At 68.1% G+C, this 909,645-nt stretch carries 865 protein-coding genes, 4 tRNA genes, 1 other RNA gene, 16 pseudogenes and 2 riboswitches (2 of these 888 only partly in view); of the genes and pseudogenes, 392 read left to right on the forward strand and 494 right to left on the reverse strand.

Annotated elements, in window-relative coordinates:
- Both I7X18_RS18145 and I7X18_RS18150 read right to left on the reverse strand, forming a co-directional pair.
- Window positions 1–774, reverse strand: the 5' portion of a protein-coding gene (locus tag I7X18_RS18145) for an ABC transporter ATP-binding protein (protein WP_193043983.1). The gene continues 6 nt to the left of window position 1, outside the view; 774 of the gene's 780 nt are visible here — the first part of the coding sequence; it begins with the start codon at window positions 772–774; its stop codon lies off the left edge, out of view.
- A gap of 65 nt (window positions 775–839) precedes the next feature.
- The gene (locus tag I7X18_RS18150; protein ID WP_193043435.1) at window positions 840–1,823 is read right to left on the reverse strand and encodes an ABC transporter substrate-binding protein; all 984 of its coding nucleotides are present in this window, start codon (window positions 1,821–1,823) and stop codon (window positions 840–842) included.
- 127 nt (window positions 1,824–1,950) lie between these two features.
- Here I7X18_RS18150 and I7X18_RS18155 point away from each other — a divergent pair, with 127 nt between their 5' ends.
- The gene (locus I7X18_RS18155) at window positions 1,951–2,148 is read left to right on the forward strand and encodes a hypothetical protein (protein WP_193043436.1); all 198 of its coding nucleotides are present in this window, start codon (window positions 1,951–1,953) and stop codon (window positions 2,146–2,148) included.
- Between the two features lie 25 nt (window positions 2,149–2,173).
- Here the strand turns inward: I7X18_RS18155 and I7X18_RS18160 are convergent, their stop codons facing one another.
- Complete coding sequence (locus I7X18_RS18160) at window positions 2,174–3,172, reverse strand: LLM class flavin-dependent oxidoreductase (RefSeq protein WP_193043437.1); 999 nt, start codon at window positions 3,170–3,172, stop codon at window positions 2,174–2,176.
- A gap of 100 nt (window positions 3,173–3,272) precedes the next feature.
- On the opposite strand from I7X18_RS18160, the gene I7X18_RS18165 reads away from it, so the two are divergent.
- Window positions 3,273–3,875, forward strand: a complete 603-nt coding sequence (locus I7X18_RS18165; RefSeq protein WP_193043438.1) for an SRPBCC family protein — start codon at window positions 3,273–3,275, stop codon at window positions 3,873–3,875.
- Window positions 3,876–3,877: 2 nt separating this feature from the next.
- Here the strand turns inward: I7X18_RS18165 and I7X18_RS18170 are convergent, their stop codons facing one another.
- The 7 genes from I7X18_RS18170 to rplS all read right to left on the reverse strand — a co-directional run bounded on the left by I7X18_RS18170 (window position 3,878) and on the right by rplS (window position 8,439).
- The gene (locus tag I7X18_RS18170) at window positions 3,878–4,339 is read right to left on the reverse strand and encodes a RidA family protein (RefSeq protein ID WP_193043439.1); all 462 of its coding nucleotides are present in this window, start codon (window positions 4,337–4,339) and stop codon (window positions 3,878–3,880) included.
- Entirely contained in the window at window positions 4,336–5,067 is a 732-nt protein-coding gene (locus tag I7X18_RS18175) for a GntR family transcriptional regulator (RefSeq protein ID WP_193043440.1), read from the reverse strand. Before I7X18_RS18175 ends, I7X18_RS18170 begins: the two co-directional genes overlap by 4 nt.
- 70 nt (window positions 5,068–5,137) lie before the next feature.
- Entirely contained in the window at window positions 5,138–5,911 is a 774-nt protein-coding gene (locus I7X18_RS18180) for an HAD-IIA family hydrolase (RefSeq protein ID WP_193043441.1), read from the reverse strand.
- A gap of 133 nt (window positions 5,912–6,044) precedes the next feature.
- Window positions 6,045–6,350: a DUF2469 domain-containing protein gene (locus tag I7X18_RS18185; RefSeq protein ID WP_011559372.1), complete on the reverse strand. Its 306-nt coding sequence runs from the start codon at window positions 6,348–6,350 to the stop codon at window positions 6,045–6,047.
- 74 nt (window positions 6,351–6,424) lie between these two features.
- Window positions 6,425–7,144: a ribonuclease HII gene (locus I7X18_RS18190; protein ID WP_193043984.1), complete on the reverse strand. Its 720-nt coding sequence runs from the start codon at window positions 7,142–7,144 to the stop codon at window positions 6,425–6,427.
- Between the two features lie 61 nt (window positions 7,145–7,205).
- Window positions 7,206–8,045: a signal peptidase I gene (lepB, locus tag I7X18_RS18195; protein WP_193043442.1), complete on the reverse strand. Its 840-nt coding sequence runs from the start codon at window positions 8,043–8,045 to the stop codon at window positions 7,206–7,208.
- A gap of 52 nt (window positions 8,046–8,097) precedes the next feature.
- Window positions 8,098–8,439, reverse strand: coding sequence for a 50S ribosomal protein L19 (rplS, locus tag I7X18_RS18200; protein ID WP_193043443.1), 342 nt, complete (start codon window positions 8,437–8,439; stop codon window positions 8,098–8,100).
- A 321-nt stretch (window positions 8,440–8,760) separates the two neighbouring features.
- Here rplS and I7X18_RS18205 point away from each other — a divergent pair, with 321 nt between their 5' ends.
- Window positions 8,761–9,687: a serine hydrolase gene (locus tag I7X18_RS18205; protein WP_193043444.1), complete on the forward strand. Its 927-nt coding sequence runs from the start codon at window positions 8,761–8,763 to the stop codon at window positions 9,685–9,687.
- On the opposite strand, the gene trmD is transcribed toward I7X18_RS18205, so the two are convergent.
- Genes trmD through rpsP form a run of 4 tightly spaced genes read right to left on the reverse strand, consistent with a single transcriptional unit; the run spans window position 9,684 to window position 11,707 of the window.
- Window positions 9,684–10,367: a tRNA (guanosine(37)-N1)-methyltransferase TrmD gene (gene trmD / locus I7X18_RS18210; protein ID WP_193043445.1), complete on the reverse strand. Its 684-nt coding sequence runs from the start codon at window positions 10,365–10,367 to the stop codon at window positions 9,684–9,686. The genes I7X18_RS18205 and trmD overlap by 4 nt on opposite strands.
- 14 nt (window positions 10,368–10,381) lie before the next feature.
- Window positions 10,382–10,903, reverse strand: a complete 522-nt coding sequence (gene rimM, locus I7X18_RS18215; RefSeq protein ID WP_193043446.1) for a ribosome maturation factor RimM — start codon at window positions 10,901–10,903, stop codon at window positions 10,382–10,384.
- A 16-nt stretch (window positions 10,904–10,919) separates the two neighbouring features.
- On the reverse strand, window positions 10,920–11,162 hold the full coding sequence (locus tag I7X18_RS18220; RefSeq protein ID WP_193043447.1) for an RNA-binding protein: 243 nt from the start codon (window positions 11,160–11,162) through the stop codon (window positions 10,920–10,922).
- A gap of 8 nt (window positions 11,163–11,170) precedes the next feature.
- Window positions 11,171–11,707, reverse strand: coding sequence for a 30S ribosomal protein S16 (gene rpsP, locus I7X18_RS18225; RefSeq protein WP_193043448.1), 537 nt, complete (start codon window positions 11,705–11,707; stop codon window positions 11,171–11,173).
- A 179-nt stretch (window positions 11,708–11,886) separates the two neighbouring features.
- Here rpsP and I7X18_RS18230 point away from each other — a divergent pair, with 179 nt between their 5' ends.
- On the forward strand, window positions 11,887–12,528 hold the full coding sequence (locus I7X18_RS18230; protein WP_193043449.1) for a class I SAM-dependent methyltransferase: 642 nt from the start codon (window positions 11,887–11,889) through the stop codon (window positions 12,526–12,528).
- Between the two features lie 3 nt (window positions 12,529–12,531).
- Here the strand turns inward: I7X18_RS18230 and I7X18_RS18235 are convergent, their stop codons facing one another.
- Window positions 12,532–12,951, reverse strand: a complete 420-nt coding sequence (locus tag I7X18_RS18235; protein ID WP_193043450.1) for a nuclear transport factor 2 family protein — start codon at window positions 12,949–12,951, stop codon at window positions 12,532–12,534.
- Between the two features lie 30 nt (window positions 12,952–12,981).
- Here I7X18_RS18235 and I7X18_RS18240 point away from each other — a divergent pair, with 30 nt between their 5' ends.
- Window positions 12,982–13,857, forward strand: a complete 876-nt coding sequence (locus I7X18_RS18240) for a D-alanyl-D-alanine carboxypeptidase family protein (RefSeq protein ID WP_193043451.1) — start codon at window positions 12,982–12,984, stop codon at window positions 13,855–13,857.
- 81 nt (window positions 13,858–13,938) lie between these two features.
- Entirely contained in the window at window positions 13,939–14,790 is an 852-nt protein-coding gene (locus tag I7X18_RS18245) for a D-alanyl-D-alanine carboxypeptidase family protein (protein WP_404822699.1), read from the forward strand.
- A gap of 35 nt (window positions 14,791–14,825) precedes the next feature.
- Here the strand turns inward: I7X18_RS18245 and I7X18_RS18250 are convergent, their stop codons facing one another.
- Window positions 14,826–15,494: a response regulator transcription factor gene (locus tag I7X18_RS18250; RefSeq protein ID WP_193043452.1), complete on the reverse strand. Its 669-nt coding sequence runs from the start codon at window positions 15,492–15,494 to the stop codon at window positions 14,826–14,828.
- 134 nt (window positions 15,495–15,628) lie between these two features.
- Between I7X18_RS18250 and I7X18_RS18255 the strand changes: the two genes are divergently transcribed.
- From I7X18_RS18255 to I7X18_RS18265, 3 genes are all read left to right on the forward strand, one after another.
- Window positions 15,629–15,910 (forward strand): GlsB/YeaQ/YmgE family stress response membrane protein, encoded by a 282-nt coding sequence (locus I7X18_RS18255; protein ID WP_193043453.1) that lies wholly within the window; start codon window positions 15,629–15,631, stop codon window positions 15,908–15,910.
- 92 nt (window positions 15,911–16,002) lie between these two features.
- Entirely contained in the window at window positions 16,003–16,398 is a 396-nt protein-coding gene (locus I7X18_RS18260; protein WP_226862592.1) for an STAS domain-containing protein, read from the forward strand.
- A 175-nt stretch (window positions 16,399–16,573) separates the two neighbouring features.
- On the forward strand, window positions 16,574–18,184 hold the full coding sequence (locus I7X18_RS18265; RefSeq protein ID WP_193043454.1) for a diflavin oxidoreductase: 1,611 nt from the start codon (window positions 16,574–16,576) through the stop codon (window positions 18,182–18,184).
- Here the strand turns inward: I7X18_RS18265 and I7X18_RS18270 are convergent.
- From I7X18_RS18270 to ftsY, 6 genes are all read right to left on the reverse strand, one after another.
- Window positions 18,181–19,275, reverse strand: a complete 1,095-nt coding sequence (locus I7X18_RS18270) for an amidohydrolase family protein (RefSeq protein WP_193043987.1) — start codon at window positions 19,273–19,275, stop codon at window positions 18,181–18,183. The genes I7X18_RS18265 and I7X18_RS18270 overlap by 4 nt on opposite strands.
- On the reverse strand, window positions 19,272–20,834 hold the full coding sequence (gene ffh, locus I7X18_RS18275) for a signal recognition particle protein (protein ID WP_193043455.1): 1,563 nt from the start codon (window positions 20,832–20,834) through the stop codon (window positions 19,272–19,274). Before ffh ends, I7X18_RS18270 begins: the two co-directional genes overlap by 4 nt.
- A gap of 44 nt (window positions 20,835–20,878) precedes the next feature.
- Window positions 20,879–23,380, reverse strand: a complete 2,502-nt coding sequence (locus tag I7X18_RS18280; RefSeq protein ID WP_193043456.1) for a [protein-PII] uridylyltransferase — start codon at window positions 23,378–23,380, stop codon at window positions 20,879–20,881.
- A gap of 67 nt (window positions 23,381–23,447) precedes the next feature.
- Complete coding sequence (locus I7X18_RS18285) at window positions 23,448–23,786, reverse strand: P-II family nitrogen regulator (RefSeq protein WP_003881099.1); 339 nt, start codon at window positions 23,784–23,786, stop codon at window positions 23,448–23,450.
- A 33-nt stretch (window positions 23,787–23,819) separates the two neighbouring features.
- Window positions 23,820–25,160 (reverse strand): ammonium transporter, encoded by a 1,341-nt coding sequence (locus tag I7X18_RS18290; RefSeq protein ID WP_193043457.1) that lies wholly within the window; start codon window positions 25,158–25,160, stop codon window positions 23,820–23,822.
- A 175-nt stretch (window positions 25,161–25,335) separates the two neighbouring features.
- Complete coding sequence (gene ftsY / locus I7X18_RS18295) at window positions 25,336–26,721, reverse strand: signal recognition particle-docking protein FtsY (protein WP_193043458.1); 1,386 nt, start codon at window positions 26,719–26,721, stop codon at window positions 25,336–25,338.
- Window positions 26,722–26,794: 73 nt separating this feature from the next.
- On the opposite strand from ftsY, the gene fni reads away from it, so the two are divergent.
- On the forward strand, window positions 26,795–27,802 hold the full coding sequence (fni, locus tag I7X18_RS18300; RefSeq protein ID WP_193043988.1) for a type 2 isopentenyl-diphosphate Delta-isomerase: 1,008 nt from the start codon (window positions 26,795–26,797) through the stop codon (window positions 27,800–27,802).
- Window positions 27,803–27,809: 7 nt separating this feature from the next.
- Here fni and smc read toward each other — a convergent pair whose 3' ends face one another.
- The 14 genes from smc to I7X18_RS18370 form a co-directional block, all read right to left on the reverse strand.
- Window positions 27,810–31,397 carry a chromosome segregation protein SMC gene (gene smc / locus I7X18_RS18305; RefSeq protein WP_193043459.1) on the reverse strand — a complete coding sequence of 1,196 codons (3,588 nt, stop codon included), beginning with the start codon at window positions 31,395–31,397 and terminating at the stop codon, window positions 27,810–27,812.
- A 15-nt stretch (window positions 31,398–31,412) separates the two neighbouring features.
- Window positions 31,413–31,697, reverse strand: coding sequence for an acylphosphatase (locus tag I7X18_RS18310; RefSeq protein ID WP_193043460.1), 285 nt, complete (start codon window positions 31,695–31,697; stop codon window positions 31,413–31,415).
- Window positions 31,681–32,097 (reverse strand): OsmC family protein, encoded by a 417-nt coding sequence (locus I7X18_RS18315; RefSeq protein ID WP_193043461.1) that lies wholly within the window; start codon window positions 32,095–32,097, stop codon window positions 31,681–31,683. Before I7X18_RS18315 ends, I7X18_RS18310 begins: the two co-directional genes overlap by 17 nt.
- Before the next feature lie 91 nt (window positions 32,098–32,188).
- Window positions 32,189–33,079, reverse strand: coding sequence for a bifunctional DNA-formamidopyrimidine glycosylase/DNA-(apurinic or apyrimidinic site) lyase (mutM, locus tag I7X18_RS18320; protein WP_193043462.1), 891 nt, complete (start codon window positions 33,077–33,079; stop codon window positions 32,189–32,191).
- A complete protein-coding gene (gene rnc, locus I7X18_RS18325; RefSeq protein ID WP_193043463.1) occupies window positions 33,063–33,770 on the reverse strand; it encodes a ribonuclease III in 708 nt (235 codons plus the stop codon). The genes mutM and rnc overlap by 17 nt, the downstream gene beginning before the upstream one ends.
- Window positions 33,767–34,336, reverse strand: a complete 570-nt coding sequence (locus I7X18_RS18330; RefSeq protein ID WP_193043464.1) for a YceD family protein — start codon at window positions 34,334–34,336, stop codon at window positions 33,767–33,769. The genes rnc and I7X18_RS18330 overlap by 4 nt, the downstream gene beginning before the upstream one ends.
- A 56-nt stretch (window positions 34,337–34,392) precedes the next feature.
- Window positions 34,393–35,130 carry a cell division protein SepIVA gene (sepIVA, locus tag I7X18_RS18335; protein WP_193043465.1) on the reverse strand — a complete coding sequence of 246 codons (738 nt, stop codon included), beginning with the start codon at window positions 35,128–35,130 and terminating at the stop codon, window positions 34,393–34,395.
- Window positions 35,131–35,282: 152 nt separating this feature from the next.
- The gene (locus I7X18_RS18340; protein ID WP_193043466.1) at window positions 35,283–35,849 is read right to left on the reverse strand and encodes a hemerythrin domain-containing protein; all 567 of its coding nucleotides are present in this window, start codon (window positions 35,847–35,849) and stop codon (window positions 35,283–35,285) included.
- A gap of 80 nt (window positions 35,850–35,929) precedes the next feature.
- Window positions 35,930–36,406, reverse strand: a complete 477-nt coding sequence (coaD, locus tag I7X18_RS18345; protein ID WP_193043467.1) for a pantetheine-phosphate adenylyltransferase — start codon at window positions 36,404–36,406, stop codon at window positions 35,930–35,932.
- 52 nt (window positions 36,407–36,458) lie between these two features.
- Entirely contained in the window at window positions 36,459–37,028 is a 570-nt protein-coding gene (rsmD, locus tag I7X18_RS18350; RefSeq protein ID WP_193043989.1) for a 16S rRNA (guanine(966)-N(2))-methyltransferase RsmD, read from the reverse strand.
- Window positions 37,025–40,417, reverse strand: coding sequence for a pyruvate carboxylase (locus tag I7X18_RS18355; protein ID WP_193043468.1), 3,393 nt, complete (start codon window positions 40,415–40,417; stop codon window positions 37,025–37,027). The genes rsmD and I7X18_RS18355 overlap by 4 nt, the downstream gene beginning before the upstream one ends.
- Window positions 40,418–40,448: 31 nt before the next feature.
- The gene (locus I7X18_RS18360) at window positions 40,449–41,084 is read right to left on the reverse strand and encodes a vitamin K epoxide reductase family protein (RefSeq protein ID WP_193043469.1); all 636 of its coding nucleotides are present in this window, start codon (window positions 41,082–41,084) and stop codon (window positions 40,449–40,451) included.
- A complete protein-coding gene (locus I7X18_RS18365; protein WP_193043470.1) occupies window positions 41,081–41,839 on the reverse strand; it encodes a DsbA family protein in 759 nt (252 codons plus the stop codon). The genes I7X18_RS18360 and I7X18_RS18365 overlap by 4 nt, the downstream gene beginning before the upstream one ends.
- A gap of 32 nt (window positions 41,840–41,871) precedes the next feature.
- Complete coding sequence (locus I7X18_RS18370) at window positions 41,872–43,005, reverse strand: alpha/beta hydrolase (RefSeq protein ID WP_193043471.1); 1,134 nt, start codon at window positions 43,003–43,005, stop codon at window positions 41,872–41,874.
- On the opposite strand from I7X18_RS18370, the gene I7X18_RS18375 reads away from it, so the two are divergent.
- Together I7X18_RS18375 and I7X18_RS18380 are read left to right on the forward strand one after the other, a co-directional pair.
- Entirely contained in the window at window positions 43,004–43,834 is an 831-nt protein-coding gene (locus tag I7X18_RS18375) for an aldo/keto reductase (RefSeq protein ID WP_193043472.1), read from the forward strand. The genes I7X18_RS18370 and I7X18_RS18375 overlap by 2 nt on opposite strands.
- A 5-nt stretch (window positions 43,835–43,839) precedes the next feature.
- Window positions 43,840–44,691 carry an aldo/keto reductase gene (locus tag I7X18_RS18380; RefSeq protein ID WP_193043473.1) on the forward strand — a complete coding sequence of 284 codons (852 nt, stop codon included), beginning with the start codon at window positions 43,840–43,842 and terminating at the stop codon, window positions 44,689–44,691.
- A 20-nt stretch (window positions 44,692–44,711) separates the two neighbouring features.
- On the opposite strand, the gene I7X18_RS18385 is transcribed toward I7X18_RS18380, so the two are convergent.
- Genes I7X18_RS18385 through I7X18_RS18395 form a run of 3 tightly spaced genes read right to left on the reverse strand, consistent with a single transcriptional unit; the run spans window position 44,712 to window position 49,271 of the window.
- Entirely contained in the window at window positions 44,712–45,422 is a 711-nt protein-coding gene (locus tag I7X18_RS18385; protein WP_193043474.1) for an HNH endonuclease family protein, read from the reverse strand.
- A complete protein-coding gene (gene recG, locus I7X18_RS18390; protein ID WP_193043475.1) occupies window positions 45,419–47,644 on the reverse strand; it encodes an ATP-dependent DNA helicase RecG in 2,226 nt (741 codons plus the stop codon). The genes I7X18_RS18385 and recG overlap by 4 nt, the downstream gene beginning before the upstream one ends.
- A gap of 1 nt (window position 47,645) precedes the next feature.
- A complete protein-coding gene (locus I7X18_RS18395; protein WP_193043476.1) occupies window positions 47,646–49,271 on the reverse strand; it encodes a fatty acid kinase ATP-binding subunit FakA in 1,626 nt (541 codons plus the stop codon).
- Between the two features lie 212 nt (window positions 49,272–49,483).
- On the opposite strand from I7X18_RS18395, the gene rpmB reads away from it, so the two are divergent.
- Both rpmB and I7X18_RS18405 read left to right on the forward strand, forming a co-directional pair.
- On the forward strand, window positions 49,484–49,678 hold the full coding sequence (gene rpmB, locus I7X18_RS18400; protein WP_193043477.1) for a 50S ribosomal protein L28: 195 nt from the start codon (window positions 49,484–49,486) through the stop codon (window positions 49,676–49,678).
- Between the two features lie 56 nt (window positions 49,679–49,734).
- Complete coding sequence (locus tag I7X18_RS18405) at window positions 49,735–50,088, forward strand: hypothetical protein (protein WP_193043478.1); 354 nt, start codon at window positions 49,735–49,737, stop codon at window positions 50,086–50,088.
- A gap of 6 nt (window positions 50,089–50,094) precedes the next feature.
- Here the strand turns inward: I7X18_RS18405 and I7X18_RS18410 are convergent, their stop codons facing one another.
- Both I7X18_RS18410 and I7X18_RS18415 read right to left on the reverse strand, forming a co-directional pair.
- A complete protein-coding gene (locus tag I7X18_RS18410) occupies window positions 50,095–50,778 on the reverse strand; it encodes a uracil-DNA glycosylase (RefSeq protein WP_193043479.1) in 684 nt (227 codons plus the stop codon).
- Between the two features lie 28 nt (window positions 50,779–50,806).
- On the reverse strand, window positions 50,807–51,763 hold the full coding sequence (locus I7X18_RS18415) for a thiamine-phosphate kinase (protein WP_193043480.1): 957 nt from the start codon (window positions 51,761–51,763) through the stop codon (window positions 50,807–50,809).
- Window positions 51,764–51,862: 99 nt separating this feature from the next.
- On the opposite strand from I7X18_RS18415, the gene I7X18_RS18420 reads away from it, so the two are divergent.
- Window positions 51,863–52,105 carry an Lrp/AsnC ligand binding domain-containing protein gene (locus I7X18_RS18420; RefSeq protein WP_232375270.1) on the forward strand — a complete coding sequence of 81 codons (243 nt, stop codon included), beginning with the start codon at window positions 51,863–51,865 and terminating at the stop codon, window positions 52,103–52,105.
- Between the two features lie 64 nt (window positions 52,106–52,169).
- A complete protein-coding gene (locus I7X18_RS18425; RefSeq protein ID WP_193043991.1) occupies window positions 52,170–52,703 on the forward strand; it encodes a DUF3515 domain-containing protein in 534 nt (177 codons plus the stop codon).
- Here the strand turns inward: I7X18_RS18425 and I7X18_RS18430 are convergent.
- The 3 genes from I7X18_RS18430 to I7X18_RS18440 are packed head-to-tail and all read right to left on the reverse strand — an operon-like array spanning window position 52,700 to window position 55,969.
- Window positions 52,700–53,815, reverse strand: coding sequence for a D-alanine--D-alanine ligase family protein (locus I7X18_RS18430; RefSeq protein WP_193043481.1), 1,116 nt, complete (start codon window positions 53,813–53,815; stop codon window positions 52,700–52,702). The genes I7X18_RS18425 and I7X18_RS18430 overlap by 4 nt on opposite strands.
- Before the next feature lie 46 nt (window positions 53,816–53,861).
- Window positions 53,862–54,965 (reverse strand): cystathionine gamma-lyase, encoded by a 1,104-nt coding sequence (locus I7X18_RS18435; protein WP_193043482.1) that lies wholly within the window; start codon window positions 54,963–54,965, stop codon window positions 53,862–53,864.
- Window positions 54,966–54,970: 5 nt separating this feature from the next.
- On the reverse strand, window positions 54,971–55,969 hold the full coding sequence (locus tag I7X18_RS18440) for an NAD(P)H-dependent glycerol-3-phosphate dehydrogenase (RefSeq protein WP_193043483.1): 999 nt from the start codon (window positions 55,967–55,969) through the stop codon (window positions 54,971–54,973).
- Between the two features lie 76 nt (window positions 55,970–56,045).
- Between I7X18_RS18440 and cofC the strand changes: the two genes are divergently transcribed.
- The 3 genes from cofC to mutT1 are packed head-to-tail and all read left to right on the forward strand — an operon-like array spanning window position 56,046 to window position 59,911.
- Window positions 56,046–56,714 (forward strand): 2-phospho-L-lactate guanylyltransferase, encoded by a 669-nt coding sequence (gene cofC, locus I7X18_RS18445; RefSeq protein WP_193043484.1) that lies wholly within the window; start codon window positions 56,046–56,048, stop codon window positions 56,712–56,714.
- A 54-nt stretch (window positions 56,715–56,768) separates the two neighbouring features.
- The gene (locus I7X18_RS18450; RefSeq protein ID WP_193043485.1) at window positions 56,769–58,928 is read left to right on the forward strand and encodes an RNA degradosome polyphosphate kinase; all 2,160 of its coding nucleotides are present in this window, start codon (window positions 56,769–56,771) and stop codon (window positions 58,926–58,928) included.
- A 41-nt stretch (window positions 58,929–58,969) separates the two neighbouring features.
- Window positions 58,970–59,911 carry an 8-oxo-(d)GTP phosphatase MutT1 gene (gene mutT1, locus I7X18_RS18455; RefSeq protein ID WP_193043486.1) on the forward strand — a complete coding sequence of 314 codons (942 nt, stop codon included), beginning with the start codon at window positions 58,970–58,972 and terminating at the stop codon, window positions 59,909–59,911.
- Between the two features lie 56 nt (window positions 59,912–59,967).
- Here mutT1 and I7X18_RS18460 read toward each other — a convergent pair whose 3' ends face one another.
- From I7X18_RS18460 to leuC, 3 genes are all read right to left on the reverse strand, one after another.
- The gene (locus tag I7X18_RS18460) at window positions 59,968–60,651 is read right to left on the reverse strand and encodes an HU family DNA-binding protein (RefSeq protein ID WP_193043487.1); all 684 of its coding nucleotides are present in this window, start codon (window positions 60,649–60,651) and stop codon (window positions 59,968–59,970) included.
- A 204-nt stretch (window positions 60,652–60,855) separates the two neighbouring features.
- Window positions 60,856–61,449 carry a 3-isopropylmalate dehydratase small subunit gene (leuD, locus tag I7X18_RS18465; RefSeq protein WP_193043488.1) on the reverse strand — a complete coding sequence of 198 codons (594 nt, stop codon included), beginning with the start codon at window positions 61,447–61,449 and terminating at the stop codon, window positions 60,856–60,858.
- Between the two features lie 13 nt (window positions 61,450–61,462).
- Window positions 61,463–62,908 (reverse strand): 3-isopropylmalate dehydratase large subunit, encoded by a 1,446-nt coding sequence (leuC, locus tag I7X18_RS18470; protein WP_193043489.1) that lies wholly within the window; start codon window positions 62,906–62,908, stop codon window positions 61,463–61,465.
- A 79-nt stretch (window positions 62,909–62,987) separates the two neighbouring features.
- On the opposite strand from leuC, the gene I7X18_RS18475 reads away from it, so the two are divergent.
- A complete protein-coding gene (locus I7X18_RS18475; RefSeq protein WP_193043490.1) occupies window positions 62,988–63,689 on the forward strand; it encodes an IclR family transcriptional regulator in 702 nt (233 codons plus the stop codon).
- Window positions 63,690–63,821: 132 nt separating this feature from the next.
- Here the strand turns inward: I7X18_RS18475 and I7X18_RS18480 are convergent.
- The 5 genes from I7X18_RS18480 to I7X18_RS18500 all read right to left on the reverse strand — a co-directional run bounded on the left by I7X18_RS18480 (window position 63,822) and on the right by I7X18_RS18500 (window position 67,694).
- A tRNA-Glu gene (locus tag I7X18_RS18480) sits at window positions 63,822–63,894 on the reverse strand.
- A 96-nt stretch (window positions 63,895–63,990) separates the two neighbouring features.
- Window positions 63,991–64,062 (reverse strand) — tRNA-Gln (locus I7X18_RS18485).
- A gap of 147 nt (window positions 64,063–64,209) precedes the next feature.
- A complete protein-coding gene (gltX, locus tag I7X18_RS18490; protein WP_193043992.1) occupies window positions 64,210–65,673 on the reverse strand; it encodes a glutamate--tRNA ligase in 1,464 nt (487 codons plus the stop codon).
- A 26-nt stretch (window positions 65,674–65,699) separates the two neighbouring features.
- Complete coding sequence (locus I7X18_RS18495; RefSeq protein WP_193043491.1) at window positions 65,700–66,482, reverse strand: fumarylacetoacetate hydrolase family protein; 783 nt, start codon at window positions 66,480–66,482, stop codon at window positions 65,700–65,702.
- Window positions 66,483–66,497: 15 nt separating this feature from the next.
- Window positions 66,498–67,694, reverse strand: a complete 1,197-nt coding sequence (locus tag I7X18_RS18500; protein WP_193043993.1) for an alpha/beta hydrolase family protein — start codon at window positions 67,692–67,694, stop codon at window positions 66,498–66,500.
- Between the two features lie 91 nt (window positions 67,695–67,785).
- On the opposite strand from I7X18_RS18500, the gene I7X18_RS18505 reads away from it, so the two are divergent.
- A complete protein-coding gene (locus I7X18_RS18505; protein WP_193043492.1) occupies window positions 67,786–68,976 on the forward strand; it encodes an MFS transporter in 1,191 nt (396 codons plus the stop codon).
- A gap of 17 nt (window positions 68,977–68,993) precedes the next feature.
- On the opposite strand, the gene I7X18_RS18510 is transcribed toward I7X18_RS18505, so the two are convergent.
- Genes I7X18_RS18510 through serA form a run of 3 tightly spaced genes read right to left on the reverse strand, consistent with a single transcriptional unit; the run spans window position 68,994 to window position 72,205 of the window.
- On the reverse strand, window positions 68,994–69,605 hold the full coding sequence (locus I7X18_RS18510; RefSeq protein ID WP_193043493.1) for a hypothetical protein: 612 nt from the start codon (window positions 69,603–69,605) through the stop codon (window positions 68,994–68,996).
- Window positions 69,606–70,616, reverse strand: a complete 1,011-nt coding sequence (locus tag I7X18_RS18515) for a 3-isopropylmalate dehydrogenase (protein ID WP_193043994.1) — start codon at window positions 70,614–70,616, stop codon at window positions 69,606–69,608. It lies immediately after the preceding gene.
- Window positions 70,617–70,618: 2 nt separating this feature from the next.
- On the reverse strand, window positions 70,619–72,205 hold the full coding sequence (gene serA, locus I7X18_RS18520) for a phosphoglycerate dehydrogenase (RefSeq protein WP_193043494.1): 1,587 nt from the start codon (window positions 72,203–72,205) through the stop codon (window positions 70,619–70,621).
- Window positions 72,206–72,317: 112 nt separating this feature from the next.
- Here serA and I7X18_RS18525 point away from each other — a divergent pair, with 112 nt between their 5' ends.
- Window positions 72,318–73,748 carry a phytoene desaturase family protein gene (locus tag I7X18_RS18525; RefSeq protein ID WP_193043495.1) on the forward strand — a complete coding sequence of 477 codons (1,431 nt, stop codon included), beginning with the start codon at window positions 72,318–72,320 and terminating at the stop codon, window positions 73,746–73,748.
- Window positions 73,749–73,825: 77 nt separating this feature from the next.
- Here the strand turns inward: I7X18_RS18525 and ilvC are convergent, their stop codons facing one another.
- The 3 genes from ilvC to I7X18_RS18540 are packed head-to-tail and all read right to left on the reverse strand — an operon-like array spanning window position 73,826 to window position 77,281.
- Entirely contained in the window at window positions 73,826–74,827 is a 1,002-nt protein-coding gene (gene ilvC / locus I7X18_RS18530; protein ID WP_193043995.1) for a ketol-acid reductoisomerase, read from the reverse strand.
- Between the two features lie 46 nt (window positions 74,828–74,873).
- Window positions 74,874–75,386: an acetolactate synthase small subunit gene (ilvN, locus tag I7X18_RS18535; RefSeq protein WP_193043496.1), complete on the reverse strand. Its 513-nt coding sequence runs from the start codon at window positions 75,384–75,386 to the stop codon at window positions 74,874–74,876.
- Window positions 75,386–77,281 (reverse strand): acetolactate synthase large subunit, encoded by a 1,896-nt coding sequence (locus I7X18_RS18540; protein ID WP_193043497.1) that lies wholly within the window; start codon window positions 77,279–77,281, stop codon window positions 75,386–75,388. The genes ilvN and I7X18_RS18540 overlap by 1 nt, the downstream gene beginning before the upstream one ends.
- Window positions 77,282–77,547: 266 nt before the next feature.
- Between I7X18_RS18540 and I7X18_RS18545 the strand changes: the two genes are divergently transcribed.
- On the forward strand, window positions 77,548–77,946 hold the full coding sequence (locus I7X18_RS18545; RefSeq protein ID WP_193043498.1) for a PH domain-containing protein: 399 nt from the start codon (window positions 77,548–77,550) through the stop codon (window positions 77,944–77,946).
- 9 nt (window positions 77,947–77,955) lie between these two features.
- On the opposite strand, the gene I7X18_RS18550 is transcribed toward I7X18_RS18545, so the two are convergent.
- Window positions 77,956–78,786, reverse strand: coding sequence for a DoxX family protein (locus tag I7X18_RS18550; protein WP_193043499.1), 831 nt, complete (start codon window positions 78,784–78,786; stop codon window positions 77,956–77,958).
- A gap of 128 nt (window positions 78,787–78,914) precedes the next feature.
- Here I7X18_RS18550 and I7X18_RS18555 point away from each other — a divergent pair, with 128 nt between their 5' ends.
- The 3 genes from I7X18_RS18555 (at window position 78,915) to I7X18_RS18565 (ending at window position 81,855) form a co-directional block, all read left to right on the forward strand.
- Window positions 78,915–80,036: a PQQ-dependent sugar dehydrogenase gene (locus I7X18_RS18555; protein ID WP_193043500.1), complete on the forward strand. Its 1,122-nt coding sequence runs from the start codon at window positions 78,915–78,917 to the stop codon at window positions 80,034–80,036.
- 75 nt (window positions 80,037–80,111) lie between these two features.
- A complete protein-coding gene (locus tag I7X18_RS18560; protein WP_193043501.1) occupies window positions 80,112–80,900 on the forward strand; it encodes an SDR family NAD(P)-dependent oxidoreductase in 789 nt (262 codons plus the stop codon).
- Entirely contained in the window at window positions 80,893–81,855 is a 963-nt protein-coding gene (locus I7X18_RS18565) for a phosphotransferase family protein (protein ID WP_193043502.1), read from the forward strand. Before I7X18_RS18560 ends, I7X18_RS18565 begins: the two co-directional genes overlap by 8 nt.
- 2 nt (window positions 81,856–81,857) lie before the next feature.
- On the opposite strand, the gene I7X18_RS18570 is transcribed toward I7X18_RS18565, so the two are convergent.
- Window positions 81,858–83,159 (reverse strand): acyl-CoA dehydrogenase family protein, encoded by a 1,302-nt coding sequence (locus I7X18_RS18570; protein WP_193043503.1) that lies wholly within the window; start codon window positions 83,157–83,159, stop codon window positions 81,858–81,860.
- A 15-nt stretch (window positions 83,160–83,174) separates the two neighbouring features.
- The gene (locus tag I7X18_RS18575; protein WP_193043504.1) at window positions 83,175–83,948 is read right to left on the reverse strand and encodes an enoyl-CoA hydratase/isomerase family protein; all 774 of its coding nucleotides are present in this window, start codon (window positions 83,946–83,948) and stop codon (window positions 83,175–83,177) included.
- A 117-nt stretch (window positions 83,949–84,065) separates the two neighbouring features.
- Here I7X18_RS18575 and I7X18_RS18580 point away from each other — a divergent pair, with 117 nt between their 5' ends.
- The 4 genes from I7X18_RS18580 to I7X18_RS18595 are packed head-to-tail and all read left to right on the forward strand — an operon-like array spanning window position 84,066 to window position 88,388.
- Window positions 84,066–85,214, forward strand: coding sequence for an LLM class flavin-dependent oxidoreductase (locus I7X18_RS18580; RefSeq protein ID WP_193043505.1), 1,149 nt, complete (start codon window positions 84,066–84,068; stop codon window positions 85,212–85,214).
- Window positions 85,211–86,380 carry a sulfotransferase family protein gene (locus I7X18_RS18585; RefSeq protein WP_193043506.1) on the forward strand — a complete coding sequence of 390 codons (1,170 nt, stop codon included), beginning with the start codon at window positions 85,211–85,213 and terminating at the stop codon, window positions 86,378–86,380. The genes I7X18_RS18580 and I7X18_RS18585 overlap by 4 nt, the downstream gene beginning before the upstream one ends.
- A 5-nt stretch (window positions 86,381–86,385) precedes the next feature.
- A complete protein-coding gene (locus I7X18_RS18590) occupies window positions 86,386–87,180 on the forward strand; it encodes a sugar phosphate isomerase/epimerase family protein (protein ID WP_404822701.1) in 795 nt (264 codons plus the stop codon).
- Window positions 87,180–88,388 carry a hypothetical protein gene (locus I7X18_RS18595; protein ID WP_193043507.1) on the forward strand — a complete coding sequence of 403 codons (1,209 nt, stop codon included), beginning with the start codon at window positions 87,180–87,182 and terminating at the stop codon, window positions 88,386–88,388. Before I7X18_RS18590 ends, I7X18_RS18595 begins: the two co-directional genes overlap by 1 nt.
- A gap of 6 nt (window positions 88,389–88,394) precedes the next feature.
- Here the strand turns inward: I7X18_RS18595 and gatB are convergent, their stop codons facing one another.
- Window positions 88,395–89,900: an Asp-tRNA(Asn)/Glu-tRNA(Gln) amidotransferase subunit GatB gene (gatB, locus tag I7X18_RS18600; RefSeq protein ID WP_193043508.1), complete on the reverse strand. Its 1,506-nt coding sequence runs from the start codon at window positions 89,898–89,900 to the stop codon at window positions 88,395–88,397.
- A gap of 173 nt (window positions 89,901–90,073) precedes the next feature.
- Between gatB and I7X18_RS18605 the strand changes: the two genes are divergently transcribed.
- Window positions 90,074–90,763 (forward strand): cutinase family protein, encoded by a 690-nt coding sequence (locus tag I7X18_RS18605; RefSeq protein ID WP_193043509.1) that lies wholly within the window; start codon window positions 90,074–90,076, stop codon window positions 90,761–90,763.
- A 4-nt stretch (window positions 90,764–90,767) separates the two neighbouring features.
- Here the strand turns inward: I7X18_RS18605 and I7X18_RS18610 are convergent, their stop codons facing one another.
- From I7X18_RS18610 to gatC, 3 genes are all read right to left on the reverse strand, one after another.
- Window positions 90,768–91,799: an ATP-dependent 6-phosphofructokinase gene (locus I7X18_RS18610; protein WP_193043510.1), complete on the reverse strand. Its 1,032-nt coding sequence runs from the start codon at window positions 91,797–91,799 to the stop codon at window positions 90,768–90,770.
- Between the two features lie 95 nt (window positions 91,800–91,894).
- Window positions 91,895–93,382, reverse strand: coding sequence for an Asp-tRNA(Asn)/Glu-tRNA(Gln) amidotransferase subunit GatA (gatA, locus tag I7X18_RS18615; protein ID WP_193043511.1), 1,488 nt, complete (start codon window positions 93,380–93,382; stop codon window positions 91,895–91,897).
- Window positions 93,379–93,678: an Asp-tRNA(Asn)/Glu-tRNA(Gln) amidotransferase subunit GatC gene (gene gatC / locus I7X18_RS18620; RefSeq protein WP_193043512.1), complete on the reverse strand. Its 300-nt coding sequence runs from the start codon at window positions 93,676–93,678 to the stop codon at window positions 93,379–93,381. Before gatC ends, gatA begins: the two co-directional genes overlap by 4 nt.
- A 106-nt stretch (window positions 93,679–93,784) precedes the next feature.
- Between gatC and I7X18_RS18625 the strand changes: the two genes are divergently transcribed.
- Entirely contained in the window at window positions 93,785–94,453 is a 669-nt protein-coding gene (locus tag I7X18_RS18625) for an ACT domain-containing protein (protein WP_193043513.1), read from the forward strand.
- On the opposite strand, the gene I7X18_RS18630 is transcribed toward I7X18_RS18625, so the two are convergent.
- Window positions 94,454–94,708 (reverse strand): metallothionein, encoded by a 255-nt coding sequence (locus tag I7X18_RS18630; RefSeq protein WP_193043514.1) that lies wholly within the window; start codon window positions 94,706–94,708, stop codon window positions 94,454–94,456.
- A 154-nt stretch (window positions 94,709–94,862) separates the two neighbouring features.
- On the opposite strand from I7X18_RS18630, the gene I7X18_RS18635 reads away from it, so the two are divergent.
- The 6 genes from I7X18_RS18635 (at window position 94,863) to I7X18_RS18660 (ending at window position 99,128) form a co-directional block, all read left to right on the forward strand.
- Window positions 94,863–95,426 carry a hemerythrin domain-containing protein gene (locus I7X18_RS18635; protein WP_193043515.1) on the forward strand — a complete coding sequence of 188 codons (564 nt, stop codon included), beginning with the start codon at window positions 94,863–94,865 and terminating at the stop codon, window positions 95,424–95,426.
- 82 nt (window positions 95,427–95,508) lie between these two features.
- Window positions 95,509–96,117 (forward strand): DUF4178 domain-containing protein, encoded by a 609-nt coding sequence (locus tag I7X18_RS18640; RefSeq protein WP_193043516.1) that lies wholly within the window; start codon window positions 95,509–95,511, stop codon window positions 96,115–96,117.
- A 7-nt stretch (window positions 96,118–96,124) separates the two neighbouring features.
- Entirely contained in the window at window positions 96,125–96,628 is a 504-nt protein-coding gene (locus I7X18_RS18645; protein WP_193043517.1) for a DUF2617 family protein, read from the forward strand.
- A complete protein-coding gene (locus I7X18_RS18650) occupies window positions 96,625–97,056 on the forward strand; it encodes a DUF4247 domain-containing protein (protein ID WP_193043518.1) in 432 nt (143 codons plus the stop codon). Before I7X18_RS18645 ends, I7X18_RS18650 begins: the two co-directional genes overlap by 4 nt.
- A gap of 23 nt (window positions 97,057–97,079) precedes the next feature.
- Window positions 97,080–97,535: a DUF350 domain-containing protein gene (locus I7X18_RS18655; RefSeq protein ID WP_193043519.1), complete on the forward strand. Its 456-nt coding sequence runs from the start codon at window positions 97,080–97,082 to the stop codon at window positions 97,533–97,535.
- A gap of 30 nt (window positions 97,536–97,565) precedes the next feature.
- On the forward strand, window positions 97,566–99,128 hold the full coding sequence (locus I7X18_RS18660) for a polyamine aminopropyltransferase (protein ID WP_193043520.1): 1,563 nt from the start codon (window positions 97,566–97,568) through the stop codon (window positions 99,126–99,128).
- On the opposite strand, the gene ligA is transcribed toward I7X18_RS18660, so the two are convergent.
- Window positions 99,125–101,239, reverse strand: coding sequence for an NAD-dependent DNA ligase LigA (ligA, locus tag I7X18_RS18665; RefSeq protein ID WP_193043521.1), 2,115 nt, complete (start codon window positions 101,237–101,239; stop codon window positions 99,125–99,127). The two genes, I7X18_RS18660 and ligA, sit on opposite strands and share 4 nt — an antisense overlap.
- Before the next feature lie 45 nt (window positions 101,240–101,284).
- On the opposite strand from ligA, the gene I7X18_RS18670 reads away from it, so the two are divergent.
- Complete coding sequence (locus I7X18_RS18670; protein ID WP_232375271.1) at window positions 101,285–101,680, forward strand: MmcQ/YjbR family DNA-binding protein; 396 nt, start codon at window positions 101,285–101,287, stop codon at window positions 101,678–101,680.
- Between the two features lie 37 nt (window positions 101,681–101,717).
- On the forward strand, window positions 101,718–103,325 hold the full coding sequence (locus I7X18_RS18675) for a 4-coumarate--CoA ligase family protein (RefSeq protein ID WP_193043522.1): 1,608 nt from the start codon (window positions 101,718–101,720) through the stop codon (window positions 103,323–103,325).
- An 87-nt stretch (window positions 103,326–103,412) separates the two neighbouring features.
- Here I7X18_RS18675 and I7X18_RS18680 read toward each other — a convergent pair whose 3' ends face one another.
- Entirely contained in the window at window positions 103,413–103,661 is a 249-nt protein-coding gene (locus tag I7X18_RS18680; protein WP_193043523.1) for a hypothetical protein, read from the reverse strand.
- A 144-nt stretch (window positions 103,662–103,805) separates the two neighbouring features.
- Complete coding sequence (locus I7X18_RS18685; RefSeq protein ID WP_193043524.1) at window positions 103,806–104,816, reverse strand: uroporphyrinogen decarboxylase/cobalamine-independent methonine synthase family protein; 1,011 nt, start codon at window positions 104,814–104,816, stop codon at window positions 103,806–103,808.
- Window positions 104,817–104,868: 52 nt separating this feature from the next.
- Between I7X18_RS18685 and I7X18_RS18690 the strand changes: the two genes are divergently transcribed.
- The gene (locus tag I7X18_RS18690) at window positions 104,869–105,507 is read left to right on the forward strand and encodes a sensor domain-containing protein (protein WP_193043525.1); all 639 of its coding nucleotides are present in this window, start codon (window positions 104,869–104,871) and stop codon (window positions 105,505–105,507) included.
- Between the two features lie 10 nt (window positions 105,508–105,517).
- On the opposite strand, the gene I7X18_RS18695 is transcribed toward I7X18_RS18690, so the two are convergent.
- Genes I7X18_RS18695 through I7X18_RS18705 form a run of 3 tightly spaced genes read right to left on the reverse strand, consistent with a single transcriptional unit; the run spans window position 105,518 to window position 107,031 of the window.
- On the reverse strand, window positions 105,518–106,099 hold the full coding sequence (locus I7X18_RS18695) for a VOC family protein (protein ID WP_193043526.1): 582 nt from the start codon (window positions 106,097–106,099) through the stop codon (window positions 105,518–105,520).
- Window positions 106,096–106,386: an NAD-binding protein gene (locus I7X18_RS18700; RefSeq protein ID WP_198730458.1), complete on the reverse strand. Its 291-nt coding sequence runs from the start codon at window positions 106,384–106,386 to the stop codon at window positions 106,096–106,098. Before I7X18_RS18700 ends, I7X18_RS18695 begins: the two co-directional genes overlap by 4 nt.
- Before the next feature lie 45 nt (window positions 106,387–106,431).
- On the reverse strand, window positions 106,432–107,031 hold the full coding sequence (locus tag I7X18_RS18705) for an NAD(P)-dependent oxidoreductase (RefSeq protein WP_319017956.1): 600 nt from the start codon (window positions 107,029–107,031) through the stop codon (window positions 106,432–106,434).
- A gap of 168 nt (window positions 107,032–107,199) precedes the next feature.
- Here I7X18_RS18705 and I7X18_RS18710 point away from each other — a divergent pair, with 168 nt between their 5' ends.
- Window positions 107,200–107,823 (forward strand): TetR/AcrR family transcriptional regulator, encoded by a 624-nt coding sequence (locus I7X18_RS18710; protein ID WP_193043527.1) that lies wholly within the window; start codon window positions 107,200–107,202, stop codon window positions 107,821–107,823.
- Between the two features lie 22 nt (window positions 107,824–107,845).
- Here I7X18_RS18710 and I7X18_RS18715 read toward each other — a convergent pair whose 3' ends face one another.
- The 4 genes from I7X18_RS18715 to I7X18_RS18725 form a co-directional block, all read right to left on the reverse strand.
- Complete coding sequence (locus I7X18_RS18715; protein ID WP_269751277.1) at window positions 107,846–108,571, reverse strand: amidohydrolase family protein; 726 nt, start codon at window positions 108,569–108,571, stop codon at window positions 107,846–107,848.
- 13 nt (window positions 108,572–108,584) lie between these two features.
- On the reverse strand, window positions 108,585–108,794 hold the full coding sequence (locus tag I7X18_RS29865; protein WP_269751278.1) for a hypothetical protein: 210 nt from the start codon (window positions 108,792–108,794) through the stop codon (window positions 108,585–108,587).
- A gap of 57 nt (window positions 108,795–108,851) precedes the next feature.
- On the reverse strand, window positions 108,852–110,042 hold the full coding sequence (locus I7X18_RS18720) for an alpha/beta hydrolase family protein (protein ID WP_193043528.1): 1,191 nt from the start codon (window positions 110,040–110,042) through the stop codon (window positions 108,852–108,854).
- Window positions 110,043–110,211: 169 nt separating this feature from the next.
- Window positions 110,212–111,069: an oxidoreductase gene (locus tag I7X18_RS18725; protein ID WP_193043529.1), complete on the reverse strand. Its 858-nt coding sequence runs from the start codon at window positions 111,067–111,069 to the stop codon at window positions 110,212–110,214.
- 100 nt (window positions 111,070–111,169) lie between these two features.
- Between I7X18_RS18725 and I7X18_RS18730 the strand changes: the two genes are divergently transcribed.
- A complete protein-coding gene (locus tag I7X18_RS18730) occupies window positions 111,170–111,994 on the forward strand; it encodes a helix-turn-helix transcriptional regulator (RefSeq protein WP_193043530.1) in 825 nt (274 codons plus the stop codon).
- Between the two features lie 94 nt (window positions 111,995–112,088).
- Here I7X18_RS18730 and I7X18_RS18735 read toward each other — a convergent pair whose 3' ends face one another.
- The 8 genes and pseudogenes from I7X18_RS18735 to I7X18_RS18765 all read right to left on the reverse strand — a co-directional run bounded on the left by I7X18_RS18735 (window position 112,089) and on the right by I7X18_RS18765 (window position 119,768).
- Window positions 112,089–113,306 (reverse strand): acyl-CoA dehydrogenase family protein, encoded by a 1,218-nt coding sequence (locus I7X18_RS18735; RefSeq protein WP_193043531.1) that lies wholly within the window; start codon window positions 113,304–113,306, stop codon window positions 112,089–112,091.
- 96 nt (window positions 113,307–113,402) lie between these two features.
- Window positions 113,403–113,614 (reverse strand): annotated as a pseudogene (locus tag I7X18_RS29665) (5,10-methylene tetrahydromethanopterin reductase); the annotation flags it as partial.
- 227 nt (window positions 113,615–113,841) lie between these two features.
- Window positions 113,842–114,921 (reverse strand): tRNA 2-thiouridine(34) synthase MnmA, encoded by a 1,080-nt coding sequence (gene mnmA / locus I7X18_RS18740; protein WP_193043532.1) that lies wholly within the window; start codon window positions 114,919–114,921, stop codon window positions 113,842–113,844.
- Complete coding sequence (locus I7X18_RS18745; protein WP_404822713.1) at window positions 114,921–116,066, reverse strand: cysteine desulfurase family protein; 1,146 nt, start codon at window positions 116,064–116,066, stop codon at window positions 114,921–114,923. Before I7X18_RS18745 ends, mnmA begins: the two co-directional genes overlap by 1 nt.
- A 95-nt stretch (window positions 116,067–116,161) precedes the next feature.
- Entirely contained in the window at window positions 116,162–116,998 is an 837-nt protein-coding gene (locus tag I7X18_RS18750; RefSeq protein ID WP_193043534.1) for a lysophospholipid acyltransferase family protein, read from the reverse strand.
- Window positions 116,995–117,828 carry a GNAT family N-acetyltransferase gene (locus tag I7X18_RS18755; protein WP_193043535.1) on the reverse strand — a complete coding sequence of 278 codons (834 nt, stop codon included), beginning with the start codon at window positions 117,826–117,828 and terminating at the stop codon, window positions 116,995–116,997. The genes I7X18_RS18750 and I7X18_RS18755 overlap by 4 nt, the downstream gene beginning before the upstream one ends.
- A gap of 147 nt (window positions 117,829–117,975) precedes the next feature.
- Entirely contained in the window at window positions 117,976–118,932 is a 957-nt protein-coding gene (locus I7X18_RS18760; protein WP_193043536.1) for an electron transfer flavoprotein subunit alpha/FixB family protein, read from the reverse strand.
- Between the two features lie 35 nt (window positions 118,933–118,967).
- Complete coding sequence (locus I7X18_RS18765; RefSeq protein ID WP_193043537.1) at window positions 118,968–119,768, reverse strand: electron transfer flavoprotein subunit beta/FixA family protein; 801 nt, start codon at window positions 119,766–119,768, stop codon at window positions 118,968–118,970.
- A 216-nt stretch (window positions 119,769–119,984) separates the two neighbouring features.
- Here I7X18_RS18765 and I7X18_RS18770 point away from each other — a divergent pair, with 216 nt between their 5' ends.
- The 3 genes from I7X18_RS18770 to I7X18_RS18780 are packed head-to-tail and all read left to right on the forward strand — an operon-like array spanning window position 119,985 to window position 123,578.
- Complete coding sequence (locus tag I7X18_RS18770; RefSeq protein WP_193043538.1) at window positions 119,985–120,764, forward strand: class I SAM-dependent methyltransferase; 780 nt, start codon at window positions 119,985–119,987, stop codon at window positions 120,762–120,764.
- On the forward strand, window positions 120,761–122,329 hold the full coding sequence (locus tag I7X18_RS18775; protein WP_193043539.1) for a 1,4-alpha-glucan branching protein domain-containing protein: 1,569 nt from the start codon (window positions 120,761–120,763) through the stop codon (window positions 122,327–122,329). The genes I7X18_RS18770 and I7X18_RS18775 overlap by 4 nt, the downstream gene beginning before the upstream one ends.
- 10 nt (window positions 122,330–122,339) lie before the next feature.
- Entirely contained in the window at window positions 122,340–123,578 is a 1,239-nt protein-coding gene (locus I7X18_RS18780) for a glycosyltransferase family 4 protein (RefSeq protein ID WP_193043540.1), read from the forward strand.
- A 66-nt stretch (window positions 123,579–123,644) separates the two neighbouring features.
- Here I7X18_RS18780 and I7X18_RS18785 read toward each other — a convergent pair whose 3' ends face one another.
- A complete protein-coding gene (locus tag I7X18_RS18785; protein WP_193043541.1) occupies window positions 123,645–124,382 on the reverse strand; it encodes an acyltransferase in 738 nt (245 codons plus the stop codon).
- 77 nt (window positions 124,383–124,459) lie between these two features.
- Here I7X18_RS18785 and I7X18_RS18790 point away from each other — a divergent pair, with 77 nt between their 5' ends.
- Together I7X18_RS18790 and I7X18_RS18795 are read left to right on the forward strand one after the other, a co-directional pair.
- Window positions 124,460–125,743, forward strand: coding sequence for a BamB-related PQQ repeat family beta-propellar protein (locus I7X18_RS18790; protein WP_193043542.1), 1,284 nt, complete (start codon window positions 124,460–124,462; stop codon window positions 125,741–125,743).
- A gap of 137 nt (window positions 125,744–125,880) precedes the next feature.
- A complete protein-coding gene (locus I7X18_RS18795; RefSeq protein ID WP_193043998.1) occupies window positions 125,881–127,422 on the forward strand; it encodes an alanine/glycine:cation symporter family protein in 1,542 nt (513 codons plus the stop codon).
- On the opposite strand, the gene I7X18_RS18800 is transcribed toward I7X18_RS18795, so the two are convergent.
- The 8 genes and pseudogenes from I7X18_RS18800 to I7X18_RS18835 form a co-directional block, all read right to left on the reverse strand.
- The gene (locus tag I7X18_RS18800; protein WP_193043543.1) at window positions 127,419–128,117 is read right to left on the reverse strand and encodes an esterase; all 699 of its coding nucleotides are present in this window, start codon (window positions 128,115–128,117) and stop codon (window positions 127,419–127,421) included. The two genes, I7X18_RS18795 and I7X18_RS18800, sit on opposite strands and share 4 nt — an antisense overlap.
- Window positions 128,118–128,139: 22 nt before the next feature.
- Window positions 128,140–129,354 carry a THUMP-like domain-containing protein gene (locus tag I7X18_RS18805; protein WP_226862785.1) on the reverse strand — a complete coding sequence of 405 codons (1,215 nt, stop codon included), beginning with the start codon at window positions 129,352–129,354 and terminating at the stop codon, window positions 128,140–128,142.
- On the reverse strand, window positions 129,312–130,298 hold the full coding sequence (locus tag I7X18_RS18810; protein WP_193043545.1) for a class I SAM-dependent methyltransferase: 987 nt from the start codon (window positions 130,296–130,298) through the stop codon (window positions 129,312–129,314). Before I7X18_RS18810 ends, I7X18_RS18805 begins: the two co-directional genes overlap by 43 nt.
- Window positions 130,299–130,308: 10 nt before the next feature.
- A complete protein-coding gene (locus I7X18_RS18815; RefSeq protein WP_193043546.1) occupies window positions 130,309–130,959 on the reverse strand; it encodes an enoyl-CoA hydratase in 651 nt (216 codons plus the stop codon).
- On the reverse strand, window positions 130,956–131,783 hold the full coding sequence (locus tag I7X18_RS18820) for an NUDIX hydrolase (RefSeq protein ID WP_193043547.1): 828 nt from the start codon (window positions 131,781–131,783) through the stop codon (window positions 130,956–130,958). Before I7X18_RS18820 ends, I7X18_RS18815 begins: the two co-directional genes overlap by 4 nt.
- Window positions 131,780–132,694: an ABC transporter ATP-binding protein gene (locus I7X18_RS18825; protein WP_404822703.1), complete on the reverse strand. Its 915-nt coding sequence runs from the start codon at window positions 132,692–132,694 to the stop codon at window positions 131,780–131,782. The genes I7X18_RS18820 and I7X18_RS18825 overlap by 4 nt, the downstream gene beginning before the upstream one ends.
- A pseudogene (gene yczE / locus I7X18_RS18830) lies at window positions 132,580–133,285 on the reverse strand (membrane protein YczE). The gene I7X18_RS18825 and the pseudogene yczE overlap by 115 nt, the downstream one beginning before the upstream one ends.
- A gap of 74 nt (window positions 133,286–133,359) precedes the next feature.
- Entirely contained in the window at window positions 133,360–133,566 is a 207-nt protein-coding gene (locus I7X18_RS18835; RefSeq protein ID WP_198730580.1) for a hypothetical protein, read from the reverse strand.
- Window positions 133,567–133,576: 10 nt separating this feature from the next.
- Here I7X18_RS18835 and yczR point away from each other — a divergent pair, with 10 nt between their 5' ends.
- Window positions 133,577–135,025, forward strand: coding sequence for a MocR-like transcription factor YczR (gene yczR / locus I7X18_RS18840; RefSeq protein ID WP_404822704.1), 1,449 nt, complete (start codon window positions 133,577–133,579; stop codon window positions 135,023–135,025).
- A gap of 31 nt (window positions 135,026–135,056) precedes the next feature.
- On the opposite strand, the gene serB is transcribed toward yczR, so the two are convergent.
- Window positions 135,057–136,295 carry a phosphoserine phosphatase SerB gene (serB, locus tag I7X18_RS18845; RefSeq protein ID WP_232375272.1) on the reverse strand — a complete coding sequence of 413 codons (1,239 nt, stop codon included), beginning with the start codon at window positions 136,293–136,295 and terminating at the stop codon, window positions 135,057–135,059.
- 22 nt (window positions 136,296–136,317) lie between these two features.
- A complete protein-coding gene (gene ctaD / locus I7X18_RS18850; RefSeq protein ID WP_193043549.1) occupies window positions 136,318–138,048 on the reverse strand; it encodes an aa3-type cytochrome oxidase subunit I in 1,731 nt (576 codons plus the stop codon).
- A gap of 169 nt (window positions 138,049–138,217) precedes the next feature.
- On the opposite strand from ctaD, the gene I7X18_RS18855 reads away from it, so the two are divergent.
- A complete protein-coding gene (locus I7X18_RS18855; RefSeq protein ID WP_193043550.1) occupies window positions 138,218–139,318 on the forward strand; it encodes an iron-siderophore ABC transporter substrate-binding protein in 1,101 nt (366 codons plus the stop codon).
- Here the strand turns inward: I7X18_RS18855 and I7X18_RS18860 are convergent.
- The 8 genes from I7X18_RS18860 to I7X18_RS18895 are packed head-to-tail and all read right to left on the reverse strand — an operon-like array spanning window position 139,311 to window position 147,819.
- On the reverse strand, window positions 139,311–140,351 hold the full coding sequence (locus tag I7X18_RS18860) for an isopenicillin N synthase family dioxygenase (RefSeq protein ID WP_193043551.1): 1,041 nt from the start codon (window positions 140,349–140,351) through the stop codon (window positions 139,311–139,313). The genes I7X18_RS18855 and I7X18_RS18860 overlap by 8 nt on opposite strands.
- Window positions 140,348–140,878: a hypothetical protein gene (locus I7X18_RS18865; protein ID WP_232375273.1), complete on the reverse strand. Its 531-nt coding sequence runs from the start codon at window positions 140,876–140,878 to the stop codon at window positions 140,348–140,350. The genes I7X18_RS18860 and I7X18_RS18865 overlap by 4 nt, the downstream gene beginning before the upstream one ends.
- Window positions 140,875–141,708 (reverse strand): N-acyl homoserine lactonase family protein, encoded by an 834-nt coding sequence (locus tag I7X18_RS18870; protein ID WP_193043553.1) that lies wholly within the window; start codon window positions 141,706–141,708, stop codon window positions 140,875–140,877. The genes I7X18_RS18865 and I7X18_RS18870 overlap by 4 nt, the downstream gene beginning before the upstream one ends.
- On the reverse strand, window positions 141,708–143,288 hold the full coding sequence (locus tag I7X18_RS18875) for an ABC transporter substrate-binding protein (RefSeq protein ID WP_193043554.1): 1,581 nt from the start codon (window positions 143,286–143,288) through the stop codon (window positions 141,708–141,710). Before I7X18_RS18875 ends, I7X18_RS18870 begins: the two co-directional genes overlap by 1 nt.
- Window positions 143,285–143,935: a cysteine hydrolase family protein gene (locus tag I7X18_RS18880; protein ID WP_193043555.1), complete on the reverse strand. Its 651-nt coding sequence runs from the start codon at window positions 143,933–143,935 to the stop codon at window positions 143,285–143,287. The genes I7X18_RS18875 and I7X18_RS18880 overlap by 4 nt, the downstream gene beginning before the upstream one ends.
- Window positions 143,936–144,940, reverse strand: coding sequence for an ABC transporter permease (locus I7X18_RS18885; protein ID WP_193043556.1), 1,005 nt, complete (start codon window positions 144,938–144,940; stop codon window positions 143,936–143,938).
- A gap of 15 nt (window positions 144,941–144,955) precedes the next feature.
- Window positions 144,956–145,822 (reverse strand): ABC transporter permease, encoded by an 867-nt coding sequence (locus I7X18_RS18890; protein ID WP_193043557.1) that lies wholly within the window; start codon window positions 145,820–145,822, stop codon window positions 144,956–144,958.
- A complete protein-coding gene (locus I7X18_RS18895) occupies window positions 145,822–147,819 on the reverse strand; it encodes a dipeptide ABC transporter ATP-binding protein (protein WP_193043558.1) in 1,998 nt (665 codons plus the stop codon). The genes I7X18_RS18890 and I7X18_RS18895 overlap by 1 nt, the downstream gene beginning before the upstream one ends.
- A gap of 243 nt (window positions 147,820–148,062) precedes the next feature.
- Between I7X18_RS18895 and I7X18_RS18900 the strand changes: the two genes are divergently transcribed.
- On the forward strand, window positions 148,063–148,767 hold the full coding sequence (locus I7X18_RS18900; RefSeq protein WP_193043559.1) for a TetR/AcrR family transcriptional regulator: 705 nt from the start codon (window positions 148,063–148,065) through the stop codon (window positions 148,765–148,767).
- Here the strand turns inward: I7X18_RS18900 and atzF are convergent.
- The 4 genes from atzF to I7X18_RS18920 are packed head-to-tail and all read right to left on the reverse strand — an operon-like array spanning window position 148,722 to window position 155,696.
- Complete coding sequence (atzF, locus tag I7X18_RS18905; RefSeq protein WP_193043560.1) at window positions 148,722–150,455, reverse strand: allophanate hydrolase; 1,734 nt, start codon at window positions 150,453–150,455, stop codon at window positions 148,722–148,724. The two genes, I7X18_RS18900 and atzF, sit on opposite strands and share 46 nt — an antisense overlap.
- A complete protein-coding gene (gene uca / locus I7X18_RS18910; RefSeq protein WP_193043561.1) occupies window positions 150,452–154,069 on the reverse strand; it encodes an urea carboxylase in 3,618 nt (1,205 codons plus the stop codon). The genes atzF and uca overlap by 4 nt, the downstream gene beginning before the upstream one ends.
- Entirely contained in the window at window positions 154,066–154,707 is a 642-nt protein-coding gene (locus I7X18_RS18915; protein ID WP_193043562.1) for an urea amidolyase associated protein UAAP2, read from the reverse strand. The genes uca and I7X18_RS18915 overlap by 4 nt, the downstream gene beginning before the upstream one ends.
- Window positions 154,704–155,696 (reverse strand): urea amidolyase associated protein UAAP1, encoded by a 993-nt coding sequence (locus I7X18_RS18920; protein ID WP_193043563.1) that lies wholly within the window; start codon window positions 155,694–155,696, stop codon window positions 154,704–154,706. Before I7X18_RS18920 ends, I7X18_RS18915 begins: the two co-directional genes overlap by 4 nt.
- A gap of 81 nt (window positions 155,697–155,777) precedes the next feature.
- Between I7X18_RS18920 and I7X18_RS18925 the strand changes: the two genes are divergently transcribed.
- Both I7X18_RS18925 and I7X18_RS18930 read left to right on the forward strand, forming a co-directional pair.
- Window positions 155,778–156,053 (forward strand): YciI family protein, encoded by a 276-nt coding sequence (locus tag I7X18_RS18925; protein ID WP_193043564.1) that lies wholly within the window; start codon window positions 155,778–155,780, stop codon window positions 156,051–156,053.
- A gap of 110 nt (window positions 156,054–156,163) precedes the next feature.
- Window positions 156,164–157,216 carry an NAD(P)-dependent alcohol dehydrogenase gene (locus I7X18_RS18930; protein WP_193043565.1) on the forward strand — a complete coding sequence of 351 codons (1,053 nt, stop codon included), beginning with the start codon at window positions 156,164–156,166 and terminating at the stop codon, window positions 157,214–157,216.
- 60 nt (window positions 157,217–157,276) lie between these two features.
- Here the strand turns inward: I7X18_RS18930 and I7X18_RS18935 are convergent, their stop codons facing one another.
- From I7X18_RS18935 to I7X18_RS18950, 4 genes are all read right to left on the reverse strand, one after another.
- Entirely contained in the window at window positions 157,277–158,236 is a 960-nt protein-coding gene (locus tag I7X18_RS18935) for an alpha/beta hydrolase (RefSeq protein ID WP_193043566.1), read from the reverse strand.
- Window positions 158,237–158,555: 319 nt separating this feature from the next.
- A complete protein-coding gene (locus I7X18_RS29975) occupies window positions 158,556–158,678 on the reverse strand; it encodes a winged helix-turn-helix transcriptional regulator (protein WP_264295962.1) in 123 nt (40 codons plus the stop codon).
- Window positions 158,679–158,753: 75 nt separating this feature from the next.
- Complete coding sequence (nrdF, locus tag I7X18_RS18945) at window positions 158,754–159,728, reverse strand: class 1b ribonucleoside-diphosphate reductase subunit beta (RefSeq protein WP_193043567.1); 975 nt, start codon at window positions 159,726–159,728, stop codon at window positions 158,754–158,756.
- Between the two features lie 126 nt (window positions 159,729–159,854).
- Window positions 159,855–160,595 carry a TetR/AcrR family transcriptional regulator gene (locus I7X18_RS18950; protein WP_193043568.1) on the reverse strand — a complete coding sequence of 247 codons (741 nt, stop codon included), beginning with the start codon at window positions 160,593–160,595 and terminating at the stop codon, window positions 159,855–159,857.
- A gap of 154 nt (window positions 160,596–160,749) precedes the next feature.
- Between I7X18_RS18950 and I7X18_RS18955 the strand changes: the two genes are divergently transcribed.
- Both I7X18_RS18955 and I7X18_RS18960 read left to right on the forward strand, forming a co-directional pair.
- Window positions 160,750–161,931, forward strand: a complete 1,182-nt coding sequence (locus I7X18_RS18955; RefSeq protein ID WP_193043569.1) for an NAD(P)/FAD-dependent oxidoreductase — start codon at window positions 160,750–160,752, stop codon at window positions 161,929–161,931.
- A 190-nt stretch (window positions 161,932–162,121) separates the two neighbouring features.
- Window positions 162,122–162,934 (forward strand): SDR family NAD(P)-dependent oxidoreductase, encoded by an 813-nt coding sequence (locus I7X18_RS18960; protein ID WP_193043570.1) that lies wholly within the window; start codon window positions 162,122–162,124, stop codon window positions 162,932–162,934.
- On the opposite strand, the gene I7X18_RS18965 is transcribed toward I7X18_RS18960, so the two are convergent.
- Window positions 162,929–163,804 (reverse strand): LLM class flavin-dependent oxidoreductase, encoded by an 876-nt coding sequence (locus I7X18_RS18965; protein WP_193043571.1) that lies wholly within the window; start codon window positions 163,802–163,804, stop codon window positions 162,929–162,931. The two genes, I7X18_RS18960 and I7X18_RS18965, sit on opposite strands and share 6 nt — an antisense overlap.
- A 134-nt stretch (window positions 163,805–163,938) precedes the next feature.
- Here I7X18_RS18965 and I7X18_RS18970 point away from each other — a divergent pair, with 134 nt between their 5' ends.
- Window positions 163,939–164,526, forward strand: a complete 588-nt coding sequence (locus I7X18_RS18970) for a TetR/AcrR family transcriptional regulator (RefSeq protein ID WP_193043572.1) — start codon at window positions 163,939–163,941, stop codon at window positions 164,524–164,526.
- Here I7X18_RS18970 and I7X18_RS18975 read toward each other — a convergent pair.
- The 12 genes from I7X18_RS18975 to I7X18_RS19030 all read right to left on the reverse strand — a co-directional run bounded on the left by I7X18_RS18975 (window position 164,510) and on the right by I7X18_RS19030 (window position 176,232).
- The gene (locus I7X18_RS18975) at window positions 164,510–165,070 is read right to left on the reverse strand and encodes a TetR/AcrR family transcriptional regulator (protein WP_232375274.1); all 561 of its coding nucleotides are present in this window, start codon (window positions 165,068–165,070) and stop codon (window positions 164,510–164,512) included. The two genes, I7X18_RS18970 and I7X18_RS18975, sit on opposite strands and share 17 nt — an antisense overlap.
- Before the next feature lie 261 nt (window positions 165,071–165,331).
- Entirely contained in the window at window positions 165,332–166,324 is a 993-nt protein-coding gene (locus I7X18_RS18980; RefSeq protein ID WP_193043573.1) for an ABC transporter substrate-binding protein, read from the reverse strand.
- A 23-nt stretch (window positions 166,325–166,347) separates the two neighbouring features.
- Window positions 166,348–167,136, reverse strand: coding sequence for an ABC transporter ATP-binding protein (locus I7X18_RS18985; protein WP_193043574.1), 789 nt, complete (start codon window positions 167,134–167,136; stop codon window positions 166,348–166,350).
- 56 nt (window positions 167,137–167,192) lie between these two features.
- Window positions 167,193–167,984, reverse strand: a complete 792-nt coding sequence (locus I7X18_RS18990; RefSeq protein WP_193043575.1) for an ABC transporter permease — start codon at window positions 167,982–167,984, stop codon at window positions 167,193–167,195.
- Window positions 167,981–168,796, reverse strand: coding sequence for an ABC transporter permease (locus tag I7X18_RS18995; RefSeq protein ID WP_193043576.1), 816 nt, complete (start codon window positions 168,794–168,796; stop codon window positions 167,981–167,983). The genes I7X18_RS18990 and I7X18_RS18995 overlap by 4 nt, the downstream gene beginning before the upstream one ends.
- Window positions 168,793–169,887, reverse strand: a complete 1,095-nt coding sequence (locus I7X18_RS19000; protein ID WP_193043577.1) for an FAD-dependent oxidoreductase — start codon at window positions 169,885–169,887, stop codon at window positions 168,793–168,795. Before I7X18_RS19000 ends, I7X18_RS18995 begins: the two co-directional genes overlap by 4 nt.
- Window positions 169,888–169,945: 58 nt before the next feature.
- On the reverse strand, window positions 169,946–170,833 hold the full coding sequence (locus I7X18_RS19005) for an NAD(P)-dependent oxidoreductase (RefSeq protein WP_193043578.1): 888 nt from the start codon (window positions 170,831–170,833) through the stop codon (window positions 169,946–169,948).
- Between the two features lie 10 nt (window positions 170,834–170,843).
- The gene (locus I7X18_RS19010; protein WP_193043579.1) at window positions 170,844–171,878 is read right to left on the reverse strand and encodes a D-2-hydroxyacid dehydrogenase; all 1,035 of its coding nucleotides are present in this window, start codon (window positions 171,876–171,878) and stop codon (window positions 170,844–170,846) included.
- Window positions 171,879–171,896: 18 nt separating this feature from the next.
- Window positions 171,897–172,931 (reverse strand): alpha/beta fold hydrolase, encoded by a 1,035-nt coding sequence (locus I7X18_RS19015; RefSeq protein WP_226862800.1) that lies wholly within the window; start codon window positions 172,929–172,931, stop codon window positions 171,897–171,899.
- A 34-nt stretch (window positions 172,932–172,965) separates the two neighbouring features.
- A complete protein-coding gene (gene glnT, locus I7X18_RS19020; protein WP_193044002.1) occupies window positions 172,966–174,321 on the reverse strand; it encodes a type III glutamate--ammonia ligase in 1,356 nt (451 codons plus the stop codon).
- Window positions 174,322–174,703: 382 nt separating this feature from the next.
- Complete coding sequence (locus I7X18_RS19025) at window positions 174,704–174,850, reverse strand: MFS transporter small subunit (RefSeq protein ID WP_193043581.1); 147 nt, start codon at window positions 174,848–174,850, stop codon at window positions 174,704–174,706.
- Window positions 174,847–176,232 (reverse strand): L-lactate MFS transporter, encoded by a 1,386-nt coding sequence (locus I7X18_RS19030; protein WP_193043582.1) that lies wholly within the window; start codon window positions 176,230–176,232, stop codon window positions 174,847–174,849. Before I7X18_RS19030 ends, I7X18_RS19025 begins: the two co-directional genes overlap by 4 nt.
- 259 nt (window positions 176,233–176,491) lie before the next feature.
- On the opposite strand from I7X18_RS19030, the gene I7X18_RS19035 reads away from it, so the two are divergent.
- Entirely contained in the window at window positions 176,492–177,046 is a 555-nt protein-coding gene (locus I7X18_RS19035; protein WP_193043583.1) for a hypothetical protein, read from the forward strand.
- Window positions 177,047–177,051: 5 nt separating this feature from the next.
- Here I7X18_RS19035 and I7X18_RS19040 read toward each other — a convergent pair whose 3' ends face one another.
- Complete coding sequence (locus tag I7X18_RS19040) at window positions 177,052–177,765, reverse strand: LysR family transcriptional regulator substrate-binding protein (RefSeq protein ID WP_193043584.1); 714 nt, start codon at window positions 177,763–177,765, stop codon at window positions 177,052–177,054.
- A gap of 41 nt (window positions 177,766–177,806) precedes the next feature.
- On the opposite strand from I7X18_RS19040, the gene I7X18_RS19045 reads away from it, so the two are divergent.
- Window positions 177,807–178,193, forward strand: coding sequence for a DUF5997 family protein (locus I7X18_RS19045; RefSeq protein WP_193043585.1), 387 nt, complete (start codon window positions 177,807–177,809; stop codon window positions 178,191–178,193).
- Window positions 178,194–178,388: 195 nt separating this feature from the next.
- On the opposite strand, the gene I7X18_RS29670 is transcribed toward I7X18_RS19045, so the two are convergent.
- From I7X18_RS29670 to I7X18_RS19075, 8 genes and pseudogenes are all read right to left on the reverse strand, one after another.
- Window positions 178,389–178,598: a VOC family protein gene (locus I7X18_RS29670; RefSeq protein ID WP_226862595.1), complete on the reverse strand. Its 210-nt coding sequence runs from the start codon at window positions 178,596–178,598 to the stop codon at window positions 178,389–178,391.
- Window positions 178,599–178,731: 133 nt separating this feature from the next.
- On the reverse strand, window positions 178,732–178,896 hold the full coding sequence (locus tag I7X18_RS19055; protein ID WP_193043586.1) for a hypothetical protein: 165 nt from the start codon (window positions 178,894–178,896) through the stop codon (window positions 178,732–178,734).
- A 415-nt stretch (window positions 178,897–179,311) separates the two neighbouring features.
- A complete protein-coding gene (locus I7X18_RS29675; protein WP_226862597.1) occupies window positions 179,312–179,695 on the reverse strand; it encodes a GIY-YIG nuclease family protein in 384 nt (127 codons plus the stop codon).
- A 28-nt stretch (window positions 179,696–179,723) separates the two neighbouring features.
- Window positions 179,724–181,340, reverse strand: a pseudogene (nrdE, locus tag I7X18_RS29985) (class 1b ribonucleoside-diphosphate reductase subunit alpha); the annotation flags it as partial.
- Between the two features lie 24 nt (window positions 181,341–181,364).
- A pseudogene (locus I7X18_RS29990) lies at window positions 181,365–182,573 on the reverse strand (LAGLIDADG family homing endonuclease); the annotation flags it as partial.
- A pseudogene (locus I7X18_RS29995) lies at window positions 182,562–183,122 on the reverse strand (ribonucleotide reductase N-terminal alpha domain-containing protein); the annotation flags it as partial. The pseudogenes I7X18_RS29995 and I7X18_RS29990, both read right to left, overlap by 12 nt.
- A complete protein-coding gene (gene nrdI / locus I7X18_RS19070; protein WP_193043588.1) occupies window positions 183,089–183,547 on the reverse strand; it encodes a class Ib ribonucleoside-diphosphate reductase assembly flavoprotein NrdI in 459 nt (152 codons plus the stop codon). The pseudogene I7X18_RS29995 and the gene nrdI, both read right to left, overlap by 34 nt.
- Window positions 183,548–183,575: 28 nt before the next feature.
- Entirely contained in the window at window positions 183,576–183,818 is a 243-nt protein-coding gene (locus I7X18_RS19075; protein ID WP_193043589.1) for a redoxin NrdH, read from the reverse strand.
- Between the two features lie 498 nt (window positions 183,819–184,316).
- Here I7X18_RS19075 and I7X18_RS19080 point away from each other — a divergent pair, with 498 nt between their 5' ends.
- Window positions 184,317–184,919, forward strand: coding sequence for a TetR/AcrR family transcriptional regulator (locus I7X18_RS19080; RefSeq protein WP_193043590.1), 603 nt, complete (start codon window positions 184,317–184,319; stop codon window positions 184,917–184,919).
- 295 nt (window positions 184,920–185,214) lie between these two features.
- On the opposite strand, the gene I7X18_RS19085 is transcribed toward I7X18_RS19080, so the two are convergent.
- Together I7X18_RS19085 and I7X18_RS19090 are read right to left on the reverse strand one after the other, a co-directional pair.
- Entirely contained in the window at window positions 185,215–186,399 is a 1,185-nt protein-coding gene (locus I7X18_RS19085) for an SGNH/GDSL hydrolase family protein (RefSeq protein WP_193043591.1), read from the reverse strand.
- 129 nt (window positions 186,400–186,528) lie between these two features.
- Window positions 186,529–186,855: a MerR family transcriptional regulator gene (locus tag I7X18_RS19090; protein ID WP_332522605.1), complete on the reverse strand. Its 327-nt coding sequence runs from the start codon at window positions 186,853–186,855 to the stop codon at window positions 186,529–186,531.
- A gap of 137 nt (window positions 186,856–186,992) precedes the next feature.
- Between I7X18_RS19090 and I7X18_RS19095 the strand changes: the two genes are divergently transcribed.
- On the forward strand, window positions 186,993–187,709 hold the full coding sequence (locus I7X18_RS19095) for an SDR family oxidoreductase (RefSeq protein WP_193043593.1): 717 nt from the start codon (window positions 186,993–186,995) through the stop codon (window positions 187,707–187,709).
- A gap of 321 nt (window positions 187,710–188,030) precedes the next feature.
- Here the strand turns inward: I7X18_RS19095 and I7X18_RS19100 are convergent, their stop codons facing one another.
- Window positions 188,031–188,963, reverse strand: a complete 933-nt coding sequence (locus I7X18_RS19100; RefSeq protein WP_193043594.1) for a DUF5996 family protein — start codon at window positions 188,961–188,963, stop codon at window positions 188,031–188,033.
- A gap of 423 nt (window positions 188,964–189,386) precedes the next feature.
- Between I7X18_RS19100 and I7X18_RS19105 the strand changes: the two genes are divergently transcribed.
- From I7X18_RS19105 to I7X18_RS19125, 5 genes are all read left to right on the forward strand, one after another.
- Window positions 189,387–190,568, forward strand: coding sequence for an LLM class flavin-dependent oxidoreductase (locus I7X18_RS19105; RefSeq protein ID WP_193044003.1), 1,182 nt, complete (start codon window positions 189,387–189,389; stop codon window positions 190,566–190,568).
- Window positions 190,569–190,578: 10 nt separating this feature from the next.
- Complete coding sequence (locus I7X18_RS19110) at window positions 190,579–191,064, forward strand: MarR family winged helix-turn-helix transcriptional regulator (protein ID WP_193043595.1); 486 nt, start codon at window positions 190,579–190,581, stop codon at window positions 191,062–191,064.
- A complete protein-coding gene (locus I7X18_RS19115) occupies window positions 191,061–191,447 on the forward strand; it encodes a GNAT family N-acetyltransferase (RefSeq protein ID WP_193043596.1) in 387 nt (128 codons plus the stop codon). Before I7X18_RS19110 ends, I7X18_RS19115 begins: the two co-directional genes overlap by 4 nt.
- A 135-nt stretch (window positions 191,448–191,582) precedes the next feature.
- Window positions 191,583–192,632: a DNA polymerase IV gene (locus I7X18_RS19120; RefSeq protein WP_193043597.1), complete on the forward strand. Its 1,050-nt coding sequence runs from the start codon at window positions 191,583–191,585 to the stop codon at window positions 192,630–192,632.
- A gap of 10 nt (window positions 192,633–192,642) precedes the next feature.
- Window positions 192,643–193,815 (forward strand): AAA family ATPase, encoded by a 1,173-nt coding sequence (locus I7X18_RS19125; protein WP_193043598.1) that lies wholly within the window; start codon window positions 192,643–192,645, stop codon window positions 193,813–193,815.
- A gap of 3 nt (window positions 193,816–193,818) precedes the next feature.
- On the opposite strand, the gene I7X18_RS19130 is transcribed toward I7X18_RS19125, so the two are convergent.
- A complete protein-coding gene (locus I7X18_RS19130) occupies window positions 193,819–194,676 on the reverse strand; it encodes an SDR family oxidoreductase (protein WP_193043599.1) in 858 nt (285 codons plus the stop codon).
- 30 nt (window positions 194,677–194,706) lie between these two features.
- The gene (locus I7X18_RS19135) at window positions 194,707–195,342 is read right to left on the reverse strand and encodes a TetR/AcrR family transcriptional regulator (protein ID WP_193043600.1); all 636 of its coding nucleotides are present in this window, start codon (window positions 195,340–195,342) and stop codon (window positions 194,707–194,709) included.
- Window positions 195,343–195,460: 118 nt separating this feature from the next.
- Between I7X18_RS19135 and I7X18_RS19140 the strand changes: the two genes are divergently transcribed.
- Window positions 195,461–196,954, forward strand: a complete 1,494-nt coding sequence (locus tag I7X18_RS19140; protein WP_193043601.1) for a cytochrome P450 — start codon at window positions 195,461–195,463, stop codon at window positions 196,952–196,954.
- Between the two features lie 4 nt (window positions 196,955–196,958).
- Here the strand turns inward: I7X18_RS19140 and I7X18_RS19145 are convergent, their stop codons facing one another.
- Window positions 196,959–197,444, reverse strand: a complete 486-nt coding sequence (locus I7X18_RS19145; RefSeq protein WP_193043602.1) for a 2-isopropylmalate synthase — start codon at window positions 197,442–197,444, stop codon at window positions 196,959–196,961.
- A gap of 213 nt (window positions 197,445–197,657) precedes the next feature.
- On the opposite strand from I7X18_RS19145, the gene I7X18_RS19150 reads away from it, so the two are divergent.
- Window positions 197,658–198,410 carry a sulfite exporter TauE/SafE family protein gene (locus I7X18_RS19150; protein ID WP_193043603.1) on the forward strand — a complete coding sequence of 251 codons (753 nt, stop codon included), beginning with the start codon at window positions 197,658–197,660 and terminating at the stop codon, window positions 198,408–198,410.
- A 5-nt stretch (window positions 198,411–198,415) separates the two neighbouring features.
- Here I7X18_RS19150 and I7X18_RS19155 read toward each other — a convergent pair whose 3' ends face one another.
- Together I7X18_RS19155 and I7X18_RS19160 are read right to left on the reverse strand one after the other, a co-directional pair.
- A complete protein-coding gene (locus I7X18_RS19155) occupies window positions 198,416–199,480 on the reverse strand; it encodes a phosphotransferase family protein (RefSeq protein ID WP_193043604.1) in 1,065 nt (354 codons plus the stop codon).
- A gap of 12 nt (window positions 199,481–199,492) precedes the next feature.
- A complete protein-coding gene (locus tag I7X18_RS19160; RefSeq protein WP_193043605.1) occupies window positions 199,493–200,320 on the reverse strand; it encodes a class I SAM-dependent methyltransferase in 828 nt (275 codons plus the stop codon).
- Window positions 200,321–200,445: 125 nt separating this feature from the next.
- Between I7X18_RS19160 and I7X18_RS19165 the strand changes: the two genes are divergently transcribed.
- Window positions 200,446–201,120: a winged helix-turn-helix transcriptional regulator gene (locus I7X18_RS19165; protein WP_193043606.1), complete on the forward strand. Its 675-nt coding sequence runs from the start codon at window positions 200,446–200,448 to the stop codon at window positions 201,118–201,120.
- Window positions 201,121–201,138: 18 nt separating this feature from the next.
- On the opposite strand, the gene I7X18_RS19170 is transcribed toward I7X18_RS19165, so the two are convergent.
- From I7X18_RS19170 to I7X18_RS19180, 3 genes are all read right to left on the reverse strand, one after another.
- Window positions 201,139–201,426, reverse strand: coding sequence for a hypothetical protein (locus tag I7X18_RS19170; protein ID WP_193043607.1), 288 nt, complete (start codon window positions 201,424–201,426; stop codon window positions 201,139–201,141).
- 48 nt (window positions 201,427–201,474) lie between these two features.
- Window positions 201,475–204,237: an ATP-binding protein gene (locus I7X18_RS19175; RefSeq protein WP_319017958.1), complete on the reverse strand. Its 2,763-nt coding sequence runs from the start codon at window positions 204,235–204,237 to the stop codon at window positions 201,475–201,477.
- A 90-nt stretch (window positions 204,238–204,327) separates the two neighbouring features.
- Window positions 204,328–205,086 (reverse strand): SDR family NAD(P)-dependent oxidoreductase, encoded by a 759-nt coding sequence (locus I7X18_RS19180; RefSeq protein ID WP_193043608.1) that lies wholly within the window; start codon window positions 205,084–205,086, stop codon window positions 204,328–204,330.
- A gap of 99 nt (window positions 205,087–205,185) precedes the next feature.
- Between I7X18_RS19180 and I7X18_RS19185 the strand changes: the two genes are divergently transcribed.
- The 5 genes from I7X18_RS19185 to I7X18_RS19205 all read left to right on the forward strand — a co-directional run bounded on the left by I7X18_RS19185 (window position 205,186) and on the right by I7X18_RS19205 (window position 211,330).
- Entirely contained in the window at window positions 205,186–206,733 is a 1,548-nt protein-coding gene (locus I7X18_RS19185) for a molybdopterin-dependent oxidoreductase (RefSeq protein WP_193043609.1), read from the forward strand.
- 128 nt (window positions 206,734–206,861) lie between these two features.
- On the forward strand, window positions 206,862–207,227 hold the full coding sequence (locus I7X18_RS19190) for a GatB/YqeY domain-containing protein (protein WP_193043610.1): 366 nt from the start codon (window positions 206,862–206,864) through the stop codon (window positions 207,225–207,227).
- Window positions 207,228–207,270: 43 nt separating this feature from the next.
- Window positions 207,271–208,803 carry an ATP-dependent DNA ligase gene (locus tag I7X18_RS19195; RefSeq protein WP_193043611.1) on the forward strand — a complete coding sequence of 511 codons (1,533 nt, stop codon included), beginning with the start codon at window positions 207,271–207,273 and terminating at the stop codon, window positions 208,801–208,803.
- 95 nt (window positions 208,804–208,898) lie between these two features.
- The gene (locus tag I7X18_RS19200; protein ID WP_193043612.1) at window positions 208,899–211,193 is read left to right on the forward strand and encodes a carbon starvation CstA family protein; all 2,295 of its coding nucleotides are present in this window, start codon (window positions 208,899–208,901) and stop codon (window positions 211,191–211,193) included.
- Window positions 211,193–211,330: a YbdD/YjiX family protein gene (locus I7X18_RS19205; RefSeq protein WP_232375275.1), complete on the forward strand. Its 138-nt coding sequence runs from the start codon at window positions 211,193–211,195 to the stop codon at window positions 211,328–211,330. Before I7X18_RS19200 ends, I7X18_RS19205 begins: the two co-directional genes overlap by 1 nt.
- A 1-nt stretch (window position 211,331) precedes the next feature.
- Here the strand turns inward: I7X18_RS19205 and I7X18_RS19210 are convergent, their stop codons facing one another.
- Window positions 211,332–212,552: a cytochrome P450 gene (locus tag I7X18_RS19210; protein WP_404822714.1), complete on the reverse strand. Its 1,221-nt coding sequence runs from the start codon at window positions 212,550–212,552 to the stop codon at window positions 211,332–211,334.
- 11 nt (window positions 212,553–212,563) lie between these two features.
- Window positions 212,564–213,625, reverse strand: coding sequence for an LLM class F420-dependent oxidoreductase (locus tag I7X18_RS19215; protein WP_193043615.1), 1,062 nt, complete (start codon window positions 213,623–213,625; stop codon window positions 212,564–212,566).
- A 61-nt stretch (window positions 213,626–213,686) separates the two neighbouring features.
- On the opposite strand from I7X18_RS19215, the gene I7X18_RS19220 reads away from it, so the two are divergent.
- Window positions 213,687–215,183, forward strand: coding sequence for an acyl-CoA carboxylase subunit beta (locus I7X18_RS19220; protein WP_193044005.1), 1,497 nt, complete (start codon window positions 213,687–213,689; stop codon window positions 215,181–215,183).
- A 76-nt stretch (window positions 215,184–215,259) separates the two neighbouring features.
- On the opposite strand, the gene I7X18_RS19225 is transcribed toward I7X18_RS19220, so the two are convergent.
- From I7X18_RS19225 to I7X18_RS19240, 4 genes are read right to left on the reverse strand one after another with little or no spacing between them, the layout of a single operon-like run.
- Entirely contained in the window at window positions 215,260–216,339 is a 1,080-nt protein-coding gene (locus I7X18_RS19225) for a TIGR03857 family LLM class F420-dependent oxidoreductase (RefSeq protein ID WP_193044006.1), read from the reverse strand.
- On the reverse strand, window positions 216,303–216,677 hold the full coding sequence (locus tag I7X18_RS19230) for a nuclear transport factor 2 family protein (RefSeq protein WP_193043616.1): 375 nt from the start codon (window positions 216,675–216,677) through the stop codon (window positions 216,303–216,305). The genes I7X18_RS19225 and I7X18_RS19230 overlap by 37 nt, the downstream gene beginning before the upstream one ends.
- Window positions 216,678–216,683: 6 nt before the next feature.
- Entirely contained in the window at window positions 216,684–218,303 is a 1,620-nt protein-coding gene (locus I7X18_RS19235; RefSeq protein ID WP_193043617.1) for a flavin-containing monooxygenase, read from the reverse strand.
- The gene (locus I7X18_RS19240) at window positions 218,300–219,340 is read right to left on the reverse strand and encodes an NAD-dependent epimerase/dehydratase family protein (RefSeq protein WP_193043618.1); all 1,041 of its coding nucleotides are present in this window, start codon (window positions 219,338–219,340) and stop codon (window positions 218,300–218,302) included. Before I7X18_RS19240 ends, I7X18_RS19235 begins: the two co-directional genes overlap by 4 nt.
- A gap of 92 nt (window positions 219,341–219,432) precedes the next feature.
- On the opposite strand from I7X18_RS19240, the gene I7X18_RS19245 reads away from it, so the two are divergent.
- The 3 genes and pseudogenes from I7X18_RS19245 (at window position 219,433) to I7X18_RS19255 (ending at window position 222,373) form a co-directional block, all read left to right on the forward strand.
- The gene (locus I7X18_RS19245) at window positions 219,433–220,431 is read left to right on the forward strand and encodes an aromatic ring-hydroxylating oxygenase subunit alpha (protein WP_193043619.1); all 999 of its coding nucleotides are present in this window, start codon (window positions 219,433–219,435) and stop codon (window positions 220,429–220,431) included.
- Window positions 220,428–220,646 (forward strand): annotated as a pseudogene (locus tag I7X18_RS19250) (cysteine hydrolase); the annotation flags it as partial. The gene I7X18_RS19245 and the pseudogene I7X18_RS19250, both read left to right, overlap by 4 nt.
- 74 nt (window positions 220,647–220,720) lie before the next feature.
- Window positions 220,721–222,373 (forward strand): medium-chain acyl-CoA ligase Mig, encoded by a 1,653-nt coding sequence (locus I7X18_RS19255; protein WP_193043621.1) that lies wholly within the window; start codon window positions 220,721–220,723, stop codon window positions 222,371–222,373.
- A 2-nt stretch (window positions 222,374–222,375) separates the two neighbouring features.
- On the opposite strand, the gene I7X18_RS19260 is transcribed toward I7X18_RS19255, so the two are convergent.
- The 3 genes from I7X18_RS19260 to I7X18_RS19270 form a co-directional block, all read right to left on the reverse strand.
- Window positions 222,376–223,581, reverse strand: a complete 1,206-nt coding sequence (locus I7X18_RS19260; protein ID WP_193043622.1) for a cytochrome P450 — start codon at window positions 223,579–223,581, stop codon at window positions 222,376–222,378.
- Window positions 223,578–225,059, reverse strand: coding sequence for an aldehyde dehydrogenase family protein (locus I7X18_RS19265; protein ID WP_193043623.1), 1,482 nt, complete (start codon window positions 225,057–225,059; stop codon window positions 223,578–223,580). The genes I7X18_RS19260 and I7X18_RS19265 overlap by 4 nt, the downstream gene beginning before the upstream one ends.
- A gap of 143 nt (window positions 225,060–225,202) precedes the next feature.
- Complete coding sequence (locus I7X18_RS19270) at window positions 225,203–226,747, reverse strand: aldehyde dehydrogenase family protein (protein WP_193043624.1); 1,545 nt, start codon at window positions 226,745–226,747, stop codon at window positions 225,203–225,205.
- A 115-nt stretch (window positions 226,748–226,862) separates the two neighbouring features.
- Here I7X18_RS19270 and I7X18_RS19275 point away from each other — a divergent pair, with 115 nt between their 5' ends.
- Both I7X18_RS19275 and I7X18_RS19280 read left to right on the forward strand, forming a co-directional pair.
- Entirely contained in the window at window positions 226,863–228,077 is a 1,215-nt protein-coding gene (locus tag I7X18_RS19275; protein ID WP_193044007.1) for a CaiB/BaiF CoA transferase family protein, read from the forward strand.
- Between the two features lie 41 nt (window positions 228,078–228,118).
- Window positions 228,119–229,264, forward strand: a complete 1,146-nt coding sequence (locus I7X18_RS19280; protein WP_193043625.1) for a thiolase family protein — start codon at window positions 228,119–228,121, stop codon at window positions 229,262–229,264.
- A gap of 79 nt (window positions 229,265–229,343) precedes the next feature.
- On the opposite strand, the gene I7X18_RS19285 is transcribed toward I7X18_RS19280, so the two are convergent.
- The 8 genes from I7X18_RS19285 to I7X18_RS19320 all read right to left on the reverse strand — a co-directional run bounded on the left by I7X18_RS19285 (window position 229,344) and on the right by I7X18_RS19320 (window position 237,768).
- The gene (locus tag I7X18_RS19285) at window positions 229,344–230,537 is read right to left on the reverse strand and encodes an acyl-CoA dehydrogenase family protein (protein WP_193043626.1); all 1,194 of its coding nucleotides are present in this window, start codon (window positions 230,535–230,537) and stop codon (window positions 229,344–229,346) included.
- Window positions 230,538–231,590 carry an acyl-CoA dehydrogenase family protein gene (locus I7X18_RS19290; protein WP_193043627.1) on the reverse strand — a complete coding sequence of 351 codons (1,053 nt, stop codon included), beginning with the start codon at window positions 231,588–231,590 and terminating at the stop codon, window positions 230,538–230,540.
- On the reverse strand, window positions 231,590–232,417 hold the full coding sequence (locus I7X18_RS19295) for an amidohydrolase family protein (protein WP_193043628.1): 828 nt from the start codon (window positions 232,415–232,417) through the stop codon (window positions 231,590–231,592). The genes I7X18_RS19290 and I7X18_RS19295 overlap by 1 nt, the downstream gene beginning before the upstream one ends.
- On the reverse strand, window positions 232,414–234,030 hold the full coding sequence (locus I7X18_RS19300) for an acyl-CoA synthetase (RefSeq protein WP_193043629.1): 1,617 nt from the start codon (window positions 234,028–234,030) through the stop codon (window positions 232,414–232,416). The genes I7X18_RS19295 and I7X18_RS19300 overlap by 4 nt, the downstream gene beginning before the upstream one ends.
- Window positions 234,030–235,235, reverse strand: coding sequence for an amidohydrolase family protein (locus tag I7X18_RS19305; RefSeq protein ID WP_193043630.1), 1,206 nt, complete (start codon window positions 235,233–235,235; stop codon window positions 234,030–234,032). Before I7X18_RS19305 ends, I7X18_RS19300 begins: the two co-directional genes overlap by 1 nt.
- Window positions 235,235–236,089, reverse strand: coding sequence for an enoyl-CoA hydratase (locus I7X18_RS19310; protein WP_193043631.1), 855 nt, complete (start codon window positions 236,087–236,089; stop codon window positions 235,235–235,237). Before I7X18_RS19310 ends, I7X18_RS19305 begins: the two co-directional genes overlap by 1 nt.
- A 115-nt stretch (window positions 236,090–236,204) precedes the next feature.
- Window positions 236,205–237,002, reverse strand: coding sequence for an SDR family NAD(P)-dependent oxidoreductase (locus tag I7X18_RS19315; RefSeq protein ID WP_193043632.1), 798 nt, complete (start codon window positions 237,000–237,002; stop codon window positions 236,205–236,207).
- 4 nt (window positions 237,003–237,006) lie between these two features.
- The gene (locus tag I7X18_RS19320; protein WP_193043633.1) at window positions 237,007–237,768 is read right to left on the reverse strand and encodes a crotonase/enoyl-CoA hydratase family protein; all 762 of its coding nucleotides are present in this window, start codon (window positions 237,766–237,768) and stop codon (window positions 237,007–237,009) included.
- A gap of 229 nt (window positions 237,769–237,997) precedes the next feature.
- Here I7X18_RS19320 and I7X18_RS19325 point away from each other — a divergent pair, with 229 nt between their 5' ends.
- Window positions 237,998–238,756 carry a TetR/AcrR family transcriptional regulator gene (locus tag I7X18_RS19325; protein ID WP_193043634.1) on the forward strand — a complete coding sequence of 253 codons (759 nt, stop codon included), beginning with the start codon at window positions 237,998–238,000 and terminating at the stop codon, window positions 238,754–238,756.
- On the opposite strand, the gene I7X18_RS19330 is transcribed toward I7X18_RS19325, so the two are convergent.
- The 3 genes from I7X18_RS19330 to I7X18_RS19340 all read right to left on the reverse strand — a co-directional run bounded on the left by I7X18_RS19330 (window position 238,753) and on the right by I7X18_RS19340 (window position 241,598).
- On the reverse strand, window positions 238,753–239,928 hold the full coding sequence (locus I7X18_RS19330; RefSeq protein ID WP_193043635.1) for a thiolase family protein: 1,176 nt from the start codon (window positions 239,926–239,928) through the stop codon (window positions 238,753–238,755). The two genes, I7X18_RS19325 and I7X18_RS19330, sit on opposite strands and share 4 nt — an antisense overlap.
- Window positions 239,929–240,030: 102 nt before the next feature.
- On the reverse strand, window positions 240,031–240,918 hold the full coding sequence (locus tag I7X18_RS19335) for an enoyl-CoA hydratase/isomerase family protein (RefSeq protein ID WP_193043636.1): 888 nt from the start codon (window positions 240,916–240,918) through the stop codon (window positions 240,031–240,033).
- Window positions 240,915–241,598, reverse strand: a complete 684-nt coding sequence (locus I7X18_RS19340; protein ID WP_193043637.1) for a PaaI family thioesterase — start codon at window positions 241,596–241,598, stop codon at window positions 240,915–240,917. The genes I7X18_RS19335 and I7X18_RS19340 overlap by 4 nt, the downstream gene beginning before the upstream one ends.
- Before the next feature lie 122 nt (window positions 241,599–241,720).
- On the opposite strand from I7X18_RS19340, the gene I7X18_RS19345 reads away from it, so the two are divergent.
- From I7X18_RS19345 to I7X18_RS19370, 6 genes are read left to right on the forward strand one after another with little or no spacing between them, the layout of a single operon-like run.
- A complete protein-coding gene (locus I7X18_RS19345) occupies window positions 241,721–242,554 on the forward strand; it encodes an enoyl-CoA hydratase/isomerase family protein (protein WP_193043638.1) in 834 nt (277 codons plus the stop codon).
- A 9-nt stretch (window positions 242,555–242,563) separates the two neighbouring features.
- Window positions 242,564–243,376, forward strand: a complete 813-nt coding sequence (locus I7X18_RS19350; protein ID WP_193043639.1) for an enoyl-CoA hydratase/isomerase family protein — start codon at window positions 242,564–242,566, stop codon at window positions 243,374–243,376.
- An 8-nt stretch (window positions 243,377–243,384) separates the two neighbouring features.
- Window positions 243,385–244,167, forward strand: coding sequence for an enoyl-CoA hydratase/isomerase family protein (locus tag I7X18_RS19355; RefSeq protein ID WP_193043640.1), 783 nt, complete (start codon window positions 243,385–243,387; stop codon window positions 244,165–244,167).
- On the forward strand, window positions 244,167–245,642 hold the full coding sequence (locus I7X18_RS19360) for an AMP-binding protein (protein ID WP_193043641.1): 1,476 nt from the start codon (window positions 244,167–244,169) through the stop codon (window positions 245,640–245,642). The genes I7X18_RS19355 and I7X18_RS19360 overlap by 1 nt, the downstream gene beginning before the upstream one ends.
- Entirely contained in the window at window positions 245,632–247,173 is a 1,542-nt protein-coding gene (locus I7X18_RS19365) for a class I adenylate-forming enzyme family protein (RefSeq protein ID WP_193043642.1), read from the forward strand. The genes I7X18_RS19360 and I7X18_RS19365 overlap by 11 nt, the downstream gene beginning before the upstream one ends.
- Window positions 247,166–248,686 (forward strand): class I adenylate-forming enzyme family protein, encoded by a 1,521-nt coding sequence (locus tag I7X18_RS19370; protein ID WP_193043643.1) that lies wholly within the window; start codon window positions 247,166–247,168, stop codon window positions 248,684–248,686. The genes I7X18_RS19365 and I7X18_RS19370 overlap by 8 nt, the downstream gene beginning before the upstream one ends.
- Before the next feature lie 50 nt (window positions 248,687–248,736).
- On the opposite strand, the gene I7X18_RS19375 is transcribed toward I7X18_RS19370, so the two are convergent.
- Genes I7X18_RS19375 through fabG form a run of 4 tightly spaced genes read right to left on the reverse strand, consistent with a single transcriptional unit; the run spans window position 248,737 to window position 252,551 of the window.
- Entirely contained in the window at window positions 248,737–249,405 is a 669-nt protein-coding gene (locus tag I7X18_RS19375; protein ID WP_193043644.1) for a GntR family transcriptional regulator, read from the reverse strand.
- A 1-nt stretch (window position 249,406) separates the two neighbouring features.
- Window positions 249,407–250,600, reverse strand: a complete 1,194-nt coding sequence (locus I7X18_RS19380) for an acyl-CoA dehydrogenase family protein (protein ID WP_193043645.1) — start codon at window positions 250,598–250,600, stop codon at window positions 249,407–249,409.
- Window positions 250,597–251,811: an acetyl-CoA C-acetyltransferase gene (locus I7X18_RS19385; protein WP_193043646.1), complete on the reverse strand. Its 1,215-nt coding sequence runs from the start codon at window positions 251,809–251,811 to the stop codon at window positions 250,597–250,599. The genes I7X18_RS19380 and I7X18_RS19385 overlap by 4 nt, the downstream gene beginning before the upstream one ends.
- Window positions 251,811–252,551, reverse strand: a complete 741-nt coding sequence (fabG, locus tag I7X18_RS19390) for a 3-oxoacyl-ACP reductase FabG (RefSeq protein WP_193043647.1) — start codon at window positions 252,549–252,551, stop codon at window positions 251,811–251,813. Before fabG ends, I7X18_RS19385 begins: the two co-directional genes overlap by 1 nt.
- A 119-nt stretch (window positions 252,552–252,670) precedes the next feature.
- Here fabG and I7X18_RS19395 point away from each other — a divergent pair, with 119 nt between their 5' ends.
- Both I7X18_RS19395 and I7X18_RS19400 read left to right on the forward strand, forming a co-directional pair.
- The gene (locus tag I7X18_RS19395; protein ID WP_193043648.1) at window positions 252,671–253,843 is read left to right on the forward strand and encodes an acyl-CoA dehydrogenase family protein; all 1,173 of its coding nucleotides are present in this window, start codon (window positions 252,671–252,673) and stop codon (window positions 253,841–253,843) included.
- Window positions 253,840–254,661, forward strand: coding sequence for a mycofactocin-coupled SDR family oxidoreductase (locus I7X18_RS19400; protein WP_193043649.1), 822 nt, complete (start codon window positions 253,840–253,842; stop codon window positions 254,659–254,661). Before I7X18_RS19395 ends, I7X18_RS19400 begins: the two co-directional genes overlap by 4 nt.
- Here the strand turns inward: I7X18_RS19400 and I7X18_RS19405 are convergent.
- Together I7X18_RS19405 and I7X18_RS19410 are read right to left on the reverse strand one after the other, a co-directional pair.
- Window positions 254,615–255,568, reverse strand: coding sequence for an alpha/beta hydrolase (locus tag I7X18_RS19405; protein ID WP_193043650.1), 954 nt, complete (start codon window positions 255,566–255,568; stop codon window positions 254,615–254,617). The two genes, I7X18_RS19400 and I7X18_RS19405, sit on opposite strands and share 47 nt — an antisense overlap.
- A 225-nt stretch (window positions 255,569–255,793) precedes the next feature.
- Window positions 255,794–256,246 carry a MaoC family dehydratase gene (locus I7X18_RS19410; RefSeq protein ID WP_193043651.1) on the reverse strand — a complete coding sequence of 151 codons (453 nt, stop codon included), beginning with the start codon at window positions 256,244–256,246 and terminating at the stop codon, window positions 255,794–255,796.
- A gap of 1,183 nt (window positions 256,247–257,429) precedes the next feature.
- Between I7X18_RS19410 and I7X18_RS19415 the strand changes: the two genes are divergently transcribed.
- The 3 genes from I7X18_RS19415 to I7X18_RS19425 are packed head-to-tail and all read left to right on the forward strand — an operon-like array spanning window position 257,430 to window position 262,128.
- On the forward strand, window positions 257,430–258,179 hold the full coding sequence (locus I7X18_RS19415; protein WP_193043652.1) for a hypothetical protein: 750 nt from the start codon (window positions 257,430–257,432) through the stop codon (window positions 258,177–258,179).
- Entirely contained in the window at window positions 258,179–260,302 is a 2,124-nt protein-coding gene (locus I7X18_RS19420) for an Rv1355c family protein (RefSeq protein ID WP_193043653.1), read from the forward strand. The genes I7X18_RS19415 and I7X18_RS19420 overlap by 1 nt, the downstream gene beginning before the upstream one ends.
- A 14-nt stretch (window positions 260,303–260,316) precedes the next feature.
- The gene (locus tag I7X18_RS19425) at window positions 260,317–262,128 is read left to right on the forward strand and encodes a putative bifunctional diguanylate cyclase/phosphodiesterase (protein WP_226862602.1); all 1,812 of its coding nucleotides are present in this window, start codon (window positions 260,317–260,319) and stop codon (window positions 262,126–262,128) included.
- Here the strand turns inward: I7X18_RS19425 and I7X18_RS19430 are convergent.
- Window positions 262,090–262,980, reverse strand: coding sequence for an FAD-dependent oxidoreductase (locus tag I7X18_RS19430; protein ID WP_193043654.1), 891 nt, complete (start codon window positions 262,978–262,980; stop codon window positions 262,090–262,092). The two genes, I7X18_RS19425 and I7X18_RS19430, sit on opposite strands and share 39 nt — an antisense overlap.
- 482 nt (window positions 262,981–263,462) lie before the next feature.
- On the opposite strand from I7X18_RS19430, the gene I7X18_RS19435 reads away from it, so the two are divergent.
- Window positions 263,463–264,140: a TetR family transcriptional regulator gene (locus I7X18_RS19435; RefSeq protein ID WP_193043655.1), complete on the forward strand. Its 678-nt coding sequence runs from the start codon at window positions 263,463–263,465 to the stop codon at window positions 264,138–264,140.
- Between the two features lie 55 nt (window positions 264,141–264,195).
- Entirely contained in the window at window positions 264,196–264,846 is a 651-nt protein-coding gene (locus tag I7X18_RS19440; protein ID WP_198730462.1) for a ScbR family autoregulator-binding transcription factor, read from the forward strand.
- A gap of 6 nt (window positions 264,847–264,852) precedes the next feature.
- Here I7X18_RS19440 and I7X18_RS19445 read toward each other — a convergent pair whose 3' ends face one another.
- Window positions 264,853–265,215, reverse strand: coding sequence for a PAS domain S-box protein (locus I7X18_RS19445; RefSeq protein WP_193044009.1), 363 nt, complete (start codon window positions 265,213–265,215; stop codon window positions 264,853–264,855).
- A gap of 149 nt (window positions 265,216–265,364) precedes the next feature.
- Between I7X18_RS19445 and I7X18_RS19450 the strand changes: the two genes are divergently transcribed.
- The 7 genes from I7X18_RS19450 (at window position 265,365) to I7X18_RS19480 (ending at window position 271,522) form a co-directional block, all read left to right on the forward strand.
- Window positions 265,365–266,597 (forward strand): acyl-CoA dehydrogenase family protein, encoded by a 1,233-nt coding sequence (locus tag I7X18_RS19450; RefSeq protein WP_193043657.1) that lies wholly within the window; start codon window positions 265,365–265,367, stop codon window positions 266,595–266,597.
- The gene (locus tag I7X18_RS19455) at window positions 266,598–267,740 is read left to right on the forward strand and encodes an acyl-CoA dehydrogenase family protein (RefSeq protein ID WP_193043658.1); all 1,143 of its coding nucleotides are present in this window, start codon (window positions 266,598–266,600) and stop codon (window positions 267,738–267,740) included.
- A gap of 67 nt (window positions 267,741–267,807) precedes the next feature.
- Entirely contained in the window at window positions 267,808–268,401 is a 594-nt protein-coding gene (locus I7X18_RS19460; RefSeq protein ID WP_193043659.1) for a TetR family transcriptional regulator, read from the forward strand.
- A gap of 201 nt (window positions 268,402–268,602) precedes the next feature.
- Window positions 268,603–269,076: a hypothetical protein gene (locus I7X18_RS19465; RefSeq protein WP_193043660.1), complete on the forward strand. Its 474-nt coding sequence runs from the start codon at window positions 268,603–268,605 to the stop codon at window positions 269,074–269,076.
- 214 nt (window positions 269,077–269,290) lie between these two features.
- Window positions 269,291–269,587 (forward strand): hypothetical protein, encoded by a 297-nt coding sequence (locus tag I7X18_RS19470; protein ID WP_193043661.1) that lies wholly within the window; start codon window positions 269,291–269,293, stop codon window positions 269,585–269,587.
- A gap of 7 nt (window positions 269,588–269,594) precedes the next feature.
- Entirely contained in the window at window positions 269,595–270,839 is a 1,245-nt protein-coding gene (locus I7X18_RS19475) for a cupin domain-containing protein (RefSeq protein WP_193043662.1), read from the forward strand.
- Window positions 270,840–270,970: 131 nt separating this feature from the next.
- Window positions 270,971–271,522 (forward strand): hypothetical protein, encoded by a 552-nt coding sequence (locus I7X18_RS19480; RefSeq protein ID WP_193043663.1) that lies wholly within the window; start codon window positions 270,971–270,973, stop codon window positions 271,520–271,522.
- 202 nt (window positions 271,523–271,724) lie between these two features.
- Here the strand turns inward: I7X18_RS19480 and I7X18_RS19485 are convergent, their stop codons facing one another.
- The 10 genes and pseudogenes from I7X18_RS19485 to I7X18_RS19525 all read right to left on the reverse strand — a co-directional run bounded on the left by I7X18_RS19485 (window position 271,725) and on the right by I7X18_RS19525 (window position 279,850).
- A complete protein-coding gene (locus tag I7X18_RS19485; protein WP_232375276.1) occupies window positions 271,725–272,414 on the reverse strand; it encodes a nucleoside/nucleotide kinase family protein in 690 nt (229 codons plus the stop codon).
- 31 nt (window positions 272,415–272,445) lie between these two features.
- Window positions 272,446–273,384 (reverse strand): mechanosensitive ion channel family protein, encoded by a 939-nt coding sequence (locus I7X18_RS19490; protein ID WP_232375277.1) that lies wholly within the window; start codon window positions 273,382–273,384, stop codon window positions 272,446–272,448.
- Between the two features lie 478 nt (window positions 273,385–273,862).
- Window positions 273,863–276,250, reverse strand: a complete 2,388-nt coding sequence (locus I7X18_RS19495) for an excinuclease ABC subunit UvrA (protein WP_193043665.1) — start codon at window positions 276,248–276,250, stop codon at window positions 273,863–273,865.
- A 3-nt stretch (window positions 276,251–276,253) separates the two neighbouring features.
- The gene (locus tag I7X18_RS19500; RefSeq protein ID WP_193043666.1) at window positions 276,254–276,664 is read right to left on the reverse strand and encodes a VOC family protein; all 411 of its coding nucleotides are present in this window, start codon (window positions 276,662–276,664) and stop codon (window positions 276,254–276,256) included.
- A gap of 4 nt (window positions 276,665–276,668) precedes the next feature.
- On the reverse strand, window positions 276,669–277,112 hold the full coding sequence (locus tag I7X18_RS19505; protein ID WP_193043667.1) for a helix-turn-helix transcriptional regulator: 444 nt from the start codon (window positions 277,110–277,112) through the stop codon (window positions 276,669–276,671).
- Window positions 277,113–277,340: 228 nt separating this feature from the next.
- Window positions 277,341–277,676 (reverse strand): annotated as a pseudogene (locus tag I7X18_RS29680) (PE-PPE domain-containing protein); the annotation flags it as partial.
- Between the two features lie 141 nt (window positions 277,677–277,817).
- Entirely contained in the window at window positions 277,818–277,961 is a 144-nt protein-coding gene (locus I7X18_RS29685) for a hypothetical protein (protein ID WP_226862603.1), read from the reverse strand.
- A gap of 104 nt (window positions 277,962–278,065) precedes the next feature.
- Window positions 278,066–278,281, reverse strand: a complete 216-nt coding sequence (locus I7X18_RS19515) for a hypothetical protein (protein ID WP_193043668.1) — start codon at window positions 278,279–278,281, stop codon at window positions 278,066–278,068.
- A 43-nt stretch (window positions 278,282–278,324) separates the two neighbouring features.
- The gene (locus I7X18_RS19520) at window positions 278,325–279,080 is read right to left on the reverse strand and encodes an SDR family NAD(P)-dependent oxidoreductase (RefSeq protein WP_193043669.1); all 756 of its coding nucleotides are present in this window, start codon (window positions 279,078–279,080) and stop codon (window positions 278,325–278,327) included.
- A complete protein-coding gene (locus tag I7X18_RS19525; protein WP_193043670.1) occupies window positions 279,077–279,850 on the reverse strand; it encodes an IclR family transcriptional regulator in 774 nt (257 codons plus the stop codon). Before I7X18_RS19525 ends, I7X18_RS19520 begins: the two co-directional genes overlap by 4 nt.
- Window positions 279,851–280,013: 163 nt before the next feature.
- Between I7X18_RS19525 and I7X18_RS19530 the strand changes: the two genes are divergently transcribed.
- The 10 genes from I7X18_RS19530 (at window position 280,014) to I7X18_RS19575 (ending at window position 291,111) form a co-directional block, all read left to right on the forward strand.
- The gene (locus I7X18_RS19530; protein ID WP_193043671.1) at window positions 280,014–280,976 is read left to right on the forward strand and encodes a hypothetical protein; all 963 of its coding nucleotides are present in this window, start codon (window positions 280,014–280,016) and stop codon (window positions 280,974–280,976) included.
- Between the two features lie 82 nt (window positions 280,977–281,058).
- Window positions 281,059–281,976: an acetaldehyde dehydrogenase (acetylating) gene (locus tag I7X18_RS19535; protein WP_232375513.1), complete on the forward strand. Its 918-nt coding sequence runs from the start codon at window positions 281,059–281,061 to the stop codon at window positions 281,974–281,976.
- On the forward strand, window positions 281,973–282,977 hold the full coding sequence (dmpG, locus tag I7X18_RS19540; protein ID WP_193043673.1) for a 4-hydroxy-2-oxovalerate aldolase: 1,005 nt from the start codon (window positions 281,973–281,975) through the stop codon (window positions 282,975–282,977). Before I7X18_RS19535 ends, dmpG begins: the two co-directional genes overlap by 4 nt.
- A 104-nt stretch (window positions 282,978–283,081) precedes the next feature.
- The gene (locus I7X18_RS19545; protein WP_193043674.1) at window positions 283,082–284,635 is read left to right on the forward strand and encodes an APC family permease; all 1,554 of its coding nucleotides are present in this window, start codon (window positions 283,082–283,084) and stop codon (window positions 284,633–284,635) included.
- Window positions 284,636–284,735: 100 nt separating this feature from the next.
- Window positions 284,736–285,371 (forward strand): TetR/AcrR family transcriptional regulator, encoded by a 636-nt coding sequence (locus tag I7X18_RS19550; protein WP_193043675.1) that lies wholly within the window; start codon window positions 284,736–284,738, stop codon window positions 285,369–285,371.
- A complete protein-coding gene (locus I7X18_RS19555) occupies window positions 285,368–286,804 on the forward strand; it encodes an aminobutyraldehyde dehydrogenase (RefSeq protein ID WP_193043676.1) in 1,437 nt (478 codons plus the stop codon). The genes I7X18_RS19550 and I7X18_RS19555 overlap by 4 nt, the downstream gene beginning before the upstream one ends.
- Window position 286,805: 1 nt before the next feature.
- Window positions 286,806–287,126, forward strand: a complete 321-nt coding sequence (locus I7X18_RS19560; protein ID WP_193043677.1) for a RedY/HapK family protein — start codon at window positions 286,806–286,808, stop codon at window positions 287,124–287,126.
- Between the two features lies 1 nt (window position 287,127).
- Complete coding sequence (locus tag I7X18_RS19565) at window positions 287,128–288,858, forward strand: phytoene desaturase family protein (RefSeq protein ID WP_193043678.1); 1,731 nt, start codon at window positions 287,128–287,130, stop codon at window positions 288,856–288,858.
- Window positions 288,859–288,878: 20 nt separating this feature from the next.
- Entirely contained in the window at window positions 288,879–290,630 is a 1,752-nt protein-coding gene (locus tag I7X18_RS19570; RefSeq protein ID WP_193043679.1) for an IlvD/Edd family dehydratase, read from the forward strand.
- Window positions 290,631–290,679: 49 nt separating this feature from the next.
- Window positions 290,680–291,111: a TIGR03618 family F420-dependent PPOX class oxidoreductase gene (locus I7X18_RS19575; RefSeq protein ID WP_193043680.1), complete on the forward strand. Its 432-nt coding sequence runs from the start codon at window positions 290,680–290,682 to the stop codon at window positions 291,109–291,111.
- Between the two features lie 13 nt (window positions 291,112–291,124).
- On the opposite strand, the gene I7X18_RS19580 is transcribed toward I7X18_RS19575, so the two are convergent.
- On the reverse strand, window positions 291,125–291,790 hold the full coding sequence (locus I7X18_RS19580) for a TetR/AcrR family transcriptional regulator (RefSeq protein ID WP_193043681.1): 666 nt from the start codon (window positions 291,788–291,790) through the stop codon (window positions 291,125–291,127).
- 378 nt (window positions 291,791–292,168) lie between these two features.
- On the opposite strand from I7X18_RS19580, the gene I7X18_RS19585 reads away from it, so the two are divergent.
- Complete coding sequence (locus I7X18_RS19585) at window positions 292,169–293,056, forward strand: hypothetical protein (RefSeq protein ID WP_198730463.1); 888 nt, start codon at window positions 292,169–292,171, stop codon at window positions 293,054–293,056.
- Between the two features lie 186 nt (window positions 293,057–293,242).
- On the opposite strand, the gene I7X18_RS19590 is transcribed toward I7X18_RS19585, so the two are convergent.
- Genes I7X18_RS19590 through I7X18_RS29870 form a run of 5 tightly spaced genes read right to left on the reverse strand, consistent with a single transcriptional unit; the run spans window position 293,243 to window position 297,121 of the window.
- Window positions 293,243–294,184, reverse strand: a complete 942-nt coding sequence (locus I7X18_RS19590) for an MBL fold metallo-hydrolase (protein ID WP_193043683.1) — start codon at window positions 294,182–294,184, stop codon at window positions 293,243–293,245.
- Window positions 294,181–294,687: an LOG family protein gene (locus I7X18_RS19595; protein ID WP_198730464.1), complete on the reverse strand. Its 507-nt coding sequence runs from the start codon at window positions 294,685–294,687 to the stop codon at window positions 294,181–294,183. Before I7X18_RS19595 ends, I7X18_RS19590 begins: the two co-directional genes overlap by 4 nt.
- 8 nt (window positions 294,688–294,695) lie before the next feature.
- Complete coding sequence (locus tag I7X18_RS19600; protein ID WP_193043684.1) at window positions 294,696–296,177, reverse strand: FAD-binding oxidoreductase; 1,482 nt, start codon at window positions 296,175–296,177, stop codon at window positions 294,696–294,698.
- A gap of 42 nt (window positions 296,178–296,219) precedes the next feature.
- Window positions 296,220–296,954: an alpha/beta fold hydrolase gene (locus I7X18_RS19605; RefSeq protein WP_198730465.1), complete on the reverse strand. Its 735-nt coding sequence runs from the start codon at window positions 296,952–296,954 to the stop codon at window positions 296,220–296,222.
- Between the two features lie 41 nt (window positions 296,955–296,995).
- Window positions 296,996–297,121, reverse strand: a complete 126-nt coding sequence (locus I7X18_RS29870) for a hypothetical protein (protein ID WP_264295955.1) — start codon at window positions 297,119–297,121, stop codon at window positions 296,996–296,998.
- A gap of 596 nt (window positions 297,122–297,717) precedes the next feature.
- On the opposite strand from I7X18_RS29870, the gene I7X18_RS19610 reads away from it, so the two are divergent.
- The 4 genes from I7X18_RS19610 to I7X18_RS19625 all read left to right on the forward strand — a co-directional run bounded on the left by I7X18_RS19610 (window position 297,718) and on the right by I7X18_RS19625 (window position 300,560).
- Complete coding sequence (locus tag I7X18_RS19610; protein WP_193043686.1) at window positions 297,718–298,413, forward strand: AzlC family ABC transporter permease; 696 nt, start codon at window positions 297,718–297,720, stop codon at window positions 298,411–298,413.
- Window positions 298,410–298,721: an AzlD domain-containing protein gene (locus tag I7X18_RS19615; protein WP_193043687.1), complete on the forward strand. Its 312-nt coding sequence runs from the start codon at window positions 298,410–298,412 to the stop codon at window positions 298,719–298,721. The genes I7X18_RS19610 and I7X18_RS19615 overlap by 4 nt, the downstream gene beginning before the upstream one ends.
- A 312-nt stretch (window positions 298,722–299,033) precedes the next feature.
- Window positions 299,034–299,213: a nuclear transport factor 2-like protein gene (locus tag I7X18_RS19620; RefSeq protein ID WP_193043688.1), complete on the forward strand. Its 180-nt coding sequence runs from the start codon at window positions 299,034–299,036 to the stop codon at window positions 299,211–299,213.
- Between the two features lie 492 nt (window positions 299,214–299,705).
- Window positions 299,706–300,560: an SDR family NAD(P)-dependent oxidoreductase gene (locus I7X18_RS19625; protein WP_198730466.1), complete on the forward strand. Its 855-nt coding sequence runs from the start codon at window positions 299,706–299,708 to the stop codon at window positions 300,558–300,560.
- Between the two features lie 113 nt (window positions 300,561–300,673).
- On the opposite strand, the gene I7X18_RS19630 is transcribed toward I7X18_RS19625, so the two are convergent.
- From I7X18_RS19630 to I7X18_RS19650, 6 genes are all read right to left on the reverse strand, one after another.
- Window positions 300,674–302,839 (reverse strand): xanthine dehydrogenase family protein molybdopterin-binding subunit, encoded by a 2,166-nt coding sequence (locus I7X18_RS19630; RefSeq protein WP_193043690.1) that lies wholly within the window; start codon window positions 302,837–302,839, stop codon window positions 300,674–300,676.
- Window positions 302,836–303,813: an FAD binding domain-containing protein gene (locus I7X18_RS19635; protein ID WP_193043691.1), complete on the reverse strand. Its 978-nt coding sequence runs from the start codon at window positions 303,811–303,813 to the stop codon at window positions 302,836–302,838. Before I7X18_RS19635 ends, I7X18_RS19630 begins: the two co-directional genes overlap by 4 nt.
- Window positions 303,814–303,815: 2 nt before the next feature.
- The gene (locus I7X18_RS19640) at window positions 303,816–304,433 is read right to left on the reverse strand and encodes a (2Fe-2S)-binding protein (RefSeq protein ID WP_193043692.1); all 618 of its coding nucleotides are present in this window, start codon (window positions 304,431–304,433) and stop codon (window positions 303,816–303,818) included.
- A gap of 418 nt (window positions 304,434–304,851) precedes the next feature.
- Window positions 304,852–305,274, reverse strand: a complete 423-nt coding sequence (locus I7X18_RS19645) for a nitroreductase family deazaflavin-dependent oxidoreductase (protein WP_193043693.1) — start codon at window positions 305,272–305,274, stop codon at window positions 304,852–304,854.
- Window positions 305,199–305,495 carry an MmyB family transcriptional regulator gene (locus tag I7X18_RS30000; RefSeq protein ID WP_319017959.1) on the reverse strand — a complete coding sequence of 99 codons (297 nt, stop codon included), beginning with the start codon at window positions 305,493–305,495 and terminating at the stop codon, window positions 305,199–305,201. The genes I7X18_RS19645 and I7X18_RS30000 overlap by 76 nt, the downstream gene beginning before the upstream one ends.
- The gene (locus tag I7X18_RS19650; RefSeq protein WP_319017963.1) at window positions 305,410–305,748 is read right to left on the reverse strand and encodes a helix-turn-helix domain-containing protein; all 339 of its coding nucleotides are present in this window, start codon (window positions 305,746–305,748) and stop codon (window positions 305,410–305,412) included. The genes I7X18_RS30000 and I7X18_RS19650 overlap by 86 nt, the downstream gene beginning before the upstream one ends.
- A gap of 526 nt (window positions 305,749–306,274) precedes the next feature.
- Here I7X18_RS19650 and I7X18_RS19655 point away from each other — a divergent pair.
- Window positions 306,275–306,466 (forward strand): hypothetical protein, encoded by a 192-nt coding sequence (locus tag I7X18_RS19655; RefSeq protein WP_193043694.1) that lies wholly within the window; start codon window positions 306,275–306,277, stop codon window positions 306,464–306,466.
- Window positions 306,467–306,556: 90 nt separating this feature from the next.
- On the opposite strand, the gene I7X18_RS19660 is transcribed toward I7X18_RS19655, so the two are convergent.
- The 3 genes from I7X18_RS19660 to pgm form a co-directional block, all read right to left on the reverse strand.
- Window positions 306,557–306,629: transfer RNA gene (locus I7X18_RS19660), tRNA-Ala, on the reverse strand.
- 56 nt (window positions 306,630–306,685) lie between these two features.
- Window positions 306,686–307,954 (reverse strand): MFS transporter, encoded by a 1,269-nt coding sequence (locus I7X18_RS19665; RefSeq protein WP_193043695.1) that lies wholly within the window; start codon window positions 307,952–307,954, stop codon window positions 306,686–306,688.
- Window positions 307,951–309,585, reverse strand: coding sequence for a phosphoglucomutase (alpha-D-glucose-1,6-bisphosphate-dependent) (gene pgm / locus I7X18_RS19670; protein ID WP_193043696.1), 1,635 nt, complete (start codon window positions 309,583–309,585; stop codon window positions 307,951–307,953). The genes I7X18_RS19665 and pgm overlap by 4 nt, the downstream gene beginning before the upstream one ends.
- Window positions 309,586–309,656: 71 nt before the next feature.
- Between pgm and crcB (I7X18_RS19675) the strand changes: the two genes are divergently transcribed.
- The 6 genes from crcB (I7X18_RS19675) to mbtN all read left to right on the forward strand — a co-directional run bounded on the left by crcB (I7X18_RS19675) (window position 309,657) and on the right by mbtN (window position 314,518).
- Window positions 309,657–310,055 carry a fluoride efflux transporter CrcB gene (gene crcB, locus I7X18_RS19675; RefSeq protein ID WP_193043697.1) on the forward strand — a complete coding sequence of 133 codons (399 nt, stop codon included), beginning with the start codon at window positions 309,657–309,659 and terminating at the stop codon, window positions 310,053–310,055.
- Window positions 310,052–310,411, forward strand: a complete 360-nt coding sequence (gene crcB / locus I7X18_RS19680; protein WP_193043698.1) for a fluoride efflux transporter CrcB — start codon at window positions 310,052–310,054, stop codon at window positions 310,409–310,411. Before crcB (I7X18_RS19675) ends, crcB (I7X18_RS19680) begins: the two co-directional genes overlap by 4 nt.
- Window positions 310,408–311,433, forward strand: coding sequence for a DUF190 domain-containing protein (locus tag I7X18_RS19685; RefSeq protein WP_193043699.1), 1,026 nt, complete (start codon window positions 310,408–310,410; stop codon window positions 311,431–311,433). The genes crcB (I7X18_RS19680) and I7X18_RS19685 overlap by 4 nt, the downstream gene beginning before the upstream one ends.
- A 63-nt stretch (window positions 311,434–311,496) precedes the next feature.
- A complete protein-coding gene (locus I7X18_RS19690; RefSeq protein WP_193043700.1) occupies window positions 311,497–311,766 on the forward strand; it encodes a mycobactin biosynthesis acyl carrier protein MbtL in 270 nt (89 codons plus the stop codon).
- A gap of 5 nt (window positions 311,767–311,771) precedes the next feature.
- Window positions 311,772–313,343 carry a long-chain-fatty acid--ACP ligase MbtM gene (gene mbtM / locus I7X18_RS19695; RefSeq protein WP_193044011.1) on the forward strand — a complete coding sequence of 524 codons (1,572 nt, stop codon included), beginning with the start codon at window positions 311,772–311,774 and terminating at the stop codon, window positions 313,341–313,343.
- Entirely contained in the window at window positions 313,340–314,518 is a 1,179-nt protein-coding gene (gene mbtN, locus I7X18_RS19700) for a mycobactin biosynthesis acyl-ACP dehydrogenase MbtN (RefSeq protein WP_193043701.1), read from the forward strand. The genes mbtM and mbtN overlap by 4 nt, the downstream gene beginning before the upstream one ends.
- Here the strand turns inward: mbtN and I7X18_RS19705 are convergent.
- Together I7X18_RS19705 and I7X18_RS19710 are read right to left on the reverse strand one after the other, a co-directional pair.
- Window positions 314,515–315,120, reverse strand: a complete 606-nt coding sequence (locus I7X18_RS19705; protein ID WP_193043702.1) for a GNAT family N-acetyltransferase — start codon at window positions 315,118–315,120, stop codon at window positions 314,515–314,517. The two genes, mbtN and I7X18_RS19705, sit on opposite strands and share 4 nt — an antisense overlap.
- A gap of 48 nt (window positions 315,121–315,168) precedes the next feature.
- Window positions 315,169–315,594: a hypothetical protein gene (locus tag I7X18_RS19710; RefSeq protein WP_193043703.1), complete on the reverse strand. Its 426-nt coding sequence runs from the start codon at window positions 315,592–315,594 to the stop codon at window positions 315,169–315,171.
- Window positions 315,595–315,642: 48 nt separating this feature from the next.
- Between I7X18_RS19710 and I7X18_RS19715 the strand changes: the two genes are divergently transcribed.
- Both I7X18_RS19715 and I7X18_RS19720 read left to right on the forward strand, forming a co-directional pair.
- Window positions 315,643–315,840 (forward strand): hypothetical protein, encoded by a 198-nt coding sequence (locus tag I7X18_RS19715; RefSeq protein ID WP_193043704.1) that lies wholly within the window; start codon window positions 315,643–315,645, stop codon window positions 315,838–315,840.
- Between the two features lie 86 nt (window positions 315,841–315,926).
- Window positions 315,927–316,739, forward strand: a complete 813-nt coding sequence (locus I7X18_RS19720; RefSeq protein ID WP_193043705.1) for a DUF1906 domain-containing protein — start codon at window positions 315,927–315,929, stop codon at window positions 316,737–316,739.
- A gap of 6 nt (window positions 316,740–316,745) precedes the next feature.
- On the opposite strand, the gene I7X18_RS19725 is transcribed toward I7X18_RS19720, so the two are convergent.
- The 10 genes and pseudogenes from I7X18_RS19725 to lnt form a co-directional block, all read right to left on the reverse strand.
- The gene (locus I7X18_RS19725) at window positions 316,746–318,299 is read right to left on the reverse strand and encodes a serine hydrolase domain-containing protein (protein WP_404822715.1); all 1,554 of its coding nucleotides are present in this window, start codon (window positions 318,297–318,299) and stop codon (window positions 316,746–316,748) included.
- Window positions 318,300–318,441: 142 nt separating this feature from the next.
- Window positions 318,442–319,803: a cytochrome P450 gene (locus tag I7X18_RS19730; RefSeq protein WP_193043707.1), complete on the reverse strand. Its 1,362-nt coding sequence runs from the start codon at window positions 319,801–319,803 to the stop codon at window positions 318,442–318,444.
- A gap of 56 nt (window positions 319,804–319,859) precedes the next feature.
- Entirely contained in the window at window positions 319,860–320,270 is a 411-nt protein-coding gene (locus I7X18_RS19735) for a cupin domain-containing protein (protein ID WP_193043708.1), read from the reverse strand.
- A gap of 19 nt (window positions 320,271–320,289) precedes the next feature.
- Window positions 320,290–320,904, reverse strand: a complete 615-nt coding sequence (locus I7X18_RS19740) for a sigma-70 family RNA polymerase sigma factor (RefSeq protein ID WP_193043709.1) — start codon at window positions 320,902–320,904, stop codon at window positions 320,290–320,292.
- 150 nt (window positions 320,905–321,054) lie between these two features.
- Window positions 321,055–323,850 carry a helix-turn-helix transcriptional regulator gene (locus tag I7X18_RS19745; protein ID WP_193043710.1) on the reverse strand — a complete coding sequence of 932 codons (2,796 nt, stop codon included), beginning with the start codon at window positions 323,848–323,850 and terminating at the stop codon, window positions 321,055–321,057.
- Window positions 323,851–323,956: 106 nt separating this feature from the next.
- Complete coding sequence (locus tag I7X18_RS19750; RefSeq protein WP_193043711.1) at window positions 323,957–324,715, reverse strand: SDR family oxidoreductase; 759 nt, start codon at window positions 324,713–324,715, stop codon at window positions 323,957–323,959.
- An 83-nt stretch (window positions 324,716–324,798) separates the two neighbouring features.
- Complete coding sequence (locus I7X18_RS19755) at window positions 324,799–325,557, reverse strand: YwaF family protein (protein ID WP_193043712.1); 759 nt, start codon at window positions 325,555–325,557, stop codon at window positions 324,799–324,801.
- 123 nt (window positions 325,558–325,680) lie between these two features.
- The gene (locus I7X18_RS19760) at window positions 325,681–326,766 is read right to left on the reverse strand and encodes a resuscitation-promoting factor (protein WP_455429779.1); all 1,086 of its coding nucleotides are present in this window, start codon (window positions 326,764–326,766) and stop codon (window positions 325,681–325,683) included.
- 237 nt (window positions 326,767–327,003) lie between these two features.
- Window positions 327,004–327,408, reverse strand: a pseudogene (locus tag I7X18_RS30005) (transposase); the annotation flags it as partial.
- The gene (gene lnt, locus I7X18_RS19765) at window positions 327,377–328,906 is read right to left on the reverse strand and encodes an apolipoprotein N-acyltransferase (protein WP_232375279.1); all 1,530 of its coding nucleotides are present in this window, start codon (window positions 328,904–328,906) and stop codon (window positions 327,377–327,379) included. The gene lnt and the pseudogene I7X18_RS30005, both read right to left, overlap by 32 nt.
- A gap of 75 nt (window positions 328,907–328,981) precedes the next feature.
- Here lnt and I7X18_RS19770 point away from each other — a divergent pair, with 75 nt between their 5' ends.
- The gene (locus I7X18_RS19770) at window positions 328,982–329,479 is read left to right on the forward strand and encodes a ceramidase domain-containing protein (protein ID WP_193043714.1); all 498 of its coding nucleotides are present in this window, start codon (window positions 328,982–328,984) and stop codon (window positions 329,477–329,479) included.
- Window positions 329,480–329,581: 102 nt separating this feature from the next.
- Here the strand turns inward: I7X18_RS19770 and I7X18_RS19775 are convergent, their stop codons facing one another.
- Entirely contained in the window at window positions 329,582–330,184 is a 603-nt protein-coding gene (locus I7X18_RS19775) for a TetR/AcrR family transcriptional regulator (RefSeq protein WP_193043715.1), read from the reverse strand.
- A 110-nt stretch (window positions 330,185–330,294) separates the two neighbouring features.
- On the opposite strand from I7X18_RS19775, the gene I7X18_RS19780 reads away from it, so the two are divergent.
- The 3 genes from I7X18_RS19780 to I7X18_RS19790 all read left to right on the forward strand — a co-directional run bounded on the left by I7X18_RS19780 (window position 330,295) and on the right by I7X18_RS19790 (window position 332,950).
- Complete coding sequence (locus I7X18_RS19780; RefSeq protein WP_193043716.1) at window positions 330,295–331,008, forward strand: SDR family NAD(P)-dependent oxidoreductase; 714 nt, start codon at window positions 330,295–330,297, stop codon at window positions 331,006–331,008.
- Between the two features lie 389 nt (window positions 331,009–331,397).
- The gene (locus I7X18_RS19785; protein WP_193044013.1) at window positions 331,398–331,907 is read left to right on the forward strand and encodes a nuclear transport factor 2 family protein; all 510 of its coding nucleotides are present in this window, start codon (window positions 331,398–331,400) and stop codon (window positions 331,905–331,907) included.
- Window positions 331,907–332,950, forward strand: coding sequence for a zinc-binding dehydrogenase (locus I7X18_RS19790; protein ID WP_193043717.1), 1,044 nt, complete (start codon window positions 331,907–331,909; stop codon window positions 332,948–332,950). Before I7X18_RS19785 ends, I7X18_RS19790 begins: the two co-directional genes overlap by 1 nt.
- Window positions 332,951–332,953: 3 nt before the next feature.
- Here I7X18_RS19790 and I7X18_RS19795 read toward each other — a convergent pair whose 3' ends face one another.
- The 6 genes from I7X18_RS19795 to I7X18_RS29875 are packed head-to-tail and all read right to left on the reverse strand — an operon-like array spanning window position 332,954 to window position 339,021.
- Window positions 332,954–333,925 carry a zinc-dependent alcohol dehydrogenase gene (locus I7X18_RS19795; protein WP_232375280.1) on the reverse strand — a complete coding sequence of 324 codons (972 nt, stop codon included), beginning with the start codon at window positions 333,923–333,925 and terminating at the stop codon, window positions 332,954–332,956.
- 53 nt (window positions 333,926–333,978) lie between these two features.
- The gene (araA, locus tag I7X18_RS19800) at window positions 333,979–335,490 is read right to left on the reverse strand and encodes an L-arabinose isomerase (RefSeq protein WP_193043719.1); all 1,512 of its coding nucleotides are present in this window, start codon (window positions 335,488–335,490) and stop codon (window positions 333,979–333,981) included.
- Complete coding sequence (locus I7X18_RS19805; protein ID WP_193043720.1) at window positions 335,487–336,200, reverse strand: L-ribulose-5-phosphate 4-epimerase; 714 nt, start codon at window positions 336,198–336,200, stop codon at window positions 335,487–335,489. Before I7X18_RS19805 ends, araA begins: the two co-directional genes overlap by 4 nt.
- Window positions 336,197–337,864, reverse strand: coding sequence for a ribulokinase (gene araB, locus I7X18_RS19810; protein WP_193043721.1), 1,668 nt, complete (start codon window positions 337,862–337,864; stop codon window positions 336,197–336,199). Before araB ends, I7X18_RS19805 begins: the two co-directional genes overlap by 4 nt.
- Entirely contained in the window at window positions 337,857–338,888 is a 1,032-nt protein-coding gene (locus I7X18_RS19815) for a LacI family DNA-binding transcriptional regulator (protein WP_226862604.1), read from the reverse strand. The genes araB and I7X18_RS19815 overlap by 8 nt, the downstream gene beginning before the upstream one ends.
- Before the next feature lie 16 nt (window positions 338,889–338,904).
- A complete protein-coding gene (locus tag I7X18_RS29875; RefSeq protein ID WP_264295956.1) occupies window positions 338,905–339,021 on the reverse strand; it encodes an NADH dehydrogenase [ubiquinone] 1 beta subcomplex subunit 3 in 117 nt (38 codons plus the stop codon).
- Window positions 339,022–339,404: 383 nt separating this feature from the next.
- Between I7X18_RS29875 and chvE the strand changes: the two genes are divergently transcribed.
- The 7 genes from chvE to I7X18_RS19850 are packed head-to-tail and all read left to right on the forward strand — an operon-like array spanning window position 339,405 to window position 346,597.
- Window positions 339,405–340,463, forward strand: coding sequence for a multiple monosaccharide ABC transporter substrate-binding protein (chvE, locus tag I7X18_RS19820; protein WP_455429777.1), 1,059 nt, complete (start codon window positions 339,405–339,407; stop codon window positions 340,461–340,463).
- Window positions 340,463–342,004 (forward strand): multiple monosaccharide ABC transporter ATP-binding protein, encoded by a 1,542-nt coding sequence (mmsA, locus tag I7X18_RS19825; protein ID WP_193043723.1) that lies wholly within the window; start codon window positions 340,463–340,465, stop codon window positions 342,002–342,004. Before chvE ends, mmsA begins: the two co-directional genes overlap by 1 nt.
- A complete protein-coding gene (mmsB, locus tag I7X18_RS19830) occupies window positions 342,001–343,233 on the forward strand; it encodes a multiple monosaccharide ABC transporter permease (protein ID WP_193043724.1) in 1,233 nt (410 codons plus the stop codon). Before mmsA ends, mmsB (I7X18_RS19830) begins: the two co-directional genes overlap by 4 nt.
- A 1-nt stretch (window position 343,234) precedes the next feature.
- A complete protein-coding gene (locus I7X18_RS19835) occupies window positions 343,235–343,453 on the forward strand; it encodes a hypothetical protein (RefSeq protein ID WP_193043725.1) in 219 nt (72 codons plus the stop codon).
- Complete coding sequence (galT, locus tag I7X18_RS19840; RefSeq protein ID WP_232375281.1) at window positions 343,450–344,541, forward strand: galactose-1-phosphate uridylyltransferase; 1,092 nt, start codon at window positions 343,450–343,452, stop codon at window positions 344,539–344,541. Before I7X18_RS19835 ends, galT begins: the two co-directional genes overlap by 4 nt.
- A gap of 2 nt (window positions 344,542–344,543) precedes the next feature.
- Entirely contained in the window at window positions 344,544–345,656 is a 1,113-nt protein-coding gene (locus I7X18_RS19845) for a galactokinase (protein WP_193043726.1), read from the forward strand.
- Complete coding sequence (locus tag I7X18_RS19850) at window positions 345,653–346,597, forward strand: aldose 1-epimerase family protein (protein WP_193043727.1); 945 nt, start codon at window positions 345,653–345,655, stop codon at window positions 346,595–346,597. The genes I7X18_RS19845 and I7X18_RS19850 overlap by 4 nt, the downstream gene beginning before the upstream one ends.
- Window positions 346,598–346,651: 54 nt before the next feature.
- Here I7X18_RS19850 and I7X18_RS19855 read toward each other — a convergent pair whose 3' ends face one another.
- The 10 genes and pseudogenes from I7X18_RS19855 to prfB form a co-directional block, all read right to left on the reverse strand.
- On the reverse strand, window positions 346,652–348,106 hold the full coding sequence (locus tag I7X18_RS19855) for an SDR family NAD(P)-dependent oxidoreductase (protein ID WP_193043728.1): 1,455 nt from the start codon (window positions 348,104–348,106) through the stop codon (window positions 346,652–346,654).
- Window positions 348,107–348,239: 133 nt separating this feature from the next.
- Window positions 348,240–348,607: a transfer-messenger RNA gene (gene ssrA / locus I7X18_RS19860) on the reverse strand.
- A gap of 95 nt (window positions 348,608–348,702) precedes the next feature.
- Window positions 348,703–350,949: a putative bifunctional diguanylate cyclase/phosphodiesterase gene (locus tag I7X18_RS19865; RefSeq protein WP_404822706.1), complete on the reverse strand. Its 2,247-nt coding sequence runs from the start codon at window positions 350,947–350,949 to the stop codon at window positions 348,703–348,705.
- Window positions 350,950–351,149: 200 nt separating this feature from the next.
- A pseudogene (locus I7X18_RS19870) lies at window positions 351,150–351,284 on the reverse strand (EamA family transporter); the annotation flags it as partial.
- The gene (gene smpB / locus I7X18_RS19875) at window positions 351,281–351,778 is read right to left on the reverse strand and encodes an SsrA-binding protein SmpB (protein WP_193043730.1); all 498 of its coding nucleotides are present in this window, start codon (window positions 351,776–351,778) and stop codon (window positions 351,281–351,283) included. The pseudogene I7X18_RS19870 and the gene smpB, both read right to left, overlap by 4 nt.
- 2 nt (window positions 351,779–351,780) lie before the next feature.
- Complete coding sequence (ftsX, locus tag I7X18_RS19880; RefSeq protein WP_193043731.1) at window positions 351,781–352,674, reverse strand: permease-like cell division protein FtsX; 894 nt, start codon at window positions 352,672–352,674, stop codon at window positions 351,781–351,783.
- Window positions 352,675–353,364, reverse strand: coding sequence for a cell division ATP-binding protein FtsE (ftsE, locus tag I7X18_RS19885; protein ID WP_193044016.1), 690 nt, complete (start codon window positions 353,362–353,364; stop codon window positions 352,675–352,677). It lies immediately after the preceding gene.
- Window positions 353,365–353,404: 40 nt separating this feature from the next.
- Window positions 353,405–353,902 (reverse strand): Rv3103c family proline-rich protein, encoded by a 498-nt coding sequence (locus tag I7X18_RS19890; RefSeq protein WP_193043732.1) that lies wholly within the window; start codon window positions 353,900–353,902, stop codon window positions 353,405–353,407.
- Entirely contained in the window at window positions 353,899–354,876 is a 978-nt protein-coding gene (locus tag I7X18_RS19895) for a mechanosensitive ion channel family protein (RefSeq protein ID WP_193043733.1), read from the reverse strand. Before I7X18_RS19895 ends, I7X18_RS19890 begins: the two co-directional genes overlap by 4 nt.
- 17 nt (window positions 354,877–354,893) lie before the next feature.
- Entirely contained in the window at window positions 354,894–356,009 is a 1,116-nt protein-coding gene (gene prfB / locus I7X18_RS19900; protein ID WP_193043734.1) for a peptide chain release factor 2, read from the reverse strand.
- A 179-nt stretch (window positions 356,010–356,188) separates the two neighbouring features.
- Here prfB and I7X18_RS19905 point away from each other — a divergent pair, with 179 nt between their 5' ends.
- Window positions 356,189–357,565 carry an FAD-dependent oxidoreductase gene (locus I7X18_RS19905; protein ID WP_193043735.1) on the forward strand — a complete coding sequence of 459 codons (1,377 nt, stop codon included), beginning with the start codon at window positions 356,189–356,191 and terminating at the stop codon, window positions 357,563–357,565.
- Between the two features lie 6 nt (window positions 357,566–357,571).
- Here the strand turns inward: I7X18_RS19905 and I7X18_RS19910 are convergent, their stop codons facing one another.
- On the reverse strand, window positions 357,572–357,976 hold the full coding sequence (locus tag I7X18_RS19910; protein WP_232375282.1) for a PPOX class F420-dependent oxidoreductase: 405 nt from the start codon (window positions 357,974–357,976) through the stop codon (window positions 357,572–357,574).
- Window positions 357,977–358,138: 162 nt separating this feature from the next.
- On the opposite strand from I7X18_RS19910, the gene I7X18_RS19915 reads away from it, so the two are divergent.
- Complete coding sequence (locus I7X18_RS19915; RefSeq protein WP_226862839.1) at window positions 358,139–358,378, forward strand: integrase core domain-containing protein; 240 nt, start codon at window positions 358,139–358,141, stop codon at window positions 358,376–358,378.
- A 301-nt stretch (window positions 358,379–358,679) separates the two neighbouring features.
- The gene (locus I7X18_RS19920) at window positions 358,680–359,963 is read left to right on the forward strand and encodes a 13E12 repeat family protein (protein WP_193043737.1); all 1,284 of its coding nucleotides are present in this window, start codon (window positions 358,680–358,682) and stop codon (window positions 359,961–359,963) included.
- Here the strand turns inward: I7X18_RS19920 and I7X18_RS19925 are convergent.
- Entirely contained in the window at window positions 359,960–360,310 is a 351-nt protein-coding gene (locus tag I7X18_RS19925; protein WP_193043738.1) for a hypothetical protein, read from the reverse strand. The two genes, I7X18_RS19920 and I7X18_RS19925, sit on opposite strands and share 4 nt — an antisense overlap.
- A gap of 24 nt (window positions 360,311–360,334) precedes the next feature.
- Here I7X18_RS19925 and hisN point away from each other — a divergent pair, with 24 nt between their 5' ends.
- From hisN to I7X18_RS19940, 3 genes are all read left to right on the forward strand, one after another.
- Window positions 360,335–361,132 carry a histidinol-phosphatase gene (gene hisN, locus I7X18_RS19930; RefSeq protein ID WP_193043739.1) on the forward strand — a complete coding sequence of 266 codons (798 nt, stop codon included), beginning with the start codon at window positions 360,335–360,337 and terminating at the stop codon, window positions 361,130–361,132.
- Window positions 361,133–361,333: 201 nt separating this feature from the next.
- Window positions 361,334–362,737, forward strand: a complete 1,404-nt coding sequence (locus tag I7X18_RS19935) for an acyl-CoA dehydrogenase family protein (RefSeq protein WP_193043740.1) — start codon at window positions 361,334–361,336, stop codon at window positions 362,735–362,737.
- A gap of 31 nt (window positions 362,738–362,768) precedes the next feature.
- Window positions 362,769–363,983 (forward strand): acyl-CoA dehydrogenase family protein, encoded by a 1,215-nt coding sequence (locus I7X18_RS19940; protein WP_193043741.1) that lies wholly within the window; start codon window positions 362,769–362,771, stop codon window positions 363,981–363,983.
- 4 nt (window positions 363,984–363,987) lie between these two features.
- On the opposite strand, the gene I7X18_RS19945 is transcribed toward I7X18_RS19940, so the two are convergent.
- The 4 genes from I7X18_RS19945 to I7X18_RS19960 form a co-directional block, all read right to left on the reverse strand.
- Window positions 363,988–365,175 carry a Dyp-type peroxidase gene (locus I7X18_RS19945; protein ID WP_193043742.1) on the reverse strand — a complete coding sequence of 396 codons (1,188 nt, stop codon included), beginning with the start codon at window positions 365,173–365,175 and terminating at the stop codon, window positions 363,988–363,990.
- Window positions 365,168–365,647, reverse strand: a complete 480-nt coding sequence (locus I7X18_RS19950) for a copper chaperone PCu(A)C (protein WP_193043743.1) — start codon at window positions 365,645–365,647, stop codon at window positions 365,168–365,170. The genes I7X18_RS19945 and I7X18_RS19950 overlap by 8 nt, the downstream gene beginning before the upstream one ends.
- Window positions 365,644–367,059 carry a PepSY-associated TM helix domain-containing protein gene (locus I7X18_RS19955; protein ID WP_193043744.1) on the reverse strand — a complete coding sequence of 472 codons (1,416 nt, stop codon included), beginning with the start codon at window positions 367,057–367,059 and terminating at the stop codon, window positions 365,644–365,646. Before I7X18_RS19955 ends, I7X18_RS19950 begins: the two co-directional genes overlap by 4 nt.
- A gap of 126 nt (window positions 367,060–367,185) precedes the next feature.
- On the reverse strand, window positions 367,186–367,719 hold the full coding sequence (locus I7X18_RS19960) for a hypothetical protein (protein WP_232375283.1): 534 nt from the start codon (window positions 367,717–367,719) through the stop codon (window positions 367,186–367,188).
- A 68-nt stretch (window positions 367,720–367,787) separates the two neighbouring features.
- Between I7X18_RS19960 and I7X18_RS19965 the strand changes: the two genes are divergently transcribed.
- The gene (locus tag I7X18_RS19965; RefSeq protein ID WP_193043745.1) at window positions 367,788–368,786 is read left to right on the forward strand and encodes an acrylyl-CoA reductase family protein; all 999 of its coding nucleotides are present in this window, start codon (window positions 367,788–367,790) and stop codon (window positions 368,784–368,786) included.
- Between the two features lie 19 nt (window positions 368,787–368,805).
- Here the strand turns inward: I7X18_RS19965 and I7X18_RS19970 are convergent, their stop codons facing one another.
- The gene (locus I7X18_RS19970; RefSeq protein WP_193043746.1) at window positions 368,806–369,780 is read right to left on the reverse strand and encodes an esterase family protein; all 975 of its coding nucleotides are present in this window, start codon (window positions 369,778–369,780) and stop codon (window positions 368,806–368,808) included.
- A gap of 380 nt (window positions 369,781–370,160) precedes the next feature.
- Between I7X18_RS19970 and I7X18_RS19975 the strand changes: the two genes are divergently transcribed.
- Window positions 370,161–370,547 (forward strand): nitroreductase/quinone reductase family protein, encoded by a 387-nt coding sequence (locus I7X18_RS19975; protein WP_193044019.1) that lies wholly within the window; start codon window positions 370,161–370,163, stop codon window positions 370,545–370,547.
- Here I7X18_RS19975 and I7X18_RS19980 read toward each other — a convergent pair.
- Window positions 370,519–371,013, reverse strand: a complete 495-nt coding sequence (locus I7X18_RS19980; protein WP_193043747.1) for an SRPBCC family protein — start codon at window positions 371,011–371,013, stop codon at window positions 370,519–370,521. The genes I7X18_RS19975 and I7X18_RS19980 overlap by 29 nt on opposite strands.
- Before the next feature lie 148 nt (window positions 371,014–371,161).
- On the opposite strand from I7X18_RS19980, the gene I7X18_RS19985 reads away from it, so the two are divergent.
- The 8 genes from I7X18_RS19985 to I7X18_RS29695 are packed head-to-tail and all read left to right on the forward strand — an operon-like array spanning window position 371,162 to window position 378,790.
- Window positions 371,162–372,268, forward strand: a complete 1,107-nt coding sequence (locus I7X18_RS19985; protein ID WP_193043748.1) for a homogentisate 1,2-dioxygenase — start codon at window positions 371,162–371,164, stop codon at window positions 372,266–372,268.
- The gene (locus I7X18_RS19990; RefSeq protein ID WP_193043749.1) at window positions 372,265–373,500 is read left to right on the forward strand and encodes an alpha/beta hydrolase; all 1,236 of its coding nucleotides are present in this window, start codon (window positions 372,265–372,267) and stop codon (window positions 373,498–373,500) included. The genes I7X18_RS19985 and I7X18_RS19990 overlap by 4 nt, the downstream gene beginning before the upstream one ends.
- Window positions 373,497–374,696 (forward strand): CaiB/BaiF CoA transferase family protein, encoded by a 1,200-nt coding sequence (locus I7X18_RS19995; RefSeq protein ID WP_193043750.1) that lies wholly within the window; start codon window positions 373,497–373,499, stop codon window positions 374,694–374,696. The genes I7X18_RS19990 and I7X18_RS19995 overlap by 4 nt, the downstream gene beginning before the upstream one ends.
- Entirely contained in the window at window positions 374,693–375,598 is a 906-nt protein-coding gene (locus I7X18_RS20000) for a hydroxymethylglutaryl-CoA lyase (protein ID WP_193043751.1), read from the forward strand. The genes I7X18_RS19995 and I7X18_RS20000 overlap by 4 nt, the downstream gene beginning before the upstream one ends.
- 7 nt (window positions 375,599–375,605) lie before the next feature.
- Window positions 375,606–376,223, forward strand: coding sequence for a TetR/AcrR family transcriptional regulator (locus I7X18_RS20005; RefSeq protein WP_193043752.1), 618 nt, complete (start codon window positions 375,606–375,608; stop codon window positions 376,221–376,223).
- Window positions 376,224–376,248: 25 nt separating this feature from the next.
- Window positions 376,249–377,487 (forward strand): acyl-CoA dehydrogenase family protein, encoded by a 1,239-nt coding sequence (locus tag I7X18_RS20010; RefSeq protein ID WP_193043753.1) that lies wholly within the window; start codon window positions 376,249–376,251, stop codon window positions 377,485–377,487.
- Window positions 377,484–378,443, forward strand: a complete 960-nt coding sequence (locus I7X18_RS20015) for a phosphotransferase family protein (protein ID WP_232375284.1) — start codon at window positions 377,484–377,486, stop codon at window positions 378,441–378,443. The genes I7X18_RS20010 and I7X18_RS20015 overlap by 4 nt, the downstream gene beginning before the upstream one ends.
- Window positions 378,440–378,790: a DUF6285 domain-containing protein gene (locus I7X18_RS29695; protein WP_226862605.1), complete on the forward strand. Its 351-nt coding sequence runs from the start codon at window positions 378,440–378,442 to the stop codon at window positions 378,788–378,790. Before I7X18_RS20015 ends, I7X18_RS29695 begins: the two co-directional genes overlap by 4 nt.
- Window positions 378,791–378,803: 13 nt before the next feature.
- Here the strand turns inward: I7X18_RS29695 and I7X18_RS20020 are convergent, their stop codons facing one another.
- Window positions 378,804–379,436 carry a class I SAM-dependent methyltransferase gene (locus tag I7X18_RS20020; protein ID WP_193043754.1) on the reverse strand — a complete coding sequence of 211 codons (633 nt, stop codon included), beginning with the start codon at window positions 379,434–379,436 and terminating at the stop codon, window positions 378,804–378,806.
- A gap of 52 nt (window positions 379,437–379,488) precedes the next feature.
- Between I7X18_RS20020 and I7X18_RS20025 the strand changes: the two genes are divergently transcribed.
- The 17 genes from I7X18_RS20025 (at window position 379,489) to I7X18_RS20105 (ending at window position 396,735) form a co-directional block, all read left to right on the forward strand.
- On the forward strand, window positions 379,489–379,920 hold the full coding sequence (locus tag I7X18_RS20025; RefSeq protein ID WP_193043755.1) for a nuclear transport factor 2 family protein: 432 nt from the start codon (window positions 379,489–379,491) through the stop codon (window positions 379,918–379,920).
- 35 nt (window positions 379,921–379,955) lie between these two features.
- A complete protein-coding gene (locus I7X18_RS20030) occupies window positions 379,956–380,357 on the forward strand; it encodes an Rv3143 family two-component system response regulator (protein ID WP_193043756.1) in 402 nt (133 codons plus the stop codon).
- Window positions 380,358–380,526: 169 nt separating this feature from the next.
- Window positions 380,527–380,901, forward strand: coding sequence for an NADH-quinone oxidoreductase subunit A (locus I7X18_RS20035; protein ID WP_193043757.1), 375 nt, complete (start codon window positions 380,527–380,529; stop codon window positions 380,899–380,901).
- A complete protein-coding gene (locus I7X18_RS20040; RefSeq protein ID WP_193043758.1) occupies window positions 380,892–381,446 on the forward strand; it encodes a NuoB/complex I 20 kDa subunit family protein in 555 nt (184 codons plus the stop codon). Before I7X18_RS20035 ends, I7X18_RS20040 begins: the two co-directional genes overlap by 10 nt.
- On the forward strand, window positions 381,443–382,138 hold the full coding sequence (locus tag I7X18_RS20045; protein ID WP_193043759.1) for an NADH-quinone oxidoreductase subunit C: 696 nt from the start codon (window positions 381,443–381,445) through the stop codon (window positions 382,136–382,138). The genes I7X18_RS20040 and I7X18_RS20045 overlap by 4 nt, the downstream gene beginning before the upstream one ends.
- On the forward strand, window positions 382,138–383,478 hold the full coding sequence (nuoD, locus tag I7X18_RS20050) for an NADH dehydrogenase (quinone) subunit D (protein ID WP_193043760.1): 1,341 nt from the start codon (window positions 382,138–382,140) through the stop codon (window positions 383,476–383,478). Before I7X18_RS20045 ends, nuoD begins: the two co-directional genes overlap by 1 nt.
- Window positions 383,475–384,320, forward strand: a complete 846-nt coding sequence (gene nuoE / locus I7X18_RS20055; RefSeq protein ID WP_193043761.1) for an NADH-quinone oxidoreductase subunit NuoE — start codon at window positions 383,475–383,477, stop codon at window positions 384,318–384,320. The genes nuoD and nuoE overlap by 4 nt, the downstream gene beginning before the upstream one ends.
- Window positions 384,317–385,633, forward strand: a complete 1,317-nt coding sequence (gene nuoF, locus I7X18_RS20060) for an NADH-quinone oxidoreductase subunit NuoF (RefSeq protein WP_193043762.1) — start codon at window positions 384,317–384,319, stop codon at window positions 385,631–385,633. Before nuoE ends, nuoF begins: the two co-directional genes overlap by 4 nt.
- Before the next feature lie 107 nt (window positions 385,634–385,740).
- The gene (locus I7X18_RS20065; protein ID WP_193043763.1) at window positions 385,741–388,134 is read left to right on the forward strand and encodes an NADH-quinone oxidoreductase subunit G; all 2,394 of its coding nucleotides are present in this window, start codon (window positions 385,741–385,743) and stop codon (window positions 388,132–388,134) included.
- Complete coding sequence (nuoH, locus tag I7X18_RS20070; protein WP_193043764.1) at window positions 388,131–389,357, forward strand: NADH-quinone oxidoreductase subunit NuoH; 1,227 nt, start codon at window positions 388,131–388,133, stop codon at window positions 389,355–389,357. The genes I7X18_RS20065 and nuoH overlap by 4 nt, the downstream gene beginning before the upstream one ends.
- Complete coding sequence (gene nuoI, locus I7X18_RS20075) at window positions 389,350–389,874, forward strand: NADH-quinone oxidoreductase subunit NuoI (protein WP_193043765.1); 525 nt, start codon at window positions 389,350–389,352, stop codon at window positions 389,872–389,874. Before nuoH ends, nuoI begins: the two co-directional genes overlap by 8 nt.
- Window positions 389,871–390,641, forward strand: a complete 771-nt coding sequence (locus tag I7X18_RS20080) for an NADH-quinone oxidoreductase subunit J (protein ID WP_193043766.1) — start codon at window positions 389,871–389,873, stop codon at window positions 390,639–390,641. Before nuoI ends, I7X18_RS20080 begins: the two co-directional genes overlap by 4 nt.
- The gene (nuoK, locus tag I7X18_RS20085; RefSeq protein ID WP_193043767.1) at window positions 390,638–390,937 is read left to right on the forward strand and encodes an NADH-quinone oxidoreductase subunit NuoK; all 300 of its coding nucleotides are present in this window, start codon (window positions 390,638–390,640) and stop codon (window positions 390,935–390,937) included. Before I7X18_RS20080 ends, nuoK begins: the two co-directional genes overlap by 4 nt.
- Window positions 390,938–390,943: 6 nt before the next feature.
- On the forward strand, window positions 390,944–392,824 hold the full coding sequence (nuoL, locus tag I7X18_RS20090; RefSeq protein WP_193043768.1) for an NADH-quinone oxidoreductase subunit L: 1,881 nt from the start codon (window positions 390,944–390,946) through the stop codon (window positions 392,822–392,824).
- Entirely contained in the window at window positions 392,818–394,380 is a 1,563-nt protein-coding gene (locus I7X18_RS20095) for an NADH-quinone oxidoreductase subunit M (protein WP_193043769.1), read from the forward strand. The genes nuoL and I7X18_RS20095 overlap by 7 nt, the downstream gene beginning before the upstream one ends.
- The gene (nuoN, locus tag I7X18_RS20100; protein ID WP_193043770.1) at window positions 394,377–395,951 is read left to right on the forward strand and encodes an NADH-quinone oxidoreductase subunit NuoN; all 1,575 of its coding nucleotides are present in this window, start codon (window positions 394,377–394,379) and stop codon (window positions 395,949–395,951) included. Before I7X18_RS20095 ends, nuoN begins: the two co-directional genes overlap by 4 nt.
- A gap of 10 nt (window positions 395,952–395,961) precedes the next feature.
- The gene (locus I7X18_RS20105) at window positions 395,962–396,735 is read left to right on the forward strand and encodes an enoyl-CoA hydratase (protein ID WP_193043771.1); all 774 of its coding nucleotides are present in this window, start codon (window positions 395,962–395,964) and stop codon (window positions 396,733–396,735) included.
- Between the two features lie 135 nt (window positions 396,736–396,870).
- On the opposite strand, the gene I7X18_RS20110 is transcribed toward I7X18_RS20105, so the two are convergent.
- Window positions 396,871–397,611, reverse strand: coding sequence for an SDR family NAD(P)-dependent oxidoreductase (locus I7X18_RS20110; RefSeq protein ID WP_193043772.1), 741 nt, complete (start codon window positions 397,609–397,611; stop codon window positions 396,871–396,873).
- A gap of 86 nt (window positions 397,612–397,697) precedes the next feature.
- Here I7X18_RS20110 and I7X18_RS20115 point away from each other — a divergent pair, with 86 nt between their 5' ends.
- Window positions 397,698–398,585, forward strand: coding sequence for a helix-turn-helix transcriptional regulator (locus tag I7X18_RS20115; RefSeq protein WP_193043773.1), 888 nt, complete (start codon window positions 397,698–397,700; stop codon window positions 398,583–398,585).
- Between the two features lie 252 nt (window positions 398,586–398,837).
- On the opposite strand, the gene I7X18_RS20120 is transcribed toward I7X18_RS20115, so the two are convergent.
- From I7X18_RS20120 to I7X18_RS20140, 5 genes are all read right to left on the reverse strand, one after another.
- The gene (locus tag I7X18_RS20120; protein WP_193043774.1) at window positions 398,838–399,644 is read right to left on the reverse strand and encodes an ABC transporter ATP-binding protein; all 807 of its coding nucleotides are present in this window, start codon (window positions 399,642–399,644) and stop codon (window positions 398,838–398,840) included.
- Window positions 399,641–400,327 (reverse strand): PIG-L deacetylase family protein, encoded by a 687-nt coding sequence (locus I7X18_RS20125; RefSeq protein ID WP_193043775.1) that lies wholly within the window; start codon window positions 400,325–400,327, stop codon window positions 399,641–399,643. Before I7X18_RS20125 ends, I7X18_RS20120 begins: the two co-directional genes overlap by 4 nt.
- Before the next feature lie 48 nt (window positions 400,328–400,375).
- On the reverse strand, window positions 400,376–400,654 hold the full coding sequence (locus tag I7X18_RS20130) for a hypothetical protein (RefSeq protein WP_226862606.1): 279 nt from the start codon (window positions 400,652–400,654) through the stop codon (window positions 400,376–400,378).
- 90 nt (window positions 400,655–400,744) lie between these two features.
- The gene (locus tag I7X18_RS20135; RefSeq protein WP_193043776.1) at window positions 400,745–401,623 is read right to left on the reverse strand and encodes a polysaccharide deacetylase family protein; all 879 of its coding nucleotides are present in this window, start codon (window positions 401,621–401,623) and stop codon (window positions 400,745–400,747) included.
- A 3-nt stretch (window positions 401,624–401,626) separates the two neighbouring features.
- Window positions 401,627–402,625, reverse strand: coding sequence for an asparaginase (locus tag I7X18_RS20140; RefSeq protein ID WP_193043777.1), 999 nt, complete (start codon window positions 402,623–402,625; stop codon window positions 401,627–401,629).
- Between the two features lie 151 nt (window positions 402,626–402,776).
- Here I7X18_RS20140 and I7X18_RS20145 point away from each other — a divergent pair, with 151 nt between their 5' ends.
- Window positions 402,777–403,817, forward strand: a complete 1,041-nt coding sequence (locus I7X18_RS20145; RefSeq protein WP_193043778.1) for a LacI family DNA-binding transcriptional regulator — start codon at window positions 402,777–402,779, stop codon at window positions 403,815–403,817.
- Window positions 403,818–403,821: 4 nt separating this feature from the next.
- Here the strand turns inward: I7X18_RS20145 and I7X18_RS20150 are convergent, their stop codons facing one another.
- The gene (locus I7X18_RS20150; RefSeq protein ID WP_193043779.1) at window positions 403,822–404,424 is read right to left on the reverse strand and encodes a TetR/AcrR family transcriptional regulator; all 603 of its coding nucleotides are present in this window, start codon (window positions 404,422–404,424) and stop codon (window positions 403,822–403,824) included.
- A gap of 55 nt (window positions 404,425–404,479) precedes the next feature.
- Here I7X18_RS20150 and I7X18_RS20155 point away from each other — a divergent pair, with 55 nt between their 5' ends.
- Together I7X18_RS20155 and I7X18_RS20160 are read left to right on the forward strand one after the other, a co-directional pair.
- Window positions 404,480–405,631, forward strand: coding sequence for a phosphotransferase family protein (locus I7X18_RS20155; protein WP_193043780.1), 1,152 nt, complete (start codon window positions 404,480–404,482; stop codon window positions 405,629–405,631).
- Window positions 405,631–406,770: an Rv3169 family protein gene (locus I7X18_RS20160; RefSeq protein WP_193043781.1), complete on the forward strand. Its 1,140-nt coding sequence runs from the start codon at window positions 405,631–405,633 to the stop codon at window positions 406,768–406,770. Before I7X18_RS20155 ends, I7X18_RS20160 begins: the two co-directional genes overlap by 1 nt.
- On the opposite strand, the gene I7X18_RS20165 is transcribed toward I7X18_RS20160, so the two are convergent.
- Window positions 406,754–407,899, reverse strand: a complete 1,146-nt coding sequence (locus I7X18_RS20165; protein ID WP_193043782.1) for an MFS transporter — start codon at window positions 407,897–407,899, stop codon at window positions 406,754–406,756. The genes I7X18_RS20160 and I7X18_RS20165 overlap by 17 nt on opposite strands.
- An 18-nt stretch (window positions 407,900–407,917) precedes the next feature.
- Between I7X18_RS20165 and I7X18_RS20170 the strand changes: the two genes are divergently transcribed.
- The 9 genes from I7X18_RS20170 to I7X18_RS20210 all read left to right on the forward strand — a co-directional run bounded on the left by I7X18_RS20170 (window position 407,918) and on the right by I7X18_RS20210 (window position 416,898).
- Complete coding sequence (locus I7X18_RS20170; protein ID WP_193043783.1) at window positions 407,918–408,478, forward strand: TetR/AcrR family transcriptional regulator; 561 nt, start codon at window positions 407,918–407,920, stop codon at window positions 408,476–408,478.
- Window positions 408,479–408,625: 147 nt separating this feature from the next.
- Window positions 408,626–409,273: a GntR family transcriptional regulator gene (locus tag I7X18_RS20175; RefSeq protein WP_193043784.1), complete on the forward strand. Its 648-nt coding sequence runs from the start codon at window positions 408,626–408,628 to the stop codon at window positions 409,271–409,273.
- Between the two features lie 108 nt (window positions 409,274–409,381).
- Complete coding sequence (locus I7X18_RS20180) at window positions 409,382–410,632, forward strand: ABC transporter substrate-binding protein (RefSeq protein ID WP_193043785.1); 1,251 nt, start codon at window positions 409,382–409,384, stop codon at window positions 410,630–410,632.
- A gap of 72 nt (window positions 410,633–410,704) precedes the next feature.
- On the forward strand, window positions 410,705–411,568 hold the full coding sequence (locus tag I7X18_RS20185) for a branched-chain amino acid ABC transporter permease (protein ID WP_232375286.1): 864 nt from the start codon (window positions 410,705–410,707) through the stop codon (window positions 411,566–411,568).
- Window positions 411,568–412,548: a branched-chain amino acid ABC transporter permease gene (locus I7X18_RS20190; protein WP_193043786.1), complete on the forward strand. Its 981-nt coding sequence runs from the start codon at window positions 411,568–411,570 to the stop codon at window positions 412,546–412,548. Before I7X18_RS20185 ends, I7X18_RS20190 begins: the two co-directional genes overlap by 1 nt.
- Window positions 412,545–413,324, forward strand: coding sequence for an ABC transporter ATP-binding protein (locus I7X18_RS20195; protein ID WP_193043787.1), 780 nt, complete (start codon window positions 412,545–412,547; stop codon window positions 413,322–413,324). Before I7X18_RS20190 ends, I7X18_RS20195 begins: the two co-directional genes overlap by 4 nt.
- Window positions 413,321–414,043, forward strand: coding sequence for an ABC transporter ATP-binding protein (locus I7X18_RS20200; RefSeq protein WP_193043788.1), 723 nt, complete (start codon window positions 413,321–413,323; stop codon window positions 414,041–414,043). The genes I7X18_RS20195 and I7X18_RS20200 overlap by 4 nt, the downstream gene beginning before the upstream one ends.
- An 89-nt stretch (window positions 414,044–414,132) precedes the next feature.
- The gene (locus tag I7X18_RS20205; protein ID WP_193043789.1) at window positions 414,133–415,329 is read left to right on the forward strand and encodes a RidA family protein; all 1,197 of its coding nucleotides are present in this window, start codon (window positions 414,133–414,135) and stop codon (window positions 415,327–415,329) included.
- Between the two features lie 51 nt (window positions 415,330–415,380).
- On the forward strand, window positions 415,381–416,898 hold the full coding sequence (locus I7X18_RS20210) for an aldehyde dehydrogenase (RefSeq protein WP_193043790.1): 1,518 nt from the start codon (window positions 415,381–415,383) through the stop codon (window positions 416,896–416,898).
- A gap of 49 nt (window positions 416,899–416,947) precedes the next feature.
- Here the strand turns inward: I7X18_RS20210 and I7X18_RS20215 are convergent, their stop codons facing one another.
- On the reverse strand, window positions 416,948–418,429 hold the full coding sequence (locus tag I7X18_RS20215; RefSeq protein WP_193043791.1) for a flavin-containing monooxygenase: 1,482 nt from the start codon (window positions 418,427–418,429) through the stop codon (window positions 416,948–416,950).
- Between the two features lie 119 nt (window positions 418,430–418,548).
- On the opposite strand from I7X18_RS20215, the gene I7X18_RS20220 reads away from it, so the two are divergent.
- Both I7X18_RS20220 and I7X18_RS20225 read left to right on the forward strand, forming a co-directional pair.
- On the forward strand, window positions 418,549–419,901 hold the full coding sequence (locus tag I7X18_RS20220; protein ID WP_193043792.1) for a flavin monoamine oxidase family protein: 1,353 nt from the start codon (window positions 418,549–418,551) through the stop codon (window positions 419,899–419,901).
- Window positions 419,902–420,046: 145 nt separating this feature from the next.
- Window positions 420,047–421,018 (forward strand): NADPH:quinone oxidoreductase family protein, encoded by a 972-nt coding sequence (locus I7X18_RS20225; RefSeq protein WP_193043793.1) that lies wholly within the window; start codon window positions 420,047–420,049, stop codon window positions 421,016–421,018.
- Between the two features lie 5 nt (window positions 421,019–421,023).
- On the opposite strand, the gene I7X18_RS20230 is transcribed toward I7X18_RS20225, so the two are convergent.
- Entirely contained in the window at window positions 421,024–421,461 is a 438-nt protein-coding gene (locus I7X18_RS20230) for a hypothetical protein (RefSeq protein WP_226862608.1), read from the reverse strand.
- Window positions 421,462–421,690: 229 nt separating this feature from the next.
- A complete protein-coding gene (locus tag I7X18_RS20235) occupies window positions 421,691–422,431 on the reverse strand; it encodes an SDR family oxidoreductase (RefSeq protein WP_193043795.1) in 741 nt (246 codons plus the stop codon).
- A gap of 91 nt (window positions 422,432–422,522) precedes the next feature.
- Between I7X18_RS20235 and I7X18_RS20240 the strand changes: the two genes are divergently transcribed.
- Entirely contained in the window at window positions 422,523–423,068 is a 546-nt protein-coding gene (locus I7X18_RS20240) for a TetR/AcrR family transcriptional regulator (RefSeq protein ID WP_193043796.1), read from the forward strand.
- Window positions 423,065–425,917, forward strand: a complete 2,853-nt coding sequence (locus I7X18_RS20245; RefSeq protein WP_193043797.1) for an FAD-binding and (Fe-S)-binding domain-containing protein — start codon at window positions 423,065–423,067, stop codon at window positions 425,915–425,917. The genes I7X18_RS20240 and I7X18_RS20245 overlap by 4 nt, the downstream gene beginning before the upstream one ends.
- A gap of 10 nt (window positions 425,918–425,927) precedes the next feature.
- On the opposite strand, the gene I7X18_RS20250 is transcribed toward I7X18_RS20245, so the two are convergent.
- Window positions 425,928–426,770 carry a DUF4396 domain-containing protein gene (locus I7X18_RS20250; RefSeq protein WP_226862609.1) on the reverse strand — a complete coding sequence of 281 codons (843 nt, stop codon included), beginning with the start codon at window positions 426,768–426,770 and terminating at the stop codon, window positions 425,928–425,930.
- On the opposite strand from I7X18_RS20250, the gene I7X18_RS20255 reads away from it, so the two are divergent.
- Window positions 426,757–428,424 carry a dynamin family protein gene (locus I7X18_RS20255; RefSeq protein WP_226862610.1) on the forward strand — a complete coding sequence of 556 codons (1,668 nt, stop codon included), beginning with the start codon at window positions 426,757–426,759 and terminating at the stop codon, window positions 428,422–428,424. The genes I7X18_RS20250 and I7X18_RS20255 overlap by 14 nt on opposite strands.
- On the forward strand, window positions 428,421–430,001 hold the full coding sequence (locus tag I7X18_RS20260; RefSeq protein WP_193043798.1) for a GTPase family protein: 1,581 nt from the start codon (window positions 428,421–428,423) through the stop codon (window positions 429,999–430,001). Before I7X18_RS20255 ends, I7X18_RS20260 begins: the two co-directional genes overlap by 4 nt.
- Before the next feature lie 3 nt (window positions 430,002–430,004).
- Here the strand turns inward: I7X18_RS20260 and I7X18_RS20265 are convergent, their stop codons facing one another.
- Both I7X18_RS20265 and I7X18_RS20270 read right to left on the reverse strand, forming a co-directional pair.
- Window positions 430,005–430,760, reverse strand: a complete 756-nt coding sequence (locus tag I7X18_RS20265) for a class I SAM-dependent methyltransferase (RefSeq protein ID WP_193043799.1) — start codon at window positions 430,758–430,760, stop codon at window positions 430,005–430,007.
- Complete coding sequence (locus I7X18_RS20270; protein ID WP_232375287.1) at window positions 430,757–431,707, reverse strand: methylenetetrahydrofolate reductase; 951 nt, start codon at window positions 431,705–431,707, stop codon at window positions 430,757–430,759. The genes I7X18_RS20265 and I7X18_RS20270 overlap by 4 nt, the downstream gene beginning before the upstream one ends.
- Window positions 431,708–431,899: 192 nt before the next feature.
- Between I7X18_RS20270 and I7X18_RS20275 the strand changes: the two genes are divergently transcribed.
- On the forward strand, window positions 431,900–432,307 hold the full coding sequence (locus I7X18_RS20275; protein ID WP_193043801.1) for a hypothetical protein: 408 nt from the start codon (window positions 431,900–431,902) through the stop codon (window positions 432,305–432,307).
- The gene (locus I7X18_RS20280; RefSeq protein WP_193043802.1) at window positions 432,304–433,758 is read left to right on the forward strand and encodes an FAD-dependent oxidoreductase; all 1,455 of its coding nucleotides are present in this window, start codon (window positions 432,304–432,306) and stop codon (window positions 433,756–433,758) included. Before I7X18_RS20275 ends, I7X18_RS20280 begins: the two co-directional genes overlap by 4 nt.
- Here I7X18_RS20280 and I7X18_RS20285 read toward each other — a convergent pair.
- Together I7X18_RS20285 and I7X18_RS20290 are read right to left on the reverse strand one after the other, a co-directional pair.
- Window positions 433,733–434,500, reverse strand: a complete 768-nt coding sequence (locus I7X18_RS20285; RefSeq protein ID WP_193043803.1) for an SDR family NAD(P)-dependent oxidoreductase — start codon at window positions 434,498–434,500, stop codon at window positions 433,733–433,735. The genes I7X18_RS20280 and I7X18_RS20285 overlap by 26 nt on opposite strands.
- Before the next feature lie 10 nt (window positions 434,501–434,510).
- A complete protein-coding gene (locus I7X18_RS20290; protein WP_193043804.1) occupies window positions 434,511–435,341 on the reverse strand; it encodes a sugar phosphate isomerase/epimerase family protein in 831 nt (276 codons plus the stop codon).
- 196 nt (window positions 435,342–435,537) lie between these two features.
- Between I7X18_RS20290 and I7X18_RS20295 the strand changes: the two genes are divergently transcribed.
- The 4 genes from I7X18_RS20295 to I7X18_RS20310 are packed head-to-tail and all read left to right on the forward strand — an operon-like array spanning window position 435,538 to window position 439,401.
- Window positions 435,538–436,872 (forward strand): MFS transporter, encoded by a 1,335-nt coding sequence (locus I7X18_RS20295; RefSeq protein ID WP_193043805.1) that lies wholly within the window; start codon window positions 435,538–435,540, stop codon window positions 436,870–436,872.
- A complete protein-coding gene (locus I7X18_RS20300) occupies window positions 436,872–437,708 on the forward strand; it encodes a transketolase (protein ID WP_193044024.1) in 837 nt (278 codons plus the stop codon). The genes I7X18_RS20295 and I7X18_RS20300 overlap by 1 nt, the downstream gene beginning before the upstream one ends.
- Window positions 437,705–438,694 carry a transketolase family protein gene (locus tag I7X18_RS20305; RefSeq protein WP_193043806.1) on the forward strand — a complete coding sequence of 330 codons (990 nt, stop codon included), beginning with the start codon at window positions 437,705–437,707 and terminating at the stop codon, window positions 438,692–438,694. Before I7X18_RS20300 ends, I7X18_RS20305 begins: the two co-directional genes overlap by 4 nt.
- Before the next feature lie 44 nt (window positions 438,695–438,738).
- A complete protein-coding gene (locus I7X18_RS20310; RefSeq protein ID WP_193043807.1) occupies window positions 438,739–439,401 on the forward strand; it encodes a GntR family transcriptional regulator in 663 nt (220 codons plus the stop codon).
- 70 nt (window positions 439,402–439,471) lie between these two features.
- Here I7X18_RS20310 and I7X18_RS20315 read toward each other — a convergent pair whose 3' ends face one another.
- Window positions 439,472–440,917, reverse strand: a complete 1,446-nt coding sequence (locus I7X18_RS20315; RefSeq protein ID WP_193043808.1) for an MFS transporter — start codon at window positions 440,915–440,917, stop codon at window positions 439,472–439,474.
- A gap of 328 nt (window positions 440,918–441,245) precedes the next feature.
- Between I7X18_RS20315 and I7X18_RS20320 the strand changes: the two genes are divergently transcribed.
- The 8 genes from I7X18_RS20320 to I7X18_RS20355 all read left to right on the forward strand — a co-directional run bounded on the left by I7X18_RS20320 (window position 441,246) and on the right by I7X18_RS20355 (window position 448,498).
- Entirely contained in the window at window positions 441,246–442,535 is a 1,290-nt protein-coding gene (locus I7X18_RS20320) for an amidase (protein WP_193043809.1), read from the forward strand.
- Window positions 442,536–442,623: 88 nt separating this feature from the next.
- Window positions 442,624–443,262 (forward strand): helix-turn-helix domain-containing protein, encoded by a 639-nt coding sequence (locus tag I7X18_RS20325; protein ID WP_193043810.1) that lies wholly within the window; start codon window positions 442,624–442,626, stop codon window positions 443,260–443,262.
- Window positions 443,263–443,400: 138 nt separating this feature from the next.
- Window positions 443,401–443,619 (forward strand): DJ-1/PfpI family protein, encoded by a 219-nt coding sequence (locus tag I7X18_RS20330; protein ID WP_193043811.1) that lies wholly within the window; start codon window positions 443,401–443,403, stop codon window positions 443,617–443,619.
- 22 nt (window positions 443,620–443,641) lie between these two features.
- Window positions 443,642–444,805 carry an aromatic ring-hydroxylating oxygenase subunit alpha gene (locus I7X18_RS20335; RefSeq protein ID WP_193043812.1) on the forward strand — a complete coding sequence of 388 codons (1,164 nt, stop codon included), beginning with the start codon at window positions 443,642–443,644 and terminating at the stop codon, window positions 444,803–444,805.
- Window positions 444,802–445,797, forward strand: a complete 996-nt coding sequence (locus tag I7X18_RS20340; protein ID WP_193043813.1) for a PDR/VanB family oxidoreductase — start codon at window positions 444,802–444,804, stop codon at window positions 445,795–445,797. The genes I7X18_RS20335 and I7X18_RS20340 overlap by 4 nt, the downstream gene beginning before the upstream one ends.
- 29 nt (window positions 445,798–445,826) lie before the next feature.
- Window positions 445,827–446,693, forward strand: a complete 867-nt coding sequence (locus tag I7X18_RS20345) for an NAD-dependent epimerase/dehydratase family protein (protein ID WP_193043814.1) — start codon at window positions 445,827–445,829, stop codon at window positions 446,691–446,693.
- Between the two features lie 51 nt (window positions 446,694–446,744).
- Entirely contained in the window at window positions 446,745–447,347 is a 603-nt protein-coding gene (locus I7X18_RS20350) for an NAD-dependent dehydratase (RefSeq protein WP_193043815.1), read from the forward strand.
- Window positions 447,344–448,498, forward strand: a complete 1,155-nt coding sequence (locus tag I7X18_RS20355) for an oxamate carbamoyltransferase subunit AllG family protein (protein ID WP_193043816.1) — start codon at window positions 447,344–447,346, stop codon at window positions 448,496–448,498. The genes I7X18_RS20350 and I7X18_RS20355 overlap by 4 nt, the downstream gene beginning before the upstream one ends.
- Here the strand turns inward: I7X18_RS20355 and I7X18_RS20360 are convergent.
- The 3 genes from I7X18_RS20360 to I7X18_RS20370 all read right to left on the reverse strand — a co-directional run bounded on the left by I7X18_RS20360 (window position 448,495) and on the right by I7X18_RS20370 (window position 450,559).
- Window positions 448,495–449,325: an LLM class F420-dependent oxidoreductase gene (locus I7X18_RS20360; protein ID WP_193043817.1), complete on the reverse strand. Its 831-nt coding sequence runs from the start codon at window positions 449,323–449,325 to the stop codon at window positions 448,495–448,497. The genes I7X18_RS20355 and I7X18_RS20360 overlap by 4 nt on opposite strands.
- 112 nt (window positions 449,326–449,437) lie before the next feature.
- Entirely contained in the window at window positions 449,438–449,746 is a 309-nt protein-coding gene (locus I7X18_RS20365) for a hypothetical protein (RefSeq protein WP_193043818.1), read from the reverse strand.
- Between the two features lie 117 nt (window positions 449,747–449,863).
- Window positions 449,864–450,559, reverse strand: a complete 696-nt coding sequence (locus I7X18_RS20370; protein ID WP_193043819.1) for a hypothetical protein — start codon at window positions 450,557–450,559, stop codon at window positions 449,864–449,866.
- 61 nt (window positions 450,560–450,620) lie between these two features.
- Here I7X18_RS20370 and I7X18_RS20375 point away from each other — a divergent pair, with 61 nt between their 5' ends.
- Window positions 450,621–451,448, forward strand: a complete 828-nt coding sequence (locus I7X18_RS20375; protein ID WP_232375288.1) for an adenylate/guanylate cyclase domain-containing protein — start codon at window positions 450,621–450,623, stop codon at window positions 451,446–451,448.
- Here I7X18_RS20375 and I7X18_RS20380 read toward each other — a convergent pair.
- Together I7X18_RS20380 and I7X18_RS20385 are read right to left on the reverse strand one after the other, a co-directional pair.
- Window positions 451,439–451,906: a hypothetical protein gene (locus I7X18_RS20380; protein ID WP_193043821.1), complete on the reverse strand. Its 468-nt coding sequence runs from the start codon at window positions 451,904–451,906 to the stop codon at window positions 451,439–451,441. The two genes, I7X18_RS20375 and I7X18_RS20380, sit on opposite strands and share 10 nt — an antisense overlap.
- Complete coding sequence (locus I7X18_RS20385) at window positions 451,903–452,478, reverse strand: RNA polymerase sigma factor (protein ID WP_232375289.1); 576 nt, start codon at window positions 452,476–452,478, stop codon at window positions 451,903–451,905. The genes I7X18_RS20380 and I7X18_RS20385 overlap by 4 nt, the downstream gene beginning before the upstream one ends.
- 168 nt (window positions 452,479–452,646) lie before the next feature.
- On the opposite strand from I7X18_RS20385, the gene I7X18_RS20390 reads away from it, so the two are divergent.
- The 6 genes from I7X18_RS20390 to I7X18_RS20415 all read left to right on the forward strand — a co-directional run bounded on the left by I7X18_RS20390 (window position 452,647) and on the right by I7X18_RS20415 (window position 455,294).
- Window positions 452,647–453,108 (forward strand): Asp23/Gls24 family envelope stress response protein, encoded by a 462-nt coding sequence (locus I7X18_RS20390; RefSeq protein ID WP_193043823.1) that lies wholly within the window; start codon window positions 452,647–452,649, stop codon window positions 453,106–453,108.
- The gene (locus I7X18_RS20395) at window positions 453,105–453,485 is read left to right on the forward strand and encodes an Asp23/Gls24 family envelope stress response protein (protein WP_404822707.1); all 381 of its coding nucleotides are present in this window, start codon (window positions 453,105–453,107) and stop codon (window positions 453,483–453,485) included. The genes I7X18_RS20390 and I7X18_RS20395 overlap by 4 nt, the downstream gene beginning before the upstream one ends.
- Before the next feature lie 81 nt (window positions 453,486–453,566).
- A complete protein-coding gene (locus I7X18_RS20400; protein ID WP_193043824.1) occupies window positions 453,567–453,746 on the forward strand; it encodes a hypothetical protein in 180 nt (59 codons plus the stop codon).
- Window positions 453,739–454,119: an Asp23/Gls24 family envelope stress response protein gene (locus tag I7X18_RS20405; RefSeq protein ID WP_232375290.1), complete on the forward strand. Its 381-nt coding sequence runs from the start codon at window positions 453,739–453,741 to the stop codon at window positions 454,117–454,119. Before I7X18_RS20400 ends, I7X18_RS20405 begins: the two co-directional genes overlap by 8 nt.
- Entirely contained in the window at window positions 454,116–454,724 is a 609-nt protein-coding gene (locus tag I7X18_RS20410) for a DUF6286 domain-containing protein (protein WP_226862611.1), read from the forward strand. Before I7X18_RS20405 ends, I7X18_RS20410 begins: the two co-directional genes overlap by 4 nt.
- Window positions 454,725–455,294, forward strand: a complete 570-nt coding sequence (locus tag I7X18_RS20415) for an Asp23/Gls24 family envelope stress response protein (protein WP_193043825.1) — start codon at window positions 454,725–454,727, stop codon at window positions 455,292–455,294. It abuts the gene before it with no gap.
- A 13-nt stretch (window positions 455,295–455,307) separates the two neighbouring features.
- Here the strand turns inward: I7X18_RS20415 and I7X18_RS20420 are convergent, their stop codons facing one another.
- The gene (locus tag I7X18_RS20420; RefSeq protein WP_193043826.1) at window positions 455,308–456,945 is read right to left on the reverse strand and encodes a peptide chain release factor 3; all 1,638 of its coding nucleotides are present in this window, start codon (window positions 456,943–456,945) and stop codon (window positions 455,308–455,310) included.
- An 87-nt stretch (window positions 456,946–457,032) separates the two neighbouring features.
- On the opposite strand from I7X18_RS20420, the gene I7X18_RS20425 reads away from it, so the two are divergent.
- Complete coding sequence (locus I7X18_RS20425; RefSeq protein ID WP_193043827.1) at window positions 457,033–457,458, forward strand: EVE domain-containing protein; 426 nt, start codon at window positions 457,033–457,035, stop codon at window positions 457,456–457,458.
- Window positions 457,459–457,472: 14 nt separating this feature from the next.
- On the opposite strand, the gene I7X18_RS20430 is transcribed toward I7X18_RS20425, so the two are convergent.
- The 3 genes from I7X18_RS20430 to I7X18_RS20440 form a co-directional block, all read right to left on the reverse strand.
- A complete protein-coding gene (locus I7X18_RS20430) occupies window positions 457,473–459,083 on the reverse strand; it encodes a sensor histidine kinase (protein ID WP_319017960.1) in 1,611 nt (536 codons plus the stop codon).
- A 99-nt stretch (window positions 459,084–459,182) separates the two neighbouring features.
- Window positions 459,183–459,470 (reverse strand): DUF4873 domain-containing protein, encoded by a 288-nt coding sequence (locus I7X18_RS20435; RefSeq protein ID WP_193043828.1) that lies wholly within the window; start codon window positions 459,468–459,470, stop codon window positions 459,183–459,185.
- On the reverse strand, window positions 459,467–460,366 hold the full coding sequence (locus I7X18_RS20440; RefSeq protein ID WP_193044028.1) for an AurF N-oxygenase family protein: 900 nt from the start codon (window positions 460,364–460,366) through the stop codon (window positions 459,467–459,469). Before I7X18_RS20440 ends, I7X18_RS20435 begins: the two co-directional genes overlap by 4 nt.
- Window positions 460,367–460,540: 174 nt before the next feature.
- Here I7X18_RS20440 and I7X18_RS20445 point away from each other — a divergent pair, with 174 nt between their 5' ends.
- The 4 genes from I7X18_RS20445 (at window position 460,541) to ponA2 (ending at window position 465,171) form a co-directional block, all read left to right on the forward strand.
- Window positions 460,541–461,173, forward strand: coding sequence for a TetR/AcrR family transcriptional regulator (locus tag I7X18_RS20445; RefSeq protein ID WP_193043829.1), 633 nt, complete (start codon window positions 460,541–460,543; stop codon window positions 461,171–461,173).
- Between the two features lie 73 nt (window positions 461,174–461,246).
- Entirely contained in the window at window positions 461,247–461,480 is a 234-nt protein-coding gene (locus I7X18_RS20450; RefSeq protein ID WP_193043830.1) for an AbrB/MazE/SpoVT family DNA-binding domain-containing protein, read from the forward strand.
- Window positions 461,464–461,898, forward strand: a complete 435-nt coding sequence (locus tag I7X18_RS20455; protein WP_193043831.1) for a type II toxin-antitoxin system VapC family toxin — start codon at window positions 461,464–461,466, stop codon at window positions 461,896–461,898. The genes I7X18_RS20450 and I7X18_RS20455 overlap by 17 nt, the downstream gene beginning before the upstream one ends.
- Before the next feature lie 795 nt (window positions 461,899–462,693).
- Window positions 462,694–465,171 (forward strand): transglycosylase/D,D-transpeptidase PonA2, encoded by a 2,478-nt coding sequence (gene ponA2 / locus I7X18_RS20460; protein ID WP_193043832.1) that lies wholly within the window; start codon window positions 462,694–462,696, stop codon window positions 465,169–465,171.
- A gap of 82 nt (window positions 465,172–465,253) precedes the next feature.
- Here ponA2 and I7X18_RS20465 read toward each other — a convergent pair whose 3' ends face one another.
- A complete protein-coding gene (locus tag I7X18_RS20465) occupies window positions 465,254–466,699 on the reverse strand; it encodes a DHA2 family efflux MFS transporter permease subunit (RefSeq protein ID WP_193043833.1) in 1,446 nt (481 codons plus the stop codon).
- 204 nt (window positions 466,700–466,903) lie between these two features.
- Here I7X18_RS20465 and I7X18_RS20470 point away from each other — a divergent pair, with 204 nt between their 5' ends.
- The 3 genes from I7X18_RS20470 (at window position 466,904) to I7X18_RS20480 (ending at window position 469,399) form a co-directional block, all read left to right on the forward strand.
- Window positions 466,904–468,112 carry a Fic family protein gene (locus I7X18_RS20470; protein WP_193043834.1) on the forward strand — a complete coding sequence of 403 codons (1,209 nt, stop codon included), beginning with the start codon at window positions 466,904–466,906 and terminating at the stop codon, window positions 468,110–468,112.
- Window positions 468,113–468,268: 156 nt separating this feature from the next.
- Window positions 468,269–468,643 carry a DUF7715 family protein gene (locus tag I7X18_RS20475; RefSeq protein ID WP_193043835.1) on the forward strand — a complete coding sequence of 125 codons (375 nt, stop codon included), beginning with the start codon at window positions 468,269–468,271 and terminating at the stop codon, window positions 468,641–468,643.
- A 180-nt stretch (window positions 468,644–468,823) separates the two neighbouring features.
- Window positions 468,824–469,399 (forward strand): HD domain-containing protein, encoded by a 576-nt coding sequence (locus tag I7X18_RS20480; RefSeq protein WP_193043836.1) that lies wholly within the window; start codon window positions 468,824–468,826, stop codon window positions 469,397–469,399.
- On the opposite strand, the gene I7X18_RS20485 is transcribed toward I7X18_RS20480, so the two are convergent.
- Both I7X18_RS20485 and I7X18_RS20490 read right to left on the reverse strand, forming a co-directional pair.
- On the reverse strand, window positions 469,388–469,765 hold the full coding sequence (locus I7X18_RS20485) for a DUF4189 domain-containing protein (RefSeq protein WP_193043837.1): 378 nt from the start codon (window positions 469,763–469,765) through the stop codon (window positions 469,388–469,390). The genes I7X18_RS20480 and I7X18_RS20485 overlap by 12 nt on opposite strands.
- Window positions 469,766–469,855: 90 nt before the next feature.
- Window positions 469,856–471,286 (reverse strand): amidase, encoded by a 1,431-nt coding sequence (locus tag I7X18_RS20490; RefSeq protein ID WP_193043838.1) that lies wholly within the window; start codon window positions 471,284–471,286, stop codon window positions 469,856–469,858.
- Window positions 471,287–471,570: 284 nt separating this feature from the next.
- Between I7X18_RS20490 and I7X18_RS20495 the strand changes: the two genes are divergently transcribed.
- The 3 genes from I7X18_RS20495 (at window position 471,571) to I7X18_RS20505 (ending at window position 475,491) form a co-directional block, all read left to right on the forward strand.
- Window positions 471,571–472,530 (forward strand): LacI family DNA-binding transcriptional regulator, encoded by a 960-nt coding sequence (locus tag I7X18_RS20495; RefSeq protein ID WP_232375291.1) that lies wholly within the window; start codon window positions 471,571–471,573, stop codon window positions 472,528–472,530.
- A gap of 145 nt (window positions 472,531–472,675) precedes the next feature.
- Window positions 472,676–474,115, forward strand: coding sequence for an APC family permease (locus tag I7X18_RS20500; protein WP_193043840.1), 1,440 nt, complete (start codon window positions 472,676–472,678; stop codon window positions 474,113–474,115).
- Between the two features lie 62 nt (window positions 474,116–474,177).
- Entirely contained in the window at window positions 474,178–475,491 is a 1,314-nt protein-coding gene (locus tag I7X18_RS20505) for an NtaA/DmoA family FMN-dependent monooxygenase (protein WP_193043841.1), read from the forward strand.
- Between the two features lie 449 nt (window positions 475,492–475,940).
- On the opposite strand, the gene I7X18_RS20510 is transcribed toward I7X18_RS20505, so the two are convergent.
- From I7X18_RS20510 to I7X18_RS20550, 9 genes are all read right to left on the reverse strand, one after another.
- Window positions 475,941–478,010 (reverse strand): DEAD/DEAH box helicase, encoded by a 2,070-nt coding sequence (locus tag I7X18_RS20510; protein ID WP_193043842.1) that lies wholly within the window; start codon window positions 478,008–478,010, stop codon window positions 475,941–475,943.
- Between the two features lie 3 nt (window positions 478,011–478,013).
- Window positions 478,014–479,351 (reverse strand): BREX system ATP-binding protein BrxD, encoded by a 1,338-nt coding sequence (gene brxD / locus I7X18_RS20515; protein ID WP_193043843.1) that lies wholly within the window; start codon window positions 479,349–479,351, stop codon window positions 478,014–478,016.
- Window positions 479,348–481,990, reverse strand: coding sequence for a BREX-2 system phosphatase PglZ (gene pglZ / locus I7X18_RS20520; RefSeq protein WP_193043844.1), 2,643 nt, complete (start codon window positions 481,988–481,990; stop codon window positions 479,348–479,350). Before pglZ ends, brxD begins: the two co-directional genes overlap by 4 nt.
- On the reverse strand, window positions 481,981–485,763 hold the full coding sequence (locus tag I7X18_RS20525; protein WP_193043845.1) for a DUF6079 family protein: 3,783 nt from the start codon (window positions 485,761–485,763) through the stop codon (window positions 481,981–481,983). The genes pglZ and I7X18_RS20525 overlap by 10 nt, the downstream gene beginning before the upstream one ends.
- Window positions 485,760–489,347: a BREX-2 system adenine-specific DNA-methyltransferase PglX gene (gene pglX, locus I7X18_RS20530; RefSeq protein WP_193043846.1), complete on the reverse strand. Its 3,588-nt coding sequence runs from the start codon at window positions 489,345–489,347 to the stop codon at window positions 485,760–485,762. Before pglX ends, I7X18_RS20525 begins: the two co-directional genes overlap by 4 nt.
- Entirely contained in the window at window positions 489,344–493,492 is a 4,149-nt protein-coding gene (gene pglW, locus I7X18_RS20535; protein ID WP_162563127.1) for a BREX system serine/threonine kinase PglW, read from the reverse strand. The genes pglX and pglW overlap by 4 nt, the downstream gene beginning before the upstream one ends.
- A gap of 163 nt (window positions 493,493–493,655) precedes the next feature.
- Window positions 493,656–496,070: an AAA family ATPase gene (locus I7X18_RS20540; RefSeq protein ID WP_193043847.1), complete on the reverse strand. Its 2,415-nt coding sequence runs from the start codon at window positions 496,068–496,070 to the stop codon at window positions 493,656–493,658.
- Window positions 496,063–496,635, reverse strand: coding sequence for a hypothetical protein (locus tag I7X18_RS20545; RefSeq protein WP_193043848.1), 573 nt, complete (start codon window positions 496,633–496,635; stop codon window positions 496,063–496,065). Before I7X18_RS20545 ends, I7X18_RS20540 begins: the two co-directional genes overlap by 8 nt.
- Window positions 496,635–498,398, reverse strand: a complete 1,764-nt coding sequence (locus I7X18_RS20550; protein WP_193043849.1) for an SIR2 family protein — start codon at window positions 498,396–498,398, stop codon at window positions 496,635–496,637. The genes I7X18_RS20545 and I7X18_RS20550 overlap by 1 nt, the downstream gene beginning before the upstream one ends.
- Before the next feature lie 1,232 nt (window positions 498,399–499,630).
- Between I7X18_RS20550 and mobF the strand changes: the two genes are divergently transcribed.
- The 3 genes from mobF (at window position 499,631) to I7X18_RS20565 (ending at window position 505,009) form a co-directional block, all read left to right on the forward strand.
- Complete coding sequence (mobF, locus tag I7X18_RS20555) at window positions 499,631–504,205, forward strand: MobF family relaxase (protein WP_193043850.1); 4,575 nt, start codon at window positions 499,631–499,633, stop codon at window positions 504,203–504,205.
- Window positions 504,206–504,273: 68 nt separating this feature from the next.
- On the forward strand, window positions 504,274–504,606 hold the full coding sequence (locus tag I7X18_RS20560) for a type II toxin-antitoxin system RelE/ParE family toxin (RefSeq protein ID WP_198730467.1): 333 nt from the start codon (window positions 504,274–504,276) through the stop codon (window positions 504,604–504,606).
- A gap of 7 nt (window positions 504,607–504,613) precedes the next feature.
- Complete coding sequence (locus I7X18_RS20565) at window positions 504,614–505,009, forward strand: type II toxin-antitoxin system RelB family anti-toxin (RefSeq protein WP_193043851.1); 396 nt, start codon at window positions 504,614–504,616, stop codon at window positions 505,007–505,009.
- Between the two features lie 9 nt (window positions 505,010–505,018).
- Here I7X18_RS20565 and I7X18_RS20570 read toward each other — a convergent pair whose 3' ends face one another.
- From I7X18_RS20570 to I7X18_RS20580, 3 genes are read right to left on the reverse strand one after another with little or no spacing between them, the layout of a single operon-like run.
- Entirely contained in the window at window positions 505,019–505,780 is a 762-nt protein-coding gene (locus I7X18_RS20570) for a hypothetical protein (RefSeq protein WP_193043852.1), read from the reverse strand.
- A complete protein-coding gene (locus tag I7X18_RS20575) occupies window positions 505,777–508,209 on the reverse strand; it encodes an EspK C-terminal domain-containing protein (protein ID WP_193044030.1) in 2,433 nt (810 codons plus the stop codon). Before I7X18_RS20575 ends, I7X18_RS20570 begins: the two co-directional genes overlap by 4 nt.
- Entirely contained in the window at window positions 508,209–508,736 is a 528-nt protein-coding gene (locus I7X18_RS20580) for a hypothetical protein (protein WP_193043853.1), read from the reverse strand. Before I7X18_RS20580 ends, I7X18_RS20575 begins: the two co-directional genes overlap by 1 nt.
- Before the next feature lie 283 nt (window positions 508,737–509,019).
- Here I7X18_RS20580 and I7X18_RS20585 point away from each other — a divergent pair, with 283 nt between their 5' ends.
- Window positions 509,020–509,238 (forward strand): hypothetical protein, encoded by a 219-nt coding sequence (locus tag I7X18_RS20585; RefSeq protein ID WP_226862613.1) that lies wholly within the window; start codon window positions 509,020–509,022, stop codon window positions 509,236–509,238.
- A 213-nt stretch (window positions 509,239–509,451) separates the two neighbouring features.
- Here the strand turns inward: I7X18_RS20585 and I7X18_RS20590 are convergent, their stop codons facing one another.
- Window positions 509,452–509,748, reverse strand: a complete 297-nt coding sequence (locus I7X18_RS20590) for a hypothetical protein (protein ID WP_226862614.1) — start codon at window positions 509,746–509,748, stop codon at window positions 509,452–509,454.
- 39 nt (window positions 509,749–509,787) lie between these two features.
- Complete coding sequence (locus I7X18_RS20595) at window positions 509,788–510,516, reverse strand: hypothetical protein (protein WP_193043855.1); 729 nt, start codon at window positions 510,514–510,516, stop codon at window positions 509,788–509,790.
- 763 nt (window positions 510,517–511,279) lie between these two features.
- Between I7X18_RS20595 and I7X18_RS20600 the strand changes: the two genes are divergently transcribed.
- The 4 genes from I7X18_RS20600 to I7X18_RS30125 all read left to right on the forward strand — a co-directional run bounded on the left by I7X18_RS20600 (window position 511,280) and on the right by I7X18_RS30125 (window position 514,184).
- Window positions 511,280–512,020, forward strand: a complete 741-nt coding sequence (locus I7X18_RS20600; RefSeq protein ID WP_232375517.1) for a helix-turn-helix domain-containing protein — start codon at window positions 511,280–511,282, stop codon at window positions 512,018–512,020.
- 6 nt (window positions 512,021–512,026) lie between these two features.
- Window positions 512,027–512,209: a helix-turn-helix domain-containing protein gene (locus tag I7X18_RS20605; protein ID WP_081650107.1), complete on the forward strand. Its 183-nt coding sequence runs from the start codon at window positions 512,027–512,029 to the stop codon at window positions 512,207–512,209.
- On the forward strand, window positions 512,206–513,534 hold the full coding sequence (locus tag I7X18_RS20610) for a site-specific integrase (protein ID WP_193043857.1): 1,329 nt from the start codon (window positions 512,206–512,208) through the stop codon (window positions 513,532–513,534). Before I7X18_RS20605 ends, I7X18_RS20610 begins: the two co-directional genes overlap by 4 nt.
- Window positions 513,535–513,740: 206 nt before the next feature.
- Entirely contained in the window at window positions 513,741–514,184 is a 444-nt protein-coding gene (locus tag I7X18_RS30125) for an HIT domain-containing protein (protein ID WP_193043858.1), read from the forward strand.
- A gap of 651 nt (window positions 514,185–514,835) precedes the next feature.
- Here the strand turns inward: I7X18_RS30125 and I7X18_RS20620 are convergent.
- The 7 genes from I7X18_RS20620 to I7X18_RS20650 form a co-directional block, all read right to left on the reverse strand.
- Window positions 514,836–515,411 carry a TIR domain-containing protein gene (locus I7X18_RS20620; RefSeq protein ID WP_193043859.1) on the reverse strand — a complete coding sequence of 192 codons (576 nt, stop codon included), beginning with the start codon at window positions 515,409–515,411 and terminating at the stop codon, window positions 514,836–514,838.
- Complete coding sequence (locus I7X18_RS20625; protein ID WP_226862615.1) at window positions 515,408–515,944, reverse strand: TIR domain-containing protein; 537 nt, start codon at window positions 515,942–515,944, stop codon at window positions 515,408–515,410. The genes I7X18_RS20620 and I7X18_RS20625 overlap by 4 nt, the downstream gene beginning before the upstream one ends.
- Window positions 515,945–516,121: 177 nt before the next feature.
- Window positions 516,122–516,198 (reverse strand) — tRNA-Met (locus I7X18_RS20630).
- A 163-nt stretch (window positions 516,199–516,361) separates the two neighbouring features.
- Window positions 516,362–517,741, reverse strand: coding sequence for an FAD-binding oxidoreductase (locus I7X18_RS20635; RefSeq protein WP_193043860.1), 1,380 nt, complete (start codon window positions 517,739–517,741; stop codon window positions 516,362–516,364).
- Window positions 517,742–517,843: 102 nt separating this feature from the next.
- Entirely contained in the window at window positions 517,844–521,281 is a 3,438-nt protein-coding gene (locus I7X18_RS20640) for an ATP-binding protein (protein WP_455429778.1), read from the reverse strand.
- A 31-nt stretch (window positions 521,282–521,312) separates the two neighbouring features.
- Window positions 521,313–524,330: a UPF0182 family protein gene (locus I7X18_RS20645; RefSeq protein ID WP_193043861.1), complete on the reverse strand. Its 3,018-nt coding sequence runs from the start codon at window positions 524,328–524,330 to the stop codon at window positions 521,313–521,315.
- Between the two features lie 85 nt (window positions 524,331–524,415).
- Complete coding sequence (locus I7X18_RS20650; RefSeq protein ID WP_193043862.1) at window positions 524,416–525,444, reverse strand: YlbL family protein; 1,029 nt, start codon at window positions 525,442–525,444, stop codon at window positions 524,416–524,418.
- A gap of 91 nt (window positions 525,445–525,535) precedes the next feature.
- On the opposite strand from I7X18_RS20650, the gene I7X18_RS20655 reads away from it, so the two are divergent.
- The 3 genes from I7X18_RS20655 (at window position 525,536) to I7X18_RS20665 (ending at window position 529,247) form a co-directional block, all read left to right on the forward strand.
- Window positions 525,536–526,963 carry a zinc-dependent metalloprotease gene (locus I7X18_RS20655; RefSeq protein WP_193043863.1) on the forward strand — a complete coding sequence of 476 codons (1,428 nt, stop codon included), beginning with the start codon at window positions 525,536–525,538 and terminating at the stop codon, window positions 526,961–526,963.
- 61 nt (window positions 526,964–527,024) lie between these two features.
- Window positions 527,025–527,867: a bacteriocin biosynthesis cyclodehydratase domain-containing protein gene (locus I7X18_RS20660; RefSeq protein ID WP_193043864.1), complete on the forward strand. Its 843-nt coding sequence runs from the start codon at window positions 527,025–527,027 to the stop codon at window positions 527,865–527,867.
- A 42-nt stretch (window positions 527,868–527,909) separates the two neighbouring features.
- Entirely contained in the window at window positions 527,910–529,247 is a 1,338-nt protein-coding gene (locus tag I7X18_RS20665; protein ID WP_193043865.1) for a macrolide-binding ATPase MABP-1, read from the forward strand.
- Between the two features lie 19 nt (window positions 529,248–529,266).
- Here the strand turns inward: I7X18_RS20665 and I7X18_RS20670 are convergent, their stop codons facing one another.
- The 3 genes from I7X18_RS20670 to I7X18_RS20680 form a co-directional block, all read right to left on the reverse strand.
- The gene (locus I7X18_RS20670; RefSeq protein WP_193043866.1) at window positions 529,267–529,545 is read right to left on the reverse strand and encodes a WhiB family transcriptional regulator; all 279 of its coding nucleotides are present in this window, start codon (window positions 529,543–529,545) and stop codon (window positions 529,267–529,269) included.
- Between the two features lie 152 nt (window positions 529,546–529,697).
- Complete coding sequence (locus tag I7X18_RS20675; protein ID WP_193043867.1) at window positions 529,698–529,922, reverse strand: hypothetical protein; 225 nt, start codon at window positions 529,920–529,922, stop codon at window positions 529,698–529,700.
- Between the two features lie 126 nt (window positions 529,923–530,048).
- Window positions 530,049–532,172, reverse strand: coding sequence for an ATP-dependent DNA helicase UvrD2 (locus tag I7X18_RS20680; protein WP_193043868.1), 2,124 nt, complete (start codon window positions 532,170–532,172; stop codon window positions 530,049–530,051).
- Between the two features lie 73 nt (window positions 532,173–532,245).
- Here I7X18_RS20680 and I7X18_RS20685 point away from each other — a divergent pair, with 73 nt between their 5' ends.
- Complete coding sequence (locus I7X18_RS20685; RefSeq protein WP_193043869.1) at window positions 532,246–532,494, forward strand: mycoredoxin; 249 nt, start codon at window positions 532,246–532,248, stop codon at window positions 532,492–532,494.
- Window position 532,495: 1 nt separating this feature from the next.
- Here the strand turns inward: I7X18_RS20685 and nudC are convergent, their stop codons facing one another.
- Together nudC and I7X18_RS20695 are read right to left on the reverse strand one after the other, a co-directional pair.
- Window positions 532,496–533,428, reverse strand: a complete 933-nt coding sequence (gene nudC, locus I7X18_RS20690; protein WP_193043870.1) for an NAD(+) diphosphatase — start codon at window positions 533,426–533,428, stop codon at window positions 532,496–532,498.
- A complete protein-coding gene (locus I7X18_RS20695; RefSeq protein WP_193043871.1) occupies window positions 533,425–534,519 on the reverse strand; it encodes a potassium channel family protein in 1,095 nt (364 codons plus the stop codon). The genes nudC and I7X18_RS20695 overlap by 4 nt, the downstream gene beginning before the upstream one ends.
- Before the next feature lie 46 nt (window positions 534,520–534,565).
- Between I7X18_RS20695 and I7X18_RS20700 the strand changes: the two genes are divergently transcribed.
- Window positions 534,566–534,961, forward strand: coding sequence for a DoxX family protein (locus I7X18_RS20700; RefSeq protein WP_193043872.1), 396 nt, complete (start codon window positions 534,566–534,568; stop codon window positions 534,959–534,961).
- On the opposite strand, the gene I7X18_RS20705 is transcribed toward I7X18_RS20700, so the two are convergent.
- Complete coding sequence (locus tag I7X18_RS20705; protein WP_193043873.1) at window positions 534,946–538,251, reverse strand: ATP-dependent helicase; 3,306 nt, start codon at window positions 538,249–538,251, stop codon at window positions 534,946–534,948. The genes I7X18_RS20700 and I7X18_RS20705 overlap by 16 nt on opposite strands.
- Window positions 538,248–541,388 carry an ATP-dependent helicase gene (locus I7X18_RS20710; RefSeq protein WP_193043874.1) on the reverse strand — a complete coding sequence of 1,047 codons (3,141 nt, stop codon included), beginning with the start codon at window positions 541,386–541,388 and terminating at the stop codon, window positions 538,248–538,250. Before I7X18_RS20710 ends, I7X18_RS20705 begins: the two co-directional genes overlap by 4 nt.
- Window positions 541,389–541,451: 63 nt before the next feature.
- On the opposite strand from I7X18_RS20710, the gene I7X18_RS20715 reads away from it, so the two are divergent.
- Both I7X18_RS20715 and I7X18_RS20720 read left to right on the forward strand, forming a co-directional pair.
- Window positions 541,452–542,234, forward strand: coding sequence for an alpha/beta fold hydrolase (locus tag I7X18_RS20715; protein WP_193043875.1), 783 nt, complete (start codon window positions 541,452–541,454; stop codon window positions 542,232–542,234).
- Window positions 542,235–542,236: 2 nt separating this feature from the next.
- Window positions 542,237–542,533: an MGMT family protein gene (locus I7X18_RS20720; protein ID WP_193043876.1), complete on the forward strand. Its 297-nt coding sequence runs from the start codon at window positions 542,237–542,239 to the stop codon at window positions 542,531–542,533.
- Here the strand turns inward: I7X18_RS20720 and I7X18_RS20725 are convergent, their stop codons facing one another.
- The 3 genes from I7X18_RS20725 to I7X18_RS20735 all read right to left on the reverse strand — a co-directional run bounded on the left by I7X18_RS20725 (window position 542,534) and on the right by I7X18_RS20735 (window position 545,806).
- Window positions 542,534–543,388: a TIGR02569 family protein gene (locus tag I7X18_RS20725; RefSeq protein WP_193043877.1), complete on the reverse strand. Its 855-nt coding sequence runs from the start codon at window positions 543,386–543,388 to the stop codon at window positions 542,534–542,536. It lies immediately after the preceding gene.
- 88 nt (window positions 543,389–543,476) lie between these two features.
- Complete coding sequence (gene moeZ, locus I7X18_RS20730) at window positions 543,477–544,643, reverse strand: adenylyltransferase/sulfurtransferase MoeZ (protein ID WP_193044033.1); 1,167 nt, start codon at window positions 544,641–544,643, stop codon at window positions 543,477–543,479.
- A 119-nt stretch (window positions 544,644–544,762) separates the two neighbouring features.
- Window positions 544,763–545,806 carry a DUF3152 domain-containing protein gene (locus tag I7X18_RS20735; protein ID WP_193043878.1) on the reverse strand — a complete coding sequence of 348 codons (1,044 nt, stop codon included), beginning with the start codon at window positions 545,804–545,806 and terminating at the stop codon, window positions 544,763–544,765.
- A gap of 198 nt (window positions 545,807–546,004) precedes the next feature.
- Here I7X18_RS20735 and I7X18_RS20740 point away from each other — a divergent pair, with 198 nt between their 5' ends.
- Window positions 546,005–546,691 carry an HTH-type transcriptional activator FasR gene (locus I7X18_RS20740; protein WP_193044034.1) on the forward strand — a complete coding sequence of 229 codons (687 nt, stop codon included), beginning with the start codon at window positions 546,005–546,007 and terminating at the stop codon, window positions 546,689–546,691.
- Here I7X18_RS20740 and I7X18_RS20745 read toward each other — a convergent pair.
- A complete protein-coding gene (locus tag I7X18_RS20745; RefSeq protein ID WP_193043879.1) occupies window positions 546,678–546,932 on the reverse strand; it encodes a DUF3107 domain-containing protein in 255 nt (84 codons plus the stop codon). The genes I7X18_RS20740 and I7X18_RS20745 overlap by 14 nt on opposite strands.
- 269 nt (window positions 546,933–547,201) lie before the next feature.
- Between I7X18_RS20745 and I7X18_RS20750 the strand changes: the two genes are divergently transcribed.
- The gene (locus tag I7X18_RS20750) at window positions 547,202–548,101 is read left to right on the forward strand and encodes an MmpS family transport accessory protein (RefSeq protein ID WP_193043880.1); all 900 of its coding nucleotides are present in this window, start codon (window positions 547,202–547,204) and stop codon (window positions 548,099–548,101) included.
- 3 nt (window positions 548,102–548,104) lie between these two features.
- Here I7X18_RS20750 and I7X18_RS20755 read toward each other — a convergent pair whose 3' ends face one another.
- Complete coding sequence (locus tag I7X18_RS20755) at window positions 548,105–548,809, reverse strand: ferritin-like fold-containing protein (RefSeq protein ID WP_193043881.1); 705 nt, start codon at window positions 548,807–548,809, stop codon at window positions 548,105–548,107.
- Between the two features lie 234 nt (window positions 548,810–549,043).
- Between I7X18_RS20755 and I7X18_RS20760 the strand changes: the two genes are divergently transcribed.
- From I7X18_RS20760 to I7X18_RS20800, 9 genes are all read left to right on the forward strand, one after another.
- Window positions 549,044–550,645, forward strand: coding sequence for a DEAD/DEAH box helicase (locus tag I7X18_RS20760; protein ID WP_193043882.1), 1,602 nt, complete (start codon window positions 549,044–549,046; stop codon window positions 550,643–550,645).
- Between the two features lie 20 nt (window positions 550,646–550,665).
- Window positions 550,666–551,877, forward strand: a complete 1,212-nt coding sequence (locus I7X18_RS20765) for an Rv3212 family protein (protein WP_193043883.1) — start codon at window positions 550,666–550,668, stop codon at window positions 551,875–551,877.
- A gap of 72 nt (window positions 551,878–551,949) precedes the next feature.
- On the forward strand, window positions 551,950–552,615 hold the full coding sequence (gene nthB, locus I7X18_RS20770; RefSeq protein WP_193043884.1) for a nitrile hydratase subunit beta: 666 nt from the start codon (window positions 551,950–551,952) through the stop codon (window positions 552,613–552,615).
- Window positions 552,612–553,208 (forward strand): nitrile hydratase subunit alpha, encoded by a 597-nt coding sequence (gene nthA / locus I7X18_RS20775; RefSeq protein WP_193043885.1) that lies wholly within the window; start codon window positions 552,612–552,614, stop codon window positions 553,206–553,208. Before nthB ends, nthA begins: the two co-directional genes overlap by 4 nt.
- A gap of 6 nt (window positions 553,209–553,214) precedes the next feature.
- Window positions 553,215–553,550: a nitrile hydratase accessory protein gene (locus tag I7X18_RS20780; protein WP_193043886.1), complete on the forward strand. Its 336-nt coding sequence runs from the start codon at window positions 553,215–553,217 to the stop codon at window positions 553,548–553,550.
- On the forward strand, window positions 553,528–554,964 hold the full coding sequence (gene pdxR, locus I7X18_RS20785; protein ID WP_193043887.1) for a MocR-like pyridoxine biosynthesis transcription factor PdxR: 1,437 nt from the start codon (window positions 553,528–553,530) through the stop codon (window positions 554,962–554,964). The genes I7X18_RS20780 and pdxR overlap by 23 nt, the downstream gene beginning before the upstream one ends.
- Window positions 554,965–555,041: 77 nt before the next feature.
- Window positions 555,042–555,452 carry a cupin domain-containing protein gene (locus I7X18_RS20790; RefSeq protein ID WP_193043888.1) on the forward strand — a complete coding sequence of 137 codons (411 nt, stop codon included), beginning with the start codon at window positions 555,042–555,044 and terminating at the stop codon, window positions 555,450–555,452.
- 4 nt (window positions 555,453–555,456) lie between these two features.
- Window positions 555,457–556,392, forward strand: coding sequence for an NADP-dependent oxidoreductase (locus tag I7X18_RS20795; protein ID WP_193043889.1), 936 nt, complete (start codon window positions 555,457–555,459; stop codon window positions 556,390–556,392).
- Complete coding sequence (locus I7X18_RS20800; protein ID WP_193043890.1) at window positions 556,392–557,030, forward strand: HD domain-containing protein; 639 nt, start codon at window positions 556,392–556,394, stop codon at window positions 557,028–557,030. Before I7X18_RS20795 ends, I7X18_RS20800 begins: the two co-directional genes overlap by 1 nt.
- Window positions 557,031–557,039: 9 nt before the next feature.
- On the opposite strand, the gene I7X18_RS20805 is transcribed toward I7X18_RS20800, so the two are convergent.
- Entirely contained in the window at window positions 557,040–557,843 is an 804-nt protein-coding gene (locus tag I7X18_RS20805; RefSeq protein ID WP_193043891.1) for a ParA family protein, read from the reverse strand.
- A gap of 51 nt (window positions 557,844–557,894) precedes the next feature.
- Between I7X18_RS20805 and I7X18_RS20810 the strand changes: the two genes are divergently transcribed.
- From I7X18_RS20810 to I7X18_RS20820, 3 genes are read left to right on the forward strand one after another with little or no spacing between them, the layout of a single operon-like run.
- Complete coding sequence (locus I7X18_RS20810; RefSeq protein WP_193043892.1) at window positions 557,895–558,506, forward strand: acid phosphatase; 612 nt, start codon at window positions 557,895–557,897, stop codon at window positions 558,504–558,506.
- Window positions 558,503–559,618 carry an isochorismate synthase gene (locus I7X18_RS20815; RefSeq protein ID WP_232375292.1) on the forward strand — a complete coding sequence of 372 codons (1,116 nt, stop codon included), beginning with the start codon at window positions 558,503–558,505 and terminating at the stop codon, window positions 559,616–559,618. The genes I7X18_RS20810 and I7X18_RS20815 overlap by 4 nt, the downstream gene beginning before the upstream one ends.
- Window positions 559,615–560,094 (forward strand): GNAT family N-acetyltransferase, encoded by a 480-nt coding sequence (locus tag I7X18_RS20820; protein WP_193043894.1) that lies wholly within the window; start codon window positions 559,615–559,617, stop codon window positions 560,092–560,094. Before I7X18_RS20815 ends, I7X18_RS20820 begins: the two co-directional genes overlap by 4 nt.
- Here the strand turns inward: I7X18_RS20820 and I7X18_RS20825 are convergent.
- A complete protein-coding gene (locus tag I7X18_RS20825) occupies window positions 560,049–560,471 on the reverse strand; it encodes a hypothetical protein (RefSeq protein ID WP_193043895.1) in 423 nt (140 codons plus the stop codon). The genes I7X18_RS20820 and I7X18_RS20825 overlap by 46 nt on opposite strands.
- 39 nt (window positions 560,472–560,510) lie before the next feature.
- On the opposite strand from I7X18_RS20825, the gene I7X18_RS20830 reads away from it, so the two are divergent.
- Window positions 560,511–561,464: a diacylglycerol/lipid kinase family protein gene (locus tag I7X18_RS20830; protein ID WP_193043896.1), complete on the forward strand. Its 954-nt coding sequence runs from the start codon at window positions 560,511–560,513 to the stop codon at window positions 561,462–561,464.
- A 245-nt stretch (window positions 561,465–561,709) separates the two neighbouring features.
- The gene (whiB1, locus tag I7X18_RS20835; RefSeq protein WP_011558794.1) at window positions 561,710–561,964 is read left to right on the forward strand and encodes a transcriptional regulator WhiB1; all 255 of its coding nucleotides are present in this window, start codon (window positions 561,710–561,712) and stop codon (window positions 561,962–561,964) included.
- 177 nt (window positions 561,965–562,141) lie between these two features.
- Here whiB1 and I7X18_RS20840 read toward each other — a convergent pair whose 3' ends face one another.
- Both I7X18_RS20840 and I7X18_RS20845 read right to left on the reverse strand, forming a co-directional pair.
- Window positions 562,142–563,632 carry a two-component system sensor histidine kinase PdtaS gene (locus I7X18_RS20840; protein WP_193043897.1) on the reverse strand — a complete coding sequence of 497 codons (1,491 nt, stop codon included), beginning with the start codon at window positions 563,630–563,632 and terminating at the stop codon, window positions 562,142–562,144.
- Between the two features lie 28 nt (window positions 563,633–563,660).
- Window positions 563,661–563,876, reverse strand: a complete 216-nt coding sequence (locus I7X18_RS20845; RefSeq protein ID WP_059089178.1) for a biotin/lipoyl-binding carrier protein — start codon at window positions 563,874–563,876, stop codon at window positions 563,661–563,663.
- A gap of 147 nt (window positions 563,877–564,023) precedes the next feature.
- Between I7X18_RS20845 and I7X18_RS30130 the strand changes: the two genes are divergently transcribed.
- Window positions 564,024–564,116, forward strand: coding sequence for a 50S ribosomal protein bL37 (locus I7X18_RS30130; RefSeq protein WP_003882799.1), 93 nt, complete (start codon window positions 564,024–564,026; stop codon window positions 564,114–564,116).
- Window positions 564,117–564,195: 79 nt separating this feature from the next.
- On the opposite strand, the gene rsrA is transcribed toward I7X18_RS30130, so the two are convergent.
- A complete protein-coding gene (rsrA, locus tag I7X18_RS20850; protein ID WP_193043898.1) occupies window positions 564,196–564,489 on the reverse strand; it encodes a mycothiol system anti-sigma-R factor in 294 nt (97 codons plus the stop codon).
- On the reverse strand, window positions 564,486–565,115 hold the full coding sequence (locus I7X18_RS20855) for a sigma-70 family RNA polymerase sigma factor (protein WP_193044035.1): 630 nt from the start codon (window positions 565,113–565,115) through the stop codon (window positions 564,486–564,488). The genes rsrA and I7X18_RS20855 overlap by 4 nt, the downstream gene beginning before the upstream one ends.
- A 227-nt stretch (window positions 565,116–565,342) precedes the next feature.
- Here I7X18_RS20855 and I7X18_RS20860 point away from each other — a divergent pair, with 227 nt between their 5' ends.
- Window positions 565,343–565,828 carry an aminoacyl-tRNA deacylase gene (locus I7X18_RS20860; protein ID WP_232375293.1) on the forward strand — a complete coding sequence of 162 codons (486 nt, stop codon included), beginning with the start codon at window positions 565,343–565,345 and terminating at the stop codon, window positions 565,826–565,828.
- An 8-nt stretch (window positions 565,829–565,836) separates the two neighbouring features.
- Here the strand turns inward: I7X18_RS20860 and catC are convergent, their stop codons facing one another.
- From catC to I7X18_RS20880, 4 genes are read right to left on the reverse strand one after another with little or no spacing between them, the layout of a single operon-like run.
- Entirely contained in the window at window positions 565,837–566,115 is a 279-nt protein-coding gene (gene catC / locus I7X18_RS20865) for a muconolactone Delta-isomerase (RefSeq protein ID WP_193043899.1), read from the reverse strand.
- On the reverse strand, window positions 566,115–567,023 hold the full coding sequence (catA, locus tag I7X18_RS20870) for a catechol 1,2-dioxygenase (RefSeq protein WP_193043900.1): 909 nt from the start codon (window positions 567,021–567,023) through the stop codon (window positions 566,115–566,117). Before catA ends, catC begins: the two co-directional genes overlap by 1 nt.
- A 28-nt stretch (window positions 567,024–567,051) precedes the next feature.
- Window positions 567,052–568,155, reverse strand: coding sequence for a mandelate racemase/muconate lactonizing enzyme family protein (locus I7X18_RS20875; RefSeq protein WP_193043901.1), 1,104 nt, complete (start codon window positions 568,153–568,155; stop codon window positions 567,052–567,054).
- Complete coding sequence (locus tag I7X18_RS20880; RefSeq protein WP_193043902.1) at window positions 568,152–569,072, reverse strand: LysR substrate-binding domain-containing protein; 921 nt, start codon at window positions 569,070–569,072, stop codon at window positions 568,152–568,154. The genes I7X18_RS20875 and I7X18_RS20880 overlap by 4 nt, the downstream gene beginning before the upstream one ends.
- A 216-nt stretch (window positions 569,073–569,288) precedes the next feature.
- Between I7X18_RS20880 and benA the strand changes: the two genes are divergently transcribed.
- The 4 genes from benA (at window position 569,289) to I7X18_RS20900 (ending at window position 576,657) form a co-directional block, all read left to right on the forward strand.
- Window positions 569,289–570,665, forward strand: coding sequence for a benzoate 1,2-dioxygenase large subunit (gene benA, locus I7X18_RS20885; RefSeq protein WP_198730468.1), 1,377 nt, complete (start codon window positions 569,289–569,291; stop codon window positions 570,663–570,665).
- 68 nt (window positions 570,666–570,733) lie between these two features.
- Window positions 570,734–571,207, forward strand: coding sequence for a benzoate 1,2-dioxygenase small subunit (gene benB, locus I7X18_RS20890; protein ID WP_226862886.1), 474 nt, complete (start codon window positions 570,734–570,736; stop codon window positions 571,205–571,207).
- Between the two features lie 9 nt (window positions 571,208–571,216).
- Window positions 571,217–573,913 (forward strand): benzoate 1,2-dioxygenase electron transfer component BenC, encoded by a 2,697-nt coding sequence (gene benC, locus I7X18_RS20895; RefSeq protein WP_193043904.1) that lies wholly within the window; start codon window positions 571,217–571,219, stop codon window positions 573,911–573,913.
- Between the two features lie 98 nt (window positions 573,914–574,011).
- Window positions 574,012–576,657: a helix-turn-helix transcriptional regulator gene (locus I7X18_RS20900; protein WP_193043905.1), complete on the forward strand. Its 2,646-nt coding sequence runs from the start codon at window positions 574,012–574,014 to the stop codon at window positions 576,655–576,657.
- On the opposite strand, the gene I7X18_RS20905 is transcribed toward I7X18_RS20900, so the two are convergent.
- The 3 genes from I7X18_RS20905 to pcaD are packed head-to-tail and all read right to left on the reverse strand — an operon-like array spanning window position 576,594 to window position 578,838.
- Entirely contained in the window at window positions 576,594–577,292 is a 699-nt protein-coding gene (locus I7X18_RS20905) for a 3-oxoacid CoA-transferase subunit B (RefSeq protein ID WP_193043906.1), read from the reverse strand. The two genes, I7X18_RS20900 and I7X18_RS20905, sit on opposite strands and share 64 nt — an antisense overlap.
- Window positions 577,289–578,071, reverse strand: a complete 783-nt coding sequence (locus I7X18_RS20910) for a CoA transferase subunit A (protein ID WP_193043907.1) — start codon at window positions 578,069–578,071, stop codon at window positions 577,289–577,291. The genes I7X18_RS20905 and I7X18_RS20910 overlap by 4 nt, the downstream gene beginning before the upstream one ends.
- A complete protein-coding gene (gene pcaD, locus I7X18_RS20915) occupies window positions 578,068–578,838 on the reverse strand; it encodes a 3-oxoadipate enol-lactonase (RefSeq protein ID WP_193043908.1) in 771 nt (256 codons plus the stop codon). The genes I7X18_RS20910 and pcaD overlap by 4 nt, the downstream gene beginning before the upstream one ends.
- 76 nt (window positions 578,839–578,914) lie before the next feature.
- Between pcaD and I7X18_RS20920 the strand changes: the two genes are divergently transcribed.
- The gene (locus tag I7X18_RS20920; RefSeq protein WP_193044038.1) at window positions 578,915–579,826 is read left to right on the forward strand and encodes a LysR substrate-binding domain-containing protein; all 912 of its coding nucleotides are present in this window, start codon (window positions 578,915–578,917) and stop codon (window positions 579,824–579,826) included.
- A gap of 5 nt (window positions 579,827–579,831) precedes the next feature.
- Window positions 579,832–580,689, forward strand: coding sequence for an SDR family oxidoreductase (locus I7X18_RS20925; protein ID WP_193043909.1), 858 nt, complete (start codon window positions 579,832–579,834; stop codon window positions 580,687–580,689).
- A 73-nt stretch (window positions 580,690–580,762) separates the two neighbouring features.
- Here the strand turns inward: I7X18_RS20925 and I7X18_RS20930 are convergent, their stop codons facing one another.
- Window positions 580,763–582,289, reverse strand: coding sequence for a DUF7782 domain-containing protein (locus tag I7X18_RS20930; protein ID WP_193043910.1), 1,527 nt, complete (start codon window positions 582,287–582,289; stop codon window positions 580,763–580,765).
- Window positions 582,286–583,026: an SOS response-associated peptidase gene (locus I7X18_RS20935; RefSeq protein ID WP_193043911.1), complete on the reverse strand. Its 741-nt coding sequence runs from the start codon at window positions 583,024–583,026 to the stop codon at window positions 582,286–582,288. The genes I7X18_RS20930 and I7X18_RS20935 overlap by 4 nt, the downstream gene beginning before the upstream one ends.
- Window positions 583,027–583,062: 36 nt before the next feature.
- Here I7X18_RS20935 and aroA point away from each other — a divergent pair, with 36 nt between their 5' ends.
- From aroA to I7X18_RS20955, 4 genes are all read left to right on the forward strand, one after another.
- Window positions 583,063–584,382, forward strand: a complete 1,320-nt coding sequence (aroA, locus tag I7X18_RS20940; RefSeq protein WP_193043912.1) for a 3-phosphoshikimate 1-carboxyvinyltransferase — start codon at window positions 583,063–583,065, stop codon at window positions 584,380–584,382.
- Window positions 584,379–585,359, forward strand: coding sequence for a ribosome small subunit-dependent GTPase A (rsgA, locus tag I7X18_RS20945; protein ID WP_193043913.1), 981 nt, complete (start codon window positions 584,379–584,381; stop codon window positions 585,357–585,359). The genes aroA and rsgA overlap by 4 nt, the downstream gene beginning before the upstream one ends.
- Window positions 585,356–586,006, forward strand: coding sequence for a class I SAM-dependent methyltransferase (locus tag I7X18_RS20950; RefSeq protein WP_193043914.1), 651 nt, complete (start codon window positions 585,356–585,358; stop codon window positions 586,004–586,006). Before rsgA ends, I7X18_RS20950 begins: the two co-directional genes overlap by 4 nt.
- Window positions 586,007–586,100: 94 nt before the next feature.
- Entirely contained in the window at window positions 586,101–586,961 is an 861-nt protein-coding gene (locus I7X18_RS20955; protein WP_193043915.1) for an aldo/keto reductase, read from the forward strand.
- 80 nt (window positions 586,962–587,041) lie between these two features.
- On the opposite strand, the gene I7X18_RS20960 is transcribed toward I7X18_RS20955, so the two are convergent.
- The 5 genes from I7X18_RS20960 to I7X18_RS20980 all read right to left on the reverse strand — a co-directional run bounded on the left by I7X18_RS20960 (window position 587,042) and on the right by I7X18_RS20980 (window position 593,245).
- Window positions 587,042–588,286, reverse strand: coding sequence for a fatty acid desaturase family protein (locus I7X18_RS20960; protein WP_193043916.1), 1,245 nt, complete (start codon window positions 588,284–588,286; stop codon window positions 587,042–587,044).
- Window positions 588,287–588,354: 68 nt separating this feature from the next.
- Window positions 588,355–589,485 carry a ferredoxin reductase gene (locus tag I7X18_RS20965; RefSeq protein WP_193043917.1) on the reverse strand — a complete coding sequence of 377 codons (1,131 nt, stop codon included), beginning with the start codon at window positions 589,483–589,485 and terminating at the stop codon, window positions 588,355–588,357.
- 39 nt (window positions 589,486–589,524) lie between these two features.
- Window positions 589,525–590,025 (reverse strand): DUF6912 family protein, encoded by a 501-nt coding sequence (locus I7X18_RS20970; RefSeq protein WP_193043918.1) that lies wholly within the window; start codon window positions 590,023–590,025, stop codon window positions 589,525–589,527.
- 13 nt (window positions 590,026–590,038) lie between these two features.
- Complete coding sequence (locus I7X18_RS20975; RefSeq protein WP_193043919.1) at window positions 590,039–591,778, reverse strand: BCCT family transporter; 1,740 nt, start codon at window positions 591,776–591,778, stop codon at window positions 590,039–590,041.
- A gap of 60 nt (window positions 591,779–591,838) precedes the next feature.
- Window positions 591,839–593,245 carry a WS/DGAT/MGAT family O-acyltransferase gene (locus I7X18_RS20980; protein WP_193043920.1) on the reverse strand — a complete coding sequence of 469 codons (1,407 nt, stop codon included), beginning with the start codon at window positions 593,243–593,245 and terminating at the stop codon, window positions 591,839–591,841.
- A 167-nt stretch (window positions 593,246–593,412) separates the two neighbouring features.
- On the opposite strand from I7X18_RS20980, the gene I7X18_RS20985 reads away from it, so the two are divergent.
- Window positions 593,413–593,904, forward strand: coding sequence for an Rv3235 family protein (locus I7X18_RS20985; RefSeq protein WP_193043921.1), 492 nt, complete (start codon window positions 593,413–593,415; stop codon window positions 593,902–593,904).
- Between the two features lies 1 nt (window position 593,905).
- On the opposite strand, the gene secA is transcribed toward I7X18_RS20985, so the two are convergent.
- From secA to I7X18_RS21000, 3 genes are all read right to left on the reverse strand, one after another.
- Window positions 593,906–596,752 (reverse strand): preprotein translocase subunit SecA, encoded by a 2,847-nt coding sequence (gene secA / locus I7X18_RS20990; RefSeq protein ID WP_193043922.1) that lies wholly within the window; start codon window positions 596,750–596,752, stop codon window positions 593,906–593,908.
- Between the two features lie 132 nt (window positions 596,753–596,884).
- Window positions 596,885–597,565 (reverse strand): ribosome hibernation-promoting factor, HPF/YfiA family, encoded by a 681-nt coding sequence (gene hpf / locus I7X18_RS20995; protein ID WP_193043923.1) that lies wholly within the window; start codon window positions 597,563–597,565, stop codon window positions 596,885–596,887.
- 296 nt (window positions 597,566–597,861) lie between these two features.
- The gene (locus tag I7X18_RS21000; RefSeq protein ID WP_193043924.1) at window positions 597,862–598,476 is read right to left on the reverse strand and encodes a ComF family protein; all 615 of its coding nucleotides are present in this window, start codon (window positions 598,474–598,476) and stop codon (window positions 597,862–597,864) included.
- A 196-nt stretch (window positions 598,477–598,672) separates the two neighbouring features.
- Between I7X18_RS21000 and I7X18_RS21005 the strand changes: the two genes are divergently transcribed.
- Window positions 598,673–600,013, forward strand: coding sequence for an HNH endonuclease signature motif containing protein (locus tag I7X18_RS21005; RefSeq protein ID WP_193043925.1), 1,341 nt, complete (start codon window positions 598,673–598,675; stop codon window positions 600,011–600,013).
- A 36-nt stretch (window positions 600,014–600,049) separates the two neighbouring features.
- Here the strand turns inward: I7X18_RS21005 and lpqB are convergent, their stop codons facing one another.
- Genes lpqB through I7X18_RS21030 form a run of 5 tightly spaced genes read right to left on the reverse strand, consistent with a single transcriptional unit; the run spans window position 600,050 to window position 606,138 of the window.
- Complete coding sequence (gene lpqB / locus I7X18_RS21010) at window positions 600,050–601,795, reverse strand: MtrAB system accessory lipoprotein LpqB (protein WP_226862890.1); 1,746 nt, start codon at window positions 601,793–601,795, stop codon at window positions 600,050–600,052.
- A gap of 14 nt (window positions 601,796–601,809) precedes the next feature.
- Window positions 601,810–603,468, reverse strand: coding sequence for an MtrAB system histidine kinase MtrB (mtrB, locus tag I7X18_RS21015; protein ID WP_193043927.1), 1,659 nt, complete (start codon window positions 603,466–603,468; stop codon window positions 601,810–601,812).
- Complete coding sequence (mtrA, locus tag I7X18_RS21020) at window positions 603,465–604,151, reverse strand: two-component system response regulator MtrA (RefSeq protein ID WP_193043928.1); 687 nt, start codon at window positions 604,149–604,151, stop codon at window positions 603,465–603,467. The genes mtrB and mtrA overlap by 4 nt, the downstream gene beginning before the upstream one ends.
- Before the next feature lie 58 nt (window positions 604,152–604,209).
- Window positions 604,210–604,842, reverse strand: coding sequence for a dTMP kinase (locus I7X18_RS21025; RefSeq protein WP_193043929.1), 633 nt, complete (start codon window positions 604,840–604,842; stop codon window positions 604,210–604,212).
- 36 nt (window positions 604,843–604,878) lie between these two features.
- The gene (locus I7X18_RS21030) at window positions 604,879–606,138 is read right to left on the reverse strand and encodes an amidohydrolase (protein ID WP_193043930.1); all 1,260 of its coding nucleotides are present in this window, start codon (window positions 606,136–606,138) and stop codon (window positions 604,879–604,881) included.
- A 282-nt stretch (window positions 606,139–606,420) separates the two neighbouring features.
- Here I7X18_RS21030 and I7X18_RS21035 point away from each other — a divergent pair, with 282 nt between their 5' ends.
- The 7 genes from I7X18_RS21035 to I7X18_RS21065 all read left to right on the forward strand — a co-directional run bounded on the left by I7X18_RS21035 (window position 606,421) and on the right by I7X18_RS21065 (window position 614,994).
- Window positions 606,421–607,170 (forward strand): WXG100 family type VII secretion target, encoded by a 750-nt coding sequence (locus I7X18_RS21035; protein WP_193043931.1) that lies wholly within the window; start codon window positions 606,421–606,423, stop codon window positions 607,168–607,170.
- Window positions 607,167–607,454 (forward strand): WXG100 family type VII secretion target, encoded by a 288-nt coding sequence (locus I7X18_RS21040; RefSeq protein WP_193043932.1) that lies wholly within the window; start codon window positions 607,167–607,169, stop codon window positions 607,452–607,454. The genes I7X18_RS21035 and I7X18_RS21040 overlap by 4 nt, the downstream gene beginning before the upstream one ends.
- Window positions 607,445–612,166, forward strand: a complete 4,722-nt coding sequence (locus I7X18_RS21045) for a toxin glutamine deamidase domain-containing protein (protein WP_193043933.1) — start codon at window positions 607,445–607,447, stop codon at window positions 612,164–612,166. The genes I7X18_RS21040 and I7X18_RS21045 overlap by 10 nt, the downstream gene beginning before the upstream one ends.
- Window positions 612,159–612,611, forward strand: a complete 453-nt coding sequence (locus tag I7X18_RS21050; RefSeq protein ID WP_193043934.1) for a hypothetical protein — start codon at window positions 612,159–612,161, stop codon at window positions 612,609–612,611. The genes I7X18_RS21045 and I7X18_RS21050 overlap by 8 nt, the downstream gene beginning before the upstream one ends.
- On the forward strand, window positions 612,608–613,117 hold the full coding sequence (locus I7X18_RS21055) for a hypothetical protein (RefSeq protein WP_193043935.1): 510 nt from the start codon (window positions 612,608–612,610) through the stop codon (window positions 613,115–613,117). Before I7X18_RS21050 ends, I7X18_RS21055 begins: the two co-directional genes overlap by 4 nt.
- Before the next feature lie 930 nt (window positions 613,118–614,047).
- Complete coding sequence (locus I7X18_RS21060; RefSeq protein ID WP_193043936.1) at window positions 614,048–614,302, forward strand: hypothetical protein; 255 nt, start codon at window positions 614,048–614,050, stop codon at window positions 614,300–614,302.
- Window positions 614,303–614,736: 434 nt separating this feature from the next.
- The gene (locus tag I7X18_RS21065) at window positions 614,737–614,994 is read left to right on the forward strand and encodes a hypothetical protein (RefSeq protein WP_193043937.1); all 258 of its coding nucleotides are present in this window, start codon (window positions 614,737–614,739) and stop codon (window positions 614,992–614,994) included.
- Window positions 614,995–615,053: 59 nt separating this feature from the next.
- Here the strand turns inward: I7X18_RS21065 and istB are convergent.
- The 11 genes and pseudogenes from istB to I7X18_RS21120 form a co-directional block, all read right to left on the reverse strand.
- A pseudogene (gene istB / locus I7X18_RS21070) lies at window positions 615,054–615,909 on the reverse strand (IS21-like element helper ATPase IstB).
- Entirely contained in the window at window positions 615,906–617,267 is a 1,362-nt protein-coding gene (locus I7X18_RS21075; RefSeq protein WP_193048676.1) for a Mu transposase domain-containing protein, read from the reverse strand. The pseudogene istB and the gene I7X18_RS21075 overlap by 4 nt, the downstream one beginning before the upstream one ends.
- A gap of 238 nt (window positions 617,268–617,505) precedes the next feature.
- Window positions 617,506–618,543 carry a tetratricopeptide repeat protein gene (locus I7X18_RS21080; protein ID WP_232375294.1) on the reverse strand — a complete coding sequence of 346 codons (1,038 nt, stop codon included), beginning with the start codon at window positions 618,541–618,543 and terminating at the stop codon, window positions 617,506–617,508.
- Between the two features lie 65 nt (window positions 618,544–618,608).
- Complete coding sequence (locus I7X18_RS21085; protein ID WP_193045938.1) at window positions 618,609–619,400, reverse strand: GAF domain-containing protein; 792 nt, start codon at window positions 619,398–619,400, stop codon at window positions 618,609–618,611.
- A 123-nt stretch (window positions 619,401–619,523) separates the two neighbouring features.
- Complete coding sequence (locus I7X18_RS21090) at window positions 619,524–620,801, reverse strand: lipase family protein (RefSeq protein ID WP_455429784.1); 1,278 nt, start codon at window positions 620,799–620,801, stop codon at window positions 619,524–619,526.
- 126 nt (window positions 620,802–620,927) lie between these two features.
- Window positions 620,928–622,400, reverse strand: coding sequence for an adenosylhomocysteinase (ahcY, locus tag I7X18_RS21095; RefSeq protein ID WP_193045939.1), 1,473 nt, complete (start codon window positions 622,398–622,400; stop codon window positions 620,928–620,930).
- A gap of 57 nt (window positions 622,401–622,457) precedes the next feature.
- Window positions 622,458–623,111, reverse strand: a complete 654-nt coding sequence (gene alkX / locus I7X18_RS21100) for a TetR family transcriptional regulator AlkX (protein ID WP_193045940.1) — start codon at window positions 623,109–623,111, stop codon at window positions 622,458–622,460.
- Window positions 623,112–623,160: 49 nt separating this feature from the next.
- Window positions 623,161–623,340, reverse strand: a complete 180-nt coding sequence (locus tag I7X18_RS21105; protein ID WP_193045941.1) for a rubredoxin — start codon at window positions 623,338–623,340, stop codon at window positions 623,161–623,163.
- A gap of 82 nt (window positions 623,341–623,422) precedes the next feature.
- Window positions 623,423–623,584, reverse strand: a complete 162-nt coding sequence (locus I7X18_RS21110) for a rubredoxin (protein ID WP_193045942.1) — start codon at window positions 623,582–623,584, stop codon at window positions 623,423–623,425.
- Window positions 623,581–624,732: an alkane 1-monooxygenase gene (locus I7X18_RS21115; protein ID WP_193046437.1), complete on the reverse strand. Its 1,152-nt coding sequence runs from the start codon at window positions 624,730–624,732 to the stop codon at window positions 623,581–623,583. The genes I7X18_RS21110 and I7X18_RS21115 overlap by 4 nt, the downstream gene beginning before the upstream one ends.
- A gap of 158 nt (window positions 624,733–624,890) precedes the next feature.
- On the reverse strand, window positions 624,891–626,363 hold the full coding sequence (locus I7X18_RS21120) for an amino acid permease (protein WP_193045943.1): 1,473 nt from the start codon (window positions 626,361–626,363) through the stop codon (window positions 624,891–624,893).
- Window positions 626,364–626,438: 75 nt separating this feature from the next.
- Between I7X18_RS21120 and I7X18_RS21125 the strand changes: the two genes are divergently transcribed.
- Window positions 626,439–627,821: an FAD-dependent oxidoreductase gene (locus I7X18_RS21125; RefSeq protein ID WP_193045944.1), complete on the forward strand. Its 1,383-nt coding sequence runs from the start codon at window positions 626,439–626,441 to the stop codon at window positions 627,819–627,821.
- 10 nt (window positions 627,822–627,831) lie between these two features.
- On the opposite strand, the gene manA is transcribed toward I7X18_RS21125, so the two are convergent.
- The 4 genes from manA to I7X18_RS21145 all read right to left on the reverse strand — a co-directional run bounded on the left by manA (window position 627,832) and on the right by I7X18_RS21145 (window position 632,087).
- Window positions 627,832–629,061, reverse strand: a complete 1,230-nt coding sequence (gene manA, locus I7X18_RS21130) for a mannose-6-phosphate isomerase, class I (protein WP_193045945.1) — start codon at window positions 629,059–629,061, stop codon at window positions 627,832–627,834.
- A 4-nt stretch (window positions 629,062–629,065) separates the two neighbouring features.
- Window positions 629,066–630,178 (reverse strand): TobH protein, encoded by a 1,113-nt coding sequence (locus tag I7X18_RS21135; RefSeq protein WP_193045946.1) that lies wholly within the window; start codon window positions 630,176–630,178, stop codon window positions 629,066–629,068.
- A complete protein-coding gene (locus I7X18_RS21140) occupies window positions 630,175–631,572 on the reverse strand; it encodes a phosphomannomutase/phosphoglucomutase (protein ID WP_193045947.1) in 1,398 nt (465 codons plus the stop codon). The genes I7X18_RS21135 and I7X18_RS21140 overlap by 4 nt, the downstream gene beginning before the upstream one ends.
- Before the next feature lie 83 nt (window positions 631,573–631,655).
- Complete coding sequence (locus tag I7X18_RS21145; protein WP_193045948.1) at window positions 631,656–632,087, reverse strand: DUF3499 domain-containing protein; 432 nt, start codon at window positions 632,085–632,087, stop codon at window positions 631,656–631,658.
- A 132-nt stretch (window positions 632,088–632,219) separates the two neighbouring features.
- Here I7X18_RS21145 and I7X18_RS21150 point away from each other — a divergent pair, with 132 nt between their 5' ends.
- Window positions 632,220–632,642 carry a metallopeptidase family protein gene (locus I7X18_RS21150; protein WP_193046438.1) on the forward strand — a complete coding sequence of 141 codons (423 nt, stop codon included), beginning with the start codon at window positions 632,220–632,222 and terminating at the stop codon, window positions 632,640–632,642.
- Between the two features lie 32 nt (window positions 632,643–632,674).
- Here the strand turns inward: I7X18_RS21150 and I7X18_RS21155 are convergent, their stop codons facing one another.
- Window positions 632,675–632,953, reverse strand: a complete 279-nt coding sequence (locus I7X18_RS21155) for a WhiB family transcriptional regulator (RefSeq protein ID WP_193046439.1) — start codon at window positions 632,951–632,953, stop codon at window positions 632,675–632,677.
- 427 nt (window positions 632,954–633,380) lie between these two features.
- Here I7X18_RS21155 and cofD point away from each other — a divergent pair, with 427 nt between their 5' ends.
- The 3 genes from cofD to I7X18_RS21170 are packed head-to-tail and all read left to right on the forward strand — an operon-like array spanning window position 633,381 to window position 636,252.
- Window positions 633,381–634,367, forward strand: a complete 987-nt coding sequence (gene cofD / locus I7X18_RS21160; RefSeq protein WP_193045949.1) for a 2-phospho-L-lactate transferase — start codon at window positions 633,381–633,383, stop codon at window positions 634,365–634,367.
- Window positions 634,364–635,719: a coenzyme F420-0:L-glutamate ligase gene (locus I7X18_RS21165; RefSeq protein WP_193045950.1), complete on the forward strand. Its 1,356-nt coding sequence runs from the start codon at window positions 634,364–634,366 to the stop codon at window positions 635,717–635,719. Before cofD ends, I7X18_RS21165 begins: the two co-directional genes overlap by 4 nt.
- Window positions 635,716–636,252: an NUDIX hydrolase gene (locus tag I7X18_RS21170; RefSeq protein WP_193045951.1), complete on the forward strand. Its 537-nt coding sequence runs from the start codon at window positions 635,716–635,718 to the stop codon at window positions 636,250–636,252. Before I7X18_RS21165 ends, I7X18_RS21170 begins: the two co-directional genes overlap by 4 nt.
- Before the next feature lie 7 nt (window positions 636,253–636,259).
- Here I7X18_RS21170 and manB read toward each other — a convergent pair whose 3' ends face one another.
- Genes manB through rfbD form a run of 3 tightly spaced genes read right to left on the reverse strand, consistent with a single transcriptional unit; the run spans window position 636,260 to window position 639,145 of the window.
- Window positions 636,260–637,339: a mannose-1-phosphate guanylyltransferase ManB gene (gene manB / locus I7X18_RS21175; RefSeq protein ID WP_193045952.1), complete on the reverse strand. Its 1,080-nt coding sequence runs from the start codon at window positions 637,337–637,339 to the stop codon at window positions 636,260–636,262.
- A 3-nt stretch (window positions 637,340–637,342) separates the two neighbouring features.
- Window positions 637,343–638,236, reverse strand: coding sequence for a glycosyltransferase family 2 protein (locus I7X18_RS21180; RefSeq protein ID WP_193045953.1), 894 nt, complete (start codon window positions 638,234–638,236; stop codon window positions 637,343–637,345).
- 15 nt (window positions 638,237–638,251) lie between these two features.
- A complete protein-coding gene (rfbD, locus tag I7X18_RS21185; RefSeq protein WP_193045954.1) occupies window positions 638,252–639,145 on the reverse strand; it encodes a dTDP-4-dehydrorhamnose reductase in 894 nt (297 codons plus the stop codon).
- 79 nt (window positions 639,146–639,224) lie between these two features.
- Here rfbD and I7X18_RS21190 point away from each other — a divergent pair, with 79 nt between their 5' ends.
- The 3 genes from I7X18_RS21190 to I7X18_RS21200 all read left to right on the forward strand — a co-directional run bounded on the left by I7X18_RS21190 (window position 639,225) and on the right by I7X18_RS21200 (window position 641,949).
- Window positions 639,225–640,697 (forward strand): LCP family protein, encoded by a 1,473-nt coding sequence (locus I7X18_RS21190; RefSeq protein ID WP_193045955.1) that lies wholly within the window; start codon window positions 639,225–639,227, stop codon window positions 640,695–640,697.
- Window positions 640,685–641,461: a TIGR03089 family protein gene (locus I7X18_RS21195; RefSeq protein ID WP_193045956.1), complete on the forward strand. Its 777-nt coding sequence runs from the start codon at window positions 640,685–640,687 to the stop codon at window positions 641,459–641,461. The genes I7X18_RS21190 and I7X18_RS21195 overlap by 13 nt, the downstream gene beginning before the upstream one ends.
- Window positions 641,462–641,604: 143 nt before the next feature.
- Window positions 641,605–641,949, forward strand: coding sequence for a hypothetical protein (locus I7X18_RS21200; protein ID WP_193045957.1), 345 nt, complete (start codon window positions 641,605–641,607; stop codon window positions 641,947–641,949).
- A gap of 35 nt (window positions 641,950–641,984) precedes the next feature.
- Here the strand turns inward: I7X18_RS21200 and wecB are convergent, their stop codons facing one another.
- A complete protein-coding gene (gene wecB / locus I7X18_RS21205) occupies window positions 641,985–643,139 on the reverse strand; it encodes a non-hydrolyzing UDP-N-acetylglucosamine 2-epimerase (protein WP_232375295.1) in 1,155 nt (384 codons plus the stop codon).
- A 222-nt stretch (window positions 643,140–643,361) separates the two neighbouring features.
- On the opposite strand from wecB, the gene I7X18_RS21210 reads away from it, so the two are divergent.
- From I7X18_RS21210 to I7X18_RS21230, 5 genes are read left to right on the forward strand one after another with little or no spacing between them, the layout of a single operon-like run.
- On the forward strand, window positions 643,362–644,123 hold the full coding sequence (locus I7X18_RS21210; RefSeq protein WP_232375296.1) for a hypothetical protein: 762 nt from the start codon (window positions 643,362–643,364) through the stop codon (window positions 644,121–644,123).
- Window positions 644,120–645,073 (forward strand): polysaccharide deacetylase family protein, encoded by a 954-nt coding sequence (locus tag I7X18_RS21215; RefSeq protein WP_193045959.1) that lies wholly within the window; start codon window positions 644,120–644,122, stop codon window positions 645,071–645,073. Before I7X18_RS21210 ends, I7X18_RS21215 begins: the two co-directional genes overlap by 4 nt.
- Window positions 645,057–646,187 (forward strand): right-handed parallel beta-helix repeat-containing protein, encoded by a 1,131-nt coding sequence (locus I7X18_RS21220; RefSeq protein WP_193045960.1) that lies wholly within the window; start codon window positions 645,057–645,059, stop codon window positions 646,185–646,187. The genes I7X18_RS21215 and I7X18_RS21220 overlap by 17 nt, the downstream gene beginning before the upstream one ends.
- 23 nt (window positions 646,188–646,210) lie before the next feature.
- Window positions 646,211–647,272: a glycosyltransferase gene (locus I7X18_RS21225; RefSeq protein ID WP_193045961.1), complete on the forward strand. Its 1,062-nt coding sequence runs from the start codon at window positions 646,211–646,213 to the stop codon at window positions 647,270–647,272.
- Window positions 647,272–648,345, forward strand: coding sequence for a glycosyltransferase family 4 protein (locus I7X18_RS21230; protein WP_226863505.1), 1,074 nt, complete (start codon window positions 647,272–647,274; stop codon window positions 648,343–648,345). The genes I7X18_RS21225 and I7X18_RS21230 overlap by 1 nt, the downstream gene beginning before the upstream one ends.
- Here the strand turns inward: I7X18_RS21230 and I7X18_RS21235 are convergent.
- From I7X18_RS21235 to I7X18_RS21250, 4 genes are all read right to left on the reverse strand, one after another.
- A complete protein-coding gene (locus I7X18_RS21235; protein WP_226863506.1) occupies window positions 648,318–649,625 on the reverse strand; it encodes an O-antigen polymerase in 1,308 nt (435 codons plus the stop codon). The genes I7X18_RS21230 and I7X18_RS21235 overlap by 28 nt on opposite strands.
- Window positions 649,626–649,663: 38 nt before the next feature.
- Window positions 649,664–651,019, reverse strand: coding sequence for a hypothetical protein (locus I7X18_RS21240; protein ID WP_193045963.1), 1,356 nt, complete (start codon window positions 651,017–651,019; stop codon window positions 649,664–649,666).
- Window positions 651,020–651,194: 175 nt separating this feature from the next.
- Window positions 651,195–652,535: a lipopolysaccharide biosynthesis protein gene (locus tag I7X18_RS21245; RefSeq protein ID WP_232375297.1), complete on the reverse strand. Its 1,341-nt coding sequence runs from the start codon at window positions 652,533–652,535 to the stop codon at window positions 651,195–651,197.
- Window positions 652,514–653,392, reverse strand: a complete 879-nt coding sequence (locus I7X18_RS21250; RefSeq protein ID WP_193045964.1) for a glycosyltransferase family 2 protein — start codon at window positions 653,390–653,392, stop codon at window positions 652,514–652,516. Before I7X18_RS21250 ends, I7X18_RS21245 begins: the two co-directional genes overlap by 22 nt.
- Window positions 653,393–653,644: 252 nt before the next feature.
- Here I7X18_RS21250 and I7X18_RS21255 point away from each other — a divergent pair, with 252 nt between their 5' ends.
- From I7X18_RS21255 to I7X18_RS21275, 5 genes are all read left to right on the forward strand, one after another.
- Window positions 653,645–654,976 (forward strand): glycosyltransferase 87 family protein, encoded by a 1,332-nt coding sequence (locus I7X18_RS21255; RefSeq protein WP_193045965.1) that lies wholly within the window; start codon window positions 653,645–653,647, stop codon window positions 654,974–654,976.
- Window positions 654,977–655,026: 50 nt separating this feature from the next.
- On the forward strand, window positions 655,027–655,848 hold the full coding sequence (locus I7X18_RS21260; protein ID WP_193045966.1) for a biotin--[acetyl-CoA-carboxylase] ligase: 822 nt from the start codon (window positions 655,027–655,029) through the stop codon (window positions 655,846–655,848).
- Window positions 655,849–656,533: 685 nt separating this feature from the next.
- Window positions 656,534–657,331 (forward strand): glycosyltransferase, encoded by a 798-nt coding sequence (locus I7X18_RS21265; protein WP_193045967.1) that lies wholly within the window; start codon window positions 656,534–656,536, stop codon window positions 657,329–657,331.
- Window positions 657,331–658,668, forward strand: a complete 1,338-nt coding sequence (locus I7X18_RS21270; protein ID WP_193045968.1) for an FAD-dependent oxidoreductase — start codon at window positions 657,331–657,333, stop codon at window positions 658,666–658,668. Before I7X18_RS21265 ends, I7X18_RS21270 begins: the two co-directional genes overlap by 1 nt.
- The gene (locus I7X18_RS21275; protein WP_193045969.1) at window positions 658,661–660,085 is read left to right on the forward strand and encodes a sugar transferase; all 1,425 of its coding nucleotides are present in this window, start codon (window positions 658,661–658,663) and stop codon (window positions 660,083–660,085) included. The genes I7X18_RS21270 and I7X18_RS21275 overlap by 8 nt, the downstream gene beginning before the upstream one ends.
- A 10-nt stretch (window positions 660,086–660,095) precedes the next feature.
- On the opposite strand, the gene I7X18_RS21280 is transcribed toward I7X18_RS21275, so the two are convergent.
- From I7X18_RS21280 to I7X18_RS21290, 3 genes are read right to left on the reverse strand one after another with little or no spacing between them, the layout of a single operon-like run.
- Window positions 660,096–661,262: an acyl-CoA dehydrogenase gene (locus I7X18_RS21280; protein WP_193045970.1), complete on the reverse strand. Its 1,167-nt coding sequence runs from the start codon at window positions 661,260–661,262 to the stop codon at window positions 660,096–660,098.
- A 39-nt stretch (window positions 661,263–661,301) separates the two neighbouring features.
- A complete protein-coding gene (gene purE, locus I7X18_RS21285; RefSeq protein WP_193045971.1) occupies window positions 661,302–661,847 on the reverse strand; it encodes a 5-(carboxyamino)imidazole ribonucleotide mutase in 546 nt (181 codons plus the stop codon).
- Complete coding sequence (locus tag I7X18_RS21290) at window positions 661,811–662,986, reverse strand: 5-(carboxyamino)imidazole ribonucleotide synthase (RefSeq protein ID WP_226863560.1); 1,176 nt, start codon at window positions 662,984–662,986, stop codon at window positions 661,811–661,813. Before I7X18_RS21290 ends, purE begins: the two co-directional genes overlap by 37 nt.
- Window positions 662,987–663,129: 143 nt before the next feature.
- On the opposite strand from I7X18_RS21290, the gene I7X18_RS21295 reads away from it, so the two are divergent.
- Window positions 663,130–663,825, forward strand: a complete 696-nt coding sequence (locus tag I7X18_RS21295) for a GtrA family protein (RefSeq protein WP_193045972.1) — start codon at window positions 663,130–663,132, stop codon at window positions 663,823–663,825.
- On the opposite strand, the gene I7X18_RS21300 is transcribed toward I7X18_RS21295, so the two are convergent.
- Window positions 663,780–664,298 (reverse strand): PH domain-containing protein, encoded by a 519-nt coding sequence (locus I7X18_RS21300; RefSeq protein ID WP_193045973.1) that lies wholly within the window; start codon window positions 664,296–664,298, stop codon window positions 663,780–663,782. The genes I7X18_RS21295 and I7X18_RS21300 overlap by 46 nt on opposite strands.
- Window positions 664,299–664,343: 45 nt before the next feature.
- Window positions 664,344–665,834 carry a sugar transferase gene (locus I7X18_RS21305; RefSeq protein WP_193045974.1) on the reverse strand — a complete coding sequence of 497 codons (1,491 nt, stop codon included), beginning with the start codon at window positions 665,832–665,834 and terminating at the stop codon, window positions 664,344–664,346.
- Window positions 665,835–666,338: 504 nt separating this feature from the next.
- Between I7X18_RS21305 and I7X18_RS21310 the strand changes: the two genes are divergently transcribed.
- From I7X18_RS21310 to I7X18_RS21335, 6 genes are all read left to right on the forward strand, one after another.
- Complete coding sequence (locus tag I7X18_RS21310) at window positions 666,339–667,979, forward strand: acyl-CoA carboxylase subunit beta (protein ID WP_193045975.1); 1,641 nt, start codon at window positions 666,339–666,341, stop codon at window positions 667,977–667,979.
- Between the two features lie 31 nt (window positions 667,980–668,010).
- A complete protein-coding gene (locus I7X18_RS21315) occupies window positions 668,011–668,289 on the forward strand; it encodes an acyl-CoA carboxylase epsilon subunit (protein ID WP_193045976.1) in 279 nt (92 codons plus the stop codon).
- The gene (locus I7X18_RS21320; protein WP_193045977.1) at window positions 668,286–668,915 is read left to right on the forward strand and encodes a Maf family protein; all 630 of its coding nucleotides are present in this window, start codon (window positions 668,286–668,288) and stop codon (window positions 668,913–668,915) included. The genes I7X18_RS21315 and I7X18_RS21320 overlap by 4 nt, the downstream gene beginning before the upstream one ends.
- A gap of 42 nt (window positions 668,916–668,957) precedes the next feature.
- Complete coding sequence (locus I7X18_RS21325; RefSeq protein ID WP_193045978.1) at window positions 668,958–669,863, forward strand: sulfurtransferase; 906 nt, start codon at window positions 668,958–668,960, stop codon at window positions 669,861–669,863.
- The gene (locus tag I7X18_RS21330; RefSeq protein ID WP_193045979.1) at window positions 669,860–670,276 is read left to right on the forward strand and encodes a SufE family protein; all 417 of its coding nucleotides are present in this window, start codon (window positions 669,860–669,862) and stop codon (window positions 670,274–670,276) included. The genes I7X18_RS21325 and I7X18_RS21330 overlap by 4 nt, the downstream gene beginning before the upstream one ends.
- A 143-nt stretch (window positions 670,277–670,419) precedes the next feature.
- Window positions 670,420–672,231, forward strand: coding sequence for an acetyl-CoA carboxylase biotin carboxylase subunit (locus I7X18_RS21335; protein ID WP_193045980.1), 1,812 nt, complete (start codon window positions 670,420–670,422; stop codon window positions 672,229–672,231).
- An 838-nt stretch (window positions 672,232–673,069) separates the two neighbouring features.
- On the opposite strand, the gene I7X18_RS21340 is transcribed toward I7X18_RS21335, so the two are convergent.
- From I7X18_RS21340 to I7X18_RS21365, 6 genes are all read right to left on the reverse strand, one after another.
- Entirely contained in the window at window positions 673,070–674,128 is a 1,059-nt protein-coding gene (locus tag I7X18_RS21340; protein WP_193045981.1) for a zinc-binding dehydrogenase, read from the reverse strand.
- A complete protein-coding gene (gene phnE, locus I7X18_RS21345; protein WP_193045982.1) occupies window positions 674,104–675,699 on the reverse strand; it encodes a phosphonate ABC transporter, permease protein PhnE in 1,596 nt (531 codons plus the stop codon). The genes I7X18_RS21340 and phnE overlap by 25 nt, the downstream gene beginning before the upstream one ends.
- Window positions 675,696–676,502 carry a phosphonate ABC transporter ATP-binding protein gene (gene phnC, locus I7X18_RS21350; protein ID WP_193045983.1) on the reverse strand — a complete coding sequence of 269 codons (807 nt, stop codon included), beginning with the start codon at window positions 676,500–676,502 and terminating at the stop codon, window positions 675,696–675,698. The genes phnE and phnC overlap by 4 nt, the downstream gene beginning before the upstream one ends.
- A 3-nt stretch (window positions 676,503–676,505) precedes the next feature.
- Window positions 676,506–677,474, reverse strand: coding sequence for a phosphate/phosphite/phosphonate ABC transporter substrate-binding protein (locus I7X18_RS21355; RefSeq protein ID WP_193045984.1), 969 nt, complete (start codon window positions 677,472–677,474; stop codon window positions 676,506–676,508).
- Between the two features lie 31 nt (window positions 677,475–677,505).
- On the reverse strand, window positions 677,506–678,177 hold the full coding sequence (locus tag I7X18_RS21360) for a phosphonatase-like hydrolase (RefSeq protein WP_193045985.1): 672 nt from the start codon (window positions 678,175–678,177) through the stop codon (window positions 677,506–677,508).
- A gap of 95 nt (window positions 678,178–678,272) precedes the next feature.
- On the reverse strand, window positions 678,273–679,388 hold the full coding sequence (locus I7X18_RS21365; protein ID WP_193045986.1) for a TIGR03364 family FAD-dependent oxidoreductase: 1,116 nt from the start codon (window positions 679,386–679,388) through the stop codon (window positions 678,273–678,275).
- Between the two features lie 107 nt (window positions 679,389–679,495).
- On the opposite strand from I7X18_RS21365, the gene I7X18_RS21370 reads away from it, so the two are divergent.
- Together I7X18_RS21370 and I7X18_RS21375 are read left to right on the forward strand one after the other, a co-directional pair.
- Window positions 679,496–680,026 carry an HD domain-containing protein gene (locus I7X18_RS21370; protein WP_193045987.1) on the forward strand — a complete coding sequence of 177 codons (531 nt, stop codon included), beginning with the start codon at window positions 679,496–679,498 and terminating at the stop codon, window positions 680,024–680,026.
- Window positions 680,026–680,736, forward strand: a complete 711-nt coding sequence (locus tag I7X18_RS21375) for a GntR family transcriptional regulator (protein WP_193045988.1) — start codon at window positions 680,026–680,028, stop codon at window positions 680,734–680,736. The genes I7X18_RS21370 and I7X18_RS21375 overlap by 1 nt, the downstream gene beginning before the upstream one ends.
- A 3-nt stretch (window positions 680,737–680,739) precedes the next feature.
- On the opposite strand, the gene I7X18_RS21380 is transcribed toward I7X18_RS21375, so the two are convergent.
- Window positions 680,740–681,564 (reverse strand): alpha/beta fold hydrolase, encoded by an 825-nt coding sequence (locus I7X18_RS21380; protein ID WP_193045989.1) that lies wholly within the window; start codon window positions 681,562–681,564, stop codon window positions 680,740–680,742.
- 129 nt (window positions 681,565–681,693) lie between these two features.
- Here I7X18_RS21380 and I7X18_RS21385 point away from each other — a divergent pair, with 129 nt between their 5' ends.
- The gene (locus tag I7X18_RS21385; RefSeq protein WP_193045990.1) at window positions 681,694–682,011 is read left to right on the forward strand and encodes a hypothetical protein; all 318 of its coding nucleotides are present in this window, start codon (window positions 681,694–681,696) and stop codon (window positions 682,009–682,011) included.
- A gap of 27 nt (window positions 682,012–682,038) precedes the next feature.
- On the opposite strand, the gene I7X18_RS21390 is transcribed toward I7X18_RS21385, so the two are convergent.
- Window positions 682,039–682,584, reverse strand: coding sequence for a nucleotidyltransferase family protein (locus tag I7X18_RS21390; protein WP_193045991.1), 546 nt, complete (start codon window positions 682,582–682,584; stop codon window positions 682,039–682,041).
- Between the two features lie 246 nt (window positions 682,585–682,830).
- On the opposite strand from I7X18_RS21390, the gene I7X18_RS21395 reads away from it, so the two are divergent.
- Window positions 682,831–683,271, forward strand: a complete 441-nt coding sequence (locus I7X18_RS21395) for an STAS domain-containing protein (protein WP_193045992.1) — start codon at window positions 682,831–682,833, stop codon at window positions 683,269–683,271.
- Here the strand turns inward: I7X18_RS21395 and I7X18_RS21400 are convergent.
- The 10 genes from I7X18_RS21400 to I7X18_RS21445 form a co-directional block, all read right to left on the reverse strand.
- Window positions 683,242–684,033 (reverse strand): RNA polymerase sigma factor SigF, encoded by a 792-nt coding sequence (locus tag I7X18_RS21400; RefSeq protein WP_193045993.1) that lies wholly within the window; start codon window positions 684,031–684,033, stop codon window positions 683,242–683,244. The two genes, I7X18_RS21395 and I7X18_RS21400, sit on opposite strands and share 30 nt — an antisense overlap.
- Complete coding sequence (locus tag I7X18_RS21405; protein ID WP_193045994.1) at window positions 684,030–684,464, reverse strand: ATP-binding protein; 435 nt, start codon at window positions 684,462–684,464, stop codon at window positions 684,030–684,032. The genes I7X18_RS21400 and I7X18_RS21405 overlap by 4 nt, the downstream gene beginning before the upstream one ends.
- Window positions 684,465–684,735: 271 nt before the next feature.
- A complete protein-coding gene (locus tag I7X18_RS21410; RefSeq protein WP_193045995.1) occupies window positions 684,736–685,719 on the reverse strand; it encodes a glycosyltransferase family 9 protein in 984 nt (327 codons plus the stop codon).
- On the reverse strand, window positions 685,710–686,417 hold the full coding sequence (locus I7X18_RS21415; protein WP_193045996.1) for an SDR family oxidoreductase: 708 nt from the start codon (window positions 686,415–686,417) through the stop codon (window positions 685,710–685,712). The genes I7X18_RS21410 and I7X18_RS21415 overlap by 10 nt, the downstream gene beginning before the upstream one ends.
- 16 nt (window positions 686,418–686,433) lie before the next feature.
- Window positions 686,434–687,840, reverse strand: a complete 1,407-nt coding sequence (locus tag I7X18_RS21420) for a PfkB family carbohydrate kinase (protein ID WP_193045997.1) — start codon at window positions 687,838–687,840, stop codon at window positions 686,434–686,436.
- Complete coding sequence (locus I7X18_RS21425; protein ID WP_193045998.1) at window positions 687,833–688,399, reverse strand: D-sedoheptulose-7-phosphate isomerase; 567 nt, start codon at window positions 688,397–688,399, stop codon at window positions 687,833–687,835. The genes I7X18_RS21420 and I7X18_RS21425 overlap by 8 nt, the downstream gene beginning before the upstream one ends.
- Window positions 688,396–689,415 carry a glycosyltransferase family 9 protein gene (locus tag I7X18_RS21430; RefSeq protein WP_193045999.1) on the reverse strand — a complete coding sequence of 340 codons (1,020 nt, stop codon included), beginning with the start codon at window positions 689,413–689,415 and terminating at the stop codon, window positions 688,396–688,398. Before I7X18_RS21430 ends, I7X18_RS21425 begins: the two co-directional genes overlap by 4 nt.
- Window positions 689,412–690,917 (reverse strand): HAD-IIIA family hydrolase, encoded by a 1,506-nt coding sequence (locus tag I7X18_RS21435; protein ID WP_232375298.1) that lies wholly within the window; start codon window positions 690,915–690,917, stop codon window positions 689,412–689,414. Before I7X18_RS21435 ends, I7X18_RS21430 begins: the two co-directional genes overlap by 4 nt.
- Window positions 690,914–692,569: a carbamoyltransferase family protein gene (locus tag I7X18_RS21440; protein WP_193046001.1), complete on the reverse strand. Its 1,656-nt coding sequence runs from the start codon at window positions 692,567–692,569 to the stop codon at window positions 690,914–690,916. Before I7X18_RS21440 ends, I7X18_RS21435 begins: the two co-directional genes overlap by 4 nt.
- An 11-nt stretch (window positions 692,570–692,580) precedes the next feature.
- Entirely contained in the window at window positions 692,581–693,573 is a 993-nt protein-coding gene (locus tag I7X18_RS21445; RefSeq protein ID WP_226863577.1) for a UDP-glucuronic acid decarboxylase family protein, read from the reverse strand.
- A 73-nt stretch (window positions 693,574–693,646) separates the two neighbouring features.
- Here I7X18_RS21445 and I7X18_RS21450 point away from each other — a divergent pair, with 73 nt between their 5' ends.
- Window positions 693,647–694,531, forward strand: a complete 885-nt coding sequence (locus I7X18_RS21450; RefSeq protein ID WP_193046003.1) for a glycosyltransferase family 2 protein — start codon at window positions 693,647–693,649, stop codon at window positions 694,529–694,531.
- Window positions 694,532–694,536: 5 nt separating this feature from the next.
- Here I7X18_RS21450 and I7X18_RS21455 read toward each other — a convergent pair whose 3' ends face one another.
- Together I7X18_RS21455 and I7X18_RS21460 are read right to left on the reverse strand one after the other, a co-directional pair.
- Window positions 694,537–695,781, reverse strand: coding sequence for a glycosyltransferase (locus tag I7X18_RS21455; RefSeq protein ID WP_193046004.1), 1,245 nt, complete (start codon window positions 695,779–695,781; stop codon window positions 694,537–694,539).
- Between the two features lie 20 nt (window positions 695,782–695,801).
- The gene (locus I7X18_RS21460; RefSeq protein ID WP_193046005.1) at window positions 695,802–696,770 is read right to left on the reverse strand and encodes a glycosyltransferase; all 969 of its coding nucleotides are present in this window, start codon (window positions 696,768–696,770) and stop codon (window positions 695,802–695,804) included.
- Window positions 696,771–696,909: 139 nt separating this feature from the next.
- On the opposite strand from I7X18_RS21460, the gene I7X18_RS21465 reads away from it, so the two are divergent.
- Both I7X18_RS21465 and mbp1 read left to right on the forward strand, forming a co-directional pair.
- The gene (locus I7X18_RS21465; protein ID WP_193046006.1) at window positions 696,910–697,767 is read left to right on the forward strand and encodes an SDR family oxidoreductase; all 858 of its coding nucleotides are present in this window, start codon (window positions 696,910–696,912) and stop codon (window positions 697,765–697,767) included.
- Between the two features lie 65 nt (window positions 697,768–697,832).
- Window positions 697,833–698,069 carry a microaggregate-binding protein 1 gene (gene mbp1 / locus I7X18_RS21470; RefSeq protein WP_193046007.1) on the forward strand — a complete coding sequence of 79 codons (237 nt, stop codon included), beginning with the start codon at window positions 697,833–697,835 and terminating at the stop codon, window positions 698,067–698,069.
- Window positions 698,070–698,125: 56 nt separating this feature from the next.
- On the opposite strand, the gene usfY is transcribed toward mbp1, so the two are convergent.
- Window positions 698,126–698,434 (reverse strand): protein UsfY, encoded by a 309-nt coding sequence (usfY, locus tag I7X18_RS21475; protein ID WP_193046008.1) that lies wholly within the window; start codon window positions 698,432–698,434, stop codon window positions 698,126–698,128.
- A 60-nt stretch (window positions 698,435–698,494) separates the two neighbouring features.
- Window positions 698,495–698,860: a hypothetical protein gene (locus I7X18_RS21480; RefSeq protein WP_193046009.1), complete on the reverse strand. Its 366-nt coding sequence runs from the start codon at window positions 698,858–698,860 to the stop codon at window positions 698,495–698,497.
- A gap of 148 nt (window positions 698,861–699,008) precedes the next feature.
- Here I7X18_RS21480 and I7X18_RS21485 point away from each other — a divergent pair.
- Window positions 699,009–699,548: pseudogene (locus tag I7X18_RS21485) on the forward strand (restriction endonuclease); the annotation flags it as partial.
- 4 nt (window positions 699,549–699,552) lie between these two features.
- On the opposite strand, the gene lat reads toward I7X18_RS21485, so the two are convergent.
- On the reverse strand, window positions 699,553–700,887 hold the full coding sequence (gene lat / locus I7X18_RS21490; RefSeq protein ID WP_193046011.1) for an L-lysine 6-transaminase: 1,335 nt from the start codon (window positions 700,885–700,887) through the stop codon (window positions 699,553–699,555).
- A gap of 104 nt (window positions 700,888–700,991) precedes the next feature.
- Between lat and I7X18_RS21495 the strand changes: the two genes are divergently transcribed.
- Together I7X18_RS21495 and I7X18_RS21500 are read left to right on the forward strand one after the other, a co-directional pair.
- Complete coding sequence (locus tag I7X18_RS21495) at window positions 700,992–705,386, forward strand: cation-translocating P-type ATPase (protein WP_193046012.1); 4,395 nt, start codon at window positions 700,992–700,994, stop codon at window positions 705,384–705,386.
- 55 nt (window positions 705,387–705,441) lie between these two features.
- On the forward strand, window positions 705,442–705,684 hold the full coding sequence (locus I7X18_RS21500) for a hypothetical protein (RefSeq protein ID WP_226863508.1): 243 nt from the start codon (window positions 705,442–705,444) through the stop codon (window positions 705,682–705,684).
- 9 nt (window positions 705,685–705,693) lie between these two features.
- Here I7X18_RS21500 and I7X18_RS21505 read toward each other — a convergent pair whose 3' ends face one another.
- Window positions 705,694–706,173, reverse strand: coding sequence for an Lrp/AsnC family transcriptional regulator (locus tag I7X18_RS21505; RefSeq protein ID WP_193046014.1), 480 nt, complete (start codon window positions 706,171–706,173; stop codon window positions 705,694–705,696).
- A 93-nt stretch (window positions 706,174–706,266) separates the two neighbouring features.
- Between I7X18_RS21505 and amaB the strand changes: the two genes are divergently transcribed.
- On the forward strand, window positions 706,267–707,856 hold the full coding sequence (amaB, locus tag I7X18_RS21510) for an L-piperidine-6-carboxylate dehydrogenase (protein WP_193046015.1): 1,590 nt from the start codon (window positions 706,267–706,269) through the stop codon (window positions 707,854–707,856).
- Here the strand turns inward: amaB and I7X18_RS21515 are convergent.
- Together I7X18_RS21515 and I7X18_RS21520 are read right to left on the reverse strand one after the other, a co-directional pair.
- A complete protein-coding gene (locus tag I7X18_RS21515; RefSeq protein WP_193046016.1) occupies window positions 707,807–709,087 on the reverse strand; it encodes a glycosyltransferase in 1,281 nt (426 codons plus the stop codon). The two genes, amaB and I7X18_RS21515, sit on opposite strands and share 50 nt — an antisense overlap.
- Window positions 709,088–709,121: 34 nt before the next feature.
- Window positions 709,122–709,514, reverse strand: a complete 393-nt coding sequence (locus I7X18_RS21520) for a hypothetical protein (RefSeq protein ID WP_193046017.1) — start codon at window positions 709,512–709,514, stop codon at window positions 709,122–709,124.
- A gap of 79 nt (window positions 709,515–709,593) precedes the next feature.
- Between I7X18_RS21520 and I7X18_RS21525 the strand changes: the two genes are divergently transcribed.
- The 3 genes from I7X18_RS21525 (at window position 709,594) to nei2 (ending at window position 715,826) form a co-directional block, all read left to right on the forward strand.
- Window positions 709,594–710,385, forward strand: a complete 792-nt coding sequence (locus I7X18_RS21525) for an SDR family NAD(P)-dependent oxidoreductase (protein ID WP_193046018.1) — start codon at window positions 709,594–709,596, stop codon at window positions 710,383–710,385.
- Between the two features lie 63 nt (window positions 710,386–710,448).
- Complete coding sequence (locus I7X18_RS21530) at window positions 710,449–715,032, forward strand: ATP-dependent helicase (RefSeq protein WP_193046019.1); 4,584 nt, start codon at window positions 710,449–710,451, stop codon at window positions 715,030–715,032.
- A 20-nt stretch (window positions 715,033–715,052) separates the two neighbouring features.
- Window positions 715,053–715,826, forward strand: coding sequence for an endonuclease VIII Nei2 (gene nei2 / locus I7X18_RS21535; RefSeq protein WP_193046020.1), 774 nt, complete (start codon window positions 715,053–715,055; stop codon window positions 715,824–715,826).
- A gap of 85 nt (window positions 715,827–715,911) precedes the next feature.
- Here nei2 and I7X18_RS21540 read toward each other — a convergent pair whose 3' ends face one another.
- Window positions 715,912–717,033 carry a fatty acid desaturase family protein gene (locus tag I7X18_RS21540; protein WP_193046021.1) on the reverse strand — a complete coding sequence of 374 codons (1,122 nt, stop codon included), beginning with the start codon at window positions 717,031–717,033 and terminating at the stop codon, window positions 715,912–715,914.
- 16 nt (window positions 717,034–717,049) lie between these two features.
- On the reverse strand, window positions 717,050–718,120 hold the full coding sequence (locus tag I7X18_RS21545; RefSeq protein WP_193046022.1) for a ferredoxin reductase: 1,071 nt from the start codon (window positions 718,118–718,120) through the stop codon (window positions 717,050–717,052).
- A 70-nt stretch (window positions 718,121–718,190) separates the two neighbouring features.
- Between I7X18_RS21545 and I7X18_RS21550 the strand changes: the two genes are divergently transcribed.
- On the forward strand, window positions 718,191–718,862 hold the full coding sequence (locus tag I7X18_RS21550; protein ID WP_193046023.1) for a TetR family transcriptional regulator: 672 nt from the start codon (window positions 718,191–718,193) through the stop codon (window positions 718,860–718,862).
- A gap of 3 nt (window positions 718,863–718,865) precedes the next feature.
- Here the strand turns inward: I7X18_RS21550 and I7X18_RS21555 are convergent, their stop codons facing one another.
- Window positions 718,866–719,288, reverse strand: a complete 423-nt coding sequence (locus I7X18_RS21555) for an MTB12 C-terminal domain-containing protein (RefSeq protein WP_193046024.1) — start codon at window positions 719,286–719,288, stop codon at window positions 718,866–718,868.
- Between the two features lie 100 nt (window positions 719,289–719,388).
- On the opposite strand from I7X18_RS21555, the gene I7X18_RS21560 reads away from it, so the two are divergent.
- Both I7X18_RS21560 and I7X18_RS21565 read left to right on the forward strand, forming a co-directional pair.
- Window positions 719,389–719,988, forward strand: coding sequence for a TetR/AcrR family transcriptional regulator (locus I7X18_RS21560; protein ID WP_193046025.1), 600 nt, complete (start codon window positions 719,389–719,391; stop codon window positions 719,986–719,988).
- Between the two features lie 32 nt (window positions 719,989–720,020).
- Complete coding sequence (locus tag I7X18_RS21565; RefSeq protein WP_193046026.1) at window positions 720,021–720,800, forward strand: enoyl-CoA hydratase-related protein; 780 nt, start codon at window positions 720,021–720,023, stop codon at window positions 720,798–720,800.
- Here I7X18_RS21565 and I7X18_RS21570 read toward each other — a convergent pair.
- The 6 genes from I7X18_RS21570 to I7X18_RS21595 form a co-directional block, all read right to left on the reverse strand.
- Window positions 720,769–721,539: an SDR family NAD(P)-dependent oxidoreductase gene (locus I7X18_RS21570; RefSeq protein ID WP_193046027.1), complete on the reverse strand. Its 771-nt coding sequence runs from the start codon at window positions 721,537–721,539 to the stop codon at window positions 720,769–720,771. The genes I7X18_RS21565 and I7X18_RS21570 overlap by 32 nt on opposite strands.
- Before the next feature lie 12 nt (window positions 721,540–721,551).
- Entirely contained in the window at window positions 721,552–722,448 is an 897-nt protein-coding gene (locus tag I7X18_RS21575) for an NmrA family NAD(P)-binding protein (RefSeq protein WP_193046028.1), read from the reverse strand.
- A 43-nt stretch (window positions 722,449–722,491) separates the two neighbouring features.
- The gene (locus I7X18_RS21580) at window positions 722,492–722,770 is read right to left on the reverse strand and encodes an RNA-binding protein (RefSeq protein ID WP_226863510.1); all 279 of its coding nucleotides are present in this window, start codon (window positions 722,768–722,770) and stop codon (window positions 722,492–722,494) included.
- Window positions 722,771–722,835: 65 nt separating this feature from the next.
- Entirely contained in the window at window positions 722,836–723,699 is an 864-nt protein-coding gene (locus I7X18_RS21585; protein ID WP_193046030.1) for a pseudouridine synthase, read from the reverse strand.
- Window positions 723,696–725,435 (reverse strand): glycerol-3-phosphate dehydrogenase/oxidase, encoded by a 1,740-nt coding sequence (locus I7X18_RS21590; RefSeq protein WP_193046031.1) that lies wholly within the window; start codon window positions 725,433–725,435, stop codon window positions 723,696–723,698. The genes I7X18_RS21585 and I7X18_RS21590 overlap by 4 nt, the downstream gene beginning before the upstream one ends.
- Before the next feature lie 20 nt (window positions 725,436–725,455).
- Window positions 725,456–726,868 carry an NAD(P)H-quinone dehydrogenase gene (locus I7X18_RS21595; RefSeq protein ID WP_193046032.1) on the reverse strand — a complete coding sequence of 471 codons (1,413 nt, stop codon included), beginning with the start codon at window positions 726,866–726,868 and terminating at the stop codon, window positions 725,456–725,458.
- Window positions 726,869–726,957: 89 nt separating this feature from the next.
- Here I7X18_RS21595 and I7X18_RS21600 point away from each other — a divergent pair, with 89 nt between their 5' ends.
- Window positions 726,958–727,446: a gamma-glutamylcyclotransferase family protein gene (locus tag I7X18_RS21600; RefSeq protein WP_193046033.1), complete on the forward strand. Its 489-nt coding sequence runs from the start codon at window positions 726,958–726,960 to the stop codon at window positions 727,444–727,446.
- Window positions 727,447–727,476: 30 nt separating this feature from the next.
- On the opposite strand, the gene I7X18_RS21605 is transcribed toward I7X18_RS21600, so the two are convergent.
- The 3 genes from I7X18_RS21605 to I7X18_RS21615 all read right to left on the reverse strand — a co-directional run bounded on the left by I7X18_RS21605 (window position 727,477) and on the right by I7X18_RS21615 (window position 731,213).
- Window positions 727,477–728,745 carry a DUF4032 domain-containing protein gene (locus I7X18_RS21605; RefSeq protein ID WP_193046034.1) on the reverse strand — a complete coding sequence of 423 codons (1,269 nt, stop codon included), beginning with the start codon at window positions 728,743–728,745 and terminating at the stop codon, window positions 727,477–727,479.
- Window positions 728,746–728,856: 111 nt separating this feature from the next.
- On the reverse strand, window positions 728,857–730,035 hold the full coding sequence (locus I7X18_RS21610) for an amidohydrolase (RefSeq protein WP_193046035.1): 1,179 nt from the start codon (window positions 730,033–730,035) through the stop codon (window positions 728,857–728,859).
- A complete protein-coding gene (locus I7X18_RS21615; protein WP_193046036.1) occupies window positions 730,032–731,213 on the reverse strand; it encodes a M20 family metallopeptidase in 1,182 nt (393 codons plus the stop codon). Before I7X18_RS21615 ends, I7X18_RS21610 begins: the two co-directional genes overlap by 4 nt.
- 77 nt (window positions 731,214–731,290) lie before the next feature.
- Here I7X18_RS21615 and I7X18_RS21620 point away from each other — a divergent pair, with 77 nt between their 5' ends.
- Window positions 731,291–732,085, forward strand: a complete 795-nt coding sequence (locus tag I7X18_RS21620) for a purine-nucleoside phosphorylase (protein ID WP_193046037.1) — start codon at window positions 731,291–731,293, stop codon at window positions 732,083–732,085.
- On the opposite strand, the gene I7X18_RS21625 is transcribed toward I7X18_RS21620, so the two are convergent.
- Window positions 732,031–733,143 (reverse strand): AbrB family protein, encoded by a 1,113-nt coding sequence (locus I7X18_RS21625; RefSeq protein ID WP_193046038.1) that lies wholly within the window; start codon window positions 733,141–733,143, stop codon window positions 732,031–732,033. The two genes, I7X18_RS21620 and I7X18_RS21625, sit on opposite strands and share 55 nt — an antisense overlap.
- 105 nt (window positions 733,144–733,248) lie before the next feature.
- Between I7X18_RS21625 and I7X18_RS21630 the strand changes: the two genes are divergently transcribed.
- Together I7X18_RS21630 and I7X18_RS21635 are read left to right on the forward strand one after the other, a co-directional pair.
- Window positions 733,249–733,701, forward strand: coding sequence for a MarR family winged helix-turn-helix transcriptional regulator (locus I7X18_RS21630; protein WP_193046039.1), 453 nt, complete (start codon window positions 733,249–733,251; stop codon window positions 733,699–733,701).
- Window positions 733,698–735,338 (forward strand): phospho-sugar mutase, encoded by a 1,641-nt coding sequence (locus I7X18_RS21635; protein WP_193046040.1) that lies wholly within the window; start codon window positions 733,698–733,700, stop codon window positions 735,336–735,338. The genes I7X18_RS21630 and I7X18_RS21635 overlap by 4 nt, the downstream gene beginning before the upstream one ends.
- 16 nt (window positions 735,339–735,354) lie before the next feature.
- Here I7X18_RS21635 and upp read toward each other — a convergent pair whose 3' ends face one another.
- Complete coding sequence (upp, locus tag I7X18_RS21640) at window positions 735,355–735,978, reverse strand: uracil phosphoribosyltransferase (RefSeq protein ID WP_193046041.1); 624 nt, start codon at window positions 735,976–735,978, stop codon at window positions 735,355–735,357.
- A 50-nt stretch (window positions 735,979–736,028) separates the two neighbouring features.
- On the opposite strand from upp, the gene I7X18_RS21645 reads away from it, so the two are divergent.
- The 5 genes from I7X18_RS21645 to I7X18_RS21665 all read left to right on the forward strand — a co-directional run bounded on the left by I7X18_RS21645 (window position 736,029) and on the right by I7X18_RS21665 (window position 739,822).
- Window positions 736,029–736,337, forward strand: a complete 309-nt coding sequence (locus I7X18_RS21645; RefSeq protein ID WP_193046042.1) for a hypothetical protein — start codon at window positions 736,029–736,031, stop codon at window positions 736,335–736,337.
- A gap of 3 nt (window positions 736,338–736,340) precedes the next feature.
- On the forward strand, window positions 736,341–737,411 hold the full coding sequence (locus tag I7X18_RS21650) for a C40 family peptidase (protein WP_193046043.1): 1,071 nt from the start codon (window positions 736,341–736,343) through the stop codon (window positions 737,409–737,411).
- Window positions 737,368–737,706 (forward strand): YbaB/EbfC family nucleoid-associated protein, encoded by a 339-nt coding sequence (locus I7X18_RS21655; protein WP_193046044.1) that lies wholly within the window; start codon window positions 737,368–737,370, stop codon window positions 737,704–737,706. Before I7X18_RS21650 ends, I7X18_RS21655 begins: the two co-directional genes overlap by 44 nt.
- A 10-nt stretch (window positions 737,707–737,716) precedes the next feature.
- A complete protein-coding gene (gene satS / locus I7X18_RS21660; protein ID WP_193046045.1) occupies window positions 737,717–738,991 on the forward strand; it encodes a protein export chaperone SatS in 1,275 nt (424 codons plus the stop codon).
- 84 nt (window positions 738,992–739,075) lie between these two features.
- On the forward strand, window positions 739,076–739,822 hold the full coding sequence (locus I7X18_RS21665; protein WP_193046046.1) for an SDR family NAD(P)-dependent oxidoreductase: 747 nt from the start codon (window positions 739,076–739,078) through the stop codon (window positions 739,820–739,822).
- A 1-nt stretch (window position 739,823) separates the two neighbouring features.
- Here the strand turns inward: I7X18_RS21665 and I7X18_RS21670 are convergent, their stop codons facing one another.
- Genes I7X18_RS21670 through I7X18_RS21685 form a run of 4 tightly spaced genes read right to left on the reverse strand, consistent with a single transcriptional unit; the run spans window position 739,824 to window position 743,209 of the window.
- Window positions 739,824–740,336 carry a MarR family winged helix-turn-helix transcriptional regulator gene (locus I7X18_RS21670; RefSeq protein WP_232375299.1) on the reverse strand — a complete coding sequence of 171 codons (513 nt, stop codon included), beginning with the start codon at window positions 740,334–740,336 and terminating at the stop codon, window positions 739,824–739,826.
- Complete coding sequence (locus I7X18_RS21675) at window positions 740,333–741,421, reverse strand: adenosine deaminase (protein ID WP_193046047.1); 1,089 nt, start codon at window positions 741,419–741,421, stop codon at window positions 740,333–740,335. The genes I7X18_RS21670 and I7X18_RS21675 overlap by 4 nt, the downstream gene beginning before the upstream one ends.
- A gap of 40 nt (window positions 741,422–741,461) precedes the next feature.
- On the reverse strand, window positions 741,462–742,787 hold the full coding sequence (locus I7X18_RS21680; RefSeq protein ID WP_193046048.1) for a thymidine phosphorylase: 1,326 nt from the start codon (window positions 742,785–742,787) through the stop codon (window positions 741,462–741,464).
- Entirely contained in the window at window positions 742,784–743,209 is a 426-nt protein-coding gene (locus tag I7X18_RS21685) for a cytidine deaminase (RefSeq protein ID WP_193046049.1), read from the reverse strand. The genes I7X18_RS21680 and I7X18_RS21685 overlap by 4 nt, the downstream gene beginning before the upstream one ends.
- Before the next feature lie 232 nt (window positions 743,210–743,441).
- Here I7X18_RS21685 and sdhC point away from each other — a divergent pair, with 232 nt between their 5' ends.
- From sdhC to I7X18_RS21715, 6 genes and pseudogenes are all read left to right on the forward strand, one after another.
- Window positions 743,442–743,870 (forward strand): succinate dehydrogenase, cytochrome b556 subunit, encoded by a 429-nt coding sequence (sdhC, locus tag I7X18_RS21690; protein ID WP_193046050.1) that lies wholly within the window; start codon window positions 743,442–743,444, stop codon window positions 743,868–743,870.
- A gap of 46 nt (window positions 743,871–743,916) precedes the next feature.
- Complete coding sequence (locus I7X18_RS21695; RefSeq protein WP_193046051.1) at window positions 743,917–744,390, forward strand: succinate dehydrogenase hydrophobic membrane anchor subunit; 474 nt, start codon at window positions 743,917–743,919, stop codon at window positions 744,388–744,390.
- A 13-nt stretch (window positions 744,391–744,403) separates the two neighbouring features.
- The gene (gene sdhA / locus I7X18_RS21700) at window positions 744,404–746,158 is read left to right on the forward strand and encodes a succinate dehydrogenase flavoprotein subunit (RefSeq protein WP_193046052.1); all 1,755 of its coding nucleotides are present in this window, start codon (window positions 744,404–744,406) and stop codon (window positions 746,156–746,158) included.
- 2 nt (window positions 746,159–746,160) lie between these two features.
- Window positions 746,161–746,931 carry a succinate dehydrogenase iron-sulfur subunit gene (locus I7X18_RS21705; protein ID WP_193046053.1) on the forward strand — a complete coding sequence of 257 codons (771 nt, stop codon included), beginning with the start codon at window positions 746,161–746,163 and terminating at the stop codon, window positions 746,929–746,931.
- 138 nt (window positions 746,932–747,069) lie between these two features.
- Window positions 747,070–747,957 (forward strand): type IV toxin-antitoxin system AbiEi family antitoxin, encoded by an 888-nt coding sequence (locus I7X18_RS21710; RefSeq protein WP_193046054.1) that lies wholly within the window; start codon window positions 747,070–747,072, stop codon window positions 747,955–747,957.
- Window positions 747,958–748,056: 99 nt separating this feature from the next.
- Window positions 748,057–748,659 (forward strand): annotated as a pseudogene (locus I7X18_RS21715) (carboxymuconolactone decarboxylase family protein); the annotation flags it as partial.
- Here the strand turns inward: I7X18_RS21715 and I7X18_RS21720 are convergent.
- Entirely contained in the window at window positions 748,634–749,542 is a 909-nt protein-coding gene (locus tag I7X18_RS21720) for a sigma-70 family RNA polymerase sigma factor (RefSeq protein ID WP_193046056.1), read from the reverse strand. The pseudogene I7X18_RS21715 and the gene I7X18_RS21720 overlap by 26 nt on opposite strands.
- A gap of 114 nt (window positions 749,543–749,656) precedes the next feature.
- On the reverse strand, window positions 749,657–750,550 hold the full coding sequence (locus I7X18_RS21725) for a LysR family transcriptional regulator (RefSeq protein WP_193046057.1): 894 nt from the start codon (window positions 750,548–750,550) through the stop codon (window positions 749,657–749,659).
- A gap of 133 nt (window positions 750,551–750,683) precedes the next feature.
- On the opposite strand from I7X18_RS21725, the gene I7X18_RS21730 reads away from it, so the two are divergent.
- From I7X18_RS21730 to I7X18_RS21740, 3 genes are all read left to right on the forward strand, one after another.
- Complete coding sequence (locus I7X18_RS21730; RefSeq protein WP_193046058.1) at window positions 750,684–751,778, forward strand: tartrate dehydrogenase; 1,095 nt, start codon at window positions 750,684–750,686, stop codon at window positions 751,776–751,778.
- A gap of 39 nt (window positions 751,779–751,817) precedes the next feature.
- Window positions 751,818–753,419 (forward strand): SLC13 family permease, encoded by a 1,602-nt coding sequence (locus tag I7X18_RS21735; RefSeq protein ID WP_193046059.1) that lies wholly within the window; start codon window positions 751,818–751,820, stop codon window positions 753,417–753,419.
- 114 nt (window positions 753,420–753,533) lie between these two features.
- Entirely contained in the window at window positions 753,534–753,833 is a 300-nt protein-coding gene (locus tag I7X18_RS21740; protein WP_193046060.1) for a DUF732 domain-containing protein, read from the forward strand.
- A 19-nt stretch (window positions 753,834–753,852) separates the two neighbouring features.
- Here the strand turns inward: I7X18_RS21740 and I7X18_RS21745 are convergent, their stop codons facing one another.
- On the reverse strand, window positions 753,853–755,376 hold the full coding sequence (locus tag I7X18_RS21745) for a gamma-aminobutyraldehyde dehydrogenase (protein ID WP_193046061.1): 1,524 nt from the start codon (window positions 755,374–755,376) through the stop codon (window positions 753,853–753,855).
- A 122-nt stretch (window positions 755,377–755,498) separates the two neighbouring features.
- On the opposite strand from I7X18_RS21745, the gene I7X18_RS21750 reads away from it, so the two are divergent.
- From I7X18_RS21750 to I7X18_RS21765, 4 genes are all read left to right on the forward strand, one after another.
- Complete coding sequence (locus I7X18_RS21750) at window positions 755,499–756,020, forward strand: Lrp/AsnC family transcriptional regulator (RefSeq protein WP_226863511.1); 522 nt, start codon at window positions 755,499–755,501, stop codon at window positions 756,018–756,020.
- Window positions 756,017–757,402: an aspartate aminotransferase family protein gene (locus I7X18_RS21755; RefSeq protein WP_193046063.1), complete on the forward strand. Its 1,386-nt coding sequence runs from the start codon at window positions 756,017–756,019 to the stop codon at window positions 757,400–757,402. The genes I7X18_RS21750 and I7X18_RS21755 overlap by 4 nt, the downstream gene beginning before the upstream one ends.
- A 111-nt stretch (window positions 757,403–757,513) precedes the next feature.
- A complete protein-coding gene (locus tag I7X18_RS21760) occupies window positions 757,514–758,461 on the forward strand; it encodes an SMP-30/gluconolactonase/LRE family protein (RefSeq protein WP_193046445.1) in 948 nt (315 codons plus the stop codon).
- A 153-nt stretch (window positions 758,462–758,614) separates the two neighbouring features.
- The gene (locus I7X18_RS21765) at window positions 758,615–759,847 is read left to right on the forward strand and encodes a D-alanyl-D-alanine carboxypeptidase family protein (RefSeq protein ID WP_193046064.1); all 1,233 of its coding nucleotides are present in this window, start codon (window positions 758,615–758,617) and stop codon (window positions 759,845–759,847) included.
- Here I7X18_RS21765 and I7X18_RS21770 read toward each other — a convergent pair.
- Window positions 759,825–760,727 (reverse strand): nitronate monooxygenase, encoded by a 903-nt coding sequence (locus I7X18_RS21770; RefSeq protein WP_232375300.1) that lies wholly within the window; start codon window positions 760,725–760,727, stop codon window positions 759,825–759,827. The two genes, I7X18_RS21765 and I7X18_RS21770, sit on opposite strands and share 23 nt — an antisense overlap.
- 28 nt (window positions 760,728–760,755) lie before the next feature.
- Window positions 760,756–760,820, forward strand: a riboswitch (guanidine-III (ykkC-III) riboswitch).
- Window positions 760,821–760,831: 11 nt separating this feature from the next.
- Between I7X18_RS21770 and I7X18_RS21775 the strand changes: the two genes are divergently transcribed.
- Window positions 760,832–761,155 carry a DMT family transporter gene (locus tag I7X18_RS21775; RefSeq protein ID WP_193046065.1) on the forward strand — a complete coding sequence of 108 codons (324 nt, stop codon included), beginning with the start codon at window positions 760,832–760,834 and terminating at the stop codon, window positions 761,153–761,155.
- Here the strand turns inward: I7X18_RS21775 and yhjD are convergent.
- The 3 genes from yhjD to I7X18_RS21790 are packed head-to-tail and all read right to left on the reverse strand — an operon-like array spanning window position 761,149 to window position 764,035.
- A complete protein-coding gene (yhjD, locus tag I7X18_RS21780; RefSeq protein WP_193046066.1) occupies window positions 761,149–762,171 on the reverse strand; it encodes an inner membrane protein YhjD in 1,023 nt (340 codons plus the stop codon). The genes I7X18_RS21775 and yhjD overlap by 7 nt on opposite strands.
- Before the next feature lie 16 nt (window positions 762,172–762,187).
- The gene (gene trpS / locus I7X18_RS21785) at window positions 762,188–763,222 is read right to left on the reverse strand and encodes a tryptophan--tRNA ligase (RefSeq protein ID WP_193046067.1); all 1,035 of its coding nucleotides are present in this window, start codon (window positions 763,220–763,222) and stop codon (window positions 762,188–762,190) included.
- 21 nt (window positions 763,223–763,243) lie between these two features.
- Complete coding sequence (locus I7X18_RS21790) at window positions 763,244–764,035, reverse strand: exodeoxyribonuclease III (RefSeq protein ID WP_193046068.1); 792 nt, start codon at window positions 764,033–764,035, stop codon at window positions 763,244–763,246.
- Between the two features lie 76 nt (window positions 764,036–764,111).
- On the opposite strand from I7X18_RS21790, the gene I7X18_RS21795 reads away from it, so the two are divergent.
- Complete coding sequence (locus tag I7X18_RS21795; protein WP_193046069.1) at window positions 764,112–764,969, forward strand: epoxide hydrolase EphH; 858 nt, start codon at window positions 764,112–764,114, stop codon at window positions 764,967–764,969.
- Window positions 764,970–765,143: 174 nt separating this feature from the next.
- Here I7X18_RS21795 and I7X18_RS21800 read toward each other — a convergent pair whose 3' ends face one another.
- Window positions 765,144–767,399 (reverse strand): NADP-dependent isocitrate dehydrogenase, encoded by a 2,256-nt coding sequence (locus I7X18_RS21800; RefSeq protein WP_193046070.1) that lies wholly within the window; start codon window positions 767,397–767,399, stop codon window positions 765,144–765,146.
- A gap of 153 nt (window positions 767,400–767,552) precedes the next feature.
- A riboswitch (SAM riboswitch) is annotated at window positions 767,553–767,671 on the forward strand.
- Window positions 767,672–767,714: 43 nt separating this feature from the next.
- Between I7X18_RS21800 and I7X18_RS21805 the strand changes: the two genes are divergently transcribed.
- The 3 genes from I7X18_RS21805 to I7X18_RS21815 are packed head-to-tail and all read left to right on the forward strand — an operon-like array spanning window position 767,715 to window position 770,907.
- Window positions 767,715–769,052 carry a bifunctional o-acetylhomoserine/o-acetylserine sulfhydrylase gene (locus I7X18_RS21805; RefSeq protein ID WP_193046071.1) on the forward strand — a complete coding sequence of 446 codons (1,338 nt, stop codon included), beginning with the start codon at window positions 767,715–767,717 and terminating at the stop codon, window positions 769,050–769,052.
- A 17-nt stretch (window positions 769,053–769,069) separates the two neighbouring features.
- A complete protein-coding gene (metX, locus tag I7X18_RS21810) occupies window positions 769,070–770,191 on the forward strand; it encodes a homoserine O-acetyltransferase MetX (RefSeq protein WP_193046072.1) in 1,122 nt (373 codons plus the stop codon).
- Window positions 770,188–770,907, forward strand: a complete 720-nt coding sequence (locus I7X18_RS21815) for a class I SAM-dependent methyltransferase (protein WP_193046073.1) — start codon at window positions 770,188–770,190, stop codon at window positions 770,905–770,907. The genes metX and I7X18_RS21815 overlap by 4 nt, the downstream gene beginning before the upstream one ends.
- 9 nt (window positions 770,908–770,916) lie before the next feature.
- Here I7X18_RS21815 and I7X18_RS21820 read toward each other — a convergent pair whose 3' ends face one another.
- Together I7X18_RS21820 and I7X18_RS21825 are read right to left on the reverse strand one after the other, a co-directional pair.
- A complete protein-coding gene (locus I7X18_RS21820; RefSeq protein WP_193046074.1) occupies window positions 770,917–771,210 on the reverse strand; it encodes a DUF3017 domain-containing protein in 294 nt (97 codons plus the stop codon).
- A complete protein-coding gene (locus tag I7X18_RS21825) occupies window positions 771,207–772,064 on the reverse strand; it encodes a bifunctional methylenetetrahydrofolate dehydrogenase/methenyltetrahydrofolate cyclohydrolase (protein ID WP_193046075.1) in 858 nt (285 codons plus the stop codon). Before I7X18_RS21825 ends, I7X18_RS21820 begins: the two co-directional genes overlap by 4 nt.
- A 28-nt stretch (window positions 772,065–772,092) precedes the next feature.
- On the opposite strand from I7X18_RS21825, the gene I7X18_RS21830 reads away from it, so the two are divergent.
- The 7 genes from I7X18_RS21830 (at window position 772,093) to I7X18_RS21860 (ending at window position 780,532) form a co-directional block, all read left to right on the forward strand.
- Window positions 772,093–773,298, forward strand: coding sequence for an NADH:flavin oxidoreductase (locus I7X18_RS21830; protein WP_193046076.1), 1,206 nt, complete (start codon window positions 772,093–772,095; stop codon window positions 773,296–773,298).
- Window positions 773,299–773,418: 120 nt separating this feature from the next.
- Window positions 773,419–774,969: a PE-PPE domain-containing protein gene (locus I7X18_RS21835; RefSeq protein ID WP_193046077.1), complete on the forward strand. Its 1,551-nt coding sequence runs from the start codon at window positions 773,419–773,421 to the stop codon at window positions 774,967–774,969.
- 41 nt (window positions 774,970–775,010) lie between these two features.
- Window positions 775,011–777,614, forward strand: coding sequence for an FHA domain-containing protein (locus I7X18_RS21840; RefSeq protein WP_193046078.1), 2,604 nt, complete (start codon window positions 775,011–775,013; stop codon window positions 777,612–777,614).
- Between the two features lie 157 nt (window positions 777,615–777,771).
- A complete protein-coding gene (locus tag I7X18_RS21845; RefSeq protein WP_193046079.1) occupies window positions 777,772–778,413 on the forward strand; it encodes a rhomboid-like protein in 642 nt (213 codons plus the stop codon).
- On the forward strand, window positions 778,400–779,626 hold the full coding sequence (locus tag I7X18_RS21850) for a lipase family alpha/beta hydrolase (RefSeq protein WP_193046080.1): 1,227 nt from the start codon (window positions 778,400–778,402) through the stop codon (window positions 779,624–779,626). The genes I7X18_RS21845 and I7X18_RS21850 overlap by 14 nt, the downstream gene beginning before the upstream one ends.
- Before the next feature lie 244 nt (window positions 779,627–779,870).
- On the forward strand, window positions 779,871–780,128 hold the full coding sequence (locus I7X18_RS21855) for a hypothetical protein (protein WP_226863513.1): 258 nt from the start codon (window positions 779,871–779,873) through the stop codon (window positions 780,126–780,128).
- A gap of 59 nt (window positions 780,129–780,187) precedes the next feature.
- Complete coding sequence (locus I7X18_RS21860) at window positions 780,188–780,532, forward strand: heme-binding protein (protein WP_193046082.1); 345 nt, start codon at window positions 780,188–780,190, stop codon at window positions 780,530–780,532.
- 235 nt (window positions 780,533–780,767) lie between these two features.
- Here I7X18_RS21860 and I7X18_RS21865 read toward each other — a convergent pair whose 3' ends face one another.
- The 7 genes from I7X18_RS21865 to I7X18_RS21895 form a co-directional block, all read right to left on the reverse strand.
- On the reverse strand, window positions 780,768–781,583 hold the full coding sequence (locus I7X18_RS21865) for a transglutaminase-like domain-containing protein (protein ID WP_226863515.1): 816 nt from the start codon (window positions 781,581–781,583) through the stop codon (window positions 780,768–780,770).
- A 115-nt stretch (window positions 781,584–781,698) separates the two neighbouring features.
- Window positions 781,699–783,150 (reverse strand): FAD-dependent oxidoreductase, encoded by a 1,452-nt coding sequence (locus tag I7X18_RS21870; protein ID WP_193046083.1) that lies wholly within the window; start codon window positions 783,148–783,150, stop codon window positions 781,699–781,701.
- A gap of 85 nt (window positions 783,151–783,235) precedes the next feature.
- Window positions 783,236–783,787 (reverse strand): pentapeptide repeat-containing protein, encoded by a 552-nt coding sequence (locus tag I7X18_RS21875; RefSeq protein WP_193046084.1) that lies wholly within the window; start codon window positions 783,785–783,787, stop codon window positions 783,236–783,238.
- 1 nt (window position 783,788) lies between these two features.
- The gene (locus tag I7X18_RS21880) at window positions 783,789–784,370 is read right to left on the reverse strand and encodes a GTP-binding protein (protein WP_193046085.1); all 582 of its coding nucleotides are present in this window, start codon (window positions 784,368–784,370) and stop codon (window positions 783,789–783,791) included.
- Window positions 784,351–784,716, reverse strand: coding sequence for a DUF742 domain-containing protein (locus I7X18_RS21885; RefSeq protein ID WP_193046086.1), 366 nt, complete (start codon window positions 784,714–784,716; stop codon window positions 784,351–784,353). Before I7X18_RS21885 ends, I7X18_RS21880 begins: the two co-directional genes overlap by 20 nt.
- Window positions 784,717–784,723: 7 nt before the next feature.
- On the reverse strand, window positions 784,724–785,134 hold the full coding sequence (locus I7X18_RS21890) for a roadblock/LC7 domain-containing protein (RefSeq protein WP_193046087.1): 411 nt from the start codon (window positions 785,132–785,134) through the stop codon (window positions 784,724–784,726).
- Complete coding sequence (locus tag I7X18_RS21895; protein ID WP_226863516.1) at window positions 785,131–787,698, reverse strand: ATP-binding protein; 2,568 nt, start codon at window positions 787,696–787,698, stop codon at window positions 785,131–785,133. The genes I7X18_RS21890 and I7X18_RS21895 overlap by 4 nt, the downstream gene beginning before the upstream one ends.
- 437 nt (window positions 787,699–788,135) lie before the next feature.
- Here I7X18_RS21895 and I7X18_RS21900 point away from each other — a divergent pair.
- Together I7X18_RS21900 and I7X18_RS21905 are read left to right on the forward strand one after the other, a co-directional pair.
- Window positions 788,136–789,706, forward strand: a pseudogene (locus I7X18_RS21900) (HNH endonuclease signature motif containing protein).
- Window positions 789,707–789,946: 240 nt separating this feature from the next.
- Complete coding sequence (locus I7X18_RS21905) at window positions 789,947–790,441, forward strand: tRNA (cytidine(34)-2'-O)-methyltransferase (RefSeq protein WP_193046089.1); 495 nt, start codon at window positions 789,947–789,949, stop codon at window positions 790,439–790,441.
- A gap of 7 nt (window positions 790,442–790,448) precedes the next feature.
- Here the strand turns inward: I7X18_RS21905 and I7X18_RS21910 are convergent, their stop codons facing one another.
- Window positions 790,449–791,090, reverse strand: coding sequence for a nitroreductase family protein (locus I7X18_RS21910; protein ID WP_193046090.1), 642 nt, complete (start codon window positions 791,088–791,090; stop codon window positions 790,449–790,451).
- Between the two features lie 183 nt (window positions 791,091–791,273).
- Between I7X18_RS21910 and I7X18_RS21915 the strand changes: the two genes are divergently transcribed.
- Both I7X18_RS21915 and I7X18_RS21920 read left to right on the forward strand, forming a co-directional pair.
- Window positions 791,274–791,522 carry a hypothetical protein gene (locus tag I7X18_RS21915; RefSeq protein ID WP_193046091.1) on the forward strand — a complete coding sequence of 83 codons (249 nt, stop codon included), beginning with the start codon at window positions 791,274–791,276 and terminating at the stop codon, window positions 791,520–791,522.
- 69 nt (window positions 791,523–791,591) lie between these two features.
- Window positions 791,592–792,011 (forward strand): TIGR03667 family PPOX class F420-dependent oxidoreductase, encoded by a 420-nt coding sequence (locus tag I7X18_RS21920; protein ID WP_193046092.1) that lies wholly within the window; start codon window positions 791,592–791,594, stop codon window positions 792,009–792,011.
- On the opposite strand, the gene I7X18_RS21925 is transcribed toward I7X18_RS21920, so the two are convergent.
- On the reverse strand, window positions 792,008–795,301 hold the full coding sequence (locus tag I7X18_RS21925) for an error-prone DNA polymerase (RefSeq protein ID WP_193046093.1): 3,294 nt from the start codon (window positions 795,299–795,301) through the stop codon (window positions 792,008–792,010). The two genes, I7X18_RS21920 and I7X18_RS21925, sit on opposite strands and share 4 nt — an antisense overlap.
- 245 nt (window positions 795,302–795,546) lie before the next feature.
- Between I7X18_RS21925 and I7X18_RS21930 the strand changes: the two genes are divergently transcribed.
- Window positions 795,547–797,067 (forward strand): FAD-dependent oxidoreductase, encoded by a 1,521-nt coding sequence (locus tag I7X18_RS21930; protein ID WP_198730469.1) that lies wholly within the window; start codon window positions 795,547–795,549, stop codon window positions 797,065–797,067.
- 72 nt (window positions 797,068–797,139) lie between these two features.
- The gene (locus I7X18_RS21935; RefSeq protein WP_226863518.1) at window positions 797,140–798,096 is read left to right on the forward strand and encodes a hypothetical protein; all 957 of its coding nucleotides are present in this window, start codon (window positions 797,140–797,142) and stop codon (window positions 798,094–798,096) included.
- Here I7X18_RS21935 and I7X18_RS21940 read toward each other — a convergent pair.
- Both I7X18_RS21940 and I7X18_RS21945 read right to left on the reverse strand, forming a co-directional pair.
- On the reverse strand, window positions 798,093–798,980 hold the full coding sequence (locus I7X18_RS21940) for a universal stress protein (protein ID WP_193046096.1): 888 nt from the start codon (window positions 798,978–798,980) through the stop codon (window positions 798,093–798,095). The genes I7X18_RS21935 and I7X18_RS21940 overlap by 4 nt on opposite strands.
- A gap of 91 nt (window positions 798,981–799,071) precedes the next feature.
- Window positions 799,072–799,941 carry a MaoC family dehydratase gene (locus I7X18_RS21945; RefSeq protein WP_193046097.1) on the reverse strand — a complete coding sequence of 290 codons (870 nt, stop codon included), beginning with the start codon at window positions 799,939–799,941 and terminating at the stop codon, window positions 799,072–799,074.
- Window positions 799,942–800,016: 75 nt separating this feature from the next.
- Between I7X18_RS21945 and I7X18_RS21950 the strand changes: the two genes are divergently transcribed.
- Both I7X18_RS21950 and I7X18_RS21955 read left to right on the forward strand, forming a co-directional pair.
- The gene (locus I7X18_RS21950; protein WP_193046098.1) at window positions 800,017–800,445 is read left to right on the forward strand and encodes a MarR family winged helix-turn-helix transcriptional regulator; all 429 of its coding nucleotides are present in this window, start codon (window positions 800,017–800,019) and stop codon (window positions 800,443–800,445) included.
- Window positions 800,446–800,470: 25 nt separating this feature from the next.
- A complete protein-coding gene (locus I7X18_RS21955) occupies window positions 800,471–801,517 on the forward strand; it encodes a nucleoside hydrolase (protein ID WP_193046099.1) in 1,047 nt (348 codons plus the stop codon).
- 1 nt (window position 801,518) lies between these two features.
- Here I7X18_RS21955 and I7X18_RS21960 read toward each other — a convergent pair whose 3' ends face one another.
- Window positions 801,519–803,057 carry a DNA polymerase Y family protein gene (locus I7X18_RS21960; RefSeq protein ID WP_193046100.1) on the reverse strand — a complete coding sequence of 513 codons (1,539 nt, stop codon included), beginning with the start codon at window positions 803,055–803,057 and terminating at the stop codon, window positions 801,519–801,521.
- 64 nt (window positions 803,058–803,121) lie between these two features.
- On the reverse strand, window positions 803,122–803,823 hold the full coding sequence (locus I7X18_RS21965) for a DnaE2-dependent mutagenesis accessory factor ImuA' (protein ID WP_193046101.1): 702 nt from the start codon (window positions 803,821–803,823) through the stop codon (window positions 803,122–803,124).
- Between the two features lie 386 nt (window positions 803,824–804,209).
- On the opposite strand from I7X18_RS21965, the gene I7X18_RS21970 reads away from it, so the two are divergent.
- A complete protein-coding gene (locus I7X18_RS21970) occupies window positions 804,210–805,421 on the forward strand; it encodes a cellulase family glycosylhydrolase (RefSeq protein WP_193046102.1) in 1,212 nt (403 codons plus the stop codon).
- Window positions 805,422–805,461: 40 nt separating this feature from the next.
- On the opposite strand, the gene guaA is transcribed toward I7X18_RS21970, so the two are convergent.
- Entirely contained in the window at window positions 805,462–807,021 is a 1,560-nt protein-coding gene (gene guaA / locus I7X18_RS21975) for a glutamine-hydrolyzing GMP synthase (protein ID WP_193046103.1), read from the reverse strand.
- 148 nt (window positions 807,022–807,169) lie between these two features.
- Here guaA and I7X18_RS21980 point away from each other — a divergent pair, with 148 nt between their 5' ends.
- Both I7X18_RS21980 and I7X18_RS21985 read left to right on the forward strand, forming a co-directional pair.
- Window positions 807,170–807,919, forward strand: a complete 750-nt coding sequence (locus I7X18_RS21980) for a beta-phosphoglucomutase family hydrolase (protein ID WP_193046104.1) — start codon at window positions 807,170–807,172, stop codon at window positions 807,917–807,919.
- Complete coding sequence (locus I7X18_RS21985; RefSeq protein ID WP_193046105.1) at window positions 807,916–810,279, forward strand: glycoside hydrolase family 65 protein; 2,364 nt, start codon at window positions 807,916–807,918, stop codon at window positions 810,277–810,279. Before I7X18_RS21980 ends, I7X18_RS21985 begins: the two co-directional genes overlap by 4 nt.
- Window positions 810,280–810,283: 4 nt before the next feature.
- Here the strand turns inward: I7X18_RS21985 and I7X18_RS21990 are convergent, their stop codons facing one another.
- Window positions 810,284–812,050: a GMC oxidoreductase gene (locus tag I7X18_RS21990; protein WP_193046106.1), complete on the reverse strand. Its 1,767-nt coding sequence runs from the start codon at window positions 812,048–812,050 to the stop codon at window positions 810,284–810,286.
- A 214-nt stretch (window positions 812,051–812,264) separates the two neighbouring features.
- Here I7X18_RS21990 and I7X18_RS21995 point away from each other — a divergent pair.
- A pseudogene (locus I7X18_RS21995) lies at window positions 812,265–812,639 on the forward strand (hypothetical protein); the annotation flags it as partial.
- Window positions 812,640–812,733: 94 nt separating this feature from the next.
- On the opposite strand, the gene I7X18_RS22000 reads toward I7X18_RS21995, so the two are convergent.
- Entirely contained in the window at window positions 812,734–813,861 is a 1,128-nt protein-coding gene (locus I7X18_RS22000) for a GuaB3 family IMP dehydrogenase-related protein (protein ID WP_193046108.1), read from the reverse strand.
- A 30-nt stretch (window positions 813,862–813,891) separates the two neighbouring features.
- Window positions 813,892–815,445 (reverse strand): IMP dehydrogenase, encoded by a 1,554-nt coding sequence (guaB, locus tag I7X18_RS22005; RefSeq protein ID WP_193046109.1) that lies wholly within the window; start codon window positions 815,443–815,445, stop codon window positions 813,892–813,894.
- A gap of 136 nt (window positions 815,446–815,581) precedes the next feature.
- Here guaB and I7X18_RS22010 point away from each other — a divergent pair, with 136 nt between their 5' ends.
- The gene (locus I7X18_RS22010; protein ID WP_011768106.1) at window positions 815,582–815,986 is read left to right on the forward strand and encodes a DUF5319 domain-containing protein; all 405 of its coding nucleotides are present in this window, start codon (window positions 815,582–815,584) and stop codon (window positions 815,984–815,986) included.
- Between the two features lie 8 nt (window positions 815,987–815,994).
- Here I7X18_RS22010 and I7X18_RS22015 read toward each other — a convergent pair whose 3' ends face one another.
- From I7X18_RS22015 to I7X18_RS22025, 3 genes are all read right to left on the reverse strand, one after another.
- The gene (locus I7X18_RS22015) at window positions 815,995–817,134 is read right to left on the reverse strand and encodes an anti-sigma-D factor RsdA (RefSeq protein WP_193046110.1); all 1,140 of its coding nucleotides are present in this window, start codon (window positions 817,132–817,134) and stop codon (window positions 815,995–815,997) included.
- Complete coding sequence (locus I7X18_RS22020; protein ID WP_197374305.1) at window positions 817,127–817,705, reverse strand: sigma-70 family RNA polymerase sigma factor; 579 nt, start codon at window positions 817,703–817,705, stop codon at window positions 817,127–817,129. Before I7X18_RS22020 ends, I7X18_RS22015 begins: the two co-directional genes overlap by 8 nt.
- 87 nt (window positions 817,706–817,792) lie before the next feature.
- On the reverse strand, window positions 817,793–818,575 hold the full coding sequence (locus I7X18_RS22025; RefSeq protein WP_193046112.1) for a hypothetical protein: 783 nt from the start codon (window positions 818,573–818,575) through the stop codon (window positions 817,793–817,795).
- A gap of 407 nt (window positions 818,576–818,982) precedes the next feature.
- Between I7X18_RS22025 and I7X18_RS22030 the strand changes: the two genes are divergently transcribed.
- Both I7X18_RS22030 and I7X18_RS22035 read left to right on the forward strand, forming a co-directional pair.
- Window positions 818,983–819,273, forward strand: coding sequence for a WhiB family transcriptional regulator (locus I7X18_RS22030; RefSeq protein WP_193046113.1), 291 nt, complete (start codon window positions 818,983–818,985; stop codon window positions 819,271–819,273).
- A 163-nt stretch (window positions 819,274–819,436) separates the two neighbouring features.
- The gene (locus I7X18_RS22035; RefSeq protein WP_193046114.1) at window positions 819,437–820,720 is read left to right on the forward strand and encodes a carboxylesterase family protein; all 1,284 of its coding nucleotides are present in this window, start codon (window positions 819,437–819,439) and stop codon (window positions 820,718–820,720) included.
- A gap of 10 nt (window positions 820,721–820,730) precedes the next feature.
- On the opposite strand, the gene I7X18_RS22040 is transcribed toward I7X18_RS22035, so the two are convergent.
- The 11 genes from I7X18_RS22040 to alr form a co-directional block, all read right to left on the reverse strand.
- Window positions 820,731–821,774, reverse strand: coding sequence for a 3-deoxy-7-phosphoheptulonate synthase (locus I7X18_RS22040; protein WP_193046115.1), 1,044 nt, complete (start codon window positions 821,772–821,774; stop codon window positions 820,731–820,733).
- Between the two features lie 296 nt (window positions 821,775–822,070).
- Complete coding sequence (locus tag I7X18_RS22045) at window positions 822,071–822,643, reverse strand: carboxymuconolactone decarboxylase family protein (protein WP_193046116.1); 573 nt, start codon at window positions 822,641–822,643, stop codon at window positions 822,071–822,073.
- A gap of 149 nt (window positions 822,644–822,792) precedes the next feature.
- Window positions 822,793–824,418, reverse strand: a complete 1,626-nt coding sequence (gene groL, locus I7X18_RS22050; RefSeq protein ID WP_193046117.1) for a chaperonin GroEL — start codon at window positions 824,416–824,418, stop codon at window positions 822,793–822,795.
- 86 nt (window positions 824,419–824,504) lie between these two features.
- Window positions 824,505–824,807: a co-chaperone GroES gene (gene groES / locus I7X18_RS22055; RefSeq protein ID WP_041310041.1), complete on the reverse strand. Its 303-nt coding sequence runs from the start codon at window positions 824,805–824,807 to the stop codon at window positions 824,505–824,507.
- Window positions 824,808–824,996: 189 nt separating this feature from the next.
- Complete coding sequence (locus I7X18_RS22060) at window positions 824,997–825,437, reverse strand: nuclear transport factor 2 family protein (RefSeq protein ID WP_193046118.1); 441 nt, start codon at window positions 825,435–825,437, stop codon at window positions 824,997–824,999.
- Complete coding sequence (gene tsaD, locus I7X18_RS22065) at window positions 825,434–826,456, reverse strand: tRNA (adenosine(37)-N6)-threonylcarbamoyltransferase complex transferase subunit TsaD (RefSeq protein WP_193046119.1); 1,023 nt, start codon at window positions 826,454–826,456, stop codon at window positions 825,434–825,436. The genes I7X18_RS22060 and tsaD overlap by 4 nt, the downstream gene beginning before the upstream one ends.
- A complete protein-coding gene (rimI, locus tag I7X18_RS22070; RefSeq protein WP_193046120.1) occupies window positions 826,453–826,929 on the reverse strand; it encodes a ribosomal protein S18-alanine N-acetyltransferase in 477 nt (158 codons plus the stop codon). The genes tsaD and rimI overlap by 4 nt, the downstream gene beginning before the upstream one ends.
- Entirely contained in the window at window positions 826,926–827,561 is a 636-nt protein-coding gene (gene tsaB / locus I7X18_RS22075) for a tRNA (adenosine(37)-N6)-threonylcarbamoyltransferase complex dimerization subunit type 1 TsaB (RefSeq protein WP_193046121.1), read from the reverse strand. The genes rimI and tsaB overlap by 4 nt, the downstream gene beginning before the upstream one ends.
- Window positions 827,558–827,974, reverse strand: coding sequence for a tRNA (adenosine(37)-N6)-threonylcarbamoyltransferase complex ATPase subunit type 1 TsaE (gene tsaE / locus I7X18_RS22080; RefSeq protein WP_408632906.1), 417 nt, complete (start codon window positions 827,972–827,974; stop codon window positions 827,558–827,560). The genes tsaB and tsaE overlap by 4 nt, the downstream gene beginning before the upstream one ends.
- Window positions 827,975–828,017: 43 nt before the next feature.
- Window positions 828,018–829,127: an alpha/beta fold hydrolase gene (locus I7X18_RS22085; protein ID WP_226863521.1), complete on the reverse strand. Its 1,110-nt coding sequence runs from the start codon at window positions 829,125–829,127 to the stop codon at window positions 828,018–828,020.
- Complete coding sequence (gene alr, locus I7X18_RS22090) at window positions 829,124–830,275, reverse strand: alanine racemase (RefSeq protein WP_193046449.1); 1,152 nt, start codon at window positions 830,273–830,275, stop codon at window positions 829,124–829,126. Before alr ends, I7X18_RS22085 begins: the two co-directional genes overlap by 4 nt.
- Window positions 830,276–830,436: 161 nt before the next feature.
- Between alr and I7X18_RS22095 the strand changes: the two genes are divergently transcribed.
- Window positions 830,437–832,086, forward strand: a complete 1,650-nt coding sequence (locus I7X18_RS22095; protein WP_226863523.1) for an HNH endonuclease signature motif containing protein — start codon at window positions 830,437–830,439, stop codon at window positions 832,084–832,086.
- On the opposite strand, the gene I7X18_RS22100 is transcribed toward I7X18_RS22095, so the two are convergent.
- From I7X18_RS22100 to I7X18_RS22115, 4 genes are read right to left on the reverse strand one after another with little or no spacing between them, the layout of a single operon-like run.
- Window positions 832,083–833,468 (reverse strand): glutamate decarboxylase, encoded by a 1,386-nt coding sequence (locus I7X18_RS22100; RefSeq protein ID WP_193046123.1) that lies wholly within the window; start codon window positions 833,466–833,468, stop codon window positions 832,083–832,085. The two genes, I7X18_RS22095 and I7X18_RS22100, sit on opposite strands and share 4 nt — an antisense overlap.
- Before the next feature lie 20 nt (window positions 833,469–833,488).
- A complete protein-coding gene (locus I7X18_RS22105; protein ID WP_193046124.1) occupies window positions 833,489–834,910 on the reverse strand; it encodes an NAD(P)H-hydrate dehydratase in 1,422 nt (473 codons plus the stop codon).
- A gap of 41 nt (window positions 834,911–834,951) precedes the next feature.
- Window positions 834,952–835,620, reverse strand: coding sequence for a maleylpyruvate isomerase family mycothiol-dependent enzyme (locus I7X18_RS22110; protein WP_232375301.1), 669 nt, complete (start codon window positions 835,618–835,620; stop codon window positions 834,952–834,954).
- Window positions 835,607–836,302, reverse strand: coding sequence for a DUF899 domain-containing protein (locus I7X18_RS22115; protein WP_193046126.1), 696 nt, complete (start codon window positions 836,300–836,302; stop codon window positions 835,607–835,609). Before I7X18_RS22115 ends, I7X18_RS22110 begins: the two co-directional genes overlap by 14 nt.
- 82 nt (window positions 836,303–836,384) lie before the next feature.
- On the opposite strand from I7X18_RS22115, the gene I7X18_RS22120 reads away from it, so the two are divergent.
- The gene (locus tag I7X18_RS22120; protein ID WP_193046127.1) at window positions 836,385–836,717 is read left to right on the forward strand and encodes an ArsR/SmtB family transcription factor; all 333 of its coding nucleotides are present in this window, start codon (window positions 836,385–836,387) and stop codon (window positions 836,715–836,717) included.
- Entirely contained in the window at window positions 836,714–837,148 is a 435-nt protein-coding gene (locus I7X18_RS22125) for an SRPBCC family protein (RefSeq protein WP_193046128.1), read from the forward strand. Before I7X18_RS22120 ends, I7X18_RS22125 begins: the two co-directional genes overlap by 4 nt.
- Before the next feature lie 10 nt (window positions 837,149–837,158).
- Here I7X18_RS22125 and glmS read toward each other — a convergent pair whose 3' ends face one another.
- Window positions 837,159–839,024 carry a glutamine--fructose-6-phosphate transaminase (isomerizing) gene (gene glmS / locus I7X18_RS22130; RefSeq protein WP_193046129.1) on the reverse strand — a complete coding sequence of 622 codons (1,866 nt, stop codon included), beginning with the start codon at window positions 839,022–839,024 and terminating at the stop codon, window positions 837,159–837,161.
- 55 nt (window positions 839,025–839,079) lie between these two features.
- Here glmS and I7X18_RS22135 point away from each other — a divergent pair, with 55 nt between their 5' ends.
- Window positions 839,080–839,925, forward strand: coding sequence for a dienelactone hydrolase family protein (locus I7X18_RS22135; RefSeq protein WP_193046130.1), 846 nt, complete (start codon window positions 839,080–839,082; stop codon window positions 839,923–839,925).
- Between the two features lie 36 nt (window positions 839,926–839,961).
- Window positions 839,962–841,002: an LLM class F420-dependent oxidoreductase gene (locus tag I7X18_RS22140; protein ID WP_193046131.1), complete on the forward strand. Its 1,041-nt coding sequence runs from the start codon at window positions 839,962–839,964 to the stop codon at window positions 841,000–841,002.
- A 113-nt stretch (window positions 841,003–841,115) separates the two neighbouring features.
- Here the strand turns inward: I7X18_RS22140 and I7X18_RS22145 are convergent, their stop codons facing one another.
- The 9 genes from I7X18_RS22145 to eccCa all read right to left on the reverse strand — a co-directional run bounded on the left by I7X18_RS22145 (window position 841,116) and on the right by eccCa (window position 851,014).
- Window positions 841,116–842,375, reverse strand: coding sequence for a hypothetical protein (locus tag I7X18_RS22145; RefSeq protein WP_193046132.1), 1,260 nt, complete (start codon window positions 842,373–842,375; stop codon window positions 841,116–841,118).
- A gap of 2 nt (window positions 842,376–842,377) precedes the next feature.
- Entirely contained in the window at window positions 842,378–842,683 is a 306-nt protein-coding gene (locus tag I7X18_RS22150; RefSeq protein WP_193046133.1) for a DUF7162 family protein, read from the reverse strand.
- A gap of 40 nt (window positions 842,684–842,723) precedes the next feature.
- Complete coding sequence (gene glmM / locus I7X18_RS22155; RefSeq protein ID WP_193046134.1) at window positions 842,724–844,061, reverse strand: phosphoglucosamine mutase; 1,338 nt, start codon at window positions 844,059–844,061, stop codon at window positions 842,724–842,726.
- A gap of 250 nt (window positions 844,062–844,311) precedes the next feature.
- The gene (rpsI, locus tag I7X18_RS22160; RefSeq protein WP_193046135.1) at window positions 844,312–844,830 is read right to left on the reverse strand and encodes a 30S ribosomal protein S9; all 519 of its coding nucleotides are present in this window, start codon (window positions 844,828–844,830) and stop codon (window positions 844,312–844,314) included.
- On the reverse strand, window positions 844,827–845,270 hold the full coding sequence (gene rplM, locus I7X18_RS22165; protein ID WP_193046136.1) for a 50S ribosomal protein L13: 444 nt from the start codon (window positions 845,268–845,270) through the stop codon (window positions 844,827–844,829). The genes rpsI and rplM overlap by 4 nt, the downstream gene beginning before the upstream one ends.
- 224 nt (window positions 845,271–845,494) lie before the next feature.
- Window positions 845,495–845,791 (reverse strand): WXG100 family type VII secretion target, encoded by a 297-nt coding sequence (locus tag I7X18_RS22170; RefSeq protein ID WP_193046137.1) that lies wholly within the window; start codon window positions 845,789–845,791, stop codon window positions 845,495–845,497.
- 20 nt (window positions 845,792–845,811) lie between these two features.
- Window positions 845,812–846,135 (reverse strand): WXG100 family type VII secretion target, encoded by a 324-nt coding sequence (locus I7X18_RS22175; RefSeq protein WP_193046138.1) that lies wholly within the window; start codon window positions 846,133–846,135, stop codon window positions 845,812–845,814.
- An 83-nt stretch (window positions 846,136–846,218) separates the two neighbouring features.
- Window positions 846,219–847,337 carry a type VII secretion-associated protein gene (locus I7X18_RS22180; RefSeq protein ID WP_232375302.1) on the reverse strand — a complete coding sequence of 373 codons (1,119 nt, stop codon included), beginning with the start codon at window positions 847,335–847,337 and terminating at the stop codon, window positions 846,219–846,221.
- Window positions 847,334–851,014 (reverse strand): type VII secretion protein EccCa, encoded by a 3,681-nt coding sequence (gene eccCa, locus I7X18_RS22185; protein WP_193046139.1) that lies wholly within the window; start codon window positions 851,012–851,014, stop codon window positions 847,334–847,336. The genes I7X18_RS22180 and eccCa overlap by 4 nt, the downstream gene beginning before the upstream one ends.
- A gap of 56 nt (window positions 851,015–851,070) precedes the next feature.
- On the opposite strand from eccCa, the gene eccD reads away from it, so the two are divergent.
- Entirely contained in the window at window positions 851,071–852,444 is a 1,374-nt protein-coding gene (gene eccD, locus I7X18_RS22190; RefSeq protein WP_232375303.1) for a type VII secretion integral membrane protein EccD, read from the forward strand.
- Entirely contained in the window at window positions 852,441–853,784 is a 1,344-nt protein-coding gene (gene mycP, locus I7X18_RS22195; protein WP_193046140.1) for a type VII secretion-associated serine protease mycosin, read from the forward strand. The genes eccD and mycP overlap by 4 nt, the downstream gene beginning before the upstream one ends.
- Here mycP and eccB read toward each other — a convergent pair.
- Entirely contained in the window at window positions 853,740–855,122 is a 1,383-nt protein-coding gene (gene eccB / locus I7X18_RS22200) for a type VII secretion protein EccB (RefSeq protein WP_193046141.1), read from the reverse strand. The genes mycP and eccB overlap by 45 nt on opposite strands.
- Before the next feature lie 113 nt (window positions 855,123–855,235).
- On the opposite strand from eccB, the gene I7X18_RS22205 reads away from it, so the two are divergent.
- Window positions 855,236–856,363, forward strand: coding sequence for a GGDEF domain-containing protein (locus I7X18_RS22205; protein WP_193046142.1), 1,128 nt, complete (start codon window positions 855,236–855,238; stop codon window positions 856,361–856,363).
- Here I7X18_RS22205 and I7X18_RS22210 read toward each other — a convergent pair.
- A complete protein-coding gene (locus I7X18_RS22210; protein ID WP_193046143.1) occupies window positions 856,360–856,914 on the reverse strand; it encodes a CGNR zinc finger domain-containing protein in 555 nt (184 codons plus the stop codon). The genes I7X18_RS22205 and I7X18_RS22210 overlap by 4 nt on opposite strands.
- A 75-nt stretch (window positions 856,915–856,989) precedes the next feature.
- Here I7X18_RS22210 and I7X18_RS22215 point away from each other — a divergent pair, with 75 nt between their 5' ends.
- From I7X18_RS22215 to I7X18_RS22225, 3 genes are read left to right on the forward strand one after another with little or no spacing between them, the layout of a single operon-like run.
- Window positions 856,990–858,063, forward strand: coding sequence for an EamA family transporter (locus tag I7X18_RS22215; protein ID WP_193046144.1), 1,074 nt, complete (start codon window positions 856,990–856,992; stop codon window positions 858,061–858,063).
- Between the two features lie 17 nt (window positions 858,064–858,080).
- Window positions 858,081–858,746: a cutinase family protein gene (locus I7X18_RS22220; protein ID WP_193046145.1), complete on the forward strand. Its 666-nt coding sequence runs from the start codon at window positions 858,081–858,083 to the stop codon at window positions 858,744–858,746.
- 2 nt (window positions 858,747–858,748) lie between these two features.
- Window positions 858,749–859,465, forward strand: a complete 717-nt coding sequence (locus I7X18_RS22225) for a cutinase family protein (protein ID WP_193046146.1) — start codon at window positions 858,749–858,751, stop codon at window positions 859,463–859,465.
- Between the two features lie 9 nt (window positions 859,466–859,474).
- Here I7X18_RS22225 and truA read toward each other — a convergent pair whose 3' ends face one another.
- The 8 genes from truA to infA form a co-directional block, all read right to left on the reverse strand.
- Window positions 859,475–860,350: a tRNA pseudouridine(38-40) synthase TruA gene (gene truA, locus I7X18_RS22230; protein WP_193046147.1), complete on the reverse strand. Its 876-nt coding sequence runs from the start codon at window positions 860,348–860,350 to the stop codon at window positions 859,475–859,477.
- A gap of 4 nt (window positions 860,351–860,354) precedes the next feature.
- Entirely contained in the window at window positions 860,355–860,924 is a 570-nt protein-coding gene (gene rplQ / locus I7X18_RS22235) for a 50S ribosomal protein L17 (RefSeq protein WP_193046148.1), read from the reverse strand.
- A gap of 89 nt (window positions 860,925–861,013) precedes the next feature.
- Window positions 861,014–862,066: a DNA-directed RNA polymerase subunit alpha gene (locus I7X18_RS22240; RefSeq protein ID WP_193046149.1), complete on the reverse strand. Its 1,053-nt coding sequence runs from the start codon at window positions 862,064–862,066 to the stop codon at window positions 861,014–861,016.
- A 74-nt stretch (window positions 862,067–862,140) separates the two neighbouring features.
- Window positions 862,141–862,746 (reverse strand): 30S ribosomal protein S4, encoded by a 606-nt coding sequence (gene rpsD, locus I7X18_RS22245; protein WP_193046150.1) that lies wholly within the window; start codon window positions 862,744–862,746, stop codon window positions 862,141–862,143.
- A gap of 23 nt (window positions 862,747–862,769) precedes the next feature.
- A complete protein-coding gene (gene rpsK, locus I7X18_RS22250; RefSeq protein WP_193046151.1) occupies window positions 862,770–863,186 on the reverse strand; it encodes a 30S ribosomal protein S11 in 417 nt (138 codons plus the stop codon).
- Window positions 863,187–863,190: 4 nt separating this feature from the next.
- On the reverse strand, window positions 863,191–863,565 hold the full coding sequence (gene rpsM, locus I7X18_RS22255) for a 30S ribosomal protein S13 (RefSeq protein WP_193046152.1): 375 nt from the start codon (window positions 863,563–863,565) through the stop codon (window positions 863,191–863,193).
- A gap of 201 nt (window positions 863,566–863,766) precedes the next feature.
- Window positions 863,767–863,880 (reverse strand): 50S ribosomal protein L36, encoded by a 114-nt coding sequence (rpmJ, locus tag I7X18_RS22260; RefSeq protein ID WP_003879483.1) that lies wholly within the window; start codon window positions 863,878–863,880, stop codon window positions 863,767–863,769.
- Window positions 863,881–863,955: 75 nt separating this feature from the next.
- On the reverse strand, window positions 863,956–864,177 hold the full coding sequence (infA, locus tag I7X18_RS22265; protein WP_003418601.1) for a translation initiation factor IF-1: 222 nt from the start codon (window positions 864,175–864,177) through the stop codon (window positions 863,956–863,958).
- Between the two features lie 433 nt (window positions 864,178–864,610).
- Between infA and I7X18_RS22270 the strand changes: the two genes are divergently transcribed.
- Genes I7X18_RS22270 through rfbC form a run of 8 tightly spaced genes read left to right on the forward strand, consistent with a single transcriptional unit; the run spans window position 864,611 to window position 874,938 of the window.
- A complete protein-coding gene (locus I7X18_RS22270) occupies window positions 864,611–865,660 on the forward strand; it encodes a zinc-dependent alcohol dehydrogenase family protein (RefSeq protein ID WP_193046153.1) in 1,050 nt (349 codons plus the stop codon).
- Window positions 865,660–868,365 carry an HAD-IC family P-type ATPase gene (locus tag I7X18_RS22275; RefSeq protein WP_193046154.1) on the forward strand — a complete coding sequence of 902 codons (2,706 nt, stop codon included), beginning with the start codon at window positions 865,660–865,662 and terminating at the stop codon, window positions 868,363–868,365. The genes I7X18_RS22270 and I7X18_RS22275 overlap by 1 nt, the downstream gene beginning before the upstream one ends.
- Window positions 868,366–868,425: 60 nt before the next feature.
- Window positions 868,426–870,090, forward strand: a complete 1,665-nt coding sequence (locus I7X18_RS22280) for an NAD(P)/FAD-dependent oxidoreductase (RefSeq protein WP_193046155.1) — start codon at window positions 868,426–868,428, stop codon at window positions 870,088–870,090.
- Window positions 870,091–870,109: 19 nt separating this feature from the next.
- Window positions 870,110–871,570, forward strand: coding sequence for an ATP-binding protein (locus tag I7X18_RS22285; RefSeq protein WP_193046156.1), 1,461 nt, complete (start codon window positions 870,110–870,112; stop codon window positions 871,568–871,570).
- 30 nt (window positions 871,571–871,600) lie between these two features.
- The gene (locus I7X18_RS22290; protein ID WP_193046157.1) at window positions 871,601–872,431 is read left to right on the forward strand and encodes an LLM class F420-dependent oxidoreductase; all 831 of its coding nucleotides are present in this window, start codon (window positions 871,601–871,603) and stop codon (window positions 872,429–872,431) included.
- Between the two features lie 18 nt (window positions 872,432–872,449).
- Entirely contained in the window at window positions 872,450–873,301 is an 852-nt protein-coding gene (locus tag I7X18_RS22295; RefSeq protein WP_193046158.1) for an LLM class F420-dependent oxidoreductase, read from the forward strand.
- A gap of 27 nt (window positions 873,302–873,328) precedes the next feature.
- Window positions 873,329–874,336 carry a dTDP-glucose 4,6-dehydratase gene (gene rfbB / locus I7X18_RS22300; RefSeq protein WP_193046159.1) on the forward strand — a complete coding sequence of 336 codons (1,008 nt, stop codon included), beginning with the start codon at window positions 873,329–873,331 and terminating at the stop codon, window positions 874,334–874,336.
- Window positions 874,333–874,938 (forward strand): dTDP-4-dehydrorhamnose 3,5-epimerase, encoded by a 606-nt coding sequence (gene rfbC / locus I7X18_RS22305; RefSeq protein WP_193046160.1) that lies wholly within the window; start codon window positions 874,333–874,335, stop codon window positions 874,936–874,938. Before rfbB ends, rfbC begins: the two co-directional genes overlap by 4 nt.
- Before the next feature lie 30 nt (window positions 874,939–874,968).
- Here rfbC and I7X18_RS22310 read toward each other — a convergent pair whose 3' ends face one another.
- Entirely contained in the window at window positions 874,969–875,643 is a 675-nt protein-coding gene (locus I7X18_RS22310; RefSeq protein WP_193046161.1) for an FMN-binding negative transcriptional regulator, read from the reverse strand.
- A 2-nt stretch (window positions 875,644–875,645) separates the two neighbouring features.
- A complete protein-coding gene (locus I7X18_RS22315) occupies window positions 875,646–876,260 on the reverse strand; it encodes a helix-turn-helix domain-containing protein (protein WP_198730470.1) in 615 nt (204 codons plus the stop codon).
- A 129-nt stretch (window positions 876,261–876,389) separates the two neighbouring features.
- On the opposite strand from I7X18_RS22315, the gene I7X18_RS22320 reads away from it, so the two are divergent.
- From I7X18_RS22320 to mmsB (I7X18_RS22330), 3 genes are read left to right on the forward strand one after another with little or no spacing between them, the layout of a single operon-like run.
- Window positions 876,390–877,910 (forward strand): CoA-acylating methylmalonate-semialdehyde dehydrogenase, encoded by a 1,521-nt coding sequence (locus tag I7X18_RS22320; RefSeq protein WP_193046163.1) that lies wholly within the window; start codon window positions 876,390–876,392, stop codon window positions 877,908–877,910.
- 13 nt (window positions 877,911–877,923) lie between these two features.
- Window positions 877,924–879,090, forward strand: a complete 1,167-nt coding sequence (locus I7X18_RS22325; RefSeq protein ID WP_193046164.1) for an acyl-CoA dehydrogenase family protein — start codon at window positions 877,924–877,926, stop codon at window positions 879,088–879,090.
- A gap of 14 nt (window positions 879,091–879,104) precedes the next feature.
- Window positions 879,105–879,977, forward strand: a complete 873-nt coding sequence (gene mmsB / locus I7X18_RS22330; protein ID WP_193046165.1) for a 3-hydroxyisobutyrate dehydrogenase — start codon at window positions 879,105–879,107, stop codon at window positions 879,975–879,977.
- Window position 879,978: 1 nt separating this feature from the next.
- Here the strand turns inward: mmsB (I7X18_RS22330) and I7X18_RS22335 are convergent.
- From I7X18_RS22335 to I7X18_RS22360, 6 genes and pseudogenes are all read right to left on the reverse strand, one after another.
- Window positions 879,979–880,994, reverse strand: a pseudogene (locus I7X18_RS22335) (NAD(P)/FAD-dependent oxidoreductase).
- Window positions 880,991–881,500, reverse strand: coding sequence for an isoprenylcysteine carboxyl methyltransferase family protein (locus I7X18_RS22340; RefSeq protein WP_193046166.1), 510 nt, complete (start codon window positions 881,498–881,500; stop codon window positions 880,991–880,993). Before I7X18_RS22340 ends, I7X18_RS22335 begins: the two are co-directional and overlap by 4 nt.
- A 7-nt stretch (window positions 881,501–881,507) precedes the next feature.
- A complete protein-coding gene (locus tag I7X18_RS22345) occupies window positions 881,508–882,560 on the reverse strand; it encodes a type III polyketide synthase (RefSeq protein WP_193046167.1) in 1,053 nt (350 codons plus the stop codon).
- Window positions 882,532–882,876 (reverse strand): annotated as a pseudogene (locus I7X18_RS22350) (MMPL family transporter); the annotation flags it as partial. The pseudogene I7X18_RS22350 and the gene I7X18_RS22345, both read right to left, overlap by 29 nt.
- Window positions 882,877–883,243: 367 nt before the next feature.
- Entirely contained in the window at window positions 883,244–883,801 is a 558-nt protein-coding gene (locus I7X18_RS22355) for a TetR/AcrR family transcriptional regulator (RefSeq protein WP_193046168.1), read from the reverse strand.
- 25 nt (window positions 883,802–883,826) lie between these two features.
- Entirely contained in the window at window positions 883,827–884,369 is a 543-nt protein-coding gene (locus I7X18_RS22360; protein WP_193046169.1) for an SRPBCC family protein, read from the reverse strand.
- Here I7X18_RS22360 and I7X18_RS22365 point away from each other — a divergent pair.
- Window positions 884,350–885,276 carry a helix-turn-helix transcriptional regulator gene (locus I7X18_RS22365; RefSeq protein ID WP_232375304.1) on the forward strand — a complete coding sequence of 309 codons (927 nt, stop codon included), beginning with the start codon at window positions 884,350–884,352 and terminating at the stop codon, window positions 885,274–885,276. The genes I7X18_RS22360 and I7X18_RS22365 overlap by 20 nt on opposite strands.
- Window position 885,277: 1 nt before the next feature.
- On the opposite strand, the gene I7X18_RS22370 is transcribed toward I7X18_RS22365, so the two are convergent.
- Window positions 885,278–886,081 (reverse strand): HAD family hydrolase, encoded by an 804-nt coding sequence (locus I7X18_RS22370; protein ID WP_193046170.1) that lies wholly within the window; start codon window positions 886,079–886,081, stop codon window positions 885,278–885,280.
- Window positions 886,082–886,222: 141 nt separating this feature from the next.
- Here I7X18_RS22370 and I7X18_RS22375 point away from each other — a divergent pair, with 141 nt between their 5' ends.
- Both I7X18_RS22375 and I7X18_RS22380 read left to right on the forward strand, forming a co-directional pair.
- On the forward strand, window positions 886,223–886,879 hold the full coding sequence (locus tag I7X18_RS22375) for a response regulator (RefSeq protein WP_193046171.1): 657 nt from the start codon (window positions 886,223–886,225) through the stop codon (window positions 886,877–886,879).
- Complete coding sequence (locus I7X18_RS22380; RefSeq protein ID WP_193046172.1) at window positions 886,876–888,126, forward strand: GAF domain-containing sensor histidine kinase; 1,251 nt, start codon at window positions 886,876–886,878, stop codon at window positions 888,124–888,126. The genes I7X18_RS22375 and I7X18_RS22380 overlap by 4 nt, the downstream gene beginning before the upstream one ends.
- Here the strand turns inward: I7X18_RS22380 and I7X18_RS22385 are convergent.
- From I7X18_RS22385 to secY, 6 genes are read right to left on the reverse strand one after another with little or no spacing between them, the layout of a single operon-like run.
- Entirely contained in the window at window positions 888,076–888,579 is a 504-nt protein-coding gene (locus I7X18_RS22385) for a MarR family transcriptional regulator (protein ID WP_193046173.1), read from the reverse strand. The genes I7X18_RS22380 and I7X18_RS22385 overlap by 51 nt on opposite strands.
- A gap of 25 nt (window positions 888,580–888,604) precedes the next feature.
- A complete protein-coding gene (locus I7X18_RS22390; RefSeq protein ID WP_193046174.1) occupies window positions 888,605–889,375 on the reverse strand; it encodes a zf-HC2 domain-containing protein in 771 nt (256 codons plus the stop codon).
- A complete protein-coding gene (locus tag I7X18_RS22395) occupies window positions 889,372–889,872 on the reverse strand; it encodes a sigma-70 family RNA polymerase sigma factor (RefSeq protein ID WP_193046175.1) in 501 nt (166 codons plus the stop codon). Before I7X18_RS22395 ends, I7X18_RS22390 begins: the two co-directional genes overlap by 4 nt.
- Window positions 889,873–889,914: 42 nt before the next feature.
- A complete protein-coding gene (gene map, locus I7X18_RS22400) occupies window positions 889,915–890,718 on the reverse strand; it encodes a type I methionyl aminopeptidase (RefSeq protein WP_193046176.1) in 804 nt (267 codons plus the stop codon).
- Between the two features lies 1 nt (window position 890,719).
- Window positions 890,720–891,265 carry an adenylate kinase gene (locus I7X18_RS22405; RefSeq protein ID WP_193046177.1) on the reverse strand — a complete coding sequence of 182 codons (546 nt, stop codon included), beginning with the start codon at window positions 891,263–891,265 and terminating at the stop codon, window positions 890,720–890,722.
- 14 nt (window positions 891,266–891,279) lie between these two features.
- Complete coding sequence (gene secY / locus I7X18_RS22410; RefSeq protein WP_193046178.1) at window positions 891,280–892,605, reverse strand: preprotein translocase subunit SecY; 1,326 nt, start codon at window positions 892,603–892,605, stop codon at window positions 891,280–891,282.
- 274 nt (window positions 892,606–892,879) lie between these two features.
- On the opposite strand from secY, the gene I7X18_RS22415 reads away from it, so the two are divergent.
- The 4 genes from I7X18_RS22415 to I7X18_RS22430 are packed head-to-tail and all read left to right on the forward strand — an operon-like array spanning window position 892,880 to window position 896,538.
- The gene (locus I7X18_RS22415) at window positions 892,880–893,806 is read left to right on the forward strand and encodes an SAM-dependent methyltransferase (protein WP_193046179.1); all 927 of its coding nucleotides are present in this window, start codon (window positions 892,880–892,882) and stop codon (window positions 893,804–893,806) included.
- Between the two features lie 9 nt (window positions 893,807–893,815).
- The gene (locus I7X18_RS22420; protein WP_193046180.1) at window positions 893,816–894,709 is read left to right on the forward strand and encodes a class I SAM-dependent methyltransferase; all 894 of its coding nucleotides are present in this window, start codon (window positions 893,816–893,818) and stop codon (window positions 894,707–894,709) included.
- A gap of 9 nt (window positions 894,710–894,718) precedes the next feature.
- Window positions 894,719–895,615, forward strand: a complete 897-nt coding sequence (locus I7X18_RS22425; RefSeq protein WP_193046181.1) for a class I SAM-dependent methyltransferase — start codon at window positions 894,719–894,721, stop codon at window positions 895,613–895,615.
- 8 nt (window positions 895,616–895,623) lie between these two features.
- Window positions 895,624–896,538, forward strand: coding sequence for a class I SAM-dependent methyltransferase (locus tag I7X18_RS22430; protein ID WP_193046182.1), 915 nt, complete (start codon window positions 895,624–895,626; stop codon window positions 896,536–896,538).
- On the opposite strand, the gene sppA is transcribed toward I7X18_RS22430, so the two are convergent.
- A complete protein-coding gene (sppA, locus tag I7X18_RS22435; protein WP_193046183.1) occupies window positions 896,526–898,313 on the reverse strand; it encodes a signal peptide peptidase SppA in 1,788 nt (595 codons plus the stop codon). The genes I7X18_RS22430 and sppA overlap by 13 nt on opposite strands.
- A 59-nt stretch (window positions 898,314–898,372) precedes the next feature.
- On the opposite strand from sppA, the gene I7X18_RS22440 reads away from it, so the two are divergent.
- Window positions 898,373–899,299 carry an LLM class flavin-dependent oxidoreductase gene (locus tag I7X18_RS22440; protein ID WP_193046184.1) on the forward strand — a complete coding sequence of 309 codons (927 nt, stop codon included), beginning with the start codon at window positions 898,373–898,375 and terminating at the stop codon, window positions 899,297–899,299.
- An 11-nt stretch (window positions 899,300–899,310) separates the two neighbouring features.
- Here I7X18_RS22440 and I7X18_RS22445 read toward each other — a convergent pair whose 3' ends face one another.
- From I7X18_RS22445 to I7X18_RS22515, 15 genes are all read right to left on the reverse strand, one after another.
- Window positions 899,311–900,978, reverse strand: coding sequence for an HNH endonuclease signature motif containing protein (locus tag I7X18_RS22445; protein ID WP_193046185.1), 1,668 nt, complete (start codon window positions 900,976–900,978; stop codon window positions 899,311–899,313).
- A 94-nt stretch (window positions 900,979–901,072) separates the two neighbouring features.
- Window positions 901,073–902,035 carry a helix-turn-helix transcriptional regulator gene (locus I7X18_RS22450; RefSeq protein WP_193046186.1) on the reverse strand — a complete coding sequence of 321 codons (963 nt, stop codon included), beginning with the start codon at window positions 902,033–902,035 and terminating at the stop codon, window positions 901,073–901,075.
- Window positions 902,007–902,750, reverse strand: a complete 744-nt coding sequence (locus I7X18_RS22455) for an SDR family oxidoreductase (RefSeq protein WP_193046187.1) — start codon at window positions 902,748–902,750, stop codon at window positions 902,007–902,009. The genes I7X18_RS22450 and I7X18_RS22455 overlap by 29 nt, the downstream gene beginning before the upstream one ends.
- Window positions 902,751–902,894: 144 nt before the next feature.
- On the reverse strand, window positions 902,895–903,344 hold the full coding sequence (gene rplO, locus I7X18_RS22460; protein WP_193046188.1) for a 50S ribosomal protein L15: 450 nt from the start codon (window positions 903,342–903,344) through the stop codon (window positions 902,895–902,897).
- Between the two features lie 4 nt (window positions 903,345–903,348).
- Entirely contained in the window at window positions 903,349–903,528 is a 180-nt protein-coding gene (rpmD, locus tag I7X18_RS22465; protein WP_193046189.1) for a 50S ribosomal protein L30, read from the reverse strand.
- A gap of 2 nt (window positions 903,529–903,530) precedes the next feature.
- Window positions 903,531–904,205 (reverse strand): 30S ribosomal protein S5, encoded by a 675-nt coding sequence (gene rpsE / locus I7X18_RS22470; protein WP_193046190.1) that lies wholly within the window; start codon window positions 904,203–904,205, stop codon window positions 903,531–903,533.
- A 31-nt stretch (window positions 904,206–904,236) separates the two neighbouring features.
- Window positions 904,237–904,641 (reverse strand): 50S ribosomal protein L18, encoded by a 405-nt coding sequence (rplR, locus tag I7X18_RS22475; protein ID WP_226863524.1) that lies wholly within the window; start codon window positions 904,639–904,641, stop codon window positions 904,237–904,239.
- A gap of 2 nt (window positions 904,642–904,643) precedes the next feature.
- Window positions 904,644–905,183: a 50S ribosomal protein L6 gene (gene rplF, locus I7X18_RS22480; protein ID WP_193046191.1), complete on the reverse strand. Its 540-nt coding sequence runs from the start codon at window positions 905,181–905,183 to the stop codon at window positions 904,644–904,646.
- Window positions 905,184–905,196: 13 nt separating this feature from the next.
- Window positions 905,197–905,595: a 30S ribosomal protein S8 gene (gene rpsH / locus I7X18_RS22485; protein ID WP_193046192.1), complete on the reverse strand. Its 399-nt coding sequence runs from the start codon at window positions 905,593–905,595 to the stop codon at window positions 905,197–905,199.
- 76 nt (window positions 905,596–905,671) lie between these two features.
- Entirely contained in the window at window positions 905,672–905,857 is a 186-nt protein-coding gene (locus tag I7X18_RS22490; RefSeq protein ID WP_011558444.1) for a type Z 30S ribosomal protein S14, read from the reverse strand.
- Between the two features lie 4 nt (window positions 905,858–905,861).
- Complete coding sequence (gene rplE / locus I7X18_RS22495) at window positions 905,862–906,425, reverse strand: 50S ribosomal protein L5 (RefSeq protein ID WP_193046193.1); 564 nt, start codon at window positions 906,423–906,425, stop codon at window positions 905,862–905,864.
- A gap of 1 nt (window position 906,426) precedes the next feature.
- Complete coding sequence (gene rplX, locus I7X18_RS22500; RefSeq protein ID WP_193046194.1) at window positions 906,427–906,744, reverse strand: 50S ribosomal protein L24; 318 nt, start codon at window positions 906,742–906,744, stop codon at window positions 906,427–906,429.
- Window positions 906,745–907,113 carry a 50S ribosomal protein L14 gene (rplN, locus tag I7X18_RS22505; protein ID WP_193046195.1) on the reverse strand — a complete coding sequence of 123 codons (369 nt, stop codon included), beginning with the start codon at window positions 907,111–907,113 and terminating at the stop codon, window positions 906,745–906,747.
- A 206-nt stretch (window positions 907,114–907,319) separates the two neighbouring features.
- The gene (locus tag I7X18_RS22510; protein ID WP_193046196.1) at window positions 907,320–908,666 is read right to left on the reverse strand and encodes an amidase; all 1,347 of its coding nucleotides are present in this window, start codon (window positions 908,664–908,666) and stop codon (window positions 907,320–907,322) included.
- On the reverse strand, window positions 908,663–909,645 hold the 3' portion of the coding sequence (locus I7X18_RS22515; protein WP_193046197.1) for a permease. The gene runs 586 nt beyond the window's last position; the window shows 983 of its 1,569 coding nt (coding positions 587–1,569); its start codon lies beyond the right edge, outside the window; the stop codon is at window positions 908,663–908,665. The genes I7X18_RS22510 and I7X18_RS22515 overlap by 4 nt, the downstream gene beginning before the upstream one ends.

Consider the following 909,645-nt stretch of genomic DNA (forward strand, 5'->3'; position numbering starts at 1 on the left):
GGCCGCCGTCTCCTGCTGGCGGAACCCGCGCATCGACTCGGCCTGCAGCGAACCCCAGATGCGGTTGTGCAGTTCGTTGAAGCGGGGGGTCGACACCACGCCGGCGTCCCGTTCCGCCGGCAGGTCGATGTCGACGACGTCGATGATCGAACCCGGCCGGTAGGACATCACCCAGACCTGCTGTGACAACAGGATCGCCTCGCTGATGTCGTGGGTGACGAAGACGATCGTCTGGTGCGTGCGAGCCCAGATCTGGCGGACCTCGGCGCCGAGGAAGAGCCGGGTCTGCTGGTCGAGTGCGGCGAACGGCTCATCCATCAGAACCACCTCCGGCTGGACCGCCAGCGTGCGCGCGAGTGCGACGCGCTGCCGCATTCCGCCGGAAAGCTGTGAAGGATACGACTTCTCGAACCCACTGAGGCCGACCAGGTCGACGGCCTCCTTCGCGCGCTGGCGGCGTTCGGCCTTCGGGGTGCCGATCATCTCCATGGCGAAGCTGACATTGTCCTCGACGGTGCGCCACGGCAACGTCGAGTCCTCTTGGAAGACAACGCCGATTTTGGGGTCCGGTCCCGTCACCGTCTTGCCCGCCACACTGACATGGCCGGCGGTGGCCCGCTGCAGACCGGCGATGACGGCGAGCAGCGTGGACTTGCCACAACCGCTCGGCCCGACGATGGACACGAAGCTGCCGTGGGACACGTCCTGGTCGATGCCGGTGACGGCGGTGACCTCGCCCGCCGGGGAATCGAACACCACGGACACGCCTCGCATCTCGATGCCCTTGGAAGTCGCGTTCACGAGTCTCCGATCGTGGTCAGGTGCGGTGACGGTCTTGGTCAGAATTCTGTGCGGGCATCCTCGGGCAGGTACTGCTGATCGAGCACCGTCGCCCAGTCGACGGGCTCGGAGATCTGTCCGGCGGCGACCATGAGATCGGACAGGTTCTTCAGCCCCGCCGGATCGACGGTGAGCGAGTAGCCCTTCTCGATGTCGGGGGTGTTGCGCAGCGCATCGGTCATCACCTGCGGGCTCACCCCGACCAGGGGGCCGAGTTCGGCGCCGGCCTCATCGGGGTTCTCGACCACCCACTTGTTGAGGCGGTCGGCGACGCGGAAGAAGGCCGTGAGGTTCTCTCCGTTGGCCTCGGCGTAGTCGCCGTTGACGGCCACCAGGTCGGCGGGCATGTCGCCGATGACGTCCCGCGACTTCACCAGGACCTCGGCGTTGTCGGTGGCCTGCTTGTCGGCGATGAACGGCTGCATGGCCCACCCGGCGGTGATCTGGCCGGCCTTGGCGGCGGTCCAGTTGTCGCCCATCGGGCCGACGGCCTGGGCCTTGACGCCGAGCTTCTTTTCAAGGGCCTTGACCACGAGCTCCGTGGACGAGCCCGCCGAGCTGAAGCCGAGCGTGGCGCCCTCGATCGTGCGTCCGGGCGGCGAGATCCACGAGAAGTCGTTGACCTGGAACCACGGCGCGACGACTTTCAGGTTCGAATCCGCCTGCTTGGCGGCCAGCAGCACCGAGGTGTTGCCGGCGATTGCCATGTCAGCGTCACCGCTGGTGACGACGCGCATCGTGTTGCCGCCACCACCGCCGGAGTAGAGGTCGACCTTGAGGCCCTCCTCCTCGAACCAGCCCTTGTCGATGCCGGCCTGCAGAATGGCCATGAACGGCAGGCTGTCGACGCCCGTCGCCGAGATACTCAACTCGTCGGTGCCCTGGGCGGCGGGTTCGGCGGATTCATCGGCGCACGCGGTGGCTCCCAGAAGGAGCGCGCCGGCGGCGAGGAGGGCGGGAAGAGCTTTGGGGGACCAGATCATCGACAACCTCCGGTAAACTGAATATTGGATACAGCATACGATCAGGTGTGATCTAGGTCAACATTTCACGCCTGGGGACCGGCGTGCCAACACACCGGCGAGTTCGAGTCCTGCGGCGATCCCGACCATGGCGGCCGCCGCTGTCCACCGGGGCGCAACCGAACGCCCCGATCCGTCACGCGAATCTTCTTGCGGGCGCACCGCAGAAGCCGTCCCGCCGCTCGGTGACGCGCCCTCCGGGATGATCGCCGCACCGTCAGCCGGCGTCAGCGCGCGCTTCAACGGCGGCGGAGCGCCCGGCACCGGACTGCCCGGCGCCGGGTGATGCGCGTCCGCGTCGCCGGACTGTGTCACCGCCCCGATCCGTCCACGATCTCGGCGAAGGTGCGGATGGTCGGCGCACGACTCTGTCCGGGCCGGACGAACGGCACGATCGACACCTGGTCAACCCCGAGCGACTCGATCTCCTTGAGCCGCTGGGCACACTCGGCGGGGGTGCCCGCCAGCGCGAACAGGTCGACCAGTTCGTCGGGCACCAGATCGGCGTGCGACGCCTCGGTGTTCATGTGCTCGTAGTAGTTGTAGCTCTCGCGGATGCGGTCGATCGCCTTCTCCAACGTGGGCTCCACCTTGGCCGGCAGCGGCCTGATCGCGACCCGGGAGACGTGCGCGCGGACCAGATCCCGCGCCTCGGAGCGATCCTCGCTGATCGCCGTGGGTGTCCAGAGCACGATGTGCAGGTCGTCAAGCGTGCGCCCGCTCTCCGCCGCACCGGCTTCGATCGTCTTGAGCGCCGCCTCGATGAAATGCGGTGCGGTGCCCACCAAGACGATGACACCGTCGGCGATGCGGCCGGATATGCGCAGGATCTTGGGCGCCGACGCCGCGATGTAGACCGGGATGTCCAGCGGCTCGGACAGATAGTTGAGATGGAAGTCGGCCCCGCTGGTCGCCTCCACCACCTTCTCGCCGCGGAACAGCGCGCGCAGCTGGCGGATCGACTCCTCCAACTCGGCGAGCTTCTGCGGTTTGAGGCCCATGGTGCGCAGCGACGAGTCGCCCGTGCCGATGCCCAGCGCCACCCGGCCGCCGGTGAACTCGGCCAACGTCGCCCACGTCGAGGCCAGCAGCGACGGATGACGGGTGACGGCATTGGTGACGCCGGTCCCGAACACGATGCGCTCGGTGCCCACGGCGGCCGCACCCATCACCGTCGAGGACTCACGCCAGATGTTCTGCGAGTCGCCGAACCACACGTTGTCGTAGCCGAGCGATTCGCACAGCTGCACGTATTCGCACATGGCCCCGACGGGTTCGGTGGGGAAGAGACCGACTCCCTTGCTCAACACCTGCTCGACCTCCTACGGTTGGATATCGTATCCAATCGTAGGGTGGCTCCCCCGGACCCACAACCGGAACGGGCGAACTCGTTCAGAAGAGGAGATGCAGATGCGACTCGTCAACGAGTTCTCGGTGGACGCCCCACTCGACGCGGCCTGGGCGACGCTGACCGACATCCCCAAGGTGGTCGAATGCATCCCCGGCGCCGGACTCGACCGCCGCGACGGTGACGACTACCACGCCAGCGTCGCGGTGAAAGTGGGTCCGGTGGGGATGACGCTGGCCGGCACGGCCACCGTGGTCAGCCGACGCGACGACACCCACGAGATGGTGGTGCGTGGGCACGCCCGCGACCGCAAGGGCAACGGCTCGGCAGAGGCGACGGTGACGATGAGCGCTCGCGAGTCGGCCGCCGCCGGCCATTCCGATGTCACGGTGGTCACCGACCTCGAATTGGGCGGGCGCATAGCGCAATTCGGCAGCGGCGTCATCTCGCAGGTGAGCAACCGGATCCTCGCGCAGTTCGTCAAACGGTTGAACGCGCTCATCACCGGGGGCGCCGATGAGAAGGACGTGGCCGCGTCCGCGTCCGAACCCGCACCCACGGACTGGCGGCCGGCAACCTCGGATACCGCGTCGCTGCTGGCGACGATGCTCGCCGGGGTGCTGCTCGGGCTGGCGATCGGGCGGACGGCACACCGGCTTCGATGACCTCAGCGGTCGACCGCGGCGACCAGTTCGAGTTCGACGCAGGCGCCGCCCGGCAGGGACGCCACGCCGATCGCCGTGCGGGCATGCGCACCGCAGTCGGCCCCGAACACCTCGAGCATGAGTTGCGACGCCCCGTCGATCACCGAAGGGTGAGCATCGAATTCGGTTGTCCCGCGGACATATCCACGTAGATGGACCAGGCCGCGCACCGCGTCGAGCCCGGCTGCCGCCTCGACGGCTCCGAGGAGGTTCAGCGCCGCCAGGCGGGCCTGCTCGACAGCCTGGCCGACCGTCACGTCGGCGCCGACGACCCCGCGCAGGCTCGGCGCACCGGGCCGCCGCGCGGTGGCACCGGAGATCCACAGCTGATCGCCACACCACCGCGACGGGATGTAAGCCCCTTTGGGCGGTGGCGGTGCCGGCAGCTGTAACCCCAACGCCGTCAGCCGTTCTCGCGGTGTCACAACTGCCGGTCGGCTTCCTCCCGGGCGAACACCTGGTGCAGGTGGTCGACCGCGTGCGAGCGGTGCAGGTGGTTGATCGCCACGGCCTGCTCGACGTCGCGGGCGACCATAGCCTCGACGAAGAGCACGTGCTCGCTGTTGACCTTCTCCAGATCCATCAGGTGCGCGTAGAGCGGACGGTATGCGTCGGCGGTGTTCCACAGCTGGGTCACCAGCCGTCTGGTGCGGGCCATCCGACTCGCCTCGAACGGCAGGAAGTGGAAGCGGCGGTTGGCCACCCCGACCGCGATGAGGTCACCCGCAGTGGCGGCCCGGTCCATCTCGGCCATCTCGGCGCGCATCGCGTCGACCACGTCGTCGGTCAGCTGTGGCATCGCGTCGCGGATGAGCTCCTCTTCGAGGATGTCGCGCAGCCGGAAGACCTCGAGTAAGTCCTCCAAACCGAGCTTGGCCACCCGGTACCCGCTGTGCGGGACGTAGGTGATGTACTCCTCGGCCTCCAGCGTCTTGAGCGCCTCACGGACCGGGATGCGGGACATGCCGAACTGTTCGGCCAGGGTCTCCTGCACGATCCAGCTGCCGGGCGCGAGCTTGCCGGTGGTGATGTCGCGGCGCAGCGCCTCGGCCACCGCCTGCTGCGCGGTCTTCGGCCGCACGAAGTCCGCGCGCGGTGCCGCACCCGCGTCGGGGCCGACGGGCGTGCGCTTGGTCGCGGTGCGCGGAGGCATGAGGGCTCCCTTTCGCCGATATTGGATACTCTATGCGACCGTTCCACGACGTGGCCAGTTTCGGCGCGCCTCACACCAGGTCGATGGCTTCGGCGATGGACGGCAGCACGCGGCTGGGCCGGAACGGGTACCTCTCGACGTCCTCGATGGACGTCGACCCGGTCAGCACGAGGATCGTCTCCAGCCCGGCCTCGATACCTGCGACGACGTCGGTGTCCATCCGGTCACCCACCATCACGGTGCTCTCGGAGTGCGCCTCGATGCGGTTGAGCGCGCTGCGGAACATCATCGGATTCGGTTTTCCCACGAAGTACGGCTCCCGCCCGGTGGCCTTGGTGATCATGGCGGCCACCGATCCGGTCGCCGGCAGCGGTCCCTCCGCGGAGGGACCGGTCACGTCCGGGTTGGTGGCGATGAACCGGGCACCCCTGAGAATGAGCCGGACCGCCTTGGTGATGGCCTCGAAGGAGTAGGTGCGCGTCTCGCCCAGCACCACGAAGTCCGGTCCGACGTCGGTCAGCGTGTACCCGGCCTCGTGCAGTGCGGTGGTCAGCCCGGCCTCCCCGATGACGTAGGCCGACCCGCCCGGCAGCTGATCGGCGAGGAAGGTCGCGGTCGCCAACGCCGAGGTCCAGATCGCCTCCTCCGGCACGATCAGCCCGGAGCGCGCCAGGCGGGCGGCCAGATCGCGAGGGGTGAAGATCGAATTGTTGGTCAGGACCAGGAACGGCCGCTCCCGTTCGACGAGTCGGGCGAGGAACTCCGCTGCCCCGGGCAGCGCATGCTCTTCGCGGACGAGGACACCGTCCATGTCGGTGAGCCAGCATTCGGCATTCGCGCGCACCGGTTCAGTCTGTCACTGTGCCGCAGGTGTACCGGTTGAATCATGACCACGAGCCGGCCGCGGATAAGGTCGGCGGGGTGAATGTCCCGCCCGATCTGGATCGCCGACACCCTGGCCGAACTGCGGTGAGGGCCTACTCGGGCAGCCGCAGCTCCGGCTTCTCGACCTCTTCGATGTTGACGTCTTTGAAGGTGATCACCCGAACCTGTTTGACGAACCGGGCGGGCCGGTACATGTCCCACACCCACGCGTCGGCCAGCCGCAACTCGAAGTACACCTCGCCGTTGGCGTTGCGTGGCACCATCTCGACACTGTTGGCCAGGTAGAAGCGGCGCTCGGTCTCCACCACGTAGCTGAACTGCCCGACGATGTCCTTGTACTCCCGGTACAGCGACAGCTCCATCTCGGTTTCGTACTTCTCGAGATCCTCGGCGCTCATCAGTGCTGCTGTCCTTCACGTCGGTATGGCACGGCCGGCGGTCCCTCGCGCAACCGGCTCATCGCAATCCTCCCCTACCCGAGTTCATAGCACTGCCCGGGTTCATCGTCGGTCAGCACACCGGCAACCTGAGGTGTACCCGCAGGAACCAGCCGGCGCACGTTGATGAACGAATAGCGGTGCTGGCTGGACGGCCCGAGCGCGGCGAGCGCGGCGGTGTGCGCCGGGGTGCTGTAGCCCTTGTGCTCGGCGAAACCGTACCCGGGATGCTCGCGTTCCATCGCCACCATCAACCGGTCGCGGCTCACCTTGGCCAGCACGCTGGCCGCCGCGATGCAGGCTGCGGCCGCGTCGCCGCCGACCACCGGGAGTGACGGCGTCGGCAGCCCAGGCACCCGGAATCCGTCGGACAGCACGTAACCCGGCCGCAGCGGAAGACCCGCCACCGCCCGCCGCATTCCCTCGATGTTGGCGATGTGCACACCGCGCCTGTCGACTTCCTCCGAGGGGATGAACACCACGTGGTAGGCCAGCGCGTAGCGGCGGATCAGCGGGAACAGCCGTTCGCGCTCCTTCTCGCCCAGCTTCTTCGAATCGTCGAGCGCGGCGAGGCTTTCCAACCGGTTCGGACCCAGAACGCACGCCGCGACCACGAGCGGGCCGGCGCACGCGCCGCGGCCCACCTCGTCGACGCCGGCCACCGGGCCGAGCCCGTTGCGGTACAGCGCGGACTCCAGGGTGCGTAGACCGGATGCCTTGCGGATCACCGTGCGGGGCGGCCATGACGCCGGCAAGCTCAAGCTCCCGGCTCGTCGCGCAAGCGGCTCATGGCGGATCTCCCACTGCGGGTTCGTCCTACTGGTTCGCGTCAGCGGTCTGCGGGTTCACCGAGCCCACCCCGCCCCATCGGGACGGCGGCCAGGCGATGAACCGCGCCTTACCGATCACATTGTCCACCGGAATGGTGCCCGCTTCAGGGTCACCCGTGCACAGCAGACCGCGCTGCGCGTCGCCGGGCAGGTTGGTGCAGTGTGCGCGCGAATCGGCCGAATGGGTGCGATTGTCCCCCATCACCCACAGCTTGTCCTCGGGGACGGTGACCGGCCCGAACTCGTTGCCCAGACAGGGGTAGACGGCGGGGTCGGCCATCATCGTCTCGGGGTCCAGGTACGGCTCTTCGAGCCGTTTACCGTCGACTGTCAGCCCGGTGGCCGCGCGGCATTCGACGGTCTGGCCGCCCACGGCGATCACCCGTTTGACCAGGTCGTTCTCATCCGGCGGGACGAAGCCGACCACCGACAGCGCGTTCTGCACGACGCGCAGCGCGGGGTTGTCCGACCGGATCGACTTGTAGCCGATGTTCCAGTTGGGCGGTCCCTTGAACACGATCACGTCGCCGGGCTCCGGTTCGGTGAACCGGTAGGTCACCTTGTCAACCATGATGCGGTCGCCGACACAGCCCGGGCACCCGTGCAACGTGGGTTCCATCGACTCCGAGGGAATCAGGTACGGCCGTGCGACGAACGTCAGCATCACGTAGTACAGGACGATCGCGATGGTGACCAGGATCGCCAGCTCCCGCAACGCGGAATGTTTGCGTTCGGGGGTGTCGTCCCGATCGTCGGCGTCCGGGTCGGCACCCGATTCGACCCTGCCGACGGTGTCCTCGGGCGACGACTCGGCGCTATCGGTCACGGCTTCAGACTAGCCAGCGAACCGACCGACGCCTCGTCAGCGCCGACGCGGGTCAGCGCTTCTCCTTGATCTTCGCCTTCTTGCCGCGAAGCTCACGCAGGTAGTACAGCTTCGCGCGGCGGACGTCACCGCGGGTGACGACATCGATGTGGTCGATGTTGGGCGAATGCACGGGGAACGTGCGCTCCACACCGACGCCGTAGCTCTCCTTGCGAACCGTGAAGGTCTCGCGGATGCCCCCACCCTGCCGGCGCAGGATGACACCCTTGAAGACCTGGATGCGCTCTTTGGAGCCCTCGATGACCTTCACGTGCACATTGACGGTGTCTCCGGGGCCGAAAGCCGGGATGTCGTCGCGCAGCGACGCCTGATCGACGAAGTCCAGCGTGTTCATCGGTGACACTTCCTTGTTGCTTGCGGCGTGGGCACGCTGTCCAGAACAGCACGTGCCGAGCCGGTGGGTACGGACGCTATCGGGGCGTATGTCGCAGCGGACCGCAGGGAGGTACCCCACGTCCAGCGCGGACAACTGCTCAATTGTGCCAGACGGGCACCGGTCCAGTGAAATCGCCGCTTCGGCGCACTCATTTCGTGACCCGTGCTGATCAGCGGCCGCACGGGGTACACGTTAGGCTGAAAACACCGATTCGCCCCGCACAGGTGCGCCGGATCGGTTCCCGCCATAGGCGCCCACCAGCATCCGAGAAGGAGATCTATGCCACGGCCGTCGGTGCTGTGGACGGCCACCGCAGCGACGGTGGTCGCCGCAGTTGTCGTCTCGGGATGCGAGGCGCGTGTGCACGGCACGCCGCCGCCTCCCGACGGCCCGCATCTGACTGTCGTCGCACCTCAGGGCTCGATGGCCCCGCTCCCCGAAGCTCCGCCCGACCAGCCCGCCGCGGCGTTCGCCGGGCTCGACGACCGGGCCCGTCTGGCAAGCGACCAGGCAGCCGAAGCGGGTGCCGACATCACCGTGCTGGTCAAGGATCGCAACACCGGCCAACTGGTCTCCAACGGCAACGGCCGCGGCATCGCCATCGCATCGGTGGTCAAGCTGTTCATCGCCGACGACCTGCTGTTCAGCGGCAAACCGCTGTCCCCGGAGGACCGTAAGTCGTTCGAGTCGATGCTGCGGTCCTCTGACGACAGCGCGGCCGAGGTCTTCTGGAACCGGGGCGGCGGCAGCGCCATCGTCACGCGCGTCGCGAAACGCTACGGCCTGGGCGACACCCGTCCTCCCGGCAACGGCCGGTGGTGGAACACCATCAGCACGGCCGACGACCTGGTGCGGTACTACGACATGCTGCTGTCGGGTACCGGGGGCCTGCCGCAGGACAAGGCCGAGATGATCGTCAGCAATCTCGCCGCATCGACGCCCAACGGGATCGACGGCACCCAGCCCGGTGGGGTGTACCCGCAACGCTTCGGCATCCCCGAGGGGTTGTACGCGATGCCGGTGGCGGTCAAACAGGGCTGGATGTGTTGCGTCAGCTCCGACTGGATGCACCTGTCGACGGGCATCATCGGCGCCGACCGCCGCTACATCATGGTGATCGGATCCGATCAACCGGCCGGCGCCGCCGAAGCCCGCGCCACCATCACCCAGGCGGTCAAGACGATGTTCCCGGACGGCCGGATCTAGCTGTCGGTCAACAGGTCCGGGCGCCGCTCCCGGGTTCGCGTGAGCGCCTGTTCGTGCCGCCACGCCGCGACCTTGGCGTGGTCGCCGGACAACAGCACCCCGGGCACGTCCAGTCCGCGCCACGTCGGCGGTCGCGTGTAACTCGGTCCCTCGAGCAGACCGGCGGAGTGTGAGTCATCGGCGTGGGATTCGGGGTTGCCCAGCACGTCGGGCAGCAACCGCACGACCGCCTCGACCATCACCAGCGTCGCCGACTCCCCTCCGGTGAGCACATAATCGCCGATCGAGACTTCCGCCACCCGCATCCGCCGCGCGGCATCGTCGACGACGCGCTGATCGATGCCCTCATAGCGGCCGCAGGCGAACACGAGGTGCCGTTCGGCACTCCACTGGCGGGCGGTCGCCTGGTCGAACAGCCGCCCCGCGGGGGTCGGTACCACCAGCAGCGTGTCCTCGGTGCAGAGGTCGTCGAGCGCCGCGCCCCACACGGGCGCCTTCATCACCATGCCGGGCCCGCCGCCGTAGGGCGCATCGTCGACCGAACGGTGCACATCGTGGGTCCACCCGCGCAGGTCGTGTACCCCCAGCTCGACGCGCCCGGACTCGATTGCCTTGCCCGGCAACGACTCTCGTAATGGATCGAGGTAGCGCGGGAAGATGGTGACGACATCAATTCGCACAGCTGCCCACCCTGCTACTCCAGATCCAGCAGACCCTCGGGCGGATCGATCTCCACCAGCCCCTCGGTGAGCGACACCCGCGGGACCATCGCCGTGACGAACGGCACAAGCACCTCGGCTCCTTCGGGCGTCTTCACCGACAGCAGTTCACCGGCCGCTGTGTGCAGAACCTCGGCCACCGTGCCGATGTCCGCACCGGCGACGGTGCGCACGCGCAGCCCTTCGAGCTGATGGTCGTAGAACTCGTCGGGATCGTCGATGGGCGGAAGCTCTCCGGTGTCGACGAGGAACAGGATTCCGCGCAGCGCATCGGCGGAGGCACGATCGGCCACCCCGTCGAGTCGCACCAGCAGCCGGCCGCCGTGCGGGCGCGCGGCGTCGATCACGAAGTGCCGCTCCGCACCGCCCTTCGACGGCCTCCCGCGCAGCTGCGCACCCGGGGTGAACCGGCTGTCAGGATCGTCGGTGCGGACATCGACCACCAGTTCACCGGTGACGCCGTGCGCCTTGACGACCCGCCCGACTACGAGGTCCATGAACGCCGTTCGTTCGCTATTGGTCGGTGTCCACCACGTCGACGCGGATACCCCGTCCGCCGATCCCGGCGACCAGGGTGCGCAGCGCGGTCGCGGTGCGACCGCCCCGGCCGATGACCTTGCCCAGGTCCTCGGGGTTCACGTGCACCTCGACCGTGCGGCCGCGGCGGTTGGTCACCAGATCCACGCGCACGTCATCGGGGTTGTCGACGATCCCGCGGACGAGGTGCTCGACGGCGTCGACGACGACTGAGCTCACGTCCGGGCTCAGCTCTCGGCCGGCGCGGGCTCGTCCGAGGAGCCTGCGGTGGCGCCGGCGATGGTGGCATCCTCGCCCTCAGCGGCGGGCTCGGACTTGTCGGCCTGCGGGGCGGGGTCGGCGGTCGCCTCGATGTCGGAAGCCGCCTTCTTCGCGGGCGCCTTCTTCTTCTTCGGCTGAGTGGCCTCGGCGCCGGGGCCGCCCTCGGCCTCTGCCAGCGCGGCATTGAACAGATCGAGCTTGCTGGGCTTGGGCTCCTTGACCTTCAGCGTGCCCTCCGCGCCCGGCAGACCCTTGAACTTCTGCCAGTCGCCGGTGATCTTCAGCAGCTGAAGGACGGGTTCGGTGGGCTGGGCGCCGACGCCGAGCCAGTACTGGGCCCGCTCCGAGTCGATCTCGATGAGGCTGGGCTCTTCTTTGGGGTGGTAACGGCCGATGACCTCGATGGAGCGGCCGTCGCGGCGGGTGCGCGCGTCGGCGACCGCGATGCGGTACTGGGGGTTGCGGATCTTGCCCAGACGGGTCAGTTTGATCTTGACAGCCATGGTGAAGCGTTCTCCTATGAGTTGCCACGCCGCAATTCAGCGATGCGGGCGGAATTGCCCGATCCGGTTTTGCCTCGCGTGTGTGACCACCCCACGGCCGGAGTCGCGGGCGGACAGCCGACCATTGTGCCAGACCAGCGCCTCCGGCCGGAAATCGCTCGACGCGGCACACTCGAGACATGGCCTCACTTCGTCAGCGACTGCTCACCAACCTTGCCGGACAGCTGGGCCGTCCGCACGGCGCGCTCGGCGGAGTGGTCGCCGGCGCGCTCAACCGCGGGAACGGGCAGGCGATCGCGACGGCCGTCGCGGCGGCGCAGGTGCCGGCCGGCGGGGTCGCCGCCGACATCGGCTTCGGCGGGGGTGCCGGGTTGCGACTGCTCGTCGACGCCGTCGGCACCGGCGGCACGGTCCACGGTGTCGAGATCTCCGACGACATGCTCGACAGGGCGCGGCGGGCCTTCCGCCACGACCTCGACAGTGACCGGTTGCGGCTGACCCGGGGCTCGCTCACCGCGCTGCCCTTCGACGACGCCAGCCTCGACGCCGCCATCACCGTCAACACCGTGTACTTCATCGACGACCTGGACGCCGTGGGGACCGAGCTCGCGCGGACACTGCGGCCCGGGCGCCGGGCCGCCATCGGGGTGGGCGATCCGGACGCCATGCGAGCGCTACCGATGACGCCCTACGGATTCCGGTTGCGTCCGGTGGCCGACATCGTCGCGGTGCTGGAGGCCGCCGGCCTGGCGGTGACGGTCGAGAGCAGGACCGACGGCCGGATGCCACGGCACACGATCACCGCGCAACGGGCGGGCTGACGATCACACCAGCTTGTCGAAGCACTTCTCCTCGACGCGCCGCGTCATCCGCCAACCGTCCGCGGTGCGGGCGAACTCGTCGACGTACCAAATGCCGACGAAGTACACCTGGCCGGCGTCCCCGCCCATCACCATCGGGTTGAAACAGATGGTCCGCGACGTCGCGGTGTCACCGGAGACCGTGACGTCGAAGTTGCCCACCAGGTGTGAATACGCCGGGAAGTTGGGCAGCACGTCGGCCAACCACTTCTTCACGTCGGGGTAGGGGCCGTCGATGCCGCCGGTGGCGCGGTAGTCGATGTAGGCGTCCGGCGTGAACACCCCGTCGAGGTCGTCGAACCGGCGCTGGTCGATCGCCGAGGAGTAGTCGACCATCAGCTGCTGGATCTCCAGCCGGTCCGAGATTTCCGCCAGGCTCAACATTGCTCGATTGAACACGATTAGGCTCCGCCCATGCAGAGGCTCGCCATCGTGTTCGCCGCCGTCCTGGCCGCGCTCAGCGTCGCCGTCGCTCCGGTCGCGAGCGCCGACATCGACATCCAGCCGGTCGGCTCGGTGCCCATCCCCGTGGGACCCGCCGAGGCGTGGATCGTCGCCGACATGGACACCGGTCAGGTGCTCGCCGGCCGCAACGACGACGTTCGGTACGCACCGGCGAGCACGATCAAGACGCTGCTCGCCCAGGTCGTCCTCGCCGAGGTGCCGCTCGACGCGACGATCGTCGCCGACGAAGCGGACACCAGGGTCGAGTGCAACTGCGCCGGGGTGGCACCCGGCCGCACCTACACCGCACGCCAACTGCTCGAGGGGCTGCTGCTGGTGTCGGGCAACGACGCGGCCAACACGCTGGCCCGCATGCTGGGCGGCACCGACGTCGCGGTGGCGAAGATGAACGCCAGGGCCGCCGCGCTGGGCGCCCATGGCACCAACGTCGTGACACCGTCCGGATTGGACGGGCCGGGGATGCCGTTCTGGTCCACCCCGCACGATCTGGCCGTGATCTTCCGCGCGGCGATGGCCGATCCGGTGTTCGCGCACATCACCGCCATGCCGACGGCGGTGTTCCCGGCCAAGACCGGCGACGTCGTCCTGGTCAACCAGGACGAGCTGCTGCACCGCTATCCCGGAGCCATCGGGGGAAAGACGGGCTTCACCGACATCGCCCGCAAGACCTTCGTCGGCGCGGCGCAGCGCGATGGCAGGCGGCTGGTGGTCGCGCTGATGCACGGGCTGGTCAAAGAGGGCGGACCCACGTACTGGGATCAGGCGGCCAGCCTGCTGGACTGGGGCTTCGCGCTGGACCGCAGCGCGAATGTCGGTGCACTCTGAGGTCGTTCCAAACACGATGTCATTGAGCCGCAACGCTTTCGAGACCGATTCGAGGCGTAGGCGCCGTTAGGCTCTGGCGCCGTGGCCTGTTCGCGTTCGAGTCGGTGGTCGCGAACGCTCATCGCGGGATGCGCGCTCGCGTTGACTTTGTCGTCGGTCGGGGTGGCCGTACCCAAGGCCGCGGTCGCGCAACCACAACCGGCGGGCGCGCTCACGCTCCCGGAGGGGCCCGCACAGGCGTGGCTCCTCGCCGACCTCGACACGGGCCGAATCCTCGCCAGCCGCAACCCGTATGAACGCCATGCCCCCGCGAGCACCATCAAGGTGCTGCTGGCAATGGTCGTCCTCGACCACCTGTCCCCCGACAACTTCGCCCGGGCCAACACATCCCACACCGAGGTGGAGTGTTCCTGTGTCGGGCTCGCACCCGGCCAGCCCTACACCACCCGCCAGCTGCTCGCGGCGCTGCTGATGGTGTCGGGTAACGACGCCGCCAACATGCTCGCCGACATGCTCGGCGGTCAGCGATCCGCGGTCGCGGCGATGAACCGCAAGGCCGCGGCCGTCGGCGCCAGGGCCACCAGGGCCTCCTCGCCGTCCGGACTCGACGGTCCAGGATGGGAGTCGGTCACCACCCCTCACGATCTCGCGGCGATGTTGCGGGCCGCGCTGGCCTATCCGTTGATCGCCCAGATCATGCGCGCCCCGTCGGCCCAGTTCCCCGGTAAGACGATCACCAATCAGAACGAGTTGCTCACCCGCTATCCCGGTGACCTCGCCGGCAAGACGGGCTACACCAACCTCGCCCGCAAGACGTATGTCGGTGCGGCGCAACGAGGTAGCCGCCGCCTCGCGGTGGTGCAGATGTACGGGACCGGCGACCTGTACGGCCAGGCGATCGGCCTGTTCGACTGGGGGTTCGGCCAGGCCTAGGCGCGCACTTTGCTCGCCTCGAGCGTGCCGCTATGTCAGGGCCCACCCTTCCAGTGGTCGATGCGGTTGTAATCGGGCGTGAAGCCGTGATCGACGCCCCACAACACGGCCTGGGTGCGGCTCGCCACCCCGATCTTGCGGTAGATGGTGCGGATGTACGACTTGACGGTGTTGGGGCTGAGATATGTCAACGCCGCGACGTCGGCGTTGCTCTTGCCCTGGGTGATGAGGGCCAGGATCTCAGCCTCCCGGTCACTGAGTCCCTCGCCGCGACCGGGCCAGTCGAGTCCAACAGCACTACGGGCCCGCGGCGGGACGTCGCTGATGACGGTCTCTCCGGCGTGCACCGCCTCGAGAGCGGCGACCAGTTCTCGCGCCGGCAGCGTCTTGGACAGGTACCCGTGGGCACCGTGTTGCCGGGCGCTGGCAATGAGATCGGGATGAAAGTTCCACGTGTAGACCACGACTCGGCGGGCGCGCGGATTGGCGACCAGGACGGCGATCTCGTCGTGATCGGACTCGGGCTGGGCGAAAGAGTCGTAGAGGACGATGTCGACCGCGTCCTTCACACCCATGTTGGCGTCGAGCTCTGCCACGAGCACACGATCGCGATACCGGTCGAACATGTTGGCCACGCCCATCAGCACGACGTCGTAGTCGTCGACGAGCGCGACGGTGATCGGCGAATGGGTCGGTGGTGCCATGAATTGAAGACTACCTACCTAGGGGTGTAGCACCACCCCCCTTAGGGGTGTTGAACTGACGTCAGTGCCGAGCAACCGCCCGGCCGTACCGATCGAAGCGCACCGTCGGCGCTCACCCGGAAAGGCTCACAGCCATGATCGGACTCATCATCAGCCTCCTCGTCATCGGACTCATCGCCGGCGCTATTGCGCGCCTGCTGATTCCGGGCAAGCAGAACTTGTCGATCCCGATGACCATCGCCCTCGGGGTCGTCGGTTCATTCGTCGGCGGATTGCTCGGGTACCTGCTGTTCCACAAGGACGGTGCGGAGGGATTCTTCCAGCCGTCCGGGATCATCGGCTCCGTCATCGGTGCCGTCATCGTCCTCGCGATCTGGCTGCGCGTCGGTGGACGCAGGTCGGTCCGGTCGAGGTAGGCCCACCCGTGCACAACAAAGATCGACCATTCGCGCAATCTGGGTCGATCTCTGTTGTGCGACCAGAACCGATTCGGCACCGATGGGACACGATGGAGATGGACGACGAAACAGTCGATTGCAGTCTCGCCCACGGCGACGCCTTGGCAATCGAGCAGAGCTGGGTGGAGCGGACCGTGGTACTCACGGTCTCGGGAGACCTGGACATGCTGACCGCTCCTGCGCTGACCGAAGCCATCCAGGCCGCAGCCCGACACGAGCCCACAGCGCTGATCGTGGATCTGTCGACACTGGAGTTCCTGGCGTCAGCGGGAATGACTTTGTTGATCACCACCCAAGAAAAGCTTGCACCGGCGACCCGATTCGGTGTCGTCGCTGAAGGCCCCGCCACCAGCCGGCCACTGAGAATGGTCGGGGTGGACCGGCTCGTGCCCCTGTACCGGACCCTCCCCGACGCTTTGGTCGGCTCAGCTGACCAGGGAAAATAAGGTCGCATCGCGGCCACGAATCCGGCCGGGCCGAGAATCGACCTCCGGTAGGCGGACTCCGACCTCGCCGCTCCCATGGACACGTGGTGACCGTCACCCGGCCTCCGACGAGGGACGCCACCATCGCCGCTCTCAGCCAAGTAAGGTCGCCCTAACTTGATGGAGGGAGCGATCGATGACGGGCCGGCCGGACTTCTCGCTGATCGTTGCCTTCGGCACCGACATGGGCAACGCCGAGGACGCCGCCATGACGTTCGCCGAGGAATGCCAGGCCGTCGGCATCGACGTCGAGGCGGCCGAGCTCAACCAGGTCGACGTCGCGGACCTGCAGGCGACCACCCACTTCGTGGTGGTCACCTCCACATTCGGCGACGGTGACTTCCCGGACAACGCCACCCTGTTCTGGGAGGCCATCAGCGCCGAGACCCACCGGCTCGAGCATCTGAGCTTCGCGGTCCTCGCCCTCGGCGACACCGCCTACGACCTGTTCTGCCACGCCGGAAAGCTCCTCGACGCACGGCTGGAAGCCCTCGGCGCGACCCGGTTGGCCGAGCGCGTGGATGTCGACGGTTCATACGTGCAACCCGCCAAGGCGTGGACCACCGACGTCGTGAAGCTGCTGCAGGATGCTCTCGGCGATCCCGGCAGGGCATTCGAGGCCGTCCCCGCATCCGAGCGCAGCGAACCGTCCGGCCGGGAGCGCCACCATCCCGTCACCACCCGGCTCACGGTCAACCGACTGCTCACCGCAACGGATTCCGACAAGGAGGTCCGCCATTACGAGATGGACCTCACCGGATCCGGGATCCGCTACCGCGCAGGCGATTCGCTGGCCGTGCACGCCACCAACGACCCCGAGCTGGTCGACGCCATCCTCACCCACCTCGGGACCGGTCCCGACCATGCCGTCCCCGATCACGACGAACCCCTCGGCGCCCTGCTCACCGAACACCTGGAGATCCGTACGCCATCGCGGGCGTTGCAGGCGCTGGTCGCCGCACGCACCGGCGACCCGGAGGCAGCGGCCGCCCTGCGCGTCGCGGCCACCGCGGCGCCGGGATCGTGGTGGTACGGCAAGGACGTACTCGACCTGATCAGGCTCGCGGATCTGGGCGTCGACGAGGTCGTCGACACGTTGCGCCCGTTGCAGTTCCGCGACTACTCGATCGCCTCGAGCCCCCTGGTCCACCCCGACAGCGTGCACCTGACCGTCGCGACGGTGCGCTACACCGCCGGGAACCGCAGGCACGGCGGTGTGGCCTCGACCTTCCTGGCCGAACGCGGCGACACCCTCACGGTGCACCTGCGCCCCAACCACGCCTTCCGACTGCCCGCCGGTGACGTGCCGATCATCATGATCGGCCCCGGGACCGGCATCGCACCGTTCCGGGCGTTCCTGCAGGAACGCCGAGCGACCGCCGCGCCCGGCAGGTCCTGGCTGTTCTTCGGGGACCGTCGCCGCACCACCGACTTCCTCTATGGTGACGAACTGCACGCGTTCGCGGAGTCGGGCACCCTGACCCGCCTCGATCTGGCGTTCTCGCGCGATACCGCGGCGAGACCGTATGTGCAGCAACGTATGCGGGAGAACGCGGCCGAACTCTTCAGCTGGCTGCAGGACGGCGCACACCTGTACGTGTGCGGTGACGCCGACCGGATGGCCAAGGACGTGGACGCAGCCCTGCACGAGATCGTCGCCCGCTGTGGCGGATTGGACGCCGACGGCGCCCACGCTTACGTCAACGACCTGATCAAGAGCCACCGCTACGTCCGCGACGTCTACTAGCGGAACGCCCTGCCCCGCAGGATCACCAGCGCCGGCTGGTTGACGACAGCCGCGCCGCGGCGCGGATCGTCGTCGTAACAGACCAGATCGGCGGGTGCACCGTCGGCCAGACCCGGGCGGCCGAGCCAGGCGCGCGCATTCCAGCACGCCGCGCCCAGCGCGTCGGTCGGGCTCATCCCGATCCCGTGCAGTGCGTCGATCTCGTCGCCGATGCGACCGTGCGCGATCGTGCTGCCTGCGTCGGTGCCCGCGTAGATCGGCACGCCGGCCTCACGTGCGGCGGCCACCCGCGGGTAGGACCGCTGGTAGAGGTCACGCATGTGGGCGGCGTAGGTCGGGTACTTGGCCGCCGATTCCGCGATGCCCGGGAAGTTCTCGAGGTTGATCAGCGTCGGCACCAGCGCGGTTCCGTGCTGCACCATCAAGGCGATCGTGTCGTCGGTGAGCCCGGTGCCGTGTTCGATGCAGTCGATGCCCGCGCTGATCAGTCCGGGCAGCGCGTCCTCGCCGAAGACGTGTGCGGTCACCCGGGCACCGTTGGCGTGCGCTGCGTCGATGGCCTTCTTCAGGATCACGTCATCCCACAGCGGGGCCAGATCGCCGATCGACCGGTCGATCCAGTCGCCGACGAGTTTGACCCAGCCGTCGCCGCGGCGCGCCTGCTCGGCGACGATCTCGGGCAGGTGCGTCTCGTCCTCGACGTCGACGGCGTACCCGGCGAGGTAGCGCTTGGGTTTGGCGACATGGCGCCCGGCGCGGATGATCCGGGGCAGATCCGCGCGGTCGTCGAGGCTGCGGGTGTCCGTGGGCGAGCCGCAGTCCCGCAGCAGCAGGGCGCCGACGTCGCGTTCGGTCTCGGCCTGCGCGGCCGCCTCCTCGAGGCCCACCGCACCCCCGGGCACCGGCCCCAGCCCGACGTGACAGTGCGCGTCGACCAGGCCGGGCACCATCCAGCCGTGCTCGAAGATCGTCTCGGCGCCGCGCACCGGCTCAGAGCTCAGCAGACCGTTGACGATCCACCACTCGGCCGGCTGCTCGTCGGGCAGGCTGCGCCCTCTGACATGGAGGGGCGTGGAGACCACCACGGTCAGTTCTTGGGGAACTTCAGCTTGCTCAGATCGAAGTCGGCCAGCCCCGGCGGAAGCTCGTCGAGCCCCTTCGGCATGTTCGACAGGTCGGGGAAACCCGCGGGCATCCCCGGCATGCCCGCACCGAGCGGGTTGCGGTTCTTCGGCGGCGTCGGCCCCTTGCGCCCCTTCTTGCCTGCCTGCTTGTTCTTGCCCTTGGCGGCCTTGCGGGTGTTCTTGCGGGCGAACGGCATTCCCATCTGGCCGGCCATCTGCGACATCATTTTGCGGGCGTCGAAGAACCGGTCGACGAGCTGGTTGACCTCGGCCACCGTCACACCGGAACCGTTGGCGATCCGCATCCGCCGGGAGGCGTTGATGATCTTCGGATCGGCTCGTTCGGCGGGCGTCATCCCGCGGATGATCGCCTGCACCCGGTCGAGCTGGGTGTCGTCGACGGCGGCCAGCGCATCCTTCATCTGGCCGGCGCCCGGCAACATGCCGAGCAGGTTGCCGATCGGGCCCATCTTGCGGATCGCCAGCATCTGCTCGAGGAAGTCCTCCAGCGTCAGCTCGCCGCTACCGATCTTGGCTGCCGTCGCCTCGGCCTGTTCGGCGTCGAAGTGCTGCTCGGCCGCCTCGATCAGGCTGAGCACGTCACCCATGCCGAGGATGCGGCTGGCCATCCGGTCGGGGTGGAAGACGTCGAAGTCCTCGAGCTTCTCACCACTCGACGCGAACAGGATCGGGACGCCGGTGACCTCGCGCACCGACAGCGCGGCGCCACCGCGGGCGTCGCCGTCGAGTTTGGTCAACACGACGCCGGTGAACCCGACGCCCTCGCGGAACGCGTCGGCGGTGGTGACGGCGTCCTGGCCGATCATCGCGTCGAGGACGAACAGCACCTCGTCGGGGTCGACGGCGTCGCGGATGGCCGCCGCCTGAGCCATCAGCTCCTCGTCGATGCCGAGGCGGCCCGCGGTGTCGACGATGACGACGTCGAAGTGCTTCGCCCTCGCTTCGGCGAGGCCTGCGGCGGCGACGGTCACGGGATCAGCGGTTCCCTTGACCTCCGGGGCACCCGGAGCGGTCCCCGGATGCGGTGCGAACACCGACACACCGGCGCGTTCGCCGACGATCTGGAGCTGGCTGACCGCGCCGGGCCGCTGCAGGTCGCAGGCCACCAGGAGTGGGGTGTGCCCCTGCCCCTTCAGCCACTTCGCAAGCTTCCCGGCCAGCGTCGTCTTACCGGAACCCTGCAGGCCGGCAAGCATGATGACCGTCGGTGGGGTCTTGGCGAACGCCAGCGGACGGGTCTCACCCCCGAGAATGCCGACGAGCTCCTCGTTGACGATCTTGACGACCTGCTGGGCGGGGTTCAGCGCCCCGGAGACCTCGGCGCCCTTGGCGCGTTCCTTGATGCGCGCCACGAACGCGCGCACCACGGGCAGGGAGACGTCGGCCTCCAACAGCGCAAGCCGGATCTCCCGGGTCGTCGCGTCGATGTCGGCATCGGTCAACCGGCCTTTGGTGCGCAGGCCCTGCAGGGCACCGGTCAACCGGTCGGACAAGGATTCGAACACGGCGTCCAGCCTAACTTCCCTGCCGCGAAACGCTCATCCGCGGCTCAGCTCGCGCGTTCGGCCGGTTTGGGAGGCGGCGGCGGGGTGGGCAGCACCGCGTAGAGATCGCGTTCGAGTTCAGTCCGGATCGCCTGGCCGTCGGAGTCGCTCCCGGCGGCCAGTGCCGGCACCGCGATGCCGAACACGTCGACCACCGAGGACCCCAGCGTGGTCACCTTCGCCCAGGCGATGTCGACACCGTCGCGTTCGAAGACCGCGGTCAACCTCGCCAGCAGTCCGGTGCGGTCGATGGTGCGGATCTGTACGACGAGCTCGCTCGGTGACTGGCCAGTGGACCACAGCACGCGGGGCGGGGCCGGGACGTGGTTGGCCGGGACCGCGGCCAGGATCTCCCCCGCCCGGGATGTGCCGTACTGGGCGGCCTCGCGTTCGCGCCGCTCCAGCGCCGCCAGCACGTCGAGTTCCCCGTCGAGCGCCAGGATGAACTGCTGGCGCAGGAGTTCGGCCGCCGGTGGCGCACCGAAGTGCGGGGACACCACGAAGGTGTTGACGGCCGAGCCCTGATGGCTGTTCACCGAGGCGGAGTGCACCCGCAGCGAATTCAGCGCGAGCACACCTGCGGCCTTCGACAGCAGTCCGCGCCGGTCGGGCGCGATCATCGTCACCTGGTGGATGTGCGGGCTGTCGGCAGGAGTGAGCTCGACGTGGACACTTACCGCACCGGCCAGTTCGAGGTGGCGTGGGTCGATTGGATCGGGTTGGGGCAGCGGCTCGCCCGCCATCACCAGTCGGCATCGCCGCACCAGGTCACCGATCAGCGAGGCCTTCCAGTCACCCCACACCCCCGGCCCGGTGGCCAACGAGTCCGCCTCGGCGAGCGCGTGGAGCAGTTCCAGCAGCACCAGGTCGCCGCCGAGTTTGTGCACCACGGCGTCGATGGTCTTGGGATCCTGCAGATCGCGCCGGGTCGCAGTGTCGGGCAGCAGCAGGTGGTAGCGCACCATCTTCGACAGCACGTCGATGTCCGAGGGCCACAGCCCGAGCCGCGTGCCGATCTGATCGGCGAGTTCGGCACCGATGACGCTGTGGTCGCCGCCGCGTCCCTTGCCGATGTCATGACACAGCGCGCCAAGCACCAGGAGGTCCGGGCGTGATACACGGGTGGTGAAAGCGCTTGCCCACGAGACGGTTTCGACCAGATGACGGTCCACCGTCCAAATGTGCACCACATCGCGCGGCGGAAGGTCGCGCACCGCACCCCATTCGGGGAAGAGCCGCCCCCACAGTCCGGTGCGGTCCAGCGCCTCGATGGTCGACACCACGGCCGGGCCCACCGCGAGCATCACGAGCAGATCCTTGAGCGCCTGACGCGGCCACGGCGTACGCAGTTCGGGAGCGGTTTCGGCAAGCCGGCTCAGCGTCGACACGGCCATCGGCAGCCCGGTGGTGGCCGACGCCGCCGCGACCCGCAGGATCAGCCCGGGGTCGCGCGCCGGGCGGGCGTCACGGGCGAGGATGACCTCCCCCGCGTACTCGACGACACCTTCGTCGAGCGGCCGGCGGACGGGCCTGCGCAGCGCGGCGAACCCGCGGCGCGGCAGCGCGTTGGCGGCGGTGCGCAATCCGGCGTCCACGTAGTAGCTGATGGTCCGGGCCGCGTCGGAGAGCATGCGGGCCAGGTCGAACCGGTCGCCGATGCGCAGTGCCGCGCCGATCTCGTCGGCGTACTGCGCGAGCAGCAGATCGCGACCGCGGCCCGAGATCCGGTGCAGTTCGGTGCGCACGTTCAGCAGCGCCAGGTGCGCCCCGCCCAGCGTGCCCGTCGGGGAGGCGAGCGCCGGGCTGGGATACACGTCGGCCAGCTGGGCGATGGCCAGCGCGTTGAGCAGCTGGACGTCGCGCAGTCCGCCGCGGCCTGATTTGAGGTCCGGTTCGGCACGGTGGGCGATCTCGCCGCTGCGGCGCCACCGCGCCTGTGTGTGGTCGACGAGTTCGGCGAAGCGCGGGGCGATTCCGGTGCGCCACTGCCTGCGCGCACCACCGACGAGCAGCGACGACAGATCCGCATCCCCGGCGATGTGGCGGACTTCGAGCATCGCGAGCCCGGCCGAGATGTCCTCACCGGCGACCTTCAGCGCCTCGGGCACGGTCCGCACACTGTGGTCGAGCCGAATGTTGGCGTCCCACAACGGATACCAGAGCAATTCGGCGACCTGGCTGACGACGTCGGCGGGCATGTTGTCGTGCAGCAGCATCAGATCGAGATCCGAGTACGGCAACAGCTCACCGCGACCCAGACCGCCGGTCGCAACGATGGCGAATCCACTCGTTGCCGTGATCCCGATCTCGGTTGCCTTTGTGCCGAGCCAGAATTCGTGCAGATCCAGCAGCGCGTCACGCAGCGCGGTGGTGTCGAGTTGACGCGGTCCGCCGGTCAGGAGCTGCTGGGTCGCCCTGACCAGATCGGTGGCGGGCCGCAACGAGCCCGCCGCCGGCGCCGTCCATCTGGGGGCGCCGGCGGCGGGTCGTGGTTGGTGTTCTGTCATGTCGGAAGTCCTCCCCCGGACCAGTGAATGCTTGCGGTGTACAGCCGGGAGACGATCCCCTGGTCGATCAGAGGGCGTCTGCCCCCCGCTCACCGGTGCGCACCCGTACGACGGTGTCGACGGGGCTCACCCAGACCTTGCCGTCGCCGATCTTGCCGGTGCGGGCCGCCTGCACGATGACGTCGACGACCTTGTCCACGGCCGAGTCGTCGACGACCACCTCGACGCGGACCTTGGGCACGAAATCGACGGAGTACTCGGCGCCCCGGTAGACCTCGGTGTGGCCCTTCTGCCGACCGTAACCCTGGACCTCACTGACGGTCATCCCGAGGATGCCCGTCTGCTCGAGCCCGGTTTTGACGTCTTCGAGCGTGAACGGCTTGACGATCGCAGTGATCAGCTTCATTTCGTCGATCCCTTCCAAGAAAATTGTTGCCGATCAGACGAGTTCATAAGCCGTTTCCGCGTGCTCGGTCTCATCGATGCCGGTGTCCTCGTCTTCCTTAGCCACACGCCAGCCCATCGGCTTGACGATGAAAGCGATGATGACTGTCATCACGCCAGTAAAGACCACTGCTACCAGAGCGATCACGATCTGCACCACCAACTGCTGGATTCCGCCGCCGTAGAACAGCCCGGTCTCGGTGGCGAGAAGCCCGATGGCCACCGTGCCCCACAGGCCTGCGACCAGGTGGACGCCCACCACGTCGAGCGAATCGTCGTAGCCGAACTTGTACTTCAAGCCGATGGCGACCGAGGACAGGACGCCCGCGATCGCGCCGAGGATGAGCGACCCGATCGGCGAGAGCGACCCGCAGGCCGGGGTGATCGCGACCAGCCCGGCCACGATGCCCGAGGCGGCGCCGACGCTGGTGGCGTGTCCGTCGCGGATCCGCTCGACCGCCAGCCAGCCCAGCATCGCAGCGGCGGTGGCGGCGGTGGTGTTGACCCAGACCAGACCGGCGAGCGCATCGGCGGCGCCTTCGGATCCGACGTTGAACCCGAACCAGCCGAACCACAGCAGTGCCGCACCGAGCATCACGAACGGGATGTTGTGCGGACGGTACGGCGTCCGGCCGAATCCGGCGCGCTTACCGATCAACAGGGCGAGTACGAGCGCCGCCATACCGGCGTTGATGTGAACCACCGTGCCGCCGGCGAAGTCGATCGGCGGGACGTTGGCGGCACCTTCGTCGGCGTTGTAACCGAACAGCCATGAGGCGAAACCGTTCTCGGCACCCGAGAGCAGGCCGCCACCCCAAACCATGTGGGACAGCGGGAAGTACACCAGGGTCACCCAGACGCCACCGAACACCAGCCAGGTGGCGAACTTCATGCGCTCGGCCACCGCACCGCTGATCAGCGCGACGGTGATGACGGCGAAGGTCAACTGGAAGGCCACCCAGACGATCGCGGGAACCGAGCCGAATCCGCCGATCGGGAACAGCTCCTCACCACCGATCTCACGCGACTCCAACAGCGGGCTCAACCCGAACAGCGCAAAGGGGTTGTCGAAGATGCCCAGGATGTCGCTCTCGCCGGTGTGCGCCGAGGCGAACGACATCGAATATCCCCACAGCACGTAGATCACGCTGACCACGCCGAGGGATCCGAAGGACATCATCATCATGTTGAGGACGGACTTCTGGCGGGACAGGCCGCCGTAGAAGAACGCGAGCGCGGGCGTCATCAACAGCACCATCGCGGCGCTGACAAGGACCCAGGCGGTGTCGCCGCTGTTGAAGGCGGCGAACGCTTCGTCCGGTAAGGCTAAGACCACTTTGTGTGAACCTCCTCAGGAATTGCGCCGACGGATCGGCCTCCCGAGAAGACTCTTGTGCGCGGGTTTCGCTGGTGATGCACTGGTGTTTCTGGAATGTGAACGCAGCGGCCCATCTGGTTACGCTCATGTTTCGGACGGGCCGACAGCGGTCGATCGGGCGGTCGGGGGTCCGTCAGCCGAGCAGCGCGTCGACGAATGCGGCGGGTTCGAACGGCGCCAGGTCGTCGGGCCCCTCGCCGAGGCCGACGAGCTTGACCGGCACGCCGAGTTCCTGCTGCACGCGGAAAACGATGCCGCCCTTGGCGGTGCCGTCGAGTTTGGTCAGCACAACGCCGGTGATCTTGACGACGTCGGCGAACACCCGCGCCTGCGGCAGGCTGTTCTGGCCGATCGTCGCGTCGAGCACCAGCAGCACCTCGTCGACGGCGGCGCGCTTCTCGACCACCCGCTTGACCTTGCCCAGCTCGTCCATCAGCCCGGTCTTGGTGTGCAACCGACCGGCGGTGTCGATGACGACGACGTCGGCGCCGCTGTCGATGCCCTTGGTGACGGCGTCGAAGGCGACCGACGCCGGGTCGGCGGCTTCCGGTCCGCGGACCACCTCGGCGCCGACACGCGACGCCCACGTCTGCAACTGATCGGCGGCCGCGGCACGGAAGGTGTCGGCGGCGCCCAGGACGACTCGGCGACCGTCGGCGACCAGGACGCGGGCCAGTTTGCCGACCGTGGTGGTCTTGCCGGTGCCGTTGACGCCGACCACCAGTAGCACCGACGGTTTGTCGGCGTGTGGCAGCGCCCGGATCGACCGGTCCATCTCGGGGTGCAACTCGGAGACGAGCACGTCGCGCAGCACCGCGCGGGCGTCGGCCTCGGTGCGCACCGCCTCACTGGCCATCCGGATGCGCAACGCCGCCACCACCGATTCGGTGACGACGGGGCCCAGATCGGCGATGAGCAGGGTGTCCTCGACGGCCTCCCACGACTCCTCGTCGAGGTCACCGCCACCGAGCAGGCCGAGCATGCTGCGGCCCAGGGCGTTCTGGGATTTGGACAGCCGGCCGCGCAGGCGGTCGAGCCGTCCGTGCACGGGTGCGATGACCTCGGCGGGTTCGGGCTCGGGTTCGGGTTCGGGTTCGGGTTCGGGCTCCGGTGTGGGCTCGGGCTCGAGCACTGGTGCCGGTGCCGGTGCCGGTTCTGCGGGGGCCTGCGGCGGGGCGGTCTCGACGGGCGGCTCCGGAAGCCGCACGTCGGCGATCGGGCGCTTTGGCGCATCCCGCGGGATCGTGGCGTCGTCACCGACGGCCGGCAACCCGCTGGTGTCGATGCGGTCCTTCGGCCGGACCGGCGGCGCCTCCGTCGTCCCTGACGATTGTGTGAACGTGAACCCGGAACTGGCCGTGTATCCGCCGGAGCGGTCGATCGGTGTGGCAGTGTCGGCGTCCGAGAGCCTGATCCGCCTGCGCCGGTAGCGGACCAGACCCACCACGAGCGCAACGACGAGAAGAACGGCGATGACCGCGATTGCGATCCACACAGCCAGCGAGAGATCCAGGGTCACCCCGCCATTGTCTCAGGGTGGCCAACCGGTGACGCTGTGGCCCGGTGGCAGCGCGACCGGTGCGGGCACCGGCATGGAAACGCGCAAACGCCGCCACATCGACGTATGCCTGGACGGGCCGGTGGAGTATCAGACGGTCACGACCGGTCTCGAGCGCTACCGGTTGCCGTACAACGCGCTCACCCAGACCTCGCTGACCCGGCTCGAGCTGGGCACCGAATTCCTCGGTAAGCGGCTGTCCGCGCCGGTGCTGATCGGCGCGATGACCGGCGGTGCCGAACTGTCCGGCACGATCAACCGCAACCTGGCCGCCGCCGCACAACGCCTGGGCGTCGGCATGATGCTCGGTTCACAGCGGATCATGTTCGACAACGACGCGGTGGCGGCGAGCTTCGCCGTGCGCGACATCGCCCCGGACGTGCTGCTCATCGGCAACGTGGGCCTGGCGCAACTGTCCGAACCCGTCATGCCTGTGCTGGAGCGCGCGCTCGACGACGTCGGTGCCGATGCGCTCGCCGTGCACACCAACCCGCTGCAGGAAGCCATGCAGCGCGACGGCGACACCGACTTCACCGGATCCATCGAACGGTTGCGCACGCTGGCGGCAACCCTGAAACACCCGGTGATGCTCAAGGAGGTCGGCCACGGCATCGGCGCCACGGCCGCCGCCGAGCTGGTGGGCTGCCCGCTCGCGGCCGTCGACGTGGCGGGGGCCGGTGGCACGTCGTGGGCCCGTGTCGAGCAGCTGGTCCGCTACGGCGAGATCCGCTCCCCGGCCCTGGCCGAATGGGGCATCCCCACCGCCCAGGCGCTCCTCGAGGTGCGCGACACCCTGCCGGGTGTGGCGCTGGTGGCCTCCGGCGGTATCCGCACCGGAATGGACGCCGCCAAGGCGCTCGCGATTGGGGCCGACGTGGTGGCCGTCGCCCGTCCGTTGCTCGCGCCCGCCATCGAATCGGCCGACGCGGTCGTGGAATGGCTGCTGCGATTCATCGACGAACTGCGGGTGTGCCTGCACGGGTGCGGGGCCGCCGACCTGTCCGCGCTGCGGCGCGGCGGGGTGCTGCCCGCGCTGCCCTGACCGGCCGTCAGGGCTGGGTGCCGACCAACTCCTGGCCGCGCATGCGCTGGGAGATCACCTGCGTGATGCCGTCACCCTGCATCGTGACGCCGTAGAGCGCGTCGGCCACCTCCATGGTCGGCTTCTGGTGGGTGATGACGATGAGCTGGGACCGCTCGCGAAGCTGCTCGAACAGGCTGATCAGCCGGCGCAGGTTGACGTCGTCGAGCGCCGCCTCCACCTCGTCCATCACGTAGAACGGCGACGGGCGGGCCCGGAAGATGGCCACCAGCATCGCCACCGCGGTCAGCGACTTCTCACCGCCCGACAGCAGCGAGAGCCGCTTGATCTTCTTACCCGGCGGCCGGGCTTCCACCTCGATGCCGGTGGTGAGCATGTCGTCGGGATTGGTCAGCACCAGCCGGCCCTCACCCCCCGGGAACAGCGTCTCGAAGACCTGGGTGAACTCGCGTTCGACGTCGGCGTAGGCCTCGGCGAACACCTGCAGGATGCGGTCGTCGACGTCGGCGATGACGTCGAGCAGATCCTTGCGGGCGGCCTTGACGTCCTCCAGCTGGGTGGACAGGAAGGTGTAGCGCTCCTCGAGCGCGGCGAACTCCTCGAGCGCCAGCGGGTTGACCCGGCCCAGTTCGCCGAGTTCCCGCTCGGCGCGTTTGGCGCGGCGTTCCTGGGTGGGCCGGTCGAACGGCATCGGGGCAGGCGCGATGACCTGTTCACCGCGCTCCTTGGCCTGCTCGTACTCCGCCATCTCCAGCTCTGTGGGCGGCAGTGCGGTGTGCGGGCCGTACTCGGCGATCAGGTCGGCGGGCGCCATGCCGAACTGGTCGAGCACGGTGGCCTCGAGCTGTTCGATGCGAAGGGCGGCCTGCGCCTTGGCGACCTCGTCGCGGTGCAGCGAATCGGTCAGCGCGGTGAGGCGGGCGCCGAGCTCGTTGACCTCCTCGCGCGCCTTGCCCAGTGCCGCGGCGCGCTGCCGGCGTTCGGCGGCCAGGGCATCGCGACTGCGCGACGCCGCGGCGACCACCGCGCTCAACCGTGCGGCGACCTGCCTGCCGGATTCCGCTACCGCACCGGCGATGGCGGCGGCATGTTCGCGCGCCTGTTTGGCCCGCTGCGCGCGCATCCGGGCGTCCCGCTCGGCGGCCGCCGCGCGACGCAGCGAATCAGCCCGTCCGCGAACGGCGTTGGCGCGTTCCTCGGCGGTCCGCACCGACAGCCGCGCCTCCACCTCGGCGGCGCGGGCGGCGTCGGCGGCGGCCATCGTGGTCTGCCGGTCGACCGGTTCGGCGTCGAACATCGGCGCCTGTTGCGCGTTGTGCAGCCGGGTCTCGAGTTCGGTGAGTTCCGCGACGGTCCGGGTGCGGCCGGCTTCGAGTTCGTCGCGCTGTTTGATCAGCCGCTGCCATTCGACCGCGGCGGCGCGGGCGGTCTGGCCGAGCCGGCCGAGCTCCTCGTAGATGGCCGCGATGGCCGCGTCGGACTCGTTGAGCGCCGCCAGGGCGTGTTCGGCGGAATCCTGGCGGGCCCGCTGTTCGGCCAGCGCGCCGGAGAGTGCGGCGGCCAGTTCGCCGACCTGCTTCTCCGAGGCCGCCAGGTCCGCGCGCGCTTTGTCGATCTCCGACGCGATCTCCAGGGTGCTGGGTTTGCGATCGGAACCGCCGCTGACCCAGCCCGCGCCCACCAGGTCGCCGTCGGCGGTCGCTGCCCGCAGGTGCGGCCGGTCCGCCACCAGGTCGAGGGCGGCGGGGAGGTCGGCGACGAGGGCGACGCCGGAGAGCAGCGCGGTGACCGCGCCGCGCAAGCGTGGCGGGGTGTCGACCACCTCGACGGCCCACACCGCGCCGGCGGGCAGCGCGGACGTGTCGGCGGAGGATGTCTCCGGCCAGTCGCCCAGCACGATCGCGGCCCGTCCGCCGTCGGACTCCTTGAGCGCGGCGACCGCGGCACGCGCTGCACCGGAGTTCTCCGCGGCCAACGCGTCCGCGGCCGCGCCGAGCACCGCCGCCACGGCCACCTCGTGGCCTGCACGCACCTTGACCAATTCGGCGACGGATCCGAAAAGTCCTGCGCCGCCGTGGTTCTGCAGCAACCAGGCCGCGCCGTCGCGTCGGTCGAGGCCCACGGCGAGCGCGTCGATGCGCGCCCTCAGCGAGGCCACCTGACGTTCGGCGGCCCGTTCGGCGGTCTGCAGTTCGGACACCCGCTCATCGGCCTGTCGCAACGCGGCCACCGTGCGGTCGTGCTGCTCGTCGAGTCCGAGCTCGCCGGCGTCGAGTTCAGCGATGCGGGACTGCACGGTCTCGAATTCCGCCTGGGCCTGCTCCGCCCTGGCGGCCGCCTCCTCGATGCCGACCGTCAGCCGCGCCACGGTCTCGTCGACCGATTCGACGCGGGTGCGCATGGTGTCGACCTGGCCGGCGAGCCGGGCCAGGCCTTCGCGCCGGTCCGCCTCGGCCCGCGCGGCGGCCATGTGCGCACGTTCGACGTCGGCGGCGACGCGCTCCCGCTCGGCCAGTTCGTCGCGCGTGGCCTCGAGGATCGCGCGCGACTCGGCCAGCTCGGCGAGCAGTTCGGCTTCATGGGCCGCCATGTGGTCGGCCTCGGCCTCCAGCTCCTCGGGATCGCGGCCGGTCGACGGCTCCGGTTCGGCGTCGAGCAACTGCGTGCGCTCGGCGGCGATCCGGACGGTCGCGCTCACCCGTTCCGCGAGCGCCGACAGCCGGAACCAGGTCTGCTGCGCCGCCTCGGCGCGTTCGGTCAGCTCGGTGACGGCGACCTCGTGGCCGTCGAGTTCGGCGGTGGCGGCCTCGAGCCTCGTGGTGATCTCGTCGTGCTCGCGGCGGAGCATCGTCTCGGTCTGGTGGGTGTCGTCGAACTCCGAACGGCGGGTGACCAGGTCGTCGGCGGCCAGCCGCAGCCGGGCGTCGCGCAGGTCGGCCTGGATGGTCTGGGCCCGCCGCGCCATCTCCGCCTGGCGGCCGAGCGGTTTGAGCTGGCGGCGCAGTTCGGTGGTCAGGTCGGTCAGCCGGGCCAGGTTGGCCTGCATCGAATCGAGCTTGCGGACCGCTTTCTCTTTGCGTTTGCGGTGCTTGAGGACGCCGGCGGCCTCTTCGATGAAGGCGCGGCGGTCCTCCGGGCGGGACTCGAGGATCTCCGAGAGCTTGCCCTGCCCGACGATGACGTGCATCTCGCGGCCGATGCCGGAGTCGCTGAGCAGTTCCTGCACGTCCATCAGTCGGCAGTGGCTGCCGTTGATCTCGTATTCACTGCCGCCGTCACGGAACATCCGGCGCGTGATCGACACCTCGGAGTACTCGATCGGCAGTGCGTTGTCGGAGTTGTCGATGGTCACCGTCACCTCGGCGCGGCCCAGCGGCGCCCGCGACGATGTGCCGGCGAAGATGACGTCCTCCATCTTGCCGCCGCGCAGCGTCTTGGCACTGTGCTCACCCATCACCCAGGTCAGCGCGTCGACGACATTGGACTTACCGGAGCCGTTCGGGCCGACCACACAGGTGATCCCCGGCTCGAATCGCAGAGTCGTCGGCGCTGCGAAGGACTTGAAGCCCTTGAGCGTCAGACTCTTCAGATGCATGACGTGCCAGACTACCTAGCGCTCCAGGAATCCGGTGATCTGCTCGCGTGCATCCGACCAGTCGGCGATCACCTTGTCGACGCGGCCCGGCGTGTCACCGCCCTCGAGCAGGCCGAGTAGCTGCTCACAGGTCCCGCGCGGCCCCTGGGCGACCACCTCCACGCGGCCGTCGGGCTTGTTGGCGGCGAACCCCGTCAGCCCCAGCTCGAGCGCTCGCGCGCGCGTCCACCAGCGGAACCCGACGCCCTGGACGTGGCCGTGCACCCAGGCGGTCAGCCGGACGTCAGGCGCGTCGGACATCGTGTGTCTCGAAGGTCACCGTGGTGCCGGATTTCAGCGTGCGTCCGACGGTGCACACCTGGTCGATCGCGCGTTCGACGACGATCAGCAGGCGGGCGACCTCGTCCTCGGACAGCCCGGACAGGTCGACCTCGAGTGACTCTTCGAGTAGCGGATACCGCTCCTGCTCGCGGTCGGCCGGGCCGGAGACGCGAATGGTCGCGGGATAGTCGTCGCCGAGCCGGCGGCGCAGCGGCTGATCGCTGCTCATCCCGCTGCACGCGGCCAGCGCGATCTTCATCAACTCGCCGGGGGTGAACACCCCGTCGACGTCCTCCGACCCGATCAGCACCTCGGCGCCGCGCGAGCTGTGCCCCGTATAGCGGCGCACGCCGGTGCGCTCCACCCACAGATCCGTCATGTCCCCCATCTTCGCCGACCGGCTCGCGAAACAGCATTCTTGGTCGTCGAGTCGGCCGCTTGAGAGCCGGGAATGCTGTTTCGCGGCGAGGTCAGGTGCGCCGCACGCGCGGGCGGGGCTGACAGCGGGGGCAGTAGAACGACGAGCGGTTCATGAACTTCTCGCGACGCATGACCGCACCGCAGCGCCGGCACGGCTCACCCTCACGGCCGTAGGCGTCCAGCGACCGGTCGAAGTATCCGGATTCACCGTTGACGTTGACGTAGAGCGAGTCGAACGACGTGCCGCCCTGCCCGAGCGCCTCGGTCATCACCTCGGCCGCCGCGTCGAGCACCTCGCCCAGCGCCTTACGCGTGAGCGAGGACGCCAACCGGGCGCCGTTGACCTTCGCCCGCCACAGCGCCTCGTCGGCGTAGATGTTGCCGATACCGGACACCACCGTCTGGTCGAGCAACTGACGCTTGATCTCGGAATCCTTGCGCCGCAACACCGTAACGACACCGTCGCGGTCGAAGCGCGGATCCAGCGGATCGCGGGCCAGGTGCGCGATCGGGCGCGGGACGTCGGTCCCGTCGACGGTGATCATGTCGGCGAGCAGCCATCCGCCGAAGGTCCGCTGGTCGACGAAGCTCAGCGCGGTCCCGTCGTCGAGCAGCGCGGCGATGCGCAGGTGATCCGCTTTCGGGATCGGTCCGAGCAGCATCTGCCCGCTCATCCCGAGGTGCACGACCAGCGCGGCGCTACTTTCTGCTCTTCGCGCAAGCGGCTCATCGCCGTCATCAAGGGTGAGCCACAGGTACTTTCCGCGCCGACCCGTTCCGCTGATGCGCGCGTTCAGCAGCCGCGCGGTCATATCGGCAGGCCCCGCTTCGTGGCGACGCACCGCCCGCGGGTGATGTACCCGCACCGCGGCGATCGCCTTGCCGGTGACGTGAGCGTCCAGCCCTCGCCGGACGACTTCGACCTCAGGTAGCTCGGGCATCCGAACTGTCCAGCGCCGTCCACGCCGCCGCCGCGGCCTTGAGCTCGGCCTCCTTCTTGGTGCGGCCGACGCCCTTGCCGTATTCGATGTCGGTGACGAGCACCGAGGCGGTGAACTCCTTGTCATGGTCGGGACCCGTGGAGGTCACCACGTACGATGGCGCCCCCAGACCGCGGGCGGCGGTGAGTTCCTGCAGGCTGCTCTTCCAGTCCAGGCCGGCGCCCAACGTGGGCGCCGTGTCGAGCAGACCGGCGAACAACCGCAGGATCACCTCGCGCACGACGGTGAGCCCGTGTTCGACATAGATTGCGCCGAGCAGAGATTCGACGCCGTCGGCGAGGATGCTCGACTTGTCGGCGCCACCGGAGTTCTCCTCACCCTTGCCCAGCAGAAGGTGCGCGCCCAGGCCGTCGTCGCTCAGTTTGCGTCCGACGTCGGCGAGCGCCTGGGTGTTGACGATGCTGGCCCGCAGTTTGGCGAGGTCGCCTTCGGACCGCTCGGGGTGACGGTGGTATAGCTCCTCGGTGATCGTCAGTCCGAGTACCGCGTCCCCGAGGAATTCGAGCCGTTCGTTGGTGGGCAGGCCGCCGTTCTCGTACGAGTAGCTGCGGTGGGTGAGGGCCATCGTGAGCAGATCGTCGGGCAGACTCACGCCGAGCGCCGCCAGCAGCGGCGAACGGTCCACCGTCACTTGTCGTCTCGTTCCACCAGTCCGGCGAGCTTCGCCCAGCGCGGGTCCACCTTGTCGTGATGGTGACCCGGTTCGGCGGTGTTGAGCGCGATACCGCAGTCGGCGCACAGCCCCGCGCAGTCCGGCCGGCACAGCGGCACGAACGGCAACGCCAGCCCGACCGCGTCGATGATCGGCTGTTCGAGGTCGACCGTGTCGGGCACGCCGGCGGCGCCGACGCGACCCACCTCGTCGGCCTCGGTGGTGGCATCGGTGGTGCTGTCGGGATAGGCGAACAGCTCGGTGAGATCGATCTCGACCTCACCGGTCAGCGGCGTCAGGCATCTGGCGCATTCCCCGGTCGTCGGCGCCGCCACCGTGCCGGTGACGAGGACGCCCTCGGACACCGCCTGCACGAGCAGATCGAGCGTCAGCGGTGCGCCCTCGGCGATGCCGATCAGGTCCAGTCCGATCCGCATCGGACTCGCCACAGTCTCCTGGAACGCCATCATCGACCCAGGTCGCCGGCCCAGCCGTGCGATGTCGAGCACGAGCGGCGATCGTGGTGTTCTACCGTGCCTCGCCATGCCCCGATCCTACGGCGCGGGCCTGCGCGGCCCGCGCGGCACCGGGTTTGGTGCGCTCAGCGGGCCGCGTAGTCGTGCGTCCCGGCGGCGGTGCGCAGCTGATGGCGGCCGCGCCCGACCGAACGCAGCGTGCCGTTGAGGAAGTCCTCGAACTCGGCCAGTTTGCTGTCCACGTAGATGTCGCATTCTCCGCGCAACCGGTCGGCCTCGGCGTGCGCGGTGTCGATCAGGCGGGTGGCCTCGGCGGTCGCGGTCGAGACGATCTCGGTCTGCGACACCAGACGCTGTTGCTCCTTGATGCCTTCCTGCACGGCCTTCTCGTAGGCGAGGTTGCCGCTTTCGATCAGGCGATCGGCTTCGGATTTGGCCCGGCCGGTGCTGGCGTCGTACTCGCGCTTGGCGGTGGCCATGACGCGTGACGCCTCGTCGCGTGCTTCGCCCACCATGCGATCGCTGTGCTGGCGGGCCTCCCCGACCATGCGGTCGGCCTGCGCCTTGGCGTCGGCGAGCAGTCGGTCTGCCTCCGCGCGGGCGTGGTTGACCATCGACTCGGCCTCCGCGCGGGCGTTGCCGACCATCGACTCCGAATGCTCCTTGGCGTCGCGCAGCATGGCGTCGCGGGCGTCGAGCACGTCCTGGGCGTCGTCGAGTTCGCCGGGGATGGCGTCCTTGATGTCGTCGATCAACTCCAGGACGTCGCCGCGGGGAACGACACAGCCTGCCGTCATCGGCACGCCGCGGGCTTCTTCGACGATCGCGCCCAGTTCGTCGAGCGCTTCAAAAACTCGGTACACGGCAACACCCTCCCAGGCGTAGTTGTTGGTTACCAGTGTGCCTGGTGTTACGCCTGTGACTGGGCTTCCCGCACGGTGTGTCGCTTCTGCCAGGCACATCTGGCACGGTTCGGGATAATTCGAGTACCGAGGTTATGTCAAGTGCGTCGCGCTCAGCGCAGTGCGGCGCCGATGACGTCGCGCGCCCGGTCGATCATCGACGCGAACGGTCCGACCGCGAAGTTCAGTTTCGCCGACTCCACACCCGGATGCGGCCGGGTGGGGGCGATCGCCTCCGCCGCCCGCACCGCCGACGCGAGCCGTTTGAGCTCGTCGGCGTCGAGTTCGCGCTGGAGCTTGTCGAACTCCTCCTGCTCCTCACGCTCGGCGTGTTCGACGACGGCGTCCCGGAACGCGGCCAGCTCCTCGAGGAACTGAGCCGAGCCGAAGTCCATCCCCTCGAGCTTCGACAGCTGCTCCTTGGCGTCGTGCTCCTCGGCCAGCCGGGCGTCGACGACGTCGTCTCCCCCGTCGATCTCCTGGCGCGCCCGCGGATGGACGACCATCTCCTCGGCCGTCTCGTGCACCGCCAGGAGCTGGCGCAGTTCGGTGAACGCCTTCGCGCGCGCCTCATCCGAGGACGCCGAGAACACCTCCTCGAACATGTCCTTGATGAGGTTGTGCTGATCTTTGAGGAACCTGACGACGTCGTCGGTCGACTGGACGAACGTTTCAACCATGGCGAGAACCTCCGCAGGTGGGCTGGGTCGGCGCAGGTGGGCTGGTGCGCCACCGCAGTCCTACCCCCGCTGTGTTCCGCTCAATCCCGCAGTTTGGCCTGTAACCGCACGTTCACCGCGTCGGGTAGCAGGCCCGAGACGTCACCGCCGAGCGTGGCGACCTCCTTGGCCAGAGACGACGACACGAAGGAGTACTGCGGGGTGGAGGCCACGAAGAACGTGTCCACGCCCGAGACGTGCTTGTTCATCTGCGCCATCTGCAGCTCGTATTCGAAGTCGGTGCTGCTGCGCAGACCCTTGACGATCGCGGTGAGCCCACGGGACCGGACGAAGTCGACGACCAGTCCCTGACCGAATTCGACGCGCAGATTGGGCAGATGCGCGCATGCCTCCGCGATCATCTCCATGCGTTCGTCGACGCTGAACATGCCCTTCTTGTTCGGGTTGACCAGCACCGCGACGACGACCTCGTCGAACTGGGCCGCGGCCCGTTCGAAGATGTCGACATGGCCGAGGGTCACCGGGTCGAACGATCCCGGACACACCGCGCCACTCATGGGTGACGACGGTACCTGATCACCACAGGCGTCACTTGCGCACCGCGCCCGGTCAGGGCGTCGGATCGTCGCGTTCGGCCATGTCCAGGCGGGTGTCGCCGTAGCGGCGTGAGGGCCACGGCGACCAACCGGGCGGCCACCGCAGGTCCGTGCCCGACGCGCGCCGCTCGATCACCGCGACCGTGCCCGCGCGCACCCACCCGCCGGCGGCCAGTGTCGCGAGCATCGACTCGACCTCGCCGTCGGGCACGTCGTAGGGCGGGTCGGCCAGCACCAGGTCGGCGGGCTGATCCGCCCCGCCGGCCAGTACGGTCGCCACCGGGGCGCGTCGCACCTCAGCGGCGGCGCCGACGCCGAGCTCGGCGATGTTGCGGCTGATCGTGCGGGCGGCGCGGTGGTCCTGCTCGACGAACACCGCCCGCGCCGCACCCCGCGAAAGCGCTTCCAGGCCAAGGGCGCCCGATCCGGCGTACAGGTCGACGACCACCAGGCCGTCGAAGTCCAGCCGGGCGTCGAGCACGTTGAACAGCGCTTCGCGCACCCGATCGGCAGTCGGCCGGGTTCCCTTGGGAGGCACCGCGATCCGGCGGCCGCCGAGTGACCCGGCGATGATCCGGGTCAGCTGACGACCACCAGCAGGTCACCGCCCTCGACCTGGGCGGTGGCCGCGACCGCGACACGGTCGACGGTGCCGGCCTTCGGCGCGGTGATCGCGGCTTCCATCTTCATCGCTTCGATGGTCGCGATGGTCTGCCCGGCGCTCACGGTGTCCCCGACCGTCACGCCGACGGTCACCACCCCGGCGAACGGTGCGGCGACGTGGTCGGCGTTGGTGCGATCGGCCTTCTCCGCCGTCGGCACATCGCTGGCGACGCTGTGGTCGCGCACCAGCACCGGGCGGAGCTGGCCGTTGAGGATGCACATCACGGTGCGCATCCCGCGTTCGTCTGGATCGGAGACGGCTTCGAGCCCGATGAGCAGCTCCACCCCGCGCTCGAGGACCACCCGGTGCTCGTCGCCCTGGCGCAGCCCGTAGAAGAACTGGTTCGCGCTCAATCGGGAAGTGTCGCCGTAGGTGTCGCGGTGCGCCTCGAACTCCTTGGTGGGCCCGGGGAACAGCAGCCGGTTCAGCGCCGCCTGCCGCTTGGTCCCGGGCTGCGCGAGCACCGCCTCGTCCTCGGGTGAGAGTTCCTCGACCGGTTTGGCCGGGGCGCGGCCCGCGAGCGCCTTGCTGCGCAGCGGTTCTGGCCACCCACCGGGCGGGTCACCGAGCTCGCCGCGCAGGAACCCGATCACGCTGTCGGGGATGTCGAAACGGGCCGGGTCGTCGGCGAATTCCTGGGCGGTGATCCCCGCGCCGACGAGAGCCAGCGCGAGATCGCCGACCACCTTGCTCGACGGGGTCACCTTGACGAGCCGGCCGAGGATGCGGTCGGCGGCCGCGTAGGCCTCCTCGATCTCCTCGAACCGGTCCCCCAGCCCGAGCGCGATCGCCTGCTGACGAAGATTGCTCAACTGGCCGCCGGGGATCTCGTGGCGGTAGACCCGTCCGGTCGGGGAAGGAGGGCCGGACGCCGCAACGTCGAAGGGGGCGTACACCTTCCGCAGCGCCTCCCAATACGGTTCGAGGTCGCACACCGCTTCCAGCGATACGCCTGTGTCGTATTCGGTGTGCGCCGCCGCGGCGACGATCGAACTCAGCGCGGGCTGGCTGGTGGTGCCCGCCAGCGGGGCCGCAGCCCCGTCGACCGCCGACGCACCCGCCTGCCACGCCGCGAGATAGGTGGCCAACTGACCGCCGGGGGTGTCGTGGGTGTGCACGTGCACCGGTAGATCGAAGCGCGAACGCAGCGCCGAGACGAGAGTGGTGGCGGCCTGCGGGCGCAGCAGCCCGGCCATGTCCTTGATCGCGAGCACATGCGCGCCCGCGTCGACGATCTGTTCGGCCAGTCGCAGGTAGTAGTCCAGCGTGTAGAGGTTCTCGGCCGGATCGGAGAGGTTGCCGGTGTAGGACATCGCGACTTCGGCGACGGCCGTTCCGGTTTCGCGCACCGCGTCGATGGCCGGGCGCATCGACTCGACGTTGTTGAGCGCGTCGAAGATGCGGTAGATGTCGATCCCGGTCGCCGTCGCCTCCTGGACGAATGCCGCGGTGACCGTTTCCGGATATGGCGTGTACCCGACCGTGTTGCGGCCGCGCAGCAGCATCTGCAGGCAGATGTTCGGCACCGCCTCACGCAGGGCGGCCAGCCGGTCCCACGGGTCTTCTTTCAGAAAGCGCAGTGCCACATCGTAAGTCGCGCCGCCCCAGCACTCGAGCGAGAGCAGCTGCGGGGTCATCCGCGCGATGTGCGGCGCGACCATCAGCAGGCCGGTCGTGCGGATCCGGGTGGCCAGCAGCGACTGATGGGCGTCCCGGAACGTGGTGTCGGTCAGCCCGACCGCCGGTGAATCGCGCATCCACCGGGCGAACCCCTCGGGCCCCAGCTCGACCAGCCTCTGCTTGCTGCCGCTCGGCGGTGTCGTCGTCTCGTCGAGGGGCGGCAGTTTGTCGTGCGGATACACCGAGGACTTGCGCGGCCCGTGCGGTTGGTTCACCGTCACGTCGGCCAGGTAGTTGAGGATCTTGGTGCCGCGGTCCGCCGGGGTGCGCGCGGTCAGCAGGTACGGCCGTTCTTCGATGAACGAGGTGGTGACGCGTCCTGCGCGGAAATCCTGGTCGTTGACCACGGCCTGCAGGAACGGAATGTTCGTCGACACTCCGCGCACCCGGAATTCGGCAAGGGCGCGGCGTGCCCGCGCCACCGCGGTGGAGAAATCACGGCCCCGGCACGTCAACTTGACCAGCATCGAGTCGAAGTGGGCGCTGATCTCGGCGCCCAGCACGGTGCCACCGTCCAGGCGGATCCCCGCGCCGCCCGGCGACCGGTACCCGGTGATGCGTCCGGTGTCGGGCCGGAAGCCGTTGGCGGGATCCTCGGTGGTGATGCGGCACTGCATCGCCGCCCCGCGGATCTTCAGCGAATCCTGGCTCAGGCCCAGGTCGGCCAGGGTCTCCCCGTCGGCGATCCGCATCTGCGACGCCACCAGGTCCACGTCGGTGATCTCCTCGGTCACCGTGTGCTCCACCTGAATACGCGGGTTCATCTCGATGAAGACGTGGCGGCCGCGCTCGTCGAGCAGGAACTCCACTGTGCCGGCGTAGCTGTAGCCGATCTGGCGTGCGAACGCCACCGCGTCGGCGCAAATCCGTTCCCGCAGTTCGGGATCGAGGTTCGGTGCGGGCGCCAGCTCGATGACCTTCTGGTGACGCCGCTGCACACTGCAGTCCCGTTCGAACAGGTGCATGACGTCGCCCTGCCGGTCTGCGAGGATCTGCACCTCGATGTGGCGGGGGTTCACCACCGCCTGCTCCAGGTACACCGTCGGATCGCCGAACGCCGACTCCGCCTCCCGGCTGGCCGCTTCGATCGCCTCCGGCAGCGCATTCGGTTCGGTGACCCGCCGCATGCCGCGGCCCCCGCCGCCGGACACGGCCTTGACGAAGATCGGGAACTCCATGTCACCAGCCGCGGCCACCAGCTCGTCGACCGACGACGACGGGGCCGAGGACCGTAGCACCGGCAGGCCTGCGCCGCGCGCGGCCTCGATGGCCCGCGACTTGTTGCCGGTCAGTTCGAGGATCTCGGCACTCGGGCCGATGAAGGTGATGCCCGCCTCCGCGCAGGCGGCCGCCAGTTCGGGGTTCTCGGAGAGGAATCCGTAGCCGGGGTACACCGCGTCGGCACCCGCGTGTCGGGCGACCCGGATGATCTCGTCGACCGAAAGATAGGCCCGGACCGGGTGGCCCATCTCGCCGATCTGGTAGGACTCGTCGGCCTTGAGCCGGTGCAGTGAATTGCGGTCCTCGTACGGATACACCGCGACGGTGGCGATGCCCATCTCGTACGCGGCGCGGAACGCGCGGATCGCGATCTCGCCTCGATTGGCGACCAGGACTTTGGTGATCACGCGCTACCCTATCCCGCTGCCTCGGCACTTCCTACAAAAGGGTCGACCAGTAATCCCAGAACCGCACCAGAATCAGCAGGATCAACGCGGTGAACCACAAGGCAGTCAATGACCAGCGCCACTGGTGGACGGCGCGGGCCACCGCGCTCCCGGCCAGCGGCCGCCGCAGCGCGATCGAGGCCGTCACGACCAGCAGCGGGATCGTCACCGCCCAGACCACCATGCAGTAGGGGCACAGCGCGCCGATGCGATACAGGCTCTGGAAGATCAGCCAGTGCACGAACACCGTGCCGAGCAGTGTGCCGATGGCAAGGCCCGACCAGTACCACCGCGGCAGCCGGACGTTCGCGACGGCCAGCACGCCGGTCACCGTGACGACGGTGAAGCCGGCGATGCCGATGAGCGGGTTCGGGAACCCGAACAGGGCGGCCTGCGGCGTGACCATCACCGATCCGCACGACAGGACGGGGTTCAGCGAGCACGACGGGGTGTACGAGGGATCGATCAAAAGCTCGATCTTCTCGATGGTCAGCGTGGCCGCGGCGACGAGGCCGACCACGCCGGCGATGAGAACCCACACCGCGCTCGCCCTGGGCACCGCGAGCCCGGCCGGCCGGTCGGCCGCGGAGGCGGTCGACGCGACCATGTCGGGCGCGGTGGCGGTCATGACGCGGGAGCCGCCGCCGGACCGTCGAGCCCGGGTACCTCGCCGACGATCTCCTTGATCTTGGCGACCAGCGCGTCCGGGGTGGACGGGTCGTAGTCCTCACCGTTGATGCGCACGCTCGGCGTGGCGCGGATCTCGGTTGCCGCCGCCATGCCCTCCACCATGTCGACGTAGCGGCCCTTCTTGATGCAGTCGGGCACCCCGCCGCCGGCGCCGGCCTGACGTGCCAACTCGATGAGTTGTTCGTCGCCGGGGTAGGTGCCGCCACCCTCGGCGGGCTGGATGCCCTCGGTGAACAGCGCGGTGTGGAACCGGCGGAAGGCGTCCTTGTTCTCGTCGGCGACGCAGTACGCGGCGTTGCCGGCGCGCGAGGAGTAGCCGTCGCCCTGCGCGTCGAGGATCGAGACCATGTAGTAGTCAGCGGCGACCGCGCCGGTGTCGATCAGCTTGTTGATCGTCGGCCCGAACTGCCGCTCGAAGTTGCCGCACGCCGGGCAGAGGAAGTCCTCGTAGAGCGACAGCACGGCCTTCGGCTCACTGGTGCCCTCCTTTGTGACCACGTTCTCCGCGGCCACCCGCACCGCGGTCGCCTCACCTGAGGCCGGCTTGTCCTCGGCCGACGTCACGATGTAGAGCACAAGCGCGACGGCGAACACCACGACGACAGCCGTCAGACCGATCTGAACGAACAGATTGCGCTTGCGATCGGCCGCCCTCAGGTCGTAGCGGGCGTTCTTCTTCGGTTTCGTGGCCACGCGACCAGCGTACCGGCGGCCCCGGCGGCACCCTAGCCGCGGCTGAGGTGCGCGCGTAACGCCGAGATCATCGCCGCGGTGGCGGTGGCGCTGTCGCCGCCGAGCGGGAAGAAGTTGACGAACGCGTGGATCAGCGAGCGCTCCTGCCGCAGGTCGACGGCGACGCCCGCGGCGCGCAGCGCCTCGGCGTACCGGTTGCCCTCGTCGCGCAACGGATCGAATCCGCCGGTGACCACCAGCGCCGGCGGCAGCCCGGACAGGTCCTCGGCCAGCAGCGGCGACACCTCGGGATCGCGGCGGTCGACCGTCGACCCACCGAGGTAGAGGTCCATGAACCAGTCCATGTTGCGGGCGGTGAGGAAGTAGCCGTCGGCGAACAGTGTCTTGGAACGGGTCTCGCTGCACACGTCCACGACGGGGTAGATCAGTAGCTGCAGCGCGGGGAGGCGGACCCCGTCGTTGCGGGCCCGCTGCGAGACGACGGCGGCGAGGTTCCCGCCCGCACTGTCCCCTCCGACGGCGATGCGATCCGCGTCGACCCCCAGGTCGGCGGCGTGCTCACCCGCCCACCGGAACGCAGCGTAGGCGTCGTCGGCCGCCGCGGGCGCCTTGTGCTCGGGGGCCAGCCGGTAATCCACCGACAGCACGGTGATACCGCCGTCGCGGCAGATCAGCCGGCACAGCTGGTCGTGGGTGTCCATGTCCCCGATCACGAACCCGCCACCGTGGTAGAAGACCAGCAACGCGGGGTCGGGTGTCGTCGGGCGGTACAGCCGCGCCGGTATCGCGCCCGCCGGACCGGGAATGGACAGTTCCGATACGTCGGTCACGATCGCGCCGGGCAACATGGCCGCGGTGATGCGCAGTTGGCGGCGCGCGACGGCGACGTCGTCGCTGGCCACCAGGCCGCCGATCCCGGCCGCGCGCTGAGCGGCGAGCATCAGCTGCAGCGTGGTGTCGAGGGTGTTGCCGTCGACGGTGACGGAACGGAAGCCGAGCAGCGCCCGCTTGACGGAATCGGGAAGCAGCGGGAGGGTCCGCAGTGTCACCCGGGTACCCGCGTTGAGGACGGCGGGCCGCATCCGGCTCTTTCTCCGCGGAGCGCGGTCACCCCCGCGGGCGGTCGGCCCGGCGGGCGGTGCGGCGGCTGGCAGACTCGGCGGCATGGGTGCTCCTCTGATCACGTTGAACGACGGCAATTCGATACCTCAGGTCGGCCTGGGCGTCTGGCAGACACCGCCCGAAGACACCGAACGCGCAGTCGCGGCGGCGCTGGCCGCCGGCTATCGACACGTCGATACGGCCGCAGCGTACGGCAACGAAGAACAGACGGGCCGGGCGATCAAAGACTCCGGGCTGGACCGTTCGGAGGTGTACCTCGTCACCAAGCTGTGGAACTCCGAGCAGGGTTACGACGCGACGCTGGCTGCCTTCGACGCCAGCGTCGGCCGCCTGGGGGTCGACTACCTCGACCTGTACCTGATCCACTGGCCGGTGCCGGAGAAGAACCTCTTCGTCGAAACCTTCAAAGCCTTCGCCCATCTGCGTGAGCAAGGCCGCATCCGGTCGATCGGTGTGAGCAACTTCGAACCCGAACATCTGCGTGTGCTGGTCGACGAGACGGGCATCGTGCCCGCGGTCAACCAGATCGAGCTGCATCCGCTGCTGCCTCAACAGGAGCTGCGAGATCTGCACGCGCAGTTGGGAATTGCGACAGAGGCGTGGAGTCCGCTGGGGCAGGGATCGCTGTTGACCCACCCCACCGTGGCCGCCGTCGCCGAATCACACGGGAAAACCGCCGCACAGGCACTGATTAGGTGGCATATGCAACTCGGTAATATCGTCATCCCCAAGTCGGTGAACCCGCAACGAATTGAGAGCAACTTCGACGTGTTCGATTTCGAACTGAGCGAGAAGGACATCACGTCCATCTCGGCACTCGAGGACGGCACTCGAATGGGTCCTGACCCCCGAACCTTCAACTTCACAGGGTAGGTGACATGACGTCAACGCGCGGTGAGTCAGCCGGCATCCCCTCCGTATCCCTCAACGACGGCCACTCGATCCCGGTCATCGGGCTCGGCGTCGGTGAGCTGTCTGAGGCCGAGACCGAACGATCCGTGGCCACCGCGCTCGAGGCGGGTTACCGGTTGATCGACACCGCCGCCGTTTACGGCAACGAGGCCGCGGTGGGCCGGGCGGTCAACGCCTCGGGCATCCCGCGCGAGGAGATCTACGTGACCACCAAACTGGCGGTCGCCGATCAGGGTTTCGGAACGGCGCAGGACGCCGCCCGGGCCAGCCTCGAACGCCTCGGCCTCGACTACATCGACCTGTACCTCATTCACTGGCCCGCCGGTGACCACGGCAAGTACGTGGACAGCTGGGGTGGTCTGATGAAGGTCAAGCAGGACGGCGTCGTTCGCTCCATCGGAGTGTGCAACTTCAACGCCGAGCACCTGTCGAACATCATCGACCTGTCGTTCTTCACCCCGGCGATCAACCAGATCGAGCTCCACCCGCTGCTCAACCAGGCCGAACTGCGGGAGATCAACGCCGGCTACGGCATCGTGACCGAGGCGTACGGACCGTTGGGCGTCGGCCGTCTGCTGGACCACCCCGCGGTGACCGGCGTCGCGCAGGCCCACGACAAGACGCCGGCGCAGGTGCTGCTCCGCTGGAGCATCCAGTTGGGCAACGTGGTGATCTCGCGGTCGGCCACCCCGGAGCGCATCGTGTCCAACCTCGACGTGTTCGGCTTCGAGCTGACCGACGACGAGATGGCCACACTCAACGGCCTCGACGAAGGCAAACGGTTCCGCCCCGATCCGGAGACCTACACCGGCCCCTGACGGGCCGCCGCGCGGGTGGCTCAGCCCCTCGGGCAGGTATCTGCCGCTTGCCGCAACGCCGGCGCCGACGGAGCGTCCACGGGTAATCCGTAGCCGCGCAGCACCGCGATGAACTGAATTGCGTACTGGCAGTGGAACGCCGCATTGGGCGGCATCCACCGCGCCGGCTCCTGGTCACCCTTGTCCTGGTTCACCTCCCCTTGCACCGCAAGGAGATTGGCCGGATCGTTGGCGAACCGCACCCGCAAGTCGTCCGGCCACCCGTGCGCTCCCTGGTCCCAGGCGTACGCGAGGGGCACGATGTGCTCGATCTGAACGGCCGCACCGGTCTGGTTGCCGCGGGTGAACGAGATGACGACGTTGGTGTACGGGTCGTGCAGGACTCCGGTCGCCACAGCCGTCGGGCACCGGCTGATCGAGGTGTAGGTCTTGTCGACCAGATCCCGGTCGAGGATGTCGTTGCGGGTGTCGCATCCGTTGTGGCCGCCCGGGGCCCCGTTGTCGTCTGTCCAGGCGTCGCCGAACGCTGCCCGCCGGTAGTCGTGGCCGCGTAGCCGAGTCGGCACCACCGTCACGCCGGCCAGGACGTCGGCACCCGGTGCGACGGTGGGCACTTCGGCGTCGGCGACGAACTGCGCCGAACGCTGGGCCGTCGACGACACCGTCTGGAACGCGACGAGCACCGCGAGCACCGCGGCCAGCACCATCCACACCGTCCGCGTACGGCTCACGATTTCTCCAGGTACTCGACGCGGTCGTGGTCGATGAACGGTGCGGCCAGCACGGCCATACCGGGATTGCGGGGCTCCTTCTCGTAGAGACCTTCACAGAGCTTCCGCGCCGTGAGGATCACCTCGAGATGGTCGGCCAGCGACAGGAACCGCAACGAGTTCAGATGCCCCGACTGCGTGAACCCCAGCACGTCGCCTTCGCGGCGCTCCCGCAGGTCCAGGTCGGCGAGCGCGAACCCGTCGAGCGTGCCCGCGACCGCCTTGAGCCGCCCGCCCGCCTTCGAACCCTCCGGCAACCGGGTTGCCAGCAGGCACAGGCTGGGGTGGCTCCCGCGGCCGATACGTCCACGCAGCTGGTGGAGCTGGCTGATCCCGAACCGGTCGGCATCCATCACCACCATCACGGTGGCGTTGGGCACGTCGACGCCGACCTCGATGACCGTCGTGCACACCAGCACGTCGATCTCCCCCGCCCGGAAGGCCGTCATCACCGCGTCCTTCTCGTCACCGGAGAGCCGGCCGTGCATCAGCCCGACGCGCAGCCCGGCCAGCGGGCCGGCACGCAGCGTGTCGTAGAGCGCGAGGACGGTCACCGGGGGCGGGCCCTGCTCGTTGCTCTGCGGTTTGTCGCTCTCGTCGATGCGCGAGGCCACCACGTAGGCCTGCCTGCCGGCACGGACCTCCTCGACGATGCGGGCCCACGCGCGGTCCAGCCACGTCGGGTGCTGGGTGACGAAGATCGTGTTGCTGGTGATGGGTTGGCGGCCGCGCGGCAGCTCACGCAGCGTCGAGGTCTCCAGATCGCCGTAGACGGTCAGCGCCACCGTCCGCGGTATCGGCGTTGCCGTCATCACCAACAGATGCGGTGTGACACCGCCGCGGGCCTTGGCACGCAACCGATCCCGCTGCTCGACACCGAAGCGGTGCTGTTCGTCGACCACCACCATGCCCAGGTTGTCGAATTCGACGGCATCCTGCAGCAGCGCGTGCGTGCCGATGACGATGCCGGCCTGCCCGGTGGCGACCTCGGTGCGGACCTGCCGCTTCTGCTGCGGGGTCATCGAGCCGGTCAACAACGCCACCCGGGTCGCGGATTCGGCGCCGCCGAGTTGACCGGCCATAGCCAACGGGCCGAGGATCTGACGGATCGACCGGTCATGCTGTGCGGCAAGGACTTCCGTCGGCGCCAGCATGGCGCACTGGTATCCGGCGTCGACCATCTGCAGCATCGCGAGCACCGCGATGACGGTCTTACCGGACCCGACCTCGCCCTGCAGCATCCGGTTCATCGGGCGGGTCTCGGTCAGTTCGGTCGACAGCACGGCCAGCACCTCGCGCTGACCGTTGGTGAGTTCGAACGGCAGCCGTTCGCGCATCCCGGCGACCAGTCCGTCCTGCATGAGGGGCGCAGGCGGGCCGGCCTCGACCAGCTCGCCGTAACGCCGTGACACCAGACCCCACTGCAGACCGACCGCCTCGTCGAAGGTCAACCGCTCCCGCGCCCTGTCGCGCTCGGCGTCGTTCTCCGCCAGATGGATCGCCCGCAGTGCAGCGTCTTCTGACATCAGATCATGTTCGCGCACAAAGGATTCCGGCAGCGTCTCGGGAACCGGGTCCAGCACGTCGAGGACCTGGCGCACGCACGCATAGATGTCCCAGCTCTGGACTTTCGCGCTGGCCGGGTAGATCGGGAAGAACTCGCGTTCGAACGCGGCGAGCAGATCGTCGCCCGTGGCGCCGGACGACGCCGCGATGGTCTTGAGCGATTTGGTGCCGATCTTCCTGGTCGCCGATGTCTCGAGGACGAGGAACGCCGGGTGGCTCAGCTGCAGGGTGCTGCGGAAGTACTTGACCTCTCCGGAGAGCATCAGCCGGGTGCCGACGGGCAGCTGGTCGATCATCCAGTCGGCGTTGAAGAACGTCGCGGTGACCATCGGGGTGCGCTTGCCGAGCGTCACCCGCAGATACTTCCTGGACCGCTTACCCGGCAACGCCTTCATCTGCCCCGTCTTGGTATCGGTGATGACGTCGACGAACGTGACATGCTCACCCTCCTCGAGATCGAGGCTCTCGCCGTCGCCCCGCACGCTCATCCCGTCGCTGTACTTGCGCGGATAGTGCCGCAGCAGATCGTTGACCGTCCGGATGCCGAACTGTTCCTCGAGCGCTGCCGCGGATTTGCCGCCGATGACGAAGTCGAGGCGGTCGGTCAGGGCGGCCACGTCACTCCACCCCGATCAGCAGCGCATCGCCGCCGTGGCCGGTGTGATAGGTGACCAGTTCGGCGCCGAGATGGCTGCGGTGTACGTGGTCGCGCAGCGCGTGTCCGATCGCGCCGTCGACTCCGTCTCCGGTGAGTACGGTGACCAGTTCCCCACCCGAGAGCAGCAGCAGGTCGATCAGACCCGCCGCCGCGGCGGTCACATCAGGCCCGACGATGAGGACCTCGTCACCGGAGAGTCCCAGCCCGTCGCCGGGTGTGCAGGCACCCGCCCACGTCAGCGCCTCCTCGGTGGCCATCCGCACGGCGCCGTGCCGCGCGCCTGCCGCGGCACGCGCCATGGTGTAGCCGTCGTCGACGGCCTGGCGCGCGGGATCATGCACGGCCAGAGCCGCCAACCCCTGCACCATCGACCCCGCGGGTACAGGCACGACGTCGATCCCCCAGCCGATCGCGGCGGTGCACCCGGCGACCAGTTCCTCCGCGGCGACATAACCGTTGGGCAGCACCATGACCTGCCCGGCCCCGGTGTCGACGAGCGCGCGCAGCAACTGTTTGGCGCTGACCTGCGCATCCGGCTCGGGCCGCAACACATGGGCACCCTCGCCGGCGAACAGCTCGGCCGCGCCGGATCCGTCGACGACCGCCAGCACGGCGCGTGCGCGGCTCCAGCTGCCCTGCGGGCGGGTGGTGGCGGCACCGGCGAGCGCGGTGATCTGGATCCGGCTCGGGACGCCGACCGCCAGACCGGCCTCCACGGCGGCGCCGGCATCGTCGGAGTGCACGTGCACCGAGTACTGGCCCGGTGTGCCGGAGCCCCCCGCCGCCGCGATCACGATGGAGTCCCCGAGATGGTCGAGCCGCCGGCGCAGCTGCTCCACCCCGTCCGGGCCGCAGCCGCCGAGCAGGTACATGACCTCGAACTGCGGGGCGGAGCAGGTGTCCGCGGGCGCGGACGGCGCGGCGGGCCGGTAGGTCTCCCGGCGGGGGGCGCGACCGGTGAGGGCGCGGGTCAACGCGTCGAGCAGCACCAACAGCCCGCGCCCGCCCGCGTCGACGACACCGGCGTCGGCCAGTACGGCGAGTTGCCGGGGGGTCTGGTCCAGCGCGACGGCCGCGGCCTCGGCTGCGGCGGCGACCACCTGGGGCAGCAGGGCGGCATCGGCCACCTCGGTGTCGGCCGCCCCGGCCGCGGCGGCGAGCACCGACACGATGGTGCCCGGCTTCGCGTCCAGTGCGGCGTCGACGAGTTCGACGGCGTGCCGCAGCGCATCGGCGAACAGCCCGCCGTCGACCTCGGCCAGCGTGCCGCCCCGGCGGGCGGCGGCTGCGGCGGCGACCTCGGCCACGCCGCGCAGGATCTGCGAGAGGATCACCCCGGAATTGCCGCGGGCGCCGTGCAGGGCCCCGGCCGCCAGAGCCGCCGCCACGGCCGCGACGTCACCGGCACAGTCCTGAGCCTCCGACCAGGCCGAACGCATCGTGAACAGCATGTTCGTGCCGGTGTCGGCATCGGGCACCGGGAAGACGTTCAACCCGTTGATCTCATCGGTGTGCGAGATCAGGTCCTCGACCGCCGCGTGGGCCCAGCCGCGCAGCACCGCCGCGTCGAGTCGCCCAGCCGCCATCTCACCTCCTGCACCGCACCCCGGTCGTGCGCGCCAGCCTAACGACAGCCCCGGACACCGACCCGGCGCCGAGGCCGCCTGTGGATGGCGCTCGCGGGCGGTTTTGGCGATCACCCACCCGGCCGGTATCCTGATCAGGTTGTCGGGTCAATCCGCGCTCGCCGCGGCCCAGGGACCCGAATCCCCACGTACTGATCCAAGGAGTTCTCGATATGGCTGCCGTGTGCGATGTCTGCGGAAAGGGCCCCGGCTTCGGCAAGTCGGTGTCGCACTCCCATCGCCGGACCAGCCGTCGCTGGAATCCGAACATCCAGCTGGTGCGCGCCGTGACCCACCCGGGCGGCAACAAGAAGCGTGTGAACGTGTGCACCTCCTGCCTCAAGGCCGGCAAGGTCTCTCGCGGCTGACCGTCCGCGGCTGAGCCCGGCGGTTGGGTTCTGCGCCGCCCGGGTAGCCCAGCGGCATGTCCTCACCCGAGAAGAGTAGGTCTGCGCTGTTCGCCGCCACCGCGGCTGTTGCCGTCGGCATGCTGGTCACCGGATGCGGCGGGGATTCCGCCGAAGGCGGCGATACCTCCAGCACCGAGACGACGTCCACCACCGAGACGACGTCGGTGACGGTCAGCACCCCGGTCGAGACATCCGTGCCGGAGTCGACCACCCCGGCACCGGGGGCACCCAGCCCGACTGAGGGCGAGGGCACCGTGGAGATCCCCTCACCTCCGGCGATTCCTTCACCTCCGGCGATCCCCTCGCCTCCGGCGATCCCGTCGCCGCCGGACATCCCGGCACCGCCGCCGATTCCCGGGCTGCCCTGACGGGCCCTACGGCAGCCGCCAGTCGATCGGTTCGGCGTCCATCTGGGCCAGCAATTCGTTGACGCGGCTGAACGGTCGCGATCCGAAGAAGCCGCGGGACGCCGACAGCGGGGACGGATGCGGCGACTCGATCGCCACGCACGCCTCACCGGTCAGCATGGGCTTGAGGGTCGCGGCGTCGCGTCCCCACAGCACGGCCACCATCGGTTCGTTCCTGGCGACCAACGCCCGGATCGCGCACTCCGTCACCGCCTCCCAGCCCTTGCCGCGATGTGACGCCGGTGTGCCCGGTCGTACAGTCAGCACCCTGTTGAGCAGCACCACACCGCGCTCAGCCCACGGGGTGAGGTCGCCGGTGCTCGGTTGTGGGTGACCGAGGTCGGCGGTGTACTCGGTGAAGATGTTGGACAGGCTGCGCGGCAGTGGCCGCACCTCCGGGGCCACCGAGAAGCTCAGACCGACCGCGTGGCCGGGCGTCGGATACGGATCCTGGCCCACGATGAGGACGCGGACGCGGTCGAACGGGAACGAGAACGCCCGCAACACGTTGGCACCCGCGGGCAGGTAGCGGTGACCGGCGGCCAGTTCGGCCCGCAGGAACTCCCCCATCTGTGTCACCTGCTCGTGCACGGGCTCCAATGCCTTCGCCCAGCCCTGGTCTACGAGTTCGGAGAGCGCGCGTGCAGTCACGAAACGCCAACTTAGCGTGCGGTGTTCGTCAGAACGACTGCCAGCCCCGGTTTCCGCTCCACTCGCCGCCGTCGACCAGCACCTCAGCGGGACCGGCGGCCACCCGCCCGATCACCCGCCACCCGGCCGGCGGCGGGCCGGGAAAGGTCGCGACCAGCGCATGGTCCTCGCCGCCGGAGAGCACGAACTCCCACGGATCGCCGCCGACGGCGGCCGCGGCGCCCGCCACCGCGGCATGATCGGCGTGCAACCCCGCCCGGTCCACGCCGATCCGGCACCCCGACGCATCGGCGATGTGTCCGAGATCGGCCAGCAGCCCGTCGGAGACGTCGGTCATCGACGTCGCACCGGAGTCGGCCGCGGCGCGGCCCTGTCCGTAGGGCGGCACCGGAACGAGGTGGCGGCGGCGCAGTGGTTCGAAATCCTCGATTTCGTTGTGCCACAACGCATATCCGGCGGCCGACCGGCCCAGTTCGCCACTGACGGCGACGATGTCACCGGGGCGGGCGCCGTCTCGGCGCACGGGCGCCCTGCCGGCGAGGTCACCGAGCACGGTCACCGCGATCACCCACTGCGGGGCGCGGACCAGGTCACCGCCGATGATGCCCGCGCCCATCGCCGCCGCTTCGTCCCACATACCGTCGTTGAGCCCCAGCGCGGAGGCGGCCGGGGTGTCGGCGGGGGCACCGAACGCCACCACGAATGCGGTCGCCGCGGCGCCCATCGCCTCGACATCGGCAGCGTTCTGCGCGATCGCCTTGCGCCCCACCTCGTGCGGCGCCGACCAATCGAGCCGGAAGTGCCTGCCCTCGACCAGCATGTCCGTCGACACCACGGTCCGACCGTCACCGCGGGACAGCACGGCGGCATCGTCACCGGGCCCGATCAGCACCGACGGTGGTTGCCGTCTGCCGCGCACCAGCGCATCGATCACCGCGAATTCACCGACGTCGGCCATGCTCTCGGCCGGGTCGAACGGGGCCATGTCACCTCCACCCGGCCGCCGTCACGACGCGCAGCACCGGCTCCACCTGCGGTACGTTTGGTCCCCGGAGTCTATGGGGCGGGACGGAGGCGAACACGGGTGGTCGAGGCTTTCATGCTGATCCAGACCGAGGTCGGCCGCGCCGAAGTCGTGGCGGCGAGGTTGGCCGAACTGCCCGGTGTTCGGTCCGCGGAGTACGTCACCGGCCCCTACGACGTGGTGGTGCGGGTGGGCGCCGACAACCTCGACGACCTGCGCTCCGGCATCGTCCCCAGTGTGCAGGGCGTGGACGGGATCACGCGGACGCTGACCTGCCCGATCGCGGACGGCGCGCACCCATAGGCTTGTTCGGGTGACGCCCGACGATCCGCAGCGAGCACTCCGCGACGGCCCGCCGCGAACATTGATGATCGCGGCCATCCTGGTGGCCGTCGCGGCGCTCGTGGTGGTGCTCGGCATCGCGGCCGTACGCCAGGGCCGGCCCGAGCAGCAGCCGGTGGCGATCGCGTCGGTGCCTGCGCCGCGCGCCGACAGCCCGGAGTGCCAGGCCCTGCTGGGCGCGCTGCCGGAGATGCTCGGTGACTTCCGCCGCGCCCCGACGGCAGAACCGACGCCGGTCGGCGCCGCGGCCTGGCAGGCCGGCCCGGACACCGAGGCGATCATTCTGCGCTGCGGGCTGGACCGTCCGGTGGACTTCGTGGTGGGGGTGCCGATCCAGATGGTCGATGCGGTGCAGTGGTTCCGCGTCGGGGAAGAGGCCGCCCCCGGGAGCCGACAGGAGCCCCAGCAGACCCGCAGCACGTGGTATGCCGTGGACCGCCCGGTGTACGTGGCCCTCACACTGCCGCAGGATTCCGGTCCCACGCCGATCCAGGTCATCTCCCGGGTGCTGACCGACACCTTGCCGGCCCAGCCCCCCGCCCCCGGTCCGCCGCGCTAGCGCAGGCCGGTCCCGCGGGCGACGGCCGTGTCCACCATCGCCGCGAGCAGGGTCGGATAGTCCACCCCGCTGGCCGCCCACATCCGCGGATACATGGAAATCGTGGTGAAGCCCGGCATGGTGTTGATCTCGTTGACGACGGGTCCGTCGTCGGTGAGGAAGAAGTCGACGCGCGCCAGACCCTGGCAGTCGATCGCGCGGAACGCCTGGATGGCGAGTCGGCGGATGTCGTCGGCCACGTCGTCTTCGATTTTCGCCGGCACGTCGAGCTCGGCGCCGTCGTCGAGGTATTTCGTCGCGAAGTCGTAGAACCCGTCCTCGCGGCCGCGCACGCCGGCCACCCGGATCTCGCCGACCGTACTGGCCTCGACACGGCCGTCCGGGTACTCCAGCACGCCGCATTCGAGCTCGCGGCCCGGTATCCCGGCCTCGATGATCACCTTGGGGTCGTGCGCGCGGGCCAGGTCGATCGCGGCAGGCAGATCCGCCCAGTCCGCCACCCTGCTGACGCCGATCGAGGACCCGCCGCGGGCCGGTTTGACGAACACCGGCAGGCCGAGACGGTCGCGTTCGTCGAGCGTCATGTCCGCACGCCCGGGGCGTAGCACCACGTGGTCGCCCACCGGGAGCCCCTCGGCGATCAGCAGCTTCTTGGTGAACTCCTTGTCCATGCCCGCGGCGCTGGCCAGGACACCGGCCCCGACATAGGGCACCCCGGCGAGCTCGAGCAGGCCCTGGATCGTGCCGTCCTCGCCATAGGGCCCGTGCAGCACCGGGAACACCACGTCCACCGCGGCGAGGACCTCCCCTGCCTCGGTCTGGCTCAGCGACACCAGTTCGCCGCGGCGGCCCGGATCGGCGGGCAACGCCAGGGCTGTCCCGGACGCCGCGCTCACCTCGGGCAGCCGCCCGTCGGTGATGGCCAGCGTCTCGGGCCGCCCGTCGGTCAGCACCCAGGAACCGTCCGGGGTGATCCCGACGGCGAACACGTCGAAGTGCTCGGGATCGAGGTTGCGCAGGATGCTGCCCGCGGAGACACACGAGATGGCGTGCTCGGAGCTGCGCCCGCCGTAGACGACGGCAACGCGGGTGCGCTGGTTGCGGGCGATCACAGTCTGCAGAGGCTACCGTCCCGGCCGCGCCGGGGACGATTCGATATCAGCCGAGCGCGGCGCTGAGGTCGGCGATGAGGTCGTCGGTGTCCTCGATGCCCATGGACAGGCGGGCGAATCCGTCGGGCACCGGGTCACCCCAGCGGGCGCGACGGTCGATCGAGGTGTGGATGCCGCCGAAGCTGGTCGAGGCGACGAGCAGTGCGCTGCGTTCGACGAGCGCATGCACGGCCGGGGCGTCGGCGAGCTCCACCGAGACCAGCCCGCCGTACCGCCGCATCTGCCGCGACGCCACCGCGTGTGCGGGGTCCTCCGGTAGTCCGGGATAGCGCACGCCGCGTACGGCAGGGTGTCCGCGCAGCAGCATCGCGACCGCCTGCGCGTTCTGGCACTGCCGCTCGAACCGCAGGCCGGCACTGCCGAGGCTGCGAAGCACCAGCCACGCCTCGAACGGACCGAGGATGGGCCCGGCGAGCAGGCGGTCCCGTTCGAGCGCGGCCATCAGTTCGGGGTGACTGCCCGCGACGTAACCGGCGATCAGATCGCTGTGGCCGGAGAGCGCTTTGGTGGCGCTGGCCACCACGAGATCGGCGCCCAGCGACAGCGGTTGCTGCCCGAGGGGGGTCGCCGTGGTGTTGTCGACGATCAGGGTCGCGCCGCGCCCACGGCAGGTCATCGCCAGCCGGTGCAGGTCCACCACGTCCAACCCCGGGTTGGCGGGCGTCTCCGCCAGCACCACGTCGGCGTCGGCCGCCGCCGCGCACATGTCGGCCGTGCCGACTTCGAGAACTGTGACACCTTGTGGCGCAAGGTATTCGGTGGCATAGCGGCGGACCTGGTAGTAGCCGTCGGCAGGAACGATCAATCGTTTCCCGGGGCCGGTCAGCACCCGCAGGGCCGAGGTGGTGGCCGCCATCCCGGAGCCGAAGGCCAGCGCCGTCGAGGCCCCTTCCAGCTCGGCCAGTGCCGCTTCCAGCCGCCGCCAGGTCGGATTCGAGCTGCGCCCGTAGGTGTCCAGCGGTTGGGCTTCGTCCGGCGACAGGTGATACGCCGAGACCGGCACCGGCGGTGTCGCCACGGGCTCTCCTGGAATCGCCTCGGCCCCAACGGCTTTGACGCTGCGTGTGGAATCGCCGTAGGCGCCTTCCATGCCGGCTACTCCGGTTTGGTGCTGCGACCGAGCAGCAGCACGACGGCTTCGTCGACGGAAAGACCCTTGTGGCAGACGCGGTTGACCGCATCGGTGAGCGGCATCTCGACGTCGTAACTGGACGCCAGCGCCAGCACCGACCGGCACGAGGTGACGCCCTCGGCCACGTGTCCGCCCGCGGCGAGCAACGCCGATTCCATGGTCCCGCCCCGGCCCAACCGCTCGCCGAAGGTGCGGTTGCGCGATTGCACCGAGGTGCAGGTGGCAACGAGGTCGCCAACGCCGGCCAGCCCGGCCAGCGTCGTGGGTTTGGCGCCGAGCGCGATGCCGAGCCGCATGATCTCGGCCAGTCCACGGGTGATGATCGCCGCGACCGTGTTCTCCCCCAGTCCGACGCCGACGGCCATTCCGCACGCCAGCGCGATCACGTTCTTGCACGCACCGCCGATCTCGGCGCCCACCACGTCGGCATTGGTGTAGGGCCGCAGATAGCCGGTGGCGAACGCGCGTTGCAGCGCGACCGCGCGACCGCTGTCGCTGCAGGCGACGACGGTGGCGGCAGGTTGTTCGTCGGCGATCTCGCTGGCGAGGTTCGGTCCGGTCACCACCGCGACGCGGGCCGGGTCGGCGCCGGTGACCTGCGCGATCACCTGGCTCATCCGCATGAGTGTGTCGAGTTCGATGCCCTTGGCCAGGCTCACCAGCGTGACGTCGTGGCCGATGAGGCCCTTCCACTGCTCGAGGTTGGCCCGCAGGCTCTGTGCGGGCACCGCCAGCACCACCGTGCAGGCGCCGGTGAGCGCCTCGGCCGGGTCCGAGGTGGCGTGAATCGTCGTGGGCAGAGCCACCTCGTCGAGGTAGCCGCTGTTGTGGTGGGTGGCGTTGATCTCGGCCGCGACCTCCGGCCGGCGCGCCCACAGCCTCACCGAGTTACCGGCGTCGGCGAGGACTTTGGCCGTTGCCGTGCCCCACGCACCGGAACCCATCACCGCCGCCGTCACCACGCGTTCACCCTAGCGCGCAGCGCGGGGAGTCCGACGGCGTCGGCCGCCCAGCGCGGGTGCTGGCAGGATGGCGGCCATGCGCGGCACGAGAAGCGACGGCGCCGCCCCGCCCGGCACGGAGACGGACCCCGACGTGGGGGTGGTGATCGCCGTCAAACGCCTCGCCGCCGCCAAGACCAGGCTGGCGCCGATCTTCGCGCCCGACACCCGCGAGACGGTGGTGCTGGCGATGCTCGTCGACACCATCACCGCGGCCGCCGCGGTCGCGCGCGTCATCGTCGTCACCCCCGACCCCGCCGCCGCGGATGCCGCACTCGCGCTGGGCGCACAGGTGCTCACCGACCCGACCCCGGCCGGTCACCCCGACCCGCTCAACAACGCGATCGCCGCCGCGGAGGCGGTGATGCGTCAGACGACCCCGAATGTGGTTGCGCTGCAAGGTGATCTGCCGGCGTTGCAGTCGCGGGAGTTGAGCGAGGCGATCGCCGCAGCGCGGGTCCAGCCCCGCAGTTTCGTCGGCGACCGCCACGGCACCGGCACGTCGGCCCTGTTCGCGTTCGGTGTGGCACTCGATCCGCGATTCGGCCCCGATTCGGCGCAGCAGCACCGCCGTTCGGGCGCGATCGAGCTGACCGGTCCGTGGCCGGGTCTGCGTTGCGACATCGACACCCCCGATGACCTGCGGTTGGCCCGCCGCCTCGGCGTCGGCCCGCAGACCGCGCGCGCCGTCGGCGCGGGAAGGTGAACATCTCGCATACGCGGTGGCAGGACGCCGCCGCCATAGGGGAGGATCGACTCCATGACCGAAGCCGAGGCCGGGATCCGCGCGGAGAACGGTGAGCGGGGGCCCGAAGATTCGACCCCGGACGCGCCGCCCGCCGCGACGTCGCCTGCCGTCGACAACGCCCTGCCCGAGGACCGCTACCTCAACCGGGAACTGAGCTGGCTGGACTTCAACGCCCGGGTCCTGGCGCTGGCCGCCGACACGTCACTGCCGTTGCTGGAGCGGGCGAAGTTCCTCGCGATCTTCGCGTCCAACCTCGACGAGTTCTACATGGTGCGCGTCGCCGGTCTCAAACGCCGCGACGAGACGGGGTTGTCGGTTCGTTCGGCCGACGGGCTGTCGCCGCGGGAGCAGTTGCGCCGAATCAGCGAGCGCACCCAGCAGATCGCCTCGCGCCACGCGCGGGTGTTCCTCGACTCGGTGCGCCCCGCGTTGGCGGGCGAGGGGATCGTCATCGTCACGTGGGGCGAACTCGACGAAGCCGAACGCGCGCAGTTGTCGACGTACTTCCACGAACAGGTCTTCCCCGTACTCACCCCGCTGGCGGTCGACCCGGCGCACCCGTTCCCATTCGTCAGCGGACTCTCGCTCAACCTCGCGATCACCGTCCGGCACCCCGACGACGGCGGACAGCACTTCGCGCGAATCAAGGTGCCCGACAACGTCGACCGGTTCGTCCAGCTCGGCGCACGCGACAACAGCGGTGAGGTCGTGCGGTTCCTGCCGATGGAGGAACTGATCGCGGCGTTCCTGCCGGTGTTGTTCCCCGGCTTGGAGATCGTCGAGCACCACGCCTTCCGGATCACCCGCAATGCGGACTTCGAAGTCGAGGAGGACCGCGACGAGGATCTGCTGCAGGCGCTGGAACGCGAACTCGCCCGGCGGCGGTTCGGCTCTCCGGTGCGACTCGAGGTCTCCGACGACATGACCGAGAGCATGCTCGAACTGCTGCTGCGCGAACTCGACGTCGACCCGGGCGACGTGGTCGAGGTGCCCGGCCTGCTCGACCTGTCGGCGTTGTGGCAGATCTACGCCGTCGACCGCCCGGCGCTCAAGGACCGGCCCTTCGTGCCCGCCACCCCACCGGCTTTCGGTGAGCGGGAGACCCCGAAGAGCATCTTCTCGACGCTGCGCGACGGCGATGTGCTGGTGCACCATCCCTACGATTCGTTCTCCACAACCGTGCAGCGGTTCATCGAGCAGGCTGCTGCCGATCCGAATGTGCTTGCGATCAAGCAGACCCTCTACCGCACCTCGGGCGACTCCCCGATCGTCAACGCCCTCATCGACGCCGCCGAGGCCGGTAAGCAGGTGGTGGCACTGGTCGAGATCAAGGCGCGCTTCGACGAACAGGCCAACATCAAATGGGCCCGCGCCCTGGAGCAGGCGGGCGTGCACGTCGTCTACGGGTTGATCGGGCTCAAGACGCACTGCAAGACCGCACTCGTGGTGCGCCGGGAGGGGTCGATGATCCGGCGCTACTGCCACATCGGGACCGGCAACTACAACCCGAAGACCGCACGCCTGTACGAGGATGTCGGTCTGCTCACCGCCGCCCCCGACATCGGCGCCGATCTGACCGACCTGTTCAACTCGCTGACCGGATACTCACGCAAGGTGGCCTATCGCAACCTGCTGGTGGCGCCGCACGGCGTGCGCAAGGGCATCATCGAGCGCATCGAACGGGAAGTGGCGGCCGCCCGCGACGGCGCCGAGGGCCGGATCCGGCTGAAGGCCAACGCCCTGGTGGACGAGCAGGTTATCGATGCGCTCTACCGCGCATCGCAGGCCGGTGTCCGTGTCGAGGTGGTGGTGCGCGGTATCTGCGCGCTGCGGCCCGGTGTGAGCGGATTCTCCGAGAACATCGTGGTGCGCTCGATCCTGGGCCGGTTCCTGGAGCATTCGCGCGTCATCCACTTCCGCGCCCTCGACGAGTACTGGATCGGCAGCGCGGACATGATGCACCGCAATCTCGACCGCCGCGTCGAAGTGATGGCCCAGGTGAAGGATCCGAGGCTGACCGCACAACTCAACGATGTGTTCGACTCGGCGCTGGACCCCGCAACGCGCTGCTGGGAACTCGGCTCCGACGGTCACTGGACGGCGTCACCGCGCGAGGGTGAGACCGTCCGCGACCATCAGGTGTCGATGATGCGCCGTCATCGCCACCCGTGACGCTGCCCCTGCCGGGCCCGCACTGACCTGCAGGAGTTGAGGTGTCGAAAACCAAACCGGCGAATATCGTTGCGTCGCCTGCCAAGACCGTGCTCGCCGCCGGTGCCGTCTTGTGGCGGCCCAACGGCGATGCGTCGGCGCCCGAAGTCGCCGTGATCCACCGACCGCGATATGACGACTGGTCACTGCCCAAGGGCAAGGTGGACCCCGGAGAGACCGAACCGGTCACCGCGGTGCGGGAAGTGCACGAGGAGACCGGTTACACCTGCGTCCTCGGCCGGCGGCTGGCGTCGGTGAGTTACCCGGTCGAGCAGGGCGTCAAGAAGGTCCGCTACTGGGCCGCCCGCACCGTCGACGGGTCCTTCTCCCCCAATGACGAAGTCGACGAACTGATCTGGCTGCCCGTCCGAGAGGCGGTCGAACGCCTGGGTTATCCCCATGATCGGAAGGTGCTGCGAAGGTTCGCCAAGGTGTCGCCTGACACCCAGACGGTGCTCGTCGTGCGGCATGCGACCGCGGGGAGCAAGTCGCGATACCGCGGAGACGACCGCAAGCGGCCGCTGGACAAGCACGGTCGCGCGCAGGCGGAGTCGTTGGTCGGTCAGCTGTTGGCGTTCGGGGCCGACCGGCTCTACGCGGCCGACCGGACCCGTTGCGAGCAGACGATCGAGCCGCTGGCCGATGAACTCGGCGAGGCCGTGCACCCGGAACCGGCACTGACCGAAGAGGCTTACGCCGAGGACAGGAAGACCGCGCGACGGCGGGTGCTCGAAATCGCCACCGAGGCGGGGCACGCCGGGTACACCCCGGTGATCTGCTCGCAGGGCAAGGTGATTCCCGACCTGATCGAGTGGTGGTGCGACCGCGACGGTGTCCGACCGGACAGGTCCCGCAACCGCAAGGGCAGCACGTGGGTGATGTCACTCGCGGCGGGCCGACTGGTCGCCGCGGACCACATCGGCAGCCCGCTGGCCGGGAAGTAGACGGCAGAACCGCCGCGGATCGGCACGACCCGCGGCGGTTCAGCGTTCGTCAGGCGTTACTTGCGGCCCTTCTTGGCCGGCGCCTTGCGGGCCGGAGCCTTGCTGGCCGTCTTCTTGGCGGCAGTGGCCTTTTTGGCAGGCGCCTTGGCCGCGGCCTTCTTGGCCGGTGCCTTGGTCGCAGCCTTCTTGGCCGGTGCCGTCTTCTTGGCTGCAGCAGTCGACTTCTTCGCCGGTGCCGACTTCTTCGCGGCGGCCGTCGTGGTGGTCTTCTTCGCAGCGGTCTTCTTGGCCGGTGCCGTCTTCTTGGCCGCAGCAGTCGACTTCTTAGCCGGTGCCGTCTTCTTGGCGGCAGCCGTCGTCTTCTTCGCGGCGGTCTTCTTGGCGGGGGCCTTCTTCGCGGCGCGCTTGGCCGGGGCGGCCGCCACACCACGCTTGACGGCGGGACCCTCGGACGCGAGCCGCTGTGTGCCCGAGACGATCGCCTTGAATTGTGCGCCCGGACGGAAAGCCGGCACCGAGGTCGGCTTGACCTTCACCGTCTCACCCGTGCGCGGGTTACGCGCGACACGTGCCGCCCGCCGACGCTGCTCGAAGACGCCGAAACCAGTGATGGTCACGCTGTCACCCTTGTGAACCGCACGCACGATGGTGTCCACGACGTTCTCCACCGCGGCGGTGGCTTGCCGACGGTCGGTGCCCATCTTGGTTGTCAGTGCGTCGATAAGCTCCGCTTTGTTCATGCAAAACCTCCGAAAAACCAGTGGCCCTACTTGGACCGACTAATGGACACGGTAAACCCACTGACCACTGATTTCCAAGAGCCACGCGCAGTTTCGGCGGCTCCTGGCGAATTTTTCGGCAATCCGCTTGGCTCCCTTGACGTCCCCCAAGGGCGTCGGGAAGGGGTGCGGAGGCGGCGATTTCGGCCGCTCGGACGCCCTTGATCAGGCGGGCAGAGTGCGCGGTTTCCAGCTCGGCCTGCGCCGCTCGTAATCCTCGATCGAATCGAGTTTCCGCAGCGTAAGGCCTATATCGTCGAGCCCCTCGAGCAATCGCCATGCGGTGTAATCGTCAATCGTGAACGGCACCACTAGCGTTCCCGCGATGATGTTGCGATCTTGAAGATTGACAGTGAGTTCCAGCCCGGGATTCTGCTCGATCACCTTCCACAGAAGTTCTACGTCATTTTGGTTCACCTCGGCCGCCAACAACCCGGCCTTGCCCGCATTTCCGCGGAAGATATCGGCGAACCGCGACGAGATGACGACCCGGAAGCCGTAGTCCATGAGCGCCCAGACCGCATGCTCGCGGGAGGATCCCGTTCCGAAATCCGGTCCTGCGACCAGAACCGAACCCTTGTCGAACGGTGGCAAATTGAGCACGAACGAGGGGTCATTTCGCCACGCGGCGAACAGCCCGTCCTCGAAACCCGTTCTAGTGACCCGCTTCAGATACACCGACGGGATGATCTGGTCGGTGTCGACATTCGACCGACGCAGGGGTACGCCGATCCCGGTGTGAGTGCGAAAGGCTTCCATCGCGAGTTCTCCTTCAGCGAGTGGGGACGGCGGACAGGTCCGCGGGAGACGACAGGGTGCCGCGAACGGCGGTGGCGGCGGCCACGGCCGGCGAGACCAGGTGCGTGCGCCCGCCTTTGCCCTGACGCCCCTCGAAGTTGCGGTTGGACGTCGACGCGCACCGCTGCCCCGGCGAGAGCTGATCGGGGTTCATGCCCAGACACATCGAGCAGCCGGCCTGCCGCCACTCGGCGCCAGCATCGACGAAGATCCGGTCGAGCCCTTCGGATTCGGCCTGTGCGCGGACGCGCATCGAACCCGGCACCACGAGCATCCGGATCCCGTCGGCGACGCTGCGGCCGCGCAGGACGTCGGCGACCACGCGCAGATCCTCGATGCGGCCGTTGGTGCACGACCCGACGAACACGGTGTCCACGGAGACGTCGCGCATCGCGGTGCCCGCTTGAAGACCCATGTAGGTCAACGCCTTTTCCGCGGCCTGGCGTTCACCCTCGTCGACGATCAGCTCGGGGTCGGGCACCGCACCGGAGAGCGGCACACCCTGGCCGGGATTGGTCCCCCAGGTCACGAACGGGCTCAGCTCGGCCGCGTCGAGGTACACCTCGGTGTCGAACTCGGCGCCCGGATCGGTGCGCAGCTGCCGCCACGCCTCCACTGCGGCATCCCAGTCCGCGCCGGTTGGTGCGTGCGGCCGTCCGCGCAGGAATTCGAACGTGGTGTCGTCGGGAGCCACCATGCCGGCCCGGGCACCGGCCTCGATGCTCATGTTGCAGATCGTCATCCGGCCCTCCATCGACAGCGATTCGATGGCGCTGCCTCGGTATTCGATGACGTACCCCTGTCCACCGCCGGTGCCGATCTTGGCGATCACGGCGAGGATGATGTCCTTGGCGCTGACGCCGGGCGGCAGCTCGCCGTCGATGTTGACCGCCATCGTCTTGAACGGACGCAACGGAAGTGTCTGTGTCGCCAGCACATGCTCGACCTCGGAGGTGCCGATACCCATCGCGAGGGCCCCGAACGCGCCGTGGGTGGAGGTGTGGCTGTCACCGCACACCACGGTCATCCCGGGCTGGGTCAGGCCCAGCTGCGGCCCGATGATGTGGACGATGCCCTGTTCGACGTCGCCCATCGGATGCAGACGGATGCCGAATTCGGCACAGTTGCGCCGCAACGTCTCCACCTGGGTGCGCGAGACGGGGTCGGCGATCGGCTTGTCGATGTCGATCGTCGGCACGTTGTGGTCTTCGGTCGCGATGGTGAGATCCGGACGGTGCACGGGTCGGTTCGCGAGTCGCAGACCGTCGAAGGCCTGCGGACTGGTCACCTCGTGGACGAGGTGCAGGTCGATGTAGATCAGGTCCGGTTCGCGCGCGGCACCCTCCCCGGTACCGAGGGCGACGACGTGGTCGGCCCACACCTTCTCTGCGAGGGTGCGCGGCGTGGCGGGCTGTGCCATAACCATCTCGATTCTTCTGGACTCTCGGCCTGCGACGTTGCGCTGGCAATCTCACATTGCGGGACGCTAGTATCTCCCTGTGAGACAGGATAGCGGTATCGGCGTGCTGGACAAAGCTGTGGGCGTACTGCACACCGTGGCGGAGTCGCCCTGCGCCCTCGCCGAACTGTGCGAGCGCACCGGGTTGCCGCGCGCGACGGCGCACCGGTTGGCCGCGGGTCTGGAAACCCACCGGCTGCTCGCCCGTGACGCCGAGGGCCGGTGGCGGCTGGGGCCGGCGCTGACCGAGTTGGCCGGGCAGGTCAACGATCCGCTGCTGGCGGCCGGCGCGGTGATCCTGCCCCGGCTACGCGAGATCACCGGTGAGAGCGTGCAACTGTACCGGCGTGAGGGCACGGCGAGAATCTGCATCGCGGCGCTGGAACCGCCAGCAGGACTGCGGGATACCGTGCCGGTCGGCACCCGGCTGGCGATGACGGCGGGCTCGGGCGCGAAGGTGCTGCTCGCATTCGCCGACGCCGCCACCCAGCAGGCTGTGCTCCCCGAGGCGATGTTCACCGAGCGCACATTGGCGGAGGTGCGCAGGCGCGGGTGGGCCCAGAGCGCGGCCGAACGCGAGCCGGGGGTGGCCAGTGTCTCGGCACCGGTGCGCGACGGCAAGGGCGCGGTGGTGGCGGCGATCTCGGTGTCCGGCCCCATCGACCGGATGGGTCGCCGCCCGGGCGCGCGGTGGGCCGCCGATCTGCTGGCCGCCGCCGACGCACTCGCCCGTCGGCTCTAGTTCTCGTCGGCGAGATCGACATCACGGTGGCGACGGCGCCGTCGGCACGACCGTGGCGAAGATCTCGCGCGCCGAGGATGCCCACGAACGCCGACAGCGCCCGACTCCGTGGAGTCGAGCGCTGTCGCGATGTACCCCCGATGGGATTCGAACCCACGCTACCGCCGTGAGAGGGCGGCGTCCTAGGCCGCTAGACGACGGGGGCCAGAACTTTCGGTTGGTCAGCATAGCCCAGGCGAACAACGCTGACCTAATCGCCTGCGAGAGCCCTGAAGGCTCTCCGTGCAGACATACTTCGCAGCTGGGGTACCAGGACTCGAACCTAGAATGGCGGTACCAGAAACCGCTGTGTTGCCAATTACACCATACCCCAATGGCTACCCATAACCGCTGGCCATGGGCTTTTTCGGAGCGTTTGCGCGGTGGGGATCGCCCCCGCGAATCGTTCCGGCGCCGACGTGCACACTACCAAAGATTTCGGCGTGCTTTCGCCACGCGCCCCCCAGGCCGGCGCCAACTCCTAGGCCGAGGCGGCCGCATGCTCGCGGGCGGCCCGCAGCCGGGCCAGGCTGCGGTCGCGTCCGAGCAACTCCAGCGACTCGAACAGTGGCGGGCTGACCGATGCGCCGGTAGCGGCGACGCGGACCGGCCCGAACGCCTTGCGGGGTTTGAGCTCGAGATCGTCCAGCAGGGCCTTCTTCAGCGCGTCCTCGATCGCGGCCGTCGTCCACTGCCCCACGGCCTCGAGTCCGGCGAGCGCGGCGTCGAGCACCTTTACCGCGTCGGCTTTGAGCTCTTTGGCGGCTGCCTTCTCGTCGAGGGCGAACGAGCCGTCGTCGAGGAACTTCAGCAGCCCCCACGCGTCGCCCAGGACGACGATGCGGGTCTGCACCAACCGGGCCGCCTCGGCGAACTGGGAGTCGTCGAGGCCGACGTCGTGGCCGTGCGCGGCGAAATACGCCTTCAGGCGGGCGGTGAAGTCGTCCTCGGTCAACAACCGGATGTGCTCGGCGTTGAGCGCATCGGCTTTCTTCTGGTCGAACCGGGCGGGGTTGGAGTTCACATCGGCCACGTCGAACGCGGCCACCATCTCGTCGAGGCTGAACAGGTCGTGGTCGTCGGCGATACCCCAGCCGAGCAGCGCCAGATAGTTGAGCAGCCCCTCGCGGATGAACCCGCGGTCGCGGTGCAGGAATAGGTTCGACTGCGGGTCACGTTTGGACAGCTTCTTGTTGCCCTCACCCAGAACGCTTGGCAGATGGGCGAACTGCGGAACCTGCTCGGCCAGACCGAGCCGGATCAGCGCCTCGTACAGCGCGATCTGGCGTGGCGTCGACGGCAGGATGTCCTCGCCGCGCAGGACGTGGGTGATCTTCATGAGCGCATCGTCGACCGGGTTCACCAGTGTGTAGAGCGGTTCCCCGTTGCCGCGGGTGAGCGCGAAGTCGGGAATCGTCCCCGCACCGAACGTGGTCTCGCCGCGCACCAGATCGCGCCAGGTGATGTCTCGATCGGGCATGCGCAGCCGGATCACCGGGTTACGCCCCTCGGCGCGGTAGGCGGCGCGCTGCTCGTCGGTGAGGTCGCGGTCGAAGTTGTCGTACCCCAGCTTGGGATTCCGGCCTGCGGCGAGGTGGCGCGCCTCGACCTCCTCGGCGGTGGAATACGCCTCGTAGGCCTCCCCCGCGGCGACGAGGCGAGCGATCACGTCGCGGTAGACGTCGCGGCGCTGCGACTGGCGGTACGGCGCGTAGGGTCCACCGATGTCGGGTCCCTCGTCGTAGTCGAGTCCGAGCCAGTTCAGCGCGTCGAGGATCGCCTGGTAGCTCTCCTCGCTGTCGCGCGCCGAGTCGGTGTCCTCGATGCGGAACACCAACGTCCCGCCGGTGTGCCGCGCGTACGCCCAGTTGAACAGCGCAGTGCGGATCAGGCCGACATGCGGGGTCCCCGTCGGGGACGGGCAGAATCGGACACGGACCGTCATATCGCTCTCCTCATGCGCGGTGCTCATCATTTACCTTTGCGCACAACGGGGTTCGTGAGCGTGCCGATGTTCTCGACGGTGACCGACACCGTGTCGCCGTCCTCGATCGGCGACACCCCCTCCGGGGTCCCGGTGAGGATGAGGTCTCCGGGCAACAGGGTCATCACCGCCGAGATCCACTCCACGATCGCCCCGATGTCGTGCAGCATCAACGACGTCCGGCTGAGTTGTCTGATCTCCCCGTTGACCTCGGTGCGCAATTCGAGGTCCGAGGGGTCGACGTCGGTGACGATCCACGGGCCCACCGGGCAGAACGTGTCATGACCCTTGGCGCGGGTCCACTGGCCGTCCTGCTTCTGCTGATCGCGCGCTGAGACGTCGTTGGCGATCGTGTAGCCCAGGATGTTCTCGGCCGCACGGGCGGCGGGCACGTCCTTGCACGGCCTGCCGATGACCACCGCCAGCTCACCTTCGAAGTGCACCGGGTTGGCGTTGGCGGGCAACTGAATCGGGATGTTGGGCCCGATGATGGAGGTGTTGGGTTTGAGGAAGATCACCGGATCGGGGAAGTGGCCGCCGCCCATCTCCTCGATGTGCGCGGCGTAGTTCTTCCCGATGCACACCACCTTGCTGGCCAGGATGGGGGCGAGCAGCCGGACGTCGGCCAGCGGCCAGGACCGTCCGGTGAAGGTGGGGGTACCGAAGGGATGTTCGGCGATCTCCTTGACGACCGTGGCAGGGTCGCCGGGAGCGCCCTCCACGCTGACAAAGGCGACCCCGTCGGGGCTGGCGATTCGACCAAGGCGCATACCGCCAGCCTAGTGTCAGCCGCCTTGGCCCCCGGCAAGCGCCGTCCGCAGGAACGGGGTGGAGTCGGGCAACGACGCCAGCACCGTGCCGCCGTGGTCCTGGTCGGGGTAAACCCGCAACGTCACGTCCTGACCATTGGCGCTCAGCTGGTCATACAGGCTGAGTGTGGAGTCCGGCGGCACATCGCGGTCGAGCAGGCCAACACCGAGGAAGATCGGCCGGTCGTACCCGCTGACCGGCAATCCCATGTACGCGTCGAGCGCCTCGGCGGCCCCTGGCAGCGACGCCAGCGGCGCCCGGAAGAACTCTGCCGGGGTGCGGCCGGCGAGCGCCGCGTCGAGCGCTGCGTAGCACAGCGTCTCGGCCAGCGTGGCTGCGTCGAGCCCCTGTGGGCTCAGCACACTGTCGACGCCGAGGTCGGGCCGCGCCTCGCGGAACGCGGCGAGGATGTAGGCGGCGTAGCTGTTGGCGGCGGGCCCGAGCGCGGGCGGCAGCGCCATGTCGGGGGCCGCGCGTTCGATGACCTTCTCGATGTTGGCCGGGGTGCCGGTGGCCACCACCCCGCGGTAGTCCAGGCCGCTGCCCGCGCTGAACTCCGTCGCCCACCGGGCACTGCTGACCGCGGCCGCACCGCCCTGACTCTGTCCGACGATGGCCCACTTCGGCGACAGGGGCAGCCCGAAGCCGTGGGCGGCCACCACGGAGTCGACGACGGCGCGGGCGGTGGCCACGCTGTTGAGGTAGCTCATCAGACCGGGGGTGCCCAGCCCGGTGTAATCGGTGGCCACGATCGCGTAGCCCTGGTCGAGCCAGTGGGTCAGGTACTCGTCGTCGCGGGGGTTGCGCGGCAACGCCGACGGTGTGCAGTCGTCGCCGAGGCCGACGGTGCCGTGCGCCCACGCGACGGTCCGCCAACCGCCGTGCGGTGGCTCACCGTGCGGCAGGAAGACCGCGGCCGTGCTGACCGCCGGCGCGTCGTGCTGATCGCGGGTCGCGTAGAGGATGCGGTACGCCGCGCCGGCGCCGCGCACCGACAGTTCCGGGCTCAGCGGCACGTCGCGGATGAGCGTGCCGGGCGCCGGGATGTTGCCCGTGTAGGCGCGGGCGTCCAACCCCGACCAGTTCGGCGCTGCGGCCGACGCCGACGGCACCGGGGTCAGCACGCTCAGGCCGCCGAGCAGCAGGACCACGGCGGCGACAGATCTCCACATCACGCCCGATACCGTACGCACCCGTGACAAGTCATACCATATTGTGGGAATGAAGTTCGAATATGTGAGATGCCCGTGCCACCATGGACAGATGACCGCTCCGGTGATCGGCACAGTGCGCCGCTGGTCGATGCTGGCGCTGGGCGTCACCGCCACGATGTGCGCCAACGTCTTCATCTACGGCGCGGCGTTCCTGATCCCGACCCTGCACACCGAGCGCGGGCTGGATCTCGCGCTGGCCGGGTTGATGGCGTCCATGCCGAGTTTCGGCATGGTGGTCACCCTGATCGCGTGGGGTTATGTCGTCGACCGCGTCGGTGAGCGCTTCGTACTGACGGTCAGCTCCGCGCTCACCGCGGCCGCGGCCTTCGGTGCCGCGGCGGTGGAATCCCTTCCCGCCGTGGGCGCCCTGCTCTTCGTCGGCGGCATGGCCGCGGCCGGCAGCAACTCCGCCAGCGGCCGTCTGGTGGTCGGGTGGTTCCCGCCTCGCCAGCGCGGCCTGGTGATGGGGATGCGCCAGGCATCGGTTCCGTTGGGAGTCGGCCTGGGCGCGTTGGTGATTCCGCGTACCGCACAGAGCCAAGGGGTCGCGGCGGCCCTGCTGTTCCCGGCGGTGGTCTGCGCGGCCGCGGCGGTCTTGTGCCTGCTGGGCGTGCTCGATCCGCCGCGACCGCCGCGTGCGGAGGCGCCAGCCGAGGACCTCGCCAACCCGTACCGGGGCACCGCGGTGCTGTGGCGGATCCACGCCGTGTCCGTGCTGCTCGTGGTGCCGCAGGCGGTGATCTGGACGTTCACGCTGGTGTGGCTGATGTCCGAACGCGGATGGTCGGCGGCGTCCGCGGGCGCCCTGGTGACTTTCGCGCAGATCCTCGGTGCGGGCGGTCGCATCGGCGCCGGATACCTGTCCGACCGGGTCGGCGACCGGTTGCGGCCGATCCGCTGGATCGCCTGCGCGGCGGCGGCGATCCTGGCACTGCTGGCGCTGACCGACGCGTTGGGCTCCCCGATCAGTGTCACGCTGATGGTGGTGGCGTCGGTGATCACGGTGTCGGACAACGGTTTGGCATTCACCGCCATCGCCGAGATCGCCGGACCGTTCTGGAGCGGACGCGCATTGGGCACCCAGAACACCAGCCAGCACCTGGCGTCCGCCGCTTCCGCTCCGGCCTTCGGTGGGCTGATCGGGCTGTTCGGGTATCCCGCGGCATTCGCGGCGCTGGCGGTGCTACCTCTGCTGGCGCTCCCGCTGGTGCCGGTGCACGCGCCGCCAGGACGGCACTGACTCACTGGGCTGCGAGGTCAAAGACGGCCGTGTGGCGATCGACCGCGGCGAATTCCTGCCGGTCGCGGCGGGAGCGCCAACAGGGCCGCTGCGAGGAAGCACAGCGCCCCGATGAAGGTGCCGAGATTGGCCAGCAGCGCATCCTCGGTTACGCCGGCCGGCGTGACGAAGGCACCGAGCGCAGATGCGCCGAACGCCACGCAGCCGACCATGTTGACCCACTGCACCTGCCAGTCCCGCGATCTGGGCGCAAAGTAACCGGCGGTCACGCTCACCGCGGCGATCCCGAGCGCGCCGCTGAGGAGGAAGGCCGCCGAGCCGGTGGCGTCCGGCGCCCACACCAGGCGACGCTGTTCGGTCACCGCATGTGCCCACACCGCGGCACCGGTGCTCACGTTGAACAACAGCGTTCCCATGAACTGCGTTGCCGCCGAGAGCCATTCGAGGCGCGACCCGGCGCGTGAGCGAACCAGCTGCACCCACGCCGCGCTGGTGAAGAAGAACGAGCCGGCGAAGCACAGGCCGTTGGCGGCGCCGGCTCCGGCGACGGCGGCGAAACCCGGCACCGTGGCGAGCGCGAACAGCGTCGAGCCGATCGCGAACAGCCAGCACTGCCGCGCCGGCGTCACCTACAGCAGACCGACGATCCGGTCACCGATGGCGCCGGTGCCCAGTTTTTCGTCACCGCGGGTGGCCAGATGCGCTTCCACCGCTTTGTCGACGCGTGCGGCGGCGTCGCTTTCGCCGACGTGCGCCAGCAGCAGGGCCACCGACATGATCGCCGCCGTGGGATCCGCGATGCCCTGACCCGCGATGTCCGGGGCGCTGCCGTGCACCGGTTCGAACATCGAGGGGTTGGTGCGCGTCGCGTCGATATTGCCGCTGGCGGCCAACCCGATTCCGCCACACACCGCGGCGGCGAGGTCGGTGACGATGTCGCCGAACAGGTTGTCGGTGACGATGACGTCGAACCGGCCGGGGTCGGTGACGATGTGGATCATCGCGGCGTCCACGTGCTGATAGGCGATGTCGACGTCCGGGTACTCGGCAGCCAACTCCTGCACGGTGCGCCACCACAGCGCACCGGCGAAGGTCAGCACGTTGTTCTTGTGCACCAGCGTGAGGTGCTTGCGGCGCTGCTGGGCGCGGCGGAATGCATCGTCGACGACGCGGCGCACGCCGAAGGCGGTGTTGAGGCTCACCTCGGTGGCCACCTCGTTGGGCGTGCCGACCCGGATCGCCCCGCCGGTGCCGGTGTAGGGCCCTTCGGTGCCTTCGCGGACCACGACGAAGTCGATGTCCGGGTTACCGGCCAGCGGACCGGTCACCCCGGAGTACAGCTTGGCCGGCCGCAGGTTGATGTGGTGGTCGAGGACGAACCGGATGCGCAGCAGCAGACCGCGTTCGAGAACACCGCTGGGCACCGACGGATCGCCGATCGCCCCGAGCAGAATGGCGTCGTGGGCCTTGAGTTCCTCGAGCACCGAATCGGGAAGGATCTCCCCGGTGGCGTGGTAACGCCGCGCACCCAGGTCGTAGCTCGTCTTCTCGACGTCCGGCAGGACCGCGTCGAGGACCTTGACGGCCTCGCCGATCACCTCGGGTCCGATGCCGTCTCCGGCGATGATCGCCAAGTTCATGGTCACGACAGGTCCACCACTTCCAGTGTCTTGGCGTCGACGGCCTCGGCGATCGCGGTCCGCACATCGGAGGGCACGTCGCGGTCGAGGCGCAGCAGGATCGTCGCACCCGGCCCCTCCGCGTCCTCGCTGAGCTGGGCTGCGTGGATGTTGACCTCGGCGCCCCCGAGCAGCGTGCCGATCTTGCCGAGAGCCCCCGGCTGGTCGACGTAGTTCACGATCAGGTTGACGCCCTCGGCGCGCAGATCGAAGTTGCGCCCGTTGATCTGGACGATCTTCTCCACCTGCTGCGGACCCGACAGCGTGCCGGCCACGTTGGTCACCGACCCGTCGGAGCCCACCGCCCGCACATCGACGAGGCTGCGGTGGTTCGGGCTCTCCGAGGCGGTCGTCAGTTCGGACTGCACACCGCGTTCGGCGGCCAGGCCCGGTGCGTTGACGAACGTGACCTGCTGGTCGGTCACCGTCGAGAACAGCCCACGCAGAGCCGAAAGCCGAAGCACCCCAACCTCTTCGGCGGCCAGCTCGCCGGACACGCGCACCGACAGCGTGGTCGTCGGCTCGGTGGCCAGGGTTCCCGCCAGCAGGCCGAGTTTGCGGACCAGGTCGAGCCACGGCGCGACCTCCTCGCCGACGACACCGCCGCCGACGTTGACCGCATCGGGCACGAATTCACCGGCCAGCGCCAGCCGGACGCTCGACGCCACGTCGGTGCCCGCACGGTCCTGCGCCTCGGCGGTCGAGGCGCCCAGATGCGGCGTGACGACCACCTGCGGCAGCTCGAACAGCGGGCTGTCGGTGCACGGTTCGGTGCTGAACACGTCGAGGCCCGCACCGCGCACGTGACCGCTGGTGATCGCGTCGGCCAGAGCCTGCTCGTCGATCAGCCCGCCGCGCGCGGCGTTGACGATGATCACGCCCGGTTTGGTCTTGGCCAGCGCCTCTTTGTTGATCAGGCCGGCGGTTTCTTTCGTCTTGGGCAGGTGCACCGAGATGAAGTCGGCGCGGGCCAGCAGATCGTCGAGGGCGAGCAGTTCGATGCCGAGTTGCGCCGCGCGCGCCTGGGACACGTACGGGTCGTAGGCCACCACGTGGGTGCCGAACGCCGCCAACCGGGCGGCCACCAACTGACCGATCCGGCCCAGCCCGACGACGCCGACGGTCTTGCCGTAGATCTCGGTACCGGAGAACGACGAGCGCTTCCAGGTGTGCGCACGCAGCGTCGCGTCGGCGGCGGGGATCTGCCGGGCGGCGGACAGCAGCAGCGCGAGCGCGTGTTCGGCGGCGCTGTGGATATTCGACGTCGGCGCGTTGACGACCAGCACGCCGCGCTCGGTGGCGGCGTCGACGTCGACGTTGTCCAGACCGACGCCCGCGCGGGCGACGATCTTGAGCTTGGGCGCGGCGGCGAGGACTTCGGCATCGACGGTGGTGGCCGAGCGGACCAGCAGGGCGTCGGCGTCGGGAACGGCGGCGAGCAGTTTGTCGCGGTCGGGGCCGTCGACCCAGCGGACTTCGACCTGGTCACCGAGGGCGGCGACGGTGCTCTCCGCGAGCTTGTCGGCTATCAGAACAACAGGGAGACTCACCCGGTCAGCCTAAAGGTCGGTAATTTCGTATCGGCGGGCAGGAGCGAAGCGACCGGGGAATGATCCCGGCGGGCAGGATACGGGCAGGTAGCGAGGCGGAGAGGTGTACAGAGTGGACGTCACTGTCGTCGGCAGCGGGCCCAACGGCCTGTCCGCCGCGGTCATCTGTGCACGTGCGGGGTTGTCCGTCCAGGTGCTCGAGGCCCAACCCACCCCCGGTGGCGGTGCGCGAAGCGCCGCGGACCCGGAGTTCCCGAATGTGCTGCACGACGTGTGCTCGGCGGTACACCCGCTCGGAGTGGCGTCCCCGTTCTTCGCGGAATTCGATCTGGCGGCGCGCGGTGTGGAGCTGATCTCGCCGGAGGTGTCGTACGCCAACCCGCTACCGGGCCGGCCTGCGGCTGTCGCGTACCGGTCGCTGGACCGCACGTGCGCCGAGCTCGACGACGGCGGATCCTGGCGCCGGCTGTTCGGGCCCCTCGTCGAACACGCGGACGGAGTGCTCGGCTTCTTCCTCGGCGACAAGCGCTCGCTGCCGCCGGATCTGCCGACGACGGTGCGCACCGGGTTACGGGTGCTGGCCCAGGGCAGCAGGGTGTGGGGGTCGCTGTGCGGAGAGGACGCCAGGGCGCTGTTCACCGGCGTCGGCGCGCACGCCATCAAGACCATGCCGTCCCCGGTGAACAGCGGTGCGGGGCTGATGCTCGGCACCATCGCGCACACCGCGGGCTGGCCGGTCCCCGTGGGGGGTACGCAGCGGATCGCCGACGCGCTGATCGCCGACCTCGAGGCGCACGGCGGCGAACTGGTGGTCGGTGCACCGGTCACCGCGCCCCCGGCCGGGGTGGCAATCTACGACACCGCGCCCACCGCACTGCTCCCGATCTACGGCGACGCGGTGCCGGCCCGGTACGCGCGAGCGCTGCGTCGCTACCGCTACGGCCCCGGTGTCTGCAAGGTCGACTTCGTGCTGTCAGGTGAAATCCCCTGGCGCGACGCGCGACTCCGCGACGCCGTCACCGTGCACATGGGCGGGAGCCGGGCGCAGATGGCGCTCGCCGAACGGGAAGTCGCCGCCGGCAGGCACGCCGACTGGCCGATGACCCTGGCATCGCTGCCGCACCTGGCGGATCCGTCGCGCATCGACGCGCAGGGCCGTCGCCCCCTGTGGACCTACGCGCATGTGCCGTCGGGGTCGCAGGCCGACCTCACCGAGACGGTGACCGCCATATTCGAGCGCGTCGCACCCGGGTTCCGTGATCTGGTGGTGGCCGCGCGGTGCGTTCCCGCGGCGCAGATGTCGTCGCACAACGCGAATTACGTCGGCGGCGACATCACCGTCGGCGGGGCAACCCTCTTCGCGGCGATGGTGGGGCCCACCTGGCGCCTCGACCCCTGGACGACGCCGATCCCCAAGACATACGTGTGCTCGTCGGCGACCCCGCCCGGCGCCGGCGTGCACGGGATGGCCGGCTACTACGCGGCACGGACGATGCTGCGCCGCGAATTCGGCATCACCGAGCTGCCTTCGCTCGCCCCATGAGAGCGAACTCGGCGCGCTAACCGACGGTGCTCGTCGGTTAGCGCGCCGAAATCGAAAGGACGCCGAAATCGAAGGGACTACGCCGTTTCGGTGATCGGCCGGTCGACCCAGCTCATCAGGTCACGCAGCTTCTTGCCGGTGACCTCGATGGGATGCTCGGCGTTCTTCTTGCGCAGGTCCTCGAGCTCCTTGTTGCCGCCCTCGACGTTGGCCACCAGGCGCTTGACGAAGGTGCCGTCCTGGATGTCCTTGAGGATGGCGCGCATCCGCTCCTTGGTGTCGGCGTCGATGACGCGTGGGCCGGACAGGTACCCGCCGAACTCGGCGGTGTCGGAGACCGAGTAGTTCATCCGCGCGATGCCGCCCTCGTACATCAGGTCGACGATGAGCTTCAGCTCGTGCAGCACCTCGAAGTAGGCCATCTCGGGGGCGTAACCCGCCTCGACCATCACCTCGAAGCCGGTCTTGACCAGTTCCTCGGTGCCGCCGCAGAGCACGGCCTGCTCACCGAACAGGTCGGTCTCGGTCTCTTCCTTGAAGTCGGTCTTGATGACGCCGGCACGGGCGCCACCGATGGCGGCGGCGTACGACAGGGCCAGCGCCTGGCCTTCACCCTTGGGGTCCTGATCGACGGCGATCAGACAGGGCACGCCCTTTCCGTCCACGAACTGACGGCGCACCAGGTGGCCGGGACCCTTGGGCGCGACCATGCCGATGGTGACGTTGGCCGGGGGCTTGATCAGGCCGAAGTGGATGTTGAGGCCGTGGCCGAAGAACAGCGCGTTGCCGTCCTCCAGGTTCGGCTCGATGTCATTGGTGAAGATCTCGGCCTGCGCGGTGTCGGGTGCCAGCAGCATGATCACGTCGGCCCACTTGGTCACCTCGGCCGGGGTGTCGACCTCGAGACCCTGCTCGGTGACCTTCTCGCGGGACTTCGACCCCTCCTTGAGGCCGACCTTCACCTCGACGCCGGAGTCGCGCAGGCTCAGCGAGTGCGCATGCCCCTGGCTGCCGTAGCCGATGACCGCGACCTTGCGTCCCTGGATGATGGACAAATCGGCATCATCGTCGTAGAACATCTCAACTGCCACTGGTAATTTCCTTCTCTGACTTGCGGTTTGGGATCTATTTCACGGCGCCGATGCCGCGCGGACCGCGCGACAACGACACCACACCGGACTGCACGAGCTCCCGGATGCCGTACGGCTCGAGCACCCGCAGCAGCGCTTCGAGCTTCTCCTGCGTGCCGGTGGCCTCGACGGTCAGCGATTCGGTCGACACGTCGACCACCTTGGCGCGGAACAGGTTCACCGCTTCGATGACCTGACCGCGGGTGGTGGCGTCCGCGCGCACCTTGATGAGCGCGAGTTCGCGGGCCACCGCGTTGCCCTCGTCCTGTTCGACGATCTTGATCACGTTGATCAGCTTGTTGAGCTGTTTGGTGATCTGCTCGAGCGGCGCCTCGTCGGCGCTGACGACGATCGTCATCCGGGACATGTCCTTCTGCTCCGTCGCACCGACGGCCAGGGACTGGATGTTGAAGCCGCGCCGAGAGAACAGTGCCGCGACTCGGGCGAGGACGCCGGGTTTGTCCTCGACGAGCACCGACAGCGTGTGGGTGCGGACGTTTCCGGCCATCAGGCATGCCCTTCTTCGTTGTCGTCGAACAGGGGCCGGATACCGCGGGCGGCCTGGATCTCGTCATTGCCCATTCCGGGACCGACCATCGGCCACACCTGCGCGTCGGCGCCGACGGTGAAGTCGATCACCACCGGGCGGTCGTTGATGGCTTGGGCCTGCCTGATCACCTCGACGACGTCTTCTTCACGCTCACAACGCAATCCGACACAACCCAGGGCTTCGGCGAGTTTGACGAAGTCGGGGATGCGGCGGGAGTGCGTGGCGAGATCGGTTTGGCTGTACCGCTGCTCATAGAACAGCGTCTGCCACTGGCGCACCATACCGAGGTTGCCGTTGTTGATGACGGCCACCTTGATCGGGATGCCCTCGATCGCACACGTGGCCAACTCCTGGTTGGTCATCTGGAAGCAGCCGTCGCCGTCGATCGCCCACACCTCGGTGTCCGGGCAACCCATCTTGGCGCCCATCGCGGCGGGCACGGCGTAGCCCATGGTGCCCAGGCCGCCCGAGTTCAGCCACGTCTTGGGCTTCTCGTAGGAGATGAACTGCGCGGCCCACATCTGGTGCTGCCCGACGCCGGCCACGTAGATGGCGTCCGGACCGGCCAGCTTGCCCAGCGACTCGATGACGAACTCGGGTGAGAGGCTGCCGTCGCTCTGCGGCCCGTAGCTCAACGGGTAGGTCGACTGCACCTCACGCAGGTACGACCACCAGTTGTCGAGCGACAGGCTCACGCTGTCGACTCCCCGGTCGCTGCGCTCCTGCCCGCCGCTGTCGCGGCGCAGCGCCTCGATGAGCTCGGTGATCACGGCCTTCACATCGCCCACGATCGGCACGTCCGCGTGGCGGTTCTTACCGATCTCGGCAGGGTCGATGTCGGCGTGGATGACCTTGGCGTCCGGAGCGAACGAATCCAGCTTGCCGGTCACCCGGTCGTCGAAGCGGGTGCCCAGCGCGATCAGCAGATCGCTCTTCTGCAGGGTGGCCACCGCGGTGACGGTGCCGTGCATCCCGGGCATGCCCATGTTCTGCGGATGGCTGTCCGGGAACGCGCCGCGCGCCATCAGCGTGGTCACCACCGGGATGCCGGTCAGCTCGGCCAGGTCGAGCAGTTGCTCGCTGGCCTCACCGCGGATGACGCCGCCACCGACGTAGAGCACCGGCTTGCGGGCCGCGGCGATCAGCTTCGCAGCCTCCCGGATTTGCCGGTTGTGCGGTTTGGTGTTCGGTTTGTAGCCGGGCAGGTCGATCTGCGGGGGCCAACTGAACGTGCACTGGCCCTGCAGGATGTCCTTCGGGATGTCGACGAGCACCGCGCCGGGCCGCCCGGTCGAGGCGATATGGAACGCCTCGGCCAGCGCCCTGGCGATGTCGTCGCCGTTGCGCACCAGGAAGTTGTGCTTGGTGATCGGCATCGTGATGCCGGAGATGTCGGCTTCCTGGAAGGCGTCGGTGCCGATCAGCCCTCGTCCGACCTGGCCCGTGATGGCCACCACGGGGATGGAGTCCATCTGCGCGTCGGCCAACGGGGTCACCAGGTTGGTGGCGCCGGGGCCCGAGGTCGCCATCATGACGCCGACCTTGCCGGTGGCGTGTGCGTAGCCGCTGGCGGCGTGGCCGGCACCCTGCTCGTGGCGCACCAGCACGTGGCGCAGCTTCTTCGAGTCGAACAGCGGGTCGTAGACCGGGAGCACCGCACCGCCGGGGATGCCGAAGATGGTGTCGACGTCGAGCTCCTCGAGCGAACGGATCACCGCCTGGGCGCCGGTCATTTGCTCGGGGGCCAGCGTCCGGGGCCGTACGGTCTTCGGGCTGGTCGACTGGACGGCCGACACGGCCTGCTCGGTGTCAGGCGGTGTCGCGTGCGGTGGTCGCGTGGTCGGTGCGCTCACGGTGTCCTCTTGTCGTTTTTTCCTGGTGGGGCGGACGCGTTCTCGGGCAAGAAAAAACCCCCGACAGCGGGCCGCTGTTCGAGGGTGGCGCGTCGATGCTGTGGCTATGCCCGGCAGAGGGCCAGCGCGGCATCAACGCGCCAACCAATTACTACTCGCATCCCCGGGGTCTGCATAACACTCGACGGTAGCCTCCGCACTGGTCACTGGTCAAATTGCGGTCGGGGGTCGCTCCGCCGGTCGCCCGCGGTGCCAGAATCGGTGACGTGAGCTCTTCTGACGCGTCGGCCCCCACCGCTCCGGTCGTCATCCGGATACCGGCGACCGCGCACCTCGCGGTCGGCTTCTTCACGCTGGGGTTGTTCTCGATCGTGTTGGCCAATCCGCGCTGGTTCGCCCCGCTGCTGGTGATTCCGGTGGTGGCCTCACTGCTCGTCGTCCGTCTGCGCACGGTGGCCGAACGCGACACGGTCACCGCCCGCAACCTGCTGGGCAGCCGGACGGTGGCGTGGGACGACATCGAGGGGCTTCGATTCAGCAGGGCGTCATGGGCCCGCGCGACGCTCAAGGACGGCACCGAGGTGCGCCTGCCCGCGGTGACGTTCGGCACGCTGCCGCGGTTGACGGCGGCCAGCGGCGGGCGGGTGCCGAACCCGTATCAGTGATCCTGCGCGTCAGGCCAGCGGATTGGCGCCGTTGAGCAACACCCACACGGCGACGCCCAGCCCGATCCCGAGCACCAGCGCGACGAACGATCCGACGAAGGGGCGACGCGCCCAGCCGCGGCCCGCGTCGAAGCCGTAGCGCCCGGGCCCGGTCAGGATGATCGCGGCGGCGATCACGATGAGCGTCACCTGGAATTCGAAGCCGCCGGGCAGGAAGAACGGGAACCCCTCGGACTGGCCCGCGACACCGGCGAGCAGCGCGTTGATCAGGTACGCGAGCGCGATCCCGGCCGCGACCGGCGTGAACAACCCGAGCACGAGCAGGACGCCCGCGCCGATCTGCGCGGCGGCGCCGACGTAGGTGAGGATGTCGGCGTGCTGGTAGCCGATCTCGGCCAGAGAATCCTGGAAGCCGCCCAGACCCGGCCCGCCCCACCAGCCGAACGCCTTCTGCAGGCCGTGCCCGACGAGCAGGACGCCGAGCCCGACGCGCAGCAGCATCAGCCCGAGGTCCTGGGTGCCCCGCCTGCGTGCCGCCTTGACCTGCTCGTCGGTGGCGTCGGGTCCGATCTCGGTGGGCTCCGCCCCGAACGGCATCATCGGGTGGTTGGCATGCGGCTGGACGTACGGCAACGGTTCGGGATCGTTCATCAGCCCGAACGCCGGAGGCGCCGGGGCGCCCTTGTCGGTGTCGTAGCGAGGGATCGCGGTGGTCTCGAAATCGCCGCCGTAGGTCGACGACGGCAGGTCGTCTTCGGGGTCGACCAGGCTTGCCGAGGTCGGCCGGGCCGGATCGTCGGGCCGTTGCCAGGTGCGCGCGTCCTGGGGGTGACTGGTCACGCCTGCCAGGGTAAGTGCTGATCATCGCGGAATCGTGCATTTACCACGGCGCTTCTGCCGTTGTCTTGCCGGTGTCGAGTCGGCACCGCCGTGGCGCGCACTCCGGAAGAATCCGTAACCTGGCCAGCATGAGAACGCGCCGGCCGCTTCTTGGAGTGGCAGCACTGCTGTGCGTCACGGCGCTGTCCGGGTCGGCCTGCGCACGTTTCGACGAGGCCCAGTCGCAGCCGTTCACCACCGAACCCGAGCTTCGTCCCGGGCCGACGTCGTCCGAGCCGCCGCCCCCGCCGCTGCCGGCCAAACCGTTCCCCAAGGCCTGCCCCGCCCCCGGCGTGATGCAGGGCTGCCTGGAGAGCACGAGCGGGTTGATCATGCTGCCGGACAGCCAGTCCGCGCTCGTCGCCGAGCGCACCACCGGCGCGGTCAAAGAGGTGTCGGTGCGCGCCGAACCCAAGGTGAAGACCACGATCCCGGTCGATCCCTCGGGCGACGGCGGGTTGATGGACATCGTGCTCTCCCCCACCTACACCCAGGACAGGCTGATGTACGCCTACGTCAGCACGCCGTCGGACAACCGGGTGGTGCGCATCGCCGACGGCGACGTGCCCAAGCCGATCCTCACCGGTATCCCCAGGGGTGCGACCGGCAACACCGGCGCGCTGATCTTCACCAGTCCCACCACGCTGCTGGTGCAGACCGGCGATGCGGGCAATCCCGCCGCGGCGGCCGATCCGGCGTCGCAGGCCGGCAAGGTGCTGCGCATCGAGCAGCCGACGACGGTCGACCAGGCGCCGACGACGACCGCGATGAGCGGTCTGGGCCCGGGCGGCGGTATGTGCATCGACCCCTCCGACGGGGCGCTCTACGTCACCGACCGCACGGCGACGGCCGACCGGCTGCAGAAGATGACCAAGGATTCGAAGGTCTCGACGGTGTGGACGTGGCCGGACCGGCCCGGGGTCGCCGGGTGTGCGGCGTTGGACGGCACCGTGCTCGTCAACCTGGTCAACACCAAGCAGACCGTCGCGGTGCGCCAGGCGCCCGACACCGGCGCGGTGACCGGCCAGCCCGAGGTGATCCGTCAGGACACCCGCGGGCATGCGTGGGCGCTGGCGCTGTCCGCCGACGGCAACGTCTGGGGTGCGACGGTGAACAAGACCGCGGGCGACGCCGAGCGCCTCGATGACGTGGTGTTCCCGCTCTTCCCGCAGGGCGGTGGCTTCCCGCGCAGCAACGCCGACAACACCTAGACACTCACCTCCCCGTCGACGCGGAGCGATAATGTCGTTCTCGTCGGTGGATAACGCGTTCTCGTAGGAGGCGGCGTGGCGGGTCGGTGTGGGGGCAGGGTGGCCCTGGTGACCGGCAGCAGCCGGGGTCTCGGGGCCGCGATCGCGACCCGGTTGGCCGCCGAGGGGGCGACGGTGGTGCTGACGGCGCGGACGATGGAGCCCGATCCCAAGTACCAGGGGTCACTGCAGCAGACGCGCGACGCGATTCTCACCGCGGGCGGCTCCGCGGTCGCCGTCGCCGCCGATCTGTCCCTCCCCGCGGAGCGGGAACGCCTGTTCGCCGAGGCTGTGGAGACCGTCGGTGCGCCCGACATCCTGGTCAACAACGCGGCGGTGACGTTCCTACGGCCACTCGACGGCTTCCCCGACAAACGGGCCCGGCTGATGCTGGAGATGCATCTGCTCGCCCCGCTGCACCTGAGCCAGTTGGCGATCCCCGCCATGCGCGAACGCGGCCGCGGGTGGATCCTCAACGTGACATCGGTGGGCGGCGACCTGCCGCCCGGTCCGCCGTTCTCCGACTTCGACCGCACCGCCGGCTTCGGTGTCTACGGCACCGCGAAGGCGGCGCTGAACCGGCTGACGAAAAGCCTTGCCGCAGAACTGTTCGACGACGGGATCGCGGTCAACGCGGCGGCGCCGACGAATCCGGTCGCCACTCCCGGTGCCGGCACGCTCGACCTGGCGAAGACCGACACCGAGGACATCAGCCTCATCGCGGAAACCGCGCTGGCCCTGTGCACCGGCGATCCGGCGACGCTGACCGGACGAATCGCCCACACGCAGTCGTTCCTGACGGAGATCGGTTGGCTGCGTGGGTGAACTCGACCTCGCACCGCTGCGGGAGCGGTTGACGGCGGCAGGGGTCTCCGACGTCCACCCGCTCGCGGGTGGGGCGTCGAGCCTGACGTTCCGCGGCACCTTGAACGATCGGCCGGTCGTGGTGAAGGTGGCGCCGTCGGGTCATGCTCCCGTGGGACACCGCGACGTGCTGCGGCAGGCGCGGATCATCGAGGCGCTCGCGGCGACGGACGTGCCGGTGCCCGCGGTCCTGCGCACCGACCGCGGCACACCGCCCGAGGTGCCTCCCCTATTGGTGATGACGCTGGCCGAGGGTGAGACGTTCGAGCCGCTGTTCGACACCGACTGCCCACTCAGAGACGCTGTGCCCGAACGGTTTCAGAATGCTGCCCGGGTGCTGGCGGCGCTGCACCGGGTGCCGCCCGCGGACCTCGGGCTGACCGGTGAGCCCATCGTCGATGCGGCCGCGGAGGTCGACCGCTGGTCGGCCACGCTGCGAACCGTCGACCCCGGCTTGGTGCCGGGCTGGGAGCAACTGCGCGACGCACTGCGGGCCACCGCACCCGAACCCGTGCGTCCGAGCGTGGTGCACGGCGACTTCCGTCTCGGCAACCTCGTCGCCTCCGGAACGCAGATCACCGCAGTCATCGACTGGGAGATCTGGTCGGTCGGCGACCCACGGATCGACGCCGGGTGGTTCCTCGTCAACGCCGATCCGGCCACCTACCGCCGGCCGACGTCCTACGTGGACCTCGTGCCACCGGTCGGCGAGTTGGCGGCCTGCTACACCGACGCGATCGGCGTCCCGCTGCCGGAGCTCACGTGGTTCATGGCGCTGGCGGGTTTCAAGTCGGCGGCGACGTGGTCACTGATCGTCAAGCACAACCGTCGAAAGGCCACGCCCCGTATGGAATTCGAGGCGATGGCACCCGTCCTGCCGACCCTGCTGGGGCGGGCGACGACGCTGCTCGCCTGAGCTCACCGGTGGCGCGGGATGCCGGCGAGCTTGTCGGCGAACTTCGCCTCCGCCTCTGCGCGCAGGCGCAGCAGATGCTGCGAGGGGAACGTGTCCGGGGCGGGCTCGACATGGGCGAGCAGCAGCCGGGCCAACGTGACCTTGTGCACTTCGGTGGGCCCGTCGGCCAGCCCGAGCACGAACGACTCGGTGAGATACTGCACGAACGGCATCTCGTGGGAGGTGCCCAGCGAACCGTGGATCTGCAGTGCGCGGGCCGACACGTCGTGCAGCACCTTCTGCATCATCGCCTTGACGGCGGAGATGTCGGCACGGACGGCGCGATAGTCGTTGTACTGGTCGATCTTCCACGCGGTCTGCAGGGTCAGCAGCCGGAACGCCTCGATCTCCATCCACGAATCGGCGACCATCTGCTGGACCATCTGCTTGTCGGAGAGCATGCCGCCCTGGGTGTAGCGCGACACCGCCCGTTCGCGAATCATGTCGAAGATCCGCCGCACCAATCCGACAGTGCGCATCGCGTGGTGGATACGGCCGCCGCCGAGGCGGGTCTGCGCGACCACGAATGCGCCGCCGCGCGGCCCCAGCATGTGGTCGGCGGGGACCCGCACGTTCTCGTACCGCACGTAGCCCTCGCGCCCGCCGCCACCGATTGGCTGGTATCCCAGCCCGACGTCGCGCAGGACGTTGACCCCTGGCGTGCCACCGGGTATGACGAACATCGAATACCGTTGATACGGCGGCGCATCCGGATCGGTCATCGCCATCACGATGATGAACGACGCCATCGACGCGAACGACGAATACCACTTCTCGCCGTTGATCACCCAGTGGTCGCCGTCCGGTACGGCGGTGGTGGTGAACACCTTCGGGTCGGACCCGCCGTGCGGTTCGGTCATCGAGAAGCAGGAGATGATCCGATTGTCGAGCAACGGCTCGAGGTAGCGCTCCTTGAGTTCGGGGGTGCCGTAGTGGGCGAGGATCTCACTGTTGCCCGAGTCGGGGGCCTGAGAGCCGAAGACGATGGGTGCGCACTCCGAGCGGCCCAGGATTTCGTTGAGCAGGGCCAGTTTCACCTGGCCGTGGCCGGGGCCGCCGAGGTGCGGGCCGAGATGGGTGGCCCACAGCCCGCGGTCTTTGACGATCTGTTGCAGCGGTGGGATCAGCGCCTGGCGCACCGGATCGTTCAGATCGTGCGATTCCTCGACGATCTGGTCGACGGGTTCGCATTCGGTGCGGACGAACTCGTCGACCCATGCCAACTGCTGCGCCCACTGCGGGTCGGTCGAGAAATCCCATGCCATCGGCGAGCCTCTCCCCTACGTCCACGTCTGCCTGCGGGCCGCCGCCTCGTCGGTCGCGTGGGACAGCACCTGATTGCGGTTCTCCAGTTCCAGTGCGGCATCGAGGCTCGCGGCGTCGGTGTTGACCTGCAGTGCGCGTTTGGTCAACTGCACGCCGAACGGCGAGAGACCGGCCACCAGGGCGGCCAGTTCGACCGCACGATCCACCAGACCCTCCGGGTCCACCAGTTCGCTGACCAGCCCGCGGCGGTCGGCCTCCGCGGCGGTCACGGTGCGCCCGGTCAGCATCCAGTCCGCCGCCACGCTCGTGCCGACGATCCGCGGTAGGTGGTAGCTCATGCCCATCTCCGCTCCGGACAGCCCCAGCAGGATCGCCGCATTGCCGAACGAGGCGGCGGTCGAACAGATCCGGATGTCGGCGGCCAGGCACAACGCCAGCCCGGCGCCCACGCACGGGCCGTTCACGGCGGCGACCACGGGTTGCGGCAGCGCCCGAAGAGCCCGCGGCAGGGCCGCCATCGTCTCCTGGAATCGCATCCGGTCCAGGGCCGGGGCATCGGCTTCGAGCATCCCGTCGCCGAAGTCGCGTACGTCGATGCCGGAGCAGAAACCACGGCCGGCCCCGGTGAGCACGACCGCGTGCGTCGCGGTGTCCGTACCGACGTCGGCCAATGTCGCAGCGAGTGCGCCGACCATGACGGAGTTCAGCGCGTTGAGACGTCCGGGCCGGTTCAGCTGCAGCACAACGACACCCGGGCACGGTGTCGTCACGGTGACCGTGTCCGTCATCGGGCAGCTCCCCTCGTCGCCGGCCGGCGATCATCGCGAGAACGCCCTTGCATATTGCGAGAAGGCTATTCTCCGAAAACGATCGGTGCAACGACCACCCGCCCCTAAGCTGTGCGGGTGCCCAGCGATTCCACGGCGCCGACGGTTCAGCCCGCCGCCTTCCTGCGCACCACACTGCCGCTCGACCTGTCGGTGCTCGCCGAGCTCGACGGCGGCCGCTACCACTCCATCTGGCTGCCCGACCACATGGTCAGTTTCTGGCCCGACTCGATCTGGACGCCGGAGTTCACCGACCTGGCTGCCGCATCCCCCTCCCCACATCGGCACCTCGACGGGATGGCGGTGGCCGCCGCGGCGGCCGTGCTGACCGAGAACACGCCGCTGGCGACCGCTGTCGTCGACACGGTGCGGCGGCACCCGGCCTCACTGGCGCAGACCGCACTGACGATCGACCACCTGTCCGGCGGCCGGTTCATCTTGGGTGTGGGCAGTGGCGAGAGCGAGAACATCGTCCCGTACGGGTTCGACTTCAACCGGCCCGTCAGCCGGTTCGAGGAGGCACTGCAGGTCATCCGGTTGCTGTGGGAGTCCGAAGGGCCGGTCGACTACGCCGGCCGCTTCTACCGGCTGCGTCAGGCACGCCTGGACACCGAGCCGTTCGAGGGTCGCCGCCCTCCGATATGGATCGGCGCCAGCGGGCCACGGATGCTCGACATCGTCGGCCGCCACGCCGACGGCTGGTGGCCGGCCGGTGCGTGGACCCCCGAGCACTACGCCGACATGCTCGCCACCGTCCGCGCCGCGGCCGAACGCGCGGGACGCGATCCGCTGGCGATCACCCCGTGCTTCATCCAGGTGTGCCTCATCGGGACGGACGACGCCGCGCTCGCCGAGATCCTGCAGGCACCGCTCGTCAAGGCGTTCCTGCTGCAGGTCAGCGCGCACACCCTGCGCGCGCTCGGGCACGAGCATCCGATGGGCGACGACTGGCGCGGATTCCACGACATCGACCCGGCCACGCTGACCCGCGAGCGGATTGTCGACTTCCTCGGCCGCGTCGACCCGGAGTCGATCCTGGCTGTCCTGCCGCACGGCACACCCGCTCAGGTCGCCCGCACCGTCAAGCACTACGTGGACGCCGGCCTGCGGGTGCCCAAGATCATGGACTACGGCGCCATGGCGGGTCTGTGGTACGCGGCCGCCTCAGCCGCCAACGTCGGCGAGGCCGAGGACGAACTGATGCGGCTGTGCGGAGCGCCCACATGAGTGACCGGTTGACCGCCGAAGACCTGCTGGCGCGTGCCGAGGCCGCCACCGGACTGCACGACTACGGCGACACGACGCTGCCCGCGCGGTTCGGCGTGGCGGTCGAGCACCTCAACGACCTCGCGATGGACACTGACGGCCGACGACGCGCCGCCGAAGTGTGCCACTGGCTGTTGACCTCGCGGCTGGAGTTCTTCGCCGACCGCGACCGTTACCCCATTGCGGCCGAGGTGATCGACCGGCCGATGTTCGTCACCGGCGAACCACGTTCCGGCACAACGCTCATGCATGCGCTGATGTCTGTCGACCCCGATGCGCGGGCCTTGCGGTTCTGGGAGGTGATGTATCCCTCACCGCCGCCGGGACTGGCAGGACCCGATGATCCCCGTCGCGCCCGCGCGGACGCCGACTGGCGCGAGATCAACGCAAAGCTACCCAAGTGGCTGCACAGTCACCCCTACAACGACATGCTCGGCGACGGCCTGCCCGAGGACGAGCGCACGTGGGCGTTCGACTTCCGCGTCATGACGCCGACGGCGTGGTGGCGGGTGCCGATGCAGACCGTGGTCGGGGGTCTGCCGACCGACCCGGCCGCGCAGTACCGCATCCACAAGGCGATGCTGCAGCAGTGCCAGTACGGCCGACCACGGAAGTACTGGGTGCTCAAGGGTTTTCATGGTTTCCGCCTGACCGAGTTCTTCGTCGGGTATCCGGACGCGTCGCTCATGTGGCTGCACCGCGACCCCGTCCAGGTCGCCGCATCGCGCACCATGATGATGGCCGACATCCTCGATGGCATCGTCGGGCCGGTCGATCTGAAGGCCGCGGCGCGGATGCACCTGGACCTCACCCGCGCGAGCATCGCCAACACCATGAGCCATCCCCTGGTCGACGACCCTCGGGTGCACCACGTGCGCTACACCGATTTCGTCGCCGATCCCGTTGGGACCGTTCGGGCTTTCTACGCCTTCTGCGGGCGGCACCTGTCGGAGGCAGCGGAGGCTGCGATGCGCGACTATCTGGCGCACAACCGAGGCGACCGGTACGGCAAGTTCCGGTATTCCACATCGCTGCTCACCGACATCGGCGAGGACATCGACGCGCTCAACGAGGAGTTCGGGCCCTTCCGAGAGAGATTCGGCGTGGCTGTCGAGAAACGGAACTGAGGCCGATGCACGACCGGTTGTCGGTACACAGCGTGACGTTCTACGGCGCCCCGCTCGACGAACTGCACACCCGTTGGAGTGCACTGGGTCTGAGACGGTTGAGCATTCTCGACTCCCAGCTGTCCGATCCCGGGCTGGCGCCCCTGCTCGCCGCCCACGGATACCGCATCGACGCCGTCTACCACCTGTTCTCGGCCGGGCGGCTCGAGTCCGACCGTGCGGCCGCGCGGGACGCGTTGACGCGGGTGATCGACGCGGCCGCCGGGGCCGGAGCGCGAATGGTCTACATGCTCACCGGCGGCCGCGGGTCGCTCTCGTGGCGGCAGGCGGCCGAACAGTTCTGCGAAACCGTGTTCCCCTGTGTCGTATACGCACGTGAATGTGGTGTGGCGGTCGCGATCGAGAACGCATCGAGCCTCTACGCCGACATCCACATCGCCCACTCCCTGCGCGACACCCTCGCGCTCGCCGAGATGGCGGACCTCGGCATCTGCATCGACCTGTTCCACTGCTGGGCCGAGGCCGATCTCCCGGCGCTGGTCGAGCGCGCGCTGCCCCGCGTCGAGCACGTGCAACTGAGCGACTACGTACTGGGTGACCGGGCGTTGCCCGCACGCGCAGTGCCCGGCGACGGCGCGATCCCCGTCGAGTTGTTCGTCCGCCAGATGCTCAGCGGCGGGTATGCGCACGGATTCGACCTGGAGCTGATCGGACCGCGTATCGACGCCGAAGGCCGTTCGGCCGCAGCGCGCCGCGCGTGTGAGAACGTCGGCGCGATACTCGACCGGCTGGGGGCCTGATGGCGTTCGGTGACGGCCCCGACGACGCGGCCCTGTCCGACTCGTGGGCGACGTTCTGCGACCGGCTCAAAGCGGCTGGCAAGCAGGCGTTCAAGGATCACAACGCCACCTCGGGGATGCAGCGCGTCGACGCGCTGCGCTTCCTCACCCAGAATCTGGGGCAGGCCTTCGACCTCGCACTCGAGACCGCTGACCCCCGGTACCCGGTCGTGCACGCCTTCTGCACCCCGCTGCGCAAACTGGGCGGTGACTGCGCGGACTTCACCTACCATCAGGCCTGGATCGACGGAAAGGAAACCTACCGCGTCACCGGAAATCGAGGCACCGCACCATTTTTCAACATCACCGTGCAGGGGCCGCGGGGCTCGGGCCCCGGGGTGCTGCACGAGCCGTTCGGTGACGTCCCCGAGGTCAACCTGCTCGGTGATGCGCTGACGACCGCGCCCGGCGGGGACTTCGAACTGTATGTCGGCGGACCGCGGCGCGATCCGAACTGGCTGCCGACGACGCCCGAGTCGCGAAAGCTGTTCATCCGCCAGGGATTCGACCGGTGGGACGAACAGCCCGCGGTGGTGCGGATCGAGCGGGTGGACATGGCGTCACCGCGGCCGCTGCCCACGCCGGCCGACATGGTGGCCGCGATGGGATGGGCCGGCGACTTCGTCGACGGGGTCATGCGCGACTGGCCGGAGTACCCGTTCACCTACGGCGGTGTCGACGCCGAGCACCCCAATCGGTTCCCGGCCGTCGGCTCCACCGCCGACGACGGCAAGCGGGGCCGCGCGGCGGTGAACATGTACTGGGAACTCGACGTCGACGAGGCTCTGATCATCGAGTTCGACGCGCACGACGGGCTGTGGACGCTCACCAACATGGGCGTGTTCTTCAACAGCATGGACTACCTGTACCGCCCGGTGAGCTACACCCCGAGCAGGACCGTGACCGACAGCGACGGAAAGATTCGCGTGGTGCTGACCCATGACGACCCGGGTTGCCACAACTGGCTCGACACACAGGGTTTCAGCCGCGGCAACGTGACCTACCGTCACCTGCTCGACGGGCAGCCCGCCGCACTGCGCACCACCCTGGTCGACGTGGCCGATCTGGCCGACACGCTACCGCCGGACACCGTGACCGTCACCCCGGAGCAGCGCAGCGCCCAGATGTGGGCGCGGTTCAACGGGATACGGCTGCGCCACCGGATGTGAGCGGGCTCAGCTGCAGGCGGCCAGCACCAGCTCGCGCACCCGGGCCGCGTCGGCCTGACCCTTCGTCGCCTTCATCACCGCACCGACGATCGCGCCGGCGGCCTGGACCTTGCCGCCGCGGATCTTCTCGACGATGCCGGGATTGGCGGCCAGCGCCTCGTCGACGGCGGCCTGCAGCGCCGAATCGTCGCGCACCACTTCCAGCCCGCGGTCGGCCATCACCTGCGCCGGCTCACCCTCACCGGCGAGCACACCTTCGACGACCTGACGGGCCAGCTTGTTCGACAGCTTGCCGTCGTCGACCAGTGCGACCACCGCGGCCACCTGCGCGGGGGTGATCGGCAGCGCGTCGAGTTCGACTCCGCTCTCGTTGGCCTTCTGCACCAGGAAGTTGCCCCACCAGGCACGCGCGGCCTCACTGGAGGCGCCGTGCTCGACGGTCGCGGTGACGAGGTCGATCGCACCGTTGTTGACCAGGTCGCGCATCACCTCGTCGGAGATGCCCCAGTCCTGCTGAATCCGGTTGCGGCGCAACCACGGTAGCTCGGGCAGAGTCTGGCGCAGACGCTCGACGAGCCCGGCGTCCGGTGCGACCGGTTCGAGGTCCGGTTCGGGGAAGTACCGGTAGTCCTCCGCGGTCTCCTTGCTGCGCCCGGGCGAGGTGTAACCGTCCTCGTGGAAATGCCGGGTCTCCTGGGTGATCGTGCCGCCGGAGGTCAGCACCGCGGCCTGGCGGCGCATCTCGTAACGCACCGCGACCTCGACGCTCTTGAGCGAGTTGACGTTCTTCGTCTCGGTGCGCGTGCCGAACTCCGCCTGCCCGATCGGCTTCAGCGACAGGTTGGCGTCGCAGCGCATCGACCCCTGGTCCATCCGCACGTCCGACACTCCGAGCGCCCGCAGCAGATCGCGCAGCGCGGTGACGTAGGCGCGGGCGATCTCCGGTGCCCGCGCACCCGCGCCCTCGATCGGCCGGGTGACGATCTCGATCAACGGCACGCCCGCACGGTTGAAGTCGGCCAGCGAGTTCGTCGCGCCGGAAATACGGCCGGTGTCGCTACCCAGGTGGGTCAGCTTGCCGGTGTCCTCCTCCATGTGCGCGCGTTCGATCTCGACCCGCCAGGTGCTGCCGTCGTCGAGCGGCACGTCGAGGTAGCCGTTGATCGCGATCGGCTCGTCGTACTGCGAGATCTGATAGTTCTTCGGCTGGTCGGGATAGAAGTAGTTCTTCCGGGCGAACCGGCACCACGGCACGATCTCGCAGTTCAGCGCCAGCCCGATCCGGATCGCCGATTCGACGGCCTGCTCGTTGAGGACGGGCAGCGAACCGGGCAGCCCGAGACAGACGGGGCAGACCTGCGTGTTGGGCTCGGCGCCGAAGGCGTTCGCGCACCCGCAGAACATCTTGGTCGCCGTCGACAGTTCGACGTGCACCTCCATGCCCATCACCGGTTCGAAGCGTGCCACCACGTCGTCGTAGTCGAGCAGTTCTGCCACCGATGTCGCCGTCATGGCATCGATCCTAGTGGCGGCCCACTCAGCCACGACGATGCCCGGAATGCGATCGACGCAACAGCGTGGGTCGCGCAGTGACGAAGGCCGCAGGACATCGCGACGGCGACTGGTCGCACCAGTTAATAAGCCCGACTAAAGTGCCGGCCAAGATCAACGGATCGGGGTCAGGAATGAAAATCAGTCGGGCCTGGAGAAGGGTTCTCGCCGCTACAGCGGTCGGGTCGGGTGTGCTGGCCGGCGGGGTGCCGGCGCTCCCGGTCGCGGTCGCCGAACCGTGTCCGGACGTCGAGGTCATCTTCGCGCGGGGCACCACCGAGGCGCCCGGCGTCGGTTGGGTCGGCCAGGCCTTCGTGGATGCCCTGCAGAACCAGTTGGGCGGCAGGTCCGTCCAGGTCCATCCCGTGGCCTACCCGGCGAGTCCGGACTGGCCCCGGGCGGCCGACGGCGTCATCGACACGAGCAACCGCGTGCGCCAGGTCGTCGACACCTGCCCGGACTCGAAGATGGTGCTCGGCGGTTACTCCCAGGGCGCCGCAGTCATGGGTTACGTCACGGCCGACGAGATCCCGCCCGGCTACATTCCCCCGGCCGGTATCACCGGACCGATGGCCCCGGAGATCGCCGACCACGTCTCCGCCGTCGTCCTGTTCGGGCAGCCGTCGACACGGTTCCTCGACGCGATCAGCGCACCGCCCATCACGATCGGCACGCTGTATGCGGACAAGACGCTCAACCAGTGCATCCCGGACGATCCGATCTGCACCGACACCGGCGGAAACCTGTTCGCGCACAGCCAATACGGCGCCAACGGCATGATCGACCAGGCCGCCGCCTATGCCGCGCAGCGGCTGACCGCCTGACCCGTCAGCCGAAGAATTCGGCAGCGTCGTCGTAGCGGGTCTGCGGCACCAGCTTCAACTGGCGGGTGGCGTCGGCCAGCGAAACCCGGCCGATCTCCTGCCCGCGCAGGGACACCATCATCCCGTACTCGCCCGCGTGTGCGGCGTCGGCGGCGTTGACGCCGAAACGCGTCGCCAGCACCCGGTCGAAGGGGGTGGGCGTGCCACCGCGCTGCACGTGCCCGAGCACGGTCACCCGCACGTCACGGTTGACCCGCTTCTCGACCTCGATCGCCAACTGCTGAGCGACCCCGGTGAACTTCTCGTGGCCGAACTCGTCCGTTCCGCCCTGGCGCAACTGCATGGTGCCCTCCGCGGGCTTCGCGCCCTCGGCGACCACGCAGATGAAATGCGAATCCCCGCGCACGAACCGCTGTTTGACCAGCCGGCACACCTCTTCGACGTCGAAGGGTTGTTCGGGGATCAGCGTCATGTGCGCCCCGGAGGCCAGGCCGGCGTTCAGCGCGATCCAGCCGGCGTGGCGGCCCATCACCTCGACCATCATCACCCGCTGATGCGACTCGGCGGTGGAGTGCAGCCGGTCGATGGCCTCGCTCGCCACCATCAGCGCGGTGTCGTGCCCGAAAGTGACGTCGGTGCAATCGATGTCGTTGTCGATGGTCTTCGGCACCCCGACCACCGGGACGTTCTCCTCGGACAGCCAGTGCGCGGCGGTCAGCGTGCCCTCGCCGCCGATCGGGATCAGCACGTCGATGCCGTTGTCGTCTAGGACCTGTTTGATCTGGTCCAGCCCGGCGCGCAGCTTCTCCGGGTGCACCCGCGCGGTGCCGAGCATCGTGCCGCCCTTGGCGAGCAGGCGGTCGTTGCGGTCGTCGTTGCGCAACTGGATCCGCCGGTTCTCCAGCAGTCCGCGCCAGCCGTCCTGGAAGCCCACGACCGAGGAGCCGTAGCGCACGTCGCAGGTACGGACCACCGCCCTGATCACGGCGTTCAGGCCGGGACAGTCACCGCCGCCGGTGAGAACTCCGATGCGCATATCCCTATTTTGCCCGTCCCCTGGTTCCTCTGCGCGAGCAGACGCAAAAGTGCCTGAAATCGCGACAAAATGGGCAGTTTTGCGTCTGCCCGCGCCTACAACGCGGTGGGCAGCGGGCCGCGGGCCGCCTCGTAGGCCGCCCCCACCCGGTACAACCGGTCGTCGGCCAGTGCGGGCGCCATGATCTGCAGACCCACCGGCAGGTTGTCGTCCGGCGACAGGCCCGACGGCACCGACATCCCGCAGTGCCCGGCCAGGTTCAGCGGCAGCGTGCACAGGTCGAACAGGTACATCGCCAGCGGATCGTCGACCTTCTCCCCCAGGCGGAACGCCGTGGAAGGAGTAGCCGGGGTGACCAATACATCGACCTTCTCGTACGCCGCGTCGAGATCGCCGGCGATCAGGGTGCGGACCTTCTGCGCCTGGTTGTAGTACGCGTCGTAGTAGCCGGCCGACAGCGCATACGTGCCGATCATGATGCGGCGCTTGACTTCTGGACCAAAGCCCGCGGCCCGGGTCAACGCCATGACCTCTTCGGCGCTGTGCGTGCCGTCGTCGCCCACGCGCATCCCGAACCGCATCGCATCGAAGCGGGCCAGGTTCGAGGACACCTCCGAGGGCAGGATCAGGTAGTAGGCGGCCAGCGAATGGTCGAAGTTCGGGCAGTCCACCTCTGTGACGTCGGCGCCCAACGCGGTGAGTTGCTCGACCGCGGCGTTGAACGACGACAGCACACCGGGCTGGTAGCCCTCCCCGCGCAACTGCTTGACCACACCGACCCGCACACCGCGCAGATCGCCGTCGGCGCCGGCACGGGCCGCGGCGACGACATCGGGCACCTCGGCCTCCACCGACGTGGAGTCCCGGGGATCGTGTCCGGCGATCACCTGATGCAGCAGCGCGGTGTCGAGCACCGTGCGCGCACACGGCCCGCCCTGGTCCAGCGACGACGCACAGGCGATCAACCCGTACCGCGACACGGTGCCGTAGGTGGGCTTCACCCCGACGGTGGCGGTCAGCGCCGCGGGCTGGCGAATCGAGCCGCCGGTGTCGGTACCGATCGCCAGGGGCGCCTGGAACGCCGCCAGCGCCGCCGCGCTACCGCCGCCGGATCCTCCGGGCACCCGGTCGACGTCCCACGGGTTGCGGGTCGGGCCGTAGGCGGAGTTCTCGGTCGAACTGCCCATGGCGAATTCGTCCATGTTGGTCTTGCCGAGGATCGGCATCCCCGCGGCGCGCAGCCGCACGGTGACGGTGGCGTCGTACGGCGCCTGCCAGCCCTCGAGGATCCTCGACCCGCAGGTGGTGGGCATATCGGTGGTGGTGAACACGTCCTTGAGCGCGATCGGCACACCTGCCAGCGGGGACGGCAACCGTTCGCCCGCGGCCACCGCCGAGTCGATGCGGGCGGCTTCGGCCAGCGCCTCGTCGGCGGCGACGTGCAGGAAGGCGTGGAACCGGTCGTCGGTGTCCGCGATCTGGTCGAGGCACGCCTGGGTCAGTTCGGTCGCCGAGATCTCCTTGGCGGCGACGCGACCGGCCAGGGTGGCGGCGTCCTCGCGGATCAGCTCGGTGCTGCTCATTCGGGCTCTCCCAAGATTCGCGGGACGGCGAAGCGCCCGTCGACGGCGTTCGGTGCGGCATCCAGAGCCTCGTCCTGGGTGAGGCCCGGCACCACCACGTCGGGGCGGGTGACGTTGACGTCGGTCAGCGGGTTGCCGGTCGGTTTGACACCGGCGACGTCGACGGACTGAATCGCGCTGACATGGCCCAGGATGGCGTCCAACTGGCCGGCGAAGCTGTCGAGTTCGTCATCGCTCAGCGCCAGGCGGGCCAGTCGGGCCAGGTGGGCCACCTCGTCTCGGGAGATCTGTGACACGACCACGCAGCCTAGTCGGGGGGCGCGCGACCCGGGTCGGCGGCGCTGGGCACGGCCCTTTTTCGAGTCGCTTCGCGAGTCGCTTCACGGGACCGTCCGTGCGAAAGTGGTCGCCGTGCCTTCCTATTTGCTGCGAGTTCAAGTCGAGGACCGGCCCGGCCGGCTCGGCTCGCTGGCGGTGGCACTCGGCTCGGTGGGCGCCGACATCCTGTCCCTGGACGTTGTCGAACGCGTTGCCGGCTACGCGATCGACGATCTGGTGGTCGACCTGCCAGCCGGGGCGATGCCCGACATGCTGATCACCGCCGCCGAAAGCCTCGCCGGGGTCTACGTGGACACCATCCGCCCCCACACCGGGCTGCTGGAGGCGCATCGCGAACTCGAGCTGATCGACCACATCGCCGCGGCGAAAGGCCGGGCAGGCAAGCTGCAGGTGCTCGCGGACGAGGCGCCGCGGGTTCTCCGGGTCGGCTGGTGCACGGTGGTACGTGCCGGCGAGTCCGGGGTCGAGCGCGTCGTCGGCAGCCACGGAGCCCCCGAAACCCAGGCCGAAAGCGCGCCCTGGCTGCCGCTGGCGCACGCCGAGGCGCTGGACGCCTCCGCAGACTGGGTGCCGCAGGTGTGGCGCGATATGGACACCACGCTGGCGGCCGCCCCGCTCGGGGAGCCCGGCACCGCGGTCGTGCTCGGCCGCCCGGGTGGGCCGGCGTTCCGTCCGTCGGAGGTCGCCCGACTCGGCTACCTCGCGGGCATCGTGACGACGATTCTGCGGTAGTCAGCCGCCCGCGGGCACCGGGTAGCGGTCGTTGACGTCGGCGTTGGTGTCCTTGCGGGCGCAGTGGGCGCAGCAGAAGATCGCCTCTTCTGTTTCGATCCCGTGCCCGAGGATCCGGCATCCGCAGTGGGCGCATTCGGGCGCCACCTGCATGGCCGCGCACTCGATGCTGTCGAACGTCGCGCTGCGGCCGTCGGCCCACGTCACGGTGAACGCCTTGTCGTAGTGGTTGCCGCAGGTATCGCAGGTCGCCATGAAATCCTCCCTTGGTCTGTGACGTCCGAGTCCCCCGTGGCGCCGCTCGCCAAACCCGCTGTGCCGTTTCGCCTCTGCGCGCCACGGGTATTGAGGTGACGGCGCCAGCCCACTGCGCCGTCCCTTTTCACACCGACATGCGGAGGTTTCTCGCGTGGCTCAGAAGCCGATCAACACCGGTCAGGACGTCGTCGACTACCTCGAGGCGCAACACGAAGCGATCCGTGCGCTGTTCGCCGAAACCCTCGACGCCGCCGACGCCGACACCAAACGTGAGGCGTTCACCCGGTTGCGAACCATGCTGGCCGTCCACGAGACGGCCGAGGAGATGATGGTGCACCCCCGGGTGCGCCGCAAGATCGAGGGAGCGGGCGCCGTCGTCGACGCACGTCTCGCCGAAGAACACGACTCCAAGGTCGCGCTGTCCGAACTCGAGAAGCTCGACATCGACACGGCTGACTTCACCAAGGGACTCGTCCACCTCCAGGCGGCCGTGCTCGAGCACGCCGAGAAGGAGGAGACCGAGGAGTTCCCGCTGCTCACAGAGCATCTCGACGCCGAAGAACTCGGACGGCTCGCCGTCGCGGTCCAGGTGGCAGAGCGCATCGCGCCGACCCATCCGCACCCCGGAGTCGAATCCGCGGCGGCGAACTTCGCCCTCGGCCCGTTCGCGTCGCTGATCGACCGGGCGCGCGACGCGCTGCGTGGCGCCGCCTGACGCGGCTTCCTGACCAGCCCTCCGGGCGGCGGCTGTTACGGTCGGTTGAGACCGATTCCTGGCCGCCGTCTGGAAGGCACCTGTGCGCACGCTCTTGATCATCTTGGCCATTGCGCTGTTGGCAGGCGCCGTCATCGCACTGGTGATGGCGCTGCAGCGATCGAAGAAGCAGAAGCCGGCGCCCCACCGCACCGACCCCCTGAAGTTCGACAGCCCCCAGGAGTTCGGGCCCCGTCAGCTCGGGCCCGGCGCCATTGTCAGCTACGGCGGTGTCGACCTCATCGTCCGCGGGTCGGTGACGCTGCGCCAGGGCCCGTTCGTCTGGTGGGAGCATCTGCTCGAGGGCGGCGCCGAACCGGTGTGGTTCAGCGTGGAAGAAGACGAGGGCCGCCTCGAACTCGCGATGTGGACGCGCCGCCCCGATCTGCAGCTGCAGCCGGGCGGCCCGCACGTCGTCGACGGCATCGGGTACGTCGAAACCGAACACGGTCACGCCTCGTACACGACCGAAGGCACCACCGGCCTGCCCGCCGGCGGCGACATGGAGTTCGTCGACTACGCCGACAAGGCCGGCGACTCCTTCCTGGGCTTCGAGCGCTGGGCGCCCTCGATGCCGTGGGAGGTCTCCGTCGGCCGCACGGTGCTGCCCGGCGAGCTCACCGTCTACCCGGCTCCCCCCGCCGGCTCCTAGGGGCACGGTGCCGTTCCACGAACTCGCTGTGGCCCCGGCCGACGTCGACGGCGCGGCGCTCGGTCTGGCGTTGAACGCGCCCGCCCCCACCACGCTGGCCAGCATCCGGCTGCCGCACCCCGGCGCGGGCACCCTCGTGCTGGGCGTGCTCGGCGCCTCCCACGTCGTCACCGTCGAGCATCCCGAGGTTCGGTTCAGCGAAGAGGTGTCGTGCTCGGCACACGAGCACGGCCGCGCGCTTCCCGGTCGCCACGATGCCCCCGGATACTGCCTCGACTCCGAGACAACAGTTTGCGACGCAACGCGTTTCACGGAGTTGGCGGCCCGGCTGCACGAGCGCTGCCTGACCGACCGGCACAGCCTCGGCGGCCGGTTTCCCGGCAACGACGCCGCGCTGACCGTCCTGCAGGCGCAGCCGGACGGGCCGGGATGGCGGTGGCACACCTGGCACCTCTATCCCGCCGGTGACGGGGGCACCGCGGTGTACACGACCTCCCGGTGGCGCCCGTGACGCGCACCGGCCTGTTCACCCTGTCCGGCGTCCTCGCCGTCGCCGGCGTGCTGTGCCTGCTACTCGGGATGTCGTTGAAAGGCGGCAACATCCGCGACCACGTCGCCGAGAACTACGCGCAGTACCGCACCGACGGTGACGGCACCAATTACACGTGCACCGGGTCACCGAGCGCGGTGGCCGACGAACTGGCCGCCCAGGTTCCGCCCGAGGCCCGGATGACCGACCGCGGCGTGACGTATCTGCGCTACGACGACGAGGTCGTCATCGTCGGCCCCGACGGCACCCGGCCCTGCACCATCCGTGTCGAGGACCTCGGCGCCCGTTACAGCTCGGGCGGGTTCATCTTTCTCGGTCCCGGCTTCTTCCCCGGTTCACCGTCCGGTGGGTCGGGCGGCAGCCCGGGCGGTCCCGACGGTTCGAAGTGACACCCCCCACGAAGGAGAATCCGATGTACCTGGCCGTTGAGTTCGGCACCATCAGCGGTGAGAGCCTCGCGCAGAACGTGGTGGCTGCGATCCTCTACTTCGTGGTCGGGGCACTGGTCTTGGCGGCCGGGTTCGCGCTGGTCGACCTGCTCACCCCCGGCAATCTGCGCCGGTTGGTGTTCGTCGAGTCCCGGCCCAATGCGGTGGTGGTCGCCTCGGGGATGTACGCGGCACTCGCCATCGTGGTGGCCACCGCGATCGTGGCCAGTTCGAGCGAGCTCGCCCAAGGGCTGGTCGACGCCGCCGTCTACGGCATCGTCGGGGTGCTGCTGCAGGGCGTGGCGCTGGTGGTGCTCGAAGTGCTGGTGCCGGGGCGCTTCCGCGACCTGATCGAGGCCGAACGGCTGCACGCCTCGGCGATCGCGACGGCCGTCGTCCTGCTGGCGGTGGGAGGGGTGAACGCCGCCGCGCTCTCATGACGGCGACGGACTCATGACGGCGACGGACTCATGACCACGACGGAACCCGCAGCCGCCGACCCGGCGACCGACCGGCCCACCACCCGGTGGCGGGCGTTGCTGCTGGCCGCCGTCGCCGCCTGCGCCGCCTGCGGTCTGGTCTACGAACTGGCGCTGCTGACCCTCTCGTCGAGCATGCACGGCGGTGGGATCGTCGCGACGTCGCTGATCGTCGCGGGCTACGTGGCGGCGCTGGGCGCGGGCGCGCTGGCGGTCAAACCCCTGCTGGGGCACGCCGCGATCGCGTTCGTCGCCGTCGAGACGCTGCTCGGGGTCATCGGCGGTCTCTCGGCCGCCGCGCTCTACGTCACGTTCGCATTCATCGGCGGTTCGACATGGGTGCTGGTGGTCGGCACGGCGCTGATCGGCGGCCTCGTCGGCGCCGAGGTCCCGCTGCTGATGACGCTGCTGCAACGCGGACGCACCGCCGGCGCCGCCGACAGCGGCCGCGTGCTGGCCAACCTCAATGCCGCCGACTACTTCGGCGCGCTCGTCGGCGGCTTGTTCTGGCCGTTCCTGCTGCTCCCCCACCTCGGCATGATCCGCGGTGCGGCCGCCACCGGCGTCATCAACCTCGTCGCGGCGGCCGTCGTCGCGGTGTTCCTGCTGCGCCACATCGTCTCCGGCCGGCAACTGGGCGTCGCGCTCGGTGTGCTGACCGCCGCCCTGGCGCTGCTGGTCACACTGCTGATCCGCGCCGACGACATCGAAACCACCACACGCCAGCGGCTTTACACCGACCCCATCGTCGCGTTCGCCCGCTCGTCGTACCAGGAGATCGTCGTCACCAAACGCGGTGACGACATGCGCCTCTACCTCGACGGCGGTCTGCAGTTCTCCACCCGCGACGAGTTCCGCTACACCGAGAGCCTGGTCTACCCCGCACTCGGCGACGGCGTCCGCTCGGCGCTGATACTCGGCGGTGGCGACGGGCTGGCCGCCCGGGAGTTGTTGCGTCAGAAAGATATTCAAGAAATCACTCAGGTGGAGCTCGATCCGGCGGTCATCAGCCTGGCCCGCACGACGCTGCACGAGACCAATCGTGGCGCCCTCGACGACCCGCGCGTCACCGTCGTGGTCGGCGATGCGATGAACTGGCTGCGCACGGCCGACCGGACGTTCGACGCCGTGATCGTCGACCTGCCCGACCCGGACAATCCGGTGCTGGGCCGGTTGTACTCGACGGAGTTCTACGCTCTGGTCACGCGGGCGCTGGCGCCCGGCGGTCTGATGGTGGTGCAGGCGGGCAGCCCGTACTCGACGCCGACGGCGTTCTGGCGCACCGTGTCGACGATCGAGTCCGCCGGTTTCGCGGTCACCCCGTACCACGTGCATGTGCCCACATTCGGGGACTGGGGTTTCGCGCTGGCCCGTCGCGGGTCGACGCCCCCGACGCCCACCGTGCCCGATCATGTTGGGCCGCTGCGGTTTCTGAACCAGGAGGTGCTCGACGCCGCGACGGTGTTCTCCGCGGACGTGGCGCGCCGGCACCTGGAGCCGTCGACCCTGGAGCACCCCCGCGTCGTCGACGACATCCGGAAGGGCTATCGCTAGTCCGCCGGCTCCTCGGGCCCGTTCTCCAGCAGGCGACGGAACCCGTCCTCGTCGAGAACCGGCACACCGAGTTCCACGGCCTTGTCGAATTTCGAGCCGGGTGCGTCTCCGGCGACGACGTACGCGGTCTTCTTCGACACCGACCCCGCCGCCTTGCCGCCGCGGGCGATGATCGCCTCCTTGGCCTCGTCACGCGAGAACCCGGGCAGCGACCCCGTCACCACGATCGAGAGCCCCTCCAACGTCCGGGCGATGCTGGCATCGCGTTCGTCGGCCATCCGCACCCCCGCGGCGCGCCACTTCTCGACGATCGCGCAGTGCCAGTCGACGGTGAACCACTCCTTGACCGCGGCCGCGATGGTCGGGCCCACCCCCTCGGTAGCGGCGAGTTGTTCCTCCGAGGCCTCGATGATCGCGTCGAGGCTGCCGAACTCGGTGGCCAGCGCGCGCGCCGCCGTCGGCCCGACATGGCGGATGGACAGCGCCACCAGCACCCGCCACAGCGGTTGGGCCTTGGCCTTACCGAGGTTGGCCAGCAGCCGCCTGCCGTTGGCCGACACCACCCCCTTCTGCGTGGTGAACAGCGACGTGCGAAGCAGGTCGTCCTCGGTGAGGGTGAAGAGATCGCCCTCGTCGGTGAGCACCCCGGCCTGCAGCAGCGCGATGCCCGCCTCGTAGCCCAGGCCCTCGATGTCGAACGCGCCGCGGCCGGCGACGTGGAACACCCGCTCCCGCAACTGCGCGGGACAGGTGCGCGAGTTCGGGCAGCGGATGTCGGCGTCGCCCTCCTTGGCGGGGGCCAGTTCGGTGCCGCACTCGGGGCAGTGCGTGGGCATCACGAACTCGCGCTCGGAACCGTCCCGCAGATCGACCACCGGGCCGAGCACCTCGGGGATCACGTCACCGGCTTTGCGGATCACGACGGTGTCGCCGATCAGCACACCCTTGCGCTTGACCTCTGAGCCGTTGTGCAGCGTCGCGAGCCCGACTGTGGAACCGGCCACCTTCACCGGTTCCATGTAGGCGAACGGGGTGACACGGCCGGTGCGGCCGACGTTGACCCGGATGTCGAGCAGCTTGGTCTGCGCCTCCTCGGGCGGATACTTGTACGCCACCGCCCAGCGCGGAGCACGGGAGGTCGAGCCGAGCCTGCGCTGCAGGGACACGTCGTCGACCTTGACCACGAGCCCGTCGATCTCGTGTTCGACGTCGTGGCGGTGCTCACCCCAGTAGGCGATCCGCTCGGTCACCGCGTCGAGGCCCTGCACCCGGGTGGTGTGCGTGGAGACCGGCAGACCCCAGTCTTTGAGCGCTCGGTACGCATCGTGCAGCGTTGTGAACGGGAACCCCGCAGGACCTTCTATCCGTCCCAGTCCGTGGCAGATCATGTGCAGGTTGCGCCGCGCGGTGACCGCCGGGTTCTTCTGCCGCAGCGAACCCGCGGCGCTGTTGCGGGGGTTGGCGAACGGCGCCTTGCCCTCGGCGACCAACCCGGCGTTGAGCTCCTCGAAGTCGGCGATCCGGAAGAACACCTCCCCGCGCACCTCGAGCACCGTGGGCACCGGGAACTCGTCGGAGGCGGTGAGCCGCTCCGGGATGTCCTCGATGGTGCGGGCGTTGAGCGTGACGTCCTCGCCGGTGCGGCCGTCACCGCGGGTGGCGGCCCGCTCGAGTTTCCCGTCGCGGTACACCAGGGCCAGCGCCACTCCATCGATCTTGAGCTCGCACAGATAGTGGGCGCCCTCCCCGATCTCACTCTTGAGCCGGCCCGCCCAGGCGGCGAGTTCGTCGGGGTCGAACACGTTGTCCAGGCTCAACATCCGCTCGAGGTGTTCGGCGGGGGTGAAATCGGTGGCGAACCCGGCGCCACCGACCAGCTGGGTCGGCGAATCGGGCGTGCGGAGCTCTGGGTGTTGGTCTTCGAGGGCCTGCAGCCGGCGCAGCAACGTGTCGAACTCCGCGTCGGTGATGATCGGTGCGTCGCGCACGTAGTAGCGGAACTGATGCTCGCGCACCTCGTCGGCCAGCTCCTGCCATTCGCGGCGCAGGTCGGCATCGAGTGCGTCCTCAGCCTGTTCGGCCAGCGCCGCCTCGGCGTCTTTCGAGCTCACGTAGGAAGGCTATCGCGCTGCACCGACACGATTTAGCCTGGAGTTGTGCCGCATCCGATCATGTTTCGCGACCACGATCCCGGGCTGGCCGAGGTGCGGGCGATCGCGCTGGGTTATCCCGAGGCCTACGAGAAGGTCTCACACGGACGGCCGTGCTTCTTCGTGTCGAAGATGTTCGCGATGTACGGCGGCAGCACCAAGGAGACCGGTGAGATGACCACCGTGCCGCACTGCGTGCTGGTCAAGGTCGACGAGTCCGACCGGGAGGCGCTGCAGGCCGACGACCGCTTCTTCCTGCCTGCCTACCTGGGCCCGTCGGGCTGGCTGGGGCTGGACTTCGACCGGGCCGACGTCGACTGGGACGAGGTCCGCGAACTCATCGACGCCTCGTTCCGGTTGGTCGCGCCACGCCGGTTGGTCAAGCAACTCGACGGACCCTGACCGCGCGTGGCGCCGCTCGTGGTTCGATCGGGGCACCATGAGTTTCGCCAGCCCGTACCCCGCCGTCCAGATCCCGACGACCAGTGTCTACGACTACCTGTTCAACGACCTCAGCGACACCGACGCCGCTCGGGTCGCCCTGATCGACACCCGCTCCGGCGACCAGCTGACCTACGGCGAGATGCTCGCCCGCATCCACGCCTTCGCCGGCGCGCTCGCCGACCGCGGTATCGGGGTGGGTGACGTCGTCGGCCTGCACGCACCGAACAGCTCGGCCTTCGCGATCGCCTTCCACGGCATCCTCCGCGCCGGCGCGACGGCCACCACGATCAACGCCCTGTTCACCGCCAAGGACGTCGCCAAGCAGCTGACCGATTCCCGAGCCACGATGCTCGTCACCGTCACGCCGCTGCTGGCGCAGGCCGCCGAAGGTGCCGCCGCCGCCGGACTCGCCGACGACCGCGTGATCGTGCTCGACGGCCCCGGAGCTGCCGCTGACGGACACCCCAACGCCGCGGACCTGCTCGGCCCGGGCCTTGCGCCGCCGGAGGTGAGCTTCGACCCGGCCACGCACCTGGCGGTGCTGCCCTACAGCTCGGGCACGACCGGCAACCCCAAGGGCGTCATGCTCACCCACCGCAACCTGGTGGCCAACGTCGCGCAGATCCGTCCCGTGCAGGGCATGACCGCCGACGACCGCATCCTGGCGGTGCTGCCGTTCTTCCACATCTACGGGATGACGGTGCTGCTCAACGCGGCGCTGCACGCCCGGGCAGCGCTGGTGATCATGCCCAGCTTCGACCTCACCGAATTCCTCGCCAACATCGCCGACCACAGGTGCACCTACGCGTTCATCGCGCCGCCGGTGGCCGTCGCGCTGGCCAAGCACCCGCTGATCGACGAGTACGACCTGTCCTCGCTGCAGGGCATCATGTCCGGGGCCGCACCCCTGGACGCGGACCTCGGCCACGCGGTCGCCGAGCGCCTGGGCTGTGCGGTGGTGCAGGGCTACGGGATGAGTGAGCTCAGCCCGGTCAGCCATGTCACGCCGTTCGACGGCGGCACCGCACTAGTCGGGACCGTGGCGCCTCTTGCGTCGAGCGGCTGGACCGTGCCGAATTCGGAGAGCAGGCTCACCGACCCGGAAACCGGTGCCGAGATCGACGTTCCCACAAGCGGTATGAGCGCGACCGGTGAGCTGTGGTTCCGCGGCCCCAACGTGATGGCCGGCTACCTCAACAACGAGAAGGCCACCCGGGAGACCATCGACGACGACGGGTGGTTGCACACCGGCGACCTCGCCCAGGTGGACGCGCACGGCTGCGTCTACATCGTCGACCGGCTCAAGGAGCTGATCAAGTACAAGGGTTACCAGGTGCCGCCCGCCGAACTCGAGGCAGTGCTGCTGAGCCACGATGCGATCGCCGATGCGGCCGTGATCGGCGTCGTCGACACAGAATCCGGCGAAGAGGTGCCGAAGGCGTTCGTGGTGCGCCAACCCGACGCGTCGCTCACCGAGGCGGAAGTGATGGATTTCGTCGCCGGTCAGGTCGCCCCGTACAAGAAGGTGCGCAAGGTCGAGTTCATCGACGCGATCCCGAAGTCGGCGGCGGGCAAGATCCTGCGGAAAGACCTCCGCCGCTGAGGCTCTCCGTTACGCCGAAACTGCGGTGAGATCACCGTTTCGACGGTTTTGGTGATCTCACCGCAGTCTCGCGGGCGTTGAGCTGGGTCAGCGGGTGGTGACGTAGACGACGCGGTCGTCGTTGTCGTAGCGGACCGAGACGATGCTGGACTGGTCGAGGGGCTTGTTCATGCCCTGCTGGCTGACGCGGACCTCGTAGCCGCGGTCGTCGAGCGAGCTGATGCCGTCCTGGGCGTTGCCGGGCCCGGCGGGGGCGGCCTGGGCGGGGGCGGCGAAGGCCAGGAATCCGGTGGCCAGTCCGCCGGCGATGATGGTGGCGAATCCGAACTTGTTCATTTTCGTACCTCTTCGTGTCCGTTCGGTCTGGAGGGTTTTCCTGGCCGGTCTGATTGCAATAACCTGCAGGTCAGCGGCTTCCATCCCGTTGGCAGTGATTGACCGACCGCTGGCAGGAAATGATCGACGGACGCGAAGGCGCCACTAGATCTCGTCGGGGTCCTCGGCGAACGCGTCAGCGGTCTTCTGCGTGAGTTCGACCGCGATGCGGGCCCACTCCGGCGTGGCGGTGGCCAGCCCGCAGGCGGGGGTCACACCGATGCGCTCACGCAGCACGGCGCGGGGGAAGCCGAGGCGGTCTGTCAGCGACACCGCCGTTCCGGCGACGTGTTCGACCGACGGCCGCGCCGCTGGTGAGGTGCCCGGCACGACGCCGAGCAGCACCGTGCGCCCCGACTCCACGAACTCGCCGATACCGTCGAGGTCTTCGGGGGTGAGCGTGACGGCGTCCACCGACACGGCTTGGATTTGACTGCGCTGCAACAATTTCCATGGTAGTCCGACCGCGCAGCTGTGCAGCGCCACCTCACCGCCGACGCGGGCGACGCAGTCGTCGAGCAGTTGGGTGGCCACCACCTCGTCGACGGGATGCACCGGGGAGAAGCTCGTCACCCCGGTGAGGCGGCCGGCCAGCGCTGCCGGCAGCAGTGGTTCGTCGAACTGCACGACGACCGGGGTGTCGAGCCGGCGCGACACCTCCGCACGGTGCACGGCCACACCCTCGGCCAGGGAGCCCGCCAGATCGCGCACGGCGCCGCGGTCGGTGAGCGCGCGGTGGCCGCCGGGGAGTTCGAGTTCGGCGGCCAGTGTGATCGGCCCGGGCGCCTGCACCTTGACGGTGCGGCCGGAGCCGCGCAGACCGGCCTTCTCCCACGCCTCCTCGAGCGCGTCGACGTCCTCGTCGAGCAGGCTGGTGGCGCGGCGGACCGCGGAGCTGCGACCGTGGGCGATGCGGTAGCCGCGGGGGACGATGTCGATCCCGATGTCGACCAGCAGCGCTCCGGCGCGGCCGATCATGTCGGCGCCGATCCCCCGGGACGGGAGTTCCACCAGGTGCGGCAGGGTGTGCAACTCGCCGACGACGACTTCGGCCGCCTCCCGCGGGTTCGCTCCGGGCCAGGATCCGATGCCGGTCGCGGCGGCGTAAACAGTCACCCGGTGCACAGTATGCGACGCGGTTAGGCTCGTCTTCAGGAAGGGGACGGCGATGACCGCACAGGCCAGGACGCTGCTGGCGGCCGCTGCAGCCGTGCTCACCGCCGGGTGCGTGTCAATGGTCGGCGGCACCGCGGTCCGGCCGGTGCCCGGCCTCGACGACGACTCCCGCTCCCCCGTCGACGTCGACACCGTGCTTCTCGAGACGGCGCAGATGCAGGCGATCACCGGGGCTGGTGAGGATCTGTCAATCATTCCCAGCATGGACGGCAAGATCCCGGTGGACATCGAACCGCTGATGGAACAGATGCCCGAGCAGTGCGCGTGGCTGTTCGCCGAATCGCAGACGTTCGGCGATGAGGTCGAGGAGTTCCACAAGACGACGTTCCAGAATCCGCCGGACGGTGGCCAGATCTCGCAGGGCGCCGCCGGGTATCGCGATGGGCCGACCGCGCGGCGCGCGTTCGACGGGCTCGTCATGCAGGTCGACGGTTGCGGGACAAGCGATTACGGTCCGGCCTATATCGGCGAGTGGACGGCGACGCCCGATGCGGTGCACACCCGGCCCGGTGACTGCGGCCGCGATTACCGCCTGAAGTCGGCGGTCCTGGTCGAGGTGACGTTCTGCGCATTCACCGAATCGGTGCCCGACATCGTGATGACGAACATCCTCGCCAACGTGCCGGGTTAGCAGCGTTCACTCAAGGCGCAGCGCTACCGGGGTTCGAAGGACGTTCTATGAGCGTTGGTGGTTCCAGTTGCCCGGGCTGCGGCCAGTTGGAGAAGGCCTCGGCGTAGCTGTGGCTCATGACCTCCAGAACTGTCCCCCACGGATCGGCCGCGTAGGCGAGGACCCAGGGCCGTCCCGGTACGAACGTCGTCGGCTCGGACAGCATGGCGCCGCCGTTGGCCACGATGACGCGGAGGGCTTCCGCCACGTCCGGGTAGGTCATGCACACATGCCATGGTCCGCGGCGGGTGAAGTCGATCGACATGTCGTGGTCTCGGTCCCGGACCGGCGGGTCGATGAATTGGAAGAGTTCGATGCCGACGTTGTTGCCGCTCAGCAGGTGCGCCTGCCACGCGCGCTGAAAGCTCGGGCCCAGCGAGGACCCTGCTTCGCGGTGACCAGTCGACTCCAGCAGCCTTGGCCCCATGATGCAGCGGAAGCCGAATACCTTCCCGTACCAGTCGATCGCGGCGAATACGTCGGGCACCGTCACGCCGACGTGGTTGATCGCCCATGGCGCCAACGGTGCGCGCTCTCCTCTTTCGACGGTCATGCGCCCTGCTCCTCACGGTCGATTCCGGCTGCCCGCGCTGCGAGTTCGTACAGCGTCACGTAGTCGTCCTCGCCGTAGCCGTAGCCGATCGCGGTCTGAATGAGATGGTGGGTGGCTGCCGCCAAGGGCAGCGGCACCTCCAGAGCGCGCGCTGCCGCCAATCCGAGGTCGAAGTCCTTGCGAAGGCTCCGCGAGGTGAACGTGGGTTCGTAGTCGCGGGACCGAATGGCGTTGCCCTTGTTCTCGATGAACGTGGACGCCAAGACGGTGCCATTGATGAAGTCCAAGAACGCCGCCGGGGCGACGCCACCCTTCTCGGACAGGGTGACGACTTAGGCCAGCGCTTCGGTGATGATGCCGAGCAACAGGTTGTGGCATAACTTCACCAGGCGCGCTTCTTCATTCAGCCCGCAGTGCACGACGCTGGCCGCGATTGTTTCCAGATAGCCACGAGCGGCCTCAAAGGCTTCCTTGGGACCGGACGCGACGATGGCTGCTCGACCCGCTGCGACCATAGTTGCGTTGCCGCTCACCGGCGCTGAGAGCATTGCGGTGCCACGATCGGCGGCCGCGCTGCGCACACGGTCGGCCGCGTCTTCGGACACTGTGGAGCAGTCCACGAGCAGCTTTGGTGCCGTCGTGCCGGCCAGCAATCCGCCTGGGTCCAGAGTGACGGCAAGCAGGTCTGGGGAGGCCATCACCGTGGTGAAGACGACGTCACAGCCAGTCAGTTCATCGATGGTGTCGACCTGACCGGCGCCGGCCGCCACCAGCGCCGCGGCCTTCGATGCGGTGCGGTTCCACACAGCGAGGTTCGTGGTCCCGCCTTTCAGGAGCCTCGTCGCCATGGCGGTGCCCAGGCGACCGGTACCCAGCCACCCAATTCGTATATCAGACATCGCGTTTCCCTCCATCGACGTACTGGCTCTCATGAGCTGCGCCCTCAGCGGCGCGGGCTCCTGTCGACCACACCAAGTGGATGTCAAGCATCTTTGACTGAACAGTACAACATCGCGGGCCGATGTGCTGATCGTCGTTGTTGGACCGGTCGTTCCACGACGAGTAGGCTCCGATGTGATCGACGGGAGGAGTTGTCGCGTATGTCGGGCCGCAAGCAGTTCGATGTGGAAACCGCGGTCGACCAGGCCATGCGGGTGTTCTGGCAGCGCGGATACGCCGATTCATCGCTTGAGTTACTCAGCGCCGCAACTGGTTTGGGGCGCGGTTCGCTATACGGAACCTTCGGCAGCAAGGACCAGCTCTTTCGGCGGGCACTCGAAAGGTATTCCGCCATCTACAGCGCCCGCTTCGACGCGGCGCTCGCCGGTGCTCGCACCGATCCGGTGGCAGCGGTCAGAGCAATGCTGGACGTCGTACTGGACCGCATCGCCGACCCCGACGTTCCGGACGGGTGCTTGGTCGCCCAATCCGCCATCGAGTCACCACTATTGGCCTCCGATAGTGCAACATGCGTGCGGGATCTCCTCGGTAAGCAGTACGCGCGGGCCAGGTCTGCCCTCGATGTCACCCACAGCGATCCGACGCTGCTCGACGAACTAGCGACATTCGTCGTCGCCGTGATCCAATCGTTGGCTGTGCTGAGTCGAGGTGGGTCGTCAATGGGTCAGCTGCGGTCCACAGCGCGGCTTGCCTGCGAGACCGTCGACCAGCAGCTGACCCAGGCAGGAGTTGCCACGGGGTCGAGAAAGTCACCAACGACGTGACGTGCGAAGGCGCCTGTCGGACTCACAGCCTTCTGTAGGCCAGCCGAGGGAACAGCCTCGCCGCGTTGTCGTGATTTATCGCCGCGCTCTGCTCGCCGGCTCCAGCGTCGAGTAACTCGGTGAACCGCGTGCCCACAAACTCTGGGGCGTAGGGAAAGTCGCTGCCGTAGAGGATGCGGGCGGGATCGGCGAACGCGAGGAAGCTCGGTAGGGCGTCTGCGCTGGACGACAATGCGGTGTCGAAGTAGAACCTCTTGAACGTCGCTTCGAGTGCATCCGCCGAGGGGCCCTGCTGATCGAGTCCGGATTGCAGCAGGCAGAACCGCGTGACCGCATAGGGAAGGAACCCGCCGGCGTGCGAGAGGATGACCTTGAGGCGCGGGTAGTCGTCGAGCACTCCGTTGAACACCATGTGCACCGCCGTGCGGGTCGAGTCGTAGGGGTAGTCCACCAACGGGCCTGGCACGTCAGGGAGTGTGGGGATCAGCGGGTGGCCGGGATGAATGAACACCACGGCGGAGTGCTCGTTGAGCGCGCTCCACAGCGGCGCGAATTGCGAGTCACCGAGGTAGACGCCGTCGCAATTGCTCAGCAGAACCACGCCGTCGGCATTGAGCTCCTCGAGGGCGAAGCGCGCCTCGGAGACAGCGCCGTCTACGTCAGGCAGCGGCAGCGTCGCGAAGTTGCCGAAGCGGGTGGGTCGCTCGGCGACCAGTGTGCCCACGTATTCGTTGACGCGGCGAGCCATCGAACAACGCCGATCATCCGGCCAACCCACGACGCTCGGTGCAGTAAAGGGACAGGATGCTCGTAGCAATCTGATTCCGGTCCATGAAGTTCAGATGGGCGTCGGGACTCCACGACGGCAGTGTCCAGCCGGAGGGATCACCGCCGCAGCCGGGCAACGCCTCTCCCCAGAAGGGTGGGATGACATGGGTGTGCACATCGATTCGTTCGGCAGAGGGCGTCACGGGTTACGGCTCCTACGAGTGGCGGCGGATGGACTTCGATCAGATTCCTTCGGCCGCTCAGGCCCGGACCGTGTCGTCGAGCCAGTCGAACATCCGCTGGTGGAACAAGGTGAGCGCACCCTCGTGGCAGTGCTCGCCGGCACCCTCGGCCGCCGTGAACGCCAGGAAGGTCTTCGGGCACCGCAGGGCCTCGTAGAGAGCAGCCGGCTGCCCGCGGAAGAACTGGTCGTGTTCGGCGTCGCACACCAGCGTCGGGCAGCGGATCTGAGCCGCGACGTCGGTGAGGTCGTACTTGTCGACTTCGTCGAGCAGTTCTCGGGCGTTCGCGACGTCGAAGACCCACAGCGCGCTCGACAGTGCCCATCGCGGCGAGGACGGCAATGTCGTTCGCTCGGCGAGCATGGCGTCCATCGCCGCGACCCGCTTCGACCCATCGTGATCGTCGGGTTCGGGCTTGGGCGGCAAGCCCGGAGGCAAGGTGAAGATGCCGTCGTAGGCAATGCATGCGGCGAGCCGGTGCTCGAACGCGGCCGCGCGCGGTGCCAGGTAGCCGCCCATGCTCATCCCGAGAAGCGCGACGCGATCGGCATCGACCCCGCGCAGAGTGAGGGCGAAGTCCAGCACGGGGGTGACCGCAGCCTCCCAGTCGTACCGGAAGGGCAGATGCTCCACGCGCAGGGCCGATCCCTGCCCGGGGCCCTCGAAGATCAGGCAGTTCCACCCGTATCGGCCCGCGGCCTCCCCGACGGCGTAGAACATCTCCTCGACTGTCGAGTCAAAACCCCCGTGCGCCAACAACGTCGGCCCGGGATCATCTCCGCTGACGTTGAGGTAGTAACCCTCCAGCAGGATCCCCTCGTAGGGAATGCGCACCCGTTCCCACCGCCCCTGAATGTGCGCTGCGCTTCGAAACGTTTCGATGGCGCGGGCGGAGGTATCCGCGACCCGCGGATCGTTGCGGGGGTCATCGCGAAGGAAGAACTCCGCGGTCCGGTAGTAGTTGGAGGCCCGCAGGTAGGCGCCGGCGGCGCTCACCGCGTGCCCACCTGCGGCGCACTCGTCGGCGATGGCCGCGATCCGGTCGGCAAGACCCCGCCATTCGCGATACCAGGACTCCCAGTCCATCGGCGTGATCCGCTCCGCGGTGGTGATGACCTCGCCGATGTCAGCTCCCCCGTAGACGCTGTACCCGACCGCGCGCAATGTCTCGAACGAGAACGATTCGTCGGTGTCGAAGATGAAACGCATGACCACTCCTCAATAGCAGCAACTGTTGATTGCGCCCCGCTGACGACTGCGGGACTCATCCGAAAAGCAACCGGGTGTACCGATTACGGCCGCGAATTCGGCCAAAGGCACCGAACGGCAGGCAGATTGGCCGACGTGGCCAGCTCGAGGTGGTGCCGAGCTGGGCGCGTCACGGGGAACGCCAGTCGGCGCTGACGGTCAACGCCTCATTGGCGTCGACCTCGGCGCGGAGGCGATCCAAACGCGCGCGAACCCCACCGAGTGCGTCGGAACCCAACAACAGACGCAGCGGCGGTTCGGCGGCGTCGACGACTGCCGCCATGGCCGATGCCGCTCGCGCGGGGTCACCGGGCTGATTGCCCGACACCGCCAGCGTGCTCTCTCGACGCTTGCCGGCCGTGTCGTCATAGTCGGCGATGCGCACGGGTGATTGCTGCATCGAGGCGCCGGCCCAGTCGGTGCGCATCCCGCCCGGCTCGACGATCGTGACGTGGACGCCTAGCGGGGAGAGCTCACCAGCGAGGGACTCCGACAGGCCCTCCAGAGCGAACTTGGTTGCGTGGTAGTAGCCCGTGGCGGGGAAGGCGGCCAACCCGCCGAACGACGGCACGTTGAGGATGCGGCCGCTTCGGCGGGCCCGCATGCCGGGCAACACCGCCTTCAAGACGGTGGTCACGCCGTGCACATTGGTGTCGAAGAGTCGGCGCACGGCCGCGTCCTCGCCCTCTTCGATGGCAGCCAGATATCCGTAACCGGCGTTGTTCACCAGGACGTCGATCCGCCCGAAGACGCCCTCGGTCTCGGCCACGGCAGCGCCGACCGATACCGGATCGGTGACGTCGAGTGTGAGCGGCAGTGCGCGGTCACCGTACGCCTGCGCCAGCGCCGTGACGGCATCCCGATTCCGGGCAGTCACGGCGACGCGGTCGCCGCGCTCGAGGGCGTGGGTGGCCAGGGCTCGGCCGAGGCCGCTCGAACATCCCGTGATGAGCCAGACGGGCGAGTGCACATCAATCGGTGAAGTCATGTTTTCCATGGTGGCCACCGTCCGCACGGCGGCGCCACGCCTTGTCAAGGGTGGTGCTAGCAGGGCTAGTGTCCGCGCGAAACGCCCCTACGATGAGGGGATGGAAGCAGAGATCCACTCCCTGGGGTCGTTCCTGCGTAGTCGCCGTGAACGGGTCGACCCGGCTGCGGCGGGAGTGGTCCTGCTCGGCCGCCGTCGCGTGCCAGGGCTACGCCGCGAAGAGCTGGCGACCCTCGCCGGCGTCAGCGCCACCTACTACGCCCGCCTCGAGCAGGGCCGCGACCGCCACCCTTCACCCGAGGTGCTCGACGCCATCGCCGACGCGCTGCGGTTGGACACCGCCGAACGAGACCATCTGCACCGCCTGGGTTCTCCGGCATCTCGGCGCGCCACCAGGGGCCGCCCAATGGCCGAAGCCGTTCGGCCCGGTGTGAGCGAACTGCTCGCGCTGTGGTCGGCCTTCCCGGCCTTCGTGGTCAACGCCCGCCGAGACGTCCTCGCCGCGACCGAACTGGCCGAGCGCATCAACCCAGGATGGAGCCCGGGTTGCAATCTCGCCGTCTTCACCTTCCTCGACGCGCGCGCCAAGGAGACCTACCCCGACTGGGACATCATCGCCGGCCAGGTCGTCGCCGGGCTGCGCACCGCGTCCGCGGCCTACCCTGACGGTGATGTCGGGGGGCTCATCGAGTACCTCACCACCGAAGACGCCACTTTCGCCAAGCTGTGGTCCACCCAGGACGTCTACGCCCGCACCATTGGCCAGAAACGCTTCGCCGTCAAGGACTTTGGCGTCATCACGCTGCAATTTGAAGCCTTCAGCGTCGACGGCGCACCCGGTCAGACACTATTCGTCTACTTCCCGTCGCGGGGCAGCTCCGATGAAAGCGTGTTCGCGCACTTGCAGGCGCGGGCGTATTCGTGACAAGGCGCCAGGTAGCGCCCCGCGCGAAACAGCATTCCCGGTCGTCAAGGCGACACCTTGACAGCCGGGAATGCTGTTTCGCGGGCGAAGCCCTTTAGAAGTAGCCGCTCCCCGGCAACCGCGTCTGCCGCACGTAGTAGGCACCCAGCGCTTGCGCCTTGTACGACGTCGGGTTGTGCGACGCCAGCGTGCGGATGTTGCGCCAGTGCCGGTCGAGCAGGTGGGCCTGCCGCACCACCGACGCGCCGCCCACGTCAAAGATCTGCGACGCCGACTTCTGCGCGAGCCCGTCGACCACGATCTTGGCCGCGGCCGCCCGCAGCGACGCCTCGTGCGCCAGGTCCAAACCAGGATCGGTGCCGGCCACATCGGCGTCGAACGCGGCCGCCAGCGCGTCGGCCGCCGCCAGCACCGTCGCCTCCGATGCGTATGCCGCCGCGGCGATTTCTCCGATCTCCCGCTGCAACAGCGGGTCATCGGCGGGCGTAGTAGTCGGCGCCCATGCGAAGCTGCGCGGCCGCTGGAGCACATGCGCCACCGCGTCATCCCGAAGCGCTTGCAGCACACCGGCTTCCAGCGCCGTCACATACAGCTGGAAGAACGCACCCGACAGGTACAGCGCCGGCGGCTCGGTGTCGGCGTCCGGCGGCGCGAACTGCAACAGCTCGTCGGCCGACACGGCGACGTCGTCGAAAATCGCGGTCCCCGTACCGGTGGCGCGCTGCCCCATACCGTCCCAGTCGTCGAGCACGGTCACGCCGGCCCGATCCGTGGGCACCAGCGCGATCACCGTCGCACCTTCGGGATTGCTGGCCAGCACCTCGGCATAGTCGGCGTAGAGCGTGCCGGTCGTGAAGAACTTCCTGCCGTTGAGCCGGTAACCGTCACCGTCGGGGGTGAGCTTGGTCTGCCAGGTGAATGCCCCGGCCGGCGCCGAACCCAGTTCGGTCGACGCATTACCGACGATCATCCCGCTCAGCGCAAGGTCGATCGCCCGCCTGCGTTCAGCACCGCCCAGCCGCAGCCGCTCCTCGACGAATGCGAAATGGCCACGCAGGATGTGGGCGACGTTGACGTCGGCCGCGGCCAACGCGATCACCGTCGCGAACAGGTCGCGCAGGCTCGCTCCGCCGCCGCCGTCGGCGCTGGGCACCCGCAGTGCGCCCAGGCGCGACTCGCGCACCAGATCGATGACGGCGAAGGGTCGCTCGCCGGTTCGTTCGCGCTCAAGAGCGCCCTCGGCGATCTCCGTGATCAGCCGCGTGAGGCGGTCCGGGCCGAAGGTGACGCGTTCGGTCGAGGTGGTGGTCATCGAACTGCCTCCGGGGAGACGCGACGGTAGCCCGCCGTGCGGTGGATTTCGGGTAGCCGCTCTCCGCGGCCGAACAGCTTGTGCCGCAACGTGCCCGGCCACGGCGTCACGCAGCACCTCCTTGGTCGGCGCCCCGATGAACACCACCTCGGCGTCTCGGCGCCGAACTGCCGTCCTCGGGTCGACACGCCCGCCTGGTACAGCACCGGCGTCCGCTGCAACGACGGTTCACACAGGTGGACGCCGGGGACCTGGAAGTACTGCCCCACATGACCGATCGGGTGGATCTTGTCGGCGCGGGTGGGGTCGGTGATGCGGGCAGGAGGCGGCAGCGCGGGAGGCAGGCATCGGGGTGGTGGTTCTTTCCGTCGACTGCGCCACGCTCTTGCGGCCGGCGACGCATCGTGAACTAGGGCTTGGTCACCATGCCGGACCGCAGTCACTTGCGTAAGCGATGAAATCGCCACGATTCTTAGTAACGCCACGGCGAGATTCGCGCGCGAGAATCGCCACCCCGTTACGTAACAGGGCTCAGCTAACGCCCGTCGGCCGCGCTGATCGTCGCGCTTGCCAGCACTTCATCGCCGGACGGATCGGGCCGGTAGAGCACCAGCGTCTGCCCCGTCGCGACACCGCGCAGCGGCGCCCGCAACTCCACCGACAGCACGCCGGAATCAACAGACGCCACCGCATCGGCGAGCCCGCCGTGCGCACGCACCTGGACCTGGCACTCGACGGGGCCCGTGAACGCGACTCCCGAGGTGAACACAGGCCGCTCCCCGATGAGTTTCCACACCTCGAGATCCTCGACCCCACCGACGCGCACCGTCCCGCTCGAGGCGTCAATGGAGGTGACGTACCGCGGTCGCCCGTCCGGCCCTGGCCCGGCGATACCGAGCCCCTTGCGCTGACCGATCGTGAACCCGTGCACGCCTTCGTGTTCGGCGAGCACTGCACCGCCGGCGTCGACCACCGCACCGCGCCGTACCCCGATCCGCGCACCCAGGAACGCCCGGGTGTCCCCCGACGGGATGAAGCAGATGTCGTGGCTGTCGGGCTTGTCCGCGACGGCCAGACCGCGCTCCGCGGCTTCCGCGCGGATCTGCGCTTTGGGGGTGTCGCCGATCGGGAAGACCGCGTGCCGTAGCTGCGAGGCGGTCAGCACCCCGAGCACGTAGGACTGGTCCTTGTCGTGGTCGACGGCACGACGCAGCCGGCCGTCGGACAGCCGCGCGTAGTGGCCGGTGGCCAGCGCGTCGAATCCCAGTGCCAGGGCGCGTCCCGACAGCGCCGAGAACTTGATCTTCTCGTTGCACCGCACACACGGGTTCGGCGTCTCACCGCGCTCGTAGGACGCGACGAAGTCGTCGATCACATCCTCTTTGAAGCGGTCCGCGAAATCCCAGACGTAGAACGGGATGTCGAGCACGTCGGCCACTCGGCGCGCATCCCCGGCATCCTCCTTCGAGCAGCATCCCCGCGAGCCGGTGCGCAACGTGCCGGGAGTGGCCGACAGCGCCAGGTGCACACCCACCACGTCATGGCCGGCGTCGACCATGCGTGCCGCGGCGACCGAGGAGTCGACGCCACCGCTCATCGCAACTAGAACCCGCATCAGTCAACAACTCCCGATGCCGCGAGCGCGGCCTGGCGCGCCCTGTCGACCGCCGCCGGCAGCGCGTCGAGGGCCGCGTCGACGTCGGCGTCGGTACTCGTATGGCCCAGCGACAGCCGCAACGAACCCCGCGCGCTCGCCGGGTCGGCGCCCATCGCGATCAGCACATGCGACGGCTGCGCCACCCCCGCGGTACACGCCGAGCCGGTCGAACACTCGATTCCCTTGGCGTCCAACAGCATCAGCAGCGAATCACCTTCGCAGCCGCGGAACGTGAAGTGCGCGTTGCCCGGCAGCCGGTCCACGCGGGCACCGTTGACGTAGGTGTCGTCGATCGTCGCCAGCACGCCGTCGATCAACCGGTCGCGCAGCGCCGACACCCGCGTGCGATAGGCCTCCAACCCCTCGACAGCGATCCGGGCCGCCGCCGCCATCGCGACCGCCCCCGCCACGTCGGCGGTGCCGGAACGGACGTCGCGCTCCTGGCCGCCGCCGTGCAGAAGCGGTACGCAGGCCGTGTCGCGGCGCAGCAGTAGCGCACCGATTCCGGTGGGACCGCCGAACTTGTGCGCCGTCACGCTCATCGCCGACAGCCCGCTCGCCGCGAAATCCACCGGGATCTGGCCGACGGCCTGCACCGCGTCGCTGTGCATCGGGACCGCGAACTCTGCGGCGATGGCGGCCAGTTCGGCGATCGGCTGCAGGGTGCCGACTTCGTTGTTCGCCGTCATGATCGACACCAGCGCCACGTCGTCGCAGGAGCGCAGTACCTCCCGAAGCGCGGCCGGGGCCACCGATCCGTCGGCCTCCACCGGCAGCCAGGTGACCTCGGCGCCCTCGTGGTCCACCAGCCACTGCACCGCGTCGAGGACGGCGTGGTGCTCGATCGGCGTGGTGACGATGCGGTTGCGTCGCGGCTCGGCGTCGCGGCGGGCCCAATAGATGCCCTTGACCGCGAGGTTGTCGCTCTCGGTCCCGCCGGCGCAGAAGATGATCTCCGAGGGGCGGGCGCCCAGCAGGCGCGCCAGCGTCTCGCGGGCCTCTTCCATCCGGCGGCGCGCGACCCGGCCCGCTCCGTGCAGCGAGGAGGCGTTACCGACGGTGGTCAGCACCGCCGTCATCGCCTCGATGGCAGCGGGGTGCATCGGGGTGGTGGCGGCGTGGTCGAGGTAGACCGACTTCGTCGAGGTCATGGCCCATCCAGAATAGCCGCCGAGCCGGCACCGGCCGGATCGCCGGGTCAGGCGGCCAGGGTGTGGGTCGCCAGGGGCGCCGTCACGGCCCCGCGGACGGCCGTTTCACAGCGGGCGGCCAGGTCGCGGCGATCGTCCCCCGGCAACTGCAACGACTCGACGCCGATGTGGCAGACGGTCCGGCGCGCGGTGATCACCCGCCGCACCGACGCCAGCAGGGAATCGTCGCCCACGAACGCGGGCACGGTTGACCTGCGCCCGTCGTGGTGCCGGTAGGTCATGCGCAGCGGCTGCACCGGGCGACGCGCGTCCACCGCGGCCTGGAACATCGCCGGCCGGAACCGCCCGTACCCCAGCCCACACCACGTGGTGCCCTCCGGAAAGGCGACGACGGTGTGCCCGGCCCGCAACCGCTCGGTCACCGCCGCCACGACCGCGGGCAGCCGGCGCAGGCTTCCCCGGTCGATCGGGATGACCTTCATCAATCGGACGACGGGTCCCAGCGCCGGCCAGTCCACCAGGTCAGCACGCGCGACGAAGGACCCGGGCAGCACCGCTCCGACGGCGACGATGTCCAACCAGGACACGTGTCCGCTGACGACGAGGACACCGCGCAGGTTGCGGATCGGCCCGCCGGACACCGCGATACGCACACCGAAGCTGCACAGCATCAGCCGGCAGTACGCGCGCTGCACATGCCAGCGGCCGGGCAGCGGTAGCGCCAGCAGCCACACGAAGGAGAACAGCAGCACCGCCGCGCAGACCCGCAGCGCGGTGCGCACCGCCACCCACCACCTGCGGCCCGGCCGGTCGGCACCGGCGTGGACGCAACTGGCGTCACAGGTGGCGCGCTGCAGCCAGGCGTGCTCGTTGACCAGCGTCATGACACCAGCCCGTTCACCATGTCGCCGGCGGCCGACACTGATCTCAGCCGGCGCAGATAACGCGTGTCGGCGTCCCGCTTGTCCAGCAGTGCCGGGAAGTCGCCGACGCCGAAGTCGGGGTCGTGGGCGGGGTCTCCACACACCTGCGCACCCAATCGCAGGTAGCCGCGCATCAGCGGCGGCACGGTGACCCGCGCCGGTGGCGCGATGTCGTCGAGGCTGCGGCCGTCGACGACCACCGGCCGGTACGGGTGCACGGTGTAGCGCTCGGGGGCGGCGTGACGGCGCCGCACGAAGTCGCGGACACCGCGCACCTGGGTGCCCGGGGGCTCACCGGGCGCGCCGGCGACCGGGATGGAGACGCAACCGGTGACGTAGTCGTAGCCGCAGCGGTCGAGGTAGGCGAGGATGCCGGCCCACATGAGCAGCACCACGCCGCCGTTGCGGTGGTCGTGGCGCACCACGGCGCGGCCCATTTCGACCAGCGACGGCCGCAGCGGGTCGAGTGCCCGAACGTCGAATTCGGTGGCGGTGTAGAGGCCGCCCGCGGCGACGGCGCCGGTTGGGGGCAGCATCCGGTAGCAGCCGACCAGGTCGCCGGAGGTGTCCTCACGCACCAGCAGGTGGTCGCAGTACTCGTCGAATCGGTCGGCGTCTCGACCGTCGGCCGCGCCGGCCAGCGCGAAACCGGGTTCGGAGGTGAACACGTCGTGACGCAGCCGCTGAGCGGCGGTGATCAGGTCGGGGTCGGTCGACAGGAGCAGCGAGTACCGCGGGATGTCCGTTGTTCGGGGGTGTTCGGCGGCGATCAGTACAGAGACAGCGCTCATATGCAGCACCGTCGTCCAGCTGTTCGGCGCGACGGCAATCACCGCGTGACGTGTTCGTGCACGCTCGGTGACGAGTTGTGTCGGACCCCGGGTACGCAAAAACCCCGGCGCCGGGGCCGGGGTTTCGCGTGGTGATGGTCGGGTGGATCAGCCCTTGCGCGCCTTGACCTTCTCGGTCAGCTGCGGGGTGACCTTGAACAGGTCACCGACGACGCCGAGGTCGGAGATCTCGAAGATCGGCGCCTCTTCGTCCTTGTTCACCGCGATGATCGTCTTGCTGGTCTGCATCCCGGCGCGATGCTGGATCGCCCCGGAGATGCCCAGCGCGATGTACAGCTGCGGCGAGACCGTCTTACCGGTCTGGCCGACCTGGAACTGACCCGGGTAGTACCCCGAGTCGACCGCCGCACGCGACGCGCCGACCGCACCGCCGAGCGCGTCGGCCAGGTCCTCGACGATCGAGAAGTTCTCCGCGCTGCCGACACCACGACCGCCGGAGACGACGACGGTGGCCTCGGTGAGCTCCGGGCGGTCGCCGGCCACTGCGGGCTCGCGCTTGGTGATCTTCGTCGCGGTCTCGGCCTGGGCCGGCACCTCGACGGTGACGACCTCGCCTGCGCCGTCGGCGGGCTCGGCGTCGATCGCGCCTGCGCGCACGGTGATCACCGGGGTGTCACCGGTGACCTCGGCCTCGACGGTGTAGGCACCACCGAAGATCGAGTGGACGGCCTTGCCGCCCTCCTTGACCTCGATGACGTCGGTCAGCACACCGGACCCGATGCGGGCCGCCAGCCGGCCGCCGATCTCCTTGCCGTCCGCGGAGGCGGCGAGCAGCACAGCCGCGGGGCTGTTCGACTCGGCAAGCGCGGCCAGCACGTCGACCTGCGGGGTGACGAGGTAGCTCTCCGCGTCGTCGGATTCGGCGACGTAGACCTTGGCCGCGCCGGCGGCTTTGAGACCGTCGATCAGCGGCTCGGCGGTGCCCGGCTTGCCCACCACGACAGCGGAGGGCTCACCAAGGGCGCGAGCGGCGGTGATGAGCTCGCTGGTGACCTTCTTCAGTGCACCTTCGGCGTGCTCCACGAGCACGAGTACTTCAGCCATGTTTCTTCTTCCGGTCCTTCGTGTCTCGGGGAGTCTTAGATGATCTTCTGGGCAACCAGGTACTCGGCGACCTTGCTGCCGCCTTCACCCTCGTCGGTGACCTTCTCGCCCGCGGTCTTCGGCGGCTTCGGCGTCGACGTCAGCACCTTGGAACCGGCGTTGGCGACACCGACCTCATCGGACTCGACACCGATCTCGGCCAGCGTCAGCGTCGTGACTTCCTTCTTCTTGGCGGCCATGATGCCCTTGAAGGAGGGGAAACGCGGCTCGTTGATCTTCTCGTTCACGCTGACCACGGCCGGCAGCGACGCCTCGAGGGTGAACACGCCGTCGTCGGTCTCGCGCTCACCGGTGACCTTGCCGTCCTCGACGGTGACCTTGCGCATGTGGGTCAGCTGCGGCAGGCCCAGGTACTCGGCGATGATGGCCGGCACTGCACCGCCCGCACCGTCGGTGGCCTCGTTGCCGGCGATGACCAGTTCGGTGCCCTCGATGGCGCCCAGCGCGCGGGCCAGCGCCCACCCGGTCTGCACCATGTCGGAACCGTGCATGCCCTCGTCGACCAGGTGCACGGCTTTGTCGGCGCCCATGGACAGCGCCTTGCGGATCGCCTCGGTGGCCCGCTCCGGGCCTGCGGTCAGCACGGTGACCGTGCCCTCGACGCCGTTGGCGGCTTCCTTCTCCTTGATGAGCAGCGCCTCTTCGACGGCGCGCTCGTTGATCTCGTCGAGCACGGCGTCGGCGGCTTCCCGGTCCAGCGTCCAGTCGCCCTCGGAGAGTTTGCGCTCGGACCAGGTGTCAGGGACCTGTTTGATCAGGACCACGATGTTCGTCATGAGATGGTTCGTCCTCCTCGATGAGGCCGGCCGTCGGTCGGCCCGTTACCACGTTTGTGAAACTGGCACCATGTTACTCGTCAGTAACTACAGGTGGTTTGCAGGAACACCATAGCTGGTCGAAGTTCATGCCCCCGCCTCACCTACCACCGCCAACCCGTCGCGAACTGTTCACGAACCGGCCGCGAACCCGCCGCCTGGGTTAGCCTGCCTGCGATGAGCGCATTCGTGACCGGGCCGCGCGGAGGCGGCGACGAAACCCTCCCCCTCACCGGTGAGCGGACGATCCCCGGCCTGGCGGAGGAGAACTACTGGTTCCGCCGTCACGAAGTCGTCTACGCCCGCCTCGCCGAGCGGTGCGCCGGACGTGACGTGCTCGAGGCCGGCTGCGGTGAGGGTTACGGCGCCGATCTGATCGCCGGGGTCGCGCGACGGGTGATCGGGCTGGACTACGACGAGGCGACCGTCGCGCACGTGCGCGCTCGCTATCCCCGGGTCGAGATTCGCCACGGCAACCTCGCGGCGCTCCCCCTGCCCGACGCGTCCGTCGACGTGGTGGTCAACTTCCAGGTGATCGAACATCTGTGGGATCAGCCACAATTCGTCGGCGAATGCCGGCGGGTGCTCCGACCCGGCGGCCTGCTGTTGATGTCGACCCCCAACCGGATCACCTTCTCCCCCGGCCGCGACACCCCGGTCAACCCGTTCCACACGCGTGAACTCGACGCGGCCGAACTGACCGAGCTGCTGACCGACGCCGGCTTCGGCATGGAGGCGATGCTCGGCGTTTTCCACGGTCCGCGGCTGCGCGAACTGGACGCCAAGCACGGCGGTTCGATCATCGACGCGCAGATCGCCCGAGCCGTGGCCGACGCGCCATGGCCGCAGCCTCTGCTCGACGACGTCGCCGCCGTGCGGACCGACGACTTCGACCTGGTGGATGACCGTGATATCGACGACAGCCTCGACCTGGTCGCGATCGCGGTGCGGCCGTGAGTGACGACGCGCCTGCGGTACCGGGGCTGTTCACCCTCGTCCTGCACACGCACCTGCCGTGGCTGGCCCACCACGGCCGCTGGCCCGTCGGCGAGGAGTGGCTCTACCAGTCGTGGTCGGCGTCGTATCTGCCGCTGCTGCGGGTACTGCGCACGCTGGCCGCCGAAGGCCGCAGCCATCTGCTCACTCTCGGGATGACACCCGTCGTGACCGCCCAGCTCGACGACCCCTACTGCCTGACCGGTATGCACAGCTGGCTGGCGAACTGGCAGCTGCGCGCACTGGAGGCGGCGACGCTGCGCACCTCGTCCGACACCACCCCGGCCTGCACTCCAGAGGCGTTGCGGGCCTTCGGCGCGCGTGAGCTGCGGGAGGCCGAGCACGCGCTCGACGAGTTCGCCACGCTGTGGCGCCACGGCGGCAGCCCGCTGCTGCGCGAACTCGTCGACGCCCGCACCGTCGAATTGCTGGGCGGGCCGCTGGCACATCCCTTTCAGCCGCTGCTCAACCCGCGCCTGCGGGAGTTCGCGCTGCGCGAAGGGCTCGCCGACGCCCGGCAACGGTTCGCCCACACCCCACGCGGCATCTGGGCGCCCGAATGCGCGTACGCACCCGGTATGGAGGACGACTACGCCGCGGCTGGTGTCGGACACTTCATGGTCGACGGGCCGTCGCTGCACGGCGACACCGCGCTGGGCCGGCCCGTCGGCGACTCCGGTGTGGTGGCGTTCGGACGGGACCTGCAGGTCAGCTACCGGGTGTGGTCGCCGAAGTCCGGATACCCCGGCCACGCCGCCTACCGCGACTTCTACACCCACGACCACGTCACCGGATTGAAGCCGGCGCGCGTCACCGGCCGCAACGTGCCGTCTTCGGCCAAAGCGCCGTACGACCCGGACCGTGCCGATGCCGCCGTCGACGCCCACGTCGCCGACTTCGTGCAGGTCGTCCGGCGCCGGTTGATCGACGAGAGCGAGCGGATCGGCCGTCCGGCGCACGTGGTGGCCGCCTTCGACACCGAACTCTTCGGTCACTGGTGGTACGAGGGTCCGGAATGGCTTGCGCGCGTGCTGCGCGCGCTGCCCGAGGCCGGTGTGCGGGTCGGGACGCTCACCGACGCCGTGGACGACGGATTCGTCGGCGACCCAGTCGATCTGCCGCGGAGCTCCTGGGGCTCCGGCAAGGACTGGCAGGTGTGGGCCGGCGACCAGGTGGCCGACTTCGTCCAACTCAACGCCGAGGTCGTCGACACCGCGCTGAGCACCGTCGACAAGGCACTGACCCAGCATGCCTCGGTGGGCACACCGACACCGCGCGACACCGTCGCCGATCAGATCCTGCGCGAAACCCTGCTGACGGTGTCGAGCGACTGGCCGTTCATGGTGAGCAAGGACTCTGCCGCCGACTACGCCCGCTACCGCGCACATCTGCACGCGCACGCGACCCGCGAGATCGCCGACGCGCTGGGCGCCGGCCGCCGGGAACAGGCGCAGCGCCTCGCCGACGGCTGGAACCGGGCCGACAGCCTGTTCGGTGCCCTCGACGCCCGACGGCTGCCGCGGTGAATGTGACGTCGTGAGAATACTTCTCGTGTCGTGGGAGTACCCGCCGGTGGTGATCGGCGGGCTCGGCCGGCACGTGCACCACCTCGCCACGGCGCTCGCCGCGGCCGGTCACGACGTGGTGGTGCTGAGCCGTCGACCCACCAGCACCGATCCCAGCACGCACCCCACCACCGACGAATTCAGCGAGGGTGTGCGGGTGGTGGCCGCCGCCCACGACCCGCACGAGTTCGGGTTCGGCACCGACATGATGGCCTGGACCCTGGCCATGGGCCACGCCATGATCAGGGCCGGTCTGGCGATCAGGGACCACGGCCGGCCGTGGCGCCCCGACGTGGTGCACGCCCACGACTGGCTGGTCGCCCATCCGGCGATCACGCTGGCCGAATTTTTCGACGTGCCACTGGTGTCGACCATCCACGCCACCGAGGCCGGTAGACATTCAGGCTGGGTGTCCGGGCCGATCAGCCGCCAGGTGCATGCGGTCGAATCGTGGCTGGTGCGTGAATCCGACTCTCTCATCACATGTTCGGCGTCGATGCGCGACGAGCTCACCGCACTGTTCGGCCCCGGCCTGCCCGAGATCAGGGTCATCCGCAACGGAATCGAAGCGCAGCGTTGGCCGTTCGCGCGGCGCCGCACCCGCAGCGGGCCCGCCCATCTGCTCTACCTCGGCCGCCTCGAGTACGAGAAGGGTGTGCACGACGCGATCGCCGCACTGCCGCGGATCCGCCGCACCCATCCCGGCACCACGCTCACGATCGCCGGCGACGGGACGCAATTGGAGTTCCTGCTCGAGCAGACACGACAACACAAGGTGCGCAAGGCCGTGTCATTCGTCGGACGTCTGGACCACGACCGCCTCGTCGACATACTGCACACCGCGGACGCGGCGGTCCTGCCCAGCCACTACGAGCCGTTCGGCATCGTCGCCCTCGAGGCCGCCGCCACGGGCATTCCGCTGGTGACCTCCACGGCGGGCGGCCTCGGCGAAGCGGTGATCGACGGGCTGACCGGGGTGTCGTTCCCGCCGCGGGATGTCGCGGCGCTCGCCGCGGCGGTCCGCGTGGTGCTCGACGACCCTGCCGCCGCGCAGCAACGCGCTGTCGCGGCGCGCGACCGGCTCACCTCGGACTTCGACTGGAACACCGTCGCGGCCGAAACCTCTCAGGTGTACCTCGCCGCCAAACGCCGTGAACGCGAACCACATCCGCGGCTCCCGATCGTCGAGCGGGCGCTCCCCGATCGCTGAGTTTTGCGCGAGTGTGAGGTTGTGCAGGAGAAATCGGCCACATCGCATGCACAAGTTCCCGTTCGGCTAGCGCGAAGCCTTCTTGCGCTCGATGTCGGCCAGCGCCGCAGCGAGTTCGGCACGCTGGGCCGCCGACGTCTCCCACGCAAGCTTGCGATTCTTGACCACCTTCGCCGGCGCACCGACCGCGATCGAGAAGTCCGGGATCTCTCCCTTGACCACCGCGTGGGCGGCCAGCACACACCCGCGCCCAACGGTGGTGCCGCGCAGCACGGTGACTTTCGTCGCGACCCAGGTGTCCGGACCGATCCGCACCGGGCTCTTCACGATGCCCTGGTCCTTGATCGGCAACTCGATGCTGTCCATTCTGTGGTCGAAATCGCAGACGTAGCACCAGTCGGCCATCAGGACTGAGTCACCGAGTTCGATGTCGAGGTAGGTGTTGATGACGTTGTCGCGCCCCAGCACCACCTTGTCGCCGATGCGCAGTGAGCCCTCGTGGGCGCGGATCGTGTTCTTGTCGCCGATGTGCACCCAGCGCCCGATCTCCAGCTGCGCCAACTCCGGCGTCGCCTGGATCTCGACGTCCTTGCCGAGGAACACCATGCCCCGGGTGATCACGTGCGGGTTGGCGAGTTTGAACTTCAGCAGCCGCCAGTATCGGACCAGATACCAAGGGGTGAACGCGCGGTTGGCCAGCACCCATCTCACCGAATCGAGCGTCAGGAACCGGGCCTGGCGCGGGTCACGCAGTCGCGAGCCCCGCCAACGCTTGTGCAGCGGAGCGCCCCACATCGTCGTCATGGCCGCAAAGCCTACGCGAGCGTCCCGCACCGGCCGGGTTACCCTCACGTGGGCCAGAAAGCGACCGAAAGGACACCGTGTTCCGGCGATTCCTCGTGCTGGCGGTTTCAGCGCTGCTGGTGGGTGCGTCAGCCGGGTGCGGCGACACCTCCTCATGGGTCGAGCCGCGTGCCGGGTCGGGGTGGCCCGCTCAGTACGGTGACGCCGCCAACAGCAGCTTCTCCAGTGCCGACGGCCCGGACGCGTTGAGGCTGGAGTGGAGCAGGTCGGTCAAGGGTGACCTCGGCGCCGCGGTGGCGCTCGGCTCCACCGGCTACCTCGCCGCCAACGCCCAGAGTCCTGCCGGCTGCTCGCTGATGGTCTGGGAGTCCGACAACAACGCCCGTCAGCGCTGGTGCGCCCGCATCGGCCAGGGCGCGGCCGGGTCCAGCCCACTGCTCGACGGGTTCGACAACCTCTACGTCGGGCAGCCCGGGGCGATCCTGTCGTTCCCGACGACGCAGTGGTTCCGCTGGCGCCGCCTCGTGATCGGCGCGCCGACCACCCCGCGGATCATGACCGGCGGACAGCTGCTGGTGGTGACCCACCTCGGTCAGGTGCTGGTGTTCGATGCCCACCGCGGCACCGTGGAGGCCACGCCACTCGACCTGGTCACCGGCGTCGACCCGACCGACTCGCAACGAGGCCTCGCCGACTGCCCGCCCGCGCGGCCCGGATGCCCGGTGGCCGCGGCTCCGGCCTTCTCGGCGCCCGGCAACATCGTCGTGCTCAGCCTGTGGGAGCCCGGCGCCGACAAACCCATCCTGGTCGGACTGCGCTACCGGCCGGGCCAGACACCGCTGCTGTCCCGCGAATGGACCAGCGATGCAGTGGAGAGGGGGCCGCTGGCCAGTCCGGTGATCTCCGCGGACGGCTCGACGGTGTACGTCAACGGTCGCGACGAGCGCCTCTGGGCGCTCGACACCTCCGACGGCGCCGCCAAGTGGTCGATTCCGCTCGACTACCTGCCGCAGACGCCGCCCTCTGTCTCGCCGGAGGGCCTGGTCATCGCGGGCGGCGGCCCCGGGGCCACGCTGACGGCGATCCGCGACGACGGCGACCGGGGCGAGGTGGTGTGGACACGTGCGGACGTCGGTCCGCTGACGACGTCGAGTCGCGCCGGGCACCTGGGCTACACCGTCATCGAGGCGCCGGAGCGAGGCCAGGACCTGCTGGTGTTCGACACCGGCGACGGCCGCACCGTCAACAGCTATCCCCTGCCCGAGGCGACGGGGTGGCCGGTCGGGGTGTCGCTCGGACACGACGGCCGCGTGGTCGCCGCCACCAGCGACGGACAGGTGTACGGCTTCGCGCCGGAATAATTACGGGCCTGAGCAATTGCTCACGTCACCTTACATCGTCGTGACGCTGATATAACAGAAATTCTCCGGTGCGCGTGACATCATGCCTCCTGGCCGCCGTCGGGCGGCTCGACCCGATTTTGGTAGGAGTACGCGAATTGTCCGAGTTCCTCGACACCGTCAACGGGTATGTGTGGAGCAACGCCCTGGTCTACCTGTGTCTGGGGGCCGGGGTCTACTTCTCGATCCGGTCGCGGTTCGTCCAGGTACGCCAGGTGCCGGAGATGCTGCGGCTGTTGGTCAGGGGCGAGAAGTCGCCCGCCGGGGTGTCGTCATTCCAGGCGCTGACCATGTCGCTGGCGGGCCGCGTCGGCACCGGGAACATCGCCGGTGTGGCGACCGCGATCGCGTTCGGCGGTCCCGGCGCCCTGTTCTGGATGTGGGCGGTGGCGTTCCTCGGCGCCTCGACCTCGTTCGTCGAATGCACGCTCGGCCAGATCTACAAGACCCGGGACCCGTTGACCGGCGAGTACCGCGGCGGACCCGCCTACTATCTGAGCCGCGCGCTCTCCCATACCGCGGCGGCGGGGGCATTCAAGGTGTACGGCGCGATCTTCGCCGCGGTCACCGTACTTGCGTGCGGCCTGTTACTGCCGAGCGTGCAGTCGAACTCGATGGCGTCGGCGATGACCTCGGCGTGGGGCTGGTCGAAGTGGTGGGTCGCGGTCGGCACGGTCATCGTGCTGGCGTTCGTCATCATCGGTGGCGTGAAGCGGATCGCGGCGTTCGCCTCGATCGTGGTCCCGTTCATGGCGGTGGTGTACATCGTGGTCGCGATGATCATCGTGCTGCTCAATGCCGGTGAGGTCCCGGAGATCGTGCGGTTGATCTTCGCCAGCGCGTTCGGGCTCGATTCGGCCTTCGGCGCGATCATCGGCTCGGCGGTGATGTGGGGTGTCAAGCGCGGCATCTACTCCAACGAGGCCGGCCAGGGCACCGGTCCGCACGCTGCGGCGGCGGCGGAGGTGTCCCACCCGGCCAAACAGGGCCTGGTGCAGGCATTCGCGGTGTACGTCGACACGTTGTTCGTCTGCTCGGCGACCGGGTTCCTGATCCTGTCCACCGGCGCCTACCGGGTCTTCGAAGGCGAGAGCGAGTCAGGAGCAGTCCTGGCCGAAGGCGGGGCGCTGCCCGCAGATGCCGAGGTGGGACCGGCGTTCGCCCAGGTCGGTTTCGACACGCTGTGGAGCGGCGCGGGTGCTTCGTTCGTCGCGATCTCGTTGGCGTTCTTCTGTTTCACCACCCTGGTCGCCTACTACTACATGGCCGAGACGAACCTGCGGTTCCTCCTCGGCAGGGCGTCGACCGTGGAGATCCCGTTCATTCGGGGCACGGTCGGTGCCAGCGCCACCATGTTGCTTCAGGCACTGATCCTGGTGTCGGTCGTGATCGGCGCGGTCTCGACGGCCACCGAGGCCTGGGTGCTCGGCGACATCGGTGTCGGCCTGATGGCGTGGCTCAACATCGTCGGCATCATCATCCTCCAGCAACCCGCGTACAAGGCGCTGTGGGACTACGAGAAGCAGAAGAAGGCCGGCCTGGACCCGGTTTTCGATCCGGTCACACTGCAGATCCCCAACGCCCGTTTCTGGGAGTCGTACGAACCGACGGGCAGGAACCGGGAGTCGTCCCAGGTCTAGATCGCCAGGATGGGCGCGAGCACCGCGCGCGGCACCGTCGCCTGCGTGGCGCCCGCGGCCTCCGGCAGCAGTTCCCCCTGCCCGAAGAAGAAGATCACCGCGTCGTCGGTGACGGCGAAGTTCTGGTATCGCTGCGGATCGAGTCCGTCACCGGCCAGCACGGGCTGGTCGACACCGGTCTTGTCCTGCAGGTCGCGCTGCACCGCGGGGAACACCAGGTCCATCGGGCGGGTGCCCGGCCGGAACAGGGTGTCGAACGTGATCGGCGCACGCGTCCCGAGGTCGTAGGTGAACGCCTTGAACCACGTCTGCGGGTGCGCGCCGCCGACGTTCTGATACACCTCCAACACCAGGCTCTGCGTACCCCGGGGGGCCAACCCGGAGTGATACGCGGTGCCCTTGGCGTCGAGCACGTACGGCAATCCGCGCGAGCCCGGCATCTCCGAGACGTTGACGAACCCGTCGCGGGTCTGCGTGAGGTACGCCGACACCGCCTGCTCGTCGGGATAGCCGGCGGGGAAACTGAAGTCGACGGTGTACCTCGGTGTCGAGGAGTGCACCTGACAGGACTGCTCGGCGTTGAGAGCGCCACCGAGGTCGGCGCACGCGGTCTGCGCCGACGCCACCCCCGTGCCTGCCCAACCGGACAGCACAGTGGCGGTCAGCAGCGCCGCGACGGAAAGTGCTCGTGTCATCCCCGTCAGCGTACGTGGCGGGTCAACGTGACGGCCGACATATGAACGCTGTTGCCCGGCTTGCGGTCCCGCTCCCCAGCCGGGTGATGACGACCGACAGGGCGGTACTCCCGCGGGGTTTGAGCCTGCGGCGCAGTGCGTCGGGGTCGACATCGACACCGCGGACGAGGATTTCGACCGCCCCGGCATCGTGGGCCGCGAGGGCCTGACGTAACCGCTTCTCCTGGTAGGCGACCTGTTCGAGCACCTCGAAACCGCGCACCCCTTCGGGCAGACGATCACCGGAGAGGTAGGCGATCTCGGGGTCGAGTTGCCACAGCCCGTACCGGGTCGCGTAGTGGCGGACCAGCCCGGCCCGCACGACCGCGCCGTCGGGGTCGACGATCCAGCGGCCCGCCGGCGCCACCGCACAGTCGTCGGGATCGGCGTCGGTGATGTCTTCGTCACGGTCGAGGACACTCGCCCTGCGCGTCACACCCGCCGGGGCCAGCCCCGCTGACCACAGGCATGCCTCGCGCACGCTGCCCGCATGGGAGGTGATCTCGATTTCACCGGTGAAGCCGAGACGACGCACGGCGCCGAAATCGATTCCGGGCGCGCACTTGACGACGAGGTGCCGGCCCGCATAGGTGTCGAGCACGGCGTCCAGCGGCGGGGTGTACGCCCGCGGATCGAATGTGCGTCTGCCGCCGCGTCTTCGGGCCGGGTCGAGCAGGACCACCGTGTCACGGGTCACCGGCGCGAGGGCGTCGGCGCGCAGGAGGGGCACACCGTTACCATCCGTATCGAGGTTGTGGCGGGCCATCGCCAGCCGCACCGGATCGAGGTCGCTGCCCACCACGTATTCGGCCCGATCGGCAAGTGCGGCAAGCTCGGTGCCGATCGAGCACGTCGCGTCGTGCACCCGGGCGCCGGACAGCCGCCGCGCCCGGTGCGCAGTGACGGCGCCGGCGGTGGCCTGCTGCAGGGCCTCGTCGGTGAACAGCCAGCCGGCGGTACCCGGCAGCTTGTCCACCGCCTTGCGGCGCAGCCGCACCGTCTCGACGAGGATGCCCGCATGTTCGGCGAAACGGGTTCGCGCAGAGGCGATGTCGGCAACCAGGCTGGCCGGGGTCAGCGGCAGTGCCGCAACCTCGTCCAGCGCCAGGCGGCCCTCGTCGCCGTGCAGGTAGGCGACGGACTCGAGGTCGAACTCTAGGACGGCTTGACCCCGGTGATCATCACGTTGTAGAACCAGCCCTTCGGCACGACGTGCCGCCACACGTTGGAGTCCACCCAGGACAGGGTGGTCCAACTGCCGAACGCGAATTTCGCCCAATTCCAGCCCAGCTTGCCCGGCGGCACCGTGGATTCGAACGTGCGGACCGGCCAGCCGAGCATGGCCGCGGTGAACTCTTCGCTGGCGGTCTGCACCTCGACGGCGCCGGCATTGGCCGCCATCCGCTCCAGATCGGCCGGGTCGAAGGTGTGCAGGTCGACGATCCACTCGAGCGCCGCGGCGCGCGAGTTCTCGTCGAGCTCGGACTGGGGGCGCCGCCAGCTCTCCAGCCCGGGCAGCTTCATGGCGCGCACCGTGGCTTTCCAGGTGAGGTCGGCGAGCTTGCGGGCGTACGCGTTGCCGACGGTGGTCGGCTCGCCCGCGAACACGAAACGGCCGCCGGGCTTGAGCACGCGCACCACCTCGCGCAACGACAGTTCGACATCCGGGATGTGGTGCAGCACCGCGTGGCCGACCACCAGGTCGAAGGTGTCGTCCTCATACGGGATGCCCTCAGCATCGGCGACGCGGCCGTCGATGTCCAAGCCGAGCGACTGGCCGTTACGGGTCGCCACCCGGACCATGCCCGGCGACAGGTCGGTGACCGATCCGCGCCGCGCCACCCCGGCCTGGATCAGGTTCAGCAGGAAGAACCCGGTGCCGCAGCCCAACTCGAGCGCCCGGTCGTAGGGCAGCTCCCGCTGCACGGCGTCGGGGACGATCGCATCGAACCGGCCCCGCGCGTACTCGATGCAGCGCTGGTCGTAGGAGATCGACCACTTGTCGTCGTAGGACTCGGCCTCCCAGTCGTGATAGAGCACCTGGGCGAGCTTCGAATCGTGGCGGGCGGCCTCGACCTGTTCGGCGGTCGCGTGCGGGTTCGACGCGGGCAGATCGGTGGACGTGTGGTCGATACTCGTCATGGCTGGCAGCCTAACCGGCGAAGGCGGCCTTGGCGGCAGCCAGCACCCGCGGTGGGTAATCCCTGAATCTCCTCGCCCAGGCCACAGCGGCGTCGTAGACGCCGTCGGGGGCCGTCAACTCGTCGAGCAGGCCCAGCGCGCGGGCCTGCTCGGCCCCGACGAAGCGGCCCGAGAACACCAGGTCCTTGGCCTGGCTCAGCCCGATCGCCCGCGCCAGTCGCGCGGTGGCGTCCGGGCCCGGCGCGAGGCCGGCCAGGATCTCGGTCGCCCCGACCTTGGCGTTGTCACCGCTGATGCGCCAGTCGGCGGCCAGGGCGAGTGTCAGGCCGGCGCCCAGGGCGTAGCCGGTCACCGCGGCGACGGTCGGTTTCGGGATCGCCGCCACCGCGGCGACGGCCCCGCGGGCCACCTCGGCGGCGACCGCGCCCTCCTGCGCGTTCAACGTGCGCAGCGCGGGGACGTCGTCACCGGCGGAGAAGATTTCGTGACCGCCGAACAGGATGACCGCGGTGATATCGTCACGCCCAGCGATTTCCGTTGCGGCCGTGGTCAATTCGCGATACACCTGGCGGGTCAGCGCATTGGTCGGCGGACGCGAGAGCAGCAGGGTGGCGATCCCCGGCTGCTCGTCGCTGCAATGGACGCCGACGAACTCTTTCATGGCGCCCGGTGGTTGCGGGCCGCGTTGTACCGGCCGCTGTCGAAGAACTCGATCTCCCAGTTGCCGTCGTGCACGGCAAGCGTGGGCTGTACCGGCTCGATGCGGCGTTCGACGGCGAGCACCTCCTCCACCGTCCGGCCCGCCAACGCATCGAGCTGGGTCCACGTCGGTGGCAGCAGGAAGGACCGGCCGTCGGCGAAGTCCCGCAGGGCTTCCTCGGGGGCGATCCAGCCGGCCTGGTCGGTTTCGGTGTTCTCGCCGTCGGCGCGCTGACCGGCGGGAAGCGCGCCGACGAAGAAGTACGTGTCGTAGCGGCGGGTGCGCTCCTCCTCGGGGGTCACCCAGTTCGCCCACGGCCGCAGCAGGTCGGCCCGCAGCACCAGGTTCTCGGTGCGCAGGAAGTCCGCGAACGACAGCGACCCGTTGGCCAGCGCCAGGCGCGACTCGCGGTACACCGACGCGTCGTCGACCAGCACATCCGGGTCGTCGGCGGCGCCGGCGAACAGCACGCCGCACTCCTCGAACGTCTCACGGGCGGCCGCACACACCAGCGCCTCGGCCAGGCTCTCGTCGACCCCGAGCCGGTCGGCCCACCACCGCGGCCCCGGACCGGCCCACGCGATGTCCGCCTTGCGATCGCGGTCGTCGACGCCGCCACCGGGGAACACCATCACCCCAGCGACGAACTCCATCCCGGCGTGGCGCCGCATCAGGAACACTTCAAGATCTTCTGGGATGCCGCGGGCGGACCGGATCAGCATGACGGTGGCGGCCGGCCGCGCTACGAGCGGTTCCCGCGTCGGCTTCTCCGCGGATTCGGTCATGTGCGTCTCCTGTGGGCGGCACGGGTGCGGGCGCGACGGGCGAAGTAGCGGCCGTCGATCACGTCCAGCGCGATCTGCTGGCCGAAGGCCTTCGACAGGTTCTCGGCGGTCAGCACGTCGGACAGCAGGCCGGCGTCGACGATCTTGCCCTCCGAGAGGATCAGGCAGTGACTGAAGCCCGGCGGAATCTCTTCGACGTGATGGGTGACCAGCACGATCGCGGGGGCATCGGGATCGGCGGCGAGGTCGGCAAGGCGCGCGACGAGTTCCTCGCGCCCACCCAGGTCGAGACCGGCGGCCGGTTCGTCGAGCAGGAGCAGTTCGGGATCGGTCATCAGCGAACGCGCGATCATCACCCGTTTGCGCTCACCTTCGGAGAGGGTGTCGTAGACCCGTTCAGCCAGGTGTTCGGCGCCCACGCTCTCGAGCATGTCGACGGCCTGCCCGTAGTCGACGTCGTCGTAGCGCTCCCGCCACCGGCCGAGCACGGCGTACCCGGCCGACACGACCAGGTCGCGCACCACCTCCCCGGGTGGGATCCGTTGCGCCAGCGCCGAACTGGAGAGTCCGACGCGAGAGCGCAACTCGGCCATGTCGGTGCGGCCGAGCCGCTCACCCAACACGTAGGCAGTGCCGGACGACGGATGTTCCATCGCGGCGGCCATGCGCAGCAGCGACGTCTTTCCCGCGCCGTTGGGTCCGATCACCACCCAGCGCTCGTCGAGTTCGACCGCCCACGTGAGCGGGCCGACCAGCGTCCGGCCGCCGCGGCGCAAGCTGACCTTCGCGAAGTCGATCAGCAGGTCTTCGTCGACGGCACTGCCGGTCTGACCGTCGGCTGCGTCTTCTCCGGGCACCCGACCATCGTGCCGTACTCGGCGGCCTCCGCAACCTGCGGGGCACCCCGGCAATTCGGGCGTGCGCAGTCGCGCTCAGCGCGGCTGTGTGCACCGAAACCGCGGCGTGCACCGAAACCGCGGCGTTCACCGAAATCACCCAGCCACATGAACAGTTGCACCAGCGGACCGATCCCGAAGGCGTAGACCACCGTGCCGACCCCGACCGTCCCGCCCAGCAGCCATCCCACGGCGAGCACGGTCGCCTCGATCCCGGTGCGCACCAGCCGCACCGACCGGCCGGTTCTCGCCACCAGTCCCGTCATCAACCCGTCCCGGGGCCCGGGCCCGAGTCCGGCGCCGATGTAGAGCACGGTGGCCAGCGCGTTGAGCACCACGGCGGCGAGCATCCAGGCCACCTGCGCCATCAGTGTCGACGCGTCGGGCAACACGGCCAGGCACGCGTCGACGGTCACCGCGATCACCACGACGTTGGCCACCGTCCCCACCCCGGGCCCGGTTGCGCAGCGGAATCCACGCCAGCAGCACCGCCACGCCGACCACCGCCGTGGCGGTCCCGATGGTCATGCCCGTGCGCCGCGCCAGGCCCTGGTGGAACACGTCCCACGGGTCGAGACCAAGTCCCGCGCGGACCATGAGCGCCATGGAAAAGCCGTAGAGAACCAGCCCGACGAGGAGCGCGACGGCCCGTATGGCCGCCCGCGGCAGGCGTCGGATCACTATGAGTGGTCCGGGAAGCGCATTCTGATCGCGTCCAGTTCGCTACGCATCCGGCGCAGATCGGCGTCCAGTTCGGGGCTTGCGAACTCCCCCGGCCGAAAACCGAAGAGAGAAGCAAGGCCACTTCCCAACCGAGATATCCAGTTTGTCGTCATGTGGCTATTCTTCGTTCGATTGGCTTGCTCTTCAAGGGCCAGTTGACCCATACTGGCCACAATGATGCTGGAAACGCCCGCCAGAGCCCTCGATGTCGAGCGATTGGTCCGCGAATTGGGAAACTGGCGTACAGCCAGTTCGAGCGGTCCCGTCTATCTGGGACTGGCCGACGGGATCCGGATGCTCGTCGTGGACGGCAAGCTCCCGGTGGGTGCGCGGCTTCCGAGTGAGCGCGCGCTGGCCGAGCGATTGCGGGTCTCGCGCACGACGGTCACCGCCGCCTACGCCCAACTGCGCGAGGACGGGTATCTACTCGCCCGGCGCGGGGCGCGCAGCACCACCGCCCTGCCGGCGGCACCGAGCGCACCGGTGTCGCCGAGCGCTCCCCGCGGTGCGGTCAACCTGGCCAACGCGGCCCTTGCCGCACCGGCCCCCGCGGTGCTCGCGGCTTTCACCGCCGCCACGCACCAGCTGGCGCCGTACCTTCACGGCATCGGCGTCGAGCTCCAGGGGGTGCCGTCGCTGCGCGAGGCGGTCGCCGAAACATACTGTGCGCGTGGGCTTCCCACCGAGCCCGACGACATCATGATCACCACCGGAGCGCTGCACGCCATCGGGCTGATCCTCGCGACGTACACCCAGCCCGGTGACCGCGTCCTCGTCGAGCAGCCCACCTATCACGGAGCGCTCGCCGCGATCGCCACCGCGGGCGCCCGCCCGGTACCCGTAGCCGTCACCGAGGACGGCTGGGATCTCGGGGCGCTGCACACCGCGGTGCGGCAGCTCGCGCCCAGCCTTGCCTACGTGGTGCCCGACAACCACAATCCGACCGGGCTGACGATGCCGCAGGCGCAGCGCCACGAACTGGCCGCGCTCATCGCCGACACCCGGACCCGCACCATCATCGACGAGACGATGACAGAGGTGTGGCTGGACCAGCCGGTACCCCCACCGGTCGCGACGGCGATGACCCGGCGCAGCGATCTGGTGCTCACCACGGGGTCGATGTCCAAGTCGTTCTGGGGAGGGTTGCGCATCGGGTGGATCCGCGCCGACCGGTCCACGCTGGCCTCGATCGCGGCCCTGCGTCCGTCGATCGACATGGGCACACCGATCCTCGAGCAGCTCGCCGCCGCGGAACTGCTCCGCATCGCCGACGAGGTGTTGCCGGAGCGCCGCGACATCCTGCGCACGCGCCGGGAGCGGATGCTGTCCCTGCTCGACGAGCACCTTCCGGACTGGCAGCCCTGCCCCGGTGGAGGGGGTTTGGCGCTGTGGGTGCGGTTGCCGGCGCCGATGAGCTCGGCGCTGTCGGCCGCGGCGTCGCGGATGGGGCTCGACGTGCCGCCGGGGCCGCGGTTCGGTGTGGACGGCTCCCTCGAGCGGTTCATCCGGATCCCGTACACGCTGCCGCCGGATCAGATGAGCGAGGCCGTCGCACTGCTGGCGCAGGCGTGGCTGGCGGTGACCGGGACGACGGCCCCGCACCCACGCAGCATCCTCGTGTGACCCGGCGGCGTGTGACCCGGCGGCGTGAGCCTCAGTCCTCGGGAATGTCGACGCGGCGTAGCAGGCCGTCGACGGCGTCGGCGGCTTCGATCTCGCCACGGGTCACGCCGAGGATGAACAGCACGGTGTCCAGGTAGGGATGGCTCAGCGAGGCGTCGGCGACTTCCCGAAGGGCAGGTTTGGCGTTGAACGCCACGCCCAGCCCCGCGGCGGCGAGCATGTCGATGTCGTTGGCGCCGTCGCCGACCGCGACGGTCTGCTCCATGGGCACGCCGGCCTGCTGCGCGAAGTTCCGCAGCGCCTTGGCCTTCCCGGGCCGGTCGATGACCTCGCCGATGACCCGGCCGGTCAGCTTCCCGTCGACGATCTCCAGTTCGTTGGCCGCGACAAAGTCCATCATCAGCTCATGAGCCAGCGGTTCGATCACCTGCCGGAACCCGCCGGAGACGATGCCGCAGTGGAAGCCGAGCCGACGCAGCGTGCGCAGCGTCGTGCGCGCACCGGCAGTGAGCTCGATCTGGTCGGCGACGTCGTCGAGGACCGACGCCGGTAACCCGGCCAGCGTCGCGACGCGGCGGTGCAGGGATTCGGCGAAGTCCAATTCACCGCGCATGGCGGCCTCGGTCACCTCGGCGACGGCGGCCTCGGCACCCGCGCGGGCGGCCAGCATCTCGATGACCTCGCCCTGGATGAGCGTCGAGTCGACGTCGAACACGATGAGCCGCTTCGCGCGCCGGGCCAGGCTGTAGTCCTCGAGGGCGATGTCCACACCCTCGTCGACCGCCACCCGCGCCATGGCCTTCTGCAGCTGCGCATACGCCCCGCCCGCAGGTACCGACACCCGCAGTTCCAGACCGGTGACGGGGTAGTCGGAGACGCCGCGGATGGTGTCGATGTTGACGCCGAGTGTGGCGACCTCACGGGCCACCACGCCGAACGCCTCGGCGGTGATCGGCCGGCCGAGCACGACGATCGTGTGCGTGGACGGTTCACGCATCACCGGGGTGTCGGCGCTGCGCTCGATCGTCACGTCGAGGCCGACGCCGCGGATGGCCTGCTCCACATCGGTGCGCAGGCCATCGCCGTCGGCGACTTCGGCTTCCGTCGAGACCAGCACACCGAGTGTCAGACGACGGCGGACCACCACCTGTTCGACGTTGAGCAGTTCGACGCGGTGCCGGGACAGCACTTCGAACAGTGCCGACGTGACGCCGGGCTGGTCGAGTCCGGTGACGGTGATCAACACCGACACCTTGGCTGCTGCGTTCACCCCCTGATTCCGCAGCAGCCCATCAACTGGACGCGTCGATCGGTGTGGGCTCGTCCGCGTGGTGGTCGCGGCCGACGTGGGCCTCGGCCCGCATCCGCTCGACCATGTGCGGATAGTGCAGCTCGAACGCCGGGCGCTCCGAACGGATCCGGGGCAGCTCGGTGAAGTTGTGCCGCGGCGGCGGGCAGCTGGTGGCCCACTCCAGCGAGTTGCCGTAACCCCACGGATCGTCGACCGTGACCGGCTCGCCGTAGCGCCAGCTGCGGAAGATGTTCCACAGGAACGGCAGCGTCGAGATGCCGAGGATGAAGGCGCCGATGGTCGAGACGATGTTCAGCGTGGTGAACCCGTCGCTGGGCAGGTAGTCGGCGTAACGACGCGGCATGCCCTCGTCACCGACCCAGTGCTGGACCAGGAAGGTGGTGTGGAAGCCGATGAACGTCAGCCAGAAGTGCAGCTTGCCCAGGCGCTCGTCGAGCAGGCGGCCCGTCATCTTCGGGAACCAGAAGTAGATGCCGGCATAGGTGGCGAACACGATGGTGCCGAAGAGCACGTAGTGGAAGTGCGCGATGACGAAGTAGCTGTCGGTCACGTGGAAGTCCAGCGGCGGGCTGGCCAGCAGCACACCCGACAGACCGCCGAGCAGGAACGTCAGCAGGAAGCCCACCGAGAAGAGCATCGGTGTCTCGAACGTCAACTGGCCTTTCCACATCGTGCCGATCCAGTTGAAGAACTTGATACCGGTGGGCACCGCGATGAGGAACGTCATGAACGAGAAGAACGGCAGCAGCACCGCGCCGGTGGCGTACATATGGTGCGCCCACACCGCGACCGACAACGCGGCGATGGCGATGGTCGCATAGATCAGGGTGGTGTACCCGAAGATCGGCTTGCGGCTGAACACCGGGAAGATCTCGCTGACGATCCCGAAGAACGGCAGCGCGATGATGTACACCTCGGGGTGGCCGAAGAACCAGAACAGGTGCTGCCACAGCAGCACACCGCCGTTGGCCGGGTCGTAGATGTGCGCACCCAGATGGCGGTCGGCGGCGAGCCCGAACAGCGCGGCGGTCAGCAGCGGGAAGGCCAGCAGCACCAGGATCGACGTCACCAGGATGTTCCAGGTGAAGATCGGCATCCGGAACATCGTCATACCGGGGGCACGCATGCAGACCACGGTGGTGACCATGTTGACACCACCGAGGATGGTGCCCAGACCACCGACGGCCAGACCCATGATCCACAGGTCACCGCCGGCGCCGGGCGAATGGATCGCGTCGGTCAGCGGCGAGTATGCGGTCCAGCCGAAGTCCGCGGCACCGCCCGGGGTGATGAACCCGCCAAGCGCGATCAGCGCGCCGAACAGGAACAGCCAGAACGAGAGCGCGTTGAGGCGCGGGAACGCCACGTCCGGGGCGCCGATCTGCAGCGGCAGCACCAGGTTGGCGAATCCGAACACGATGGGTGTCGCATAGAACAGCAGCATCACCGTGCCGTGCATGGTGAACAGCTGGTTGTACTGCTCGTTGGACAGGAACTGCAGTCCGGGGACCGCGAGTTCGGTGCGCATGAACAGCGCCATCAACCCGCCCACGAGGAAGAACGCGAAGCAGGCGATGCAGTACATGATGCCGATCAACTTGTGATCGGTGGTCGTGATGACCTTGTAGATCAGGTTGCCCTTGGGACCGAGCCGCTCCGGGAACGGACGACGTGCCTCGAGTTCTCCGATTGGGGGCGCTTCGGCTACCAAGAGGTCCTCCAAAAGTTCTGGTCGGCGATTCCCCGCCTTTCTGCCACGAATCCTATCGCTCGATGCGGCCCGGGTCAGCCTGGGTCCTACAAACCGTCGTATTTGCTTGTCGAGCGCCACACGACTCGGCCCGGGCGACGGTCGCGACCAGGATGTTACCGTCGGGCCCGTGCTGATCGGCCGACCGCAGACGAGGGCCCGGACAAGGGCGTGGACAACGGTTTCGGCGACGCTCATCAGCGCGCTCGTCGCCACGCTCACAGCCGGGTGCGGATCAACCGACGGCGACTCCCCGTCGGCGCCGATGTCGTCGGTGACCACCAGCACCACCCGCATCGCCGGCGCCGGTGTCCTCGGCAACGAGCGCCGATCCGACGAGTCGTGCGCGCCGGAGCCCGCCCCCGTGGACCCGGGTCCGCCGCAGCGGGAGGTGCGCCACGCCGCCGGGGAGACCCGGGTGGGTGAGGATCCGCAGCGCATCGTTGTGCTCTCCGGTGATCAGCTCGACGCGCTGTGCGCCCTGGGCCTGCAGTCGCGCATCGTCGCCGCCGCCCTGCCGGACGGTCAGGACCAGCAGCCCTCCTACCTGGGTGCGGTGATCCACGGCGTGGCGGCGGCCGGCACCCGCTCGGCGCCCGACCTCGACGCGATCCGCGCCGCGGCGCCCGACCTGATCCTGGGCTCACAGGCACTGACCCCCGAACTCTTCGACACCCTCGGGCAGATCGCACCGACGGTGTTCACCGGTCCCCCGGGCGCCGACTGGCAGGCGAACCTGCGCACCGTCGGCGCCGCGACCGGCCGGTTCGGTGCCGCGGGCGGTCTGCTCGACGGGTTCGCCGACGCCGCCCGCAGGACCGGCACCGAGAACGACGCCAGCCACTTCCAGGCGTCGGTGGTCCAACTGGCCGAGGACACCGTTCGGGTCTACGGGGTCGACAGCTTCGCGGGCAGTGTTATGGCGGAGGTGGGCCTCGACCGTCCGGCCGCCCAGCGCTTCACCGAGGAACCCTTCGTGGAGATCGGCACGGGCGGCTCACCGGACTATTCGATCGCCGAGGCCGACGTCGTGTACGTCTCGTTCGCCTCGGCCGCCGCGCGCGACCACGCTCCGCAGATCCTCGACAGCGACGCCTGGCGCGCGCTGTCGGCCGCGCAGGACGGCCGGGTGTACATCGTCAACAACGAGGTGTGGCAGACCGGTCAGGGCATCGTCGCAGCCCGCGGTGTCCTGTCCGACCTGCGTTGGGTCAACGCATTCATCAACTAGTGCCCTGCAGCGCCTGCTGTCCGAACTGACCGAGCGCCAGAGAACCCTCGGGCAGCACCAGCTCACCGCTGTCCAGCCGCCGGCGCAGGTAGGCGAACGACTGCGCCGTCTGGGCGAACAGATGCTCACCGGCCCGCAGCGGCGGACGCGGCCTGTCGTCGCGGGGCGCGAACTGCGGCAGCGGTTTCACCTCGGTGTGGTAGTCGACGTTGAAGAACAGCGGAAATGAGTACCGCTCCTCTTTGACCTTGCGGACCCGGTGGCTGGTGGCGACGAACGTGCCGTTGGTCCACAGTTCCAGCATGTCGCCGACGTTGACGACGAAGGTGCCGGGCAGCGGGGGCACGTCGATCCACTCCCCGGCGCCGTTGAGCACCTCGAGGCCCGGCGCGGTGGGTTTGAGCAGCGTGAAGCACTCGTAGTCGGTGTGTGCGCCGATGCCCATGTGGTCCTCGGCGTCCGGGTTGTACGGATAGTGCACCAGCCGCAGTTGGCTCGGTGTCTTCGTCGCATGCCGGGAGAACACGTCCGGGTCCTCCCCCAGCGCGATCGCGAACGCCGACAGAAGCCGCTGCCCCACCTCGAGCACCGCGGTGTAGTAGGCGGTGACGGATTCGGCGAACCCCGGCAGGTCGGGCCAGGTGTTCGGGCCCAGCATGGGGTTGCCCGCCAGGTAGTCGGGGTCGTCGGCCGGCAGGTCCAGCGCGGTGTCGAACGCCTCCTTCAGATCCGGCGTTCCTCCGTTCTCGACACCTTCTTCACCGATCGGCACGTAGCCGCGGTGACACCGCGACAGGCCGATGTAGGTGCGCATCTTCTCCTCCAGCGGCAGCGCGAAGAACTCCTTCGTCGCGGCCAGCATCCGGTCGAAGAGCGACTCGTCGATGCCCGATCCGCTGATGTAGAAGAACCCGACGTCACGAGCCGCGGTGCCGAGGTCGGCCGCCACCCGTTCCTGTTCGGACCGGTCGCTCGACAGCAATCCACTGATGTCGACGACCGGTACGGATGTGAAAGACGTTGCACCGCTCACAATTTCACTTCTCCTTCGCTTCGCTGAACATCCCAGCGCACGCCGTTGACGCGACAATGAGGACCGGAAACGCCGATGTCGAGGGCACTCCACCCGCTGTCACCGACAGCGCCGATCACCACATGATCGGTGCAGGCCCAGCCGAATCGATCGCCGACGCGCACCAGCAGTCCCCGATCAGTACCCGACGTGAGCGCCAGCGCCCAGCACGGTTCGACCGGACCGCTGTCGCGGACCCAGTGCTCGACATAGTCTGCGTGGACACCCTTTTCGACCAGCGTGTCACCGTCCCAGTGCACGGACCCCACGTCCGGGAACTCGCCGGGCGGCTGCAGATCGATGTCGCGGTGCCACTCGAACACGCTGTCACGCTGGGTGAGGACCCCCGCGAACCCGCGGGAGTCGACGTAGGCCGTATCGCCCTGAAGCCACAGCACGTCGGTGCCGGTGTCGCGCGACCCGTCGGCCTCGATGAGCAGGGTGCGCCGCCACAGGCCGGTACAGTCCTGCCTCACGACCGCGGTCACGACACCGGCCCGAACCGCTGGTGGAAGTGCTGGGTCAGCTCGGGCCATACGTGCGGGTCGTGGCCGGGGATGAGCGGGAAACCCTTGTCGGCGGCCAGCTTCTTGAGCCGGCGGATCGGTTCGACGGTCTCCTCGGGGTCGACGTCGATGAACCCGCCGATCGCCCGTTCGTGCTCGATGTTCTCGGTCAGGTCGGCGGCGTCGAACGCGAACACGAACCCGTCGCCGCCGACAGAATGATCGAGTTGCACGACGAAGCTCTGGTGACCGGGGGTGTGACCGTAGGTCGGCACCGCGGTGATCCCGGGTGCGATCTCGACCTCCCCGTCAGCGAGCCGCCAGTCGATCCGCGGGTCGTCGAAGTCGACCCGGAAGATCGCGTGCTGCTCGGGCGCCGGATGATTCGACAGCCCGTACTCCAGCTCGCGGCGCTGGGCGTGCACCGGCACCCGGCCCGCGAACAGCTTCAGCCCGCCCGCGTGGTCCGTGTGCAGGTGCGACACCGCGACGAGGTGGATGTCGTCGACGTCGACACCGATGTCGGCCAGTGACTCCTCTATCGGTTCCCCCGGCCCCGGTAGCACCGGCTGATACTCCACGCTCGGGTAGAAGCGCCTGCGTAGGTACGGGTCCCGGATCAGCGCGGTGTTGAACCCGGTGTCCAGCAGTACCCAACCGCCGTCGGTCTGCAGCAGCACGCCGGGCACCGGTTCGCGCAGCTGCTCGGTGGCCGACGCGCCGTGGACGCTGACCGACTTCGGCAGATCCTCCCAGCCGAGCGTCAGCAGGATGACGCGGCGCACTCCACTGGGTCGCAGCAGTGTCGCCATCAGCCCGCCGACAGTTCGAAGAGCCGCAGCGAGTTCGGGTTCGTCACCACATGCGCCTGCTCCACGCCCTTCAGCCACGGCTGGGCCACCATGAAGTCGTCGACGTCGGCGATGTTGAGCCAGCATCCGGTCTCTTCCGCGGCCTTGGCCGCATCCGAGAACGCCTGCGCGTCATCGGTTTCCAGACCCCGGGCCAGCGCTTCGGTGATCGGCGGCGCGGAGCACCCCAGGTAGTTCAGGCCGCCGTCGGCATCCCAGGAGATGTGGCCCCACGTGTAGGGCGACGGCGCATCCGGCCACCCGGTGGAGGTCAGGATGTCCGGTGCGTTGGGGGCGTCGTTGCCGATCCAGCCGTAGATCTCCGAGGTCGGGTAGCTCTGCACCTTCGCGGTGAGGCCCGCGGCCGCGAGCTGCGTCTGGATCAGGTTGTTGATCAGCTGGTTGTCGGGGTTGGAGGAGTCGTAGCCGATGGTGACGGATTTCTGGTCGGCGGGCAGGCCCGCCGCGATCTCGGTGAGGAGCGACGGATCGTGGGTGACGTTCTGCGTGGCCAACTCCGGCGGCAGCATGTTCGGCGGATAGAGCTGCCCGGCTTTCTCACCACGTCCGAAGTACGTCTGCTTGACCAGCGCGTCGACATCGATCGCGGCGAGCAGGGCGGCGCGGTTCTTCGGGTCGGTCAGCATGCCGCGGCGCGGGTTGACGTAGAGGTAGTTCGACATCATCGTCGGCAACGAATAGTGCGCGAACTTGTCGTCGTTCATGTACGACTCCACCGCCGACGACGGCAGGTCGTGCAGGATCGCGGCGATCTGACCGTTGTTGAACTGCAGCTGCTGGGCGGACACATCTGTGATGACGGGGATCTCGACCTGCTCGAAATACGGCTTGTCACCCCAGTATTCGGGGTAGGCGGCCAGCGCGTACCGGGATCCGACCTCGGCGGCGGTGAGCGTATAGGGTCCGGTGCCGAGGTCGTGGGTGGTCAGGTAGGTCGCGGCATGATCGCCGCCGGCGTTGGCCTGCAGTCCGGTCGGGCTGACCATTCTCGGCCCGTACGGGCACGCGAGGTAGTCCAGGAACGCCGCGTTGGGTGCCTTCAGGGTGATCGTGACGTCGTGATCACCCTGGGTGGTGATCGATTCCACATCTTTCACCATGTACGCCGGGCCCTGGTCGACCGCCAGCCGGCGGTCGAAGGAGGCCTTGACCGCAGCAGAAGTGAAAGGTGTCCCGTCGTGGAACGTGACTCCCTCCCGCAACTTGAACGTGTACACGCGGTGATCGGGTGACTCCGTCCACTCCGTGGCCAGCAGCGGTTCGATCTCCGGTTTGTCGGTGCCGCCCTTGAACTGCAGCAGCCCCTCGTAGACGTTGGTCGTCAACAGCAGCCCCTGGCCGGCGTAGAAGATGTCCGGATCCGGCGGTTGGCCGGGATCCTGCAGGAACGACACGTGCAGCACCTTGTCGGTGGGCGCCGCGTTCGGCGCGCCGCCCTCGGAATCCGAGCCGCCACAGGCGCTCAGCGTCAGGGTGGCGACGGCCGCCACGGCGGCGGCGGTGGTGAGGCGGCGAATCATCGGGCTGCTCCTTCGAGGACGAGTGCGCCGGCAGGTGCCAAGGCGCCGAATGCGGCGAGGATCTCCTCGGTGGTGCGCAGAGCCCCGGTCTGCAGGTACTCCATCGCGTCGAGAGCGGCGTCATGGCGGTACTGCGACGATCCGCCGACGCAGTCGGTCACCACCCGTACGTAGTAGTCGCGCTGGTGGGCGTCGGCGAAGGTGTAGTGCACGCACACATCGGTCAGGCCGCCGACGAGGATGAGGGTGTCGGCCTTCACACCGCGCAGCACGATGTCGAATTCGGTGCCGATGAACCCGGAGTAGCGGCGTTTGACGATGTGGAATTCGCGGTCGTCACGCTCGGGCAATGGGCGCAGCGACGGCTCCAGGTCGGTGCCCGCACGCCCCTCGACGCAGTGCACCCCTTCGGTGCCGTCGAGTTCGCGGCCGAAGTCGACACCACTGGGCCGGTGCACCTCCTGGAAGAACACGACCGGGATGTCGGCGGCGCGCGCGGCTGCCACCAACTGCTCTGCGCGCGCGACCCGTTCGGCGTGCCCCGGCATGTGGTCGATGCCCACCTCGTCGGCCGGCATCCCTCCGCCCTGTTGGATGTCGACGACCACGAGCACGGGGTTGCCCACGATGAGTGGTTGTTGGGGCACTTATCCTCCTCTGACGGTGATACGTGGGTCGGCGGCCGCCTGCAGGAGGTCCACCACGGTGTTGATGAAGACGTAGAGCGCGCCGAGCATCAGCGTCACGCCGGCGATGGCGGGGAAATCGGCGACCGGGATGCTCTGGGCGATGTACTGGCCGATGCCCGGCCAGCCGAACACCTGCTCGACGACGAGGACCCCGGAGAACATCAGGCCGATCTGGAGGCCGGTCATGGACAGCGCCGCACCGATCGAGTTGCGCAGCACGTGGCCGACCATGATCCGGCCCTCCGAAAGTCCCTTGGCCCGTGCGGTTCTGGCGTAGTCGCTGTCGGTGTCGCCCAACAGGCTCGATCGCAGCACCCGGCCGATGGCCACCGCAGGCCCGAGCGCGATCACCACGGCGGGCAGGAGCAGGTGGTGGAACGCGTCGGCGACGACGTCGAACCGGGCGTGCAGCAACCCGTCGACGGTCAGCAGGCCGGTCGGACCGGACGGCGAATTCGCGATCGCGGTGCGGCCGTTGGCCGGAACCCAACCGAGCTGCTGGTAGAAGACGATGATGCCGATGATGCCGAGCAGGAACATCGGCGCCGACGAACCGGTGAACAGCACGGCCCGCAGCACCGCCGAGCCTCGCCACTTCAGCGTCGTGCTGAACGCCAGCAGCGCGGCGAGTACGAGCGCGATGACCATACCGAACACCGCCAGCTCCAGTGTGGCGGGCAGGAAGTCGCCGAGGTCGGACGCGACGGGGTGGCGGGTGCGGTACGAGGTGCCGAGATCGCCGGTCACCGCACCGGTCAGGTAGTTCCAGAACTGCACGAGGATCGGTTCGTTGAGGCCGAGCGCCTCGCGGCGGGCGGCGACGGCCTCCTGGGAGGCCTGGGCACCGAGCTGTGCTTTGACGGGATCGAGCGGCGAGATGTGGGCGAGGACGAACATCACACCCGTCAGGGCGACGAGGATCGCGAGCATGGCGGCGATCCGGGTCGTCACGAAGGTCCTCATCGGCCCCCTCTGCTCCTACTTGGTCTTCATCAGGTTGCGCAGGCTGTCGCCTGCGATGTTGCCGACCAGCGCGAGCACCAGGACACCGACTCCGGGCATCACCGGAATCCACCACTGCTGCAGGAAATAACTGAGGTTGCGGGCCGAGTCGGCACCGAGCTCCGGCGCCGGTGCGGACTGTCCGAGCCCGAGGAACGACAGCGCGGCGAGGGTGAGGATCAGCGTGCCGATGTCGAGGCTGGCGGCAACCATCGCGTTGGGCACGGCACCGGGGAGCAGGTGGCGGCGGGCCAGCCGGATGGGGCCGACGCCGGCGAGTTTGGCGGCCTCGATGTGTGGTCTCGCGGCCAGGCGCGCCACCTCACCGCGCACCAACCGGGCGTAGAACGGCCACCACACGATGGACACCGCGATCAGCGTGTGCAGGAAACCCGGTCCGAGGGCGGCGACCACGGCAATCGCGAGCACCGGTGCGGGTAGCGACAGGAACGCGTCGGTGATCCGCATCAACAGCGAGTCGATCCAGCCGCCTGCCGTTCCCGCGATCAGCCCGATCAGGCCGCCGATGAACAGGCCGAGGGCCACCACGGCCAGCGCCGCGAACCAGCTCGAGCGCGCCCCGTAGAGCACCCGGGACAGGACGTCGCGGCCGATGCTGTCGGTGCCGAGGAGGAATCCGTCAACGCCGGGCGCCTGCAGCGGCATCCCCACCGGGAGCAGCGGGTCGTAGGGCGCCAGCACCGGGACCGCTACCGCGGCCAGGGTCACGACGATGATGAGCGAGAAGCCAATCCAGTTCACCACCGCCGAGCGGGACTGCGGCATGGCGAGTACCCGACGCCGTGCCCGCACCATGGCGGGCGCGGGCAGAGCCACCGCCATCAGCCGGCCTTCCGCTCGATGCAGGCGACCTGGTGGGGATTGCCCGGGAAGCCCTCGAGGCGGACGTCCAGCCCGGTGTCGTCGCAGGCATCGATGGCCAGCGGGCACCGCGGGTGGAAGGCGCATCCGGTGGGCGGCGACAACGGGCTCGCCGGCTCGCCGGCCAGCGGCCGCGGTTCGCGGCCCAGATCGGGGATGGAGTCGACGAGCGCCTGGGTGTATGGATGCGCGGGCTGGGCGATCACCCGCTCGGCGGGTCCGATCTCCACGATGCGCCCGAGGTACATCACCGCGATCCGGTCGGCGACCACCCGGGCCACCGACAGGTCATGGGTCACGAACACGACGGACATGTCGAGGCTGCGCCGCAGGTCGCCGATCAGGTTGAGCACCGAGGCCGCCAGTGACACGTCCAGCGCGCTGGTCGGCTCGTCGCACAGCAGCACCGAGGGCGGCACCACCGTCGCGCGGGCGAGCGAAACACGTTGCCGCTGGCCTCCGGACAGCTGACCGGCACGCGATTTCGCGACCTCGGCGGGCAGCCCGACCCGTTCCAGCACCTCGGCGACGCGTTCGCGGCGGCGGGCCCGTGACAGACCGGTGCTCCGCAGTCGCTCGGCGATCAACTCGCCCACCGACAGCCACGGTGTCAGCGACGCGCCCGCATCCTGGAACACCATCTGCGGCCGCTGACCTCCCGCGAGCTCGACTGAACCTGTAGAAGGCGGCTCCAGGCCCGCGATAACGCGGAGGAGCGTCGACTTGCCCGACCCGCTCTCACCCACCAGCGCGACCGACTCACCGTGCCCGACACGGAGCGAAACTCCGCGCAGCGCATGCAGTTTGCCGTCGCCGTCGGTCGATCGGTCGAGCCAACGTCGGGCCACCGAGAAGGTCTTGGTGACGTCGCGCAGTACCACCGAGGGCGGCATCTCGGTCCGGTCCCCGGTCATGGCCGGGAACATCTCGCTGGTGTTGCTCACCGCGGCCCCCAACTTCTCGGTGACCTCGGGGAACGGGCGGATGCACGCGCTGACTCGTTCGGCCGCCACCGCGATCGGATCCGGTGGCGCGGCATTGCATTCCTCGGTGGACAACGCGCACCGGGGTACGAACGCGCATCCGGCAAGCGGATTCACCGCGCTCGGCACCGCGCCGGCGAGCGCTGCCAGCGGACGGTCCCGCTCGGTGTCGAGCGTCAGCCGGGACCGCAACAACCCATGGGTATAGGGGTGAGCCGGGGCCGCCAGCACTGCCGCACTCGGGCCGATCTCGGCGATCCGGCCGGCGTAGAGCACCGCGATGCGGTCGGCGATCTGCGCGGCCACCCCGAGGTCGTGGGTGATCAGCACGATGCTGCAACCGATTTCGTCCCGCAGGCGCCGCAGGAGGCGCAGCACCTGGGCCTGGACGGTGACGTCGAGCGCGGTGGTCGGTTCGTCGGCGACGATGAGGTCTGGGTCACCGGCGATCGCGATCGCGATCATCACGCGCTGGCGCAGTCCGCCGGACAGTTCGTGCGGGAACGCCCGCATCCGCCGCCCGGGCTCAGGGATGCCGACGGCGGTCAGCAGGCGCAGCGCCTCGTCCTCGCTGCCCGCGGCCTCGGCCACCTGTTTGCCGATGCGCATGGTCGGGTTCAGCGACGTCATCGGGTCCTGGAACACCGCGCCGAGGTCGAGGCGGCGCACTTTGCGCAGCGCCTTCGCATCACCGCGGACCATGTCGGAGCCGGCCACCCGAACCGTACCGGTCGTGGTGGCGTTGTCCGGCAGCAGGCCGAGCAGGCTGAAGCCCAGAACACTTTTGCCCGAACCGGATTCGCCGACCAGCCCCAGGATCTCACCGGGTGCGATGGACAGGGAGACCCCGCGCAGGGCGTGGATGGCACGCCCGTTACGGCGAAACGTCACCCGCAGGTCACCGACAGCCGCGATCGGGTCCCGCACCGGCGGCACCGCGGCGGGTGCGTCGGCTTCGGAGACGGCGATGCCCATCGGAACGCTCCTGCGGCTGGAAGTCGAAGTGGCCCGAGCGGCCGGTTCGACGTGGCGAAAGGAGCGGCACTCCGGTGAACCGCCCGCCTGTCAGGTGACAGTTTTCACGTGGTGCTGGCGCGATGGGTGTCGCGCGCGTAACCAATTGACGGCACAGGTAACTGATGCGTATCGCGCGTTTCTGTCGTGTGACAGAAACGCCGGCGTGTACCGATTGACCGGTTCGTGGTCCACCATGGAGCCATGCCGCTCACCCGGGCCGGTCGTCCGCGCCTCAACACCGCACGGCGTCCGGGGATGACCGCCCGCGACGAAATCCTCGATGCCGCAGGCGAATTGTTCACCACGCTCGGGTACGCGAGCACCTCGACCCGCCACATCGCGGAACTGGTCGGCATCCGGCAGGCGTCGCTGTACCACTATTTCAACACCAAAGACGACATCCTGTGCGCCCTGCTGAGCCAGACGGTCAGCCCCACCCTGGGATTCATCCCGAGCCTGCTCGGAGCGCAACCGGCGCTGACCGCCGCGGAACACCTGCACGCGTTGGCCGCCTTCGACGGCGGCCAACTGCTCAGCGGCCGGTGGAATCTCGGCGCGCTGTACCTGCTGCCCGAGCTGAGGGATGCGCGGCTCGAACCGTTCTGGTCGGACCGCGAACGGCTGCGGTTGCACTATCTCGCGCTCAGCCGTGGAGTCGTCGAACAGACCGGCGTGCACGAGGCGGCAACGGATCTGCCGTTCCGGCTGGTCGAATCCCTGGTGAACATGTGGTCGCTCGCCTCGGGCCCGCAGCGCGACGAGCTTCCGGTCCACGTGGCCGACGCCTGCCTGCGGGTGCTCGGGATACCCGACGGGGCGACCGCCGCGCTGCGGGCCCGTAGCACCGACGTGGTGGCTGGCTATACGCGCTCGCTGAGTGCACTGCCCGTGACGCCGCTCAGGTAGCGCCGCCAGTCCCCGTACAACGAGATGTCCTCACCGGCCTGCCAGGCGTCGAGCGCGCACCCGAATCCGACGACCTCCGTGCCGTCCGACAGCGTGACCCGGCCCAGCATCATCGGCGCCGGCAGCGCCGCGAGGAAGTCCCCGAGCATCGCCGTCCCGAGCAGCCACAGTTCACCGCCGATCGCCGTACCGGTTTCGGCTCCCACCCGCACCAGACCCGGTTTGGGTGGGGTGGTGTCCAGGCGCGCCAGCCGGTACAGCGGTGCGGTCACCGCCCGGCCGAGCCACCGGGCCCCGCGCTCGTCGAGTTGCCAGGCCAGCGGTTGGTCACGCAGGTGTGCCCCCACCACGAGGATCGGTGTGGCCGCCAGACCCGCGTGGATCGGCCACGGTGTTTGTTGCACAACGGGATTCGTGGCATCGAGTGTGGTGACACGGCGCGCGAGGTCGAGTGCCACCGCATCGGCACCGCTGCGCGCGACGAGTGAGACGCCGAACTGCGCCCCGTCGACGGTTCCGGACGGTACGGCGACCGCGCACATGTCCATGAGGTTGCAGAAGTTCGTGTAGGTGCCCAGTCGGGAGTTGACCCCGACGGGATCAGCCTCCACCTCGGCGATCGTCGGGTGTTCGGTGGTGGTCGGGATGAGCAGCGCATCGCAGTCGCCGAGTTCGGCCATCGCCACCGCGGTGAGTTCGGTGAGGCGTACCCGGTCGCGGAGCAGCCGGGTCGCCGGCACCGTACCGGCCGCCGAGATGATCGCGCCGACGGTCGGATCGACCTCGTCACGGTGGGTGTCGACGAAATCGCCGACCGCTTCGTGTCGCTCGGCCACCAGGCCGCCGTCGTACAGCAGTCGCGCCGCCTCGAGGAACGGGTTCAGATCGATCTCGCGCACCGTCACCCCCTGGCTCTCGAGGCGGACCCTGGCCGCAGCGAATGCACGCCGCCAGGCCGGCGAGAGACCGGGCAGTTCGCGGGGCACGGCCACGAGGGGTTCGGCCGGCGCGGCGAGCGGGGCATCGGGTGGGAACGGTCGCGTCCCAGGACCGCCCGCCATCACGCCCATGGCGGCGTCGGCGGTGTCCACATCGCGGGCGAGGACGGTGACGCAGTCATAGGAACGGCAGGCCGGCACCACACCGTCGGTGGGCACCACACCGTAGGTGGGTTTGATGCCGACGATGCCCTGTAGGGCCGCGGGCACCCGCCCGGATCCGGCGGTGTCGGTGCCGATGGCGACGTCGACGATGCCGAGTGCCACCGCGACCGCCGATCCGGAACTCGATCCGCCCGAGATGTGGTCGGGGCGCTGGGCGTTGCGCACGGCGCCGTGTGGGCTGCGCGTGCCGACCAGCCCGGTCGCGAACTGATCGAGGTTGGTCGCGCCGATCACCACCGCACCCGCCGCGCGCAGCCGCGCGACCACCGGCGCGTCGGTATCGGCCACCGCGGTCGCATAGCCCGGACATGCCGCCGTGGTGGGCAGGCCCGCGATGTCCACGTTGTTCTTCACCGCGACGGTCAGCCCGGCCAGTGGGAGCTCATCCCCCGCGGCGACGGCGGCGTCGACGGCCTCGGCGTCGGCCATCGCCTCAGCGAAGGGACGCACAAAGATCCAGATCTCCGGCCGCGCGACGTTCTCGAGCGTGGTGTAGGCGGCGCGGACGCGCTCGACGGCCGTCATGCCGGGATCTCCGCGACGTCCTGCTCCGCGCCGAGCACGACCAGGGGCGTTCCTGGTTCCACCTGGTGGCCCGCCTCGACGAGCACATGGGTCACCACACCGTCCGCCGGTGCGGTCACGACGGTCTCCATCTTCATCGCCTCCAATGCCAGCAGTGCCTGTCCGGCCGCCACGCGCTCCCCCACGGCCACATCGACTTTCCACACATTCGACGAGAACGGCGCATCCACCCGCTGGGCGCCGTCGTCGAGGACGAGGTCGGCGGTGTCGGCGGTGGCCTGCGACTGCGCACGCTCGGCGCGGTCGAACTCCCCTGCCGCCGCCCACGCCGAGCGCTCCGCGGAGAACGCCGCGCTCTGGCGGGCGCGGAACTCCGCGATGGAGTCGGCGTTTCGTGCGAGGAAGCGCTCGTGCTCGTCGAGGGAGAACGTGCCGTCGGTGATCTCGACGGTGCCGCGGCCCGCGGCGAGATCGGCGCGCAGGTCGAGCAGTTCCTCGGCGGACACCGGATACCAGGAGATGCGGTCGAAGAACCGCAGCAGCCACGGGCTGCCGGGTTCGAACGGTGCGGTGTGGCGGTAGGTGCTCCATACCTGTGTCGTCCGGCCGACGAACTGGTAGCCGCCGGGACCTTCCATCCCGTAGATGCACAGATAGGCGCCGCCGATCCCGACGGAGTTCTCCGCGGTCCAGGTGCGGGCGGGGTTGTACTTCGTGGTCACCAGGCGGTGGCGTGGATCGAGCGGAGTCGCCACCGGCGCACCGAGATACACGTCACCGAGTCCGAGGGTCAGGTATTCGGCGGCGAACACGGTGTCGGCGACATCGGCCTGGGTGGCCAGGCCGTTGACGCGCCGGATGAACTCGATGTTCGACGGGCACCAGGGGGCGTCGTCGCGCACTCCCGACATGTAGCGTGCGATCGCCTCGCGGGTCGCGGGGTCGTCCCAACTCAGCGGGAGCCGCACCGACCGGCTCGGCACCACGAGGTCGGAGGTGGCGGGCAGATCGTCTTCGAGTTCGGTCAGCAGGCCGAGCAGTCGGTCGATCGCCAGTTGCTGCGGGTCGACATGGATCTGGAGCGAGCGGATACCCGGGGTGAGGTCGACGATCCCGGCAGCTCGCGCATCGGCCAGCCGGGTGTGCAGCGCGTGCACTCGGGCGCGCAACGCCAGATCGAGCACCATCTCGCCGTACTCGACCAGCACGTTGTCGTCACCGCTGCGGCGGTAGGTGACCGACGGTTGCCCGTCGCGCCGGGCCAGCACACCGTCGTCGCCGTCGCCGCCGCTGGTGAGCACCGTCGGTGCGGCGGGCCGACGCTCGCCGCCCACCTCCGTCCGCGCCGGCGCGTCGGCGGCGCGAACCGGCACGAACCGCACGGTGTCACCGGGGCGCAGCTGCCCGAGCTTCCACCGGTCGGCGGCCACGACGGTCACCGGGCAGACGAAGCCGCCGAGACTGGGTCCGTCGGGTCCCAGCAGGATCGGGGTGTCACCGGTGAAGTCGAGTGCGCCAACCGAATACGGGGTGTCGTGGATGTTCGACGGATGGAGTCCGGCGTCACCGCCGTCGGCCCGCGCCCACCGCGGCCTGGGCCCTTCGAGGCGTACTCCGGTTCGTGCGGAGTTGAAGTGCACGCGGTATTCCGCGGCGAAGAGGGTGTCGATGTCCTCGCGGGTGAAGAACTCCGGCGCCCCGTGTGGTCCCTCGGTCACGGCCAGTTCCCAGTGCGAGACCAGGGCGGGGCGCATGTCGGGGGTGACCGCTGCGCGCCCGACCGCGCCGGTGACCGGGCGCGCGGCCCGCAGGACGTCACCGACCACCAGCGGCCGCCCCCCGTGGCCGCCGAATCTCCCGAGCGTGAACGTCGACGCGCTGCCCAGGTAGGCGGGTATGTCGAAACCGCCGGCGACGAGGACGTAGGTGCGTAGACCCACCGTCTCCGCCGCGCCGACGTCGAGCACTCCCCCGGCCGGGATCTCGACAGGCTCCCACATCGGGACGGGCCGGCCGTCGACGGTGACCAGGCACTCAGCGCCGGTGACGCACACGGTGGTGGGGTGGCTGGCACGCAGCGCCGGTCCGGAGGCGGTGCACTCGAGTCCCGCTGCGCCGTCGGGGTTGCCGAGCGCGCGGTTACCGAGCCGGAAGGACAGATCGTCCATCGGACCGCTCGGCGGGACACCGATGTGCCACAGTCCGATTCGGCCGGGCAGGTCCTGAACCGTGGTCAGCAGCCCCGGTCGCTCGACGGTGATGCGGGCCCGCGGGTCGGTGACGTCGGCCAACGTCGCGGTGCTGTGCCGCGCGGTGATGACGTCACGATGGGTCACCGCCGCCTGCAGTGCGCCGATGTTGGTCTCGATACCGTGCAGCACAGTGTGTCCCAGCGCATCGCCCAGACGCCCGAACGCCTGCTCACGTGCGGGTCCGGTGGCGATCACCTTGGCCAGCAGCGGATCGTAGAACGACGACACCTCCGTTCCGTCCTCGACCCAGGTGTCCACCCGCACATCGTCGGGGAAGGACACCGCGGTGACGGTTCCGGTGCTCGGCCGGTGATCGCGCGAGGGGTCCTCGGCGTAGAGCCGGGCCTCGACCGCATGACCTTTCACCGGCACCGCACCCGTCGGCAAGTACGGTGCCAACATGTCTGTTTCGCCACAGCCGAGGCGGAACATCCACGCGGCGAGGTCGATTCCGGTGACAGCCTCGGTCACCGGGTGTTCGACCTGGAGCCGGGCGTTGACCTCGAGGAACGACGCCTGCTCTCGGACCGGATCGTAGACGAACTCGACGGTGCCCGCCGACCGGTAGTCCACCGAGGCGGCCAGCGCGCGTGACGATTCGTGCAGCAGCGCACGGACGGGATCGGGCAGCGCCGGCGCCGGGGCCTCCTCGAGCACCTTCTGGTTGCGCCGCTGCAGGGAGCAGTCGCGGTCGCCCAGTGAGACGACGTGGCCTCGTCCGTCGCCGAAGATCTGCACCTCGACGTGGCGGGCGGTTTCGACGAAGCGCTCCACGAACACGCCGGCCGTGCCGAAGCTGCGCTCGGCCAGGCGCGCGACCCGCTCGAAGGCCGCGCGGAGTTCGATGGCGTTGTGGCACACCTGCATGCCGATACCGCCTCCTCCCCCGGTCGCCTTGAGCATCACCGGATAGCCGATGCCGTCCGCGGCGTGCAGCGCATCGGCGGCGTCGGCGAGCAGGTCCGAGCCCGGGAAGACCGGGACCCCGGCTGCCCGGGCCGCCGCCCTGGCGGTGTGCTTGGTGCCGAATACGCGCAGCTGGTCGGGTGTCGGACCCACGAAGACCATCCCCGCGGTCTCCACCGCAGCAGCGAAATCGCCGTCTTCCGAAAGGAATCCGTACCCGGGGTGGATCATGTCCGCGCCGGTTTCCCGCGCGGCGTCCAGGATGGCGTCGATCCGCAGATAACTGTCGGCCGGCGTGGACGGCCCGAGGCGGACGGCGTGGTCGGCGAGGCGCACGTGCGGGGCGCCGCGATCGGCGTCGGAGAACACCGCCACGGTGCGCAACCCGAGCCGCTGCGCGGACCGGACGAGCCGTACCGCGATCTCGCCGCGGTTGGCGATCAGCGCAGTCGTCACGGGCGGGTCACGATCATCCGGACCGGTGTGGGATTGAAGGCGTTGCACGGGTTGTTGATCTGCGGGCAGTTCGAGACGACCACGAGCGTGTCGATGTCGGCGCGCAATGCGATGCGCTTACCGGGCCCGGACAGCCCGTCGACGATGCCCAGCGCGCCGTCGGGGTCGACCGGCACGTTCATGAACCAGTTGATGTTGCTGGAGAGATCCCGGGCGCCGAGGCCGTGGCGGGCGCCCTCGATCAGAAAGTTCTCCATGCAGCCGTGCTGTTCGCGGGTGTGCTGCCCGTAGCGCAGCGTGTTGGACTCTTTCGAACACGCGCCGCCCAGGGTGTCGTGTATGCCCACCTCGTCGGCGACGACGGTCATCAGCGCCGCACCGGTGTCGGCCCGCAGCACCGACCCGGTGGTCAGCACGATACGCCCCTGGCGCGCAATCGTTTCCGAGGCGGAGTAGCGGACCGCGGTGTCGGCGGCGGAGTAGAGCAGGCAGTCGACGGCCTGGTTGCCGTCGAGGTCGACGATCGTCAGCACGTCACCGGCGGTGACGACCGCCGACCACGGCGCCCTGGCCGCGACGGTCTCGTCGAGCACGACGGTGCCGGGGACAAGAGGCTGGGCGTCGGCGGTGGCGGTCACAGCGCTCCTCGGGCGGCGAGATCGGCGTCGGTGTTGGCGATGGCCTGGCGGTGCTCGGGCCCGAGCTCACCGACCAGATCGCCGGCGGTGAGGCGCGCGAGATCGGTTGCGGCGGGCCAGGCGTGGATCTGCAGCGGCGAGCAGGTGAACTGCGGGCGGGGGTCCATGGGGTGGGCGGTATTGGCGAGCAGGACGACGGCGTCCACGTGCAGCAGCAGGTCGACGGTCGTGCCCGGTCCTGCCGAGCCCTGCCACTGCAGGACTCCGTCGCCGTCGACCCGCACCCGCTGGAAGAAGGACACCGAGGGCACCAGGTCACGTTGTCCCATACCGTTTTTCAGCGCGGCGAGCAACAGGAGCTCGCGGCCCGCCGGCGCCGGGGACTCGGGTGCACCGGCTCCGTACCTGGCCTCGTTGCCGGCCCGCGTCGTCGTTCCGGCCAGTGCGTCGTGGTGTCCGGAGGTGTCGCCGACCACGGTCGCGAGCACCCGCCCGAACCCGCTCAGCAGCGGATGGCCGGACCCGAGGTAGGCCTGCCACGGCACCTTGACGGTGTCGGCGACGTTGAGCCGCTCATGCGTCGCGTCGGCGCGGTGGAGTAGGAGGTGCGCACACGCGTCGCCGTCCACGTCGGTCATGCGGATACGGGTGCCGCGGGCCAGCACCGCGGTGGTGTACCCGCCGGGCGCCACGGTCTCCGACCACACCAGGCGCTCGGCCGGGACACCGTCGGGCACGGTCGGGCTGGTCGAGGCGGGGACGTGGCGCATGTGTTCGGCGGTGCGGCCGTGCTGGGCGCGGGCGTGTGCCCGGGCGCCGGCGGTGGTGGCGGTCGACGATGTCGCTCCACTGCCGTCGGACGTGCGCAGATCGCTGGTCAAAGGTGCTCCCGGGGTCGCGGCGCCGACGCCGACGGCGGCATTTCTGTCACCTGACAGTTTTCGCGTCGGCTGACCGCCGGTGGTTGCCGCGAGGTAACTGATCTTCATCGACGCGTTAAGAACGCAGTGTCGATGTGTCTGTCATGTGACAGGTTTCGGGTCCCCCGCTCGGTCGGCTACCCTTCGCCGGTGTTCCATGTGCTGACGCTGACCTACCTGCAACCGCTCGACGTCATCGACCAGAGCCGGCCCGCCCACCTCGAATGGCTCGCCGGTGAGGTCGAAGCCGGCCGGATCCTGCTCGCCGGCCGGGTGGAGAGCCAGACCGGCGCGGTGCTCATCACCGGCGATCTCACCGCCGACGAGGCCGATGCGCTCGCGGCGTCAGACCCCTACACGCAGGCCGCAGTGGTGTCCTACGAGCGCACATCGTTCAACGGCGCATTCCGCGCGCCCGGCCTCTAGGATCAAACTCACACTCCGATCGGGATCGATCGGCCCCCGCGAACCGTTTCCGCGCTGGAAGCGCCGCAGTGCCGCGGCCGAATTTTGCGATGACCGAACAAAGAGGATTGATGAGTACCACTGTTTCCGCTTACGCCGCGACGTCGGCGACCGAACCGCTCACCGAGATCACGATCGCCCGACGCGACGTCGGCCCCCACGACGTGGCGTTCGACATCCACTTCAGCGGCATCTGCCACTCGGACATCCACACCGTCAGGGGTGAGTGGGGCCGGGCGACGTACCCGATCGTGCCGGGCCACGAGATCGCCGGCGTGGTCACCGCCGTCGGCGCCGATGTGACCGAGTTCGCGGTCGGCGACCGGGTCGGCGTCGGGTGTTTCGTGGATTCGTGCCGTGAGTGCGACAACTGCCGCGCCGGGATCGAGCAGTACTGCACCGGCTCCGGAATGGTCGGCACCTACAACGCCGTCGGCCGCGATGGCGAGCGCACGCAGGGCGGGTACAGCGGCGCGATCGTCGTCGACGAGAACTACGTTCTGCGCATCCCGGACGCTCTGCCGCTGGAGGCCGCGGCGCCGCTACTGTGCGCCGGAATCACCACCTATTCGCCCCTGCGGCACTGGAACGCCGGGTCGGGCAGCCGGGTCGCGGTGATCGGCCTCGGCGGACTGGGCCACCTCGCCGTCAAGATCGCCAAGGCGATGGGCGCGGACGTGACCGTGCTCAGCCAGTCGCTCAAGAAGATGGAGGACGGTCTGCGCCTCGGCGCCGACGCGTACCACGCCACCTCGGACGGCGAGACCTTCAGCCAGCTGAGGGGTTCGTTCGACCTGATCCTGAACACCGTCTCGGCCAACATCGACCTCACTGCGATGCTGAGCCTGCTGCGCACCGACGGCACGCTCGTCGAACTGGGTATGCCGGAGAATCCGATGTCGGTGCCGGCCGGCGCGCTGATCGGTGGCCGCCGCAGCATCTCGGGCTCGCTGATCGGTGGCATCGCCGAAACCCAGGAGATGCTGGACTTCTGTGCCGAACACGGCGTGCATCCGGAGATCGAGGTGATCGAGCCGGGCTACATCAACGAGGCCTACGAGCGCGTGGTCGCCAGCGACGTGCGCTACCGGTTCGTCATCGACACCGCGAGCCTGCGCACCTGACAGGAACGCAAGTGGCCGGACAGCGGGGAAACCCGCGGTCCGGCCACTCGTCGTTTCGGCTCAGACGCCCAGCGTGCGCTGGATGTCAGGCTTCATCGCGTTCAGCTGCGAACCCCAGTAGCCCCACCCGTGAGTGCCGTTGGGCGGGAAGTTGAAGGTCGCGTTGCTGCCACCGGCAGCGATGTACTGACGCTGGAAATCGCGGTTGCTTTCCAGAGTGATGCCCTCGAGCAGCTGGGCGGCGATGTCGCCGCCGCCGCCCAGGTCGCCGGGCCGGCCGGTACCGCAGTACACCCAGATGCGGGTGCCGTTGGCCACCAGCTTGCCGACGTTGACCGTCGGGTCGTTGCGCTTCCACGCCGGTCCGCCACCGGGGCCCCACATCGCGGTCGCGCTGAACCCGCCCGCGTCGCGCATCGCGAAGCCGACCAGCGCCGGCCACAGGCCGTCGGAGAGGTTCAGGTAGCCGGACAGCGAGCCCGCGTAGCTGAACTGACCCGGGTGGTAGGCCGCCAGGATCAGTGCGGAGCTACCCGACATCGACAGCCCGACAACGGCGTTGCCGCTGGGCGAGATGCCCTTGTTGGCGGCCAGATAAGCGGGGAGTTCCGAGGTCAGGAACGTCTCCCACTGGTAGGTGTAGGTCTGGCCGTTGCCGACGGCCGGGCCCTGCCAGTTCGTGTAGAAACTCGACATCCCGCCCACCGGCATGACCACCGAGAGTCCGGATTCGAAGTAGCTCTCGAAGGCCGCGGTTTCGATGTCCCAGCCGCTGTTGTCGTCACGGGCACGCAACCCGTCGAGCAGGTAGACGGCCTTGGAGCCGCCGCCCTGGAATTTGACCGGGATGTCGCGGCCCATCGCGGGCGACGGCACCATCAGCGTCTCGACCGGCAGACCGGGCCGCGAGTACGCACCCGCTGTCGCCGCCCCACCTGCAACGGCGACCAGACCCGGCAGCATCGCGGCCGCCAGGGCGCCGGCGAGCAGCCGACGCCGCACACTGTGCATGAATCTCATCGTGTTCTTGCCATCCTCTCGAGGCCCGCCGCACTGGCGGCGGGCAGTCCGTGTGGGAGGTGTGCAGACCGGCACTGAGCTGCCCGGTTCCGGGCGCCGCTGCTTGGCACCCCCGCATCCGCAGACGGCTCACCGCGCAGAGCGGTACCGCCACCTAGTACGTCGCGGGGTGATGCCCCGACGTTACGGCGCTGAAACGTGCCGAGTCGGATAAGCCCGGTCGGCGACGGCCTCTTCGAACACCAGCAGGGTGGCGTGGTCCTCCTGCTTCATCGTGACGAACACCAGCGCCTCGAAGTCCAGACCGAGCGCCGCCGGGTCAATGAGGGCGCGGTAGCCGACGATGACCCCGGACTGCTCGAGATCGCACTCGCCGGTGCGTCGGTGCGACGGTCAGCCCCACCTTCGTGGCCAGTTCGGTCGTGCTCAACCGCCCGCTCATCTGCAGCTCAGCAAGAATCTTTTGGTCGATCGCGTCCACGATCCTGGTCGGCGTGGCGCTGGTGGCCGAGCGGTTCTAGAAGTCCCAGTCGTCGTCTTCGGTGTTGACGGCCTTGCCGATTACGTAGCTCGACCCCGAACCGGAGAAGAAGTCGTGATTCTCGTCGGCGTTGGGGCTGAGCGCGGACAGGATCGCCGGGTTGACATCGGTCTCGTCGCGCGGGAACAGCGCCTCGTACCCGAGGTTCATCAACGCCTTGTTCGCGTTGTAGCGCAGGAACTTCTTGACGTCCTCGGTCAGCCCGACGCTGTCGTAGAGGTCCTGGGTGTACTCGACCTCGTTGTCGTAGAGCTCGAAGAGCAACTCGTAGGTGTAATCCTTGAGTTCCTGCTGGGTGGCCGGATCCTCCAGGGCCAGACCGCGCTGATACTTGTAGCCGATGTAGTAGCCGTGCACGGCCTCGTCGCGGATGATCAACCGGATCATGTCGGCGGTGTTGGTGAGCTTAGCGCGGCTGCTCCAGTACATCGGCAGGTAGAAGCCGGAGTAGAACAGGAAGCTCTCGAGCAGCGTCGAGGCGACCTTGCGCTTGAGCGGCTCGTCGCCCTTGTAGTACTGCATGACGATCTCGGCCTTGCGCTGCAGGTTCGGGTTCTCCTCCGACCAGCGGAACGCATCATCGATCTCACCGGTCGAGCACAGGGTGGAGAAGATATTGCTGTAGCTGCGGGCGTGCACCGACTCCATGAACGCGATGTTGGTGTACACCGCCTCCTCGTGCGGGGTGAGGGCGTCGGGGATCAGGCTCACCGCACCGACGGTGCCCTGGATCGTGTCGAGCAGCGTCAGGCCGGTGAACACGCGCATCGTCAACTGCTTCTCGTGGGCGGTCAACGTGTTCCACGACGGGATGTCGTTGGACACCGGCACCTTCTCCGGCAGCCAGAAGTTCCCGGTCAGCCGATCCCACACCTCGGCGTCCTTGTCGTCCTGCAGACGGTTCCAGTTGATCGCCGAGACGCGGTCAATCAGCTTCATGCCATCGGTCACCAGAACTCCACTTCAACAGGTGTTTTCGCTAGATCGCCGCAGTCCCTCGCAGCTACCGCCGACACTACTCGTAGTAGCCGACATCGCGAGCCAACCCCACATGTTGGGGTTTGGCGTGTCGCGCCGTCAGGCGACGTGCTCGTTGCGGCGCACGCCCTCGTGCAACGGCAGGTCCGGGTCGAGGGAGATTCCCAGCAGTTCGCAGGTGCCGTTGATCGACCCGATCATGATGGTCGTGAGGTGGGCGACGAAATCCTCCGACGGCATCCGCCGGGGGCTCTCCTGCTCGGTGCCCAGCCACCAGTCGGTGGCCGAGGCGATGGAGCCGAACGCGGCGTACGCGGCCAGTTCGAGCGCGGCGGCGTCGAGCTCGATCTCACCGAGTTCGTTGTCGAACATGTCCGCCATCGCGAGCGTGATCTCGCGGCTCTCGTTGAGCGCCCGCATGGTGGATTCGCTCTGCTCGGCGAAGCGGCCCTGGATCAGGAACCGGATGACGTTGGGGTGTTCGTCGACCAGCCGCACATACTGTTCAACACTGCGCCGGATGACCTCGCGCCCCGAATCCACCGACAGGTCGATCGACGGGAAGATCGCCGTCCCCAGCATGTCGCGCAGGCGCTGACCGATCGCCTGGAAGAGATCGGATTTGTCGGTGAAGTGGCGGTAGATCTTGGGCTTGGCGGTGCCGGCCTCTTCGGCGATCTCCCGCAGGCTGACCGCGGGACCCTGCTGGTCGATGGCCCGGAACGCGGCGTCGACGATCTCCGCGCGCACCTTCTTGCGGTGCTCGCGCCAGCGCTCGCTGCGCGCGTCCACTTTGCCGCCCGATTCACTGCCGGTGCGGGCCCTCGACCCTCGTCGCACCCGCTCACTGTACTCGCTCGAGGGTCGCTGACCTGCTCAGAACCCTTTGCCCGCGCGGCCCAGGGAAGCTGTCGGCCGGGTTTCTCCCATGCAGCCTCGTGTGCGCGCAGTGGGTACTATCTGTCGCGACAGCCCGACACACGAGACGAGATTCATGACACAGCGATACGACCTGGTGATCGCAGGTGGCGGCCCTTCGGGCGCGGCCGCGGCGTGGCAGGCCGCGCAGACCGGCGCCAAGGTGGTCGTCCTGGACAAGGCCGTGTTCCCGCGCGACAAACCGTGCGGCGACGGCCTGACCGCCAGGGCGGTGAGCTACCTGCAGAAGATGGGCCTGGCCGACGAGGTCGCCACGTTCCACCGGGTCAACCGCGTCACGGTCTTCAGCCCCAGCGAGTGGGAGCTGTCGTTCCCGAAGCGGCCGGGCATGCCGGATCACGGCCACACCGTCAGCCGCACCCACCTCGACACCGTGTTGCTCAAGCATGCCGAGTCCGCGGGCGCGGAGGTACGACAGGGCGCTGAGGTCACCGGGCCCGAACTGGACGCCAACGGCCGGGTGATCGGTGTGACACTCAAGGGCGGCGAGAAGGTCTACGGCGATGCGGTGATCGCCGCCGACGGGGCCTACTCCCCCATCAAGCGGGCGCTGAAGATCGATTCGCAGCACAACGGCTACTCCGCGATCGCCATCCGCTCGGAGATGCACGTCAACCGGCCCGACTCCGACAGCCTCGACATCTACCTCAAGCTGGCGTTCCAGGGCGATCAGCTGCCCGGGTACGGCTGGGTGTTCCCCATGGGCGACGGGGTGTTCAACATCGGCCTCGGCTACGTCAACAGCTACAAGAACTGGCAGTCGATCAACGCCACCCAGTTCCTCGGCGAGTTCCTGCGGACACTGCCGCGCGACTGGGAACTGCCCCCGATCGAGGAACTGAAGAAGAACAAGAGCGTGCGGGCGTGGCGATTGCCGATGGGCTTCACCGCATGGCCCCCGTGGCGTCCGGGTGTGCTGTTCACCGGCGACTCGCTCGGCGCGGGTAAGCCGGCCTCGGGTGCGGGTATCTCGAAGGCCCTCGAATCAGGCCTCGCCGCCGGTGAATGCGCGATCGCTGCGCTGACCAACGGCGGGCCCGACGACTTCACGAACTACGGGCAGCGGATGGAAGCCGCGTGGGGCCGGGAGTACAAGCGGGGCCGCTACTTCCACAAGCTGGCCGGCATCCCCGCGGTCGCCAACACCGGCATCAAGGTGATCGACAACGCGTTGTTCCGTGACCGGATGCTCAAGTCGCTGTACAAGAAAGAGCAAGGGCCCCAGCACAAGTACTGAGATTCCACCCCGCCGAGTCATCGGCGCACGCCGGGTGTGGGCCTTCGGGCCCACACCCGGCGTTTTGCGTTCCGGGCGCCTCGGTGGTGGTTGTCTTCACCCAGCACGCCGCCGCACGGCGCTTTAGGGTGCTGACAGCGACGCCGTCCATGCCAGGTAGACACGCCGAAAAGCGAAGGGAAACAACATAATGCCCACAACAGTGCCGGAGGCCTTCGATCTCACGGGCCAGGTGGCGCTCGTCACCGGCTCGAGCAGTGAGCTCGGAATCGGCTTCGCGTCGGCGCGCCTGCTCGGCCAGTTCGGTGCGTCGGTGATGGTCACGGGAACCACGGGCCGGGCCGCCGCGCGAGCCGAGGAGCTCAACAGCGAAGGCATCACGGCCAGCTCGCACGTCGCCGACCTGATGGACCCCGAAGCCGCTCGGGGCTTGGTCGAGGCCACCGAGGCGACGTTCGGCAAACTCGACATCCTGGTGAACAACGCCGGTCTGGCGTCGGTGAACAGTCCCGAACGGCCGAATCCGTTGATGGCGATGACCGACGATGAGTGGGCGCTCGCGCTGCGGCGGAATCTGGACAGCGCCTTCTTCGTCACCCGCGCGGCGCTGCCCGGCATGGTCGAGCGGGGGTACGGCCGTATCGTCAACGTCGCCTCGACGGCAGGAATTCTCACCGCCTACACCGGGGACGTCGGCTATCACACCGCGAAGGCCGCGATGCTGGGGATGACGCGGTCGGTGGCCGTCGATTTCGCCGCCCACGGTGTGACCGCCAACGTCGTGGTTCCCGGCTGGATCGCCACCGCGGCCCAACTCCCGTCCGAAGTCGCCGCGGGCAAAGCCACCCCGATGGGCCGGTCGGCGACCGCGGCGGAGGTCGCCGCCGGTGTGGCGTTCCTCGCGACGCCGGGCGCCTCCTACATCACCGGAACGACGTTGGCCATCGACGGGGGCAATTCGATTGCCGGCGCGAAAACAGCTGAGCCGGAGCAGGTCTCATGACCCAGCGGGGTTGATGAGTTCGTCGGCGACCCAGCTCGCCACGCGTTGCGGGTACGGCGTGGGCAGGATCAGCACGACGTGTCTGAAGCCGGCGTCGACCGCCTCCACGATCGCGCTGCGTGTCGCCGCGGGCTCGGCATAGGACACCGGCAGGGCGATGGATCGCGTGATCGCTTGCGGGTCGCGCCCGATCTCCGTGCAGTAGCGGTCCAGCAGCGCGCTGCGGCTGACGGCATCGTCGATGTCGCCGCCGGGGATGTTCCAGACGTCGGCGTGCTCGGCCACCACCCGCAGGGTGGCTTTCGCGCGTCCGCCGATGACGATCGGCGGGTGCGGTCGTTGGATCGGCTTGGGATTGCCGAATGCTGCGGTCAAGTGGTGGTGGGTGCCGTGGAAGTCGAAGGGCGTCTCCTCGGTCCACAGTCGCCGGATGACGGTGCAGGCCTCCGCGAGACTGGCGACCGCGTGATCGGCGTCGTGGTACGGGATGCCGTTCGACTCGTACTCGTGACGGGCCACCGGATGGCCGGGCCGTGAGCCGGCACCGATGCCGAACTCGAGGCGTCCTCCCGAGACCACGTCCACCGTGGTGGCGATCTTGGCGAGCATGGCCGGTGGCCGAAAACGGTTGCTGGTCACCAAGAGTCCGAGGCGCAGACGTTCGGTCTGCGCGGCGAGCGCCGACAGGAGTGTCCAGCCCTCGAGGACCGGGCCGGTCACGTCCCCTTCGATGGGCATCAGGTGGTCGAACAGCCACGCGTGGTCGATCTCGGGGATCGCGTCGGCCTCACGCCACACCCGCCGCAGATCTTGGTAGTCGACCTGGTGCGGGGCGGTCATGATGCCGAACTGCGTCCGGGGCTGGTTCATCAGGGGTCCTTTCAGCGATGCGCACAGCCGAATCGGCCGGCCTGGCATGATGGAGATAAGCGGAACAGCGCTCCACCTGACTATACGGAGCAGTGTTCCGGTTAGCAAGCGTCGTCGACGAAAGGACGTTCGAGGTGCCTGACCAGCGGCCGCGCAAACGAGCCGACGCCCGCCGCAACGAGCAGACCCTGCTCGACGCGGCCGCCGCGGCGTTCGTGGCGTCCGGCGTCGAGGTACCCGTGCGTGACATCGCCGCCCGGGCCGGTGTCGGCATGGGGACGATCTACCGGCACTTCCCCACCCGCGCCGATCTCGTCATCGCCGTGTACCGCCACCAGGTCGATGCCTGCGCCGAAGCCGGGCCGGCGCTGCTCGAACAGCACACTCCCTACGTCGCGCTGACGCACTGGGTGGATCAGTTCGTCGACTTCCTGGTCACCAAGCACGGACTCGCCGCGGCACTGCAATCCGACAACGCCCGCTTCGAGACATTGCACGCCTACTTCGTGGACCGGTTGCTGCCGGTGTGCGCGCAACTGCTCGACGCGGCAGCGGCGGCCGGTGAGATCCGTTCCGGCACAGACCCGTACGGCTTCATGCGCGCGATCGGCAACCTGTGTGTAGGTGCCGAGGGCGACGAGCGGTACGACGCCCGCCGCATGGTCGAGTTACTCGTCGCCGGGCTACGTCAACCGCCGAGCCCGCTCAGAGACGACTTCTGAATCCGGCGATGCCGCGGCGGGCAGCCTCCTGCACATCGACCAACCCGTCGACATCAGACATCACCGCCCGCAGCGACGTTCTTGCTGCGGCATCGGCGTACCCATCCAGATCATCGCGACTCTGACCGCTTGCGTGAAACCGGTACTGGCTGCCCTCGTTCAGACTCAACGCCGTCCGTGCGAACTCCTCCGGTGACACCTCGATGAACTCTCCGGACGCAACGCCCTCCTCGATGATGCTGCGGAGCCGCGCCGACAACTCGTCATAGTCGTCCTGGAAGTCGCCGAACACCTCCGGTTGTTTCTTCGCCGCTTCCTCCAGATCGTAGAAGTTCAGCGGCGCCGTGCACATCTGGACCACATCCTGATACAGCACGATGTAAAGCCTCACCGCGGCTGCCTCATCACGCTGAGACAGCACGCGCGCTGCCTCCAACGACACCCGATTCTGGTTCATGATCCCGCGCAGGATCTCGTCCTTGGACCTGAACCAGTAGTACAGCGAAGACTGCCCCAGCCCCGCCCGCTCCGCGATGGCGTCCATGCGGGTGGACCCGAAACCTCTCGCGGCGAACAGCTCCGCGGCTGCCTTGAGGATGTCCCCGCGAGGGTCGTCCGCGACGATGCCACTTCGCCGCGGGCGACCCCCCTGCGATGGCGATCTGGTCATACGGTCATGGTAGGCCACTCGCCCCTTTGACCAAACAGTCATCGACGTGTCGCGCACCCTCCGGATCATTTACGGCTCTTGGCGATTCAGACCCAACAGGATCCTCAGGTCAAGGGTCTTGCCTGAACGATGTGGCTAATCCGTGGTAGCGAACAGCGCTTCGTAATCCGCCGGCTCCTTGTCGATGATGCCGTACTCGACAACCGCCGCTCCGTATTCGTGCAACGCCTGAACGTCGTCCTCGGTGGGGAACTTCGGAAAGTTCACCTGATCGATGATCCCGGCATCGATACCCATCTCCGCGACAGCGACCTGGCCCACGCGATCGGGGTTCTCCTGCGCAAACGTGTTGACCTCGTCCATCGCATCTCGGAACGCCTTCACCGTCTCACCGTTCGATTCGGCGAAGTCCTGTGACGTCGAATAGTAACCACCCACCTGATCGGGAAAAGACTGGATGCCGGGGGCGATGATCTGCTTCCATCCCTTGTTCAGTCCCGGCGTACGGTGCGGCTCCGACACCCAGATCGCATCGACATCGCCCCGCTCGAGCGCCTCACCCATGTCCGAGAACGGAAGCTGAGTCCACGTCAGGCCCTCGTGGCTCACCCCGAGATTGTCGAGTGCGCGGCGGATGTGGACCTCGCCGATATTCTGCAGCGTATTGACCGCGATATTCGCCCCCTCCAAATCCTTCGGCTCGTTGATTCCGCTGTCCGGCAGCACGAGCACGCCATGATCGTCCTGCTCGGGTTGGCAGCACGGTGCCCACGCCGGCTGCACCAGCCGCAACGGCAACCCCTGATCGATCGCCGCGAGCTGGCTCACCGTGTTCGAGTAGCCGAATTGATTCTCACCACTGAGCACGGACGGGATGACGGCTGCACCACCGTCGGCGAAGTTGACCTGCACGTCCAGGCCATGCTTCTGGAATATCCCTTCCTCGATTCCGACGAACAAGGGTGCGCTGAGAATTGCCGGGATCGTTCCTACGTTGACCTTGACGAGTTCCCCGTCGCTCGTTGCAGAGTCGGCACTACCTCCGCTGCCACCACAGGCCGTCAGGACCACGGCGGCCGAGGCGAGGACTCCTCCCCACCGCGCGACGTGTGAAAGTTGTTTGAACATTGACGTTCTCCGATCAGTAGGTGTCAGATGACAGCGAGAGCCGCATCGTTGCGGACCATCTCGCGGATTCGGCTGAATACATGGGCGCGCAGATGTGCGAATTCGGGCAGGGATTTGGTCTCGATCTGATCGCGGCGGTCAGGCAGGCCGATGTCGACGATCTCGGCAACACAGCTCGGTGAGCGCGTCACGATCGCCACCCGCTTGCTCAGGTACACCGACTCATCCACGTCATGCGTCACGAAAAGTACGGTGGTACCGGTCTCGTCGCGCACCCGCAGCAGCAGATCCTCGAGGTCCGCACGGGTCTGCGCGTCGACCGACGCGAACGGCTCGTCCATGATGAGAACCGCCGGGCGATAGGCGATCGCACGCGCGATCGCGACCCGCTGCTGCATGCCGCCGGAAAGCTGGAACGGCTTCTTGTGCGCAGCATCCGCCAGCCCGACTTCCTCCAGCGCCTGCGCGACCCGCGCCCGACGCTCAACCGCGCTGATGCCCTTCTTGATCAGCGGCAGTTCAACATTCTTTGCCACCGTGATCCACGGAAACAGCGAGCGCGCATAGTCCTGGAACACCACCGCGAAGTTGACCGGCGGTCCGTCGACGCGCTGCCCGTTGAATGTCACCGAACCGCTCGTCGGTCGGTCCAGTCCAGCGACGCACCGTAACAGCGTCGTCTTCCCTGCGCCGGACGGACCGACAATGCTGAACAGCTCCCCTTCCGCCACACTGAAGGACATGTCGGCAACAGCTGTGAAACCGCCACCTTTGACGGGATAGGTCTTTTCGAGGCTTGAAACGATGAGCATCGATCACTGCCTTTCAGATAGTCCGGGGTAGAACTCGATCGGGGAAACACGCGGATTCAGCGCGTGTCGGAGCGCCGCGGATCGCACCACCGCAACAACCGACGTTCGGCCAGGGAGTAGAGGAACGTCATGAGGAACCCGAGGATCCCCAGGACCAGGATCCCCGACCACATCGTCAGCAGCTGGAACGTCGCCTGCGCCTGGGTGATGACGAATCCCAAACCTTGTTGGGCGCCGACCATCTCGCTCGTCACCATCAGGATGAGGCTGAGCGGGATAGCGATCCGTATACCGACGAGGACCCGCGGCAGCACAGCCGGGAGTACTACATACAGCTGACGTTGCAGACCGGAGATGTTGAATGCGCGCACCGAGGCGAGCATCGTTGTATCGAGTCGGCGCGCACCGTCGGCGGTACTGAGCAGAACCGGCCAGACACAGCCCAGCGCGATGAGAAAGATCTTCATCTCAGGGCTTACGCCGAAGAGCATCATCGCGAACGGGATGAGCGCTGTGCTGGGGATGGCGCGGGCGAACTCCAATGTCGGCGAGACCATGCGCTCGACGATCGGGAGCTGACCGATCACCAGACCCACCACGACCCCGACGGCCACCGCGGTCCCCAGCCCCGCACTCAGGGTCGTCAAACTGGCGCGGATATTGGCCAGTCCCTCCGGCGTCGTCCAGTACTCTCGCGCCTCGGCGATGATCGCCGACAGTGCCGGAAAGTAGGCGTTACCGCTACTGGCGGAGATGAGAAACCACGCCGCCAGCGCTCCGGCCGCGCCGATCACGCCCAGGGCCGTGCGGCCGCGACCGGTGGACCATGCTGCCTTCCACGCACTCACCGGTTCACCCCTAGTCCCTGCGCCGACAGCACGTGGTTCTCCAGTCGACGCATCAGCCCGTTCAGCACGATCCCGGCGAGCCCGCTCACCACGATGTATGCGTACATGCGCGCTGGATCTCCAGCGGACCGCGACATCGTGATCTCGTACCCGATACCCGGCATCTGGATGATGATCTCCGCGGTCACGACGAGGATCAGCGTCGTCGAAGTCGCCAACCGGATCGCCGTAGTCAGGTACGGCAGCATGCTCGGCAGCTGGATCCACCGGATCTTCTGCCATGACGTGAGGTGGTACGACCTGGCTGTCTCCAGCGCCACCGGATGAGCCGCCCGCACCCCGGCGATCGCCGGCACCAGCACCTGCCAGAACGCCGCGAAAACCGCGAGGAACAGCGCGCTTTGGGATCCGGTGCCGATGGTGAGCACCACCAGCGGGATCAATGCGACCGACGGCACGGGCCGGAGGAATTCGATGACCGGTCTGAGTAGCGCTTCCAGCGGGACGAGCAAGCCGAGCACTATTCCCGCCACGGTCCCGAGGACCACCGCGATGCACAGCGCCAGCAGCCAGGTACTCATCGTGTTCCACAACGCCGATCCCAGTGCCGACCCATTCAACTCGGCCACGACCGCCCCCGCGATCTCACTCGCAGGTGGAAAGTAGCCGGCCGGCAAAACGCCGGTCCGGGTGAGGATCTCCTGCACAGCGAGCAGGATCACGATGAACGCCACGGCCAGGACGTGCCCGTCAAGAGCGAGAGAAGGAATGCGCCGCGGCCGGGGACGCGACAACGCAGTGACCGCTGTCATGATTCGAATTCCAGGTACCGGTTGATCTGGAGGTTGCCCTGCCCGGATCGGTATTCCTTACGGGTGCGCGAGTAATCGAAGTGCAGCCTCGAGTAATCGACCATCTTGTTCGCCACCGGCATGCGCTGCTCCTCGAACGCCCTCAACGCCCCACGCACGTCGTCGTGAGCGGTGAGGGACTGCGCAAGCGTCTGCCCGTCGATCAGCGCCTGGTTCGCCCCCTGTGCCATCCCGGGGTACATCGGGTGCGCCGCATCGCCGATCAGCGCCACTCGTCCGTCCACCCACTGCGGCAGGTGGTCGCGATAGTGCCCGATCTCGCGGCCGATGATCGAATCCGGTTCGCTGGTCGCGATGATCTGCGGAACGGGAGTGTTGGTCCACGTGTCGTAGACGCCGCGAAACTCGTCGAAGGTGGAGAGTCCGCCGATGGATCCGTACCAGTAGGCGTGCGTGGAATCGATTGGTATCCAGCCGAAATGCCCCTCCGCACCGTATACGTCGGCCTGCACGCTGGTGGGAACACCGGCCCGCGCGGTCTCGAAGACCCCTCGCCAGCGAACGATCCCCTCGTCGGTGAACTGTGGGACTTCGCCCAGCATCGCGTTTCGGATCCGCGACCCGATGCCATCGGCGCCGAGCAGCACGTCCCCCTCGGCGCTGCGACCGTCCGCGAAGTGCACCGTGACCTTCTCGTCGGTCTGCGAATACCCCACCGCCGTCGTATTGAACTCGATCTCCCGCGGGTCGAGCGCCATCGCGAGCATGGCATTCAACCGTCGCCGACGTGCCCCGGTGACCGGGGCACCCAGGTGCTCGCGCCAATGGCTCACATCGATGTCAGAGGTGAGCGTGCCATCACTGTCGAGTGCCCACCACCGCTCCATCTCGGCAGCGAATGACCGGAACTCCTCACCCAACCCGAGCCCGTCGATGACCCTCACTCCGTTGGGCCAGATGTTGAGCCCCACGCCGGCCGTCCGCAACTCCGAATCGCTCTCGAAGATCTGGACCTTCCAGTCCTTCTGCTTCAGGTGCAGGGCAGACGAGAGTCCAGCGACTCCACCGCCACAGATCAAGGCTGTTGGCACGACCACTCTTCCTTCCGATATGTCCTGTGGGCTCGGCGATCTCGTATCGTCCGCCGGATTACCGGCTGTCCGACGAGGTTCCGCTGAGTCGCTCGAGTGACTTGATGAGGGCACTGTGATCCAGCCCGCCGTCTCCGGCGGACCGCAGCGCCTGAACGAGTTGCGTGATGACACCGGTGAGCGGCACCGCGATCTGCGCCCGCTCAGCAGCCGCCAACGCGATCTTCAAATCCTTGTAATGCAGATCGACCCGGAAGCCCGGGGCGAAATCGCGGGCCAGCATTTTCGGCGCCTTCGCCTCGAGCACCTTGCTGGCCGCCAAGCCTCCGCCGAGAACGGTGAGCGCGGCATCCACGTCGACATCTGTGCGCTGTAGCAATGTCACCGCCTCGCCCACCAGTGCGATATTGCCTGCGACCAGCATCTGATTGGCCGCCTTCACGAGCTGCCCCGCTCCGACCGGCCCGACGTGCACCAAAGTCGCTGCCACAGCGGTGAGTACCTCCCCGGCCCGACGCACCGCCTCCTCTTCGCCGCCCATCATGACCGCGAGCGTTCCGGCGATCGCTCCGGCTTCCCCTCCGCTGACCGGTGCGTCCACGAACGCTATGTCCATCGCGGCCAGACGCGCGGCGATCGTGACCGCGGCATCCGGTGAGATTGTGCTGCAGTCGATGACGAGTGATCCGGGCCGCAGGGTCGAGACAACCCCTTCTGCGCCGAACAGCACCTCTTCGACGTCCGGTGAGTCGGGCAGCATGGTGACAACGACGTCCGCCTTCTCTCCCACATGCGCGGGACTGGTACCCCCCACTGCCCCGCGCGCCTCCAGCTCGGCGACCTTCGGACGCGAGCGGTTGAAGACCACCACCTGGTGGCCGGCGTCGACGAGATGAACCGCCATGGGCTTACCCATCACACCGAGCCCGATGAATCCAACGTTCATAGCCAACTCCTCAGTAGCCCAGGGACAGGTCGACGACATTGCGGAACTCACGGCCCGCGACGAGTCGCTGCAGGTTGTCGACGAACACGTCGACCTGGCGGTCGCCCAGCAACTGAGACGCGTGCGAATCGTGCGGGAAAACGATGGCTCCCGGCGCCTTCCACAGCGGATCGTCGGCCGGCAGCGGCTCGGTGACATGACAGTCGATCAGCGCTCCGGACAAATGACCTCGTTCCAGCGCATCAGTGAGTGCGTCGGCATCATGGATCGCGCCGCGAGCGACGTTCGCCACCCAGCCACCCGGTTTCATCGCCGCCAGTGCCTCCGCATCGATCAGCCCGCGCGTGGCTGGGGTCAGCGGTGCCGCGATCACGAGGTAGTCGGATTCGGCCAGCGCCTCGAGCAACTGCTCGGTGCAGACCGTTTCGTCAAAACCCTCGACCGCGTTACCGCGACGATTGACACCGATCGTCCGGATACCCAGCACCCGCGCGATCGTCGCCGTCCTCGCTCCGATGTTGCCGGTTCCGAGCACCGTCATGGTGGAACCCGCCAGTTCACGCGCGGGAAGTTCCTTCCACTCCCGCGCTGCTTGGTGCTCCCAGCGCTCCCGCAGCATCTTGGCCTGCGCCAGAATGCCCGCGATCACGGTCTCGGCGATGGCATTCGCCGCAACACCAGAGGCATTCGCCAATACCACGCCCTCAGGCATGATTCCCACGAGGTGCTCAGCGCCTGCGCTCATCGACTGCAGTAGCAACAGGTCCGGATTGAACAGTTGCTCGAGTCCGGGCATCTTCAGAATGCCCTGCTCGATCTCGATCTCCTTCTTGGACCCGCTGGTCTCGACCATGATCGCGTGCGGTGGGCGCTGCGGCGCCTTGCCGGCATTCAGTTCCGAGACCGGGATGTGTTCCAGCCATACGTCATCGGCGACTCCGGCGATCCGGCCCTTCTGCTCCGGGGTCAGCCAGATTCCCTCGTCAGGGTCCTCGGCGTTCTGCACTGCCTTGGGCAGACCTGCGACTACAACATTGAGTGACACTCGTCCGGTTCTCCTGCTCTACATCTCTGATGTGCTTCGTTGTTGAATGCGTTGTCGTTGTGTTGTCTTCATCAGCTCCCGCAGACACGCGTCGACCTCGTCTTGCTCTTCAGCGCGAATGCCCGGGCGCCCTGCCACGTGCCCCAGCGGCGACACCATCGGTCGCACTTCCCCGTCGTTGAGCCATGCCACCTCGAGGAGGTTCTCGGTGACTGTGAAGTATGTGTCGGTCACCGACGGCATGAAGATCGTGCGAGCCGTGATGTGGCCGAGCCGCTCGCTCAGCGCGTCGAGACTGCCCTCGCCGCCGGCCAGGCGCCACATCCGAAGCGACGCCATCAGATTGCCGGCGTGCATCGCCTGGTGATCCTTACCCCATCCCTCGAGCACGTCGGCGGGACTGGCGTATCCGAACTCGCGGTAGATCTCCTCGGCAAAGAACTGTTCGCAGTACGCCCAACCGGCGTAGACCCGGCCGAACGCATCGAGCCGTTCCAGCACCGCGGGGTGGTCATCGCCCCCGATCTCGTTGCCGGCTGTCAGCGTGGCGCTGACCGAGTCGAGGAAGACCTGGTTGATCGGCGAACAGCGCGCCGCCGAACACAATGCGAACACCGTGGAGACGCACTCGGGGTAGGTGGCCGCGAAGTCCAGCGATTGCATACCGCCCAACGACCATCCAGCGACGAGTCGCAGATGCTGCACGCCCAGATGGTCCAGGACGAGTTTCGCCGCATGCACGTTGTCGCCGATGCGCACGTCGGGAAAGCCTGTGCCACTGGTCGAGGGAGAGGATGAGACCCCACCGCCGAAATGGTTGACGATGACCACGAAGTGCTCGGTCGGGTCTATCGGTCGCCCCGGCCCGATCCACGGCTGGTAACTGCCGTCGTCACCGGTGTAATAGGTGAACAACAGCACGGCGTTGTCTCCGGAGGCGGAGAGCGATCCGTGGGTTCGGTAGCTGATCTGCGCGTCGACCAACACCACACCCGACTCCAGCGAAAAGTCCAGCAGCCGAAGCTCTTTCCTCTCCCCGTGGCCAGCGGCCATCGTCACCTCACCTCGATCCTTCGGGTTCGTCTGCTCAGAAGAACTTGAGATACCGGTCCCGTTCCCAGTCGGTCACGGCGGTGGCATAGGACGTCCACTCGCTGCGCTTGTAGTCGATGAACGACTGCCAGAGCTTCTCCCCGCACACCTGCTTGGTGAACGGGTCGGCTTCGAACGCGTCCACCGCCTCCTCGAGGGTGCGCGGGAGGAGTGACAGACCACGCTTCTCGTACTCGGCCGGGTCGACCTCGTAGAGGTTCTCGGTGTGGAAGTGCTCCAGCTCGAGCTTTTCGCGAATACCTTCCAAGCCGGCGGCGAGCAGCAGAGCTGCTGCAAGATGGGGGTTGGCCGCGGAATCCACCGCACGGCACTCGACGCGGCCACCACCGAGGGGGATGCGCAACATGTTCGTGCGGTTGTTGTTGCCACAGCTGGCGAAGACCGGCGCCCACGTCGAGCCGGACCTGCTGCCTTCGCGCACCAGGCGCTTGTAGCTGTTGACCGTCGGAGCGATGACCGCACAGATCGCCGCGGCGTGCCGGACGATGCCGGCCGAGAAGTGGTAGCCGATCTCACTCAGTCCGGCAGCCCGCGGATCGTCAACGGAATCAAAGAGGTTCAGCCCGCTGTCCAGACCCGCGAGCGACATGTTGAAATGCGCGCCCGAGCCTGTACGGTCAGCGAACGGCTTTGGCATGAAGGAGACGTACGCTCCGTGCTTGCGAGCGACCTCGTTGGCCATCAAGCGGAAGAACGCGACACGGTCTGCCATCGACAATCCGTCGGCGTAGGCGAAGTCGATCTCGAACTGTCCCTGCGCATCTTCATGATCGAACGAGTAGACGTCCCAGCCGAGTTCGTTCATATGGTCGACAAGCTCGCGTAGCCAGCCCATGTTGTCCAGCAGCGCGGGGACCGTGTAGCAAGGCTTTTCGAGCGTATCGCGTTCGCTCAGAGCGCTGGGGCCGGCGGGTCCGTCCTCCAAGACGAAGAACTCGGTCTCGACGCCGAGATTGAATTGATAGCCCATCTCCTCGGCTGCCTTCACCTGCCGGCCGAGGATGTTTCGTGACGACGCCTCGAACGGCTCACCGGCGACGTACAGATCGGAAAGGAACAGGGCGACGTCCTTGCGCCACGGCAAGACAAAACCCCGGTCCAGGTCGGGATGCGCGGAGAGCTCCTCGTCGCTGACGTCCTGCGGCAAGCCGTCGAGTGCCGCACCGGTGAACAACTCCGAGCCCTGCGACATCTGCACGAAGTGGTCGATCGGCACGATCTTGCCCTTGATGTTGCCGTGCAGGTCTGTGTAGCCGGCGATGCTGAATCGAACACCGTCTTCTTTCAACTGCTTGGCCATGACCTCGACCTCAGCTGCATCACGCGTCATCGGCGACCCCTCATCACTAGTTTCGATCATGTATCGAAACTGTAGGAAGGCGTTATTTCCCAAGCGTGGCGCTTAAGTAAAAACGGGATTTCGAAAGCTTCGGCGTGGGCCAGGCGGCCGAGAGTGCGAAGTGCTCATAGCGCGAGAGTCTTTTCGCCCGTCCCAGGCCCAGTGCCGGTTGGGTCGTCGAGTGGTCACTAGTCGTTCACTGAGGCGGTCGGCGTTGAAGCGCCGCACGCCTACTTCGTGGACCGGTTGCTTCCGGGTGTGCCCGCAGTTGCCCGACGCCGGGGCCGCTGCCCGCGAGCCAGTGTGTCGGCGCGGAGGGCGACGAGCGATACGACGCCTGAAGAATGGTCGAGTTACTCGTCGCCGGGCTACGTCACCCGCCGAACAGCTGGCCGACCTTCAGGAGCAACTCGTAGACGCCGTAACCGAAAGGCACCGCGACCCACGCCCACGCGAGCGCGATGTACGCCTTCGGGACGGTCGGCGTGTAGTCGTGCAATTCGACTGGCGGCTCGCTCACCGGTGGTCCTCCTTTTCGACGGCAGTGGTCGGATCGGCTTGGGGCTGGTGCCATTTCGACGAGACCGGTCGGATCAGTTCGTTGCACACCAGGGCGATCACCAGGAGGGCGATCATGATGGTGAACGACAGCGTGTACAGCGCGGGTCCGTCTTTACCCGCTGCGGTCTGATGGTCGGCGATGGAATTGACGATGATGGGTCCGAGGATTCCCGCCGCCGACCACGCCGTCAGCAGTCGGCCGTGGATGGCGCCCACCTGGAACGTGCCGAAGAGGTCACGCAGATAGGCGGGCACCGTGGCGAAGCCGGCGCCGTAGAACGACAGGATCACAATGGTCGCGACCAGGAAAACGATCTTGTTGGAGTTCGACATCAAGGTGATCGTCAGGTACATCAACGCGCCGACACCCAGGTAGAGCCGGTAGGCGTTCTTACGACCGATCACATCGGACAGGCTGGACCAGCCGATGCGGCCGAGCATGTTGCCCAACGAGAGCATGGCGACGTATCCGGCCGCCGCGGCGGCCAATGCGCCCGCCGCCGCGCCCGCTGTCGGGAAGTAGTCCTGGTAGATCGGCGATGCCTTCTCCAGGATGCCGATGCCCGCGGTCACGTTGAAGCACAGGACCACCCATAGCAGCCAGAACTGTGGGGTCTTGACGGCGTTGGTCGCCGACACCTGGCCGCCGGTGACGATCGAGTTCTCCTGCACCGGAGGCGGCGTCCAGCCCTGTGGCTTCCAATCCGCCCGCGGAACGCGGACGAGCAGCCAGCCCAGCGACATGAACACCGCGTACACCACCCCGTGGACGAGGAAGGTCTTCGCGATGCCCGCGCTCTGGGTGCCGAAGGCGTCGAGCATCGCCGTCGACCACGGGGAGGCGATCAGCGCACCGCCGCCGAAGCCCATGATCGCCAGCCCGGTCGCCATGCCGGGCTTGTCGGGGAACCACTTGATCAGCGTCGACACCGGAGAGATGTAGCCGATCCCCCAGCCGATACCGCCGATCACCCCGTACCCGAGCAGCACCAGCCAGTATTGGCCCACGGCGAGGCCGGCGGCGCCGACCAGCCAGCCACCGCAGAAGCAGCACATGGCCGCGAACATCGCCTTGCGCGGCCCGTTGCGGTCCACCCACGTACCGAACACCGCTGCTGACAGGCCCAGCATGACGATGCCGATGGTGAACGGCAGGGCACTGAGCGTGCCGGAGATGTCGAGCGCTCCCTCCAGCGGTTTCTTGAAGACGCTCCAGGAGTACGCCGCTCCGACGGATAGATGGATCGACAACGCCGCGGGCGGGACCAGCCACCGACTCCAGCCGGGTGGGGCGACGATCCGTTCGCGACTGAAGAAGGATGCGGGTGTCTCCGATGCCATCGGTGGGCTCTCCGTTCGACGTGCGAGTTCCGTACCGAACCTGTGGGCTCACTGTGATCGAGCACACAGGCCGCCGGTTTCCCCGGCAGACGATAGTGGAAACGACGAGCATCCTGAAACGTTTCAGCCAATCTCGCCGAGGATCGCCGGTCAGCGCTGAATCGCACTCTCGCCGCCCATCGCGGTTGTGCGGTTTCATACGCGACACGCCAGTGCCGGCGTATCGGGACGCACACTCGACCGGCCATAGCCTGTCGGCATGTCCCGACTCGGCGCTGACGCCGCGACACGCCTCGCAGCCCTCGGCGTGGTGCCGATGGCGCCCGGCCTGTCCGACGACGAGGTCGCGCACATCGAGTCGTCGTACGGATTCGCGTTCGCCGACGATCACCGGGATTTCCTGACTACTGCGTTGCCGGTCGGCGAGGCCTGGCCGAACTGGCGCGCCGACGGCCGCAGAAGCCTCGACAAGCATCTGCGGCTACCGGTGGACGGCATTCTGTTCGCCGTGGAGTGGAAGCAGTTCTGGGACGACGCGTGGGGTCGGCGGCCGGCCCGCATGAAGGACGCGTTGCGCAGCGCGGTTTACCAGTTGGCCCGCGTGCCGCGGATGGTCCCGGTGCACTCGCAGTGCTACCTGCCCGCCGGTCACGGCTCCTCTGGACATCCCGTGCTGTCGATCTACCAGGCCGAAATCCGCGTCATCGCCGACGACCTGCTCGACTACGTCAACAGGCTGTCTGCGCCCGAAGCGCCTGTCCCGCAACCGACCTCAGTGTCGACCGTCGCTTTCTGGTCGGATCACGTGCGCTGAGGGCGTCAGCGGCGACCGCGCTCGGCCCGCCCCGGTTTGCGGGCGCCCTTACCCGTCGCGGCGCGGGCGGCCTGCTTCGCGAGGGTCTTCTCCCGTGCGGTGCGTTTCGGTACCGACGGGGCCTGTCCCCGTGACGATCCGGGTTTGCGGCCCCGCACGATCCCGATGAACTCCTCGAGCAGCACCGACTGCCGCCCCTCGGGGAAGGCCAGCGCCACGGAACAAGTCGGAGCGTCGGTGATCGGGCGGTACGTGAGGTCCTTGCGGTGATACAGCCGCGCCAGCGACTGTGGAACGATGAGCGCGCCGACCCCTGCGGCGACGAGTTCCATTGCGTCCTCAGTGCTCTCGGGTCGGTGATCGACCGGGGTGCCGGGAGCGCCCGCCCAGGCGACGACGTCATCGAGTGGGAGCAGCACCGGCTCGCCGTCGAGGTCGGCGGCACTGATCTCGTCGACGGCACTGAGCACGTGATCGGTCGGCACCACGACCACCGTCGCCTCCTCGTAGAGGGGGATGACGGCCAGCCCAGACGTGTCGGCCGGCAGCCGGAGCAGCGCCACGTCGACGCTGCCCGCCCGCACGGCGGCGGCCGCGTCGGCCACGGCGACGGCGCGCAACCGCAGCGGGACCTCGGGGTGGCGCTCCGCCCAGTTCCTGGCCCACTTCGCGGGCGTCCCACCGGGGACGTAACCGAGGGTGAGCGAGGGCGGGGTCACCGCCTCAGGCTACCGCTGGGCCTCATCGATAAACTAAAGCCATGAGCAGGCCGAACGCGCAGTCCATGAAACCCGCCACGGCGGCGAAGAAGCTGGACGTGTACTTGCCCGCGACGCCCGCGGAGTTCCAGGAGAACCCGATCACCCGCACTGAGCTCGCCGCCCTGCAGGCGGATCCGCCGCAGTGGCTCAAGGACCTCCGCAAGAACGGGCCGCACCCGAAGAACCTCGTGGCAGCCAGGCTGGGCGTCTCGATCGCCGGCCTCGCGCGGGGCGGTGTCGAGGACGCGCTCACCACCGAGCAGATCGATCAGCTGCTCGAGGAGAAGCCCGAATGGCTGGTCGCCGAACGCGAGAGCTACCAGACGGTGCTCCGCGAGCAGCGGCGCCAGAAGGCCCTGCGTGCGGAGCAGGCCCGCGAGAGCTGATCTCGTCGTCCGCCACGGCTGCCGGGTCGAACCAGAAGATCTGCCAGGAGTGGCCGTCCGGGTCGTTGTAGCTGCGGCCGTACATGAACCCTTCGTCCTCGGAGTCGCCCGCCGTACTGCCCGCGGCGATGGCGCGATCCACCAGGGCGTCCACCGCGGTTCTGCTGTCGACGCCGAGGCAGATCACGCACTCCTTCACCTTGGCCGCATCCGCGGTCTGCACCGGGTGGAAGGAATCGAAGAGTCGCGCTGCATCAGCATGGCGAATAGGTTGTCTGCCAGCACGACAACGATCGTCTTATCGTTACAGAACGCCTCGTTGAAGCTGTACCCGAGCTCGGTAAACAACGCCCGCGATCGGTCAACGTCGGCGACGGGCAGGTTGACGAAGATCGGTGTGTGCATGTCGGGTGCCTTCCGGTGGGTCCTCGGAATCCTGGTACACGATGCCGTCGCGAATGCAGACCGTGCTCGGCGCGCGCACTCATCGCTTCCCCGACCTACCCGCGATAAGACGACGCTTCGCGTACCAACACGGCTAGCGGTCGAACAGGTCGCTGAGGCGATCGAAGAATCGGTCGACGCGCCGCTCGAGTCGAGAACCCTTGCCCCACTTCTCCCAGATGTAGATCAGGGCGAACAGCGCCACGACGATCCCGAGCACCATCGCGGTGATGAGAATGGCCTCGACGGTTGTCGACATCGGAATATCATCCGCTACAAGGTATCCGAGGAAGGTAGGCCGTCCTGATCCGTGTCTTCGATGCAGTACCGGCACGTGTCTTTCTTTATGCCTCGATTGGTGTGATGCCTCGTATGCGCACTGCGTCTACTCGACGGCATTGGTCGTCCCTTCCGCACTGCCGACATCTTGGCGCGGGTCTCATCACTGGCCTCGCGCCCGTAATTCGGATTGGCGGCGCCGCGCCTTAGTTCTGCCAGATGCGCACGGGCTTGTTCGGATATGACACGACCGAAGCTCGGATGACTTGCCCCGAACTTGCCGAAATTGGGATTCGCGGGACCCGCGTTTTGTCCCTTACGAAGTTTCGACCACTTCGCACGCTGCTCGGCAGTGTGAGTCCGTCCGTAGAACGGGTTCTCCGCAGCGTATCTACTCACGCCTTTTCGTCCCGTCGACCGGATTCTGGCGGCGTCCCGCATCTCCGCCGTCCATTCGATACCAGTCGGCCCCAGGCCCCCTGGGACAGATTGAGCAGCGGATGGCCTTCCTTCCAGAGCCGCTCGATCCAGGTAATCTCCGCCTGCCCTAGTTCTTCGAGGCCGTCGAAGACCTCCAGTACATCGGCGACGATGTCCTCGCCATCGTGTACTCGAAGCCAATCGTAGAAAGGCGTCTTCCTGCCCGACCGGGCGATCTTGAAGTGCTGCCGGAGACGAATCTCCGCGGTTTTCGTTGTCAGACCGACGTACCGATAGACAAACTCCGGCAGGAACCTGACCCCATAGATCACGCCTCCGGCCGGAGTTTCGTCAGTCACGACATGGCGCCCTATCAGCTACCAATCGCTACAACATGCAGCTGACGCAATTTTCCACCTCAGTGCCTGCCAAAGCCATTTGGCGCAGCCGGATGTAGTACAGCGTCTTGATGCCCTTGCGCCAGGCGTAGATTTGCGCCTTGTTGACGTCGCGCGTCGTCGCGGTGTCCTTGAAGAACAGCGTCAGGCTCAGCCCCTGATCGACGTGCTGCGTCGCCGCCGCGTACGTGTCGATGATCTTCTCGTAGCCGATCTCGTACGCGTCCTGGTAGTACTCCAGGTTGTCGTTCGTCAGGTACGGCGCCGGGTAGTAGACGCGGCCGATCTTGCCTTCCTTGCGGATCTCGATCTTGCTCGCCACCGGGTGGATCGAGCTGGTCGAGTGGTTGATGTAGGAGATCGACCCCGTCGGCGGCACGGCCTGCAGGTTCTGGTTGTAGATACCGTGGGTCTGCACCGACTCCTTGAGCCGCCGCCAGTCGTCCTGGTTCGGGATGCGGATACCCGCGTCGGCGAACAACTGCCCGACCCGTTCGGTCTTCGGTTCCCAGGGCTGCTCGGTGTACTTGTCGAAGAACTCACCCGAGGCGTACTTCGAGCGCTCGAACCCCTTGAAGCGCGAACCACGTTCGATCGCAATGCGATTCGACGCCCGCAGCGCATGGTAGAGCACCGTGTAGAAGTAGATGTTGGTGAAGTCCACACCCTCTTCGGAGCCATAGAGAATCCGCTCACGGGCCAGGTACCCGTGCAGGTTCATCTGACCGAGGCCGATCGCGTGGGAGTCGTTGTTGCCCTGCTCGATCGACGGCACGGAGGTGATCGACGTCTGATCACTCACCGCGGTCAGGCCGCGGATGGCCACCTCGATGGTCTGCGCGAAGTCCGGCGAATCCATCGCCTTGGCGATGTTCATCGACCCCAGGTTGCACGAGATGTCCTTGCCGACCTTCGCGTACGACAGGTCGTCGTTGAACTCCGACGGCGTGGAAACCTGCAGGATCTCCGAGCACAAATTGGAGTGCGTGATCTTGCCGTCGATCGGGTTCGACCGGTTCACCGTGTCCTCGTACATGATGTACGGGTAGCCCGATTCGAACTGCAGCTCGGCGAGTGTCTGGAAGAACTCCCGGGCCTTGATCTTCGTCTTGCGGATCCGCGAGTCGTCGACCATCTCGTAGTACTTCTCGGTCACCGAGATGTCGGCGAAGGGCAGCCCGTACACGCGCTCGACGTCGTAGGGCGAGAACAGGTACATGTCCTCGTTCTTCTTCGCCAGCTCGAAGGTGATGTCGGGAATGACGACACCCAGCGAGAGCGTCTTGATGCGGATCTTCTCGTCGGCGTTCTCGCGCTTGGTGTCGAGGAACCGGTAGATGTCCGGGTGATGGGCGTGGAGGTACACCGCACCCGCACCCTGGCGCGCACCGAGCTGGTTGGCGTAGGAGAACGAGTCCTCGAGCAGCTTCATGATCGGGATGACACCCGATGACTGGTTCTCGATGTTCTTGATCGGCGCGCCGTGCTCACGGATGTTGGTGAGCAGCAACGCGACTCCACCGCCGCGTTTGGACAGCTGCAGGGCCGAGTTGATGGAGCGGCCAATCGACTCCATGTTGTCCTCGATGCGAAGGAGGAAACAATTGTGCACAACCGTGCCGCGAATGGTGTAGGTGTGCGTGCCCTCGACGTGCAGGTTGTACACCTTGGCCGGAACTTCGGAAGTGCGCTTGAGTTCGCGGACTCCGTACACGTGTCGCCCATGGACGATCTGGTACGTGCTTCGCGACATACCCTTCCGACCCACATAGTTGTGCAGGTTCTTGCCGACATCGAAGATGAAGTCTTCGTTGAAGCCTGGCAGTCCAGGCACGAACACCTGTCCGGTCACATTCCCGGCTTGGTTGACGTACTGACGGACGCGAGACATGATCCCGATTCGCCGCAGCACAAGCTGAACTTGGTCAACCAACTCCGGGTTCACCAGGTCGAGCACCATACCGCCGGTCGTGCTGCAGCCATCCCCGCGGAACAGGCCGGCCATTAGGCCGAGCTGAAACTCCTCGTCGGCTGTCAAGACGTCCGCGGACAACCGCTTCGAGTTGTAGCCCGTGCCGACAAGCGAGAGGAACAACGATGCAATGACCTTGCTGTTACACACCATTCGCACCGATTGGTCGGACACGCTCTGGTGGGCGACGAGGTCGGCGGCGAAGACACGCTTGAACGCCGCTGCCAGTTCCTGCTGGTACTCGAGTTCGTGTGTACCGATTGTGAAGTGGACGCCGTTGGGCGACTTGGTACCGTCCGGTCCCACTCGCTTCGACACGTGACCCTCGGCGATGTACCAACCGAGGATCAATCCGAGGTCGTATGACTCCTCGACGTAGCGGTTGATCGACACAAAACTCATGTGGTGCCGCTGCTTGTTGCGGTGCTTCAGATCGGTGTTGACCTTGCGGACGAGGCCGTCCACCTCTTCGTAGAGGCCCGCGCCAACGTGATCCATCATGTCGTGAACCCGAGGCTCGCGCCCTTCCAGCGGTGCGGCCGTCACGATGAAGTCAGTCGGGTGAATGTCCTTAGCAGCAAGCCAGACGAAACCGTTGAACGGATCGGCACCGTCCCCGTCGATGAGCGTTTTCACGTCGCGCGTCGTCCACACCAGGATCGGATGCTCCGGCGTGCACAAGATCGGTTCTTTGTGCCCGAAGTGCGAGATCGATACCAGCGGTTGATTGTTCGGATTCTCGATCAAAGATTCGACGGTGGCGAAAGACCCGTCGTGGGACAGCACCCGGTCACCGGGCTGAAGTGTCTCGATGGCCTTCGGACCTGCAAGTGTGTCGATTGGAGTGCCGGCTGGGAAGCAGCTCACTGGCTCTCCCCGTTGCTTTTTGCCCGAGTTGAGGAACGTCGGCGTTGCCGGCTGGAAGCGACCGTCGATGATCTCGTCGACCAGCTTCTCCGCGAGCGTGGTGTCGCCTGCGGCCAGCGTCAGGGCCACCATCACCACGCGGTCCTCGAAACGCTCCAGGTAACGCTTCCCGTCGAACGTCTTGAGCGTGTAGGAGGTGTAGTACTTGAACGCCCCGAGGAAGGTCGGGAAGCGGAACTTCTTGGCATACGCGCGGTCGAGCAGCGTCTTGACGAAGTTGCGCGAGTACTGGTCGAGGACCTCGCGTTCGTAGTAGTCCTTCTGAATCAGGTAGTCGAGCTTCTCGTCCTGGTTGTGGAAGAACACCGTGTTCTGGTTGACGTGCTGCAGGAAGTACTCGCGCGCGGCGAGCACGTCCTTGTCGAACTGAATCCTGCCGTCCTTGTCGTACAGGTTCAGCATCGCGTTGAGCGCGTGGTAGTCGGTCTCCCCGGGTAGCGCGTGCGCGCCGGTGGTTACAGGCTCTGCAGCTGTGGCGGTTGGTGACACGTCTGTTCCTTCCAAAACTTCGCCAGACCGGCGCGGACGGCGAGGACGTCGTCGACGGTCCCCATCAATTCGAAGCGGTAGAGATACGGCACGCCGCACTTACGGGACACCACGTCACCCGCATAGCCGAACTCGGCGCCGAAGTTGGTGTTGCCCGCGGCGATGACACCGCGGATCAACGACCGGTTGTGTTCGTTGTTGAGGAACGCGATGACCTGTTTGGGGACGTAGCCCCCGGCTCCCGCTTTGTCACTGAGATCGGGCCCGTTCGCGTGCCCACCGCCGTAGGTGGGCAGCACCAACACGTAGGGCTCAGTGACCTCGATGCGGTCACGCAACGGAATGCGGAGGGCGGGCAGTTCCAGCTTCTCGACAAAGCGGTGCGTGTTCTCCGAGACGCTGGAGAAGTACACGATGTTGCCCATTGTTAGACCTCCGCTGACCGCGCACCCGTCAGGCGCTGGCGGCCACCGCGCCGGAGAGCGCCTTGATGCGGTCCGGACGGAAACCCGCCCAGTGGTCGTTACCGGCCACCACGACCGGAGCCTGCAGGTAACCCAGCGCCATGACGTAGTCACGCGCCTCGCTGTCGAGGCTGATGTCGACGATCTCGTAGTCGATGCCCTGCTTGTCCAGCGCCTTGTAGGTGGCATTGCACTGCACGCATGCGGGCTTGGTGTAGACGGTGACGGTCATCGGCGGTACGGCTCCTTACACGAACGGCGGTGGTGAAATCTAATCGAGCTGGCAACGGGTTCGGCACTGCATGCCGCTGTCATGTTCAGCGGCCCGCAGGCTCCAGAAATTCCTGGTCGGCCGGGGTGCGTCTCCGCGGGCCGGAAAGCCGGCCCGACTGGATTCTGCGCTCCGCCCGGCCTCCGAACCGTGGTGGCCTGTCGGTCAGCAAGACACTACACCTAGTGGCCGACAAAGCGGACAGATACAACATGTTCTGAATAACATTTCTGGAATTCCCAGGTCGTAACCTCCCGGCCGCCGCGTGGCACGGCGTGTCGGCGCGCCGAACGACGGCTGTGTCGCTGTCTACGGGTAGGTCTACCACCGGGCACCGACAGCCGACCCGGGGCGTCTGGCACCCCAGGGTGTTCAGCAAACCCACCGGGGCCCATTCGCCCGACGGGCCATTCCGCCGGCCGGTCCGTGTTTCCTGCAGTCAGCCGATAAAGTCGAGGTGTGAGCGCCCCCGACCGGTTCGCCCCACTCCCGGTGACCGATGCGCCGCAGGAGCGTGGCGACGCCGCGCGCAACCGCGTGCTGTTGCTGGAGGCGGCCCGCAGGCTCATCGAGGAACGCGGCGCGGGGGCGGTGAGCACCGACGACATCGCCGCGGCCGCCGGAGTCGGCAAAGGCACGCTGTTCCGTCGCTTCGGCAGCCGGGCCGGACTGATGGTGGTGCTTCTCGACGAGAACGAGAAAGCCCAGCAGCAGGCCTTCATGTTCGGGCCGCCGCCGCTCGGGCCCGGCGCCCCGCCGCTGGAACGCCTGGTGGCGTACGGACGTGCCCGGTTGGCCTTCGTCCACGACCATCACGCGCTGCTGTCCGATGCCGGACGCGATCCGCAGACGCGGTTCAGCGCGCCCGCCACGCTGCACCACGCGCACGTCCGCATGCTCCTGGAGTCGGCCGGCACCACCGGCGACCTCGACGCGCAGACCACCGCGCTCACCGCCCTGCTCGACGCCGACTACATCGAACACCGCCTGACCGAGGGCGCCACGCTCGACGAACTGGGCGATGCGTGGGAGGGCGTGGCCGCCAAGCTGTGCGGGCGGTGAGGCGTGCCGCGCTGGATCATGCAACCCCGATCGGTGCGCGTGCGCGCCAGCCAGGGCTCACCGAACCTTGCTAGCTCCTGGGATGGCGTTTTGCGAAATCCCACGCGATTGCCGCTGGCGTCAGGGCCGCCACCGAAACAGCTTCCAGGCCGGCACGGTTGCCACCACTGCCCACGACAGTGCCGGCACCAGCAGCAGCGCGGAATCCATCGCTGGGCCGCAGCCGGTTTCGGCTGGCCGCCCACAGGTGCGGGACGAAAGTCCCGCAGTCGTCAATCTGACGATCCTGCGCCGTTCATGCCGTCGGCCGCTCTGTTTCGGCAAGCGCGACGAATCGCTCCGCGATGAGTCGATGAGTGGCGGCATCGGGGTGCAGGTTGTCGGGCAGCGGATGCGTCGCTTCGTCACCGGGTCCGTACAGGTCGAGACCATCGACGTAGGACAGGTGCGGATCGTCGGCCTGTCGCCTAGACACGATCTCGGTGAGCTGCGCGCGAATGCCGCTGAGCGTGAGGCGACGCAGCCCCGCGTTCGATACGACGGCGTCGGCCGGGTCACCCTGCGCGACGAAACGCACCGTGCCCGCCGCCAGTGCTTCGACATCGAAACTTCCCGGCCCCGGGGTGGACTCGTGGATGGGACAGTGGAGTGGTCCGATGACGATGAGTGGCGTTGTCGGGTGCCCGTCGCGGATGGTGTCGAGGAACCCGTGCACGGCGGGTCCGAACGCGCGCTGGCGCATCAAGTCCGAGTTCACCAGGTTGATACCGATCTTCACGCTGATCAGTTCGGCGGGGCGATCGCGAATCGCCCTGGCCACGAACGGATCCAGCATGGCGCTGCCGGAAAAACCCAGGTTCACCAGGTCGAAATTCGCGGCCGCGGCCGCCAACGCGGGCCAGGTGGTGCTGGGGGTGTCCGCGTTCGATCCCTGGCTGATCGAGCTGCCGTGGTGAACCCAGGTGGGCCGGTTGGTCCGCACGGGCGCGATTGGCGCATCGGTGCGCAAGCCCACCAGTTCTGTTCGCTCGTAATGCGGCAACCAGACCTCGAGCGTCTTGTCCTGCGGGGTCAGCCCGTCGAAGCGCAGGGTCGCCACCTCTCCCGGTTCTGTCTCGCTCGCACCGGTCGACGGGTCGATACCCACCAGATCACCGCCGTACACCGTCGCGTGCTGGACCCGCCGACCGTCGATCAGCAGATCCACGGCACCGTCAGCACGTGGCGGCACCCCCTTCAGCACAACCCGCGTTCGCAGTAGGTCGAGTTCGATCACGGTCGCGGCCGTGCGCACTGCCAGCCGCACGCCCGACGGCTGGGCTTCGGCACTCAACAGCTGTGGGTCGTCGCATCGCGCACGAGCGGCAGGCGGCAGGCGGTGCGGAAGCCAGCCGCGGCCGGTGTCCTCGAGCTCAGCAAGTCCGCTGAACAGCTCGATGGAGATGGAGTGCGATATCAGACCGGGGCTCCTCGAGGTCATGCTCCCACGCTACGGGTCCCGATGCCTCCACAGCGCATCGCATACTCGTGGGTCAAAACTCATGTTTGCATGTCAACTGCCAGAGGGCATTTCGATAGCCTCCGACACATTCCAGGAGCGTGTCTGTGCTCAGTGTTCAGGTTTCGAAGCTCGGGTGGCGGCTTCCATGGTGCCGAGGATGGTGCCGAGATTCTCTCTGGCCGCGGTCAGTTGTTCGATGCGCAACTCGATTCGCGCTAGTTGATGACGTACCACGTCGAGCATGTCGGCGGTGACTTCCTTGGTGGACTCGCAGGGCAGCAGGGCCACGATTGCCTGACTCGACAGTCCCGCGGCGTAGAGGTGCTGAATCAGCCGGACCCGATCAGCCGCGCCTTCTTCGTAGAAGCGGTGTCCACCCACCGTGCGGTCTGAGGTCAGGAGCTCTTGCTGCTCGTAGTAGCGCAGCGATCGCACGCTGACACCCGTCGTGTGGGCGAGATCTCCGATGCGCATATGAACCGATCTACTTTCGGGGTTGAATCTGACACCCATGTTAGGTCCTAGCGTTGCGGTCAGCCTGCACAGCAGGGTGTTCGTAGTAGAGGAGAACAGTGAAAGTCAGCGATCAGATCGTGTTCGTCACCGGAGCCAACCGAGGGATAGGGCGAGCCTTCATATCGGAACTCCTGGTCCGCAACGTCAAGAAGATCTACGCAGGCGTACGTGATGCCCAGTCGGTTGACCGGCAGCTATCGCAGGATCCACGCATCGAGATCGTGAGGTTGGACGTCACCGACTCGGACGAGGTCGCACGGGCCGCACGGATAGCTACCGACGCCTCGGTTCTGGTGAACAATGCCGGCATCGTCGCGTTCGATTCGCTCCTCGACGGATCGCTCGCCACCATGCGACAGCAGTTTGACACGAACGTATTCGGCGTATTGGAGATGACCAGGGCCTTCGCTCCGACACTGAGATCCCAGCAGGGCGCCGTCGTCAACGTGCTCTCGGCCGCCGCCTGGTTCTCCGCGCCGAACAATGGTGCGTACTGCGCCTCGAAAGCTGCCGCGTGGAGCATCACCAACGCTCTCCGGATGGAACTCGCACCGGCCGGGGTGCTGGTGCAAGGTGTTCACTTCGGAGCGGTCGACACCGATTTCTCCTCGGGTTACAACGGGCCGAAAATCAGCTCTGACGAGGTGGCACGGGCAACGCTGGACGGATTGGAACACGACGAAATCGAGGTTCTCGTCGACTCAGATGCCCGCATGGCGAAGGAGGCTCTGCCCGGGCCACCGAACGCCTTCCTCGAGCAGATGCGCTCTTGAATGCCTCGGCGTTGGCTCGACCGCAGACGTGCACGACGCAGTCCTCGCCGAATTGCTCGAGCCACTGCCCCGGCTTGCCGAGCAGGGCGTCGTCGTTGCGACACCGGGGGTCAGGGGCGGGACCTGTTGAGTAAACGACTTCGTCTGCCTGACCGAGGACCGGGTTCAGATGGGAACGGCGGCGCTACGGCCGCCAAATCAAGCGCGGCGACGTGCATTGGGGGGCGGGATCCTCACCCCACGCGAGCTGATCGCGTACGCACTGAAGACCGCATTTCGATGTCCCACAGCCTCATTGCCGCACAATCGTGGTGAACAACCTCACCTTGTCGACCAGCGGTTCGGGTCGGTCTCCAGCGCATCACGGTCCCAGCCCGCCAGATCGGCAGCCGCACCGTAGGTGAACTCGAGGAAGTCCAGCACGCACTGATCCGGGTCCTTTGCCGCGCGCGCAGTCTCATACGGAAGCAGGTACTGGCGTAGTCCGGTCTCGTAAAAGGCTCCATCGGGACGGCCGGCGAACTCAGCGTAGCCGTCGGGCTCAGGATAGGCGTACGAATAGAACGCGCCTTCCTCTCCGCCACCTGGCCAGAATCCGCAACTGCTCAGTTCGTGTGAATAGCCCTCCACCATCACCCAGTCGGCACAGTTGGGCGCGCCTCCGGGGTGACGCGGCGCGAGACGACCGGAGAACCGGCTGCAGGCCAAATCAAATGAACCCCAGAAGAAATGAACGGGACTGACCTTGCCGATGAACCGGGAACGGAACTCATTGATCACCCGGACGGCTTGCACCAACTGTTGCCAAAATGCGCTGACGGCGGCGGGGTCGTAGCCTGCCTGCTCGTCCTCAGCGAAGGGTATGGCGGGATCCACTTCGTTGGGTCGGGTCGAGATCCTCACCGGTATACCGAGCCGGCCGAGCATTGCCATCGTTTCGTCGTGAAATTGTGCCACTGATTTGTCGCGCAAGTCCATCGACTCGGCGCCACCGTCGCTGACCCGCACCGAAAGCACGTGGTCGACGAAGTCGAACTCCATGTCGAAGACCCGCGCGCCCATCGGGACCGCCGATGTCGTCAGCCCCCGCGGTGAAACGTACAACGGCACCTGCCACCAGTGATTCAGCATCGGGGCGTAGGCCAACCGGACTTTACCGACGACCTGGGTCCACATATGCAGCGTTCGGCGCGCCGGCTCCCAGGCGTCAACGCGCAATGACGGCCATCCGCCGCCGGCCAAGGAATGGGTCATGTCAGCCTTTCGGTTGCTGGGCCGGCCTGAACTGGGCGCCCTGTCGGTCGCAGCGCCGCTTGTGCGGTTCGGAGTCGACCGAGTCGCTGATTTTCATCTTCTGTCCCGCTTGTCTTCTGTCTCGCTTGTCCGGCAGGCACGGTCACAACGTAAGGGAGATCGACTTGTCCGGGGGCGACATTCGGTGGTGACACCACGATCTGTGTGGATCCGGTGCGGAATTGGTCGACATCGCACCGGCCGAGCTGCTTTCTGTGTGTATCCCCGCATCTGTTCGCGTCCCATCGCAGAGCGCGAAACCACGCGTCCACACCGCGTTTCATACGTGGAACCCGGTGGGGAATAAACCAACCCGACAAAGCCTTGACGGTAGATGCAAACGCATCCAACTAGTCGCCTCGCCGGCGGTGGACAGGGGCCATGATGCAATTCGGAGCCTTCTCGGTAAGTGACATCACTTGCGACCCGGTCTCGGGCGTGACGCCGAGTGAGGCGGAGCGGATCGACGCGATCTTGAGGATCGCGGCGAAGACCGAAGAGATCGGCATGGACGTGTTCGCGATCGGCGAGCACCACAACCCACCGTTCTTCTCGTCCTCCCCCACGACGCTGCTGGCTGCCGTTGCGGCGACGACGAAGCGACTGGTCGTCACCACCTCGACCACTCTGATCACCACGAACGACCCGGTCCGGATCGCCGAGGAGTACGCAATGCTCCAGCACATTTCCAAGGGCCGGATGGATCTGATGGTCGGGCGCGGCAACACCGCACCGGTGTATCCGTGGTTCGGCAAGGACATCCGGCAGGGGCTGCCGTTGGCCTTGGAGAATTACGATCTGCTGCACCAACTCTGGCGTCAGGACGTCGTCGACTGGGAGGGCAGGTTCCGATCAGCGTTGCGGGGCTTCACTTCGACCCCGCGCCCGTTGGATGATGTGCCGCCGTTCGTGTGGCACGGGTCCATCCGCACACCCGAGATCGCTGAGCAGGCAGCATTCTATGGAAACGGCTTCTTCGCCAACCACATCTTCTGGCCTACTGAGCACTCGCTGCAACTGATCGATTTCTACCGTGAGCGCTTCGAGCACCACGGTCACGGCACCAAGAAGCAGGCCATCGTGGGCCTCGGCGGCCAGGCGTACCTCGCCAAGCGCTCGCAAGACGCGTACAGGGAGTTCCGCCCCTACTTCGACGAGGCGCCGGTGTATGGTCACGGCCCGTCGCTGGAGGACTTCAGCAAGAGGACCCCGCTGACGGTCGGCAGTCCGCAGGAAGTGATCGACAAGACACTGACTTTCCATGACACGTTCGGCGACTACCAGCGACAGCTGTTCCTGATCGACCACGCCGGTCTGCCCCTGAAGACGGTGCTGAACCAGCTCGACCTGCTCGGCGCGGAAGTCATCCCGGTGCTGCGCAAGGAACTCCAGTCCCGCAAGGATCCCGATTCTGCCGACGCGCCGACCCACGAGTCGCTGGTGCGGGCGAAGTACGGCGACCTGCCGGCGCGGCAACCACGCCCCAACGCCAACCGCGGCGACAACGTCACCGCCGGCTCCCCGTATCAGGACAGTTCATCCGCGTCGACCTCAGGGAATGGATGAGGCGATGCCAATGACGAGGACGAAGAGCCGGTTGGCCAACGACGCCTGGGAAGCCCTCCTGACTGCGCATGCAGTCCTGCTGAGACAGATGCGCGCGGCCGACATATGGGATGAGGTGTCCATCCGCGAGTACGACGTGCTCTACACGCTGTCCAAATGCGACGGCCCGCTGCGACAGGGTGAACTCAACCAGCACGTCCTGCTCAGCCAACCTGCCATGTCCCGGATGGTCGACCGGCTGGCGGCGCGCCGCCTGATCACCCGATCCACCGACCCCGTCGACGGACGGGGCGTCCTCCTCTCGCTGACAACCAAGGGCGCAGCAGTGCAGCGGCGGATCGGCGCTCAGCATGCCGTCGACGTCGCCCGGATCGTGTCAGCGCGTCTGACCCGGCAAGAACTCGAAGAGCTCGAACGCCTCATGCACAAACTGTCCGGCTACCAGCCGACCGTTACCGGAAGATTTTCGACTACTCACGACGAGGCAGACAAATGACCCAGCAGCTCAACGACAACACCGGTGCACGTGTGACGGTGAATCTCGATGAAGCACAACCGATCAGCGCCTACACCGTGAGCCTGGCCGACGGATCACGTGTCGGCCGTGCTGAGTTCATCGACCCTTCGAACGGAGAGCGCATCTTCTTCCACACCGAGGTCGACAAGGAGTACAGCGGGCGAGGTCTGGCGGGCCTGCTTCTCCGCGAGGCGCTCACCGACAGCATCCGCAACAACCTCACCATCGTTCCGCTGTGCCCACTGTTCGCCACGCATCTGAAGAAGCACGGCACTGCATTCCTCGCCGATGGCGGACGGTTCCGCCGGCCGACGAAAGCCGACATCACGCTCGTGACCCGCGCTACCCAGAGGAACGCCTGAGCACTCACGGCCGTTGCCTCGGCCTGTCGGCGCTGGCAAAGTGTCCAACGGCGTCCCGCGAACAGACGCGTGAGGAGGGGCATGCGGTCACCGATTCCTGACTGCCTGACCGAAGCACTCGGCGGGCGGTGAGGCGTGCCGCGCTGGATCCTGCACGTCGACCTCGACCAGTTCCTCGCCTCGGTGGAACTGCGCCGGCACCCCGAACTGTTGGGGTTGCCCGTCATCGTCGGCGGCAGCGGTGACCCGACCGAACCCCGCAAGGTGGTCACCTGCGCGTCGTATCGGGCGCGGGAGTTCGGAGTCCACGCCGGGATGCCGCTGCGCGTGGCGGCGCGGCGGTGTCCGGACGCGACGTTCCTGCCGTCGGATACCGCCGCCTACGACGAGGCGTCCGAACAGGTGATGGGGCTGCTTCGGGACCTGGGCCACCCCGTGGAGGTGTGGGGCTGGGACGAGGCGTACCTCGGCGCCGACGTCGACGATCCGTTCGCGTTGGCCGAGCGCATCCGCGAGGTGGTCGCCGGTACCGGCCTTTCGTGCTCGGTCGGGATCAGCGACAACAAGCAGCGCGCCAAGGTCGCCACCGGCTTCGGGAAACCGGCCGGGGTTTTCATGCTCACCGACGCCAACTGGATGGCGGTGATGGGTGACAGGCCGGTCGACGCGCTCTGGGGAGTGGGACCCAAGACCGCCAAGAAGCTCGCCACGCTTGGTGTCACCACGGTGGCCGATCTGGCCGGCACCGACGCCACGGCGCTGACGACGGCGTTCGGACCCACTACCGGGCTCTGGATCCTGTTGCTGGCCAAGGGCGGCGGCGACAGCCAGGTCAGCGCGGATCCGTGGGTGCCGCGGTCGCGCAGCCATGTGGTCACCTTTCCGCAGGACCTCACCGACCGCGCCGACATGGATGCCGCCGTGGCGCGCCTGGCCGAACAGACACTGGCCGAGGTCGTCGAGGCGGGCCGGGTGGTCACCCGCGTCGCGGTGACGGTACGCACGAGCACCTTCTACACCCGCACGAAGATCCGCAAGCTGCCCGCCGCGAGCGTCGACGCCGACCTCGTCACCGCCACGGCGCTCGAGGTGCTCGCGCTGTTCGACCTCGACAGGCCGATCCGGCTGCTGGGGGTGCGCCTCGAGCTGGCCATGCCGGAACCGGTTGTCACCGCGAACCCCTAGCGTGGACGGCATGCTCCAGACCGTGGCCGTCCGCGGCTACCGCTCGCTGCGCGACGTGGTGTTGCCGCTGCGCCGGCTGACCGTGGTGACCGGTGCCAACGGCAGCGGCAAGTCCTCGCTGTACCGCGCGCTCGGACTGCTGGCCGACTGCGGTCGCGGTGAGGTCATCGGGTCGCTGGCCCGCGAGGGCGGGCTGCAGTCGGTACTGTGGGCGGGCCCCGAGCACACTGCCGGCGCCCGCCGCACCGGTATGACGGAGGGCGGCGTCCGCACCGGGCCCGTGTCGCTCCAATTGGGCTACGCCGCAGACGATCTGGGCTATCTCGTCGACCTCGGCCTGCCGCAGTACGCCGGTCCCCGCTCGCTGTTCGCCCGCGATCCGCAGATCAAACGGGAAGCAGTGTTCGCCGGAAAGATGATGCGCCCAGCCTCCACCCTGGTGCGTCGGGGCGGTCCGTACGCCGAGACCGGCGCCGAATCCGGGCGCGGCTTCGACGAACTGACCCGCTCGCTGCCGTTGCACCGCAGCGTGCTGTCCGAGTACACCGGCGCGCTGCCGGAACTCGCCGCGGTGCGTGACCGGCTACAGAACTGGCGGTTCTACGACGGCTTCCGGGTGGACGGGGCGGCCCCCGCGCGCCATCCGCAGGTGGGGACGCGGACGCCGGTGCTTTCCGCCGACGGCAGTGACCTGGGCGCGGCCGTGCAGACGATCGTCGAGGCGGGTTTCGACGATCTCGCCCGCGCGGTCGCCGACGCCTTCGACGGCGCGACGGTCGAGATCGCCGTCCACGACGGCCTTTTCGACCTGCAGCTACGCCAGCCGGGGATGCTGCGGCCATTGCGGTGTGCCGAATTGTCCGACGGCACACTGCGGTTTCTGCTCTGGGCAGCGGCGCTGCTCAGCACCGAACCGCCGTCATTGATGGTGCTCAACGAACCGGAGACCTCACTGCACCCGGATCTCGTCCGGCCATTGGCGGCGTTGGTCACCGCGGCCGCCAGACAGACACAGGTCGTCGTCGTCACGCACTCCCCCGCGATGATCGACCTGCTGGGCGCCGTGCCACTGGACGAGGACGGCGACGTGCTCCGACTGGAGCTCTACAAGGAGTTCGGCGAAACTCGCGTCGACGGCCAGAATCTGCTGAGCACCCCGCCGTGGGACTGGGGCAAGCGCTGAACGCTACCGGCGGGAGGGCCGCAGGGCGCGGGAGAACAGCACGTTGGTCCGTCGCATCGCGACGCTGTACGGCCACCACATGGTGCGCTTGAACAGGTACAGCGCCCGGATGTCCTGTGAGGTGTAGATCAGGTACCGGTTGCGGCGGACACCGTCCAGGATGCTCTCGGCGGCCCGTTCGGGTGAGACGGCGTGGCCGGCGAAGCGCTTCGTCCACTTCTGCACGTTCGGGTCCTCGCGGTCGACGCCGGCGATCTGAACCGTCTCCACCAGTGGGGTTTTCACGGCACCGGGCACCACCACCGACACGCCGATCCGATGGCGGGCGAGGTCGAAGCGCAGCACTTCCGACAGCCCCCGCAATCCGTACTTACTGGCGCTGTAGGCGGCGTGCCAGGGCAGGGCGACCAGCCCGGCGGCCGAGGACACGTTGACCAGGTGGCCGCCCCGGCGGGCCTTGACCATCGGCGGTACGAAGGTCTCGATGACGTGGATGGGCCCCATCAGGTTGACGTCGATCATCGACTTCCAGTGCTGGTGGGTCAGCTGGTCGACGGTGCCCCACGCCGAGACGCCCGCGATGTTCATGACGATGTCCATCGCGGGATGGGTGCGGTGGATGTCGTCGGCGAACTGCACGACGGCGTCGTAGTCGGAGATGTCGAGAGCCCGGTGCACGGCGACCTTCCCCCCGAGCGCGCGGGCATCGGACACGGTGGTCTCCAGCCCGTCGGCGTCGCGATCGGTGAGGAACAGTTCGGCGCCCTCGCGGGCCAGCCGCAGGGCGGTCGCGCGGCCGATACCGCTGGCGGCGCCGGTGAGGAGACAACGCTTACCGGTGAATCCGTTGCCCTGCATCATGGCGGTGACCCTACCTGCAGGGCCGAATCCTCAGCGGTCTCGCAGGTCGGAGCCGCCCCACAGGGCGTAGAGCCAGAGCCGCTCGACCACCTCGACCGCACGCGCCGGGTCCTCGCCCCGGCCGACGAACGCACTGTCCTGGGTCAGCGTCATCGACGTCGTCGCGGTCAGCATTCGCACCAGTGCGGGCAGATCGTCGGAGATGGGGCGCGCGCCATCGTCCTGACGCACCAGTCCGACGATCTTGTCGATGACGGTGTCCTCGAAGTCGTTCATGATCTCGCGGATCTGCGCGTCGGTGCTCTGCGCCATCTTGCAGGCCCGCATGATCGGGTCGTTGCTGGCGAACACGGCCGCGGCGTACCCCACCATGCGCTGGGCGAAATCGGACGGTGACTCCCCTGCCTCGCGCGGAGCGAAGTCGTGGGTGAGCTTGTCGAGTTCGGCCATCGCGTCGGCGACGATCACGGCCAGCACGGCGTATTTGGAATCGAAGTAGAAGTAGAAGCCGGACCGGGCGACGCCGGCCCGCTCACTGATCGTGCTCACGGACAATTCGGCGAACGGCTGCTCCTGGAGCAGCGCGCGGACCGCGGCGACGATCGCGTCGCGTTGCCGGTCGCCCCGGCTGCGACGGATCTCGGGGGTGGCCGATTCGGCGGTCATGACATTCAACCTTGGCACCGCCGCACGCCAGAACAAAACTTGACATGCGTCAAGTGGGCCCGTCAGGATGAGCAGAGGTGACGTCCACCACAGCGTTGTGACTAGCAGGAGCGTTCAGATGGCGACCATCAGCACCCCGGAGTATCTGCTCGACCAGGCCAGGCGGCGGTTCACCCCCACGCTGAACACGATCCCCGGCATGGGAATCGTCGAGAAGCGCCTGCGTGGCAAGTTGCAGAACCAGGAGTGGAAGCAGTTCGTGCTGGCCGAGCCGCCTGCCGGAAGCGGGCTCAAGCCGGTGATGGGCGATTCGGGCCTTCCGGTGCTCGGCCACATGATCGAGACCTTCCGCGGCGGTCCCGACTACCTGCTGCAGGTCTACAAGACCTACGGCCCGCTGCACTATGCCTTCTCCCCCGCACTGCCCGCCGTCGTCGCGCTCGGGCCCGACGCCACGCAGGCCGTCTTCTCGAACAAGAACAAGGACTTCTCGCAGCGGGGCTGGCATCCGGTCATCGGACCGTTCTTCAACCGCGGGTTGATGATGCTCGATTTCGAGGAGCACATGTACCACCGCCGCATCATGCAGGAGGCGTTCACCCGCACCCGGCTGACCGGTTACGTCGAGCACATCGACCGGGTCGCGTCCCAGGTGATCGCGAGCGACTGGGTCGAGAACGACCCGCGGTTCCTGTTCTATCCGGCGGTCAAGGAACTCACCCTCGACATCGCGTCGGTGGTGTTCATGGGCCACGAGCCCGGCACCGACAACGAACTGGTCACCAAGGTCAACGACGCGTTCACCATGACGACACGCGCCGGCGGGGCGATCATCCGCACCGGTCTGCCGCCGTTCAAGTGGTGGCGCGGCCTGCAGGCCCGCAAGGTGCTCGACAACTACTTCGAGCAGCGGGTCAGGGAAAAGCGCGGGTCCGACGGCACCGACATGCTCACGGTGTTGTGCCACACCGCGGACGAGGACGGCAACACCTTCTCCGACCAGGACATCGTCAATCACATGATCTTCTTGATGATGGCGGCGCACGACACCTCGACGTCGACGCTGACGACGATGGCCTACCATCTGTCGCGCAACCCGGAGTGGCAGGAACGCTGCCGCGAGGAGTCCGACCGCTTGGGCGACGGTCCGCTCGACATCGAGGCGCTGGAGAAGCTGGAGACCCTCGACCTGGTGATCAACGAGGCGCTGCGGCTGGTGACGCCGCTGCCGTTCAACGTCCGGCAGGCCGTCCGCGACACCGAACTACTGGGCCATTTCATTCCGGCGAACACGGATGTGGTGCTCTGGCCGTCGGTGAACCACCACCTTCCGGAGCTGTGGACCGATCCCGAGAAGTTCGATCCGGCGCGCTTCGCCGAACCGCGCAACGAACACAAACAGCACCGGTACGCGTTCGCGCCGTTCGGCGGCGGTGCGCACAAGTGCATCGGGATGGTGTTCGGCCAGCTGGAGATCAAGACCGTCATGCACCGACTGCTCCGCAAGTACCGATTGGAGCCGCCGCGCCCGGGTTACGTCTCGAAGCTCGACTACGGCGGCATGCCGGTGCCGCTGGACGGTATGCCGATCGTGCTGCGCCCCCTGCGCTGACCGATCAGGCGGCGAGAAGCCGGTTCGCGCAGGCGATGACGGCCCTCAACGCCGACTGAGTGGCGTCCTCCGAGACGCCCATCGCCCATTCGGTGTGCATCCCGTCGGACCCGCGGATGAAGGTGGCGGTGTGCGCGCCGGCGGGGACCTGGTGGAACGACACCGTCTCCACGGCGATGCCCTGGTCGTAGAGCATCGCGGTCAGCGCCGCGACGGGACCGCACGCGGCCGCTGTCGCGGTGCTGATGCGGTCGCCGAACGCGAGGGTGGCCCGGTAGTTGCGCGCCTGCGGGCCCAATCGGCCCGCTGGGCGCTCGTTGTCGGTGCATGTCCACTGGCCGAGCCGCACGGGGCCCGTCGTGGGGGCGAATTCGGCGACGAAATCATCCCAACTCATGTCGTCGGCCTCCGCACGGAGTCCGCGTGGCAACAGGTGAACGGACGCCGCGAACGTGGGCGTCAGGACAGGTGATGGCGATGTGGTGATCATGTGCCGGTCTTCTCGTTGAGGAGGTGACCGACGGGCGAAGCAACGACCCACAGCGAGGGGTCGGTCTGGATCAGACCCCGCTGCGGGTTGCTACTACGAGTCGCCTTGGCACGAGGGCGATGCTAGACCTCTGCGCCGCGGCGGCGCAAACAGATTCGCCGCTGACCAGTTCTCGCGGCGAGCGGCCACGGTTGCCGCACTAGTGTCGTCGCAATGGGTTGGCCCGACTTCGGTCTGCTGCTCGCCGCCGGCATCCTGGGCGGCCTCACCGGCAGCATCGCCGGCCTGGCGTCGGTGGCCACCTATCCGGCGCTGCTCGTCGCCGGTCTGCCGCCGGTGGCGGCCAACGTCACGAACACCGTGTCCCTGGTGTTCAACGGCATCGGTTCGGTGCTGGGCTCGCAGCCCGAGTTGCGCGGGCAGGGCAGCTGGCTCCTGCGCATCGTCCCCGCCGCGGCACTCGGCGGTGTGGCGGGTGCCGCGCTGCTGTTGTCGACGCCGGCCGAGGGATTCGAGAAGGTGGTGCCGATCCTGCTGGGTGGTTCGGCGGCGTTGATCCTGCTGCCCCGCCGGTCCGCCCCGGCCCGCCCGCACCGCCGCCCGCACGCGGGGGTGTGGGAATCTGTCGCGATCTTGGTCATCTGCGTCTACGGCGGCTACTTCGGCGCAGCGGCCGGTGTGCTGCTGCTGGCGCTGCTGCTCACCACGGGCAGCGATACGCTCGCGCACGCGAATGCGGGCAAGAACGTCGTCCTCGGGGTCGCCAACGGGGCGGCCGCGCTGGTCTTCGCGGTATTCGCTCCGGTGCACTGGGTGGCGGTCATCCCGCTCGGCGCCGGCTGCCTGGTCGGGTCCCGCCTCGGGCCCGTGGTGGTCCGCCATGCGCCGGCGGGCCCGATGCGGGTCCTCATCGGCCTGGCCGGGCTGGCGCTGGCGGTCAAACTCGGGGTCGACGCCTACCGCTGAGCGGTTCACATGAAGGGGTCGTCGCCCTTGGCGACGCGCATGCCGAGGTCGATGAGGTTGGTGGCAGAACTGTGCAGCCGCTCCCCGGCATCGCGGGTCGCCCGGCCCGCCAGGAACCGTGACCACGTCCCCTCGATCACGATCGCGAGTTTGAAGCAGGCCATCGCCAGATACCAGGGCAGCGCGGGCGTCTGCCGTCCCCCGGCGCCCAGGTAGGCGTCCAGCAGTTCGCGCCGGCTGGCCAGTCCGTCGAGGGCGGCCAGTTCGGACCCCGCGTTGATCGGATTCGGGTCGTGCGGCCAGCAGATCAGCATCCACCCGAGGTCCAGCAGCGGGTCACCGATGGTGCACATCTCCCAGTCGATGAACGCCGCGAGCTCGGGGGTCTCGCGGCGCAGCAGGACGTTGTTCAGATGGGCGTCGCCGTGCATGATGCCGGGCTCACCGTCAGCGGGCCGGTTGCTCTCCAGCCACTCGGCCAGCTGACTCACCCCGGACAGCGACTCCGGCGAGTAACGCTCGTGGCGGTAGCTCTCGAGCAACCGCAGGAACTGCGGAACCTGGCGCGCCAGAAAGGATCCCGGCCGTTTGATGGCGGCCAGCTCGCTGCCCTGCCACGGCACGTCGCCGAGTGCGGCAAGGCTCGCCGCGTACGACAGCCCCACCCGGTGGCGCATGTCGGGGTCGTGGCGGTACGCCTCGGCGACCTCGTTGCCCGGATTGAATCCGTCGACCTCCTCCATGAGGTAGAACACCACGCCGAGAACAGCGAGATCCTCACAGCCCGCGATGAAACCCGGGTGCGGCACCGGGCTCCCCGCCAGCGTGCGCAGCACCGCGATCTCGCGCTGCATCGTCTTGTCGCTCGTCGGGCGCGGATGGACGGGCGGGCGGCGCAACACCATCGGCCGCCCGTCGATGTGTACGCGGACGACGACGTTCTGCGTGCCCCCGGTCAGCGGTGCGACGTCGGTGACCTCCGACCCGAGACCCTCCTGCCGCGTCCACCGGGCCAGCGCGGTCACGTCGGCGTCGGTCAGGGTGGGGAGAATCTGCGCGGCGTCGGGCATGCGCACATGGTGTCAGGCCTTGCGCGCCGTCAACAGCAGATACTCCCACTCCATCCGCGACGATTCGTCCATCAGATCGTCACCCAGCTGCGCGATGTCACGGTCCAGCTGGGAGACCCGGTCCACGTCGTCGGCGATATTGCGGTACGCCGCGATGGTCGGGCCGTAGACGGCCTTGAAGTAGTCCCGGAACTCGGCACCGTCGGCGAAGTGTGTCACCGGAAGGGTGCGGCGCTGGGCGACGACGTCGGTGACCCGGTCTCCGAAGAGGTCTCGCACGTGTTCCTCGCGTCCCCACAGCGGTGGCGGCGACGCGCCCTGCGGAGGGGGTGGCATATAGGGCTTCATCGTGGCGAACAGCCGTCCGATGTGACCCTCGGGCGTCCAATTGATCAGGCCGATCGTCCCGCCAGGCCGGCACACCCTCAGCAGCTCGTCCGCCGCGCGTTGATGGTAGGGCGCGAACATCACCCCGATGCACGACATGACGGCGTCGAAGTCGTTGTCGCCGAATGGTAGTGAGTGTGCGTCGGCTTCCCGCCACTCGAGCTCGACGCCCTCCTTCTCGGCGACGGCGCGGCCGTGTTCCAACAGTTCCGGGGTGAGGTCGCTGGCCGTGACCGCGGCGCCTGTGCGGGCCGCCGGGATCGCGGCGTTGCCTGTTCCTGCGGCGACATCGAGCACCCGGTCACCGGTGCCGATGCCGAGGGCGTCGACCAGGACCGGTCCCAGCGGTGCGACGAGGTCCGCCGCCAGCTTGGGGTAGTCGCCCGATGCCCACATGGCCCGGTGTTTGGCGGCCAGTTGCCGGTCGTCGACCGTTGCGGTGTCGCTGCTCATGATGGCGTCCTCCTTGCTCGGTGCCCTCATCGTCGCCCGCTGCCCAGGGCGATTCCAGTTCCAGATCTGTACTGGCGACGCGATCTGCGGGACGATGTCGGTGCGGTCGTCGAGGAGGTGCGCCGATGTCGGGTTACGGCCAGTTCTGCCCTGTGGCCAAGGCGATGGAGCTACTGGACGAACGGTGGACGCTGCTCGTGGTGCGCGAATTGTTGCTCGGTAGTACACATTTCAACGAGTTGCGGCGTGGTGTGCCGAAGATGTCACCGGCCCTGCTGTCGAAGCGGCTCAAAGCGCTGACTCGCGCGGGGGTCGTGGAGCGCAGTGAAACCGACGGTCGCACAAGCTATTCGCTCACCGCGCGCGGACAGGATCTCGCCGCGGTCGTCGAGGCGCTCGGCACGTGGGGGGTGCGCTGGATCGGGGAGCTCGGCGACGAGGACCTGGACCCGCACCTGCTCATGTGGGATATGCGCAGAACCATTCCGACATCCGTGTGGCCTGCCGCCCGCACCACGCTGGCGTTCCGCCTCGACGGTGTCGAAGCGCGGGCCGCACGGTGGTGGCTGGTGGTCGCCGACGGACGGGCCGACGTCTGCGACTTCGACCCCGGTTACGACGTGGCCGCCACTGTCCATACCAGTCTGCGGACATTGACCGCGGTCTGGCGCGGCGACGTCAGCTGGCAACGCGCGCTACTCGACGGCAGCGTGACGGTGTCCGGTCCGGCGCAGACCCGCCGGGCGGTGCCCACCTGGGTCGGCCAGGGATCGCTGGCGGCGGCGCCCCGGCCCGCCTGAGTTCAGGGGAGACCCGATTCACGGTTCCCGGGGAAACTCGACTTCGGTCGCGGTCGTCACGCGTTGCGCCGGAAGCCCGGCACAGTCGCACGTCCGGGTGACCGCACCCTCCGAGGTCGCCGTGAACACACCGAAGACCACTTCGTCGGTGGGCACCGCCAGCATCGTCAGCAGCTGAACGCGGCATCCGCGCGTCGACATCGACGTCGCGCAGTCGTTGAGCCGTGCTGCGGTTTCGTCGAGTGCCTGTTCGGTGAGGACAGCCTGGTACCACTCGACGAGATAACAGGGCACACCGACGCTCATCGACCCGACGCTAGCGCGGTAGGCGTACCGAAGAAATCGGGCGATCCCCTATCTCCCGGCCTGACCCATGTAGCGGCCGAGTTCGGCGCGCGAATGGATGCCCAGCTTGGAATACACCCGGGACAGGTTGGCCTCCACGGTCTTTGGACTGATGAACATCGCCATCGCGATGTTGCGGTTGGTCATCCCGGATGCGGCGAGCTCCGCCACCCGCTGCTCGGACGGGGTGAGCACCGCGGTTCGGTGCGGGCCGACGTTCGCGCGGCCGAGCTCCGCGCGCACCCGGACGGCCCACAGCGGTGTGCCCAACCGCTCGAACGTCTCGAGTGCGCTGCGCAGCGTGGCCGCGGCCGCGTCTTTGCGCCGTTGGCGGCGTTGCAGCTGACCGAGCAGGAGCTGGGTGCGTGCACATTCGAACGGCATCGGCAGCCGCTCGTGTTCGACCATCGCCTGCTCGGCGGCGGCCACGGCGGCCGTGACGTCACCGCCTGCGGCCGACACCATCGCCCGGCACCGCGCCCCGATCGCCAGCATCCAGGGCCGGTCGAGCCGGCGGCCGTGGTGTTCGAGCGCCGCCACGAGCGGTTCCGCGGAACCGGGCCTGCCGAGGTTGACCATCGCTTCGACGGCATCGGGTACGCACCATGCGGCGATGATCTCGCAGGTATTCGGCGCCGCCCGCAGTCTGACCAACATCGGTTCGAGCGCGCTGAGCGCGGCGTCGTAGTTTCCCAGTGACACCTCGAGGAAACCCAGCGCGTTGGTCGGCCACTCGCCCAGCCGGTCCGAACCGCAGCGCAGGGAGGCCGCCTGCGCGGAAGCGACGGCCGCGCGGGCCTCCTCCGCCCGGCCGAGGTAGGCCGTGAGCAACGCCCGGTTCGTCAGCGCGACCGACAGCGGGACGTCGCCGCCCAGCTGCTGTGCGAGCTCCACCGTGTCCTCGACGATCAGAGCGGCTTCGGAGAAGTTGCCGAGCCAGATCGCGTTCAGGGCCGCGTGGTAGGCGACGAACATCAGGTCGCCTTCGTCACCGTGTTCGATGCAGCGTTTTCGCAGGGCGGTCAGCTCTTGATGGGCGCGGTCGAGTTCGCCCAGCATCGACCGGAGCACGGCATGGTGGGCGCTCGGGCGCAGCGCCATCGGGATGTTCGCCGCAGGGTCTTCCAGTTCGAGTGCACGGCGCAGACCCGTTTCGTCCACGCCGTCGCCCTGCAGGAAACCGACCATGGCGCGATTACTCAACGCCTGGCCGAGAAGCGTTGTGAGACCGAATGTTTCGGCGTTCAACACCGCCTCGTCCGCACGCTGGCGCGCCGCGTCGACGTGGCCGGCGTTGAAGAGGGCGAACGACAGGGTGACCAGCATCGACACCAGCACCGCGGGATGGCCCGCAGCCTCGGGGAGTGCATGCTGGAGCAGGTCGGCCGCCTCCGGGAAGCTGTCGTCGAGCAGCCGGACGTAACCGAGCAGCGTCGCCGCCTCGGCGCGCAGACCGCCCGGCTCGAGCTGCGCCATCGTCTCTTCCAGCAGCGCCTGCGCCCGCGCGGGGTCGCCGGCGTTGAAGTGGTGCCGTGCCGACAGGATGCGACGTTGCGGGGAGTCGCCGCCGAGACCGATTGCCAGGTCGATCAATTCGGCCGCGGCCGCCGGCGCACCCCGCATCCGGGCGCTCTCGGCGGCCTCGTCGAGTGCGCCAAGCGTGGACGGGTCACCCGTCACCGCCCCCAGGGCCAGATGCCGGGCTTTGAGTTCGGGTTCGTCGACGATGCGCGCGAGGCGCCGGTGAGTCGCCCTGCGCCTGGCCGAGGCGGCACCGGTGTACACCGCCCGGCCCAGCATCGGATGGGTGAAGCGGACGTGGTGGCCTTCCAGCCCGACTATCCCCTTGCCCTCCGCCACCTCGAGGATGCTCGCGGCGTCGTCGACCGCCCTGTCACAGGCGCGGGCGACGAGCTCCACCGTCGGGCGTGCGACACACGCCGCCGCCAGCAACACCTCCTGCAGGTCGGGGTCCAGCGCGCCGACCCGCTTGCGGACCACTTCCGCGAGCGTTCCCGACAGCGGCACGTCGGACAACGTCGCGGAATCCCCCAGGGAGCGGGCCAGCTCAAGGGCGTACAAGGGGTTGCCGTCCGAGAGTTTGTGGATGCGCACCATCATCGGCCGCGAATATGTCCGGCCGAGGCGTTGCGCCAGGATCGTGTGCAGTGCGCCGACGCTGAACGGCTGCAGGGGCATCCGCCGGACGTCGTCGGGTCCCGGCATGCGCACGAGCGCTTCGGTGGTGTCGTTTCGCGGGTCGGTGCGCACGGTGCAGAGCAGGCCGACCGCTCCGGACAGCCGCGGGGACGCGAAGGACAGCGCCGCGGCGCTCGAGGTGTCGAGCCACTGCAGGTCGTCTACGGCGATCAGCACGGGGGAATCCGCAGCCACGATCTCGACCGCCGACAGGAAGCCCGCGGCGACGGCGCGGGGGTCGCTGGCGATCTCGGGGGCGTCCAACAGCAACGCGCCGTAGAGCCCTTTGCGTTGCGGTTCGGGCAACGCCGAATACACCGACACGTCCACGTCGCGCAGCAGGTCGGCGAGGGAGGCGTAGGCCAGCACGGATTCGGTGGCCGAGGCGCGGGCCGTCAGCACCCGCAGGCCCCGGCGGCGTGCCTGCGCGACGGCCGAGAGCCACACGGTGGTCTTGCCGATGCCCGCCTCACCCTCGAACATCAGCGCCGTCGGGCGCCGGGTCAGCGCATCCAGGAAGTCGGCAACAGCGGCCGACTCCGGGGCACGCATCGCATCAGCGGAGTTCGGCACCGTCCAAGGATTACAGCTATCTCCCGGATCGGCAGCGTATCGCCGTGTGATCTCGGTGAAGGCGGTCGCGACCGCCGCGACCGCGCCCGGTTACTTGGGGGCGAACCGCTGCCCCGCGTCGAGCCGGATGCACTGCCCGTTGAGCATCGCGTTCTCGACGATCGCGACGGCGAGCTTGGCGTACTCGTCGGGCCGGCCGAGCCGTTTGGGGAACGCGGCGTCCTTGGTCAGCTGCGCGGCGAACTCGTCGGGGATGCCCTCGGTCAACCCGGTGGCGAACAGACTCGGTGCGATCGCGAGCACGCGGATACCGAGGCTGCCCAGGTCGCGTGCCATGGTCAGGCACATTCCGGCGATCGCCGCCTTGGACGCGGTGTAAGCCACCTGTCCGATCTGACCTTCGAATGCGGCGATCGACGAGGTGTTGATGATGACGCCGCGCTCGTCGTCCTCGGGCTCGTTCTTGCTCATGTGCTCGGCGGCCAGCCTGCTGATGTTGAAGGTGCCGACGGTGTTGAGGTCCTGCACCTGCCGGAAGACGTCGAGATCGTGCGGGCCGTTCTTGGACAGCGTCCGCATGGCCGAACCGCCGCCGGCCGTGGTGACGGCGACATGCAGGCCGCCGAGGGCCTCGACGGCCTGGGCCAGCACCTGCTCGGTGCCGGCGAAATCCATCACGTCGACGGGATAGAAGGTCGCGCCGAGTTCCTCGGCCACCTCCTGGCCCTTCGACTGCGGTCGGTCGAGCACTGCGACGGTGGCGCCACGCTTGGTCAGCGCGGCGGCGGTGGCGCGGCCGAAGCCGGAGGCACCCCCGACGATGACGGCCTTCTTGCCCTCGATCTCCATCTAGCTCCCTTTCCACTTTGAGGTCGGACTGTAAAGGAACCTAGCCGACGTCAGTGTTCGGTAAGGCTTTCGGGTGCGTGACTGACTACCTTGGCGAGCATGGCCGGCCTTCCGCGCACCACCCGCCCGTGGTGCGGAATCGCCGCCGCGGCGGTCGCGGTGGGCGTCACCGAGTTGGTGGCTGTGCTGTTCGGTCCACAGGCCGACGCTCGCACCGCCGTGGGTTCCGCGGTCATCGACGAGACACCCGGCCCGGTCAAGGAATGGGCGATCACGACGTTCGGCATGGCCGACAAGCTGGTGCTGTCCGTGCTGGTGCTCGCGGTGATCGCCGTTCTCGCCGCCGCCGGCGCCGCGCTGCAGACCCGGCGGTTTCCGGTGGGCAGCGCCGTCATCGTGGCCGGCGGGGTCCTCGGATGTGCCGCAGTGCTGTCGCGGTCCGGTGCCGGTGTGCCAGACACCATCCCGACGGTCGTGGGCACCGCATGTGGTGTGGCGGTGCTGCAATTCCTCCTGTCGGGACGGCTCACGGACACCGCCGAACCGGCGCCCGAAGACGGTGTCGACCGGGGGCGGCGGCTCTCGCTGGTCACGTTGGGCGTGCTCGTCGCCGGTGGTGTCGCGGGAGTGGCCGGCGCCGCCCTCTCCCGGCGGGCCGCCTCGGTCTCCGGAGACCGTACGGCGTTCGCGCTGCCGCGGGTCGAGGTGCCCGCGCGGGCCATCCCGACGGCGGTGCAGCCCCCCGGGGTGGCATTGCCGTCGTTCATCACGCCCACCGCCGACTTCTACCGGATCGACACGGCGCTGAGCGTGCCGCAAGTCAGCCGCGAAGAGTGGCAGTTGCGCGTACACGGCATGGTCGACCGCGAGATCACCTACCGCTTCGCCGATCTCGAGCGCTTCGAGGTGGTGGAGAAGGTCGTGACGCTGACCTGCGTGTCGAACCCGGTGGGTGGAGAACTCATCTCGAACGCCACGTGGACCGGATACCGGGTGCGGGACCTGTTGGCGGAGGCGGGTATCCACCCGGACGCCGACATGGTGCTGTCCACGTCCCACGACGGCTTCACCGCGGGCACGCCGGTCGAGGCGCTGACCGATGCGCGCGATGCGCTGCTGGCGATCGGGATGAACGGCGAACCGCTGCCGACCGAACACGGCTACCCGGCCCGCCTCGTGGTCCCCGGCCTCTACGGCTACGTGTCGGCCACCAAGTGGCTCGTCGACCTGAAACTCACCCGGTTCGACCGGGCGCAGGCGTACTGGACGAAGCTGGGCTGGTCCGAGCGCGGGCCGATCAAGACGGAGTCGCGAATCGACGTGCCGCGTAGCGGTGCCGACGTCGCCTCCGGCCCGGTCAGCTTCGGCGGGGTGGCGTGGGCGCAGGACCGTGGGGTGCGCGCCGTCGAGGTCCGCATCGACCCTCCCGGGGGTCAGGGCGATTGGCGGCCCGCCACGTTGGGGGCGGGATATTCGAACGACACCTGGCGCCTGTGGACGGTTGACTGGGAGGCCCGCGACCGCGGTCTGCACACCATCACGGTGCGGGCCACCGACAACACCGGTGCGGTCCAGACAGCCGACCGCGCCGATCCGGTGCCCGACGGCGCGACCGGTTGGCACAGCATCGTCTTCAACGTCACCTAGGCCCGCGACACAGCGCGTCTGCCCCGCGACAGGCCGCCGCGGCACCGCGGTCCGCGTACGCTCGCGCCCGTCGACCGCGACGAAAAACGGTGGCTCGATCGATCGCGGCTGCATTAGATTCACCGGCCATGACCACCCCGGCCGAGCATTGGCGCACGGTGCTGCGCTCCGCACTGCTCGCCGCGCGTAAGCAGCGCGACGCCGTCCGCACCGCGGCGCTGCGGTCGGCGCTCGCCGCCGTCGACAACGCCGAAACGCCGGCTGACACCGCTGGACACCAACCCGTCAGCGGCGCGATCGCCGGCAGTGTCGCGGGCCTCGGCGCCACCGAGGCGGCCCGCCGGGTGCTGACCGACAACGAGATCCGGTCTCTGCTGCGGGCGGAGGTCGACGAACGGCTCAGCGCCGCTGCCGAAGTGGACGCCGGGGGTTTCGGCGAGCGTGCGGAGGCTCTGCGCGAAGAGGCCGCGGTGCTCACCGAGCTGCTCGGCTGACGTCCCTCGCGGCGTTGTCACCCTCGCGTGCCATCCTCGTCATGTGTTGCTCGTCGATGTCGCCACCGCATCGGCTGACGTCGGCGCCATGTCGTCGCGGCTGGCCAAGACCGCCCGGATCGCCGATCTGCTGAGCCGCGCGGGCGTCGAACAGAATGCCCGCCTGGTCGCGGTGGTGGTCGCGTGGTTGTCCGGCGAACTCCCGCAGCGCCAGATCGGGGTCGGGTGGGCGGCGCTGCGTTCCCTACCCGCGCCGGCCGCCGCACCGGTGCTGACCGTGCAGGGGGTCGACGCGGCCCTCTCGGAGATCGGGGCCGTCGCCGGTAAGGGCTCACAGGGCCGCCGGGCGGGCCTGATCGCCGCCTTGTTCGCCGCCGCCACCGATGTGGAGCAGACCTTCCTGCGCGGACTGCTGACCGGCGAACTTCGTCAGGGCGCGTTGATCGGAGTGATGGCCGACGCCGTCGCCAAGGCGGCCGGCGTCCCCGCCACCGGCGTCCGGCGTGCGGCGATGCTCGCCGGGGACCTGCCCGCCGTCGCGGCCGGGGCGCTCACCGGCGGTGAGGCGGCGCTCGCGGAATTCACACTGCGCGTGGGCCGACCCGTCGGACCGATGCTCGCCCAGACCTCGACCGGCGTCGCCGACGCACTGGACCGGCTGGGCGGGACGGCGGTGTTCGAGGCCAAACTCGACGGTGCCCGCGTCCAGATCCACCGCAACGGGTCCGAGGTCTCGGTCTACACCCGCTCGCTCGACGACGTCACCGACCGCTTGCCGGAGGTCGTCGAGGCGGCGCTGGCGCTGCCGGTCACCGCCCTCATCGCCGACGCCGAGGCGATCGCGCTGCGGCCGGACGGCCGTCCGCACCGATTCCAGGTCACCGCGTCGCGGTTCGGGCGGGCCGCCTCGCGCGCCACGCAACCCCTGTCGGTGTTCGTGTTCGATCTGCTGCACGTCGACGGCGCCGATCTGCTCGACCTGCCGACCCTCGAACGCGCCAAGGTGCTCGACCACCTGGTACCCGCGGCCCACCGCGTGGACCGGCTCGTCACCGACGACGGCGCCGCCGCCCAACGCTTCCTCGACGCCACGCTGGCCGCCGGTCACGAAGGCGTGATGGCCAAGTCTCCGGGGGCACCGTATGAGGCCGGCCGCCGGGGAGCGGGCTGGTTGAAGGTCAAACCCGTCCACACCCTCGACCTCGTCGTCCTCGCCGTCGAATGGGGCAACGGCAGGCGCACCGGCAAGCTGTCCAACATCCACCTCGGCGCCCGTGACCCCGCGACCGGCGCCTTCGTGATGCTGGGCAAGACGTTCAAGGGCATGACCGACGCGATGCTCGAGTGGCAGACCACCCGGTTCCTGGAGCTGGCCGACGGCCCGACGGACGGTTACGTGGTGCGGGTACGGCCTGAGCAGGTCGTCGAGATCGCGTTCGACGGGGTGCAGGGTTCGACCCGCTACCCCGGGGGAATGGCACTGCGGTTCGCGCGCGTCCTTCAATATCGTGACGACAAGTCGCCTGCCGAGGCCGACACCATCGACACCGTTCGTGCGTTCTACGAACGCGAGTGACCGCACGAAAGCCGGGAATCGGCTCACCGCCGATCAGGTCGGTGCAAGGATCGACCACAGGAATCTGGAACTGTCGCGCCATCGAGGGAGAGACCGTGGCAACACCCACCGCCGCACCGGCCGAGCGTTTCGAGGAGACCGACGGCGACGTCACCTATATCCGAACGGACAAAGACCTGCCGCCGGTTGCGATCATCGACCGGTCCCCCATCACCACCAGACACAAGGTCATCTTCGGGATCATCGCGCTGATCGGGGCGATCGCCTGGGCCGTGATCGCGTTCTTCCGCGGTGAGACGGTCAACGCCGTGTGGTTCGTGATCGCGGCCATCTGCACCTACGTGGTGGCGTTCCGGTTCTACGCGCGCCTGATCGAGATGAACATCGTCAAACCACGCGACGACAACGCCACCCCGGCCGAGCTTTTCGAGAACGCCACCGACTACGTGCCGACGGACCGTCGGGTGCTCTTCGGTCACCACTTCGCCGCCATCGCCGGCGCTGGTCCACTGGTAGGGCCGGTCCTGGCGATGCAGATGGGATTCCTTCCGGGCACCATCTGGATCATCATCGGCGCCGTCTTCGCCGGTTGTGTGCAGGACTACCTGGTGTTGTCCATCTCGGTGCGGCGGCGCGGCCGCTCGCTGGGCCAGATGGCTCGCGACGAGCTGGGCGCCGTCGGCGGGGCCGCCGCGATCGTCGGCGTGCTGGTCATCATGGTGATCCTGCTGGCCGTGCTGGCACTGGTCGTCGTCCAGGCGCTGGCCCAGAGTCCGTGGGGCGTGTTCTCCATCGCGATGACGATCCCCATCGCGCTCTTCATGGGCGTCTACCTGCGCTTCCTGCGGCCGGGCCGGGTGTCCGAGGTGTCGGTGATCGGGGTACTGCTGCTCCTGCTGGCCGTCGCCTCCGGCCGGTGGGTCGCCGAAACCTCCTGGGGGGCATCGTGGTTCGATCTGTCGCCGGTCGCGCTGAGCTGGTGCATCATCGCCTACGGGTTGGCCGCGTCGGTGCTGCCGGTGTGGTTGCTGCTCGCCCCGCGCGACTATCTGTCGACGTTCATGAAGGTCGGCACCATCGCGCTGCTGGCGGTCGGCATCCTCATCGCCCGGCCCGTCATGGAGGCGCCCGCGGTCTCGCAGTTCGCCGCCAGCGGCACCGGGCCGGTGTTCGCCGGATCGCTGTTCCCGTTCCTGTTCATCACGATCGCCTGTGGTGCGTTGTCGGGGTTCCATTCGCTGATCTCCTCGGGCACCACGCCGAAAATGCTGGAGAAGGAAGGCCAGATGCGCCTGATCGGCTACGGCGGCATGCTGACCGAGTCGTTCGTGGCGATCATGGCGCTGATCACCGCCGCGATCATCAACCAGCACCTGTACTTCACGCTCAACGCGCCGGCCGCCCAGACCGGCGGCACCGCCGAGACCGCGGCGGAGTACGTCAACGGCCTCGGACTCGCAGGCGCCCCGATCACCCCGCAGGAAATCGACGAGGCCGCCAGAAGCGTCGGCGAGAGCTCGATCGTGTCACGCACCGGCGGTGCGCCCACGTTGGCGTTCGGCATGTCCGAGGTGCTCAGCAGTGTGTTCGGCGGCAATGCGCTGAAGGCCTTCTGGTACCACTTCGCGATCATGTTCGAGGCATTGTTCATCCTCACGACCGTCGACGCCGGCACCCGGGTGGCGCGGTTCATGCTGTCGGACGGCCTGTCGAATCTCGGTGGGCCACTGCGCAAGCTGAAGGATCCGAGCTGGCGCGTCGGCGCCTGGATCTGCAGCCTGATCGTGGTGGCCGCGTGGGGCAGCATCCTGCTGATGGGGGTCACCGATCCGCTCGGCGGTATCAACACGCTCTTCCCGCTGTTCGGTATCGCCAACCAGTTGCTGGCGGCGATCGCACTGACCGTCGTCACCGTCGTCGTGCTCAAAAAGGGGCACCGCAAGTGGGCGCTGGTCCCGGGCATCCCGCTGCTGTGGGATCTGGTCATCACGCTGACCGCCTCGTGGCAGAAGATCTTCTCCGGTGATCCGAAGGTCGGCTACTGGACCCAGCACTTCCAGTACAAGAACGCGCTTGCGCAGGGCCAGGAGTCGTTCGGGGCGGCCAAGAACGCCGACCAGATGAACGCCGTCATCCGCAACACGTTCATCCAGGGCACTCTGTCGATCGTGTTCGCCCTGCTGGTGGTGGTCGTCTTCGCCGCGGGGGTGGTCATGGCGATCCGCGCACTGCGGGGCACCGCGCCGCCGACCACCGAGGACGAGCCGGTGCCGTCGCGCATCTTCGGGCCCTCGGGGCTGCACACCACCGCACGCGAGAAGGAGGTGCAGAAGCAGTGGGACGCGTTGTCGGCATCGCACACCAAATCGGTTGGTACGTCGCCTCATTGATGGGCGACAACCACTACCGCCGCTACGTCGAGCACCGCCGGCGCACCCATCCGGGACAGCCGGTGCTCAGCGAGCGGGAGTACTGGCGCATGCGGCATGCGGCCGCCGACGCCAACCCCGGGGCGCGGTGCTGCTGAGCTAAACCAGGGCGTGCCGGATCGGCAGGTGCTTGAGCCCGCCGACGAACGTCGTCGCGACGTGTTGGGGCCGACCGGCGAGTTCGGCGGAGCGCAACCGCGGCACCAACTCGGCGAAGAAGCTGCTGACCTCCATGCGGGCCAGGGCCGCACCCAGACAGAAGTGCACGCCGTAGCCGAAGGAGACGTGCCTGTTGGGGTCGCGGCCGATGTCGAAGTCGAACGGCGCATCAAACACGTCTTCGTCGCGGTTTCCCGAAACATAGGACAGCAGAAGCGATTCGCCCGCCCGGATCGGGACGCCGCGCACGTCGGTGTCCTGCGCCGCGGTGCGCATGAACGCCTTGACCGGTGTGGTCCACCGGATCATCTCCTCGGCCGCGAGCCCCATCAGGGCCGGGTCAGCCTGCAGCCGGCGGAGCTGATCCTGGTGCTCGATCAGCGCGAGCATGCCGCCGGAGATGGTGGCGCTGGTGGTGTCGTGGCCGGCGGCCGCGACGATCGCGTAATAGGACACCGTGTCGATATCGGAGAGGGGCTCGCCGCCCAGCCGGGCGTTGGCGATGGCCGAGGCCAGGTCTTCGGTGGGAGTCTCCCGACGCGAGGCCGTCAACGCGGTGAAGTACTGGAACATCTCGAGCAGCGCCGCCATCTGGTCTTCCTGTGTGGCACCACGTTTGAATTCTTCGTCGTCGCTGCCGAACAGTTCCTGGGTGAGGGTGAGCATCAGCGGGAAGTCGCTTTCGGGCACGCCGAGCAGCGACATGATCACGTACAGCGGATAGTTGACTGCGACCTGCTGGACGAAATCGCATTCCGGCCCGGTCTCGAGCATCTTGTCGACGTAGATCCTGGCGAGGTCCTCGACCCGAACCTTCAGCGCGCGCATGGCTTTCGGACGGAACCAGTCGGCACCGATGGCCCGCAGGTCGCGGTGTTCGGGGTCGTCGAGGTGGATCAACGTGCGGATCCCCACGCCCGCCTGCAGTTCGTCGGCCGCCGCCGTCATCAGCACCGAGCGCGGCGAGTTGGTGAACACGTGGTTCGCCCGCTCGACCGCCAGGATGTCGGCGTGTTTGGTGATCGCCCAGAACGGCCGGTAGCCCTCGACGTCCACCCACGACACCGGCGCGTGCGCACGCAGGTGGGTCAGCGCCGTGTGCAGTGCCGGTTCGTCGGTGTAGGCCCTGGGAGTCGCGAACACCCGGGCCGCCTCGTCGATGATCGGGACGCTCACGGGTGGCTCCTCTCCGCGGCGGCGGGCAGGCCGCGCAGCTCGCGCAGGACGGCGGTGACGGCGTCGTCGGGCACGCCGGCCGGGAATGCGGGCAGCACACGGTCGATCACCCCGTCGCAGCGTTCGCTCAGCTTCGCGGCGACGGAGTCGAGCGGCGCGACGACGGCGAACGCCGCGAGCACCTCGTCGTCGATCAGGGTTCCCATGGCGTCCCATTCGCCCTGCCGGGACAACCGGTGCAATTCGGTGTGCAGATCGCCCCAACCGTGCAGATCGAGCACCTTGCGGTAGGCGGGGGTCGACCCGTAGAACGCCAGCTGTTTGCGGGTCGCGACACCGGCCGCGTGGAGGCCCTCGGGGGTTTCTCCGGTGACCACGAACACCGGGCAGGAGACCTGGAAGTCGCTGCGGGACCGCCCGGTGCGGTCCAACCCCTCCTGCAGCGCCGGCGCGGTCACCTCGTCGAGATAGCGCCTGGTGGTGAACGCATGCGCCAGCAGACCGTCGGCGACGTCACCGCACATCCGCGTCATCGCCTCGCCGACCGCGGCGATGAAGATCTTCGGCACGCCGTACGGGTGGGGTTCGGGCACGAACATCGGGGTCATGATCTTGTGCGTGTAGAAGTCGCCCTCGAACCGCAGCGGTGTGCCCTCGTGCCAACACGACCAGATCTCACGCAGCGCGGTGACGAACTCCCGCATGCGGCGCACCGGGTGACTCCACGGCATGGAGAAGCGCTTCTCGACGTGCGGCTGGATCTGCGTGCCCAGGCCCAGGAGGAACCGGCCGTGGGAGTAGGCCTGCAGATCCCAGCCGATGTTGGCGACGGTCATGGGGTTTCGCGCGAACGCCACCGCGATGCTGGTGCCGATCTCGAGGCGCGTGGTGTGCTCTGCCGCCAGCAGCAGGGGGAAGAACGGATCGTGGTTGATCTCCCCGGTCCAGCAGCCGTCGTAACCCTGGCGTTCTACAGCGGTGGCCACCTCGGGCACCCGAGTGAGCTGGCTGGGGATACCCCGGTCGATTCTGAGGCCGGGCGCCACGCCGTCAACCATGGGAGATGACGCTACAGTAAGCAATTCAGTAAGGTCAACGACCGTGAGTGAGGGCCGCCCCGTGACGGACGCACAGGAGTGGAAGGAGACGCTCGAGGATCTCGAACGTCGCCGGGCGCACACGTACGGCATGGGCGGGCCGGATCGGGTCGCCAAGCATCACGGCAAGGGAAAGCTCGACGCGCGGGCCCGCATCGCCCGCCTGCTTGACCCGGACACGTTCTGCGAATTCGGCACGCTGGTCGGCGGTGACATCGCGGCCGACGGGCTGGTCGCGGGGTCCGGCCGGGTCGGCGGCACACCGGTGATGGTCGGGGCCGAGGACTTCACGACGTTGGCGGGCAGCATCGGCCCCGGCGGCAACGCCAAACGGTATCGGCTCGCAGAGTTGGCTCTGCGCAACAGGATTCCGATGGTGATGCTGTTGGAGGGCGCGGGCTTCCGGCCCAGCGGCGAACACTACGGGCGCGCCCCGACCGATCTCATCGTGCAGGCGCAGTGCTCCGGGAAGGTGCCCACGGTGTCGGCGGTGCTGGGGCCGTCGGCCGGACACGGCGCGCTGGTGGCGCCGGTGTGCGACTTCACCATCATGAGCGCGGCCGGCGCAATCTTCACCGCCGGACCTCCGGTGGTCAAAGAGTCCACCGGAGAGGACATTTCGAAGGAGGACCTGGGTGGGCCCGCCGTGGCGCTGGCCAGCGGGGTGATCCACAACTACGCCGACGACGACGAAACGGTGATCGACGACATCCGTCGGTACCTGTCGTACTTCCCGTCCAGCGCGTGGTCCTACCCACCAACCCGGCTGGCTGACCACACCGCCGACCCGCGCCCCACGCCGGAACTACTCGATATCGTCTCCCGCGACAACCGCCACATCTACGACATGCGCACAGTCCTCGACGTGGTCTTCGACCGTCCCGACTGGCTGGAGGTGCAGCCGCGGTTCGGCCAGGCGCTCATCTGTGCGCTGGCGCATCTGGGTGGCTTCCCGGTCGCGGTGGTGGCGAACCAGCCGCAGGTGATGGCCGGCTCGATCGACTCCGATGCCGCCGACAAGGCTGCCCACTTCATCACCGTCGCCGATTCGTTCCACCTACCCATCGTGTTCCTCGCCGACAACCCGGGGATGCTGCCCGGCAGCCGGTCCGAGCGCAGCGGTGTGCTGCGCAGCGGTGCCCGGATGTTCGCCGCCCAGACCGCGGCGTCCACCCTCAAACTGCATGTCACGCTGCGCAAGGCGTTCGGTTTCGGCTCGATGGCCATGTCGCTGTTGGGTTTCGACAACCAGGTGGCGACCTTCGCCTATCCGGGGGCGACCATGGGCGCGATGAGCGCCGCCGCGATGAGCCGGGCGACGCACGCGGGCGAGGATTACGCCGAGGTGCTCAAGACCATGGAGTTGGAGGCGAGCTACCGCTCGGCGGGCCACCTCGGATTCGACGAGCTCATCTCACCGGTCGAGACGCGGGACAGGCTGCTGACGGCGCTGCAGCACGGCGTCTTCAGCAGGCAGGCGGTCGCGGAACCGGTGGCCCGCACCCTGATCATGCCCTGACTTCCCTCGGCGAGCAGACGCAAACTCGCCCAATTTCGCCCCAAATAGGGCTAGTTTGCGTCTGCTCGCGCAGTGGTCAGCCTGCGGTCGACCGGTACGCCTCGACGATCGGCGCGAGTTCCTCGGGCGTCGCGCCGTGCATGATCAGCGCGTCGGCCCCGTAGTCGAACTCCTTGCGGATCCGCTCGACGCACTGCGCGGCCGAACCCGTCGCGGCCGGTGCCAGCCATTCGTCGGGGATCAGCGTCGCGATGTGCTCGATCTGCTCCGCGCTGGCCTTGTGGTCGATTCCTCCGGGTATCGACGTCACCACCGAGTCCTCCCGAAACCGTTGCAGGACAGCGGGATCCCAGCCGTTGGTCTTGACCAGGAGGTCGCCGTAGCCCTGCAGGTAGGTGGCGAGCCGGGCCACCGTCTTCTTCAGCCGCAACTCTTCGGGAAGGTGATCGCCCACCGTCGCGAAACACGACCACACCCGCACGCTGTCGGGGTCACGCCCGGCCTGTTCGGCGGCGTCTTTCACCGTCTTCACGCAACGCTGCAGCGTCTCGGGGGTGAAGTAGGTGTGCAGGATGACGTCGTCGAATGCGCGACCGCCGAGCGCGAGTGTCTGCGGACCGAAGGCCACCAGACCCAGCCGGATGTCCTCGTCGAAGTCCGGGTCCAGGAACAGCACCGGGTATTTCCCGATCGGCCCGTCATGGTTGAAGATCAGCTCGCCGTGCCACAGCCGACGCATCACCTGCGCGAAGTCCTCCAACTGGGCGGTCGTGACGGCCGGTATGCCGAACGCGCCGTAGATGGCGCCGATGCCGCGGCCGAGGCCGAGCGTGAACCGCCCGCCGGACAGCCGGTGCATCGTCGTCGCCCACGATCCGGTGATCAGCGGATGGCGGGTGTTGTGATTGGTTGCCGCGGTGGCGATCTGCATCCGCTCGGTCACCGCGCACGCGGCACCCACCAGAGACGACGCCTCCTTGACGTTCCAGCGCTCGGAGATGAACGCCGTCCCGAAGCCGAGCTCTTCCCCGCGACGCGCCTCGTCCATCAGCGTGGCGGGGCCCTCACCACCGGCGCCGGCCAGCAGGTAGTAACCGAGCTCGTGCAGTGTGCCCTCAGTCAATGCCAGATCCCTTGTTTGTAGCCACAGTTCCAGACCTCGGTGATCCTGCCGTCGACGACGCGGAACACCTCCATGCTGCCGATCGTCGTCTGTGTCCCGTCCTTCAGGGTCATCGGTGACTGGTAGACGATCGCGACGTGTTCCCCGTCGTCGCCCGCGATCACCAGGTTGAGCTCGAATCGGACGGTCTGGAACATCTCCCAGTGGTCGATGATCCGCTGCACGGCCTGCTCATGGGTCAGGGTCGTCGCCTCCCCCACGTCGTGGCGGACGACGGTGTCGCCGATCAACTCGTCGGCCAGCGCGAAGTCGCGCTCGTTCCACACCGTGAGGTTGTACAGCTCCACCACGTCACGTGCCGTGCGCGTCATGGTGACTCATCCCAGCGTGAACCCGCTATATCCGGCGGCGGCGATCTCGTCGCATCGGCGGCGGTACTCCGGCAGCCCGGCGGTGTAGCCCATGTACATCCGTTTCTTCCCGGGGACGTTTCCGCCGTTGTACCAGGAGTTGCACGATGGATGTACCAGAACGGTCGGCGCGACCAGGGCGGTGGTGTGGTCGATCCACTCGGTCTGCGCGCTGGGCAGCGCCTCGATCGTGCGGTGCCCCCGGCCGCGCAGGAAGTCCAGGCAGTCCGCGATCCAGTCCACGTGCTGCTCCAGTGCTGCGACGAAATTGGTTGCCGCGCTCGGGCTTCCCGGACCCTGCACGGTGAACAGGTTGGGAAAACCGGCGACCTGCAGGCCAAGGTAGGACACCGGACCTTCCATCGCCCACACGTCGCGTAACAGCACCCCGTCGCGGCCACGGACGTCGATGCGGGTCAGCGCACCGGTCATGGCGTCGAAGCCGGTGGCGTACACGATCACGTCGAGGTCGAAAGAGCCCTGCTCGGTGTCGATACCCGCCGGCGTGACGGATCGGATGGCGCCGCGGCGCAGGTCGACCAGCGTCACATTGTCCCGGTTGAACGTCTCGTAGTACCCCTGGTCGATGATCGGCCGCTTACACGCGAACGGGTGCGTCGGCACCAGCGCGGCCGCCGTCTGCGGATCACGGACGATCCGGGCCACCGCCTCGCCGTAGAGTTCGGCGGCCATCCGGTTGGCCTCGATGTCGAAGAAGATGTCGCCCCAGTTGAGCGCACCCAGGACACCGTTCTCCTCGACCGCCCGGCGTCGCTCCTCGGGGGTGGCGCTCTTCAACGGCGGCCGGACCAGCATGTCGAGCAGCACCGAGAAGGCACTGAGCCGGGCCGCACCCACGGGGTGTTCGCGCTGGGCCGCGCGGATCTCCCCATAGCGGGCCTTGAGCTCCGCCAGCTCGCCGGATTCGAAGGGCCGCACTCGCCACGGCAGCGTGTACGCCGCCGACCGCTGGAACACGACCAGCTGGTGGGCCTCCCGAGCCACGACCGGAATCAGCTGCACACCGGTCGATCCGGTGCCGATCACCCCGACCCGCTTCCCGCTCAGGTCGACGCCCTCGCGAGGCCAGCGGCTGGTGAACAGGGAGGTTCCGGTGAAGGTGTCCATCCCGGCGATGTCGGGCCCCAGGGGGACAGAGAGGATGCCGGTGGCAGCGATGACGAACGGTGCCACGTAGCGGCCGCCTGCCGCGGTCTCCAGCACCCATTCGGCGGCGTCCTCGTCGAACGTCATCGACACGATCTCGGTGCCGAAGTCGACGTCGCGGCGCAGGTCGAGCCGGTCGGCGACGAAGTTCAGGTACGCCTCGATCTCGGGCTGGGCCGGCATCGTCTCGGTCCACACCCACTCCTGCTCGATCTCCTCGGAGAAGCTGTAGGAGTACTCGATGCTCTCGATGTCGCAGCGGGCTCCGGGGTACCGGTTGACCAGCCAGGTTCCCCCGACGCCGTCGGCCCGCTCCACCACCCGGGCGGCCACCCCGAGCTCGCGCAACCGGTGCAGGGCGTAGAGGCCGGAGAATCCGGCGCCGACGACGAGCACCTCGACACCCGAGGGCTCGGTCACAGGTTAACCACCTGCTCGTTGCGGTCGCGGCGGTCGACGTAGAAGCGGGCAGCGCGGCGTATCGCCTCCGCGGTGGGGCCGGGGTGCCACCCGAGGTCTCGGGTCGCTTTCCCGTGGTCGGCCGGGGACGTCAGTGCGATCAACCGCGCTGCGACCGCGTTGATGGGGAAGTCGGTGTGCAGCAGCCGGTTCGATGCGCCGGCGATCGCAGCCGCGAGACGGACCGGCCCCATGGGCAGACCGAACCGAGGTGGCGGCGCGCCCACCGCCTCGGCCGCGATGGTGAACATCTCGCGCTGGGACATGTATCGCTCCGAGACGATGTACCGCTCACCGATGCGGCCGCGCTCGGCGGCCAGCACCAGGGCCTGCGCGGCGTCGTCGATGTCCACCACTTCGGCCCCGACTCCCCTCAGGTAGCAGGGCATCTTGCCGAAAGCCGCCAGCGCCACCAGCGCACCCTGCTTGGGCTGCCAGTCCGGCGGGCCGTAGGGGTTCGACACGCACATCGCCACCGCGGGCAGACCGCGTTCGCGCGCATGACGCAGCACGAGATCCTCCGCCTGGCGCCGGGATTCGATATAGGGCCCACCCTTACCGCTCCAGTTGAACGGCGTGTCCTCGTTCACCGTCTCGCCGTTCACGCCGACGGCGATGGTCCCGATCGTGCTCAAGAAGACGAAGCGCCGCAGGTTCGCCCCGGCGGCGATCTCCAGGACCCCGCGCAACCCCTCCACGTTCGTCTCGAGCAGCGGGGTGGGATCGGCCAGGTGGGCCCTGGTGTCCACGACGCAGTAGAAGACGACGTCCCGGTCGGCCATCGCCGCGGTGACCGCCTCGGTGTCGAAGACGTCGCCGTACCGCCGCTCGACGTCGAGACCGTCGATGCCCTTGGTGGAGCTGCTGCGGCGCAACAGGACCCGAACGTCGTGCCCCTCGGCGACGAGGCGCCGGACCACCGCGGCACCTACGTTTCCACTGGCCCCGAGCACCAGTGCCCGCCGGCGACCCGGTGTGCCGTCCATCGCAGATCCCATCGGTCGAATGGCGTTCGATCAATCCGCGGGGATGTTACTGTAACTCTTACAGTAGTTGACCGGAACGAGGGAATCCGATCGATGGGTGCGGTATGAAGGTTCCGTTCACGTGGAAGGTCACCGGCTGGTTCATGGTCGGCTGGTCGGCGGAGTTCCCGTCCGGGGAGACCAAGGCTCTGCACTACTTCGGTGAGGATCTGGTCGCCTACCGCGACGAGTCGAACAGCTTGCACGTGCTCGAAGCGCACTGCAAACACCTGGGCGCCCACCTCGGTCACGGCGGCACGGTGGTCGGCGACTGCGTGGAGTGCCCGTTCCACGGGTGGCGCTGGGGTCCGCATGGCGACAACACCTACATCCCGTACCAGCCGGAGCGGCCGAACCGGGCGCTGAAGCTTCGGGTCTACCCCGTCGTCGAACAGTACGACTGCGTGTTCGTCTGGCACCATCCCAACGGCGCGGAACCGCAGTGGCCGCTGCCGGACCTGTTCGAGAAGTTCCCCCAGTTCCCCACCGACCCCGACGCCTACTACCGCCCGTACCCGGAGTTCTCCAGCCGCGCCGACAACGAACCGGTCCATCCGCAGATCGTCGCCGAAAACGGCCCGGACAGTTCACATTTCCGGTACGTGCACGGCGCCTCGGTGACGCCGGTGTGCCTCGACTGGCAAGTCGTCGGCGAGGAGTGGCGCTTCCTCACCGGTTGGCCGGACGCCCGTGGCGACGATCCCGACAAGATGGCGTTGCTGATCCACAGCCACTTCTCGGGACTCGGTTTCGCGGTGAGTGTGTTCGAAGGCTCCTCGAACCATCGTCTGATCTTCGCCTGCACACCCGTCGACGACGGCGTGTCCGACATGTTCTATTCCATCTGGTGGCCGAAGCTCGACGGCGAGACCTCCGACGTCCCGCCCGAGGAGGTGCGTGCGCGGGTGGAGAAGCAGTTTCTGCGCACCGTCTGGGAAGATCTCGACATCTGGCGCTACCAGCGGTACGTCGAACGCCCGGCGCTGTCGAAGATCGACGCGAAACCCTATATGGCGATGCGGGAATGGGCCAAGCAGTTCTACCACGTGCCCGCCTCGGTATGACGGCACGCCTCGCTGAGCTGGTGGCGCCGGGGCACACTGCGCTGGTCACCCCGGAACTGCAGGGTGCGGTGGTCGGACCCGACGCGGGCCTGGCCGCACTGGCCGAGGAGGCCCGCCGGGCGGCTCTGCCGAACATCGCACGGCTGCTGCCGGTCGCCCGCGCCGCCGGCGTCACGGTCGTGCACTGCCTGGTTCAGCGGCGCGCCGACGGCCTCGACAACACGCTGTCGTTGCTGGCGACGATCACCACCACCGACGACTTGTTGCCGATCTGGACGCAGGAGGCTTGATGGAGTTCACCATGCCCGAGGTGGCCGACGCGGTGGCGGCGGTGTTACCCGACCGCGAACTCCTGGTGCAGGGCGCACAGCGCCACACCTACACCGACATCGTCGCGCGCTCGAACCGGTTGGCGGCGTTCCTGCACACCGCGGGCTTAGGTTGTCACACCGAACGATCCGCGCTGCGCGGGCACGAGACCGGGCAGGATCTGCTCGGCATCTACGCCTACAACAGCAGCGCATACGTCGAGGGCCTCCTCGGCGCGTTCCGGTCGCGGGTCGCGCCGTTCAACGTCAACTACCGCTACGTCCGTGACGAGTTGCGTTATCTGCTCGACGATTCCGGCGCCACCGCGCTGCTCTACCACGCGGTGTTCGCGCCGCGGGTGGCAGAAGTCCTGCCGGAGTTGCCGCGGCTACGCACCCTGATCCAGATCGCCGACGACTCCGGCAACGAATTGCTCTCGGGCGCTGTCGATTACGAGTCCATCGTCGGATCGGGGCCGGCAGCGCCACCACCGGTGCACCCCTGCCCCGACGACCTCTACGTCCTCTACACCGGGGGCACCACCGGAATGCCGAAGGGGGTGCTGTGGCGCCAGCACGACATCTTCATGACCGCCTTCGGCGGCCGCTCGCTCTACGGCGGTGACACCGTCGCCTCCCTCGACGACATCGCCCAGCGGGCGGCGGCGAACCCGGGTACCACGCTCTTGATCCTGCCGCCGCTGATGCACGGGGCCGCGCAGTGGGCGGTGATGACCGCGCTGACGACAGGTCAGACCGTGGTGTTCACCTCGGTGGTCGACCGGCTGGATGCGCAGGACGCCCTGCGCACGATCGAGCGCGAGAAGGCCGCGGTGGTGACGGTCGTGGGCGATGCGATGGCCCGCCCGCTCGCTGATGCCGTCGAACAAGCTGTCGGAGTGACGGGCGGACCTGATCTGTCGTCGCTGGCGGTCATCGCCAACGGTGGTGCGTTCCTCACCCCGACCACCAAACAACGCCTGATCGATCTGATGCCCAACGCGATGGTGATCGACGGGGTCGGATCGTCGGAGACCGGGGCGCAGATGACCCACCTGTCGATGAACGGCGCGGTCGCGACCGGGATGTTCAACGCCGGCCCGGATACCTGCGTGATCGCCGAAGACCTCAGCACGGTGCTGTCGCCCGGCCACGACGGGCTCGGCTGGCTCGCCCAGCGCGGCTATGTTCCGTTGGGCTACAAGGGGGATGCCGCCAAGACCGCCACCACCTTCCCTGTCGTCGACGGCGTGCGGTACGCGGTGCCGGGTGATCGCGCCCGGCATCTCGAGGGCGGTGCGATCGAACTGCTGGGCCGGGATTCGGTGACCATCAACTCCGGAGGGGAGAAGATCTTCGCCGAGGAAGTCGAGCTCGCGCTCTCCTCCCATCCCGCAGTGCAAGACGTCCTGGTCGCGGGACGGCCCAGCGACCGCTGGGGCCAGGAAGTCGTGGCGGTGGTCGCCCTCACCGACGGCGCCCGGGCCGGTGCCGCGGAACTGATCGAGCACGCGGCCGGCACTCTCGCGCGCTACAAACTGCCCAAGGCGGTCGTGTTCCGGCCGACCATCCAGCGCAGCCCGGCCGGGAAGGCCGACTACCGTTGGGCCCGCGAACAGGCGAGTACCGACTGACGTCAGCGCAGCACGCGCACCGGGACGTTCTGCCAGCCGGCGACATTCTGCATGTTGACCCGCCGGCAGCCCTCGAACGCCACCTCGTACCGCGGCATGAAGTCCAGCATCTTCTCCAGCGCGACGGCGCTCTCCATCCGGGCCAGCGCCGCCCCCAGGCAGCTGTGGATGCCGTAGCCGAAGCCGAGGTTCTGCGCCTGCGTGCGGTCGCGGTCGATGTCGAAGGTGTCCGGATCGGTCCACGCGTCGGCGTCGCGGTTGGCCGAGCCGCCGATCAGGAAGACGGGCTTACCGGCCGGGATCGTCACCCCGTGCATCGTCACATCCGTGCGCGAGCAGCGGACGTTGTACTGCGCCGGTGCTTCGTAGCGCAGGAGTTCCTCGACCGCGGCGGGGATCTTGTCGCGGTCGTCGAGCAGCGTGTGCCACTGGCCGGGGTTGCGCGCGAACACCACGGCGGCGTTGCCGATCAGCTTCGTCACGGTCTCCGCCCCGGCACCGCCCAGCAGCATCGCGAACTGGGTGATCTCGATGTTGTCCAGCGGAGCGTGCTCACCGTTCTCCCGTTCGATCTCGGCGGTGATCAACCGGCTCAGCAGGTCATCGCCGAGGTCGTGGCGCCGCTCCTTGGTCAACCGGTAGAGGAAGACCGCCATCTGCGTGCCGGCCTGCATCCCGCGTTCGCCCATCTCGACCTCCCCGGGCTCGCGGTGCAGGAAGTCGTCGACCCACACCCGCATCTGCTGGCGGTGCTGCGCGGGCACGCCGATCATCCGGCTGATGATCTCGATCGGGAACAGCGCCGAGAAGTCGGCCACCATGTCGAAGCCGTCGGGGTCGACGGCGGACAGGCAGTCCTCGATCACCTCCTCGACCATCGGCCGCAGCGATCCGATGGCACGGGGGGTGAACACCTTGTTGAGCAGGCTGCGCATGTGCCGGTGCTCCGGTGGGTCCATCATGATGATCGACTTGTGGGGTGGCGGAGTGTCGTTGCGCACCATGGCGAGATCGACGCCGCGCGCCGATGAGTACGTCGCGAAGTCCTTGAAGGCGGCCGCCACGTCGGCGTGGCGGCTCAGCGCGTAGAAGTCGTACTCCTCGCTGTAATACACCGGCGCTTCGTCCCGCATCCTCCGATAGGTCTCGTACGGTCCGTTGAAGAACTCTTCGGAGAACGGATCGAAAACCACTGTGGACAGCGTCATGTCATCCTCTTCGGTGCTCGGCCGAGTCGGCGGCGGGTGCGGGTGCGGGCCCGACGGAGTGCGAGGTTGGCACCCACCCGCATGGGTCCGGTGAACGGCATCGCCGCGCGTCCGGTGATGCTGAACGGCAGGTCGCTGCCGACCACCGATCGGTGGTGGCTGAAGGTGTCGAATCCCGCCTTGCCGTGGTAGGCCCCCATTCCGCTGCGCCCGACCCCTCCGAACGGGGCGGCGGAGGGAATCATCTGGGCGGCAAAGTCGTTGCGTGCCACGCCGCCACTGCGGGTGGTGCGCACGAAGGTGCGGAAGTCGGCGTCGTCGGGTCCGTACCAGTACGCGACCAGCGGCGCGGGCCGCCGGTTGATGTAGTCCACCGCATCGGCCAGTCGGCGGTATCCGCGCACCACGAGCACCGGCCCGAAGATCTCCTCCTGGGCCAGACGCATATCGTCGGCCACGTCGCGCACGAGCGTGGGCGCGATCTTGCGGCTCAGCGTGTCGGGCAGCGATTCGCCTGCCGGACAGACGGCGTCGACCCGTGCGCCTTTGTCCCGTGCATCCTCGACGAGGCCCACCACCCTGGCGAAGTTGGCCGGGTTCACCGACGCGCAGTAGTCGGGATTGTCGACGATCGTGGGAAACATGTTGCGCCAGGTGCGTTTCGCCACCTCGACGAAGGTGTCCACCCGGTCCTCGGGCACGAACACGTAGTCGGGGCATACGCAGACCTGTCCGCCGTTGACGAGGCGGCCTGCGGCGATCCGGCCGGCGGCACGGCGCATGTCGGCCTCGGGCGAGACGACGACCGGGTTCTTTCCGCCGAGTTCGAGGGTCACCGGGACGAGGTTGCGGGCAGCGGCCTGCTGCACCAGCGCGCCGATCGCGGGTGACCCGGTGAAGAACAGGTGGTCGAAAGGCAGATTCGAGAACGCGACGGCCACGTCGGCGCCGCCGGTGACGACGGTCAGCTCACTGCTGTCGAAGTATCGCGGCGCCAGGTCGCCCATCAGATCCGCGGTCTGCGAGGTGGTCTCGGACATCTTGATCATCACCCGGTTGCCCGCCGCGAACGCCGCGGCCGCCGGCAGCACGACGAGGTTCACCGGAAAATTCCACGGGCCGATGACGCCGACCACGCCCAGCGGTGACGGCTCGACCTCTGCTCGCAGGCCGATCAGCCGGGCCGCACGCATCAGGGTGGCCGTCTTCATCCACGTCGGCAGTTCGGCGCGGGTGTGCTCGATGACCGAGATCATGCCGAGGATCTCGGCGAACAGCGCAGCGGACTTCGACCTGGACCCGTAGTCCGCCGCGGTCGCCTCGACGAGGGCGTCGGTGTTGTCGAGGACGAGTGCGAGCAATCGGTCGATACGGTTGCGCCGCACCGCCAGCGACGGTGGACCCTCGGAGAGGAACGCTTCGCGCTGCCGGTCGAGGGCCCCGCGCAGCTCCCCCGCGCAGTTCCCGATGTCACCCATCCGCCAGCTCCTGGTGTTCCGCATTACTGTAATAGTTACAGTAGACCTGTGCGGAACCCTACGGTGGATCTTCTCCGCATATCCACGGCCAGCCGTTGCGGTCACCGACCGCACTGCCGGTGCGCTTTCGCAGCCTGGCCTGACTAGCGATCCGCCCTCGGGATGCGATGGGCGATCGTCTTGGTCTCGAGGTACTGCTCGAACCCCTCTGTCCCGCACTGCCGTCCGACACCACTGCTCTTGTAACCGCCGAAGGGTGCGTCGGCGCCGTAGAACATGCCGCCGTTGACGCCGATCGACCCGGTGCGGACGCGGTGCGCGACGCTCATGCCCCGCTCGAGAGACGACGACAGCACGGCGCCGGCGAGGCCGAAGACGCTGTCGTTGGCGATCCTGACGGCGTCGTCGTCGTCGGTGAACGGAAGCACCACCAGGACCGGGCCGAAGATCTCCTCCTGAGCGATCGCGGCGCCGCCGTCCACCCCGGTGATCAGTGTGGGCGCGACGAAGTGACCGCCGGCGAGATGGCCGGGCAGACCCTCGACGAGGCCACCGCCGGTGACGATCTCGGCCCCGTCGCGGCGCGCCTGCTCGCAGGCGTCGAGCACCTTGCGTTGCTGGCGGGCACTGATGAGCGGACCGACGAACGTGGACGGTGCCGCCGGATCGCCGACCGGCACCGCCTCGAATGCCGCCGCGATGTCGGTGACCGCCTGGTCGAACAGCGACTCGTGGATGATCAGCCGCGTCGTCATCGCGCAAGCCTGGCCCGCATGCGCGAGGACGCCGATGGCGCCGGGCAGGATCCGCGAGGGGTTGGCGTCGTCGAGCACGATCAGTGCCGATTTCCCGCCGAGTTCGAGGAAGGTCCGCTTCATCGTGTCGGCGCCCTGACGCATCAGGTGCTTGCCGACGGCGGTGGATCCGGTGAAGGACACCATGTCGACCCGCGGGTCCGTAGCCAGCAGACCGGCGACCTCGTTGGACGGTGTCGGGACGACGTTGACGGCGCCGGGCGGGATGTCGGTGTGCTCGACGATCAACCGGCCGAGCCGGGTGGCGTTCCACGGCGTGTGCGGGTCCGGTTTGAGCACGACGGTATTGCCTGTGGCCAATGCGGGTCCGAGCTTGTTGAGGATGACCTCGATCGGGTAGTTCGACGGTGTGATGGCGGCGACCACCCCGACCGGTTCCTTGACGACGGTGCGCACGTTGCGCTCGCCGAACAGCCCACCACCGGAAAGGATTCGGGCCCAGCCGTACTCGTCGACGAGAGCGGCCGGATAGCGCAGCGATTCGGCCAGCGGCCAGTCGAGTTGCGCGTCGCGGGTGGACATCACCGGACACCCGACCTCGGCGACCAGTTCCTCCCGCAGCGCCTCACGCTCGGCCTCGATGGCCTCCCGGAGTTGATGCAGGCACCGCACCCGCAGCGCGCGATCCGTCGCCCATTCCGACTCGTCGAACGCCCGCCGCGCCGCCGCGATCGCCCGGTCCATGTCCTCGGCCGTGCCCGCCGCGGTGGTGCCCAGTACCCGCCCCGTCGCGGGGCTGACGTTGTCGAACCGCCCGCCCGTCGTGGCCTCGCTCAGTGCGCCGTCGATCAGCATGCGCGGTTCGGCCCGCCGGGCCGCGCGCTCACCGAGTTCGACGCTGGTCTCCGTGCGGTCCTCGAGGACGTCGCTCACCGGACCTCCTATACGATCGCGAGTGTTGGACGCAACTGTAACCATTACAGTATCTCAACCCAACGCCGTCTGTCCGCGCCGTCGACCGAGTCAGGAGTGCACCGTGATCAAGGTGATGGAGGGTGTCCGCGTCCTCGAGGTCGCGCAATTCACCTTCGTCCCCGCGGCGGGTGCCATCCTCGCCGACTGGGGCGCCGACGTCATCAAGGTGGAGCATCCGGTGCGCGGCGACACCCAGCGCGGCTTCATCAACATGGGTGGCTTCCAACTGGATCCGAACCGGCACCCGCTGATCGAGCACCCGAACCGCGGTAAGCGCAGCGTCGGCATCGACGTCTCGACACCGGACGGCCAGGTGGTGCTCTACGAGATCGCCAAGACCGCCGACGTCTTCCTGACCAACTACCTGCCCGCGCAGCGGCAGAAGAACAAATTCGACGTCGAACACATCCGCGCGGTCAACCCCAACATCGTCTATGCCCGCGGGAGCGCGTACGGCGACAAGGGTTCCGAGCGTGACGCCGGAGGGTTCGACGGCACCGCATTCTGGACCCGCAGCGGGGTGGGCCATGCGCTCACGCCCGAGGAACTCGGCGGTGCGCTCTCCCAGGGCATTCCGGCCTTCGGCGATTCGATCGGCGGGATGAACATCGCCGGCGGGATCTCCGCGGCCCTGTTCCACCGGGAACGCACCGGTGAAGCCGTCGAACTCGACGTCTCCCTGCTCAGCACCGCCTGGTGGGCGGCCGGTGCGAGCGTGACCCAGGGCATGGAGACCGGTGAGACGATGCGCTCACTGATGCCCGACTCGGTCGGCCCGACGGTCAACCCATTCCTGGGCAACTACCTGACCTCCGACGGCGGCACGATCAACCTGTGCATCGTCAGCCCCACCGGATACATCCGCGACGCGTTCGAACATCTCGGCCTCGGCGAGCTCGCTGACGACCCGCGCTTCTCCGACGTCATGCCACTCATCGAGAATGCCGCGGCCGCAGCCCAATTGATTGCCCAGGCGATTCGCAGCAAGCCGTTCGACTACTGGCGTGCGCACCTCAAGACGATGAAGGGTCAGTGGGCGCCGTTCCAGAGCCTGGTCGATCTCGGCCATGACGAGCAGGCGAAAGCCAACGACATGATCGTTGAGGTCGAGGCCGGCGACGGCGGTGAGCCCTTCAAGGTCGTGCGCGGTCCGGTCCAGTTCAACCACGAACCGCTGGTGACCACCCGCGCCCCGCAGGCCTCCGAACACACCGAGGTCGTCCTGATGGAACTGGGTCTGGACTGGGACCGGATCGAGGCCCTGAAAGACTCCGGCGCCATCGCCTGACTGCTTACCGTAAGTATTACAGTTGGTATACCATCATCGCTATGAACGATGTCGCCATCATCGGCGTGGGTCTGCATCCGTTCGGGCGATTCGAGGGTAAGACAGCCATGGAGATGGGTGTCGACGCCATCGTCGCCGCCGTGGCCGACGCCGGCATCGCATGGTCGGACGTCCAGTTCGCCACCGGTGGAAGCTGGACGGTCGCCAACCCGGACGCGATCGTCAGCATGGTCGGCCTGTCCGGCATTCCGTTCACCAACGTCTTCAACGCGTGCGCCACCGCGGCGAGCGCACTCAAAGCGTGCGCCGACGGAATCCGGTTGGGCGACTACGACATCGGGATCGCCATCGGGCTCGACAAGCACCCGCGCGGCGCGTTCACCGAAGATCCGGCGCTGGTGGGGATGCCGTCCTGGTATGCGGAGAACGGCCAGTACCTGACCACGCAGTTCTTCGGCATGAAAGCCAACCGGTATCTGCACGAGCACGGGATCAAGCATCAGACGCTGGCGAAGGTGGCGGCGAAGAACTTCCGCAACGGTGCGCTGAACCCGAACGCGTTCCGGCGCACGCCGATGTCCGAGGAGAAGATCCTCCGCTCGACGATGCTGAATTACCCGCTCACGCAGTACATGTTCTGCGCACCTGACGAGGGCGCTGCCGCGGTGGTGATGTGCCGCGCCGACCTCGCACACCGCTATACCGCGAAGCCGGTGTACCTGCGCGCGGTGGAGGTCCGGACCCGTCGCTACGGCGCCTACGAGGTGAACACCACGTTCGCCCCCGTCGAGGAGGATGCCTCGCCCACCGTGTACGCCGCCACGGCGGCGTTCGAGAAAGCCGGTATCGCGCCCGATGACGTCGGCGTCGCCCAGCTGCAGGACACCGACGCGGGAGCGGAGATCATCCACATGGCCGAATGCGGGTTCTGCGCCGACGGTGAGCAGGAGAACCTCCTCGCCGACGGGGCCACCGAGATCGGTGGCCGGTTGCCGGTCAACACCGACGGCGGATTGATCGCCAACGGTGAACCGATCGGCGCGTCGGGGCTGCGTCAGATCCACGAGCTCGTGCGCCAACTCCGCGGTGAGGCGGGCGACCGGCAGGTGCCCGGTGAACCGAAGGTCGGTTTCGCTCAGCTCTACGGCGCGCCGGGTACGGCGGCGGCGACGGTGGTGTCGACTTAGCTGCGTAAAGCGGCCGCGAGACTACGGTTGTTGACGGATTTCGGGCGAATTCCGTCAACAACCGTAGTCTCGGCGAGCGTCAGGACGCCTTCTTCACCGGCGGCGAGTAGTTCGGCTTCCCCAGCCCGAGCGCGTACTGGGCGATCATGTTCCGGAACACCTCAAGGGTGCCGCCGTAGATCCCCACCAACGGCGCGAAGCGGTAAACGTATTCGGCGCCACCGTCATCGGCGGCGCCGTCGGCCCCCGGCGGCAGTGACGACGCGACACCGAGGACGTCCATCAGATCCGGGGAGATGTCGCGCATGGTCTGCGCGATGGCCACGCGGCCGAAGATGCTCGGGGTGCTCAGCGCGGCCTCCATGCGGGCGGCGCTGCGCCCCAACCGATATGCCACCGACTGATCGTCGAGCAATCGGCGTCCACCGGGATCGGCGTCGCACACGCGGGCGGCCACGCGATCCAGGGCCTCGGCCATGAACCCGGCCTGATGCATCATGATCGACACGTCGGCCAGACCGTCCGCCGCGGCCGCGACCGCGCCATGTTCGGCGTTGAGCGGTTCGCGCAGCACCGTCCAACCGCCGTTGACCTCACCGAGGCGGTAGCGGTCCGCGACCCGCACGTCGCTGTAGTAGACGATGTTGGTGCGGTCGCCGTCGACGGTGCGGATGCCTTGGATCTCGATTCCCGGCGTGTCCAGCGGAACCAGGAACATCGTCAGGCTCTGGTGTTTGGGCGCCGCGGGATCGGTGTTGGTGATGAGGAATACGTACTGGCAGTTGTGCGCGCCGGTGGTGAACATCTTGGAGCCATTGATGATCCACTGACCGCCGTCGCGCACCGCCCGGGTCTTGCAGGTGGCGATGTCGGACCCGCCCTCGGGTTCGGTGTAACCCAGACAGAGCCGGACGTGCCCGCTGAAGACACGCGGCAGCACCTCGTCGCGCACGTCGGGCGTGGCGAATTTGTCCACCGAGCGCGCCACCATCGACGTGGTACCCCAGGTCACCCAGGGCACGTGGAAACGGCGCTTCTCCTGCTCCCAGATTCGTCGACGCACCCGGCTGAAGCCCCCGTGGGCCTCGGATCTCCACTCGCGTTCGAGGTAGCCGGCCGCGCCGAGGGCCAGATGGACGCCCTCGTCGAAGTTGTCGCCGGTCTCTCGATCGCGCCGCGTGACCTCGTCGGTCACGAGCCCGCGCAGGAGCGCCTGGACGTCGTCGCGGAACTGCCGATCGTCGTCGGACAGTTCGAGCCGGGAGAAATCCATCTAGCTGCTCCGTCCTGCGCGGCTCTCACGGTCGGCGACGATGGCCGCGACCTGCTGTGCAGCGAGGCCTGGGTCACCGCCGGCCAGCGGCCAGCCACGCGCCCGCACCAGGTAGGCGGTGGCGGCGGATTCCGCGGACACCCCGAGGCCACCCTGCACGTGCACGGCCATGGTGGCGGCTTTCGCGGCCTCCTCGGCCATGAACACGAACGCAGACGGCGCCAGTTCCGGCCGCTCGTCGGGTTCGTTGTCCACGAACCACGCGGCCCGCCTGGCGAGGTTGCGGCCGCCCTGCACCACGATCGCGATGTTGGCCAGCGGGTGCGAAATGCCCTGCAGGGTCGAGATCGGGACGCCCAGCGTATAGCGGGTCTTGGCGAATTCGGCGGCGATGGTCATCGTCTCCTCGACCAGGCCGACCAGGGCTGCCGCGGTGAGCAGCCGCCACTCCGTCAGGGCTCGGTCATAGGCGGCCACGGCTTCTGCGCCGCCGCCCAGCACCGTGCGGTTGTCGGCCGCGGCCGGATCGACCCACGCCATCGGAAGCTTGCCGATGTTGTCCACGCGTGCGGGGCGGGTACCGAAACCCAGGCGCACCACCTCATCCCCGTCCCGCACGATGATGTGATCGGCGATCGACCCGCCGGCGATCAGCCGTGCGCCCGGCGCCGGGTCGAGTCGAAGATCCAGTGCGGCGACTTCGTCACCGGCGACGATTCCGGAGTCCACCTGCCCGAGCGCTGCCAGCAGGCGTGCCGCCACCACGTGTTCGATCCAGGGCACCGGGGCGAGGCTGCGGCCGACCTCCTCGGCCACCAGCGTCAGGTCTACCAGCGTCGCCCCGTCGCCGCCAGCTGACTCGGGCAGCGCCATGGTGGTCGCACCCATCCCGCACAGACGTTCCCACAGGCTCTTGTCGAAACCGGAAGCCTCTGCGGCGCGGACCGTTTCGATCGGGCAGTGCGTTTTGAAGAACTGCCGGTAGGCCGTCTGCAGGTCAACGTGATCCTCGGTGAGGGTGTAGTCGATCCTGCGCAGTTCGTAGCGGTCCATCACAGCTCCTGTTCGGAGAAGAAGAACTCCTGGGCGTTGTTGTGGAGGTAGTTCTCGAGGACGTCGGCCGGCAGATCGAGGGCGAGCGCTTCGGGCACCACCCGGCGCATCGGCAACACCGGCCAGTCCGAGGCGAAGATCACCTTGTTCGACCCGCGGGTGCGCATGTAGTGCAAAAGGCTGTCCGGCAACCGCTTCGGCGACCAGGCCGACGTCATCAGCCGCAGGTTGTGGTACTTGAGAAGCAACCGGATCGCGACATCCCACCAAGGGTCGGCGCCGTGGATCATGCACAGTTTGAGTTCCGGGAAGCGCACACAGACCCGGTCGAGGTGCATCGGGTTCTGCACCTCACCGGGGATGGGCGGGCCGGGGATGCCGGTGTTGACGCACAGCGGCAGGCCGAGTTCGGCGCATTTGGTGTAGAGCGGGTAGTAGACCGCATCACTCGGCGGGTACTGCCCGTCGCCCCAGAAGCTCGGCCCCACCACGGCGTAGGCGACCGGCAGATCCCGCGCGACGGCCGCCAGTTCCCGCAGGGCGGGAATCGGGCGGAGCAGGTTGACGCCGCCCATCGCCAATGCGAACCGGTCGGGTCGGGCGTCGACGAATTTCCGTGCGGTGGTGGACGGTTTGACGAGGTTGTCCATCAGGACGGCCTTGGTCACGCCCTGTTCGTCCATCTCCTCGAGCAGTGCGGAAAGCTCGACCGGCGCGAACATGGACTGCGGTCCCCTGAAGTAGTCGTCGCGTACTTTCAGCATCCACGACGGCTGCTGTTCGGTCTCGCCGAAGTGGACGTTGACCAGGCAGTCGATAGCTTTCACGCCCAGGTCACCTCACGCAGCGCCGCGCTCTTCGCCCAGCGGTAGTCGGCCTTGCCGTTGCCGAGCCGCCGCACCTGTCCGACCACGATGAACTCCTTGGGGACCTTGAACCCGGCCAGGCGGGCCACGCAGTGGGAGTGCAGCGCCTCGTGCGCCACGTCGGTTGCGGTGTCGGCCAGGGCGATCAGCGCGACGACCTCCTCACCCCACCGCTCACTCGGGCGGCCCACCGCCAGCGCGTCGGCAATACCGGGATACGCCCGGACCACCTCTTCGACCTCCTCCACGAACACCTTCTCCCCACCGGTGTTGACCACCAGTGAATCGCGGCCGAACAGCCGCAGCGTCCCGTCGTCGGCCAGTGCGCCGCGATCCCCGGAGATGACCACACGCGTGCCGTCCACGTCGGGAAATGTCCTGCGCGTCGCCTCGGGATCGTCGAAGTAGCCCAACGGGATCCGCCCGGTGCGCGCGACCCAGCCGACCTCCTGCTCCCCCGGTTGCAGGAATCGGCTGTAGTCCTCTGCGAGCACGAGTGCGCCGTCCCGCAACTCGAAGGTGTCCTTCGTGTCGCCACGCTGGCTGCGCCCGAACCCGACGTTGCCGGTCTCCGACGACCCGTACCCGTTGACCAGGGTGATCCCCGGGAGCATCTCCAGCAGCGCCTGCTGATGGCGAGGATTGGTCGCGGCACCCCCGGTGGCGACGGCGAACAGCGACGAGAGGTCGTAGGAGTTCCGTTGCAGCTCTTCGACGAGCGGCCCGGCGTAGGCATCGCCGACCATGGTCATCAGGCCGACCTTCTCCCGCTCGGCGGTCTCCCACACGGTCTTCGGATCGAATGGAATCCGGTTGTCGTAGAGCACGACCGTCTGCCCGCTGAGCACCCCGGCGAATGCGGTCCACATCCCAGCGGCGTGCATCAGCGGAGAAACGGCGAACCAGGGTGGCCCGGCGTGGCGGACCTTGTCGTGGATCTCGCCCGCGTCGGCGTGGTCCGCACCGTTCATCGACACGGTGTAGGTGTCACACTGCCGCCACAGCACACCCTTGGGGCGGCCGGTGGTGCCACCGGTGCACATCATCACCAGATCGTCGGGCGACGATAAGACCGACTGTGCCACATCCCCTTCGGACAACGCCTCCGCCAAGGTGACCGCGGCCGGCAGATCGGGGACGGCGCTGCCGTCGTCGACGGACACCCACACAGCGCCCGCCGGCAACACGTCGGCGAACTTCGCCCCCAGTGCCCGGTGATAGATGACGGCTGACGGTTTCACGTATTCGAGGAGCTCGTGCACTTCGCGCGGGGTGTAGTGGAAGTTCACGTTGACCGGGACGGTTCGGGCCTTCAGGCAGCCGATCACCATGTCCGGATAGCGATCGTTGTGCATGATCAGCGCGACCCGGTCCTGACCGCAATCCCAGTTCGCCAGGGTGTGGCGCTCCCTGTGGGCACCGAAGCCGCGGCCGGCGAGGAAGTTGGCCAACCGGCGGCTGCGGTCCGCGGTGTCGGCGAAGGTGCTGCTTCGCTCCCCGCACACCGTCATCGTCCGGTCGGGGATGACGTCGGCGATGGCGTCGAGTACCGCGCCTATCGTCCACTCGCCCATCAGCGTGCCGCGACGTTCACGCCAATCAGATCCAACGCGTTGTCCCGCATCACTTTCCGGGTGTCCTCGGCGCTGAACTCCGGGAACTGCGGAATGTCGGCGGTGAACGTCATCGGATCGGCCAGCCCTTCACCGTGCGGCCAGTCCGAGCCGAACAGGATGCGGTCCACACCGATCGTGGCGGCGAGCAGCTTCACATCGTCCTCGTAGTACGGCGCGATCCACACGTTGTTCTTCAGCTGCTCGACCGGATCCTCTGTGTAGTGGTAGGGCGCTGTATTGGCGGACTTCTTCAACCGCTTGATCAGCCGGTAGACGAAGTACGAGCCGTTCTCGATGCTGGCCACCTTGAGTTTCGGGTGCCGGGTGAACACCTGGTGGACGATCATCGAGGCCATCGCATCGTGGATCGCCCGGTCGTCGAGCAGCACCTGGTCGAGCGGGTCCTTCTTGCCGAACCCCTCGAACGTCGCCTTGCCGCCCCACAGCGCCGCGATCGCGAGGTAGCCACTGTCGGACAGGTGGAAGACCACCGGCACGCCGGCTTCGGCCAGCCGCGCCCACACCGGGTCGTGCACCGGATCGCCCAGCGACCGCGGCTTGACCAGCCCGGGGACCGGCGCCGGCCGCACGCAGACGATCTTGGCGCCGCGGTCCAGGACGAATTCGACCTCCTCGATCGCCTTCGCCGGGTCGGCCAGCGAGATGATCGGCGCCGACAGGAACCGATGGTCGGGTCGGTCGAATCCCCAGTCCTCGTCGAGCCACAGGTTGAACGCGTGCACCGAGGCCATCGTCGCCTCGATGTCGTGTTTGAGCGCCTCCTCCACACCGCACGCGAACGTCGGGAGCATGAACACCGTCTCGAGGTTCTGCCGGTCGAGGACCTCCGCCCGCGCCTCGCGGTTCTGGTATTCGGGGTGATCCGCCAACCGGTCGACCTTCATCAACGACGCGGGGTCCACGCCGTCGGGGATCTCGCCGCGGAACAGCAGATCCAGGCACCCCGGTTCGATGATCGGATCGAAGGTGGGATTGGGGATGAACTGGTTGATGACACCGCCCATCAGGGTCAGCGTGCGCTTACCGTCCTGCACCATCTGCACACCGCGGCGTCTGAACTCCTTCGGCAGGTGACGGGTGAACGCGTCGACCGGTTCGTAGTAGTGGTTGTCGACGTCGATCGCCTTGTAGTCGAGCGTCATCAGGGTCCCTCCTGCAATGTCGGAAAACTCGGTGCCCGCTTCTCGAGGAAGCTCACGATCCCCTCGATGACGTCGGGGCGCAGCAGGGATTCGCCCATCAGCTTCTCGGCCCTGGCGCTGGCGTCGACGACGTCGCGCTCTGCGTCGCCGTAGGTCTGTTCCTTGATGATCGCCAGCGAGGCCGGCGAGCAGTTCGCGGCGAGGTCCTCGGCGTACTCCATCGCGCGGGTCATGAGGAGTTCGGGTGCGACGACGTCCTTGACCAGGCCGAGACGCGCCGCCTCGTCGGCGTAGAACGTGCGACCGCTGAGCAGCAGGTCCATGGCGGCGCCGAAACCGATGAGCCGCGGCAGAATCCAGGAGATGCCGTATTCGGCGATCAGGCCGCGACGGGCGAAAGACGTCGCGAACTTGGCGCCGTCGGCGGCGAAGCGGACGTCGCACATCAGTGCGTGCGTCAGGCCGATCCCGACACAGGCGCCGTTGATCGCCGCGATGATCGGCTTGCGCAGCGCGGTGAGGAAATGGGGGTGGCGCTCCCCGACGATCGTGCTGACGTCGGGAGCGTTTCCGTTGCCGGAGCCGCCAAGGGAATCACTGATGGTGGCCATGGAGCCCAGATGGGCGCCCGCACAGAACGCGCGCCCGCTGCCGGTGAGCACGATGGCCCGCACCGCGGGATCGGCCTCCGCGCGGTCGATCGCGGAGTAGAACCCGGCCGAGATGTCAGCGCCCCAGGCGTTGAGGCGTTCCGGGCGGTTCAGCGTGACGACGGCGACACCCGCCGGGGTGACCTCGTAGAGGACGGCCTCCAGATCGGGATCTGGCCCAGCATCGTCGGAGGCCACCCGCATCAGCTCCTCGAAAGCACGAAATCCCGCCTGTGATTACTCATACTGTATACCTATCGGTAGCGGGTTCCGCAAGTACGGTGACGGCTATGCCAAACCACGCGAAAGGGCCTGTCCTTCAGGTGAAGTCGCTGCCGCCGTCGACGTTGACGTTCGCGCCGGTCATGTACGAGTTGCGCCGAGAGGCGAGGAACGCCGCGACAGGACCGATCTCCGACGGCAGACCGGCCCGCGGCAGGTGCGCGGGATGCCCGAAGTGCTCGGTGATGGCGTCCATCAGCCGGTACGGGTCACCGCCGTCCACACCGATCGACTCCGCCCACCCGGTGAGGGCCTCGGAGGCGATACTTCCCGGCGATACGACGTTGACCAGGATCTCGTCCTTCGCCAGGGACAACGACAGGTTCTTCGACACACTGGTCACCATCGCCTTCGCCGCCGTATAGGCCGGCAATGTGGCACTCTGCCGCTGCGTCGACTGGGCGGAGAAGTTGACGATGCGGGCCCAGGACGCTCTGCGCAACAACGGAAGTGCCGACCGCACGCAGCGCACCATGCCCAGCGCTCCGTCTTCGACCGCTGTTCGCCACTGGTCGTCGGTGAGGGATTCGAAGTCGCCGCGGACGTCGGGTCCCACGGTGTTGACCAGGATGTTGAGCGCACCGCCCCACCGCTCGGCCACCTCGGCGAACACCCGGTCCACCTGATCGGGTTCGCGGATGTCACCGACGATTCCGACCGCGTCAGGACTTCCGCAGCCGGTCAGTTCGGCCGCGGCGTGGGAGAGCACCTCCGCCGCCCGTCCCACCACCGCCACCTTGGCACCGTCCTCGGCGAGGCATCGGGCGGTGGCCAAGCCCATCCCACGGCCCCCGCCGACCACCACCGCGGTGGCGCCGGCCAGTCCGAGGTCCATCGGTTCAGGTACCGGTCCAATTCGGCGCCCGCTTCTCCGCGAAGGCGATGGCACCTTCCTTCGCGTCGTTCGACGAGAACACCGGGATGATGAGTTCCATTTGCCTGGACCACATCTCGGACTCGCTCCACTCGGCGGAGCGGACGAGGATCTCCTTGGTCACCGCCACGGCGAGCGGGCCGTTGGCGGTGATGCGTTCGGCGAGTTCGACGGCGCCGGCCAGCGCCTCCCCCGGTTCGGTCACCTTGTTCACGAATCCCCACGTCGCGCCCTGTTCGGCGGTGAAACTCTCACCGGTCAAGGCCAGTTCCAGCGCCTTCTGGTAGGGGATGCGCCGCGGCAACCGCAGCAGCCCGCCACCCGCGGCGACCAGTCCGCGCTTGACCTCGGGGATACCGAACTTCGCCGCACTCGATGCGACCACCAGGTCGGTGGCCAGCACCACTTCGGTGCCCCCGGCGAGCGCATACCCCTCGACGGCCGAGATCAACGGCTTGCGGGGCGGCCGCTCGGTGAAGCCGATCCCGCGGCCGGGGATGTCCACCCGCTCCCCCGCCGCGAACGCCTTGAGGTCCATCCCCGCACAGAAGTTGCCACCCGCTCCGGTCAGCACTGCCACGGAAAGACTTGTGTCGCTGTCGAGTTCGTCGACCGCATCCGCAAGACCCTGGCTGACCGCGAAGTTGACCGCGTTGCGTGCCTCCGGCCGGTTGATGGTGATGATCAGTGTGCGCCCCTGGCGCTCCAACAGAACCTCGTCTGACACCCGTTCGCCTTTCGCAGCCCGACTCCAGCCAGAAAAGCGTACTATATGCCTTACTGTTGAGGGTCGGAGTGTACCGATGTGCTTCTGCGAACGCTCGAGCGTGGGCCGACCGGTATGGTCGACGGCACCGGCAGTCGCGCGGCCCGAGGCGTGGAGCCGCAGATCACACTGTCACGGCCGGTAAATTCTCACACTCCCCGTAAATCCCCACACTCAACGTCGAACGTCGATGGAGGTGCCCGCTGTGGCCAAACAAGCGACCGCGCAGAAGCGGCAACGCCGCGAGCGTGGGTCCATCAATCCCGAGGACATCATCAAGGGCGCCTTCGAACTCGCCGAGGAGGTGTCGATCGACAACCTCAGCATGCCGCTGCTCGGCAAGCATCTCGGCGTCGGCGTGACGAGCATCTACTGGTACTTCCGCAAGAAGGACGACCTTCTCAACGCGATGACCGACCGGGCGTTGCGACAGATCGTGTTCGAGGCGCCGTACGTCGACGCCGCGAACTGGCGCGAATCGCTGTACAACCACGCGCACAACATGCGCAAGACATTCATGACGAGCCCGATTCTCTGCGACCTCGTGCTGATCCGCGGCGCCCTGTCGGCCAGGGCGCTGCGGCTGGGCCTCGAACAGATGGAAACCGCGGTGGCGGGGCTGGTGGAAGCGGGCCTGTCTCCGGAGGACGCGTTCGACACCTACTCGGCGGTGTCGGTGCACGTCCGGGGGTCGGTGGTGCTCGCGCGCCTGTACGAGAAGACCCGCTCGATGGAAGGTCCGGACTTCAGCGTCGAGGAGGCGTCCACGATCGATGCCGAATCCATGCCGCTCATGGCTCAACTCAGCGCCAAGGGGCACCACATCGGCGTACCCAACAAGATCAACTTCGAGTACGGGCTGAACTGCATCCTCGACCACGCCGCCCGGCTCATCGACGAACGGAAGCCGGCGAAGAAGACGGCCGCGCGCCGCAAGTCCTCGGGCTAGACCTCGATGACGACGGCGCCGCCCTGCCCACCGCCGGCGCACATCGCGGCGACCCCGATGCCACCGCCGCGCCGCTGCAGTTCATAGACCAGAGTGGTGATCATGCGGGCACCGGAGGCCGCAATGGGATGGCCGAGGCTGCAACCACTTCCGGAGAAGTTCACCTTCTCTTCGTCGAGGTCGTACTCGCGGCAGGCGGCGATCGGCACCGACGCGAACGCCTCGTTGATCTCCCACAGCGCGACGTCGCCCGGGGTGAGCCCGGCCCGGTCGAGCACCTTGCCGATGACCTTGACCGCACCGAGACCGGTGTCGCGTGGCGCGACGCCGGCCGACGCCCAGGCGCGCACCTTCGCCAGCACCGACAGGCCCTCGGCCTCGGCGTAACCGCGCTCGACGAGCACGGTGGCCGCGGCGGCATCGTTGGTGCCGCTGCTGTTGCCCGCGGTGATCGAGAAGCCCTCGATCTCGGGATGCAGCACCTTCAACCCCGCCAGCTTCTCGGCCGTGGTGTCCCGGCGCGGATGCTCGTCGACGCTGAAGTCGACGACGGTGCCGTCGGGCTGCTCGACCTTCAGCGGGATGATCTCGTCGACGAACTTGCCCGCGTCCATCGCGGCGATGGCGCGCTGGTGCGACCGCGCCGCCCACGCGTCCATCTCCTCGCGGGTGATGCCTGCGGCCTGTGCCGTATTCCATCCGACGGTGATCGACATGTCACGGGTTGGTGCGTCCGGTGTCTCCACGTGGGTGGGCGGCATCCAGCGCTCCTCGAACTTCAGTTCGGGGCCGGGAATGCGCCAGCTCACCAGTGGTGTCATCGACAGTGACTGCACGCCCCCGGCGACCAGGACCCGCTCCATACCGGAGCCGATCTGCGCCGCCGCATTGCCGATCGCGGTGAGGCTGCCGGCGCAGTGCCGGTTGACCGACTGGCCGGGAACATGCTGCAGACCCGTGGCGTCCGCGGCGTAACGAGCGAGATCACCGCCGCCGTAATGTGATTCGGCGAAGATGATGTCGTCGATCGCGCTCGGGTCGACACCGGAGCGGCGGATGGCCTCGGGCAGCACGGTGGTGATCAGCGTCTCCGGCGGAGTGTTGACCAGGGTGCCCTTGAAGGACCGCCCGATCGCTGTCCGGACGGCGCCGACGATGACGGGTGTGGACATGTTCTCGACCTCGGTGTGTCAGGCCGCCGCGGCGGCGGAGGCAAACTGGCGGCGTTTACAGAAACGGTATCAGTTGTAAGGGGCCAGGACCACCGCGAGGGGTCACTCGGACTCCGGTTCGGGTACGTGGAAATGCTCGTCACGCAGCCGGAACGCCGCCTTGGTGCCGTACTGGGCGCGGGTCTTGACGAAGTTGAACTCACCGGGGGCGAACTGCAGGTTCGTGCCGTACGCGTGGAAGAGGTAACTGGCCACCTCCTCCCCCTGATAGGCCTGGCTCTGCTCGACCAGACGGAAAGCCTCCTTGGCGATCACCACCCCGTCGGCGGGCATCTTCCCCGCCTTCTCCGCCCAGTAGCGGGCCCGGGCGGGTACCGCGGAGGCCTCGCAGGTCTCGGTGAACACGCCCAGGTGCTCGACGGCCTCCGCGGCGATGATGTCGCCGGTCAACAGCAGCCGACGGGCCAGCACGGGGCCGAGCCGGTGGAAGAACATGTGCAGGCTGCCGAGTGCGGGACCGAGGAAACGGGTCGCCGGCATGCCGATCTTGGTGTCGCGTCCGATGACGGAGATGTCGGTCATCAGTGCCATCTCGAAGCCGCCACCGAGCGCGTATCCGCTGATCTCGCCGACGGTCACCTTCGGGAAGCCCATCAGATTGTGGTAGAAGCCGAAGGACTTGCGGTCCACGGTCAGCCGCCTGCGCTGGCTGGGCCTGCTCTTGGCGGGCGCTTCCTCACCCTCGCGTCCGCCGTACCAGCCGTAGGCGTTGTTCATATCGGCGCCGGTGCTGAACACCCCGTCCGCGCCGCGCAACACCACGACCGTCAGATCGTCGTCCTCGGCGACGTCGTCGAGGTGGCGCGCCAGCGCATCGCGCATCGCGGCGTCGTAGGAGTTGCGCTGCGCGGGGTTGTTGAGCGTGATCGTCGCGATCCGCTTGTCGCGGTCGGCCTCGAAGAGCACCCGGTCGTCCGAAGTGGCCGTCATGGCTCGGACTCCTTTCTGGTGGCAGGGCGGTTCTGCGGCCGCCGCGCGCCGAACCGTGCACCGGCAAGCCGCTCGGGAGGCAGCGCCACGGTGGTCGCCTCTCCGATACACAGCACGTCGTCGTCGAGAAGTAGCCGTCCGGTGGACGTGACACCGCGGTCGGCCGTCGTCTTGGAGACGTCGAACCGCAGCTCGGTCAGCAGTGGCGTTGGCCTGCGGTAGGTGATGTTCAGGGACCGCGTCTTACCGGAAAGCCCTGTCGCACAATTGTGGTGCTGGATCACGCAGTCGAAGAACACGGCGAGGAAGCCGCCGTGGACCAGCCCCGGGGGACCTTCGTACGGCAACGGGAAATTCACCCGGCCCGCCGCGGTGTCGGCATCGATGTGGTCGACGAGGTAAGCGGGGAAGCACGGGTTGAACGACCCGCAATCGAAGGCGTGATCGAGGTACACGCGGTGGTCGTCACCGAGATCGTTGCCCACCCGCGGCGCGGGATCGGCCGGTGCGGCGGCACTCAACTCGCGTTCCCACTCGGCGAGTCGGGTAGTCATCGCGTCGACGGTGGGATGGGGCTGCTCGAGTGAGAGCAGCAGACCGGTGATGCGCCGCAGCGCCGCGGCCGTAGTGACCGTCTGGCTCAGCGGTTGTTCACCGAACCGGACTGCGGGCTGGTCCATCCGCCGCCTCTCGTCGGTCCGATCCGTTCCGTCGACCGGCATTCCTTGCTAACTTGTACAGGATATCAATTGAATTGCCTACTGTATGGTCAACTGTAGCCCGGCGAGAGGGTCGAACCGACGTGAGTGACGACGGCTCGGTGCGCGCTGTTCGCGACGGAGCGGTGCTACACCTCACCCTCGACCGGCCTGAGCGGCGGAACTCGTTGAGCCACAGCATGACCGACGCACTCGTCGAGGTGTTGACCGCCGCCGCCACCGACGACACGCTGCGCGCGCTGCACATCACGGGCGAGGGCGACGATTTCTGCGCAGGCGCGGACTGGGTGGCCACGAGCACCGGCGGGCAGGAGCGAAGCGACCCGGGGAAGAGCACCGGCGGGAAGCGGCCGCGGACGGCGGACCTGGTGCGCCGCATCCCACACACCTCCCACCGCGTCATCGAACTCGTTCACGGCATCCACCTGCCGGTGGTCTGCAGTGTCCGCGGCTGGGCTGTCGGGCTCGGCTGCAATCTCGCGCTGGTCGCGGACTTCGCCGTGGCCGCCGACAACGCGGTGTTCTGGGAACCGTTCATCGCACGCGGTTTCAGTCCCGATTCCGGGGCGTCCTGGTTGCTGCCCAGGCTGATCGGCGTGGCGCGCGCCAAGCGAATGCTGCTCCTCGGGGAGAAGGTGACCGCCGCCGACGCGGCCGACTGGGGCCTGATCCACCGCGCGGTGCCACGCGACGCACTCGACGCGACGGTGACAGAGCTGCTGACCCGGTTGGCCGACGGCCCGACGGTGGCGCTCGGCCTGGCGAAACAGGCCATTCACCACGGGCAGCACACCACGCTGGGAGCGACGATGACCCAAGAGCTGTTCAATCTCGAACTGTCCTGCCGTACCTCGGATTTCAAGGAAGGCCTGGCGGCGTTCCAGGAGCGCCGCGCTCCCGATTTCCGGGGCCGGTGAAGGAAGACCATGCCAGCCACGTCGTTCGACACCATCACCTACGAGGTCGACGCTCACAAGGCCACGATCACGCTCAACCGGCCCGAGGCACTCAACGCGCTGTCCCCACACATGATCACCGAACTGAGGGAAGCCTACGACGCGGCCGAGAACGATGACGACGTCTGGCTGCTCATCGTCACCGGCACCGGCCGCGCCTTCTGCACCGGCGCGGACGTCAAAGAGATTCCCGGTGACGGCAAGGTGCTCTACGAACGGCCGTACCTGTCGACCTACGACCAGTGGGAGGCGCCGCAGGAGGGTACTCCCCCGTTTCGCCGCATGGCCAAACCGGTGCTCGCCGCGATCAACGGATTGTGTTGTGGCGCTGGGTTGGACTGGGTCACCACCGGCGACATCGTCATCGCATCCGACCAGGCCCAGTTCTTCGACCCACACGTGAGCATCGGACTGGTCGCGGCCCGCGAAATGGTCCGCCTGGCCCGCGTCCTCCCCCGGACCGTGGCGCTGCGGATGGCCCTGACGGGCAAACACGAACGGATGAGCCCCCAACGCGCCTACGAACTCGGGATGATCACCGAAGTCGTCGAACACGACCGTCTGCTCGAACGCGCCCACGAGATCGCCGACATCGTCAACTCCAACGCCCCACTCGCTGTCAGGGGCACCCGGTTGGCGATCCAGAAGACCCTCGACCTGCCGCTGCACGAGGCGGAGATCCTGGCCGAGACCTTCCGCGAACGCGTGGTCCGCACCGAGGACGCACTGGAGGGTCCCCGGGCGTTCGTCGAGAAGCGCGCACCCGACTGGCAGTGTCGATAGGACCGCCGATGATCTTCGAGACCATCCTCCTCGACGTCGACGACACCGACCACGTCGCCACCATCACCCTCAACCGCCCGGACCGGCTCAACGCGTTCAACCGCACGATGTGCGAGGAAATTCAGCAGGCCTGGCGCCTGGTCAAACAGCACGAGTCGGTGCATGCGGTGGTGCTGCGCGCATCCGGTGACCGCGCGTTCTCGGCCGGCCTGGACATCACATCGTCCTACGGCCAGCCCGACAACGTGTGGAACCACGAAGATCCCGGCGAACTGCTCAGCCCGAAGTGGCAGAAGATGTGGAAACCGGTGGTGTGCGCCGTCCAGGGGATGTGCACCGCCGGCGCCTTCTACTTCGTCAACGAGGCCGATGTGGTCCTCTGCTCCGACGATGCGACGTTCTTCGACTCACACGTGAGCGCGGGTCTGGTGTGCGCACTCGAACCGATCGGGTTGATGCGGCGCGTCGGCCTCGGTGAGACACTGCGAATCGCGTTGCTGGGCAACGACGAACGCGTCAGCGCCACGACGGCGCTGCGCATCGGCCTGGTCACCGAGGTGGTGACGCGCAGCCAACTGTGGGAGCGCGCCCACGAGATCGCGGCGACGATCGCCGCCAAGCCGCCGTCAGCCACCCAGGGCACCGTGAGGGCGATCTGGGAGTCGCTGGACCGGCCGTACCGGGCGGCCCTGGAACAGGGCCTGATCTACACCCGGCTGGGCAACCCCCTCGGGCAGGCCGAACTCGCCGCCGGCGCACCCGCCCCGAAAGCCCCGCCGAGGATCCGCTGATGCACGCGCTGTCGCGGCGCATCACCGACGTGCTCGCGCTGCAACCCGACACCCGCGCGCTGGAGTACGAGGGCCGCTGGCACACCTGGGCGCAGCTGCACACCCTCGCCTCCACCATCGGTGACGTGGTCGGCGAACATCACGCAGGCGGGCCACCGCAGATCGGAATCCTGTTGCGCAACCGGCCCCCTCACGTCGCGGCGCTACTGGGTGTGCTGTCCACCGGTGCGACCGTCGTGGTGATCAACCCGTCGCGCGGCGACGCCCGCACCCTGGCCGACATCACCGCCCTCGGGCTGCCGGTCCTCATCGGCGCGCCCGAGGACCTCGACGCGCACGTCGATCCCGGCACTGACGGCACGCGGGTGGAGATCGACACCGTCGACACCACACCGCGCGTCGTCCGCACCGGCGACATTCCCGGCCCCGGAAGCCGACCCGGTGTCGCGGTGCGGATGTTGACCAGTGGCACTACCGGACCACCCAAACGCGTCGACCTCACCTACGACATGCTGGCCCGCAGCGTCATCGGCCCGAGCCCCGACGATGCCGCCGCGCCGACGGCACCCCGCAGCGGTGTGGCGATCGTCAACTCACCGCTCGTCCACATCGGCGGGGTGTACCGCATCCTGTTGTGCATCGCAGAGGCGCGGCCGTTCGTGCTGCTGGAACGCTTCGAGCTGACCCGGTGGGCCGAGGCGGTGCGCACCCACCGGCCGCGGGCAGCATCACTGGTGCCCGCCGCGCTGAGGATGGTGCTGCACTCGGACCTGCGGCGCGAGGACCTCGCCGGCCTGCGGGTCGTCACCAGCGGTACCGCTCCGCTGTCGGCCGACGACGCCGACGCCTTCACCGCGAAGTTCGGCATCCCCGTTCTCACCTCATACGCCGCAACGGAATTCGGTGGCGGGGTGGCCGGCTGGACGATGGCGGACCATCGACGCTACTGGGAGGCCAAACGCGGCAGCGTGGGCCGCGCCAATCCCGGGGCGCAGCTGCGGGTCGTCGCCGACGGCGGGGACACGCTCGGACCCGACGAGCCCGGTCTGCTCGAAGTGAAGCCGGCGCAACTCGGCCCGGACGCCCAGTGGATCCGCACCACCGATCTCGCGCGCATCGACGCCGACGGCTTCCTGTGGATTCTGGGCCGGGCCGATCAGGCCATCATCCGCGGCGGGTTCAAAGTCATGCCCGACGACGTGCGCGCCGCGCTGGAAAGCCATCCCGCCGTCCGGGGCGCCGCGGTCGTCGGCCGGCCCGATGACCGCCTTGGTGAAATCCCTGTCGCGATGGTCGAACTGCGCGCGCACGTCGATACCGGCGAACTGATCGACTTCCTGCGTGACCGGTTGTCGGGATACGAGATCCCCACCGAGATCGCCGTGGTCGAGGCCATCCCCCGCACCCCGTCCAGGAAGGCCGATCTGCAGGCGGTCCGGCGCCACTTCAGCGGTCGGGCCGAGCGTGTCGGCTGACCCGACGACCGTCGCCGCGGTCCTCCGGCAGCAGGCGCGGGCGCGCGGTACCCAGTCCCTGCTGGTGTGCGACGACGAACGACTCACCTACGGCGACGCCGAACGTCGCTCGGCTCACCTCGCGCGGCACCTCATCGCGCTCGGCATCGGGAAGGGCAGCCATGTGGGTGTGCTGTATCCCAACGGGGCCCGGTTCGTGGTCGCCATGCTGGCCGCGGCGCGCATCGGAGCGGTGGTGGTGCCGTTCCCGACGATGGCGACCACGGCCGAACTCCACGCCCAGCTCCTCGACAGCGACGTCGAACTCCTGCTCACCGCGGCGTCGTACCGGTCGCACGATTACGTGGAGAAGCTGTCCGGCATCCTGGGCGACGTCGGCTCGGAGACGATCTTCAGTGCCGCGGTACCGCAACTGCGCCGGGTGCTTAGCGGGGTCGACGGTGCCGAGACAGCCGCGCCAGCGCTCGACGCGTTCGAAGACGACGTCGACGGCGCGGACGTACTGGCGATCGTCTACACCTCCGGATCCACCGGCGCCCCCAAGGGTGCGATCCACACGCACACCGCCATGCTCACCCACCAGCGCAACCTCAACGGCATCCGCGGTCTGACCCCCACCGACAAACTGTTCTGCAACTCCCCCTTCTTCTGGATCGGCGGCTTTGCGTTCGGGCTGCTCGCCACCCTGACCGCCGGCGCCACCCTGGTCTGCTCGAACGCGACCGACGCCGCGCGCACCCTCGACCTGCTCGAGGCCGAACGGCCCAACGTCACCAACGGATTCACCGCCGGAATCGCCCACCTCACCCGTGACCCGAGTTTCGCCGCGCGCGACCTGTCCGCCCTGCGCCGCGGAAACCTGTACCCGATCATGGCGCCGGACACCCGACCTGCCGACCCAGCGCTGCGACACAACATGCTGGGCCTGACCGAAGCCGGCAGCGTCGTACTCCTCAGCGGCGACGAGAGCGATCAGCCCGAACACCGGCGCGGTTCCTTCGGCCGGCCGGCCCCTGGGTTCGACATCCGCATCGTCGACCCGGACGACGGTGGGCCGGTGTCGACGGGGACGTTGGGCGAAATGTGCCTGCGCGGACCGTATCTCATGCAGCGCTACCACCGGCGCTCCCGCGAGGAGTGCTTCGACGCCGACGGTTGGTTCCACACCGGCGACCTGGTCCGCATTGACGCGGACGGATACGTCTACTTCATCGGGCGGCGCGACTCGATGATCAAGACCGCGGGCGCCAACGTGGCGGCGGCCGAGGTGGAAGCCGCCCTCGCCAGGGCCGACGTGACGGCCTACGTCATGGGGATCCCCGACACGGACCGGGGGCAGATCGTGGCGGCGGTCGTCGTCCTCGACGACGGCGCAACGTTCGACGAGGTGGCCGTGCGAGAGCGGCTCACCGCCGAACTCTCGGCCTACAAGGTGCCCAGGAAATTCGCCGTGCTGCGCCGGTCGGAGGTGCCGCTGCGGTCCAGCGGCAAGGTCGACATGGCGGCGCTCGAGAAGGTCTTCGATGCCTGACCTCACCGACACCGTCGACCATCTGGTGCGGCTGCGCTCCGACCGCGACCCGACGTCCTTCGCGGTGATCGACCCGCACACCAGAATTACCTACCGCGAAGTCGACACCGCCACAATGGAAATGGCAGCGGCGTTCGTCGAGGCCGGCGTCGGCAAGGGCACGCGGGTGGGGTTGATCATGCCCAACAGCGTGCTCTGGGTGCAGATCGCCGTGGCGCTCACCCGCATCGGCGCCGTCCTCGTCCCGCTCAGCACGCTGCTCGCCCCACCCGAGCTGGCCGCGCAGCTGCGTACCGCGTCCGTGCGGGTGCTGATCAGCGTGCCGGAGTTCCGCGGCCGCCGCTACCTCGACGACCTCGAACCCCACCGAGCCACGCTGCCCGCGCTTCGAAAAGTGTGGACCGCCGAAGAGGCCGTGGCGGCCCCTGTTTCGGCGCGCGCCGCCCGCCTCGTCGACGCGCTCGCCGACGCGGTCACCCCCAGCGACCTCTTCGTCATCATGTTCACCTCGGGCAGCAGTGGGCCGCCCAAGGGCGTCATGCACTCCCATGGCAACGCGCTGGCGGCGGTGCGATCGGGGCTCGACGCCCGGTGTATCACCCCGGATACCCGGTTGTACCTGCCCATGCCGTTCTTCTGGGTCGGCGGGTTCGGCAGTGGTGTGCTCTCGGCGCTGTTGGCCGGCGCGACACTGGTCACCGAGGAGATCCCCCAGCCCGACACCACGCTTCGCCTGCTCGAACGGGAACGGGTGACCCTGTTCCGTGGGTGGCCGGATCAGGCCGACGCGCTTGCCCGGAAACGCCATTTGATCGGCGCCGACCTCTCGGCGTTGCAGCCGGGCAGTCTGGAGGCACTGCTGCCACCCCATGATCGCAGTACCCCTGGCGCCAGGGCCACGCTGTTCGGGATGACGGAGGCGTTCGGACCCTACTGTGGCTACCGCGCCGACACCGATATGCCGCGCTCTGCGTGGGGCAGCTGCGGCCGACCGTTCGACGGTATGCAGGTCCGCATCACCGACACCGAAGCCGCTGACCCAGTGGCCGCCGGCGTCATCGGAGAGATCCAGTTGCGCGGCCCGCATGTCATGCGCGGCATCTGCCGACGCAGCCGCGAGGAGGTGTTCACCGCCGACGGCTGGTATCCGACCGGCGATCTCGGCCACCTCGACGACGACGGATTCCTGTTCTACCACGGCCGTTCCGACGACATGTTCAAGGTCAGCGGCGCCACGGTGTATCCCAGCGAAGTCGAGCAGGCGCTGCGAACCATCGACGGCGTCGCAGGTGCGTTCGTGACCGAGGTGTCCGGGGCCGTGGGTGCGGTGGTGATCTCGCGGCGTCCGGTCGATCAGCTGCGTGAGGGGGCCCGAAAGCGGCTCAGCGCGTTCAAGATACCCACCGTGTGGCTGCTGGTGGACGACGACAACGCGATACCGCGGAAGGCCACCGGTAAGGTCAACATCCGTGCGCTCCGGAATCTGCTCACCTCTTCTCGCGAGCAGACATAGAATCGCGCTCCCCAGCGAGTTTCAGTGCGATTCTGTGTCTGCTCGCGCAGTTACTCGACGACGCCGCGGGCCTTGAGGTGCTCGATGAGCGGTCCGGCGCCCGCGGCCAGGTGCTCGGACATCGTGCCGCGCGCCAGGTTCTCGTCGTGCTCCCCCAGTGCCGCGAGCAGCCGCCGGTGGTGGCGCACCGACTCCTCGGGCCACGTCTCGATGGTGGGGAACACCGACTCCGGTGCGTACCGGGTGATCAACGACATCATCTGAGCGAGCTTGGGTGAATCCGCGGCGACGTTGATCGCCCGGTGGAACTCGTGGTTGAGCCGCACCGCCGCCTCACCGTCGTCGCGCCGGTAGGCGTCTTCGAGCGCATCCTGGATGGCGGTGAGCTCCCGCAACCGATCGTCGGTGATGTTGTGCGCCGCGCGGGCGGCCAATTCACCGCCCACGTAGGCCTGCACGTTCGACACGTCGGCGATGTCGCGACCCGTCACCGGCAGCACCACGAATCCGCGACGCGGTTGTTGTGCGAGAAGCCCTTCCGCGCGCAACTCGAACAGGGCCTCGCGCACGGGGGTCACGCTGACGCCGAGTTCTGACGCCAACTGTTCGAGCCGGATGTACCCACCGGCGGGGTAGGTCCCGTCGAAGATCCGCCGCCGGACGAACCGCGCGATGTCCTCGGACAGTTGTGGGCGGGTCACGAAATCGGGTGCGGCCATGTCAGATCCGGTAGTCGGCGAGCAGACGCTTGCTGATGATGTTCTTCTGGATCTCGCTGGTGCCCTCGCCGATCAGCAGGAACGGCGCGTCCCGCATCAGCCGCTCGATCTCGTACTCCTTGGAGTAGCCGTAGCCGCCGTGGATGCGGAAACTCTGCTGGGTGACCTCGGCGCAGAACTCGCTGGCCAGGTACTTCGCCATCCCCGCGGCGACGTCGTTGCGCTCCCCGGAGTCCTTGAGCCGGGCGGCGTTGACCATCATCAGGTGTGCCGCTTCGACTTTCGTCGCCATCTCGGCGAGCTGGAAGGCGATCGCCTGATGCTCGGCAATCGGTTTGCCGAACGTCTGGCGCTGCTGCGCGTAGCGCACCGCGAGTTCGAACGCGCGCAACCCCACACCGCACGCCCGTGCCGACACGTTGACCCGGCCGACCTCGACGCCGTCCATCATCTGGAAGAAGCCCTGGCCGGGACGTTCGCCGAGGATGTCGTCGGCGCTCGCGCGATAGCCGTCGAAAATGAGTTCCGTGGTGTCGATGCCCTTGTAACCCAGCTTGTCGAGCTTGCCGGGAATTGTCAGTCCGGGCACGACTTCGCCGAAGCCTGCCGGCTTTTCGACGAGGAACGCGGTGAGATTGCGGTGCGGTTTGTCGGCGCCCTCGTCGGTGCGGACCAGTGCGGCGACCAGCGTGGAGCTGCCACCGTTGGTGAGCCACATCTTCTGGCCGTCGATGACGTAACCACCGGAGTCGTCCCGTCGGGCGCGGGTGCGGATCGCCGCGACGTCGGAGCCCAGTTCGGGTTCCGACATGGAGAACGCACCCCTGGTCTCACCGGTGGCCATCCGCGGCAGGTAGCCGGCTTTCTGCGCCTCGGTGCCGTGCTGGCGGATCATGTAGGCGACGATGAAGTGGGTGTTGATCACCCCGGAGACGCTCATCCAGCCACGGGCCAGCTCCTCGACGCACAGCGCGTAGGTGAGCAGCGATTCGCCGAGCCCGCCGTACTCCTCGGGGATCATCAGCCCGAACAGTCCCATATCGCGCATCGCGTCGACGATGGCCTGCGGATAGGTGTCGGCGTGCTCGAGTTCCTGCGCGTTCGGGATGACCTCCTTGTCCACGAATCGGCGCACGGTGGAGACGATTTCGGTCTGGAACTCCGTCAGACCCAGAGTCTGCGCGAGGCGGGTCACGGGGTCACCCGCTCGAAGACCGCGGCCAGCCCCTGCCCGCCGCCGATGCACATCGTCTCCAGGCCGTAGCGTGCCTGCCGCCGCGTCATCTCGCGGGCCAGCGTGGCGAGCATCCGTCCGCCGGTAGCCCCCACCGGATGCCCCAGAGAGATACCGGAACCGTGGACGTTGGTGCGCTCCATGTCGGCGTCGGTGAACTTCCACTCGCGCATCACGGCGAGCGCCTGTGCCGCGAACGCCTCGTTGAGCTCGATGAGGTCGATGTCGGCCAGATCCAGGCCCGCTCTGGCGAGCGCGGCCTCGGTGGCCGGGACGGGGCCTATACCCATGATGTTCGGGGCCACCCCGGCCGAACCCCACGACAGCAGCCGGACGAGCGGGGTCAGGCCCAGCTCGACGGCCTTCTCCGGCGTGGTGACCAGACACATCGACGCCGCGTCGTTCTGTCCGCTGGCATTGCCCGCGGTCACCGTCGCCTCCGGATCCTGTGTGCCCAGAATCGGTTTCAGCCTGCTCAAGGTCTCGGTCGAGGTGTCGGCGCGCGGATGCTCGTCGGTGTCGATGACGTCGTCTCCGCGCCGGGTGTGCATCGTCACCGGAATGATCTCCTCGGCGAAGACGCCGTTCTTCTGGGCGGCGACCGCCTTCTGGTGGGAGGTTACCGCCAGCTCGTCCTGTTCAGCGCGGGTGATGCCGTATTCGCGGCGCAGGTTCTCGGCCGTCTCGAGCATGCCGCCGGGAACCGGATACCGCCGGCCACCCGCGGTGGTCCTGCCGCGGGCAAGCGCATCGTGCACGGCAACCCCACCGCGTGCACCTCCCCACCGCATGTCGGTGGAGTAGAAGACCACGTTGCTCATGCTCTCGGCGCCACCGGCGACCACCACGTCATCGGCGCCGCTGCCGACCTGCAGACAGGCCTGGATCACCGATTGCAGACCCGAACCGCATCGGCGGTCGACCTGCATACCCGGCACCGTCACCGGCAGACCGGCGTCCAGCCCCACCACCCGCCCGATGGCCGGCGCCTCGCTGCTGGGGTAGCAGTGTCCCAGGATGACGTCGTCGACGACGGCCGGATCGATGCCGGTCCGGTCGAGCAGGCCGGTGAGCGCCGCCACCGCGAGATCAACCACGGTGAGGTCTTTGAACATGCCACCGTAACGGCCGATCGGGGTGCGAACGGGTTCGCAGATGACGGTGTCGCGCATCAGATGTGCCGTCCGCCGGTCACTTCGAGGACGATGCCGGTCATGTAGGAGGACAGGTCCGAGGCGAGGAACAGCGCCACCTTGGCCACCTCGTCCGGCTCACCGGCGCGGCCCATCGGCACCTCGGCGAGCTTCTGATCCCAGATGTGTTGCGGCATGGCCTCGGTCATCGCCGAGCGGATGAGGCCGGGCTGGATCGCGTTGACCCGTACGCCGAGATGAGCGAGTTCCTTCGCGGCGGCCTTGGTCATGCCGACGATGCCGGCTTTGGCCGCGGAGTAATTGGTCTGTCCGATCAGGCCCACCTTGCCGGAGATCGACGACATGTTGACGATCGCGCCGCGCTTGTTCTCGCGCATGACCGCGGCGGCGGACTTCAGCCCGTTCCAGGTGCCTTTGAGGTGCACGGCGATCACCTGGTCGAACTGCTCCTCAGTCATCTTCCGCAGGGTGGCGTCGCGGGTGATGCCGGCGTTGTTCACCATGACGTCGAGACCACCGAAGCGCTCCACCGCCGCCGCCACGAGCGCATCCACGTCGTCGGCGCGGGTGACGTCACACCGCACCGCGGTGGCCACGTCGGCCCCGCCGAGACGTCCGGCCGCGGCGTCGGTGGCGTTGAGGTCGAGATCGCCGAGCACCACCCGCGCCCCTTCGGACACGAATCGCTCTGCGATCGCGAAGCCCAGTCCCTGCGCACCGCCTGTGACGATCGCGGTCTGTCCGGTCAGCAACGACACTCGATCACCTACCTGACTATCGGGGCCTCCGAGGGGCCCGGTCGGGACACATCGTATTGGATATACGATATTGGCGGCCAGCCACCCTGTGCGCCGTCCGACTCGACTGGAGGTTGTCGATGAGCGAAGTCAGTGACGAGGATTTCCGCGAAATCCTCGCGCAGACACGGCATTTCGTCAGGACCGCGGTGGTTCCGCGCGAGCCCGAGATCCTCGCCGAAGACAAGGTTCCCGACGATCTGCGGGAGCAGTCCAAGAAGATGGGCCTGTTCGGCTACGCGATTCCGCAGGAGTGGGGCGGTCTCGGGCTGGACCTGACCCAGGACGTCGAACTCGCCATGGAGTTCGGATACACCTCCCTGGCGCTGCGCTCGATGTTCGGCACCAACAACGGCATCGCCGGTCAGGTGCTGGTGGGCTTCGGCACCGATGAGCAGAAGCAGCGGTGGCTCAGCGACATCGCTTCCGGCGACGTCGTCGCCTCGTTCGCGCTGACCGAACCGGGTGCGGGCTCGAATCCGGCGGGGCTACGCACCAAGGCGGTGCGCGACGGCGCCGACTGGGTGATCACCGGCCAGAAGCGCTTCATCACCAACGCCCCGACCGCGAACCTCTTCGTCGTCTTCGCCCGCACCCGGCCCGCCGACGCCCAGGGCGCGGGGATCGCGGTGTTCCTGGTGCCCGCCGACTCCGAGGGTGTCGAGGTCGGCGTCAAGGACGCCAAGATGGGGCAGGAAGGCGCCTGGACCGCCGATGTCAACTTCACCGACGTCCGGGTACCCGCCTCGGCACTGGTCGGCGGCAGCGAGGACATCGGCTACCGGGCGGCGCTGACCACGTTGGCGCGCGGGCGCGTGCACATCGCCGCATTGGCCGTCGGCGCCGCACAGCGTGCGCTCGACGAATCCGTCGCCTACGCCGCCACTGCGACGCAGGGCGGCCAGCCGATCGGCGATTTCCAGCTCGTGCAGGCGATGCTGGCCGATCAGCAGACCGGGGTCATGGCGGGCCGGGCACTGGTCCGCGACGCCGCGCGGCAGTGGGTCACCGGTGAGGACCGGCGGATCGCACCGTCGGCGGCCAAGGTGTTCTGCACGGAGATGGCCGGTCAGGTCGCCGATCTGGCGGTACAGATCCACGGAGGGAGTGGTTACATGCGCGAGGTTCCGGTCGAGCGGATCTACCGCGATGTGCGGCTGTTACGCCTGTACGAGGGCACCAGTGAGATTCAACGCCTGATCATCGGTGGCGGACTGGTGAAGGCCGCGAAGCGGGCGGCGGCGAATTCATGACAGGCCGGCTCACTGGGAAGGTCGCCTTCATCACCGGAGCGGCCCGCGGACAGGGACGCGCACACGCGATCCGGATGGCGGCAGAGGGTGCCGACATCATCGCCGTCGACGTGGCAGGCAAGCTCCCGTCCTGCGTGCCGTATGACCCGGCCACACCCGAGGACCTCGCCGAAACAGTGCGGCTCGTCGAGGCGACCGGTCGTCGGATCCTCGCCTCGGTCGCCGACATCCGTGACATCGACGCACTCAGCGACGCCGTCGATACCGGTGTGGCGGAACTGGGCCGGCTCGACGTCATCATCGCCAACGCGGGCGTGTCCGCACCGCAGGCGTGGGACGCCATCTCCCCCGACGACTTCCGCGATGTCATCGACATCAACGTGACCGGTACCTGGAACACCGTGATGGCGGGCGCACACAGGATCATCGACGGCGGGCGGGGCGGCAGCATCATCCTCATCAGTTCAGCCGCGGGGCTGAAGATGCAGCCGTTCATGGTCCACTACACCGCCAGCAAGCATGCGGTGACGGGGATGGCGCGGGCGTTCGCCGCCGAACTGGGCAAGCACAAGATCCGGGTCAACAGCCTGCATCCGGGTGCGGTGAACACACCGATGGGAACCGGCGACATGGTGTCGGCGCTCCAGACGGCGTACGCGACGAACCCGCCGCTGGAGAAGATGGTGACGCCGTTCCTGCCCGACTACCTCGCCCAGCCCGAGGACATCGCGGATGCGGCCTGCTGGTTGGCAAGCGATGAATCCCGCTACGTCACAGCGGCGTCGATCGCGGTGGACCTGGGTTCGACGCAGTTCTGAGGCCGAACACCCGGTCGAGGAACGCCGCCTGGTCCGTCGCGGCCCTGTCGTGCCATTGGTGGCCGGGCCAGACGTCGAAGTGGTCGCACGGATAGTGGTGCACCTGCGCCCCGGCCTGTGCGGCGGTTCGGGCGACGGACCCGGCCGGCACGAACCGGTCGAAGTCGGCGATCTGTACCAGCACCGGCACCCGGATCTGCTTGGCGGACCGGCCCGTTCGCACCTTGACCAGTTCCATCCCGATCCCGGCGTCGATCTCGTTGCGCCACGTCGGACCCGCTATCGACAGGTAGCTCTCGTAGGCGCCCTCCAGCGCCAGCGCACCGGGCTGTCCCGGGCGCGCCGCCAACGGCATCAGTGACGGTGCGCGGCCGCGGGCGAGCGCGACGCGGCTCTTGAGCCCCACCAGGGTCCAGCGCAGTGCGGCACCGATATCGCGGTGCGCCACGGCGGCTCTGCTCGCCGCCAGCCCACTGGTGAGCGGGGTCATCGCGACGACCGCCGCGACGTCCGCTCGCCCGGCCGCCACCCGGATGACGTGGCTGCCGGAGAACGACGACCCCCACAGCACCACCCGTACGGGATCCACCCCGGGCAAGCGCTGCGCCGCCACCACCGCCGCATGGAAGTCCCGCAGTTGGCGGTGTACCGAGACGCTCTGGCGCGGTAGACCCTCCGATGCGCCGAAGCCCCGGTAGTCGAATGTCAAGACGTCGGCGCCCGCACTGCAGAACCGCTCGGCGAAGGGTGCCAGCCCCGAGTCCATGGTGCCGCCGAAGCCGTGTGCCATGACCACCACGGGCCGCCCGTACGGACCGGCAAGCCGGTCGGATTCGCTGCGGAAGTGCCGGCCTGTGCAGCGGGTGTCCATCGAGGTGAAGGACACCTCGTCATAGGTGGCGGTCATGGTTGGGGGCGCTCCTCCGACTCGGTGATGCCGGTGACGTTCGCACATGCCGAACAACCCGGCGAGCATCGTGTGGACGCACGTCTCCGGAACCGAGGGGGAGCGGCAGTTCGACCGACTGCGTCGGGTGCGTCTGACCCACGTGTGCTCCTCACCGTGTGATGGGGAGCACACTAACCACGGGTCATGACAACCGTCAACGAGCTCTGACAGCTGCCGGAGGGCTCAGGCGATGTAGCGGACGATCGACTCGGCGACGGCGGCGGGTTTGTCCGCTCCCTCGATCTCCACGGTGATCGTGGTCGTGGCCTGGACGGCATTGTCGAGCCGGTCCACCTTGCTGATCTCCGCACGGGCGCGCACCCTGGCACCCACCTTGACGGGGTTGATGAAACGAACCTTGTTGTAGCCGTAATTGATCCCCATCGCGATGTTGTCGACCGCGTAGAGCTGATGGCTGAAGTGAGGCAGCAGCGACAGTGTCAACAGCCCGTGTGCGATGGTGCCGCCAAACGGTCCGTCGGCCGCCTTCTCCGGATCAACGTGGATCCACTGGTGGTCGTCGGTCGCATCAGCGAACAGGTTGACCCGGTCCTGCGTGATCTCAAGCCATTCGGTGGGCCCGATCGAGCTGCCCTCGGCGGCTACGAACTCGTCCAAGCCGTTGAAGGTCTTCACGGGTGTCTCCTCTCCGGCGCGGCGCGCCACGTCTCGCTTCGCACCCTACGGTTGGCGCTCTATGCCGATCGGCGCCGGGGCGCGCCGCGGGTCTGCCGCAGGCGTCGTATATAGCGGACTGCGAGTTTGCCGGAATTGCGTCGCATATATCGCATGCGGGCGGGAACACTCCATTGTTCGGCCAGCTGATCCCAGATTCACTAATCGATTGCGACTTTGCACGATCGGCCATTCGAAACAGCCGGCGGAAGTGTGCCATTTGTTGGCACCTGCAACAAACTCGGGCGCCACGAAGGACAACCGCACTATCGGCGTCGATTGCCGAGAATGCGGTGAGCAATCTCGGGGTATTGTCCTGCGCAACCATCGGCGGGATATTGACGCCCGCGAGGGGGCGGGGTTTGCGTCCAATGAGCACGCGAATACCACTCGATCGGCCCGCTCTGCTCGCCGCCGACTCAGGTCGCCCCCGGCGTCGTCGAGCAACCGGGTCAGGCTTACCGGTACCCGACTCTGGTCAACGCTTTGATCGCCGATCGTGCCGCGCATACGGCACCGAGCACCGCCACAACGGCGCCGGACCCTGACGAACAGCACCCGTGGTCTCACTTCTGGCAAACACGTCGGCACCCCCCGGGTCCGACGCCGGGCGCGGCTCACAAGCCCGCGTCCGCCAGTCCCGCAGTCGGCGCGGAACGTGCTGCCAGACCGGTGCATCGACCCCCGCGGCGGGCGCGGAGAGGGCCCCTGGAGACGGGTTGGCCGCCGACGAGCGCGGGACGTTGCGGGTCCGTCGGGCTCAACGGCCTCACAACGGCGCGGCCTGGACGGTGAGAAGTGTCACAACCTGACACAACCGGCAAACATCAGAAAAACGCCGTCAGGCGTGTCGCGTCGGGCGTAACACGGTCGATGCAATCGCAAAGTTCGCCGGAAACCACACGCGGACAAACAACCAGCGGAGACCTGCTATTGGCCGATTGCCATAACTGGACTGGCGCGTACAAACCGCGATCTGGCCGCTGTACTCATAACGCAATACTGGACAAGATTTTCTCGCTAGCTGGAATAGAACCCACTAAGAGCGGGATACTCAACTTTGCGTATTCGCAACACCGCGTTACGCGCACCATGACCAGCCGTCCCCACCCCCGCGAGGCGGCTACCCGAAGGACGGACACCTATGACTGTTGCCCAGCTAGACACCCTGACCCCCGGGATCCTCGACCTGGATCGGAGCCCCAGCTGGTGGGACGCCGCGAGCCAGTGCACGATCGTCGTGGCCCACCCCACCACCGAGCCCGAACTGTGGGCCGATTATGTTCGCGGTGCGCAGCTCAGCTACCACAAGCACGGCGTGGAGCGCGCACTCGACAGCACGGCCATGGAGCGCGGGGACGACACCGCGCTCTTCTGCGCCGGCATCAACGAGGCAGGGCAGGTGGTCGGCGGCGTTCGCGCCAAAGGCCCGTACGACGCGGTCGAAGAATGCCACGCGGTCGTCGAGTGGAGCGGTCAGCCCGGGTTGGACGCGGTGCGGAAAATGGTGGGTGATCGCCTTCCGTTCGGTGTCGTGGAAATAAAATCGGCATGGGTGAGCGACGACCCCGAACAGAGCCGGGCACTCACCGACGTCCTGGCCCGTATCCCGCTGCATTCCATGGCCTTGCTCGACGCACAATTCGCCGTCGCGACTGCCGCCGCATATGTGTTGAATCGCTGGCTGTCGTCCGGCGGTGTTCTGGCCGCGAAGATTCCCGCGACTCCATATCCGGACGCCCGTTATCAAACCAAGATGATGTGGTGGGACAGGCGGACATTCGCCAATCACGCCGATCCCAAACAAGTTTCGACGTTCTTCGCAGAGACGCGCCAGATCAGCGCTCATCTGGACGGAGTCGGTGTCGCGGTCGCGGCTGCTGCCACCGTCTGATGGCACGATCTGTCGACGATCCCTACACCGCCGTACTGCTCACCGAGGAGGATGACAGCGACACCCTGTCCGCACTACGGGCCGATTCCGGGATCGAGTTCATCGACCGGGTCGCGGAACTGCGTGAGGCGATGGCCGAACTGCGTCCGCCCGTCGACGCCGGCTTGTCCGACGAGCCCGCCCGGTGGGCGTACTTCCCGTGGCGCCGAACCGTTGTCGGCGTCCTGGGGCCGCATGCCCACCGCCGGCTCCGGCTCGACCGCAACCGCAACCTGATCACCGCGGAGGAGCAACTGAGGCTCGGCCGGTTGCGCATCGGCGTCATCGGTCTCAGCGTGGGCCATGCGGTGGCGCATACTCTTGCGGCGCAAGGCGTTTGCGGAGGATTGCGGCTCGCCGACTTCGACGGGCTCGAGGTGTCCAACCTCAACCGCGTGCCCGCGAGTCTGGTCGATGTCGGCATCAACAAGGCCGTGGTCGCGGCCCGGCGCATTGCCGAACTCGACCCGTATCTCTCCGTGCAGGTGATGACCGAGGGTGTCACGCCCGCGACGGTCGAGAAGTTCCTCGACGGGCTCGACGTGGTGGTCGAGGAGTGCGATTCGCTGGATGTGAAAGTCCTGGTGCGCGAGCACGCACGGGCCCGCCGCCTCCCGGTGCTGATGGCGACCAGCGATCGCGGTCTGCTCGACATCGAACGCTTCGACCTCGACCCTTCGCGGCCGCTGCTGCACGGGCTTCTCGGCGATATCGACTCCGCGGCGCTGTCCGGACTGACCAGCAAGGACAAGGTCCCCTACGTACTGCGCATCCTCGATGCGGCCGCCCTGTCGCCGCGGATGGCCGCGTCGCTGGTGGAGGTGGGAACCAGTCTGACGACGTGGCCGCAACTGGCCGGTGAGGTCGCATTGGGCGCCACCGCCATCACCGAGGCCGTGCGCCGGATAGGGCTCGGGGAGCCGCTGGCGTCGGGACGCGTCCGCATCGACGCCGCCGCTCTGCTCGACGGCGTCGACGATCCGCTCGCTTCTCCGCCCGTCGACATCACCGCCGACGAGACCGCGCCCGACCACGCGGCGGGCTCGCTGGCCGAAGAAGTCGCCGCCGCAGCCGTGCGAGCGCCTTCGGGCGGCAACGCGCAGCCCTGGCACATCGAATCTCGTCGTGACGCCGTGTACCTGTGGGTCGCGCCAGAAGCCACGACCGCGATGGATGTCGCATACCGCGGCAGCGCCGTGGCTCTCGGCGCTGCCGTTTTCAACGCGCGGGTCGCCGCCGCCGCACACCACCGCCTCGGTGGCGTGGATCTGGAACGCGGCGACGAGGGCACACCGCTGCGCGCCGTCGTCCATCTCGGCCCCGGTGAGAACCCCGATCTGGCCCGGCTCTACCCCGCGATGATGCGGCGGGAAACCAACCGGCAGCACGGTTCCGGTACCCCGATCGGTGCCGACGAGGTCGAGGCGCTGGCAGCGGCGGCGCATGCCGAAGGCGCCCGCCTGACGATGCTCACCGAGCCCCATGACATCGCACGCGCGGCGGAGATCCTGGCGGCGACCGACCGGATCAGGTTCCTCACCCCGCACCTGCACTCGGAGATGTTCTCCGAGCTGCGGTGGCCGGGAGATCCGGCGCCCGACTCCGGTATCGACGTGCGTACGCTCGAATTGGGGGCGACAGATCTGGTGAAACTCGACATCCTGCGCCGGGGTGAAGTGATGGCCAACCTGGCGAACTGGCAGGCGGGGGCGGCCCTGGGCGACGACACCTACGAGCGTCTGACCTCCAGCGCCGCGCTGGGCGTTGTCTCGGTGAAGGGACGGACGCTCACGGACTACCTGCGCGGGGGTTCGGCGACGGAAGCGGTGTGGATCGCCGCCGAACAGCACGGCGTGGCCACCCATCCGGTGTCGCCGGTCTTCCTCTACGCCCACGACGAGCGGGAACTCGCCGAGTTGTCCCCCGCGTTCGCCCGTGAACTCGGTGAGTTGCAACACCGGTTCCGTGCGCTGACCGGTACCGGTGCAGACGAGTCGGAGGCGTTGGTTCTACGCTTCTCCATCGCGTCGCGACCCGCGATGCGCAGCAGACGCCGCAGACTGAGCAGCGCGGCGCCCGCGTGATACCGGGAACGGAGATGACCGTGCCGCGAAACCTCGAGGTCCTCGTGACGTCGGTGGCGACGGATTTGATGGCGGTCACGGCGGCGACGTCGTCGGAGGTCAGCGAACGCGTGCTGGGCGACCTCGTGGCCTACTTCGACGTCGACCTGAGTTTCCTGCGGCACCACGATCACCGCGTCCACACCTCCGAACTCGTCGCCGAATGGCCGCCACGCCCGGCCACCGCGGCGCCGGACCCGTTGAAGATCGTGTATTTCTCCGACGCCGATCCGGTCTTCTCGCAGACCGAGCGCCTCTCTGAACCCACCATCCTCCGGGCAGAACCGTCGAAGGCGACGGGCTCCCGCGGGGCGGCCGTCGTGGCCGAGGTGCCGCTGCGGTCCGGGGACGTCACCACCGGCGTGCTCGGCTTCGTGAAGTTCGGTGAACGGACCTGGCAACGGGAAGAGCTCAACGCGCTCAGAGCCATCGCCTCGCTGTTCGCCCAGGTGCAGGCGCGCATCGCCGCCGAGGACCGCCTCCGGTACCTCGCCGACCACGACGATCTGACGGGTCTGCACAACCGCCGCGCCCTGCTCGGCCACCTCGACAGCCGACTGGCCGCCGGCTGCCCCAGCCCCGTGGCGGTGCTGTTCTTCGATCTCGATCGGCTCAAGGCGATCAACGATTACCTCGGCCACATCGCCGGCGACTGGTTCATCCGCATCCTCGCCGAGCGCCTGCAACAGGGCGGCGACGAGAAGTTCATCGCCCGCCTGGGAGGCGACGAGTTCGTCGTCGTACCGGCCGGGCCCATGACCGCCGACGCCGCGGAGAGTCTCGCACACCGACTTCAAGCCGTTCTGCGCGAACGGGTTTCGATCGACGGTGAAATGCTCACCCGGACGATCAGCATCGGTGTCGCGGTCGGGAGGCCCGGCTGTGACACCACCTCGGATCTGCTGAGCCGGGCCGACCAGGCGGTGCTGAGCGCCAAGAGCGCGGGTGGCAACTGCATCTCGGTCTTCACCGACCGGATGTCGGAGGAAATCGCACTGCGCAACGACATCGAAATGCACCTCCAGAACGTCATCGACAGCGGAGCTCTGGTCCTGCACTATCTGCCCGAGGTAGACATCCGCACCGGTGAGATCCTCGCCACCGAGGCACTCGTGCGCTGGCAGCATCCCACTCGTGGTCTGCTCTCCCCCGATCAGTTCATCGGTGTCGCGGAGTCCATCAATCTCGCCGGCGAGTTGGGACGCTGGGTGCTGCGCAACGCCTGCGCCGAATTCGCCCGCTGGCGTGCAGCGGGAGTGGGCGAGCGGATCGTGTTGCGCGTCAACGTCTCTCCGGTACAGCTGGTGACCGAGGGCTTCGTCGACTCGGTGGCGGAGGCGATGGCCGAGTTCGGGCTGGAACGCGGGTCGGTCTGTCTGGAGATCACCGAAAGCGTCGTCGTCCAGGACATCGACACCACTCGCGTCACCCTCGCGGGACTCAAGGAGGCCGGGGTTCAGGTCGCGATCGACGACTTCGGGACCGGCTACAGCGTGTTGTCGCTGCTGAAAACGCTGCCCGTGGACACTCTCAAGATCGACAAGAGCTTCGTGCAGGATCTCGGGTCGAACGCGGGCGATCTGGCGATCGTTCGAGCGATCATCGCACTGGCCGAAGCCTTCGGCCTCGAGTTGGTGGCCGAGGGCGTCGAAACCGACATCGGCGCACGGACACTGCTGCACCACGGCTGCCACCGGGCACAGGGTTTCCTGTTGTCCCGCCCGGTGCCCGGCGCCCAGATGGAGCGGCTACTGGCCGAAGGGCGGGTGCCCGTTCACTTCGCGTGAGCGGCGGTTCTCCGACCGGTTCCGCCGGGATTCGCGCAACGTCCTCGGCAATTGCCGATTGCTGGCGGAGCATGCGGCGGACGGCGCCGCGGCCGGCGGTGCGGGGGCGGGAGGCGCTGCCGCGAGCAGTTCCACCCGCGCGAACCGACTGCCGATCTCGCTGACCAGCGCCACCTCGGCCTCGTCGTCTCCGCGGACGTCGTCGTTGACGGTGGCCGCGACACGTGGTGCGAGCGTGATGCCGTGCCGGGCCCGAACGGCGTACGGACCGTCCGCGGTATCGAATACCGCACCGATGACGACACCCTCCTCGAACACGATCCGCTGCAGGCGCGCGTCGGTCTGCACATCGATGTCCCGCATGCTTGCCTGACCGTGCAGCCACGCCGCAAGCGGCACGGAACCGCCCGAAGTGGGCAGGGCGATCCTGCCGATCACCTTGACCTGGACGGGACGGTTGTCGATGGTGCGCATGGTCGTGGTGCGCCAATCGGTGACCCTGGTGTGCAGGAGCCCGTACGGCGAGCCGAGGCACTGTTCGGTCCATTTCGTCAGCCGGCCGCCGTAGAACGGTGGGACGTTCCGGCTGCGACGTTCGGCCGCGGTCAACGGGCGTACCGGGCGCACCGGGACCTCGGCGGCCGGTCGCGGCGCCGCCGGGAGGCCGTCGGTCAGTGCGGCGAAGTACGCCAGGGTCTCCTCGTCCGCCACCTGGTCGGCGGGCCAACCCCGATCATCGGCCGTCGGTGTGGCGACGAGTACCTCGACTCCTTCGTCGGCCGCCACCACCGCGCTGGCGAATGCACCCACAGCATCGCCCACACACAGCACGTCGACTTCGTGATCCCACATACGCGTTAAACACCTCGCCGTTGCTCAGAATTGTCCCGCCGGTCGGTCGGACGGCAGGTCGAGACACATTGCTGTCGTGACGGATCGCCCGGTAGATCCATGTTTCCGAAGCCAGGACCGGTGGACCGGTACTCATGCCCGGTGCGTCCACGACGCGCCGCTGGGGTCGGAAGGTGGGTCGCCACGGCCTGTGCGGGAATTCGAGGGGGTTTGCCAGAACAGGCCGTGGCAACCGAATGAAGGTACCATCGCGTCAGGCGGAACGAAAGCGTGGACGAGCAGGCCTCACCCTCGCCTCCGCTCCGGCACATGCGGCGCACATGCCCTGAACCCGAGATACTCGAAGTCATCACTGCTCGTACATTACATACCTTTTGGATGATTTGCACGGCGACCGGTAACCTAAAGTATGACCGCAGCCGCAGGTGCCGCGGCTCCGTCGCACCGCCCGGTGCGCGGCAGAGTGGAACCCGAGGGCGTGAGTGGCCGAGCAGGTCGACCGGAAAACCGACGCGACGCGTCACCAGATCCTTCGTGCTGCCGCAAAGCAGTTCGCGGTGAAGCCCTACGGGCTGGTGAACCTCGACGACATCCTGCTCGACGCAGCGGTCACCAAAGGCGCGATGTACCACCATTTCCGATCCAAGTACTCGCTTGCCTCGGCGATCGTCGACCAGTGGCTCGAGTCGAATCTGCAGATCATCGACGACACCGTGGCGCTGCGGCACTCCGGTATGGAGACCCTGGTCGACGTCACGTTCGCGATCGCGCTGAACGACATCGGTGATCACGTCACGCGAGCCGGCCTCAACCTGCTGGAGTCCGTCGGGCGTACCGACGGACTCCGTCGCCGCGCGTTCGACGCGTCACGAATCGCATTGTCCCCGCTCGCGCGCCGTGCGATCGAGGAAGGCGACGCGGCCGGGAGCATGGCGCCCGAGGACGTCGCGCGCGTGTTGGTCTTCCTCTATCTGGGCGTCCGGCAGGCCAACGACCCCGACGACCCGGCAGCTTTCCTGGGTGACCTGCACAGGGCATGGGAGCTGGTACTCCCCGGGCTCTCGGCGTCCGAGCGTCTCGGCTATCTGACGACATTCATCCGCCGGCGCAGCGCTCTGGCGATCAAGAGGGCCCGTCCACTTTCCACCGATACGCTATGACCGCGATCCGACGCGATACTGGCATCGACTTTCACCCGGGGATGGGCAGCGACACATGATTCGCCAGGCACGTTCTGAAGCGACCAGGCGCCGGATCATCGAGGCGGCGGTCGACCTGTTCAGCGAACGCGGCTACCCCGGAACCGGACTCGGCGACATCATCGAACGCGCAGAGATGACCAAGGGTGCGCTCTATTACCACTTCGACTCGAAGGAAGCCCTCGCGGCGGAGATCGTCGCGGAGGGCAGCACCCGACTGATGCGCACCTTCGACGCCATCAGCGAGTCCTCCTCACCCGCGCTGGAAAGCATCATCCACGGGACGTTCCTGGTCGTGGATCAACTCAGCACCGACAAGGTGGCCCGCGTCGGCATCGTGCTGATGCGGGTATTCGCCGGGTTCAGCCACTCCGCGGGAGGCACCTACAGCGGCTGGCTCTCGGCGATGGCCACCGATGTGGCCCGGGCCTGCGACGAAGGCGACGTGCGCGAGGGCGTGGACGTGATCGCGATCGCCGAGACTTTCGTCGGCGCCTTCGTCGGCGGAAGCCTGCTCTCCGACGCCGCCTCGGGCGGTTCGGATCAGCGCGAGCGGGTGACACGGCTGTTCGGGCTCGTCCTGCCCGCGATCGTCACCGACGAATCGCGGGACTACTTCACCGAATTCCTGGCACGCGAGGCCCGCCAACGGCCGGCAGAGGACTGACGCGGCTCACAACTCCTCTGACCACAGGCGTTCGGTGAGGTCGGTGAACGTCGCCAGTGCGACCGGGTCGTCACCGCGCACGAGTGCCGATTTGCTCATCCGTGCCCGCACGGTGGAGCCGTCCCGATGGACGAGCTCCACGACGAGGTCGGCATGGGCGCGGATCACCATCACCGGGGAGTCCTCGGCAGGCAGACGGTGGAAGATCTCCGAGAAACGCGACGCGGTCACTTCCTCGGTCCGATAGCCCACCATGTCGGCGAAAGCAGCGTTGGCGAACAGGAGCGCTCCGTCCTCCGCGATGGCGAGGACCGGCACGGGCAACCGCTCGAGCAGCACGAGCGCCGGCATGTCTCGGAGCAGCGACATCGGGGATCGATCGTCCTGGTCGTTCCGTCGCCGCTCCATCGAACGATTATCGCCCGAGCGCCGGTCGGCGCACTGTGAGGGCCGACTGGACTCTACTTGACTAACTAGGTTTACTCTGTGGGAACGCACACTGCAGACGAGGGTGGCCCATGGACTTGACCTGGTCAGATCGGGATTCGGCATTCCGCGACGAAGTGCGCACATTCCTCGCGGAGAAGTTGACACCGGACCTCCAGCGCGCCGGACGGTTGATGACCAGCGTCTACGCCGATCACGAAGCGAGCATGGCCTGGCAGAGCATCCTGCACGAACGTGGCTGGGCAGCGCCCGCGTGGCCGGTGGAGCACGGCGGCTGCGACTGGACCCTGACCCAGCACTACATCTTCAGCCGCGAATCCACGCTGGCGGGTGCGCCGTCCCTGTCGCCCATGGGGATCCGGATGGTCGCGCACGCGATCATCAAGTTCGGCACTGCGGCGCAGAAGGACTACTTCCTGCCCCGCATCCTCACCGGTGAGGTGTTCTTCTGCCAGGGCTACTCCGAACCGGAAGCCGGTTCCGACCTCGCCGCGCTGTCGATGGCGGCGGTCGACGACGGCGACGGTCTGGTGTGCACCGGCAGCAAGATCTGGACGACCCACGCCGCAGAGGCCAACTGGATGTTCGCCCTGGTTCGAACCACCCGTGCACCGAAGAAGCAGCAGGGCATCACGTTCGTGTTGATCGATATGTCGACCCCCGGCATCGAGATCCGGCCGCTGGTGATGACCTCGGGCGAGGAAGTCCAGAACCAGGTCTTTTTCGACGAGGTCCGCGTCCCCAAGAGCAATGTCATCGGCGAGATCGACGACGGCTGGACCGTCGCGAAGTACCTGCTCGAATTCGAGCGCGGCGGCGGGTCATCCGCACCCGCCCTGCAGGTGCTGGCAGAGGAGATCGCCACGGTGGCGGCCGATCAGCGCGGCGCCGACGGCGGGCGCCTCGTCGACGACCCGACCTTCGCCCGGCGTCTGGCCGACGCGCGCATTCGCACCGACGTCCTGGAGATCCTCGAGTACCGCGTACTGGCGACGGTGGCTGCCGGCAAGAACCCCGGGTCGGCGTCATCGATGCTCAAGGTCCTCGGCACCGAATTGAGCCAGGACCTCACGGAATTGGCGATGGTCGCCGCCGGCCCCCGGGCGCGCGTCTACCAACCGCATGCCACCTGCCCCGGCGGCCCCGTCGCCGAATACGAACCACCGGCGGACGGCTACGTCAGCGGTGAACCGTGGCAGGCGGTGGCTCCGCTGCGCTACTTCAACGATCGCGCCGGTTCGATTTACGCCGGCAGCAACGAGATTCAACGCAACATCCTGGCCAAGGCAGCATTGGGGCTGTAGATGGACTTCTCGCTCACCAAAGAACAGGAACTCCTGCGCGACGGGCTGACGAAATTCCTGTCGACCCGTTATGAACTCGAAAAGAGCCGCGCCGCAGCGAAAACCGGCGCGGGCTGGCAGCCGGAAATCTGGCGCGGCTTCGCCGAGGAACTCGGCATCCTGGGCGCAACGCTGCCCGAGGACGCCGGCGGAATCGGCGGCGGCGCGGTCGAGGCGATGGTGATCGCCGAAGCGCTCGGGCTCGCGTTGGTGGTCGAGCCGTTCGTCGATACCGTCGTGGTCGCCGGCGGGTTACTCCAGCGCGCCGGCGGTCAGACGGCGGCGACCCTGCTGGAGAAGATCGTCGAGGGCACCGCACTCGTCGTGGTCGCCGCGACCGAACCGACGTCGGGTGACAACTGGCGCGACGTGTCGACCACCGCCGAAAAGGACGGTGCGGACTGGGTACTCAACGGTGAGAAGGTCGTCGTCATGGGCGCTCCACTGGCCGGCCACCTGCTGGTCACCGCCCGCACCTCGGGTGGCAGGGACGACGAGCAGGGCATCTCGCTCTTCCTGGTCGACATGTCGTCAGTGCACGACGGCCTGACCGTTCACCCGTATCGGACGATCGACGACCGTCGTGCCGCGGACGTCGCGTTCGACGGTGTGCGGATATCCGGCGAGACGCTGCTGGGTGAGGCCGGGCGGTCCTGGCCGTCGATCGCCCGGGCCCGCGACGAGGGCGCCGCGGCCGTCTGCGCCGAAGCGGTGGGCGCGATGCGAAAGGTGCTCGCGGACACCGTGGAGTACTGCAAGCAACGCCACCAGTTCGGCACCCCCATCGGCAGTTTCCAGGTACTCCAGCACCGGATGGTGGACATGCACATGGAAGTCGAACAGTCAGTGGCCGCGACGTTTTTGGCGGTGCTCAACCTCGATTCAGACGACGACGTACGCGCCCGGGCGGTGTCGGCGGCCAAGGCGACGATCGGCCGGGCGGCGCGCTTCATCGGCCAGAACGCCGTTCAGCTGCACGGCGGCATGGGAATGACCGAAGAACTCGCCATCGGCCACTACTTCAAGCGCCTCACCGCACTGCAGTACGAATTCGGGTCCACCGACCACCACGTCGCCCGGTATGCGCGGCTGACCCGTCCCTAGCGTTGCGATCTGGACACGGGCCGACGAAGCCGGGTGCTGCGGGTCGTGGCGCCGCTAGCCTGGGACCATGTCCAGCCGGAGTGCGGCCCACCCCACTCGGCTGAGTGATCTCCATGGCGGGCGCTCCCCCATGTCTCGCCGGGTTTTCCACGCCGCGGCCGCGCTGCTCGACGAATGCGCGGACAGCGGTCTGTCGATGCCGGCGCTGGCCGCGCGGGCGCGGTTGGCACCCGCAGCGGTGAGCGCCCGCTTCCCGTCGATCGACGCGATGCTCGCCGAGCTCTACCTGCACCGGGTGTCGAGTCTGCCGTTGGTCGTCGATCCCGACGCGCCCGCCGCCGCGCGGGTGAGTGGTCAATTGCGGGCCGTCACTCTGGTGATGGCCGACGAGCCGACGCTGGCGGCCGCCTGCAGTCGTGCGCTGCTCCGTGCCGATGACCCGGCGGTGCGCAGTACGCGCGACCGGATCGGCGCCGAGGTGCAACGCCGGATCGCCGCGGCGTTGGGCACCGGGGCGTGGCCGGAAGTGCAGGCCACACTCGAGACGGTGTTCTGGGGTGCGCTCCTCCAAGTGCACTCGCGGGCCATCGACTACCGCGACATGGCCACCCGCCTCGACACGATGCTCTCGCTGATCCTGCCCGACAACACCGAGCGCTGAGCGCAGTAGGGACTCCTGCGCGAGGGTCGAACGAGTGCTCCGGTCGGCGTCGGAACGGCCAGGGCTAGGCGAAATCGAGTACCGGACTACGCATGTGGTTGCGCCGGCACGCTCCTAGCGTGAGTCCCGATGGCGAGCGCGAATCCGATAAGGCGCCATCGCGCGCCACGGGACGCGCCACTCGACTCGAAGGGACCTGCAATGACTGACTGGCAATGGGGCTGGCGATTCTGCCAGAAGTGCGGCAACATGCACTGGCCCGAGGTGAACGATGGGGTATGCCAAGGCGGCGGCGGTCACCGCGCGCAGGGAATGTTGTTCGCACTCCCCTTCAATCGAACCCTCAGCGCGAAGAGCGAGCGTAACTTCTACTTCTGCCGGTCCTGCAATTCGCTGTTTCAGCAGAAGGATTTCGGCGGTGGCAACGACCTCGGACGTTGCGCGGAAGGTGGGCAGCACGATCGGACCGACTCGTCCGAAATCGTACTCACCAAAGACAAGCCGGTGAAGAACGCGCAAGACAAATGGGCGGTGTGCGTGAACTGCCACGTCCTCTGGTTCGGCCCGGTCAACGGCCTGTGCCCGTCGGCACACCTCGGCCACAACCCGGGCGGAGGTAACTTCCCGATCTTTCACATCAACCACAGCACCAACCCAGAGAACTGGATCCCCTGAGCGCAGAATTCTTCTGCGCCAGCCGATCTCGGCGGAACCTTCGGGGCGTCCACCGTGTGGCCGGCGGTCCCGTGAAACGTTCGAGTAGCGCACTACTCTAGGCGCCTCACGCCGCCAGTCGTACCTTCACTCGTGACGCCGAGCCGCAAACCCGGTTCGCGCGGGGTTCCGAACACACCCCCGCAGAGCTGACCCGTCACCAAGGAGATTCACCATGTCTGACTCGAACACCGCTGCGGGCGATCCGGAAGATCTCACCGCAGCTGAACGCAGCATCCGTGACAAGCTAGGCGCGTTAGACGAAGTCGAGCTGACGCTGCAACAACCAGCCCAAACCCACTCCCTGAGCGATGACGACATCGAGATCGTCACCGCCACGTTCCGTGTGCCCTCGTCGGTGCTTCTCGGCAGTATGCGGGTCACACGCCGGCGCCGACGCATCGACCCATCGCTGGCCGACAACGACAGCACCGACCCAAGCACCTTCGACGGTCACGATCCAGCGATCTGAGCCTCGAATGGACGTCAACGTCGGCCCGTCAACCGCGGTCTCCGCAACTTCGGTACTCGGCCGCCTTATCGCTCCCGTCGAAGACCACCGCTTCTTCGTCAAGCACTGGGAACGAGAGCCTCTCCTGGTTCAACGGCACGACCCTCCTTACTTCGATGACCTCGTGACGCTGACCGACGTCGACACGATCCTCGCGGGTTCAGTCCGTCCCCCGCACCTGCGTGTCCTGCATCAGGGCAGCGAGGTCACACCTGGAGCGGATCGCTATCTCGATCCCGAGGCGGTGTACGCACACTTCCGTGACGGCTGCACGATCTCGCTGCAATTCCTGCACGAACGGATACCCCCGCTCGGCAACCTCTGTCGAGCACTATCCCGCCAACTCTCCGCAGCATGCCAGATCAATGCATACCTCACCCCGCCAGGAGAACAGGGGCTCGCGACGCACTATGACACCCACGACGTGTTCGCTTTGCAGATCTGTGGCAGCAAACGATGGCGGATCTATGACCAACCGGTCAGACATCCCCTCGAGGGGCAGACCGATTGCTGCAGCGGCGAGGGCCGATCCGAACCGACAATGGAATTCGACCTCACCGCCGGTGACGTTCTGTATCTGCCGCGCGGATTCGCTCATGACGCCGCTGCCACCGACTTGACGTCACTCCACCTCACAATCGGTGTTCGCCCGCTGACCTGGGCGCACACCATGCTCAGCGCAATGGAATCCGTCATCGAGCGCAACCCTCGGTATCGTCGATCGCTGCCTACTGGCTTCGCTTCCGACACCGACATCCAGCACACCGCCGCGTCGACTCTCGCGGAAATGCTCGAACTCGCATTGGCAGAGATCGGGCCAGAAGAGGTCATCGCAGATGCGGCTGCCGCCGCGCGCAGCAGAGCCATTCCCGCACTGCAGGGCCACCTTCTCGACCTCAATGCCATGCCGAATCTGCAGCACACCAGCCGAATCCAGCGCCGAGTAGATGTGCCGATGGCGGTCGGCCGTGCCGCTGACGGCCGCGCCGAACTCACTTCACCGGGAAAGACGCTGCGTATGCCTTCCCATCTTGCAGACGATCTCCACTTCATCGTGAAGGCCGGAGAATTCACCGCACACGATCTTCCAGGGACCCTCGACGACAGCGGACGGTTGACGCTCGTAAAGCGTTTGGTCCGGGAGGGGCTGCTGACCTGTCGAGACCTTCCAGCGGGAACTCGGCGGTCATCCAGTTCGGCCGCGGAAGAATGAGGCCCAGATGACGAAGCGCATCTGGCTAGGTATGGCGGTGGCCATGCTGGTGCGCTACCGAATACACGCATTCCCTCACAGCTCTGGGCACAACAGAAGTGAAATCCGGAGAAGGCCACCAGGGAGGTGTCATGCCAGACCAAGACCCGAGCAGTATGGAACAGCTTCACGACGATCTTCACACCGAGTACGGCAAGCTCGTCGACATCGTCAGCGGGTTCGATCAGCGGCTACTCACCATCAAAGGCTGGGGCGTCACCGTGAGCTTGGCCGGCTTGGGTCTCGGCTTCCAGCAGGGCCATTACGGGTTGTTTCTGGTCGCCGCGGTCAGCGGCGCAGCGTTCTGGCTACTCGAGGCGTACGCGAAGATGCACCAGATCCACTACTACCCACGCATGCGGGACATCGAGGTGACGGCGTACGAACTGTTCCGCGTTGACACCGCATCGGGCGCGGCGTCCTCACCGCTCATCGACTGGGGCTGGGAGACAGCGGGACAACGGATTCGCAAGCAGAAAGCCAAAGGCACACCCAATGAGCCCGTCCGCTACGCCGAGATGAGGGAGGAACGTTCCGTTCAGCCGTGGACGATGGCGCACGTGATGTTCCCGCATGTCGTGTCCATTGTCGTCGGCACAATCCTCTTCATCCTCGGGCTGGGCGGGGCCTTCGGGCAGATTTAGTCGTCGAAGCCCGGTCCCCGAGAAGCCATGCGGAACGGAGCCTCTGGAAATCCGATCACGGTCCGAGTGCTCGCCGACGACGCGGCCGTCCATTCCCTCGACGTATGACGCCGCCGTGTCATGAAGCGCTTCGAGCCGCGGCGGAGTTGCTCGCGAGAGGCCTCGCTGTCCCGCGCTCACCGCTGACCCGCTCCAACTAGTTTCAATCAGAATGCGACACAACGATTTCGAGGATGCAGTCGCAGCGGTCACGAGTCTCTGCCACGAGGTCGGCATTCGGATCGTCGACGGTCTCGACCCAACGGCGCGCGTCGACGTCGGTGCGCCCGAAGGCCACGTGGCGGGCAATCAGCCGCGCGCGGCGAACGGTGCGCTCGGTGTCGAGGTAGTAGAGCCGAGTGAGCAATGGGCGAACGCCGTCCCAGAGGCCGAGATAGTTGCCCTCGGTGACCACCAGTCGGGCGTCGGCGGGCACCACCAGACCCGCCGCCACCGGCTCCTCGAGCGATCGGTCGAAATCGGGCACGTAGACGTCTCGGCTCCCGTAGGCGCCGGCGATGCGCGTGAGCGCGGCAACGTAGCCGTCCGCGTCGAAGGTGTCCGGCGCTCCCTTGCGCGAAAGCCGTTGCAGGCGTCGCAGTTGCGCGTTGGACAGGTGGAATCCATCCATCGGGACGTAGATCGCCAGGGGCCCGACGTGCTCGACGATCCGCCGGGCGAAGGTGGACTTGCCCGTGCCCGGCGGACCCGTCACTCCGATGAGCACCCGCCCCGCCCCGCCGTCGAGAAGCGCCTGCGACTCCGCGGTGACCACACGCAGTGCCTCGTCGGCGGTCACGACTTCCGGCGGCAGACCGCGTGGGTGAACGCTGTCCTGCTCGTTGGAGTCCACCTACGGGACTATAGGGCCGGTAGGCGATCGCTCACTGTTGTCCGCCGCGGTCACCGCCGTACGGGTATTGCTGCCCCCCAGGCATGCCGGTGTGCCGGCCGCCGTAGGGATCGTCGTACCCGGCCGGTGGGCCGGACGGATACGGCCCGGTCGGTGGGCCGGACGGATACGGCCCGGTCGGAGGCCCGGACTGGGGTTGGCGGTGGTCACTCGGATATTGAGGCGCCTGGCCGTATCCGGGTTGACCGCCACCCTGCTGGCCACTCCCCTGCGGGTACCCGGGCTCTGAGTAGCTGCTGACCGGAATCGCGGTCGTCTGCTCCTGTTCGCGGTTCGAGAGGTGCTCGCGCATCTTGCGGCCCTCATCCTCGGCCCGGGACAGATAGTCCTCCCAGCGCTGCTGCATCGGTTTGATGAGACCACCACCGACACCCACGACGAGGATTCCGCCGACCGTACCGAGAATGGCGATCAGCACCGGCAACGTGACGGTCAGAGCGATCCCGACTTGGCTGAGCGCCGCGATGATGCCCAGCCCGACGATCGTGATGCTCGCGACGTTGGCCAGCACCCGCCCGTAGGACAGCCCGCTCAACGCATTGGACACGATGTCGCGGACCGCTGCGGCGATCGCCGCTGCTACCACGACGATGATCACCGCCACAAGCAGATTCGGGAGGAAGGAGATCACGCCGGCGATCAGCGCGCTGATCGGGTTGGGACCGAAGACGCCGAAAGCCAACTGCAGTACGACCAGCAGGAGCGCGTAGTAGACGATCTTGCTGACGATCGTGGAGGCGTCATAGTTACTTCGCGCCAGCGCCTTCTTGACCCCGCCCCGTTCGACGGCTCGATCGAATCCGACCTTCTCGAGGACCTTGTCGATGGCCTTGGCGATCAGCTTCGCCAAGATCCACCCGATGATCAGGATGACGAGGAACGCCACCAGTTTCGGGGCGAAGTTCGCCACCGACCTCCACATATCTCGTAGGGCGTCTTCCATCGCTCAACTCCGTCGCTCGAGGCTCCCCGCAGCCGTGGGTGTGGTAGTTCGGCGTACCCGGGCACCCCTCGAATAAACACAAGCGTCAATTCAAAGACGTCCCCGACATTGCTCTCCGGGCCGGTTCACTGCGAAACGGTTGGGTCGTCGCGCAACGCGCTGGGCGCGGAGATCGGGGACGTGGCGTGCTGCCGAACTGGTCGCCTGAGTGTTTGCTGTGCGCCCCTACGCTCCGCTGTCACCGCAGCGGTTGTCGGATTGCTGTGTCGCTGTTACGTTCTTCCCGTCGAAGTGGACGAACGTCAATCATCGGAGCGTCACCACCTACGGCCAACCCTGGAACATGAACTGACCTGGCGGCATTATTAGTTTGCTGCAAGGTCACTAGACGGCGTTCGTGCGTCGCATCTGAACATTAGCTGTGGGTATGGTGCGAAGCTGCTGGTCACCCGTCGACATAGTCGGCGAGATGCTGCCCGGTGAGCGTCTTGCCCGCCGCGACGAGGTCGGCCGGCGCGCCCTCGAACACAATCCGTCCGCCGTCGTGGCCGGCCCCCGGACCGAGGTCGATGATCCAGTCCGCGTGTGCCATCACGGCCCGGTGGTGCTCGATGACGATGACCGACTTACCGGCGTCGACCAACCGGTCGAGCAAGGCCAGCAGCTGTTCCACATCGGCGAGGTGCAGACCGGAGGTCGGCTCGTCGAGAACATAGACGTCCTTGCGGTCCGCGCCGGTGTCGCCGAGTCGGGTGGCCAGCTTGAGGCGCTGCCGCTCGCCACCGGAGAGCGTGGTGAGTGGTTGTCCGAGGCTGAGATACCCCAGTCCCACGTCGGTGAGCCGGTCGAGCACTTTGTGGGCCCCGGGGGTGTGGGCGTCGCCCTCGCCGAAGAAGCTGCGCGCGTCGGACACCGACATCTCGAGTACATCGGCGATGTTACGGCCGCCGAGGGTGTACTCGAGCACCGACGCCTGGAATCGCCTACCTTCACACTCTTCACACGGCGACTCGACGGTCGCCATGACACCGAGTTCGGTGTAGATGACGCCCGCGCCCTTGCAGGCGGGACACGCACCCTCGGAGTTCGAGCTGAACAGCGCCGGTTTCACGCCGTTGGCCTTCGCGAACGCCTTGCGTATCGGGTCGAGCAGGCCGGTGTAGGTCGCCGGATTGCTCCGCCGCGAGCCACGGATCGCACCCTGATCGATCGACACCACCTCGTCGCGTCCGGCCACCGAGCCGCCGATGAGCGAGCTCTTACCCGACCCCGCGACGCCGGTCAGCACGACGAGGACCCCGAGCGGGATGTCGACATCGACGTCGCGCAGGTTGTTGGTCGTCGCGCCGCGGATCTGCAGGGCGCCCGCCGGTTGCCGCACCGACTCTTTCAGCGCCGCCCGGTCGGCGAGGTGTCGCCCGGTGAGGGTGCCGCTGCGCCGGAGTCCGGCGACGGTGCCTTCGAAGACCACTTCCCCACCAGCGCCACCGGCACCGGGGCCGGGGCCGAGATCGATGACGTGGTCGGCGATGTCGATGGTCTCGGGCTTGTGCTCGACCACCAGCACGGTGTTTCCCTTGTCCCGCAGCCGCACCAGCAGGTCGTTCATCCGCTCGATGTCGTGGGGATGCAGACCGATGGTCGGCTCGTCGAAGACGTAGGTGACATCGGTGAGCGACGAGCCGAGATGCCGAATCATCTTTGTGCGCTGGGCTTCTCCACCCGAGAGTGTGCCTGCGGGCCGGTCGAGGGAGAGGTATCCCAACCCGATCTCGGTGAACGAGTCGAGGAGGTGCTGCAACCCCTTGAGCAGTGGGCCGACGGACGGCTCCTCGAGGCTACGTACCCACTCGGCGAGGTCACTGATCTGCATTGCGCACACGTCGGCGATGCTGTGTCCCTCGACCTTCGAGGACCGCGCCTCCTTCGTCAGGCGGGTGCCCTCGCACTCCGGGCACGTCGCGAACGTCACCGCCCGCTCCACGAACGCGCGGATGTGCGGTTGTATGGCGTCGACGTCCTTGGACAGGTAGGACTTCTGGATCGTCGGGATCAGTCCGGCGTAGGTGAGGTTGACGCCGTCGACCTTGATCTTCGTCGCGTCCCGATAGAGGAGATCGTTGAGCTCTTTCTTGGTGTACTTGCGGATCGGTTTGTCGGGGTCGAAATACCCACAGCCGCGGTAGATTCGGCCGTACCAGCCGTCCATGCTGTATCCCGGGACGGTCAATGCGCCGTCGTTGAGCGACTTGGAGTCGTCGTAGAGCGCGGTGAGATCGATGTCCGACACCGACCCGCGGCCCTCGCAACGGGGGCACATGCCGCCGGTGATCGAGAAGTCGCGCCGCTCCTTGACGGTTCTGCCGCCCTTCTCGAAGGTCACCGCGCCCGCACCGCTGATGGAGGCGACGTTGAACGAAAACGCCTGCGGTGAACCGATGTGCGGCTTTCCGAGGCGGCTGAACAGAATCCGCAGCATGGCGTGGGCGTCGGTGGCGGTGCCGACGGTGGAGCGTGGATTGGCGCCCATCCGCTCCTGGTCGACGATGATCGCTGTCGTCAGGTTCTCCAGGACGTCCACGTCCGGGCGTGCCATCGACGGCATGAAGCCCTGGACGAACGCGCTGTAGGTCTCGTTGATCAGGCGCTGCGACTCGGCGGCGATGGTGCCGAACACCAGGGAGCTCTTACCCGATCCGGATACCCCGGTGAACACGGTGAGCCGGCGTTTGGGCAGCTCGACGTCGACGTCCTTGAGGTTGTTCTCCCGCGCGCCCACCACGCGGATGACGTCGTGGCTGTCGGCAGTGTGCTCGCTCGTCGTTCCCGCCATGGCTCAGGGCAGCTCCTGGATGCGAATCATGGTGCCCGCGGGATCGCGGACAGCGCAGTCACGAACACCGTACGGCTGAAGGGTCGGCTCCTGGACGATGTCGGCGTCACCGGGCTGCAACCGCTCGAACGTCGCATCGAGGTTCTCGGTGGCCAGCACGATGATCGCGTAGGTGCCTTTGGCCATCATCTCGGCGATGACGCGGCGTTCCTCGTCGGTGACCCCGGGATCGGCGGCCGGCGGGTGCAGCACGATGGAGGTGCCCGGCTGATTCGGCGGGCCTACGGTGATCCAGCGCATCGTGCCACCGCCGACGTCGAGGCGGACCTCGAAGCCGAGGGTGTCGCGGTAGAACGCCAGCGACTCTTCCGGATCGTCGTGCGGGAGGAAGCTGTTGTGAATGGTCAGGTCCATGGACTCACCGTAAGTGGGGATCGGCGGCCGGTGCTTCTCGATTCCTGACCGGTCTGGTCACCACCTTGGTCACGCACGACGGCGGCTCGGCCGTCGCGTCGGCAAGCCGTTGACGGTAGGTGCTCGGCGGCATCCCGACGAGTTCGGTGAAGCGTGTGCTGAAGGTGCCCAGTGACGAACAGCCAACGGCGAAGCAGACTTCGGTGACGCTGAGGTCCCCGCGGCGCAGCAACGCCATCGCCCGCTCGATCCGCCGGGTCATCAGATAGCTGTACGGCGACTCGCCGTAGGCGAGTTTGAACTGACGGCTGAGGTGGCCGGCGGACATGTGGACTGCGCGGGCGAGCGCCTCGACGTCCAGGGGCTGCGCGTAATCCCGGTCCATCCGGTCGCGCACCCTGCGGAGGCGCCTCAGGTCGTCGAGCCGCTGCGCATCAGGAGCCACCATGCGGAGTTTACGACGGCCCACTCTCGGTGGTTTCGCTGTTCGAATCGTCGCCGGTGTCCGCCTCTGTCGGTGTGGCGTCGTCGTCATCGGTCTTCGGCTTCGGGTCGTTGCGCTTGTAGCCGGCATCGACCACCGGCCGCAGATGCTTGTCGACCTCGTCGACGATGCTGCGGGCACGCCCACCTGACGCAACGGCTTCGTCAACGGGCGGTCCTTCGTCGGCACCAGGTACGACATGGTCGTGCCGCCCTTCTTGTTCGTCGCCTCGGTGATGTTGCTCTTGGCCACATCGCTCAGATCGACGCCGTAGTTCGGGTGGAGGTAAACGACGACCATCACCGCGTTCGCGGTGGCGAGCAGACTCTGGGGCCGATCGGGGAAGTCGGCGATCCCGTCGTACTCCCGGGTCACGTAGACGGTTTCGTAGGGGGTCTCGACGAGCGGCTCAGGACGGCTGATGCCGACGCCGGGGACCCGGACGCCCTCGGGCACCCAGTTGGCCGCCCCGCCGGACGGGCGGGCCGGATCACCGATGTAGACGAACCGCAGTTCGTCGTCGGCCAGCGCTGATCGGCGGGCAGGGCCATGATGCGCCGCTCCTCCTCGTGCAGCACCAAACTGCCCTGGGAGACGCCGATGGCGGTCTTCGGCCCCCTGGTGGTGGTGACCCGAGTTCCTTGGCGCCGACGGCGATCGATTCGTTCCTCAGTACCGGTGAGGCCGGATATCCGACACCCACCAGGTGTCGTCTCGGCCTGCGTAGACGTCGTAGCGCAGCCAGGTCATCTGCGAGTGGGTCGGCGTGCCGGGCCAGCCGGTGCCGCCCACGTACAGGGCCGTGTCACCCATGGCGGCTACGTGGACTTCCCCGAACCCGACCGTCGGGCGAAATCAGGGATGGGCGAGAGACACCGTCGACAAATGGCTCGAAGGACGGCGCCGCGCGAAATGAGCTAGCTCGGCCACTGCTCGATGATGCGCCCGTCGCAACGGAGCTGAACCGCTGTGTGGCGCTGACCGCCCGAGGCTTGCAGCTTATCGGCGTACAGCTGCCGGGCCTCGGCCTCGTCTGCGCCGTCGATTGTGGTCGACTGCAGATCCTCGTCCGACGGATTCACTATGCCCGGCTCGAACGGCTCCACCACCACGACGTCCCATCTCGCTGTCATGCGACCAGTATCGCCGCTAGCAGTCGGCCACTTCCAGCACCCATTAGCGGGCGGTGTAGCCGCCGTCGACGCGAATGGTGGTACCGGTGACGTACCGGGCGTCGTCAGATAGCAGGTAGACGACCGCGGCGGCGACGTCTTCGGGCAGCGCCAACCGTCCCGACGGGATCTGCGACACGACCTCGCGCTCGGTCCGAGCGGGGTCGGGCGAGCCGGCCAGCCACGCGTCGAACAGCGGGGTCTTCGTCATCCCCGGCGCAACCTCGTTCACCCGGATGCCCCTCGGCGCGAACTCGACGGCGGTCGCCAGGGTGAGCGCGTGGACCGCACCCTTGGAGGCGGCGTACACGGCCATCGTGGGAACGCCGGCAAATGCCAACCGGGACGTCACGTTGACGATCGACCCACCGTGTCGCGACATGGCCCGGGCGGCGGCCTGCGTCATGGCGATGACCCCGAAGGTGTTGACCTCGAACACCGTTCGGACATCGTCCATCGACGCATCCTCGAACGCCGAAGCGTGGTCGAGCGCCGCGTTGTTGACCAGCCCGTCGACGGCGCCGAACGCCTCGACGCACGCTGCGAGCACCGCGCTCGCGGCGTTCGGATCGGTGACGTCGGCGGCGACGAAGTGGACCCGGTCGCCCAGCGTCCGGGTCAGCGCCGCACCGCGTCCCACATCCCGGCCGGTCACCAGGACGTTGGCGCCGTCGGCATGTAATCGCACCGCCGTCGCCCAACCGATTCCGGAGGTGGCGCCGGTGACCACGACGGCCTTACCGTCGAGCCGGGACGTCACAGGAGTTTGGCCGCGATTTCGCGAGCACCCGCGATAACCTTGGTGCCGGCGTGCGCCAGGCTTTCCGGGGTCAACCGGTGGGTCAGGAAACTGATGCTCAGCGCATAACGTGAAGGCTCGCCGTTGGGGGTGGGCACCGCCGCGGCGACGCACGTGAGTTCCTCAGCCGCCTCCTCACGGTCCACCGCGAAGCCGTGTTCGCGGATGTCCTTGATCTCGGCCGCCATCTTCTTCATCGACGTGATGGTGTGCGCGGTCAGCTCCGGCAGCCCCGCGGAGGCGACGATGTCACGCCAGACGCTGTCGGGCATCGTCGCCAGCAGGGCCTTGCCCAGCGCGGAGGCGTGCCAGGGGTCGGTCTGGCCGACGTCGCTGACCTTCTTCACCGCGCGTCTGCCCTCGACGACGTCGAGGATGACCACGCTGCGATCCTTGTGCGCGGCGAAGTTCACCGTCTCGTTGAACTCGTCCACCAGACGCTCCATGGTCGGGATCACCACCTCGGAGGGGACCTGGCTGGTGAAGGCCCGCTGGCCCAGCCGGAAGATCTCCCAGCCCAGGCGGTACTGGTTGGCGTTGAAGCGTTCGACGTAGCCCAGCGCGGACAGGCTGTTCAGGTACCTCAGCACGGTCGCCTCGTTCAGCCCTGTGCGCCTTGCGATTTCGGTGAGATTGCCGACCTCGGACTCGGCCACCGCCGAGAGGATCCTGGCCGTGCGTTCGACGCCGATCAGGCTGGAGGATTTCTCCGATCCCGCTGCTGTTTTCACTCAGTGAAGGTTACCAGCACCCAGCGATTGCCCGTCGATGGCCGATTGGTGCGCCGCTTCCTGTTGACAGTGGATGCGCAGCGCCTTAGGTTTTCATCCAGCGCAGTTAGATATCACTCAGTGAAATACGGACTCACGCGCTGTCCGTTCCGAAGGAGACGCAATGCCCACCGCAGCCGACAGCCGTACCTCCAAGGTCGACGGAGCCAGCATCCTGGCCTCCCAAAACCTCCTGACGGCCGACGACTACGCCCTCACCCCGTCGAGCAAGGCGTTCGACGACGGCGGTAAGTACCGTCTCGAAATCTCTGGCGTGGAACGTCTTTCGACGATGGAGGCGATGCTCGACGAAGCCGACAAGCAGGGTGTCTTCATCCATCGGGTCATCGCGTTCGGCGGAGGCACCACGTTGCTCACCACCAGGGAGCTCAGCGACGTCGCCGCGCTCGCGGCCGAGCGCGGCATCGAACTCATCGCCGTCCCGGGGCCCCGCACCGGCTGGGATCTCGGCCGCCAGGCGTTGAGCACCGAGGGCCAAGCCGGCGGACGGCGCGTGCGAGGCCTCGACAACGTCCGGTACCTGCTCGACGACTACCTGCGCATCTTCTCCACCGGCATCCGCGGGGTGCTGGTGTGGGACGAAGGAGTCCTCGACATCCTGAACAAGGCACGCGACGCCGGCCAGATCCCCGCCGACGCCAAGTTCAAGATCTCGGTCTACGCCGGTCACGCCAACCCGGCCTCGATCCGCATCCTGCAGAACCTCGGCGCCGACAGCGTCAACCCTGTCGGCGATCTCTCCCGGCCGATGCTCGCCGCCATCCGGCGCTCGATCGACATCCCGCTCGACGTCTGGGCCGAGACCTTCGAGTCGTTCGGTGGGATGAACCGGCTGTGGGAGGCCGGCGACATCGCCCGCGTGGCGGGCCCGGTGTACTTCAAAGTCGAGCCCGGCGAGTCGGAGGCCGTGATGTACAACGGCTGGGTCCGGCCCGAGTTCCACGAAGAACTCGTCCGCCACAAGGTCCGCCACGCCGCGATCCTCAACGAACTCGTCGAGACCAACTCCCCCGACGTCGCGGTCTCCCCGGCACCCCGCGCCGCGGCGCACGCCCTCACCAACTGACACCCGCGGCACGACGGAGGATGAAGTGACACAACGTCATCGGGCCGCCATCATCGGTTCGGGCAACATCGGCACCGATCTGATGATGAAACTGCTCCGGTCGGAGGTGCTCCAGGTCGCCGCCGTGGCCGGCATCGATCCCGCCAGCGACGGCCTCGCCAGGGCCGCCGCACACGGGGTGGCGGTCACCGCCGGCGGCGTCGACGGGCTGCTCGACCTCGACGCCTTCGAGGGCGTTGAGGTGGTCTTCGATGCCACCAGCGCCGGTGCCCACCTGGTCAACGATGCGAAGCTCGCGGCCTCCGGCCGGTCGGTCGTCGACCTCACCCCCGCCGCGATCGGACCCTTCGTCGTACCCGCGGTCAACATGTCCCGGCTCGCCGGCCACCGCAACCTCAACATGGTGACGTGCGGCGGCCAGGCCACCATCCCGGTCGTCGCGGCGCTGGCAGGCGTCACCGACGTGCACTACGCCGAGATCGTCGCGGCCATCTCGTCGCGCTCGGCGGGACCGGGCACGCGCGCCAACATCGATGAATTCACCACGACCACGGCGCGCGCCATCGAGAGCGTGGGTGGGGCCGCCCGAGGCAAGGCGATCATCGTGCTCAATCCCGCCGAGCCACCGATGCTCATGCGCGACACCGTGGCCGCGCTGGTCTCTGCGACCGACGAGGCGGTGATCGCCTCGGCGGTCACCGACATGGTCGCCGAGGTGGCCCGCTATGTGCCGGGTTACCGACTGGCTCAAAAGATCCGGTCGTCGCGGGTCCCGGCCGGAGATCGGCGGCGCAGGCTGGCCGGAGAGGCCGGCCGGCACGCCGATCTGCTTCAGGTGACGGTCTTCCTGGAGGTGAAGGGCGCCGCCGACTACCTGCCGGCGTACGCGGGCAACCTCGACATCATGACCGCCTCCGCCGTGCGGGTCGCCGAACACCTCGTCACCGAACGGCGCGTCACCGAACGGCGCGTCACGCTCACCCCGGAGGTCGTCCGGTGACCACTGCCGTGTACGTCCAGGACGTGACGCTGCGCGACGGTATGCACGCGGTCGGCCATTCGTTCACCCTCAGCGACGTGCGGCGCATCGCCAGTGCGCTCGACACGGCGGGCGTATCGGCCATCGAGGTCGCGCACGGCGACGGGCTGGCAGGCGGCAGTCTCACCTACGGCGCCGGCGCCCACGGCGACTCCGACTGGATCGCCGCCGCGGCCGAGGTCGTCCGGAATGCCCGGCTGACAACGCTTCTCATCCCGGGAATCGGCACGCTGGACGATCTGCGGGCGGCTGCCGAACTGGGGGTGACGTCGGTGCGGGTCGCCACCCACTGCACCGAGGCCGACATCGCCGCTCAGCACATCGGCACCGCGCGGGCCCTCGGACTCGACGTCGCCGGATTCCTCATGATGTCGCACCTGTGCCCACCGGACCTGCTGGCCGGGCAGGCGAAGATCATGGAGGACGCCGGCGCCGAATGCGTCTACGTCACCGATTCCGGTGGCCGGCTCACCATGACCGGCGTGCGCGACCGGGTGCGCGCCTACCGCGACGCGCTGGCGCCGACGACGACGATCGGCGTGCACGCCCACCACAATCTCGCCCTGGGAGTGGCCAACTCGCTGGTCGCGGTCGAGGAGGGCGCGCACCGGGTGGACGCCTCGCTCGCCGGTCTGGGCGCCGGTGCGGGCAACTGCCCGTTGGAAGCCTTCATCGCCGTCGCAGAACTCAACGGATGGCGGCACGGGTGCGATCTGTACGCGCTGATGGACGCCGCCGACGACATCGTCCGGCCGTTGCAGCAGCGACCGGTCCGTGTCGACCGCGAGACGCTGACCCTCGGCTTCGCCGGTGTTTACTCCAGCTTCCTCCTGCACGCCGAACGCATCGCCGACGAGGTCGGCATCGAGACCCGCGATCTGCTGGTCGAAGCAGGCCGCCGGGCGATGGTCGGCGGCCAGGAGGACCTGCTCGTCGACCTCGCTCTCGACATGAGGAGGTGAGAAACCGCTCCCCCACCCCGGTTCACCGACCATCACGCGTCGAGTTGACCGGAGGCCAGGCACCACGCACTGTCATGCACACAGACCACGAGAGATGAACGATCATGGACAACGTCACTCAGTCCTCACCGCCGCGGCGGCCCGTCGCGACGCCTTCGGCGCCTACGCCGGGTACGTCCCCACCGCCTGACCCGTCGCCGCGCACCGGCCGACGCAATCACGGCCTCAAGGAGAACAGCCTCGGCGTGCCGAGCATCTTCTTCTACATCATCGCCGCGGCCTCACCGCTGACCGTCGTGGTGGCGTTGTACCCCATAATCATCGGCGCGGGCAACGGCGTCGGCATGCCGGGAGCGTTCGTGATCGCGGCGGTCGTGCTGATGATCTTCGCGGTCGGATACGTCGCGATGAGCCGCCATGTCACCAATGCCGGCGCGTTCTACGCCTACGTGACGCTGGGGCTCGGTCGCATACCCGGGCTCGGGTCGGCGTTCCTGGCGATCTTCGCCTACAACGCCATTCAGGCGGGGCTCTACGGCGGCTTCGGCTACTACGCATCAGAGTTGATCAACCCGCGGATCGGCCTCGAGATCCCCTGGTGGGTATATGCATTCGGAGCCTTGGTGCTGTGCCTGGGACTCGGCCTGCAGGGCGTGCACTCCGGGGCGAAGGTGCTCGGCGTGTTCATGACGCTGGAGGTCACCATGATCACCGTTCTGAGCGCGTTCAGCCTCGTCGGTGACGCCGAACCGGTGTCTGACTTCTCTCTCGAGCCGTTCGCCCCCAGCGTCGTGCTCAGCGGGGCGTTGGGGGTGGCGCTGATGTTCGCGCATGCGTCCTTCATCGGGTTCGAGGGATCGGCGATCTACGGCGAGGAAGCGCGCGACCCCGTCCGCACCATCCCGCGCGCGACGTATCTGTCCATCGCCTTCATGGGTGTGCTCTACGCGGTGTCGGGTTGGCTCATCGTCAATGCACTGGGCATCGACCGGGTGGTCGGCATCGCCGCCGAGACCGGCGGAAACTTCATCTTCGCGGCCAGTGACACCATCATCGGCCACAACATCTCGCTCGTCTTCCAGGTGCTGATCGTGACGGCGACGTTCGCGGCCATCGTCACCTTCCACAACAACGTGTCCCGGTACCTGTTCTCGCTCGGCAGGCAGGGGTTGGTGTGGAAACCGCTGGGGTGGACGCTGCCGGGCCGCCGGACACCCTGGGTCGCCGCGATCGTCCAGAGCGTCACCGTCGGCATCGTCATCGCGCTGTTCGCGGTGTTCGGCCAGGATCCCTTCGCCACGTTGTTCACGTGGGCCACCGGCATCGGCACCATCGGCGTCATCCTGTCCCAGCTCATCGCGGGCATCGCGATCTTCGTGTTCTTCCGCAGGTCCGGCGTCGACACGCGGCTCTGGAACACCGTGGTCGCCCCGATCCTCGCGATCGTCGGCCTCGGCGCGTTCTTCGTCCTGACCCTCGACAGCCTCGACATCCTGCTCGGTGTCCATGGCGCCATGGCGGTCCTGATGGTGTCGCTGGTGTTCCTCGCCCTGCTGGCCGGCGTGGTGTACGGCGTCTACCTGAAGTTGGCATCCCCGGCGAAGTACGCCCTCGTCGGACAGGCGCTCAACGAACGTGAGTCGGCCGAGACGGGATAGCCCACCGCATTTCACGATTCGCCGCGCGCGATCACCCGCCGTTACGTACATTTGTCCTCATCGCGATGCGTACAAATGTTCTCAACGCTCAGGAGCGGGCATGACGGACACACCACGGCGGCCGCGCCGACACGACCCGGACAGAAAGGAACGCATCGTGGCATCGGCCCTCGAGGTGCTCGCCCGCGACGGCGTCGCAGGCATCACCCACCGCGCCATCGGCACCGCCGCCGATGTGCCACTGGGGTCGATCACCTACCACTTCGCCACCCTCGACGACATCGTCCACCGGGCGTTCGAGTCGCACGTGGAGACGTTGGCCGGCCGCTTCGAGGCGCGACTGGCGAACTGCCACAACGGCGACGACGTCATCGAGTGCATCGCCTCGGCTATCACCGACGACCTCGTGGGACATCCCCATGAACTCGCCGTGACCTACGAGTTGTACGGGGACGCGGTGCGCCGGCCCGAGACCAGGCGTCTGACCCAACGGTGGATGGAACGCGCCGAGGACGCCCTGGCCGAGCACTTCGACCGCACCACCGCACGATTGGTCGACGTCGTCATCGAAGGCCTCATGGTGCACATGTCCATTGCGCAACAACCCATCTCGAAGGAGGAGGTCCGCAACCTGCTGACCATGGCAGCCAGCGGAGCCCGCCGGCCGCTGACGCGGCACCGACCCACCCATCCCGAACCGGACCGACCCACACCCACGAACCAGGAGAGACCATGACCTTCCACAGCAAGATGTTCATCGAAGGCAGCTGGACCGACGCGGCCGACGGCGCCGTCGATCAGGTGCCCGCCCCCGCCACCGGCGAGGTCTTCGCCGAGATCGCCCGCGGCGGTGTCGCCGACGTCGATCGCGCAGTGGCCGCCGCGCACGCCGCATTCGGAGACTGGGCACGCACGCCGGTCGGCGAGCGTGCCCGCGCCTTTCTCGAGCTGGCCGACCGCATCGAAGACGACGCTCGCACCCTCGCCGAGATCGAATCGCGCAACGCCGGCAAGCCCATCACCGCGGCGCTCGAGGAGATGGAGATGATCCCCGACCACCTCCGGTTCTTCGCCGGCGCCGCGCGCACCCTGGAGGGTCGTGCCGCAGGCGAATTCGTCAGCGGCTCGACCAGCATCATCCGTCGGGACCCCCTCGGCGTCGTCGGTTCGGTCGCCCCCTGGAACTTTCCGCTGTTGATGGCGATCTGGAAGATCTCCCCGGCGCTTCTGACCGGAAATACGCTGGTGCTGAAGCCCTCCGAGCACACACCGTTCTCTGTACTGCGGCTCGCCGAGCTGGCGCAGGACCTTTTTCCCTCAGGCGTACTGAACATCGTCACCGGTGACGGCGAGGACGTTGGTGCACGCCTGGTGTCGCACCCGTTGGTACGGATGTCGTCACTGACCGGTTCCGTCGAAACCGGCCGGTCACTGTTGCGGGCATCGGCTGATTCCAACCTCAAGCGACTGCACCTCGAACTCGGCGGAAAGGCACCGGTGCTGGTGTACCCCGACGCCGATGTGGCACTCGCGGTCGAGAAGATCATGCAGGGTGCGTTCGGCAATGCCGGCCAGGACTGCATGGCGGCCTCGCGGCTCTACGTTCACGACTCGGTACACGACGACCTGCTGTCCGGGCTCGAGAAGGCCGTCAAGGAACTGAATCTCGGCGACCTCGCCGACGAGGCCACCGTGATGGGGCCAGTGATCACCGCCGCGCACCGGGACCGGGTCGAAGGCTTCGTCGCACGCGCGAAGGCCACCGGACACACCGAGCTGATTCAGGGTGACAATCCCGGAACCGGTTTCTACACCGCCCCCACCGTCGTGGTCGGCGCCCGGCAAGACGACGAGATCATCAGTGCCGAAGTATTCGGGCCCGTCACTTCGGTGACGCGCTTCAGCGACAGCGACGACGTCGTCGCCTGGGCCAACGACACCGAATACGGCCTGGCTGCGTCGGTGTTCACCCGCGATGTCGGACGCGCCATGGTGACATCCAGTGAACTGCAGTTCGGGACGGTCTGGGTCAACGACCACTCCCCGGTGACGCCCGAGATGCCGCACGGCGGTTTCAAGCAATCGGGCAACGGCAAGGACATGTCGGTGTACGCGCTCGAGGAGTACACCGAGATCAAGCACGTGATGATCAACCACGCGAGCGCCTGACATGGCGGTCAGTGCCATCAACACGTTCCGGTTGCGGCCTGGTGTCAGCTCCCAGCAGTTCGAACGATTCTCGGCCGAGCTCGACCGGCCCAGGTGTTTGGCCTTCGACGTCGTGCTGGGTTTCGACGTCTATCTGACCGAGAGCCCGTCCGGCACCGACGTCGTCGAGATCATGACGGTGACGTCGTGGCCGGAGTGGGAACGCGTCCGCGACACCGCACCGGAACTCAAACCCGTGGTCGAGCGGTTCGACGAACTCGTCGAACCAGGCAGCGTCACCACGCTGCTGACCCGCAAATCACCCATGCCACAGGAGATCTGACATGAGCGAGACACCCGACTACGACGCCGTCATCATCGGCGCGGGTCACAACGGCCTGGTCACCGCCAACTACCTGGCCCGCGCGGGAAAGCGGGTGCTGGTTCTCGAGGCCCGCAACGTGGTCGGCGGCGCCTGCGTCACCGAGGAGCTGATCCCCGGCAGCAAGTGGTCGTCGTGCGCGTTCATCGCCGGACTGCTGCGGCCCGAGATCATCGACGAACTCGAGCTGGCCAGGTTCGGTCTGGAGCTGTACCAGGGTGATGCGTTGTCATTCAGCCTGTTTCGTGACGGCACCTCGTTCACGATGTGGAAGGAGACCGACCGGACACTGCGCGAACTGGAGAAGATCAACAAGAGCGACGCCCAGGCGTTCCTCGACTTCGGCATGCGGTTGCAGCGTTTCGCGGGACTCGTCACCCCGTACCTGCTGACTCCCCCGCCGCAGCGGTCGGAGGTTTTCGCGGCGTTCGAGGCGGCAGGCGAACAGACGCTGTTCAACGAGTTCACCCTGCTCTCGGTGCGTGATCTGCTCGACCGGTACTTCGAGGACGAGCGCATCAAGAGCATGCTGACGTTCTTCGGGATGGTCTCGATCTTCGGCGGTCCGTCGTCGCCCGGAACGGCCTACACTTACGGCCACCATTCCTGGGGCGAGTTCAACGGCAACTTCGGGCAGTTCGGCATGGCCCGCGGCGGGATGGGGGCCATCAGCGAGGCGCTGGCCGCAGGCGCGCGTCATCACGGCGCGACGATCCGCACCTCGACTCCCGTCGACACGGTGGTCGTGGAACGCGGAACGGCCACCGGGGTGCGCCTGGCGGACGGCACCGTCATCACCGCCGGGCAGGTGTTCTCCAACGCCGACCCCAAACGGTCGCTGCTCAAACTCGTCGAACCGGGCGTGCTGCCGGCCAAGCTCGTTCGCGACGTCGAGGCGATCGACACCCGCGGTTCGATGGCCCGCATCCACCTTCTGATCGACGAACTGCCGCAGTATCTCCCGTTCGCCGACGCATCGGAGGGCCCGCAGCATCACGGGCATCAGCTGCTCGGGCCCAGCCGGGAGGCCTTCGAGGAGGCCTACGAAGCGCAGCGGCGAGGGACGTTCCCGAGCACCTTCGTCATCGAGGCCGTCACGCAGTCGGTGACCGACGACTCGCTGGCGCCGGCGGGCCTGCACACGATGACGTTGGGGATCCAGCAGCTCCCGTCCGAGCTGGCCGGGACCACCTGGGCGGCGGAGAAGCAGAAGTGGGCCGACCTCGTGCTCGAGGACCTGTTCACCTACGCTCCCAACCTGCGCGAGCACATCCTCGACCGCGTGATCATCACGCCCGATGACCTCAACGACGAGTACCTCATCACCGATGGGAACATCTTCCACGGCAGCATGATGCTCGACCAGCTGTTCGGGGCGCGGCCCATTCCGGAACTGTCGAATTACCGCACGCCCGTGCGCAATTACTACCTGTGCGGTTCCGGTACGCATCCCGGCGGTGGTGTGATGGGGGCCAACGGTCACAACGCCGCCAAGGTAGCCCTCGCCGACGCGGCGGGCGTCGCCGCACCCGTCTCTGCGCCGAGGGCCCCGGCCGGCAGGCGGAAGGTTCCGTGGCAGCAGCGGCTGGTCGGCACCCTGATGGCCACGAAACCCGGCCGCTGGGTCGGCTACCGCGCCGCACGCCAACCCGCGCTGCGCAAGGTCACCGCGTACGCCGCCAGAGTCCGCTGAGCCGGCGAGGAGCAGAAGCCGTGGCATCAGATTCATCCCAACTCAGAAGCGCGAAGTGGTTCGCGGGTAACGACGTTCCCGGCTTCGTGCACCGCTCGGCGATGCGGGCGTCGGGGTTCTCACGGATGGCGTTCGAGGGTCGTCCGATCGTCGGGATCTGCAACTCGTGGTCCGAAGTAGTCAACTGCAACATGCACTTTCGCGGTCTGGCCGACTCGGTGCGCCGCGGGGTGCTGGCGGCGGGCGGGTTCCCGCTGGAGTTCCCGACCATGTCGCTGGGCGAACAGCTGATGAAGCCGACCACCATGCTGTTCCGCAACCTGATGGCGATGGACGTCGAGGAGTCGATCCGGGCCTACCCGTTCGACGCCGTCGTCCTGCTCGGTGGGTGCGACAAGACGGTGCCCGCGCAGCTGATGGGGGCGGCCAGCGCGGACATTCCCGCCATAGCGCTGACCGGCGGACCGGCCGCCCCCGCCGTGTTCAACGGCAAGCAGCTCGGGGTGGGCACCGACCTGTGGGAGTACATCGACGACGTCCGGGCCGGGCGCATGTCGATGGCCGAGTACGGGCGGTTGGAGGCGGCGGCCGGACCGTCACGGGGACACTGCCCGGAGATGGGGACGGCGTCCACGATGGCCACCATCGTGGAGGGTCTCGGCATGACCCTGCCCGGGAGTGCCGCGGTGCCGGCCATGGACTCGCGCCGGATGCAGGTCGCCGAGGAGATCGGGGCCCGTGCCGTCGGGTTGGCCCTAGAGCGGCTGCGCCCGTCGCAGGTGATGACCGCCGAGGCCTTCGACAACGCGATCACGCTGATGCTGGCTGTCGGCGGATCGACCAACGCTATCGTGCATCTACTGGCGATCGCGGGCCGCGTCGGCGTGCCGTTGTCGCTGGACCGGTTCCACGAACTGTCGGCGCGTACCCCGCTGGTGGTCAATGTGCGCCCGGCCGGGGAGCATCTCGTCGAGCAGGTCTTCCATGCCGGCGGGATCCCGGCGGTGATGAAGTCGGTCGAGTCGCTGCTGCACACCGACGCCCTCACCGTCACCGGCAAGACCGTCGCCGACAACCTGCCCACCGCCGCGGCGACCGATGCGTCCGTCATCGCGCCGGTGAGCCAGCCGTTCCAGCCACCGGGCGGACTTGCGGTGGTGCGCGGCAACCTCGCTCCCAACGGGGCGGTGATCAAGTGCAGCGCGGCCACCCCCGAGCTGCTCGTCCACCGCGGGCCTGCGGTGGTATTCGAGGACATGAAGGATCTGATGCGCCGGTTCGACGACCCCGACCTCGAGGTCACGGCCGATTCCGTGCTGGTGCTGCGGTCGGCGGGGCCGCGGGGCGCCCCGGGCATGCCCGAGTGGGGTCAGCTGCCGATTCCCAGCAAGCTGCTCAAGCAGGGCGTGACCGACATGGTCCGGATCTCCGATGCCCGGATGAGCGGCACCGCGTACGGCACCTGCGTACTGCACGTCAGCCCGGAATCAGCTGTGGGCGGCCCGCTCGCGTTGGTGCGCGACGGGGACGTCATCGCCCTCGACGCCCGCCGCGGCACCCTGGACGTGCTCGTGTCGGACCCTGAATTATCCGAGCGCCGAGCCCAGTTGGTGCCTGAACGAGCCCGCCACGAACGGGGCTACGCCGCCATGTACGGCGAACACGTGCTGCAGGCTCACCAGGGGTGCGATTTCGACTTCCTCGTCGGCCGCTCGCAGCGCCCCGAGGACGAACCCGAGGCGATCTTCGAGGGCTGGATCGGCGGTTGGTGAACCGGGACCCGGCCGGTTGAGGCCACGGCGGTTCGGGCATCCCCTTCACATGACATCACCAAAGCTGACCGACGACGCCAAGAAGATGCTGTCGAATCCGAATCCCGCCGTCATCTGCACCGTCCGATCCGACGGACAACCGGTATCCGCTGCCACCTGGTACCTCCTACGAGACGACGACCGCGTGCTGGTCAACATGGACGTCGCCCGGAAGCGCTTGGCGCACATGCGCAACGAGCCGCGCGTGTCACTCACGGTCATCGACGGCACCGATTGGTACACCCACCTCACCCTCATCGGCCACGTCACCGAGATGTACGACGACGACGGCCTCGCCGACATCGATGCGCTGTCGCAGCACTATCAGGGCAAGCCGTACCCCGACCGGGAGCGCCCGCGCGTCAGCGCGTTGATCGAGATCGACCGGGTGCACGGTTGGGGGGCGCAGAAGAACAACGATCAGCCCGACGGCCGAGGCTGACGGCGCAGCGGTTTCACTGCGGTGTGGTGATCATCGGCAGCAGGTAGGTGCGTACATATGCCCGGGTGTCATCGAGTGTCGCGAGTTTGATGCCGGTATGTGGGGTGACGATGAACGACAGCGTGAGTCGCGTGTGCAACTCGGCGGCGGTTCTCAGGTGGCGGTCCTGGGCGGCGGTTGTGCGTTCCTTTCCGTAGAGGTCGGTACGTAATTGCTCGGCCGTGTAGTCGATCGCGAAGTCGAGAATGGCACCGGCGTCGATGGTCAGGCTTGGCAGAATCGTTTCTGGCTCGGTACGTAACACTTTCTTCAGCAGGGTGTGTTCGCGCAGAAACGTCACGGTGAAGACGGTGCCGTACACCAGGCGGTCCTCGAGCGTGGCGGCGTGCGCGCGCGCTTGGGCGATCCCGTCGAGGTACCGGTGCGCTTCGGCGAGCACCACAGCGTCGATGAGAACGTCCTTGGTGGGAAACCGGCGGTAGAGCGTGGCCCGACCCACGCCGCTTCGGCGGGCCACGTCCTCCATGGTGGTGCGCCGCACTCCGACGAGTTCAGCCTGCTCAAGAGTGGCATCCAGGATGCGGGTGGTGATCGCGTCGGTCTCGCGAATGCGGGCCAGGACAGCCGGATCGGGGTCGGCGAGTCGCCGCACGAAGTCCGCTGTACGTGTCGATGGCACCAATTCTCCTTGCCCTAGCCGGCAACTCGCGTTAGCGTAACAGCGAAGCACTTGAGACATTGATTGTCTTAACGTCTCACGCGTATCTTTACTGCGTGATCGCCGCCAGGATCGCTTCGAGGAGGGGGATTGGTGAACATCGGCCTGGCTCGCATCGAAGGCGCGATCGCGCCGCAAGCCCTGTATGCGGCTTATCCCGACCTGCACCTGACTGAATCGGCTCGCTGTCTCAGGCTCCTCGAGTCCCTCTGCCTTCCAGTCCAATGGGACAGCCGACAGATTCCACCAGCCAAGCGGCACGAAGATGTTGCGCTCTGCCCCGCCTTAGTCGGGCCCAACCCAATCTGACGAGGGCCAACCACATCTGGAGGTAACCGAATGGTCCAAGTAGATGTCTTCTGGTCGTACGCGATCGGCGCAGGGTTCGCCGTCGCGGCCACCCGTCAAATCACTCGCGCCGGTCGCCACGCATCCGCGTCCGGCCCAGCGCCCAACCGCTGGGCGCGGTTCAGCTCACCGCATCGAGCCGTCACCCTGCTGTATTGCGCGGTGCTGTTCGCTGCCAGCGGGATATACCTATTGTGGGCGTTCCCCGATTGGGAGACGATGCAAGTCGCCACCGACCACGCTTCGATACCGGCTTGGCTGGTGACGATGTTCGCCATCACCAACGTCACTCAGGGACTTCTCGGTTATTGGGTCGCCGAACGACTCATCCTCGCCGGACACCACTATGCGGCCGTCCTGCAAGTCTGTCTCGGATACTTCGCCATGTTCTTCGTGCTGGTTCACGGCTGGGACGGTCGCGGCTACCAGCGCTTCTTCTCCGCTGATCAAGAAACCTTCCATTCGTGGCCGGCTGATCCGTCCTTCGGTGAGGCACTGGACAGGATAGGACGTTGGCTCACCTCACCGGTGGCGCTGACGTTGGCCGGCATGAGCGTCATCGTCGTCGTCATGTTGTGGGTGATGCTCGACTCGATGCGGGAGGGCTTCCGTTCCGACGGCGTCGACCAGCCCGGCGCGCTAGCCCTGCTGGCCGCGATGCTGAGCACGGTCTTCGGGGTTTGCCTGCTGTCTGCGATCGTGGCCAGTGTGCTCATCCACCTCACAGGGTGGTTCATCGGCGCACCGCTTGCCGCAGTAGCGATCTGGGTCGGCGCGGTGTGGCCCCGAACCGGCGTTGTGTACCGCCTTTACGGGCTCCTCCGGCTCGACGAAACACCGACGCAGCCGTCGCCGCGGCCAGCCGCGGCGACGGCCTGACACGCTACGGCTGATGGATCACTGCGCCTTCTGGCCGCACTGTCGGCAGGCGGAGGGGCAGAGCTGAGCCAGCTGTAAACGCTCGACCTTCGGGATGTGGTCGCCTCGGACGTCCGACCGGATGACTCAGGCCGTCCACGGGCGCGTGACCGAGGACCGGCGGACCGCCGCATCGGCGGTGTTCGCTTAGGTGGTTCCGCTTTTCGCCGACCCCGGGCTGAAGTTAGCCCACTGGCCGAGGGCAAATTCGCCATTGCTCCGCCTGACTTCCAGTGCGCCTGCACCACCGAAGTGCCCGGGGATGAGCAACTCGCGTTCATCGGCGGCCCGCTCCAGTATGCGACGGCGACTGTCAGCCGCTTGCTGCGGCGCATAGCAGTAAGCGCTGCTGCAACAGGGATCGAGAATCTGCACCGGGCTATGCAATACATCTCCGGAGAACACAGCCCGATCACTCCCAGATGCGAGCCTGAGAACCGACGCACCGGGCGTGTGGCCGGGTGCCGATTCCAAGGTGAGGTGTTCGTCGATGGTGTACAGCCCTTCCCACAGCACGGCCTGTCCCGCCTCGTGGATCGGGGCGATACTGTCCTCATAGACGAGCCGGTCGACCTCTCCCAACCCTTCTCCGCTCGCATTGGTTGGACCATAGTGGGCGTCGTCGGCGGCGGGAATCAGGTACTCGGCGTTGGGAAATGCGGGCACCCACTCGCCGCCTGCGTCGACGGTGTTCCCGCCTACGTGATCGACGTGCAGATGCGTATTGACAACTACGTCGACGTCTCCCGGTTCAACACCGGCTTCAGCGAGTACCGCCAGCAGATCGCTCTCACGCTGGTCAAACCAGGGCGCCATTCCCGGTCGCGCGCGCCCACTTCCCGCGCCCGTGTCAACCAGGATAGTGCGGCCGCCGCTTCGCAGTACCCACGACTGGAGCGCGATGACCATCCGGTCAGATTCGGGCTGCCAGTGGTCAGGAGCCAGCCAGTTCGCGTTGCGCGTCCACACCTCGGCGGCAACCTCTGGGAGAAACTCATTTGTCGGCAAGAACGGCTCATGCCATTCAATGACACGGATGACCTCGACGTCACCCAACACGATGTGCTGCACTAGATCGTCGCTACTCACGAATTTGAACGTACACCGATCCGTGGGTCATCAACCTCGACGGGAGTCCTACCGCCTACGCGACCACCACGGACACCCACCGCCGAGCCGCCACCGGCACTCGCCAACCGACACACTGACCCCGCCATCAGGTTTGGAATTCCGGCGAGCACACCCGGGAACTTTCGATGAGCGCGTTCACCCCAAAGACCGAGCACTGATTCGAGAGTCAGTAGCCCGCCGACACCTGTCACGATCGCCGCGAACGACGTGGTGGCGATCTGGCCAGCATTCAGCGTGAAGGCATCGGACAGTTCAGCCATCAACGCCTTGCGCTCGTGCGTGGAATCGACGATTCGCAGATCCTGCAAACCCGGTATGTATTCGCTGCGGGATCGAACTGTCGAGGGCGAATTGATGCCGATGGCAAGGGAGTTGGGACTCGGAGTTGTTCCGTGGGGACCGCTCAGTGATGGCGTCCTCACCGGCAAGTTCACGCGAACCAATAAGTCGAGGGCTGTCACGCTCGGCCTCACTGCAGTGATATTGCCCGGAAGACGCTGTTCGGGTCGTATCGCGTCTTCAGGCGTAGCAGCCGGCCAGCATTCGGGCCGTACGCCACCGCCGCCTGCTCGGGGCGGTCGTCGCCGAAGTAATTGGGATAGGCGCTCTCAAGCGCGTGCGCGCTCAACGCGGCCACGTTCGCGTCGGCCCACGCGCGATTTTCAGCGTCGTCGCCGTCTTCCCACATCGCAAAGAACCCGATCAGGACGTGACGTTGCCGGATACCGAAGGCAGTCGATTCTAGGGGGATACGCTCTGGTGCGCCGTGAAACGGATGCATGCCAATGTAACTCAGCGGAGATGGCCGTTCCTTCATTGCCTCGACCATGATCCGGATGGCCTCGGTGCTCAGTTCTGGCACGGTGACGGTGCGACACACCAGTTTCGACCTAGCGACCGTCAGCAGCGTGTCCACCTCTCGCAGCATCTGCGCCGGGGATTGTCGCTGCACCTGTACCAGCACGGGATCACCAAGTCCGGCCACGAAGTCTCGTACGCGTGCGTCCTCGGACTCAGGACCGCTCCAGGCGTGCAGTATGACGAGCAGCACACCGCCATCCGGGCTCTGCTGAAAGCCCAACGTTTCGGTGAGCTCGTCTGGGAACTGCTCGACCAGCGCGCCGTACCGACGGAGAACATCAGGGGCTTGATCCAGCGGGAATGCGATCGTCCCGGCTGACACCGACGGGATGGGATGCAGCTGAACCCGCATCGTCGTGACCACACCGAAGTTGCCGCCGCCGCCGCGCAGCGCCCAAAAGAGATCGGGTTCGTTGTCCGCATCCGTCGACACCACACGACCATCGGCCAGTACGACCTCTGCGCCGAGCAGGTTGTCCAGCGCCATTCCAATTCGTCCGGTGAGAGGTCCGTAGCCGCCGCCGAGTGTCAGGCCAACAACACCGACGCGTCCCATCGACCCCGTGGCTGCTGCTAGTCCGTACTGCTCGGCGACGTCAGCGAGTTGCGCGAGCGTGGCTCCTCCGCCAACGATCGCAACATCCCCGTCGATCAGAACCTGCTGCATTCGCGTCAAGTCGATGACGACATCCCCCCGTACCGAGCGCCCGGACCAGTCATTACCGCCGCCGAGCACAGAGAGTTCCACATCGTGCTTGACCGTCGCGAGCACCGCAGCGCGGACGTCAGCAGTCCTTTCAGGCGTCACGACCAGCCGAGGAGCGAAGTCGATTCCGGCGTTGTAGATGCGTTGCCGCGCGTCCTCATACCCTGGACCGGCGAAGTGCACCTTCGTCGGTCCGATTTCATCTCTCAAAGTGGCGTTCACGCGGGCGATCCGGTCGTCGAAGTCGTTCATCTTGTCCAGTCCTGTCAAATCGCCGTTGGCTTGTGTATTTCTGTCATCGTCACCAACGAATTCTGGTGGCAGACCTGTTAAACGAGCAGCAGTGATCGGATGTCTGGCCTGAGCGACGAAGCTGTCGGCCATCCATGCGCTACAGATTGCGGTACCGCGCCGGCGCCGACGTCGTCAGAGTGATTCCCAGAAGGAACACAACGTCATCGCAGTCGCCTCCGGATCCTCCATCATCCACCAGTGGCCAAGGCCGTCCAGCTCGGCGGTTCGAGCACCCAGCCGGGCGGCGACTTCCACGGAAGCGGCCGGATCATCTGATTCGTCGGCAGTTCCCCGCAGAACCAGCCCGGGTATTTGCGAGGGTCGGGACAGCTCCGTGGCCCAGTCAGCATGGATGTTGGGCGTCGCCGACCGGTAGAGGTCGAGGATGCAGCCGCCCATCGTGGTGTCAATGCTTGCGTTGAGTTTCGATCTGTCAGCCGCATTCGGGCACAACGTCAAGAAGGCGCTCTTCAGCCAGCCAGGTTCACCCGGCGCCGCGGCATTGGAAGGATCGCTGGCTACGAAGGCTGCTATCCACTCTTCACCGCGACCGGGTGTCCGCCACACCTGCGCCATCTCGTGCCACTGATAGTTGGGATGAAATACAGAGCCGCAGTCTACGACCCAGCTGCGCACCGGCACGTCGAACGCCGTCACTGTCCGAAGGACGATTCCGGCACCCCAATCGTGCCCGACCACGTCTACCGGCCCCCCGACATTGCGCAGCGTCTCCGCAAGCCATGCCGCATACTCGTCCTTCGTCGCACCGAAACCCGCGGGACGCGGGGAGCCGAAGCCCGGGAGGTCGAGCGCCACCGTTTCCACCCCATCGTCCGCGAGGCGCTCGCGCAGGCCGTTCCAGACCACACTTGTCTCCGGAACACCGTGCAGGAAAACCGCTGTCGCGCTCAACTCCCGACCCGTGGCGTCGGTGTCCCGACGGGATTGAAAGCGACGCCCTCGGCGGTGGCCAAGATCCCGCCGAGCATGTTCGTGATGGTGATGATGCTTGCCACCTTTCGGTTCTGATTCACTGCGCCATCCTCATTCGGTCGCGGACGGTCATGGCTCCCCTGGTGGCGGCCTGGATCGGATCATTCGCGGGGGCGGATGTCACAATCCCATCATGTGCCGGCCCGAATGGGTTCTGCCAGGGCTTCGTGGTCCTATGACTGCCCGTACCAGGCCCCGCCGCCTTGTCGAGATTCCGCGAGTGAAAACGCGTTACGGTCGTGGGTTTCGAAACGGTGGCGGACGAGTCCCGCTGGCCGACCCACGCGAACCCGTCCTCAACTACGTGTACAGGACGGAGCCGAGCCGCTTATACGCGAGGGGCCGAGGAACTGTGGCGACAAAGGTGGGTCAAGTACACCCACCGACATAGCGCCGCCGACGATTATCGTTGGCTCCATTGACGGAGTAGGACCGACGAAGCGATCCCAGCGGGCACGTCAGCGAGCTCTTGGATCGCTCGATCAGGTACCGCGAATAATGCTGGAGATTTAGCCTTTTCACACGATGGCCAACACTGGCAGTGTCCCCGTGCAGCGAGCACAACGGTCGTTCTAAACGGGTCCGAGGTCCGGGTCGGCCGGAATGTGGCGAAAGGACTATCTGCATGAGCCGAGCGATGCCCGCTGACAATGATCCTGCGCGGGTACGGGCTAAGGGCTTACTGGTGGCGTTCACCGTGGCCACCTACGGGATCCCCTACGGTGCGGTCGCGGTCGCAGCCGGACTGGACGTCTGGCAGACGTGCTTCCTGAGTGTGGTCATGTTCACCGGCGGCTCTCAGTTCGCGCTGGTGGGGATCATCGCGGCGGGTGGAACCGCCGCGGGAGGACCGGCGATCGCGAACGCAGCGTTGTTGGGCGTACGCAATATGTTCTATGCGGTGACGCTCGCACCGATTATTCGGCCCGCTCGGTGGAGACGCCTAGCCGCCGCGCACCTGACCATCGACGAATCCACTGCCGTGGCAACGGCACAGCCGACGGTACCGTTGACGCGTCTGGGATTCTGGGTCACCGGGATTGGCACGTTCGTCGTCTGGAACATCAGTTCGTTGTTCGGCGCGCTGCTGGGTCAGGCAATCGGCGACGTACGGGCACTCGGCTTGGACGCGGCCGCGCCGGCCGCATTCCTCGGACTGCTGTGGCCGCAACTCAAGCAACGGAAGGCTCTGATGGTCGCGCTCGTCTCCGCCGCGGTGGCGGTTGCTGCGGCGCCGTGGGTTCCCACCGGAGTTCCGGTACTGCTCACTGTGGTCATCGCCATCCTCGTCGGCACGATGAACCTGTTCGGTGGGAGCAGGCCCGAGAAATGAGTCTGTGGTGGATCCTGGTGCTCGCGTCGTTGGCATGTCTCCTCTTCAAGATCATCGGATACTTCATTCCGGGGAATTTCGTGAAGAGCGGACCCGTCCGCCGCACCGCCGACCTCCTGCCGGCGGCGCTGCTCGCCGGCCTCATCGCAACCGGGGTGGCGGTAGAGGACCGACAGCTCGTCATCGGAGCACCACTCGCCGGCGTTGCGACCGCCGCAGTGCTCTTCTGGCTGAGGGTGCCCTTTCTTCCGGCCGTGGTCGCAGCAGCCGTCGTGACCGCGGCGTTGCGCCTCTGGACACAGGCCTGAGGCCGTCACTGGCGGCGCCGTCACGGTGCCGGGCCGCGAAGGCACCCTGCGCGTTCTGCGCGCCGCCCGCGGCGCGAAAGCCCAACGAGCCGTGATCACCTCATCGACCGTCGCGGCCTCCCCCAAAGAGAAGAACACGGGCGTAATTGCCGAACAGCCTCATCACCGAACGTCTCATCTAGGTGACTTGCGCCCGCCGCCAATTGCTGTTTCCCGGAGGGCAATTGGCGAACGCTCGCCGGAACCGTCGGTCGATCAACTCGCGCCGCCGGGACGTCGCGCCCGAACGATCAACCAATAACCGAAGAAGAAATGAGAACTGCGATGTGTATGGCGAAGAAGCTGGCCTTGGCGTTCGGGAATGCCGACGAGATGGCGGCTTTGTACGACGAGTCCGTGGTCTGGACCCTCTCGGAGGGCATCTCGGGTCAGGTTGGCCGAGCAGAGGGCAAGGACGCCATCGGTGCGAAAGAGCCCGGACATGACCTGTGAACTGCACCGCGCCAGGCGCTGGAGACGGCCGCCTTCGAGGTGGCGCGAGCGAAAGCGCGCTACGGTCAAGGGTTTCGAAACGGTGGCGGCGGACGAATCTCGCTGGCCCGACCACACGAACCCGTCCTCAACTACGTGTACAGGACGGAGCCGAGCCGCTTATACGCGAGGGGCCGAGGAACTGTCGCGACAAAGGTGGGTCAAGTACACCCACCGACATAGCGCCGCCGACGATTATCGTTGGCTCCATGGATGAGTAGGACCGACGAAGCGATCCCAGCGGACACGTCAGCGAGCTCTCGGACGCTCGATCAGCTAGTGGCATTCGCGATCCTGCTGCTGGGTTTCCTTGGATCACCGGGCTGAGACGCGACGAGCACGACCGAAAGCTATGCCGGTCCTCGATTCCCGCTCATAGTCCATACGCGGCCAAAGCCGGCGCGGTGACATGCCGCGCCATGGAGTCATGGAAAGCCGACTGTCAGGAGATTGATGAAGATTCATCATGGGGATGTAGCGCTCATCACGGGCGCGTCCCGCGGACTCGGTCGCCACATCGCCTTGGCGTTGGCGGGCCGGGGAATGAACGTGGTTCTGGCGGCGCGCAATTCGGGTGGGCTCGAGGACGTCGCCGCCAGCGTGCGCGCCGCCACCGGTGTCAGCGTATCGACCGTAGTGGTCGATCTCAGCGATCGCGGGCAGGCGGCCTCCCTGGTGCAGCGGACACTTGACCTGACTGGACGCATCGACGTGCTCGTCAACAACGCTGGGATTGAAGCCGCCTGCCGGCCAGAGGAGGCGGACCTCGATGAACTCGGCGACATGACCGATGTCAACCTGTTGGCACCGATGCTGCTGACCAGAACTGCGCTACCCGGAATGCTCGACCGCGGCCGAGGTCACATCGTTAATATGTCCTCGATGTCGGGGCTCGTGGCCTCCGCCTACCAGGAGTCCTACAGCGCAACCAAATTCGGTCTTGTCGGGTACACCCGCGCGCTTCGCATGACGGCACAGGACCGAGGTTGGAACGTGAGCGCCTCGGTGATCTGCCCGGGGTTCATGGCCGGGGACGGGATGTATGCGACGATGCAGAAGGAATTCGGGGTGGTGGCACCGAAACCCGCCGGAGACATGCCTGCCGACGCGGTGGGTGTCGCCGTCGTCGAAGCAGTGGAGAAGGATCTGCCCGACGTCCTGGTCATGCGAGGAGCGCCGAGGATGATTGCGGTGGCTTCCATGGCAGCGCCACGGCTGTTCGAGCGCATGACCAGCCGAGCCGATCTCGCCGCGCCGTTCCGAACGGTGGCCGAGCACCGCAGCACGCAGCGTAATGGCGACGGCTGAAGCCTTGGCGCTGGCATTACCGGTCTACGGCTTTCTTTCATTATTCGCGGAACGGCTTCCAGAGACGTCGCGACCTTCGTGTGGGGTGGGTAGAGGACGCCGCTGACGCGCGGTCAGAGCACTTTGTCCAACGTTATCGGAAGGTCGGTGACCCGTCGTCCGGTCGCATTGAATACGGCGTTGCCGATCGCGGCGGGAATCCCGACGATCACCAATTCGCCGATGCCCTTGACCCCGAGCGGGTCGGCGATCAGGTCCTCCCCCGGCAGGTACTCCGCATCCAACTCGGGCACATCGGCGTTGATGGGCACCAGGTAATCGGCCATGTTCGCGTTGACGATCCGCCCGTCGCGGTGGTCGAGATGCGTCGCCTCCAGCAGGGCAGCGCCGATGCCCATCACCATACCGCCGATGGCCTGACTCCGCGCCAACAACGGGTTGATGATGCGGCCCGCATCGTAAGTGGCGAACATACGCCGAACCCCCACGGTTCCAACCGACTCGTCCACAGCCACCTCGGCGAACACCGCACCATATGCGCTTATCGAATACCGTTGCGCCCCATCCCCCGGCGTCCACGGTTGTTCGGCGGCCAAATGGTCCAACCGGCGGCGGCGCAGCAGATCTTCATAGCGCTCCGCGCGCGCCGGATCCCCTCGGACCGCCATCCGCCCGGCGACCACGTCGACCTCCCCGGGCGGTGTCCCATTCAGCGGCGACCCGGGGTCGGTGACCGCCATCCGCACAAATCGGTCACGCAGCAGCAGGCCGACATTCTGGACGGCCGATCCGGCACTGGCCATGATCCGCGAGCCGGTCTGACCGGGCGCCTCGGGTAGCGCGCTGTCCCCCAGCGTGAGACGAACGCGATGCAGCGCCACGCCGAGGGCGTCAGCACCGACCTGCGTAACGGCAGTATAGGTACCCGGACCGATATCACTTGCACCGCAGGCGATATCGACGACGCCGTCGTTGCGGACCCGGGCCGACGCGGCGCACGGGCTGACGATCGTGGAGAAGCTGGCCGCCGCCACACCCATCCCGATGAGTTGACCGTCCTCCCGCGCCGCACCGGGAACGGCGTTGCGTCGCGACCACCCGAACGCCGCCGCACCCGAGCGCAGACACTCGGTGAGCCGCCTGGTGGTGAACGCCACGTCCCTCTCCTGGTGGCGCGTCGGCTCGTTGCGCAGCCGCAACTCGATTGGATCAATCCCGAGCCGGTAAGCGAGGTCGTCCATCGCGCACTCCAACGAGAAGTTGCCCGACAGCGGGCCCGGACCGCGCATTTGGTTGCCCGGGTTGACGTCCAGCGCGACGGTCCGCAACGTCGACCGCATGCCCGGGGCCTGATACATGAACCGGGCCGGCCCGGTGAGGTCGTCGATGTAGGGGTCGTACCGGGACACCTCGACTCTGCACTCGTGCACAATCGCCGCAATGCGGCCCGACCGGTCGGCGCCAATCGCGAGTCGCTGCCGACTCCTCGGCCGATACCCCGTGACCGCGTACAGCTGTCGCCGCGTCAGCATCAACTTGACCGGCCGACCGACCCGGCGCGCCACATACGCGGTGAGCAGCTGGTGCGGAAACACCCGGCCCGCGTTGCCGAACGCGCCGCCGACGAACGGCGAGATCACGTGCACACGTTCGGCGGGGATGCCGAGGGCCTCCGCGTACTCCCGCTGCGCGCCGCTGACGGACTGCACCTTGTCCCAGACAGTGAGCCGGTCACCCTCCCACCGCGCTACGGTGGCGTTGATCTCCATCGGGTTGTGGTTGTGCCGCTCCATCGAGTACCGCAAGTCGGTGACGACGGCCGCGCTGCGCAGTCCACCGTCGGGATCCCCCCGCGAGTAATCCTCTTCGCCGCTGGGCAGCTCCAACACGGCATCGGGGGAATCAATGTCTGTCAGCGGCGGCTGCGTCGCATAGCGGACGGTGACCAACGACGCGGCGTGGGTCGCGGCTTCCAGCGTCGCCGCGACGACGACGGCCACCGCCTGCCCGAACGCCGCCACCCGTTTGGCGTCGTACGGCAGCGTGAGCCCGCCGAAATCACTGATGACATCGACTACGTCAGGGGCCCGTCGGGCGGCATCGCCGTCGACCGCATCGACCGTGCCCCGCGCCACGGTGGCACCGACCAGCGACGCGAACAGGACACCGGGAACCTCGGCGTCCGCCGCGTAGCGCGCCTGCCCGGTTACCTTGAGGCGGCCGTCCACCCGAGTCACCGCCCGCCCGACCGCCGCCCCAGACGCCAACGGCGCCGTCATCGCGCGCCCGCGATCGTCTCGAGTTGGCGCGCAACGGTGCGCTTGAGTAGCTCCACCTTGAAACCGTTCTCCGACAGGGGCTTGCTGCCCTCGGCGGCGATGTCCGCGGCGGCGCGCAGCACGTCGGGGTTGGCCGGCCGACCGGTCAGCGCACGCTCGACGGCGGGCAGCCGCCACGGCACTGTGCCCACCCCACCCGCGGCCACCCGCGCCGCGCGGATCGTCGTCCCTTGCATGTCGAGCGCCACCGCGGCCGAGGTGATCGCGAATTCGTACGACGCGCGGTCGCGTACCTTCAGATAGCCAGACCGGCGTGCGCTCGGCGCGGCAGGGACCTCGACGGCGACGATCATCTGTCCGGGTTCGAGGTTGTGCTCGCGCTCTGGGGATGTGCCGGGCATGCGGAAGAACTCCGTGAGCGCCACCGAGCGCTCACCTGCGCTGTGGCGCAGCATGACTCGCGCGTCCAGGGCGACCAGCGCGACCGCCAGGTCCGACGGGTGGGTGGCGACACAATGCTCGCTGGTCCCGAGGATGGCGTGCGTGCGGTTGCGCCCACCGATCGCGGGGCAGCCGCTACCTGGCTCACGACGGTTGCAGGCGGAGGTGACGTCGCGGAAGTACAGGCATCGCGGTCGCTGCATGAGGTTGCCGCCGATCGACGCCATGTTGCGCAGTTGTGCTGAGGCACTGAGGTTGAGCGCTTGTGCGATGACCGGGTACTCCGACCGCACGACGGGGTGGGCGGCGAGTTCGGACATGCGCACCAGCGCGCCGATGCGCAGCCGGTACCGGTCGGCGTCGATGTCGCGGTAGGGCAGGGCGTTGATGTCGACGACCGAGGCGGGCCGTTCGACAGTTTCGCGCATGAGGTCGATCAGCGTGGTGCCGCCGGCGATATAGCGGCTGCCGGATCGGCCCGCGTCGAGAGCCGTTTGCTCGTCAGCGGCGGTGGCGAAGGTGAACGGGTACACGGTCACACCCCCCGCTGCGCGACGGCGGCCACCGCGTCGACGATATTGACATACGCACCGCACCGGCAGAGGTTGCCGCTCATGGACTCTCGGATCTCCGCGGGAGACCCGGCCCGACCTTCACGGATGCACGCGATCCCGGACAGGATCTGGCCGGGCGTGCAGTAGCCGCACTGCAGGGCGTCGTGGTCGATGAACGCCTGCTGCAGCGGGTGCAGCAGGCCGTCGCGTTCCAAGCCCTCGATCGTTGTGATGTCGGCGCCGTCGTGCATCACAGCCAGCGTGAGGCAGGAGACGATGCGTACGCCGTCGAGGTGAATGGTGCACGCGCCGCAGGCACCCTGGTCGCACCCCTTCTTGGTGCCGGTGAGCCCGGCACGTTCGCGAAGCAGGTCGAGCAAAGAGGTGCGCGTGTCGACCTCGAGCTCGCGGTCCTCACCGTTGATGCGCATCCGCACCGTCGTCGGGGCGGCGGCCGGGTCCCCGTCCTGGTCGCTGGCGCAGCCGTTGAGCAGCGGTAGCGCACCCAGGGCACCGCCGATCGCGACCGAGGCACCGATGAAGGTACGCCTCCGAACGCCTGGCACGTCTGCCGCGTCGTGCGGCTCGTCAGTTGTCATACTGTGCCCCTTCGTGTCTCACCGGCCGGTGTCCCGAACGCTAGGGGGCGGTGTCCTGTCGGCGCTGATCTCATATGAAACCCAAAGGAAGGGCTGCCTTCGCGAGGGACGATCTCGACGTTGGCATGACCCCCGCGCGCAGTGTGCTACATCGATAAGCTCGTCAACCACCCACCGGCGCGCCTGCTGGCCGTCGAACACGAACTCAACCGCCGACCAGGCATGGTCCTTCAAGACCGTTGTCCCGCTGACCTATTCGCAACCCTGTTAACCTCAAGTGGTCGGTCAGTGTTGCGACGTTATCTAGAACTCACCCCGGAACTGACATTAGCGGCGGGTTGTCTCGGTCGAACGCAGCTCGGTGACGCGTGGTGCTGCCGCGTCGTCGCGCGGCCGATGGAGGTCGCTCGTGCGATTGTCACCTTATGTCCGCGACAAACACGCCGGAGCGCTTCGCGCAGAGCTGAGCCATGCGCGGGAGGGTGGGGTCGACCGTGCCCGCGGGCAGAACTCGGGGGTTCACCAGGTGGAGGTCGTTCCGGGCGACGTGGATGTACGCCTCGCCGGCCGCCAGGACATTCTTCACCCAATTGGTCTTGCCGTGCACCAACCCGATCGCCAGCACATTGCCTTTGCGGTAGGCGGTGACGATGGTCTCGTATTCCTTGCCCGACGTACGGCCGCGATGCTTGATAACCGCGAGACCAGGCATGCGCTTCGACAGCGGTCGCAGCACCGGATTGATGCGCTTGATCTGCAGCCGCTCTAGCCACGGCGGAAACAACATGGGAACGCCGGGGGCATTGTTGGGGTGGTCATCCCTTGAAGATGACGGTGACATGAAAGGCCTCCAATGATCGAATTGTATTGTGCGGGTTGACTTCCGCTCGACGCCCCAGCTGACCTGCCCCAAGTGTGTTGTGGCCGTGCATTTTCCGCGACGAGACGGCAGCGAAAGACGATGGGATGCCGCAATCTATTCGTTCCATGGGTGCGCTGATACACCCGATGCTCGGCCCACCAGGTTCGGAAGTCCTCGCTGACCGAGGCAAGTTCCTCCACAAGTGCAAACGTGGTCCCGTTGCCCGCGCGGTCTCGTGCGCATGAGCGGCGCCCCGGTGAGGTGACCGAGGTGAGCGCGACCTGTCGCATCGAGGCCGAGGGCTTTGGCAATCGCAGCGAGCGCGCCACCAGAAGGAATGATCGGACGGCCCTGTTCGAGCCTCGTGAAGTAGTCGGTGGACGCCCCAGCGAGAAGAGCGACCTCGTCGCGTCGTAAGCCCGGGACTCGGCGGACCCTACCGTCCGCGGGCAGACCGACGCGCGCAGGAACAACAGCGCCGCGAGATCGCGATTTCGGGCGGTCATCGCTTCATGGTTGCAGAATTGTTTTCGCGCTGCCTGGTCCTGCGCGTCCTGTGCTGGGCAGTCCTGGGTTCGACCAGGCCGGTTCACGCGGCATCACCGGGCGTGCGCCTGTCGCTGGCGGTGGGTCGAAGCCGGGCAGGTGCGGAACACATCTGCGGACCACCGCCCCGGCTTCGACGATCACCACCGAACGCAATTGAGTCGTTGTCGCGAAACCCTTGAGGAGCAGCTTCTCCCGAGCGTCGCCCTGTTTGGCATCGGCGCGCGCCGCGCTGGCTTCGAGGTAGCGGTCCAGGCACTGCCCCCAGGTGTAGCCGTGCCCGCTGGCGCGCCACGGCCAGCCACTCGGCCAGTTCGTCGGTGGGGCACACCGCCGAGCGAGAGCACTTAGCGGGCGACGTCGAGGTGCAGCGGCCAGAGTGGGCCGCCCGGCCCAGCGACGGTGCCGACCAATTCGCGGCCGGGCAACGGCGATGGACGACGTCCAGCGGTGGGGTCCGGTTATCGAGGCGGCGCCGCCGCCGGACGCCCGCCAGGCTGGACACCGTGAAGGCGTGGGTGCGGCGGTGCAAGGAGGCCGGTCTGCTCAGCCCCTACGACCCCCCGCGGACCTGGACTCCCCCGAGCAGAAGGCGATCACCGCCACCGCCGCCGAGTGGCCGTAGGACAGAGTGAGGACAATCAGGCCGAACAGGGCACCGCTCCGCAAACAAGAAACCCGCCCCGGCCAGTGGCCGGAGCGGGTTTGTCGTTTGTGGAGCTAAGGGGATTCGAACCCCTGACCCCCACACTGCCAGTGTGGTGCGCTACCAACTGCGCCATAGCCCCGTGATGTCGTGCTCACCGAAGTTACACCACGCGGGGTGGCCGCTCAAAATCGCTGGTCACGGCACTTCCCCACCGGCCTCAGGTCCGATCGCCCGCGCCGGTGTGTGGTCGGTGGAGGGCTGCGGCCGCGTCTCGGGCGCGAAGACCCAGCCCACCGCCGCCACACCCAGGATGACGCCGCTGACCAGGAATGCCCACCCGAACGACGTGTATTGCGCGATGAGGCCAACCAGCAGTGAGCCGCCGATCGAACCGAAATCCGCCATCATCTGGAACGTCGCGACCGCCGTCCCGCCTCGCGACTTGTTTCCCACCACGTCGGCGACGGCGGCCTGCTGCGGCGAGACGAAGATGCCGGTGGCGGCGCCGGCGACATAGGCCGCCGCCAGAAATACCGGCAGCGACGTGGTGAAGCCCACCAGCGCCGTGGACACGGCCGCCAGGGTGAGCCCGGCGATCAACAGCTTGCGCCGCCCGAGGCGGTCCGACAGATATCCACTGGGAATGACCACCGAGATGTTGCCCACCGCGAACGCCGTGAGCGCCAGCCCGGCCGCACCCGGCCCCCGGCCCAGCACCTCCACGACGAACAGGGGCACCAGCGCAATACGCAACCCGAACGATGCCCACCCGGTCGCGAAGTTGGAGAACAGTGCCGCCCGGTAAGCAGGGTGCCGGAACACCGTCCGGAACGGGACGGGCGGCTCCTCGTCCTCGTCAGGCCGGCCGACGACGGCGGAGTTGCGCAGGCTGACGAACACGACGGTCGCGGCGACCAGCAGTGCGGCACCGTAGATCAGGAACGGCGCCGACAGACCGAAGCCCACGGTGAGGCTGCCCAGGATGGGCCCGCCCACGGAGCCGATCATGAACCCTGACGAGAACAGCCCCGCGACGCGGCCACGCGCGTCGCTGGGCGATATCCGGATCATCAGCCCCAGCGACGACACCGTGAACATCGCCGATCCGATCCCGCCCAGGGAGCGGAAAACCAGGAGTTGCCAATAGGTTTCGGCGAACGCGCACGCCGCCGTCGACAACGCGACGATGATCAGGCCGCTGATGTAGACGCTGCGCTCCCCCAATCGCTGAACGAGCAGGCCCGCCGGTGGCGCACCCACCAGACGCATCACGGCGAACGCGGTGATGACGAATGTCGCGGCGCTGATGCTGACACCGAAGTGCCGCGCGTACTGCGGCAGCACCGGGGCCACCACCCCGTAGCCCAGCGCCACCACGACATTCGCGGCGACCAGCACCCAGACTTCGCGCGGCAGCCGCTGCTTCGTCTTCTGCGGACAGTCACCCTCCGTCCGTGAACTCACGAAATGACCGCCGCCACCACTTCACGCGCGGCATCCTGAACCTCGGCGAGATGCTCGGGTCCCTTGAAGGATTCGGCGTAGATTTTGTACACGTCCTCGGTGCCCGACGGGCGCGCGGCGAACCACGCGTTTTCCGTGGTGACCTTCAGCCCCCCCAGCGGGGCGTTGTTGCCCGGTGCGGCGGTCAGTTTCGCGGTGATCGGCTCCCCCGCGAGTTCGGTGGCGGTGACCTGCTCGGGCGACAGCTTGGCCAGCCGCGCCTTCTGCTCGCGGTCGGCCGGCGCGTCGATACGCGCATAGGTCGGCGCGCCATACTTGTCGGCGAGTTCGGCATAGCGCTGCGACGGTGTCGACCCCGTCACCGCGAGGACCTCCGAGGCCAGCAACGCGAGGATGATGCCGTCCTTGTCGGTCGTCCACACGGTGCCGTCGGTCCGCAGGAACGACGCCCCGGCGCTTTCCTCCCCGCCGAATCCGATTGTGCCGCCGATCAATCCGTCGACGAACCACTTGAACCCGACGGGCACCTCGGTCAGGGTGCGGCCGAGGCCGGCCACCACGCGGTCGATGATCGACGAACTCACCGCGGTCTTGCCCACCGCGGTGGCCGTCGGCCAGTCGGGCCGGTGGGTGAACAGATAGTCGATCGCCACCGCGAGGTAGTGGTTCGGGTTCATCAGTCCGCCGTCTGGGGTGACGATGCCGTGCCGGTCGGAGTCGGCGTCGTTGCCGGTGGCGATCTGATAGTCCCCGATCTTGCCGATCAGAGACGCCATCGCGTTCGGCGAACTGCAGTCCATGCGGATCTTGCCGTCGCCGTCAAGAGTCATGAACCGCCACGTCGCATCCACCAGCGGGTTGACCACGGTGAGGTTCAGGCCGTGGCGTTCGGCGATGGCCCCCCAGTAGTCGACGCTGGCACCGCCGAGAGGGTCGGCGCCGATGCGTACGCCTTCAGCACGGATCGCGTGGACGTCGACGACGTTCGGGAGGTCCTCGATGTAGGCGTTGAGGTAGTCGTGGCGCTGTGCAGTCTGCAGCGCCCGGGCCAGCGGCACCCGTTTGACCGCGCGCAGCCCGTCGCGCAGGATCTCGTTCGCCCGGTTGGCGATCACACCGGTGGCGTCGGAGTCGGCGGGCCCGCCGTTGGGCGGGTTGTACTTGAAACCGCCGTCGCGCGGCGGATTGTGCGACGGGGTGACGACGATACCGTCGGCGAGGTCGGCGTCGCGCCCCCGGTTGAAGCTCAAGATGGCATGGCTGACCGCCGGGGTGGGCGTGTAGCGGCCGGCCGAATCGATCATCGCCACAACGTCGTTGGCGGCGAGCACCTCGAGCGCTGAGGTCCACGCCGGTTCCGACAGCGCGTGGGTGTCGCGGCCGATGAACAGCGGGCCGGTGGTCCCCTGGGCGGCGCGGTACTCGACGATCGCCTGCGTGGTGGCCAGGATGTGCGCTTCGTTGAACGCGGCGTCCAAACTCGAGCCGCGGTGCCCGGACGTGCCGAACGCCACCTGCTGGGCGACGTCGTCAGGATCGGGTTCGACGGCGTAGTACGCCGTCACGACCGAAGCGACGTCGATGAGGTCTTCGGGTTGCGCCGGCTGCCCGGCGCGGGGGTTGGCCGCCATGATCTCGATTCTGCTCCCTTGTCACGTCGCGCTGCCCGACGGCTGGGGTATTCCCAGCCATACTCTCCGTCATGCCCCGTTTCGACCGTCGTGAACTGACGGCGGTGTTCGTCGGTGGAGCGCTGGGCACGCTGGCACGCGCGGCGTTCGAGGAATTCGCTGCCGCGGAGCCGGGCCGGTGGCCGTGGCCGACGTTCACCGTCAACATCGTGGGAGCGTTTCTGCTCGGCTACTTCACCACCCGGTTGCTGGAACGCCTGCCGGTGTCGAGTTACCGGCGTCCGCTGCTGGGGACCGGCCTGTGCGGCGGTCTGACGACGTTCTCCACGATGCAGGTGGAGACGGTGCGGATGCTCGAACAGGGGCACGTCGTCCTCGCCGCCGGCTACACCGCCGCGAGCCTGGCGGCCGGATTGGTGGCGATCGTCATCGCCACCGCGCTCGTGCGACGGGCGCGGATCAGCCGATGATCCTGTGGGCGGGTGTGATGGTTCTCGGCGGGGCGGGGGCGGTGGCCCGCTTCCTCGTTGACCGCGCCGTGACCTCGGCGCTGGGACGGCCCTTCCCGCTCGGAACGCTGGTGGTCAACGTCAGCGGCGCCCTCGTACTCGGCTTTCTGGGCGGTGTGGCGTTGAGCCCACACCTCGCACTGCTGTTCGGCGTCGGGTTCATCGGGTCCTACACCACGTTCTCCACCTGGATGTTGGAGACACATCGGCTCGCCGAGGAGCGCCGCGCCTGGCCGGCGATGGCCAACGTCGCGGGCAGTGTCGTGCTCGGCCTGGTCGCCGCCGCGACCGGCCTGTGGCTCGGAGGCCGGCTGTGAGCGGCGACCTGGCGAAGTCGACGGCGTACTTCGGCGAGCGGCAGCGCAGCGGTGACCGGTTCACCGCCGACGCACTGCTCGACCTCTACACCGCCGCGTCGATCACGACCAGCATCGTGATCCGTGGCATCGCGGGCTTCGGCCCGCGGCACGAACTCCGCAGCGATCTCACGCTGACCGGGTCCGAGGACCCGCCGATAGCGGTCATGGCTGTCGACACCGCAGCCAAGATGCGGCAACTGGCGGCGGACACGGTCGGGCTCGTCACGCGCGGGCTCGTCACGCTCGAATCGCTGACGCCGGCGGACGGACCGATGCCGGCCGGACCGTCGGTCAAAGTCACGGTCTATGTCCAACGCGGTCATCGGGTCTCGGGGGCGCTCGCCCACGTCGCCGTGTGTGACGTGCTGCAACGGCACGGGTTCCACGCGGCGACCGCCTATCTCGGCGTCGACGGCACGGCTGGCGGGCAACGACGGCGTGCGGCGTTCTTCGGCCGCAACGTGGAGGTGCCGGCCATGGTGATTGCCACCGGACCGCGCGAGCGGGCGGTCCCGGCGATCGCCGAACTGCGCGCCATGCCCGGTCTGCAGATGCTGACCGTCGAGGCGGTCACCACATGCAAGCTCGGCGGCAGGCTGCTCTCGCCCCCGCCGGAGCAGCCCCGCGACGCCGGCGCACTTCAGACGTTGAGCGTGCAGACGTGCGCATCGGCGTTGCACGACGGCGTGCCGATCCATCGCGCCCTGGTCACGCGCCTGCGCGCCATCCACCAGACTGCGGGCGTGACCGTGCTGCGCGCCGTGTGGGGCTTCCAGAACGGCTCGGCACCCCTCGCCGACAGCGTGTTCCGTATCGGTCGGCGGGTGCCGGTGACAACGCTCGTGGTCGACACGCCGGAGCGGATCGCGGCCGGATTCCAGGTGGCCGACGCACTGACCGCGCAGCACGGAGTGGTCACCGTCGAGAAGGTTCCGGGTGCGGTGTCGATCGACGGCGGCGTCCGCCGCGGAACGATGTGACCTACGCGCGCCGACCGCGGTAAGCCTAGCCTTACCTGACCAAGACGTGTACCGTCCGTGCGCGTGCAAACGAGTAATCCAGAGCCCGTCAGCGCAGCCCTGACGGAGATCCTGCGCGACGACATGAACGTCGACATCCGTCGGGTGACCCGCGAGTCCAGACTGATCGACGACGTCGGACTGGACTCGGTCGCGTTCGCCGTCGGAATGGTCGCCATCGAGGACCGTCTCGGTGTCGCGCTGACCGAGGAAGACCTGTTGAGCTGCGACACCGTCGGCGATCTCGAGGCCGCGATCCTGGCGAAGGTGCCGAGCTCGCAGAGCAACCCGTGAACCCGCTGGCGTCAGCGCTGGCCGATGCGATGACGTCCAGCGGCCAGGACCTCGCCGTCCTCGACAACGGAACCTGGCGCCACCACCCGTGGCCGGAAGTGCACCAGCGGGCGGAGAACGTCGCCGCGCGAATCGCCGACGACGAGGCGACCGTGGTGGTGCTCGTCGGGGAACCCACCGTGGAGTTCATCGCAGCGATCCCCGGAACCCTGTATGCCGGTGCCGCGCTGTCGATCCTCCCCGGCCCCGTCCGCGGTGCCGACCTCTCGCAGTGGGCGCAGAACACCACGCAGCGGTGTGCGGCGATCGGGGCGCGCATGGTGCTCAGCCACGGCGAGCAGTTCGACGCGCTGCGCGCGGCCGCGAGTGTGGTCCCGGTGCACGACGTGACGGAGATCGCGCAACCGCGGCGCTCCACGACGTTCACCCCGCCCACGACCGGCGGCGAGTTCGCGGTGCTGCAGGGCACCGCCGGGTCGACCGGCACGCCGCGCACGGCTGCCCTCTCCCCCGAGGCGGTGCTGGCGAATCTGCGCGGCCTGCAGACCCGCATCGACATCACCTCCGATGACGTCGGCTGTTCCTGGTTGCCGCTCTACCACGACATGGGCCTGACGTTCCTGCTCTCCTGCGCGCTGAGCGGTTCGGGGCTCCGGCAGGCGCCGACGTCGGCGTTCGCGGCATCCCCGTTCAACTGGGTGCAGTGGCTGACCGCCAGCGCGGCCACCATGACCGCGGCGCCCAACATGGCCTACGGGCTGATCGGCAAGTACGGCAGCCGACTCGCCGATGTCGACCTGGGGGCGTTGCGCTTCGCCCTCAACGGCGGTGAGCCCGTCGACTGCGACGGCACGCAGCGGTTCGCCACCGAGATGGCCCGCTTCGGCTTCGACGCCGCCGCCCTGTCCCCCTCCTACGGGCTCGCCGAATCCAACTGTGCGGTCACGGTTCCGCTGCTCGGATCCGGCCTGCAGGTCGACGAGGTGGAGGTCAGCACCGACAGCGGACGCTACCTCCGCCGCACACATGCCGTCGTCGGTCAGGCGATCGCGGGTATGCAGGTGCGGATCGCTCCGGTCGACGGCGCCACCGAGCACGTCGAGGGCCGGGAGACCGGTGAGATCGAGGTCCGCGGATCGTCGATGATGACGGGCTATGTCGGCGAGACGCCGTTGGCACCCGAATCATGGTTTCCCACCGGCGATCTCGGCTACTTCGTCGACGGTGGACTGGTCGTGTGCGGGCGGGCCAAGGAACTGATCACCGTCGCCGGGCGCAACATCTTCCCCGCCGAGGTGGAACGGGTCGCCGCGCAGGTGAAGGGCGTCCGCGAGGGTGCGGTCGTTGCCGTCGGCACCGGCGAGAGCGCCCTGCGGCCCGGACTGGTCATCGCCGCCGAGTTCCGCGGGACCGACGAACCGGCCGCCCGCAGTGAACTCGTGCAGCGGGTGGCATCGGAATGCGGTGTCGTGCCGTCGAACGTGGTGTTCCTCGAGCCCGGTGCGCTCCCGCGGACGTCGTCGGGCAAGCTGCGCCGCCTGGAGGTCAAACGAAAGATGGAGGAGGTCAGCCGGTGACGGGGACGACCGGGACAGCCCAGAGCACCGACGACTACCAGGATCTGCTCGACCGGGTCTTCGACGACCAGGTCACGGCGTGGACAGCGGAAGCCGAAGTGACCGAACGCTTTCCACGCCAGCTCATCGAGCATCTCGGCCGGTCCGGTGTGTTCGCGCAGAAGTGGGGCGACGGTCAGCAGCCCGATGTCGCGAAGTTGATCGCGCTCGCCCTGGAGCTGGGCCGGCTGGGTTCGGCCGGCATCGGCGTGGGTGTCAGCCTGCACGATTCGGCGATCGCCCTGCTGCGCCGGTTCGCCAAGAACGACTACCTCCGCACCATCTGCGAGCAGGCGATCCGGGGCGAGGCGGTGTTGTGCATCGGCGCCTCCGAGACGTCAGGCGGGTCGGACCTGCAGATCGTCGGCACCGAAGTGCGTTCTGCCCGTGACGGTTACGAGGTCCGCGGGATCAAGAAGTTCGTCTCCCTGTCGCCGATCGCCGATCACATCATGGTGGTGGCCCGCAACGTCGACCACGATCCGACCAGCCGGCACGGCAACGTCGTCGTCATCGCGGTACCGACGAGCCAGGTGCAGGTGCAGGCGCCGTACAAGAAGGTCGGCGCGGGTCCCCTGGACACCGCCGCAGTGCACATCGACACCTGGGTGCCGGCCGACGCTCTCGTCGCCCGGCCAGGAACCGGGCTGGCCGCGATCTCATGGGGTCTCGCCCACGAACGGCTGTCGATCGCCGGGCAGGTCGCCGGGGCCAGCCAGCGTGTCATCGGAATCACTTTGGCCCGCATGATGAAACGCAGCCAGTTCGGCCACACCCTGTACGAGCATCAGGCCCTGCGTATGCGGATGGCAGACCTGCAGGCGCGGGTGGACATGCTGCGCTACGCCCTGGCAGGCATCGCCGCCGGAGGCCGGCTCGATCTCCGCGCCGCCGCCGCGATCAAGGTGAGCGCCGCGCGACTGGGTGAGGAGGTGGTGTCGGAGTGCATGCACATCTTCGGCGGATCCGGCTACCTGACCGAGGAGACACCGCTGGGCCGGTGGTGGCGCGATATGAAGCTCGCCCGCGTGGGCGGCGGCACCGACGAAGTGCTGTGGGAACTGGTCGCGGCGGCGATGAGGCCTGATTACGACGGTTACGACGAGCTGATCAAATCGCCGACCAGCGACGACTAGCGCTCGAACGCATACAGCGCCATCCGGCGGTTCGCCATGTCGTGTTCGCCGAGGAAGGTGCATCCGGCGAATTCGCAGACCCGCCGGGCTCCGGTGTTGCGGTGGTCGGGATCGAACATGATGCGCCGGCAACGCGGTTCGATCTCGAACACGCTCGCCACCACGCGGGGCAGGAGCAACGGCGCGAACCCTCGATTGACGAACTTCAGGTCGGCGATCGCCGCGTGCATGCCGATGTCGTACGGATCGGCGTCATAGCGCGGCCCGATGGAGTCCTTGGCGGCCCGGTACAGCTCGACGTAGACCACGTCGGCGCCCTTGAAGCTGCCGATCAACGGCCGCGAGTACTCGCCGTCGATCTGGGCTCGGAGGTGTCGGCGCCACCGCTCCGGCGGCCACGGATACTCCCACGCCTCGACGAGGTGGGGCCGATTCATCCACTCTGAGACCATCTCCGCGTCGGCGTCCGCATCGGCGGGGCGCAGCGCGAAGGGCTCGGCCAACACGGGCAGCGGCGGGGCGGGCACGGCGCGCACCTCGTCGGAGACGGTCGTCAGCTCACGTGGCAGGACCGGCGTGGGCGCCTCTTCGATCTCGGTCATTTGAGCGACGAGCCTACCGGAGCGACTGAGGGTAGGTTTACCTACGTCTCATGCCGCGAGCAGCAGGACCCCGGCCACGATCAGCGCGACCACCTTGACGAGCTCGAGCGCGATGTACACGTAATGCGCACGTGACCGCGGGCCGTCCGCTCCGGCGAGCACCGCGTCCGACCGACGGCTGAGCCGGGGACGCACCGCGAGCACCTGCGCGAGCAAAACCACGACGGCCGCCGCCGCGGAGACGGCGACACTCACCGCGGGTGGATGCACGATGAAGGACACCGCCACCACGACTGCCAGCACCGCCTCGCTGACATTGAGCGCGCGGAACACCAGCCGCCCGATCCCCAGCCCGAGCGGCAGCGTCACTCCCGGGGCCCGGAACTTCAACGGTGCTTCGAGGAACGAGATCGCGAGCACCATCCCCAACCACACGAAGAGCGCGGCGACCGCCACCGCCCAGGCTGCGTGCACGCCGTCAGCCTAGCCACGGGTGTTCCGCCCCATGGGATGGTGGATTCCATGACTGAGCGGGACCGAGTCGAGGAGCTCAAGCGCTGGCAGGACAGCGGCGCACTGTGGACCGTGGTGTCCCGGACCCCCGGCGGCGTGACGATTGCCCTGCTCCGGTGCGACGGGGGCGAGGAAGTCGACCGGTTCGACTCCACCGATCCCGCGCTGCTGCACTACGTCGGTGACCGACTCGACAGCACGGAGTGAGAGGACGACCCACTCCCCGCGGCCGCCCCGCATGATCTTTCGCTGACCGGCCCCGGACCTGACAGCACCGTTGTTACCATCGCGCCGTGCATGATCGGCCCACGCAGTCCGGTCGTGGCGGGCCGCGATCCGTCTCCCGGCGCAAAGCGCTCATCTACGGTCTTTCCGCGCCGGCTCTCCTGGCGTTCGGCTCGGTGGTCGCGACCGTCGCCGCGCAGAAGGCATCGGCCGCCGATATGAGGCTGATCGACTTCACGCATCGGTTGGTCCCCCCGGACCAGATCAAAGCGGCGGGCTTCGACGGGGCGCTCGTATACGTGTCCGAGTTACGGCCCGGTGCGGACTTCGATTTCAAGCCGGTCACCCGCGGCTACGCGGATGCGCTGCGCGCGGCGGGTCTGCACGTCGTCAGCTGCTACCAGTACGGCAAGCCCGGCTGGCCCACACCCTCGGACTACACCCGCGGATATGGCGGTGGCGTCGCGGACGCCCAGACCGCCCTGCGGCTGCACGACGCGGCCGGTGGGCCGGTTGGGGCACCGATCTTCTTCAGTATCGACGAGGACATCGACCTCGACACCTGGAAAAGCGTCGCCGTCGAGTGGCTGCGGGGAATCAACTCGGTGTTGGGAGTGAACCGCACCGGCGTCTACGGACACTCTCAGGCGTGTGCGTGGGCGATCGAAGACGGCGTGATCGGCCGCTCGACCGCGCCGGGGCACTGGTGGGCCTGGCAGACGAAAGCGTGGTCCGGTGGTGAGCGCGAGCCCAGGGCGGTGCTCTATCAATCCGTCGTCGTCACCGCTTCGGAGCCGGGTGTCCGTATGGCCGGCACCAACGTCGATGTGGACGAGGTCCTGGCGAGCGATTTCGGGCAGTGGGATCTCGACAGGACGTGACGCGACTCAGCGCGGCGCCTCGCTGTAGAGACCGAGGGCCCGCGCTGCCGCCGTGGCCACCTCACCGCGCAGCATAGAGATCGGTGGGTTGCCCCACGGATGAATCGCGTTCGCCAGGAGAACGACGTAGGTGTCTGAACCCGGGTCGATCCACACCGAGGTTCCGGTGAAGCCGGTGTGGCCGAAGCCGCCGACGGGGAAGACCATCCCCCGCGGCTGGGAGTGCGCCGTGTCGATGTCCCATCCGAGACCGCGCAGATTCTGTCCCCTGATCGCCGGATAGTGCGGCGCCAGCCGTGCGTTGGGTGCCCTCTTCGCGGCTCCCGCTGCGGTGTCGCGCGCCGCGTCGATCTGTCGGGGCGTGTGCCCGGGCTGCTGAGGGGTCGTCATCAGCTCGAGTGTCGCTTTCTCGAGCGGAAACGCGCTCGGGCGGTTCGCAAGCCGGTCGAGCAGGGCCTGCGCGAACATGCCGACATCGTGCGCCGTGGAGAACACCCCGGCGTGCCCGGCCACGCCACCCATGCGACGCGCCGTCCCGTCGTGCACAGCACCCCGCAGCAGCTGCCCGTAGTCGGGATTGGTCCTCGGATCGCGGCGGCCTTCGTCGTCATGGGCCGTCGGCGCGATGCGCGAGAGGAGATCGGTGCTCCACGTGCCCGCGGGACAGCGCACCGGTACGCCGCCTCGACCCGCGGGAGCCCATCTCAACGCGGCCCCTTTCACTGTGTGGGGACCACATGCCTTCGCGGGCGGAAGATAGTGCGTATCCGACATGCCGAGCGGGGCAAAGACATTGCGCTCGACATAGACGTCTTCCGGCTCGCCGGTGACGCGCTCGATCAGCGCGCCGAGCAGGATGAAATTGATGTCGGAATAGCGGAAGACCTCACCGGGCCCGGACTGCAGCGGTGCGGTGAGCGCGCGAGTGATGCCCTCGTTTTTGTCGGCGCCGTTCAGTCCCCAGGGATCGTCGAGGTTGACGTCCGGCACTTCACCCGAGAAGTGGGTGAGCAGCATGCGCACCGTCACCCTGGCGCGCTGCGGATCGTCCGCCGGGTTGAAGCCGGGCAAGTACTTCTGCACGGGATCGTCGAGCTGGATCCTGCCTTGTTCGTAGAGCTGCATGACGGCAACCGCCGTGGCGAGGCTCTTGGTCAATGACGCCAGGTCGAAGATCGTGTCCTCGGTCATCGGCTCTGCCGGGGTGGCCGACCCGTCGAGTCCCGGTTCGCCGGCGAACTTGCGCGCGCCGTAGGCATGGTGGAAGACGGTCCCACCCCCGTGCCCGACCAGCACCACAGCACCCGGCAGCCGGTGTGCCGCGATCGCGTTGTCGATCAGCCTGGACACCGCGGTGAAATCAGCGGTCACCGCGGCCCGACGCGGCGGCGAAGGGCTGGGGTGCACCGCTGGCGCCGGCCGCGGTGAGGCAACTGCGCTCTGGGCGGGCGTCGCAGGCACGCTTGCGCCGACCGCTGTCTGTGCGGCGTGGCCACATGAGGGAACGACAGCGAGAATGAGCAAAACAGTTGCCACAGCAACGGCTTTGCGCGCGAGGATTTTTGCGGGAAGGACGCTGGCTAGCGTGTCAATGGCCACAGAGACGCCGTCGTGTTCAGGGCTACGGTCGGCATCAGCATAGGCCGCGGAAGGCGACTCCAGCGCCGAATTCCACAACGCGCCGTCACCAGGTGCTTGGGCTTCAGGTCCTGCGGTGCACGCGGGCCCATATCGGACCGGCGGCGACGGTGGTGTAGGGCGTCTCGAGTGGGAAATCATCGTCGGCCGAACGGATTTCGTGGGTCCTGATCAGCGTGGCCAGCGCGAGCGTCGCCTCCAGCATCGCGAAGTGCTGGCCGATGCACGCACGTGGCCCGCCAGCGAACGGGATGAACTGCCAGCGGTCGCGTTCCTTGACGTTCTGTGGGCTGAAGCGCTCCGGGTCGAATTCCAAGGGGCGGTCCCACAGCGCGGGGTCCCGATGGACCGCGTAGATCCCGACACCCACCAGGGTGCCCGCCTCAACGCGGTAGCCGTCGATTTCGACGTCGCGCAGCGCCAGTCTGCCGACGCCCGCGGCAGGTGGGCACAGCCTGAGTGCCTCGTTGAGCACCTGCACGGTGTATCCGAGACGGCCGACGTCATCAGGGGTCAGGAGGCGGTCACCGATTGCGCGGGCCTCGGCGGCGACGCGGTCCTGGACGTCCGGATGGTGTCCGAGTGCCCACAGCGCGTAGGTCAGCAGGGTGGCGGTCGTGTCGTGACCGGCCAGCATGAACACCAGCAGTTCGTTGCAGATGTCGTCGTCGGACAGCGCCAGCCCGGTCTCCGGATCCGAGGCGTTGATCAGCGCGTGGACCAGGGGCGCGTCCCGGGTGGGATCGGCCCGGCAGGCCTGCAGGATCTCGGACGTGACGGCCTTCATCTGCGCCACCGCGGCGTTGGCCCGGCGGCGCTGAGGGGTTGGCAGCCAGCGCGGCGCCCGCACCGGTTTCAGTGCCCGGTCGGCGGCGTAACCCGCCGCGACGGGCAACGGGCCGGCGATCACGTCGGCCTTCGCGTCGAGGTCCAGGCCGAGGATCGACCGGCCCAGCGACCGCATCGTCAGCCGGCGGCATTCGTCATCGAGGTTCACGTGCGCGTGCGCACCCCAGCCCTCGCCGACCATCTCGGCCGCCCGCGACATGTGTCCGCCGAAGCTGCGCACGCTGGGCTTGGTGAACACGGGTTGCAGCGCCCGGCGACGCGGCACCCACGGATCGTTGGGCAGGACGAAGAGGCTTTCGCCACCGAGATCGCGCACTTCGTCGTGGACCCGGCACCGTTCGGCCGAGGCATGGTGGCGTGCGAGAACGTCGCGGATCCCTGCCGGTGAGGTGACCACGACGATCTGCGGGATCATCCACTTCGGGCCGAGTTTGAGCCGGATCACCGGCCCTCCGATGCGGCGCAGCACTTCCTGCCCGGTGTGGAAATTGCGCACCAGGGGCAGCAACTGCCGATACGGCAGCGGGTTTTTCGGCGGCTGCGGTAGCGCCCTGAGGTCGAGGTCTACGTCAGTCACAACTCACCCATCATGGCGCGAGGACCGGGAACCCCGCGACCCGGGCTGTGAAATGGTCAGGCGGCGGGCACGCGCAGGTGCGCCCGCGCTGCCAGTTCGTCGTCGTCGACCGGGACCAGCATCGGCTGGCCCGCAACGCAGACCATCGTGACGACGAAGCGGCTCCTGACGTCATCGCGGTTGTTGGCGTCCGAATAGTGGATGACGTCGCCGCCGGGTTCCCAGAAGGCTTCTCCCGCCCGGACGACCCGCGGTGGCTCCCCTTCGAGTTCAAAGAGCATCTCGCCTTCCAGCATGTATCCGAAGGCCGGTCCGCCCGGATGCCGATGCGGTGGCGCACCGGCGCTGCCCGGCGCGTATTCGATCACGACGGTCATCACGTGGGCGTCCTGCGGAAGGTGCGGTGGCCTGATTTCCTGGATGACCGTCGGTGCGGATTCCCATGCCGGATCGAAATTCGTGGACATCTGCCTGGCTCCCCGGTTCTCAAGCCGCGCGCTGCTGGGCGGGGAGGGAATCACCGCGGCCATCGGCGAGATGAGCCAAGGCGATGCGGAGGCGCTGTCGGCCCCGTGAGACGCGCGACATCACCGTCCCCAGCGGGATGTCCAGCATCGCGGCGATTTCCGCGTACGTGTACTCCTCGATTTCGGCCAGGTACAGCGCCTCCCGGAAGCCCTCGGGCAGGGTGCCCATCGCGGCCATGATGTCGCCGTCCGGAAGACCGGCGAGCGCTTCGGCCTCGGCGGAGCGCACCCCTGCCGGCACCCGGTTCGCGCTGTCGGCGAGTTCGCGCTCGGTGATGTCGTCGACCGGAACCTCGAGCGGACGACATTGCCTGGCGCGGTAGGTGCTGACCCACCGGTTGTAGAGGATCCGGAAGAGCCACGCCTTGAGGTTGCTGCCCTCCTCGAAGGTGTGGAATCCCGCGAAGGCGCGCAGCAGCGTGTCCTGCAGGAGGTCTTCGGCGTCGGCCTCGCAACGGGTCAGCCGCCGCGCCTTGCGGGCGAGGGCGTCGAACAGCGGTACGGCGTCGCCGGCGAACCTCGCGGCGAGATCCCGCTGCGGCTCGGACGCGGTCTGAAATGCGGTGACGGTCATGATCGAGGCTCCTTCGACTGCCGGTGTTCCCTGGCGAGAGCCCGGTGGCGGGCTGTCATGATCAGACTCGCGGGTGTGAGGAGAAACCGAACCCTTGGAACCCCGTAGTCCGTGACCCGTAGTCCGTGGCCCGTCGGCGAAGTCAGTGGGTCAGCTGGCCCACGACACCGTGCGCAACTGCCGGCGTGAGGTGATCCCGAGTTTGACGAAGACCTTTCTCAGGTGCCATTCCACGGTGTGGGTGCTGATGAACAGCTGCGCACCGATCTCCTGATTCGTCAGACCGTCCGCGGCGAGTCGGGCGATCTGCGCCTCCTGCGCGGTGAGCTCGTCACCGGAGGTGAGCGGTTGCCTGCGCACCTTCTCACCGGTGGCCGTGAGTTCCCGGCGAGCCCGTTCGGCGAACCCCTGTGAGCCCATCCGGGTGAACATCTCGTGTGCGACGCCCAGATGTCTGCGGGCGTCGACGCGCCGGTTGGTCCGGCGGAGCCACTCGCCGTATGCGAGGTGGGTGCGGGCCAGGTGCACGACGATGCGGGTCCGGTTCAGGCGTTCGACGGCCTCTGTGAACAAGGCGTCGGCGTGCGCGTCGTCGGCCAATAGTGCTCGGGCACTTGCCATGGCGCCCAGACCCCAGTCGGTGCCACTGGCGCCCGCCCTCTCCTCGAGGCGGTGCAGCGCCTCGGAGCCGACCTTCATTTCGCCGACGCGCGCAGCCGCCTCGACGACCTCGTACAGACACCAGCCGTAGATGCCGAGATCCTCGTATTCGCACCCTTCGCGTGCGGCGGTCAGCGCCTCCTCGTATCGGCTGAGGCCGTTGTAGAGCACCGCGCTGGCGTACTTCGACAGCCCGAGCAGTCGTCCCTCGCCACGGGCCACGGCACCCTCGTCCGCCTCCTCGATCACGCCTGCCACGTCACCCACCACGCCTCGCCACGCGGCGAGCAACAGGGCGTGGTAGCGCACCGGAGCGCTGTGCCCCGTCGCCGCGGTGATCGAACTCGCTTCTTCGAGAAGCCTTTCCGCGGTACCGAATTCGCCGGCGAGCAGATGTGCGCCGGCCCGGTAGATGAGCGCCCGGGGCAGGCCCGCCAGCACGCCGGTGTTGCGGGCGTGGCGCACCACCGCATCCGACAGCCGATCGACGATGGTTTCGTCCCAGAGTTCGTGCGCGGCTGATTCCTGGATGATCGGGAACGCCGGCACCAGCCACCGTCGAACCTGGCTCTCGTCGGTCTGGGCCATGACGCACATCGCCTCCAACGCGACACGGATCGGCTCTGCCCCGGCGCTGACGCCGCCGGCGATCCGTTCCGTCATCCCTTTGAGGAGCAGATCGATTGGCCGTGGCAGTTCGGGGGTGCGGGCGATCAGGGCACGAGCCGTGGCGGCCGCATCGGCCAGCACGCCCGGTGTGCCGAGGCGACCGGCGTACATGCTCGCGGCGAACGCTTCGAGATAGCTCTCCCGCGCGGCGAAATCGTCGAGGTTCTCCAGTTGCCTGGCGGCATCGAGCAGCGCCGGTGCGGTGTCACCGACCGGCGGCGCACCGGCGTCGCCCGAGCGACTGCCCATGAACTCTATTTGGGCCCGAAGCCTGGCCACTCCGGCGCGTTCGAGAGCCGACAGAGGTGCCATGTCGGCGATCGCAAGGAGTTCGTATGCCTGAGCGGGCGCAGCGGCATCCCTTTTCACCTGGGCGGCGGCCAGAGCGCGGGCGCCCCGCAGGGCAGGGTCCGAGGTCAGTGCGGTGGCCCGCTCCAGGAATGCGGCCGCGGCCGCGACGCCTCCTCTGGATTGCGCGCGGGCGGCTGATCTTTCGAGTTCGGTGGCGACCGCGTCGTCCACACCCGATGTCGCGCTGGCGGCGTGCCAGGCGCGACGGTCGGGGTCGGTGTCGGGATCGGTCGCATCGGCGAGGGCACGATGGATCCGCCGGCGGTCGGCCGGGTCGGCGGAGCGATACGCCGCGGACCGCATCAGGGGGTGGTGGAACCGCATTCGCGGGCCGAATCCGATGACACCGGCCGCTTCGGCGGGAGCGAGGGCGTCGATCGGTATGTCGAGTCGGGCAGCTGCACGGAGGAACAGCGCCGCGTCGCCGACCGGTTCGGCGGCCGCGGCCAGGATCAGCAGCCGGGTCGGTTCGGGCAGCGCCTGGATGCGGCGGACGAAACTCTCTTCCACCTGGCCCGGGGACGGACGTCCGCCGGCATCCCAGAACCCACCGGCGAGTTCCGGGGCGGGGACGTGTCTGGGCACTTCGAGCAGGGCCAACGGAATTCCGCGCGTTTCCGCGACGACCCGGTCGCGCACGCGCGGGTCGATCCCCCCGAGCATGACCGATTCGAGCAGTTCCCGGGCATCGCCGTCGGAGAGGCCGTCGACCCTCAGCTCCGGCAGGCCCCCCAATGCCTCGGCGCCACCGTCGCGCGCGGCGAACACCAGGGCGATGGGCTCGGCCATCAACCGCCGCGCCACGAACCCGAGCGTCTGCACCGACACCTGGTCGAGCCACTGCGCGTCGTCGATGAAACAGATCAGGGGCTGCTCGTGCGCGGCGGCCGCCAGCAGACTCAGCACGGCCAACCCGACCAGGAACCGGTCGGGGGCGGGACCGACACCGCGGCCGAACGCGACGGACAGCGCCTCGCGCTGCGGCTCCGGCAGATCGTCGAGATGACCCATCAGCGGTGCGCACAACTGCTGTGAGCCGGCGAATGCGAGTTCCATATCGGATTCCACACCGGCGACGTGGAGGCAGCGGAATCCGGTGGTGAGCTCTGCGGTGTATTCGAGGAGCGCGGTCTTGCCGACACCGGCCTCACCACGGAGGACCAGGACGCGGCAGCTCCCCGATCGAACAGTCGACACGAGCTCGCGAAGCGTCTCGCATTCGGACGCGCGGCCGCGCAGGCGTTCACCCCGACCCTGCGTCGCCATCCTCACCACCGCGTCCGTTACTCGCCGATTTGCCTACTGGGACCGGCGGGTCCGATGTGGATGGTAACGGCCTCCGAGGCGAGGGGCCAGGTGGTTGCTTGCGAGCTCAAGCCTTGGCCGCGGCCTCGAGGATCCAGTCCGCGAAGCGGATGTCGAACACTGTCGCGCCATCGGCGGGGACGAGGGTGCGCTCGCCGATGGCGACGCCCCAGTACCGGGCTTCGGGGTCGGCCACCACCTGGCGGGTGTCACCGCGCGCGGTCAACGCCGTGCGGATGAGATCGGGCAGCCGGAACCGTTCCGGACCGCCGACTTCGACAATGCCGTTGGCCGGTTCACCGACGGCGGCGATCGCGGCTGCCTCGGCGACGTCGGTGGCGGCCATCGGCTGGATGAATGCCGCCGGCAGGCGGACGGTGTCGCCCACTGTCGCGGAATCGGCGATGGCTCCGAGGAATTCGAAGAACTGTGTCGCGTGCACGATCGTGTACGGAATCGGCCCTGCGCTGATCAGCTTCTCCTGGGCGAGTTTCGCGCGGAAGTATCCACTCTCCAGCGCCAACTCATCGGTGCCGACCACCGACAACGCGACATGGTGCCGGATACCGGCTTCCTGTTCCGCCGCAAGCAGATTCGTCGTCGATGCGTTGAAGAACTCCGTGGCGGGCGTTTCGTCGAACGACGGGGAGTTCGACACGTCGACCACGGCCGCCGCTTCCGACAGCACCTCGCGCAACCCCTCGCCGGTGACCGCGTTCACCCCCGTCGATGGGGCCGCGGCGACGGCGTCATGACCATGTTCGGTCAAGCCCTGCACCACCTTCGAGCCCACCAGGCCTGTTCCTCCGATGACGACGATTTTCATGATGACCCTCCTCGGCCGTATCGCTGCGGGTGCCGCCGGCTGTGACGGCTCCCTGACCCCGAGAACTCGCCGCCCTCGCCGATTCATCCCGGGAGCTGGAACCCGTGCTGATCCGGCGCGGCGTGCGAACGCACGCTCTCGCGGCGCGCCTTCGATTCCCACGGCCACGTCATGAGCGCCCACACCCCGGCGACGACCCCGATCTCGATCAGGAGATACATCGGCCACGGACCCAGGATGTCCAGCACCGACGCCGTCGGTGGCTTCGCGTTGAGGTATCCGTAGTTGGTGCCGGCGATCGTGTTGAACACCAGAGTGAACGCAACCCAGCCGAGGGTCACGACGACCGCGAACCGGTAGTCACGCCACCGTGGCCGCCGCCCTCGTCCCCAGGTCAGGTAGATCGCCGCCCACACGACGAGCACATGCAGCGTGAAGAAGGTGAGGAAGAGATGGCTCGGGAAATCCGGCGCACCTTCCTGCGGCGTACCGATGTCCGGTGTGAGCAAGCCCTGCGAACTGAGCAGCAGCCCCCAGAAGTACGTCAGCACGAAGGCCCAATGCCGCTGCGACCACAGAGTGTAGGCCGCCGTGAGTTCCGCGATGTCGCACAGCTGCAGCGGCACCGAGGTGGCCAGGTCCGGCCGGATGAGCTTGTAGACCAACGCCACCAGGAACGCCGTCACCAGAAGAACGGCGAGAATTCGGCTCAGCACGCGTGCCTGGGCTTCGCTCTGCCGCCGGCCATGCCAGACCAGCGCGCCAGCGCCGATCACGAACACGGTGATCACCACCCAGTGCGATGGGCCGTACGCCGAGAATTGGTGTTGTGCGGAGTTCATCTCGACCACCCCCGTCTGCCGGCTCTGCTCTGGTCAACTGAGCGAACCGGCCCCAATCATCCCAGCCGGGTTCCGGCGCCACATGGATTTCCGGCGCAGCACCCCTGCCCGATGTTCACCCGGTCAGCGCTTCACCCGGGCGCTGCACACCGGCCAGGCGCCCCAGCCCTGCCCCTCCCGAGTGAGCTCGGCGATGGCGATCTGTTCCTCGCGGGTGGCCAGGTCGGCGCGCGGGGCGTAACGAAGTCCCCCGAAGCTCTCCCAGGTGCTCTGGGTGAACTGCACGCCGCCGTAGAACCCGTTGCCGGTGTTGATGCCCCAGTTGCCGCTGGACTCGCACCGGGCGAGCGCATCCCACGTGTCGTTGTTGCGCACCGGCGGTACCGCGGTGCCCGGCTTGGCACCGACCCGCTGTACCTGCGGCCGCGCGGGGGTCACGACGGTGCGCGCCACCACGTGACGGCCGATCGGTCGGCCGTTGACGGTCGAGACGGCGAAGGTGACGTCCTGGGTGCCCGGCCGGCCGGGGTCGTCGACGACGCGGCGGCTGGTGTTGATCGTCGGGTCATGGATGCGCCGCAGCGGCGCAGGCAGGGGCAGGCGCTCGGACACCTCGTGCACCCGGATGCGCGTCACCACGATCTGCATGCCCGCGACGACCGGCGTCGACGCTCGGGGCACCACCTTGTCGTCCTCCGTCAGCGGCGCACCCGCCGCTGACAGAAGCTGGCCCACGGTGGGCGCCGCCAGGCGTCGGTCGCTTGCGACGCCGCCGTCGATGATGCGCACCTGTTTGGGGCTGACCACCGGCAGCGCCATGCCGGCCAACGGCACCCGGCTGGTACGGGACGTCGCGGCGGGTGCGGCGTCGCTCATCGACAGCCGCTTCATAGCCTCATCGACGGTCAAGGCCGTCGTCCAGACCTGCTCGCTCGGTTGCCCGTCTACCGACACCTGCAGCGGCCGACCGCGTCGCAACACGATGGTGTCGGACTGGTGAACCATCTGATCGGCGCCTGGGGTGATCTCGTCGTGCTCGCCGACGGCATAGCCGTTCTCCCGCAGCACGTCGACCACCCGCGGCTTCATCGTCGACACCGTCACCGATGTGTCGTCCACGGACAGCGTGACGCGCTTGTGCGCCGCCACGGTGTAACCGCCCGCGAACATCAAGACCACCAGGACCGCACCGAGGAGCGCACGCTGCACCTTCGACGTCGTGGTGGCCGGTGGGTCCACCGTCGCGTCGTCGGCTGTGTCGGTTCGTTCGGCGGCGGCCAACAGGGTGAGGACCTCCTCGGCGAGGACACCCCTTGTCGTCCCCTCCAGCGGGATTCGGCCCAGGCGGACCACACCCGCCGCCCGACACAACATCAACCCCTGCACGAACAGCGGCGTCAGCGCAGCGAGGTGCCGCCTGCGAAATTGTGCGATCACTCGATGATCGGGAACCTGACCGGCGGCCAGCCACCGAAAGCAGGGATCCTCGACGCACTTTCGTTGGATCAGCCGCGACGAGCACACCCTGGTGGTGTAGCCGTACAACAGGAGGCTGACCAGCAGCCGCGGGTCATGTGGTGGCGTGTCGCGCCCATCGGCGTAGGCGGCCCGGATGGGTGCGAGATCCATGTGCTCGTCGACCAGTACCGCGATCAGCCGGACCAGGTCCTGGTCCGACATCCCGTCATCCGGCACCGGCGGCGAGGACCGACCTCGCCCATGGGCGGACGCCCGGAACGACATGTCCGGTAATGAGACTCGTCGTCGCGAGACGCGCGGCTGCGCGCTGTCGACCGTCACGGGGTTCATCAGCCGCCAATCATGCCCCCGACCCGGCTCGCGGCCGATCATCCCGCCCGGCGTGTTGTGCACCTACCCACCGCAGGGTCGCTACGACGACGGCGCCACCGAGGATCGAAAGCGCCAACCCCAGTACCCAATTCCCGAACCGTTGGAACGGGGTGGTGTGCGATCCGAGCGGGACGTCCACCACGAGCGCACCGCGTTCGGTGGCCGCGAACCAGGCGAGTTGCCGGCCCTGCGCGTCGAAAGCGGAGCTGACACCTGACAACCCGGCGTGCACCGCGGGGTGGCCCACCTCCGCCGCGTGCACCGCGACCTTGCTGGACAGCTGTGCCTGCGCCCAACTTCCCTGGAACGTCGAGGTGGAACTTTGATACACCAGCAGCTGCGCGCCGCGCTGCACCTCCTCACGGGGAAGGTCGGAAAAGGTTGCCTCGAAACTGATCAGCGGCCCGATGGCGAGCCGCCCGGTGTGCAATACGACCAGTCCGCTGCCACGCAGTCGGTCCTCGCCCGCCGCCTCGGTGTGCCGGGTGGCCCACCCGAACAACTGTCGCAGAGGCACGTATTCGCCGAACGGCACCAGCCGCGTCTTCGAGTACGCGCCGCGCAAGCCGTCCGGCCCGATCAGGACCGACGACTTCTGGATTCCCCCGGCGCGATTACGGGCGTCGACGTTGACGAGCAGGTCCGCGCGGACCCGCCGGGACAGGTCCGCCAGGCGCTTCAGCGCCTCCGGTTGGTCGGTGACGTCGACCCCGACGCTGCTCTCGCCCCAGACGACCAGGTCGACCCGCCGGCCACGCAGGTCTTCGGTCAGCGCTTCGCCGGCCGCCTGACGGGCGACGGAGTCCTCGATGGCGCCCGGTTGCACGAGCGCCACCCGTACCGTCGGCCCGGCGGCAGGCGTCGGCCCCAGCCAGAACCATGCCGGACCGAGTCCCGCACAGGCCAGTGCCACCACCGCGGCGAAGATGCGGACGCAGACGCGACGATGCACGATCAAACCGGCGATCGCGGTGTTCGCGGCGACGATCACGAAACTGGTGAGCCACACGCCGCCGAGTGAGGCCGAGGCGAGCATGGCCGGCTGATTCCACTGCGAGGCGCCGATCAACGCCCACGGGCCGCCCAGGGCGGGCAAGGACCGCACGGCTTCGGCCACCACCCATGCACTCGGCAGCACCACCGCGGCCGCCGAAATCCCGCGAGTCGTAATTGGTTCGCGCAGAAACAGATAGGTTGCCACCCCCCACGGCAGCCACAATGCGCCGAGCCCGATGGCCAGCACGATCAGCAGCGGTCCGGCGCTCGGCGCCAGCCAGTACTGGGTGGCCAGGATGTAGGCGGCCATACCGCACCACGCCCGTAGCGCGGCCGCCCGCGGAGTCGGCGCGGCGCGCACCACCAACAGCAGCGGGACGATGCCGACCCATGCCAGCCACCACCACGACGGCGCGGGAAAGGTCAGTGCCGGCAGTGCGCCGAGGGCGAAGGCCGCCGCGAGGCCCGGCCAGGTCCGGCTCGGCGTCGGCAGACTGCACACCGCCTAAGCGTCGCCTGGCGTTCTCGATTCCGCTGGTCTTCCGTGCGATACCGGGCGCCGCTACGGTGATCGACCATGCGGTTCTCGACCGTTCCGGTGAGTTTCGGCCACTCGGACTGCGAGCGCATCGCCGACGGTGCGCTGGCGCAACCCGTCCTGACCGTCACCAGCCTGGCCTACGTCGCCGCCGGGATGGTCGTGCTGTGGTGGGCCGTTCGGTGGCGGGCGCCGCTGGCGTGGGCCGCCGCAGTGGTGCTCGTGGCAGTCGGCGTCGGCAGCGTCGCATTCCACGGGCCCCAGCCGTCGTGGGCCAAGGTCGCCCATGACGTGCCGATCATTGCTGTGGGACTGGTGTACGCCGCGGTTCTCGTCCGGAGCCGGCGCGCGCAGTGGCGGTCGACATGGGCGGTGGCGGCGGGGGTGTTCGCGCTGGGTCTGGTCGCCTACGCCGCAGGACGCTCCGGATCGCCGTTGTGCCGGCCCGACAGCCTCTGGCAGTACCACGGCGCGTGGCACGTCCTCTCCGCAGCTGCCGCCGGATGCGCCATCCGCGCCGTCGCTCCGCCGCGGTGAGAGAGGGCAAGATCAGTGATCACGCACGTTTTCAACGCCTCGTCGGCGATGGGGATTACTTGCCTTTGCGCCGTGGCGCCGATACGCGACCACCAGGTCAGGTCAAGGCGCGACGGGGGCCGGTTGCGGTAGAGGATGCGCGCCATCGGGTCGTAACCCATCGAAGATTATTGCCAGATACCGCTGCCAGAGCAGTGGCGCTGGAGCCGCCAGGTTTTCGACAATGTGAATGGGTGCGCACATCATCAGGAAGACGTCGGCCTCGGTGATGTCGGCTCGGATGGCACCCGAGGTGCGCGCTCGGTCAACGAGCAATTCAAGGTTCGCGTGCAGTGCATCGCGAACCTCGGTCACCCTGGGGTCGCCGTCGCTGGCTGACTGCAGAAACGTCAGATCGTGTCGTTGGCGTTGGTCGGCTGCGATTGTCAGGAACTCCAACAGTGCCGCGCCCGCGTCGGGCGAGTCGGCCAGCCGCCGTGCGGCGTCTGCGAGCACGGCGATATGCCCGCACACGATGGAGGCGATCAGATCCTCCTTTGTCGGGAAGTGTCGAAACACCGTGCCCTTCGCCACCCCGGCTCGGCGGGCGATGTCGGCCACCGACGCTGACGGGCCTCGTTCGGCGAACTCATCCTCGGCCGCGGCCAACAACAAGGCGCGGTTGCGTGCCGCGTCCGCGCGGATTGGCCGGTCGGTGGTGGTCACGGGATCGAGAGTACCAAGTTGACCACTCGGTCATCTTATGCCAACCTAGACAGAGCAACATGACCAATCGGTCATATTGACGTCGGTACACGAAAGGTCTTAGGGGACAGATGAAATTACACGGAGCCACCGCCCTGGTAACCGGATCGAATCGCGGGATCGGCCATCACTTCGCCGTGGAATTGCTCCAACGCGGAGCCAAGGTCTACGCCACGGCGCGTCGTCCCGAACTGGTGAGCGTTCCCGGCGCGGAGGTGGTCCGTCTCGACATCACCGACCAGTCATCGGTCGACGCAATCGCCGCATTGGCCACCGATGTGGACGTGCTGATCAACAATGCCGCTGACACCGCGGGCGGGAACCTCGTGACCGGAGACCTCGACGCGATCCGATCGACGATGGATTCGAACTACTACGGCACCCTCGCGATGATCCGAGCGTTCGCGCCGATCCTTGCGCGCAACGGCGGCGGAGCCATCCTGAACGTACTGTCGGCGGTGGCGTGGACGACCGTTGAGAGGAACACGGCCTACGCGGCCGCGAAGTCAGCGCAGTGGGGTCTGACCAACGGCGTGCGACTCGAGCTGGCCCCCCAGGGGACTCAGGTGGTTGCGCTCGTGCCCGGCCTGATAGGTACGCAGACCCTTCTCGACTTCGCAGAACGCCACGGCATCGAGTTCGCAGACGGCGCCGTAATGGACCCGGCCGATCTCGTCCGGTTGGCCCTCGACGGCCTCGAAGCCGGCGAGATCGAAATCCTGGATCCGATAGGGGTCGAGGCGAAAGCGAGTCTCGCCGGGCCGCCCCGCGCCCTCGCGTTGTAGGCGAAGGGGGTGCCACCGTCAGACGTCGATCTGAACACGCCCGTCGAGACAAGAGATGATCACCCTCAGTCGTGGACGGGTTCAGCCTCGGGCCAGCGCGTGTTGGGCAGCCGGCCTCTGAGATCGGCAAGTGCGCCGCAATGGCTTGGGCACCGCTAGAGGTGGTCCCCGAACTCCGAGCAAGTATTGAAGGACCGCTCAACATGGCAGCCAAGGCCTCCAAACGCTCGGTAGCCGAGGTGGCACGGCTAGGCGTCACACGAATCACCTTCGGACCCGAAAGCAGCGCGAGGCGATGTGTCCATAGGAGCCTTTGCCGCGGGGATCCGTACCTGATCGACGAGCTGTGGCACCGTGTCGATGTGAGTTCCGATGCCGTGTCACAGGAAATGCTCGACGAGTTCCAGTTGCGCAAACTGGTGCACCGCTACTGCCGTGCCGTCGATCGCGGTGACATCTCGGCACTGCGCGACCTGTATCACCATGACGCCGAGGACGACCACGGTGCGTTTTCCGCGGGCTCCGTCGACGACTTTCTCGAGGGGCTCGTCGCTGCCCGTCCCTATCTCCGGTCGATGCAACACCACATCACCACGGTGAACTTCGCCGTCGACGGCGACAGCGCCGAAGGCGAGATCTACAGCATCGCCACCCACACCGTCTTGGCAGGCGACCACGATGTCGATGTCACGGTGGGCGGGCGCTATCTGGACAGGTACGAGAAGCGCGACGCCACATGGAAATTCATCGAGCGCACGATCGTCACCGACTGGGCCACCGTCGACGACCCGTCGCGCCTGGACGTGAGCCACCCCATCACCAGGAGCACCCCGCGGGGATCGACTGATCTGAATGACCCTTCGCACCAATACTTCTCGATCTTGAACAGAGACGCCTGATGCGTGCTGTCGTCTTCGAGGAGTTCAACGGTGCAGTCGATGTCCGCACCGTTGCCGATCCGGTCCCGTCGCCCGGCGGAGTGGTCGTGGAGGTGCACGCGACCGGTCTGTGCCGCAGCGACTGGCACGCGTGGGCCGGACACGACGACGGCGTGACACTTCCCCACGTTCCGGGTCACGAACTGGTCGGCGTGGTGGCCGCGGTAGGCGCCGACGTCCGACAGTTCACGCTCGGCGACCGCGTCACCACACCTTTCGTCTGTGGCTGCGGAACATGCGAGTGGTGCCGCAACGGCCAGGCACAGGTGTGCCCGAACCAGACGCAGCCGGGTTTCACCCACTGGGGCTCGTTCGCCGAGTACGTGGCCCTGCATGCCGCTGACGCCAACCTGGTCGCGGTCCCCGACGCCGTCGACGATGCCGCGGCAGCGGGGCTGGGGTGCCGATTCGCCACCGCCTATCGGGCGCTGACAGCGCGCGCCCGTGTGGCGCGCGGCGAGTGGGTCGCGGTGGTCGGGGTCGGGGGTGTCGGTCTGAGCGCCGTACAGGTGGCGGTAGCCGCCGGCGCCAGGGTCATCGCCGTGGACCGCACACCCGCGGCGCTGGCCCTGGCGCGCAGCCTGGGCGCAGAGCACACCGTGCTCGCCGATGGTTCCGACGTCGCCGCACGAGTGCACGCCCTCACAGGCGGCGGAAGCCACGTCGCAATCGACGCGGTCGGCTCGGCCACTACCTGCGCGGACGCCATCCACAGCCTGCGGCGCCAGGGACGCCACGTGCAACTGGGGCTGCTGCCCGGGATCAGCGGGCATCCACCGGTGCCGATGGACCGCGTGATCGCCTGGGAGCTGGACGTTCTCGGCAGCCACGGCATGGCCCGCGTCGAGTATCCGGAGATGTTGAATCGGGTGCTGGCGGGTACGTTGCGCCCGCAGGCAATGGTCGAACGCGTCGTCGGATTGACCGAGGGGGCGCACCTTCTGCCCCTGGCCGGCACCGCCGCTCCCGTCGGCGTCACGCTCATCGATCCACGGCTGCCCTGACGATCAACTGCTCGACACCGCGACGACGACCTTGTCACCCTGTCGCTCGGCAGCGGCGCTGAACGCCTCGGCGGCATCTTCGAGCGAATAGCGCGCCGTGACAAGCGAATCCAGATCGACCGCTCCGGTGGCCAGCGCGATCGCACGCGGGTAGGTGTCGTTCATCCGCCGGACCATCGCAAAAGTAAGTCCTTTACGTCGAGCCGAAGCGGCCGGGAACGCCGACGTGTCCTCCGATGGAATACCACCCAGCGCGATGCGTCCGCCCGGCCGGGCAGCAGCAACGGCTGTCGCGATCGCGGCATCGGTTCCCGCCAGCTCGATGACGACGTCGACCCCCCGCCCTCGAGTCGCGTCCGAGACGCCGGCTCCGGCCTGTTCGGGCGACCACACCTGATCCGCACCATTGCGCAGCGCGGTGGCCTGTCGATGCTCGAGCGGTTCGACGGCGAAGACGCGCCCCGCGCCGCAAAGGCGTGCCACCGCGAGCGCGAGCACTCCGATGGGGCCGGCACCCACCACCAGCACATCGCATTCGGGACGCACGTGGCCGACCTTCGTCGCATGAATGGCAACCCCCAGGGGCTCCAGTAGTGCACCGGCATCGTCGCTGATGTCGTCCGGCAGCGGATGCAACAGGTGATCCGGCCACAGGAGACGCTCCTGCAGTGCCCCGTCCAGGTCTCCATGCCCGGCGAATCGAACTGCCGGACAGAGGTTGTGGTGTCCGGTGAGACACAGCTCGCACGAGTTGCAGGCGATTGCAGGGTCCACGGCCACGCGCCGGCCGGCAAAGGGTCCGCTGACCGCCACCGCGGCGAATTCGTGTCCGGGCACCACAGGCTGCTCGATGCGGTTTTCGCCGATGCCACCGTCGGCGAACCAATGCAGGTCAGAACCACAGATGCCCACCGAGGTGACCGCGAGCGCCGACCAACCCGCCGGGGCCGGCCCCGGCTCCGATTCGGCGGCCACCCGCAGATCTCCGACGGCATGGAGGCGGGCGGCGATCATCGGATGACCACCGATCACAGTCCGGCCGCAACGTGGTGATACACGTCATTCCACCGGAGCTCGTGCTGGAAGCCGCGCACCGTCGTGGTCTCGTCGATGACGAGTAGCTCGGTGTCCGTCATCTCTGCGAAGTCGTCGATCGTCTCCGCGCCGATCGCGGTGGTCAACACCGTGTGGTGCGGGGCGCCGGCGATCAACCAGGCCTCCGCCGACGTGGTCCAGGACGGCAACGGTTCCCACACAGCACAGGCGACGGGGAGGTTCGGTAACTCCGCTGTCGGCTCGACGACCCGAACGGTGTTGGCCACGAGCCGGAATCGCGAACCCATGTCAGAGATACCGACGATCACCGCATCGGCTGGTGCGGCGGTGAAACGCAACCGAACCGGATCTTCGCGGTTACCGATGGACAGCGGATGCACCTCCAGCGACGGGATCCCGCCGGCGATACTGGGACAGACCTCGAGCATGTGCGCCCCGAGGATGCGTTTCTGGCCGGGCGTCAGATCGTAGGTGTAGTCCTCCATGAACGAGGTGCCGCCGGGGAGTCCCTGCGCCATCACCTTGATGGCGCGCAGCATCAGCGCGGTCTTCCAGTCACCTTCGCCGCCGAACCCGTAACCGTCGGCCATCAAACGCTGCACGGCCAGACCCGGCAGCTGACGTAGACCGCCGAGGTCTTCGAAATTCGTCGTGAACGCGCGGAAGCCGCCATCTCGTAGAAACTTCCGCAGGCCGAGCTCGATCTGAGCTCCATGCCGCAGGGAGGCGTGCCGGTCACCACCGGGACGCAGTTCCGCGGCGATGTTGTAGGTGTGCTCGTACTCGTCGATCAGCTTGTCGATGTCTGCCGGGCGGATCCCTTCGACGACGTCGACCAGATCATTGACGGCGAAGGTGTTGATCGACGCCCCGAAATGCGCTTCGGCCTCCACCTTGTCGCCCTCGGTCACCGCGACGTCCCGCATGTTGTCACCGAAGCGGGCGACCTTGAGCGTGGACAGTTCAGCTCGGCCCAGGGCCGCGCGTACCCACGAGCCGATCCGCCAACGGGTACCCGGTTCGCTGACATGGCCGGCGATCGTCTTGCGAGACGTGGACAGTCGCGACTGGATGTATCCGAACTCGCGATCGCCATGGGCCGCCTGATTGAGGTTCATGAAATCCATGTCGATGCTGTGCCAGGGCAGCTCGACGCCGAACTGTGTGTGCAGGTGTAACAGCGGCTTTTGCAACGTCTTGAGACCGCGGATCCACATCTTTGCCGGGGAGAAGGTGTGCATCCAAGCGATGACACCGACGCATTCCTCGGAGTTGTTCGCTTCGTTGAACACCCGAGCGATCTCGGCAGGGTCGGTCACCACCGGAAGCCAGCGCACCTCCACCGGTATCTCGCTGCTGCCATCGAGCCACGCGGCGATCTGGCGCGACTGGTCGGCCACCTGATCGAGGATGTCTTGTCCGTACATGGACTGGCTGCCGGTGATCAGCCATACCTGACTGGTGACAACTCGGGACGCGATCATCGCTGACTCTCCTCGAAACCCTCGGCGTGATGGCCGCTCTGGCCGTAGACGTTCTGGTAGCGCTCGAACAGTGCAGCCACGTCAGCCGCATCGATCGGCGGCGCCGCACCGAGCTGACGGCTGATGTGGACGGTGCGAGCCACGTCCTCCACCATCACCGCGGCCTTGACGGCGTCGCGGGCGGTGCGGCCGATGGTGAACGGCCCGTGGCTACGCATCAACACTGCGGGAGACTTGCTGTCGCGCAATACCTCTACGATGCCCCGGCCGATCGAATCGTCGCCGATGAGAGCGAACGGGCCTACCGGGATGTCGCCGCCGAACTCGTCGGCGATCATGGTGAGCACGCACGGTATGGGTTCGCCTCGGGCGGCCCACGCGGTCGCGTAGGTCGAGTGCGTATGCACCACCCCTCCCACTTCGGGCATGTGCCGGTAGACGTAGGCATGGGCGGCGGTGTCCGACGACGGGTTCAGCGCACCGTCGACGAGATTCCCATCGAGGTCGCACACCACCATGTCGTCGGCGGTGAGCGAATCGTAGTCGGCACCAGACGGTTTGATGACCATGAGGTCGCGCCCGGGCACTCGTGCCGATACGTTGCCCGCCGTCCAGATGACCAGCTCGTAGTGGGTCAGCTGGGCATGGAGATCGCACACCTGCCGGCGCAACTCGGCGATCACGCGGTTGACCTCAGTCGTGATGGTCATAACGGCACCCCCAGTGCTTCTCGTGATCCGATGCGCCGAAGTCGTCGCATCATGTCGTTGCCCCGGCCGAACCACTCGTACGCCGCCACGTACTCGCGGTAGAGCCGCTCGTAAGCCTGGGCGTTCGCCGGAACGGGTTTGTAGGCGTCCCGGTTTCGCCGACCCATCTGCCTGGCGGCGGTCTGGACGTCGGTGAACGCGCCGGCCGCTGCGGCGGCGTGGATCGCCGAGCCCAGGGCGGGAGCCTGCGTCGACGGCACCACCGACAGCGGTAATCCCACCGCGTCGGCGTAGATCTGCATCAGGAGGCGGTTCTTCAGCAGGCCGCCGGCAACCACCAACTCGTTGACCGGAACACCGCTGGCGACGAACGTTTCCACGATCATTCGCGTGCCGAATGCCGTGGCTTCCAACAGCGCTCGATACATGTCGACGCAGGTGGTCTCCAAGGTCTGCCCGATCATCACACCGGAGAGTTCGTGGTCGACCAGCACCGAACGGTTTCCACTGTGCCAGTCCAACGCGACCAGCCCGTGTTGACCGACGTGCTGGTGGCTGGCCAATTCGGTGAGGTACCCGTGCAGCGACAAGCCACGGCGGCGCGCTTCGACGTGGTAGCTCTCGGGCACGCAGTTGGCGACGAACCATCCGAAGATGTCACCCACGCCGGATTGCCCGGCCTCGTATCCCCAACTGCCTCCCGATATTCCGCCGTCGACGACCCCGCACATGCCGGGCACCTCGCGCAGCACGTCCGAGTTCATCACGTGGCAGGTCGACGTTCCCATGATCGCCACCAGCTGTCCCGGCTGTAGCGCATCGGCCGCTGCGGCGGTCACATGAGCATCGACGTTGCCGACCGCGACCGGAATTCCCTGCGGAAGTCCGGTCCACTGCGCCGCTTGCGCGGTCAGCGTTCCGGCACGATCTCCCAGTCTGCCGATCCGGTGATCGAGTTTGTCGATGACGAAATCGGCGAAGCCGGGGCGCACCTCGGCGAGGAACTCCCGTGACGGGTATCGGCCATCTTGGCGGATGCCCTTGTACCCGGCGCTACACGCATTCCGGACGTAGGTGCCGCACAATTGCCAGACGATCCAGTCTGCGGCCTCGACGAAGTGGTCGATGGCCCGATACACCTCGGGGTCCTCGTCGAGGATCTCCAGCGCTTTCGCGAACTCCCATTCGCTGGAGATCAGGCCGCCATACCGGGGTAACCATGATTCGCCCCGCGCGGCGGCAACGGTGTTGATGCGGTCGGCCTGGGGTTGCGGCGAATGATGGCGCCACAGTTTGGCGTAGGCGTGCGGTCGATCGGCGAACTCGTCGAGTTCACACAGCGGTGTGCCGTCGTCCCGCACCGGCACCATGGTGCAAGCGGTGAAGTCGGTGCCGATGCCGATGACGTCGGAGGGGTCGACACCGGCTGCCGCGATGGCCTCCGGAACGGCGGTGCGGAGGACACTGACATAGTCGGCGGGCACCTGCAGTGCCCACAGCGAGGGCAGCCGGACAGCCCGGCCGGGGAGCGCTTCGGTGACGACCCCGTGCTCGTAAGCATGTTCCGCGCTGGACATTTCGTAGCCGTCACAGACCCTCACGACCAGGGCGCGTCCCGACAAGGTGCCGAAATCGACACCGACTGTGTACGTTTCACTACTCATGACGCTCCTCCCACGGTGCCGTGCTCTTGCGGACGATCAGCTCTGGGGCCAGCAACGGCATGCTGGCGGAGGAACCGTCCAGGGTGGCCGCCACCAGATCGATCGCCCGCCGGCCGATGGCCTGGAAGTCCTGCCTGATCGTGGTCAGCGCCGGGTTCAGGTAGGCGGCTTCGGGGATGTCGTCGAACCCGACAACGCTGATATCCCGTGGAATTGACAGCCCCGCTTCAGCGAAGGCGTGCAGGACGCCGATGGCCATCTGGTCGTTGGCGACGAACACCGCGCTGCTGCGGTTGGCTCGAACCAGCTCGCGACCGATCCGGTGACCACTTGCCGCAGTCCAGTCGCCCTCCCACAGCTCCCCGGGGGCGAGGCCGGCTTCCTCCATGGCCGCCTCGTACCCGGTGCGGCGCCCCTTCGCCTCGGTGTAGGTCTGTGGCCCCGCGACGTGGACGATGGCCCGATGGCCGAGGTCGATGAGATGTTGGGTGGCTTGTCGAGCACCGTCGATCTGATCGACACCGACGGACAAGCCCCGGCCCGAGAGGTCACCTTCGACGACGATCATCGGGAGGCCGATGTCGGCGGAGTGGGCGACGGCCAGCGCCTCCTCCTGGGCGGCGACCATCACGACCGCCTCGACCGACTGTCGCGCAAGATGATCCAGTGCATCGCGGAGCGCCTCGACGGTGGCCTCGGCCAGCGGCACCAGGCTGGAGAAGTAGCCGGCCGCGCGCGCCGCCTCCTGCACGGAGCGCTGGATACTCGACGGTCCGTATAGAGCGCTGCTGGAACCGACGATCCCGATGATCCCGGAGCGCCGCGTCACGAGGGCGCGCGCCGCGGTGTTGGGCCGGTACCCGAGTTCTTCGATCGCCTGCTGAACCCGCGCCTTGGTGGCGGGGCGGATGCTGGACGACCCGTTGATGACCCGTGAAACCGTTTGGTGGCTCACCCCTGCCAGTCGCGCAACGTCGGCCATGACCGGCTTCGGCGTGCTGGGGTGCATGGGCTGGTTGTTCATCCGGGCTTCCTCACCACTAGTCGCTGGACGAGAACGACAACCGAGAGAACGTGCGCTCGTAGCGCCACACGTAGTTCAGGTCGACCTGGCGCAGCAGTGGGTCGTTGATCGGCAGGGTGCCGACGCTGATCACGTGACACGGTCTGCAGGCCAGTCAGATCCCGGCGAGGGTGCAGTGAGCACTCTCTTCACGACAACTCCTTAGATGGGTGTTCACCGAGGTCAAGCCCCTGTCGGCGGATTCGGCGGCCATGCGAGAAAGCGCAGAACCGATGTGACCGGCGTTACCTAGCCCTGGATGTTAACGCTCACATTCGCGAGGAGTCAATGGCTCAGCCAGGCCGAGTTTCACAGTGAGTCGAGCCTTGACAAACAGTGAGGCACGTCACAAGATCATCAATGTTAGCGCTCACATCGCCTGCGGCCGCCCCTCTGCGCGACTGCGATGCGTAGCAGAACCAACCGGAGGAATTCATGCGCAAAAGCCTCGTTCGAGTCGCGAGCGCGGTGGCTGTAGTGGCCACGCTCGCGAGCGCCGGCTGCGGCCGTTCGACGACCCCAGAAGCCGCCGACAGCGGCAGCGAACACACCGGCACGGTGGGCATCGCGATGCCCACGAAGTCGTCCGAACGCTGGGTCGCCGACGGCGACAACATGGCCGAGCAGTTTCAGTCACTCGGCTATGACACCGATCTGCAGTACGGCGACGACGTGGTGCAGAACCAGGTGTCACAGATCGAGAACATGATCACCAAGGGCGTCAAGGTGCTCGTCATCGCACCGATCGACGGCTCGTCGCTGACCGACATCCTGCAACGGGCCGCCGACGCGGACATCCCCGTCGTCAGCTACGACCGGCTGATCCGCGGTTCCGAAAACGTCGACTACTACGCGACATTCGACAACTTCAAGGTCGGCGTCCTGCAGGCCACGTACATAGTCGACAAGCTCGGTGTCGAGCAGGGCCCGGGGCCGTACAACATCGAGCTCTTCGCCGGGTCACCCGACGACAACAACGCGACGTACTTCTTCGACGGCGCCATGAGCATTCTGAAGCCCTACATCGACAGCGGCAAGCTGGTGGTCAAGAGCGGCCAGACGTCGTTCGACCAGGTGGCGACCCTGCGCTGGGACGGCGGGCTTGCTCAGTCGCGTATGGACAATCTGCTGAGCCGGGCCTACACCAGCGGACGGGTGGATGCGGTGTTGTCCCCCTACGACGGAATGTCGCTGGGAATCATCTCCGCGCTCAAGAGCGCAGGCTACGGCACCCCGGCCAATCCGCTACCCATCGTCACCGGCCAGGACGCCGAATTGGCGTCGGTGAAGTCGATCATCGCGGGCGAGCAGACCCAGACGGTGTTCAAGGACACCCGGGAGTTGGCAAAAGCTGCTGTGCAGATGGCAGATTCACTGCTGGCCGGCGGGGCTCCCGAGGTCAATGACACCACCACCTACGACAACGGCGTCAAGGTCGTCCCGGCGCACCTGCTCGAACCGGTCAGTGTCGACAAGACCAACTACCAGAAGGTTCTCGTCGACTCCGGTTACTACACGTCCGCGCAGATCGCCTGATGGGCGAAAGCGGGGCACCACTGCTCGAGATGTGCAGGATCACCAAGCGATTCGGCAATGTCGCCGCCCTGAGCGACGTCGATCTCGTAGTGCGTCATGGCGAGATCCACGCCATCTGCGGTGAGAACGGCGCCGGTAAGTCGACGCTGATGAAGGTGCTCAGCGGAATCTATCCACACGGCAGTTATGACGGCGAGATCGTCTTCGACGGAGCCCCGGGTCAGTTCAAGGACATCCGGTCCAGCGAGCGCCGCGGCATCGGGATCATTCACCAGGAGCTCGCACTGGTACCGGTGTTGTCGATTGCCGAGAACATCTTCCTCGGCAACGAGCATTCCTCCGCCGGAGTGATCAGCTGGCATCAGACCATGACGCATGCGCAGGAGCTTCTGGACCGGGTAGGTCTACGCGAGAGTCCCCGAACCCGGATCTCCGACATCGGAGTGGGCAAGCAGCAGCTCGTCGAGATCGCCAAGGCGTTGTCGAAGAAGGTGAAGTTGCTCATCCTCGACGAGCCCACAGCGGCGTTGAACGACGAGGACAGCAGGCACCTCCTCGACCTCATCGTCGAACTCAGAGACCAGGGTCTGACGTGCATCATCATCTCGCACAAGCTCAACGAGGTGACACGGGTGGCGGACACCATCACGATCCTGCGTGATGGCCGGACCATCGAGACACTGCCGGTGGAACAACACCTCACCGAAGAACACATCATCCGCGGGATGGTGGGCCGCGACATGGTCAACCGCTTCCCCGAAAGGACCGCACACCCGATCGGCGACGTCACATTCGCCATCGAAGACTGGACCGTTTACCACCCGCTGGACCAACAACGCAAGGTCGTCGACGGCGTCTCCCTCAACGTTCGCCGCGGCGAGGTCGTCGGCCTGGCCGGGCTGATGGGCGCCGGCCGCACCGAGCTCGCGATGAGCGTGTTCGGCCGCAGTTACGGCAAGAAGGCCGGCGGAAAGGTCTTCAAGGACGGCAGGGAGATCCGGACACGGACTGTCTCGGAAGCCATCAATCACCGGATCGCCTACGCCACCGAAGACCGTAAGCACTACGGCCTCAACCTGATGGACGACATCGCCCGCAGCGTCACCCTCGCGTCCCTGCCGAAGGTGAGCAGGTTGTCGATCATCAACGAACACGAAGAGACGGTGATCGCCGAGCGCTTCCGCAAGGAGATGCAGATCAAGGCACCTTCGGTGAAGGCCACCACCGGGAACCTGTCTGGCGGCAACCAGCAGAAGGTGGTCCTGAGCAAGTGGATCTTCGTCGACCCGGACGTGTTGATCCTCGACGAGCCGACCCGCGGGATCGACGTCGGCGCCAAGTACGAGATCTACATGATCATCAATTCACTTGCCGCTCAGGGTAAAGCCGTGATCGTGATCTCGTCGGAACTCCCCGAGCTGATCGGCTTGTGCGACCGCATCTACACCCTCAACGAGGGTCGTCTCACCGGCGAGGTGGCCAGGGCGGACGCAACGCAGGAGACGTTGATGCGTTACATGATGAAGGGACGAACCGCATGACCAGCACTCCGACGGTGACCACGACGCCGAGTGCGCCGACCACACCGCCACCGGATTCGCCCGTCAACCGGCTGAAAACCGCTCTCCGGGGCAACTTCCGGCAGTACGGCATGGTCGTCGCCCTGATTCTGATCGTGGTGTTGTTCCAGGCCTGGACCGACGGCATCCTGCTCAAGCCGCTCAATGTCACCAACATCGTGCAGCAGAACGGCTACATCCTCATCTTGGGGATCGGGATGGTGATCGTCATCATCTCAGGACACATCGACCTGTCGGTCGGATCGATCGCCGGCTTCATCGGGGCCATGTCGGCCGTTCTGATGATCCGCCATGACATGCCGTGGCCGGTCGCAGTGGTGGTCTGCCTGTTGCTGGGCGCGGTGATCGGTGCGTGGCAGGGGTTCTGGATCGCCTACGTCGGCATCCCTTCTTTCATCGTCACCTTGGCGGGCATGCTGGTGTTCCGCGGCGCGACCCAGTATCTGCTGGAGGGTCAGTCGATCGCACCGTTCCCCCGAGGCTTCGGACAGGTCAGCAGCGGGTTCCTGCCGGAGATCGGCGGTAGCAGCCTCTACCACTGGCCCACCATGATTCTCGGTGGACTCGTCATGGTCGCCGCCGTCTGGCAGCAGGTGCGGCAGCGAAGGACGCAGGCCCACTATGGATTCGACGTTCTACCTTCCGCATGGTTCATCGCCAAGTGCGCCGCGATCGTCGCTGCGCTCGCCGCCTTCACGCTCCTGTTGGCCAGCTATCGTGGCGTACCCGTCGTCGGCATCATTCTCGCGATCGCCTTCGTCGTCTACGCCTTCGTCATGCGCTCCACGGTGTTCGGCAGACAGGTCTACGCCGTCGGGGGCAACGTCGCCGCCGCCCGACTCTCCGGGGTGAAGACCAAACGGGTCACCTTCCTGGTCTTCGTCAACATGGGCCTGCTGTCGGCACTGGCCGGCCTGCTGTTCGCCGCCCGCCTCAACTCCGCCACCCCGCAGGCGGGTATCGGAATGGAGCTGGAGGCCATCGCAGCGGCGTTCATCGGCGGCGCGTCGGCCAACGGCGGTGTCGGCACCGTGTTCGGCGCCATCATCGGCGGCTTCGTCCTCGGCGTCCTGAACAACGGCATGTCGCTGATCGGCATCGGCAGCGACGTCCAACAGCTCATCAAGGGGCTGGTACTGCTCGCCGCAGTCGGCTTCGACGTCTACAACAAGAAGAAGGGCGGGTCCTGATATGTCCGGCGGTGGCATCGCTGACCGATTCGCCCACGACATCGTCACCTTCATGCGCAACTGGGCGCCCTACGGTGGGCCTCCTGCCGACGAGGTGCTCCCGGAGTTCGGGATGACGCGAGACCAACTGGTGCAGCGTTATCAGCTGATCCTCGCGGCCGAGGCAGCCCGGCGCGAGCAGCTGCGGCGACAGCCCTGGAAAGCGTTGCGCGACCGGTGATACCGACGACGGCGCCAACGCGCTGGAAGCTCTCGGATGGACGCGATCTGCTGTTCTTCGAGCTACCAGGCCACAGCTCCGCCCCAGTCCCCGATCGGCGCGCGCTGCCCCATCAGGCGGATACCAAGTCGGAGTTGCGCTTCGATCCGACCACCGGGCAATGGGTGATCATCGCGGCGCTGCGTCAGGAACGCACCTACAAGCCACCGGCCGACCAGTGCCCACTGTGTCCGGGGCCGTCCGGGCTGACAAGTGAGGTTCCCGCGCCCGACTACGACGTGGCCGTGTTCGAGAACCGCTTCGCCAGCTTGTCCGGCGCCGGTGGATCACCGTTCCGGATGCCGGCCCTGTCAGGCGAGGACTTCGTGTCCGCGCCGAGTCATGGCCGCTGCGAGGTGATCTGCTTCTCCAGCGACCACACCGGCTCGTTCGCCGACCTGGACCATGCGCACGCCCGCCTCGTTGTCGAGGTGTGGCGACACCGTACGCGTGACCTGATGGGGCGACCCGGGATCGAGCAGGTGTTCTGTTTCGAGAACCGGGGCGAGGAGATCGGCGTGACGCTGACCCATCCGCACGGCCAGATCTACGGGTACCCCTTCGTGACGCCCCGGACGGAGACGATGCTGCGAGAGGCCGACGCCCACCGTGCTTCCCGCGGTAGCAATCTGTTCGCCGACATCCTCCAAAGGGAGGTCACCGCCGGCTCACGAATCGTCGCCCGCACCGAGACCTTCACCGCGTTCACGCCTTTCGCGGCCCGTTGGCCAGTCGAGGTGCACATCTACCCGAATCGGTTCGTACACAACCTGACCGACCTCGATGATGCCGAAGTGGACGGGTTCACCGAGATCTATCAGACGGTGTTGCAGCGACTGGACCGCATGTACGCCGAGCCGTTGCCCTATATGGCGGCGCTGCACCAGTACACGGATACTCAGCGCGAGGGGTATTTTCACGCCCAGGTGATCTCCATCCGGCGAAGTGCCACCAAACTCAAGTATTTGGCCAGTTCGGAATCGGTCGTGGACGCATTCATCAACGACGTGAGTCCGGAATCCCTCGCCCAACTGCTTCGAGAGCTGTGACGATGACGACGAGTCTCGGACGCCCGGTCCGGTACTCGGCTCCGGGCCGAATCAACCTCATTGGCGAGCACACCGACTACAACTTCGGGTTTGCCTTACCCATTGCGCTACCCGAACGCACCGTCGTCACATACCTGCCGACCGCCGACGACTCACTCGTGGTGCGCAGCGACCGCGAAGCACACCCGGTCCGGTTCCCGCTCAACACGATTCCGGGTGCGGTCACCGGCTGGGCAGCGTATGTGGCAGGGATCGTCTGGGCGCTGCGGTCCGCGGGACACCACTCACCCGGGGGAACGATGTCGATCTCCGGTGGTGTCGAAACAGGATCGGGGCTGGCTTCGTCGGCTGCCCTGGAATGTGCGGCACTCGGCGCGTTACTAACCGCTGCGGGCCACTCCGTGGACCCGGTCGAGCAAGCACAGATCGCGCGGCGGGCGGAGAACGAATATGTCGGTGCCCCAACGGGTCTGTTGGACCAGTTGGCGATTCTTCTCGCTGAACCCCGGCACGCGCAGCTGATCGATTTCCACCGCCTGACCGCCCGCTCGGTGACCTTCGATCCCGATGCCCACGGGGTCGCGCTGCTCCTCATCAACTCCCACGCCACGCACCGGCACGCGGGTGGCGACTACGCCGCTCGACGTGCGTCATGTGAGCGGACCGCCGCCGCATTGGGGGTCTCATCGCTGCGGGAGGTGCAGGATCGGGGCGTCGGCGTCCTTGCAGCTCTGCCGGACGATGAGGACCGCCGCCGAGCCCGCCACATCATCACCGAGAACCAACGCGTCTTGGATGCCGCCCGGGCACTTCATGATTCCGACTTCGCCGAGGCGGGCCGCCTGATGACCGCCTCACATGTGTCAATGCGCGACGACTTCGAGATCACCACGGGGCACATCGATCTGATCGCCCGGACCGCGGTGCAGGCGGGTGCGTTGGGAGCCCGGATGACGGGTGGCGGTTTCGGCGGCTGCGTCATCGCACTCGTCGACGCCGCCGCGGAGGAAACGGTCGCGGACGCGGTGCGCCAGTCGGTGCGACACGCCGGTTACCGTGAGCCGACCGTCGTCCGCACCCACCCCGGCCGCGGAGCCGGCGGTCAGCCGACGTGACCGGGGCGGCGGGAACTCGGTACGAGCTGGCCCTGTGGGCGCAGGGGCGATGGGTGCGCGGCGTGATCACCGGAGTGGGCGCCGCCATCCGGCACCTTTCGATCGGCGGCGTCGCGCTGACCCCGGACATCGACGACCGGGCCCCGGCGCCCTTCTTCTGCGGCAAGGTCCTGGTCCCGTGGCCCAACCGTGTGCGGGACGGGCGGTGGACGCACGGCGCGCGCACACTCCAACTCGACATCACCGACCCCGTCCACGGCACCGCCCTACACGGATTGCTCTGCACCGCGGCCTATCGACCCGTTACGCGCGGCCCCTCGTCGATCACGCTCAGCGCACCTATCCTCCCGCAGGACGGGTATCCATTTCACCTCGACACCGAGGTGCACTATCGACTGGCGGCCGATGGGCTGGTGACCACGCACTGTGTTCGCAACGTCGGGCCGGACTGTGCGCCGGTCGCTGTCGGTGCCCACCCATTCCTGGCGATCGGGGACGTACCGACCGACAAACTGACTCTCACTGTCGACGGCGTGCACCATATCGATGTCGACGATCGGCTGATACCCAGCGGCGCCACCGCGGTGGAGGGGACCGATTGGGACCTCCGGGCCGGGCGGACGGTAACGGACATCGACCTCGACGATTCCTGGTCGGTGCCCCGGGAACGGGCCGGCGGCACCGTGCACAGCTTGCGCGCACCCGATGGTCGCACCGTTTCGTTGTGGGCTGATGCGAATTTCGGATTCGTGCACGTGTTCATCACGCGGGAGTTCCCCACTGCCGACGGCTTCGTGACCGCGGTCGCACTCGAACCGATGACGGCTCAGCCCGACGCACTCAACAGTGGAATCGGACTGCGCTGGCTGCGAGCCGGAGAAACCTTGTGCGCCTCGTGGGCGATCCGCTACGACGACGGCTGCCGCCGCGAAGACAGCTGAACGGAAACCCTGACCGCAACGCGCCGTTGAGGGCGGAGATGACTGAGAATCCTCCTACCAATTGCTCGGCGAATAGTCCTTCAAGAAGCAGCCGTGCAGGTCCTCGCCGGACTCCCCGCGAACGATCGGGTCGTACACGCGGGCAGCGCCGTCGACGAGGTCGAGCGGCGCGTGGAAACCCTCCTCGGCGAGCCGCAGCTTCGTCGGATGAGGACGCTCGTCGGTGATCCAGCCCGTGTCCACGGCGGTCATCAGGATGCCGTCCCGCTCCAGCATCTCGGCGGCGCTGGTGCGGGTGAGCATGTTCAGCGCGGCTTTGGCCATGTTGGTGTGCGGATGCCCAGGACCCTTGTATGCGCGGCTGAACTGTCCCTCCATGGCGGACACGTTCACCACGTACTTGCGGCGGAACGACGACGCGGCCATCGCCGGCCGCAGTCGGCTCACCAGGATGAAAGGTGCAGTCTGGTTGCACAACTGGACCTCGAGCAGTTCCATCGCGTCAACCTCATGCACGCGTTGAGTCCAGCTGTTGATCGACGCGGTGTCAGGCAGCAGGCCACCGGCGTCGATCGCGGTACCCGCGGCGATCCGATCCGGTGACGCGCTGCGGGCGGCGAGCGCAAGTTCGGTGACCGGCGGGCTGGAGCGAAGCGACCCGGGGTGAGACGGAGCATGTGGAGTGTGGTGCGCCGCAAGGCTTCCGGCGAGCGCGGCGGGGTGGGCGTCGCTGACGCGGTCGAAGCTGATCACGTCGACGATTTCGGGTGCCGGGGTCCGTTCCGCCTCGACCAGCGCAGCATAGGAGCCAGGAGCCCGGCGCACCGTTTGGGCGGCGTTGTTGATCAGGATGTCCAGCGGTCCCTGCGCGGCCACGGTGTCTGCGAGCGCGACAACCTGGGCGGGGTCGCGCAGGTCGATGCCGGCGACGCGTAGCCGGTGCAACCAGTCGGCGCTGTCGGGCATGGAAGCGAACCGTCGGACGGCGTCGTTCGGGAAACGGGTGGTGATGGTGGTGTGGGCCCCGTCGCGGAGCAGACGCAGCGCGATGTACATCCCGATCTTGGCGCGGCCGCCGGTGAGCAGAGCGCTTCTACCTTCGAGGTCGGTGCGAGCGTCGCGCTTGGCGTGATTGAGCGCGGCGCATTCCGGACAAAGCTGGTGATAGAACGCGTCGACCAGCGTGTAGCGGTTCTTGCACATGTAGCAGGCGCGCGACCGGAGAAGCGTGCCCGCGACGGCGCCCCCCGCAGTCGAGGTGAGTGGCAGGCCCTGGGTCTCGTCGTCGATGCGGCCGGGCGCACCGGTGGCGGTGGCGGAGGTTATGGCCTGGTCGGCGGCCGCCACGGCGTCGCGCTTGGCATCGCGGCGGGCCTTCTTGACCGACTTGAACACGCTCGCGGTCGCCCGCCGCACCACTACCGCGTCGGGGTGCTCGGGCGGCAACGACTCGATGTCGGCCAGCACCTCCAAGCACATGGCAAGCTTGTCAGGGTCGATCTTGTTCACGGTGGAAGAGTACGGCGCGGTGCGTAGGCGTCGCGACCGACGTCGAACGGTAGGTCGGCTGCCCACTCCGCGGGCTTGCGTTCACGAACAAAGGCCGCCAGCGGAAACCGCTGACGACCTTTGTGCTGATATTCGGTGGAGCTGCCGGGAATCGAACCCGGGTCCTACGGCATGTCCTCGAGGCTTCTCCGTGCGCAGTTCGCTACGTCTCTACTCGGATCTCCTGATCACGCGAACAAGTCAGGATGACGATCCCAGTCGCTGTTTGATGTCCCTCCAGGTCCCGCGACCGGGCCTGAAGGTGGGTCCCTCTAGATGACGCCAGGGTCCGGGTCGAGGGCGTTCCCGGTCTGACGGACTAGCTTCGCTTAGGCAGCGAGAGCGTAGTCGCGCTGATTTGTATCGGCGCTTAATTGGTTGCAACGACGCTTACGGTGGTCTCTTGCCTGCACCGGCACGCTTCCCTTGATTCGATACTCGAAGTCGAAACCGTTCAGCCCCCTGTGAAATTGTCAAACTTCCCGCCGACGAGCGGCGGGATCTTCATGTTACGCGACTTCCAACGGTTCGCTCCAGCCCATTGTTCCGTCGCCGCGTCACATTCCGGGGATGGCCGCCTCGCGCACCTCCGACACCAAGCGACTCACATCGCTCAGTTGCATCGCCCGCCCGAACAGGTACCCCTGGGCCAGCGGGCACCCCGCGGTCAACAGCATGTCTGCCTGCTCCGGGAATTCGATCCCCTCGGCGATCACGTCGAGGCCCAGTGCATGACACAGCCCGATCACCGACCGGTACAGCGCCAGATCCCGGTCGGGGTCACCGCCTGCCGCCAGGCTGCGGTCGAGTTTGACCACGTCCACCGGCAGGGCGTGCAGATAGCTGAGCGAGTTGTACCCCGCACCGAAATCGTCCAGCGCGACCTTCACGCCGACGGCCCTCAACCGCCTGATGGCGGCGGCCCCTTCGGCCAGGTCCACGATCGGGACGGTTTCGGTGATCTCGAGTACCAGACGGTCGGGTTCCATACCGTGTCGCTCCAGGGTTCGCGCCACCTGCTGTTCAAAGGCGCGGTTACCCAGCCGCGCAGCGCCGATGTTCACATGGAGGGCCAGATCCACTCCGGCACTCACCAGCTCGCAGCAGGCCAGTTCGAGCACCATGGAGTCGAGCGCGGCCCCCAGCCCGGTACCTTCGGCCACCGCCACGAACGTCTCCGGAGGTATTTGCATCCCGTTCGGTGAGGTCCATCTCGCGAGCGCCTCGACAGCCACCGGCCGTGCGTCCGCCAAGCTGACCACCGGCTGATAGGCCAGCCGAAATCCCGCCGGCACCCCGCCGTCGGCCTTACGTAGGGCGCTCGGGAAATCGACCGAGACACCAGACGACGGTCGGTACACCACAGCGGTGTCCTTGCCCAGCCGCTTGCCCGCATACATCGAGATGTCCGCTTGCCGCAGCAGATCGTCCGAGGTGGGCGCCGCCTCGTCAGCCGACGGCCTGACCAATCCCATGCTCGCCCGCACGCGCACCGACGAACCGTGCACAGCGAACGGGTCCCGAAGCGCCACCCGCAGTCTGTCGGCCACGACCTCGGGCGGCTCGTGCCCCTGGACGAGGATCGCGAACTCGTCCCCGCCGATGCGTGCCAGCGTGTCGGACGGCCCGACGCACTGGCGTAGTCGATCACCGACCGCGCACAGCAGTTCGTCACCGGCTGCGTGGCCGAACTGGTCGTTGACCTCTTTGAAGTCGTCGAGGTCGACGAAGATCAGCACGAACTTTCCGTCGCGCATCGCCTCGTCGAGTCGCTGGGCGAACAGCAGTCGGTTGGGCAGTCCGGTGAGCGAGTCGTGGTGAACCTGGTGTGCAAGCCGACTCTGGGCTTCGTAGAGCTGCTCGGTCAGCAGACGTTGTGCGCGCATCGCGACCACTTGCCGCGCGGTGACCAGACAGATCATCGTCACGGCTGCGCCGATCACCGCCGTGGGCATGTCCGCATCGATCAGGAGGTGGAAGGACAGTAACCCGATGATCAGAAGGAAACCGATGTAGGGCAGGAACGCCTGCAACCAGTCCATGGCTTCCTGGCCGAGCCCGCGGGCCGGCTCCGGTCGCACTTCGACCAGTGCGAAGGCAATCATGAGCGGTCCAAGGGCGAAACCGACGCCGCCCCACAGATCCCCCGACTCCATGCCCACGGTCCGTAGGTAGGCAACCAGCCGGTCAGAAGTGGCGATTGTCAGCACCCCGCCGGAAAGCAGGAGGTAGTTCACGCGATAGGGCCGGTCCCGACGGTATGCCATCGCCATCAACGCCGCGACCACCACCACCATCAATTCCAGGAGCGAGTAGGCGACCACGACGGTGGTGTTCTGGGATCGGGGTAACGCGGCGCCGGTCATCGCGCCCAGGCCGGCGATGTACGCCAGAATCGAGAACGCCGCCGCCGCCACCAGACCATCGAGCACCGCGACAGCACGGGAGTGACGCAACGGGCCATCCTGTCGACCGTGCAAACCTCCGCCGCCCCGGGCCAGCACGACCATCGCTGCCAGTGATAACACCGGAGGCAGGAAGTATGCGACCACAGCTACCGGCGGCGCGGACGCACCGTTGCCCGCTGCACCGAGGAACCAGGCAACCTCCGCGACCAGCCAGCTGCCCATCGCCGCGGTGACCAGCAATCGCCACCACCGGGAAACACCCTTCGAGCGCCGCGCGACCACCGCCCCGATCACCATCGCCGTGATGCCGATCGCTGCTTGTAGCACTACCGCCACCGATCGGGCGACGTCGTCGCCGTACAGCGCCAGCGCGTTCCCGCACGCCAAAGCTGTCACGGCAGCAAAAATGCCGAGGCGACACTGTGCGCTGTTGACTGCCACAGACCCCCCGCTTGGAATGCCGACAATCACCCCATACTGCCATGACGGGACGCCCGCAACCGCTGCTGAAGCGTCCCGGTCGTGTGGAGTTCGTACGGTAGCGGGCAAACGACCCGGGCGGCAGTGCGACCGCGCCGGAAGGGGCCGGCCTATCCGACGGCGATGATCGCGACCGGATAGGACACCAGCACCACCCGAAGCGCGGCGACCCGTCGGGAGGCGATTCCGCCGACGAAGTCACTGACCCCGTAGCCGGCCGCGGAGGCCAGCGCCAACGGAATTCCTGTCAGGACATGCCCTTGGCCCGACGGCCCAGTTCGCGGACGACCTCACGCTCGGCGTCCCGGCGCGCCAGGTCCTGGCGTTTGTCGTGGGCCTGCTTGCCGCGGGCCAGCGCCAGCTCCACCTTGACCTTGCCGTCGGAGAAGTACAGCGACAGCGGCACAAGGGTCAGGTTGCCGTCACGGATCTTGCCGACGAGTTGATCGATCTGCTTGCGGTGCAGCAGCAGCTTGCGGTTGCGCCGCGGCGCATGGTTCGTCCAGCTGCCGTGGTGATACTCCGGGATGTGCAGGTTACGCAGCCAGATCTCGCCGTCGTCGACGGTGGCGAACGCGTCGGCCAGCGATGCCTGTCCGTCGCGCAGGCTCTTGACCTCGGTGCCCACCAGGGCGATACCGGCCTCGTAGGTGTCGAGGATCGCGTAGTTGTGCCGCGCTCGGCGGTTACTGGCGACGACCTGGTTGTTGCGGTCCTTCGCTCCCCCGGGCTTCTTGGCTGCCATGGCTACCTCCGTACGTACAGGCGCAACGTGACGTACGAGGTGACAGCCGCCATCGCCACACCCACGAACAGCAGGATGGGCGAGATGTACAGGATGTCCGCGTAGTCGATCCTCGCGATCAGATTCGCTTGATAGAACTGGTCGAGCGCGTTCTCCAGGAACGCCGCACGGACCACCACCAGGCCCGCGATCGCGATCACCACGCCCAGCAGGGCCGCCAGCATTGCCTCCAGCAGGAACGGCAGCTGGGTGTACCAGCGGCTCGCGCCGACCAGCCGCATGATGCCGACTTCCGTGCGTCGCGTGTACGCGGCCACCTGCACCATGTTGGCGATGAGCAGGACGGCGCCGACCGCCTGCACCAGCGCCACGGCGAACGCGGCGTTGCTCAGCCCGTCGAGCACGGCGAACAGCCGGTCGACCAGATCCTTCTGGTTCTGCACCCCCTGCACACCGGGCTGCCCCACCATCGCCTTGTCGAATTCCTCGTGTTGCTCAGGGTCTACCAGCTTCACGACGAACGACGCCGGGAACGCATCCTTCCCCGCGACGTCCTTGTACTGGGGGAACTTGCGGATCGCGTCCTCGTAGGCATCGTCGCGGTTGAGGAACACCACGGACTGGACGTCGGTGCGGTTCTCCAGCTGTGTCCGCAGCGTCTGACACGGATCAGCGTCGCACGTCGGATCGCTTGCCGAGACCTCCGGAGTCAGGAAGACCTGGCTCTCCACCCTGTCGAGGTAGATGTCCCGCGAGTTGTCTGCCAACCGCACGACCAGCAGGCCGCCGCCGAACAGGCCGATCGAGATCGCGGTCGTCAGGATCATCGCGATCGTCATCGTGACGTTGCGACGAAGCCCGGTCAGAACCTCATTGATCAGGAACCCAAAGCGCACTTAGCGATCCATTCCGTAGACACCGCGCTGCTCGTCGCGGACCAGGCGGCCCAACTCGAGTTCGAGCACGCGCTGGCGCATCGAGTCGACGATGTGATGGTCGTGGGTGGCCATCAGCACGGTTGTTCCCGTGCGGTTGATCCGCTCCAGCAGATCCATGATGTCCTTACTCGTCTCCGGGTCCAGGTTGCCGGTCGGCTCGTCGGCCAGCAGCACCAGCGGCCGGTTCACGAAAGCCCTCGCGATGGCCACCCGTTGTTGTTCACCGCCGGACAGTTCTGTCGGCAGGCGGTTGGCCTTACCCGACAGCCCCACCATCTCCAGCACGTCGGGAACGACCCGGTTGATCACCTCGGAACGCTTTCCGATGACCTCGAGCGCGAACGCGACGTTCTCGAACACCGTCTTCTGCTGCAGCAGCCGGAAGTCCTGGAAGACGCAGCCGATCACCTGCCGCAGGCCAGGGACGTGGCGCCCGGACAGCTTGTTGACGTGGAACTTCGACACCCGGATATCGCCCGACGTGGGCGAGTCCTCGGCGAGCAGGAGCCGCATGAACGTCGACTTACCCGAGCCGGACGGCCCGATGAGGAAGACGAACTCACCCTTGTCGATCTTCAGTGACACGTTGTCCAGCGCGGGTCGCGCCGAGGACTTGTACTGCTTGGTCACGTTGTCGAGGGTGATCATCACGGCTCGCCAGTGTAGCGGGGACTCACCCGGCCCCCGGTTACGGCAGCGGCAGCGGCAGGCCGGGTAGGGGCTGCGGTCCGAGAGCGGGCGTCGGTGTCTCGGTGACGGTCGTCGGCGGTAGCAAACCGGGACCGTCGGGGTCGATCACGGTGGTCGTCGGCGACGGCGGCGTCGAGGTCGGCGGCGTCGACGTGGGTGACGTCGGCGTCGGTGACGTGGTCGGCGTCGGACTGGTGGTCGTGGGCGTCGTCGTGGTCCTCGTCGGCCGGCGCGTGGTCGTCTGGGGGACCTGCACCTGAGTGCGGGGCACCCACGTGTAGTCGGGGTCCGGTACGAAGCCGGGCGGCACCACAACGGGCGCCTGCGTGGCAACCGGTTCGGGTTCGAAGGCCTGCTGCACCCAGAACAGCGCGATGAACAGCACCAGTAGCCCCGCCGTCGAGGTGCGGACCCGACCGCCGAAGAGGTAGGTGGGCCAACTCCGGCCGGCGAGCTTGTCCTTGAGCCTGCGGGGCTCGAGACCGAATGGACTCATGACTTCTGCCCTGCGGGCCCCTGGGTCTCCTCTTCCGCGCCGCCCGCGGTCGCCGGGTGCACGATCGCCCCGACCATCGGCACCCCGTCGGCGGGTGAGGTGACACCGGCGCGGCGCAACGCCGCGATCACCAGCACCCTCAGCTGGCGCCCGACCTCGAACTGTTTGCCGGGCAGCGTCCGCGCCACCATGCGCAGGTTCACGGTGTCCAGGGCGATGCTCTCGACGCCCATCATCTGCGGCGCGTCCAGCAGCAGGTCGTGGAGTTTGGGATCGCCCATCGCGCGTTGGGCCACCTCGTGGAGCAGTTCATTGACCTCGTTGAGGTCGGCCGACGTGGGCACCGGGATGTCGATGACGGCGCGCGCCCAGTCCTTGGAGAGGTTGACGGTCTTGACGATCTGCCCGTTCGGGATCGTCAGCATCTCGCCCTCGGGCGAGCGCAGCTTCGTGACACGCAACGTGACGTCCTCGACCGTGCCCTCCGCCGGGGCGGCCACACCGGTGACCGTGAGGGCCACGAGGTCACCGAAGCCGTACTGCTTCTCGGTGATGATGAAGAACCCGGCGAGTAGATCCTGCACCAGCCGCTGGGCACCGAAACCGAGCGCCGCGCCGAGCACGGCGGCAGGGGCGACCAGTGAGCCGATCGGTATCGCCAGGGCGTCGGTGATCTCGACGGACACCACGACGAAGAGGATGGCGATCGACACCCAGGAGATGACCGAGGCGACGGCCTGGCGGTGCTTGGCGCTTTCCGTGCGCACCAGCTGGTCGGATTCCTGGTATTCGGCGTCGATGCGTCGGCTGATCCGCTGTGCCACCCAGTTGATGAACCTGGCGGCCAGCAGAGCGCCGATCACCAGCAGCGCGATCCGCAGCCCGCTGGTGAGGATCCATTCGCCGATCTCGCCGCGCCAGAAGCCGGTCCAGCGTTCGGATATCGGCTGCGCCACCACAGTGCTGTTCGTCATCGGCTTTCTGTCATCGGCTAATCGTCGTCGCGCCTGTTTCGCCAGCGGATCCCGGCTTCGAGGAACCCGTCGATGTCACCGTCGAGTACCGCGGCCGGGTTGCCGACCTCGTAGTCGTTCCGAAGGTCTTTGACCATTTGGTAAGGATGCAACACATAGGAGCGCATCTGGTTTCCCCACGAGCTGCCGCCATCGCCCTTGAGCGCGTCCATCTCGGCGCGTTCTTCAAGTCGTTTGCGTGCCAACAACTTTGCCTGCAGCACACGCATCGCCGCAACCTTGTTCTGCAGCTGAGACTTCTCGTTCTGACAGGTGACGACGATTCCCGTCGGGATGTGGGTGAGGCGGACCGCGGAGTCGGTGGTGTTGACCGACTGCCCGCCGGGGCCGCTGGAGCGGTACACGTCCACGCGCAGGTCGGTCTCGGGAATGTCGATGTGGTCGGTGGTCTCGACGACCGGCAGCACCTCGACGTCGGCGAACGAGGTCTGGCGGCGGCTCTGGTTGTCGAAGGGGCTGATGCGCACGAGCCGGTGCGTGCCCTGTTCCACCGACAGCGTGCCGTAGGCGTACGGCGCGTGCACCGCGAACGTGGCGCTCTTGATGCCCGCCTCTTCGGCGTAGGAGGTGTCGAACACCTCGACCGGGTACTTGTGCTGTTCGGCCCACCGGATGTACATCCGCATCAGCATCTCGGCCCAGTCCGCGGCGTCCACCCCGCCGGCGCCGGAACGGATGGTGACGACGGCCTCGCGTTCGTCGTACTCACCGGACAGCAGCGTGCGGACTTCCATCGCCTCGATGTCCTCACGCAGCTTGACGCGTTCCGCGTCGGCCTCGGCTGTGGCGTTGTCGGCGTCGTGCCCCTCTGCTTCGTCGGCCATTTCGTAGAGCACCGGCAGGTCGTCGACGCGCTGTCGGAGTTCCTCGACCCGGCGCAGCTCACCCTGGGCGTGGGACAGTTCGCTGGTGACCTTCTGAGCGCGGTTCTGGTCGTCCCAGAGGTTCGGATCCGAGGCTTCTTGTTCGAGCTTTTTGATGCGGTCCCGCAAACCGTCGACGTCGAGCACTCGCTCCACCGTCGTGAGGGTGGCGTCGAGGGCGGCGATGTCGGATTGACGGTCAGGATCCACGGGAACTCAGGGTACCGGCCGGTGCGACGGCGGTCGCGGGCCCGCCTGCCGGATCGGCGAGTTCGTCGCGACTTGCCCTCGGTGCGCAGCTGCCGCGTTTAGAGTCGGACGGGTAATCAGCCCGGCCGCGTCGCGACAGCCCCTTGCGCGTGGCGGGCAGCGACAGAAGGCACCCTCACATGCCCCAACAGCGCCCGTACCACGTGGCGATCGTCGGTTCCGGCCCGTCCGGCTACTTCGCCGCCTCCTCGCTGCTCAAATTCGCCGACGCCGACGACGCGGTCCGTGATGTGCGCGTCGACATGCTCGAGATGCTGCCCACCCCGTGGGGTCTCGTGCGATCCGGGGTGGCACCCGACCACCCGAAGATCAAGTCCATCAGCGCGCAGTTCGACAAGACTTCGGGAGACCCGCGCTTCCGCTTCTTCGGCAACATCGCCGTCGGCGAACACGTCAAGCCCGAGGAGTTGGCCGAGCGCTACGACGCCGTCGTCTATGCGGTCGGCGCGCAGTCCGACCGCTCGCTGAACATCCCGGGCGAGGACCTGCCCGGCAGTGTGGCGGCGGTCGACTTCGTCGGTTGGTACAACGCCCACCCCCATTTCGAGCAGATGGGGCCCGACCTGTCGACCGGTCGCGCGATCGTCGTGGGCAACGGCAACGTCGCACTCGACGTCGCGCGCATCCTCGTCACCGATCCAGATGCGCTGGCCAGTACCGACATCGCCGATCACGCACTCGAATCGCTGCACAAGCGTGGTGTCGAAGAGGTCGTCGTGATCGGCAGGCGCGGCCCGCTGCAGGCCACGTTCACCACGCTCGAACTGCGCGAACTCGGCGACCTGAAAGGGCTCGGCGACGTCGACGTGATCGTCGACCCCGCGGATTTCGCCGACATCACCGACGATGACCTCGAGGCGGCCGGGAAGGTCGTCAAGCAGAACGTCAAAGTCATGCGGAGCTACGCCGACCGCCCGCCGCGTGGGGCGGCCCGCCGGATCGTGTTCCGGTTCCGCACGTCACCGATCGAGATCAAGGGCGGCGACCACGTCGAGTCGATCGTGCTGGGTCGCAACGAACTCGTGACCGACAACGGCCGGGTGGTCGCCAAGGACACCGGCGAGCGGGAGGAGCTGCCCGCGCAGTTGGTGGTTCGCGCGGTGGGTTACCGCGGCGTGGCGACGCCGGGTCTGCCGTTCGACGAGCGCAGCGGCACGATCCCGCACACCGACGGCCGCATCGACGGCCGGCGCAATGAATACGTGGTCGGCTGGATCAAACGCGGCCCGTCGGGCGTCATCGGCAGCAACAAGAAGGATTCGCAGGCAACCGTCGACACGGTGATCGCGGACCTGGGCGGTGCCGCCCTCGCCGATTTCGGTGACGGCCATGCCGACGAGCTGGTCGAGTGGCTCGTGTCCCGGCAGCCCGACCTGGTGACCGACGACCACTGGAAGGTGATCGACGAGCACGAACGTTCAGCCGGCGAGTCGGCCGGTCGGCCGCGGGTCAAGCTGACCAGTGTGGCCGAAATGCTCCGCATCGGGCGCGGCTGAACGCGGTCATTCGCGCGCCGGCGGGATCACCCGGTCGGCATCGATCGTGACGACGATGCGGGTCTCCGGCCTGCCGGTGAAGTTCGGATACGGCGTACCGAGGTACTTGTGCGAGATCGCGTCGATACTCTCGGCTCCGCCCTCGGTGGTCATGTTCGCCACCCGGCCGCGGACGGCGTAGTAGCGGAACACGTCATCAGGGTCGACGACGTTGAGGGCGATACGTGGATCGCGCGCGAGGTTTCGCTCCTTCTGGCTGCCCTCGACGATGTTGATGACGACGCGCTCGCCGTCGGTGGTCACCCAGGTCTGGGTGAGCTGCGGCGATCCGTCCGCCATCAGGGTGGTGACGAAGCACGGGCTGGGCTTGCTGAGCAGTTCCAGCAGGCCGGCCGGCAAGGGTGTGGACACGCACCTTCCTAACACTTTCGGAAGCATGTCGGTGTGATGTCCCAAGACATCGGTGACAGTTCTGCATCAGGACATCGGTGACAGTTCGGGTGGTGTTGGTGGTAACACTTCTGGCCCGATGCTGCGGGGGGCTACCTCGATAAACAACCGATCGCGGAGTCACTGGCCGAACTCCAACCCCAGGTCGACGAATTCGACCGCATCTACAACACCGAGCGCCCCCACCAAGGGCTGCCCGGGCGTGTGACGCCCCTGACAGCGTGGCAAGCAACCCCCAAGGCTGATCGGCCCGCCCCAAACCTGACCGGCCGCTCTACGAGGCGCCGACCCCAAGCCGATACCGGCTCCCGCGAGCTCAGCCGCCCACCGATCTGCCCGAGGGCACGCGTGTCAGAACGATAGGCACCGCCGGGACCATCGGGCTGGACTCAGTCACCTACAGGGTTGATACCCAACGCGCCTTCGAACAAGTCCTCGTCGTCTGCGAAGGCGACAACATCATCATCACCGACCTGCAAGGCGAGGTCCTCGCCGAGCACACCCGACCCGCACCCGGCACCAACTACGTCGGCAATGGCCGACCCCGCGGCCCACGCCCCAAGCCAAGGGAAACTGTCACCGAAGTCCTGACACACCGACCGTCACCGAAGTCGATGCAGAACCGTCACCGATGTCTTGGGACATAACACGGAAGCATGTCGGTATGGCGAGTATACTCGAACACATGTTCGATTACGACGAGGCGGCGCTGATAGAGCGGATCGCAACGCTGGAACGCGAGAAGTCGGCCGCGGCGGCTGCACAGGCCCGGGCCACCGCGCGGCTCGACGAATTACGCCGCGCCGCGGAGGCGGCGGCCGGGGTACCAGCGCGAAAGCGCGGTCGCGGCCTGGCCTCGGAGGTGGCGTTGGCGCGGCGTGACTGCCCGAACAAGGGTGGGCGCCATCTCGGGTTCGCCCGGGCGCTGGTGCACGAGATGCCGCACACCCTGGCCGCGCTGGAATGCGGTGTGCTCTCGGAGTGGCGGGCGACGCTGATCGTGCGCGAGTCGGCGTGCCTGTCGGTCGACGACCGTCGCGTGCTGGACGAAGAAATGTGCGCCGACATGTCGAAACTAGACGGTCTGGGCGACAACAGAATCGAAGCCGACGCGAAGAAGATCGCTTACCGGCTCGATCCGCAGGCGGTGGTCGATCGAGCCGCCAAGGCGGCGTCCGAACGCAACGTGAGCTGCCGCCCGGCTCCGGATGCCATGACGTATGTGACGGCGCTGCTGCCCGTGGGCCAGGGGGTGGCGGTGTACGCGGCGCTCAAGCGGTCCGCCGACACCACCTTCGACGATCGGTCCCGGGGTCAGGTCATGGCCGACACGCTGGTCGAGCGGGTCACCGGGCGGCCGGCCGACAGCGCGACGCCGGTTGCGGTGAACCTCGTGATCACCGACGAGTCGCTGCTCGGCGGCGACGATGTGCCCGCCGACATCGCCGGATACGGACCGGTGCCCGCGTCCGTCGGCCGTCACCTGGTCAACGCGGCGGTGTCGGACAAGCGGTCGAAGGCGACGCTTCGCCGGCTGTACCGCCACCCTCGATCCGGCGCGCTGGTCGCGATGGAGTCACGGAAGCGGTTGTTCCCCAAAGGGTTGGCCACGTTCATCAACCTGCGCGACGGCACCTGCCGGACCCCCTACTGCAATGCTCCGATCCGCCATCGCGACCATGCTGAACCCGCCCGCCGGGGCGGACCAACCAGTGCGGTCAACGGGCTGGGTGAGTGCGAAGCGTGCAACTACGCCAAGGAGGCGCCCGGTTGGCGGGTCATCACGTCGACCGATGAGCAGGGCCGCCATGGCGCGCAGTTCACCACCCCGACCGGCGCGCGTTACTCATCGGTGGCGCCGCCGTTGCCCGGCCTGACGGTCGTCGATGTCAGCACCCTCGAAGTGAGGATCGGCATCGAATTGGCCGCCATGGGGCATGCGGCCTAGTACGGGGGCGGCGGCGGTCCGTCGGGCACCTCCGGCGGAGCGAAGTTCCAGTTGTCGGGGTTCTTCGGCGAGTACACCACCGGAAACAGCGCGCCCATCGACGGCCAGTTGTTCACGTCGACGGCCATGCGCTGGTAGACGACGTGCTCGTTGACCGTCGGACCGTTGATCACCCCGGAGATCGTGACGAACTGGTCCCCCGTCACGTCGTCCGGACGGGGGCTGACACCCGTGACCAGCAGGGTGCCGTGCGCGAGCTCGCCTCGCGGTCCCCGGCTCCGCCTGATCCACGGCACCACGAACAGAGCGATCGCACCGATCAACAACAGCAGCACAAGGAATTCCACAGGGCCATGGTAGGACTTGCAGACATGAGCACCGGTTCCTTCGACCTGGCCGACGACCTGGCGCTGGCGTTGCGGCTCGCCGATCATGCCGACGCCCTCACCGTCGACCGGTTCCGCGCACTGGATCTGCGTGTCGAGACCAAACCCGACCTCACGCCCGTCACCGACGCCGACCGCTCCGTGGAGAGCGATATGCGCCGTGAACTCGCCGCGGAACGCGGCGACGATGCGATCCTCGGCGAAGAGTTCGGTGGCACAGCGATTTTCAGCGGCAGGCAGTGGGTGATCGACCCGATCGACGGGACCAAGAACTTCGTGCGCGGCGTTCCGGTGTGGGCGACGCTCATCGCGCTTCTGAACGACGGCGTGCCGGTGGCCGGCGTCGTCAGTGCACCCGCACTGCACCGGCGCTGGTGGGCCGCCCACGGGCTGGGGGCATTCGCCGCAGTCTCCGGCGAGTCGCCGCGGCGGCTCTCGGTGTCGAAGGTCGCCGAACTGGATTCGGCCAGCCTGTCGTTCTCCAGCCTCTCCGGATGGGCCAAACGCGGTCTGCGCGACCGGTTCATCGACCTCACCGACGCCGTGTGGCGGGTCCGGGGATTCGGCGACTTCCTGTCGTACTGCTTCCTCGCCGAGGGTGCGGTGGACATCGCGGCCGAACCCGAGGTGTCGCTGTGGGATCTGGCCGCGCTCGACATCCTGGTGCGGGAGGCAGGCGGAACGTTCACCAATCTCGACGGCGTAGCGGGACCCCACGGCGGCAGCGTCGTCGCTTCCAACGGTCTGCTTCACGACGTGGCGCTGTCGAGCCTGTCGACCTAGTCGACCTGCTCTGCCCTGTCGGAAGCGGCCGAATCCCTCACGCACACCCCATGTCTTGCCGCCGACACCGCGGCGGCGGGTGCATCCCGCCTGCGTCCGACGCTGCCCACTGCGGTGTGAACTACCTAACAGGTCGGCCCGACCTTACTCAGGAGTAAGATACGGTCATGGCGATCGACCCGACCAAGTGAGGCAGCTGGAATGACCGACACACTGCCGTCCAAGAACGGCACCTCAGCCCGTCCCAAGCGCTCCGGCAGGGAAAGCGCCGTCGGCCTGCAACGGCACAAGCGAACCCCGACCGACATCGGGTTGGCGCTGCTCACACCGTTCGTCGGGCAGGAGTTCCTCGACCGGCACAATCTGCGCGACCCCTTCAACCGCGGCTTGAAGTACGGCGTCAAGCAGGTGTTCTCGGCCGCCGGCGCCTCCACGCGGCAGTTCAAGCGGATCCAGGGCCTCGGCAAGCAGCCCACCCGCCTGAAAACCGCCCCGAAAGGGTCGGACTACTTCGACCTGACCCCCGACGACGATCAGAAGATGATCGTCGAGACGGTCAAGGAATTCGCCGAAGAAGTACTGCGGCCCGCGGCCCACGACGCTGACGCGGCGGCCGGATACCCGCCGGATCTGATCGTCAAGGCCGCTGAACTCGGCATCACGGCGGTCAGCATCCCCGAGGACTTCGAGGGCATCGCCGAACACCGCTCGACGATCACCAACGCGCTCGTGGCCGAGGCGCTCGCGTACGGCGACATGGGCCTGGCGCTGCCGATTCTGGCTCCTGCCGGGGTGGCGGCTGCGCTCACCCATTGGGGCAGCGCCGACCAGCAGGCCACCTATCTGCGCGACTTCTCCGGCGACAACGTCCCGCAGGCATGCGTGGTGATCGCCGAACCACGCCCGCTGTTCGACCCGACCGCGCTGAAGACCACGGCCGTCCGCACCCCGGGTGGCTACCGGCTGACCGGGACGAAGTCGCTGGTTCCGGCCGCCGCCGACGCCGAGGTGTTCATCATCGCCGCACAGCTGGACGGCAAGCCGGCGATGTTCATCGTCGAGTCCGCATCCGAGGGGCTCAGCGTCACGCCCGACCCCAGCATGGGAGTGCGGGCGGCGGCCCTCGGCCGCGTCGAGCTCGACAACGTGGCGGTTCCGCTGGGCAACCGACTCGGCGAGGACGAGGCCACTGATGACGACTACCGCGAGGCCATCGCCCTATCGCGGCTCGGCTGGGCCGCGCTGGCAGTCGGGACGTCGCACGCGGTGCTCGACTACGTGGTCCCCTACGTGAAGGAACGTGAGGCGTTCGGCGAGCCGATCGCACACCGCCAGGCCGTGGCCTTCATGTGCGCGAACATCGCCATCGAACTCGACGGATTGCGCCTCATCACCTGGCGCGGCGCCTCGCGCGCCGAGCAGGGCCTGCCGTTCATCAGGGAAGCCGCGCTCGCGAAGCGGCTCGGTACGGACAAGAGCATGCAGATCGGCCTCGACGGCGTCCAGCTGCTCGGCGGCCACGGATACACCAAGGAACACCCTGTCGAACGCTGGTATCGCGATCTGCGCGTGATCGGTGTCGCCGAGGGCGTCGTCGTCCTCTAGGTCGTCCTCTGAGTCAGAAACGGATCCTGTCATGGCAATCAACCTGGAACTGCCGAAGAAGCTGCACGCGGTCATCGAGAAGGCCCATCAGGGCGCCGCGGAGATGCTGCGCCCGATCTCGCGCAAGTACGACCTGAGAGAGCACGACTATCCGGTCGAACTCGACAGCCTGGCCACCCTCTTCGAGGGCATCTCCGAGGCGAACACCATCTCGTTCGCCGGCGCGGAGGCGTTTCGCGATACCGAGGGCGGCCCCAAGGGAAATGTCAACGGCGGCAACATGAGTGCGGTCCTCAACGTCACCGAGATCAGCTGGGGCGACGTCGGTCTGATGCTGTCGGTGCCCCGCCAGGGCCTGGGCAACGCCGCGATCTCCGGCGTCGCGACCGACGAACAACTCGAGCGGCTCGGCAAAGGGGTGTGGGCCGCCATGGCCATCACCGAGCCGGGGTTCGGCTCGGACTCGGCGGCGGTGTCGACGACGGCGCGACTCGACGGCGACGAGTACGTCATCAACGGTGAGAAGATCTTCGTCACGGCCGGCTCACGCGCCAGCCACATCGTCGTCTGGGCCACACTGGACAAGTCGTTGGGCCGTGCGGCGATCAAATCGTTCATCGTCCCGCGCGACCATCCCGGCGTGACGGTGGAGCGCCTCGAGGACAAGCTCGGCATCAAGGCGTCCGACACCGCGGTGATCCGCTTCGACAACGCCCGCATCCCGAAGGACAACCTCCTCGGCGACCCGGAGATCCACGTCGAGAAGGGTTTCGCGGGGGTCATGGAGACCTTCGACAACACCCGGCCCGTGGTGGCCGGCATGGCCGTCGGGATCGGGCGCGCCGCGCTCGAGGAATTCCGCAAGATCCTGATCGACGCGGGCGTCGAGATCTCCTACGACAAACCCGCCTACGCCCAGAGCGCGGCAGCGGCGGAATTCCTTCGGATGGAAGCCGACTGGGAGGCGGGCTACCTGTTGACAGTGCGGTCGGCGTGGCAGGCCGACAATGCCATTCCCAACTCCAAGGAAGCCTCGATGGCCAAGGCCAAAGCCGCGCGGGTGGGCAGCGACATCACCTTGAAGGTGGTCGAAATGGCAGGCACCGTCGGGTATTCCGAGGAGACGCTGCTGGAGAAGTGGGCGCGCGACAGCAAGATCCTCGACATCTTCGAGGGCACCCAGCAGATCCAGCAGCTCGTCGTGGCCCGACGCCTGCTGGGCCTGACCTCCGCACAACTGAAATAGCCGTTCACATGTCGAGCAGCTGCTGACCGACGTATCCCCCTTCGGCCGCGCCAGGCGGTATCGCGAACACCGCCGACCCCACCGGTGTGAGCCACGCATTGAGCGCGTCGGCGTCGGACAACCGCTGCTGCACCGGCACGAACTGGCGGGCCGGATCACGCTGGTAGGCAAGGAACAGCAGTCCGCTGTCGGAGATCTCACCTGCGGGCGGGGTGTCGTCGTAGTTGTAGGGCCGACGCAGGAACTGTTCGCCGTCGGTCCGATGCCGCGCCAATGCGATGTGGGAGTTCTCGGGGATGACGGGAATGCCGTTGACGGCAGCGGTGAAGTCGGGTTCGTCCGTCTCCCCCGAACCGGTCAGTGGCGCCCCGTTGTCGAGTCTGCGGCCGACGAACAACTCCTTGGAATCCCGGTCCACCTCGTCCCAGGCGTCCATCTCGGCGCGAATCCGCCGCAGGACCAGGACGGTGCCGCCGGCGAACCAGGGTTGGTCCGCGCCCGAATCCCACACGTACTTGTTCAGCGCCGCATCGTCATTCAGGTTGGCCGTGCCGTCGACCTGCCCCATGACATTGCGCATCGACGGGCCCGCCGTCGACGCGCTCGCCGGGTTGCGGTAGCCGCGCTGGATCCACCGGATCGTCGTCATCGAGCGCACGTTCTTCGTCAGCACCCGACACGCGTGGCTGAGGGTGAGCAGGTTGTCTGCGCACAGCTGCAACAACAATTGCCCACCACACCAACGGTTTTCGAGGCGATCCACGGCGAAGAGTGGAAGCGCTCGCAGCGCGGCGGGCCGTTGCGCGGTCAGCCCGACAGCGTCGAACAACTCCGGACCGTAGCCGACGGTGACCGTGAGCCGCGCCGGGTCGGCGGCGAGTTCGGGTTCGGTGTCGGCCAGGGCCGGTATGCCGTGGGTCAGTCGCGCCGCATCCTCGCTCCACAACTTCATCACCGACCGCAGGGTGGCGCGGTCGGCGCGGTCCGGGCGCAGATTCAGCGCGACGAGCGTGGTGTAAGCCTGCGGCCGGGTGGCGACGCCGGCCTGGTGCACCCCGTGGAAGCGCTCGGTGGCGACCACCGGTTCGTCGGCGCCGCGGGTGCCTGCCGTCGCGGTCAACCCTATCCCGGCGATCCCCGCCGCCGCGGCCCCCGCGCCGAACAGCGTGCGCCGGTTGAACCGCTCACCCATGCTCGCCGCCTTCGTAATGTTCGTCGGCGCCGGGGAATTCGCGTACCTGCGCGGTGATCGGCAGTGTCGATCCGTCCGCGAATTTCGCGGTGATCTCGATGTCCGAACCGGGCATCAACGGCGCCGTCAGGTCCATCAACATCAGGTGGTCGCCGCCGGGCGCCAATTGTGTGTCGGAGTGCGCGGGTAGCACGATCCCGCCGTCCTTCGGCCGCATCGTCTGGGCGCCGCCGTCGCGGACCACTTCGTGCAACTCGATGCGCGCAGCCGCCCGGGTGGCCGCCGAGCTGATGCGCACCTCCCGGTCCGCGTCGTTGGTCAGCTGCGCGAAGGCGGCGGTCATACCGTCGTCGGCGGCTTTGACCCACGCATCCTCGACCCGCACTGCCGCGGCGTCGGTGGCGGGTTGAGTACTGCCCGAGCATCCGGCGAGGAGAACTCCGGCGAGCAGCGCGCACAGGGCCGTCCTCATCGGGCACCACCGAATCCGTTGCGACGCTGCGCAACTCCGACGGCGGCGTCGACGAGCACGAACCCGAGCAGGCTGACGCCGAGCAGCGGGACGAACCATCCGGTCACCGCTGCGGCCACCACCACCCCGGCAACCGCCAGCGGTGGAAGTCCCCGCAGCGCACCACGCGCCGGTGGCCGTCCGGTACTCGTGGGCCGCCGTCGCCACCACATGAGATACCCGCGCACGATGACCGTCACCAGCGCCGCTGCCAGCGCCGCCAACGCCAGCTGATTGGCCAGGCCGAACAGCAGGCCCATGTGGAGCTGTATTCCCCAGGCGGCCAGCTTCGCGGCCAGCGGCCAGTCGGCGAACCACGACGTATCGGTCACCTGACCGGTGGCCCCGTCGACGGCGACAGCGTTGTTCGACATCACCCACGGCTCGCGGGTCTGGCTGACCGTGAACGCGTCCGTGGCGTCGGCTGGAATCGACACCTCGACTCTGCCGCCCACCCCGGCGGCCTGCGCCGAGCGCAACACCCGGTCGACCTCGTCGACCCGCGGCGCACCACCGTCCGGTGCGATGTGGCCCGGTGCGACGTGGCCCGGTGCAACATGGCCGCCGTGATGTGCATGCCCCGACGCGCCGACAGCCGTCGACACGGTGGGCGTGGTCCAGGAGAGTGCCGCCCGCAGCTGAGTGATGTTGTCACCGGCGTAGTGCGACCAGGTCAGGCCGGTGGCCGACAGGAACAGCAGACCGGCGGCGATCCACAGGCCGACGGCGCCGTGCCAGTTGAGTGTCCTTGTGCGGCCGCGCGCCGTGCGGTCGACGGTGAGCAGCCGCGCGCCGGGAACCCGGCGTCTCGCGAACCACAGGCACACACCGGCCAGCGTGATCACCCACAGCCACGAGGCCGCGAGTTCGCTGTAGAGCCGTCCGGGTTCGCCGAGGTGGAGGTTGCGGTGCAGTTGGTCGATCCAGGTGCGGACGGGCAGCGCGCTGCTGCTGCCGTAGACGGCGAGGTCACCGAGCGGCTGTGCGGTGGCGGGGTCGACGAACACCGCGCGGCGCTCGGATTCACCGAGTGACGGGTCGTCGAACAGGACACGGGTGGTGTCACCGGGTTCCGCGGCGGGCCGGACCGCGGTGACCGTCAGGTCGGGGCGCACTGCTTGCGCGGCCCGGATCTGTTCGGCGACCGGGCGCGCGTCACCGTCGGTGTCGACGTGCAGATAGTCGCGGTAGACGAACTGCTCGATCGACGGTGCGATCGCATACAGGCCGCCACTCACGGCGGCGATGAGCAGGAACGGGCCGACGAAGACGCCGGCGTAGAAGTGCAGTCGGCGCAGCAGCGCGGCGAAGGCGGGCGGGTCGGTGGTTTCTCGGGCAGGCGGGTCGAGCCGACCCTCGGGTGTGGTCGTCATGTGCGGAGTGCTTTCGTCCGAACGTGGTGGCACGAGTCGGTGTCGCGCCACGGGAACGTCAGCGCGCGTGGAAGCGCTGACGGGCGCGCCCGCAGACTGCGCAGGCGTGTGAGATGTGGTGCGGCCTCAGCCGCCGATCGACGCCACCGCAGGCGGCGCCCGCATCCCTAGCCCAGAACGAAGCAGAAGCATCTGCACGACAGCCGACGTCGTGCGGTGGCGACGCGGCGCCGACGGGCGGCCGCGGTGCACGAGGGTGAGCGTCAGCCAGCACAGGACCGTGGCGCATATCCGGTACAGATGGCCGACCAGACAGATGAGCAGACCAAGGGCGACGGCCGCCAGCGCGTGGGCGAGCATCATCGGCGCCGACCGCACCACCTCGTGCCCGCCGCCGTGGTGGCCCGCGGTGACCGCCAACACGACGTGGGTGAGCAGCTGTCCCGCCCCGACAGCGGCGACGAGCCCGACGGCGCGCGGCTGATCGGCGGCGCCCGCGAGCGCACCGACCGTCGCGCAGACCAGCGCGACGAGCACCAGGGTGGGGCCGGTGGGCACCTGCCCCCCGGCCACCGCGTGGGCGGCCATGGCGAACAGACCCGAGCACGCACCCACCAGCACGCCGCACAGGGCGCCGGCGCGGGAAGTCACCGTGCTCACGGCGCGAACACTACTAGCTGGGCGGTGTTCGCCCTGCCGGTCCTATCGGGTGACTAGCGTGGCAAGCCATGAACGATTTTCAGGCGTTGGTGGCGCGGCAGTCCGGAGACCGGATCGAGACGGCGGTCGAAACGCTGGAGGAGTCCGCACTGCCCGCCGGCGAGGTGACGGTCCGGGTGCACTACTCGAGCGTGAACTTCAAGGACGCCCTGGCCGTGACGCCCAAAGGCGGTGTGGTGCGCGACTACCCGATCGTTCCTGGCATAGACCTGGCCGGCGAGGTGGTGGCGTCGCAGTCCGACGAGTTCGCCGTCGGAGACCTGGTGCTGGCCCACGGCTACGACGTCGGCACCGGCAAGCACGGCGGTTACGCCGAGTTCGCCCGGCTCCCCGCCGATCAGGTGGTGGCGCTGGACGGGTTGAGCCCACGCGAGGGCGCCGCGATCGGCACCGCCGGGTTCACCGCCGCGATGAGCGTGCAGGCACTCACCGAACGCGGTATCCGCCCCGACGACGGACCGATCGTCGTGACCGGGGCCAGCGGGGGCGTCGGATCGGTCAGCGTCGACCTGTTGTCCGCCCTGGGGTACCAGGTCGTGGCCTCCACCGGGAAGCCGCAGCTGACCGACCTGCTGCGCAGTCTGGGCGCCGCCGAGGTGATCGGCCGTCTCCCGGAGGATCCGGACGCCAAGCCCCGCCCTCTCGGCAAGACGCGGTGGGCCGGCGCCGTGGACTGCGTGGGCGGTGCCACTCTCGCCGACGTGCTGAGCACGCTCGCCTACGGCGGCGCGGTGGCGGCCAGCGGGCTGACCGGTGGACCCGGGCTCAACACGACGGTGCTGCCCTTCATCCTGCGCGGCGCGGCCCTACTCGGCATCGACTCGGTCCAGCTGCCGATCGGACCCCGGCGCGAGCTGTGGGCGAAAATCGCAGGTCCCCTCAAACCACCGCACCTCGCCGACTTCTCCCACGACGTCGACGTCAAGGACGTGGTGGAGGTGATCGACGAGGTGCGTGCCGGCCGGTACTCCGGCCGCGCGGTCGTACGGGTGGCCGGCGGCTTCTGACCGCCGGCCCCTCACCAGCTCAGCCGAGCAGCACCCGCTGCAGGTCGGGCTTCATCTGCTGCAGCTGCTGACCCCAGTACTGCCAGGTGTGCGTGCCACCGGCCGGGAAATTGAACACCCCGTTCTGTCCGCCGGCCGCGATGTACCGCTCCTGGAACGTGATGTTGGTACGCAGCGTCAGGCTCTCCAGGAACTCCTGGGGCAGACCGGCGCCGCCCAGCTCACCGGGCTTGCCGCTACCGCAGTACACCCAGATGCGGGTGCCGTTGGCGACGAGCTTGTCGATGTTGACCATCGGATCGTTGCGCAACCACGCCTCGCTGCCGCCCGGACCCCACATCGGCTCACTCTTGTAGCCACCGGCGTCACTCATCGCCAGGTTCACCAGGAACGGCCACCAGCCCTCGGAGAGGTTCAGGAAGCCCGACAGCGACGCCGCGTAGCTGAACTGCTGCGGGTGGTAGATCGAGAGCACCAGCGACGCCGACCCGGCCATCGACAGACCGACCGCCGCGCTGCCCGTCGGCTTGACGTCCCGGTTGGCCGCCAGCCAGTTCGGCAACTCCGAGGTCAGGAACGTCTCCCACTTGTAGGTCTGGCAGCCGGCCTTACCGCACGCCGGCTGATACCAGTCGGTGTAGAAACTGGACTGCCCGCCGACCGGCATCACCACCGACAGACCGGAGTCGAGATACCACTCGAAGGCCTGGGTCTCGATGTCCCAGCCGTTGAAGTCGTCCCTGGCACGCAACCCGTCGAGCATGTAGACCGCAGGAGATCCGGGGCCGCCACCCTGGAACTGGACCTTGATGTCGCGTCCCATCGACGGTGAGGGGACCAAGAGGTACTCAACCGGCAACCCGGGTCGCGAGAACGCTCCCGCGAGTGCCGAACCACCGGTGAGGCCGATCACCCCGGGCAGCATCGCCGCCACGACGGCGGCCACCGCGAATCGGCGTGCCCAATGGCCTCGAATCTTGTCAACGATCGTCATAAAGCAATCCATCCATCTTCCGGGTACCGCGTATAACGCTCCATCCAGCGGACACAGTCGCCATTGGCACCGCAGCATTTCTGCACTGCGTTGTCCGCGCCCGCTCAGCTGACCAGTGCGGCAGAGAGTGGACCGAGAGAATTCAGTTGTTGCGCACTGAGTAAAACATGGGCCTTGAGCCCAGAAAACCCCATAAATGCGCAGGCAGGGCCGCCGCCGCGGAAAACCTCAGGTGAAGCACCGTTCCGAAGACTTTCAGCGGAAGCCGTGTCGCCTGCGTAAACGGCGTGATTCGTCCGGCTCCCGCTCGCGATCGGCGCGCGGATCCCGCCCTCCGCCGTGATGTGATCGTCATCGACCCCGCCGCCCAGGAGGATCCCATGCCCGGTCTACGCGACACCGTCACCCATACCTTTCAGAAACGCATCGCCAACCCGGTGATGCGCCGGTTGCCGTTCCAGACCCTGCTGGAGACCACCGGCCGAAAATCCGGTCTACCGCGGCGGACACCTCTGGGCGGCAAGCAAATCGGCGATCACTTCTGGTTCGTCTCGGAGTTCGGTGAGCGGTCGCAGTACGTCCGCAACATCGCCGCCGATCCCCATGTGCGGGTGCGGCTGCGCGGGCGGTGGCACACGGGTGTGGCACACCTGCTACCCGAGGACGATCCGCACGCCCGGTTGCGAGAACTCCCTCAGCTCAACAGCTTCGGCGTCCGCACTTTCGGCACGGACCTGCTCACGGTGCGGGTGGACCTGACCGACTGAGTTGCGCCAGAGTGGCCAGGTGACCCAGGGAATTGTCGAGATGGTCTCGCCCGAAGGGTGGGAAAGCAATGTCCTCCCGCAGGTACGCCGGCACCGCCGACCAGTCGTAGGTCAGCGTGACCTCGGTGCGGGACGAGCCGCGCGGAGTCAGGTCGTAACGCCAGATCCAGCCGCCGAATTCGATCTCTTCGCCGTTGTCCTGACCCGGCTCCCAGGCGATGACGTGGGGCGGGTCGAACGCCACCACCTTGTTCGCCATCTCGTAGTGGCCGTCGGGAAGGTTGTCGTGGTACATCGCGATTCGGAAGATCTGCCCCCGGGCGGTCAGCATGGCGCCGTCGAGCGATTCGCGTACCCACCCCGTGCCGTCGATCGCGGCGTGGGAAGCCGGGTCGGCGAGCACAGCGAAGACGGCGTCCGCCGGTGCGTCGACGGTCGTTTTCGCGGTCATCACGTCGTTCTGCATTCAGGCACTCCTCTTTCGTGGTCTCGTTCAGAGGCAGACCGCACCGCTGCTGAGAAGTCATCGCCGACCCTTGTGCCGGCCCGAAGATAAAAGTAACGTCAGTTTTAGTTTGGCTCCGCTGGTCCACCGCATGTCATTGGAGACTCCGATGGAATCGTTCGTTCACCTGCGCAAAGGCAAAACGCCGCGGCGGCCGCACGCCGATCTCGACGGCCAGAAGGACGACGAACTCGGTCGCGGAGGGTTCACCGGACGCACCGCGAACATGTACCGGCGCAACGACCCCACCGCTTTTCGCACCGTCGGACCGCTGCGCCCCCTCGACGTCCTCGGCGATCAACTCAAACCCGGTGACGCCACGGACGCGAACGGCGCGCCGCTGCTGATGTTCTCGAATGCCGACTGTCAGGTGCTGCTGTCCCGGCGCACCGAGGAGATGCCCTACTTCGCCCGCTATGTCGACGGCGATCTACTGTCGTTCGTGCACACCGGTTCCGGGCTGTTCGAGACGGAGTTCGGACCGCTGCGTTACCGCGCGGGCGATTGGGTGTACATACCGAAGGCCTGCACCTTCCGGCAGATCCCTGACACCGAGTCCACGCTGCTGATGATCCAGTCCACCGAAGAGTTCCGCGTCCCGCCGCCCGGCCCGCTCGGCAGGCACTTCCCCTTCGACCCGACCCAGGCCGCGATCCCCGATCCGTTGCCCATCGATGACGGCACCGGCCCGCAGGTCGACGGCGAGTACGAGGTCAGGCTGTTCCATGAGGGTGGGCCGACATCGCTGTTCTACCAACATCATCCGCTCGACGTCGAAGGATGGCGCGGGGACAACTTCGCGTTCACCTTCAACATCAGCGACTACCACGTCATCACCTCCGACAGCGTGCATCTGCCGGCCACCGCGCATCTGTTCATGCAGGCCACCGGGGTGTACGTGATGAACTTCCTACCGAAACCGGCCGAAGGCGTACCCGGCACCGAACGCACCCCCTGGTATCACCGCAATGTCGACTACGACGAGATCGCGTTCTTCCACGGCGGCACGCTGTACGGCATTCCGATGCCGCCCGGGCTGATCTCCCACGCACCACAGGGGGTGCACCACGGCGCGCCGGAGAAGGCGCGAGAACGCGCCCGCCGCAAGTTCGACGAATTCACCCGGGTCGACTGGCAGGTCATCGCCGTCGACACCCGCAGACGGCTGATCCCCTCACCGGAAGTGCTCGCCAACGATCTGGGGCAGCATTCGTGACGACCGCCGTACGCCACGAATACGACCGCATCCCCTATCTCGTTGCCTACCAGAACACTTCAGGAGTGCGTGACGTTTACGGCGGCGTGGCCGAACTGGTCGTGCTGGAGAGCCACCTGCTGCGGCCGCGCGACAGACCCAGTGACACCGTGCTGATGTTCATGCACCCGATCGGCGGCGGGGCCTACCTGCCGATGATGAACGCGCTGGCCAAGGCCGGCCACCATGTCATCTACTGCAACAGCCGATTCCGCGGCACCGATTCGGCGCTGCTGATGGAGAAGGTCGTCGAGGACCTCGGCGAGGCGATCAAGGACGCCAAGAACCGGCTGGGCTACGAGAAGGTGGTCCTCGCCGGTTGGAGCGGCGGTGGGTCGCTGTCGGTGTTCTACCAGCAGCAAGCTCAGCACCCGACCGTGACCGCGAGCCCGTCCGGCGACGGGCCCGATCTGACGACGCTGGGTTTGATCCCCGCCGACGGGATGATGCTGCTGGCCGCGCACATCAGCCGCCACGGCACGCTGACCGAATGGCTCGACGCCTCGATCCTCGACGAGTCCGATCCCAGCGACCGCGACCCCGAACTCGACCTGTACAACCCGGACAACCCCCACCAACCGCCGTACACCGCCGAATTCCTCGAGCGATACCGGGCCGCCCAGATCGCGAGGAATCGGCGAATCACCGCGTGGGTCAAGGACAAACTGGCCGAACTGAGAACCAGCGGACTGCCCGGGGCGGATGTTGCAGAGTTCGCGTTCGTCGTGCACGGCACCATGGCCGATCCCCGTTGGCTGGACCCGACCGTCGACCCCAACGACCGGGCGCCGGGCACCTGCTACCTCGGCGACCCGCGGGTGGTGAACATGAGCCCGGTGGGGTTGGCCCGGTTCTGCACGTTGCGCAGTTGGCTGTCTCAGTGGAGCTACGACGACGCCAACGGCGACGCGGTCAAGGCAGGCGCCGACGTCGCGGTGCCCGCGCTGGTGATCGGCAACCTCGCCGACGACGCGTGCACGCCCAGCCACACGCGCCGACTCTTCGAGGCGATCGGCCACCCCGACAAGGAGATGCACGAGATCGCAGGGGCCAACCACTACTACTCCGGACCCGGCCAACGTGAGACGCTGCGGGAAGCGGTCGGGATCTGCACCGAGTGGCTGCACCGGCACGGGTTCTCGACTCCGGAGGGCAGGAGCGAAGCGACCCGGGATTCGACGGAGGGTGTATGACAGGCGCGCTGGACGGTATCCGGGTCATCGAGATCGGCACGCTGATCTCCGGTCCCTTCGCTGGACGGTTGCTCGGCGACATGGGGGCCGAGGTGCTCAAGATCGAGCCGCCCGGAGTCCCCGATCCGCTGCGCACCTGGGGGCAGGCCGAACTCGACGGCCACCGTTTCTTCTGGACCGTGCACGCCCGCAACAAGAAAGCGATCACGCTGGATCTGCGCACCGAGCGCGGCCGGGACATCTTCCTCGACCTCGTCGAGCAGACCGACGTCATCGTCGAGAACTTCCGGCCCGGCACGCTCGAGCGCTGGAATCTCGGCTACGACGTCCTGCACGCGCGGAACAAGGGCATCATCCTGGTGCGCGTGTCGGGGTACGGCCAGACCGGGCCCGACGCGCACCGCGCCGGGTACGCATCCGTCGCCGAAGCCGCCAGCGGCCTGCGTCACCTCAACGGCTTCCCGGGCGGTCCCCCGCCGCGCCTGGCGCTGTCGCTCGGCGACACCCTGGCCGGGATGTTCGCCACACAGGGTGCGCTCGCGGCGCTGTACCGGCGCACCGTCACAGGTGAGGGCCAGGTGGTCGACACCGCGCTCACCGAATCCTGCCTGGCCGTACAGGAATCCACGATCCCCGACTATGACGTGGGCGGTGTCGTGCGGGGCCCGTCGGGCACCCGGCTCGAAGGCATCGCCCCGTCCAACATCTACCGCACCGCCGACGACAGCTGGGTGGTCATCGCCGCCAACCAGGACACCGTCTTCCGCCGGTTGTGCGCCGCGATGGGACAACCCGAACTGGTGATCGACGACCGGTTCGCCGATCACCGTGCGCGCGGCCGCAATCAGGACGAACTGGACAAGATCATCGGGGACTGGGCGGCCGGGCGTCAGCCCGGCGACATCATCGAGACACTGTCAGCGGCCGGGGTCATCGCGGGCCCGATCAACACCGTCGCCGACGTCGTCGACGATCCCCAGCTGCGGGCGCGGGGCATGATCGCCGAGCACTGGGACGAACGCGTCGAACGCACGGTCATGGGGCCCGGCATCGTGCCGGTGCTCTCGGAATCGCCGGGCAGCATCCGCAACGCGGGTCCGGCGTACCCGGGTCAGCACAACGACGAGGTGTACGCCGGGATTCTCGGCAAGACCGCCGACGAGCTGGCCGAGCTGCGCGCCGAGGGGGTGCTGTGAGCGAACTGCCCGCCAAGGTCGACATCCGCGAGGTCTCGCTGCGCGACGGCCTCCAGATCGAACAGCCCATCCCTCTGTCGGCGAAGCTCGAATTGCTCGAAGCCGTCGTGGCGACCGGCGTCCGTGAGGTGGAGGCGACCGCATTCGTCTCCCCGTCGAAAGTGCCTGCGCTGGCCGACGCCGCCGAACTGGCCGCGGAGCTGGCCCGGTTCGACGGCGTCGAGTTCTCGGCATTGGTGGCCAGCCCCAACGGCGCCAAGCGCGCCATCGCGGCCGGGCTGCGCTCGATCGAGTACGTGGTGTCGGCCGCCGACGGACACAGCCGGGCCAACGTCGGGCGGTCCTCCGCGGAGGCCGCCGCACAGATCCCCGACATCGCGGCCATCGCCCACGACAGCGGCGCCACCGTCGAAGTGATCATCGCAACCGCATGGGACTGCCCGTTCGACGGCCCGACACCGCCGGACCGCGTACTCGGGATCGTCGATGCCGCAGTGGGTTTCGGTGTCGACCGGGTCGCGATCGCCGACACCATCGGCACCGCGACTCCCCGACGGGTCGGCGATCTCGTCGCGCTGGTGCGCCCCCGCATCGACGGCGTGCCGCTCGGCGCCCACTTCCACAACACCCGCGGCGCGGGCCTGGCCAGCGCCTATGCGGCGGTGCAGAGCGGGGTCACACGGCTGGACGCGTCGGTGGGCGGGCTGGGCGGCTGTCCCTTCGCGCCGGGCGCCAGCGGCAACATCGCCACCGAGGATCTCGTCTACCTGCTGCGCGACAGCGGGATCGACAGCGATGTCGACCTGCAGGCCGCGATCGGGGCCGCCCACGTCGCCCGCCGGGTCGTCGGCCACGACCTGCCCAGTGCGCTGCTGCGCGCCGGGGACCGGATCATCGGCTGAGCGCGGTATGGCCCCGGAGTCGTCGACGCTGAGCAGCAAGGGCCGCCAGACCCGCGATGCCATCGAGCAAGCGGCCCGAAAGCTGTTCGCCGAACGCGGCTTCCACGGGACCACGCTGGCCGACATCACCTCGGCGGCCGGACGATCGCCCGCGGTGTTCTACCGCTACTTCGACGACAAAGAGGATCTGCTGGCCGCGCTGGCGCAGTCATTCCTGCACGACGTCGTCGCCCCATCGGGATCCGGTGTGCCCCTGCCGGCTTCGCCCGACGACGGCGAGTTCTTCACCACGGTGGTCACCGGTTACTGGAACATCTTCAAGCAGAACATCGGCATCATGATCGCGGTCGCCCAGCTCGCGGCCGCCCAACAGCGCTTCGCCGACCTGCAGCACGAGTTCCGGCGGTTCGGCATGGACGTCATCGCTGCATCGATCCTTCACGCGCAGGAGCAGGGTTACGGCGCCGACCTCAACGCGGAGTACACGGCGGCGGCGATCGCGCTGCTCTTCGAGAACTTCACCGTCGTCATGGTCGGCAACTCGGGTCTCGGACTGCAGATGAGCGACGCCGACGCGATCGCCACGCTGTCGACCATCTGGAAGAAGACGCTGTACGGCTTCTGACCGGACGACTCAAAGGAGAGTTCTCGTGGATTTCACCCTTCCGGACCACCTGCCCGGTGTGCTCGAGGAGATCGACGCGTTCATCGAGGCGGAGATCAAACCGCTCGAACGTGAGCACATGCAGTATTTCGACCGCCACCGCGAGTACGCCCGCACCGACTGGGAGAACGGCGGTATCCCGCAGCGCGCGTGGGAAGATCTGCTCGACGAGATGCGCAGGCGCGCCGATGCAGCCGGCTGGCTACGGTACGGGTTGCCGGCGCAGTTCGGTGGCCGCGACGGCTCCAACATCGACATGGCCGTCATCCGGGAGCACCTGGCGCGCAAGGGACTCGGCCTGCACAACGACCTGCAGGACGAGTCGTCGATCGTCGGCAACTTCCCGCAGGTGATCATGATGGACCGGTTCGGCACCGAAGCGCAGAAGACCGAATGGATCGAGGCCATGCTCACCGGCGAGCGGTCGATGGCCTTCGGGCTCACCGAACCCGACCACGGTTCGGACGCGACGTGGCTGGAGACCCGCGCCGAACGCGACGGTGACGGCTGGGTCATCAACGGCACGAAGCGGTGGAACACCGGCGTGCACCGCGCCACCCACGACCTGATCTTCGCCCGCACCTCCGGCGACCAGGGGCAGGCCCGCGGCATCACCGCATTCGTGGTGCCCACCGACACACCGGGTTTCGAGGTGCCGTACTACTGGTGGACGTTCAACATGCCCACCGACCACGGCGAGGTGGTGCTCACCGACGTCCGGGTGCCCGACGACGCCATCCTCGGCGAGGTCGACCGCGGCCTCGAGGTGGGCCAGACCTTCCTGCACGAGAACAGGATCCGGCAGGCCGCCAGCAGCCTGGGCGCCGCGCAGTACTGCATCGACCGCGCGGTCGGCTACGCCGGACAGCGCATGGTGTTCGGGAAGCCGTTGGCGGTCAACCAGGCCGTGCAGTGGCCGCTGGTCGAGCTGCAGACCGAGGCGCAGATGGTGCGCCTGCTGGTCTACTACGCCGCCACCGAGCTGGACCGCAGCCACCACATGGAGGTCTCCGACAAGGTGTCGATGGCGAACTACCGCGCCAACCGCCTGGTGTGCGAGGCCGCCGACCGGGCGATGCAGGTGCACGGCGGCGTCGGCTACAGCCGCCACGAACCGTTCGAACACATCTACCGCCACCACCGGCGCTACCGCATCACCGAGGGAGCCGAGGAGATCCAGATCCGCCGGGTCGCGCAACGGCTGTTCGGATTCGGCCGCACGTGAAAGCAGAACTCGAGGCGGTGCTGCGTCCGCTGCTCGGTGACGTGACCGTCGAGAACCTCACCACGCTGACCGGTGGCGCGAGCCGGACGACGTGGGCTTTCGACGCCGTCACCGCCGACGCGACGAGCAAGCTGATCCTGCGCACCGGCCCGCCCGACGAGGTGCACGCCGGGATGGAACTCGAGGCGCGGGCACAACAGCGCGCGGCCGAGGCGGGCGCGCCCGTCCCCCACATCCTGACCGCCGACAACGACCCTGCGGCACTGGGCAATCCGTATCTGATCTGCGGGGCGATCGGCGGTGAGACGATCGTCCGCCGGATCTACCGCTCGCTCGACGACGCCGGACGGGCCCGGTTGCTGACCCAGTGTGCCGCAGCGCTGGCGGCTGTTCACCGCGCCGATCCGCGCGGTATCGGGCTTGCCCAAACCGACCAGCTGGCCGGGTGGCGTGAACGCCTCGACGAGATAGGCGACACCACAGCCACTTTCGAGTGGGCGTTCCGCCGGCTGGCAGCTCATCGACCGCCGCCGTCAGCGCACCGGCTGGTGCACGGCGACTTCCGCATGGGCAACCTGATCGTCGACGACAAAGGGCTCGCGGCAGTCCTCGACTGGGAGCTCGTGCACGTCGGCGAGATCTACGAGGACCTCGCGTGGTTCTGCATCAGGGCGTGGCGGTTCGGCGCCTCGGGGGCGCTCGGTGCCGGTGGGCTGGGCAGTGTCGAGGACTTCCTCACCGCCTACGAGACGGCCAGCGGGGAGGCACTCGACCGATCGGCGTTCCGCTGGTGGCTGACGGTCGCGACGCTGCAGTGGGGGGTCATCTGCCGGTACCAGGCCGAGCGCCACCTCAGCGGCCAGACCCCGTCGGTCGAACTGGCCGCGATCGGACGGCGCGTCTGTGAGACCGAATGGGATCTGCTCGATCTGCTCGAGGGCAGCGGGCCACGATGACCGGGCCTCCGTGGCTGTACGGCAGGCCGACCGCGGCCGAACTCGTCGCGGCGGTCGCCGACTTCCTCGACAACGAGGTGCGCGCCGCCACGGACGGAAGTGTGAGCTTCCACGCCCGGGTGGCCGCGAATGTGCTGCGCACCGTCGAACGCGAACTCACCGACGCGTCCGCCGCCGAGGCGGTCGGTGCGCTGACCGAACTCGGGTTCCCCGACGAGGCACACCTGGCGGCGGCCATCCGCGCCGGTGAGCTCGACGCCCGCGAACCCGAGGTGCTGACGACGCTGCGCGCCGTGGTCCGCCACCGGCTGGCAGTGGCACATCCGGGCTACGACCGGGCCGACTGAGCACGCGATGCGGTCAGGTCCGCCGCACCCGCGCCAACCAGGCCGGCTCCTCGACACGGGCACCGACGGGCAGTCCGAGCGCGTCGGCGTGCGCCGGACCGACCACCCCGCGGTAGGTCGTCGTCTCGAGCGCCTCGATCCGCCAGCCGTCGGTGAACGCGGTGCGGACGTCGACCTCGCTGACCTGCGGTCCGAAGCCCCGCCCGGCGTCGGAGAGCGCCAGCACGTGCACGAGCGCACCGGGACGGCACACCGAGCGCAGGCTGTCCACGTAGCGCACGCGGTCGGTGTCGTCGAAGACGTGGAAGAGCGCACTGTCGATGACGGTGTCGAAACGGGGGCCGCCACCCAGGCGCGTGGCGTCTGCCACCTCGAATCGGGCCGCGACCCCGCGTCCGGCCGCGTTGTGTCCGGCCAGGTCGACGGCCCGGGCGGAGAAGTCGATGCCCAGTACGTCGTAGCCCAGGTCGGTGAGCAGGATCGTGTGCTCGCCGGCGCCGCACCCGGCGTCGAGAACCGCACCGCTGATGGCGCCGCGACGCTCGAGTTCGACGATCGCGGGTTGCGGTTCGCCGATCACCCAGGGTGCGGCACCACCGGCATAGGCATCGTCGAACAGGGATTTCGAGGGTGTTGTCTCAGGCATGTCCGCATTGTCGTACCTGAACGGCGCTTCAGGTCAACGGAAGGGACCCACGATGGCTGACATACCGGCTGACGTCCTCGACGAGGTGGCCGACCGACTCTTCGCCGCCATCGAGCGCAGCGACACCGCCGCCGTCGAGGCGCTGTGGGCCGAGAACGTGCTGGTGTGGCACTCCGGTGACCGGCGCGACAACGACCGCGCCCGGGCGCTTCGGGTGATCTTCTGGTTCATCGGCCACACCGCCGACCGCCGCTACGAGATCCTGGACCGGCGCCGGTTCGGAGACGGATTCGTCCAGCAGCACATCCTGCACGCCACCGGCACCAACGGGGGTTCGATCGCGATGCGGGTGTGCATCGTGATCGTCGTGGGTGCTGACGGTCTGATCACCCGGATCGACGAATACTTCGACCCGGCGGAGATGGCTCCGTTGCTCGGCGACACGCCCGAGTCGGGCAGCGCGGCAGACAAATTCCCCGAGTAGGTCGCCGACACGGGCACAGCCGTTAGCATCGGCCCATGGCAGCACCGCCCCGATCGCTGCGGATCCTGGTCTACAGCGACAACCCGCAGACGCGGGAGGCAGTGCAATTGGCGCTGGGCAGGCGGGTTCACCCCGAGTTGCCCGAGTTGAGCTACCTCGACGTGGCTACCGCGCCGATGGTGATCAAACAGCTCGACGCAGGCGGTTTCGACCTGGCCATCCTGGACGGCGAAGCCACCCCGGCGGGCGGTATCGGTCTGGCCAAGCAGATCAAGGACGAGATTGCCGATTCTCCGCCGATCCTGGTGCTGACCGGCCGGGCGGACGACGCCTGGCTGGCCTCCTGGTCGCGCGCGGAAGCGGCCGTACCGCACCCGATCGACCCCATCCGCCTCGGTGACGCGGTCGTATCGTTGCTGCGGCTGTCCGTGCAGTAGCGAACCACCCAAACCCGCTGTGGCCCTGCGTGGTTCACGCATGACCGCCCGCGCCGGCGCCATACGCCGCGATAGTGACCGATACTAACCAAAGCTGTGGCGCAGATCGCAAACATCGCTAGGCTGTGGGTTAGCTCACATCGACAGCCCGAGGGAGCGTTTGGCCGGTATGGACCTCTACACGCCGATCCTGGTGCTCGGCGCCATTGCGGCGGTGTTCGCAGTGGTGTCGGTGGTGATCGCCGGGGTGATCGGTCCGACGCGCTACAACCGGGCAAAACTCGAGGCCTACGAGTGCGGCATCGAACCGTTGGCGCCGACCGGCGCCAACGCACAGGCGACGGGCCAGCGTTTCCCGATCAAGTACTACCTCACGGCGATGTTGTTCATCGTGTTCGACATCGAGATCGTGTTCCTCTACCCGTGGGCCGTGGCATTCGACAGCCTCGGCATGTTCGCACTCGTCGAGATGCTGTTGTTCATGCTCACCGTGTTCGTGGCCTACGCGTACGTGTGGCGTCGGGGAGGGCTCAATTGGGACTAGAGGAACGGTTGCCGGGCGGCATCCTGTTGTCGACGGTCGAGAAGGTCGCGGGCTATGTGCGCAGCGGTTCGCTGTGGCCCGCCACGTTCGGCCTCGCCTGCTGCGCGATCGAGATGATGTCCACCGCCGGGCCGAGGTTCGACATCTCCCGGTTCGGGATGGAGCGCTTCTCGGCGACACCCCGGCAGGCCGATCTGATGATCGTTGCCGGCCGGGTCAGCCAGAAGATGGCACCGGTGCTGCGCCAGATCTACGACCAGATGGCCGAACCGAAATGGGTGCTGGCGATGGGAGTCTGCGCATCCTCGGGCGGCATGTTCAACAACTACGCGATCGTGCAGGGTGTCGACCACATCGTCCCGGTGGACATCTATCTGCCCGGGTGTCCCCCGCGGCCGGAGATGCTGCTCCACGCAATCATCAAGCTGCACGAGAAGATTCAGCAGATGCCGCTCGGCGTCAATCGGGACGAGGCCGTCCGGGCGGCCGAACAGGCCGCGCTGGCCGTGCCGTCCACGATCGAACTGAAGGGCCTGCTGCGGTGACGGAGGCAGACAAGGCCACCGGGAACGGCGCGGGCGACCCCGACATCATCGGTGTGCGCCGGGGGATGTTCGGCGCCAGGGACTCCGGGGACACCTCGGGGTACGGCAGGCTGATCCGGCCGGTGGCGCTGCCGGGCGGTTCACCGCGCCCCTACGGCGGCTATTTCGATGCGGTCGTCGACGCGCTGACCGACGCGCTGGGACAGGACGGCTACGAGGCGTCGATCGAACGCGTCGTCGTGTACCGCGACGAACTGACGCTCGAAATCGCCCGTGCCCAACTGCCTGCCGTCGCCGGTGCGCTGCGCGATGACGCAGCCCTGCGGTTCGAGCTGTGCCTCGGGGTCAGCGGTGTGCACTACCCAGCCGACGCCGGCCGCGAACTGCACGCGGTCTACCCGCTGATGTCCATCACCCACAACCGGCGGATCCGGCTCGAAGTGGCCGCCCCCGACGGGGATCCGCACATCCCGTCCCTGTTCGGGGTGTATCCGACCACCGACTGGCACGAGCGCGAGACCTACGACTTCTTCGGCATCATCTTCGACGGGCACCCGTCGCTCACCCGGATCGAGATGCCCGACGACTGGGTCGGGCACCCACAGCGCAAGGACTACCCGCTGGGCGGCATCCCCGTCGAGTACCACGGCGCCCGGATACCACCGCCCGACGAGCGGAGGGCCTACAACTGATGAACACTCCCCCTGACCCGCACGCCGCGGGCGGTGATGCGCGCAGCGGCACCGACACCGTCGTGGTGGTCGGCGGCGAAGACTGGGAACAGGTGATCGCCGCCGCCGAACAGGCACAGGCCGGCGAACGCATCGTCGTCAACATGGGTCCGCAGCATCCGTCGACCCACGGGGTGCTGAGGTTGATCCTCGAGATCGAGGGCGAGACGATCACCGAAGCCCGTTGCGGCATCGGCTATCTGCACACCGGGATCGAGAAGAACCTGGAGTACCGGAACTGGACGCAGGGCGTCACCTTCGTCACGCGGATGGATTACCTGTCACCGTTCTTCAACGAAACCGCCTACTGCCTCGGCGTGGAGAAACTCCTCGGGGTCACCGAGGCGATCCCGGAGCGCGTCAACGTGATCCGGGTGATGTTGATGGAACTCAACCGGATCTCATCGCATCTGGTCGCGCTGGCGACGGGCGGTATGGAACTCGGTGCGATGAGTGCGATGTTCTACGGCTTCCGGGAACGCGAAGAGATCCTGTCGGTGTTCGAGATGATCACCGGGCTGCGGATGAACCACGCCTACATCCGGCCGGGCGGCCTCGCCGCCGACCTGCCCGACGGTGCTGTGCCCCGCATCCGCGAACTGCTCGCACTGCTGCCCGGACGACTGCGCGACCTGGAGAACCTACTCAACGAGAACTACATCTGGAAGGCGCGCACGCAGGGCATCGGCTACCTCGACCTGGCCGGCTGCATGGCGCTCGGCATCACCGGCCCGGTGCTGCGCTCGACCGGTCTGCCGCACGATCTGCGCCGCGCGCAACCCTACTGCGGCTACGAGAACTACGACTTCGACGTGATCACCGACGACGGCTGCGACGCCTACGGCCGTTACCTCATCCGGGTCAAGGAGATGCGCGAATCGCTCAAGATCGTCGCGCAGTGTGTCGACCGGCTCGAACCCGGGCCGGTCATGATCGAGGACAAGAAGCTGGCGTGGCCGGCCGACCTCACATTGGGACCCGACGGTCTGGGGAACTCACCGGAGCACATCGCCCGCATCATGGGACATTCGATGGAGGGCCTGATCCACCACTTCAAGCTGGTGACAGAAGGCATCCGGGTGCCGGCGGGGCAGGTGTACACGGCGGTCGAATCGCCGCGCGGCGAGCTGGGGGTGCACATGGTCTCCGACGGCGGCACGCGCCCGTATCGCGTCCACTACCGCGACCCGTCGTTCACGAATCTGCAGGCGGTCGCGGCGATGTGTGAGGGCGGGATGGTCGCCGACGCGATCTCTGCCGTCGCCTCGATCGACCCCGTCATGGGCGGGGTGGATAGATGATCTTCCTCGAACTCGGGCAGCGACCGGAAGAACCCGGTCCGCCGATCAACGGGCCCGGATCGTATCCGGCTGACGTCACCGCACGCCTCGCCGACGACGCCGCCCGCATCATCGCGCGTTATCCGCAGGACCGGTCGGCACTGCTGCCGCTGCTGCACCTGGTGCAGTCCGAGGACGGGTGCCTCACCGCCGCGGGAATCGCGTTCTGCGCCAGCCGGCTTGGATTGAGCGGTGCCGAGGTGACGGCGGTCGCGACGTTCTACTCGATGTACCGGCGCACCCCGGCGGGTGACTACCTGGTCGGGGTCTGCACCAACACACTGTGCGCGGTCATGGGCGGCGACGAGATTCTCGACGCACTGCAGGACCATCTCGGCGTGCACGCCGGACAGACCACCGGGGACGGCCGGATCACCCTGGAGCACATCGAATGCAACGCGGCCTGCGACTACGCACCGGTGCTCATGGTGAATTGGGAGTTCTTCGACAACCAGACGCCGGAATCAGCACGTGAGCTCGTCGATGCGCTGCGCGCCGGCGACGCCGCCACACCCACTCGTGGCGCGCCGCTGTGCACGTTCCGGGAGACCGCGCGCACACTCGCCGGGCTCGTCGACCCGCGGACAGTCACCAACCCCGGCGGCACGGGTGATGCGACGCTGGCCGGGCTGCGGGTGGCGCGCGCGAACGGAATGTCCGCCCCGGATCCTGCGAGCGCCGACAGTGAAGGCACACAACCGGATCCGAGGGTCACCGAGGCGGCCGACGCCACCAGGGACGAACCCGCGCCCGCGCCCACGGAGAACGTGCCGGGCAAACCTGTCAACGGGTCGGCCCCATGACCGCCCTCACCCCGGTGCTGAGCCGGTTCTGGGACGAACCGGAGCCGTGGACCCTGGATACCTACCGCCGGCACGACGGATACCGCGCGCTGGAGCAGGCGCTGGGCATGGATCCCGACGACGTCATCGCCACCGTCAAGGATTCGGGGCTGCGCGGACGCGGTGGTGCGGGTTTCCCCACCGGCACCAAGTGGTCGTTCATACCCCAGGGCGACGACGGGCCAGGCGCCAAACCGCACTATCTGGTCGTCAACGCCGACGAGTCGGAACCCGGGACGTGCAAGGACATCCCGCTGCTGATGACCACGCCGCACTTCCTCGTGGAGGGGGCGATCATCGCCGCCTACGCGATCCGGGCCCATCACGCGTTCATCTACGTCCGCGGCGAGGTGGTGCCGGTGCTGCGGCGGCTGCAGGCCGCCGTCGCCGAAGCCTACGAGGCGGGGTATCTGGGCACCGACATCTGCGGATCAGGCTTCGATCTCGACCTGATCGTGCACGCGGGGGCCGGGGCGTACATCTGCGGTGAGGAAACCGCCCTGCTCGACTCGCTCGAAGGCCGTCGCGGCCAGCCCAGGCTGCGCCCGCCGTTCCCCGCGGTGGCCGGCCTCTACGCGTGCCCGACCGTGGTCAACAACGTCGAGTCGATCGCGAGTGTGCCGCCGATCCTGCTGGGCGGCATCGACTGGTTCCGTTCCATGGGGTCGGAAAAATCGCCTGGCTTCACGCTGTATTCGCTGTCGGGCCACGTCGTCCGCCCGGGTCAGTACGAGGCGCCGCTGGGGATCACGCTGCGCGAGCTGCTCACCTACGCCGGCGGTGTCCGGCCGGGGCACGAGCTGAAGTTCTGGACGCCGGGCGGGTCGTCGACGCCGCTGCTGACCGGTGAACACCTCGACGTGCCCCTCGATTACGAGGGGATGGCCTCGGTGGGGTCGATGCTGGGCACCAAGGCGCTGCAGATCTTCGACGAGACCACCTGCGTGGTGCGCGCCGTACGCCGCTGGACGCAGTTCTACGCCCACGAATCCTGCGGTAAATGCACGCCGTGTCGCGAAGGCACCTACTGGCTCACGCAGATCTATGCCCGCCTCGAGAGTGGCGCCGCCACCGAGGCCGACGTCGACAAGCTGCTCGACATCTCCGACACCCTTCTCGGGAAGTCGTTCTGCGCGTTGGGAGACGGTGCGGCGAGCCCGATCATCTCGTCGATCAAATTCTTCCGCGACGAGTATCTCGCGCACCTCAAAGGCGGCTGCCCGTTCGACCCGCACGCCTCGACGCTGATGGCGGGACGGGAGGTGGGGGTGTGAGCGCTCCGAACGACACCGCGCTCGCCGAGTGTGCGGTGTCATCCGCGACACGCCGCGCTATGCGTACGAAACCGCACATTCGCGGCGGACGAGAGGTGGGGGCCTAGATGACGCAGACCGCCGATACGGGCACGCCGAGCGCACCACCGGTCGACATGGTGGAACTGACCATCGACGGCGCCACGGTCAGCGTGCCGAAGGGCACGTTGGTGATCCGTGCCGCCGAATTGATCGGCGTCCAGATCCCCCGCTTCTGCGACCACCCGTTGCTCGACCCCGTGGGGGCATGCCGGCAGTGCCTCGTCGAGGTCGAGGGCCAGCGCAAACCGATGGCGTCCTGCACCACCACGGTGAGCCAGGACATGGTGGTGCACACCCAGTTCAGCTCGGAGGCAGCCGACAAGGCCCAGCGCGGCGTCATGGAACTGCTGCTGATCAACCACCCGCTCGACTGCCCGGTCTGCGACAAGGGCGGTGAATGCCCGCTGCAGAACCAGGCCATGTCCAACGGCCGCGCCGAAACCCGGTTCACCGACGTCAAACGCACGTTCCCGAAACCGATCAACATCAGCTCCCAGGTGCTGCTGGACCGCGAGCGTTGCGTGCTGTGCGCGCGGTGCACCCGGTTCTCCCAGCAGATCGCCGGTGACCCGTTCATCGAGCTGCTGGAACGCGGTGCGCTGCAACAGGTCGGCATCGCGCCCGGTGAGCCGTTCCAGTCCTACTTCTCCGGCAACACGGTGCAGATCTGCCCGGTCGGTGCGCTCACCGGGACCGCATACCGGTTCCGCGCCCGGCCCTTCGACCTGGTGTCGAGCCCCAGCGTCTGCGAGCACTGCGCCTCCGGGTGCGCACAGCGCACCGACCACCGCCGCGGAAAGGTGTTGCGCCGGTTGGCCGGTGACGACCCGCAGGTCAACGAGGAATGGAACTGCGACAAGGGCCGCTGGGCCTTCACCTACCCGACCGTGGGCGACCGGATCACCACACCGCACGTCCGCGACACCCACGGCACGCTGCGGCCGGCGTCGTGGCCGGAGGCGCTCGCCGTGGCGGCGGCCGGACTGGCCGCCGCGGAAGGCCGGTCGGGTGTGGTGGTCGGCGGCCGGGCCACCGTCGAGGACGCGTACGCCTACGCGAAGTTCGCCCGAATGGTGCTCGACACCAACGACGTCGACTTCCGCGTGCGACCACACAGTGCCGAGGAGGCCGATTTCCTCGCCGCCCATGTCGCGGGCCGTCCGATGGAGGTCACCTACTCCGACCTGGAGAACGCGCCGGCGGTGCTGCTGGCGGGGTTCGAACCCGAGGACGAATCGCCGATCGTGTTCCTGCGGCTGCGCAAGGCGGTTCGCAAACACGGGCTTCAGGTGCTCTCCGTCGCGCCGTTCGCCGGCCGCGGGCTGACCAAGCTGGCCGGCCGGCTCGTCGCCGCAGCGCCCGGCGGTGAAGCGGCCGCCCTCGAGGGGTTGGCCGACGAGGCTCTGCTGGCGCTACCCGGTGCGGTCATCCTCGTCGGCGAGCGGTTGGCCACCGCACCGGGCGCATTGACCGCCGCGGCGCGGCTGGCGGCCACGACAGGTGCGCGGCTGGCGTGGATTCCGCGGCGCGCCGGTGAGCGCGGCGCCGTGGAGGCCGGCGCGCTGCCCACGCTGCTTCCCGGCGGCCGTCCGGTCGCCGACACCGCGGCCCGCGCCGAGCTGGCGGCGGCCTGGCACACCAACGCGCTGCCGGGCACCCAGGGCCGCGACACCGGCGGAATCCTCGACGCGGCACGATCCGGGGCCCTGGGCGCGTTGGTGGTCGGCGGTGTCGAGCCGGCCGACCTGCCCGACCCGGACGCCGCGCTCGCCGCGCTGGCGGCGACGCCGTTCGTGGTCAGTCTCGAGGTCCGCGAGAGCGATGTCACCCGGTCCGCCGATGTGGTGTTCCCGGTGGCGCCGGTCGCCGAGAAGGGCGGCGCGTTCCTCGACTGGGAGGGGCGGCTGCGTCCCTTCGGACCGGCGTTGCGCAGCAACGCGATTCCCGATCTGCGGGTGCTGCACTTCCTCGCCGACGAGCTGGGAGTCGACCTCGGCCTGCCGGACGCACCCGCCGCGGGCGCGGAACTGGCCCGGCTCGGATGGTGGGACGGGCCGCGCGCAGCGCTCCGGCACGAGGCGACGGCCCCGCCGGAGCCCGGCCCCGGTCAGGCGGTGCTGGCGGGCTGGCGGATGCTCCTGGACCTCGGACGGATGCAGAACGGGGAACCGCACCTCGCCGGCACCGCGCCGGCCGCCGTCGTCCGGCTGTCCCCGCGTACCGCCGACGACATCGGGGCGACACCCGGTGATCCGGTCACCGTCAGCACCCAGCGCGGGCAGATCACGCTTGCGCTGGCGGTGACCGACATGCCCGACGACGTCGTCTGGCTGCCGTTGAACTCCGCGGGCTCGCAGGTGCATCGCCAACTCGGGGTGAGCATTGGCGCCGTCGTGTCGATCGGCCGGGCCGCCTCGTGACCTACCCCGACCCCACCCTCTTCGGTCACGACCCCTGGTGGCTGATCCTCGCCAAGGCCGTCGGCGTGTTCGTGTTCCTGCTACTGACCGTGCTGTCGGCCATCCTGATCGAGCGGAAGGTGCTGGGCCGCATGCAGATGCGGTTCGGCCCGAACCGGGTCGGCCCCAAGGGGCTGCTGCAGTCCCTGGCCGACGGCATCAAACTGGCCCTCAAGGAGGGTCTCACACCGGCAGGCGTTGACAGACCCATCTACCTGCTCGCCCCGGTCATCTCGGTCATCCCGGCTTTCATGGCGTTCGCCGTGATCCCGATGGGCGGCGAGGTGTCGGTGTTCGGCCACCGCACCCCACTGCAATTGACCGATCTCGCGGTCGCGGTGCTCTACATCCTCGCCGTCACCTCCGTTGGGGTGTACGGCATCGTGCTCGCGGGCTGGGCGTCCGGGTCGACGTATCCGCTTCTCGGCGGGCTACGTTCGAGTGCGCAGGTGGTGTCGTACGAGATCGCGATGGCATTGTCGTTCGCCACCGTGTTCCTCTACGCCGGCACGATGTCGACCTCCGGCATCGTCGCCGCACAGCACGGAACCTGGTACGTATTCCTGCTACTGCCGTCTTTCCTGGTCTACGTGATGGCGATGGTCGGTGAAACCAACCGGGCACCTTTCGATCTCCCCGAAGCCGAGGGCGAACTGGTCGGCGGTTTCCACACCGAGTACTCGTCGCTGAAGTTCGCGATGTTCATGCTCGCCGAATACGTCAACATGACGACGGTGTCGGCGCTCGCCACCACGATGTTCCTCGGCGGCTGGCACGCCCCGTGGCCGATCAGCATGTGGGACGGCGCCAACTCCGGGTGGTGGCCGCTGCTGTGGTTCACCGCGAAAGTGTGGGTGTTCCTGTTCGTCTTCATCTGGCTGCGGGGCACGCTGCCGCGGTTGCGCTACGACCAGTTCATGGCGATCGGGTGGAAGATGCTGATTCCGGTGTCCCTGGCGTGGATCATGGTCGTCGCCACCGCACACGCCGTGCGCGACCAGGGGTACGACGGGTGGGCCCGCGGCCTGCTCATCGCCGGCACCGTCGCGACATTCCTGCTCACCGCCGTCCTGTGGCGCACCATGCGGTTCCGTGCCGACCGCACCGTGCCCGACCGCACCTCCGCGGACATCTTCCCCATTCCGCCGATACCCGAGGCCACCAGGGAGACAACCGATGCCTAAGCTCTGGGACGCCGTCGCCGGCTTCGCCGTCACGTTCGGCACCATGTTCAAGAAGCCGATCACCGAGGAGTATCCGGAGAAGCCCGGCCCGGTCGCACCCCGGTATCACGGCCGTCACCAACTCAACCGCTACCCCGACGGCCTCGAGAAGTGCATCGGGTGCGAACTGTGCGCCTGGGCCTGTCCCGCCGACGCCATCTACGTCGAAGGCGCCGACAACACCGTCGACGAACGCTATTCCCCCGGTGAACGTTACGGCCGCGTCTACCAGATCAACTATCTGCGCTGCATCGGCTGCGGTCTGTGCATCGAGGCGTGCCCGACGCGGGCGCTGACCATGACCAATGAGTACGAGATGGCCGACGATAACCGCGCGGACCTCATCTGGGGCAAGGACAAACTGCTCGCGCCGCTGGGCGAAGGCATGCAGGCACCGCCGCACCCCATGGCGCACGGCGCCACCGATGACGACTACTACCTGGGCCAGGTCGGACCGGTCACCGAGGACGTCACATGACCCCGGACATGCTGGTGCTCGCCGCGGACGGCGCAGCACGTACCTCCACCACCGAGGCCGTCGTGTTCTGGATCGTCGGGGGCATCGCGCTGATCGGGGCGATCGGTGTGGTGTCCGCGCCGAAGGCGGTGTATTCGGCGATCTTCCTCGCGGCCACGATGATCTCGCTCGCCGTGCTCTACATCGCCCAGGAGGCGCTGTTCCTCGGGGTGGTGCAGGTGGTGGTCTACACCGGCGCCGTGATGATGCTGTTCCTGTTCGTGCTGATGCTCGTCGGCGTGGACTCGTCGGAGTCCCTGGTGGAAACGATTCGGGGACAACGGGTGGCGGCGATCGTCATCGGCATCGGATTTGGGGTGCTGCTGATCGCGGGTATCGGCACCGTCTCGACTGCTGGTTTCACCGGGCTGCCCGACGCCAACAGCGGCGGCAACGTCGAAGGGTTGGCGGCACTCATCTTCACCCGTTACCTGTGGGCGTTCGAGCTCACCGGCGCCCTGCTGATCACCGCGGCGCTGGGCGCGATGGTCCTGGCACATCGCGAACGCTTCGAACACCGCAAGACTCAGCGGGAGCTGTCCATCGAACGCTTCCAGGACGGCGGGCATGCCACCCCGATGCCGAATCCCGGTGTGTACGCGCGCCACAACGCCGTCGACATGCCCGGTCGGCTGCCGGACGGCAGCGGGGCGAAGTCGTCGGTGAGCACGATCCTGCACCCCCGCGCGGTGCCCCCCTCGGATGAGGGAAGGAACGGCCGGTCGTGAACCCCGACAACTACCTCTACCTGTCCGCGCTGCTGTTCACCATCGGCGCCGCGGGAGTGCTGTTGCGCCGCAACGTCATCGTCGTGTTCATGTGTGTGGAGTTGATGCTCAATGCGGCCAACCTCGCATTCGTGGCGTTCTCACGTATGCACGGTCAGCTGGACGGCCAGGTGGTGGCCTTCTTCACGATGGTGGTGGCCGCCTGTGAGGTGGTGATCGGGCTCGCCATCATCATGACGATCTACCGGGCCCGCCGGTCGGCTTCGGTCGACGACGCCAATCTGCTGAGGCATTGAGCGCCGATGACCACTGGAGTGTGGCTGCTCATCGCGCTTCCCCTGGCCGGTGCCGTCGTCCTGCTGCTGGCGGGGCGCCGCTCCGACCGGTGGGGTCATCTGCTCGGCACCGCCGCGGCGGTCGCCTCGTTCGTCGTGGGCGCGGTGCTGTTCACCGGCATGCTCGGCCGCCCCGCCGAGGACCGCGCCGTCCACGAGAACCTGTTCTCGTGGGTGCCGGTCGGCGAACTGCAGGTCGATTTCGGCCTGCACCTCGACCAGCTGTCGGTGTGTTTCGTCCTGCTGATCACCGGGGTGGGCTCGCTGATCCACATCTACTCGATCGGCTACATGGCCGACGACCCCGGACGCAGGCGGTTCTTCGCCTACCTCAACCTGTTCCTGGCCGCGATGCTGCTGCTGGTGCTGGCGGACAACTATCTCGGCCTCTACGTCGGGTGGGAGGGCGTGGGCCTCGCGTCGTATCTGCTGATCGGGTTCTGGTCGCACAAGCCGTCGGCGGCGACGGCCGCGAAGAAAGCGTTCATCGTCAACCGCGTCGGCGACATGGGGTTGGCGATCGCGCTGATGGTCATGTTCGCCACCGTCGGGTCGGTGTCGTTCGCCGGAGTCTTCGGCGCCGCGGCGCAACTCGGAGAGGGCACGCTCACCGCGATCGGTCTGCTGCTCCTCCTCGGCGCCTGCGGCAAGTCGGCCCAGGTGCCGTTGCAGTCCTGGCTGGGTGACGCGATGGAGGGGCCGACGCCGGTGTCGGCGCTGATCCACGCCGCCACGATGGTCACCGCAGGGGTGTACCTGATCGTGCGTTCCGGCCCGATCTTCGACGCCGCCCCGACCGCGCAAACGGCCGTCGTGATCGTGGGCGCCGTGACGCTGCTGTACGGGGCGATCATCGGCTGCGCCAAGGACGACATCAAGAAGGCGCTGGCCGCATCCACCATGAGCCAGATCGGCTACATGGTGCTGGCCGCCGGACTCGGCCCCGCCGGATACGCCTTCGCGATCATGCACCTGCTCACCCACGGGTTCTTCAAGGCCGGCCTGTTCCTCGGCGCCGGATCGGTCATGCACGCGATGAACGACGAGGTGGACATGCGCCGGTACGGCGGTCTGCGCAAGGCGCTGCCGGTCACGTTCGCCACCTTCGGACTCGGCTACCTGGCCATCATCGGGGTGCCGCCGCTGGCCGGGTTCTTCTCCAAGGACGGCATCATCGAAGCCGCGCTGGGTGCCGGTGGCGTGAAGGGCTGGTCCCTCGGCGGTGCGGCGATCCTCGGTGCCGGCATCACCGCGTTTTACATGACGCGGGTGATGCTGATGACGTTCTTCGGTGAGAAGCGCTGGGCTCCCGGGGCGAGCCCGCACGAGGCGCCGGCGGTGATGACCGGTCCGATGATCGTGCTCGCGATCGGGTCCGTGGCGTCGGGCGGGCTGCTGGCGATCGGCGGGACACTCTCGCACTGGCTGGAACCGGTGGTCGGCACGCACGAGGAGGCACACGCGGTGCCGGTGGTGGTGGCCACCGTGCTGATCCTGTCGGTCGTCGCCGTGGGTATCGCGATCGCCTACCGCATGTACGCGACGCGTGCGGTGCCCGCCGACGTCCCCGCGGGTTCGGCCCTCACGGTCGCCGCGCGCCGCGACCTGTACGGCGATACGTTCAACGAAGGCGTGTTCATGCGGCCCGGTCAGGCTTTCACGGCAGCTGTGGTGACCGTGGACGACCGCGCCGTGGACGGCGCCGCGACCGGGCTCGCCACGCTGGTGGGCCGGGCGTCGGACGGATTGCGCCGTCTGCAAACCGGATTCGCGCGGTCCTACGCGCTGGGCATGCTCGGCGGTGCCGCGCTCATCGTGGCGGCGATCCTGGTGGTGAACCTGTGGTGACGCCGTGGCTGAGCGTGCTGTGGGCGGCGCCGATCGTCGGCGCCGGCGCGGTGATGCTGGTCCCGGGCGGCCGTCGCACGCTGGCGAAGTGGGTCGCGCTCGCGGTGTCGCTGCTGGCGCTGGGAGTCACCGCGGTCGTCGCCGTCGGCTTCGACCCCGGCGGGGAGCAGTACCAGTTCGTCGAATCACGCCCCTGGATACCGTCGTTCGGCACCGGTTACATCCTGGGCGTGGACGGCATCGCCCTGGCCCTGATCGTGCTGACCGCGGTGCTCGTCCCGCTGCTCATCATCGCGGGGTGGAACGACGCCGACACCGCACCGCAGGGCCGTTCGGTCCACACCTACCTCGCGCTGACACTCGCGGTCGAGGGCATGGTGTTCATGTCGCTGGTAGCCCTCGACGTGCTGCTGTTCTACGTGTTCTTCGAAGCCATGCTGATCCCGATGTACTTCCTCATCGGCGGGTTCGGGGCCGACCGTGTCGCCGCGTCCAAGGCCGCGGTGAAGTTCCTGCTGTACAACCTGTTCGGCGGGCTGATCATGCTGGCGGCGGTGATCGGGCTGTACGTCACCACAGCGGGCAGCGACGCATTCGGTGGCGGCACCTTCGACTTCCGGGCGATCGTGTCGGCGGTGGCCGCCGGGGACTTCGGGGTGGACCCCGCGGTGCTCAACTTGATGTTCCTCGGGTTCATGTTCGCCTTCGCGGTCAAGGCACCGCTGTGGCCGTTGCACCGCTGGTTGCCCGACGCCGCCGTCGAAGCCACCCCCGCCAGTGCGGTGTTGATGATGGCGGTGATGGACAAGGTCGGCACCTTCGGCATGCTCCGCTACTGCCTGCAGTTGTTCCCCGACGCCGCAACGCTGTTCCGTCCCTTGATCATCACGCTCGCGGTGGTCGGCATCATCTACGGCGCGGTGGTCGCGATCGGCCAGACCGACATGATGCGGCTGATCGCGTACACGTCGATCTCACACTTCGGGTTCATCATTTTGGGCATCTTCGTCATGACGAGCCAGGGCCAGTCCGGTTCGGCGCTGTACATGGTGAACCACGGGATCTCCACCGCGGCACTGTTCCTCATCGCCGGCTTCCTCGTCTCGCGCCGGGGGTCGCGGCTCATCGCCTCCTACGGCGGTGTGCAGAAGGTGGCGCCGGTGCTGGCGGGCACCTTCCTCATCGCGGGGTTGGCCACGTTGTCGCTGCCCGGTCTGGCGCCGTTCATCAGTGAATTCCTGGTGCTCATCGGCACATTCACCCGATACCCCGTACTCGCCGTGCTCGCCGCCACCGCTTTGGTGCTCTCCGCGATCTACGTGCTGTGGATGTACCAGCGGATGATGACCGGACCGGTGAAGGAAGGCAACGAACGGCTGCGCGACCTGGTACCCCGCGAACTCGCCGTCGTCGCCCCGCTCATCGCGCTGCTGCTGGTGTTGGGGATCTATCCGAAACCGGCGCTCGACGTGATCGATCCGGCGGTCGGACACACGCTCGCGACCATCAACCAGCCCGACCCGGCGCCGACGCTGGCAGAGGGGGCCACCCCGTGATTCCCACCCCCACCGTCGAATACGGTCTGCTCTCCCCCATGCTCATCGTGGTCGGCGCCGCGATCGCCGGGGTGCTGATCGAAGCGTTCCTGCCCCGACGCAGCCGTTACGCCGCCCAGGTCACGCTCGCGCTCGCGGCCACGGTGGGCGCGCTCGCCGCCGTCGTCATCCTGGCCCGGCAACTGTCGGGTGAGGTCGGCCGGTCCGCCGTCATGGGATCGGTGGCGATCGACCGGCCCGCACTGTTCCTGCAGGGCACCATCCTGATCGTCGCCGTACTCGGAATCCTGCTGATCGCCGAACGCAGCAACCCGTCCGGAGCCGAGAACGACGACAGCGCAACGGGACTCGACGCATTCACACCGCAGGCCTCGGCGGTGCCGGGCAGCGTGGCCGAACGGGTCGCCACCCGCGCCGGGGTGGCGCAGACCGAGGTGTTCCCGCTGACCATGTTCGCCGTCGCCGGCATGCTGCTGTTCCCCGCGGCCGACGATCTGCTCACCATGTTCATCGCACTCGAGGTGCTCTCGCTACCGCTGTACCTGCTGTGCGGGCTCGCCCGCCGCCGGCGCCTGCTCTCCCAGGAGGCGGCGCTGAAGTACTTCCTGCTCGGCGCGTTCTCCTCGGCGTTCTTCCTCTACGGCGCCGCGATGCTCTACGGGTACGCCGGGACACTCGACCTGCGGGGAATCGCCGCGGTGGTCTCCGAGGGCACCGGCAGGACCTCGGTGGCGTTGACCGGCACCGGCCTGATCCTGGTTGGGGTCCTGTTCAAAGTCGGTGCCGCGCCCTTCCACTCGTGGATCCCCGACGTCTATCAGGGCGCACCGACTCCGGTGACCGCGTTCATGGCGGCCGCCACCAAGATCGCGGCGTTCGGCGCGATGCTGCGGATCTTCTACGTGGCGTTGCCCGAACTGCGCGCCGACTGGCGCCCGGTGCTGTGGGCGATTGCGATCCTGACCATGGTGGTCGGCACCGTGACGGCGGTGACGCAGACCGACGTCAAGCGGATGCTGGCCTATTCGGCGATCGCCCACTCGGGGTTCATCCTCACCGGCGTGATCGCCGAGAACCGGCCGGGCCTGTCGTCGGTGCTGTTCTATCTGTTCGCCTACGGGTTCTCCACAGTCGGGGCATTCGCGGTGGTCGGTTTCGTGCGCGACGCCGACGGCGAGGAGGACACGGCGATGGCCCGCTGGGCAGGGCTCGGCAGACGCAATCCCCTCGTCGGCGCGGTGTTCTCGCTGTTTCTGCTGGCGTTCGCCGGAATTCCGTTGACCAGCGGCTTCGTCAGCAAGTTCGCGGTGTTCAAAGCGGCGGGCGAGGGCGGCGCGATACCGCTCGTGGTGGTCGGCGTCATCGCCAGCGCGGTCGCCGCCTACTTCTACGTGCGCGTCATCGTCTTGATGTTCTTCACCGACCCGCCGGCCGACCCGCCGCAGATCGTCGTACCCAGCGGGTTGACCACCGCGGCCGTCACCGTCACCGCGGCGGTGACGCTGGCCCTCGGCGCCCTGCCCCAGCCGGTGCTCGACCTGGCCAACAGCGCCGACCAGTTCCTGCGTTAGCGTGCCTGTCATGACGTCGCTTGTGCTGGTGGCCGACGTCGGCCCCGTTCGACTGCTGACCATGAACCGGGCGGCGGCCCGAAATGCGCTCAGCCGCGACCTCATTCGGGCTCTGTACACCGCGCTGTCCGACGCCGACGCCGACGATTCGGCGCGCGCGGTGGTGCTGACCGGCGCCGACCCGGCGTTCTGCGCCGGTGTGGACCTCAAGGAGGCCGCCCGCGACGGCGCGGACTACTTCGCCGAATTCCAGTCGCAGAGTTGCATCGCGCGGGTCGCGGAGATGCGCACGCCGATCGTCGGGGCCGTCAACGGCGCGGTGTTCACCGGCGGCCTCGAGATGGCGCTGGGCTGCGACTTCCTGATCGCCTCGGAGCGTGCGGTGTTCGCCGACACCCACGCCCGCGTCGGCATCCTGCCCGGCGGTGGGATGACGGCGCGGCTGCCGCAGGTCGTCGGCGCCGCGATGGCGCGGCGGTTGTCGATGACCGGCGAGGTGGTCGATGCGGCGCGGGCGGAGAGTATCGGTTTGGTGACCGAGGTCGTCGCCCACGACCGACTGCTCGACCGCGCGTTCGAGTTGGCCGGTCAGATCGCCGAGGTGCCGGCGGCCACGATAATTGGGCTCAAGGAGATCTACCGGCGCGGGACCGACGGAGTCATCTCTCCCGCGCTGGCCGCCGAACAGGACATCGCAGGCGCGCAGGACCGCGACCTCAGCGGTCTCGGCGCGCGATTCGACAGTGTGACGGCACGCAACCGCGCCCAGATCAGCTCCGACTAGGTCACGTCACCCACCGCGATTGTGCGGTTTCATACGCGACACGCCGGTCGCGGCGGATCGCACCGCACACCGGGCGACGGCAACCGCGGCGGTGGGGCCAGCCGACGCACTGGGCGCTCCTGTGACGACTGGGTGTCACCACGGGTAGATGGCGCCGGTGTCACCGAGAAACTGAGCCGTCGGACCGTTGTCGTCGATCATGGCCATGGTCACTGCCACCTTGGCGCCGTCTGCCGGATCGCCGGCCCCTGGGGTGGGCAGCCCGCCGTTGAGTTCGGTCGCCCGGTAGCCCGGGCAGACAGCGTTCACTTTGATGCCGTACGCACAGAACTCGTTGGCGTACAGCACGGTCAGTGCATTCAATGCGGCTTTGGACGCTTGATAGGCAGCCTGGTTCAACTTCGTCAGCTCGATGTCGGGGTCAGCCATCAGTGCGATCGATCCCATCCCGCTCGAGACGTTGACGATCCGGGGCGAACTCGACATGCGGAGCAACGGCAGGAATGCGTTGGTGACGGTCACCGCCCCGAAGACGTTGGTCTCGAACGTACGTCGAAGATCTTCGACGGTCACCTTCGATGCGGGATCCAGCCCGCTGGTGATGGCGGCATTGTTGACCAGGATGTCCAGCCGGCCGCTCTCCCGGCCCACCTGTTCGGCGGCCGCGAGCACCGACGGGGCATCGGTAACGTCGATCTGGACGAATCGCACGTCGAGTCCCCGCTCGGTCAGCATGCCGGATGCCGCTCGGCCGCGGGCGGCATCTCGGGCAGCCAGATAGACGTGGACTCCGTGCTGCGCGAGTTGGCCGACAATGTGGTGGCCGATTCCCTTGTTGCCGCCGGTGACCAGGGCGACTCTGGCAGTGGTGCTCATGAGCCCACGGTGGCGCGGTTGGCGTGTCCGTGCCAGACACAAGTTGTGCCAGCCACCGATCGGCACGTGGAGGCATACTCGGAATCATGGATCAACAGCCCATGGCGCGCTTCCTTCGCGACCGTCGGGCCCGGCTTCGGCCCGACGATGTCGACCTGCCCCGTGACGGACCACGCCGGACGACCGGCCTTCGGCGCGAAGAAGTCGCGGCATTGGCGCATATTTCCGAGTCGTATTACGCCCGGCTCGAACAAGCTCGCGCCTCCCGGCCATCAGTCGAGGTGCTCAACAGCCTCAGCCAAGCGCTGAAATTGAGCGATGACGAACGCGCCCTGTTCTTCACCCTGTGTGGACGCTCGCCGGAGGAAGACAATGCCCGGCCGCGACGCGACGTCGCGCCGAGCGTTCTCGATCTCATCCATCGCATGCCCCATACCGCCGCACTGATCCTCGACGCGAAGTACGACATCCTCGCATGGAATCCGTTGGCGTCAGCTCTCTTCGGCGATCTGTCGTCCATCTCGGGGCAGGAGCGCAACCTCATACGAGCATTCTTTCTCGAGCCTGACCCCTCCCGACGCCACCACGGCGTCAGCGGAAGCGAGGACTTCGCGAGGTTCGCCGCCAGCCAGCTCCGCACCGTCGCCGAGCGTTACCCCCGCGACCGCGACGTACGGGCTCTGATCGACGAACTCCGCTCAGCCAGCTCGGAATTCAACGCGTTGTGGCGGCAGGTCGATGTTGTCGTGCCGCGCCACCAGATCAAGTCCATGACTCATGCGGTGGTCGGACCGATCGACATGCACTGCAACTTGCTGATGATCCCGGATCGCGACCAGCTGATGATTCTCTTCACCGCCGATCCGGGGACGTCGTCGCACCGTGCGCTCTCCCTGTTGTCGGTCATCGGCGATCAGGACATGGCGCTCGTCGCCGTCGACGGTACGGACGTCGCGCGCTCGGCGATCCGGTAGCCGCCCCCGAGGTCGAACATATGAAGTCGCCATGCGTTTCGCCGGACCCTGCGGTGTTCCACCGAACCCTCGCCCCGCAACGAGATCCTGGGGACGTGCGCGGCGAAGCCACCGACGATCTGCGCCTTGTCGTCGACGGCGACCGGTTGACCGAGAACTTCACCCGTCCCGGCGGGACGCGGATCACCATCGTCTTCGAGCGTCTGGGGTGATCGGCACGTAGGCCAAGGACGTGTTGGCAACGCACGAACCTCAGCCGACAGCGGAGTCGACCGCCGGCACGGCCTGGGCGAACCAGCGGCCGTTGCTCGTCGCGATGGTGATCGGATGGTCGAAGCACGCGCTGATCGCCTCGGAGGTGAGCACGCTGCGCGCCGCGCCCTGAGTGACGATCCGGCCGTCGCGCAGCAGCAGCGCATGTGACGTCGTCGCCGGGATCTCCTCGATGTGGTGGGTGACGAGCACAGTGGCGAGCTGCGGATCCGAGCGGCGCAATCCGTCCATGGCGGCCAGGAGTTGTTCGCGCGCAGCCAGATCCAGACCGGTAGCCGGCTCGTCGAGGATGAGCAGGTGCGGTGCGCCGATCAGCGCACGGGCGATCAGCGTCCGGCCGCGCTCCCCCTGCGACATCACCTGCCACGAGGCCCCGGCGCGGTCGGCGAGCCCCAGGGAGGCGATCAGCTCGTCGGCGCGGCGGACCTGCCCGGCGGTCGGTGACCAGCGCGGGACGAAGTCCGGGGTGTTCGTCAGCCCGGTCAGCACGACCTCACGCGCGGTCAGCGGGGCGTCGACCCGGTGGCGGGGGTTGACGTGACCGATGTGGGTGCGCAGCTCCCGCATGTCCACCCGGCCCAGTCGGTGACCGAGTACGTCGACCGTTCCGCTGGTGGGATGCGCGACGGCACCGAACAGGTTCAGCAGCGTGCTCTTACCCGCACCGTTCGGACCGAGGACCACCCAGCGTTGCCCGGCCTCGATGGTCACCGAGACGTCGGCGAGCAGATGGCGCCCGCCGCGGACCACGCCGATCCCCTCGGCACGCAACACGGTCGGGCTCATGACGTACTCCTGGTGCGGGTGAGGATGAATTCAACGGTCGGGCGGCCACCGAACTCCGGACGGCCGGCGGTGGCCTCTTCCACCTGCCGGCGCGCCTGCGCGTACACCGGTGTCGTGGGATCGAGCACCGACAGGTAACGCTCGTGGGCGGCCAACGATTCCACCGCGACGTCGACGAAGCCGTCGACCACCTCACCATGGGTGCCGCCGGGGCCGTTCTCGAACAGCCAGCGGGGTGGTTCGACCAGCGAGTCATAGGCGGCGGTGACGGCGGTGGCGAATTCGATGTGGTCGCGCTGATTCGGCTGGCCCGGCGCCCACTCTGGTCCGCTGAAGATGGTGACGACGACGTCGGGCGCCACCGCCTCGAGGGTGTCGACGATCCTGTCCCGCAGCGCCGGGGTGTCGCGGATACGGCTGTCGGGGAAGTCCCAGAACGTCACGTCGTCGACCCCGACGATCCCGGCCGACCGGATCTGCTCCCGCTCGCGCAGCGGGCCGGCCACCTGCGGCGCCAGCCCCTCGATACCGGCCTCACCCCGCGACGCCAGTGCATAGTGCACGCGCCTGCCTTCCGAGGTCCATTTCGCCACCGCGGCGCCGATGCCGTACTCGGGGTCGTCAGGGTGGGGTACCAGCACCAGCGCGGTGTGCCAGTCGCCCGGAAAGGGTTGCAGCGTCACCGGGTCATGTCACCACACCGCGGACTGAAGTGGTGACGCAGGAACCCCTCACCGCGGCTGGGCGTGCTCGGCGCCCAGGCCGGCCGCGCTCACGATATCGGGGGCGATCCCCGTGCGTCGGCTGACGGCGGCGACCAACTCGTCGTAGGTCCGGCACAGAACTGTCGAGCCGGTCGCGGCCCGGACAGTCCAGCCGGACGGGAACGCGTCGACCCGGTCGCGCGCCATCAGCTCGGACAGCCGCCGGGCGACCGCCGACCTGCGCCGCGGACCCCTGACCAACTCGGCCGCCCAATCCGGCGGTGCGCCGCCACATCCACCGCACATCAGGGCATCACACCCCCTTTGATCGCCAGCTGAGCCCAGACGCCTTCGGTGCGTCGGGAACTGACATGAGACTCTGCCCTTCGAAGGGGATCAGTTGCGGGGACGCCGCTTCTTGAAGTCTTCGGCGATGGTGTCGAAATTGGCCCAGGTGACGCCGTCATGGGAGTTGATGTGCTCGATCAGGCGCTCGAGCATGAGAAGGACCTGGGGCCGTCCAGATACGTCCGGGTGGATGGTGAACGTGAAGACCGCGTACTCGGATTCGCGATACACCCAGTCGAATTGGTCCCGCCACATCTCCTCGATATGGCGCGGGTTGACGAAGCCGTGGCTGTTCGGGCTGCCCTTGATGAACATCATCGGGGGCAGGTCGTCGAGATACCAGCTCGCTGGAATCTCGACGAGGTCGGTCTCCTCACCGCGCACCAGCGGCTTCATCCACTCCGCGGCCGGCTTGTCATAGTCGATCGGCGTCCAGGAGTCGCCGACGCGCACGTAGTACGGCTCGAAGTCGCGGTGCATCAGCGAGTGGTCATAGGTGATGCCGCGCTCCACGAGGAGTTCGTTCGTGACCCTGCTGAACTCCCACCACGGCGCGACATACCCGGTCGGCCGCTTGCCGGTGCGGGAAGTGATGAGATCCAGGCAGTAATCGAGGATTTCGGACTCCTGCTCGCGCGTCATCGCGATCGGATTCTCGTGGCTGTAGCCGTGCACACCGATTTCGTGTCCCGAGGCGACGACCGCGTCGAACTGTTCGGGGAAGGTCTCGATGGAGTGGCCCGGCCAGAACCAGGTGGCGGGCAGGTTGTAGCGCTCCAGCAGTGCGTTGAGGCGGGGCACACCGACCTCGCCGGCGAACACGCCGCGGGAGATGTCCCCGGGCGAGTTCTCGCCCCCGTAGGAACCGAGCCAACCGCCGACGGCGTCGACGTCGATGCCGAACGCCACGAAGATTTCTTTCGCCATTGGTCATTCCTCCTTGTTGTCTGCGTAGGTTGCGATCATCGATCTGACACGCGCTACGTCTGCCCTGTTCTCAGACAGCCACAGCGCCAACAGCATTCGCAGCTGCGATGCGGGTAGCCCCGAGGCGGTCGGGACCCCGGCGGCCACCAGGTCGGCACCGCCGCCATCGCCGTACACGCCCTCCACCGGTCCCTCGGCGACCCTGGTCGACAGCACCACCGCCACGTCATCGCCGACCAGCTCGCGGACGGCGGCCACCACGACCGGATTTGCGTTACCGATCCCGGTGCCCGCCAGCACGATTCCCCGGGCGCCTGCCGCAACGGCGGCGGTGAGCAACGCTGCGTCAGCGCCGGGGTACATCTCGATCAGGTCGACACGGGTGCCGTCGAACCGTGCGGTCGGCCGCGGGAGCGGCGCGGGTCGCCGGGGGACGGCCCTGATCAGCACCGTGCCGTCCGAGACGTCGCCGACCTCGCCGCCGACGACCGAATGGAATGCATCCAAGGCCGTGGTGTGGACCTTGCGCGTGCCCCGGGCGGGAAGCACTCGGCCGGCGAAGGCGATCAGCACGCCGAGACCTCGGCAGTCCGGCGCCGCGGCCGTGAGGATCGCGTCCGCGAGGTTTCGGGGTCCGTCGCCGTCGAGTGCGTCGCTTGCCCGCTGCGCACCGGTGAGGACGAGCGGTCGCGGATCGCCGTGGACGAGGTCCAGCAGGATCGCGGTCTCCTCCATCGTGTCGGTGCCGTGGGTGATCACGATGCCGTCAACAGGGTCCTGCCGGCGCTGGAGCAAACCGGCCACGGCGTCGCTGATGGACCTGATGTGCCCGAGGGTCATCCGATAGGAACCCACCGTCATCAGATCGTGGGTTTCCACGTCGATGTCGCTGATGCGCGCACTCTCGACAAGCGCCTCGGCGTTGCGGGTGGCGACGACGCCGCCCCGGGTGGCGGTCGAGGCGATGGTGCCGCCGGTGGCTAGGACGGCAACCCGTGTCATCGCGCATTCTGAAGAGGCATATTCCGAGTGAACCACAGCACAAACATTGTGCACAATCGTTTGTGTAGCTTTAGCCAAACGTTTGTGTAACTCGGCGCTTAACATTCGGCGCCTTGTTAATGTGGTGGCCACATCACGGAGGTGGTTGGCGTTGGCGTCACATCAGGGCCCGATGACCCTACGCAAGATCGCCGCTGAGCTCGGCGTGAGTCCCTCCACGGTGTCCCGGGTGCTGGCCACACCGGGTCGCGATGCCCTGCGATGGGGCTCGGCGGACACCGTCGCCCGCATCCGCGCATTCGCCGAGGAGCATGGCTACTCCCCCAACCCCCAGGCGTCGAGCCTGCGCACGCGACGGTCCGGCCTCATCGGCGTCCTGGTGCCACGGCTGCAGGACTACGTGCTGGCGACGATCTACGAGGGCATCGAGGAGGCCGCCTCAGAAGCCGGGCTGTCGACGTTCGTCACCAACTCCCGCGACATCGCCGAGACCCAGCGCGCGCGCACCCGAATGATGATCGACCGCCGTGTAGACGGGTTGATCTACGGAGACGCCCATCTCGACCATCGGTTCCTCGACGAAGTGCACCAACAGGGCATCAAGTTCGCCTTGGTGTCGCGCACCGCGGGGAACTATCCGTCGGCGACGGTCGACGACTACAAGGGCGGCCGACTGGTGGGCCACCACCTCGCCGAGACCGGCCGCCGTGACGTGGCGATCCTGGCGGGCCTCGAGTTCACCTCGACGGCCCGTGATCGCAGCGGCGGTTGCCTCGACGCGCTGGGCGATCACGGAATTCACGTCCCGCCCGAGCGCGTCGTCTACTCGGGGTTCGACCCTGCCGGAGGGCGCGCCGCGATGGAACGGATTCTGGCCGGCGGTCCGGTTCCCGACGCGATCTTCGCGACGAACGACTTCGCCGCGATCGGGGCGTTCGGAGTATTGCGCGACCGGGGAATTCACGTTCCCGGCGACGTCGCGCTCGTCGGCTACAACGACACGCCGCTCGCCGAAGGCGGTGCTGTCCCCCTCACCACCATCCGCTCGCCGATGCACGAAATGGGCCGTTGCGCAGTCGGATTACTGTTGGAGGTACTTGCCGGCCGAGAGCCGGAGTCAGTTGTCCTCGAACCGGAACTGATCATCCGGAGCAGCAGTATGACAACCTCCGCCGCGGGCGTATCGCACTGAGCTGTCATGCCACCACACCGCGGGTGACGATGGCGGCCGTCTGATCGACCCATGCATCGTCGAGTTCACCGGCGGGCACCAGCAGCAGTCGCAACATGGTGGCGCCGCCGATGACCTCGATCAACCGGTCGGGGTCGACGTCACCGTGCACCTCCCCCCGGGCGACGGCGTCGGCGAGCCGGACGCGCACCGCCGCGAAAAGACCGGAGAACCGCGCCATCACCCGCGCGTTGAGGTCGGCGTCACCGGCCATATCGGCGATCAGCCCGGGCAGGGCAGCCCGCACGACCGGGCTGGTGAACACGTCGCGGGCGGCGCCGATCATCGCCCGCACGTCCGCGCCGATGTCACCGGCGGGTGCGGTCAGCGCGCTCGGCGCGGCGGGAAACGCCGCTTCGTGCACCAGCTCCGCCTTACTCGACCAGCGGCGGTAGATGGCCGTCTTGGTGGTGCCCGCCCGCTCGGCCACCGCGGCCATGGTCAGATTCGAATAACCGATTTCCGCAAGCAGATCCGCGGTGGCGCGCAGTATGGCAGCGTCGATACGCGGATCCCGGGGACGTCCCGCGGTCTGGACCTTGTCAACCGGAGACGGGTCTGTTTTCATAACGCTACTCACCGTATCGTAATCCCGGCAGACCACGGGCACTAAGGAAGAACGCATGCCACACGAACCGGCTGTCGAAGACGTCAGCCGCCTGCAGCGCGCCAGCCGCGACGTCACCACCCTGCCCGGCATCATGTCGCAGTGGCTTGCCACGCAGCTACCGGGCGGGCACGCTCCGGAGGTCCTCGTCGAGAGCGGTATCGACTCCAACGGAATGTCCTCGGAGACAATTGTTCTCACGGTCCGCGGACCGATCGAGCAGCGCTTCGTCGCCCGCGTGGCCCCCGCCGTCGAGGACGTTCCGGTGTTCTCCGAGTACCGGATGGACCACCAGTTCGAGGTCATCCGACTGGTGGCCGAGACGACCGATGTGCCGGTCCCCCGCGTGCGCTGGCTCGAATCCACCGGGTCTGTGCTGGGCACGCCGTTCTTCCTGATGGACCACGTCGAGGGCGTCGTCCCGCCCGACGTCATGCCGTACACCTTCGGCGGCAACTGGTTCTATGATGCCCCCGTCGAACGGCAGCGCGAACTGCAGGACAGCACCATCGAGGTGTTGACGAAGCTGCACTCGATCCCCGATCCGCAGAACACCTTCGGCTTCCTCGCCGACGGCCCCGGGGGTAACGCACTGCGTCGAAACCTGAACTGGCTCAAGGCCTGGTATGAGTTCGCGGTGGCCGGCATCGGCCGCTCGGAGCTCATCGAGGATGCGCTGCAGTGGCTGGAGACGCACTGGCCTGCCGACGTCGCGGCCGCCGATCCGGTGCTGGTGTGGGGTGATGCGCGGATCGGCAACGTGCTCTACCGGGACTTCCGGCCCGTCGCGGTGCTGGACTGGGAGATGGCGACGCTCGGGCCGCGCGAGATGGATGTGGCGTGGATGATCTTCGCGCACATGGTGTTCCAAGAGCTGACCGGTTTGGCGGGGCTCGACGGTATGCCCGATTTCATGCGCGAAGAGGACGTCAAGGCGGCCTACGCGGAGAAGACCGGTGTGCACCTCGGCGACCTGCACTGGTTTTACGTCTACTCCGCGGTGATCTGGGCGTGCGTGTTCATGCGCACCGGCGCGCGGCGGGTGCACTTCGGCGAGATGGAACCGCCGACCGACGTGGAATCGCTGTTCTACCATGGCGCGCTGCTGCGCCGCCTGATCGGAGGGCGCGATGAGCGCTTGCGCGAAGAGCAGAGAGAGGACGCCTGATGCTCGGTCCCATGGACGAATTCCCGGTTCACCAGGTCCCGCAGCCGATCGCCTGGCCCGGGTCGTCGGACCGCAACTTCTACGACCGGTCGTATTTCAACGCCCACGACCGCACCGGTGACATCTTCCTCATCACCGGCATCGGCTACTACCCGAACCTCGGGGTCAAGGACGCGTTCGTGCTGGTGTCCCGCCGCGGTGGCGGTGAGAAGGGGTTGCTCGGTGACACGCACACCGCCGTGCACCTGTCCGACGGCATCGACCAGGACCGGCTGAACCAGCACGTCGGCAACTATCGCGTGGAGGTCAGTGAACCACTGCGCAGGCTGCGGGTCGTGATGGACGACACCGACGGCGTCGCAGTCGATCTCACCTGGGAGGGACTGTACGACGTCGTGCAGGAGCAGCCGCACATCATGCGGGCAGGCAACCGGGTCACGCTGAATGCCCAGCGGTTCGCGCAGGTGGGCGCCTGGAGCGGGCGAATCCTCATCGACGGTGACGAGATCGCCGTCGACCCGCAGTCCTGGATCGGTACCCGGGACCGCTCGTGGGGTATCCGGCCCGTCGGTGAGGCCGAACCCGCCGGACGCCCCGCCGATCCGCCGTTCGAGGGCATGTGGTGGCTCTACGTCCCGATGGCGTTCGAGGACTTCGCGATCGTGCTGATCATCCAGGAGGATCCGAGCGGCTTCCGTTCACTCAACGACTGCACCCGGGTCTGGCGCGACGGGCGCGTCGAGCAACTGGGCTGGCCGCGGGTGAAGATCCACTACACGTCGGGCACCCGAATCCCCTACGGCGCCACCATCGAGGCCACCACCGGTGACGGCACACCGCTCGTGTTCGAGGTGGAGTCCAAACTGCCGGTGCCCATCCACATCGGGGCCGGCTACGGCGGTGACTCCGACTGGTTGCACGGGGTGTGGAAGGGCGAGAAGTTCACCGAGCGTGTGGATTACGACCTGAGTGACCCGTCGGTGTCGGGGCGCGCGATGTTCGGCGTGATCGACCACGTCGGCCGGGCGACGTGTTCGATCGACGGCCGCACGGTCGAGGGGTGGGGGCTGTTCGAGCACGGCGCACTCGGTCGCCACGACCCGTCGGGCTTCGCCGATTGGCTCACCGTGGCGCCGTGACGGTGGTATCGGCCGCAGGCCGCAGCAACAGTGCCAGGAGACCGCAGAATGCGCAGGCGCCGAACGCCACACGGGCACCGGCGGTGTCGATGAGCGCGCCCACGGTCGGCGCGCTCAGCGCCTGCCCCACGGCCAGGGTGAAGAACGACAACCCGACCCCGAACGCCGTGCGGTCCGGGTAGACGCGCACGCTCCACAGCAGGAGCAGGCCGGACATGGCGACATAGGCGGCGCCGAATACACCGGGCGCCACCAAGATCACGACGGTGTGGGACGGCGCAACGGCCAGCGTCAGCGTCGCTGCCGCCATGGCCACCGTCGTCACCGCCCACGCCGCTCGCAGACCGATCCGCTCCACGAGCACGCCACCGAATGCTCCGGCGATACCCGCAGCGCCGAGCACCGTCCACGCGGCGGAGGACACGAACGGCCCGGCGCCGCCGACCGTGGTGATCACATCCCGGCCGAAGTTCCACATCGCGATGCTGGCGACCCCGGCGATCAGCGATGCTGTCATCAACCCGAAAATGCCCGGGGGCGTGGCTTTTCCGCGCGGACCGTCGCTGCCGGACGCCGGCGTCGACGGGAGTGCCACGGCCGTCCACACCGTCACCGCAGCCGTGATCACCCCGAATAGCGCCCAGGCGATACGCCAGTGACCGAAGAGCAGGAACGCGATGGGGCCGGATACAACCACGCCGATGCCGGTGCCGGCGTTCACGATCGTCTGGGCCCGGTCGGCCACCGCTCCGCGCATCAACTGTGCGACGGCGGCGGCAAGCGGCGGCGAGGCGATCCCGGTGCTGCACCCGGCCACCAGCACCCCCACCGCCAGGAACGGGGCCGAGGGTGCGGTGGCGACGACGGACAGACCGACCGTGGCCACGATTCCGGCGCCGATGGCGACGCGCCTCGGCCCGACCCGTTCGGTGAGCACCAGGCTGGCGACGATCGCGACGCAGTACCCGACGTAGCTACCGGCACCGATGAGGCCGAACGTCGTGGACGTCAGCGCGAACGTGTCGGTGAAGACGGGCGAGAACAATCCGTAGGCGAACCGCGCGAACCCGTAGCAGCAGCCGATCAGGCAGGCACCCGCGCCGACGAGGGAGTAGAACGATCGTTGCATTCTAGTTACGATGGCACGGTGTCCACGCAACAGCAACCCGCCCGCCTCCGGCTGCTGCAGGCTGCCGACGAACTGTTCTACGGGCGCGGCATCGCGAACACCGGCGTGGATGCCGTCATCGAGAGAGCCGGCGTCGCCACCGGTTCGCTGTACAAGAACTTCCGCGGCAAGGACGACCTCGTCGCCGCCTACCTCGCCGACCGCGACCACCGCTGGCGCGAACTGTGGGAGACGTGCATCGACGCCGAGGCCGATCCCGAGCAGCGGGTGCTGGCCATCTTCACCGCGGTCGAACGGTGGAGTTCGACGACATCGCTGTCCCGCGGCTGCGCCCACGTCGCGGCCGCGACCCAGTTACCGCCGGGCCATCCGGGTGTCACCGTCGTGGCTGATCACAAGCGCTATGTCGTCGCCCGGCTGGCCCGCGAGGTGGCCGCCGCCGGCCGCACGGATGCCGATGTGACCGCGCGCGACATCGCCCTGGTCTATGACGGCATGCTCAGTGCGCTGGCGGTAAGGGTCGAGCCGGATCCGGTCGGGCGGGCCCGGCGAATCGCCCGCGGGTTGCTGCACTCGTGATTTCGGCGTGACCGGTCGCGCTAGACGCGACTACTCACGCCGAAATCGCTCGGTCGGCAACGCGGCTGTATCCACCTGTTGACAACTAGTATCCGTCTACCTACGTTATGTATACATAATCGACGGAACGGATCCGAAAGAAGCGTCATGGGTACATCTACAGTCGGCAGTGCAGTGGTGGACGGGCTGCGCCACGCCCTGCTGACCGGTGAGATCCGTCCAGGCGTCAAGCTTTCGCAGTCCAGGCTGGCGGAGCAGTTCGGGGTGAGCCGTATCCCGGTACGCGAGGCGATGCAGACCCTCGTGGCCGAGGGGCTGGTGGAAACGATCAACGGTGCGCAATACGCGCGCCGGTTGTCGATCCTGGAACTGCAGGAACTCTACGAGATGCGGATGGCCGTCGAGCCGAACCTGACCCAGGTCGCCGTCGCCGACCTCGGTAAGGCCGAGATCATCCAGATGTCACAGTATTTCGACGTCATGTCGGAGACCGAGGACGTCGTCGAGTGGCTCGAGGCCAACGCCAATTTCCACGCGACCATCTATCACCGCGCCAACCGGCCGATGACCATTGCCCATGTCGACCAGCTACGCAAACTGGCCGACCGGTACCTCTACCTCCACCTCGCGGTGATCGGCAACGTCGAGCATCTGCAGGTCGAGCACGCCGCGATCCTGGACGCCGCCAAGGCCGGTGACGGCCCGCGGCTGAACGAACTTACGCGTACCCATCTGGAGACGTCGCACGAATTCATCGTGCGCTATTTACTCGCCAACGTTGAGGCGGGCGCGTAGGAGCGCCTGCTCCACCGGAGCAGTGCGTGTGAAGCACCCCCGATCGTCTTGCAGCCCGTCGCCCCGACCGCTGCTGCATGACGAATGCCCGAAATGAAAGGGAGAGCGTTGATCAACAACAAAGCCGCTCTTGGAATTCTCGCGAGTTCAGCGATGTTCCTTGCCGCGTGCAGCGGCGGCGGTTCCGGCGCAGACGGTGACGCCGTCAAGTTCGGCTGGCTGAATGGGATCACCGGCGACTACTCGTCGTACTACGAGCCGTCGCAAGCCGCCGTCACCATCGCGATCGACGAGATCAACGACAACGGAGGCGTACTCGGCAAGCCGGTCGAGCTGGTCACGGCCGACAACCTTTCGACCGTGGAAGGCGCGGTGCAGGGCTTCTCCCGCCTCGTCGACGTCGAAGGTGTCGTCGCGGTGGGCGGTGTGGAGTCCACCGGTGGCCTCGCGGTCCTCGACAGCGCCACCGAATTGGAGATCCCCCTCTTCTGCCCCGGCTGCGGCACACCGGAACTGGACAAGCAGACCAGCGAATTCGTCTGGCGTATCACCGGATCTGACACCGACGGCGGCACCATCGCCGCCCAGTTCGCCCGTGACTCCGGAGTCAAGCGGGTGGCGATCATGGCGCAGAACACCGAGGGAATGTCGGAGCCCGCCGACATCTTCAAGAAGGTGTTCACCGAGGGAACCGGCGGCGAAGTGGTCGCCGACGTCCGGTTCAACCCGGGCCGCTCGTCCTATCAAGCCGAACTCGCCCAGGCCTTCGAAGCGAAGCCCGACGCGGTGTATCTCGCCGCGGGCCACGAGGCGGCGTCGGTCATCTTCCGCGAGTGGCAACGCCGCGGCTATGGCGGAAAGTTCTTCGTCTCACCGGATCTGGTGACCCCACCGATCGGCGGGCTGATGCCCGAACTCGAAGATGGCGTCGCCATCGGCGCGATCACCGCATACGACATCGACACGCCCGCCTACAAGAGTTTCGCCGAGCGGTTCAAGGCCGAGACGGGCCAGGATCCCGCGGCGGGTGTATACGACGCCAACCAGTACGACCAGTACATCACGCTGGCACTCGCGATCACCAAGGCGCAGAGCACCGAGGGCGCGGCCATCGCCGCGGCGGTTCCGGAGGTGCTCAACGAAGGGGGCACCGTCGTGTACTCGTACGCCGACGGCGTCAAGGAGCTCGAGGCAGGCAACGAGATCAACTACCAGGGTGCATCGGGTTCGTTGGACCTCAACGAGTTCGGCAGCCTTGCCGCGCCGCTGTTCGGTGAGCAGTTCATCATCGACGGTGCCTGGCAGCAGGTCAAGGTGCTCGAACTGGATCCCAAGCTCCGCGAGATCGTCCAGAAGTGATGGTTGCCGGCGGTCACCGATGGATCCGGTGACCGCCGGCGAATCCACCCGCACCCGGAAAGACGGTATGACGTGCAGTATGTGATATTCGGCCTGGTCACCGGAAGCATCCTCGCGATGGCGACGGTCGGGTTCTCCATGGTCCGCCAGACTGAGGGCTTCCTCAACATCGCCCACGGTCAGTTCCTCGCGCTGGCAGCCTTCCTCGGCCTGTACGCGTCGCGGGACTGGGGCATGCCGACGTGGGCCGCCGCCCTGTTCGCCGCCATCGCCACCGGACTGGCCGCGGTGGTGCTCTCGATCGTCATCTTCGAGCCCATCCGCCAGAAAGGCGTTCTGGTCCAGCTCTTCTCGTCGGTGGGCGTCGCGTACGTCATCTACGGAGCGCTCGTGATGATCTTCGGCGCCAACCTGCAGCACTTCGAGGTGTCGTTCGGCGCCTCCTACGACGTGCTCGGTATGCAGATCTCCTTCGGGGAGCTGGCGATTATCGTGACGGCCGCGGTGTCGATCCTCGCGCTGCACCTGTTCCTGACCAGGACGCCGGCGGGTATCTCGATCCGCGCGGTCGCCAGCAATCCGGACCTCGCCAGGGTCCGGGGCATCTCCACCCGAACCGTGTCCTACCAGGTGTGGTTCATCGCGGGGTTCCTCGCGGGCCTCGCCGGGGTCATGATCGGGATCATCGGGTCCGTCGGCCCCGAACTCGGTTGGCAGAACATCATTCTGGTTCTGGCCGCAGCGGTGCTGGGCGGTCTGGGAAGTACCTACGGTGTCATCGTCGCCAGCCTGTTCCTCGGCCTGGCGATGGACCTCAGTGCGCTCCTCATCCCGACGTCGTACCGCTCCGTGGTCGCGTTCGCCGCTCTCATCATCGTTCTGCTGGTCAGGCCGAGCGGCCTGTTCAGCGTCAGGCAGCGAAAGCAGGCCGCGTAATGAACTCCTTGTTCGTCTTCCTCATCGGTGTGCTGACGCTGGCCGCCATCTACGGTGCGCTGGCCATGGTGCTCAACCTCGTCGCCGGGTGGGCGGGGATGTGGGACCTCGGCGTTGCGGGCCTGGTGGCCGTCGCCGCCTACTCGTACATCCTGCTCACCCAGACAAAGGTCGATGGTCTCTGGTTCTCACCGGGCTGGCCCATGGCGGCGGGAATCGTCGGTGCGGCGGTGATCACCGCGGTGGCCGCCCTGCTGATCGCGTTGCCGGCCATCCGGTTACGCGGTGAGTTCTTCCTGATCACCACCCTCGCCTTCGCCGAGGTGATCCACCAGATCGCGGTGAGCGAGACCCGGTTGACCCGCGGGACCACCGGCTTCTCCTCCATCGACCGTCCGTTCAAAGACCTGGTCCCCGCCGCCGACTACCGACTGCTGCTGCTGGGCATGGCCGTGGCGGTCGCCGCGGCGATCTACCTGCTGACCAACCGGCTCGCCAAGACGCCGTTCGTGAGGCTCCTGCGGGCCAGTCGCGACAACGAGGCCGTCGCCCGTTCACTGGGGAAGAACGTGGTGCGCTACCGGATCATCACCTATGTCTTCGCGGGTGGGCTGATCGGCGTCATCACCCCGCTGTACCTGTGGCACGTCCGCAGTGTGGTGCCGTCGCTGTTCGTCTCCGAACTCACATTCGTCGTGTGGACCGCCCTGGTGATCGGTGGCGTCGCGAGCCGCAAGGGGCCGTTGATCGGCGCCGTCCTGCTGATCGTGTGCACCGAACTGCTGACCTTCCTGCAGGGTTCGGCCGAGTACGCGCAGATGCTCGCGGCCACCCGCCCGATGATCCTGGGCCTTCTGCTGATCCTGGTGCTGCGGTTCCGCAATGAGGGCCTGGTGAGCGAGCGGTCGTCGTTCCGGCTGACCGAGCGAGATCTGGGATCGCCGATCACTGCCGATCGAAAGAGGGTGAAGGCCAGATGAGTTCTCGAACCGACACGGACATCGCCCTGCGAGCGAGCAAGGTCAGCAAGTCATTCGGTGGTGTGCACGCCGTCGCCGACGTGTCCATCGATGCCCCGAAGGGCACGATCACCGCGGTCATCGGTCCCAACGGTGCAGGCAAGACCAGCTTGTTCAACGTCCTGACCGGGTTCGATCAGGCCGACACCGGCGAGGTCACCCTGTTCGGCAAGCGGATCGAGCGTGAGCCGGCCTGGAAGATCGCCCGCTCGGGTATGGTGCGGTCCTTCCAGACGCCGGTGGGCTTCCCGCTGCTGTCGGTGTGGGAGAACCTGATGACCGCGGGGGCCGACGCGTCGGAATCACTGTGGCGCGGTCTGTTCCGGCGCGGTCAATGGCGCGGTCTGGAACGTGACACCGCAGCGCGCGCGGACGCCCTGCTCACCGAGCTGGGCTTGGCCTCGGTCAAGGATCAGCGGTTGGAGGATCTGACCGCGGGCCAGACGAAGCTCGTGGACTTCGCGCGCCTGCTGATGGTCGAACCGCAGATGGTGCTGCTCGACGAACCCGCGGCGGGCGTCGCCCCCAGTGGTATCGGGCGGCTGGCCGAACAGGTCAGGAACCTGCGGGAGCGCGGCATCACGCTGCTCATCATCGACCACAACATCCAGTTCGTCTTCGAGGTGTCCGAATACATCTACGTGATGGCCGAGGGCCGTGTGGTGGTGTCCGGCACCCCCAAGGAGATCGCCGAACATCCGATGGTCGCCGAAATCTATCTCGGGAGCTCGAAATGACGGTCCTGGACGTACGGGAGCTGACCGCCGGCTACGGCAAACTGCCGGTGATCCACGAGGTCTCGCTCTCGGTGCGAGCCAACGAGACGGTAGCGCTGGTGGGGCCCAACGGCGCGGGCAAGTCGACCCTGCTGAAGTCGGTGTTCGGTCTGGTCACGCCGATGTCGGGGCGCGTCGAGTTCATGGGCACCGACCTGGGGACGGTGGCCACCGCTGCGATGGTCAAACTCGGCATGGCCTATGTACCGCAGGGCGGCAACACCTTTCCCGCCCTCTCCGTCGAGGAGAACCTGCGGGTGGCGTTGATGCCCAACGGCCGCGCGAAGATGAGCGCCGGGATCGATACCGCCTTCGACCGATTCCCCTCGCTGCGCAAGCGCCGCAACAGCAGCGCGTCCACCCTGTCCGGTGGCGAACGGCAGATGCTCGCCGTCGCGGGTGCGCTGGCGTCCGAGCCGAAACTGGTGGCGCTCGACGAGCCCACCACCGGACTGGCGCCGACGATCGTGCAGGAACTGATCGGCCGGATCGCCGAGGCCACCGGTGACGGAGTCGGCGTGCTGTGGGTGGTCGAGGAGAACCCTGCGGTGATCCTGCCGCACTGCGACCGAGTCCACATCATGCAGGGCGGCCGGATCAGCGCCGAACAGGCGGTGGCCACCGTCCTCGAGGACGAGGGACTCCGGAAGTTGTTCTTCGGCATCGACGAAGCGCACTGACCGCTTCGTGCCACCAGGCCCACGCGGCCTGTCGATAAACATCAACTCATTCGAAATGGGCGGGGCGACCCGCCGGGAGGTAGTTCAGCATGTCCTACGCCAGCAGCGAGTCTCACACCGTCGAAGCGATCCTCGACGAACGGGTATTCATCAGCGACGGCCTGGTCTTCGTCTCCGGGTTGACCGCTGCGGATCCGGGAACGGGCATCCCCGAGCAGGCTTCGGTCTCAAAGGAATTCCCGTACTACGGCGCCGACATCCAGAAGCAGACCACGTACCTTCTGGAGAAGCTCACGCGTCTGCTGGAGACGCAGGGCTGCGGGCTGGAAGACGTGGTGAAGACCCAGGTCTTCATCACCGATTGCCGGCTGTTCGACGCATTCGATCAGGTATGGAAGCGGTTTTTCCCGGTACCGCCGCCGCGGACCACCGTTGGTGTCGGCGCCGAGGCGATGGCGATTCCCGGCGCACTGGTCTCGGTGGATGTCATCGCCGCGCGGCCGGACGTGCTGAACATCCGCCACCTCGACAGCCCGCGGCTGCCCAAACCGTTGGCCAACTACACACCGTGTGTCGCAGCGGGTGACTGGCTGTTCCTGGCCGGCCAGCTGCCCACGGAATTCGGAGCCACCGGCCTGGCCCCGGCAGCGCAGGTGAATCCTTCTTTCCCGCAGCACTTCTCGCCGTTCCTGGCGCAGGCGAAGTACACCATCGGCGTGTGCCGGACGTTGCTGGAGGATTCGGGCAGCGACTGGGACCACGTTGTCCGGGTGCACGTCTTCCTCAAGAACATGGCCGACGCGCCGCTGTTCGAGGCGTTGTGGGAGGACATGTTCGACGGCGCGGCCCCGCCACACCTGGTGCTCGGCGTCGAAGAACTTCTCACCGGCGGTGCGCAGATCGAGATCGACGTGATCGCTGTGCGCACCGGTACCGCCATGGCGCAGGCCGCGAGCAATGTGACAGCGCCTGCGGGGCAGTCGATTTCGACCAGAGGTCTGGGCTTCACCCGGTTCTCCGTCGCCCAGGTGGAGGTCGGCGAATCCGACCACCGTCTGTTCGCGGTGTCAGGGGCGGTACGGGCTGCCTTGGAGTGCGCAGCCGCACAGGCCGGCGACAACGCCGAACCGCTCAAGGTGCACGCCTTCCTGCCGCAGCCGACCGACGTGTACGCGTTCGGTCGGGTCGTGCTGGACACGGCCGCGGCGGGCGCCGCGATCACCACCTCACCGTCGGTCGACGCGTCGAACCTCGGCCTCGAAATCGTCTACCGCGTTGGCGCGTGACCTCCCGCGTCGATACGCAGAACTGAACGAGAGATGAAGGAACACACCACAATGCTCACCGAACAAACGCCCACCGAACAGCTCACCGCCGAGAAGCTTCTGATCGACGGACGTGAGGTCGAAGGGCACGGGCAGCTCATCGACGTCGTCAACCCCGCGACGGGTCAGCCGTTCGCCCGATGCCACTGCGCCGATGCCTCCGACATCGACGCCGCCGTCGCGGCGGGGCAGGCCGCGTTCGACTCGGGCGTCTGGCGGGACGCCCCGATCCACGAACGGGCCAAGACCCTGAACCGATTCGCCGATCTCCTCGAGGCGAACATGGCCGAGTTGTACCGCCTGGAGACGGTGAACAACGGTCGCCCGATCACCGAGACCAAGGCTCAGATCACCCGGCTGCCGGAGTGGTACCGCTACAACGCGGCGCTGCTGCTCGCCGATCGCACGTCCGTGGTGCCGATGACCGGCCCGTACCACTCGTACACGACGCGGATGCCGCTCGGCGTCGTGGGGATCCTGTCCTCGTTCAACCACCCGCTGATGATCGCCTCGAAGAGCTTGGCGCCCGCGCTCGCCACGGGGAACAGCGTGGTGCTCAAACCGTCTGAGCAGACACCGCTGACCGCATTGGTCGTCGGCAAGTTGGCGCTCGAGGCCGGGGTCCCGCCGGGAGTGCTCAATGTGGTGCCCGGACTCGGCCCGACCGCCGGTGTGCGGTTGGTCGAGCATCCGCAGGTGAAGAAGGCCGTGTTCACCGGAGGCACCGAACCCGGCCGCTCGATCGCGGTGGCCACCGCGCAGCGGTTCGCGAAAGCCACTCTGGAACTGGGCGGCAAGAGCCCCGTACTCGTCTTCGACGACACCCCGGTCGACGTCGCGGCCCGTGGCACGGCGTTCGGCGGGTTCGTCGGCGCAGGCCAGACGTGCATCGCCGGCACTCGGCTGATCGTGCAATCCACGATCTACGACGAGTTCGTCGACCATCTGGTTGCGGCCGCCGAGGCCATCCGCATCGGTGACCCGGACCTGGCGGAAACCCAATTGGGACCGGTCATCTCGGAGCGTGCGCGACGGCGCATCCTCGACTACGTCGACCTCGGGGTCTCCGAGGGCGCCGTGGTCGCGACAGGCGGACGGCCGGCCGAGGTCAGTGGTCTCGACGGGTTCTTCGTGCAGCCGACGGTGTTGCATGACGTCCACAACGGGATGCGGGTGGCCCGGGAGGAGATCTTCGGACCGGTGCTCGTGGTGATCCCGTTCGACGACGAGGACCAGGCGGTCGACATCGCCAACGATTCCGACTTCGGGCTGGGTTCGTCGATCTGGACCCGCGACGTCGCCCGGGCCCACCGCGTGGCCTCGCGCCTCGAACAGGGCATCGTCTGGGTCAATGACCACCACCGGCTCGATCCGGCCTCGCCGTGGGGTGGTGTACGCGAGTCCGGGCAGGGACGTGAAGGAGGGTGGGAATCGTTCCACGACTTCACCCAGGTCCGCAGTGTCACCGTGCGCACCAGCCCCGACGACGTGGACTGGTATGGCGGTGTCGGGCAGGAACGCTTGAACTGAGCCCGATCTGTGTGATTTCGGCGTGACCGGTCGCGCTAGGCGCGACCAGTCACGCCGAAATCGCCCGGTCGGCGGGGACCCGTCCGAACACCATCGACTCCTCGATGCGATCGAAGCGGTGGTCGATCGCGTCGAGCACGTAGTTGTGCCGCACGTTCCACGGCCGCTGCGTGCCGGATTTCGGCAGCGCGTGCGGCGCCCGCGCGACGTATCCGGCGTTGATGTTCCACGCCGGCTTCTCCGCCATCGGTTTGTCGCCGAGGTGCGGGAAGGCGTGGGTGTAGCCGTGGTCGTCCATGAACGCGACGAGTCGGGCGAACGCCCGCGCGGTGAGGTCGGCGCGCAGCGTCCACGACGCGTTGATGTAGCCCACGCACCACGCCAGATTCGGCACCTCTTCGAGCATGTGCTCCTTGTAGACGAACCGGTCCTGCGGTTTGAACTCCGCACCGTCGATGCTCAGCGCGACGCCGCCGAGCGCCTGCAGCTGCAGTCCGGTGGCGGTGACGATCACCTCGGCGTCGATGCGCTGACCCGAGCGCAGGACGATCCCGTGCTCGTCGAATGTCTCGATGTGATCGGTGACGACGTCGGCCCGCCCGTCGGCGATCGCCGTGTACAGATCGTCGTCGAGGCTCAGGCACATGCGCTGATCCCACGGGCCGTAGCGCGGCTTGAAGTGCACGTCGACCGGATAGCCCTCGGGCAGGGTCTTGGCGGCCTGGTTGCGGACGAACCAGCGCACCGCGCCCGGCGCTTTGCGCGACAGCGCATACGTGGAGACGATGAACGCCAGGTTGTAGAACCGCACGAGGTGGAACGCGAGCCGCGCCGGGACCACCTTCCGGATGGCCTGCACCACCGGGTTGATCCGCGGTGCGGACAGCACATAGGTGGGCGAGCGCTGCAGCATGGTGACGTGGCCGGCCTGGTGGGTGAGCGACGGGATCAGGCTGATCGCGGTGGCGCCGCTACCGATCACCACGACGTGCTTACCTGCGTAGTCGAGCGATTCCGGCCAGTGCTGCGGGTGGACGACCTCGCCGGCGAACCTGTCGATACCCGGGAACTCGGGGCGGTAGGGCTCGTCGTAGTTGTAGTAACCGGTGCCGAAGAACAGGAACCGGCTGCGGTAGGACCGCTGGTGTCCGTCGTGCGCGGTGTGCACGGTCCAGGTGTCGGTGGCCGAATCCCAGTTCGCCGACAGCACGTGGGTGTCGAACCGGATGTGGGAGTCGATGCCGTGCTTGCGGGCGGTCTCGGTGAGGTAGTGACGGATGTCGGCGCCGTCGGCGACGTTCTCCGGCCGGGTCCATCGCTCGAACGGGAAACTCAGCGTGAAGATATCGCTGTCTGAGCGAATTCCAGGGTAGCGGAACAGGTCCCAGGTGCCACCGATGCGGGCGCGGCGCTCCAGGATGGTGTACGTCAGGTGCGGGTTTTTCTCCTGGAGCCGGTAGGCCGCGCCTATGCCCGATATGCCTGCACCGATGATCAGGACATCGGTCTGATCAGCATCGACGCTGCTCATGGAACCTCCATTGGTCCGCTTACGTACCGACCCCCACCATAGGGCGCGCCCATGCGGCGCGTCGACGATCTGGGCCGAACAACGCCGTCAGGACCTGCGCGTCGTGAGAGCCTGGTCGTATGACGGGGGCAACGGAGGCCGATGTCGTCGTGGTGGGTGCCGGGTTCGCCGGACTCACGGCGGCCCGCGAACTCACCCGCCGCGGCCACCACGTCGTGGTGCTCGAGGGACGCGATCGGGTCGGCGGGCGGGCGTACACCACCACGGTCGCCGGCACCCCGGTCGATCTCGGCGCGACGTTCGTCGGGCCCACCCAGGACGCGGTCCTCGCGCTGGCCGCCGAACTGCACTGTGAAACCGTCCGCACGTTCAGTCGCGGGAAGAACCTCATCCGCTGGCGCGGGCGGGTGCGCTCCTACCGCAGCACGGTCCCGCGTCTGTCGATCATCGAACTGCTCGACGTCTCCCGGATCCAGTGGCGGTTCGAGCGGTTGTGCAGACAGATCCCGGTCGCCACGCCGTGGACCGCGCCGGGCGCTCACCGACTCGACGAACTGAGCCTCGAAGGGTGGCTGCGTTCGGTGCACGCGAGCGCCTCGACCCGCGACCTGATGGCGATCATGTCCCGGGTGACGTGGGGGTGTGAACCCGGGGCGGTCTCGCTGCTGCACGCCGTGCGCTACGTCAAGGCGGCCGGCGGTATCGGGCGCATGCTCGACGTGGAAGGCGGCGCGCAGCAGGACCGGTTCCCGGGCGGCACCCAGCAGATCGCCTCGCGGATGGCCGCGGAATTGGGCGACCGGGTGCGCACCGGGGCGCCGGTGCGACGGATTCAACGGCACACCGACGGGATGCTGCAGGTCGACACCGACCAGGGCCGGACGACGGCGCGCGCGGTGATCGTCGCCGTCGCGCCCGCCCACCGCGACGCGATCGTGTTCGAGCCGCCACTGCCCGCCGAATGCACCGATCTGGCCACGCACTGGCCTCAGGGCCGGCTGAGCAAGGCCTACGCCGCCTACGACAGACCGTTCTGGCGGGACGGGGGGTGTTCGGGCGAGGCGCTCTCCGACGAGGGCCCGGTGTTCATCACCTTCGACGTGAGCCCGTCGGACGACGGTCCGGGGATCCTGCTCGGGTTCACCGACGCTACGGCGTTCGACCTGTTGTCGCCCGAAGATCGCCGGCAGAGTGCGATCGACGGGTTCACCGCGCTGTTCGGCGATCCCGCCGCGTCCCCGATCGACTACGTCGACCACCTGTGGGGCGCCGAGGCGTTCGCACCGGGTGGCCCGACGGCCGCGGTGCCGCCCGGCGCCTGGACGGCCTACGGCCGGTGCCTGCGCACCCCGGTCGACGGAATCCATTGGGCAGGAACGGAAACCGCGGATCAGTGGACGGGTTTCCTCGACGGCGCCGTGCGCTCGGGATGGCGGGCCGCCGCCGAGGTGCACGAGCGGTTGTCACGTTAGGAAGCCGGTTTCAGGATGTGGCGCGGCGCGCCGTTGACCTCGTCGGGCCGTTCCAGGATGGCGCCGGCGTCGAGCGGCACCGCGGCACGGGCGTCGATCACCCCGGGATGTTAAATGGTCTCCGTCGACGGAAAGGAAGGCGACCATGCGCGCGGTCCAGATTGCCCGATTAGACGGTCCCGGCTCGGTGCAGGTCGTCGAAGTCGACGAACCCGATGCCACCGACCAGGTGCTGATCGATGTGCACGCCGCTGGTGTGGCGTTTCCCGACGCCCTCCTGTCGCGGGGGCTCTACCAGTACAAGCCGGACCTGCCGTTCACGCCGGGCGCCGAGATCGCCGGCGTGGTGCGCAGCGCCCCCGCCGACTCGGGGATATCGGTAGGCGACCGCGTCGCCGGGCTGACGATGCTGTCAGGCGGAATGGCCGAAGTTGTTGCGCTGCCGCCTGATCGGGTGTTTCCCCTACCTGACGTGGTGTCGTTCGAAGCCGGCGCTGGTCTGCTCTTCAACGATCTGACGGTGCACTGCGCACTGCGCACCCGCGGCCGTCTGACATCGGGCGAGACCGTACTCGTGCACGGCGCTGCGGGCGGCATCGGCACCTCGACACTGCGGTTGGCCCCGGCGTTCGGCGCCGCGCGCACCATTGCCGTCGTCAGCACCGAGGAGAAGATCGCGGTGGCCAGGGCGGCGGGCGCCGACGACGTGGTCCTGGCAGACGGTTTCAAAGACGCGGTCAAGGAGTTGACGGGTGGGCGCGGCGTCGACGTCGTGGTCGACCCTGTCGGCGGTGACCGGTTCACCGATTCGCTGCGGTCACTCGCCCCGGGCGGGCGCCTGCTCGTCATCGGTTTCACCGGCGGCGACATTCCCACGGTGAAGGTGAATCGGCTGCTGCTCAACAACGTCGATGTCGTCGGAGTCGGTTGGGGCGCATGGACTTTCACCCATCCCGGTTACGTTCGGGAGCAGTGGGCGGAACTCGAGCCGCTACTTGCCTCCGGGGCGGTGTCGGCACCGAAGCCCGACGTCTACCCGCTCGAACGGGCGGCGGAGGCGATCGCGGCACTCGAAAACCGAACCGCGAGAGGCAAAGTCGTCATCGCGGTGCGGTGACGCGCTCAGGGCGTGGTGATGTAGTCCATCGGCGGACCGCCCGGCCCGACGGCGGACTGGTCGGCCACGGCGGTCGCGACCGACTGGCCGGCCTGGACGGTGGCGAAGACGGCCACGCGGTCGTCGACGTCGAACGACGCGGCGGGGCTGGCAGGGTGCTGGCGATCGACGGTCACGGCGGTGGTGTTCGGCGTGATTCGGTAGGTCTGGATGAGGCCGTTGTCGCTGCGCGTGGTGACCGAGTCCGCGCTCACGGCGATGACCGTGCCGTGCTGCGTGACCGGCGCACTGCTGGTGGCCTGCGGCGCTTCGGCCGGAGCCGAGGCGGGCTCGGGTGCGGAGAAGTGGACGACCGCACCGGCGAGAACGCCTGCCGAGGCGACGGCGAACGACAGCGACCCGCCCACGACCACGGGCCAGTTCGTCGTCCGGCGTTGGGTCATCGGTGCTGGTGACCGGTGTCTTCCGCTCATACCTCTGCGCTCCACGAAGTTGTGCATGTATGGGGGTTTTTACCCATCCACTTTCAAGAACAAACAGCATTCACCCAGCAAAAGCTTCCCGCACCCCCTCTGACCTGCACGAAAGCCCTCGTTAATTCGTGCCGATCCGCCTCGCTGAAGGTGCCATTCGGCCAATATCGGCACCGCGTCCCGTTACTCCGCCGGCGCCTCAGCCCTGCACGCTCGGACGGATCGTCAGTTCACCGATCTCGACGTCGGCGGGCGCCTCGATGGCGAACACCATCGCTTCCGCGACCGCCCCGGGATCGAGGCCGAAGTCGTTCATCGAGCCGCGGATCCGGTCGCGCAGCGCGGGGTCGTCGATCGAGCTGTCCAGATCGGTGTTGACGAAGCCCGGGGAAATCGCCGTCGTCCGTATCGCTCCGTCGGTGGATTCCTGGCGGAGGGCTTCGAGCACAGTGCGCACGGCGTTCTTCGTCGCGGCGTACACCCCCAGGTCCGGCACGATCTTCAGGCCCGCGGTCGACACGGTCGTGACGAAGTGACCATGGCCCTGTCGTCGGAAGATAGGCAGCGCCGCGGCGATGCCGTGCAGGACGCCGCGCAGGTTGACGTCGATCATCGCCGACCAGCCCTCGACGTCGAGGTCCGCGATGGGGCCGATCTTGCTGATGCCGGCGTTGTTGACCAGGACATCGAGTCGTCCGAACTCCTCGACCGCCCGGTCCGCCAGGCGCCGGACGTCGTCGAGGCGGGTGACATCGGTCGAGCAGGCCACCGCGATTCCGCCGGAATCGCGGATGTCGGCGACGAGTCGCTCGAGGTGGTCGGCACGGCGCGCACCGAGGACGACGGCAGCGCCACGCTGGGCGAGCAGGCGGCCGGCTGCCGCACCGATGCCGCTGCTGGCCCCCGTGATGGCGACGATTTTCTGGGTGTTCGATGGCATGGCTGAACCCTCGCTTCGGCTAAAGTGGACACGTGTCCCCTTACCGGTCCACCGTACTGGACACGTGTCCGTTTAGCTCGAGGTGTGCGCGGTGAAGCGCCGCAGCGATGCCGAACAGAACCGAGCGCGGATTCTGGCGACGGCGCGTGAGCGCATCGTCGCCTCCCACGACGTGAAGATGAACGAGATCGCCAAGGCGGCAGGCGTCGGCCAGGGCACGCTCTATCGCCACTTCCCCACTCGCGAGGTACTACTGGCGGAGGTCTATCGCGACGACGTCGACGCGCTCGTCGCCGCCGCGTCCGAACTCCTTGCCCAGCACACGCCCATCGAGGCACTGGCCCTGTGGTTCGGCAGGGTCGCGGACTACGCCCGGGTCAAGCGCCAGGTGTTCGCCGCCGCAACGGATTCCGCACGCAACGAACTCGCCGGCCACAGCGCAGGACCGATCGACGACGCGGTTACCGCGCTACTGCAGGCCGGTAAGGCCGAAGGCCAGATCCGTCGTGACATCGATTCCCGGGACGTGGTTTTGCTACTGGGCTTCCTGACCCGCCTCGACGATGCGGAATGGGAGAGCCGGACGCATCGTGTTCTGGACGTGATCCTGGCGGGACTGGAGGCAAAGTCGCTATGAACAGCATCGTCACCGAGCTCACGGCCATGGGCATCGATGTGGACACCTCCACCCGGCGGCGGGCGGAGTACGCCTTCGACGCGTCCAACTATCGCCTCCCGCCACTGGGGGTGATATTCCCGCGTTCGATCGAGGACGTGGTGCAGACGGTTCGGGTGTGCGCGGCCCACCGCGTGCCGGTGACGAGCCGAGGTGGCGGAACTTCGTTGGCCGGCAACGCGATCGGCCGTGGTCTGGTGCTCGACTTCTCCCGGCACATGAACGCAGTGGCCCGCGTCGACGAGCCGGCACGCACCGCCTACGTCCAGCCCGGCATCGTCCTCACCGATCTTCAGCGGCACGTCCAGCGCGCGACAGCTGAACGGCTCACGTTCGCGCCGGATCCGTCGAGCAAGTCCAGGGCCACCGTCGGTGGTGCGATAGGGAACGACGCGTGCGGGAACCACTCGGTGCGCTACGGCCGCACCTCCGACCACGTCGTGGCGCTCGACGTGGTCACCGCGGCCGGGCACCGTCTCACCGCCACGAGCGACGGGGTGTACGCCACCGACCCGGCCGATGACTCCGCGGTCGCCGCAGCCGAACGCATCACCGCCGACCTCCGTTCACTGACCGACGGACACCTCGCCGAGTTCCGGCTCGAGCTGGCGCGCTTCCCCAGGCAGGTGTCCGGTTACCACCTCGCGAACCTCCTGCCGGAGAACGGCTTCCACGTGGCGCGGGCGCTGGTCGGAACCGAGGGCACCTGTGCGGTCGTCGTCGGCGCCACGGTGTCACTCGTGCCGGTGGCGCCGTCCGCCATGTTGCTGTGCCTGGGCTACGCGGATTTGGTCGACGCCGCACGGGACAACTCGTTGATCCTGCGCTACTCCCCCGCCGCCATCGAAGGCATCGACTCGTTGATCGTCGACACCATGCGCCATCGGCGAGGCCCCGAATCCGTGACGGGGCTTCCGGCGGGCAACGCGTGGCTCTACGTCGACATCGACGGCGAAGACCGCGCCGAGGTGGAAGCGCGCGGGGCAGAGCTGGTGGCCGAATTGCACCGCGCGGGACGGCTGATCGAGGCCCGGGTGGTGGCCGACCCCGCCGAACGCGCGTCACTGTGGCGGGTACGCGAAGACGGCGCCGGGTTGTCGGCCCGCCTGGTCGACGGCGGAGAGTCGTGGACCGGCTGGGAGGATTCGGCGGTCGCCCCCGATCAGCTGGCCGACTACCTGGTCGCGATCAAGGCCCTGCTCGCCGAGTTCGGGCTCACCGGCGTCATGTACGGACACTTCGGCGCAGGGTGCATGCACATTCGCATCGACTTCGACCAGCGGACCGAGCAGGGCCGCGACGTCATGTCGCGCTTCATTCGCCGCGCGGCCGAACTGTGCGTGCGATTCGGCGGTTCGATGTCGGGTGAACACGGCGACGGCCGTGCGCGCTCGGAGCTGCTGCCGCTGATGTACAGCCCGGCCACCATGGCGGCGTTCTCCCGCTTCAAGCGGATCTGGGACCCGCTCGGCATCCTGAACCCCGGATCCATCGTCGATCCCGAACCGCTGCTGGACAACCTGTCTCTGTCAGGGGTGGACGGGCGCGACTGGCCGACCTCCTTCGAACTCACCCCGACCCACGACGTTCCGGTCGCGCCGTTCGTCCACGCGGTACAGGGCTGCATCGGGGTGGGCCGCTGCCGCGCGTCGAGCGGCGGCGTGATGTGTCCGAGCTTCCGCGCCACCGGCGACGAGAAGGACTCCACCCGCGGACGTGCGCGTGCCCTCCAGGAGATGGTGCGCAACTCCCCGACCGTCGCCGACGGCTGGCGCTCCGAGGACGTCAAGGAATCACTCGACCTGTGCCTGTCGTGTAAGGCCTGTTCCACCGACTGCCCGGTGGGCGTCGACATGGCCACCTACAAGTCCGAGTTCCTCGACCACTACTACAGCGGCCGCCGCAGGCCGATGTCGCACTACACGCTCGGATGGCTGCCCACGTGGCTCGAACTGACCACCCGGATGGCGCCGCTGGTCAATCTGCTCACCCGGGGACGGATGGGACGGATGGCGGCCCGGACGGGTGGTCTCACCCCGCACCGCACGCTGCCGGCGTTCGCCTCCGCCCGACAGATCCGGCGGGAGCTCCCGGCCGCCGGCACCGAGGGTGACGTCGTCCTCCTGGCCGACACCTTCACCCGTGGGTTCCGCCCGGAGGTGGCCGGCGCCGCGGCCCGCGTGCTGGCAGACGCGGGACTGTCCACCGAGTGCCGCACGGACGCCTGCTGCGGCCTGACGTGGATCTCGACAGGCCAACTGACCAAGGCCAAACGGCGCCTCGCGAAAGCGGCCGAGGTGCTCGACGACGGCACCGACCGGCCGATCGTCGTCCTCGAACCGAGTTGCGCCGCGGCGTTTCGCACAGACTTGCCGGAACTCATCCACACCGACGCCGCTCGCCGGGTCGCCGCGCGGATCCACACTTTCGCCCAGATGGTCGCCGATTCAGCGGAAAAGGGTTGGCGACCGGACCATCAGCTTCCGGATGAGGTGACGGTCCAGACGCATTGCCACGAATACGCGGTCTTCGGCGCGGCCGCGCAGCGCAAGGCCCTGCAGGCACTCGGAGTCAGCAGGGTTCGTGAGGCGACCGGATGTTGCGGTGTAGCAGGGAATTTCGGGTTCGAGAAGGATCACTACGACGTCAGCATGAAAGTCGCCGAGCAGGGTCTCGCGCCAGCCCTGCGTGAGACGCCGGCCGACGCCGCTGTGCTCACCGACGGATTCAGCTGTCAGATGCAGGTCCGCCAGTTGGACGCCGATCGCTCGTCACTGCACCTCGCACAACTCCTCGACCCGAGGCGGTGACACCACGTGATCACCAACCCGGGGCGATGTTCGACGATTGCGCGTGCCCGCCCGCGCCGGGGTCCCCGAGTTCGGCGGCGATCGACACCACCAGGCCGCCGAGCATGAACGCAGTGATCGCCGCGACCAAGGTTGCCGTGCTGAACGAGGGGATGAATCTTCTTGCGCCGGCGAGGTTTTGGCCGCCGTGGTGGTATTCGTGGGTCAGCGCGTGGCCTTTGCCTCTGCGGAGCAGGGAGCGGTTGACCGGATAGGCGGCGAGGAACGCCGCGCCGAGCGCGATCATCATGGCGACCCAGAAGACCGCATTGACCAAGCCGGCGTCCATCGCGCCGGGAATGACGGCCATGACGAGGTTGTCGACGATCTCCATGGTCAGGATCGACAAGGTGTCGGCCGCCAGCACGACACTCAGTGCGGTGCCGAGCGCGAGGCCGGCCTTGAGTAGCGGCAGCGTCGAGAGCGCGTAGCCGAACAGGAAGGCCAACGCGACGGCGAGTCCGATCGTGGCCAGGTTGCTCAGGCCGAGCACGGTGCCGATGATCAGGCCGGCGATCTCGCCGATCGCACACCCGGTGAGGCAGTGCAGCGTCGCGCTGAGCGCCATCGCGTTGACATTGAAATTGACATTGACATTGCCACCGTGTCCGTGGTGCGCGTGGCCGGCTGGCGAGTGGTCCATGCCGTCATGATCGTGGGCGTGCACGGTCATCATCTGCTCCTTCGCCGGAATGCATACCCTGTGGGGGTATCTGCACCGTACCCCTGGGGGGTATACCGCGCAAGGGTCGGTCGCCAAAGCAGCCCGCCGCGGCCGTCGCGTGTTGCAGGCTGAAGAGATGACGGCGGCCATGGACCTCCTCGATGCGGTGGCCGCCCTCGGCTCGGCGCTCGACCGGACGACGTTTCCGCTCCCGGCGCCGTCGGCCTGGCCCGCCGAGCGTGACCGCCGGGAGTTGACCGGACAGCTCGCCGACTACCTCATCCCGCGGTTGCGGAGCATCGACGCTCCGCTGCTGGCGGTGGTCGGCGGTTCGACCGGTGCGGGCAAGTCGACGCTGATCAACTCACTCGTCGGCGCCGACGTCAGCCAGTCGGGCGTGCTGCGCCCGACCACCCGCGGCCCGGTCATCGTCTGTCATCCGACCGATCTGCAGTGGTTCACCGACGACCGGATCCTGCCGCAACTGCCGCGGTCGGCGGGGCCGGACGGCCTGCGGCTGGCGCCCCACCCGGGGATCGGGCCCGGCCTCGCACTGCTCGACGCCCCGGACATCGACAGTGTCGTGAGCACCAACCGCGAGCTCGCGGGCACGTTGCTGGCCGCCGCCGATCTGTGGATCTTCCTCACCACGGCGGCCCGCTACGCCGACGCCGTGCCGTGGCACATGCTGCACACCGCACGTGACCGCGGCACCGCGATCGCCGTCGTCCTGGACCGCTGCCCGCCCGAGGCCGTCCACGACGTCGCGGGACACCTGTCGGACATGCTCGCCGCGGGCGGGCTCAACGGGGCTCCGCTGTTCGTGATCGTCGAGCAGTCGCTACGCAACGGGCGGCTGAAGGAGAAGTCGATCGCGCCGATCCGCGACTGGCTCGGCGGCCTCACCGCCGACGCCGAACAGCGGGCATCGGTGGTGCGCTACACGCTTGACGGTGCGCTGCGCAGCCTCCCGCCTCGTACGTACGCCCTGGCCGGCGCGGCCGACGATCAGGCCGACGTCCGCGCCCAACTGGGGTCGTGCGTGCAGTCCTCCTACGACGGGGCGCTCGCACGGGTCGACGAGGCGATCCGCGACGGCGCCATGCTGCGCGGCGAGGTGCTGGCGCGCTGGCAGGACGTGGTGGGCACCGGCGAATTCCTGCGCCGGCTGGAATCCCGGGTCGGTCGGATCCGCGACCGCATGGTCTCCGCGGTGACCGGGCGGTCGACTCCGGTGGAGGAACTGGGGTCGGCGTTGGAGAGCGGCATCGCCACGGTCGTGCGCGCCGCGGTCGAGGACGCCAGCGAAGCGGCCTACGGGTGCTGGGCGCGCCATCAGGCGGGCGCCCTCCTGCTCACCGACGAATTATCCCATCCCGCAGCGGGTTTGCCGGAGGCCGTCGAGCGGCTGGTCCGCGACTGGGAGGGTTTCGTGCTCGAACTCGTCCGCACCGAGGGTGCCTCGAAGCGGTCAGGGGCACGGTTGGCGTCCTACGGCGTCAACGGCGCCGGGCTGGTCGTGATGCTCGCGGTGTTCAGCCAGACGGCCGGGTTGACCGGTGCGGAGATCGCCGTCGCCGGCGGCACCACGGTGGCCAGCCAGAAGGTGTTGGAGGCCATCTTCGGTGAGCAGGCCGTCCGCGGTCTGGCCCGGCAGGCCCGCGACGAACTCCTGGCCCGCGTCGGCCAGTTGCTGGCCGAGGACTCCGCCCGGTACCACCAGGTCCTCGGATCGGCGTCCTCGGCGGTGAGCGGTGACGAGCTACGCGCGGCCGCGAATCGTGTTGCGGCGGTGCTGCAGTGACGCTCACCGACCGGCTGGCGGCGTTGTCGTCGGTGGCGGCCCTTGGCACCGGCCGGCTCCCCGAGGACGTGCTCGCCGACGTGCGCAGTCTTGACGCCCGCGCCGGGACGCGGCTGCGGTTGTCGGGTGAGCACACCGTGGTGGCGCTGGCGGGTGCGACCGGAAGCGGGAAGTCCTCGTTGTTCAACGCGATTGCGGGGGCGCCACTGGCGCAGGTGGGCATCCGGCGGCCGACGACGTCGGCGACGCAGGCCGTCGTCTTCGGACCGTCCCCCGCCGCGGAACTCCTCGACTGGCTGGAGATCCGGAACCGCCAGGCCGCCGATGCGTCGACCGCCCCGCAGCTGTCCGGGCTGCTGTTGCTCGACCTGCCCGACCACGACTCCGTCGAGGCGGCGCACCGCGCCGAAGTGGACCGGCTGATCCGCCTCGTCGACGCGTTCGTCTGGGTGCTCGACCCGCAGAAGTACGCCGACGCCGTCCTGCACGACGAGTACCTGCGTCCGCTGGCGGCGCACCGCGAGGTGATGGTCGTCGTCCTCAACCAGGCCGACCGGCTTTCCCTGCCCGACCTGGCGTCGTGCATGCACGACCTGCACCGCCTCCTCGCCGAGGACGGCCTGACGGGCGTGCCGGTGCTAGCCACGACAGCCGTCAAACCGGACGGGGCGTCGGAGTTGCACGAGTTCCTGGTGTCCACCGTGGCCGATCACCGGGCGCGCACGGCCCGGGTCAGTGCCGATCTGGACGCGATGGCCGCCCGGCTGACCCCGCTGGTCCCCACGCGGCGGTCGGAACCCGCCCTGCGGGACGCCGAGCGGCATCTGCGCGGTTCACTCGCCGGCGCGGCCGCGGTTCCGACGGTGGTCGATGCCGTCGGCCGGGCCTACACCCGCCGCGGTCTGGCCGCGACCGGGTGGCCGCCGGTGCGCTGGGTGACCAAGTTCCGCCCGGATCCGTTGCGCCGTCTCGGACTGGGTGCCTCCGACGCCCAGGGCGAGGTCCTACGGCGAACGTCGATGCCCTCGGGGTCGGCGGCGTCGCGGGCCGGGGTCGACAGTGCGGTGCGGGCACTGGCCGACACCGCATCCGACGGGCTGCCCGCACCGTGGCCGCGAATCATGCGCGAGGCAGCGAGATCTCACGCCGAAGCCGTCCCCGATGCGCTGGACAGGGTGGTCGGCGGGGCCGATCTCGGGATGGCCAGGACGCCGCGCTGGTGGCGGCTGTTCGGGGCCCTGCAGTGGCTGCTGATCGCCGTGGCCGTGGCGGGCGGTGTGTGGTTGGGTGCGCTCGCGGTGTTGGCGTACCTGCAGATCGACCTCGACGCCCCGGAGTTCGGACCGTTCGCGTTGCCGACCGTCCTGTTCATCGGTGGACTCGGACTGGGCCTGCTTCTTCGGGTCCTGGTGCGGCCGTTCGTGGCGGTGGGCGCGGCGCGACGCCGTCGACGGGTGGCCTCCGAGTTGCACCGACGCGTCGACGGCGTGGCCGAGGAATTGGTGCTGGCGCCGTTACGAAATGAGCTGTCGCTCTACGGGCAGCTGTCGGCGGCGGTGCACGGCGTCGGCCGCTGAGGCTCACGCATGACCGAGCACCAGCATCTCGCCGGTGAGCGCGCCCTCGGCGAGCAGGTCCGCGATGCGTCCGCTCTGGCGTTCGGCCAACTGCCAGGCCCGCGAGGTGCCGTGCCGATCGCTCAGCGCGTCGGTGACCGCGTCGACGCGCTCGGTCCACTCCTTCGGGATGCCCGGCAGATCGGCTGTGCTCCGCCACTTCTGGATCTGCAGGCCGGCGTCGCCGATCAATCCGGTCAGCTCGGCCCTGGTCGGGAAGTGGTTGCCCTCAGGCTGTTTGGTCAGCAGCGGCTCACGGGCCACGAACGCGAGCAGCGCGATGCGTCCCGGCGGCCGCACCGTCCGGCGCATCTCGGCGAGCAGTTCCACCTGATGCGGCGTCGTACACAACACACCCAGCGACCAGGCGGCGTCGACACACGCATCCGCCAGCGGCAACGCGGACCCGACCGCCTGCACGACGGGGAATCCGAACAGGGTGCGCGCCGCGCGGCAGGCGCCCGCTTCCGGTTCGACGAGCACCGGCTCCAGCGAGACCGCTTGTGCGGCATAGGCAGCCGGTCCGCCGACGCCGGCGCCGCAGTCGAGCAGCGAGTCGTCTGAGGTCAACGCCAACTGGTCGATCAGCCAGTCCAGGGCGGCCGGGCTTCCGCTGCCCCGGCAGCCCGCGGGGATGTGGTACTCCGGCCCCAGATCCGCGGCCACCTGCGCCGTCCACTCGGCCACGGTGTCGAACTCGGCGTCCATCGCTTCGGTCATGCAGCCTCCTGGGCCTTGATGAGCCGGCCGACCTCCGCCTTGATCTCCGCACCCTCCCGGGTGCCGGAGGCGGACGCCGAGCCGGAAACGTTGACGCCCTCGACGCCGTCGATCGACAGCAGCGCCCGCGCCTCGGCGACGGCGGCCGCGATCCCCGCCGACACCGGATCCGCCGCCCCGAGGACCTCCTCCACCACCGCCTGGTCGAGTTCGAGGCCGGGCAGGCCCTGCAGGACGGCGGCGGAGACGACATCGGTGAACACCGCGACCGCGGCGACCACCGGGATCGACAACCCGCCCGCCCGCGCGGACGCCATGAAGTCGGCGATGGTCTGGGGAAATGGCACGTGGTTGAGTACCGCGATGCTCGCCCCGGCGCGCTGTTTCTCGACCAGACGGGCCGGCCGGGCGTGCACCGGCGGCGCGGTGGGAGTCTCCGGGACCACCGGGACCATGCCGACCGAGGCCGCCAGCGAGACCAGCCGTGGCCCGTCGAGGTCGAAGGTCTGCGTGACATCCGGGCGCACGTCGTACCCGCGGCCGTCGCCGGTTACGCACAGCACGGTGCTGACACCGATCGTGCGCAGCCCACGCAGTTCCTGTTCGAGGACGATGCGGTTGCGGTCCCGGCACGACAGCGTGATGACCGGGGACACCCCGGCCTCGAGCAGCAGACGGCCCATCAGCGTCGGCGGGAAGTCCGGCCGGTTCTGGTGCTCGCCGACGAGGACGGCGTCACACGAGTGCGCGAGGACGGCGGCGGTCGCGGCGGCGTCGTCCTCGTCGAACGGTGTGCAGCTGAAGTCGGTGAGGACGAGTGGCGCCGGTGCGGGCTGCGGCGCCGGTGCGACGCCCGACCAGGGCACGACGTCGGGAAAGGCGCAGGGGCCCGTGCGCATTTCGCACTGCCCGTCGGGTCGGACACCGCCGCAGGGCCCGTACTGCATCCGCTTGGGACATTGCAGGTCCGTCGACAACGTCGCCCCTCCACAGTCGCTCGTTCGAGCCATGTACCCGGCGGATCGCCCTCCCAAGCGAATCCCGCACGCCGCCGCGTAGTCAACGACTGTTGACATCTGCAATGGGCCGGTCTAACGTCTAATTCAACAGATGTTGACTTGCGCGAAGGAGCCGTTCGCATGACCGTGACCGCCATCCAGATCGGGCTCGACCCCGGGGTGATCGACTACACCTCCCCGGATTTCGCCCAGTTCGCCGGCCTGTCCAAAGACGCGCTGCGCGCGGCCAACGACAGGAACGTCGACGAGTTGCGCGCCGCCGGCTACCACGTTGACAACTGCCTCGTCGACTTCGGTGAGGCGGGTGCTGACAAGGCGCGGAATTGGCTGGGCGCCAGGCACTATGACGCGGTCTTGATCGGCGCCGGGATACGCCTGATCGCCGGCAACACGTTGCTGTTCGAGGCGATCGTCAACGCCGCGCACACGGCCCAGCCGGGTTGCCGGTTCGTGTTCAACCGCGAAGCCAAGGCCACCCCCGACGACATCCGCCGGTACTACCCGGACCCGGAAGCGCGACGCCGATGACCGCCACGGTCGACGTCGTCGTCGTGGGCGCCGGCCCCACCGGCCTGACCGCCGCCGGCGACCTCGCGCGTGCCGGACGCTCCGTCGTGGTCCTGGAGAAATGGCCCACCCCGAACCCGTCGAGCCGGGCGTTCGCCACGATGGCGCGCACGCTGGAGACCCTCGATGCGCGCGGTATCGCCGACGACCTGATCGCGAACGGCCACCGGGCACCGGGGGTGTCGATCTTCGCCGGCGCGCGGATCGACCTGACCCATCTGGACTCGCCGTACCGATTCGTGCTGGTCACCCCGCAGACCAACGTCGATCAGGCGCTCGCGCGCTATGCGCAGAACCAGGGCGCCGACATCCGCCGAGGCGCCGAAGTCGTGGCGATTCACCAGGATCTGGACGGTGTGACCGTCACCGCCCGGGCGCATGACGATCCGTCCCAGCAGAGCACCTGGCGGGCTCGTTACATCGTCGGCGCCGACGGGTCCCACAGCACGGTGCGATCCCTGTTGGGCGTCGACTTCCCGGGCACGACGATCCTGTCCTCGCTCGTGCTCGCCGACGTCAAGCTGGCCGACGGGCCCACCGGCGGCGGGCTGACGGTGGGCAGCACCCGGGATGTGTTCGGGTTCCTCGCACCCTATGACCGCCATGACGCCGACGGGTCGTGGTACCGCGCCATGGTGTGGGACCGCCATCACCAGGTGGCCGACGACGTACCCGCCGACCACGCCGAGATCAGCGGCGTCCTCGCCCGGGCGTTCCCCGCCGACCCCGGCCTGGTCGCCGTCAGCTGGACGTCACGATTCCATTGCGACGAAAGGCAAGTCGCGCAGTACCGCTACGGCCGGGTGTTCCTGGCCGGCGATGCCGCGCACGTGCACTCCCCCATGGGCGGGCAGGGTATGAACACCGGCATCCAGGACGCCGCCAACCTCGCCTGGAAGATCGACGCCGTCCTCGCCGGCGCCGACGATGCGCTCCTCGACACCTACGACGCCGAGCGCCATCCGATCGGCAGACGCGTGTTACGGCAGTCCGGACTGATGGCGCGTGGCATCACGCTGCATCCGCGGGCCGCACGGCTACTCCGGAACCTCTTGGCTCCCAGACTTCTTCGGGTGCCAAAGGTCCGCGACGCCGTGGCGGGAAGCTTCGCGGGTACTGAACTCCGATACCCGGGGATCGGTCCGGTCGGCACCCGCGCCACTCAGATCCCGTTGACCGCTGGGCGTCTCACCGAGCTGCTGCGCACCCCGGGGTTCGTCCTCGTCCGTGAGCGCGGCGCCCCGGTTGTCGAAGCCTTTGACGGCAGGCAGACCGAACGCAGCGACGGCGGGCCGGCGGTGCTGGTGCGGCCCGACGGGTACATCGCGTGGGCCGGTGACTCGGCAGACCGCTCGGCGTGGGCGGCGGCGCTGCCACTGGTCTCGGCTAGTGAATGTGGCTGCCGCCGTTGATGTCCACCGTGGTGCCGGTCAGGTAGGCGGCGTCCTGGCTGGACAGGAACGTGATGACCGCGGCGACCTCGTCGGCGGTGGCGGTACGCCCGACGGGGATGTCAGCGGCGAGCTTGGCCTCCTGCTCGTCGGTGGATCCGACCCGGATGTTGGTGTCGACCGCACCCGGAGTGACGGCGTTGACGGTCACACCCGTGTGGGCGATCTCCCGCGCCAATGCTTTGGTGAAGCCCAGGATCGCGGCCTTGGCCGACGAATACGGCACCTTGCCGAACACGCCACCACCGCGCTGCGCGGAGACCGAGGACATGTTGACGATGCGCCCCCAGCCCTCGTCGATCATGTCGGGCAGAAAAGCCTTGGAGACGAGGTAGGTACCGGTGGCGTTGACGGCCATCACCGTGTTCCACAGCTCGAGCGTGGTCTCCAGAAAAGCTACGGGCGAGGTGATCCCGGCGATGTTGGCCAGCGCGCCCACCGCAGGCAGGTTCCCCGCGGCCACTTCCGCGGCGACGGCGTCGCGCGCCGCGGTGACCGAGTCCTCTGAGGTGACGTCGACGGCGTGGCCGAAAGCGGGCACCGCGTATTGGTTTCCGATCTCGGCGGCGACTTTCGCCGACTTCTCGCCGTCCAGGTCGAGCACGACGATGGCCCAGCCCTCGCGGGCGTAGCGCTCGGCGACGGCGGTGCCGATGCCCTTGTCGGACGTGGCGCCGGTGATGACTGCGGTCTTGTTCTGCATGGGTTGTCTCCTAGATCAGTTCCGAGATGAGGTGTCCGGCGCGGACTGCCGCGCCGGGGCGCTCGTCGTGGGTGATGTCGCGGGTCTCGAGTTCGAGCGCGAAGTGACCGTGATAGCCGGCGTCGGCGAGAGCTTTGAGGCCCCGCGCGAAGTCCACTGCACCGTTGCCGACCGAGAGGTTGATGTTGCCGGGCACGGCGTCGCGGACGTGGACGTGCGCGATGCGGGGGCCGAACCGGTCCACGAAATCGACGGGGTCGGCGCCCGAGGCGACGATGTGGCTGAAATCCATCACGATGCCCACCTCGGGTCCGAACCGACTGGTGAGCGCCTGCGCCCGCGCGATGTCGCAACACAGCCTGTGCAGGTGCGGCGATTCGGTCCACAGCTCGACCCGCCCGGCGGCGGCCACGTGCGCGGCCGAGACGAGTTCATCGGCGACCCGGTCCAGATCCTCATCGAGGGAACGCCGCGGCGCGTGGTCGAGGGCACCGCAGGGCAGCACCACCGCGCGGGCCGCGGTCGCCGCCGCGAGGGCGACGAGCATGTCGAGATGGCGCGCGCGGGCCAGTTGCTCAGCAGATGTCAGGGGCGCGTTGAGGTCGCCGATATCGCCGTTGATCGATCGCACACGTAGTCCCGAGGCGGCGACGACCGCGGCGACGTCAGAGACGGCGGGCTCGTCCAGGACATACGGGACGTGGTCGCAGACACCGGGCAGGGCGCCGAGGTCGATCTCCGTGAAGCCGAGGCCGGCGATGGTCGCGAGGGCCTGCGGCAACGCCTGGTGACGAAAGCTGATCGTCGAGCAACCCAGGCGCGAGTGGAATCTCCGGGTCATGTCACCTCCTGTGATGACCACCACAGTAAACCCGTCGACTGTCAACAGTCAACTAACAACATCTATCCGATGTCGACTGTTGACATAGCGTGTGGGCGCGCTCACACTGAGTGACGTAGCGCACTGTTGACCGTCAACAGTGAGGTGGGTTGCCAGTCGGGAAACCGGGTAGGCCAGGACTTGGAAGGATGACGACATGAGCGACGACGCTCTGAAGATGCGGGGCCCGGTGCATGGCACCCCCGACGCCAAGCGGGTAGCGATCGGCTCCGGCGTCGGCGCGGTGATCGAGACCTACGACTTCATCGGGTTCGGCACCGCGGCCGCCCTCTACTTCGGCACCGCGTTCTTCCCCAATTCCAGTCCGGTCGCGGGCACGCTCGCGGCCTTCGCCACGTTGGGCGTCGGGTTCGCCGCCCGCCCGATCGGCGGCATCATCGGCGGCCACCTCGGTGACAAGGTCGGCCGCAAGCCGGTGCTGGTCGCCTCGCTGATCGTGATGGGCCTGGCGACCTTCGCGATCGGCCTGCTGCCCACCTACGCCGCCGTCGGTGTCCTCGCCCCGATCCTGCTGGTGACGGTCCGCATCGTCCAAGGCCTTGCGTTCGGCGCCGAGTGGGGCGGCGCGATCCTGATGAGTTACGAGCACGCACCGTGGAAGCAGAAGGGCCGCTACACCGGCATCGTCCAGGCCGGCTTCCCCGTCGGCCTGCTGCTCGCCAATCTCGTCTTCCTGGTCAGCATCCACCTGGGCGGCGACTGGGCCTGGCGGGTGCCGTTCCTCGCGAGCATCGTGCTCGTCATGGTCGGACTGATCATTCGCGCCAGGGTGCCCGAGTCGCCGGTCTTCGAGGACGTCAAGAGCAAGGGCCAGGTGGTCAGGGCGCCGATCGTCGAGGTCGTCAAGAAGGACTGGCGCAACATCGTGCGCGGCATCGGCCTTCGCATCGCGGAGACCGCAGGCTACGCGGTATCGATCACGTACATGATCAGCTACCTCAAGAACGCGGGTCTGGCCACGAGCACGGAAACCCTGGTGGCACTGTGCATCGCCTCCTTCCTCGGCATCTTCGCGACCATGGCGTGGGCCCGTCTGACCGACAAGATCGGCCGCCGTCCCGTCTACATCGCGGTGTGCGCGTTCGCGATTCCCTTCGGCGTGCTGATGTTCCTTCTCGTCAACACCGGTCTGGCGCTGGTGATCGTCGCCACGTTCGCCGTCTCGTACGGCGTCTGCCAGAACGCGCTGGCCGGGGCGCAGGGCGCCTGGTTCCCCGAGCTGTTCACCGCCAACACCCGGGCTTCCGGTGCGTCACTGGCCTACCAGATCTCGGCCATGGTCTCCGGATTCACGCCGTTCATCACCACCCTGCTGTACGAGGGGTTCGGCTGGGTGGGCCCGGCGCTGTTGTTCTCCGGGTATGCCGCGATCGGTCTGTGGGCCGCGCTGGCGACGAAGGAGACGTGGGGGCCCGCCGAGCGCAGGGCCGCCGCCAAGGCCGCCGACGACTCCCACGCGCTGGCCGCGTGATGCGGGCTCGACGGGTGGTCGACGCTGCGTACCGGATGCGTCACCACGCACTCGACATGGGTGAGGCGCAGGGGCAGGGGTACGTCGGACAGGCCCTGGGCGCCGCCGACATGCTCGCCGCCGTCTACGCCGATCAACTCACCTACCGCGCCGACGACCCGCACTGGGAAGGACGCGACCGGTTCCTGCTGTCGACGGGGCACTACGCCATCGGCCTGTATGCCGCTCTGGCCGAGGCCGGCATCATCGACACCGAGGAATTGGAGAGCTACGGGTCCGACGACTCCCGACTACCGATGTCCGGAATGGCCAGCTACACACCAGGAGTGGAGATCTCCGGCGGTTCACTCGGCCACGGCCTGACCGTCGCGGTCGGTATGGCGCTCGGACTGCGGCACCAGGGCTCCTCGGCCCGCGTGATCAACTTCCTGTCCGACGGTGAGCTCGACGAGGGTTCGACGTGGGAGGCGGCGATGGGCGCCGCCCACCACCGGCTGGGCAATCTGATCGCCATGGTGGACATCAACGCGCTGCAGGCCGACGGGCCCACCGCCGGTGTGCTCCGCACCGAACCCGTCGCCGACAAATGGGCGGCGTGCGGTTGGTACACCCAGCGCGTCGACGGTAACGATGTCGGCGCCCTACTGGACGCGTTCGACCGCATCGCGGCGTCGGAGGCCGACCGTCCGTCGGTCATCCTGTGCGACACCAGGGTCGGGCGCGGCGTACCGCTGCTGGAGAACAGAGACAAGGCGCACTTCATGCGCATCGACGCCGACGAGTGGCAGATCTGCCGCGACCAGCTCACCGAGGGTTTTCAAGGGGTACCCGCATGACATCCGTTGCGCCACAGAAGCTCAAGACCTCGGCGATGATCGCCTCGTTCGCCGACCCTGGCCAGAAGACCGCACCCGCTCCGTTCGGTCATGCACTGGTGCGCGCCGCCCACGAGAACGACCGGATCGTCGGTCTGACGGCGGACCTCGGCAAGTACACCGATATGCACATTTTCGCGAACGCGTTCCCGGAGCGATTCTTCCAGATGGGGATGGCCGAGCAGTTGTTGTTCGGTGCTGCCGCCGGCATGGCGGAGACGGGGCTGGTGCCGTTTGCGTCGACCTATGCGGTCTTCGCCGCGCGGCGCGCCTACGACTTCATCTGTCTGGACATCGCCGAACCGAATCTCAACGTCAACGTCGTCGGCGGACTGCCCGGACTCACCACCGGATACGGGCCGTCGCACCAGGCCACCGAGGACATGGCCATCTTTCGCGGGATGCCGAATCTGACGATTGTCGACCCCTGCGATTCGGTCGACATCGAGCAGGCAGTCCCCCAGCTGGCCGAACATCCCGGCCCGACCTATCTGCGGCTGCTACGCGGCAACGTGCCGACGGTGCTCGACGAGTACGGCTACCACTTCGAATTGGGGAAGGCCAAGGTCCTCCGGGACGGCGCCGACGTGGTGCTGATCTCGTCGGGGCTCATGACGATGCGGGCACTGCAGGCCGCCGAGCGGTTGGCGGACGACAACGTCGACGTCGCGGTGGTGCACACGCCGACGATCAAGCCGTTCGACGCCGAAACGGTTCTCGCGCAGGTCGACACGGACCGTCTGGTGCTCACATGTGAGAACCACACTGTCATCGGCGGTCTGTTCGAGACGGTGGCCTCGGCCGTCGCACGTCGCGGAATCGGCAAGCAGATAACCCCGGTCGCCCTACCCGACGAGTTCCTTGCGGCCGGCGCCCTGCCGACCCTGCACGAGCGCTACGGCCTGTCGACCGCGCAGATCGTCGCCACCGTGCTCGCCCGCCTGTAGCCTTTGATGTCAACAGCCAAATGTTGACAGTCAGGGAGCACCTCATGAGCGTCGATGCGACATCGCTGCTGCGCCTGGAGAAGACCAGCCTGCGTGAGCAGGCGCTGACCGCGCTGCGCCGTGCCATCACAACCGGACAGCTCACGCCCGGCACCCATCTGGTCGAGACCGAATTGTCCGAGGCGCTGCAGATCAGTCGCGGAACGTTGCGCGAGGCGATGCGGCAGCTGCAGCAGGAAGGTCTCATCTCGGCCGGTGCGCGCGGGCGGCTGTCAGTGCGTCACCTCGATGCCAAGGAGATCAGGGACATCTTCGAGGTGCGCGCGGCACTGGAGTCGCTGGCGGCCAGGTTGGTGGCCTCACACACAGACCGGTCCGAGGCCGTCGCGGCGCTGCGGCACGCCGTCGAGGAGATGGGCCGCTGGGCGGCGTCGAACCTCGAGGACCGGATCGAGGCCGATCTGCGGTTCCACCGGACGCTGTGTCACCTGTCGGGCAACGAGACGCTGCTGCACTCGTGGTCGTCGCTGGAGGGCAGCATCCGGATGTCCATCATGTTCGCCGGTGTGGACCGTGCGTTGAAGAACATGGACGCCCGCCGCCACCTCGAGATCGTCGACGCGATCGAAGCCGGTGACGGCGACGCTGCGGCGGCCACCGTGCGCGAACACATGGCCGGTGCGGCTTCGGTCCTCGTCGACGCCTGACGGGTGCACGCATGCGTGCGGTGCGCATCGGGGACGCGCACCGCACCCAGGAGTTCTCAGCTGTCGGACGTCACAGCGCGTTAGTCCGGGTTCGGCGCTCCACCCGCAGACTCTCCAGTTCCTGGCGGGAGTACCGGCTCGGATCGCGATAGAGCACCAACGTTCCGGCGATCCCGACGGCTGCCAACCCCGCGACGTAGAAGGGGTAGGCCATCGGAGTGCCGAGTCGGTCGTTGAGCCAGATGGCGATGTACGGGGCGAACCCGGCCATGATCGTCGCCAGGTTGTACGGCAGCGCTCCCCCGGTCGCTCGCACATGCGCCGGGAACAGCTCGGGCAGCGAGGTCAGCACCGGCGCACCGATGAAGGCGATGGCCAGGGAGAACAGCCCACAGCCCAGCATCGCCGCCCACATGGTGCCGAACTGCGTCGGCAGCCAGAACATCGGGAAGATCGCCACTCCGAGTAGCACATGACCGATGAGGAGGGTGGGTTTGCGGCCGATGCGGTCGGAGATCGGGCCGAAGAGCAGGACGCCGCCTGTCATCAAGGCCAATCCGGTCAGGTTCGCGTTGAGCGCCTGGCCTGCGGTGTAGTCGTTCCTGATCAGGAACGTGACATACAGAGCGGAGTTCGTGTACACGCCCGTGATGTAGGTGATGGTGATGAAGAACAGCGCCAACATCGGCCGGCGGTACTGCGCGAAGGCCTCTCGCAACGGAGACGCCTTCTTCGCCAGCTGCTCGGTTTCCTGCCGCACAGCGATGAAGGCCGGTGATTCCTCGACGCGGCGACGGATGAAGAGCCCCACTGCGCCCAGCGGCAGCGCCACCAGGAACAGGATGCGCCAGCCCCAGGACTCGAACGCGTCCTGCCCGAGCGCCAGCGCCAGTATCGCTCCCAGTCCGACACCCCCGAGCAGGCCGGGGTAGGTCGACGCGGCGAGGTAGGAGATCCAGCGTGCGCGTTTCGTCGAGGGTGAGTGCTCGAAGACGAAGGAGACCGCCGAGGACCATTCACCGCCTGCCGCGGCACCTTGCAACAGCCTCAGTAGCAACAGCAGCAGTGGAGCGGCGATGCCGATCGCGGCATAGCTCGGAAGCACGCCGATACCGAAGGTCGTCACCGACATCGCGACGATGCAGAAGGACATGACGGCCTTGCGGCCGAGGGTGTCGCCGAAGCGGGAGATGACGATACCGCCGATGGGGCGAGCGACGAATGCCAGGCCGAAGACCGCATAGACGCCCAGCAGTGCGGCGACCGGGTCATCGGGCGAGAAGAACTCATGGGCCACGAACGCAGCGACGACCCCGTACGCCGCGAATTCGTACCACTCGACGAAGTTGCCGGCCAGCGCGGCCAGGACGACCTTGCGGCGGGTCTCCCCCGACACCGAGTCCCCGTGCTCTCCATGCTGGTTTCGCCGGTTGTCGACCTTTCCGTCGGCCAGCAGCGGCAACCCGGTCTCCGGACACACTGACGACAGGGGTGGATTCAACGCGTCTGAGGTCATAATGCTTCTTTCATTGAACATGGACCCGGGAGCGGACCCGAAACTGAGGCAGGACAAGAAGCCGCTGGCGGCTCGAGCGGAGAGGGCGTGATTCCCGAGCGATCCGTGGGTGTTCTGTGACAACGCACACTTGTTTACAGTTAAAGAACATCGCGGGTCAATAGCAACAGCCACTTTTAACGTGGCGGTCATATATCGCCGCAGCGGTGGGCAATTCGAGTGCCGGCGCTCGGGGTTGTGCGGCCGGTCGTTGACGTGGCGGCGGTCAGGGTGTTTTCTAAAGCAGAACAGCAGCGGCACCTGCTTGCTGCCTGGACATTGGGGAGCGATGCACACCTCGACCCACAGCGACGTTTCGGCAGATTTCGCCTTGCTGCCGACGATCAAGGCGCTGGCCAGCGGTGAACTGTCGGCCACGGAATGCGTCGAGGCCGCTCTCACGCGAGTCTCCGTCGTCGAGAATGACGTGCATGCATGGGTTGACCTGGACGAGGAAGGTGCCCGCTCACAGGCTCGGTTACTGGACAAGCTGCCGGCCGGACAACGCGGCCCACTGCACGGTCTTCCGATCGGGGTCAAGGACATCGTCGACGTGCGTGGCCTTCCGACGCGCTGTGGCTCAGCCGCCACGTCGGACGGGGCCGCCTCGTCGGACGCGGCCATCGTGCGGGCGCTGCGCGAGGCCGGGGCCGTGATCCTGGGCAAGACCGTCACCACGGAGTTCGCGTACTTCTCCCCGGGTCCCACGGCCAATCCGCGTCATGTCGGGCACACGCCGGGCGGGTCGAGTTCGGGTTCGGCGGCGGCTGTCGCTGCCGGTATGACACCTCTGGCGATCGGTACCCAGACCGCGGCGTCGGTGACACGTCCCGCCGCATACTGCGGAGTTTTCGCGGTCGTGTTGCCCCACGGCCTCATGGGAACCGACGGAATAGCGGGCCTGGCCGAGTCTCTGGATGCTCCGGGCTTTCTGGGCAGCGATGCGCTCGGTCTCGCGGCTGTGCTCGAGGCGATCCTGCCGCCGGCTACCAAAGACCCTTCGCCACAGCCGATCTCGACGGTGCTGGTCTGGCGGCCAGGGGCACCGTTCGGTGTGCACCACGAAATGCTCACCGCGGTCGACCGAATCGCCGAACATGCCAGGCAGCTAGGGCTGGCAGTGGAGGAAATCGACTTCGACGCGCAAGCGGTCGCCCTCGTGGAGGCTCATCGCCGGATCATGGCGTACGAGGCCGCACGTCAGAGCCGAGCCGCCACGATGCCCAGGGGCTCTTTGAGTCCCACCCTGCAGGAATTGCTGGACGACGGTGCGTCGCTGGACCACACGAGCTACGAGCTGGCGACCGAGTGTGTACACACCGCTCGACAGGAGATCGTCCACCGACTCGGCTCGGGGGACGCCGCGATCCTGGCGCCCGCCGCCCAGGGCACAGCGCCAGAGGGACTCTCGGCCACCGGCAACCCGATCATGAGCAGACCGTGGCAGGCACTCGGTCTGGCCACCACCACATTCCCCGCCGACTTCTCCGACGGCCTCCCGCTGGGAGTCCAACTCGTCGGCACCGGCGACGGTCGTGCGCTCCTGCGGCTGGCCGACTCCCTGTGCCGCCCGAGGTGAGCGTCGCGCCCCCACCGCGCGTTCACTTCCAGTGAACGGCCGGTGTGTAGCGATCCGAAAGTGAACGTCGGTCGCCTACACTCGGTTCGTGGCTGACTCGCAGGTCCGCGTTCCGGAACCCGCCCTGACGCCTCCGTGGGGGGCACGTCTGCGCGAGGCGCGGGAAGCGCGGCAGATGTCACTTCGCGAGCTGTCCCGTCGTCTTGATGTGTCCCCCGGGCATCTGTCCCAAGTCGAACGCGACATCGTCGCGCCGTCGATCAGCCTGCTCTACGCGATCACCTCTGAACTCAACGTGTCGCTGGACTCACTGTTCAGCGACAGCGATCGCGCCGATGTCCCGGCGCAGCCGGGGGCGGACCCGAGCGTGCCGCGGACCCCCGGGGAGGGCCGATACGTGGTCAGGTCCGGCGAACGCCAGGTGATCGAGGCGAGCCCGGGGGTGCGCTGGGAGCTGCTCACACCGTCCACCGACACGCCGATCGACTTCCGCGAGATCGTCTACGAAGCCGCACCGCGGTCGTCGAACAACGACGCGTTCATCCGCCATGACGGTTCGGAGTTCGGTCTGATCCTGGAAGGCCGGTTGCACGTCCAGGTCGAGTTCGACACCTACGTCCTCGGTGTCGGCGACTCGATCGCGTTCGATTCCTCACGGCCACACCGATTTTGGAATGAAGGACCAGGGGTGGCCCGGGCCGCCTGGATATCGAACGCCACGCGCTGACGCTACTTTTCCGCGGGGGCCGAACCTGACTCCTCGGGTGCGGTTCCTGCCTTGACAAGTGTTCTGTAATACAGAACACTTGTGTTGTCCTCGACGGAACAGCGGGCGATCGCTCGACTGCATCACACCGGAGTCTCTGTGCCCACAAACCCCGAAAACACCCGTGTCGTCGTCCTCGCCGCGGACTTCTTCGAAGAATCCGAGCTGATCTACCCCGCGCTGCGGCTTCGAGAAGAGGGCTACGAGGTGTCCGTGGCCGGTGTGGGCACCGCACCGGTGCGCGGCAAGTCAGCTCCCCCACGACCTCGGCGCCCGGATGCGTGCGCTGATCGCCTTACTTCCCTGACCCTGTCCTGACCAGCCAACCTCGGAGAAGACGATGAAAAGCCCCATTCCGATCGCGGAGTTCGACAGCAGCGACCAGGACACCTCACTGGCAGTGTCGCTGCCACCGGACACCTACACCTCGGAGGCGTTCTACCGCTTCGAGTTCGAGGCGGTGTGGAACCACGAATGGATCTGCATCGGCCGCGCCACCGACATCACCCGCCCCGGTGACTTCTTCACCGTCACCGTCGGTGACGACCCGCTCATCACGGTGCGTGGTCGCGACGATCAGATCCGGGTGATGGCCAACGTATGTCAGCACCGCGCGATGATCCTCGTCGAAGGGAACGGCAACAAGCGACGGTTCCAGTGCCCCTACCACTCTTGGGTGTACGGGCTGGACGGCAAGCTGCAGTCCGCGCCGGAGCTCAACAACTCGCCCTGCTTCGACAAGTCGACCGTGGCACTGCCCACCGTCCGCTCCGAGATCTGGGAAGGGTTCATCTTCGTCACGTTCGACGACACCATTCCCTCGATCACCCAGCGTCTGTCCGGCGTGTCGGACTACCTACGCAACTGGGACATCGCGTCACTGAAATCGGCTGCTCCCCAGGAGTTCGCCGAATACAGGTTCAACTGGAAACTCTTCGGCGACGAGTGCTATCACTGCCAGTTCCTGCACTCGCACTCCTGGGTGCCGATGTACCCCACCTCCGCCGAGCAGATCAACTTCGACGCGCCGTTCAACGACACCGCCAACGGCATCGTCGGCTACGAGCTGATCAGCGTGGAAGAGGGCGCCTCGCCCACCAAGACCGGGCGGGTGCTGCAGCCCTACCTACCCAACCTCACCCCCGAACAGCGGTCGAAGCTGGCGTACGTCACCATCGCGCCGAACCTGCTCATCATCGCGATGCCCGACAAGGTCAAGTACTTCAACTGGATGCCCGGCAACGCGGACACCTCACGGTTCGCCGCGACCTGGATGTACCCGGAATCCACACTGGCACTGCCGAACTTCGAAGCCGAATGGAAGCAGGAGGTCGCCGACCTCGCCGAGGTCATGCGCGAAGACGAGATGGCATGGAACGGTACGCAACGCGGAATGGCGTCGCGTTTCGCGCCGCGGGGACGTTACGCTCCGCCCGAGGACGTGCTGGTCAACCTCAACCACTGGCTCGTGGAGAAGTACCGCGTCGCCGACCGGCAGCCGTGACCGGGTCCGACGCCGCGGCGCCGGTCCTCTCCGAGGTCGACAGCGACACGTTCACCCTCGAGGTCACGGCCCGTCGTCTGGTGGGTTGCGACATCGTCGTGCTGGAACTAGCTTCCCCGGACGGCACCGCATTGCCACCCTGGCAGCCGGGCGCTCACCTGGAAGTCAATCTTCCCGCCGTCGACGGCGACGTCATGCTGCGCCAGTACTCGTTATGTGGCGACCCGCTGCAAGCGGATGTGTACCGCATCGCGGTGCTCGCACTGGCGGACGGTCGCGGTGGCTCCTCGTACATCCTCGACAACGTCCATCCCGGCACGACGGTGCGGGTCCGCGGTCCCCGCAACCATTTCCCGCTCGAGGACGCCCCGTCGTATGCGTTCGTCGCCGGCGGTATCGGGATCACACCGATCCTGGCGATGGCCCGCGCCACCGCGGCCGCCGGCAAACCGTGGAAGGCTGTGTACCTGGCGCGCGACAGCCAGCGGCTCGCCTTCGGCGACGAACTGATGGCGCTGGGACCCGACGCCACCATGTGGACCGACGAGGAACACGGTCGGTTCGACCTGGCCGGATTCGTCGACGATCTACCGGCCGGCACGCACCTGTACGCGTGTGGGCCGGGGCCGATGCTCGACGCTCTTGAGGCGCTGCACTCGCCGGATTCGACGTGGCAATTGCACCTCGAACGGTTCGCGGCCATCACTGTCGACACTAGCTGCGACGTCCCCTTCGAGGTGGTGGTCAAGAGCAGCGGCACTTCACTCACCGTACCGCCGGATTGCTCGATCCTGTCGGTGTTACGCAAGCACGGCATCCAGATGGAGTACTCCTGCTCCGAAGGCGTGTGCGGAACATGTGAAACCGATGTGCTGGAGGGTATTCCGGACCACCGCGATGCCGTCCTGTCACCGGAGGAACAAGAGGCCAACGAGACGATGATGGTGTGCGTCTCGCGGGCACGGACCCCACGACTGGTCCTGGACATCTAAACCTGTTCTCTAGGAGAGGATTCACTTCCATGTCAGCCCCCACCAAGGTCGTCGTCACCGGCGGATCGGGACGCGTCGGACGGTATGTCGTCGACGAACTCGCCACCGGCTTCGACGTCACCAATGTCGATCTCACCCAGTCCTCGGCAGATGTCGAGTACGCCGAAGGCGATGTGACCGACCTCGACAGCATGCGGCGAGCCCTCAAGGGCGCCGACGCCGTGGTGCATCTCGCCGCGATCGACTTCGACTGGAAAGCCGCACCGGAGCAGTACATCCGGGTCAACACGATGGGTACGTGGAACGTGCTCCAGGCGGCGGCGGAGAACGACCTTCAGAAGGTCGTCCTGTGTTCCAGCGTGTCCGCCTGCGGGCTGTCGGAGATGCGGGCCGACTGGACACCGCAGAGCTTGCAGGTCGACGAGCGCCACGAACTGCGGCCCGTTCAGGCCTACAGCGTGAGCAAGCAGATCATGGAGACGATGGGGCGCAGCATCGCCACCGGTACCGACATGGACGTCCTGTGTCTGCGACCGCTTGCGGTGGTGCTGCCGGAGACGATCGGCGAATACTGCGAGTTCATCGACAATCCGGACACCCATTGGCTGTACTACTACGTGCACGCCCGTGACGTCGCCACCGGATTCCGCCGGGCACTGGAGAGCCGTGGGCTGAAGTTCGGCACGTTCTTCCTCAGCGCCGACGACACGTCCCGCTCAGAGCCCACGCTCGACTGGTATCGCGACCGCATCGGTGAGCTACCCGAGATCCTCAATCCCCGTGTGTTCCAGACCAATCCGCGTACGTCGATCTTCAGTAACCAGCACGCACGCCAGGTCCTCGGCTGGGAGCCCACCACTGAATTCCCCGCCCTGCGCGCGGAATTCGGGCTCTGACCACAGCCCCGTCGGCCCCCCCACCACACCCTCGATCAACAGGAGATCGCCATGACCCAAACAGTGTTGCCCGGTGCCGTCGACTGGACAGGTGACAACCCGTTCGTCTACCTCAAGACCGACCCCGCCGGTGACTGGTCCTCTCTGTCACTGTTCTTCCGCATCACCAGTTCCGTTCACGGCACAGGACACCTCATCCTGGTGGTCACCGATCCCTACGAGGCCGATCTGGCCAAGGCGATCGGGTTGACCGACAACGAGCCCCTGGCCCGGTTCCTCATCGACGACTTCGCCAGCCACTTCGCGCTGTTCCGCCCCACCCAGGCGCTGAAAAATCCCACCCTGCACACCAACGCCGTGTTCACTCAGAGCCTCGGTGACAGCGAGTGGGTGGAGTCGGCCACGGACGACACCGCCCAGACCACGATCGCGATGCGGTGGCAGAACCTCGGGGCACCGTTCGCCGTGCACCAGCCCAAACACGAATCGGGTACCACGCGTCACGAGATGCTCAGCGTCTTCCGCCCGGCTCAATCGGGCACCGTCGAGGTCAACGGCACACCGCTGCCGGGCGCCACGGTCGAGCGTGACTTTTTCGGTCGTCGTGCGCAATCGGCGGCGATGGCGCTGTCCGAGACGTGGATTCAGGCATGACCCAAGACGCCAACTCAGTCGCACTGCAGCACATCGTCGCCACCGATCCCGTGTGGACCGGGATCGCCCGCGCGGCCGATGTGGTCACCGGCGACCGCGTCCTGTTCCACGCCGGGCCGCCGTTCCGAGGCTGGGATACGGTTCCCGTTCCGGTGCGCAATTCGTTGGCGCTGGCGACCGTTTACGAGGGGTGGGCAACCACCCCGGACGATGCGCTGACGGCCCTGGCGAACGGCGACATCGGCTACCGTCCAGCGCAGGATCACGACATGGTGGTACCGCTGTGCGGGGTGATTTCACCGTCGATGGCGCTGCACGTCATCGCCGACTCCCACTCCGGCCGGGTCAAGTACGCCGCCCTCAACGAGGGAATGGCGCACTGCCTGCGCCTCGGCATCGACGACCGGGAGATCCCCGCCTTTCACCGCTGGCTCAACGGGAACTACGCCGATTACCTGGCACGGCGCGTCGGTACCCCGGTGCGACTGCTGCCGTTCGTGGCGCAGTCACATGCCCTCGGCGACGACGGGCATTCCCGCACACTGGCGGCCTCGGGGTTGTTCCGGGATCTCCTGGTCGATCGCGATACCCCGCGAGACATCGCGGAGTTCCTCGCCACCTGCGGTGCGTTCGCCCTCAACCTGTGGATGGGTGCCGCCGCGCTGATATTGGCTGCGCCCGAAGGCATTCAGGGGTGTGACCTGGTCACCCGGGCCGGCGGCAACGGTACCGAATTCGGCATTCAGATCGCCTCTCATCCGGGACGGTGGGTCACCACGGCCGCCACCCCGCCGCAGGGGCCGGTCGAGGCCGACGCGCCCACCACCGAGATCCTGGGCGCGATCGGCGATTCCGCCGTCGTCGACGTGCTCGGCCTGGGCGGGCAATCCCTCGATCACGCCCCCGCGGTCCGGGAAGCACTCGGCGCTCACCTCCCATCCGATGCCCTCGCTCGGCCGGAGAAGTTGCTGCCCGTCACGCTGGAGGCGGCCGGCGGACTGCGCACCGGCCTGTCCGCGCGCGCGGTCGCGGACATCGGCATCGGCCCCATCGTGCTGCTCGGGCTGATCGCAGCCGGTGGGCACGGACGCATCGGCGGCGGGGTCTACCAGCCACCCATCGCGCTGTTCGACGCCGCGCTCGGAACCTAACCGCGGTACTGGTCGACCAGCGCGGCGAATTCGTCGAGCTTCTTCAGCGATTCGTCGAGCGGCATGGTCGGCAACAGCAAGGCCAGCTGACCGAACCCGAGATCGTCGGCGGCACGCCAGTAGTCCGGCTCGGGAGGTGTGCCGAACATCGCCAGCGGGACGTCGTGCCCGGCGCCGTCGCGCAGCTGTGCGACGCGACTGGTGAGCTGCTCAACAGGCAGCGGGTTGGAGATCCACCCGGCATCGTGCCGGATGACGCGTTTGACGGTCGCATCGGAGTTCCCGCCGATGTAGATGGGCGGGTGCGGCTTCTGAACCGGCTTGGGGCGGCTGTAGGACGGTTGGAAATCAACGAATCTGCCGTGATACTCGGCGGGCTCGTCGGTCCACAGCGCTTTGATGGCTTCGATGCGCTCGTCGAGCAGTGCACCGCGGGTCTTGGGATCCGTGCCGTGCTGCCGCAGTTCCTCGAGGTTCCAGCCCGCGCCGACGCCGAACACGAACCGGCCGTTGGAGATCAGGTCGATGCTCGCCGCCTCCTTGGCGGTGATGATGGGATCCCGCTGGATGAGCAGGGCGATACCGGTGAACAGTTCGATGTCCGAGGTCACCGCGGCGGCAGCGGCGAGTGTGACGAACGGATCCAGCGTGCGGTAGTAGACCGGCGGCAGGTCACCGCCCTGCGGATACGGCGACTCCCGGCTGGCGGGGATGTGGGTGTGCTCGGCGACCACCAGGGACGCAAAACCGCGTTCTTCGATCGCACGCGCAAGTGAGACCGGGTCGATGCTGTCGTCGTTGACGAACGTCGAGATCCCGAACTTCATGCATGTCTCCTTCTCGGCTGCCGAGTTCGGCCGCGATTCACTGGTGGTCAACACCGACACCTCTATGAGCATTCCCCGTTCGTGGGCCCGCATGCATCGGAGGGCGGCGGCGCTATTCCGCTATGCGTCCGATCCAGGAGATGAAGTCGGCGGCGTCGGTGTTCGCGCCGTGGCCTTCGTCCCAGTACATGATGTGGTCGACGCCGGCGCCGGTGGCGGCCACCTCGGCGGCCAGGTTCGACGACACGGTGAGCGCGGTGTCAGTGTCCTTGGTGCCGAGGCGGATCCACCAGTGTGGTGCGACCTCGGCGTCGCGGCGACGGAGGTGGTACATCGGGCTCATTGATTTCACCACCTCGGGGATGTCGGAGGCGAGCGGCGTCGGCCCCGTGCTGTTGTCGGCCGCACTGTAGGCCGTCACCGACGACGGCATGTACCCGCCGACCGAGTTGACGAAGACGATCGGCGTCTCACCGGCGTCGACCGGCCGGCCAGCCTCCTACCGGCCTCGGGTACCCGTTTCAGCCGCCGAGACCTGTCAGGAGTGCGCCCCTCCACCGGACGGCATCAACCGAGCCAGCCACTGCACCAGCGCGCGGCAACCCGGCCACGTGTCCGAGTCGGGCAGCGGCAACATCGACAGCGGCTTGTCCAGCGCCTCCTGCAACGAGGCGCGGGCGTCGGCGCGGTCGATGTCGGCGAACGCGACGTCGGGATCGGTGTTGTTCGACTTCGCCACGGCGAGTACCGCATCGATCGATTCCGGGACCAGGAAGGCGTCGGTCACCACCGACAGGTGGTCGATGCTCACCACACCTGTCATCTCCTGCCCGTCGGCGAACCGGACGCCGAGAAGGAGTTCGTCGCCGTCACCGAGGACATGCGTCATCCGCACGGCCCGGTGGACGGTGCTCTGGCCCAGTTCGGCCAGCCACAGCGGCAGGCCGTCGCGACGCTGCCGAGCCGCCTGCCTGCACTGGGCGCGCAGCGCGTCGTCGTCGACCAGCATTTCCCCGAGTCCCGCCAGCAGGGCCGTGGTCTCGGGGACCTGCACGTCGATGAAGGCCCCGACCAGTTCGCCGATGCTGGGCGGTTGCTCCTCGGGATTCTGCAGCGGCTGGGCGGTGGTGCCCAGAACCACCATGCTGAGCAGGCCCAGGAAGTCCAGCGGATGCCCGCCATCGAGTGCGTTGCGCACTTCGCCGATCAGGGGCACTTCTTCGGGGGTCGCCATGGCCGAACCGTACTCGGACGCGCGGGCACCCCCGGGTGTGCGCGTCCGGGATGATCGTCGCGTGGACGTCGCACTGTGGGTGGTCGTGGTGATCGAGTTCGCCGGGCTCGTGACACTGGGCGTCCTGCTGCTGCTCTCCCGACGCACGCTGGCGGCGACGCGCAAGGAACTCTCGCGGCGCAGAGAGGGCGACGAGCCACGCCGGCGTCGCCGCAAGCCGTTGGGCGTCGCGCCGCTGGCCATCAAGACGGTGACGAACACGGTGCAGACCGCCGACGCGATCATCCGCAGGCAGATCGGCGGGACGGTGCGCAGTTCGATCGAAGACCTCGCCGGGTGGGCGCGGGTCGAACGGCCCGACCTCGCCCGCATCACCGCCAACGGACGGGTCGTCCTGGTGTTCTCCGACATCGAGGGATCGACCCAGCGCAACGCCTCGCTCGGTGACCGCGAATGGGTGAAGCTGCTCGAGCGGCACGAGAAGCTGATCCGACGGCACGTCACCGACCACAAGGGCGTCGTCGTCAAGAACCAGGGCGACGGGTTCATGATCGCCTTTCCCGATCCCGCCGGGGCCGTGCGCTGCTGTATTGCGGTGCAACAGGCGCTACTCGAGGACGCTGGCCGCTCGGACGGCATCCGCGTGCGGATGGGCGCGCACGTCGGCACCTCGGTCCGGCGTGGCGAGGACCTGTTCGGCCTCGACGTCGCGATGGCGGCGCGGGTCGCCGATCTTGCCGACGGCGGCGAGATCCTCGTCAGCGACGCCGTGCGGCAGGCGATCGGCGACGCGGATGGCATCGGCTTCGGTGCGCCGCGCGACGTCCAGTTGAAGGGCGTGCCTGACACACAGACGGTGCATGCCGTCGACATCTGCTCTCAGCTGTAGATCGGGTCGCCGGCGACGACGTCGCTGATGGTGATGTCGATGGGCCCCTGGCTGCCGGCGGGGGTGCCGAGGAGGTCACTGACGGTGTGCTCGGTGGTGCGGCGGATCTCGTCGGCAAGGTCGGGCAGTGACGTGCCGTACCTGCCGGTGACATCGATGTGCACGGCGCGCACGGCATCGCCGTCGAGCACGAACTCGATGGCGGTCGGAGCGCAGACGTAGCGCCGGCGCAACACGACCGCCAGCGTGCTGCGCAGCACCTGGTCGCTGACGAACACCCGCCCCTGCCCGGCTCCGGGGAGGCCGACTGGGCCGTGAACCCGCAGCGGCCAGCCACCGGCGGGTGGAGTGGCTCGCACGGCGGCGATGACCCGGTCGGCGCTGGCGTCCCATCCCGGCTCCGGGGCAGCACGCATGAAGTCGGCGACTCGCCGCAGCAGATCGTCGGGCTGACTCATCGCCACCTCTCCAGTCTGTCCTGCAGCGTCTTGGTCGCACGGGAATACTGTCCGCGCGACGCCCCGGCGCTGAGCCCCAGCGCGGCCCCGATTTCGGGGAACGTCATCGACTCGATCTCGTGCAGTACCCACGATGCGCGCTGCCGCGGCGGGAGTTCGGCCAACGCCTCCTCCAAAGCGGCGACGAAACCCGCACCCGACGCCGCGGTGAACGGATCGCAATTGCGGTCGGTGGCCGGTAGCGCTTCGAGCAGCGTGCCATCGATCGGCTGCGCCTGTTTGACGCGGTAGCTATCGACGACCTTGTGCGCGCAGATGGAGAACAGCCAGGTTCGCAGTGACGCAGCACCCCGGAACGAACCCGACCGCCGCCACGCGGCGGTGAACGTCTCCTGTACGACGTCGGCGGCGTCGTTCTCGCCGGCGAGCATCCGGCGTGCGTAGCGGTACAGGCCGGGGCCGTAGCGGTGCACCACCACCTCGAACGCGTCCCGATCGCCGAGTCGGATCGCGGCATTCAAAAAGCCGTCTCCAGCGTCGACCAGGTCGACGCGGGAGCGATTGGTGACCACGACGGCTCCTATCGAACGCAGTCGTGCATCCACGACCGGCCTCAGCGGCATTCCCTGTCGTTGACGAGCCGACCATGATGTGACTCAGATCACACTCGCTCAGCGTGCTCCTCGGTCAACGACGCCCGACTACACCGTTGAACAACCGATCAGAGGAGTTGGACACAGATGACGAGCACACAGCCCACGACGTCGACGGCGACGGCAGGCGCCGCCCCGCGCACCGATGCACTGGTGGGTGCGAAAGGCAAGACCACCATCGCCGACACGGTCGTGTCCAAGATCGCCGGCATCGCCGCGCGCGAGGTGAACGGCGTGTACGCCCTGGGCGGCGGCGCGTCGCGGGCCGTCGGCGCCCTGCGGGAACGGATCCCCGGCGGCAGCGTCAACCACGCCCAGGGCGTCTCGGTCGAGGTCGGCGAGAAGCAGGCCGCCGTCGACCTCGACATCGTGACCGAGTACGGCGTCTCCATCACAGACCTCGCCTCGGGCTTGCGTCGCAACGTGATGGCCGCGATCGAGCGGATGACCGGACTGGAAGTCACCGAGGTGAACATCACCGTCCACGACGTGCACTTCGCCGAGGACGACGCTTCCGATGAACAGCCCGCACCCTCACGCGTGCAGTGACCGCGGGACGAGCACCACTCGACGTTGGCGCCACGCCTGTGCGTGATCCCCGCTCGCCCGGCGGCGCGCGGCATGCGGAGGCGAGGGCCGAGGATCCGGCGGATGTCGTCGCCGCCGCGGTGACGGCGGTTCCCGGTGTCGCCGGATTGCACGGCGGCATGTTCGGCGAGGTCGGCACCTACCTTGCGGGCCGACGAGTCGAGGGCATCCGCATCGCCGACGGCGTCACCGAGGTACACGTCGTCCTGCATTTCGGTGCCGCGGTCCGCGAGACCGCGGCGCGCATCCGTGACGCGGTCGCGCCCCTGGTCGGTGGCACCGTCGACGTCTACGTCGAAGACGTCACCGCCCCCGCGCCCGGGGCGCCCGCATCATGACCGAGTGGCGGTGGGACAGCGCTGACCGGTCCACCCCCCACCGCCCAAAAACGTCGGCACACAACTGTTTCGGAGGCTTCGATGACCACCTCTAGCTTGGGATTGATCGCAGGATTGCTGCTCGGCGTGGCCGCGGCGGCGGGAGGCTTCACCGGTTTCGTCATCGCCGTGCTGCTCGGGGTCATCGGTTATCTGATCGGGGGCCAGACCGACGGACAATTCGACCTGGGGGCGCTGCTGAAGGGCCGCGGCCGTGGCTGACGCAGCACCCGCAGACGGGGGCGACGGGCACACCGACGCCGGCACTTTGGTCATCAAAGACAAAGTGGCACAACGCATCGCGATGCGGGCCGCGCTCGACACACCAGGTGTGGCGCCCCATGCCGCGGGAATCGACAAGCTGACCGGCCGGTCACTGCCCCGCGCCCGGGTGTACCTGTCCGCGACCCGGGTGCGTGCCCACCTCGATCTGGCGGTGACGTGGCCGCATTCGCTGCCCGACGTCGGCTCGGCCGTGCAGCGCAACGTCAGTGAGGCGTTGCACGATTGCGTCGGGCTGACCGTGGACGGCGTCGACGTCGCGATCGAAGCCATCGTCACCGAGGCGCCGACACCAGCTCGGACCCTGTTATGACCCCCAAACACGCCACTCCCCCAAGGGTTGTCGACGACAAGACCACCGGAGCGATGCTGCCCGCGACGCCACCCTCACCCGCCGCGCCACCCGCCGCGGGTTACGTCGGCTCACTGATCGCGCTGTTGGTCCTGGCGCTCGGCGTGATCGCGGTACGCGACAGTGCCGTGTCGGCCGGGTGGCTCGACGGGCGCCCGTGGACCCTCAATACCGTCGAGTGGCTCGACGGCCTGACCTATCAGTGGTGGATGATCCCCCTCGGTGTCATCGCCATCCTGGTCGGCCTGTGGTCGGTGTACAGCGCGCTGCGGCCTCGCCGCCGCACCGCGCTGCCACTGGCCGCCCGCAGCAGCGTGTGGATCGGCCGGAGCGACCTCGCTCTCGTCGCCACCCGGGCCGCCGAAATGGTGCCCGGTGTCCTCGGCGCGCGCTCGTCGGCGACCCTTCGCAAGGTCACCGTCACCGTGGTGACCACCGCACATGACCGCGGCCGCGATGCACAACGACTCAAATCGGCCGTCAGCGCGGCGGTCACCAACTCCCTCGAGTCGGTCATGGCCGCGCCGCCCAAGGTTGTGGTGCGCACGCGAACAGGGGGCCGCTAGATGACCCGCTTGGCCAGCACATGGGATCGGTTCGCTGCCCTGGTCTTCGGGCTCGCAGCCATCGTCCTCGGCGCCGGCATGCTGATGTGGGCGACCGACTGGATCCCCGGCACCCCGGAGTACGTCACGGCGCCCGGCCTGGTGACGGCCGCCGGCACGGCGTGGTGGCCCTGGGCGGTCGGCGCCGTCGGCATCGTGCTCATCCTGCTCGCGCTGCGGTGGCTTCTCATCCACACCCCCAAGGCGAGGGTCAAGGCTGTGCCGCTCACCAGCGGCCAGGCCGGTGGCAGGGTCAGCGCCGACCTGGGAGCGGTCGCACACGCCGCAGCCCAGATACTCGAGCAGCACCCCGGCGTGGAATCGGCGAAGGGCAAGGCCGTCATCGACCGGGGCGTACGCACCGTCGACCTCACCGTGACCGCGCGCTCACCGCTGGATCTCGATGCGCTGCTCGACCCGATCGACACGGTGTGCGCCCAGACCGCCGGAGTTGTCGGCGACCCCGGAATCGCCACCCGGACCACCGTGCGCATCGATCACCACCGGCGCAGGGAGCACCGCGTCGAGTAACGCCGGGACGGGACTACTCGCCCGCCGCCACCAATGAGCGCAGGTGCACGTCGGGATGGTCGCGTTCGATGTTCTCGAGGCGCCATCTCGTCGAGAACACCGCGAGGACGACTCCGTCGGTTCGGGTGAACACCTCCACCGAAGCTTGCTTCTGCAAGATCTCGACATCGGCGGGGTCGGCAGCTCGGGCCACCGTGTACGGCAGTGGCTCGAGCGAAATCGGCGCACCGAACTCGCCGGCCATCCGATGGCTGGCCACCTCGAACTGCATCGGCCCGACAGCGGCGAACACCGGCGCCTGGTCGCCGCGCCGGTCCGAACGCAGCACCTGGACGACGCCCTCCTGGTCCAACTGCTCGATCCCTTTACGGAACTGCTTGTGCTTGCTGGGGTCGGTGCCCCGCGCGACCGCGAAATGCTCCGGCGAGAAGCTCGGTATCGGCGGGTACTGCACAGGGATGTCCCGATAGAGGGTGTCACCCGGACGCAACGAAGCGGCGTTGGCAAGTCCGATGACATCCCCCGGCCAGGCGGTGGCGAGGGTCGATCGCTGCTGACCGAAAACCGATTGCGCGTACTTGGTGACGAACGGCTTGCCGGTGGCGGCGTGCGTCAGGACCTCGCCGCGTTCGAAGGTGCCCGAGCACACGCGGGCATAGGCGATCCGGTCGCGGTGCGCGGAGTCCATACCCGCCTGGACTTTGAACACGAACGCGCTGAACGGTGCGGTGGCTTCGCGGCGGTTGCCGTCGATGTCGAGTTGACCGCTCGGCGGCGGTGCCAATTGGGCGAGCACATCGAGAAGTTGGTTGACACCGAAGTTGAGGATGGCCGAGGTGAACAGCACCGGCGTCGATGTACAGCGGAGGAACGAGTCCCGATCGAAGTCGGCGCCGTCGGCACTGAGCAGCTCGGATTCTTCGGTGGCGTTGGTCCAGTCGGTTCCTGCGATCTCCTGGGCGACCGAGGCATCGAGGTGTTCTTCGGGAGCGGCGGTGGCACCACCCGCGGTGCGGGTGTACTTGATGTATGTGCCGGTACGCCGGTCGAGAACACCCTTGAAGTCACCGGCGATGCCGACCGGCCAGGTCAACGGCGTGGTCTGCAGCTGAATGCGCTCGTGGATCTCGTCCATCAACTCCAAGGCGTGGCGACCCGGCCGGTCCCATTTGTTGATCACCGTGATGATGGGGATACCGCGATGGCGGCAGACCTGGAAGAGCTTCAGCGTCTGCGGTTCGAGGCCTTTCGCGGCGTCGATCAGCATCACCGCGGCATCGACGGCGGTCAGCACCCGGTAGGTGTCTTCGGAGAAGTCGGCGTGGCCCGGGGTGTCGAGCAGGTTGATGATGCAGGTGTCGCCGCTGTGCGTCTTGTAGGGGAACTGCAAGGCCGTCGAGGTGATCGAGATGCCGCGGGCCTTCTCCATCTCCATCCAGTCCGAGACCGTGGCGCGCCGACCCGCCTTCCCGTGGATCGCACCCGCCTCGGTGATCGCCTTGGCGTGCAGAACCAGCGCCTCGGTCAACGTGGACTTGCCGGCATCGGGGTGGCTGATCACCGCGAACGTCCTGCGACGTCGCGCTTCTGCGGAGATGCGGTCTGCCTGCGGCCCGGTGGCCGTCGACACACCTGCGGCGGTATCTGTCATTGCACAGCCGATTTTATTGGCCGGAGCGCTGAAACGATAATCGCAGCCCTGCGGCCTGCGCCCCGCGGGAGCGTGGAGGATGGTCGCGTGCCGCCGGAACGCAGCGTGACCCTCGAGGCGCTGGGAGCGTGGGTCATCAAGTGCAACCCCCGCAAGACGTCGCTGAGCCCGATGTGCGCCGCCGGCGAGGCCAAGCCGTCCTGGTGCATTGCCGACAATTACCGTTCGCGCCTCATCCGGCCAGGCCAGCGAGTCCTGTTCTGGGTGTCAGCGCACCCCCGCCGGGGAATCTGGGGCGCGGGTCGGATCACCGGGGACCCGTCCGTCGCGGACGGTCAGCTGCATGTGCCGGTCCGCATCCCCTTGTTCGCCGAGCCACTCACCGCCGCGACGCTGTCCGCACTACCGGGTCTGTGCTCGATGGAGGTGTTCCGCTCGCCCCAGCAAGCCAATCCGTCCTGGGTGAACGCGCGAGAACTGGCACTGATCGAACCACTGCTGCCGTCGGCCTGAGGGTCATCGAACCCCTATGGCCGTTGGGGTCCGGGGTGGTCCAACGGGATTCTGGCGGCCACCGTTGTTCCGCCACCCGACCGGCTACAGATGTCGAGACGGCCGTCGACGGCTTCGACGCGATCCTTGAGTCCGATGAGTCCGGAACCGCCGCCGACGGTGGCGCCGCCGATTCCGTCGTCGGCGATGGTCAGATGGAGTTCGTTGTCCCCGGTGGCGGCGCGCACGGTCACCTGAGATGCATGCGCATGCTTGGCGGCATTCGTCAGAGACTCCGCCACGACGTAGTACGCCGCGACCTCGACATGTTGTGGCAATCTCGCGTGGACACTCAGGTCGAGCGCCACCCGAACGGGCGAGCGACGGCTCAGCGTCTTGATCGCGGGGCCGAGTCCGCCCCTCGACAGAATGGCCGGGTGGATCCCCCGCGAGAGCTCCCGGAGATTCTCCGCGATCTCCGTGAGTCCGGAGACAACCTGCGACAGCTGGTCGCTCAGCGCCTGCTGGTCGGGCGGTACGGACGCCTGCACACCGCGAACGTGAAGCCCCAGTGCGACGACGCGCTGCTGTGCACCGTCGTGAAGGTCCCGTTCGAATTGACGCCGAGCCTGATCGGCGGCGGTGACGATCCGAGCGCGGGACGCGGTGAGTTCGGCGCGCGTTTCGGCGTTGGCGATGGCGGTGGCGACGAGGTCGGCGAAGTCTCCGATCCGCTGTTCGGTGCCGGCCGGAAGTGGTTCGGGCAGCGCCGATCCCACGATCACGGCGCCCCACACCCGACCGCCCACGACGATGGGCGCCCCCACCGCGGACCGTAATCCCAGTCGCCTCACACGCTCAGCGATCGGGCCGGCAGCGTCGTCGAGGCAGTCCATCCGCGCGGGACGGCCCCCTCGCCGAATGAGGGCAGCGACGTTGTCGCCCTCCAACACGAGGTGCTCTCCGGTGAGCATCATCGCGTTGCCGTGTTCGTCGCGGGTGCCGACGACGACCGTGGCACCACCGACCGTGTAGCGCAACAAGACGACGTTGTGAATCCCGAGACCTCGGGAGAGTTCGGCGACAGCTGCCGGATACACCTCGGCCGGAGCCACGCCGCGCGCGACAAGCGTCGCCACGCGGCGAAGCGCGGACTGCTGCTCGGCCAATGCTCCGGCGAGTGACGCCGCGACGTCTGCTTCGCGGCGACGCTGTTCGGCTTCGGTGGCTCGCAACCGCGCTTGCCTGCCGAGGAGGTTGGCTGACAACGCGACCGGGAGGAACACCAGGACCGCTATGAAGTCTTCGAACCCGTCGGCGACCAGAGTTCCACCCTGCTCGGTGTGGAAGTAGAAGTACACCGAGGCGCTGGCCATCGAGGTCGCCACCGACAAGCCGAGGCCCCACAGAGCGGACACCACCAGCACGCCGAGGAGGAAAAGCGCCCCGTAGGCGTGCACAGACGACATCTGTTTGAGCCAGTAGACCAAGAGTGTCTCGACGGCGATGAACCCCGCGGCGACCACGATTCCCACGGCGATCGGCGCCGGTGTCGGCCGCAGGATCAGGCTCAGCAGTCCTTCACGTGACGATGGGGGTGGCGACTCCGCCGCACGCGGTGCCGCCGGGTGTTGCGCAGTGTGCACTAGTCGACCTCGCCTTCACGCGGTCAAACGGAAATCTCCCGCCGGAAATTTCCGAGCGTCAGGCGTCGTCCCCGCGCACGGCGGCCGCGGGGGCACACCTCATGCTGGCGAGAGGTCGTACGGCGGGGTCCCCACGCCGCTGACCATGAGTTGGCCGGACGGGATCCTCTCGACCAGTCGCACTGTGGCGCTGCGGTTCTCGATCCACAGCTGCGCCGGCTTGCCCGTCTGGACATCCTCGGGCGCTCCGTAAGCCAGCCCCTGCCAGTGATATCGCCCATCGATCGGGTTGAGGTGACCGGTCAGCCGGACCCGGACCGGGCAGCGCGCACCGGCGACGTCCAGTTCGGCGTCGCCGTCGAACACCCCGCTCTCGTCGAGGGTCACAGAAAGTTGCTGCGCTTCCACATCCGCCGGCCGATCCGGCTCATCAGCCCGACGTCCTCGAGGAACGCCGCCAGCGGGGCGAATCCGGTTCGCATCGACTCGTGGAAATAGGGGTTGCTGCGGGCCTGTCGGCGGGCCTCCTGGGCGTCGAGCCCGGCGCGTCGGTATACGGCGGGGTTGGTGAACAGGTAGCGGTAGAACGGGCCACCGGCACCATGGACCGTGGCGAGCAGATACCGGTTGACGGGCCGCATGTTTGGGACGTCCCGGCGGGCGCCGTCGCGGGCGAACTGAATGTGCCGCGCCTCCTCGGTGACGTGGATCCGCATGACGCGCCGCACGATCGGCTGCACGTCCGGGTCGTCGAGGATCTGCCGCTGCAACGCATCGAAGATCTCCTCACCGACGAGCGCGGCGATCCACAGCACCGACTTCTGGAACGCCAGCGGCAACATGTTGATGATCATGCGTTGAAACCGCTTGGGTTGGAACGGCTTACCGCCGACGGCCTCGATCGTGCGACCGAACATGACCATGTGGCGGGTCTCGTCACCCAGTTCGGTCAGTGAGTAGTGGGTCGAGGCCGACGTGCAATCGGCGTGCATGAGCCCGCGCAGCAGCGCCTGGTTGAGGATGTTCTCGAACCACACGCCGGCGGACAGCAGGTTGATGAATTCCTGGCGCGACAGCTCGATCTGCTGTTCGCGGGTCATCTCCGCCCACATCGGTGTGCCGTACAGCGACACCACCCGCGGCGGCAGGAAGAACTTGTCGGCGACAACGGGGGCTTCCCAGTCGATGTCGACCACCGGGGCGTACGACTTCTTGGCCGACCCCCGCAACAGCCGCTCCGAGAATTCGTCGCGACTGGGCGATGTCCCCGTCGATGGAGCCATGGCCATGAGGAGCCTCCTGCTGTTGGTGAATGTCGAGGCACAGGCGTTGAGCGCCGAGCGCCATGGATACGAAAGATACATTCTTGGTTCGTTTGTATCAATAGTCTCTGCGCAGGCTTTAGACTGCCGTCGTCGACCGTCGCCCAAAGAGCGGTCCATGTCGAGGAGACACCGATGCAGTACAGCGGCCTGCTCGCCAAGGCGGTGCAGCGTTTCGGGTCACCGACGGCGGAAGGCAACGCCGAACGGATCCTTGACGCGGCGCTCAAACAGTTCGAGTTGTTCGGGATCCGCCGTACGACCGTGGAGGACATCACCCGTCGCTCCGGGTTGGCGCGCGTCACGCTGTACCGGAACTTCGCGAACAAGGACGCCATCGTCGAGGCGGTGCTGCTGCGGGAACTCGAGCGCTTCCTCTCCGACCTCGCCGCCGAGGCCGGCGGGTACGCCGAAGCGGAAGACAAGCTGGTCGAAGGGTTCGTGTTCACGCTGACCACGCTGCGTGGCCACGCCCTGCTGCAGCGGCTGCTCGCCACCGAGCCGGAGACCGTGTTGCCGTTCCTGACCATCGAGGGCGACGGCGTCGTCCGGACCGCCTCGTCCTTCCTCGCCCATCAACTGGCCGTTGCCCTGCCCGACGACAGTCGCACGCAGCTCGAGCTGCTCGAGGTCGCCGAGGTCACCGTCCGGGTCATCGTGTCGTTCGTGCTGACGCCATCGCAGAACGTCGCCCTCGGCGACGACGACGCCGCCCGATCGTTCGCGCGCCGGTACCTCGTCCCCCCGCTGCTGGGGTTGACGCGCTAGGGGCGGCGACTGCGCGAGCCTCGCGGTGGTTCAAACCCGCGGGGATCTACCATCACAATGGTAGCGTTATGGTATGCGGACTACCATCGATAAGGCTGGTCGCGTCGTCATCCCGAAGGCACTCCGCGAGAAATCCGGCATCTCCGCCGGCGAAGTGGAGATCACGCTCGACGGGTCCGCGATCCGCATCCAGAGCATTGCCGCCGACAACCTCGTCGAAGAGGACGGGCTGCTCCTGCTTCCACCGGGCGGGCCTGAGCTTGACGATGATGCGGTGCGGGAGTTGCGGCTTGGCGACCAACGCTGAACACGTACTCCTCGACACCAGCGCGGCGTTGGCACTAGCCCAGCGCGAAAACCCATTCCATCAAGCCGCCCGAGCAAGACTGCTCGCGTGTAGCCGAGGGATGTCCGGGCATGCTGCGTTCGAATTGTTGTCAGTCTTGACCCGACTTCCGGCGCCGCACCGTCTCAGTCCGACCGCAGCCCTACGCCTGCAGCAGACAAATTTTCCGGAGTCGCGCTTTCTGTCGCCGGCCGATACGGCGAAACTGTTGGCGGAACTGGTCGAAGCACGATTGACCGGCGGGGCGATTTACGACGGCCTGGTCGGTGCAGCCGCCCGACAGCACAGGCGGACCCTCATCACGTGCGATCGGCGGGCCGAACCGACCTATCGCATGCTGGGCGTCAGCTACGAGTTGCTCTCGCCAGTTTCCCGCTGAATCAGTCGAGCTCGTGCCGGCCGAAGTTCTTCCGCCGTGGTGGATCACGGTGGGTTCAGCAGGGCCGCCGACCACCTGCTGGTGGCGCAGCCCTCGCTCTCTCTCGTCACGATGCCGTCGCCGGGGATGGAACCGTTGACGACGATTCTCACACCTTCGCCCAAAGCATCCCGGCGTGACGGTCAACGCGGAGGAGGGTGATCATGATGACTCCATCCCGCCCGTCGCCGCCTCGGCGCCATTGCATCGGCGACCGCGAGCTCTCCACGACGGGTTCGTTGTCAGGATTGGCCGCTCATCGGGCGACGGAAGCCGACGGAGTACGCGGCACGTCGCTGTCAGCGTGTCGAGGTCCGAGCGGAGTTCGACCGATCTCCGGCCCAGCGGGCCCGAGTCCATACGTCGATTGTGGCACCGGCGGGTGCCGGGCTCAACGACGGCAATAACGGGGCGGAGGTCACCTCGGAGTCACGTCCCATCTGCGTGCTGGACGGGAGGTGTGCTTCGTGCCACCGTGGACACGACCGCATTGTTCGAGGAGGTGCTGCATGGAGCAGACTCAGCAGAGCCCGGCCCATCAGGAGTGTCCCGACTGTCACGCGCTCACGGCAGACTTGGCGGCGCATAAGCAGTGGCATTCCAGGCTTGTCCACGACATCGCCACCGCGGTCGACAAAGACGCCAAACGCCGCATAGGCGCTCAATAGCGAGGCCGACCTCAGCGAGAAGCCACGGCGTTTTGCGAGTCCCGCGCAATCCGCTGTCAGGTCCCGCGAACCGTCCTAAGCTGACGCTATGCGCGACTATCGTCGGGCAAAGTGGCAAGCGCTCGCCAGACTGACGGGCTGCTGCCTCGTCGCCGGGTTGCTCGCGGCGGCGTTGATGTTCCCGTTCGTCGGCGGCGCGGGGACGGCACTCATGCGCGTATCCGACTCGGCCAGTGAGGAATTCACCGAACTGCTCGAGGGTGAGGCGCCGATCGTTTCTACCATGGTCGACGCAGCCGGGAACCCCCTCGCATGGCTGTACGAACAGCGCCGCTGGGCGGTTCCCAGCAATCGGATCGCCAACACGATGAAGCTGGCGATCATCTCGATCGAGGACAAACGTTTCAGTGAGCACAACGGCGTCGATTGGCAGGGCACCCTGACCGGCCTCGCAGGTTATTTGCGGGGCGCCGAAACCACCCGGGGCGGGTCCACGCTCGAGCAGCAGTACGTCAAGAACTTCAACCTCCTGGTGAAGGCGCAGACCAGTGCGGACCGGCGCGCCGCGGTAGAGAACACCCCGGCACGCAAGGTCCGCGAGATCCGGGCGGCCCTGGCCATGGACGTGGCGCTGCCCAAGGCGGAGATCCTGGCCCGCTACTTGAACCTGGTGTCGTTCGGCAACGGTGCGTTCGGCGTTCAGGACGCCGCGAAGACCTACTTCGGCATCGATGCGAGCGAGCTCAACTGGCAGCAGGCGGCAATGCTGGCCGGAATGGTGCGCTCCCCCAGTTCGCTGGACCCGTACACCCACCCCGATGCCGCGCTGGAACGGCGCAACGTGGTGCTCAACACCATCATCGAGAACCTGCCCGACAAGGCCGACGAACTCCGCGCCGCCAAGGCCCGGCCGCTGGGCGTGCTGCCGCGGCCCGATCCGCTGCCCCAGGGCTGCATCGCCGCCCGCGACCGCGCGTTCTTCTGTGCATACGCGATGCAGTACCTGGCCCACGCGGGTCTGAGCAAGGAGGACGTGGCCCGCAACGGCTACCTGATCCGCACCACCCTCGACCCGAAGGTCCAGGACAGCGTGAAGACCGCCATCGACAAGGTTGCCGATCCCACCGCCGCCGGCGTCGCGAGCGTGATGAGCGTGATCAAGCCCGGTAAGGACGCCCACCGCATCGTCGCGATGGCCGACAGCCGCACCTACGGGCTGGACATCAATGCCGGCCAGACGGTGCAGCCCCAGCCCTTCTCCCTCGTCGGCGACGGCGCGGGCTCGATCTTCAAGATCTTCACCACGGCCGCGGCGCTGGACATGGGGATGGGTATCAACGCCACACTGGATGTGCCCCAGACGTTTCGGGGCACCGGCCTGGGCGACAGCACCGAACCGGGATGCCCGCCGAAGACCTGGTGCGTGAGGAACGTCTCCGGGTTCGCCGGTCGGTTGAACGTGACCGATGCGCTTGCGAAATCGCCCAACACCGCGTTCGCCAAGCTGATCTCCTTGATCGGTGTTCCCCGCGCGGTGGACATGGCGGTCCGGCTGGGGCTGCGGTCCTACGCCGAGCCGGGAACCGCCCGCGCGTACGACCCCGAGACCAACGAGAGCATCGCCGATTGGGTCAAGCGGAAGAACCTCGGATCGTTCACACTCGGCCCGCTGGAGCTCAACGCGCTCGAATTGTCCAACGTGGCGGCGACGTTGGCCTCTGGAGGAATGTGGTGCCCGCCCAGCCCGATCGACAAGGTCATCGACCGCAATGGCGATGAAGTGGCGCTGGCGACGGCGCCGTGCGAGCAGGCGGTCCCCGAGGGCCTCGCCAACACGATGACCAATGCGCTGGGCCAGGACCACATCAGCGGAACCGCCACCGGCGCGGCAAGTTCGGTCGGATGGGATCTGCCGATGTCGGGCAAGACCGGCACCACCGAGTCGCACCGGTCGTCGGGATTCCTCGGCTTCACCAATCAATACGCCGCCGCGAACTACATCTTCAACGACTCCCCGACGCCGTCAGGCCTGTGCTCGAACCCGCTACGCCAGTGCGGTGACGGAGACCTCTACGGCGGAACAGAACCGGCCCGCACCTGGTACATGGCGATGAAGCCGATCGCGAACGACTTCGGCCCGATCACCATGCCCCCCACCGATCCGCGTTACGTCGACGGCGGCCCTGGCAGCGAGGTACCCAGTGTGACCGGGCTGAAGCTCGATGCGGCGCGAAAGAAATTGGAGGAAGCCGGTTTTCGGGTCGCCGCGGAACCGACTGCGGTGAACAGCTCGTCGTCCAAGGGCACCGTCGTCGGCACTACGCCGCGGGGTAAGACCGTTCCTGGATCGATCATCACGATCAACACCAGCACCGGGTACGTCCCCGCGCCGGTGTACCGGCCACCTCCCCCCAGCGCGCCACCTCCTGGGGAGGCACCGCCCCCGCCGCCCCCGCCACCCAACGTCCTCGAAATCCCCGGGCTGCCGCCAATAGTGCTGCCATGGCTGGCGCCACCTCCGCCACCGCCACCGCCACCGCCGCCGCCACCTCTACCGCCGGCTTGACGCGCGTGATGTTGAAACTGCGCTGACGGCTGCGTCTTTGGGAACCGCAGCCGAACGGATGAATATCCTCTCTAGCGCACTCTCAACGCAGCTCGGCCACTGTGGCGCCTGCGCTCACGGGCCGGCGTCCCGTGAAAAGTCCCATGATGACGACGATCACGCCGATCACCGCGGCGACGGTGAAAGCGGCACGCACACCGGGTAGGTCGGGCGACCCGCCCGACACTGACGCTTTGGTCATGACGGTGATGAACAACGCCGTACCGGCGGCGCCGGCGACCTGTTGCAGCGTCGTCAGGATCGCGCTGCCGTGGGAATACAGCGACTCGGGCAGCGCACCCAACGCGTCGGTCATCAAGGGGGTGAACAACAGCGACAGGCCCACCATCATGACCGTCTGCAAGCCGATGATCTCCCACATCGGCGACGTCGCCGACAGCGTCGTGTACCCCCACAGCGACGCGCAGAGCATGAGCGAGCCGGGGATGACGAGCAGCCGAGCGCCCAGCCGGTCGTAGATGCGCCCGACCAGTGGGCCGGCCGCTCCCATCAGGATGCCGCCGGGCAGGCTTACCAGGCCCGCGGCCAACGCGCTTCCACCCAACACACCCTGGACATAGAGCGGCAGCATGATGATCGCGCCGAACAGCGCCATGAACCCGAGGATCACCAGCGCCAGCGATAGCGAGAAGCGTTGGTAGGCAAAGGGGCGCAGGTCCAGAAACGCCCGGTCGTGCCGCTGTAGCTGCACCTGCCGAATCCCGAAGATCACCAATGCCGTTGCGCCGACGACGATCGGCACCCACGCGGGCACGCCCTGATGTCCGTTCCCGGATTCACCGATGAGCGAGAGACCGAACACCAGACCGGCGAAGCCGACGGCGGAAAGTGGTATGGACGCGGGATCTATCGGCGTCGGCCGCTGCCGTTCCTCGACCACCCGCAGCCGGGCGGCGCCGGCCGCCAACGCGAGCGCCGCGATCGGTAGCACAATCCAGAACATCCACCGCCAGCTCAGTGAGCCGAGGATGATGCCCGACAGGGTCGGACCGATTGCGGGGGCCACCGCGATGACGATCGAGATCGTTCCCATTGTCTGACCGCGCCGCTCGGGCGGGATCAGGTTCAACACCGTCGTCATCAACAGCGGCACCATGACCGCGGTGCCGCACGCCTGCACGATCCGGCCGGCCAGCAAGACGGCGAAGCCTGGTGCCACCGCTGAGATGAAGGTGCCCGCGCAGAACACCGCCATCGACGCGAGGTAGACGCCTCGCACCGGGAACCGCTGCAGCAGCGACCCGCACATCGGGATCACGACCGCCATCGTCAGCAGGAAGCCACTGGTCAGCCACTGTGCCGTGCTTGCCGTGATGTCCAGATCGACGATCAAGGCGGGCAGGGCGACGCTCATGATCGTCTCGTTGAGGATCATGACGAATGCCGACCCGACGAGTATGGCGATGATGGCGTTGGCGCTGGATGGCAGGCGCTCGCGCGTCGAGGGCTCCCTCGCCTCGGTGGTCATGAATCTCCCTGGTTTGTTCGTAGAGCTAACCAGAATAGGCGGGCCGCTTCACGGAGCTGCCGACCCGGAGGACCGCGGTCGAGGACTCGTGCACGATAACGGCGGGACGCGGCCCATGAGGGTCCGTGAACGGCTGGTCGATAGATGATCCCCGTGACGCTCGAAGGCATCATTTAACGTCCGAAGTGATGCTATCTTTGGCGTGTGGCATCAGTTCGTGGGGGGACCGCGCTCACGTACGAGACGCTGACGTGGGACGCACCGGTCGAAGCAGGCTACGGACTCGCGGACCTGCGGGCAGCGCAGCGACAAGCCGGAACGTACGAGGCCGCGATCCCCGCTTCCATCGCCGAGCTCACTATCTCGCTTCCTTCGGCTGCCCTGGCCGATGCTGAAGAAGCGAGCAATGAGATCACACGTTTCGACGCCGAGCTCGGCGACGAGATCGCGCCCTTCTGCGCAGTCTTGCTGCGATCCGAGTCCGCGGCGAGCTCGAACATCGAGAATCTGACCGCCTCCGCTCGTGCGATCGCCGAAGCCGAAGCGCTAGGTGACACGAGCCGTCGCAATGCCGCCCTGATCGTGGCCAACACCGAAGCCATGAAGGCTGCGGTCACGCTGGCCGACCGACTCGACGAGAACGCGATACTCGCCATGCACACCGCCCTGATGCACCACAGCGATCCCCTCTCGGCCGGACACTGGCGCACTGAGCAAGTTTGGATTGGCGGTGGGAACTTCGGCCCCCGCGGCGCCGATTACGTCGCACCTCGCCACACCCGCATCTCGGGCGCCATCGACGATCTGCTCGCCTTCGCGCGTCGCGCCGATGTGCCCAGCCTCCCCCAGATCGCCCTCGCTCATGCCCAGTTCGAGACCATCCACCCCTTCGCCGACGGCAACGGTCGAACCGGGCGCGCATTGATCCAAGCGATGCTGCGCCACAAGCGCCTCACTCGCCAGATCACCGTCCCGGTCTCGGCAGGGCTCTTGACCGACACCGATGCCTACTTCGGCGCCCTCAGCTCCTATCGCGACGGTGATCCTGCCGCCATCGTCGAGCGGCTTTCGGAAGCCTCGCTGCTCGCGGTGGCGAACGGACGCCGACTGGTCACCGACCTGAGATCAATTCGCGAACAATGGGATACCCGCATCACTGCCCGCCGCGACTCAGCTGTTCATCGCGTCGCCGACCTGCTCATCAAGCACCCCGTCTTCAATGCGCAACTCCTGCAGCGTGAACTCGGCATAAGGACCGGGAATGCCCGCCGATATGTCGACCCGTTGACCGCCGCCGGAATCATCGTCGAGTTCACCGACCGCGCCCGCAACAGAGCCTGGCGCGCGCCAGAAGTCCTCAGCGCGCTCGACGCGTTCGCCGCGCGGGCCGGGCGACGCAGACGGTCCCGTTAGACCGGTAATGCTCGCGAGTACGCGTCCGGGTCGACGACGACCGACGTGTGACCAAGGCGGTTAGATGCCGCCGCGGCGATGTACCGACTTCGCGCGGTCCCCGAACTGTCGGTGGGCCATCGTAACCTCGGCGCCAACCGTGCAGGAGGTCGGAGAATGAAGATTTTGGTGGCGACAAAACTCACCCAGGGCACCCGCAGCAACGACTACAACTACTGCGTCCCAGGCGAACTCGTGTGGGTCCAGGAACCATGTGACCGAGACCGGCGAAACCCTGACGGCGGCTGCGGATGCGGCCGTGGCTTCGCCGGCGTGGCGTCCCACCGCGCGACGACAACGGCGGAGGTCGCCGAGGTCGATTTCAGTCGCGACGAACTGATCACCGCGATGCAGACAAGCCTGGCCGACGGCGGGTGGCCACCGGTCTGGGCCGCAGAAGTCGTCGACGAGAACCTGACGATCGCTTCGGTGTTCCCGGCCGGGACGGTCATCGAGCGGCGAGTGGACGAGTTCCAAGCCCGGACTGCCTAGACACGGGCGCTTCCGTTCCCAAGAGATCGTTGCGTTGGGAATGTTCTCCAAAAGTGTTCCCAAAGCGGTGTGGAAGGGAGCCCGCCGGGCATGCGAGTCGACATCCTCGGCCGCTGCCAACACGCGGCCGAAACACATGACCGCTACGTTTGTCCGGTAACCAGATGAGAGGAGTCGGTTATGAGTACGCCGACACGTGCCACCTACCGCACGATGGACGAGGGCACCGCCGAGGACTACGCGCTGATCAGCCGCGCCGAAGAGGCGAACAATGCGGGCCTGGTGCCCCGCGTCCTCGCACTGGTGGAAGCCCTCGCTGACGGCGAGCAGGCGTTTCCGATCAGCCGGCTGGACCACTCACTGCAGTCGGCGACCCGGGCCTTCGACGACGGACGGCCGGTGGACTACGTGGTCGCGGCGCTTCTGCATGACATCGGTGACACCTACGCGCCCCATGCCCATGGTGCGTTCGCCGCAGCAGTCCTGGCGCCCTACGTGTCGGAACGGCTGGCCTGGATTGTGAAGGTCCACCCCGAATTCCAGCAGTATTACTACGCCCCGCACATGGGTGGTGTCCGAGACGCCCGGGAAAAGTATCGCGGCCACCAATGGTTCGACGACTGTGTGGAGTTCTGCGAGAAGTACGACCAGAACTGTTTCGACTCGCAGTTCGAGCATCGTCCGCTCGAGTTCTTCCGCCCGATGGTCGAGCAGGTCTTCGCCCGCGAACCGTGGGCCGCGCACTCAGCTACATGACACGCCGATGACGCGGCAGCCGGGACCGTATCGACTGCACGAAATCAAAGCCCTTTTCTGCGCACCGGCGCTGTCGCGGTCCACACCCGCTGCCCACGACGCGTCCGGCGCCTGGGCCACCGCGCCGCACCCTTTCGTGAAGTTCACGACCGCCTGACAGTCGCGGGCGTTGCATAGGCCTATGGCCGCGCGCTCGGCCTCGATAGCCGAGTTGAAGCCGTTCGTATAGCCCACCTTGCCGGTATTCTGCGAAACCGCGATCGCGCCCCAACCCAGAGCTTCGGCAGGCGGTGCCGTGAACGCCGCACCCCCGCCGAGGCACCCGGCCACCAGCGAGATCACAAGCAATCGCCGGAGGGTCACCATAGGAGCGGATCGTATGCGCTCCGTGCACCAGCGAGCGGTCGAGACACCGAAGCGGTACCTTCTCGAGACTGCGGTGAGATCGGTGGTGCTTCAGTCCTTTGGTCGGTCGTGTCGCCCGAAGATCACGGGGCGATGCACCGACCATGGACGAGCGTTCTCCAGTTCGAAGGCAAGCGCGAGCAGGAGATCCTCGCGGCCGTGAGCCGCCATGAAGTGGGTTCCGATAGGGAGGGCGTCAGCGTTCCAGTACAGCGGCACGGACATGGCGGGCGAACCGACGGCGTTGGCGTACCAGGTAAATGGCGAAAACTCAGCGTCACGCTCCAGCAGTTCCAAAGGATCCGTTGGATCTGGTGTGAAGAAGCCGTGGGGAGGTGGCGGTGCTGCCAGCGTCGGGGTCAGGAACACATCAAAATCGGCCCAGAACGCGGAAATCTGGTGTTCGGCTTGCTCGAGAGTCTCAATTGCACCGCGTATGGCGGCAGGTGAGAAACTGCGACCATGCGCGACAACAGCGTCGGTGTAGGGTTCGAGGTCGCCGGGACCCGGGGGTTTTCCGAGGACACCGATCCAATGGTCAAGCCACGCTGCGGCTCCCGCGGTGTAGAGGATCAAGAAGGCGCGCTCGAGCTCCGCGAAGTCGCCCGGCAGCTTGGCCTCGGCGACGGTGTGACCCAGGCGCGCGCAGAGTTGGACCGCGTCGTCAACCGCTTCTTCGCAATCACTGTCGACCGGGTTTCCGGATGGCGGTGTTGTGGCGTAACCAATCCGGAGAGCCGGCTCTAGTGAGGAGCTCTCGGTGAAACGGTCGCCGTCGCGCGCTGAACCCGCGGCGCGGGCCTGGAGGACCGCGGCACTATCACGCACTGTTCGTGTCAAGACGTGCTCGGACCAGATCCCGGACGCGGGGCTACCGGATAACAGCTCAGGGACCAGCGCGCGGTGCCTGCTCGGTTTGAGTCCGAAAAGCCCGCACGCCGATGCGGGAATTCGTATCGAACCGGCCGCGTCGTTGCCGTGGGCGATGGGCACGACACCGGCAGCCACCGCTGCCGCGGCGCCGCCGCTCGATCCTCCTGTGGTGCGGGTGGGGTCCCACGGATTGCGGCAAGGCCCGTGGGCCGCGGACTCGGCGGTTGACAGTAACGCGAATTCACATGTCGCCGACGTGCCGATGGGGATCAGGCCGGCCGCGCGGTATTGACGGACGATCTGGCTGTCGGCGGTGGCGACGAAGTCCCGCAGGTATCGCGAGCCTGACGTGTGCCGTACGCCGGCCTGCAAGGCCAGGTGGTCCTTGATCAAGCAGGGCACACCGGCCAGCGGCGCATCGACGTCGACGGTAGCGGCGTGAGCGCGCGCGGTCGCCGCCATGCTCGTCACCTGGAACCCGAGAAGCGGATCTAGAGATTCAGCACGAGCGATGGCGCTTTCGACCACCTCCTCGGCCGAGATCACCCCAGCCCGGATGGACTCGGCGATGGCTATCCCGTCGCTGGCTGCCAGCTCGTCTTCGTTCACACCTGCGTCCTCGCTCGATTGGTCAAACCTGTTCAGAGGCGGTCGGTTTCGGTACCGCTGCGAACTCGCAGCGTTCGTACCCGTCGGCGGTGACGAGCAAGGTTTCAACCGACAGCACCACGCCTGTCGGGAAGATACTCCTGTGACAAGCGGCCGACAACGCGTACACGCATCGAGGGGGTTGGGCGGCGAACCCGTCGTTGCGCTGAGAATGTGTGACCGAAGGCCTAGATTGAGCGCACATGGCGGCTGAGCGTGGCAGAGGCAGGGTTACGTTGCGTGACGTGGCACTCGCCGCGAACGTGTCGACCACGACGGTGTCGGACTCGTTGAACGGCAGTGGTTCGCTGCCCGAGAAGACCCGGCAGCGGGTGCGCAAGATTGCTGTCGAGCTGGGGTATCGCCCCAGTGTCGCCGCGCGGTCGTTGCGCAACGGACGCACCGGAATCCTGGTGATCACGATGGCGCCAAGTGATGTTGACGCCGAATCTTTGTGGCATGTCGAGTATTTCATGCGGGTCATGGCCGGAGCCGCGATCGAAGCGAATCAACGCGGCTTTTTCCTCGCGGTTGCGCCGGCGCACATGCAGTTGGATGTCGCGCACGACGGGCTCATCGCCGTCGACCCGGCCAAGGGTGATGAGCTGCTCGAGTCCGCCCGCCGCCGCGGCACGCCGGTGAGCACGGTGGGGCGCACCGACTCCGCCGCGGCGAGCTGGGTCGACAACGACTGGACGGGTGTCGTTGCCGACGTCCTCGATCATCTTGAACGCGGCGGGTCGCGTCGGCCGATGCTCATGACGCCGGACTCCCCTGCGTCGTACATCCATTCCGTCGAGCATGAGTTCAGCTCCTGGTGCGCCCAGCGAGGATTCGCCGACCGCAGGTCGCGCATCCCGGGCGCCCTCGATCCGGCGGTGGCTCGCGCAGCCGTGCGGAACATCCTCGACACCCCCGAACCCCCGGACGCGCTCTTCGTCGGCCTGGATCAGCTCGCGCTGGCCGCGGAACTCGCCGCGATGGACCTGGGGCTGCGCGTCCCGCAGGACCTCATGCTGGTGAATCTCGGCGACGGTGCGGCGGTTGCCTCTGCGCCTGTGCCGATCTCGGTGGTCGAATTGCACGCCGAGGACATGGGGAGAGCAGCGGTCCGGATGCTGGTCGACCAGATCGAACACGCCGCCCACCCGCACCACGAGGTGGTGCCCGGGCATCTCGTCGTCCGCGCCAGCTCTCGGCCGTAGCGTGCCGTAGCGCGTCACCAAGCCTTAGCGAGCGGTAACAGGAACGTTACTGCGGCGGCCACTCCGCGACACACGACGCGCCTAACTTCTCCCGGTAGCTACAGGAACGTTCCTGTAGAGCGGGAACATCGCCGAAGGAGCGCACGTGGAGGACATCGAGACCCGTTCGTCACCGGTCACACCGAGTGCCGCACCGATGCGGCGTGAGTTCACCATGTGGTCGGCAGCCATGCTCGGCTTCGTCTTCGTGTCGCCGATCGTGGCCATGTACATGGTGTTCGGGCTCGGTCTGGCCGCCGCCGGGCCCGGTTTCTGGTGGGCCCTGGTGGTGGTGCTGATCGGCCAGGTGCTCATCGGCGTGACGTTCGGTGTGCTCGCCTCGCGGTGGCCGATGGCAGGCGGGGTGTACCAGTGGTCGCGGCGCTTGCTCGGCCCGGCCTACGGGTGGTTCGCCGGATGGGCCTACATGTGGACGCTGATGATCACCCTGACCGCGGTGTCCTACGGTGGCGCGTTGTTCGCCGCCGCCGCTTTCGATCTCGACGCGGACAACCAGATGCTGATGACGCTCGTCGGAATGGTCATCCTCGCCGGTGCTGTGCTCGTCAACGTGCTGGGCCGCGCGGCGGTCCGCATCGTCGGCTTCCTGTGCCTGATCGCCGAGGTGGTCGGCTCGGTGGGTATCGCGATTTGGCTGTTGTGCTTCCATCGCGTCAACAGCGTCGTGACGCTCGGCAGCGCGCTCACCTGGCCGTCGGACACCGCCTTCATGGCCACCCCGTTCGTGCTGGCGATCATGTTCGCGGGATGGTCCTTCCTCGGTTTCGAGAGCGCCAGCACCCTCGCCGAGGAGGTCGGTGAACCCAAGCGCGACATCCCCAGGGCGATCGTCGGATCCCTCGTCGGCGTCGGAATCGTCGTGCTGTTCACGTGTTTCGCCTTCCTGATGGCCATGCCCGAAAGCGCCGCCGCCGAGGCGGACCCCGTCGCGGCCACGCTCACCGCATACCTCCCGGCGCCTGCCTTCAAGGCGGTCATGATCCTGTTCGTCATCGCCTACTTCGCCACCGTCGTCGCGATCAGTTCGGCCGTGTCGCGCATCGTGTGGTCATACGGGCGCAATGGGGAACTACCGGTGAGCCGCCACCTCGGCAGACTTCACGGGCGCATCAACACCCCGACCATCGCGACGGTGGTCACCGGCACGATCGGCATTCTGCTGTACCTGCCGTTCCAGAGCGAGCACATTTACACGCTGCTGGTCACATTCGTGACCGCAGGCTTCTTCCTGTCGTTCAGTTTTCCCATCGTCGGGCTCGCCATCAGCAAGATCCGGGGGACGTGGGACCGCTCCGAACCGACGTTCCTCGGCCGCGCCGGGCACGTCGCGGGATGGCTCGCGCTGGTGTGGGTGATCGTCGAGACCGTCAACGTGCTGTGGCCTCGCACCGGCGACCCGCTGGTCGACTGGGCGCCGTTCATCGTCACAGCAGCCCTGTTCGTCATCGGCCTCGCCATCCGGGCGGCATTGGGGCTCAAGGCCGTTCCGGATGCCACGAGTACGGAACTCCAGCCGCAAACCTGACCGTCGAAAAATACGAAGCATTCAACGCTTCACCGCGATATCGAGAAAGTAGTGATTCTCCAGTGAAAGACAAGAAGTTTCATCTCGGCTGGTTCATGAACTTCACCTCCGACATGTGGACCGGGCCGTTCGAGCAGGCCGGCGGCACACCGTGGGACGGCCAGTTCTACGTCGAGATGGCAAAGAACCTGGAGCGTGCAGGCTTCGACTTCATCATGATGGAGGACAAGCTGGCCGTCTCCGAGGCTTTCGGCGGTACCAAAGAAGCCGTGCTCAAGCACGCGTTCGGCATGGTGCCCAAGCATGATCCGGCACCCTTGGCGACGCTGATGAGCGCGTCCACCCAACATCTCGGCATCGTGGCCACGCTGTCGACGTTGGGCTATCCGCCGTTCATGCTGGCTCGGTTGTGCTCCACCATCGACCACATCTCGCACGGCCGGTTCGGCTGGAACATCGTGACCAGCGCCGAGAACGCAGCCGCCCAAAATTTCGGCCTGGACAAACTGCCGCCGCGCGAGGACCGCTATGCGATGGCCGACGAGTACATGGATCTGGTTTACCAGCTGTGGGATTCGTGGGAACCGGACGCCGTCGTCATCGATCGCGAGCGCGGTGTGCACACCGATTTCACGAAAGTGCACGAGATCAACTTCGACGGCAAGTACTACAAATGCCGCGGTCCACTCAACACCGCGCCGTCTCCGCAGGGCCGACCGACGTTCCTGCAAGCCGGAGGATCTCCGCGGGGACGCGACTTCGCGGCCAAGCACGCCGACGCGATCATCACGCTGGCCGAAGGCGTCGACGGGATGCGGGAGTATCGCGAGGACGTCCGTGGCCGGGCGGCCGCCCAGGGCCGCAATCCCGACGAGGTCAAGGTCATGTACCTCGTGGTTCCGACGCTCGGCGAGACCACCGAGGAGGCGCTGGCGCGGCGCGAGCGGATGGTCACCTCGCAGGCGTTCGCCGAACAGTCACTGTCGCTACTCTCGTCGATCACCGATATCGACTTCGCTCAGTTCGACCTCGATTCGCCGCTGCCGCATCTCACCACCAACGGCGAGCAGGGCTCGCTCGACAAGTTCCAGCAGTCCGGTTCGGGTAAGACTCTGCGGGAACTCGTCTACGAGTCCGCCGAGTTCTCGTCGTCCTATCCGCTGATCGGTACGCCGTCGGCCGTGGCCGATGAGATGGAATGGCTCATGGACGAGGTCGGCGGCGATGGTTTCCTCATCACACTGCACAACCAAGGGGTGAGCCGCAGGCACGTCATCGAGGTCACCGACGGCCTGGTGCCTGAACTGCAGCGGCGCGGCGTCGTGCGCACGGAGTACACGCAGAAGACTCTGCGCGAGACGCTTCGGGAGTTCTGAACACGACGGTTGCCTCTCCCGTCTCGCAGCCTCGATGTCCGTGGAAGAACCTTTAGTCGGAGTCCTGACGTTCGCAAATCTGTTCACAAATGGCATGAGAACGGCCCTCGGAGTGATCTCCGAGGGCCGTTTCACCTGGTAGCGGGGACAGGATTCGAACCTGCGACCTCTGGGTTATGAGCCGGCCGGTTGTGGTCTTGCACTTCTACCTACGTCGCTAACGTGCAGGTCGGTCGCGATTTCGCGTCTCGTATGTCACGCCGTGTCGAAGCGGTCTGCCCCGTTGCGCACGGTTTCGTTCACAAATCCGTTCACATCGATCCATTCGCCCCAAGCCTGCAAACGCTTGTCCCACAGGAAGCTCAGGGATTTGCCGTCCGAATCTGATCCCTCTTGGGACACTGGCCAAGAGACGAAAACACCAGCCGGTCGAACGAGCCGCTGTGACGTCACCCTGCTCGATACCGAACGATGTGGGCTCGGGCAGTCTCCCTAGCGCCACGCGGATCAGCCAGCCGCTCACCAAGCGTCTTGGCGGCGAGGTCCAACGGCAGCGCTACTGAGAACTTGAGCCCTGAGATGGCCTCCTCATCGACGCGCGGAACGGCGTCGGAGTCCGCAGCCTTGACGTCATCTCCGGTGATGCCTTCTGGAAGAAGCACGCTCTCGTTCTCCACCCCGCTCGCGTTGAGGCCCAGCCCTGCGAGAAGTGTCGCGTTGGCCCTTAGGCCGGCCCACGTCCACAGGCGCGCACCTCCCGCACCGCGAGGATGCAGCACAAGGCCGTTGTCGTTGACCTCCGTGGCGCGTTCTTCGCGGAGGCGCTCCATCGCTACCGGAACGCGCTTGGACAACTCGACGTCAGGCACCGCCCCAAGCAGCACCTCCCTCTTCGCCTGGCACACCTCGAACGATTGCGTGACTGCACCGGACGGCCACCTCACGTCACCTTTGGTCGGGATCTCCTCGACCCATACAGTGAAGCGCTCCCAGTCGACGTGTTGGACTAACCAGCCTCGACCTGCGAGAACGAGTGGTCGCTGCTCGCGATCCTTCCCGGCCGGAATGGCAAGCGGCGAGACGAATCCGATCTCCTTAATACCGGCCACGACCCGCAACTCAAGATCGGCAACGAAAGTCGAGAGAAGGTCCATGAAGTGTCGCTTGCCAAACTCCTCCTCCGCGCGCGGGCCTATCATCAGCAACCCTGAGTCCTCAACGAGAAACTCTTGCTCGCGCAGGTAGGCGAGCACCTCCGCACCATCCGCCATGAGCGGAAGGTCCCCCCACCAACGCGACCAGTCCGATGCTCCAAACGATCCCTCTTGGAGCGCCAGCGCAAGAAGTTGTTGGGCAGCAAGGTGGCGTGGATGTGGTGGAGCGACTACCTCCTCGACGAATCCGCGCTTCCACAGGAGTAGAACGGCAGCAGCGTCGAGTAGTCCGTCGAGACTGGTGGCGAGGAACAGAGTGTTGCGGCTCGTGCCCGGTCGCCTGCCGGTACGGCCGAGTCGTTGTAGGAACGACGAAACGGTGCGCGGCGCGTCGATCTGGATGACTCGATCGAGGTCGCCGATGTCGATACCAAGCTCAAGCGTGGATGTCGCGACGATGACCGTGTCTTTGGCCTCGGCGAAAGCACGTTCGCTTTGTCGCCTCTCGTCGACGGAGAGCGACGAGTGGGACACGAACGTCTGGACGCCACGCTCGCGCAGGAGGAAGGCGAGTTCCTCGGCGGAACGCCGTGATTCGGCGAACACCAGTCGCTTGTCGCCCCGATGGAGCCGAGAGATGACCGTGGCGGCGTTGTCCATGCTCCCGACATAGTCGATGGTGACCTCTGGGCTCACCGTCGGCGATGAGTCCTCTCGCACCACGACGACCGGCTTGCGCCCCTCGGTCGAACCCTGCATCCACGTGCCAACCGCCTCTGGGTTGCCAATGGTTGCGGAAAGCCCGACGCGTTGGATCCTGTTCTTAGCGATCCGTTCGACGCGCTCCAGCACGGCGAGTAAGTGCCAGCCTCGGTCGGAATTAGCGAACGAGTGAAGTTCGTCGATCACGACACCCCGGACGGACCCGAGGAATCGCTCATGGTCGACTCGTCGCGACACGAGCATGGCCTCAATGGATTCCGGGGTCGTCAGCAGGATGTCTGGCCTGTCGGCGAGCATGCCCCGACGCTCGGACTGCCCAATGTCGCCATGCCACAACCCGGCCGTCCTGCCGAGCCAGGAGCAATAGGCGCTCACGCGAGGGTGAATGTTGTTCAGGAGCGCACGAAGTGGCGTGACATAGAGGATGGTCGTACCTGACCAGTTGCCTTCGACCATCTCAGAAAGCAGAGGAAAAAGAGCGGCCTCGGTCTTGCCCCCGGCGGTCGGTGCGACGAGGACGCAATCCGTACCTGACCTGACCGGTTCGACCGAGTCGACCTGGAGTGGTCTGAGTCCAGGCCAACCGAGCGAGTTGACGATGTGATATTCGATGGCCGCGTCGAGGCCAGTGGGAGCCGACATCAGCTAGAGGTCCAACTCGATTTCGTCGACGCTCTCGGTCGGAGCGCGGTTGCTCCGCGCGTGCATCTCTCGCTCCACCGGCGTCAGCTCGTCGGCGCTGACGGTGAGGTGGTAGTCGCGGCGTGGGTTGAAGTCTTCGAAGAGGTCCACACGGTCGAGGACGTCTGAGACCAACTTCTTGAGGAACAGTCGAGGCGCGATTCCGGTTCGACCGCCCAACTCACCGCCGACCGCGGCTGCGAGGTCTCGCAAGTAATCGTCGTCGACGACGCTCCTGACACGCTCAGGATCTTTGGCGCCGGACGCGTAGATATCACGTACACGGCTGCCCAACTCCAGCAGCGACTCTGGCGTAAAGCCTGCGAGCCGGACCTGCGTTGCGCGCGGGTTGTCGAAGCGTGCGTCCGTGGTGAAGTCGGTTTGAAGTCGTTGGGCCAGCGGCGGAAGACGTTGCACACCTTGCTGCCCGTCGAAGAACGCGGGTGTTCCGGTGAGGACTAGATACAGCCCAGGGAACCGGCCGCCGTCAATCTCGTCCATGAGCTGACGAAGAGCGTTCAGCGATTTCTCTCGGACATCGCTTCTCATGCGTTGCAACGTCTCGACTTCATCGAGGACTATGACAAGTCCCGCGTAGTCCGAATCGCGAAGGACGGTGAGCAGCCCTTGGAGGAAGCCGAGTGCACCGAAGTGGTCGAGGTCGCCACGAACTCCGGCGGCACGCTTCACCGAGGCCGCTACGTGAGGCTGGCCTCCGAGCCACGCCAACAGTCCATCCGCCTCCGCAGAGTTACCCGCAGTCTGCGCCAGCCGGTACTGCCGCAAAACAGCGGCGAAGGCCGGCGCATCCTTCGAGACGTCGGACAGTCGACGTTGGAGGAGGTCGAGCGTTCCTCCTGAGCCTGGTGATTGTGCGGATCCATCCTTGGCGTCGTGGTCGAGGATGTAGAACCAGCCGTCAATGACGTCTCGGAGGGCACCCGACTGGGTGGTCGAAGTAGAGAGGTTCTCCGTGATGCGCCGATACACGGTCTCCAACTTGTGCAGGGGCGTTTCTGTCTCGCTGATCTGCACCTCGGTGGTGGCGAACCCTGCTCGCTTGGCTCGCTCTGTCAGCCAGCGGGAGAAGAAAGTCTTGCCGGAGCCGTACTCGCCACGGACGGCCTTGAATACGGCGCCGCCACCGGAGACGGTCTGCAACTCTTCATCAACGGCGTCCTCGAAGCGTGCCAGTCCGACGGCGAGGACGTCGAGGCCCTGCTGAGGCACGGTGCCGCGCCGCAGCGCGTCGATGATGTCCTTGCGGCGACGGGGGCTGAAGCTGCCCGACACCTCGGTCATCGCGCGCCTCCGACCTCGAACTGCTCACGCAGGAGGTGTTCGTCGAGCCGCAGTGTGACGCCATCGGTGTCGAGCTCGATGACGCCGTACCCGTCGACGTTGAACAACCGACGAACAGCCGCAAAGACCTGTCCTACATCGGCGGTGGGGATTCCGACAACGGCGGCCACCGTGTCTTGGTGAGCGCGGCCACCGCGATCCACGAGGGCGCGCAACACCGCTTCGGCGGTCCTGTCGTCAAGCGCCCGCCGACCTGCCATCCGCTTCTGCTCCGCGTACGTCGTCGATGCCAGGACCGCTTCGACCAGTCCGGTAGGTGCTGCCGGTGCGGTGGGCAGCTCGCCGAGCTCAAATAACCCATCGCCCTGACCCGGTGCTGCCGCCTTCTTCGCCTTCTTGGGCTGCGGGGTGGACACCGGTGCCTCGGTGGCCGGGGTGCGACCGATGGGATCGTTCCACCACAAAGGGACCTGCGGTGCGGCCTGCTCCCACCCGGCAGCCCCGGTCGCTACGGCAGCAGCTTGAAACACGAGTACGGGGATCGTCAGCTCCGCGAGGCTGGCGCCACCGTGGTAGCCCGCGTGTCGAGGACCGTAGTGCGCGTCGTCGCGCCAGAGCAGCACCGCTTCACCGCATGGTGCGACCACTCGCGGACCGGACACAAGTACTTCGCCATCTCCAGCAGCGCCGGTCGAGACTTGTCGCCAACGGGACTCGGCACCGTTGACGCTCAGTGCCTCTGTACCGCGCTCGACAACGTGGCCGTGATCGGACGTCAGGATGACCGCGCGCCGAGCGGAGATCGCGGCCTCCAGGAGCGCTCGCAGTGGATCGAGCGAACGCAGATCCCAATCCCACGCTGACATGTCGTTCTTGTGGGTCGCGTCGTCGATTGCGTTGATCACCACTCCGACGACGGGCACCGCGGTGTCCCGGATCGCAGCGGTCAGATCGCCAGGCAGCGAAGCACCGCCTTCTGATCGAAGGTCGTTCTTGTGGAAGAGCTTTGCGCCCGGGAATGCGGTGGCCAGCCCGCGCTTCTCGTCCTCACCTGTGCCTGAGCGGATCTCACCACAAAACAGCGAAGTACGAGAGACGTTGGTAAGCGAAGGCAATGCCGCGACGAGTGACTGCCGCGCGTGCGTTGGGGCGGGGACCCACTCCACGAGGCCCAGCCGGGCAACCTCGGATGAGAGTGCTGTGGCTATCGCACTACTCATTCCGTCCAGCACGACGAGAAGTGCACCGCCTTGGCGGCGCCATGGATCGACGATCTCGGCTAACAGTCGCTCAACGCCAACCGCTCGTTGGCCGTCCGTCCCGTTGACTTGGTCCAGCCTCGATGCCGCAGCGCTGTCGCGCTGCTTGCGGCGAACGTGCACCTTGGCGAGTAGCTGTTGGTATGCCGCCGTGACAACGAGATCATTGGAGCCGTTCCACACGGCACCGACGGCGGCGTCTACCCATGCACCGTCGTTCATCTGCCGTTGGAGATCACTGCCGAGCGATGCCGAGGCATTCTCGGCGGTGGCAAGCCAACGATAAAGACGCACTGCCATCGTCGGAGCCTGCGAAGCATGTGCATCACGGTGCTCTAGGACGCGAACGAGGGCTTCCTCGACCTTGTCACCGGAAGTCAGTGCCGATGCAAGTGCCCGAACACGAGCCAGATACCCAGGACGGAGGACGGCCGACTGCTCGGCTCCCTCAGGCCAGCCCAGGTCACCGAGCAATGCTTCGGCTTGTTGTAAGGCGACACCCAGCTCGGGAGAGTTGTCCACCTCAAGGCGCAGCACTGCCGCCTTGGCTAGTCTCGCAATGGCTTTCGCAACGTCGACGGCCACCGCTTTCCCATCGACGAAGCCCTCGACCCGCACCCTCGCTGAAACCTGTGTCTCGGTGGGCGGAGCGCCGTCCTCGGGCCACATGACGTCCAAGGCGAGGCCGACGGCAAGTGGGGTGACATGCTCGTTGCGCTGAGCGATCTGCAACGCAAGTGCTGCCGGATCGCCCAACTCGGTCCCAGCCCAATCAATCAGATGCCGCCTCAGCTGCGCATCAACCACGACCCACGCAGCACGCACGTTCCGTCGCCCGAGAGCCGTTAGGAGCAGAACGGCGTCAAGCTGAGCGTCAGCACCAAGACCGAGAACACGCGCGAGGAGAGAGCCGATGGCGTGGCGGGCGGTCAGCGCAGGTTCAACCGATCGCGGCCATCCGCCTGGTGGCTGGTGATCCAGTAATGCTGTTGCCGCCCAGTCCAGACGTCGGAGGTCGCGGCCGACCTCGATCGCCCCAGAGAACAGCCGAGGCACGGCCTGCCATTCGTCTGGCAGTTCGATTCCATACTTGTAGGAGCGCGACAGCACAGCGTCGCCAAGGTCCTCTGCCGGCCGGTCGGTCAGGACGATGGCCCGCTCGTCGGTTGCCAGCGAGGCAAGGATGTCGAGAACGGCAAGCTGGGATACGCCGGGAAGGACTCGGACGACATCGTCTCCGACCTTGACATCTCCGTGGCGCCATTCGGGACGAGCGCGAAGGAGAAGGACTTGGGCGTCCGACTTGACCAGGTCTGCTGCTCGCTGCTGCACCATCGCCGGAGAGACGCTGACGGTGCGGACCTGCTCGCTCAGAGCCATCGCCAGTCGATCCTTAGCTTCTTGCCCTCGACAGGACGGCTGAGTTCCTTTACAAGCTCCGCAAGGAGAGTCTCGAGCTGCGCCACTCGCTCAACCTCGACCGTGTGTTCCTGGCTCGCGCGTCTTTCAGTCTCCCGCTGTGCCTCTTCTTGCTGACGACGGAACTCCTCCTCCTGTTCGCGCAAGCGACGCTCGCGGTCGGCGGCCTCCTGCTCGCGCCGTCTGAGTTCCTCTTCCTGCTCGCGTCGAAGTTGATCCTCTTGCGCACGACGCGCCCGTTCCTGCTCCGCTGCGGGATCGTCGTCGGGCGGGGTTCCCTTGCCACGTTGGTCGACGAGAATTTGCGTGAACTCGTGAGCTGCCGCGGCAAGCGCGGGGGCCAGGTCGACATGCATCTGGTCGGCCTCGGCGGCGCTCCGCAACCCGGCAAGTGCGGTGACGACCCGCTCGCCCGTCAAGCTGGGAAGTTGGTTGAGGAGCTGCCAATTGGCACCTTGAAGAGCCGCCGCAACGTCCGCTGCGGAGGCCAGTGACCGGGCGAGGGGTTGAAGTTCATCGGGAAGGTCGAACTCGGCGATCACCCGTATCCGGTCGACGTGGTCGACATCGCGCAATGCCTCGACAACGTCCCGAGCGCGACGGGCGGTACCCAGGCGCGGACTCACATCTCCTAGGCCGAGCACATCACTGTGGGCTTCCAGCGCGCCGACAAGGTCAGTCGCGCCCCGATCGAGTTGGCGCACCTTTGTCGCCAATTCGTCCCCGAGTCGCTGCACTGCACTGCTAGAGAGATGGTGCTCATTGGCGCCCATGCCAAAGATCGCCTTGACCCGCCTAAGCGCGTTGGTCCAATCCTCTTGGCTCGGGAGGACTGGCTCCCGGAGGGTGATGTCGTTGGCCAATCCGCCGATTCCGGGCGACCCTGCCGGCGACCCGTGGCGGAGGAGTTGCCTGTCGGTGAGCGCCACCCACGCGAGAATCAACAGATCCTGGGCATCGGCAGTCATGCCGGTGGGCGCAAGCGCGGCTCGCAATGTGCCGACGGTCGGGTCACCGCTGGCGAGGGCCTTGGTGAAGGCGTCATGCCACGCGAAGCGCACCGTATCCAGAACGTAGGTGACTTCACTCAGGGTGCCGACCCCGTACGCATCGACCACCCTCCGCACCTTGCCCGCAGTGTTCCTCTCAACGGTGTCGATGCGGCCGCCTTTGACCATCGCCTCACGAGCTAGGTCGAGCACGGCGGTGAACTCAGCCCTGCGGACCTCGTCAGTACCTCGATCGACGTTGGGATGCTTCGCAAAACGCGCATCAAGGCCGCCGCCGAGGACCGCGACAACAGCGTCGGCGAAGGAAGGTGAAGACGGCTTCTGCGGGTCGAAGTCAGGCGCAAGTGTGACGAACGTGTTCCCTTCCGGCACCCGCTCCCCGAGATGGTCGTCAGTCGCCGCGTCAATGCCGTAAGACTGGCGCAACGCGAGCACGATCTGGTCGCGCAGCGAGTCCCGTTGGTTGGCGAGCTGACGCCGGGCGGGTTCTCGGTCGTTTACCGGTAGAGACGTCGAATACTGGTCGAACCGTGCCCCGGTCAACAGGTAGTCGAGGACGACAAGCTTGCCGATGTCATCCATGCGGGTGGCGGTCAGGAAGTGAGGCAGCCACGCGATCGTGTCGCTCTCCAGACCATCCTGCTTGAGTTGCACGAGGCGAAGCACGTCGTCAGATGGCGGGTGGCCGGCATCATCAAACGGAAAGTCGACGACAAGCTTCCAGCGTCCATCCGTCGCTAGCAGCGCAGCATCCGGAAGTGCGCGTGCGTCACGGACATTGCCGAAGACGACGTCGACCTCCCGCTTCTGACCGCGCCATACGTGCGTCAACGAATACTCGCTACCCAACACGCCCGTCAGAGAAGCACCCACCTGCTCGGCGAGCAGGCGCCGCAGCAGGCCGCGCCGGTTCTCGTGGGTGTCCTCGTTCTGGACGTGGACGAGAACCGAGTCATAGTCGACACCAGACAGTTGCAAGGTGATGACTGGGTCACTCGTCTGCGAACCGACAGTGATCTCACCGAACTCTGCCCGCCAGTCGCGTGCAAGCGCGACGACCTGGACCGCTTCATGGCCAGGAATCATCGAGATCACGGTGCCGAAGTTGAGCGCCGCCAACTTCGAGGCGGTGAGATCCTTCAGCGAGGCTGACCCAGGGGCGATGGCCGCAACGAGAAGCGTCTTGGCAAGCCGGTCGTCACGACGAAAGGCGTGGTCCCGGGCCAACCGCTTCGCTTCCACTTCAGTGAGGCTGTGCCTGTTCAGGAGATACGGGCGCATCTTGCGGGTGTAGAAGGTGCGCGCAACACGGAACAGGTTCTTCATGTCGTCGGTCAGCGGCTCGGCATCGCCAAGCACGACCACGTCGAAGAGGTCTCCGACCGGGATGACGTCACCGACGGTCAACTCGTCACGACCCCGCGACAGCAACTCGCTCATGATCTTCAGCGCGGTGCGTTCTCGCTGCATGATCGACGAGAGCGCGACCATCGCATCCACCAGAGCGGGTGAGAACGGGTAGACCTGCTCGAAATCGACTGCGGCGGAACCAGCTTCGTCGGTGAGCAAGTGCTTGAAGGCCACCGGGTTCGCGCGCACGCGAGCGACGGCGGCGGCAAGGGCATCTCGCCCAGTCTCGGCAGTCGGCTCCAACAGTCGTTTGTGCACGATCTGAGGAAGGTTGGCCGCAGCCAGGGTGATCTTCTCGAACCGGCCCTCCCACCATTGAAACGAGTCATCCAGCGCGACTTGCTCGGCGCCAACCGCGCCACCGCCCAGAAAGTCCTTCAGATTGCGCTGACGAGCAACAAAAGACGCCAACGGAATCGGCAGTGCACCGATGCCCGTCTCGACGAGCTTGGCAACCTTCGAGGTCTCGGTCTGAATGAAGGCGGTGTCTCGCAAGTGGTTTGCCAGCCACAGCACAAGTTCGTCGAGGAAGAGCACAACCCCCTCGTAGCCGAGGCCCTTGGCGTGCTCGGTCATCGCTTGGAGACCGTCCGTCATCTCCAGCCAGGTCCCGGTGTTCTCAAAGGCTGGGAAATACGTACGAACAAGATAGGCGACCACACGCTGACGGTCGGCGTCTCCTGCTGGTTTGACCCGGGCGGCGTCATACAAGTCAGGCGTCAAGGTGGCGGCGAACGTGCCCCAGCCAGACGAACCCGAGCCGCTCGCCTCAAACCGAGCGAAGAACTGCTCGTCGCCGAGCTGCGAACGCAACTGATCGGCGTTCTCGAACAACGAATCCGAACGGTGCAACACCGGAGCGGGCGCGTCGGGATACCGCTTCTTCATGGTGGCGAGGTAGCCACCGAAAAGGGCCGACTCGAAGGATTCAGCCCCGATGAGGTGGTAGTCGATCGCGAGCAGTTTGCGGCTGAGCAGTGCCTCGTGCTTGGCGACCTGGGCTTGGAGTCCAGGAAGTGCCTTAGCCTGCGCGTTGCCAGAAAGCAGCAGATGCATGACCGCCATGTAGTGCGACTTACCGGATCCGAACGAGCCGTGGATGAAAGCACCCTTGGACGAACCGCTCGACAGGGTGGCCTCGACCAGCGTCAGCCCCTTCTCGAACGACTCCGCGATCGACTCGGTGACCACATAGTCAGCGAGCGTTTGAGACGCGGCCTCTTGCGCGCGGTGGATCTGGAGGACGAAGTCGTCGTCATGGACGGCGAGCGGGATGTCGATCGCGTCCCGCAACGGCAATGACAAGTCGGTCATCTGGACGCCCTCCGTCCACGGGTCGCGGCCGGCGGCGTCGATGCCGTCACCTGATCGCGCGTCTTCTCCATACGGGCAAGGTACTGGTCAACGACGCCCGCGATGACCGCGGCCGGGCTGGCTCCGAACTGCGGCTCGATCTCCGAGTGCCACTGCGCCAGCCAGGGTTCCAACTCCACCAGCCCCGCCACCAGCGGCACCAGGGCGGCATCGTCGGCGCCGAGCGCCTGCTGTGCAGGAATCTCACGGGCGAGCGCCAGCGCTTGGTCGCGATGGGACCAACCGGCCCAGCCGAGCACCGGCGTCGGGTCGCCTTCTCTCGCGACGGCCGGGTAGGCGATGAAGCGTTCCTTCGGGACATCGAGCTTGCCTCGGGCCTTCCAGTACGTCGCCTTCGCGAAATCGCCTTGGCTGTACTTCGGGGGCACCGGGATGGTCACCTTCTCGCCAGCGTCCTCTCGCCGCTGCAAACCCCAAACCTCCTGCCACACCCGGTATTTCTCAATACCTGCGGGCTTATACCGGTAGGCAGCCAGGAACGGCACCGCCTCATCTGCAATCAAACCTCCGATCACGGCGGCAAGATCTGGCTCAGCAGTGCCGGTGAGTGCACGAGAGAGTTCCTTGAGCACCGTGTCTGCACGGAGCAAGTCAGCGAGGTCGGCCACCGACCTAGCGATTGGCCCCTGCGGGTCCTGCCAAAGCACTGGATCCTCAAGCCGGTCAAGGATTGCAGCTTGCAGAGCCCCTGTGCGCTGCGTGTCCCATGCGGTGGTGGCCCAGCGGCGCTTGAACTCCGACTTCTCCAACAATCGAATGGACTTGTCGGATTTTATCAAGTCAAGCCGACGCTGTACGAGGGCCTTGTAGTCCTCCGGCCACGAGTCGGGCAGTTCAGTGATCGGAGTCGAACCATGACGCTCGAACCAAGCCGCCTCCTCAATACCATCGTCGACACGACGGGCAAGGTCGATCTCAAACGCCCGCTGGCCCAACGAAATCCCGTCGATCGCGGAGCCGGGGTACGTGAGGTCGGCATCAATCAAGCCATAAAGCCGGTAGACCCCCCAATCCAACTCCTCCTGCTCGAAAAACAGTCGCTCCCGAAGCCGACGCCACTCGGCTTCCGCCATCAACAGCGCATCGATAAGACTAACCGTCTTCTCGGCGGACCAGGTCTCGACCAACGCCGCCGGTGTGGTGACGCATAGCTGTCGCGCCAGAGTGTCGAGCGTCCTCGGGCGGTCTAGAAGCAACTTTGAAGGGAGCGGAACGCGCGCCACGTTTGTACTGTTGAAGGCGTACGTTCGAAGCCAAGGCGTGTCCGCGTCACCGCCCTTTTTCTGAGCAACCTGCTTGAGCCAGAAACACACCGTCGAGGAGTTCAGGACCCCCAGCAGCTCTAAGTGCTCCTCCTCGGTCGCACCGGCCGCGAGCTTGATCGCTGGCGCTGTCTGCTTGAATACCTTCCCTCCGCGGTCTAGGACAAAATGGTTGTGCGTCGCAATTTCAGCGAAGGTGATTGCTACAGATGCTCGCGCAGACCAACGCGTGAACTGCATGTATTCGGTCCAACGGAGGCCAGCATCCGCCATCTTCCCTTGGAAAGTTCGCCGGTCGGCCAAAGGCGTTCGCCACGGCCAGAGGTGGCAATCCAACGCGGTGCTAGGACTCAGATCGCTCTCGTAAGGAAAAACAATGGCCTCGGTCCCCCTCATAGCGAAGTCTCGCAGGTTCTCGCCAACGACGAATGCGCGCATGTAAGGAGTAATCTGTTGCTCTCTAGCGAGAAGCCTTGAGCGCATGAATACTTCGTCTGCACCGGCCCGGATTGCACCGCCTACTCCCACGTCGAGCATATTCTCCAAGCGTTTCGCGGCGGCAACTTCGATCGCAGAGAACACATCACTCGCTCCGCCCCCACTGAGAGACCAAGGGTGGGTTGTTAGGAGAGCGCGATCGAGGTCTAGAACGGTGACATAGTCGCCGTCGAATCCCGGTCCCTCAAGGTGCTCGCTGAGCTCAGTCCATACCGGACCCGTCGCCGGATTATCGAGCTTCCCGGGGTCGTCCCGTTTCCCAAGCACTGCCCGCACAGACTGAGAAACCGGCCTGCGACGCCGGCCAAACAGGATCACCGTCGGAGTGCCGTCAAAGTTGTGTCCGGGCATCCAGGCACCAGAACTGTCGATTACCGCGGTCAGGTCGACTGGATTGCCGATGTCGTGGCCGGCGAACAGGTACTCGATGAGCTTCTTGCCGAACTCGCGCTTCATGAATGAGTTCGAGGTGATCTGCCCTACGTAACCAGCCCCCTGGCCCTGCTCGCCTCGAATCGCCAGCCGGAACAGTAACTCCATAAATGGGACGGACAGAGCGTACTGCCGCACGGCCGTCTCATAGGCGATCCGGTACAGCGCGTTGAGCGCTTTGTCCTTGGGGGTGATGTACGGCGGGTTACCGACAACGACGTGGTACTGACCTGGCTGGAGGATGCCGAAGTACTCGTTGAGGTCCTCGGTGTCATAGCTGAACGCAGGCCCAGCTTCGTCGTCATCGAAGTCGAAGGTCTGATCCAGGCTGCCTCGGACACCAAGAAGGGAGTCACCGATGGCAAGCCGGAAACCCATCGGAGGCACACCTACCAGGGAGCGTTCTCCGGTCGCCTTCAAGCCGGCGACGGTAAGGCGGAACCGTGCGATCGCTACTGCGAAGGGGTTGATGTCGACACCGTTAATCGACGCCATCGCACGACGCACCCGCTCCTTGGCGTCGAGACCGGGCGCAGCTTCAAGCCATGCTTGGTTGAGTCGCTCAAACGCCCCGAGCAGGAAGTGGCCGGAGCCGCAGGACGGGTCGATGAGTTTGAGCCCGTCGAGTCCGAACTCCGCGACCGCTGGGGTCAGCGTCTGGTCAAGGATGAATTCCTCCACGAACACCGGCGTCTGCAAAAGTGCGTAGGTCTTCTTGGCGTGCTCGGAGAGGTCTTGGTAGAGGTCGCCGAGGAATCGGGTCTCCAGGTTGGAGTCGGTGAAGTCGTGAACCAGGGTGCCCTCGTCTTTCGTGCGACGCCAGAACGCGATTAGCGCCGTCGCGGACTCCGGGCTGATCTCGGCCTTCCACACGGGGTTGTGCTTCACGTCGACTAGGGCAGCGCCAGCAGGCTGCGCAGCGAGCACGCCGAAGCCGTGCTGGAGCCAGTGACGACGATTGTGAGTGGGGTTGTCGCGGAAGTACGCGGTGAGGTTCTCCTCTGCGCGCTGCACCCGATCACCGGGGCCGGCGATCCAGCCGACCGCTGTCGGCAGTCCGTCGATCTTGGCGCCGACGACTAGGTCGTTGTCCTCGCAGAAGCGCAGGAAGGTCGTCGAGACGATCCACGCGACGGCGGCTTGGTCGACTTCGTTGTCGCGCCAGTCCACCCAGGACCAGCCGGTGCGCTCACGGCGGAAGGCTTCGGCGTACTCCTCCTTTAACCGCACGCCCCAGGCGTTCGACGGGTCCTCTGCGCGCTGCTTCAGGTCAGCTTGAAGGAGCTTGAGCTGGCCCTTGAGGTCGGCGAGGAGGGTGGACGAGTTGATCACTTTCGGGCTCCTGGGGTACTGCGAGTGAGTGCGGGCTCCGTGAGCAGCGAGAGGTCTGCGGGCAGCTCAACCCAGCCACTTGGACCGAGCGGCACGGGCTTGCCCTCCAGCAACGGGACGGCCTGGTTGCCCTGCTTGGCGACGAGCAGCCAACGGGCCGCGGGGCGCGGCGTGCCCACATCGAGCAGAGTTGAGAGCAGCCCAGCCATGCCGTATCGGACAAGGGGGCCAGCATTGAGGATGAGTAACGGCTTGGCGCTTGCGCGCCTTTCCTCCCAGTTCGGTATCACTGCCTGCTGCACAAGACCGACGAGTATCGACCAGTCCTCGCTGCCCTTCTGCTTGGCATCTGCGCCGAGAACGACCTCCCAGCTTGCTCCGCCCTGTTCGGCGAGTGCGCGCGCCGCATTCACGACAAGTGACGCGACATCGAGCACTTCGACGCCGTACCGCTTCGGGAGTTCGTGTGCCGCCTTCACATATCGCTTAGGTGGCGTGGTCAGAGTGAGTGCGCCGTTGCGTGAGAGCGACTCTTCCAGCTTCGTCGCCGCCTCGGCGACATCGACCGGCGCAAAGACTGTGAGGCCCGTGCCGGTACGGGTGGTAGACCGCGCCTCGGAAGCCAACTCGTAGACGCCGTTGCGGTTCACCACCCCGGGCAGCACCGCAGAGACGAGAGCGTCGAGTCGATGCGACGCGGCCGGGAGCTCTACTTGCGGGAAACGAGCAGCCACGCTGCGCCTGACGGAGGACTCGCTGATGCGCCGGCCAGGTTTCCCGCGTAGTGCCCGCTCCGCCGCCTGCTGTGGATCGAGATCGACTGGGTACAGCTCATCGAATCCCGAGACTGCAGCCTTCGTCGAGATAGAGGCAGCCAGGGTGAGCAGTTGACGGCCGGTCAGGACGGTTAGCGTCGAAGCACCAGATTCGGTCACGATGTCGCACAGGGCTGCGTTCGCAGTTGCGCAGGGAACGACACCGCTCACGACGAGTTCATCGGCTCTGCGTCCCAGCTCGATAGCCGTCTCCGTCAGGATGTCGGCTGGCGGGAACTCTTGCCCTGACTCGTCAGGGTCCGCAGTTTCGCGTAGGGCAATGACATCCGCGCGCTTGCCGATGCCTCGCCGAAGTTCCAACGTTGGCTCGGGCATGCGCGCATCGACCTCATAGGCCGAGCGCAGCAGGGCCGCTCCTTGCCGGAGTCGCTCCTCCCCGTCGAGCAGGGAACCGCGTTGGGCAACCAAAGCGTTCGCAAGGGACGTCACCGCCATCACTCGACCGCCGCGGGCGAGGAGGGTGGCTGCTTCAGCGATCACGCCGTCGATGGCAGGGCCGACCTTCTTGCCCCACGTCGTGACTGCTTGGTCCACGGCATGCGCGACCCGGTCGCGAGTAATCCCAAGCGATTGGGCTGTGTCCCCCGTGGACGGCCATTCGCCTGGAGCCACGCCGCCCGCCAGCCCGAGGAGTCGCTCGATCACAGTCAGCTCTGCACCCTTGAGTTGGCCCAGAAGCAAGGAGACGAGTCGCTCTGTGCCCATCGGCTGATCAGCGGTGACCTCTCCCGCACCGCTGAGCCGTGAACGCCAGCCGCGAATCCTCGCCTGAATCTCCTTGCGGAAGGTCTCCCCAAGACCGCGAATCGAGTTGATCCGGGTCGGGTGAACACCCAGGAGTTGCCCCACAGTCGCCACCTCGAGCCGCGAGACGGCGGACAACGCCCGAGCGGACAGACCCGCGCGCTCCAACGGAGTGTCGAGCGTGGCAGCGTCGGCGAGGTCGTCGCTTCCACCCGCGCCGTCCTCCTCCGTGTCGAGGGCAGCGAATACGCCCTGCCAAGCGACTGCCAACTCATCGGCACTGCTGAACCTAGTTCCTGCGCCCGGGCTGAGAGCACGTTGGAAGAGAGCAGTGAGTTGAGTCGCGACGGCTGGCTCGAAGCTCGTCGGCTCGATGATCGGCGGGTCGCTGGGATCGGCGGGGCGTCCCGCACCCTCGCCCCACCACGGCAGCTGACCGGTCGCCATCTCGAAGAGGGTGATCGAGACAGCCCACAGCTCGGCCGCGCGGTCGTACTTCTGGCGCCGACCACGGCCGAGGTAGGGGTCGAGATAGCTCGGCGTTCCAGATGCCGTGTTGTCCACGCTCTCGCTTGCTAGCGAGAAGTCGAACAGAACCAGAGACGGCCTTCTAGTGCCGGGATCCGGGGTGATGCCCAAGTTGGCCGGCTTGATGTCTCGGTGGAAGACACCCTGGGACTCCAGGTAGATCATCGCTTCCAGCAACTGGCTGCCGTACTGCTCAAGTTGGCCCACCGTCGCCCGACCCTCTTTGGACAGCCGCGTGGCCAGGGTTTCCTTGCCGGCGTCGGTGAGCAGAAGTGCGCGTCTGTCCCCGACGTCGAGCGGGCCTGCGACGAGTCGCACCACCCGGCGGTGGTCGAGTGCTCTCAGCGCGTCGGCTTCGAGCGAGAGCCTGCGCCCCGCCGACTCAGTGCGAGCGACCTTGAGGACGAGCTCGCGGCCGGGGTCCTCGGAGTCGATGTCCTGGACGGCGAGTGCGACTCCGCTGGAACCTTCACCACGACGGCTGGTGACGATGAAGCGGTCGGCAACGATGTCGTCCTTCTGCGCGTCGACGGGGTCGTCCACCGGTGTCGGGTCGTCGACTTGGTCCCCTCGACGAAGCTCGTCGCTCGCGACCCGAAGGAGTTCCAGCACTTCCTCAATGGTCGACAATCGTTCTGATTCGACAGAGCGGGTCGCCATCGCAATGACGTCGGCCACGCTGTCGGGCATGCCCGGCGACGCCGCGCGCGGGTCATGTGCGCCCGCCTCCGACAGCCGCTGCTCCAGCTCGACAATCGTCTCGGCGGGTGGCCTCCCCGTCAGGAGGAGATAGGCAAGGACTCCGAATCCGTAGACGTCGAGCGGAATCGGCGGGAGTCCTTCGACGGAATGGCGGGCCTCCGGTGCGAGCCAGATCCAGTCGTCCTGGTCGGCCACTCCCATGAGGTCGTCAACCCCTGCACTGATAGCGGTCAGGCGGGAGACGTTGCGGGTCGAGCTGTCGCGCTGGGCGAAGTACCAATCACGGATCGTGAGGGTCGGCAGGGCGTCCTTGACGGGGGTTGCCCACACACGGCGTGGCGACAGCGCCCGGTGCCGTAGATGAACGTTGTGGGCGAACCGCAGAATCTCGCCCAACCGGATCACCAACGCGATGCGCTGGTCAAGATCCAGCTCGGCGCCCTCGCCCGCGATGTACGCGTCGAGCGGGAGTTCCTGAGCGTCATGCTCGAACACCAAAGCCGGGCCGTCATCGGTTCGCTTGAAGTCGATCGGTACCGCGATGCCGCCGTGCCGCAGTCCCTGGGTGAGCTGGAACTCGCGCTGTGCAAGCTGCTCGATGTGCTGGCGGTCGGCAGGCGATGCCGTCGCCGGCACGTCGTACAGCCGCAGTCGGCGCTTGACGTCGGGCAACGCCGGGAGGTTGACGAGCACGTCCTGCCAATCTCGTCCCTGCGCTATCGGCTCGTCATCGGCAACGACAAAGTCGCCGACCATCCGGACCTTGGGCGTCGGAGTGAATCCGACTGCGTCGCAGAGCGAGCGAACTTGCCTTGCTCGCTGGAGGTCGATCGGCTGGCGGAAGTCGTGTGGCGGCTGGGCAAGGAAATCGGAGAATTTCAGGAGGCGGGGCTTGGAGTTGACGCGGTATCCGTCGAGAGTCAGCACCCCGATGTCGCCCGGAGCCGCGATCTCGACGGTGCTGCCCTCCCCGTGCATGACCACGACGGCTTGGATGCGCGGCAACATGGCCCTGGCAGATTGGTTCGGCGCTCGATCTTGAAGGAGACCCTTCAACCACTTCGCCTTGCGGTCAGCAGCCAATCGTGGGTTCTCGACGTTGCGTTGGCCTTGGTTCCAGCGCTGCGAGTTTCCGCGGATCGTGCCGTGCCAACCCTTGAGTTCGACGAGGTACATCCCCTGAGCCGTCAGCAGGAGTACATCGACCTCGGCGGTGCGTCCTTGATCGTTGATGAAGGTCAGGTTCGCCCAGGCAGTGGTGATGCCATCTTCCGGCAGAACCTCACGGAAGGCATCGAGCGCGGCCGCCTCAGCAGGGCTCGCCGGCTCGCCCATGACCTTCCACAGTGGAGAGTCATGCTTCATCGCCGCCCCGCTTTAGGCGCGCGCGGGCGCGATCCAAGCACCAGTGGCGAACACAACCGCTTCACCCGGGAAACCTTATCGGCGGGGGCGACAGAATAGGGATAACCCAGCAGAGTGTCGATGAGCGTCGCATTTAGTTAGCTATCGCAGGATCTGGCACCCAGACGTGGCGCGTGACGCCGTGGTCTTCCTCGTTAGCGCGTCCACCGAGCTCAATAGTGATCAGCTCGTCACCTTCGTATGCCGGGCTGAGTTCGAGGGTTAAGTAGTCGAACAGTTCGCGTTCGTGGACGGCGACGATGACTTGCCGCTCGTTCTGTTTCGCAAGGAGGCGGATGAGGCCAGCAAATTGTGCGACGTGGACTTCGTCCATGGCCTGCACCGGGTCGTCAAAGACGAGGCACGGGACGATGGGTTCGACCGCGAGATGGAGCGCGAGAAATAAGGAGAGCGCGGCGGTGTTCAGATTGCCCGCAGACAGCATCATCTGCGGCGGGCCGCTGGCTTCGCCGTTTCGGTGGGTTGTCTCCAACGTGATGTCGAATGTCTTCTTGGTAGCGCTTGGGATACCGAAGCTGGGGATGAAGCCTTCGCTCGGGGCGAGTCTGGTGAACACGGCCTTCCAGACTTCGTTGAGGGACTCAGTGAAGACACGATGGACGATATTGGTGCGTGCTTGCGTTGCGGCTTCGTGGACATCCTTCGCCACTACTTGTCGCCTCTTCGATTCAGTGACCCGGTCATCCCACTGCTTCTTGTGTTCGGCGAGGTCAGCGAGATGCTGAACAATGGCGGATTCGCGTTTGATGGCAGCTGCGAAACCTGCTGCTTCGGTGTCGAGGGTCCGTCGCCGGTTAGCGACATCGGAAAGGCGGGCGACTTCTGCCTCGGCCCGGTCGAGTAGTTCAGTCGACATTGTGTGGAACGAATCGAGCGCCGGGGACACCTTTATCTGGAGTCGGGCCGCGTATCTGGCAAGTTCGCTGCCGATGTGGCGCTCTTCTGATGACGCCGACTCAAGGCTGTCGAGTGATTGCCGCAGGTCATTGACACGCTGGGTGAGGTCCGCGCCGTGGGATTTAGCAGCCTCGATCTCGCCGACCTGCGCGGTGAGATCGACAAGTGTTGCGTGGCGTTGTTCGAGGGCCAACCGCTGGTCGGCGGGCAGGAGTTGGACCGTGAGCTGCGTGTAATCAGTTCCCGCCCGCGTGACCCGTGCCGCTAATTGGTCGCGCTCGTTACGAAGGTCGATGAGCTGCTGTCCGTGTGTGGTGAGCTCGGCAAGTTTCGTTTCGACGTGCGCGATGAGACTGTGGGGGCCGGTTTCCGTGAAGTTGCGGTCGCAAACCGGGCACACGTTGCTGTTGTCGATGACGGTACTGAGCGCGGCCAGGCTCTCGATGAGAGCACTCGAATGCTCACGAGCATCGGCGAGTCGCGTCTGAAGCTCGTCCAACTCATTTCGGTCAGCGGCCAGTTGAGTGCTGACGACTTCGGCCCTTGCGCGAATGTTGGAGTCATTTTCCAACTCCTGGAGGGCAAGGCTCGAAGCGCGCTCGACAGCGATGCGTGGTTCGCTGCGCGTGTCCGCACCTGCGGCTTGGGCGGCTGCTTCCCACGCCCGGGCCTTTGCCCCTTCCGCGCCCTCCCACGCCTCTTGATCGGCGGTCGCAGCCTCCACCGCAGCGCGGGCTTCCTGGATTCGTTGCGTCGTCGCGCGTTCCGTCAGCGCTGAGATGCGACCGCCCAAGGCGATGATTTCCTGGTGGAGTTTCGCGGCAGCCACAGCGTCGGCACGAGCGGTTTGGTCATTGAGTGCCGACCGGATGAACCCGAGAAGATCACTATCAGTCATGCCGTCAGCCGTGTTCAAGTGAAGTCCGACGATGGCCTCACGGACCGCGACCCGTGCGGTATCGACCTCAGTCCGAGCCTTGGCGCGCTCGGCGCTCTGTTCGTTGAGTTGCGTCGCCGCTACCTTCGCTTCGCGGTCGGCTTCGTCAACGCCGATTGCGAGCTTCTTCAGGAGCCTGAGGTCATGTGCGTCGCTAAGCCCGTCGCGCAGGGCGTCCAGCTTCTCAAGGCCGAGCAGTTCGTTCACGAACTTTTCGAGTGCGGTCTGTTCGTTTCGCTCTCTGGCTTGATACAAGTCGAGCAGGCGTCCGAGAGACGACTGGTCCAAGTAGCACCGCTCAGAGTAGAAGTTGGCGGCTTCGCTGCTAAACGCCGGAGTGCCCTCTAAACGGGCTCCGTTCACTGTCAAAGGGACGCCGGGAGTGTCCGCCTGGAGGTAGTCGGCGACGTCGACTCGAACTGTTGCATAGGACTGACCGAAGAACGGCAGATGTGCTCGGTAGCGATCGGATTGTCGTTCCATGCTCCGGATGTGGCCAGTCAAGGCGAGCTCGAGCGCAGAGAGGATGCTTGTCTTGCCTGTGCCGTTCGGGCCGTGAATAAGGACGACTGGGGCATCGAACGGCAGATCACGTGTGCCTTCGATACAACGAAAGTCGGAGACCATCAAACGTCGGATCGGAACGTCACTCATCGTCGTCCTCGATCTCGTCAGTCCAACCCGCTCCCTCGTTCGCGTATCGGCGGAGCGCCTCTCTTACTGCGCCAGAGCCATCGGCCGCCGCCTCGATGAGCGCGATATGGTCCGGTGTTGTTTTCAGTGGACCGAGCGCCGCCATCACCTCGTCGGCCGGATCGCCGCCGCGGACCAGGTCCGGACTCGGCAGTTTGAGCGGCAGCAGAACAGCGACAGCCGCTTCTATTTCGGTGACATCGGGCGTTGCAGACGCGATGGGAAGGACGCGGACATACCGCTCCAGTTCGTTTCGGTCAGATGCAGCGACGCCGCCAACGATCACAAGACTCATGGGTCGGCGCGATGCGGCTGCGTCAAGAGAACGGGCCAAACCTGCGACGAGACGCTGCAGACGCCGGCGGGGAACTTGACCGGTTGCGACCAGAACCAGGTCATGGGAGTTGCCGGTCCCGCGAGCGGCGGCGTCGAAGTCGAACTCTGTACCGGCCACTGTTAGTGGCTTCGGAAGACGTTCGAAACCGGCGTTCTCCAGCACCGTGAGGACTTCTTGAACGCTTGTCATCAGAACCCTCCTGCCAGTCTAAACGCCTCATACAGATCATCGACCGAGTCTGTATCGCTGATGCTCGATGCGACACTGAAACGACCAGGGCCGATTTTGCCGTCACGCCCGAAGCGGGGTTTTGGGGACCGGGTGAAGCGAGGAGACTCCTCATCGGCGATCACGATCAGCACATTCTCATCGCCGTCGTCGAACGAGCCCTGTAGTTCAAGTTTGGTTGACGTCGTGGCGTCCTTGACAAGAAACACCCGAGCATCCTGTTGGCCGGTGACCAGTCGAACCACACCATCGCCGGGATCCTTGCTATTGCCCGGCACGGCCAACCAGTCACCCTGGGCCAGACCGTGACCAATCAGCGCCAGCGCAACACCGAACCACCCGAACTGCTTCGACGGAAAGTCAGCGTTATGAACCGCCTGGTTAGCGGGACGGTCCGACAACGGGTCATAGCGGCGTTCATCGTGAGATGGGATGCAGCCCGTTCGAAACACGGTTAGCGCCGAATTGACCGCGTCGATGAGACGCGCGAGAAATTCCCGCTGAAACTGTGCGATTTCCGAATGCTCAAGCGCTTCGTAGTTGTCGGGGTCAGCATGAGTGGCTGCCGAGTTACGGAGGCCGAGGAGGTCTGTCTGTAATTGCTTGACAGCAGCCGGACCCCACGACGTTCCTACCACGTGCTCAATTAGGTAACTCAACTTGTCGGTGAGCGACCCCAAGACCAGCGCCAGCAATGTTGGCTTGCCATATGCGCCAAGAAGTGCCGACCGTGCGATAGCGTCGGCGTTCCCCTGGTGATTCGAACCGTACGTACTCTTGAGCAGAATTCGGTGATACGGCTCCAGTCGCTCCTCACTGAGAACAACCGCAGGCGGCGACGCCGGCCACGGCCGAGCCAAGTCTTGGGCGGCGGCTGCGAACATCGTATGAAGGTTCGCGTCCTGGGCCGATAGGCCCAGCATCAACGTCAACCGGTCCGCGTACAGCACCTCGAGGCGCTTGCGCATCGGCCTGTTCTCGGGTTGCTCAGTCCATCCCGAGATTTGTGATTCGCGAGCGACGAGGAGCCCTCGATACCCGGCCTCGTCAGCTCGGGCCCGCACGGCACAGCCGTGTAACTTGATGACCTCGATACGCCGCCCGGCGATACGAAAATCGTCTCCTTTGACGACCACCCGAACCAGTGAACCGAACGCCGGAGTCAGTTCATCCAAGGCCTTCTCAATGAGGCCATCCCAGTTCGCCGTGACCCCAGATGTGACGAGCCCTTCGAGCATGAGGATCGCGATGCAGTAGTGCTCCACATCCGGCTCAAGACCCGGTGACCCATACGTCGTCGGGACGTCAAGACCTGTCCACACAAGGTAGTCGTCGGGGTTCTGGTCGCCCACGGCAATTTCAAGCACTTGGGAGTATTTCGTGACCAGCGTCGAGACCATACGGTCCTTAAGCGGCCAATCTCCGACCGTCATAGAGAGGTCGATGCTGTCTAGTTCCTCGCGAGTCATGCCGGTGAGCCGCAACACTTCATCGAGGGCTGCGTGATAAACGCAGTCCGTTTTGCCGTCGATGATGTTCGAACGGAGGTGCTCTACGACGCGCTCGAGGAGTTCATAGACATTCGGCACTCTCTCGCGAGAGATTCCAGAGCCAAGCCACAGAACGTATTGGCCCTCGTTGAATGCGGCGGCGAAATCTGAAAACGCCGCCGACTGAAACCGCTCCAAAACAGCCGCTACAGTCCTCACTGGTTCAGTCGTCATCTCGCCCCGTCCCAAGTCCATGTATCGCTTGATCGCGGACGGCCAGCAACCCCCATCGCAACCAGGCCATATTGCCATGGACGAGTACTTTGCCGGGACTCCCGCGGTCCATGATCACCCGTCCCGAGTTGGTCGCTAAGTCAGCGATAGGTCCGGTCGCCCGCAGCTTTGTGCCTTGACGATGTGTCGCGGCATCGGATCGCGGCCATCGAGACGTGATCTAACTGGCGCGCTCAGCGTGGTCAACGCAGCCCCCTACCGCACGTCCCCGCCGCACCCTCAACCCACGTCCAGCGGCACCACCGCGGCTTACTGTTGAAGGATGGCGACGCCCACCCCCAGCGAGCCCCGACCCAGCCCGAAACGCTGAGCGAGCAGTCTCGACGCCGGATACGTGCAGCTGGCCACAGCGTTCAACAGTGACCCCGCGAACGCCGACAAGACGTACGGCCCGCGACTAACTATGCGCGGCCGATCCGACGACCAACTGTGAACTGTGAATCTAGTTGCCCCTAGCGGTGTTTGCCGCGATCATTCTCGTGGTCGTGCTGGCGGTTCAACGCAAGCAGCCGCGCACACTGCTGACCCCTGCTGGGCGGCAAGACAAGTAGTGATCTCGCCGCGGTGCAGCGGCGGGTCGCGTTGCACGGCTATGCCGTCGCTCATGGGTTGCGCCTGCTGTACGTGCAGCAGGTCTGCAAAACCAGCGCAACGGGTGCAAGGCGCGGGTAACGATCTACGGCGACAGCAGGTAGACGTGGCCTGAGGCCTGGTTCTGGCGGAACAGGTAGCGCCAGGTCGGTCGTCGCGGTCATCGTCAGCGAGGGTCGGATTCTCACACCCGCCGCGATGGCGTGCTGTTCGTCAGCTCCCAGGACCACCCCGGAGTGCACGCCACCCATGACGCTGCCACCGCGCTCCGGGCGCAACGCCACCGCCATCGACCGCCGCCACCGCTACACCCACCTCATCCCTAACCGCGCTCCCCATTCCGTCATCGAATTAACCTCCTGCTCAACGCATCTCACCGGTACGCGCTCGCCACCCCACTGACTTACCTCAGCTCCACTCGCCCGCACCCCCGTTTCCACAGACGTAAAGCCAACACACCTCTTGCATGAAGGTCACGGTTTGGTAACGGCGGTTGGGAATGTTGCTCCTGGTGGTGGTTTTTTCTGCGACTGGCTCCGTACTTTCGGGCTCATGCGGGCCAAGGGGTGCATGCGGCGGTGATGTCGATGCACAAGCTGACCGCCGGGGACGGCTACCTGTACCTGGTGCGGCAGGTCGCTGCCGCCGACAGCACCGAGCGGGGCCGCTCCAGCCTGGCTGACTATTACTCGGCCAAGGGCGAATCGCCGGGCCGCTGGATGGGCCGCGGCCTGGCTGCGTTGGCCGACACAGGAGCCCGTGAGGTCAGCGATGAAGTGCGCCGAAACGTGTGGGCCGTCGAAGGCGGATCGGTGGTCACCGAGGAGCAAATGAAAGCCTTGTTTGGGCTGGGTTGGCACCCCAACGCCGACAAGATTTTTGCCCATCTGTCCCCGCGATTGCGCGTTCAACCCGCGACCGCGGCCGCACAGTTAGGCCGTAAATACCCTGTGCGGGAGGAGCGCTCGTCGGAGTTCACCCGTCGTGTCGGGAAAGCTTTCCGCGCTCACAACATCGGGGCCGGTCTGGCGGGCAACGCCACTATCGACGATGACGTGCGGGCAGGCATCCGTACACAGGTGGCTCGGGAGATGTTCGCCGAGCAGTTTGGCCGTGACCCGGCCGATGAACGGGAGCTGTCAGGGTTCGTCGCGCGGGCCACCAGGGCACGCACTACAGCGGTGGCCGGCTATGACTTGACGTTCTCTCCGGTGAAGTCGATTTCGGCGCTGTGGGCGATTGCCCCGCGAGAGATTGCCGAGCAGATCGAGGCCGCTCACGAAGCCGCGGTGGCCGACGTGTTGGAGTGGCTGCAAGACAACGCCGCCTTCACCCGTACCGGCACCAACGGTGTCGCACAAGTCGACACCGAAGGGCTCATCGCCGCGGTGTTCACCCATCGCGATTCACGTGCCGGGGACCCCGATCTACACACCCATGTAGCGATCGCCAACAAGGTGTCTTACCTCGACCAAAATGGGGTGCGCCGCTGGCTCGCTCTGGATGGTCAACCGCTGCACCGGCTCATCGTGGCGGCTTCGGAGATGTACAACACCCGCATGGAAGTTCACACCATCGACCGGCTCGGTGTGGACTTCGCCGAGGCGTCCCGTGGACGGGGTAAACGACCCGTGCGCGAGATCGTTGGGATGTCAGCGGAATTGATGATGCGTTGGTCGAGTCGCGGCATCGCGATCAAGGCCCGCACCGCCGAGCTGGCCAAGCAGTTCCAGCACAATCACGGCCGCGAACCCACCACCATCGAATCCCTCGCATTGGCTCAACAAGCGACCCTGGAATCGCGCGAAGCCAAGCACGAACCGCGCTCTTTCGCAGAGCAGCGCACCACCTGGCGCACCCAAGCTATCGAGGTCCTCGGCCACGATGGATTGGAACGCATGCTGGCCACAGTTTTAGGCCCCCGGCGCGTCCAGAAGGCACCGGAAATCACCGCGGAATGGGTGGCGTCGCGTGCTGTCGCAATCATCGCCACCGTGTCCGAATCGCGCGCGACCTGGCAGGCCCACCACGTGCGCGCCGAAGCCCTTCGGGTCGTGCGGAACGCGGGTGTCGCACACGTGTCGCAGCTTGTCGAACGGCTCACCGACACAGCACTTTCTGAGGCGTTCTCGGTGCCTCACGCCCGTGTCGAGGACGGCGAGTTGGGTGAGCCTGTCGCATTGCGTCGCCGCGACGGTTCAAGCGTCTACAGCCGCCACGGCGTGGCGACCTACACCAGCCGCGAAGTTCTCGCCGCAGAGCAGCGCATCCTGGCCGCTGTCGCACGCTGCGACGGCCGCGTCGCCACCACCTCCGAGGTCGATATCGCGCTGGCCGACTCGGCCGCCCGCGGCAAGCCACTTAACCCCGGTCAGGCCGCGCTCGTCGAGCAGATGGCCACCAGCGGACGCCGCGTCGCATTGGCGCTGGCGCCCGCCGGGGCGGGCAAGACCACGGCCATGGCCGCGCTGGCGCATGCGTGGCGCAGCTCGGGTGGACATGTCCTCGGATTGGCCCCGACCGCGGCCGCGGCGATCGTGCTCGGGGAGGATTTGGGCGCGACCACCGACACCCTCGACAAGTACGTCCACTGCGCTGATCCGGACAACGCCGCGACGTTCGGAACACCGCAGTGGTTCAACGACATCGGACCGGACACGTTGATCATCGTCGATGAGTCCGGCATGGCTTCGACCGCGGGTCTGGACGCGATGATCGCTGACGCGCAGCGCAAGGGCGCGAGTGTGCGGCTGGTTGCTGATGACTGCCAGTTGACGTCAATTTCGGCTGGCGGGGTGTTGCGCGACATCGCTACTGAGACCGGGGCGCTAACGCTTTCGGAAGTCGTGCGGTTTCACTCCCGCGCTGAGGCCGCGGCGTCGCTGGCGCTGCGCGGCGGCGATCCGGCCGGGATCGGCTTCTACATCGACTCCGGTCGCATTCACGTCGGTACCGAACAGACCGCCGCGGATACCGCGTTTTCGGCGTGGCTGGCCGACCTTGACGCCGGGCGCGACAGCCTGCTCTTGGGACCCACCAACGCGATCGTCGACGACCTCAACGCCCGCGCCCGCACTGCGCGTCTGGCCGCCCTCGTCGACGCGGATCCGAACTGGCGGCAGGGTCGGGAAACCGTGCTTGCCGACCAACTCCGTGCCAGCGTCGGCGACGTCATCCGCACCCGCCGCAATGCCCGCTGGCTGCCCCTGTCGGGCACTGATTACGTCCGCAACGGCTACACCTTCGAAATCCTCGATGTCGCCCGTGACGGGGCGTTACGGGCTCGTCATCGCGGCACCGGACGGGAGATCACCCTGCCGGCCGATTACGTCACCGAACACGTCACCCTCGGCTACGCCGCCACCATCAACGGCGCCCAGGGCTCCACCGCCGGACACAGCTGCCATGTGGTAGGTGCTGAGCACCTGACCCGCCAACAGCTCTACGTCGCCCTCACCCGCGGCCGCGCCGAAAACCATCTCTACCTGTCGACCGCCGAAGCCGACCCGCACCGCATCCTGGCTCCCAAGGCCACCCACCCCGACACCGCCGTAGACGTTCTGTCCCGGATCGTGGCCCGCGACGGCGGCCAGGTCTCGGCCACTACGGCCGCCCGCCAGGCCGCCGACCCGACCCGCAGGCTCGCCGCGGCCGCCGACATGTTCACCGACGCCCTCGGTGCTGCGGCCGAGCACCAGCTCGGCGCGGGTGCCCGCGACCGTCTCGACGCCCTCGCTGAATCCGTGCATACCGACCTCAGTACCTGCGCGGCGTGGCCCGTGCTGCGTCGTCGCCTGGCCATCCGGGCGCTCTCTGGAGCCGATCCCGGCGAACTGTTGGCCGCCGCCCACGCTCGAGGCGGCCTCGACGATGCCGCCGACGCGGCCGCGGTGCTGGACTACCGCATCGACCCCACCGGTTCCGCCGGCCGCGACTGCGGGCCGCTGCGTTGGCTGCCCGCCGTCCCGGCCGCCCTGGCCTGCGACCCGCAATGGGGCGACTACCTGCGCCGCCGCGAAAGCCTTGTCGAGGAGCTGGCCGCGCAGATCCGCGAACAAGCCCGAGCCTGGACCCCCGACACCGCGCCGAGCTGGGCGCAGCCCCTGGTCGCGGCCAACCCTGTTCTGGCCGCCGAAATCGCCGTGTTCCGGGCCGCCACCGGGGTCGAGGACGCCGACACCCGCCTCACCGGCCCGCCCCAATACCCGGTGGCCACCCGCGCAATCCAAGACCGGCTGCAACGCCACGGCACCGACGCCATCGAACGCGACGGCGCCGACCCCACCCGCTTCAACGACCTCCTCGACAAAATCGACCCCCGTATCCGCACCGACGCCTACTGGCCCACCCTGGCCGCCCACCTCACCAATGCCGCCCGCACCAACGACATTCGCGATGCTCTCACCGACGCTGCACGCCAAGGACCGCTGCCCGATGAGATGCCCGCCGCAGCGTTGTGGTGGCGGCTGGCCGACGCGCTGTCCCGCACCGCAGCCCACCCCGATCGGCACGCCACCGCCCAGGACGAAGGCGTGCACGCAAGCATGCATGCCGACGAGCGTGCGCTCGTCGAGGTCCTGGCCGCCGCCTGGCGCAACGCCGACCCGCTCCCCCTGGCGCGGCCACGGACCGACCCCGCCGCGGTCGCGCTCTCCGCGCCCTACGTGGTGGCCACCGTGGCGGCCGAGCGCTACACCCCCGACCTCGGCGAAGCGATCCACACAGCGACCACCGACGCCCACCGCCACCACGTTCGCGTCACCGCGACACCACAACCCGGCCGACAGAGCCTCAACCACCTCGCCGAGCAGATCACCATCCACGAACTCACTCGGCGCGGACCGGTCATCGTCGTCGAGGACGCCGCGGCCGCCGACCCCGACGCGCTCGCGGCCGTGGCCACCGCCCTGGTCCCCGCCCACGGCCGGCTCCTGCTCATCGACAACGGACAGCCCGGCAGCGCCCGCCGACTTCTCGACGGACTCAGCCTCCCCTGGGCGGAAAACACCCGCCCCGCACCCGACATCGAGAATCCCAGACTTGCCGCCGCCGCAGACGAACACCGCGCCATCGCCGCCCGCAGCTGGCGCACCCTCACTACCCCACCCACACGCGATCGAGGCAGAGACCGCGGACACGGCCTCGACATCGACTGACGCGGGCGCACCCACCGCACCCGATATATATCGTTGACGGTATATACCGAGTCCGGTATATTCGGGGCGTGGGTGATGAGTGGCGGATCATGCTCAGCGGCGAAGTGGAACGCTGGTATGCCGGTCTGCCTGAAAGCGAACTCGCCCAGGCCGATCAGGCCCTCGACCGGCTCGCCGCCGAGGGCATCACCCTAGGCATGCCGCACAACCGCTATCTATCAGAGAAACTGTGGGAGTTGAGGTTTCGCTGCGGACAGGTCAACCAACGCATCACCTACACCGCCGACCCCGACCGCCAGCTGGTTACCCTGACTACATTCCGCAAACAACGCCAAAACGAACGCAACGAGATCACCCGCGCACGCAAAGCGCTACGACGCCACCAGACCAAGAAGGGATAACCCAGCCATGGCCGTCAAGACCGCCACCGCGAAGAAGGCCGCTGCCCCGAAGAGGGCCGCCAAGAAAACCCCCGCCGCTGCGAAGAAGGCCGCCACCTCCAGCGGTGGGGTCGATTACCGAACCGCCCGCGCCCAGCGCCAGGCCGCCCTCACCGACGAGCAGCGCCAGACCTACGAGCAGGCATACCACGACGCCGGCCGAGCGATGGACCTCGCCGAGCTGGTCTACACCGCCCGCACCGAGGCCGGCCTCACCCAAACCCAGCTCGCCGCAGCCATGAGCACCAGCCAATCCGCCGTCGCCGCCTGGGAGAACGGAGCACGCACCCCCGGTATCGACGCCCTCGAACGGCTCGCCGCAGCCTGCGGGAAACGCCTCCACATCGCCATCACCGCCGCATAACCCCAGCGGTCAGGCTGTTTCCGGGTGCCACCATTCGTGGGCCGCGCGGCAGTGCGCCACGGCCTGGGGGTCGAACACCTCGATATCGCGGAGCACGGCTTCGCACTCCTCGACTGAACAGCCGAACTGAGTAAGCTCTCCCATCCACGTCAGCAGAGGCCGGGCACTTTCACCGGTTGTGGGCCACGTGGCCCATATCCTGCCGTAGGTGGCGGCCACGCTGTCACGGAAAGCCGCACGCACCGTGTCATGGGCGATGTCGAGCAGCCCTTGAGCCTGCTCGGCGTACGTAGCGAGCTGCGGTATCCCAAACTCGCGTTCCAGCACCGACGGAGCGGCGAAGCCGAGTGCAGTGCGCCAATGCTGTTGCGCAGTAACGCTATCGGAATTGGAGGCGCTTGGCCGGATGTAGAGGAGATATTGGCCGCCCTCGGTGTAGTCGGCCTCTCGCAAATCGGGGTCGCACCCAGGTATCCGGATCCTCGGCGGTGCTTCCAGCGTGGTGCGATCCCAACTCAAGACCGGCGGGTCTAAAGATGCGTTCGCGCACACCATCTTCAGCGTCGCACCGATCTGTTCTAGCCGGTGGCCGTACCCGGTTAGCGGATAGCTCGGCGGTGCCGAGGTATCACCCCAGAGGTTGTCCCCGGTGGGCACGTGAAACTCCCGTGCCCACAGAGATGCTTGGTCGATGGTGTTGGCCAGCTCGGCATGCCAGCACTCCAGCTCGACTCTCCAGGCCGCGCCGTCCGCACCCGCTGGAGTCGTCATCGAGGAGCCTCGTATTGGAGGTCCTCTTCAACGCTGACAAGAGCCTTGAGGATCATGTCGAGCAGGTCAGGGTCGCCGGTAGCGGCGGCGGCGTAACACATGTCGGGTAGCGGCAGCGGGCGCCTGGACCACCCGCCGATGTGTTCGGCGGTACGCGCAACGATCCAGTGCGCTCGGTAGTCGGCCAGCTCTTCGGTGGTGTCGCTGGGATCGGCGACCGCGCCGGTATTGGTGGCGAAAGCTGGTCGGCGCATCGCGGTCATGACGTTGAGGGCCTTGGCCGCCTTGTCGTAGTCCGCCCACTGCTGCAGAGATGGCTCGCGGTCACTGCCGCGGATCGCCCAGACGAGACGTAACGCTTCGTCAATACCGCCGTCGATGACTTGGGCCTGGGTTGTTGCTGCGTTGATCATCGCCGCGGTCACCGCAGAGACGATCCGGTCTTGAAAAATTGGGTCGCCCTCCATGATGCGTAGCAGCCGCGGACACACCTCGGGCCACAGCACCGCCAGCCGGTGCACGTGCATGTCGTCGAGCACTGGGGCAGGCACCTCGACGCCTTGTTGTAGCAGCGGGTTGGTGTCTCCCGAGCACGACGGCGGATGCTCCACCCCGGCATCCCGCAAAACGTTGACCCCCGCCGTGGTGCCTGCTGCGACCAGCTTCCAGCCCCACTGGCCGCGCAGTTGGGCGTACTCGACGAGGACCCGTGCGGGATCGCCCCAGCCGAACCACATCCGCCGAAAGTTATCGTCCAGCAACGGATCTGTAGAAAGTACTCGTACCGAGCGCGGAACGAACACCCCAGCCGGGATGTAGCTGGACCCGTCATTGGAGGTGATGACCGTCTCGGTGCCGCTCGGGGAGCGGAACACCCCGACCGCCCATCCTGCCGCGGGATTGCGCGCCATATAGGCCGCGTGCTGCAGTCTCCAGACCAGCTCTTTGGCCGCCGCTGCGTCTACGGACTCGCGGCGCTCCCGGGCGGCTGCGGTCTGGCCCGCAGCGACCACACTGGCCGGAATCAGAGTCGGGCCCGCAGCCGCACTCGCTGCGGACGGGGCGGGCGCTGCCGGGGCATTGGTTGAGCTGAGGGAGCCCGCGGGCCCGGTCGGCGCCGGGGGTGGCGCACCGGCGGGGGGACCCATCGAACCCGGCGGCAGCATCATCGGCGCACCACCGCCGGTCCCCGCGCCGGTAGGCGCGGCAGCCGCCGGGGCGGCTTGGGACACCATGCCCGGCTGCGCCCCTGCCGGCGAGACGCCCCCACCGGGGGCCGCCGACACCGGGGGTGCCGCATGCCCACCACCGGCCGATAGGGCCGGTGACGGACTCGCTGGGGCTGGAGGTGGTGCAGACGGTATTCCGCCGCCCATCCCCGCCGTAGTCGCCATTCCCTGGTTGAACGCCGACGACAACGGCGACACGCTGCCCGTACCTGGAACGGCTCCTGCGTTCGGCAAACTAGTTGCCGCGCCGGGTATCTGCCCGACACCGCCACTGAGTGAATTAGAGCCCATCCCCGGAATGCCGCTGCTTCCCAGACTGCCAGGCATCTTCGGAATCCCGCCACCGGAACCCATCCCGCCGCCACCCATGCCGCCCATGGACGGCATACCGGCACCGCCGAGCGCTGAGGCCGCTGATGAGGAAGTCACGCCAGGCGTCGGCTGCGTTACCGGCCCGGTCGCGGCCTTGATGCCCTCATCACCAGCGGCCGACTTGCTGCCGGGACCAACTCCAGGCTGCGTGGTTGACGTAGCTGCAGGATCGGTCGGCGCGTCGTCCACAGGCTTAGGTGCGTCAGCCCCGGCTTCCCGCTTTTCGGTGTAGCGGTAGGGGTTTTCATCCTGTTCGATTCCCGGTGACGTGTGGTCGACGGGCTGGACTGTTGGAGCGGTGGGAGCATCGCCCCACTTGGTCAAAAGGTCTAGTGCCCTTGTGTTTTCGGTGCTCGCCTTGAAGGCGGTGTGGGAGGCCATTGCGGCGGTTACTCCCGCCTCGGTTTGGTATCGGGCTATGCCGTGGTACTGGGTCACCAGGGCTTCGGCTTCGCCTGGGAGGCTCGCGCTCGCGATCTTGGCGTCTGCCTCGCGGACGAGCTGCTCTTGACCGGCGCGTGTATCGCGCAGCACCGTGGCGATATCGGCGCACTTGTTGGCGCACTTGTCGTGCCACTCGGCGATCGTCTTAGCTTCCTCGGCCAACACCGCGTTCATCCGGTGAACCTCGTCGAAACCCTGCGAATCCGCGGCATCGCGAAACTCCGCGCTGTCAGTGACGATCTGCTGGTGGATTCTGTCCCACGATGTCGCACCGGCCCGGTAGGTCTGCTCCTGGGTGTCCCAGTGCGTAGCGTCCGGTGGCTCCATGTCTGGCGTAACGATCAGCCGCCCATACGATCCGGCAGACCCTCCGACAGCAGGCATCAGCGCAACCCGCACTCGAACGTGATGACATCGATCAGTTCGTTACCGCGTCTTAGTTCACGCGCGGCCTCGTCCCAGTGCCGCATGTTTAGCGCGTGCAACATGTCGATGTTGGCCGCCATCCAATCGTGCAGCGGTATTGCTGTCGAAGCCGGTGTGGCGTCAGTCAGTCGCGTACGCAGGTACGAAACCGCGGCCATACCGGTACGTTTCTCCGTGGCCAGCGCGGCGAGGCTCTCCGGGCTTGTCCAGCTCTGCTCCAGCGCCTCGGCGCTGGACCTGCTCGCCAACGCCGTCGACCGTGCCGCCCGATCCCACTCCGAGCAGGCCGCCGCCTTCGCGGCCTCGGTGTCGCTGCTGCTGTAGGTGGGTGGCGGCGAGGGAACCACGTTCACCGTGTGCTGGCTCGGTTCGACCGGATGAGTGAGGGCCAGGCCGCTGGTCACCACTGCACCTATTGCGACCGCGAACGCCGCCCTCGCGGCGGTGATCCCGGTGCGGTGACGCGACCGGCCCCTCATGGTCATGACACGACGATATCGCGAGCGAGTGACACCGGGCCACCGCCGAGGGCACATTCGAAAGAGCAAATTTCCGCAGATCTGTTGCCTATAGGTAACACTCGACAAATCAGCGCTGGTGGAGGGTGGGCCTGAAGTGGTCGAGATTCGAGCAGAGAAACCTCGCGAGTGGAATCGAAGTTCGACGACAACGAGGCGAAGGCCAGAAGCGAGCGCCTGAGTGCGTCGCCCACCACGATGAGCCCGTCCGTTCCCGCGCCGGATGTCCCAACTTCCCTATCCTGGAGGGATGACAAGCGAGGACGGTGACGCTGGATCAGAGCTTCCTCTGCCCCCCACTCCCCCGCGCCGCTTCGGTCAACTGCCCGACCTCGCTATCCCAGATGATTTCGACGAGCCGCTACCCCCTACCGAAGCCGCGGTGTGGGAAGAGCCTGACCCGGCCGACGAGGACATAAGCGCTGCACTCGACGACGATGACTGGCCTATCAATGAGGCAGACCTGTGAGGATCGCTGCAGGAGTCAAAAGCAGACAGCACGCTCAGCGAGGAGGAGATCCGCGCCCGCTACGGCATACCGCGGTCAGACACTAACGGATGAAATTCCCACTACCTACGACTCGCAGGGGACAAACGACGGACTGACCCGCCGAGGTCGTCGATTGCGAGCTCGCCGCGCACCTACGAGGGAGCCAGGCCGCCGAGTCTGCGAGGAATGCCTTCACTCGTCGAGAACTACGGGTGGTTCAAATGTTCTGCTGCCGTTGTAATCACGTTCGAGCTGGTCACATAGATCAGCCATTGCCTTGCGGATGAACTGTTGTTGAGTACTGATGCCGGTATGGGGCCGCGTCCACGCGATGGTGTTGACCATGCGCTCTTTCAATTCTTCAGGCACCGAGAGCAAAATATCGACAGACTTTCGACCAGGGACGCTCCGACCAACTCCGATGTCCTTACCTGCAGCGCACACAACACCATCCTTGATATCTGAAATCAAACAACGCAACTCGGACATCGAACTCCGTATTAGGAATGCCCGCCAGAATCAGGACGCTCATTCTTCGTGCAGCCAAGCACTCTTGCTATTGAGGCAACAGGACACCGCCTCCGGCGATGCAACTTTTAGGTCGCGCAGTTCCAAGACGCACTCCTCGAAGCTGAACCCTCCGTCAGCCAGTGCCTTCATCCATGCCATGAGTACCCGTCCCTCATTGGCCTGGGAAGCACGAGCCCAAATCCGCCCATAGGTGACCGCCACCGAGTGTGCGTAGGCTTCACGCACCACCGTCGAAGCGTCGTCGACGAGCGCTTGTGAGATCGAGGCATACCGCTCCAGCCCGTCAGTGCGAATACCGCAAACACTGAGATACATTGCTGCGTTTGTCACTTCATTTCGCCAAAGATCCTGCAAAGTCGAGCGATGCGCGCTTCTTGATTGAAGGACGTGTACGAAGTCTGCGCCGATCACGTATGTCGGTGACTGGATCGCAGCCCCGTAACTGAGTGGCGTTACTGACACATCCTGGGTGCTCATGCGGCCTTCGAAAGAGGCGGCCAGGTTGACGCACGCGCCCCCAAGAAGCCTCCAAAGCTCCATGAGGTCGTCAGCATGCTGCGTGAGCGGGTATGTCATGAACACCGACCCATCAGGTAGGACCTCGGCGGTTGAAACCCCGAAAGATCTTGCCCAGAGTGCTGCTTGTCCAATGACATCCGCAAGTGCGGCATGTCTCCTGCCGAGCTCGAATCCGCGGTTATTTGCCTGACTCAGTTCATCGTTCACAACATGCCTCCGCGACTTCGGAGAAGCCAATCGGACCCATTGTCACCGTGGCCACAACGACGAGGCGCGCGCGTTCGACGGGGCTCAACTGGCATCGCCCAAAGCCTGCAGCCGACGTGGTGCGGTACACACCCCCAGGCTACCGGTACAGCGCGGTGATTGACCACCAATCCAAAGGTATTACCTAACAACAGCACTGGTCGCCCCCGGCCGACTGTCAGAGACGCATACGTTCATGGACTAATGAATGCTTCACCAGTGCACAACGAGTCGCCAACTAGGGGTCAACTAGCACTCAACTAGTGATCAACCATGCTGCTGCAAAACTATTTTCGGGTTGCCAGGCTCGCACGGATAGACCACAGAGGACGCATATCTGCGGTCCCTGCGTGGATGTTTCTGATGCCCCCTTGCGCAGACGACATGGCCGGTCGCGGCGGAGCGCCCCGCACCGTTCCAGATTCGCCTTTTGTCCGGGCGGGATGACGACAGGCATTGAAATCTGACTAAGTTGCCCAACGTAGTGGACGCCGTTTCATCCGTTCAACTACGTTCCGGTTAACCGAGATTGCTACAGCTCGTGACAGCCGGAGCGAGCGTGCACGACGTCCGTCCGAGCGTTCGCCTTTAGCCGTTCGAGAGAGTGTGGAAACCGAATGATCGACGCAATGATGTTGGTAAGTAGGGGCGATAGATGAGTTGGAAAGCACTCAACTGGTCAATAAGTATCGAGGTCGAGACTCCTATCGAGCGTCTTATCCTCATGCTGCTAGCGAACCGCGCAGACCAGAGCCTCTCCTGCTACCCGTCCCTAGGTACGCTCGTGTCGGAATCTTGTGCTGCGCGAAGCACGGTCCTAAAGGCGCTCAGCAAGCTGGAAGAGGCCGGGCGCGTTGTGCGAGTTGCTCAATACCACAAGTCCGGAGCCAGACGCCCAAGTCATTACCTCCTCAAAGTTCCCGATGCGACGCACTCGCGCCCCAGTCTTGATGTCGGACTCCCTCAGTCCGCCAACGCGACCGGGACCGTCCAATCTCCAGACCGAGACGGTTCACCTCCCGGACCGCCGGAGGTCCAATTCGCGGACCCCTTGAACCCTTCAATAGAACCACCACCCGAACCATCATCGGCCTCCGTGCTGGAGTGTCTTCCCATGCCGTGGCGAATTAGCAGGGGAGAAGCGATAAGACTGTCACCGGCAATCGAGGAGGCTTTCGCGGCGGGCTGGACATCGCAAACGTTGGTGGCCCACCTTTCATCCCGGCCTGAGGGAGTCCGTAATCCCGCTGCCGTTCTGGCGTCGCGGCTGTCAGAGCTGCCAACCCCACCGACCTTCTCCGTCCGGCGAAAGAGGCCGTGGTGCGGCGAGTGCGAAGACCCCTTGTCGCGCACGATCACAGTCACACAGGCGGACGGCACAGAAGCAGCGGAGTTCTGCCCGCGATGCAGCCCTCAGAAGCTGTCAGTGTCGAGAGACAATTCAACGACGGCTGAGGGGAGGTGAAATCAAATGGAGTCAAACGTATTTGATCATCTTCCGCTGCTCCTCGCGGTCCCGCGCGCAGCCAGCATTCTGGGAATTAGCCGCGCTGCTGCTTACCGACTCGCTGCATCTGGCGAGCTTCCTGTGCGCAGGCTGGGAGGACGCGTCTACATCGTCACTGCAGAACTGCGTGAGTTGATCGCCTCGTGAAGGGAGCCGTCTATCAGCGTGGGCGGACATGGACATACCGTTTCCGAGCGCCTGAAAGAGATGCTTCTACCGGCGAATATCCCACGATCTCGAAGGGCGGATTTCCGACTGAGAAGGAGGCATGGAAAGCGTGTCGCGATGCAATGCGGGAAGCGGATCAGGGTCGCGTGGTGCGACCCTCTACCCGCACGGTTGCTCAATTCTTCGCGGAATGGTTCGTCGCCGTTGAGGCATCAATGGATGCCACAACGTGGCAGAACTGGAAGGACTACGCCCGGAGCTACGTTGTGCCCCACATCGGGGCAGAAAAGCTCCAGCAACTCGATGAGCCACAGCTGCTGAAGCTGTACGCCAAACTCCTTACCGAAGGCCGGATCAAACAAGACCGAAACTACGAGATGTATCGCTATTGGCTCACCCATGTGGTCGACGGAGAGTCGCCGGCACCACGTGAAGTCGCTAACGTTTGTGGCACAACGATTCATGCCGCTCGTGCCGCTGTCCGTCGGTACAAGGCAGGAATCGTCCCGAGAAGGGTCAATCCCGGACTAGCACCAAAGACCGTTCGAAACATTCACGCCATGATCCACCGAGCGTTGGTTGATGCCGTCGCGTGGAAGTACAAGGCCCACAATCCAGCAGCGAACGTGAGGCCGCCTAAACGTTCCCGGGCTCGGCGCACTGTGTGGAACCCGGAGCAGATACAGAAGTTTCTTCGGGCGGTCAGTCACGATCGATTCGCCGCGCTCTTTCTTCTAGAACTCACCACCGGAATACGTCGTGGGCAGATCTGTGGCCTCAGATGGCATGACGTCGACCTGGACGCTCGCGAGATCACAGTGCACGACAATCGAGTGGTCGTTGGCGGGCACGCGCGAGATAAGGCCGGCGGAAAGACGCGCAACGCAGATCAAACCATCGCGATTGATCAAACTACTGCTGCGGCACTTGAGAAGTGGCGTGATTTTCAGAATGAAGAACGAGCATTCTTCGGGACGGACTATCACCCTGGAAACTACGTCTTCACGTTCCAGGACGGCCGACCGCCGCACCCTGACTCCATCCGCCAACGGTTCGACCGCTTGGCGGCCGCCGCCGGCCTCGAACGTATCACCTTCCATGATCTTCGGCACTCATACGCGACCGCGGCTCTGAAGGCTGGTGTCAGTCCCAAGATCGTGAGCGAGCGTATCGGTCACGCGGACGTCGGGTTCTTTCTGCAGACCTACGCCCACGTGCTCAAGAACGACGACCGAGAGGCTGCCGAACAGGCGGCTCAATTCCTGATCGGGGACGGCTACGGACTTCCAATCGCCTCAGACTGAGGCTCGGAGAACGCCGGATTGCGGAGAGTTTCGCCAACCTGCAGCGGCAATTACACCGGTCTAAGCAACCTGGAACGCCTCAGGAGCGGGAGAGCGCAGCGACCGGAGTGCGTGGTTCTAAGTCATACGGACGCTGTGCGTCCTTCAGTAGAGTTGCCTGATGAGCCACCACCGGCTGCACGTCGGCAGATCTTTGCGAGATCGTCGTGGATGCGGATAGCCCGCCGCGCGAATGCCCTTTCTGCGCTATCGTCGCCGGTCGCGCCCCGGCTCGCGAGGTGTTGCGAACTAGCGACGTCTTGGCCTTCCTACCGGATGTGCCGGCCGTGCTGGGCCACACGCTTGTGGTTCCGAAGGCGCATCTGCCGAATATATGGGCGGTTGGCCAGCGTGAGGCACACGCATTGGCAGACGCCACCCGTCGGGTCGCTACGGCCGTTGCCACAGCAGTAAATGCCGAGGACATGAACATCATTCAGTCCAACGGTGCGGCCGCGGGCCAGTCCGTCTTCCATCTACATATCCATGTCGTCCCTCGGAAACCCGGCGATAGGATGCCCGACCTCTGGCCGGATGATGCTAAGTGGCAGGTCGCGCAGCTTGATTCAGTCGCTGAGAACATACGCTCAACCGTCGATCATCACGGCTGAGTTGACGCAGCCGTTTCCTGGGAACTCGGCTCCGGTGCCTTCGTCGATTCGATGGACCCTTGTGAGGTTCGAGTAGGCGCCGGGGCAACTGACGTTGGCGGTGGGGGGATCGGTCTCGACGATTGGCTTGATTGAACGGCACTGCTAGCGGGTGTTTGCTCTTCAGACGCGCCCTCGTTCCCGTGCAAATTCGGGGTACTCGGTTTTGGCGACGATGCATCAGCGACGGCCAGGACGATGGCCACGACGACTGTCAGGACAATGATCGCGAGGTAAAAAGTTCTGAGACTCAAGGAAAATCCAACGCCCCACCACCGTTGCTGCTCCGCATACGGCGTTGGATTGATTGTGAAGTCCCGCAGTTCTTTTGCTGCGATATCGGCGTACATTCCTCGGAATGCCCGCTCCTGGCGAAGATAGTAGGTGTCGAGCACCCAGAAAGCTAAGACCGGCACAAGGGCCACGAGGGCAAGTCCTGCGTGCTTCTGCGTGATCCCGAAACCCAGAGTGCTGAGGACAACGTCAACGCCCAGCCCTTCAACAGGAATGAATTGTTTGCCAGCCTGGTGATGACTGCTTGGACGTAGTCCATGTGCTTGTGATGATCGCTTCGGTCGACCTCACCTGCCGAGCTGGGGTCTACTGCAGGCATCAAGTCACCATGTCCACATAGCGGCCAGCCGCAGCGCCAAAGGACGACAATGGCTCCGCCTTCTTACGCGAGGGCAGTACTGCGTAGGGAAGTGATCTGCCGTCTGGCACTTGGAGCTGTTCGATTTGTTTGTAGAGGCCGAGGTACTCCTCGCCTGCGAACTTTGCGCTGCTGGAGCTGTCCAGGCGCATGACCGAAACTCTCTCACTGGCCTTGAAGCCATCAAAATAGCCGAGCTCCCAGGGCATCCAGCGCGATGTCTTGGCATTGCGTGATGTCGCAAAAATCATGCTGGTCGAGTTCCGCATCTGCTCCCTCAAACGTGCTGCTGTGGCGCGAGACACAGCAGTGCGATCCAACTCCGGGTCGTCGATCCAGTCGACGTACACACTCAGATTCTTGGACGTTAGCCAGTCACGAAGACCGAGAATCACCCGCGCATCCCGGACGCTGTGGCTGAGAAATATGTCGAACGTTCCCACCGCGGCCGTCGCCCCGGTTCGGAGAGAGAACTCAGCCGCACTCGCGGTCAAACCGACTCTGCGGCGGAAATCTTCCTCGTTGTATAAGCTCACGGTCGTTTCACTCCCCGGTCGGACCACGTAGCGAGGTTCAGGCGTAGCGCCGCGTAGGTGGCCTGCGAATCTGTGCGGGTTGGATCAAACACGGGTATGCCGGCGGAGCGTAGACCAGCGGCCTCGAAGGGGTCTGGTCCAGCGCGATCGACGCTGCCCATCGATGACAAGCCGTGAATCTGGACGCCTAGCAGAGGTTTGCGGTCGTTCCATGCCTTCTGGATCTCATATGTGACCCACGGCCGGCTCGCAGTCTGCTGCCCGATCAGCACGACCACCGCTCGCTTGTAGCGCATCTGATCGTCAATCCAGTTCATGATGGCTTGGTCGCCGCGACTGCGGACACTTTCCCAGTCTTGCGAATTCAAGAGCGGTTGGCCTTCAAGAGCGTCGATGTTGCGGACGAGCTGCACACGATGGACGTCACGCTCGTAGTGGAAGCTGTAGAAAACTGTCTTTGCCATCATTGACCCCCGATTTAAAAGATGCAGCACAATCACTGCCGCATCGACCATAGCGAGCGGCTCCGACATTGCTTAGAGCGTGTCGTTGCAACGCTGCCATTTATCGGCGAGGTCCGTACCGCCAGATTAGATGCGCCTCTACAGAGCCTCCACGAGTTCAGCAGCGCAGAAGTCCTGACGTTCACAAATCCGTTCACAAACCCAATGAAAACGGCTCCCAGAGTTGCCTCTGGGAGCCGTTTTACCTGGTAGCGGGGACAGGATTCGAACCTGCGACCTCTGGGTTATGAGCCCAGCGAGCTACCGAGCTGCTCCACCCCGCGTTGGTGAACATGAGGTTACCCAAGCACGGCTTGGTATTCCAAATCGGGCGCCTACCAGCACTTTGAGCACCCTCGCCACACCGCGACCGTGCGGGGACCGCTGCTGTTCAGCGGTGTGTCACCGGACAAACACGCACGGTCGCGGTGGAAGGTGCCGCCAGCGTCAGGTGCGGACGACCTGACCCGTGCGGAACACCCCCGCCGGGTCATAGCGTTCCGCCAGCGCCGCCAGCCAGTGCCTGGCGTCCTCGGTGTACACCCGCGCGGCCCGCTGCGGATCCGTCGACGGCGCGAAGTTCGGCAGCTGCCCACCCGTCGACCAGCGCCCCAGTGCCCGCATGACCGCCGCGCCGTGCACCGGCACCACCTCGGCGATCTCCGGCATCAACGCGCCGATCGTGGTCAGCGCGAACGCCGCATCGCGATGGCACAACACACTGCGGTGCCGCGGCTCCCGCGCGAGCGCGCCCCCGAGGTGGCGCACCTCCACGATCGCCTGCACCGACTCCGAGCCCGGCCCCGCCACCGCCAGCAGCGCCTCGACAGCCGCCGGGTCGAAGCTGTGCAGCAGCGTGTGATCCTCGTGCACCGGCATCGGATCGACCGGATCGGCGTGCACCGCCCCGATCGCCGCATACGGCAGCACCCCGACCGTATCCATCAACGTCGGCGCCACCGCCCGCATCGGCGCCAGGATCCGTTCGGCTTCCGCGAAGTCACCCAGCGCGGCGTAGCGCACCGCCACCGTCAACCGACCCGCCAGCGGTTCAGGCACCCCGGGCAACGGCGGAAGCTGTTGCAACGCAATCGACGTGTTCACCGTCTCCGGCAGACCGCCGCACCAGTCGGTCCACGCGCGCAACACCGTGCCCGCATCAGCACCGTCGAAATACAGAGCGCCACCGTAGAATTCCGGGATCGGCAGCAGGTCGAACTCCACCGACGTCACGATGCCCAGCGTCGCCTTACCACCACGCAACCCCCAGAACAGGTCGGCGTGCTCCTCGGGCGTCACCCGCAGCACCTCCCCTGTCCCCGTGACCAATTCGAATGCCCGCACGTGATCCGACGACGCCCCGACCGTGCGCACCAGCGGCCCGATGCCCCCGCCGGTCAGGAACCCCACCACACCCACCCCGGGCGCCGAGCCGACCACCGGCGCCAGACCGTACGGGCAGGCCGCGTCGAGCACCTGCTGCCACTGCACCCCCGCCCCGACCCGCGCGGTGCGGTTCAAAGCGTCCACGGTGCACGCGGACATGCCGGAGGTGACGATCAGGATCGTGTCCGAATCCACTCCCGTCGCGCCGTGCCCCGTGGCCTGAACGGTCACCTTCAGGCCACAAGCAGCGGCGAACCGCACGGTGTCGGCGATGTCGGGCGTGGAGGTGGCCAGCACCACCGCGGCGGGGCGCACGTCGGCGGCGACGTTCCACGGCGTGCACCGCTCATAGCCCGCCTCCCCCGGCATGGCGACCGGCGCGGAGACGTGGTCACGGATCGCAGCCATCGGGTCGGCGCGGGCGACGTCGGTCGAAATCATCGATGTCCTTTCACAGCACTGTGCTCGGTGTCGGGACACAGCGTGCGCGACGGCGCTTGGCGTCTCCTTGGCCCGCCGCGCCAAGGAACCTCCAAGCCGCGCTCACGCAAGCTGGCGTGCCAGGTCCGCGACCCCTCGCATGCCCAGCGCATCGGCGTCCGCGGCCAGATCCCGTGCCGCCGCCTGGCGCTGGGGCCCGGGCGCGCTCAGTTCGCAGCGCAGCAGCCGGCACCGCAGCAGGCTGGGCGCCCCCTGCGTCCGCGCCGCGATGTCCTCCGCGGCGGCGAGATCGGCCAGCGCGCCATTGCGATCGCCCAGCAGGGCATGCAACCGCGCCGTCGCCAACGCGACGGGCCCGACCACCCCGACCTGACCGATCTCGGAAATGCGGTCGGCGAACGGGACAAGCCGCTCCAACAGCGCAGGCGCGAACTCCGCGAGGCCGTAGTCACACGCCAGGTGAGCCAGCAGCGTTGCGTGCCCGAGGGTGGTCCACACGTGCGCCCGGTACGGTGCGGCCTGCCACTCCTGCAACCGCATCAGCGCCTGCGCCCGTGCCTCGTCCCCGCTCCCGACGGTCAGGAGCGCGGTGTGCACCAGGCCGACCATCCCCTGTCCCCCACTCTCGACGTCGGCGCGCAGCCCGGGCCAGTCGGGTGCGACGGGGCGGCCCTTCTCCCGGATCAGGGTCACCGCGGCCACCAAACCACTTCCCGCTTCGTACAATTCGGTCTGCTCGTGCACATCCGCTGCGATGCGGTGATGGCGCTCGGCTTCCGCGAAATCTCCCCGCCACACCGCGAGCACCGCCTCCATCCACCGCAGCTGCGCCCGCAGTACCGGGAGCCGCAGCTCCTCGCTTCCTGAGATACCCTCCCGCAGATGTCGTTCCGTCAGGTCGATGTCGGTCAGGTTCATCGCGGCCATCGTGGCCACCGAGTGTGCGATGACGCTGTCCTCCCGAGACCTGCTGTGGCCCAGACCGTTCAGCTCCGCCGCCCACTCCAGCGTCTGACGGCTGTAGACCGCCACTCCGGAATAGGTGATCAACCGCCCCATCAACACATCGGCCACGACGTCGCGATCACCGGTGGCGTCGGCCAATTGCGCGGCCCGCTCGAGATGCCCGGCGGACACCCCGGCGTCGGAGTGGTAGCAGTGTCCGACGGCCAGCGCGGCCAGCACTCGCGCCCCGGCGGCCGGGTCGGCTTCGGCCATCACCGCGGCCCGCTCCAGCAGTGAGAGCAGCGCCCCCGTGTCGTGACCCGGCGCCAACCAGGGCCACCCCCCACTGGCCCGCAGCAGCGCGCTGGCCAGCCGCCCGGCGGTCGCGGCACGCCCGCTGCGGACGGCGGCGCCGAGCTGTTCTGTCACGGTGTCCAGGACCAGCCGTCCGCGCCCGGCGCGCGAATGTGCCTCCAGCATCGACACGGTCAGCGCGTCGCGGTCCTCTTCTGACCGCGACGCCGCGGGCAACCGGTCGTAGGCATCCAGCGCGGCCTGCCACCACCGCGCCGCGATGTCCGAACTCCACCGGGCCGTGGCGTCTTCGGCGGCCAGCCGGCACGCCTGCACCACCGCATCCGCCTCGATGAGCGGCTGGGCGGCGATGAGGTGCTGGGCACGCCGGGTCAACGCGTCCTCGGCGGTGCTGCCGTCGAGCACCTCGGCGATCTTGGCGTGCAGGCGTTGCCGGCGGGGTGCGGGCATCCCGGCGATGAGGTGTTCGCGCAGCAGCCCGTGGGCGAAGGCGTACCCGTCGCCGGTGTGCGCGGAGACGACGATGCGCTCGTCGGCGGCGGCGTCGAGATAGTCGGCCAGCGTGTCGACGTCCATCCCGGTGGCACGGGCCAGCACGGGCACGGCGTCGGAATCGAGTGTGTCCCCGATGATCGCGGCGGTGCGCAGCACCTGGACCGCCGCCGGGTCGAGTCCGACCAGCCGCCGGTCCAGCACCGATTTCACCGCGACCGGGATCTCACTACCCACCCGGTCGGTGCGGGGCAGCCGGGCATACTCGGAGACGAAGAACGGGTTACCGCCCGTCCGGTCGGCCAACACCGCCGCCTCCGCATCGGTGACCGGGTCGTCGGCCACCTGATTCGCCAGCGCCGCAACATCATCGGTGGACAGGGCGGGGACGGCCACGTGCCGGTTGCGGTCGCCCCGGGCCACGGTGGTCACCAGCCGGCAGACCTCCGTGCTGTGGTCGCCGTCGCGAACGGTCAGGATCATCACGACCGGGCGGTCTCGCAGCGCACCCGCGATATACGCCAGGCACGCCGCCGAGGTGGTGTCCGCCCACTGCACGTCGTCGATGACGACCGCCAGGGTGCACGGCGCCGACTCCAAAAGAGTCTGTATGCGTTCGTAGACATGGAATCTCGCGATGTCCGGATCGGCGTCGGGCGGCACCTCGAGCACATCGTCGGGGTCGGCCCCCAGCGCGCGCACCAACTGCCGCATCGGCCACCAGGGCGGTGTCGCCCGCTCGTCAGGGCAACTCACCCACACCATCTCGCCGCCGTCGGCGACCACGCGCGCCGCGATCTCCTCGGCGAGCCGGGTCTTACCGATGCCCGCAGGCCCCGACAACACCAGCCACCGCGCTGAGCCGTCCGCGACGTCCGCCAGAACACCTGCTGCCGTGGACAATTCGCGACCCCGGCCGATCAGCGCGCCGCGCCGCGGTCCCGCCGGCGCCGCCTCCTGCTCGACCGCGGACGTGGCAGGGGTGACCACCTCACCGGCGCCGGTCCACTCCGGGGACCGCGGCCACGCCGCCAGCTCCGGGGCCTGCCGCAGGATCGCGGTCTGCAGCTCGCGGAGCTCCCGTCCCGGCTGCACCGCGAGCTCGTCGTCGAGGAGCGTGGCGTGCCGGGTGTAGACGTCGAGCGCATCGGTGACACGGCCGGCCCGGTACAGCGTGAGCATGTGCAGCCAGCAGCCGCGGTCCGCCAGCGGTGCGGCAGAGCGCACCTCGGCCACCGCGGCCAGTGCCTGGGGAACGCGACCCAGCGCCAACAGCGCGGTGATCCGCGCGTCCAGGCAATCGGTGCGCAGTTGCTCGGCCCTGGTCGCTTCGTCGGCGGCCCACGGCTCGTCGGGCAGGTCGGCCAGCAGCGGTCCGCGCCACAATCCCAGCGCCTCGTCGGCGCACGCCAGCGCTACGTTCCACGCTCCGCCCTCGACCGCGGCCGCCGCCTTCGCACAGCAGCCGGCGAACACCTCGAGGTCGAGCTGACCCGGTTCGACGTCCAGGTAGTACCCGGGGGGTTGCCGCACGATCGGCGACGCCACCTGCGACTGATTCCCGTCGCGCAGGGCCCGGCGCAGGTTCGAGATGTAGGCCTGCAGACTGGCCGTCGCGCTGCCCGGAGCGTCGTCACCCCAGACGGCGTCGATCAACCGGTCCACCGACACCACCCGCCCGGCCGCGAGCAGGAGCACGGCCAGCACGGCACGCTGCTTGGGCGGCCCGATGTCGACCGGGCGCTGGGCGTGCACTACCTGCAGCGGCCCCAGCAAGCGAAACTGCACCCGCCGAGCTTAAGGGCAGTTCCGCGTTCGCTCAGCGCGTCTGCGAGTACTTGTTCATCGCGTCGTCGAGCCGCTGCAACGCCTCACCGTACTGGGCGAAATCACCGTTGCGCTGTGCGTCCTGCAACCCGCCCATCGCCTCCTGGACCTCCTGCAGTGCCGCGGCTTTCGCCTCCGACAGCTGCTGGGGCCCCGACGGGCCGGACGGCACAGCGGCCGCGGGAGGCTGCGCCGGTACCTGGCCGGACTGGTTTGCCGGAGGCTGCGCCGCCGGAGTCTGCCCGTCGGCCGGGGGCCGCGCGGGCTGCTGACTGTCGGGCAGGTTGGTCGGCGCGGGGCCGGTGGCCGTCGCGTCGGCGCCAGGACCGAACAGATCGGTCAGCGCGTCCCGCACCGTCGGGCCGTAACCGACCTCGTCGTTGTAGAACATCGCCACCCGGATGAGGCGCGGGTACGTCGACGCCGCGTCACTGGTTCCCGGCGAGGCGTACACCGGTGCCACGTACAGCAGGCCGCCCGGGCCCACCGGCAGGGTCAACAGGTTGCCCCAGCGGATCCGGTTCTGGTTGTCCCGGCCGATCACACCGAGGTCCTGGCTCACCGCGGTATCGGTGCTGATCGCGTTGAACGCCAGCTTCGGACCGTTGACCTGACCGGGGATGGTCAGCACGGTGATCCGCCCGTAGGTCTCCGGATCCGAACTCGCGCTCATGTACGCGGCGAGGAAGTCACGCCGGAACCGGTTCATCGCACTGGTCAGCTGGAAGGCTGCCGAACTGTTGTTCTCCGCAAGGTCTTTGGCCACGATGTAGTACGGCGGCTGGAAGCTGCTGGCCGTCGGGTTCGGATCCAGCGGGACGTCCCAGAAGTCCGATGTCGAGAAGAACGTCACCGGATCGTCGACGTGGTACTTCGCCAGCAGCGCGCGCTGCACCTTGAACAGGTCTTCGGGGTAGCGCAGGTGCTCCTGCAGCTCCTGGGAGATCTCGCTCTTGGGCTTGATCGTGTCGGGGAAGACCTTCATCCACGCCTGCAGGACGGGGTCGCTCTCGTCCTGGGCGTAGAGCGTCACTGTGCCGTCATAGGCGTCGACGGTGGCCTTCACCGAGTTCCGGATGTAGGACACCTGCTTGTTGAGCGCCAGCCGGTTGACGGCCACCTCGTTAGAGTCCGCGGTCGCCGACGACAGCGACGTCAACTCCGAGTACGGGTAGTTGTCGAGCGTGGTGTACCCGTCGACGATCCACACGATCTTCTTGTTGACGATCGCCGGGTAGACCGTGGTGTCGGTGGTCAGCCACGGAGCGACGGCCTCCACGCGGTCGGCCGGATCCCGGTTGAACAGGATCTTGCTGTTCTCGCCGATGACGTTGGAGAACAGGAAGTTGCGCTCGGCGAACTTGGCGGCGAACAGGCTTCGGGTGAGCCAGTTCCCGATCGGCACACCACCGGATCCGGTGTAGGTGTAGTTGCGGGTCTCGACGTTGTTCTCGTAGTCGTACTCGCGCGGAGTGCCGTTCTCACCGACGATCGCGTAGTCCGACGCGGTGTTGGCGATGACCGGGCCGAAGTAGATCCGCGGCTGATCCAGCGGCGCCGGACCGGGCGAGGTGACGTTGCCGTTCGCCCCCACCACACTGGCGAGGAATTCCGGATAGCCGCCGTTTTGGTTGGGGTCACTGGCGATCCCGCGCACGGTGTTGGCCGGCGAGGCGATGAACCCGTTGCCGTGGGTGTAGACGGTGTGCCGGTTGATCCAGTCGCGCTGGTTGTCGATCAACCGGTCCGGGTTGAGCTCGCGGGCGGCGACCACGTAGTCACGCAGGTTCCCGCCGGCATCGCGGTAGCGGTCCATCGCCAACTGGTCGGGGAAGAAGTAGAAGTTCTTGCCCTGCTGGAACTGGGTGAAGGCCGGGCTGACGATGTTGGGATCGAGGACGCGGATGTTCGACGTGGTCGCGCGGTCGGCGGCGACCTGTTGTGCGGTCGCCGGCGTGTTGCCCGGATAGTCGCGATAGGTGACCGTCTGGTCGGTCAAGCCGTAGGCCTGCCGGGTCGCGCCGATACTTCGCGAGATGTACTCGCTTTCCTTCTGCGCGGCGTTGGGCTTGACGCTGAACTGCTCGACCACCAGCGGCCAGCCTGCACCGACCACCATCGACGACAGCAGCAGCAGGACCACGCCGATCGCCGGGATGCGCAAGTCCCGCAGCACGATCGCGGAGAACACCGCCACCGCGCAGATCACCGCGATCGCCAGCAGGATCAGCTTGGCCGGCAGCACGGCGTTGATGTCGGTGTAGCCGGCGCCGGTGAACGGTTTGCCGCCGCGGGTGTGGCTGAGCAACTCGTAGCGGTCCAGCCAGTAGGCGAACGCCTTGAGCAGGATCAGGGTGCCGACCAGCGTGACGAGCTGGATCCGCGCCGCGCGGGTCAGCGCGCCCGCCCGGCCGGACAGCCGGATGCCGCCGAACAGGTAGTGGCCCAGCAGGTTCGCGATGAACGCGAGGAACGTGGCGACGAACAGATAGCTCAGCACCAGCCGGTAGAACGGCAGCTCGAACGCGTAGAAGCCGAGGTCGAGGCCGAACTGCGGATCGGTGACGCCGAAGTCGCCACCGTGCAGGAACAGCTGGATCCGCACCCAGTAGCTCTGCGCGACGATGCCGGCCAGGATGCCGATGAACGCCGGGATGCCGAAGCCGAACAGGCGCAGCCGCGACATCACCGTCGTGCGGTAGCGGGCGATCGGATCGTTGGGGCCGACGGTCGGTACGAACACCGGTCGCGTCCGATACGCCAGCGCGAGGCCGGCGAAGACGATGGCGCCGATCACGATGGAGACGATCAGGAACACGCTGATGCGGGTGAACAGCACCGTGGTGAACACCGACCGGTAGCCCAGTTCGCCGAACCACATCCAGTTCACATACGTGTCGATGAACCGCGGTCCGATCAGCAGCAGCACCACCATGGTGAGGGCGACACCGATCAGGATCCGGCTTCGTCGGGTCAGCTTCGGCATCCTCGCCGCTGGCCGCATACCCACTTGATGTCTCCAGTTTCACTCACAGGAAAGGGGGACGTCGTCACCGACGTGCCCCAACTCTACGCATTGACCGGTTCGCGGTCGGTCAGCACCGTGGCGGTTCGCCACCAGCGGAAATCGTATTGAGCGCATCGATGGCTTCGGTGAGCGTGCCGACCTTCACCAACTCGAGTCCGTCCTGCGGGTCCGACTTCGCTTCGGCACAGTTGTCGGCGGGCACGAGGAACACGGTGGCGCCCGCATCCCGCGCGGCGAGCATCTTGTGGGTGATCCCGCCAATCGACCCGACCTCGCCCTCGCCGGTGATCGTGCCGGTGCCCGCGACGAACTTGCCGTCGTTGAGGTCACCGGAGGTGAGTTTGTCGATCACCGCGAGGCTGAACATGAGTCCCGCCGACGGCCCGCCGACATTGGCCAGGTTGAAGTCGATCTTGAACGACGCCCACGGTGCGTCGAGAACCCCGATCCCGAGATATCCGTAATCGCGATCGGGGTTGGTGCCGAGGGTGACGGTGGCGGTTCCGACCGGGTCGTCGTCGTCCTTGCGCCGAAAATCGATGACCAGCTCGTCACCGGGCTTGGTCGTCTTCAACAGCGCCTGGAACTCGTCGACGTTGGCGACCGGCTTGCCGTTGACCGCGTCGATCGCGTCGCCGTCCTTCAGCTTGCCCACCGACGGACCGGGATCGGTCACGCTCTCGACGGTGACCGCGCGCGGGTATTTCAGATACGACAGCGCCGCGTACTCGGCGTTGTCCTCAGAGTTGCGAAAATCGGCGGTGTTGGCCTCGTCGATCTCGTCCTTGCTCTTGTCGGGCGGATAGACGAGTTCGCGGGGCACCAGCTGTTCGCGGCCCGACATCCACAGGGTCATCGCCTGGGCCAGGGTCAGCCCGTCGCGCTGCGACACCGTCGTCATGTCCAGATGCCCGGACGTCGGCTTCACCTCGGTGCCCGTGATGTCCACGACCTCTTTTCCGTCGACCTCGCCGAGAGTGTCGAAGGTGGGTCCTGGACCCAGCGAGACGAACGGCACCGTCACCGCAGAGAGCAGCACGCCGAACGCCACGACGGGGACGAGCGCGATCAGCAGCGTCAGAATCCGCCTGTTCACGCCGCCCACAGTAAGGGAGCGCAGCCCCCGTTCACTGACAGCGTGACCCGGCCCACCGCATCACCCGGCGCCGGTGAGTACCGTTGACGGTATGGCTGACCTGCCCTTCGGCTTCTCCTCGAGTGACGACCCGGAGCGAGACAAACCCAAGAAGGACCCCGACGGGGGGTCCGGTCCGGGCGGTTCGCCGTCGGATCCGTTCGGCTCGATGTTCGGGCAGGGCGGAGCCGGATTCGACATGTCCGACCTGGGCCAGATCTTCACCAAACTCGGCGAGATGTTCAGCGGCGCAGGCAATGTCACGGCCGGCGGCGCACAGTCCGGGCCGGTGAACTATGACCTCGCCCGGCAGCTGGCGTCCAGTGCGATCGGGTTCGTGGCGCCGGTGCCCGAGCAGACGGCGTCGGCGGTGGCCGATGCGGTGCGGCTGGCCGAAACCTGGCTCGACGGCGTCACGCCGCTGCCCGCCGGCACCAGCCGCACGGTCGCCTGGACACCGACGGACTGGATCGACAACACACTCGACACCTGGAAGCGGCTGTGCGACCCGGTGGCCGAACAGATCTCGACGGTGTGGGCCTCGGCGCTGCCCGAGGAGGCCCGCGCGATGGCCGGGCCGCTGCTGGCCATGATGTCGCAGATGGGTGGCATGGCGTTCGGCTCCCAGCTCGGCCAGGCGCTCGGCAAGTTGTCCAAGGAAGTGCTGACGTCCACCGACATCGGGCTGCCACTCGGCCCCAAGGGTGTCGCGGCGCTGCTGCCCGAGGCGGTCGAGACGTTCTCCGAAGGGCTCGAGCAGCCGCGCAGTGAGGTCCTGACGTTCCTCGCCGCCCGCGAAGCGGCGCACCACCGGCTCTTCAGCCATGTGCCGTGGCTGTCGAGCCAGCTGCTGTCGGCGGTCGAGGCGTTCGCGCGCGGCATGAAGGTCGACATGAGCGGCATCGAAGACCTCGCCCAGGGCTTCAACCCGGCCGCGCTGGCCGACCCGTCGCAGATGGAACAACTGCTCAACCAGGGCATCTTCGAACCGAAGGCCACCCCGGAGCAGGTCGCGGCGCTCGAACGCCTGGAGACCCTGCTCGCCCTCATCGAAGGTTGGGTGCAGACCGTCGTCACCGCCGCGCTCGGCGACCGCATCCCCGGAACCGGCGCCCTGTCCGAGACGCTGCGCCGCCGGCGGGCCACCGGCGGGCCGGCCGAGCAGACCTTCGCCACCCTGGTCGGTCTCGAACTGCGGCCGCGCAAGATGCGCGAGGCCGCGGTGCTGTGGGAGCGGCTCACCGAGGCGGTCGGCGCCGATGCCCGCGACGGCGTGTGGCAGCACCCCGACCTGCTGCCGTCGTCGAGCGACCTCGACGAGCCGGCCGGATTCATCGACCGGATCGTCGGCGGCGACACCAGCGGTATGGACAGCGCGATCGAGGAGGCCTTCAGTGACCTTGAATCCGACCTCGACGCGGACCTCGACGCCAACCGCGAGCGTGGTGACAAGGACGGCCCCGAGGACGATCAGCGTTAGTTGTCCACAGGCCTGTGGATAACTGCGCGGTGACGCCCGCACGCCGTGGCAGAGTCCTTCCATGTCGCGCTACCTGCTCAACACCGCACTGCCCGTGCTGTTACGGCCGGACGGTGCGGTGCAGGTGGGCTGGGATCCGCGCCGCGCGATGCTCGTCCACCCGCCCGCCGGGCTGACCGCGACGGCGCTGGCCGAGCTGCTGCGGGGGCTGCAGGCCGGTATGACGATGCCCGACCTGTGCGCCGAGGCGGGCCGGTCCGGGACCGTCGACCCGGCGGATCTCGCCGAACTGGTGGCCGCGCTCGCCGGTGCCGGGGTGCTGACCGTCGGTCCGCCGCGCCGCAGCCGCACGCCGAGCGTCCGGATCCACGGCCGGGGACCGCTGTCTGACCTGCTGGTGGCGAGCCTGCGCTGTTCGGGCGCCCGCGTCGGGCACACCCGTGCGCCGAAAGCGCCGGCCCCGCCGGACGCCACCGACCTGGTGGTGTTGGCCGACTACCTGGTGACCGAACCGCGAGTGGTGCGTGACCTGCACACCGCGCGCCTGCCGCACCTGCCGGTCCGGATGCGCGACGGCGCCGGGCTGATCGGACCGCTGGTGTTCCCTGGCCGTACCAGCTGTTTGTCCTGCGCCGATCTGCACCGCAGCGACCGCGACGCGGCGTGGCCCGCTGTCGCGGCACAGCTGCGCGGCACCGTCGGCAGCGCCGACCGGGCAACCGTCTTGGCCACCGCCGCCGTCGCACTCGACCAGATCCACCGGGTGCTGCGCGCGGTCCGCGACACCGGTGACCCCGCGGCTGCAGCCGCACCCGACGCCACCGACACCACCTGGGAATTCGACGTCGCCACCCGCACCACCGTCGTGCGGCGCTGGTCGCGGCACCCCCGCTGCACCTGCTGAAAGCAGTTGTGGGATGTTGGATCCTGCCGGTCGCACGGCGTCGTGGATGATGGACTGGTGGCTGACATCAAACGCGGGCGCGCCGCCCGCAACGCGAAGCTGGCGAGCCTGCCGGTCGGCATGGCCGGGCGCGCGGCGCTGGGCTTCGGCAAACGGCTGACCGGCAAGTCCCGCGACGAGGTCAACGCCGAACTGATGGACAAGGCGGCGCAGCAACTCTTCACCGTGCTCGGTGAGCTCAAGGGCGGCGCGATGAAGGTCGGCCAGGCGCTGTCGGTGATGGAGGCCGCCATCCCGGAGCAGTACGGCAAGCCGTACCGGGAGGCGTTGACCAAACTGCAGCGCGAGGCGCCGCCACTGCCCGCCGCCAAGGTGCACCGGGTGCTCGACGCCCAGCTCGGCACCAAGTGGCGGGAGCGGTTCCAGTCATTCGACGACACGTCGATCGCGTCGGCCAGTATCGGCCAGGTACACAAGGCCGTGTGGGCCGACGGTCGCGAGGTGGCCGTCAAGATCCAGTACCCCGGTGCCGACGAGGCGTTGCGCGCTGACCTAAAGACGATGCAGCGCATGGTCAGTGTGCTCAAGCAACTCGCGCCCGGTGCCGATGTGCAGGGCGTCGTCGACGAACTCATCGAGCGCACCGAGATGGAGCTCGACTACCGGCTCGAGGCCGACAACCAGCGAGCCTTCGCCAAGGCCTACGAGGGCGACCCGAATTTCGTGGTGCCGAAGGTGGTCGCCAGCGCCCCGAAGGTCGTCATCCAGGAATGGATCGACGGAATCCCGCTGGCCCAGATCATCCGGGAAGGCACCCAGGAACAGCGCGACCTGATGGCCACCCGCCTGTTCGAGTTCTGCGACGACGCACCGACTCGGCTCGGAATGGTCCACGGCGACGCCCATCCCGGCAACTTCATGCTGATGTCCGGCGACCGGATGGGCGTCATCGACTTCGGCGCGGTGGCGCCGATGCCCGGTGGCTGGCCTGTCGAGCTCGGCCAGCTCCTGCGCTACGCGGTGGACAAGAATTACGACAAATTGCTGCCGACCATGGAGAAGGCCGGGTTCATCCAGAAGGGCCAGCAGGTGTCCACCCGCGAGATCGACGACATGCTCAAGCAGTACGTCGAACCTCTGGAGGTCCCGGTCTTCCACTACAGCCGTAAATGGTTGCAGAAGATGACGACGCTGGAGCTGGACAAGGCGGCCGGCCAGATCAAGACCGCCCGCCAGATGGACATCCCGCCCAAGCTCGCGATTCCGATGCGGGTGATCGCGTCGATCGTGGCGATCTCCTGTCAGCTCGATGCACATGTCGACACGCGACGCATCGCCGAGGAGATGGTGCCGGGATTCGCCGACCCCGACGCGGTGTAGCGCCGGGGCCGGACGAAAGTTACGCCGCGACAGACCCTTTCGCGTTCTTTCGCGGGCGTCCCCGCGGACGCTTGCGCGCGACGATGCTGCCCCGCTCGAAGATCTCCCCGCCCCAGACACCCCACGGCTCCTGGCGTTCCAGAGCCGCCGACAGGCACTCCCGGCGGATCGGGCAATCCGCGCACAGCACCTTGGCTCGTTCGAGATCGACGGGGCTCTCGGCGAACCACAGGTCGGGATCCCCGACATGGCACGGCAATTCCGGTAGCAACCTCTCGAGGCATGTCTCCACAGACATGAACTTCCTGCTTCCTGGTCGGTGTTTCCTCGGCCATCTGTCTTGGCTGGATCTGCGACCAGGTCTTCGGAAGGGTGAAACCCCTGAAAAGACTGTGGCCACGGATCCGGCGACTGCGGGTCCGTGGCCATTCGGCTTGGTGGGGGGCTTACCTAGATGGAGCCCCGCTCCACGGACGTGCGGGTCGCGGCGGTAGCGGCACGGCGCTTGCGCTGCGCGGGAATGGCGACAGCGCGCATCGCCGGAATATGAGCCGGAACGCCCGCCGGAGCCGCATAGGCGGTATGTGCCGCCCAAACGGACATCGGAGCGACGGCCCAGAGGGTGCGCGGCATGACGGCAACGGCTACGCCGGTGAACACGAAATTACTATCCATGGTCCGGGCACCCTCCTTTCTTCTCTCCGCCCAACGTGTGATCTTGAGGCTAGAGCCTAGCAGCCAAACCGCACAACCTATTTTCTACCAGCGGTTTTGGCGCGATTTTTGCGCTGCGTGGCAGTCTCAGCCGCGACCGTTGACCAACGCAAGGACATCGGCGCCGTACTGCTCCAACTTGCGGGCCCCGATTCCGGGGATGGCGACCAGCGCCGCCTCGTCGGTGGGCAGCGACTCGGCGATCGCGATCAGGGTGTTGTCGGTGAACACCACGAAGGCCGGGACGCCGAGTTCCTTGGACGTCCGCAGCCGCCATTCCTTGAGTGCGGCGAGCAGCTGTTCGTCGATGTCGGACGAACAGGTTTCGCACCGGCGCAACATGATCGACGCCGGCGTGGTCAGCGTCTCGTTGCACACCCGGCAGCGCGGTGTGGCCCCGCGGGCCCGACGCGGCTTGTTCGTGGACGCATCGCCCGTCGAATGCGGGGACACGCCGTTGAGGAACCGTGACGGCCGTCGGCCCTGACGGCCGCCGGGTGCGCGGGCGAGCGCCCAGCTCAACGTGAGATGCACTCGCGCCCTGGTGATTCCGACGTAGAGCAGCCGGCGCTCCTCCTCCACCGGCTCACTCTCGGGGCCGTGGGTCAGCGCGTGCGAGATCGGCAGCGTGCCGTCGGCCAGACCGACCAGGTAGACCGCATCCCACTCCAACCCCTTCGCCGCGTGCAACGACGCCAGCGTGACGCCCTGGACGACCGGTGGGTGACGCGCGTCGGCGCGCTGCCGCAGTTCGGTGACCAGACCGCGCAGGTCGAGGTCCGGACGCAGGGCGACCTCCTCGTCGACGAGTTCGGCCAGCGCGGTCAGCGCCTCCCAGCGTTCCCTGGCGCTGGTACCGGCCGGCGGCTCGGCGGTGAGCCCGAGCGGCTCGAGCACCGCGCGCACTACCGCGGCGACCTCGCCTTCGACGTCGCGTTCGGCCGCGCGCTGCAGAGCGACGAGCGCCTGGCGGATCTCCTGACGACTGAAGAAGCCCTCGCCGCCACGAACCTGGAACGCGATGCCGGCCTCGGTGAGCGCCTCTTCGTAGACCTCCGATTGCGCGTTGATGCGGTACAGCACGGCGATCTCGGCGGCCGGGGTGCCGGCCTCGAGCAGCCGGCGGATGTCCTTGGCGACGGCGGCGGCCTCGGCCACCTCGTCGGGATGTTCGGCAAAGGCCGGCGCCGGCCCGGGCGGGCGCTGGCCGACGAGATGCAACTTGCTGCCCGCCATGCGGCCGCGGGCGGCCGAGATCACTCGGTTGGCCAGCGACACCACCTGCGGCGTCGAGCGGTAGTCACGTTCCAGCCGGATCACCGCGGCATCGGGGAACCGGCGCGAGAAATCCAGGAGGTAGCGCGGCGTGGCCCCGGTGAACGAGTAGATGGTCTGGTTGGCGTCACCGACGACGGTCAGGTCGTCCCGCGGGCCGAGCCACGCGTCGAGCACCCGCTGCTGCAGGGGTGTGACGTCCTGGTACTCGTCGACGACGAAGCAGCGGTAGCGGTCACGGAACTCGGTGGCCACCGCGGCGTCGTTCTCGATCGCGGCCGCGGTGTGCAGGAGCAGGTCGTCGAAGTCGAGCAGTGCGGTGCCGTCGTGGCGGGCCTTGAGCGCTTCGTACCCGGCGTAGACGGCGGCCACCTTCGCCGCATCCATCGGGATGTCGCGGCCCACCTGCGCGACGGTGGCGGGGTAGGCCTCCGGGCTGATCAGCGAGGCTTTCGCCCACTCGATCTCGCCGGCGAGATCGCGGACGTCGTCGGTGCCCGCCTGCACCCGGGCCCGGTTGGCGGCCTGGGCGACCACGGAGAACTTGCTGTCGAGCAGCTGCCACGAGGTGTCACCGACGACGCGCGGCCAGAAGTACCGCAGCTGACGGCGGGCGGCGGCGTGGAACGTCATGGCCTGCACCGAACCCGTGCCGACGCCGCCGGCCTCCTGGTCGAGGGCACGCAACCGGGCCCGCATCTCCCCCGCGGCGCGCGAGGTGAACGTCACCGCCAGTACCTGGCTGGGCGCGACGTGGCCCGCCGCGACGAGGTGTGCGATGCGGCGGGTGATGGTGCGGGTCTTACCGGTGCCGGCACCGGCCAGCACACAGACCGGCCCCCGAGGCGCCAGGACGGCCTCGCGCTGTTCCTCGTCGAGGTCGGCAAGTAACCGTTCCCGTGACGAGGTGGGGACCTCGACTGGCATGCGACCCATCTTCGCAGGGCGCACCGACAAGCGCCCGGTCCGTGTCGGGCATGTCGCGGTCATCAGTTACGTTGAAAGCCTTATGAGTGCTGCTGACACCCTGACCATGTACACCACCACGTGGTGCGGCTACTGCGTCCGGCTCAAGAAGGCGCTGAAGGCAGAGGGCATCACGTGGACCGAGGTCGACATCGAACGCGACCCGGCCGCCGCGGACTTCGTGATGAAGGTCAACGGCGGTAACCAGACCGTGCCGACGGTGAAGTTTCCCGACGGTTCGGCGCTGACCAATCCGAGCATCAAGGACGTCAAGGCCAAGCTCGGCCGGTAGGTCAGTCCAACGCCGCCCAGGATTCGATGATCTCCCGTGCGATCGAGATCGATCCGGGCAGCAGTAGGCGCGACGACGACCCGCCTGCGGCGTTCCAATCCCCCTCGGCCAGCGCGGTACGGATCTCGGCGCGGGTGAACCACCCCGCCTCGGCGATCTCGCCGTCGTTGAATGCGAAGGGCTGCTCTGGATCGCCGACGGCGTGGAATCCGACCATCAGCGAGCGGGGAAACGGCCACGGCTGGCTGCCCAGGTACCGCACGTCGGTCACGGTCAGCCCGACCTCCTCGGCGATCTCACGCACCACGCAGGATTCGAAGGATTCGCCGGCCTCCACGAAGCCGGCGAGGATCGAGAACAGCCGCTCGGGCCACAGCGTCTGACGGGCGAGCACAGCCCGGTCGTGCCCGTCGTGCACCAAACAGATCACCGCGGGGTCGATGCGCGGGAACTCCTCGTGCCCGTCGAGCGGGTTCACCCGCGACCAGCCGGCCTTCACGGGTTTGGTCGGCGCACCGTCGACCGGGCTGAAGCGGGCGTGGTCGTGCCAGTTGAGCAGCGCGGTCGCGGTGGCGACCAGCTGCGCGCTGGTGTCGTCGAAGATCTGGCCGGCCCGCCGCAGGTCGAGCACCTGGGCGTCGCCACCGTCCTCGGGTGCCTCGAGCGCCGCCCGCACGCCCCACACGTGGCGGCCGTCGTGCAGCCGTCCCAGGAAGACGGCGTGCTCGGGCGGAGCATCGCCCAGCGCGCTCGCCCGACCCAGCACCACCTGTCCGCCGGCTATCAGCACCTGGTTGCGGCGGTCCACCCGCAACAGCAGCGCATCGGGCCACGCGGCGGTCGCCGCATCGATGTCGGTCCGGAGCGCATCGGCGCGGTCGGCGCCGACCCGTGACAGCAGCGGGATGTTGCGCAGCGCTTCGAACGCGCTCATCGGTCGGCGTCGGCGCTGCGGATGTAGAGCAGCCGATCGCCCAACTCCAGCGCGTCGACCTGAGGTGCGTCGACCCGGACCAGCCCGCCGTCACGCACGACGCCGAGCACGATGTCGTGCAGATGCCGCGGGGAGCCACCCACTTCCTTCGGGGTGACCTCGCGTTCGGCGATCGCGAAACCCGCGTCGGGGGTGAGCAGGTCTTCCATCATCTCGACCACGCTCGGCGTGGTCGTGGCGATACCCAGCAGGCGGCCGGCCGTCTCCGAGGAGACCACGGTCGAGTCGGCGCCGGACTGGCGCAGCAGATGCTGGTTCTCGGCCTCTCTCGCGGCGGCGATGATCTTCGCGTTGGGGGCCAGTTCGCGGGCGGTGAGGGTGACGAGCACCGCGCTGGCGTCGTTGTCGGTGGCGACGATGATCGACTTGGCGTGCTGTGCACTGGCCAGCCGCAGGATCTCGGCCTTCGTCGCGTCGCCGTGGACGGTGACCAGTCCGGCACTCCTCGCCCGCTCCAGGGCGGTCATGTTCTCGTCCACGACGACGATGTCGGCCGGGGCGACCTCGTCACCGACCATGGCGGCCACCGCCGTGCGGCCCTTGGTGCCGTAGCCGATGACGACGGTGTGGTTGCGCACTCTGCTCCTCCATCGCTGGATCTTCAACGCCTGGCGCGACTGGCTGGTCAAGGTCTCCACCGTCGTGCCGATCAGCACGATCAGGAACGCCACGCGCAACGGCGTGATCACCAGGACGTTGATCAGCCGGGCCGATTCGGTGACCGGCGTGATGTCGCCGTAGCCCGTGGTCGACAACGACACCGTCGCGTAGTACACGCAGTCCAGGAAGGACAACGGATCGCTCGTCTCCGGGGTGCTCTCGATGTCGCGATAGCCGTGCCGGTCGAGGTAGACGATGATCACCGCGGCGAACAGCGCGCCGGCCGCGTAGATGATGCGCCGGATGATGCGCTGCGTCGGGCTGATGAACGGTTCGGGGATACGCAGGATGTCGACCAGCCGCGCGTCGGGCTGACTCGTCAGATCCTGCTCGATGGCGGCGAGGCGTCGCCGCAGGCGTCCCTTAGCCACGAGGGTCGATCACCGATTGGGGCTGCCGCACCAGCACAATGTAATCATGACCTCTCCCTCAGCCGCACTGCAGCGCAACGCCGGGTCCAGACTGGCCACCCGGATGGCGGCAATGCTGGCCGGCATCGGCACCCTGCACTTCATCACACCCAAGCCCTTCGACGGCATCATCCCGGCGGAATTGCCCGGCAGCCCGCGGGTTTACACCTACGCCTCGGGAGTGGTCGAGCTCGGCGTCGCCGCGGCGCTGGCGGCGCCGCGGACGCGTAAGGCGGGTGCGCTGGCCGCTATCGCGCTGTATGTGGCGGTGTTCCCCGGCAACGTCAACATGGTGCGGCTGTGGTGGGACAAGCCGTGGCCGATGCGGATCGTCGCCCTCGCCCGGTTGCCGCTGCAGATTCCGATGATCACCCAGGCACTGAAGATCTACCGCGCTTCCTGATTCCCCGGCTCACGCCCCCGCAGCAGCGCGGCGAGGTCGTCGCCATCCGGTAGATCGGCCGGGCGCACGGTCGTGCCCGCCCGGACGTAGTGGAACGCCGCCCGCACCTGCTCGACCGGGCAGCCGGTCAGCGCGGCCCACGCCAGCCGGTAGACGCCGAGCTGGATCGCGGCGTGCTGCGCGGCCTCCGGGGTGTCCGGCGGTGACCCGGTCTTCCAGTCGACGACCGTGGCGCCGCCGTCGTCGTCGGCGAATACGGCATCGATGCGGCCGCGCACCATGGTCTCGCCGATGACCATGTCGAACGGCACCTCGACTTCGATCGGCGTGCGAGCGGCCCACGGCGACACCATGAATGACGTCTGCAGGTCGGCCAGCTGTTCGGCTTCGGCGCGCCTGGTGTCGCCGTCGACCGCTCCGGGGAGATCGTCGAGGTCGAACAACCGCTCGGCACCGAAGTAGCGCTGCACCCAGTCGTGAAACGCCGTGCCGAGCGAGGCATGCGGGTCTGGGCGTGTCGGCACCCGCCGATTCAGCCGCGACAGCACCGCGTCCGCGTCGCTGCTGAGATCGACCAGCGTGCTGACGGAGACCTCACTCGGCAGCGTCAGCGGCGCCCTCTGTGCGGCACGCTCACGTTCGGCGAGCAACGCGTCCACGTCCGCCGCCCAGCCGTCCACGTCCTGAAACGCCCCGTCCTGATCTGCCACGTCCTGATGTGCCACGTCCTGATGCGCCATCGCTCGGGTGACCAGTTCGGCGCCTCGGTCGACGACCGCGCGTCGCTCACCGGCCGGGTCTGCGGGCCAGAGCACCTCTTTGGCGTTGTCGCGCAACGGGTTCTTCTCGCCGTCGGCGGGCGCCGGCGCCCACTGGACGACCTCCCCGCACGGCTGACCGTCCTGCGCAGACCGGTCGATGATGTCCTTGAGTTCCTCGAGGAACTCCGACGGGCCCCGCGGCTTGCCCTCGGTACCGCCCCAGTGGTGTCCGGACAGCAGCAGTGTGTCCTCGGCGCGCGTCAGCGCCACGTACAACAGCCGCCGCTCCTCGTCGACGCGACGCTGTTCGAGGCGGCGCTTATGGTCGTTGATCCTGTCGGACAACATCTTCCGGTCGTTGACGTCGGAGCTGTCCAACACCGGCACGCCATGGTCGGTGGTGGTCGCCCGGTCACCGCGCAGCAGCGGAGGCAGATCGGCAGGGTCGGTCAGCCACGTCCGGGTTTGCGCGGTCGACGGGAAGATCCGTCCGCTCAGATGCGGCACGGCCACCACCTGCCATTCGAGTCCCTTCGCGGCGTGCACCGTCAGGATCTGCACCCGCTCCGCGGAGACGGCCAGGTCTGCGGGGGCCAGCCCGTTCTCCACCTCCATCGCCGCGTCGAGATAGGCCAGCAGTCCGCCGATCGTGGCGCCCGGACGGTTCGCGTAGTCTGCGACGACGTCGACGAAGGCATCGAGATGCTCCGTCCCCGACCAACCGGCCGACACCGGCATCCCCGCGCGGGCCTCGGCGTCGGCACCGACCACCCGGCGCACCTCCGCGACGAGGTCCGGTAGCGCCATGTTGAGATGCCCACGCAGCGAGGTCAATTCGCGGCCCAACGCGACGATGCGGCGATACCCCTCCGGCGAATACCGTTCGGCGGGACCGGGATCACAGATCGCGTCGGCCAGGCACGCCGCGTCGGCGTCCGGTGCGGCCTGCGCGACGATCTGCGCCGCGGTCGCGTCCGGACCCGCGCTTCCGGTGTCGTCGAGTGCCACGGCCCGCTTCCACAGCGCCGTGATGTCGCGGCCGCCGAGCCGCCACCGGGGGCCGGTCACAATACGCATCGCCGCCGCACCCGCGGTGGGGTCGGCCACGAGGCGCAGCATCGCCACCACGTCGGCGACCTCGGTGACCCCGAGCAGACCGGCCAGCCCGACCACCTCGACGGGCACACCCCGGTCCGTGAGCGCCTCGGCCATCGGCGCCGCATCGGCGTTACGGCGCAGCAGCACCGCCGCGGTCGGTGGCGCCTCATCCTCGGCGCGTGCGGCGTGATAGCGACGCGCCACCTCGTCGGCCACCCAGTCTCGTTCCAGCGCAACATCGTTGAGCAGGGCCAACCGGATGGCGCCGGGTTCGGCGCCGGGCCGGGGACGCAACGACCGCACCGCCACCGAACGCCGCCGCGCCTCCGCGGACACCGCGTTGGCCAGGTGCAGCGTGCTCGGCGGATTACGCCAGCTGGTGCGCAGTTCCAGCGTGGGGGCGGGACTGCCGTCGGAGAGCGGGAAGTCGGTGGCGAAGCGGGGCAGGTTGGTCGCCGACGCGCCGCGCCACCCGTAGATCGACTGGATCGGATCGCCGACCGCGGTGAGCGCCAGCCCGTCGTCCACCCCGCCGCCGAACAACGCCGACAGCGCCACCCGCTGGGCGTGCCCGGTGTCCTGATACTCGTCGAGCAGCACCACGCGGTACCGGCCGCGCAGCTGGGCGCCGACCTGCGGGAACGCGGCGGCGAGCCGGGCGGCGGCCGCCATCTGCATGCCGAAGTCCATCACCTTCTCGTCCTGCATTCGCCGGTGCAGCGCGTCGATCAGCGGGATGAGTTCGGTGCGCTCGGTCTGGGTGGCGAGCATCCGCAGCAGCCACTGGCTGGGCCCCCGGTCGCGTTGATAGGGCCCGGCGGGCAGCGTGTGGACCAGCCGTTCGAGTTCGACGTGGGTGTCGCGCAATTCGTCGGTGTCGACCAGGTGCTCGGCGAGCTGACCCGCGAGGCGCAGCACCATCGCGGTCACCGACGCCGGGGTCTTGTCGATCTCGAGCGGGCGGGGGTGCTCACACACGACGCGGTGGGCGAGCTGCCACAACTCCGTCGCACCGATCAGGCGGGTCTCCGGCTCGATCGGGAGGAGCAGACCGTGTTCCCGCAGCAGCGTGCCGGCGAACGCGTGATAGGTGCTGACCGTCGGCGGGTCGTCCGCGGAGTCGAGGCCGGGCCCGGCGCCGGGCACCAGGCCGGCGCCGGCCAGCCGCGCCAGCCGGGTCCGCACCCGGCGCAGCAACTGACCGGCCGCCTTGCGGGTGAAGGTCAGACCGAGTACCTGGCCCGGCGTCGCATAGCCGTTGGCGACCAGCCACACCACCCGCGCGGCCATGGTCTCGGTCTTCCCCGCCCCGGCACCGGCGATCACCACCACCGGACCCGGGGGCGCGGCGATCACCGCCGCCTGCTCGTCGGTCGGCGCGAAAAGCCCCAGCGCAGAAGATAATTCGGTGGGACTGTACATCGCGGTCATGCGCGCTCCCCCGCCGACTGGGCGGGGCAGCTGCTGCGCACCGGGCAGTGCGTGCAGCTGTCGTTGACCCGCGCGACGAACGCAGGCCCCTGCGTCGCGGCGGCGGCCTCACCGACATCCCGGCGCCACGTCGTCACGGTGTCGGGGGTCATCGCGTCCTGTTCGCGTTCCGTCGGTCCCCCGGCGCCGCTCTTGCCGAGATAGACCAGTTTGCCGCCGCCGGGAACCTCACCCTCGCCGAGCAGACCCGCCGCGACGGCCAGCTGGTACATCGCCAGCTGGGCGTGCCGCTGCGCGTCGTCCTTGGTGACGGGGCTCTTGCCGGTCTTGATGTCCACGACCACCAGCCGGCCGGCGCTGTCGCGCTCCAGCCGGTCGAGGCGGCCACGCACCCGGACCGCAGGCAGGCCCTCGTCGGATTCGCAGATGACCCCGTCGACGTCGATCTCGGTGCCCACCTCGGTCAACTCGCGGCGGGTCTGGGCCCGCCACTGCTCGAACGCCGACAGCATCGCCTGGTGGCGCGTCAGCTCGTTGGCCGCGTACCACTGCGCCTCGAACGGCAGGTCGGCCCAGACCCGTGCCAGGTCGTTGAGCAACTGGCTCTCGGTCCGGCCCGATTCGGACACCAGAGCGTGCAGCAGCGACCCGACCGCCGAGCGCACATCACGGCCGTCACGGCCACCGTGGCGTTCGAGCAACCAGCGCAGCGGACAGTCGGTCAGCGTCTGCAGGGTGGACGGGGACAACGTGACGACCTCCTGCTCGTCACCCCACAGGGGCTCGTCGGTGGACAGTTCCGTCATGACATGCCACTGGCCGGGATCGGCTCCGGGCACACCCGCCGCGGCGAGGCGGGCCAGCTGGGCGGCCGCGCACGTGCGGGCCGCGTCGTCGACCGCCCCGTCCGGTGCGCACACCACCGCCCGCAGCCGGCCGACCAGCGCAGCCGGGGCAAGGACCCGAGGTGCCCGCACGGGGACCGCCGGACCGTCGCCCGGATCAGTGGCCAGCGCCGTCAGTTCCTGGCAGAACGGCGAGGGCAGCATGGCTTCGTCGCCGCAGTCGCTGTCGACGGCGGTCACGAGGACGCGGCGACGGGCGCGGCCCAACGCGGCGATCAACAGCCGGCGCTCCTCGGCGAGCAACGGCGCCCGCGTCGACACCACGTCGTCGGCCGAATCGACCACGCCGTCCAGCACGTCGACCAGACGCTGGGTGCCCAGCACGCCGCCGCGGGGAACGGTGTTGGGCCACAACCCTTCCTGCAGGCCGGCGATCACCACGACGTCCCATTCGCCGGCCAGCGCGGCATGGGCGCTGAGCACCGCGACAGCCTGCGGGGCCCGCTGCTCGCCGCGGCGGGCGGGAGGAAGACCGAGCGCGGCCACATGGTCGAGGAGACCGCGCAGTGACGCCCCCGCGGTGCGGGTGACGTACTGGTCGGCCACGTCGAACAAAGCGGTGACAGCGTCCAGGTCACGGTCGGCCTGTGCGCCCGCGGCGCCGCCGCGCTCACTGGCGGCGAGCCACCGCCGCTGCAGCCCGCTGCGATGCCACGCCTGCCACAGCGTCTGCCGCGCATCGAGGCCGTCATCGATGCTGCGGCGGACGGCTGACAGCACCGAACGCACCCGGCGCAACGGCCGCTGCAGTTCCGCCGACACCACCGGCGGCGGACCGGTGAGTGCCTCGACGAGCAGATCGGCGAACTCCCGCGGGGGTTGGCTGCCGTCCGCGCGGCGCAGCGCCCGACGAACCTGACGCATCGTGACCGGATCCACTCGACCGATCGGCCCGGCGAGCAGCGCCTCGGCCTGTGCCCCGGTGAGTCCTTCGGCGGTGGCCTCGAGCACCGTCAGCAGTGCGCGCACGGCGGGTTCGTCGACCAGGGGTGCCGCGGCGGTCAGATCGACGGGAACCCCCGCCGCGGCGAGCGCCCGTGCCAGGGGGGCGCCGGCGCGCGGCAGCGAGCGCACGATCACGGCCATCTCCGACCACGGGACCCCGTCGACGAGGTGTGCGCGGCGCAGCGCATCGGCGACCAGGGCCGATTCCGCGTGCGCCGTCGCGGCGACCCGCACCGCGACCGATCCGTCGTGTTCACCGGAGCCGACCATCTCCGCGCGCTGCCCGGGCAGGCGCCGGGCGATGCCCGTGATCGCCCGGGTCACCGCGGGCGCACAGCGGTGGGACTGCGTGAGCGCGACCGCAATCCCCTCGTCGGCGCGCAGCAGTGCCGGATCGGCACCGCGGTAGCCGAACACCGACTGGTCGGGGTCGCCGGCGAGTACGGTCAGCTCGGCGCCCGCTGCCAGCACGCGCACCAGCCGCGCGGCCTGCGGGTCGAGGTGCTGAGCGTCGTCGACCAGCAGCAGGCCGATTCGGCTGCGCTCGGCGGCGAGCAGATCTGCATCCGTCGCGAACGCCTCCAGCGCGGCGCCGACCAGTTCGGCCGCCCCGAGCGCGGGCGTCGTGGCCTGGGGTGCGGCCATCCCGACCGCCGAGCGCAACAGCATGATCTGCTCGTAGGCCTGGGCGAACCGGCCGGCGGCCGCCCACTCCGGCCGGCGGGAGAGCCGGCCGAGCCGTTGCAGCGCAACGGGATCCACACCGCGTTCGGTGCACCGGGCCATCAGATCGCGCAGTTCGGTGGCGAATCCGGCGGTGGCCAGAGCCGGGCGCAGCGCGGCGGGCCAGGCGACGGCCGACCGGTCGCCGTCCTCGAGATCACCGGCGAGCAGTTCACGGATGATGCCGTCCTGTTCGGCACTGGTGATCAGCCGAGGCGGCGGATCGCCGTTGCGCTGGGCGGCCAGCCGCAGTACCGCGAAGGCGTATGAGTGAACGGTGCGGACGAGTGGTTCACGCACCACCTGGCGGGCACCGCCCTCGAGGAGTCTGCGGGTCACCGCGGCGCGGGCCGCCGACCGCAGTGATGCCGAACCGGTCAGAAGCAGAACAGATTCCGGATCGACGCCGGCGGCGATGTGCGCGGCGGCGGTGTCGACGAGCAACGTCGACTTCCCGGTCCCCGGACCACCGAGAACCCGCACCACACCGCGCCGGCCGGGTTCGAGCAGCGTGCGCGGCTCGGTGCGCTCGGAGAGGGTCGACTCGACGTCCGGTGCGGTCATGAGGGCATCAGACCACGGGGGTACGACAAGCCACCGTCGGCGCAGGCTGGCACCATCGTCGACATGACCTTGTACGTGCACCGCTACGGTCCGCCGGCACCCGCGCAGCTGCTGGCTGTGCACGGGCTGACCGGCCACGGTCAACGCTGGCAGACGTTGGCGACCCGGTATCTGCCCGAGTTCGCCGTCGCCGCACCGGACTTGATCGGCCACGGCAGGTCGTCGTGGGCGGCGCCGTGGACGCTGGACGCCAACGTCGAGGCGCTCGCCGCGCTGGTCGACACCGACGGCGGTGGACCGGTCGTGGTGGCGGCCCACTCCTTCGGTGGCGCGGTCGCGCTGGCGTTGGCGGCGGCGCGTCCGGACCTGGTGTCGGGGCTCGTGCTGCTGGACCCTGCGGTCGGCCTCGACGGCGAGTGGATGCGGGAGATCGCCGACGACATGTTCGCCTCCCCCGACTACACCGACCGGGCCGAGGCGCGCGCCGAGAAGGTCTCGGGGTCGTGGGGTGAAGTCGATCCCGCGGAACTGGACCGCGAACTCGACGAGCACCTGATCTCGCTGCCGAACGGCCGCAGCGGATGGCGAATCAGCATCCCCGCGATGATGTCCTACTGGAGTGAGCTGGCCCGGCCGGTCACGATCCCGCGCGACGGGACACCCACCACGCTGATCCGCGCGACCCGTACCGACCCGCCCTACGTCACCGACGAGCTGACCGCCGCTCTCGATACCGCCCTCGGGTCGGATCTGACTGTGCTGCAGTGGGATTGCGATCACATGGTAGGACAGGCCAAACCGGCCGAGACCGCGGCCGTCATCCGCGAGCACCTCGAACGGCGCTGACCGTGGCGGCCATCACCGACGAGCAGGTGGAGGCCGTCCGCGCACTGGTCGCACAGATCCCGCCCGGGAGTGTGACCACCTACGGCGACCTCGCCGACGCCGCGGGGTTGTCGAGTCCGCGGATCGTCGGCTGGATCATGCGCACCGACTCGTCGGACCTGCCGTGGCATCGGGTGATCAGCGCATCGGGGCGACCCGCGCCGCATCTGGCCACCCGGCAACTCGAACTGCTGCGCGCCGAAGGGGTGCTGGCCATCGACGGCCGGGTGCGGATGGCCGAGGTGCGCCACACCTTCTGACTACAGCGCCAAGCGGACCAGTGCGGCGGTGCGGGCCAGCCCCGGGAACGCCGCAGCCGTCGACCGCGGATGCAGCGCATGCACGGCCAGGCGGAACATCAACGCGCGCAACAACATCTGCGGCCACTCCGGAAGCGATGCCCAGCGTTCGATCAGCCCGTCGTCGGCCTCACCCCACGACAGCGCGTCGACGACCACCACACCCGCCGCCCACGGCGCCGGCCGCCAGTACGGCGTGATGTCGGTGATCCCGGGAGCGGCGGCCCCCGCGAACAGCACGGTGCCGTAGAGGTCGCCGTGCACCAGTTGGCTGGGGCTCTTGGTGAGCCGGCGCAGGGTGGCCAGCTGGTTGATCAGTTCGATGGAGCGTTGTCCGTCGGCCGATCCGGGCGCCACGCGTGCGCCCGGCGGCAGCGAATGCAGCGGACGCTCCTCCCAGGCGGCGCGGTCGGCGGCGATGAACACGTCGACATCGGCCCACGGGGCAACAGGCGGCTGAGTCAGGAAACGCGGCCGCTCGAGCTTCGCCGTGGCCTCGTGCAACCGGACCGCCGCGGACACCACCTCGTCGTGCCGCGGCTCCGGCGTGCCCGCGACGAACGTGTCGGCCCGCCAACCGGCGACCACGTAGCGGCCGTCGGTGGATCGCACGGGACGGGCCAACCGGACCCCGTCGACGAACAACGTCTCCCGGACCTTCGCCGACCAGGCCGCCCGGGCGTGGTCGGCAATCATCGACAGCACGACCTCGCCGCAGCGCCAGCCGCCCTCCCAGCTCGACCCGAGCGGTACCGGACGTACTCCCACCACCCCGAACGCCGCCAGGACATGATCGGGCGGGCGCTCACTACTCACAGGGTCAGGCTACCGGTGACAGTGCCGACAATTGACGCGCTGACCTGCTGTGTCGCCGAGCCGTTGCAGGTCTGAGATCAAACGCCGGTCAGTACATCACCATGTCGGGCTCGAGCTGCCTGGCCCATGCCACGATGCCGCCCTGCAGGTGCAGCGCTTCGGAGAACCCGGCCCGCTTCACCGCCGCGAGCGCCTCCGCCGAGCGAACACCGGTCTTGCAGTACAGCACGGGAATCCGATCGTGCGGCAGCTTCGCCAACCCGTCACCCGCCTCGATGGCAGACTTCGGGATCAGCTTCGCGCCCTCGATGTGGTTGATGTCCCACTCGACCGGCTCACGCACGTCGATCAACGCCACCGGCTTACCGGCGTCGATGAGTTCGCGCAGCTCGCGCGGTGTGACGGTGGAATCGACGGCCGCCTCGGCGGCCGCGTCGGAGACCACCCCGCAGAACGCCTCGTAGTCGATCAGCTCGGTGATCTTCGGCGTCGCCGGATCCTTGCGGATCTTGATCGTGCGGTAGGTCATGTCGAGGGCGTCGTAGACCATCAGCCTGCCCAGCAGCGGTTCGCCGATACCGGTGATCAGCTTGATCGCCTCGGTGCCCATCACCGATGCGATGGACGCGCACAGGATTCCCAGCACTCCGCCCTCGGCGCAGGACGGAACCATGCCCGGGGGCGGGGGCTCGGGGTACAGGTCGCGGTAGTTGAGGCCCAGACCGTCGGGGGCGTCCTCCCAGAACACCGAGACCTGACCTTCGAACCGGTAGATCGAACCCCACACGTAGGGCTTGTGGGCCAGCACCGCGGCGTCGTTGACCAGGTAGCGGGTGGCGAAGTTGTCGGTGCCGTCGAGGATCAGGTCGTACTGTTCGAACAATTCCACCGCGTTGTCGGGCTCCAGGCGGAATTCGTGCAGCCGCACCTCGACCAGCGGGTTGATCTCCAGAACCGAGTCCCTGGCGCTCTCGGCCTTGGGCCGGCCGATGTCGGACTGCCCGTGGATGATCTGGCGCTGCAGATTCGATTCGTCGACGACGTCGAACTCGACGATGCCGATGGTGCCCACCCCGGCCGCGGCCAGGTAGAGCAGGGTCGGCGAGCCGAGACCGCCCGCGCCGATGACGAGCACCCTGGCGTTCTTGAGCCGCTTCTGCCCGTCGACGCCGAGGTCGGGGATGATCAGGTGACGGCTGTAGCGCGCCACCTCTTCACGCGTCAGTTCGCCCGCAGGCTCCACCAGGGGAGGCAATCCCACATTCCCGGACACCGGTATCTCCTCAAGTCTGCGGTGCGTCGACCACGGTCCGCGGTCGAGTCACCTTCACAATAGGCATCCTTACAACGCCGGGAACGCCCGCAGGCTTCCCGTCAGGCGATCGGATACGGCCAGGGGTTGAAGCGGCACGTCAAACCGTCGGCCCGCACCGTCTCCGGGTCGAACCGCGCGGCGTCGTCGTTGGACGTGGAGAACGTCTGCTGCATCATGATCGGCGCGAGTGCCCCGTTCTCGATACAGGATTCGTGGCGCTGGTAACCGATCGCGTGGCCGACCTCGTGGTTGATCACGTACTGCCGGTAGGACCCGATGTCACCCTGGAACGGCACCGCCCCGCGCACCCAGCGCGCCTCGTTGATGAACACCCTCGGCTGGTCCCCGAGGTAGGCCGGGTTGTAGCAGGACGCCTCGAGCGGGATGTCGTATCCGCAGCCCTCACGGATGGTCAGCGGTGAGGTCAGCGACACCCGGAAGTCGGGCACACCGGCGTCGATGCGGGTGAACGCGAATTGCGGGTTGTGCACCCAGCTCTTGGGGTTGGCCAGGGTCTGGTCCACCATGCGGGCGAAACCCTCGTCGCCGCCGAAACCGGTGGTGTCGAGCCCGTCCTCGACCTCGACGGTGTAGGTGAAGTTCTTGGTGGTTCCCTGGCCGACCTGCGGCAGAGCGCCGGGAACGACGTGCCAGGTCGTGGCGCCGGCCTCGGTGAAGGCGCCGCCCGCGGGCAGGATTCCGGTCGGCAGGTTGGCGTCGAACTGGGTGAGGCCCTTGGGCGGCGCACCGATGATCGCGGTGCTGGCCACGCCGATCGTCGGCGGGCCCTGCACCGGGCCCTCCTCGTCGGCGACCTGTTCGGGGACGCTCGTTCCGGTGATGGTCTGGTAGATGACGACGACGGTGAGCACGGCCAGCACCGGCAGGGCGTACGCCCGCCACCCGTACGTCGACACGAATCGGCCGAGCCAGGTCTGTTTACGCCAGCGCCGACGGTCGTCGCGGTTGGACCGGGCCCGTCCACTGTCGACCGCCAACGGGTCTCGCTGCGCACGCAGCGGATCCCGCTGGGCGCGCAGCGGCTCTTGCCACTCGGTGCGCAGGGCCGGGACCCGACCGTCCCCACGACGCTCCGGACCCATTGGTCCTCCACGCCCCCGGGAGTCGTAGGTCACGAAAACAGGATGGCACAGACCGGTGGACTTGAGTTTCCGGCGCGCCACCGCCTTGGCGGCAGGTGTCGCGACGCGCAGCACACATCATCGGTAGTAATGTCGGAACGATGGGCGCCTTGGCCGAGCACCGCCACGCGCGCCAGCCGAATCCAGATTGAGGACTTGATGAGCGATCTCGCCAACGCCGCTGAGAGGAGAGGCGACAAGCCGGCCAGTGGCAGCGGCTCGCCCAAGGGTTCCGGCGGTAACAATCGGCGTGGCAATCGTCTTCCTCGTGATGAGCGTCGCGGGCAGTTACTGATCGCCGCCAGCGAGGTTTTCGTCGACCGCGGCTACCACGCCGCCGGGATGGACGAGATCGCCGATCGCGCCGGGGTGAGCAAACCGGTTCTCTACCAACACTTCTCGTCGAAGCTCGAGCTGTATCTCGCCGTGCTGCAGCGCCATGTCGACAACATGGTCTCCGGCGTGCGCCAGGCGTTGCGCACCACCACCGACAACAGGCAGCGGCTGCGCGCGGCCGTGCAGGCGTTCTTCGATTTCATCGAGCACGACGGCCAGGGCTACCGGCTGATCTTCGAGAACGACTACACGAGCGAGCCCCAGGTCTCCGCGCAGGTCAAGGTGGCCACCGAAGCGTGTACCGATGCGGTGTTCGACCTGATCAGCCGGGACTCCGGGCTGGAGGCCCACCGCGCCAGGATGATCGCGGTCGGCCTGGTGGCCATCAGCGTGGACTGTGCCCGCTACTGGCTCGATGCCGAACGGCCGATCTCGAAAGACGATGCGGTCGACGGCACGGTGCTTTTCGCCTGGGGCGGGCTGTCCCACGTGCCGCTCACCCGTTCTTGATGACCTCCGCGCCGACCACGCCGAACCCCACTCGCCGGACATCGGCCGCGCCGATCTCCACGTAGGCGATCCGCGACGACTGCACGAGGTAACGCCGGCCCTTCTCGTCCGAGAGTGCCAGCACGCTGCCCGCACCCTCGGTGAGCGCGTCGGTCACCACCTTCTCGACCTCACTCGGCGTCTGTGCGCTGTTGAGGACGAGCTCGCGTGGGCTGTCCGAGACACCGATCTTGACCTCCACGCTTGAACCCTTTCGTCGTACCGTCGCTGACTGCTGTCGCTCTCGCAGAAAGGCTAGTGGACGCCACCGCACCCGCGCCGCCCTGGTGATTACGCGCTGCGCGAAGCGGCCGGCTCCGCGTTGTTCCGGGAATGGTGTTCGCCCGGTATCGGGCCGGCGATCGAACCGAGGCCGGACCGTGACCGAATCGGGTGCTTGGAGACCTCATCTGTCACTCCAGTCCCGCTAGCATCGGGTGCAGAGTCGTTGACAGCTACCAGAAAGCCATCATGACCAGGCACTATTCGCCGTATTCGCGGACCCGGACCGAACGTGTGGACCGTCCGCGTGCCGACTACCCGGGCTACGGCGAACAGCCGAGCCACGAGCCGTACTCCGCCGCCGACCACCCGGGGTATCGGCATTACGCGGATGCCACAGTCGGTCAGGACACCTACCGCGGCCGCCAGGACCATCTCGGCTACGGCGAACAGCGCTACTCCGGCTACGGGCACCGGGATTCCGGAGCGACGACGGCCTACGAGCCCCATGAATCCGACGCGGACGACGAGGATTACGAAGACTACGAGGCATACGTCACGACCATCGACAGCCGGTGGAAGTGGATCGCCGGCGTCGCCGCGGGAATCCTGCTCGTGGCGGTGATCTGCACGGTGGTGATCCTCGGCGGCGGAGACAGCGGTTCGGTGTCGGCGACCGTCGCCGCCCCGACGCAGAGCCGGCCACCGGCCACCGCGGCCCCCCAGGACACGGCGGCCCCCGCGCCACCGCCTGTCGCATCGCTGGCACCCGAAACGGTCACAACCGTGACCCCGACCCCGCCACCGGCGCCCACGGCGAGTGCCGCGCCGGCGCCGGCCCCCGGTGCGGTCGCTCCCCCGCCGCCCGCGGCGGCCAACCCCCGCACGATCACCTACACCGTCACCGGCAACCGTCAGCTCATCGACCTGGTGACCGTGATCTACACCGACCAGCAGGGCGCCCTGCAGACCGAGGTCAACGTCGCGCTGCCGTGGTCCAAAACCGTGGTGCTCGATCCCGGCGTGGAACTGAAGTCGGTCACCGCGACCAGCGTCGGCGGGCAACTGAACTGCGCGATCACCGACGCCGCCGGCACGGCGCTGGTGGCGCAGAACGACAACTCGATGCTCGCCACCTGCACTCAGTAGCCCTCAGGCCAGCCCGAGCTCCTGCATCCGGGAGTGGTGGGTCCGCTGCAACCCGTCGAAGAACTCAGCCATCTGCGGCAGCCCCTCCCCCCCGGACATCACGAGGTCGACGAGTTCGTCGTGATCGGCGAGCACGTACTGCGCCTGCGTGATGGCCTCACCGAGTAGCCGCCGCGACCACAACGCCAGCCGGTGCCGTTGCCGGTCGCTGGCGGTGACGGCGGCGCGCACCTCGGCGACCACGAACTGCGAATGCCCGGTTTCGGCCAGCACGCCGCGCACCACCGCAGCCACCTCCTCGGGCAGGGCGTCGGCGATCTCGGAGTAGAAATCGGCCGCCAGAGCGTCGCCGACATATGTCTTCACCAGCGCTTCGAGCCACGTGCTCGGCGTCGTGAGCCGGTGGTAGTTCTCCAGTGCGGAGGCGTATTTCGTCATCGCGGGCACGATGTCGACTCCGCGGCGCTCCATGGCGTCCCGCAGCAACTCGTAGTGGTTCATCTCGGCGGCCGCCATGCTGGCCATGTTGATCCGGCCCCGCAGGTTGGGCGCCATGCGCGCTTCCTCGGTCAGCCGGTAGAACGCCGCCACCTCGCCGTAGGCGAGCAGTGCGAACAGCTCGTCGACGCCGGGATGGTGGGCCTGGACCCCCGCCCCGGCCCGGCCCGCAATCTGCTCGTCGGAGGCCGTGGGCTGGGTCGAATTCATGGCCCAACTGTAGACGCCGGGCGTCGTCCAGACGCGCCGGCAAAGTCGGCCGGGGTAGTATGGGAGTCGGCGGTGGCTCATTCACGACCCGGGCCGCCTCCCAGGAAATGTGCGTGCACGCAGTCGGCCTGCCTTACCTATGAGGACCGGGCCCCGGTGCTACTTCGTCGAAACTCGTGCGCGCGTGAACAATCCGCGCTCCGAGGATCGACCCGAAAGGCACTGTCAAGACGCATGACCGAATCCACCGAAACTACTGAATCCACCGAAACTACTGAAATCACTGAGATCACCGAGATCGTCGAGGCCGAACCCGCCAAGATCTCCTTCGCCGACCTCGGCGTCCGCGAAGAGATCGTCCGGGCACTCGCCGAAGACGGCAAGGAACACCCCTTCGCCATCCAGGAACTGACCATGCCGATGGCGCTGGCGGGCGACGACCTCATCGGCCAGGCCCGGACCGGTATGGGCAAGACGCTGGCATTTGGTGTGCCGATGCTCCAGCGCATCACGACCGACCCCGACCGCGAACTGAGCGGCATCCCGCGCGCGCTCGTCGTCGTTCCCACCCGTGAGCTGTGTCTGCAGGTCTACGAGGACATCGCCGGCGCCGCCAAATACCTGCGAGCCGGTGACCGCAAGCTGTCCGTCACCTCCATTTACGGCGGGCGACCCTACGAGGCACAGATCGCAGCCCTGCAGAAGGGCGTCGACGTCGTGATCGGCACCCCCGGCCGACTGCTCGATCTCGCCCAGCAGGGCCACCTGAAGCTCGGCGGGCTGAGCATGCTGGTCCTCGACGAGGCCGACGAGATGCTCGACCTGGGCTTCCTGCCCGACATCGAGCGCATCTTGCGCCAGATCCCCGACGTTCGTCAGGCGATGCTGTTCTCGGCGACCATGCCGGACCCGATCATCACCCTTGCCCGAACGTTCATGACGCAGCCGACGCATATCCGTGCCGAGGCCCCGCAGTCGTCGCAGACCCATGACACCACCGAACAGTTCGCCTACCGCGCCCACGCGCTCGACAAGGTCGAGATGGTCAGCCGCATCCTGCAGGCCGACGGCCGCGGCGCGACGATGATCTTCACCCGCACCAAGCGCACCGCGCAGAAGGTGGCCGACGAGCTGGCCGAGCGCGGCTTCAAGGTCGGCGCTGTGCACGGTGACCTCGGTCAGATCGCCCGCGAGAAGGCCCTCAAATCCTTCCGCGCCGGCGAGGTCGACGTGCTGGTCGCCACCGACGTCGCCGCCCGGGGTATCGACATCGACGACATCACCCACGTCATCAACTTCCAGATCCCCGAAGACGAGCAGGCCTACGTCCACCGCATCGGCCGCACCGGCCGCGCCGGCAAGACCGGCATCGCGGTCACGCTCGTCGACTGGGACGAGCTGCCCCGCTGGTCGATGATCGACAAGGCACTCGGCCTGGACACGCCCGATCCCGCCGAGACCTACTCGAACTCCCCGCACCTCTACGAAGAGCTGAACATCCCCACCGACGCGGGCAGCTCCGTGGGCGAAGCGCGCACGAAGGCACCCGCCAAGCGTGCCGGCCGCACCGACCGCACTGAGCGCAGCGACCGCACCGACCGCTCTGAGCGCAGCGAGCGCGACGGTGACGACAAGCCGGCGCGCTCACGCTCCCGCAGCCGTCGCCGTACCCGCGCCGGCGAACCCGTCAGCGGACACGTCGAGGCATCGTCCGAGGCGTCTTCCGAGGAGCCGGCCGCCGAGGGTGCGGAGACCGACGCCGGCGATGAGGCCACCCAGGCCGCGCGTCGGCGCCGCCGTCGGCGTCCGCGCAAGGCCGCGTCCACGACCAACTGACCCGACGGTCACCATCGTCCGTGGTCAAACCGGAGCGCCGCACCCGCGGTGATGTGATGGCCGCCGTGGCGATCGCCGCAGTCATCGCGGTGGTCGCGGGGCTGGTCTGGTGGACCAGCGACGCCCGGGCCACCATCAGTCAGCCCGCCGCGTCGGCAATACCCGACCTCGAGCCCGCCACCGCGGTTCCTGCCGCCCTGCGGGAGCTGTGGAGCGCGGCGAGCCCGAAGACGCGCCTGCCGGTCGTCGTCGGCGGCAGCGTCGTGACCGGGGATGGTGGGACGGTCCAGGGCCACGACCCGGCCACCGGCAAAACGCTGTGGAGCTACGCGCGCGACGTCGACCTGTGCGGCGTCACGTCGGTGTACCACTATGCGGTGGCCGTGTACCCGGACTCGCGGGGGTGCGGCCAGGTCAGCACCATCAACGGCAGGACAGGCAAGCGCGGGAACGCGCGCACGGGCTACGCCGACCGCGAGGTGAGGCTGAGCTCCGACGGCACCACGGTGCTCTCGGTCGGCGCCACCCGACTCGAGGTCTGGCGCTCGGACATGGTCCGCATGCTCAGTTACGGCGCACTGGATGCGCGGGTCAAACCCGATGTGCCCGCGGCGCCACTGTGCCGGCTCACCTCGGCGGCCGCCAGCTCGTCGGCGGTCTCGGTGCTCGAAGCCTGCCCGAACGAGCCCGACCTCCGGTTGACGCTGTTGCGTCCCTCCGACGAGGAGGACATGCCGGATATCAAGATCGTCGAACTGCCCGACGTGCCCGCCGACTCCGATGCCCGTGTCATCGCGGTCTCGGACACCACGACGGCCGTCTATCTGCCGACGCCCACACCGACCGTCAACGTCATCGACGACACCGGAACGACGGTCGCCAGCACCCTGATGCCGGCGCCGGCAGCCGCGGACGCGGTCGCGTCGCGGGCGGGCGACCTGGTCACGTGGTGGACCGGTGATTCGGTGATGGTGTTCGACGCCTCCGGCCTGCGCTACAGGTACACGGTCACCCCGTCGGGAGGGAACGTGCCACTGGGGCCGGCGACCGAGATGGCCGATCGCCTGCTGGTACCGGTCACCGACGGCTACGACGTCTTCGAAGCAGGCACCGGCAGGGGTGAACGCCACATCGCCCTGACCCGTCCACCGGTCGACGGAGCAGTCGTGCCCGCGGCGGCCGGCGACCACGTCGTCGAATTGCGCGGCGGCGAACTGGTGGTGCTGGGCTGACGCGTCCCGCGAACCGCCCCACCCCGACTGATCACGCGATCTAGACTTCTCGCGGACATTCGGGAGGTGCGCATGGACGGCATCGCCGATATGGGCGGCACCGAGGGATGGGGCCGCGCCCAGCGACCGCGGCCCGACGAGCCGGTGTTCGCCGAGCCGTGGCAGGGCCGGGCGTTCGCCCTGACCCTGCTCGCGAACCGGCTGGCCGGGGGCAACCTGGACTCGTTCCGGCACGCCATGGAGCGGCTGGACCGCCATGCGTACCTGGACGACGGCTACTTCGGTCGCTGGCTCAACGGAGCCGAGTCGATCCTCACCGACAGCGCCCTGCTGGCGCCGTCCGCCGTCGACGCCCGTGCCCGCAACCTGCGCGGTGAGGGGATCGAGGAGCCGCCGACCCCGGAGCCGGCCGCCGGTGAGGTCCGCCCGGGCTCCTGGAGTTCGGTCCGCGACGTGGCAGCGGCGCCGGCCTTCGCCATCGGTGCGCGGGTACGGGCGAAGAACCTCTCACCGGCCGGGCACACCAGGCTGCCGCGCTACGTGCGCGGGCACACCGGCGCCGTCACCCTGATCGAACCCGCCTTCGTGTTCCCCGACACCAACGCTCACTTTCGGGGCGAGGACCCGCAGTACGTGTACACCGTCGCCTTCGATTCACATGACCTGTGGGGCGCCGGCGCCGAACCGTTCACCCTCACCATCGAGCTGTTCGAGAGCTACCTGGAGGAGGCCACATGACTGCGACGCAGCCGGGCCGCGGCATTCCCCCGGCCCTGCGCACCGAGGCACTCGAACAGTTGCTCACCGAACGCGGCCTGGTCGACCCCGGCGCGCTCGAGGCGATCATCACCACCTACCAGACACACGTGGGGCCGCTCAACGGAGCGAAGGTCGTCGCGAGGGCATGGACCGATCCGGGGTACCTGCGCCGGTTGCTCGACGACGGCACCGCCGCGATCGACGACATGGGTTTCCTCGGACGGCAGACCGAACACGTCATCGTCGTGGAGAACACCCCGACCAGCCATCACGTCGTGGTGTGCACCATGTGCTCGTGCTACCCCTGGCAGCTCCTGGGCCTGCCGCCCAGCTGGTACAAGGATCCGGCCTACCGTTCACGGGTGGTCAGGGAGCCGCGGCAGGTGCTGGCCGAGATGGGTCTCGAACTGGCGCCGGAGGTCCAGATCACCGTGCACGACTCGAGCAGCGAGGTGCGTTGGCTGGTGCTGCCGGAACGCCCGGCGGGCACCGAGCACCTGACCGAACAACAACTCGTCCCCCTGATCACCCGCGAAGCCATGGTGGGCGTCGCCAAGGTCGGAGCACCGTGAGCCGGTATGACCGCTGACCTCGACACCGAAGGGGCCGCGGCGCCACCGCGGGCGAACGGCGAGCTGGTATTCGACGAGCCTTGGGAGAGCCGCGCTTTCGGTATGGCGGTCCTGCTGGTCGAGGCCGGGGTCTTCACCTGGCCGCAGTTCCGAACCGCCCTGGTCGCACGCATCGCACACTGGCAGTCCCGCGACGACGGTCAAGGCTGGCACTACTACCAGCACTGGCTGGGCGCACTGGAGGACGTGCTGACCGCGGGCGGCACCGTGTCCACCGACCACGTCGCCTCCCGCGCCAGCGCGTTGGCACTGCGCCCCGATGGCCACGATCACCGGCACTGACCACGCTCCACCGACCGGCCCCCAGGGCGCGGCGGCCGGGTTGGACCTGCATCTGGTGCGGCCTCACGGCCGAGTGCGCGACAGCCTGATGGAAGCCCTGCGGGACGCCATTCGATCCGGGCGGCTGGCGCCGGGGGCCCGGCTCCCGTCGAGCCGCACACTGGCCGCCGACCTGGGTGTCGCGCGCAACACGGTGGCGCGCGCGTACTCCGAACTCGTCGCCGAAGGCTGGCTGGCATCGCAGCACGGTTCCGGCACGACGGTGTCCCCGCGGGCGGCCGATGTGCTCCGCTCCCTGACCTCGCGACGCACCAGACCGCCACCGCGCCCTCCGGACCACGATCTACGGCCCGGACACCCTGACCTGTCGTCGTTTCCCCGCGAGGAGTGGAGCCGTGCCGTGAAGCGGGCGCTGCACGACGCACCCACCGAGGCGTTCGGTTACGCCGACCCCCACGGCAGACCCGAACTGCGCGAGGCGCTCGCCGAATACCTGGCGCGGGCGCGCGGCGTCCGCTCGGACCCGGACGACATCGTCATCTGCAGCGGTGCCGCCGAAGGCCTGGATCTGGTGGCCGCCGCGTTGGCCGATGACGGGGTGGGGGCGGTGGCGGTCGAGGAGTTCGCCCTGCCCACACAACGACTTTCGCTCACCGCGGCGGGCCTGCGGTGCCCGCCGTTGACGGTGGACCCCGAGGGCGCCGACGTGCGTGCGCTCGACACCATGCCGGACGTGGGGGCCGTCGTCCTCACCCCGTCACATCAGTTTCCGCTCGGCGCTCCCCTGCATTCGGACCGGCGGGCCGCGGTCATCGACTGGGCCCGCCGAAAGGGCGGCGTGGTCATCGAAGACGACTACGACGGTGAATTCCGCTACGACCGCAGTCCCGTCGGCGCATTACACGGCGTCGACCCCGAGTGTGTCGTCTACCTGGGCACGGTCAGCAAGTCCCTGGCCCCCGGGCTCCGGCTCGGCTGGTTCGTCCTCCCCCACCGGCTCGTCGAGGCGGTCATCCGCCAGAAGGGTGAGACCGAATCGACCTGCGGGTTCGTCGAGCAACTGGCGATGGCCGACTTCATCCGGTCGGGGGCCTACGACCGCCATATCCGCACGATGCGGGCGCAGTACCGGCGCCGGCGCGAGCAGCTGGTGGCGGCAGTCAGCCGGGCCTCGCCGGACACCGTCGTCGCCGGCCTGCCCGCCGGACTGCACGTGGTGTTGCAGCTGTCCGGTGGCGGGGAGAGCAGGCTGGCCGGCCGGCCGCCGTGGCGACGGCTGGCGGTCGAGGGACTGGACCTGTACCGCCATCCCGACGCCGAGTCCGACCGCGACGGCGTGGTCGTGGGGTTCGCCGCACCGGCACCGAGCGCGTGGTCGGCGGCACTGGCGGCGCTGGTCCATCTGCTGCCCTGATCAGCGCCCCACTGGCCCCCGTTCGCCGGACCGAAGTGGCCCACGAATCGGCGGGCGACGGCATTAGCGTCGAACACATGCTGGCTACGGGAAACGTCAAGGTGTCGGACCTTCTGTGCGTCACACCGCCGTGGATCCCACCGGGTGCGCACGTGATGACGCAGATCGTCGAATTGCCGCCTGCGGACGAGGGATTGGCGCCACACCGTCATTCGGGACCGGTCTTCGGTTACGTGCTCGAGGGAGCGATCCTGTTCGAACTCGAAGGCGAGCAGCCGCGGGAGATTTCCGCGGGTGAGGCGTTCTGGGAACCGGGCGGTGAGGTGGTGCACTACCGGGTGGCGAACCTGGAACAGCACAGCCGGAGCCGGTTTCTCGCGGTGTGCCTCTGCGCTCCCGGGATCGACATGATCACCATGCTGACGCCCGAGGAGATCGTCGCCCGCGATCACCTGCGCCACCCGAGTGCGCAGCGGCACAACGGCTGAGCACATGCGAGCGATCATCGCGCGGGACCGCGCAGCCGGTGCTCAGGGTCTGTCGCCCGCCGAGGTGCCGTACCCGCATGCCGCCGAGAACGACGTCATCGTCCGGGTGCACGCGGCGAGCTTCACCCCCGGCGAACTCGACTGGCCTGGAACGTGGTCCGATCGCGCCGGCCGGGATCGCACCCCCACCATCCCCGGACACGAGGTGTCCGGGGAAGTCGTCGAGCTGGGATACGGCACGACAGGTGTGACCGTGGGCCAGCGGGTCTTCGGGGTCACCGACTGGGCCCGCGACGGCACCCTCGCCGAATACGTTGCGGTGGAAGCACGTAACCTTGCGCCGCTGGCGGCCGACGTCGACCACACGGTGGCGGCCGCGATACCGATCTCCGGTCTCACCGCGTTCCAGGCCCTGTTTCACCACGCACACCTGGTCGCCGGGCAGACCGTGCTGATCCACGGCGCCGCCGGTGCGGTCGGCTGGATCGCGGTGCAACTCGCGCTAGAGGCGGGCGCCCGGGTCATCGGTACCGGCCGCGGGAGTCACCGGGACACCGTGCTGTTGTTGGGCGCCGCGGCGTTCCTGGACCTGCAGCGCGACGCCCTGACCGACGCCGGTGCGGTCGATGTGGTGTTCGACGTGATCGGCGGTGATGTCCTCGACCGCTCGGCCGAGCTCGTGCGTCCGGGCGGGGTGCTGGTGAGCGTCGCCGAACCGCCCCGGATACCACCGGACGGCGGACGGGCGATGTTCTTCGTCGTCGAACCCGACCGCGCCGGTCTGCTGGATCTGCAACGGCGGATGCGGGACGGACGGCTGCGCCCGCCCTCGGTGAATGTGTGCGCACTCGACGAGGCGCCTGCGGCGTTCGATCCGGCGCGACGCATGCCGGGCAAGACCGTCATCCGTGTCCCCGACGAACCCGAGAGAAGACGATGATGACGGAAAGCATTGCGGGAGTGGGTATTCCGGACTCGGCGATGGCCCGGGACGTCACCGGCCTGGTCAGCGGTGCGGCCGACGAAACTCTGTTCGGCCACTCCCGGCGTTCGTATCTGTGGGCCATGCCGCACGGCCGCCACCGCGGCCTGGAGCCCGACCCCGAACTGCTCTACGCGGCGGCCATGTTCCACGACCTCGGCCTGACCCCCCGATACCGCAGGACCGATCAGCGGTTCGAACTCGACGGCGCGGACGCGGCACGCACTTTTCTGGCCGACCACGGCTGTCCGCAAGGCGCGATCCGCACCGTCTGGCTCGCGATCGCCCTGCATTCGACGCCGGAGATCCCCGACCGGCTGGAACCCGAGATCGCGCTCCTCATTGCCGGAGTGGCGACCGACGTGGTGGGGGCGGGAGCCGACGCGCTGACACCGGAGGAGATCGCCGAGGTGTGTGCCGCACATCCGCGGACGAACTTCCCCGACGGGATGCTGCACGCTTTTCACGACGGCATGAAGGAGCGGCCGCAGACGACCTTCGGCACGATGAACGCCGACGTCCTGGCGCGGTTCGACCCCGACTTCACCCGGATCGACCTGGTCGACCTCATCGTGAACAACCCGCTGCCGCAGTGAGCCGCCGGCTCAGAGATCCGGGGCGTAGGTCGGCATGTCCTTGCCGTTCTTCCAGTGCGTGAGCAACGCGGTCGCCAGCTCCCGGTAGGCGAGCGCACCCTTGTTCTTGCGCCCCGCGAGCACCGACGAACCCGATGCACTCGCCTCGGCGAACCGCACGGTGCGCGGGATCGGCGGCGACAGCACGGGCAGCTGGTAACGGTCGACGACGTCGAACAACACGTCACGGCTGTGCGTGGTGCGCGAGTCGTACAGCGTGGGCAACGCGCCGAGAAGCTTCAGGTCCGGGTTGGTGATCGCCTGGACGTCCGACACCGTCCGCAGGAACTGTCCCACTCCCCGGTGCGCCAACATCTCGCACTGCAGGGGCACGATGACCTCGTCGGCGGCGGTCAGACCGTTCAGCGTGAGCACGCCGAGTGACGGCGGACAGTCGATCAGCACCACGTCGTAGGTGCCGCTCAACTTCGCCAGCGCGCGTTTGAGCGCATGCTCGCGCCCGGCGCGCATCAGCAGCATCGCCTCGGCGCCGGCGAGGTCGATGTTGGCCGGCAGCAACGCCATCCCTTCGGGCGTCTCCACCAGCGCCGCGTCCGGCTCTACGTCCCCGAGCAGTACCTCGTGCACCGACACCGGCAACTTGTCGGGGTCGTGGCCCAGCGAGAACGTCAACGACCCCTGTGGATCCAGGTCGACGAGCAACACCCGCTTGCCGCTCTCCGCCATCGCCGCGCCCAACGACGCAACCGTCGTCGTTTTGGCGACCCCACCCTTTTGATTGGCGACCGCCAGTACCCGCGTCACATTTGCCATACTGACACGCGCACCGCCCCTTCACACGGCCGTGCGGCAGAATCGGCGGGTGTGAGCCTGACCGACCATCGACTTCTGCTCATCCGCCACGGCGAGACGGAGTGGTCGCGCTCCGGACGGCACACCAGCCGCACCGACCTCGATCTGACCGACACCGGTCGCGAACAGGCGGCTCAAACGGCCGACGCGCTGGCGCGGTTGACGTTGGACAACCCGCTGGTGATCAGCAGTCCGCGCCGACGCGCACTCGACACCGCGGCGCTTGCCGGGCTGACCGTCGACGAGGTGTCCGACGCACTCGTCGAGTGGGATTACGGCGACTACGAAGGCCGCACGACACCGGAGATCCGCGAATCCGACCCGGATTGGCTGGTGTGGACGCACGGCTGCCCCGGCGGCGAAAGCGTCGAGGATGTGTGCGAACGCGCCGACCGCGCGGTCGCATTGGCGCTGGAACACCTCGAAACCCGCGACGTGGTCTTCGTCGGCCACGGGCACTTCTCGCGCGCCGTGATCACCCGCTGGGCGGAGCTGCCGCTGCCGCAGGGCATCCGGTTCGCGATGGTGGCGGCATCGATCGCGGTATGCGGCTGGGAGCACGGAGTGCGCCAGATCAGTGCGTTGGCACTGACCGGGTACCCGCATCCGTGCCTGCCGACGTGACCAGCCCGACGGCGCCCGAAACCGGGCCGAGTTTCGTCCTCACCGGTGCGCGCGACGTCGTACTCGCGAACGGCGTGCACACCGCCTACCCGGCGCTGCACACCGCCCGCGCCGCACTGGCCTCAGGCGACACGCCGATCGTGCTGGGCGCCTTGCCTTTTGACCTGACCACACCGACCGCGCTGTTCCGACCGCGGGAGGTCGGATTCCTCGATGCGCTGCCGGACTGGGCCACCGCGGACCCGCCCGCGGTGCGGATCGCCGAATTCGTGCCCACGCCGCAGGAGCACCGGACGCGCGTGGCGAGCGCGGTGCGCGCCCTCAACGACCCCCGAACCGGGCTGCACAAGGTCGTCCTGGCGCGGGCGTTGCACCTGACCGCCGACGGGCCGCTGGATTCCCGAACCCTGCTGCGGCGCCTGGTCGCCGACGACGCCGGCGCGAACGCGTATCTGGCGGATCTCAGCGGGGCCGGTGACCGCTACCGCGGTACGGCGTTGATCGGCGCGAGTCCCGAACTGCTGGTGGCCCGGCGCGGTGGGGTGGTGACGTGTCAGCCGTTCGCCGGTTCTGCGCCGCGCTTCGCCGATCCCGAAGCGGACCGGGCCAGTGGCGCCGCCCTCGCCGACTCGGCCAAGAACCGGCACGAGCACGCCATCGTGATCGACGAGGTGCGCAAGGCCCTCGACCCCTTCTGCGTGGATCTGCAGATCGCCCCGACACCGCATCTCAGCGCGACCGCCGCCGTCTGGCACCTGAGCACGCAGATCACCGGCCGACTGCGCGAAACGTCGACCACCGCCCTGGATCTGGCCGTTGCACTGCATCCCACCCCGGCCGTCGGGGGCGTGCCCACCGACGTGGCCGCCGCGCTCATCAAGCAACTGGAAGGCGACCGTGGCTTCTACGCCGGAGCCGTGGGGTGGTGCGACGCCGCCGGCGACGGCCGCTGGGTGGTGTCCATCCGGTGCGCCCAGCTGGCAGCCGACCGTCGTAGCGCAGTCGCACACTCCGGCGGCGGGATCGTCGCCGAATCCGATCCGGACGACGAACTGGCGGAGACCACAACGAAATTCACCACGATCCTGTCCGCACTGGGAGTAGCGCAATGACCGTGAACATCCGCCGGGTCCAGCCCGGCGACGAGGTGGAGCTCACCGCGATGGTGCACGAACTCGCCGCGTTCGAACGGGCCTCGGCCGAATGCACCGTCACCGATAGCCGCATGCGCGACGCGCTTTTCGGTGACCAGCCCCGCGTCTACGGCCACCTCGTCGAGGTCGACGGTGAACCCGCTGCCGGAGCGCTGTGGTTCTACAGTTTCTCCACCTGGGACGGCGTGGCGGGCATCTATCTCGAGGATCTCTTCGTCCGGCCGCAGTATCGCCGTCGCGGTCTGGCACGCACCTTGTTGTCGACGCTGGCCCGCGAATGCGTCACCAACGGCTACAGCAGGCTGTCGTGGGCGGTGCTCGACTGGAACGTCAACGCGATCGCCCTCTACGACGCCGTCGGCGGCAGACCGCAGACCGACTGGATCACCTACCGGGTGTCGGGTCCGGAGTTGTCGGCGCTCGCGGAGTCCTGAGCGCCCAGCCACTCCAACGCCGACCGGCTGAACAACAGCAGCAGAGCGCTCACCGCGACCACGGCGACCGGGATGCCGTAGAACCACTGATGCGATCCGACCGCGACGTACCACGTCACCGGCAGCAGCAGTAGCTGGGCGAACACCGCGATACCGCGTCCCCACCGCCGCCCGGTCCACAGGGCCCATCCGGCCGCGACCACCCCGCCACCGACGATCGCGAACCACGCCGCCGTACCGAACTTGTTGAGACCGGCCTCCTCCGCGCGGACGAAGCCGCTGACGAGATAGACCACCGCGGCCACCACACCGATCACACCCTCGATCGCCACCAGCACGGCGGCCTGACGCACGGTTGACGGCGAGGGAACGGTCACGACGTCGAGCCTAGATGTTCGCGATTAGGCTCATGCCTCGTGCGTGCCGTGCTGATCGTCAACCCGAACGCCACCTCGACCACCGCGGCAGGCCGCGACCTACTCGCCCACGCGCTGGAAAGCCGTGTCGAGCTGACCGTCGCCCATACCGACCACCGCGGCCACGCCATCGAGATCGGCCGCGACGCGGCGCGTGACGGCGTCGACGTGCTCATCGTGCACGGGGGCGACGGCACCGTGAACGAAGTCGTCAACGGGGTGCTCAGCGGGCGCGGCACGCATCTCGACGCGCCCGCCGTCGGCGTCGTACCGGGCGGCTCGGCGAACGTGTTCGCCCGGGCGCTGGGCATCAGCCCCGACCCCATCGAGGCCACCAACCAGCTCGTCGACCTACTCGGCGACTACCGCCGCACCGGAGTGTGGCGGCGCATCGGACTGATGGACTGCGGGGAGCGCTGGGCGGTGTTCACCGCGGGGATGGGTGTCGACGGCGATGTGGTCGCCGCCGTGGAGGCGCAGCGGGCCAAAGGCCGCAAGGTCACCGCCTCGCGCTACATCCGCGTCGCGGTGCGCGAGCTGCTCGCCAGCGTGCGCAGAGAACCGACGCTGACGCTGCACCGGCCCGACCGCGAACCGGACGCCGGAGTGCACTTCGCGTTCGTGTCGAACTCCAGCCCGTGGACCTACGCCAACGCGAGGCCGATCTGGACCAACCCGGGTACGACGTTCGAGACCGGCCTGGGGGTGTTCGCCACCACCAGCATGAACGCGTGGGCGAACCTGCGGTTGGCACGGCAGATGTTCGCCCGCGAACCCGACCCGGTGGCGCGCCACCTGCTTCGCGACGACGATCTGCCGTGGGTCCGGATCACCGCACACGTCCCGGTGTCCTGTCAGATCGACGGAGATTACATCGGCCTGCGGGAAACCATGACGTTCACGTCGGTCCCCGATGCGCTGGCCGTGGTCGCGCCATCCCCTCAAACGCTCTGACCTGCCAGCGGAGATCGCCCGAATGAAATCAGGGCGTAAGTGGGTTAAGTCTAGTACGACGGGGTAGAGGGTCAGGTAACACGGCCCTGCAGTGACATTGCCCACGTGTTAACGCGCTTCCCTTGACATCCGTCGAGCCTGTGAAAGCATCGGATGCAACAGTGCAGAAACAATTCGTGTGCACGCGTTAACAGCCGAAGAAAAGCTCGTGCGCTCTGCTGCGCACATAGTGAGGAGTTATAACAATGGATTGGCGCCATAAGGCCGTCTGTCGCGACGAGGATCCGGAGCTGTTCTTCCCGGTTGGGAACAGCGGGCCTGCCCTCGCGCAGATCGCCGACGCGAAGCTCGTCTGCAACCGTTGCCCCGTCACCACGGAGTGCCTGAGCTGGGCGTTGGAGTCCGGTCAGGACGCAGGCGTGTGGGGCGGCATGAGCGAGGACGAGCGTCGCGCCCTCAAGCGTCGCAACGCGCGGACCAAGGCCCGCAGCGGAGTCTGATCGCGTCGCAGCATCAGTGAAGGCCCCGACGAAAGTCGGGGCCTTCACTGTGTTCCACGCCATTCTCTGGTGGCGAATGTATTGCGCGTCGCATGCCGCGGAATTCATTGTTTCGGCCACTGTCCCCACTGCGCGGCCCTGCCGCTGTGCCTTACAGCGCGGCCCTGCCGCTGTGCCTTACAGCGCGGCCCTGCCGCGGCGCCCCAGCGGGACCCTCAGCACCACATCCGTCCCGCCGCTCGACACATCGTGCATCCCGAGCGAACCGTCCAACTCGGCCGACACCAGCGTCCGGACGATCTGCAGCCCCAGCCGATCGGCCTTCTCCAAGCTGAATCCTGCCGGCAGGCCCCGCCCGTCGTCATGGACCACCACGTCGAGCCACCGTGCCGACCGCTCCGCGCGGATGGTGACACTGCCGTGCGCGGTGTTGGCATCGAATGCGTGCTCGATCGCGTTCTGCACCAACTCCGTGATCACCATGATCAGTGCGGTCGCACGGTCGGCGTCGAGCACACCGAGATCGCCCTCGCGTTTGATCCGGATCGGCGGGCCGACGCTGGCCACGTCGTTCATGATCGGCAGGATGCGGTCCACCACCTCGTCGAGGTTGACCTCTTCGTCCACCGACATCGACAGCGCGTCGTGCACCTGAGCGATCGACGACACCCGCCGGACCGACTCCATCAGCGCCTCGCGGCCCTCGGCGTTGTTGGTGCGCCGCGCCTGCAGGCGTAGCAGCGCCGCCACCGTCTGCAGGTTGTTCTTGACCCGGTGATGGATCTCCCGGATCGTCGCGTCCTTCGAGAGCAGCGCGCGATCGCGCCGCTTCACCTCGGTGACATCGCGGATCAGCACGGCGGCCCCTACCGCGGAGCCGTGGACCACCAACGGCAGCGTGCGCAGCAACACCGCCGCGCCGCCCGCGTCCACCTCCATGCGCATGCTCGATCCGCCTCCGAGCGAATCACGCACATGGTTGGCCAGTTCCTGAGCCTCGAAGGGGTCGGAGATCAGCGGACGGGTCACCGTCACCAGGTTGTGACCCTCGAGTTCGGCGGTCAGCCCCATGCGGTGATACGCCGAGATCGCGTTGGGGCTGGCGAACACGACGTTGCCGGCACCGTCCAGCCGGATGAACCCGTCCCCCACCCGCGGGCTGGACCGTGACATCGCGAGATCACCGACATTGGGAAACGTGCCCTCGGACAACATGAGCAGCAGATCGCCCGCACAGTCCAGATAGGCGATCTCCAGTGGGCTCGCGGTCCGCCTCGCCGCCAGCGCGGTCTGATGGGTGAGCACCGCGACCACGGCGTCGCCGTAGCGCACCGGTACGGCTTCGACATTCAACCCGGGCGAATCGGTCTGCGCCGCAGGCCCTTCCCTGCCGATGGTGCCCGACTCGAAGGTCGCGGTGACCAACGGCATGGTCTCGGGAATCGCGGTGGTGCCCACGGCGTCGGCCAGCAGCACGGTCGGGGCGGTGTTGGGCCGCACCTGCGCCACACACACCTGCACACCGTCGTCACGACGCACCCACATCAGGTAGTCGGCGAAGGACAGATCAGCCAGCAGTTGCCATTCGCCCACCACCGCATGCAGATGGTCGACGGCGTTGCCGGGCAGCACGGTGTGCTCGGCGAGCAGATCACCGAGTGTCGACATATTGCTCTACCAGCAGCGCCGACGTGCGCTAGCTGATCACCGCGATGAGGTCACCGGCCTGGATGACGTCGCCCTCGGCAACGTTGACCTTGGTCACCGTGCCCGCAACCTCGGCCAGCACCGGGATCTCCATCTTCATGGACTCCAACAGCACCAGGGTGTCGCCCTCGCCGATCTGATCGCCTTCGTGAACCACGACCTCGAGCACACTGGCCACGATCTCCGCGCGAACGTCCTCGGCCATCTTCACCCCACTCATCCTCGGCTGTTGCCTGCCGGTCTATCGAACCACATACCGCGTCGCCAGAGCATTCGCCGGGCCATGAGACAATGGTGCGAAGCCGCCTGCGGTATGCGGGCCGGACAAACTTTGACCACACGGAGGAACACCATGGCCAAGCGTGGCCGCAAGAAGCGTGACCGTAAGCATTCCAAGGCCAACCACGGCAAGCGACCCAACGCCGGTTCGAAGTCGGTGCGCTGACCACAGCACACGCCGAAACGACGGTTGGTGATGGATTTCAGCTGAAATCCATCACCAACCGTCGTTTCGGCGTGTGCTGTCAGCTCCGGTAGATCGTGGTGCGGCTGATCTCGATACGCAGCCGCTCACGTAACCCGTCCGGCGCCTTCTCACCGCCACATTTGACGGCGATCAAACGCTTGACCCGGTCCTCGACGCCATAGTGGCGCAGGCACGCGGGGCATTCCTCGAGGTGGTGCTTGAGCTTGTCGCGTGTCTCCGGTGTGCATTCACCGTCGAGCAACGTCCACACCTCGGCAATCACCGCGGCGCACTCAGGATGCTCCGGGTCCACCGGTCCGGCCGGCGGTGTCCACCGCTCTTCGTCACTCACGACGACACCTCCTCGGGCGCTGGCGCACCGCGGAGGAACCCGCGGTCTCGGGCGACATCGGCGAGCAGCTCACGAAGCTGCTTGCGGCCGCGGTGCAACCGGGACATCACGGTCCCGATGGGCGTATCCATGATCTCCGCGATCTCCTTGTACGGGAATCCTTCGACGTCGGCGTAGTACACCGCCATCCGGAACTCCTCCGGCAATGCCTGCAACGCCGCCTTGATCTCGGTGTCGGGCAGCGCTTCGAGCGCCTCCACCTCGGCGGACCGCAGGCCCGTCGACGAATGCTCCGCGTTCGCCGCGAGCTGCCAGTCCGTGATCTCCTCGGTCGGGTACTCCGACGGCTGGCGTTGCTTCTTGCGGTAGCTGTTGATGTAGGTGTTGGTCAGGATGCGGTAGAGCCACGCCTTGAGGTTCGTGCCCTCGCGGAACGACCGGAACCCGGCGTACGCCTTCACCATCGTTTCCTGCAGCAGATCCTCGGCATCGGCCGGGTTGCGCGTCATCCGCAGCGCACCGCCGTAGAGCTGGTCGAGCAGCGGAATCGCATCGCGCTCGAAGCGTGAGGTCAGCTCGGCGTCGGTTTCCGCCCGCTCGGCCGCCGCTCCGTCGATGTCGGTCATCGTGGTCGACACCGTCCCTTCTGTCGCGGCGCCGTCGTACAGGCCCGGCAGATCCACCGGACGTTCCAGGCAGGCCGTTGGCACCAGAGTCCCTTCCCTATGATCCTAGAGGTTGCGGGCGACGCATTCTCGGCAGCGTGTGAGCACCGCCGAAGTCTTTCCCAACAACAGCACGACCGAGCACCGTTGTTCCCGCCGCGCCCGAGACCGCGCTTAAGCTGTGCCGCGTGCGCGCAGCGACACCCGCGATCGCGGCCCTGGTCACCGCCGGGGTGGCCCACGACGTCCTGCAGTACCGCCACGATCCGCGCGCCGGTTCTTACGGCGAGGAGGCCGTCGAGGAGCTCGCCGCCACCGGTGTCGACGCGAACCAGGTCTTCAAGACGCTCGTCATCGCCGTGCCCACAGGGCTCGCGGTGGCAGTGCTACCGGTGCCGGCCAAGCTCTCACTCAAGGCGGCGGCCGCAGCACTCGGGGTGCCCAAGGCTGCGATGGCCGAACGCGCTGCCGCCGAGCGGTCGACGGGTTATGTCCTCGGCGGTATCTCCCCGCTCGGGCAGCGCAAGCGGCTGCCGACGGTGATCGACTCCTCGGCGCTGCGGTGGGACCGGGTGCTGTGCAGCGCCGGGAAACGGGGCCTGGAGATCGCGGTGGCGCCGCAGGATCTCGTCCGGCTGACCGATGCGGTCACCGCTGACATCGCCGTTACGTGACATCGCCGTCACTTGACGTCGGAGGGATGCCGCGCCAGCGGCGTGACGTGAATGTCCATGTAGGGGAACAGCGGCAGCCCGGAGAGCAGCTCGTGCAGTTCGTCGTTCGTCTCGACGTCGAAGACGGAGAAGTTCGAGTATTCGCCGACGATGCGCCAGATCTGCGGCCACTTCCCCGCCCGCTGGAACTCCTGTGAGTACGCCTTCTCGCGGGCGACGAGGTTCGTGCGCACCTGCGGATCGAGGTCGTGCGGCAACCGGACGTCCATCCTCACGTGGAACAACATCAGCGCACCGGGTCGAGGACGAAGTCGTAGGCGACCGCCTCGCTGCCGTCGGCCTGTGCAACCGGGGCCAGGATGAGTTCCGGCTTCACCGCGGTGGCGATGTCGTCCTCGTTGTGCGGATCGCCGGGGAAATACAGCTGGGCGGTCAGCAGTTCGTGCCCAGGCGCGCTGACCTTGACGTGCAGGTGCGCCGGGCGCCAGGCGTGCCAGCCCGCCGCGGCGATCAGTTTGCCGCACGAACCGTCGGTGGGGATCTGGTACGGCGCCGGCCGGATGGTGTGGATGCGGAACGCCCCGTCGGGGCCGGTCGAGAAGCTGCCGCGCAGATTCCACTCCGGGATACCCGGGGCGAACTGCGAATAGAAGCCGTCCGCGTCGGCGTGCCACAGTTCGACCGTGCCGCGCAGCGGCGTGCCGTCGGTGGAGGTGATCCTGCCGCTCCACACCAGCGGGGTGCCCTGCTCGTCGGGGCGCATCGGCATCGTGCCCTGCGCACCGAGGTCCGGTGAGCCCGGCACGTAGTAGGGGCCCTCGATGCTGCCCCGGTTGCCGCTGCGGTGGGACGTGGCGACCTCCTCGACCTCGTGCTCGACCCAGACGTCGAGGAACAGCGGCCACTCCCCGTCCTCCCCCACACCGATCAGCCACGCTTTGAGCGCGTTGTACTCGTCGTAGGTGACGTGGTGTTTGCGGATCGTCTCGTGCACGGCGGCCAGCACTTCGCGGGCCAGCAGGTCGACGCGCTCGCACGGGGTGTCGCGGACCGCGTCATACGGCGACTTGTCGGTGCGGAAGCGGTCGGTCGCCGAGGCGCCGGACGCGGCGGCGCTGGCCTGGGCGGGTGTGTCGGTCGGGGGGTGGGCGGGTGTGTCGGTCGGGGGGTGGGCGGGTGTCTCGAAAGTGGTCATCGTCGTACTCCTTGTGCGGTGGGCTGCTTCAGAGGTCTGTGCGGTAGCGGGTGAGTTTGTCGGGGTCGATCTCGATGCCGAGACCGTGGCCCGCGGGACGGGGCAGGACGCCGTCGCGGATCTGCAGCGGCTCGGTGAGCAGGTCGTCGCTCATGTCGAGGAAGTTCGACAGCTCGCCGGCGTGGCGGGAGGTGGCGGCGAACGCGCTGCCGAACGTGACCGCGCATGCCGTGCCGATCTGGCCGTCGATCTGGTTGCCGATCACCATCTCGACACCGAGCCCCTCGGCGAGGTGGTGGACCCGCTGGGACTGGGTGAAGCCGGTGCGTGCGGTCTTGATGCTGATCGCCGTGGCCGAGCCGCCGAGCAGTTCGCGGGTCACGTCGGCAGCAGTGGGCACCGATTCGTCGGCGATGAAGGGCATGTCGAGTTGCCCGACGAGGCGACGGCGGCCGAGTACGTCGTCGGCCGGGCACAACTCCTCGGCGAACAGCAGGTCGAGGTCGGCCATCTGCTTCATCGCGCGCAGGGACTCCGATGCGCTCCACCCGCGGTTGCCGTCGACGTAGAGGTCGATTCCGTCGGCGAAGCGCTCACGCAGGGCGCGCACCACCGCGGTGTCGAGCGACACCGGGCGACGGCCGACCTTCACCTTGAACGTGCTCACGCCGTAGGTGCCGCGGATGCGCTCCGCTTGGGCGACCATCGCCGCCGGGGTGTCGAAGCCCAGCATGTGGCTGACGCGCATCCGGTCGGTGAATCCGCCGAGCAGATCCCCGACCGGTAGTTGCAGAGTGCGTCCGAGCGCATCCCAGATCGCCATGTCGACAGCGGATTTCGCGGTCGGGTTGCCGACCGTGCGGCTCAGCCGCGCGCCGACCACCTCACGTTCGGTGAGGGTCAGACCGACGACCTGCGGCGCGAAGATCTGGTCGATCACCGCGACGATCCCGGCTTGGGTCTCGCCGTAGGTGAACGGCCGTGGTGGCGCTTCGGCGACACCGACGATCCCGTCGTCGGTGATCACCCGCACCAGCACGTGCTCGGCGACGGTGACCTCGCCGGAGGCGAACTTCAGGGGTTTGACGTAGGGAATCGCGAACGGGATCGCTTCCAGGCGAGTGATCTTCACAGCGAGCCTCCGGTCGGTAGGGCTTCGGGGATCGCGTCGGCGAGGAGGGCGGCGTCGAGCACGCCGACCACGGCGTCGACGAGCGGGTTGTCTGCACCGCTGCGCCAGGCCAGCGCCAGTTCGATGGTCTGGGCGTCGAGCAGGTCCCTGAATACGAGCCCGGCCAGCGGAAGCGACCGCACCGACTGTGGGACGACGGCCACCCCGAGGCCGGCGGCCACGAGCGAGAGCAGCACCGCGGTGCCGGGCGCCTCGTGCTCGCGGTGCGGGACGAAGCCGGCCGCACGGCAGCTGCGGATGACGGCGCCGTTGACCGCGGAGTCGCGGCTGCCGTAGGCGATGAACGGCTCGACCCGCAGATCGGACAGCGAGACCACGGGTTCGACGGCAAGCCGGTGGTCGACCGAGACAGCGAGTACGAGGGGCTCGACCTCGATGGTGCGAAGTTCGATGTCCTGACCCACCGCCGGCGGTCGTAGCACCCCGAGATCCAGTGCGCCGGTACGCAATCCGTCACACTGCTCGGGCGTCAGCAGGTCCGCCCGGATCTGGAGTGCGACGTCGGGGAGTTCCCGCTTGACCACTCTGGCGATGCGGGGCAGGTGCGAAAACGCAGCGGTGCCGGTCAGCCCCAGCCTGATCAGCCCGCTGCGTCCGGCCGCGATGCGTCGTACCCCTCGAACGGCATCGTCGACCCCCGCGAGAATCCGCGCCGCCTCGGCCTGCAGGAACTCCCCGGCCGCGGTGAGCGCCACCTGGCGGGTGGTCCGGTTGAACAGCGTGACGTCGAGCTCGCCTTCGAGTTGGCGGATTGCGTACGACAGCGCCGGCTGGGCGACGTGCAGCTGATCGGCGGCCCGGCCGAAGTGGCAGGTCTCGGCGACGGCGGCGAAGTACCGCAGATGTCGAAGCTCCATGGGTCACTCGCCTCCGTGAATCACAGCCCCCAGTCCGGTGTGACCGGTGCCACGACCCAGCGTATGACCGCAATACATACAGAACAAGGACACAGTTTTGGTCTATTAATGGAATTCATTCATCAATAGCTGCCTAGGTCAGGACTAGGCATGCGCCTGGTGTGACCACCGCCACATGATGCGAGTGTGCAAGGAACACGTCACATGGAGGCACCGATGAGCGCACCGCCAGTCGAACACCACAATCACCTCGCCACTGTTCTCGCCGATGCGGTGATCGACGACCGCGCGGCCGGGATCTACCGCACCAACCGGCGGATCTTCACCGACGAGGACATCTTCGAGCTCGAGATGAAGCACCTCTTCGAGGGCAACTGGATCTACCTCGCCCACGAGAGCCAGGTGGCCGAGCCGGGTGACTACTTCACCACCTACATGGGACGTCAGCCGGTGGTCATCACCCGGGACAAGGCCGGCGAGCTTCACCTTCTCATCAATGCCTGCGCGCACCGCGGAGCGATGGTGTGCCGGCGCAAGACCGACAACCGGATGACGCTCACCTGCCCCTTCCACGGGTGGACCTTCCGCAACGACGGCACGCTACTCAAGGTGAAGGACCCCGACGGCGCCGGCTACCCGGCGACGTTCGACGTCGGCGGTTCCCACAACATGACCAGAGTCGCCCGGTTCGACAGCTACCGCGGCTTCCTGTTCGGCAGCCTCAACCCGGACGTGACGTCGCTCGAAGACCACCTCGGTGACACCACGAAGGTCATCGACATGCTCGTCGACCAGTCCCCCGACGGACTCGAGGTGCTGCGCGGGTCGTCGACCTATACCTACGACGGCAACTGGAAAGTGCAGGCGGAGAACGGCGCCGACGGGTACCACGTCACCGCGACGCACTGGAACTACGCCGCGACCACCTCGCGACGCACCACCGGTGAATCCGCCAACGACACCAAGGCGCTCGACGCGGGGAGCTGGGGCAAGTCCGGTGGCGGCTACTGGTCCTATCCCAACGGCCACCTGTGCCTGTGGACCTGGGCGGCCAACCCCGAGGATCGGCCGCTATGGGGCCGGCTCGACGAGCTCAAGAGTGCGCACGGCACCGCCAAGGGCGAGTTCATGGTGAAGGGTTCGCGCAACCTGTGCCTGTACCCGAACGTCTATCTGATGGACCAGTTCTCGACGCAGATCCGGCACTTCCGGCCGATCGCGCCGGACAAGACCGAGGTCACCATCTACTGCATCGCACCGAAGGGTGAGAGCGCCGGCGCCCGCTCCCGGCGCATCCGCCAGTACGAGGACTTCTTCAACGCCTCGGGTATGGCCACCCCGGACGACCTCGAAGAGTTCCGCTCCTGCCAGCTGACCTACCAGGCCGCCGCCGCCCCCTGGAACGACATGAGTCGCGGTGCCCAGCACTGGCTTTCGGGACCCGACGAGGTCGCCGAATCGCTGGGCATGCACGGCGTCATCTCCGCCGGGGTGCGCAACGAGGACGAGGGCCTCTACCCCGTCCAGCACAGTTACTGGCTGCAGACCATGCGCGCGGCCCTGGCCCAGACCGAGACCGGATCGGAGAAGTGACTGTGACCACTCCCAACGCGGTGAGCACCCAAACCACCACAGAGACAACGACACTCATTACCCAGAACATGATCGAGCAGTTCCTCTACCGCGAGGCGCGCTACCTCGACGACCGGGAGTTCGAGAAGTGGCTGGGTTGCTACGCCGATGACGTCGTCTACTGGATGCCGTCGTGGGACGACGACGACACCCTGGTCGAAGACCCTCAGCGCGACATCTCGCTGGTCTACTACGCGAACAAGGGCGGCCTCGAAGACCGCGTCTTCCGCATCCGCACCGAACGCTCGTCGGCCACATCGCTGCCCGAGCCGCGCACCAGCCACAACATCAGCAACGTCGAGGTCATCGAACGCCGCGGCGATCTGGTGGACGTCCGGTTCAACTGGCACACCATGTATTTCCGGTACAAGACGATCGATCCGTATTACGGAACCTCCTTCTACACCATCGACTTCTCCGGCGATCACCCGCTGATCCGCCGCAAGACCGTGGTGCTCAAGAACGACTACATCCACCATGTCGTGGACATCTACCACTTCTGAGGGCCCGCAATGACATCCACCGAGACGACATCCACCGAAACCACATCCACCGAAACCCGCACCCACCGGGTCGCCCTGTCCTTCGAGGACGGCGTCACCCGGTTCATCAGCTGCCGCGACGACCAGACCGTCGCCGACGCGTCCTACCGCCAGCGCATCAACATCCCGCTCGACTGCCGTGACGGTGCCTGCGGAACGTGCAAGGCGCTCTGCGAATCCGGGAGCTACGACGGTGGCACCTACATCGACGACGCCCTGCCCGTCGACGAGGCCGCGGCCGGCTACGTGCTGCCCTGCAGCATGCGGCCCCGTTCGGATCTGGTGCTGCAGATCGCGAGCAGCTCCGAGGTGGCCAAGACGGCCGCCGGGACGTTCACCGGCACGCTCGTCGGCCTGGACCGGCTCTCGCCGTCGACGGTGGCGTTCGCTGTGGAGATCCCCAACCGTGCGGACCTCGCGTTCCTGCCGGGGCAGTACGTCAACATCGCAGTACCGGGAACCGATGTGGTGCGGTCCTATTCGTTCAGCAACGCGCCGCACGAGGAACGGCTCACCTTCCTGGTGAAGTTGACGCCGGGGGGCGCCATGTCCGCCTATCTGGCGGAGCGGGCCGCCGTCGGTGACGAGATCACCTTCACGGGTCCGCACGGATCGTTCTTCCTGCGCGAGACCGAGCGGCCGGTACTGCTGCTGGCCGGCGGCACGGGCCTGGCGCCGGTGCTGTCGATGTTGCGGACCCTGCGCGCTGCCCGCAGTCCGCGCAAAGCCCACCTCATCTACGGCGTCAGCTCGGACACCGACCTCGTCGAACTGGACACGCTGAGCGCGATCGCCGCGGAGTTGCCGGGGTTGACGTGGGAGTACTGCGTGGCCGACCCGGCAAGCACCGCCGCGAACAAGGGCCCGGACCGGGCCTATGTCACCAGCCTGATCCGGCCCGGCCACCTCTACGACGGCGACGTGGCGATCTATCTGTGCGGGCCTCCGCCGATGGTCGAGTCGGTGCGCAAACACGTCGCTGCGGCCGGAATCGAACCGTTCGGCTTCTACTACGAGAAGTTCGCGCTGGCCGCACCCGCCGACAGCGCGTCTGGGGCCACCGTGGCCACCGCACCGCGCGAGCCCGCACCCGTCGCCTCGGCGCCGCGTGAGGCGCTGATCGTCACCCCCGACGCCCGGACGGTGGCCGGTCAGGCCGTCTTCCCCGACGCGCCGATCGCCCCGGCGCCCGCGGGCGTCGCGGTCCCCGCCGACGGGGACACCGCACGCCGGATCGCCGGACAGCTCATCGGCGCCGCCGGTGCCGGCAGCGCGCCGGAGATTCCGCTCGACGACGACACCGCCCTGCTCACCGGCGCCGCCCGGACGGTGGCCGGCCAGCACCTCTTCCCCCCGCCGGCTGTCGAGACCGAACCCCCCGAAATCGCCGCGGACGGATACCAGATCGGCGAGGAGCACCCCGAGGTGCACGAATCCGACGCGATCTTCCAGGCCCGCGAGGCGCTCGAACTGGGGGCACTCGAGCTCACCATCGGCCGGTTGAGCACCCCGCAGTTGACCGGCTACCGGTTGCTCGCCGAATCGACGCTGCCCTATGTCGACGGCGACCGGTTCGTCGACGCCGCCCAGTACACCGAGACCAACGCCGCGTTCCACGACTATCTGTTCACGCTCACCGGAAACGACCACCTGCTGCAGGCCTACCAGGCGCTCGGCGTCAAGGGCCGGATGAGCGAAGTGCTGCGAAACGCCACCTGGTGTCACCCGCTGTGCGCGCAGGACCACGTCGACATCGTCGCGGCGTTCGACGCCGGCGACCGGGCGGCGGCACGGTCGCTCATCGCAGCGCACGCCGAACGCTCGAAACAGACGATGCGGCGGGCGATGGCCGACGCTGCGGCGGCGCGACGGCCGCGGTTCGTCACCCCGGGCCGGTTCGCCGGCAAGGTCGTGCTCGTGACCGGTGCCGCACAGGGCATCGGTGAGCAGACCGCGCGCCGCATCAGTGCCGAAGGCGGCCGCCTCGTTCTCGCCGACCGCTCGGAGCTGGTGAAGGAACTGGCCGACGAACTGACCACCGGCGGTCCGGATGCCCGGGCGGTGACCGTGGACCTCGAACACTTCGACGGCGCGGAAGCCATGGTGGCCCAAGCGTTGTCGGCGTTCGACCGGATCGACGTGCTGATCAACAATGTCGGCGGCGCCATCAACTTCAAACCGTTCATCGAATTCACCGACCGCGAGATCCGCGCGGAGGTCGACCGGTCGCTGATGACCACGCTCTACGCCTGCCGGGCGGCGCTGCCGTCGATGGTGGCGCGCGGGGCGGGCGTCATCGTCAACGTCTCGTCGGCCGCGACCCGCGGCATCCACCGCATCCCCTATTCCGCGGCCAAGGGCGGCATCAACGCGATCACCGCCTCGCTCGCCCTCGAATACGCCGGCGACGGGATCCGGGTGGTCGCCGCCGCCCCGGGTGGTACGCAGGCCCCGCCGCGGCGGATCTCCCGCGGCACACCGGAATTCGGCAACGACACCGAGCGCTCCTGGTTCCAGGCCCACATCGATCAGACCGTCGATTCCTCGTCGATGAAGCGGTACGGCACTCTCGATGAACAGGCCGCGGCCATCTGCTTCCTGGCCTCCGACGAGGCGTCCTACATCACCGGCACCGTGTTGCCGGTCGCCGGCGGCGATCAGGGCTAGCCGCACCGGCCCTCGCCGCGAGCAGACACAGAATCGCGTGATCGTCGGTGAAATAGGGCGATTCTGTGTCTGCTCGCGAGGGGTCGGTTACTTACGATGTGACGGTGATCATCGTGTCCGGGGCATGCGTCGGACGCGACCGCGAGCTCGGCGAACTCACGAGGCGCTGCGCCGCGACCGCGGACACCGGCGCCGACGTCGTCGGGCTGCTCGGGCCCCCGGGGATCGGCAAGTCGGCGCTGCTGAATCGCCTGGCGGCCGAACACGGCCACGCCCACATCGCGCGCGCACTGCCCTGGGAGGCCCACACGCCCGGGGCGGTACTCGGCCAGCTGTTGCAGGAGGACGCACCCACCGACCCGGCAGCCCGCTTCCGGGACCGGATCGCCGCGGCGGCCCACCTTCCCGCGATGGTGATCGTCGACGACGCCGAGCACTCCGACGACCTCTCGCTGCAGGCGTTGGAGAGCACGGTCCGCCACGATCGGGCGCAGCCGCTGTTCGTGGTGCTCGCCATGACGAGTCCGGATCCGGCGGTGATGCGGCTCGTCTCGACCGAGGTCCGGTTGACGGGGCTCGACACAGCCGGGATCGCGGAGTTGGCGGCGATGCGGGGGCGGGTCCTGCACCCGACGATGGTGGAGGCCCTCACCCGGCACACCGATGGGAACCCGCGCGACGCGCTCGCCCTGCTCGACGAGGTGTCGCCCGCGGTGTGGTCACGCCACGATGCGCAGTTGCCGGCACCGGCGCACGCCGTGTCGGCGGTGCGGGAACGCCTCGAACAGTGTGGTCCGTACGGGCGTGCGCTGGTGGAGGCGTTGGCCGTTCTGGGCGACGGCGTCTCGCTCGGCGAAGCGGCACAGCTCGCAGGTCTCGATGATCCACTGAGCGCCATCGACGAGGCTGTCGGTGCTCAATTGATCTCGGCAACAGCGGGATTCGAGGTGGCACTCCGTTCGCGGCTCACCCGGTCCGCCGTACTGGACCTGATGGGTGTGCACGCCGCCGGTGTGGCGCACCGGCGGGCGGCCGACATCGTCGCGGATCCGGTGCGCAGGCTCCGGCATCTGGTGGCGGCCACGCCGACCCCGGATGCCGCACTGGCGGCCGACGTCGACGCGATGGCACGCGAACGCAGCGCAGAAGGCGCATGGGCGGAGGCGGCGACGCTGTTCCGCGAGGCCAGCCGACTCACCCCCGACCCACTGCTGCGCGACGACCGGCTCACCCGTTCGGTCGACGCGCTCGTCGCGGCGGGTGATACCGCGGGCGCCGCGGCGCTGGTGCCCGCCGTCGAGAGCCTGCGCGAGACACCGCTGCGCGACGCCGCACTGGCCTACCTGGCGATCGTGCGCGGCCGGGCGGCCGAGGCGGACGTCCGGTTGCGCCGGGCGTGGGGCATCGTCAACGCCGACCGCGATCCCGAGGTCGCCGCGCTGATCGCCGGCCGGTATGTCCTGCACTCGCTGATGCGGTGCCGCGGTGCAGAACTCGTCGAGTGGGCGGACCGCGCCATCGCGCTGTCCGGTGACGACTCCCCCGCCGGCGTCGAGGCCGCCGCCATCCGCGGGCTCGGCCTGTCCGCGGTCGGTCATTCGGCCCGCGCCGCGGCCGCCTACGACGAGCTGAGCTCCCGTATCCGGTACGGCGCGCAGGCGCAGCGGATCGCGATGGGGCGCGGCTGGCTGCAGTTGGCGAGCGACGATCTCGACGGCGCCCGCAGCAGCCTGGAGGGTGCCGTGTCGACGACCGAGCTGGGCGGTTCGGCCCGGATCGCGCTGTGGGCGTTGGGCTGGCTGGCCCGGGTGCAGTTCCTCACCGGCGACTGGGACCAGGCGCTGCTGACCGTCGACCGTGGGCGCTTGACGGCCGCCTCCAGTGGCATCGTCCTGGCGACTCCGCTGCTGGAGTGGACCGCCACGCAGATCCACTCCCTGCGGGGCGATTTCGCCGACGCGCAGACCGCGGTGCGCGCCGCGGACGCGGTCACCCAGGGCTACGAGATGATGCACCTGGCCACGCATCTCGGCCGGGCCCAGGTTGCCGAAGCCGAGGCCGATTACGCCGCGGTGCGGCGGGCGCTCGAACCCCTGACCCGCATGTCCGGACACATCACCGTCGAATCCGCCCTGTGGCCGTGGGCCGATGTGCTGGCCAACGCGATGGTACTCGACGGTCACCCCGAGGCCGCCGATGCGTTCCTGCGGCCGTACGAACAGCGGGCCGCCCGGCGTGGCCACCGTTCGACCCGGGCGCGGTTGGGCTACGCACGGGGCCGGACACTGGGCGCCGCCGGGGACATCACCGCCGCCAGGCACGCCTTCGACGAGGCACTCGCACTGCTCGACGGTCTGCCGCTGCGCTACGACCTGGCCCGGGTCAACTTCGCCTACGGGCAGACGCTGCGCCGGGCGGGTAAGCGCCGCGACGCCGACGCGGTCATCAGCACCGCGCGCGATCTGTTCCTGTCGCTCGGCGCCCAGACCTACGTCGCCCGGTGTGAACGCGAACTGAAGGCCGGCGGGGTGCACGTCGTGCGCGGCCCGCGCGGCCACGCGGAGCTCACACCGCAGGAGGACGCAGTCACTTCGCTTGTCGCTCAGGGTCTTTCGAACCGTGAGGTGGCCGCCGAACTGTACGTCTCACCGAAGACGGTGCAGTACCACCTGACGCGGATCTACGCCAAGCTCGGCGTGCGCACCCGCTCGGAACTCGCCGCACTGGCCGCGTCGCGCCCCTGAGCACGCCCGTCGGTGACCGGCGCCGCGGTCGCGGCCACCACGTCGGCGAATTCCACCCCCGGCGCCAGCTCGGCGACCTCGAATCCCGAACCCGTCACGTCGAGCACCGCCAGATTCGTGATCACCCGGCTGACGACGTTGCGTCCGGTGAGTGGCAGATCGCAGGCCGTGACCAGCCGGGCGGCACCGGCCTTGGTCACGTGCTCCATCACGACGACGACCCGGGCCGCTCCGTTGACCAGGTCCATCGCACCGCCGATGCCCTTGACCATCGCGCCGGGGACCATCCAGTTGGCCAGGTCACCGGCCATCGACACCTGCATGCCGCCCAGGACGGCGACGTCGACGTGGCCGCCGCGGATCATCGCGAAGCTCGTCGCCGAGTCGAAGTAGGACGCCCCGGCCAGCACCGAGACGGTCTGCTTGCCGGCGTTGATGAGATCCGGGTCGACGGCGTCGTCGTAGGGGAACGGGCCGACGCCGAGGATGCCGTTCTCGGCGTGCAGGGTGACGTCCGAGTCGGCGGGCAGGTGATCGGGAATCAGTGTGGGCAAACCGATTCCGAGATTGACATAGTCGCCGTCGCGCAGTTCGCCAGCGGCGCGGGCCGCCATCTGGTCACGGGTCCAGCTCATCGTGCCGCCTCCTGGGGTCGTGGCCGGGTGGTGCGCTTCTCGATGTCCTTGCACAGCGCCTGGACCGGGGTCAGCGCCACGATGCGCTGGACGAAGATGCCGGGAAGGTGGATCTCGTCGGGTGACAGTTCACCGACGTCGACCACCTGCTCGGCCTCGACGAGGGTGACCCGGCCCGCCATCGCCGCGTTCGGGTTGAAGTTGCGCGCTGCGGCGTGGAACCGGCAGTTGCCCGCGCGATCGACGACGGCGGCGCGGATGAGCGCGTAGTCGGTGACGATCGCTTCCTCGAGCACCATCTCGCGGCCGCCGAAGGTGCGGACCTCCTTGGGCGCGGAGGCCAGCGCGATGCTCCCGTCCGGGTGGTAACGCCACGGCAGGCCGCCGTCGGCGACCAGCGTGCCCACTCCGGTCGGGGTGAAGAACGCGCCGATTCCGCTGCCGCCCGCGCGCAGCCGTTCGGCCAGCGTGCCCTGCGGGGTGAGTTCCACGGTCAGTTCGCCGGCGAGGTACTGCCTGCCGAACTCCTTGTTCTCCCCCACATACGAGGCGATGACGCGGCTGATGCGGCCGGCTTCGAGCAACAGGCCGAGCCCGGCGCCGTCGACCCCGCAGTTGTTGGAGACGACGGTCAGGTCACCGGCGCCCTGGTCGAGCAGCGCTTCGATCAGGAACCACGGGATGCCGGCGAGCCCGAAGCCGCCGACGGCCAGGCTCGCGCCCGCGGGGATGTCGGCGACGGCGTCTCGGGCCGAGCTGACCACTTTGTCCAGGGTCACGACTGCTCCAGGTGTTCGATGAGGGCGGCTGTCACGACGGCGGGTTGCTGTGCGTTGGCGAGGTGGGCGGCATCGGGGACGACCAGGAGGCGGCCGTCTTTGACGCCGTCGGCGATCTCGCGGAGTTTCGCGACGGGGGTCGCGGGGTCGTGGCTTCCCGCGATGGCCAGCGTCGGGGCGGTGATCGAAGACAGGTCGTCCCGCAGATCGAGTGCGCCGATCGCTTCGCAGCAGCCGGCGTAGCCCTCGGCCGGGGTCGCGGCGACCATCGCCTCGCAGCCCGCCCGCACGGCGGGGTGGGCGGCCCGGTACGGCGCGGTGAACCACCGCTCCACCACTGCGCCCGCGATGGCGCCGGTGCCGCGGGTACGCGCCGTGTCGGCCCGCTCGGCCCAATTGGAGGCGGGCGGCAACGCGGTGGCGGTGCACAACAGTGCGAGCCGGTCCACGCGGTCGGGGTTGCGCGCGGCCAGCCGCATGGCGGTCATCCCACCCAGCGAGAGGCCGACGAGGTGAGCGTGTTCGATGTCCAGGCGGTCCATCAGCGCGATGACGTCGTCGGCCAGCTCGTCGATCCGGTATGGGCCCTGCGGTGTCGGCGAGACGCCGTGTCCGCGGGTGTCATACCGCACCACCCGGAACCGCTCTTCGAACGCGGGAAGTTGCCGGTCCCACATCCGGCGGGTGGAGCCCATCGAGTTGCTGAGCACCACGACGGGTCCGTCGGCTCGACCGCTGACGAGTGCGTGCACATCAACCGGGGTCATGGCTTCGACTGTAGTGACGTGGTCTTATATTGAGAAATACTTGTTTTCACCTGATTGAGACCGTAGGAGTATGAGCGTGGAACTGCGGCATCTCCGGTACTTCCGGGCAGTCGCCGAGGAACTGCACTTCGGCCGGGCCGCCGAGCGGCTGCACATCGCCCAGCCGCCGCTGTCCCAGCAGATCCGTGCGCTCGAGCATGAGCTCGGGGTGCCGCTGTTGACGCGCTCGACCCGCCGCGTCGAATTGACCGCGGCGGGGGCGGCGTACCTCGACCGGGCGGTGGCGATCCTCGACGCCGTGGACGACGCCGCCGACCTCGCGCAGCGGGTGGCCGGCGGCTCCGCGGGCCGGTTGGTGATCGGGTGCGTCGGCTCGGCCACCTACTCCCTGCTGCCCGCACTCGTGCGGGCTCTGCGCGAGGCGCTGCCCGGGGTTGACGTCGACGTGCGCGGGGAGATGTTGGCACCTGCCCAGATCACCGCGTTGCTCGCCGGCGAGATCGACCTGGCGCTGTTGCGCCCACCGGTGGAACATCCGGCGCTGCAGGTCGAGACGATCCGCAGCGACCGGCTGCTGGTCGCGCTCCCCGAAGACCACCCGCTGGCCGCGGCGACGGGTGTGAGCATCGCCGACCTTCGCGGCGAGGACTTCGTCGTCCACGCCGGCCACGGGCACTCCGTGATGAACAACGTCGTGACCACACTGTGCGCCGGGGCGGGGTTCGTCCCGCGGATCCGCCACGAGGTCGAGGAGACCTCGACGCTGGTCACGCTCGTCGCCGCCGGGCTGGGTGTCGCGGTGGTGCCGGAACCCACCGCGGCGCTGGGGGTCACCGGGGTGCGCTACCGCCCGCTGTCCGGCGACCGTCCCGCCGCGGTGGATCTGCTGGCCGCGCATGCCACCGGGGCGCATTCGGCGCTGGTCGAGCGGGTGCTGGACGTTCTTCGCCGGGTGGCCCGAACGCAGCAGCGGCCCGACATAGGGTGAGCCACATGGCAGACAAGCCCCTCTCCGGGAAGACCTTGTTCATCTCCGGCGCCAGCCGCGGCATCGGATTGGCCATCGCCAAACGCGTCGCCGCCGACGGTGCCAACATCGCACTCGTCGCCAAGACCGCCGAACCGCATCCGAAGCTGCCCGGCACGGTGTACACCGCCGCCAAGGAGATCGAAGAGGCCGGCGGCCGGGCGCTGCCCATCGTCGGCGACATCCGCGACGGCGACTCGGTGACCTCCGCCGTCGCCAGAGCCGTCGAGCAGTTCGGCGGCATCGACATGTGCGTCAACAACGCGTCGGCGATCAACCTGGGCTCCGTCGAGGAGGTGCCGCTCAAACGCTTCGACCTGATGAACGGCATCCAGGTGCGTGGCACCTACGCCGTCACCCAGGCCTGTATCCCCCACATGAAGGGCCGGGACAACCCGCACATCCTCACGCTGTCACCGCCGATCCGGCTGGAGTCGCAGTGGCTCACCCCGACGGCGTACATGATGGCGAAATTCGGGATGACGTTGTGCGCGCTGGGTGTCGCCGAGGAGATGCGCGAGGCCGGGATCGCCTCGAACACGTTGTGGCCGCGCACGATGGTGGCCACCGCGGCCGTGCAGAATCTGCTCGGCGGCGACGAGGCGATGGCCCGGGCCCGCAAACCCGAGGTGTACGCGGACGCGGCGTACGCGGTGCTCACCAGACCGGCGCGTGAGTACACCGGGCAGTCGCTGCTCTGTGAGGACGTCCTGCTGGATTCCGGTGTCACCGATCTGTCGGTCTACGACTGCATCCCCGGCTCGGACCTGGGTGTCGACCTGTGGGTGGACACCCCGAATCCACCGGGATACACCGGGCCCTGACATCGCACATTGCGCCCACGGTCGTGGATTTCGGCTGCCGCACAGCCGTGAGCGCAATCTTCGGCGGGGCGCCTCAGTCCGCCTCGTAGAGGATCCCGCGCCCGATCGCCTCCCGCACCACCGGCAGCGCCGCGGTGGCCAACGCGCCGGCGTCGACGCCGTGGTGAGCGGCCAGCAGGTCGATCAGCGTGCCGAGCGGCACCTCTCCGCGGCATCCAGCCAGCAGCGCGCGGGACACCTCGTCGACACCGAGGACGGCGCCGGGGCCACCCGGACGGCGTACCGCCGCGCCGACGACCTGCCACCCGTCGGGTCCGGGCAGCGACTGCTCCTCGAGGAACACCGGTGCGGTGGACAACCGTGCCGCGAGCAGAGCCTCGTCGGTGGTGTGGTGCAGGTATTCGCGGCGAGCGAAGAACGCGTCGACCTCCCGGCCGGTGACGGCCTCGTCGGCGGCGGTGATCTCTTCGAGGACGTGGTCGGGCGGCCGCGTCTCGCCGGCCTGCGGGGCGCGCAACGCGATCATGCCCATGCCGATCGCGGCGATGTCCTCCGCGGCGAACCAGTCCAGCCACTCCCCGCCGCGCCGCGCGGCCTGCTCGGGCGGTTCGCCGGCGTCGGAGGTCCAGAGCGAGACGTAGCTGACCGGATCGGCGAGTTCGCGCTGCACCACCCAGGCGTGCAGGCCCGTGCCCGCCAGCCACCCGCTCACGCGGTCCCGCCAGTCCTGCCCCTCGCGCACGATCCAGTTGGCCATGACGTGGGCGGTGCCGCCCGGTTCCAGGTGCTCGCCCACCTGTCCGATCAGATTGCGGCACAACGCGTCTCCGACCATCCCGGAGTCGCGGTAGAGGTATTCGCGGGCGCCCGCGCCCACCACGAACGGCGGATTGGACACGATCAGGTCGAACCGCTCACCGGCGACGGGCTCGAACAGGCTGCCGCACCGCAGATCCCACGACATGCCGTTGAGGCGCGCGGTCGCCGCGGCCAGCGCCAAGGCCCGCCCGTTGGTGTCGGTGGCGACGATGTCGGCGCAGTGGGCGTCGAGGTGCAACGCCTGGATCCCGCAACCGGTGCCGAGGTCGAGCGCGCGGGCGACGGGTTCGCGCACCACCGCCCGGGCCAGCGACACCGACGCCCCTCCGATACCGAGGACGTGGTCGTGCGGCACGGCCCCGGCGCACAGTGCGGAGTCCAGATCGGAGACGACGAGGAAATCCCGTTCGCCGTCGCCGTGGGGGCGGATGTCGAGGGCCGCGCGGAACGTGCCCTGCGCCGTCGTCGAGAGGACACCATTGGTGACCAGCGCACCGACATCGGCGGTCGGGAAGGCCGTTTCCACTCGCGCCCGAGGTTCGTCGGCTCCGAGGAGGAACAACCGCACCAGCACGGCCAGGGCCTCCCGGTCGCGCGCGGCCCGGTCGGTGGCGCGCAGCGCCGGCCACCACACCCCCCGCGCGAATGCCGCGTCCGCGTCGGCACCGAGCAGACCCGACACCCCGTCGGTCGTGTATCCCGCGGTCCGCAGGTCAGCGCCGAGCGAATCGACAGCGGCGACTGACTGCAGCGGACCGGGCGATTCCGGCGGTTCGGTCAAAGCAGCGTGGCCTGTTCGGGTTGCGGTTCGGCCGGCGCGATCAGCTCGGGACCGTTGTTGCGAACGCTGTTGACCAGCCGCGACACTTCGCGCACGTCGATGCGGTCGAGGTCGCCGTGGCCGCGCAACAGCCCTTCGTCCATCGGCGCATCCGGGTCGAGCCAGCGGTCCCAGTCCGCAGCGCTGATGGTCAGCGGCATGCGGTCGTGGATCTCTGCGAGCGGGCCGGCCGCGTCGGTGGTGATGATTGTGCAGCTCACCAGCGGCGGCGCTTCCCTGGGAGCGTCCTTGGGTCGCCATGTGGTCCACAGCCCAGCCATGAAGAGCGGTTCACCGTCGGCGCCGTACATGAAGAACGGCGTCTTCGCGCCCTTCGCGCCCTTCCATTCGTACCAGCCGTCCATCGGCACCAGACAGCGCTTGCTCTTGGCGGAGCTGCGGAACGCCGGGGAGGTGGTCACCTTCTCCGCTCGGGCGTTGATGAGCAGCGGGCTCTTGCTGTCGGGCGTGCCGTCTTCGCCGCTCTTGACCCACGGCGGGATCAACCCCCACCGCATGGACCGGAGCCGGCGTGTCGCCTCGTCGTCGGGATCACTGTGCCGCGTGACCACGGTGCTGACGGTCGTGGTCGGCGCGACGTTGTAGTTGGGGCCGGGGTCGGTGGTGGTCTCGTCGATTGCCTTGATCTTCTCGGCCAGTAGGGCCGGGTCGGTGGTCACTGCGAAACGTCCACACATACCTCCGATAGTGGCACGCGGAACCGACAAGGCAGGATGGACGCCGTGAGCAATTGGCCGGCCCCCTCGACGCCGACCCCCGTGCACGCCACGGTGACGATCCCGGGTTCGAAGTCCCAGACCAACCGCGCGCTGGTGCTGGCGGCGCTGGCGACGCCGCAGGGCACGTCCACGATCAGCGGTGCACTACGCAGTCGCGACACCGATCTGATGATCAGTGCCTTGCAGACCCTCGGCTTCGACATCGAGTGCGTCGACACGACCGAAGGCGAGCTCAGGGTCAGCGGTGGACTATCGCCCGCGGCCGGCGCCCGCGTCGACTGCGGGCTGGCAGGGACCGTGCTGCGCTTCCTCCCGCCCGTGGCGGCGCTGAGCACCGAGACCGTCGAGTTCGACGGCGACGCGCAGGCCCGCGCCCGCCCGATCTCACCGCTGCTCGCCGGTCTGCGCGCCCTCGGTGTGCACATCGACGGCGAGGGCCTGCCCTTCCGCGTGCGTGGTGAGGGCTCCGTCGCCGGTGGCACCGTCGAGATCGACGCGTCGTCGTCGTCACAGTTCGTCTCCGGGCTGATGCTGTCCGGTGCCGCGTTCGGCGACGGGCTGACGATCGTGCACACCGGAGAGCCGGTTCCGTCGGCACCGCATGTGGCGATGACGGTCAGCATGCTGCGCGACGCCGGTGTGGAGGTCGACGACAGCCGGGCGAACCGATGGACGGTGCAGCCGGGTCCGATCGCCGCCCGGCGCTGGACCATCGAACCCGACCTGTCCAGCGCGGTGCCGTTCCTGGCCGCCGCCGTGGTCAGCGGCGGTGCGGTCCGGGTCACCGGCTGGCCGCCGGCGAGCACCCAGCCTGCCGACGCGATCCTGGCGATCCTCGAGAAGCTCGGCGCGGCGGTACGCCAGACGGAGTCCTACCTCGAGGTCCAGGGCACCGGGCTTTACGACGGATTCGACGCCGACCTGCACGACGTCGGTGAGCTCACCCCGGCGGTGGCCGCACTCGCGGCGGTCGCCACACCGGGGGCGGTGTCCCGACTGCACGGGGTGGCACACCTGCGCGGTCACGAGACAGACCGGCTCGCCGCGCTGCGTGCCGAGATCAACGGCCTGGGCGGGCAGTGCGAGGAGACCGACGACGGGCTGGTGATCACCGCGGCGCCGCTGCATGGCGGTGTCTGGCACTCCTACGCCGACCACCGGATGGCGATGGCCGGGGCCATCGTCGGCTTGCGCACACCCGGCGTCGAGATCGAGGACATCGGCACCACAGCCAAGACGTTGCCCGCGTTCCCGCAGCTGTGGTCCGACATGCTCGCCGGGCAGACGTCCATGGACCCCGAGGCAGGCGCTTGAGCCCTCGCGAGTACGACGAGTCCGACGTCCGGGTCCGCCCGGGTCGGGGCTCCCGTCCGCGAACCAAGACCCGCCCCGACCATGCCGACGCGCGTAGCGCCATGGTGGTCACCGTCGACCGGGGCCGCTGGGGGTGTGCGCTCGACGGCGACCCCGACCTCGTGGTGACCGCGATGCGGGCCCGCGAATTGGGCCGCACCCCGATCGTCGTCGGCGACGAGGTGGAGGTGGTCGGCGACCTGACCGGACACGCGGACACGCTGGCCCGCATCGTGCGCCGCGGCGAACGCCGAAGTGTGTTGCGCCGCACCGCAGATGACACCGATCCGACCGAACGGGTGGTGGTCGCCAACGCCGATCAACTGCTCATCGTCGTCGCGCTCGCCGATCCCCCGCCACGGACCGGGTTCGTCGAACGCGCCCTGATCGCGGCCTACGCCGGTGGCCTGACGCCGATCCTGTGCCTGACCAAGAGCGATCTCGCGCCCGCCGAACCGTTCGCCGCCCAGTTCACCGACCTCGACCTGACCGTCCTCACCGCGGGCCGCGACGATGCGCTCGACGTCGTCGTCCCGCTGCTGAACGGCCAGGTGACCGTGCTGCTCGGCCATTCCGGCGTCGGCAAGTCGACGCTGGTCAATCGCCTTGTGCCACAAGCGCATCGGGCGATCGGCGTGGTGAGCGGAGTCGGCAAGGGCCGGCACACGTCGACGCAGTCGGTCGCGTTGCCGCTCGCCGGGGAGGGTTGGGTGGTCGACACGCCCGGTATCCGCTCGTTCGGGTTGGCACACATCGCACCCGATGACGTCCTGCTGGCGTTCTCCGATCTGGCCGAGGCGATCGCCGACTGTCCCCGCGGGTGCGGGCACATGGGCCCACCTGCCGACCCGGAGTGTGCGCTCGACGGCCTCACCGGCGCCGCGGCGGGACGGGTGTCCGCGGCCCGCCACCTACTGGGCGCACTGCACGACGCATGACCGGCGACTATCTCGAACAGACCCGGGCCGGCTACGACGCGACGGCCGCGGAGTACGCCGAGCGTTTTCACCACTGGCTCGACCGCAAGCCGGTCGAACTCGCCGTGCTGCAGGCGTTCGCCGGGCTGGTCGGTACCGGCGGACACGTCGCCGACGTCGGCTGCGGTACCGGGGCGACCACCGCCATCCTCGCGGGGCACGGGTGCCGGGTGACCGGAATCGACCTGTCCCCCAACATGATCGGCGAGGCGCGGCGACTCAACCTGGACCTGGACTTCCGGATCGGCTCGATGACCGCGCTCGACTTCGCGGACGAATCGGTCGACGGCGTATGCGCCTGGTATTCGGTGATCCACATCCCCGACGAGGACCTCGACGCCGTCGTCGCCGAGTTCGCCCGCGTGTTGCGGCCCGGCGGTCACGTGTTGCTCGCCTTTCAGGTGGGTGAGCGCCCGCTCGTCCTCGACGAGGCGTTCGGCCGAAAGGTGTCGCTGGTCTACCACCGGCGGCCCTTGCGACAGCTGGGGAGGATCGCCGAACGCCACGGCTTCACGTCCTACGTCGAGACGGTGCGGGGACCTGACGACGACGGGCTGGAATCCACGCCGCACGCATTTCTGATCGTGCGCAAACCCACAGCGTGCTGACAGGGTGGTGACGGCGGCCGCAGGGTGTGTGCGGGGAGGCTTGAGCGGGCACACACCGAAGAGACGAGGCAACCACGTCAGAAGGAGGCTCACCTTGAGCAACGTTCCCATAGTCACCCTGAACGACGGCGCGAAGATCCCGCAGCTGGGCTTCGGCGTCTATCAGATCAAGCCCGACGAGACGGCGGCTGCCGTGAAGACGGCGCTGGACATCGGTTACCGCCACATCGACACCGCCGAGATGTACCAGAACGAGCGCGGGGTCGGCGAGGGCATCCGCGACTCGGGCATCGAGCGGTCCGAGGTCTTCGTCACCAGCAAGCTCAACAACGGATTCCACCGGCCCGACGACGCGCGTCGCGCCTTCGACAAGACGTTGAGCGAGTTGGGTTTCGACGGTGCTGACGGGTATGTCGACCTGTTCCTCATCCACTGGCCGCTGCCCACGCTCTACGACGGCGACTTCGTGTCGACGTGGCAGACGCTCGAGGAATTCAAGAAGGACGGCCGGGCACGCAGCATCGGTGTGTCGAACTTCCAGGTCGACCATCTCGAACGCCTCGCGCGGGAGACCGAGACGGTGCCGGCGGTCAACCAGATCGAGGTGCATCCGTACTTCACCAACGAGTCGGTGCGCGCCTATGGCAGCGAGCACGGTATCGCCACCGAGGCGTGGTCACCGATCGCGCAGGGTCAGGTGCTCGACGACCCGGCGGTCACCCGTATCGCCGAGGCCGCCGGCAAGACCCCGGCGCAGGTGGTGCTGCGCTGGCACATCCAGCGCGGCGACATCGTGTTCCCGAAATCGGTGACGCCGCAACGGATCAAGGAGAACTTCGCACTGTTCGACTTCGAGCTGAGCGACGCGGACGTCGATGCGCTGTCCGGCCTCGACAAGGGGGAGCAGGGCCGCACCGGTCCCGACCCAGACACCTTCGACTACATCCCCGACTAGTCCCTCAACGCCGAAACTGCGGGGAGATCATCGATTTCGAAGAAATCGCGATCTCCCCGCAGTTTCGAGGTGATGAATTGTCAGGCAGCCAGCGCCCGGCGAGACCGCTCACGCTTGTCGCGGCGGCGGCCCCGCACCGCGGCGATGGACGACTTGAGTCCGCGCCGCTGACCGGGCTCGAGGTCGGCGAACATGAGTTCACTTCGCGTCTCGGGCGCATTGTCGGCGGTGTCGCGCAGCCACTTGTCCGGAAGCGACAGCTTGGCGATGGTCCGCCAGCTCTTGCCGTACTGCACCAGGAACGGACCCGTGGTGTACGGCAGGTCGTACTTGTCGCAGATCTGCTGAACGCGGGTCGAGATCTCATGCAACCGATTGCTGGGCAGATCCGGGTACAGGTGATGCTCGATCTGATGGCAGAGGTTGCCGCTCATGAAGCGCAACAGCCATCCGCCGGTGAAGTTGGCGCTGCCCAGCATCTGGCGCAGGTACCACTGACCCTTCGACTCGCCGATCATGTCGGTCTTGGTGAACTTCTCGGCGCCGTCGGGGAAGTGGCCGCAGAAGATCACCGCGTTGGCCCACACGTTGCGGATGACGTTGGCCACCGCGTTGGCCGTCAGTGTCGACCGGTAGGTCGCACCCGGCGACAGCGCGGTCACTGCCGGCCATGCGACGTAGTCCTTGGCCAGCTGGGCGCCCGCCTTCTTGGCGAATTCCATCGCCCGGGTCTTGCTCTCGTCCCGGTCGTCGCGACCCTTGACGATCTTGCCGAGCTCGACGTGCTGCAGCCCCACACCCCACTCGAACCCGAGGGCCAGGATGGTGTTGTACAGCAGGTTGCCGAGGTTGAACGGCTTCCACTTCGCGTCGCGGGTGACGCGGATGAGCCCGTAGCCCACATCGTCGTCCATGCCGAGGATGTTGGTGTACTTGTGATGCATGAAGTTGTGGGTGAACCGCCAGTGCTTGGAGGCCCCGCCCATGTCCCACTCCCATGACGACGAGTGGATCTCGGGATCGTTCATCCAATCCCACTGACCGTGCATGACGTTGTGGCCGATTTCCATGTTCTCGACGATCTTGGCCACGCCGAGCGTCGCGGTACCGGCCCACCAGGCCGAACGGCGGGAGCTGGCGGCCAGCAGCAGCCGGCCGGTCACTTCGAGTGCTCGCTGCGCTGCGATGGTGCGGTGGATGTAGCGCGCGTCGCGCTCGCCGAGGGAGTCTTCGATGTCTTGCCGGATCGTGTCGAGTTCGACACCCAGGCTCTCGATATCGGCGTCGGTGAGATGTGCGAATTCTGGAACGTCTGTGACTGCCATCTTGGCGCCTCCTTCCTCTACCTACGGTAGCGTAACCTACGATGTCGTAGGTTACCAGTGGGTAACCACTAAACGTCGAGTACGCAATCGCCGGAAGCCGCCGACACGCAGGTCTGAATTCGGCCGCCCGGCTCGTGCTCGACGCCGGTACGCAGGTCGCGGACGTGCCCCTGGACCAGGCCGACGACACAGGACTGACAGATGCCCATGCGGCAGCCGAACGGCATCTGGATGCCGACCTTCTCCCCCGCATCCATCAACGACGTGGCCGCATCGGCCTCGATGGTCTTGCCGCTGCGCGCGAACTCCACGGTGCCGCCCTCGCCGTGCGGGGCCGCCTTCGTGACCGCGAACCGCTCCAGGTGCAGCTGGTCGGCGATCCCGGCCTGCTCCCACACCTTCTCGGCGTCGTTGAGCATGCCCTCGGGGCCGCACGCCCACGTCTGCCGGTCCCGCCAGTCCGGCACGACCTCGTCGAGCCGGGACAGGTCGAGACGACCCTGGTCGCGGGTGGTCCGCAGCTGCAGTCGGTACCCGTCGTGGCTGCCCTCCAGGGCCGCCAGCTCGGCGCCGAACATCACGTCGGATTCGGTGGGCGCCGAATGGAGATGGACGACGTCGGTGATCTGATCGCGGCGGACCAGCGTGCGCAGCATCGACATCACCGGGGTGATACCGGAACCACCGGTCAGGAACAGCACCGAAGCCGGTGCCGGATCGGGCATCACGAAGTTGCCCTGTGGGGCGGCCAACCGCACGATCGTGCCGGGCTCCACCCCGCCGACCAGGTGCGTCGACAGGAACCCCTCGGGCATGGCCTTGACCGTGATGGTGATGATGCGACGGCCGCTGCGCGGACTCGAGGTCAGCGAATAGCTCCGCCACCGCCACCGGCCGTCGACCAGCAGTCCGATCCCGATGTACTGGCCGGGCTGGTAGTCGGATGTGAAACCCCACCCCGGTTTGATCACCAGCGTCGCGGAGTCCTCGGTCTCCCGCCGGACGTCGACGATGCGGCCCCGCAACTCCCGGGCCGACCACAACGGGTTGGCGAGCTGCAGGTAGTCGTCGGGCAGCAACGGCGTGGTGATCTTCGCCGCGACGGTGCGAAGCGCGTTGAGCGCGGGATGCTTCGCGGCGACGCGCGGGCGCACGGTGTCGGCAACCTTGGCAGAGACTTTGATCTGACTCTTGGCCATGAACCTACGGTACCGTAACCTACGGTTCCGTACCCAATCTCAGAGCAGGTCGAGTAAGAACGGCAGCTCCTGCGGGGCGTACCACGCCAGATCGTGGTCCTGAGCATCGCCGACAGTGAGCTCCGCGTCCTCGTCACCGAAGTCCGCGACGTCGACGGCGTTGACCGCGAGCCGGACCGCGGTCTCCGCATCCGCGTTGTCGACGTAGGCGGCGATCACCTGGGAGTACGCGACGGGCTCCGTCAGCCGCACCACTGCATCGTCCAGATCGGGCCGCGCCGCCGCCCCGTCGACGTCGGCGACGAGCACCGCCCGCCGCGGCGGCAGGTTCGCCGCACCCTCACCGCCGGCCAGCAGCCGCAGCGACGCACGAGCGGCGTCGCGCAGCGCCACCTCGGCCAGTTCGTCGTCGTCACCTTCGGCGTAGGACTCGCGCAGCGTCGGCGTGACCGCGAAGGCGGTGCCGTTCACCGCGTGCAACGACTGGTCGGCGACGAGCTGGGCGAGCATGGCGAGGGTCGCCGGGATGTAGACACGCATCCCGCGAGACTAGCTAGTTGGCGGTGGGATCCTTCTCCACCGAGATGATGAAGTCGTCACCGTGTTCCGTGACGCCGTGGATCACCGCACTGTCCACCGCCTCCGCGGCGTACTGCTTCCGCACCACCAGGGGGTCGTTGCGCAGATCCTTGACCAGCGCGACCGCCAGCCCGATCATCACCAGCACGAAGGGCAGCGCGGCGATGATCGTGATGGTCTGCAGACCGGTCAACGCGTCCGCACCGCCGACCAGCAGCATGACCGCCGCCACCGCACCCGTCGTCACCCCCCAGAAGATGACCACGCCCCGGGTGGGTTTGATCGTGCCTCGCTCCGACAGCGAGCCCATGACGATCGACGCGGCGTCGGCACCGGAGACGAAGAAGATCGCCACCAGCACCATCACCAGGATGCTGGCGACGGTCGCGATCGGATACTGCTCGAGCAGGGTGAACAGCTGCGCTTCGTTGCTGCCCTCGCCGGCCAGGTCGACACCACCCTCCTGGGTGTTGATCGCCGCCCCGCCCAGGATGCAGAACCACACCAGCGACACCAGGCTCGGCACGAGGAGCACCCCGGTGACGAATTGACGGATGGTGCGCCCACGGGAGATGCGGGCGATGAACATGCCGACGAACGGGGTCCAGGAGATCCACCAGGCCCAGTAGAAGACCGTCCACGACTGCAGCCAGGTGTCGACGTCGGGACCCTCGGCGCCGGTGCGGGCCGACATCATCGCGAGGTCGGCGAGGTAACTGCCGAGCGAGGTCGGCAACAGGTTGAGGATGAACACCGTCGGGCCCACCACGAAGATGAACAACGCCAGCAGCAGGGCCAGCACCATGTTGATGTTCGACAGCCACTGGATGCCCCGCGCCACGCCGGATACCGCCGACAGCACGAACGCCACGGTGAGGCCGGTGATGATGACGATGAGGACCGTGTTGCCGGTTTCCCCGATGCCGGCGACGATCTGCAGTCCGCTGCGGATCTGCAACGCCCCCAACCCGAGTGAGGCCGCGGAACCGAACAGCGTGGCAAAGATCGCCAGCATGTCGATGACCTTGCCCAACGGCCCGTTGGCGCGGGACCCGAGCAGCGGTTCGAACGCCGCGCTGATCAACTGCAGCCGACCCTTGCGATACACGCCATAGGCGATCGCGAGGCCGACGACCGCGTAGATCGCCCACGGGTGCAACGTCCAGTGGAACAGCGTGGTGGCCATGGCGGACTGGACGGCATCGGAATTACCCGCGGGCCCGGTGCCCGGCGGCGGCGTGGCGAAGTGCGTCAACGGCTCTGCCACGCCGAAGAACATCAGGCCGATGCCCATACCGGCACTGAACATCATCGCGACCCAGGAGACGCTGCGGAATTCGGGCTCTTCGTCGTCGCGTCCGAGCGGGATGTTGCCGTAGCGGCCGAGCGCCAGCCACAGCACGAAGACCACGAACCCCGAGGCGGTCAGCACGAACAGCCATCCGGTGTTGTCCATCACCCAACTGAGGGCGTTACCCGAGGCGTCGGCCAGCGACTCGGTGCTGACGAAACCCCAGACGAGGAACGCCAGGGCGATGACGGCGGTGACGCCGAAGACCACCCAGTCGAGACCGCGGGAGCCGGTGTAGGCCTCTTGTTCGACCGGAACGTCGAGGATCGGATGGGGGATGGCCTCGTCTGTGGGCGACTTCAGCGCCGAATTGACGCTGTGCCGGCGCGGCTTGTCGTGGTCCTTCTCTTTGCTGACGCTCATGGTGTGACCATGAGAACCTCCCGCGGCGGTCCCGTCAATTCCACGGCGGACACGAAGAGGTCACCGGGCGGCTTCCAAGAGTTCTTCGAGCGACTCGGCGAGCAGGCCGGGCAGCACGTCGACGTCGCTCATCGCGTCGCGGTCGGCGTTGATGCCGAAGTACAGCTGACCGTTGTACGACGTGACGCCGATCGCCAGCACCTGGTTGTGCAGCAGCGGCGGCACCGCGTAGGTCTCCAGCAGTTTCGTGCCCGCGACGAACATCTGCTTCTGCGCACCGGGCACGTTGGTGATGAGCAGGTTGAACTGCCGGGCGGAGAATGTGGTGGCGACGCGAATCCCCATGGCGTGCAACGTCGGTGGCGCGAACCCGGACAGGGTCACGATGGTGCGGGCGTCGACGAGACTGGCCGCGGTCGGATGCGATTCGGTGGTGTGGGCGATCTGCGACAACCGCACCACCGCATTGCTCTCCCCCACCGGCAGGTCGACCAGGAACGGCGACACCTGGCTGATCGCCTGCCCGGGCCCTGACGAGTCGATGTCGGCGTCGGGGTAGATCGACATCGGCGCCATCGCCCGCACGGCCGCCGTCGGGGTGACTGGTTCACCACGGGAGAGCAGCCAGTTGCGCAGCGCGCCGGCCACGACGGCCAGGACCACGTCGTTGATGTCGCAGTCGTAGCGTGCCCGCACGGTGCGGTAGTCGTCGAGGCGGTGCCCGGCCACCGTGAACCGCCGGTTACGCGACACGGTGGTGTTCAGCGGGCTGCTCGGCGCCGTCCCCCGGGCGACGGTGCGGACCATGTCGGCGACGTGGCGCCCCGCCGCGACGAGTTGTTCGGCGTTGGTCAGATCGGTCACCACCGAACGGACCGAGGCGAGTTGTTCGGCGGGCCGGGTGACCCATTCGCCGACGGCGCCGAGCAGCAGCGCCCGGTCGCTGGGCTCACGCGCGGGGATCCAGATGTCCTCGCCGAACTGGGGCGGCTTCTGGGTGCGGTCGGCGATGACATGGCCGATCTCCAGCGCGGTCATACCGTTGACCAGCGCCTGATGGCTCTTCGTGTAGATCGCGACGCGGTTCTTCGCCAGCCCCTCGACCAGGTACATCTCCCACAGCGGCCGCGACTTGTCGAGTGGCCGCGAACCGAGCCGGGCCACGAGGTCGTGGAGTTGGGCGTCGCTGCCCGGGGACGGGAGCGCCGAGCGACGGATGTGATAGGTGATGTCGAAGTCGCGGTCATCGATCCAGACAGGCCGCGCGAGGCCTTTCGTCACCTCGCGGACCTTCTGCCGGTACCGCGGGATCTGCGGCAGGCGTTGTTCGACGGTGTGCAGCAGTGTCTCGTAGCTCAATCCACTGCGGGGTTTTCGCAGGATCGACAGCGTGCCGACGTACATCGGGGTCGAGGTGTCCTCCAGGCGGAAGAACTCCGCGTCCGACGCCGAGAGTCGGTTCACCATCCGACGCCACCCCTTTTCGTCGACAGCGATTTCCCCGTCACGGTAGCGGCCTCATCTGTGCACCCGCATTACGGGTGCTCCGGACCTGCCGGGAACCGTGCGACGATGAGCGGGTCTTCTCCTCCCCAGCAGACGGTCGTTCTGTCGTGCCGAGCCTGGAGAGTGCCGTGACCACCTCACCGTCCACCCCCGCCGAGCGTCCGTCGTTCACCTCGCCGGTCGTCGACTACGAACCCGCACCGACGGGCCTCCCTGCCACCGCCTGTCCGCCGCCCTCACCGGCCGCTCTGCACCGGCGCACGCCGCGGATGCTGCGCCCGGCCCCATGCCCCGACGCCGAACCGGCGGCGCCCCGCGCAGCGGCGGTGTTCGCCGATGTGGCGCTGCGCCGGCTCCTCGAGGTCCTCGACCGACGGCGGCCCCTGGTGCACCTCAAACCCCTGCTGGCGCCGCCACTGCTCGACGCGGTCGGCACGCTGTGCCGGGTGCGGTACGGCAACCCCGCGAAGCTGCGTCGCGTCCGGCTGCGCAGCGCCGGGCCGTCAGCGGCGGAGGTGTCCGCAACCTACACCCGCGGCGACCGCGTCCGCGCGATCGCCGCCCGTGTCGAACTCACCGGCGACGGCCGCTGGCAGGTGGTAGCCCTGCAGATCGGCTGAGTCAGCCGCGCCGCTGCGGACGCGTGGGCTTGGCCTTCGCCTGCTTGCGAGCCGCTTCCCGACGCTCCCGGCGCGTGGCGCCTCCCGGAGCGGCGTGGCGCGGGCCGCCGTTGGAGCGCTGCACCTCGGCGGTGCCGTCCTCGCCGGGGCCGACGTAGGTCAGCGGCGGGGCGTCATCGTTGTCGATTCCCTTGGCGCGCAACGTCGGTGCGGGGGTCTCCCGCTCCTTGGTGGCCACACCGCCCTGGCTGGTCTGCGCCTGGGCCTGCGCCGCGGCGGCCGCGAACTCCGACAGCCCCGGGGGTGCGGCGACGGGCGCCACCCGGTTCGACGGTGCGGCCGGCGCCGCCTCGACGGTGACGTTGAACAGGAAGCCGACCGACTCCTCCTTGAGCGCCTCGAGCATGCCGACGAACATGTCGTAGCCCTCGCGCTGGTACTCCACGAGGGGATCGCGCTGCGCCATGGCGCGCAGGCCGATGCCCTCCTTGAGGTAGTCCATCTCGTAGAGGTGCTCGCGCCACTTGCGGTCGATGACGTTGAGCAGCACGTTGCGCTCGAGCTGGCGCATCGCGCCTTCGCCCGCGAGCTCCTCGAGCTCCTGCTCGCGCACGGCGTAGGCCCGTTCGGCGTCCTTGATCAGCAGGTCGAGCAGTTCCTCGCGGGTGAGCTCACCGGCCTCACCGACCGCGTCGGAGTCCACCAGGTCGTGGTAGTCGACGCCGACCGGATAGAGCTGTTTGAGCGCCGTCCACAGCTGCTCGAGGTCCCAGTCCTCCGAGTACCCCTCGGCGGTCGCACCGTCGACGTAGGCGGTGACGACGTCGACGAGCATCTTGTGAGCCTGTTCGGCGAGGTCTTCGCCCTCCAGGATCCGGCGGCGCTCGTCGTAGATGACCATGCGCTGCTGGTTCATCACCTCGTCGTACTTGAGGACGTTCTTGCGGACCTCGAAGTTCTGCTGCTCGACCTGGGTCTGCGCGCTCTTGATCGCGCGGGTGACCATCTTGGCCTCGATCGGCACGTCGTCGGGCAGGTTCAGGCGGGTCAGCAGCGCTTCCAGCGTGGCGCCGTTGAAGCGCCGCATGAGCTCGTCGCCGAGCGACAGGTAGAAGCGGGATTCGCCGGGGTCGCCCTGGCGGCCTGAGCGGCCGCGCAGCTGGTTGTCGATGCGGCGGGACTCGTGGCGTTCGGTGCCCAGCACGTAGAGTCCGCCGACGGCGCGGACGTCCGCGGCCTCTTCGCTGGCCTCGGATTTGATCTGGTTGACGGTCGCCTCCCAGGCGGCCTCGTACTCGTCCGGAGTCTCCACCGGGTCGAGCCCCTGATCGCGCAGGCGCCGGTCCGCGAGGAAGTCGACGTTGCCGCCGAGCACGATGTCGGTACCGCGGCCGGCCATGTTGGTGGCGACGGTGATCGCGCCGAGGCGGCCGGCCTCGGCGATGATGTTCGCCTCCTGCTCGTGGTACTTCGCGTTGAGCACGTTGTGCGGGATCTTGCGCTTGGTGAACTGTTTGGACAGGTACTCGGAGCGTTCGACGCTCGTCGTGCCGATCAGGACCGGCTGGCCCTTCTCGTAGCGCTCGAAGACGTCGTCGACGACCGCGATGAACTTGGCCTCTTCGGTCTTGTAGATGAGGTCGGTGTTGTCCTGACGGATCATGTCCCGGTTGGTCGGGATGGGAACCACACCGAGTTTGTAGATCTCGTGCAGCTCGGCGGCTTCGGTCTGGGCGGTGCCCGTCATCCCGGAGAGCCTGTCGTAGAGCCGGAAGTAGTTCTGCAGCGTGATCGTGGCGAGCGTCTGGTTCTCGGCCTTGATCTCGACGTGCTCCTTGGCCTCGATGGCCTGGTGCATACCTTCGTTGTAGCGCCGGCCCAGCAGCACGCGGCCGGTGAACTCGTCGACGATGAGGACTTCACCGTTGCGGACGATGTAGTCCTTGTCGCGCTGGAACAGCTCCTTGGCCTTCAGCGAGTTGTTGAGGTAGCTGACCAGCGGTGAGTTGGCGGCTTCGTAGAGGTTCTCGATTCCGAGCTGGTCCTCGACGAACTCGACGCCGATCTCGTGCACGCCGACGGTGCGCTTGCGGATGTCGACCTCGTAGTGGACGTCCTTCTCCATCAGCGGCGCCAGGCGGGCGAACTCGCTGTACCAGCTGGAGGCGGCGTCGGCAGGGCCGGAGATGATCAGCGGCGTACGCGCCTCGTCGATGAGGATGGAGTCCACCTCGTCGACGACGGCGAAGTTGTGGCCGCGCTGGACCAGGTCTTCGAGCCGGTGCGCCATGTTGTCGCGCAGGTAGTCGAAGCCGAACTCGTTGTTCGTGCCGTAGGTGATGTCGGCGGCGTAGGCGGCGCGCCGCTCGTCGGGGGTGAGCCCGGACAGGATGACGCCGACCTCGAGGCCCAGGAACCGGTGGACGCGTCCCATCCACTCCGCGTCGCGTTTCGCCAGGTAGTCGTTGACCGTGACGACGTGGACACCCTTGCCGCCGAGCGCATTGAGGTAGGCGGGCAGCACACAGGTGAGCGTCTTGCCCTCACCGGTCTTCATCTCGGCGACGTTGCCGAAGTGCAGGGCCGCCCCGCCCATCACCTGGACGTCGAAGTGCCGCTGCGCCAGCACCCGCCATGCGGCTTCGCGGGCCACCGCGAACGCCTCGGGCAGCAGATCGTCGAGGTCTTCGCCATCGGCGATGCGCTTGCGGAACTCGTCGGTCTTGGCCCTGAGCTCGGCGTCAGACAGCTTCTCGACGTCGTCGGACAAGGTGTTGACATAGTCGGCGACCTTCTTGAGGCGCTTGACCATGCGGCCTTCACCGAGACGGAGCAACTTATCGAGCACGCGTTTTCCCCTGTGGGTTGAGGTATCAGACAAGTCCCATGGTAGAGGTCGCGCCCGGGAACTCCGCCCTCGTGGCGTGTCCGCACGACGAACCCCGCGACGACGGTGCGTCGCGGGGCCGTCGTCAGCTGGTCAGGCGAGCCGAATCAAGCCGTAGTCGTAGGCGTGGCGGCGATACACGACGGTGGCCCTGTCGGTCTCCTTGTCGTGGAAGAGGAAGAAGTCGTGGCCGACGAGTTCCATCTGGGACAGCGCGTCGTCCACGGTCATCGGTGTGGACGGATGCTCCTTCACCCGGACGATGCGCCCCGGTTCGTGATCGTCCAGCGTGAGACCCTCCGGCAGGCCGACGTCCTCGGCGGACTGCGAGGTGTCGTCCTCGATGGCCACCGTCGCGGCGGTCGCCTCGGCGACCGACACCGGCCGCTTCTCGCCGTAGTGGATCTTCCGGCGGTCCTTGCTGCGGCGCAGCCGGTTCTCGAGTTTGCTGACCGCCGCTTCGAAAGCGCCGTAGAAACTGTCAGCGCACCCCTCTCCCCGAACCACCGGGCCGCGTCCGCGCGCGGTGATCTCCACATGCTGACAATTCTTGCGCTGGCGGCGGTTCTTCTCGTGGTCCAATTCGACGTCGAAGAGGTAGATGCTGCGGTCCAACCGCTCGAGGCGCGTGAGTTTCTCGGCTACGTAGGTTCGGAAGTGATCGGGAACCTCGACATTGCGGCCCGTGACGACGACGTCCGCTTTCGGCGCTTCTACAGGCGCTTCTTCGTCGATCACCATCGTGCGGTCAGTTTCCATGGGATGCGTTGACATACTTGGCAACTCGTTTCTCTTTCGCGTCGCACGCACGTGCGTGCCGGGATTGTCACGAAACGCGCCGACAGGCGTTGCAATGTCATGAATCTGCCGCAGCCCACCGGCGCAAGGTGTCGACTGTCACCTCCTACCGTTATGCGGCGAAGTGGCGCTTCGTTCTGAGCGCCGGCCGTGAATTCACGGGTGGTTAAGGCCGACGGTAGTCGTTGTTCACCCGGTCGGCCAGTGGTTCCCGAGACTGTTTCACGTTCTTCACGATCGTTTGACCCCACGGTCATTGCACTCTTCGACCGTCAGGCGTAGGCGAGGGTGAGAACGGCGAGCACCCGGGTACCGGTGGTTTGCAGCACGCGGACCGATTCCGTCGCCGTGGCGCCCGTGGTGATGATGTCGTCGACGAGGACCACGTCGCCGTGCGCGGCCCGAACGAGCCTGATCCGGTTGGCGACATTTCGCTGCCGGTCCGGAATCGAAAGACCGGCCGAATCACGCGCGAGGGCCTTGGAACGCAGTGCCTGGACAACCTCGGATGACGCGGCGTGGGCGATACGCGTCACCGGGTCGCCGCCGCGGCGACGTGCCGCCCACCGGCGGGTGGGTGCGGGAACGAGGACGGCCGGTGAGTCGACGATGCCCCACGTATCCAGGTGCGCGAGGCCCTCCCGCAGTGCCTGACCGAAGGGAGCGACCAGGTCGGTGCGGCCCCGCTCCTTGAGTTCGATGATCGCGCGCCGTCGTGAACCGGCGTACCGGCCGAGCGAGAAGACGGGGACGCCCGGGTCGAGGCGCGGGCTGACCAGATGCGGTTCGTCGCTCCGGACGGTCAGCGCCGCGGCGCACTGCTCACACCACCGCGTGGACGGTCGGCCGCACCCGCCGCATTCGAGTGGAAGAACGAGGTCGAACATGCACACAGTGTCGGCGGCGGGTGTGACAGGTCCGCGTGAGACGTTCCCCGCGTGCGTGCGCGTCTGATCCCGACACACCCGTCAATTGCCGGCATGTGCGCACGCTCGCGTGGTCGCCGAAACAACATGCGCCACTTTGACTTCAGTGGTCACATCTCAAGCGTTCTTGTCAGATGCTCGAACTAGTGTTCGATGTATGGATGGGGAGTTCAGCACCGCGGTCGATCGCCTGTTGGCGGCCGTCGGTGATATGCAGACTGCTTCCATCAGTGACCTGACCTGCCCCCAGATGGTGGCGGAGTTGGATCGGATCAAGCAGGCCGTGTGGGCGGTGCCCAGTGTGGAGCACCGGTTGACCGCGCGGCTGGTCGAGGAAGCCAACCCCCATGACCTGGGTGCGACATCGATGAAGAAGCTGCTCGCCGACCGGTTACGGATCTCGGAGAAAGACGCCGCCGAACGCCTCACCGACGCCCGCCAGTTGGGTCCTCGCTACACCCTGACCGGCGAACGCGTTAAAACTGACCTCGCGTGCACCGCCGAGGCGATGGCCCGCGGGGACATCGGGCAGGCCCATGTGCGGGTCATCCAGGAGTTCGTCAAGAAACTGCCCGTCTGGGTGTCCTTCGCCCGCCGCGACGACTACGAACACACCCTCGTCGGCCACGCGAAGGAGTTGCGACCCGACCAGCTCAAGAAGGCCGCCAAAGCCCTGCTGGACTTCATCGACCAGGACGGCACCGAACCCGACTACGCAACTCAACGACGTCGCCGCGAATTCAAAGTCGGACCCCAACAATCCGACGGAATGAGTCGCGTCTCGGGCTGGCTCACCCCCGAAGCCCGCGCCCTGTGGGATGTGGCCGCCGCCAAACACGCCGCCCCCGGGGCCAACCTGCCCCACGACGACGCCCACACCGGACGAGATGACCGCACCGCTGGGCGACGCCACCACGACGCGTTCGAGCGGGTCCTGCGTGACACCGTGGAATCCGGGACCCTCGGTCAGGTCGCCGGGGTGCCCGCCACCATCGTCGCCACCACCACCGTCAACGAACTCGAGCGTGCGGCGGGGTGGGCCGACACCGGCGGCGGTAACAAACTCCCCATCCGGGATTTGATCCGGATGGCCGCACGCTCACGGCACTACCTGGCGGTGTTCGACGACCACACCGAAGAAATCCTCTACCTCGGCCGCGCCCGCCGCAACGCCACCACCGCCCAGAGATTGGCCCTGTTCGCACGGGATCGCGGATGCACCCACCCCGACTGCACGGTGCCGTTCTACTGGACCGAAGCCCACCACACCCACGACCACTCCAAAGGCGGGCGCACCGACATCCCCGACCTCACCCTGGCCTGCCAACCCGGCAACCTCATGGTCGAGAAAACCGGATACACCACCGAACGCCCCGGCAACGGACGCACCCACTGGATCCCACCCAAACACCTCGACACCGGCCAACCCCGAGTCAACAACTACTTCCACCCCCACCGCTACCTCACCGACCACAAAGACGACGATGAGCCAGAATAGCCTTGCGCTAGTGGGATTTTCGTGCCTTGCGGGGACCTATCCCGGGAGGACCGGAAGCGTGCCCGCGACCATCAGCGGGCGCACCTCTGTCCAGGTGGGGTCACCTTCGGCGGTCGACGCCGACAACTGGACCACCCCACGCGCGTCGGCGACATACACCGTCGACGGGTTGGCCGCGACCGTGGTCACCGGCATGGCGAGGTTGCGACTGGGCCCGTCGGAGTTGACGCCGTCGAGGTTGACGTAGGACACCGGATGCTGCGGATCTTTGCGGCTGACCACGATGTCGTCGCCGGTGCGCCAGGACAGCGACACCACCGTCTCGCCCAATCCGAATCCGAGTCGCCGCGGATGGGTCAGGGCGTACTGCCCGCCGGGGGTCTGCTCGACGGACGCGAGGATGACCCGCCCGCCGATGACCATCGCCGCCCGCGTGCCGTCCCGGGATAGTTGCAGTTCGGTGATCGGACCGGGGAACTTCGACGACACCGGCCCCGAATCGACCGGGATCCGCGCCGGCTGGCCGGACGCGTCCTGAATGACCCGCACCACGTTCGCACCGTCGACCACCACCCACACCGCGTCGTCGAGGGACCAACTCGGCCGCGACAGGCTCCTGCCCTCCAGCGCCTGGCCCGCCCGGCCCCCGAGCGGACCGATCCACAGCGTCGACTGCACGTCGGGTGCACCGGGCCGTACCACCACCACCGAGGCGGCTTCCTGACCGCTGCGCGACACCGCCGCGGATGCCTGGTTGGGCGCCTGCCCGAACGATCCGGGTACCCGCGGTGCCCGCTGGCCGTTCAACGACACCAGCGATCCGCCCATCAGTGCATGCAATCCGGCCGCGGCGCCCGCGAATGCGCCCGGATCGGTGGCCGCGACGTCGGAGGTCTCCCAGCCGTCGGCGAACCGGTCGTCCAGCGGGGCGCCATCGGCGTTGATCACGTACGGCCCGTTGATGCCGGCCCGGTTCAACGTCCAGATGATCTGCGCGGCTAGCAGCTGCCGGCTGTGCGGGTCCGTCGTCGACAGATTCTCGAGATCGACGCGCGCGCCGCCGTAACCGCGTCCGACGCCGGTCTTACCGCCGTCGGCGCGGGTCACCGGTCCACGCAGGAGCAGCGGCGACTCCAGCAGATTGCGCACCGTGTCGGCCATTTCGGGCCGCGCACCCGCGATCAGTTTGGACACCAGCTCGGTGGCCAACTGGTCGGGATCGGACACCGCGACGTAGCGCGGGTCGGGCACGACGGTGGTTCCGGTCGGATCCACGAAGTACAGCGTGTTGCGTTTGTAGGTGGACTGGAACTGCTGCCAGTCGAGGAAGACACCGTTGGGCAGCCGGTCGATGCGCCACCCGTCCGACGTCTTCACCAGCTCGATGGGCCCGGGATCCGGAAGCGCACCGTCACCGGTCTCGAATACGCCCATATCCGAGAGCGATCCGAGGATGTCGGCGCGCATCGTCACCGAGACACGTTCGGGCTCACGGGTTTCGACGAACACGACCCGGTCGATCAGTAACGCGCTGCCGGCATCGTCCCACGATTGCGACGCCGACTCCGTCAGGAACTGACGCGCGGCCAGATGACGGTTCGCCGGATCGGCGGTCGCCTTGAGGAACTCGCGCAGCAACACGTCCGGATCCATGCCGGGCGTCGGTTTGGGGGGGCTCGGCGGGGCGGGCCGCTCGACGGTTCCGATCGCCTGCGGGGCCGAGGAATTCGGCACTCCGGCGCATCCGGATGCGGCCACCGCGAACACCAGCAGCCACACCATCACCAACAGGCGCCTCACACCGTCTCCCCTGCCGGTTGCCGTTCACGCCCACCCCGGCGCGGTGCCTTGTCGGGCTGAATGGGCTTCAGCGGCAACGGACTCGTCGTCACCTTGTGCCCGCGGACGAGCGGCAGGGTCATCCGGAAGCAGGCACCCTTACCGGGTTCCCCCCACGCTTCGAGGCGGCCCTGATGCAACCGCGCGTCCTCGATGCTGATCGCCAGACCCAGTCCGGTCCCGCCGGAGCGACGCACACGCGACGGATCCGACCGCCAGAAGCGGCTGAACACCAATTTCTCCTCGCCCGGTCGCAAGCCGACACCGAAGTCACGCACCGTCACGGCCACCGTGTCCTCGTCGGCGGCCATCCGGATACGCACCGGCTTGTGCTCGGCGTGGTCGATCGCGTTGGCGATGAGATTGCGCAGGATCCGTTCCACCCGGCGCGGATCCACCTCGGCGATGACCTCCTCGGCGGGCTGGTCGACGACCAGTTCGATCTCCGCCGACTGCGCGAGGTGACCGACGTTGTCCAGGGCGCTCTGCACCGTGGTGCGCAGATCCACCGACTCCACCGACAGTTCGGCGACACCGGCGTCGTGGCGGGAGATCTCCAGCAGATCGCTGAGCAGAGTCTCGAATCGGTCGAGTTCGTTGACCATCAACTCGGTCGAACGCCGCAGCGCAGGCTCGAGTTCGTCGCTGTGGTCGTGGATCAGATCGGCGGCCATCCGCACGGTCGTCAACGGCGTCCGCAACTCGTGAGATACGTCAGAGGTGAAGCGGCGCTGTAGATTCCCGAACTCCTCGAGCTGGGTGATCTGACGCTGCAGGCTCTCGGCCATATCGTTGAACGACACCGCCAGACGCGCCATGTCGTCCTCGCCGCGCACCGGCATGCGTTCGGAGAGATGCCCTTCGGCGAACCGCTCGGCGATGCGCGACGCCGACCGCACCGGCAGCACGATCTGGCGGGCCACCAGCAGCGCGATCGCGGCCAACAACCCCAACAGCACCACACCGCCGGTGGCCATCGTGCCGCGCACCAACGCGATCGTCGACTCCTCGTTGTTCAACGGGAAGATCAGGTACAGCTCGAGGTTGGTGACCTCCGACGACGTCGGGCTGCCGACGATGAGGGCCGGACCGGAGAAGCCGTCGGTGTGCACGGTCGCGTACTGGTAGCTGACCTGGCCGGCCTTGACGAAGTCGCGCAACGCCTCGGGCACCTGGCTGACGGGTCCTGCGGCGGTGGCGGCGCGAGGACCGTCACCCGGCACCACCAGCACCGCGTCGTAGGCGCCGGCGGGTCCGCTGCCGGCGTCCGCCTTGCGGTCGATCAGCGTGTTCCTCGCCAGCTGCAGACTGCTGTCCAGCGAGCGGGTCTCCTCGCCGCCCACGATTCCGCCCACGGTGTTGCGGGCCTGGTCGATCTCCTCGGTCGCCGCCTTCACCTTGACCTCGAGGATGCGATCGGTGATCTGACTGGTCAGCACGAAGCCCAACACCAGGATCACCGCGAGCGACAGCCCCAGCGTCAAGCTGACCACCCGCAACTGCAGCGATCGACGCCACACCAGGCTCAACGCCCGTCCCAGTGCACCGAGCCCGCGGATCAGCGGTCCAGACCGCCAGAAGCCGCCTCGGATACGCCGTCGCGCGCCCCAGATCACGGAGGTCCGGCCTTGTATCCCACTCCTCGAACGGTCAACACCACCTGCGGGTTCTCCGGATCTTTCTCGACCTTGGCCCGCAACCGCTGGACATGCACGTTCACCAAACGGGTGTCAGCGGGGTGACGGTATCCCCACACCTGTTCGAGCAGCACATCTCGAGTAAACACCTGGCGCGGTTTGCGTGCCAGCGCCACCAACAGGTCGAACTCCAGGGGTGTCAGCGAAATCTGCTCGCCCTGCCGGGTGACCTTGTGGGCGGGTACGTCGATCTCCACATCGCCGATCGACAGCATCTCCGCGGGCTCGTCTTCGTTGCGGCGCAACCGGGCACGCACACGGGCGACGAGTTCCTTGGGTTTGAACGGCTTCATCACGTAGTCGTCGGCGCCGGACTCCAGGCCCAGCACGACGTCGACCGTGTCGGTCTTCGCGGTGAGCATGACGATCGGCACACCGGAGTCCGCCCGCAACACGCGGCAGACGTCGATCCCGTTCATGCCGGGCAGCATCAGGTCCAGCAACACCAGATCCGGCCGGAGTTCCCGCACGGCGGTGAGTGCCTGGGTGCCGTCACCGATGACGGCGGTGTCGAATCCTTCCCCGCGCAGGACGATGGTGAGCATCTCGGCCAGCGATGGGTCGTCGTCGACAACCAGAATCCTTTGCCTCATGGTGTCCATGGTGTCACCAGATCGCGATAAAACCCCGCTACCACACGGGGCGTTTCGCCTGTTGACCTCAGGAAGCGGTGAGCTTTCCGGTCAGCGTCACCGCGTCGACATCCGGGCCGGCCACGATCCAGCGCCCGCACCAGTCGGCCGCGGCGAGCGTGGTGTAGACCTCGCCGGTGCGGCGCTGTAGACCACCGTCACGCTCATAGGCGTCCCTGGCGCGGTCGGCTTCCTGTTCGGCCCGGCGCTCGGCGCGCTCGGCCGCCAGCGCGGTCGGCACGTCGAGCAGGATCTGCCAGTCGGCCGTGGGCAGTTCCAAGCGGTCGTATTCGAGGGTGCGCACCCACTCGACCACTTCCCCGTCCGCGGGCTGGTGCAGGCGCGCGGCGCTGTACGCGGCGTTGGAGGCGACATAGCGGTCGAGGATCACGACGTCATAGGCGCCGGTGAGGTGATCGATCTCCGCGCGGGCGTCCGCGCGGTCGAGGGCGAACAGCACCGCCATCGCGTACACCGACTCCGCGAGGTCGCCGTGCCCGCCGTGCAGTGCTTCGGCGGCCAGGTCGGCGGTCACCGACCGGTGGTAGCGCGGGAAGGCCAGCGTCGCGACCGAGCGGCCGACCCCTTCGAGGGCGGCGCGCATGCCATTGGTCAGTGTCCGCTTGCCGGCGCCGTCGACACCCTCGATCGCGATGAGCACGCGCCGAGCGTATCGGGGTCCGGGCCGGTTGCGGGGTCAGCCGGCAGGAGCGAGCCAGGCCAGCGCGGCCACCACCAGCGCCTCGGTCGCGGTGTCGAGAGTCGGTTGGATGACGGGCGCGAATTTCGGCGAATGGTTCACCGGGATGTCCTGCTCGACGCGTCCGGCTTCGGCAGCCCTGCCGAAGGCCGCCCCATCGATGCCACCGACACCCCAGTACGTGTAGGGCACGCCGAGGGCCTTGGGGATCTCGCTGAAATCCTCGCTGGCGGCGCCCTGCGGCATCTCCCAGCAGTTGTCACCGAAGAACGCGGCGAACGCCTCGTGTACGCGCGACGTGGCGTCCAGGTCGTTGTCGGTCAGCGGGAACCGGTCGAACAGCTCGAACTCCGGCTCCCTGGGCGACCCGGACGCCGCGCATTCGGCCGTGACGATGCGGCGGATGGCGTCGAGGATGGTGGTGCGGGTCTGGTCGCTGTAGGTGCGGATGTTGAGCTGCAGCACGGCGCGATCGGGGATGACGTTGCTCTTGCTGCCCGATTGGATGCTGCCGACGGTGAGTACGGCGGGCTCGACCGGCGCGACCTCCCGGGAGACGACCGTCTGCAACCGCACCACGATCATGGCCGCGAGCACCACCGGATCGACCGACGACTGGGGCATCGAACCGTGAGCTCCCCTGCCGTGCACGGTGATTCGCATACTGTCCGCCGCGGCCAGGAAAGGGCCGGAGTGGGTGCCGACCATGCCCGCGGGCAGGGGCAGCACATGCTGTCCGAGCGCGACGTCGACCGCCGGTAGTGCGTCCGCCAAGCCGTCGTCGACCATGGCCCGGGCACCGTCGGCCGTCTCCTCGGCGGGCTGGAACAGAGCGACCACCGTCCCGCGCCACTGGTCGGCACCGTCGGCGAGCAGTTGGGCCGCGCCCAGCAATGCCGTGACGTGGACATCGTGTCCGCATGCGTGCATCACCGGAACCTCGTGGCCGTCACGATCGGTGCCCCGCACGGTGCTGGCGTAGTCCAGTCCGGTGTCCTCGGCCACGGGAAGCGCGTCCATGTCGGCCCGCAGCAGCACCACAGCGCCCGGCCCATTGTCGAGCACACCGAACACACCCGTCCCGCCGATGCCGTCGTGCACCTGGTACCCCAGGCCGCCGAGCCGGTCGGCGACCTTGCGGGCAGTGCCGAATTCCTGGTGTGACAGCTCGGGGTGCCGGTGTAGGTCGCGGTAGCAATCCTGCTGCCAGTCGCGAATTGCGGACAGACCGCTGAGCACGGTGTCGGTGGCTGTCATGTGTGCACTCCCTCTGCGGTCGGTGACACGACTCCATTCCGGAGTACCTCTTCGATTCCGTCGGAAACTCCGCTGTGCCGCCGGTATCGGCGGTTAGACGCACCACGACGACGGTCGGTTCCGGCGGGCGCACAACTGGTGCAAGGAACCCTCCTCAGCCGCCGATAAGCTTCTCAACAGCCGGCCGGGAGTTTGCTGTATGTCGCCGGCCCGCCGCACCGTCGCGCGATGTGCCGTTCTCGAAGTCGAAGCCGACCGCCTAGTCACTGGAGGGTTCACCGAATGGGGCAATCGGTAGAAGTCGTCGTATCAGAACTCGATTCGGCAGCGTCACGTCTGGCAGACGCCGGGCAGCGCCTCCAGGACGGCCTGTCGGGGGTGGATCTCGAAGTCGATCAGCTACTCGGATCCGGGTGGAAGGGCGGGGCCGCCTCGGCCTTCGGGACCGAATGGGAGAAGTGGCACAGCGGGGCCGGCCAGGTCGTCCGTGGTTTGCAGACGATGTCGCAGTGGCTGACGGTCGCCGCCAAGGAGTACGCGAAGACCGACGAGCAGGCAGCAGGCGCGCTCGGCTCATCGATGCAGGACCCGGGCGGATCGGGAGCGCCTGCGGCGGGTGGGGCTGCCGGTGGTGGGGCCGCCGCCTGGCAGAGCGCGGACGGCGCGGCAAGCAGTCAGCGCGGTACCGCCGACCTGGCGCAGCAGATGAACCTCGCGCCGCCGGCGAGCGCGCCCGCGGCGAGCGCGCCGGCGGCGCAACTCGGTCAGTTCGTCCCGACGGCTGCGCAGGCGGTGCAGGGGGCCGCCGGACAGTCCGCCCAGGCGGCCGGCGGGTTGGCGCAGCAAGCCGCCGCGCTGGCGCAACAGATCGTCGAGCTGGCACAGCAGGCCGGCGACGAGAAAGACGAATCAGAAGAGGAGCCGCCCGGCGATTCGGCAACACTCGGTGACCTCAGTGGGTCTACCGCCCCCGTGGAGCCTGCCAAGCCGTCGCCCGAGCGCGCGCGCCTTCTGGGAGATCAGCTGCGATGACCGAGTTGGTGGTGAGTTTTCCTCAGATGCAGTCGGCCATCGCTCATATGACTGAATTCGGGCGCGACGTCGCCGAGGTCCTCGAGGACGTCGACCGAACGATGGCCGCCTTGCGCGCGACGTGGCACGGCGAGGCATCTGATGCCCAGGCGCACGCACAGCAGCAGTGGGAAGACGGTGCCGAACAGATGAAAGAGGCGTTGTCGCAACTACAGAAGATCGCTGAGACGGCGCGCAAGAACTACGCCGATGCCGTGGAGAAGAACGGCCGGATGTGGGAGTAGCCGCGGGCACCCGGATTGAGGTCGACCCCAACGCACTGGTCGCTGCGGGCAAGCAGATGGGCTTGCTCGGCACGCAGTTGGGCATGCTGTCGGACGCGTTGGGCCAGGTGGTGTCCGGCGGCATCGCCTCGGGCACCGACCCGGCGGGTTTGGACTTCGGGTTGAAATACGGCGACCAGGCGCAGGAATTCGCCACCGGCCTGGCCGATGCGGCGAACGCCTTCAAGTCCGTGGGCTTCATGCTCGAGGCGACGGGTCACAACTACAAGAACGCCGACGCGGCGTCGACCGTCGGCGGATCGGGGCCGGCGGGTGGTGTCGGCAGCGAGCCCAGCGAGACCAAGCCCGGCGATGCCGCCACCGGCCCGAATTCGACTACGGTGTCCCCGCCGGCCAAATGGCATCTGATCGTGCCCTTCCTGAACGTGATCCCCGGCGGCATGCTCGCGGGCGCAGCCCTGACGTGGCCGTCCGGGAACTCCGGGATGATGCGGCTCACCGCCGCGCAATGGCGCAACCTCGGTCAGGGCCTTTCGGTCTTCGACGATGCCGTCGCACCGGTGAAAGCCGTTGTGGCGGCACAACAGATCCCCGAGGGTGGGAAGATCGACGAAGTCCTCGGCAAGTTGAGCGAGGCCGTGTCGAAGATGTCCACTTCAGCCTCCGGACTCGCCCAGGCCATCGACGAATTCGCGGGCGGAGTGCAAGAGACCCAGGACGCCATCCGGCGACTGCTGGACCGGATCTCGTTGGACGGCGCGTGGGACATGGTGAAGGGGATCTTCACCGGCGAGGCCGACGACATCCTGCGCGAGGTCGCCCGAGACGTCGGCACGGTGCTGGAGAACTTCCAGCGGCAGGTCAAAGGAATCGTCGGCCTGTTAGGGGAACTCGCCGACGCGCTCGGCGACGCGGTGACGTCGTTGCAGAACTGGGTGCGGCCGCACTTGGAGGAACTGCTCGGCGACGAGGTCGGCGGAGCCCTCGCCGACGGATTCACGCTGTACACCGATTTCCAGGTGGGTCTGACGACGGGGTTGATCAACACCGTGGCGGGCACCGTCGCGATGGCCGACCCCGAGACCTGGAAGGGCATGGCCCAAACCTTGATGACGGTGGCCAAGGATCCGTCGAAGCTACCCGGCGTCCTGGCCGACATGGGCAAGGAGTTCGTGGCTTGGGACAAATGGTCCAGTGACCATCCGGGCCGAGCGGCGGGAGCGGCCGCGTTCAACATCGGATCACTGTTCGTTCCGGGCGGCGCACTGTCGAAGACGGGTTCGGTGGCCAGGGGCCTCAGCGCTACCAGGGGCCTGCTGGACAGCGGTCGGGTCCCGGGGTTGCGTGGGCTGGGCTCGGGGCCCGGTACCCGAGGTGCGGACGGCATGCCCGAACTCGAAAACGTCGGCGCGGGACTTCCGGATGCGCCGGAGGTCCGGACGCCCGCGATCCCGGAGTCCCTGATCGGCCCGACGGCGCCCGGTGGTATTGACGCACCCTCGAGCCAGCGCGGCCTCGAGGGTCCGGCGGGACCGCCCAACCCGCCAGGGTCGACGACGGGCACCCCGGGTGGTGGCGAGAGTCGCGGCTTCGGCGGCGGAGGTGACGGCCCGCCACCTGCTCCTCCTGGAACCCCAAGCGGGCCACCGGAATCCGGACCGGGGCGGGCCGACGGGCCGTCACCGCAGTCGCCGGCGTCGCCGGGGCCGGGTGCTGTTGACCCGCCGAGCCATGCGCCGACCGCCGGCGATTCTGCGCCGCCTGCCACCAACCACGCGCCTGAATCGTCGGGTCCCTCGGCGTCACCCGACGCCGGCCGTTCGCCGTCGGAACCCAATCACCCACCGACCCAGCATCAACCGAGTGCGCCGGAGGCGAATCAGGCTCACAACGAAGCAAGCCATCCGGATGCCGGCACCCCGCCGCCGTCGCCCGACCGGCACGGCGGTGATCACGCGCCGAGTGAAACACGCTCGAACGCTGGCGAACACAACGATTATGACCGTTCGCACACGTCCGTTGATCAGCCCGTCGCCCACCCGCCCGCGGCCGAGCAACATGGTGGACACGAGCACACTCCGGCGGAGTCCACTCCTGCTGCGCAGCAACCACACACACCCAACGACGGCAACACGGGGCGGCAGGAATCTACGGGAGCCCCGCCGGTCGGTATGGCCGGCATCGGACCGATGGCGTCACACGCCCCGGGAGCGACGCACACACCGGACGCGCGGACACCCGACGCTCGTACGCCGGATGCGCGCACGCCGGATGCCCGAGCATCCGATAGTCGCACACCGGATGCGCGGACGCCTGAAAGCCCACGCGCGCAACAGCCGACGGCGACCGGGCCAGCGCCAGGGCACACGCCGTCAGCACCGGTAACTCCGGCCGCGGCAAGTCAAGGGGCAACTGCGGCGGGTGAGCCGACACATGCCAGACCGGAGCCACACGCATCGCGACCAGAAGGCGACAAGCGGGACAGTCCTCCATCGACATCGCACACGGCGGCGCACCCAACCACCACCGGCGCCTCGAATAGCGATCGACCAGGCAATCAGCCAGATCCGCCTGGCTCCAACCACAACGCCGGGTCGCCACATGACCAGTCACCGCACCAGTCAGGCCCGGTGGGTAATCCCGCAGATGCACGAACGTACGGGCCGCACGAGTTGAGGCCCGTCGAGAATCCCGCATACCAGACCGCGGTGGAAGATGCTCTTCGCAATCCTGACGGCGAGTACATCCGGCTTGCTGACCCGCGCACCAATAACTACGGGAGTCTCGTTAACGATGGCGGCCCGACGGTGCAGGGACGGTCCAACAACTGTCTCGACTGCTCGCTGTCGGCGTTGTCCTCATTCAGAGGGGAGCCGACGGTCTCGGCTCCGCGGTGGCCCGACAGGCTGCCAGACGGCCGGATCGACACTCAGACCGGCGAGGAGGGAGGGCTCCGCCGCGCCGCTGACTGGCTCCGTAGCGAGATGCTCGAATTTCCAGGGCAGCGCATTGTGGACCAGTTCGATGCGCTCCATCAGTACATGAACAGTCTGGGACCAGGTTCCGCCGCACTGGTGCACAACGGCTGGCATGCGCGCGAGCTGACGACCGGTGACTTCCTCTACCACCCCGACGGCTCTCCTGTCACCAGCGGTTCTCATGCGACGGTGGTGGTGTACCCGGACGGTGCGAACGGACCGGTGTGGTGGGATCCGCAGCAGGGACTCACCTCGGACCGGCCGCCGTCCTGGATGACCGATCAATCGTCGTTCTTGCATTTCACGCCTATCGAATGGAACCAAGGAGCACACCATGGCGGAGCTGAAGACCACGGAACAGGCTCTGGCGTATCTGGCGGAGATGTCCCCGACCGAGGAGTATCAGGTGCAACAGTTCCCCCACGGGTGGGTGTGCACGAAAGTTCTGTCTCCGGAGCAGATGAACTCCGGCGCGGGAGTGGGGATGGCTCGACTGGTGATCGATTCGGAGACCAGGATCGTGTACGTGTACCCGAGTTGGTCGGAGACGATGGTGGCCGAGGCACATACGACGTTCAAACAGACGGGCGTCAACCGAGCGGGCCGGCAGATTTATCCGTATCAATGGAAGATCGCGATCCAGCGGGTACGGGAGGACGACACACAGATCGAATATCAGCTGACGGCGGAGTCGTTGACCGACCCACCGGAGCCGACTCAACAGCATCTGCTGACGATCGAAAAGCAGACATTCATCCACGATCCGACGGATTGGTTGTCGACCGTGGCGATGTCGCACGCGGAGTGGGTGAGCCGGCAGAACCAGGGAGTGTGGCCGGAAGTGGACACGACCGAGGTGTAAGCGGCGGCGGCGATGGTCGATTTGCCGCCGACCATGAGGACCGGACACATGGAAGCTCCGGGCACGCTGCCGCCCAACCTGACGACCACCGTGCACCAGGAGATGACCCCCACTCAGATGCCGGCCAACCCTCCGTCACTGGCGATGCCAACCACCGGTATGTCGAACTGGAGGACGGTAGTCAGCACCGGGTGTGGGCGTCGAGTGAGCAACTCCGAAACATGGAGTCGCGCTTTGCCGCCGCCGATGCCTGGCTGGAGGAGCGCGGTCTCACTCGGGGGGATGTACAACCATTGCTCGTCCAGCCAGCCGAATGGCTCGATCGCGCCCAGCAAGAACTGGTCTACGGATTCCGTCACCAGTTCCCCGATGTGGCCAGCGGCGAAGGATTGCAAAAGATCGTCGACAGCGGACAGGCTGACTTTCGGCTCGCCGGTGGCGATGATGAATATTCACCCGATCGAACCGGCGGGTCAGTCAGCACCGCTCGCGACACAGAGGCACTCAACACTCCAGAACGACTCTACGAAGGATTGGCACTCGAGTACCCCAACTCACCGTTTAGACCGGATGAACCCGCCATCGCGATGAGGTTCACGACCGAGGATGGTGTCACGGTCCACGTTCCCGATGGCCCGCTGTCGGAGCGCGCAGGCCACGGACCCAGTTACGATCCGGAATATGGTTATCCCTTCACGGGAACCGGCTTTACCGCAAGCGATCGATTTACGGTCCCTGAGTACTTCTTGCCGGGGGGAACCAGGATGAATCCGGGAGCGGAGATGTACCGGATAAGTGTCGACGGCACCGAAGAGTTGATAGCAGTTCTCGGTCATCGCCAGGATTGGATTCGAGTGAAACCGGATGGATAACGACAAGTACGGGATTCGGGCAAGCGGTGACTACGTCACGTACGAGGGTCGCGACTACTTCGCGTCGCTTCTACGGGACGAGGTCCGGATCTTCTCCGACGACGAACCACTGCCTCCCGGTTTTGCGCCCTCCCGTTACAACTGGATCGAGGGTGAGTGTTTCGTTCCTCTGAGCGACATCGAACATCTGCGCAGAGTGCGGACGACCTGCAGTTGGCGCGGTCATCGATTCGAGGTTCGGATAATTGTGGGCGACATGGCGAACCTCGTCTATTTGGGGCGGGACTTCGATGAGGTGTCCGGACTGCCGGGGATGCGGCGTCCCGACAAGTTCGAGGTGCGAGGAAAAGCGCCGGTTGCGGAGTTGACGGATGTAGAAGAGCACGCAGAAGACGTGCTCTTCGATGGTCGCACAAGCGGTACGAGAGACGGGCAGACGAGGTGAGCACTCCGGTCAGCGCGACGATCTGGCATAAACCCCTGTCAGTTCATGAGGGCCAGAGACTGATGGCGAACGACGTCGATCCCCTGGTTGGCGGACTCCCTGACGTGGTGAATGGATTTGCCACTCCTGCAACGTATGTGGCTCACCTACGTGGCGCCGCGTCATATTACGAAGCCCTCGGGTTGAGTTATGAGGGCTCACTGTTCGCGCCCGACGAACCGCTCTTCTCCCTACGATTCCAAATGTCGTACACAGTGAGTGTCCAGTCGACCGACGGCCCGCTTGCACGTGCCATCGGGAAGTCTGACGGTGTTGAACTCGGCTACTCCATGCCCTACACGGGCAACGGGTTCACCAGTCCCGGATTCGCTATTCCCGAATACTGGATCACCGGCGGTGTCCTCGCAGAAGGTGAGTTGTGGCTGATCCCGGTGCAGGGCGAGGAAACGCTATCTGCCGTCCTGACGCGCACCGGTGAATGGTCCGCGGTGAGGCAGACAGCATGACGCTCAAGCGCCCGCGAGCGACAGGACACTACGCCGTCTACCACGGCCGCGAGTTTCACGCAGCTGTCCACGGTGCAGACGTGGTCCTGAGGTCCTATCGTGGCGAACCCGCACCGGTCGACTTCGCTCCGTCACGGATACCGTTGGTTCAGGGCGTCCGTATCGTTGCACGATCCAGCTTAGACAAGCTGCACTTCGTGAGAACGGTATGCAGGTGGCGCAGTGAGCCGTTCCTCGTCGTTGGAGTGAACGGGCAGACGCTTCTTGTCTTTTACCTTGGCACTCAGGGAGATTGGGCTTGCCGGCAGCCCGGGATGGTTCGTACCGGGAAGCTTGAAACGCATGGGCGTCTCCACATCCCTGAGGTCGACGACATCCTGGAGTTCGTGGACCCCCTTCCGGTTGGGACGACGGCTTGATATGTGGCGGACCGAACGGCGGTGTCCACGCCAGGGTGGAATGCCTGGGCAACTGATGACTGAACTGCCCGCGACCGGCGCCGCCGCAGGGTATCGAGGGACGAGACTTCGGATTGTGTCGGCGGTGACGATTGGCTCGCGTTGCGCGCCGATGGAGGGGTCGAAGTGCCGGATGGATTCGCGTGTGGTGAGCGCCGGGTGTTCCCGAAAGGGAATGAGTCGTGGGGTGAAAGTCCCGATATCGGGCCGCGACGGTGTGGTCGACGTTCGCGTATGCGGGTCCCTGCGAAGCCACACCGTCTCATTGATGCGGCGGTTGCCCCGACGGTCGGACTCCGATCCATCTCGTCGGCCCTCCTCACATAGCTCGAGAACTGAAAGTGAACGGTGAGCAGTACATGGACTGGACCGACATCGTCGCGCCGAGGGTCTGACCGACATGGAAGTCGAGGAGACCCGCCATGCCTGAACCAGTTGTCCTGCCACCACCCCGGGAGTCAGCATAGTGATCTTGAAGCGAATTGCGATGAGCCCGTGGGACTTCGCGCTATACAGCGCCGACGATGGGTCGTCCATCTTGAAAGTCATGTTCAGCGAAGGTGACTACAAGTTCGACATCGGCCGTTACTTTCTGATTGCTCACCCGTGGGACACCAAACCCGAAGGATTAGAGCTTCTCAAGAGCGTGGCCGCGCGCATTCGCTCCGACTATCCCGACGTTGTGTTTCCTGTGCTCGATGAAGCAGACCTCCAGATCCTCACGTGACGTTGATGACTCCCTACTAGCGGACGGGCCATGGGTCCCTGACAGGGCTGTTCGAGGAGGATTCGCTCTCAAGCAGCTGAAGAAGGTGTACGTGTACCAGGGTTGGCCGGAGCCGATCGCCGCGGCACACAACCGTCAAGAAGACGGGCGTCAATCGAGCCGGCCGTCAGATCCATCCGTACCAGTGGCGCATCACGAACCACCGGATCCGGAAGGACGAGGAGCGGATCGAGTATCAGCTGACGGCGGAGTCGCTGTCCGATCCACCGGAACCGACCCAAGAGCATCGGCTGACGAGTGGACCGAGCGTACGGCCGGCCGGTTGTTCCTGCGTTGTTCGGGAGCGCCGGCCCACCCGACACGTCGCCGACGGGGGTCTCGTCTCAATTCCGAGACTCAGACTGGCGTCTCCAATACGGGGGGAACGAGCGATAATGTTGCACGACATCTTGGTGATCAATATTCACCGCGACGTTGACCAATCTGGACTGGAGCGTCTGCGAACCCAACTGAGCCTGAGGAAGTTCGGACGCTTGACCGACGACGGGGACCAGCAGTTCGGCTACCGAAAGATCGAGCAGGCCAGCGGCCAGTACGCCGAAATTTTCTTTACCGCGAGTTCGACGGGTCGTGGGAAGTCCAGGCGATCGGCACCGAGCAAGTCGATCTCGGGGCTGACGAGATCGAAGTGATCGCGCTCGTCGAACGTCCTCAGGTGTGCTCGCCGAAATTCCCCACCTGTGAGGTGCGGTCAGTGTAGTGGTTGGCGGGTGCCGGTGGTGGCTCGGCGCAGGGTGTCTGCGGCGGCGTGGTGGTCGCGTAGCCGGTAGGACTCGCCGTCGAGGTTGATGACCACAGACCGGTGTAGGAGTCGGTCGAGCATGGCGGCGGCCACAGTGGTGTCACCGAGGATGTCGCCCCAGGCGCCGACCCCGCGGTTGGTGGTCATCACGATGCTGGTCTTCAGATAGCGTTGGGACACAACCTGAAACAGTGCTGAAGCGGCCTCGGCTGGCAGTGGTAGATAGCCCAGTTCATCGATCACCAGGAGCGTCGGTCCGGCGTAGAACCGCATGGTGGTGGCCCAGCGTCCTTCGATGGCGGCCCGGTGGCACCGGGCGGCCAGATCGGCGGCAGTGGTGAAGTAGGTCCGATATCCGGCATATGCTGCAGCCCTTGCTAATCCGACCGACAGGTGCGTCTTGCCTGTCCCCGGCGGCCCGATGAGCAAAATGTTGGTTGCTGACTCCAGTAGCGGCAGGTGCCGAGTTCGTCGATGAGTGCGCGGTCGATACCGGCGGCGGCGTCGACATCGAAATCGGCCAGGCTAGCCGGTGTGGGTAGCACGCGAACCTAAGCCGCCCCGCCAGTCGGCGGGCGGTGCTGGCATCGACTTCTACGGCCAACAGTCGCTCGAGGGCCACCGTGAGCGACAGGCCCTCGGCGGTCGCCTGGTCGAGCACGGCCGGCAGGGCTTCAGCGGCGGCGGTGAGTTTGAGCTCGGCCAGGTGTGAACGCAGTTGCTGATAGCGGCTCGCGGCCACGGTTGGCGAGTCGGCATCGGTGGTGCGGGTGGTGGTTTTGGGGGTGCGGGTGGTGGGGGTCATTGCAGGGTCCTTTTCTGGGCGGCCCGCTCGTAGACGGACATGTCAATGACAGCGGAATCAGGTGAGCTAGTTGGGGATTCGACGGCACTGTTGGCGTTGTCGGGGAAGTTAAGAAGTTGCGCGGCAGCGGTTTTGGCGGCCGGCCCGGGTGGGATGCGTTCCTTGCGGCGATGTGGTCGCCCGGTGTTGGCGGTGGCCATTGCGGCGGTGTCGAGGGCGATGACGTGGCCGCTGTCGCGGACCATCACCCCCAACCCGTCAGCGGCCAACCGGTGACGGGCGACCACGATCCCGTTCGTGGTGGCGACGTCGAGGTACCCGCCACCAATCGGATGGCTGACCCTCACCTGCGCGGCGGCCAGCTCCGGGGGCACCGAGTACCGGTTGCCGCGGTAGGACACCAACGCCTGCCGCGAGGCTGTCCGGGACTCAGACACGATCATCGGATACGGCGCCGGCGGCACTGGCCTGAGCGGCTCGGTCTTGGCTACCACAGCCACCGAAGACCGCCCGTCGGCGGTCAAGCGCATCCTGGTGTCGCCACGGACCCGGGCGAAGCGGTCCACACTTGCCTGTGCTTGTTCGACGGTCATGTCGTCATCCAAGGTGCGCCACCAGCGTTGCGCCGCGGTGTGATTGACCTTCTCCACCACGCCTTTGCGGTTACCGCGCCGCGGTGGGCAGATCGCCACCGATACGCCGTAGTGCTTGGCGACCCCGGCGAACGTGGCGGTCACCCGTCCCGAGCCCGGATCGCAGACGGTGGCCATCCGGTCGAACCGCCAGACCCGGGTGAGGCCGCCGAGGCCGCGGCAGATCGTGTCGATGGCGGCGACCAGGTGGGGTTGATCCATCGACGGTGACAACACCGCCCGCCACTTGCCGGAGTGCGCCAGCGAGCCGACCAGCAGGAAAGCTTTCTTGCCCCAGCCCCAGAACTCGGGCGGATCGGGCAATTCCAGCCAGTCCCACTGGGTTTCGTCACCGGGCGGGTGCTCGATAACCGCGTTGGGCCGGTCGGTGGCGGTGCGGCAGGCTTGACAGTCCGGGCGCAGATTACGGGTGCGGATGTTGCGGGTCAGGCTCTGATACGACAGCCCGAAACCCAGGTCTTCGAGTTCGTCGTAGAGGGTGCGGGCCCACAGATGCGGGTCCTCGACCAATCGCGCCGACACGTAGTCGACGAACGGATCAAACGGATTCGGTCCCGGCCGTGCCCGCACCCCGGGCTCGGCGCCGCCGGCCAGATACTTGCGGACCGTTTTCCGGTCGAACCCGGTGTGGCGGGCGATCGCAGAGATCGACCAACCGCGTTTTCGTAGGGCGTGTACTTCCATGTCGTCCTCCCATGTGAGCATGAGAAAGCGGGCCTCCTTCGACAGAGCTACTGGCGTCAGACACCAGCAGCATCGAGGGAGGCCCGCCCTTCTCGGCGGAGCCACACGGGTGGGGAATTTCGATGAGCGTCAGCGAGGAAATTCAACGAGCGCGGTCAAAGAGTTGAAAGCCGACCTGGTGAACCGTATCGAAGCAGCGGGCTTCCAGGCGACCGTGAGAAACGAACCGACGTCCGGCCCAGATAAATCTTGTACTTCGTCACCACAAACGCTCGCCCGTCAGCCCACCGACAATGACGACGACAGGCAGCGAGAGCACGAGCACTGATGCCAGCACCGCCGGGAGCGTCATCGCACCGAGCGCGGCGGTCACCGCACCCAACACCACTCCGCCGACCAACTGCCCGATTCGAATCACCAGCATCTGCCGTTCCCGGAGCACTGATCCGATTGTCCCGGTAGGCATCCCACGCACTACCCGCGCGAACATCACGAGCAGCATTACCGCGCCGACGCCAGCAACGATCCGCGGAATGACCGTCGGGTGGCCGTCTTCGTCGAGGGTGAACGCCACGATCACCGCGAACCCGACGATCAACACCACCCACGCAGACTTACGCAGCACCCCGCCGAGGATCGCACCGACGTTCTGCCGCACCATGTCCCGGTACGCCGGATCGAGTCGCTCGGCGGCGAGCAAACCGCGCACCGCACTCCACGTCCTGCCACGCGCATGGTCGAGCAACGCGAAGCCGTGGACCGCGTCGGCATCTGCCGGGTTCAGGTGCAGCGCCGCCCGGTAGTCGGTCTCCGCGGGTTGGTACTGCTTGAGCGTCGCGAAGATGTTCCCGCGGAGCACCAGGGAGTCAACGTCCGACGGGTTGAGCCGCAGCGCCTCGTTCACCACCGCCAATGCCTCGGCCGTCCGACCGGTCGCCGCGAGCAGCCGCGCATGGGCGTAGTGCGCCTGATGACTCGACGGATGCGTCGCCACCGTCCGCCCCGCCATCCACAGCGCGTCTTGGAGCCGGCCCAGCATCTCGAGCGCGCGCGTGTAGACACGCATCGTGTGCTCGTTGTCGGGTTCGATCGCGAGCGCGGCGAGCGCACTCACGGCGGCCTCCGCCCAGTCGGACTGGCCCAGCTTCGCGCGGGCATACGCCGTCAACAACCGTGGATTGTGCGGGTCTGTTGCCAGCGCCGCCCGAATCATTCCTTCGGCACGCCCGTGATCGCCTGCCGCGAAACAGCTTTCGGCCGCGTGCAGGACCTCGCCGGCCTCACCGGCCGTGGCCACCGCACACTCCTGCCCGAGGTGCCGTCATCAAGAAGAACTCTACGACACCCCAACGGGCCAGCGGCTTACGCCGAAACTGCCGCCCGGTTGCTCTGCCCCGCCGCAACCTCGTGCACCGCGCCGACCAGCTTCGGCATGACCGCATGGTCGTACCACCGCAGCCACTGCGCGCAGGAATCAGCGTGTCCGTGCAGCATCTCGACGGCGAACGGGTCGATGCGCGGACGTCGCGAGTCGAACATGACCGTCACCGCCCCCCAGCTGCGGCCGTCCTCGTCGCACATCGGCACCGCGAGCTCGGCCTGAACACCGCACTCAGCAAGCACTTCCACGTCGCTGAAGTCGTACAGCCGCGAGACCGCTACATCGTCGACGCGCACGACTTCGCTGTGCGCGGTGGCGTAGGCGGCGGCCGAGCCGGTGCCCTCGACATAGCTGAAGTGGTGGCGGAACAGCGCCGCAACACCTGCGTGGCTCTCGATGCACAGTCCGTCACGCATCGCGTCGCGCATCTGTACCGCACCCAAAGGAGCGGAGAAGAGATCGACCGCGGTGGTGAGTAGAACGGTGAATACGTCCGATCGCTTGGGCACATCGCCACAGCCGCGCAGTGAGAACGACAGCGACGGCGCCGGTGTGCATGTGACGGGGCCAACACCGGCGTTCGCGTTGAGAAGCGCTGCCGACAGATGTCGCAGCTTGACGTCGTAGCGATGTGCAACCTTGAGCAGGGCGCGGAACGCCTTGTCCGCGTCGGTGATTGCGTGGTCGTCCTGCAACCGGCTGACCGCGCTGCGCACGGTAGCGTGCGAGATCAGGTTGACCGGCGCCACCACCAGCGCCGATTCATTCAACATCTACACCTATCGATGTACACAGCCATCTCACGCCCTCTCCTGAGTCATTGTGAGCGCCGGATACCCCGGGTTATCGGCACGAAACGGCAGTCACTGACACGTAAGATCCCCGACAGTCGGGCGTCAGAACCGCCCGCAGTTCGGCGCCGTCGGCACACCCTTGAACCGGTCGGCGATCCACTGCATCGCCGGTTCACCGTCGACCAGCATCGGCATCGCATGATTGACCATCGCCTTGTTCAGGAACGGCGGTTGCTCGTTGGTGCGCGCCTCGATGTCGGCGCCCTGGGCGCACCAGTCGCGTCCCATCTGCATGGCCGCAGCCCACGGAACCAGCGGGTCGAACCGGTTGGCGTTGATCAGCACCGGGGCGTTGGGTTTCGACCGGCCGAGCTTTTGCTCGTCGAACAGCGACGTGAACGGCTCCTGCTCGACGACCGCGAAGATGTCTTGATTGAAGTAGGGCTGCAGGTGGCGGAACATGAATTTCGTGAGGGTCTCGGCGACGCACTGATCCTTGACCTTGTAGAGCAGGTCGCTACCGCGCGGGGTCAGCGTCGCCCGGATCGCCGCCTCGTGTTCCGGGTAGGCCGCGATGATCCCGTTCAGTGCGTAGCCCACTGCTCCCACCAGCATGCTGCCGTCGATGAACGGGAACAGCTCCTTCAGGTCGGCGGGCGGCGCCCCGGCGTAGCTACCGACGACGTCGACCTCCGGTGCATACGACTGGGCCATCTCCGCTGCGGATGCCGCCGCTCCCCCACCTTGCGAATAACCCCAGAAAGCCACGGGCCCATCGGGACTCAGTGACGTGTCAGGTAACCGCTTCGCCGCACGGGCCGCATCGAGCATCGCGTGACCCTGCGACAAACGGTTCGCGTACGTGTGCAGCCCCGGCGTGCCGAGGCCCTCGTAATCGGTCATGACGATCGCGAAGCCGCGCGCCACCATGGTCGCGACGAACAACTCCTCGTAGTTGAACGCGATGTCCAGATACGGCGACCAGTGGATGCCCTGGTTGAACTGGCGCGACGGCGCGCACTGGTCACCCTGCCCCTGGGTTCCTGGCCCGTAGACGATCAGCGGGCGTGGCCCACCGAACGGCCACGGATTGTGCGGTTCGAAGTAGGTGCCGGTGACCGCGTTCGGATTGCCACGAGCGTCGTTGCTGCGGTACATGATTCGCGTACCGTTCGCCATGATCATGCCGAGTTCGCCCGACGGTTCGAGCACCAGGCGCGACGGCTCCGACCGGATCAGCTCCCCCGGTCCGCCCGGCGGCAACGGGTTCGGTGGAGTGTAGAACGCCTGATACTCGTCCTCGTTGAAGTACGGGTGATGGTCGTCGATCGTCGGATCATCGGCGGTGGCGGAACCAGCCGCGACCACGGTGGCGGCGATGAGGCACAGCACGATGCAGACAACCCGGATCCCCCGCCCCACGGGCCGACCCTAACGCCGAACGTGCGCCCACTGCGAGGAAATCGGAGAATTCTCGCGGTGAGCGCACGTTCGGCGCAGCGTGTTCTAGTAGCGGTAGTGCTCCGGCTTGTACGGGCCTTCGACGTCGACGTTGATGTACTCCGCCTGCTCCTTGGTGAGCCGGGTCAGCGTCCCACCGAGCGCCTCGACGTGGATCTTGGCGACCTTCTCGTCGAGGTGCTTGGCCAGGCGGTAGACCTCGTTGTCGTACTCGTCGTTCTTGGTCCACAGCTCGATCTGCGCGATGACCTGGTTCGAGAAGCTGTTGCTCATCACGAACGACGGGTGGCCGGTCGCGTTGCCCAGGTTCAGCAGGCGGCCCTCGGACAGCAAGATGATGGACTTGCCAGTGTCCCCGAAGGTCCACTCGTCGACCTGCGGCTTGATGTTGATCCGGGTGGCACCGGACCGCTCGAGGGCGGCGATGTCGATCTCGTTGTCGAAGTGGCCGATGTTGCCCAGGATGGAGTGATCCTTCATCGCCTTCATGTGCTCGAGGGTGATGATGTCCTTGTTACCGGTCGAGGTGATCACGATGTCGGCGTTACCGATCGCCTGCTCGACGGTCACCACGTCGTAGCCGTCCATCAGCGCCTGCAGCGCGTTGATCGGGTCGATCTCGGTGACCTGCACGCGCGCGCCCTGGCCGGCCAGCGACTCCGCGCAGCCCTTGCCCACGTCGCCGTAGCCGCAGATCAGCACCTTCTTGCCACCGATGAGGGCGTCGGTGCCGCGGTTGATGCCGTCGATCAGCGAGTGCCGGGTGCCGTACTTGTTGTCGAACTTGCTCTTGGTGACCGAGTCGTTGACGTTGATCGCCGGGAAGGCCAGCGTTCCGGCGGCAGCGAACTGCGTGAGCCGCAGCACGCCGGTAGTGGTCTCCTCGGTGACGCCCTTGACCGACTCGGCGATCTTGGTCCACTTGTCCTTCTCGGTCTCGAAGCGCGCACGAACCAGCGCGAGGAAGACCTTCCACTCGGCCGGGTCGTCGTCCTCGGTGGGCGGCACGACGCCGGCCTTCTCGAACTCCGCGCCGCGCAGCACCAGCATGGTGGCGTCACCGCCGTCGTCGAGGATCATGTTCGCCGGCTCACCGGGCCAGGTCAGCATCTGCTCGGCGGCCCACCAGTACTCCTCGAGCGACTCGCCCTTCCACGCGAACACGGGGACACCCTTGGGCTCCTCCGGCGTGCCGTGCGGGCCGACGACGATCGCGGCCGCCGCATGGTCTTGGGTCGAGAAGATGTTGCACGAGGCCCAGCGGACCTCGGCGCCGAGCGAGACCAGCGTCTCGATGAGCACCGCGGTCTGCACCGTCATGTGCAGCGAGCCGGAGATGCGGGCACCCTTGAGCGGCGCCACGTCGGCGTATTCGCGCCGCAGCGACATCAGGCCGGGCATCTCGTGCTCGGCCAGGCGAATCTCTTTGCGGCCGAATTCGGCCAGGGACAGGTCGGCAACCTTGTAGTCGATGCCGTTGCGGACATCGACGGTCAGTCGCTGCTCAGTCGTGGTCATGTGGTTTCCTTCTCATACTTCGTGCGCGCGTTCGCAATTACTTAGCTTAGTTACATATTAGCCATCGGGGCGGTGCGTCTTCGCCGACCGCGGATCCTGCTCGATAACACCGTAGCGCTCCGCGAAGGGCGTCATCAGCCGGGCCAGGTCACCGGCCACATCGTGATCGGCTTCCGGGGGCATCGAGACGTAGCTCATGGCCAGCCGCACGATCGCCCGCGCCAGGATTCCGGCGTCCTCGTCGCTCGCCTTGACCCAGCTGTGCTGGAAGGTCGACGTCAACCGGTCCGAACACCGGGTGATGATCGGGCCGCTGTCCGTCGTGATGATCTGCAGCAGGTCCGGCTTCGTCTCCCCCGACAGCAGCGAAATGACCAGCGGATCGGCGGCCGATTCGGTGAAGAAGGCGCGGAACCCTTCGAGGAACGCGGCGTACACCTCACCGACGTTGCCCTCGATCGCATCGTCGACCGCGTCGACGAGGCGGTCCGCCAGGCGCAACGCGTAACCCTGCGCGAGACCGTGTCGGGAGCCGAATTCGTTGTAGATCGTCTGACGGCTGATTCCGGCGGCCTTCGCGACGTCGGTCAGCGTGATCGACGACCAGTCGCGCGTCCGCAGCAGCTCGCGCATCCCGTCGAGGATCGAATCGCGCAGCAGCACTCTCGACGCCTCGGCGTAGGGAACGCGGCGGTCGCGCGGGCTGATCACACGCGCGAGACTATCCTCTCCCGTCGCTTCGCTCGCCCGGACCTATCGGTCATCCCCGGGCGATCTCCACCATCTCGAAGTCCGACTTGGCCGCGCCGCAGTCCGGGCAGCTCCAGTCGTCCGGGATGTCGTCCCACCTGGTGCCCGGAGCAATGCCGTCCTCCGGCCACCCGTTGGCCTCGTCGTACTCGAATCCGCACTGCACGCAGACGTAGAGCTTGTAGTCCATGACGTCCTCGTCTCGTTGTCGACTCTGCGCTCAGGGCCCGTGCCACTCGCACGTCGACGCCCGGAGCGCAGAGTCAATGGGGCTATACCGGTTCGAAATCGGGCTTCTCGCGGACCGCGCAGTCCGGGCAGCACCAGTCGTCGGGGATGATGCCCCAGGCGGTGCCGGCCGGAAACCCTTCGCGGGGCGCACCTTTGGCTTCGTCGTAGACGAAGCCGCACCCCGGGCAGCGGTAGGCGGTCATGCGGCCACGGCTCCGTACTTCGCGAGCACCCGTTCGCGGACCCGTGGGTGGATGTTGACCCGCGTGATGTCGCCGCCGTAGTGCGCGAGCACCCGGTGGTCCATCACCCTGCGCCACAGCGGCGGGAAGTAGGTCAGGGCGATCATCGTCGCGTAACCGCTGGGCAGGTTCGGGGCCCCGTCGAGGCTGCGCAGCGTCTGGTAGCGCCGGGTCGGGTTGGCGTGGTGGTCGCTGTGCCGCTGCAGGTGGTACAGGAACAGGTTGGTGACGATGTGATCGGAGTTCCAGCTGTGCTGCGGTGTGCAGCGCTCGTAGCGGCCACTCCCGACCTTCTGCCGGAGCAGGCCGTAGTGCTCCAGGTAGTTGACGGTTTCGAGCAACGCGAAGCCGAACACCGCCTGGATCACCATGAACGGCAGGACCGCCCAACCGAACAGCGCGATCAGCGCACCCCACAGGACCACTGACATCGCCCAGGCGTTGAGCACGTCGTTGGACGGGTGCCAGGTGGGCTTGCCCGCACGCTCGAGCCTCTTGGCCTCCAGCTCCCACGACGACCGCAGGCTGCCCCAGACGCTGCGGGGCAGGAACTCCCAGAACGTCTCACCGAAGCGGGCGGAGGCGGGGTCCTCGGGCGTGGCGACGCGGACGTGGTGGCCGCGGTTGTGCTCGATGTAGAAGTGGCCGTACCAGGTCTGGGCCAGGGCGATCTTGGACAGCCAGCGTTCCAGCGAATCCTTCTTGTGGCCCATTTCGTGAGCGGTGTTGATGGCGATGCCGCCGAGCACCCCCACCGAGAGCGCCAGGCCGATCTTCGCCGGCCAGCCCAGGGCGCCGTTCACGCCGAGCCAGCTCAGGTCCGACGCCGTGAACAGGTAGGCGCCCACGACCACACTGGCGTACTGGAACGGGAGGTAGATGTAGGTGCAGTACCGGTAGTACCTGTCGTTCTCCAGTCGCTCCATCACCTCGTCGGGTGGGTTCTGTCCGTCGGGTCCGAACCGTAGATCGAGCGCGGGCAGCAGCACGTACAGCAGGACCGGGCCGATCCAGAACGGCGCCGCCGCGGCGGCATGCCACCCCTGCTGGTTGAGCACCCACACCACCGGCAGCATCGCGAACAGCGCGGTCGGGGCGATCAGGCCCATCAGCCACAGGTGACGTTTCCTGTCACGCCATTGGGCGACGTCGAGGGCTTGCGGATCTGCGGTCACAGCACACCACCTCCATGTGAGTGTCAAGACCTTGACTATAGAGGTGGTTTTGTCCGTCGTCTAGACACAGAGCTCTAGTTTGTAAACATGGGCTATTCGGCGACGGCTTCGCGCTCGCGCCGGCCGAGCACCGAATGCCTCCTGCCGTAGAGGAAGTAGATGACGACGCCGATCGCCATCCAGATCATGAACCGCATCCAGGTCAGCCCCGTGAGGTTCAGCATCAGCCACACGCAGGCGATGATCGCGGCGATCGGCAGCAACGGCACGAACGGCGCCTTGAAGCCCCGCTCGAGGTCCGGCCGGGTGCGCCGCAGGACGATGACGCCGGCCGACACCAGCACGAACGCGAACAACGTGCCGATGTTCACCATCTCCTCGAGCTTGCCGATCGGGAACACCGTGGCGGCGATGGCGACGACGACCCCGACGATCACCGTGATCCGCACCGGCGTCCCCTGGTCGCTGGTCTGAGCGAGCCGACGCGGCATCAGCCCGTCACGCGACATCGCGAACAGCACTCGGGTCTGCCCGAGCATCAACACGATCACCACCGTCGTCAGACCGGCCAGTGCGCCGATGGAGATGACGGTCGCCGCCCAGTTCACCCCGTTCGCCTCGAAGGCCGTTGCCAGGTTCGCGCCGCTGCCGGCGTCGCGCAATTCGGTGTAGGAGACCATGCCGGACAGCACCACCGCGACGGCCACATACAGGACCGTCACGATCGCCAGCGAGGACAGGATGCCGCGGGGCACGTCGCGTTGCGGATTCTTGGTCTCCTCCGCGGTGGTCGCGACGATGTCGAAACCGATGAAGGCGAAGAACACGATCGACGCGCCGGCCAGCAGGCCGTACCAGCCGTAGTGGCTGCCCTCCGCGCCGGTGATCAACGAGAACAGCGATTGCTCCGCACCCGAGCCGCCCTCACCGGACTCCGCGGGGGGGATGAACGGCGAGTAGTTGGCCGCTTTGATGAAGAACGACCCGACGATGACCACCAACAGCACCACCGCGACCTTGATGACGGTGATCACCAGGCTCACCTCCGCGGACAACTTCGTTCCGCGGGCCAGCAGCAGAGTGACGAACGCGATGATCACCAGCGCTCCCCAATCCACCTCGAATCCGCCGAAATTCGCGATCCCCCCGCCGAATCCGAACACGGTGCCGAGATAACTCGACCAACCCTTGGCCACCACGGCCGCCGCGACGGCGAACTCCAGGATGAGGTCCCATCCGATGATCCAGGCCACGAATTCGCCGAAGGTGGCGTAGGAGAACGTGTAGGCGCTGCCCGCGACAGGCACCGTCGAGGCGAATTCGGCATAACACAACGCCGCGAGCCCGCAGGCGATGGCGGCGAGGATGAACGAGATGGAGATCGCCGGGCCGGTGAGGTTGCCCGCCGTCGACGCCGTGATGGTGAAAATCCCCGCGCCGATGACCACCGACACCCCGAACACCGTCAGGTCCCACCAATTCAGATCCTTGCGGAGCCGGGTCCCTGGTTCGTCGGTGTCGGCGATCGACTGCTCGACCGATTTCGTGCGCCATCTGCCGGCCATGACGTCTCCCTTTCGGCTGGGTCCAGATGCGAGTTAGGGCCTGGATCTGGGGAATGTACCGAGTACTGTGACCCGATGGGGCGGAGTACTAAACACGCGATCGTCGTCGGGGGCAGCATCGCGGGTATGTGCGCAGCGCGCGTGCTGTCGGACGTCTACGACCGCGTGACAGTCTACGAACGCGACGAACTCCCGGACGCCCCGGTCAACCGCGCCGCGGTTCCGCAGGGCCGCCACGTGCATTTGCTCATGGCCCGCGGGGCCCAGGAGTTCGAGAGCCTCTTTCCCGGCCTGCTCGACGACATGGTCGCCGCGGGGGTGCCGATCCTGGAGAACCGTCCCGACTGCATCCACTTCGGCGCCGCCGGACACGTGCTGGGCACCCAGCACACCCTGCGCGACGAGTTCACCGCCTACGTGCCCAGCCGTCCGCAACTCGAATGGCAGATCCGGCGGCGCACCATGGCGATTCCCACCGTGACGGTCGAACGACGATCGGTCGACGAGCCGGTCTTCGATCCGGCCGCGCAGCGGGTCACCGGTGTCCTGCTCGACGGAGAGGGTGAACCGGAGAAGGTTCTGGCCGACCTCGTGGTCGACGCCACCGGTCGCGGCACCCGCCTCCCCGTGTGGTTGACGCAGTGGGGTTTCGAGCGGCCACACGAGGAAACGGTCGACGTCGGAATCGCCTACGCCACCCAGCAGGTGCACATCCCCGAGGGCTTGCTCGCCGAGAAGGTGGTGGTGGCCGGCGCATCGGCCGACCAGCCGCTGGGCCTGGGCATGCTGTTCTACGAGGACGGCAACTGGAACGTCACGACATTCGGTGTCAGCAAGGCTGCACCGCCGCAGAACTTCGGCGAGATCTGCGATCTGGCCGACACCATCCTGCCGGCACACGTCTCCTCCGCCCTCCGCGTAGGAAATCCTCTCGGCGACATGGCTTTTCACAAGTATCCGACCAGCCGCTGGCGCCGCTACGACAAACTCGACCGGTTCCCCGCGGGCATCGTGCCGTTCGGCGACGCGGTCGTGAGCTTCAACCCGACCTTCGGGCAGGGGATGACGATGACGTCGCTGCAGGCGGGTCACCTGCGCCGGGCGTTGCAGCACCCCGAGCCGGAGCTGGCACGCGCACTGAGCAAGGCGACCGCCAAGACCACCTTCCCGGTGTGGCAGATGAACGCGATCGGCGATCTCACGCTGCACCGCGCAAGCGGCCCCATGCCGAAGTGGTACGGCCCCGTGGGAAGCCTGTTCGACCAGTTCCTGGGCGCCGCCGAGACCGACCCCGTGCTGGCGGAGTGGTTCCTGCGGCGGTTCAGCCTGCTCGACAGCCTCTACATGGTGCCGTCGCCGCGGTTGGTGGGCCGCACCATCGGTCACAACATGCGGCTGTGGGTGAGCGAGAAACGCGCCGCGAAGCGCAGGTCCCGCGACCTCGTCGCCAGCCGGTGAGACAGACCCGCTAGATCCCGACGGTGACGCGGAACAGCGTCGTCGGCTCCGCGGCGAGCAACCGGATCGGGCCGTCGTCGGCCGTCACCCAGGCCGCCGCACCCTGCTGCAGCGTGAGGGTGCCGCCGCCTTTGGCGTACACCTCCGCGCCGCCTTCGGTGCAGACCAGCACCTGGGGGCCGTCGTGACGTGACGGTGCGTCGACCTCGTGGCCGACATTGTCGCCGTCGAGGCGCAGCACCGACACCGCGAACTCCGGCGCAGGGGTGTGATACTCCAGTTCGACTCCGTCCCTGGCGATCTCGGGCCGCAGCACGAGATCGGGGGTCGGGGTGAAATCGAGCACCCGCAGCAGTTCCGGCACATCGACGTGTTTGGGCGTCAACCCGCCGCGTAACACGTTGTCGGAGTTGGCCATCACCTCCACGCCCACACCGTGCAGGTAGGCGTGCAGGTTTCCGGCCGGGAGGTGGATCGCCTCGCCCGGACGCAGGGTGATGCGGTTGAGCAGCAATGCGGCCAGCACCCCCGCATCCCCGGGATAGAGTTCGCCGAGTTCCAGTACCGTCTTGACCTCGGCAGCGAATTCGGTCTGCCCGGCCCGGATGTAGTCGATCGCACCGTCGAGCACCGAGGGCACCAGCACGTCGAGATGCGGCTGGGGTGCGGTGATCCACGTGGTGAACAACGCGCGCAGACCGTCGGGTTCGGACTGCCCGTGCAGCAGATTCACGAACGGGTCGAGTTCGGGCACTGCGAGCGCGCGCATCAGGTCGATGGTGCGGGCGACCGGGCGGAAACCGGCCAGGGCCTCGAACCGGTCGAGCGCCACCAGCAATTCCGGCTTGTGACTGCGGTCGCGGTAGTTGCGCACCGGCGCCGACACCGGGATCCCGAGTCGCTCTTCGCGGTCATACCCTTCGGCGGCCTGCTGTGCACTCGGATGGGCCTGCAGCGACAACGGCTCGTCGGCGGCGAGCACCTTCACCAGGAACGGTAGGGTCTCGCCGAAGCGGCCCACCACCGCAGAACCCAGTTGGCCCTCGGGGTCAGCGCGCAGCGCATCGAGCAGTGAGACCTCACCGTCGTCGGCCTGCAGATAGGCCGGATCCCCCGGATGCGCACCGAACCACAGCTCGGCCTCCGGATGTGCTGTCGGACTTGGCCTTCCGGTGAACTCGGCAATCGCGGTCCGCGAACCCCAAGCATAGGTCCGCACCGCCCCCCTCAGCAGATGCACTCGCTCAGCCCCGAACCAGTCGCAGGTATACCGCCGTCATCTCCAACCGCACAGCCAGTTTCGCCAATTGCTGTTCCATCCCCCTGCCGACGGCCGGGGCCGCGGTGGGCTCCGAACCGTCGGGTACATCTTCGGCGTTCAACACGTCGATGTCGTCGTAGCCGCTGACCCGCGCCGCCACCATGGGGCGCTCGACATCGGTGATCAGGACCACGGTACGCACCCGTCGCGGCAGCGGCCCGTCGAGTTCCTCATCGTGGAAAAGCGAGGAGTGGGGCAACGAGGATCCGTAGCCGTTGCCCGACGCCGCACCGAATCCGTTGCGCAGCGCGACCAGCACATCACCGAGGCCGACTGCGGCCACCGTCTCCTGCGCAACCCGCAGCAGCACCGCGGCGCCGTGCCGGGCCAGCGCCAGCGTCGTCGCGTTGTCACCGGCGAGGACGACGTCGCGGCCCGAGATTCGTTCGGCCAGCGCCTTCGCCGGGTTCGTGAACAGGTCGCGCCCGGCGCTGTTGCGCAACGCCTCGGCGTCCAGTTCGTCGGCGAGCTCCGCCAAGTCGACCCGCAGACCGGGGTCGACCACCTGCAGGACGGCCAGCCCTGCCGCGAGGTATCGCGACAGCCCGAAGTCGTCGGGCACCCACAACCGCGGTGCCAGTACGACCGCACGCCCCGCGGTCGCATCGCGCAGGGGTCCCTCGTAGGGGGCGACCACCACGACACGGGCGCCGCGGCGCACGCCCGTGGCGGCCGCCGACACCAGCGCCGAGTCCGCAGGGTCGTCACCGGCCACCACGAGGACGTCGAGCGCACCGATCCACGGGGGCGTCTCGGCCACCGTGACGATCGGGGCCGCGGCGGTGGCGCCGAACGCGGCGGCCAGCACCGCACCGGCGGTTTCGGCCGCACCCCTGCCCGCCAGCCAGATCACGGTGCGCGGGGGCTGCCCGGACCGCAACGGCTCCAGCAGACCCTCGTCGAGCGCCGCCGCCGTCGCGCGTACCTGCGCACCGGCCATCGCCGCGGCCCTCAGCAACCCCTCGCGGTCAGCGGCCAGCAGCCCCTCGCTGTCGTCGAGGTCCACCACGGCTGCCGAGCCGGAGCCGGCGCTCACGTCGATGTCCTACCCTGTTCGGTCGTCTCGGCGCGAACCGTCTCGGTGACCTGCCCGACCACCTCGTCCACCTCCTCGGCCGTTCGCGCCTCGACATTGAGCCGCAGCAACGGTTCGGTGTTGGAGGTGCGCAAGTTGAACCACCGTCCGTCGCCCAGGTCGACCGTGACCCCGTCGAGGTGGTCGATCGAGTGGATGCGGGTGCCGAACGACTTGAGCACCGCCTCCACACATGCGGGCGCGTCGGCGACCGTGAAGTTGATCTCGCCGGAGGCCTCGTAGCGCTGATAGTCGGCCATGAAATCCGACAGCGGGCGGTCCTGTTCACCCAGTGCCGCAAGAACGTGCAACGCGGCGAGCATCCCGGAGTCGGCGCCCCAGAAATCGCGGAAGTAGTAATGCGCGGAGTGCTCCCCACCGAAGATCGCCCCGGTCTCGGCCATCAGCCCCTTGATGTAGGAGTGCCCGACGCGGGAGCGCACCGCGGTGCCGCCGCGTTCGGCCACGAGCTCGGGAACCGCCCGCGACGTGATCAGATTGTGGATCACCGTCGCGCCGATCTCCCGGCCGAGTTCCCGGGCGGCCACCAGCGCGGTCACCGCCGAGGGCGACACCGCCTGCCCCTTCTCGTCGACGACGAAGCAGCGGTCGGCATCGCCGTCGAACGCCAACCCGATGTCAGCGCCGGTCTCCAGCACATAGGCCTGCAGGTCGACGAGGTTGGCCGGGTCCAGCGGGTTGGCCTCGTGGTTGGGGAAGGTGCCGTCGAGTTCGAAGAACAGCGGCAGCAGTTCGACGGCCTCGAGGGGGCCGAGGACCGCGGGGGTTGTGTGTCCCGCCATCCCGTTTCCGGCGTCGACCGCGACCCGCAGCGGACGCAGCCCCGAGATGTCCACCAGTGACCGCAGGAAGTCGCCGTAGTCGGCCAGCACGTCGCGTTCCGACGCGCTGCCGCGCGGCCCGTCGTAGGCGGGCACCCCCTCGATCACCTGCTCGGAGATCTGGGCCAGCCCAGTGTCCCGGCCGACCGGTTTGGCACCGGCCCGGCACAGCTTGATGCCGTTGTAGGCGGCCGGGTTGTGGCTCGCGGTGAACATCGCGCCGGGACAGTCGAGCAATCCGGAGGCGAAGTACAGCTGATCGGTCGACGCCAGGCCGATCTTCACGACGTCGAGGCCCTGGGCCATCACCCCGTCGGCGAAGGCCTCGGCCAGCGCCGGAGAGCTCGACCGCATGTCGTAGCCGATGACGATCTGTCCGGCGCTGTCGCCGACCAGTCGGGCGAACGCGCCGCCGACGTCGGCCACGAACGCCTCGTCGAGTTCCTCACCGACCAGCCCACGTACGTCATACGCCTTGATGACGCGATGCACCGTCGCAGCCGGCCGAGACATACTCCTCCTAGGAGACGGGGACGTTGCCGTCAGCCTATCCGCACCGGAGACTTCGTTGCCCAGCTATGACGCCCTACGCGGGGCTATTCGGACGGGTCGGGGAGCACGCGCAGGTGGCCGCGCCGGCGTCCGGTCGGTTCGGGCCGTCGCACGGGCGGCGCCAGACACGCCCCACTCTGGGCGCCGCCGTGGGCCCCGCTGGTGGGATCGGAGAAACCTGGGACGACGGCGGAGGCGGGGGCTGCCGAGCCACGGCCTTCGCGTACCGCATCGGCGAGGGCGACGAGGTCGTCGTCGTCGGAGTGCGAGGGCAACGGCCCGGCGTGCCGGACCAGTTCCCACCCGCGCGGCGCGGTGATGCGACTGGCGTGGCCCACGCACAGATCCCACGAGTGCGGTTCGGACACGGTGGCCAGCGGGCCGACGACAGCGGTGGAGTCGGAGTAGACGAACGTCAGCGTCGCCACCGCATAGTGGGGGCACCCGGGCCGGCAGCAGCGACGGGGAACATTCACGACGGAAGGCTATCGCGGGAGAAACGCCGCGTGGTGCCGGACACGCGCAGCGGCGGACCCGCCGATAGCCAACCGTTACGATCGGTGACCGTGGCCGAGGGCAACCGCTGGAGATCGCGACGCGGTCGCGAGATGCGTGGCCCGCTCCTCCCGCCGACCGTGCCGGGGTGGCGCAGCCGTGCCGAGCGGTTCGACATGGCGGTGCTCGAAGCGTACGAATCGATCGAGCGGCGGTGGCAGGACCGGGTGTCCGGACTGGACGTCGCGGTGGATGAGATCCCGCGCATGGCGCCCAAGGATCCGGAGAATGTGCAATGGCCGCCGGAGGTGGTGGCCGACGGGCCGGTGGCGCTGGCCCGGCTGATACCGGCCGGCGTCGATGTCCGCGGCAACTCCACGCGGGCGCGAATCGTGTTGTTCAGGAAGCCGATCGAGCGCCGGGCCAAGGACTCCGACGAACTCGCCGAGCTGTTACGCGAGGTGCTGGTGGCTCAGGTGGCCACATATCTGGGAGTCGAGCCCTCCGTCATCGACCCGACGATCGACGACGATTGAGGCGCGGCCCCACAGGAGGAGTTCCGTAGGGGTCAGATGATGCCGCGTTTGAGGCGACGGCGCTCACGCTCGGAGAGCCCACCCCAGATTCCGAAACGCTCGTCGTGGGCCAGCGCGTAATCGAGGCACTCGTCGCGAACCTCGCAGCCCAGGCAGATCCGCTTGGCCTCACGGGTCGAGCCGCCCTTCTCGGGGAAGAACGCCTCGGGATCGGTCTGCGCGCACAGCGCGCGCTCCTGCCACAGGTCGTCGGCGTCGCCGGCCTCTGTGTCGATGGTTTCCGGAACCAGACTCAACTGAGGCCGCCCCATGGCCCCCATCGGTGCGGCTCCCGCGTCGGTGTGTGGTGCCCCGCCGACGGAGCCGAGTAGCCGGCTGTCGAACCGGACCACGCGATCGAATTCGCTTTGCTCAAAAGACATTTCCCGCCCCTCCTTACTCGGTGTCGTAGATCCACGTGGCCCCACTCGGTACCGTACGGCCAGCCTTATTCGAACAAGTGATCGAATCTCGGTCTGCGACACCGAAATCGGCTGGCCAACCGCGAAATGACACTGGTGTGATTACACACGCGTTGGCAGCTGGGGTCAAGCGCTGGAACAGGAATTCATATCACCTCGTGACAGTTCTGCGGCGCGTCGGAAACCTCGGCGTGTCCGATCCGTGACAGACCCGCCCCGGACGGCCCGTCAGGAGCGGTGCAACCCCCGCGCGGACGAGCGCCTAGTCTCGTTCGATGTGAAGGTGACGGTTCTGGTCGGCGGCGTCGGTGGGGCACGCTTCCTGCTCGGCGTGCAGCGACTGCTCGGGCTGGGGCAGTACGCCCCTGACGACCCGACTGATCATGAACTGACCGCGGTGGTCAACGTCGGTGACGACACGTGGATGTTCGGGGTACGGATCTGCCCTGACCTCGACACGTGCATGTACACCCTCGGCGGTGGAATCGATCCCGAGCGCGGCTGGGGCCATCGCGACGAAACCTGGCATGCCAAAGAGGAACTCGCCGCGTACGGCGTCCAGCCCGACTGGTTCGGCCTCGGCGACCGCGACCTGGCCACCCACCTGGTGCGCAGCCAGATGCTGCGGGCGGGATATCCGCTCTCCCAGGTCACCGAAGCGCTGTGCGCCCGGTGGGCGCCCGGCGCCCGGCTGCTACCTGCCAGCGACGACCGCAGCGAGACCCACGTCGTCATCACCGACCCGGACAGCGGTGAACGCCGCGCCATCCACTTCCAGGAGTGGTGGGTGCGATACCGCGCGAAAGTCCCCACCCACAGCTTCGCCTTTGTCGGCGCCGAGAAGGCCACCGCCGCCCCCGGTGTCACCGACGCCATCGCCGACGCCGATGTCGTGCTGCTGGCGCCGTCCAACCCGGTGGTCAGCATCGGCTCGATCCTGGCGATCCCGGGCATCCGCGGCGCCCTCCGGTCGACCCGGGCCAAGATCATCGGCTACTCCCCCATCGTGGCCGGAAAACCATTGCGCGGCATGGCGGATGAGTGTCTGTCCGTGATCGGGGTCCCATCGACCTCGGAAGCCGTCGGACGCCACTACGGCGCCCGCACCGGCACCGGCATCCTCGACGGTTGGCTGATCCACGAGGGCGACAGCGCGCAGATCGACGGCGTGGCGGTCGACGCGGTGCCGCTGCTGATGACGGATCCGGCCGCCACCGCGGAGATGGTCCGCGCCGGGGTCCGGATGGCCGGAGTCGCGCTGTGACCGAACACGCTCCGTCCGAACACGGTGCGGCCGCCGCGATCGAACTCCTTCCGGTGCCCGGGCTGCCGGAGTTCCGGCCCGGCGACGATCTGGCCGCCGCGCTGGCGGCCGCCACGCCGTGGCTGCGCGACGGTGACGTCGTCGTGGTCACCAGCAAGGTCGTGTCGAAGTGCGAGGGCCGCATCGTCACCGCACCGGAAGATCCCGACGAACGGGATGCGTTGCGGCGCAAGCTCGTCGATGACGAAGCCGTGCGCATACTGGCCCGCAAGGGACGCACGCTGATCACCGAGAACGCCATCGGCCTCATCCAGGCGGCCGCCGGAGTCGACGGATCCAACGTCGACACAGGCGAACTGGCGCTGCTGCCGGTCGACCCCGACGGCAGCGCCGCACGCCTGCGGACCGGTCTCGCCGAGCGACTCGGCGTCACCGTCGGAGTCGTGATCACCGACACCATGGGCCGCGCGTGGCGCAACGGTCAGATCGACGCGGCGATCGGCGCCGCCGGCGTGAGCGTGCTGCACGGATACGCCGGCGCCCGCGACGCGCACGGTAATGAACTGCTGGTCACCGAAGTCGCCGTCGCAGACGAGATCGCCGCGGCAGCCGACCTGGTCAAGGGTAAGCTCACCGGCATCCCGGTGGCCGTCGTGCGCGGATTGTCGTTGGCGGACAACGGATCCACTGCGCGCGACCTGCTGCGCCCCGGTGAGGACGACCTGTTCTGGCTGGGCACCGCCGAGGCGATGGAAGCCGGGCGCCGGCAGGCGCAGCTGCTGCGCCGCTCGGTGCGCCGGTTCAGCGCCGATCCCCTCGCGCCCGAGTTGATCGAGGACGCCGTCGCCGAAGCGCTCACCGCCCCCGCCCCGCACCACACCCGTCCGGTCCGCTTCGTCTGGGTGACCGATCGCACGGTCCGCACGCGCCTGCTCGACCGGATGGCGGACCGCTGGCGTGCCGACCTGAGCGCCGACGGCCTGACTGACGAGGCCGTCGAACGCCGGCTCGCCCGAGGCCAGATCCTTTATGACGCAACAGAGCTCGTGATCCCGTTCCTGGTACCCGACGGCGTCCACGACTATCCGGACGCCGCGCGGACCGAGGCCGAACACACCATGTTCACCGTGGCCGTCGGCGCTGCCGTCCAGGCGCTTCTCGTCGCGCTGGCGGTGCGTGGGGTGGGCAGCTGCTGGGTCGGTTCGACGATCTTCGCCGCCGACACGGTGCGGGCGGAACTCGACCTGCCCGCCGACTGGGAACCGTTGGGCGCGGTCGCGGTCGGCTACCCCGCCGACCCCGAGGGGCCGCGCGATCCGGCTGACACCCAGGGTCTGCTGGTACGCCGGTGAGCCTGCACTCCTCGGCGGTCGACCTCCTGACCGACTGGGTCGCACCGGACCCGGCACAGGACTCGCTGCGCCATGCCGTGCTCGCGTTCCTGGCCGCCCGCCCCGACGGGTGTCTGCGCGCGTGCGTGCCCGGCCACGTCACCGCCTCCGCCCTGGTACTCGACCACACCGGCAGCCGCGCCGTGCTGACCCTGCATCCGCGCTTCGGCCGCTGGCTGCAGGTGGGGGGACACTGCGAACCCGACGACGCCGACGTCGTCGCCGCCGCACTTCGCGAGGCGAGCGAGGAATCCGGCATCGACGGCCTGGTCATCGATCCCCGCCTCGCCGCCGTCCACGTGCATCCGGTGACGTGCTCGCTGGGCGTGCCGACCCGCCACCTCGACCTGCAGTTCCTGGTGCACGCCCCCGAAGGCGCGCAGATCGCCCGCTCGGACGAATCGCTCGATCTGAAGTGGTGGCCGCTGGACGCGCTGCCCGCGGACACCGACTTCGGGCTCACTCAACTCGCCGCGGCTGCTCGCCGGGGCTGAGCGCGCCTCAGACGTCGGTCGAGTACCGGATGCCGCCGTCCGGGATCTTCACCCCGGGCCACACACGCGCACCGCGCAGCAGTTCGCAGCGCGCGCCGATGTCAGCGCCGTCACCGATGACGGCGTCACGGATGAGCGCCCGCGGACCGATGCGCGCGCCGAACCCGATGATGGACCGCTCGATCACCGCGCCGGCACCGACATCCGCACCGTCGAAGATGACCGCACCGTCGAGGCGTGCCCCGGCCTTGATCTCCGCGCCGCGCCCCACCACGGTGCCGCCGATCAGCAACGCACCCGGCGCCACCGACGCACCGTCGTGCACGAGGTGCTCGCCGCGGCGGCCGGGCAGTGCCGGCGACGGCGCGATCCCGCGCACCAGGTCCGACGAGCCGCGGACGAAGTCCTCGGGGGTGCCCATGTCACGCCAGTAGGTCGCGTCGACGTAACCGCACACCCGCAGCCCCGCTGACAGCAGCCCGGGGAACACCTCACGCTCGACCGAGACCGGCCGGCCGCGCGGGATACGGTCGATCACCTCACGCTTGAAGACGTAGCAGCCGGCGTTGATCTGGTCGGTCGGCGGATCCTGCGTCTTCTCCAGGAACGCGGTCACCACGCCCCCGTCGTCGGTCGGCACACAGCCGAAGGCCCGCGGATCCCCGACGCGCACCAGGTGCAGCGTCACGTCGGCGTTGCGGCTCTCGTGGCTGTCGAGCAGCGCACGGAGATCGCAGCCCGAGAGCACGTCGCCGTTGAACACCATCGCGGTGTCGTAGCGCAGTTTGTCGGAGACGTTGGCGATGGCACCGCCGGTGCCCATCGGTTCGTCCTCGAAGACGTAGTCGATCTGCAGGCCCAGCTTGGATCCGTCGCCGAACTCGGCCTCGAAGACGTCCGCCTTGTACGCCGTCCCGAGCACGACGTGCTCGATTCCCGCTTCCGCGATGCGGGAGAGCAGGTGGGTCAGAAACGCCAGGCCGGCGGTCGGCAACATCGGTTTCGGCGCCGATAGCGTCAGGGGGCGCAGCCGTGTGCCCTGTCCGCCCACCAGCACAACGGCGTCCACCTCAGCCGGATTCACCATGTCCTACCCCCCTTTGGCCTGCATACGACGAGCCTTGCGCACCACCAACCCGGCGCGCACGGCCAGTGCACCCCTCATCGCGGCCCGCAGTGGCGCCTGCCACGGGTGCGGATAGCGATCAGACAAGAAAGTGTAGGTGCTGCGGTGGTGCGCGGCCAGGTTGCGGGCGGGGTCGCGACCCGTCGAATGCCCCTTGTCGTGCAGGATCTCCGCCGACGGCACGTACACGTTGAGCCACCCGGCATTGCCGAGCCGATCACCGAGGTCAACGTCCTCCATGTACATGAAGTAGCGCTCGTCGAAACCACCGATCTGCGTGAACGCCGACCGGCGCAGCAGCAGGCAACTGCCCGACAGCCAGCCGACGGGGCGTTCGCTGGGCTCCGCGCGGTCCTGGCGGTAGGCCGCGGTCCATGGGTTCGACCGCCAGAACGGACCCACCACGGCGTGCATCCCGCCGCGGATCAGGCTGGGCAGGTGCCGCGCCGACGGATACACCGAACCGTCGGGATCGCGGATCAGCGGGCCCAGTGCACCGGCCCGCGGCCATCGCGCGGCGGCCTCCAACAGCAGGTCGATCGAACGCGGACCCCACTGGACGTCGGGGTTCGCGACGATGAGGAACTCCGGGTCGACGGTGTCCTTGTCGGGGTCTTGGGCGATCGCGGCGACCGCACGATTGACCGCGGTGCCGTAACCGAGGTTGCCACCGGTGCGGAGCAGCGTGGCGTCCGGATAGCGATCCACCGCCTGCTCCGGGGCGCCGTCGGTGGACCCGTTGTCCGCCATGACGACCGAGACCGGACGATCGGTGGCGTGGGCCAGCGTGGCCAGGAACCGGTCGAGGTGCGGCCCCGGTGAATACGTCACCGTGACGACGACCAACCCGTCACTCACCTGGCGACCACCGATTCACGCACACGGCGTAGAGGGTAGCGGCACGTCCCGCCCCCGCTGAATCGCCGCGACCAGCGCATCGCGCCACGGGCGCAGGGCGGTCAGGCCGCGTTCGGCCGAACCGGTGCCCGACAGCGCCGAGTACACCGGCCTGCGGGCGGGGCGCGGAAACCGGTCGCTGCCGACCGGACGCACCCGCTCCGGATCCGCGCCGAGCGTTTCGAAGACCGCGCGGGCCTGGTCGAACCGGCTGGCCTCTCCGCTGTTGGCGGCGTGCAGCACCGGACCGCGCACTCCGCCGTCGGCGATCTCGAGCAGCGCCCCGACGAGGTCGTGCGCGCTGGTCGGCGAACCGGTCTGATCGGCCACCACGTCGACGGTCTCGCCGCCGAGGGCCTTGCGGCGCATCGCGGCGACGAAGTCACCGCCGTCCGCGCCCTCGTACACCCACGCGGTGCGCACGACATACGCGTCCGGGAGCGCATCGAGCACCGCCTGTTCACCGGCGAGCTTGCTGCGTCCGTAGACGCTCAGCGGCGCGGGCACGTCGTCGATCTCGTAGGGGTGCGGTGGCGCCCCGCCGAAGTCGCCGCTGAAGACGTAGTCGGTGGAGATGTGGATCAGGCCGGCACCGGCCCGCGCGCAGACGGTCGCCAGATTGCCCGGTCCGACGGCGTTGACCGCATGCGCTCGCCCGGGGTCGGCCTCGGCGGCGTCCACGTCGGTGACGGCTGCGCAGTTGACGACCACGTCGCCGCCCGACACGTGACGCGCGACAGCGGAGAGGTCGGTGATGTCACAGTCGGCGGAGGAGAGCGCCAGCACATCGCGCTGCTGTCGGCCAGCCTGAGCAGCGAGGATGCGCCCCACCATGCCGCCGGCGCCGGTGATCACGAGTCGTTGCGGCATGCCTGTGAGTTTGACACGCGTGCTGGCGCGCCGACGATCGCTACCCCGTCTGCGCTGTCCTCGCCAGTAGCCTGGGCGGATGCCCGCTCGAGTCCTTCGCGCCGTCGCCGTGACGGTGACCCTTGCCGTCGTGCTCGGGACCGGAGTGGCCTGGAGCCGGATCCGGTCCTTTGAAGAAGGCATCAACCACATCAGCTCCCCGGCGCTCGGCGAAGGCGGCGAGGACGGCGCGATCGACATTCTCCTTGTGGGTTCCGACAGCCGTACCGACGCGCACGGCAACCCGCTGTCCCAAGAAGAACTGGCCACCCTGCGCGCCGGGGACGACGTGTCGACGAACACCGACACGATCATCTTGATCCGTGTGCCGAACAACGGGCAGTCGGCGACCGCGATCTCCATTCCGCGCGACTCCTACGTCCAAGCACCGGACCTGGGCAAGATGAAGATCAACGGTGTCTACGGGTCGGTGCACCTCGATAGGCTCAAGGAGCTCGTCGAGGAACAGGGCGTGGACCCGGCCGAGGCCGAACCGCTCGCGGTGGAGGACGGCCGCGAGGCGCTGATCAAGACGGTCGCGAACCTGACCGGCGTGACCGTGGACCACTACGCCGAGATCGGACTGTTGGGCTTCGCGCTGATCACCGACGCACTCGGCGGTGTCGACGTCTGCCTCAAAGAGCCTGTGTACGAACCGCTTTCGGGCGCCGACTTCCCCGCCGGCTGGCAGAAGCTCGACGGTCCGCAGGCGCTGAGCTTCGTGCGGCAGCGGCACAACCTGCCACGCGGCGACCTCGACCGGGTCACCCGCCAGCAGGCGGTGATGGCGTCGCTGGCCCACGAGGTGATCTCCGGCAAGACGCTGTCGAGTCCGGCGACACTGGGCCGCCTGGAGGCGGCCGTGCAGCGTTCGGTGGTCCTGTCGGACGGCTGGGACATCATGGATTTCGTCGACCAACTGCAGAAGCTCGCCGCCGGCAACGTGGCGTTCTCGACCATCCCGGTGGTGCGCGAGGACGGCTGGAGCGACGACGGTATGCAGAGCGTCGTGCGCGTCGAACCCGCCGCGGTCCAGGAGTGGGTGACGGGTCTGCTCGACGAACAGGACGAGGGCAAGACCGAGGAACTGGCGTACACGCCCGACAAGACCACCGTCGAGGTCGTCAACGCCACCGACGTCAACGGGCTGGCCGCGTCGGTGTCGGCGGTCCTGGCCCAGAAGGGGTTCACCCCCGGCCCGACCGGCAACTACGACAGCGGGCCCGTCGACTCGAGCCAGGTGCAGGCGGCGAAGGCCGACGACCTCGGGGCACAGGCGATTTCGCGAGATCTGGGCGGGCTCACCGTCGTCGAGGACGGCTCCGTGGCGCCGGGCACGGTGCGCGTGGTGCTCTCTGACGACTACACCGGACCCGGCTCGGGCCTCGACGGCACCGACCCGACGATGCTGACCGCCGACCCGGCCGCGGCGGGCGTCACGGATCCCTCGGCACCCCCGCCGCCACCGCAGATCATCACCGCCGGGTCCGACGATCCGGAGTGTGTGAGCTGACCGTCACCGCCGCCCTGCTCGGTCCTCTGCTCGACTCCGACCCCGCCGGGCCCAGCATCACCTACTACGACGACGCCACCGGAGAACGGATCGAGCTGTCCGCGGTCACGCTGGCCAATTGGGCGGCCAAGACCGGCAATCTCCTACGAGACGAACTCGGGGCAGGCCCCGGGAGCAGGGTCGCGGTGCTGTTGCCCGCGCACTGGCAGACCGCGGCGGTGTTGTTCGGGCTGTGGTGGATCGGGGCCGAAGCGCTCGTGGGCGGCGGAGCCGACAGCGACGGGGCCGACAGCGACGGGGCCGACAGCGACGGGGCCGACAGCGACAGGGCCGATATCGCGCTGTGTACCGCGCAGCGGATCGACGAGGCGGACGCCGCGGTGGGTACCGGCGAGATCGCGGTGCTGTCGCTCGACCCGTTCGGTAAGCCGGTCGCCGATCTGCCCGTCGGGCTCACCGACTACGCGACCGCGGTCCGCGTGCACGGCGACCAGATCGTCCCCGAACGCGGGCCCGGGCCGGCGCTCAACGGACGCTCGGTCGACGAGGTGGTCGCCGCGGCTGCGCGGGCCGCCACCGCGGCGGGCCTGCAGCCCAAGGACCGGGTGCTGTCCACCGCGGGCTGGGCGACGGCCGACGACGTGACCACCCACCTGCTCGCGGTCTACGCCGTCGGCGGTTCGTTGGTGCAGGTCGCGCATCCGGATCCGGCCGTACTCGAGCGGCGACGGACCATGGAGAAGGTCACCCGAACGCTGGAATGAGCCAGTACCGCGAGCAACAGCAACGGGCCGAAAGTTCACAGCCTTTTCCTAACCTGGTGAAACAGGATAGCCCCAGCTGAGTGGTAACTTCGACTGCGACACGGCGCGCGATGGCGCGGACGCCGTGAGAGCAGAGGTATTCGATGCACGGACCGGTCACCGCAGTGGTCACGATGGTGGCCCTCGGGCTCTGGCATCTGCACAACCGCCGTCACCCCGGCTGGCAGGTCAGCGCCGACGGCAGGTTCTTCGTCCTCTCCGGGTACCCCACCCTCGTGATCGCCATGTACTGGCTCACCGGCGCTCCGAGCAACACCGCCTGGGAGTGGGCGCTCGGCAACGCGTGGACCGTCGTGTCGATGGTGTCGTTCGTCTACGGGTTCAACGCGCTCAACGCGGTGCCGAGGTACCAGCAGTCGGTCTCTCGAGTGATCGAATCCATCCCCCGGCCGACCCAGACATCCCGGTCCCGGATCCACAAGATCTGACCGCCGCACGCCCGCATCGAAGACGAGCGGGTCGGTCAGAACCAGAACTCGGCAGGCAACTGGTCGGTCCGGCCGAGCATCCAGGAGATCGCCGCGGCGGACCGGTCCGCCGCGTGGCCGTCACCGAACGGATTGCCCTTCGACACCATTGCCGCACGCTCGCGGGGATCGTCGAGCAGACGGCACGCGTGGTCCAGCACTGCATCGCGATCGGTGCCGACGAGCACCGCACACCCGGCGTCGACGGCCTCCATCCGCTCGGTGACCTCCCGCAGGACGATCACCGGTACACCGAAGCTGGGCGCCTCCTCCTGGATACCGCCGGAGTCCGACAGCACGAGGGTGGACGCCGCGAGCGTCGCGACGAGGACCGGATAGGCCAGCGGTTCGGTCACCAGCACGCGCGGGTGTCCGGCGAGAGCGGCACGAACCTGTTGCGCCACGGCGGGATTCGGATGCGCGGGCAGCACCACCTCGACGTCCGAATACTTGTCGAGCAGCAGTGCGACGGCGTTGAGCACGCGGTCGAGCGGCTCACCCCATGACTCCCGCCGGTGGGCTGTCACCAGGAGCAGCCTGCTGCGGCCCGCGCGCGCCCGCTCGACGAATTCGGCCACCCGGGGATCGGTGACCCGTCCGCCGCGCGCGGCGATGTCGAGCACCGCGTCGATCACCGTGTTGCCGGTGACGACGATGTCGCTCGCCCGGGTGCCCTCCCGCTCGAGATTCGCGCGCGCGTCCGCGGTGGGCGCCAGGTGCAGTCGGCTGATCTGACCGACCAGCCTGCGGTTGCCCTCCTCCGGGAACGGCGCCGTCAGATCGTGTGACCGCAATCCCGCTTCCACATGCGCGATCGGCAGCTTCGCCCAGAACGCGACCATCGCCGCGGCCAGCACCGTCGTGGTATCGCCCTGGACCACAACGGCTTCGGGAGTCCGCTGCGCCCAGTGCCGTTCGAGCTGCATCGACAACGCGGCCATGAGTTCGGCCTGACTGCCGCTGCCGCGGTCGATGCTCAGCGTCACGTCCGGTTCGAGCCCGAACGCGCCGAGGGCCTGATGAACCATCGTCGGATGTTGCCCGCTGGCGACGAACACCGGCGTCATGCCGTGCGCTCGCAGGGCAGGCACCAGTGGCGCCAGCTTGATGGCCTCGGGACGGGTTCCTGCTACCAGGTGGACTTCGGTCACGTCGCCCACTATGCCTGATCCAGTGAAGTGTTGTAAATTCGCTTAGCAAAGTGCAGGCTGTTGCTTGCAGCCATTAGATCCGACAACCCGAAACGGCAGGAAACCACGGTGTTTGCGACCCTTTTGCTGGTGTTGTCAACTGTTTCGTACGCTACCGGGTTGTTTCTGCAAAGTATAGCCGCTCGCCGTAACCGCATCAGCAACACGATTAACCTGGGCGTGGTGGCACGCCTGGTCACTGACAGGTGCTACGCAGCGGGACTGGCGGCCCAAGTGGCCGGCTTCCTGCTCGCCTTCTACGCCCGGGAAACGCTGCCGGTGTACCTCGTGGCGGCCGCCGCCTGCGCTGCGGTCGGCGTCGCCGCGGTCATGGGCGCGGCCGTGCTGGGCTGGCGGGTCACCCGCGCGGAAGGCGTCGTGCTGGCGGTGCTTACCATCGCGTTGGTCCTGCTCGCCGGCGCCGCGGAACCGTCGCGGGTCACCACGGTGCCCCCGACGACGGGCTGGGTGCTCGCCGCGTTACTCGGCGCGTGTGTCGCCCTCGCGCCGATGGCCTGGCGTGCGCGCGGCGCGGTGCCCCTGGCGGGCCTGGCCGGCGCCGCGTTCGCGGTGCTCGCGGTGGCCAGTCGCCCACTGCCCTCCCTCGAGTGGACGGCCCTGCCGCTCAACCCGCTCGCCTGGCTGACGCTGGCGTCCGCCGCCGTCGGTCAGGTCTTCCTGGCCGCGGCACTGCAACGCGGATCGACGACATCGGCCGGCTCCGCGATGGACGCCGTGACCATGGTCGTCGCGTCCGCGGCCGGTATCGCGCTGGTCGGTGACCAGATCGCCGACGGCCGAACGGCTTGGCTGATCGCCGGCCTGATCCTCATCGTCGGCGGCGTGCTGGCCATGGCGCGCGTCGGCACGGTCGTCGCCGAGCAGGGCCGGCCCTCCGACACCGAATCGTCCGCACAACCGATCACACAGGGAAACGCCCGATGACCAATGCACTCCCCGTCGCCAGCGTGTCGTTCGACCTCGACAACGTCTGGTCGTTCCTCAAGACCCACGGCGATCCCGACTGGGCGACCCGACCAAGCTATCTATCCGCGGCGACACCGCGGATCGTCGACTTTCTCGGCGAATCCGGTTTGCAGTCCACGGTTTTCGTGATCGGCGCCGACGCGGACCGCGACGACGGTGCCGAGGCGGTGCGCGCGTTCGCCGCCGCAGGACACGAGATCGGCAATCATTCCTACGAACACGAACCGTGGCTGCAGCGGTACAGCGAGGACCAGCTCGCAGCGGAGATCGACCGCACCCACGCGGCGATAGTCGCCGCCGGCGCACCGGCGCCGACCGGGTTCCGCGGGCCCGGCTACAGCACCAGCGCGACGCTGGAGCGGCTGCTCGTCGAACGCGGTTACACCTACGACGCCAGCACCTTCCCGACCTGGATCGGCCCGCTGGCGCGCGCACACCATTTCCGCACCGCCGACCTGACCGCCGCGCAGCGTGAGGAACGCGCGAACCTGTTCGGCGGGGCGAGCCAGGCGTTGCTCCCCCTGCGGCCCCACCGGTCCGCGAGCGGGCTCGCCGAACTGCCGGTCACCACGATGCCGCTGTTGCGGATCCCGATCCACGGGTCCTATCTGCTGCAGCTGTACTCGATCTCGCCGAGGGTGGCGCGGATGTTCTTCGGCACCGCCGTCCGGCTGTGCCGGGTGCGCGGCGTCGGCATGACGATGCTGCTGCACCCCACCGATCTGCTCGACCGGCGCGACGCACCGGCACTGGACTTCTTCCCCGGAATGGCCGTACCGGCACGGGAGAAGTACGCGTTCATGCAGTGGGTGATGGCGACCATGCAGCGCCACTTCACCGTCCTCGGGACGCGCGACCACATCGTGCACGCCCTCGACACGGAGAGCCCCTATGCGTCCGTGGCGTGACGGCAGACGACCCCGGCAGATGTCCGTCGGGTCGGTCCTGGCCGTGCTCGTGACCGCAACGCTGGTGACCGCGCTGGCGGTCATCGGCGTCCAGGCGGCCCACAGCGCGCCACCGGACGAAACCGACTCGCTGCAGGCACAATTCGACCAGCTTCGGCCAGGGGACACCATCCGTCTCGACCGGCGCACCTACTTCCACCAGGGCGTCATCCGGATCACGGTGCCCGGCATCCGGGTCGACGGCAACGGGGCGACACTGGCCGCGACGGAAGCGGCGACATCAGCAGTGCAGATCACCGCCCCGGACGTGTCCTTCGCCGGCGTGACGCTGACCGCGCCCACCGACGGCCCCCGCCACACCGGCCTGGAGCAACACAAACTCGTCGTGGCTGGTGACGGAGTCTCGCTCACCGACGTCACCGTCGACGGGTCGGCCGCCGCGGGGGTGTTCGTCGCCGGCGCCAACGGCTTCCACCTCAGCCGCGTGACCGTTCGCGACACGCTCGCCGACGGCATCCACATGACCGACGGCGCCACCAACGGCACGGTCGACCACCCGAGAACCGAACGCACCGGCGACGACGGCGTGGCCGTCGTCTCCTACGGCACCGACAAACCATGCTCGGGCATCGCCATCACCGCACCGGTCGTCGAGGGAACCAGGTGGGGCCGGGGCATCTCCGTCGTCGGAGGCCGCGACGTCTCCGTCCGCGACATCACCGTGTCGCGCACCAGCGGCGCGGGGGTGTACATCGCGTCCGAGGGGGATCCCTACTTCACCGACTCCGTTGCCGGAGTGCGCGTCGCGGGCGGCACGATCACCGGGGCGAACACCGACCCCGCTGTGGTACACGGCGCGGTGCTGGTGTATTCGGGCCACGCCGGGCAGTCGGTCAGCGGGGTGTCGATCTCCGATCTGACGATCACCGCGACCACGCCGACTGCCCAGCGCAACGTCGCCGTCGTGGCACAGCCCGGGACCGTCGACGCCATCGCGTTCTCCCGTATCCAGTTGCGCGACACAGAACTTCGCCCCCTGCTGGTCGACGCACCCGGCACAGCAGTCCAGACCACCGACTTCACCGTCAATGGCAAACCGGTCGACGTCCGTTGACCGGCAGACTCGCAAGGAGCACCGTGACCACCTCTTGCACCGTCGTGCACGTCACCGAGTCGTTCGCCAGCGGTACCGCCGCGGCGATCCGCGACTTCGCACGCAACTACCCGTCCGCCGAACACCACCTCGTCTACGCGCGACGCACGGAGGCCGCGGTCAGCACAACGGAATTCGCCGGCTTCACCGCGACCGCGGAGCTCCCCGAGGGACACGCCGCACGGCTCGGGTTCATCCGCCGCTACGTCAACGGACTGGCCGGGCCGGTCGTGATCCACGCCCACTCCAGTAAGGGCGGCGTCTACGCGCGCCTGGCCGTTCGCCGGTCCGCCCGCCGCCCGATCGTCTACTCGCCGCACTGCTACGCCTTCGAACGCCGTGATGTCGGGCCGGCGGTCCGAGCGGCGTTCCGCACCGTCGAATGGCTGCTCTCGTTCAACACCAGCGCCTACGGCGCCTGCTCACCCCGCGAGGCGCGGCTGTCCCACTGGCCGCTCACCCGGCCCCGCGTCGTGACGGTGCCCAACGTCGCGGGGCCGTGCACGGTCCCGACCAACGGTGACCGGACGTCGGCAACCGGGTTGCGGGTGGTCGGCAACGGCAGGCTGGGCGCCCAGAAGGACCCGGTGTTCTTCGCCGACGCGGTCACCCACGCCAGGCGGGCGCATCCTGATCTACAGGCGGTCTGGATCGGTGACGGTGATGCGGAACACGCCGGCTACCTTGCCGATCGGCGCATCGAGGTGACGGGGTGGATGCCCCGGTCGCAGGCACTCGCCGAACTCGCCCGCGGCGACGTCTACCTGCACACTGCCCTGTGGGAAGGACTTCCGATCTCGATACTGGAGGCCAATGCGGCCGGCCTCCCGGTCGTCGCGCGGACCCGGCCATACCTGCACGGGCAGCGCCTGCCGTTGACCTTCGGACGACCCGACGAGTTCGCCGGCGTCCTCTCGGCGCTGAGTACCGCACATGAACGGGCGGCCGCGCGCGACGCCACCCGGGTGGCGCTGGCCGACAACTGTGACGGCACCCAGCAGGTGGCGCTCAAGGAGCTCTACGGCCCGTACGCCGGAGGCCGCTGATGGATCCGGTGCACGTCAACGGCAAGTGGTTGGCTCAACCGCTGACCGGCACACAGCGCTACGCCGCCGAGATGGTGCGCTGCCTGGTCGACGCCGACGCGGTGGACCTGGTGCTCCATGTGCCCAAGGGCGCTGACGTTCCGTCGTGGGCTTCGGCGCCGCGTGTGGAGATCCGTCAGGCGCCGCTGGGCGGAGTGCTGTTCGAGCAGCTGTACCTGCCGCTGGTGACGGCGGGCCGGATGCTACTCAACTTCGCCGGTCCCGCACCGCTTCTCAAACGCCGCCAACTGGTGACCATGCACGATGCGACACCGTTCCGCTACCCGCACACGTTCCGCCGGGCCTTCGTCGCGTTCTATTTCGTCATGTACGTCCTGTTGGCCCGCACGGCCCGCCGGCTCGTCACCGTCTCCGAGTTCAGCGCTGACGAGTTGGCCGCCGTGCTGCGGATCGACCGGCGTCGGTTCCTGGTGATCCCCTGCGCCGCCGACGGTTTGGCGCAGATCACCCCGGTGCGTCCCGATCTGGACGTCGACGGCGGACAGTACCTGGTGGTCGGCACCCTCGCCAAGCACAAGAATCTCGCCGGCGCGGTATCGGCACTCACGGCGTCGGGACGGCACGTGGTGGTGGTCGGAGCGGCCGGAGGGGACCAGGTCTTCTCCGCGGCCACGGATCTCAGTGCCACCGCGACGGTGGCCGGCCGGCTCACCGACGCCGAACTCGTCTGGCTGTACCGGAACTCGCGGGCGCTCGTATTCCCCTCGAAGTACGAGGGGTTCGGGCTGCCCGTACTGGAAGCGCAGACGCTGGGCTGCCCGGTGATCAGTTCGTCGGCCGCCTCGCTGCCGGAGGTCGGTGGTCGCGGCGCCCTCTACTTCGACCCCGACAGCGGCAGCGATCTCCTCGCCCGGGTCTGCGAACTCGAGAGCGACGACGCGCTGGTGGCAGAGCTGAGAGAGCGGGGCCACGTCAACGCGGCGCGGTACTCGTGGCAGCGCTCGGCGGCGACGGTGTTGACGCGGGCGCTCGGTGTCCCGGGCGCTCAGCTCAGCGCGGCGACCGGTTCGTGACGTTCGCGGGGCGCACGGTGTGACCGGCTCCATTCGCGTTCGGCACGGGTGACCAACAGCGCGACCACGCCCAGCGCCACCCACGACGCCAACGATCGCCCCTGCGTCCAGTGCATGTAGCGCGGTAGTTCGATCAGGCCGACGAAGAACAGCGGGTACATCAGCAGGCCGACCGGCGAGCCCTCACGGAAGGCCCGGTACAACAAACCCGCGATCACCCCGGCGATCAGGAAGAAGACCAACCCGCCCGCGGTGCCGTAATCGAGGAACGGGATCGAGAATCCGGTGGCGTTGTTGAATTCCGGGTTGCCGTAGTGGCTGAGCATCGCGACGTAGTCGGCATCGGTCACCACGCTGTTGCGCCCCGGAAAATTGCCGGCCAGCTGGTCGTACAACTGGAGCTGACGCACCCCGGGTGCATCCCAGAGGAATTCCAGCGTGGTCAGCGGCTCTCTGCCCGCCACGTTGAGGTGGTTGAGTTCCAGGTAGCCGTTGTTCACGGCGGTGGCGTAGTAGCCGGCGGCACGCTCGAAGGAGAACTGCCAGAAACTGCGACCGCTCCCCCTGAAGAACTCCCAGCTGCGGAAGTATTCGAAGATCGAGAAGACGACGACCACTGCGGGCACCGCGACCAGGGGGACGAGCCGCACCATCGACCGCAGACGAGGTGTCTCGGCGGCCCGGTAGCAGGCCACGATCGCGATCGGCACGACGAGTTCGAGGATGGCCAGGCGTTCGGAGAAGATGAAGGCACGCGGAACGGACATCCCGACAACGGCGACGACCTTGAGCAGTTCGGATCGCGAATTCTGTTGCGCGAGAACGAGGCTGGAGATCACGACCGCCGCGATGCCGAACTGCGTCATCGTCGTCACGCCGGGGATGGTCCCCACCACGGTCTTGATGGGGGCGGCATCGGAGTAACCCGAGGCGCCGGCGAGATCCGACCAGCCGATGCCCGCCCGGGCCATGAGGAATCCGAAACCCAGATAACCGAGGACCGTCAGGCCCACCAGCACCGAACTGGCCCGGCACAGCAGCGCTACCGCCCCCGGGTTGAGGTTCGGCCACCGTTGCGCGGGCACGTGGACGGGCCGTAGCGCCCCGACCGCGCTGGCGCCGAGGGCGAGGGTGAGCGCCCCGCAGAACATGAGAAGCAGCACATGGCCGGTCACCGACTTCGGGGTGTTCCACAGTGCGCGGAAGCGTTCGTCACTGACCGCGGCGGTGAGCAGCAGCGACATGGTCGCGACCATCAGGATCACCGGGGTGGGCCCCATCCACCAGACCCTCGCGCGGGGCGCGGCGGGGTCGCACCTCATGGGGCGGATGCCGCCGCCGACTCGACAGCCGGATCGGTCACGGCCCAGCTCGGCGCGTTCCCGGCATCGTCGCGCCGCGGGGCGTCCGGCGTCCTCGAGGCGCCGCCGACGGTGAACAGCGGCCGGTAGGTCACCACTGCCCGCAGTGGCACGGCACTCGATGCGGTGGCCGCGCGGACAGCCGAGACCGCGGCCACGGAGTCGACGTTGAGGCGTGTCACGAGGATGAGGTCGGTTGCCGCGGTGATGGCCTGGGTGGCCAGCGCGGAATCGCCGAGTGCGCCGATGTCGAGGATCAGTGTGCGGTCGCGCTCGGACCCGGTGGGCAGGGTGACCGAACCCTCGGCCAACCTGGCCAGTGCCGTCGGCCCCTGCTCAGCGGCGGCCACCTCGAGCAGCGATGCGACGAGACCGGAGCCGGAGGACCGCGACGCCCCGATGACGGCGATGATCCGGTCGGGCGCGGTACCGGGGCACTGTGCGAACAGGACCCGGGCCAGTTGCCGTTGTGCGGCAACATCATTCGCGTTCCGGCCGCGGCGCAGACTCACCTCCGGGGTGAGGATGCCGTCCACGGCGTCGGCGATGTCGGTGACGGCGACGACTCGGCCCGAGCGGCTTCGGTAGAAGCCCATCGCGATCAGCGCGAGTAGCCCACCGAGGAGGCCGCCGAACAGGGCTCCGAGCGGCCACCGGTCGGTTCCGACCGACGAGTCGGTGAGGGGTGAGTTCAGGACCTGCATGCCGGCCGGCTGAGCGGCCTGCAGTTCGATGTTGGAGCGCAACTGGAGCGCCTCGGTGAGCCGGCCGACGTCGCGGGTCCCCCTGATCGTCGTGATCCGTGCATCCAGGGCACCGAGGGCGCTCTCCAGCTGCCGGTCGGTGAGCTGGTGCAGACGCTCGTCGTAGAGGTTCAGCGCCGTACGCACGGTGTTCATCGACTCCTGTGCGGTCGTGCCGGTGGAGGAGACGGTCAGCACCTGCGAGGTGCCGTTCTGGGTGATGGTGAGATTCGCCGGACCCGTTCGGCCCAGCCGTTCGTTCACCGCCTTGGCGAAGCCGGCGCCGTCGAGATAGGCCACCTCTCCGGCGACGTAGTCGCTGATGTGGCTCTGCGTGAAGTCGATCGGCGCCCCGGTCACCATCGCGACCAGATCGACCGGTGGCGTCACCCTGATCTGCGCACTCGAGGTGGGGTCGGCATTGCCGCTGAGGTGGAGGGTCCCGCCGAGCAACGCCCCGAGACCGATGCCGACGAGGGTGCCGATTGTCAGCGCCACGAGCCACGCGCGTGAGGACCGTCGGGTGATCGCGGAGAGGACCGACGACTGAATCGGAGACTGGACGGCCAAGGGTTCGCGCTCCTTAGAGATTCGGCAGGCGTCGACCCACCTGTGAGGGGTCATTGCTGCTTTACTTCTCCGCATACTATGACACCGAACAGTGGCTGGCTACTCCGATGCCGGAAAACCCGCTTATTTAGGCAAATTACGTGGATTACGTACAGGATCGCGCGCCGGTCCGCCGTTACGGCGAATGCTTCAACATTTGCCATGCAGCGGACAGGCGCCACCCGGCCCGTGGCCCGGCGCCGATCGCCCTGCGGGTACACCACCACTGGGCCACGGCCACCGCGGTCATGGACAGGGCGGATGCCGCGGCCAGCCACACCGGACCACCCGTGACTGCGGCCAGCACGGCGACCGGAACCGATACGGTCAGCACGATGAGCGCCGTCCGGGCGGCCTCGGCGATGTGGCCACTGATGATCAACAGCGTGATGTTCACGCCCAGCGCGGTCTTGGCGATGCCACCGGCGGCCATCACGACGAGAAGAACGTTGGCCTCCCGCATCGAGGGGCCGTAGGCGAAGCCGAGCAGGTCGGCACCGAACGCGGCCAGCACCACGACGGCGGCCGCGGTCACCGCGGTGCTGAGCGTCGCGACAGCCGACAGGACGCGAACCACCTGAGCCCGCTCGCCGGCCGCCCACAGTCGCGCCGCGGCCGGCGTCACGGCCAGTGCGGCCAAGCTCTCGATGATCGTGACCTGCAGGGCCAGTGTCGCCGCCGCGGAGTAGAGCGCCGCCGTCTCCGGCACGAAGAGGACATTGGCGAGCCACACCGTGCCCGGCAGGCACAGGAAGGCCGCGAGGTCCAGGGTGAAGAGCTTCGCCCCCGCGGAGAGGGCCGTCTTCAGCGTCGCCACGCCCCCGGCCGCGCGGAGTGCGACGTCGCGGCGGGCGAAGACGAGCGCCGCGATCAACTGCAGGTACGACACGGCGGTGTAGCTGATCATCACCTCCAGCAGCGTCGGGTCGGACACGACGACCGCGATCGCCCCGACCACCGGCAACACGATCATGCTGCGGATGTGATGGGTGGTGGCGACCGAGGCGCCCACGCGTCCGGAGGCGGCGAAGATGTCGCTGAGCGTCAGTCGCAACGACTCCGCGACGATGCCGGCGGTCGTGAGCAACACCACGGGCAGGTAGTGCGCCGAATCGCGCAGCGCCCAGGTCGCCAACAGCGCGATCAGCGGGGCGCTCAACAGCGACAGCACTCCGGTGGCACTCAGGTGTGACGAGGCGATCGCCCGGCGCTCGACGGGGTTCGGCTCGGCGGCGACGAGCCGGATGACGTTGGGGCCGAGTCCCAGCCGCCCGACCAGCGGTCCGATGGACAGGGCGGCGAGAATCGCGAAGAACACCGCGGCATCGCGGGCGTCGAGCATGCGGTAGACGACGATGGTCAGGGCGAGAGTCGACAGCAGCCCCGCCGCCGCGGCGGCCGTGCGCCACACGAAACTGCGCCGCATCTCCGACGTGGCGGCGCCGACACCGGCAGTCACCCGTCGACGCCCAGCCACCCGCTGACCTGACCACGGACGAAAGCCAGGTCGGCGCGGGCGTGCAGCTTCTGGCCGCGCGCGGCGCGCAGCCCGGCGCCGGCGACCTTCCGCGCGGAGTAGTAGACCAGGCTGCTGACGGGCAGGGAATGCCGCCGCCACAGATACCCCTGTCCGACACCGTATTTCGCCATCTTGGCGACGTATGCGGCGGTGATCTGGTCGCGGTCGTCGTCCTGGCACACGCGGATCTCCGGGCGGTACTCGACGGCATGCCCCGACGCGATCAGGCGCAGCAGCAGGTCGGACTCCTCGCCCGCGCCTCGACGTCCCGGGGATCCGACGCCGACGCCCTCGTCGAAGGGTGTGGGCGACGGCAACACGCCACGCCGCAGGAATATCGTCGAGCTGACCGACGTGCGGAGGAAATTGCGCCGCGTCACCGCCGTCGGCCCGGGTAGCCACCGCAGCATCGACGGGGCCCCGGACTCGGTCACCTGCATTCCGGTGACACCGCCGAGATCGGGCCGTCGGCCCAACACCTCGAGCACCGACCGGAAGGTGGTCGGCGGATACCAGCAGTTGTCGTCCGGATAGGCGACCACCGGCGCCGACGCGAGCGGCGTGCCGGCGTTCCGTCCGGTCGAGACCCCGAGGCCGCTCGTCGTCATCCGGTACGGCCCCGGCAGTTCGAAGTCGGCGAGCACCGCCGCGCAGGACTGGTCCCCGCTCTGATCGACGAGGATGAATTCCACGCGATCGGAGAGCTCGGCGGCCGCCACCGACGTCAGCAGCCGGCGCAGCGCGTCCGGCCGCCCGATGGTCGAACACACCAGCGAGATGAGTGGTCCGCCGCCGTCCTGCAGCTGCGCGTCCATGTCTCGTCCTCCCTGCCCCCGACGTCACGCGACGCGGACGGCTTTCCCTGCCCGGTCCTGACGAACCCGGCTTGAGCAAAATATCATTGATAAGCTGCTGACCGCCTTGTGGTGCACCTGTCGCCGCTCACAGCCAGTACCACGAGATAGAGTTTTTGCCGACGCACATGTGAGCTAACATGCGAACCATCGTCGCCCTGCCCGACATCACACCGACGTCCGCCGGCGTCCCAAGTGCGAAGGACCGCTGTAGTGCCCAACGTGCTCCGCCGCCCGTCACCGGGTGTCCTCGCCGCGGTCGTCGGCATCGCTCTGGCAACGGCACTGAGCATGTTCTACGCGGTCAAGATGTGGACCGGACGCATCACCGCGCTCACCCCGGCGCCGTGCGCGACGCCGGGCTGCCTGGACGGAACCCTCGTGGACTTCCGTGACACGGTATGGCTGCCCACCCGCTGGTTCCTCGTGGGGAACGATCCGTACGACACCGCCGTCTACGCGGCGCAGTTTCCGTACGCCCAGGACTTCCCCACCTACGCTCCCGCGCACCTGGCGCTCTGGCTGCCCTTCGGCCGGCTGCCCTGGGATGTCGCCGCGGCTGCCGACATCCTCGTGAACGTCGCCGTGGTGGCCGCGGTCGGAGCGTGGGCGGGCATGCGGGTGATGCGGCTGTGGTGTGCACCCGGCACACCTGACCGCACCAGCCTCCTGGCCGCCGGTTCCCTCGGAATCGCTCTCACCTGGCTCGCCCGCACGGCCGCCGACGGAGCGAGTCACGGTCAACCGTCGGTGGTGTACGCGCTGCTCGCCGCGCCGGCGCTGCTGTCCCGGCGGCCCTGGGTGGCTGTCGTGCTCACCGCGGTCACCTGCTTGAAACCGCAGATCGGGTTGTTCGTCGTCGTGATCCTGCTCGCGCAGCGCAGGTGGCGGATAGCGGCGGCTGCGGTGCTGCTGGCAGCGGCTGTATCGGCGGCTACGGGTCTCGTCCTCGCCCGCAACAGCGGCGGAATCGGGGCATGGCTGCAGACACTCCTGGGCAACGCGAGCTCGGCCGAGGCGATCCGCACGGTCGACTACCTCGACGAGCGCGTCGACCTGATGGGTGCGCTCCTGCATGCCGGCGTACCCGCTGCGGGCTGGATGTCGCTTCTGTTCCTGGTGACCGGTCTGGCGGTCGCCTATGCGGTCGCACACCGGCTGGACCGGCGAGCGCTGCCCAACACGGCGGTCCTGCTCGGGCTCGGCATCGGGCTGATGGCCTTCTACCACATCAGTTACGACGCGATGTGGCTGCTCGCGCCGGTGGCACTGGCGGCCACGGAGCTGCTGCGAACCGGTGGACGACGGGCCGCGGTAGTCACGGCGCCCGGCCTGGTGGCGTTGGCGGCGGCGTGTTGGGCATCGCGGTGGCACCCGCTGGAGCTGATGTTCGGCGACGGGTCCACCATCTGGATCATGCGGGCCCTCGTCGGCACGGGCCTCGCACTTCTGACGGTCGGGATATGGCGGCTGCTGCGGCAACCGACCGACGAGCTACTCGACGCCGTGTCGCCGAGACACCAACCCAGCCACGCCGGTTCGTGACCCGACCTCACCTTGGCGCTGCCGACCGACGCCTCGACTACGCTCCTGCCATGGCCATCGAGTCCGCTCGGACGCCGCTCGACACGGACGCGCTGCGTGCAGGCCTACCGGCCGGCTGGCGGACCCTCGATGTGGTCGACGAAACGGGGTCGACCAACGCGGACCTCCTCGCCCGCGCGGCAGCCGGCGAAGATGTCGCGGGCAGGGTCCTGCTCACGGAGTACCAGAGCGCCGGCCGCGGCAGGCACGGACGGCAGTGGACTGCTCCCCCGCGATCGCAGGTCGCGATGTCCGTCGGTGTCGATGTGGACGGTGTCCGACCCGATGCCTGGGGGTGGTTGCCACTGTTGACCGGCGTGGCGGTGCGCGACGCCGTCGAAGAAGTGTCCGCCGTCGACGCCGGGCTGAAGTGGCCGAACGACGTGCTGGTCGGGGACGGGAAGTTGGCCGGCATCCTCGCCGAAGTGGCTGCCCCGCAGCGAGTGGTGATCGTGGGCATCGGTCTCAATGTCTCGTTGAGCGCGGCCGAGGCGCCCGATCCCCGCGCCACGTCGCTCACCACGCTCGGCGCCACCCACCACGACCGCACCGTGCTGGCGACGACGATTCTGCGGTTCCTCGGCGTCCGCGTCGCTGCGTGGCGCCGTGCAGGAGGCGCCGATCGGGCCCTCGTCGACGACTACCGCCGGCACAGCCTGACCCTGGGGCGCGAGGTGAGGGCGACCCTGCCCGGTGACCGCTTTCTCGAGGGAACGGCGAGCGACATCGACGACCTCGGCAGGTTGACGATCACGTCCGGCCGGGATTCGGTGACGGTCGCGGCCGGCGACATCACCCACCTCCGGCCGGTCAGCACCGACAATCGGGGCTGACCCGGCCCGCATCCATGCGGCGATTTGCTGAATCTGCAGTATCGCGTCATGTTCTCGATTCGCCTTTCCCGCGGGGCCTCTGACGGTCCGGGGGCCATGGTCAGACACCGCACACGCCGAGGACGCAGCCGACAGTCTCGCCAGCATCCCCGGATAGTGGTGCTGAAATCCCTTCGCAAGTGGAGAGCACGCCCTCTCCACCTCGCCCATATTTGACGCCTGTATGCAGATTTGGCAATCGCCGGTACGCGCACCAGAACCGCGAATTGCGAGATCAGCGCGATTTACGTCTGCGGAGCGCAAAATCTGATCGCCTCGTCCCTGTGACTTAGATCTCACCACTGTGCGATGTCGCTCACTGTGGTGTATTTATTAGCTGTAGATACAACAGCGAACACAAAATCGACCAGCCACTCAGGTCAGCGTCGACCGTCACCACCCGGCACAGGCGGCATCCATCCGCACCGGTACGTGACCTCGACGTTGGCGTGGAACCTCTCTCCTGAAGTCCTCGATCGTTGCCGTGTCCGGGGGTCTCGGCCGAGGAGCCACCGAACACGGCGCCCGCGAGGACGCCCCTGATCCATCAGCGCGTCAGTTCAGGCACCGCCTCGGACGGCCACGCGCCGGCACGACCATCCGCACCGCCACGGCCCCGCGCGTGGCCGAACATCGAAGGACTCCCATGACAGAAATGCTCGTCCGCGAACACGTCGAGACCAAGGTCCGGCTCGGACAGGTGCACATCGTGTTGCCGGCCTACAACGAAGAGGGCTCCCTGCGCCCACTCCTCGAGCGCATCGACCGCCTGGCGGCGTCGCAGCCGCTCACGGTCTGGGTGATCAACGACGGGTCGGCGGACGACACCGCCGCCGTCGCCACGAGCGGGCCCGCGTCGTTGAACGTCGAACTGGTCAACCATGAGGTGAATCTCGGCCTGGGACAGGCGATTCAGACAGGTTTGCGATCGGTTCTGGCGGTCGCCGACGACGATGACGTGCTCGTGGTGATGGACGCCGACGACACCCACGACCCGTCGCTCGTCGCCGCGCTCGTGCGCGAGATCGACATGGGCGCCGACATCGCGATCTGCTCGCGGTTCGTCGACGGCGGGGACGACACCACGGCCCCGCCGCTGCGCCGGGTGATGTCGCGGGGGGCGGCGCAGATGTTCCGCGTCGTCGCGAAGGTCGACGGGGTCCACGACTTCACCAGCGGCTACCGCGCCTACCGGGTTTCCCTGCTGCGCCGCGCCGCCGGCCACTGGGGTGAGCGGCTCGTCGTCGAGCAGGGCTTCGCCTGCATGGTGGAACTCCTGCTCAAGCTGCGCCACTGCAACCCCCGCATCGCCGAGGTTCCGCTGGTCCTGCAGTACGACCGCAAGCAGGGGGCGAGCAAGCTGAAGCTCGCCCGCACGCTGCGGCAGTACTTCAAACTGCTTGTCCGTGAATCCTTCACACCCGCGCCCTACCGGCAGATCTGATGTCGACACCGATCGAGTCGCGACCCGTCGTGGTCATCGGCGGCGGGATATCCGGGCTGACAGCCGCCTACCGGCTGACCCGCGCGTCGATCCCCGTCCACCTCGTCGAAAGTGCCGATCAGCTGGGTGGATTGGGGATGGGCGGGGAGATCGGCGGCGTCGAGATCGAACGGTTCTACCACTGTGTGATGCCCACCGACGAACATCTGTTACCGCTGCTCGATGAGCTCGGGCTGGCCGACGCCATCCGTTGGCAGCGGACCACGATGGGTATGAACGTCGACGGCCGCCGCTTTCCGTTCAACAGTGCGGTGGACCTGTTGCGCTTCACCCCGTTGCGGCTCGCCCACCGCATCCGGTTCGGCGCCGTCTCGCTGCTGTTGCGCCGGCTCGGCCGCGGGAAAGACCTCGACAACACCAGGACCGAGGACTGGCTGCGCAGCGTGTACGGGCCCACCGTGTGGCAGCGGCTGCTGAAACCGTTGTTCGGCGCGAAGTTCGGCGACGCGTTCGGCGAGGTGCCCGCCCGCTACCTGTACCAACGGCTCGGCCGGGAGAGCAACGTGGCCACCCGGGGATATCCGGAAGGCACCTACCGTGCGATCGTCGACCGGTTGCGGACGGCCATCGAGTCCGGTGGTGGCCGGGTGCTCTGCGGTGTGGGGGTTCAGCGCGTGACGCTCGGCGACGACGGCGCCACCGTCCGTCTGGTCACCGGCGAGGAGATCGCCGCGCAATCGGTGGTCTCGACGGTGCCGATACCGCTGCTGGCATCGCTGGCCGACGAGCCGCTGCGCGCGGAACTGCCGCAGGTCCGGCTCGACTATCAGGGCGTCGTCAACGCGGTCTTCCTGTTGGACCAGCCGCTCGACGGTCACTACTGGGCTCCGGTGATCAACTGCGACACCGACTTCGACGGTGTGGTGGAGATGTCGGCGCTCACGGGCACCGAGCGGTTGGGCGGACGCTCGCTGGTGTACGTGATGCACTACTGCGGGCGGGATTCGGCGCTGTTCGCCGAATCGGAACAGGAGATCGCGCGCCGCTGGACGGCTCAGTTACGGGCGCTCTACCCCGACCGGCTGACCGCCGCGGCAACCGTCGAAGAGGTGCGGATCTTCAAAGCGCCGTTCGTCGAACCGATTCCGACACTGGGCTACCACGAACGCATGCCGGCCGCTCGTGTCGGCGACACCAACGTCTTCCTGGCCACCACGGCACAGATCTACCCCGACGTCACGAGCTGGAACTCGTCGGTGGGTCTGGCCGACCGCGTTGTGCGTGAGGTGATGAACAACCGCGAGTCAGCCGGCCGCCGGGCGGTGGCCAATGCTTGACAACAGCGCCAAGGTGCAGGCCGCCGAGGTCCTCAGCGTCCTGGGCGGGACAGCCTTTGCGGTCGCGGTGAGCTCGGATGTCGCCGTCCACCAACAGACCTGGGTGCGCATCGTCTTCGGCGTCGGCATGGTCGCGGCCTGGGTGGTGCTGCTGGCCGCGCAGAAGTCGAGCGATCCGAAGATCCTGGGCCGCGGCTTCGAGGAGTTCAAACGCGTCCTGCTGGCCACCGGCAAGCTGCTCGGCTTGGTCGCCGTCGTCCTACTGGTCACCGGCAGTCCGCTTCCCCGCCAGACCCTGTTGATCGCGATCGCCTCGGGGCTCGGCGGATGCGTGCTGGCGCACCTGATGAGTACCGTCGCCCTCGTCCGGCAGCGCACCCGTCCGAACGGACAGCGCACCCGCCTCCTCCTGGTCGGGACCCGCGCCGAGGCGGATCGCGTCGCGGCCGCGGTCTCCAGCGATGCGCGGGCCGGCTACGAGGTGATCGCCTTCCACTCGCTGGCGGCGCGCTCCACCGAACTCGTCGGCGCCGCAGGCGGACTCGATCTGTTCGGCGACATCCCCGATCCCCCCGTCATCGACACCGCGGAGATCACCGAACTCGCCCGGGAGCACCAGGCCCAGTCGGTGGTCATCACGTCCGTCGACCGGATCAACGACGAATGCCTGCGCGATCTGCGTTGGGCGCTGCACCCGCACGGTATCGGCCTGATGGTGGTGCCCGGCGTCGCCGGGATCGCCCCGCCCAAGCTGAGTCTGGAACGCCTGAGCGGACTTTCGCTGCTGCGGGTGGACGAGCCGGGCTACTCATCGCTGTCCGCCCTGGCCAAGGCGCTGTTCGACCGCATCCTGTCCGTCGCTTTACTCGTCCTCGTCTCACCGCTGCTACTCGTCATCGCCGTGCTGATCAAGCTGGAGGACGGCGGGCCGGTGTTCTACCGTCCCGCCCGCGTCGGCCGGCACGGCGAACCCTTCCGGATGTGGAAGTTCCGGTCGATGCACCCCGACGCGGAAGCTCGGCTGACCGAGGTGCGCGCGCTGTCCGGCAAGTCCGACGACGCGTTCTACAAGTGGGCCGGCGATCCGCGGATCACGAGGATCGGCAAGGCGCTTCGCCGCACGAGCCTCGACGAACTGCCCCAGCTGATCAACGTCGTCGTCGGCGAGATGAGCTTGATCGGGCCCCGGCCCATGATGGACGGCGAAGGTGCGGAGTTCCCGGACTTCGTGCAGCGCCGGCTCCTGGTGAAGCCGGGCATGACGGGCCTGTGGCAGGTGTCGGGCCGTTCGGACATCAGTGAACACGACCGGGTTCGCCTCGACCTCTACTACGTGGAGAACTGGTCGATGGACCAGGATCTGCGGATCCTGGCGAAGACCGCGCTCACCGTGGCCCGCGGCCACGGTGCCTACTGACGCGGGGCGGTCAGCGCAGCAGCGCGCGCGACATCACCACGCGCTGAATCTGATTCGTACCCTCGTAGATCTGGGTGATCTTGGCGTCGCGCATCATCCGCTCGACCGGGAAGTCGATGGTGTAGCCGGCGCCGCCGAACAGCTGGACCGCGTCGGTGGTGACCTCCATCGCAACGTCCGAGGCGAAGCACTTCGACGCCGCCGAGATGAAACCGAGGTTGCCCTCGCCGCGTTCGGCGCGCGCAGCGGCCGAATACACCATCAACCGGGCGGCCTCCACCTTCATCGCCATATCGGCGAGCATGAACTGCACACCCTGGAAGTCGCTGATCGACTTACCGAACTGCTTGCGGTCCTTGGTGTAGGCGATCGCGGCGTCCACCGCGCCCTGGGCGATGCCGACCGCTTGGGCACCGATGGTCGGGCGGGTGTGGTCCAGGGTCGCCAGCGCGGTCTTGAAACCGGTGCCGGGCTCACCGACGATCCGGTCACCCGGGATGCGGCAGTTCTCGAAGTACAACTCGGTGGTCGGCGAACCCTTGATACCGAGCTTGCGTTCCTTGGGTCCGACGGTGAAACCCTCGTCGTCGATGTGCACCATGAACGCCGAAATGCCGTTGGCGCCCTTGTCGGGATCGGTCACCGCCATCACGGTGTACCAGGAGGACTTGCCGCCGTTGGTGATCCACGCCTTGGCGCCGTTGAGGATCCAGTCGTCGCCGTCAGCCTTGGCGCGGGTGCGCATCGCCGCCGCATCGCTGCCGGCCTCCCGCTCGGACAGCGCGTAGGAGGCGAGCTTTCCGTCGACCAGGTCGGGCAGCACCTTGCCCTTGAGCTCCTCGGAGCCACGCAGGATCAGGCCCATGGTGCCCAGCTTGTTGACCGCGGGGATCAACGACGCCGACGCATCGACACGGGCGACCTCTTCGATCACGATGCACGCCGCCACCGAATCGGCGCCCTGTCCGCCGTACTCCTCGGGCACGTGCACCGCGTTGAACCCCGACGTCACCAGCGCCTGCAGGGCTTCCTCGGGAAACCGCATCTGCTCGTCGACATCGGCCGCGTACGGGGCGATCTCCTTCTCGGCGAGCGCGCGGATCGCCACCCGCAACTCCTGATGCTCCTCCGGCAACTGGAACATGTCGAAGGACGTGTCTCCGGTCCAACCAGCCATCGTGGCCTCCTTGCTACTCACCGGTAACTTTACCTGCGCTCAGGTGCCGCCGAGTAGCCGGTCCCGCAGTGCCTGATCCTTCTCGAGCACCATCCGTTCGAGGTCCGCCTGGAATCGGATCATGCGCTCGCGCAGCGCGGGGTCCGCGGCCGCGAGGATCCGCACGGCCAGCAGCCCGGCATTGCGGGCCCCGCCGATCGACACGGTGGCCACCGGCACGCCGGCCGGCATCTGCACGATCGACAGCAGCGAGTCCAGCCCGTCGAGGCGGGCCAGCGGCACCGGCACGCCGATCACCGGCAGCGGGGTGGCCGCGGCCACCATGCCCGGCAGGTGAGCCGCCCCGCCCGCTCCGGCGATGATCACCTGGAGACCCCGGTCCGCCGCGGTGCGCGCGTAATCGAGCATGCGACCGGGGGTGCGGTGCGCGGAGACCACGCCCACCTCGAACGCCACCTCGAACTCGGCGAGCGCTTCGGCGGCGTCGGTCATCACCGACCAGTCGCTGTCGCTGCCCATGATGACCCCGACGCGTGGGGCGCGTGCGTTCAACTCGAGCTTCCTTTCCCGGTGTGCGGATCCCATCCGTCGGTCCACTCCGCATGGGACAACCAGTGTGCGGCCCGCTCGGCCCGCTCCCGCAGCACCACCGGATCGGCGCCGGTGATGTTGACGTGGCCGATCTTGCGGCCGGGCCGTTCACCCTTGCCGTACAGATGGACCTTGGCCTCAGGGATGCGGGCGAAGAGGTGGTGCACGCGTTCGTCCATCGCCATCGACGGCGTCTGCGGCGCGCCGAGAACGTTGGCCATGACAGTGGCGGGGGCCAGCAGCGCGGTATCACCGAGCGGATAGTCCAGCACCGCCCGGATGTGTTGTTCGAACTGGCTGGTGACGGCGCCGTCCATGCTCCAGTGACCGGAGTTGTGCGGACGCATCGCGAGTTCGTTGACCAGCAGCCTGCCGTCGGCGGTCTCGAAGAGTTCGACGGCCAGCAGGCCGACCACACCCAGTTCGGCGGCCAGCCGCAGGGCCAGCTGCTGCGCGCTCGCACCCAACTCGTCGGACAGTTCCGGCGCGGGCGCCAGCACGACCACGCAGATGCCCTCCCGCTGCACGGTTTCGACCACCGGCCACGCCGCGCCCTGCCCGAACGGCGATCGGGCCACCAGGGCGGCGAGCTCGCGGCGCATCGCGACCCGTTCCTCGGCCATGATCGGCACGCCGTCGGCGAGGTAGCGGGCGGCGACATCGCGCGCCTCGTCGGCGTCGGCCGTCAGCACCACGCCGCGACCGTCGTAGCCGCCGCGCACCGTCTTGATCACCACGGGACCGCCGACCTGCGCGGAGAAGGCGACGATGTCGTCGGCGGTGGAGATGGCGGAGTAGCGCGGGATCGGCGCGCCCATCGCTTCGAGCCGGCGCCGCATCACCAGCTTGTCCTGGGCGTGCACGAGCGCCTCCGGGGGCGGCGCCACGTTGACTCCCTCGGCCACCAGCGTCTCGAGCGCCTCGGTCGGGACATGCTCGTGATCGAAGGTCAGGACCGTCGCGCCGTCGGCCGCGCGTCGCAGGGCATCGATGTCGGTGTGGGATCCGATCACCACGTCGGGGGTCACGAGCGCGGCGGGCTCCTGGGGACCCGTGGCGAGCACGCGCAGGCTCTGACCCAGCGCGATCGCCGCTTGATGGGTCATCCTGGCGAGTTGGCCCCCGCCGATCATGGCCACCACGGGTGGCGAAGGGGTTGGATTCGGCACGCCGCCTATCGTGTCATGACGCCGACCGAGGTCATGACCAGGAACGAAGCAGCGATACGACGCCGGGTTACGACAGAGCCTTCCTGTCTTACGTAGACTGCCTCCTTGTGTCCTTCGCCGATGCGACGATCAAGCGGCTGCCGCGGGCCATCCGGCCGTACGCCGAGCAGCATCATGAGCTGATCAAGTTCGCCATCGTCGGGGCGACGACGTTCATCATCGACTCGTCGATCTTCTTCACGCTCAAGCTGACGATCCTCGAGCCCAAGCCGGTGACGGCGAAGATCATCGCCGGGATCGTCGCGGTCATCGCCTCCTACATCCTCAACCGGGAGTGGAGTTTCCGCGACCGTGGTGGGCGCGAGCGTCATCACGAGGCCTTGCTGTTCTTCGCATTCAGCGGTGTCGGAGTGCTGTTGAGCATGCTGCCGCTGGTCTTCTCGAGCTACGTGCTGGGGTTGCGGGTACCAGAGGTTTCGCTGACGATCGAGAACATCGCCGACTTCGTCTCGGCGTACATCCTGGGCAACCTGCTGCAGATGGCCTTCCGGTTCTGGGCCTTCCGGCGCTGGGTGTTCCCGGAGGAGTTCGGCCGCAACCCGGACAAGGCGCTGGAGTCCGCGCTCACCAGCGGTGGTATCGCCGAAGCAATGGAGGACGCCGCCGAGAGCCACGGCGACGCCCAACCCGCAGACGACGGGAAGACGGGCACCGTCACGCCGTTGCGTCGGCCGGCACGGCGCCGCAACGGGCTCGATCAGCTCGGTGACTCTTCGGACCCCAGGGTGTCGAAGACTTCGTGATACAGCAGTGAGTGCACGCGTTCCACGCGGGGAATGTCGTGGAACTCGAGCGGATCCTGTGCGGCTGATTCGATGACAAGCGTGCCGGTGCGCACGATCCGGTCGAGGAGACCGTGCCGGAACTCGACGCTGTTGATCCGCGCCAGCGGGATGTCGATACCGGCCCGGGTGATCAGGCCGTGTCGGAACATGACCCGCCGGTCGGTGATGACGAAATGCGTGGTCCACCAGCTGAGGAACGGCCACACCGTCAGCCAGCCGACGAGCAGCAGCCAGATCCCCCCGATGACGAGGAAGATCACGTTCTTGGCGGTGGCGTCCCACTGGAGGGTGTTGACGTATCCCGCGATGAACGCGGCGGCCGCGCTGGTGAACAACAGCACGAACACCGCACCGATCAACCGCTTCCAGTGCGGATGCCGGTGCAGGACGACCTGCTCGTCTCTGGCCAGGACGTTGTCCGGATAACCCACGGCAGCACTTTACTCAGGCGCGTGGTTGCGCCCAGGGTGCTCGGTTCAGTAGGCGCCGGAGTGGCGCAGCATCGCCTTGACGGTCTTGAAGGCGATCAGCAGGTCGGAGACCATGGACCAGTTCTCGACGTAGAACAGGTCGAGCCGGACCGAGTCCTCCCAGGACAGGTCCGAGCGGCCGCTGACCTGCCACAGACCGGTGATACCGGGACGGACCAGCAGGCGGCGCTTGACGTGGTCGTCGTAGGTCTTGACCTCGGTGGCCAGGGGCGGGCGGGGGCCGACGACGCTCATATCGCGTTTGAGGACATTGAGGAACTGCGGCAGCTCGTCGATGCTGTACTTGCGAAGCAGCCGACCGAGCGGGGTCACCCGCGGATCCTCACGAATCTTGAACAGCACTCCCCCGTTGCTGTCATTGAGGTTGGCGAGGTCGGGCAGCATCCTGTCGGCGCCCTGGACCATCGTGCGGAACTTGATCATCTCGAACGGCCGGCCGTCGAGGCCGATGCGTTCGGAGCGGTAGAAGACCGGTCCCCGGCTGGTCAGCTTGACTGCGATCGCGACGGCGATCAGCACCGGCGCCCCCAGCAGCAGGACGGTGCTGGCGAAGAGCATGTCGAACAGCCGCTTCTGGAAGCGCTTCGCACCGTTGTACTGCGGTTTCTCCACGTGGATCAGCGGGAGGCCGGCCACCGGGCGCATGGTCAGGCGCGGGCCCGCGACGTCGACGACGCCGGGCGAGACGAGCAGGTCGATGTCGAGCTTCTCGAGCTCCCAGGACAGATCACGCATTCCGCGTCCGTCGAGCCGCTCGGTGGCGGTCACAGCGACGGCGTGGCTCTTGGTGGCGGTCACCGCTCCGACCACATTGGTCTCGTCACCGAAGGTGGGAATGGTGCCCACCCCGGGGACTTCGAGCTCCGCCCGGGAGAACCCACTCGGCACGCAGGCCCCGACGACGAGGTATTCCGACTTCGTCTCGCGCGCAAGTGATCTGGTGAGATCGCGAATGGCGTGGGGATTGCCGACCACGAGCAGCCGGGTGATGCACCGTCCGTACTTCTCGCGCACGGAGGCGACGATGCGGCGGGCGATCCAGCGGAAGAGGATCAGTGTCACCAGGCCGATGGGCAGAGCGATCATCAGATAACCGCGGGCGATGTTGAGCTTGAACAGCATCGAGATGATCGCCACCGCGCCGAACACGGACAGCGTGGCCATCCACGCCCGCCGGTACTCCTCGGCGCCCGAACCGATCACCCGAGGCGACCGGGCGCGGTTGATCGACAACGCCAGCATCCAGGCGACGGCGATGATGACCGAAAGAATCGAGTACGCGAAGTTCGGATAGGTGCTGGTCTCGCCGGGAAGACTCCCGAACCGGAGCCATTGCGCCGCCCCGACGGCGAGCGCGACGGCAACGAAGTCCACAACCACCAGACGGCGCGCGTAGCCGCGCTGCCAGAGTGGCACCCTGCCCGGCTCGGCTACTACCTTTGCTGTCAGATCAACATCATCATTCACCGCGGTCATGCGGTCCCCCCCGATGTTCAATTGCTCCCACCCGACCTTAACCGACTTCGTATGATCATCTCAAGATGATCACGAAACCGCTCCGCGGGCGGCCATTCTATTTGTAAATTCATCGACGGGCCGGGGCGCTTTACCCGGCGCAATCGACGGGCAGCCGTCGAACACGCCTACACGCTGCGATGTTTCGTTGAAGTAACCAACGAAGGTTGACTTACGTTGACGTCAATGGCAAAATTCGGCGGTCACATCGGCGGGCTGCTCGCATCTCATTGCGCCGCGCATTTGCGTACCGGCAGGGTTCGCCGCTATTTGTGAAATACGCGCGCATTCCGCTTGCCGCTTTCCGGCGGTTACCGCCGCTCGATGTGACGTATCACACACTCCTCGTGTTTGCCGCCGGGCGGCGCGGCTCCGCCAGGGCGGGACGGCCCCGAACACGCCGGGCGCTGCGATTTCTCAGGGCATCGTGAAAGCGCCAGAGGCAGGTCGATAGCATCGACTCCCATGACGAGCGTGAAAGAGCCTGACGCCGGAGCCAGCGGTGAGCGTGAGATCGACATCCACACCACGGCGGGCAAGCTGGCCGATCTGCGCAAGCGCACCGACGAGGCCCAGCATCCGGTTGGCGAGGCGGCCGTCGAGAAGGTGCACGCCAAGGGCAAGCTGACCGCGCGCGAGCGCATCCTCGCCCTCCTCGACGAGGATTCGTTCGTCGAACTCGACGCCCTGGCCAGGCACCGCAGCACCAACTTCGGCCTGCAGGCCAACCGGCCGCCAGGCGACGGTGTGGTCACCGGCTACGGCACCATCGACGGCCGCGAGGTGTGCATCTTCAGCCAGGACGCCACCGTGTTCGGCGGCAGCCTCGGCGAGGTCTATGGCGAGAAGATCGTCAAGGTGCAGGAGCTGGCCGTCAAGACCGGCCGGCCGCTCATCGGCATCAACGACGGCGCTGGCGCGCGCATCCAGGAGGGCGTCGTCTCGCTCGGCCTGTACAGCCGCATCTTCCACAACAACATCAAGGCCTCCGGTGTCATCCCGCAGATCTCGCTCATCATGGGCGCGGCCGCGGGCGGCCACGTCTACTCTCCGGCGCTCACCGACTTCGTGATCATGGTCGACAAGACCAGTCAGATGTTCATCACCGGCCCGGACGTCATCAAGACGGTCACCGGTGAAGAGGTGACCATGGAGGAGCTCGGCGGCGGGCACACCCACATGGCGAAGTCGGGCCTGGCCCACTACGTCGCCTCCGGCGAACAGGATGCGTTCGACTACGTGCGCGATCTGCTGTCCTACCTGCCGCCCAACAGCTACGCCGATCCGCCGCGGTACCCGGCGCCGGCGCCGGTGGGGCCGATCGAAGAGACCCTCACCGACGAGGATCTCGAGCTCGACACGCTGATCCCGGACTCCCCGAACCAGCCGTACGACATGCACGAGGTCATCACCCGCATTCTCGACGACGACGAGTTCCTCGAGGTCCAGGCGGGTTATGCGACCAACATCATCGTCGGCTTCGGCCGCGTCGACGGCCGGCCGGTCGGGATCGTCGCCAACCAGCCGACGCAGTTCGCGGGCTGCCTCGACATCAACGCCTCGGAGAAGGCCGCACGGTTCATCCGGACCTGCGACTGCTTCAACATCCCGATCGTCATGCTGGTCGACGTGCCGGGCTTCCTGCCCGGCACCGAGCAGGAGTACAACGGCATCATCCGCCGCGGCGCCAAGCTGCTGTACGCCTACGGCGAGGCGACGGTCGCCAAGATCACCGTCATCACCCGCAAGGCCTACGGCGGCGCGTACTGCGTCATGGGATCCAAGGACATGGGCTGCGACGTCAATGTCGCGTGGCCGACGGCGCAGATCGCCGTGATGGGCGCCTCGGGGGCGGTCGGCTTCGTCTACCGCCAGCAGCTCAAGGAGGCGGCGAAGGACGGCCAGGACGTCGACGCCCTGCGCCTGCAGCTGCAGCAGGAGTACGAGGACACCCTGGTCAACCCGTACATCGCTGCCGAACGTGGTTACGTCGACGCGGTCATCCAGCCGTCGCACACCCGCGGCTACATCGGCACCGCGCTGCGACTGCTGGAGCGCAAGGTCGTCCAGACGCCGCCCAAGAAGCACGGCAATATTCCTCTGTAGATCTCAGCTGTAGATTCCCCCCAGGAGACCCATGTCGCAGGACACCGACATCACCGAGGTCAGCGATCACCGACAGCTGACCATCGATCTGCCCCCGGCGGCGGACCCGCACATCCACGTCGTCAAGGGGCAGCCGTCCGACGAGGAGATCGCCGCGCTGGCCGCGGTGCTCGCCGGCGCCGGTGGCGGCCATGCCGAACCGGGCCCGCAGGAGTTCAACCCGTGGGGCCATCCGGTGGGCAAGCTGCGTTACGACGTCACCAGCTGGCAACGGGTGACGCTGCTGGAACGCACCCACATGCGGAGGTGACCCGGGTCGTCCTCGGGTCCGCGTCCTCCGGTCGGCTGAAAGTGTTGCGCCAGGCCGGAATCGAGCCGCTCGTCATCGTCTCGGGCGTCGACGAGGACGCGATCGTCGCGACGCTCGGCGCCGGGGCGCCGCCGGACCAGGTGGTGTGCGCGCTGGCCGCGGCCAAGGCCGCCAGTGTCGTGGACTCCCTGCCCTCCGACGTCGCGGCCGACTGCGTGGTCATCGGATGCGATTCGATGCTGTGGCTCGACGGCCGCCTCACGGGTAAACCCGGATCGGCGGCAGCCGCGCGGGCTCAATGGCAGCTGATGGCCGGGCGCAGCGGTGAGCTCTACACCGGACACTGTCTTGTGCGGATGCGCGACGGCGTCCCGCTGGGACGTGAACTGGAAGCGGGTGGCACCACGGTCCGGTTCGGCACGCCATCGCCCGGCGATCTGGCCGGATACCTCGACAGCGGCGAACCACTCGGTGTCGCAGGCGCTTTCACGCTCGACGGGCTCGGCGGCTGGTTCGTCGACGGTGTCGATGGCGACCCGTCGAACGTCATCGGGCTCAGCCTTCCGCTCGTGCGCGCCATGCTGGCGCGGCTCGACCTGTCGGTTCCGCAGTTGTGGACGCGCTGACCACGGGCCCGACGGACCGCCACCGGCGGTAGGCTCGATTCCGTGCCGCTGCCACCTGATTCCAGCCCCAAACTCGCCGACTACGCCCACCCGGAACGGCTGGTCACCTCCGACTGGCTGGCCAGCAATCTGGGCCGCCCGGGCCTTTCCATCGTGGAGTCCGACGAAGACGTCCTGCTCTACGACACCGGCCACATCCCGGGTGCGGTGAAGATCGACTGGCACGTCGACCTCAACGACCCATGCGTGCGCGACTACATCGACGGTGAGCAGTTCGCCGCACTGATGGATCGCAAGGGCATCGGCCGCGACGACACCGTGGTGATCTACGGCGACAAGAGCAACTGGTGGGCGGCCTACGCGCTGTGGGTGTTCACGTTGTTCGGCCATCCCGACGTCCGCCTGCTCGACGGTGGCCGAGACCTGTGGATCTCCGATGGCCGCGACACCACCCTCGACGTGCCGTCCAAACAGACCAGCGGCTACCCCGTCGTCGAGCGCGACGACGCCCCGATCCGTGCCTTCCGCGAGGACGTGCTGGGGATCCTCGGCAAGCAGCCGCTCATCGACGTCCGCTCGCCCGCCGAGTACACCGGTGAGCGGACCCATATGCCCGACTACCCGGACGAGGGCGCACTGCGCGGCGGGCACATCCCTACCGCCAGGTCGATCCCGTGGAGCAAGGCCGCCCGGGACAACGGCCAGTTCCGCTCCCGCGCTGAACTGGAGGAGCTCTACGGTTTCCTCTCCGAGGGCGATGCGGACCCGAAGACGGTCGTCTACTGCCGCATCGGGGAACGCTCCAGCCACACCTGGTTCGTCCTGACCCACCTGCTCGGCCTGCCCGGGGTGCGCAACTACGACGGTTCGTGGACCGAGTGGGGCAATGCGGTGCGGGTGCCCGTCGCCGTCGGCCCCGATCCGGGTGAGGTCCCCGCGTCGTCATGACGATGCCGACCCCACTCGCCGAGGTCGTGTCCGAGTTCCAGGAAGTCCAGGGGCAGGACAAGCTCCGGCTGCTGCTGGAGTTCGCCGACGACCTGCCCGCGCTGCCTTCTGAGCTCGAAGTGGCGGCGATGGAACCGGTGCCCGAATGCCAGTCGCCGCTGTTCCTCCACGTCGACGCGGAAGACCCTGAGCACGTCCGGCTGTACTTCAGCGCGCCGGCCGAAGCCCCCACCACACGGGGTTTCGCGGCGATCCTGGCGACCGGACTGGACGAACAGCCGGCCGGGGCCATCCTCGCCGTGCCCGACGACTTCTACACCGAACTGGGACTCGCCGCGCTGATCAGCCCGCTGCGCTTACGCGGGATGTCGGCGATGCTGACGCGCATCAAGCGACGCCTGCGCGACGCCTGACTCGAAGCGGGATGTCGGCGAACTTACCCACGAGTAACCGATACCGGCTACCGACGGCCACAGGCGGGCCGCTTAAACTCCCCGATAAGTTTCTCAAGACGTTCTTAAGTAAGTGCCCCGAAGGCATATCAGCAGGAGGCGAAGTGGCCAGTCACGCCAGCTCAAGGATCTCCAAGGTGCTTGTCGCCAACCGAGGAGAGATTGCGGTCCGTGTCATCCGGGCGGCCAAGGATGCCGGGCTGCAGAGCGTGGCCGTCTACGCCGAACCGGACGCCGACGCACCGCACGTGCGGCTCGCGGACGAAGCGTTCGCGCTGGGCGGCCAGACCTCGGCCGAGTCGTACCTGGTGTTCGAGAAGCTGCTCGACGCCGCCGAGAAGTCGGGCGCCAACGCGATCCACCCGGGGTACGGCTTCCTCTCGGAGAACGCCGACTTCGCCCAGGCCGTGCTCGACGCCGGACTGATCTGGATCGGGCCCAGCCCGCAGTCCATCCGCGATCTCGGCGACAAGGTCACCGCCCGCCACATCGCCGCCCGCGCGCAGGCACCGCTGGTGCCCGGCACGCCGGATCCGGTCAAGAACGCCGACGAGGTCGTCGCGTTCGCCGAGGAGTACGGCGTACCGGTCGCGATCAAGGCCGCCTTCGGCGGCGGCGGCCGCGGTATGAAGGTGGCGCGTTCGATCGCCGAGATCCCCGAGCTGTTCGAGTCGGCGACCCGTGAGGCCGTCGCGGCGTTCGGCCGCGGTGAGTGCTTCGTCGAGCGCTACCTCGACAAGCCGCGCCACGTCGAAGCCCAGGTCATCGCCGACACCCACGGCAACGTCGTGGTCGCGGGCACCCGCGACTGCTCGCTGCAGCGCCGGTTCCAGAAACTGGTGGAAGAGGCGCCCGCACCGTTCCTGACCGACGCGCAGCGCAAGGAGATCCACGAGTCCGCCAAGCGGATCTGCAAGGAGGCCGGCTACTACGGCGCGGGCACCGTCGAGTACCTGGTCGGCCAGGACGGCCTGATCTCGTTCCTCGAGGTGAACACCCGCCTGCAGGTGGAGCACCCGGTGACCGAGGAGACCTCGGGCATCGACCTGGTGCGCCAGCAGTTCCGGATCGCCAACGGCGAACCGCTCGACATCACCGAGGACCCCACGCCCCGCGGGCATTCGATCGAGTTCCGCATCAACGGCGAGGACGCCGGACGTGGCTTCCTGCCGGCCCCCGGTCCGGTGACCAAGTTCGAGCCGCCGACGGGCCCGGGCGTGCGCCTGGATTCCGGCGTGGAGAGCGGATCGGTGATCGGCGGCCAGTTCGATTCGATGCTGGCCAAGCTGATCGTCACCGGTGCCACCCGTGAGGAGGCGCTGGAGCGGTCACGGCGCGCCCTGGCGGAGTTCAACGTCGAAGGGCTGGCCACGGTCATCCCCTTCCACCGCGCGGTGGTGAGCGATCCGGCGTTCATCGGTGACGAGAACGGCTTCACGGTGCACACGCGGTGGATCGAGACCGAGTGGGACAACTCCGTCGAACCGTTCACCGGTGGCGATCCGATCGACGAGGAAGACACGATCCCGCGCCAGACCGTCGTGGTGGAGGTCGGCGGCCGTCGTCTCGAGGTGTCACTGCCGGGCGATCTGGTGCTCGGCGGAAACGGCGGCGGTGCGTCCGCCCCGGGTGTCGTCCGTAAGAAGCCCAAGCCCCGCAAGCGCGGCGCCCAGGGCGGCGCGGCGACCTCCGGTGACGCGGTGACCGCGCCGATGCAGGGCACCGTCGTCAAGGTGGCCGTCGAAGAGGGTCAGCAGGTGTCCGCCGGCGATCTGGTCGTCGTGCTGGAGGCCATGAAGATGGAGAACCCGGTGACCGCCCACAAGGACGGCACGATCACCGGACTCGCGGTCGAGGCGGGCGCTGCCGTCACGCAGGGCACCGTGCTGGCCGAGATCAAGAGCGACGGCGAGTAGTCCCCCACGCAGCACCTGACCCCGGCGCAGCCCGATCGACGCGAGTCGAACGAGCTGCGCCGGGGTTTTTGGCATGTCGCTGCGGCGCCCCGTGGGCCGGTTCGCGGGCGCGGTGCGGCCCACGGCGTCCACGCCCCAGTCGGGATCTGAGCGCCCCGACGACCGTGTAGTTTTGCTGCGATTCCCGCTTCCCCGGCTCTGGAGTCGGTCCCCGCGAGCGCTCTTCGCAGCGTTTCTGACTCCGCCGAGCGCAATGTGCTCGTTACCCAAGCAAAGGTAAGACGGACTACAAATCGAGGTTTCGATCATGATTCTCCATGTCGTTGCCACACCGCACGGACTTTGCGACGGCGCCCGTTCCATACCTTGTCGACCCGACGTCCCCGCACAGTCCAGGCAACGTGCCGAGCAAACATGAGAGCACGTCTACAGGCTGTGTATGATCAACAGTGACGGATGTTGGCGAATAATGACAGGTCCATTCATGGGGCTGTGGATCCCCCGCCGACGTCGGCGACGGCGCCACTCTGAGTTTTGCCGGAGCGGGTCGCCGACGACGTGGAAATGTTTCCTCAGCGAATAACAACGGGCTCTCGAAAAATTTGCTTTACCGTCAGCGGGAGCCATTAAGTAAATGCCGGATCTTCCCAATTGCCTCTAAGGTTCCCCTCAGGTACAGTTTGCTACGTGCCCGACGGGGCCAGGCAGGAAATGGTCATTGACGGCGGCGACCCGGCGTCAGGTACCAAATGGCGAGGCGTGTAGAGGGACAGTCGCCTCAACATTCGAGGGGGAGCGGTCCCGCTTCTCCGGTGAGAGCCGGAGAAGCGGGACGTCGCTACGACGGCGCCACAGCGGCGCGCAGGGTTCCGGGCGGCAGGGTTCCGGGCGGCAGGGTCCCGGGCGGCAGGGTTCCGGGCGGCACGGAGGCCGCCAGCACGGAGGCGATGTCGTCGAGGCGCACCGGGTCCGACACCACCGACGCCCACGGACACAGCTCCTGCGTCCGGTCCAGGAATGTGATCGCCTGCTCGAGGTGGCGCGGTTCGTAGTTGTGCACACCGCGGATCGTCCACCATTTGCGCACCACACTCTCCGGGTCGAGCGATAGCGCAGGACCGGGCATCACCGAGCCGGCAAGAACCAGGACACCCCCGACGTCCAGCCGCGTCAGCGCGGCCTCGACCGCGCCGGCCGCGCCGGTGAAGTCGATAGTGACGTCCACCGGTCCCCCGGCATCCGCAGCGGCGCCGAAGCGTTCGGCCGACCTCAGCCGTTCGGCGTCGAGGTCGGTGATCCGCACGTGCGCCCCGGCGTCCGCGCACGCGGCGGCCGCGGTGACCCCCAGCATGCCGGCGCCGCAGATCAGCACCCGGCGCCCGGCGAGCGGACCGGCCGCCTCCAGCGTCGCCATCACAGTCGCTGTCGCACATGCTGCGGGCGCGGCCACCCGGTCGTCGAGCCCCTCGGGTACCCGCAGGACCGTCACCCCGCGAGGCAGGGCGATGTATTCGGCATACGCACCAGAGAGCGGCCAGTCCCCCGCGAACGGTTCGTGCCCCACCTTGCGCACCACCGCGCATTTGGCGCTGCGCCCCGCGCGGCACCGTGGGCACCGCCCGCACGCGGAGATGACCGACCAGACCACCCGCTCCCCGACCGACAGGCCGCGGTGCGGATCGGGCACGGCGACCTCCCCGACGGCCTCGTGTCCGAGCACGCTGGGACACGGGCTGCGCCGGCGTCCGGCAACGGTGTGCAGGTCGCTGCCGCAGACGGTGGCCAGTCGCACCCGCACGATCAGGTCGCCGTCGTGCGGTAGGGCCACCTCACGGATCTCGACGCCGCTGCCGGTCCAGACCGCGGCCCTGCTCACACCAGACGCGACCGGATCCACCCCGACAACCTTTCGATGGCGTAGACGACGGCGAAGATCACCAGCACGATCGCGCCGGCCACGTCGAAGTTCACGGTGCGGATCGATTCGAACAGCAGATATCCGATCCCCCCGGCGCCGACGATGCCGAGGATCGTCGAGGTGCGGACGTTGACGTCGAACAGATACAGGCTCGACCCCACCAGCGCGGGCATCGACTGGGGCACGACCGCGGCGAACAGCGTCTTCCACCAACCGCCACCCACCGAGCGGACCGCCTCCATCGGACCGGGGTCGATCTCCTCGACCGCGTCGGCGACCAACTTGGCGAGAAAACCGATGGATCCGATCGCCAGCGCGCACGTACCCGCGACCGGGCCCAGCCCGAGTGCGGCGACGAACACCACCGCGAGGATCAACTCGGGGACGGCGCGCACCACCAGGATCCAGGCGCGCGTCAGCCGGTAGCACCAGCGGTGCGGTGTGACATTGCGTGCCGCGAGGATCCCCAGCGGCACCGACAGCACCACACCGATCGCGGTCGACACCACGCCGATGGCGACGGTCTGCAGGGCGGCGTCGAGCAGACCGGTGCCCACCGCGGAGAAGTTCGGCGGGACCATGCGCGCGAAGACGTCGATCGATGGGCCGACCCACGTGAGCAGCGACCACGGGCTGATCCGCAACTCGATCAGCGCGGCGATACTGGCCGCGATCACCGCCGCACCCAGCACGACCCGCCAGATGCGGTCCCGGCGCGGATCCGACGTCGACGCGTCGAGCAGCACCCGCCGCACACCGATCGACGCCAACTCCATCGCGGCGATGATGGCGAGGATCACCAGGACGATGCCCAGTGCCCGGGGGTAGACCAACCCACGCAGCGCATCCTGCAACGCGAAACCGATGCCGCCGGCCCCGACGAAGCCGAGGACGACCGACATCCGCAGGTTGATGTCGATGCGGTAGACGAAGGTGCCGATCCAGGCCGGAACCACCTGTGGCAGCACGGCATTGATCATCTCCCGGACGTAGCCGACGCCGGTGCTGCGGACCGCGTCACGCGGGCCCGGGTCACTCTGCTCGATCGCGTCGGCGAACAGCTTGCCCAGCATTCCGATCGAATGCAGCGCCAGCGCCAGGATGCCCGGCAGGACACCGATGCCCAGCGCCCGCACGAACAGCACCGCGAACAGCAGGTCGGGCATCGCGCGGCAGAACGTGATGACGGCCCGTGCGACGGCGTAGACCGCGGGGTGCGGAGTGGTGTTGCGGGCAGCCAGGAAAGCCAACGGCACCGAGGCGACTGCGGCGAGCACCGTGCCGAGCACCGCCATCAGCAGTGTCTCGACCGCCAGCCCGCCGATGCGGCCTGGATCGTCGAGGCGCGGCGGCAGCATGCGCTCCAGCAGGGCCGCGACCTCGTCGAGCCCGTCGATCAACGCAGCCGGTGCGAAGTCGATGTACCAGGCCGAGACGATCGTCGCGATCAGTGCGCAGACGGCCACCAGCTGCACAGGGCCGACCAGGGGTGGCCGGCCGGGGCGCGGAGTCCCGGCCCCGCTCGGAGACGCCGACAGCGAGGTGGTCACGTCGACCGGGCGGCCGGATCGGCGAGCGCCGGATCGACCCGGCGGTAGATGCTCAGCACGTCGTCCCGGTTCATGCCCACCGCGGGACGGTCGAGCACCTTGCGTCCGTTCCGCAGACCGACCAGCCGATGCGCCCATCCCAGCGCCAGATCGACCTGATGCAGGGTGCACACGACGGTGAGCTTCTCCTCGATGCAGACGCGGAACAGCATGTCCATGACGACGCCGGCGTTCTCCGGGTCCAGCGAGGCCACCGGTTCGTCGGCGAGCAGCAGGGCGGGCCGCTGCATGAGGGTTCGCGCGATCGCCACCCGCTGCTGCTGACCACCGGAGAGCGTGTCGGCCCGCCGGTCGGCGAGGTCGGCCAGCCCGACGCGGTCGAGGTGCCCGAGCGCCTCCTCACGCATCGCGCGGGGGTAGGTCAGTGCCCCGTAGCGGGGCAGCCGCAACCGGCCGAGGCCGCCGATGAGGACGTTCTCCAGGCAGCTGAGCCGCCCGACGAGGTTGAACTGCTGGAAGACGAACCCAACCCGCCGGCGCAGGCCCCGCAGCTCCGCCCGTGATGCCGTGTCGACGCGTGTCCCCCCGACGTTGACCTGACCGGAGGTGACCGGATGGAGGCCGTTGAGGCAACGCAGCAGTGTCGACTTGCCGGAGCCGGAGAGGCCGAGCAGAACCAGCATCTCGCTCCGGTGGACATCGAGCGAGACGTCGTCGAGCGCGAGTGTGTCGCCGAATCGCTTGGTGACGTTGCGGACGGCGACCACGACGTCATCGCCGGCAACCGGGTGGCCGGGGTCCACCCGTCAGGCCTTGCACTTCTCGGAACCGGTGACCTCACAGACCTTGCGCACACCGTTGTAGGCGGAATCGTCAACGGGGACAACACCCCACGCGCGCTCGTCGGTGATCAGGCAGCCGTCGCCCTCGCACAGGCCTTCGGCCGCCATCACCTTCCCGTTGGCCTTCTCGGTGAAGATCTTCTTCAGAGCGTCGATGGCGGCGCCGCCCAGCGAATCGTTGGCGGCGAACACCGATCCGGCGATCATCTCCGACTTCCACACCGTCTTCAGGTCACCGGGGGCGAGATCGCCCTTCTGCACCATGGTTTGGTCGACCATGCTGTCGAAGGCGAAGCCGGCGTCACAGTCGCCGTTCTTGATCGACAGCGCCGAGGCGTCGTGACCGCCCGCATAGATCGGCGTCATCGCCGCGGAGATGTCGGCCTCGGAGCCGGACTCGATCACCCCGGCCTCGATCAGCCCCGCGGTCGGGTACAGGAAGCCCGATGTTGATCCGGGATCGACGAAACACACCTTCTTGCCCGCGAAGTCGGCGAGCCGGTTGACGGCGGCGTTGTCGCCCCGCGCCAGGCCGTACGACTGGTAACCGGGTTCCGCGCCCTCCTCCTCGATGACGGCGCCGAGCGGCGTGATCTTGGCGCCGTTGATCCCGGCGACGACGTAGGCGAACGGTCCGAAGAACGCGAGGTCGACGTTGTCGGCGATCATCCCTTCGACCACGCCGGCGTAGTCGGATGCCTGCACGAATTCGATCGTCGAGCCGGTCTCCTTCTCCAGCAGCTTGATCAGCGGGTCGTAGCTGGCGCGCATGTCGGCGGAGTTCTCGGCCGGCACGGCGGCGAGGGTGATGGTGTCCGGGAAACCCTTGTCGTTGATCGCTGCGGAACCACCGTCCGAACTCGAACACCCGGACAGCGCCAGTGCCGTCACCGCGGATACCGCGGCGGCCAGGCGGGTCAATCGATTCATCATGGAGACAGTCCTTTTCGGCGGAGGTGGTGGATCAGGGGGCAAGAAGGAGTTCGGGCAGGGTGGCGACGGAGTCGAGCACGTGTACCGCCCCGGCGGCGCGCAGCGTCGGTTCGTCGTGTGCGCCGGTCAGCACACCGGCGACCATCAGGGCGCCCGCCCGCAGGCCGCACACGATGTCGCTCGTGGTGTCTCCCACGACGGCGACCTTGCGGACGTCGTCGACGCCCGCGTGCATGAGGGCGGTCAGCACCAGGTCCGGATAGGGCCGGCCGCGCACGTTCGGCCCGGGCGCGAGCACCACGTCGGCGATCTCACCCCATCCGAGCGCATCGAGCATGCGCTGCTGGGTGGCCGGACTGAAGCCCGTGGTGAGCGCCACCTTCACGCCGGTCTCGCGCAACCGTGAAATCGCCTCTACCGCACCAGGAACCGCGCTGACCCCGCCGTCGACGAACTGTTCGTAGGCCTTCTCGAAGGCGGTGTTGGCTTCGCGGGCGCGGTCCTCGGTGCCGAACAGGGCGCGGAAGACCTCGATCTTGGACTGGCCCATGGTGTCGAGCACGTACCGGCGGGCGTGCTCGCGTTCGGCGCCGTCCCGGGGCAGTCCGACGGCGGTCGCGGCCTCGTCGAACGCGCGGATCACCAGTCCGTCGTCGCGGACGGTGGTACCTGCCATGTCGAGTACCGCGAGTTCTGTGTGCATGCGGATCACCTTCGGATGTGTTCTGGACCAGTGGGTTCCGCCCAGCGGAACACCGCGTGAACAGCTGCCGTCGAAATGGTCTATACCAATTCGATTCACAGGCCGGCGAGGTCGGCGGTCTGTTCGGCGATCGCCGGGCCCAGCGTCATCCCGCGCCCGCCCGGACCGGTGACCACGTGGATACCGGGGGCCGGCGATCTGCGGCACACCAGCTCGTCCGGGTCGACACACTGGCTGTAGACCCCCGCCCACCGCCGCTCGACGGGCGGAAGCGCGCGGCCCAGCAGCTCCTCGACGAGTCCGGTGAGGTACGCGTACGGATCCTCGGACACGTCGAAGGTGAACGGTTCGGCGTACTCGTGGGTGTCGCCGATCGTGAGCCCGCCGTGCAGCCGCTGGACACACAGCAGCTGCATGCGATGCCGTTCGGCGACCATGTCCTGCGGTTGGGTCCTCGCGAGGTCCTCGGCCGCCGCGCCCGCGAAACCCGGGTAGTACCGCATGCTGTCACCGTCGGCGATCGCCGTGGTGAGGCGTTCGCCGAGCGGCGCCGTCTGCATCATCTGCAGCCGCACCCGGCGGACCGGGAGCTCACCTGCGAGCTCGCGAACCAGCCCACCGTGCGCCGCGCCGGCACAGACGATGACGAGGTCGCCGTCGTGCCGTCGCCCGTGGTCGTCACGCACGCCGAGACCCTCCACCGCACGCGCTTCGGTCGCCGGCAGGAAGGTGTAGCGGCCCGTCGCGGCCAGGTACCCGCGGATCGCCGGGAGCGCCTGCCGGGATTCCACCGCGGCGTCGCGCGAACAGTACAGCGCGGCAAGGAATTTCCCGCGTAGCGCCGGGTTGAGGGTGCGGACGCGGTCGGCATCGACGACGGTGAAACCGCGGGCGGCCGCGTCGGGGCGCCCGGCGGCCTCTTCGGCCACCGCCACCTCGGCCGGGGTGCGAAGCAGGGTCAGCGATCCGGTGGCGCGGAATCCGATGCCGGGTACGGCCCGGCCGAGTTCCTCCCACAGCTCCCTGGCGCGCAACGCGGCGTCGAGTTCCCCGCTCGTCCGCCCGGAGACCCAGACGAGCCCGAAGTTGCGCACGGTCGCACCGCGCGCTTCCCGTTCACGTTCCAGGTGGACGACCCGATGTCCGTGGCGTACCGCTTCCACGGCGTGCGCGGTGCCCAGAATTCCACCGCCGACGATGATGATGCGCATGGGCGCACCCTCCCGTCGTCCGGCGACCGGGCGCCGAAGCCGAGGTGGTCGACAGGCGAACGCCGAGTGAACCATTGGTATAGACCAATCGCTGTTACGCTGACTGCGTGTCGATCCGTGAGCAGACGATCACCGTTCTGGAGTCCCTGCGCGGAGTGTGGGACGAATTGGCCGTCGACGAACTCGACCACGCGCTGCAGTCGGCCGCGCGCGCTCTCGACGACGGAGCCGACGACGAACTCGTGCTGGCCGCCGCACTGCACGACATCGGGCACAGCCCTTTGCTCGCAGCCCATTCCGAGGCACACGACAGGGTCGCCCACGATTGGCTCACACCCCGCTTCGGCGTGCGCGTCGGATGGCTGGCCGGTGCTCATGTCGCCGCCAAGCGCTATCTCGCAGCGACCGATCCCGCCTACGCGGGCGCCCTGTCCGACGTCTCGATCGTGTCGCTGCGCCTGCAGGGCGGCGCAGCGGTCGACCAGGATCTGGCCGGCCATCCATGGTGGCCGGATGCATTGCGGCTGAGGAGATTCGACGATGCCGCCAAGGATCCGGCTGCGCGGGGCGCCGACATCGAGACCGTGGTCGCCGTGGCCGAACGCGTCGCGGCCGCACAGACGACACGGCGCGCGTGATGGCGGAGGTGATCCGCGCGCCGAAGTCTCACCGGGTCCGCACCGAACTCGACGATCTGCTCGGCGGGCTCGACATCGGCGATCCCGTTCCCGCCGAACGTGAACTGGCGGTTCGCTTCGGAGTTGCCAGGGAGACGGTGCGACAGGCGTTGCACGAACTGCTCGTCGAAGGCCGCATCGAACGCCGCGGTCGCGGCACCGTGGTGTCGACACCCAAACTCGTGCAGCCACTTTCGCTGAAGTCCTACACCGAGGGCGCCGAGCGGATGGGCCGCACCCCCGGCCGCATCCCGGTGTCCTGGGTGGACATCCGCGCGGACACCGAGACGGCCGCCGCGCTCGGAGTGCAGCGCGGCGCCAAGGTGATGGCACTCGAACGTGTGCTGCTCGCCGACGGCGACCGGATCGGCCTGGAGAGTACCTACCTGACCGTGCGGCGGTTCGGCTGGCTGCGCGAGTCGTTCGATCCGGCCACGTCGCTCTACACCGCGATCCGCGCGTCCGGCGTCGAATTCGGCGCCGCACTCGAACGGATCGAGACCGCGCTGCCGTCCCCGCGTGAGGCGGCTCTGCTCGGCACCACCACCGCCATGCCGGTGCTGCTGCTCAACCGGCGCACGGTCGACACCGACGACCACCCGATCGAGTTGGTGCGGGCGCTCTACCGCGGCGATCGGGTGGCCTTCGAGGCGCTGCTCGTCGACCGGTGAGGGTCAGGAGCGGATGAACTCCAGCAGATCGGCATTGATGGTGTCGGCCTGGGTGGTTGGCATACCGTGCGGGAAGCCGGGGTAGGTCTTGAGCGTGCCGTTCGACAACAGGTCAGCCGACAGCGGCCCGGAATCCGCGTACGGGACGATCTGGTCGTCGTCGCCGTGCATCACCAGCACCGGGATGCTGATCGCGCGCAGGTCCTCGGTGAAGTCGGTCTGCGAGAACGCGACGATCCCGTCGTAGTGCGCCTTGGCGCCGCCCATCATCCCCTGACGCCACCAGTTGGCGATGATCGCCTCCGAGGGTTCCGCACCGGGACGGTTGTAGCCGTAGAACGGTCCGGAGGGCAGTGCCCGGTAGAACTCCGAACGGTTGGCCGCCAACTGCGCCTGCAGATCGTCGAACACCTCCTTGGGCAGACCGCCGGGATTGTCCTCCGTTTTGACCATCAGCGGCGGTACGGCGCTGATCAGCGCGGCCTTGGCGGCCCGGCTCTCGCCGTGGCGCGCGAGGTAGTGCGCCACTTCCCCACCGCCCGTCGAGTGGCCGACGTGGACGGCGTCGCGGAGGTCCAGATGCTTGACGACGGCCGCGAGATCGTCGGCGTAGTGGTCCATGTCGTGGCCGTCGGCGGTCTGGGTGGAGCGGCCGTGCCCTCTGCGGTCGTGTGCGACGACGCGGTATCCCTGGGACAGGAAGAACAGCATCTGGGTGTCCCAGTCGTCCGCGGACAGCGGCCAGCCGTGGCTGAACACGATCGGCTGACCCGAACCCCAGTCCTTGAAGAATATGTCGACGCCGTCGTCGGTGGTGATGGTGGGCATTGCTTTCTCCTTGCTGAGGTGACGGCTGGGCCGTCGGTGTGCGCGCGGCCGTCAGCGGCAACGTCGCCGCTCCGGAACCTAGTCCCAATCTCGTTACAGTGCCCATGCAACCGGCAAGGGAGAGCAGACGTGGAACCGATCGAGATCAACGCGGGCGCGTGGTATCTGCGGGCGTTGCGCGCCGACGCCCTGATGGACGACCGTCCGGGGCTCGGCGACCTCGGCGAGACGGACCCGGACTACGTGACCCGAACCGCGGGCGAGTGGGCGGGCGACACCCGATACACGTGGGCGGTGTGCGAACCGACGACGGGAGAACTGCTCGCCGAGGTCGCGCTGCGGCCGGCCACCGGAGAGGTGTCGTCGCGGGCCCGCGCGGGGCACGACGCGGCAGCCGACGCCGCGGTCGCGGCCGTGCGCCGTTTCGCCGACGCACTCGACATCTGAGCGGTGCCGGACGTGTGATGCCGTGCGTCAGGCTTCGTCCACGTCCACCCCGGTCGCGAGGTCCCCACACTCCACGGCGACGACGTCGTCGCGCTGCCGGAGAAACCACCGCGCGCCTTCGTCACCGTCGAGGGACGCGAGCAGAGCCGGCCAGTGCCGTTTCGCCACTACCACCGGGTGGCCGGGCTGCCCCCGAAAGACCGCCCGGGCCACACCGCTGGGCGCGGTACGCGCTGCCCCCAGGACGCGGCGCACCACATCGGCCCCCACATCAGGGGTGTCCACGGTGTGCAACACGGCGGCGTCGGCATCCGGAATCGCCGCGATGCCCGCGCGCACCGATGCGCTCAGGCCGTCGCTCCAGTCCGAGGCGACCACAGCCCGCGCCGGCCGCGGCACGTCCACCAGCGCCGCGCCGAGCACCACCACCACGTCGACGCAACCGCCCCCGTGCAACGCCTCCACCGCGATCCGAAGCCAATCGCCCTCGTGAGAAAGAACTTTCGGCATGCCGTATCGCATCCCCGCCCCGGCCGCGAGTAGTACACCGGCCGGCGACCAGGTTTCCGACATACCCAACAGTGTCACCCGCCCGCATACCGGCCGGTGAGGCCTTGATGAGAAAATTGCGGCCCGCTGTCCAACCCGCGGCAGGCGGCGTAGTCTTCGAACAAGGTTGAGCTGACAGCCTGCTTGCAAACGTCATCGACGTAGGAGCGGGGGCCCGACATCCGGCCCACGCACCGAAGGTTTTGAGAACGCAGGGCCTGTTTCACTGACGTGAGCCACAGTACGAATCTTTCGACTGATGGAGTCACAATGTCCCTTTCTTCCCAGCCGGCTTCCCACCGCGAAGCGGCCACCCACCCCGGCTCGACGATCTGCCACACCGCCCGGTTCGCGGCGGCAACGCCGCAGCCGTCGACGACCGTCGTCACCGCCCACGGCGACCTCGACGCCGCCAACGCCCAGCACTTGGTGGACTTCACGTTGCAGCACGCCGAACGCGCGCTGGTCCTCGACCTCTCGGGCGTCGCATTCTTCGGCACCGCAGGCTTTTCCGCCTTGCACACCCTCAACGTCCGCTGCGCAAGTGCGAACATCGGCTGGGTTCTGGTGCCCAGTGCGGCCGTCAGCCGGCTCCTGCGGATCTGCGATCCGGACGCCACACTGCCCTGGTCGGACACCGTCCAGTCGGCGCTTTCAGCCCTGCCGGGTGAAGCGCGTCCGCTACTGCAACTGGTCGCGAAGCCGAGTTAGCGATTTGGCCAGCAGCCGCGACACGTGCATCTGTGAGATGCCTACGCGTTCGGCGATCTGGGTCTGGGTGAGGTTCTCGAAGAACCGCAGCAGCAGCACCATGCGTTCGCGTTCCGGAAGCGCCGCCAGCAGGGGCCGCAGCGCCTCACGGTTCTCGATCTGGTCGAGTCCCAGATCGACGTCGCCGAGCGTGTCGGCGATCGCGGGTGCTTCCTCGGTTCCGCTGTTCCCGCCGCTGTCTATGGACAGCGTGTTGTAGGAGCTCCCGGCGACCAGGCCCTCGACCACCTCGTCGCGGTCCATGCCGAGTTCCTCGGCGAGCTCGCTGGCCGTCGGCGCGCGGCCCAGCCGTTGTGACAATTCGGCGGTGGCCGCACCCAACCGCAGGTGCAGTTCCTTGAGCCGGCGGGGCACCTTGACCGACCAGCTGTTGTCCCGGAAGTGGCGGCGGACCTCACCCATGATCGTGGGCACGGCGAAGGACACGAAGTCCGATCCGGCGTCGACGTTGAAGCGGATCACCGCGTTGACCAGACCGACACGGGCGACCTGCACGAGGTCGTCCCGCGGTTCCCCGCGGCCGTCGAAACGGCGCGCGATGTGATCAGCCAGAGGCAGGCAGCGCTCAACGATCCGGTCGCGCTGGCGCTGGAACGTCGGCGTATCCGGGGTGAGCTGCTGGAGCTCCCGGAACATGGCGGCCACGTCCGAGTACTCAGAGTTCTGTCGTGGCGACGAACCCTGTGCCGACGATGGCGTCACCGCAACGAACTCGCTCGTCTCGTCGTCATCGAGATGCCGAATACCTGACCGTCTTCGTGGCTCTGGCCGTTGGAGAAGGTGCGCACCTCGTCGGTCAGCGAGCTCAGCACGTGCCAGCTGAAGCTGCCCGGCGCAAGGATGTCGGTGTTCTGACAGGTGGTCGACGCGTCCACTACGACCTCAGACTCCTTGGGGTGCACCACGACGACGAGCGTCGACTTGGGGACCGCCGAGCGGATCAGCCGGGTGCAGGCTTCGTCGACCGCGAGCCGCAGATCCGAGACCGCGTCGAAGTCGAGATCCTCAAAGGTGCCCACCGCGGCGACGAGCGTGCGCAACACCGCGAGGTTCTCCAGCGTCGCCGCAACACGCAGCTCCACCGAACGGTCGGCGCTGGCCTGCCCGTTGTGCTGATTCTCGACCTCGGCCATCTGACCTCCCGGCAATATCGAAGCGAGAGTACCCCAGCCCGTTCGGCGGCTAGCCATCGGCGCTCGGGGCAGTCGCAGGTACGTATGTGTGACGGCATATTCCTCCGGGTAATACCCGGTCATGGAGCAGATCGGCAGCACCGCCGGATGATCGTTCTCGTGCGCGCCCCAACCTCGTGCTCACCATGGTCTGCCTTCCATACCCCGGCTACCGCCGGTGCCAAACACCCGAGCCCGAGGTAGGTCAGGCCGGCGCCGATCACCCCGGCCCTCACACGCGCTCAATCAGCAGCGCGTCCACCGCCTCGAGCACGTCGGACACGGTGAGCCGCAACAACCCCGGGTCGGGGCGGTCGCCGTGCGGATCGCCTTCGCCGCCGGACCACAGGGCGACGTGGGGGCCGGTGCCGCGCGGACCCCACCGGCTCGGCGGGGTGGGCCCGAACATCAGCACCGATGGTGCGCCGGTGGCGGTGGCGATGTGGCCGACGCCGGTGTCACCGCAGACCAGCAGCCGGCAGTCACTGATGAGCGCGACCAGCCCCAGCAATCCGAGTGTGCCGGCCAGTACCGCACCGCCGGGGAGCCCGGCCTCGGCGGCCACCGTCCGGGCCAGGTCCAGCTCGTGGGAGTCGCCGGTGATCACCACCTCGTGTCCGTCGGCGTGCAGTGCGGCGGCAACGGCGGCGAACCGTTCGGGCGGCCAGCGGCGCGCGGGGAACGCGGCACCGGGGTGGACGACAACGACGCCGGCGCGATCGGGATAGCCGTTCGGACGCGGAATCGTCAGATCATCCGCAGCACTGGGTATCCCGGCCCACGCGAGCAGCCCGCACCAGCGGTCGACCTCATGGATGCCACTCGGCCAGGCCGGCCCCTGCAGTCCGGGGAATGTGTCATGGCGGTGGGTGAGGATCGACCGCGGACCGAGGGCGAGCAGGTCGCTGATGCTCTGCGGGCCGCTGCCGTGCAGGTTGACCGCCAGCGCCGGTGTGGTGCGCAGCGGGTGCAGCCGGCCCAGCCCGGGGGTCGGTTCGACCGCGTCGACCGCGCCGATGAGCGTCGCCAGCCCGCAGAACCGTTCCGGGGTGGCCAGCACGATGTGCGCGTCCGGATTTGCCCGGCGCAGCCCCCGCAGCGCGGGCACGCCGGTGAGCAGATCGCCGAGCCCGAGCGCACGCAGCACCAGGATGGTGTCGCTCACGGCGGTGTGACTCAAGGCGGTGTCACTCAAGGCGGTGTCACTCAAGGCCATGACGACTCCGTCGATGCGCACACCACCAGCTCCCGCACCTCGCACCCGGCAGGCTGGGTGAGCGCGAATATGATTGTCTCCGCGACGTTTTCGGGCTGGTTGAGCTTGGCGTCCGGTGGCGGCTTGTACTGTTCGTCGCGGTTGTCGAAGAATGCGGTGTGCATACCGCCGGGAATCAACGTGGTCACCCCGACCTGTCCGGCCAGTTCCGCGGCCAGTGCGCGGCTGAAGCCGACGACGCCGAACTTCGACGCACAGTAGGCGGTCGCATCGCTGACCGCTTTGATGCCCAGCGTGGACGCGCAGGTGACGATTCGGCCGTGGGTCGCCTTGAGGTACGGCAGCGCCGAGCGCACCACCGCGACGGTGCCGAGCAGGTTGACGTCGATGACGCGCTCCCAGTCCTTGACCGAGACATCGTCGAGTTTTCCGCACGCATCGATGCCCGCGGCAGTGAACACCCCGTGCAACCGGCCGTCCACGCTCTCGGCCAGTTCACGCACCGCGGAGTCGACCGCACCGGTGTCCGCGAGGTCGCACTGCACGAACGCGATGGTTTGACCGAAGTCGGCAGGCAACGGATTGACGTCGATCACCAGAGGTGTGCCCCCATGCTGGAGTACGGCTCTCACCGTGGCGGCGCCGAGCCCCGATGCGCCGCCGGTGACGAGGATGTTGCCGAGGCCCTGTGAGGTCATGAGGGGTCCTTTCGGTTCACGACCGCGCCGCGTGGGTCAGATTGGCCGCTGCGATCAGGTTGGAAGAGGAATAGCCGGCGACGGTGGGCAGCAGCACCACCTCACCGCCGTGCCTTCGCACGACGCCGGCTTCGGGGAGGTCGTTCTCGGTGTAGTCGCCGCCTTTGACCCAGATGTCGGGCCGCAGCCGTTCGAGCGCCTCTTCGGGCGAGGACTCGCCGAAGATCACGACCGCGTCGACACACGCCAGCGCGGCCAGCACCCGTGCCCGGTCCTCGGCGGCCATCACGGGTCGGCTCGGCCCTTTGAGCGCCCGCACGGAATCGTCGGAGTTGAGCAGCACCACCAGGGCGTCGCCGAGTTGACGGGCCTGGTGCAGCAGCCGCACGTGACCGGTGTGCAGCAGGTCGAAGCATCCGCCGGTGGCCACCAGGGTGCCGCCGCGTCTGCGCAACCGGTCCCGTACCTCGGTGACGTCACCGGTGAGCGCACTGGATGCGATTGCACCACGGCGGCTTCCGCCGACCGTGACAGCACGGGACACCCCGACGGCGCCCCCGGTGGTGACGAACCGGCTCGAAGCTTCGACGGCCGCGGTGACCGCCGCCGAGGCGTTGTCCCCCGCGCCGAAGGCCTGCGTCGCCGCCACGGCGAACCGGTCACCGGCGCCGCAGGTGTCACGCCGGCCCGTGGACACCCCCGCCACCGCGGGCACCGGGATGTGCACGCTGCCGGCCTCGCTGGCCAGCACCGCTCCCCCGGCGCCGAGCGTGACGCACACCGCGTCGGCCCGCCACCGCTGGCGCAGCCGCTCCGCGGAATGCGCATCGCTGTCACCGCGTTCGGAGAATCGTTCGGCCTCATCCTGATTCGGGGTGACCAGCCAGCAGCCGGGTGTCGGGGCCGCACCCCGCGGGTGCGGATCCCACACCACGGGCACACGTTCGGCCACGTCTGTCAGCAGTTGCCGCACACCGGGATGCGTGCAGACGCCACGGCCGTAGTCGGCCACACACACCGCACGCGCCTCGTCCAGCACGGCGGCCACCTCGTCGGGCAGTGCACCGCCCGCCGCGGTGCCATCCCCGTGATCGAGGCGCAGCATCGACTGCCCGGCGGCCCGGATCCTGGTCTTGCACACCGTGTCACCTGCGAGCGGCAACGCGACCACCCGCACCCCGGCCTCCTCGAGCAGCGCGGCCAGGGCCCGCCCGTCGGGGTCGTCGGCCAGTGCGGTGACCAGCACGACGTCCCGGTCGACGCGCGCGGCCAGCACGGCGGCCAGTCCGGCGCCGCCGGGGCGGTGCCAGACCCGTTCCGCGTCGACGACGGGCACCGGCGCCTCGGGGCTCAGCCGGGTGGCACTGCCCTCGATGTCGACGTCGAGCATCGAGTCCCCGATGATGACGAGGGGTTCACCCATGGGATGCTCCCACCGCGTCGTCGACCGCCATGCACAGCCCGTGCACCAGCAGCAGGTGGATCTCCTGCACGGTCGCGCCGCTGGGGGCGTCGACACAAATCGCGTCGTCGCACATCGCGGCCAGGGGGTTGGGCGCTGGACCGGTCAGGGCCCAGCACGTCAGCCCCATCTCGTGGCCGGCCTTCACCGCGGCCAGCACGTTGGGACTGGTGCCGCTGGTCGACAGGGTGACCAGCACGTCACCGAACCGGCCGTGCGCGCGCACACCTCTGGAGAAGACCTCTTCGACGCCGTAGTCGTTGGCGATCGCGGTGAGCGCCGAGGTGTCGGCATGTAACGAGATGGCGGACAACGGCATTCGTTCCCCCATGAAGCGCCCGACCAGTTCGGCGGTCAGGTGCTGCGCCTCTGCTGCACTGCCCCCGTTGCCGCAGGCCAGCAATCGGCCGCCGGACATCAGCACCTCGGCGAGGTGCCTGCCCCAGGAGTTCACCCTCGGCGTCTCGACGCCGATGCGGGTCAACGCCTCGGCGAGTGCGGAAATATGCGTCTCGATCATGGTTCTCCTCCCAATCGATCGACCGCGGCGAGCAGGTCGGCGTCGGTGATGCCGTCCAGACAGGGATGGCCGGGGACCGGGCAGGTGCGGGCGCGGGTGAGCCGGCAGGGCGCGTCCTGGTCACCGAGCCGGATGACGTTGCGGCCGTAAGGGCTCCACTGCGACGCGGGCACCACCGGTGCGAAAAGCGAGACCACTGGCACGCCGACGGCCGCGGCCAGGTGGGCGGGGCCGGTGTTGGGCACCACCACCACCCGGGCCGCGGCGTACAGCGCGGCCAGCGTGCGCAGGGTGGTGCGGCCACCGAGGTCGACAGCGACATCCCCTGCGACGTGCCGGGTGAGGTCCTTCTCGGCCGCCTCGCCGGTGACGACGACCCGGTGGCCCGCGGCGGTGAGCGCGGCGACCATGTCGGCGCTGCGCCGCGCGCTCGGTCTGCGGGCGAGCACCGCCGCCCCCGGGTGGAACACGACATACGGTCCGGCCGCCGTGATCTCGGCCAACTCTCCAATCAGGGGTGCGGGCGGACGCACCCGCAGCGCGCCGTCGTCCCCGCCGGGCAGCGCGCAGCCGCCCGCCTCGGCCAGCGACAACGCTCGTTGCGGTTCCGGGATCCCGGGCTCGACGTGGTGGCGCAGGTCGAGCAGGGTGCCGGGATAGTCCTCGCTGATCGCGCCCACCCACGGCACCGACGCCATCCGCAGGATCAGCGCCAGGGGCAGCGGAGACTGGTGGAAGGACGTGAAGATGAAGGCGCGGTCCGGCCGGATGTCGCGCAATTGCTTGATCAACGATTCGACATGGCCCGCGGTCAGCTCCGGGGAGTCGAAATCGACCCAGGGCGCCTGCCATTCGACGATCTCGCCGACACCGGGCAGCAGGTCGGCGGCCGCCCGGCCCCGCGGTCCGGCCAGGAACGTCACCGAATCGTGGTGCGCGGCGATCGCGCGCACCGCAGGTCCGGCGATCAACACGTCACCGGCACTGTCCAGCCTCGCGACCACCGCGCGGGTCACGTGCAGTCCCTGAGGATCATCTCGACCGCCTCCACCAGCGTCGCGGCCACCCGCGCCCTGCTGTGGGCCTCCGAGATCTCTTGGGGCAGTGTGCGTTCGGTGGGTACGAGCACCGCATCGGCGCGCGCCGCCAGTGCGGCGTTCACGTCACCCCCGGTGTCGCCGATCATCACGCACCGCGCTGGGTGCACACCGAGCGCGTCCGCGGCGGCCCGCACCATTGCGGGCGCCGGCTTGCGGCACGCGCAGCCGTCGTCGTTGTCGTGGACGCAGACCTGCCAGGAGTCGAACGGCCCGAGTTCGGCGTCGACACGGGCGTTCACCGCCGCGAGCTGGCCGTCGGTGATCAGCCCCTTCGCGACCCCGGACTGGTTGGTGACCACGGCCAGCAGCAGTCCGCGCTCGCGCAGCCTGCCCAGGGCGCCCTTCGCCCCTGGCATCGGTCTCACACCGGCGGGGTCGTTGAGGTACGGCCCGTCCTCGATGATGGTGTCGTCGCGGTCGAGCAGGACGGCCAGCGGCGGATCGCGCCGGGCCCCGCGGCACGCCGATTCGCCGCGCACCCGGTGGTACACCGCGACGGGAGGAATCAGGGCGCTGGTGAGGAGCATGCGTCCCGCCTCGAACACCGTGTGGGGACCCGCGAGGAATCTTCGCGCGGCGAATTCCAGAGTCAACGCCGCCCACGCGGCGCCCGCTCCCGCGGCAGTGCGCCGGTGCCTTCTGAGCGCGGCGAGTGTGGCGGTGGCCGCGGCGGCGGTCGTCGCGGCGTGGGCGGGGAGCCTGCCCCGGCCCTCGCCGATCAGAGAGCGCCAGCGCCTGCCATGTTTGCGGCGCATCAGCGCGTTGTCGCGGTTGCCGATCTGCGCGCGCACGCTGCTCATCAGCGACGCCCGGGCCACCGGGTGGGTGGACCTCCTCGCACCCTGGAGGATCATGTTGTCCTGCAGGGTGATTCGCAGCGCGAGGTCGGAGTCCTCCCGGTAGGCCCGGGGGAACCTCTCGTCGAAGCCGCCGACCGCGATCAGGACGTCACGCCGGTAGGCCATGTCCGCGGTGATCCACCGCGCATCGGCGAGGCGCCGGGTGCGCTTCTCGTCGTCGGTCGCGCGCCGCCCCTCGACCGTGGGCACCTCGATGACCGCCTGAGTGCCCGCCGCACCCGCCGTGTCGGCGCCCCGCAGATCGGCGGCCAGTGCGTTCAGCCAACCGGGTCCGGGCACGACGTCGTCGTCGACGAAGCACACCCACCGGGTGTTCGTGGCGCGCCACCCGGTGTTGCGCGCCGCCGCCGGGCCGCGGCCACCGCTGCGCAGCACGGTGACCGGAAGGCCCGTGTCCGCCCGCAACGCAGGCACGTCGCCCCGGCGGTCGTCGACGACGACCACACATTCCGGCGCGGGACCGTGCTCGGTATCGAGTGCGGCCAGCAGCCGGAACAGCGACTCCCGGCCGATGGTCGGGACGACGATCGAGAACGATGCGGTGTACGTGTCCGTCACACGGGCCTCCGCACCAGGAACGGCCCGATCGCCAGCACATCGATGGGGCTGCTGCCGAAGCATTCGAGGGCGTCACGGGGGCTGTCGACCATCGGGCGGCCCGCGGTGTTGAAGCTGGTGTTGACGACGACCGGCACACCTGTGCGTGCGGCAAACCGGGCGATGGTGGCGTGCAGCAGCGGTTGGCTGTCGTCCACGGTCTGGATGCGCGCGGTGTTGTCGACATGGGTGACCGCCGGGATGCGTGAGCGCCACTGCTCGGCCACCTCGTGCACGAACAGCATGTAGCGGCTGGGAAGCGGCCCGCCCGAGAAGATCTCGGCCGCCCGCTCGGCGAGCACCATCGGCGCCACCGGCCGGAACTGTTCGCGGCCCTTGACGGTGTTGAGCCGCTCCAGGTTCTCGATGCGGCGGGGATCAGCGAGCAGCGACCGGTTACCCAGGGCGCGCGGACCGAACTCCGCCCGCCCCTGGAACCAGCCGATGAGCTTGTCGTCGGCCAACGCATCGCCGACCGCGGTGGCGACGTCGTCAGGGCGTTCGAACGGCACGGCCGCCTCGCGCAGCGTGGCCTCGATCTCGCCGTCGGAGAAGCCGCGGCCCAGTGCGGCGGACGGCATCGGGCTGATCGGTTCGCCCGCCTCCCCGGCCAGGGAGAGCGCGGCCCCCAGCGCCGTCCCCGAATCGCCCGCGGCCGGTTGCACCCACACGTCGTCGAAGCCGCCGCGCGCGAAGATCTTCGAGTTGGCGACGCAGTTGAGCGCCACTCCCCCCGCCAGGCACAGGCTCTCGGAGTCGGTGCGCCCACGCAGCCAGCCCACCAGATCGAGCAGCACGTCCTCGACGGCGCGCTGCACGCTCGACGCCAGGTCCGCGTGGTCGGGTTCGGGGCGGTCCAGCGCGTGGCCGCTACCCGCGCCGGCCTTGCGTTTCGGAGCGAAGGACTCCCAGTCGACCGGTTCGGTGCGGAATCCGCCGTCACCGGTGGAGTACACCGATTCCCGCAGCCGGTCGGCGAATCGCGGTGCGCCGTAGGACGCCATCGCCATCACCTTGTATTCGTCGCTGGAGCGGACGAATCCGAGGTGTTCGGTGAGTTCCTCGTAGAAAAGCCCCAGTGAATGCGGAAGTGATTGGGTGGCAAGCACATCGAGCTTCTGGTCCCGGTAGGCGCCGGCGAGCATCGAGGCGCGCTCGCCGCGGCCGTCGACGACCAGCACCGCGCAGTCCGGGTGCGGCGAGGCCAGCGCGGCCGAGGCCGCGTGCGCGACGTGGTGGCGGACGTGGCGGACGATGCTGGGGTCCAGCCCGGGCAGCGCCGACTGCAGGAACCGGGGTGCCCGTTCGGCGTAGAGCGTGCGCAGGTACTCCCAGTCGCGGTCGAGTCCCGCCATGCCCGCGGTGGTTTCGTCCATCAGTGCCGGGTCGTAGGAGTAGCCGACGGCGTCCAGGTCTGCCGGGTCGAGGCCGGCGTGGGCCAGACACCAGCGGGCGGCCTGCACCGGCATCTCCCAGGTGGAGAACGGCACCGCCTGCTTGCCGTGCTTGCGGCGGGAGAACCGTTCCTCCTCGGCGGCCGCCACGATCCGACCGTCCACGACGAGGGCCGCGGCCGGATCGTGGAACACCGCGTTGATGCCGAGAATTCGCATCCGTCGTTCCCCTAACTTGCTGAGTTTGCGTGCGCTGCTGCGTATTCCGAGATGTGATCCACCGAGCGGAACCACTCGACGGTCCGTGCCAGCCCGTCCCGGTAGGGCATCCGCGGTTGCCAGCCGAGTTGTTCGCCGGCCACCGCGATGTCCGGGCAGCGCCGCTGGGGGTCGTCCTCGACGGCAGGCAGGAACTCGATGGCCGACTCCGCGCCCGCGAGTTCGCGGATGAGTTCGGCTACGTGCTGCACCGTCACCTCGTGCGGGTTGCCGATGTTGACCGGACCCGGGTACGCCGAGCGGGCCAGTGCCATCAGTCCTTCGACGGTGTCGTCGACGAAGCACAGCGACCGGGTCTGCAGACCCGACCCGGTAACGGTGATCGGTTCGCCCGCAAGCGCCTGGCGGATGAACGTCGGCACCATACGGCCGTCGTGGGAGCGCATCCGCGGCCCGTAGGTGTTGAAGATCCGTGCCACCCCGACGTCGGTGCCGCGCTCGCGACGGTGGGCGAACGTCAGTGCCTCGGCGTAACGCTTGGCCTCGTCGTACACACTGCGGGGGCCGGTCGGATTGACGTTGCCCCAGTAGGTTTCGGTCTGCGGATGCTCGAGTGGATCACCGTAGACCTCGCTGGTCGACGCCAGCACCAACCGCGCGCCGTGACTTTCGGCGACCGCCAGCGCGTTGGCGGTGCCCATCGCGCCGGTGTGCAGGGTGTGCAGCGGCAGTCGTAGGTAGTCCACGGGCGAGGCGGGTGAGGCGAGGTGGAACACCACGTCCACGTGTTCGGCCAGCGCCGGTCCGGTCAGCGGTTCGGTGATGTCCTGGTGCACGAACCGGTAGCCCGGATGGTCACGGAGCAGGTTCTCCGCGTCGGGTGCGCTGGTCGACAGGTCGTCGGCACAGATGACCTCCACCCCGGTGGCCAGCAGCCGTTCGCACAGGTGGCCGCCGACGAATCCGCAACCACCGAGCACCACAGCCCGGCCCGAGTCATGCAGCACGGCGCCGAACCCCCGAAGTGGTGGGGAAAGCGCCGTTTGCCGTGTGGCCGGCGGGGGAAGGACAGCGACCATGGCCCAACGGAACCCGCCGCGAACCACGTTCGTGATCGCCAGCCGGGACCGGGCGGGCGAACTGGCGTCCGTCGTGACCCGCCTGCTCGACACCACCGAGTGCCCGGTCGTCGTGGTGGACAACGACTCTCGCGACGATTCGGTGGCCACCGTCAAACGCGTGGCGTCCCGCGCGGCGGGCCGGGTGCACCTCGTCGAACTGGACAGCAACCGCGGGGCGGTGGGCCGCAACGCCGGCGTCGCGGCCAGCGCCACCCCGTACGTGGCGTTCTGCGACGACGACTCCTGGTGGCAGCCCGACGCTCCGGCGATTGCCGAGCAGACCTTCGACGCCCACCCCGGGGTGGGCCTGCTCGCCGCCCGCACCATCGTGCTGCCCCGCGACCGGGAGGACGACTTCAGCAGAATGCTGGCCGACAGCCCGCTGGGACATCCGCCGCATCTGCCCGGCCCGGCGATCCTGGGTTTCATGTCGTGCGCGGCGATGGTGCGCAGGGCCGCGTTCGAACAGGCCGGCGGATTCTCCGGCATCCTGCATTTCCGCGGCGAGGAGATGCTGCTCGCCGTGGACATGACCACACTCGGCTGGGACCTGTGCTACTGCCCGGCCCTGGTGGCGATGCACCAGCCGTCGCAGGTGCGCGCCACCACCGCCGCACAGGCCGCCCGCGTGATGCGCAACGACGTTCTGACCACCTGGCTGCGCCGCCCCGCCGGACAGTGCCTGCGGGCCACCGGCACACTGCTCACCGCGACGCTGCGCGACACCGAACACGCGCGGGCCGCGGGCGAGGCCGTCGCGCGCCTGCCCGCCGTGCTGCGCGGGCGCAGGCGCCTGCCGGACCGGGTCGAGCGGGCGCTCGAGCTGCTGGAGTCCGGGTGAGGCGCTCATACCGACGAGGCGGACGTCGTCGCGGATGTCGTGGGGTCGCATGCCGCCGTCTCGTGGGCGCCGGGCACCACCCGGTCGTAGATGCGCAGCGTGTCGGCGGCGACGCGATCCCATGAGTACCGCGCTCGGGCACGGTCGCGTCCCGCGGCGCCCAGGCTCTGCCGCAGGAACGCGTCGTGCAGCAGGGTGTTGACCGCTTCGGCGACCTCGACGGGCCGCTTCGGGGTAACCAGGCGCCCGGTGACGTCGTGGACGACGGTGTCGAGCATCCCGCCCACGGCGGCGGCCACGACCGGGACACCACATCCCATCGCCTCGAGTGGGACGATGCCGAACGGCTCGTACCACGGCGTGCAGGCGACGACATCGGCCGACCGCAGCAGGGCGGGCATGTCCGCGCGGGCCACCGCCCCCTGGAACACCAGCCGGTCGCCGACGCCGAGCCGCTCGGCGAGGTCGCGCAGCCGGCGGGCTTCGGGGTCGGCCTCCACCTCGGCGCGGTCGGGTCCGCCGACCAGCACCAGTTCCGCGTCCGCGATGGCGGGCAGTGCGCGGACCACCACGTCGAAACCCTTGCGCGGCACGAACCTTCCGACGCTCACGACCCGGTACCGCGCGCCGCGTTCGGCGCGGGGGCCGTCCGGGGTGAACAGGTCGAGGTCGACCCCGCACGGGACCACCGAGATCCGGGTGCGCGACCGCCCGAGCCGCATGAGTTCGAACACCTCGTCGGTGCACGTGGCGGCCACCCACGTCGCGGTGCGGGCCACCATCGCCTCGAGCTTCAGCCGGTCCTTGGGGCTGGTGTCCAGCGCACCCTGGTGACGACGTTTGACCACACCGAGGGCATGGAACGTCTGCACCGCGGGCAGGTCGAGGTGCCGGGCGGCCAACTGGGTGGCGATACCCGACATCCAGAAGTGCGCGTGGGTCACGTCGGGCCGGTCACTGCTCCACTGTTCGTCGAGGTACTGCGCGAACGGCCCCATATGCCCCAGCAACTCGTCCTTGGGCAGCGGGCGGGCGGGCCCGGCGGGTACGTGCACGACGGTGTAACCCTCTGCCGTGGTGACGCGTTCGGGAAGATCCGGGTCGTCGCGGCGGGTGTAGACGGTGACCTCGTGATCACAGCGTGCCAGCGCCGCCGACAACTCGGCCACATGAACGTTCTGACCGCCGGCGTCCACCCCGCCGAGGGTCGCCAGTGGGCTGGCGTGTTCGGAGACCATTGCGATCTTCATCGGCTTCCTCTCCCGCGACGTCAACCGCAGCAGTCGTCGATCAACCGATCCCAGTCATCGAGGAAGCGGTCGAGCGAGAAGTGCGCCATCGCGAAGTCACGCGCCGCCTTACCCGCGGCACCGGCCGCGGGCGGATCGGACACGAACCTTTCCAGCGCCGATGCCAGCGTCTCGACATCGGCACTCACCACACCCGCCTCGGCGGGCACCACCAGCGGCGCCATCGTCGAGGCGACAGCCACCACGGGCATTCCCAGGAACATCGCCTCCACCAGCGACAGTCCGAGCGAGGTCCACCGCGCCGTGTGCAGGTACACCCGGCGCCGCGCCACGTCCTGCCACAGCTGCGGTCCCGGGACGTCTCCCTGTGCGCGGACGCCCGGCCAGTGCCGGTCGGCCAGTGCCGCTGTTCCCATACCCCACACGTCGATCGGGACGCGGGCCCCCAGCGGGGCCAGGAGATCGGCACCGACCGTGCGCCAGCGCCGCACCGGTTCGTTGATCATCGTCGCGGCCGCCGCGATCTCACCGCTGTAGCGCAGCCCGGGATCGGCGATGCCGTGGTCGATCACCCGAGTGGGCGCGTCACCGCTGTCCCACATCAGTCGGTTGAAGTCGGTGACGTGGACGACGGGAATGTCGGTGCGGTCGGCCAGCGGATGCACACTGTCGACGGCGTGCGGTCGCGGCGCGTTGTGTTCGACGTAGACGGCGGGAAGGTCGCGACCCGGCCGCCGGCCCGTCCACCGCTCGGTCAGCTCGATCTCCTCGGGGCGCTGCAGCACCACCAGCTCGATGTCCTCGCCGCGCAGCCGGTCGGCGTCGATCTCTTCGGCCTGGGGCCAGTCCCGGCCGAGCAGCCCCCGGCCGTCAGCGTCCCTGGCGGCGTTCACCGGGACCAGGTAGCGATGCGCGCCGGCCACCAGCGCCTGCATCCAGGCGCCGTGCACGTGCCACGCCAGAATCGCGCGCTGCCTGCCGGTCGACATGGGGCCCGGCTACCCGGGGCCTTTGTCGGTAAACGTCGAGCGTTAGAGAATTCATATTTGGTCACGCATACGTTCGTGACGCGGATGACTCCGTGCGGACGACCTGTTTGACCGCGCAACAGCGGGATATTCGGCGCGCATGGCTGATTCCGCTCCAACGCCCGACGCCGTGATCCCCTACCCCGGCGAAACCTCCGACATGTCCGAACGCCCCCGCGACGAGATGCGCGACTACGTCGGCCGAGATCTGCTCGCCGGCAAGCGGGCACTGATCACCGGCGGTGACTCCGGGATCGGCCGCGCGGTCGCGGTCGCCTTCGCCAAGGAGGGCGCCGATGTGGCGATCGCCTACCTCGACGAACAGCAGGACGCCGAGCACACCGCCGGGCTGGTGGAACAGTGCGGACGGCGGTGCCTTCTGTTGCCGGGCGATCTGGCCGAGGCGCAGCAGTGCCGCACCGTGGTCGACCGCACCGTCGCCGAGTTCGGCGGCCTGGACATCGTGGTGAACAACGTCGCCTATCAGAACCCGGTCGACTCGCTGACCGATATCACCGACGAACAGTGGCGCCGCACGTTCGCGGTGAACATCGACAGCTTCTTCCGGGTCACCAAGGCCGCGCTCGAACATCTGCCCGAAGGCGGGGCGATCATCAACACCGCGTCGATCAACGGGCTGCGCGGAAACAAGACGCTGATCGACTACTCGGCCACCAAGGGTGCGGTGCTGGCGCTGACGTACTCCTTGGCGCAGTCGCTGACCGAGCGCAAGATCCGCGTCAACTGCGTCGCGCCCGGCCCGGTGTGGACTCCGCTCATCCCCGCGACGATGGACGCGGAGAAAGTCGAATCCTTCGGCGAGCAGACACCTTTCGGCCGTGCCGCCCAACCCGACGAGATCGCGCCGTCGTACGTGTTCTTCGCGGCCGGGCAGTTCTCGTCCTACTACAGCGGTGAGGTTCTCGCTCCCATCGGCGGGGAGACCCTGCCCGGGTGACTGTTTAGCCCAGGTAAGGGATGGGCACCCCATAGCCACGCGTTCGATCTAGGTGAAAGGTGAGCATGACCGAGAAGAACAGTGGACCCGAAGAAGGCATCAAGGGCGCCGTCGAGGACGTCAAGGGCAAGGCCAAGGAGACCGTCGGCACCGTGACCGGCCGGGATGACATGATCCGCGAGGGTAAGGCCCAGCAGGACAAGGCCGACGCTCAGCAGGACGCAGCCCGCAAGGAGGCCGAGGCGGAAGCGGCCCGCGGTGGCGCGAAGGCTGCCGAGGAACGCCAGAAGAGCGAGCAGTAACAGCGGTTACGAAAAAGGCCCAGCCGATCGGCTGGGCCTTTTTCGTTGACGTGTCGTCAGCGCGACGGGCGCTGCGGTTCGGCGTCGGGATGCTCGGCATACCAACGCTCTTCGATGTTCTTCACGCGGCGGTGCGCGATCAGGAACCACGCCCCGGCCACCACGAACACCACGGCGGAGATACATCCGAGCATCACACCGACGCCGTGATTGGACGTCGCATGGGCCGCCAGCGCGGCGACGAACGACACGAGCGCCACCCCGAGCAGGATCAGCGCCGGCATGTTCTTGGTGTCCTTCATCGTCTCACCGGCATGCGGACGGGTGGTCCGCGAGTGGTCGACGGGATCGTCTGGACTCTTCATGGGTAAACCTCCTTCAGCACGACTACACCTACCCGATGCACGGGGGCGCGAAACGAAACGTCAGGAACCGGCGAGCACCGGCACACCGGTCACCGCGACCAGCACCATCAGCGCAATCAGGAACCACCCCGAGACCTGCCAGGCCCACCATGTGTCGGTCCGGGTGCGGTGTCCGAACGCCCGCAGGAAGGCCCGAACCGCTCCGACCAGCAGGATGGCCGGCGCTCCGAGTGCGAGCAGAGTGCGCTGCGGCGCACCGCACGCCAGCGCGTCGGCCACGGAACCACCGCAGGTGCTGACCCACACCGCGGCGACGGCCAGAAAGGCGCCGCCGAGCAGGGCGACGGCCGTCGTGAACCGCGCCACGACGCGCACTCCCACGTGCAGACCGACGTCTTGTCGCACATCGTGCGGACTCTGATACACCGTGCACCTACCGACGTTTGCTCACCACCACCGACGCAGCGGGTGTTCCCCCAGGTAGGCGGCCGGTAAACCTGCAGAATGTGTGCGGTCTGCGACAGCGGGCGCCCGGCGGGGCCGCCGTGTCGGCCTGCGGCCGTACTATCCGGCCGTGTCCCGCAGCACTCGCGTCAAGCTCTACGTCGCGCTGGGCGCGGCCGCGGGTCTCACCGCCCACCTGCTCGGCGTCCGGTCAGAACTCGCCGTCGCCGTCGCGGTCGCGGTCCCCCTCCTCGTCGCCGCCGCACCGCGGTTCCTCCTCGGCGCCATCGCCGGGGCGACCACGTCCCAGGACGCCGAAATGTCGGGCACGGAATTCGAGGACCACATCGCGCACATCGCCCGGTCCTGCGGCGTGCCGGTGATCATGACGCCGTTGACCGGCGACTGGGGCGTCGACATCATCGTCGGCCACCGTCCGAACCGCGTGGCCGTCCAGTGCAAACGGCAGTCCCGCCCGGTCGGCGCGGGCGCGGTGCAGGAGGTGGTGGCCGGCGCACCCATGCAGGACTGTGTGCGAACCATGGTGGTGACGAACAACGAATTCACCCCTGCGGCACGCAAACTCGCCGAACGTCACGGATGCGAACTGGTCGGCCGCACCGAACTGCCCCGGCTCCGCTCGACGATCCGCCGGCTTACCTCGCCGGCCGACGTCAGCCCAGCGCCCGGCGCACCGCGTCCACCGCGTCGTCGATCTCCGCCCGAGACACCGTCAGCGCCGGACGGAAACGCACCGAATCCACCCCGCTCGCCAGCATGATCACGTGCCGCTCCCACAACCGTCGGATCAGGGCGTCGCGCTCCGCCGGGGTCGGGAGGCTGAACGCGCACATCAGACCGCGACCCCGGACATCGCCCACCACGCCCGGGAACTCGGCGGCGAGGTGTTCGAGCCGGGCCTGCAGGTAGCCACCGGCGTGTGCGGCGCGCTCCAGCAGACCGTCGGATTCGATCACCTCCAGGATGCGTCGTGCCCGCACCATGTCGGCGAGGTTTCCGCCCCAGGTCGAGTTGATGCGCGAACTGACCGCGAACACGTTGTCGGCGACCTCGTCGACACGCCGCCCCGCCATCACACCGCACACTTGCGTCTTCTTGCCGAAGGCCACGACATCCGGGGTGAAGCCGAGCTGCTGGTAGGCCCACGGCGTCCCCGTCATGCCGCATCCCGTCTGCACCTCGTCGACGATCAGCAGCGCATCGAACTCGTCGCACAGCTCGCGCATGGCGGCGAAGAACTGCGGCCGGAAATGACGGTCGCCGCCCTCCCCCTGGATCGGCTCGGCGATGAAGCAGGCGATGTCGTGCGGATGCGCCTCGAAGGCGGCCCGCGCCTGCCGCACCGACTCGGCCTCGACGTCGGCCATGGCGTCGTCGTCGAGGCCTGGCCGAACGTAGGGTGCGTCGATGCGCGGCCAGTCGAATTTCGGGAACCGCGCCACCTTGTTCCGATCGGTGTTGGTCAGTGACAGCGTGTAACCGCTGCGACCGTGGAACGCCCCGCGCAGATGCAGCACCCGGGTGCCGAGATCTGCCGGCAGACCGCGGGATTCATTGAGCCGGCTCTTCCAGTCGAAGGCGACCTTGAGGGCGTTCTCCACGGCCAGGGCGCCCCCGTCGACGAAGAACAGGTGTGGCAGCGCGGGGTCGCCGAGCACGCGCGCGAAGGTGTCGACGAATCGTGCCATCGGTACCGAGTAGACGTCGGAGTTGCTCGGTTTGTTGACGGCGGCCGCAGCGAGTTCGGCGCGGAAATCGGCGTCGGCGGCCAGGGCGGGATGGTTCATCCCGAGGGCTGAGGAGGCGAAGAAGGTGAACATGTCGAGATAGCGTTCACCGGTGCGGGCGTCGACGAGGTACGAACCCGACGACCGGTCGAGGTCGAGCACCAGATCGAGCCCGTCGGCGAGGATGTTGCGGGCCAGCACGTCGTGCACCTCGGCCGGGGTGACAGCAGGAACGGCAGTACGCGTCAACATGTCGGTCATGCCGCCACCTTATCGGATTTTTTACGGTCCACCGACCTATATGCGCCACGACTTCCTGTCGACGTGCGCGTGTGGCGGTGGTGCTCCAGGGGTAGAGCGAAGGGGTGATCAGACCCCCCGGCATCGGGCTGCTGTCCGCCCCGCTCCGGACCGCCGAGACGCTGGGCCGTACCGCCGCCGCCGTCGCACTCGAAGCCCTCGGCGGCCCCACCGCGCGACGGTGCCAGGCTGTCGGGAACCGCTGCTGGGTGGAGGTGCGCGGCCTCGGCGGTGACCACAGCGCCGCCATCGCCACCGAAGTCGTCCGTGCGGTCAAGGAGCTGACGGGCGTGCGCTCGGTCGCGTTGAACACCACCGTCGCGCGGATCGTCGTCACCGTCGACGACGACGGCCCGTCACTGCCGGAGCTGCTGCGGACCGTCGGCGATGCCGAACAGGCGGTCGACGCCGCCGCGCGGCGCACCCGGCCGATGAACCTGCCGGGCGACGATGCGGTGCTGGCCGCGCGCACCGCGGGAGCGGCATTCTCACTGGCCGGGCTCGGCCTGTCGGTGACCGCGTCGATGATGCGGCTCCGCGGACTGCCCGAGGTGGTCTCCGCCGTACCGACCCTCGTCGACCACATGCCCCGCCTGCGTCGGCAGGTCGAGGGCAGGCTCGGCCCGGACGGCACGGATCTGCTGTTCGCGGCGGCCCACGCCACCATGGCGACGCTGACGGTCTCACCGATCTCGGCCGCCGCCGAAGCCGCCCAGCGCACCATGCTCGCCGCGGAGGCGTGGAACGACCGGGCGGCGTGGCGCCGCCACGAACCGGCACTGGCCCAGCACGCGTCCGACGACCGCCCACCCACCAAACGGGTCTCCCCTCCCGAAGGCACACCCGACCGTTACGCCGACCGGGCCGCCACGGTCGGGGCGGTGGCCGGGCTGGCCCTCGGGGTGTTGTCGGGCAATCTCGCGATGGCAGGCGAAGCGGCCGTCGTCGCCACCCCCAAGGCGCTGCGCACCACCCGCGAGGCGTTCGCCTGCGCGCTCAGCAGGGGGTTCACCGCCCAGCACGGCGGCCTCGTCCTGCACCCGCGCGCACTGCGCACCCTCGACCGCATCGACACGGTGGTGATCGACCCCCGGGCACTGCACACCGACGACCTGATGGTCAGCCGCGTGCGCGGGCTGACCAACTCACACCGCAGCCGAGCCTGGCAGGCCGCGCGCAAGGCGCTGGCCGGCGGCACGCTGACCGCCGGCTGGCACCCCATGTCCGACATCCCGGGCGCCGGCGAGGACGGTGAGGTGCTGGTCAGCCACGTCCGCGACCCCTACGCCGCCGCGGTGGTGGCGGAGGCACGCCGCACCAGGCCGCGGGTGGTCTCCATCGCCGATGACGGATTGCGTTCCCTGGCACAGGGATTCGACCATCTGCATCCGGTCGGAGAGTCCGCCGACGACGCACTGGCCGAGGCGGTGGCCGCGGCCAAGGCCGAGGGTGCGACCGTCGTGCTGATCACGACCGCCGATATGACCACCCCGCACGCCGCCGACGTCACCGTCGGCGTGCTCCGCGAGGGCAGGCCGCCGCCGTGGAGCGCCGATCTGCTCGTCGACGACCTCACCGGCGCGTGGCGCGTTCTGCACGCGCTGCCGGCCGCCCGCGCGGCGAGTGAGAAAGGTGTCGAACTGTCGCTGTCCAGTTCATCGGTCGGCGCGCTGATGCTCATCCCGGGCGTCCCCGGCCGGGGTCCCGTCTCGGTGCAGGCGGGCTCCATGGCCGGGCTGCTGTCTGGATTCGCGGCAGGCAACCGGGTGTTCCGCGACGAGGTGCCCAGTGCCGAACCGGGCCACGACTGGCACGCGCTGCCCGCCGACGAGGTGGCGCACCTGCTGCCCCGGCGCGACGGACCCGTCGACGACGGGTCCGAACGCCACCTCGTGCCCCAACCCGTTGTGGGCGCATGGCATTACGTCCGCGACTTCGTCGGCGAGGTGCGCGCCAACCTCGCCGACCCGCTCACCCCGATCCTGGTCACCGGCGCGATCGCCAGCGCCCTGCTCGGGTCACCCTTCGACGCCGCACTGGTGGGCGGGGTGCTGCTCGGCAACGCCGCGCTGTCGGCCGAGCAGCAGTTGCACGCCGAACGCATCCTGCGGCGACTGCTCGCCGTCCAGGATCCCCCGGCGCGCCGGCGGCTGGGTGCCGACGAGGCCGACGGTGCCGAGGAGGTGGCCGCCAAACGGCTGCGGCCCGGTGACGTGATCGAAGTGCGCTCCGGTGAAGTGGTCCCGGCCGACGTCCGGTTGACCGAGGCCGTCAACCTCGAGGTGGACGAATCCTCGCTGACCGGAGAGTCGCTACCGGTGGCGAAGGAGACCGATCCGTCGCCCGGCGCACCGCTGGCCGAACGGTCCTGCATGCTCTATGCCGGGTCCACGGTCGCCGCCGGCAGCGCGGTCGGCATCGTGACCGCGGTCGGCCCGAGTTCGGAGATGCAGCGCGCGATCGCGATGGCCCCGTCGAAGGCCAGGGAGATCGGCCTGCAGGCCCAGCTGCGCCGGATCACCGGCCGCGCGCTGCCGTGGAGCCTCGGCGGCGGCGCGCTCGTCGGGCTCCTGTCGACACTGCGCCGCACCCCGCTGCGCGAATCCGCCTCCAGCGCCGTCGGTGTCATGGTGGCCGCGGTGCCCGAAGGGCTGCCGTTGGTCGCCACGCTCGCGCAGTTGGCGGCCGCGCGGCGGCTGTCCGGCGAGTCGGTGCTGATCCGCAACCCGCATTCGGTCGAGGCGTTGGCCCGCGTCCAGGTGGTGTGCTTCGACAAGACCGGGACGCTGAGCGAGAACCGGTTGCAGGTCAAGGCATTACGGTCGGTGACGGGGTATACCGACGCCGATGTGCTGGCCAAGGCCGCCAGCACCATCGTGGTCAGGAACGGGCAGCGCAGTGAACACGCCACCGACGACGCCATCCTGCGCGCAGCCAACGGTGACGACCCCGAGGCCGGCAGCCGGGAACCCGACGCCGTGCTGCCGTTCCAGTCGGGCCGCCCCTACGCCGCCGCGCTCACCGGGAACCGGCTGACCATCAAGGGCGCCCCCGAGCGCATCACCGCCGCGCTGGCCGAAGACGACGCGGCGCTGTCGTCGCTCCTCGACGAGATGACGGCCCAGGGGTTGCGGGTACTCGCCGTCGCCGAGTGCGATCTGAGCGACGAGGACGCCGAGAACGCGGCGAGCGACCCCGAACGGCTCGAGCAGCTGTGCGCGCGCAATTTGCGGCCCGTCGGCGTGGTCGGGCTCGCCGACACCCTGCGGCCCAGCGCCGGTGGCCTGCTGCGGGCGCTCGGCGACAAGGGCATCGGCGTACGGCTGATCACCGGCGACCACCCCGTCACCGCGTCCGTCGTCGCAGGAGACCTCGGACTCGACGTCACCCCCGACGAGGTGGTGACGGGCGACGAGTGGGAGAACATGTCGGCCGACGAACGCGCCACCGCCGTCGCCGAATACGCGGTCTTCGCCCGGATGACGCCGGAGCACAAGGTCGACGTGGTGCAGGTCCTCGAGGACAGCGGTGTGGTGACCGCGATGGTCGGCGACGGCGCCAACGATGCCGCGGCGATCCGGGCGGCCAGTGTCGGCATCGGAGTGGCCGCCGCGGGCAGCGACCCCGCGCGCACCGCCGCGGACGTGATGCTGCTCGACGGGCGCATCGAGGCCCTGCTCGACGCGATCGACGAGGGCAACCAGCTCTGGCGCCGGGTGCAGTCGGCGGTGTCGGTGCTGCTCGGCGGCAATGCCGGCGAAGTGTGCTTCGCGCTGATCAGCAGTCTGCTGACGGGGCGGTCGGTGCTCAACGCGAGGCAGATGCTGCTGGTCAACATGCTCACCGACGCACTTCCGGCCGCCGCGCTCGCGGTGAGCCCGCAGTCCGACACCGGTGCGGCCGACCGCGACGAGGCGGCGATGTGGCGGGCGATCGGCATCCGCGGCGCGGCCACCACGACCGGTGCGACCGCAGCCTGGCTGATGGCCAGCGCCACCGGCACACCGCGGCGCGCCGCCACCGCCGCACTGATCGGCCTGGTGTCCACCCAGATGCTGCAGACGCTGCTCGACTCGCACGGCCCGCTGGTGGTGGCCACGAACATCGCGACCTTCGCCGCGATGATCGGCATCATCAGCATTCCGGCGGTCAGCCAGTTGTTCGGGTGCACGCCCGTCGGCCCGTTCGCGTGGGGTCAGGCGTTCCTCGCCGCCGCCGGGGCGACGGCGATCTCGGCCGTCGCACCCGCAGTGCTGGAGCGTCTCACCGGGATGGGGTCAACCGTCGTCGACTCACAGGCCGGCGACTCACAGGCCGACGACTCACTCGTCGACGACTCACTCGTCGACGATGACCACGACGCCGGCGCGGATGAGGACGGCGTAGATCTCGCACAGCGGCGGGGTGAGCAGACGGACGGCGCCACCGAGCAGCGCGTCCTGGCCAAGACCGGCAAGTAGGTTCGCCATGACCGATGACGCTAAGCCGAACCGACGAACGGAAGGTGACGCAGACGTGACCGGTGTCCCATCACATCGTGACGTCGCGGACCGGGTGGCCGGCGCCGACCGCTTCGCGATCTCGTTGCCCGTCATCGGACGGGTGCCGTTTCCCCGCCCCGACCAACTCGCGTTCTATGCCGCGCTGGCCGGGCTCGTGGTCGTGGAACTCGTGGAGTGGCCGGTGGCCGTGGCGATCGGCGCGGGTCACGCCCTGATCAACCAGAGACAGGAAAAAGCAGGTCCTGACGCACCGTGACCGTAATTATTACGGTACGTGCTGACGTCCCTCGTAAAATGTCTGTAGAATGATCGTGCTTCGGGTCCGCACGTTCGCCGCCGTCCGGATCTGCTGCAGCAGATCCTCGAGCGCACGTGCCGAACCGACGCGCACCAGCAGCACGTAGCTCTCGTCTCCGGCCACCGAATGGCAGGACTCGATCTCGGCTATGTGTTCGAGACGCGCGGGCGCATCATCGGGTTGGGACGGGTCGAGAGGGGTGATCGCGACGAACGCCGACAGCTGGTGTCCGACCGCTTCCGGGTTGAGCCTCGCCTGGTACCCGGCGACGACGCCGCGCGACTCCAACCGGCGCACGCGGGACTGCACCGCCGACACCGAGAGACCGGCACTCGCCGCCAGATGCGCGAGCGTGGCGCGACCGTCGACCACGAGTTCGCGCGCCAGGATGCGATCGATCTCATCGAGCGGCGCAGGTGCGTGCGGGTGCTCGTCGGATTCACCCATGGCGGCACTGTAACCGAGGCACCGCGGCTCCAACCGGCCGCGACACTCACGAAATAGACACCCACGACATAGACACCCACGACAAGGACAGCGATGACCACCACCTCCCCCGCACCCGCGGCCACCACGCCGGCTTCCCCGGAAGAGGCGACCCTGCCGACCGCCGACGAACTCAGGGACCGGGTGCGGACGGCGTTCGACGCGATCGGCGCGACCGCACACCTCGGCGCCCCGGGTGAGGACGGCCTGCCCGCCAGCACACCCATCACCGGCGAGGTGCTGTTCACGGTCGCCGAGAGTTCTGCGGCACAGACCGAGGCCGCGATCGAGGCGGCCGCCGACGCCTTCACACAGTGGCGCACCACCCCGGCGCCGGTGCGCGGCGCGCTGGTCGCCCGGCTGGGGGAACTGCTCGTCGAACACAAGGCGGCACTGGCGACCCTGGTGACCGTCGAAGCGGGCAAGATCACCTCCGAGGCACTCGGCGAAGTGCAGGAGATGATCGACATCTGCCAGTTCGCGGTGGGCCTGTCACGCCAGCTGTACGGCAAGACGATCGCCTCGGAGCGCCCGGGCCACCGGCTGATGGAGACGTGGCATCCGCTCGGTGTCGTCGGGGTCATCACCGCGTTCAACTTCCCGGTGGCGGTGTGGTCGTGGAACACCGCGGTCGCGCTGGTGTGCGGTGACACGGTCGTATGGAAGCCGTCCGAACTCACGCCGCTGACGGCGATCGCCTGCCAGGCGCTGCTGCAGCGGGCCGCCGGCGACGTCGGGGCGCCGCGAGCCGTCGGCCAATTGGTGCTGGGTGGACGGGATGCCGGCGAGACGCTGGTGGACGATCCGCGGGTGGCGCTGCTCTCGGCGACCGGTTCGATCCGGATGGGTCAGCAGGTCGGACCGCGGGTCGCGCAGCGATTCGGCAAAGCGCTGCTGGAACTGGGCGGCAACAACGCCGCGATCGTGACGCCGTCGGCGGACCTCGACCTCGCGGTGCGGGCGATCGTGTTCTCGGCCGCGGGCACCGCGGGCCAGCGCTGCACCTCCCTGCGCCGGCTGATCGTCCACCGGTCGGTGGCCGACGACCTCGTCGAGCGGATCGTGGCGGCGTATCGGCAACTGCCCGTGGGTGATCCGGCGGCCGACGGAACGCTGGTCGGCCCGCTGATCCACGAAACCGCATACCGCGACATGGTCGCCGCACTCGACGCGGCGCGCTCCGACGGCGGTGAGGTGTCCGGTGGCGAGCGTCGGCAGTTCGAGGGTGAGCGCGGTGATACCTCCTTCTACGTCACCCCGGCGGTGGTGCGGATGCCCGGCCAGACCGCGGTGGTGCACGCCGAGACGTTCGCGCCGATCCTCTACGTGCTGACCTACGATGACCTCGATGAGGCCATTGCCCTGAACAACGCTGTCCCCCAGGGCCTTTCCTCAGCCATCTTCACCCTCGACGTCCGGGAGGCGGAGCGCTTCCTGGCCGCCGACGGTTCGGACTGCGGTATCGCCAACGTCAACATCGGCACCTCCGGGGCTGAGATCGGCGGTGCGTTCGGCGGTGAGAAACAGACCGGCGGCGGGCGCGAATCAGGATCGGACGCGTGGAAGACCTACATGCGCCGCGCCACCAACACCGTCAACTACTCCACCGAACTGCCCCTGGCGCAAGGCGTGCACTTCGGATAGCGGTCCCCCGGATCACCCGCTGCTCCACCAGATCGGCCCCGCGCGCCACCCCACCCGTGGCGGCGAAACCGTCTGCGACGCGGCGTGCGCCTGCCGTCGTCGTCAGCGCGCGCTCGACCCCGGCGCGCAACCGCGGCGGGGACAGGCGCCGGGCCGGCAACCTGGTGCCGCACCGCGCCGCCTCCACCCGGCGGGCCACCTCGAACTGGTCGCGGCCGTAGGGCACCGCGCACACCGGGACTCCGCGTGCCAGCGCCTTCTGGGTGACGCCCATACCGCCGTGGGTGACCGCGCAGATCGCGCGGTCCAACACCGGTCCGTGCGGGAGAAAGCCTGTCACGGTTGCGTTGGCGGGCACCGCGATACCGTCGGGGACGCCTGCGGGACAGGTCGCGACGACGTGGACGGGCGCATCGGCGAGCGCGGTCAGCACGGTGGCGACGAGCGTCGAATCAGCTTGTTTCACCGACGATGTCGTGACCAGGACGATGGGCCGGTCGATGTCGTCCAGCCATGTCGGTGCCGCGGCGCCCGCCGGGTCGTACTCACACGGCCCGATCATCTCCACCGCCTCACCCCAGCCCGGATGCGGATATTCGAATGGTTCACCGCCGGCCACCAGCATGAGCGGCGCGCGACGCAGAACCGCATCCACGTCGCGCAGCGCAGACAACCCGCGGATGGAGCGAAACCCGTTGAGGTGGAGCATCATCGGCGTGTCGAACACATGCTGAACCACTGCGCGCACACCCAGATCGCGCACCCGCCCGACCACACCCGGCCACGGCGCCATACCCGCACCGACCGGCGGCATGCCCGGCGAGGTGAGGAACGGTGTGTACGGGGAGAACACCGCCCACGGGATGTCGGAGGCATCCGCGACCGCCATCGCGCCCCAGCAGTTGATGTCGATCAGCAGCGCGTCCGGACCGACCCGGGCGATCGCGTCGTCGAGGTCGTCCAGTTCGTGGGCGCCGCGCCCTCCGAACGTCTCGATCGTCATCCGCAATACCGCCCGCCCGCTGCTGGTCCGCCAGTCCTCGCTGACGATGCCCTCGATGCGGGGATCGACGTTGTCCGCGGTCATTCCGGCCGCGCGGGCCACGGGCACGCCGCCCGCATAGGTGCGAACGTGCACCCGGTGTCCGCGCCCGGCCAATTCAACGAGGAGCGCGAGCATCGGGAGGAGGTGGCCCGCCGACGGTGAGGTGTAGGCCAGGATGGTCGCCATCGCGACCACCTATACCCGCCTTCAGCAGCGCGTCTCAGGTGCGGGCGGTGACGGTTTTCTTACGCGCACCGGAGGTCTTGCGCGGACCGCTCGGCGAGGATGCCGACGTCTCCGCGGGTCCGGTCTCCGCGGGTCCGGTCTGCGCGTCACCGGTCCGCCCGAGTTGGCGGGCCAGCAGCGCGGTCCCGCCGACGGCGGCAAGCACCGGCCATTCGACCAGCCCGACGGCACCCACCGCCCCCATGGTCAGCAGCGCCGCGGGGGTGGAGTGGCTGCCGCTGCTCAGTCCCTCCCGGATCCCGTTCGCCGCGCCCCGCACTCCCCCGACGATTCCGTTGACGGCCGCACCGCCCACCGCACCGGCCGCCGCGGTGGTCGCGTTGGCGGTCTCGGTGACCAACCGGACCGCACCTCCGACGATGTTCATGGCACTCCTGCCTTTCGCTCGACCATCTATCGGAGTACCCGCGGATCCCCGTGCCACGCAGCTTCGGCAGTATCGGCCCATGGATATCGACAACAGCGTCGTGGCGATCACCGGGGCCGGTTCGGGTATCGGGCGGGCGCTCGCGCAGTCCTTCGCCGCCGCGGGCGCCCGGGTGGTGCTCGGCGATGTCGACGACGCCGGGCTGGCGGAGACCACCGAGCGCCTCGCCGCGGGCGGAGCGACGGTCACCAGCCTGCGTGCCGACGCGAGTTCGGCCGACGACATCGCGGCGATGATCGCCGATCGACCGGTGGACGTATTCGTCGCCAATGCCGGCGTCGTCGGCGCACCGGGCCTGGGCGCCGAGGCGGACTGGGACCGCATCCTCGAGGTGAACCTGCGCGCCCACGTCCGCGCCGCCAGGCTCCTGGTGCCGCAGTGGCAGACCCGTGGCCGCGGGCATTTCGTGAGCGTCGCGTCGGCGGCGGGCCTGCTCACCCAGATCGGCGACGCCGGCTACGCGGTGACCAAGCACGCCGCGGTGGGGTTCGCCGAATGGCTCGCGGTCACCTACGGCGACGACGGCATCGGCGTGACCTGCGTCTGCCCGATGGGGGTCGACACCGCGCTGCTGTCGGCGATCCGGAACTCGCCCGATGTCGCGGTGCGATTGGGCGCGGACTCCGTCGTCAACGCCGGCACCGTCATCAGCCCACGTGAGGTGGCCGAGCAGACCGTCGCCGCCGTCCGCGACGGCCGCTTCCTGGTCCTGCCCCACCCCGAGGTGCACGACATGGTGGCCGGCAAGGTGGCCGACCACGACCGGTGGATCGCCGGTATGCAGCGCTACCAGCGGTCCCTGCGCGGCTGATCTTCACGCTCGGCGTAACCCGCCCGCCGGAACTTGTCGGTGGGAGTTGTCACCATGGAGGGGATGACGCAGCATCCGAGCCAGCCTCCGACGAACGCCGACGGCCTCTCCCGGTTCAGTCCCCTGACCCGGGAGTGGTTCGCGGGCACCTTCGTCGAACCGACCCCGGCGCAGGCGCAGGCCTGGTCGGCGATCGCCGACGGGGACAACACGCTGGTGATCGCGCCCACCGGGTCGGGTAAGACGCTCGCCGCCTTCCTGTGGGCCATCGACCGCCTCGCCGCTTCGGAACCCCGGCCCGCCGGTGCGGGCACCCGCGTGCTCTACGTGTCCCCGCTCAAGGCGCTCGCCGTCGACGTCGAGCGCAATCTGCGCACCCCGCTGACCGGTATCGCCCGCATCGCCGAACGGCACGACCAATCCGCACCGGACATCCGAGTCGGCGTCCGCTCCGGGGACACCACCCCGGCCCAGCGCCGCGAACTCGTCACCCGGCCACCCGACATCCTCATCACCACGCCCGAGTCGCTGTTCCTGATGCTGACCTCGGCGGCCCGCGACACGCTCGCCGAGGTGCAGACCGTCATCGTCGACGAGGTGCACGCGCTGGCGGCGACCAAACGCGGTGCCCACCTGGCCCTGTCGCTGGAGCGGCTCGACCAGCTCACGGAGCGGCCCGCGCAGCGTATCGGCCTGTCCGCGACGGTCCGCCCTCCGGAGGAGGTGGCCCGGTTCCTGTCCGGCCACGCGCCGACGACCATCGTCGCCCCGCCGGCCGCCAAGACGTTCGACCTGTCGGTGCGGGTGCCGGTGCCCGACATGGCGGATCTGGCGAACAACACCATCTGGCCCGACGTCGAGGAACAGATCGTCGATCTGATCGAGGCGCACCGCTCCTCGATCGTGTTCGCGAACTCCCGCCGCCTCGCCGAGCGGTTGACTTCGCGGCTCAACGAGATCCACGCCGAGCGAACCGGCGCCGCACTCGACGGCCGCAACGACCGCGTCGGCGGAGGCGCGCCCGCGCAACTGATGGGCAGCGGCCAGTCCTTCGGCGCCGAACCGCTGCTGGCCAAGGCCCATCACGGTTCGGTCAGCAAGGAACAGCGGGCGCTTGTCGAAGACGATCTGAAGAGCGGCCGGCTCAAAGCCGTCGTCGCGACGTCCAGCCTGGAACTCGGCATCGACATGGGTGCGGTCGACCTCGTCATCCAGGTGGAGACGCCGCCGTCGGTGGCCAGCGGGCTGCAGCGGGTGGGCCGGGCCGGCCATCAGGTCGGCGAGATCTCCCAGGGCGTGCTGTTCCCCAAACACCGCACCGACCTGATCGGCTGCGCGGTGAGCGTGCAGCGCATGCTGGCCGGCCAGATCGAGACCATGCGGGTGCCCGCCAACCCGCTCGACGTGCTCGCCCAGCACACCGTGGCGGCCGCGGCACTAGAACCGCTCGACGCCGACCGCTGGTTCGATGCGGTGCGGCGCAGCGCACCGTTCGCGACCCTGCCCCGCAGCGCATTCGAGGCGACCCTCGACCTGCTCTCGGGCAAGTACCCGTCCACCGAATTCGCCGAACTGCGGCCGCGGCTGGTGTACGACCGCGATGCCGGCACACTGACCGCGCGACCGGGCGCGCAGCGCCTGGCCGTCACCTCCGGCGGCGCCATCCCGGACCGCGGAATGTTCACCGTCTACCTGGCGACCGACTCCGAAAAGCCCTCGCGCGTAGGTGAACTCGACGAGGAGATGGTATACGAGTCCCGGCCCGGCGATGTGATCTCGCTGGGCGCGACGAGTTGGCGCATCACCGAGATCACCCACGACCGCGTCCTGGTGGTTCCGGCGCCCGGGCAGCCGGCGCGGTTGCCGTTCTGGCGCGGTGACGGGGTGGGCCGGCCCGCCGAACTCGGTGCGGCCGTCGGCGCGTTCACCGGGGAGCTCGCCGGGTTGGGCACCGAGGCGTTCGCCGAGCGCTGCCGCACCATGGGATTCAACGACTACGCGATCGACAACCTCTACCGGTTGCTCGACGATCAGCGTCAGGCCACCGGCACCGTGCCCACCGACACCACGTTCGTCGTCGAGCGGTTTCGCGACGAACTCGGTGACTGGCGGATCATCCTGCACTCCCCGTACGGCCTTCGCGTGCACGGCCCGCTCGCACTTGCGGTCGGGCGCCGCCTGCGGGAGCGCTACGGCATCGACGAGAAACCGACCGCCTCCGATGACGGCATCATCGTGCGGCTGCCCGACACCGACTTCGAATCCGGTGGTGCCGTGTCGTTCGCCGACCTGTTCGTCTTCGACGCCGAGGAGATCGAACCGATCGTCACCACCGAGGTCGGCGGGTCGGCGCTGTTCGCGTCACGCTTCCGCGAATGTGCCGCGCGCGCACTGCTGTTGCCGCGGCGTCATCCCGGTAAGCGGTCACCGCTGTGGCATCAGCGCCAGCGCGCCGCGCAACTGCTCGACGTCGCCCGCAAATACCCGGATTTCCCGATCGTGCTCGAAGCCGTGCGCGAATGCCTGCAAGACGTCTACGACGTGCCCGCCCTCGTCGAGCTGATGCACCGGATCGCCCAGCGCCGGCTGCGGGTGGTGGAGGTGGAGACCGCGACGCCGTCGCCGTTCGCGGCCTCGCTGCTGTTCGGCTACGTGGGCGCGTTCATGTACGAGGGCGACAGCCCGCTGGCCGAACGTCGCGCCGCCGCACTGTCATTGGACAGCACGCTGCTCGCCGAACTGCTCGGCCGCGTCGAACTGCGCGAGCTTCTCGACCCCGACGTCATCGCCACCACCGCACGACAGTTGCAACACCTCGCCGAGGACCGGCTCGCGAGGGACGCCGAGGGCGTCGCCGACCTGCTGCGGCTGCTGGGCCCGTTGACCGCCGAGGAGATCGCCGAACGCGCCACCACCGATGACGTCGGCGGCTGGCTCGAGGGCCTGCTGACGGCGAAGCGGGTGCTGACGGTGTCGTTCGCCGGTCGCACCTGGTGGGTCGCGATCGAGGATGTCGGCCTGCTGCGTGACGGCGTCGGGATCGCCGTCCCAGTGGGCGTCCCGCTGTCTTTCCTCGATCCGGTGGCCGATCCACTCGGTGAGCTGATCGGCCGGTACGCACGCACCCACGGCCCGTTCACCACCGCCGAGGCGGCGGCGCGGTTCGGCCTCGGCCTGCGGGTCACCGCGGACGTGCTGGGCCGGCTCGCGGTCGACGGACGGCTGGTGCGCGGCGAGTTCACCGATGCCCCCCCGGGGGATCCCGCGGGCAGTGAGCAGTGGTGCGACGGCGACGTCCTCAAGATCCTGCGGAGGCGCTCGCTGGCCGCACTGCGGGCACAGGTGGAGCCGGTCAGCACCGCGGCCTACGCCCGGTTCCTGCCGGCGTGGCAGCACGTCGGGTCGACGCACAGCGCGGGAGTCGACGGGCTGGCGTCGGCCATCGACCAGCTCGCCGGCGTGCCGATCCCGGCGTCTGCGGTGGAACCGCTGGTGTTGTCGCAGCGGGTGCGCGACTACCAGCCCGCGATGCTCGACGAGCTGCTGGCCAGCGGCGAGATCATGTGGTCGGGTGCGGGCCCGATCGGCGGCGGTGACGGCTGGATCGCCTTCCACCACGCCGACTCGGCACCGTTGACCCTCACAGCGCCGGTCGAACTCGAATTCACCGACACCCACCGGGCCGTCATGGAGACCCTCGGCGCGGGCGGCGCTTACTTCTTCCGTCAGCTCGCCGGCGAGGACTCCGAACAGTTCAAAACCGCTCTGTGGGAACTGATCTGGGGAGGCTGGGTCACCGGGGACACCTTCGCCCCGGTGCGCGCGATGCTCTCGGGCAGCCGGCGGTCCACCGGCAGGCGCGGCGCCCCCGCACACCGCCAGCGGGCGCGCCCACCGCGGTTGAGCAGCTACAGCATCGCCCACGCCCAGACCCGCGCGAGTGACCCGACCGTGGCCGGCCGCTGGTCGGCGTTACCCGCTGCCGAACCGGATTCCACTGTGCGCGCCCACTTCACGGCCGAACTGCTGCTCAACCGCTACGGTGTGCTCACCAAGGGAGCGGCCGCGTCCGAAGGTGTCCCTGGCGGCTTCGCGATGCTCTACAAGGTGCTGACCGCCTTCGAGGACGCCGGGCGGTGCCAGCGCGGGTACTTCGTCGAATCGCTGGGTGGCGCGCAGTTCGCGGTCGCGTCGACCGTGGACCGGTTGCGGACCTACCTCGACGAAGTCGACAAGGAACGCCGCGAGTACCGCGCCGTGGTGCTGGCCGCCGCCGACCCGGCCAACCCGTACGGTGCGGCGCTGCCGTGGCCGACGCGCACCGCCGACGGAGAGGCCGAGGGCTCGCACCGGGCCGGGCGCAAGGCCGGCGCGCTGGTCGCGCTCGTCGACGGGGAACTCGCGTGGTTCCTCGAACGAGGCGGCCGGTCGCTTCTGAGCTTCACCGACGATGCCGACGCGCAGCGGGCGGCGGCGGCGGCACTGGCCGACCTGGTGAGTCGCGGCCGGGTGCAGTCGCTGCTGGTCGAGAAGGTCAACGGCGTGGCAGTGTTGGAACCCGCGCAGGGCGGCGTACGCGCCACCGTGCACGACGCGTTGACCGCCGCCGGGTTCGCCCGCACCCCGCGCGGTCTGCGGCTGAGGTGACCACCTGGAAGGGGTGAGCGATGCCCGAAGGAGACACCGTCTACCGCACCGCCACGGCGCTGCGTGAAGGCCTCGAGGGCAAGACGCTGACCCGCTGCGATGTCCGCGTCCCGCGCTACGCCACCGTCGATCTGAGCGGTCACGTCGTCGACGAAGTGCTCAGCCGCGGTAAGCACCTGTTCATCCGGGTCGGCCCGGCCAGCATCCATTCCCATCTGAAGATGGAGGGCAGCTGGAAGGTCGTCCCGGCGTCGCGCCCCAGCCGGGCCGGGTACCGCATCCGGATCATCCTCGAGGCCGGCGAGGGCGAGCAGGCGGTGCAGGCCGCGGGCATCGACCTCGGCGTGCTGGAGATCCTCGACCGCGGAAACGATATGGACGCGGTCGCCCACCTCGGACCCGATCTGCTCGGCGACGACTGGGAGCCCCGCATCGCCGCCCAGAATCTCGCCGCCGACCCGGAGCGCCGATTGTCCGAGGCGCTGCTGGATCAGCGGATCATGGCCGGTGTCGGCAACGTCTACGCCAACGAACTGTGCTTCGTCACCGGCCACCTGCCGACGGCACCGGTGGGCGCCCTCAAGGATCCGCTGCGAATGGTGCAGCGGTCCCGGGACATGCTGTGGCTCAACCGCTCCCGCTGGAACCGCACCACCACCGGTGACACCCGTCCCGGTCGCGACGTGTGGGTGTACGGCCGGGCCGGGAAACCCTGTCGTCGCTGCGGCACACCGATCATGCGCGATGGCAACGGTGACCGTGTGTCGTACTGGTGCCCGCACTGCCAACGCTGACCCGCCGCGCACACCGCCGAGACTACGGTTGTTGACGCTTTCCAGGCGATTTCGCGCAACAACCGTCGTCTCGGCGTCGGTGTGTCTAGCCCGGCAACGCCAGCTTGACGATCTTGCGCACCACGGTGCCGAACTGGCGGGGCAGCGGACCGGTGTTGTACGGCAACCCGTAGCGGCGGCAGATGTCACGCACCGTGGGCGCCAACTCGGCGTGGCGGTGGGCGGGGATGTCCGGGAACAGGTGGTGCTCGATCTGGAACGACAGGTTGCCGCTGAGCAGGTGGAACAGCCGACCCCCGGTGAGATTCGCCGAACCGAGCACCTGGCGGAAGTACCACTGGCCGCGGGTTTCGGCCTTGGTCTCCTCGATCGAGAACTCCTGCACGTCTTCGGGGAAGTGCCCGCAGAAGATGATCATGTACGACCACACGTTGCGCATGAGGTTGGCGGTCATGTTGCCGGTGAACACCCACGGCGCGAACGGCCCGGCCAGCAGCGGGAAGGCCACGTAGTCCTTGAGCGTCTGCCTCTGGGTCTTCCGCCAGATGCCCTGCAGGATCTCGCGTTTGTCGGCGATGCTGATCTCACCGGCACGGATGCGCTCGGTCTCCAACTCGTGCAGCGCGACACCGTATTGGAACAGCACCATCAGCAGGAACGCGTAGACCGGGTTGCCCAGGAAGTACGGCTGCCAGCGCTGGTTCTCGCTCATCCGCAGGATGCCGTAGCCGATGTCGCGGTCCATGCCCACGATGTTGGTGTAGGTGTGGTGCATGTAGTTGTGCGAGTGGCGCCACTGGTCGCCCGGGCAGGCGTTGTCCCATTCGAACTTCTTGCTGGACAACGCCGGATCGCCGGTCCAGTCGTACTGGCCGTGCATGACGTTGTGGCCGATCTCCATGTTGTCGATGATCTTCGACAGGCCGAGCATCGCCGTGCCGGCGAGCCAGAACGGCGGGAAGATGCCGCCGAAGAGCAGTGCGCGGCCGCCGACTTCGAGCGTCCGCTGCGCCTTGATGACGTTGCGGATGTAGGTGGTGTCGCGTTCGCCGAGGTCGGCGACCACCTGTTCGCGTAGTGCGTCGAGTTCGCGGCCGAGCGCGTCGAGCTGGTCGGCGGACAGGCGCACGGTCTTTCCCGCGACGGTCTTCTCGACGGTTTTGCCTGCGGCGGTCTTGCGTGCCGGAGCAGTGGTGGTGATGGTCATGTCTTCACATCCCTTTCTAAAGTGCGATCTCGACGTCGCCGACGGGTGCGGACACGCAGATCTGCACGTCTTCGGAGTCGACGCCCGACACCGCGCCGGTGATGAGGTTCTTCACCACGCCGCTGGTCTTACGGCGGGTGCAGCTGTGGCAGATGCCCATTCGGCATCCACTCTCGGGGGTGAGCCCGGCGGCCTCGGCCTGCTCGAGCAGCGGGCGACCGTCGTCGGTCACCTCGACCCCACTGTCGGCGAAGCTCACCTGGCCTCCGGACGATATGCCGGAGAACGTCGGCGGGACGAAGCTCTCGGCGCGGACATCGGGGCGGACGGCGCGAACAGCGTCGACGAGCGCGGGTGGCCCGCAGACGAACACCGCTGTGTCCGCGTCGGCGTCCGGCAGCGCGGCGGCGAGGTGCTCGGCGCAGAACCGGCCGTGCAGATCGGTGCCCGCGGTGTCACGGGTGTAGCCGTGCAGCACCCGCACATCGGGCATCGCCGCGAGTTCCTCGCGGTAACAGGCCTCCGCGGCGCTGCGCGCGTAGTGGATGAAGCCGACGTCGAGGTCGGCCCCGTCGGCCTGCAGCGTGCGCAGCATGGACAGCACCGGGGTGACCCCGCTGCCGCCGGAGACGAACAGGATGCGCCGCGGGCGGTCGGCGGGCAGGGTGAAGTCGCCGCCGACGGAGTCGAGCCCGACGACCATCCCGGGGCGGGCGTGGTCGCAGAGGTACGTCGACACCAGGCCGCCGTCGTGGCGGCCGACCGTCAACTCGATCAGATCCGCACCCTCGGCGCTGGTCGGCGAATAACAGCGGGTGCGGCGGCGGCCGTCGACCTCGACGGTGAGGTTGATGCGCTGTCCGGCCCGGAACCCGGTGAACACGTGATTCGGTTCGAGCGTCAGCGTGACACTGCGCGAGGTCTGGCGACGCACCGCGACGACCTTGGCGCGAGCCTCGCCCAGCGTCCACGTCGGGGTCAGGAGCTCGGTGTACCGGTCCACCCCGTGCGGCCCGGTCAGCAGGTCGAGCAGCGGAGAGCGCAGAACCCGCTCCCGCAGGCTCCGTGTGCGCATTTCAGCGAACATGTGTACACCGTGCGCCGATACACCGACATCGGTCAAGGGTATCGAAGCAGCGTGTGGTAGGTTTCACATTGTGAACAGTCGTACGCCCAGTTCACGCACAAGCCGATCTGGCTCGCGGTCACGGGAATCCTCGTCGCGAGAGGTGAAGAAGGAAGCCACCCGGCGCGCCATCGTCACCGCAGCGCTGTCTCTACTCGAGGAGCGCAGCTTCGCCGCGCTGAGCCTGCGTGAGGTCACCCGGGAAGCGGGTATCGCACCGGCGGCGTTCTACCGGCATTTCGAATCGATGGACGCGCTGGGGCTGGTCCTGATCGACGAGTCCTTCCGCGCGCTGCGTGACCTGCTGCGCGGCGCCCGTGCCGGGAAGCTGGACCCCACGCGGGTCATCGAATCGTCGGTCGACATGCTCATCGAGGGCGTCAACCAGCGCCGCGAACACTGGCGATTCATCGGCCGCGAGCGCAACAGCGGGGTGACCGTGTTGCGCTACGCGATCCGCACCGAGATCCGGCTGGTCACCTCGGAGCTCGCGATCGACCTGGCGCGGTTCCCCGGCCTGAACACGTGGAGCGCCGAAGACCTCAACATCCTGGCGAGCCTGATCGTCAATGCGATGATCTCGATCGCCGAAGCCATCGAAGATGCCGGGGACGCGAACGCGCTGGCCGAGATCAAGCGGATCGCGGTCAAGCAGTTGCGGATGATCGTCGTCGGCGTCAGCGGGTGGCGCAGTTCCGACTGAGCGTCAGACCGTGCAGTCGGCGCCTGCGGCGTCGCGGGCGATCACACACGCCGACGGATTGCTGAGCTTCCACCCACCGTCCTGGTTCACCCAGTAGATCTGGTGGGTGCGCGTACCGAACACCGGAATCGTCACCGCCAGTTGGGCGTCCACCTGGTTGCCGTTGAGCGCGGCGTTCTGCACCCGCCACGACATCACCGATCCGTAGCGGTCCATCACCGCCGCGATGTTGTCGGCCGTGGGGACCGCGGCCGAGCCACCCTCGAGTTCGCTCGCGCGCTCCTCGGCGGGGACCGAGGTGTTCAGCACCCGCTGCAGCTTCGCCGTCAGCTCATCGGCGGACGGCGCCGGCTGTGCGGCGGCCACTCCGGTTGCGGCGAATCCCCCGATGACCAGGGTCGAGATCGCAATCATCGGGCGGCGCATGGGCGCAACCTCTCGTCGAAACGGCTAGGACGCCTAACCAGATCATCCCGCCTCGGACCGGTCAAGACCTACGTCCCCGCATCGGTGGGAGGATGCCCACATGGCCGAACGTTGGACCAAGGAACGGCGTACTGCGCACACTCGCCGGATCCTGCTGGATGCTGCCGAAGAAGTCTTCGCCCGCAAGGGCTTGACCGGCGCGGCGCTCGAGGAGATCGCGGACGCCGCGGGCTTCACCCGCGGCGCCATCTACTCCCAATTCGGCGCCAAGGAGACGCTGTTCCTGGCGGTCGTCGACCGCCAGCGGGAGCAGTTCCTCGACGGGTTCGCTGAGGTCATGATGTCCTTCCACCGCCTGAGCGACGTCGACATCGACGAACTCGCCGACCGATGGCGCGAACTCAGTAGCGGGCCGGACCGGGCGGCATTGGGTTATGAGCTCACGCTGTTCCTGCTGCGCAACCCCGACGCCCGGGAACGCGTAGCCGCCCAGCGGCTCGAAACGATCCGCACCCTCGGGGAGTTCATCAGCAAGAACGTCGCCCGCATCGGAGGCACACTCACCATGGAGGCCGAGACGTTGGCGCGTGTGGTGCTCGCCGCCAACGACGGCATCACCCTCGACAGTCATCTCGACGGCCAGGACCTCTACCGCCCCTATCTGCAACTGGTCATGTCCGGCATCGCCACCGCGCCCTAGACATCGCCGCTCCGGGCATTAGCGTGGCGATCATGACCGTTTTGGAGCTGGCCTACCCGAGGCCCGACATCGCCGTCGTCACCCTCAACCGTCCCGAAAAGCTCAACGCACTGTCCTACGAACTCGTCGAGAGCTTCCATGCGGCGCTGGGCGACATCGCGGCGAACAACGACTGCCGCGTGGTGGTGCTGACGGGTGCGGGGCGGGGGTTCTGTTCGGGTCTGGACCTCACCGAGCCGAACCCGACGCAGGCCGGTGGCGGCATCGAGTTCCCCCGTTCGGGGATGCGCTGGCAGGAACGCATCGCCGAGCTGACCACCCGGCTGCACCGGCTGCGTCAACCCGTGATCGCCGCGGTCAACGGCGCCGCCTATGGCGGTGGGTTCGCCATCGCGGCGGCCGCCGACATCCGGTTGGCCTCCGACACCGCCAGGTTCTGCACGCAATTCATCAAACTGGGCCTCGGCGGCTGCGACATCGGGGTGAGCTACACCCTGCCGCGCATCGTCGGCGCGGGCCACGCCTTCGACCTCATCCTGACCGCCCGCGAGGTCGCAGCTGCCGAGGCGCTGCGGTTGGGCCTGGTGTCGCGGGTGTCGGAGAACGTACTCTTCGACGCCATGGCGATCGCCGAAACCCTCTGCGGGTACGGCAAATTCGGTCTGGAATCCACCAAGCAGGTGCTGTGGGCGAACGTCGAGGCGGGCAGCCTGGAGCAGGCGCTGCACCTGGAGAACCGCAGCCAGATCCTGGCGTCGACGAGCGGTGAGATGCGCGCCGCTAGCGAGGCGTTCCGCCGCCGTCCACGATGATCGCCTGACCGGTGAGGTAGCTGCCGGCGTCCGACACCAACAGCAGTGCCGCGCCGACCATCTCGTCCGGCGACGCCAGCCGCTTCATCAGCGTGGCGCCCGCCATCGCGTCGATCGCCTCCTGCGGGTTGTTACGCATCATGTCGGTGTCGACGGGACCGGGCGCCAGCGCGTTGACGCGGATGCCGTACGGCGCGTACGCGGCGGCCATCGACCGGGTGAACGACAGCAGCGCGGCCTTCCCCGCGGCGTACATCGACACCCCCGGCGCGAAGTTGAACGCGCCGACCGACACCGTGTTCAGCACCGCGGCGTGCGCGCTGTTCTTCAGATGCGGCAGCGCGTGCTGCACCAGGAACACCGGGCCGCGCAGGTTGACGTCGTAGGACTTCGCCCACGCCTCGGGCGTCATCTCCCCCAGCGGTTGCGCCAGTGCATTGGCCGCGTTGTTGACCACGACGTCGATGCCGCCGAACTCCTCGACGGTGCGCGCGACCAACGTCTCGAGCGCGTCGATGTCACCGAGATGGGTGGCCACGCCGATGGCATGGCCGCCCAGCCCGCGCAGGTGTTCGGCGGCCTGCTCGCACGCGTCGGGTTTGCGGCTGGCGACCACCACGCGGGCACCGGCCAGCAGGAATCCCTCGGCTAGCGCGAGGCCGATGCCGCGGGTGCCACCCGTCACGACGACGGTGCGGCCGGTCAGATCGAAGAGGCGGTCGAACGATGCGCGATCCACCGGGTCAGTGAATCATGCGGGCCCGCCGAACAGGCCCTGATGGGCGGCCACGTACTGCTCGACGGTCTGTGCGGGACGGCCGGTGACGCGCTCGACGTCGTCGGTGAACCGTTCGTAGCGACCCTCACGGTGAAACCGCGCCATGGTCGAGATGTGTTGTTGCACATAGGCACTGAGTCCGGCCGTGGTGAGCACCCGCTGCACCCGCGAGAACGGCAGGTCCTCGCCGGTCACCGGGCGACCCAGCGCTCGCCCGAACTGGGCCGCCAACCCGTCGACGTCGAGCACCTGGGGTCCGGTGAGTTCGTAGACGTCACCGACGCGACCGTCGGGATCGGCCAGCACCGCGGCGACCACGCGGGCGACGTCGTCGGCCGCGATCGGCGAGGTGCGCCCCGACCCGAACGGCAGCGACAGCACCCCGCGCTCGCGCACCGACCGTGCGCCGAGCACGGTGAACAGCGGGTTGTCGAGGAACACCGTCGGACGCACGTGGACCACCGGAAGACCCGACCAGTCCAGTACGTGCTCGGCCAGCCAGTGCAGCCGGTGCTGGCGTGATTCGTCGGTGCCGGTCAGCGTCATCTGCGACACGGTCATCTGGGACATGTTGACCAGTACGTCGAGGCTGCCGTACTCGAGCGCGGCGGCCGCGACCTCTGTCGTGGCCCGTAGATAGTCCGGCGAGACACTCATGTTGAAGAACATCCGACGGACGCCGCGCAGCGCAGCCAGGACATCGCCGGCGTCGATCAGGTCTCCGACGAAGACGTCGGCACCCTGCGCCCGCAGTCGGTCGGCACGCTCGTCGTCGCGCCGGACCAACGCGCGCACCGAGTCACCCCGGGCCAGCAGCAGTTCGACGACACGGCGGCTGACACCGCCCGCGCCTCCGGTGATCAGCATCATGGTGCGAACGACGTCGCCGGGCCCGCGGACATTCCCGGTCGGCTCAGATGCAGCCGCTGACGCTGATCCGCCTGCCGACATTCGCGCACACATCGACGTTCGGGGCGGGCGGCACGTACACCGGTGGTGGTGGTGGCGCGCCGGGTGGTGGGGGTGGCGGCAGCGCGTCGTTCAGATAAGACAGCGGATCGGCGCATCCGGTGACGTCGACGTGCCTGCCGCCGACGGATCCGCAGAGGGTGGCCTGCGCGGCCGGGACGACGGGGGTCAGGCCGGCAGCGAACACCAGCGCAACGGCGCAGGCCCCAGGAAGTGACCACATTCTTCGCACCGGCCAATTGTGGCGGTTCGCGCGAATCGGTGCGCGGTTTCACCGGTTTCCGGCGGTCACAACGTCCGTTCGCTGACGAAGCGGCGCGCCGCGCCGGTGAGCGGGTCGTCGAATTCCATACTGTGCGCGAGCAACTGCAGCGGGCGGGTGAAGTCGTCCGGCGCGACGTCGACGACGTCGGGATAGAGCGGATCGTTGCGCAGCGGTAGGCCCAGCCCGGCCATGTGCACGCGCAGCTGATGCGTGCGCCCGGTATGCGGCGTCAGCCGGTAGAGGTCAGCGCCGACGTGCTCCACCAGCGTTTCGGCGTTCGGCTCTCCGGGCTCTTCGAATGCCTGTAACCGGCCGCGTTCCTTGATGATTCGGCTGCGCACGACGGCCGGTAACGCGACGGCGGCGTGGCCGGCCGAGCGCGCCAGGTACACCTTGGCGACCGCACCGTCGGCGAACATTGTCTGGTACGCGCCGCGGACCTCGCGGCGCACCGTGAACAGCAGCACACCGGCGGTGAGGCGGTCCAGTCGATGTGCGGGGCTGAGCTCCGGCAGGTCCAGTGCGCGACGCAGCCGGACCACCGCGGTCTCGGCGACGTGGCGCCCGCGCGGCATCGTGGCCAGGAAGTGCGGTTTGTCGACGACCACGATGTGGTCGTCGTGGTAGAGCACCGGCATCTCGAACGGCACCGGAATCTCTTGCGGCAGATCGCGATACAGGAAGACGTGCGCACCCGGCGGCAGCACCGTCCCCGGCCCCACGACCGTTCCGTCAGGTGTCAGCACACCGCCCTCGAACACTTTGGCCGCCACCGACTCCCCGAACCGCGAGGCCAACTCGACCAGCACGGCGCCGCCGCGCAGCCGCACCCGCGCGGGTCCGAGCCCGTTCCGCACCGGGAGCGGCGGCTGCCGCACCCGGCTCATCGCAGCGGAACCGGTTCGAGGATCTCCGCTCTGGCCTCCGGCGCCGCGGCGCGCAGCGCATCGGCCGACTCGTCATCCGGCTGCTGCTGGCTGCGCACCTCGGCATCGACGCGCGCGCAGTAGGTGTCCACCTCGCGGTCGATGTCCTCGGCGCTCCAACCCAGTACGGGCGCAACGACTTCGGCGACCTCGCGGGCACAGTCGACCCCGCGGTGCGGATATTCGATCGAGATGCGCATGCGACGGGCCAGGATGTCCTCGAGGTGCAGCGCGCCCTCGGCGGCCGCGGCGTAGAAGGCCTCCACCTTGAGGTAGACCGGCGCCTCGGTGATCGGGGTGAGCAGTTCGGGCCTGCCCTCGGCCTGCTGCAGAACCTCACTGATCAACGAGCCGTAGCGGTCGAGCAGGTGGCGCACCCGGTACGGGTGCAAACCGTAATGCGCGCCGACACTTTCGGTCTGGTTGATGAGCGCGAAGTATCCGTCGGCACCCATCAACGGCACCTTCTCGGTGATCGACGGCGCGACCCGGGCCGGCACGTACTCGGCGGCCGCGTCGATCGCGTCCTCCCCCATCACCCGGTAGGTGGTGTACTTGCCGCCCGCGATCGCCACGAGACCCGGGGCGGGAACCGCGACGGCGTGTTCGCGCGACAGCTTCGAGGTGTCGTCACTCTCACCGGCGAGCAGCGGGCGCAGACCGGCGTAAACGCCGTCGATGTCGTCGTGGGTCAGCGGGGTGGCCAGCACCGTGTTGACGTGGTCGAGGAGATAGTCGATGTCGGCCTTGGTCGCCGCAGGATGCGCCAGGTCCAGGTTCCAGTCGGTGTCGGTGGTGCCGATGATCCAGTGCGTCCCCCAGGGGATGACGAACAGCACCGACTTCTCGGTCCGCAGGATGATCGCGACCTCGCTGACGACCCGGTCACGCGGGACGACGATGTGCACACCCTTCGACGCGCGCACCCGGAACCGTCCGCGTTGCCGCGACAGTGCCTGGATCTCGTCGGTCCACACCCCCGTGGCATTGACGACGACATGGCCGCGCACCTCGGCGACCGCACCGTCCTCGCTGTCGCGCACGGCGACCCCGATCACCCGGTCACCCTCGCGAAGCATGTTCACCACCTGCGTCGAGGTGCGCACCACCGCGCCGTAGTGGGCGGCCGTGCGGGCGACGGTCATGGTGTGCCGGGCATCGTCGACGACGGTGTCGAAGTAGCGGATGCCGCCGATCAGCGAGCTGCGTTTGAGCCCCGGCGCCAGCCGCAGCGCCCCGGATTTGGTGAGATGCTTCTGCGCAGGAACGGATTTCGCGCCGCCGAGCTGGTCGTAGAGGAAGATGCCCGCCGCCACATACGGCCGCTCCCACCACCTGCTGGTCAGCGGGAACAGAAACGGCAGCGGTTTGACCAGGTGTGGCGCCAGCGTGGTCAGTGACAGCTCGCGTTCGTGCAGCGCCTCGCGCACCAGCCCGAACTCGAGCTGTTCGAGGTAGCGCAGACCGCCGTGAAACATCTTGCTGCTGCGGCTCGAAGTGCCGGAGGCGAAGTCGCGCGCCTCGACCAGGGCGACCTTGAGTCCACGGGTGGCGGCGTCGAGCGCGGCGCCGGCACCGACCACACCCCCGCCGATCACGACGACGTCGAACTGCTCGCTGCCGAGCCGCTGCCAGGCCTCGGCCCGCTGCTGCGGTCCGAGCAAAGTCTGCCCGTTACCTGCGATCGGCTCACTCACCGTTCCCAGGCTACGGGGAATCAGTCCAGATCGTCGTGAGCCATGAGGCGACGCGCGGCCTCGACCATCGAACCCGACAGCGACGGGTACACCGACAGCGTCTGCGCGAGGTCGGTGACCGAGATGCGGTTCTGCACCGCCAGGGCGATCGGCAGGATCAGCTCCGAGGCGATGGGCGCCACCACGACGCCGCCGATCACCACGCCGGTGGCCGGTCGGCAGAAGATCTTGACGAAGCCGTGCCGCAGCAGTGACATCTTGGCGCGGGCGTTGGTGTTCAGCGGCAGCATCAGCGTGCGGGCCGGGACACTGCCGTCGTCGATCGCGGTCTGCGGGATCCCGACGGCGGCGATCTCCGGGCGGGTGAACGTGGCTGAGGCGACCGTGCGCAGCCGGATCGGCGCAACGCCCTCGCCGAGTGCGTGGTACATCGCTATGCGGCCCTGCATGGCGGCCACCGACGCCAACGGAAGCAGGCCGGTGCAGTCACCGGCGGCGTAGATCCCCGATGCCGGTGTGCGGGAGACCCGGTCGACGGGGATATAGCCGCCGCGGCCCAACTCGACCCCGACCCGCTCCAGGCCGAGGCCCGCGGTGTTGGGCACCGAACCCACCGTCATCAGGGCGTGACTGCCCTCAACGGTGCGGCCGTCGGCGATCGCGACCTTCACCCCGTTCCCGGTGCGCGTGACCGATTCGGCGCGGGCGTTCTTGACCAGCGTCACCCCGCGTTCGGCGAACACCTCCTCGAGCACGGCGGCGGCGTCCCTGTCCTCGTGCGGCAGGATCTGGTCGCGGCTGGCGACCACGGTCACCGTCACGCCGAGTTCGGTGTAGGCATTGCAGAACTCCGCGCCGGTGACGCCCGAGCCCACGATCACCAGGTGTTCGGGCAGTTCGGAGAGGTCGTAGAGCTGCCGCCAGGTCAGGATCCGCTCACCGTCGGGCACCGCGGTGGGCAGCACCCGCGGGCTGGCGCCGGTGGCGATGAGCACCACGTCGGCCTTGAGGACGCCGGTCTTACCGTCCTTGGTGGTGACCTTGACGCGGTGCTGGGCCAGCCCGGGCGCGTCGTCGACGAGTTCGGCGCGGCCGCCGATGACCGTCACGCCCTCGCGCAGCAGTTGGCTGCCGATGTCGGCGGACTGCGACCGGGCGAGCGTCTTGACGCGGTTGTGGATCTCCGGCAGCGAGATCTTCGCGTCGTCGATGCTGAGGTCGAAGCCGAGCCCGGAGGCACGGCGGAGTTCGGTGCGCACGCCGGTGGAGGCGATGAACGTCTTCGACGGAACGCAGTCGTAGAGCACGCAGGCCCCGCCCACCCCGTCGGAGTCGATCACGGTGACATGGATGTCCGGGCCTCTGCCCGCGGCAACGAGTGCCGCCTCATAACCGGCGGGCCCGCCGCCGATGATCACGATGCGGGTTGCCACGAGCACAATCTAACCGCTCGCCCCGCCGGTTCGCCGAGGCCGGACGCTTCCGGTCGCGGCGGCGCGGTCGCCGGTTAAGCTCTCCTACCGTGCCGATCTACGCCGCCTACGGGTCGAATATGCATCCCGAGCAGATGATGGAGCGTGCACCACATTCGCCGATGGCCGGAACCGGATGGCTCCACGGCTGGCGCTTGACGTTCGGCGGTGAGGACATCGGCTGGGAGGGCGCGCTCGCCACCGTCGTGGAGGACCCGCTGTCGAAGGTGTTCGTCGTGCTCTACGACATGACCACTCAGGACGAGGAGACCCTCGACCGCTGGGAGGGCTCGGAGCTCGGCATTCACAAGAAGATTCGCTGCCGCGTGCACCGGGTGACCGGGTTCTCGACGGACACCCCACTTGAACCGGTGCTGGCGTGGCTCTACGTCGTCGACGCCTGGGAAGGCGGGCTGCCGTCGGCACGCTATCTCGGCGTGATGGCCGACGCGGCCGAGATCGCCGGGGCGCCAGCCGATTACGTCCACGATCTGCGGACGCGCCCGTCGCGGAGCATCGGTCCGGGCACGCCGGGCTGACCCTCTGACCCCTCCCGCGACCGTGCGCGTTCAGTCGTCGAGATCGATCACCGGCATCGGCTGCGTCGGGACCTCTGCGACCGCCATCTTGGCCGCCGAGTCCGCGGGGATGACGTCACGCGCCAGCGCCACGAGTGCCCGCTCCGTCCCGACGTCGCGCCCCGCGCGTTCGCTGAGCAACCAGCGCACCTCGAGCAGATCGCAGAACGCCTGGATCGGCGTGCCCGCGCGGCCGATCGCCTCGTGCGCGCGGTGCATGGTGGGCGTGGCGACCTCCATCACCCACAGCTGTGCGGCCGTCGAGTCGTCGACGTCGTGGCCGACCTCCTGGCTGAGCTGAGCCTGGAAGGTCTGCAGGTCGCCGAGCAGCGTGCGGGCCTGCCCTTCGCCGACGTCCAGCCCGGTCAGCGCACGGAGCCGTTCGGCGTGGTAGCGGCGGTCGCCCACCGCGACGTGCAGCCGCAACCGGTCCGGGGCCTGGTCGTCGACGGCTTGCAGCGTGACCTCCTCGACGGCGAAACCGAGTTCGTTGAGCCGGCGGATCGTGCCCTCCACGCGGTACCGGTCGCTGAAATCGAAGACCGGTTCGGCGTGCAGCACGTCCCACAGCCGCTGGTAGCGGTGGGGGATGTCCTGGGCCTCGGCGATCAGCGCGTCTTCGAGTTCCTCCGACGAGCCGAGGTAGGCCGCCAGGTCCATCAGGTCGGCGGCGACGTTCTCCACGAGGATGTCCAGGTCGTGGCGGCGCTGGCCGTCGGACAGCCGGGGGTGGACCTCGCTGGTCTCCGCGTCGACCAGCCACGCCTGGAGCACCTGGCCGTCGCGGGAGAACAGCGTGTTGGCCAGCGAGCAGTCACCCCAGAACACGCCGTGCCGGTGTAGTTCGACGAGCAGGCTGGCCATCGCGTCGAACAGCCGGGCCCGGTGCTTGGATTCCTCGGGCGGCAGTCTGCGGAACAGCCGCCGGTACTGCCATGACCCGTCGAGGAACCGGGTCAGCAGGAGCGAGGTGTCGAAGTCTGGCTGGTGGACCAGACCGGCCCGCTTGACGGCGGGCAGGCCGAGCTCTTCGAGGGCGCCCAGCACTGCGTACTCCTTGTTCGCGATGCGCGGCGGGAGCTCTTTGACCGCCCACAGCGCCCCGTCGCAGTGCACGAACTTCACCAGATGCCGGCTCGGGCCGACGGCGATGTCCCGCAACGGCACGTCGGGCACCGCCCACTGCTCGAGCGGGCGGTCCCAGGGCAGCGCGAGCAGTCCGGCACTCGGGGTGCGCAGCCGCAGTTCGGGTACGGCCATGGGGCCAGCCTGTCACTTCGACTCCCCACTCCGCGAGCGCCGAGAGTACGGTTGTTGCACCGCTTACGCGCGTAAGCGGGTCAACAACCGTACTCTCGGCGACCGACTGCGCTACGGGAGCAGCGTGGCGGCCTGTTCGACGATGTTGACCATCACCCGCACCCCGACACCGAGCGCGCGCTCATCGAGTTCGAACGTCGGCTGGTGCAGATCCACCTGCGGTCCGCGACCGCTCCACACGCCGAGCCGCGCCATTGCGCCCGGCACCTCCTCGAGGTACCAGGAGAAGTCCTCACCCCCGCCGGACTGCCGGGTGTCGGCGAGGGCGTCCGGCCCGATCTCCTCGATCGCGTGCATCAGGATGCGGGTGGCGACCTCGTCGTTCACCACCGGCGGCACACCCTGGCGGTACTGCAGGCTGTACTCGATGCCCAGCGGTGCCAGAAGTGACGAAACCGTATCCCGCACAATGGATTCCAGCGTCAGCCAGGTCTCCCGCGATGCGGTCCGGATGGTGCCGGCGAGCGTGCCGGACTGCGGGATCGCATTGGCCGCGACGCCGGCGTTGACCGCACCCCACACCATCACGGTGCTGTTGCGCGGGTCGATACGACGCGACAACACTCCCGGCACCCCGGTGATCAACGTGCCCAGCCCGTAGACCAGGTCGCCGGTCAGATGCGGCCGGGAGGTGTGCCCGCCCGGCGACTGCAACGTCACCTCGACCTGGTCGGCGGCCGAGGTGATCGGCCCGGCGCGCACGGCGACCCGGCCGACCGCCAGCCGCGGATCGCAGTGCAGCGCGAAGATCCGCGACACCCCGGTCAGCGCCCCCGCCGCGATCGCGTCGATCGCGCCGCCCGGCATCAATTCCTCGGCGGCCTGGAAGATCAGGCGCACACCGACGGGCAGTTCGGGCACCGAGGCCAGCGCCATCGCCGCCCCGAGCAGCACCGCGGTATGGGCGTCGTGGCCGCAGGCGTGCGCCACGTTCGGCACGGTCGACGAAAAGGGCGCCCCGGTGCGCTCGGCCATGGGCAGCGCATCCATGTCGGCGCGCAACGCGATCCGCGGGCCGTGGTCCGGGCCGAAGTCACACGTGAGGCCGGTCCCCCCGGGCAGCACCTTGGGGTTGAGCCCGGCATCGGCGAGGCGAGCCGCGACGAATTGGGTGGTCGCGAACTCCTGGCGCCCCAACTCCGGGTGGGCGTGGATGTGGCGGCGCCATGCGACGAGGTCGTCGTAGTGGGCGGACAACCAGCGCGCGGCGGCATGCTTGAGCACGCTCATGACGCCCGCCTCTCCTGCCGCTCCAGCACCCGGTCACGTTCCGCGGGCGTCTCGGCGAGACGAACCACGGTGCGCGCCAACATGATCGCACCTTCGACGACGGCCGCATCAGCGCTGGGCCCCGCCGCGGCGGCGGTGAACGCCGGCTGGTGGATGGATGCGCCGCCGGCGTCGACGCCCACCACCGGGTGGATCCCGGGGACGACCTGGGTGACGTTACCCATGTCGGTGCTCCCGAGCGGTAACGCAGCCTCGACGTCGGCCGCCACCGGTTGACGCCCGACACGCTCCATCTCGTCGCGGAACACCCCGGCCAGCCAGCGGTCCGGGGTGAGCTCGGCGTAGGGCGGCGCGGTCTCGGCGACCTCGTGGTGACAGCCGGTGGCGACGGCCCCCGCCAGGAAACAGCCCGCCATCCGGTCCTCGAGTTCGCGCAGCGCTGCCGAGTCGGCGGCCCGCATGGTGTAGCGCATCCGGGTGCGCGCCGGAATGACGTTGGTGGCCTGACCGCCGTCGGTCACGATCCCGTGCACCATCTGTCCGGGCGAAAGCTGCTGGCGCAGCAGGCCGATCGCGACCTGCGCCACGGTGACGGCGTCGCCGGCGTTGAGCCCGAGGTGCGGCGCGACCGCGGCGTGCGATTCACGGCCGGTGTAGGCGACGTCCACCTCCGAGAGCGCCAGCGACCGCGCAGCGGCGATGTCGACGGGTCCCGGGTGCAGCATCACCGCGACGGCGATGTCGTCGAACACCCCCGCGTCGAGCAGCAGCACCTTTCCGCCACCCGTCTCCTCGGCAGGCGTGCCCACCAGCACCACCGTCAGGCCCAGTTCGTCGGCGACGTCGGCGAGCGCAAGGGCGGTCCCCACCGCCGAGGCCGCGATGATGTTGTGGCCGCACGCGTGGCCGATGTCCGGCAGCGCGTCGTACTCCGCGCAGACCCCGACGACGAGTGCCCCGCTGCCGTAGGAGGCGCGGAACGCGGTGTCGAGGCCACCGACGGCAGCGGCCATCTCGAAGCCGTATTCGGCGACGAGCGCCTGGGTCTTGGCGCAGCTGCGGTGCTCGGCGAACGCCAGTTCCGGTTCGCCGTGGATGGCGTGTGACAACTCCAGGAGATCACCGCGGCGACGGAGGACGGCGTCTTCGACGCTCGTCGACGCGGTGGCGGAGGGCATTCACGCAGTATCGCACTGCCGAATGGTGCCTCGCGCAGCGCTCGTCACTGCACCGACGGCGGCTAAGCTCGCACATCGTGACCAGCCCTTCCGAGGTCGCCCGGCACGCGGCGGCGGCCATCCGCGACCGCACCGGTGTCGACGAGCACGACGTCGCGGTGGTGCTGGGATCGGGCTGGGCGCCCGCAGTCGAGGCGCTCGGCACGCCCACGGCCGCCGTCCCGATGGCGGAGTTGCCCGGGTTCACGCCACCCACGGCCGCGGGCCACGGCGGCCAGGCACTGTCCGTCGCGATCGGCGGGCACCGGGTACTGGTGCTCGTCGGCCGCATCCACGCCTACGAGGGCCACGACCTGCGCCATGTCGTGCACCCGGTGCGGGCGGCGTGCGCGGCCGGGGTGCGCACGGTCGTGCTCACCAACGCCGCGGGCGGGCTGCGTGCCGATTTCGCCGTCGGCCAGCCGGTGCTGATCAGCGACCACCTCAACCTCACCGGCCGGTCTCCCCTGGTCGGCGCGGAGTTCGTCGACCTGGTCGACGCGTACTCACCGCGGCTGCGGGCGCTCGCCGCGACGTTCGACCCCACGCTCGCCGAAGGCGTCTACGCCGGGATGCCGGGTCCGCATTACGAGACCCCGGCGGAGATCCGGATGCTGCGCACGCTCGGTGCGGATCTGGTGGGCATGTCCACGGTGCACGAGACGATCGCCGCGCGCGCTGCCGGCGCCGAGGTGCTGGGGATCTCGCTGGTGACGAATTTGGCCGCGGGGATGACGGGCGAGCCGCTCTCGCATGCGGAGGTGCTCGAGGCCGGACGTCAGTCCGCAACCCGGATGGGCTCACTGCTGGCGGGAGTCGTCTCGGGCCTGTGACGTGTCAGCTTGCGGCTCGCCCACACCATCGAGCGGGCCAGCAGCGGCGAGGCGAACAGCATCAGCAGAACCCGCAGCACCTGCGCGGCGATGATGAACGTCACATTGGATCCGGTCTCCACCGCCGTCGCGAGCACCGCGTACACCCCACCGGGGCTGGTCGCGAGATACCCCTCGAGCGGCGTCAACGAGGTGTAGTGGGCGAGCACCACGCCCAGACCCGCCGTACCCACCCCCAGCAGCACGATCAGTCCGAGCGCCGCGGGCAGGATCCGGGCGATCGCGCGCAGGGACTCGGTGGTGAACGCCAGACCGGCCTGCCAGCCGATGACGAAATAGCAGACCTGCACCAGGACGGCAGGCACGGTCAGTCCGAACGACAACCCCGTCAGCTGCAGCACCACGGTCAGCGCCATCGGCCCGAGCAGACCGGCACCGGGTAACCGGAGCAGCCGCCCGCCCACAGCGCCGAGCACCACCAGGACGGCCAGCATGCCCAGGCTCAGATACCAAGGGGCCGGCGCGCCTAACGCGACATTGCCGGAGGGATGCGACTTGTCGGGGTGGTAGACGAACGACACGACCAGCGGCATGGACGCCGTCACCAGGGCCACCCGCAGGTACTGCACCACCGAGACCACCCGGTCGTCACCGCCGAGATCTCGTGCGATGGCCACCAGACCGGAGGCGCCGCCCGCCGTCAACGCCAGCGATCCGGTCAACGGCGTGACATCGCGGTGCAGTCCGAGTAGCGCGCCGGCGACCACGCTCAGGAGCAGGGTCGCCACGGCGATCCCGACGACGAACGGCCAGGCCGAGCCGAGTGCGCTGAACGCGTCGTGCTGCACCATCGTGCCGATGTACACGCCCAGCACCCCCTGGGCGGCCATGCCCGCGGGCCGGGGTACCCCGGCCGGCGCGAGGGACGCCAGTGCCAACCCGACGCCGACCGCCAGGGCGGCGAACAGACCGGCGGATGGCACACCGGCAAGGGTCAGGGGAACGGTGACAGCGGCCGACACCGCCGCCAGCAGCACCCACTTCAGCATCCGCCGCATCCCAACCTCCGCCCGGTTGATGCCAAGTATGGACTTGGCAACAAGGGCATGCAATATGCTCAAAGCCACTTCACAGGGACGAGAATATGAAGCTATAACTTAGTGATGCCTCCACGCGCCGCACCCGCCACCGAGCTTCGCGAGGCGATCATGGCGGTGGCCCGCCAGATGCGTCGTCACCGGCCCGACCACGGGTTGACGCTGAGCCAACTCGAACTGCTCGGCGAGGTGAGCCGCACCGGCGTCACCACCCCGGCCGAACTCGGCGCGCGCCTGCAGGTGCGCGCACAGTCGCTGACCGACAGCATCAACGAACTGCTCGGCCGCGGCCTCATCTCGCGACGTCCCGACGACCGGGACCGCCGCAGGCAACTCATCGAGATCACCCCCGACGGCGGCGCGCTTCTCGACGCCGACCGGGCCGAGCGCGACGCGTGGTTGCACCGGGCGATGGCGGACACGCTGACCGACCTCGAGTTCGATTTGCTGATGTTGATCGCACCAGTGCTCCGCAAGCTGGCATCAAATGACGCCAAAGCGGGCACACTTGGTCCATGACTTCCTCGGCCACCTCGACGACCGTGCAGGAATGGATTGCCCACGACCCCGATCCGCAGACCGCGGCGGAGTTGTCCCAGTGCAGTCCGGAGGAACTCGACGAGCGGTTCTCCCGCTCACTGACATTCGGGACGGCCGGTCTGCGCGGCCCGCTGCGTGGCGGGCCCAACGGGATGAACCTGGCCGTCGTGCTGCGCACCACGTGGGCGGTCGCCAAGGTGCTCAAGGACCGCGGGATGGAAGGTTCGCAGGTCGTCGTCGGGCGTGACGCCCGGCACCGGTCCGACGAATTCGCCCGCGCCGCCGCCGAAGTGCTCGCCGCGCAGGGCTTCCAGGTGATGCTGATGCTGGCAGCCGTGCCGACCCCGGTGATCGCCTTCACCGTGCGGCACATGAACGCCGCGGCCGGGATCCAGATCACCGCCTCCCACAACCCACCCACCGACAACGGCTACAAGGTGTACCTCGAGGAGGGCCTGCAGATCGTCGAGCCCACCGACACCGACATCGAAGCCGCCATCGCCGAGGCGCCGTTCGCCGATGAGATCCCCAGGGCCGCGGTGGAAACGGGCGGCATGGCCGAGATCCAGGCCTACATCGAACGGAGCACCCTCGTTCGACGTACGAAAGACGATGTGCGCGTGGCGCTGACGCCCCTGCACGGCGTCGGCGGCGAGTACGCCCTCGACGCTCTCGTCCGCGCGGGCATCGTCGACGTCCACGTGGTGGAGAATCAGTTCGCCCCCGACCCCGACTTCCCGACGGTGCAGCTGCCCAATCCGGAGGAACCGGGCGCCGTCGACGCGCTGCTCGCCCTCGCCGCCGACGTCGACGCCGAGATCGCCGTCGCACTCGACCCGGATGCCGACCGGTGCGCGATCGGTGTCCCGACACCTGACGGCTGGCGCATGCTCTCCGGCGATGAAACCGGTTGGCTCCTCGGAGAATACCTGCTGGCGCAGGTCGAGCCGGGACCGGTCATGGAGCGGATGGTGGTGGCCAGCACGGTGGTGTCGTCGCGCATGCTGGCCTCGATCGCCGCCGCCCACGGGGCCCGTCACGTCGAAACGCTGACCGGCTTCAAATGGCTGAGTCGCGCCGACGAGGACCTTCCGGGCCACACCTTGCTCTACGCCTACGAGGAGGCGATCGGGCACTGTGTCGACCCCGCCGCCGTGCGCGACAAGGACGGCATCACCGCGGCGCTGCTGGCCTGCGATCTGGTGGCGGCGCTGCGCGCGCAGGGCCGCACGATCCTCGGCGTCCTCGACGACCTGGCTCGCCTCCACGGCGTGCACACCACCGCCGCGGTGAGCCGCCCCGTCGCCGACGCCGACGAGGCCGCCGCGGTGCTGGCCCGGCTCCGCGACACCCCGCCCGACCGGCTGGCCGGCTACGACGTGACCGTCGCCGACCTGAGCACCTCACCGGATCCGCTGCGCTCCGATGCGCTGATCCTGTCCGGCGGGGACGCGGACACCTCGGTGCGCATGGTGGTCCGCCCGTCGGGCACGGAGCCGAAGGTGAAGTCCTACATCGAAGTCCGGCGGTCCTGCGCCAACGGCGACCTGAAGACGGCGCGCGCCGACGCGAAACGGGTGTGCGACGAACTGGTGGCGCTGGCCGACCAGTGGTGACCGCCCGACAGCGGGCTCAGCGCGGACCGAACTGGCGGTCCCCCGCATCGCCGAGCCCGGGAACGATGTAGGCGGCTTCGTCGAGGCACTCGTCGATCGCCGCGGTGATCAACCGCATGTCCGGCGCGGCCCGCTCGAGGGCGGCGATGCCCTCCGGGGCGACCACGACGCAGATGGCCGTGATGTCGACGGCGCCGCGCGCCTGCAGCAGCCCGACGGTGTGGGCCAGTGAGCCCCCGGTGGCCAGCATCGGATCGAGGATGAACACCGGCTGCTTGCTCAGATCGGCGGGCAGAGACTCGAGATACGGTGTGGGCTCGTGGGTTTCCTCGTTGCGTGCCACGCCGACGAAGCCCACGCGCGCCTCGGGGATCAGCGCGTGCGCCTGGTCGACCATGCCGAGCCCGGCGCGCAGGACCGGCACCAGCAGCGGCGGCCGGGCGAGCCGCGATCCGGTCGTCACCGCGAGCGGGGTCCGCACCTCGATGTCCTCGCGGGCGGCGTCGCGGGTGGCCTCGTAGACCAGCATGAGTGTGAGGTCGCGCAACGCGGAGCGGAATGCCGCGTTGTCGGTGGCCTCGTCACGCAGCGTGGTGAGCCGCGCAGCGGCCAGCGGGTGGTCGACGACGCGCACATCCATGGCGCAGACCTTAGCGGGAACCACAGGCGCGTTCCCAACGTCGTATTCGCATGCTCGCCGATCCACTGCTTGCCGATACCGAAGCCATCCGGGCGCGGGCCCGCACCGACACCGCGCACTCCGCCGACCTGGCCGCCGCGGCCACCGCCCTGGCCGCCGTCCCGGTCGCGGCCGCGGCGCACGCGCTGGGCCCCGTCGGCGCGGGCTTTCTGGCCGCACTGTCCGCTGCGGCCGCCGCCGAATCCGCCCATGCCGCCGCGCTGGCCGACCGGCTCGCCGGGGGTGCGGCGACTGCGGCGGGTTCGGCCGCGGCGTACGACGACGTGCAACTCCGCGCCGCCGCACTGTTCGGGGTGTGAGCCGTGCCGAGTGCACTGGTGGCCGCACTGTCCGCACCGCTGCGCGACGTGCGCGCACTCGTCGGCCCCGGCTGGCCGGACGGTTCCGGCGGTGCGCCCGGGGCGGCGCTGACCGGGGTGCGCGACGCGCTGGCCGGGGTGTCGGCGGCGGCGCAGGCAGCCTGGCAGCGCACCGGCGACGGCTGGTCGGGATCGGCCGCGGAGCAGGCCGGCGCGTTTGCGGCCGTCACCGCGGCGGCGGTCTCCGAGCTCGCCGATCGCACCGGGGCGCTCACCGCGGGCACCCGCGAAGCGGGCGCGGCCGTGGCCCGGGCAGGGGCGCGCCTGCAGGACATCGTCGACCGCTTCGAGGCGCGCGCGGCCACGCTGGAACCCCATCTCGACACCCCCGGCGTCGCCGAGGATCTGCTCGCCGAAGCGCAGCGCTCACTGCGCGAGGCCATCGCGGTCGTCGAGGAGCTGCGGACCGAACTCGACACCCGGGCCGGGGCGCTCGCGGCTGCAGGCGGGGCCCCGTCGGCGCCGACGGTCCCGGCCGGCTTCGGCGGTGGCGCACCGTTGTCCGCGCCGGGCGGTTCGGGCGCGGCCACCCCGCTCGCCTCGCTCGCATCCCTGGCGTCACCAGACAAGGGGTCGCCGCCCGAGGCGGCGCACCGACCCGACCCCGGGGTGTTCGGCGACGGGGTGGCGGTGCGACTGCCCGACGGCAGCACGGCGACGGCGCCGAACGCGGTCGCCGCCGACGCGGTGCGCCACGCGCTCACCCAGTTGGGCGTGCCGTACCAGTGGGGCGGCACCACTCCGGGCGTCGGCCTGGACTGCAGCGGGCTGACCCAGTGGGCTTACCGCGAGGCCGGTCTTGACCTGCCCCGGCTCGCGCAGGAGCAGGACGTCGGCGCCGCCGTCGACGCCGGTTCCCTGCGCCCCGGCGATCTCGCGGTGTGGGACGGTCACGTCGCGATGATCGTGGGCGACGGCGTCATGGTCGAAGCGGGCGACCCCGTCAAACTCTCGGCGATCCGGACGACGAATGCGGGACAGGGTTTCCAGGGCTTCTGGCGACCGACCGCCTGAGGTCGGCGTCGAGGACGCCCTGCACCGCGCACGCCGCCGCGCATTCGCGCTCGACGAGGCGATCGATGCGCTGGCGGCAGTGCGTGGCCGGGCGCGCTCGGCCGACGGTGTCGCCGAAGTCGTGGTCGACGGCCGCGGCGGATTGGTGTCGCTGACGCTGACCGATGCCGTCGCGTTGCTCCCTGCAAAACGCATCGCCGCACTGGTGCTCGAGACGGTGCAGGCGGCGGCCCACGGCGCATCGGCACAGCGGCACGCGGTGCTCGACGACTTGGTCGCAGACCTCGGTCGTTAGGCTGTGCCGCATGGCTGCTGACATCGTGCCGGTTCGGCTCGGACTGACCAAGGGCGACCTGTACACACTGTGGGCTCCGCGCTGGCGGGACGCCGGTGACGAATGGGAGGCCTTCCTCGGCAAGGACGACGACCTCTACGCCTTCGAGTCGGTGGCCGATCTGGTGGCCTTCGTGCGGACCAACACCGACAACGACCTCACCGATCATCCCGCCTGGGAGAAGTTGACCGAGGCCTCGGCGCACCGGCTCAAGCCCAGCGAGGACCGCGAATACGACCTCGTCGGGGTACCCGAGACGGCGGCCGAAAAGGTCAGCGACACCGCCGTGGACACCCTGCACCGCGCGCTGGCGATCGCCTCGGCGATCGGATCGGTGTGCGATCTGCCCGCGGTGGCCAAGTTCTTCAACGGCAACCCGATGCTGGGCTCGCTCGGTGGCGGCGGCGAGGCGTTCAAGGGCCGCAGCGGCCGCAAGCGCTGGGCTGAGATCGAAACGGTGATCGGCCGGAGCTGGGACGGTGTGCTCGACGCGATCGACGAGATCGTCACCATCCCCGACGTCGACGCGGCGGCCTCGCAGAAGGCCGCCGACGAACTCGAGCAGCCCGCCCCCGAACTCGACGAGGACGAGGATCTCGACGCCGCGGCCACTGCCGAGCAGGGCGACGACGACACCGAGGCCGCGGAGTCCGAGACCCCCGAATCGCCCGCTGCCGCAGCGGCGGTGCTCGGCGGCGACGAGGACTTCTGGCTCAAGGTCGGCATCGACCCGATGCGGATGATGACCCGGTCGGGCACGTTCTACACACTGCGCTGCTACCTCGGGGACGATCCGGTGTTCCTCGGCCGCAACGGACGCATCAGCGTGTTCGGTTCGGAGCGTGGGCTGGCGCGCTACCTGGCCGACGAGCACGACCACGACCTGGCGGATCTGGCCACCTACGACGACATCCGCACCGCGGCCACCGACGGCTCACTCGAGGTCGAGGTGACCGACGAGAACGTCTACGTGCTCAGCGGCCTGGCCGACGACATCGCCGACGGTCCCGACACCATCGACCGCGATCAGCTCGCGCTGGCGCTCGAACTGCTCCGCGACGTCGGCGAGTACGCCGAGGACACCACCGTCGACAAGACGCTGGACCCGGGAACCGCGCTCGGCGCCTTCGTCACCTACGCGCTCGATCCCGACGCCGCCGAACGCCCCGAACCCCCCTACGCCGAGGCGGTTGAGCAGTGGGAGGCGCTGGAAGCCTTCGTGGAGTCTCGTCTGCGCCAGGAGTGACCTCCGAGGGCCACCCGGAATAGGTGACATGTCACCGATGTTGTGCGAGGCGTACCAACGCATGCACACGATCGGAGAGTCACCATGAACCAACTCGCGAACAAGACCGCCCTCGTCACCGGCGCCACGTCCGGCATCGGGCTGGCCACCGCACAGCGGCTGGCCGACGAGGGTGCCCACGTGTTCCTCACCGGCCGCCGCCAAGAGGCGCTCGACGCCGCCGTCTCATCCATCGGCGACGCCGCCACCGGGATCCGCGGTGACGTGTCGCGGCCCGAGGACCTCGAGGCGGTGGTCGCGGCGATCGAGGCACACGGACGCGGACTCGACGTCGTGTTCGCCAACGCCGGGGGCGGGGAGTTCGCCGCACTGCCCGAGATCACTCCCGAGCACCTCCAGAAGACGTTCGGCACGAACGTGTTCGGGACGGTGTACACCGTGCAGGCGGTACTGCCGCTGCTCAACGAGGGGGCCTCGATCGTATTGACGGGTTCGACCACCGCGCACAACGGAACACCCGCCTTCAGCGCCTACGCCGCGTCGAAGGCGGCGATCCGCTCGTTGGGCAGGACGTGGGCGGCCGAGTTGGTCGGCCGGGGCATCCGGGTCAACACGGTGACACCGGGGGCGACCGAGACGCCCGGGCTCAAAGGACTCGCACCGAGCGGTCAGGAACAGCAGTTGCTCGACCAGATGGCCGCCGCCACACCGCTGGGCCGCCTCGGCAGGCCCGAGGAGATCGCCGCGGCCGTGGTGTTCCTGGCGTCGGACCAGAGCAGCTTCGCCACCGGCACCGAACTGTTCGTCGACGGCGGCGCCGAACAGATCTGATTCACGGCTGCTGCGACCGCAGATCCTCATCGATCTGCGGTCGCGGCAGCGTCCCGTGGCGCAGGATCGACTCGTACGCCGCCTCCAGGACGTCCGCCAGCGCATTTTCCTGCGCTGCGTCCAGATCGGTGAAGAACAGCTCCTTGATCCACGCGGCATGCGCCGGCGCGGCCGCCTCGAACTCCAGGCGGCCGTGGTCGGTCAGCACCACATCCGTCGCCCGCCGGTCCCCGTCGGACTCCAGCCGCTCCACGAGCCCGCGCCGGCTCATCCGCTGCAGGTGGTGCGAGAGCCGGCTGCGTTCCCACCCGACGGTCGTCGCCAGCACATTGACCTGGGCGCGGTCCCGCGGCGCATTGGTCAGGGCGTTGAGCACCGTGTAGTCGGCCAGCGACAACCCGCTGTCGCTCTGCAGCTGCCGGTTCATCTCGTATTCGAGCCGGTGGTAGACGCGCATGTAGGCCAGCCAGGCGCGGCGCTGCGACGGGTCGAGGCGGTGCCCGTCGTCGCTCACCCGGCGAGCACCGCGTAGCGCGGTTTGATGACGTCGTCGATCAACGCCAGGCGTTCGTCGAACGGGATGAACGAGGACTTCATCGCGTTGATGGTGAACCGCGCCAGGTCGCTCCAGCCGTAGCCGAACGCCTCGACCAGCCGCAGCATCTCCTGACTCATCGTGGTGTCGCTCATCAGCCGGTTGTCGGTGTTGACCGTGACCCGGAACCGGGTGCGGGCGAGAAGGTCGAACGGGTGCCCGGCGATGCTGGCGACCGCGCCGGTCTGCACGTTGGAGCTCGGGCACAGCTCCAGCGGGATGCGCTTGTCGCGCAGGATGGCGGCCAGCCGGCCCAGCTTCACCTGCCCGTCGGGCGCCACCGTGATGTCGTCGGTGATGCGCACACCGTGGCCCAGCCGGTCGGCGCCGCAGAACGCGATGGCCTCGTGGATGGACGGCAGGCCGAACGCCTCACCGGCGTGAATGGTGAAGCGTGCGTTGTTGGTCCGCATGTATTCGAAAGCGTCGAGGTGACGGGTGGGCGGGTAGCCCGCCTCGGCACCGGCGATGTCGAAGCCGACGACGCCGCGGTCGCGGAACCGGATGGCCAGTTCGGCGATCTCGCGCGAGCGTGCGGCGTGCCGCATCGCGGTGACCAGGCAACGCACCGTGATCGTGCGGCCAGCGCTGGCGGCGGCCTTCTCCCCGTCGGCGAAACCGGCCAGCACCGCGTCGACCACCTGATCCAGGCCCATACCGCCCTCGATGTGCAGTTCGGGGGCGAACCGCACCTCGGCGTAGACGACGTTGTCCCCGGCCAGGTCTTCCACGCATTCGAAGGCCACCCGGTGCAGCGCGTCGGCGGTCTGCATCACCCCGACCGTGTGCGCGAACGGTTCGAGGTAGCGCACCAGCGAACCGCTGTGGGCGGCGGTGCGGAAGAACGTCGCCAGCTCGTCGACGTCGTCGGTGGGCAGGTCGTCGTAACCGGTGTGGGTGGCCAGTTCGAGCACGGTCGACGGACGCAGACCGCCGTCGAGGTGATCGTGCAGCAGCGCCTTGGGCGCCTGCCGGATGTTGTCCAACGTCAGCGGTGTCGTCATCGGCACATGCTCCTCACGTCGTCGTCCTCAAGTCACGGTCTCAAGTCGTCGTGGTGATCCGATCGATGATCAGCGGACGGGCCTGCGGGGCGCTCTCACCCACGGTCCAGGCGCCGTCGAGTTCGGCGCGGGCCGGGCCGAGCCGGGCCGGGGTGTCGGTGTAGAGGGTGAACAGGGCTTCGCCCGCGCTCACCGGCTCACCGGGCCGGCGGTGGATGCGGATCCCGGCGCCGAACTGCACCTGGTCACCGGGTGCCGAGCGGCCCGCTCCGAGCCGCCACACCGCCAGACCCACCGCCATCGCGTCGATGTCACCCATGGTGCCATTGCGCGGTGCCGTGACGGTGTCGGTGTGGACACCGATGGGCAACGCCCCGGTGGACAGGGCCGTCACATCGCCGCCCTGGGCCGCGACGAGCGCACGGAAGCAGTCCATCGCGGTGCCGTCACGCAGGGTCTCGGCGGGGTCTTTCGCGTCCAGGCCGGCGGCGTCGAGCATCTCGGCGGCCAGCGCCAGCGTCAGCTCGACCACGTCGGCCGGGCCACCGCCGGCGAGCACGTCGAGCGATTCGACGACCTCGACCGCGTTGCCGACGGCGCGGCCCAGCGGCACCGACATATCGGTGAGCAGGGCACGCGTGACCAGGCCGTGCGCCTCGCCCAACTCGACCATGGTGCGGGCCAGTTCGCGGGCCCGGGCTTCATCGGGCAGGAAGGCGCCCGAGCCGACCTTCGTATCGAGCACCAGCGCGCGGGCGCCCTCGGCGATCTTCTTGCTCATCACCGAGCTGGCGATCAACGGCAGCGATTCGGTGGTCGCGGTGACGTCGCGCAGCGCGTAGATCTTGCGATCTGCCGGGGCCAGCTCGCCCGCGGCGAAAATCGCCGCGCCGAGCTCGCGAAGCTGTTGGCGGATCTGGCTTTTCGACAGTTCCGCGGAGAACCCGGGGATGGCTTCGAGTTTGTCGAGCGTGCCGCCGGTATGGCCGAGTCCGCGGCCGGCGGCCTGAGGCACCGCGCCCCCGCACGCCATCACCACCGGCACCAGCGGGATGGTGATCTTGTCGCCGACGCCGCCGGTGGAGTGTTTGTCCACCAGTGCCAGCGGGCGGCCGTCGGTGGCGCGGCGCAGGTCGGTGAAGTCGAACCGCTCCCCCGAGGCCACCATCGCCGCGGTCCACCGCGAGATCTCGGCTCCGGTCATCCCGCGCAGGAAGATCGCCATCAGCAGCGCCGACATCTGCTCGTCGGCCACCTGACCGCGGGTGTACCCGTCGATCACCCAGTCGATCGCCCCGTCGGACAGCGCGCCGCCGTCGCGTTTGGTCCGGATGACCGTCGGCGCATCGAACGCGAACTCCGTCACGGTTTTTCCTCCTCCGGCAGCCGGTGGTGGCGGGCCAGGTCGTCGGGCCCGAACGCGTCCGGGAGCAGGTCGCGAAGTGGCCGCGGGCCGTGCGGATGGTCGATCAGCAGCTCCGGTCCGCCGTGTTCGAACAGCACCTGACGGCAGCGGCCGCACGGCATCAGCACCTCGGCGTCGGGCCCCACACAGGACAGCGCGACCAGCCGGCCGCCCCCGCTGGAAAACAGGGCGCAGACCACAGCGCACTCGGCACAGAGACCCAGGCCATATGAGACATTCTCCACATTGCAACCGGCCACCATTCGGTGATCGTCGACCAGTGCCGCCGCGCCCACCGGAAACCCCGAATAGGGTGCATAGGCGTGCTTACTAGCATCAATTGCCCTGCGCCGCAACAGTTCCCAGTCGATCTCGGGGGACATCCCAGCTCCTTCACCGCGTCACTGAATGGATTCCGAAGAACGAGCCCCGAAACCCGCCGAAGCACGTAGGGGACCCTAACTTTCGCCCTCTGAGCGGGGCATACGGCAACACGCTAGTTCGTTCGGCAGTACAAAGGGGATTAGAGTCGCCCCGAGGTTTGGGGCAGTGGTTCAGGCCGGCAGAGGTTCTCGAATCCGCCCCAAGCGTCCACCGATGGCGTTGGAGGACCAGATGAGTACTGCGACAACAGCGGATACCGACGTACCGTCGCCGCGATCGAAACCGTCCCGCCGGCGCACGCTCTACCGCGGTGACCCGGGTATGTGGTCGTGGGTGCTGCACCGGATCACCGGCGCGGCGATCTTCTTCTTCCTGTTCGTCCACGTGGTGGACACCGCACTGGTCCGCGTCAGCCCCGAGGCCTACAACGCCGTCATCGAGACCTACAAGACCCCGATCATCGGTCTGATGGAGATCGGCCTGGTGGGCGCGGTGCTCTACCACGCCCTCAACGGCATCCGCGTCATCCTCATCGACTTCTGGTCCAAGGGCCCGCGCTACCAGCGGCAGATGCTGTGGGTGGTGGCGGGCGTGTTCATCACAGTCATGATCGCGTCGCTCGGCGTGATCGGCATGCACATGGCGGAGCGTTTCCTATGAGCGCTCCGGAGGGCAGGAGCGCAGCGACCCGGGAAGGGTTGGAGTGATGGCAGAGAACCCCTACGACCACGTCAGCGAACGGGGCGGGCCCGCACCCGTCCTCCAGCGCAGCCATGACCGGCCGCCGAGCCTGGACAACCCGCGCGCGCCCAAACGCGCAGGCGGCATGCCGAACTTCGAGAAGTACGCCTGGCTGTTCATGCGCTTCTCCGGCCTCGTGCTGGTGTTCCTGGCGCTGGGCCACCTGTTCATCATGCTGATGTGGGACGAAGGCGTGTACCGCATCGACTTCAACTACGTCGCGCAGCGCTGGTCGTCACCGTTCTGGCAGACGTGGGACCTGCTGCTGCTGTGGCTGGCCCAGCTGCACGGCGGCAACGGCCTGCGCGTGATCATCTCCGACTACGCCCGCAAGGACTCGACGCGGTTCTGGCTGAACTCGCTGCTGGCGCTGTCGATGATCTTCATCCTCGTCCTCGGCACCTACGTGCTGTTGACGTTCGACGCGAACATCTCGTAAGGACTCGGCTCACATGTTGATTGAACATCGCTACGACGTCGTCATCGTCGGGGCCGGCGGCGCGGGAATGCGCGCCGCGGTCGAGGCAGGACCCCGCGCCCGCACCGCGGTGCTCACCAAGCTCTACCCCACCCGCAGCCACACCGGTGCGGCCCAGGGCGGCATGTGCGCCGCACTGGCCAACGTCGAAGAGGACAACTGGGAGTGGCACACGTTCGACACCGTCAAGGGCGGCGACTACCTCGCCGACCAGGACGCCGTCGAGATCATGTGCAAGGAAGCCATCGACGCGGTGCTCGACCTCGAGAAGATGGGGATGCCGTTCAACCGCACCCCCGAGGGCCGCATCGACCAGCGCCGCTTCGGCGGACACACCCGCGACCACGGCAAGGCCCCGGTGCGCCGGGCCTGTTACGCCGCCGACCGCACCGGCCACATGATCCTGCAGACCCTGTACCAGAACTGCGTCAAGCACGACGTCGAGTTCTTCAACGAGTTCTACGCCCTCGACATCTCGCTGACCGAGACGCCCGGCGGCCCGGTGGCCACCGCGGTGATCGCCTACGAACTCGCGACCGGAGACATCCACGTCTTCCACGCCAAGGCCATCGTGTTCGCCACCGGCGGTTCGGGCCGGATGTACAAGACCACCTCCAACGCCCACACGCTGACCGGCGACGGGCTGGGCATCATCTTCCGCAAGGGTCTGCCGCTGGAGGACATGGAGTTCCACCAGTTCCACCCGACGGGCCTGGCCGGCCTCGGCATCCTCATCTCCGAAGCCGTGCGCGGTGAGGGTGGCCGGCTGCTCAACGGCGAGGGTGAGCGCTTCATGGAGCGCTACGCCCCGACGATCGTCGACCTCGCGCCGCGCGACATCGTCGCCCGCTCGATGGTGCTCGAGGTGCTCGAGGGCCGCGGCGCCGGGCCGAACAAGGACTACGTATACATCGACGTGCGCCACCTCGGCGCCGACGTGCTCGAGGCGAAGCTGCCCGACATCACCGAGTTCGCCCGCACCTACCTCGGCGTCGACCCGGTCAAGGAACTGGTGCCGGTCTACCCGACGTGCCACTACGTGATGGGCGGCATCCCGACCAACATCAACGGACAGGTGCTGCGCGACAACGACCATGTGGTGCCCGGCCTCTACGCCGCCGGCGAGTGCGCGTGCGTGTCGGTGCACGGTGCCAACCGCCTTGGCACCAACTCGCTGCTCGACATCAACGTGTTCGGCCGCCGCGCCGGCATCGCCGCCGCGAACTACGCGCTGGGCCACGATTTCGTCGACATGCCGGAGCGTCCCGCAGAGATGGTGGTCGGCTGGGTCGGGGACATCCTGAGCGAGCACGGCAACGAGCGCGTCGCCGACATCCGCAGTGCGCTGCAGCAGTCGATGGACAACAACGCCGCCGTGTTCCGCACCGAGGAGACGCTCAAGCAGGCGCTCACCGACATCCACGCGCTCAAGGAGCGTTACGCGCGAATCACCGTGCAGGACAAGGGGAAGCGTTACAACAGCGATCTGCTGGAAGCCATCGAGCTTGGCTTCCTGCTGGAGCTGGCCGAGGTCACCGTCGTCGGCGCGCTCAACCGCAAGGAATCACGCGGCGGCCATGCCCGCGAGGACTACCCCAACCGCGACGACACGAACTACATGCGCCACACGATGGCCTACAAGGAGGGTGGCGACCTGCTCTCTGACGTGCGCCTGGACTACAAGCCCGTGGTGCAGACCCGCTACGAGCCGATGGAACGGAAGTACTGACGATGAGCGCACCAGTCATCGACAAACAAGACACTCCCCCCGTGCCCGAGGGCGCGGTGATGGTGACGCTGAAGATCGCCCGGTTCAATCCGGAGGACCCCGACGCCGCCGGTTTCCAGAGCTTCCGCGTCCCGTGCCTGCCCACCGACCGGCTGCTCAACCTGCTGCACTACGCGAAGTGGTACATCGACGGCACGCTGTCCTTCCGCCGATCCTGCGCGCACGGCGTCTGCGGGTCCGATGCGATGCGCATCAACGGGGTGAACCGGCTGGCCTGCAAGGTGCTGATGCGCGACATGCTGCCCAAGAAGGCGGGCAAGCAGCTGACGATCACCATCGAGCCGATCCGCGGGCTGCCCGTGGAGAAGGATCTCGTGGTCGACATGGAGCCGTTCTTCGACGCCTACCGTGCAGTCAAGCCGTACCTGATGACCAGCGGTAACCCGCCGACCAAGGAACGCATCCAGAGCCAGGTCGACCGCGCGCGCTACGACGACACCACCAAGTGCATCCTGTGCGCGGCGTGCACGACGAGCTGCCCGATCTACTGGACCGATGGGTCCTATGTCGGCCCGGCCGCGATCGTCAACGCCCACCGGTTCATCTTCGACAGCCGCGACGAGGGCGCCGCCGAACGGCTCGACATCCTCAACGACGCGGACGGTGTGTGGCGCTGCCGCACCACGTTCAACTGCACCGAGGCGTGCCCGCGCGGCATCCAGATCACCCAGGCGATCCAGGAGGTCAAGCGCGCGTTGATGTTCGCCCGCTGACCCCTTTCGCCGAGCGAGCGTGTTTGTACGCCGACACGCCGTCACCGCCGTACAACACTGCGCGCTCGTGGAGTGAGTTATCCACAGGTGGTCATCGCCTACTTCCGATGGTTGCTGTGATCGCCGCACGATGCTCGGGTGAGCACCGAACTGCGCCGACTGTTCGACGCCCAGGGTGGGGTGGCGACCTCCGCGCAGATCCTCGACGTGGTCAGTCGGCGTGCCATGCAGAGGCGGCTCGACGCCGGTGACCTGTCGAAGGTGTGGCCGGGAATCTACTGCCTCGGCGTACCCGACGACGCCACCCGGCTGCGGGGGCTCGACCTTCGCGCCGGTGAGCCCGTCGCGATCTGCCTGTCCACCGCCGCGGCCGCATACGGCTTCGACACCGAGAGCGTGGCCGACCTCCACGTGCTGAACCCCGTCGGTCATCTGCTCCGCGACAGCGACGGTCTGGTCGTGCATCGCCGCGACGGCGCTCCCCTGACAGAGGTGGACGGGCGGCCGGCAACAACGCCGGAATGGACGGCGGTCGAGGTGGCGCGAAACCTCCGTCGTCCCCGCGCACTGGCGACGCTCGATGCGGCGCTGCGCAGCGGGACGTGCGACAGACGACAGCTCCGCTCGGCGGCCGCGCGCCAGGCCGGCAGGCGCGGCATCGTCTCAGTGCGCCCACTGATCCCACGTGCCGACCCACTGGCAGAGTCGCCGATGGAGAGCGAGGCCAGGCTCGTGATGCTCGACGGCGGACTCCGGACACCGGTGCTGCAGCACGAGATTCTCGATCGCGACCGCCGGATCTGGCGAGTGGACTTCGCGTGGCCGGAGCGTCTGGTCGCCGTCGAGTACGACGGCTTCGACTGGCACAGCAGGCCGGAGGACTTCCGCAGGGACCGGCGTAAGCGCGCGGCACTCCAGGAGATCGGCTGGGAGGTGATCTCGATCGTCGCGGACGATGTCAGGCGCGACGGGTGGGGCATGATCCGCCGCATCGAGACGGCGCTCGCGCGCAGGCCGGCGGCGTGACATACACCCGCGACCGCTCAACGTTGTACCCAGGTGACGGCGTGTTGCCGTACAGACACGTGCGCTCGCGCAGCGGTGTCACACTGACGCGCCCTGTCTCGTCTGACAGGTATGACGACAACACGCATCGCCCCAGTCCCGCCGCAGCGCGCGTCGCTGCTGATCAAGCTCTTCTACCGGGTGGCCAAGCGCCGTTTCGGCGAGGTGCCTGAACCGTTCGCCGTCGCCGCGCATCATCCGCGGCTCATGGTCGCCAACGTCGTGCACGAGGGGCTGCTGCAGTCCGGCTCCAAGGTCCTGCCGGCCAGTGTCCGCGAACTCGCCGTGTACTGGACCGCGCGCACGGTCGGCTGCTCGTGGTGTGTCGACTTCGGCGCGATGCTGCAGCGCCTCGACGGCCTCGACGTCGACCGGCTCACCGACATCGACGACTACGCCACCTCCCCGCGCTACACCGACGACGAACGTGCGGCCATCGCCTACGCCGACGCGATGACCACCGACCCGCACACCGTCACCGACGACCAGGTGGCCGACCTGCGTCGCCGCTTCGGGGATGCCGGCGTGATCGAGCTGACCTACCAGATCGGGCTGGAGAACATGCGGGCCCGGATGTATGCGGCGCTGGGCATCACCGAGCAGGGCTTCAGTTCCGACGCCTGCCGGGTGCCCTGGCTCACCAACGAAGAGGCGACCCCGTGAACTTGTCCGGGTTGGCGATGTCCCATACCGCGACGACCTTGCCGTCGCGCACGGTGAGCGCCTGGATGTGCGGCGCCATCGCCGGCCACTCGCCGTCGGCGGTGAGCCCCGCGGTGTAGAGCCCGAGGTCGCCGTTGACGAGCGCGACGTCGCCGGCCTCGAAGAACCGCGGGCCGTAGCGGCGGGCCAACCCGAAGATGAACCGGGCCACCTTGTCCGCACCGCGGATGACGCGAGCGGCCGTGGGCGCCTTGCGGTTCGAGTCACCGGTGAAGGTGACGTCGGGATGGAGCAGTTCGACGACGGCGGCCATGTCACCGGCCGCCATCGCCGCCATCAGCTTGCCGACGACCTCGTCGTGGGTCGGGTCGCGGGCCGGCGCCCCGGCATCGGTCACGACGCGGCGGGCGCGGGAGGCGAGTTGGCGGGCCGACGCCGCCGTGGTCCCCAGGGCGTCGGCGATCTCGACGAACGGCACGTCGAATCCGTCGTGCAGGACGAACGCGACCCGCTGGTCGGGGGTCAGCCGTTCGAGCACGACCATCGCCGCGAATCGGGCGTCCTCGGCGGCGACGACGGCGGCCAGCGGGTCCGTCCCGTCGAGCGGCGTGACGACCGGCTCGGGCAGCCATTCCCCGACGTAGGTCTCCCGCCGGTGGGCGGCCGAGCGCAACCGGTCAAGCCCGATGCGGCTGACCACCGTCATCAGCCATGCGCGAGGATCGGCGATGCCGGACCGGTTCTCCCCCAACGCGTTCCACCGCAGCCAGGCGTCTTGCACCGCGTCCTCGGCGTCGGCCACCGATCCGGTCAGTCGGTAGGCGACGGACAGAAGGTACGGTCGCAGGTTTTCGAACTCGTCGACCCGCGCGCTCGCGGTCATACGGCCGAGTGTAGGACGGCCAGGGACCTGCTCGGGCGTCGCGAGACTACGGTTGGTGACGGATTTCGACCGGAATCGGTCAGCAACCGTAGTCTCGCGGCGGAACACGGCCCGTCATTCGGCAGCCGCCATGCCGTACCGGCGGCTTTCGGCCATCAGGGCTGTTGCTGCAGCGGTGAGGTGATCGCGGCGGCTGACAGCGGCGACGTGGAGGTAGGACTCCGGGACGATTCGCTGCACGCGCGCTCCGGCGCGACGCGCCGACTGCGTCCAGGAGGACGGCATGACGGCGCGTCCGATTCCGTTGAGCACCATCGGCAGAATGGATGTGCGGTGGGCGATCTCGGCGGCGATCGTCACCTCGATGCCCTCGGCGAGCACTTCGTCGACGAGGGCCCGCATCAGTGAACCGCGTTGGGACACGATGAGCCTGCACCCGCTGAGTTGGTCACGACGCACAGTCGGCTCATCCGAAAAGTCCTCGTCGGGCCCCGAGATCAGCACCAGTGCCTGATTCTCCAACTCGACCACATCCAAATCGGCCGCACGCGTCGGATCTGCGGAGCCCAGGACGCCGATCTCGCAGCTACCGGCGCGCACACTGGCCAGCACCTCCTCGGGGGTGAATCCGGCTTCGACGTTGACGGTGACGTCCGGATGTGCCCGCGCGAACGCGGTCAAGATGGTGGTCAACGGCTCCATGCCCGGTGACGGCATGGTGATCAGGTCGACCCTGCCGCCCCGCAGTCCTTTGAAGGCGCGCATCGTGGCGAGTGCTTCGTCGACGTCTCGCAGTACGACTCTGGCCGGACCGACGAGTGCGCGGCCGGCTTCGCTGAGCACCACACCGCGCCCGACCCGGTGGAACAGCGGCAGACCCAGTTCACGCTCGAAGCCGGAGATCGCCTGGGACAACGACGGTTGAGCCACCAACAACTGCTCAGCAGCCCTGCTGAAACCGCCGCTGTCGACCACCGCGAGGAAGTACTTGAGTTGCCGCACATCCACCAGTACCACCCCTGATCAGCACAGATAGGTAGAGCCTATACCCCGAATCGAATTCTTGTCTTGGACTGGCCGGTGTGGAAAGAGGTTAATGAATGAAGCGAAATGTGATATGGACAACACCAAGGAGGCCGCCATGACGGACCGCACATTCACGATCGCCGCGATTCCCGCCGACGGTGTGGGCAAGGAAGTCGTCGCCGCCGGTCGACGCGTCCTGGACACCCTCGCCGCGCAGTCCGAGAACCGCTTCGCATTCGAATGGACCGAGTTCCCCTACGGCTGCGGCTACTACGAGCAAACCGGCAAGATGATGGCCGACGACGGACTCGAGCAGCTGAAGAACTTCGACGCCATCTACTTCGGAGCGGTCGGCTGGCGCAACGTCCCCGACCACATCAGCCTGTGGGGGCTGCGGCTCAACATCACGCAGAACTTCGACCAGTGGGCCAACGTTCGGCCGGTCACATTCCTCCCGGGCGTGGTGTCTCCCCTGCGCAAGGCGGACGACACCGAACTCGACTGGGTCGTGATCCGCGAGAACAGCGAGGGCGAGTACGCCGGTTTGGGCGGTCGAAACCTCAGCGCACGCGGTCCCGGGAACGAGGTGGCGCTGCAGACGGCGCTGTTCACCGACAAGGGCTGTGAACGGATCATGCGATTCGCTTTCGACATGGCCCGCACCCGAACGGTCAAGAAGGTGACCAGCGTGACCAAGTCCAACGCCCAGCAGTTCGGCATGGTGTTGTGGGACGAGGTCTTCGAACGGGTCGCCAAGGACTATCCCGACGTCGAGTCCGACAGTGTGCTGGTCGACGCGATGAGCGCGAAGTTCGTCCTGCACCCCGAGGACCTGTCCGTCGTTGTGGCGTCTAACCTCAACGCCGACATCCTCTCCGATCTCGGGTCGGCGTTGGCCGGCAGTCTCGGGATCGCCTCGAGCGCCAACCTCAACCCGGAACGACGCTTCCCCAGCATGTTCGAGCCGGTACACGGGTCGGCGCCCGACATCGCCGGTCAGGGCATCAGCAATCCGATCGGTGCGATTGCCAGTGGGGCTCTGATGTTGGATCACTTCGGACTGCACGATGAGGCTCGTCGTGTCGAGGCGGCGATCGAATCCACTACCGCCGCAGGCGTCCTCACCCGCGACATCGGCGGATCGTCGAGCACCGACGAGGTCACCGAGGCCATTATCGCCGCGTTGAGCCGCAGCTTGACGTCGGCGTGACGGAGACGTCGGCGCAACGATGACCGCCTAGGAGGACAGATGACTGCAGGAGAAGTAAGCCGGACCGACGTGGACAAGGCGTTGCTGGGCAGCGCCACCTACCGCAGCCTCGGTGAACAACAGCTCTCACCCGCCGAGGAGCGGTTCGAGAAGGGCCGCCGCACAATCGGCTTGTTCCTCGCCCCGGTGTTGACCATCGCCTTCCTGGCGTTGCCGCTGGGCATGGAACCACAGCAGCAGACGCTGGCCGGTGTCCTGCTCGGCGTCATCGTCCTGTGGATCAGCGAAGCGGTACCCATCCCGATCGGCGGTCTCCTCGGCGTCGCCGTGGTGGTGTTCCTGGGTGTCGCACCTGCCGACGACGTACTCGGGGCGTTCGGCTCCTCGACGATCTTCACCTTCATCGGTGCATTCATCCTGGCTCAGGCGATGCTGAAGCACGGCTTGGCCAGGCGCTTCGCGTTCCGGATCCTGGCATTGCCCAGGATCGGTTCCTCCACCACCGGTGTCATCGTCGCATTCGGGCTGATCACCGCCGGACTGTCGGCATTCGTGTCGAACACCGCCACCGTGGCCATGCTGCTGCCGACCGCGCTGGGGATTCTCGGTGTGATCGCCAAGCTGATGCAGGACCGCGGCGTCGTCGAAGCCGATTTCGATCCACTGCGCATCCGCGTGGGCTCGGCCATCATGCTGATGCTGGCGTACGGGGCGAGCGTGGGCGGACTGCTGACGCCGGTGGGCAGCCCTCCGAACCTGATCGGCCGCGGGCTCATCGAGGAAGCCACCGGCGAGCGCATCTCCTTCGCGCAGTGGGTTGCCGTGGCGGGTCCGATCTGTCTGGCCATGTTCGTCGCACTTGCCTTCGTCGTCATCCGGCTCAACAGGCCCGAGATCAAGCAGATCGAGGGCATCGCCGAATACGTCAAGGAGCAACGCGCCGAGATGGGCGCGCTGTCTCGCGCCGAGAAGAACACCCTCATTGCATTCGGGACGACGGTCACCCTCTGGATCCTGCCGGGCATCGTCGCCCTCATCGCCGGCAACGACTCCGACGCCTACACCTGGATCAGCGACCGACTCGACGAAGGCATGGTCGCCGTCTTCGGCGCGTCGCTGCTCTTCCTGTTGCCCACCGAGTGGAAAGAGCGCGAGTTCACGCTGCGCTGGAAGGACGCCGCCGACATCGACTGGGGCACCATCGTGTTGTTCGGTTCCGGCATCATCTTCGGCTCCCTGCTCGCCTCCACCGGCCTCGCCGAGACGATCGGCACGTCGGTCAACGACGCGCTGGGCCTGACCAGCGTCGTCCCCATCACGATTTTCGGCGTGATCCTGGCAATCCTCGTGTCCGAGACAACGAGCAACACCGCATCGGCTGCGGTCGTCGTGCCGATCGTCATCCCGGTCGCGATGGCAGCGGGGGTCGACCCGTTCGTACCCGCTCTGGCAGCGACGTTCGCGGCGTCCTTCGGGTTCATGCTGCCGGTGTCCACGCCGCAGAATGCGATCGTCTACGGCTCCGGCGCCGTACGCATCACGACGATGATCCGAACCGGGGTGACGTTCGACATCATCGGCGCCTTCCTCATCATCCTCATCCTGCCCATCATGATCAGCCTGACCGGTCTGGGAAGTTGACCATTCGCCGACGGGGTGTTGGTCGCCGGGATTTCACCGGTTCGCCGATGTTTCGGCACGTCGCCGGGTGAGAATCCCGTGGAGACCCAGCGGTACTGAACGACGGAGGTCACCATGGTGCGCGCGTTCCTCGCCTCGATCCTCGTCACGGCCGGAGCTACGGCCGGAGCATTGGGCCTCGCGCCGCCCGCGGCCGCCGACGAATCCGACTATCTCGAACTGCAGCCGCAATTCGCGTTCCTGACCACCGACCAGTTGCTCCGCGAGGGGTACTGGGCGTGCCGGGCCGCCAACAGCGGTATGGGTTCGTCGGCGATCGTGCCGATGGTGCAGCAGCACCTCTTGTACTCGGGCGCCTCGCTGGCGGTCGCCAACAAGATCGTGTCGACGGCGATCGTCGAACTCGACTGCTGACTACCGCTTCTTGACGGAGCTAGTGGTTCAATCCGCTCCGCTTGGCGAACACCGTACGGTGCCACTCCTTGTCGGCCACCCCGGTGATGTCGCTCATCACGTGCTTGACGGTGAGGTACTCCTCGAAGGAGTAGTCGCTCATGTCCTTGCCGAAACCCGACGCGCCGACGCCGCCGTGGGGCATCTCGCTGATGATCGGGATGTGGTCGTTGATCCACACGCATCCGGCGTCGATCTCCCGCGACGCCCGCTGGGCGCGGTAGACGTCGCGCGTCCACGCCGAAGCCGCCAGCCCGTACTCGGTGTCGTTGGCCTGCCGCAGCGCATCGTCGTCGTCGGTGAACGAGCGGACGGTCAACACCGGGCCGAAGATCTCCTGCCGGTAGACCTCTGACTGCTCGGACACGTCGGCGATCAGCGTCGGCCGGTAGAACGAGCCGGGCAGGTCGGGGACCGAACCGCCGGTGACGACGCGACCGCCCTCTGCCGGCGCCCGCGACACCATCGCGGCCACCTTGTCGCGGTGGGCCATCGAGATCAAGGGGCCGAGATCGGTGTCCGGGTCCTGCGGATCGCCGACGACGATCGTGCCCATCACCTCGGCGACGCCGGTCACGAAATCGTCGTAGAGGCCGCGCGCGACGATCGCCCGGGTCGCCGCGGTGCAGTCCTGCCCGGAGTTGATCAGCGAACCGGCGACCGCACCCTGGATCGCGGCATCGAGATCCGCGTCGTCGAACACCACGAACGGGGCCTTGCCGCCGAGTTCGAGCTGCGTGCGGTGCCCGTGCACCGCGGCGGCCGACATGACCTTGCGGCCGACCGCGGTCGATCCGGTGAACGTCACCAGGTCCACGCCGGGGTGGCCGGCGAGCGCGGTGCCCACGTCGGCGCCCAGACCCGTCACGACGTTGAGAACCCCGGGCGGCAGCCCCGCCTCGGCGGCGAGGCGGGCCAGCGTCAGCGTGGTCAGCGGTGTCAGCTCGCACGGTTTGATCACCACGGTGCAGCCGGCGGCCAGGGCGGGCAGCACCTTCCACACCGCCATCTGCAGCGGATAGTTCCACGGGGTAATGGTGGCGACGACGCCGATCGCCTCGCGCCGGATGCTCGAGGTGTGATCACCCGAGTACTCCGCGGTGGCCTTGCCTTCGAGGTGGCGGGCGGCGCCGGCAAAGAAGTCGATGTTGTCGACGCTGCCGGGTACGTCGAATTCGCGGGCCAGCCGCACCGGCTTACCGGTCTGGCTGACCTCCTCGGCGACCAGCACCTCGGCGTGGTCGTCAGCCAGCTTGGCGAGGGTGGCCAGCACCGCCGAGCGGGCGGCCGGGGTGGCGGTCGCCCACCCGGGCAGCGCGGCGCGCGCCGCGGCCACCGCGATGTCGACATCGACGTTCGCGGCGCGCGCATATTCGGTGACGAGCTCACCGGTGGCGGGGTTGACGATCCGGAAGACACCGCCGCCGGTCTGCACCGGGGCTCCGTCGATCCAACTGCTGGCCACCGAATTCGACGCCAAAGCGTTCGACGTAAGCGCTGTCATGGCGTCAACGCTAACTGACCCAACCCCCCGCTGCTACGTATCCCGCACAGCGGCGCGGTCAAAACAAACGATTTCATAGATCTGGTTGCCCCATACGACGAATTCCGTGCACAATGCCAGATATGGCCAACCCAGAGGGCGAGCGCGACATTCAACCGATGTCGCTGCGCGTGAGCCAGTCGCGGCCCGGCGCATTCTTCCAGCTCGACGAGTTGTCCAAGGCGATCATCGAGAAGTTGCAGCAGGACGGACGGCGCTCCTATGCGGGCATCGGCAAGGCGGTGGGCCTGTCGGAGGCCGCGGTGCGCCAGCGGGTTCAGCGGATGGTCGACGCCGGTGTCATGCAGATCGTCGCCGTGACGGATCCGATGCAGCTCGGTTTCGCCCGGCAGGCGATGATCGGCATCCGCTGCACCGGCGACACGACGAAGATCGCGGAGAAGCTGGCCGCGATCCCGTCCGTCGACTACGTGGTGCTCACGGCCGGCTCGTTCGACGCCATCGCCGAAGTGGTCTGCGAGGACGACGACGACCTCCTCGACCTGTTGAACACGAGGATCCGCGCACTACCGGGCGTGGTATCCACCGAGACGCTCGTATATCTGAAACTTGTTAAGCAGCAATATAATTGGGGAACACGATGACGCAGTCCTATATCACCGAACCCGTCACCACCGATCTCGGCGCGAAAGCCAACCGTCACCTGTGGGGGCACTTCGCCCGCCACGGCGAGGGGATCACCCCGCCGATCATCACCCGGGGTGAGGGCGTTCGGATCTGGGATGACAAGGGCCGCAGCTACATCGACGGACTGTCTGGGCTGTTCGTGGTCCAGGTCGGCCACGGCCGCAAGGAACTCGCCGAGGCCGCCGCCAAGCAGGCCGAGACGCTGTCGTTCTTCCCGCTCTGGTCCTACGCCACCCCGCCGGCGATCGAACTCGCCGAGCGCATCGCCAACTACGCGCCGGGCGATCTGAACCGCGTCTTCTTCACCACCGGCGGCGGCGAGGCGGTCGAGAGTGCGTGGAAGCTCGCCAAGCAGTACTTCAAGCTGACCGGCAAACCCGGTAAGTACAAGGTGATCTCGCGATCCATCGCCTATCACGGCACCCCGCAGGGCGCGCTGGCCATCACCGGCATCCCCGCGTTCAAGGCGCCGTTCGATCCGCCGACCCCCGGCGGTTTCCGGGTGCCCAACACCAACTTCTACCGCGCTCCTGAGCAGTTCAGCACCGACCCCAAGGCATTCGGGCAGTACTGCGCCGACCGCATCGCCGAGGCGATCGAATTCGAGGGTCCCGACACCGTCGCGGCCGTCTTCCTCGAGCCGGTGCAGAACGCCGGCGGCTGCTTCCCCCCTCCCCCAGGGTATTTCGAGCGCGTCCGCGAGATCTGCGACGAGTACGACGTGCTGCTGGTGTCCGACGAGGTGATCTGCGCGTACGGCCGCATCGGGTCGATGTTCGCCTGCGACGACTTCGGCTACGTGCCCGACATCATCACCAGCGCCAAGGGGCTGACCTCGGGCTACTCCCCTCTCGGCGCGATGATCGTCAGCGACCGGCTGTTCGAACCGTTCAACGACGGCACGACCACCTTCGGACACGGCTACACCTTCGGCGGACACCCGGTGTCTGCGGCGGTCGCACTGGCCAACCTCGACATCTTCGAGCGTGAGGGCATCAACGACCACGTCAAGGAGAACGCCCCCGCGTTCCGGGCCACGCTGGAGAAGCTCTACGACCTGCCGATCGTCGGCGACGTCCGCGGCGAAGGTTTCTTCTACGGCATCGAACTGGTCAAGGACAGGGCCACCAAGGAGACGTTCAACGACGAGGAGTCCGAGCGGCTGCTGCGCGGGTTCCTGACACCCGCGCTGTGGGAGGCGGGGCTGTACTGCCGCGCCGACGACCGGGGCGATCCAGTGGTCCAGCTGGCTCCGCCGCTGATCAGCGGGCAGGCCGAATTCGACGCGATCTACGACATCCTGCACAGCGTCCTGGGCGAGGCTGCCCGCCGGCTCTAGCGGCGGTTTACCCAGATCGCGGCGCCGGCGCAGCGTAGCGTCGGCGCCGTGGCCTCCACGCGCAAGCCGCCGATCGCTCCCGTCCGCTGACGGCCACCGCCCGTCGACGAGCTGCCGCCGCTCCCGTCGCCCGCGATCACCGTCGTACCCGTGCCGGGTCATGCACCCGAGGACGTGGTGGTCGACGCCACGGGCCGGCTGTACACCGGTGTCGACGACGGCCGGATACTGCGGCTGAGCGCCGACGGCACCGAACCGACCGTCATCGCCGACACCGGCGGGCGCCCGCTCGGCCTCACGGTGGCCCGCGACGGGCGACTGCTGGTGTGCGACAGCCCGCGCGGCCTGCTGGCCCTCGACCCCGAGACCGGCGATCTCGAGCCGCTCGTCGAGGCCGTCGGTGGCCGGCACCTGCAGTTCTGCTCCAACGTCACCGAAACCGACGACGGCACAATCTATTTCACCGAGTCGACGAGCGCGTTCACCTACGAGCACTTCAAGGGTGCGGTGCTGGAGGCGCGGGGGCGGGGCGGCCTGTTCCGCCGCGACCCGGACGGCACGGTGACCACGCTCGCCGCGGGCCTGTACTTCACCAACGGGGTGACGGTGACCGCCGACGGGTCGGCGCTGGTGTTCGCCGAGACGCTCGGGCGAAGGCTGTCGAAGTTCTGGCTGACCGGACCGCAGGCGGGGACCATCACCCCGCTGGTCCAGAATCTGCCCGGTCATCCCGACAACATGTCGACCGGCGCCGACGGCCGGGTCTGGGTCGCGATGGTCACGCCGCCCAACGCCACCGCCGAGGGGCTGGCCCCGCGGGCCCCGGTGCTGCGCAAGATGCTGTGGCTGCTGCCCGACCGGTTCGCCCCGCAGCTCACCCCCGAGGTGTGGGCGGTGGCGTTCAGCCCCGACACCGGTGAGGCCGTCGCGGGCCTGCGGACCACCCACCCCGACTTCGGCATGGTGACCGGACTCGTCGAATCCGGCGGACGGCTGTGGATGGGGTGCATCGGGGCGTCGGCACTGGCGCACGTCGCACTCGACGGCGTGACGCTCTGAGCGCCGAGACTGCGGTGAGATCGCCGATCCGCGGCAAAGCGTGATCTCCCAGCAGGCTCGGCGGGGTGGGTGAACGCGGTGAGTCACATGAACCACATCCGTCACAGCGAGCCTCCGGGCAAACGGGTTGCCGATCACTTAACCTCCGCGGTGATGGCGACCTCACGGAACCTCTCGACACGCGCTGCGGCGCTGGCCGCGGCGGTGGCGATGCTGGTCGCCCCTGCGCTGGTGGTCGCCCCGTATGCGGGTGCCCAACCCGCCCCGGAATCCGCGACGTGCCCGTACAAGGTGACGACGCCGCCCGCCGTCGACGCGTCCGAGGTGCCGAAACCCGGTCAGGACCCGCCCGTCGCGCTGCCCGTGCCCAACGCCCCGCTCGGCGGTGAGGCGATGGCCGGCTGCGGGATCATCACCGCCCAGGGCGCCCCGCCGGCACCCGGCGACGTCTCCGCCGAGGCGTGGCTGGTCGCCGATATGGACACCGGTGAGGTGATCGCCGCCCGCGACCCGCACGGCAGGCACCGCCCGGCGAGTGTGATCAAGGTGCTCATCGCGATCCAGTCGCTCAAGGAGCTCAATCTCGCCAAGGCCGTCCCCGGCACCCCCGAGGACGCCGCGGCCGAGGGCACCAGCGTCGGCGTCGACGTCGGCGGCGTCTACACCGTCAACGATCTGCTGCACGGGCTGTTGATGTACTCCGGCAACGACGCCGCCCACGCCCTGGCCCGCCAACTCGGCGGGATGGACACCGCCCTGCTCAAGCTCAACCAGTTGGCCGGCAAGCTCGGCGGCCGCGACACCCGCGTGGCGACCCCGTCGGGGCTCGACGGGCCGGGGATGAGCACGTCGGCCTACGACATCGCGTTGTTCTACCGATACGCCTGGCGCAACCCGACCTTCACCGAGATCGTCTCCACCCGCACATACGACTTCCCGGGGCGCGACGGCAACCCGCCGTACCCGATCGAGAACGACGTCAAGCTGCTCTACAACTATCCGGGCGCGCTCGGCGGCAAGACCGGTTTCACCGACGACGCCGGGCAGACCTTCGTCGGCGGCGCCGAGCGCGACGGACGCCGACTGGTGGCGGTGCTGCTGCGCGGCACCCGGGTGCCGATCGCGCCGTGGGAGCAGGCCGCCCGCCTGCTCGACTACGGCTTCGGCCTGCCGCAGGGCACCAAGGTCGGCTCGTTGATCGAACCTGACCCCTCCCTGGATCCGCAGCCGAAGAACGCCGAAACCGACGCCTCGGCACAGGCGGCGGCGCTGCTGCCCGCGGCCGACGCCATGCCCGTGCGGGTCGGCGTCGGCGTGATCGGCGGCATCATCGTGTTCGCGCTGATCATGGCCGCCCGCTCGCTCAACCGGCGCCCCCAGCACTGACCCACCGGCCCAGCAGCGCCTCCGCGTCACCGCACAGCCCGGCGATCAGATCGGCGGCCGGTACCGCCCTGTTGACCATGCCCACACCCTGCCCCGCGTCGACCGGTGTCGGCATGCCGGCACTGTCGGTCAGCACGCGTTCGGGCAGGTGCTCCGGCCACGGGTAGCCGTTGTCGATGTCGAAGGCCCTGGTCAGCGTGGTCGCCTCCCCGCCGGCGGCGAGCATCGCCGCACGTGCCGCCGCCCCGGTCGAAGCCTCGGGGCAGGCGGCGAAGACGGTCCCGAGCCACGCCGCCGACGCGCCCGCGGCAAGTACCGCAGCCAGGCCCCGCGCGGAGGCGATCCCGCCCGCGGCGAGCACCGGCACGTCGACGCGATCGAGCACATCGGCGAGCAGGGCCAGCGTGCCGACCCGCGGTTCGCCGTGTCCACCACCCTCGGCGCCGCGGGCCACCAGCACGTCGACGCCGGCGTCCACGGCCCGCAGCGCGGCGGCGACGGTGGCCACCTGGGTCGCGGCCACCACGCCCGCCTCGTGGGCACGCGACACCCACGACGAGTCCTCGCCGAAGCTCACGCACAGCAGCGCCGGACGCGCCGCCAGAGCCCGCGTCAACAGCTCCGGCCGCGCCTCGGCCACCCAGTGCACGAGGCCGATGCCGAAGGGCCGGTCGAGGTCCGCCCCCAAATACGAAGTAAAGGCCTGCAGCTCAGCAGTCAACTGATCCGCGGTGCCGGCGCTGCCCATCCCCACCATGCCGAGACCGCCGGCGCGCGAGACGGCCGCGGCGAGACGGCCTCCGGCGGCCCCGCCCATAGGAGCGTTGACGATCGGCATGTCCACACCCATCGACCGGCACCACGGCGTCCTCAACGACACCGGTGCGACGCTACCGCTTTGCTACGGTGGAGATGTCACGAGTTGACACCGGACGAGCGGCACCGTACCCGGCCAGCGACAAGACGGCGCTTCGGAGGTGCGCTGTGTCCTGGCTGATTCTGATCGTTTCCGGGGCGTTCGAAGCGGTATGGGCCGTGGCCCTGAGCAAGTCGGAGGGTTTCACCCGACCCGTCCCTGTCGCGACCTTCGTTGTGGCAGTGGTGGTCTCGATGGTCGGCTTGGGCATCGCGCTGCGCGAGCTCCCCATCGGCACGGGTTACGCCGTATGGGTGGGCATCGGCGCGGTGCTCACGGTCGCCTACTCGCTGGCGACCGGCGCGGAGAGTTTCTCTCTGATCAAGGTCGCGCTCATCCTGGGCATCGTCGGTTGTGTGGTGGGCCTGCAGCTGGTCAGCGAGAGTCACTGACGCCGGCGCAGTCGCGAAAGGCCCGCGGCGCCAAGCGCTCCCACCGCCGCGGCGGCCAACGCGCCGGGCAGCCCCACCCCCTCGCGGACCTGCACGCGGGTGGTGATCTGGGCGGGGTTGGGCGGATCCACCGGCGCGGCGAGCAAGTTGTCGCGCGAGGTGGCCGCCCACGCCGTCGCGAACAGGATCAACCGCGCGGTGATGTAGGCGAACACCATCAGGCCCAGCACCGGGCCGAACGTCGCGCCCGCGGGCCCGGTCAGCACCGTCCGCAGATAGAGAGACGCCACCTGCTTGAACACCTCGAAGGCGACCGCCGCCAGCAGGCCCGCCCGCACCGAACTGCGGAAGCTGATCGACTCCCGTGGCAGCCGGGCGATCATCCAGGTGAACAGCAACCAGGAGATCCCGACCGCCACGAGCATCGAGACCGCCCGCAACCCCCAGGCGATGCCCGGCACGTCCTCGACCCCGACCACGGCCAGCACGCGGGTGATCACCCCCTGGTCCCCCAGCGCGGTCAGCGCCACGGTGAGCACGATGGCCAGGAAGGCTGAGAGCAGCGCGATCAGGTCGGACAGCTTGGTGCCGATGAAACCGGATGTCCCGCTGTGCTGTTCCCACATCGCGCTGAGCGCCTCGCGCAGGTTGTTCATCCAGCCGAGCCCGGCCCACGCGGCGGTGGCCAGCCCGAAGATGCCGAGCGACGTGCGCGAGTCGATCGCGGTGTTCATCAGGTCGACCAACTGCCGGCCGACGTCCCCGGAGATTGTCTGCCGGATGCGGTCCTCGATCCCGTCCAACACATCGGGCTGGCCGGCCAGCACGAACCCGGTGATGGAGAAGCCCAGCATCAGCAACGGGAACAGCGCGAACACCGTGAAGTACGTGATGCCCGCGGCGTAGAAGTCGCCCTTGCTGTCCTTGTAGCGCTGCTGGGCCCGCATGACGTGGTCGAACCAGCCGTAACGGGCGCGCATCCGGTCCAGCACACCGGGTTTGGCCGGCTCCTCCACACCAGCCTCCAGTCTTTTACACCCGCGCGGGCAGGAATCCCAGGCGGTCGTATACCCGCTGGAGCGTTTTGGCAGTCACATCGCGGGCCCGCTCGGCGCCGGTGGCCAGCACCCCTTCGAGTTCGGCCGGATCGGCAAGCAGTTCGTCGACCCGGTTCTTGACGGGGGTGACGAACTCGACCACCGCCTCGGCGGTGTCCTTCTTCAGATCGCCGTAACCGCGGCCCTGGTAGGCCTCGACCAGTGCGTCGACGTCTGTGCCGGTGACCGCCGACTGGATGGTCAGCAGATTCGACACCCCCGCCTTGGCTTCGCGGTCGAAGCGGATCTCGCGTTCGCTGTCGGTGACCGCCGAGCGGATCTTCTTGGCCGTCGCCTTCGGGTCGTCGAGCAGGCTGATCAGGCCGGCGTCCGTACCGGCCGACTTGCTCATCTTCGCGGTCGGATCCTGCAGGTCGTAGATCTTCGCGGTGGCCTTCGGGATCATCGGTTCGGGCACGACGAAGGTGTCCGGGAACCGCGCGTTGACCCGCTGCGCGACATCGCGGGCGAGTTCGAGGTGCTGGCGCTGGTCCTCGCCGACGGGCACCAGATCGGTGTCGTAGAGCAGCACGTCGGCGGCCATCAGCACCGGGTAGGTGAACAGCCCGACGGTGGTGGCGTCCGCGCCCTGCTTCTGCGACTTGTCCTTGAACTGCGTCATCCGCGAGGCCTGTCCGAAGCCGGTGAAACAGCCCAGCACCCAAGCCAATTCGGCGTGGGCGGGCACATGGCTCTGCACGAAGACGGTGCTGCGCGCCGGATCGATACCCAGCGCCAGGTACTGCGCGGCGGTGACCAGGGTGCGGCGGCGCAACGTCGCGGGGTCCTGCGGGACGGTGATCGCGTGCAGGTCGACGACGCAGAAGTAGGCGTCGTAACCGTCCTGCAGGGCCGTCCAGTGCGTCACGGCCCCCAGCGCGTTGCCCAGGTGCAGCGAATCAGAGGTGGGCTGCACACCCGAGAAGACGACACGTGGCACGGCGGGAGGGGTCTCGACTGGGGAGTTCATGATGACCCCGATCTTTCCACGCTACGAGTACTCGACGGTGACGGGCGCGTGGTCCGACCAGCGCAGCGCGTAGGCGTCGGCGCGTTCCACCCGGGCGACCTGCGCCCGTGGCGCCAGTGACGGGGTGGCCAACTGATAGTCGATCCGCCAGCCGGCGTCGTTGTCGAACGCCCGTCCACGCCACGACCACCAGCTGTAGGGTCCGGCCACGTCGGGGTGCAGTGCGCGCACCACGTCCACCCAGCCGGTGGCCAGCAGGTCGGCCACCCACTGGCGCTCACTGGGCAGGAACCCGGACTTCTTGAGGTTGCCCTTCCAGTTTTTGATATCCAGCTCACTTGGCGCGATGTTCCAGTCGCCGCACACCACGGCGTCGGTCCCGCGGATCTGAGCCATCCGGGTCGCGAGCGTGGCCATGAACCGTTCCTTCTCCAGCTGCCGGTCGGTGTCGGCCTCGCCGGTCTGCACGTACACGCTGGCCACCGTCACCCCGCCGGTGTCGACCTCGAGGTAACGGCCGTGCTCGCCGAACTCCTCGGACTCCATGGGGCGATGCTCGTGGATGGCGTGTCGCGACAACACCGCGACTCCGTTGCGGCCCTTCAGATGAGGGGCGGCTGAGGCGAGGTGCCAGCCGTCGGCAAGTGCGGGAGCCAGCGCGTCGGCCAGTTGCTCGTCGTCGGCGCGGGTCTCCTGCAGGCACACCACGTCGGCGGTGGTCTCCTTCAGCCAGGCCAGCAGCCCGAGGTTCTCGGTGGACCGTTGCCTGACCGCGGCGCGGATGCCGTTGACGTTGATGGTGCTGACTATCACGGCGCCAGACCCTCGCCCCCGCCCCCTGACCGGCTACCTTGCGGTACCGGCGGTATCACCTTTAACCTCGGGCACCATGACCGAACGCGCACCGATCCACGTCGGATCCGGCGAACCCATGCTGTTGCTGCACCCCTTCATGATGTCGCAGAACGTGTGGAAGAAGGTCGCCCCGGCGATCGCGGGAGTAGATGTCGCCGACCCGGCGGCTCCGGCCACCGGCCGCTACGAGGTCTACGCGCCCACGATGCCCGGCCACAACGGCGGCGTGAAGGGCCCGTTCTTCCTCGACAGCGCCTCACTGGCCGACGACATGGAACGCCGGATGGACGCCCTGGGCTGGGAGACCGCCCACATCGTGGGTAACTCGCTGGGCGGCTGGGTGGCCTTCGAACTGGAGCGGCGCGGACGGGCCCGCACGTTGACCGGCATCGCCCCCGCGGGCGGCTGGCGGCACTTCACGCCCGCCAAGTTCGAGATCGTCGGCAAGTTCCTCGCCGGGCTGCCGATCTACGTCGTGGTCAAGTTGCTCGGCAACCGGGTGTTGAAACTGCCCGTCACGCCCTACCTGACCTACCCCGCCGTCAGCGCCACGCGGGCGGGCCTGTCCGATGAGGACGTCGCCGACATCATCGACGACGTCGCGCACTGCCCCGCCTACTACCAGCTGCTGATCAAGTCGCTGACGCTGCCCGGTCTGCTCGAGATCGCCGAGGGCAAGTCCCCGACGCACCTGGTGATCTGCGAGAAGGACCGGGTGCTGCCACATCCGCGGTTCACCCGGCACTTCACCGAGCACCTTCCCTCGGACACCCAGGTGACCCACCTCGACGGCGTCGGCCACATCCCGATGTTCGAGGCGCCCGACCGGATCGCGCAGCTGATCGTCGAATTCGTCGACCGTCACGCGGGCCCCAACCGAGCCATCGGCTGATCTGGGTCGGCCCTGCCTCACAGCGCCGCCAGCGCGGCCCGCAACCGGCCGTCGAGATCGCCGGTAGTCGGGCATCAAGGTGTCCTCGGTTCCGTGTAAATACTGCGTTACACAGAGGTAGGACGAGCAGCCACGCCCCCGCATTTCACGGCGTGACGGGCATCACACCGTTGGTCAGTCTTCCGTCACCGGTGCGACGGTTGCGGCCTCCAACGCCTCGTTGAGGGTCTTGCTCGGCCGCATCACGGCGGTGGTCTTCTCGCGGTCCGGGTAGTAGTAGCCCCCGATGTCCACCGAGTCACCCTGCGCCTCGTTGAGTTCGGCGACGATGGTGTCCTCGTTCTCGGCCAGCGACTTCGCCAGCGGCCCGAAGTGGTCGGCGAGTTCCTGGTCGTCGGTCTGGCCGGCGAGCTCCTGCGCCCAGTACATCGCGAGGTAGAACTGGCTGCCGCGGTTGTCGAGCTCGCCGGTCTTGCGCGACGGGCTCTTGTCGTTCTCCAGCAGTGTGCCGATCGCCGAATCCAGCGTCTTGCCGAGCAGGATGGCGCGCTTGTTCCCGGTCTTGGCGCCCATGTCCTCGAAACACGCACCGAGCGCGAGGAATTCGCCGAGCGAATCCCACCGCAGGTGGTTCTCCTCGACGAGCTGGTGGACGTGCTTGGGCGCCGAACCGCCGGCACCCGTCTCGTACAGCCCGCCGCCGGCCATCAGCGGCACGATCGAAAGCATCTTGGCGCTGGTGCCCAGTTCCAGGATCGGGAACAGGTCGGTCAGGTAATCGCGCAGGATGTTGCCGGTCACGGCGATGGTGTCCTGGCCGCGGATCACCCGCTCCAGCGTGTACCGCATCGCCCACACCTGCGGCATGATCTGGATGTGAAGGCCCTCGGTGTCGTGGTCCTTCAGGTACTCCTTGACCTTCTTACGCAGTTCGGCCTCGTGCGGACGCTCGGTGTCGAGCCAGAACAGCGTGGTCATACCCGACGCCCGCGCCCGCGTGACGGCCAGCTTCACCCAGTCCCGGATCGCCGCGTCTTTCACGATCGGCATGCGCCAGATGTCGCCGGTCTCGACGTTCTGCGTCAGCAGCACTTCACCCGTGTCGATGTCGACGATGTTCGCGACGCCGTCCTCGGGGATCTCGAACGTCTTGTCGTGGCTGCCGTACTCCTCGGCCTTCTGCGCCATCAGACCCACGTTCGGCACGGTGCCCATGGTCGTCGGGTCGAACTGGCCGTGGGTCTTACAGAAGTTCACCATCTCCTGGTAGATCCGGGAGAACGTGGATTCGGGGTTGACCGCCTTGGTGTCCTTGGTCCGGCCGTCGGCGCCGTACATCTTGCCGCCGAGCCGGATCATCGCGGGCATCGACGCGTCGACGATCACGTCGCTGGGTGAGTGGAAGTTCGTGATGCCGCGGGCGGAATCGACCATGGCCAACTCGGGCCTGTGCTCGTGGACGGAGTGGATGTCCTGGATGATCTCCTCGCGCTGCGACGCAGGCAGCGATTCGATCTTGTCGTACAGATCCGACATGCCGTTGTTGACGTTGACGCCGAGCTCGTCGAGCACCTTCTGGTGTTTGGCGAACGCCTCCTTGTAGAAGACCTTGACCGCATGGCCGAACACGATGGGGTGGCTGACCTTCATCATGGTCGCCTTGACGTGCAGCGAGAACATCACGCCGGTCTTGTAGGCGTCCTCGATCTGCTCTTCGAAGAACTCGCACAGCGCTTTCTTGCTCATGTACATGCTGTCGATGACGTCACCCGCGTCGAGCTCGACCTCCGGCTTGAGCACCAGCGTCTCGCCGCTCTTGGTCTCGAGCACCATCTTGACCTTGCGGTCCTTGTCGAGCGTCATCGACTTCTCGCCGTGGTAGAAGTCGCCGGTCTTCATGGTCGCGACGTGGGTGCGCGACGCCTGGCTCCACTCGCCCATGCTGTGCGGGTGCCTGCGGGCGTACTCCTTGACCGCTTTGGGTGCGCGTCGGTCCGAATTGCCCTCGCGGAGAACGGGATTGACCGCGCTGCCGAGGCAGTTGGCGTAGCGCCTGCGGATGTCCTTCTCCTCGTCGGTCTTGGGGTCCCCGGGGAGGTCCGGCAGGTCGTACCCCTTGGCCTTGAGCTCCTTGATGGCGGCCACCAGCTGCGGCACCGAGGCGCTGATGTTCGGCAGCTTGATGATGTTGGTGTCCGGATCCTGCGTCAGCTTGCCGAGCTCGCCGAGGTTGTCCGGTACGCGCTGCTCCTCGGTCAGCCGCTCGGGGAATTCGGCCAGGATGCGGGCCGCGACGGAGATGTCGCTGGTCTGCACCGCGATTCCGGCCGGCTCCGCGAACGTCCGGACGATCGGCAGGAACCCGTAGGTCGCAAGCATCGGCGCCTCGTCGGTCAGCGTGTAGATGATGGTCGGCTGCTCGGCGCTCATATGGTGTTCTCCCGGCGTCAGATCGAAGCTCCGCGTTGTCGGCTACGACGCTACCCGGCAGACACCGTCGCAGAAACTGCTCCCTGCGGATCGGGCCATACCAGCGGATTACGTGGTGGCAGCCCCGGCGGGTGGTGAGATAAGCTCGCTGGCGGTCATGAGTGCCAGCGTCAAGCCCCGGCTTGCTGGCCGGCAACCCTCCAACCGCGGTGGGGTGCCCTGGGTGATGACCAGGTTGAGTAGCCGTGACGGCTACGCGGCAAGCGCGGGTCCGACAGCACGGGCCCCCAGACGACAGATGGAGGTTCGTTGCACATGAGCACGCCAGAAGACCCGACGGCACTGTGGGCATTCGAGACCAAACAGGTCCACGCCGGCCAGACACCCGACACGGCCACCAACGCCCGCGCACTGCCGATCTACCAGACCACCTCATACACGTTCCGCGACACCGACCACGCCGCGGCGCTGTTCGGCCTGGCCGAGACCGGCAACATCTACACCCGCATCATGAACCCCACGACCGATGTCGTGGAGCAGCGCATCGCCGCGCTCGAAGGGGGCGTCGCGGCGCTGTTCCTGTCCTCCGGGCAGGCCGCCGAGACCTTCGCGATCCTCAACATCGCCAACGCCGGCGACCACATCGTGTCCAGCCCTCGGCTCTACGGCGGCACCTACAACCTCTTCCACTACACGCTGCCCAAACTCGGCATCGACGTCAGCTTCGTGGACAACCCCGATGACCTCGACTCGTGGCGGGCCGCGGTGCGCCCCAACACCAAGGCGTTCTTCGGGGAGACCATCTCCAACCCGCAGATCGACATCCTCGACATCCCCAACGTCGCCGCCGTCGCCCACGAGGCCGGCGTTCCGCTGATCGTCGACAACACCATCGCCACGCCGTATCTGATCCAGCCGCTGGCCCACGGCGCCGACATCGTCGTGCACTCGGCCACCAAATACCTCGGCGGGCACGGCAACGCGATCGCCGGCGTCATCGTCGACGGCGGCACGTTCGACTGGACCAACGGCAACTTCCCCGGCTTCACCACACCGGATCCGAGCTACCACGGGGTGGTGTTCGCCGAACTCGGGCCGCCCGCATACGCACTCAAGGCGCGCGTACAGCTGTTGCGTGACCTCGGCTCGGCCGCCGCACCGTTCAACGCGTTCCTGATCGCCCAGGGGCTGGAGACGTTGAGTCTGCGGCTGGAGCGCCACGTGGAGAATGCGCAGAAGGTCGCCGAGTACCTGGCCGGGCACCCCGACGTGTTGTCGGTGAACTACGCCGGGCTGCCCGATTCGCCGTGGTACGAACTCGGAAAGAAGTTGGCGCCCAGGGGAACCGGTGCGGTGTTGGCCTTCGAGTTGGCCGGCGGTGTCGACGCGGGCAAGGCGTTCGTCAACGCGCTCACGTTGCACAGCCACGTCGCGAACATCGGCGATGTGCGCTCGCTGGTGATCCACCCGGCCTCCACGACGCACGCCCAGCTCAGCCCGCAGGAGCAGCTGGCCAGCGGCGTCACCCCCGGCCTGGTCCGGCTGGCCGTCGGGATCGAGGGCATCGCCGACATCCTCGCCGACCTCGAGCAGGGTTTCGCCGCCGCCAGACCGGTCCGCGCCGCCACGGCCGATGCGCAGCCGGTCGCCTGAAGCCGAAGAGACCGCAAGTGACGATTTTTGACGTGCCCATCACCACACTGCCGGCCGAAGGGGAGATCGGCGTCGTCGACATCGGCCCGCTGACCCTGGAGAGCGGTGCGGTGCTCGACGACGTGTCGATCGCCGTGCAGCGCTGGGGCGAACTCTCCCCCAGCCGCGACAACGTCGTGATGGTGCTCCATGCGCTGACCGGCGACTCCCACATCACCGGCCCCGCCGGACCCGACCACCCCACCCCGGGCTGGTGGGACGGCGTCGCAGGGCCGGGCGCCCCGATCGACACCGACCGCTGGTGCGCGGTGTCGACGAACGTGCTCGGCGGCTGCCGGGGGTCGACGGGCCCGGCGTCGATCGCCCCCGACGGCAGGCCGTGGGGTTCGCGCTTCCCCACCGTGACGATCCGCGACCAGGTGACCGCCGACCTCGCCGCACTCGAGGCGCTGGGCGTCACCGAGGTCGCCGCGGTGGTGGGTGGGTCCATGGGCGGTGCGCGTGCGCTCGAGTGGATCGTCGGCCACCCGCAGACGGTCCGGGCGGCGCTGATCCTCGCGGTGGGCGCCCGTGCCACCGCCGATCAGATCGGCACGCAGAGCACCCAGGTCGCCGCGATCAAGGCCGATCCGGACTGGTGCGGTGGCGATTACCACGACAGCGGCCGCGTCCCGGTCACCGGACTCGGGATCGCCCGCCGCTTCGCCCATCTGACCTACCGCGGTGAGCTGGAGCTGGACAACCGGTTCGGCAACGACGTCCAGGGGGACGAGAACCCGACGACGGGCGGGCGGTACGCGGTGCAGAGCTACCTGGAGTACCAGGGCGCGAAGCTGGTCGAGCGGTTCGATGCCGGCACCTACGTGGCGCTCACCGACGCCTTGTCGAGCCACGACGTCGGCCGCGGCCGGGGCGGTGTGCGTGCCGCACTGCAGAGTTGCCGGGTGCCCGCGGTCGTCGGGGGGATCACCTCCGACCGGCTCTACCCCCTGCGGTTGCAGGCGGAGCTCGCCGAACTGCTGCCCGGGTGCACCGGGCTGGACGTGGTCGATTCGATCTTCGGCCACGACGGGTTCCTGGTCGAGACGGAGGCCGTCGGCACGCTGATCCGGCGCACCCTGGAGCTGGCGGCACGGTGACCGACCCGTCGCTGTCCTTCGGCGCGCAGGCCGCGGCCTACGAACGGGGCAGGCCGTCGTATCCGCCGGATGCGATCGACTGGCTGTTGCCCCGCGGCGCGCACACCGTGCTCGATCTCGGCGCGGGCACCGGCAAGCTGACCACGCGGCTGGTCGAACGCGGTCTGGACGTCATCGCCGTCGACCCCATCCCCGAGATGCTCGAGGTGCTGACCGGCGCGCTGCCCGACACCCCGGCGCTGCTCGGTACGGCCGAGGAGATCCCGCTGGCCGACGACAGCGTCGACGCGGTGCTCGTCGCCCAGGCCTGGCACTGGTTCGATCCCGAACGCGCCGTCAAGGAGGTCACCCGCGTCCTGCGGCCCGGTGGGCGGCTCGGGCTGGTGTGGAACACCCGCGACGAAAGATCCGGCTGGGTCAAGGATCTGGGCAGCGTCATCGGCCACGAGAACGATCCGTTCACCGACCAGGTGTCGCTGCCGGGCCCGTTCACCGATGTCGAGCGTCACCATGTCGAGTGGACGAGCTATCTGACGCCGCAGGCGCTCATCGATCTGGTGGCCTCGCGCAGCTACTGCATCACCTCTCCGGCCGAGGTCCGCACCCGCACGCTCGACCGGGTGCGCGAACTGCTCGCTACCCACCCCGCACTGGTGAACGCGACCGGCCTGGCGCTGCCCTACGTCACGGTGTGCATCCGGGCGACGGCGGGCTGACGGGCGGCGCTAGCTCGTGCCGAGCGGATCGATCGTCCACGCGACGTAGAACATCGTCGCGCTGACCGACGCGGTGGTGACGAAGTCGATTCCCTTGCTGCGCACGGCGAGAAGGCCCGCACGCTCATCGCTGAGCGAGATCCGCAGTGCCGCAGCAACTCCCACACCGACGGCGAGCACAAGGGCGCCGCGGCGCCAGTATCCGGCGACGACGAGGCCGAACGCCGCGACGACGATCAGGCCGACCACCAGGATCGGCCACTGCCCCGCGAAGACCTTGCGGGCGAAGTCTTTGGGGGTCACGCGCGCGCGAGAGCCTCGGCGCGCTCGACGACGTTGGTCAACAGGAACGCCCGGGTCAGCGGGCCGACTCCGCCCGGATTGGGCGACACGTGCCCGGCCACCTCCCACACGTCGGGTGCGACGTCGCCGACGAGCTTGCCGTTGTCGTCGCGGCTGACCCCGACGTCGATCACCGCCGCACCCGGCCGGACCATCTCGGCGGTCACCATGTGCGGCACACCGGCCGCGGCGATGATGATGTCGGCTTGGCGCGTGTGCTGGGGTAGGTGGCGGGTTGCGGTGTGGCACAACGTGACCGTGGCGTTCTCCGACCGGCGGGTGAGCAGCAACCCCAGTGGCCGTCCGACGGTGACGCCACGGCCGATCACCACGACGTGCGCGCCCGCGATCTCGACCTCGAACCGGCGCAGCAGGTGCACGATCCCGCGCGGCGTGCACGGCAGCGGCGCGGGCTCGTTGAGCACCAGCCGGCCCAGGTTGGTCGGGTGCAGGCCGTCGGCGTCCTTGCCGGGGTCGATCCGCTCGAGCGCCGCGTTCTCGTCGAGATGCTTCGGCAGCGGCAGCTGGACGATGTAACCGGTGCACTCCGGGTTGGCGTTGAGCTCGTCGATGGTGGCGTCGAGTTCGGCCTGGCTGATGTCGGCGGGCAGGTCACGGCGGATCGAGTTGATGCCGACCTTCGCGCAGTCGGCATGCTTCCCGCGGACATAGGCCTGCGAGCCGGGGTCGTCGCCGACCAGCACGGTGCCCAGTCCGGGCGTCCGGCCCGCCTCGGTGAGCGCCGCGACCCGGTCCTTGAGGTCGACGAAGATCTCGTCCCGCGTGGCTTTTCCGTCGAGAGTTATCGCACCCACGCGAGCCATTGTGGCAGGCTCACCGAGTATGAACACCCCGCCAGATGTGTTCACCCCGGCCAAGCTCGGCCCGGTGACATTGCGCAACCGCATCATCAAGGCCGCCACGTTCGAGGCGTCGACGCCGAACGCGCTGGTCACAGACGACCTGATCCACTACCACCGGCTCCCCGCAGCCGGCGGAATCGGGATGACCACGGTCGCCTACTGCGCGGTCGCGCCCGGCGGGCGCACCGACGGCTGGCAGATCTGGATGCGCCCCGAGGCGGTGCCCGGTCTGCGCCGGCTGACCGAGGCGGTGCACGCCGAGGGTGCCGCGATCAGCGCGCAGATCGGCCACGCCGGACCCGTCGCCAACTCCCGCACCAACAAGGCCAGGGCGCTGGCGCCGGTGCGGTTCTTCAACCCGCTGTCGATGCGGTTCGCCAAGAAAGCCACCCGCGACGACATAGCCGAGGTCACCGCGGCGCACGCCAATGCAGCACGGCTGGCGATCGACGCCGGCTTCGACGCCGTCGAGGTCCACCTGGGCCACAACTATCTGGCCAGCTCCTTTCTCAGCCCGCTGATCAACAAGCGCAAGGACGAATACGGCGGGTCGCTGGAGAATCGCGCAAAGGTGGCGCGCGGTGTGGTGCGGGCCGTCCGGGACGCCGTCGGCAATCAGATCGCGGTGACCGCGAAGCTCAACATGACCGACGGTGTGCGCGCGGGCATCCCGCTCGACGAGTCGCTGCAGACTGCCAAGTGGCTCGAGGAGGACGGCGGTCTGGACGCGCTGGAACTCACCGCGGGCAGCTCGCTGGTGAACCCGCTCTACCTGTTCCACGGCGATGCACCGGTCAAGGAGTTCGCCGCCGCGTTCAAACCGCCTCTGAGCTGGGGCATTCGCATGACCGGCAAGAAGTTCTTCCGAGAGTACCCCTACCGCGAGGCGTTTCTGCTGGACAAGGCCAGGAAGTTCCGCGCCGAACTGACGATGCCGCTGATCCTGTTGGGCGGCATCACCAATCGCGAGACGATGGATCTGGCGATGGCCGAGGGATTCGAGTTCGTCGCGATGGGCCGCGCGCTGCTGGCCGAACCCGACCTGATCAACCGGATCAAGGCCGAAGCCACCCCGGGCGAGGTGCGCTCGGCGTGCACGCACTGCAACAAGTGCATGGCGACGATCTACAGCCACACCCACTGTGTGGTGACCGGCGCTCCGGACTCGCTGCCCGTGCTGGGCTGACGACCGGTCCGGCGCCTGCCGCTGAGCGGAATGCGCTGGCATACGCCATCATCGATATTCGCGTATGCAATCATGCCCATAGGTTCCGGCGGTGCCGTCGGTGGATTGGATGGTCCCTCAATGCGTGGCTTCGGCAGGTCGCTGCTCATCACGGTCGTTGCGGTGCTCGGCGCGGCGGTGCTGACCATCGGTTCGACGTTGACCGGAGCGGTGGCGGCGCTGGCCAACCCCGTCGCTCTGATCATGGGAAACAGCGGACGCCCCTGGCCCGAGGAGTCGTACGTCGCCAATGCCATGCGGCGCTACATCGAGCCGAATTCGACCTGCGGCGAGGTGAGCTGCGAGGCCCGCAACGTCTACGGACCGGAGGAGTTCTGGCCCGTCTACGGCGGGTTGACCGCGCTGACGTTCAACCAGTCGACCGATGCGGGGCTGGAGTATCTCGACGCCGCATTGCAGCAGCAGTTGCACGACGCGCCCGACGACAATGTCGTCATCTTCGGCTACTCGCAGAGCGGCCGGATCACCAACCTCATGCTCCGCAGGCTCGCCGACCCGGACTACGCGGAGGGTAATGACAACATCGTTCCGGATGCGGACCAGCTGGAGATCGTCCTGGTCGGCAACTGGAGCCGTCCCAACGGCGGGATCGGGTCCCGATTCAACGGCATCACCGTCCCGTTCCTCGACATCACCTTCGACGGCCCCACCCCGACGGACACCGGTTACCGGATGACCGACATCTCCTACGAATACGACATCATCTCCGACGCTCCCCTGTACCCGGCCAATCTGCTGGCAACGGCGAATGCGGTGCTGGGCTTCTTCTACGCCCACCTCACCTATGCCGACCCGAGTGCCACCTCGCCGGCTTTCCCCTGGGGCTCGAACAGTGAGGCGTCGTTCGAGGAACTGCTGGCCTCGGGGACGGTGCAGAAGTACCCGGGCAAGGGCGACGACCCGAACGGCAACCCCGAGGAGTGGGACAACACCTACGTCCTGATCCCGTCGACCCATCTGCCGTTGCTTCAGCCGATCCGCGACATCGGTGCGGCCACCGGTACGTCCGCGGTCGTCGAACCGCTGATGCGGCTGATCGAGCCGACGCTGAAGGTGTTGATCGACACCGGATATGACCGGACCATCCCGATGGGCCAGAACACCCCGGCCCGCTTGATCCCGCGGATCGACCCGACCAGGCTGACCGCCGACCTCGTCGAGGCGGTCGGAAAGGGTGTCCACGACGCCCTCGGAATCGAATCCGATGTCCCGGACAACCCCTCCGACGACACCGACATCGACACCACCCTGCGCGCCGCGCGGACGGTTGCCGACAAGCCCTTCGCGAAGCCCGCGAAAGTGAAGGGCGAGGACGAGACATCCGAGCCGGCAGAGGATTCCAGCGACAGCTCATCGGATCCGGCGGACAACGAGGACGAGGTGTCGGGCGACCCCGAACAGGAGGACGTGGATCGGGAACTCAGCGAGCCCGCAGAGAACGCGGACAACGCTGACAACGCAGACAACGCACAGAGCCCGGCCACGACGCCGCACTCCCCCACGTCAGAGTCCGCCGATGCAGACCACCCCGATGACTCCACTTCCAAGAGCGCCGAGACCAAGAGCACGGACCGTGCCGCCAGGGAGGCGGACGACGACGCCGCGGCGTAGCTCACACACCTTCGAGCACGGTACCGATACAGTTGTCCCCGATGAGCCGACCAGCCCCACCTGCGCTGACCGTTCGGTACGAAGGATCCACCCGCAGTTTCGCCCCGGGCAATGACGTTGTCATCGGCCGTGACCTGCGGGCCGACGTACGCATCGCCCACCCCCTGATCTCGCGTGCGCACCTGGTGCTGCGCTTCGACCAGGGCCGCTGGGTGGCGATCGACAACGGCAGCCTCAACGGAATGTTCGTCAACGGCCGGCGCGTGCCCGCCGTCGACATCCGCGACGGACAGAGCCTCAACATCGGCAACCCGGACGGTCCGCAGGTGACCTTCGAGGTCGGCCGCCACCAGGGTTCGGCGGGGCGGCCTCCGCAGACCACCGCCGTCCCGGTCGCGAGGCCCGCCACAGGGGGTTGGGCTCCGTCGACGCCGCCTCCGGGCGCACCGCCGATCTCACGGCCACAGCCGCGCTACCCCACCGGACCGCAGGCGCCGTCGTTCCCGTCCGGCACCCAACCGCACTACCCCGGCCCGCCGCATCTCCCGTCGCGCCCGCCCGCCACCGCGGCGCCGTTGTCGCCGCCGCTGTCGGACCACGCCGCGCTCGAACCCGTCACCCGGATGGGGCCGACGGCGGCCCCGCGTTCCGGTGAGGCCGGCGGCAACCTCGCGACGAGCATGCTCAAGATCCTGCGCCCGGGGCGGGCGCCGGAAGCGCCGGCCGGGGCGATCAAGATCGGCCGCGCGAGCGACAACGACATCGTCATCCCCGATGTGCTGGCCTCCCGGCACCACGCCACGCTGGTCCCGTCGGCCATCGGCACCGAGATCGTCGACAACCGCAGCATCAACGGCACGTTCGTCAACGGACAGCGCGTCGACGCGGCGCCACTGGCCGACGGTGACGTGGTCACCATCGGCAACGTCGACCTGGTGTTCACCGGCGGCACGCTGGTGCGGCGCACCGAGACCGCTGCCGCGACCGCCACCGGCGGCCTCGACGTCCGCGGCATCACGTGGACGATCGAGAACAACAAGACGCTGCTGGACAACATCTCGCTCACCGCGCGCCCGGGCACCCTGACCGCGGTCATCGGGCCGTCCGGTGCAGGCAAGTCGACGTTCGCGCGCCTGGTGGCCGGCTACACCCACCCCACGGCCGGATCGGTGACCTTCGAGGGCCACAACATCCACGCCGAGTACGCCTCGCTGCGATCCCGGATCGGGATGGTCCCGCAGGACGACGTCGTCCACGGTCAGCTGACCGTCAAACAGGCGCTGATGTATGCCGCGGAATTGCGGCTGCCCCCCGACACCACCAAGGCCGACCGCGAGCAGGTCGTCATGCAGGTCCTCGAGGAACTCGAGATGACCAAGCACCTCGAGACCCGCGTGGACAAGCTCTCGGGCGGCCAGCGCAAACGCGCATCGGTCGCCTTGGAGTTGCTGACGGGTCCGTCGCTGCTGATCCTCGACGAGCCGACGTCTGGTCTGGACCCGGCACTGGACCGCCAGGTCATGACCATGCTGCGACAGCTGGCAGACGCCGGCCGCGTGGTGCTGGTGGTGACGCACTCGCTGACCTACCTCGACGTCTGCGACCAGGTGCTGCTGCTCGCCCCCGGCGGCAAGACCGCGTTCTGCGGTCCGCCGAACGAGATCGGCCGGGCGATGGGCACCACGAACTGGGCCGACATCTTCAGTTCGGTCGCCAGCGATCCGGACGGGGCCCACCAGAAGTTCCTCGCGCTGAACGGTCCGTCGCCCGACCAGCTGCCGACCGAGGACGAGCCGAGTGGCCTCGGCGAACCGTCGAAGACCAGTCTGCGACGGCAGTTCTCGACCATCGCGCGGCGCCAGATGCGGTTGATCATCTCCGACCGCGGCTACTTCGTCTTCCTCGCGGTGCTGCCGTTCATCATGGGTGTGCTGTCGCTGTCGGTGCCGGGCACCGTCGGATTCGGCGTGCCCAACCCGATGGGCGACGCCCCCAACGAACCCGGCCAGATCCTGGTCCTGCTCAACGTCGGTGCGATTTTCATGGGCACCGCGCTGACGGTCCGAGACCTGATCGGTGAGCGTGCGATCTTCCGGCGGGAACAGGCCGTCGGGTTGTCCACGACCGCGTATCTGCTGGCCAAGGTGTGCATCTACGCGGTGTTCGCGATCCTGCAGTCCTCGATCGTCACGGCGATCACCATCGCCGGTAAGGGTGCACCCACCCAGGGTGCGTTGACGTTCCTGAGCCCGACGGCAGAGTTGTTCGTGGTCATGGCGGCGACGACGGTGACCGCCGCGATGGTCGGCCTGGCGCTGTCGGCGCTGGCCAAGTCCAACGAGCAGATCATGCCGCTGCTGGTCGTCGCGGTGATGAGCCAGCTGGTGTTCTCCGGCGGAATGATCCCGGTGACCGACCGACTGGTGCTCGACCAGTTGTCCTGGTTCACCCCGGCGCGTTGGGGCTTCGCCGCCTCGGCATCGACGGTGGATCTGATCCATCTGGTCCCCGGGCCGCTGACGCCGAAGGATTCGCACTGGGAGCACACCGGGTCCGCCTGGTGGTTCGACATGGGCATGCTGGCGGCGCTGTGCGTCGGCTACCTGAGCTTCGTCCGCTGGAAGATCCGCCTCAAGAGCGGATAGTTGCCCCACCCCCGACTGCCTCACCCCCGACGGAGTGACCTATCTGTTCCGCCGCCACCTCGGGGTAGCGCCCTTGGAGCACCTGCGACCAATTCGGCTCGACCACGCCAGGATCCGCACGTGACGCTGCAGAGCGGCTGACCGGTAGATTCACAAGGTGACACGTGCGCTGGGAGTGGTCGGACGCTGTGTGGCCGGTGCACCGGCGACCTTCATCTGGCTGGCCGTCCTCGCCGTCACCACCCGGGTGCAGCGCGCCGCCGGACGTGCGCGCTCGCAGCTGCTGCGCAATCAATCGACCAACCTGAACCACCTGTCCAACGAGCCCACCCGGGTGCTGGCGGCGAGCCTGTTCTGGCTCGACGGCAGCCGCTGGTGGCCGTACGTCCCGCCGTTCGTCGCGGTCCTCGCCCCGGCCGAACGCCGGCTGGGGACGTGGCGGTGGCTGGTAGCCGGCACCGCCGCCCACGTCACCGGCACCTATGTCGGCCAGGGGTATCTGCGCCGGTCGATCCGCGCCGAGCAGGCGCCGCCCCGGCTGGCCGACGCCCACGACGTCGGGGTGAGTTATTTCCTGCTCGGCGTCGCCGGCACGCTCTCGGCCTACCTGCCCGCGCGGGACCGCGCGCGGCTGCGCGTCGCGGGCGTCGCGGTGCTCGCGGCCAACGCGGTCGTCCGCCCGACGTTCACCGAGATCGGGCACCTGTCGGCGTTCGTCACCGGCCTTACGCTGAGTCCACTGGCGACCAACCGTGAACGTCACCCGTATCCGGGTGCAGAGGTTTATGCGCGCCACTGAGATCAGAGCCCTCGGCGAGGTCGCCGCCGAGGGCGTCACGGTCCTGCACGACGTCGTCCGGGGCATACACACCGGCATCGCGAGCCGGGTGTTCGCGTCGGTCGGACCGGCCGCCAGGCCCGTCGAGGTGATCCACGATGCGATCGCGCAGACGGTGTACGCCGCGGTCGGCACGGCCGGACACCGTCTCCCCGAAATGGTCGGCGCCATCGCGGCGACGCGTCTGCACGACGACAGCCCGATCGACCGGACGCCCGCCGTGGCGGAGGCGATCGCCGCGCTCAACGGCATCTACGGCGACGAGCTGGCCTCCCGCGGCAACGCATTGGCCACGACGATGGCGGTGCGCGTGGACGGCCGAGCCGTCGACCTCTCGTCTCGGCCGGTCGCCGACGTGTTCCCCGACGCGACGAACCGCATCGTGGTGTTCGTCCACGGGCTGTGCCAGACCGAGACCTCGTGGGGACGCCCGCCCCGGCCGGGCGTCGAAGCGCCGGACCCACGGCCCTACGGTGTCCGCCTCCACGACGACCTCGGGTTCACGCCGGTGCACGTGCGGTACAACACCGGCCTGCACATCTCGAGCAACGGGCACGCCCTCGACGAGCTGCTGACGTCGTTGACCGAGGCGTGGCCGGTACCGGTATCCGACATCGCGCTCGTCGGGCACTCAATGGGCGGGCTGGTGGTGCGCAGCGCCTGCCATTACGGCAGCGAGGGCGGCCGCCCCTGGACCGAGAACGTGCGCCAGGTGGTGTGCCTCGGCTCGCCGCATCTGGGCGCCGACCTCGAGAAGGGTGTCAACGCCGCGTCGTGGGCGCTGTCCCGGTTGCGCGAAACCCGTGCTCTCGCAGAGTTTCTCAACCTCCGCAGTGACGGCATCAAGGATCTGCGCTACGGGGCCTGCCTGGACGACGACTGGGGCGAGGCCGATCCCGACGAGTTCCTGCGCGACCGCTGCGCCGAGGTGCCCTTCCTGCCCGGCGCGTCCCACCACTTCGTGGCGACCTCGGCCGCGCCGCGGGCGGTGGGGCTGATGCTCGGCGACCACCTGGTGCGGCCGTCGAGCGCGTCGGGCCGGGGCCGGAAACGTCGGCTTCCGTTCGAGGACGACAACGGCCTGGTGATGACGGGCCTGCACCACTTCGACCTGCTCAACCATCCGGCCATCTACGGCCGGCTGGTGCACTGGCTGGGCGTCACCGCAACGTGACCGGCTGACAATTCATGTGCCGAAAAAACATTTCGTCAATTATGTCTGCCGTTATCCGGTGAGCGAATGAGTTTCGGTTTACCCTGCGAATTGTAGAGGCTGTCTTCAACGAGGAGGAACGGCCATGCACATTCTGCGGAGTTGCGCCGTCGTCTGCACAGCGGTCATAGCGATTTTGCCTTCGAGCCTTCTCGTCACCACTCCCGTGGCCCTCGCTGACTGCACCGAGGCCAGCGGAATCACAATGTGCCAGAACGAGGTTCGTCGAGCCGACACCGGGCCGGCCACTCAGGAGATCTGGTACCCGTATCCCTGTGAATACGACTACCTCTGCGTCGACGGCGTCTCGGTGTACGACAACGACAACAACAACAACAACAACGGCGGCGTGGAGCCGCCGGATGAACCCGGCCGCCCCGACATCGGCCTACCCGGTCGGCCCGGCGACCGACCCGATCGGCCGGGCGGCGGCGGCGGCGGTGGGATCGGCGGTGGACGCTGAGACCGCGTGAAACAACCGCGGTGACAACAGGATTCAACGACCTTGTTGAGAGGAGCGACATGACGTTCTATTTCCGTACGGTTGTCGCCGTCGGTGCGACGGCCGCGGCTCTGCTGAGTGGCGCCACCACCACGCAGGCGCAGCCCCCGCCGGCACCGAACTGCACGGCTGCCGACCTGTCAAGCGTGTCGGCCGGTGTCCAGGCCGCCACGTCGCAATACCTGTTCGCCCGTCCGGACGTCAATGGCTTCTTCACCAGCCTCAAAGGCCTTCCCAAGGAGGAGGTTCAGACGCGGGTGGCCGACTACGCCGCGGCGAATCCTCAGGTGAAAGCCGATCTGCAGGGCATCCGTCAGCCGATGGTGGACTTCCGCAACCGTTGTGACGCACCCGCTCCGCAGTAGCGCCGCAGGCGGGTCTGACCTGATTCGAAACGCGTGCCATTCATGATGTTTTACCCCGCAGGAATTGCGGCCATGGTGACAGACAGATAGCCGAATAGGTACCGAGGATATTACCGATCGCAAAAAGGAAAACCAATTTCTCCTATCCGCAGGACGAGCGGAACAGAAATCGGTGCGGTAACCGGCCTACCGCCCATCGGCATGTTCTCGTCCGCTCCTCCGCGACGGCGGAGCGTCAGCGCAACGTGACGAGGTCCGACAGCGAATCCCTCGGCAGATCCCCGTCGACGACCGCGGTGATCATCATGTTCTGCAGTGTGATGTTGCCGTCGTGGTTGTCGAGGAACGCCGTGTCGGCGGCGTCGCGGCCTGTCGCGATGCGCACCATCGATTGCCGGGGCGCGAGCAGCGTCGCGTCGGCGACGCGCCACTGACCGTCGACGAAAGCCTCGGCGACCGCGTGGAAGTCCATCGGGCTGCAGCCGGGGGCGTATACCGACACCAGCCGGGCCGGCACGTTGAGCGCACGCAGCAGCGCGATGACCAGATGGGCGTAGTCGCGGCACACCCCCGCACCGGCGAGCAGGGTGTCGGCGGCGCCGTCGATCGGATCGCTCGACCCGGGTACGTAATCGAGTCGACTGCCGACCCACGTGGACACCTTCTCGAGCAGGTCCACCGAGGAGTACTGGCCGAATTCCGTTGCGGCGAAACCGAAGAACTTATCGGCCTCGGCGTAACGGCTGGGGCGCAGATACGTCGAGACGTCGATGTCGCGGACCGGTGGCGGGTCGGCCAGGCCGACGACCGTCGCCTGGTAGGACGCTATGACCATGCCCTTTCCCACATCGAACTTGTGGATCCGCGTGCCGTGCTCGCCGATGATCTCCTGCGGCACCACGCTTTCGCCGTCATGGGAGAAGACGAGGCTTTCGGTCACCTCCGCGCCGGGTTGCGGGGCGAGTGCGATCTGGAATTCCAGGGTGGTCGGCGAGGTGACCTCGATGGCGAGCTCGGCACCGACAGTACGGCTCATGGTGTCGCGGGGCATCCGCACAGTCTCGTCGCGATCGGGCGTCCATGCAGCACGACACGATCAACCGCACCGACATGAATCACACGCGTGTCGAGATGGCGGGATTTGATCGAATCGGTGTTCGATACGGCTACGTCACCACGCCGGTGTTCAGCGGTCCGCATCTGAGGTCGAATCTCTCCCGCACAGTGTCCAGGGAACGGCGCTGGTGTTCACGCTGCCGACGGTGGGTCAGCATGAACCGGGCCGTCGCCGCCATCCGGCGCGGCAGCGGGTACCAGTGGTCGAAATCGAGCCCGCACTCGGCGAACACCTTCGCGGGCAGTTGATCGGCCATCAGGCTGAGGTTGTACTGCGCGAGCGTCATCAACGTGTACGGAAAGGCCGTGCGGGACTTGTTCGCCAGATCCTGCACGTCCAGTTCGTAGAGCGGCGTGTCGCCCAATCGGTCGAGCATGAACATGTGCGTCATGAAATACCCCATGTAGGAGCTCAGATGCATTGTCGCCGAGCGGCTCTGGATCGACAGCACCGATCCGCCCGCAGGCAGGTAGGGCTCGTACGGATCGTCGCGGTGGGTGACGTATCCCGTGCAGTTCACGATCCAACCACCGGGTTCGACGGTGGCCGTCGCCCCGCTGCGGAACGTCAACTCGACCGAGTCCCCGCTGTCGACCGCATCGACGAAGTAATCCATCCCGACCGAGTGCAGTCCGTCGGCGATGGTTCGGCACTCCTCTTCGGAGAGCACGCCCAGCAGGAAGTTGGCGGTTCCGGGGGTGAGCCACGTGCCGTACCGGGTTCGGTGCCAGCGCCACACGTCGTCTTCGTTGGTGCCGTCGAACCGCCGGGCCACCTCGACGCCCAGCGCGCTCAGCATTTTCCCGCCGAACCACCGCCGGGCGCCGTCGGGGAAGAACTTGTCGCGGCACTGGAAGAACGTGCCGCCGCCGGCCACGAGGTTCACCTCGCGTCCGGGGCAGGCGCTGATCAGCGCGTATGCGGTGTCCATCGCGGTCTTGCCGCCGCCGATGATCCAGACCGGGGCGTCGCTGGCACGGATCTCGCCCTCGCGGACGTCGCAGTAGTCCGGGGACACCGACTGCACGCGGTCACTCGACAGCGGGAGCGGATCGTTCGGCATGATCCGGAAGCCGTAGGCCTTGACCAGTTTCGCGGCGTCGATCTCCAGCGATTCACCGTCGGCCGACCGGCAGGTGATTCGCACCCGGCGGTCGAGTTCCTCGTCGCCGACCATGTCCCAGCCGTAGAACTCGTCGACCCGCACCCGCTTGCGGATCACCTCGAGGCAGTGCTGCAGGTGGTCGAGCACCTCGTCCTTGGTCGCCAGGTAGGACCGCTCGCGGCCCAGCGTCCAGGCGATGTCGCCCGCGGTGAACATGCCGTGCGGCTGGTGAAGCCGCACATACGGATAGGTGTCCACCCACATGCCGCCGACGCGCCGTCTGCGGTCGACGAGGATGACGCGCTGGTCCGGCGCGAGGTGGCGGCTCGCGGCGAACAGGGCGTTGAGGCCGGCGATACCGGCCCCGACGATGCAGAGGTCACAGCTTTCGGTCATGGACACCTCCCTGACCGCCTCAGTATTCGCCCATCCCCTGGGAGAGCACCACAGTCCGTTGAAGGGGCAAGCTCCCCGAAGACCCTCAGCCGCCGTGCACGTCGAGCCCGTGCGCCGCGGCATACGCCAGCGCCTGGTCGATGTCGATGCGCGCACCACGCACCGCGGCGGTGGTCCAGAACGTCGGTTCGACGCGCGCACCGCGCAGATCCGCACCTTCGAATTTGGCGTTCTGCACGCGGACGCCCTGCAGGTCGGCACGCCGCAGCACCGCCTCGCGCAGATCCGCACCGACCAGGCTGGCTTCCCTCAGGCGGCAGTCCGACAGGTCGACGCGGCGCAGGTCGCACCCGCCGAGCACCGCCAGCGTCAGGTCCACCTCGACGACGGTGAGCGGCCGCAGGCGGCATTCGGTGAACACCGACCCGAGCATGCTGCAGTTCCGGAAAGTGCTGTGCCACAACGAGGCCCGCCGGAAATTACAGTTGCGGAACGCGGAGCCCACGTGTTCGGACTCCGACATGTCGACCCCACTGAAGTCGCATCCGTCGAACACCACCCGCTCGGTGCGCAGCCGGCTCAGATCCTCGTCGCGGAAGTCGCGGCCGAGGAACTCCTCATCAGTCCATTCAGCCACGTCAGCCCGGCAGCGCCGAGAGGCTGTCGAGGGAGTATTCGGTGATCGCGATGAGCGCGGCCTTCGCCGATGCACGGTTGCGGGCGTCGACGGTGATCACCGGGATGTGTTCTGGCAGAGCCAGCGCCTTGCGGACGGCCTGTGTGGAATGTCTTGGCGCGCCCTCGAATTCGTTGACGGCGACCAGGAACGGCAGGTTGCGCGCCTCGAAGAAGTCGACCGCTGCGAAACTGTCCTGCAGCCGGCGCACGTCGACGAGGATGATCGCGCCGATCGCGCCGCGCACCAGGTCGTCCCACATGAACCAGAACCGTCGCTGGCCGGGCGTGCCGAACAGGTACAGCACCAGATCGTCGGCCAGCGTGATGCGGCCGAAGTCCATCGCGACGGTGGTGGTGCGTTTGTCCGGGGTGCCCTCGAGTCCGTCGACACCGGCCGAGGCGTTGGTCACCAGCGCCTCGGTGCGCAGCGGCATGATCTCCGACACCGCGCCCACGAACGTCGTCTTGCCGGCGCCGAATCCGCCGGAGACGACGATCTTCGTCGCGCTCGAGCGCCGCCGGTCAGAGTGCTCGTAGGCCACGCAGTGTCCTTCCTATGAGTTCGCGGCGCTCGTCGGAGCTCGCCGATGGGTCGAGGGTGGTGTGTACCCGTAGATAACCCTGCGTCACGAGGTCCCCCACAAGCACGCGCGCCACGCCGAGGGGCACCGATAATCGCGCAGCGATCTCCGCCACAGACGGCCGATGCGCACACAGCACGAGGATCTCACCGCGCGCGTCACCTGCCGGCCACCGCGGCGGCTGGGAGGATTCGAGGGTTTCGATGGGCGCTTCGAGCGGTAAGTGGACGCGGGAATCCGTGCGGCCCGCAGTCAGCGTGTAGGGCCGTACCAGGCTGGGTTCTGACGCGGATTCCGGTTCGTCCACGGCGCACTCACGAGTGCTGCGGGGTTCGTCGCTGCGACTGGACGACGGTGCCCACCCGCTCGACGAGGATCGCCATCTCGTAGCCGATCTGCCCGATGTCGCAGGACCGGGTGGCCAGCGTCGCCAGGTTGGACCCGTCGCCGACCCGCATCAGCAGCAGGTAACCGTTCTCCATCTCGACGACGGACTGCAGCACGTAGCCGCCGTCGAACAACTGGGCGGCCCCGGTCGACAGGCTGGCCAACCCGGAGGCAACGGCGGCGAGTTGATCGGCCCGTTCAACCGGCATGTGTTCGCTGGCGGCCATCAACAGACCGTCGGCGGACACCAGCACCGCGTGGGAGACGCCGGACACGTCGCGGGCGAACCTGGAGACCAGCCAGTCGAGCGATTCGCGCTGCGTCGAACGTGCGGTCATTCGCGATCTGTTCCTCTGGCTTCTCGGGAGTGGGCGCGGCCGGCGTGCACACCACCGAAGTGGCTGCTCATGCTGGCCCGGATGGCCTCCGGATCACGTCGCCCAGCGGCGTCGGACTCAGCCGCCGATGCTACCTGCTCCTCGGCCTCGTCGCTGCGGTGCGCTCCGCCGTTGCCGCGCCCGCTACCGGGCACCAACCGCGCTCCCGGATCGCGCATCGGCAGCCCTTCGTCGGTCCGATCCCGCACCGGGGCCTCGTCGGCGGCCGCGGCCGCCGACCAGCCGTGATCCCACACCGATTTCCAGTCCAGATCGGTGCTCTTGCCCAGTTCGGTCGGGTCGACCAGCCACTCCGACAGCATCGACTGGTAGATCGCGTCGTCGGCGCCCGACGTGGCTGCGGGTTCCGGCGCCGGTTCGCGTCGCTCGTGGACGCCGTTGCTGCCCGCCTCGGCCCGTGAGGCGAAGAACGCCGACGTGTCGCTGAACGTGGGAATCCGCCGGTGCGGGTCGGTCTGCTCGTCTGCCGTACCCGCGATGCCGCTGGCTCCCGGGTTGCGCTGCGGGAGCGCCCCCCCGTCGGCGTCGTGGGTGCCCGGCTCGGGCCGGTGATGGCGTGAGTGGTCGACGACGGCGGGGGGCGCGGTCGCGGCGGCATACTGCTCGGCCGGCGGCGGGTAGGCCGGGGCATCGGTGCGGGTGAGCAGCGCGGCGGGAACGTAGACCCCGACGGTGGTGCCCGAATCGGGTTCGTCGACGACGGTGCTGCGCAACCGCACGACGAAGCCGTGCTGTGCGGCCAGCCGCCCCACGACGAACAGGCCCATGTGCCGCGCGGTGTAGGGGGTGACCTCACCACCGGACTGCAGGCGGGCGTTGGCGACCCGAAGGTCGGCCTCGGCCATCCCCAGACCGGTGTCGCTGACCTCGATGACGAGTCCACCGTTGCCGGTGTGGACGGCTGACACCCGCACCTGCGAGACCGGGGGCGAATACCGCAGCGCGTTGTCGAGCAGTTCGGCGAGCAGGTGCACCAGGTCACCTGCCGCGGCGCCGACGATCCGGCTGTCGGGCACGGTGGCGGTCACGACGCGGGCGTAGTCCTCCACCTCGGAGGCCGCGGCGTTGATGAGCGTCGCCACCGGGACCGGCTCGGCCTGATCCCGCGGGATCCTCGCGCCCGAGAGCACCAGGAGGTTGGCGCCGTTGCGGCGCATCCGGGCGGCGAGGTGGTCGAGCCGGAAGAGGCTCTCCAGCCGCTCGGGGTCGTCCTCGTCGCGTTCCAGCCGGTCGATGAGCGAGAGCTGTTGATCCACCAGCGAGCGGCTGCGTCGTGACAGCGTCTCGAACATGTCGCTGACCTGCAGCTGCAGCCGGGACTGCTCGCCGGCCAGAAAGACCGCCTGTTCGTGCAGTTCGTCGACGGCGTGCGCGACCTGGCCGATCTCCTCGGTGGTGTGCACCGGGATCGGGGTCACCGGCGGGGGTTCGGCGCCGGCCCGGACGCGGTCGAGTTCGGCGGCCAGATCCTCGTGCGCGACCTTGAGCGCGCTGTCCCGCAGCAGGCGCAGCGGCCGCACGAGCGAGCGCGCCACCAGCAACACGAGGATCAGCGCGGCGACGAACGCCAGGACGACGAGCACGGCGTCGCGGATCGCGGCGGACCGCTGTGCGTCGGCGGCGCTGTTCACCGCGGCGGGAATGGCTTCGGAGGTGTCGTCGATCAGCGTGTTCGCAATGTCCGCGGTGACGGTCTGCGATTGCAGGAGTTCGGGATTACCGGGCAGCGGCACCGCCGGATTGGACATCAGCGACATGCGCTTGAACATCTCGCTGCGCAGGGTGGCGGCTTCGCGTGAGGCGCCGCCGAGCAGTTCGGCCATTCCGGAGACCGTCGACGGCTCGGTCCCGGCCACCGTGATCATCGACGTCCGCAGTTCGGATTCGGGGATGTCGGCACCGCGGTTGACGAGCATCTGCTGCAGCGCCATTTGACCGCGTGCGCCGATCGCCCGAGACAGCGCTTCGGCCTGCAGCTGGATGTTCTGGTCGTCACCGCGGGCCGAACCGGTGATGGCGGTCTCGGCGGTCAGCAGCAACGGCGCGTAGGTGATCACCCGCTGGCGCAGGTCGATCGAGTTCGCCGTGACCTTGTTGACGAGGTCCTGTCCGTAGTCGAGCAGCGTGGTCACCGCCAGCCGCACGTCGGGTATGACGTCGGTAGCGTCCCGCTGATCCCGCAGTGCCGCCTTGGCGGTGTCGAACTCGGCTAGGGCAGACTGGGTTTCGCGGCCCTCAGTCGCCGCGACCACCGCGCCCTCCAGCGCGGCCATGTAGCTGTTGATGTCCGGGATGAGCTCCGTGCGCTGGGCGGCCAACCGGAGTTCGCCGGCGTCCTGCAGGTTGGCCGCGATCCGCGAGCCGCCGAACGCGCCGGCCAGGATCAGCGGCACCAGCACGATCGCGAGCATCTTCCAGCGGACCGGCCAGTTCGCCGGAGACCAGCGCGACGGCCGTTTGGGCGGCGCGGGCGGTGGATCGGTGTGCTGCGCGAAGGCAGTCATCGGCGCCCGGCCGCATGGCCGGCTCCGGATCCGCATGTCAGTACTGAAGCGTCATTCATGGAGGTTTCCTGCTGTTCGCACCTGTTTGCGGAGCGCGGGATCACGCTTGGTACGCCTGGCAATTCGACGAGTATGACAGCCGTCAGCTGGGGTTTCCACAGTTCGTGGTGAACAGACAGAGTTCGTGACCAGACCGATGCGCGGCAGTGTGGTGATCGGGCAAAGCGTCGACACCGCCCCAGGAGCGTTATCGGGCCACTGCGAGATCGCCAGCCGGACGAGAGGCTCGATGGGTTCATCGGCAGCCACCACCGCAGCCTCCGGGCAAGACTGTCACCACCAAGACCACCCGAACTGTCACCGATGTTCTGATGCAGAACTGTCACCGATGTCCTGGGAGATGACGCTCGAACTCGGTCCAACTTGTCGGTGGTCGAATGTATGTTCGAAGCATGTCCGGCAATGACCTCCAGGCGGCGGTGACCGCGTTGCGTGCCGCCTTCGACGCGGTGGCCGCCTGTGATGTCGATTTGCTGACCCGCTCAGATCTTGTTGCCGCCCTTGATGAACTCGAAGCCCTTGGGTGTCAGCTGCCCACGGTCAGCCACCGCATGCTGGCCCGGCTGCAGGCCGAGGCCACGCCGAAGGAGATGGGCGCCAAATCGTGGAAAGAGGTGCTCTCGGTCCGCTGGCGCATCTCCACCACTGAAGCGAACCGCCGGTTGACTGAAGCTGCGTTGTTGGCGCCGCGTCCGGCGTTGACAGGACCGTCGTTGCCGCCGGAGCTGCCTGCCACGGCCGCAGCCCAGGCGCTCGGGTTGATCAATGGTGAGCATGTCGAGGTCATCCGCAAGGCTGTCGGCAGGCTGCCGGGGTTCGTGGACGTAGCGACTCGGGAGCAGTTCGAGGTGACCCTTGCCGCACGGCGGTCGGTGTGGGTCCGAAGGAACTCAAGGACGCAGCGGACCTGACGCTGTTTCTGCTCGACCAGGACGGACCCGAACCCGACGACACTGAACGGGCCCCCAAACGCAGCGTGTCCAAGCACCCGCAACGCGACGACGGGATGGTCGATCTGAGTGCCACGTTGACCCCCGAGGCCTGGGCGGTGTGGGAGGTGATCTTCGCCAAATACGCCGCGCCCGGGATGTGCAATCCCGAGGACCCCGAACCCTGCACGTCGGGGACGCCGTCACAGGCCCAGATCGACAACGACCACCGCAGCCTCGCCCAACGCCAACACGACGCCATGGTCGCCGTCGGGCGCATCGCGTTGATGAGTGGTGAACTCGGCCACCTCAACGGGCTACCCGTCTCGGTCATCATCCGCACCACCCTGCAAGACCTGGAATCGCGCGCTGGGGTCGGCACCACTGGCGGCGGCACCGTCATCCCCATCAAAGACGTGGTCCGGATGGCCGGTCACGCCAACCACTACCTCGCGGTGTTCGACCGTGCGACCGGATCGGCCCTGAATTTGTTCCGCGCCAAACGGGTCGCGTCCCCGGCGCAGCGGATCATGCTGATCGCCCGCGATGGTGGGTGCACCAAACCGGGCTGCACCGTCGGCGCCTACGGCTCCCAGGTCCACCACGCCGACACCGACTGGACAGAGGGCGGTAACACCAACGTCGACGAGAACGGCCTGGCCTGCGGGCCCGACAACCGCAGCGTCGACCAGGACGACGGCTGGACCACTCGCATGAACGACCACTGCGAGGTCGAATGGATACCGCCACCACAATTGGACACCGGGCAGTCGCGACTCAACCACTACCACCGCCCCGAACGGCTCTTGCGACCCCCGGACGATCCAGAACCCCCGAGCCACAACGACACTGCTGCTTGGGCCGAACCGGCTGACGACATGCCCGGCGACAATATGGCCCGCGACAAGGTGCCCAGCGACAAGGCGCCCAGCGACAAGGCGGACTCGAACGCCCCGCTGCCGGTCGACGACGCCAGCGAACCCGGCGGACCCGCACCCCCAGAAGATCAGGCGGCCTGACGGTCGCGGACTTCACACACCGAAACCCCGACCGGAGAACATCCATGCCGGCCAGGATTTGGCCCACCTGCGCGCGAACGGCCACCCGGGAGCCAAGGACTCACACCGCCTTGGTAGACGTGACCTCAACGAACCCGACCAACCCGAAACCCTCCCGCCCGCCTGGCAAAACCCCCGAACCCGACAAGCCACCCTTCGGTGATCGGGCAAAGCCTCCGCCGCGCCTGACATCATCGTCGGATGTTCCGGCTGATGTTCAACTCGCCGCGCATCGCGCCCAACACCGGTAACGCCATCCGCATGGTGGCGGGCACCGGATGTGAGCTGCATCTGGTGCGACCGTTGGGTTTCGACCTATCCGAACCGAAGCTGCGCCGGGCCGGCCTCGACTATCACGACCTGGCATCGGTGACCGTGCACGACGATCTCGCCGCGGCGTGGGACGCGCTGCGGCCCGCGGCGGTCTACGCGTTCACCGCGCATGCGACCGTGTCGTTCGCCGACATCGCCTACCAACCGGGCGACGTGCTGTTGTTCGGGCCGGAGCCCACCGGGCTGGACGCCGAGACGTTGGCCGACCCGCACATCACCGCGCAGGTGCGGATTCCGATGCTGGCCGGGCGGCGCTCACTGAATCTGTCGAACGCCGCGGCCGTCGCGGTCTACGAGGCGTGGCGCCAGCACGGGTTCACCGGAGCCGCCCCGGCGGCGACATCGGATCCAGGAGCCGTCTAGTTCTGGTTCACCAGGTATCCCAGTGGGTGAGCTGCTCGGCCGGCAGCCGCTTGGCCTTCTTGAAGTCGGTGCCCTTGGTGTAGGCGATCGGGAACAGCCCGGCCTGCGAGTATTGGTCGTACGGAATGCCGAGCACCTCGGCAGCCTGCTTCTCTCCGTCGTTCAGCAGGTGCAACGTCGTCCACGCCGAACCGAGGCCGCGCGAGCGCAGCGCCAGCATGAAGCTCCACGCGGCCGGCAGCAGCGAACCCCAGAACGACGCCGACATGCCCGCGGGCGCGCCGTCGGGGCGGCCCTCCAGGCACGGGATCATCAGCACCGGCACCTCGTGGAAGTGATCGTTGAGGTAGCGGGCGGAATCGCTGACCAGCGCCATGCGCTCGCCGCGCACGTCGTCGTAATCGGGCTTGGGCATGTCCAGGTAGGCGTTCGCGTTGACGCGGTAGATGTCGGCCAGGGCCTTCTTCTTCTCCGGGTCCTCGACGAAGACCCACTGCCACCCTTGGGCATTGGAGCCCGTCGGGGCCTGCAATGCGAGATCGAGGCACTCCATGATCACCTCGCGCGGCACCGGCTTCTCCAGGTCCAGCCGCTTGCGCACCGAGCGGGTGGTGGTCAGGAGTTCATCGACTGAGAGGTTGAGCGTCATACCCCGAGGCTACCGATGCCGACGGGGTCGACCGGGTCGCCGCGTGGGCCCTGTCTGTCGCACAGTTCCTGCCACCCGTCGGTCAATCACTGCCAGCCGGAATCACGACCGTGACCTGCCGGTTTGAACAGTCAGACCGGCCAGGAAAACTTCCAGACCGAATAGACGAGGAAGAGAACGAAGATGAACAAGTTCGGATTCGCCACCATCGCCGCCAGCGGACTCGCCGCCGCGTTCCTGGGCCTGGCCGCCCCCGCACAGGCCGCGCCAGCCGGGGCGGGCAACGCCCAAGACGCCATCAGCTCGCTCGATGACCGCGGCTACGCGGTGAACGTCGACCATCAGGGCATGGTCAAGCCGCTCGACGAGTCCAACATCGTCTCGGTTCGCTACGACAACGACGACCGCGCCGTCTACGTCACCGTCCGCTGACACCGCACACAGCGAGGGGCGTCCCAGCCGGGGCGCCCCTTTTGCGTGCCTGCCACTACGGTCTTTGACATGACAACTGGACTCACCGCGGAAGTGACCGGCAGGCTGGAATCCGACCGGTCCGCCTGGCTGACCACTGTCGCCAAATCCGGTCAGCCCGTTCCGCGGTTGGTGTGGTTCCACTTCGACGGCACCGACGTGGTCGTGTACACGATGCCGGAGGCCGGCAAGGTCCGCCACATCAAGAACAACCCGCTGGTGAGCCTGAACCTCGATTCCGACGGCAAGGACCGCGGCGTCATCGTGGTCGGTGGTCCGGCACGCATCGACGCCACCGGAATCGACATGCGTGAGGACGGCCCGTTCTGGGCGAAGTACCAGACCTTCGCCGAGGAGATGGGGATCACCGACATCCTGGACGAGTACCACATGCGGTTGAAGATCAGCATCGAGAAGGTCTGGACCACGCCGCCAGAGGCTCTCCTCTAGCGGAAGTCGCGCGACCTCGACCCGACCCGCATGTCGAGCGCGCCCAGCCGGTCGGCGACGACGGTGACCGCACCGGTGGCGTTCTGCACGATTCCGCGGATCACCATCGCAGGCGCCGTCTGGGCCAGGCGGCGTTGGCGCGACCAGAGTTGCGGTGAGCACACCACATTCACCATTCCCGTCTCGTCCTCGAGGTTGAGGAACGTCACGCCCTGCGCGGTGGCCGGACGCTGCCGATGGGTCACGGCGCCGGCCACCAGCACCCGGGTGCCGTCGGGCACCTCCAGCAGCCGGCCCGCGGGCACGACGCCCATCGCGTCGAGGTTTTCGCGTAGGAACTGGGTGGGATAGCTGTCCGGGGACACCCCGGTGGCCCACACGTCGGCGGCGGCGAGTTCCAGCTTGCTCATTCCCGGGAGCGACGGAATCTGCCCTGCGGACCCCACCCCCGGTAGCCGGTCCGGCCGTTCCGCGGCGGCCGCACCCGCCGCCCACAGCCCCTCGCGGCGGGTGACGCCGAAACAGCCCAGCGCCCCCGCGGTGGCCAGCGCTTCGGTCTGCGGCACCGACAGTTGCACCCGGCCGGTCAGGTCCAGCAGGTTCGCGAACGGGCCGTTGGCCTTTCGCTCTTCGACGATGTGCTCTGCGAGGTCGTCGCCGATGTGGCGGACCGCACCGAGGCCCAACCGCACCTCGGTGCCGACGTTCTCCAGCGTGGCGTACGCCAGGCTGGCATTGACGTCGGGCCCGTGCACGATCACGCCGTGCCGGCGCGCGTCGGCCACCAGCGACTGCGGTGAGTAGAAGCCCATCGGCTGCGCCCGCAGCAGCGCCGCGCAGAACGCCGCCGGGTGATGCAGCTTGAACCACGACGAGTAGAACACCAGCGACGCGAAGCTCAGTGAATGACTCTCGGGGAAGCCGAAATTCGCGAACGCCTCCAGTTTCTCGTAGATGCGGTCGGCCACGTCGCCGGTGATGCCGTGCCGCTGCCGCATCCCGTCGTAGAACCGACCCCGCAGACGGCGCATCTTCTCCGTCGAGCGTTTCGACCCCATGGCGCGGCGCAGCTGGTCGGCCTCGGCGGCGGTGAACCCGGCACAGTCGACGGCGAGTTGCATCAACTGCTCCTGAAAGAGCGGAACCCCCAGCGTCTTTCGCAGCGCGGCCTCCATCGAGGGATGGTCGTAGGTGACCTCCTCTTCGCCGTTGCGCCGTTTGATGTAGGGGTGTACCGACCCGCCCTGGATGGGCCCGGGCCGGATCAGCGCCACCTCGACCACCAGGTCGTAGAACACGCGGGGTTTCAGCCGCGGGAGCGTGGCCATCTGCGCGCGGGACTCCACCTGGAACACCCCGACCGAATCGGCCTTCTGCAGCATCTCGTAGACGGCGGCCTCCGACAGGTCGAGCTTCGCCAGGTCGACGTCGAGGCCCTTGTGCTCGGCCACCAGGTCGATGCAATAGTGCAGCGCCGAGAGCATGCCAAGCCCGAGCATGTCGAACTTCACCAAACCGATTGCCGCACAATCGTCTTTGTCCCACTGCAGCACGCTTCGGTTGGCCATGCGGGCCCACTCGACCGGGCACACGTCGGCGATCGGCCGGTCGCAGATCACCATGCCGCCCGAGTGGATTCCCATGTGCCGCGGCAGGTTCGAGATCTGCAATGCCAGGTCCACCACCGGCTCGGGGATGCCCTCGATGTCCGGCGAGTCGGCCAACCCGTTCCACTTGCTGAGCTGTTTGCTCCAGGCGTCCTGCTGGCCCTGGGAGAAGCCGAGCGCGCGGGCCATGTCGCGGATGGCGCTGCGGCCGCGGTAGGTGATCACGTTGGCGACCTGGGCTGCGTAGTCACGGCCGTAGCGTTCGTAGACGTACTGGATCGCCTGCTCGCGCAGGTCGGATTCGATGTCGACGTCGATGTCGGGTGGCCCGTCGCGGGCCGGGGACAGGAACCGCTCGAACAGCAACTCGTTGGCGACCGGGTCGACGTTGGTGACCCCGAGTGCGTAACAGACCGCGGAGTTGGCCGCCGACCCCCGGCCCTGGGCCAGGATGCCGTTGTCCTTGCAGAACCGGGTGATGTCGTGGACGACGAGGAAGTAGCCGGGGAACGTGAGCTTTTCGATGATCCGCAGCTCGTGCTCGATCTGGGCGTAGGCCTGCGGCGCCCGTTCCGGTGAACCGTAGCGATCCCGGGCGCCGAGCATCACCAGGTGGCGCAGCCAGCTGTCCTCGGTGTGCCCGGACGGCACGTCGAACGGCGGCAGCTTCGGGGCGATCAGCGCCAACCCGAACGCGCACTGCTCCCCCAGATCCGCGGCGGCGGTGACCACCTCGGGGCGATGGGCGAACAACCGGGCCATCTCCTCCCCCGAGCGCAGGTGTGACCCGCCGAGCGGGGCGAGGTAGCCGGCGGCCTCGTCGATCGAGTTGCGGGCCCGGATCGCGCCCATCGCCATCGCCAGCCGTCCGCGCGACGGCTCGGCGAAGTGGGCGGCGGTGGTGGCGACGATGGCGAGACCGAAGCGCGGGGCCAGCTCGGCCAGCGCGGCATTGCGCTCGTCGTCGAGGGGGTGGCCGTGGTGGGTCAGCTCGACGCTGATCCGGTCGCGACCGAACCGGTCGACCAGATCGGCCAGCGCCGCTTCGGCCGCTTCCGGTCCTCCATCCGAAAGCGCCTGCCGGACATGACCTTTACGGCATCCGGTGAGGATGTGCCAATGCCCTCCGGCGGCTTCGGTGAGCGCGTCGTAGTCGTAGCGCGGTTTACCCTTCTCCCCACCGGCCAGATGGGCTTTGGCGATCTCACGGGACAGCCGGCGGTAGCCCTCCGGCCCGCGGGCCAGCACCAGCAGGTGGGGTCCCGGCGGATCGGGCACCTCGGTGCGCGCGATGTTGCCCAGCGACAGCTCGGCACCGAACACCGTCTGCATATCTAGTTCCTTGGCCGCCTCGGCGAACCGGACGACTCCGTAGAGCCCGTCGTGGTCGGTCAGCGCGATGGCCCGCAGATCCAGGCGGGCGGCCTCCTCGACGAGCTCTTCCGGGGTGCCGGCGCCGTCGAGGAAGCTGTACGCCGAATGCGCGTGCAGTTCGGCGTAGGGCACCGCGCCACCCGACCGCGGCAGATCCGGCGCCCGATAGGCACCGCGCTTACGCGACCACGCCGGGCTGTCGCCGCCGTCACCGGGGGGTTCGACGGGTGATTCGCCGGCACGGCGGGGCTTGCTGGTGAGCACCCGCTCCATCTCCGACCAGCTCGGAGGTCCGTTGAACCAGCTCACTTCTCGAGTGTATCGAACATGCGTTCGATGCGTGCGTGCGAGTTCTACACCAGGGCTGCGCTCGGCGGCGACCAACGACCCTGACGTAGGAATCGATGCCCGGCGCAGGCCCGGATACGCGAAAGGAAGGAGACGCGGCTCCTTCCCACTCTCAATCTATAGCGCACCCGGGGGCTTGCGGCAAGACCCGGGGTATGCCGCACACTCGCTGGCCGAACCCTTTGACCAGCGGAAATGGAGTAAGAGTGACAGATACCGACGTGATCGTCGTGGGCGCAGGTCCGACCGGTCTGATGCTGGCCGCCGAACTGCGTCTCGCCGGAGTGGGGGTGGTGGTGCTCGAGCGCCGGCCCCGGATCAACGAGGTCGCGAAGGCCGGCGGTCTCGGTGGACAGATCCTGCACGTGCTGCGCTATCGGGGACTGCTGGAGCGATTCGAGGCGGCAAGCGGCCTGCCGCGTCCCACGCCCCAATTCCCGTTCGGCGGCCTGCACGTCGACTTCACGCGTCTGGCGGAGCCGCCGATGGAGGCACTGCTTCTCCCGCAACCCCGCATCGAGGCCGTGCTCGAGGAGTACGTGCGTGAATGCGGCGCCGACGTCCGCCGCGGTCACGAGGTGCTCGGACTCGACGAGGATCCGGCCGAGGTGAGCGTGGACGTACGCGGGCCGGACGGTGTCCACCGGGTGTCCGCGCGCTACGTGGTGGGTTGTGACGGTGTCCGTAGCCGTATCCGCGATCTGGCCGGCATCGCCTTTACCGGTGTCAGCTATCCGGAGGTCAACCGCCTCGCCCACGTGACCCGGCCGCCGTCGGTGTCACTGCGCGAGGACGGCGATTACGAGGCGCCCGGCATCGGACTGTTGCGTTCCGGCTACACCCAGACCGACCACGGGATGTTCGCGATCGCCTCGATGACCCCCGACGAGCTGACGGTGTACACGAGCGAGGAGGATCCGGACACCTACGACGACGAGATCCCGATGACGGTGACCGAACTCGCGGACAGCATCCGCCGCGTGCTCGGAGCGGATCTTCCGCTGGGAGAGCCGATCACCATGACGCGCTTCACTTATCACGCCCGCCACGCCGAGCGGTACCGCGCCGGACGGATCCTGCTCGCCGGCGACGCCGCCCACCGGTTCTCCGCCGGCGGCGTGGCCGTCAACGCCGGGATGCTCGACGCGGTCAACCTCGGCTGGAAGCTCGCCGCGGACGTCGCGGGCTGGGCGCCGACGGGTCTGGTGGACACCTATCACGACGAACGTCACCGCGCGGGTGCACGCACCCTGATGCACACCCAGGCGCAGGTTGCGCTGCGCCGTGGCGCCGACCCGGCCGCCGAGGCGCTGCGCGAACTCCTCGGCGAACTCCTCCTCGACGAGGACCCGGTGCGCCGCATCGGCCGCCTCATCGCCGGCAGTGACGTCACATATCCGACGCCCGGTCTCGACCAGCACCCGTTGGTCGGCACCTTCGCGCCCGATCTCCCGCTGCGCACCGCGGAGGGCACCACAACGGTCGCGACGCTGATGCACACCGCCCGGCCGGTCCTGCTCGACCTTGCCGACCGGCAGGCGCTGCGCGAGACCGCCCGCGGCTGGCAGGACCGCGTCGAGATCGTCACCGCCCGAACCGATCCGCGGCCCGCGGATGCTCTCCTGATCCGTCCGGACGCCCACATCGCCTGGGCCACCGATGTCGGCGAGCCCCACGACACCGCCGGGCCGGCACTGCGTGACGCACTCACCTACTGGTTCGGGTGACGCGAACGGGCTGCGCTGCTGAATGCCGCGGCGACCTCTACGATGTCCTTGCCTATGAAAGGAAATCGGGGGATGGCATCACAGAAGTACATCGGCTATGTCGGTGGATTGGCGGTCGCAGTCGGGGTGGGTGCCGCGGTCGCGGTCGCCGGCCAGGGCATCGCCCATGCGGAGACGGAGTCGGCATCGAGCGCGTCGCAGCCGGCGGGCGCGGCGAACACCGGCCCGAAGAAAGACGACACAGCCGACAAGGCGGATGAGTCTGACGACAAGGCGGAGTCTGACGACAAGGCGGAGTCCGACGACAAGGCGGAGGCCGAGGAGAAGTCCAGCGACGCCAAACCGTCGCTGACCAAGAAGCTCCGGCAATCCGCCCAGCAGTTCGAAGCCGAGCAGATCGAGAAGCTGCGCAGTGTGTTCACGCCGCGCGGGGTCGATCAGTCGGAGCCGACGCCTAAGCGCGACAACGCTTCTGAGAACGAGTCGACAGACGAGGTGGCCGAGGCCGGCATCGCCGAGAAGGCGGCCCAGGACCCGGTCGACGAACCCGTCGACAAGCCGGTGTCGCTGGCCGCGGAACCGGTGCCGTGGAGCCCCGACCCCTTCCGGCCCGAAGATCCTGATCCCGACGACATGCCCGCAGCGGTGCTCGCCCTGCGGGACGCGATCCTGCGCGCACCCATCGACCCGAGAGTCAAGCCGGTGATCCGCGAGGGCATCGAACTGGCGTACCGGATCAGCCAGGTGGCGCCGGTGGCCAACGTACCGGTGCCGGTGTACAAGATCATTCCGGCGCTCGCGGAAGCCGCCCAGGGCAACAAGGCCGGCGCGCAGGTCATCGTCAACCAACTGCTGTTGACCACACAGCCGGTGGCGCTGCTGTACTACGGCTACGACCAGATCGCCGACCTGCTCAACATGGAGTACGAGGCGCGTGACCTCAAGCAGGAGTTCTACCGCACCGCGTGGGACACGGTCGATCCGCTGGCACTGCTGCACATTCGGGGCCAGCACGGCCTTCGCAGTTAGGAAAGGCCTTCGGCGGCCGGCTGATCCCGTGGTGTCACCACCATCGGGACGTCGAGCACGCGCAGCATCTTCGCCGCCGTCGACCCGAGAAACAGCCGCGGCGGTGCGCTCAAGCGGCTCGAGCCGACCATGATCATGTCGCCGTCGTGCCATTCCAGCTTGCTCACCGCATCCTCGACACCGCGGCCGTCGACGACCGTGGAGGTGACCGGAATACCCTCAGGCAGGCTGCTTTTGGCGGTGTCCAGCGTGCGGGCCGCGTGTTCGAGAGCTCGCTGGCGCACCGCGTCGGTGTCGCCGCGCAGCACTCCGAACGTCGGGTCGAGCGCCACCAGTGAGACCAGCCGCAGCGGAGTGCCTGCCGCCGAACTGAACCGGACGGCGTGCTCGAGCAGCAGGTCGGCGCCTTCCCGGCGGCCGATCGCGCACGTCACCTCCCGCACGCGGGTGACCGGGGAATCGCGAATCCCGCGCGGCGCCACCGCGACGGGCATCGGCGCGGAGTGCAGCAGCTGGTTGACCACGGACCCCAGTGAGTAGCTTCCCGCCAGGCCACCGCCCGACCCGCCCACCACGATCGCGTCGGCGCCGAGCCGGCCCGCCTCGCGGATGAGCCCGTCGGCGTACGAGTCGGCGAAGGCGATATGGCTGTGGGCCGACACGTCGGCGGGCACCGTCGACAGCGCATCGGTCAACCACTTCCGCGCCTGGCCGATCAGCAGATCATCCTGGCCACCGGTCGGAACCATGGCGGGCAGCGTCCGATCGGATGGGACCACGACGCACACGTCGAGATCCGCTCCGAGTGTGCGGGCCAGGCGCACGCCGAGCGCGAGCGCGTCCGCGCCACCGGGTGTGGCGAGATAACCGACGACCAACCTCATGTCCGAACCACCGCCCATCTCGCACGTCCGGCGGACGCTGCGGGTTCCAATCCTGTCAATCCGGCGGCGATCTCACCACCGCTTCACGAAATCAAGGTCGATAGTGCGCGGTACCGTCCTCGAGCACCAGCCGCGCATCGGACCCGTCCGGTGCGGCGGCCTCGGTGCGGAACACCGCCTCACCGTCAGCGGTCCGCCAGATCGACGTCGTCAGAGTCTCGCCGGGGAACACCGGCGAGGTGAAGCGGGCGCCGATCGCGGTGATCCTTGTCGCGTCGCCCTCCCCCAGTTCAGCGACGAGCGCGCGGCCCGCGACACCGTACGTGCACAACCCGTGCAGGATCGGGCGCGGGAAACCGGCCAGTTCTCGGGCGAACCACGGATCGCTGTGCAGCGGGTTGCGGTCACCGGAGAGCCGGTAGAGCAGCGCCTGATCGTCGCGGGTGGGCAGCGCGATGCGCGCATCGGGGTCACGCTCGGGGATCTCGGGCGCCGGGGGCCGGGTTCCCGGTTGTCCGCCGAATCCGCCTTCGCCGCGGATGACCGCGGTCGACACCGTCTCGGCGACCACCTCACCGGTGTCGGGATCGGTGCCGGTGCCCTTGAACACCAGGATGGCGTTGCGGCCCTCGCCCTTGTCCTGGATGTCGGCGACCTCGGACACCACGCTGAGCCTGCCGGCCGGTTTGAGCGGCGCGAACAGCCGGACCTGCTGGGATCCATGCAGCAGCATGCTGAAGTTGAACGAGCCGACGGCGCCCACCGCACCCCAGGCCGGGCAGCCGATGACGGCGTAGGTGGGCAGCACCTGCTGGTCGACGTCGTGGCTGTTCTCGGTGGTGAACGCCAGGTCCGCGGTTCCCGCTCCGACGCCGAGGGCGTAGAGCAGCGTTTCGCGGTCGGTCCACTCGTAGAGCTTCGGCTCGGATTTCTTACCCACGGCGTCGGGGTCGATCGGCATGAGCACTCCCTTTCTCGGCGTGGATCGGACACTATCTTTCCGGTTAACCCGCGGAAATCTGGATATCGATAGGCCATGGCCGAACCCGCGGGTTGGCAGGCGATGCGCTCGGTGTTGTTGCTCTGCCGGTCGATGAAGGCCGTCGTCGACCAGGAGCTCAAGGACGCGTTCGCGCTGCGGGTGATCGACTTCCAGATCCTCAAACAGCTGCAGTCCAGGCAGAGCGGCACCTGTCTGCTCGGCGAGGTGGCCCGCGACCTGGTCGTGCACACCACCACGGTGAGCATCGCCACCGAGCGGCTCTCCCACCGGAACCTGGTCGAGCGCCAGGCCCATCCCACCGACCGCAGAGCGACTCTGGTGAACATCACCGACGAGGGCCGCGAGCTGGCGGAGGCGGCGACGGCGGCGTTGGCGGCTGCGGAATTCGGGCTGGCCGGGCTGACTCCCGACCAGTTGGCGGCGCTGGGCGGGGTCGACGCCGCCCGCGCCGCGAGAAGCTGACCGCATCCGGGCGTATCGTCGGCCCATGCCCGAGGACAACGAGTCTGCTGCGCGGATACCGGTTTTCGCCGATGTGGACACCGGGGTCGACGATGCCATGGCCCTGGTGTACCTGCTCGCCAGCGCCGACGCCCAGCTGGTCGGTATCGCGTCGACCGCCGGCAACGTCGGTGTCGACCAGGTCTGTCGCAACACCCTGGATCTGCTCGAATTGTGCGGTGTGACCGGCGTTCCCGTATCGCGGGGCGCCGACGGGCCGGTCGCTTCGACGCTGGTGACCGCGGAGGACACCCACGGCCCGCAGGGGTTGGGGTATGCCCGGCTGCCGACGAGCGGTCTTTCGTTGACCGGTTACGACGCTGCCGAGGCGTGGGTGCGGGCTGCGCGGGCGCACCCCGGGGAGTTGGTGGGGATTGCGATCGGGCCGCTGACCAACCTCGCGCTCGCGCTACGGGCCGAACCGGCTCTGCCGACGCTGCTGCGCAGGCTGGTGATCATGGGTGGCGCATTCGACTACCGGGGCAACACCACCGCGGTGGCGGAGTGGAACGTCAGCGTCGACCCGGAGGCCGCCGCTGAGGTGTTCATCGCCTGGAGCGCACCGGGCCTGACCCCGCCGATTGTGCTGGGGCTCAACCTGACCGAGCACATCGAATTGACGCCGACGCTGCTGACCCGGTTGGCGTCCGCCGCGCAGTCACCGACCGCGCCGATGAGTGTGCTCGACGACCGGGGCACCCGGTCGGTGGCCGCCAACCCGTTGATCCGGGTGCTCGAGGATGCGATGCGGTTCTACTTCGAGTTCCACTTCGACCAGGGCGAAGGCTATCTCGCGCATCTGCACGATCCGCTGGCCGCCGCCGTCGCCCTGGATCCCGACCTGGTGCAGTGCCGGCCCGCGACGGTGGATGTGGAGTTGGCCGGCACGCTGACCCGCGGGATGACGATCGCGGACTGGAACCGACGGTGGGGCCGCCCGCCGAACGCCCTGGTCGGTATCGGCGTCGACGCAGGCGTGTTCTTCGAGCGGTTCATCGAGCGGGTCGGCCCCTTCGCCCGCCGGCTGGGCTGACCTACTCGTAGGCGCCCTCCACATACCAGCGCCGCTGGCGGTAACACAGCAGCAGCGCCGCCTGCCCCTTGCCGCCGTCGAGCAGCACCTGCGCCCGGGCGGTGCGGCCCTTGGCGCGGTCGGGGTCCCACCACCGTTCGTCGACCGGCCACGGCCCGGCCCACCAGGACAGGTCACCGCGATATCCCCCGCCGTCCAGCCGCGCCGGCGAGCCGGAGAACAGTCCACGGTGGGTCACCCGCACCGGATTGCCCTCGGCGTCGAGCACCTCCACCGGATCGTCGAGCAGCACAGCGGGCGACGGTTCGGGCAGCTGCCCGGGCCACGGCTGGCGCGGATCGGCCTGTGGCACCGGCTCATCCCCGAACGCGGTGAAGGTGATCCGCTCGGTCGGACCGCGCCCACCGCTGAGCACCGGAACCTGCACCGCCTCCGGTCCGAGCAGACCCTGCACGCGCACCAGCGCCCGCCGGGCCCGCAGCCGATCCTCCTCCCCGGCCCCACCCCACAGCGGTAGCTGCAGTGCTTCGGCCGAGATCACCTCGACCGGGCGCAACCGCAGCACGGTGATCGGCGCCGTGGGCCGGTCGTTGGGGTTGCGCCGGTTCAGCCAGCCGTCGAGCTGCCAGCGCACGCGGTCGGCAGTGGCGTCCTCGGTCAGCGGCTCGGCACACCGCCAGACCCGCTCCAGCTCTTTACCGTCCTCGGTGACGGCGTGGATCGCCAGCCGGGTGCAGCCGACCCCCGCCGACTCGAGGCTGCGGTGCAGTTCACCGGCCAGTGACCGACCGGCGAACGCCGCGGCGTCCACCCGGTCGATCGGCGGATCGCAGTTGCGCACCGCGTCCAGTTCGGCCGGCGGTTCCCGGCCCGACGGACCGCGGGCCGGCTCTCCCCGGGCGAACCGGTGCGCGGCGACGGCGTCCGCCCCGAAGCGGGACGCCACATCCGTCCGGGACAGCGCGGCGAACTGACCGATGTGCCGAATCCCCATGCGCCACAGCAGATCCGCTAGTTCCTCACGACCAGGTGCGGCCAAACTCGGCTCGGTGGCCAGCTGCCGGATCGACAGTGCGGACAGGAAACCGGCGTCCGCACCGGGCGCCACGATGCGACCCGCGCGCGCGGCGAACACCGCCGTGGGCAGCTGATCGGCGATGCCGACCTGACATTCCACCCCGGCCGCGGCGACCGCGTCGACCAGCCGTTCGGCCGCCGCCTGTTCGGAACCGAAGTACCGGGCCGCCCCGCGCACCGCCAGCACGAGCAGACCCGGCCGGAGCACCTCGGCGCGCGGCACCAGATCGTCCACGGCCGCCGTGACGCTCTCGAAGTGGCGGGCATCGCGAGCCGGATCCGCCGCGGCGACATGCAGCTGCGGACACCGGGCCTGCGACTCCCGGCGCCGCAGCCCCCGTCGCACCCCCGCGGCCCGCGCCGAGGCCGAACACGCGATGACCCGGTTGGCCAGCGTGACCGCCACCGGCGCCGTAGGCGGCAGACCTGCCGCCGCGGCGGCGGCGACCGCGGGCCAGTCCATGCACCAGACGGCCAGCACCCGGGCCGCATTTTGTGAGGCCGCCTTTCGAGAGGACCGCGACACGCTACTCACCGACCGCGTGGGCGGGGCCGTGACCCCGGCCCCGTGCCCGCATCGCCAGCCGTACCCGGCTGATCCGTCCGCACCCCGGGATCGGTGTCTGTGCCGGGTCTCGCGGACCGGCCACCTCGTAACCGCACACCCTGGCCTCCAACCGGGCCGACGCCCCGTGCCAGTCACCGTCGGTGACCAGCAGGGTGCAGCCCTTCTGCCGCGCCCGAGCCGTCACCGCGCGGGCCCGGCCCGCGGGCACCGACCGTCCGCCCAGCCCGAGCACCACCAGATCCATCCCGTCCATCAGGACCGCTGCCACCTCCACCGGATCGCCGCCCGGATCCGGGATGACGGCCACTCTGCTGAGGTCGGCGCCCATCTCCACGGCGGCCAGCAGACCGACGCGAGGCTGGCCGACGATGGCGGCGTGACCACCGGCCGCCGTCGTTGCCGCGACCATGCCCAGCGACAGTGAACGCGCTCCCGAGAGCACCGCGACCGTTCCGCGCGGCAACGACACCGGAAGCTGATCAGCCAGCGATTCGGGCAGCGGCAGCAAACTTTCCACCACCGGCGCCGGGTCGACCGACGGGGTCGGCCCACGACGGCCGGAGCCGACCTTGCCGGCCACCGCGGCCATCTGCTTACGCAAGCGTTCGACCTGCTCAGTGCGGGTGAGTTGAGCCAGATCGAGGTTGGTCGCCGCTGTCACAAACACACCTCCAGCATCACCCGAAACACCCGATGTTCGAACCTTTGTTCGATGCAACGAGTAAACACTGAGCCACCGACAAGCGTCAAGCCGCGGAGGGGCGCATCAACATGCCGCGCTGATCCCATCAGCCGATGCACAGCACCGACGCTCTCGATGCCATCGCCCGAAATCATTGGGCGAGATGCGAGCGGGTCCTCTATTGGCCCGTCGAAGCGGATCGACTCGGAGAACGCAGAGCCTGAAGCGTCACAGCGCCGTTGCACCGTCCCGGAGAGTCCACGGTGGCCGTTGGAGACACGCCCAACGATTTTTGAATAGCAGACCAGCCGCAGAGGGCCGCACTATTGAAAATGCACAGCCCCGACGGTCGCGGAAGGTGAATCATGAACTCCGAACTCATAACGAACGTACGAAACGTCAGTTTCAAAGCGCAAATATTGATTCGAGAACAAGTTCGATCAATTCTGGAGATCGTAGGACCCTTAGCCAGACGGCGAGCCGGACCGGCCCGGACATTGTATGTCTCCGGGCGGTGGTTGCGAGGGCATGATCATCAAAAAGTAATCTTGAAAGGAATCAATATTCCCATTCTCGATGATTGGGAGTTTCCCAAAAAGCATCCCTTCGGGGCAATGGACGACTTAGCAAGAACCGGTGCGAATTGCGTCAGAATTCAGTGGTACGACAGATACCCACCATCGGAGCCCGGGGCGCAATCTCGCGACCCCTACACCATCTCCGATCTAGACCGTGTCCTGGAGAAGTGCCGAAGGAAGCACCTGATCCCTATAGTCGAGCTGCACGATTGCACCTGCAAGGGCGATCCGGAGCTGGTCAACACGCAGCTGATGCAATGGTGGACTCGCCCAGACGTAGTCGCGGTGTTGAAGAAGCACGAACAGTACCTGATCGTCAATTTTGCCAACGAACTCGGGGTGTATCGATGGGCAAAGCCTCCTCTGACACCTGCTGCAGCGCTGGAGAATTTCAAGAACGCGTACAAGAAGGCCATCACCACGTTCCGCACCACCACTGGCCTTCATATGCCCATCATGATCGACGCGCCCGACTGTGGCTCGTCCATCAACGCGTTCCTCAGTATCGGCAAGGAGCTGGTACAAGTCGGCGGCGGAGGCATCCTCCTCAGCGCACATGCATACTGGGCGGGCTATGACGGCACCGAAGACATGAAGAAGGCAATCGACGCCAATCTCCCCATTGTCTTCGGTGAGATTGCAAACAAGCAATCCGAAACAGTGGGAGAAGTAACCCACGAGTGTTACTACGGTTTGGATGGGACAAATCTAGATCATTCCACTACAACCGGTTTCCGATACCAAGACCTACTGATCAAGCTCTCCGAAATGGAGGTCGGATGGCTCGCATGGGCGTGGTACAAGGACGGGTGCGCTCCGCGGAGAATGACACAGGGCGACCGCGGCAGTTACGCCGGCACCGTACCGCCCAGCCCTACCGGCCTGACGCCGTACGGTGATGACCTGCTGTTCAACCGTACGTATGGTATTCGCCTGGGCGCATACGCTGCGAAGCCAGCCGGCATTATGTCGCCTCCGTGGGGGCCCATCGAACCCTGATGACCGTGCGTCACCAGCTCGGACATGACGTGGGTCGTCTCTACTCCCACTCGATGGTGCCGGGCGGCTTGCTCGTGACATCGAGCACGACGCGGTTCACCTCGGGCACCTCGTTGGTGATACGGGTGGAGATCCGCTCGAGCACCTCGTAGGGCACCCGCGTCCAGTCGGCGGTCATGGCGTCCTCGCTGGACACCGGCCGCAGCACGATCGGATGCCCGTAGGTGCGGCCGTCGCCCTGCACGCCGACCGACCGGACGTCGGCCAGCAGCACCACCGGGCACTGCCAGATCTGGTTGTCCAGCCCTGCGGCGGTGAGCTCCTCACGGGCGATCGCATCGGCGTGCCGCAGGGTCTCCAACCGCCCGTGCGTCACCTCACCGACGATCCGGATACCCAGCCCCGGCCCGGGGAAGGGTTGGCGCGCAACGATGTCCTCGGGCAGCCCCAACTCGCGACCCACCGCGCGGACCTCGTCCTTGAACAGCAGCCGCAGCGGCTCGACGAGCTTGAACTTCAGGTCGGCGGGCAGGCCGCCGACGTTGTGGTGGCTCTTGATGTTCGCCGTACCCGACCCGCCGCCGGATTCGACGACGTCGGGGTAGAGGGTGCCCTGGACCAGGAAGTCGACCGGTGCACCGCTGTCACCGACGATGTCGAGCACCGCGCCGTCGAACGCAGCGATGAACTCGCGGCCGATGATCTTGCGCTTGCCCTCGGGATTGGTCACCCCCGACAGCGCCTCGAGGAACCGGTCGGCGACGTCGACGGTGACGAGGTTGGCGCCCGTGGCGGCGACGAAGTCGCGCTGCACCTGCGCCCGCTCCCCCGAACGCAACAGCCCGTGGTCGACGAACACACACGTCAACCGATCGCCGATGGCGCGCTGCACCAGTGCGGCGGCCACCGCGGAATCGACGCCGCCGGACAGCGCACAGATGGCGCGGCCGTCACCGATCTGCTCGCGCACCTGCTCGACGAGCGCGTCGGCGATGTTGGCCGGGGTCCACTTGGCGCCGATGCCGGCGAACTCGTGCAGGAACCGGCTGAGCACCTGCTGCCCGTGCGGGGAGTGCAACACCTCGGGGTGGTACTGGACGCCGGCCAGGCGACGGGCCCGGTTCTCGAAGGCCGCGACGGGCGCACCGGGACTGGTGGCGACCACCTCGAAACCCGAGGGCGCCTCGGTGACCGCGTCGCCGTGGCTCATCCACACCGGCTGGGTAGCGGGTAGGTCCGAATGCAGTTCCCCGCCAGCGACTTTGAGCTCGGTGCGGCCGTACTCGCTGGTGCCGGTGTGCGCGACGGTGCCCCCGAGCGCCTGTGCCATGGCCTGGAAGCCGTAGCAGATGCCGAACACCGGGACGTCGAGGTCGAACAGCGCCGGGTCGAGTTGCGGGGCGCCGTCGGCGTACACGCTCGCCGGACCACCGGACAACACGATGGCCTGCGGATCCTTGGCCTTGATCTCCTCGACGGAAGCGGTGTGCGGGACGACCTCGGAGAAGACCCGGGCTTCGCGGACCCGGCGCGCGATCAACTGCGCGTACTGCGCGCCGAAATCGATCACCAGGACAGGCCGCGGGGATGGCGAATTCACTGCCTCAGTGTAGTGGGGGCAGCGACGGGGGCGCCTGGCCCCGACAGTGCCGTCACGGCGGTGGGCGAGCCCGATTTCCACCGTCACGTTACTGTCGCGGTGGCAATGGTTACCCCTGGGTGATGCCAACCGTGGAAACGAGGTCGCTGTGCTGGGTCTGCCCGACCGGATAACGGCGTGCCTGTTCGATCTCGACGGCGTGCTCACCGATACCGCCAGCGTCCATACCCGGGCGTGGAAAGCCATGTTCGACACGTATCTCCAGACCAGGGCGCAGCGCACCGGGGAACCGTTCGTGCCGTTCGACGCTGGCGCGGACTACCAGCGCTATGTCGACGGTAAGCGCCGTGAGGACGGGGTCCGGTCGTTCCTGGCCAGCCGCGGGATCGAACTGCCCGAGGGCGAACCCGACGATGCGGCGGACGCCGACACCGTGCAGGGGCTGGGCAACCGTAAGAACGAGATGTTCCACGAGACCCTGCAGCGCGACGGGATCGAGGTGTTCGAGGGCTCACGCACCTATCTCGAAGCCGCCAGCGCCGCCGGCCTCGGCGTCGCCGTCGTCTCGTCGAGCGCGAACACCCGCGAGGTACTCGAGATCACTGGAATGGACCGCTATGTGCAGCACCGCGTCGACGGTGTCACGATGCGCGAGGAGAACATCGCGGGGAAACCGGCACCGGATTCGTTCCTGCGGGCGGCCGAATTGCTCGGTGTCCCAACGGATCAGGCGGCCGTTTTCGAAGACGCGCTGGCCGGTGTGGCCGCCGGGCACGCCGGGCACTTCGGCTACGTGGTGGGAGTCGACCGCGTCGGGCAGGCTGAAGAACTGCGGCGCAACGGCGCCGACATCGTCGTCACCGATCTGGCCGATCTACTGAAGACGGCCGCCCAGTGATCAGCCGGGACATCTTCCCGGTCGAACCGTGGCAGATCCGCGAAACCCGGCTCGAATTCGATCTCCTCGACGAGGCCGAATCGCTGTTCGCGCTGTCCAACGGCCACCTCGGCCTGCGCGGCAACCTCGACGAGGGCGAACCGCACGGTCTCCCGGGCACCTACCTGAACTCCTTTTTCGAGACGCGTCCCCTGCCCTATGCCGAGGCGGGATTCGGCTACCCCGAGGCCGGCCAGACAATGGTGAACGTCACCAACGGCAAGGTCTTCCGGCTGCTGGTCGACGACGAACCCTTCGACGTGCGCTACGGCGAACTGCTGTCTCACGAACGGGTGCTCGACCTCCGCGCCGGCACCCTCACCCGGGATGCACACTGGCGTTCCCCTGCCGGCAAGCACGTGAAAGTGCACTCGACACGGCTGGTGTCCCTGGTACACCGCAGCATCGCCGCGATCGAGTACGTGGTCGAGGCCGTCGACGACTTCGTCCGCGTCACAGTGCAATCCGAGCTCGTCACCAACGAGGATCAACCCGAGGCCTCCGACGACCCGCGGGTCTCGGCCGCCCTGAAGGACCCGCTCGAAGCGGTGCACCACGAGCACACCAAGCTCAGCGCTCTGCTGGTACATCAGACCCGCGGCAGCGAGTTGATGATGGCCGCGGCGATGGACCACGACATCGACGTGCCCGGCCGCGTGGAGGTCATCACCGACGCCCACCGCGATCTGGCCCACACCACGGTGATCTGCGGACTGCGCGCCGGGCAGAGACTGCGCATCGTCAAGTACCTGGCCTACGGCTGGTCCAGCCTGCGTTCGCGACCGGCGATACGTGACCAGGTGTCCGGCGCCATCGCCGGCGCCCGCTACACCGGCTGGCAGGGCCTGGTCGACGCCCAGCGGGAGTACCTCGACGACTTCTGGGACTGCGCCGACGTCGAGGTGGATGGCGATGCCGAGATCCAGCAGGCCGTGCGTTTCGGTCTGTTCCATGTGCTGCAGGCCAGCGCGCGTGCCGAGCGCCGGGCGATTCCGGGCAAGGGTCTGACCGGTGACGGCTATGACGGCCACGCGTTCTGGGACACCGAGGGTTTCGTGCTACCCGTGCTCACCTACACCGTGCCGTCGGCAGCCGCCGACGCATTGCGTTGGCGCGCATCGACACTCGACCTTGCGAGGGAGCGTGCGTCGACACTCGACCTCAAGGGCGCGGCGTTCCCGTGGCGCACCATCAGAGGTGAGGAATGTTCGGCATACTGGCCGGCGGGCACCGCGGCGTGGCACGTCAACGCCGATATCGCGATGGCGTTCGAGCGCTATCGCGCAGTGACCGGGGACGATTCGCTGGAACGCGACAGCGGGCTGGTCGTGCTGGTCGAGACCGCGCGGCTGTGGATGTCTCTGGGACACCATGACCGGCACGGCATCTGGCATCTCGACGGTGTCACCGGTCCCGACGAATACACCGCGGTCGTGCGCGACAACGTGTTCACCAACCTGATGGCGGCGGGCAACCTGCGGGCGGCGGCCGAGGCGTGCACCCGGCATCCTGAAGAGGCCCGCGCCGTCGGGGTCTCGACGGAGGAGACCGCCGCATGGCGCGACGCCGCCGACGCCGCTCACATTCCGTTCGACCACGAACTCGGCGTCCATCAGCAGCACGACGGATTCACCACGTTGCGGGAGTGGGACTTCGACGCCAACAACAGCTACCCGCTGCTGCTCAACGAGCCCTACGTCCGGCTCTACCCGTCACAGGTCGTCAAGCAGGCCGACCTGGTGCTGGCGATGCAGTGGCAGAGCCACGCGTTCACCGATGAGCAGAAGGCCCGCAACGTCGACTACTACGAGCAGCGCACCACGCGCGATTCGTCACTGTCGGCATGCACGCAGGCGGTGATGTGCGCCGACGTCGGGCACCTCGAGCTCGCGCACGACTACGCCTACGAGGCTGCCGTGATCGATCTGCGTAATCTGCACAAGAACACCCGCAACGGCCTGCACATGGCATCGCTGGCCGGCGGGTGGACGGCGTTGGTCGCGGGCTTCGGCGGTTTACGCGACGACGAGGGCTTCCTGTCGCTCAACCCGCACCTGCCCGACGGAATCGGACGGCTGCGGTTCCGGTTGCGTTGGCGCAACTTCCGGCTCACCGTCGACGTCACCCACGACGACGTCACCTACATCCTGCGGGACGGACCGCACGGCGACCTCAACATCCGCCACGCAGGCAACGAACTCCGGCTAAGCACCGAGAAACCGACCACGGTGGCGGTCGAACCGTGCGAGCCCCTGCTGCCGCCACCCAAGCAGCCACCGGGCCGAGAACCGCTGCGGCGCAGGCTCGACAAGAAGCACTGACCGGTCAGGCGCCGCGCGCCTCCGTCGTGGTGGGATCACGCCTGTTGACCTCGTCCCGGCTGGCATTCCAGTCCAGGGCCGCCGGCGCACCGGCGGGCACCACCGGGTGTGCGGGCACGACCGGGTCGATACGGCGGTATCCCTCCCCCTGCGCTGGCCGCAGATCCTGCTCACCCTTGTTCGGCCACAACGATGCCGCGCGTTCGGCCTGCGCGCTGATGGTCAGCGACGGATTGACGCCGAGATTGGCCGAGATCGCCGCACCGTCGGTGACATACAGCGTCGGATAGTTGTACACGCGGTGATACGGGTCGATGACGCCGTGCTCAGCGCTGTCGCCGATGGCGGCTCCGCCGAGGAAGTGCGCCGTCAGCGGAATGTTGAACAGTTCGCCCCATGTACCGCCCGCGACGCCGTCGATCTTCTCGGCGATGCGACGCGTCACCTCGTTGCCAACCGGGATCCAGGTCGGGTTGGGTTCGCCGTGGCCCTGTTTGCTCGTCAGCCGGCGGGTGCCGAGCTTCGTGCGTTTGGTGAACGTGGTGATTGAGTTGTCCAGATTCTGCATGACCAGGGCGATCAGCGTCCGCTCACTCCACCGCCGCACGTTGAGCAGTCGAACCGTGCCGCGTGGATCCTGGCGGGCATTGGTGAACAACTGCTTCCAGCGCGGCACATCGGTGCCGTCGGGCCCGGCGCCGTCGGTCATCAGCGTCTGCAGCAGGCCCATCACGTTGGAGCCTTTGCCATAGCGCACCGGTTCGATGTGGGTGTCGGACGTGGGGTGGATCGACGAGGTGATCGCCACGCCGTGGGTGAGGTCGAGGTCGTCGGTGACGTGGAAGCGGCCCGCCCCCACGATGGACTCCGAATTCGTGCGGGTCAGCATGCCCAACTTCTCCGAGAGTTCCGGCAGCTTTCCGGTGTCACGCATCTTGAACAGCAGCTTCTGCGTGCCGAACGTACCCGCCGCGAGGACGACATTGTTCGCGGTGAACGTCCGCGTCTGCCGGCGCACCTTGCGGCCGGTGCGCACGGTGGTCACCTCCCAGACGCCGTCCTCGCGCTGTTCGAAGCTGGTCACCGTCGTCATCGGATGCACCTGCGCGCCCGCGTTCTCGGCGAGGTAGAGGTAGTTCTTCACCAGCGTGTTCTTGGCGTTGTGACGGCAGCCGGTCATACATTCGCCGACCTCGATACAGCCCCTGCGGGCGGGGCCGGCACCTCCGAAGTAGGGGTCGGGAACCGTCTTGCCGGGGGCCTTCTGTCCGTCCGGTCCGAAGAACACCCCGACCGGCGTCGCCACGAACGTGTCCCCGACGCCCATCTCCTCGGCGACCTCCTTCACCACGCGGTCGGCGTCGGTGAAGGTCGGATTGGTGACCACGCCGAGCATCCGCTGAGCCTGCTCGTAGTGCGGAAGCAACTCCTCGTTCCAGTCGGTGATGTGCTTCCACTGCGGGTCGTTGAAGAACGGTTCGCGCGGCACGTAGAGGGTGTTGGCGTAGTTGAGCGATCCGCCGCCGACGCCCGCGCCGGCAAGGATCAGGACATCCCGCAGCAGGTGGATGCGCTGGATACCGAAGCACCCCAACTGCGGCGCCCAGAGGAAATTGCGCAGGTCCCAAGAGGTCTTGGCGAACTCCTCGTCGGCGAATCGGCGACCCGCTTCGAGTACGCCGACGCGGTAACCCTTTTCCGTCAGCCGCAGCGCGGTGACGCTGCCGCCGAAACCCGAACCGATGATGAGGACGTCGTAGTCAGGCTGCATGACACCAGTATGGGTTACCGCGCGGTAACTTCGCTAGACAGTCGGGCCTAACGTGTAAAGCCTTCTCTGTCGGGCGCGAGCAGACACAGAATCGCGCCTGAAAGCACGACGCAACGCGATTGTGTGTCTGCTCGCGGTAAGAATCGGGCGGCTTATCCACAGGCCGCCATTCACCACTACCGGCCACAGGCGGAATCCCTGAGAGTCGACAACCATGGATGCGGTGGGGCGAGCCCTCCTTCGCCGGGGTGGCGGCCTCGCCACGACGCGAGAGTTGCTCACGGTGATGACACGTCAGCAATTGGACTGGCACGTCCGGCCTCGCGCGTTGGTGCACGTCTGGTACGGGGTTTATGCCGACCATGAGCCCGACGTGCGCGGACGCTTGAAGGCGCTGGACCTCTTCCTCGGAGAGGAGGCCGCCGCATGCCTGGGTACCGCAGCATCGCTGTACGGATTCGACGTCGAGAACACGGGGGCGGTCCACATTCTCGACCCCGGCAGGCGGATCCGCCCGACCGTCGGGCTGGCCGTTCACCAACGCGTCGGGGCCCCACTTCAGCGGGTCGCGGGTCGCCTGTCGCTGGCGCGGCTGACCGGCTGAACCCGCGAGCAGACACAGAATCGCGTTTGAAAGCACGACGGAACGCGATTGTGTGTCTGCTCGCGGCAACTAGCGACGGTCAGGCGCCGACCGTCAAACCCACCTTCTGGAATTCCTTGAGATCGCAGTAGCCGGCCTTGGCCATCGACCGGCGCAGACCGCCGACCAGGTTGAGCGAGCCGAACGGATCGTCCGACGGTCCGGTGAGGACCTGTTCGAGCGACGGTCGCTCGCCGAGTGCCACCTGCAGCAGTGCACCGCGGGGCAGCGACGGATGCGCCGCCGCCGCCGGCCAGAACCAGCCACCGCCCATCGCCTCGGCGGCACTCGCGAGCGGCGTGCCGAGCACCACCGCGTCGGCGCCGCATGCGATCGCCTTCGCCAGATCGCCGGAGCTGTGGATGTCGCCGTCGGCCAGCACGTGCACGTAGCGGCCGCCGGTCTCGTCGAGGTACTCCCGGCGCGCGGCCGCGGCGTCGGCGATCGCCGTCGCCATCGGCACGCTGATGCCCAGCACCTCGTCGGAGGTGGTCACACCACTGGTCGAGCCGTAGCCGACGATCACCCCGGCCGCGCCGGTGCGCATCAGGTGCAGGGCGGTGCGGTGGTCGAGCACCCCGCCGGCCACCACCGGGATGTCCAGCTCGGAGATGAAGGTCTTGAGGTTGAGCGGTTCCCCGTCGGTGGCGACGCGTTCGGCGGACACGATCGTGCCCTGGATGACGAGCAGGTCGATGCCCGCCTGCAGCAGCGTCGGGGTGAGCGCCTGGGCGTTCTGCGGGCTCACCCGCACCGCCGTCGTCACCCCTGCGTCGCGGATCCGGGCCACGGCGGACCCCAACAGCTCCGGGTCCAGCGGTGCGGAGTGCAACTGCTGCAGCAGCCGGATCGCGGCGGACGGATCGGGCTCCTTCTCGGCGGCCTCGACGACCTCCCGGATCTTCTCCTCGACGTCGGCGTGCCTGCCGATCAGACCCTCGCCGTTGAGCACGCCCAACCCGCCCAAACGGCCCAGTTCGATGGCGAACTCCGGTGACATCAGCGCATCCGTCGGATGCGCCACCACCGGGATCTCGAACCGGTAGGCGTCGAGTTGCCACGCCGTCGACACGTCTTTCGACGAGCGTGTGCGGCGCGACGGCACGATGTTGATGTCGTGAAGCTCGTAGGTGCGGCGGGCGGTGCGGCCCATGCCGATTTCGACCATGTCTCGCACAGTGCTGTTTCCCCAGGTCCGTCAGCGGGCGTAGTAGTTCGGTGCTTCGACGGTCATCGCGACGTCGTGCGGATGGCTTTCCCTCAGTCCGGCCGCGGTGATCTGCACGAATTGTGCCTGCTGCAGCGCCTCGATGGTGGGCGAACCGGTGTAGCCCATGGCCGCGCGCAGTCCGCCGGTGAGCTGGTGGATCACCTGCGCCAGCGGCCCGCGGAACGGCACCCGGCCCTCGATGCCCTCGGGCACGAGCTTGTCCTCGGAGAGCACGTCGTCCTGGAAGTAACGGTCCTTGGAGAACGACCCGCGCGCGGCCCCTGCGGCGTTGCGGCCCTGCATCGCCCCCAGCGACCCCATGCCGCGGTAACTCTTGAACTGCTTGCCGTTGACGAAGATCAAATCACCCGGCGCCTCGGCGGTGCCGGCGAGCAGCGAGCCCAGCATGGCCGTGGACGCGCCGGCCGCGAGCGCCTTGGCGATGTCGCCGGAGTACTGCAGACCGCCGTCGGCGATCACCGGCACACCGGACGGCGCGCAGGCCGCGACCGCCTCGAGGATCGCAGTGATCTGCGGCGCCCCGACGCCGGCGACCACGCGGGTGGTGCAGATCGACCCCGGGCCGACACCGACTTTCACCGCGTCCGCGCCGGCCTCGACGAGCGCGGCCGCTCCGGACCGCGTCGCGACGTTGCCGCCGATGACCTCGACCCGGTCGCCGAGCACGGTCTTCACGCGGTGCACCATCTCGAGCACGCCGCGGTTGTGCGCGTGGGCGGTGTCGACGATGAGGACGTCCACCCCCGCGTCGGCGAGCATCATGGCGCGCGTGAACGCGTCCTCGCCGACTCCGACCGCGGCGCCGACGAGCAGCCTGCCGTCGGAATCCTTGGTGGCCAGCGGGAACTGCTCGGTCTTGACGAAGTCCTTGACGGTGATCAGGCCGGTCAGCTTGCCGTGCCCGTCGACGATCGGCAGTTTCTCGATCTTGTGACGCCGCAGCAGTCCGAGCGCCGCCTCGGCCGAGACGCCCTCCTGCGCGGTGATCAACGGCGCCTTGGTCATCACCTCGGCAACCGGCTTGGACTGGTCGACCTCGAACCGCATATCGCGGTTGGTGATGATCCCGACCAGCGCACCCTTGCCGTCGACGACCGGCAGACCGGAGATGCGGAAGCGCGCGCACATCGCGTCGACCTCGGCCAGCGTGTTGTCCGGCGAGCACGTCACCGGGTCGGTGACCATCCCGGCCTCGGACCGCTTCACCGTCTCGACCTGACCGGCCTGTTCGGCCGCGGGCAGGTTGCGGTGCAGGACGCCCATCCCCCCGGCACGGGCCATCGCGATGGCCATGCGGGATTCGGTGACAGTGTCCATCGCCGAGCTGACCAGCGGCACCCGCAGCCGGATGCGTCTGGTCAGCTGGCTCGAGGTGTCGGCGTTCGCGGGCACGACATCGGAGGCGGCGGGCAAGAGTAGGACGTCGTCGAAGGTCAGCCCGAGCATGGCCACCTTCGTCGGGTCGTCGCCGCCGGTCGGAACCGATAGGGCGATGGGAACGCTGTGTTCAGCGATCGACATGGGCGTGGCCTCCATAGGCACTGAGACGGATACCCAATCCTATCGGTTACGACCATGGTGGCTGGGCCCCGCTACCTGGGTCGCCACGCCGGTGACGGCTGGCGCGATGACAGTGGGGCTGCGTAATGTGGAACTCGTGCGAGACCACCTGCCACCTGGTTTGCCGCCCGATCCGTTCGCCGACGATCCATGTGATCCCTCGGCGGCGCTCGACGCGCTCGAACCCGGCCAGCCGCTGGACCCGCAGGAGCGCACTGCGGTCGAGGCCGATCTGGCTGACCTCGCGGTCTACGAGGCGCTCCTCGCCCACAAGGGAATTCGCGGTCTCGTCGTCTGCTGTGACGAATGCCAGCAGGACCACTACCACGACTGGGACATGCTGCGGGCCAACCTGCTGCAGTTACTCGTCGACGGCACGGTGCGGCCGCACGAGCCGGCGTACGACCCCGAACCCGACGCCTATGTCACGTGGGATTACTGCCGCGGTTACGCCGATGCCTCGCTGAACGAAGCGACGTCGGACTCAGACGGTTACCGCTGAGCGGTTCGTCACTCTTCTTCTGATCCGCTGCCCGGCAGCGGTAGCACGGTGGTGGTCGTGAGCGTCGGCGCCGCGATCTGTGGCTGCTCGACGGTCGGCGCCGGCTGCGTCGGCACCTGAACCTCCGGCTCGTCCACCGGCGGCGCAACCGTTGTGGTGGTGGTCCGTGCGACGGTCGTGGTCGGCGGCGGCAGTGTGGTGGCGGCCGGCGACGGTGTCGTGGCGGGGACCTGGGGCGCGGACGACGGAGCGACTGACGACGGCGCCGGGGTGGGCGCCGTCGAGGGGGTGGCCGACGGGGCCGGCGGCGACGTGCTCGCCGGCGGGGAACTCGTCGGCACGTCCGGCGGGGAACTCGTCGGCACGTCCGACGGGGTCGCGGACGGCGAATCGCTCGGCGTCACCGACGGGTCGGTGGACGACGGGGTCGCGGGGCCGCTCGAGGGCGACGTGGCGTCCGGCGTGAGCAATAACGGCAGCGGCAGATCCGACGGCACCTCGGGCAGCACCACCGGCGGGGCGTCGGGCGGCACGGTCGCGGCCGGGTCCTGGGCCTCCACCTTCACCGACAGCTGCTGCCACTGGTCGACGAGTTCCTGCTGGCGGTTGGTGTCCCCCACCGCGGCGACCGTGGTGGTGAGAGTCTGCAGCTTGTCCTGGGCGGCGGTCCAGTCGCCCTGCTCGATCAGCTGCTGCACCTGGGCCATCTGCGTCTGCGCGGCCAGCGCCACCTGATCGTCGCGGGTGGCCTGCTGTTCGCCGAAGAGCATGGTGCGCACGCCGTAGAGGGGATCGCCGGGCCCGGCGCCGTAGACCACTGAGCCGAAACCGCCGAGGCACAGCACCGCGGCGGCCACCGATCCGACGACAGCCAGCGAGAACCGGCGGCGCTGCGTGGTTCGCTGATCGGTCGACACGGCCCGGTCGAGAGCGATCGCCGCGTCGCGTGGCGTGAGCACCGCGGCCATCGGCGGCTGACGGACGTCGTCGCGCCAACCGGCGAGCAGATAGGCGAGTTCGCCCTCGCCGGGCTCGTTGGAGTAGACCGGTTGTTCCATGGCGAGCGCATCGAGCAGGCGGTCGGTGTGGTTGATCTCGGGCAGCGACGGATCGCCCCCGTTCGATGACCAGCGTGTGAAGTCAGGCACGGTCGTGCCCCGTCGCGATGATCTCGGCCTTGAGCCGCGCCAGGGCGCGGTGCTGTGCCACCCGGACCGCTCCCGCGGTGCTCCCGACGGCTTCGGCGGTCTCCTCGGCGCTCATGCCTACGACGACACGCAGGATCAGGATCTCGCGTTGCTTGTCGGGCAGCACACCGAGCAGCTTGTCCATCCGCGCCGACGACTCGGAGTTGATGGCCAGCTGTTCGGGGCCAGCCTCCGAGGAGAACCGCTCAGGCACCACATCGGTGGGGTCCGACTTGTTGCGGCTCGCCGCCCGGTGGGCGTCGGCCATCTTGTGCGCAGCGATGCCATACACGAAGGCGAGGAACGGGCGTCCCTGGTCCCTGTAGCGCGGCAGCGCCGTGATGGCGGCCAAGCAAACCTCCTGCGCAACGTCGTCGGCGGAGAGACCGCTTCGCTCCGTCGCGCCGATCCTGGCTCGGCAGTACCGCACGACGATGGGACGAATGGTCTCCAGAACTTCACGGAGTGCGTCCCGATTTCCCGCCACTGCCTCAGCGACAACAGCATCGAGACGTTCTCCCGAAAGTGTCATCGTGGGCGTGTTCTCCAACGTTACGAACGGCGTATCCGGCGCTCTGGCTCAGCTAAACAATAATGATGCCCGCGGGCGCCAGCCGGACTAGCGAGCAGACCACACGCCACCCCTGCGACGCACAGTATCGGCGCTGGCGTCGCGAAAGTCGGTGACCTGCTCCGGCGTGTACGCCGCGCTCCCGATGTCGGCCAGCAGACTGGCCAGTGCCCACCGCAGCGGAATCAGGCCGAGATCGCCGGCCCGGGCGAGTGCGGCGTCTGCAATCGCCCGGCAACGGTCCAGGTCGCCGTGGCTGCACAGCGCCGCGGCGAGCACCACGTCGGATTTGAGGCGGTGCCGGGCAGAGGTCTGGTCCGCGGCGGCGGCGACGGCGCGTTCGGCGTGTGCGACGGCCGTCCCGCCGTCCCCGCGCATCATCGCCAGCTCGGCGCTGACCCAGGCGAACCGCACCGGCAGCCGGGGGTCGTCCGCGCCGTCGACCACCTCGGCCGCACGGTCCAGGAGGCGGTCCGACGCCGCGAACCGGCCGACCCCCAGGGCATCGGCGGCCAACCCGATCAGTGCGTCGGCAGCGGCCGCATCGGCTTCCGCGGCGGCGAGGGCTCTGCCGTCCCACCCGGCGGCGTCGTGGTGCCCGCCCAGCTGTCGCAGGAACGACGCCCGGGTGCTCATCGCCAGGGACCCCAGGGCGGACCCGGCGCGGCGCAGCGCGGCCAGTTCGGTGAGCGCGACGGCGTAGTGGCCCTGCCCGCCGGCGGCGACCGCGCGCAGCCAGCGGTCCTGCGGATCGGCCGACGTGGGCAGTGGCCACCGATCCGGCCGCTCACCGAACGCGGCGTCGAGGAGCACGGCACGGGTGATCGTCATGGCAGTGCGACGCTATCAACGTCTGCCGCGCCGTTGATCGGCAAACCGATCCGACGGGCCCTCCTCCGGCGGTTAACACTTCGTGGGCGCAGAGTTACAGATGCGTTAATCGCCCGGTGGAAGTCGCCATCGCCCGATGGGTGCGAACTGCGTAAACGCGGTCGTCAGAGGCCGACGAGACCCCCTGCTACCACGTTTCGCTCGCGAGGCAAGTCGGAAGGATGAACGTGACGTAAATTCTTGAGCTGGGGTTATGCGATTGAGCACATGATCGGGCTATTGACGGAAATTCTTTCGCCCTTCTACCTTGTGTGCACGAGTGGTCATCGGCGACAAGTGCTCGGATCTGTTCCACGACGCACGCTCTATCGCGTTCCCGAAATGGGTGTTTAGAGAGGGGTTTTCCCATGCCTCAGCCGCAGCAACTGCCCGGACCGAACGCCGACATCTGGGATTGGCAGATGCACGGACTTTGCCGGGGTGTCGAATCGTCGATGTTTTTCCACCCCGACGGTGAGCGTGGCCGGGCCCGCGCCCAGCGCGAAATGCGCGCCAAAGAAATGTGCCGGCGCTGCCCCGTGATCGCCCAGTGCCGCTCGCATGCGCTCGCAGTCGGTGAGCCCTACGGAATCTGGGGCGGATTGAGCGAATCCGAGCGGGAGTTGTTGCTCAAGCGCGGTATCCGCCGGACCGCCTGACGCGCGCGACCACTTGACGAAGAAAGCCCCATCCCAGCAAACGCAGGGATGGGGCTTTCGTCTCTCTCTCCCCCCGGCATCGGCACGTTGCCGGCCAACTCCTGGCCAAGCGGTGCGGCGGGCATGTCGACGGCGACACCGCACCTCGCAGTACCGTGAATCGGTGGCTCTCCGGCGGATAGACACCAAGCGCGGGCCGTCGCTGCTGGCGCAAGAGCACGACGGCCTGGTACATGCCCGTGGCATCCGCTACGCCGCCGCGGAACGGTTCGCTGCCCCGGTTCCACTCCCCACCTGTGCCCGCCTCGTCGAAGCGACGAGACGAGGTCCCGTCTGCCCCCAACTGCCCTCCCGCTTGGAATTCGTCACCGGGCCCGTCATCAACGGGCTCGCGATGAGCGAGCACTGCCAGGTGCTCAGCGTCACCGCCCCTGCGTACGCCGACCAACTGCCGGTGATGGTGTGGCTCCACGGCGGTGCATACGTCTCGGGGTCCGGCGAATCAGCGAAATACGATCCGGACGCGTTGGTCGCCGAGGGTCGGGTGGTCGTCGTGTCTGTCAGCTACCGGTTGGGCATCCTCGGATACCTCAACCTGCACGACCACGAGACCGAGAATCTCGGCTTGCGCGACCAGATTTGCGCCCTGCAATGGGTGCGAGACAACATTGCCGCGTTCGGCGGTGATCCGGCGCGGGTGACGGTCTTCGGTCAGTCTGCGGGCGGCGATTCGGTGGTGTCACTGGCGATGTGCCCCGAGACCGTCGGATTGTTCTCGCGCGCCATCCTCCAAAGCGCCCCACTGGGCCTGCGGGGCGACCGGACGCTCATGACGGCCGCGATGCGCGAGGCGGCGACGGCATCCTTGGCCGGCGTCAGGCCGATCGAGGCCACCGTGGATCAGCTGTTCGACGCGCAGGTCGCCGCGATCGGGGCCGCTCAGCGCTTCGGCTCGATCGGGCTCATGGCCTTCGCCCCGATCGTGGGCCGCGCACCACTGCCTTCGGATATCGAATCCCGCAGGGACGCCGTCGCACCGCGCATCGAGATGCTCGTCGGCTACACCCGCAACGACGCGCTGCCCTTCGCCGCCATGGCTCCGCGAGGAAGCCGGCTCCGGCGGCTCGAACCCATCAGCAGGTCGATGACGCGGCGCATATTCGGCAGGCCCGCAATCAAGTTGGCCGAGTCGTGGACGGCGGCCGGCGGGAGTGCGGCCACGTTTCGCGTCGACTGGTCGCCGCCGGGGGCACCGCTGGGGCCCTGCCACTGTATCGAGCTGCCGCTCCTCTTCGGAACACCGAAAAGCTGGTCCGACGCCCCGATGCTGGGTTCTCGACCGCACGCCGTCGACGAGGAGTTGGGCCGCAGGACGCGGGCCCAGTGGAGTCGTTTCGCTCACGACGGCCTTTCCGGGCTGGGCCGGACCCCCCTACGGATCGCATAACCCTGCCGACCTACCCGGTGCGTCGGGCCAGTTCCCGCAGCACGGAATCCGTTGTCACCCAGTCCATGCACTTGTCGGTCACCGATTGCCCGTAGGTCAGTGGCCGCGCATCGGGCGCCTGCGCCCCGGCGACGAGGAAGCTCTCCAGCATCACACCGCTGACCGGCAGGCCGTCGCGCACCAGCTGTGCCACCTCCGCGGCGACGCCGGCCTGGCGTACGTGGTCCTTGCCGGAATTGGCGTGGCTGCAGTCGATCACGACTCGGCCAGGCAGGCCGGCGGCGGCCAGCTTGGCAGCGGTGGCAGTCACCGCCCGCGCGTCGTGGTTGGGTCCGTCGGTCCCGCCGCGCAGGATGACATGGCAGTCCTCATTGCCCTCGGTGGTCACCAATGCACCGCGGCCCAGGTCGTCCATACCGAAGAAGACATGTTGAGCGGCAGCGGCTTTCACTCCGTCGACGGCCACCTGGATGTTGCCGTCGGTGCCGTTCTTGAACCCGACGGGCATCGACAACCCCGACGCGAGCTGCCGGTGCACCTGCGATTCGGTGGTGCGGGCGCCGATCGCACCCCAGGCGACGGCGTCGGCGATGTACTGCGGGCTGGTGGGCTCCAGGAATTCACATCCGACCGGCAGGCCGATGTCGATGACGTCGAGCAGTAATCGGCGCGCGATCCGCAGACCGCTGGCCACGTCGAACGTGCCGTCCATATCCGGGTCGTTGATCAAGCCCTTCCAGCCGATTGTGGTGCGCGGCTTCTCGAAGTACACGCGCATCACGATCTTCAGCCGGTCCTCGAGCTCTTCAGCGACCTTGACCAGCCGGCCGGCGTAATCCAGTGCCGCAGCCGGATCGTGCACGGAGCACGGGCCCACCACGACCAGTAGGCGGTCGTCCCGGCCGGCCAGGATCTCGGCGATTTCGTCACGGTCGCGCGCCACTCGCTCCGCGCGGCGAGCACCCAGCGGGAACTCGGTACGCACGTCGTGCGGGCTGGGGATCTCGCTGAACCTGCGGATGCGCCGGTCCGACGTCGCGGGTGGGGCGGTCATCTGGGCCGATATCACGTTCGGGTGCCTTTCTGGCGTGGGCACCACACGTCCGTCCGGCGCCCTTGAATGACGAAAGGCAGCGACCTGGTGGTCACTGCCTGGGCTCCGGGTGGATGCGTGCTTAGGTGTGCACTTTATCGGCTCCGCCCGGAGCCTTGATAAAGCGCCAATAGCTGGCACGCACACCGATATTCACTCGGCCAGACTACACCACGCGTAGGTGATTGTTCGTCGCGTCGTACTCGACGGCCGCCTTCGCTGCGCGACATCATCCTCGACCGCTACTTTCCGTCCTGTCATCCCAGAGGCGAGGTGCGCTGGCCGATCTTGTCCGTTGTCTCCAGGGGAACCCGTGTGCCGTTGAGGAACAGACTGAGCAGGCTGAACCAGGCGATCGTGGCGATGTATTTGCGTGTCGTCGTCACCCCGAACGTGTCCAGCAATGCTTGCAGGGTGCCGTCGGCGAGCGTGCCCTCCTTCAGGAGCTCATCGGTGGCTGCGATCAACACCTGATAGTCGGTGTCGAGATCCTCCACATTGCCGTCGCCGGCAACGGTCTCGATCTCGGCCGTCGTGAGGCCTGCGTTGCGGGCCATCTGTTCGTTCGCCTGCCACTCGTAGGGACTGTTGAGTACCGAGGCCGCGCGCAGGATGACGACCTCACGGTGCTTGGCGTCGATGTCGGGTTCACCGAATACGGCTTTCACCATGCCGGCGAGCGCCGGGAAGAAGTCCCCGGTGCCGCTCATCATCTTCATGACATTGAGTGCGGCGTCGCGGTCATACCCGTCGCCGACCGCGCGGGCGACCTCGGCGTCGTCGGGCAGCGGCACCACGACAGTGGCTTCGTACGATGTGGGCTTCCCCATGTGTTCATCCTCTCCGTCGTTCGGGTGTTCCGGACGGGACAACGAATAAGGCCCCGGGGAACATCCGTCCCTGGGGCCTTCTCGTCGTGTCGTGCGATTTCGGTGTAGTTGGTCGCGCTCAGCGCAACCAACTACACCGAAGTCACCAATTAGTGCGCGTGGCCGTGGTGACCATGGCCGTGGCCGTGGTCCTCCTGCTCGACCGGCTTCTCGACGATCGCTGTCTCGGTGGTGAGCACCATGCGGGCGACCGACGCGGCGTTGAGCACCGCTGACCGCGTCACCTTGACCGGGTCGACGACGCCGGCGGCGAGCAGGTCACCGTACTCCAGCGTGGCGGCGTTGAAGCCCTGGCCCGCGGGCAGTTCGCTGACCTTGTTCACCACCACCGCACCGTCCAGGCCGGCGTTGGTGGCGATCCAGAACAGCGGAGCCGACAGCGCCGAGGCGAACACCCCGACGCCGAGCGCCTCGTCACCCTTGAGGGACTCGCGCAGCTTCTCCAGGGCCGACCGGGCCTGCACCAGCGCGGCGCCGCCGCCGGTGACGATGCCCTCTTCGACGGCCGCCTTGGCTGCGGAAACCGCATCCTCGACGGCTTCCTTGCGCTTCTTCAGGTCGGTCTCGGTGGCCGCACCGACCTTGATGACCGCGACACCGCCGGCCAGCTTGGCCAGCCGCTCTTCGAGTTTCTCGCGATCCCACTCGGAATCGGTCGCCTCGATCTCGGCCCGCAGTTGCTTGGCGCGATCTGCGACGGCTTCCTGCCCACCGCCGCCGTCGACGATCACGGTGCTGTCCTTGCTGACCACCACGCGGCGCGCGGTGCCCAGCACCTCCAGGCCGACATCGCGGAGCACCAGGCCGACGTCGGGGTTGACCACCTGGCCACCGGTGACGACGGCGAGGTCGTCGAGGAACGCCTTGCGGCGGTCACCGAAGAACGGCGCCTTGACCGCGACGGCCTTGAGCGTCTTGCGGATCGCGTTGACGACCAGCGTCGACAGCGCCTCACCCTCGACGTCCTCGGCGATGATCAGCAGCGGCTTGCCGGACTCGGCGACCTTCTCCAGCAGCGGCAGCAGGTCGGGCAGCGAGCTGATCTTCTCGCGGTGCAGCAGGATCAGCGCGTCTTCGAGCACTGCTTCCTGAAGGTCGAAATCGGTGACGAAGTACGCCGAGATGAAGCCCTTGTCGAAGCCGACGCCCTCGGTGACCTCCAGTTCGGTGTTCATGGTCGAGGACTCCTCGACGGTCACGACGCCGTCGTGGCCGACTTTGGTCATCGCCTCACCGACCAGCTCGCCGATCTGCTCGTCACGCGAGCTGACCGTGGCGACCTGGGCGATGCCATTCTTGTCGTCGACCGGGGTGGCCGCGGCCAAGAGCGCCTCGGACACCGCGTCGGCGGCCTTGCTGATACCGGAGCCGAGCGCGATCGGGTTGGCACCGGCCGCCACGTTGCGCAGACCGGCCTTCACGATCGCCTGCGCCAGCACGGTGGCGGTGGTGGTGCCGTCACCGGCGACGTCGTTGGTCTTGGTCGCCACCGACTTGACCAGCTGGGCGCCCAGGTTCTCGAAAGGATCCTCGAGGTCGATCTCTCGCGCGATGGTGACACCGTCGTTGGTGACGGTCGGGCCGCCCCACGATTTGGCCAGCACCACGTTGCGACCGCGCGGCCCGAGGGTCACCTTCACCGCGTCGGCGAGCTTGTCTACGCCGATCTCCATTGCGCGGCGCGCAGTTTCGTTGAATTCGATCTGCTTGCTCATATGTGTCTTCCTGTTTTTGGCATGCAACGCATGCCGCCCCGGACATCACCCGTGACAACGGGGATCTCCGGGGCGGGCACGGGTGATTACTTGTTGACGACAGCCAGCACGTCGCGGGCGGAGAGGATCAGGTACTCCTCGCCGTTGTACTTGATCTCGGTGCCGCCGTACTTGCTGTAGATGACGGTGTCGCCCTCGGACACGTCCAGCGGAATCCGCTTCTCGCCCTCGTCGTCCCAACGGCCGGGGCCGACGGCGACAACGGTGCCCTCCTGGGGCTTCTCCTTGGCGGTATCCGGGATGACCAGACCGGAAGCGGTCGTGGTCTCGGCCTCGTTGGCCTGGACGAGGATCTTGTCCTCGAGTGGCTTGATGTTCACGCTCGCCACGATGGAGCCCTCCAACTTTGTTCGGTGTCGGTCCAGGTAATCCCGGACCGGAATGTTTTTCAGCGTTTACAGATGTCCGGCATGCGTCCGGTCCCGAGCGTCGTCGTCGCGGGTGCCGACACAGGGTTGGTCGCCTGCCACCTAGCACTCTATACATGCGAGTGCTAGCACTCAAGGGTGGGGAGGTGCCTATCCGCCGAAGTCCCGCGGGTCGAGGACGAGATGGGCCGAAATGTCCCCGATCTGCTCGACCTCGACCACGCGTGCGGTGAAGTACCAGCCAGCTCCGTCGCGGCCGAAGGTGTCCTCGTATCTCCCGACCACGATCGGCTGCAGCGGCACCGTCTCCGTGGCCTGCACCACGCAGAAGGTCGAGCGCGCGGCGGCGGTGTCACCGTCGATCTCCACGATCGGATTGAGCACCAGGTGGCGGGTGCGTGGGGTGTTGCCGTGCTCGGGATAACGCTTCGTGGTCGCCGCGAACAGGTTCGCGATCGGCCCGGCGCCCTCGACGCCGGCGAACGAACCCCGGGCGAGCAGTTCGCCGACCCCGTCGAAATCCCCCGCGTCGACCAACTCGGCGTAGCGGTAGAGCAATTCGTGTATCGCGAGCGTGTCGGCGAGTGTCACGCCACCTGGCTCCGCACCACGGGCAGCCCCGGATCGCTGGCCGCGTCGAGTGGTGACGGCGCTGCGCCCGCCGCGATCAGATGCGCGGCGAAGGATGCGATCATCGCACCGTTGTCGGTGCACAGTCGTGGCCGCGGAATCCGTAGTGTCAGGCCGGCTTCGGCGCACCGCTGGTCCGCGAGCTCCCGCAGCCGTGAGTTCGCGGCCACCCCGCCGGCGATCAGCAATGTCGAGACGTCGAGCGCCGTGGCCGCCCGCACCGCCTTTCGGGTGAGCACGTCGGCGACGGCCTCCTGGAAACCGGCGGCGACGTCGGCCTGCAACGCCTCGGGATGGCTCTCGACGTAGCGGGCGACTGCGGTCTTGAGTCCCGAGAAGCTGAACACGTACGGATCGTCGCGTGGGCCGGTCATCCCGCGCGGGAACACGATCGCATCGCGGTCGCCCTCCCGGGCGAGGTCGTCGAGCACCTTGCCGCCCGGGTAGCCGAGCCCCAGCAGGCGGGCCACCTTGTCGTAGGCCTCACCCGCCGCATCGTCGACCGTGCTGCCCAACTCGATGATCGGCTCCCCCAGCGACCGCACATGCAACAGGTGGGTGTGGCCGCCGGAGACCAGCAGACCCACGCTCTCGGGCAGCGGTCCGTGTTCGTAGACATCGGCGGCCAGATGCCCGCCCAGGTGGTTGACCCCGTAGAACGGAACCTGCCAGGCGGCCGAATATGCCTTGGCCGCAGCGACTCCCACCAGCAGGGCACCGGCCAGTCCGGGCCCGATCGTGGCGGCGACGACGTCGGGTTTGCGCACCCCGGCGGTGTCGAGGGCGCGGCGCATGGTGGGGCCGAGCGCCTCCAGGTGCGCCCGCGACGCGATCTCGGGCACGACGCCGCCGAACCGCGCGTGTTCGTCGACGCTGGATGCGACTTCGTCGGCCAACAGGGTCACCGCACCGTCTTCGGACAGTTCGGCGATACCGACACCGGTCTCGTCGCAGGAGCTCTCGATGGCCAGGATGATCACGGCGCTTCTCGCTTCGCAACGCTCGGGGGGTCTCGTCTCATCGTATAGGCGTCCGCGCCGCTGACCCGGTAGTAGCGTTTGCGCAGACCGACCCTGGTGAACCCGACGCTCTCGTACAGCGCGATGGCCGGCTCGTTGTCGGTGCGCACTTCGAGGAATATCGCCCCGCCATCGGCGACCTCGAGCAACTCCTCGAGCATCCGCCGGCCGATCCCGTGGCCTTGATAGGCCGAATCCACTCCGATGGTGTGGATCTCGTATTCGTAGGGCGGTGTGCGCCCCAGCTGCGCGATTCCTGCGTAGCCGACGACCGTCCCGTCGGCGCGGGCTGCGACGTAGTGGGTGTGCCCGCTCTCGAGTTCGGCGTAGAAGGCGCGCGCCGGCCACGGGTCGTCGCCGGGGAACAGCTGCGCCTCGAGTTCCGCGCAGCGCGCCGCGTCCGCTTTCGTCAACGCGCCGTAGGTGACGCTCATCGCTTGGTCTGCTCCGCGCGCGGCGTCGCGTCGGGGCGGCGCAGGTACAGCGGCACCAACGCAGCGGGTTCCGGTGTCCAGTCGACGACCGCGCGTACCAGGCCGGCGACCGTCGGATATTGCGGCCCGATGATGTCGAGGTCGAAAAGCGCTGCGTGATCGGGAGATCCAGCTGCGACCACCGCGCCGGAGGGCACGTCGGCGGGAGCGTTGACCGCGGGTCCGTCCTGTCGGACGCCGTCACGGTAGCGCGCCCAGTACACCTCGCGGCGACGGGCGTCGGTCACGACGAGCGCTTCACCGGACGTCTCGATGCCGATGGCGTCGAGACTGCACACGCCGTGCACCGGAATGCCGAGGGCGTGTCCGTACGCGGCGGCCGAGGCCATGCCGACGCGAAGGCCGGTGAACGGTCCGGGCCCGCACCCGACGACCACCGCAGCGAGGTCGTCGACGGTGACGCCGGCGTCGTGAACGGCGGCAAGCACATTGGGCGTCAGCCGTTCGGCGTGCGCCCGCGGGTCCACGGTCACGCGCTCGGCGAGCACGGTGACCCCGTCGTCCCCACGGCGCACCACCCCGGCGGTGACGGCGGGGGTGGCGGTGTCGATGGCCAGGACGAGATCGCTCACTGTCGGCTCCACTGCCAGATGGCGGTACGCGCCTCGGTGTCGACCGCACGTTCCAGCCGGATGTCGAGGTGGTTGTCGGAAAGCCGCTCGGCGACCCCCTCACCCCATTCGACGACGACCACTGCATCGTCGAGGTCGGTGTCGAGATCGAGCGAGTCGAGTTCGGCGAGCAGGTCGGCGCCGGGGTGGTCGAGCAGCCGGTACATGTCGACGTGCACCATCGCCGGCCGGCCCGGCCGGCGCGCGCGATGCACCCGCGCCAACACGAACGTGGGCGAGGTGACCGGACCGTCGACGTCCATCGCTTCGGCGATTCCCTTGGCCAGCACGGTCTTTCCCGCTCCTAGCGGTCCGGAGAGCACGACGACGTCACCGGCGCGCAGCTGGCCGCCCAGCCGAGCGCCCAGCGCCATGGTGTCCTGCGCGGTGGCCAGTTCGGCCGTGCCGCTCTGCCGGTCAACCACGGGACCGCGTCCGGTCACGCAGCCGCCGTGTCAACGCGACGAGTTTGGACGGGGTGGCCCGCTCGACCAGGCGCACCAGCGCATCGTCGATCTCCTCCGGCTGCTCGAGCTGCACGAGATGGCCGGCGCCGGGGACGATGACGAGTTCGCTCTTGGGTAGCGCGGCGGCCATCTCCTGCGAGGACTCCTTCGGGGTGAGCAGATCACGGTCGCCGCAAGCGATCAGCGTAGGGATCTTGACCAGCGTGGGCAGCGCCGCTGTCTCGTCGTGCACCTCGAGCGCATGCAGGAATTCGACCACGGTGACGATCGGCGTGTCGTGCATCATCCTCTCGGAGAACGCTACAACGCTCGGGCTGACCTTCTCGTCACCGTAGGACGCGGCGCGCAGGATCGGGCCGATCACCGCGCGGGCCAGTCCGCGGGTGCGGTGCACGGTCCTAGGGGCATAGCGGGCCGCAAAGCGCACCGCTTCCAACGCCGGGTTTTTCAGGATCTCCCCGAGGGGCGATCGGTACACGCCCTCGGCGGCGGAGGAGATGATCGCGGCTCCGACGACGCGGGTGGGATAGCGGTCCGGGAACTGCCGCGCGTGCGACAGCACCGTCATCCCGCCCATCGAATGGCCCACCAGCACCACCGGTCCGCGCGGGGCGACCACCGCCAGCACCGCCTCGAGGTCTTGGCCGAGCTGGGTGACGGTGTAGGTGTCCGGTGAGGCCGCGCCGGACTGGCCGTGGCCACGCTGGTCGTAGAAGACCATCCGGACCTGCTCGCCCCACTGCTCGGACAGGCGGGCACGCTGGAAGTGGAAGGCGCCCATGCGCAAACAGAAACCGTGGGCGAAGACGACGGTCAGCGGCGCGTTGGCGGGGCCGACCTCGCGGACGGCCAGCGGCACCCCGTCGGTGGTGGTGACCACGGAGCTGCGGTCGGCGTCGAGCAGCTCGAAATCCTCGGTCTCGTAAAGATCCTCGTCGGTTACTCGGCGAGTCAGGGAACGGGCGACCGTCACTCCCGCCAGGGAGCCGACCGCCACCAGCCCCGCCGCGCCGGCCAACCAGCCGGCATGGCCAAGGCGTCCGATAATGTTGTCGCTCAACGGCTTTCCTGCCGGTACGTGCGGACCACCCGACCGCGCGGACTGGTGACGATCTCGTAGTTGATCGTGCCTAGCGTCTCGGCCCAGTCCTGGGCGGTCGGCTCGCCGTGGGTGCCCGGGCCGAAGAGGACGGCTTCGTCGCCGTCGGTGACGTCGACGGGCCCCGGTCCGAGGTCGACGACGAACTGGTCCATGCAGATCCGCCCGACGCCCGGACGCAACCGGCCGTTGATCAACACCTGCAGGCGGCCACTGAGGGTGCGGTACACGCCGTCGGCGTATCCGATCGGGAGCAGTGCCACCGTAGTGTCCCGCTCGGCGATCCAGGTGTGACCGTAGGACACCCCATCACCCGATCGCAGTGAACGAACCTGCGCCACTGGGCATTTCAGCGTCATCGCCGGCCGCAGGCCCATATCGCCGAACCTCGGGATCGGGGTCTGCCCGTAGACGGCGATGCCGGGGCGGACCATGTCGAAGGCGAGGTCGGGGCGGGTCATCGCCGCGGGCGAATTGCACAGGTGCGCCATGTCGAACCGCACGCCGGCATCGGCGGCCTGGCGCCGCATGTCGGTCAGCCGCTGCGCCTGCCGGTCATTGGTCGGATGATCGGGTTCGTCACCGCATGCCAGGTGGCTCATGATGCCCTTGACCCGCACCGCGTCCTCGGCTTGGGCACGGCCCAGCCGTTCGAGCAGCGCTGGGTACTCGGCGGGGCTGGCACCGTTGCGGCTCAGCCCGGTGTCGACCTTCACGGTCAGGGTGGCGGTGCGTCCGGTCCGGCGCACAGCGTCGAGCACCTCACCCAGCTGACGCACGGACGACACGGCGAGCTGCACGTCGGCCATCAGGGCAGGGGCGAAATCGGTACCGGGTGCGTGCAGCCAGGCCAGCACAGGGGCGGTGATCCCATCGCGCCGCAGCGCAAGCGCCTCGCTGACCGTGGCCACACCCAGCTCTGCCACACCCGCGGCCAGCACCGTCCTCGCCACCTCGGTGGCACCGTGCCCGTATCCGTCCGCCTTGAGCACCGGCATCACCTGTGCGGCGCCGGCGCGTTCGCGCAGGACGCCGACGTTGTGCGCGATCGCGTCGAGGTCGATGACCGCCTGCGCGGTGGGGGTCGTGGTCGTCTCAGTTGTCTGCATGGTCATGTCACCACCTCCAATTGTCCCAGAACCCCGTCACCGGGTTCGACAGCTACCAAATTGGGTGCCCTTCGCCGGGGGTATTTGTCCACAGCGACGAGTTGATCCACAGGACAGCTCAAAGCTGCGGATGCGGCGTTCGGACGTCGTACACGCCTGCCATGATCGAAAGCATGTTCGATGGCTCGTTGCCCGAGATCGCCGACTTCTCCGCGTTGAGTGACGCGGAGCTGATCCTGGCGACCGGGAGCTGGGCGCGCGTGGAATCCGCCGCCGCCGCCCGCAGACTCGCCGCCATGGCCGAAATGTTCCGCCGCCGCACCGGCCTGGACGCCGCCGTCGACCGGCACAACTGGTTCGTCGACCCCGAAGCCTCCGCGATCAGCGAAGTCGCCGCAGCCCAGAACATCACCGAATCACTGGCCATGTTCCAAACCCACCGCGCCGTCATGCTCAACGACCGCCTCCCCAAAGTCGCCGCCCTGTTCGCCCAAGGGCTGATCAACGACCTGCTCGTCCGCGCGGTCGTGACCCGCACGGCCCTGATCACCGACCCCGACCTCAGAGCCGCCGTCGACACCGACCTGGCCGCCCACATCCTGCACTGGGGTCCCAAATCGGCGAACAAAACCCGCGAAGCCATCGACGCCATCGTCGAAACCCACGACCCGGGGGCGTTGCGCCGCACCCGCAACGCCGAGCAGGATCGCGACGTCGAATTCGGCTTCATGGGTGATGAAGCCGGCTACATGACCCTCTGGGCGCGCATGTACGCCCCCGACGGCGCCGCCTTCGAACAACGCGTCACCGACATGGCCCACTCGGTGTGCCCCGATGACCCCCGCCCGATGAAGGAACGCCGCAACGACGCCCTGGCCGCTATCGCCATCGGCACCAGCCTGCGCTGCGAATGCGCCAACCCCGACTGCCCCGCCGCCGACCAGGAGCGACCCACCAAAGACGTCATCATCCACGTCATCACCACTAACGACACCCTCACTGACGCGCAGAACGGCGAGGCGGAGGCCGAAGTCCCAGTGGGACCGGCCGTTGATCCTGCCGAGGACGAGCCCGATAGCACCCCGCCGGACGCCGACCCAGGCAATACGACCGACGCTGAGTGCAGGCCGGTGGAGACCGAACCGCTCGCCGATGCCCCGGTGCAGGACGACTCCGCCGACGCGGCCGGCGAGGCTTCTCCGGCGACCTCCCACGCACCGGCATTCGTGTTCGGCGCCAGCGTCCTCAGCCCGCTGGTGCTGCCCGCCTTCCTCAACCGCGCGAAGATCCGCCAACTCACCCACCCCGGCGACGCTCCGCCCGAACCCCGCCACCGTCCCTCGACAGCGCTGGACGACTTCGTGCGCTGCCGTGACCTGACCTGCCGCTTCCCCGGGTGCGACGTATCGGCCTACCGCTGCGACGTCGACCACACCGTGCCCTACCCAGCCGGCCCGACATGCGCATCGAACCTCAAATGCCTCTGCCGAAAACATCACTTGCTCAAGACTTTTTGGGCCGGCATCGGCGGCTGGCATGACGAGCAATTGCCCGACGGCACCGTCATCTGGACCTCCCCGAGCGGCCAGACCTACACCACCCAACCCGGCAGCGCCCTGCTCTTCCCCACCCTGTGCATCCCCACCGCACCAGCCCCGGCAACGACCGCCACAAAGCGCACCGCCAACAGCGGCCTCAAGATGCCCAGACGCAGCCGCAGCCGCGCGAAAGACCGCGCCTACCGCATCGAAATCGAACGCCGCCTCAACGACGACCTCGTCGCCGAACGCAACGAGCCTCCTCCGTTCTAGTGGGCGAAGGGCTGCACCTCGTTGAAGTGGCCGCCGGGCTTGAGTTCGTCGAGGTGTTTGAGCACGGTGACCATGTCATCGCGCAGCGAGCGCGCCAGGTCGGCAGAGAAGCCCTCGCGCACCACGACGCGAAGCACGGTGACGTCTTCGGCGCCCTCGGGCATCGTGTAGGCCGGCACCTGCCAGCCGTAGGAGCGCAGCGTCTGCGACACATCGAATTCGGTGTAACCCGGATCGCCCTTGAGCCGGAAGCTGACCACCGGAATCGCCCACCCATCGCTGATCAACTCGAAGTGTTCGCCGCCACGCAACTCATCACCCAGCCACCGGGCGGTCTGCGACAGCGACTGCATGACCTGCGCGTAGCCGCCGCGACCCAGCCGCAGGAAGTTGTAGTACTGGCCGACCACCTGATTGCCCGGCCGGGAGAAGTTCAGCGTGAACGTAGGCATGTCACCGCCGAGGTAGTTGACCCGGAACACCAACTCCTCGGGCAGTTGCTCGGCGTTACGCCACACCACGAAACCGATTCCCGGGTAGGTCAACCCGTACTTGTGGCCACTGACGTTGATCGACGCCACGCGCGGCAACCGGAAGTCCCACACCAGATCCGGGTGGATGAACGGCACCACGAAACCACCGCTGGCCGCGTCGACGTGCACGGGCACATCCACTCCGCCGTCGGCGGCCAGTTTGTCGAGCGCGGCGCAGATCTCCGCGATCGGCTCCAGTTCACCGGTGTAGGTGGTGCCCAGGATCGCCACCACCCCGATCGTGTCCTCGTCGACCTGGTCGAGCACCTGCTCCGGAGTGATGACATAGCGCCCCTCCTCCATGGGCAGGTAGCGCGGCTCGACGTCGAAGTACCGGCAGAACTTCTCCCACACCACCTGCACGTTGGAGCCCATCACCAAGTTCGGCGTGCGGCCCTTCCACGCATCGCCGCCCAGGCGTTGGCGCCACCGCCACTTCAGCGCCAGCCCGGCCAGCATGACGGCCTCACTCGATCCGATCGTCGACACACCGATCGCGCTGTGAGGGTCGTCGTCGCGCAGATCCTCGGCGTGGAAGAGATCGGCCACCATGCACACACAGCGCTGCTCGATGGCCGCCGTCGCCGGATACTCGTCCTTGTCGATCATGTTCTTGTCGAACGTCTCGGCCATCAGCTTCTCGGCCTCGGGGTCCATCCACGTGGTGACGAACGTCGCGAGGTTGAGCCGCGAACTGCCGTCGAGCATCAACTCGTCATGAATGAACCGATAGGCCGCCTGGGGATCCATCGCCTCATCGGGCAGTCGCAGCGACGGCACCGGCGCCATCGCCATCCGGCCGGTGTAGGCGGGCGAGATCTGTGAGACGTGACTGTGTGTACGCGACATGATTGCGGCCTTTCGCGGAGTCAGATACTGCCGAGTGCGGTACGGATGTGAGCGAGGATGCGCGACGCCGACGTCGGCGCCGATCGCGGTCCGGGGTCGGCCGCGGACGCGTTCGCCGCATGGGCGTGTACGAACGCCGCCATCGCCGCCGCCTCACCGGCGGGCAGGCCCGCGGCCAGCAGGGCGCCGATCATCCCGGACAGCACGTCACCCGAACCGGCCGTGGCCGCCCACGCCCCACCCGCCGGGTTCAGAAACGCCCGGCCGTCCGGTTCGGCGACGACGGTGACATTGCCCTTCAACAGCACGGTCGCGCCGAACTGCTCCGCCAGCCTGCGGGCCGAACGGACCCGGTCTTCTCCCGGCGACGATCCGGCCAATCGGGCGAACTCCCCCGCGTGCGGGGTGAGCACAGTCGGCGCACTGCGATCGGCAACCAGGCCGGGGTGGGCGGCCAGCAACGTGAGCCCGTCGGCGTCGACGATCACCGGCAGGTCGGTGTCCAGGGCGAAACACAGCGCCGCCGCGCCCGCCTCGTCCGTGCCGAGCCCGGGGCCCACGACCCAGGACTGCACCCGTCCCGCCGCCGCGGCTGTGGGGGCGGCGACGACCTCGGGCCAGTGCGAAACCACCTCCGCCGCAGCGCTTCCGACATACCGGACCATACCGCTGGTGGCGGCGACGGCCGCTCCGGTGCACAGGATCGCCGCCCCGGGATAGGTGGATGAACCGGCCATCACGCCGGTCACACCCTGGGTGTACTTGTCGTCCTTCGGCCCGGGCCGCGGCCACCGGGCCCGCACGTCGCCCGCCTCGATCCCGAGCAGGCCGGACGGCGGCAGGTCGAGACCGATGTCGACGAGTTCGACGCGGCCGCACTCCCCCAGCGCATGCGCGGGTTTGAGCCCGCCGAACGTCACGGTCAGCGCGGCGTGCACATGAGGCCCCTCCGCGGCGCCGGTCTGCACGTCGATGCCGCTGGGGATGTCGACGGCCACCACCGGAATCCCGGCCTCGTCGACGGCGGTGAACACCTCAGCCGCGGCCGGCCGAAGCGGGCCGGAACCGGAGATACCGACCACACCGTCGATCACGAGATCAGCTGTCGCAGAAACACTTTTGACTACCCGCCCGCCCGAAGCGCGGAACGCGCTGAGCGCCTTCGGGTGCGCGCGGTCCGGGTTGAGCAACACCGCGGTGGCCGCCGCCCCACGCCTGCGCAGGAAGGTCGCGGCCCACAGCGCGTCCCCTCCGTTGTCCCCCGAGCCCACCACCGCGCAGACCTGCCTGCCGGCCACACCACCCGTGCGAGACACGAGTTCGCGCGCGATCACGGTGGCCAGACCGAAGGCGGCGCGGCGCATGAGGGCACCATCGGGCAGGGTCTGCAGCAACGGTGCTTCCGCGTCGCGGATCGCCTCCGCGCTGTAGTAGTGCCGCATCCGCCACAGCCTACGTCGGCAGGCCGTAAGCGCGGGTGCGGTTACTCGACGACGTCGTCGGTGGCGGGACCGAACAGGTAGAGCGCGTCGAGGACCGGCCCTGGTTCGGCGGACCAGTCCATCGCCGCCAGTTGCGCGCGGCTGCGCCGCCCCGTCCGCCACCGCAGGGATTCGAATCGCGAAGTCCGCAAACGCAGTTCGTCACCGGAGGCGGGGCCACTGCGGTACTCGCTGTCCTCGACGATCACCCGTAGCGGGACGGGTGGCTGCAGGATGTCGAGCACCTGCTCGGAGGAGTGGCGGACGCCCGCGGAGTCACGCGCTCCCGGCCGGCCGAGGGCACCGCGGATGTCATGCTCGTGGCTGACGATGTCAGCTACCGGGGCGACCAGCCCACGGGTCTGCGCCTGCCGCTCCAGCTCCCCCGCCGCCGCGGCCCAGGCGGCGAGCACGTCGGTGGTACCAGCACCCCGGAATCGGGCGACCTGTGCGGCCGTCTGCTCGTCGGTCGGCACTCCGGCCAGCCGCCCGTCGACCCACTCCTCGGCGACCGCCACGAGGTGGCTCACCACATCGCGCACCCTCCAACCGGGACATGCCGGCGCCGCGGCGTCCCAGCCGGCCTCGTCGAGCGCCGTGAGCAACCCGACGATCCGCTCGCGGGATTCCTGGTACAGCTCGGCGCTGCGCTGCGCCTCACTGGTCGACACAGCAGCCACTTTCCGCACGCGCACCGTATTCGTCGTGCCAGCGCCACCATTCGTACGGCGGCTCCTGCGGATAACCCTCCGGCGAGTCCTCCCATGTCTCCTGCCGGCCGAGCGCGGTCATATCGAGGAACGCCCAGGTGTTGACGAACGTCTCGTCACCGCGGTCGTTGATGAAGTAGGTGCGGAAGACCCGGTCCCCGTCGCGGATGAAGGCGTTGGTGCCATGCCACTGGTCGCACCCGAAGTCGGCGTCGAACGAGTCGGTGATCGTGTACCAGGGGATGTCCCAGCCCATCCGCGTCGTCACCCGCGCCAGGTCGGCCTGGGACGCACGTGAGGCGTAGACGAGCGCGGTGTCGCGCGCGTTGAGGTGAGCGAGGTTTCCGATGTGGTCAGCCATCAACGAACACCCCACACACCCGTGGTCGGGCCACCCGTGCACACCTGGTTCGACGAAGGCGCGGTAGACGATCAGCTGCCTGCGACCGTCGAACAGATCCAGCAGGGTCGCAGGCCCGTCGGGTCCCTCGAACGCATACGGCTCCTCCACCGCCGTCCACGGCATCCGCCTGCGCATCGCGGCCAGCGCGTCCCGTGCGCGGGTCATCTCCTTCTCCTTGACGAGCATCTGCCGGTGCGCGTCCTCCCATTCGCGCGCGGACACGATCGGTGGTGTCTGCATCGAAACCTCCATAAACATTAAACAAATCAGTTGAATGTCACTTCGGTTAGCACACCACACACGCGTCGCTATAGTCAACAACATGATTGAAGATCAGGTGCTGGATCGGGCGTACGCCGCGCTCGCCGATCCCACGCGCCGCAGGTTGCTGGAGACGTTGCGCGACGGAGACGCGCGGATCACCGACCTCGCGGCGCCGCTCCCCATGAGCTTCGCCGGCGTATCCCGTCACGTCGGCGTGCTCGAATCAGCGGGGCTGGTCTCCCGTGAGGTGCGGGGACGCGAACACTGGCTGTCACTGCGGCCGGACGGTCTGGCCATGGCCGCGCGGTGGATGGATGAGCAGACGGAGTTCTGGTCGACCCGGGCCGACGCGTTGGCGGCGAGGCTGCGCCAGAAGCGGAGCGGGCGATGACCGAGGCGACAACCGTCCGGGTGCAGCGTGTGATGCCCGCGCCGCCCGACGAGGTATTCGACGAATGGCTCGACCCGCAATCGCTGACGGAGTGGATGTGCCCGCATCCGACACGGGTCGTCGACGTCGACATCGAACCCCAAGTCGGCGGGCGCGTGCGCTTCGACGTCGACGACGTGGGCGTCCGGGTGCTGATCACCGGACAGTTCCTCGAGATCGACCGTCCTCGCCTGCTGCGCTTCACATGGAGCAATTCGGATTGGCCCGATCCGACGGCGGAGAGCATCGTCGAGGTCACCTTCACGCCGGTCGAGGACGACCAGACGCTCATGTCGATCGAGCACACCCTGCTTCCGCCAACGGAATTCGAGAACTTCCACAGCGGCTGGACACTCACCGTCGATCAACTCGCCGACATGTTCACCCGCTAGGCGTCGGCCACTATTCGACGGTGACCGACTTGGCCAGGTTGCGCGGTTTGTCGACGTCGTATCCGCGCGCCCGGGCGACCTCCGCGGCGAACACCTGCAGCGGAATCGTCGACAGCAGCGGCTGGAACAGCGTCGTGGTGGCCGGGATCTCGAAGATGTGGTCGGCGAAGGGCCGGACGGTGTCGTCACCCTCCTCGGCGATCACGATCGTGACCGCGCCGCGCGCCTGGATCTCCCGGATGTTCGACAGCATCTTCGCGTGCAGCATCGAGGCACCCTTGGGCGACGGCATCACGACGATCACCGGCAGGTCTTCGTCGATCAGCGCGATCGGGCCGTGCTTGAGCTCGCCGGCCGCGAAGCCCTCGGCGTGCATGTACGCCAGTTCCTTGAGCTTGAGGGCACCTTCGAGCGCCACCGGATAGCCCACGTGGCGGCCGAGGAACAGGATCGTCGGCTTGTCGGCGAAGCGCCGCGCCAACTCGACCATCGGGTTGAGCTGCTTGAGCACCTGTGCGACGAGGTTCGGCATCGCCTCGAGCTCGTGATACTCCCGCGCCACCTCGTCGGGGTACTTGGTGCCGCGGGCCTGGGCCAGCGCCAACCCGACGAGATAGTTCGCGGCGATCTGGGCCAGGAAGGTCTTGGTCGCCGCGACGCCGATCTCGGGTCCGGCACGGGTGTAGAGCACCGCGTCGGCTTCGCGCGGGATCTGACTGCCGTTGGTGTTGCAGATCGCCAGCACCTTGGCCTTCTGCTTCTTGGCGTGCCGCACCGCTTCGAGGGTGTCGGCCGTCTCGCCCGACTGGGAGATCGCGACCACCAGCGTGCTGCGGTCCAGCACCGGGTCGCGGTAGCGGAACTCGCTGGCGAGTTCGGCCTCGACCGGCAGCCGCGTCCAGTGTTCGATCGCGTACTTGGCAAGCAGACCGGAGTGGTAGGCCGTCCCGCACGCCACGACGAAGACCTTGTCGATGTCGCGCAGTTCCTGATCGCTCAACCGCTGCTCGTCGAGCACGATGCGGCCGTCGATGAAGTGCCCGAGCAGCGTGTCGGACACCGCCGCCGGCTGCTCGGCGATCTCCTTGAGCATGAAGTACTCGTAGCCGCCCTTTTCAGCGGCCGACAGATCCCAGTCGATGTGGAATTCGCGGAAGTCCACGTCGGTGTTGCCGTGGAAATCGGTCACGGTGTAGCCGTCGGCGGTCACGACGACGGCCTGGTCCTGCCCGAGTTCGACGGCGTGGCGGGTGTGCTCGATGAACGCCGCGACGTCGGAGCTGACGAACATCTCGCCGTCGCCGATGCCGAGCACGAGCGGGGTCGACCGGCGGGCGGCGATGATGGTCCCCGGTTCGTCGGCGTTGGCGAACACCAGAGTGAAGTGCCCCTCCAAGCGGCGCAGCACGGCCAGCACGGACGCGGCGAAGTCACCCGCGGTGTCGCCGTAGCGGTACTGACGGCCGACCAGGTGGACGGCGACCTCGCTGTCGGTGTCGCTGGCGAATTCGACGCCGGCCGTCTCGAGTTCCTCACGCAGCGGGGCGTAGTTCTCGATGATGCCGTTGTGGACGACGACGATCTTGCCGTCGGCGTCGCGGTGTGGGTGCGCATTGCGGTCGGTGGGCCTGCCGTGCGTCGCCCATCTGGTGTGGCCGAGACCGCTGGATCCGGACAGCGTCTCCGGCGCGGAGCATTCGAGGACCTCGCCGAGGTTGGCCAGCCGGCCCGCGCGGCGGTGCACGGTCATACCGCCGTGTCCGTCGAGTAGCGCGACGCCCGCCGAGTCGTAGCCGCGGTATTCCATCCGGTGCAACGCGTCGACCACGATGGCGCAGGCGGGACGGTGCCCGACATAGCCGACGATTCCACACATAGAGAACCAGGGTAGTGCAAGAGCCGCGACGGGAGCGGTGAGCTACGGTCGTCAGGTGGCCAGCACAAAGAAGCTGTTCAAGGCTTTGACCCGCCGCGGCCCGCATCGCGTTCTGCGCGGTGACCTGGCCTTCGCCGGATTACCCGGTGTCGTGTACACCCCGGAGACGGGTCTCAACCTGCCCGGCGTGGCGTTCGGCCACGATTGGCTGGCCAGTGGGCTGCGTTACAGCGGCACGCTCGAGCACCTGGCGTCCTGGGGCATCGTGGCCGCGGCGCCCGACACCGAGACCGGAATCGCACCGTCGGTGCTCAATCTCGCCTTCGACCTGGGCACGACGTTGGACATCATCAGCGGGGTGCGGCTCGGTCCGGGCAAAATCAGCGTCCATCCGGCCAAACTCGCGGTCGCCGGGCACGGATTCGGCGGATCGGCCGCCATCTTCACCGCCGCAGGCATGCCGGATCGTTTGCAGGCCGCAGCGGCGCTCTTCCCGACCGTCTCCCGGCCGCCCGCCGAGCAACCGGCGGCGTCACTGCGGGTTCCGGGGCTGATCCTGGCCGATCCCGGTGATCCGATGTCGCTACGGTCCAATGCCGTCGAACTGGCGCGGGCGTGGAAGCCTGCGACGTTGCGGGCTGTCCACAAGGTGACCGCGGGCGGGCTCGTCGAGGGCCGCCGGGTGGCCCGGGCCGTCAAACTCCCGGGCGAGGACAAAGGCACTCAGAAGATCGTTCGTGCCTTACTCACCGGGTATCTGCTGAACGAACTGACCGGTGACAAGAAGTACCGCGAGTTCAGCGATCCCGAGGCGGTGCTGCCAAAGACCGACGTGATGGATCCGCACTCCGATGATTCCGTCGATCTGGAGAACAAGGTCGTCGCGCTACTGAAACCGTGATTGGGCCAACCAACCGGTTGGGTGTATAACCCTTTCATGCGCACTGGCATCTTCTTGAGTTATGCGGGCGGCTTCCGCGAGGCCGTCGAGGACGTCGTCGAACTCGAGAAGGTGGGCGTCGACATCGCCCTGGTGGCGGAGGCCTATTCGTTCGACGCGATCAGCCAACTGGGTTACCTGGCCGCCAAGACCTCGCGCATGGAGATCGGCTCGGGCGTGGTGCCGATCTACGTACGGACACCCTCGCTGCTGGCGATGACGGCGGCCGGTCTGGACTACGTCTCCGACGGCCGCTTCCGGCTGGGTATCGGCACCTCCGGCCCGCAGGTGATGGAGGGTTTCCACGGCGTCCCGTTCGACGCCCCGCTGGGCCGCACCCGCGAGGTGGTCGAGATCTGCCGCACGATCTGGCGTCGCGAGAACGTCGAATTCGACGGCAGGCACTACCAGATCCCGTTACCCGCGGACCGCGGCACCGGATTGGGCAAACCGCTGCACCTGATCAATCATCCTGTGCGCGAACGTATCCCGATCACGATCGCCGCGCTGGGACCAAAGAACGTAGAGCTGACCGCTGAGATCGCCGAAGGCTGGCAGCCGGTGTTCTTCTACCCCGAGCGCGCGGACGCCGTATGGGGTGACGCACTGCGCGCGGGCTTCGCCAAACGCGATCCCGAGCTCGGCCCGCTGGATGTGATGGTGAGCGCCGCGCTGGCCATCGGCGACGACGTCGACGACCGGTTGGCGTGGGTAAAACCCCAACTGGCGCTGTACATCGGCGGTATGGGCGCGCGCGGCAAGAACTTCTACCACAACCTCGCCACCCGCTACGGTTTCGGCGAGGTCGCCGATCGGATCCAGGACCTGTACCTGGCCGGGAAGAAGGCCGAGGCCATCGATGCCGTACCCGACGACCTCGTGCGCTCGATATCGCTGATCGGGCCGAGGGGCTTCGTAAAAGAACGGTTGGCCGCCTACGCGGAAGCCGGCGCCACCACCCTGCTGCTGCAGCCGGTCACGGCCGACCGGCGCGAATCCGTGCGCTACGTCGAGGATCTCACGGCGCTGCTGCCCTGAGGCCATCCGCCGACCTGGTGGCCGTAGCGCGAGATTGCATCTATGCAGGAGAACTGCGAGAGCGGGCCTGCGTGAGTGCAGTCTCGCGAGTGCAGCTTCTTTGAGAGACCTGCCTATTCACCGACCTGTGGCACCTCGTCGGCGGCGATCTCACACGGTGTCGCCGATGCCGGCTCCGGGGCGGGCGCAACGGGTGCGGCCAGCGGGGCCGCCGGAGCGGGAGTTGGCGCCGGGGGCTCGGGGGCAGGCTCAGGTTCGCCGACCGCGGCGGGCTCCTCAGGCTCGGACTCGCCCACGTCGGTGTCTTCCTCTTCTTCGGTGTCTTCTTCTTCGGTGGCCTCCTCTTCTTCGGTGTCTTCTTCTTCGGTGTCTTCCTCTTCCTCTGCGAGCTCATCCTCTGCGAGCTCGTCGTCGAGTTCGGGGTCATCGGGCTCGGGCAGCTCGCCGAGCGCATCACCGACGGTGGGCATCAGGCCACCGACCACCTCGCCGAGTTGCTGACCGAGACCCGAGAGCCCTGAAAGACCGGAGAGCCCCGAGCCCATGTCCGGCAGCGCTCCGGCCGACGGCATCGACGGCATGGGTGATCCGGCCGCGGACATCGGCGCTGCGGCCGCGGGCTGCGTCGCGGGCAGGGGTGGCGCAGCGACCGCGGGCGCCGGTGCCGGTGCCGTTGCGGGTCCCGGTGCCCACGAATTGCCGGGTTCGGGGAACTGGGGCGACCCTTCGCTTCTCACCGCAGTGGTCGCGGTGTCGAAGCACTGCGCTATCGCGTCGCTGGCGGCCTCCATGGCGGCGACCCACTCCGCGCGGACATCGTGGACGACGAACGGCTTGACCTGTGCGTCGACCAGCTCGCTCGCCGCGGCCCGGTCGCCCACTCCGGTGTGGACGGTCTCCGCGGCTGCCAGCCACTCCCCGCGCACCCCATCGGTTCTCGCGTCGACCGCCTCCGCGGCCGCGACCTTCGCATCCACGAGCCGCCACAGCTCGTCCCGCAGCGCGCCCACCTGTTCTGCCGCGGCGGACAGTGCGGTGACCGCTTGCGTCGAGGCCGCGCTGTGCCGGCGCAGGAATTCGGCCGCGGCATCCGCCCCCGCCCCCGTCCACGCCGCGCTCAACGCATTCAGCTGCGAGTCCTGCAGCTGCTGCGCGTCCCGCACCGCCGCCACCGCCGCGCGCAGGGCGGCATGGTCCGCATCGAGCGTATGCAGATCGAGCCCAGCTTCGGTGGCGTAGGCCTGCTCCACCCGGGCGGTCAGGTCATGGCCGCAGACCCCGAGCGACTGACACGCCGACGTATAGCGTGCGAAATCGTCCACGGCGGGCTGCCCTTCGGCCAGCCGGCCCGCGACGTCGAAGGTCCCCGCCACGGTTACCGCACCCGCGAGGCCGCGTCGGCATCGGCCTCGGCATAGCGGACGGCCGATGCCCGCAGTGCGGCAGCGACATCGGCCGCCGAGCGCGCCCACCCCTGCAGGGCCGCCACCACGTCGTCGACCGCGGCGCGCAACGCGTCCCCGTGGACGGCATACCCGCGACCCGCAGCCGAACCGTCGAACGACAACGCCGAGAGATGTGTGCGCACAGCCGCGTCGACGATGCTCGCGGCCGCGTCATACCGACCGGCCATGCTGACGAGTGCCGCACCGTCGACGCGGGCGGCCTGAACTGCTCCCATGAAAGGTTAGGACGCCGCGCAGCGCACGGCGGTTCCCGATCTAGCGCTGTTCGCTCACCGATTCGGCCACCCGCACCGCCAACTGGCGCGCCGTATCCTCGTCGGCCGCCTCGACCATCACCCGGACCATCTGTTCGGTCCCAGAGGGCCGCAACAGGATTCGCCCGGTGTCGCCGAGCGCTGCCTCGGCCTCGGACACCGCGGTCCGCACCGACGGCGCTTGGGCGGCGGTCGCCTTGTCGGCGACCGCGACATTGATCAGCACCTGCGGCAACGTCTGCATCGGTTCGGCGAGCGCGGCCAGTGACTTGCGGGTCTGCGCCATCCGCGACATCAACCGCAGCCCGGTCAGGATGCCGTCGCCGGTCGTGCCCAGGGTCGGCAGGACGATGTGTCCGGACTGTTCACCGCCCAGCGTGAAGGATCCGGCCCGCAACTCTTCGAGCACGTAACGGTCTCCGACGCCGGTGGTGCGGACCTCGATGCCCGCATCCCGCATCGCCAGGTGCAGACCCAGATTGCTCATCACCGTCGCGACCAGCGTGTCGGAGGCCAGTTCACCGGCCTCCCGCATGGCCAGCGCCAGCACCACCATGATCGCATCGCCGTCGATCACCCGTCCGTTGGCGTCGACGGCCAGACAGCGGTCGGCGTCACCGTCGTGCGCCAGCCCCAGATCCGCGCCGTAGGACACCACTGCCGCCTGCAGCGTCTCCATGTGGGTGGATCCGCAGCCCTCGTTGATGTTGAGTCCGTCGGGGTCGGCGTTGATGGTCAGGACGTTGGCACCCGCCGCGCGGTAGGCCAGCGGTGCGGCGGCCGATGCGGCGCCGTGGGCGCAGTCGACCACGACGGTCAGCGCGTCGAGGCGGGTGGTGACCGCTTTACCGACATGTCGCAGATAGCGGTCGAGCGCGTCCACCGCATCGACCACGCGGCCGATACCCGCGCCCACCGGGCGTTCACCCGACCCCTGCTGCACGAGCTCCGCGATGCGGTCCTCGGTGGCGTCGTCGAGTTTGTGCCCGCCGGGGCCGAAGATCTTGATGCCATTGTCGGGCATGGGGTTGTGCGACGCCGAGATCATCACGCCGAAGTCGGCGTCGTACGCGCTGGTCAGGTAGGCCACCGCCGGAGTCGGCAGCACGCCGACTCGCAAGGCGTCGACCCCTTCGCTGGTCAGGCCGGCGATCACCGCGGCCTCGAGCATTTCGCCACTGGCGCGGGGGTCGCGGCCCACGACGGCCACCCGGCGGCGGGCATGGCCGCCGGAACTCAGCCGCCGCGCCGCCGCCGAACCGAGCGCCAACGCGAGCTCAGCGGTCAGATCGCGGTTGGCGACCCCGCGCACGCCGTCGGTGCCGAACAGTCGAGCCATGCCGACAAACTTCTCACACATGGCGGCTGCGGAGCCAACTCCGGCCCAAACGACTCACCGCCCGCATCCGGGTGGATGCGGGCGGTGAGCAGTGGATCGACTATCCGACCGGGGCAGCCTCGGCGGGAGCGGTCTCCATCGGCGGTGACCCGCTCCACTACGGTCTTTTACTCGATCAGCAGTGTGCGACAGCTCACAAAATGCAAATCGCCGGGCACATCGAGATGTGCCCGGCGATTCGGTATGACGATCAGCGCTTGCTGTACTGAGGCGCCTTACGGGCCTTCTTCAGGCCGTACTTCTTGCGCTCGATGGCACGCGGGTCGCGAGTGAGGAACCCGGCCTTCTTGAGCGCGGGACGATCCTCGGGCTGCACGATGATCAGCGCACGGGCGATGGCCAGACGCAGGGCGCCTGCCTGCCCGGACGGACCGCCGCCGTCGAGATGGGCGTAGATGTCGAAGCTCTCCACCCGGTCGACGATCACCAGCGGAGCCTTGATGAGCTGCTGGTGCACCTTGTTGGGGAAGTAGGCCTCCAACGTGCGGCCGTCCAGGTGGAACTTGCCGGTGCCGGGCACCAGGCGCACTCGCACCACGGCCTCCTTGCGGCGGCCGACGGTCTGGATCGGGCGGTCGATGTACACCGGCTCGCGGGGCTCGACTTCCGGCGTCACGTCTTCGATCGTCTCGACGGCGCCCGCGTCGACGGTGTCGGACTCGGTCTCGACGGTGTCGGTCTCAGTTGCCGTACCGGCTTCGTCTGTCATTGCGCCACCTGCTTGATCTCGAACGGAATCGGCTGCTGCGCAGCGTGCGGATGGTTGGGACCCGCGTACACCTTGAGCTTCTTCTGCACCTGCCGGCTGAGCTTGTTGTGCGGAAGCATGCCGACGATCGCGTTCTCCACGACCCGGGTCGGGTGCTTGATCAGCAGCTCACCGATGGTGCGCCGGCGCAGACCGCCGGGATATCCCGAGTGGCGGTAGGCGTACTTGTTGTTGAGCTTGTTGCCGCTGACGGCGATTTTCTCCGCGTTGATGACGATGACGAAATCGCCACCGTCCACGTTGGGCGTGAATGTCGGCTTGTGCTTGCCTCGAAGCAGCTTGGCTGCTTCGACGGCGAGCCGGCCGAGCACCACGTCGGTGGCGTCGATGACGTACCACGAGTGTGTGGTGTCACCCGCCTTCGGCGTGTATGTAGGCACAGTGCTTACCTTCTCTTCTCGGGTGTTCCCGGTGACCCGGGTGACGGTCTGGCGTGTGGAGGGTGTTCCCGGCGACCGACGTTGACCCGGGGACCCGCGTTACCGTGACGGCACCGCACGCCAACGAGGCAGCTTACCTGTGCGCGTCGTCGCAGGTCAAAATGCAAACTGTGCGGTCCCGCCGGGCTCCCCTCCCGGTCGGGACCGCACAGGGTCTGTGGGGGTCACCACCCCCAGGCGTTGGCCGCGCTGCGATCGGTCGCCGCGACGTCGTCGGCGCCGTCGCGTACCGCGCTGCCCAGGCTGAACAGGATCTCGTTCAGCGCTGCGGCCGCCTGGTCCCACCGCACCTGCTCGGTGCGATAGGCCTCAGCGGCGTGCCGCGTCCACACCTGCTGCAACGGGGCGATCTGCGCGCGCAGTTCGTCGAGCGCGGCATTCAGCCGACCGTGTGTGGTGTGGATCTCCTGGCGGACGGTGTACTCGATCTGGTCGAAGTCGTAGGACAGAACGTGGTCCATGGTGTCTCCAATTCTCCGTGCTACAGGGAGGTGCCGATGACACCGATTTGGTGTGAGTGCCCGTCGGCGGCGGCGAGCAGCGTCTGCTGGTTGCTCCGCATGGTCTCGGCGATCCGCTGCAGGGCGGTGTGCAGCTTCAGCGATTCGCCGTTCCACCGGTCGACGACCTCACGGAACCGGACGGCCGCCGCCCCGCCCCAGACCGACGGCGGCACGCTGCCCATCCGGCCGATGAACGACTGCAGCATCGCGCGGATCTCTTCGTTGCGGGCGTCGATCGCTCCGGCGACGGAGCCCATGAGCTCGAAGTCGGTGTTGAGCGCCCCGCCGGTGGGTGTGGTCATCGAATGGCTTCCCTTCTGCTGTGGTGCGATACCAGTTAAGACGGCGGTAGTCCGCATCCGGTTCCCCTGTCGGACAACTTTTCTCAGAACACCGCGTGCGCCGAGCGCACCGCCGCCTCACACGCCGGCCGGACGGCATCGGCACGCCCGGGTGGGCTCTGACAGCCGATCGCGATGCGCAGCGCGCCGTCGGCCAGCACCGCCCAGTCGGTCTGGTGTTTCGCGCGCCGCTCCCGGTAGGTGGCCACGGCCCGGCCGCCCCGTTCGTCGACGGCGCGGAAATCGGTGAAGACCCCGGTGTCCTCCGCCTCGAGTGCGTCGCGAAGCGTGTCGGCCACCTGTTGCACCGACTGGGGACGCGGCAACACCGATTGCGTGACATGCAGAGCGACAGCGGGATCCGCGGGTGAGGTGATCTGCACGCGGGCCGATCCGCCGCCCTCGGTGATGCGCGCAACGGTCCACAGCGCGGGGACGACGAGTCCGACGCGACCCTCCACCAGAAGCGCCGTCGGCTCGGGTTGCGGATCGTCGGTGAGCGCCGCCGCGCCGATGATTCCGACGGTGGTGAGCAGGGCCCCGGCCAGGACGGGCGCCGCACGCCGACGGGAGCGGCCCGGTGGCGCGGCGGCCGGCGTCGGCTCGGGTGCCGCGTTCCGCAGCGGGACTGCACCGGCCCTGGTGGCCGTGACACCCCGCTCTCCGAGGGCGGTGACGATCGACGACGCCAGCGCATCGCCGCCCACTCCCCGCGGGGCGTCCACGAGAACCGTTCCCCTACCGCCGATCTCGCGCACCACCGCAGCGCATATCGCGGCGTCGTCCGATCGGACCATCGTGCGCACCCCCGCCGCGATGACGGCCACATGGTCGACGGCGATCTCCACGACCGCCGTGAACCCGTCGCCGAGCATCTGCGCCCGCGTCATTCCGACGACAGACCTGTGCACGTCGCCGGCCGCGTCGAGCACCACGTCCACCCGGCGCCTGCTCCACCATGTCGGGTGCACAACGGTGAGCTCGTCGTCGCCGGCACCGACGGCGGACCGCAGCAGCTCGGAGACCACCCGCCGGACGGCAACGGGCCGACCGTCGACGAGCATCAGCGGGTCGTCGATCGCTTCCACTGCGGCAGAGGCTAATTCGTCGTCGACTGGTTCGGGGCCGCGCATCGTCGTCGGGCCGACCTCCACGACGGTCACGGCGGATCGGTCCACGCCACCTGGATCAGCCGATCGGGTGCACCCCGGGTGACGAGCATCGCGCGGCCGGGTGCGAGCGGGCTGGGGCGCACCGATCCCAGCAGGACCCCCTCCTCGGGCCCGGCGCTCATCATCAGCCCCATCGCGCCCAGGTCGCGGAGCCGCGCGAGCAGGGGATCGAACATCGCCCGGCCGGCCCCGCCGGAACGGCGGGCCACGATGACGTGCAGGCCCACGTCGCGCGCGTGCGGCAGGTAACCCAGCAACGGCGTCAGACCGGCGCCGCCGGCCACCAGGTCGTAATCGTCGATGACCACGTAGAATTCCGGGCCAGACCACCACGAGCGGGTGCGCAGCTGCTGCTGGGTGACACCGGCGCCGGGCATCCGCTCGGCGAGGCGCTCGACCAGCGCGGGCACCGCCGCGGCGAGGCCTGACTCAGCCATCACATAACCGGCCAGGTGGTCTGATTCGACCACTCCGAGCAGAGTGCGGCGGAAGTCGACGACGAGCAGCTGCACCGCCTCGGGCGAGCTGTTCGCTGTCAGCCCGGTGCACAGCGTGCGCAGCGCCGCGGTCTTACCGCATTCGACGTCGCCGAGCACGATGAGATGCGATTGCATCGCGAAATCCGCTGTCACGGAACCCAGATCGCCCTCTCCGAGTCCGATGACGACCCGGGTGGACGATTCCGCACCGCTGATGTCGTGCCTGCGGACGAGCGCGGGCAGCTGAGCGATCCGCGGTGCGCTGCGATGCGCATATCGGGTCCGCAGGGTGGCCGCGGCCGCAGTGAGCGCGGCGCCGAGGCTTTCGGCGCTGGGGTGACCGTCGAGTCGTGGCAGGGCGATCACCGTCTCGCGGCCCTCGCGAGTGAGCCCCCGACCGGGTGGGCCGTCGGTGAGCTGCCGTGCCCTCTTGCGGTCCATCTCCGACTCCGCGGGTTCCCCCAGCCGCAGTTCGATGCGGGTGCCGAGCTGATCCTTGAGCGCCGGGCGCAGATCCGCCCACCGCGATGCCGCCAGCACGACGTGCACGCCGTACGACAACCCCTGCACGGCGAGCGCGGTGATCGTGGGCTCGAGATGCTCGAAGTCCCGCCGCAGCACCGCCCATCCGTCCACGACGAGGAACACTTCGCCGTAGGGGTCGCCCTCGGTGACGGGATCGCCGGCCGTGCGCCGCCTGCGGTACTCGGCCATTGACTCGATGCCGCCCCGCCGGAAGCGGAGTTCCCGTGCGCGTACCAGGGATTCGCATTCGGCCACGATTCGCCGGATGAGCTCAGTGTCCTGGCGCCCGGCGACGGCGCCCACATGCGGAAGCTCTGACATCGCGGCCAGCGCACCGCCGCCGAGGTCGAGGCCGTAGAACTGCACCTCCCGCGGATCGTTGGTGGCCGCCAGCGCCAGCATCAGTGTCCGCAGCGCCGTTGACTTCCCGGAGCGCGGACCGCCGACCACGGCCACGTTGCCCGCGGCTCCACCGAGGGCGACCGAGAAGAGCTCTCGGCGTTGTTCGAAGGGACAGTCGACGAGACCGATCGGAACCGTGAGCGGGCCCGTGCGGTCGGTGGGGGCGCGGGAGAGCACCGCGTCGAGCGGCGGCGCGCCGGCAAGCGGCGGCAGCCACACTCGATGTGCGGGCGTCCCATGACCGGCCAGCCGATCCACCACGGTGTCGAGCACCGCGGGCGCCGAGCCGTTAATCTCCTTGTGCACAACGCCTTTCGCTTCATGGGGGATGACGGCGAACAGCCGCGGTCTCGGCGGCTCCTGGAGGAGTGCGGCCGGAGCCGCGGTGACCGGACCGGAGACGAACGCCGTACGGAACCGGGTCATGTCACCGGACGCCGTCTTGAGATAGCCCACCCCCGGGGTGCTGGGCAGGTCGTGGGCGTCCCCCACACCAAGGACGGCCCGTGATTCGCCGGCCGAGAACGTCTTGAGGCAGATCCGGTAGGACAGGTGGGTGTCCAGCCCGCGGAGCCGGCCTTCGTCGAGCCGTTGACTGGCCAGCAGCAGATGCATGCCCAGCGACCGGCCGACCCGCCCGATCGCGAGGAACAGTTCCGCGAAATCGGGGTGCTGGGTGAGCAGTTCGGAGAATTCGTCCACCACGATCAGCAGCACCGGCAGGGCCGCCACATCGGGACGGGAGGCTCGCACCTGCCGGTAACCGGCGACGTTCGCCACGTTGCCCGCGGTCCGCAGCAGTTGCTGGCGCCGGTGCATCTCGCCGGCCAGTGCGTCCCGCATACGCGCAACCAGATGAGACTCCTCGTCGAGGTTGGTGATGACCGCCGAGACGTGCGCGGCGCGTTCGAAGCCGAGAAAGGTTGCCCCGCCTTTGAAGTCGACCAGGATCAGGTTCAGCGAGTCCGGTGGGTGCGACGCGATCAGGCCGAGCGTCAAGGTGCGCAGCAGTTCCGACTTTCCTGAGCCGGTGGCCCCGACGCACAGCCCATGCGGCCCCATGCCCTGCTCGGCGGCTTCTTTGAGATCCAGTTCCACCGGCGTCCCGCTGTCGGACAGGCCGATGGGTACCCGCAGGAACTGCGCCGGGGTCCGTGCTCGCCACACCGCGGCGGGGTCGATTCGCGCCGGATCGGCGATGTACAGCAGGTCCGGCCAGTTGCGCGGCGTCGACCGAACCGACGGTGCGTCGGCGACATGTGCGGCGCAGCCGGCCAACCGCCTGGCGCAGGAGGCGGCCTGATCCGTGGTCAGAGTGTCGGGGCGGCCCACCCGCTCCACGCCGGCGCGGTCGCGTATCACCACCTCATCGCGGTCGACGCGCACAGACACGCCACCGCGGGCCTCCCCACCGAGATACAGCACCGTCGCCTCCGGGACGCGGGGCGGCGGGTCTGCTCCGTCGACGATGAGCACCACGCGCTCCCCCGATGGCCGGTGGTGCGGCAACCACTTCAGCCACTCCCACTCACTCCCGTCGGCACTGACGGTCACCTGTTCGGGACCGCACAGCGTGACGAGTTGGCACACCGCCGCCCTGACCAGACCCCGCACCGCCTCACTGTCTCCGGTGAAACTGATCAACCCCGGTTCGGTGAAGCACACTGTGAGCGGCAGGCCGTCGACCGAGGAGCGGTCCCGGACCAGTGCCCGCACCGCCTCCGACGTCACGGGGTCTACGTCATCGCCGCTACCGGCCTCCGGCGCCACGGGCCGGACGCGCATCGGCGCACGCCCGAGTCCGACACGGACACAACCGAAGTCGGCATCGACCGCCGTGCGCTCCCACATCCGCGCGCTGCCGGCCAATGTCCAGAGCGTCTCCGGATCCGGATGGGTGCGATGCTCATCCTCGTACTGCTGGCGCGCGGTCCCGGCGAAGGCCCGGTCGACGCCGTCGAGATAGCGCAGATAGTCACGCCGGTTGCGGTCGACCTCCGTCCCGCGTTGGGAACCGCGGGCACCGAACACCAAGGTGCCGACCAGGGACATCACCATCATGACGGGCAGGAAGCCGAACATCGGACTACGGGTCTGACCCGATCCGGAGGTGAAGTACAGCACCATGATTCCGCCTGCGGCGATCAGCATCGCGAAGGGCATCAGCCGGGCCAGCGGGTGCCCGCCGGCCGGTCGGGGTACCGCCGGTGGCGTCTCCAGTACGAACTCGCCCGTCTGGGGCATGCGGTCGGTGATGTCCATCGATGTTTGGACGGCCCGGGCCGCCGATCGGTTCCCTGTCCACAGGATGAAAATCAGTGCACCGCGGTGTCGTGACGCCCGGTTACGGTGGCCGGGTCTCGAGCGATCCGGGGGAAGCCATGTCACTCAACGTGTGTCACATCTCGGTGCATGCCGACGAAGCGGACGGGGTGGACCTCACGCTGCCGGCGCGCCTGCCGTTGGCGGCGCTGATCCCGGACATCGTGCGACTGGTGGTGGCCGACCACACCGGGACACCGGGCCGGTGGCAGCTGGTCACCGTGGGCGGCACTGTTCTCGACGAAACCATCCCGTTGCAGGAGCACGGTATCCGCGATGGTGACCGGCTGCTGTTGAGTACCGCACAGCAGCATGTGCCGGTGTTCGGCCGAAGGGACCTCGTGACGACGGTGCTGGCGACGGCGCCCGAACCGGGCGACACGCGCGCGCTCCGGGTGACCGCCGGACTGGTCGCCGCGACGGCGGGGGCCGTGGCCTGTGTCGCGGGGCGCGGTGCAGTGACGGCATCGCTGATCACCGGGTGCGTCCTGCTGTGTGTGGTCGCCGGGGCCGCCGTCGCCGCGTCCCGCTCGGGGCGCGGGCCCTGGGTCTGCGGTCCGCTCGGGAGCCTCACCGTCCTCGTGGCGGCGCTGTGTGGAGCGCTGGTGGTTCCGGGACCGTTCGGCGCACCGCACGCCTTGCTCGCCGCGGCCACGACAGTCGCTGTCTCACTCGTCCTGCTGCGTCTCGAGGTGGGGTCCTCGGTCGCGTCGACCGCGTCGGCGTGCTGCGGTCTGCTGGCCGCAGCGGCCTTGTCCGGCGCGCTGCTGTGGCAGCTGCCGGCTCACTCGGTCGGCGTGGCGCTGAGCCTTCTCGCCCTCGGTGCGCTGAGCGTGGCGCCCCGGCTGTCGGTAATCCTCTCCGGGCTCGCCCCGGCACCCTCTCTGACCGACGAACCGCTCCCCGACGCGCAGCGGCGGGCGGATTCGGGCCATCGGGTGCTCGTGGGGCTCGTCGTCGGCGCCTGCGCGGCAGCGAGCATCGGCACAGCGGTCGTGGCCGTCCGGTGCCTGCGAGGTTCAGGGCATTGGCTGCCTGATGCGGCACTGTGCGCCGTCATCGGAACGGCGCTGCTGCTGCGGTCCCGCTGGTACGCCGCAGGCCGGTGCCGATGGGCACTGACGCTTTCCGGAATCTGCTCTCTGGCAGCTGGATTCGCGGTCCTGGCGGCACAGTACGGCCACTGGGCGGCGGTGGTGGCGATCTGCGCAGGCGTCACCGTGATCGTGCACGACGACTCCGGCGAAAGGTCACCGGTGGCATCCCGTTCACTCGAGATGTTCGAATACGCCGTCCTTGCCGCGGTGGTGCCGGTCGCCTGCGCGGCGCTCGACGTGTTCAGCCTGGTCCGCACCTCGAGCCTGATATGACCGCCAGGATCGCCGCGACCGCCCTCACCGGACTCGTCGTGGCAGCGGTGCCGCTGGCAACCGCACCGTGGGCGTCGGCGCTGACCCCTCCCCCCGTCGACGAGTCGTTCCTGCCCGCCGCGGCGCCACCGGCACCGCCACAGCGCACCGAACAGCGCGCGCAGTGCTCCGGCGCCGCCGAAGCCGGTGCGGCGGACCGGCCACCGGCCCCGGCGCAGCTGGACATCCTCGGCCTGCCCGGGGTGTGGTCGCTCACCAGGGGCGCGGGCCAGACCGTCGCGGTCATCGACACCGGTGTGGCCCGGCACCGACTACTACCCCGGCTGATACCCGGCGGCGATTACGTGTCGGCCGGCGACGGGACCGACGACTGCGACGGGCACGGCACCCTGGTGGCGGGGATCATCGCCGCGACAGGCGAATTCAGCGGTGTGGCGCCGGATTCCGCGGTGCTGGGCATCCGCCAGTCGAGCAACAAGTTCGGACCTGCCGACGAACCGGGCGCCACCGGATACGGCGACGTGCAGACCCTCGCGCGCGCCGTACGCGCCGCGGCCGATCTGGGCGCCACGGTGATCAACGTGTCGTCGGTGGCGTGCCTCGCGGCGGCGGACGCCCTCGACGACCGCGCGCTGGGCGCCGCGCTGTCCTATGCCGTCGACGTGCGCAACGCGGTCGTCGTCACCGCCGCAGGCAACGTCGGCGGACCGGGTCGGTGCCCCTCACAGAACCCGGCGGACGCCGACCATCCCGATTGGGAGACAATCGAATCCGTCGCGAGCCCGGCCTGGTACGACGACCTGGTGCTGACCGTGGGATCGGTGACTCCCGACGGTGCGCCGTCACCGTTCAGCCTCGCCGGTCCGTGGGTGGATGTCGCCGCACCCGGTGAGCAGGTCGTCTCGCTCGACCCCGACGGCGACGGGCTGGCCGACTCCCTGCCCACAGCCAAGGGCGCCGCGCCGATCACCGGGACCAGTTACGCCGCACCGGTGGTATCGGGTGTGGCCGCCCTGGTGCGCTCACGCTGGCCGCACCTGACCGCGCGGCAGGTGATGCAGCGCATCGAGGACACCGCCCACCCGCCGCCTGCCGGATGGAACCCCGTCGTCGGTCACGGCGTCGTCGACGTCTCGGCCGCGGTGAGCGGTGGCGCGCCCGCCGCGGCGGCCAACGAGCAGGTGCGGTCGGTGGCCGTGCCGCCGGACGTCCCGGACGATCCGCGACCCCGCCGGATCGCGATGGCGGGCGCGGGCGTCTGCGTCGCGATCGCGGTCCTCGTCGCGGTGAGCGCCTCATCGCGCCGGCGCGGCCGCTCCGACGGCGTCGCGCGCGACTGACGCTGCGGCACGGCTCAATTCGGGCCCGCGGGGCAGGCGCGCGAGCACAGGCCACGGCGCGGGCACCGGCGGCGTCCCCACCCCGAGATGGCGGGCGGTGTCGTCGTCGGGAACCCCGTACAACACGCCGAGGTCGGTCATCAAATGGCGCGGCTGCGCCTCGCCGCCGCTGCCGGTGACGCTGACCGGGCGGGTGAACACGCTGCGTCCAGTCGGCATCACGACGGCATCCACGTTCGGGCCCGCCCCGTCGGCCTGAGCGAGGTCGACGGCCGCCCTGGCCGGGAGCAGATCCGCGCCGTCGAGCAGCGTGGTCGTCACCTCGTCGCCGTCCCCTGCCCAGTGCGCGCAGAGCACGGACGGCTCCGCGGGCACCACCCGGCCGGGGTGTGTGCCGGTGGGCAGGGTGTCGATGACGCCGGCGGCGGCGATGGCGTCCGGGGCGACGGTCGGGATCTCCCCGCCCCGCTGCGCGACGCTGAAGCGGAGGAGGTCGGCGGTGACCTCGCCGATGCGCTGCACCCCGTCGGCCAGCACGACGTAGTACTCGGTGGTGTCCGCGCGGTACAAGCGGACGACGGTGCCCACGGCCATCCCGGTGAGTGCACCCGGCGCACCGGTGCGCGGCACCGTCGGGGCGGTGATCGGGGGGCTCTCGGGCAGCGCGTCGAGCAGGGCGCGCGACACCGGCCTCGGTGTCACGCCCTCGAGCCGCAGGGCCCGCACGACGGCGGTGTCGCGCAGGTCGACCACGGCCCGCCGGCCGCCGTACAGCAGGTAGGTGACCGCCGGGCCTTCCGATCGCGCGGTGACCAGCACGGCGCCGTCTCGGTGAAGCGAGCCCGCTGGTGACGGGCCCACCAGCACGGTCGTCGACCTCGCGGTGTCACAAACCGTCCAGCCGGCGTCCTCCGGCGACAACGCCGGGCCGATCGTGGCCGGCGCCCCGGCGATGCCGACCTGCGGCCCGCGCCGGGCGTCGGCCAGTGCCCGGGCGCCGACCGTCCGCGGATCCGCCGCAGCCCCGACGACCAGGCGGGCCGACGCGAGATTGGGCACCGGATGCAGGGTGTCGTCGATCCGGACGTACAGCGCGCCGGACCGCCCGTCCATCACGATCGCGGCGTCATCGAGGCCGGCTTGCGGGCGCAGCACCGCCAGGATCGCGCAGCCGGCCAGCATGATCGCCGCGAGCACCGCACCGGCCGCGAGCGCGATCGACTGGCCGCGCAACGGATCGTCGAGCATGCGGACATCCGCGCGGACCAGCGCATGCTCCATCCGGCGCATCAGGAATCGGTACCCGCTGACATGCAGCCGAGTGGTCGGTCGCCCCATGTCCACCCCCGAGGGGAGCGTAACCGCGCTCAGGGTGCCCCTTCGACGCTGATTTCCCGTCCGCCGCGTCGGTCGCCGGGCATACAGTGGATGACGGGTGGAGGTGGCTCGCGATGTTCCAGGCGGTGCGGCAGTACTGGCGCCAGCCCGAGCATTTCTATTGGCTCACCTCGTTCCTCGCGGCCCGCGACGCCCAGTCCGCGACGTGCCGGCTGATCGCGATGTTCGTCGCGACGCTCGGGGCGGTGCCGCTGGCCATGCAGTGGAGCGACGCCGGTCCACAGACGCCCCTCACCCGCGGCGTCGGCGGGGTGGTCACTGTCAGCTGCCTGGCGATGGCTGCGCTCTGGTTGCGCCGCCGCTGGCCGTCGCGACGGCAGTCGGCCCTCTTCGTGGCGGTGACGTCAGCGAACATCGCCGCCGGGTGCCTGATCATGTCCGAGCCGTCGGCCGGCCTGCTGCTGTCGACGGGGTTCGCGGTCCTCGGGGCCTACGTGGCGCTGTTCCACACCGTGCGCTACATCGTGCTGGTGTTCTCGGCGGCCGAATTCATCGGGATCGTCCTGGCCTTCCGGCTGGCCGAGACAGCGGATCCGATCTGGGCGGTGACATCGCTGGCCATCGTCCTAGTCGTCACCGTCGCCGTACCATTCGCCTGCCACCTCCTGCTGTACACGATCGACATCGACGTGGACAACGCCGACATCGATCCACTGACCGGGTTGCTCAACCGCGAGGCGTTCTATCGGGCCGCCGGGTTGATCGTCTCCCGCAGCCGCGACGACGACCGGCGGCTGGTGCTCGTGGTGATCAACCTCGACAACATGCGGTTGCTGGGCGAGACCGACGGTGAGCTCGCGTGCGAACGGGCCCGGGTGGCGATCGGTCAGACGCTGCGCGAGACCACCCGCCACAACGCGTTCGTCGCCCACACCGGTGACGACGAGTACCTGATCGCCGATACCTTTTCCACGACGGATTCCTTCCCGCTGGTCGAGCGGGTGCGTAAGGCGATCGCCGCGACACCGCCGCGGGTGACGGCCAGCATAGGCGTCGTCAGCACCCCGATGCGCGGGCTGGGCGCCTGCCCGCCGACGGATCTGCTCGACGAGCTGATCACGATCGCGACGATGTCGATGTACGACGCGCGTCGCGCGGGCGGCAACCAGGCGCGCTACGTGTCGTGCGACCGGCCGGCCGTGCTCGACCACGCCCGGCGCCTCGACACCGACGACCTCTAGGAGTCCTTGGCGCGCCGTTCGCGGTAGGCCGCCACGTGCTGGCGATTGCCGCAATTGCCGGTATCGCAGAACATCCGGGACCGGTTACGCGACCAATCCACCAGAGCCGCCTGGCAGTCCGGCGCCGCACACACCTTCAACCGCCGCAACTCCCCGCCGCGGATCAGGTCGGCGAGCGCCATCGCCATCTCGGCGCCCATCCGCTGCCACAGCGGGTCGTGGATCGAGGCCAGGTGCAGATGCCAGTCGGGCATCTCGGGGTGGCGGGTCAGCCACGGGGCGGCGCGGGTGTCCGACAGCAGTGCGTTGACCTGATCGACCGTGCGCTCCTCGTCGTCGGCCGCCGCCCAGATCTTTCCCAGCCGCCCCCGCAACCGGTGCACCGCGGCGAGTTCGGCGTCGTCCCGGTCGCGCCGTCCGGTCCAGCCGAAGCCGTCGAGGTACTCGTCGAGGGCAGCCAGATCCCCGAGCTGTTCACCGTCGACGCGATCGGTGTTGATCAGCACACACGCCGCCCGCAGCGTGACTTCCGTGTCATGAGTGAAATTCATTTGACTCATGACTCCCTCTGTCGATACCGTCACGACCAAAGCTCATTTTACTCATTACATCTCTCGGAGGTGGACATGGCCGCGCCCGGCACCCTCACGACACCGCGTGCCCCGGTCGACCAGTTCCGCGTCGGCCTGCTGCTCGCCGTCGGTTCGGCATTCGCCTTCGGCATGTCGGGACCGCTCGGTAAGTCGCTGATGGTCGCGGGGTGGAGCCCGACGGCGGCGGTGACGGCCCGGCTTGCCGGCGGCGCCCTCCTGATGGCGGTGTTCGCAACCGTCGCGCGCCCGGGTTGGGTGCGTGAGGCGGCAGCCCACTGGCGGACCGTCGCCGCCTACGGTGCCGTGCCCATCGCCGGCGCCCAGCTCTTCTACTACAACGCCGTGTCGCATCTGTCGGTCGGCGTCGCGCTGCTGCTGGAGTACACCGCCCCGCTCCTGGTGGTGGCGTGGCTGTGGGCGAGCACCCGGCGCAGGCCGTCGCGCCTGACGCTGGCGGGCGTCGCGCTCGCCGTCGCGGGCATCGTGCTCGTCCTCGGGCTCGTCGACAGCGGCGGCTTCGCCAGTGCGCATATCAACCTCACCGGCGTCGGCTGGGGTATGGCCGCCGCCGTGTGCGCGGCCTGCTACTTCGTGATGTCGGAGCGGGTCTCGACCGGTGAGGAGGACTCGGGCAGCGTCCATCCGATCACGCTCGCCGCGGCCGGCCTGGCGGTCGGTGGGGCGCTCACCGCGCTCCTCGGCGCCCTCGGCGTCATGCCGATGACGTTCACCGCGAACGACACCGTCATCGCCGGGTGGACCACCTCCTGGGTGGTGCCCGTGGTCGCGCTGGGGCTCATCCCGACCGCGATCGCCTACACGCTGGGCATCATGGGCATCGCCCGGCTGCGGCCGCGGTTCGCCTCGCTGGTCGGGCTCGCCGAGGTGTTGTTCGCGGTGCTGGCGGCGTGGGTGCTGCTCGGCGAATCGATCACGACGGTCCAGGCCATCGGCGGCGCGGTCGTGCTCGCCGGCCTGGTCCTGGCGCGGCAGGCCGACCGGAACGATGCGCGTGACGCCGCAGGGCGCGACCTCGTGGCCGAGGCGATGTGGCCAGAAACACCGGGCGGTAAGCACCCGGGTGCAGATTCTGTTGGTTCTAGCTAGCCCATCTATGTGATCATGTGCCGGTGAACCTGCTTCGCGCCGGCGCCCGGCTGGCCGCCACCGCTGTCTCCGTCGTATCCGCCGGTGCGCTCCTCACCGCGGCCCCCGCCGCCGCGCAGGGCTGTTCCGACGTCGAGCTGATCTTCGCCCGCGGAACCAGCGAACCCCCCGGTATCGGCCGGGTCGGTCAGGCACTCGCCGACGCGATGCGGCCCATTCTCGGCGGCCGGACGCTGAGCACTTACGGCGTGATCTACCCGGCCACTTACGACTTCCTCAACGCCGGCTCGGGCGCCGCGGACGCGACCGCGCGCATCGCGTCGGTCTCGGCGCAGTGCCCGGGCACCCGGTTCGTGCTCGGCGGCTACTCCCAGGGCGCCGCAGTGGTCGACATGCTCGCCGGGGTACCGCCGCTGGGCAATCGGATCGGTGACATCGGTTCGGCGCCTCCGCTGCCCTCGAACTACGTCGGCGACGTCGCGGCGGTGGCGGTGTTCGGCAACCCGGCGGCCAAGTTCGGCAACCCGGTCTCGGCGCAGGGGCAGTTCGCGGGCCGCAGCCTCGACCTGTGCAGCGACGGCGACCCGATCTGCTCGGACGGCCGCAACCCGTTCGCTCACACCCACTACGAGTCCTCACCGTTCATCGGCCAGGCCGCAGGATTCGCCGCCGGCCTCGTGTGACGATGGCGTCGGTTAAGATCGACGGGGTGCATGATCATTCTGCGTCGGCCCGCTGGGCCCGCCGGTGTCTGACGCTCACCGCATGCGTGCTCGTCGCGGCCGGATTGCTCGCCGCTCCCGCGTTACTACCCCCCACCGCCGCGGTCGCCTCGGCGCAGTCGTGCCCGCAGGCCGAGTTGATCTTCGCTCGCGGCCGCACCGAGTCCCCGGGCGCAGGCGTGATCGGCAATGCGCTCATCAGCGCGCTGCGCGACAAAACCGACAAGGACATCGACCTCTACTCCGTGCAGTACCCGGCGGACACCGAGATCGATGTGGGCGCCAACGACATGAGCTCGCGCATCCAGGACATGGCGGGACGGTGCCCCGACACCCGGCTGGTGCTGGGCGGCTACTCGCTCGGCGCGGCCGTGACCGACATCGTGCTGGCCGCACCGATCGCCGCGTTCGGGTTCGAGAAGCCTCTTCCGCCCGGGATGGACCGGCACATCGCCGCGGTCGCGCTGTTCGGCAACGGCGTCGCATGGGTCGGGCCGATCACCAACTTCAGCCCGCTCTACCGCGAACGCACCATCGAGCTGTGCCACGGCGCCGACCCGATCTGCAGCCCGGCCGACCCGAACACCTGGGAGGGCAACTGGCCCGACCACGCGGCCAGGGCTTACGTCAGCGCCGGCATGGTCAACCAGGCCGCCGACTTCGTGGCCGGCCGTATCTGACCCGGATCGCTAGTCGATGACGCGCAGGTCCCGGGTCACCAGCGTCCGCGCCGCCAGTTCGGCGTCCGGCGGATAGTCGACGCCGACGAGCGTGAGGCCCTGCGGCGGGGCGGCCGCGAACTCGCTGGACCGGCGGGTCGCGGCGAACAGCCCTGCGCACCACCCGGGGTCGCGCCGGCGCTCCCCCACTGCGATCAGCGCGCCGACGAGCGAACGCACCATCGACCAGCAGAACGCGTCGGCCGTGACGTGCGCGGTGACCAGATCGCCGTCCCGCGTCCATTCCAGGCGTTGCAGGTCGCGAATCGTCGTCGCGCCGTCGCGGTGCCGGCAGAACGCCGCGAAATCATGCAGGCCCACGAGTTCGCGGCCGGCCGCATTCATCGCGTCGACGTCGAGTGGGCGCGGCCACGGCGTGACGAAACGGGCCATCTGCGGCTGCACCCCGTACGGCGCGGTGCCGAGCCGGTAGGTGTAGTGGCGGCGCAGCGCCGAGAACCGGGCGTCGAATCCCACCGGCGCGCGGGTGATGTCGCGGACCCGGACGTCCACAGGCAGGAACCGCCCGAGTCTGCGCACCAGCGGCAGGAATTCGGGCTCGGCCGGACGGGCAGTGCGTGGATAGGCGTGCGCCAGCGCATTTTCCGGTACGTCCACATGGGCGACCTGGCCGGTGGCGTGGACACCCGCGTCGGTGCGCCCGGCAGCCCGCACCGCCAGCGGCAGGCGGAAGACCGTCGTGAGTGCCTCGTCGATCAGCCCCGCGACCGTGCGCTGACCGGCTTGGGTGGCCCAGCCGGCGAAGTCGGTGCCGTCGTAGCTGACATCGAGCCGAAGACGAACCAGCCCGCCACTCCGTGGAGTGACGGGCTGGTCTGCGCTCATGTCGCTAGGACTTGTCAGCGTCCGAACCCTGGGTGGGATCGTCGGTTTCGGTCGACCGCGACGCCTCGGTGGCCGTCGTGTCCTCGGCGTCGGAGACCACATCGGCCTCCGGACCGTCGGCTGCCTCGGGCTCGACAGCAGCCTGCGGTGCAGCGGCGGCGGCGACCTTCTGGGACGCATCCGCACGGCGAGCGCGGTTGGCCTCCGACGTCACCGTCTTCTCCCGCACCAGCTCGATGACCGCCATCGGGGCGTTGTCGCCCTTGCGCGGCTCGACCTTGATGATGCGGGTGTAGCCACCCGCACGGTCGGCGAAGAACGGGCCGATCTCGGCGAACAGGGTGTGCACGACATCCTTGTCCCGGATCTTCTTCATCACCTCACGCCGGTTGTGCAGCGTGCCTTTCTTGGCGTGCGTGATCAGCTTCTCGGCGTACGGACGCAACGCACGCGCCTTCGGCTCGGTGGTCTTGATGCGGCCGTGCTCGAACAGCGAGGTGGCCAGGTTGGCCAGCAGCGCCTTCTGGTGCGAGGACGACCCGCCGAGGCGAGGACCCTTGGTGGGCTTAGGCATTTTGAACCTCAGGCATTGCGACTGTCTCCTAAATGGGGCCGGTCCCCGTATCAGGTAGGACCGGGACGGATCTCTTTCGAGATTGGGGGTTAGAGCTGTTCGGTTTCGGCGAAGTCCTGGTCGGTGTCCAGGTCGTAGCCGGCGTCGCTGTTCCAGGTGCCGGTGGCGGCGTCATAGCCGGCGACCTCGGACGGATCGAACGTGGCCGGGCTGTCCTTGAGCGACAGACCGAGCTGATGCAGCTTGATCTTCACCTCGTCGATCGACTTCTGACCGAAGTTGCGGATGTCCAGCAGATCGGACTCCGTGCGGGCGACGAGCTCGCCCACGGTGTGCACACCCTCGCGCTTGAGGCAGTTGTACGACCGCACCGTGAGGTCCAGATCGTCGATCGGCAGCGCGAAGCTGGCGATGTGGTCGGCCTCGGCGGGCGACGGCCCGATCTCGATGCCCTCGGCCTCGACGTTGAGCTCACGCGCCAGACCGAACAGCTCGACCAGCGTCTTGCCCGCCGAGGCGAGCGCGTCACGCGGGGTGATCGAGTTCTTGGTCTCGACGTCGAGGATCAGCTTGTCGAAGTCGGTGCGCTGCTCGACACGGGTGGCCTCCACCTTGTAGGTCACCTTCAGCACCGGCGAGTAGATCGAGTCGACCGGGATACGGCCGATCTCGGCGCCGGACGCCTTGTTCATCACGGCGGGCACGTAACCGCGGCCACGCTCGACGACCAGTTCGACCTCGAGCTTGCCCTTGTCGTTCAGGGTGGCGATGTGCATATCCGAGTTGTGCACCGTCACGCCCGCCGGCGGCACGATGTCGCCCGCGGTGACCTCACCGGGACCCTGCTTGCGCAGGTACATGGTGACCGGCTCGTCCTCTTCGGAGGACACGACCAGGCTCTTGAGGTTCAGGATGATGTCGGTGACGTCTTCCTTCACTCCCGGAACGGTGGTGAACTCGTGCAGCACACCGTCGATGCGGATGCTGGTGACCGCTGCGCCGGGAATCGACGACAGCAGCGTACGCCGGAGCGAGTTGCCCAGCGTGTAGCCGAAACCGGGCTCCAGCGGCTCGATGACGAACCGAGAGCGGTTGTCGGCAACCGCTTCTTCGGACAGGGTGGGGCGCTGAGAGATCAGCATGTGTTTTTCTCCTTCTTCACGACACCCGCTATTTGATGCCGCGTATCCCGACCGCCATCTGGGCGGTGCGGGTCCTACTTCGAGTAGAGCTCGACGATCAGCTGTTCGGTGAGCGGCACGTCGATCTGCGCGCGCTCGGGCAGCTGGTGGACGAGGATGCGCTGGCGTTCGCCGACGACCTGCAGCCACGACGGGATCGGACGGTCACCCGCGGTCTCCCGCGCGATCACGAACGGATCGGTGTTCAGCGACTTGTCTTTGACGTCGATGATGTCGTACTGCGCCACCCGGTAGCTGGGGATGTCGACCTTGACGCCGTTGACGGTGAAGTGGCCGTGGCTGACGAGCTGGCGGGCCATCCGGCGGGTGCGCGCCAGGCCGGCGCGGTACACGACGTTGTCCAGCCGGCTTTCGAGGATGCGCAGCAGGTTGTCACCGGTCTTGCCGGCCTGCCGGTTGGCCTCCTCGTAGTAGAGACGGAACTGCTTCTCCATCACGCCGTAGGTGAAGCGGGCCTTCTGCTTCTCCTGCAGCTGGGTGCGGTACTCGCTCTCCTTGGTCCGCGCGCGGCCGTGCTGACCGGGCGGGTAGGGGCGCTTCTCGAACGATTGATCACCACCGACGAGGTCGACGCCGAGGCGGCGCGACTTGCGGGTGGCGGGTCCGGTGTAACGAGCCATGAGTCCTTGTTCTCCCTAAATCCCTAGACCCGGCGCCGCTTGGGCGGGCGGCAGCCGTTGTGCGGCTGCGGCGTGACATCGGCGATGGCGCCGACCTCGAGGCCGGCGGCCTGCAACGAGCGGATGGCGGTCTCGCGGCCCGAACCCGGACCCTTCACGAACACGTCGACCTTCTTGACGCCGTGCTCCTGAGCCTTGCGGGCGGCGTTCTCGGCGGCCAGCTGTGCGGCGAACGGGGTCGACTTACGCGAGCCCTTGAAGCCGACGTGACCCGACGACGCCCAGGCGATGACGTTGCCCTGCGGATCGGTGATCGACACGATCGTGTTGTTGAACGTGCTCTTGATGTGCGCGGCGCCGTGCGGGACGTTCTTCTTTTCCTTGCGGCGCGTCTTCTGCCCCTTCTTCGCGGAGGAAGTGGCGGCTTTCTTCGGTGGCATCTACTTACCTGGCCTTCTTCTTACCGGCGATGGTGCGCTTGGGGCCCTTGCGGGTACGCGCGTTGGTCTTGGTCCGCTGGCCGCGCACCGGCAGGCCACGACGGTGCCGCAGACCCTGGTAGCAGCCGATCTCGATCTTGCGACGGATGTCCGCCTGCACCTCGCGGCGCAGGTCGCCTTCCACCTTCAGGCTCGCCTCGATGTAATCGCGCAGCTGCGTGACCTGATCGTCGGTGAGGTCCTTGGTGCGCAGATCCCGGTCGATACCGGTCGCCTCCAGGATCTCCTGGGAGCGGGTACGGCCAATGCCGTAGATGTAGGTAAGAGCGATCTCCATGCGCTTGTCGCGCGGGAGGTCTACGCCCACTAGTCGGGCCATGGGTATGCCAATCCTTCTTCTTCGCGGAGGTCTGTTCCCAGTCCGTTCCCGCCTCGATGGCGGGGCCCGGCCTCCGTCCGGGCGTGTCCGAGCAGCACTGCATCGTCTTTTTTGGCGCTCGCGCGCCGGGCAGCTCGGTGGTACTGGGAGGTCATCATTGAGTTGTCTTCAGGGTGTGGCCGGCGCTGGGCCGGGCCGCGATCAGCCCTGCCGCTGCTTGTGGCGCGGGTCTGAGCAGATCACCATGACCCGCCCGTGCCGACGGATCACCCTGCACTTGTCGCAGATGGGCTTGACGCTCGGGTTCACCTTCACGGCGTGCAGATCCTTCTTGGTCCGTCACCGGCGCGTTGGTGCTCGCCGGCGTCTCGTTGGTCGTCTTGTCTGGGTTTACTTGTACCGATACACGATGCGGCCCCGGGACAGGTCGTACGGAGATAGCTCCACCACGACGCGGTCCTCGGGCAGGATGCGGATGTAGTGCTGCCGCATCTTGCCGCTGATGTGGGCGAGAACCTTGTGACCGTTCTCCAGCTCAATGCGGAACATCGCATTGGGCAGGGGTTCGACCACGCGACCCTCGACCTCTATGGCACCGTCTTTCTTTGCCATAACTTTTCGGAGATCCTCCGTTGTCTTCTGGTTGTTCGGCGCCCGCCGCCGCGATCGACGACGTTGTGCACTGGCACGGTTGGGCCCCGACCACGAAACGTGAGCCGGTAGTCGGATATTCCGGGAACCAGGGGCACGCAAGAAGTCGGCGCGATACCGCACCGTTGGTCAATACTACCCGCTGCGTGGGCTGCCCCAAAATCCGCGCGAATTGCCGCATCCACCGGGGCCCACAACCGCGAGAATGGACTCGACGATACCCGCTCGCGGGCGCCCTCCGAAGGGACTCACTTACTCGGGGACCCGGCCGCCGACGGCGAGTCACCGACCTCTTAGGCGTGGTACCGACGTTTGGCGGCCGTTCCACCGGGCACGCGACACGTAGGTGGTCGTGGGCTGATGCCGACACCGCGACCGGTCAGGGGAAGACGTCATGCACGCAATGGTTTACCACGGCCCGGGTCGGCGCTCGTGGGAAGAAGTGCCCGACCCGGCCATCGAGCGGGCCACCGACGCCATCGTGCGGGTTGATGCCGTCACCATCTGCGGCACCGACCTGCACATCCTCAAAGGCGACGTGCCCGAGGTGGAGTCCGGCCGCATCCTCGGTCACGAAGCGGTGGGCACCGTTGTGGACGTCGGTTCCGCCGTCGAACGTCTCGCCGTCGGCGACCGGGTGCTCGTGTCATGCGTCAGCGCCTGCGGCAGTTGCCGATACTGCCGCGGCGGCGAGTATGGACAGTGCCTGGGTGGCGGCGGGTGGATCCTCGGCCATCTCATCGACGGGACCCAGGCCGAATACGTCCGCGTGCCCTTCGCCGACAACTCCACCCACAAGGTCCCCGAAGGGGTGAGCGACGACCAAATGGTCATGCTCGCCGACATCCTCCCGACCTCCTACGAAGTGGGGGTGCTCAAGGGCGCGGTGCGGCCCGGTGACGTCGTCGCCATCATCGGCGCCGGCCCGATCGGTCTGGCGGCCATCCTGACTGCCCGCCTCTACAGCCCCCGCCAGATCGTCGTGATCGATCTTGCCGAGAGCCGCCTCGACGCGGCGAAGAAGTTCGGTGCGGACGTGGGGATCAACTCGGGTTCACAGGATGCGCGTGCAGTCATCCACGAAATGACCGGCGGCCTGGGCGCCGACGTGACGATGGAGGCGGTGGGCATACCCGCGACGTTCGAGCAGGCGGTCTCGTGGGTGCGGCCCGGCGGGCACGTGGCCAATATCGGCGTGCACGGCGCACCGGCGACCCTGCACCTGGAAGACATCTGGATCAAGAACCTCACGATCACCACCGGACTGGTGGACACGCATTCCACGCCGACCTTGATCGGGCTGGTGGCAGGGCACCGGCTCGACACCTCGCCGATGATCACTCACCGCTACGGGATGGACGAATTCGAAAGCGCCTACGACGTTTTCAGTCGGCCATCCGACACCGGAGCACTGAAGGTACTGCTGACCGCTTCCCGGCCCTGATGGCCGCCCCGACGCCGGTCGCCGCTGACTCCCATCACGGACTGCCCGTTCACGAGGTGGTCCTGATCATGCAGACCGACGTGCACCGGGGTCTGTCCGATGCGGTCGCGCAGGATCGTCTGAACCGGTTCGGGCCCAACGCACTTCCGTCATCGCAGGGTGCCGGATTGCTGATCCGCATCCTGCGACAGTTCCACCACCCGCTGATCTACGTGCTGCTCGCGGCCGGGGCCGTGACGGCGGCGTTGAGCGAATACATCGACTCGGCGGTCATCTTCGGTGTGGTCATCGTCAACGCCGTCGTCGGCTTCATCCAGGAATCGAGGGCGCAAGCCGCGCTGGCCAGCCTGCAGGCCATGGTTCACACCGAGGCCAAGGTGGTCCGCGACGGCCAGGAGCGCACGGTCGCCTCCGATCAACTGGTGCCCGGGGATCTGGTGTTGATCGAAGCCGGAGACAAAGTGCCGGCTGACCTTCGGCTGCTCCGGACGACCGAACTGCAGGTGGACGAGTCCGCGCTGACCGGTGAGTCGCTGCCGGTCGCCAAGGACGTGGCGGCGCTGCCCGCGGCCACCCCGGTGGCCGACCGGCGCAACATGGCCTACTCGGGCACTTTGGTGACGGGAGGCGCTGGGGCCGGCGTCGTCGTCGCCACCGGTTCAGAGACCGAGATCGGCGAAATCCACCGCCTGGTCGGAGCCGCCGAAGTGCTCGAGACACCGCTGACCGCCAAGCTCGCGTGGTTCAGCAAGGTTCTCACGGTGGGGATCCTCGCGCTGGCCGCCGCGACGTTCGCCCTTGGCCTGTTGCGCAGACAGGACGCGGTGGAGACCTTCACCGCGGCCATCGCGCTCGCGGTCGGCGCGATCCCGGAAGGTCTGCCTGCCGCCGTCACGATCACCCTGGCCATCGGTGTCGGGCGAATGGCGAAGCGGCGGGCGGTCATTCGTCGTCTCCCCGCCGTCGAAACGCTGGGCAGCACCACCGTCATCTGCAGCGACAAGACCGGCACCCTCACCGAGAACGAGATGACGGTGCGCGAGATCTGGACAGCGGACGGGTCGGTGACGGTGACCGGGGCCGGCTACGCACCCGAGGGCGAGCTGCTGCGGGCCGACGGGCAGCCCGTCGCGATCGAGGGTGACGCCGCCTTGGGCTGGTCATTGCGGGTGGGTGCGGCATGCAACGACGCTGCACTGGGATTCGACGGCGAGCGTTGGCACATCACCGGTGACCCGACCGAGGCGGCGATGCTCGTCGTCGCCGCGAAGGCCGGTCTGCCCGCGGACCGGATCGCCGGGGAACTCCCCCGGGTCGAGGCGATCCCGTTCACCTCCGAACGGCAGTACATGGCGACGCTGAACGAGTACGGCCGGGAACACGTCGTGTTGGTCAAGGGTGCCGTGGAACGCTTACTCGACATGTGCGCCACCGTGATGGCCGCCGACGGGTCGGCGCGCCCGATCGACCGCTCCACGGTGCTGGGCGCGGCTGACCGACTGGCGGCCGAGGGTCTGCGGGTCCTGGCGTGCGGCGTGTGTACGAGCGTCGATCCGGAACGCTTCGGCGACGACCAGCTGACCGGCTCGGTGACGCTGACGGGTCTGCAGGCCATGCTGGACCCGCCGCGCGAGGCCGCCGAGCGGGCGGTGGCGGCGTGTCATTCGGCGGGCATCGCGGTGAAGATGATCACCGGTGACCACGCCGGCACGGCCTCCGCGGTCGCCGAGAGCGTCGGGCTGCTCACCCGTGCGGAGGCCGGCCGGCGGGCGGTGCTGACCGGCGCGGAGGTGGCCGCCCTGCCCGCCGACGAACTGCCCGGTGCGGTGGAAAGGGCCAGCGTCTTCGCCAGGGTCTCACCGGAACAGAAGCTGCGGCTCGTCGATGCCCTGCAGGACACCGGAAACGTCGTCGCGATGACCGGGGACGGTGTCAACGACGCTCCCGCGCTGCGTCAGGCCGACATCGGTGTCGCGATGGGCCGCAGCGGGACCGAGGTCGCCAAGGAAGCCGCGGACATGGTCCTCACCGACGACGACTTCGCCACCATCGAGGCCGCCGTGGAAGAGGGGCGCGGGGTCTACGACAACCTCACGAAGTTCATCACGTGGACGTTGCCCACCAACATCGGTGAGGGCCTGGTGATCCTGGTGGGCATCGCGCTGGGCGCCGTGCTGCCGATACTGCCCACCCAGATCCTGTGGATCAACATGACCACCGCGGTCGCGCTCGGGCTGATGCTGGCCTTCGAGCCCAAGGAGGCCGGGATCATGACGCGCCCTCCGCGCGACCCGGCCGAACCGCTTCTCACCAGAAGGTTGGTGGTGCGGATCCTGTTGGTGTCCGCGCTCCTGGTCGCCGGGTGCTGGTGGCTGTTCGAGTGGGAACTCGACCGAGGCGCCACTCTGCCCGAAGCCCGCACGGCGGCTTTGAACCTGTTCGTCGTCGTCGAGGCGTTCTACCTGTTCAGTTGCCGCTCCCTGACCCACTCGGCATGGCGCATCGGGCTGTTCACCAACCGTTGGCTCATCGTGGGTGTCGCGGTCCAAGCGCTCGCCCAACTCGCGATCACCTATCTGCCCGCCATGAACGCGGTCTTCGAAACGGCCCCGCTGGACGTCGACACCTGGCTGCGCATCTTCGGCGTCGCCCTCCTCAGCAGCGTGGTGGTCGCCGCGGCGAAGGGCCTGCGGACTCGCACCTAGACCTCACGATCCCACGGTCACGGCGGTATTGGCTGGACGACTGGCGCATACTTGATCCCGATGACAGGCCCCGCCGCGGTACCCCGCAAACCCGTGATCCTCACCGTCGACGACGATCCGGCGGTCTCGCGCGCGGTCGCGCGCGACCTGCGCCGTCACTACGGCGAACACTTCCGGATCGTGCGCGCCGAATCCGGCCCGGACGCGCTCGAGACGCTCAACGAGCTGAAGCTGCGCGGCGAGACCGTCGCGGTGTTCGTCGCCGACTACCGCATGCCGCAGATGAGCGGCATCGAGTTCCTCGAAGAGGCGATGGACATCTTCCCGATGGCGCGCCGGGTGCTGCTCACCGCGTACGCCGACACCCACGCCGCGATCGACGCGATCAACGTCGTCGATCTGGACCACTACCTGCTCAAGCCGTGGGACCCGCCGGAGGAGAAGCTGTACCCGGTGGTCGACGCGCTGATCGAGGCCTGGCGCGAGACCGGCGACCGGGCCATCCCGCACACCAAGATCATCGGCCACCCGTGGAACGCGCGGTCCTCCGAGGTGCGCGAGTTCCTGGCCCGAAATCGCCTGTACTACACATGGTTCCGGGCCGACGAGCCGAGGGGCGCCAAGCTGCTGGAGGCCGCCAAGCTGGACGGCCTGACGCTGCCTGTCGTCATCACCGAGCAGGGCGAGACGCTGGTCGACCCGTCGGATGCGGATCTGGCCGCCACCCTCGGGCTGACCACCACGCCGGCCGAGGACTTCTACGATCTCGTCGTCATCGGCGGCGGGCCCGCCGGTCTGGCCGCCGCGGTGTACGGGGCGTCCGAAGGCCTCAAGACGGTGCTCATCGAACGCACCGCCACCGGCGGGCAGGCCGGGCAGAGTTCTCGCATCGAGAACTACCTCGGCTTCCCCGACGGATTGTCGGGTACACAGCTCGCCGAGCGGGCGCGCAGGCAGGCCGAGAAGTTCGATGCGGAGCTGATCACCGCCGCCGAGGTGACCGCGCTGGAGATCGACGGGTCAGCCCGCACCGTCCGACTGTCCGACGGCCGCTCGATCGGCGCGCGCTCGGTGATCCTGGCGATGGGCGTCGAATACCGCCAGCTTCCGGCCGAGGGGTGCGACGGATTGACCGGTGCGGGGGTGTACTACGGCGCCACCGCGTCGGTGGCGTCGGACTGCGACGACGACGAGGTGTATGTGATCGGCGGCGCGAACTCCGCCGGTCAGGCCGCGATGTACCTGTCGCGCACCGCCAAGAGGGTCACGATCGTGAGCCGCAGACGGCTCGAGGATTCGATGTCGTACTACCTGGTTCAGCAGATCAGGGCCAACGACAAGATCCGCGAGATGCCGAACACCGTGGTGCATGCCGTCAAGGGCGACGGCCACCTCGAGGGCATGTGTCTGCAGAACACGCAGACGGGCACGCGCGAAGACGTCACCTGCGGCCGGATGTTCATCTTCATCGGCGCCGAACCGCGCACCGAGTGGCTCGACGGCATCGTGGTCCGCGACGACCACGGATTCATCCTGGCCGGGCCGGATCTGCGCGACATCTCGGGCTGGACGCTGGATCGCCCGCCGCACCACCTGGAAACAAGTGTGCCCGGTGTGTTTGTTGCAGGTGATGTGCGCGCGGAATCCGCCAAGCGGGTGGCCGCTGCCGTCGGCGAAGGGTCGATGGCGGTCATGTTGGTGCACCGTTACCTGGCGGAAGCCTAGAAGGGTCGAGGAGACGGACATGGGTGAAAAGTGCCTGGCCCACGAATTGCGCACGCTGTTCCTGTTTGAGGCGCTGACCGACGAACAGCTGGACATGCTGTGCGCGGACGGCCACATCGAGACGTTCCCGACCGGTCCGCTGTGCACCGAAGGTGACCCGGCCACCTGCTTCTACGTGATGATCGACGGCGAGCTGGTGATGTCGAAACGCTCCGGTGGTGCGGACATCGAGACCGGCCGCACCTCCCAGCGCGGCGTGTACTGCGGCGCCTGGTCTGCGTACGTCCCGGGCGAGGAGCATGTCTACGAGGCGTCGGTCCGGTTGACCACACCGTCGCGGTTCTTCGTGCTCGACGCCGACGCGTTCGCCCGGTTCATGCAGTCCCAGTTCCCGATGGCCGTCCACCTGCTCGAGGGCCACCGCGTCGGTGGGCGCAGGCAGCATCAGATCATCGGCCAGCGGGAGAAGCTGCTGGCGCTGGGCACCATCACCGCCGGACTGACCCACCAGCTCAACAACCCCGCCGCCGCCACCGCCCGGGCCGTGGCGGATCTGCAGGAGGGCGTCGGCAAGATGCGCCACAAGCTGGCCATGCTCGCCGACGGCAAGTTCAGCCCGGAGGCACTGCGGGTGCTGGTGAAGATCCAGGATCAGGTGGCCGAGCAGGTCGCGAAGTCCAGGAGCCAGGATCTGACGGCGCTGGAGACCTCCGACCGGGAGGAGCTGATCGGTGACTGGCTCGACGACCACGGGATCGCCGGCGGCTGGGACTATGCCCCGACCTTCGTCGAGGCGGGTCTCGACATCGACTGGCTCGAGCGCATCTCGGCTTCGGTCGACGACGCCATGGACGGCGACGGTTCGGCGTCCCTGCAGAGCGCCATCGGCTGGCTGAAGTACACGATCGACACCGAACTGCGGATGAGCGAGATCGCCGAGGCGAGTAAACGCATCTCCGCGCTGCTGGCCGGCGCGAAGCAGTATTCGCAGATGGACCGCGGCGCCTATCAGAGCGCCAACGTGCACGAACTCATCTACAGCACCATCAAGACGATCTTCGGCGACAAGATCGGCAAGGACAAACCGGTCCGGCTGGTGTGGGAGAAGGACACCTCGCTGCCCGAATTGCTCTGCTACCCAGGCGATCTCAACGAGGTGTGGACCAACCTGATCCAGAACGCGATCCAGGCGATGGGCGGGCACGGCACGCTGACCGTACGCACCATACGGGAGAACGACGAGCGGGTGCGCATCGAGATCTGCGACGACGGGCCGGGCATCCCCGAGGACATCGTCGGCCGCATCTTCACCCCGTTCTTCACCACCAAACCGGTCGGCGAGGGTACGGGGCTCGGTCTCGATCTGGCGCGCCGCATCATCGTCGAGAAGCACCACGGCGACATCCGCGTCGAATCCCGGCCCGGCGACACCCGCTTCATCGTCTGTCTGCCGCTGCAGGCGCCGGCCACCGCGGAATAGCCTGCGCGGCGCCGTAACGTTGAAGCCCTCATGACAAAACCCCATCTGGGCACGTACGGCGTCTTCACCTCCGGCGTCACGCCCGCACAGGCCAAGGACATCGAGGCGCTCGGCTACGGCGCCGTCTGGGTGGGCGGTTCTCCGCCCGCCGAACTGGACTGGGTCGAACCGATCCTCGACCAGACGACGACGCTGCAGGTGGCCACCGGCATCGTCAACATCTGGACAGCGGCCGCCGGTCCGGTGGCGGAGTCCTTCCACCGCATCGAGGCCGCACATCCCGGCCGGTTCCTGCTCGGGATCGGCGTGGGTCACCCCGAGGCACACCAGCAGTACCGCAAACCGTTCGAGGCGCTCACCGAATACCTCGACGCGCTCGATGAATACGGGGTGCCCCGGGACCGGCGGGTGGTGGCCGCCCTCGGACCCAAGGTGCTCAGACTCTCCGCTGACCGCGCCGCGGGCGCGCACCCCTACCTCACCACGCCGGAGCACACGGCGCAGGCACGTGAGGTGGTGGGACCGGAGGCGTTCCTGGCGCCCGAACACAAGGTGGTCCTCACCACCGACGCCGAGCGGGCCCGCGCGGTCGGCCGCAGGACGCTGGAGGTGTATCTGAACCTCGTCAACTACGTCAACAATTGGAAGCGTCTCGGATTCAGTGATGAAGATGTGGCGAAACCGGGTAGTGATCGGTTGGTGGACGCCGTCGTGGCCTACGGCACCGTCGACGCCATCGCGGCCCGGCTGAAACAGCATCTCGATGCCGGCGCCGACCATGTGCCTGTGCAGGTGCTGACCGGACCTGACAAGCTGGTGCCCGCGTTGGCCGACCTGGCCGGACCACTCGGCCTGCAGTGACGATCGAAGGAATCAGATATGACTGACGCAGTTTCCCTCAAGCCCGGCCTCGGCCGCTACGGCGTCTGGACCCCCGGCGCCCCTGAGCCCGAGCAGGCCGCGCAGATCGAGGAGCTGGGCTACGGCGCAGTCTGGGTCGGTGCATCCCCCGCGGCCGACCTGGCGTTCGTGGAGCCGATCCTCGAGGCGACCGAGACGCTGCAGGTGGCCACCGGCATCGTGAACGTGTGGGCGTCGCCGGCCGAAGAGGTCGCCGCGTCGTATCACCGCATCGAGGACAAGTATCCGAGCCGGTTCCTGCTCGGGGTCGGCATCGGTCACCCGGAGGCCACCGCGGAGTACCGCAAGCCCTACGACGTGCTGGTCGAGTACCTCGACAAGCTGGATGTGGCGAAGGTGCCGACCAGCCGCATGGTGATCGCCGCGCTCGGTCCGCAGGTGCTGCGACTGGCGGCCCGCCGCAGCGCAGGCGCCCACCCGTACCTGACCACCCCCGAGCACACCGGCCAGGCGCGCAATCTCGTCGGTCCGACGGTGTTCATCGCCCCGGAGCACAAGGTGGTGCTGAGCACCGACGTCGACGAGGCGCGCGCGATCGGCCGCGAGACCGTCGACTTCTACCTCGGCCTGAGCAATTACGTGAACAACTGGAAGCGGTTGGGCTTCACCGACGAGGACGTGGCCAAACCGGGCAGCGACAAGCTGATCGACGCGGTGGTCGCCCACGGGACCGCAGAGGACATCGCCGCCCGTCTCGAGGAACACCACGAGCGCGGTGCCGACCACGTGGCCATCCAGGTGCTGGGCGGCTGGGACAAGCTGATCCCGACGCTGACGGAGCTGGCCGGGCCGCTCGGGTTGAAGGGCTGAGGCGGGGCGGCCGCTAGGGTTTCACCCATGCGGTTGCTGGTAACCGGCGGTGCGGGTTTCATCGGTGCGAACTTCGTGCACGCCACCGTGCGGGAGTACCCCGGCTGCGACGTGACGGTGCTCGACGCGCTGACCTATGCGGGGAGCCGGGAGTCGCTGGCCCCGGTCGCCGACCGGATCCGGCTGGTCGAAGGTGACGTCGCCGACGCCGCGCTCGTCGGCTCCCTTGTCGCGAAACTCGATCCGGGGGCCGACGCCGTCGTGCACTTCGCCGCCGAGACCCACGTCGACAATGCGCTGGCCGATCCCGGCCCGTTCGTCCAGACCAACATCGTCGGGACCTACACGGTGCTCGAGGCGGTGCGCCGGGCCGGCGTGCGATTGCATCACGTGTCCACCGACGAGGTGTACGGCGATCTGGCCCTCGACGAGGACCGCCGGTTCACCGAGTCGACGCCGTACAACCCGTCGAGCCCGTACTCGTCGACCAAGGCCGCCGCGGACATGCTGGTGCGGGCGTGGGTGCGGTCGTACGGTGTGCGCGCGACGATCTCGAACTGCTCCAACAACTACGGGCCCTACCAGCACGTGGAGAAGTTCATCCCGCGCCAGATCACCAATGTGCTCACCGGACGGCGGGCCAAGCTCTACGGCGCCGGCGCCAACGTGCGGGACTGGATCCACGTCGACGACCACAACAGCGCGGTGTGGCGGATCCTGCGCGACGGGATCGCGGGCCGGACGTATCTGATCGGCGCCGAGGGAGAACGGGACAACCTGTCGGTGCTGCGCACGCTGCTGCGGATCATGGACCGCGACCCCGACGACTTCGACCATGTCACCGACCGCGCCGGCCACGATCTGCGCTACGCCATCGACCCGTCGACGCTCTACAACGAACTGGGTTGGAAGCCAACGCATCTCGACTTCGAGGAAGGGCTGCGGGCGACGGTGCAGTGGTATCGCGACAACGAGGCGTGGTGGCGGCCGCTCAAGGACGCCGCGGAATCGGCCTACGAGGAGCGCGGCCAGTGACCGTCCGCGAGCTGTCCGTGCCCGGTGCCTGGGAGATCACCCCGACCGTGCACGCCGACGCGCGCGGATCGTTCTTCGAGTGGTTCACCGACCGAGAATTCACCGGTTTCGCCGGCCACCGACTGGACCTGCGGCAGGCCAACTGCTCGGTGTCGAAGGCCGGCGTGTTGCGTGGTCTGCACTTCGCGTCGGTTCCACCGGGTCAGGCCAAGTACGTCACCTGCGTCCGGGGGGCGGTGTACGACGTGGCCGTCGACATCCGGGTGGGCTCACCCACCTTCGGCGCGTGGGATGCGGTGCTGCTCGACGACCGCGACCGGCGGTCGATCTACCTGTCCGAGGGGTTGGGGCACGCTTTCCTTGCGCTGCAGGATGATTCGACGGTGATGTACCTGTGCTCGACGGGGTACGACCCGTCGCGCGAGCACACCGTGCTGCCCACCGATCCGGCGCTCGGCATCACCTGGCCCTTCGACGGGGACCTCGTGCTCTCCGACCGCGACGCCGCCGCCCCCACGCTCGAGCAGGCGCGTGCGGCCGGCTTGCTGCCGACATGGGACGCGTGTCAGGGCTTCGTCGAAGACCTCCGCCGAGACTGCTGACAGATCACCTTCCGGCGCCGGAACGCGATCTCACCGCAGTTTCGGCGTCTCGCGGAACGTCTTCCACTCGCCGATCGCGGCCAGCCGCCGCCGCTGCTGCGCTGCCGCACCAGTGTCCAGACCGTGGTCGCGTTCCTCGAGATTGCCGATGACGCGCCGGCGGTGTTCGACCGGATTGTGGTCGTCGTACTTGAATTTGGCCTCCACCCGCACCACTGCCAGCCGCAGCCCCCGGATGCCGGGCAACATTCGCCCGTACGGGCCGTCGTCGACTGCAACGGTGGCGTAGCCGCCCTCAGGCTGCATATCGCCCAGTTGGGCGGTCAGGATCTCGACCTTGCCCTCGGGGTCGTCGACCACGGTCGGCCGGCACACGAACTGCAACGCGGTGTAGTAGCTGGTGGGCACACCGTCCTCGTCGGGGCCGCCCGCCTTCGCCCGCCAGTAGGTGGGGATGTAGGCGTAGTCGCCGATCACCGCGACGCGGACCTCGGTGGCGGACTCCAGGTGCGGCCACACCGGGTTCGGCCGAGCCAGATGCACCAGCAGGTCCTCACCGGCGACGGTGAAATGGGTGGGCACCACAACCGGCGCCTGTGCGGGGTCGACGTTGTTGACCACCACCATCCCGAACCGGTCGGTATGAGCAAGCCACTCCTGCCATTCAGCGGTGTCCAACGAAGCATCCCACGGATGAATCAACATGATCAGTCGTCCTTGTGTGTCTTGGTTGGGTGCGTCGAGGCGCCACCGACGCCGGGTTCGAACACCGCCAACGAGAAGCGGGCAGGCTCACTGTGGGAGTTGACGTAGGCGTGGTCGACGTCGCCTGGGAAGGCCACGGCATCCCCGGTGTCGAGGTCGATCCCCTGGCCGTCGACCTCGACCGAGATCCGCCCCGTCAACACGTGCACCAGTTCGTGGGTGCCGACCGCATGAGCCTCACTGACATGCCTCTCCCCCGGCCCCAACGACCAGTCCCACAACTCCACGACATCCGGAGGCGTCGTACCGGCAACCAGCACCCCGCGCCCACCGGCGTCACCAGTCCACAGCTGGGCACCGTCGCCGCACCGGGTGATCATCACCGCTCTCGGCTCAGGCGGCGCCACGAGCGCCGGCAATCCGACGCCGAGTGCGTCGCTGAGCCGAAGCAGCGTTCCCACACTGGGATTGACCGCACCCTGCTCGACACTGACCACCATGCGGCGGCTCACCGACGCGGCCCCGGCGAGCTGGTCCAACGTCCACCCCCGCGTCAGCCGCTCCTGCCGGACCCGGGCGCCGATCGCCGACGCGAGCTTCGCGGCTTCCGCATCCACCAGTGCACGATAACGCACTATCAGTGCGACTGACTACCAGGCGCGGCGACGCCCTCCGGCCGACGCCTCTTGTCAAGCACCCCGAGCAGTTACTAGGATGTCCTAGTATCTCGAGCGAGGGGCTTTCTCATGACCAACCAGATCCAGCACTTCATCAACGGCAAGCGCACCGCCGGCGAGTCGACCCGCACGGCGGACGTGTTGAACCCGAGCACCGGGGCGGTGCAGGCCCAGGTCCTGCTCGCCTCGCGCGCCGACGTCGACGCCGCGGTCGCAGGCGCCGCCGACGCCCAGAAGGACTGGGCGGCCTGGAACCCGCAGCGCCGCGCCCGCGTCATGATGCGCTTCGTCGAACTGGTCAACCAGAACATGGACGAACTGGCCGAGCTCCTCAGCGTGGAACACGGCAAGACCGTCGCCGACTCCAAGGGCGACATCCAGCGCGGTATCGAGGTCATCGAGTTCGCGATCGGCATCCCGCATCTGCTCAAGGGTGAGTACACCGAGGGCGCGGGGGGCGGCATCGACGTCTACTCGATGCGTCAGCCGCTCGGTGTCGTCGCCGGCATCACCCCGTTCAACTTCCCCGCGATGATCCCGCTGTGGAAGGCCGGCCCCGCGCTGGCGTGCGGTAACGCGTTCATCCTCAAGCCGTCCGAGCGTGACCCGTCGGTCCCCGTCCGGCTCGCCGAACTGTTCCTCGAAGCCGGTCTGCCGCCGGGGGTGTTCCAGGTGGTGCAGGGCGACAAGGAAGCCGTCGACGCGATCCTCGAGCATCCGGTGGTCCAGGCCGTCGGCTTCGTCGGCAGCTCCGACATCGCCCAGTACATCTTCGCCGGCGCCGCGGCCAACGGAAAGCGCGCCCAGTGCTTCGGCGGTGCCAAGAACCACATGATCGTGATGCCCGACGCCGACCTCGACCAGGCCGTCGACGCGCTGATCGGCGCCGGTTACGGCAGCGCCGGTGAACGCTGCATGGCGATCAGCGTCGCCGTGCCCGTCGGCAAGGAGACCGCCGACCGCCTGCGCGCCCGGCTCGTCGAGCGGGTGAACAACCTGCGCGTCGGCCACAGCCTCGACCCGAAGGCCGACTACGGGCCACTGGTCACCGAGGCCGCGCTCAACCGGGTCCGCGACTACATCGCTCAGGGCGTGGAGGCGGGCGCCGAAGCCGTCGTCGACGGTCGCGAACGCGGCAGCGACGAGATGCAGTTCGGTGACGACAGCCTCGAGGGCGGCTACTTCATCGGCCCCACCCTGTTCGACCACGTCACCCCGGAGATGTCGATCTACACCGACGAGATCTTCGGGCCGGTGCTGTGCATCGTGCGCGCCGACGACTACCAGGAGGCGCTGCGCCTGCCGAGCGAGCATGAATACGGCAACGGCGTGGCCATCTTCACCCGCGACGGCGACACCGCACGCGATTTCGTCGCCAACGTCCAGGTCGGCATGGTCGGCGTCAACGTGCCGATCCCGGTTCCGGTGTCCTACCACACCTTCGGCGGTTGGAAGCGCTCCGGGTTCGGCGATCTCAATCAGCACGGGCCGCACTCGATCCTGTTCTACACCAAGACCAAGACGGTGACGCAGCGGTGGCCGTCGGGCATCAAGGATGGCGCCGAGTTCGTCATCCCCACCATGAAGTAACCCCACAAACCCCATGGACTACTTCGGTCTCGACGAGGACGAACGCGTGATCGCCGAGACGGCGGCCGCGTTCGCGGAAAAGCGCCTTGCGCCATACGCGTTGGAGTGGGACGAGAACCACCACTTCCCCACCGACGTGTTGCGCGAGGCGGCCGAACTCGGCATGGCGGCGATCTACTGCCACGAGGATGCCGGCGGCAGCGGACTGCGGCGCGTCGATGCCGTGCGCATCTTCGAGCAGTTGTCCGCGGCCGACCCGGCCATCGCGGCCTTTCTGTCGATCCACAACATGTGCGCCTGGATGGTCGACACGTACGGCTCCGCCGAACAGCGCAAGACGTGGGTGCCACGGTTGGCGTCGATGGAGTCCATCGCCAGCTACTGCCTCACCGAACCCGGAGCCGGGTCCGATGCGAGCGCATTGCGCACCAGGGCGGTTCGCGAGGGCGGCGACTGGGTGCTCGACGGCGTCAAGCAGTTCATCTCCGGCGCGGGCACGTCCGATGTGTACGTGGTGATGGCCCGCACAGGCAGCGAGGGCCCCCGCGGCATCTCGGCGTTCATCGTCGAAAAGGACACGCCGGGAGTCACTTTCGGCGCCCAGGAGCAGAAGATGGGCTGGAACGCCCAGCCCACCGCTCAGGTCGTGTTCGAGGGTGCCCGGGTGCCCGCCGAAAACCTGCTCGGCGGCACCGACGCCGAGGGCAGCGGATTCGGCATCGCGATGAACGGACTCAACGGCGGCCGCCTCAACATCGCCGCATGCTCACTGGGCGGCGCGCAGACGGCCTACGAGAAGGCCGCGGCCTACCTGGCCGACCGGCATGCCTTCGGCGCCACCCTGCTCGACGAACCGACCATCCGGTTCACCCTCGCCGATATGGCCACCGCGCTGCAGACGTCACGAATGTTGTTGTGGCGGGCCGCAACCGCCCTCGACGAGAACCACCCGGACAAGGTCGAGCTGTGCGCGATGGCCAAGCGCTACGTCACCGACGCCTGTTTCGAGGTGGCTGATCAGGCGCTGCAACTGCACGGTGGCTACGGGTACCTGCGTGAGTACGGCGTGGAGAAGATCGTCCGCGATCTGCGGGTGCATCGAATCCTCGAGGGCAGCAACGAGATCATGCGCGTGGTCATCGGGCGGGCAGCGGCCGCCCGGGCGCGGGCATCGGCATAGGAGGCTTTCGGCACATGAGCACGATCGCGTTTCTCGGTCTGGGCAACATGGGCGGGCCGATGGCGGCCAACCTCGCCAAAGCCGGCCACACCGTGCGGGGGTTCGATGTGGTGCCCGCACTCAAGGCCACCGCAGAAGACAATGGCGTCACCACATTCGACAGCGGTGGCGAAGCGGTGACCGGCGCCGAGGTGGTGATCACCTCGCTGCCCAACGGCGCGATCGTGAAGGGCGTGTACGACGAGGTGCTGCCCGCCGCGGCGGCAGGCACGTTGTTCATCGACACCTCGACCATCTCGGTGGACGACGCGCGGGAGATCAACGCGGCCGCCGTCGCCCGGGGTTTCGCCCAGCTCGACGCGCCCGTGTCCGGCGGGGTCAAGGGCGCCACCGCGGGCACGCTGGCGTTCATGGTGGGTGGCGACGACGACGCCGTCGAGCGTGCCCGTCCGGTGCTGGAACCGATGGCGGGCAAGGTCGTTCACTGTGGTGGGTCGGGCACCGGCCAGGCCGCCAAACTGTGCAACAACATGGTGCTGGCGGTCCAGCAGATCGCGATCGGTGAGGCGTTCGTGCTCGCCGAGCAGCTGGGGCTCGAGGCGCAGTCCCTGTTCGACGTCATCACCGGCGCGACCGGCAACTGCTGGGCGGTGCACACGAATTGCCCTGTGCCGGGACCGGTTCCGGCATCGCCGGCCAACAACGACTTCAAACCGGGGTTCGCGACCGCGCTGATGAACAAGGACCTGGGGCTCGCCATGGCCGCGGTCGAGTCGACGGGTGCGTCCGCGCCGCTGGGCAGCCATGCCGCGCAGCTGTACGCGAGCTTCGCCACCGATCACGCGGACAAGGATTTCAGCGCGATCATCGAGTTGCTGCGGGGCTGATTCAGACGGCGAGTTGGTTGACGACGACGCCGAAGACGGCGGGCAGTGCCCGCGCGACAGGCACGATGCGCGGCCGGATCGACGGCACCGATCCGGCCCGCACCAGGCCCGCGGTGAGCAACCGGTAGCGCCGGGTCAGCGCGCGCCATCGACGGTCGTAGTCGCCGACACGTTCGGTCACCACGCAATCCACCAACAGTTCGGCCGCGCTGACGCCAGCCCGAGGCCCTCCCCCGTGAGCGCGTCGATGTACCCCGCGGCGTCCCCCACGAGCATCACCCGCCCGGCTGTGCGGCTGCGTGCGTTCTGCCGCAGCGGGCCCGCGGCGCGGTCGGGCCCGTGGGCGTGGTCACCGATCCGCTCCACGAGGGCGGGAAAATCCGACAGGTGCCGATCGAATCCGCCGCGCGAGGAGCTCAAGATCGCGATCCCGACACAGTCGTCGGCCACGGGGGTCACATATGCCTCGCTGTCGGTCCCCCAGTGCACCTCGACGCAGTCGCTCCACGGCGCGGTCTGGATGTGCCTGCGGATGCCCCACCGCCGTGGACCGCGACTGGGCTGTGACAGGCCCAGCGCGCGCCGGATCGGTGAGTGCAGCCCGTCGGCGGCCGCGAGGTATCCGGCCCGCAACTCGCCCACCCGCACCGACGCCGCGTCCTGGCTGACCGCGCCGACGTCGCCGTGCACGAAGCGCACCCCCGCCGACCGGGCGGCCTCGAGCAACGCGGCGTGCAGCACGGTTCGTCGCACACCGCGACCGGGTCCGGTCCGGAACGCCGCGTCGACCCGATGGTCGCCGTCGAGGTAGGCGATCCCGCGAAGCGGCATCCCCTGCGGCGCCACACCGAGACGCTCCAGATGCGCCATGGTGTGCGGCATCATGCCTTCACCGCAGGCCTTGTCCAATGTGCCGCGGCGGCGTTCGACGACCACGACGTCGAGTCCGGCCCTGGCGCCGTACACCGCGGTGGCCAACCCGGCGGGCCCACCACCGGCGACGACGAGGTCGATCACCGCAACCCCGCGAGTGCGGCGTTCTCGACCTGGATCCGGGCCCCCAGCAGTACCGCATTGAGGGCGGTGAACACCAGCGCGGTGATCCAGGCACCGTGCACCAGGGGAAGCGCGAAACCTTCGACGATCACCGCGACGTAGTTGGGATGCGGGATCAGCCGGTACGGGCCGCCGGTGACCCGCGCTGCGCCCGGCACGACGATGACCCTGGTGTTCCACTGGCGGCCCAGGGTGGTGATGCACCACCACCGCAACGTCTGTGCGGCGATCACCAGCGCGAGCATCGAGAACCCCAGCGCCGGGGTGAACGGCCGGTGCAGCGCGGCGACCTCGAGCAGGCACCCGGCGAGCAGACCGGTGTGCAGGGCCACCATCACCGGATAGTGACGGGCCCCGTACTCGACGCCGCCGCGCTGCCGGCTCCATCGCCGATTCCGCTCGGCGACAACCATTTCGGCCAACCGCTCGACACCGACCGCGGCGATCAGCAATCCATACCAGATCATGGGTTCCTCAGCGCCAGCGCAGCAGGACGAGTTCGGAGCAGAAGCCAGGGCCCATCGCCATCATCAGCCCGGGGCTGTCCGCGGGTGGGTGCTTGGCGATGGTGTCGCGCAGCACGTGCAAGACGGACGCGGACGAGAGGTTGCCGACCTCGGCCAGCGAGCGCCACGTCAATTCCAGTGCGTCGCCGGGCAATCCGAGGGTGGCGGTGATGGCCTCGATGACCTTGGGGCCGCCGGGATGGCTCACCCACGTGCCGATGTCGCCGACCCCCATGCCGTGGCTGTGCAGGAACTCCGCGACGTCGTCGCCGAGATAACGTTCGACGACCTTCGGCACGTCCGGTGAGAGTACGAGGCGGAAGCCACTCGCGTCGACGTCCCAGCCCATCGTCCGCAACGAGTCGGGGTAGAGGTGGCTGCGCGAATCGACGATCTCCGGGCCTGCCGCGTCGTCGGCACGCCGGTCGCCGACGGCCACCGCCGCCGCAGCTCCGTCGCCGAACAGGCTGCTGCCCACCACCGTTGCCATCGTCGGGTCCGTCTTGGACACCAGTGAACACAGCTCGACGGCGACCAGCACCGCGACGCCGTCGGGATGACCCTGCAGGTAGTCGTGAAGCCGGGCCACCCCCGCGGCGCCCGCCACACATCCCAACCCGAACATCGGCACCCGCCGGACATCGGGTCGCAGGCCGACGAGGGCCGCGATGCGTGCGTCCAGCGAGGGCACCGCGATGCCCGTGACGGTGGCCGTCATGATCATGTCGACATCGGACGGGTCAAGGCCCGCGTCGTCGAGCGCGCCCGTCAGCGCCGCAGCGCCCAGTGTCACGGCGTGTTCGATGTAGAGGTCGTTCGCCCGCCCGAAGTCGGTCAGGCCGGCGTACTCCTCCAGTGACAGCACCATGTGGCGGGTGGCCACCTTCGCGCTGCGGTGCAACGCCCGGATGCTGTCGGCGTATTCGTGGTAGCCGGGGATCGCGATCAGCGCCTCGGTCACCTCCGCCTGGGTGTATCCGTGCGGCGGCACCTCACCGCGGACGGCTGCGACAACACTCATGACACTCTCCCTCTACTTTCTTCATGACGTGCTCGAGCGTCACGGCGTTCAATGCGTCGGCGTTCAATCCGTCGGTGTTCGATGCAACGGCGTTCGATGCCGCATCGATCTCCCGCAGACCGACCCGGGCGTGCAGCCGGGCCAGCCACGTCGGAGCCCACCAGTTCCACTCGCCCAGTGCGTGCATGAAGGCCGGCATCAGCACCATCCGGACCAAGGTCGCGTCCGCCAGGACGGCCAGCGTGAGGCCGAGGCCGAACGTCCGCATGAAGGAGACGTCGGCGGCGATCAGCGCGGCGAAGGAAATGGACATCACGCGAGGGTCTCGGTGATCTGCTCGCCGGCTCGCCGGGCCGGCTCGCCGGGCCGGCTCGCTGCGGTAGCCGTCGGGTGCGGAGACGACGATCAGCAGCTGCGATCCGCCCTGGCCGAAGTCTTCGGCGAGCAGGCGCGCCGCAGTAGCCGACTCCGAGGACGGATCCTCAATCCGCACTCGCACAACGACTTCGCCACCGGCACACCGAAGACGCCCGCGGCGATCGTCCCGAGTATCGCGACGAGGAGGAACCGCCGCGAAGCGGCGGTGGCCGACCGTCCGACACGGGCCAGAACGTAGTGTTCGCTGGCTGAGCCACGACGGCGGCCCCTTTACGGCGCTATGCCAACATCTGGTGACTTAGGTCTCAGACGGGGCCGAGCAGGAGTTGATGGATCACCGGGCGCGCGAAGCGCATCAATTCGTCTCGGTCGAGGTCGGCGACCGCGGGATTGGCGAGCACGTAGCGGGTGGTGGCCAGGCCGATCACGAACGCCCCCATCAAACCGGCGCGCTGCGCCGGATGGTCCGGCGTGACCGCCGCGAGCGCCGGAGCCACCTGGGTGGCGAACACATGCCGCAGCGTGTCCGCCGCGGATTCACTGGTCATCGCGGCCCGCAGGAGGGCGAGGAACGTGGTGTCCTGCTCCCACACCGCGAAGAAGCGGGACAGCAGTACGTCTGCGACGGAGTCGGGGTCGACCGCGCTCAGATCGGGAAGGTCGATCCTGAATTCCGCTGCCTCGGCGAACAATTCGCGTTTGCTGCCGAAGTACCGGATGATCAGCGCCGGATCCACGCCGACGTCGGCGGCCACCCCGCGCAATGTGGTGCCCTGGTAGCCGTCGGATCCGAAGCGCCGGCGGGCGGCGGCGAGGATGTCGGCGCGCGTCTGCGGGGCATTGCGCGTTCGGTCCGTACCCATTCGAAGAACAATAGGCGGGCGCCGGTCATCGAGACGCTGTGCGGCTCAAACGTGAGTGCCAGTCCTGTTCCGAGGCCTCGATGCAACGCGTCAGTGTCGCCGCCATGTAGCGCCGCCACAGGGGTTTGAAAGGTCCGGCGACGATCCACCGACGACCCGGCAGCGGCTTGAACTCATACGACCACCGGACGAGGGAGCCCGGTCCGTCGGGCGTGAAGGTCCATTCCCCGCGAATACCGACAGCGAGCCTGGCCAGCGCGTTCGTGAAGCCCGTCAGCTGGTAGGCGAAGCTGGATCCGGCGGTGTGTTCCACGAGCTGCTCGTCAACCGAAGATCCGTCGGTGAATCGCGGTCTGCGAGACGGCCCCGGGTGGTCCCACGCCTCGGTCTGATCCTCGACGCGCACGACGCCCGGAAACGGCCACATTGGATGGAAGACCTTCGACAAGTCGATCGGACAGATCAAGGCCATGGCATCGGCCGGCGCCAACCGTGAGCGCTGTTGGACGGTGATGGCCACTGTGCGATCGGCAGAGGAGATGAGAAGTGTGGGATTCGTATTCGTCATGAACCGAGCATTGCCCGGTTTTCCGATCCCCACCAGAGAACGGCAGTACCACCCGGTGGGCCTCGACTCGCGGCAAGATCGCATCGTGACCGAACTGGGAGTGGCGATCAGGGCTTGGCGCGACCGCGTGAGTCCGGCCGAGGTCGGTCTGCCTGTCGGCTCCGATCGTCGCACTCCGGGACTGCGGCGCGAAGAGTTGGCGCTGCTTTCCGGTTTGTCCGTGGACTATCTCGTGCGGCTGGAACAGGGCCGCGCCAAGAACCCGTCGCCGCAAGTGCTCTCCTCACTCGCACGGGCACTACGGCTCACCAGGCAGGAACGGGACGCGCTGTACCGCACGGCAGGAATCGCACCGCCGCCGGACGGCGTCATCCCCACCTACCTGAGTCCCGGGCTGCAGCGCATCCTCGATCACCTCGAGGACACTCCCGTTGGTGTGTTCAATGCGGCGTGGGATCTCGTGTTCGGCAATCGCATGTGGAACGCGCTGTTCGGCGAGGCCCCGTCCGGGCGTGAATCCAACCTCGTCTGGCGCGCGTTCGTGGTTCAGGACATTCCGCTGATTCACACCGGCGAGGAAGCCGAAAGCTTTGCGCGAGAACTCGTTTCCGACCTCCACGCCGCTCTGAGCAGATTCCCGCGAGACTACGGCCTCACGACGCTCATCGAAGACCTGCGTCGGGCCAGCCCGGTCTTCGAGCGTTTGTGGGGCACCTGGCAGGTCGCGAACCGGGAAAGCGATCGCAAGACGGTCGACGCACCTGTGGTGGGACCGATCACCTTCGACTGCGATGTGCTCGCAGTCGCGGACTCCAGCCTGCGCCTTGTCGTGTACACCGCCCAGCCGGGTGGCGAGGATGCCCAGAAACTCGATCTGCTGCGCGTGATCGGCACCCAAGTTCAGTGAGCTACGCCGCGGGCACGGTCCTGCGGGACGACGAGCGCGCGTACAGGCGGGCACACGTGGCGAGCCGCAGGGGGTCCGCGCCGCCGTAGTCAGCACGCACCGCCAGCGCCGCCCCTGCATCGCGCGGCGCGCACTCCGCGCCGACCAGGATGGTCGCCAGCCCGGCGGCCGTTGCCGTGCGCAACCCGGCCGTCGAACCGCTCAGCGCGACGACATGGTCGGTACTGACGCCGATCTCCCGCAGCGCCAGGCGGAACGCCTCGGCACCGGGCGCCGACACGTCGTCGCGGGTGACGATGGTCTCCACCTGACCCTCCCCGACCAGTTGCCGGACCAGTGGCTCCGCCCACGCGCGCCGGCCCGCGGTCACCACCGCGACCGGGACGCCTGCGGCGCGTGCGTCGCCGACGAGGTCGTCGAGGCCCGGACGCGGGGTCACCCCGGCGTCGAGCACCATCTCGTCGAACATCATCGCCTTGGTGGAGCAGACCTCATCGGCGAGCAGTTCGGTGAGCACGTCGCACTCCGGCCCGACGCAGTGGTTGCGCAGGTCGGCGAGCACCCGCTGGCGTTCGTCGCGCAGGACCATCAGGCGCCGGTACCGGGCCGCCGACCATGCGATGGGCACTCCGTGCGCGGCGAAGGCGGCGTTGAACACCACCCGGTGCACGTCGTAATCGAGATCGGTCAACGCCTCGAGGTCGAAGATCAGCGCCCGCAGTGGGGTGATGTCCGAGTCGACCGGGCGGGCCCCGTCCCACCAGAACCGGCCCGCACACCATGTTCTCTCACGCGTCGTCTGCACATGATCACAGTGGCTTACGTCACATGTGCCCGTCCTCCCCCCAACGGGGGATTCGACGTGGCGAAGTTGCCCAGCCGCTGCCCGTCGCGGTTCTAAGGTGATGCGCATGACCGCCCAGCTAGAAGCGAAGCGGCATCGCGCATGACCGGGCCAGTGCGGATCGTCCTGGTCGACGACCACGAGATGGTCATCGAAGGACTCAAGGCCATGCTGACGACCTTCGCCGACCGGGTCACCGTGGTGGGCCAGGCCGTGGGCGCCGAACGCGCCGTCGGGGTCATCGCCGAAGTCCGACCGGACATCGTGTTGTGCGACGTCCGCATGCAGGGTTCCAGCGGGCTGGACCTGTGCCTGGCACTGCGCGAGCGGGATCCGGCGCAGAAGGTGGTGATGCTGTCGGTCTACGACGACGAGCAGTACCTGTTCCAGGCGCTGCGGGTGGGCGCGGCCGGATACCTGCTCAAGAGCATCAGCAGCGACGAGTTGGTCCGCCAGCTGGAACTGGCCCACCGCGGGCAGACCGCCATCGATCCGGGGATGGCGGCCAGGGCCGTCGACACCGCCGCGCGCCTGCAGCGCGACGAGTTCTGGCCGGGGGCCCGCCAGGGCCTCACCCAGCGGGAGAGCGAGATCCTGTCGTTCGTCGTCGCCGGCCTGTCCAACCGCGGCATCGCCAACAAGCTGGTCATCGGCGAGGAGACCGTGAAGACCCACCTGAGGTCGATCTACCGCAAACTCGGCGTGAGCGACCGCGCGGGTGCGGTCGCGACGGCGCTGCGCGAGGGCATCTACCAATGAGTGCGCGTTCGCTGCTGACCGCCGACCGCGAACTGGCGCTGCTACGCGAGCTCATCCAGGCTGCGTCGAGCGGCCCGGGGGTGGAACCACTGGCCGCCGCGGCCGCGCGCATGATCACCGCGGCCACCGGCACCGACGTCTGCTTCGTGCACGTCCTCGACGATTCCGACCGGTCACTCACCCTGGCCGGCGCCACCCCGCCGTTCGACAGCCAGATCGGCAAGATCCGGCTGCCGCTGGGTCAGGGCATCTCCGGCTGGGTGGCCAGCCACCGCGAACCGGTGGTGATCGGCCACGACAAGGAGTCCGATCCCCGCTACCTGCCGTTCGAGTCGCTGCGCGGCAGAGACTTCACCTCGATGGTGTCGGTCCCGATGCAGACCGATCCGGGGGGTCTGGTCGGGGTGCTCAACGTTCACACCGTCGAACGCCGCGAGTTCACTTCCCGCGACGTCGAACTGCTGCTGGTGATCGGCCGGCTGATCGCGGGCGCACTGCACCAGGCGCGTCTGCACCGTCAACTGGTCGCCCGCGAACGGGCGCACGAGAACTTCGTCGAGCAGGTGATCGAGGCGCAGGAGATCGAACGCAGGCGGCTGGCCGGCGATATCCACGACGGGATCTCGCAGCGCCTGGTGACGCTGTCCTACCGGCTCGACGCCGCGGTCCGCACCATCGACGATCCGCAGGCGGTCGCCGAACAGCTCGCCGAGGCCCGCGAGTTGGTGGCACTCACACTGGGTGAGGCGCGCGCCGCGATCAGCGGGCTGCGTCCGCCGGTGCTCGACGATCTCGGCCTCGCGGGCGGTCTGGCCAGCCTGGCCCGGTCCGTCCCGCAGGTGCACATCGGCCTGCACATCGACACCGACCTCGCCGAACGCCGGCTCCCCGACCACATCGAGTTGGCGCTCTACCGCATCGCGCAGGAGTGTCTGCAGAACGTGGTCAAACACGCCGACGCCGCCACCGCCCGGCTGACGTTCAGCGTGTCCGACGACGTGGCGCGGCTCGAGATCATCGACGACGGCGTCGGTTTCGACACCTTCGAACATCCGCTCGGCGCGGACGAAATGGGTGGCTACGGCCTGTTGTCGATGGCCGAACGCGCTGAGATCGTCGGCGGCCGGCTCAACATCCGGTCCCGCCCGGGCGCCGGGACCGCGGTCACCGCCACGATTCCACTGCCGGCACCGGCGTCAGAAATCCCCGGCGTGACGGCGCAGCGTCTCGATCGAGGTGGCCAGTGACCGCGATTCGTCGGCGGACATCCCGATGTCGGCGAACACCTCGTTGTTGAGCGTGACGGTGGCGTCCTCGACGGTCGAGCGGCCCAGTTCGGTGAGGCGCACCAGCGTGGTGCGGCCGTCGGTGGGGTGCGGGATCCGCTCCACCAGGCCGCCGGCCTCCAGCCGCCGGATCGCGTGCGTGACGCTGGTGACGTGCACCTGCAGCCGGTCGGAGGCCTTCGTGATCGGCAACGCACCCGAGCGGCTGAACGCCAGCAGGCGCAGCAGCTCGAACCGGGAGAAGCTCAGATCGTAAGGGCGTAGCGCGTTCTCGACGCGCGCGAGCAGGATCTGATGGGCCCGCATGACCGAGGTGACAGCGACCATCCCGTCGGCCACCTCACCCCAGCCGGCCGCCTCCCAGTTCGCCCGGGCCAGCGCGATCGGATCATGCGCATCGCGCCCTTCGCTCACCGACCTTTCATACCATTGCCCGGGTTCACAACGTCTTCTCGAGCAGTACCTGGCGGGTGTCCGCCGAGACCAGTTGCACCGCAGCGATGTCGTCGCGCCGCAGCGCGGTGTTGCCGCTCGGCAGCGCGGTCGCACCGGCCAGGCCGAGCCAGGTCGCGATCTCCGACTGGCTGCCGTCGCGGCCGACCACCACCATGCCGAGCCGGCTCGGCGGCGTCCCCGCCCCGCCGCCGCCGGACCATTCGCCGTACGAGCAGGCCATGTCGATGCGGGTGCCCCAGGCGAATTCCGACAGGCTGACCGTGGCGCTGAACGGTGTCGGCTCGACTTTGGTCATCTCGAGTGCGACGGCCTGCGGCGCGCCGGTCTGTGGGCCGACGATCCCCGGCCGGATCGCGATGACCAGCCCGACGGCGAGCACGGCAGCGGCGAGCCCCACGCCCGCCGAGGTCAGCCACCGTGACCGGCGTCGGCGCCACTTGGCCTTGTCGAGTACCGCCTGCAAGACCTCGGGCCGCAGCGGCGGCGGTTCGGGCTGCTCGCCGCCGAACTCGCCGGAGCCGGATTCGCCGACGTCGAGTGCCGCCACCTCGTCGGCGTCGACCATCGCCAGCAGGGCCGGGACCCCGCTGAGCTCGGCGACCGCCGCCCGGCAGCGGGCACAGGTCTGGAGGTGCAGCTCGTACTCGCGCCGGTCAGCGGTGGACAGGGAGCCCAGCACGTAGGCGGCGTCCCATTGCAGGTAGGCGTCACCGCCCTCGATGCCGGCGCCGCCGGCCATACCGGACATCGTCATCGCGTCACCCCCATCTCCTGCAGGTTGAGTCGCAGCGCCCGCACTGCGTAGTGCAGCCGCGACTTCACGGTGCCCTCCGGTATCTGGAGTTCGGCCGCGATCTGCCCCGTCGTCCACCCCTGGTAGTACGCGCGCCCGACGACCGCCCGGTGATCTTCGGACAGCTGCGCCAGCGCCTCGCCGACCAGCATGCGGTCCAGCGCGGAGTCCACCTTGTCGGGTTCGGTGGGCTGTGCCACCGACTCCACGTCCGGGGTGCCGGCTTCCCTGCGGTAGCGCGCGCTGCGCCGCTCGTCGATCACCAGGTTGCGGGCGACGGTGAACAGCCACGCCCGCGGCGACCCGTCCGGCCGGTGGCGCCACGCGCGCAGCAGCGTCTCCTGCACGACGTCCTCGGCGCTGGCGGCGTCACCGGTCAGCTTGAGGGCATAGCGCCACAGCGCGACGGCGTGCTCGTCGTAGAGCACGCGAAGCATCGCGGCCTCCGGGTCGTCCATCGCGAACCTCCGTCAGATACACGACGCCGGCGGTGAATTGGTTCAGACCCCGGGGAGGGTGAGGATGCGCGGCCCGTCGTCGGTGACCGCCACAGTGTGCTCCCAGTGCGCCGCGCGCGAACCGTCCGCGGTGACGACTGTCCATTCGTCCTCGAGCACGATCGTCTTCGTCGTGCCGAGGGTGAGCATCGGCTCGATCGCCAGGACCGAACCGGGGGCCAGGTGTGGGCCGCGGCCGGGGGCGCCTTCGTTCGGCAGGAACGGGTCCATGTGCATCTGCCTGCCGATGCCGTGGCCGCCGTAACCGTCGACGATGCCGAAGGCCCGCTGGTAGCGCGCCTCGGCGGCGCGGGTGCCCCTCTCGATGGCGTGGGAGACGTCGGTCAGGCGGTTGCCGGGCACCATCGCGGCGATCCCGGCCTCCATGGACTCCCGGGTGGCCGCGGACAGGGCTTCGTCGACGGGGATGAGCGCGCCGACGCCGAAGGTGATCGCCGAGTCGCCGTGCCAGCCGTCGAGGATCGCGCCGCAGTCGATGGACACCAGATCGCCGGCGGCCAGGGTCTCTGCGGCCGACGGGATGCCGTGGACGACGCGATCGTTGACCGAGGAGCAGATGCTGGCGGGGAAGCCGTGGTAGCCGAGGAAGGACGGGGTGCCGCCGCCGTCGCGGATGACCGATTCGGCGATTGCGTCGAGGTCTTTGGTGCTCACGCCCGGTGCAGCGGCGTCACGCACCGCGCTCAGCGCTGCGGCCACCAGCGCGCCCGCAGCGGCCATCGCGTCCAGTTCGGCGGGGGTGCGCTGGTCGACGACCTTGGTCCTGCGCAGCTTCAGGCCGGCCACATCAGCGACCCAGCGCCTGCAACGCCCGGGCGAACACCTCGTCCATGGATCCGACGGCTTCGACGGTCTTGAGCTCGTCGCGGTAGTGATCGAGCAGCGGGGCGGTCTCGTCGCGGTAGACCTTCATCCTGTTGAGGATGATCTGTTCGGTGTCGTCGGCGCGGCCACGGCCCTTGAGCCGCTGCAGCAGTTCGTCCTCGGAGACGCGGAACTCCAGCACCGCGTCGAGGGTCAGGTTGCGGGCTTCGAGCATGTCGTTGAGCGCTTCGGCCTGTTCGACCGAGCGGGGGTAGCCGTCGAGGATGAAACCGTCTTTGGCGTCGTCCTGGCCGATTCGATCCTCGACCAGCGCGTTCGTGAGGCTGCTCGGGACGAGGTCACCGGCGTCGAGATACCGCTTGGCCTCGACTCCGAGTTCGGTCTCGCCTGCGATGTTGTCGCGGAAGAGGTCGCCTGTCGAGATGTGCGGGATCCCCAGCTTCTCGGCCAGCTTCGCAGCCTGCGTGCCTTTCCCCGCGCCCGGAGGGCCGAGCAAAACGATTCTCACTTAGAAACCCTCTCTCACTTCAGGAAGCCTTCGTAGTTGCGCTGCATCAGCTGGCTCTCGATCTGCTTCACGGTGTCCAGACCCACGCCGATCATGATCAGCACCGCGGTGCCGCCGAACGGCAGGTTCTGGACGGCGCCGGTGTTCCCGATCTGGAGGAACAGGTTGGGCAGCACGGCGATCACACCGAGGTAGATCGAGCCCGGCAGGGTGATCCGGCTCAGCACGTAGCGGAGGTAGTCGGCGGTCGGCTTACCCGGCCTGATTCCGGGGATGAAGCCACCGAACTTCTTCATCTCGTCCGCCCGCTCGTCCGGGTTGAACGTGATGGACACGTAGAAGTACGTGAAGAAGATGATCAGCGCGAAGTAGAGCGAGATGTACCAGGGGCTGCTCGGGTCGGTCAGGTACTCCGCGACGATGCGTTCCCACCAGCCGGTGCCCGGATTGGAGCTGCCGCTCTGGATCAACTGCGTGATCAGGTGCGGGATGTAGATCAGCGACGAGGCGAAAATGACCGGGATGACGCCGGCCTGGTTGACCTTCAGCGGCAGGTAGGTCGAGGTGCCGCCGTACATCCGCCGGCCGACCATGCGCTTGGCGTACTGCACCGGGATGCGGCGCTGCCCCTGTTCGACGAACACGACGCCGATGATGATGATCAGGGCGGCGACGCAGACCAGCGTGAACACCATGCCACCGCGGCTGTCCAGGATCGACTTGCCCTCACCCGGCATGGCCGCGGCGATGCTCGCGAAGATCAGCAGCGACATACCGTTGCCGATACCGCGCTCGGTGACCAGCTCACCCATCCACATGACCAGCGTGGCGCCTGCGGTCATCACCAGCACGATGACGAGGAGCGAGAAGATCGCCTGGTCGTCGATGATGTCGAGGGCGCAGCCCTGCAGCAGCCCGCCGTTGGCGGCGAGCGCCACGATGCTGGTCGACTGCAGCACGGCCAGCGCGACCGCCAGGTAACGCGTGTACTGCGTCATCTTGGCCTGGCCGGACTGGCCCTCCTTGCGCAGCTGCTCGAACCGCGGGATCACCACGGTCAGCAACTGCACGATGATGCTGGCGGTGATGTAGGGCATGACCCCGACAGCGAACACCGACAGCTGGAGCAGCGCCCCGCCGGAGAACAGGTTGATCAGCGAATAGATCTGACCCGAATCGCCACCGCTGACCTGCGCGATGCACTCCTGGACGTTGGGGTAGTTCACACCGGGGGACGGCAGTGAGGCGCCGGCCCGGTAGAGCAGGACGACACCCAGCGTGAAGAGGATCTTGCGCCTCAGGTCGGCCGTCCGCAGCGACGAGATGAAAGCCGAAAGCACTCTTTCCTCCTGCGCAGCCGACCTCTTGAGCGCGGCGTGCCAATGGGGCTGGACAAACCAGCGTCATGGTCAAGTCAAACGCACCGTCTCGAGCAGACATCTCGCCTGCTAGCGGCACGCGTCAAACAGTCTACGAGAGTAACAGTTGCCACCGGGCATGCCCGCATCGCTGCGCGCTCGCAGATTGCCTTCAGACCCGAAGCGTACAGTCGGCGAAAGCTGATTACCTCAGCTAATTAATTCGACTCGTTGTCTGGGGTTAAGGGGTCAATCGATGGCACGCACCGAAAACGACACGTGGGATCTGGCCTCCAGCGTCGGAGCGACCGCCACGATGGTGGCCGCGGCGCGGGCGGTGGCCAGCAGGGCGCCGGGCGCGGTGATCGACGATCCGTTCGCCGAACCACTGGTGCGCGCGGTGGGCGTGGACTTCTTCACGCGTCTCGCCACCGGCGACATCAAGGCCGCCGACCTCGACCCGGACGCCACCGGCGGCGCAGGCAACATGGACCGCTTCGCCGACGGGATGGCTGCGCGCACCCGGTTCTTCGACGACTTCTTCTCCGACGCCGCCGACGCCGGAGTCCGGCAGGCGGTCATCCTGGCCTCCGGACTGGATTCCCGCGCCTACCGGTTGTCCTGGCCGGCGGGCACCGTGGTGTTCGAGATCGACCAGCCCGACGTCATCACCTTCAAGACCGACACCCTCGCCCGCCTCGGCGCACTTCCGACCGCGGACCGCCGGACGGTTCCGGTGGATCTGCGCGACGACTGGATCGGCGCGCTGGACGCCGCCGGGTTCGACCGCACCAAACCGGCCGCCTGGATCGCCGAGGGTCTGTTCGGATACCTGCCGCCCGAGGCGCAGGACCGTCTGCTCGACCAGATCACCGAGATCAGCCCGGCCGGGAGCCGCGTCGCCGCCGAGGGTGTGGTCACCCCCGTCGACATCGACGAGGACGTGTTGCGTGAACGCATGCGAGCCGCCAGCGACCAGTGGCGCCAGTTCGGATTCGATCTCGACTTCTCGGAGCTGGTCTATACCGGTGAGCGCGCCGAGGTGGCCGAGTACCTGAGCGCCAGGGGCTGGCAGACCGACAGCATCACCGCCACCGACCTGTTGGTGAAATGCGGACTGCAGTCGGCCGAGCACGGCAGCGCCAACTTCGCCGACGTCCGCTACGTCACCGCGATCAGGTAGGAGCGCACGATGGCACGCAGCGATGCCGACAGCTGGGATCTGGCGTCCAGCGTGGGGGCGACCGCGACCATGGTCGCCGCGGCCCGCGCCGTGGCGAGCCGCGGACCCGACGCGCTGATCGACGACCCGTACGCCGAACCTCTCGTCCGCGCGGTGGGCGTGGACTACTTCGTCAAGCTGCTCGACGGTGAGATCACCCTCGAGGCGGACAACAGCGCGATGCTGGCGGTGATGACCGACGTCATGGCGGTGCGCACCCGGTTCTTCGACGACTTCTTCCTCGAGTCGGGTGTGCAGCAGGCGGTCATCCTGGCATCCGGCCTGGACGCCCGCGCCTATCGGTTGTCGTGGCCTGCAGGCACGGTCGTTTACGAAATCGACCAGCCCGAGGTCATCGAGTTCAAGACCCGCACACTAGCCGGCATCGGAGCCTCCCCCGCCACCGAACTCCGCACCGTGGCCGTGGACCTTCGCGACGACTGGCCCGCTGCGCTGCGCGCCCACGGTTTCGACGACACGACCCCGACCGCGTGGATCGCCGAGGGGCTGTTGATCTATCTGCCGCCCGAGGCGCAGGACCGGTTGTTCGACAACATCACCGCACTGTCGGCGCCCGGCAGCCGGCTGGCCACCGAGTACCACCCGGATGCGGGCGCGCGGATCGGCGCGGCTTCCGCGCGCATGAGCGAGGAGTGGCGGCGCCACGGCCTCGACCTCGACATGGCCGACCTGTTCTACGACGGTGAGCGCAACCCGGTCGTCGACTACCTGCAGGCCCGCGGCTGGGACGTGAGCGCCCGCAGCAGGCCGGACATGTTCGCCCATTACGGGCGTCCCTTCCCCACCGGCGAGCAGGTCGAGGCGTTACGCCAGTCGCTCGCCGTGACCGCGACCAAGAGTTAGGAGCCGCACGTGCCACGCACCGAAGGCGACACCTGGGATCTGGCGTCCAGCGTCGGCTCGACGGCGACCGGCGTCGCCGCGTCGCGCGCACTGGCGACCAAGCAGCCCGATCCGCTGATCAACGACCCGTTCGCCGATCCGCTGGTGAAAGCCGTCGGCCTGGAGCACTGCAATCGGCTGGCCGACGGCGAACGCCACGTCGAGGGTCACCCGATGCTGGACAACCAGCGCGCCTGCGAACAGATCGCGGTCCGGACGCGCTTCTTCGACGACTTCTTCACCGAGGCAGGCGCGGCGGGCATCCGCCAGGCGGTGATCCTGGCATCCGGGCTCGACACCCGCGCCTACCGGCTGGAGTGGCCGGCGGGCACCGTCGTGTTCGAGGTGGATCAGCCTCGGGTCATCGAGTTCAAGACCCGCACGCTGGCCGGCCTGGGGGCCTCCCCCGCCGCCGACCTCCGCACCGTGGGGATCGACCTGCGCGACGACTGGCCGACGGCGCTGCGGGCCGCGGGATTCGATCCGAGTGCCCCCACGGCGTGGATTGCGGAGGGGTTGTTGATCTACCTTCCGCCCGAGGCGCAGGACCGGCTGTTCGACAACATCATCGCGCTGTCCGCTCCTGGCAGCAGGATCGCCACCGAGCACATGGATTTCGGAGATTCGGCCAACGCCTGGCTGGACCGGGTCAGCGAGTGGTCCAAGAGTTCCGGCTCCGATGTGGACCTGCGGGACCTGTTCTACACCGGCGAACGCACACCAGCAGGCACCTACCTGGCCGAACGCGGCTGGGACATCGCCGTGCGGACCACGGCGCAGGCGTACGCTGCCAACGGATTCGAGTATCCCGAGGAGCTCGCCACCCTGGCCGCCGACTCGGGGTATCTGACCGCGACACTGAAGTGAGGTAGGCGATGGCCCGCTCCGAAGGCGACAGCTGGGATCTGGCGTCGAGCGTCGGTGCGACGGCCACCATGGTGGCGGCGGGCCGGGCGGTCGCGAGCCGGGATCCGCGAGGCCTGATCGACGATCCCTTCGCCGCGCCGCTGGTGCGCGCGGTCGGTATCGAATTCTTCACCAAGGTCGCCGACGGAGACTTCGACATGGCCGCGCTCGATCCGTCCAACGCGGGCTCGATGCAGGCCAGGATCGACGAGATGGCCTTGCGTACCAGGTTTTTCGACGACTACTTCCTCGAGTCGACGGCAGCCGGGGTGCGTCAGGTGGTGATCCTGGCGTCTGGTCTCGACTCTCGTGCCTACCGGCTGCCGTGGCCCGACGGCACGGTGGTCTACGAGATCGACCAGCCGGCAGTGATCGAGTTCAAGACGACGACGCTGGCGGGTATCGGCGCGGAGCCGACGGCCGAGTTGCGCACCGTCGCGATGGATCTGCGGGAGGACTGGCCGGCCGCGCTGCGAGCCGCCGGCTTCGACACCTCGGCGCCGACGGCGTGGTGCGCCGAAGGGCTGCTCATCTACCTGCCGCCCGAGGCGCAGGATCTGTTGTTCGACAACATCACCGCACTGAGCGCGGCGGGCAGCACCGTGGCCACCGAATACGTGCCGGGCATCAGGGAATTCGACGCCGAGAAGGCCAGAGCGGCGACGGCGCAGATGCGCGAGTTCGGGCTGGATCTCGATATGCCGTCGCTGATCTACCACGGTGAGCGCGCGCACGTCATGGAATACCTGACGTCACTCGGCTGGGAGATGACCGGATTACCGCGTGCCGACCTGTTCGCCAAGCACGGAGTGCCGATGGTGGAGCACGACAACGATCCGCTCGGCGAGATCGTGTACGTCAGCGGCGAGTTTCAGAACCGGTAGTCCCCGAACCACATTGCGCTGACGCCGCTCACCGACCGTTCGGCGTGGTCGATGAGGTTCACCACGGACCGGCCGACCAGCACGCCGAGCGCATCCGGCAGGGACGCCACCGCAGGCTGCGAGGACTGCTTCGGGCGCAGCATGTCCAGCAGCGACGAGCCAGGGTATCCGACGATGCGAACGTCCGCGTCCGGTTCGAGGCCGGCCAGCACCTTGGCGCGGTCGACGGCGGTGCGCAACCCGCCGAGTTCGTCGACCAGACCCCGCTCCTTGGCGTCGGCGCCCGTCCAGACCCGGCCCCGCGCCACCTCGGCGACGTCATCCACGGACAGACCACGCCCCGCGGCGACCCGCTCCACGAAATCGGTGTAGAACAGATCGGCCTCGGCTTCGACGTGGGCCTGCTGTTCGTCGGTGAACGGCGAATTGGGCGACCACGCATCGGCATTGGCGTTAGTGCGCACCGAATCCGAACCCACACCAAGACGGTCCTTGAGTTCGCGGGCGACCAGCTTGCCGGTCACCACGCCGATCGATCCGGTGATGGTGCCCGGGTTGGCGACGATCGCATCGGCACCCATCGAGACGTAGTAACCGCCCGAAGCGGCGACCGCACCCATCGATGCGACCACCGGTGTGCCGCCCTTGCGGGCCCGCAACACCTCGCGCCAGATCGTCTCCGAACCGGTGACCGAGCCGCCGGGGCTCTCGACCCGCAGCACGATCGCCGAGACGTCCGTGTCGGCAGCGGCTTCGCGCAGGGCGGCGGCGATGGTGTCGCCTCCCGCGCTGGAGTTGCCGAGCGGAGACAGGCCGGGCCCGCCGCGGCCGCTGACAATCGGTCCGTGCAGGGTGACCACCGCGATGGTCGGTTTCGCTTTCCGGCCGGCGATCGACGGGCCCGCACCGGGAGCGGTGGCGCGTGCGTAGCGGGACAGGAACAGCCGGGGAGGCGCGTCGGGACCGTCAGCGTCGCCGGTCTCGGGCGAAATGCCTTCGGCGCCGGTGAGTTCGATGATCCGTGCGTACGCCTCGTCGCGGAAGCCGATGCGGTCGACCAGGCCGCCGGTCACTGCGTCGTCGCGGAGTAGTGGGGCCTTGTCGGCCAACGCGTCGACGTCGGCCGGGTCCAGGTTGCGGGATTCGGCGACGCCGGTCAGCACCTGCTGGTTCAGGCTCTCGATCAGTCGGCTGTCCGCCTCGCGGTGCGGGTCGGTGTAGCGGTCCTGGGTGAAAAGATTTGCGGCGGATTTGTACTCACCGCGAGCGGTGAACTGCGCCTGAATGCCGGCCTTGTCGAGCGCGTCGCGCAGGAACAGCGCACTGGTGGCGAAGCCGACGAGGCCGACGGTGCCGGACGGCTGCATCCACACTTCGCGGAACGCGGAGGCCAGATAGTAGGACAGAGTGCCGGGGTAGGTCTCGGCCCACGCCACCGAGGGCTTCACGGCGCTGAAGGCGGCGATGGCCTCGCGCAGCTCCTGGACCGGCGCCGCGGGTGCCGCGGGAATCTGCACACGCGCGATCAAGCCGGCGACGCGGTCGTCTTCGCTGGCGCGCTGGATGGCCGCGACGGCCTGGCGCAGCACCATGGGGCGTCCGCCCGCCGAGATCATCGCCAGGGGGTCGAATCCGCTGGTCTCCGGCGGAACCGACATGAGGTCGAGTTCGAGCACGCAGCCGTTGGGGATGCCTTTGTGTCGGGCGGTGTCGACCCGCCGGACCAGGGCACGCACATCGTCGGCGCCGGGGATGCCGGGTAAGAAGGCGAACATGTGACCGAGGGTACCGGCGTGTGGCCGTGTGCCGGTGGGAGTCGTCGTACCGTGGTGACGTGCGGTTCTCGATCTCGATCCCCCAGCGCCATCCCGACGGCTTCGACGCTGACGGCGTGAAGAGCTATCTCACGCGGGCCGAGGAGCTGGGGTTCGAAGGCGGCTGGGTGTTGGAGCAGCCGATCGGGCCGACACCGCTGATCGCGCCGCTGGAGATGCTGGCGTACGCGGCGGCGTGTACGACCCGTCTGCGGCTCGGCGTGGGGGTGTTGGTGTCCTCGCTGCACGACCCGCTGCAGTTGGCGGCGTCGGTGACCGCGGTCGACCGGCTCAGTCACGGACGGCTGGACGTCGGGGTGGCGCCGGGTGGTGGGCGGCGGAAGTTCGCGGCGTTCGGGGTGGCGCCGGAGACGTTCGTCGGTTACTTCACCGAGGGGCTGGAACTGATGAAGGCGGCGTGGTCGGATGACCCGCGGGTGACGTTCCACGGGCGGTTCCGCGATGTCGCCGATCTGCCGATCCAACCGAAACCGGTGCAACGCCCACATCCGCCGATCTGGTTCGGCGCCAACGCTCCTGCGGCACTGGCCCGTGCGGTGCGACACGGTGACGCGTTCCTGGGCGCCGGCTCGTCGACGACAGCGAACTTCGCCGAGGCGGTGCGCGTCGTGCGCCGGGAGATCGACGAACAGCGCAGGGATGCAACACGATTCAGCATCGGCAAGCGGGTGTATCTGATGGTCGACGACGACGCGTCGCGCGCGAGGGAGCGGGTGATCGCAGGGCTGCGACGCATCTACGGCGACATGGCTGGTATCGACGAAGTCCCGGTAGCCGGCACGCCGGATGACGTGGCCCGGGGATTGCGGGAGGTGATCGACGCCGGTGCACAGATGGTGCTGTGCAACCCCGTCGGCGCGACCGTCGCCGAGGACCGTGAGCAGATGGAACGCCTGGCCGCCGAGGTGCTTCCGCAGCTCGGCTGACCCGTCCGGCATCAGAAGGGTGGGGGTTTGGTGCGTTCGGCGACGAAGGCGTCGTTGAGGCGGCGTTCGATGTCGATGCGGTAGGCGCGGTCTTTGGCTCGGCTGCGGCGGCGTTTGGGCATGTTGACGCCGCTGTGGGGTGTCGGCGCCTTGGTGATCTTCGGGATGGGCGCGGTGGGGGTGCACAGGGTGGGGAACAGCAGTGCGCTGCCGGGTTGGGTGATGTGGGTTTGACCGTTGGGTGCGGTCCAGATGACGGTGCCGTCGGGGAGTTGTTCGTCGTGCCAGCCGGTTTTGCCGGTCCAGAAAGTCTTGAGTAAGTGGTGTTTTCGGCATAAACATTTGAGATTGGACGCGCACGTGGGCCCGGCCGGATAGGGCACGGTGTGGTCGATGTCGGTCACGTAAGCGGGTTTGTCGCAGCCGGGGAAGCGGCAGGTCAGATCGCGGCAGCGCACGAAGTCCTGGAGTGCTGTGGAGGGGTCGTGGCGGGGTTCGGGGGGAGCGTCGCCGGGGTGTTGGAGCTGACGGAGCTTGGCGCGGTCGAGGAAGGCGGGCAGCACCACCGGGCTCAACACCCCGCCACCGATGACGAACGCCGCTGCGGGAGTGGGAGAGGGCTGTGGCGTGGGTGCAGGGTCGAGGTCGGCCGGCTTGCACTCGGCCGAAAACCCTTGTTGCGGCTCGGCGTCGGGCTCCTCGCCAACGGGCTCCGCGCCGGTCGGCTCGTCCTCGCACACGGCGTCATCCGGATCGACAGGCTCGATAGGATCGACAGGCTCGGCAGGTTCGGGGTCTTCGGCCGCGGAATCGTCCTCGGTGTCCTTTTCAGCGCTACGGGCCTGTGCGGCGGCGAGGGCTTCTTCGGTGGTGATGAGGTGGATGACGACGGTGGGGGCGGGGCGGTCGGGGGTGGTGGCGGGGCAGTCGGGGTTGTCGCATTCGCAGCGCAGCGGCTGTCCGGTGGACAGGGCGGCGAAGGCGTCGTTGCGGCGTTCTTTGAGGGTGCGGGGGTCATCGGGGCATACGGTGCGGGCCAGGTCTTCGACGTGTTGTTCGAGGGCGACACCGTCGGGGCTGTACATGCGGGCGTAGACGGTCATCATCCCGGCGGCATCGGTGATGGTGCCGAATTGCAGGTCGCGGGTGTGGGTGGCGGGTTCGCGGCGGCGCAGGGCGGCGGGGTCGTGGATTTCGACCAGGGCGTCGATGGCTTCTTCGGTCTTGGCCTGGGATTTGGGTCCCCAGCAGGTGACTTGCTCGGCCAGGGCGGCGTCCACGGCGGCCATGGCGTCGGGGTCGGTGATCAGGTAGGTGCGGTAGACGATGGCGCGGATCAACAGGTCGCTGATCAGGCCGGCTTCAAAGAGTGCGGCGACGTGGGGGAATCGGTTGGCGAGCAGGACTCCGCGTTGGGTTTGGGTTGAGGCGAGTCGGTCGGTGATGTGGTGGGCGGCGGCCAGTTCACTCAGGACCGAGGTTTCGGGGTCGATGAACCAGTTCTCCCGCTCTTCGGCGTCGTCGATGCCGGTGCGGCGGCGGAACACTTCGGCCATCGCGGCGAGCTTGCGGGCGGCGGCGGCGGATTCGACGCGTCCCCACCCGGCGGAGGCGGCGACGATTTCCGCGTCACTCAACGCGGAGAAGGCCCCGATCTCGGGTAACGAACCATCGAACATACTGGCGATTCTAGCCACGGGGTCTGACACCCCTCGAAGCGAAAACCCAAAGCCTGTGGACGAATTCGCCGCTGTGGACAATCAGCGCCGGAACTCAGCCCGAAGCCCGCGCGAACGCGCTCGGCGACGACCCGGTCATGCGGGTGAACGCGGTGGTGAACGCACTCGCCGACAGGTAGCCCGTCCGGCGCGCCACCTCGGCCATCGACACATCCTCAATGCGAAGCATGTCCTTCGCCAACGCCATCCGCCACTGGGTCAGATACTGCATGGGCGGCATACCCATTGTGCGGCTGAACCTTTCGGCGAACACCGCCCGTGAGACGCCGGCCGCTCGCGCAAGCCGTTCGACCGTCCACCCGAAAGCGATGTCGGCGTGCATCGCCCGAAGAGCCGGCGCCAGCAGAGGATCGTCCAGCCCCGCGAGCAGCCCACGCTCCACACCCTCCACCGGTGCGGCTCGCAGCCGCATCGCCTCGACCAGCAGCACTTCCACCAGCCGCACGAGGATGAGATCGCACGGCGCCAGCGACTCGGTCTCCTCGCCGATGAGCGAGACGATGCGGCGTAACCGGGACGCCCGAGGATCGTCGCGACGCACCAGGACGATCTCCGGCAGCAGCGGCGCCAGCAGCGCGGCGTTCTCCGGCTCGAACCGGAAGTACCCGCCCAGCATCCGCATGGTGGCGGCCCCGTTGGGGTCACCGTGCCGCGCCTCCCCGTTCACCGGCTGCACAGCCCGCACCGTGGGGATGGCGCCGTGCCCGCTCGACATCACGAACCCAGGCATGTCCGTCAGGAGCATGAAGTCGCCGTCGTGCAGCTCGATTGGTTCGTGGTCGTCGAGCCGCAGCAGGCAGGTGCCCTCGAGCATCACGCAGAACGCTGGATCGGCGTAGCGCGCCTCGCGCACGCTCCACTCGCCGGCCCCGCTGATGATCTTCGACTCGACCGTCTTCGGCCGCAGCAGAGACACCAGCGTCTCGACCGGCCCCAACCCGTCGTCAGGGTTCACACCCCACAAGCTATTAGGCGGAAGCAGCCAACGCCACCGCATCCGCCCCGGCCGGAAACCTCAGGCGCCCCGACGTGTCACCAGCGGCACGAAACACGACATCCGCGACATCGGAAGGCTCGGTCACCGCACCCGGCGAGCTGAAGGCGGCGAAGACCGGCTCCGCGAACGCCGCATAGGACTCGGGGACCACGCCGTCCATACGCTGACTTCCGTTGGCCGCGAACCGCGTCGACGGACCGTAACCCGGCTCGACCAGTTTCGCTCGCACGCCGAAGAAGTCGAGCTCCAGCGCAAGCGACGCGGTGAACCCCTCGATGGCCATTTTGCTCGCGGTGTAGACGGCCGTGAGCGGCATCGCCGCCAGCGTCACGCTGGACGTCACGTTCACCACTACTCCCGATCGCCGTTCGCGCATCTGCGGTACGACGGCCTGGGTCATGGCCATCACCCCGAAGGTGTTGGTTTCGAACAACTCCCGCACCAAGGACATGGGCATCGCCTCGAATGCGCCGACGGCCCCGATGCCTGCGTTGTTGACGAGCACATCGATGGGTCCGCTCGACGCCACCGCCTCGGAGATGCTGGCCGGGTCCGTCACGTCGAGCGGCAGCACGGTCAGCCGCTCCCCCGGCGCCAACACCTCGTCGCGAGGTGTGCGCATGGTGGCGATGACGTTCCAGCCCTCGCGGTGGAACCGCTGCGCGGTCGCGAGTCCGTAGCCTGAGGAGCAACCGGTGATGAGTACTGTTTTCATACTCGGAGACGCTATGGCCGCACAGGCCGACGCGAAATAACGCGGCGTCCGGGATTCTTCACCGTTCGTCTGGCCCAAACGGCAGCCCCCAGAATGCGAGAAGACCCCGACACACCGGAGTGTGCGGGGTCTTCTGCGGACGTGTCAGGACAGCTCGGTGGCCGAACCGCCTGCCGCCGTGATCTTTTCGCGGGCGCTACCGCTGAACTTGTGCGCGGAGACGTTGACCGCGGAGGTCAGCTTGCCGTCGCCGAGCACCTTCACCAGCGTGTTCTTGCGAACGGCACCCGATGCCACCAGCTCGTCGAGCCCGATGTCACCACCGTTCGGGAACAGCCGGCCGAGGTCGCCGACGTTGATGACGGCGTACTCGGTGCGGAAGCGGTTACGGAAGCCCTTGAGCTTCGGAAGCCGCATGTGGATCGGCATCTGGCCGCCCTCGAAGCCCGCGGGGACGTTCTTGCGGGCCCCGGTGCCCTTGGTGCCACGGCCCGAGGTCTTACCCTTCGAGCCCTCACCGCGGCCGAGACGCGTCTTCGCGGTCTTGGACCCTGGCGCGGGGCGCAGGTCGTGGAGTTTGATCGGTTGTGTCATCGTCTCAGACCTCCTCTACGACGACGAGGTGATGCACGGCCTTGATGAGGCCGCGGGTCTGCGCGTTGTCCTCACGGACCACCGACTGGCGGATCTTCCGCAAGCCGAGTGTGCGCAGGCTTTCCCGCTGATTCCAGCGCGCACCGATGGTGCCACGGATCTGGGTGATCTTCAGTTCAGCCATGATTACGCCGACCCTTCACGTGCCGAGGACGCGGCGAGCGCGTCAGCCTCACGACGGGCCCTGAGCATGCGGGGCGGTGCGACGTCCTCGAGGGCCAGGCCACGACGGGCCGCAACCTCTTCCGGACGCTGGATCATCTTCAGCGCGGCAACGGTGGCATGCACCACGTTGATCGCGTTGTCGCTGCCCAGCGATTTGGCGAGGATGTCGTGCACGCCGGCGCATTCCAGCACCGCGCGAGCCGCACCACCGGCGATCACACCGGTACCGGGGCTCGCCGGACGCAGCATGACGACGCCCGCGGCGGCCTCACCCTGCACCGGGTGGACGATCGTCCCGCCGATGAGCGGTACGCGGAAGAAGCCCTTACGAGCCTCCTCGACACCCTTGGCGATGGCGGCCGGAACTTCCTTGGCCTTGCCGTATCCGACACCGACCATGCCGTTGCCGTCGCCGACGATCACCAGGGCGGTGAAGCTGAAGCGACGGCCGCCCTTGACCACCTTGGAGACGCGGTTGATCGAGACGACGCGCTCCAGGTAATTGCTCTTGTCGCCACCGTCACGGCCGCCACGGCCGCCACGGTCGTCGCGGCGTCCGCGACCATCACGGTCACCCCGTCCGCCGCGGCCGTCGGATGTCGCCGGCGCGGCACCAGTTGCCTGCTCGGCCATCATGCAGTCCTTCCAGTCTTGTACACGTCGGTCATCAGAACTTCAGCCCGCCTTCACGCGCGGCGTCGGCCAGCGCGGCGATACGACCGCCGTAGGTGTAGCCACCACGGTCGAACACCACCTCGTCGATACCGGCTGCCTTCGCGCGCTCGGCGATCAGTTGACCGACCCGCACGCTGTGCGCCTTCTTGTCACCGTCGACCGCCCGCACGTCACCCTCGATCGAGGAGGCGGCGGCCAGCGTCGTGCCGGTGAGGTCGTCCACCAACTGTACGTGGATGTGCCGCGAGGAGCGGTGCACGACCAGACGCGGCCGTGCATCGGTACCGGCGACCTTCTTGCGCAGCCGCGCGTGACGGCGGATGCGGTCCCGCCGGCGAGTCTGCGAGATGTTCGCCCCGACCGGCTTGTGCTGCTTGGTTGCTTCAGCTGTAGCCATGTCTACTTACCTGTCTTTCCGACCTTGCGGCGGATCTGCTCACCCTCGTACCGCACGCCCTTGCCCTTGTAAGGATCGGGGCGGCGCAGGCGGCGGACAATCGCCGAGATCTGGCCGACTTTCTGCTTGTCGATACCCGTGATCGAGAATTTGGTGGGCGTCTCGACCGCGAAGGTGATGCCCTCCGGCGGCTCGATGACCACGGGATGGCTGAAGCCCAGGGCGAACTCGAGGTTCGATCCCTTGAGCGCGACGCGGTAACCGACGCCGTAAATCTCCATCTTCGTGGTGTAGCCCTGCGTGACACCCTCGACCAGGTTGGCCACCAGGGTGCGCGACAGGCCGTGCAACGAACGGTTGCGCCGCTCGTCGTTGGGCCGGGTCACCACGATGTCGCCTGCGTCATCACGTGCCACTGCGATCGGTTCGGCGACGGCCAGCGACAGGGTCCCCTTGGGCCCCTTCACCGATACGTTCTGGCCTTCGATCGTGACATCGACTCCGGCGGGAACCGGAACCGGCTGCTTACCAATACGCGACATGTTTCCTACCCCCTCACCACACGTAGGCGAGGACTTCGCCGCCCACGCCGGATCGTGCTGCCTGACGGTCGGTGAGCAGGCCGGACGACGTGGAGATGATCGCCACGCCCAGGCCACCGAGCACGCGGGGCAGATTGGTCGACTTCGCGTAGACCCGCAGACCGGGCTTGGACACCCGTCGCAGGCCGGCGATGCTGCGCTCACGGCTCGGGCCGTACTTGAGCTGGACCACCAGGGACTTGCCCACGCGGGCGTCCTCGGTGTGGAAATCGGAGATGTAGCCCTCCGACTTGAGGATCTCGGCGATGTTCGCCTTGATCTTGCTGTGTGGCAGCGTCACTTCGTCGTGATACGCCGAGTTGGCGTTGCGCAGACGTGTCAAGAAGTCTGCGATCGGGTCCGTCATGGTCATGACAGCCGGTTCACCTTCCTCGCGACGGTTCCCATGTCAGGCCTGTCGCGCATGTTGTTTGTCGTTGGTTTGGCTGTTACCAGCTGGACTTCTGCACACCGGGCAGTTCGCCGGCGTGGGCCATCTCGCGCAGGCAGATCCGGCACAGGCCGAACTTGCGGAAGACAGCGTGCGGACGACCGCAGCGCTGGCAGCGGGTGTAGCCCCGCACCTTGAACTTCGGCTTCTTGTTGGCCTTGTTGACCAGTGCTTTCTTTGCCATCAGCTCAGTTCTCCTTGAAGGGGAAACCCAGCGCCCGCAACAGCGCCCGTCCCTCGTCGTCGGTTGTCGCCGAGGTGACGACGGTGATGTCCATGCCGCGCGGGCGGTCGATGCTGTCCACGTCGATCTCGTGGAACATCGACTGCTCGGTGAGGCCGAAGGTGTAGTTGCCGGTGCCGTCGAACTGCTTGGGGTTCAGGCCGCGGAAGTCACGGATACGCGGGAGCGCGATGGCGACGAGGCGGTCCAGGAACTCCCACATGCGGTCCCCGCGCAGGGTCACGCGGGCGCCGATGGGCATGCCCTCGCGCAGCTTGAACTGGGCGATGGACTTGCGGGCCCGACGGATCTCCGGCTTCTGACCGGTGATCAGCGCGAGATCGTTGACGGCGCCGTTGATCAGCTTCGCGTCGCGGGCGGCGTCGCCGACACCCATGTTCACGACGACCTTCACGACGCCCGGGATCTGCATCACGTTGGCGTAGCCGAACTGCTCTTGCAGCGAGCCGCGGATCTCTTCGCGGTAGCGCTGCTTCAGGCGCGGGAGGGTCTTCTCTGCGGTAGTCATCTCAGATGTCCTTGCCGTTGCGCTTGGAGACGCGCACCTTCTTGCCGGTCTCGTCGTCGACGCGGTAGCCGATGCGGGTGGGGTTGCCGTCCGAGTCGACGACCATCACGTTCGAGACGTGGATCGGCGCCTCCTGCGTGACGATGCCGCCCGACGATGCGCCGCGCTCGTTGGCGGACTGCGCGGTGTGCTTCTTGATGCGGTTGACGCCTTCGACGAGGATCTTGTTGCGCGTGGGGTAGGCCTGGATGACCTTGCCCTTGGCGCCCTTGTCCTTACCGGAGACCACCAGAACGGTGTCGCCCTTGTGGACCTTCATCTACAACACCTCCGGGGCGAGCGAGACGATCTTCATGAAGCGCTTCTCACGCAGCTCGCGGCCCACGGGGCCGAAGATGCGGGTGCCACGCGGATCGTTGTCGTTCTTGATGATCACGGCGGCGTTCTCGTCGAACCGGATGTAGCTGCCGTCGGCGCGACGGCGTTCCTTGACGGTGCGCACGATGACGGCCTTGACGACGTCGCCACGTTTGACGTTGGCGCCGGGGATGGCTTCCTTGACGGTGGCCACGATGACGTCACCGATGCCGGCGTATCGCCGGCCTGAGCCACCGAGCACACGGATGCACAAGATCTCCTTGGCGCCCGTGTTGTCGGCGACCTTCAACCGCGATTCCTGCTGAATCACTCGATCTCCTGACCTGGTTATGTCTGCACGCCAGATACCGACCTGACGTACGCGGTCCTTGCTGTCACCGAAGAGCACGCAGGGCTGATCTTTCGATGAGCGCTTGCGCGAAGAGCTACATCACAGGATCGGCCGAGGTCTGCCCAAGGCAACCGCTTGATTCTAGGTGAGGACCTGCGGAGAACCAAATCGCCGCAGGTGGCGCGCTACTCCGAGGCCATCGCCGGCGGTCGGCGCGCATGGTGCTCGGTGAGCTGCTGGTAGGCGGCCGCGACGCTGAGCACTGTCGCGACGTCACGGCCGGCGATCTGCAGACCGACAGGGAGACCGTTCTCCACGGTGCCACACGGCACCGTGGCGGCCGCGAATCCACACCAGCTGAACGGTCCGCACAGCCGCATCAGCGTCTCGATCACGCCTGCGCGGCCGGGGGCGCTCGGATCGTGTCGGCAGTCGTCGACCAGGGGCGCAGGCACCGGTGTCGTCGGCAGCACGATCGCGTTGAGGCCCGCCATGCCGGCCAACAGGCGCTGTTCCAGCCGCTCGAGTTCCGCGGCGGCCGCGGCCCGCTGCGCCTGAGTGATCCGCTCGGCCTGCCTCAGGTAGCCCGCCACCTCGTCGCTGTACAGCTCGCTGCGCTGGGGATACCACCCGGCCGCTCGGTGGATGTCGAGGAAGTCGGCGAGCACGTAGACCGCCCGCGGTGCGCTCCACGCGCCGAACGGCGGCACCGCCGCCGGCGTCACTGCTGCGCCGGCGTCGCCAAGCACAGCGGCCGCCCGCGCCAGGAGGTCGTCGACGCCGTCACCCAATCCCCCGGTATCAGCGGATGCCACCACGCCGATACGCAGACCTCGCACCGATTCACGCAGCGCCAACCCCCGCCCGGACAACACCTCGAACAGGAGTGCAAGATCCGCCGCGTCCCGCGCGATTGGGCCGCAGGTGTCCAACCGCGGGGAGAACGGGATCAGCCCGTCCACCGGAATGTCCCCGCGGGCCGGTCGCAGCCCCGAGACACCGCACAACGCCGACGGCACCCGGATCGACCCGCCGGTGTCGGAGCCGAGCGCGGCGAGGCACTGCCCGGAGGCGACGGCGGCCGCGGAACCGCCGCTCGAGCCGCCCGGAATGTGTTCGAGATTCCATGGATTGCGCGTCGGCGGGGTCACCACACCGTGCGCGAACTCGTGAGTGGCGGTCTTGCCGAGGATGAGTGCTCCCGCCGCCCGCAGACGGCGGACCGCCGGGGCGTCGATCGCCGCGTTGGTGGGGTCACTAGCCCGCGACCCGCCGCGGGTGGGCATCCCGGCGACGTCGATGACATCTTTGACCGCCACCGGAATGCCGTGCAGCGGCCCCCGGAACTCACCTGCGGCCGCCTCCCGGGTGAGCTGCCCGGCCTCGTGGCGGACCCGCTCCTCGTCGAAGGCCACGAAGGCCCGCACTTCCGGATCCACGTGCCGCATTCGCGCGATCGAGCACTCCAGCAGTTCCGTCGGGCTGAGATCGCCGCTCCTGATCGAGCGTCCCGCGGCCCTGACAGTGATCACCAGATCACCGCCGCCACAACGACACTGAGCAGCAGACCTGCGACCACCGGCAGGAACAGTCGGCGCGCCAGAGTGGTGACGGGAACACCGGTGAACCCGGCGACGGCGATGAGCGACGACCAGATGATCAGCGTGCCGCCGCCGGTCCAGCCCGCGGCGTTCTGAGCGATGGCCGCGAACGTCGCGGTGGTTTCCGGGCCGGAGGAGTGCGAAAGCGCCTCGGCCAGTCCACCGGTGAACGGAAGGCCGGTCCAGCCGGAGCCGTCCAACCCGATCAGCATGCCGATGATCAGCATCGCGAACATGATCAGCACGGGGTTGTCGGGAATGAAGCGTTCACCGCTGAGGATGAGGTCGAACAGGAACGACGGCGCCTCCTGATCCTCGGGCAGCAGCATGATGCGGCCGGCGAAGTCGGAGATGCCGATCAGGACGAAGCCGGCCACGGGAATCACCGCGCCCATGGCCCGGAAGGCGAAGACCAGTCCGTCGACGAAGTGCTTGCCGACGTGCTCGATGCCGTCCTTACCGGACGTGGCCAGAGCCAGCGCGAGCGTGATGATCAACGCCAGCCCGCCCACCAGCGCAGCACCGCTGCCGCTGTCGACCGCGGGAGCCCAATCCGTCAGCTTGCCAAGGATCATGAACAACACCAGGGCGCCGAAGGCGATCGGCACGATCACCGCGAACATGCGCGGCCGCAGCCCGTCGGCGACCGCACCGGTGACGGGGTCGCCGAAATCACCTGCGCCGTTGCCGTTTACGCCGTTGCCGTTCGCGCCGGTGCCGTTCGCGCCGTTGCCGGATGCGTTGCGCCGCTTCGTCACCAGCGCCGACCCCACGGCGACGGGGATGTCTTCCACCCGCGCGCTCGACACGGTGTGTGCGACAGCGGCCCGCGGGTACGGGATCAGGCGCCGAATCCGCTGCACCGCCCCACCCCGCACGTAGAGCAGGAACGTGATGGTGACGGCCACTG

Source organism: Mycolicibacterium baixiangningiae (assembly GCF_016313185.1).
GTDB classification, from domain to species: Bacteria; Actinomycetota; Actinomycetes; order Mycobacteriales; family Mycobacteriaceae; genus Mycobacterium; species Mycobacterium baixiangningiae.

What these genes read in the sequence shown, in the direction of transcription:
- I7X18_RS21830 (WP_193046076.1), top strand. Translation starts at nt 772,093, where the DNA reads ATGAACACCCCGCCAGATGTGTTCACCCCGGCCAAGCTCGGCCCGGTG.
- I7X18_RS18375 (WP_193043472.1), top strand. Translation starts at nt 43,004, where the DNA reads ATGGGTGCTCCTCTGATCACGTTGAACGACGGCAATTCGATACCTCAG.
- I7X18_RS22445 (WP_193046185.1), bottom strand. Translation starts at nt 900,978, where the DNA reads ATGTTCGATGGTTCGTTACCCGAGATCGGGGCCTTCTCCGCGTTGAGT.
- glnT (WP_193044002.1), bottom strand. Translation starts at nt 174,321, where the DNA reads ATGACGCGTGATGCAGCTGAGGTCGAGGTCATGGCCAAGCAGTTGAAA.
- I7X18_RS21645 (WP_193046042.1), top strand. Translation starts at nt 736,029, where the DNA reads ATGCTCGCCGATCCACTGCTTGCCGATACCGAAGCCATCCGGGCGCGG.
- I7X18_RS21540 (WP_193046021.1), bottom strand. Translation starts at nt 717,033, where the DNA reads ATGACCATCACCACCACTGCTCCGGCACGCAAGACCGCCGCAGGCAAA.
- I7X18_RS22280 (WP_193046155.1), top strand. Translation starts at nt 868,426, where the DNA reads ATGACAGGCCCCGCCGCGGTACCCCGCAAACCCGTGATCCTCACCGTC.
- I7X18_RS21315 (WP_193045976.1), top strand. Translation starts at nt 668,011, where the DNA reads ATGTCGCAGGACACCGACATCACCGAGGTCAGCGATCACCGACAGCTG.
- I7X18_RS19745 (WP_193043710.1), bottom strand. Translation starts at nt 323,850, where the DNA reads ATGGCGACGCAGGGTCGGGGTGAACGCCTGCGCGGCCGCGCGTCCGAA.
- I7X18_RS21265 (WP_193045967.1), top strand. Translation starts at nt 656,534, where the DNA reads ATGACAGAAATGCTCGTCCGCGAACACGTCGAGACCAAGGTCCGGCTC.
- I7X18_RS19705 (WP_193043702.1), bottom strand. Translation starts at nt 315,120, where the DNA reads ATGACCGAGATCGAAGAGGCGCCCACGCCGGTCCTGCCACGTGAGCTG.
- nuoD (WP_193043760.1), top strand. Translation starts at nt 382,138, where the DNA reads ATGAACACTCCCCCTGACCCGCACGCCGCGGGCGGTGATGCGCGCAGC.
- rpsP (WP_193043448.1), bottom strand. Translation starts at nt 11,707, where the DNA reads ATGGCTGTCAAGATCAAACTGACCCGTCTGGGCAAGATCCGCAACCCC.
- I7X18_RS21155 (WP_193046439.1), bottom strand. Translation starts at nt 632,953, where the DNA reads ATGGGGCGGCCTCAGTTGAGTCTGGTTCCGGAAACCATCGACACAGAG.
- I7X18_RS19420 (WP_193043653.1), top strand. Translation starts at nt 258,179, where the DNA reads ATGGCACGATCTGTCGACGATCCCTACACCGCCGTACTGCTCACCGAG.
- I7X18_RS20275 (WP_193043801.1), top strand. Translation starts at nt 431,900, where the DNA reads ATGACCGTGACCGCCATCCAGATCGGGCTCGACCCCGGGGTGATCGAC.
- I7X18_RS18250 (WP_193043452.1), bottom strand. Translation starts at nt 15,494, where the DNA reads ATGGCACCACCGACCCATTCGCCGATCACCGTCGCGCTCGTCGACGAC.
- I7X18_RS20750 (WP_193043880.1), top strand. Translation starts at nt 547,202, where the DNA reads ATGACCAGGCACTATTCGCCGTATTCGCGGACCCGGACCGAACGTGTG.
- I7X18_RS20150 (WP_193043779.1), bottom strand. Translation starts at nt 404,424, where the DNA reads ATGAAAACAGACCCGTCTCCGGTTGACAAGGTCCAGACCGCGGGACGT.
- I7X18_RS22420 (WP_193046180.1), top strand. Translation starts at nt 893,816, where the DNA reads ATGGCACGCAGCGATGCCGACAGCTGGGATCTGGCGTCCAGCGTGGGG.
- sdhC (WP_193046050.1), top strand. Translation starts at nt 743,442, where the DNA reads ATGAGTACTGCGACAACAGCGGATACCGACGTACCGTCGCCGCGATCG.
- I7X18_RS20165 (WP_193043782.1), bottom strand. Translation starts at nt 407,899, where the DNA reads ATGCAACGATCGTTCTACTCCCTCGTCGGCGCGGGTGCCTGCCTGATC.
- lpqB (WP_226862890.1), bottom strand. Translation starts at nt 601,795, where the DNA reads ATGGTGTGGCTGCTGGTGTTCGCGGTGGCCGCATCCGGATGCGCCGGA.
- I7X18_RS18555 (WP_193043500.1), top strand. Translation starts at nt 78,915, where the DNA reads ATGAGAACGCGCCGGCCGCTTCTTGGAGTGGCAGCACTGCTGTGCGTC.
- I7X18_RS19445 (WP_193044009.1), bottom strand. Translation starts at nt 265,215, where the DNA reads ATGTCGCTGCTCCGAGACATGCCGGCGCTCGTGCTGCTCGAGCGGTTG.
- I7X18_RS20250 (WP_226862609.1), bottom strand. Translation starts at nt 426,770, where the DNA reads ATGGCCGCCGTCATCTCTTCAGCCTGCAACACGCGACGGCCGCGGCGG.
- mycP (WP_193046140.1), top strand. Translation starts at nt 852,441, where the DNA reads ATGACCGCCAGGATCGCCGCGACCGCCCTCACCGGACTCGTCGTGGCA.
- I7X18_RS20220 (WP_193043792.1), top strand. Translation starts at nt 418,549, where the DNA reads ATGACGGGGGCAACGGAGGCCGATGTCGTCGTGGTGGGTGCCGGGTTC.
- I7X18_RS20550 (WP_193043849.1), bottom strand. Translation starts at nt 498,398, where the DNA reads ATGACGACTGAACCAGTGAGGACTGTAGCGGCTGTTTTGGAGCGGTTT.
- I7X18_RS19465 (WP_193043660.1), top strand. Translation starts at nt 268,603, where the DNA reads ATGACTGACTGGCAATGGGGCTGGCGATTCTGCCAGAAGTGCGGCAAC.
- nuoE (WP_193043761.1), top strand. Translation starts at nt 383,475, where the DNA reads ATGATCTTCCTCGAACTCGGGCAGCGACCGGAAGAACCCGGTCCGCCG.
- I7X18_RS18735 (WP_193043531.1), bottom strand. Translation starts at nt 113,306, where the DNA reads ATGACCACCACCTCGACCGAACGCGTCACCTTCGGCCCGGACCGCCTC.
- I7X18_RS18760 (WP_193043536.1), bottom strand. Translation starts at nt 118,932, where the DNA reads ATGGCTGAAGTACTCGTGCTCGTGGAGCACGCCGAAGGTGCACTGAAG.
- I7X18_RS19440 (WP_198730462.1), top strand. Translation starts at nt 264,196, where the DNA reads ATGATTCGCCAGGCACGTTCTGAAGCGACCAGGCGCCGGATCATCGAG.
- I7X18_RS19315 (WP_193043632.1), bottom strand. Translation starts at nt 237,002, where the DNA reads ATGGACCTCGGACTGGCCGGCGCCACCGCGGTGGTGGTCGGCGGGGGC.
- nei2 (WP_193046020.1), top strand. Translation starts at nt 715,053, where the DNA reads ATGCCCGAAGGAGACACCGTCTACCGCACCGCCACGGCGCTGCGTGAA.
- I7X18_RS19735 (WP_193043708.1), bottom strand. Translation starts at nt 320,270, where the DNA reads ATGTCCACGAATTTCGATCCGGCATGGGAATCCGCACCGACGGTCATC.
- I7X18_RS20820 (WP_193043894.1), top strand. Translation starts at nt 559,615, where the DNA reads ATGACCGTGAACATCCGCCGGGTCCAGCCCGGCGACGAGGTGGAGCTC.
- I7X18_RS18255 (WP_193043453.1), top strand. Translation starts at nt 15,629, where the DNA reads ATGATCGGACTCATCATCAGCCTCCTCGTCATCGGACTCATCGCCGGC.
- I7X18_RS20440 (WP_193044028.1), bottom strand. Translation starts at nt 460,366, where the DNA reads ATGGCTCCATCGACGGGGACATCGCCCAGTCGCGACGAATTCTCGGAG.
- I7X18_RS19375 (WP_193043644.1), bottom strand. Translation starts at nt 249,405, where the DNA reads ATGGCCGCACCCGATTTCGTGACCCGCCCACAACTGTCCGAGGACATC.
- I7X18_RS21455 (WP_193046004.1), bottom strand. Translation starts at nt 695,781, where the DNA reads ATGAAGATCGCAATGGTCTCCGAACACGCCAGCCCACTGGCGACCCTC.
- I7X18_RS18340 (WP_193043466.1), bottom strand. Translation starts at nt 35,849, where the DNA reads ATGGTTGAAACGTTCGTCCAGTCGACCGACGACGTCGTCAGGTTCCTC.
- I7X18_RS22450 (WP_193046186.1), bottom strand. Translation starts at nt 902,035, where the DNA reads ATGCGGTGGCGTTGGCTGCTTCCGCCTAATAGCTTGTGGGGTGTGAAC.
- I7X18_RS20660 (WP_193043864.1), top strand. Translation starts at nt 527,025, where the DNA reads ATGTCGCGCTACCTGCTCAACACCGCACTGCCCGTGCTGTTACGGCCG.
- I7X18_RS21655 (WP_193046044.1), top strand. Translation starts at nt 737,368, where the DNA reads ATGCGGGACAGGGTTTCCAGGGCTTCTGGCGACCGACCGCCTGAGGTC.
- I7X18_RS22290 (WP_193046157.1), top strand. Translation starts at nt 871,601, where the DNA reads ATGACAAAACCCCATCTGGGCACGTACGGCGTCTTCACCTCCGGCGTC.
- I7X18_RS21290 (WP_226863560.1), bottom strand. Translation starts at nt 662,986, where the DNA reads ATGATCGGCGGGGGCCAACTCGCCAGGATGACCCATCAAGCGGCGATC.
- I7X18_RS21765 (WP_193046064.1), top strand. Translation starts at nt 758,615, where the DNA reads ATGGCGACCTCACGGAACCTCTCGACACGCGCTGCGGCGCTGGCCGCG.
- I7X18_RS19460 (WP_193043659.1), top strand. Translation starts at nt 267,808, where the DNA reads ATGTCCAGCCGGAGTGCGGCCCACCCCACTCGGCTGAGTGATCTCCAT.
- I7X18_RS19505 (WP_193043667.1), bottom strand. Translation starts at nt 277,112, where the DNA reads ATGGTGGCTCCTGATGCGCAGCGGCTCGACGACCTGAGGCGCCTCCGC.
- I7X18_RS18230 (WP_193043449.1), top strand. Translation starts at nt 11,887, where the DNA reads ATGGCCTCACTTCGTCAGCGACTGCTCACCAACCTTGCCGGACAGCTG.
- crcB (WP_193043698.1), top strand. Translation starts at nt 310,052, where the DNA reads ATGATCCTGTGGGCGGGTGTGATGGTTCTCGGCGGGGCGGGGGCGGTG.
- I7X18_RS21465 (WP_193046006.1), top strand. Translation starts at nt 696,910, where the DNA reads ATGGCTGATTCCGCTCCAACGCCCGACGCCGTGATCCCCTACCCCGGC.
- I7X18_RS19290 (WP_193043627.1), bottom strand. Translation starts at nt 231,590, where the DNA reads ATGGACCGCTACGAACTGCGCAGGATCGACTACACCCTCACCGAGGAT.
- usfY (WP_193046008.1), bottom strand. Translation starts at nt 698,434, where the DNA reads ATGAAGAGTCCAGACGATCCCGTCGACCACTCGCGGACCACCCGTCCG.
- I7X18_RS18755 (WP_193043535.1), bottom strand. Translation starts at nt 117,828, where the DNA reads ATGAGCGCTGTCTCTGTACTGATCGCCGCCGAACACCCCCGAACAACG.
- I7X18_RS18605 (WP_193043509.1), top strand. Translation starts at nt 90,074, where the DNA reads ATGAAAATCAGTCGGGCCTGGAGAAGGGTTCTCGCCGCTACAGCGGTC.
- I7X18_RS22275 (WP_193046154.1), top strand. Translation starts at nt 865,660, where the DNA reads ATGGCCGCCCCGACGCCGGTCGCCGCTGACTCCCATCACGGACTGCCC.
- I7X18_RS21395 (WP_193045992.1), top strand. Translation starts at nt 682,831, where the DNA reads ATGTCCCTTTCTTCCCAGCCGGCTTCCCACCGCGAAGCGGCCACCCAC.
- I7X18_RS18235 (WP_193043450.1), bottom strand. Translation starts at nt 12,951, where the DNA reads ATGTTGAGCCTGGCGGAAATCTCGGACCGGCTGGAGATCCAGCAGCTG.
- upp (WP_193046041.1), bottom strand. Translation starts at nt 735,978, where the DNA reads ATGGATGTGCGCGTCGTCGACCACCCGCTGGCCGCTGCGCGGCTCACC.
- I7X18_RS20480 (WP_193043836.1), top strand. Translation starts at nt 468,824, where the DNA reads ATGAGTACGCCGACACGTGCCACCTACCGCACGATGGACGAGGGCACC.
- I7X18_RS19215 (WP_193043615.1), bottom strand. Translation starts at nt 213,625, where the DNA reads ATGGTTGACGGCGTGGCGCCCGGCCTCAGAATCGACCGGGGTATCCCC.
- I7X18_RS22020 (WP_197374305.1), bottom strand. Translation starts at nt 817,705, where the DNA reads ATGACACTTTCGGGAGAACGTCTCGATGCTGTTGTCGCTGAGGCAGTG.
- I7X18_RS18710 (WP_193043527.1), top strand. Translation starts at nt 107,200, where the DNA reads ATGTCGGGCCGCAAGCAGTTCGATGTGGAAACCGCGGTCGACCAGGCC.
- I7X18_RS20345 (WP_193043814.1), top strand. Translation starts at nt 445,827, where the DNA reads ATGTCAGCCCCCACCAAGGTCGTCGTCACCGGCGGATCGGGACGCGTC.
- I7X18_RS18165 (WP_193043438.1), top strand. Translation starts at nt 3,273, where the DNA reads ATGCGACTCGTCAACGAGTTCTCGGTGGACGCCCCACTCGACGCGGCC.
- I7X18_RS19230 (WP_193043616.1), bottom strand. Translation starts at nt 216,677, where the DNA reads ATGACGCGCACGGCACGTGACGTGGTGGAGCTGTACAACCTCACGGTG.
- I7X18_RS21075 (WP_193048676.1), bottom strand. Translation starts at nt 617,267, where the DNA reads ATGCTCACATGGGAGGACGACATGGAAGTACACGCCCTACGAAAACGC.
- I7X18_RS19645 (WP_193043693.1), bottom strand. Translation starts at nt 305,274, where the DNA reads ATGTCACCGTCATCTTCAAGGGATGACCACCCCAACAATGCCCCCGGC.
- I7X18_RS19890 (WP_193043732.1), bottom strand. Translation starts at nt 353,902, where the DNA reads ATGAGTCCATTCGGTCTCGAGCCCCGCAGGCTCAAGGACAAGCTCGCC.
- I7X18_RS18450 (WP_193043485.1), top strand. Translation starts at nt 56,769, where the DNA reads ATGACCGAAGCCGAGGCCGGGATCCGCGCGGAGAACGGTGAGCGGGGG.
- I7X18_RS19030 (WP_193043582.1), bottom strand. Translation starts at nt 176,232, where the DNA reads ATGGCATCGGAGACACCCGCATCCTTCTTCAGTCGCGAACGGATCGTC.
- I7X18_RS20120 (WP_193043774.1), bottom strand. Translation starts at nt 399,644, where the DNA reads ATGAGCCCGACCGTGTTGCGTGCCGAGGGGATCGGCGTGGTCCGCGGC.
- I7X18_RS19995 (WP_193043750.1), top strand. Translation starts at nt 373,497, where the DNA reads ATGACAGGCGCGCTGGACGGTATCCGGGTCATCGAGATCGGCACGCTG.
- I7X18_RS19140 (WP_193043601.1), top strand. Translation starts at nt 195,461, where the DNA reads ATGGCGACCATCAGCACCCCGGAGTATCTGCTCGACCAGGCCAGGCGG.
- I7X18_RS19400 (WP_193043649.1), top strand. Translation starts at nt 253,840, where the DNA reads ATGACAGGCCGGCTCACTGGGAAGGTCGCCTTCATCACCGGAGCGGCC.
- I7X18_RS19770 (WP_193043714.1), top strand. Translation starts at nt 328,982, where the DNA reads ATGCGGTTCTCGACCGTTCCGGTGAGTTTCGGCCACTCGGACTGCGAG.
- I7X18_RS21440 (WP_193046001.1), bottom strand. Translation starts at nt 692,569, where the DNA reads ATGCGAATTCTCGGCATCAACGCGGTGTTCCACGATCCGGCCGCGGCC.
- nthA (WP_193043885.1), top strand. Translation starts at nt 552,612, where the DNA reads ATGACTGCGACGCAGCCGGGCCGCGGCATTCCCCCGGCCCTGCGCACC.
- I7X18_RS19935 (WP_193043740.1), top strand. Translation starts at nt 361,334, where the DNA reads ATGACCGACACACTGCCGTCCAAGAACGGCACCTCAGCCCGTCCCAAG.
- I7X18_RS19155 (WP_193043604.1), bottom strand. Translation starts at nt 199,480, where the DNA reads ATGCCCGACGCCGCGCAGATTCTCCCCACCCTGACCGACGCCGACGTG.
- I7X18_RS21665 (WP_193046046.1), top strand. Translation starts at nt 739,076, where the DNA reads ATGAACCAACTCGCGAACAAGACCGCCCTCGTCACCGGCGCCACGTCC.
- I7X18_RS18585 (WP_193043506.1), top strand. Translation starts at nt 85,211, where the DNA reads ATGAGTGACCGGTTGACCGCCGAAGACCTGCTGGCGCGTGCCGAGGCC.
- brxD (WP_193043843.1), bottom strand. Translation starts at nt 479,351, where the DNA reads ATGACCGAGGTGTCGGGCAGCTTCAGCCCCCGTCGCCGCAAGGACATC.
- rplE (WP_193046193.1), bottom strand. Translation starts at nt 906,425, where the DNA reads ATGACTACCGCAGAGAAGACCCTCCCGCGCCTGAAGCAGCGCTACCGC.
- I7X18_RS21520 (WP_193046017.1), bottom strand. Translation starts at nt 709,514, where the DNA reads ATGAACATCGTCGGAGGTGCGGTCCGGTTGGTCACCGAGACCGCCAAC.
- I7X18_RS19185 (WP_193043609.1), top strand. Translation starts at nt 205,186, where the DNA reads ATGGCCGGCCTTCCGCGCACCACCCGCCCGTGGTGCGGAATCGCCGCC.
- gatB (WP_193043508.1), bottom strand. Translation starts at nt 89,900, where the DNA reads ATGACGGCGACATCGGTGGCAGAACTGCTCGACTACGACGACGTGGTG.
- smc (WP_193043459.1), bottom strand. Translation starts at nt 31,397, where the DNA reads ATGCATCTGAAGAGTCTGACGCTCAAGGGCTTCAAGTCCTTCGCAGCG.
- satS (WP_193046045.1), top strand. Translation starts at nt 737,717, where the DNA reads ATGGCTGCTGACATCGTGCCGGTTCGGCTCGGACTGACCAAGGGCGAC.
- I7X18_RS20235 (WP_193043795.1), bottom strand. Translation starts at nt 422,431, where the DNA reads ATGCCATCGAACACCCAGAAAATCGTCGCCATCACGGGGGCCAGCAGC.
- I7X18_RS19615 (WP_193043687.1), top strand. Translation starts at nt 298,410, where the DNA reads ATGAGTCTGTGGTGGATCCTGGTGCTCGCGTCGTTGGCATGTCTCCTC.
- I7X18_RS18985 (WP_193043574.1), bottom strand. Translation starts at nt 167,136, where the DNA reads ATGCTCATCGTTTCAAGCCTCGAAAAGACCTATCCCGTCAAAGGTGGC.
- I7X18_RS21895 (WP_226863516.1), bottom strand. Translation starts at nt 787,698, where the DNA reads ATGACTGCCTTCGCGCAGCACACCGATCCACCGCCCGCGCCGCCCAAA.
- I7X18_RS18705 (WP_319017956.1), bottom strand. Translation starts at nt 107,031, where the DNA reads ATGAGAGCCAGTACGTCGATGGAGGGAAACGCGATGTCTGATATACGA.
- I7X18_RS21835 (WP_193046077.1), top strand. Translation starts at nt 773,419, where the DNA reads ATGCGTGGCTTCGGCAGGTCGCTGCTCATCACGGTCGTTGCGGTGCTC.
- I7X18_RS21260 (WP_193045966.1), top strand. Translation starts at nt 655,027, where the DNA reads ATGGCCATCGAGTCCGCTCGGACGCCGCTCGACACGGACGCGCTGCGT.
- I7X18_RS18595 (WP_193043507.1), top strand. Translation starts at nt 87,180, where the DNA reads ATGGCGTTCGGTGACGGCCCCGACGACGCGGCCCTGTCCGACTCGTGG.
- I7X18_RS19475 (WP_193043662.1), top strand. Translation starts at nt 269,595, where the DNA reads ATGGACGTCAACGTCGGCCCGTCAACCGCGGTCTCCGCAACTTCGGTA.
- I7X18_RS22150 (WP_193046133.1), bottom strand. Translation starts at nt 842,683, where the DNA reads ATGGGAGCAGTTCAGGCCGCCCGCGTCGACGGTGCGGCACTCGTCAGC.
- I7X18_RS18185 (WP_011559372.1), bottom strand. Translation starts at nt 6,350, where the DNA reads ATGAGCGCCGAGGATCTCGAGAAGTACGAAACCGAGATGGAGCTGTCG.
- I7X18_RS19470 (WP_193043661.1), top strand. Translation starts at nt 269,291, where the DNA reads ATGTCTGACTCGAACACCGCTGCGGGCGATCCGGAAGATCTCACCGCA.
- I7X18_RS18150 (WP_193043435.1), bottom strand. Translation starts at nt 1,823, where the DNA reads ATGATCTGGTCCCCCAAAGCTCTTCCCGCCCTCCTCGCCGCCGGCGCG.
- rpsI (WP_193046135.1), bottom strand. Translation starts at nt 844,830, where the DNA reads ATGACAGACGAAGCCGGTACGGCAACTGAGACCGACACCGTCGAGACC.
- I7X18_RS22270 (WP_193046153.1), top strand. Translation starts at nt 864,611, where the DNA reads ATGCACGCAATGGTTTACCACGGCCCGGGTCGGCGCTCGTGGGAAGAA.
- mmsB (WP_193043724.1), top strand. Translation starts at nt 342,001, where the DNA reads ATGACCAGCACTCCGACGGTGACCACGACGCCGAGTGCGCCGACCACA.
- I7X18_RS21865 (WP_226863515.1), bottom strand. Translation starts at nt 781,583, where the DNA reads ATGCCCCGCGACACCATGAGCCGTACTGTCGGTGCCGAGCTCGCCATC.
- I7X18_RS21870 (WP_193046083.1), bottom strand. Translation starts at nt 783,150, where the DNA reads ATGACCGAAAGCTGTGACCTCTGCATCGTCGGGGCCGGTATCGCCGGC.
- I7X18_RS19035 (WP_193043583.1), top strand. Translation starts at nt 176,492, where the DNA reads ATGTCCCGACTCGGCGCTGACGCCGCGACACGCCTCGCAGCCCTCGGC.
- I7X18_RS22295 (WP_193046158.1), top strand. Translation starts at nt 872,450, where the DNA reads ATGACTGACGCAGTTTCCCTCAAGCCCGGCCTCGGCCGCTACGGCGTC.
- I7X18_RS18725 (WP_193043529.1), bottom strand. Translation starts at nt 111,069, where the DNA reads ATGACTTCACCGATTGATGTGCACTCGCCCGTCTGGCTCATCACGGGA.
- I7X18_RS18960 (WP_193043570.1), top strand. Translation starts at nt 162,122, where the DNA reads ATGCCCACAACAGTGCCGGAGGCCTTCGATCTCACGGGCCAGGTGGCG.
- I7X18_RS20215 (WP_193043791.1), bottom strand. Translation starts at nt 418,429, where the DNA reads ATGAGCAGCGTCGATGCTGATCAGACCGATGTCCTGATCATCGGTGCA.
- I7X18_RS21565 (WP_193046026.1), top strand. Translation starts at nt 720,021, where the DNA reads ATGACCGTTTTGGAGCTGGCCTACCCGAGGCCCGACATCGCCGTCGTC.
- I7X18_RS18835 (WP_198730580.1), bottom strand. Translation starts at nt 133,566, where the DNA reads ATGGGTCAACTGGCCCTTGAAGAGCAAGCCAATCGAACGAAGAATAGC.
- I7X18_RS21795 (WP_193046069.1), top strand. Translation starts at nt 764,112, where the DNA reads ATGACCGAACGCGCACCGATCCACGTCGGATCCGGCGAACCCATGCTG.
- I7X18_RS19180 (WP_193043608.1), bottom strand. Translation starts at nt 205,086, where the DNA reads ATGGAGATCGAGGGCAAGAAGGCCGTCATCGTCGGGGGTGCCTCCGGC.
- I7X18_RS21425 (WP_193045998.1), bottom strand. Translation starts at nt 688,399, where the DNA reads ATGATCGAGACGCATATTTCCGCACTCGCCGAGGCGTTGACCCGCATC.
- I7X18_RS19265 (WP_193043623.1), bottom strand. Translation starts at nt 225,059, where the DNA reads ATGGGTGACATCGGGAACTGCGCGGGGGAGCTGCGCGGGGCCCTCGAC.
- I7X18_RS21525 (WP_193046018.1), top strand. Translation starts at nt 709,594, where the DNA reads ATGGATATCGACAACAGCGTCGTGGCGATCACCGGGGCCGGTTCGGGT.
- I7X18_RS20700 (WP_193043872.1), top strand. Translation starts at nt 534,566, where the DNA reads ATGACCTCTCCCTCAGCCGCACTGCAGCGCAACGCCGGGTCCAGACTG.
- I7X18_RS19355 (WP_193043640.1), top strand. Translation starts at nt 243,385, where the DNA reads ATGATCTTCGAGACCATCCTCCTCGACGTCGACGACACCGACCACGTC.
- I7X18_RS21905 (WP_193046089.1), top strand. Translation starts at nt 789,947, where the DNA reads ATGTTCCGGCTGATGTTCAACTCGCCGCGCATCGCGCCCAACACCGGT.
- I7X18_RS19640 (WP_193043692.1), bottom strand. Translation starts at nt 304,433, where the DNA reads ATGACAACTGACGAGCCGCACGACGCGGCAGACGTGCCAGGCGTTCGG.
- I7X18_RS20450 (WP_193043830.1), top strand. Translation starts at nt 461,247, where the DNA reads ATGCGGACTACCATCGATAAGGCTGGTCGCGTCGTCATCCCGAAGGCA.
- I7X18_RS19005 (WP_193043578.1), bottom strand. Translation starts at nt 170,833, where the DNA reads ATGAACGTTGGATTCATCGGGCTCGGTGTGATGGGTAAGCCCATGGCG.
- I7X18_RS18360 (WP_193043469.1), bottom strand. Translation starts at nt 41,084, where the DNA reads ATGACCGCCACCGCGCCCGACATGGTCGCGTCGACCGCCTCCGCGGCC.
- I7X18_RS20280 (WP_193043802.1), top strand. Translation starts at nt 432,304, where the DNA reads ATGACCGCCACGGTCGACGTCGTCGTCGTGGGCGCCGGCCCCACCGGC.
- I7X18_RS22100 (WP_193046123.1), bottom strand. Translation starts at nt 833,468, where the DNA reads ATGTCGCGTACACACAGTCACGTCTCACAGATCTCGCCCGCCTACACC.
- I7X18_RS19950 (WP_193043743.1), bottom strand. Translation starts at nt 365,647, where the DNA reads ATGAGGACGGCCCTGTGCGCGCTGCTCGCCGGAGTTCTCCTCGCCGGA.
- nuoF (WP_193043762.1), top strand. Translation starts at nt 384,317, where the DNA reads ATGACCGCCCTCACCCCGGTGCTGAGCCGGTTCTGGGACGAACCGGAG.
- I7X18_RS19160 (WP_193043605.1), bottom strand. Translation starts at nt 200,320, where the DNA reads ATGAGCAGCGACACCGCAACGGTCGACGACCGGCAACTGGCCGCCAAA.
- I7X18_RS21730 (WP_193046058.1), top strand. Translation starts at nt 750,684, where the DNA reads ATGACGGACCGCACATTCACGATCGCCGCGATTCCCGCCGACGGTGTG.
- atzF (WP_193043560.1), bottom strand. Translation starts at nt 150,455, where the DNA reads ATGACGGCCGTCGAGCGCGTCCGCGCCGCCTACACCACGCTCGAGAAC.
- I7X18_RS20790 (WP_193043888.1), top strand. Translation starts at nt 555,042, where the DNA reads ATGCTGGCTACGGGAAACGTCAAGGTGTCGGACCTTCTGTGCGTCACA.
- I7X18_RS19495 (WP_193043665.1), bottom strand. Translation starts at nt 276,250, where the DNA reads ATGGCGGGAACGACGAGCGAGCACACTGCCGACAGCCACGACGTCATC.
- I7X18_RS21030 (WP_193043930.1), bottom strand. Translation starts at nt 606,138, where the DNA reads ATGACAGCCACCGACACCGTGCTCAGCGGTCTGTCCGCAATTCGCGAC.
- I7X18_RS19305 (WP_193043630.1), bottom strand. Translation starts at nt 235,235, where the DNA reads ATGACGCTCGACTACAAGGCGATCGACGTCGACAACCACTACTACGAA.
- I7X18_RS21695 (WP_193046051.1), top strand. Translation starts at nt 743,917, where the DNA reads ATGGCAGAGAACCCCTACGACCACGTCAGCGAACGGGGCGGGCCCGCA.
- guaB (WP_193046109.1), bottom strand. Translation starts at nt 815,445, where the DNA reads ATGTCGATCGCTGAACACAGCGTTCCCATCGCCCTATCGGTTCCGACC.
- I7X18_RS20935 (WP_193043911.1), bottom strand. Translation starts at nt 583,026, where the DNA reads ATGTGTGGACGTTTCGCAGTGACCACCGACCCGGCCCTACTGGCCGAG.
- I7X18_RS21970 (WP_193046102.1), top strand. Translation starts at nt 804,210, where the DNA reads ATGAACTCCGAACTCATAACGAACGTACGAAACGTCAGTTTCAAAGCG.
- mmsB (WP_193046165.1), top strand. Translation starts at nt 879,105, where the DNA reads ATGAGCACGATCGCGTTTCTCGGTCTGGGCAACATGGGCGGGCCGATG.
- I7X18_RS21085 (WP_193045938.1), bottom strand. Translation starts at nt 619,400, where the DNA reads ATGTTGAATGAATCGGCGCTGGTGGTGGCGCCGGTCAACCTGATCTCG.
- I7X18_RS20585 (WP_226862613.1), top strand. Translation starts at nt 509,020, where the DNA reads ATGACAAGCGAGGACGGTGACGCTGGATCAGAGCTTCCTCTGCCCCCC.
- I7X18_RS20025 (WP_193043755.1), top strand. Translation starts at nt 379,489, where the DNA reads ATGGCTGACATACCGGCTGACGTCCTCGACGAGGTGGCCGACCGACTC.
- I7X18_RS19835 (WP_193043725.1), top strand. Translation starts at nt 343,235, where the DNA reads ATGTCCGGCGGTGGCATCGCTGACCGATTCGCCCACGACATCGTCACC.
- I7X18_RS21355 (WP_193045984.1), bottom strand. Translation starts at nt 677,474, where the DNA reads ATGATGAATCGATTGACCCGCCTGGCCGCCGCGGTATCCGCGGTGACG.
- I7X18_RS21745 (WP_193046061.1), bottom strand. Translation starts at nt 755,376, where the DNA reads ATGACAGCGCTTACGTCGAACGCTTTGGCGTCGAATTCGGTGGCCAGC.
- I7X18_RS18980 (WP_193043573.1), bottom strand. Translation starts at nt 166,324, where the DNA reads ATGTTCAAACAACTTTCACACGTCGCGCGGTGGGGAGGAGTCCTCGCC.
- I7X18_RS20005 (WP_193043752.1), top strand. Translation starts at nt 375,606, where the DNA reads ATGGCCCCGGAGTCGTCGACGCTGAGCAGCAAGGGCCGCCAGACCCGC.
- I7X18_RS20420 (WP_193043826.1), bottom strand. Translation starts at nt 456,945, where the DNA reads ATGACAGATACCGCCGCAGGTGTGTCGACGGCCACCGGGCCGCAGGCA.
- I7X18_RS20315 (WP_193043808.1), bottom strand. Translation starts at nt 440,917, where the DNA reads ATGACCTCAGACGCGTTGAATCCACCCCTGTCGTCAGTGTGTCCGGAG.
- I7X18_RS18750 (WP_193043534.1), bottom strand. Translation starts at nt 116,998, where the DNA reads ATGACGCTGGTCAACGAGCACGCCTGGCTGCAGCGCGCCACCTGTGAC.
- I7X18_RS21330 (WP_193045979.1), top strand. Translation starts at nt 669,860, where the DNA reads ATGACGATGCCGACCCCACTCGCCGAGGTCGTGTCCGAGTTCCAGGAA.
- I7X18_RS21220 (WP_193045960.1), top strand. Translation starts at nt 645,057, where the DNA reads ATGCGTCCGTGGCGTGACGGCAGACGACCCCGGCAGATGTCCGTCGGG.
- glmM (WP_193046134.1), bottom strand. Translation starts at nt 844,061, where the DNA reads ATGGCTCGACTGTTCGGCACCGACGGCGTGCGCGGGGTCGCCAACCGC.
- I7X18_RS21675 (WP_193046047.1), bottom strand. Translation starts at nt 741,421, where the DNA reads ATGACGACACCGCTGACGTTGGACAACATCCGGCAGGCGCCCAAGGCG.
- I7X18_RS20625 (WP_226862615.1), bottom strand. Translation starts at nt 515,944, where the DNA reads ATGTCGGAGCCGCTCGCTATGGTCGATGCGGCAGTGATTGTGCTGCAT.
- I7X18_RS20655 (WP_193043863.1), top strand. Translation starts at nt 525,536, where the DNA reads ATGGCTGACCTGCCCTTCGGCTTCTCCTCGAGTGACGACCCGGAGCGA.
- I7X18_RS20855 (WP_193044035.1), bottom strand. Translation starts at nt 565,115, where the DNA reads ATGACCGACATCGACGGAGCGGCGGCCGAGCGGGCGGAAACCGACGCC.
- I7X18_RS19165 (WP_193043606.1), top strand. Translation starts at nt 200,446, where the DNA reads ATGTCGGGTTACGGCCAGTTCTGCCCTGTGGCCAAGGCGATGGAGCTA.
- I7X18_RS20685 (WP_193043869.1), top strand. Translation starts at nt 532,246, where the DNA reads ATGAGTGCTGCTGACACCCTGACCATGTACACCACCACGTGGTGCGGC.
- I7X18_RS19205 (WP_232375275.1), top strand. Translation starts at nt 211,193, where the DNA reads ATGGGCGACAACCACTACCGCCGCTACGTCGAGCACCGCCGGCGCACC.
- benB (WP_226862886.1), top strand. Translation starts at nt 570,734, where the DNA reads ATGATCGAGCAGTTCCTCTACCGCGAGGCGCGCTACCTCGACGACCGG.
- I7X18_RS21005 (WP_193043925.1), top strand. Translation starts at nt 598,673, where the DNA reads ATGGATGGGGAGTTCAGCACCGCGGTCGATCGCCTGTTGGCGGCCGTC.
- eccB (WP_193046141.1), bottom strand. Translation starts at nt 855,122, where the DNA reads ATGGGGCGACCGACCACTCGGCTGCATGTCAGCGGGTACCGATTCCTG.
- I7X18_RS19715 (WP_193043704.1), top strand. Translation starts at nt 315,643, where the DNA reads ATGACTGAGCGGGACCGAGTCGAGGAGCTCAAGCGCTGGCAGGACAGC.
- I7X18_RS18380 (WP_193043473.1), top strand. Translation starts at nt 43,840, where the DNA reads ATGACGTCAACGCGCGGTGAGTCAGCCGGCATCCCCTCCGTATCCCTC.
- I7X18_RS19275 (WP_193044007.1), top strand. Translation starts at nt 226,863, where the DNA reads ATGGAGGGTGTCCGCGTCCTCGAGGTCGCGCAATTCACCTTCGTCCCC.
- I7X18_RS19790 (WP_193043717.1), top strand. Translation starts at nt 331,907, where the DNA reads ATGCGTGCTGTCGTCTTCGAGGAGTTCAACGGTGCAGTCGATGTCCGC.
- I7X18_RS22040 (WP_193046115.1), bottom strand. Translation starts at nt 821,774, where the DNA reads ATGACCGCCCCACCCGCGACGTCGGACCGGCGCATCCGCAGGTTCAGC.
- I7X18_RS21625 (WP_193046038.1), bottom strand. Translation starts at nt 733,143, where the DNA reads ATGCGGCGGATGCTGAAGTGGGTGCTGCTGGCGGCGGTGTCGGCCGCT.
- I7X18_RS22490 (WP_011558444.1), bottom strand. Translation starts at nt 905,857, where the DNA reads ATGGCAAAGAAAGCACTGGTCAACAAGGCCAACAAGAAGCCGAAGTTC.
- I7X18_RS21280 (WP_193045970.1), bottom strand. Translation starts at nt 661,262, where the DNA reads ATGGCTGGTTGGACCGGAGACACGTCCTTCGACATGTTCCAGTTGCCG.
- I7X18_RS19815 (WP_226862604.1), bottom strand. Translation starts at nt 338,888, where the DNA reads ATGAACAACCAGCCCATGCACCCCAGCACGCCGAAGCCGGTCATGGCC.
- sppA (WP_193046183.1), bottom strand. Translation starts at nt 898,313, where the DNA reads ATGTTCGCCTTCTTACCCGGCATCCCCGGCGCCGACGATGTGCGTGCC.
- I7X18_RS18895 (WP_193043558.1), bottom strand. Translation starts at nt 147,819, where the DNA reads ATGGGCATCGCCGTCTCCGAAGCCGACGCACCCGCCGCGGTGCCGCCG.
- I7X18_RS21040 (WP_193043932.1), top strand. Translation starts at nt 607,167, where the DNA reads ATGACCGAGTTGGTGGTGAGTTTTCCTCAGATGCAGTCGGCCATCGCT.
- I7X18_RS21755 (WP_193046063.1), top strand. Translation starts at nt 756,017, where the DNA reads ATGACGCAGTCCTATATCACCGAACCCGTCACCACCGATCTCGGCGCG.
- I7X18_RS22125 (WP_193046128.1), top strand. Translation starts at nt 836,714, where the DNA reads ATGACCGAGGCGACAACCGTCCGGGTGCAGCGTGTGATGCCCGCGCCG.
- I7X18_RS20295 (WP_193043805.1), top strand. Translation starts at nt 435,538, where the DNA reads ATGAGCGACGACGCTCTGAAGATGCGGGGCCCGGTGCATGGCACCCCC.
- araB (WP_193043721.1), bottom strand. Translation starts at nt 337,864, where the DNA reads ATGAGTAGTGAAACGTACACAGTCGGTGTCGATTTCGGCACCTTGTCG.
- I7X18_RS18570 (WP_193043503.1), bottom strand. Translation starts at nt 83,159, where the DNA reads ATGGCATGGGATTTCTCGACCGACCCGCAGTGGGCGCAGCAGTTGGCA.
- I7X18_RS20210 (WP_193043790.1), top strand. Translation starts at nt 415,381, where the DNA reads ATGCTCACCGAACAAACGCCCACCGAACAGCTCACCGCCGAGAAGCTT.
- I7X18_RS21460 (WP_193046005.1), bottom strand. Translation starts at nt 696,770, where the DNA reads ATGTCGACCGGCAGGCAGCGCGCGATTCTGGCGTGGCACGTGCACGGC.
- I7X18_RS19600 (WP_193043684.1), bottom strand. Translation starts at nt 296,177, where the DNA reads ATGGCCGACAGCTTCGTCGCTCAGGCCAGACATCCGATCACTGCTGCT.
- I7X18_RS19755 (WP_193043712.1), bottom strand. Translation starts at nt 325,557, where the DNA reads ATGAACTCCGCACAACACCAATTCTCGGCGTACGGCCCATCGCACTGG.
- I7X18_RS20975 (WP_193043919.1), bottom strand. Translation starts at nt 591,778, where the DNA reads ATGAGCGTCAGCAAAGAGAAGGACCACGACAAGCCGCGCCGGCACAGC.
- I7X18_RS18875 (WP_193043554.1), bottom strand. Translation starts at nt 143,288, where the DNA reads ATGATTCGCCGCCTCACCACCGCCGCCGCCGTGGCGGCCGTCGCCACC.
- I7X18_RS22375 (WP_193046171.1), top strand. Translation starts at nt 886,223, where the DNA reads ATGACCGGGCCAGTGCGGATCGTCCTGGTCGACGACCACGAGATGGTC.
- I7X18_RS18240 (WP_193043451.1), top strand. Translation starts at nt 12,982, where the DNA reads ATGCAGAGGCTCGCCATCGTGTTCGCCGCCGTCCTGGCCGCGCTCAGC.
- infA (WP_003418601.1), bottom strand. Translation starts at nt 864,177, where the DNA reads ATGGCAAAGAAAGACGGTGCCATAGAGGTCGAGGGTCGCGTGGTCGAA.
- I7X18_RS21945 (WP_193046097.1), bottom strand. Translation starts at nt 799,941, where the DNA reads ATGCCGATCGACCCCGACGCCGTGGGTAAGAAATCCGAGCCGAAGCTC.
- I7X18_RS20465 (WP_193043833.1), bottom strand. Translation starts at nt 466,699, where the DNA reads ATGACCACCGAGGCGAGGGAGCCCTCGACGCGCGAGCGCCTGCCATCC.
- benA (WP_198730468.1), top strand. Translation starts at nt 569,289, where the DNA reads ATGAGCGCACCGCCAGTCGAACACCACAATCACCTCGCCACTGTTCTC.
- ahcY (WP_193045939.1), bottom strand. Translation starts at nt 622,400, where the DNA reads ATGACCACGACTGAGCAGCGACTGACCGTCGATGTCCGCAACGGCATC.
- I7X18_RS20305 (WP_193043806.1), top strand. Translation starts at nt 437,705, where the DNA reads ATGACATCCGTTGCGCCACAGAAGCTCAAGACCTCGGCGATGATCGCC.
- I7X18_RS22395 (WP_193046175.1), bottom strand. Translation starts at nt 889,872, where the DNA reads ATGGACGACCCGGAGGCCGCGATGCTTCGCGTGCTCTACGACGAGCAC.
- leuD (WP_193043488.1), bottom strand. Translation starts at nt 61,449, where the DNA reads ATGGAAGCCTTTCGCACTCACACCGGGATCGGCGTACCCCTGCGTCGG.
- I7X18_RS21545 (WP_193046022.1), bottom strand. Translation starts at nt 718,120, where the DNA reads ATGTTCGCTGAAATGCGCACACGGAGCCTGCGGGAGCGGGTTCTGCGC.
- I7X18_RS18500 (WP_193043993.1), bottom strand. Translation starts at nt 67,694, where the DNA reads ATGTGGAGATCTGTCGCCGCCGTGGTCCTGCTGCTCGGCGGCCTGAGC.
- I7X18_RS22430 (WP_193046182.1), top strand. Translation starts at nt 895,624, where the DNA reads ATGGCCCGCTCCGAAGGCGACAGCTGGGATCTGGCGTCGAGCGTCGGT.
- I7X18_RS19895 (WP_193043733.1), bottom strand. Translation starts at nt 354,876, where the DNA reads ATGACGAACAGCACTGTGGTGGCGCAGCCGATATCCGAACGCTGGACC.
- I7X18_RS22140 (WP_193046131.1), top strand. Translation starts at nt 839,962, where the DNA reads ATGCGCACTGGCATCTTCTTGAGTTATGCGGGCGGCTTCCGCGAGGCC.
- I7X18_RS22320 (WP_193046163.1), top strand. Translation starts at nt 876,390, where the DNA reads ATGACCAACCAGATCCAGCACTTCATCAACGGCAAGCGCACCGCCGGC.
- I7X18_RS20245 (WP_193043797.1), top strand. Translation starts at nt 423,065, where the DNA reads ATGAACAGCATCGTCACCGAGCTCACGGCCATGGGCATCGATGTGGAC.
- pcaD (WP_193043908.1), bottom strand. Translation starts at nt 578,838, where the DNA reads ATGACCCCGGTTGATGTGCACGCACTCGTCAGCGGTCGAGCCGACGGA.
- I7X18_RS18330 (WP_193043464.1), bottom strand. Translation starts at nt 34,336, where the DNA reads ATGGCGAGGCACGGTAGAACACCACGATCGCCGCTCGTGCTCGACATC.
- I7X18_RS18930 (WP_193043565.1), top strand. Translation starts at nt 156,164, where the DNA reads ATGAGTACCACTGTTTCCGCTTACGCCGCGACGTCGGCGACCGAACCG.
- I7X18_RS20255 (WP_226862610.1), top strand. Translation starts at nt 426,757, where the DNA reads ATGACGGCGGCCATGGACCTCCTCGATGCGGTGGCCGCCCTCGGCTCG.
- gltX (WP_193043992.1), bottom strand. Translation starts at nt 65,673, where the DNA reads ATGACGGTCCGTGTCCGATTCTGCCCGTCCCCGACGGGGACCCCGCAT.
- I7X18_RS20020 (WP_193043754.1), bottom strand. Translation starts at nt 379,436, where the DNA reads ATGCCTGAGACAACACCCTCGAAATCCCTGTTCGACGATGCCTATGCC.
- I7X18_RS19330 (WP_193043635.1), bottom strand. Translation starts at nt 239,928, where the DNA reads ATGTCCACACCCGTCATCGTCGGCGCCGTCCGGACAGCGATCGGGCGG.
- I7X18_RS19370 (WP_193043643.1), top strand. Translation starts at nt 247,166, where the DNA reads ATGCCTGACCTCACCGACACCGTCGACCATCTGGTGCGGCTGCGCTCC.
- I7X18_RS19975 (WP_193044019.1), top strand. Translation starts at nt 370,161, where the DNA reads ATGCCCGGTCTACGCGACACCGTCACCCATACCTTTCAGAAACGCATC.
- coaD (WP_193043467.1), bottom strand. Translation starts at nt 36,406, where the DNA reads ATGAGTGGCGCGGTGTGTCCGGGATCGTTCGACCCGGTGACCCTCGGC.
- I7X18_RS19450 (WP_193043657.1), top strand. Translation starts at nt 265,365, where the DNA reads ATGGACTTGACCTGGTCAGATCGGGATTCGGCATTCCGCGACGAAGTG.
- I7X18_RS19045 (WP_193043585.1), top strand. Translation starts at nt 177,807, where the DNA reads ATGAGCAGGCCGAACGCGCAGTCCATGAAACCCGCCACGGCGGCGAAG.
- I7X18_RS20290 (WP_193043804.1), bottom strand. Translation starts at nt 435,341, where the DNA reads ATGACCCGGAGATTCCACTCGCGCCTGGGTTGCTCGACGATCAGCTTT.
- I7X18_RS19740 (WP_193043709.1), bottom strand. Translation starts at nt 320,904, where the DNA reads ATGACCGTCACCGCATTTCAGACCGCGTCCGAGCCGCAGCGGGATCTC.
- I7X18_RS21505 (WP_193046014.1), bottom strand. Translation starts at nt 706,173, where the DNA reads ATGGGTGAATCCGACGAGCACCCGCACGCACCTGCGCCGCTCGATGAG.
- I7X18_RS21305 (WP_193045974.1), bottom strand. Translation starts at nt 665,834, where the DNA reads ATGACCGCGGTGAATGATGATGTTGATCTGACAGCAAAGGTAGTAGCC.
- I7X18_RS18630 (WP_193043514.1), bottom strand. Translation starts at nt 94,708, where the DNA reads ATGGCGACCTGCGATACCTGCGGCAACCACTACGACAAGGCGTTCACC.
- I7X18_RS18995 (WP_193043576.1), bottom strand. Translation starts at nt 168,796, where the DNA reads ATGACAGCGGTCACTGCGTTGTCGCGTCCCCGGCCGCGGCGCATTCCT.
- I7X18_RS18885 (WP_193043556.1), bottom strand. Translation starts at nt 144,940, where the DNA reads ATGAGGACCTTCGTGACGACCCGGATCGCCGCCATGCTCGCGATCCTC.
- I7X18_RS19340 (WP_193043637.1), bottom strand. Translation starts at nt 241,598, where the DNA reads ATGGACCAGCCCGCAGTCCGGTTCGGTGAACAACCGCTGAGCCAGACG.
- ponA2 (WP_193043832.1), top strand. Translation starts at nt 462,694, where the DNA reads ATGCGCGACTATCGTCGGGCAAAGTGGCAAGCGCTCGCCAGACTGACG.
- I7X18_RS21380 (WP_193045989.1), bottom strand. Translation starts at nt 681,564, where the DNA reads ATGCCCACCATCACCACCGACGACGGCGTCGACATATTCTTCAAGGAC.
- I7X18_RS21275 (WP_193045969.1), top strand. Translation starts at nt 658,661, where the DNA reads ATGCTTGACAACAGCGCCAAGGTGCAGGCCGCCGAGGTCCTCAGCGTC.
- mnmA (WP_193043532.1), bottom strand. Translation starts at nt 114,921, where the DNA reads ATGCGGGTTCTAGTTGCGATGAGCGGTGGCGTCGACTCCTCGGTCGCC.
- I7X18_RS18155 (WP_193043436.1), top strand. Translation starts at nt 1,951, where the DNA reads ATGGCGGCCGCCGCTGTCCACCGGGGCGCAACCGAACGCCCCGATCCG.
- glmS (WP_193046129.1), bottom strand. Translation starts at nt 839,024, where the DNA reads ATGTGTGGAATCGTCGGCTATGTCGGGCACCGTCCCGCCTGCGCCATC.
- pglZ (WP_193043844.1), bottom strand. Translation starts at nt 481,990, where the DNA reads ATGGCTCTGAGCGAGCAGGTCCGCACCGTCAGCGTCTCTCCGGCGATG.
- I7X18_RS21575 (WP_193046028.1), bottom strand. Translation starts at nt 722,448, where the DNA reads ATGATGCTGATCACCGGAGGCGCGGGCGGTGTCAGCCGCCGTGTCGTC.
- I7X18_RS21110 (WP_193045942.1), bottom strand. Translation starts at nt 623,584, where the DNA reads ATGACCGCCTACCGCTGCCCGGGGTGCGGCTTCGTCTACGACGAAGCC.
- I7X18_RS21120 (WP_193045943.1), bottom strand. Translation starts at nt 626,363, where the DNA reads ATGGCCGGCAGATGGCGCACGAAATCGGTCGAGCAGTCGATCGCCGAC.
- I7X18_RS19310 (WP_193043631.1), bottom strand. Translation starts at nt 236,089, where the DNA reads ATGCGGGTGGCCTCCGACGATGCTGGGCCAGATCCCGATCTGGAGGCC.
- I7X18_RS20805 (WP_193043891.1), bottom strand. Translation starts at nt 557,843, where the DNA reads ATGGCAAATGTGACGCGGGTACTGGCGGTCGCCAATCAAAAGGGTGGG.
- I7X18_RS19115 (WP_193043596.1), top strand. Translation starts at nt 191,061, where the DNA reads ATGACCCAGCAGCTCAACGACAACACCGGTGCACGTGTGACGGTGAAT.
- I7X18_RS20965 (WP_193043917.1), bottom strand. Translation starts at nt 589,485, where the DNA reads ATGGCCAAGAGTCAGATCAAAGTCTCTGCCAAGGTTGCCGACACCGTG.
- I7X18_RS20840 (WP_193043897.1), bottom strand. Translation starts at nt 563,632, where the DNA reads ATGTCGACACTCGGTGATCTGCTCGCCGAGCACACCGTGCTGCCCGGC.
- I7X18_RS21140 (WP_193045947.1), bottom strand. Translation starts at nt 631,572, where the DNA reads ATGTCTCGGCCGGCTGCGACGGTGCATCGCGTCATCAAGGCGTATGAC.
- I7X18_RS29975 (WP_264295962.1), bottom strand. Translation starts at nt 158,678, where the DNA reads ATGAGCGGGCGGTTGAGCACGACCGAACTGGCCACGAAGGTGGGGCTG.
- I7X18_RS19515 (WP_193043668.1), bottom strand. Translation starts at nt 278,281, where the DNA reads ATGACAGCGAGATGGGACGTCGTGGTGGTGGAGCCGTTCGAGCCGGGC.
- I7X18_RS18435 (WP_193043482.1), bottom strand. Translation starts at nt 54,965, where the DNA reads ATGGAAGGCGCCTACGGCGATTCCACACGCAGCGTCAAAGCCGTTGGG.
- ilvC (WP_193043995.1), bottom strand. Translation starts at nt 74,827, where the DNA reads ATGTTCTACGACGATGATGCCGATTTGTCCATCATCCAGGGACGCAAG.
- I7X18_RS19170 (WP_193043607.1), bottom strand. Translation starts at nt 201,426, where the DNA reads ATGAGCGTCGGTGTGCCCTGTTATCTCGTCGAGTGGTACCAGGCTGTC.
- I7X18_RS21950 (WP_193046098.1), top strand. Translation starts at nt 800,017, where the DNA reads ATGGCCGAACCCGCGGGTTGGCAGGCGATGCGCTCGGTGTTGTTGCTC.
- rplO (WP_193046188.1), bottom strand. Translation starts at nt 903,344, where the DNA reads ATGACACAACCGATCAAACTCCACGACCTGCGCCCCGCGCCAGGGTCC.
- I7X18_RS18260 (WP_226862592.1), top strand. Translation starts at nt 16,003, where the DNA reads ATGGAGATGGACGACGAAACAGTCGATTGCAGTCTCGCCCACGGCGAC.
- I7X18_RS18965 (WP_193043571.1), bottom strand. Translation starts at nt 163,804, where the DNA reads ATGAACCAGCCCCGGACGCAGTTCGGCATCATGACCGCCCCGCACCAG.
- I7X18_RS19565 (WP_193043678.1), top strand. Translation starts at nt 287,128, where the DNA reads ATGAGCGAGACACCCGACTACGACGCCGTCATCATCGGCGCGGGTCAC.
- I7X18_RS19545 (WP_193043674.1), top strand. Translation starts at nt 283,082, where the DNA reads ATGGACAACGTCACTCAGTCCTCACCGCCGCGGCGGCCCGTCGCGACG.
- I7X18_RS19785 (WP_193044013.1), top strand. Translation starts at nt 331,398, where the DNA reads ATGCTCGACGAGTTCCAGTTGCGCAAACTGGTGCACCGCTACTGCCGT.
- I7X18_RS18285 (WP_003881099.1), bottom strand. Translation starts at nt 23,786, where the DNA reads ATGAAGCTGATCACTGCGATCGTCAAGCCGTTCACGCTCGAAGACGTC.
- rfbD (WP_193045954.1), bottom strand. Translation starts at nt 639,145, where the DNA reads ATGCCGCAACGACTCGTGATCACCGGCGCCGGCGGCATGGTGGGGCGC.
- I7X18_RS19145 (WP_193043602.1), bottom strand. Translation starts at nt 197,444, where the DNA reads ATGATCACCACATCGCCATCACCTGTCCTGACGCCCACGTTCGCGGCG.
- I7X18_RS21990 (WP_193046106.1), bottom strand. Translation starts at nt 812,050, where the DNA reads ATGCAGCCTGACTACGACGTCCTCATCATCGGTTCGGGTTTCGGCGGC.
- I7X18_RS18920 (WP_193043563.1), bottom strand. Translation starts at nt 155,696, where the DNA reads ATGAAGATCAGTTACCTCGCGGCAACCACCGGCGGTCAGCCGACGCGA.
- I7X18_RS20160 (WP_193043781.1), top strand. Translation starts at nt 405,631, where the DNA reads ATGCTCGGTCCCATGGACGAATTCCCGGTTCACCAGGTCCCGCAGCCG.
- I7X18_RS19075 (WP_193043589.1), bottom strand. Translation starts at nt 183,818, where the DNA reads ATGACCGTCACCGTCTACACCAAGCCCGCATGCGTGCAGTGCAATGCC.
- I7X18_RS19625 (WP_198730466.1), top strand. Translation starts at nt 299,706, where the DNA reads ATGAAGATTCATCATGGGGATGTAGCGCTCATCACGGGCGCGTCCCGC.
- I7X18_RS21035 (WP_193043931.1), top strand. Translation starts at nt 606,421, where the DNA reads ATGGGGCAATCGGTAGAAGTCGTCGTATCAGAACTCGATTCGGCAGCG.
- I7X18_RS18280 (WP_193043456.1), bottom strand. Translation starts at nt 23,380, where the DNA reads ATGACAGAACACCAACCACGACCCGCCGCCGGCGCCCCCAGATGGACG.
- I7X18_RS21125 (WP_193045944.1), top strand. Translation starts at nt 626,439, where the DNA reads ATGGGGCGGAGTACTAAACACGCGATCGTCGTCGGGGGCAGCATCGCG.
- I7X18_RS21750 (WP_226863511.1), top strand. Translation starts at nt 755,499, where the DNA reads ATGGCCAACCCAGAGGGCGAGCGCGACATTCAACCGATGTCGCTGCGC.
- I7X18_RS21375 (WP_193045988.1), top strand. Translation starts at nt 680,026, where the DNA reads ATGGCGGAGGTGATCCGCGCGCCGAAGTCTCACCGGGTCCGCACCGAA.
- I7X18_RS22120 (WP_193046127.1), top strand. Translation starts at nt 836,385, where the DNA reads ATGATTGAAGATCAGGTGCTGGATCGGGCGTACGCCGCGCTCGCCGAT.
- I7X18_RS22325 (WP_193046164.1), top strand. Translation starts at nt 877,924, where the DNA reads ATGGACTACTTCGGTCTCGACGAGGACGAACGCGTGATCGCCGAGACG.
- I7X18_RS20300 (WP_193044024.1), top strand. Translation starts at nt 436,872, where the DNA reads ATGCGGGCTCGACGGGTGGTCGACGCTGCGTACCGGATGCGTCACCAC.
- I7X18_RS19360 (WP_193043641.1), top strand. Translation starts at nt 244,167, where the DNA reads ATGCACGCGCTGTCGCGGCGCATCACCGACGTGCTCGCGCTGCAACCC.
- I7X18_RS20670 (WP_193043866.1), bottom strand. Translation starts at nt 529,545, where the DNA reads ATGTCTGTGGAGACATGCCTCGAGAGGTTGCTACCGGAATTGCCGTGC.
- I7X18_RS19015 (WP_226862800.1), bottom strand. Translation starts at nt 172,931, where the DNA reads ATGGCCGCTGGCCACGGGGAGAGGAAAGAGCTTCGGCTGCTGGACTTT.
- I7X18_RS20845 (WP_059089178.1), bottom strand. Translation starts at nt 563,876, where the DNA reads ATGGCCGAGGACGTTCGCGCGGAGATCGTGGCCAGTGTGCTCGAGGTC.
- I7X18_RS20680 (WP_193043868.1), bottom strand. Translation starts at nt 532,172, where the DNA reads ATGGGTCGCATGCCAGTCGAGGTCCCCACCTCGTCACGGGAACGGTTA.
- I7X18_RS19240 (WP_193043618.1), bottom strand. Translation starts at nt 219,340, where the DNA reads ATGGGATCTGCGATGGACGGCACACCGGGTCGCCGGCGGGCACTGGTG.
- I7X18_RS21920 (WP_193046092.1), top strand. Translation starts at nt 791,592, where the DNA reads ATGACAACTGGACTCACCGCGGAAGTGACCGGCAGGCTGGAATCCGAC.
- I7X18_RS20570 (WP_193043852.1), bottom strand. Translation starts at nt 505,780, where the DNA reads ATGACGACTCCAGCGGGTGCGGACGGCGCGGCCTGGAGAGTCGAGCTG.
- I7X18_RS20310 (WP_193043807.1), top strand. Translation starts at nt 438,739, where the DNA reads ATGAGCGTCGATGCGACATCGCTGCTGCGCCTGGAGAAGACCAGCCTG.
- I7X18_RS19530 (WP_193043671.1), top strand. Translation starts at nt 280,014, where the DNA reads ATGCCCACCGCAGCCGACAGCCGTACCTCCAAGGTCGACGGAGCCAGC.
- I7X18_RS20780 (WP_193043886.1), top strand. Translation starts at nt 553,215, where the DNA reads ATGACCGCTGACCTCGACACCGAAGGGGCCGCGGCGCCACCGCGGGCG.
- I7X18_RS18495 (WP_193043491.1), bottom strand. Translation starts at nt 66,482, where the DNA reads ATGCGCCTTGGTCGAATCGCCAGCCCCGACGGGGTCGCCTTTGTCAGC.
- I7X18_RS21365 (WP_193045986.1), bottom strand. Translation starts at nt 679,388, where the DNA reads ATGCGCATCATCATCGTCGGCGGTGGAATTCTGGGCACCGCGCACGCC.
- rplF (WP_193046191.1), bottom strand. Translation starts at nt 905,183, where the DNA reads ATGTCGCGTATTGGTAAGCAGCCGGTTCCGGTTCCCGCCGGAGTCGAT.
- I7X18_RS20705 (WP_193043873.1), bottom strand. Translation starts at nt 538,251, where the DNA reads ATGACCGCGATGTACAGTCCCACCGAATTATCTTCTGCGCTGGGGCTT.
- I7X18_RS21410 (WP_193045995.1), bottom strand. Translation starts at nt 685,719, where the DNA reads ATGGCCTTGAGTGACACCGCCTTGAGTGACACCGCCTTGAGTCACACC.
- I7X18_RS19980 (WP_193043747.1), bottom strand. Translation starts at nt 371,013, where the DNA reads ATGCAGAACGACGTGATGACCGCGAAAACGACCGTCGACGCACCGGCG.
- I7X18_RS19955 (WP_193043744.1), bottom strand. Translation starts at nt 367,059, where the DNA reads ATGACGACCACACCCGAGGGTCGGCTCGACCCGCCTGCCCGAGAAACC.
- I7X18_RS18900 (WP_193043559.1), top strand. Translation starts at nt 148,063, where the DNA reads ATGCCGCTCACCCGGGCCGGTCGTCCGCGCCTCAACACCGCACGGCGT.
- ilvN (WP_193043496.1), bottom strand. Translation starts at nt 75,386, where the DNA reads ATGGCCGGAAACGTCCGCACCCACACGCTGTCGGTGCTCGTCGAGGAC.
- I7X18_RS19105 (WP_193044003.1), top strand. Translation starts at nt 189,387, where the DNA reads ATGCAATTCGGAGCCTTCTCGGTAAGTGACATCACTTGCGACCCGGTC.
- I7X18_RS20335 (WP_193043812.1), top strand. Translation starts at nt 443,642, where the DNA reads ATGAAAAGCCCCATTCCGATCGCGGAGTTCGACAGCAGCGACCAGGAC.
- I7X18_RS20270 (WP_232375287.1), bottom strand. Translation starts at nt 431,707, where the DNA reads ATGCAGTACGGGCCCTGCGGCGGTGTCCGACCCGACGGGCAGTGCGAA.
- I7X18_RS22310 (WP_193046161.1), bottom strand. Translation starts at nt 875,643, where the DNA reads ATGTTGATTCATCCGTGGGATGCTTCGTTGGACACCGCTGAATGGCAG.
- I7X18_RS19100 (WP_193043594.1), bottom strand. Translation starts at nt 188,963, where the DNA reads ATGACCCATTCCTTGGCCGGCGGCGGATGGCCGTCATTGCGCGTTGAC.
- I7X18_RS21000 (WP_193043924.1), bottom strand. Translation starts at nt 598,476, where the DNA reads ATGTTCGACCTCGTTCTTCCACTCGAATGCGGCGGGTGCGGCCGACCG.
- I7X18_RS21270 (WP_193045968.1), top strand. Translation starts at nt 657,331, where the DNA reads ATGTCGACACCGATCGAGTCGCGACCCGTCGTGGTCATCGGCGGCGGG.
- I7X18_RS30130 (WP_003882799.1), top strand. Translation starts at nt 564,024, where the DNA reads ATGGCCAAGCGTGGCCGCAAGAAGCGTGACCGTAAGCATTCCAAGGCC.
- I7X18_RS21720 (WP_193046056.1), bottom strand. Translation starts at nt 749,542, where the DNA reads ATGACCGCGAGCGCGCGGGTCGACGAGTTCGAAAACCTGCGACCGTAC.
- I7X18_RS18955 (WP_193043569.1), top strand. Translation starts at nt 160,750, where the DNA reads ATGACACAGCGATACGACCTGGTGATCGCAGGTGGCGGCCCTTCGGGC.
- I7X18_RS18820 (WP_193043547.1), bottom strand. Translation starts at nt 131,783, where the DNA reads ATGACCGAATCCGCGGAGAAGCCGACGCGGGAACCGCTCGTAGCGCGG.
- I7X18_RS21215 (WP_193045959.1), top strand. Translation starts at nt 644,120, where the DNA reads ATGACCAATGCACTCCCCGTCGCCAGCGTGTCGTTCGACCTCGACAAC.
- rplQ (WP_193046148.1), bottom strand. Translation starts at nt 860,924, where the DNA reads ATGCCTAAGCCCACCAAGGGTCCTCGCCTCGGCGGGTCGTCCTCGCAC.
- I7X18_RS21115 (WP_193046437.1), bottom strand. Translation starts at nt 624,732, where the DNA reads ATGGGCCTGATCGCCCCGACCGCGCTGTTCGCGATGCTGCCGGTGGTG.
- I7X18_RS21530 (WP_193046019.1), top strand. Translation starts at nt 710,449, where the DNA reads ATGACGCAGCATCCGAGCCAGCCTCCGACGAACGCCGACGGCCTCTCC.
- mutM (WP_193043462.1), bottom strand. Translation starts at nt 33,079, where the DNA reads ATGCCCGAGCTACCTGAGGTCGAAGTCGTCCGGCGAGGGCTGGACGCT.
- tsaE (WP_408632906.1), bottom strand. Translation starts at nt 827,974, where the DNA reads ATGGCGCTGGGCGCTCGGCTGGGCGGCCAGCTGCGCGCCGGTGACGTC.
- I7X18_RS21735 (WP_193046059.1), top strand. Translation starts at nt 751,818, where the DNA reads ATGACTGCAGGAGAAGTAAGCCGGACCGACGTGGACAAGGCGTTGCTG.
- amaB (WP_193046015.1), top strand. Translation starts at nt 706,267, where the DNA reads ATGACCACCACCTCCCCCGCACCCGCGGCCACCACGCCGGCTTCCCCG.
- benC (WP_193043904.1), top strand. Translation starts at nt 571,217, where the DNA reads ATGACATCCACCGAGACGACATCCACCGAAACCACATCCACCGAAACC.
- I7X18_RS19130 (WP_193043599.1), bottom strand. Translation starts at nt 194,676, where the DNA reads ATGATGCAGGGCAACGGATTCACCGGTAAGCGTTGTCTCCTCACCGGC.
- I7X18_RS21840 (WP_193046078.1), top strand. Translation starts at nt 775,011, where the DNA reads ATGAGCCGACCAGCCCCACCTGCGCTGACCGTTCGGTACGAAGGATCC.
- I7X18_RS20355 (WP_193043816.1), top strand. Translation starts at nt 447,344, where the DNA reads ATGACCCAAGACGCCAACTCAGTCGCACTGCAGCACATCGTCGCCACC.
- I7X18_RS19325 (WP_193043634.1), top strand. Translation starts at nt 237,998, where the DNA reads ATGGAGGTGCCCGCTGTGGCCAAACAAGCGACCGCGCAGAAGCGGCAA.
- I7X18_RS21250 (WP_193045964.1), bottom strand. Translation starts at nt 653,392, where the DNA reads ATGGACGCGCAGCTGCAGGACGGCGGCGGACCACTCATCTCGCTGGTG.
- I7X18_RS19405 (WP_193043650.1), bottom strand. Translation starts at nt 255,568, where the DNA reads ATGACCGCCACCTATGACGAGGTGTCCTTCACCTCGATGGACACCCGC.
- I7X18_RS21415 (WP_193045996.1), bottom strand. Translation starts at nt 686,417, where the DNA reads ATGACCTCACAGGGCCTCGGCAACATCCTCGTCACCGGCGGCGCATCG.
- I7X18_RS20980 (WP_193043920.1), bottom strand. Translation starts at nt 593,245, where the DNA reads ATGGTGAACCGACTCTCGGCGTCGGACGCGGAGTTCTTCCGCCTGGAG.
- I7X18_RS20580 (WP_193043853.1), bottom strand. Translation starts at nt 508,736, where the DNA reads ATGACCATGAGGGGCCGGTCGCGTCACCGCACCGGGATCACCGCCGCG.
- I7X18_RS20110 (WP_193043772.1), bottom strand. Translation starts at nt 397,611, where the DNA reads ATGAGCACCACTGCCAGAGTCGCCCTGGTCACCGGCGGCAACAAGGGA.
- I7X18_RS18515 (WP_193043994.1), bottom strand. Translation starts at nt 70,616, where the DNA reads ATGAACTTGGCGATCATCGCCGGAGACGGCATCGGACCCGAGGTGATC.
- I7X18_RS20030 (WP_193043756.1), top strand. Translation starts at nt 379,956, where the DNA reads ATGGCAGCACCGCCCCGATCGCTGCGGATCCTGGTCTACAGCGACAAC.
- pdxR (WP_193043887.1), top strand. Translation starts at nt 553,528, where the DNA reads ATGGCCACGATCACCGGCACTGACCACGCTCCACCGACCGGCCCCCAG.
- trpS (WP_193046067.1), bottom strand. Translation starts at nt 763,222, where the DNA reads ATGAACTCCCCAGTCGAGACCCCTCCCGCCGTGCCACGTGTCGTCTTC.
- I7X18_RS18975 (WP_232375274.1), bottom strand. Translation starts at nt 165,070, where the DNA reads ATGGACGCCATCGCGGAGCGGGCGGGGCTGGGGCAGTCTTCGCTGTAC.
- I7X18_RS22340 (WP_193046166.1), bottom strand. Translation starts at nt 881,500, where the DNA reads ATGATCTGGTATGGATTGCTGATCGCCGCGGTCGGTGTCGAGCGGTTG.
- I7X18_RS19190 (WP_193043610.1), top strand. Translation starts at nt 206,862, where the DNA reads ATGACCACCCCGGCCGAGCATTGGCGCACGGTGCTGCGCTCCGCACTG.
- rplX (WP_193046194.1), bottom strand. Translation starts at nt 906,744, where the DNA reads ATGAAGGTCCACAAGGGCGACACCGTTCTGGTGGTCTCCGGTAAGGAC.
- I7X18_RS18815 (WP_193043546.1), bottom strand. Translation starts at nt 130,959, where the DNA reads ATGAAAGAGTTCGTCGGCGTCCATTGCAGCGACGAGCAGCCGGGGATC.
- I7X18_RS20445 (WP_193043829.1), top strand. Translation starts at nt 460,541, where the DNA reads ATGCAGTACAGCGGCCTGCTCGCCAAGGCGGTGCAGCGTTTCGGGTCA.
- I7X18_RS20545 (WP_193043848.1), bottom strand. Translation starts at nt 496,635, where the DNA reads ATGACAAGCGTTCAAGAAGTCCTCACGGTGCTGGAGAACGCCGGTTTC.
- I7X18_RS20760 (WP_193043882.1), top strand. Translation starts at nt 549,044, where the DNA reads ATGACCGAATCCACCGAAACTACTGAATCCACCGAAACTACTGAAATC.
- I7X18_RS19255 (WP_193043621.1), top strand. Translation starts at nt 220,721, where the DNA reads ATGGAGTTCACCATGCCCGAGGTGGCCGACGCGGTGGCGGCGGTGTTA.
- I7X18_RS22415 (WP_193046179.1), top strand. Translation starts at nt 892,880, where the DNA reads ATGGCACGCACCGAAAACGACACGTGGGATCTGGCCTCCAGCGTCGGA.
- I7X18_RS18655 (WP_193043519.1), top strand. Translation starts at nt 97,080, where the DNA reads ATGTACCTGGCCGTTGAGTTCGGCACCATCAGCGGTGAGAGCCTCGCG.
- I7X18_RS20080 (WP_193043766.1), top strand. Translation starts at nt 389,871, where the DNA reads ATGACCCCGGACATGCTGGTGCTCGCCGCGGACGGCGCAGCACGTACC.
- I7X18_RS22345 (WP_193046167.1), bottom strand. Translation starts at nt 882,560, where the DNA reads ATGAGTGTTGTCGCAGCCGTCCGCGGTGAGGTGCCGCCGCACGGATAC.
- I7X18_RS20540 (WP_193043847.1), bottom strand. Translation starts at nt 496,070, where the DNA reads ATGAGTGACGTTCCGATCCGACGTTTGATGGTCTCCGACTTTCGTTGT.
- I7X18_RS18610 (WP_193043510.1), bottom strand. Translation starts at nt 91,799, where the DNA reads ATGCGCATCGGAGTTCTCACCGGCGGCGGTGACTGTCCCGGCCTGAAC.
- I7X18_RS20795 (WP_193043889.1), top strand. Translation starts at nt 555,457, where the DNA reads ATGCGAGCGATCATCGCGCGGGACCGCGCAGCCGGTGCTCAGGGTCTG.
- I7X18_RS22380 (WP_193046172.1), top strand. Translation starts at nt 886,876, where the DNA reads ATGAGTGCGCGTTCGCTGCTGACCGCCGACCGCGAACTGGCGCTGCTA.
- I7X18_RS19455 (WP_193043658.1), top strand. Translation starts at nt 266,598, where the DNA reads ATGGACTTCTCGCTCACCAAAGAACAGGAACTCCTGCGCGACGGGCTG.
- I7X18_RS19125 (WP_193043598.1), top strand. Translation starts at nt 192,643, where the DNA reads ATGCTCCAGACCGTGGCCGTCCGCGGCTACCGCTCGCTGCGCGACGTG.
- I7X18_RS18890 (WP_193043557.1), bottom strand. Translation starts at nt 145,822, where the DNA reads ATGGCGGTGGCTCTGCCCGCGCCCGCCATGGTGCGGGCACGGCGTCGG.
- I7X18_RS21200 (WP_193045957.1), top strand. Translation starts at nt 641,605, where the DNA reads ATGCACGGACCGGTCACCGCAGTGGTCACGATGGTGGCCCTCGGGCTC.
- I7X18_RS18575 (WP_193043504.1), bottom strand. Translation starts at nt 83,948, where the DNA reads ATGACGGACACGGTCACCGTGACGACACCGTGCCCGGGTGTCGTTGTG.
- rplS (WP_193043443.1), bottom strand. Translation starts at nt 8,439, where the DNA reads ATGAACACGCTGGACTTCGTCGATCAGGCGTCGCTGCGCGACGACATC.
- I7X18_RS20225 (WP_193043793.1), top strand. Translation starts at nt 420,047, where the DNA reads ATGCGCGCGGTCCAGATTGCCCGATTAGACGGTCCCGGCTCGGTGCAG.
- I7X18_RS21800 (WP_193046070.1), bottom strand. Translation starts at nt 767,399, where the DNA reads ATGAGCGCCGAGCAGCCGACCATCATCTACACGCTGACCGACGAGGCG.
- I7X18_RS18935 (WP_193043566.1), bottom strand. Translation starts at nt 158,236, where the DNA reads ATGAGATTCATGCACAGTGTGCGGCGTCGGCTGCTCGCCGGCGCCCTG.
- I7X18_RS20950 (WP_193043914.1), top strand. Translation starts at nt 585,356, where the DNA reads ATGACCGGCGACTATCTCGAACAGACCCGGGCCGGCTACGACGCGACG.
- I7X18_RS21050 (WP_193043934.1), top strand. Translation starts at nt 612,159, where the DNA reads ATGGATAACGACAAGTACGGGATTCGGGCAAGCGGTGACTACGTCACG.
- I7X18_RS21390 (WP_193045991.1), bottom strand. Translation starts at nt 682,584, where the DNA reads ATGTCGGAAACCTGGTCGCCGGCCGGTGTACTACTCGCGGCCGGGGCG.
- I7X18_RS22240 (WP_193046149.1), bottom strand. Translation starts at nt 862,066, where the DNA reads ATGCTGATCTCTCAGCGCCCCACCCTGTCCGAAGAAGCGGTTGCCGAC.
- crcB (WP_193043697.1), top strand. Translation starts at nt 309,657, where the DNA reads ATGCCCCGTTTCGACCGTCGTGAACTGACGGCGGTGTTCGTCGGTGGA.
- araA (WP_193043719.1), bottom strand. Translation starts at nt 335,490, where the DNA reads ATGATCGCGTCCCGAGTTGTCACCAGTCAGGTATGGCTGATCACCGGC.
- I7X18_RS21805 (WP_193046071.1), top strand. Translation starts at nt 767,715, where the DNA reads ATGAGCACGCCAGAAGACCCGACGGCACTGTGGGCATTCGAGACCAAA.
- I7X18_RS20350 (WP_193043815.1), top strand. Translation starts at nt 446,745, where the DNA reads ATGACCCAAACAGTGTTGCCCGGTGCCGTCGACTGGACAGGTGACAAC.
- purE (WP_193045971.1), bottom strand. Translation starts at nt 661,847, where the DNA reads ATGGGATCCGCACACCGGGAAAGGAAGCTCGAGTTGAACGCACGCGCC.
- nuoI (WP_193043765.1), top strand. Translation starts at nt 389,350, where the DNA reads ATGCCTAAGCTCTGGGACGCCGTCGCCGGCTTCGCCGTCACGTTCGGC.
- I7X18_RS22115 (WP_193046126.1), bottom strand. Translation starts at nt 836,302, where the DNA reads ATGCAGACACCACCGATCGTGTCCGCGCGCGAATGGGAGGACGCGCAC.
- I7X18_RS21310 (WP_193045975.1), top strand. Translation starts at nt 666,339, where the DNA reads ATGACGAGCGTGAAAGAGCCTGACGCCGGAGCCAGCGGTGAGCGTGAG.
- rimI (WP_193046120.1), bottom strand. Translation starts at nt 826,929, where the DNA reads ATGAGCGTCACCTACGGCGCGTTGACGAAAGCGGACGCGGCGCGCTGC.
- groL (WP_193046117.1), bottom strand. Translation starts at nt 824,418, where the DNA reads ATGAGCAAGCAGATCGAATTCAACGAAACTGCGCGCCGCGCAATGGAG.
- I7X18_RS19555 (WP_193043676.1), top strand. Translation starts at nt 285,368, where the DNA reads ATGACCTTCCACAGCAAGATGTTCATCGAAGGCAGCTGGACCGACGCG.
- I7X18_RS20485 (WP_193043837.1), bottom strand. Translation starts at nt 469,765, where the DNA reads ATGGTGACCCTCCGGCGATTGCTTGTGATCTCGCTGGTGGCCGGGTGC.
- mmsA (WP_193043723.1), top strand. Translation starts at nt 340,463, where the DNA reads ATGGGCGAAAGCGGGGCACCACTGCTCGAGATGTGCAGGATCACCAAG.
- I7X18_RS20360 (WP_193043817.1), bottom strand. Translation starts at nt 449,325, where the DNA reads ATGAAGTTCGGGATCTCGACGTTCGTCAACGACGACAGCATCGACCCG.
- I7X18_RS20390 (WP_193043823.1), top strand. Translation starts at nt 452,647, where the DNA reads ATGACGAGCACACAGCCCACGACGTCGACGGCGACGGCAGGCGCCGCC.
- I7X18_RS18460 (WP_193043487.1), bottom strand. Translation starts at nt 60,651, where the DNA reads ATGAACAAAGCGGAGCTTATCGACGCACTGACAACCAAGATGGGCACC.
- I7X18_RS21420 (WP_193045997.1), bottom strand. Translation starts at nt 687,840, where the DNA reads ATGGGTGAACCCCTCGTCATCATCGGGGACTCGATGCTCGACGTCGAC.
- I7X18_RS20200 (WP_193043788.1), top strand. Translation starts at nt 413,321, where the DNA reads ATGACGGTCCTGGACGTACGGGAGCTGACCGCCGGCTACGGCAAACTG.
- I7X18_RS22210 (WP_193046143.1), bottom strand. Translation starts at nt 856,914, where the DNA reads ATGAATTTCACTCATGACACGGAAGTCACGCTGCGGGCGGCGTGTGTG.
- leuC (WP_193043489.1), bottom strand. Translation starts at nt 62,908, where the DNA reads ATGGCACAGCCCGCCACGCCGCGCACCCTCGCAGAGAAGGTGTGGGCC.
- I7X18_RS22390 (WP_193046174.1), bottom strand. Translation starts at nt 889,375, where the DNA reads ATGACGATGTCCGGTATGGCCGGCGGCGCCGGCATCGAGGGCGGTGAC.
- I7X18_RS22045 (WP_193046116.1), bottom strand. Translation starts at nt 822,643, where the DNA reads ATGGGGAAGCCCACATCGTACGAAGCCACTGTCGTGGTGCCGCTGCCC.
- I7X18_RS21230 (WP_226863505.1), top strand. Translation starts at nt 647,272, where the DNA reads ATGGATCCGGTGCACGTCAACGGCAAGTGGTTGGCTCAACCGCTGACC.
- I7X18_RS21635 (WP_193046040.1), top strand. Translation starts at nt 733,698, where the DNA reads ATGACTTCCTCGGCCACCTCGACGACCGTGCAGGAATGGATTGCCCAC.
- I7X18_RS21960 (WP_193046100.1), bottom strand. Translation starts at nt 803,057, where the DNA reads ATGGACTGGCCCGCGGTCGCCGCCGCCGCGGCGGCAGGTCTGCCGCCT.
- I7X18_RS19585 (WP_198730463.1), top strand. Translation starts at nt 292,169, where the DNA reads ATGGTCCAAGTAGATGTCTTCTGGTCGTACGCGATCGGCGCAGGGTTC.
- I7X18_RS18205 (WP_193043444.1), top strand. Translation starts at nt 8,761, where the DNA reads ATGCCACGGCCGTCGGTGCTGTGGACGGCCACCGCAGCGACGGTGGTC.
- I7X18_RS20155 (WP_193043780.1), top strand. Translation starts at nt 404,480, where the DNA reads ATGCCACACGAACCGGCTGTCGAAGACGTCAGCCGCCTGCAGCGCGCC.
- rimM (WP_193043446.1), bottom strand. Translation starts at nt 10,903, where the DNA reads ATGGACCTCGTAGTCGGGCGGGTCGTCAAGGCGCACGGCGTCACCGGT.
- I7X18_RS20605 (WP_081650107.1), top strand. Translation starts at nt 512,027, where the DNA reads ATGGAGTCAAACGTATTTGATCATCTTCCGCTGCTCCTCGCGGTCCCG.
- I7X18_RS29695 (WP_226862605.1), top strand. Translation starts at nt 378,440, where the DNA reads ATGACCGGGCCTCCGTGGCTGTACGGCAGGCCGACCGCGGCCGAACTC.
- I7X18_RS29670 (WP_226862595.1), bottom strand. Translation starts at nt 178,598, where the DNA reads ATGCACACACCGATCTTCGTCAACCTGCCCGTCGCCGACGTTGACCGA.
- I7X18_RS20740 (WP_193044034.1), top strand. Translation starts at nt 546,005, where the DNA reads ATGAGCGATCTCGCCAACGCCGCTGAGAGGAGAGGCGACAAGCCGGCC.
- I7X18_RS18425 (WP_193043991.1), top strand. Translation starts at nt 52,170, where the DNA reads ATGATCGCGGCCATCCTGGTGGCCGTCGCGGCGCTCGTGGTGGTGCTC.
- I7X18_RS21860 (WP_193046082.1), top strand. Translation starts at nt 780,188, where the DNA reads ATGACGTTCTATTTCCGTACGGTTGTCGCCGTCGGTGCGACGGCCGCG.
- I7X18_RS19845 (WP_193043726.1), top strand. Translation starts at nt 344,544, where the DNA reads ATGACGACGAGTCTCGGACGCCCGGTCCGGTACTCGGCTCCGGGCCGA.
- I7X18_RS22455 (WP_193046187.1), bottom strand. Translation starts at nt 902,750, where the DNA reads ATGAAAACAGTACTCATCACCGGTTGCTCCTCAGGCTACGGACTCGCG.
- I7X18_RS22285 (WP_193046156.1), top strand. Translation starts at nt 870,110, where the DNA reads ATGGGTGAAAAGTGCCTGGCCCACGAATTGCGCACGCTGTTCCTGTTT.
- manB (WP_193045952.1), bottom strand. Translation starts at nt 637,339, where the DNA reads ATGGTGAATCCGGCTGAGGTGGACGCCGTTGTGCTGGTGGGCGGACAG.
- I7X18_RS21360 (WP_193045985.1), bottom strand. Translation starts at nt 678,177, where the DNA reads ATGCACACAGAACTCGCGGTACTCGACATGGCAGGTACCACCGTCCGC.
- rpsD (WP_193046150.1), bottom strand. Translation starts at nt 862,746, where the DNA reads ATGGCTCGTTACACCGGACCCGCCACCCGCAAGTCGCGCCGCCTCGGC.
- catA (WP_193043900.1), bottom strand. Translation starts at nt 567,023, where the DNA reads ATGACCACTTTCGAGACACCCGCCCACCCCCCGACCGACACACCCGCC.
- I7X18_RS19260 (WP_193043622.1), bottom strand. Translation starts at nt 223,581, where the DNA reads ATGACGCTGTCCACAGTGGTTTTCGATCCGTTCTCCGAAGAGTTCTTC.
- I7X18_RS19560 (WP_193043677.1), top strand. Translation starts at nt 286,806, where the DNA reads ATGGCGGTCAGTGCCATCAACACGTTCCGGTTGCGGCCTGGTGTCAGC.
- I7X18_RS21910 (WP_193046090.1), bottom strand. Translation starts at nt 791,090, where the DNA reads ATGACGCTCAACCTCTCAGTCGATGAACTCCTGACCACCACCCGCTCG.
- I7X18_RS21105 (WP_193045941.1), bottom strand. Translation starts at nt 623,340, where the DNA reads ATGGACTACAAGCTCTACGTCTGCGTGCAGTGCGGATTCGAGTACGAC.
- I7X18_RS19905 (WP_193043735.1), top strand. Translation starts at nt 356,189, where the DNA reads ATGCCCCAACAGCGCCCGTACCACGTGGCGATCGTCGGTTCCGGCCCG.
- I7X18_RS20415 (WP_193043825.1), top strand. Translation starts at nt 454,725, where the DNA reads ATGACCCGCTTGGCCAGCACATGGGATCGGTTCGCTGCCCTGGTCTTC.
- I7X18_RS19965 (WP_193043745.1), top strand. Translation starts at nt 367,788, where the DNA reads ATGAACGATTTTCAGGCGTTGGTGGCGCGGCAGTCCGGAGACCGGATC.
- I7X18_RS20230 (WP_226862608.1), bottom strand. Translation starts at nt 421,461, where the DNA reads ATGACCCAACGCCGGACGACGAACTGGCCCGTGGTCGTGGGCGGGTCG.
- truA (WP_193046147.1), bottom strand. Translation starts at nt 860,350, where the DNA reads ATGAGCGCAGACCAGCCCGTCACTCCACGGAGTGGCGGGCTGGTTCGT.
- catC (WP_193043899.1), bottom strand. Translation starts at nt 566,115, where the DNA reads ATGTTGTTCCACGTGAGGATGGACGTCCGGTTGCCGCACGACCTCGAT.
- I7X18_RS18415 (WP_193043480.1), bottom strand. Translation starts at nt 51,763, where the DNA reads ATGGCCCCGTTCGACCCGGCCGAGAGCATGGCCGACGTCGGTGAATTC.
- I7X18_RS20565 (WP_193043851.1), top strand. Translation starts at nt 504,614, where the DNA reads ATGGCCGTCAAGACCGCCACCGCGAAGAAGGCCGCTGCCCCGAAGAGG.
- I7X18_RS20410 (WP_226862611.1), top strand. Translation starts at nt 454,116, where the DNA reads ATGACCCCCAAACACGCCACTCCCCCAAGGGTTGTCGACGACAAGACC.
- I7X18_RS20880 (WP_193043902.1), bottom strand. Translation starts at nt 569,072, where the DNA reads ATGGAGCTTCGACATCTGCGGTACTTCGCCGCCGTCGCCGAGACCTGC.
- I7X18_RS22095 (WP_226863523.1), top strand. Translation starts at nt 830,437, where the DNA reads ATGATCGAAAGCATGTTCGATGGCTCGTTGCCCGAGATCGCCGACTTC.
- I7X18_RS18765 (WP_193043537.1), bottom strand. Translation starts at nt 119,768, where the DNA reads ATGACGAACATCGTGGTCCTGATCAAACAGGTCCCTGACACCTGGTCC.
- I7X18_RS19610 (WP_193043686.1), top strand. Translation starts at nt 297,718, where the DNA reads ATGCCCGCTGACAATGATCCTGCGCGGGTACGGGCTAAGGGCTTACTG.
- I7X18_RS20735 (WP_193043878.1), bottom strand. Translation starts at nt 545,806, where the DNA reads ATGGGTCCGGAGCGTCGTGGGGACGGTCGGGTCCCGGCCCTGCGCACC.
- I7X18_RS19630 (WP_193043690.1), bottom strand. Translation starts at nt 302,839, where the DNA reads ATGACGGCGCCGTTGGCGTCTGGGGCGGCGGTCGGGCGGGCGGTGACT.
- I7X18_RS18720 (WP_193043528.1), bottom strand. Translation starts at nt 110,042, where the DNA reads ATGCGTTTCATCTTCGACACCGACGAATCGTTCTCGTTCGAGACATTG.
- rfbB (WP_193046159.1), top strand. Translation starts at nt 873,329, where the DNA reads ATGCGGTTGCTGGTAACCGGCGGTGCGGGTTTCATCGGTGCGAACTTC.
- ftsE (WP_193044016.1), bottom strand. Translation starts at nt 353,364, where the DNA reads ATGATCACCCTCGACAACGTGACCAAGCAGTACAAGTCCTCGGCGCGA.
- I7X18_RS19425 (WP_226862602.1), top strand. Translation starts at nt 260,317, where the DNA reads ATGACCGTGCCGCGAAACCTCGAGGTCCTCGTGACGTCGGTGGCGACG.
- I7X18_RS18770 (WP_193043538.1), top strand. Translation starts at nt 119,985, where the DNA reads ATGAGCGCATTCGTGACCGGGCCGCGCGGAGGCGGCGACGAAACCCTC.
- I7X18_RS22225 (WP_193046146.1), top strand. Translation starts at nt 858,749, where the DNA reads ATGGCGTCGGTTAAGATCGACGGGGTGCATGATCATTCTGCGTCGGCC.
- I7X18_RS20135 (WP_193043776.1), bottom strand. Translation starts at nt 401,623, where the DNA reads ATGGCGAAAGAAATCTTCGTGGCGTTCGGCATCGACGTCGACGCCGTC.
- I7X18_RS22030 (WP_193046113.1), top strand. Translation starts at nt 818,983, where the DNA reads ATGCCTCAGCCGCAGCAACTGCCCGGACCGAACGCCGACATCTGGGAT.
- I7X18_RS21450 (WP_193046003.1), top strand. Translation starts at nt 693,647, where the DNA reads ATGGCCCAACGGAACCCGCCGCGAACCACGTTCGTGATCGCCAGCCGG.
- I7X18_RS19535 (WP_232375513.1), top strand. Translation starts at nt 281,059, where the DNA reads ATGATGAAACTGCTCCGGTCGGAGGTGCTCCAGGTCGCCGCCGTGGCC.
- I7X18_RS19500 (WP_193043666.1), bottom strand. Translation starts at nt 276,664, where the DNA reads ATGGACCTGACCATTCACAACAGCTTCCTCCCGCACGACGATCCGGAA.
- I7X18_RS19430 (WP_193043654.1), bottom strand. Translation starts at nt 262,980, where the DNA reads ATGTGGGATCACGAAGTCGACGTGCTGTGTGTGGGCGATGCTGTGGGT.
- I7X18_RS21705 (WP_193046053.1), top strand. Translation starts at nt 746,161, where the DNA reads ATGAGCGCACCAGTCATCGACAAACAAGACACTCCCCCCGTGCCCGAG.
- I7X18_RS20960 (WP_193043916.1), bottom strand. Translation starts at nt 588,286, where the DNA reads ATGGCAGTCACAGACGTTCCAGAATTCGCACATCTCACCGACGCCGAT.
- I7X18_RS21560 (WP_193046025.1), top strand. Translation starts at nt 719,389, where the DNA reads ATGGCCGAACGTTGGACCAAGGAACGGCGTACTGCGCACACTCGCCGG.
- nthB (WP_193043884.1), top strand. Translation starts at nt 551,950, where the DNA reads ATGGACGGCATCGCCGATATGGGCGGCACCGAGGGATGGGGCCGCGCC.
- I7X18_RS21580 (WP_226863510.1), bottom strand. Translation starts at nt 722,770, where the DNA reads ATGTGGTCACTTCCTGGGGCCTGCGCCGTTGCGCTGGTGTTCGCTGCC.
- I7X18_RS18785 (WP_193043541.1), bottom strand. Translation starts at nt 124,382, where the DNA reads ATGACGACGATGTGGGGCGCTCCGCTGCACAAGCGTTGGCGGGGCTCG.
- I7X18_RS22205 (WP_193046142.1), top strand. Translation starts at nt 855,236, where the DNA reads ATGTTCCAGGCGGTGCGGCAGTACTGGCGCCAGCCCGAGCATTTCTAT.
- rpmD (WP_193046189.1), bottom strand. Translation starts at nt 903,528, where the DNA reads ATGGCTGAACTGAAGATCACCCAGATCCGTGGCACCATCGGTGCGCGC.
- I7X18_RS20035 (WP_193043757.1), top strand. Translation starts at nt 380,527, where the DNA reads ATGGACCTCTACACGCCGATCCTGGTGCTCGGCGCCATTGCGGCGGTG.
- pgm (WP_193043696.1), bottom strand. Translation starts at nt 309,585, where the DNA reads ATGGCGGCCAACCCCCGCGCCGGGCAGCCGGCGCAACCCGAAGACCTC.
- I7X18_RS19335 (WP_193043636.1), bottom strand. Translation starts at nt 240,918, where the DNA reads ATGACGGCCACTTCGGACGACCGGGTGCTCTTCGAGGCCGACCGCGAC.
- I7X18_RS21585 (WP_193046030.1), bottom strand. Translation starts at nt 723,699, where the DNA reads ATGAGCCGGGTGCGGCAGCCGCCGCTCCCGGTGCGGAACGGGCTCGGA.
- whiB1 (WP_011558794.1), top strand. Translation starts at nt 561,710, where the DNA reads ATGGATTGGCGCCATAAGGCCGTCTGTCGCGACGAGGATCCGGAGCTG.
- I7X18_RS18590 (WP_404822701.1), top strand. Translation starts at nt 86,386, where the DNA reads ATGCACGACCGGTTGTCGGTACACAGCGTGACGTTCTACGGCGCCCCG.
- I7X18_RS22025 (WP_193046112.1), bottom strand. Translation starts at nt 818,575, where the DNA reads ATGACGATCACCCGTGCCGTGCTCCTCGACGCCGCGTTCGGTGAGCGG.
- I7X18_RS21190 (WP_193045955.1), top strand. Translation starts at nt 639,225, where the DNA reads ATGCCCGCTCGAGTCCTTCGCGCCGTCGCCGTGACGGTGACCCTTGCC.
- I7X18_RS18800 (WP_193043543.1), bottom strand. Translation starts at nt 128,117, where the DNA reads ATGACACGAGCACTTTCCGTCGCGGCGCTGCTGACCGCCACTGTGCTG.
- I7X18_RS21940 (WP_193046096.1), bottom strand. Translation starts at nt 798,980, where the DNA reads ATGAGGTTGGTCGTCGGTTATCTCGCCACACCCGGTGGCGCGGACGCG.
- I7X18_RS22000 (WP_193046108.1), bottom strand. Translation starts at nt 813,861, where the DNA reads ATGGTCGAAATCGGCATGGGCCGCACCGCCCGCCGCACCTACGAGCTT.
- I7X18_RS20510 (WP_193043842.1), bottom strand. Translation starts at nt 478,010, where the DNA reads ATGTCGGCTCCCACTGGCCTCGACGCGGCCATCGAATATCACATCGTC.
- I7X18_RS19300 (WP_193043629.1), bottom strand. Translation starts at nt 234,030, where the DNA reads ATGGGCGAGTGGACGATAGGCGCGGTACTCGACGCCATCGCCGACGTC.
- rpsH (WP_193046192.1), bottom strand. Translation starts at nt 905,595, where the DNA reads ATGACCATGACGGACCCGATCGCAGACTTCTTGACACGTCTGCGCAAC.
- I7X18_RS20320 (WP_193043809.1), top strand. Translation starts at nt 441,246, where the DNA reads ATGCACACCTCGACCCACAGCGACGTTTCGGCAGATTTCGCCTTGCTG.
- I7X18_RS20175 (WP_193043784.1), top strand. Translation starts at nt 408,626, where the DNA reads ATGGGTACATCTACAGTCGGCAGTGCAGTGGTGGACGGGCTGCGCCAC.
- sdhA (WP_193046052.1), top strand. Translation starts at nt 744,404, where the DNA reads ATGTTGATTGAACATCGCTACGACGTCGTCATCGTCGGGGCCGGCGGC.
- mobF (WP_193043850.1), top strand. Translation starts at nt 499,631, where the DNA reads ATGTCGATGCACAAGCTGACCGCCGGGGACGGCTACCTGTACCTGGTG.
- I7X18_RS19985 (WP_193043748.1), top strand. Translation starts at nt 371,162, where the DNA reads ATGGAATCGTTCGTTCACCTGCGCAAAGGCAAAACGCCGCGGCGGCCG.
- yczR (WP_404822704.1), top strand. Translation starts at nt 133,577, where the DNA reads ATGATGCTGGAAACGCCCGCCAGAGCCCTCGATGTCGAGCGATTGGTC.
- fni (WP_193043988.1), top strand. Translation starts at nt 26,795, where the DNA reads ATGGAAACGCGCAAACGCCGCCACATCGACGTATGCCTGGACGGGCCG.
- I7X18_RS20370 (WP_193043819.1), bottom strand. Translation starts at nt 450,559, where the DNA reads ATGGCGACCCCCGAAGAAGTGCCCCTGATCGGCGAAGTGCGCAACGCA.
- I7X18_RS22355 (WP_193046168.1), bottom strand. Translation starts at nt 883,801, where the DNA reads ATGGGTACGGACCGAACGCGCAATGCCCCGCAGACGCGCGCCGACATC.
- alr (WP_193046449.1), bottom strand. Translation starts at nt 830,275, where the DNA reads ATGCAGACAACTGAGACGACCACGACCCCCACCGCGCAGGCGGTCATC.
- rpmB (WP_193043477.1), top strand. Translation starts at nt 49,484, where the DNA reads ATGGCTGCCGTGTGCGATGTCTGCGGAAAGGGCCCCGGCTTCGGCAAG.
- I7X18_RS18175 (WP_193043440.1), bottom strand. Translation starts at nt 5,067, where the DNA reads ATGCCTCCGCGCACCGCGACCAAGCGCACGCCCGTCGGCCCCGACGCG.
- pglW (WP_162563127.1), bottom strand. Translation starts at nt 493,492, where the DNA reads ATGGGCGAGCCGGCGAGCCCTGCTGAGGCGGCCGCGCTCGATGCCTTC.
- I7X18_RS18370 (WP_193043471.1), bottom strand. Translation starts at nt 43,005, where the DNA reads ATGCCGCCGAGTCTGCCAGCCGCCGCACCGCCCGCCGGGCCGACCGCC.
- mbp1 (WP_193046007.1), top strand. Translation starts at nt 697,833, where the DNA reads ATGACCGAGAAGAACAGTGGACCCGAAGAAGGCATCAAGGGCGCCGTC.
- nudC (WP_193043870.1), bottom strand. Translation starts at nt 533,428, where the DNA reads ATGAGCGCGTTCGAAGCGCTGCGCAACATCCCGCTGCTGTCACGGGTC.
- I7X18_RS20590 (WP_226862614.1), bottom strand. Translation starts at nt 509,748, where the DNA reads ATGTCCGAGTTGCGTTGTTTGATTTCAGATATCAAGGATGGTGTTGTG.
- I7X18_RS19150 (WP_193043603.1), top strand. Translation starts at nt 197,658, where the DNA reads ATGGGTTGGCCCGACTTCGGTCTGCTGCTCGCCGCCGGCATCCTGGGC.
- I7X18_RS21615 (WP_193046036.1), bottom strand. Translation starts at nt 731,213, where the DNA reads ATGCCCTCCGCCACCGCGTCGACGAGCGTCGAAGACGCCGTCCTCCGT.
- I7X18_RS20400 (WP_193043824.1), top strand. Translation starts at nt 453,567, where the DNA reads ATGACCACCTCTAGCTTGGGATTGATCGCAGGATTGCTGCTCGGCGTG.
- I7X18_RS18695 (WP_193043526.1), bottom strand. Translation starts at nt 106,099, where the DNA reads ATGACCGTCGAAAGAGGAGAGCGCGCACCGTTGGCGCCATGGGCGATC.
- eccCa (WP_193046139.1), bottom strand. Translation starts at nt 851,014, where the DNA reads ATGGACATCACCGACCGCATGCCCCAGACGGGCGAGTTCGTACTGGAG.
- I7X18_RS20105 (WP_193043771.1), top strand. Translation starts at nt 395,962, where the DNA reads ATGACGTCGCTTGTGCTGGTGGCCGACGTCGGCCCCGTTCGACTGCTG.
- I7X18_RS18405 (WP_193043478.1), top strand. Translation starts at nt 49,735, where the DNA reads ATGTCCTCACCCGAGAAGAGTAGGTCTGCGCTGTTCGCCGCCACCGCG.
- I7X18_RS18810 (WP_193043545.1), bottom strand. Translation starts at nt 130,298, where the DNA reads ATGACGAGTATCGACCACACGTCCACCGATCTGCCCGCGTCGAACCCG.
- I7X18_RS21955 (WP_193046099.1), top strand. Translation starts at nt 800,471, where the DNA reads ATGCCCGAGGACAACGAGTCTGCTGCGCGGATACCGGTTTTCGCCGAT.
- I7X18_RS20285 (WP_193043803.1), bottom strand. Translation starts at nt 434,500, where the DNA reads ATGCAGAACAAGACCGCAGTCATCACCGGCGCCACGTCCGACAAGGGC.
- I7X18_RS22175 (WP_193046138.1), bottom strand. Translation starts at nt 846,135, where the DNA reads ATGACCACACCCACCGGCGGGGCGCTCAACACCGACTTCGAGCTCATG.
- I7X18_RS19750 (WP_193043711.1), bottom strand. Translation starts at nt 324,715, where the DNA reads ATGAAAATCGTCGTCATCGGAGGAACAGGCCTGGTGGGCTCGAAGGTG.
- I7X18_RS18680 (WP_193043523.1), bottom strand. Translation starts at nt 103,661, where the DNA reads ATGAACAAGTTCGGATTCGCCACCATCATCGCCGGCGGACTGGCCACC.
- rpsK (WP_193046151.1), bottom strand. Translation starts at nt 863,186, where the DNA reads ATGCCACCGAAGAAAGCCGCCACTTCCTCCGCGAAGAAGGGGCAGAAG.
- I7X18_RS22105 (WP_193046124.1), bottom strand. Translation starts at nt 834,910, where the DNA reads ATGCGGCACTACTACAGCGCGGAGGCGATCCGCGACGCGGAAGCACCG.
- I7X18_RS21405 (WP_193045994.1), bottom strand. Translation starts at nt 684,464, where the DNA reads ATGGCCGAGGTCGAGAATCAGCACAACGGGCAGGCCAGCGCCGACCGT.
- I7X18_RS20800 (WP_193043890.1), top strand. Translation starts at nt 556,392, where the DNA reads ATGACGGAAAGCATTGCGGGAGTGGGTATTCCGGACTCGGCGATGGCC.
- aroA (WP_193043912.1), top strand. Translation starts at nt 583,063, where the DNA reads ATGGACGCCGTGAGCAATTGGCCGGCCCCCTCGACGCCGACCCCCGTG.
- I7X18_RS19620 (WP_193043688.1), top strand. Translation starts at nt 299,034, where the DNA reads ATGAGAACTGCGATGTGTATGGCGAAGAAGCTGGCCTTGGCGTTCGGG.
- I7X18_RS21065 (WP_193043937.1), top strand. Translation starts at nt 614,737, where the DNA reads ATGTTGCACGACATCTTGGTGATCAATATTCACCGCGACGTTGACCAA.
- I7X18_RS19055 (WP_193043586.1), bottom strand. Translation starts at nt 178,896, where the DNA reads ATGTCGACAACCGTCGAGGCCATTCTCATCACCGCGATGGTGCTCGGG.
- I7X18_RS21915 (WP_193046091.1), top strand. Translation starts at nt 791,274, where the DNA reads ATGAACAAGTTCGGATTCGCCACCATCGCCGCCAGCGGACTCGCCGCC.
- I7X18_RS19970 (WP_193043746.1), bottom strand. Translation starts at nt 369,780, where the DNA reads ATGACGATCGTTGACAAGATTCGAGGCCATTGGGCACGCCGATTCGCG.
- I7X18_RS19575 (WP_193043680.1), top strand. Translation starts at nt 290,680, where the DNA reads ATGACATCACCAAAGCTGACCGACGACGCCAAGAAGATGCTGTCGAAT.
- I7X18_RS19110 (WP_193043595.1), top strand. Translation starts at nt 190,579, where the DNA reads ATGACGAGGACGAAGAGCCGGTTGGCCAACGACGCCTGGGAAGCCCTC.
- I7X18_RS20195 (WP_193043787.1), top strand. Translation starts at nt 412,545, where the DNA reads ATGAGTTCTCGAACCGACACGGACATCGCCCTGCGAGCGAGCAAGGTC.
- I7X18_RS18395 (WP_193043476.1), bottom strand. Translation starts at nt 49,271, where the DNA reads ATGGCGGCTGGGCGACTCGACGCGGCGGTGCTGCGCGGCTGGGCCCAC.
- rpsE (WP_193046190.1), bottom strand. Translation starts at nt 904,205, where the DNA reads ATGATGGCCGAGCAGGCAACTGGTGCCGCGCCGGCGACATCCGACGGC.
- I7X18_RS21555 (WP_193046024.1), bottom strand. Translation starts at nt 719,288, where the DNA reads ATGCGCCGCCCGATGATTGCGATCTCGACCCTGGTCATCGGGGGATTC.
- I7X18_RS18310 (WP_193043460.1), bottom strand. Translation starts at nt 31,697, where the DNA reads ATGTCCGACGCGCCTGACGTCCGGCTGACCGCCTGGGTGCACGGCCAC.
- I7X18_RS21235 (WP_226863506.1), bottom strand. Translation starts at nt 649,625, where the DNA reads ATGGGGCCCACCCCGGTGATCCTGATGGTCGCGACCATGTCGCTGCTG.
- I7X18_RS20130 (WP_226862606.1), bottom strand. Translation starts at nt 400,654, where the DNA reads ATGTGCGGTGGATGTGGCGGCGCACCGCCGGATTGGGCGGCCGAGTTG.
- I7X18_RS19245 (WP_193043619.1), top strand. Translation starts at nt 219,433, where the DNA reads ATGAAGGTTCCGTTCACGTGGAAGGTCACCGGCTGGTTCATGGTCGGC.
- I7X18_RS19780 (WP_193043716.1), top strand. Translation starts at nt 330,295, where the DNA reads ATGAAATTACACGGAGCCACCGCCCTGGTAACCGGATCGAATCGCGGG.
- I7X18_RS19280 (WP_193043625.1), top strand. Translation starts at nt 228,119, where the DNA reads ATGAACGATGTCGCCATCATCGGCGTGGGTCTGCATCCGTTCGGGCGA.
- I7X18_RS22215 (WP_193046144.1), top strand. Translation starts at nt 856,990, where the DNA reads ATGGCCGCGCCCGGCACCCTCACGACACCGCGTGCCCCGGTCGACCAG.
- I7X18_RS21605 (WP_193046034.1), bottom strand. Translation starts at nt 728,745, where the DNA reads ATGGCCGTACCCGAACTGCGGCTGCGCACCCCGAGTGCCGGACTGCTC.
- I7X18_RS20190 (WP_193043786.1), top strand. Translation starts at nt 411,568, where the DNA reads ATGAACTCCTTGTTCGTCTTCCTCATCGGTGTGCTGACGCTGGCCGCC.
- I7X18_RS21890 (WP_193046087.1), bottom strand. Translation starts at nt 785,134, where the DNA reads ATGACCGCACGTTCGACGCAGCGCGAATCGCTCGACTGGCTGGTCTCC.
- I7X18_RS19805 (WP_193043720.1), bottom strand. Translation starts at nt 336,200, where the DNA reads ATGACCATCACGACTGAGGTCAACCGCGTGATCGCCGAGTTGCGCCGG.
- I7X18_RS20675 (WP_193043867.1), bottom strand. Translation starts at nt 529,922, where the DNA reads ATGGATAGTAATTTCGTGTTCACCGGCGTAGCCGTTGCCGTCATGCCG.
- smpB (WP_193043730.1), bottom strand. Translation starts at nt 351,778, where the DNA reads ATGGCAGCCAAGAAGCCCGGGGGAGCGAAGGACCGCAACAACCAGGTC.
- I7X18_RS20140 (WP_193043777.1), bottom strand. Translation starts at nt 402,625, where the DNA reads ATGACACGGGTTGCCGTCCTAGCCACCGGCGGCACCATCGCCTCGACC.
- I7X18_RS21740 (WP_193046060.1), top strand. Translation starts at nt 753,534, where the DNA reads ATGGTGCGCGCGTTCCTCGCCTCGATCCTCGTCACGGCCGGAGCTACG.
- I7X18_RS19085 (WP_193043591.1), bottom strand. Translation starts at nt 186,399, where the DNA reads ATGACCTCGAGGAGCCCCGGTCTGATATCGCACTCCATCTCCATCGAG.
- I7X18_RS19385 (WP_193043646.1), bottom strand. Translation starts at nt 251,811, where the DNA reads ATGCGCGACACCGTCATCTGCGAACCCGTTCGCACCCCGATCGGCCGT.
- nrdI (WP_193043588.1), bottom strand. Translation starts at nt 183,547, where the DNA reads ATGGGCAACATCGTGTACTTCTCCAGCGTCTCGGAGAACACGCACCGC.
- hpf (WP_193043923.1), bottom strand. Translation starts at nt 597,565, where the DNA reads ATGTCAACGCATCCCATGGAAACTGACCGCACGATGGTGATCGACGAA.
- mtrA (WP_193043928.1), bottom strand. Translation starts at nt 604,151, where the DNA reads ATGGACACCATGAGGCAAAGGATTCTGGTTGTCGACGACGACCCATCG.
- I7X18_RS21150 (WP_193046438.1), top strand. Translation starts at nt 632,220, where the DNA reads ATGCGTGGCCCGCTCCTCCCGCCGACCGTGCCGGGGTGGCGCAGCCGT.
- I7X18_RS20265 (WP_193043799.1), bottom strand. Translation starts at nt 430,760, where the DNA reads ATGACCGAAGCGATGGACGCCGAGTTCGACACCGTGGCCGAGTGGACG.
- I7X18_RS18265 (WP_193043454.1), top strand. Translation starts at nt 16,574, where the DNA reads ATGACGGGCCGGCCGGACTTCTCGCTGATCGTTGCCTTCGGCACCGAC.
- I7X18_RS21850 (WP_193046080.1), top strand. Translation starts at nt 778,400, where the DNA reads ATGCGCGCCACTGAGATCAGAGCCCTCGGCGAGGTCGCCGCCGAGGGC.
- cofC (WP_193043484.1), top strand. Translation starts at nt 56,046, where the DNA reads ATGCGCGGCACGAGAAGCGACGGCGCCGCCCCGCCCGGCACGGAGACG.
- I7X18_RS20065 (WP_193043763.1), top strand. Translation starts at nt 385,741, where the DNA reads ATGACGCAGACCGCCGATACGGGCACGCCGAGCGCACCACCGGTCGAC.
- I7X18_RS21515 (WP_193046016.1), bottom strand. Translation starts at nt 709,087, where the DNA reads ATGGCGACCATCCTGGCCTACACCTCACCGTCGGCGGGCCACCTCCTC.
- I7X18_RS19920 (WP_193043737.1), top strand. Translation starts at nt 358,680, where the DNA reads ATGGCGAGTATACTCGAACACATGTTCGATTACGACGAGGCGGCGCTG.
- I7X18_RS21935 (WP_226863518.1), top strand. Translation starts at nt 797,140, where the DNA reads ATGGCATCACAGAAGTACATCGGCTATGTCGGTGGATTGGCGGTCGCA.
- I7X18_RS20970 (WP_193043918.1), bottom strand. Translation starts at nt 590,025, where the DNA reads ATGCGTGTCTACATCCCGGCGACCCTCGCCATGCTCGCCCAGCTCGTC.
- I7X18_RS20115 (WP_193043773.1), top strand. Translation starts at nt 397,698, where the DNA reads ATGGATCAACAGCCCATGGCGCGCTTCCTTCGCGACCGTCGGGCCCGG.
- I7X18_RS20475 (WP_193043835.1), top strand. Translation starts at nt 468,269, where the DNA reads ATGAAGATTTTGGTGGCGACAAAACTCACCCAGGGCACCCGCAGCAAC.
- rplR (WP_226863524.1), bottom strand. Translation starts at nt 904,641, where the DNA reads ATGGCTACAGCTGAAGCAACCAAGCAGCACAAGCCGGTCGGGGCGAAC.
- I7X18_RS19550 (WP_193043675.1), top strand. Translation starts at nt 284,736, where the DNA reads ATGACGGACACACCACGGCGGCCGCGCCGACACGACCCGGACAGAAAG.
- rpsM (WP_193046152.1), bottom strand. Translation starts at nt 863,565, where the DNA reads ATGGCCCGACTAGTGGGCGTAGACCTCCCGCGCGACAAGCGCATGGAG.
- I7X18_RS19395 (WP_193043648.1), top strand. Translation starts at nt 252,671, where the DNA reads ATGAGCGAAGTCAGTGACGAGGATTTCCGCGAAATCCTCGCGCAGACA.
- I7X18_RS21685 (WP_193046049.1), bottom strand. Translation starts at nt 743,209, where the DNA reads ATGTCCCCCGAGATCGACTGGGAACTGTTGCGGCGCAGGGCAATTGAT.
- I7X18_RS19135 (WP_193043600.1), bottom strand. Translation starts at nt 195,342, where the DNA reads ATGACCGCCGAATCGGCCACCCCCGAGATCCGTCGCAGCCGGGGCGAC.
- I7X18_RS18505 (WP_193043492.1), top strand. Translation starts at nt 67,786, where the DNA reads ATGACCGCTCCGGTGATCGGCACAGTGCGCCGCTGGTCGATGCTGGCG.
- I7X18_RS20905 (WP_193043906.1), bottom strand. Translation starts at nt 577,292, where the DNA reads ATGAGCTGGACCCGTGACCAGATGGCGGCCCGCGCCGCTGGCGAACTG.
- I7X18_RS18315 (WP_193043461.1), bottom strand. Translation starts at nt 32,097, where the DNA reads ATGACGGATCTGTGGGTGGAGCGCACCGGCGTGCGCCGCTATACGGGG.
- I7X18_RS19285 (WP_193043626.1), bottom strand. Translation starts at nt 230,537, where the DNA reads ATGGATTTCTCCCGGCTCGAACTGTCCGACGACGATCGGCAGTTCCGC.
- I7X18_RS18715 (WP_269751277.1), bottom strand. Translation starts at nt 108,571, where the DNA reads ATGGCTCGCCGCGTCAACGAATACGTGGGCACACTGGTCGCCGAGCGA.
- I7X18_RS20600 (WP_232375517.1), top strand. Translation starts at nt 511,280, where the DNA reads ATGCTGCTAGCGAACCGCGCAGACCAGAGCCTCTCCTGCTACCCGTCC.
- I7X18_RS18870 (WP_193043553.1), bottom strand. Translation starts at nt 141,708, where the DNA reads ATGGCGACACTGCTGCGACCCAGTGGAGTGCGCCGCGTCATCCTGCTG.
- I7X18_RS18675 (WP_193043522.1), top strand. Translation starts at nt 101,718, where the DNA reads ATGAGTTTCGCCAGCCCGTACCCCGCCGTCCAGATCCCGACGACCAGT.
- I7X18_RS22170 (WP_193046137.1), bottom strand. Translation starts at nt 845,791, where the DNA reads ATGGACCACGTTCTGTCCTACGACTTCGACCAGATCGAGTACACCGTC.
- nuoL (WP_193043768.1), top strand. Translation starts at nt 390,944, where the DNA reads ATGACCACTGGAGTGTGGCTGCTCATCGCGCTTCCCCTGGCCGGTGCC.
- I7X18_RS18690 (WP_193043525.1), top strand. Translation starts at nt 104,869, where the DNA reads ATGACCGCACAGGCCAGGACGCTGCTGGCGGCCGCTGCAGCCGTGCTC.
- I7X18_RS21610 (WP_193046035.1), bottom strand. Translation starts at nt 730,035, where the DNA reads ATGAGCGTGCTCAAGCATGCCGCCGCGCGCTGGTTGTCCGCCCACTAC.
- lat (WP_193046011.1), bottom strand. Translation starts at nt 700,887, where the DNA reads ATGACCGACATGTTGACGCGTACTGCCGTTCCTGCTGTCACCCCGGCC.
- I7X18_RS21630 (WP_193046039.1), top strand. Translation starts at nt 733,249, where the DNA reads ATGCCTCCACGCGCCGCACCCGCCACCGAGCTTCGCGAGGCGATCATG.
- I7X18_RS29685 (WP_226862603.1), bottom strand. Translation starts at nt 277,961, where the DNA reads ATGGGTGACACGGCCCTGTACGTGGGCGGCACCGGCTGGCCCGGCACG.
- I7X18_RS20380 (WP_193043821.1), bottom strand. Translation starts at nt 451,906, where the DNA reads ATGAGTCAGCCCGACGATCTGCTGCGGCGAGTCGCCGACTTCATGCGT.
- I7X18_RS20525 (WP_193043845.1), bottom strand. Translation starts at nt 485,763, where the DNA reads ATGACCGACTTGTCATTGCCGTTGCGGGACGCGATCGACATCCCGCTC.
- I7X18_RS19415 (WP_193043652.1), top strand. Translation starts at nt 257,430, where the DNA reads ATGACTGTTGCCCAGCTAGACACCCTGACCCCCGGGATCCTCGACCTG.
- I7X18_RS19940 (WP_193043741.1), top strand. Translation starts at nt 362,769, where the DNA reads ATGGCAATCAACCTGGAACTGCCGAAGAAGCTGCACGCGGTCATCGAG.
- gatA (WP_193043511.1), bottom strand. Translation starts at nt 93,382, where the DNA reads ATGAGCAGCACCGAGCTGATCCGCGAGGACGCCGCCACCCTGGCCGGT.
- I7X18_RS19350 (WP_193043639.1), top strand. Translation starts at nt 242,564, where the DNA reads ATGCCAGCCACGTCGTTCGACACCATCACCTACGAGGTCGACGCTCAC.
- I7X18_RS19655 (WP_193043694.1), top strand. Translation starts at nt 306,275, where the DNA reads ATGGACGACGTCCAGCGGTGGGGTCCGGTTATCGAGGCGGCGCCGCCG.
- I7X18_RS18745 (WP_404822713.1), bottom strand. Translation starts at nt 116,066, where the DNA reads ATGCACCCCGCTGCCATCGAGGCGATGACGGCGGTGCTGACCACCGTC.
- I7X18_RS20205 (WP_193043789.1), top strand. Translation starts at nt 414,133, where the DNA reads ATGTCCTACGCCAGCAGCGAGTCTCACACCGTCGAAGCGATCCTCGAC.
- I7X18_RS19480 (WP_193043663.1), top strand. Translation starts at nt 270,971, where the DNA reads ATGCCAGACCAAGACCCGAGCAGTATGGAACAGCTTCACGACGATCTT.
- I7X18_RS18660 (WP_193043520.1), top strand. Translation starts at nt 97,566, where the DNA reads ATGACCACGACGGAACCCGCAGCCGCCGACCCGGCGACCGACCGGCCC.
- I7X18_RS20755 (WP_193043881.1), bottom strand. Translation starts at nt 548,809, where the DNA reads ATGAATTCGACCCAGCCCACGGCCTCCGACGAGCAGATTGCGGGCCGG.
- I7X18_RS20710 (WP_193043874.1), bottom strand. Translation starts at nt 541,388, where the DNA reads ATGACCGCACCGGACGTCGAGTCGACCCTCTCCGAGCGCACCGAGCCG.
- I7X18_RS21855 (WP_226863513.1), top strand. Translation starts at nt 779,871, where the DNA reads ATGTGCCAGAACGAGGTTCGTCGAGCCGACACCGGGCCGGCCACTCAG.
- I7X18_RS20715 (WP_193043875.1), top strand. Translation starts at nt 541,452, where the DNA reads ATGACCTTGTACGTGCACCGCTACGGTCCGCCGGCACCCGCGCAGCTG.
- I7X18_RS18730 (WP_193043530.1), top strand. Translation starts at nt 111,170, where the DNA reads ATGGAAGCAGAGATCCACTCCCTGGGGTCGTTCCTGCGTAGTCGCCGT.
- I7X18_RS19945 (WP_193043742.1), bottom strand. Translation starts at nt 365,175, where the DNA reads ATGGGTGAGCGGTTCAACCGGCGCACGCTGTTCGGCGCGGGGGCCGCG.
- hisN (WP_193043739.1), top strand. Translation starts at nt 360,335, where the DNA reads ATGAGCACCGGTTCCTTCGACCTGGCCGACGACCTGGCGCTGGCGTTG.
- I7X18_RS20575 (WP_193044030.1), bottom strand. Translation starts at nt 508,209, where the DNA reads ATGCCTGCTGTCGGAGGGTCTGCCGGATCGTATGGGCGGCTGATCGTT.
- I7X18_RS20635 (WP_193043860.1), bottom strand. Translation starts at nt 517,741, where the DNA reads ATGATTTCGACCGACGTCGCCCGCGCCGACCCGATGGCTGCGATCCGT.
- I7X18_RS22360 (WP_193046169.1), bottom strand. Translation starts at nt 884,369, where the DNA reads ATGACGAATACGAATCCCACACTTCTCATCTCCTCTGCCGATCGCACA.
- I7X18_RS20925 (WP_193043909.1), top strand. Translation starts at nt 579,832, where the DNA reads ATGGCAGACAAGCCCCTCTCCGGGAAGACCTTGTTCATCTCCGGCGCC.